Annotated in this window: 769 protein-coding genes, 7 tRNA genes and 4 pseudogenes (2 of these 780 only partly in view); 464 read left to right on the forward strand and 316 right to left on the reverse strand. The window is 62.2% G+C overall.

Annotated features, from left to right (window positions below):
• On the forward strand, positions 1 to 840 hold the 3' portion of the coding sequence (locus BUS06_RS09820; RefSeq protein ID WP_254368802.1) for an RHS repeat-associated core domain-containing protein. The gene continues 3,486 nt to the left of window position 1, outside the view; the window shows 840 of its 4,326 coding nt (coding positions 3,487–4,326); its start codon lies off the left edge, out of view; its stop codon occupies positions 838 to 840.
• A complete protein-coding gene (locus BUS06_RS09830) occupies positions 834 to 1,376 on the forward strand; it encodes an SMI1/KNR4 family protein (protein WP_074264094.1) in 543 nt (180 codons plus the stop codon). The genes BUS06_RS09820 and BUS06_RS09830 overlap by 7 nt, the downstream gene beginning before the upstream one ends.
• Positions 1,377 to 1,419: 43 nt before the next feature.
• On the opposite strand, the gene BUS06_RS09835 is transcribed toward BUS06_RS09830, so the two are convergent.
• On the reverse strand, positions 1,420 to 2,214 hold the full coding sequence (locus BUS06_RS09835) for an aldolase (RefSeq protein ID WP_074264095.1): 795 nt from the start codon (positions 2,212 to 2,214) through the stop codon (positions 1,420 to 1,422).
• 353 nt (positions 2,215 to 2,567) lie between these two features.
• On the opposite strand from BUS06_RS09835, the gene BUS06_RS09840 reads away from it, so the two are divergent.
• Positions 2,568 to 3,209, forward strand: a complete 642-nt coding sequence (locus tag BUS06_RS09840; protein WP_074264096.1) for a hypothetical protein — start codon at positions 2,568 to 2,570, stop codon at positions 3,207 to 3,209.
• Between the two features lie 95 nt (positions 3,210 to 3,304).
• Here the strand turns inward: BUS06_RS09840 and BUS06_RS09845 are convergent, their stop codons facing one another.
• The 3 genes and pseudogenes from BUS06_RS09845 to BUS06_RS09855 form a co-directional block, all read right to left on the reverse strand.
• Positions 3,305 to 4,450 carry a porin gene (locus BUS06_RS09845; protein ID WP_074264097.1) on the reverse strand — a complete coding sequence of 382 codons (1,146 nt, stop codon included), beginning with the start codon at positions 4,448 to 4,450 and terminating at the stop codon, positions 3,305 to 3,307.
• Positions 4,451 to 4,941: 491 nt separating this feature from the next.
• Positions 4,942 to 5,847 (reverse strand): annotated as a pseudogene (locus tag BUS06_RS09850) (LysR family transcriptional regulator); the annotation flags it as partial.
• A gap of 175 nt (positions 5,848 to 6,022) precedes the next feature.
• Positions 6,023 to 7,015 (reverse strand): transposase, encoded by a 993-nt coding sequence (locus BUS06_RS09855; protein ID WP_143787486.1) that lies wholly within the window; start codon positions 7,013 to 7,015, stop codon positions 6,023 to 6,025.
• A gap of 374 nt (positions 7,016 to 7,389) precedes the next feature.
• Between BUS06_RS09855 and BUS06_RS09860 the strand changes: the two genes are divergently transcribed.
• The 6 genes from BUS06_RS09860 to BUS06_RS09885 all read left to right on the forward strand — a co-directional run bounded on the left by BUS06_RS09860 (position 7,390) and on the right by BUS06_RS09885 (position 15,890).
• Entirely contained in the window at positions 7,390 to 8,511 is a 1,122-nt protein-coding gene (locus BUS06_RS09860; protein ID WP_254368803.1) for an ABC transporter substrate-binding protein, read from the forward strand.
• Positions 8,511 to 10,331 carry a sensor histidine kinase gene (locus BUS06_RS09865; protein WP_074264100.1) on the forward strand — a complete coding sequence of 607 codons (1,821 nt, stop codon included), beginning with the start codon at positions 8,511 to 8,513 and terminating at the stop codon, positions 10,329 to 10,331. Before BUS06_RS09860 ends, BUS06_RS09865 begins: the two co-directional genes overlap by 1 nt.
• A 377-nt stretch (positions 10,332 to 10,708) precedes the next feature.
• On the forward strand, positions 10,709 to 12,220 hold the full coding sequence (locus tag BUS06_RS09870) for an ABC transporter substrate-binding protein (protein WP_074264101.1): 1,512 nt from the start codon (positions 10,709 to 10,711) through the stop codon (positions 12,218 to 12,220).
• Positions 12,221 to 12,228: 8 nt separating this feature from the next.
• Positions 12,229 to 13,170 carry an ABC transporter permease gene (locus tag BUS06_RS09875; RefSeq protein WP_074264102.1) on the forward strand — a complete coding sequence of 314 codons (942 nt, stop codon included), beginning with the start codon at positions 12,229 to 12,231 and terminating at the stop codon, positions 13,168 to 13,170.
• Complete coding sequence (locus tag BUS06_RS09880) at positions 13,171 to 14,001, forward strand: ABC transporter permease (RefSeq protein WP_074264103.1); 831 nt, start codon at positions 13,171 to 13,173, stop codon at positions 13,999 to 14,001. It begins immediately after the preceding gene.
• Entirely contained in the window at positions 13,998 to 15,890 is a 1,893-nt protein-coding gene (locus BUS06_RS09885; RefSeq protein ID WP_254368806.1) for a dipeptide ABC transporter ATP-binding protein, read from the forward strand. Before BUS06_RS09880 ends, BUS06_RS09885 begins: the two co-directional genes overlap by 4 nt.
• Positions 15,891 to 16,024: 134 nt before the next feature.
• Here the strand turns inward: BUS06_RS09885 and BUS06_RS09890 are convergent, their stop codons facing one another.
• Entirely contained in the window at positions 16,025 to 17,224 is a 1,200-nt protein-coding gene (locus BUS06_RS09890) for a porin (protein ID WP_074264104.1), read from the reverse strand.
• A gap of 258 nt (positions 17,225 to 17,482) precedes the next feature.
• On the opposite strand from BUS06_RS09890, the gene BUS06_RS09895 reads away from it, so the two are divergent.
• From BUS06_RS09895 to BUS06_RS09930, 8 genes are all read left to right on the forward strand, one after another.
• Positions 17,483 to 18,412 carry a LysR family transcriptional regulator gene (locus tag BUS06_RS09895; RefSeq protein WP_074264105.1) on the forward strand — a complete coding sequence of 310 codons (930 nt, stop codon included), beginning with the start codon at positions 17,483 to 17,485 and terminating at the stop codon, positions 18,410 to 18,412.
• A gap of 244 nt (positions 18,413 to 18,656) precedes the next feature.
• A complete protein-coding gene (locus BUS06_RS09900; RefSeq protein WP_074264106.1) occupies positions 18,657 to 19,775 on the forward strand; it encodes a succinylglutamate desuccinylase/aspartoacylase family protein in 1,119 nt (372 codons plus the stop codon).
• 33 nt (positions 19,776 to 19,808) lie between these two features.
• Complete coding sequence (locus BUS06_RS09905; RefSeq protein ID WP_074264107.1) at positions 19,809 to 20,867, forward strand: ornithine cyclodeaminase; 1,059 nt, start codon at positions 19,809 to 19,811, stop codon at positions 20,865 to 20,867.
• 75 nt (positions 20,868 to 20,942) lie between these two features.
• Positions 20,943 to 22,523, forward strand: a complete 1,581-nt coding sequence (locus BUS06_RS09910) for a serine hydrolase domain-containing protein (protein ID WP_083611386.1) — start codon at positions 20,943 to 20,945, stop codon at positions 22,521 to 22,523.
• Positions 22,524 to 22,928: 405 nt separating this feature from the next.
• Positions 22,929 to 24,593 carry a methyl-accepting chemotaxis protein gene (locus tag BUS06_RS09915; RefSeq protein WP_074266007.1) on the forward strand — a complete coding sequence of 555 codons (1,665 nt, stop codon included), beginning with the start codon at positions 22,929 to 22,931 and terminating at the stop codon, positions 24,591 to 24,593.
• A 13-nt stretch (positions 24,594 to 24,606) separates the two neighbouring features.
• Positions 24,607 to 25,434: a CheR family methyltransferase gene (locus BUS06_RS09920; protein WP_074264108.1), complete on the forward strand. Its 828-nt coding sequence runs from the start codon at positions 24,607 to 24,609 to the stop codon at positions 25,432 to 25,434.
• Positions 25,431 to 25,907, forward strand: coding sequence for a chemotaxis protein CheD (locus tag BUS06_RS09925; protein ID WP_083611507.1), 477 nt, complete (start codon positions 25,431 to 25,433; stop codon positions 25,905 to 25,907). The genes BUS06_RS09920 and BUS06_RS09925 overlap by 4 nt, the downstream gene beginning before the upstream one ends.
• A gap of 14 nt (positions 25,908 to 25,921) precedes the next feature.
• On the forward strand, positions 25,922 to 27,457 hold the full coding sequence (locus BUS06_RS09930) for a chemotaxis protein CheW (RefSeq protein WP_074264109.1): 1,536 nt from the start codon (positions 25,922 to 25,924) through the stop codon (positions 27,455 to 27,457).
• Positions 27,458 to 27,536: 79 nt separating this feature from the next.
• Here the strand turns inward: BUS06_RS09930 and BUS06_RS09935 are convergent, their stop codons facing one another.
• Positions 27,537 to 28,334, reverse strand: coding sequence for a lysozyme inhibitor LprI family protein (locus tag BUS06_RS09935; protein WP_074264110.1), 798 nt, complete (start codon positions 28,332 to 28,334; stop codon positions 27,537 to 27,539).
• 217 nt (positions 28,335 to 28,551) lie between these two features.
• On the opposite strand from BUS06_RS09935, the gene BUS06_RS09940 reads away from it, so the two are divergent.
• The 7 genes from BUS06_RS09940 to BUS06_RS09970 all read left to right on the forward strand — a co-directional run bounded on the left by BUS06_RS09940 (position 28,552) and on the right by BUS06_RS09970 (position 36,278).
• Entirely contained in the window at positions 28,552 to 29,265 is a 714-nt protein-coding gene (locus tag BUS06_RS09940) for an SH3 domain-containing protein (RefSeq protein ID WP_074264111.1), read from the forward strand.
• Between the two features lie 135 nt (positions 29,266 to 29,400).
• Positions 29,401 to 30,387 carry a 2,3,4,5-tetrahydropyridine-2,6-dicarboxylate N-succinyltransferase gene (gene dapD, locus BUS06_RS09945; protein WP_174567507.1) on the forward strand — a complete coding sequence of 329 codons (987 nt, stop codon included), beginning with the start codon at positions 29,401 to 29,403 and terminating at the stop codon, positions 30,385 to 30,387.
• A 109-nt stretch (positions 30,388 to 30,496) separates the two neighbouring features.
• Positions 30,497 to 32,818, forward strand: coding sequence for a putative bifunctional diguanylate cyclase/phosphodiesterase (locus BUS06_RS09950; protein WP_074264112.1), 2,322 nt, complete (start codon positions 30,497 to 30,499; stop codon positions 32,816 to 32,818).
• 153 nt (positions 32,819 to 32,971) lie between these two features.
• On the forward strand, positions 32,972 to 33,586 hold the full coding sequence (locus BUS06_RS09955) for a glutathione S-transferase family protein (RefSeq protein WP_074264113.1): 615 nt from the start codon (positions 32,972 to 32,974) through the stop codon (positions 33,584 to 33,586).
• 288 nt (positions 33,587 to 33,874) lie between these two features.
• The gene (locus BUS06_RS09960) at positions 33,875 to 34,069 is read left to right on the forward strand and encodes a hypothetical protein (protein ID WP_074264114.1); all 195 of its coding nucleotides are present in this window, start codon (positions 33,875 to 33,877) and stop codon (positions 34,067 to 34,069) included.
• A gap of 207 nt (positions 34,070 to 34,276) precedes the next feature.
• The gene (locus BUS06_RS09965; RefSeq protein WP_074264115.1) at positions 34,277 to 35,680 is read left to right on the forward strand and encodes an FAD-containing oxidoreductase; all 1,404 of its coding nucleotides are present in this window, start codon (positions 34,277 to 34,279) and stop codon (positions 35,678 to 35,680) included.
• Positions 35,681 to 35,801: 121 nt separating this feature from the next.
• Positions 35,802 to 36,278: a metallophosphoesterase family protein gene (locus BUS06_RS09970; RefSeq protein WP_074264116.1), complete on the forward strand. Its 477-nt coding sequence runs from the start codon at positions 35,802 to 35,804 to the stop codon at positions 36,276 to 36,278.
• Here BUS06_RS09970 and proP read toward each other — a convergent pair.
• The 3 genes from proP to argA form a co-directional block, all read right to left on the reverse strand.
• The gene (gene proP, locus BUS06_RS09975) at positions 36,275 to 37,780 is read right to left on the reverse strand and encodes a glycine betaine/L-proline transporter ProP (protein WP_254368813.1); all 1,506 of its coding nucleotides are present in this window, start codon (positions 37,778 to 37,780) and stop codon (positions 36,275 to 36,277) included. The two genes, BUS06_RS09970 and proP, sit on opposite strands and share 4 nt — an antisense overlap.
• A gap of 706 nt (positions 37,781 to 38,486) precedes the next feature.
• Complete coding sequence (locus tag BUS06_RS09980; RefSeq protein ID WP_074264117.1) at positions 38,487 to 38,762, reverse strand: oxidative damage protection protein; 276 nt, start codon at positions 38,760 to 38,762, stop codon at positions 38,487 to 38,489.
• 78 nt (positions 38,763 to 38,840) lie between these two features.
• Entirely contained in the window at positions 38,841 to 40,229 is a 1,389-nt protein-coding gene (gene argA, locus BUS06_RS09985; RefSeq protein WP_074264118.1) for an amino-acid N-acetyltransferase, read from the reverse strand.
• 23 nt (positions 40,230 to 40,252) lie between these two features.
• Here argA and hrpA point away from each other — a divergent pair, with 23 nt between their 5' ends.
• Positions 40,253 to 44,719 carry an ATP-dependent RNA helicase HrpA gene (gene hrpA, locus BUS06_RS09990; protein WP_074264119.1) on the forward strand — a complete coding sequence of 1,489 codons (4,467 nt, stop codon included), beginning with the start codon at positions 40,253 to 40,255 and terminating at the stop codon, positions 44,717 to 44,719.
• 400 nt (positions 44,720 to 45,119) lie between these two features.
• Here the strand turns inward: hrpA and BUS06_RS09995 are convergent, their stop codons facing one another.
• Positions 45,120 to 47,441: a YadA-like family protein gene (locus BUS06_RS09995; protein ID WP_074264120.1), complete on the reverse strand. Its 2,322-nt coding sequence runs from the start codon at positions 47,439 to 47,441 to the stop codon at positions 45,120 to 45,122.
• A 617-nt stretch (positions 47,442 to 48,058) separates the two neighbouring features.
• Between BUS06_RS09995 and BUS06_RS10000 the strand changes: the two genes are divergently transcribed.
• The 6 genes from BUS06_RS10000 (at position 48,059) to BUS06_RS10025 (ending at position 66,947) form a co-directional block, all read left to right on the forward strand.
• Complete coding sequence (locus BUS06_RS10000; RefSeq protein WP_074264121.1) at positions 48,059 to 59,395, forward strand: YadA-like family protein; 11,337 nt, start codon at positions 48,059 to 48,061, stop codon at positions 59,393 to 59,395.
• Positions 59,396 to 59,510: 115 nt separating this feature from the next.
• A complete protein-coding gene (locus BUS06_RS10005) occupies positions 59,511 to 60,245 on the forward strand; it encodes an OmpA family protein (RefSeq protein ID WP_074264122.1) in 735 nt (244 codons plus the stop codon).
• Positions 60,246 to 60,458: 213 nt separating this feature from the next.
• Positions 60,459 to 61,484 (forward strand): YVTN family beta-propeller repeat protein, encoded by a 1,026-nt coding sequence (locus tag BUS06_RS10010; RefSeq protein ID WP_074264123.1) that lies wholly within the window; start codon positions 60,459 to 60,461, stop codon positions 61,482 to 61,484.
• 271 nt (positions 61,485 to 61,755) lie between these two features.
• Positions 61,756 to 62,589, forward strand: coding sequence for an EI24 domain-containing protein (locus tag BUS06_RS10015; protein WP_074264124.1), 834 nt, complete (start codon positions 61,756 to 61,758; stop codon positions 62,587 to 62,589).
• A 19-nt stretch (positions 62,590 to 62,608) separates the two neighbouring features.
• The gene (locus BUS06_RS10020) at positions 62,609 to 63,451 is read left to right on the forward strand and encodes a competence/damage-inducible protein A (RefSeq protein WP_074264125.1); all 843 of its coding nucleotides are present in this window, start codon (positions 62,609 to 62,611) and stop codon (positions 63,449 to 63,451) included.
• A 556-nt stretch (positions 63,452 to 64,007) separates the two neighbouring features.
• Positions 64,008 to 66,947: a GH92 family glycosyl hydrolase gene (locus BUS06_RS10025; protein ID WP_074264126.1), complete on the forward strand. Its 2,940-nt coding sequence runs from the start codon at positions 64,008 to 64,010 to the stop codon at positions 66,945 to 66,947.
• 165 nt (positions 66,948 to 67,112) lie between these two features.
• On the opposite strand, the gene BUS06_RS10030 is transcribed toward BUS06_RS10025, so the two are convergent.
• Complete coding sequence (locus tag BUS06_RS10030; protein ID WP_074264127.1) at positions 67,113 to 67,577, reverse strand: rhodanese-like domain-containing protein; 465 nt, start codon at positions 67,575 to 67,577, stop codon at positions 67,113 to 67,115.
• 457 nt (positions 67,578 to 68,034) lie between these two features.
• Here BUS06_RS10030 and glnA point away from each other — a divergent pair, with 457 nt between their 5' ends.
• The 4 genes from glnA to BUS06_RS10050 all read left to right on the forward strand — a co-directional run bounded on the left by glnA (position 68,035) and on the right by BUS06_RS10050 (position 74,606).
• Complete coding sequence (gene glnA, locus BUS06_RS10035) at positions 68,035 to 69,450, forward strand: type I glutamate--ammonia ligase (protein ID WP_074264128.1); 1,416 nt, start codon at positions 68,035 to 68,037, stop codon at positions 69,448 to 69,450.
• A gap of 177 nt (positions 69,451 to 69,627) precedes the next feature.
• Positions 69,628 to 70,770: a nitrogen regulation protein NR(II) gene (glnL, locus tag BUS06_RS10040; protein ID WP_074264129.1), complete on the forward strand. Its 1,143-nt coding sequence runs from the start codon at positions 69,628 to 69,630 to the stop codon at positions 70,768 to 70,770.
• Positions 70,771 to 70,815: 45 nt separating this feature from the next.
• Positions 70,816 to 72,330 carry a nitrogen regulation protein NR(I) gene (gene ntrC / locus BUS06_RS10045; protein WP_074264130.1) on the forward strand — a complete coding sequence of 505 codons (1,515 nt, stop codon included), beginning with the start codon at positions 70,816 to 70,818 and terminating at the stop codon, positions 72,328 to 72,330.
• A 110-nt stretch (positions 72,331 to 72,440) separates the two neighbouring features.
• Positions 72,441 to 74,606 carry a prolyl oligopeptidase family serine peptidase gene (locus tag BUS06_RS10050; RefSeq protein ID WP_074264131.1) on the forward strand — a complete coding sequence of 722 codons (2,166 nt, stop codon included), beginning with the start codon at positions 72,441 to 72,443 and terminating at the stop codon, positions 74,604 to 74,606.
• Between the two features lie 2 nt (positions 74,607 to 74,608).
• Here the strand turns inward: BUS06_RS10050 and xth are convergent, their stop codons facing one another.
• The 3 genes from xth to BUS06_RS10065 form a co-directional block, all read right to left on the reverse strand.
• Positions 74,609 to 75,385 (reverse strand): exodeoxyribonuclease III, encoded by a 777-nt coding sequence (gene xth, locus BUS06_RS10055; RefSeq protein ID WP_074264132.1) that lies wholly within the window; start codon positions 75,383 to 75,385, stop codon positions 74,609 to 74,611.
• Positions 75,386 to 75,803: 418 nt separating this feature from the next.
• Positions 75,804 to 76,037 carry a hypothetical protein gene (locus BUS06_RS10060; RefSeq protein ID WP_074264133.1) on the reverse strand — a complete coding sequence of 78 codons (234 nt, stop codon included), beginning with the start codon at positions 76,035 to 76,037 and terminating at the stop codon, positions 75,804 to 75,806.
• Between the two features lie 170 nt (positions 76,038 to 76,207).
• Positions 76,208 to 76,654, reverse strand: a complete 447-nt coding sequence (locus BUS06_RS10065) for a response regulator (protein WP_083611389.1) — start codon at positions 76,652 to 76,654, stop codon at positions 76,208 to 76,210.
• A gap of 240 nt (positions 76,655 to 76,894) precedes the next feature.
• Here BUS06_RS10065 and BUS06_RS10070 point away from each other — a divergent pair, with 240 nt between their 5' ends.
• The 6 genes from BUS06_RS10070 (at position 76,895) to BUS06_RS10090 (ending at position 83,868) form a co-directional block, all read left to right on the forward strand.
• Entirely contained in the window at positions 76,895 to 77,182 is a 288-nt protein-coding gene (locus BUS06_RS10070; RefSeq protein ID WP_074264134.1) for a hypothetical protein, read from the forward strand.
• Positions 77,183 to 77,251: 69 nt separating this feature from the next.
• Positions 77,252 to 77,328 (forward strand) — tRNA-Met (locus BUS06_RS10075).
• A gap of 550 nt (positions 77,329 to 77,878) precedes the next feature.
• Positions 77,879 to 79,777, forward strand: coding sequence for a potassium transporter Kup (locus BUS06_RS10080; protein WP_074264135.1), 1,899 nt, complete (start codon positions 77,879 to 77,881; stop codon positions 79,775 to 79,777).
• Positions 79,778 to 80,424: 647 nt separating this feature from the next.
• A complete protein-coding gene (locus BUS06_RS37820) occupies positions 80,425 to 80,565 on the forward strand; it encodes a hypothetical protein (RefSeq protein WP_166660733.1) in 141 nt (46 codons plus the stop codon).
• Positions 80,566 to 80,665: 100 nt separating this feature from the next.
• On the forward strand, positions 80,666 to 82,417 hold the full coding sequence (locus tag BUS06_RS10085) for an ABC transporter permease (protein WP_074264136.1): 1,752 nt from the start codon (positions 80,666 to 80,668) through the stop codon (positions 82,415 to 82,417).
• An 89-nt stretch (positions 82,418 to 82,506) separates the two neighbouring features.
• Positions 82,507 to 83,868 (forward strand): ABC transporter ATP-binding protein, encoded by a 1,362-nt coding sequence (locus tag BUS06_RS10090; RefSeq protein ID WP_074264137.1) that lies wholly within the window; start codon positions 82,507 to 82,509, stop codon positions 83,866 to 83,868.
• Positions 83,869 to 83,903: 35 nt separating this feature from the next.
• On the opposite strand, the gene BUS06_RS10095 is transcribed toward BUS06_RS10090, so the two are convergent.
• Both BUS06_RS10095 and BUS06_RS10100 read right to left on the reverse strand, forming a co-directional pair.
• A complete protein-coding gene (locus tag BUS06_RS10095; RefSeq protein WP_074264138.1) occupies positions 83,904 to 84,623 on the reverse strand; it encodes an aspartate/glutamate racemase family protein in 720 nt (239 codons plus the stop codon).
• A gap of 138 nt (positions 84,624 to 84,761) precedes the next feature.
• The gene (locus tag BUS06_RS10100) at positions 84,762 to 85,148 is read right to left on the reverse strand and encodes a hypothetical protein (protein WP_074264139.1); all 387 of its coding nucleotides are present in this window, start codon (positions 85,146 to 85,148) and stop codon (positions 84,762 to 84,764) included.
• On the opposite strand from BUS06_RS10100, the gene dinB reads away from it, so the two are divergent.
• Together dinB and BUS06_RS10110 are read left to right on the forward strand one after the other, a co-directional pair.
• Positions 85,147 to 86,382, forward strand: a complete 1,236-nt coding sequence (gene dinB, locus BUS06_RS10105; protein ID WP_074264140.1) for a DNA polymerase IV — start codon at positions 85,147 to 85,149, stop codon at positions 86,380 to 86,382. The genes BUS06_RS10100 and dinB overlap by 2 nt on opposite strands.
• A gap of 77 nt (positions 86,383 to 86,459) precedes the next feature.
• The gene (locus BUS06_RS10110) at positions 86,460 to 87,749 is read left to right on the forward strand and encodes an amidohydrolase family protein (RefSeq protein WP_074264141.1); all 1,290 of its coding nucleotides are present in this window, start codon (positions 86,460 to 86,462) and stop codon (positions 87,747 to 87,749) included.
• Positions 87,750 to 87,896: 147 nt separating this feature from the next.
• Here the strand turns inward: BUS06_RS10110 and BUS06_RS10115 are convergent, their stop codons facing one another.
• Positions 87,897 to 89,999 (reverse strand): M3 family metallopeptidase, encoded by a 2,103-nt coding sequence (locus BUS06_RS10115; protein ID WP_074264142.1) that lies wholly within the window; start codon positions 89,997 to 89,999, stop codon positions 87,897 to 87,899.
• A 306-nt stretch (positions 90,000 to 90,305) separates the two neighbouring features.
• Here BUS06_RS10115 and BUS06_RS10120 point away from each other — a divergent pair, with 306 nt between their 5' ends.
• A complete protein-coding gene (locus BUS06_RS10120; RefSeq protein WP_074264143.1) occupies positions 90,306 to 91,418 on the forward strand; it encodes an acyltransferase family protein in 1,113 nt (370 codons plus the stop codon).
• 114 nt (positions 91,419 to 91,532) lie between these two features.
• On the opposite strand, the gene folD is transcribed toward BUS06_RS10120, so the two are convergent.
• The 3 genes from folD to fixL all read right to left on the reverse strand — a co-directional run bounded on the left by folD (position 91,533) and on the right by fixL (position 95,795).
• The gene (gene folD / locus BUS06_RS10125; RefSeq protein ID WP_074264144.1) at positions 91,533 to 92,390 is read right to left on the reverse strand and encodes a bifunctional methylenetetrahydrofolate dehydrogenase/methenyltetrahydrofolate cyclohydrolase FolD; all 858 of its coding nucleotides are present in this window, start codon (positions 92,388 to 92,390) and stop codon (positions 91,533 to 91,535) included.
• A 250-nt stretch (positions 92,391 to 92,640) separates the two neighbouring features.
• Complete coding sequence (gene fixJ / locus BUS06_RS10130) at positions 92,641 to 93,285, reverse strand: oxygen response regulator transcription factor FixJ (protein WP_011488992.1); 645 nt, start codon at positions 93,283 to 93,285, stop codon at positions 92,641 to 92,643.
• Positions 93,282 to 95,795 (reverse strand): oxygen sensor histidine kinase FixL, encoded by a 2,514-nt coding sequence (gene fixL / locus BUS06_RS10135; RefSeq protein ID WP_074266012.1) that lies wholly within the window; start codon positions 95,793 to 95,795, stop codon positions 93,282 to 93,284. The genes fixJ and fixL overlap by 4 nt, the downstream gene beginning before the upstream one ends.
• A gap of 276 nt (positions 95,796 to 96,071) precedes the next feature.
• Here fixL and aceE point away from each other — a divergent pair, with 276 nt between their 5' ends.
• The 3 genes from aceE to lpdA all read left to right on the forward strand — a co-directional run bounded on the left by aceE (position 96,072) and on the right by lpdA (position 102,608).
• On the forward strand, positions 96,072 to 98,768 hold the full coding sequence (aceE, locus tag BUS06_RS10140; protein ID WP_074264145.1) for a pyruvate dehydrogenase (acetyl-transferring), homodimeric type: 2,697 nt from the start codon (positions 96,072 to 96,074) through the stop codon (positions 98,766 to 98,768).
• Between the two features lie 85 nt (positions 98,769 to 98,853).
• Complete coding sequence (gene aceF, locus BUS06_RS10145) at positions 98,854 to 100,533, forward strand: dihydrolipoyllysine-residue acetyltransferase (RefSeq protein WP_074264146.1); 1,680 nt, start codon at positions 98,854 to 98,856, stop codon at positions 100,531 to 100,533.
• Between the two features lie 275 nt (positions 100,534 to 100,808).
• Positions 100,809 to 102,608, forward strand: a complete 1,800-nt coding sequence (lpdA, locus tag BUS06_RS10150; RefSeq protein ID WP_074264147.1) for a dihydrolipoyl dehydrogenase — start codon at positions 100,809 to 100,811, stop codon at positions 102,606 to 102,608.
• Positions 102,609 to 103,112: 504 nt separating this feature from the next.
• Here the strand turns inward: lpdA and BUS06_RS10155 are convergent.
• The gene (locus tag BUS06_RS10155; protein WP_074264148.1) at positions 103,113 to 103,685 is read right to left on the reverse strand and encodes a phasin family protein; all 573 of its coding nucleotides are present in this window, start codon (positions 103,683 to 103,685) and stop codon (positions 103,113 to 103,115) included.
• A gap of 806 nt (positions 103,686 to 104,491) precedes the next feature.
• Between BUS06_RS10155 and pbpG the strand changes: the two genes are divergently transcribed.
• On the forward strand, positions 104,492 to 105,670 hold the full coding sequence (gene pbpG / locus BUS06_RS10160) for a D-alanyl-D-alanine endopeptidase (RefSeq protein ID WP_074264149.1): 1,179 nt from the start codon (positions 104,492 to 104,494) through the stop codon (positions 105,668 to 105,670).
• A gap of 153 nt (positions 105,671 to 105,823) precedes the next feature.
• Here the strand turns inward: pbpG and BUS06_RS10165 are convergent, their stop codons facing one another.
• Positions 105,824 to 106,630 (reverse strand): IclR family transcriptional regulator, encoded by an 807-nt coding sequence (locus BUS06_RS10165; RefSeq protein ID WP_074264150.1) that lies wholly within the window; start codon positions 106,628 to 106,630, stop codon positions 105,824 to 105,826.
• A 192-nt stretch (positions 106,631 to 106,822) separates the two neighbouring features.
• On the opposite strand from BUS06_RS10165, the gene BUS06_RS10170 reads away from it, so the two are divergent.
• The 12 genes from BUS06_RS10170 (at position 106,823) to iscX (ending at position 116,205) form a co-directional block, all read left to right on the forward strand.
• On the forward strand, positions 106,823 to 107,545 hold the full coding sequence (locus BUS06_RS10170) for a (Fe-S)-binding protein (RefSeq protein ID WP_074264151.1): 723 nt from the start codon (positions 106,823 to 106,825) through the stop codon (positions 107,543 to 107,545).
• A 27-nt stretch (positions 107,546 to 107,572) separates the two neighbouring features.
• Positions 107,573 to 108,985 (forward strand): lactate utilization protein B, encoded by a 1,413-nt coding sequence (locus tag BUS06_RS10175; RefSeq protein WP_074264152.1) that lies wholly within the window; start codon positions 107,573 to 107,575, stop codon positions 108,983 to 108,985.
• 156 nt (positions 108,986 to 109,141) lie between these two features.
• Entirely contained in the window at positions 109,142 to 109,381 is a 240-nt protein-coding gene (locus tag BUS06_RS10180; protein ID WP_074266013.1) for a hypothetical protein, read from the forward strand.
• Between the two features lie 121 nt (positions 109,382 to 109,502).
• Positions 109,503 to 110,000, forward strand: coding sequence for a low molecular weight protein-tyrosine-phosphatase (locus BUS06_RS10185; protein WP_074264153.1), 498 nt, complete (start codon positions 109,503 to 109,505; stop codon positions 109,998 to 110,000).
• 180 nt (positions 110,001 to 110,180) lie between these two features.
• Positions 110,181 to 110,711, forward strand: a complete 531-nt coding sequence (gene iscR, locus BUS06_RS10190; protein WP_074264154.1) for a Fe-S cluster assembly transcriptional regulator IscR — start codon at positions 110,181 to 110,183, stop codon at positions 110,709 to 110,711.
• Positions 110,712 to 110,774: 63 nt separating this feature from the next.
• A complete protein-coding gene (locus BUS06_RS10195) occupies positions 110,775 to 111,998 on the forward strand; it encodes an IscS subfamily cysteine desulfurase (protein WP_074264155.1) in 1,224 nt (407 codons plus the stop codon).
• Positions 111,999 to 112,071: 73 nt separating this feature from the next.
• Positions 112,072 to 112,488, forward strand: coding sequence for a Fe-S cluster assembly scaffold IscU (iscU, locus tag BUS06_RS10200; RefSeq protein WP_074264156.1), 417 nt, complete (start codon positions 112,072 to 112,074; stop codon positions 112,486 to 112,488).
• 17 nt (positions 112,489 to 112,505) lie between these two features.
• On the forward strand, positions 112,506 to 112,829 hold the full coding sequence (gene iscA / locus BUS06_RS10205; protein ID WP_074264157.1) for an iron-sulfur cluster assembly protein IscA: 324 nt from the start codon (positions 112,506 to 112,508) through the stop codon (positions 112,827 to 112,829).
• Positions 112,830 to 112,993: 164 nt separating this feature from the next.
• On the forward strand, positions 112,994 to 113,521 hold the full coding sequence (hscB, locus tag BUS06_RS10210) for a Fe-S protein assembly co-chaperone HscB (RefSeq protein ID WP_074264158.1): 528 nt from the start codon (positions 112,994 to 112,996) through the stop codon (positions 113,519 to 113,521).
• A gap of 155 nt (positions 113,522 to 113,676) precedes the next feature.
• Positions 113,677 to 115,548: a Fe-S protein assembly chaperone HscA gene (gene hscA / locus BUS06_RS10215; protein WP_074264159.1), complete on the forward strand. Its 1,872-nt coding sequence runs from the start codon at positions 113,677 to 113,679 to the stop codon at positions 115,546 to 115,548.
• Between the two features lie 104 nt (positions 115,549 to 115,652).
• Positions 115,653 to 115,994: an ISC system 2Fe-2S type ferredoxin gene (fdx, locus tag BUS06_RS10220; RefSeq protein WP_074264160.1), complete on the forward strand. Its 342-nt coding sequence runs from the start codon at positions 115,653 to 115,655 to the stop codon at positions 115,992 to 115,994.
• 13 nt (positions 115,995 to 116,007) lie between these two features.
• Positions 116,008 to 116,205, forward strand: coding sequence for a Fe-S cluster assembly protein IscX (gene iscX / locus BUS06_RS10225; RefSeq protein WP_074264161.1), 198 nt, complete (start codon positions 116,008 to 116,010; stop codon positions 116,203 to 116,205).
• A 114-nt stretch (positions 116,206 to 116,319) separates the two neighbouring features.
• Here the strand turns inward: iscX and BUS06_RS10230 are convergent, their stop codons facing one another.
• From BUS06_RS10230 to BUS06_RS10250, 5 genes are all read right to left on the reverse strand, one after another.
• Entirely contained in the window at positions 116,320 to 117,060 is a 741-nt protein-coding gene (locus BUS06_RS10230) for an outer membrane lipoprotein (RefSeq protein WP_074264162.1), read from the reverse strand.
• A 364-nt stretch (positions 117,061 to 117,424) separates the two neighbouring features.
• Positions 117,425 to 118,951, reverse strand: a complete 1,527-nt coding sequence (gene lysS, locus BUS06_RS10235; protein ID WP_074264163.1) for a lysine--tRNA ligase — start codon at positions 118,949 to 118,951, stop codon at positions 117,425 to 117,427.
• A 142-nt stretch (positions 118,952 to 119,093) separates the two neighbouring features.
• A protein-coding gene (gene prfB / locus BUS06_RS10240; protein WP_143787488.1) for a peptide chain release factor 2 occupies positions 119,094 to 120,198 on the reverse strand; the annotation gives its coding sequence in 2 pieces (ribosomal slippage) (positions 119,094 to 120,116 and positions 120,118 to 120,198; 1,104 coding nt in all).
• Positions 120,199 to 120,366: 168 nt separating this feature from the next.
• Positions 120,367 to 122,073, reverse strand: a complete 1,707-nt coding sequence (recJ, locus tag BUS06_RS10245; RefSeq protein WP_074264164.1) for a single-stranded-DNA-specific exonuclease RecJ — start codon at positions 122,071 to 122,073, stop codon at positions 120,367 to 120,369.
• A 52-nt stretch (positions 122,074 to 122,125) separates the two neighbouring features.
• The gene (locus BUS06_RS10250) at positions 122,126 to 123,283 is read right to left on the reverse strand and encodes a regulator (protein WP_074264165.1); all 1,158 of its coding nucleotides are present in this window, start codon (positions 123,281 to 123,283) and stop codon (positions 122,126 to 122,128) included.
• 322 nt (positions 123,284 to 123,605) lie between these two features.
• Between BUS06_RS10250 and BUS06_RS10255 the strand changes: the two genes are divergently transcribed.
• The 9 genes from BUS06_RS10255 to ftsB all read left to right on the forward strand — a co-directional run bounded on the left by BUS06_RS10255 (position 123,606) and on the right by ftsB (position 135,150).
• Positions 123,606 to 124,859: a lipoprotein-releasing ABC transporter permease subunit gene (locus BUS06_RS10255; protein WP_074264166.1), complete on the forward strand. Its 1,254-nt coding sequence runs from the start codon at positions 123,606 to 123,608 to the stop codon at positions 124,857 to 124,859.
• Entirely contained in the window at positions 124,852 to 125,592 is a 741-nt protein-coding gene (lolD, locus tag BUS06_RS10260) for a lipoprotein-releasing ABC transporter ATP-binding protein LolD (protein ID WP_074264167.1), read from the forward strand. Before BUS06_RS10255 ends, lolD begins: the two co-directional genes overlap by 8 nt.
• 25 nt (positions 125,593 to 125,617) lie before the next feature.
• Entirely contained in the window at positions 125,618 to 126,406 is a 789-nt protein-coding gene (locus tag BUS06_RS10265; RefSeq protein ID WP_074264168.1) for a TatD family hydrolase, read from the forward strand.
• Positions 126,407 to 126,547: 141 nt separating this feature from the next.
• On the forward strand, positions 126,548 to 129,361 hold the full coding sequence (locus BUS06_RS10270) for a ComEC/Rec2 family competence protein (protein WP_074264169.1): 2,814 nt from the start codon (positions 126,548 to 126,550) through the stop codon (positions 129,359 to 129,361).
• Positions 129,362 to 129,427: 66 nt separating this feature from the next.
• Positions 129,428 to 130,234, forward strand: coding sequence for an alpha/beta fold hydrolase (locus tag BUS06_RS10275; RefSeq protein ID WP_074264170.1), 807 nt, complete (start codon positions 129,428 to 129,430; stop codon positions 130,232 to 130,234).
• Between the two features lie 371 nt (positions 130,235 to 130,605).
• Positions 130,606 to 132,276: a CTP synthase gene (locus BUS06_RS10280; protein WP_074264171.1), complete on the forward strand. Its 1,671-nt coding sequence runs from the start codon at positions 130,606 to 130,608 to the stop codon at positions 132,274 to 132,276.
• Complete coding sequence (gene kdsA / locus BUS06_RS10285; RefSeq protein ID WP_074264172.1) at positions 132,273 to 133,127, forward strand: 3-deoxy-8-phosphooctulonate synthase; 855 nt, start codon at positions 132,273 to 132,275, stop codon at positions 133,125 to 133,127. Before BUS06_RS10280 ends, kdsA begins: the two co-directional genes overlap by 4 nt.
• Positions 133,128 to 133,295: 168 nt before the next feature.
• On the forward strand, positions 133,296 to 134,579 hold the full coding sequence (gene eno, locus BUS06_RS10290) for a phosphopyruvate hydratase (RefSeq protein WP_074264173.1): 1,284 nt from the start codon (positions 133,296 to 133,298) through the stop codon (positions 134,577 to 134,579).
• Between the two features lie 124 nt (positions 134,580 to 134,703).
• Positions 134,704 to 135,150 (forward strand): cell division protein FtsB, encoded by a 447-nt coding sequence (ftsB, locus tag BUS06_RS10295; RefSeq protein WP_074264174.1) that lies wholly within the window; start codon positions 134,704 to 134,706, stop codon positions 135,148 to 135,150.
• Positions 135,151 to 135,200: 50 nt separating this feature from the next.
• Here the strand turns inward: ftsB and hslO are convergent, their stop codons facing one another.
• Entirely contained in the window at positions 135,201 to 136,151 is a 951-nt protein-coding gene (gene hslO, locus BUS06_RS10300) for an Hsp33 family molecular chaperone HslO (RefSeq protein WP_074264175.1), read from the reverse strand.
• Positions 136,152 to 136,221: 70 nt separating this feature from the next.
• On the reverse strand, positions 136,222 to 136,746 hold the full coding sequence (locus BUS06_RS10305) for a gamma carbonic anhydrase family protein (protein ID WP_074266014.1): 525 nt from the start codon (positions 136,744 to 136,746) through the stop codon (positions 136,222 to 136,224).
• 247 nt (positions 136,747 to 136,993) lie between these two features.
• Between BUS06_RS10305 and BUS06_RS10310 the strand changes: the two genes are divergently transcribed.
• From BUS06_RS10310 to BUS06_RS10355, 10 genes are all read left to right on the forward strand, one after another.
• Complete coding sequence (locus tag BUS06_RS10310; RefSeq protein ID WP_074264176.1) at positions 136,994 to 137,848, forward strand: ferritin-like domain-containing protein; 855 nt, start codon at positions 136,994 to 136,996, stop codon at positions 137,846 to 137,848.
• A gap of 110 nt (positions 137,849 to 137,958) precedes the next feature.
• On the forward strand, positions 137,959 to 138,843 hold the full coding sequence (locus BUS06_RS10315; protein ID WP_074266015.1) for an alpha/beta fold hydrolase: 885 nt from the start codon (positions 137,959 to 137,961) through the stop codon (positions 138,841 to 138,843).
• Positions 138,844 to 138,949: 106 nt separating this feature from the next.
• On the forward strand, positions 138,950 to 139,780 hold the full coding sequence (locus tag BUS06_RS10320; protein WP_074264177.1) for a 3',5'-nucleoside bisphosphate phosphatase: 831 nt from the start codon (positions 138,950 to 138,952) through the stop codon (positions 139,778 to 139,780).
• A 79-nt stretch (positions 139,781 to 139,859) separates the two neighbouring features.
• On the forward strand, positions 139,860 to 140,495 hold the full coding sequence (locus BUS06_RS10325) for an L-threonylcarbamoyladenylate synthase (protein ID WP_074264178.1): 636 nt from the start codon (positions 139,860 to 139,862) through the stop codon (positions 140,493 to 140,495).
• A gap of 71 nt (positions 140,496 to 140,566) precedes the next feature.
• Positions 140,567 to 141,232, forward strand: a complete 666-nt coding sequence (locus tag BUS06_RS10330; RefSeq protein ID WP_074264179.1) for a site-2 protease family protein — start codon at positions 140,567 to 140,569, stop codon at positions 141,230 to 141,232.
• 4 nt (positions 141,233 to 141,236) lie between these two features.
• Entirely contained in the window at positions 141,237 to 142,439 is a 1,203-nt protein-coding gene (locus tag BUS06_RS10335) for a tryptophan--tRNA ligase (protein ID WP_074264180.1), read from the forward strand.
• Between the two features lie 58 nt (positions 142,440 to 142,497).
• Positions 142,498 to 143,139: a class I SAM-dependent methyltransferase gene (locus tag BUS06_RS10340; protein ID WP_074264181.1), complete on the forward strand. Its 642-nt coding sequence runs from the start codon at positions 142,498 to 142,500 to the stop codon at positions 143,137 to 143,139.
• Between the two features lie 42 nt (positions 143,140 to 143,181).
• The gene (gene dapA / locus BUS06_RS10345) at positions 143,182 to 144,099 is read left to right on the forward strand and encodes a 4-hydroxy-tetrahydrodipicolinate synthase (RefSeq protein ID WP_074264182.1); all 918 of its coding nucleotides are present in this window, start codon (positions 143,182 to 143,184) and stop codon (positions 144,097 to 144,099) included.
• 111 nt (positions 144,100 to 144,210) lie between these two features.
• Positions 144,211 to 145,344 carry an outer membrane protein assembly factor BamC gene (gene bamC, locus BUS06_RS10350; RefSeq protein ID WP_074264183.1) on the forward strand — a complete coding sequence of 378 codons (1,134 nt, stop codon included), beginning with the start codon at positions 144,211 to 144,213 and terminating at the stop codon, positions 145,342 to 145,344.
• An 8-nt stretch (positions 145,345 to 145,352) separates the two neighbouring features.
• On the forward strand, positions 145,353 to 146,126 hold the full coding sequence (locus tag BUS06_RS10355; protein ID WP_074264184.1) for an MBL fold metallo-hydrolase: 774 nt from the start codon (positions 145,353 to 145,355) through the stop codon (positions 146,124 to 146,126).
• Positions 146,127 to 146,352: 226 nt separating this feature from the next.
• On the opposite strand, the gene BUS06_RS10360 is transcribed toward BUS06_RS10355, so the two are convergent.
• Positions 146,353 to 147,051, reverse strand: a complete 699-nt coding sequence (locus BUS06_RS10360) for a Bax inhibitor-1/YccA family protein (protein WP_074264185.1) — start codon at positions 147,049 to 147,051, stop codon at positions 146,353 to 146,355.
• A gap of 266 nt (positions 147,052 to 147,317) precedes the next feature.
• On the opposite strand from BUS06_RS10360, the gene ndk reads away from it, so the two are divergent.
• The 17 genes from ndk to BUS06_RS10445 all read left to right on the forward strand — a co-directional run bounded on the left by ndk (position 147,318) and on the right by BUS06_RS10445 (position 166,545).
• Positions 147,318 to 147,743, forward strand: a complete 426-nt coding sequence (gene ndk, locus BUS06_RS10365) for a nucleoside-diphosphate kinase (protein WP_074264186.1) — start codon at positions 147,318 to 147,320, stop codon at positions 147,741 to 147,743.
• 112 nt (positions 147,744 to 147,855) lie between these two features.
• Positions 147,856 to 149,007 (forward strand): dual-specificity RNA methyltransferase RlmN, encoded by a 1,152-nt coding sequence (gene rlmN / locus BUS06_RS10370; RefSeq protein WP_074266016.1) that lies wholly within the window; start codon positions 147,856 to 147,858, stop codon positions 149,005 to 149,007.
• 210 nt (positions 149,008 to 149,217) lie between these two features.
• Positions 149,218 to 150,360 carry a helix-turn-helix domain-containing protein gene (locus BUS06_RS10375; protein ID WP_074264187.1) on the forward strand — a complete coding sequence of 381 codons (1,143 nt, stop codon included), beginning with the start codon at positions 149,218 to 149,220 and terminating at the stop codon, positions 150,358 to 150,360.
• Positions 150,361 to 150,443: 83 nt separating this feature from the next.
• Positions 150,444 to 151,760 (forward strand): flavodoxin-dependent (E)-4-hydroxy-3-methylbut-2-enyl-diphosphate synthase, encoded by a 1,317-nt coding sequence (ispG, locus tag BUS06_RS10380; protein WP_074264188.1) that lies wholly within the window; start codon positions 150,444 to 150,446, stop codon positions 151,758 to 151,760.
• 20 nt (positions 151,761 to 151,780) lie between these two features.
• A complete protein-coding gene (hisS, locus tag BUS06_RS10385) occupies positions 151,781 to 153,121 on the forward strand; it encodes a histidine--tRNA ligase (protein WP_074264189.1) in 1,341 nt (446 codons plus the stop codon).
• A gap of 66 nt (positions 153,122 to 153,187) precedes the next feature.
• Positions 153,188 to 153,817 carry a tetratricopeptide repeat protein gene (locus BUS06_RS10390; RefSeq protein WP_074264190.1) on the forward strand — a complete coding sequence of 210 codons (630 nt, stop codon included), beginning with the start codon at positions 153,188 to 153,190 and terminating at the stop codon, positions 153,815 to 153,817.
• A 60-nt stretch (positions 153,818 to 153,877) separates the two neighbouring features.
• Entirely contained in the window at positions 153,878 to 155,023 is a 1,146-nt protein-coding gene (gene bamB / locus BUS06_RS10395) for an outer membrane protein assembly factor BamB (protein ID WP_074264191.1), read from the forward strand.
• A 349-nt stretch (positions 155,024 to 155,372) separates the two neighbouring features.
• Entirely contained in the window at positions 155,373 to 156,710 is a 1,338-nt protein-coding gene (der, locus tag BUS06_RS10400; RefSeq protein ID WP_074266017.1) for a ribosome biogenesis GTPase Der, read from the forward strand.
• A gap of 142 nt (positions 156,711 to 156,852) precedes the next feature.
• Positions 156,853 to 157,089: an RNA chaperone Hfq gene (gene hfq, locus BUS06_RS10405; RefSeq protein ID WP_006051315.1), complete on the forward strand. Its 237-nt coding sequence runs from the start codon at positions 156,853 to 156,855 to the stop codon at positions 157,087 to 157,089.
• Between the two features lie 31 nt (positions 157,090 to 157,120).
• Positions 157,121 to 158,353 carry a GTPase HflX gene (gene hflX / locus BUS06_RS10410; protein ID WP_254368816.1) on the forward strand — a complete coding sequence of 411 codons (1,233 nt, stop codon included), beginning with the start codon at positions 157,121 to 157,123 and terminating at the stop codon, positions 158,351 to 158,353.
• A gap of 50 nt (positions 158,354 to 158,403) precedes the next feature.
• On the forward strand, positions 158,404 to 159,834 hold the full coding sequence (gene hflK / locus BUS06_RS10415) for an FtsH protease activity modulator HflK (protein WP_074264193.1): 1,431 nt from the start codon (positions 158,404 to 158,406) through the stop codon (positions 159,832 to 159,834).
• An 11-nt stretch (positions 159,835 to 159,845) separates the two neighbouring features.
• Entirely contained in the window at positions 159,846 to 160,748 is a 903-nt protein-coding gene (gene hflC / locus BUS06_RS10420; RefSeq protein ID WP_074264194.1) for a protease modulator HflC, read from the forward strand.
• 44 nt (positions 160,749 to 160,792) lie between these two features.
• Positions 160,793 to 160,984 carry a DUF2065 domain-containing protein gene (locus tag BUS06_RS10425; protein WP_074264195.1) on the forward strand — a complete coding sequence of 64 codons (192 nt, stop codon included), beginning with the start codon at positions 160,793 to 160,795 and terminating at the stop codon, positions 160,982 to 160,984.
• A 154-nt stretch (positions 160,985 to 161,138) separates the two neighbouring features.
• The gene (locus BUS06_RS10430; RefSeq protein ID WP_074264196.1) at positions 161,139 to 162,290 is read left to right on the forward strand and encodes an ATP phosphoribosyltransferase regulatory subunit; all 1,152 of its coding nucleotides are present in this window, start codon (positions 161,139 to 161,141) and stop codon (positions 162,288 to 162,290) included.
• Positions 162,291 to 162,470: 180 nt separating this feature from the next.
• Positions 162,471 to 163,817: an adenylosuccinate synthase gene (locus BUS06_RS10435; RefSeq protein WP_074264197.1), complete on the forward strand. Its 1,347-nt coding sequence runs from the start codon at positions 162,471 to 162,473 to the stop codon at positions 163,815 to 163,817.
• Positions 163,818 to 163,820: 3 nt separating this feature from the next.
• Positions 163,821 to 164,405 carry a phosphoribosyltransferase gene (locus BUS06_RS10440; RefSeq protein ID WP_074264198.1) on the forward strand — a complete coding sequence of 195 codons (585 nt, stop codon included), beginning with the start codon at positions 163,821 to 163,823 and terminating at the stop codon, positions 164,403 to 164,405.
• A gap of 253 nt (positions 164,406 to 164,658) precedes the next feature.
• Complete coding sequence (locus BUS06_RS10445; RefSeq protein WP_074264199.1) at positions 164,659 to 166,545, forward strand: potassium transporter Kup; 1,887 nt, start codon at positions 164,659 to 164,661, stop codon at positions 166,543 to 166,545.
• Positions 166,546 to 166,659: 114 nt separating this feature from the next.
• Here BUS06_RS10445 and BUS06_RS10450 read toward each other — a convergent pair whose 3' ends face one another.
• Positions 166,660 to 169,023: a Tex family protein gene (locus BUS06_RS10450; RefSeq protein ID WP_074264200.1), complete on the reverse strand. Its 2,364-nt coding sequence runs from the start codon at positions 169,021 to 169,023 to the stop codon at positions 166,660 to 166,662.
• A gap of 143 nt (positions 169,024 to 169,166) precedes the next feature.
• Here BUS06_RS10450 and BUS06_RS10455 point away from each other — a divergent pair, with 143 nt between their 5' ends.
• The 3 genes from BUS06_RS10455 (at position 169,167) to BUS06_RS10465 (ending at position 172,859) form a co-directional block, all read left to right on the forward strand.
• Positions 169,167 to 170,222 carry a hypothetical protein gene (locus BUS06_RS10455; protein ID WP_074264201.1) on the forward strand — a complete coding sequence of 352 codons (1,056 nt, stop codon included), beginning with the start codon at positions 169,167 to 169,169 and terminating at the stop codon, positions 170,220 to 170,222.
• A 78-nt stretch (positions 170,223 to 170,300) separates the two neighbouring features.
• Positions 170,301 to 170,519 carry a DUF465 domain-containing protein gene (locus BUS06_RS10460; RefSeq protein WP_074264202.1) on the forward strand — a complete coding sequence of 73 codons (219 nt, stop codon included), beginning with the start codon at positions 170,301 to 170,303 and terminating at the stop codon, positions 170,517 to 170,519.
• A 63-nt stretch (positions 170,520 to 170,582) separates the two neighbouring features.
• Positions 170,583 to 172,859 carry a DNA repair helicase YoaA gene (locus BUS06_RS10465; RefSeq protein ID WP_074264203.1) on the forward strand — a complete coding sequence of 759 codons (2,277 nt, stop codon included), beginning with the start codon at positions 170,583 to 170,585 and terminating at the stop codon, positions 172,857 to 172,859.
• A gap of 264 nt (positions 172,860 to 173,123) precedes the next feature.
• Here BUS06_RS10465 and BUS06_RS10470 read toward each other — a convergent pair whose 3' ends face one another.
• Together BUS06_RS10470 and BUS06_RS10480 are read right to left on the reverse strand one after the other, a co-directional pair.
• On the reverse strand, positions 173,124 to 173,402 hold the full coding sequence (locus BUS06_RS10470; RefSeq protein ID WP_074264204.1) for a hypothetical protein: 279 nt from the start codon (positions 173,400 to 173,402) through the stop codon (positions 173,124 to 173,126).
• 232 nt (positions 173,403 to 173,634) lie between these two features.
• Positions 173,635 to 174,873, reverse strand: coding sequence for a cupin domain-containing protein (locus tag BUS06_RS10480; protein WP_074264205.1), 1,239 nt, complete (start codon positions 174,871 to 174,873; stop codon positions 173,635 to 173,637).
• A 32-nt stretch (positions 174,874 to 174,905) separates the two neighbouring features.
• Between BUS06_RS10480 and BUS06_RS10485 the strand changes: the two genes are divergently transcribed.
• Positions 174,906 to 175,448 carry an FKBP-type peptidyl-prolyl cis-trans isomerase gene (locus BUS06_RS10485; RefSeq protein WP_074264206.1) on the forward strand — a complete coding sequence of 181 codons (543 nt, stop codon included), beginning with the start codon at positions 174,906 to 174,908 and terminating at the stop codon, positions 175,446 to 175,448.
• A 35-nt stretch (positions 175,449 to 175,483) separates the two neighbouring features.
• Here the strand turns inward: BUS06_RS10485 and BUS06_RS10490 are convergent, their stop codons facing one another.
• Together BUS06_RS10490 and mutS are read right to left on the reverse strand one after the other, a co-directional pair.
• Positions 175,484 to 176,833: a hypothetical protein gene (locus BUS06_RS10490; RefSeq protein ID WP_429287174.1), complete on the reverse strand. Its 1,350-nt coding sequence runs from the start codon at positions 176,831 to 176,833 to the stop codon at positions 175,484 to 175,486.
• Entirely contained in the window at positions 176,799 to 179,483 is a 2,685-nt protein-coding gene (gene mutS / locus BUS06_RS10495) for a DNA mismatch repair protein MutS (protein ID WP_074264207.1), read from the reverse strand. The genes BUS06_RS10490 and mutS overlap by 35 nt, the downstream gene beginning before the upstream one ends.
• A 429-nt stretch (positions 179,484 to 179,912) precedes the next feature.
• Here mutS and BUS06_RS10505 point away from each other — a divergent pair, with 429 nt between their 5' ends.
• Both BUS06_RS10505 and BUS06_RS10510 read left to right on the forward strand, forming a co-directional pair.
• Entirely contained in the window at positions 179,913 to 180,125 is a 213-nt protein-coding gene (locus BUS06_RS10505; RefSeq protein ID WP_074264209.1) for a DUF1059 domain-containing protein, read from the forward strand.
• 251 nt (positions 180,126 to 180,376) lie between these two features.
• Positions 180,377 to 181,768 (forward strand): FAD-binding oxidoreductase, encoded by a 1,392-nt coding sequence (locus tag BUS06_RS10510; RefSeq protein WP_074264210.1) that lies wholly within the window; start codon positions 180,377 to 180,379, stop codon positions 181,766 to 181,768.
• Positions 181,769 to 181,850: 82 nt separating this feature from the next.
• Here the strand turns inward: BUS06_RS10510 and lplT (BUS06_RS10515) are convergent, their stop codons facing one another.
• Positions 181,851 to 183,149: a lysophospholipid transporter LplT gene (gene lplT, locus BUS06_RS10515; RefSeq protein ID WP_074266019.1), complete on the reverse strand. Its 1,299-nt coding sequence runs from the start codon at positions 183,147 to 183,149 to the stop codon at positions 181,851 to 181,853.
• 207 nt (positions 183,150 to 183,356) lie between these two features.
• Positions 183,357 to 184,160: an inositol monophosphatase family protein gene (locus tag BUS06_RS10520; protein WP_074264211.1), complete on the reverse strand. Its 804-nt coding sequence runs from the start codon at positions 184,158 to 184,160 to the stop codon at positions 183,357 to 183,359.
• A 311-nt stretch (positions 184,161 to 184,471) separates the two neighbouring features.
• Here BUS06_RS10520 and BUS06_RS10525 point away from each other — a divergent pair, with 311 nt between their 5' ends.
• Positions 184,472 to 185,356 (forward strand): RNA methyltransferase, encoded by an 885-nt coding sequence (locus BUS06_RS10525; protein WP_074266020.1) that lies wholly within the window; start codon positions 184,472 to 184,474, stop codon positions 185,354 to 185,356.
• Between the two features lie 225 nt (positions 185,357 to 185,581).
• A complete protein-coding gene (cysE, locus tag BUS06_RS10530) occupies positions 185,582 to 186,397 on the forward strand; it encodes a serine O-acetyltransferase (protein WP_074264212.1) in 816 nt (271 codons plus the stop codon).
• Positions 186,398 to 186,429: 32 nt separating this feature from the next.
• On the opposite strand, the gene BUS06_RS10535 is transcribed toward cysE, so the two are convergent.
• The 4 genes from BUS06_RS10535 to BUS06_RS10550 all read right to left on the reverse strand — a co-directional run bounded on the left by BUS06_RS10535 (position 186,430) and on the right by BUS06_RS10550 (position 189,387).
• Positions 186,430 to 187,227: a UDP-2,3-diacylglucosamine diphosphatase gene (locus tag BUS06_RS10535; RefSeq protein WP_074264213.1), complete on the reverse strand. Its 798-nt coding sequence runs from the start codon at positions 187,225 to 187,227 to the stop codon at positions 186,430 to 186,432.
• A gap of 129 nt (positions 187,228 to 187,356) precedes the next feature.
• On the reverse strand, positions 187,357 to 187,851 hold the full coding sequence (locus tag BUS06_RS10540) for a peptidylprolyl isomerase (RefSeq protein WP_074264214.1): 495 nt from the start codon (positions 187,849 to 187,851) through the stop codon (positions 187,357 to 187,359).
• 166 nt (positions 187,852 to 188,017) lie between these two features.
• Complete coding sequence (locus BUS06_RS10545) at positions 188,018 to 188,599, reverse strand: peptidylprolyl isomerase (protein WP_074264215.1); 582 nt, start codon at positions 188,597 to 188,599, stop codon at positions 188,018 to 188,020.
• A 59-nt stretch (positions 188,600 to 188,658) separates the two neighbouring features.
• Entirely contained in the window at positions 188,659 to 189,387 is a 729-nt protein-coding gene (locus BUS06_RS10550; RefSeq protein WP_074264216.1) for a tetratricopeptide repeat protein, read from the reverse strand.
• Between the two features lie 254 nt (positions 189,388 to 189,641).
• Between BUS06_RS10550 and cysS the strand changes: the two genes are divergently transcribed.
• The 7 genes from cysS to BUS06_RS10585 all read left to right on the forward strand — a co-directional run bounded on the left by cysS (position 189,642) and on the right by BUS06_RS10585 (position 197,517).
• Positions 189,642 to 191,039: a cysteine--tRNA ligase gene (gene cysS / locus BUS06_RS10555; RefSeq protein WP_074264217.1), complete on the forward strand. Its 1,398-nt coding sequence runs from the start codon at positions 189,642 to 189,644 to the stop codon at positions 191,037 to 191,039.
• Positions 191,040 to 191,086: 47 nt separating this feature from the next.
• Complete coding sequence (locus tag BUS06_RS10560; protein ID WP_074264218.1) at positions 191,087 to 192,112, forward strand: DNA-3-methyladenine glycosylase family protein; 1,026 nt, start codon at positions 191,087 to 191,089, stop codon at positions 192,110 to 192,112.
• A 144-nt stretch (positions 192,113 to 192,256) separates the two neighbouring features.
• Positions 192,257 to 193,228 (forward strand): acetyl-CoA carboxylase carboxyltransferase subunit alpha, encoded by a 972-nt coding sequence (locus BUS06_RS10565; protein ID WP_074264219.1) that lies wholly within the window; start codon positions 192,257 to 192,259, stop codon positions 193,226 to 193,228.
• A gap of 43 nt (positions 193,229 to 193,271) precedes the next feature.
• Complete coding sequence (gene tilS, locus BUS06_RS10570; RefSeq protein ID WP_074264220.1) at positions 193,272 to 194,750, forward strand: tRNA lysidine(34) synthetase TilS; 1,479 nt, start codon at positions 193,272 to 193,274, stop codon at positions 194,748 to 194,750.
• Positions 194,751 to 195,182: 432 nt separating this feature from the next.
• Positions 195,183 to 196,433: an aspartate kinase gene (locus BUS06_RS10575; RefSeq protein ID WP_074264221.1), complete on the forward strand. Its 1,251-nt coding sequence runs from the start codon at positions 195,183 to 195,185 to the stop codon at positions 196,431 to 196,433.
• 192 nt (positions 196,434 to 196,625) lie between these two features.
• Positions 196,626 to 196,719: transfer RNA gene (locus BUS06_RS10580), tRNA-Ser, on the forward strand.
• A gap of 465 nt (positions 196,720 to 197,184) precedes the next feature.
• Positions 197,185 to 197,517, forward strand: a complete 333-nt coding sequence (locus BUS06_RS10585) for a hypothetical protein (RefSeq protein ID WP_074264222.1) — start codon at positions 197,185 to 197,187, stop codon at positions 197,515 to 197,517.
• An 82-nt stretch (positions 197,518 to 197,599) separates the two neighbouring features.
• On the opposite strand, the gene fabI is transcribed toward BUS06_RS10585, so the two are convergent.
• Positions 197,600 to 198,391 (reverse strand): enoyl-ACP reductase FabI, encoded by a 792-nt coding sequence (gene fabI / locus BUS06_RS10590; protein ID WP_074264223.1) that lies wholly within the window; start codon positions 198,389 to 198,391, stop codon positions 197,600 to 197,602.
• 111 nt (positions 198,392 to 198,502) lie between these two features.
• Here fabI and BUS06_RS10595 point away from each other — a divergent pair, with 111 nt between their 5' ends.
• The 5 genes from BUS06_RS10595 to BUS06_RS10615 all read left to right on the forward strand — a co-directional run bounded on the left by BUS06_RS10595 (position 198,503) and on the right by BUS06_RS10615 (position 205,074).
• Positions 198,503 to 200,431, forward strand: coding sequence for an extracellular solute-binding protein (locus tag BUS06_RS10595; protein WP_074264224.1), 1,929 nt, complete (start codon positions 198,503 to 198,505; stop codon positions 200,429 to 200,431).
• Between the two features lie 64 nt (positions 200,432 to 200,495).
• Positions 200,496 to 201,533 carry a microcin C ABC transporter permease YejB gene (locus tag BUS06_RS10600; RefSeq protein WP_074264225.1) on the forward strand — a complete coding sequence of 346 codons (1,038 nt, stop codon included), beginning with the start codon at positions 200,496 to 200,498 and terminating at the stop codon, positions 201,531 to 201,533.
• Between the two features lies 1 nt (position 201,534).
• Positions 201,535 to 202,641 carry an ABC transporter permease gene (locus tag BUS06_RS10605; protein ID WP_074264226.1) on the forward strand — a complete coding sequence of 369 codons (1,107 nt, stop codon included), beginning with the start codon at positions 201,535 to 201,537 and terminating at the stop codon, positions 202,639 to 202,641.
• Between the two features lie 11 nt (positions 202,642 to 202,652).
• Positions 202,653 to 204,260 (forward strand): ABC transporter ATP-binding protein, encoded by a 1,608-nt coding sequence (locus tag BUS06_RS10610; protein WP_074266021.1) that lies wholly within the window; start codon positions 202,653 to 202,655, stop codon positions 204,258 to 204,260.
• Between the two features lie 139 nt (positions 204,261 to 204,399).
• A complete protein-coding gene (locus BUS06_RS10615; protein WP_074264227.1) occupies positions 204,400 to 205,074 on the forward strand; it encodes a C40 family peptidase in 675 nt (224 codons plus the stop codon).
• Between the two features lie 140 nt (positions 205,075 to 205,214).
• Here BUS06_RS10615 and BUS06_RS10620 read toward each other — a convergent pair whose 3' ends face one another.
• A complete protein-coding gene (locus BUS06_RS10620) occupies positions 205,215 to 206,189 on the reverse strand; it encodes a patatin-like phospholipase family protein (RefSeq protein ID WP_143787490.1) in 975 nt (324 codons plus the stop codon).
• A gap of 389 nt (positions 206,190 to 206,578) precedes the next feature.
• Here BUS06_RS10620 and gltX point away from each other — a divergent pair, with 389 nt between their 5' ends.
• From gltX to BUS06_RS10650, 6 genes are all read left to right on the forward strand, one after another.
• Positions 206,579 to 207,988: a glutamate--tRNA ligase gene (gene gltX, locus BUS06_RS10625; protein WP_074264229.1), complete on the forward strand. Its 1,410-nt coding sequence runs from the start codon at positions 206,579 to 206,581 to the stop codon at positions 207,986 to 207,988.
• Between the two features lie 111 nt (positions 207,989 to 208,099).
• Positions 208,100 to 208,175 (forward strand) — tRNA-Ala (locus tag BUS06_RS10630).
• A gap of 155 nt (positions 208,176 to 208,330) precedes the next feature.
• Positions 208,331 to 208,406, forward strand: a tRNA-Glu gene (locus BUS06_RS10635).
• 106 nt (positions 208,407 to 208,512) lie between these two features.
• Positions 208,513 to 208,589: transfer RNA gene (locus BUS06_RS10640), tRNA-Asp, on the forward strand.
• A gap of 59 nt (positions 208,590 to 208,648) precedes the next feature.
• A tRNA-Glu gene (locus tag BUS06_RS10645) sits at positions 208,649 to 208,724 on the forward strand.
• A 19-nt stretch (positions 208,725 to 208,743) separates the two neighbouring features.
• Positions 208,744 to 208,820 (forward strand) — tRNA-Asp (locus BUS06_RS10650).
• Between the two features lie 200 nt (positions 208,821 to 209,020).
• On the opposite strand, the gene BUS06_RS10655 is transcribed toward BUS06_RS10650, so the two are convergent.
• Complete coding sequence (locus BUS06_RS10655) at positions 209,021 to 209,779, reverse strand: GntR family transcriptional regulator (RefSeq protein ID WP_083611391.1); 759 nt, start codon at positions 209,777 to 209,779, stop codon at positions 209,021 to 209,023.
• Positions 209,780 to 209,848: 69 nt separating this feature from the next.
• On the opposite strand from BUS06_RS10655, the gene BUS06_RS10660 reads away from it, so the two are divergent.
• From BUS06_RS10660 to BUS06_RS10695, 8 genes are all read left to right on the forward strand, one after another.
• Positions 209,849 to 210,577, forward strand: a complete 729-nt coding sequence (locus tag BUS06_RS10660) for an enoyl-CoA hydratase/isomerase family protein (RefSeq protein ID WP_074264230.1) — start codon at positions 209,849 to 209,851, stop codon at positions 210,575 to 210,577.
• A 51-nt stretch (positions 210,578 to 210,628) separates the two neighbouring features.
• On the forward strand, positions 210,629 to 212,020 hold the full coding sequence (locus BUS06_RS10665) for an MFS transporter (RefSeq protein WP_074264231.1): 1,392 nt from the start codon (positions 210,629 to 210,631) through the stop codon (positions 212,018 to 212,020).
• Between the two features lie 16 nt (positions 212,021 to 212,036).
• Positions 212,037 to 213,551 carry an aldehyde dehydrogenase gene (locus tag BUS06_RS10670; RefSeq protein ID WP_074264232.1) on the forward strand — a complete coding sequence of 505 codons (1,515 nt, stop codon included), beginning with the start codon at positions 212,037 to 212,039 and terminating at the stop codon, positions 213,549 to 213,551.
• A gap of 396 nt (positions 213,552 to 213,947) precedes the next feature.
• A complete protein-coding gene (locus BUS06_RS10675) occupies positions 213,948 to 214,661 on the forward strand; it encodes a hypothetical protein (protein WP_074264233.1) in 714 nt (237 codons plus the stop codon).
• 156 nt (positions 214,662 to 214,817) lie between these two features.
• Complete coding sequence (locus BUS06_RS10680) at positions 214,818 to 215,606, forward strand: hypothetical protein (protein WP_143787491.1); 789 nt, start codon at positions 214,818 to 214,820, stop codon at positions 215,604 to 215,606.
• Positions 215,560 to 216,735, forward strand: coding sequence for a GGDEF domain-containing protein (locus BUS06_RS10685; protein WP_074264235.1), 1,176 nt, complete (start codon positions 215,560 to 215,562; stop codon positions 216,733 to 216,735). Before BUS06_RS10680 ends, BUS06_RS10685 begins: the two co-directional genes overlap by 47 nt.
• Before the next feature lie 290 nt (positions 216,736 to 217,025).
• The gene (locus BUS06_RS10690; RefSeq protein WP_074264236.1) at positions 217,026 to 218,744 is read left to right on the forward strand and encodes an NAD-dependent malic enzyme; all 1,719 of its coding nucleotides are present in this window, start codon (positions 217,026 to 217,028) and stop codon (positions 218,742 to 218,744) included.
• A gap of 237 nt (positions 218,745 to 218,981) precedes the next feature.
• Positions 218,982 to 219,926 carry an AEC family transporter gene (locus BUS06_RS10695; protein WP_074264237.1) on the forward strand — a complete coding sequence of 315 codons (945 nt, stop codon included), beginning with the start codon at positions 218,982 to 218,984 and terminating at the stop codon, positions 219,924 to 219,926.
• Positions 219,927 to 219,972: 46 nt separating this feature from the next.
• On the opposite strand, the gene BUS06_RS10700 is transcribed toward BUS06_RS10695, so the two are convergent.
• From BUS06_RS10700 to BUS06_RS10715, 4 genes are all read right to left on the reverse strand, one after another.
• The gene (locus BUS06_RS10700; RefSeq protein WP_074264238.1) at positions 219,973 to 221,691 is read right to left on the reverse strand and encodes a fibronectin type III domain-containing protein; all 1,719 of its coding nucleotides are present in this window, start codon (positions 221,689 to 221,691) and stop codon (positions 219,973 to 219,975) included.
• A gap of 249 nt (positions 221,692 to 221,940) precedes the next feature.
• Positions 221,941 to 222,480, reverse strand: coding sequence for a hypothetical protein (locus BUS06_RS10705; RefSeq protein ID WP_074264239.1), 540 nt, complete (start codon positions 222,478 to 222,480; stop codon positions 221,941 to 221,943).
• Positions 222,481 to 222,573: 93 nt separating this feature from the next.
• Positions 222,574 to 223,644 carry an aldose epimerase family protein gene (locus BUS06_RS10710; protein WP_074264240.1) on the reverse strand — a complete coding sequence of 357 codons (1,071 nt, stop codon included), beginning with the start codon at positions 223,642 to 223,644 and terminating at the stop codon, positions 222,574 to 222,576.
• Positions 223,645 to 223,718: 74 nt separating this feature from the next.
• Positions 223,719 to 224,936: a XylR family transcriptional regulator gene (locus BUS06_RS10715; protein ID WP_074264241.1), complete on the reverse strand. Its 1,218-nt coding sequence runs from the start codon at positions 224,934 to 224,936 to the stop codon at positions 223,719 to 223,721.
• A gap of 274 nt (positions 224,937 to 225,210) precedes the next feature.
• On the opposite strand from BUS06_RS10715, the gene xylA reads away from it, so the two are divergent.
• From xylA to BUS06_RS10745, 6 genes are all read left to right on the forward strand, one after another.
• A complete protein-coding gene (gene xylA / locus BUS06_RS10720) occupies positions 225,211 to 226,533 on the forward strand; it encodes a xylose isomerase (RefSeq protein ID WP_074264242.1) in 1,323 nt (440 codons plus the stop codon).
• Positions 226,534 to 226,701: 168 nt separating this feature from the next.
• The gene (xylB, locus tag BUS06_RS10725) at positions 226,702 to 228,180 is read left to right on the forward strand and encodes a xylulokinase (protein ID WP_074264243.1); all 1,479 of its coding nucleotides are present in this window, start codon (positions 226,702 to 226,704) and stop codon (positions 228,178 to 228,180) included.
• A 280-nt stretch (positions 228,181 to 228,460) separates the two neighbouring features.
• Complete coding sequence (gene xylF, locus BUS06_RS10730) at positions 228,461 to 229,489, forward strand: D-xylose ABC transporter substrate-binding protein (RefSeq protein ID WP_074264244.1); 1,029 nt, start codon at positions 228,461 to 228,463, stop codon at positions 229,487 to 229,489.
• Between the two features lie 115 nt (positions 229,490 to 229,604).
• On the forward strand, positions 229,605 to 231,164 hold the full coding sequence (xylG, locus tag BUS06_RS10735) for a D-xylose ABC transporter ATP-binding protein (protein WP_074264245.1): 1,560 nt from the start codon (positions 229,605 to 229,607) through the stop codon (positions 231,162 to 231,164).
• A complete protein-coding gene (locus BUS06_RS10740) occupies positions 231,161 to 232,360 on the forward strand; it encodes a sugar ABC transporter permease (protein WP_074264246.1) in 1,200 nt (399 codons plus the stop codon). The genes xylG and BUS06_RS10740 overlap by 4 nt, the downstream gene beginning before the upstream one ends.
• Before the next feature lie 300 nt (positions 232,361 to 232,660).
• A complete protein-coding gene (locus BUS06_RS10745; protein WP_074264247.1) occupies positions 232,661 to 233,125 on the forward strand; it encodes a GNAT family N-acetyltransferase in 465 nt (154 codons plus the stop codon).
• A 94-nt stretch (positions 233,126 to 233,219) separates the two neighbouring features.
• On the opposite strand, the gene BUS06_RS10750 is transcribed toward BUS06_RS10745, so the two are convergent.
• The gene (locus BUS06_RS10750) at positions 233,220 to 234,116 is read right to left on the reverse strand and encodes an AraC family transcriptional regulator (protein WP_074266023.1); all 897 of its coding nucleotides are present in this window, start codon (positions 234,114 to 234,116) and stop codon (positions 233,220 to 233,222) included.
• A 196-nt stretch (positions 234,117 to 234,312) separates the two neighbouring features.
• Between BUS06_RS10750 and BUS06_RS10755 the strand changes: the two genes are divergently transcribed.
• Positions 234,313 to 234,714, forward strand: coding sequence for a gamma-glutamylcyclotransferase family protein (locus BUS06_RS10755; RefSeq protein WP_074264248.1), 402 nt, complete (start codon positions 234,313 to 234,315; stop codon positions 234,712 to 234,714).
• A gap of 132 nt (positions 234,715 to 234,846) precedes the next feature.
• Here the strand turns inward: BUS06_RS10755 and aceB are convergent, their stop codons facing one another.
• Both aceB and BUS06_RS10765 read right to left on the reverse strand, forming a co-directional pair.
• Positions 234,847 to 236,445 (reverse strand): malate synthase A, encoded by a 1,599-nt coding sequence (gene aceB, locus BUS06_RS10760; protein ID WP_074264249.1) that lies wholly within the window; start codon positions 236,443 to 236,445, stop codon positions 234,847 to 234,849.
• Positions 236,446 to 236,567: 122 nt separating this feature from the next.
• The gene (locus BUS06_RS10765) at positions 236,568 to 237,404 is read right to left on the reverse strand and encodes a (S)-2-haloacid dehalogenase (RefSeq protein WP_074264250.1); all 837 of its coding nucleotides are present in this window, start codon (positions 237,402 to 237,404) and stop codon (positions 236,568 to 236,570) included.
• A 176-nt stretch (positions 237,405 to 237,580) separates the two neighbouring features.
• Here BUS06_RS10765 and BUS06_RS10770 point away from each other — a divergent pair, with 176 nt between their 5' ends.
• Both BUS06_RS10770 and BUS06_RS10775 read left to right on the forward strand, forming a co-directional pair.
• Positions 237,581 to 238,483, forward strand: a complete 903-nt coding sequence (locus BUS06_RS10770) for a LysR family transcriptional regulator (protein ID WP_074264251.1) — start codon at positions 237,581 to 237,583, stop codon at positions 238,481 to 238,483.
• Positions 238,484 to 238,728: 245 nt separating this feature from the next.
• Complete coding sequence (locus BUS06_RS10775) at positions 238,729 to 239,163, forward strand: universal stress protein (RefSeq protein ID WP_074264252.1); 435 nt, start codon at positions 238,729 to 238,731, stop codon at positions 239,161 to 239,163.
• 317 nt (positions 239,164 to 239,480) lie between these two features.
• Here BUS06_RS10775 and aceA read toward each other — a convergent pair whose 3' ends face one another.
• Positions 239,481 to 240,788 (reverse strand): isocitrate lyase, encoded by a 1,308-nt coding sequence (aceA, locus tag BUS06_RS10780; RefSeq protein WP_074264253.1) that lies wholly within the window; start codon positions 240,786 to 240,788, stop codon positions 239,481 to 239,483.
• 395 nt (positions 240,789 to 241,183) lie between these two features.
• Entirely contained in the window at positions 241,184 to 242,809 is a 1,626-nt protein-coding gene (locus BUS06_RS10785; RefSeq protein WP_074264254.1) for a DEAD/DEAH box helicase, read from the reverse strand.
• Here BUS06_RS10785 and BUS06_RS37380 point away from each other — a divergent pair.
• Positions 242,808 to 243,176, forward strand: a complete 369-nt coding sequence (locus tag BUS06_RS37380; protein ID WP_143787492.1) for a hypothetical protein — start codon at positions 242,808 to 242,810, stop codon at positions 243,174 to 243,176. The genes BUS06_RS10785 and BUS06_RS37380 overlap by 2 nt on opposite strands.
• Before the next feature lie 50 nt (positions 243,177 to 243,226).
• On the opposite strand, the gene BUS06_RS10790 is transcribed toward BUS06_RS37380, so the two are convergent.
• Positions 243,227 to 243,496, reverse strand: a complete 270-nt coding sequence (locus tag BUS06_RS10790; protein ID WP_074264255.1) for an acyl-CoA-binding protein — start codon at positions 243,494 to 243,496, stop codon at positions 243,227 to 243,229.
• A 197-nt stretch (positions 243,497 to 243,693) separates the two neighbouring features.
• On the opposite strand from BUS06_RS10790, the gene tsaB reads away from it, so the two are divergent.
• The 4 genes from tsaB to BUS06_RS10810 are packed head-to-tail and all read left to right on the forward strand — an operon-like array spanning position 243,694 to position 247,070.
• On the forward strand, positions 243,694 to 244,557 hold the full coding sequence (tsaB, locus tag BUS06_RS10795) for a tRNA (adenosine(37)-N6)-threonylcarbamoyltransferase complex dimerization subunit type 1 TsaB (RefSeq protein ID WP_074266024.1): 864 nt from the start codon (positions 243,694 to 243,696) through the stop codon (positions 244,555 to 244,557).
• Positions 244,554 to 245,048, forward strand: coding sequence for a ribosomal protein S18-alanine N-acetyltransferase (gene rimI, locus BUS06_RS10800; RefSeq protein WP_074264256.1), 495 nt, complete (start codon positions 244,554 to 244,556; stop codon positions 245,046 to 245,048). The genes tsaB and rimI overlap by 4 nt, the downstream gene beginning before the upstream one ends.
• A complete protein-coding gene (locus BUS06_RS10805; RefSeq protein ID WP_074264257.1) occupies positions 245,035 to 246,069 on the forward strand; it encodes a uracil-DNA glycosylase in 1,035 nt (344 codons plus the stop codon). The genes rimI and BUS06_RS10805 overlap by 14 nt, the downstream gene beginning before the upstream one ends.
• Positions 246,066 to 247,070, forward strand: a complete 1,005-nt coding sequence (locus BUS06_RS10810; protein ID WP_429287171.1) for a DUF1853 family protein — start codon at positions 246,066 to 246,068, stop codon at positions 247,068 to 247,070. Before BUS06_RS10805 ends, BUS06_RS10810 begins: the two co-directional genes overlap by 4 nt.
• 42 nt (positions 247,071 to 247,112) lie before the next feature.
• On the opposite strand, the gene thiD is transcribed toward BUS06_RS10810, so the two are convergent.
• Both thiD and lplT (BUS06_RS10820) read right to left on the reverse strand, forming a co-directional pair.
• Entirely contained in the window at positions 247,113 to 247,919 is an 807-nt protein-coding gene (gene thiD / locus BUS06_RS10815) for a bifunctional hydroxymethylpyrimidine kinase/phosphomethylpyrimidine kinase (RefSeq protein WP_074264259.1), read from the reverse strand.
• Between the two features lie 15 nt (positions 247,920 to 247,934).
• Positions 247,935 to 249,242, reverse strand: a complete 1,308-nt coding sequence (gene lplT / locus BUS06_RS10820) for a lysophospholipid transporter LplT (protein WP_074264260.1) — start codon at positions 249,240 to 249,242, stop codon at positions 247,935 to 247,937.
• 218 nt (positions 249,243 to 249,460) lie between these two features.
• Here lplT (BUS06_RS10820) and alr point away from each other — a divergent pair, with 218 nt between their 5' ends.
• From alr to BUS06_RS10835, 3 genes are all read left to right on the forward strand, one after another.
• Positions 249,461 to 250,531, forward strand: coding sequence for an alanine racemase (gene alr, locus BUS06_RS10825; RefSeq protein WP_074264261.1), 1,071 nt, complete (start codon positions 249,461 to 249,463; stop codon positions 250,529 to 250,531).
• Between the two features lie 8 nt (positions 250,532 to 250,539).
• Entirely contained in the window at positions 250,540 to 251,916 is a 1,377-nt protein-coding gene (gene radA / locus BUS06_RS10830; RefSeq protein ID WP_074266025.1) for a DNA repair protein RadA, read from the forward strand.
• Between the two features lie 141 nt (positions 251,917 to 252,057).
• On the forward strand, positions 252,058 to 252,321 hold the full coding sequence (locus BUS06_RS10835) for a DUF2866 domain-containing protein (RefSeq protein WP_074264262.1): 264 nt from the start codon (positions 252,058 to 252,060) through the stop codon (positions 252,319 to 252,321).
• Between the two features lie 89 nt (positions 252,322 to 252,410).
• On the opposite strand, the gene BUS06_RS10840 is transcribed toward BUS06_RS10835, so the two are convergent.
• Together BUS06_RS10840 and BUS06_RS10845 are read right to left on the reverse strand one after the other, a co-directional pair.
• The gene (locus BUS06_RS10840) at positions 252,411 to 253,478 is read right to left on the reverse strand and encodes a CaiB/BaiF CoA transferase family protein (RefSeq protein WP_074266026.1); all 1,068 of its coding nucleotides are present in this window, start codon (positions 253,476 to 253,478) and stop codon (positions 252,411 to 252,413) included.
• Between the two features lie 165 nt (positions 253,479 to 253,643).
• Positions 253,644 to 255,614, reverse strand: coding sequence for an ATP-binding cassette domain-containing protein (locus BUS06_RS10845; RefSeq protein WP_074264263.1), 1,971 nt, complete (start codon positions 255,612 to 255,614; stop codon positions 253,644 to 253,646).
• Between the two features lie 229 nt (positions 255,615 to 255,843).
• Here BUS06_RS10845 and BUS06_RS10850 point away from each other — a divergent pair, with 229 nt between their 5' ends.
• On the forward strand, positions 255,844 to 256,323 hold the full coding sequence (locus BUS06_RS10850) for a glutathione peroxidase (RefSeq protein WP_074264264.1): 480 nt from the start codon (positions 255,844 to 255,846) through the stop codon (positions 256,321 to 256,323).
• 42 nt (positions 256,324 to 256,365) lie between these two features.
• Here BUS06_RS10850 and cls read toward each other — a convergent pair whose 3' ends face one another.
• From cls to dapC, 6 genes are all read right to left on the reverse strand, one after another.
• Positions 256,366 to 257,805: a cardiolipin synthase gene (cls, locus tag BUS06_RS10855; RefSeq protein WP_074264265.1), complete on the reverse strand. Its 1,440-nt coding sequence runs from the start codon at positions 257,803 to 257,805 to the stop codon at positions 256,366 to 256,368.
• A gap of 130 nt (positions 257,806 to 257,935) precedes the next feature.
• Positions 257,936 to 258,820 carry a 50S ribosomal protein L3 N(5)-glutamine methyltransferase gene (prmB, locus tag BUS06_RS10860; RefSeq protein ID WP_074264266.1) on the reverse strand — a complete coding sequence of 295 codons (885 nt, stop codon included), beginning with the start codon at positions 258,818 to 258,820 and terminating at the stop codon, positions 257,936 to 257,938.
• A 36-nt stretch (positions 258,821 to 258,856) separates the two neighbouring features.
• Positions 258,857 to 259,996, reverse strand: coding sequence for a succinyl-diaminopimelate desuccinylase (dapE, locus tag BUS06_RS10865; protein ID WP_074266027.1), 1,140 nt, complete (start codon positions 259,994 to 259,996; stop codon positions 258,857 to 258,859).
• A gap of 195 nt (positions 259,997 to 260,191) precedes the next feature.
• Positions 260,192 to 260,557 carry an ArsC family reductase gene (locus BUS06_RS10870; protein WP_074264267.1) on the reverse strand — a complete coding sequence of 122 codons (366 nt, stop codon included), beginning with the start codon at positions 260,555 to 260,557 and terminating at the stop codon, positions 260,192 to 260,194.
• Complete coding sequence (gene dapD / locus BUS06_RS10875; RefSeq protein ID WP_074264268.1) at positions 260,557 to 261,384, reverse strand: 2,3,4,5-tetrahydropyridine-2,6-dicarboxylate N-succinyltransferase; 828 nt, start codon at positions 261,382 to 261,384, stop codon at positions 260,557 to 260,559. Before dapD (BUS06_RS10875) ends, BUS06_RS10870 begins: the two co-directional genes overlap by 1 nt.
• 65 nt (positions 261,385 to 261,449) lie before the next feature.
• Positions 261,450 to 262,667: a succinyldiaminopimelate transaminase gene (gene dapC / locus BUS06_RS10880; protein ID WP_074264269.1), complete on the reverse strand. Its 1,218-nt coding sequence runs from the start codon at positions 262,665 to 262,667 to the stop codon at positions 261,450 to 261,452.
• Between the two features lie 457 nt (positions 262,668 to 263,124).
• Here dapC and BUS06_RS10885 point away from each other — a divergent pair, with 457 nt between their 5' ends.
• The 3 genes from BUS06_RS10885 to BUS06_RS10895 all read left to right on the forward strand — a co-directional run bounded on the left by BUS06_RS10885 (position 263,125) and on the right by BUS06_RS10895 (position 269,048).
• Positions 263,125 to 264,054 carry a DMT family transporter gene (locus BUS06_RS10885; RefSeq protein ID WP_074264270.1) on the forward strand — a complete coding sequence of 310 codons (930 nt, stop codon included), beginning with the start codon at positions 263,125 to 263,127 and terminating at the stop codon, positions 264,052 to 264,054.
• 148 nt (positions 264,055 to 264,202) lie between these two features.
• Entirely contained in the window at positions 264,203 to 267,721 is a 3,519-nt protein-coding gene (gene smc / locus BUS06_RS10890; protein WP_074266028.1) for a chromosome segregation protein SMC, read from the forward strand.
• Positions 267,722 to 267,818: 97 nt separating this feature from the next.
• Positions 267,819 to 269,048 carry a cell division protein ZipA C-terminal FtsZ-binding domain-containing protein gene (locus BUS06_RS10895; RefSeq protein ID WP_074264271.1) on the forward strand — a complete coding sequence of 410 codons (1,230 nt, stop codon included), beginning with the start codon at positions 267,819 to 267,821 and terminating at the stop codon, positions 269,046 to 269,048.
• 123 nt (positions 269,049 to 269,171) lie between these two features.
• Here BUS06_RS10895 and BUS06_RS10900 read toward each other — a convergent pair whose 3' ends face one another.
• Complete coding sequence (locus BUS06_RS10900) at positions 269,172 to 270,017, reverse strand: alpha/beta fold hydrolase (RefSeq protein WP_074264272.1); 846 nt, start codon at positions 270,015 to 270,017, stop codon at positions 269,172 to 269,174.
• Between the two features lie 225 nt (positions 270,018 to 270,242).
• Between BUS06_RS10900 and ligA the strand changes: the two genes are divergently transcribed.
• Both ligA and def read left to right on the forward strand, forming a co-directional pair.
• Complete coding sequence (gene ligA, locus BUS06_RS10905; RefSeq protein WP_074264273.1) at positions 270,243 to 272,294, forward strand: NAD-dependent DNA ligase LigA; 2,052 nt, start codon at positions 270,243 to 270,245, stop codon at positions 272,292 to 272,294.
• On the forward strand, positions 272,291 to 272,824 hold the full coding sequence (gene def, locus BUS06_RS10910) for a peptide deformylase (RefSeq protein ID WP_074264274.1): 534 nt from the start codon (positions 272,291 to 272,293) through the stop codon (positions 272,822 to 272,824). Before ligA ends, def begins: the two co-directional genes overlap by 4 nt.
• 172 nt (positions 272,825 to 272,996) lie before the next feature.
• Here the strand turns inward: def and BUS06_RS10915 are convergent, their stop codons facing one another.
• Genes BUS06_RS10915 through map form a run of 3 tightly spaced genes read right to left on the reverse strand, consistent with a single transcriptional unit; the run spans position 272,997 to position 278,353 of the window.
• Positions 272,997 to 274,922 carry a pseudouridine synthase gene (locus BUS06_RS10915; RefSeq protein ID WP_074264275.1) on the reverse strand — a complete coding sequence of 642 codons (1,926 nt, stop codon included), beginning with the start codon at positions 274,920 to 274,922 and terminating at the stop codon, positions 272,997 to 272,999.
• 6 nt (positions 274,923 to 274,928) lie between these two features.
• Positions 274,929 to 277,508 carry a [protein-PII] uridylyltransferase gene (locus tag BUS06_RS10920; RefSeq protein ID WP_074264276.1) on the reverse strand — a complete coding sequence of 860 codons (2,580 nt, stop codon included), beginning with the start codon at positions 277,506 to 277,508 and terminating at the stop codon, positions 274,929 to 274,931.
• A gap of 29 nt (positions 277,509 to 277,537) precedes the next feature.
• Positions 277,538 to 278,353, reverse strand: coding sequence for a type I methionyl aminopeptidase (gene map, locus BUS06_RS10925; protein ID WP_074264277.1), 816 nt, complete (start codon positions 278,351 to 278,353; stop codon positions 277,538 to 277,540).
• 364 nt (positions 278,354 to 278,717) lie between these two features.
• Between map and rpsB the strand changes: the two genes are divergently transcribed.
• The 16 genes from rpsB to BUS06_RS11005 all read left to right on the forward strand — a co-directional run bounded on the left by rpsB (position 278,718) and on the right by BUS06_RS11005 (position 294,777).
• Positions 278,718 to 279,470 carry a 30S ribosomal protein S2 gene (rpsB, locus tag BUS06_RS10930; RefSeq protein WP_074264278.1) on the forward strand — a complete coding sequence of 251 codons (753 nt, stop codon included), beginning with the start codon at positions 278,718 to 278,720 and terminating at the stop codon, positions 279,468 to 279,470.
• Positions 279,471 to 279,641: 171 nt separating this feature from the next.
• Complete coding sequence (gene tsf, locus BUS06_RS10935) at positions 279,642 to 280,523, forward strand: translation elongation factor Ts (protein ID WP_074264279.1); 882 nt, start codon at positions 279,642 to 279,644, stop codon at positions 280,521 to 280,523.
• Positions 280,524 to 280,744: 221 nt separating this feature from the next.
• Positions 280,745 to 281,458, forward strand: a complete 714-nt coding sequence (pyrH, locus tag BUS06_RS10940; RefSeq protein WP_074264280.1) for a UMP kinase — start codon at positions 280,745 to 280,747, stop codon at positions 281,456 to 281,458.
• Positions 281,459 to 281,556: 98 nt separating this feature from the next.
• On the forward strand, positions 281,557 to 282,117 hold the full coding sequence (gene frr / locus BUS06_RS10945; RefSeq protein ID WP_074264281.1) for a ribosome recycling factor: 561 nt from the start codon (positions 281,557 to 281,559) through the stop codon (positions 282,115 to 282,117).
• 64 nt (positions 282,118 to 282,181) lie between these two features.
• Entirely contained in the window at positions 282,182 to 282,964 is a 783-nt protein-coding gene (locus BUS06_RS10950; protein WP_074264282.1) for an isoprenyl transferase, read from the forward strand.
• Positions 282,958 to 283,779, forward strand: coding sequence for a phosphatidate cytidylyltransferase (locus tag BUS06_RS10955; RefSeq protein WP_074264283.1), 822 nt, complete (start codon positions 282,958 to 282,960; stop codon positions 283,777 to 283,779). Before BUS06_RS10950 ends, BUS06_RS10955 begins: the two co-directional genes overlap by 7 nt.
• Positions 283,780 to 283,789: 10 nt before the next feature.
• Positions 283,790 to 284,995, forward strand: coding sequence for a 1-deoxy-D-xylulose-5-phosphate reductoisomerase (locus BUS06_RS10960; RefSeq protein ID WP_074264284.1), 1,206 nt, complete (start codon positions 283,790 to 283,792; stop codon positions 284,993 to 284,995).
• Positions 284,996 to 285,002: 7 nt separating this feature from the next.
• Positions 285,003 to 286,397 carry an RIP metalloprotease RseP gene (gene rseP / locus BUS06_RS10965; protein WP_074264285.1) on the forward strand — a complete coding sequence of 465 codons (1,395 nt, stop codon included), beginning with the start codon at positions 285,003 to 285,005 and terminating at the stop codon, positions 286,395 to 286,397.
• Between the two features lie 66 nt (positions 286,398 to 286,463).
• Positions 286,464 to 288,767: an outer membrane protein assembly factor BamA gene (bamA, locus tag BUS06_RS10970; protein WP_074264286.1), complete on the forward strand. Its 2,304-nt coding sequence runs from the start codon at positions 286,464 to 286,466 to the stop codon at positions 288,765 to 288,767.
• A gap of 46 nt (positions 288,768 to 288,813) precedes the next feature.
• Positions 288,814 to 289,380, forward strand: coding sequence for an OmpH/Skp family outer membrane protein (locus BUS06_RS10975; protein ID WP_174567509.1), 567 nt, complete (start codon positions 288,814 to 288,816; stop codon positions 289,378 to 289,380).
• Between the two features lie 44 nt (positions 289,381 to 289,424).
• Complete coding sequence (lpxD, locus tag BUS06_RS10980) at positions 289,425 to 290,537, forward strand: UDP-3-O-(3-hydroxymyristoyl)glucosamine N-acyltransferase (protein ID WP_074264288.1); 1,113 nt, start codon at positions 289,425 to 289,427, stop codon at positions 290,535 to 290,537.
• A gap of 193 nt (positions 290,538 to 290,730) precedes the next feature.
• Positions 290,731 to 291,198, forward strand: a complete 468-nt coding sequence (gene fabZ / locus BUS06_RS10985) for a 3-hydroxyacyl-ACP dehydratase FabZ (protein ID WP_074264289.1) — start codon at positions 290,731 to 290,733, stop codon at positions 291,196 to 291,198.
• 140 nt (positions 291,199 to 291,338) lie between these two features.
• Positions 291,339 to 292,127: an acyl-ACP--UDP-N-acetylglucosamine O-acyltransferase gene (gene lpxA, locus BUS06_RS10990; protein WP_074264290.1), complete on the forward strand. Its 789-nt coding sequence runs from the start codon at positions 291,339 to 291,341 to the stop codon at positions 292,125 to 292,127.
• A gap of 3 nt (positions 292,128 to 292,130) precedes the next feature.
• The gene (lpxB, locus tag BUS06_RS10995; protein WP_074264291.1) at positions 292,131 to 293,300 is read left to right on the forward strand and encodes a lipid-A-disaccharide synthase; all 1,170 of its coding nucleotides are present in this window, start codon (positions 292,131 to 292,133) and stop codon (positions 293,298 to 293,300) included.
• A complete protein-coding gene (rnhB, locus tag BUS06_RS11000) occupies positions 293,297 to 293,995 on the forward strand; it encodes a ribonuclease HII (protein WP_074264292.1) in 699 nt (232 codons plus the stop codon). Before lpxB ends, rnhB begins: the two co-directional genes overlap by 4 nt.
• The gene (locus BUS06_RS11005; protein WP_074264293.1) at positions 293,992 to 294,777 is read left to right on the forward strand and encodes a TrmH family RNA methyltransferase; all 786 of its coding nucleotides are present in this window, start codon (positions 293,992 to 293,994) and stop codon (positions 294,775 to 294,777) included. Before rnhB ends, BUS06_RS11005 begins: the two co-directional genes overlap by 4 nt.
• A gap of 70 nt (positions 294,778 to 294,847) precedes the next feature.
• Here BUS06_RS11005 and ppsR read toward each other — a convergent pair whose 3' ends face one another.
• A complete protein-coding gene (gene ppsR, locus BUS06_RS11010; RefSeq protein WP_074264294.1) occupies positions 294,848 to 295,663 on the reverse strand; it encodes a posphoenolpyruvate synthetase regulatory kinase/phosphorylase PpsR in 816 nt (271 codons plus the stop codon).
• 499 nt (positions 295,664 to 296,162) lie between these two features.
• Between ppsR and ppsA the strand changes: the two genes are divergently transcribed.
• The 3 genes from ppsA to BUS06_RS11025 all read left to right on the forward strand — a co-directional run bounded on the left by ppsA (position 296,163) and on the right by BUS06_RS11025 (position 300,174).
• On the forward strand, positions 296,163 to 298,568 hold the full coding sequence (gene ppsA, locus BUS06_RS11015) for a phosphoenolpyruvate synthase (protein WP_074264295.1): 2,406 nt from the start codon (positions 296,163 to 296,165) through the stop codon (positions 298,566 to 298,568).
• 185 nt (positions 298,569 to 298,753) lie between these two features.
• Positions 298,754 to 299,203: an NfeD family protein gene (locus BUS06_RS11020; protein ID WP_074266029.1), complete on the forward strand. Its 450-nt coding sequence runs from the start codon at positions 298,754 to 298,756 to the stop codon at positions 299,201 to 299,203.
• Between the two features lie 38 nt (positions 299,204 to 299,241).
• Positions 299,242 to 300,174 (forward strand): SPFH domain-containing protein, encoded by a 933-nt coding sequence (locus BUS06_RS11025; protein WP_074264296.1) that lies wholly within the window; start codon positions 299,242 to 299,244, stop codon positions 300,172 to 300,174.
• 134 nt (positions 300,175 to 300,308) lie between these two features.
• On the opposite strand, the gene smpB is transcribed toward BUS06_RS11025, so the two are convergent.
• Positions 300,309 to 300,755 (reverse strand): SsrA-binding protein SmpB, encoded by a 447-nt coding sequence (smpB, locus tag BUS06_RS11030; protein WP_074264297.1) that lies wholly within the window; start codon positions 300,753 to 300,755, stop codon positions 300,309 to 300,311.
• 100 nt (positions 300,756 to 300,855) lie between these two features.
• Here smpB and BUS06_RS11035 point away from each other — a divergent pair, with 100 nt between their 5' ends.
• Both BUS06_RS11035 and BUS06_RS11040 read left to right on the forward strand, forming a co-directional pair.
• Entirely contained in the window at positions 300,856 to 301,293 is a 438-nt protein-coding gene (locus BUS06_RS11035) for a type II toxin-antitoxin system RatA family toxin (RefSeq protein WP_074264298.1), read from the forward strand.
• Complete coding sequence (locus BUS06_RS11040) at positions 301,290 to 301,622, forward strand: RnfH family protein (protein ID WP_074264299.1); 333 nt, start codon at positions 301,290 to 301,292, stop codon at positions 301,620 to 301,622. Before BUS06_RS11035 ends, BUS06_RS11040 begins: the two co-directional genes overlap by 4 nt.
• A 104-nt stretch (positions 301,623 to 301,726) precedes the next feature.
• Here BUS06_RS11040 and BUS06_RS11045 read toward each other — a convergent pair whose 3' ends face one another.
• Complete coding sequence (locus tag BUS06_RS11045; protein WP_074264300.1) at positions 301,727 to 302,710, reverse strand: DMT family transporter; 984 nt, start codon at positions 302,708 to 302,710, stop codon at positions 301,727 to 301,729.
• 242 nt (positions 302,711 to 302,952) lie between these two features.
• Here BUS06_RS11045 and guaB point away from each other — a divergent pair, with 242 nt between their 5' ends.
• The 20 genes from guaB to BUS06_RS11145 all read left to right on the forward strand — a co-directional run bounded on the left by guaB (position 302,953) and on the right by BUS06_RS11145 (position 325,358).
• The gene (gene guaB / locus BUS06_RS11050) at positions 302,953 to 304,413 is read left to right on the forward strand and encodes an IMP dehydrogenase (protein ID WP_074264301.1); all 1,461 of its coding nucleotides are present in this window, start codon (positions 302,953 to 302,955) and stop codon (positions 304,411 to 304,413) included.
• A 6-nt stretch (positions 304,414 to 304,419) separates the two neighbouring features.
• Positions 304,420 to 305,106, forward strand: a complete 687-nt coding sequence (locus BUS06_RS11055; protein ID WP_074264302.1) for a hypothetical protein — start codon at positions 304,420 to 304,422, stop codon at positions 305,104 to 305,106.
• Between the two features lie 110 nt (positions 305,107 to 305,216).
• Positions 305,217 to 306,800: a glutamine-hydrolyzing GMP synthase gene (gene guaA, locus BUS06_RS11060; RefSeq protein WP_074266030.1), complete on the forward strand. Its 1,584-nt coding sequence runs from the start codon at positions 305,217 to 305,219 to the stop codon at positions 306,798 to 306,800.
• A 384-nt stretch (positions 306,801 to 307,184) separates the two neighbouring features.
• Positions 307,185 to 307,793: a 2'-5' RNA ligase family protein gene (locus tag BUS06_RS11065; RefSeq protein WP_074264303.1), complete on the forward strand. Its 609-nt coding sequence runs from the start codon at positions 307,185 to 307,187 to the stop codon at positions 307,791 to 307,793.
• Between the two features lie 155 nt (positions 307,794 to 307,948).
• Positions 307,949 to 308,863, forward strand: a complete 915-nt coding sequence (gene kdgD, locus BUS06_RS11070; protein ID WP_074264304.1) for a 5-dehydro-4-deoxyglucarate dehydratase — start codon at positions 307,949 to 307,951, stop codon at positions 308,861 to 308,863.
• 316 nt (positions 308,864 to 309,179) lie between these two features.
• On the forward strand, positions 309,180 to 310,496 hold the full coding sequence (locus tag BUS06_RS11075; protein WP_083611392.1) for an MFS transporter: 1,317 nt from the start codon (positions 309,180 to 309,182) through the stop codon (positions 310,494 to 310,496).
• Between the two features lie 63 nt (positions 310,497 to 310,559).
• Positions 310,560 to 311,795: an LVIVD repeat-containing protein gene (locus tag BUS06_RS11080; protein ID WP_217272802.1), complete on the forward strand. Its 1,236-nt coding sequence runs from the start codon at positions 310,560 to 310,562 to the stop codon at positions 311,793 to 311,795.
• Positions 311,795 to 312,490: a GntR family transcriptional regulator gene (locus tag BUS06_RS11085; RefSeq protein ID WP_074264307.1), complete on the forward strand. Its 696-nt coding sequence runs from the start codon at positions 311,795 to 311,797 to the stop codon at positions 312,488 to 312,490. The genes BUS06_RS11080 and BUS06_RS11085 overlap by 1 nt, the downstream gene beginning before the upstream one ends.
• Before the next feature lie 73 nt (positions 312,491 to 312,563).
• On the forward strand, positions 312,564 to 313,310 hold the full coding sequence (locus BUS06_RS11090) for an SDR family oxidoreductase (protein WP_074264308.1): 747 nt from the start codon (positions 312,564 to 312,566) through the stop codon (positions 313,308 to 313,310).
• A gap of 251 nt (positions 313,311 to 313,561) precedes the next feature.
• Positions 313,562 to 314,767, forward strand: a complete 1,206-nt coding sequence (locus tag BUS06_RS11095; protein WP_074264309.1) for a porin — start codon at positions 313,562 to 313,564, stop codon at positions 314,765 to 314,767.
• A 107-nt stretch (positions 314,768 to 314,874) separates the two neighbouring features.
• Positions 314,875 to 315,723, forward strand: coding sequence for a fumarylacetoacetate hydrolase family protein (locus tag BUS06_RS11100; RefSeq protein ID WP_074264310.1), 849 nt, complete (start codon positions 314,875 to 314,877; stop codon positions 315,721 to 315,723).
• 70 nt (positions 315,724 to 315,793) lie between these two features.
• Complete coding sequence (locus BUS06_RS11105) at positions 315,794 to 316,714, forward strand: LysR family transcriptional regulator (protein WP_074266031.1); 921 nt, start codon at positions 315,794 to 315,796, stop codon at positions 316,712 to 316,714.
• A gap of 71 nt (positions 316,715 to 316,785) precedes the next feature.
• Positions 316,786 to 317,250, forward strand: coding sequence for a GlcG/HbpS family heme-binding protein (locus BUS06_RS11110; protein ID WP_167379383.1), 465 nt, complete (start codon positions 316,786 to 316,788; stop codon positions 317,248 to 317,250).
• A gap of 89 nt (positions 317,251 to 317,339) precedes the next feature.
• Positions 317,340 to 318,470, forward strand: coding sequence for an amidohydrolase family protein (locus tag BUS06_RS11115; RefSeq protein WP_083611394.1), 1,131 nt, complete (start codon positions 317,340 to 317,342; stop codon positions 318,468 to 318,470).
• Between the two features lie 284 nt (positions 318,471 to 318,754).
• Positions 318,755 to 320,398 carry a fatty acid--CoA ligase gene (locus tag BUS06_RS11120; RefSeq protein WP_074264312.1) on the forward strand — a complete coding sequence of 548 codons (1,644 nt, stop codon included), beginning with the start codon at positions 318,755 to 318,757 and terminating at the stop codon, positions 320,396 to 320,398.
• 30 nt (positions 320,399 to 320,428) lie between these two features.
• A complete protein-coding gene (locus BUS06_RS11125) occupies positions 320,429 to 320,893 on the forward strand; it encodes a MaoC family dehydratase (protein WP_074264313.1) in 465 nt (154 codons plus the stop codon).
• 47 nt (positions 320,894 to 320,940) lie between these two features.
• The gene (locus BUS06_RS11130; protein ID WP_074264314.1) at positions 320,941 to 322,668 is read left to right on the forward strand and encodes an alpha/beta fold hydrolase; all 1,728 of its coding nucleotides are present in this window, start codon (positions 320,941 to 320,943) and stop codon (positions 322,666 to 322,668) included.
• Between the two features lie 59 nt (positions 322,669 to 322,727).
• Positions 322,728 to 323,150 carry a phasin family protein gene (locus BUS06_RS11135; protein WP_074264315.1) on the forward strand — a complete coding sequence of 141 codons (423 nt, stop codon included), beginning with the start codon at positions 322,728 to 322,730 and terminating at the stop codon, positions 323,148 to 323,150.
• 79 nt (positions 323,151 to 323,229) lie between these two features.
• A complete protein-coding gene (gene phaZ / locus BUS06_RS11140; RefSeq protein ID WP_074264316.1) occupies positions 323,230 to 324,072 on the forward strand; it encodes a poly(3-hydroxyalkanoate) depolymerase in 843 nt (280 codons plus the stop codon).
• A gap of 83 nt (positions 324,073 to 324,155) precedes the next feature.
• A complete protein-coding gene (locus tag BUS06_RS11145; protein WP_143787494.1) occupies positions 324,156 to 325,358 on the forward strand; it encodes a DUF445 domain-containing protein in 1,203 nt (400 codons plus the stop codon).
• A gap of 32 nt (positions 325,359 to 325,390) precedes the next feature.
• Here the strand turns inward: BUS06_RS11145 and BUS06_RS11150 are convergent, their stop codons facing one another.
• Positions 325,391 to 328,144: a winged helix-turn-helix domain-containing protein gene (locus BUS06_RS11150; RefSeq protein ID WP_074264318.1), complete on the reverse strand. Its 2,754-nt coding sequence runs from the start codon at positions 328,142 to 328,144 to the stop codon at positions 325,391 to 325,393.
• Between the two features lie 388 nt (positions 328,145 to 328,532).
• On the opposite strand from BUS06_RS11150, the gene BUS06_RS11155 reads away from it, so the two are divergent.
• The 6 genes from BUS06_RS11155 to BUS06_RS11180 all read left to right on the forward strand — a co-directional run bounded on the left by BUS06_RS11155 (position 328,533) and on the right by BUS06_RS11180 (position 336,661).
• Complete coding sequence (locus tag BUS06_RS11155; protein ID WP_074266033.1) at positions 328,533 to 329,282, forward strand: electron transfer flavoprotein subunit beta/FixA family protein; 750 nt, start codon at positions 328,533 to 328,535, stop codon at positions 329,280 to 329,282.
• A 16-nt stretch (positions 329,283 to 329,298) separates the two neighbouring features.
• The gene (locus tag BUS06_RS11160; protein ID WP_074264319.1) at positions 329,299 to 330,246 is read left to right on the forward strand and encodes an electron transfer flavoprotein subunit alpha/FixB family protein; all 948 of its coding nucleotides are present in this window, start codon (positions 329,299 to 329,301) and stop codon (positions 330,244 to 330,246) included.
• A gap of 14 nt (positions 330,247 to 330,260) precedes the next feature.
• Positions 330,261 to 332,051 (forward strand): acyl-CoA dehydrogenase C-terminal domain-containing protein, encoded by a 1,791-nt coding sequence (locus BUS06_RS11165; RefSeq protein WP_074264320.1) that lies wholly within the window; start codon positions 330,261 to 330,263, stop codon positions 332,049 to 332,051.
• Between the two features lie 132 nt (positions 332,052 to 332,183).
• Positions 332,184 to 332,885, forward strand: coding sequence for an OmpW/AlkL family protein (locus BUS06_RS11170; RefSeq protein WP_254368818.1), 702 nt, complete (start codon positions 332,184 to 332,186; stop codon positions 332,883 to 332,885).
• Between the two features lie 289 nt (positions 332,886 to 333,174).
• Positions 333,175 to 335,355, forward strand: a complete 2,181-nt coding sequence (locus tag BUS06_RS11175) for a TonB-dependent siderophore receptor (RefSeq protein ID WP_074266034.1) — start codon at positions 333,175 to 333,177, stop codon at positions 335,353 to 335,355.
• Between the two features lie 88 nt (positions 335,356 to 335,443).
• A complete protein-coding gene (locus BUS06_RS11180) occupies positions 335,444 to 336,661 on the forward strand; it encodes a PepSY-associated TM helix domain-containing protein (RefSeq protein ID WP_074264322.1) in 1,218 nt (405 codons plus the stop codon).
• A 62-nt stretch (positions 336,662 to 336,723) separates the two neighbouring features.
• Here the strand turns inward: BUS06_RS11180 and BUS06_RS11185 are convergent, their stop codons facing one another.
• Positions 336,724 to 337,602 (reverse strand): LysR family transcriptional regulator, encoded by an 879-nt coding sequence (locus BUS06_RS11185; RefSeq protein ID WP_074264323.1) that lies wholly within the window; start codon positions 337,600 to 337,602, stop codon positions 336,724 to 336,726.
• Between the two features lie 93 nt (positions 337,603 to 337,695).
• Here BUS06_RS11185 and BUS06_RS11190 point away from each other — a divergent pair, with 93 nt between their 5' ends.
• The 3 genes from BUS06_RS11190 (at position 337,696) to BUS06_RS11200 (ending at position 340,172) form a co-directional block, all read left to right on the forward strand.
• Positions 337,696 to 338,805 (forward strand): nitrilase-related carbon-nitrogen hydrolase, encoded by a 1,110-nt coding sequence (locus BUS06_RS11190; RefSeq protein WP_074264324.1) that lies wholly within the window; start codon positions 337,696 to 337,698, stop codon positions 338,803 to 338,805.
• A gap of 166 nt (positions 338,806 to 338,971) precedes the next feature.
• Entirely contained in the window at positions 338,972 to 339,634 is a 663-nt protein-coding gene (locus BUS06_RS11195) for an HAD family hydrolase (protein WP_074264325.1), read from the forward strand.
• A gap of 76 nt (positions 339,635 to 339,710) precedes the next feature.
• Complete coding sequence (locus BUS06_RS11200; protein ID WP_074264326.1) at positions 339,711 to 340,172, forward strand: hypothetical protein; 462 nt, start codon at positions 339,711 to 339,713, stop codon at positions 340,170 to 340,172.
• A 64-nt stretch (positions 340,173 to 340,236) separates the two neighbouring features.
• On the opposite strand, the gene BUS06_RS11205 is transcribed toward BUS06_RS11200, so the two are convergent.
• From BUS06_RS11205 to BUS06_RS37385, 3 genes are all read right to left on the reverse strand, one after another.
• On the reverse strand, positions 340,237 to 341,328 hold the full coding sequence (locus BUS06_RS11205) for a phosphoserine transaminase (RefSeq protein ID WP_074264327.1): 1,092 nt from the start codon (positions 341,326 to 341,328) through the stop codon (positions 340,237 to 340,239).
• Positions 341,329 to 342,705, reverse strand: coding sequence for an ATP-grasp domain-containing protein (locus tag BUS06_RS11210; RefSeq protein ID WP_074264328.1), 1,377 nt, complete (start codon positions 342,703 to 342,705; stop codon positions 341,329 to 341,331).
• A 117-nt stretch (positions 342,706 to 342,822) separates the two neighbouring features.
• Positions 342,823 to 343,077, reverse strand: coding sequence for a hypothetical protein (locus BUS06_RS37385; RefSeq protein ID WP_167379358.1), 255 nt, complete (start codon positions 343,075 to 343,077; stop codon positions 342,823 to 342,825).
• Positions 343,078 to 343,300: 223 nt separating this feature from the next.
• Here BUS06_RS37385 and BUS06_RS11220 point away from each other — a divergent pair, with 223 nt between their 5' ends.
• Genes BUS06_RS11220 through ldcA form a run of 3 tightly spaced genes read left to right on the forward strand, consistent with a single transcriptional unit; the run spans position 343,301 to position 345,384 of the window.
• Positions 343,301 to 343,714, forward strand: a complete 414-nt coding sequence (locus tag BUS06_RS11220; RefSeq protein ID WP_074264330.1) for a DnaJ family domain-containing protein — start codon at positions 343,301 to 343,303, stop codon at positions 343,712 to 343,714.
• Complete coding sequence (gene tadA / locus BUS06_RS11225; RefSeq protein ID WP_074264331.1) at positions 343,711 to 344,427, forward strand: tRNA adenosine(34) deaminase TadA; 717 nt, start codon at positions 343,711 to 343,713, stop codon at positions 344,425 to 344,427. The genes BUS06_RS11220 and tadA overlap by 4 nt, the downstream gene beginning before the upstream one ends.
• 30 nt (positions 344,428 to 344,457) lie before the next feature.
• The gene (gene ldcA, locus BUS06_RS11230; protein ID WP_074264332.1) at positions 344,458 to 345,384 is read left to right on the forward strand and encodes a muramoyltetrapeptide carboxypeptidase; all 927 of its coding nucleotides are present in this window, start codon (positions 344,458 to 344,460) and stop codon (positions 345,382 to 345,384) included.
• Between the two features lie 62 nt (positions 345,385 to 345,446).
• Here ldcA and BUS06_RS37390 read toward each other — a convergent pair whose 3' ends face one another.
• A complete protein-coding gene (locus BUS06_RS37390) occupies positions 345,447 to 345,659 on the reverse strand; it encodes a hypothetical protein (protein WP_143787495.1) in 213 nt (70 codons plus the stop codon).
• 41 nt (positions 345,660 to 345,700) lie between these two features.
• On the opposite strand from BUS06_RS37390, the gene BUS06_RS11235 reads away from it, so the two are divergent.
• From BUS06_RS11235 to BUS06_RS11265, 7 genes are all read left to right on the forward strand, one after another.
• Positions 345,701 to 346,417 (forward strand): GntR family transcriptional regulator, encoded by a 717-nt coding sequence (locus BUS06_RS11235; protein ID WP_074264333.1) that lies wholly within the window; start codon positions 345,701 to 345,703, stop codon positions 346,415 to 346,417.
• A gap of 376 nt (positions 346,418 to 346,793) precedes the next feature.
• A complete protein-coding gene (locus tag BUS06_RS11240) occupies positions 346,794 to 348,287 on the forward strand; it encodes an NCS1 family nucleobase:cation symporter-1 (protein WP_074264334.1) in 1,494 nt (497 codons plus the stop codon).
• A 23-nt stretch (positions 348,288 to 348,310) separates the two neighbouring features.
• Positions 348,311 to 349,084 (forward strand): aspartate/glutamate racemase family protein, encoded by a 774-nt coding sequence (locus BUS06_RS11245; protein WP_074264335.1) that lies wholly within the window; start codon positions 348,311 to 348,313, stop codon positions 349,082 to 349,084.
• A gap of 226 nt (positions 349,085 to 349,310) precedes the next feature.
• Complete coding sequence (gene puuE, locus BUS06_RS11250) at positions 349,311 to 350,261, forward strand: allantoinase PuuE (RefSeq protein WP_074264336.1); 951 nt, start codon at positions 349,311 to 349,313, stop codon at positions 350,259 to 350,261.
• Positions 350,258 to 350,779: a 2-oxo-4-hydroxy-4-carboxy-5-ureidoimidazoline decarboxylase gene (uraD, locus tag BUS06_RS11255; RefSeq protein ID WP_074264337.1), complete on the forward strand. Its 522-nt coding sequence runs from the start codon at positions 350,258 to 350,260 to the stop codon at positions 350,777 to 350,779. The genes puuE and uraD overlap by 4 nt, the downstream gene beginning before the upstream one ends.
• Positions 350,780 to 350,879: 100 nt before the next feature.
• Positions 350,880 to 351,890 (forward strand): allantoicase, encoded by a 1,011-nt coding sequence (alc, locus tag BUS06_RS11260; RefSeq protein ID WP_074264338.1) that lies wholly within the window; start codon positions 350,880 to 350,882, stop codon positions 351,888 to 351,890.
• The gene (locus BUS06_RS11265; RefSeq protein ID WP_074264339.1) at positions 351,890 to 352,402 is read left to right on the forward strand and encodes an ureidoglycolate lyase; all 513 of its coding nucleotides are present in this window, start codon (positions 351,890 to 351,892) and stop codon (positions 352,400 to 352,402) included. The genes alc and BUS06_RS11265 overlap by 1 nt, the downstream gene beginning before the upstream one ends.
• Positions 352,403 to 352,496: 94 nt before the next feature.
• On the opposite strand, the gene BUS06_RS11270 is transcribed toward BUS06_RS11265, so the two are convergent.
• The 4 genes from BUS06_RS11270 to uraH form a co-directional block, all read right to left on the reverse strand.
• Entirely contained in the window at positions 352,497 to 353,861 is a 1,365-nt protein-coding gene (locus BUS06_RS11270; RefSeq protein WP_074264340.1) for a type II toxin-antitoxin system HipA family toxin, read from the reverse strand.
• Positions 353,858 to 354,127 (reverse strand): helix-turn-helix transcriptional regulator, encoded by a 270-nt coding sequence (locus tag BUS06_RS11275; RefSeq protein WP_074264341.1) that lies wholly within the window; start codon positions 354,125 to 354,127, stop codon positions 353,858 to 353,860. Before BUS06_RS11275 ends, BUS06_RS11270 begins: the two co-directional genes overlap by 4 nt.
• Positions 354,128 to 354,403: 276 nt before the next feature.
• Positions 354,404 to 355,597 (reverse strand): urate hydroxylase PuuD, encoded by a 1,194-nt coding sequence (locus BUS06_RS11280; RefSeq protein WP_074264342.1) that lies wholly within the window; start codon positions 355,595 to 355,597, stop codon positions 354,404 to 354,406.
• Positions 355,598 to 355,925: 328 nt separating this feature from the next.
• Positions 355,926 to 356,279 carry a hydroxyisourate hydrolase gene (gene uraH / locus BUS06_RS11285; protein WP_074264343.1) on the reverse strand — a complete coding sequence of 118 codons (354 nt, stop codon included), beginning with the start codon at positions 356,277 to 356,279 and terminating at the stop codon, positions 355,926 to 355,928.
• A gap of 607 nt (positions 356,280 to 356,886) precedes the next feature.
• On the opposite strand from uraH, the gene BUS06_RS11290 reads away from it, so the two are divergent.
• Positions 356,887 to 358,293: an 8-oxoguanine deaminase gene (locus tag BUS06_RS11290; RefSeq protein ID WP_074264344.1), complete on the forward strand. Its 1,407-nt coding sequence runs from the start codon at positions 356,887 to 356,889 to the stop codon at positions 358,291 to 358,293.
• Between the two features lie 96 nt (positions 358,294 to 358,389).
• Here BUS06_RS11290 and BUS06_RS11295 read toward each other — a convergent pair whose 3' ends face one another.
• Positions 358,390 to 359,322, reverse strand: a complete 933-nt coding sequence (locus BUS06_RS11295; RefSeq protein ID WP_012433318.1) for a LysR substrate-binding domain-containing protein — start codon at positions 359,320 to 359,322, stop codon at positions 358,390 to 358,392.
• Between the two features lie 254 nt (positions 359,323 to 359,576).
• Here BUS06_RS11295 and BUS06_RS11300 point away from each other — a divergent pair, with 254 nt between their 5' ends.
• The 4 genes from BUS06_RS11300 (at position 359,577) to BUS06_RS11315 (ending at position 364,574) form a co-directional block, all read left to right on the forward strand.
• The gene (locus BUS06_RS11300; RefSeq protein ID WP_074264345.1) at positions 359,577 to 361,178 is read left to right on the forward strand and encodes an ABC transporter ATP-binding protein; all 1,602 of its coding nucleotides are present in this window, start codon (positions 359,577 to 359,579) and stop codon (positions 361,176 to 361,178) included.
• A gap of 119 nt (positions 361,179 to 361,297) precedes the next feature.
• Positions 361,298 to 362,404 (forward strand): ABC transporter permease, encoded by a 1,107-nt coding sequence (locus BUS06_RS11305; protein ID WP_074264346.1) that lies wholly within the window; start codon positions 361,298 to 361,300, stop codon positions 362,402 to 362,404.
• 29 nt (positions 362,405 to 362,433) lie between these two features.
• Positions 362,434 to 363,363 carry an ABC transporter permease gene (locus BUS06_RS11310; protein WP_074264347.1) on the forward strand — a complete coding sequence of 310 codons (930 nt, stop codon included), beginning with the start codon at positions 362,434 to 362,436 and terminating at the stop codon, positions 363,361 to 363,363.
• A 116-nt stretch (positions 363,364 to 363,479) separates the two neighbouring features.
• Positions 363,480 to 364,574, forward strand: a complete 1,095-nt coding sequence (locus BUS06_RS11315) for a BMP family ABC transporter substrate-binding protein (RefSeq protein WP_074264348.1) — start codon at positions 363,480 to 363,482, stop codon at positions 364,572 to 364,574.
• Positions 364,575 to 364,710: 136 nt separating this feature from the next.
• Here BUS06_RS11315 and BUS06_RS11320 read toward each other — a convergent pair whose 3' ends face one another.
• A complete protein-coding gene (locus BUS06_RS11320; protein ID WP_074264349.1) occupies positions 364,711 to 364,917 on the reverse strand; it encodes a dodecin in 207 nt (68 codons plus the stop codon).
• A gap of 200 nt (positions 364,918 to 365,117) precedes the next feature.
• On the opposite strand from BUS06_RS11320, the gene BUS06_RS11325 reads away from it, so the two are divergent.
• From BUS06_RS11325 to BUS06_RS11355, 7 genes are all read left to right on the forward strand, one after another.
• A complete protein-coding gene (locus BUS06_RS11325) occupies positions 365,118 to 366,710 on the forward strand; it encodes an ABC-F family ATPase (protein WP_074266035.1) in 1,593 nt (530 codons plus the stop codon).
• 380 nt (positions 366,711 to 367,090) lie between these two features.
• Complete coding sequence (gene cyoA / locus BUS06_RS11330) at positions 367,091 to 367,984, forward strand: ubiquinol oxidase subunit II (RefSeq protein WP_438803537.1); 894 nt, start codon at positions 367,091 to 367,093, stop codon at positions 367,982 to 367,984.
• A 3-nt stretch (positions 367,985 to 367,987) separates the two neighbouring features.
• A complete protein-coding gene (cyoB, locus tag BUS06_RS11335; RefSeq protein WP_074264351.1) occupies positions 367,988 to 369,997 on the forward strand; it encodes a cytochrome o ubiquinol oxidase subunit I in 2,010 nt (669 codons plus the stop codon).
• The gene (gene cyoC, locus BUS06_RS11340; RefSeq protein WP_074264352.1) at positions 369,997 to 370,605 is read left to right on the forward strand and encodes a cytochrome o ubiquinol oxidase subunit III; all 609 of its coding nucleotides are present in this window, start codon (positions 369,997 to 369,999) and stop codon (positions 370,603 to 370,605) included. The genes cyoB and cyoC overlap by 1 nt, the downstream gene beginning before the upstream one ends.
• On the forward strand, positions 370,606 to 370,938 hold the full coding sequence (cyoD, locus tag BUS06_RS11345) for a cytochrome o ubiquinol oxidase subunit IV (RefSeq protein ID WP_074264353.1): 333 nt from the start codon (positions 370,606 to 370,608) through the stop codon (positions 370,936 to 370,938).
• Positions 370,939 to 370,966: 28 nt separating this feature from the next.
• Entirely contained in the window at positions 370,967 to 372,157 is a 1,191-nt protein-coding gene (locus tag BUS06_RS11350) for an NAD(P)H-dependent flavin oxidoreductase (RefSeq protein WP_074264354.1), read from the forward strand.
• A gap of 69 nt (positions 372,158 to 372,226) precedes the next feature.
• Positions 372,227 to 372,883, forward strand: coding sequence for an OmpW/AlkL family protein (locus BUS06_RS11355; protein ID WP_083611395.1), 657 nt, complete (start codon positions 372,227 to 372,229; stop codon positions 372,881 to 372,883).
• An 82-nt stretch (positions 372,884 to 372,965) separates the two neighbouring features.
• Here the strand turns inward: BUS06_RS11355 and BUS06_RS11360 are convergent, their stop codons facing one another.
• The gene (locus tag BUS06_RS11360; protein WP_074264355.1) at positions 372,966 to 373,169 is read right to left on the reverse strand and encodes a DUF1289 domain-containing protein; all 204 of its coding nucleotides are present in this window, start codon (positions 373,167 to 373,169) and stop codon (positions 372,966 to 372,968) included.
• Positions 373,170 to 373,591: 422 nt separating this feature from the next.
• Between BUS06_RS11360 and BUS06_RS11365 the strand changes: the two genes are divergently transcribed.
• The 4 genes from BUS06_RS11365 to BUS06_RS11380 all read left to right on the forward strand — a co-directional run bounded on the left by BUS06_RS11365 (position 373,592) and on the right by BUS06_RS11380 (position 377,702).
• Positions 373,592 to 374,692: a polyamine ABC transporter substrate-binding protein gene (locus tag BUS06_RS11365; RefSeq protein WP_074264356.1), complete on the forward strand. Its 1,101-nt coding sequence runs from the start codon at positions 373,592 to 373,594 to the stop codon at positions 374,690 to 374,692.
• A 99-nt stretch (positions 374,693 to 374,791) separates the two neighbouring features.
• On the forward strand, positions 374,792 to 375,958 hold the full coding sequence (locus BUS06_RS11370) for an ABC transporter ATP-binding protein (protein WP_074264357.1): 1,167 nt from the start codon (positions 374,792 to 374,794) through the stop codon (positions 375,956 to 375,958).
• On the forward strand, positions 375,955 to 376,884 hold the full coding sequence (locus tag BUS06_RS11375; protein ID WP_074264358.1) for an ABC transporter permease subunit: 930 nt from the start codon (positions 375,955 to 375,957) through the stop codon (positions 376,882 to 376,884). The genes BUS06_RS11370 and BUS06_RS11375 overlap by 4 nt, the downstream gene beginning before the upstream one ends.
• The gene (locus tag BUS06_RS11380; protein ID WP_074264359.1) at positions 376,884 to 377,702 is read left to right on the forward strand and encodes an ABC transporter permease subunit; all 819 of its coding nucleotides are present in this window, start codon (positions 376,884 to 376,886) and stop codon (positions 377,700 to 377,702) included. The genes BUS06_RS11375 and BUS06_RS11380 overlap by 1 nt, the downstream gene beginning before the upstream one ends.
• A 125-nt stretch (positions 377,703 to 377,827) precedes the next feature.
• Here the strand turns inward: BUS06_RS11380 and tssH are convergent, their stop codons facing one another.
• The 4 genes from tssH to BUS06_RS11400 all read right to left on the reverse strand — a co-directional run bounded on the left by tssH (position 377,828) and on the right by BUS06_RS11400 (position 383,915).
• Positions 377,828 to 380,572: a type VI secretion system ATPase TssH gene (tssH, locus tag BUS06_RS11385; protein ID WP_074264360.1), complete on the reverse strand. Its 2,745-nt coding sequence runs from the start codon at positions 380,570 to 380,572 to the stop codon at positions 377,828 to 377,830.
• 172 nt (positions 380,573 to 380,744) lie between these two features.
• Positions 380,745 to 381,230: an Hcp family type VI secretion system effector gene (locus tag BUS06_RS11390; protein ID WP_074264361.1), complete on the reverse strand. Its 486-nt coding sequence runs from the start codon at positions 381,228 to 381,230 to the stop codon at positions 380,745 to 380,747.
• Positions 381,231 to 381,327: 97 nt separating this feature from the next.
• Positions 381,328 to 383,184: an OmpA family protein gene (locus tag BUS06_RS11395; protein WP_074264362.1), complete on the reverse strand. Its 1,857-nt coding sequence runs from the start codon at positions 383,182 to 383,184 to the stop codon at positions 381,328 to 381,330.
• Entirely contained in the window at positions 383,181 to 383,915 is a 735-nt protein-coding gene (locus BUS06_RS11400) for a DotU family type IV/VI secretion system protein (protein WP_074264363.1), read from the reverse strand. Before BUS06_RS11400 ends, BUS06_RS11395 begins: the two co-directional genes overlap by 4 nt.
• A 689-nt stretch (positions 383,916 to 384,604) precedes the next feature.
• Here BUS06_RS11400 and tssB point away from each other — a divergent pair.
• From tssB to tssA, 3 genes are all read left to right on the forward strand, one after another.
• The gene (gene tssB / locus BUS06_RS11405; protein WP_074264364.1) at positions 384,605 to 385,117 is read left to right on the forward strand and encodes a type VI secretion system contractile sheath small subunit; all 513 of its coding nucleotides are present in this window, start codon (positions 384,605 to 384,607) and stop codon (positions 385,115 to 385,117) included.
• A 73-nt stretch (positions 385,118 to 385,190) separates the two neighbouring features.
• A complete protein-coding gene (gene tssC, locus BUS06_RS11410; protein WP_074264365.1) occupies positions 385,191 to 386,726 on the forward strand; it encodes a type VI secretion system contractile sheath large subunit in 1,536 nt (511 codons plus the stop codon).
• Between the two features lie 83 nt (positions 386,727 to 386,809).
• Complete coding sequence (gene tssA, locus BUS06_RS11415) at positions 386,810 to 388,393, forward strand: type VI secretion system protein TssA (RefSeq protein ID WP_074264366.1); 1,584 nt, start codon at positions 386,810 to 386,812, stop codon at positions 388,391 to 388,393.
• Between the two features lie 60 nt (positions 388,394 to 388,453).
• Here tssA and BUS06_RS11420 read toward each other — a convergent pair whose 3' ends face one another.
• The 5 genes from BUS06_RS11420 to tssC (BUS06_RS11440) are packed head-to-tail and all read right to left on the reverse strand — an operon-like array spanning position 388,454 to position 392,611.
• Complete coding sequence (locus tag BUS06_RS11420; protein WP_074264367.1) at positions 388,454 to 388,729, reverse strand: PAAR domain-containing protein; 276 nt, start codon at positions 388,727 to 388,729, stop codon at positions 388,454 to 388,456.
• 38 nt (positions 388,730 to 388,767) lie between these two features.
• Positions 388,768 to 389,199: a type VI secretion system baseplate subunit TssE gene (tssE, locus tag BUS06_RS11425; RefSeq protein ID WP_074264368.1), complete on the reverse strand. Its 432-nt coding sequence runs from the start codon at positions 389,197 to 389,199 to the stop codon at positions 388,768 to 388,770.
• A gap of 7 nt (positions 389,200 to 389,206) precedes the next feature.
• Positions 389,207 to 389,869: a DotU family type IV/VI secretion system protein gene (locus tag BUS06_RS11430; RefSeq protein WP_074264369.1), complete on the reverse strand. Its 663-nt coding sequence runs from the start codon at positions 389,867 to 389,869 to the stop codon at positions 389,207 to 389,209.
• Entirely contained in the window at positions 389,866 to 391,212 is a 1,347-nt protein-coding gene (tssK, locus tag BUS06_RS11435; protein WP_074264370.1) for a type VI secretion system baseplate subunit TssK, read from the reverse strand. Before tssK ends, BUS06_RS11430 begins: the two co-directional genes overlap by 4 nt.
• A 43-nt stretch (positions 391,213 to 391,255) precedes the next feature.
• The gene (tssC, locus tag BUS06_RS11440) at positions 391,256 to 392,611 is read right to left on the reverse strand and encodes a type VI secretion system contractile sheath large subunit (RefSeq protein ID WP_074264371.1); all 1,356 of its coding nucleotides are present in this window, start codon (positions 392,609 to 392,611) and stop codon (positions 391,256 to 391,258) included.
• 287 nt (positions 392,612 to 392,898) lie between these two features.
• On the opposite strand from tssC (BUS06_RS11440), the gene BUS06_RS11445 reads away from it, so the two are divergent.
• The 13 genes from BUS06_RS11445 (at position 392,899) to tssJ (ending at position 412,738) form a co-directional block, all read left to right on the forward strand.
• Positions 392,899 to 395,226 (forward strand): type VI secretion system Vgr family protein, encoded by a 2,328-nt coding sequence (locus BUS06_RS11445; protein ID WP_074264372.1) that lies wholly within the window; start codon positions 392,899 to 392,901, stop codon positions 395,224 to 395,226.
• A gap of 17 nt (positions 395,227 to 395,243) precedes the next feature.
• Positions 395,244 to 398,150 carry a glycoside hydrolase family 19 protein gene (locus BUS06_RS11450; RefSeq protein ID WP_167379384.1) on the forward strand — a complete coding sequence of 969 codons (2,907 nt, stop codon included), beginning with the start codon at positions 395,244 to 395,246 and terminating at the stop codon, positions 398,148 to 398,150.
• Positions 398,128 to 398,805: a hypothetical protein gene (locus BUS06_RS11460; protein ID WP_143787496.1), complete on the forward strand. Its 678-nt coding sequence runs from the start codon at positions 398,128 to 398,130 to the stop codon at positions 398,803 to 398,805. The genes BUS06_RS11450 and BUS06_RS11460 overlap by 23 nt, the downstream gene beginning before the upstream one ends.
• 28 nt (positions 398,806 to 398,833) lie before the next feature.
• Positions 398,834 to 399,409: a lysozyme inhibitor LprI family protein gene (locus BUS06_RS11465; protein ID WP_074264374.1), complete on the forward strand. Its 576-nt coding sequence runs from the start codon at positions 398,834 to 398,836 to the stop codon at positions 399,407 to 399,409.
• Between the two features lie 548 nt (positions 399,410 to 399,957).
• Positions 399,958 to 400,950 carry a hypothetical protein gene (locus BUS06_RS37395; protein WP_143787497.1) on the forward strand — a complete coding sequence of 331 codons (993 nt, stop codon included), beginning with the start codon at positions 399,958 to 399,960 and terminating at the stop codon, positions 400,948 to 400,950.
• Positions 400,951 to 401,018: 68 nt separating this feature from the next.
• Positions 401,019 to 401,726 carry a hypothetical protein gene (locus BUS06_RS37400; RefSeq protein ID WP_143787498.1) on the forward strand — a complete coding sequence of 236 codons (708 nt, stop codon included), beginning with the start codon at positions 401,019 to 401,021 and terminating at the stop codon, positions 401,724 to 401,726.
• 60 nt (positions 401,727 to 401,786) lie between these two features.
• Positions 401,787 to 402,374, forward strand: coding sequence for a hypothetical protein (locus BUS06_RS37405; RefSeq protein ID WP_143787499.1), 588 nt, complete (start codon positions 401,787 to 401,789; stop codon positions 402,372 to 402,374).
• Complete coding sequence (locus BUS06_RS37410; RefSeq protein ID WP_143787500.1) at positions 402,371 to 403,330, forward strand: hypothetical protein; 960 nt, start codon at positions 402,371 to 402,373, stop codon at positions 403,328 to 403,330. The genes BUS06_RS37405 and BUS06_RS37410 overlap by 4 nt, the downstream gene beginning before the upstream one ends.
• Before the next feature lie 1,034 nt (positions 403,331 to 404,364).
• Positions 404,365 to 405,522, forward strand: a complete 1,158-nt coding sequence (locus BUS06_RS11480; protein ID WP_074264377.1) for a hypothetical protein — start codon at positions 404,365 to 404,367, stop codon at positions 405,520 to 405,522.
• On the forward strand, positions 405,519 to 409,103 hold the full coding sequence (locus BUS06_RS11485; protein ID WP_074264378.1) for an ImcF-related family protein: 3,585 nt from the start codon (positions 405,519 to 405,521) through the stop codon (positions 409,101 to 409,103). Before BUS06_RS11480 ends, BUS06_RS11485 begins: the two co-directional genes overlap by 4 nt.
• Before the next feature lie 40 nt (positions 409,104 to 409,143).
• Positions 409,144 to 410,964: a type VI secretion system baseplate subunit TssF gene (gene tssF, locus BUS06_RS11490; RefSeq protein WP_074264379.1), complete on the forward strand. Its 1,821-nt coding sequence runs from the start codon at positions 409,144 to 409,146 to the stop codon at positions 410,962 to 410,964.
• Positions 410,965 to 410,999: 35 nt separating this feature from the next.
• Positions 411,000 to 412,070, forward strand: a complete 1,071-nt coding sequence (gene tssG / locus BUS06_RS11495; protein ID WP_074266037.1) for a type VI secretion system baseplate subunit TssG — start codon at positions 411,000 to 411,002, stop codon at positions 412,068 to 412,070.
• Between the two features lie 44 nt (positions 412,071 to 412,114).
• On the forward strand, positions 412,115 to 412,738 hold the full coding sequence (gene tssJ, locus BUS06_RS11500) for a type VI secretion system lipoprotein TssJ (RefSeq protein ID WP_254368822.1): 624 nt from the start codon (positions 412,115 to 412,117) through the stop codon (positions 412,736 to 412,738).
• A gap of 57 nt (positions 412,739 to 412,795) precedes the next feature.
• On the opposite strand, the gene BUS06_RS11505 is transcribed toward tssJ, so the two are convergent.
• Entirely contained in the window at positions 412,796 to 414,199 is a 1,404-nt protein-coding gene (locus tag BUS06_RS11505) for a methyl-accepting chemotaxis protein (RefSeq protein ID WP_074264381.1), read from the reverse strand.
• 390 nt (positions 414,200 to 414,589) lie between these two features.
• Between BUS06_RS11505 and BUS06_RS11510 the strand changes: the two genes are divergently transcribed.
• Positions 414,590 to 415,360 (forward strand): class I SAM-dependent methyltransferase, encoded by a 771-nt coding sequence (locus BUS06_RS11510; RefSeq protein ID WP_074264382.1) that lies wholly within the window; start codon positions 414,590 to 414,592, stop codon positions 415,358 to 415,360.
• A 106-nt stretch (positions 415,361 to 415,466) separates the two neighbouring features.
• On the opposite strand, the gene BUS06_RS11515 is transcribed toward BUS06_RS11510, so the two are convergent.
• The gene (locus BUS06_RS11515) at positions 415,467 to 416,444 is read right to left on the reverse strand and encodes an alpha/beta fold hydrolase (protein ID WP_074264383.1); all 978 of its coding nucleotides are present in this window, start codon (positions 416,442 to 416,444) and stop codon (positions 415,467 to 415,469) included.
• A gap of 259 nt (positions 416,445 to 416,703) precedes the next feature.
• On the opposite strand from BUS06_RS11515, the gene BUS06_RS11520 reads away from it, so the two are divergent.
• Positions 416,704 to 417,351 carry a TetR family transcriptional regulator gene (locus BUS06_RS11520; protein ID WP_074264384.1) on the forward strand — a complete coding sequence of 216 codons (648 nt, stop codon included), beginning with the start codon at positions 416,704 to 416,706 and terminating at the stop codon, positions 417,349 to 417,351.
• 169 nt (positions 417,352 to 417,520) lie between these two features.
• On the opposite strand, the gene BUS06_RS11525 is transcribed toward BUS06_RS11520, so the two are convergent.
• The 3 genes from BUS06_RS11525 to BUS06_RS11535 form a co-directional block, all read right to left on the reverse strand.
• Positions 417,521 to 418,687 (reverse strand): tetratricopeptide repeat protein, encoded by a 1,167-nt coding sequence (locus BUS06_RS11525; protein ID WP_074264385.1) that lies wholly within the window; start codon positions 418,685 to 418,687, stop codon positions 417,521 to 417,523.
• Positions 418,688 to 418,803: 116 nt separating this feature from the next.
• A complete protein-coding gene (locus BUS06_RS11530) occupies positions 418,804 to 419,484 on the reverse strand; it encodes a PspA/IM30 family protein (protein ID WP_074264386.1) in 681 nt (226 codons plus the stop codon).
• A 368-nt stretch (positions 419,485 to 419,852) separates the two neighbouring features.
• Entirely contained in the window at positions 419,853 to 420,455 is a 603-nt protein-coding gene (locus tag BUS06_RS11535; protein WP_074264387.1) for a plasmid mobilization protein, read from the reverse strand.
• A 436-nt stretch (positions 420,456 to 420,891) separates the two neighbouring features.
• Here BUS06_RS11535 and BUS06_RS11540 point away from each other — a divergent pair, with 436 nt between their 5' ends.
• A complete protein-coding gene (locus tag BUS06_RS11540) occupies positions 420,892 to 423,375 on the forward strand; it encodes a penicillin-binding protein 1A (RefSeq protein WP_074264388.1) in 2,484 nt (827 codons plus the stop codon).
• 327 nt (positions 423,376 to 423,702) lie between these two features.
• Positions 423,703 to 424,581, forward strand: a complete 879-nt coding sequence (locus BUS06_RS11545) for a lipid A biosynthesis lauroyl acyltransferase (RefSeq protein WP_074264389.1) — start codon at positions 423,703 to 423,705, stop codon at positions 424,579 to 424,581.
• Between the two features lie 3 nt (positions 424,582 to 424,584).
• On the opposite strand, the gene BUS06_RS11550 is transcribed toward BUS06_RS11545, so the two are convergent.
• Genes BUS06_RS11550 through BUS06_RS11560 form a run of 3 tightly spaced genes read right to left on the reverse strand, consistent with a single transcriptional unit; the run spans position 424,585 to position 430,477 of the window.
• Positions 424,585 to 426,183 (reverse strand): efflux transporter outer membrane subunit, encoded by a 1,599-nt coding sequence (locus BUS06_RS11550; RefSeq protein WP_074264390.1) that lies wholly within the window; start codon positions 426,181 to 426,183, stop codon positions 424,585 to 424,587.
• Between the two features lie 2 nt (positions 426,184 to 426,185).
• Complete coding sequence (locus BUS06_RS11555) at positions 426,186 to 429,317, reverse strand: efflux RND transporter permease subunit (protein ID WP_074264391.1); 3,132 nt, start codon at positions 429,315 to 429,317, stop codon at positions 426,186 to 426,188.
• On the reverse strand, positions 429,314 to 430,477 hold the full coding sequence (locus BUS06_RS11560; protein WP_074264392.1) for an efflux RND transporter periplasmic adaptor subunit: 1,164 nt from the start codon (positions 430,475 to 430,477) through the stop codon (positions 429,314 to 429,316). The genes BUS06_RS11555 and BUS06_RS11560 overlap by 4 nt, the downstream gene beginning before the upstream one ends.
• 214 nt (positions 430,478 to 430,691) lie before the next feature.
• Here BUS06_RS11560 and BUS06_RS11565 point away from each other — a divergent pair, with 214 nt between their 5' ends.
• Positions 430,692 to 431,315 carry a TetR/AcrR family transcriptional regulator gene (locus BUS06_RS11565; protein WP_074264393.1) on the forward strand — a complete coding sequence of 208 codons (624 nt, stop codon included), beginning with the start codon at positions 430,692 to 430,694 and terminating at the stop codon, positions 431,313 to 431,315.
• Positions 431,316 to 431,320: 5 nt separating this feature from the next.
• Here the strand turns inward: BUS06_RS11565 and BUS06_RS11570 are convergent, their stop codons facing one another.
• Positions 431,321 to 431,533 carry a hypothetical protein gene (locus BUS06_RS11570; protein WP_074264394.1) on the reverse strand — a complete coding sequence of 71 codons (213 nt, stop codon included), beginning with the start codon at positions 431,531 to 431,533 and terminating at the stop codon, positions 431,321 to 431,323.
• Between the two features lie 414 nt (positions 431,534 to 431,947).
• Between BUS06_RS11570 and BUS06_RS11575 the strand changes: the two are divergent.
• Together BUS06_RS11575 and BUS06_RS11580 are read left to right on the forward strand one after the other, a co-directional pair.
• Positions 431,948 to 432,895 (forward strand): annotated as a pseudogene (locus tag BUS06_RS11575) (LysR family transcriptional regulator); the annotation flags it as partial.
• Between the two features lie 402 nt (positions 432,896 to 433,297).
• Entirely contained in the window at positions 433,298 to 433,750 is a 453-nt protein-coding gene (locus tag BUS06_RS11580; RefSeq protein WP_074264396.1) for a GNAT family N-acetyltransferase, read from the forward strand.
• On the opposite strand, the gene BUS06_RS11585 is transcribed toward BUS06_RS11580, so the two are convergent.
• The 8 genes from BUS06_RS11585 to BUS06_RS11620 form a co-directional block, all read right to left on the reverse strand.
• Positions 433,739 to 434,143, reverse strand: coding sequence for a cupin domain-containing protein (locus BUS06_RS11585; RefSeq protein WP_074264397.1), 405 nt, complete (start codon positions 434,141 to 434,143; stop codon positions 433,739 to 433,741). The two genes, BUS06_RS11580 and BUS06_RS11585, sit on opposite strands and share 12 nt — an antisense overlap.
• Before the next feature lie 144 nt (positions 434,144 to 434,287).
• A complete protein-coding gene (locus BUS06_RS11590) occupies positions 434,288 to 435,148 on the reverse strand; it encodes an AraC family transcriptional regulator (protein WP_143787501.1) in 861 nt (286 codons plus the stop codon).
• 10 nt (positions 435,149 to 435,158) lie between these two features.
• Positions 435,159 to 435,389: a DUF2795 domain-containing protein gene (locus tag BUS06_RS11595; RefSeq protein ID WP_074264399.1), complete on the reverse strand. Its 231-nt coding sequence runs from the start codon at positions 435,387 to 435,389 to the stop codon at positions 435,159 to 435,161.
• Between the two features lie 18 nt (positions 435,390 to 435,407).
• Positions 435,408 to 435,659: a hypothetical protein gene (locus tag BUS06_RS11600; protein ID WP_074264400.1), complete on the reverse strand. Its 252-nt coding sequence runs from the start codon at positions 435,657 to 435,659 to the stop codon at positions 435,408 to 435,410.
• 255 nt (positions 435,660 to 435,914) lie between these two features.
• Positions 435,915 to 437,252, reverse strand: coding sequence for a C45 family autoproteolytic acyltransferase/hydrolase (locus BUS06_RS11605; protein ID WP_074264401.1), 1,338 nt, complete (start codon positions 437,250 to 437,252; stop codon positions 435,915 to 435,917).
• A gap of 220 nt (positions 437,253 to 437,472) precedes the next feature.
• Entirely contained in the window at positions 437,473 to 439,206 is a 1,734-nt protein-coding gene (locus BUS06_RS11610) for a ClcB-like voltage-gated chloride channel protein (protein WP_074264402.1), read from the reverse strand.
• A 154-nt stretch (positions 439,207 to 439,360) separates the two neighbouring features.
• A complete protein-coding gene (locus tag BUS06_RS11615; protein WP_074264403.1) occupies positions 439,361 to 440,098 on the reverse strand; it encodes a glutathione S-transferase in 738 nt (245 codons plus the stop codon).
• 130 nt (positions 440,099 to 440,228) lie between these two features.
• Complete coding sequence (locus BUS06_RS11620) at positions 440,229 to 441,332, reverse strand: YeiH family protein (protein WP_074264404.1); 1,104 nt, start codon at positions 441,330 to 441,332, stop codon at positions 440,229 to 440,231.
• Between the two features lie 114 nt (positions 441,333 to 441,446).
• Between BUS06_RS11620 and BUS06_RS11625 the strand changes: the two genes are divergently transcribed.
• From BUS06_RS11625 to BUS06_RS11655, 7 genes are all read left to right on the forward strand, one after another.
• The gene (locus BUS06_RS11625; protein WP_074264405.1) at positions 441,447 to 442,388 is read left to right on the forward strand and encodes a LysR family transcriptional regulator; all 942 of its coding nucleotides are present in this window, start codon (positions 441,447 to 441,449) and stop codon (positions 442,386 to 442,388) included.
• 143 nt (positions 442,389 to 442,531) lie between these two features.
• Positions 442,532 to 443,518, forward strand: a complete 987-nt coding sequence (locus BUS06_RS11630) for a sugar kinase (protein ID WP_074264406.1) — start codon at positions 442,532 to 442,534, stop codon at positions 443,516 to 443,518.
• 161 nt (positions 443,519 to 443,679) lie between these two features.
• Complete coding sequence (locus BUS06_RS11635; RefSeq protein WP_074264407.1) at positions 443,680 to 444,963, forward strand: MFS transporter; 1,284 nt, start codon at positions 443,680 to 443,682, stop codon at positions 444,961 to 444,963.
• A 4-nt stretch (positions 444,964 to 444,967) separates the two neighbouring features.
• Complete coding sequence (locus BUS06_RS11640; RefSeq protein WP_074264408.1) at positions 444,968 to 445,933, forward strand: 2-hydroxyacid dehydrogenase; 966 nt, start codon at positions 444,968 to 444,970, stop codon at positions 445,931 to 445,933.
• A gap of 7 nt (positions 445,934 to 445,940) precedes the next feature.
• On the forward strand, positions 445,941 to 447,038 hold the full coding sequence (locus tag BUS06_RS11645; protein WP_074264409.1) for a LacI family DNA-binding transcriptional regulator: 1,098 nt from the start codon (positions 445,941 to 445,943) through the stop codon (positions 447,036 to 447,038).
• A 60-nt stretch (positions 447,039 to 447,098) separates the two neighbouring features.
• Positions 447,099 to 448,034, forward strand: coding sequence for a YhfC family intramembrane metalloprotease (locus BUS06_RS11650; RefSeq protein ID WP_074264410.1), 936 nt, complete (start codon positions 447,099 to 447,101; stop codon positions 448,032 to 448,034).
• 48 nt (positions 448,035 to 448,082) lie between these two features.
• A complete protein-coding gene (locus tag BUS06_RS11655; protein ID WP_074264411.1) occupies positions 448,083 to 448,448 on the forward strand; it encodes a DUF3022 domain-containing protein in 366 nt (121 codons plus the stop codon).
• A 30-nt stretch (positions 448,449 to 448,478) separates the two neighbouring features.
• Here the strand turns inward: BUS06_RS11655 and BUS06_RS11660 are convergent, their stop codons facing one another.
• Entirely contained in the window at positions 448,479 to 448,916 is a 438-nt protein-coding gene (locus BUS06_RS11660; RefSeq protein ID WP_074266038.1) for a PGDYG domain-containing protein, read from the reverse strand.
• 211 nt (positions 448,917 to 449,127) lie between these two features.
• Complete coding sequence (locus BUS06_RS11665) at positions 449,128 to 449,571, reverse strand: Spy/CpxP family protein refolding chaperone (protein ID WP_074264412.1); 444 nt, start codon at positions 449,569 to 449,571, stop codon at positions 449,128 to 449,130.
• 198 nt (positions 449,572 to 449,769) lie between these two features.
• Between BUS06_RS11665 and BUS06_RS11670 the strand changes: the two genes are divergently transcribed.
• From BUS06_RS11670 to BUS06_RS11680, 3 genes are all read left to right on the forward strand, one after another.
• The gene (locus BUS06_RS11670) at positions 449,770 to 450,654 is read left to right on the forward strand and encodes a LysR family transcriptional regulator (protein ID WP_074264413.1); all 885 of its coding nucleotides are present in this window, start codon (positions 449,770 to 449,772) and stop codon (positions 450,652 to 450,654) included.
• Between the two features lie 53 nt (positions 450,655 to 450,707).
• Positions 450,708 to 451,172, forward strand: coding sequence for an Lrp/AsnC family transcriptional regulator (locus BUS06_RS11675; protein WP_074264414.1), 465 nt, complete (start codon positions 450,708 to 450,710; stop codon positions 451,170 to 451,172).
• 222 nt (positions 451,173 to 451,394) lie between these two features.
• The gene (locus tag BUS06_RS11680) at positions 451,395 to 452,492 is read left to right on the forward strand and encodes a saccharopine dehydrogenase family protein (protein WP_074264415.1); all 1,098 of its coding nucleotides are present in this window, start codon (positions 451,395 to 451,397) and stop codon (positions 452,490 to 452,492) included.
• A gap of 169 nt (positions 452,493 to 452,661) precedes the next feature.
• Here the strand turns inward: BUS06_RS11680 and BUS06_RS11685 are convergent, their stop codons facing one another.
• Positions 452,662 to 453,243 (reverse strand): P-loop nucleotide/nucleoside kinase family protein, encoded by a 582-nt coding sequence (locus BUS06_RS11685; RefSeq protein WP_074264416.1) that lies wholly within the window; start codon positions 453,241 to 453,243, stop codon positions 452,662 to 452,664.
• A complete protein-coding gene (gene cydX / locus BUS06_RS11690; RefSeq protein ID WP_074264417.1) occupies positions 453,243 to 453,401 on the reverse strand; it encodes a cytochrome bd-I oxidase subunit CydX in 159 nt (52 codons plus the stop codon). Before cydX ends, BUS06_RS11685 begins: the two co-directional genes overlap by 1 nt.
• A 211-nt stretch (positions 453,402 to 453,612) precedes the next feature.
• Here cydX and BUS06_RS11695 point away from each other — a divergent pair, with 211 nt between their 5' ends.
• The 13 genes and pseudogenes from BUS06_RS11695 to BUS06_RS11760 all read left to right on the forward strand — a co-directional run bounded on the left by BUS06_RS11695 (position 453,613) and on the right by BUS06_RS11760 (position 468,989).
• A complete protein-coding gene (locus BUS06_RS11695; protein ID WP_074264418.1) occupies positions 453,613 to 454,056 on the forward strand; it encodes a hypothetical protein in 444 nt (147 codons plus the stop codon).
• Positions 454,057 to 454,237: 181 nt separating this feature from the next.
• On the forward strand, positions 454,238 to 455,215 hold the full coding sequence (gene corA / locus BUS06_RS11700) for a magnesium/cobalt transporter CorA (protein ID WP_074264419.1): 978 nt from the start codon (positions 454,238 to 454,240) through the stop codon (positions 455,213 to 455,215).
• A 339-nt stretch (positions 455,216 to 455,554) separates the two neighbouring features.
• Complete coding sequence (locus tag BUS06_RS11705) at positions 455,555 to 456,511, forward strand: sugar ABC transporter substrate-binding protein (protein ID WP_074264420.1); 957 nt, start codon at positions 455,555 to 455,557, stop codon at positions 456,509 to 456,511.
• A gap of 287 nt (positions 456,512 to 456,798) precedes the next feature.
• Positions 456,799 to 457,079, forward strand: a pseudogene (locus BUS06_RS11710) (ATP-binding cassette domain-containing protein); the annotation flags it as partial.
• A 59-nt stretch (positions 457,080 to 457,138) separates the two neighbouring features.
• On the forward strand, positions 457,139 to 458,188 hold the full coding sequence (locus BUS06_RS11715) for an ABC transporter permease (RefSeq protein ID WP_074264421.1): 1,050 nt from the start codon (positions 457,139 to 457,141) through the stop codon (positions 458,186 to 458,188).
• A 100-nt stretch (positions 458,189 to 458,288) separates the two neighbouring features.
• Positions 458,289 to 459,341, forward strand: a complete 1,053-nt coding sequence (locus BUS06_RS11720; protein WP_074264422.1) for a LacI family DNA-binding transcriptional regulator — start codon at positions 458,289 to 458,291, stop codon at positions 459,339 to 459,341.
• A 215-nt stretch (positions 459,342 to 459,556) separates the two neighbouring features.
• Entirely contained in the window at positions 459,557 to 461,374 is a 1,818-nt protein-coding gene (locus BUS06_RS11725) for a methyl-accepting chemotaxis protein (protein ID WP_074266039.1), read from the forward strand.
• Positions 461,375 to 461,537: 163 nt separating this feature from the next.
• The gene (locus tag BUS06_RS11730; RefSeq protein WP_074264423.1) at positions 461,538 to 462,299 is read left to right on the forward strand and encodes a 2-keto-4-pentenoate hydratase; all 762 of its coding nucleotides are present in this window, start codon (positions 461,538 to 461,540) and stop codon (positions 462,297 to 462,299) included.
• An 802-nt stretch (positions 462,300 to 463,101) separates the two neighbouring features.
• The gene (locus BUS06_RS11740; RefSeq protein ID WP_074264424.1) at positions 463,102 to 465,024 is read left to right on the forward strand and encodes a PrkA family serine protein kinase; all 1,923 of its coding nucleotides are present in this window, start codon (positions 463,102 to 463,104) and stop codon (positions 465,022 to 465,024) included.
• A 138-nt stretch (positions 465,025 to 465,162) separates the two neighbouring features.
• Positions 465,163 to 466,434, forward strand: a complete 1,272-nt coding sequence (locus BUS06_RS11745) for a YeaH/YhbH family protein (protein WP_074264425.1) — start codon at positions 465,163 to 465,165, stop codon at positions 466,432 to 466,434.
• Positions 466,431 to 468,152 carry a SpoVR family protein gene (locus BUS06_RS11750; RefSeq protein ID WP_074264426.1) on the forward strand — a complete coding sequence of 574 codons (1,722 nt, stop codon included), beginning with the start codon at positions 466,431 to 466,433 and terminating at the stop codon, positions 468,150 to 468,152. Before BUS06_RS11745 ends, BUS06_RS11750 begins: the two co-directional genes overlap by 4 nt.
• Before the next feature lie 139 nt (positions 468,153 to 468,291).
• A complete protein-coding gene (locus BUS06_RS37415) occupies positions 468,292 to 468,603 on the forward strand; it encodes a hypothetical protein (RefSeq protein WP_143787502.1) in 312 nt (103 codons plus the stop codon).
• Positions 468,600 to 468,989: a type II toxin-antitoxin system death-on-curing family toxin gene (locus BUS06_RS11760; protein WP_074264428.1), complete on the forward strand. Its 390-nt coding sequence runs from the start codon at positions 468,600 to 468,602 to the stop codon at positions 468,987 to 468,989. Before BUS06_RS37415 ends, BUS06_RS11760 begins: the two co-directional genes overlap by 4 nt.
• 213 nt (positions 468,990 to 469,202) lie before the next feature.
• On the opposite strand, the gene BUS06_RS11765 is transcribed toward BUS06_RS11760, so the two are convergent.
• From BUS06_RS11765 to BUS06_RS11780, 4 genes are all read right to left on the reverse strand, one after another.
• On the reverse strand, positions 469,203 to 469,535 hold the full coding sequence (locus BUS06_RS11765) for a DUF4148 domain-containing protein (protein ID WP_074264429.1): 333 nt from the start codon (positions 469,533 to 469,535) through the stop codon (positions 469,203 to 469,205).
• Between the two features lie 67 nt (positions 469,536 to 469,602).
• Positions 469,603 to 469,875, reverse strand: coding sequence for a hypothetical protein (locus BUS06_RS11770; RefSeq protein WP_074264430.1), 273 nt, complete (start codon positions 469,873 to 469,875; stop codon positions 469,603 to 469,605).
• Positions 469,876 to 470,154: 279 nt separating this feature from the next.
• Positions 470,155 to 470,376, reverse strand: a complete 222-nt coding sequence (locus tag BUS06_RS11775; RefSeq protein ID WP_074264431.1) for a hypothetical protein — start codon at positions 470,374 to 470,376, stop codon at positions 470,155 to 470,157.
• A gap of 305 nt (positions 470,377 to 470,681) precedes the next feature.
• Positions 470,682 to 470,870: a hypothetical protein gene (locus BUS06_RS11780; RefSeq protein WP_074264432.1), complete on the reverse strand. Its 189-nt coding sequence runs from the start codon at positions 470,868 to 470,870 to the stop codon at positions 470,682 to 470,684.
• Between the two features lie 181 nt (positions 470,871 to 471,051).
• Here BUS06_RS11780 and BUS06_RS11785 point away from each other — a divergent pair, with 181 nt between their 5' ends.
• From BUS06_RS11785 to BUS06_RS11800, 4 genes are all read left to right on the forward strand, one after another.
• Positions 471,052 to 472,032, forward strand: coding sequence for a DnaJ C-terminal domain-containing protein (locus BUS06_RS11785; RefSeq protein ID WP_074264433.1), 981 nt, complete (start codon positions 471,052 to 471,054; stop codon positions 472,030 to 472,032).
• Between the two features lie 9 nt (positions 472,033 to 472,041).
• Positions 472,042 to 472,359, forward strand: a complete 318-nt coding sequence (locus BUS06_RS11790) for a chaperone modulator CbpM (RefSeq protein ID WP_074264434.1) — start codon at positions 472,042 to 472,044, stop codon at positions 472,357 to 472,359.
• A 241-nt stretch (positions 472,360 to 472,600) separates the two neighbouring features.
• Positions 472,601 to 473,071, forward strand: a complete 471-nt coding sequence (locus BUS06_RS11795; RefSeq protein WP_074264435.1) for a DUF2844 domain-containing protein — start codon at positions 472,601 to 472,603, stop codon at positions 473,069 to 473,071.
• 11 nt (positions 473,072 to 473,082) lie between these two features.
• The gene (locus tag BUS06_RS11800; RefSeq protein ID WP_074266040.1) at positions 473,083 to 474,402 is read left to right on the forward strand and encodes a DUF3443 family protein; all 1,320 of its coding nucleotides are present in this window, start codon (positions 473,083 to 473,085) and stop codon (positions 474,400 to 474,402) included.
• A 40-nt stretch (positions 474,403 to 474,442) separates the two neighbouring features.
• Here BUS06_RS11800 and BUS06_RS11805 read toward each other — a convergent pair whose 3' ends face one another.
• The gene (locus BUS06_RS11805) at positions 474,443 to 475,276 is read right to left on the reverse strand and encodes an EAL domain-containing protein (protein ID WP_074264436.1); all 834 of its coding nucleotides are present in this window, start codon (positions 475,274 to 475,276) and stop codon (positions 474,443 to 474,445) included.
• Positions 475,277 to 476,176: 900 nt separating this feature from the next.
• On the opposite strand from BUS06_RS11805, the gene BUS06_RS37420 reads away from it, so the two are divergent.
• The 8 genes from BUS06_RS37420 to BUS06_RS11910 all read left to right on the forward strand — a co-directional run bounded on the left by BUS06_RS37420 (position 476,177) and on the right by BUS06_RS11910 (position 488,429).
• On the forward strand, positions 476,177 to 481,213 hold the full coding sequence (locus tag BUS06_RS37420; protein WP_143787503.1) for a YadA-like family protein: 5,037 nt from the start codon (positions 476,177 to 476,179) through the stop codon (positions 481,211 to 481,213).
• A gap of 114 nt (positions 481,214 to 481,327) precedes the next feature.
• Positions 481,328 to 482,509, forward strand: coding sequence for a DUF2827 domain-containing protein (locus BUS06_RS11880; RefSeq protein WP_074264438.1), 1,182 nt, complete (start codon positions 481,328 to 481,330; stop codon positions 482,507 to 482,509).
• Complete coding sequence (locus tag BUS06_RS11885; RefSeq protein ID WP_074264439.1) at positions 482,506 to 483,681, forward strand: DUF2827 domain-containing protein; 1,176 nt, start codon at positions 482,506 to 482,508, stop codon at positions 483,679 to 483,681. The genes BUS06_RS11880 and BUS06_RS11885 overlap by 4 nt, the downstream gene beginning before the upstream one ends.
• Positions 483,678 to 484,805 carry a DUF2827 domain-containing protein gene (locus BUS06_RS11890; RefSeq protein ID WP_074264440.1) on the forward strand — a complete coding sequence of 376 codons (1,128 nt, stop codon included), beginning with the start codon at positions 483,678 to 483,680 and terminating at the stop codon, positions 484,803 to 484,805. The genes BUS06_RS11885 and BUS06_RS11890 overlap by 4 nt, the downstream gene beginning before the upstream one ends.
• Positions 484,806 to 484,940: 135 nt before the next feature.
• Entirely contained in the window at positions 484,941 to 485,963 is a 1,023-nt protein-coding gene (locus BUS06_RS11895) for a DedA family protein/thiosulfate sulfurtransferase GlpE (RefSeq protein WP_074264441.1), read from the forward strand.
• Between the two features lie 50 nt (positions 485,964 to 486,013).
• Positions 486,014 to 486,496 (forward strand): DinB family protein, encoded by a 483-nt coding sequence (locus BUS06_RS11900; RefSeq protein WP_074264442.1) that lies wholly within the window; start codon positions 486,014 to 486,016, stop codon positions 486,494 to 486,496.
• A 278-nt stretch (positions 486,497 to 486,774) separates the two neighbouring features.
• Positions 486,775 to 487,425 (forward strand): ATP phosphoribosyltransferase regulatory subunit, encoded by a 651-nt coding sequence (locus tag BUS06_RS11905; RefSeq protein ID WP_217272803.1) that lies wholly within the window; start codon positions 486,775 to 486,777, stop codon positions 487,423 to 487,425.
• Between the two features lie 185 nt (positions 487,426 to 487,610).
• Positions 487,611 to 488,429 carry a formate/nitrite transporter family protein gene (locus tag BUS06_RS11910; protein WP_074264443.1) on the forward strand — a complete coding sequence of 273 codons (819 nt, stop codon included), beginning with the start codon at positions 487,611 to 487,613 and terminating at the stop codon, positions 488,427 to 488,429.
• Between the two features lie 21 nt (positions 488,430 to 488,450).
• Here BUS06_RS11910 and BUS06_RS11915 read toward each other — a convergent pair whose 3' ends face one another.
• Genes BUS06_RS11915 through BUS06_RS11930 form a run of 4 tightly spaced genes read right to left on the reverse strand, consistent with a single transcriptional unit; the run spans position 488,451 to position 490,837 of the window.
• The gene (locus BUS06_RS11915; protein WP_254368823.1) at positions 488,451 to 488,816 is read right to left on the reverse strand and encodes a DUF1634 domain-containing protein; all 366 of its coding nucleotides are present in this window, start codon (positions 488,814 to 488,816) and stop codon (positions 488,451 to 488,453) included.
• Complete coding sequence (locus BUS06_RS11920; protein ID WP_074264444.1) at positions 488,813 to 489,706, reverse strand: sulfite exporter TauE/SafE family protein; 894 nt, start codon at positions 489,704 to 489,706, stop codon at positions 488,813 to 488,815. The genes BUS06_RS11915 and BUS06_RS11920 overlap by 4 nt, the downstream gene beginning before the upstream one ends.
• 16 nt (positions 489,707 to 489,722) lie before the next feature.
• A complete protein-coding gene (locus BUS06_RS11925) occupies positions 489,723 to 490,475 on the reverse strand; it encodes a GntR family transcriptional regulator (RefSeq protein WP_217272804.1) in 753 nt (250 codons plus the stop codon).
• 38 nt (positions 490,476 to 490,513) lie between these two features.
• Complete coding sequence (locus BUS06_RS11930; protein WP_074264445.1) at positions 490,514 to 490,837, reverse strand: thioredoxin family protein; 324 nt, start codon at positions 490,835 to 490,837, stop codon at positions 490,514 to 490,516.
• A gap of 323 nt (positions 490,838 to 491,160) precedes the next feature.
• On the opposite strand from BUS06_RS11930, the gene BUS06_RS11935 reads away from it, so the two are divergent.
• Positions 491,161 to 496,125 carry a response regulator gene (locus tag BUS06_RS11935; RefSeq protein ID WP_074264446.1) on the forward strand — a complete coding sequence of 1,655 codons (4,965 nt, stop codon included), beginning with the start codon at positions 491,161 to 491,163 and terminating at the stop codon, positions 496,123 to 496,125.
• Between the two features lie 63 nt (positions 496,126 to 496,188).
• Positions 496,189 to 497,094 carry a LysR family transcriptional regulator gene (locus tag BUS06_RS11940; RefSeq protein WP_074264447.1) on the forward strand — a complete coding sequence of 302 codons (906 nt, stop codon included), beginning with the start codon at positions 496,189 to 496,191 and terminating at the stop codon, positions 497,092 to 497,094.
• A gap of 98 nt (positions 497,095 to 497,192) precedes the next feature.
• On the opposite strand, the gene BUS06_RS11945 is transcribed toward BUS06_RS11940, so the two are convergent.
• The 16 genes from BUS06_RS11945 to BUS06_RS12020 all read right to left on the reverse strand — a co-directional run bounded on the left by BUS06_RS11945 (position 497,193) and on the right by BUS06_RS12020 (position 521,407).
• On the reverse strand, positions 497,193 to 498,485 hold the full coding sequence (locus BUS06_RS11945) for an MFS transporter (protein ID WP_074266045.1): 1,293 nt from the start codon (positions 498,483 to 498,485) through the stop codon (positions 497,193 to 497,195).
• Between the two features lie 78 nt (positions 498,486 to 498,563).
• Entirely contained in the window at positions 498,564 to 499,127 is a 564-nt protein-coding gene (locus BUS06_RS11950) for an isochorismatase family protein (protein ID WP_074264448.1), read from the reverse strand.
• Between the two features lie 68 nt (positions 499,128 to 499,195).
• Positions 499,196 to 499,648, reverse strand: a complete 453-nt coding sequence (locus BUS06_RS11955) for a MarR family winged helix-turn-helix transcriptional regulator (RefSeq protein ID WP_074264449.1) — start codon at positions 499,646 to 499,648, stop codon at positions 499,196 to 499,198.
• Positions 499,649 to 499,842: 194 nt separating this feature from the next.
• Entirely contained in the window at positions 499,843 to 501,669 is a 1,827-nt protein-coding gene (locus BUS06_RS11960) for a sensor domain-containing diguanylate cyclase (protein ID WP_074264450.1), read from the reverse strand.
• Positions 501,666 to 502,721 carry an extracellular solute-binding protein gene (locus BUS06_RS11965; RefSeq protein ID WP_083611401.1) on the reverse strand — a complete coding sequence of 352 codons (1,056 nt, stop codon included), beginning with the start codon at positions 502,719 to 502,721 and terminating at the stop codon, positions 501,666 to 501,668. The genes BUS06_RS11960 and BUS06_RS11965 overlap by 4 nt, the downstream gene beginning before the upstream one ends.
• 504 nt (positions 502,722 to 503,225) lie before the next feature.
• A complete protein-coding gene (locus tag BUS06_RS11970; protein WP_074264451.1) occupies positions 503,226 to 504,671 on the reverse strand; it encodes an NAD-dependent succinate-semialdehyde dehydrogenase in 1,446 nt (481 codons plus the stop codon).
• Positions 504,672 to 504,821: 150 nt separating this feature from the next.
• Positions 504,822 to 505,151: a hypothetical protein gene (locus tag BUS06_RS11975; protein ID WP_074264452.1), complete on the reverse strand. Its 330-nt coding sequence runs from the start codon at positions 505,149 to 505,151 to the stop codon at positions 504,822 to 504,824.
• 175 nt (positions 505,152 to 505,326) lie between these two features.
• A complete protein-coding gene (locus tag BUS06_RS11980; protein WP_074266047.1) occupies positions 505,327 to 506,073 on the reverse strand; it encodes a glucose 1-dehydrogenase in 747 nt (248 codons plus the stop codon).
• Positions 506,074 to 506,333: 260 nt separating this feature from the next.
• The gene (locus BUS06_RS11985) at positions 506,334 to 507,824 is read right to left on the reverse strand and encodes a S41 family peptidase (RefSeq protein WP_143787506.1); all 1,491 of its coding nucleotides are present in this window, start codon (positions 507,822 to 507,824) and stop codon (positions 506,334 to 506,336) included.
• A 150-nt stretch (positions 507,825 to 507,974) separates the two neighbouring features.
• On the reverse strand, positions 507,975 to 509,516 hold the full coding sequence (locus BUS06_RS11990) for an efflux transporter outer membrane subunit (protein ID WP_074264453.1): 1,542 nt from the start codon (positions 509,514 to 509,516) through the stop codon (positions 507,975 to 507,977).
• On the reverse strand, positions 509,513 to 512,857 hold the full coding sequence (locus BUS06_RS11995) for an efflux RND transporter permease subunit (RefSeq protein ID WP_074264454.1): 3,345 nt from the start codon (positions 512,855 to 512,857) through the stop codon (positions 509,513 to 509,515). The genes BUS06_RS11990 and BUS06_RS11995 overlap by 4 nt, the downstream gene beginning before the upstream one ends.
• Entirely contained in the window at positions 512,854 to 515,997 is a 3,144-nt protein-coding gene (locus BUS06_RS12000) for an efflux RND transporter permease subunit (protein WP_074264455.1), read from the reverse strand. The genes BUS06_RS11995 and BUS06_RS12000 overlap by 4 nt, the downstream gene beginning before the upstream one ends.
• Positions 515,998 to 516,015: 18 nt before the next feature.
• Positions 516,016 to 517,365, reverse strand: coding sequence for an efflux RND transporter periplasmic adaptor subunit (locus BUS06_RS12005; protein WP_083611402.1), 1,350 nt, complete (start codon positions 517,363 to 517,365; stop codon positions 516,016 to 516,018).
• Between the two features lie 256 nt (positions 517,366 to 517,621).
• On the reverse strand, positions 517,622 to 518,344 hold the full coding sequence (locus tag BUS06_RS12010) for a response regulator (RefSeq protein WP_074264456.1): 723 nt from the start codon (positions 518,342 to 518,344) through the stop codon (positions 517,622 to 517,624).
• A gap of 244 nt (positions 518,345 to 518,588) precedes the next feature.
• A complete protein-coding gene (gene bamA, locus BUS06_RS12015) occupies positions 518,589 to 520,904 on the reverse strand; it encodes an outer membrane protein assembly factor BamA (RefSeq protein ID WP_083611403.1) in 2,316 nt (771 codons plus the stop codon).
• 104 nt (positions 520,905 to 521,008) lie between these two features.
• Positions 521,009 to 521,407 carry a hypothetical protein gene (locus BUS06_RS12020; protein WP_074264457.1) on the reverse strand — a complete coding sequence of 133 codons (399 nt, stop codon included), beginning with the start codon at positions 521,405 to 521,407 and terminating at the stop codon, positions 521,009 to 521,011.
• Positions 521,408 to 521,850: 443 nt separating this feature from the next.
• Here BUS06_RS12020 and BUS06_RS12025 point away from each other — a divergent pair, with 443 nt between their 5' ends.
• The 3 genes from BUS06_RS12025 to BUS06_RS12035 all read left to right on the forward strand — a co-directional run bounded on the left by BUS06_RS12025 (position 521,851) and on the right by BUS06_RS12035 (position 526,614).
• Positions 521,851 to 523,857, forward strand: a complete 2,007-nt coding sequence (locus BUS06_RS12025; protein WP_074264458.1) for a phospholipase D-like domain-containing protein — start codon at positions 521,851 to 521,853, stop codon at positions 523,855 to 523,857.
• Positions 523,858 to 523,860: 3 nt separating this feature from the next.
• On the forward strand, positions 523,861 to 525,141 hold the full coding sequence (locus BUS06_RS12030; protein WP_143787508.1) for an SEL1-like repeat protein: 1,281 nt from the start codon (positions 523,861 to 523,863) through the stop codon (positions 525,139 to 525,141).
• A gap of 192 nt (positions 525,142 to 525,333) precedes the next feature.
• On the forward strand, positions 525,334 to 526,614 hold the full coding sequence (locus tag BUS06_RS12035) for an SEL1-like repeat protein (protein WP_254368825.1): 1,281 nt from the start codon (positions 525,334 to 525,336) through the stop codon (positions 526,612 to 526,614).
• A gap of 500 nt (positions 526,615 to 527,114) precedes the next feature.
• Here BUS06_RS12035 and BUS06_RS12040 read toward each other — a convergent pair whose 3' ends face one another.
• Both BUS06_RS12040 and BUS06_RS12045 read right to left on the reverse strand, forming a co-directional pair.
• On the reverse strand, positions 527,115 to 527,414 hold the full coding sequence (locus BUS06_RS12040) for a hypothetical protein (protein ID WP_074264460.1): 300 nt from the start codon (positions 527,412 to 527,414) through the stop codon (positions 527,115 to 527,117).
• A 252-nt stretch (positions 527,415 to 527,666) separates the two neighbouring features.
• Entirely contained in the window at positions 527,667 to 528,014 is a 348-nt protein-coding gene (locus BUS06_RS12045; protein ID WP_074264461.1) for a hypothetical protein, read from the reverse strand.
• Between the two features lie 239 nt (positions 528,015 to 528,253).
• Between BUS06_RS12045 and BUS06_RS12050 the strand changes: the two genes are divergently transcribed.
• The 3 genes from BUS06_RS12050 to BUS06_RS12060 are packed head-to-tail and all read left to right on the forward strand — an operon-like array spanning position 528,254 to position 531,176.
• The gene (locus tag BUS06_RS12050) at positions 528,254 to 529,072 is read left to right on the forward strand and encodes a MipA/OmpV family protein (protein WP_074264462.1); all 819 of its coding nucleotides are present in this window, start codon (positions 528,254 to 528,256) and stop codon (positions 529,070 to 529,072) included.
• A gap of 10 nt (positions 529,073 to 529,082) precedes the next feature.
• Positions 529,083 to 529,787: a response regulator transcription factor gene (locus BUS06_RS12055; protein ID WP_074264463.1), complete on the forward strand. Its 705-nt coding sequence runs from the start codon at positions 529,083 to 529,085 to the stop codon at positions 529,785 to 529,787.
• A gap of 15 nt (positions 529,788 to 529,802) precedes the next feature.
• The gene (locus tag BUS06_RS12060; RefSeq protein ID WP_254368826.1) at positions 529,803 to 531,176 is read left to right on the forward strand and encodes an ATP-binding protein; all 1,374 of its coding nucleotides are present in this window, start codon (positions 529,803 to 529,805) and stop codon (positions 531,174 to 531,176) included.
• A gap of 39 nt (positions 531,177 to 531,215) precedes the next feature.
• Here BUS06_RS12060 and BUS06_RS12065 read toward each other — a convergent pair whose 3' ends face one another.
• The 4 genes from BUS06_RS12065 to BUS06_RS12080 form a co-directional block, all read right to left on the reverse strand.
• On the reverse strand, positions 531,216 to 532,091 hold the full coding sequence (locus BUS06_RS12065) for a DUF3667 domain-containing protein (protein ID WP_074264464.1): 876 nt from the start codon (positions 532,089 to 532,091) through the stop codon (positions 531,216 to 531,218).
• A 149-nt stretch (positions 532,092 to 532,240) separates the two neighbouring features.
• Entirely contained in the window at positions 532,241 to 532,609 is a 369-nt protein-coding gene (locus tag BUS06_RS12070) for a response regulator (protein ID WP_074264465.1), read from the reverse strand.
• 17 nt (positions 532,610 to 532,626) lie between these two features.
• Positions 532,627 to 535,764, reverse strand: coding sequence for a CheR family methyltransferase (locus tag BUS06_RS12075; protein ID WP_074264466.1), 3,138 nt, complete (start codon positions 535,762 to 535,764; stop codon positions 532,627 to 532,629).
• A gap of 296 nt (positions 535,765 to 536,060) precedes the next feature.
• On the reverse strand, positions 536,061 to 537,275 hold the full coding sequence (locus BUS06_RS12080; protein WP_074264467.1) for an MFS transporter: 1,215 nt from the start codon (positions 537,273 to 537,275) through the stop codon (positions 536,061 to 536,063).
• A gap of 155 nt (positions 537,276 to 537,430) precedes the next feature.
• On the opposite strand from BUS06_RS12080, the gene BUS06_RS12085 reads away from it, so the two are divergent.
• Entirely contained in the window at positions 537,431 to 538,354 is a 924-nt protein-coding gene (locus BUS06_RS12085) for a LysR family transcriptional regulator (protein ID WP_074264468.1), read from the forward strand.
• Between the two features lie 281 nt (positions 538,355 to 538,635).
• Here BUS06_RS12085 and cydB read toward each other — a convergent pair whose 3' ends face one another.
• From cydB to BUS06_RS12135, 9 genes are all read right to left on the reverse strand, one after another.
• Positions 538,636 to 539,634, reverse strand: coding sequence for a cytochrome d ubiquinol oxidase subunit II (cydB, locus tag BUS06_RS12095; protein WP_074264470.1), 999 nt, complete (start codon positions 539,632 to 539,634; stop codon positions 538,636 to 538,638).
• Between the two features lie 82 nt (positions 539,635 to 539,716).
• The gene (locus tag BUS06_RS12100) at positions 539,717 to 541,105 is read right to left on the reverse strand and encodes a cytochrome ubiquinol oxidase subunit I (protein WP_074266052.1); all 1,389 of its coding nucleotides are present in this window, start codon (positions 541,103 to 541,105) and stop codon (positions 539,717 to 539,719) included.
• A gap of 141 nt (positions 541,106 to 541,246) precedes the next feature.
• Positions 541,247 to 542,584 carry a TAXI family TRAP transporter solute-binding subunit gene (locus tag BUS06_RS12105; RefSeq protein WP_074264471.1) on the reverse strand — a complete coding sequence of 446 codons (1,338 nt, stop codon included), beginning with the start codon at positions 542,582 to 542,584 and terminating at the stop codon, positions 541,247 to 541,249.
• Positions 542,585 to 542,726: 142 nt separating this feature from the next.
• Complete coding sequence (locus BUS06_RS12110) at positions 542,727 to 543,410, reverse strand: OmpA family protein (protein ID WP_074264472.1); 684 nt, start codon at positions 543,408 to 543,410, stop codon at positions 542,727 to 542,729.
• A gap of 5 nt (positions 543,411 to 543,415) precedes the next feature.
• Complete coding sequence (locus BUS06_RS12115) at positions 543,416 to 544,180, reverse strand: flagellar motor protein (protein ID WP_074264473.1); 765 nt, start codon at positions 544,178 to 544,180, stop codon at positions 543,416 to 543,418.
• 63 nt (positions 544,181 to 544,243) lie between these two features.
• Positions 544,244 to 545,470, reverse strand: coding sequence for a Crp/Fnr family transcriptional regulator (locus BUS06_RS12120; RefSeq protein ID WP_074264474.1), 1,227 nt, complete (start codon positions 545,468 to 545,470; stop codon positions 544,244 to 544,246).
• Positions 545,471 to 545,920: 450 nt separating this feature from the next.
• Positions 545,921 to 546,286 carry a hypothetical protein gene (locus tag BUS06_RS12125; RefSeq protein WP_074266053.1) on the reverse strand — a complete coding sequence of 122 codons (366 nt, stop codon included), beginning with the start codon at positions 546,284 to 546,286 and terminating at the stop codon, positions 545,921 to 545,923.
• 142 nt (positions 546,287 to 546,428) lie between these two features.
• Positions 546,429 to 546,995 carry an acyloxyacyl hydrolase gene (locus BUS06_RS12130; protein ID WP_074264475.1) on the reverse strand — a complete coding sequence of 189 codons (567 nt, stop codon included), beginning with the start codon at positions 546,993 to 546,995 and terminating at the stop codon, positions 546,429 to 546,431.
• 498 nt (positions 546,996 to 547,493) lie between these two features.
• On the reverse strand, positions 547,494 to 548,966 hold the full coding sequence (locus tag BUS06_RS12135) for an MDR family MFS transporter (RefSeq protein ID WP_074264476.1): 1,473 nt from the start codon (positions 548,964 to 548,966) through the stop codon (positions 547,494 to 547,496).
• 696 nt (positions 548,967 to 549,662) lie between these two features.
• Here BUS06_RS12135 and BUS06_RS12140 point away from each other — a divergent pair.
• The 15 genes from BUS06_RS12140 to BUS06_RS12215 all read left to right on the forward strand — a co-directional run bounded on the left by BUS06_RS12140 (position 549,663) and on the right by BUS06_RS12215 (position 573,062).
• Positions 549,663 to 551,066, forward strand: a complete 1,404-nt coding sequence (locus BUS06_RS12140; protein ID WP_074264477.1) for an MFS transporter — start codon at positions 549,663 to 549,665, stop codon at positions 551,064 to 551,066.
• Between the two features lie 101 nt (positions 551,067 to 551,167).
• Positions 551,168 to 553,750 carry a nitrite reductase large subunit NirB gene (gene nirB, locus BUS06_RS12145; RefSeq protein WP_074264478.1) on the forward strand — a complete coding sequence of 861 codons (2,583 nt, stop codon included), beginning with the start codon at positions 551,168 to 551,170 and terminating at the stop codon, positions 553,748 to 553,750.
• A gap of 31 nt (positions 553,751 to 553,781) precedes the next feature.
• Positions 553,782 to 554,129, forward strand: a complete 348-nt coding sequence (gene nirD, locus BUS06_RS12150) for a nitrite reductase small subunit NirD (RefSeq protein ID WP_074264479.1) — start codon at positions 553,782 to 553,784, stop codon at positions 554,127 to 554,129.
• Positions 554,130 to 554,151: 22 nt separating this feature from the next.
• Positions 554,152 to 558,360 (forward strand): bifunctional nitrate reductase/sulfite reductase flavoprotein subunit alpha, encoded by a 4,209-nt coding sequence (locus tag BUS06_RS12155; protein ID WP_074264480.1) that lies wholly within the window; start codon positions 554,152 to 554,154, stop codon positions 558,358 to 558,360.
• 62 nt (positions 558,361 to 558,422) lie between these two features.
• Positions 558,423 to 560,474, forward strand: a complete 2,052-nt coding sequence (locus BUS06_RS12160) for a S9 family peptidase (protein ID WP_254368828.1) — start codon at positions 558,423 to 558,425, stop codon at positions 560,472 to 560,474.
• Positions 560,475 to 560,865: 391 nt separating this feature from the next.
• Positions 560,866 to 563,508: a type VI secretion system Vgr family protein gene (locus BUS06_RS12165; protein WP_074264481.1), complete on the forward strand. Its 2,643-nt coding sequence runs from the start codon at positions 560,866 to 560,868 to the stop codon at positions 563,506 to 563,508.
• Between the two features lie 2 nt (positions 563,509 to 563,510).
• Positions 563,511 to 565,517 carry a phospholipase D-like domain-containing protein gene (locus BUS06_RS12170; RefSeq protein WP_074264482.1) on the forward strand — a complete coding sequence of 669 codons (2,007 nt, stop codon included), beginning with the start codon at positions 563,511 to 563,513 and terminating at the stop codon, positions 565,515 to 565,517.
• A gap of 3 nt (positions 565,518 to 565,520) precedes the next feature.
• Positions 565,521 to 566,801, forward strand: a complete 1,281-nt coding sequence (locus tag BUS06_RS12175; protein ID WP_254368829.1) for an SEL1-like repeat protein — start codon at positions 565,521 to 565,523, stop codon at positions 566,799 to 566,801.
• Positions 566,802 to 567,093: 292 nt separating this feature from the next.
• Positions 567,094 to 567,402 carry a hypothetical protein gene (locus tag BUS06_RS12185; RefSeq protein ID WP_074264484.1) on the forward strand — a complete coding sequence of 103 codons (309 nt, stop codon included), beginning with the start codon at positions 567,094 to 567,096 and terminating at the stop codon, positions 567,400 to 567,402.
• A 160-nt stretch (positions 567,403 to 567,562) separates the two neighbouring features.
• Positions 567,563 to 568,840 carry an SEL1-like repeat protein gene (locus BUS06_RS12190; protein ID WP_074264485.1) on the forward strand — a complete coding sequence of 426 codons (1,278 nt, stop codon included), beginning with the start codon at positions 567,563 to 567,565 and terminating at the stop codon, positions 568,838 to 568,840.
• Positions 568,807 to 570,375 (forward strand): toxic anion resistance protein, encoded by a 1,569-nt coding sequence (locus BUS06_RS12195; protein WP_083611404.1) that lies wholly within the window; start codon positions 568,807 to 568,809, stop codon positions 570,373 to 570,375. Before BUS06_RS12190 ends, BUS06_RS12195 begins: the two co-directional genes overlap by 34 nt.
• 1 nt (position 570,376) lies before the next feature.
• On the forward strand, positions 570,377 to 570,799 hold the full coding sequence (locus BUS06_RS12200; RefSeq protein ID WP_074264487.1) for a hypothetical protein: 423 nt from the start codon (positions 570,377 to 570,379) through the stop codon (positions 570,797 to 570,799).
• Positions 570,800 to 570,829: 30 nt separating this feature from the next.
• A complete protein-coding gene (locus tag BUS06_RS12205; RefSeq protein WP_074264488.1) occupies positions 570,830 to 571,714 on the forward strand; it encodes a heavy metal-binding domain-containing protein in 885 nt (294 codons plus the stop codon).
• A gap of 24 nt (positions 571,715 to 571,738) precedes the next feature.
• Positions 571,739 to 572,578, forward strand: coding sequence for a heavy metal-binding domain-containing protein (locus BUS06_RS12210; protein ID WP_208297107.1), 840 nt, complete (start codon positions 571,739 to 571,741; stop codon positions 572,576 to 572,578).
• Positions 572,579 to 572,762: 184 nt separating this feature from the next.
• Complete coding sequence (locus tag BUS06_RS12215; protein ID WP_074264489.1) at positions 572,763 to 573,062, forward strand: DUF4148 domain-containing protein; 300 nt, start codon at positions 572,763 to 572,765, stop codon at positions 573,060 to 573,062.
• A gap of 51 nt (positions 573,063 to 573,113) precedes the next feature.
• Here the strand turns inward: BUS06_RS12215 and BUS06_RS37825 are convergent, their stop codons facing one another.
• The 5 genes from BUS06_RS37825 to BUS06_RS12235 all read right to left on the reverse strand — a co-directional run bounded on the left by BUS06_RS37825 (position 573,114) and on the right by BUS06_RS12235 (position 579,832).
• The gene (locus BUS06_RS37825; RefSeq protein ID WP_167379385.1) at positions 573,114 to 573,272 is read right to left on the reverse strand and encodes a hypothetical protein; all 159 of its coding nucleotides are present in this window, start codon (positions 573,270 to 573,272) and stop codon (positions 573,114 to 573,116) included.
• 90 nt (positions 573,273 to 573,362) lie between these two features.
• Positions 573,363 to 573,635, reverse strand: coding sequence for a DUF4148 domain-containing protein (locus BUS06_RS12220; protein WP_074264490.1), 273 nt, complete (start codon positions 573,633 to 573,635; stop codon positions 573,363 to 573,365).
• Positions 573,636 to 573,840: 205 nt separating this feature from the next.
• A complete protein-coding gene (locus BUS06_RS12225) occupies positions 573,841 to 575,391 on the reverse strand; it encodes an efflux transporter outer membrane subunit (protein ID WP_074264491.1) in 1,551 nt (516 codons plus the stop codon).
• A complete protein-coding gene (locus BUS06_RS12230) occupies positions 575,388 to 576,668 on the reverse strand; it encodes an efflux RND transporter periplasmic adaptor subunit (RefSeq protein ID WP_074264492.1) in 1,281 nt (426 codons plus the stop codon). Before BUS06_RS12230 ends, BUS06_RS12225 begins: the two co-directional genes overlap by 4 nt.
• On the reverse strand, positions 576,665 to 579,832 hold the full coding sequence (locus tag BUS06_RS12235) for an efflux RND transporter permease subunit (protein WP_074264493.1): 3,168 nt from the start codon (positions 579,830 to 579,832) through the stop codon (positions 576,665 to 576,667). The genes BUS06_RS12230 and BUS06_RS12235 overlap by 4 nt, the downstream gene beginning before the upstream one ends.
• A 414-nt stretch (positions 579,833 to 580,246) precedes the next feature.
• Here BUS06_RS12235 and BUS06_RS12240 point away from each other — a divergent pair, with 414 nt between their 5' ends.
• Together BUS06_RS12240 and pgm are read left to right on the forward strand one after the other, a co-directional pair.
• Positions 580,247 to 581,542 (forward strand): MFS transporter, encoded by a 1,296-nt coding sequence (locus BUS06_RS12240; RefSeq protein ID WP_074264494.1) that lies wholly within the window; start codon positions 580,247 to 580,249, stop codon positions 581,540 to 581,542.
• Positions 581,543 to 581,603: 61 nt separating this feature from the next.
• A complete protein-coding gene (pgm, locus tag BUS06_RS12245) occupies positions 581,604 to 583,262 on the forward strand; it encodes a phosphoglucomutase (alpha-D-glucose-1,6-bisphosphate-dependent) (protein WP_074264495.1) in 1,659 nt (552 codons plus the stop codon).
• A gap of 46 nt (positions 583,263 to 583,308) precedes the next feature.
• Here pgm and BUS06_RS12250 read toward each other — a convergent pair whose 3' ends face one another.
• Positions 583,309 to 584,100, reverse strand: coding sequence for an IclR family transcriptional regulator (locus BUS06_RS12250; protein ID WP_083611406.1), 792 nt, complete (start codon positions 584,098 to 584,100; stop codon positions 583,309 to 583,311).
• Positions 584,101 to 584,345: 245 nt separating this feature from the next.
• On the opposite strand from BUS06_RS12250, the gene BUS06_RS12255 reads away from it, so the two are divergent.
• From BUS06_RS12255 to BUS06_RS12410, 32 genes are all read left to right on the forward strand, one after another.
• A complete protein-coding gene (locus BUS06_RS12255) occupies positions 584,346 to 585,410 on the forward strand; it encodes an ABC transporter ATP-binding protein (RefSeq protein WP_074264496.1) in 1,065 nt (354 codons plus the stop codon).
• A 96-nt stretch (positions 585,411 to 585,506) separates the two neighbouring features.
• A complete protein-coding gene (locus tag BUS06_RS12260; RefSeq protein WP_217272806.1) occupies positions 585,507 to 586,838 on the forward strand; it encodes an ABC transporter substrate-binding protein in 1,332 nt (443 codons plus the stop codon).
• A gap of 75 nt (positions 586,839 to 586,913) precedes the next feature.
• Entirely contained in the window at positions 586,914 to 587,855 is a 942-nt protein-coding gene (locus BUS06_RS12265) for a carbohydrate ABC transporter permease (protein WP_083611514.1), read from the forward strand.
• 5 nt (positions 587,856 to 587,860) lie between these two features.
• A complete protein-coding gene (locus BUS06_RS12270) occupies positions 587,861 to 588,742 on the forward strand; it encodes a carbohydrate ABC transporter permease (RefSeq protein ID WP_074264497.1) in 882 nt (293 codons plus the stop codon).
• A 7-nt stretch (positions 588,743 to 588,749) separates the two neighbouring features.
• Positions 588,750 to 589,868 (forward strand): mandelate racemase/muconate lactonizing enzyme family protein, encoded by a 1,119-nt coding sequence (locus BUS06_RS12275; RefSeq protein WP_074264498.1) that lies wholly within the window; start codon positions 588,750 to 588,752, stop codon positions 589,866 to 589,868.
• A 43-nt stretch (positions 589,869 to 589,911) separates the two neighbouring features.
• On the forward strand, positions 589,912 to 590,247 hold the full coding sequence (locus tag BUS06_RS12280) for an L-rhamnose mutarotase (protein WP_074264499.1): 336 nt from the start codon (positions 589,912 to 589,914) through the stop codon (positions 590,245 to 590,247).
• Between the two features lie 116 nt (positions 590,248 to 590,363).
• A complete protein-coding gene (locus BUS06_RS12285; protein ID WP_074264500.1) occupies positions 590,364 to 590,783 on the forward strand; it encodes a DUF1801 domain-containing protein in 420 nt (139 codons plus the stop codon).
• 186 nt (positions 590,784 to 590,969) lie between these two features.
• A complete protein-coding gene (locus BUS06_RS12290) occupies positions 590,970 to 591,791 on the forward strand; it encodes a transporter substrate-binding domain-containing protein (RefSeq protein ID WP_074264501.1) in 822 nt (273 codons plus the stop codon).
• A gap of 46 nt (positions 591,792 to 591,837) precedes the next feature.
• Complete coding sequence (locus BUS06_RS12295; protein ID WP_074264502.1) at positions 591,838 to 592,500, forward strand: amino acid ABC transporter permease; 663 nt, start codon at positions 591,838 to 591,840, stop codon at positions 592,498 to 592,500.
• Between the two features lie 3 nt (positions 592,501 to 592,503).
• Complete coding sequence (locus tag BUS06_RS12300) at positions 592,504 to 593,160, forward strand: amino acid ABC transporter permease (RefSeq protein ID WP_074264503.1); 657 nt, start codon at positions 592,504 to 592,506, stop codon at positions 593,158 to 593,160.
• The gene (locus BUS06_RS12305) at positions 593,157 to 593,885 is read left to right on the forward strand and encodes an amino acid ABC transporter ATP-binding protein (RefSeq protein WP_074264504.1); all 729 of its coding nucleotides are present in this window, start codon (positions 593,157 to 593,159) and stop codon (positions 593,883 to 593,885) included. The genes BUS06_RS12300 and BUS06_RS12305 overlap by 4 nt, the downstream gene beginning before the upstream one ends.
• An 82-nt stretch (positions 593,886 to 593,967) precedes the next feature.
• The gene (locus BUS06_RS12310) at positions 593,968 to 594,729 is read left to right on the forward strand and encodes an SDR family NAD(P)-dependent oxidoreductase (protein ID WP_074264505.1); all 762 of its coding nucleotides are present in this window, start codon (positions 593,968 to 593,970) and stop codon (positions 594,727 to 594,729) included.
• Between the two features lie 98 nt (positions 594,730 to 594,827).
• Positions 594,828 to 595,334: a flavin reductase family protein gene (locus tag BUS06_RS12315; protein ID WP_074264506.1), complete on the forward strand. Its 507-nt coding sequence runs from the start codon at positions 594,828 to 594,830 to the stop codon at positions 595,332 to 595,334.
• Between the two features lie 40 nt (positions 595,335 to 595,374).
• Entirely contained in the window at positions 595,375 to 596,469 is a 1,095-nt protein-coding gene (locus BUS06_RS12320) for an LLM class flavin-dependent oxidoreductase (protein WP_074264507.1), read from the forward strand.
• Between the two features lie 33 nt (positions 596,470 to 596,502).
• Complete coding sequence (locus tag BUS06_RS12325) at positions 596,503 to 597,267, forward strand: SDR family NAD(P)-dependent oxidoreductase (RefSeq protein ID WP_074264508.1); 765 nt, start codon at positions 596,503 to 596,505, stop codon at positions 597,265 to 597,267.
• Positions 597,268 to 597,398: 131 nt separating this feature from the next.
• Positions 597,399 to 598,121, forward strand: coding sequence for a GntR family transcriptional regulator (locus tag BUS06_RS12330; RefSeq protein WP_217272807.1), 723 nt, complete (start codon positions 597,399 to 597,401; stop codon positions 598,119 to 598,121).
• Positions 598,122 to 598,310: 189 nt separating this feature from the next.
• Positions 598,311 to 599,528 carry an acyl-CoA dehydrogenase family protein gene (locus BUS06_RS12335; RefSeq protein ID WP_074264509.1) on the forward strand — a complete coding sequence of 406 codons (1,218 nt, stop codon included), beginning with the start codon at positions 598,311 to 598,313 and terminating at the stop codon, positions 599,526 to 599,528.
• A 129-nt stretch (positions 599,529 to 599,657) separates the two neighbouring features.
• Positions 599,658 to 600,002, forward strand: a complete 345-nt coding sequence (locus BUS06_RS12340) for a DUF3088 domain-containing protein (RefSeq protein WP_074266061.1) — start codon at positions 599,658 to 599,660, stop codon at positions 600,000 to 600,002.
• A gap of 121 nt (positions 600,003 to 600,123) precedes the next feature.
• Positions 600,124 to 601,473 (forward strand): LLM class flavin-dependent oxidoreductase, encoded by a 1,350-nt coding sequence (locus tag BUS06_RS12345; protein WP_074264510.1) that lies wholly within the window; start codon positions 600,124 to 600,126, stop codon positions 601,471 to 601,473.
• Positions 601,474 to 601,511: 38 nt separating this feature from the next.
• A complete protein-coding gene (locus BUS06_RS12350; protein ID WP_074264511.1) occupies positions 601,512 to 602,858 on the forward strand; it encodes an LLM class flavin-dependent oxidoreductase in 1,347 nt (448 codons plus the stop codon).
• A gap of 17 nt (positions 602,859 to 602,875) precedes the next feature.
• Positions 602,876 to 603,868 carry a succinylglutamate desuccinylase/aspartoacylase family protein gene (locus BUS06_RS12355; protein ID WP_074264512.1) on the forward strand — a complete coding sequence of 331 codons (993 nt, stop codon included), beginning with the start codon at positions 602,876 to 602,878 and terminating at the stop codon, positions 603,866 to 603,868.
• A 239-nt stretch (positions 603,869 to 604,107) separates the two neighbouring features.
• Positions 604,108 to 604,656: a GNAT family N-acetyltransferase gene (locus BUS06_RS12360; RefSeq protein WP_074264513.1), complete on the forward strand. Its 549-nt coding sequence runs from the start codon at positions 604,108 to 604,110 to the stop codon at positions 604,654 to 604,656.
• A 58-nt stretch (positions 604,657 to 604,714) separates the two neighbouring features.
• Positions 604,715 to 605,656 carry an ABC transporter substrate-binding protein gene (locus tag BUS06_RS12365; protein WP_074266062.1) on the forward strand — a complete coding sequence of 314 codons (942 nt, stop codon included), beginning with the start codon at positions 604,715 to 604,717 and terminating at the stop codon, positions 605,654 to 605,656.
• Positions 605,657 to 605,813: 157 nt separating this feature from the next.
• Entirely contained in the window at positions 605,814 to 608,342 is a 2,529-nt protein-coding gene (locus BUS06_RS12370; protein WP_074264514.1) for a TonB-dependent receptor plug domain-containing protein, read from the forward strand.
• Between the two features lie 140 nt (positions 608,343 to 608,482).
• Positions 608,483 to 609,484, forward strand: a complete 1,002-nt coding sequence (locus BUS06_RS12375; RefSeq protein ID WP_074264515.1) for an LLM class flavin-dependent oxidoreductase — start codon at positions 608,483 to 608,485, stop codon at positions 609,482 to 609,484.
• Between the two features lie 43 nt (positions 609,485 to 609,527).
• Entirely contained in the window at positions 609,528 to 610,850 is a 1,323-nt protein-coding gene (locus tag BUS06_RS12380) for an LLM class flavin-dependent oxidoreductase (protein WP_074264516.1), read from the forward strand.
• Positions 610,851 to 610,881: 31 nt separating this feature from the next.
• The gene (locus BUS06_RS38530; RefSeq protein ID WP_074264517.1) at positions 610,882 to 612,714 is read left to right on the forward strand and encodes an amino acid ABC transporter permease/ATP-binding protein; all 1,833 of its coding nucleotides are present in this window, start codon (positions 610,882 to 610,884) and stop codon (positions 612,712 to 612,714) included.
• A gap of 40 nt (positions 612,715 to 612,754) precedes the next feature.
• Positions 612,755 to 613,696 carry an ABC transporter substrate-binding protein gene (locus tag BUS06_RS12390; protein ID WP_074264518.1) on the forward strand — a complete coding sequence of 314 codons (942 nt, stop codon included), beginning with the start codon at positions 612,755 to 612,757 and terminating at the stop codon, positions 613,694 to 613,696.
• Positions 613,697 to 613,737: 41 nt separating this feature from the next.
• Complete coding sequence (locus tag BUS06_RS12395) at positions 613,738 to 614,778, forward strand: LLM class flavin-dependent oxidoreductase (RefSeq protein ID WP_074264519.1); 1,041 nt, start codon at positions 613,738 to 613,740, stop codon at positions 614,776 to 614,778.
• Positions 614,779 to 614,910: 132 nt separating this feature from the next.
• Positions 614,911 to 615,354, forward strand: coding sequence for a GNAT family N-acetyltransferase (locus BUS06_RS12400; protein ID WP_254368830.1), 444 nt, complete (start codon positions 614,911 to 614,913; stop codon positions 615,352 to 615,354).
• A gap of 21 nt (positions 615,355 to 615,375) precedes the next feature.
• Positions 615,376 to 617,040 carry an ABC transporter substrate-binding protein gene (locus tag BUS06_RS12405; protein ID WP_074264520.1) on the forward strand — a complete coding sequence of 555 codons (1,665 nt, stop codon included), beginning with the start codon at positions 615,376 to 615,378 and terminating at the stop codon, positions 617,038 to 617,040.
• 5 nt (positions 617,041 to 617,045) lie between these two features.
• Positions 617,046 to 617,447, forward strand: a complete 402-nt coding sequence (locus BUS06_RS12410) for an IS5/IS1182 family transposase (RefSeq protein WP_074264521.1) — start codon at positions 617,046 to 617,048, stop codon at positions 617,445 to 617,447.
• Between the two features lie 2 nt (positions 617,448 to 617,449).
• Here BUS06_RS12410 and BUS06_RS12415 read toward each other — a convergent pair whose 3' ends face one another.
• Both BUS06_RS12415 and BUS06_RS37425 read right to left on the reverse strand, forming a co-directional pair.
• The gene (locus BUS06_RS12415; RefSeq protein ID WP_074264522.1) at positions 617,450 to 617,842 is read right to left on the reverse strand and encodes an NUDIX hydrolase; all 393 of its coding nucleotides are present in this window, start codon (positions 617,840 to 617,842) and stop codon (positions 617,450 to 617,452) included.
• A gap of 56 nt (positions 617,843 to 617,898) precedes the next feature.
• A complete protein-coding gene (locus BUS06_RS37425) occupies positions 617,899 to 618,138 on the reverse strand; it encodes a hypothetical protein (protein WP_143787509.1) in 240 nt (79 codons plus the stop codon).
• A 165-nt stretch (positions 618,139 to 618,303) separates the two neighbouring features.
• On the opposite strand from BUS06_RS37425, the gene BUS06_RS12420 reads away from it, so the two are divergent.
• From BUS06_RS12420 to BUS06_RS12435, 4 genes are all read left to right on the forward strand, one after another.
• Positions 618,304 to 620,085 (forward strand): phospholipase C, encoded by a 1,782-nt coding sequence (locus tag BUS06_RS12420; RefSeq protein WP_074264523.1) that lies wholly within the window; start codon positions 618,304 to 618,306, stop codon positions 620,083 to 620,085.
• A 137-nt stretch (positions 620,086 to 620,222) separates the two neighbouring features.
• Positions 620,223 to 621,668: a cytochrome-c peroxidase gene (locus BUS06_RS12425; protein ID WP_083611408.1), complete on the forward strand. Its 1,446-nt coding sequence runs from the start codon at positions 620,223 to 620,225 to the stop codon at positions 621,666 to 621,668.
• Positions 621,669 to 621,725: 57 nt separating this feature from the next.
• Positions 621,726 to 622,607 carry a MurR/RpiR family transcriptional regulator gene (locus BUS06_RS12430; protein ID WP_254368831.1) on the forward strand — a complete coding sequence of 294 codons (882 nt, stop codon included), beginning with the start codon at positions 621,726 to 621,728 and terminating at the stop codon, positions 622,605 to 622,607.
• A 243-nt stretch (positions 622,608 to 622,850) separates the two neighbouring features.
• Positions 622,851 to 625,145, forward strand: a complete 2,295-nt coding sequence (locus tag BUS06_RS12435; RefSeq protein ID WP_074264524.1) for a phosphocholine-specific phospholipase C — start codon at positions 622,851 to 622,853, stop codon at positions 625,143 to 625,145.
• Between the two features lie 77 nt (positions 625,146 to 625,222).
• Here the strand turns inward: BUS06_RS12435 and BUS06_RS12440 are convergent, their stop codons facing one another.
• The gene (locus tag BUS06_RS12440; protein WP_074264525.1) at positions 625,223 to 625,867 is read right to left on the reverse strand and encodes a TetR/AcrR family transcriptional regulator; all 645 of its coding nucleotides are present in this window, start codon (positions 625,865 to 625,867) and stop codon (positions 625,223 to 625,225) included.
• A gap of 114 nt (positions 625,868 to 625,981) precedes the next feature.
• Here BUS06_RS12440 and BUS06_RS12445 point away from each other — a divergent pair, with 114 nt between their 5' ends.
• A complete protein-coding gene (locus tag BUS06_RS12445; protein WP_074264526.1) occupies positions 625,982 to 626,866 on the forward strand; it encodes an SDR family oxidoreductase in 885 nt (294 codons plus the stop codon).
• Here the strand turns inward: BUS06_RS12445 and BUS06_RS12450 are convergent.
• Together BUS06_RS12450 and ampC are read right to left on the reverse strand one after the other, a co-directional pair.
• Positions 626,857 to 627,444, reverse strand: a complete 588-nt coding sequence (locus BUS06_RS12450) for a hypothetical protein (protein ID WP_074264527.1) — start codon at positions 627,442 to 627,444, stop codon at positions 626,857 to 626,859. The two genes, BUS06_RS12445 and BUS06_RS12450, sit on opposite strands and share 10 nt — an antisense overlap.
• 38 nt (positions 627,445 to 627,482) lie before the next feature.
• Positions 627,483 to 628,652, reverse strand: coding sequence for a class C beta-lactamase (gene ampC / locus BUS06_RS12455; RefSeq protein ID WP_074264528.1), 1,170 nt, complete (start codon positions 628,650 to 628,652; stop codon positions 627,483 to 627,485).
• A 337-nt stretch (positions 628,653 to 628,989) separates the two neighbouring features.
• Between ampC and BUS06_RS12460 the strand changes: the two genes are divergently transcribed.
• The 4 genes from BUS06_RS12460 (at position 628,990) to BUS06_RS12475 (ending at position 635,205) form a co-directional block, all read left to right on the forward strand.
• Positions 628,990 to 629,298, forward strand: a complete 309-nt coding sequence (locus tag BUS06_RS12460; RefSeq protein ID WP_074264529.1) for a PadR family transcriptional regulator — start codon at positions 628,990 to 628,992, stop codon at positions 629,296 to 629,298.
• Positions 629,299 to 629,462: 164 nt separating this feature from the next.
• A complete protein-coding gene (locus BUS06_RS12465) occupies positions 629,463 to 630,608 on the forward strand; it encodes an efflux RND transporter periplasmic adaptor subunit (protein ID WP_254368835.1) in 1,146 nt (381 codons plus the stop codon).
• Between the two features lie 11 nt (positions 630,609 to 630,619).
• On the forward strand, positions 630,620 to 633,796 hold the full coding sequence (locus BUS06_RS12470) for an efflux RND transporter permease subunit (RefSeq protein ID WP_074264531.1): 3,177 nt from the start codon (positions 630,620 to 630,622) through the stop codon (positions 633,794 to 633,796).
• Positions 633,793 to 635,205: an efflux transporter outer membrane subunit gene (locus BUS06_RS12475; protein WP_074264532.1), complete on the forward strand. Its 1,413-nt coding sequence runs from the start codon at positions 633,793 to 633,795 to the stop codon at positions 635,203 to 635,205. Before BUS06_RS12470 ends, BUS06_RS12475 begins: the two co-directional genes overlap by 4 nt.
• 43 nt (positions 635,206 to 635,248) lie before the next feature.
• Here BUS06_RS12475 and BUS06_RS12480 read toward each other — a convergent pair whose 3' ends face one another.
• The 9 genes from BUS06_RS12480 to BUS06_RS12520 form a co-directional block, all read right to left on the reverse strand.
• Complete coding sequence (locus BUS06_RS12480) at positions 635,249 to 636,835, reverse strand: methyl-accepting chemotaxis protein (protein ID WP_074264533.1); 1,587 nt, start codon at positions 636,833 to 636,835, stop codon at positions 635,249 to 635,251.
• A 121-nt stretch (positions 636,836 to 636,956) separates the two neighbouring features.
• Positions 636,957 to 637,598: a DUF1109 domain-containing protein gene (locus tag BUS06_RS12485; protein ID WP_074264534.1), complete on the reverse strand. Its 642-nt coding sequence runs from the start codon at positions 637,596 to 637,598 to the stop codon at positions 636,957 to 636,959.
• A gap of 45 nt (positions 637,599 to 637,643) precedes the next feature.
• A complete protein-coding gene (locus BUS06_RS12490; RefSeq protein ID WP_429287161.1) occupies positions 637,644 to 638,087 on the reverse strand; it encodes a DoxX family protein in 444 nt (147 codons plus the stop codon).
• A gap of 68 nt (positions 638,088 to 638,155) precedes the next feature.
• Positions 638,156 to 638,935, reverse strand: a complete 780-nt coding sequence (locus BUS06_RS12495; protein WP_074264536.1) for an HvfC/BufC N-terminal domain-containing protein — start codon at positions 638,933 to 638,935, stop codon at positions 638,156 to 638,158.
• Between the two features lie 129 nt (positions 638,936 to 639,064).
• Positions 639,065 to 639,376, reverse strand: coding sequence for a BufA1 family periplasmic bufferin-type metallophore (locus tag BUS06_RS12500; RefSeq protein WP_074264537.1), 312 nt, complete (start codon positions 639,374 to 639,376; stop codon positions 639,065 to 639,067).
• A 206-nt stretch (positions 639,377 to 639,582) separates the two neighbouring features.
• The gene (gene benD, locus BUS06_RS12505) at positions 639,583 to 640,359 is read right to left on the reverse strand and encodes a benzoate diol dehydrogenase BenD (RefSeq protein WP_074264538.1); all 777 of its coding nucleotides are present in this window, start codon (positions 640,357 to 640,359) and stop codon (positions 639,583 to 639,585) included.
• Positions 640,356 to 641,378 (reverse strand): benzoate 1,2-dioxygenase electron transfer component BenC, encoded by a 1,023-nt coding sequence (gene benC / locus BUS06_RS12510; RefSeq protein WP_074264539.1) that lies wholly within the window; start codon positions 641,376 to 641,378, stop codon positions 640,356 to 640,358. The genes benD and benC overlap by 4 nt, the downstream gene beginning before the upstream one ends.
• A gap of 40 nt (positions 641,379 to 641,418) precedes the next feature.
• Positions 641,419 to 641,907, reverse strand: coding sequence for a benzoate 1,2-dioxygenase small subunit (gene benB / locus BUS06_RS12515; RefSeq protein WP_074264540.1), 489 nt, complete (start codon positions 641,905 to 641,907; stop codon positions 641,419 to 641,421).
• Positions 641,904 to 643,262 (reverse strand): SRPBCC family protein, encoded by a 1,359-nt coding sequence (locus BUS06_RS12520; protein WP_074264541.1) that lies wholly within the window; start codon positions 643,260 to 643,262, stop codon positions 641,904 to 641,906. Before BUS06_RS12520 ends, benB begins: the two co-directional genes overlap by 4 nt.
• 212 nt (positions 643,263 to 643,474) lie before the next feature.
• Between BUS06_RS12520 and BUS06_RS12525 the strand changes: the two genes are divergently transcribed.
• A complete protein-coding gene (locus BUS06_RS12525) occupies positions 643,475 to 644,398 on the forward strand; it encodes a LysR family transcriptional regulator (RefSeq protein WP_074264542.1) in 924 nt (307 codons plus the stop codon).
• A 25-nt stretch (positions 644,399 to 644,423) separates the two neighbouring features.
• Here the strand turns inward: BUS06_RS12525 and bufB are convergent, their stop codons facing one another.
• From bufB to BUS06_RS12545, 4 genes are all read right to left on the reverse strand, one after another.
• On the reverse strand, positions 644,424 to 645,353 hold the full coding sequence (bufB, locus tag BUS06_RS12530) for an MNIO family bufferin maturase (RefSeq protein ID WP_083611409.1): 930 nt from the start codon (positions 645,351 to 645,353) through the stop codon (positions 644,424 to 644,426).
• Positions 645,354 to 645,394: 41 nt separating this feature from the next.
• Positions 645,395 to 645,706: a BufA1 family periplasmic bufferin-type metallophore gene (locus BUS06_RS12535; protein ID WP_074264537.1), complete on the reverse strand. Its 312-nt coding sequence runs from the start codon at positions 645,704 to 645,706 to the stop codon at positions 645,395 to 645,397.
• 181 nt (positions 645,707 to 645,887) lie between these two features.
• On the reverse strand, positions 645,888 to 646,529 hold the full coding sequence (locus tag BUS06_RS12540; RefSeq protein WP_074264543.1) for a DUF1109 domain-containing protein: 642 nt from the start codon (positions 646,527 to 646,529) through the stop codon (positions 645,888 to 645,890).
• The gene (locus tag BUS06_RS12545; protein ID WP_074264544.1) at positions 646,526 to 647,077 is read right to left on the reverse strand and encodes a sigma-70 family RNA polymerase sigma factor; all 552 of its coding nucleotides are present in this window, start codon (positions 647,075 to 647,077) and stop codon (positions 646,526 to 646,528) included. Before BUS06_RS12545 ends, BUS06_RS12540 begins: the two co-directional genes overlap by 4 nt.
• A 178-nt stretch (positions 647,078 to 647,255) precedes the next feature.
• Between BUS06_RS12545 and BUS06_RS12550 the strand changes: the two genes are divergently transcribed.
• Complete coding sequence (locus BUS06_RS12550; RefSeq protein ID WP_074264545.1) at positions 647,256 to 647,858, forward strand: TetR/AcrR family transcriptional regulator; 603 nt, start codon at positions 647,256 to 647,258, stop codon at positions 647,856 to 647,858.
• Between the two features lie 178 nt (positions 647,859 to 648,036).
• A complete protein-coding gene (locus tag BUS06_RS12555; protein ID WP_074264546.1) occupies positions 648,037 to 649,278 on the forward strand; it encodes an NAD(P)/FAD-dependent oxidoreductase in 1,242 nt (413 codons plus the stop codon).
• A 101-nt stretch (positions 649,279 to 649,379) separates the two neighbouring features.
• Here BUS06_RS12555 and BUS06_RS12560 read toward each other — a convergent pair whose 3' ends face one another.
• Both BUS06_RS12560 and hpaC read right to left on the reverse strand, forming a co-directional pair.
• Positions 649,380 to 650,327: an alpha/beta fold hydrolase gene (locus BUS06_RS12560; protein ID WP_074264547.1), complete on the reverse strand. Its 948-nt coding sequence runs from the start codon at positions 650,325 to 650,327 to the stop codon at positions 649,380 to 649,382.
• Between the two features lie 90 nt (positions 650,328 to 650,417).
• A complete protein-coding gene (hpaC, locus tag BUS06_RS12565) occupies positions 650,418 to 650,945 on the reverse strand; it encodes a 4-hydroxyphenylacetate 3-monooxygenase, reductase component (protein WP_074264548.1) in 528 nt (175 codons plus the stop codon).
• A 344-nt stretch (positions 650,946 to 651,289) separates the two neighbouring features.
• Between hpaC and BUS06_RS12570 the strand changes: the two genes are divergently transcribed.
• The gene (locus BUS06_RS12570) at positions 651,290 to 651,931 is read left to right on the forward strand and encodes a response regulator transcription factor (protein ID WP_074264549.1); all 642 of its coding nucleotides are present in this window, start codon (positions 651,290 to 651,292) and stop codon (positions 651,929 to 651,931) included.
• Between the two features lie 76 nt (positions 651,932 to 652,007).
• On the opposite strand, the gene BUS06_RS12575 is transcribed toward BUS06_RS12570, so the two are convergent.
• The 3 genes from BUS06_RS12575 to BUS06_RS12585 form a co-directional block, all read right to left on the reverse strand.
• Entirely contained in the window at positions 652,008 to 652,751 is a 744-nt protein-coding gene (locus tag BUS06_RS12575) for an SDR family NAD(P)-dependent oxidoreductase (RefSeq protein ID WP_074264550.1), read from the reverse strand.
• Positions 652,752 to 652,843: 92 nt separating this feature from the next.
• Positions 652,844 to 653,221 (reverse strand): hypothetical protein, encoded by a 378-nt coding sequence (locus BUS06_RS12580; protein WP_074264551.1) that lies wholly within the window; start codon positions 653,219 to 653,221, stop codon positions 652,844 to 652,846.
• Positions 653,222 to 653,290: 69 nt separating this feature from the next.
• Positions 653,291 to 654,505 (reverse strand): acyl-CoA dehydrogenase family protein, encoded by a 1,215-nt coding sequence (locus BUS06_RS12585; RefSeq protein ID WP_074264552.1) that lies wholly within the window; start codon positions 654,503 to 654,505, stop codon positions 653,291 to 653,293.
• 256 nt (positions 654,506 to 654,761) lie between these two features.
• Between BUS06_RS12585 and BUS06_RS12590 the strand changes: the two genes are divergently transcribed.
• On the forward strand, positions 654,762 to 656,228 hold the full coding sequence (locus BUS06_RS12590) for a PAS domain-containing sensor histidine kinase (RefSeq protein WP_074266067.1): 1,467 nt from the start codon (positions 654,762 to 654,764) through the stop codon (positions 656,226 to 656,228).
• Positions 656,229 to 656,307: 79 nt separating this feature from the next.
• Here the strand turns inward: BUS06_RS12590 and BUS06_RS12595 are convergent, their stop codons facing one another.
• A complete protein-coding gene (locus BUS06_RS12595) occupies positions 656,308 to 657,279 on the reverse strand; it encodes a PDR/VanB family oxidoreductase (protein ID WP_074266068.1) in 972 nt (323 codons plus the stop codon).
• 491 nt (positions 657,280 to 657,770) lie between these two features.
• On the opposite strand from BUS06_RS12595, the gene BUS06_RS12600 reads away from it, so the two are divergent.
• Positions 657,771 to 658,856, forward strand: coding sequence for a porin (locus tag BUS06_RS12600; RefSeq protein WP_074264553.1), 1,086 nt, complete (start codon positions 657,771 to 657,773; stop codon positions 658,854 to 658,856).
• 31 nt (positions 658,857 to 658,887) lie between these two features.
• Here the strand turns inward: BUS06_RS12600 and BUS06_RS12605 are convergent, their stop codons facing one another.
• A complete protein-coding gene (locus BUS06_RS12605; RefSeq protein ID WP_074264554.1) occupies positions 658,888 to 659,808 on the reverse strand; it encodes a LysR family transcriptional regulator in 921 nt (306 codons plus the stop codon).
• Positions 659,809 to 660,071: 263 nt separating this feature from the next.
• Positions 660,072 to 661,481, reverse strand: a complete 1,410-nt coding sequence (locus tag BUS06_RS12610; RefSeq protein ID WP_074264555.1) for a spinster family MFS transporter — start codon at positions 661,479 to 661,481, stop codon at positions 660,072 to 660,074.
• 505 nt (positions 661,482 to 661,986) lie between these two features.
• Between BUS06_RS12610 and BUS06_RS12615 the strand changes: the two genes are divergently transcribed.
• Entirely contained in the window at positions 661,987 to 662,463 is a 477-nt protein-coding gene (locus BUS06_RS12615; RefSeq protein WP_074264556.1) for a YybH family protein, read from the forward strand.
• A 48-nt stretch (positions 662,464 to 662,511) separates the two neighbouring features.
• Here the strand turns inward: BUS06_RS12615 and BUS06_RS12620 are convergent, their stop codons facing one another.
• On the reverse strand, positions 662,512 to 663,369 hold the full coding sequence (locus tag BUS06_RS12620; protein ID WP_074264557.1) for a LysR family transcriptional regulator: 858 nt from the start codon (positions 663,367 to 663,369) through the stop codon (positions 662,512 to 662,514).
• Between the two features lie 94 nt (positions 663,370 to 663,463).
• Here BUS06_RS12620 and BUS06_RS12625 point away from each other — a divergent pair, with 94 nt between their 5' ends.
• Both BUS06_RS12625 and BUS06_RS12630 read left to right on the forward strand, forming a co-directional pair.
• On the forward strand, positions 663,464 to 664,060 hold the full coding sequence (locus BUS06_RS12625) for a LysE family translocator (RefSeq protein ID WP_074264558.1): 597 nt from the start codon (positions 663,464 to 663,466) through the stop codon (positions 664,058 to 664,060).
• Between the two features lie 5 nt (positions 664,061 to 664,065).
• A complete protein-coding gene (locus tag BUS06_RS12630; RefSeq protein WP_074266069.1) occupies positions 664,066 to 664,449 on the forward strand; it encodes a cupin domain-containing protein in 384 nt (127 codons plus the stop codon).
• Positions 664,450 to 664,707: 258 nt separating this feature from the next.
• On the opposite strand, the gene BUS06_RS12635 is transcribed toward BUS06_RS12630, so the two are convergent.
• The 5 genes from BUS06_RS12635 to BUS06_RS12655 all read right to left on the reverse strand — a co-directional run bounded on the left by BUS06_RS12635 (position 664,708) and on the right by BUS06_RS12655 (position 669,854).
• Complete coding sequence (locus tag BUS06_RS12635) at positions 664,708 to 665,709, reverse strand: transketolase family protein (RefSeq protein WP_074264559.1); 1,002 nt, start codon at positions 665,707 to 665,709, stop codon at positions 664,708 to 664,710.
• Complete coding sequence (locus BUS06_RS12640) at positions 665,706 to 666,551, reverse strand: transketolase (RefSeq protein WP_074264560.1); 846 nt, start codon at positions 666,549 to 666,551, stop codon at positions 665,706 to 665,708. Before BUS06_RS12640 ends, BUS06_RS12635 begins: the two co-directional genes overlap by 4 nt.
• Before the next feature lie 40 nt (positions 666,552 to 666,591).
• Complete coding sequence (locus BUS06_RS12645) at positions 666,592 to 667,920, reverse strand: MFS transporter (protein WP_074264561.1); 1,329 nt, start codon at positions 667,918 to 667,920, stop codon at positions 666,592 to 666,594.
• A gap of 76 nt (positions 667,921 to 667,996) precedes the next feature.
• Positions 667,997 to 668,746, reverse strand: a complete 750-nt coding sequence (locus tag BUS06_RS12650) for an SDR family NAD(P)-dependent oxidoreductase (RefSeq protein WP_074264562.1) — start codon at positions 668,744 to 668,746, stop codon at positions 667,997 to 667,999.
• A 211-nt stretch (positions 668,747 to 668,957) separates the two neighbouring features.
• A complete protein-coding gene (locus tag BUS06_RS12655; protein WP_074264563.1) occupies positions 668,958 to 669,854 on the reverse strand; it encodes a LysR substrate-binding domain-containing protein in 897 nt (298 codons plus the stop codon).
• 419 nt (positions 669,855 to 670,273) lie between these two features.
• Between BUS06_RS12655 and BUS06_RS12660 the strand changes: the two genes are divergently transcribed.
• The 4 genes from BUS06_RS12660 to BUS06_RS12675 all read left to right on the forward strand — a co-directional run bounded on the left by BUS06_RS12660 (position 670,274) and on the right by BUS06_RS12675 (position 674,906).
• Positions 670,274 to 671,827: an ATP-binding cassette domain-containing protein gene (locus BUS06_RS12660; protein WP_074264564.1), complete on the forward strand. Its 1,554-nt coding sequence runs from the start codon at positions 670,274 to 670,276 to the stop codon at positions 671,825 to 671,827.
• 40 nt (positions 671,828 to 671,867) lie between these two features.
• The gene (locus tag BUS06_RS12665; RefSeq protein ID WP_074264565.1) at positions 671,868 to 672,863 is read left to right on the forward strand and encodes an ABC transporter permease; all 996 of its coding nucleotides are present in this window, start codon (positions 671,868 to 671,870) and stop codon (positions 672,861 to 672,863) included.
• Between the two features lie 50 nt (positions 672,864 to 672,913).
• Positions 672,914 to 673,924 carry a substrate-binding domain-containing protein gene (locus tag BUS06_RS12670; protein WP_254368837.1) on the forward strand — a complete coding sequence of 337 codons (1,011 nt, stop codon included), beginning with the start codon at positions 672,914 to 672,916 and terminating at the stop codon, positions 673,922 to 673,924.
• 85 nt (positions 673,925 to 674,009) lie between these two features.
• Positions 674,010 to 674,906 carry an amidohydrolase family protein gene (locus tag BUS06_RS12675; RefSeq protein ID WP_074264567.1) on the forward strand — a complete coding sequence of 299 codons (897 nt, stop codon included), beginning with the start codon at positions 674,010 to 674,012 and terminating at the stop codon, positions 674,904 to 674,906.
• A 53-nt stretch (positions 674,907 to 674,959) separates the two neighbouring features.
• Here BUS06_RS12675 and BUS06_RS12680 read toward each other — a convergent pair whose 3' ends face one another.
• Positions 674,960 to 676,204 carry an ROK family transcriptional regulator gene (locus BUS06_RS12680; protein WP_074264568.1) on the reverse strand — a complete coding sequence of 415 codons (1,245 nt, stop codon included), beginning with the start codon at positions 676,202 to 676,204 and terminating at the stop codon, positions 674,960 to 674,962.
• A 168-nt stretch (positions 676,205 to 676,372) separates the two neighbouring features.
• On the opposite strand from BUS06_RS12680, the gene BUS06_RS12685 reads away from it, so the two are divergent.
• The 8 genes from BUS06_RS12685 to BUS06_RS12720 all read left to right on the forward strand — a co-directional run bounded on the left by BUS06_RS12685 (position 676,373) and on the right by BUS06_RS12720 (position 685,951).
• Entirely contained in the window at positions 676,373 to 677,512 is a 1,140-nt protein-coding gene (locus BUS06_RS12685) for a Gfo/Idh/MocA family protein (protein ID WP_074264569.1), read from the forward strand.
• Between the two features lie 111 nt (positions 677,513 to 677,623).
• Positions 677,624 to 678,571: a D-allose transporter substrate-binding protein gene (gene alsB / locus BUS06_RS12690; RefSeq protein WP_074264570.1), complete on the forward strand. Its 948-nt coding sequence runs from the start codon at positions 677,624 to 677,626 to the stop codon at positions 678,569 to 678,571.
• A gap of 52 nt (positions 678,572 to 678,623) precedes the next feature.
• Positions 678,624 to 680,132, forward strand: a complete 1,509-nt coding sequence (locus tag BUS06_RS12695; protein ID WP_074266070.1) for a sugar ABC transporter ATP-binding protein — start codon at positions 678,624 to 678,626, stop codon at positions 680,130 to 680,132.
• Positions 680,133 to 680,152: 20 nt separating this feature from the next.
• A complete protein-coding gene (gene alsC / locus BUS06_RS12700; protein WP_074266071.1) occupies positions 680,153 to 681,142 on the forward strand; it encodes a D-allose ABC transporter permease in 990 nt (329 codons plus the stop codon).
• A 102-nt stretch (positions 681,143 to 681,244) separates the two neighbouring features.
• The gene (locus BUS06_RS12705) at positions 681,245 to 682,282 is read left to right on the forward strand and encodes a hydroxyacid dehydrogenase (protein WP_074264571.1); all 1,038 of its coding nucleotides are present in this window, start codon (positions 681,245 to 681,247) and stop codon (positions 682,280 to 682,282) included.
• Positions 682,283 to 682,291: 9 nt separating this feature from the next.
• Positions 682,292 to 683,257, forward strand: a complete 966-nt coding sequence (locus BUS06_RS12710) for a hypothetical protein (protein ID WP_143787511.1) — start codon at positions 682,292 to 682,294, stop codon at positions 683,255 to 683,257.
• A gap of 28 nt (positions 683,258 to 683,285) precedes the next feature.
• Positions 683,286 to 684,731: a DEAD/DEAH box helicase gene (locus BUS06_RS12715; protein ID WP_074264573.1), complete on the forward strand. Its 1,446-nt coding sequence runs from the start codon at positions 683,286 to 683,288 to the stop codon at positions 684,729 to 684,731.
• 758 nt (positions 684,732 to 685,489) lie between these two features.
• Complete coding sequence (locus BUS06_RS12720) at positions 685,490 to 685,951, forward strand: CHRD domain-containing protein (protein ID WP_074264574.1); 462 nt, start codon at positions 685,490 to 685,492, stop codon at positions 685,949 to 685,951.
• Positions 685,952 to 685,984: 33 nt separating this feature from the next.
• On the opposite strand, the gene BUS06_RS12725 is transcribed toward BUS06_RS12720, so the two are convergent.
• Both BUS06_RS12725 and BUS06_RS12730 read right to left on the reverse strand, forming a co-directional pair.
• The gene (locus BUS06_RS12725) at positions 685,985 to 686,677 is read right to left on the reverse strand and encodes a cytochrome b/b6 domain-containing protein (protein ID WP_074264575.1); all 693 of its coding nucleotides are present in this window, start codon (positions 686,675 to 686,677) and stop codon (positions 685,985 to 685,987) included.
• Positions 686,678 to 686,737: 60 nt separating this feature from the next.
• On the reverse strand, positions 686,738 to 688,060 hold the full coding sequence (locus BUS06_RS12730) for a TIGR00366 family protein (protein WP_074264576.1): 1,323 nt from the start codon (positions 688,058 to 688,060) through the stop codon (positions 686,738 to 686,740).
• 183 nt (positions 688,061 to 688,243) lie between these two features.
• Between BUS06_RS12730 and BUS06_RS12735 the strand changes: the two genes are divergently transcribed.
• The gene (locus BUS06_RS12735; RefSeq protein WP_074264577.1) at positions 688,244 to 689,305 is read left to right on the forward strand and encodes an aldo/keto reductase; all 1,062 of its coding nucleotides are present in this window, start codon (positions 688,244 to 688,246) and stop codon (positions 689,303 to 689,305) included.
• A 103-nt stretch (positions 689,306 to 689,408) separates the two neighbouring features.
• Here BUS06_RS12735 and BUS06_RS12740 read toward each other — a convergent pair whose 3' ends face one another.
• From BUS06_RS12740 to BUS06_RS12755, 4 genes are all read right to left on the reverse strand, one after another.
• Positions 689,409 to 690,596, reverse strand: coding sequence for a porin (locus BUS06_RS12740; RefSeq protein ID WP_074264578.1), 1,188 nt, complete (start codon positions 690,594 to 690,596; stop codon positions 689,409 to 689,411).
• A gap of 366 nt (positions 690,597 to 690,962) precedes the next feature.
• Positions 690,963 to 691,988 (reverse strand): LacI family DNA-binding transcriptional regulator, encoded by a 1,026-nt coding sequence (locus BUS06_RS12745; protein WP_074264579.1) that lies wholly within the window; start codon positions 691,986 to 691,988, stop codon positions 690,963 to 690,965.
• Between the two features lie 154 nt (positions 691,989 to 692,142).
• The gene (locus BUS06_RS12750) at positions 692,143 to 692,940 is read right to left on the reverse strand and encodes a glycosyltransferase family 2 protein (RefSeq protein WP_074264580.1); all 798 of its coding nucleotides are present in this window, start codon (positions 692,938 to 692,940) and stop codon (positions 692,143 to 692,145) included.
• Positions 692,941 to 692,963: 23 nt separating this feature from the next.
• On the reverse strand, positions 692,964 to 693,224 hold the full coding sequence (locus BUS06_RS12755) for a phosphopantetheine-binding protein (protein WP_074264581.1): 261 nt from the start codon (positions 693,222 to 693,224) through the stop codon (positions 692,964 to 692,966).
• Between the two features lie 586 nt (positions 693,225 to 693,810).
• Between BUS06_RS12755 and BUS06_RS12760 the strand changes: the two genes are divergently transcribed.
• From BUS06_RS12760 to BUS06_RS12805, 10 genes are all read left to right on the forward strand, one after another.
• Positions 693,811 to 694,467, forward strand: coding sequence for a COG4648 family protein (locus BUS06_RS12760; RefSeq protein WP_074264582.1), 657 nt, complete (start codon positions 693,811 to 693,813; stop codon positions 694,465 to 694,467).
• A 70-nt stretch (positions 694,468 to 694,537) separates the two neighbouring features.
• Complete coding sequence (locus BUS06_RS12765; protein WP_074264583.1) at positions 694,538 to 696,523, forward strand: AMP-binding protein; 1,986 nt, start codon at positions 694,538 to 694,540, stop codon at positions 696,521 to 696,523.
• Positions 696,520 to 697,653 carry an LpxL/LpxP family acyltransferase gene (locus BUS06_RS12770; protein WP_083611411.1) on the forward strand — a complete coding sequence of 378 codons (1,134 nt, stop codon included), beginning with the start codon at positions 696,520 to 696,522 and terminating at the stop codon, positions 697,651 to 697,653. The genes BUS06_RS12765 and BUS06_RS12770 overlap by 4 nt, the downstream gene beginning before the upstream one ends.
• A gap of 3 nt (positions 697,654 to 697,656) precedes the next feature.
• Positions 697,657 to 698,295: an outer membrane lipoprotein carrier protein LolA gene (locus BUS06_RS12775; protein ID WP_074264584.1), complete on the forward strand. Its 639-nt coding sequence runs from the start codon at positions 697,657 to 697,659 to the stop codon at positions 698,293 to 698,295.
• A complete protein-coding gene (locus BUS06_RS12780; RefSeq protein ID WP_074264585.1) occupies positions 698,295 to 700,856 on the forward strand; it encodes an MMPL family transporter in 2,562 nt (853 codons plus the stop codon). The genes BUS06_RS12775 and BUS06_RS12780 overlap by 1 nt, the downstream gene beginning before the upstream one ends.
• Positions 700,853 to 701,725, forward strand: a complete 873-nt coding sequence (locus BUS06_RS12785; RefSeq protein WP_074264586.1) for a polysaccharide deacetylase family protein — start codon at positions 700,853 to 700,855, stop codon at positions 701,723 to 701,725. The genes BUS06_RS12780 and BUS06_RS12785 overlap by 4 nt, the downstream gene beginning before the upstream one ends.
• A gap of 126 nt (positions 701,726 to 701,851) precedes the next feature.
• Positions 701,852 to 703,117, forward strand: a complete 1,266-nt coding sequence (locus BUS06_RS12790; RefSeq protein WP_074264587.1) for a beta-ketoacyl-[acyl-carrier-protein] synthase family protein — start codon at positions 701,852 to 701,854, stop codon at positions 703,115 to 703,117.
• Entirely contained in the window at positions 703,117 to 703,959 is an 843-nt protein-coding gene (locus BUS06_RS12795) for a beta-ketoacyl synthase chain length factor (RefSeq protein ID WP_074264588.1), read from the forward strand. Before BUS06_RS12790 ends, BUS06_RS12795 begins: the two co-directional genes overlap by 1 nt.
• Positions 703,960 to 703,967: 8 nt before the next feature.
• Positions 703,968 to 704,435, forward strand: a complete 468-nt coding sequence (locus BUS06_RS12800; protein WP_074264589.1) for a hotdog family protein — start codon at positions 703,968 to 703,970, stop codon at positions 704,433 to 704,435.
• An 80-nt stretch (positions 704,436 to 704,515) separates the two neighbouring features.
• Entirely contained in the window at positions 704,516 to 704,809 is a 294-nt protein-coding gene (locus BUS06_RS12805) for a hypothetical protein (protein WP_074264590.1), read from the forward strand.
• 73 nt (positions 704,810 to 704,882) lie between these two features.
• On the opposite strand, the gene BUS06_RS12810 is transcribed toward BUS06_RS12805, so the two are convergent.
• The 4 genes from BUS06_RS12810 to BUS06_RS12825 form a co-directional block, all read right to left on the reverse strand.
• Positions 704,883 to 706,034, reverse strand: a complete 1,152-nt coding sequence (locus BUS06_RS12810) for a YncE family protein (protein WP_429288493.1) — start codon at positions 706,032 to 706,034, stop codon at positions 704,883 to 704,885.
• Between the two features lie 125 nt (positions 706,035 to 706,159).
• Positions 706,160 to 706,975, reverse strand: coding sequence for a creatininase family protein (locus BUS06_RS12815; protein WP_074264592.1), 816 nt, complete (start codon positions 706,973 to 706,975; stop codon positions 706,160 to 706,162).
• A gap of 380 nt (positions 706,976 to 707,355) precedes the next feature.
• The gene (locus BUS06_RS12820; RefSeq protein ID WP_074264593.1) at positions 707,356 to 708,396 is read right to left on the reverse strand and encodes an aldo/keto reductase; all 1,041 of its coding nucleotides are present in this window, start codon (positions 708,394 to 708,396) and stop codon (positions 707,356 to 707,358) included.
• A 249-nt stretch (positions 708,397 to 708,645) separates the two neighbouring features.
• The gene (locus BUS06_RS12825; protein WP_074264594.1) at positions 708,646 to 710,796 is read right to left on the reverse strand and encodes a hybrid sensor histidine kinase/response regulator; all 2,151 of its coding nucleotides are present in this window, start codon (positions 710,794 to 710,796) and stop codon (positions 708,646 to 708,648) included.
• Positions 710,797 to 711,048: 252 nt separating this feature from the next.
• Here BUS06_RS12825 and BUS06_RS12830 point away from each other — a divergent pair, with 252 nt between their 5' ends.
• Genes BUS06_RS12830 through BUS06_RS12840 form a run of 3 tightly spaced genes read left to right on the forward strand, consistent with a single transcriptional unit; the run spans position 711,049 to position 715,524 of the window.
• The gene (locus BUS06_RS12830) at positions 711,049 to 712,296 is read left to right on the forward strand and encodes an HlyD family secretion protein (protein WP_074266072.1); all 1,248 of its coding nucleotides are present in this window, start codon (positions 711,049 to 711,051) and stop codon (positions 712,294 to 712,296) included.
• Entirely contained in the window at positions 712,293 to 713,858 is a 1,566-nt protein-coding gene (locus tag BUS06_RS12835; protein WP_074264595.1) for a DHA2 family efflux MFS transporter permease subunit, read from the forward strand. Before BUS06_RS12830 ends, BUS06_RS12835 begins: the two co-directional genes overlap by 4 nt.
• A 1-nt stretch (position 713,859) precedes the next feature.
• Entirely contained in the window at positions 713,860 to 715,524 is a 1,665-nt protein-coding gene (locus BUS06_RS12840) for an efflux transporter outer membrane subunit (RefSeq protein ID WP_074264596.1), read from the forward strand.
• Between the two features lie 17 nt (positions 715,525 to 715,541).
• On the opposite strand, the gene BUS06_RS12845 is transcribed toward BUS06_RS12840, so the two are convergent.
• The 3 genes from BUS06_RS12845 to glgX form a co-directional block, all read right to left on the reverse strand.
• Positions 715,542 to 717,635: an AI-2E family transporter gene (locus tag BUS06_RS12845; protein ID WP_074264597.1), complete on the reverse strand. Its 2,094-nt coding sequence runs from the start codon at positions 717,633 to 717,635 to the stop codon at positions 715,542 to 715,544.
• Positions 717,636 to 717,842 carry a DUF2934 domain-containing protein gene (locus tag BUS06_RS12850; RefSeq protein WP_074264598.1) on the reverse strand — a complete coding sequence of 69 codons (207 nt, stop codon included), beginning with the start codon at positions 717,840 to 717,842 and terminating at the stop codon, positions 717,636 to 717,638.
• Positions 717,843 to 718,022: 180 nt separating this feature from the next.
• On the reverse strand, positions 718,023 to 720,251 hold the full coding sequence (glgX, locus tag BUS06_RS12855) for a glycogen debranching protein GlgX (RefSeq protein WP_074264599.1): 2,229 nt from the start codon (positions 720,249 to 720,251) through the stop codon (positions 718,023 to 718,025).
• Positions 720,252 to 720,510: 259 nt separating this feature from the next.
• On the opposite strand from glgX, the gene BUS06_RS12860 reads away from it, so the two are divergent.
• Entirely contained in the window at positions 720,511 to 720,903 is a 393-nt protein-coding gene (locus BUS06_RS12860; protein WP_074264600.1) for a PRC-barrel domain-containing protein, read from the forward strand.
• A 54-nt stretch (positions 720,904 to 720,957) separates the two neighbouring features.
• Here BUS06_RS12860 and BUS06_RS12865 read toward each other — a convergent pair whose 3' ends face one another.
• The 3 genes from BUS06_RS12865 to BUS06_RS12875 form a co-directional block, all read right to left on the reverse strand.
• Positions 720,958 to 721,416 carry a response regulator gene (locus BUS06_RS12865; protein WP_074264601.1) on the reverse strand — a complete coding sequence of 153 codons (459 nt, stop codon included), beginning with the start codon at positions 721,414 to 721,416 and terminating at the stop codon, positions 720,958 to 720,960.
• A 219-nt stretch (positions 721,417 to 721,635) separates the two neighbouring features.
• Complete coding sequence (locus BUS06_RS12870; protein ID WP_074264602.1) at positions 721,636 to 723,342, reverse strand: ATP-dependent DNA ligase; 1,707 nt, start codon at positions 723,340 to 723,342, stop codon at positions 721,636 to 721,638.
• 10 nt (positions 723,343 to 723,352) lie between these two features.
• Positions 723,353 to 724,417 carry a ligase-associated DNA damage response exonuclease gene (locus BUS06_RS12875; RefSeq protein WP_074264603.1) on the reverse strand — a complete coding sequence of 355 codons (1,065 nt, stop codon included), beginning with the start codon at positions 724,415 to 724,417 and terminating at the stop codon, positions 723,353 to 723,355.
• A gap of 295 nt (positions 724,418 to 724,712) precedes the next feature.
• Here BUS06_RS12875 and BUS06_RS12880 point away from each other — a divergent pair, with 295 nt between their 5' ends.
• A complete protein-coding gene (locus tag BUS06_RS12880) occupies positions 724,713 to 725,783 on the forward strand; it encodes a hypothetical protein (RefSeq protein ID WP_074264604.1) in 1,071 nt (356 codons plus the stop codon).
• Between the two features lie 97 nt (positions 725,784 to 725,880).
• Here the strand turns inward: BUS06_RS12880 and tkt (BUS06_RS12885) are convergent, their stop codons facing one another.
• Together tkt (BUS06_RS12885) and BUS06_RS12890 are read right to left on the reverse strand one after the other, a co-directional pair.
• Complete coding sequence (gene tkt / locus BUS06_RS12885) at positions 725,881 to 727,953, reverse strand: transketolase (protein WP_074264605.1); 2,073 nt, start codon at positions 727,951 to 727,953, stop codon at positions 725,881 to 725,883.
• A 306-nt stretch (positions 727,954 to 728,259) separates the two neighbouring features.
• A complete protein-coding gene (locus BUS06_RS12890; RefSeq protein ID WP_074264606.1) occupies positions 728,260 to 728,805 on the reverse strand; it encodes a cupin domain-containing protein in 546 nt (181 codons plus the stop codon).
• A gap of 229 nt (positions 728,806 to 729,034) precedes the next feature.
• Between BUS06_RS12890 and BUS06_RS12895 the strand changes: the two genes are divergently transcribed.
• Positions 729,035 to 730,981, forward strand: coding sequence for a potassium transporter Kup (locus BUS06_RS12895; RefSeq protein ID WP_083611412.1), 1,947 nt, complete (start codon positions 729,035 to 729,037; stop codon positions 730,979 to 730,981).
• 13 nt (positions 730,982 to 730,994) lie between these two features.
• Here the strand turns inward: BUS06_RS12895 and BUS06_RS12900 are convergent, their stop codons facing one another.
• Both BUS06_RS12900 and BUS06_RS12905 read right to left on the reverse strand, forming a co-directional pair.
• Positions 730,995 to 731,231, reverse strand: a complete 237-nt coding sequence (locus BUS06_RS12900) for a hypothetical protein (RefSeq protein WP_074264608.1) — start codon at positions 731,229 to 731,231, stop codon at positions 730,995 to 730,997.
• Positions 731,232 to 731,413: 182 nt separating this feature from the next.
• Positions 731,414 to 731,659, reverse strand: coding sequence for a DUF6723 family protein (locus BUS06_RS12905; protein ID WP_074264609.1), 246 nt, complete (start codon positions 731,657 to 731,659; stop codon positions 731,414 to 731,416).
• A gap of 216 nt (positions 731,660 to 731,875) precedes the next feature.
• Between BUS06_RS12905 and BUS06_RS12910 the strand changes: the two genes are divergently transcribed.
• The 6 genes from BUS06_RS12910 (at position 731,876) to BUS06_RS38175 (ending at position 737,811) form a co-directional block, all read left to right on the forward strand.
• Complete coding sequence (locus tag BUS06_RS12910) at positions 731,876 to 732,583, forward strand: MgtC/SapB family protein (protein ID WP_074264610.1); 708 nt, start codon at positions 731,876 to 731,878, stop codon at positions 732,581 to 732,583.
• 128 nt (positions 732,584 to 732,711) lie between these two features.
• Positions 732,712 to 735,006, forward strand: a complete 2,295-nt coding sequence (locus tag BUS06_RS12915) for an FdhF/YdeP family oxidoreductase (RefSeq protein ID WP_074264611.1) — start codon at positions 732,712 to 732,714, stop codon at positions 735,004 to 735,006.
• Positions 735,007 to 735,104: 98 nt separating this feature from the next.
• Positions 735,105 to 735,995: a LysR family transcriptional regulator gene (locus BUS06_RS12920; RefSeq protein ID WP_074264612.1), complete on the forward strand. Its 891-nt coding sequence runs from the start codon at positions 735,105 to 735,107 to the stop codon at positions 735,993 to 735,995.
• 48 nt (positions 735,996 to 736,043) lie between these two features.
• The gene (locus BUS06_RS12925) at positions 736,044 to 736,229 is read left to right on the forward strand and encodes a hypothetical protein (RefSeq protein WP_074264613.1); all 186 of its coding nucleotides are present in this window, start codon (positions 736,044 to 736,046) and stop codon (positions 736,227 to 736,229) included.
• 188 nt (positions 736,230 to 736,417) lie between these two features.
• Positions 736,418 to 737,068 (forward strand): hypothetical protein, encoded by a 651-nt coding sequence (locus BUS06_RS38170; RefSeq protein WP_254368839.1) that lies wholly within the window; start codon positions 736,418 to 736,420, stop codon positions 737,066 to 737,068.
• On the forward strand, positions 737,068 to 737,811 hold the full coding sequence (locus BUS06_RS38175; RefSeq protein WP_254368841.1) for a hypothetical protein: 744 nt from the start codon (positions 737,068 to 737,070) through the stop codon (positions 737,809 to 737,811). Before BUS06_RS38170 ends, BUS06_RS38175 begins: the two co-directional genes overlap by 1 nt.
• A gap of 21 nt (positions 737,812 to 737,832) precedes the next feature.
• On the opposite strand, the gene BUS06_RS12935 is transcribed toward BUS06_RS38175, so the two are convergent.
• Together BUS06_RS12935 and BUS06_RS12940 are read right to left on the reverse strand one after the other, a co-directional pair.
• On the reverse strand, positions 737,833 to 738,858 hold the full coding sequence (locus BUS06_RS12935; RefSeq protein ID WP_074264614.1) for a D-cysteine desulfhydrase family protein: 1,026 nt from the start codon (positions 738,856 to 738,858) through the stop codon (positions 737,833 to 737,835).
• Positions 738,859 to 738,897: 39 nt separating this feature from the next.
• Complete coding sequence (locus BUS06_RS12940; protein WP_074264615.1) at positions 738,898 to 739,758, reverse strand: LysR family transcriptional regulator; 861 nt, start codon at positions 739,756 to 739,758, stop codon at positions 738,898 to 738,900.
• A 76-nt stretch (positions 739,759 to 739,834) separates the two neighbouring features.
• Here BUS06_RS12940 and mdtD point away from each other — a divergent pair, with 76 nt between their 5' ends.
• Positions 739,835 to 741,355 carry a multidrug transporter subunit MdtD gene (mdtD, locus tag BUS06_RS12945; RefSeq protein ID WP_143787513.1) on the forward strand — a complete coding sequence of 507 codons (1,521 nt, stop codon included), beginning with the start codon at positions 739,835 to 739,837 and terminating at the stop codon, positions 741,353 to 741,355.
• A 54-nt stretch (positions 741,356 to 741,409) separates the two neighbouring features.
• Here the strand turns inward: mdtD and BUS06_RS12950 are convergent, their stop codons facing one another.
• Entirely contained in the window at positions 741,410 to 741,556 is a 147-nt protein-coding gene (locus BUS06_RS12950; RefSeq protein WP_074264617.1) for a DUF3096 domain-containing protein, read from the reverse strand.
• Positions 741,557 to 742,012: 456 nt separating this feature from the next.
• Between BUS06_RS12950 and BUS06_RS12955 the strand changes: the two genes are divergently transcribed.
• Positions 742,013 to 742,747, forward strand: a complete 735-nt coding sequence (locus BUS06_RS12955; RefSeq protein WP_083611414.1) for an SH3 domain-containing protein — start codon at positions 742,013 to 742,015, stop codon at positions 742,745 to 742,747.
• A 70-nt stretch (positions 742,748 to 742,817) separates the two neighbouring features.
• Complete coding sequence (locus BUS06_RS12960) at positions 742,818 to 743,357, forward strand: ankyrin repeat domain-containing protein (protein ID WP_074264618.1); 540 nt, start codon at positions 742,818 to 742,820, stop codon at positions 743,355 to 743,357.
• A gap of 136 nt (positions 743,358 to 743,493) precedes the next feature.
• On the opposite strand, the pseudogene BUS06_RS12965 reads toward BUS06_RS12960, so the two are convergent.
• The 3 genes and pseudogenes from BUS06_RS12965 to BUS06_RS12975 all read right to left on the reverse strand — a co-directional run.
• Positions 743,494 to 744,141: pseudogene (locus tag BUS06_RS12965) on the reverse strand (glycosyltransferase); the annotation flags it as partial.
• Positions 744,138 to 744,737, reverse strand: a complete 600-nt coding sequence (locus BUS06_RS12970) for a class I SAM-dependent methyltransferase (protein ID WP_074264619.1) — start codon at positions 744,735 to 744,737, stop codon at positions 744,138 to 744,140. The pseudogene BUS06_RS12965 and the gene BUS06_RS12970, both read right to left, overlap by 4 nt.
• A gap of 108 nt (positions 744,738 to 744,845) precedes the next feature.
• The gene (locus tag BUS06_RS12975) at positions 744,846 to 746,000 is read right to left on the reverse strand and encodes an acyl-CoA dehydrogenase family protein (RefSeq protein WP_074264620.1); all 1,155 of its coding nucleotides are present in this window, start codon (positions 745,998 to 746,000) and stop codon (positions 744,846 to 744,848) included.
• 202 nt (positions 746,001 to 746,202) lie between these two features.
• Between BUS06_RS12975 and BUS06_RS12980 the strand changes: the two genes are divergently transcribed.
• Positions 746,203 to 746,721, forward strand: a complete 519-nt coding sequence (locus tag BUS06_RS12980) for a BON domain-containing protein (RefSeq protein WP_074264621.1) — start codon at positions 746,203 to 746,205, stop codon at positions 746,719 to 746,721.
• Here the strand turns inward: BUS06_RS12980 and BUS06_RS12985 are convergent.
• The 4 genes from BUS06_RS12985 to BUS06_RS13000 all read right to left on the reverse strand — a co-directional run bounded on the left by BUS06_RS12985 (position 746,718) and on the right by BUS06_RS13000 (position 752,480).
• A complete protein-coding gene (locus BUS06_RS12985; protein WP_074264622.1) occupies positions 746,718 to 747,902 on the reverse strand; it encodes an acetate/propionate family kinase in 1,185 nt (394 codons plus the stop codon). The genes BUS06_RS12980 and BUS06_RS12985 overlap by 4 nt on opposite strands.
• A gap of 4 nt (positions 747,903 to 747,906) precedes the next feature.
• Positions 747,907 to 750,303 (reverse strand): phosphoketolase family protein, encoded by a 2,397-nt coding sequence (locus tag BUS06_RS12990; protein ID WP_074264623.1) that lies wholly within the window; start codon positions 750,301 to 750,303, stop codon positions 747,907 to 747,909.
• Positions 750,304 to 750,576: 273 nt separating this feature from the next.
• On the reverse strand, positions 750,577 to 751,242 hold the full coding sequence (locus tag BUS06_RS12995) for an HAD family hydrolase (RefSeq protein ID WP_074264624.1): 666 nt from the start codon (positions 751,240 to 751,242) through the stop codon (positions 750,577 to 750,579).
• Positions 751,243 to 751,466: 224 nt separating this feature from the next.
• Positions 751,467 to 752,480, reverse strand: a complete 1,014-nt coding sequence (locus BUS06_RS13000) for a MerR family transcriptional regulator (protein ID WP_083611417.1) — start codon at positions 752,478 to 752,480, stop codon at positions 751,467 to 751,469.
• 261 nt (positions 752,481 to 752,741) lie between these two features.
• Here BUS06_RS13000 and BUS06_RS13005 point away from each other — a divergent pair, with 261 nt between their 5' ends.
• A complete protein-coding gene (locus BUS06_RS13005) occupies positions 752,742 to 754,139 on the forward strand; it encodes an MFS transporter (RefSeq protein ID WP_074264625.1) in 1,398 nt (465 codons plus the stop codon).
• Between the two features lie 329 nt (positions 754,140 to 754,468).
• The gene (locus tag BUS06_RS37830; protein ID WP_167379386.1) at positions 754,469 to 754,630 is read left to right on the forward strand and encodes a hypothetical protein; all 162 of its coding nucleotides are present in this window, start codon (positions 754,469 to 754,471) and stop codon (positions 754,628 to 754,630) included.
• 101 nt (positions 754,631 to 754,731) lie between these two features.
• Here BUS06_RS37830 and BUS06_RS13010 read toward each other — a convergent pair whose 3' ends face one another.
• The gene (locus BUS06_RS13010; RefSeq protein WP_074264626.1) at positions 754,732 to 755,601 is read right to left on the reverse strand and encodes an MOSC domain-containing protein; all 870 of its coding nucleotides are present in this window, start codon (positions 755,599 to 755,601) and stop codon (positions 754,732 to 754,734) included.
• A gap of 77 nt (positions 755,602 to 755,678) precedes the next feature.
• Positions 755,679 to 756,272 carry a cytochrome b gene (locus BUS06_RS13015; protein WP_083611418.1) on the reverse strand — a complete coding sequence of 198 codons (594 nt, stop codon included), beginning with the start codon at positions 756,270 to 756,272 and terminating at the stop codon, positions 755,679 to 755,681.
• A gap of 340 nt (positions 756,273 to 756,612) precedes the next feature.
• Between BUS06_RS13015 and BUS06_RS13020 the strand changes: the two genes are divergently transcribed.
• Entirely contained in the window at positions 756,613 to 757,017 is a 405-nt protein-coding gene (locus BUS06_RS13020; RefSeq protein WP_074264627.1) for a heme-binding protein, read from the forward strand.
• 186 nt (positions 757,018 to 757,203) lie between these two features.
• Positions 757,204 to 759,375 carry a malate synthase G gene (locus BUS06_RS13025; RefSeq protein WP_074264628.1) on the forward strand — a complete coding sequence of 724 codons (2,172 nt, stop codon included), beginning with the start codon at positions 757,204 to 757,206 and terminating at the stop codon, positions 759,373 to 759,375.
• A 172-nt stretch (positions 759,376 to 759,547) separates the two neighbouring features.
• On the opposite strand, the gene galU is transcribed toward BUS06_RS13025, so the two are convergent.
• Both galU and BUS06_RS37835 read right to left on the reverse strand, forming a co-directional pair.
• Positions 759,548 to 760,441, reverse strand: a complete 894-nt coding sequence (gene galU, locus BUS06_RS13030; RefSeq protein WP_074266076.1) for a UTP--glucose-1-phosphate uridylyltransferase GalU — start codon at positions 760,439 to 760,441, stop codon at positions 759,548 to 759,550.
• Positions 760,442 to 760,691: 250 nt separating this feature from the next.
• Positions 760,692 to 760,847, reverse strand: coding sequence for a hypothetical protein (locus BUS06_RS37835; RefSeq protein WP_167379387.1), 156 nt, complete (start codon positions 760,845 to 760,847; stop codon positions 760,692 to 760,694).
• 300 nt (positions 760,848 to 761,147) lie between these two features.
• Here BUS06_RS37835 and BUS06_RS13035 point away from each other — a divergent pair, with 300 nt between their 5' ends.
• A complete protein-coding gene (locus BUS06_RS13035; RefSeq protein ID WP_074264629.1) occupies positions 761,148 to 762,386 on the forward strand; it encodes an acyltransferase family protein in 1,239 nt (412 codons plus the stop codon).
• A gap of 192 nt (positions 762,387 to 762,578) precedes the next feature.
• Here BUS06_RS13035 and BUS06_RS13040 read toward each other — a convergent pair whose 3' ends face one another.
• The 3 genes from BUS06_RS13040 to BUS06_RS13050 form a co-directional block, all read right to left on the reverse strand.
• Positions 762,579 to 765,050 (reverse strand): glycosyltransferase family 4 protein, encoded by a 2,472-nt coding sequence (locus tag BUS06_RS13040; RefSeq protein WP_074264630.1) that lies wholly within the window; start codon positions 765,048 to 765,050, stop codon positions 762,579 to 762,581.
• On the reverse strand, positions 765,047 to 766,513 hold the full coding sequence (locus tag BUS06_RS13045; RefSeq protein WP_074264631.1) for a flippase: 1,467 nt from the start codon (positions 766,511 to 766,513) through the stop codon (positions 765,047 to 765,049). The genes BUS06_RS13040 and BUS06_RS13045 overlap by 4 nt, the downstream gene beginning before the upstream one ends.
• Positions 766,514 to 766,719: 206 nt before the next feature.
• Positions 766,720 to 768,891 (reverse strand): NHL repeat-containing protein, encoded by a 2,172-nt coding sequence (locus BUS06_RS13050; protein WP_074266077.1) that lies wholly within the window; start codon positions 768,889 to 768,891, stop codon positions 766,720 to 766,722.
• Between the two features lie 340 nt (positions 768,892 to 769,231).
• Between BUS06_RS13050 and BUS06_RS13055 the strand changes: the two genes are divergently transcribed.
• The 3 genes from BUS06_RS13055 (at position 769,232) to gmd (ending at position 772,165) form a co-directional block, all read left to right on the forward strand.
• Positions 769,232 to 770,323: an acyltransferase family protein gene (locus BUS06_RS13055; protein ID WP_074264632.1), complete on the forward strand. Its 1,092-nt coding sequence runs from the start codon at positions 769,232 to 769,234 to the stop codon at positions 770,321 to 770,323.
• An 83-nt stretch (positions 770,324 to 770,406) separates the two neighbouring features.
• Positions 770,407 to 771,066 carry an SGNH/GDSL hydrolase family protein gene (locus BUS06_RS13060; protein ID WP_074266078.1) on the forward strand — a complete coding sequence of 220 codons (660 nt, stop codon included), beginning with the start codon at positions 770,407 to 770,409 and terminating at the stop codon, positions 771,064 to 771,066.
• A gap of 55 nt (positions 771,067 to 771,121) precedes the next feature.
• Entirely contained in the window at positions 771,122 to 772,165 is a 1,044-nt protein-coding gene (gene gmd / locus BUS06_RS13065) for a GDP-mannose 4,6-dehydratase (protein ID WP_074264633.1), read from the forward strand.
• A gap of 71 nt (positions 772,166 to 772,236) precedes the next feature.
• Here gmd and BUS06_RS13070 read toward each other — a convergent pair whose 3' ends face one another.
• The 13 genes from BUS06_RS13070 to BUS06_RS13130 all read right to left on the reverse strand — a co-directional run bounded on the left by BUS06_RS13070 (position 772,237) and on the right by BUS06_RS13130 (position 789,405).
• Positions 772,237 to 773,262 carry a glycosyltransferase gene (locus BUS06_RS13070; RefSeq protein ID WP_074264634.1) on the reverse strand — a complete coding sequence of 342 codons (1,026 nt, stop codon included), beginning with the start codon at positions 773,260 to 773,262 and terminating at the stop codon, positions 772,237 to 772,239.
• A gap of 15 nt (positions 773,263 to 773,277) precedes the next feature.
• Complete coding sequence (locus BUS06_RS13075; protein WP_074264635.1) at positions 773,278 to 774,288, reverse strand: glycosyltransferase family 2 protein; 1,011 nt, start codon at positions 774,286 to 774,288, stop codon at positions 773,278 to 773,280.
• A gap of 182 nt (positions 774,289 to 774,470) precedes the next feature.
• Positions 774,471 to 776,387 (reverse strand): NHL repeat-containing protein, encoded by a 1,917-nt coding sequence (locus tag BUS06_RS13080; protein ID WP_074264636.1) that lies wholly within the window; start codon positions 776,385 to 776,387, stop codon positions 774,471 to 774,473.
• A 35-nt stretch (positions 776,388 to 776,422) separates the two neighbouring features.
• Entirely contained in the window at positions 776,423 to 777,589 is a 1,167-nt protein-coding gene (locus BUS06_RS13085) for a glycosyltransferase family 4 protein (protein WP_074264637.1), read from the reverse strand.
• Positions 777,590 to 777,645: 56 nt separating this feature from the next.
• A complete protein-coding gene (locus BUS06_RS13090; RefSeq protein ID WP_074264638.1) occupies positions 777,646 to 778,845 on the reverse strand; it encodes a glycosyltransferase family 4 protein in 1,200 nt (399 codons plus the stop codon).
• Positions 778,846 to 780,306, reverse strand: coding sequence for a glucose-6-phosphate isomerase (locus tag BUS06_RS13095; protein ID WP_074264639.1), 1,461 nt, complete (start codon positions 780,304 to 780,306; stop codon positions 778,846 to 778,848).
• 3 nt (positions 780,307 to 780,309) lie between these two features.
• The gene (locus BUS06_RS13100) at positions 780,310 to 781,464 is read right to left on the reverse strand and encodes a glycosyltransferase family 4 protein (protein ID WP_074264640.1); all 1,155 of its coding nucleotides are present in this window, start codon (positions 781,462 to 781,464) and stop codon (positions 780,310 to 780,312) included.
• A gap of 95 nt (positions 781,465 to 781,559) precedes the next feature.
• Positions 781,560 to 782,486, reverse strand: coding sequence for a glycosyltransferase family 2 protein (locus BUS06_RS13105; RefSeq protein ID WP_074266079.1), 927 nt, complete (start codon positions 782,484 to 782,486; stop codon positions 781,560 to 781,562).
• Positions 782,487 to 782,503: 17 nt separating this feature from the next.
• Positions 782,504 to 784,702 (reverse strand): polysaccharide biosynthesis tyrosine autokinase, encoded by a 2,199-nt coding sequence (locus BUS06_RS13110; RefSeq protein WP_074264641.1) that lies wholly within the window; start codon positions 784,700 to 784,702, stop codon positions 782,504 to 782,506.
• Between the two features lie 106 nt (positions 784,703 to 784,808).
• Positions 784,809 to 785,987, reverse strand: coding sequence for a polysaccharide biosynthesis/export family protein (locus tag BUS06_RS13115; protein ID WP_074264642.1), 1,179 nt, complete (start codon positions 785,985 to 785,987; stop codon positions 784,809 to 784,811).
• A complete protein-coding gene (locus BUS06_RS13120) occupies positions 785,981 to 786,436 on the reverse strand; it encodes an arsenate reductase/protein-tyrosine-phosphatase family protein (protein ID WP_074264643.1) in 456 nt (151 codons plus the stop codon). Before BUS06_RS13120 ends, BUS06_RS13115 begins: the two co-directional genes overlap by 7 nt.
• A 22-nt stretch (positions 786,437 to 786,458) precedes the next feature.
• Positions 786,459 to 787,916 carry a UDP-glucose dehydrogenase family protein gene (locus BUS06_RS13125; protein ID WP_074264644.1) on the reverse strand — a complete coding sequence of 486 codons (1,458 nt, stop codon included), beginning with the start codon at positions 787,914 to 787,916 and terminating at the stop codon, positions 786,459 to 786,461.
• Positions 787,917 to 788,007: 91 nt separating this feature from the next.
• Positions 788,008 to 789,405, reverse strand: coding sequence for an undecaprenyl-phosphate glucose phosphotransferase (locus BUS06_RS13130; protein ID WP_074264645.1), 1,398 nt, complete (start codon positions 789,403 to 789,405; stop codon positions 788,008 to 788,010).
• 542 nt (positions 789,406 to 789,947) lie between these two features.
• On the opposite strand from BUS06_RS13130, the gene BUS06_RS13135 reads away from it, so the two are divergent.
• Positions 789,948 to 791,468, forward strand: coding sequence for a mannose-1-phosphate guanylyltransferase/mannose-6-phosphate isomerase (locus BUS06_RS13135; protein ID WP_074264646.1), 1,521 nt, complete (start codon positions 789,948 to 789,950; stop codon positions 791,466 to 791,468).
• 76 nt (positions 791,469 to 791,544) lie between these two features.
• Here the strand turns inward: BUS06_RS13135 and BUS06_RS13140 are convergent, their stop codons facing one another.
• Together BUS06_RS13140 and BUS06_RS13145 are read right to left on the reverse strand one after the other, a co-directional pair.
• Positions 791,545 to 792,864 (reverse strand): transposase, encoded by a 1,320-nt coding sequence (locus BUS06_RS13140; protein ID WP_074264647.1) that lies wholly within the window; start codon positions 792,862 to 792,864, stop codon positions 791,545 to 791,547.
• Between the two features lie 534 nt (positions 792,865 to 793,398).
• Positions 793,399 to 793,695 carry a YciI-like protein gene (locus tag BUS06_RS13145; protein WP_074264648.1) on the reverse strand — a complete coding sequence of 99 codons (297 nt, stop codon included), beginning with the start codon at positions 793,693 to 793,695 and terminating at the stop codon, positions 793,399 to 793,401.
• A 445-nt stretch (positions 793,696 to 794,140) separates the two neighbouring features.
• Between BUS06_RS13145 and BUS06_RS13150 the strand changes: the two genes are divergently transcribed.
• From BUS06_RS13150 to BUS06_RS13160, 3 genes are all read left to right on the forward strand, one after another.
• A complete protein-coding gene (locus BUS06_RS13150; RefSeq protein ID WP_074264649.1) occupies positions 794,141 to 794,428 on the forward strand; it encodes a PsiF family protein in 288 nt (95 codons plus the stop codon).
• 316 nt (positions 794,429 to 794,744) lie between these two features.
• The gene (locus tag BUS06_RS13155) at positions 794,745 to 795,194 is read left to right on the forward strand and encodes a hypothetical protein (protein WP_074264650.1); all 450 of its coding nucleotides are present in this window, start codon (positions 794,745 to 794,747) and stop codon (positions 795,192 to 795,194) included.
• A gap of 436 nt (positions 795,195 to 795,630) precedes the next feature.
• Positions 795,631 to 796,218 carry a BPSL1445 family SYLF domain-containing lipoprotein gene (locus tag BUS06_RS13160; protein ID WP_074264651.1) on the forward strand — a complete coding sequence of 196 codons (588 nt, stop codon included), beginning with the start codon at positions 795,631 to 795,633 and terminating at the stop codon, positions 796,216 to 796,218.
• A 98-nt stretch (positions 796,219 to 796,316) separates the two neighbouring features.
• On the opposite strand, the gene BUS06_RS13165 is transcribed toward BUS06_RS13160, so the two are convergent.
• The 10 genes from BUS06_RS13165 to mltG form a co-directional block, all read right to left on the reverse strand.
• Positions 796,317 to 797,390 (reverse strand): glycosyltransferase family 4 protein, encoded by a 1,074-nt coding sequence (locus BUS06_RS13165; RefSeq protein WP_074264652.1) that lies wholly within the window; start codon positions 797,388 to 797,390, stop codon positions 796,317 to 796,319.
• A 286-nt stretch (positions 797,391 to 797,676) separates the two neighbouring features.
• A complete protein-coding gene (locus BUS06_RS13170; RefSeq protein WP_074264653.1) occupies positions 797,677 to 798,846 on the reverse strand; it encodes an AAA family ATPase in 1,170 nt (389 codons plus the stop codon).
• A 61-nt stretch (positions 798,847 to 798,907) separates the two neighbouring features.
• The gene (gene otsA / locus BUS06_RS13175) at positions 798,908 to 800,320 is read right to left on the reverse strand and encodes an alpha,alpha-trehalose-phosphate synthase (UDP-forming) (RefSeq protein ID WP_074264654.1); all 1,413 of its coding nucleotides are present in this window, start codon (positions 800,318 to 800,320) and stop codon (positions 798,908 to 798,910) included.
• 205 nt (positions 800,321 to 800,525) lie between these two features.
• A complete protein-coding gene (locus BUS06_RS13180) occupies positions 800,526 to 800,882 on the reverse strand; it encodes a Rap1a/Tai family immunity protein (protein ID WP_074264655.1) in 357 nt (118 codons plus the stop codon).
• A 118-nt stretch (positions 800,883 to 801,000) separates the two neighbouring features.
• Entirely contained in the window at positions 801,001 to 801,684 is a 684-nt protein-coding gene (locus tag BUS06_RS13185) for an ankyrin repeat domain-containing protein (protein ID WP_254368902.1), read from the reverse strand.
• Positions 801,685 to 801,808: 124 nt separating this feature from the next.
• Positions 801,809 to 802,600 (reverse strand): TatD family hydrolase, encoded by a 792-nt coding sequence (locus BUS06_RS13190; RefSeq protein ID WP_074264657.1) that lies wholly within the window; start codon positions 802,598 to 802,600, stop codon positions 801,809 to 801,811.
• A 49-nt stretch (positions 802,601 to 802,649) separates the two neighbouring features.
• On the reverse strand, positions 802,650 to 803,156 hold the full coding sequence (locus BUS06_RS13195) for a GNAT family N-acetyltransferase (RefSeq protein WP_074264658.1): 507 nt from the start codon (positions 803,154 to 803,156) through the stop codon (positions 802,650 to 802,652).
• A 185-nt stretch (positions 803,157 to 803,341) separates the two neighbouring features.
• Positions 803,342 to 804,379, reverse strand: a complete 1,038-nt coding sequence (locus BUS06_RS13200; RefSeq protein ID WP_074264659.1) for a DNA polymerase III subunit delta' — start codon at positions 804,377 to 804,379, stop codon at positions 803,342 to 803,344.
• 93 nt (positions 804,380 to 804,472) lie between these two features.
• Positions 804,473 to 805,093 carry a dTMP kinase gene (tmk, locus tag BUS06_RS13205; protein ID WP_074264660.1) on the reverse strand — a complete coding sequence of 207 codons (621 nt, stop codon included), beginning with the start codon at positions 805,091 to 805,093 and terminating at the stop codon, positions 804,473 to 804,475.
• Positions 805,093 to 806,103: an endolytic transglycosylase MltG gene (mltG, locus tag BUS06_RS13210; RefSeq protein ID WP_074266080.1), complete on the reverse strand. Its 1,011-nt coding sequence runs from the start codon at positions 806,101 to 806,103 to the stop codon at positions 805,093 to 805,095. The genes tmk and mltG overlap by 1 nt, the downstream gene beginning before the upstream one ends.
• 78 nt (positions 806,104 to 806,181) lie before the next feature.
• Between mltG and ygfZ the strand changes: the two genes are divergently transcribed.
• Together ygfZ and BUS06_RS13220 are read left to right on the forward strand one after the other, a co-directional pair.
• Positions 806,182 to 807,231, forward strand: coding sequence for a CAF17-like 4Fe-4S cluster assembly/insertion protein YgfZ (gene ygfZ / locus BUS06_RS13215; RefSeq protein ID WP_074264661.1), 1,050 nt, complete (start codon positions 806,182 to 806,184; stop codon positions 807,229 to 807,231).
• Positions 807,232 to 807,369: 138 nt separating this feature from the next.
• Entirely contained in the window at positions 807,370 to 808,218 is an 849-nt protein-coding gene (locus BUS06_RS13220; RefSeq protein WP_074264662.1) for an NRDE family protein, read from the forward strand.
• A 36-nt stretch (positions 808,219 to 808,254) separates the two neighbouring features.
• On the opposite strand, the gene BUS06_RS13225 is transcribed toward BUS06_RS13220, so the two are convergent.
• From BUS06_RS13225 to BUS06_RS13320, 20 genes are all read right to left on the reverse strand, one after another.
• Positions 808,255 to 809,223 (reverse strand): alpha/beta hydrolase, encoded by a 969-nt coding sequence (locus tag BUS06_RS13225; protein WP_074264663.1) that lies wholly within the window; start codon positions 809,221 to 809,223, stop codon positions 808,255 to 808,257.
• A 4-nt stretch (positions 809,224 to 809,227) separates the two neighbouring features.
• Positions 809,228 to 810,094, reverse strand: a complete 867-nt coding sequence (locus tag BUS06_RS13230; RefSeq protein WP_074264664.1) for an SDR family oxidoreductase — start codon at positions 810,092 to 810,094, stop codon at positions 809,228 to 809,230.
• Between the two features lie 70 nt (positions 810,095 to 810,164).
• Positions 810,165 to 811,163, reverse strand: coding sequence for an NADP-dependent oxidoreductase (locus BUS06_RS13235; protein ID WP_074264665.1), 999 nt, complete (start codon positions 811,161 to 811,163; stop codon positions 810,165 to 810,167).
• An 88-nt stretch (positions 811,164 to 811,251) separates the two neighbouring features.
• Positions 811,252 to 811,698 carry a PaaI family thioesterase gene (locus tag BUS06_RS13240; RefSeq protein ID WP_074266081.1) on the reverse strand — a complete coding sequence of 149 codons (447 nt, stop codon included), beginning with the start codon at positions 811,696 to 811,698 and terminating at the stop codon, positions 811,252 to 811,254.
• Between the two features lie 117 nt (positions 811,699 to 811,815).
• Positions 811,816 to 812,118 carry a Dabb family protein gene (locus BUS06_RS13245; RefSeq protein ID WP_074264666.1) on the reverse strand — a complete coding sequence of 101 codons (303 nt, stop codon included), beginning with the start codon at positions 812,116 to 812,118 and terminating at the stop codon, positions 811,816 to 811,818.
• 89 nt (positions 812,119 to 812,207) lie between these two features.
• Positions 812,208 to 812,879: an ankyrin repeat domain-containing protein gene (locus BUS06_RS13250; RefSeq protein WP_074264667.1), complete on the reverse strand. Its 672-nt coding sequence runs from the start codon at positions 812,877 to 812,879 to the stop codon at positions 812,208 to 812,210.
• A 23-nt stretch (positions 812,880 to 812,902) separates the two neighbouring features.
• The gene (locus tag BUS06_RS13255; RefSeq protein ID WP_074264668.1) at positions 812,903 to 813,523 is read right to left on the reverse strand and encodes a c-type cytochrome; all 621 of its coding nucleotides are present in this window, start codon (positions 813,521 to 813,523) and stop codon (positions 812,903 to 812,905) included.
• Positions 813,520 to 815,253 carry a pyrroloquinoline quinone-dependent dehydrogenase gene (locus BUS06_RS13260; RefSeq protein ID WP_074266082.1) on the reverse strand — a complete coding sequence of 578 codons (1,734 nt, stop codon included), beginning with the start codon at positions 815,251 to 815,253 and terminating at the stop codon, positions 813,520 to 813,522. The genes BUS06_RS13255 and BUS06_RS13260 overlap by 4 nt, the downstream gene beginning before the upstream one ends.
• A 260-nt stretch (positions 815,254 to 815,513) precedes the next feature.
• Positions 815,514 to 816,434, reverse strand: a complete 921-nt coding sequence (locus BUS06_RS13265) for a vWA domain-containing protein (RefSeq protein ID WP_254368903.1) — start codon at positions 816,432 to 816,434, stop codon at positions 815,514 to 815,516.
• Between the two features lie 44 nt (positions 816,435 to 816,478).
• Positions 816,479 to 817,072, reverse strand: a complete 594-nt coding sequence (locus BUS06_RS13270; protein ID WP_074264670.1) for an MxaK protein — start codon at positions 817,070 to 817,072, stop codon at positions 816,479 to 816,481.
• A complete protein-coding gene (locus BUS06_RS13275) occupies positions 817,069 to 818,055 on the reverse strand; it encodes a vWA domain-containing protein (protein WP_074264671.1) in 987 nt (328 codons plus the stop codon). Before BUS06_RS13275 ends, BUS06_RS13270 begins: the two co-directional genes overlap by 4 nt.
• Complete coding sequence (locus BUS06_RS13280) at positions 818,052 to 818,888, reverse strand: calcium incorporation protein MxaA (RefSeq protein WP_438803538.1); 837 nt, start codon at positions 818,886 to 818,888, stop codon at positions 818,052 to 818,054. Before BUS06_RS13280 ends, BUS06_RS13275 begins: the two co-directional genes overlap by 4 nt.
• Positions 818,889 to 819,025: 137 nt before the next feature.
• On the reverse strand, positions 819,026 to 819,889 hold the full coding sequence (locus tag BUS06_RS13285; protein WP_074264673.1) for a DUF58 domain-containing protein: 864 nt from the start codon (positions 819,887 to 819,889) through the stop codon (positions 819,026 to 819,028).
• A gap of 3 nt (positions 819,890 to 819,892) precedes the next feature.
• Positions 819,893 to 820,912 carry an AAA family ATPase gene (locus BUS06_RS13290; protein WP_074264674.1) on the reverse strand — a complete coding sequence of 340 codons (1,020 nt, stop codon included), beginning with the start codon at positions 820,910 to 820,912 and terminating at the stop codon, positions 819,893 to 819,895.
• 208 nt (positions 820,913 to 821,120) lie between these two features.
• The gene (locus tag BUS06_RS13295) at positions 821,121 to 821,696 is read right to left on the reverse strand and encodes a DUF3280 domain-containing protein (protein ID WP_074264675.1); all 576 of its coding nucleotides are present in this window, start codon (positions 821,694 to 821,696) and stop codon (positions 821,121 to 821,123) included.
• On the reverse strand, positions 821,693 to 822,655 hold the full coding sequence (locus BUS06_RS13300) for a LysR family transcriptional regulator (protein WP_074264676.1): 963 nt from the start codon (positions 822,653 to 822,655) through the stop codon (positions 821,693 to 821,695). The genes BUS06_RS13295 and BUS06_RS13300 overlap by 4 nt, the downstream gene beginning before the upstream one ends.
• A gap of 15 nt (positions 822,656 to 822,670) precedes the next feature.
• The gene (locus BUS06_RS13305) at positions 822,671 to 823,435 is read right to left on the reverse strand and encodes a hypothetical protein (protein WP_074264677.1); all 765 of its coding nucleotides are present in this window, start codon (positions 823,433 to 823,435) and stop codon (positions 822,671 to 822,673) included.
• Positions 823,432 to 824,343 (reverse strand): substrate-binding domain-containing protein, encoded by a 912-nt coding sequence (locus tag BUS06_RS13310; protein ID WP_074264678.1) that lies wholly within the window; start codon positions 824,341 to 824,343, stop codon positions 823,432 to 823,434. Before BUS06_RS13310 ends, BUS06_RS13305 begins: the two co-directional genes overlap by 4 nt.
• Positions 824,344 to 824,373: 30 nt before the next feature.
• Positions 824,374 to 824,793, reverse strand: coding sequence for a c-type cytochrome (locus tag BUS06_RS13315; protein WP_074264679.1), 420 nt, complete (start codon positions 824,791 to 824,793; stop codon positions 824,374 to 824,376).
• A gap of 218 nt (positions 824,794 to 825,011) precedes the next feature.
• Positions 825,012 to 826,829, reverse strand: a complete 1,818-nt coding sequence (locus BUS06_RS13320; RefSeq protein ID WP_074264680.1) for a methanol/ethanol family PQQ-dependent dehydrogenase — start codon at positions 826,827 to 826,829, stop codon at positions 825,012 to 825,014.
• Between the two features lie 479 nt (positions 826,830 to 827,308).
• On the opposite strand from BUS06_RS13320, the gene BUS06_RS13330 reads away from it, so the two are divergent.
• The 9 genes from BUS06_RS13330 (at position 827,309) to BUS06_RS13370 (ending at position 835,353) form a co-directional block, all read left to right on the forward strand.
• Complete coding sequence (locus BUS06_RS13330; protein WP_074264682.1) at positions 827,309 to 827,707, forward strand: 4a-hydroxytetrahydrobiopterin dehydratase; 399 nt, start codon at positions 827,309 to 827,311, stop codon at positions 827,705 to 827,707.
• 148 nt (positions 827,708 to 827,855) lie between these two features.
• Positions 827,856 to 828,884, forward strand: a complete 1,029-nt coding sequence (locus BUS06_RS13335) for a beta-ribofuranosylaminobenzene 5'-phosphate synthase family protein (protein ID WP_074264683.1) — start codon at positions 827,856 to 827,858, stop codon at positions 828,882 to 828,884.
• Between the two features lie 125 nt (positions 828,885 to 829,009).
• Positions 829,010 to 829,951: an NAD(P)-dependent methylenetetrahydromethanopterin dehydrogenase gene (locus BUS06_RS13340; RefSeq protein ID WP_074264684.1), complete on the forward strand. Its 942-nt coding sequence runs from the start codon at positions 829,010 to 829,012 to the stop codon at positions 829,949 to 829,951.
• Positions 829,952 to 830,003: 52 nt separating this feature from the next.
• Entirely contained in the window at positions 830,004 to 831,266 is a 1,263-nt protein-coding gene (locus BUS06_RS13345; protein WP_074264685.1) for an ATP-grasp domain-containing protein, read from the forward strand.
• Positions 831,241 to 832,272 (forward strand): methenyltetrahydromethanopterin cyclohydrolase, encoded by a 1,032-nt coding sequence (gene mch, locus BUS06_RS13350; RefSeq protein ID WP_074264686.1) that lies wholly within the window; start codon positions 831,241 to 831,243, stop codon positions 832,270 to 832,272. The genes BUS06_RS13345 and mch overlap by 26 nt, the downstream gene beginning before the upstream one ends.
• Positions 832,269 to 833,318, forward strand: coding sequence for an ATP-grasp domain-containing protein (locus BUS06_RS13355; protein ID WP_074264687.1), 1,050 nt, complete (start codon positions 832,269 to 832,271; stop codon positions 833,316 to 833,318). Before mch ends, BUS06_RS13355 begins: the two co-directional genes overlap by 4 nt.
• The gene (locus BUS06_RS13360; protein WP_074264688.1) at positions 833,311 to 834,249 is read left to right on the forward strand and encodes a triphosphoribosyl-dephospho-CoA synthase; all 939 of its coding nucleotides are present in this window, start codon (positions 833,311 to 833,313) and stop codon (positions 834,247 to 834,249) included. Before BUS06_RS13355 ends, BUS06_RS13360 begins: the two co-directional genes overlap by 8 nt.
• Before the next feature lie 104 nt (positions 834,250 to 834,353).
• A complete protein-coding gene (fae, locus tag BUS06_RS13365) occupies positions 834,354 to 834,863 on the forward strand; it encodes a formaldehyde-activating enzyme (RefSeq protein ID WP_074264689.1) in 510 nt (169 codons plus the stop codon).
• A gap of 85 nt (positions 834,864 to 834,948) precedes the next feature.
• Complete coding sequence (locus BUS06_RS13370; RefSeq protein ID WP_074264690.1) at positions 834,949 to 835,353, forward strand: hypothetical protein; 405 nt, start codon at positions 834,949 to 834,951, stop codon at positions 835,351 to 835,353.
• Positions 835,354 to 835,433: 80 nt separating this feature from the next.
• Here the strand turns inward: BUS06_RS13370 and BUS06_RS13375 are convergent, their stop codons facing one another.
• Positions 835,434 to 835,958 (reverse strand): dihydroneopterin aldolase, encoded by a 525-nt coding sequence (locus BUS06_RS13375; RefSeq protein ID WP_074264691.1) that lies wholly within the window; start codon positions 835,956 to 835,958, stop codon positions 835,434 to 835,436.
• 445 nt (positions 835,959 to 836,403) lie between these two features.
• On the opposite strand from BUS06_RS13375, the gene BUS06_RS13380 reads away from it, so the two are divergent.
• The 3 genes from BUS06_RS13380 to BUS06_RS13390 are packed head-to-tail and all read left to right on the forward strand — an operon-like array spanning position 836,404 to position 840,497.
• Positions 836,404 to 838,497, forward strand: a complete 2,094-nt coding sequence (locus tag BUS06_RS13380) for a sigma-54-dependent Fis family transcriptional regulator (RefSeq protein ID WP_074264692.1) — start codon at positions 836,404 to 836,406, stop codon at positions 838,495 to 838,497.
• Positions 838,494 to 839,069, forward strand: coding sequence for a flavoprotein (locus BUS06_RS13385; protein ID WP_074264693.1), 576 nt, complete (start codon positions 838,494 to 838,496; stop codon positions 839,067 to 839,069). The genes BUS06_RS13380 and BUS06_RS13385 overlap by 4 nt, the downstream gene beginning before the upstream one ends.
• Before the next feature lie 45 nt (positions 839,070 to 839,114).
• On the forward strand, positions 839,115 to 840,497 hold the full coding sequence (locus BUS06_RS13390) for a DUF6513 domain-containing protein (protein WP_074264694.1): 1,383 nt from the start codon (positions 839,115 to 839,117) through the stop codon (positions 840,495 to 840,497).
• 30 nt (positions 840,498 to 840,527) lie between these two features.
• On the opposite strand, the gene fba is transcribed toward BUS06_RS13390, so the two are convergent.
• The 7 genes from fba to BUS06_RS13425 all read right to left on the reverse strand — a co-directional run bounded on the left by fba (position 840,528) and on the right by BUS06_RS13425 (position 848,822).
• Positions 840,528 to 841,598 carry a class II fructose-bisphosphate aldolase gene (fba, locus tag BUS06_RS13395; protein ID WP_074266083.1) on the reverse strand — a complete coding sequence of 357 codons (1,071 nt, stop codon included), beginning with the start codon at positions 841,596 to 841,598 and terminating at the stop codon, positions 840,528 to 840,530.
• 55 nt (positions 841,599 to 841,653) lie between these two features.
• Positions 841,654 to 843,738, reverse strand: coding sequence for a transketolase (gene tkt / locus BUS06_RS13400; RefSeq protein WP_074264695.1), 2,085 nt, complete (start codon positions 843,736 to 843,738; stop codon positions 841,654 to 841,656).
• A gap of 46 nt (positions 843,739 to 843,784) precedes the next feature.
• Positions 843,785 to 844,657 carry a phosphoribulokinase gene (locus BUS06_RS13405; protein ID WP_074264696.1) on the reverse strand — a complete coding sequence of 291 codons (873 nt, stop codon included), beginning with the start codon at positions 844,655 to 844,657 and terminating at the stop codon, positions 843,785 to 843,787.
• A gap of 19 nt (positions 844,658 to 844,676) precedes the next feature.
• Positions 844,677 to 845,774 (reverse strand): class 1 fructose-bisphosphatase, encoded by a 1,098-nt coding sequence (locus tag BUS06_RS13410; RefSeq protein ID WP_074264697.1) that lies wholly within the window; start codon positions 845,772 to 845,774, stop codon positions 844,677 to 844,679.
• A 27-nt stretch (positions 845,775 to 845,801) separates the two neighbouring features.
• Positions 845,802 to 846,761 (reverse strand): CbbX protein, encoded by a 960-nt coding sequence (gene cbbX / locus BUS06_RS13415; RefSeq protein WP_074264698.1) that lies wholly within the window; start codon positions 846,759 to 846,761, stop codon positions 845,802 to 845,804.
• 3 nt (positions 846,762 to 846,764) lie between these two features.
• Positions 846,765 to 847,193 (reverse strand): ribulose bisphosphate carboxylase small subunit, encoded by a 429-nt coding sequence (locus tag BUS06_RS13420; protein ID WP_074264699.1) that lies wholly within the window; start codon positions 847,191 to 847,193, stop codon positions 846,765 to 846,767.
• A gap of 129 nt (positions 847,194 to 847,322) precedes the next feature.
• Complete coding sequence (locus BUS06_RS13425) at positions 847,323 to 848,822, reverse strand: form I ribulose bisphosphate carboxylase large subunit (protein WP_074264700.1); 1,500 nt, start codon at positions 848,820 to 848,822, stop codon at positions 847,323 to 847,325.
• A gap of 472 nt (positions 848,823 to 849,294) precedes the next feature.
• On the opposite strand from BUS06_RS13425, the gene pqqA reads away from it, so the two are divergent.
• From pqqA to BUS06_RS13440, 3 genes are all read left to right on the forward strand, one after another.
• On the forward strand, positions 849,295 to 849,369 hold the full coding sequence (gene pqqA, locus BUS06_RS37430; protein WP_143787599.1) for a pyrroloquinoline quinone precursor peptide PqqA: 75 nt from the start codon (positions 849,295 to 849,297) through the stop codon (positions 849,367 to 849,369).
• Positions 849,370 to 849,468: 99 nt separating this feature from the next.
• Positions 849,469 to 850,068 (forward strand): DUF447 domain-containing protein, encoded by a 600-nt coding sequence (locus BUS06_RS13435; protein WP_074264702.1) that lies wholly within the window; start codon positions 849,469 to 849,471, stop codon positions 850,066 to 850,068.
• Positions 850,069 to 850,095: 27 nt separating this feature from the next.
• Complete coding sequence (locus BUS06_RS13440) at positions 850,096 to 850,839, forward strand: (5-formylfuran-3-yl)methyl phosphate synthase (RefSeq protein WP_074264703.1); 744 nt, start codon at positions 850,096 to 850,098, stop codon at positions 850,837 to 850,839.
• Between the two features lie 75 nt (positions 850,840 to 850,914).
• Here BUS06_RS13440 and BUS06_RS13445 read toward each other — a convergent pair whose 3' ends face one another.
• The 3 genes from BUS06_RS13445 to BUS06_RS13455 are packed head-to-tail and all read right to left on the reverse strand — an operon-like array spanning position 850,915 to position 853,760.
• Complete coding sequence (locus BUS06_RS13445; protein WP_074264704.1) at positions 850,915 to 851,505, reverse strand: amino acid kinase family protein; 591 nt, start codon at positions 851,503 to 851,505, stop codon at positions 850,915 to 850,917.
• A gap of 39 nt (positions 851,506 to 851,544) precedes the next feature.
• The gene (locus tag BUS06_RS13450; protein WP_074264705.1) at positions 851,545 to 852,699 is read right to left on the reverse strand and encodes a hydantoinase/oxoprolinase family protein; all 1,155 of its coding nucleotides are present in this window, start codon (positions 852,697 to 852,699) and stop codon (positions 851,545 to 851,547) included.
• Positions 852,696 to 853,760, reverse strand: a complete 1,065-nt coding sequence (locus BUS06_RS13455) for an ATP-grasp domain-containing protein (protein WP_074264706.1) — start codon at positions 853,758 to 853,760, stop codon at positions 852,696 to 852,698. The genes BUS06_RS13450 and BUS06_RS13455 overlap by 4 nt, the downstream gene beginning before the upstream one ends.
• 14 nt (positions 853,761 to 853,774) lie before the next feature.
• Between BUS06_RS13455 and BUS06_RS13460 the strand changes: the two genes are divergently transcribed.
• The 11 genes from BUS06_RS13460 (at position 853,775) to BUS06_RS13510 (ending at position 864,329) form a co-directional block, all read left to right on the forward strand.
• Entirely contained in the window at positions 853,775 to 854,548 is a 774-nt protein-coding gene (locus BUS06_RS13460; RefSeq protein WP_074264707.1) for a HisA/HisF-related TIM barrel protein, read from the forward strand.
• Between the two features lie 287 nt (positions 854,549 to 854,835).
• The gene (locus BUS06_RS13465; protein ID WP_074264708.1) at positions 854,836 to 856,212 is read left to right on the forward strand and encodes a molybdopterin-binding domain-containing protein; all 1,377 of its coding nucleotides are present in this window, start codon (positions 854,836 to 854,838) and stop codon (positions 856,210 to 856,212) included.
• Positions 856,209 to 857,909 carry a formylmethanofuran dehydrogenase subunit A gene (locus BUS06_RS13470; protein WP_074264709.1) on the forward strand — a complete coding sequence of 567 codons (1,701 nt, stop codon included), beginning with the start codon at positions 856,209 to 856,211 and terminating at the stop codon, positions 857,907 to 857,909. Before BUS06_RS13465 ends, BUS06_RS13470 begins: the two co-directional genes overlap by 4 nt.
• Positions 857,910 to 857,927: 18 nt before the next feature.
• Entirely contained in the window at positions 857,928 to 858,899 is a 972-nt protein-coding gene (gene fhcD / locus BUS06_RS13475) for a formylmethanofuran--tetrahydromethanopterin N-formyltransferase (RefSeq protein ID WP_074264710.1), read from the forward strand.
• Entirely contained in the window at positions 858,896 to 859,741 is an 846-nt protein-coding gene (locus BUS06_RS13480) for a formylmethanofuran dehydrogenase subunit C (RefSeq protein WP_074264711.1), read from the forward strand. The genes fhcD and BUS06_RS13480 overlap by 4 nt, the downstream gene beginning before the upstream one ends.
• 76 nt (positions 859,742 to 859,817) lie before the next feature.
• Positions 859,818 to 860,384, forward strand: a complete 567-nt coding sequence (locus BUS06_RS13485) for a cytochrome b (RefSeq protein ID WP_074264712.1) — start codon at positions 859,818 to 859,820, stop codon at positions 860,382 to 860,384.
• A 13-nt stretch (positions 860,385 to 860,397) separates the two neighbouring features.
• The gene (pqqB, locus tag BUS06_RS13490) at positions 860,398 to 861,327 is read left to right on the forward strand and encodes a pyrroloquinoline quinone biosynthesis protein PqqB (protein ID WP_074264713.1); all 930 of its coding nucleotides are present in this window, start codon (positions 860,398 to 860,400) and stop codon (positions 861,325 to 861,327) included.
• A 63-nt stretch (positions 861,328 to 861,390) separates the two neighbouring features.
• Entirely contained in the window at positions 861,391 to 862,143 is a 753-nt protein-coding gene (pqqC, locus tag BUS06_RS13495) for a pyrroloquinoline-quinone synthase PqqC (RefSeq protein ID WP_143787515.1), read from the forward strand.
• Positions 862,140 to 862,430, forward strand: coding sequence for a pyrroloquinoline quinone biosynthesis peptide chaperone PqqD (gene pqqD, locus BUS06_RS13500; protein ID WP_074264714.1), 291 nt, complete (start codon positions 862,140 to 862,142; stop codon positions 862,428 to 862,430). The genes pqqC and pqqD overlap by 4 nt, the downstream gene beginning before the upstream one ends.
• A 4-nt stretch (positions 862,431 to 862,434) precedes the next feature.
• Positions 862,435 to 863,664, forward strand: coding sequence for a pyrroloquinoline quinone biosynthesis protein PqqE (gene pqqE / locus BUS06_RS13505; RefSeq protein ID WP_074264715.1), 1,230 nt, complete (start codon positions 862,435 to 862,437; stop codon positions 863,662 to 863,664).
• 2 nt (positions 863,665 to 863,666) lie between these two features.
• A complete protein-coding gene (locus BUS06_RS13510) occupies positions 863,667 to 864,329 on the forward strand; it encodes a response regulator (RefSeq protein WP_074264716.1) in 663 nt (220 codons plus the stop codon).
• Here the strand turns inward: BUS06_RS13510 and BUS06_RS13515 are convergent.
• Positions 864,299 to 865,318: a histidine kinase gene (locus BUS06_RS13515; RefSeq protein ID WP_074264717.1), complete on the reverse strand. Its 1,020-nt coding sequence runs from the start codon at positions 865,316 to 865,318 to the stop codon at positions 864,299 to 864,301. The two genes, BUS06_RS13510 and BUS06_RS13515, sit on opposite strands and share 31 nt — an antisense overlap.
• A 217-nt stretch (positions 865,319 to 865,535) precedes the next feature.
• Here BUS06_RS13515 and BUS06_RS13520 point away from each other — a divergent pair, with 217 nt between their 5' ends.
• Positions 865,536 to 867,896, forward strand: a complete 2,361-nt coding sequence (locus tag BUS06_RS13520; protein ID WP_074266085.1) for a TonB-dependent receptor — start codon at positions 865,536 to 865,538, stop codon at positions 867,894 to 867,896.
• Here the strand turns inward: BUS06_RS13520 and BUS06_RS13525 are convergent.
• Positions 867,893 to 869,062, reverse strand: a complete 1,170-nt coding sequence (locus BUS06_RS13525) for a YVTN family beta-propeller repeat protein (protein WP_074264718.1) — start codon at positions 869,060 to 869,062, stop codon at positions 867,893 to 867,895. The two genes, BUS06_RS13520 and BUS06_RS13525, sit on opposite strands and share 4 nt — an antisense overlap.
• 237 nt (positions 869,063 to 869,299) lie before the next feature.
• Here BUS06_RS13525 and BUS06_RS13530 point away from each other — a divergent pair, with 237 nt between their 5' ends.
• Positions 869,300 to 870,064 carry an HAD family hydrolase gene (locus tag BUS06_RS13530; protein ID WP_074264719.1) on the forward strand — a complete coding sequence of 255 codons (765 nt, stop codon included), beginning with the start codon at positions 869,300 to 869,302 and terminating at the stop codon, positions 870,062 to 870,064.
• The gene (gph, locus tag BUS06_RS13535; RefSeq protein ID WP_074264720.1) at positions 870,061 to 870,783 is read left to right on the forward strand and encodes a phosphoglycolate phosphatase; all 723 of its coding nucleotides are present in this window, start codon (positions 870,061 to 870,063) and stop codon (positions 870,781 to 870,783) included. Before BUS06_RS13530 ends, gph begins: the two co-directional genes overlap by 4 nt.
• Before the next feature lie 42 nt (positions 870,784 to 870,825).
• Here gph and BUS06_RS13540 read toward each other — a convergent pair whose 3' ends face one another.
• A complete protein-coding gene (locus BUS06_RS13540) occupies positions 870,826 to 871,554 on the reverse strand; it encodes a FadR/GntR family transcriptional regulator (protein WP_074264721.1) in 729 nt (242 codons plus the stop codon).
• 405 nt (positions 871,555 to 871,959) lie between these two features.
• Here BUS06_RS13540 and BUS06_RS13545 point away from each other — a divergent pair, with 405 nt between their 5' ends.
• Genes BUS06_RS13545 through BUS06_RS13560 form a run of 4 tightly spaced genes read left to right on the forward strand, consistent with a single transcriptional unit; the run spans position 871,960 to position 876,666 of the window.
• Positions 871,960 to 873,087, forward strand: a complete 1,128-nt coding sequence (locus tag BUS06_RS13545) for a sugar ABC transporter substrate-binding protein (RefSeq protein WP_074264722.1) — start codon at positions 871,960 to 871,962, stop codon at positions 873,085 to 873,087.
• 56 nt (positions 873,088 to 873,143) lie between these two features.
• On the forward strand, positions 873,144 to 874,706 hold the full coding sequence (locus BUS06_RS13550) for a sugar ABC transporter ATP-binding protein (RefSeq protein WP_074264723.1): 1,563 nt from the start codon (positions 873,144 to 873,146) through the stop codon (positions 874,704 to 874,706).
• Positions 874,703 to 875,683, forward strand: coding sequence for an ABC transporter permease (locus BUS06_RS13555; protein ID WP_074264724.1), 981 nt, complete (start codon positions 874,703 to 874,705; stop codon positions 875,681 to 875,683). The genes BUS06_RS13550 and BUS06_RS13555 overlap by 4 nt, the downstream gene beginning before the upstream one ends.
• Positions 875,680 to 876,666: an ABC transporter permease gene (locus BUS06_RS13560; protein WP_074264725.1), complete on the forward strand. Its 987-nt coding sequence runs from the start codon at positions 875,680 to 875,682 to the stop codon at positions 876,664 to 876,666. The genes BUS06_RS13555 and BUS06_RS13560 overlap by 4 nt, the downstream gene beginning before the upstream one ends.
• A 67-nt stretch (positions 876,667 to 876,733) precedes the next feature.
• On the opposite strand, the gene BUS06_RS13565 is transcribed toward BUS06_RS13560, so the two are convergent.
• Positions 876,734 to 877,957: an MFS transporter gene (locus tag BUS06_RS13565; protein ID WP_074264726.1), complete on the reverse strand. Its 1,224-nt coding sequence runs from the start codon at positions 877,955 to 877,957 to the stop codon at positions 876,734 to 876,736.
• Positions 877,958 to 878,075: 118 nt separating this feature from the next.
• Between BUS06_RS13565 and BUS06_RS13570 the strand changes: the two genes are divergently transcribed.
• Positions 878,076 to 879,050, forward strand: a complete 975-nt coding sequence (locus tag BUS06_RS13570) for a LysR substrate-binding domain-containing protein (protein WP_074264727.1) — start codon at positions 878,076 to 878,078, stop codon at positions 879,048 to 879,050.
• A 53-nt stretch (positions 879,051 to 879,103) separates the two neighbouring features.
• Here BUS06_RS13570 and BUS06_RS37435 read toward each other — a convergent pair whose 3' ends face one another.
• Positions 879,104 to 879,463 (reverse strand): hypothetical protein, encoded by a 360-nt coding sequence (locus BUS06_RS37435; RefSeq protein WP_143787516.1) that lies wholly within the window; start codon positions 879,461 to 879,463, stop codon positions 879,104 to 879,106.
• A gap of 194 nt (positions 879,464 to 879,657) precedes the next feature.
• On the opposite strand from BUS06_RS37435, the gene BUS06_RS13575 reads away from it, so the two are divergent.
• Entirely contained in the window at positions 879,658 to 880,077 is a 420-nt protein-coding gene (locus tag BUS06_RS13575) for an NUDIX hydrolase (RefSeq protein ID WP_074264728.1), read from the forward strand.
• Positions 880,078 to 880,179: 102 nt separating this feature from the next.
• Positions 880,180 to 880,821, forward strand: coding sequence for an MgtC/SapB family protein (locus BUS06_RS13580; protein ID WP_254368905.1), 642 nt, complete (start codon positions 880,180 to 880,182; stop codon positions 880,819 to 880,821).
• A 352-nt stretch (positions 880,822 to 881,173) separates the two neighbouring features.
• Here BUS06_RS13580 and BUS06_RS13590 read toward each other — a convergent pair whose 3' ends face one another.
• The 13 genes from BUS06_RS13590 to BUS06_RS13650 form a co-directional block, all read right to left on the reverse strand.
• Positions 881,174 to 881,479, reverse strand: a complete 306-nt coding sequence (locus BUS06_RS13590; protein ID WP_083611420.1) for a hypothetical protein — start codon at positions 881,477 to 881,479, stop codon at positions 881,174 to 881,176.
• A gap of 94 nt (positions 881,480 to 881,573) precedes the next feature.
• Positions 881,574 to 882,356 (reverse strand): nitroreductase family protein, encoded by a 783-nt coding sequence (locus BUS06_RS13595; RefSeq protein ID WP_074264731.1) that lies wholly within the window; start codon positions 882,354 to 882,356, stop codon positions 881,574 to 881,576.
• Positions 882,349 to 883,647: a 4-aminobutyrate--2-oxoglutarate transaminase gene (gabT, locus tag BUS06_RS13600; protein WP_074264732.1), complete on the reverse strand. Its 1,299-nt coding sequence runs from the start codon at positions 883,645 to 883,647 to the stop codon at positions 882,349 to 882,351. The genes BUS06_RS13595 and gabT overlap by 8 nt, the downstream gene beginning before the upstream one ends.
• On the reverse strand, positions 883,644 to 885,341 hold the full coding sequence (locus BUS06_RS13605) for an NAD(P)/FAD-dependent oxidoreductase (protein WP_074264733.1): 1,698 nt from the start codon (positions 885,339 to 885,341) through the stop codon (positions 883,644 to 883,646). The genes gabT and BUS06_RS13605 overlap by 4 nt, the downstream gene beginning before the upstream one ends.
• A 64-nt stretch (positions 885,342 to 885,405) precedes the next feature.
• On the reverse strand, positions 885,406 to 885,942 hold the full coding sequence (locus BUS06_RS13610) for a hypothetical protein (RefSeq protein WP_074264734.1): 537 nt from the start codon (positions 885,940 to 885,942) through the stop codon (positions 885,406 to 885,408).
• Positions 885,939 to 887,051: a beta-ketoacyl synthase N-terminal-like domain-containing protein gene (locus tag BUS06_RS13615; RefSeq protein WP_074264735.1), complete on the reverse strand. Its 1,113-nt coding sequence runs from the start codon at positions 887,049 to 887,051 to the stop codon at positions 885,939 to 885,941. The genes BUS06_RS13610 and BUS06_RS13615 overlap by 4 nt, the downstream gene beginning before the upstream one ends.
• Positions 887,048 to 887,809, reverse strand: a complete 762-nt coding sequence (locus BUS06_RS13620; RefSeq protein ID WP_174567512.1) for a hypothetical protein — start codon at positions 887,807 to 887,809, stop codon at positions 887,048 to 887,050. Before BUS06_RS13620 ends, BUS06_RS13615 begins: the two co-directional genes overlap by 4 nt.
• An 11-nt stretch (positions 887,810 to 887,820) precedes the next feature.
• Positions 887,821 to 889,227, reverse strand: coding sequence for a class I adenylate-forming enzyme family protein (locus BUS06_RS13625; RefSeq protein ID WP_074264737.1), 1,407 nt, complete (start codon positions 889,225 to 889,227; stop codon positions 887,821 to 887,823).
• Between the two features lie 38 nt (positions 889,228 to 889,265).
• Positions 889,266 to 889,532 (reverse strand): acyl carrier protein, encoded by a 267-nt coding sequence (locus BUS06_RS13630; RefSeq protein WP_074264738.1) that lies wholly within the window; start codon positions 889,530 to 889,532, stop codon positions 889,266 to 889,268.
• Between the two features lie 46 nt (positions 889,533 to 889,578).
• A complete protein-coding gene (locus BUS06_RS13635) occupies positions 889,579 to 890,823 on the reverse strand; it encodes a cation:proton antiporter (RefSeq protein ID WP_217272808.1) in 1,245 nt (414 codons plus the stop codon).
• Positions 890,824 to 890,945: 122 nt separating this feature from the next.
• Complete coding sequence (locus tag BUS06_RS13640) at positions 890,946 to 891,662, reverse strand: autoinducer binding domain-containing protein (protein WP_074264739.1); 717 nt, start codon at positions 891,660 to 891,662, stop codon at positions 890,946 to 890,948.
• Between the two features lie 483 nt (positions 891,663 to 892,145).
• Complete coding sequence (locus tag BUS06_RS13645; protein ID WP_083611422.1) at positions 892,146 to 893,369, reverse strand: MFS transporter; 1,224 nt, start codon at positions 893,367 to 893,369, stop codon at positions 892,146 to 892,148.
• A 6-nt stretch (positions 893,370 to 893,375) separates the two neighbouring features.
• Positions 893,376 to 893,768 carry a RidA family protein gene (locus BUS06_RS13650; protein WP_074264740.1) on the reverse strand — a complete coding sequence of 131 codons (393 nt, stop codon included), beginning with the start codon at positions 893,766 to 893,768 and terminating at the stop codon, positions 893,376 to 893,378.
• Positions 893,769 to 893,858: 90 nt separating this feature from the next.
• On the opposite strand from BUS06_RS13650, the gene BUS06_RS13655 reads away from it, so the two are divergent.
• Positions 893,859 to 894,773, forward strand: coding sequence for a TrmB family transcriptional regulator (locus BUS06_RS13655; RefSeq protein WP_074264741.1), 915 nt, complete (start codon positions 893,859 to 893,861; stop codon positions 894,771 to 894,773).
• Positions 894,774 to 895,396: 623 nt separating this feature from the next.
• Positions 895,397 to 895,864: a GNAT family N-acetyltransferase gene (locus BUS06_RS13660; RefSeq protein ID WP_074264742.1), complete on the forward strand. Its 468-nt coding sequence runs from the start codon at positions 895,397 to 895,399 to the stop codon at positions 895,862 to 895,864.
• Between the two features lie 31 nt (positions 895,865 to 895,895).
• Here the strand turns inward: BUS06_RS13660 and BUS06_RS13665 are convergent, their stop codons facing one another.
• From BUS06_RS13665 to BUS06_RS13685, 5 genes are all read right to left on the reverse strand, one after another.
• A complete protein-coding gene (locus BUS06_RS13665; protein ID WP_074264743.1) occupies positions 895,896 to 896,876 on the reverse strand; it encodes an NAD-dependent epimerase/dehydratase family protein in 981 nt (326 codons plus the stop codon).
• Between the two features lie 80 nt (positions 896,877 to 896,956).
• Positions 896,957 to 897,754, reverse strand: coding sequence for a BPSS1780 family membrane protein (locus BUS06_RS13670; RefSeq protein WP_074264744.1), 798 nt, complete (start codon positions 897,752 to 897,754; stop codon positions 896,957 to 896,959).
• Between the two features lie 95 nt (positions 897,755 to 897,849).
• Positions 897,850 to 899,013, reverse strand: coding sequence for a DUF1700 domain-containing protein (locus BUS06_RS13675; RefSeq protein ID WP_074264745.1), 1,164 nt, complete (start codon positions 899,011 to 899,013; stop codon positions 897,850 to 897,852).
• Positions 899,010 to 899,351 (reverse strand): PadR family transcriptional regulator, encoded by a 342-nt coding sequence (locus BUS06_RS13680; RefSeq protein WP_074264746.1) that lies wholly within the window; start codon positions 899,349 to 899,351, stop codon positions 899,010 to 899,012. The genes BUS06_RS13675 and BUS06_RS13680 overlap by 4 nt, the downstream gene beginning before the upstream one ends.
• Before the next feature lie 181 nt (positions 899,352 to 899,532).
• Positions 899,533 to 900,426 carry a LysR family transcriptional regulator gene (locus BUS06_RS13685; protein WP_074264747.1) on the reverse strand — a complete coding sequence of 298 codons (894 nt, stop codon included), beginning with the start codon at positions 900,424 to 900,426 and terminating at the stop codon, positions 899,533 to 899,535.
• Between the two features lie 100 nt (positions 900,427 to 900,526).
• On the opposite strand from BUS06_RS13685, the gene BUS06_RS13690 reads away from it, so the two are divergent.
• On the forward strand, positions 900,527 to 901,513 hold the full coding sequence (locus BUS06_RS13690) for a zinc-dependent alcohol dehydrogenase family protein (protein WP_074264748.1): 987 nt from the start codon (positions 900,527 to 900,529) through the stop codon (positions 901,511 to 901,513).
• Between the two features lie 57 nt (positions 901,514 to 901,570).
• On the opposite strand, the gene BUS06_RS13695 is transcribed toward BUS06_RS13690, so the two are convergent.
• Positions 901,571 to 902,161, reverse strand: a complete 591-nt coding sequence (locus tag BUS06_RS13695) for a BPSL1445 family SYLF domain-containing lipoprotein (protein ID WP_074264749.1) — start codon at positions 902,159 to 902,161, stop codon at positions 901,571 to 901,573.
• Between the two features lie 261 nt (positions 902,162 to 902,422).
• Here BUS06_RS13695 and BUS06_RS13700 point away from each other — a divergent pair, with 261 nt between their 5' ends.
• Positions 902,423 to 902,941 carry an LEA/WHy family protein gene (locus tag BUS06_RS13700; RefSeq protein ID WP_074264750.1) on the forward strand — a complete coding sequence of 173 codons (519 nt, stop codon included), beginning with the start codon at positions 902,423 to 902,425 and terminating at the stop codon, positions 902,939 to 902,941.
• A gap of 95 nt (positions 902,942 to 903,036) precedes the next feature.
• On the opposite strand, the gene BUS06_RS13705 is transcribed toward BUS06_RS13700, so the two are convergent.
• From BUS06_RS13705 to BUS06_RS13720, 4 genes are all read right to left on the reverse strand, one after another.
• On the reverse strand, positions 903,037 to 904,215 hold the full coding sequence (locus tag BUS06_RS13705) for an acetyl-CoA C-acyltransferase (RefSeq protein WP_074264751.1): 1,179 nt from the start codon (positions 904,213 to 904,215) through the stop codon (positions 903,037 to 903,039).
• A gap of 107 nt (positions 904,216 to 904,322) precedes the next feature.
• Complete coding sequence (pncA, locus tag BUS06_RS13710; protein ID WP_074266089.1) at positions 904,323 to 904,952, reverse strand: bifunctional nicotinamidase/pyrazinamidase; 630 nt, start codon at positions 904,950 to 904,952, stop codon at positions 904,323 to 904,325.
• Positions 904,953 to 905,044: 92 nt separating this feature from the next.
• Entirely contained in the window at positions 905,045 to 907,129 is a 2,085-nt protein-coding gene (locus BUS06_RS13715; protein ID WP_074264752.1) for a 3-hydroxyacyl-CoA dehydrogenase NAD-binding domain-containing protein, read from the reverse strand.
• A gap of 153 nt (positions 907,130 to 907,282) precedes the next feature.
• Positions 907,283 to 908,929 carry a 3-(methylthio)propionyl-CoA ligase gene (locus BUS06_RS13720; protein WP_074264753.1) on the reverse strand — a complete coding sequence of 549 codons (1,647 nt, stop codon included), beginning with the start codon at positions 908,927 to 908,929 and terminating at the stop codon, positions 907,283 to 907,285.
• Between the two features lie 155 nt (positions 908,930 to 909,084).
• Between BUS06_RS13720 and BUS06_RS13725 the strand changes: the two genes are divergently transcribed.
• The 5 genes from BUS06_RS13725 to BUS06_RS13745 all read left to right on the forward strand — a co-directional run bounded on the left by BUS06_RS13725 (position 909,085) and on the right by BUS06_RS13745 (position 913,018).
• Positions 909,085 to 910,641: a protein adenylyltransferase SelO gene (locus BUS06_RS13725; protein ID WP_074264754.1), complete on the forward strand. Its 1,557-nt coding sequence runs from the start codon at positions 909,085 to 909,087 to the stop codon at positions 910,639 to 910,641.
• A 129-nt stretch (positions 910,642 to 910,770) separates the two neighbouring features.
• Positions 910,771 to 911,190: a peptide-methionine (R)-S-oxide reductase MsrB gene (gene msrB / locus BUS06_RS13730; protein ID WP_074264755.1), complete on the forward strand. Its 420-nt coding sequence runs from the start codon at positions 910,771 to 910,773 to the stop codon at positions 911,188 to 911,190.
• Positions 911,191 to 911,378: 188 nt separating this feature from the next.
• The gene (locus tag BUS06_RS13735; protein ID WP_074264756.1) at positions 911,379 to 911,912 is read left to right on the forward strand and encodes a septation protein A; all 534 of its coding nucleotides are present in this window, start codon (positions 911,379 to 911,381) and stop codon (positions 911,910 to 911,912) included.
• 1 nt (position 911,913) lies between these two features.
• A complete protein-coding gene (locus tag BUS06_RS13740) occupies positions 911,914 to 912,228 on the forward strand; it encodes a BolA family protein (RefSeq protein ID WP_074264757.1) in 315 nt (104 codons plus the stop codon).
• 10 nt (positions 912,229 to 912,238) lie between these two features.
• Positions 912,239 to 913,018 (forward strand): peptidylprolyl isomerase, encoded by a 780-nt coding sequence (locus BUS06_RS13745; protein WP_074264758.1) that lies wholly within the window; start codon positions 912,239 to 912,241, stop codon positions 913,016 to 913,018.
• Between the two features lie 289 nt (positions 913,019 to 913,307).
• On the opposite strand, the gene purL is transcribed toward BUS06_RS13745, so the two are convergent.
• A complete protein-coding gene (purL, locus tag BUS06_RS13750) occupies positions 913,308 to 917,378 on the reverse strand; it encodes a phosphoribosylformylglycinamidine synthase (RefSeq protein WP_074264759.1) in 4,071 nt (1,356 codons plus the stop codon).
• 314 nt (positions 917,379 to 917,692) lie between these two features.
• Here purL and BUS06_RS13755 point away from each other — a divergent pair, with 314 nt between their 5' ends.
• The 3 genes from BUS06_RS13755 (at position 917,693) to pgi (ending at position 922,609) form a co-directional block, all read left to right on the forward strand.
• Entirely contained in the window at positions 917,693 to 918,994 is a 1,302-nt protein-coding gene (locus tag BUS06_RS13755) for an FAD-dependent oxidoreductase (RefSeq protein WP_074264760.1), read from the forward strand.
• A gap of 138 nt (positions 918,995 to 919,132) precedes the next feature.
• Positions 919,133 to 920,728: an NAD(P)H-hydrate dehydratase gene (locus BUS06_RS13760; RefSeq protein WP_074264761.1), complete on the forward strand. Its 1,596-nt coding sequence runs from the start codon at positions 919,133 to 919,135 to the stop codon at positions 920,726 to 920,728.
• Positions 920,729 to 920,986: 258 nt separating this feature from the next.
• Positions 920,987 to 922,609 (forward strand): glucose-6-phosphate isomerase, encoded by a 1,623-nt coding sequence (gene pgi, locus BUS06_RS13765; RefSeq protein WP_074264762.1) that lies wholly within the window; start codon positions 920,987 to 920,989, stop codon positions 922,607 to 922,609.
• Between the two features lie 34 nt (positions 922,610 to 922,643).
• Here pgi and BUS06_RS13770 read toward each other — a convergent pair whose 3' ends face one another.
• Positions 922,644 to 922,746 carry the 3' portion of an ABC transporter ATP-binding protein gene (locus BUS06_RS13770; RefSeq protein ID WP_074264763.1) on the reverse strand. The gene runs 584 nt beyond the window's last position, so only the last 103 of its 687 coding nucleotides appear in the window; its start codon lies beyond the right edge, outside the window; its stop codon occupies positions 922,644 to 922,646.

Below are 922,746 nucleotides of genomic sequence, written 5' to 3' on the forward strand. Positions count from 1 at the left end.
GTGCCGCTTGCTCGGATCGATCATCATGCGCCGGCTGCGAATGATAGCGGCACGACGGATGCGGTTTACTATTTTCATAACGATGTTTCTGGAATGCCGGAGGAGTTGACTGACTCGGGCGGTGATTTGATTTGGCAGGCGCGCTATAAGGTCTGGGGTAATGCGGTACAGGAGGAGTGGATCCAGCGTGCTCCGGCGCGGGCAGTGGTGGTGTGGGATGAGGTTCAGGCGGCTGCGGCTGCGCCAGGACATGTTCCGAGACCGCAGAATTTACGGTTCCAGGGACAGTATCTGGATCGTGAGACGGGGCTGCACTACAACACGTTTCGGTTTTATGATCCGGATGTGGGGAGGTTCATCAACCAGGATCCGATCGGGTTGCGGGGTGGGGTGAATTTGTATCAGTATGCGGCCAATCCCTTGGTCTGGATCGATCCTTGGGGCTGGGCGGCCGATAGATTGCCAAGGTCTAATGGCTACTGGGACGGCGAGCCAGGAAATAGCAACTGGTACTCCGACAACCCAAGTGTAAATGCCGTTACCGGTGGTGATCCAGTTCCATTCCAAGGTGGACGACCCGATTTTTCGGCATGGTCCAAGGGCGAGTTGACCTTCCCAGAAGGTGCGCTCGATGGCAGCCGGCAAGACTTCACCAAGGTCTACGAACAGATTGGGCGTGCCAAGGATATAAGTCCAAGCGCTGCGCAGAAGCTTTTGAGAGAGAATGGCCTAACTCCGCACCATTTGAGCCAGACCCAGATACAGCTAATTCCGTCCGATCTACACGGGAATGTTCCCCACACTGGGTCGGCTGCCGATATGAGGAAGACGCGATGCTAGACAAACTTTCGAGGCTTGGGGCTACGCCCGCCAATGTTTCGGCAGAGGTCACCGCCGCCCGGCTGAAATCCTTCGAAACCGTAACCGGAGTGCTCCCGGAAGACTATGCAAACCTATTGCTTCATTTTGGTGGGGACATCGAGTTCAGCGCGATAGTTGCGTTCCGCCCGGACGTGCCGTCTCCATGGACTTCGGGCGACGGAAGGGACACTCTGGAAATGCTGTATGGCTTAGGAAGCAAATATGGCCTGTCGGTCCTGGAAATGTACAACAGGTACAGCACGCGTATTCCGACTGGCTGGATTCCGATCGGCGCGGCACCTGGAGGGAATCAGATATGTTTGTACATCCGGGACCAAGCAAGCGCGCGCGTGAGTTTCTGGGACCATGAAAGTGAGGTGGCGCCAGGGCTATCTCCAGGAAGCGACGGCTTAACGTCGATCGCAGTCTCCCTCCAGGATTTTGTTGATCGGCTTACGCCAGAAAGGCCCTCAACGAACGTACCAAACGACGTCAAAGTAGACTTGCGGTTTTAGTGGCGAGACTTCTCATCGCTGGCGCGTCCGAGTTGCATCACGATCAAAGCGCGTAGTCGGGCGCATCCCGATCGAGTAATCGGCGAACGCTCGCGAGGTGCTGGCGCGCGCTATCCTGCTCGCCGCCCCGCATCTGCCGGTAGGTTTTTGCTGCGATGCCGGGATCGACGATTTTCAGCGGCCTGCCCGTCGAGAGTGCGAGCCGTTGCACTTCGCATGCGCGTTCGAGATAGTAGAGGTCGTCCCACGCTTCGGCGATCGTTGCGCCCACCACCATCACGCCGTGGTTCTTCAGGAATGCGATGTCTGCGTCGCCGATTGCATCGGCGATACGATCGCCTTCCGAACTGTTCAGCGCCAACCCGTTGAAGTTTTCGTCGACAGCTGTGCGGCCATAAAACTTCAACGCCGTTTGTCCTGCCCACAGCAGCGGCGGTCCTTCGAGCATTGCCAGCGCGGTCGCATTCGGCATATGCGTATGAAAGGCGACCTTGATGCGTGGCTGCCGCAGATGCACGCGCGCGTGAATATAGAAAGCGGTGATCTCGGGTACGCCGTCGCCTTGCACGACATTGCCATGCATATCGCAGACCAGCAGTTTCGACGCGGTGATTTCGTCGAACGCGTAACCGTACGGATTGACGAAGAACAGGTCGTCGCGGCCCGGCAGTACGGCAGACAGATGATTGCACACGCCTTCGTGCATGCCGAGTTTTGCCGCCATCCGGAAACACGCCGCGAGATCGATGCGCGCTTCGCGGATCGCCGCCGTGTCGAGTTCGTCGGGTTCGATTTTTGCACGCGCCGAGGCGGGTACTGAAGTGAGGCCATGTGCCATTGCTCTCTACCTCCAAAGTGATAAATGCAGGCTCCGCGAATGCGGGCGGGACGTCAGTGGGCAAATGATGCCATTTTTTCTCCGGGCGTATGAATTCACAGCATGGCATTCAATCCTTCCCGGGGATGCCGGGCAGGGCGTCCGGAGCGCGGTTCCGGACTTTGGTATACAGACGTATGGCAATGTTGTAGTAATGTTTCAGGGTAAGATGGTCGGGCAAGTTTCCCTGCGGCTGCCCCCATTACCCGCCTGAACACCCCTCGTCTTGCGCTGCACACGCGCTGAAAGAGCTAACCCTGAATACCTATGACGTAGTTAGACGTTCGCGAGAGCGTCTTTCAGCGGAGATACAAATGAAAAATGGAAAACCTAAGCGCACCCGGCAAGATGCCGAGCGCCTGTTCGAAGGACTGCCCCAGGCAAGCGTCAGATCGGCGAGCCGGCCCACCAATCCATTCGAAGAAGGCGCGTTCGATGAGGTCGAACGCGTCGACGAAGAAGCCAAACTGTGGAAAGACAATCTGGTTACGTTGCCGCTGGCGATCGAGTTGCCTGCAGGCTATGCGTCCGTGTCCGCCGTGCGTACCGCCATGGAGCGGGCATGGCGGCTGAAGTGGGTGAGGGAGGGCAGGAACGAGGTGGTGACCGACTTTCCAGAAGGGTGGTCGGCCGTGCGCCCCGCAAGCGGACCGATCGAGTTGCGCGATCCGGCCGGCGTAGTCCGAGCCGTGTATGGATGGGCCGAGGATGCCGAGCTGAGGATTTTACCGCGCTATCTGGTGGAGTCGCAGACGAATAGCTCGAGCGGCCTCGGCAGTCTGTTTGTCCGTGATCGTGAGAACGGTCAGATCCTCGAGCGCTCGTCGGTCTGGTCGGCGCAGACCGGCACCAATCATCCGGATTGGGCCAAACTGTCGGCATGGCTTGACAGCAAGTATCCACTGCACCGTGATCCGCTGCGGCTATGGGCCGACTGCGAAGCCAACCGTGCTTAAAAAAGCCGTCCAGCTTGTGGCCGGACGGCATTTCCTCGACATCGCTTCGTTAGTGTCCTGCTGCTGCTTCGATAATGCAGCAGTGCCGATACCGCTTAGAACGTGTGACGGATACCTGCGGTCACCGCGACCTGGTTGTTATTGGCCGAGGCTTCGGACAGACCGTTGATCATCGCGCCGATATTCAGGCCCGATTCGATCACGTGCTGATATTCGCCTTGCACGTACAGCTCAGTGCGCTTGGACAGCAGATACGCGGCCTGAATATCGACCTGATTCCACTTCGGATCCGCGCCGTTCAGGCTGCCGTCGGTGTACGTGTAGTTGCCGGCGAGGGTGATAGCCGGCGTGATGTAGTACACGCCGTTGATTTCATAGTTGTTGAAGCGGGCGCTGCCGCCGTTCAACGCCAACCCGCCGGTTACGCCAGACTGACTCGCGGAAATGCCGAATGCCTGGTTAAGCATGGTCTGCGTAAATACGAAGCCTGCCGTAGCCGGGCCGAAGACGTATTTGACGCCGGCACCCCAGGTGCGCTGGCGGCCTGCGAAGAAGGTATTGTCGCCATCGAGCACGCCGTTGGTGTTCGTAATGACAGCCGAGGTAACGTCGTTGTTGATCTGCAGGTAGCCGGCTGCGACTGTCAGGCCGAGATAGTTATACGACGCACCAAAGCTGTACGCGCGGTTATTCGAAAACTCACCCGCTTCGTTCGAGAAGCCGTACAAACCTTCGAACTTGAGGCCGTTGTAATTGGCGCTCTGATACTTGATCGAGTTGTCGATACGGAAATCGTTGTCGAGGTTATCGTTGTCGAACGGGTGCGCGAAGTACGTGCCGCCGTATTGCGTGCCGGTCAACGCCAACGGGCCGAGGTAATCGACCACGCTGTCGTACTGGCGGCCGAGGGTGACCGAGCCATACTGGTTATCGGACAGGCCGACGAACGCCTGACGGCCAAACAGACGGCCGTTCTGGCGAAGCGCGCCGGTGGAGACATTGAAACCGTTTTCCAACGTGAAGATAGCCTTCAGACCGCCGCCCAGGTCCTCCGACCCACGCAGACCCCAACGGCTCGTATTGATGGCACCGTCGGTTTCCTGCACGTTGCTGTGGCCACCCTGATTGTTCGTGTAGGTGATACCCGCGTCAATCAGGCCATACAGCGTAACGCTGGTCTGAGCATGTGCAGCAGTCGCAAAAGCGCCCGTCAGGGCAGCTAACATTACGGCCTTTCTCATTTCTTAGCTCCGGGAACAGAATACTGAATTGTTTATATATAGAGCCCGCTTTCCAGCAACGGCTTCGCGCACTCGCAGGCAAAGCAAGTCCACCGACGTGCAACTCGTGCAACGCGCGCGCTCGTTTGGGGGCATGTGAAGTGTAGAGAGGGGCTTGTTGAGCGAATCCGCGAATTTGCGCAATTCTGATTTTGACGGCCGGCAACGATACGAGCTGCGCGCGCCGCTAAGCCGTGATGGCAAAGGGATTCGGCATTTTGCAAAAAATCTGCGGAGGGTGAGCGGATGAGTGGCTCGACCGTTGTATGTGGTCGCAGCGAGAGCAAAAATGATGCGCAAATACAACGACAACAACGGGAGTCTGAAGGCGCGTGTGTGCGTGCGCCTCGACTGCGCGCTGCACATAACAGGAGGCGGTGTAGCGTGTTTTACGTCCGCGATGGCTGCGGGATGGACGAACCGAACTCCGACGCCGCGAGAAGTTCTGGGCCGCCGAGCATGCTGTGGAGCATCGGATTGAAATGCCCGATCAGATGATGAATGAACGTGCGCGTCCTGGCCGAGAAATAACGGCGGCTTGGGTAGGCGACGCTGACCTCGATCTGTGGCAGATGGTAATCGGTGAGTAGCGGTACGAGCCTGCCACGCATGATGTCCTGCTCGATCAGATAGCTGGGCAGCACCGCGATGCCCATCCCGACCAGCGCGAACTGCCGCAACATCTCGGTGTTGTTCGCGACAATCGCGTTAGTGGGGCTCACTCTCACCTCGCCGGCCCTGCCTGTAAACGCCCACTCTTCGCCCCAATAATCGGTAGAGAGCGAGAGGCACGGATACTCGAGCAGATGCTCGGGATGCGTCGGCGTGCCGTGCCTTTGAAGATACTCGGGCGGCGCGCAGACGGTCATGAAAGCGGTCGTCAACGGCCGCACGACGACGCCAGCGTTACCCGTCTGCCGCGCGACCACGATGCCTGCATCGAAACCGCGTTCAACCAGATCGACGGGGCGGTCCACCAGCGTGATATCCGGCGTGACCCGTGGGTAGCGTGCCGTATAGCCTTGTAGCACAGGCGCAAGCTTGTGCAGGCCGAATACCATCGGCGCCACGATACGCAGGGTCCCAGCAGGTTCGAGGTTGCGCGATGCGACCATCTGCTCGATATCGTCGAGTTCCTCGAGAATCTGCCGTACACGCAGGAGATAGGCGTGACCGGACTCGGTTGGAGACAGGCTGCGGGTGGTGCGATTGAGCAGTCGCGTCCCCAGACGGTCTTCGAGATCGGCGACGTGGCGTGTCGCTACTGCATTGGAGATCCTCAACGCGCTGGCGGCGCGGGCGAAGCCGCCAAGATCTGCCACCTTGACGAAGATTCGCATCGAATCCAGATGATCCACAGGACAACTCCTACCGCTGGCGAAACCCGGCGAACGAAATGAGCCGCACCGTCGCGGCGCGGCATGGCTCGCATCAACTATTCTTCAAACTGGCAGATTGTATGGGGTCGTCAATGACGATACTCTGACATCGACATGGCGGCGCCGTCAGCTTTGCAAACGGGGAGAGCTCATATCACCATCGCACGCTCTCGTGGTAGTACTCGTCCTGTTCGGATACGGCCTCGTCTCGCGCGACCGGTTGAGGAAGCGATGTTGTGTTCAACGTTCGCACGGGGTTTGCAACCTCGATGATGGCCGGTGTGGGGCAATGCCGATCGATCCATTTGCGCGCCCAATCGATCGCGTAGTGCTGCGCGTCCTCGGCGTTGGCCAGGCGCGGGCCGACCAGACCCGAGCGCGCGACGCGCCGCCCGTTCTTCACGATTTCCGCCCAGCCGCGAAACGAGGCTTCCTCAAGCCGGTCGACAGCGGCATAGATGACGTAACCTCGTGGGTCGCTGACCTGTGCGCCGTGTGAATGCAGGCCCATCCATTGCGAGTATTCCGTGCGTGGCAGTCGCGGCTTCTGGCGCGCCGGTTGCGCAGCCACGCTGGATTCGTTCGCCGGAACATTTTGGCGTCCTGATAGCTGACGTGTGATCTCGGAGAACGGGGTCGCCGCGCATGCCCTGTCCACGACGCCAGACGAAGTTTGCCAGGCATCCGCGCTTTTCCATAGCACCTGGGGTCCGCCGTCCTCGCGAAGAAAGCGCGGCGGGTGCGGTAACGCGCGCACAATCTCATTGGACGACGGCGTGGGGACATAGGTGAACGTTCGCCCATGTTTCGACAGCAAAGTTACCATCGCGAGGAGCGTGCCGTTCAAACGCCACTCTTCGAACCGGCACCGGCATGTCGGGCCGGACGGATAACCGCAGGGAAGGCGCGACCACGACTCACCGGTAGTCATTACCCACAGAACAGCATTGACCACGACGCGCAGTTTTGCACGAGGCCGTCCGCGACGGGGCGGGTGCTCGGCACTCTGGTCGGAAATCATGGGCTGCAGGAGTGCCCACTCGTCATTGCTTAGCTCATCGAAATACATGTGCTTCTCCACGTCGCCATAGCTGCTTTGCAGCTGGAGCGTCACGAATGCGTGATCGACGATTCGTGCTGGGTCCAAGGGTTGCACACTGATCGTAAGCGCCAGACCTTTTTGGTCCAAGTCGGGCAATACGAAGAATTTCCCGGCATTTATGCCGATTTTGATGTCAGGAAATTCCTAATGCAGCCTGTCTGCGGAGCAGTCGGCCTGCGGCCATGGCGTCCACGCCAGCCGGGGATTCGACTGTCGATTGATCTGACAATAACGCTTCGAGCCGTGCCGTCGTGCCAGCAGCAAACCAGGCGAGGCACGACGAAGGCGTCAGCCGTGGCCCGTGGACTATGGCGCGAATATTGGCGGCATTCCGGCAAACCGTAAAATGGGCGGAGTGGAGTCATATTTAAGGGGAGCATGTCCGTAGTACATTACGGGGCTTATAAAGGTGAGACGCCGTGGACCGACCCGTCAAACGTAGAGCAGCGCTACTCGCGTTGGCGAACGCCAGCCTGCTATGCATGGCCGGTCCCGCTTTCGCATCCGGCCCGGCGCCCCGCGTGGTCTTTCTCAATCCTGGCGAAGCCGTCGAACGCGGCACCGGACAGCAGTGGCAACTCGTTTCCCGCTTCATGCGGGTGGCCGCCAAAACCTTCGGTATGCAGCTGGAGGTCCTGTACGCCGAACGCGATCACCTGTTGATGGTGCGTCAGGCGAGAGAGGTCGCAGCGCGCGCCGACGCCCCCGACTATGTGGTCATCGTCAACGAGAAGATGGCCGCCGCTCAGATGCTGACCGCGCTGGCAGGTTCGCGAGCCAAGGTCCTGCTGATCCACAATGACCTCACTCCGGGCCAGCGCCGGGCGATCGGCAATGAACGGGAAGACATCGCCAACTGGATCGGCACAGCGACGGCGAACGCAGCGCAAGCGGGTTATCGCCTGATGCAATACCTTTATCAGCGCGTGAGTCCGGCCGGCGCGCAGGTGATCGGCATCACGGGGGATCCCAACACGCCGGTGTCGCTCGAGCGTGCCCAGGGCGTCGATGCGTTCCTGTCCCGCGAGCAGGACGCGCACACCTGCCAACTGGTGTTCGGCGACTGGAGCTATGCCGATAGCGCGCAAAAAGCCCGCGTATTGCTGGCGCGCTATCCGCAGGCCAACCTGATCTGGGCCGCCAACGACGCGATGGCGCTCGGCGCCATGAGCGCAGTCACAGAGCGGCATGCGCATGTTCTGGTGGGCGGCATGGGGGCGTTGCAGGAAGCCTTGCAGAGTATCGTCGACGGCGGGCTGGCCGCGATGGTGGCAGGCGACTATTTCATCGGGGCATGGGCGATGGTGTTGCTCTACGACTATCATCACGGCAAGGACTTTGCCGCGTCCGGAGGCGTGCGCCAGAAGCTCGACTTCCTGCGCGTGATCCACCGCGCGAACGCTGCGCAATACTATGACGCCGTGTTCGCTCATGGACAGTCGCTGAACTTCGGCGTGTACTCGAAGTGCCTCTACCCAAGCCCGGGTCCTTACGACTTCGGCCTGCAACGGCTCCTGACTACCGTCCCGACACTCTCGTGATGCACCTTTCTCCGCGCCATGCGCTGCATTCGCTGGGCCTGCACGCCAAGCTGATGCTCGCGCTTGCGGTTCTCGTCGCGATCGTCGCGGGCAGCTCGGCTTATGTCGTGGCCCAGCACGAACGGGACCGGCGCGAAAGCGCACTGGAACAACGTGCCTCGCGGGTTGCGGATCTGCTTAGCCGTTCGCTGGCGCAGCCGTTGTGGAACGTCGACCGCGCGGCTATCGACGAGCAGCTTCAGGCGCTTGCGCCCAACCCCGAGCTCGTCGAATACACCGTCACGGCGACGAATTACGGTGTCGTGTCCACGGTGAAGGGGCCGTCGGCGAACGAACGCGCCGATACCGTGGTACGGGTCCGGCCAATCGAATTCACCCCGCCTGGCGATGCGCCGCGCGAGCAGATCGGCGAGGTGCGGCTGGTCTACACGCGAGCGTTGGCCGAGCAGGCCATCGGCGCGGCGCGCCGGTCGATCCTCTGGACGGTGGCGGCCATCGTCGCCGCGCTCTATATCGTCACGTTCGTGCTGCTCAAGCGCATGGTACGCGGGCCGATCAATCGTCTCGAAGAGATGGTCGATCGCATCGCCGGCGGCGACCTGCTGGCGCGCTGCGTGGTGGAATCCGGCGACGAGCTGGGGCGGCTCGCCACACGGGTGAACTCGATGGCGGAACGGCTGCGCCAGTCCACCACCTTGCTGCGCGAAAACGAGCGCAAGTACCGCAGCATTGTCGAAAATGCGCTTGAGGGCATCTTCCTGCTCGAGCGCAGCGGCAGGCTCACCGAAGCTAACCCCGCCATGGCGCAGCTGCTCGGATACCGCAGCCCGAACGAACTGATGGCGGCAGGCGCGGCTGCCTTGTACGGACTGCCGTTCGATGCAGCGCAAACTCGCACGCTGTTCGAGGTGCTGCGCGCCGAGGGCGAGATCGTCGGCTTCGAACTGCGCCTGATGCGTCTGGATGGCGTCCCGATCTGGGTAGAACTGAACGCGCGCGGTGTCAGCGTCGAGGGGAGCGAGCCGGCCGTTCTGGAGGGCTTGATGAGCGATGTGACGGCCCGCAGGCACGTCGTCGAAAACCTGCAGCAGCATCGCGACCAGCTTGAGCGCGAAGTGGCCGAGCGCAAGCGGACCGAGGCTGAACTGCGGGTGTCGCGCGAGCGCTTGCGGCAGCTTTCCGCGCATCTGGAAGCGATCCGCGAGGAAGAGCGCAAGCGTATTGCCATGGAGATTCACGACGATCTCGGTCAGTTGCTCACGGCCTTGAAAATGGATGTATCGCTGCTGCGAATGCATCTCGCGGACGATTCAGCTGCCCTTCGCAAGGCTGATGGCATGCGCGAGCTGGTCGAAAAAACCATTGGCATTGTGCGCAGTGTGGCAAGCCATCTGCGTCCTGCCGCGCTCAATTTCGGTCTCGCCTCGGCGCTGGAGTGGCTGGCCCACGACTTCACGCGCTATGCGCAGATTCCTTGCCACTTCCACCTCGAGGGCCCGGAACCGCATCTTCCGGATCCCTCTGCGACGGCCATCTTTCGCATCGTGCAGGAGTCCTTGACCAACGTTGCCCGTCACGCGAAGGCCTCGCGCGTCGACGTGACGTTGCGCAATGTCGACAGCGCGATCGAACTGACGATACGTGACGACGGGCAAGGTTTCGACGTTGCGGCTGCTCGCGAAGGTTATTCATACGGGTTGCTGGGCATGACCGAACGGGCCCGCCTGATCGACGCCGAGCTGCATGTCGAAAGCACGGCCTCAGCCGGCTGTGTGATTCGCCTCTACGTGGGGGAGAGAACCGTCGTTCCGTCTGGCTGAGGGGCCTCGAGCGGGGGCAACACGCTTGGAGCCGGGTGATCTAAAAAACAGATCACGATATTATGTCGTGACTTCCTTGGCTCGCGCGCTGTGCTTAGGATCGCTCCGAGTGGTCGATGTTTCGCAACTCAACCAGACCGATACCCAAAACGCGGAGACCTGATGTTCCGGCTCAACCCCTTCCCGCAAGCGTGCGTGCCCGATGCGTCGCCAAGCCCCGATCTCACGCCTGCCTGCCGTGGGCAGATCTTCGCGGAGTGCCGTTTGTGACCGATCGCGGGATGCGTTTCTGCCGCTGTTTGCTCCAGACAGCCGTGCTGCTGGCGAGCTGTGTCATAACTTCATTTGCGTCGGCGTCTTCTTCGTCTACTGAGACTGTGTCGAGCGAGGCGACAGGCCAGCCGCCAGCCCAGACGGTCACGCACGAGATCAGGGTTGCCGAGGGCGAGGACACACCCACCTCGATGCCCGGCAACGTGGCGCGTAACACCGCCACCGACAATATTCTCGGCAACGTGGTCGAATCGCTGGTCGCACTGCGTGCCGATCTGAGCGTGGCGCCGATGCTCGCGGACAGCTGGGACATTTCGCCAGACGGCAAGACCTACACGTTTCATCTACGGCATGGCGTGCTGTTTCATAACGGCGCGCCGGTGACCTCCGCCGAGGTCAAATGGAGTTTCGGGTTCCTGATGAAACGCAGTTCGGGCTTCGAGTGCCGCAGCGTGTTCGACGGTGCCCGCGGCGTGAAAGTCGTGGCGGTAACGACTCCCGATCCCGAGACCGTCGTGTTCGAACTGGACCGCCCCTACGCGCTCTTCCTGAAGCAGATGGTCGACCCGCGCTGTCCGTTGGCGGTGCTGCATCCGTCTAGCGTCGACAGTGACGGCAAATGGTTGAAGCCGGTTGCCACCGGTCCCTATGTCTTCGCCGACTGGAAGCACGGCCAGTACGTGCTGCTCAAGCGGTTCCCGCAATACCGCCCGCGTACCGAGCCATCCAGCGGAGGCGCGGGCACCAAGATCGCGTACGCGGACGTGCGTTTCGTCGTGATTCCCGATGAGGCCGCGCAGAAGTCCGCGCTGGCCGCCGGTCAGATCGACGCCATGACGATCGACGAAAACAATTTGTTGCCGCCCGATCCGCGCTGGCATCTCGTCGAAGGGCCGAGCGCCGATCCTGCCGTGCTGCTGATGCAGAACCGCGACCCGTTGCTCGCGGATGTGCGTATGCGTCGCGCCATTGCCCTCGCGCTCGATCTGCCCGGCATCGTCAATGCGGTCACGGATGGGCACGGGCACTACAACCCGTCGCTGATTCCCGATGCCAACAAACTGTACTCGACGATCGACGCGACCGGTTATACGAAGAACCTGCCGGAGGTCAAACGTCTGCTGGCGCAGGCGGGCTACCACGGTCAGACGCTGAAGCTGGAAACGAGCCGTCGCTTCGAACATATGTACACGCTGGCGGTTTACGTGCAGTCGCTGCTGACGAAGGCGGGGATCCGCACCGAGCTCGATGTCGTCGAATGGAGCAAGCAGGTCAGCGACTTCCGCGCGGGCCGGTTTCAGCTGATGTCCTTCGCCTATTCCGCACGCATTGATCCCGCGCTGATGTTCGGCGACGTGCTCGGCGACAAGTCGAAGACGCCGATGGCGCAGTGGGAGAACCCCGCCGCTCTGGCGCTGCTGCACAGCCTGCAAGGCGTCAGCGACGAAACGGCGCGCAAGCAGGCCTTCGACCGTCTGCACCAGATGATGATTGCCGACGTACCGCTGCTTGGCATGTACAACACACCCGATCTGATTCTGGTCAGCAGCCGTCTGCACGGTTTGACGTCGTGGCCGATGCGGCGCATGCGCTTTTACAATGTGAGCAAGGACTAGGTAACGCGATGCTCTCCTACATGATCAAACGCATCGCCATGGCGGTGCCGACCGTGCTGATCGTGACGCTGCTCGTGTTCGGCATGATGAGGGCGATTCCCGGCGATCCGGCTTCGCTGATGCTCGGCGATGTCAACGATCCGGCGCTGCTCGCGCAATTGCGTCATCAGTTTGGGCTGGATCGTTCGGTTCCCGAACAGTTTGTGTTGTGGGTGACGCATCTGGCGCATGGCGACCTGGGTATGTCGATCGTGCGGCACCAACCTGTGGCTGAACTGATCCGCACCACCTTCCCGGTGACCGCCGAGATCGTGCTGTCCGCCACGCTCCTCGCCAGCCTGATTGCTATTCCCGCGGGACTGTTTGCTGCGTGGTCGCAAAACCGCCGGGCCGATCCGGCGATTGTGCTGACCAGCATCCTGCTCGTGTCGCTGCCAAGCTTCTGGGTGGGCATCCTGCTGATGTGGCTGTTCGGTGTGAAGCTGCAATGGCTGCCTACGTTTGGCTTCGAATCGTTTAGCGAGGTGGGGTGGGGTACGGTGCGCTATCTGGTGCTGCCGGTGATCGCGGTCGCGCTCGGCGAAATCGCCGTGCTGACGCGGATGATGCGGGCGAGCAGTCTCGAAGTGCTGCGGCTCGAATACATCTCGCATGCGCGTGCGAAAGGCTTGTCGGAGCCACGCGTGCTGTTGCGGCATGCGTTGCCGAATGCATTCGGTCCCGCGCTGACGGTAGTCGGGCTGATTCTCGGCCATCTGCTGGCGGGCGGGGCGGTGATCGAGACGGTGTTCACGCTGCCGGGCATGGGACGTCTGCTGGTCGAGAGCATCTATGCGCGCGATTACCCGGTAGTGCAGGCCTGCCTGCTGGTAATTGCGTTGCTGTATGTGCTCGTCAATCTGGTTGTCGATCTGCTGTATCCGGTTTTCGATCCGCGGATGAAGCTTTAAATGAAACTGCGCTCCTTCAAACGCTTCAATCTGGCGATCGGCGCAGTGCTGGTCGGGCTGCTGGTCGTGACCGCTCTGCTGGGTCTTGTCTACACGCCCTATGATCCGACGGATGTCGATCTGGTCACGCGCTATGCGGCGCCCGGCATCCACCATTGGCTCGGTACGGATGAGTTCGGCCGCGATGTGCTCTCGCGCATCATGGCCGGCGCAGCGGTCAGCCTGACCGTCAGCATCGGCTCGGTGCTGTTCGCGCTCGCGCTCGGGACCGCACTGGGCACCGTGTCCGGTTATGTAGGAGGCTGGCTGGATCGTCTGGTGCTCGTGCTGGTCGATGCGCTGATGGCGTTTCCTGGCCTGCTGCTGGCGCTCGGCATCATGACCGTGCTTGGGCCCTCCAAATGGTCGGTGGTGCTGGCGCTCGGCCTTGCGTACACGCCCTCGGTGACACGGCTCGCCCGCGGTGGCACGCTGTCGTTGCGCAGCCGCGATTTCGTGGTCGCTTCGCAAGCGATGGGCAACGGCGGGGTGTGGACACTCTGCCGTCATGTGCTGCCGAACTGTGTCGCCCCCTTGCTGATTTTCTCGACTTCGCTATTCGGGTCCGCGTTGCTGGCCGAAAGCGCGCTGAGCTTTCTGGGACTCGGCGTACCGCCGCCCGCGCCGACCTGGGGCGGCATGCTCGCCGATAGCCGCAACGCCATCGACCGCGCAATCTGGCTGGCGATTTTCCCCGGCATGTCGATTTCGCTCGCGCTGCTCGGCATCAACATGCTGGGCGACGCGGTACGCGACCTGCTCGATCCGCGCATGAACGGAGGAGCCAAATGACGACGCGCCACTCTGCCTCTGCGATGGAGTCCCTGGCGGCTTCCGGTTCGGTGCGAGCAGCCGCGGGATCGGCTCATCAACCGCTCCTCAGCGTGCGCGATCTGACGCTGGGATTTCGTGGTCCTGACGATAAGGCGAAGCCGGTCGTGCACGGCGTCAGCTTCGATCTCGATGCGGGCCGTTCACTGGCTGTGGTCGGGGAGTCCGGCAGCGGCAAGACGCTGATCGGCAAGACCTTGCTCGGCCTGCTGCCGGATGCCGCGCAGATCATGGGGGGCCACGTGAGTTTCGCGGGTCAGCCGCTGCTTGAACAGACGCCGGCCCAGTGGCGAAGCACGCGCGGTATCGGTATCGGCATGGTGTTTCAGGAGCCGATGGTCTCGCTGAATCCGGCGTTCCGGATCGGCGAGCAGTTGACCGAGGCGCTCGTGCGACGCCGCAACGTGCCGCGCGCGCAAGCGTGGACACAGGCCGTCGCTATGCTCGAACGCGTGCGCGTGCGCGATCCGCAAGGCTGCATGAAGCGTTATCCGCATGAGTTCTCAGGCGGGATGCGCCAGCGCATCATGCTGGCTGCCGTGATGTTGCTGCGCCCCAAACTGCTGATCGCGGACGAACCGACCACCGCGCTCGACTGCGTGGTCCAGAAGGAAGTCCTCGATCTGATGACGGAGTTGACCCGCGAGGAAGGTACCGCGCTGATCTTCATCAGCCACAATCTCGCGCTGGTGGCGGCTTACACGGAGCAGGTGCTGGTTATGCGTGCGGGTGTCGCCGTCGAAACCGGGCCGGCCGACCAGGTATTATCGCGACCGTCGCACGATTACACGCTGGCCTTGCTCGATGCGTTGCCGCGACGTTTGCCTCCGGTTGACGTGGCGTTGCGCGATTCCGCGCTTGCTGAAACCGCGCCGGCTGCTGCTGCGGCTCCTGCACCCATCCTCGAAGTGCGCGACGTCGCTATCGACTATTCGACCGCGCGCAGCGGCTTCGCGGCCTGGTTTGGCGGCAAGCGTAGCGTACGGGCTGTCCATCGCACCTCGTTCAGCGTTGGGCCCGGCGAGACGCTGGCGATCGTCGGCGAGTCGGGCAGCGGCAAGACGAGTCTCACCAAGGCCGTGCTCGGCCTGGTCACACCGGCAGAGGGTGATGTGCTGCTGAACGGCGAGCAGTTTCTCGACGCCGGTGCGAAGCGTCTGCAGGCTGCCCGTCGGGCGATCCAGATCGTCTTTCAGGATCCCTATTCGTCGCTCGATCCGCGCATGCGGGTCGGCTCGCTGGTGGCTGAAGGATTAAGGGCCGACCATAGTCTCGATGCAGCGCAACGTGCGGAGCGCGTCGCCACCGCGCTGGCGGATGTGGGTCTCTCCGATCATGCGCGGCGCTTCGTGCACGAGTTGTCCGGGGGACAGCGTCAGCGCGTGGCGATTGCACGGGCGCTTGCGAGCCGTCCCGCAGTCATCATTGCCGATGAACCTGTTTCGGCGCTCGACGTCACCGTGCAGAAGCAGGTGCTCGATATGCTCGTCGCGCTACAGGCACGGTACGGCTTCGCCTGTTTGCTGATTTCGCATGACCTCGGTGTGGTCGAACAGATCGCCGACCGCGTGCTGGTGATGCTGCGCGGACATCTGGTCGAAGAAGGCACGCGTGACGCGGTCTTCGACGACCCCTGCCATCCGTACACGCGCCGCCTGCTGCAAGCCGTGCCTGAGTTGCGCGGCAACCGCACGGATGGCTTCAAGGTGCTGTCGCGCGAGGTGCCTGCGCCGCGTCTTGCCGACGATCGCTATTTCGATCCCGACAGGCCGGAGAAAGGCGCGCCGCTTCTCACTCAGGTGGGGCAAGGTAATGCAGGGCATCGAGTCGCGCTATACGCGGGCACCTGAACGCAGCGCTAGGCGTTGCGAAATGAACGAGGCAAAGCAACGAAGCAAAAGCGGCACAAAACAACGTGCCAGCCAACGCGACAAAAAGAGGTGCCCAGCGGCACCTCTTTCGAGAAAGTAGCTTGAATGAAGCGTCAGAAGCGATGTCGAATGCCGACGACGACGGCCGCCTGCTTGTCGGTCGACGAGTTCGACAGATTGGTAATCGCCGCCACCGCCTGTTTGCCGGTCGAATCTTCGCCACTCGCGTGTTCGTAGATCCCGACCACATACAGGTCGGTGCGTTTCGACAGGAAGTAGTTCGCGCCGAGGTTCACCTGGTTGTACGTAGCACCGGAGATGCTGCCGACCGAATCGCCACGGGTATAGGTGTAGGCCACGCCAAGCTGCAGGGCAGGGGTCACGAGATAGGCGAAGTTCAGTTCGCCGATATTGAAGCTTGCGGTGCCGGTCAGATGTTCTGGGTTCAGCCCAGCGCCCGCTTCGCTGCCGAGGTTCTGGAAGGCCACGTTGCTGTAGGTCCCGCCGATCGTCGCATTGCCGATGCGGTATGCGGCGCCCGCTGCGATCACCTGCCACGCGCCGGCCGAGGCGAAGCCGCTGTACACCGGGCTTGACATATTGAGGGCGCTGGTCGAAGTCGAGGAGTTGGCGTTCGGGTTGGTGCCGAACACGGAGTAGTTCGGATCCTTGGCCTTTTCATAGACGAGGCCAAGGCTGAGCGAGCCATTGTGATATCCGGCGCCTACGCCGAAGAGCTGGTCCTCGGTGAAATCGCCTGCCTTGCCGCCGAGGCTGTACATGCCGCCGAAGGTGATACCGCCATAGTTCTGGCTCGCGAACTTGATCGAGTTGTTGATGCGGTAGGAGTTGTCGAAGTTGTCCATGTCGCCCGGGTGTGCGCCGTAGATGCTGCCCCATTCGGTGGCGGTCACGAGCTCTTCGGCATTGCCCGATTCGAAGCTGCCGACGTAGTCGCCGAGCGGGTCGTACTGGCGGCCGAGGGTGACGGTACCATAGGGACTCGACAGGCCGACGTAGGCCTTGCGTCCGAACAGATCGCCGCCCTGGCCGAGCGTGCCGTTGTTGATGGCGAAGCCGCCTTCGAGGCGGAAGATCGCGGCGAGGCCGCCGCCGAGATCTTCTGTGCCGCGCAGGCCCCAACGGTCGCCCTGCAGGTTGCCGGAGGCCAGCGAGTACTGCTGGGAGCCTTTGGCATTCGAGTTGAACGCGATACCAGTGTCGAGCAGCCCGTAAAGCGTCACGCTGCTTTGCGCATGCGCAACGCTGGAGAACGCGGCGAGTGCGGCGATCATGGGTATGGTCTTTTTCATCGTATTTGTCCTCGGCGGAGCCGGATGCAAGTGGTGTGAACTCAGGTAAACAGCAGTGCAGCGAGACCTGCGCTTAAGCACGGGTTGCGGCAAATCCTATGTGGCTATTTTTTGACCCGGAAGACCGATCCTTGGCATCGCGATCTAATCGGAAGATCACAAGAGAGACCCGCATTTGCAGCGTGTCGAAGACGTGCTAGTCACGTGCCAAAGAGTTGCTAAGGACCTTTAAGAAATGCAATCGAATAAGGTGATCACATGACGTTGAGCCAGCTCAGAGTGTTTTGCGCAGTGGTCGAGCAGGGCAGTTTCCGGGCCGCGTCGCGCTCGCTCGATATCGCGCAGAGCGCATTGACCCACGCGATCCAGAGTCTCGAAGCGGAACTGGCCGTGCCGCTGCTGACGCGCTCGCACCTAGGCATCAGCCTCACACCGTTCGGGGAGAAGTTGCTGGCCCGTGCGTCGTCGATCCTCAAGGATTGCGAGCGCATCGATCAGGACATGCGTGAACTGGAGGGCGAACCGTCGGGACGCATCGCCGTGGGCCTGACCTCCGAACCGCTTGCCGAGTTGCTGGTGCCGGTGGTCACGCGCTTCATGTCGTCGTTCCCGCGTGTGCTCGTGCATCTGTCGAGCGGGTCGTCGCAAATGCTGATTGAACGGATTCGCGATGGACGCCTCGATTTCGCGCTGTGTCCGCTTGCGCCGGAGTTCGACGACGTGGATCTGCATATCGACCGGCTTTATCGCTCCGCGCCGGCGATCCTGGCGCGCGCCGGTCACCCAATGGCTCGCGCCACGTCGATTGCCGAACTGACCGATTGCGAATGGGTGGGCTTCAAGCGCGAGGGCGTTGTCGGCATTGCGGCGAATCGTCTGGTGGGCATGTTCGCGGCAAATGGCTTGGGCATGCCCAAGATCGTCATTACCGCGGAGACCCTGCTCGAATCGCTGTTCCTGGTGTGCGAAACGGACTATCTGACCATGGACCCGGGCGTGCTCGCCGACTACAAGCTGTTCTCGGGATCGCTCATCCGGGTGCCGATTCGCGAGACCTTCCAGCCGCGCGATATCAGCCTGATCCGGCGCAGCAATTCTCCGCTGACGGGGATCGCGCACGAGTTATCGAGCATGCTGGTTTCGTATGCGCGTCTAAAGCGCGGCGTGTCGCGTAACAGCGAGTCCTGAACCGCCTGGCAGACGGATTCAGGGCGATTTCGGGGGTGATCTGATCTATCGATCACGATAACCCCGACCAGGCTTCTGCAGGCCTGTTGCGACGCGTAGCATCATGTCCATGCTTCGACGTGTCCGGTTTATCCGGCTTCTCCGGCTCATCAGGCGTCTTTGCCGCAACGCCGCACTTGGGGCATCAGCCGGTATGAGTCACGAGCGTCGCAGCCTGTCGATGAACCACAGGACAATTTTCTAAATGCACAGCGCTAAACACCGCCTGCTTGCTGCCTCGGACGGCACCGCGCATCAGCTGGTTTCGCATCATTTCGGCGACCAGACTTACGGCAAGAAGATCTATATCCAGGCTGGCCTGCACGCCGATGAAATACCGGGCATGCTGGTCGCGCTGACCCTCCAGGAGGAGCTTCAGCAACTGGAGAAAGAGGGCCGCCTGCGCTGCGAAGTCGTGCTGGTCAGCACGGCCAATCCGATCGGCCTCGCGCAGGTCGTGCTCGGCTATCCGATCGGGCGGTTCGATCTGGCGAGCGGCCGAAACTTCAATCGGGGTTTCCCGCTTCTCGCAGGGAAAATCGCTGAAGCGGTCGAAGGAGAACTGGGCGGCGACGCAAAGAAAAACGTCGCGACGATTCGCCGGGCCTGGCGTGATCTGTTGCTCGCGCAACAGCCTCGCCAGACCTTCGACGACCTGCAGCGCGCGTTGATGCTGCTATCGCTGGATGCAGACATCATTCTCGATCTGCATTGCTCGCGGGAAGCAGCGCTGCATCTCTACACGGGTGAGGCCCTCTGGCAGCAGGCGGAGCCGCTGGCCCGCTATCTTGGCGCGAGCGCTTCGCTGCTGGCCGTCGACTCGGGTGGTCAATCGTTCGATGAGGCGCACAGCTTCACATGGTGGCAACTGCAGCAACGTTTTAATGAACGCTTTCCGATCGCGCATGGAAGCACGGCGATTACGGTCGAGCATCGCGGTCAGCGCGACGTCAACGACGAACTGGCCCGGAAGGATGCGGCGGCGATTCTCGATTACCTGACCTGGTACGGCGCGATCGAAGCGCAAGTCAAACCGCTGCCGCCGCTTGCTTACCCCGCAACGCCGCTGGCCGGCAGCGAACAGTTTTATGCGCCGGTCACGGGCATCCTGCTGCACTGCGTGGAGCCCGGTGCGCGCGTCAGCGCCGGTCAGCAGATGTTCGTGATCGTCGATACGACGGACGGTACGCGCACCGCAATCTGCAGCCGTACCGCCGGCATCCTTTATATGCGAAGAGACGTCCGCTATGTGCGGCAGGGCGATCCGCTCGGGCGCGTGTCGGGCGAGGAAGTGATCCGCTCCGGCTATCTGCTGAGCGCATGAGGTTCTTCGAACGTTGATGAGAGTGAACACAAAATGACGAGATATATTGACGTAAGCGATGTTCGCAAGCTGGTGACGTCGATCGGCGCGGAAGCGTTCATCACGACGATGGCGGACTATATCCGCGCGGATTATCTGCGCTGGAACGAGTTCGAGAAATCGGCGCGGGTGGCTAACCATGTCCCGGGCGGAGTGATTGAACTGATGCCGACTTCGGACAGCACGCTCTATGGATTCAAGTATGTCAACGGGCACCCGAAGAATACCCACGTCAATATGCTGACGGTGATGGCATTCGGCGTGCTGGCGGAGGTCGAGTCCGGTTTTCCGGTGCTATTGAGCGAATTCACGATCATGACCGCATTGCGCACCGCCGCGACGTCCGCGTTGGTCGCCAAGGCACTCGCGCGGCCTGCGTCAAGATCGATGGCGTTGATCGGCAACGGTGCGCAAAGTGAATTCCAGGTGCTGGCGTTCAAGGCGATGCTTGGCGTGAGCGAAGTTCGCGCGTTCGATATCGACCCCGCGGCAACCGACAAACTGATCCATAACCTGTCTGGTCTGAAAGACCTCAAGATCATCCGCGCGGCGAGTGCGGCCGAGGCCGTGCGCGGCGCGGATATCGTCACGACGGTAACAGCGGACAAGACCAACGCAACGATCCTGACACCGGACATGATCGAACCGGGTATGCATATCAATGCGGTTGGCGGCGATTGTCCCGGCAAGACGGAACTGCACGCCGACGTGTTGAGAGGCGCCCGGGTGATCGTGGAGTTCGAGCCGCAGACGCGAATCGAGGGCGATATCCAGCAGCTCCCTGCCGATTTTCCGGTGGTTGAACTCTGGCGCGTGCTGTCGGGCGAGGTTGCCGGGCGGGAAAGCGATGCGCAAGTGACGGTGTTCGACTCGGTCGGTTTCGCGCTCGAGGATTTCTCGGCGCTGCGCTATCTGCGCGATGTGAGCGATGCCCGCGATATCGGTGAGCAGATCGAACTGATTCCGGCGCCGGCGAATCCCAAGGACCTGTATCAGTTCGTCGTTCCCGTGTCGGCGTCGTACACTACGCAGCGCGAAGTGTTGCACGCGTAACGCGTAGTGTTCGCTCGAAATGTCCCATCGGTGTCCTCGCGATGTTTCAACGGCCCAATGCAATCGGTAGACAAAATGTCAGACTCTCTTCTTGATCGGGGCGTAGCGGCTTCAGCCGGCGCGGGCGATGCCCGTCATGGCGCTCAGCAAGGCGCGTACGCGGATGGCTTGAGCCGCGCAGAGCCATCGACGATGGGCGTGGACGCGGACGCCGTCATTGCATTTCTCGACGCCGTCGAAGCAGCGGAACTCGACTTGCATTCGTTGATGATCCACCGTAACGGCAAAGTGGTGGTGGAGGCATGGCGCTGGCCGTATCGCGCGGACCGGCCGCGTAACCTGCATTCGGTTGCCAAAAGCTTTACCGCTTGCGCGATCGGCCTCGCGCTGGAAGAAAAACGCTTCGGCCTTGACGACAAGGTGGTGTCGTTTTTCCCGGACGCGCTTCCCGCGGTCATGAGCGACCGGCTCGCGGCCCTCACGCTCGAAGACCTGCTCACCATGCGTGTGGGTCACGCCGGCGAGACCTCGGGCGCACAATGGCGCGTGCTGGGAACGAGCTGGATCGAAGCATTCTTCAGGATCCCTATCGTTGAGCAGCCGGGCGGATCGTTCCTGTACACGAGCGCGGCCAGTTATATGTTGTCGGCGGTATTGAGTCGCGTAACGGGACAAACGCTGCACGATTACCTTAAGCCGAGGCTGCTCGAACCTTTGGGCATCACGGGTGAAACGTGGGACATCGGCCCTGATGGCATCAATCCTGGCGGCAACGGACTCACGGCCAAAACCGTCGACCTGCTCAAACTCGGCATCCTGCATGCACAGGGCGGCATCTGGGAAGGCAAGCGGCTGCTTCCGGAGCAGTGGGTGGCGAACGCGACCCGTTCACACGTCGAATCAGGACGGTATGGATACCACTGGTGGACGCGCCCAGACGGTATGTACAGCGCGATCGGAAAATTTGTGCAGATGGCCCTGGTATTTCCCGCGCACGGTGTCACGCTCGCAGTTACCGGTGCGATCAAGGGGAGCGGGAAGCTCATGCCTTATGTGGATCGTTACTTTCCGGCCGCGTTCCGTGAAGTCTTCCGCGATGGTCCCGTTGCGGGTCACGCCGCGGATGCGCGACTCAAGGCACGGCTTGTCGAATGGCAACGGGAAGATGCGCCGGTAGCATGGAAAGCCCCGTACTTGCTCGCTGGTCCGGATGCGCATTCAGGCGGTACTTCGCGTGCTCGTACGGAGAAAATGCGCTTCACGATGCAGCCGAATGCGCAGGGCATGCAGACATTGCAACTGGAGTTCAGCGAGCGCGAATGCACGTTGCGCTTGTCCGATGCGGATGGCGAACATACGATCGTTGCCGGCTTCGGGCGCTGGATTGAAGGCCCCAACGAGATGCCCGGCCGCGATCTGCACCATGGGTATCGCCTGCTGGGCAGCCCGGTGGTGGCACGCGCCTGCTGGCTCGATCCGGCGCGCCTGCAGATGACGTGGATCTTTGCGGAAACGGCCTTCCGCGATACGGTCGTCTGCGAGTTTTCGGGGCGAGAGGTCGTCTTCAAACGTGGAGTGAATATCAACAGCGGCGCGTTGCGTCACGACGATGTCACCGGAACTCTCGACGACCAGGCGCGAGCGAACGGCGTGTAAACGCGTTTCCAAACCGCGCAACCCGGAATTTCCGCGCAATACCACGTCACCGCTTTCAAAGCCACTCTTCGGACCTGGTCGTTTGCCTCAAACGTGCCCGCAAACGATTGCAGCGGAACAAAAGCAAAAAAACTTCACGTTTCGCAAATTCAGGGTTAATCCGATATAAAGCTGGCATCTTTTCCTGCCGATATACCGGATGCGGTGCTAGTGAAGCGCATGGGCGGCGACCTTAAGATCGCCTGCAGGGAGGCGCTTCTCTGGCACGGCACACTAAATATATTCCTGAGAGAAAGCATGACCGGACTCCCTCCCCGCGAGAGGAGCGTCGGCGTGTTTTGTTTTTTTCGCCCGTTCAACGAGGAGAACGAAGTGGAACATTCAACGCCTGAGCGGCACCTGGAAATGAACGAACTCAGTGCGGTCAGCGCCGCGCTAAATCGTGTTCAGGCCGTCATCGAGTTCGACCTGCACGGCATCGTTCTGCACGCCAACGACAACTTCCTGAAGACCGTGGGCTACACGCTCGACGAGATTCGTGGCCAGCATCACCGCATGTTTTGCGAGGCCGCTTACGCGGACAGTGCCGCCTATCGTCTGTTCTGGGAGAAGCTCGCCCGCGGCGAGTTCGATCAGGGCGAGTATCAGCGCGTGGGCCGCGGCGGCCGCGAAATCTGGATCAACGCCTCGTATAACCCGGTATTCGACGCCGCCGGCAAACCCTACAAGGTCATCAAGTTCGCCACGGATATCACCGCGGCGCGCCAGCAGAATGCCGAATACGAAGGCAAGGTGCGCGCGGTCGATCGCGCCCAGGCTGTGATCGAATTCGATCTCTCGGGCAACGTGCTCTCGGCCAACCAGAACTTCCTCGATACGCTCGGCTACCGGCTCGATGAGATCCAGGGCAAGCACCACCGCATGTTCTGCGAAGAGGCGTATACCGCGAGCGCGGAATACCGCGATTTCTGGGCGAAACTGAACCGCGGCGAATTCGATGCAGGCCGCTATAAGCGCGTGGGCAAGGGCGGCCGTGCAGTGTGGATTCAGGCTACCTACAACCCGATTTTCGATGTCGGTGGGCGACTCTGCAAGGTGATCAAGTTCGCGACCGACGTGACGGCCCAGGTCGCGCTGGAAGAGCAGATCCGGCGCCGCGCGCAAAGCGATCAACGCAAGGTCGAGGCGCTCCTGCAGGTGGTCAGCAAGGCCGCCGCGGGGGACCTGACGGGCAGCGTCGAAGTGGCCGGCACCGAGCCTATCGACCAGCTTGCGAGCGGCATCAAGCGGATGATGGACGATCTGCGCGGCGTGATCGGCAAGGTGGTCGACTCGGCCGGCGGCTTCACCGCCTCGTCGCAGGATATCGCGGGGCGTGCCAACACGGTGGCAAGCGGGGCGCAGTTGCTTGGCGCGACTGTCGAGGAGATGAACGCGTCGATCGAAGAACTGACCGCATCGATCAATTCGATCGCCGACAACTCGCGCAGCGCCGACAACCTCGCTAAAGATACCCAGCAGGAAGCGGAGCGCGGCGCGAAGGCGATTACCCGCTCGATCGAAGCGATGGAGCTGATCAATAAGTCATCCGAAGATATCAGCGAGATCATCAAGGTGATCGGCGAGATTGCCAGCCAGACCAATCTGCTCGCGTTCAACGCCGCCATCGAGGCAGCGCGTGCGGGCGAACATGGGCTCGGCTTTTCCGTAGTGGCCGACGAGGTGCGCAAGCTCGCCGAGCGCTCGTCGCAGGCGACCAAGGAAATCTCGAAGCTGATCAACGAATCGGTCAAACGGGTCGCTCAGGGCAGCGAAATCTCGAAGCAGGCCGGCGAAGCCTTCGACAAGATCGTCAACGGCGTGAGCCGGACGACACACGCGATCTCGGAGATTTCCTGCGGCGCGGACGAGCAGTTGATCGCCGCCCGCGAGGTCAGTGCCGCGATCCAGCAGGTGGCCGAAGAAACCGAGAAGTCCGCCAGCGCCTGCGACACGATTGCGCGGGCCAGCGCCACGCTGATGCAGGGCGCGGAAACGCTCGATCAGACCGTCACACGCTTCGTCGTCTGACGCGGGGGCCGCCTTGGATAACGAGCGCGAGGTCGATCAGGCGACCCGCCGGGCCTTCTTCGATCAGGTTCGGCGGCATACCGGGATCGCCATGAGCGAGCGCAAGTGGACCCTGCTGGAGGGCCGCTTGCGCCGGCGGGTGCGCGAGCTGGCACTGCCCGGTTACCGGGACTATCTGCATGTGCTGGAGGCGAAGCCCGAAGAGGTGCGCGATTTCATCGACCTGGTGACGACCAACGAAACCTCGTTCTTTCGCACGCCGCGCATCTGGGAATATTTCGCCGGGCAGTTTCTGCCGCGCTGGTTCGAGACGCACGGCGGCACGCCTTTGCGGGTGTGGTCGGCGGCAGCTTCGAGCGGCGAGGAAGCCTATACGGTGGCGATGCTGTGCGAAGAGTTTCGTGAGCGGCATCCGGCGTTTCGCTACCGGATTCTCGCTACCGATATCGGTGACGCGATTCTGCGCAAGGCTGCCGCGGCGCATTACCAGGGCCGCAGCATCGAGGGGCTCAGGCAAACCCATCCTGACCTGCTGGCCAGGTACTTCAGCGCTACGGACGATGGTTTCGTGGCCGCCCCGGCGTTGCGCGCGAACGTGACGTTCCGCAAACACAATCTGCACGAGGCGGCACGCGACATCGGCACGATGGACGTCACGCTGTTGCGCAACGTGCTGATCTATTTCGACGCTGCTGGCCAACAGGCGGTGCTCGAAAACGTGCGACGCGCGATGGCACCGGATGGTGTGCTGATTGTTGGGGAATCCGAATCGTTGAGCCGCTTCGATATGGGATTCGCCTTCGAACAGCCGCTTATCTATCGCAATGAGGTCCGCCCGTGACCGATGCGCGCGAGATTCAGGTGCATATGTGCGCCATTGGCATCGGCAATGGACATGACGTGTTGCGTGCGACGCTCGGCTCGTGTGTCGGCATTGGGCTGTTGTGGCGCGAGCGCGGCATCTACGGACTCGCGCACTGCCTGCTGCCCGATGCGGCCGTGCGGCCGGAGGGCATCGGCGCAAAATACGTCACGCAGGCGATTCCGTCGCTGCTGAGCCTGATGCAGGTGCAGCGCGCCTCGCATGGCGCGCTGGAGGCCGTGTTGGCGGGTGGCGCGAACATGGTGCATTACGCGCGCCGTCCCACTCACGCGCCGATCGGCGAGCAGAACGTGCGCACTGCACAGATCCTGCTCGAAGGACTCGGTGTGCGTGTCGTGCACGAGGATGTCGGCGGCGAATGCGGCCGGCAACTGCTGATCGATTGCCGGCAGCATGCGTTCGTTGTGAAAAAAATCACCCGCACTCTCTGAACGGGGTCCTCGTCATGGATATCAACGCAACGTCCGCCGGCAGTTCCGCTGTTGAACTGTTCGGCTCCTTTCACCTCGGCGAGACCGAACTGGCGCTGCCGGTTGCTGACCTGCAGGAGGTGGTCAACTACCCGGCAGCTGTCACACCGGTGCCGCTGGCGCCACGTCATCTGCTCGGTATTTTCAACTTGCGTGGCACGCTGATTCCGATCGTCGATCTGCGTCAGTTGCTGCATTTGCCCGAGGAAGCCGCAAGCAGCGTCAGCAAGATCGCGATCGTCGAACTCGGCGACGTGCGGGTGGGGCTGCGGTTCGACACCACCGGCGAAATCCTGCGCGTGCCGGCGGCGCAGAAGATCGCCTTCGACCGCGCGGATCCGGCGCAGCAGAGCCCGGCTGTGATTTGCGGTGCGCTGAAGCTCGACGGCGGCGAGCGGATCTTGCAGATCCTCTCGGCTGCTGCGCTGCTCGGGTTGCCGGACGTACCGCATCTGCATCACCGCAGCGCGGCGCCCGAGCGGCGCGCGCAGCAGGCGCAGCGTCGACAGACCGTATCGTTTCGCGTCGGCGAGGCGCATCTGGCGCTGCCGATGGCGGCGATTCAGGAGATTATCCGCGTGCCCGCGATGCATCCGTCGCCGCTCGCGGATGAGATCTGCATCGGCATGCTGAACCTGCGCGGCACGACCGTCCCGGTGATCGACTTTGCCCGCTTCATGGGACTCGAGCGTGAGGACGCGGCGGCATCGGGCGTTGCCACCGCCGCATCCACGGACGAGCGGCGCATTGTCGTGCTGAATCATCAGGAGCTGCACGTCGGCCTGATGGTCGACGAGGTGCGCAGCATCGTCGGCTATCGCGACGACGAATTGCTCGTGATGCCCGCTTATAGCCGTCGCCATGTGGCGTTGTTTGCGGGCTGTCTTGGCAACGACGGGCGCGACAGCATCATCCTGTTGAATCCGGAAGCGCTCTGCAGCCACGAGCGCATTACCGCCGTGGCCCGGGGTCATCGCGATCTGTATCGCGACAGGACCCAGGCGGGCGGCGCTTCAGGTGGCGGCCATGGGAAAGGCGGAAACGCCGGACGTGGTCCGCGCGAGACCTACGTGACGTTCCGGCTCGGTCATCTGCTAGGCGTGCGCATTGGCCAGTTGCGCGAGGTGATCGATTATTCCAGCGAGGTCGTGGTGACGCCTGGCGCGCCGCCGTACGTGCGCGGCGTGCTGCATCTGCGCCGCGAACTGTTGACGGTGGTGGATGTGCGCGCGATGTACGGCATGCCGCCGTACGACGATCTCGCGCAGGCAAAGATCCTGATCGTCGAGCATCGCGGCGAGAAGTACGGCCTCGTGGTCGACGCGGTCGACAACATCGTCACCATCGAAGCCGCCAGCCGGATTCCGGTGCCGCCCATGCTGACGCGCCAGCTAGCCAACGGCTGGGGCAACGGCATGACCGAGGCGGTCGAATTGCCAGGCCGTGGCACCTTGATGCTGATCGACCTGGCGACGCTGTGCGAACGGGTCGCGGTTGAGGCGGAGGTGTGACGGGGCGCGTGGACAGTCACGCCGGCTGCGTTGAACGGGCGGTCCGGCTAGTCTGACGCGAACGACACCGCCCCCGTACTTACTGCTGCGCCACCGGTTCTGCTGGAGACTGTTCGACCGTCGCCACGCCGCAGAACCAGTCGCCGCTGTGGGGCGGATATTGCCAGCGCGTGTCCTGCTTCAGGACGGTCGCACACTGGTCGTGCCACGTTACGCCCGGATTGGCTGCGGTGCATTGGAGCGCCAATGGGTATGCAGGTGCGTGCGCGAGCTGGCCGCCGCCTATCGGAGTGCCAGCCAGCGGGGTACTGCCCGGCTGCGTGGTGTGCCGCGGAGTGTCGCTGGGCGCGGCGGCAGCAACAGGGGTGCCGCTCGCCGCCGTGCCAGCCACGGGAACGCCGGCCGGCGCAGTGCCGCCCAACGCAGTTCCACCCGTTTCCGCGTCCGGTTGAGCATGGGCGATCGCGCGCCGTCCCGCATCGCGCGGCCCTTCGTTCAGGCGCGGCGTCGGCGTGGCCGGTTGTGCGGACTTATCCGGCTGGCCCGACGGTTCCTGCTGCAGGCTCGTCAACAAAAGCTGCAGTTCCTGGATGCGTCCGGTGTACCAGGTTTTCAGGCATTCCTCATCGCTGCAGTTCGCTTCCCGCCACGCCCATTTACTGTCGCTGTCGGCGCGGAACGCCTTGGGATTGGAGACGGAGCGCCGCGCTTGCCAGTACAGCTTGCCAAGCACGTCGTCGAGCTTCGATAGATCAGCTCGGTGGCAGATCAGTTGTTCCGTGATCGAACGGCCCTTGTTGCAATCGAAGCTGGTCGCATGGGCCGGCAGGTGGGTGAGCAGCAGGCTCGCGAAAACGGTGGTTCGGAAAATCTTCATGGCAGTCCGGACAGAGCAGGGTCGGTAATGCGATGAATGATCGGCTGAGTTGGAAACGGCCAGACCTCAAAAAAAGGACGAGTTCGCAAACTTCTTACCAAATGTTGCTATCAGCCCGCGAATGACCTGCGACCTTCATCGGGATGCGGTACGCTTGCTTACACAGTGACATCCAGACGCAGCGACAATCGAAACCGCCCCGCCAGAGGAGGCCGCAATGCGAAGACAGTTGGTGCAGTGCTGTTATGCAGGATTGACCGCCCTGTTGCTCGTGCCCGCCGCTGCGTTCGCGCAGGCGCAGGCCGTCACCAATAGCTCAGTGAACCTTCGGGCCGGTCCCGCACGTGACTACCCGGTGGTCTCGCAATTGCCGGGTGGCCTGCCGGTCACGGTGATGGGGTGTGTCGCCGGCTACAGCTGGTGCGATGTCGCGACGCCCAATCTGCGCGGCTGGGTTTATGCGGGACGGCTCAACTATCCTTATCAAGGCAACCCGGTCCCCGTGCTGGGCTATGGAAACGCGATCGGCTTGCCGATCGTGACGTTCTCGATCGGGACGTATTGGGGTAACTATTATCGTGGCCGGCCGTGGTACCGGGATCAGTCGCGCTGGGCGCATCGTCCTCCGCCACGGCCGCCGCGCCCGGGTGCGGGACGTCCGCCTGGCCGGCCTCCAGGTGGCCCCGGTGGTCCCGGCGGCAGGCCGCCAGGCGGTCGCCCGCCGGGCAACGTGGGTGGCCGCCCGCCGGGCGGTCCGCCGCCGGGTGCGGGTGGACGTCCCCCGGGCGGCCGGCCTCCAGGTGGACAGCCTCCGGGCGGCGGCGGTCGACCTCCCGGCGGCGGCAAGCCACCGGGTGGTGGGGGCGGTGGACAGGGTTCACGCCCTCCAGGTGGCGGCGGACAAGGCGGACGGCCGCCAGGCGGCGGTTAGACGGGGCAGCCAGGGAGTACGCCGCCGCGTGACCACCTAAGGTGAACACGTCAGGCCGCGGGCAAGGCGAACCCGCCGCGCCGCAAGGCTCAGGCGGCATAAAGCCCGTACAGATCTCAACAAGGACAGGGAGCGATGGCAGTGGCTGAACACAAGACTTGTGGCGCATCGGCGGTGGGCCTGGCGACAGTGGCCGCCGACGGCACCGTCCTCGATAGCTGGTTTCCCGAGCCCGAATTGGCGGAAGGGCCGCTCGCAGGCGGCACGGCGCGGCTATCGCACGAGGAAGTGTCGCGGGCGATCGGCGACGCCGCCGCGAATTGCGTCGGCCCCGACGAGCGACGCGGCGTCGAGGTGATCGGCGTGCGCACGGCGATTGCCTCGCTCGCCGAGCCGCCGCTCGATGCACACGACGTCTATCTGCGCCTGCATCTGCTCAGCCACCGGCTGATCCGCCCGCATGAGGCCAATCTGAGCGGTCTGTTCGGATTGCTTGCCAATGTCGCATGGACCTCGTTTGGTCCCTGCACCGTGGAATCGGTCGCGCAGGTGCGCCTGAAGGCGCGCGCCGCGCGCACCACGTTCGAAGTCACTGGCATCGACAAATTCCCGCGCATGACTGACTACGTCGTGCCCGCAGGCGTGCGTATCGCCAACGTGGACCGGGTCAGGCTCGGCGCCTATCTCGCCCCAGGCACCACGGTCATGCACGAAGGCTTCTGCAATTTCAATGCGGGCACCCTTGGCGCGTCTATGGTCGAAGGCCGCATCAGTTCAGGCGTGGTGGTCGACGATCACAGCGATATCGGCGGCGGCGCGTCGATCATGGGCACGCTCTCGGGCGGCGGCACGCAAGTCGTATCGGTGGGCAAGCGCTGCCTGCTGGGCGCCAACGCGGGGATCGGCATTTCGCTTGGCGACGACTGCGTGGTTGAAGCCGGCTGCTACATCACGGCGGGCACCCGGGTCAGCTTGCCGGACGGCGCGGTGGTCAAGGCAGCCGAGCTGTCGGGGCAGCCGGGGTGGCTGTTCCGCCGCAATTCGCAGAGCGGGGCGGTGGAGGCCATCTCGCGCACCAAGACGTGGGGACAACTGAATCCGGACTTGCACACGCATAACTAGGCGAGCGCAGCGGATACGGCGCGGCCGACGGTTTACGCCACTGTCCTTGGCGTAAACCCCAGTGCGCTAGCGGTCCCATCCTGCCGATGTCGGGTTAGGGGGCTCGATTATGACTTGCCAGGTGACACCAGGTGACACGGTTGGAGCAGAGTCTGACAGCGCCCGCTATTCGACGGGGCTGGCGGAGCGCCTGCTCGCGTCCGAGCGCAGCGTATTGCGGCTGATCACGCGCAACACGCCGCTACCCGAACTGCTCGACGAGGTGTGCCGCCGCGCGGAAGCCTTGCTCGGCGAGGACGCGTCCTGCACGATCCTGCTGCTCGATGCCGACGGCATCCACACGCGTTCCGGCGGTGCGCCGTCGCTGCCGAAGGAATACACCGAGGCGCTGAACGGGGTTGCCATCGGCCCGCAGGTGGGCTCGTGCGGCACCGCCATGTTTCTGCGGCGCCTGGTAGTGGTCGAGGACATCGAGACCGATCCGCTGTGGGTGGACTTCAAGCAGCTCGCCTTGCCGCATGGCTTGCGTTCGTGCTGGTCGATTCCGTTCGAAAACGACGCGGGCCAGGTGCTGGGCGCGTTTGCCGTCTACTACCGCACGCCGCGCCGGCCGGTTGCCGACGAGGAGGCCATGCTGCGCGATATCGGCCGCAGCGTCGGTCTCGCCGTGCATCAGGACGCGATGGCGCGGCGCCTGGCGCAAAGCGAGGAGCACCACCGCCTTGTCGTCAATCATCTGAACGAAGGCATCGTCGTGCAGACGCGCGACGGAGTGGTGCTCGCCTGCAACCCGAGCGCGCTGCGTATGCTGCACGCGGGAAGCGAGCTGATTGGCCAGGACATCCAGACTGTCATGCGGCGCAGCTTCCATGAAGACGGCACGCCGATCGCCCAGACCGACCGCCCGACGGTGCGCGTGCTGGCAAGCGGCAAACCGCTGCTCGGCCAGACGATCGGCGTGGAGCTCGCGGACGACGAAATCATCTGGATCACGGTGAACGTGGTGCCCATCGTGAAGCCTGGCGAGCGCGAGCTGGGTTCGATGCTGATCTCGTTCACCGATATCGGCCCGGTGCGCAAGGCCCAGCAGCAACTCAAATATCTGGCGACGCGCGATTCGCTCACGGGGCTCTACAACCGCGCCTATCTGGCCGACCGGATGCGCGACCTGTTCGAGCCGGCGGGGCTGGACACCGAGCTGGCGCGCGTCGCGGTGCTGTTTGTCGACCTCGACGGTTTCAAGAAGGTCAACGACACCGCGGGCCACGAAGCGGGCGACACGCTGTTGTGCAGCGTCGCGCATCGTCTGGCGTCCTGCGTCAAGGAACAGGACACGCTGGCGCGGGTGGGCGGCGACGAGTTCGTGATCGTCGTGAGCTCGTATGAGAACACCGAGACGCTGATCGCATTCGCGCGCCGCATACTTGAAACGGTGGCCGTGCCGTTCGCGGTGGCGGGCAACGAATACTACCTGGGCGCGTCGATCGGCATCAGTCTCTTCCCCGAAGACGGCCAGGATGTGCCCACGCTGATGCGAAATGCCGACTCGGCGATGTATTCGGCCAAGCAGCGCGGCCGCAACAACTTCCAGTTCTTCACCGCCGATCTGAACAAGCACCTGCAACGGCGCTTTGCGATCGAGCAGTTGCTGCGCCGCGCGCTCGCGGCGGGCGAGCTGAGTCTCGTGTACCAGCCGATCGTCGACAGCCGGAACGGCCGCACGGTCGGCGCGGAAGCGCTGCTGCGCTGGTACAACCGCGAACTGGGCGATGTGTCGCCGGTGGAGTTCATTCCCGTCGCGGAGGATACCGGGCTGATTGTCGCGATCGGCAACTGGGTGCTCGAACATGCGTGCGAGCAGGTGGCGCAATGGCGGCGCACCCTCGCGCCGGATCTCGTGATTGCCGTGAACCTGTCGCCGCGTCAGGTGAGCGAGGGCCTGGCGGAACGCATCGAACGCTGTCTTGCGCGTTGCGGCCTTGGGCCCGATGCGCTGGAGCTGGAGATTACCGAGCGCCTGCTGATGAACGACAGCGAAACCGTGCTGCCGATTCTGACCGCGCTCAGCAGTATGGGCGTGAAGATTTCCGTCGACGACTTCGGCACCGGTTATTCCTCGCTGTCGTATCTGAAGCGTTTCCCGTTACATAACCTCAAGATCGACCGTTCGTTTGTCGCGGGCTTGCCGGACCATCGCGATTCGATTGCGATTACCCAGGCCGTGGTGGCGATGGCGCATTCTCTCGGCATGGACGTGACGGCCGAAGGGGTGGAGACGACGGCGCAGTCGTCGTTCCTGCGCTCGATCGATTGCGACAAGCAGCAAGGCTATCTGTTCAGCCGGCCGATGGCGGCCGGCGCCTATGCACGCAGCCTGACGGACACGCGCAGGCTGGCCGGCGGGGCGAGCGCACAGCAGCAGGCGGAATAAGCGCTTGCCGGGGACCACGTAGCATCGCGGCGGCGATGCGTTGGCCGTTCGTTGTTGCCTGATTACCGCTTGGTTACCTCGCTTGGTTACCTGTCACCTGCCGGGTTCGTCTAAAGTCATGCATTCCTTCCATCTGTTCCCAAGAGGCGACGAATGCTATTGATTGGCGTGCTGGACTCCCCATATGTGCGTCGCGTCGCGATTTCGCTGGCCGTGCTTGGCTTGCCCTTCGAGCACCGCCACGTGTCGGTGTTTCGTCACTTCGACGAGTTTGCACAGCTCAATCCGATTGTCAAAGCACCGACCCTCTTCGAAGACGACGGCACGATGCTGATCGATTCGACGTTGATCCTCGATCACATCGACCACAAGGTCGCTCCCGCGTGCCGTCTGATGCCGGAGGAGCCCGGCGCGCGGCTGCACGCACTGAGCGTGATCGGGCTCGCGCTCGCTGCCACCGAAAAGACCATGCAGGAAGTCTACGAGCGCCAGCTGCGGCCCGAGGCATTGCAGCATGCGCCGTGGCTCGAGCGGGTGCAGAAGCAGATGCACGCCGCATATGGTCTGCTCGAGGCGCGCGTGGCCGGTCATGAAGGCTGGCTGCTGGGGGACCGTATGATGCAGCCGGATATCACGGTGGCGATCGCATGGCGGTTCACGCAGTTCATGCTGCCGGGCGCTGTGGATGCAGCGCGCTATCCGGCGCTGGCCGCGTTCTCCGAACGCGCGGAAGCGTTGCCGGAGTTTATCGGCGCGCCGCTGGAATGAACCGGCGCCGCGATCCGCGCGCGCCGGTCGAATAACCTTTTGACTCGCGTGGAGGCTGGTGGGGCTATCGGCCCGATAGCCCGCATTCGCAGCATACTTCGGGCATGTCGGAAAGCGGCTGCAAGCCCCACTGGCGGCGCTTTCCGGCCGTAGCGCAGATTGTTCGGTTTCCGCAACAAGTGACTTCGCTTTCCGGCTCTTTATCCACAGGTCGCCGATCCTTAGAATCCCACCATCGAAACGTAAAGTAACGTCGCGCCGAAGCGGCGAGACGCAGTGGGAGCAGATATGCGAGCCTTGATCGAAAGACAGTTGTACCACCCATCGGTGATCCTGCCGATGGTGGCGTTAATGCAAATGATGGTGGCGCAGGATTTCAACCTGAGCCAGGTGGGCCTGCTGATGGCCACGAAGGGCGCCCGCGCGGCGTTGCAACGCTCGCGTGAACTGATCTGCGCGCATCACGGTCACTGCCACTGCTGAGCGCAATTTATTGCGCCGGCGGCGCAGTTACACACGCAGCACCTCGTTTCTTCGTTTTCACGCCCCCACTTCGTCACGGCCCACGCGGCCCGGTGTTAGCCGACGGCAGTTCGCCCCCTGCGGCACCTCGAAGACCTCAGCGACAGTTTCCCACGAGCCTTGGCGTAAGATGGCACAAGCCTGCTATCAGCCCTCGGGAGACATGCCATGCCTCAGCATTTCGACGCAGTCGTGATCGGTACAGGACAGGGCGGTTCGCCGCTCGCAGTGCGTCTTGGTAAAAGCGGCCGCAAGACAGCCGTGATCGAGCGCGGCGCGTTCGGCGGCACCTGTGTGAATGTCGGATGTACACCCACCAAGAGTTATGTCGCGAGTGCTCGCGCGGCCCACGTGGCGCGTCACGCCGGCGAGTATGGCGTGCATGTCGCGGGACCGGTTACGGTCGATCTGGCGCAAGTCAAAGCGCGCAAGGACCGGATCATCGGCGAGTCGCGCAACGGCGTCGAAAAATGGCTGCGCGGCGCGGAGAATGTCACCGTGTTCAACGGGCATGCCCGGTTTACCGGGCCGCATAGCTTGAGCATCAGTGGGTCGGATGGGCAGATCGTCGATGAACTGCAGGCCGACGAGATATTTATCAACACCGGCACGCGCGCGGTGGTGCCGCCGCTCGACGGCATTGATCGAATCCGCTACTACACCAACTCCACGCTGCTCGAGTTGACCGAATTGCCGGAGCATCTGGTGATTGTCGGCGGCAGTTATATCGCGCTCGAATTCGCCCAGGTGTTTCGCCGTTTCGGCAGCCGCGTGACCGTGCTCGTGCGCGGCGAGCGCGTGCTGGCTCGCGAGGACGCTGACCTTGCAAACAACGTGCAGAAAGTGCTGGCGCGCGAAGGCATCGAGTTTCGCTTTGGCGGTGAGCCGCAGCGCGTCGAGCCGCTTGCCGGCGACGGCGTGCGCGTGGTCCTCGAGGGTTCGGGGGCTGCCGTGGAGGCGTCGCATCTGCTGTTCGCCACCGGCCGCAGGCCGAATACCGATGACCTCGGTCTCGCGACCGCCGGCCTCGAAACCGACCGGCACGGCATGATTCCCGTGGACGGTGAGTTGCGCACCAAGGTGCCGGGGGTGTGGGCCATCGGCGACGTCAACGGCCGCGGCGCGTTCACGCACACGTCCTATGACGACTATCAGATCGTCGCGGCCAATCTGTTCGACGGCGGCTCGCGCACGGCCGATACCCGCATCATGACGTATGCGGTGTTTGTCGATCCGCCGCTTGCGAGGGTCGGTCTTTCCGAAACCGAAGTGCGCGCTTCTGGCCGCGATGCCCTGATCGCGACCATGCCGATGACGCGGGTCGGCCGCGCGCGTGAACGCGGTGAGACCGACGGCTTCATGAAGGTGCTGGTGGATGCTCAGACAAAACAGATTATCGGCGCGGCGATTCTCGGCATTGAGGGCGATGAAGCGCTGCATACATTCATCGACATCATGACGGCCGGCGCGCCGTATCCGACGTTGCAATATGCGATGCATATTCATCCGACCATCAGCGAACTGGTGCCGACGTTGCTCGATGGGCTGAAGCCGCTTAAGCCGGTGAAGTAGTGCGCATCGGACTATTGGACTTGCCTGTCACCGGATTGAGTAATGACGCTTACCTCGCATCAGAGACGCGGGCCGCGGAGACTGGCCAGCAACCCGTGGCCAGGGAAGGACTGACATCTATATGACTGCGTACTCCACGCCGACTCGCATCGGCTTGATCTCCGACACGCATAATCTCGTGCGTCCGGAAGCCCTGCAGCATCTGGCCGGATGCGACGCCATCATTCATGCCGGTGATATCTGCGAGCAGGCGGTTCTCGATGCACTCGAACGCGTCGCTCCCGTCACGGCAGTACGCGGCAACAACGACATCGGCGACTGGGCTCGCGCGTTGCCGACGCACGCTACGCTCACCGTGCGGCAAGTGAAAATCCGGATCGTGCACGACATCGACGATCTCGATGGGGATATGCGCAGCGAGGGAATTGGCGTCGTCGTCACCGGGCATTCACACAAACCGCTGATCGAGGAGCGCGACGGCGTGCTGTTCGTGAACCCGGGCAGTGCCGGGCCGCGACGTTTCAAGCTACCGGTGTCGGCGGGTCTGCTGCTAGTGGAGGGCGCGAGTGCCACCGCCACGTGGCACTCGTTGCTTTAGGCTCGCGCCGTCGCTCCCGACGCGTAGTTCTCTTCGTCCATCTCCTCGGCCGCGCGTTCGCCGCGCAGCACGGCGTGCGCTTCAGCACGCGTGCCGACGCACGGACCCGAGCCAAGCAACGGCCGGCGCGCGGTTTCGCGCAAGGCGAGCACCGAGACGATCCCGATCAGCGATGCCGCCATCAGGTAGTACGCGGGCATCATCAGATTGCCGGTGCGGTCGACGAGCCACGCGGCGACGAGCGGCGTCGTGCCGCCGAACAGCGACACCGAGATATTGAAGCCGATCGCGAGCGCACCGTAGCGGATGCGGGTGGGGAAGAGCGCCGGCAGCGCCGACGGCATCACGCCCGTGAAGCACGACAGCAGCACACCGAGAATCAGCAGGCCGCTAAACACCGGCAGCACCGCGCCCATGCGGATCAACAAGAGGGCGGGAATCGACAGCGCGAAAAGACCGACGCAGCCGAACAGCATCACCGGCTTGCGGCCGATCGTGTCGGACAGGCGGCCGGCGAACAGCGTCATCGGCATCATCAGCACCATCACGAGCAGCACGAGAAACAGGCCATGCGTTTCGTTGAAATGCAGCGTCGAGGACAGATAGCTCGGCAGATACGACAGCGCCATGTAGTCGGTCACGTTGAAGATCAGCACGAGGCCGACGCACAGCAACAGCGCCTTCCATTGGCGGGCGAGCAGGTCGCGCAGGCTCTGTTTGGGCAGCGCCTTGTCTTCCGCTTCGCGTGCTTCGGCCTGCTTCTTGAATGCGGGCGTTTCTTCGAGCTTCATCCGGATGTACAGACCCACCAGTCCCAGCGGCCCTGCGATCAGGAACGGCACACGCCAGCCCCATGACAGCAGCGCTTCATGCGACAGCGTGGCGGTGAGCAATGCGACGGTCCCTGCGCCGAGCACGTAGCCGATCAGCGTGCCGAACTCGAGGAAGCTGCCCATGAAGCCACGGCGCTTGTCGGTGGAGAACTCGGCGATGAAGGTCGCCGCGCCGCCGTATTCGCCGCCGGTGGAGAAGCCCTGCACCAGCCGCGCGACGAGCAGTAACACGGGGGCGAAGATGCCGATCGACGAATAGCTCGGAATCAGACCGATCGCGAAGGTGCCGGCGGCCATCATGATCATCGTCATGGCGAGCACGCGCTGGCGGCCGATGCGGTCGCCGAGCGGGCCGAATACCATGCCGCCGATCGGTCGCACGAGGAACGCTGCGGCGAACGTGCCGAAGGTCGCGATCAACTGCGCGGACGGATTGCTCGACGGGAAGAACACCTGGCCGAGCGTGACCGCGATGTAGCTATACACGCCAAAGTCGAACCACTCCATGGCGTTGCCGAGCGCCATGGCGCCGACGGCACGTTTGAGTAGGGACCTATCGACGACGGTGATGTCGTCGAGGGTGAGACGTTGTTCCTGGTTTTTGTGTCGCCAGAAGCCGTTGCTGGAAGCGGTCAAGGTGAAAACTCCAATGACTGCGACGAAACTCATGAAAATGCGCATGAATGTTCCGCCACGGGTGCTGGGGAAAGTGCAGTTTCACGAGCTGGGCGAGGGCGCCGGTGACGGCCTTGACGGGTGGGCAAGGGCGTGAAAGCGGAAACGCCGGCGCCACGCATGGCCCTTACGCGCATGTCGCGAAATTGCACTGCTCTAGTGCTGCTGATTGTTTTGCATCTGCGTGGCCGTGGAAGGGGGGCAGATGCATGAGGACGCTCGCGCGGTTCGAAACCGGCGGGGCGCCGCTGAAAGGCCTGGCACGAAAAAGGCCGGTGATGACCGCGAAAATCCCGCGACGTGACCGACAAGCCTTCTTGTATAAAAACTGCTCAATCCGGAGTGCGATGCGCACGGCGCCGCACGGTAGATTGAATGCGAATGATGGCGAATTACTGTTGGAACGACGCACATAATAGCACGATGACAGAGGATCGTGCAAACGGTACGGCCGGCGGGAGGGTGTCCGAGGGCGCCGAATCCCTTGCGGGACGGGGGATTCGGGCGAGTGTGAGAATTTGAAACGGGGGCTTAAAAGCAGCTGGTTTAGGGCTCGGATCGTGGCCCGATAAGTGGCCGGTTTCGAGTCGAATGGGCGAAAAAAATCCGCGCACGGGGCGCGGATTTTTCTTCAAACGGTGTCAGCGAGGGCGGCCGATTCGCGACCCTGCGAGCGCCGAACAGGTCAGATCGGATCAGCTCAGCTCTGCGACGGCGGCACGTAACCCGTAGCCTGATCGGCGCCTTCGCCGAAGAAGAACTTCTCGGTCTGCTTCATCAGATACTGGCGGGCACGCGGATCGGCCATGTTCAGGCGGTTTTCGTTGATCAGCATGGTCTGTTGCTTGAGCCACGCCTGCCAGGCTTCTTTCGAAATGCTTTCGTAGATCCGCTTGCCGAGTTCGCCCGGCAGCGGCGGGAAATCGAGGCCTTCGGCTTCCTTGCCGAGCTTCGCGCATTGAACCATACGAGCCATGCTGTGCTTCTCCTTTAATCGGTGGGGACGCTATTGCGCGCTGTTGCGTTTTTGGGCAGTCGCTTTATATGGGGCCGCTCAGAGCTGTTTCATCAGCACGAGCGACTTGCGCTGCCAGTTATAAAGGCGGCGGCGATCTTCCGGCAGGTCGTCGACCGTTGCCTTCACAAAGCCGCGTTTCAGGAACCAGTGTTCAGTGCGCGTCGTCAGCACGAAAATGCGCGTGAGACCGCGTGCGCGAGCGCGCTGCTCGATGCGCTTCAGAAGCCGCTCGCCGTCGCCGGTGCCTTGCGCTTCCGGTGCGACTGTGAGGCACGCCATTTCGCCGATGCGTTCCTGCGTGTAGGGATAAAGCGCCGCGCAGCCGAACAGCACGCCATCGTGCTCGATCACCGAGAAGTGGTCGATGTCGCGTTCGATCTGGTGGCGGTCGCGCCGCACGAGCGTGCCGTCCGACTCCAGCGGTTCGATCAGCGCGAGAATGCCGCCGACGTCGTCCGGCGTCGCTTCGCGCAGGCTTTCGAGGTTCTCGTACGAGATCATCGTGCCCACGCCATCGTGCAGGAACAGTTCGAGCAGCAGACTGCCGTCGAGCGCGTAGGGGATGATGTGCGCCCGCGCCACGCCGCCACGGCAGGCGCGGATGCAGTGCTTCAGATAGAAGCCGGCGTCGCCGGTGACTTCGCCGCTTTCATGCAGCTTGTAGGCGTCGTCGAGCGACAGTTCGCGCATCAGTTCGGTGCCGTCTTCGCCATCCTGCATCAGGCCCGGCGTCTCGGTCAGGAACACGATCTTGTCGGCGCGCAGCGCGATGGCGGCCGCCGAGGCCACATCTTCCATGGCCAGATTGAACGCCTCGCCAGTGGGCGAGAAGCCGAGCGGCGAGAGCAGCACGAGCTTGCGGCTGGCGAGAGAATGGCGAATCGAATCCGCGTCGATCTTGCGCACCACACCCGTGTGGGCGAAGTCGACCCCGTCCAGAATGCCGACCGGCCGCGCTGTCACGAAGTTGCCGGACACCACGCTGATGTGCGCGTGCGCCATCGGCGTGTTCGGCAAGCCCTGGCTGATCGCCGCCTCGATGTCCAGACGCACTTCGCCGGCCGCTTCCTTCGCGGATTCGAGCGCGCGCGCGTCCGTGATGCGCATGCCGTGCGAAAACTCGGACTCCACGCCGTGCAGGCTCATCTGCTCTTCGACCTGCGGTCGCGAGCCGTGGACGAGCACGATCTGGATGCCCATGGCCTGCAGCAGCGCGATGTCCGACACCAGCGCGTTCAGTAGCCCTTGATGCACCACTTCGCCGCCGAACCCGACGACGAACGTCTTGTTGCGGAACGCGTGAATGTACGGGGCAACCGAACGCATCCAGTCGACGAATTGCGCGTGTTGCGAGTCGGATTCCGTGGCGCCGGACGTGGCCGGAGCGCTCGCGGGCGTGGGGACGAGGTCGGTTTGGGAATTCATGCCCGGGATTATAATGCGCCCCCATGTCGAATGTACCCAAAAGTCCCGCTTCGGCGAACGAGAAAACGGCGCAGGGCGCCGGATCAGACCCATCGCGCGAGTCGCACGGCGAGGGAGGCGCGCGCGCGCGGCCTGCTGGTGGCGTGAAGCAGCAACCGCAGGCGACGCAAAAGTCGCCGCAGGCAGGGCAGCAGTCACGTGAGCCGCGTCGCGAGCACGGCGTTGACCCGAAAGCGTCATCGAAGCCGGCTCAAGGGCAACGCCCGCGTGATGACGCTCGCCGTCAAGCGGGTGCAGGCCAGGGGCCGGATCAGCGGGGGCGCAATACGCCTCGGGATGCGCAAAACACGGCCGGGCCTACGCGTGGCGCTGATGGCGAGCGTGAACCGCGGGCGCCACGTCCGCCGCGCGCCGCGCGGATAGTCGAGCCCAATCCGATTCCGCCTATCACCTTTCCCGAAGCGCTGCCGGTTTCCGGCCGACGCGAGGAAATCGCGCGGGCGATTGCCAACAACCAGGTGGTGATCGTCTGCGGCGAGACCGGCTCGGGCAAGACCACGCAGTTGCCGAAAATCTGTCTCGAACTCGGGCGTGGGCTCGGTGCGGGCGGCTCGGGCCTGATCGGCCACACGCAGCCGCGCCGGATTGCGGCATCGGCGACGGGGCGGCGCATCGCTGAGGAACTCGGCACGCCGTTCGGCGAAGTGGTCGGCTACAAGGTGCGGTTTACCGACAATCTCTCGCCGGGCGCTTCGGTCAAGCTGATGACGGACGGTATTCTGCTGGCGGAGACGCAGACCGATCCGCTGTTGAAGGCCTACGACACGCTGATCATTGACGAAGCGCATGAGCGCAGCCTGAACATCGATTTTCTGCTCGGCTATTTGCGTGAAGTTTTGCCGAAGCGGCCGGATCTGAAGCTGATCGTCACCTCGGCCACCATCGATGCGGATCGTTTTGCGCGCCACTTCGGCACGGATGACAAGCCCGCGCCGGTGATCGAGGTGAGCGGGCGGCTCTATCCGGTCGAGGTGCGTTATCGCGCGGTGGCGGAAGACAGTCCGGCCGTGAAGTCCGCGGAAGGTTCCTCGTCGTCTTCGTCATCGTCGTCGCGCGAGCGGCCCAAAACGCAGCGCGAGACCGATCGCGATCTGATGGACGCGATCATCGACGCCGTGGATGAACTGTGCCGCGAAGGTCCCGGCGACGTGCTGGTGTTCCTGCCTGGTGAGCGCGAAATTCGCGACGCCGCCGAGGCGCTGCGCAAGCATCATCCGCCGCATACGGAAATTTTGCCGCTGTTCGCGCGGTTGTCGGCGGCGGAGCAGGAGCGCGTGTTCCGGCCCTCGAACGCGCGGCGCATCGTGCTGGCCACCAACGTCGCGGAAACTTCGCTGACCGTGCCGGGGATTCGCTACGTCGTCGATACGGGTTTGGCTCGCGTGAAGCGCTACTCGTACCGTAACAAGGTCGAGCAGTTGCAGGTGGAGTCGATCTCGCAGGCGGCGGCCAATCAGCGGGCCGGTCGTTGCGGCCGGGTCGCGGATGGCGTGTGCATCCGCCTGTACGAGGAGACCGATTTCCAGTCGCGCGTGCGCTTCACCGATCCGGAGATTTTGCGGTCGTCGCTGGCGTCCGTGATTCTGCGGATGAAGTCGCTGCACCTCACCGCGATCGAAACCTTCCCGTTCATCGAACCGCCGCCCGGCCGCGCAATTGCCGATGGGTATCAACTGCTGAACGAGCTTGGCGCGGTCGACGACGATAACGAGCTCACGCCGCTTGGCCGCGAACTCGCGCGCTTGCCGCTCGATCCGCGCGTCGGGCGCATGATTCTCGCTGCGCGTGACCAGCAGGCGCTGCGCGAAGTGCTGATCATCGCGAGCGCACTGTCGGTGCAGGATCCGCGCGACCGGCCGATCGAAGCGCAGGAGCAGGCCGATCAGGCTCACCGTCGCTTTGCTGACGAGCGTTCTGAGTTTCTGCAATGGCTCAAGATCTGGAACTGGTTCGACGAGGCCATCGCGCACAAGAAGTCGAACCGGCAGTTGCATGACGAGTGTCGTGCCAATTTCTTGTCGCAACTGCGCTTGCGCGAATGGCGCGACGTTCATTCGCAATTGCTGACGGTGGTGCGCGAGCACGGCTGGCGCATCAATGAAGCCGAGGCCACGTTCGAGCAGATTCACCTCGCGCTGTTGACGGGGCTGCTCGGCAATATCGGCCTGAAGGCGGATGATGAGCCTTACTACCTCGGTGCACGCACCATCAAGTTTTATCTGTGGCCGGGTTCGGCGCTGGTGAAGAAAGCCGGGCGCTGGGTGATGGCTGCAGAACTGGTCGAAACAAGCCGGCTTTACGCGCGTTGTATTGCGAAGATCGAGCCGGAGTGGATCGAGCAGATCGGTGCGCATTTGCTGAAGAAGTCGCTCTCGGAGCCACATTGGGAAAAGCGCGCGGCGCAGGTGTCGGCCTTTGAGCGGGCCGTGCTGTACGGTCTGCCGATTTATCACCGGCGGCGGGTGAGTTTCGGCAAGCAGGACCCGGCGCGGGCGCGTGAATTGTTTATCCGCGGCGCGCTGGTGGAAGGCGAATTCGATACCAAGCTCGCGTTCTTCGCGCACAACCGCAAGCTGCTTGCCGATATCGAGCAGCTCGAACACAAATCGCGCCGTCAGGATGTGCTGGTCGACGATGAACTGATTTACGCGTTCTACGATCAGGCGTTGCCGCGCGGGATCTACACGGGCGCGTCATTCGAACGCTGGTATCGCGATGAAGTGAAGAAGAGCGGGCAGCCGGAAGACAAGCTGCGCCTGCTGTATCTGTCGCGTGACGATCTGATGCGTCACGAGGCGGCTGGAGTGACGACGGACCTGTTTCCGAAGCGGATGACGATGTCGGGTGTCGAGATGGCGCTGACCTATCACTTCGAGCCCGGTTCGCCACGCGATGGCGTGACGCTTGCCGTGCCGCTCTACGCGCTGAACCAGGTGGATGCGCGGCGCTGCGAATGGCTCGTGCCCGGCATGCTGAAGGAAAAGACACAACTGCTGCTGAAGTCGCTGCCGCAAAAGTTGCGGCGGCATTGCGTGCCGCTGCCGGAATACGCCGCGGGGTTTGTGGATCGCAACGGTGGGCCGCGTTTCGGAGCGGGTGGTTTGTTGGAGTCGCTGATTGCGGATGTTCGCGAGCAGACGCAGGTCGCGATGAAGCAGTCTGATTTCAAGCTCGAGACTCTGGCTGCGCATCTGTTCATGAACTTCAAGGTCGTGGATGAGCACGGGCGGCAGCTCGCGATGGGACGCAATCTCGCGCAACTGCGCGCGGAGCTCGGTGGTCAGGCGCAGCAGCATTTTCAGAAGATTGCTTCCGGGGCAGCGGGTGTGGCGCTGGCCGGGGCGAGTGGCGTGGGAGGTGGAGCGGCCGCTGATAGCGGTGATGGACGGGGACGAGAGGCAGGACCGGGATTCGGGCAAGGCGGTCATGCGCGCGGGCCGGGCGGTGCGGCAGGTATTGTGGGTGGCGCGGGTGTCGCGGGTGCAACGTCACGCGAGAGAGCGGGTCGAGCTTCGCGCGGGCCAGGTGGCGTACCGGTGCCGCAGACCGCTTCGTCAGAAACGCCGACGACGACCGCGCTCTACGAGAACCTGACGACCTGGAACTTCGGCAAGCTTCCCGAGTTGCTGGAAATCCGCCGCGGCGGGCAGACGTTGTTTGGTTATCCGGCGCTTGTCGATCGCGGGACGCATTGCGATGTCGAGGTGTTCGATTCGCCGGACGAAGCCGCGCGAATTCACCGCGCGGGATTGCGGCGATTGTTCGCGCTGCAATTGAAGGAGCCGATCAAGTATCTGGAGAAGAACCTCCCGGGCCTGCGTGAGATGGCGATGCAGTTCATGCCGCGCGGCACGCAGGAAGAGTTGCGCGACCAGTTGGTGGATACCGCGCTCGATCGCGCCTGTCTGCAGGACCCATTGCCGGCCGACGATGTTGCATTCCACACGCGACGCGATGAAGGACGCAGCCGGCTGACCCTGCTCGCGCAGGAAATTGCCCGGCTGGTGGGGCAAATTCTCAGCGAATACGCGAGCGTTACCAAGAAGCTGGTGCAGGCGAAGCCGTTTGCGGCGGCCCATGCGGACATGCTAGGCCAACTCGATGCGCTGATCGGCAAGCGCTTCGTGATCGACACGCCATATGCGCAGCTTGCGCACTTTCCGCGCTACCTGAAGGGGATCGTGCTGCGTATCGACAAGCTCAAAGCCGACCCGGCCCGCGACGCGCGGCAGTTTGCCGAGTTTCATCCGCTGCTGCAGAACTATCAGCGCGCGCTCGCGCAGCGCGGTGGTGTCATGGACGCGCGATTGCTGGAGTTTCGCTGGCTGCTGGAGGAGTTGCGGATCTCGCTGTTTGCGCAGGAGCTGCGTACACCGATGCCGGTGTCGGTGAAGCGGCTGTACAAGGTGTGGGAGTCGATGCAGCGGTGAGGGGTTTGAGCTGCGGATGCTTGACCTGGGGGCGATTCTTTAATCGCTCGCACGGAATGCCGTTGTGCTGTTGCGCCGTTCGCTATGAGTATAAAAAAGCGCGACATCGATCCCTTGGGGATCGGTGTCGCGCAAAAGATGCAGATCGCCCAGACCTGCATCCACTCGCTGCTCGTATTACCGGGCACCTGCGATGACTGTTGTCATTGTCCGGCGGGACGGCGAAGTGTCGGTATAAGTAAATTCTTAAAAAAATGTTTGATGGATCGAACGTTGGCCTTCCAGGATGAAAAAAGGCGGGTTGCTGAATCCAGCAACCCGCCTTTTAAATTTAGTAGTCCGATGCAGGGGAATCGCTATTACTGCCGGCGTTTTCCCTGCATCCTACCAACGTCTACATTTAGAACTCGTAGCCTACTTGAGCGCGCACACCTGCATCACCCGTCGAGGTGGCCGACACTGCGCCGTTCACGAGCCATTTGCCGTTCATCGAACGGTGGGTGACACCGACAGCCAGTGCCGAGCCGTTCTTGTACGCACCAGCTCCGCCAGCCACAATCGTCTTGCCCGGACCCGACGGCGTCATGTTCGGCATGGCCATTGCTGCGGCGATGCCGGCGTAGGCGTTCTTCGCGACCTGATTCACCGAGTCTTGCACCGCGTTCACTTGCTGGTCGGTATAGTCCTTCGCCGACATGCCTGCGGGCAGATCGCCAACGGCAGCGTGCAGCGCCGAGTTCATCTGACCAAGGTTGACGGCGTCGGTATCTTCCGTGCCGGCTGCAACGTTGGTGATCTGACGCTCGTGACCTGCTGAGCCCATGGACACCGTGTTATCGCGGTCTGCGACTGAGTCGGCGCCGATCGCTACGGAGTTGTTGCCCGTTGCCTTGGCGTGATGACCCATTGCCGTGCTGTTGTCGCCCGAGGCGATGGAACCTGCGCCGTCGGCAGTGCTGTTGTTGCCGGAGGCGGTGGAGTTCGCGCCGGTTGCGGTGCTGTCGCTGCCGGAGGCCGTCGAGTTTGCACCGGTTGCCGTGCTGTTGTCGCCTGTCGCCGAGCCGTTGCTTGCGTTGTTCACGGTAATCTCTGTGACGCGAGAATCGATGCTCGTCATTTGTGTGGTGATGCCGCTGATCTGTTGCTGGAGGTTATCCTGCACCGCGTACAGCTGGCTACCGTTGACCGCGTCGAGGCTCGTGCTGTTGACCGCGCCGTTGGCCACACCGGTCAGCACTCGCGCGCCTTGGGTGCCGGTGAAGTTCACCAGCTGGCCGTTGGTTGCGCTTGCAACCGTAATGTTGCCGGTCGCGCTGTCCTGCTGCACCAGGCCGAGAGTGCCGTTGTTGATCTCGTTGGTGATGCTGTCCATGCGGCCAGCAACGTTCGTCACTTCGGTGTCGAGATTCGAGATCGCATCGCCGGCGTTGTGCACGGTTTGACCGTTGACCACGTATGACGGAGCGGTGATCGTGCCATCAGGGTTGACGGTCGAGCCGCCGCCCATCGCGCTGGCTGTTGACGCGCTTGCGTTGAACAGTTGCGAGCCGTTGACCGCGTCGACGCTCGTTGCGTTGACCGCACCTGCTGATACACCGGTCAGAACACGCGAGCTACCTTGCGCGTTCGTGAAGTCGACGGTGTCGCCGTTCAGACCCTTGGCCACCGTGATGTTGCCAGTCGACGCATCTTGTTGCACGAGGCCGACTTCGCCGTTGTTCAACTGGTTCGTGATGTTGCTTACGTTGGTGTTCAGCGTGGCGATGTCTTTCGTGTTGCCCGCTACGCGGCCATCGAGATTGCTGACTGCGTCGCCGACGGTATTGACCGTGCTGGTTGTGCCGTCTGCGTTGGTGACGGTGTAGCTTGGGGCGATTACTGCGCCGGTGGTCGGATCGACTGCTGCGCCGCCGCCCAGTGCTGTGGTTACGCCCTTGAGTTGCGAGACGTTGACTGCGTCTGTATCGGCCGTGCCGTTCGATACGCTTTTGAGCTGGCGTGTACCTGCTGTGCCGGCGAAGTCTACTGCTGCGCCGTCGGTGGTCTTGCCTACCGTCAGGTTTGCACCTGCGGATGCCTGCTGGACCAGACCGGCTGTGCCGTTGTTCATGTTGTTGACTGTATTTTGCAGGTTCGACACGCTCTGGTTCGTTGCGTACAGTTGCGAGCCGTTCACCGCGTCCATGCTCGATGCGCTCAGCGCACCGGCGGCGACGTTGACGATCTTGTTACTGTGCATATCGACCTGGTTCATCATATTGATGCCCATGGGCCCATACAGTGAAATCGTGCCCGCGCTGTTGCTGCCCGTTGCGCCGACCAGCAGCGTTGCGTTGGTGCTGTCCGGATTAAAGTAGCTTCCGTTTTCTGCGAGTGCGATGCCAGTGCCGCCCGCGCCGCTGCCACCACAGGTACCGGGCGCGGTGGGCAACGTTGCACTGCTTCCCCACACGCCGTTGCCCGCACTCGAACTTCCCGTGAAGCTGAAATATGAAGTCGACGCGGTACCCGAGCAGTTCACGATGGAACCGGCCATAGCAGACGGCGCGAATGTCAATGAGCCCAGTGCGGTCGCAAGCATCACGCCGCCTGTGCCCAGGACGTTGCTGGCGGAAACACCCCGTGCCTTCCGGCTGCTCTTTGAATGGCCCTTCGCCAGTTCCGATGCGACGGCCCAGCCACCCGTGATGACGTTTCTAACGATGCGATAAGCGTGATTCATGATATTCCCAAAGATGTAGTTACGGAAAACGCGCTACGTGCACTACCGATTCCGGCGACATCTTCGTTGTCTCGAAGCATCGCCGTTAATACGTGACAGGTGGCGCAATGAAGGAAATTGTAGGCATAGCTGTGTAGGTGGAATATCAGACTAGTCTCAAAAGTCTTGCTGAGAATGGCGTGGAATGGGACAGGCGGGATGACACTGCGAAGTGAGGGCGAAATGTCCCCTTTCGTCGTTGACTGTCATATTGGACGCGCTACCTGTTCGGAATATTCCGAATGCCCGAATTTTCTGGCGCGTCGTTGCCTATTACATCTCGTTCGCTAAGCAACGCGTCCCCACGGGAGATGCTGACGGTTGCAGCAGTGAATACCAGATTTCACCGCTTCATCTAAGAATAGCTGAGGGTTTTCCATATGTTTTGAGAGTCGTCCTATTACCTGTTAAAAGCTCGAAATTTACAGTTAGGTCATCGCTTGAAGGGTTAATGAGATGCGCTGGGTTTCAGTTTTCACGGGCAATTTCTCAATCCTTCGATCTCCACCTGATTTGCGCGATATGTCAAATCGATCTTCCGCGCTGCAGACAAATTCGAATTTAAATAGGATGGAATTGTGAATAAGTCTTATAAAACCGTATGGAATGAAACGACCGGGACGTATGTCGCCGCGCCGGAACTGGCGAAGGGTCGTTCAAAGAGCAGCCGGAAGGCACGGGGTGTTTCCACCAGCAACGTCCTGGGCACAGGCGGCGTGATGCTTGCGACCGCACTGGGCTCATTGGCATTCGCGCCGTCTGCTATGGCCGGTTCCATCGTGAACTGCTCGGGTACCGCGTCGACTTCATATTTCAGCTTCACGGGAAGTTCGAGTGCGGGCAACGGCGTGTGGGGAAGCAGTGCAACGTTGCCCACCACGCCCGCTACCTGTGGTGGCAGCGGCGCGGGCGGCACTGGCATCGCACTCGCAGAAAACGGAAACTACTTTAATCCGGACAGCACCAACGCAACGCTGCTGGTCGGCGCAACGGGCAGTAACAGCGCGGGCACGATTTCACTGTATGGGCCCATGGGCATCAATATGATGAACCAGGTCGATATGCACAGTAACAAGATCGTCAACGTCGCCGCCGGTGCGCTGAGCGCATCGAGCATGGACGCGGTGAACGGCTCGCAGCTGTTCGCAACGAACACGAACGTGTCGAACCTGCAGACCACGGTGAACAACATCACCAACGGCAACGCCGGCGTCAAGTACTTCCACGCGAACTCGACGGGAGCGGATTCGACGGCGTCGGGAACGAACTCGATCGCAATCGGCCAGGCGGCGACGTCGGTGGGTGCCGCGGCAATCGCAGTAGGCATGAATGCGACGACGAGCGGAAATAACTCGACGTCCATCGGCGGAGATTCGAAGGCGGGTAACCACTCGGTGTCAATCGGCAACGGTGCGGATACGTCCGGCGCAGACTACGGTGTTGCGGTCGGTGTCAACTCGTCGGCAAATGGCCTGTGGGCCACGGCGATGGGTGCGTCGGCGGCCGCATCGGGCGACAAGTCGGTGAGCATCGGTACGAACTCCACTGCCTCCGGGAGCCAGTCAACGGCGCTGGGGCTGCAGGCGACGGCCTCGGCGGCGAACTCGGTGGCGCTGGGTTCGGGCTCGACGACCACGGCCAATCTGACGGCAGCGGGTTACAACCCGGGCAACAGCACGCTGTCGGGTACGGCTTCGACAGCGAACGGCGAAGTGTCGGTCGGTTCGGCAGGCAAGGAACGTCGTGTGACGAACGTGGCAGCCGGTTCGGCCGCCACGGATGCAGTAAACGTGAGCCAGCTGATGTCGGAAGACGCGAAGGTCAATGCCGACGGTACGGCAACGGCAGCGGCGCTGGGCGGCGGTGCGAGCTACGACGCAAGCACGGGCACGATCAAGGCACCGACGTACGTGGTGCAGAGCGGCACGTTCAGCGACGTGGGCTCGGCGCTCACCAAGCTCGACGGCGCGACCACCAAGAATACCAGCGACATCTCGACGCTGAACACGACGGTGAACAACATCACCAACGGCACGGCTGGTCTGGTGCAGCAGAACGCGACCACCCATGCCATCACGGTGGCAAGTGCAACGGCAGGCACGACGGTGGACTTCACCGGCACGGCAGGCACGCGTCAGCTGAAAGGCGTATCGGCCGGTACGGCGAACACGGACGCAGTGAACGTGGCGCAACTGAAGGCCGCAGGCCTGAACGTGGACACGTCGGGCAATGCGACCAACGCGTTCGTGGCGTATGACGACACGAGCAAAGGCAAGGTGACGCTGGGTGGTGGTGCGAGCGGCACGACCATCACGGACGTGAAGGCCGGTGCGCTGAGCGCATCGAGCATGGACGCGGTGAACGGCTCGCAGCTGTACGCGACGAACACGAACGTGACGAACCTGCAGAATACAGTCAACAACATCAACAACGGCACGGCTGGTCTGGTGCAGCAGAACGCTACGACCAAGGTAATCACGGTCGCGAGCGCAACCGACGGCGCACTGGTTGACTTCACCGGCACGCAGGGCGCACGTCAATTGACAGGCGTGTCGAAGGGTGCCGTTAATGCCTCGAGCGTTGACGCCATCAACGGTGCGCAACTGTTCGCAGCCTCGCAGAGCGAAGCTGCTGCCTTGGGCGGCGGCGCAGCGGTCAACGCCGATGGCTCGGTGAAGGCCCCGACGTATTCGATCAATGGCTCGACGTACAACAATGTCGGCGACGCGCTGACGGCGGCGGCTTCGGTTGGTGCGGGTGTGGATCCTAACGCGGTGGCCTACAACGACGGTTCGAAGGATGTCGTGACGCTGAAGGGCGCAGAAGGTACAACGCTCTCGAATGTGAAGGCCGGTGTTGCCGACATGGACGCGGTGAACGTGGGTCAGTTGAAGGCAGCGGGCCTGAACACGGACGACTCGGGCAACGTGACGAACGCGTTTGTTGCCTACGACGACGCGACGAAGGGTCAGGTCACGCTGGGTGGCGCAACGGGTACGACGATCTCGAACGTGAAGGCAGGTGTTGCCGACATGGACGCAGTGAACGTTTCGCAGCTGAAGGACGTGGACACGCGTGCTCAGGACGGCATCAATGGCCTGAATGGTGAGATGGCAACGGTGAAGGACGGTATCGACGGTCTGGCTGGCCAGGTTGCTCAGAACACTGACGGTATCAACGGCCTGAACGGCGACATGGCAACGGTGAAGGACGGCATCAACGGCCTGAATGGCCAGATGGCCTCTGTCCAGAACGGCATCGACGGCCTCAACGCCGACATGACCAACGTGGTCAAGTACGACGATGCAAGCCATGGCCAGATCAGCCTGGACGGTGCAAACGGCACGACGATTGCAAACGTGAAGGCCGGTGTTGCCGACATGGACGCAGTGAACGTTTCGCAGCTGAAGGACGTGGACACGCGTGCCCAGGACGGTATCAACGGCCTGAATGGTGAGATGGCAACGGTGAAGGACGGCATTGACGGTCTGGCTGGCCAGGTTGCTCAGAACACCGACGGTATCAACGGCCTGAACGGCCAGATGGCTTCTGTCCAGAACGGTATCGACGGCCTCAATGCCGACATGACCAATGTGGTCAAGTACGACGACGCAAGCCACGGCCAGATCAGCCTGGACGGCGCGAACGGCACGACGATTGCCAACGTGAAGGCGGGTGTTGCCGACATGGACGCGGTGAACGTTTCGCAGCTGAAGGACGTGGACACGCGTGCCCAGGACGGTATCAACGGCCTTAATGGTCAGATGGCATCGGTCCAGGACGGCATCAACGGTCTGAACGGTGATATGGCAACGGTGAAGGACGGTATCGATGGCCTGAATGGCCAGATGGCATCTGTCCAGAACGGCATCGACGGCCTCAACGCCGACATGACCAATGTGGTCAAGTACGACGACGCAAGCCACGGCCAGATCACGCTGGACGGCGTGAACGGCACGACGATCGCAAACGTGAAAGCCGGTGTCGCCGACATGGACGCGGTGAACGTTTCGCAACTGAAGGACGTGGACACGCGTGCCCAGGACGGCATTAACGGCCTGAATGGTGAAATGGCAACGGTGAAGGATGGTATCGACGGACTGAACGGCCAGATGGCATCGGTGCAGAACGGTATCGACGGTCTGAATGGTGAAGTCGGCAAGAACACTGGCGACATTACCAACATCACGAACCAGATCAACAATGGTGAGATCGGTCTGGTGCAGCAGGACGCGACGAGCCGCAACATCACGGTTGCAGCGAACACGGACGGCACAGTGGTGGACTTCACGGGCACGGCAGGCACGCGTCAGCTGAAGGGTGTATCTGAAGGCACGGCCGACACGGACGCAGTGAACGTTTCGCAGCTGAAGGCCGCAGGCCTGAACGTGGACACGTCGGGCAATGTGACGAACGCGTTTGTTGCCTACGACGACGCGACGAAGGGTCAGGTCACGCTGGGTGGTGCAACGGGTACGACGATCTCGAACGTGAAGGCAGGTGTTGCCGACATGGACGCGGTGAACGTTTCGCAACTGAAGGACGTGGACACGCGTGCCCAGGACGGTATCAACGGCCTGAACGGTCAGATGGCATCGGTCCAGGACGGTATCAATGGCCTGAACGGTGACATGGCTTCGGTCAAGGACGGCATCAACGGCCTGAACGGCGACATGGCCTCGGTCAAGGACGGCATCAACGGCCTGAACGGCGAGATGGCTTCTGTCCAGAACGGCATCGACGGCATCAACGCCGACATGACCAACGTGGTCAAGTACGACGACGCAAGTCACGGCCAGATCAGCCTGGACGGTGCAAACGGCACGACGATCTCGAACGTGAAGGCCGGCGTTGCCGACATGGACGCGGTGAACGTGGCACAGCTGAAGGACGTGGACACACGTGCCCAGGACGGTATCAACGGCCTGAATGGTGAGATGGCAACGGTGAAGGACGGTATCGACGGCCTGAACGGCCAGATGGCATCGGTGCAGAACGGTATCGACGGCCTGAATGGCGAAGTCGGCAAGAACACTGGCGACATTACCAACATCACGAACCAGATCAACAATGGTGAAATCGGTCTGGTGCAGCAGGACGCGACGAGCCGCAACATCACGGTTGCAGCGAACACGGACGGCACAGTGGTGGACTTCACGGGCACGGCAGGCACGCGTCAGCTGAAGGGTGTATCTGAAGGCACGGCCGACACGGACGCAGTGAACGTTTCGCAGCTGAAGGCCGCAGGCCTGAACGTGGACACGTCGGGCAACGTGACGAACGCGTTTGTTGCATACGATGACGCGACGAAGGGCCAGGTCACGCTGGGCGGCGCAACTGGCACGACGATCTCGAACGTGAAGGCGGGCGTTGCCGACATGGACGCAGTGAACGTTGCCCAACTGAAGGACGTGGACACACGTGCCCAGGATGGCATCAATGGCCTGAACGGCGAGATGGCATCGGTGAAGGACGGTATCGACGGTCTGAATGGCCAGATGGCTTCTGTCCAGAATGGCATCGACGGCATCAACGCCGACATGACCAATGTGGTCAAGTACGACGACGCAAGCCACGGCCAGATCAGCCTGGACGGCGCGAACGGCACGACGATCGCAAACGTGAAAGCCGGTGTTGCCGACATGGACGCGGTGAACGTTTCGCAGCTGAAGGACGTGGACACGCGTGCCCAGGACGGTATCAACGGCCTGAACGGTGAGATGGCAACGGTGAAGGACGGCATTGACGGTCTGGCTGGTCAGGTTGCTCAGAACACCGACGGTATCAATGGCCTGAACGGCCAGATGGCATCTGTCCAGAACGGTATCGATGGCCTCAATGCCGACATGACCAATGTGGTCAAGTACGACGACGCAAGCCACGGCCAGATCAGCCTGGACGGCGCGAACGGCACGACGATTGCCAACGTGAAGGCGGGTGTTGCCGACATGGACGCGGTGAACGTTTCGCAGCTGAAGGACGTGGACACGCGTGCCCAGGACGGTATCAACGGCCTTAATGGTCAGATGGCATCGGTCCAGGACGGCATCAACGGTCTGAACGGTGATATGGCAACGGTGAAGGACGGTATCGATGGCCTGAATGGCCAGATGGCATCTGTCCAGAACGGTATCGACGGCATCAACGCCGACATGACCAATGTGGTCAAGTACGACGACGCAAGCCACGGCCAGATCGCGCTGGACGGCGTGAACGGCACGACGATCGCAAACGTGAAAGCCGGTGTTGCCGACATGGACGCGGTGAACGTTTCGCAACTGAAGGACGTGGACACGCGTGCCCAGGACGGCATTAACGGCCTGAATGGTGAAATGGCAACGGTGAAGGACGGTATCGACGGACTGAACGGCCAGATGGCATCGGTGCAGAACGGTATCGACGGTCTGAATGGTGAAGTCGGCAAGAACACCGGCGACATTACCAACATCACGAACCAGATCAACAATGGTGAAATCGGTCTGGTGCAGCAGGACGCGACGAGCCGCAACATCACGGTTGCAGCGAACACGGACGGCACAGTGGTGGACTTCACGGGCACGGCAGGCACGCGTCAGCTGAAGGGTGTGTCTGAAGGCACGGCCGACACGGACGCAGTGAACGTGGCGCAGCTGAAGGCCGCAGGCCTGAACGTGGACACGTCGGGCAACGTGACGAACGCGTTTGTTGCCTACGACGACGCGACGAAGGGTCAGGTCACGCTGGGCGGTGCAACTGGCACGACGATCTCGAACGTGAAGGCAGGTGTTGCCGACATGGACGCAGTGAACGTTTCGCAACTGAAGGACGTGGACACGCGTGCCCAGGACGGTATCAACGGCCTGAACGGTCAGATGGCATCGGTCCAGGACGGTATCAATGGCCTGAACGGTGACATGGCTTCGGTCAAGGACGGCATCAACGGCCTGAACGGCGATATGGCCTCGGTCAAGGACGGCATCAACGGCCTGAACGGCCAGATGGCTTCTGTCCAGAACGGTATCGACGGCATCAACGCCGACATGACCAATGTGGTCAAGTACGACGACGCAAGCCACGGCCAGATCATGCTGGACGGTGCGAACGGCACGACGATCTCGAACGTGAAGGCCGGTGTTGCTGACATGGACGCAGTGAACGTGGCGCAGTTGAAGGCAGCGGGCCTGAACACGGACGACTCGGGCAACGTGACGAACGCGTTTGTTGCCTACGACGACGCGACGAAGGCTCAGGTCACGCTGGGTGGCGCAACGGGTACGACGATCTCGAACGTGAAGGCCGGTGTTGCCGACATGGACGCAGTGAACGTTGCCCAACTGAAGGACGTGGACACACGTGCCCAGGACGGTATCAACGGCCTGAATGGTGAAATGGCAACGGTGAAGGATGGTATCGACGGTCTGAATGGTGAAGTCGGCAAGAACACCGGCGACATTACCAACATCACCAACCAGATCAACAATGGTGAGATCGGTCTGGTGCAGCAGGACGCGACGAGCCGCAACATCACGGTTGCAGCGAACACGGACGGCACAGTGGTGGACTTCACGGGCACGGCAGGCACGCGTCAGCTGAAGGGTGTGTCTGAAGGCACGGCCGACACGGACGCAGTGAACGTTTCGCAGCTGAAGGCCGCAGGCCTGAACGTGGACACGTCGGGCAATGTGACGAACGCGTTTGTTGCCTACGACGATGCGACGAAGGGTCAGGTCACGCTGGGCGGTGCAACGGGTACGACGATCTCGAACGTGAAGGCAGGTGTTGCCGACATGGACGCGGTGAACGTTTCGCAGTTGAAGGACGTGGACACACGTGCCCAGGACGGTATCAACGGCCTGAACGGCGAGATGGCAACGGTGAAGGACGGCATCGACGGTCTGGCTGGCCAGGTTGCTCAGAACACCGACGGCATTAACGGTCTGAATGCTGACATGGCCTCTGTCAAGGATGGCATCAACGGCATCAACGCCGACATCGCCAACGCGGTCAAGTACGACGACGCAAGCCACGGCCAGATCACGTTGGACGGTGCGAACGGCACGACGATTGCAAACGTGAAGGCAGGCGTTGCCGACATGGACGCAGTGAACGTTGCCCAACTGAAGGACGTGGACACGCGTGCCCAGGACGGCATCAACGGCCTGAATGGTCAGATGGCATCGGTGCAGGACGGTATCAATGGCCTGAACGGCGACATGGCCTCGGTGAAGGACGGCATCAACGGCCTGAACGGCCAGATGGCTTCTGTCCAGAACGGCATCGACGGCATCAACGCCGACATGACCAATGTGGTCAAGTACGACGACGCAAGTCACGGCCAGATCAGCCTGGACGGCGCGAACGGCACGACGATCTCGAACGTGAAGGCCGGTGTTGCTGACATGGACGCAGTGAACGTTTCGCAGCTGAAGGCCGCAGGCCTGAACGTGGACACGTCGGGCAATGTGACGAACGCGTTTGTTGCCTACGACGACGCGACGAAGGGTCAGGTCACGCTGGGTGGTGCAACGGGTACGACGATCTCGAACGTGAAGGCAGGTGTTGCCGACATGGACGCGGTGAACGTTTCGCAACTGAAGGACGTGGACACGCGTGCCCAGGACGGTATCAACGGCCTGAACGGTCAGATGGCATCGGTCCAGGACGGTATCAATGGCCTGAACGGTGACATGGCTTCGGTCAAGGACGGCATCAACGGTCTGAACGGTGACATGGCCTCGGTCAAGGACGGCATCAACGGCCTGAACGGCGAGATGGCTTCTGTCCAGAACGGCATCGACGGCATCAACGCCGACATGACCAACGTGGTCAAGTACGACGACGCAAGTCACGGCCAGATCAGCCTGGACGGTGCAAACGGCACGACGATCTCGAACGTGAAGGCCGGCGTTGCCGACATGGACGCGGTGAACGTGGCACAGCTGAAGGACGTGGACACACGTGCCCAGGACGGTATCAACGGCCTGAATGGTGAGATGGCAACGGTGAAGGACGGTATCGACGGCCTGAACGGCCAGATGGCATCGGTGCAGAACGGTATCGACGGCCTGAATGGCGAAGTCGGCAAGAACACTGGCGACATTACCAACATCACGAACCAGATCAACAATGGTGAAATCGGTCTGGTGCAGCAGGACGCGACGAGCCGCAACATCACGGTTGCAGCGAACACGGACGGCACAGTGGTGGACTTCACGGGCACGGCAGGCACGCGTCAGCTGAAGGGTGTATCTGAAGGCACGGCCGACACGGACGCAGTGAACGTTTCGCAGCTGAAGGCCGCAGGCCTGAACGTGGACACGTCGGGCAACGTGACGAACGCGTTTGTTGCATACGATGACGCGACGAAGGGCCAGGTCACGCTGGGCGGCGCAACTGGCACGACGATCTCGAACGTGAAGGCGGGCGTTGCCGACATGGACGCAGTGAACGTGGCGCAGTTGAAGGCAGCGGGCCTGAATACGGACGACTCGGGCAACGTGACGAACGCGTTTGTTGCCTACGACGACGCGACGAAGGGTCAGGTCACGCTGGGTGGTGCAACGGGCACGACGATCTCGAACGTGAAGGCCGGTGTTGCCGACATGGACGCAGTAAACGTTGCCCAACTGAAGGACGTGGACACACGTGCCCAGGACGGTATCAACGGCCTGAACGGTGAGATGGCAACGGTGAAGGACGGCATCGACGGTCTGGCTGGCCAGGTTGCTCAGAACACCGACGGCATCAACGGTCTGAATGCTGACATGGCCTCTGTCAAGGATGGCATCAACGGCATCAACGCCGACATCGCCAACGCGGTCAAGTACGACGACGCAAGCCACGGCCAGATCAGCTTGGACGGTGCCAACGGCACGACGATTGCAAACGTGAAGGCAGGCGTTGCCGACATGGACGCAGTGAACGTTGCCCAACTGAAGGACGTGGACACGCGTGCCCAGGACGGCATCAACGGCCTGAATGGTCAGATGGCATCGGTGCAGGACGGTATCAATGGCCTGAACGGCGACATGGCCTCGGTCAAGGACGGCATCAACGGCCTGAACGGCCAGATGGCTTCTGTCCAGAACGGCATCGACGGCCTCAACGCCGACATGACCAACGTCGTGAAGTACGACGACGCGAGCCACGCCCAGATCACGCTGGACGGTGCAAACGGCACGACGATCTCGAACGTGAAGGCAGGTGTTGCTGACATGGACGCAGTGAACGTAGCACAGTTGAAAGCAGCGGGCCTGAACACGGACGCCTCGGGCAACGTGACCAACGCCTTCGTCGCCTATGACGACGCAACGAAAGACAAGGTGACGCTCGGTGGCGGCAACCTGGGTACGACGATCACCAACGTGAAGATCGGCACCCTGTCTGCTGACAGCACGGACGCAGTGAACGGTTCGCAACTGTTCGCGACGAACCAGCAGGTCGCTCAAAACACCGGCGACATCTCGAACGTCGATGCCCGCGTAACCAATGTTGAAGGCTCGGTGACCAACATCACCAACCAGATCAACAACGGTGAACTAGGTCTCGTGCAGCAGGACCAGACTTCGCATGACATCACCGTCGCGAAGAACCTGGACGGCACGCACGTTGACTTTACGGGTACGGCGGGTGCACGCGAACTGATCGGCGTCGCAAACGGCACGACTGACACTTCGGCGGTCAACCTGAGCCAGCTCAAGCCGGTGGTGGCATCCCTCGGCGGCGGTGCAACGGTCAACGCCAACGGTTCGATCACTGGCCCGACATACCACGTGCAAGGCGGTACGCAAACCACGGTGGGCGGAGCACTGGACGCGCTCGATACCAACCTGTCGTCGCTGCAAAACCAGATGGCCGACAGCGGCATCGGTCTTGTGACGCAAGATGCAGTTTCGCGTGACATCAATGTCGCCGCGGCAACTGACGGTCTGCGCGTCAACATGGCCGGCACAGCGGGCAACCGTGTGGTGACGGGCGTGGCAGCGGGTGCAGTCAACGCGAAAAGCGTGGACGCAGTGAACGGCTCGCAGTTGTACGCAAATGCAGCCAGCACGGCAGCAGCACTGGGCGGTGGTTCGACCGTCAATGCGGACGGCACGATCTCGGCTCCGACGTACAACGTCGGTGGCACGACCGTGAACAACGTCGGTGATGCAATCACCAACCTCGACGGCCGCACGACGCAGAACACGACTGACATCAGCAACATCCAGACGACCATCAACTCGATGAGCGGCTCGGTGACGAACGCGGTTCAGTACGATTCGTCGGCACACGACAAGGTGACGTTGGGCGGTTCGACGAACGCAGCCAAGGTGAAGCTGACCAACCTGCAGGATGCGGATCTGTCCGCGACCAGCACGGACGCTGTAACCGGTGCTCAGTTGTGGAACACGAACCAGCAGGTGTCGAGTCTGTCCCAGGCAGTCCAGAACCAGCAGACGAGCGGCAACACGAACATCGCCATCAACACGACGAGTGGGCCGGCTTCGGCAACGGGTACCAACTCGGCAGCAATCGGCGGTGGTTCGCAGGCTAGCGGTGCTAACTCGGTTGCGATCGGCGATGGTTCGATTGCCGATCAGGACAACACGGTGTCGATGGGTTCGCAGGGCAACGAGCGTCGGATTACGAACGTGGCCGACGGTCAAGGTCCGACGGACGCAGTGAACATGCGTCAGTTCGAATCGGGTATGGCGGGTGTGGCGCGCAACGCATATAGCGGTGTTGCGGCAGCTACGGCACTGTCGATGATTCCGGATGTCGATCCGAACAAGACCATCGCGGTTGGTGTTGGCACGGGCAACTACAAGGGCTATCAAGCCACGGCACTCGGCGCTTCGGTTCGTATCACGCAGAACCTGAAGATGAAGATCGGCGGCAGCGTCAGCTCAGGCGGTACCACGGTCGGTGCAGGTGCATCGTACCAATGGTAAGCGCCTGATTGCGGGGCGAGGCGGGGTGGTTGGATCGCCTTGCTTCGCCCCCGCAATGTTCTCTTGCTAACCCAACATCATTTTTTTTGATCCGTCTCGGACGGACCTGTACTCCATGAAACAATTTCTGATTAAACATTTTGGCGCGTCCTTCCTCGGCGCGCTCGTGGTCGGCCTCGCAGGATGCACGACGCAATCGGGACCGACCTATACGGTCAACGCAGTGCGCATCTCTGGCCTGCAAACCCAGGCATATCGTGTGACGTGTCACGGTCTGCTGGAAAGCGGCGAGTCGTGCATGAAGGTCGCCAATGAAATCTGCCACGACAAGGGCGTCACAAAGCTCGAGTTGGTCGATGGCTTGCATTCCGGCGCCGACGATAACGATCCGCGCGAAATGACCTTCGCCTGTGGTGGTTCACCTGTCCGGCAAGCCGTTCCTGAAGCGCAATCCGAGCCGGTCGCCAAGCCGGTCGTCGCTCCTGTAGTCATTCCCGCGGCACCGCGTCAGGTGCTGTTGCAAGGTGACGCGAATTTTGATCACGACAGCGCGGAGCTGAAGGATGCCGCGAAGCAGCAGCTCGACGGCTTCGTTCGTGCAAACCAGGGCGTGAATTTCAAGCGCCTCGTTGCGACGGGGTATACCGATTCGACCGGCTCTGCTGCGCACAACGACGTGTTGTCGCGTGAGCGTGCAGCGGCGGTGGTGAACTATCTGCGCCAGCGCGGCGTGCGCGCCGACAACTTCGCGTACGAAGGCCGCGGCGCAGCGGATCCGGTTGCGTCGAACGCTACGGCCGCAGGCCGGGCGCTTAATCGCCGGGTCGAGGTACGAGTCCTCGCGCAATAAGTTTTGAGATGCACCAATGAAATCATAACAAAGTGATTTGAGAGTGCGCTTCAGGCTTCCTTCGGGAAGCCTTTTTTATCGCCCCGGTGTCAAATGAGCAATGCGGACTACCGCGACACCGCGCTTGCATTTCATCGCCAAGACCCCATCCAGATCAATCGCTCACCCTGACAAACGCTTTACAATGCCGGTTGTTCTCGGAAGTGAGTCCCCATGCGTAAATTTCTTCTACGTGGCCTGCGCGCCGCGTTCGCCACCAGCACGGCGCTGGCCGCGGCCACCGGCCTGTTGACCGGTCTCTTCTCGCCGGCCGCGCACGCCAACAACGTGATCGTGCTCAACTCCGGCGAGGCCACCCTCAGCCTGATCGACGAAGCCACCCATCAGGTGGTCGGCACGGTGCCGACCGGCAAGGAACCGCATCACCTGATGGCGACGCCGGACAACGGTTCGCTCATCGTCGCCAATTCGGTTTCCAACAACCTGATGCTCGTCGACCCGAAAACCGGCAAGGTGCAGCGCTGGGTCGAGAACATCGAAGATCCGTATCAGATCGGCTTCTCGCCTGACAAAAAGTGGGTGGTGACGACGGGCCTGCGGCTCGACCGTCTCGACATCTATCACTACGACGGTCACGGCATGACGCTCGCCAAGCGCCTGCCGCTTGCGGTGATGCCGAGCCATATGGCCTTCTCGAACGACAGCAAAACCGTGTTCGTCACGTTGCAGGTTTCGGGCGAGCTGGCCGCGGTCGATCTTGCGACCCAGCAGGTCAAGTGGAAGATGAAAGTCGGCAAGGTGCCGGCTGGCCTGTGGATGACGCCGGGTGACAAATATCTGCTGATCGGCATGACCGGCGCGGATTATGTCGCGGTGCTCGACTGGCGCAACCAGAAGATCGTCAAGACGATCCAGACTGGCAATGGCGCGCATAACTTTCGCTCACTCGCCGACGGCAAGCACGTTGCGGTGTCGAACCGCGTCGCCAGCACCATCAGCATCATCGACGAGGATACGCTCACCAATGTCGGCGACATCACAGGCCTGATGCCCGGACCCGACGACATGGAGTTATCGGCGGACAAGCGCTATCTGTGGGTCACGTTTCGCTTTGCGAAGCACGTCGGCATCATCGATCTGACCACTCGCAAACTGATCCAGACGATCGCGGTGGGCCGCTCACCGCACGGCATCTATTTCTACGACCGCGCGCCGGTGACGGCGCCCAACGGCGCCTAATTGAGCATACAAGCGGACGCGCGTGCGGCCACACCGTGCAGCCGCATACACCACCACACAAGCGTCTGCAAACAAGCGCCAGCACACAAGCCGCGACATAAGCGCCACCAAATCCGCGACCATACAAGCACCATCCTTTCTCCCCATCCGTGCCGCCGAACCTACCGGCGGCACCTCCCGTGGTTTATCCTGTCCAGATTCTGCGAAATGTCCGCCGGATCTTTCGCCTCAACCCCTTGTCCCATCGTTTCGCTCACTCGTACAGACTCGCATGAATGATCTGTTGCGCTCGTTCGGACGCGCGCTCGCAAGTGCGCTCCACCCGCGCATGCTCTGGCTGACCTTCCTGCCGTTTTTTGCGGCGACGGTCGTATGGGGCGTGATTTTGTGGTTTTCCTGGCAGACGCTGACTGGCGCCACACGCGTCTGGCTGGAGGGCTGGTCTTTCACGACCACCCTTTACCGCATGTTCGACTGGGTCGGTTTTTCCGCGCTGCATGCAGCGCTCGCGCCTTTCATCGTGCTGGCGATGGCGATTCCGCTGATCGTCGTGACGATCCTGCTGCTGATCGCCACGCTGTCGATGCCCGGCGTCATCCGCCATCTGTCGGCACGGCAGTTTGCGGGCCTTGAAATGCGGCGCGGCGGAACGTGGTACGGTAGTCTCATGCACGCGGTATGGACGACGCTGGTTTGTCTCGTGTTGCTGGTCATCACCTTGCCGCTGTGGCTGATTCCACCGTTTTTCGCGCTGATTCCGCCGTTACTGTGGGGTTGGCTTACCTATCGCGTCATGACCTACGACGCGTTGGCCTTGCACGCGAGCCGCGACGAACGGCGTGCGCTGGTGCGACGCTACCGTCTGCCGTTGCTGCTGATTGGCGTGGCGAGCGGTCTGCTCGGCTCGCTGCCGACGCTGATATGGGCTTCGTCGGTTTGGCTGATTGTGCTGTTCCCGGTAATCACGGCGGTGACGATCTGGATCTATGCGTTCATCCTCGTGTTTTCGGCGCTATGGTTCGGTTATTACTGTCTGCGTGCGTTGCAGCGCATGCGCGCGGAAGAGCAGGGCGCGCGTCACGCGGCGCCGGTGGTTCCCTATTGAATCTATTTGAGAGGCCGCAATGGCATTTGGCGTCATCATCATCGGCGACGAAATCCTGTCGGGCAGGCGGGTCGACAAACACCTGCCGAAGGTCATCGAACTGCTGACCGCGCGCGGTCTGTCGCTTGGCTGGGCAGAGTACATCGGCGACGAGCCTGAGCGGATCACGGCCACGCTGCGGCGCAGTTTCGCCTCGGGCGACATCGTGTTCTCGACGGGCGGCATCGGCGCGACGCCCGACGATCACACACGTCAGTGCGCGGCCGCTGCGCTAGGTGTGCCGCTCGCGCTGCATCCGGAGGCGGCCGAACTGATCCGCGAGCGGATTCGCGACACCCATCCGGCCAATTCGCCTAATCCTGTGGATCTCGAGTCGCCGGAGAACCGCCATCGCCTCAACATGGGCACGTATCCGCAGGGCGCGTCGATCATCCCGAACGGCTACAACAAGATTCCTGGCTTTTCGGTGGGCGACCATCACTTCGTGCCGGGCTTCCCGGTGATGGCGTGGCCGATGATCGAATGGGTGCTGGATACGAAGTACGCGCATCTGCATCACGCCATGCCGCACGCGGAAAAGTCCTTGCTGGTGTTCGAGTTGCCGGAATCGACGCTCACGCCGCTGATGGAGAAGATCGAACATGATTTCCCAGGCGTGCGCGTGTTCAGTCTGCCGAGCGTCGGCGATGCCGAGCGCGGCGGCATCTATGCGCGGCGCCATATCGATCTCGGCGTGAAGGGCGAGCCGGAGGCCGTGGCCGCAGCGTTCGTGAAGCTGCGCGAAGGCGTGCATCTGCTGGGTGGAGATATCGTCGAGCCGGAAGCGGCGGCAGCGGCTGCCGCGGGGAAGTCGCGCAGTTAAGGGGCGGCTCAGTCCGGGCTGCTGTGCTGCACAACCGCCGCGTGAGCAGATCCGGGCACAGCGCGCAGTCCGCGACGCACGGCACTTACCGTGCGTATGCCGCTTCGCCGCGCCTACATCGTGCGCGCCGTGCGGACCCACCTGGCCGGGGTGCGCCGCATCCCTATCCGATAAACTACGCGCCGCCGCGTAACCCAGATCCGCCTCTCCAGTAACGCCACGGGAATAGCCGCTGCTTAATACGGATTTCCGTCAATTCGATTTATTCGCCGCATTGCATCATTTCCAGGTGCTCGTTAAATAGAATGCTTTCTGCATAAACTCCGTTAGTACCTGTCAATGCTGCGTATTCAATTAACCGGATTAATGAGTATTTCGTAAGCCTTTTATTTTGTTTACTAAATTCCAATAAACATCAACCAGCCATGGATAATCAGTTGACGCCATTCGAATCCCTCGGATAGCATGGCTTTCAGTCATTCGGTCCATTGTCAAATGTACGATTCGGATAACTAAACAAAAGTAGAAAATACTCAACAATACTCAGGAGATAGCCATGATAGATTTACGCCGTCTAACGGCCGCTTTGATCATCATTGGTTCTTTGACGGGTTGTGGAGGAGATAGTCCGGGCAGTCAGTCTGCTGGCGTGGCGGCGGACCAGCTTCATGGGACGTCCCAGATTGACGCAAACGCCGGTTCCAGCAATTCAAGTCCAACCGCTGCAAACGATGCCGCGCAAACACCCGTAGCCGATCACAGCACCCTGCGGTTGACCCAGTACGTCAATCCGCTCATCGGCACGTTGGCCAGTAACTCTCCGAATCCGGTGCCCGCAGGCCAGGCCGGCAGCGTGGTGCCCGCAGCGGGCCTGCCGAACGGCATGGTGCAATGGGCTCCTGACACGAACACCACTTCCGCTCCGTCGAACAGCGCGGAGCCCGGCTCTCCGGCCGGTTACTACTACGACATCGGTTCGATCCAGAGTTTCAGCCTCACGCATATGAGCGGCGCGGGTTGCTCCGGCAACGACGGCGAATTCCCAGTCATGCCGACGCTCGATGCCACCAAACCGCTCGCGCAGACCTTTAGCCATGCCAACGAGAAGTCGGTGGCAGGCGCTTATTCCGTGCTGCTCGACAACCAGGTCAAGGTCGAGTTGACGGCGACGCTGCGCACGGGCTTCGGCCGCTTCACCTATCCCGATCAGCAGCCGTCGACGCTCGTGCTCAACACGACCTACACGAATACGGAAACGAGCGTGGCCGGCTCCGTCACCCAGGTGGACGCCAGGACGATTTCCGGCAGCACCACCGGCGGCCATTTTTGCGGCAATGCAACGAATGTTCCGGTGTACTTTTATGCGGAGTTTAATCGCCCCTTTGCAACCACATCTTCCTTTACCAATGGCGTCGCTACAATGAATTTCGGTAAAGGCGGGACTGTTCTGATGAAAATCGGTATTTCATACGTCAGCGTCGCCAATGCCCGAAACAATCTTGAGAAGGAAAATCCGCTCTGGGATTTTGACGGTGTGAAGGCAGTGGCCGATGCAATATGGAATCAGCGCCTCAATACCATTCAGGTGAGTAGCCGCGATACCACCGCGCTGACCAAGTTTTATACGGCGTTCTACCACGCGTCATGGGCGCCGAGCGTATTCAGCGATATTAATGGTCAATACATCGGCTTCGACCAGAAAGTCCACACGGTCAGCGCCGGCCATGCCGCGCAGTACACCGCATTTTCGGGCTGGGACATCTACCGCTCGCTGATTCCGCTTAAAGCCACGCTGTTTCCGCAGGAGACCAGCGACATGGCGCAGTCGCTCGTCAACGATGCCGACCAGTGCGGCGCGATCCCGCACTGGGTCAACGACAACGTCGAAGACGGCGTGATGCCGGGCGATGCCGGTTCGATAATCGTGGCGGGCGCGTACGCCTTCGGCGCGCGCTCGTTCGATACCTCGTCCGCCCTGAGCCATATGATCCAGATGGCCAACATCCCAGGCACCGCGTGCAACGGTGTGACGACGAATGGCGGCCGTGCCAGTTATCTGCAGTTCGGCTATATCACAAGCGGCGAATGGGGGCAGGCATCGTCGACGCTGGAGTACGGCAGCAGCGATTTCGCCATTTCGCAGTTCGCCGGCGAACTGGGCAATACCAACGTCCAGAAGATGTTGCGCAGCCGTTCGGCCTACTGGCAGAACGTGCTCAACACGTCATTGACGCCGCCGCTGAATTCCGGACGCAATTCGGACGGCAGCTGGATTCCGGAGACGCCGAGCAGCACCGACAACTACGTGGAAGGCAACGCGGAGCAGTACACGTGGATGGTGCCGTTCAACCCGACTGGACTGTTTGCCGAACTGGGCGGAAACGCGACGGTGGTATCGCGGCTGAACACATTCTTCACGGTCTTGAACGCGGGGACGAGCCTGCCCAATTTCTATATGGGCAACGAACCGACCTTCGAGGTGCCCTGGCTGTATAACTGGGCGGGTTCGCCGTCGGGCACACAGAATGTCGTCCAGCAGATCATGGCGAGCGCTTTCAGCACCGCCCCGAACGGCTTGCCGGGCAATGACGATCTGGGCGCCGTGTCGGGATGGTACGTGTGGGGTGCACTGGGTCTCTATCCGGAGATTCCAGGTGTCGGCGGCTTTGCGATCGGCAGCCCGCAGTTCTCGTCGATTACCGTTCACCTCGGCAACGGCAAGACGCTGCGCATCAATGCACCTGGCGCACCCGATGCGAAGTACGTGCAAAGCCTGACGGTCAATGGCGCTGCCCACAAGAGTCCGTGGCTCGACGTCGACGCGCTGGCCAACGGCGCGACGCTGAACTTCGCAATGGGTTCGTCGCCTTCGCAGTGGGGCACGGACCCTGCCGACACGCCTCCGTCTTATGGCGTGCCGGTCGCGCGTAACGTGGCGGATGCTTTCAACAACCACGGCATCAGCACGGACGGCAGCACTGATACGGATGGCCTCGGCGCGGACTTCGACGGCTCGCTCTACAGCTACTCGTCGCAGGCGTTGACGACGGCGGGCGCGGCGCCCGGCAAACCGTTTGTCTTCGATGGCGCGAGTTTCATCCTGTCCGGCGGCCCGCTGGATAACGCCGTGGCGGTTGGGCAGACCATCGCCATGCCGTCTGGCACGCGAGGCCGTACGCTGGTTCTGCTGGGATCGGCCAACAACGGACCGGGCTCGGGTGCCGCACTCGTGACCTACACCGACGGCACGACCACGCCGTTCACGCTCGCCTTCGACGACTGGACGCTCAATGGCGGTGGCGCGGCACCGGTGGACCCCATTGCGTTGACGACGACGTACCGCAATGCAGGCGACGGCACCAACAACGCTGTCAAGACCTATCTGTTTGCGCAGACGGTGCCGCTGACACCGGGCAAGCAGGTGGCGAGCGTCACCTTGCCGAGGCAGGTGAGCGAGGGCAAGTTGCACGTCTTCGGTATTGCCGCCGCGCCCTGAACTTGCGCTTTGAGATCATTGGACGCTGCTCCGGCGGCGCCCAATGATCGAGCGGCCCTGATTCGCCACCCGGGCAGGGCTGCTGTCACGACATCGCAGTGTCACACCCCGCGCCGACGATGCACTCAATGCGTCGCCGGCGCGTTCTGTTTCAGGACGTGCGCCTTAAGCGCCAATCCACGGCAAGCCGCGAAAACACCATCCCGAGACTGTCTTCCGATGCCCCTGGCCGTCCTTGTCGCCTTCGAAGCCTTCCAGCAGATCGAACGCCTTGGTGAAACCGGCCTGAGTCGCGGCGATCGCAGCGAGCTTCGAACGGGCGGCGCTACGGCACAGGAGCAACACCGGCGTATCGTTCGCGGCCACCTGACCCAGTTGCTCGAGGAATTCCTGATTCGGCACGGCGCCCGGATAACGGGTCCATTCGACATGTGCGTACTGGCCGTCGCCGATCACCGGCCGGCCGACCCAGTCCAGTTCTGCGCGCGTACGCACGTCGACGAGCCGGGTGCGCGGATCGAGTTGAAGAAGCTCGAAGGCCTCGGCGGGCGACAGCGCGCCCGCGTAGGGCAACTGGTTGTCGAGGCGGCGTTTTTCGGCCTGGGCATACAACTGTTCGAGCGTACTCATGACAGCAAGTCTCCTTCGGACCAAATGACCATTCTAGCGCGGCGGTCGGCTCGGCGGATTCATCGTACTTGCTGCGCGGCCTCGCTGCAGAGCAACGCGCAGTCGAAGATGTATTGCTCCAAAGTGGTGCAAAATACGGCGAACGCCCCAAGACGGGGATTCTGCCTTGAGGGCATTTCGGGATTGCCCCATGATGGTGCGAAGGTTTAAAGATTCGGGGCTCGTTCACCCTCTCCGGGGTGCGACGATTCCCCGCGAATGCGCGTGAAGATGGCCTCTGCGCCGGCTTGGCGCATATATGGCACAGAAGCTGCTTAATTGGTGGCCGATCGATTCGATCACCGGCTTTCGGCGTCTGATTTCGCGTGAGATCAATCCGAGGTAGACGTGCCGGGACGGGTCAGCTAGATTTGGGCGGCGGCTAAATCCGCCGAATTCGTTAATCAGGAGATAGGTTATGAGTAAATCCGTGGCCGACGTCATTCAGCTCGTCAAGGACGAGGACGTCAAGTTTGTCGACTTCCGTTTTACCGACACACGCGGCAAAGAACAGCACGTATCGGTGCCGGTGTCGGCATTCAGCGAGGACAAGTTCGAGAGCGGCCATGCGTTTGACGGTTCGTCGATTGCCGGATGGAAGGGTATCGAAGCGTCGGACATGCTGCTCGTGCCGGATGCCGATACGGCCTTCATCGACCCGTTCTACGAAGAGTCGACCCTCGTGCTGACTTGCGACGTCGTCGAACCGGCTGACGGCAAGGGCTACGAACGCGATCCGCGCTCGCTGGCAAAGCGCGCTGAAGCCTATCTGAAGAGCTCGGGTCTGGGCGACACGGCTTACTTCGGTCCGGAACCTGAATTCTTCATTTTCGACTCGGTCCAGTGGAACACGGACATGTCGGGCTGCTTCGTGAAGATCGGTTCGGAAGAAGCACCGTGGTCGTCGGGCAAGGAATTCGAAGGCGGCAACACGGGTCACCGCCCGGGCACGAAGGGTGGCTATTTCCCGGTTGCGCCGGTCGATTCGTTCCAGGACATCCGCTCGGAAATGTGTCTGCTGCTCGAACAGATCGGCATTCCGGTCGAAGTGCACCACCACGAAGTCGGCGGCATGGGCCAGAACGAAATCGGCACCAAGTTCTCGACGCTGGTGCAGCGCGCTGACTGGACGCAGCAACTGAAGTATGTCGTCCACAACGTCGCGCACACGTACGGCAAAACGGCCACCTTCATGCCGAAGCCGGTAGTCGGCGACAACGGTTCGGGTATGCACGTTCACCAGTCGATCTGGAAGGACGGTCAGAACCTGTTCGCAGGCAACGGTTACGCTGGCCTGTCGGAATTCGCACTGTTCTACATCGGCGGCATCATCAAGCACGCTCGCGCGCTGAACGCCATCACGAACCCGGGCACGAACTCGTACAAGCGTCTTGTGCCGCACTTCGAAGCACCGGTCAAGCTCGCTTACTCGGCGCGTAACCGCTCGGCTTCGATCCGTATTCCGCACGTGTCGAACCCGAAAGGACGCCGTATCGAAACGCGCTTCCCGGATCCGCTGGCCAACCCGTACCTGTGCTTCTCGGCACTGATGATGGCAGGTCTGGACGGCGTGCAGAACAAGATCCATCCGGGCGAAGCCGCCGACAAGAACCTGTACGACCTGCCGCCGGAAGAGGATGCAAAGATCCCGACCGTGTGTGCCGGCCTCGATCAGGCGCTGGAAGCGCTGCACGCCGATCGCGAGTTCCTGACGCGCGGTGGCGTGTTCACAGACGCGATGATCGACGCTTACCTGGAACTGAAGGAAGGCGAACTGCAACGTGTGCGTATGACCACGCACCCGGTCGAGTTCGAACTGTACTACTCGCTGTAAGTGGCGATGGCGCTTCGCCTCATGTGTGTGGCGAAGCGCGCGCCCGACGCTCGTGACTGATCGAATGCGGGTCACAAAGGGACGGCGGCGCCGTCCCTTTTTTTGTAGGCACCAGGAAACGTTTGCGAAGCGCGGGCGGTTTGCTGTACCACCATCTCTCATCGGCCAGACTGCAAGATGGTTCTGAAGAATCTGATCAAAGCTAGAAAAGGGCATGCCGAGCCGTTGTCCGAAAACGCGCAACTGGCGGATTCGGGGCTGCTGACGGGGTTTGAGGCGTTGCCGACGGTCGTGCTCGTGCTCGACAAACGCACGCTGCGGGTTGCGTATGCAAATCCATCCGCTGAAGCGATGCTCGATTTGTCGCGCCGCCAATTGACGCAGATGGCGTGGCCGGACATCTTCGCGAACTCGGACGAGTTGATCGCCACGGTCGCTTCGATTGCGGAACACCGTTTCCACGCGACGCACCTCGACGCGGTGCTCGAGCGTCAAGGCCACGAGCCGCTGCATGTGCATGCGATTGTGGGTTACCTGGACGGCGCGCCGGATTTTGTCTTGCTCGAGCTGTTCGAAAACGAACGCCACCTGCGCACCGACCGCGAAGAGCGTATCAACGATCTGACCGCGGTCAACAAGCAACTGATCCGCAATCTCGCGCATGAGATCAAGAATCCGCTGGGCGGCATTCGCGGTGCGGCGCAATTGCTCGAGTTCGAACTGGGTGTGCGCGAGCGCGACGAGTTGCGCGAGTACACCCAGGTCATCATCAAGGAATCGGACCGGCTGCAAACGCTGGTCGATCGGCTGCTGGAGCCGCACCGTCATCCGCACATCGTAGGCGACGTGAATATTCACGAAGTATGCGAACGCGTGCGCGCGGTGATTCTCGCGGAGTTTCCGCGCGGTCTCACCATCGAGCGCGATTATGACGTGAGCGTGCCCGATCTGCGCGGCGACAAGGAACAACTGATCCAGGCTGTGCTCAACATCGTGCGCAACGCGGCTGAAGCGTTGCGCGAACGGATTTCGCAAGGCGACGCGCGCATCGAATTGCGCACGCGCGTGGCACGCAAGATCACCATTGCGAAACGTCTATGTAAGCTGGCATTGGACTTGCATATCATCGACAACGGACCAGGCATTCCAGAAGACATCCGCGACCGCATTTTTTATCCGCTCGTTTCGGGGCGCGACGATGGAAGCGGTCTGGGTCTCACGCTCGCGCAGACTTTCGTGCAGCAGCACGATGGACTGATCGAAGTGGACAGCCGTCCGGGCCACACCGAGTTTCAGATTCTGCTGCCGCTCGACTGCTAATACCTCATGCGTCACAAGCGCACCTAAAGACTTCTGACCGACTATATGAAGCCGATCTGGATAGTAGACGACGATCAATCGATACGATGGGTACTCGAGAAGGCCCTCGCTCGCGAGAACTTCGCGACGCGCAGCTTTGCTAACGTGCGCGACGCAGCAGCCGCGCTCGATCACGACAGCCCGCAAGTGCTGGTCTCCGACATCCGCATGCCCGGCGGTTCGGGCCTTGAATTGCTGCAGACGGTGCGCGAAAAGGTGCCGGGCTTGCCCGTCATCATCATGACCGCGTTCTCGGATCTCGACAGCGCCGTGGCCGCGTTTCAGGGCGGTGCCTTCGAATACCTCGCCAAACCGTTCGACGTCGACAAGGCGGTCGAGCTGATTCGCCGCGCCGTCGACGAAAGCGTGCGCGGCGAACAGACGTGGGATGAACGCGTTGCCGATGCACCGGAAATGCTCGGCCAGGCGCCGGCGATGCAGGATATGTTTCGTGCCATCGGCCGCCTGTCCCATTCTGCGGCAACCGTGCTCATTACCGGCGAATCAGGCACCGGTAAGGAACTGGTCGCGCGCGCCTTGCACCGACATAGCCCACGCGCGAACGGTCCGTTCATCGCATTGAACACGGCGGCGATTCCGAAGGATCTGCTGGAGTCCGAACTATTCGGCCATGAGCGCGGCGCCTTTACCGGCGCGCAGGCGATGCGTCAGGGACGCTTCGAGCAGGCTGAGAATGGCACGCTGTTTCTCGACGAAATCGGCGACATGCCGTTTGATCTGCAGACACGTTTGCTGCGGGTGCTGTCCGATGGCCAGTTCTATCGCGTTGGGGGGCACAGCCCATTGCGCGCGAATGTGCGCGTGATTGCGGCTACGCACCAGAATCTCGAATCGCGGGTGCGTCAGGGTCTGTTCCGCGAAGACTTGTATCACCGGCTCAATGTGATCCGCTTGCGTCTGCCGGCGTTGCGCGAGCGCAGCGAAGACATTCCGCTCCTCACGCGCCATTTCTTGCAGAAAAGCGCGCGCGACCTCGGGGTCGAGCCGAAGCGGGTATCCGAGGAGGCGCTGACGTATCTTGCGTCGCTGCCCTTCCAGGGCAATGTGCGGCAACTCGAGAATCTTGCCAACTGGCTGACCGTGATGGCGCCGGCGCAGACTATCGAGATCAAGGATTTGCCGCCGGATCTGGTGCCGGCTCAGGCGGGCGCTTCGGAGATCGCAGCAGGTGGCGTGCTGGGCGGCGATCCGGCGAGTGGCATCGCGGGGCAGACGGCCGCGAACGGCGCAGCGCTGCCGTCGCATGTAGCCTCGATGCCCGGGATGCCGGTGGCGGTCGCTGTCAGTGCGTGGGAGAGCGGGTTGCGCACGGAAGTCGCCCGGATGCTGCGTGAGAACGCGCCCGATGTGATGGATGAGCTTGCACGACGCTTTGAGGCCGCAGTGATCCGCGAAGCGCTCGATTTCACCCGTGGCCGCAAGGTCGAAGCCGCCGAGCGGCTGGGCATTGGTCGCAATACCATTACGCGCAAGATTCAGGAACTCAACCTCGAACCTTGAGATGAGTTTGACTGGAGAAGGGATGGCGCCGGTTGGCGTCGTCCTTTCGGCATATAGCGTGTAGCGCGTCACAAGGCATAATCGTCGTTGTTCAGTTACGACGGTCTACCATGCCTGCTGCTTTCGCTTCGACTTCTCAGGGTTCCCCAACGTCCCCGGCATCCGCTGCATCCCCGGTTTCCGTTCACTGGCCTCAGTCTCCCGATCCTTTCCTGTCGCTCGAATCGCTCGACGATACTGCCGTGCTGGCCTGGGTCGAGCAGCAGAATGCCCGCACGCGTGCCGCATGGTGCAGCAGCGCGCGCTTCGAGACCCTCAGACAGCAACTGGCCGAGGCTTATTTGCCGCGCGAGCGGCCGGTGATCCCGGATCGCTGGCAAGACTGGGCCTACGACCTCTGGCAGGACGAACACAACCCCAAGGGCATCTGGCGGCGCACCTCATGGGCGAACTGGCGGGCGGGTACGCCGGCGTGGCAAAACCTGCTCGATTTCGATGCACTTGGGGCGGCCGAAGGCACGCCGTGGGTGTGCGTCGAACTGGACATTCTCTATCCCGATGGTGACCGTGCGCTCGTGACGCTGTCGCCGGGCGGTTCGGACGCCGTGGTGGTGCGGGAATTCGATATCGACGCGCAGCGTTTTCTGAGCGATGGCTTTGTCGTTGCCAAGGCCGGCAAGCACACGGTTTCGTGGATCGACCGCGACCACGTGTACCTGCGCTGGGACAAAGGCGGCAAGTCGTTGACGCGCTCGGGCTATCCGCGCGAAGTGCGGCGCTGGTCGCGCGGCACTTCGCTCGCCAAGGCACCGGTGGTGTTTCGCGGCGAGTTCGACGACATCAGTGTCGACGCGGACTACGATCCGATCGATCGGCGGCATACGGCGTCCCGCAGCGTCGACTTTTTCGATTCCGAAACCTTCTACCTCGATGCCGCCGGCGCGTGGCAGCGCTACGACGTCCCCACGCATGTGGGCGTGGGCGCGTGGGAAGGCTGGTTGCTGTTCGAGCCGCGCCTCGACTGGTCCCTGGAGGACGCACACTATCCGGGCGGCGCGCTGCTGGCGATTCGCGAGCGCGAATTTCTGGCGGGCGAACGTCGCTTCGTGCCGCTCTTTACGCCGAACACACAGACCTCGGCGTGCGACTGGACTCACACGCGACATCATCTGATCGTCTCGTATCTGGATGACGTGCAGAGCAAGACAGTTCTCTGGCAACCGCAGCAGAGCGAGGACGGTGCATGGGAGTGGCACTCGCGCGCGTTTCCGGCGCGCGCGAGCTCGCAGGTGGACGTGTCGCCCATCGAACCGACGCTCAATGACGAGGTGTATGTCGATGTCGACGATTACCTGCTGCCGTCCGAATACTGGCTTGCCGATCTGGCGCGCGACGATCTCGCCGAATGGGAATTGCTCGACCGGTGGCCGACCCAGTTCGACGCGACGCCTTATACGGTCAAGCGAGGCCACGCGCAATCCGCCGACGGCACACGTGTGCCGTACACGGTGATCGGTCCGCGCGCGCTGCTCGAAACGGCATCGCATGCGGGCGGCTCAGCACAGGCTCGTCCGTGTCTGTTGACTGGCTACGGAGGCTTCGCCATTCCGCTCACGCCGAGCTATCTGACCGGACCTGGGATTGGCTGGCTCGCACAGGGCGGCGTGTTTGTAGTCGCACATATTCGCGGCGGTGGCGAGTTCGGCACCGAATGGCATCGCGCGGCACAAGCGGAAAACCGGCAGCGCTCCTTCGACGATTTCATCGCGGTTGGCGAGGCGCTCATCGCCGATGGCGTGACCACGGCCGCGCAACTGGGCATCAGGGGCGGCAGCAACGGCGGCTTGCTGGTGGCGGCGTGCATGGTGCAGCGCCCCGATCTTTTCGGTGCGGTGGTGTGCGAAGTGCCGCTGCTCGATATGAGCCGCTATCACCTGCTGCATGCTGGCGCATCATGGATCGACGAGTATGGCGATCCCGACGAGCCGGACGAGGCCCGCGTGCTCGCAGCCTACTCGCCGTATCACCACGTGAGCGCCGGGGTGCAGTATCCGCCGGTGCTGTTCACGACCTCGACGAGCGACGATCGGGTCCATCCGGGACACGCGCGCAAGATGGTGGCACGCATGCAGGCGCTGGGGGCAGAGCGCGTGTGGTATCGGGAGGATACGGACGGCGGGCATGGCGGCGGCTCGGATGAACTGGAGCAGGCCGTCCACGATGCGATGGAGTATGACTTCCTGTGGACCTGTCTGGGCGGCACAGAGGCCGCCTAGACTCAGTTAATCTGCGCAACCACGGGTGCGTGGTCCGACGGTTGTTCCCACTTGCGCGGTACCTTGTCGATATCGCAGGACGTGCAGACTTCAGCAAGCGGCTGTGACAGCAGGATGTGATCGATGCGCAGCCCCGCATTGCGGCGAAACGCCATCATGCGGTAGTCCCACCACGAGAAGATTTTCTCCGGATGATCGAACTGGCGGAACGCATCGACGAGTCCCAGTCCGATCAGGCGCACGAATTCGGCGCGCTCTTCCGGCGAGACGAGGTTCTGTCCTTCCCAGGCCTTCGGGTCGTGGACGTCGCGATCTTCCGGGGCGATGTTGTAGTCGCCGAGCAGCGCGAGCTTCGGATGCTGCGCGAGTTCGCCAATGAGCCAGTCGTGCAGCGCCGCGAGCCAGCCCAGCTTGTAGGCGAACTTCTCGCTGCCCGGCGCCTGCCCGTTCGGGAAGTAGGCGGAGATGATCCGCACGCCTTCGATCGTCGCGGTGATCACGCGTTGCTGCGGGTCCTCATGGCCCGGGATATTGCGCACGATCGTGCTTTCATCGACGTTCAAACCGTCGCGCACGAGGATGCCCACGCCGTTATAAGTCTTCTGGCCGGCGAACCAGCTTCGGTAGCCTTTTGCCTCGAATTCGGCGCGCGGGAACTTGTCGTCGGTCAGCTTGAGTTCCTGCAGACAGAGCACGTCGACCTGACTCGTTTCGAGCCAGTCCATCACGTGCTGCTGGCGGACTTTCAGTGAATTGACGTTCCAGGTGGCGATTTTCATTGGCGATGTCGATGCTCGAAAGAGGAGTGGGGCGGCAACTGGGGCCATTTCGGTACTGTTGACCGAGATGATAACCGTCTCATTCGCAATCGGAAAATCCCAGTCGCAGCGTTGAGTCAGCCTCTTCGCTGATACTGTCGTTATCCTAATCAATTGATCGAAACGGAACGTGGGACGTTCTCTTCCGCCGGGCATTTTTTCCGGCCCGCCGGAACCGCGTCGCCGTTGCAGTTTCACAACATCGATCTGCCACGCTTGACGAGGCCGCAACCCTCGCCAGGACTGGGGTTCGCGCCTGTCGCCAAACCCTCAGACCAGACACCCGATTGCGCCCAGCGATGACCTGGGTAGGATGCATCAAGCGCAGCAATCTTCGCGCGACGTGTGTTTGTGCCGCGACCTGGTCGCGGCTTTTTTTTTAGCTGTCCGGCGGCTCTTCGCAGTGTTCGTCCACCCACGCCTTAGCGCACGCGCTGGCGAATTCGATGGCCTCGTGCTCGTCGACGAAACCCTGGGCGAAGATCATGTCATGTGTTTCGGGGACGCCGGCTTCGAGCCCGGGCGGTAACTCGATGCGCGCGTTGCCGACAATCTCGCCGTTTTCAATGCCGGCTGAGACGTGGATCGTGCATGACTTGTACGCGCATTCCATAGGTGTTGCTCCACAGCGAAAGTTGATCGGATCGTCGCCATCTTTTGTCCGACGTGACGAGCAAGCGTCGAGCCTGACCCCGTGAATTTTTCGTGGCGCCTGCCAACGAACGTGCGATTGAAAACCTTACGCTACCGCCGCGCACGAAGCGCTACATCAGGCGTTGCCGTTCAATCTGAATTGGCGCGCGGGCACGAGCCGAGGAACTCCCTGATTAACCCGATCAGCCGATCGTGGTCGCAAGGTTTCACGAAGTACGCATCGAAGCCGCAGCTTTCGGCCCGCTGCCATTCGGAATGGGTCGAGAATCCGGTATGGGCGATCAGCAACATCTCCTGTGCCTCGTCGCGCAACGTGGTGGCGGTGTCCCAGCCATTGCCGATACGCATCGACAGGTCGAGGATCGCCACCGCCGGCTGGGCCGCCCGCGCCAGGCGCAGCGCTTCCTGTCCGCTATAGGCCGTCAATACCTCGAAACCGGCAAGCCGGAGAACCTGCGCCGCGGACTGGCACGCGAGCTGGTCGTCGTCGGCGATCATCAATAGATGGTTCTGCAAAGACGCGGGGCGCGGCATACGCCACACCGTGACTTTCGGCGCCGGTGCAAATGGGTCCATGTGTCCTCCTCCAGATCAATTCGGCAGAGCAACGCGCGTTCCTCGCTGTTGCGTGCCGGTTGTATGCGTTGTTGCGTGGCCGGTCGCGCGCGCCGTGAGTGGATTGTGCCGCAAGAGCATGGCAGCCCGCTGACGCGCTGCCAGCGTCAAGCCGCCGCGGGGTCGGACAGGAAAATAAATACCGGGGCGCTCCCTGGCGGGGCGTATAGTGAGACGATATTCATGAACCGGGGAATTGCCATGGCTGAACTGTACCCAGCGCTCTATAAGGACTTCGAAGTGCACCCGCTGGTTTTCTCGCGGGAGTTCGACAAGTTCGACGGCCACAAGCGGCACGCCGAGGGCTACGACGTTGCGGTGCGCGTGTGTCGGCCAGGGGCAATCAGCGGTTCGAAGGCGAGCCGCGTGTTTCGTCTCGTGCGGCCTGCCACGTTCTCCGATTTCGGCATCGCCAAGCGCAGCGCGAGCCAGTACGGCGCAGACATCATTGACGGCAAAGTGGAAGGGGCGTCAGTCGCCGATCTTTGACGTCAAGAAAATAATCCACCCGATTGTTTGACGATATGCCGACATCTCTATACAATCCGTTTCCTCTGACGCGGGGTGGAGCAGTCTGGCAGCTCGTCGGGCTCATAACCCGAAGGTCGTAGGTTCAAATCCTACCCCCGCAACCAAGCATCATGGAAAGCCCGCTGGCGTAAGCCACGCGGGCTTTTTTCATTGGATGGCGGCGGTAGCTGCTGGATGTTATGTTCGATCAGCGATTGAGACCATTACGGAATCCTTAGGACTTTTTATTTGCTCGGCGCGCGGGTTCACAACGGACAAGGGGCTGCCCGCATGCCCAACTGACCGGGGCGAATCCGTCATGGGTTCTGAAAGGAACCAAAGGTACTATTCGCCGCTTGCGGGTTGTGCGTCCGGCCAGGGTGTACGGTCCCGAGGCAACCCTGGTTTCGAGGAAGTTGAAATGGCGACATATATCCTGTTGGGCGGTGGTTTCGGGCTGGCTCTTGCAATTGCCATATGGGGCATCTGGAAGCTCCGGTAGGGCGGTTTTCGAACCCGTTTCCCCACAATCCCATCATCGCCGCATAATATTTTCATCGCGTTGTATCAAGAACCTGCTAGAAGCTAGATATTCCGCTGGTGCGAGGGCCGTATTTGCGTCAGTCGCCAATATGGTCAGGCATGCCGTTAATTTCAATTAACTTACGACACCCTATGTCCTCATCTGTCACCAGTCCCTCGTCCCATACAGCCGCCGCCGCGCCCAGTCTCGTGCTTGGCGCCATCGGCGTCGTGTTCGGCGACATCGGCACAAGCCCGCTGTACACATTGCGCGAATGTCTGAAGGCTGCGGGCGGCATCAACCAGACGAATGTGTTCGGCATCGTCTCGCTGATTCTCTGGTCGATCATCATGGTGGTCACGCTCAAGTACGTGAGCTTCGTGATGCGCGCCGACAACGACGGCGAAGGCGGCATTCTCGCCCTGACCGCGTTGGCCTCGCGTGTCGCGCCGGCGCGGCTGTCCCAGGTGCTGCTGACGCTCGGCGTATTCGGTGCCGCGATGTTCTATGGCGACTCGATGATCACGCCGGCCATTTCGGTGATCTCGGCGGTGGAAGGCGTCACGCTGGTCGACCCCAAACTGACCGCGTGGATCGTGCCGATCTCACTGGTCATCCTGACAGGTCTCTTCAAGCTGCAAAAGCGCGGCACGGGGACGGTCGGCAAGGTGTTCGGCCCAATCATGATCGTCTGGTTTGTCACGCTGGCCGCGTTGGGGCTGCTGCACATCGTGACCGGCCCGGGCATTATCAAGGCGGTTTCGCCGCTGTACGCCGTGACGTTCGTGACGCGCGCGCCCGGCACGGCATTCGTGGTGCTGGGTTCGGTGTTCCTTGCGCTGACGGGGGGCGAGGCGCTCTATGCCGACATGGGGCACTTCGGCAAGAAGCCGATTCGCCTTGCCTGGCTGTTGCTGGTGCTGCCTAGCCTGATTCTCAACTACTTCGGTCAGGGTGCACTGGTACTGGCGCGGCCCTCGACCATCGAGCAGCCGTTCTTCGAGTCCGCGCCCGGCTGGGCGCTCGTGCCGCTGGTTGTGCTGGCCACGTTCGCCACCATCATCGCCTCCCAGGCGGTGATTTCCGGCGCGTTCTCGATGACCAAGCAGGCGGTTCAGCTCGGCTTCCTGCCGCGCATCCCCGTCGTCCATACGTCGACGCACGAAGTCGGGCAGGTCTACGTGCCGTTCATCAACGTGTCGCTGTACGCCGCGGTGGTGTTCCTCGTGGTGTTCTTCAAATCTTCGGACAACCTGGCTGCGGCGTACGGGATTGCCGTTGCCTCGACCATGCTGCTGACTACGCTGCTGATGTATTTCATCACCCACTCCCTGTGGAAGTGGAGTCCGCTCGCCACCTTCGTGGTGATCGGACCGCTGGCGCTGGTCGATGCGGTGTTCGTCTCGAGTAACGTCAGCAAGGTCGCTGAAGGCGGCTGGTTCCCGCTGCTGGCGGGTGGCGTGCTGTTCACGGTGATGACCACCTGGCACCGCGGCCGCGAGCTGGTGGTCGAGCGCATGAAGACCGACAATATTCCGCTCGCCGGTCTGATCCAGTCGCTGTGCGGCGGCTCGCATCCGCCGCCGCGCGTTGAAGGCACGGCGGTCTTCCCGGGGGGCGTGGCCGGCATGACACCCTCTGCGTTCATGCACAACCTGAAGCACAACCGCGTCATGCACGGGACCAACATCTTCATGGCCGGCATGACCGAGAACGTTCCGCACGTGCACGACGAGGAGAAAATCACCGTCGAGAACATGGGTTATGGCTGCTATGCGGTCAACGTGCGCCATGGCTTCATGGAGATCCCGAACGTGCCGGCGGTTTTGTTGCTGGTCGCCAAGGCGATCCCCGACTGGGAATACGAGCCGGCGGACACCTCGTTCTTCCTTGCCCGCGATACGGTGCTTGCCACCGGCGAGAGCAAGGAAATGGCGCTGTGGCGCGAGAAGCTGTTTGCGTTCCTCGGCCGCAATGCGGCGCAGGCGGCCGAGTACTACAGCTTGCCGGCGAACCGTGTGGTCGAACTGGGCGGACAGATCAATCTGTAGGTTGGGACGAAGGCGGGGCAGGCCGGTTGGTCTTTCGAACCGGCGCCCCTCGCTCTTGCGGAATCCTTTCTGTTTTTGAGCGCCTGAAAGGCAGACGACGAGCAGTGTTGCGTCTTCTGAAGCCACTGCGCAACACAATCCTGTTGAGTTGGCATTGCCTGGCGAATCAAGTTGACTTCCAGGTCTCAAAATGTCTAGAATTCGGCCGTTATCACAAATGGGGCAAACGCCTTGGACAGTAGCAGTAGTCGATCTTCGATCGGATTTGCCGCCTGATTGGCAGGACGCCCGCGCTGTAATTCTCTAGCCGCCGTCATGCCAGCAGGCAGACGGTGCGCGCCGTAGTAAATCTCTCCGTGCACCTCAAATAGCGCCGTACGAACGCAGCGTTGTCGCGCGTTTGCATGGCACCGTGTCGCGAGCGCCGCTCGTGGCTGCGTTTGCGCGCGCCTGCTTATGGGCTCCCGCTACGCATGTTTTTGAAGGAGCACCCCGTGCCAGACCCTGACAGTTGTCCCTTATGCCGCTATGACTTCCCTTTGTCTAAAGGAAGCGAGTAGAACTTCTGGGCCGCGCCGCTGATGCGCAGGCGCTCCGGGTCTGCTGGCTTCCATTGAATGCGTTAAGCCAACGCTCGGAGCAATACCATGAATTTCGGCCTCCTCCTGTCGCAACTCCCGCATGTCCAGGAAGCGCGCGTCCACTACGACGCCATGCTTTCGCTGCAAGCCCGCGGACCGCATAAGTTAGTCGTGCTCTGGCACAGCCTGAAGTCCCTGTTTTCCTGATTCTTTTGCTCCTGCGCCATCTGCAGGGGCGTTTCGTCGTTCGCGATGAGACGCCCCTGCGGAGGGTGCTGACGTGTGCTGTCCTTGTTCGAGACGCCAGATGAATTTCAGTTTCAATCTAAACCGCACCGCTAATGCGTCCGCCTGGCGCTTGCTGCCCAACGGCTGGGACTTCGTCGCCTTTCCGCTGATCATCTGCGTGATCGCCTTCACGGCGATTGGCTTTCACCAGACGCTCGCGCCGATGTCGACGCTCAAGACCCAGGTGATCTCGCTCGACCCGTCGAGCCTGCCCGAATACGCGTTGCGCACCACGTTGCGCATGCTGGCGGCGATGGCGGCGTCGCTGGCGTTCACGCTGATCTACGGCACGATTGCTTCCAAGAGCCGCCGCGCCGAAAAAGTGCTGGTGCCGATTCTCGACATCCTGCAGTCGGTGCCGGTGCTCGGCTTTATTTCGTTCACGGTGACGTTCTTCATCGGGCTTTTTCCGGGGCGGGTGCTGGGCGCCGAACTCGCGGCGATCTTCGCGATCTTTACGAGCCAGGCCTGGAACATGACGTTCAGCTTCTACCAGTCGCTGCGCTCGGTACCGCGCGATCTGGACGAGGTCTCGCGCGGCTTTCACCTGACCGGCTGGCAGCGCTTCTGGAAGCTCGAAGTACCGTTCTCGATGCCCGGCCTCATCTGGAACATGATGATGTCGATGTCGGGCGGCTGGTTCTTCGTGGTGGCCTCCGAAGCGATCACGGTGGGCAACAACACGATCACGCTGCCGGGGATCGGCGCCTACCTGGCGCAGGCGATCGCGGACAAGAACATGCATGCGATCGGTTGGGTCATTCTGACCATGACGATCGTGATCATCGCGTACGACCAGTTGCTGTTCCGTCCGCTCGTCGCGTGGGCCGACAAGTTCCGCATGGAAACGACCAGTTCGGGTAACGCGCCGGAGTCCTGGCTGCTCGACCTCGTGCGCCGCACCCGTCTGATTCACCGCGGCCTCGTGCCGATGGGCAAGCTGTTCGCCAATACGGCGCGTATGCCAATGCGTCTGCCAAGCTTGGGGCAACTCAAGTTCAGCATGCCGCGCCGCCAGAAGTCGTCGCGCCTGGGCGACATCATCTGGGGCGTCCTCGTGATTCTCCTGACGCTCTACGTCGTCTATCGCGTCGTCGCCTATGTGCGGACCGGCGTCACGCTTGATGAAGTGGGCCATGTCTTCGTGCTCGGCCTGATCACGCTGCTGCGCGTGGCGCTGCTGATCGCGATCTCGTCGGCGATCTGGGTGCCGATCGGCGTGCTGATCGGGCTGCGTCCGGCGCTGGCCGAGAAGATCCAGCCGCTCGCGCAGTTCCTCGCCGCGTTCCCGGCCAATCTGCTGTTCCCGGTGTTCGTGATCGTGATCGTGCGCTTCCATCTGAACCCGGATATCTGGCTGTCGCCGCTGATCGTGCTGGGTACCCAGTGGTACATCCTGTTCAACGTGATTGCAGGGGCGAGCGCCTATCCGAACGACTATCGCGAAGTCTCGAAGAACTTCAGCATTCGCGGCTGGCAGTGGTGGCGCAAGGCGATGCTGCCTGGAATTTTCCCGTACTACGTGACGGGCGCAATTACCGCTTCGGGTGGCGCGTGGAATGCGAGCATCGTGGCCGAGTATGTGCAGTGGGGCGATACCAAGGTGGTGGCCCACGGGCTGGGCTCGTATATCGCGCAGACCACGGCGGCGGGCGACTTCCCGAAGATCATTCTCGGCATTGCGGTGATGTCGCTGTTCGTGACGTTGTTCAACCGCACGTTGTGGCGTCCGATGTACGCCTATGCCGAATCCAAACTGCGGCTCGACTGAGCGCCCCTATAACTGACGTTTCGCCTCGGCCCTTTGAAGGGGCTTAAAAAAGCAGGGCGACCCGGTGTTTTATTGTGAGAGTGACCACCATGCTAAATCCTAAAATCGTCTCGGCCGATCTGTTTCCGACGCCGCCGCAGACTCAGATCCCGGCCACGCCTGCACGCCTTGGCGCAGAAGTGCTGCGCGTCACCGACGTGAGCCGCGGCTTCGACAAGAACCAGGACGAATTGCTGGTGCTCGACGGGGTGAACCTGTCGCTGCGCGAAGGCGAGATCGTCGGCATGCTGGGCCGCTCGGGCTCGGGCAAGTCGACGCTGCTGCGTATCATCGCCGGTCTGATCGAACCGACCAGCGGCGATGTGAACTATCTCGGCAAGCCGCTTAGCGGTCCCGCCAAGGGCGTGGCGATGGTGTTCCAGACCTTTGCGCTGTTCCCCTGGCTCACGGTTCTGCAGAACGTGGAAGCGGGTCTGGAAGCGCAGGGCGTCGGTGCTCGCGAGCGCCGCGAACGCGCGCTGGCGGCGATCGATCTGATCGGTCTGGACGGTTTTGAGAACGCCTATCCGCGCGAACTGTCGGGCGGCATGCGGCAACGCGTGGGCTTCGCCCGCGCACTGGTGGTCGACCCGACGCTGCTGCTGATGGATGAGCCGTTCTCGGCGCTCGACGTGCTGACCGCCGAAACGCTGCGTACCGACTTGCTGGACTTGTGGACCCAGGGCCGTATGCCGATCAAGTCAGTCCTGATCGTCACGCACAACATCGAAGAAGCGGTGTTCATGTGCGACCGGATTCTGGTGCTGTCGTCGAACCCGGGCAAAGTGGTGGCCGAGATCAAAGTGCCGTTTGCGCATCCGCGTAACCGTCTCGATCCGGCGTTCCGCAAACTCGTGGACGAGATCTACGCAAAGATGACCGCGCGTCAGGCTGGTGAGTCGACCAGGAAGGGCCTGGAGCTGGGAAGCTTGTTGCCGCATGTGTCGACCAACCTGATGGCGGGTCTGATCGAAATGCTGGCCATGGCGCCTTACCACGGCCGTGCGGACATGCCGGAAATTGCCCGTTCGCTGCATCTCGAAGTGGACGATCTGTTCCCGGTCGCCGAAATGCTGCAGCACCTGGGCTTCGCCGAAGTCCGCGAAGGCGACATTCTGTTGACGCCGCCTGCACGCGTGTTCGCTGAACTCGGCACGCAGGAGCGCAAGCTGATGTTCGCCGAGCATCTGCTGCGCCACGTGCCACTTGCGAGCCGGATCAAGACGGTGCTCAACGAACGTCCGGGGCATCGTGCGCCGCGTGTGCGTTTCGAACAGGAACTGGAAGACTTCCTGACGGACAGCGCGGCCGAAGAGACGCTCGACGCGGTGATCAACTGGGGCCGCTATGGCGAGATCTTCTCGTACAACGACCAGACCGAACTGTTCAGTCTGGAGGACGTGGAGGCCTGAGCGCGGTTATCCGGTTATTGAAGAACGCAGCGGCATCAGCGTGCCGCTGCGCGCCGAGCGTCCGCCTCGATCGCCCAGTCGACCGCAGCCTGCGCATGCAGCGCTGTGGTATCGAACACCGGCAACGCGGCATGCTCCGGCTTGATCAGGAGCGTGATCTCCGTGCAGCCGAGAATCACCGCCTGCGCCCCGCGGGTGGCCAGGTCCTCGATCACGCGCTGATAGACGCGCCGTGATTCCTCGTGGACCACGCCATGGCATAACTCGTCGTAAATGATGCGATGCACTTCCGCGCGATCGGCTTCGTTCGGCGTCAGCATTTCGAGTGCGTAGCGGTCGTTCAGGCGTCCCGTGTAAAACGTCTGCTCCATCGTATAGCGCGTGCCGAGCAACCCCACACGCTCGACGCCAGCCTCGCGCAAAGCGCTGCCGGTCGGGTCGGCGATATGCAAGAAGGGAATCAAGATGGCCTGTTCGATCGACTCGTACACCCGATGCATCGTATTGGTGGCGAGGATCACGAGGTCCGCGCCGCCGTGTTCGAGTTGCTGCGCGGCGTCGGCCATCTGCGTACCGAGCGCGGCCCAGTCGCCGGCGCGCTGGAGCGCTTCCACTTCGGCGAAGTCAACGGTCAGCAAGACGCTGCGAGCATTGTGGTGGCCGCCGAGCCGCGCCTTTGCGTGGCGGTTGAGCAGCCGGTAATACTCGCTGGATGACTCCCAGCTCATGCCGCCGATGATGCCGATCGTTTTCATATCCCTGTCCTGCCGATGCGTATGGGTGAGCGACGAGTATAGGCCGGGCGGGGCGCTGGAAAGCGGTACGGATCGGCGCGCTGGCGCCGGTACGGTGGGAGTTGCGGCGGCGGATTCGTGCCTCTGGCCTGACTGATCCTAAGCCTTCGGCAGGGTGGATTTTTTGCCGCGCGACTTGCGTGGCTTCGGTTCGACGCCGATCCGCGGATCGCGGGCGAGCACGAGCGCCGTCACCTCGTCGACGGTGGTTTCGAACGCCGGATCATCCTGGGCGACATAGAGCCACTTTCCCAGCACCGGGTGTGGCTGCAAGGCGGGCAGCTCCTGCATCAGCGCGGCGTGCCTGTCCTGCGAGGAGCACACCAGCAGGCCGTTCCACGGCCGGTCGCGATCGCCCGCGACCAGACACAACAGGCCGTCGATATAAGCGGCGTCCAGGCCGAACATCCGCTTGGTGATAAAGGTCGAATCGCGCTCGAAGGCGTCGAAGATCCAGAGTAGCGAGTTGCGGATGGAAGAGGGCATGGGCGTAACAATCCGTGAGCTTCTTGATAATACTACTGTATTTTTGTACAGTATATGCATCTTGAACCAGCTCGACACTCCTCCGGCGGATTCGCCCTCGCCGCCGCCCTCGCCCTTGCGCAAGATCATCCATTGCGACTGCGACTGTTTCTACGCATCGGTCGAAATGCGCGACGACCCCTCCTTGCGCGGCCGGCCGCTGGCTGTGGGCGGGCGGCCCGATCATCGCGGCGTGGTGGCCACCTGCAACTACGAGGCGCGGCGCTTCGGCGTGCATTCGGCCATGTCGTCGGCAATGGCGTTGCGCAAGTGTCCCGATTTGCTGCTCATCCCGCCCACCATGGAGAAATACCGCATCGCCTCGCGCCAGATCATGGCGATCTACCGCGATTACGCGGTCGAGGTCGAACCGCTGTCGCTCGACGAAGCTTATCTGGACGTCACCCACACCGAGAGCTGTAAAGGCAGCGCCACGCTGATGGCCAACGAGATCCGCAAGCGTGTCCGCGAGACGGTCGGCGTGACGGTGTCGGCAGGCGTGGCGCCCAACAAGTTCGTCGCCAAGATCGCCTCCGACTGGAACAAGCCCGACGGTCTTTATGTGGTGCGGCCGCACGAGGTTGACGCGTTCGTCGCCGCATTGCCGGTGCGCAAGATTTTCGGCGTGGGCAAGGTGACGGCGGCGAAGCTCGAAAAGCTCGGGCTCGTGACATGCGCCCAGTTGCGCGAGTGGCCGCTCGTCGATTTGCATCGTCAGTTCGGCGTGTTCGGCAGGCGGCTCTACGAGTTGTCGCGCGGCATCGACGATCGGCCCGTGCGCTCGGACCGGGAGCGCAAATCGGTGAGCGTGGAGACGACTTACGTCACGGATCTGCGCACGCTCGAAGAGTGCGCGGCGGAACTGCGGCGTCTGGCCGAACAACTGGACGTACGGATTGCGCGCGCCGAGGCGGCAGCGGCCGTGCGCAAGCTGTTCGTGAAGATCCGCTTCGCCGATTTTCAGCGCACTACGGTCGAATGTGTCGGCGAGGTTACCCATCTGCCGACCTTTCTCGCATTGCTGGAAAAGGGCTTTGCGCGCCGCAACCAGGCGGTGCGGCTGCTGGGTGTGGGCGTGCGGCTCGAGGAAGAGCATCTTGCCCAGCACGGGCAGTTTGAGCTGTTCGATGAAGAGCCGGCGGATGAGCTCATCGAAGCGCCGGAGCAAGCGCCTCCGCACGATTCTGCCGAATAGTCGTCCAGTTGTCGTTTAGTCGCCCCCCAAGGCCTTTCTGACGCCGATAGAATCGATGGCAGTCAAAGGAGCGAGACATGGACCTGATCATCCGCCGTGCCAGCCTGCCGCGTAGTGCCTCCGAATATAGAGAGCCGGTCGATATCGGCATCGAGGCGGGGCGCATCATCGCGGTCGAACCGCATCTTGCGGCGAGCGCCCCAGAAGAAATCGACGCCGCCGGTTCGCTCGTTACGCCGCCGTTCGTCGACCCGCATTTTCATATGGACGCGACGCTGTCCTACGGTCTGCCGCGCGTCAATGCGTCCGGCACGCTGCTCGAAGGCATTGCGCTGTGGGGCGAACTGAAACCTCAGTTGACCCAGGAGGCTCTGATCGAGCGCGCGCTGCAGTACTGCGACTGGGCGGTGGCGCGCGGTCTGCTGGCGATTCGCAGCCATGTCGACGTGTGCGATCCGAGCCTGCTGGCCGTCGAAGCGTTGCTCGAGGTCAAGCGGCGCGTCGCGCCGTACCTCGACCTGCAACTGGTTGCCTTTCCGCAAGACGGGGTTTTGCGCAGCGCGGGTGCCTTCGACAATCTGAAGCGAGCAATTGCGCTCGGTGTCGATGTGGTCGGCGGCATCCCGCACTTCGAGCGGACCATGGCGGATGGCGCGGAGTCGGTGCGCATGCTGTGCGAGTACGCGGCAGAGCAGGGCTTGCGCGTGGACATGCATTGCGACGAATCGGACGACCCGCTTTCGCGTCACATCGAAACGTTGGCTGCGCAGACGCACAGGCTTGGTTTGCAGGGACGCGTGACGGGTTCGCATCTGACCTCGATGCATTCGATGGACAACTACTACGTCAGCAAGCTCTTGCCGCTGATGCGCGATTCGGGCGTGGCGGCGATCGCTAATCCGCTCATCAACATCACCTTGCAAGGCCGCAGCGATACCTATCCGAAGCGCCGCGGCATGACGCGTGTGCCGGAGATGATGGCTGCGGGTATCACGGTGGCATTCGGCCACGACTGCGTGATGGACCCGTGGTACAGCCTGGGTTCGGGCGATATGCTCGAGGTGGCCCACATGGGGCTGCACGTCGCACAGATGACCGGCGTTGACGCGATGCATGCGTGCTTCGACGCGGTGACGGTAAATGCAGCGCGGATTCTCGGGCTCGAAGGTTATGGCATCGCGCCGGGATGCGAGGCGAATCTCGTGTTACTCGATGCGCGCGATCCGGTCGAAGCCATCCGTCTGCGCGCGGCGCGGCTGGCGGTGGTGCGGCGTGGCAAGGTGGTGGCCCGCTCGCCCGCTGCGCGGGCGACGCTTGCGCTCGATGGTCGACCGGGGGAGGTCGATTTCAAGCTGCGGCGTGAGTAACGTTAGCGTGGGTAACGTCAACGTGAGTAACGGTCATAACAGGTAACGCTGGCGATACGGGCAATACCCGCAATAAAAAACCGGTGCCTGCGTGAGTGAGCAGGGCACCGGTTTTTTCCAGAAGCCGCGCCAATAGGCGCGCAAAGCTCAATGCGTCGTAGCCGGCGTCATACCGTTATGACGCAACAGCGCGTCGATATTCGGCTCACGGCCGCGGAACGCCTTGAACGATTCCATCGCAGGACGGCTGCCGCCCACCTCAAGAATCTCCTTGCGATAGCGCGTGCCGGTGGCCGCATCGAGCACGCTGCCGCTCGCCGCCTGAGCCGCTTCTTCGAACGCGGCATAGGCATCGGCCGACAGCACTTCGGCCCACTTGTAGCTGTAGTAGCCCGCCGCATAACCGCCGGCGAAGATGTGGCTGAACGTGTTCGGCCAGCGCGAGAACGCCGCTTGCGGCACCACGTGGAAGCGCTCGTTGATCTCACGGGCGAGATCGTTGGCGCTCAGCGAACCGGTCGCATCGAAATCCGTATGCAGCTTCATGTCGAACATCGAGAACACGATTTGCCGCAGCGTGCCGAGGCCGCTCTGGAAATTCTTCGCGGCCAGCATCTTGTCGAACAGATCGCGCGGCAGCGGCTTGGCGGTCTCGACATGCGAGCTCATATCGCTCAGCACGTCCCACTCCCAGCAGAAGTTTTCCATGAACTGCGACGGCAGTTCGACCGCGTCCCACTCAACGCCGTTGATGCCCGACACGGCTAGCTCATCGACCTGCGTGAGCATGTGATGCAGACCATGGCCGAACTCGTGGAACAGCGTGATCACTTCGTCATGCGTGAAGCAGGCCGGCTTGCCGCCGACCGGTGCCGAGAAGTTGCAGGTCAGATACGCGACCGGCGTTTGCACGCCGCCCTGCGCATGCTTGTGACGGGCCCGCGCATCGTCCATCCACGCGCCGCCGCGCTTGCCTTCGCGCGCATACAGATCGAGGTAGAACTGCGCGACCAGACCGCCGTCCTGATTCTCGACGCGGAAAAAGCGCACATCCGGATGCCATACGGCCGCTTCATCGCGACGGATCTTCACGCCGAAGAGCGTCTCCGTGACCTTGAACAGGCCCTTGAACACGGTGTCTTCCGGGAAATACTGTTTGACCTCGTTTTCCGAGAACGAATAGCGCTTCTGACGCAGACGTTCCGCGGCGAAGGTCATGTCCCACGGTTGCAGTTCGGTCAAACCAAGCTCGTTGGCGGCGAATTCGCGCAGTTCTTTCCAGTCCTGCTCGGCATGCGGACGGGCACGCGTGGCGAGGTCTTCGAGGAAGGCCATCACTTGCGCGGGGGACTCGGCCATCTTCGGCGCCAGCGAGACCTCGGCGAAGTTGTGATAGCCAAGCATGTGCGCTTCTTCGGCGCGCAGCTTCAGTTGCTCGGCGATGTTCGCCGTGTTGTCCCACTCGGCCTTGCCGCCGCCGTAGGTGCCGCCCAGTTCCGAGGCGCGCGTGACGTAGGCGCGGTACATCGTCTCGCGCATCGCGCGGTTTTCCGCGTATTGCATGACCGGGAAGTACGACGGGAAATGCAACGTGAATTTCCAGCCGCTTTTGCCGTCGCGTTCGGCCGCTTCTTCTGCGCCTTCGATCACATCTTCCGGCAGACCTGCCAGTTGTGCCTTGTCGTCGACGAGGTAGGCGTAGGCGTTGGTGGCGTCCAGCACGTGATCGGAGAACGACTTCGACAGACTGGCCTGGCGTTCCTGCAATTCAGCGAAGTGCGGTTTCTGGTCTTCGGGCAGTTCCGCACCCGACAGGCGGAAATCGCGCAGGGCGTTCTGCAGGATCTTCTTGCGTTCGCCGGTGAGCGAGCCGAAGTCGCTGCTGGCGGCGAGCGTCTTGTACTTTTCGAATAGCGCAAGGTTTTGCCCGACGCTCGACCAGAATTCTGTGACGCGCGGCAGATTCTCGCCATAGGCGGCGCGCAGCTCAGGTGTGTCCGCGACAGCGTTCAGGTGACCGATGACGCCCCAGGCGCGCGACAGCGGCTCCGTTACGCGCTCTACCGGCTCGACCACGTCGGACCAGGAAGCGGGCGTGATCGGTTCCGCGGCGCGCTCGACGGCGGCAGTCGCGTTGGCAAGCAGGACGTCGAGAGCGGGGGTGACGTGTTCGGGGCGGATGTCGCCAAAGCGCGGCAGGTCGGAGAAATCGAGGAGCGGGTTGTCGTGTGTGGGTTGGTTGGTGGACATAAGGCTTCCTGTCTGACGCGAGTGAATAGGCTAGGCGCGAGTATGCGGACGCGGCTCGTGGCGGCGCCCGATATCGACATTATTGGGGCAGCGGGCTGCGATTCCAATTGGCTACGGCACAAATTATCAGAAGTTCGTCTTTCGTGTATCTGTTGCGATATTTGTGCCAGAGCGTTTGGGACGGAGGTGGCTGTCGTGCGCGGCTTGGTGGGTTTTCGTGCGCTCCACCGGTCTGTACGAAAGCGAACGGTCAGGTTTGTTGCTTTGCGGCATGGTGCGATGAAGTGGCCGACAGGAGAACGCCAGATGAATCCGCTTTCGCATGCCTTATCGCGTAACGAGAACAACTTCGGCCTCGTGCGTCTCCTTGCGGCCATTGCCGTCGTCTACGGGTACTCGTACCTGCTTCAGCAGCCGGACGGCAGCACCGACTGGGTCCCGAACGCGCTCGGTTTCGACGGTTTGATCGCATTCGGGATCTACGCATTTTTTCTGCTGAGCGGCATGCTGGTGACGGCCAGTTTCGACCGGCAGCGCTCGGCACCGCGCTTCGCGGTACTGCGCATCGCACGTATCTGGCCGGCTGTGGCTGCCGGTTCGCTGGTGACGGTCTTCGTCATCGGGCCGCTCTTCACCACGCTGCCGCTGCGCGAATATTTCGCCTCCGGCGTGACATGGGCCAACCTCGACAATTTCTCGACGCTCGTGCTGAACGGCAGCTGGGCCGTGCCCGGCGTGTTCGAGCATAACCGCTGGCTGAACGAAGTCAGCGCGCCGCTGTGGACGCTGCCGCTCGCGGTGCGCTGCTATCTGATCGTGCTGTTCACGGGGCTCGTGGGCTTGCTGTCGAACCGTTGGGGTGTGGTGCTTGCCGCCGCGCTGGGGTTGGCGGCATTCGTGCTGCGCGTGCATCTGGTGCCGCATCTGCACCTCGAGCTGCGCGACTTCTCCGCAAAGACGCCCGGCTATTCGTTCTGGCCCGAGCCGTTCTTTTTCATCGGCATGCTGCTGTACGGCTGGCGCGAGGACATCGAGCTTCATGGCCTCGCTGCGCTTGGTCTCGTGATGGTGTTTCTGGTGTTCCGCGACACGGCTGCCGCGCAACCGCTGTTCTATCTGGCCTTCGTGTACGGCGTGCTGTGGGTCGGCACGACGCCGCTGCTGCGCCGCCTCACGCCACGCAACGATTACTCGTACGGCATCTATCTGTACGGCTTCATGATGCAGCAATGTGTGGCGAGTCTCGCGCCACGTCTGAGTCATCAGACGGCAACGTTGGTTGCCGCGCCCTTCATCCTGCTTTGCGCAGTGCTCTCGTGGCGCTTTGTGGAGCGGCCGGTACTGGTGTGGTGCCACCGGCGTCTGGCGCGTACACCGGGCGCAGTTGGGGCGGCGGCAGCCAATTCGGCCGCGCGTTAGATACGGGTGCGGGCAAATGCGGGCGAGCGCGAGCTGATGATACGGCTCGCGCCCGCGCCGCAAGCACAGCGCTTGCCACAGCGAATGCGCCGGCTTCGTTACGCTTGAACCGCCTTACGCCTGACCAGCCGAGCGCTCAGCCGCTTCGATCGTATTGACGAGCAGCATCGTGATCGTCATCGGGCCGACGCCGCCCGGCACCGGAGTGATAAAGCCGGCTACTTCCTTCACGCCGGCGAAATCGACATCGCCGCACAGCTTGCCGGCCTCGTCGCGATTCATGCCCACATCGATCACCGCTGCGCCCGGTTTCACCATCTCCGCGGTCAGGATATTGCGCAGACCCGTGGCGGCCACCACCACGTCGGCGTTGCGCGTATGCGCGGCCAGATCGCGCGTCTTGCTGTGGCAGATCGTGACCGTCGCACCCGCTTCGAGCAGCAGCAACGCCATCGGCTTGCCGACGATGTTCGAGCGGCCGATCACCACCGCGTTCGCGCCCTTCAGGTCGATGCCGTAGGCCTCGAACATCTTCATCACGCCGTACGGCGTGCAGGGGCGGAACAACGGCTTGCCGGTCATCAGCGCACCTGCGTTGGCGACGTGGAAGCCGTCCACGTCTTTCTCGGGTGCGATCGCTTCGATCACCTTGTGGCTATCGATATGCTTCGGCAACGGCAGTTGCACGAGGATGCCGTGAATCTTCGGGTCGTTGTTCAAGGCGTCGATGCGCGCGAGCAGATCGGCCTCCGACAGCGTAGCCGGATAGCGGTCATACGAAGAGTGCAGGCCGTTGTCTTCACAGGCCTTGATCTTGTTGCGCACATACACTTCGCTGGCCGGATTGTCGCCCACCAGCACGACCGCGAGGCCCGGCTGGTGGCCGCGAGCCGTGAGGGCGGCGGCGCGGGTCGCGACATCGCCGCGCAAGGTCTTGGAGAGGGCGTTGCCGTCGATCAGTTTGGCTGTCATGGTCGGTCGAGGTCGAGATAGGGTGGTGTTCGGAATGCGGGGGCGTGCGGTGCGCCTGGATGTGCAAATCGGGCGCGGCGACGAAGTACAGGATTATACCGGCGCGGCCCGGCGCTCTTTCAGCCAGGATGCACGGAACGATCGCGGAGTGGCGCGAGAAGCGCGAGGGGAGAGGATGAAGTACTGCGGCAAGCAAGGTGCGCAGCCAGCCCTAGCCGCGCACCTCTACTGCCTTTGCAACGACGCCGGCTTACTGCGCCGGTTGCGGCTTGTTCGACAGCGCCAGTCGCAGCAGATCTGCGACGGTGTTGACGTTGAGCTTTTCCATGATGTTGGCGCGGTGCGCTTCCACCGTCTTGATGCTGATGCCGAGGTCGTCGGCGATCTGCTTGTTCAGACGGCCGGCGATGATGCGCTCGAGCACCTGATGCTCACGCGCGGTCAGCTTGCCCAGCCGCTCGGCAGCGGCACGTTGCTGCTGCACGCTGGTGCTTTCGCTGCGCGCCTTATCGAGCATGCGCTCGACCAGCTTGCGCAGTTCGGCTTCGTCGAACGGCTTTTCGATAAAGTCCATCGCGCCTTTCTTCATCGTCGACACGGCCATCGGCACGTCGCCGTGGCCCGTCACGAAGATGATCGGCAGCGAGGCGTTGTCGGCGATCAGGCGTTCCTGCAACTCGAGACCGCTCATGCCGGACATCCGCACGTCGAGGATCAGACACGCGATCTGCCCCGGGTGCGTGTGCGGCTGCCAGGCGTCGATGAACTGCTCGGCGCTGGAGAAGCACTGCACGCGGTAGCCGTTCGCCTCCAGCAGCCAGCGCAGCGAATCTCGCACGGCCTCGTCGTCGTCGACGACAAAGACTGTTTCCTGTGTGGTGACTGGGCTGTTCATAGCTCTCCCGTAACGGTTTGTGGTGTCGGCGCCTGTGCCCCGCCGTTGCTCGGGGTATCAGGCTCTCCAATAGGCAGACTGCAATGGAACGTGGCGCCTGTGATGTGGCCGTCAGATTCGACGTTGTTGACCACCCACAGACGGCCGCGATGCGATTCGATAATCGAACGGCAGATATTCAGCCCCATGCCCATGCCATCGGACTTGGTGCTGTAAAACGGTTCAAACAGACGCTCGGCCGTCGCTTCGTCGACGCCCGGCCCCTGGTCGACGACGCTGATGCAGACGAACCCGCTATCGAGCCGCACGACCACGCGGATCACCGGATCGACTGCATTAGGCCGTGCATCGTGCATGGCTTCAGCCGCATTCTTCAACAGGTTCACGAGCACCTGCTCGATCAGCACCGGGTCCACATAGATCACCGGCAGCCGCGAACGCAGGTCCGTGACGATGCGAATACGGCGCTTGCGTGCCTCGATTTCGGCAAGCCCGACCGCGTCCGCCACGATATCGGCGACACGGGTGGCCTGGCGTTTCGGCTCGCTGCGCTTCACGAATTCACGGATCCGCTTGATGATCATGCCTGCCCGCACCGCCTGCTGCGCGGTCTTTTCGAGCACGGGCAGCAGATTGTCAGGCGTTGTCCGACCTGATTTAACCAGTGCAACCGTTCCGGAGCAATAGTTATTGATTGCCGCGAGCGGCTGGTTCAGCTCGTGAGCAAGCGAAGAAGCCATTTCGCCCATCGTCATCAGACGGCTGGTGAACTGCAGCTTCTCGTCCTGCTGGCGCGCGAGTTCCTGGGCCTGCTTACGAGTGGTGATGTCGGTTGCAATCTGCATCTGCGCCAGATGGCCGTCTACCCACTGGATGTATTGGCGGCGCACTTCGAACCATTTCTGGATGCCCTGTACATAGACTTCCTGGGCGTCCGCGGTGCTTTCGGTCAGTGCGGCGGCGGGCAAGCCCGCATAGGCATCGACCATATCGATCGAATCGGACGACGCCTGTGCGCTATCGAACCCGCCGCCCGCTAATTCCAGGTGGCCGTCCGGGCGGATGCCAAAGAGATGGCGGTAGTAGCGGTTAGCGAACAGAAGCTCGGCTTCGTCGGCGGCGAGCACGGACACAGCGGCATCGAGACTTTCGAGCACGGTGGTGAAGCGCTCGTGCGCGGCGGCGAGTTCTTCGCGGGCGCGTTTCGGTTCGGTGATGTCGGTCATCGACGACATCCAGCCAGTCTGACGGCCCGAGCTGTCGATCAGCGGCGAGACATAGAGCCGGGCGTGGAAGAGCGATCCGTCCTTACGCCGCACGCGCAGCTCGAAGCCGGACGAGGGCGCCTTGCCACGCAGCGTCATGTCGAGCTGGCGCTGCATTTCGGGGTAGGCGTCACGCGGCCAGTAGGGGAAGGGCGCCTGCTTGCCGACGAGGTCGCTTTCGTCCCAGCCCGTCATGCGGCAAAAGGCCGGATTGACGTGGGTGATGCGTCCATGCATGTCGAGCACGCGCATGCCGATCAGCACGGAGTTTTCCATCGCACGACGGAAGAACGCTTCTGCGTACAGCGCCTGCTGTGCTTCGAAGCGCTGCCGGGTGTGCTTCCACAGGCTCCACAAGCTCCACAGCACGAAGCACGACAGACCTGCGACCAGCCACACAAGCGTGTTGTTCGTGAAGTTGGTCATCTGCGGGTACGCATAGACGCGCACCGAGACACCCTGGCCGGGCGGGTCGAGCGGCAGGTCGTAGAACGCGTCGCGCGGCAGACGCGGGCGCGTCGAGGTGGTGGCAAGCTCGCGATTGTTCAGGTCGATGATCGAGATCTTGTACTTGGCCGACAGCTCAGGCGGGATGTCGTGCTTCAGCACACCTTCGATCGAGAACACCGCGGCGATCGAGCCGAGAAACTCGCGGTCGCGGTACACCGGCGTCTGCAACGTCAGATAGCCGTTGCCGAGGTCGTCGTAGAAGAGCGGTGAGTAGGTCTGGCGGCGCGAGTTGCGCGCATCGTTGAACGCGGCCTTTACGGCTTCGTCCATCTGTTCGTCACTGGGTCTGGCGAGCCGCTGGCCGAGCACCGGCAGCGCGGTATTGGGCCAGCGCGGCTGTTGCTGCGCCGTGTACCAGTTCATGTAGAGGATTTCGGGATGGCCCTGCAGGATGTCCGTGGTAGACACCTGGAACGAATGCTGGTCGGCGTGGCCGGCGGCGATGTCACGCGCGAGTGCCTGGATCTGTTCCTGCGCGCCCGTCATGGACAGGCGAATCTGCTGCTGGGCCCACGCCACGTTGCGGTACAGCGTGTCTTCCTGCTGCTGTTGCTCGCGCCGGTTCAGGCTCCACAGGATCAGGCTCATGACGACCAGGAACACCAGGATCGACAGGAGCGGCGTCAGCAAATAGGAGTTCGACCACCATGGTCCATGGTGCCAGCGGGACGGCGACGAATCCGCCGGCGAACCGGACGGCCGCGCCGAGCGTGCGAAAAGCCGTTCGGTCAACATGGCTGGCATTGTAGCGCAGCGTGTCGCTAGCAAATGGCGCAAAAAAACGCTGAAAGTGCCGCTAATCGGAGCAAACTAGCCGACGTATCCGTTGAAAGGCAGCCAAACCAGGGTGCGCCGCAACAATATTCCGCATTATGAGAAACGATCTCGTAATTCGAAAATTTTGTTGCGCAGACGGCGAGCGCCTTATTACAATCGGCCCGAAGCTGCCGCGGCCGGCCCTCGTCCGCGTCGTCTGTTCAAAGAGCGTTCCTTATCCCCCAGGAGACGAGCATGTCCGCTGTACCCGACGAAGTCATGAAATATGTCGCCGCCGAGAAAGACGATGATCCGCAGGAAACCGGCGAATGGCTGGAAGCGCTAGATGGCGTGATTTCTGCTGTAGGTCCCGACCGCGCCCACTACCTGATCGAGAAACAGATCGAATTTGCGCGCGTGCATGGCGAACACCTGCCGTTCTCTGCCAATACCCCCTACATCAATACGATTCCTGTGTCGCGTCAGGTGCCGATTCCCGGCGACCAGGACCTCGAACACCGGATTCGCTCTTACACGCGCTGGAACGCCATTGCGATGGTGCTGCGTGCCGGCAAGGACACCAACGTCGGCGGTCACATTGCCTCGTTCGCCTCGGCTGCCACGCTGTATGACGTCGGCTACAACCATTTCTGGCATGCACCGTCGGACAAGCACGGTGGCGATCTCGTGTTCGTGCAGGGCCATTCGTCGCCGGGTGTGTACTCGCGCGCGTTCCTGCTCGGCCGTCTGACCGAAGGCCAGCTCGACAACTTCCGTCAGGAAGTGGGCGGCGAGGGCATCTCCTCGTATCCGCACCCGTGGCTGATGCCGGACTTCTGGCAGTTCCCGACCGTCTCGATGGGCCTTGGCCCGATCATGGCGATCTATCAGGCGCGCTTCATGAAGTACCTGCAGGCGCGCGGCATCGTCAAGACCGAAGGCCGCAAGGTCTGGGCGTTCCTCGGCGACGGCGAAACGGATGAGCCGGAATCGCTCGGCGCGATCGGCATGGCCGGCCGCGAACGCCTCGACAACCTGGTGTTCGTGATCAACTGCAACCTGCAGCGCCTGGATGGACCGGTGCGCGGTAACGGCAAGATCATCCAGGAACTCGAAAGCGAATTCCGCGGTGCGGGCTGGAACGTCATCAAGGTGATCTGGGGTAGCCGCTGGGATGCGCTGTTCCAGCGCGACAAGTCGGGTGCGCTGATGCGCCGGATGATGGAAGTCGTCGACGGCGAGTATCAGACGTACAAGTCGGAGTCCGGCGCGTTCGTACGCGAGCACTTCTTCAACACGCCGGAACTGAAGGCGCTGGTTGCCGAATGGTCCGATGAAGACATCTGGAACCTGAACCGCGGCGGCCATGATCCGCACAAGATTTACGCGGCGTTCCAGGAAGCATCGAATTCGCAGGGCCAGCCGACCGTGATCCTCGCCAAGACGATCAAGGGCTACGGCATGGGCGAAGCCGGTCAGGCGATGAACATCACCCACCAGCAGAAGAAACTGCACGTGGATCAGCTGAAGAAATTCCGCGACCAGTTCCGCCTGCCGATCTCCGACGAAGATATCGTCAACGTGCCGTATCTCAAGTTCGAAGAAGGTTCGAAGGAGCTCGAGTACATGCGCGCTCGCCGCCAGGACCTCGGCGGCTATCTGCCGGCGCGTCGTCAGAAGGCGGAGTCGCTGCCGGTGCCGGCGCTCGACGTGTTCGAGCCGCTGCTGAAGGGCACAGGCGAAGGCCGCGAGATCTCCACGACGATGGCGTTCGTGCGGATTCTCAACATCCTGCTGAAGGACAAGGCGCTCGGTAAGCGCGTCGTGCCGATCGTGCCGGATGAGTCGCGGACGTTCGGTATGGAAGGCCTGTTCCGCCAGATCGGTATCTGGAATCAGGACGGCCAGAAGTACGTGCCGGAAGACTCCGACCAGCTGATGTTCTACCGCGAATCGGAAACCGGCCAGATCCTGCAGGAAGGGATCAACGAAGCCGGCGGTATGGCGGACTGGATCGCTGCCGCGACGTCGTACTCGACGCACGGCGAGATCATGATCCCGTTCTACATCTTCTATTCGATGTTCGGCTTCCAGCGTATCGGCGATCTGGCGTGGGCCGCGGGCGACATGCGTTCGCGCGGCTTCCTGCTGGGTGGTACCGCCGGCCGTACGACGCTGAACGGCGAAGGCCTGCAGCACGAAGACGGCCACTCGCTGCTGTGGGCGGCTTCGGTGCCGAACTGCATCAGCTATGACCCGACGTTCGGTTACGAACTCGCCGTCATCATGCAGGACGGTCTGCGCCGCATGGTCGCGGATCAGGAAGATGTGTACTACTACATCACCGTGATGAACGAGAACTACGAGCACCCGGCGATTCCGCAGGGCGACAGCGTAGCGTCTGACATCATCAAGGGCATGTACGCGTTCAGGAAGGCCGAGGCGGACGCCAAGGCTCCGCGCGTTCAACTGATGGGCGCGGGCACGATCTTCAATGAAGTGATCGCTGCAGCCGACCTGCTGAAGAACGACTGGGGCGTCGCTGCCGACCTCTGGAGCGTGCCGAGCTTCACGGAACTGGCCCGCGAAGGCCACGAAGTGCAGCGCTGGAACCTGCTGCATCCGACCGAAGAGAAGAAGGTCTCGCACGTCGAGAAGCTGCTGAAGGACGCACAAGGGCCGGTCATCGCATCGACCGACTATGTGCGCGCGCTGACCGAGCAGATCCGTGCGTTCGTGCCGCAGAAGTTCGTCGTGCTGGGCACGGATGGCTACGGCCGTTCGGATACCCGTGAAAAGCTGCGTCACTTCTTCGAAGTGGACCGCTACTGGGTCACGGTTGCCGCGTTGAATGCACTGGCAGATGAAGGCACGATCGAACGCAAGGTCGTCGCAGAGGCGCTCAAGAAGTACAACCTTGATCCGGCCAAACCCAACCCGATGACCGTCTAAGGCATCATTCCCCGAGTGCCATGCGTGCGCGTCTGCTCCTGATCGCCAGGGGCGGGTTGCGTGCGCGGCCCAGGAGACACCAACAATGAGTCAAGCGATCGAAGTCAAGGTGCCGGACATCGGCGATTACAAGGACATCCCTGTGATCGAGGTGCTGGTGAAGGCGGGTGATACCGTCGAGAAAGAGCAGTCGCTCGTCACGCTGGAATCCGACAAGGCGACCATGGACGTGCCGAGCTCGGCCGCCGGTACCGTCAAGGAAGTGAAGGTCAAGGTGGGCGATAACGTGTCGGAAGGCTCGTTGATCGTCGTGCTGGAAGGCGCTGATGGTGGTGCGGCTGAGAAGCCGGCCGCTGCGCAGGCGAATGGTGCTGCTGCGGCTCCCGCGCCGGCACCCGCTGCCGCTCCGGCACCGGCTGCTGCACCTGCGCCTGCGCCCGCCTCGAGCGGTGGCGGCGTGCAGGAAGTGAAGGTCCCGGATATCGGCGACTACAAGGACATTCCCGTGATCGAGATCGCGGTGAAGGTCGGCGACCGTGTCGAGAAGGAACAGTCGCTCATTACGCTGGAATCCGATAAGGCGACCATGGACGTGCCGAGCACGGCCACGGGCGTCGTCAAGGAACTGAAGGTCAAGATCGGCGATACGGTGTCGGAAGGCTCCGTGATCGTGGTGATCGAAGCGGAAGGCGGCGCGGCTGCTCCCGCTCCCGCACCGGCCGCGGCGCCGAAGCAGGCAGTCGAGAAGCCGTCGGACGCACCGGCTACGCCGAGTCCGGCACCGGCAGCGCCGTCCGCGCTTGCACAGGCTCCGGTGATTCCGTCAGGCGAGGGTGGCCGTCACGCGAGTCATGCGTCGCCGTCCGTGCGCAAGTTCGCGCGCGAACTGGGCGTGGATGTTGCAAGCGTACAGGGTACGGGGCCGAAGGGCCGCATTACGCAGGACGACGTCACTGCATTCATCAAGGGTGTGATGAGCGGTCAGCGTGCGGCTCCGGCTGCTGCTGCGCCTGCTGCCGGCGGTGGCGGCGAGCTGAATCTGCTGCCGTGGCCGAAGGTCGATTTCACGAAGTTCGGTCCGGTCGATCCGAAGCCGCTCTCGCGCATCAAGAAGATTTCCGGCGCGAACCTGCATCGCAACTGGGTCATGATTCCGCACGTCACCAATAACGACGAAGCGGATATCACCGAACTCGAAGCGCTGCGCGTGCAGTTGAACAAGGAACACGAGAAGGCTGGTGTGAAGTTCACCATGCTGGCTTTTGTGATCAAGGCAGTCGTTTCCGCGTTGAAGAAGTTCCCGACGTTTAATGCAAGCCTTGATGGCGATACGCTCGTTTTCAAGCAGTACTACAACGTTGGGTTTGCTGCGGATACGCCTAATGGTCTCGTGGTGCCCGTGATTCGCGATGGGGACAAGAAGGGGCTCGTCGATATCGCCAGGGAGATGGCTGATCTGTCCAAGGCGGCTCGTGAGGGCAAGCTCAAGCCGGATCAGATGCAGGGCGGGTGCTTCTCTATCTCTTCCCTTGGCGGGATCGGTGGAACGCACTTCACGCCGATTATCAATGCGCCTGAAGTGGCCATTCTTGGGCTGTCGCGCAGCGCTATGAAGCCCGTCTGGGATGGGAAGCAGTTTGTGCCCCGGTTGACTATGCCGCTTTCGCTGTCGTATGACCATCGGGTTATCGATGGGGCTGAAGCTGCGCGGTTCAATGCGTATCTGGGTGCGATTCTTGCCGATTTTCGGCGTGTGATTCTTTGATGTGTTGATTTGACGCTTGCGCCGAGGAACGTGGGTCCATTGCGGTCATCCACGTTCCTCGTTGAACTTGCTTTCATGTCGGTCTATTAGCGTCGCCCCTGTGCGGGGCAGCACCTACTTTTCTTTGTCTTCCAAAGAAAAGTAGGCAAAAGAAAGGCGCGTCCTTGGGCGGACGGCAAAGGATGCTTCTGTCCAGCGCGCTGCCAGCTTTTAGGCTGCTTTGAGTTTTGGTTCGCGCTCCCTCATCAACATGATCAATAAGAGAAGGGGACACTATGAGTCTCGTCGAAGTGAAAGTGCCGGACATCGGTGATTTCAAGGATGTCGATGTCATCGAAGTCAATATCAAGCCGGGCGATGTCATCGAGAACGAACAAGCTCTCCTGACGCTCGAGTCCGATAAGGCTTCCATCGAAGTGCCCAGCGATACCGCCGGCACCGTTAAGGAAGTGCGCGTCAAAACCGGTGATAAGGTCTCCCAGGGAACCGTCATCGCCGTCGTCGAATCGTCCGCTGAAGCTGCACCTGCCAAGGCTGCCAAAGAACCCGAGAAGGCGCCCGCTCAAGCGGAAGCTAAACCTCAAGCGGCGCCCGCTCCTGCGCCCGCTGCCGCTCCGAAGCAACCGGCCGCCGCGCCTCAAGCGGGGAGCTACTCCGGTAACGCGGACATCGAATGCGATATGGTCGTGCTCGGTTCGGGGCCTGGCGGCTATTCCGCTGCGTTCCGCTCCGCCGATCTGGGCATGAAGACCGTGCTCGTCGAACGTTATTCCACGCTCGGTGGCGTCTGTCTGAATGTGGGTTGTATTCCGTCCAAGGCGCTGCTGCATACGGCCCTCGTCATTGACGAGGCTGAGGCGCTTGGCTCGCACGGCATCACGTTCGGCAAGCCGCAGATCGATCTCGACAAGCTCCGCGATTTCAAGTCCGGTGTCGTCAAGAAGCTCACCGGTGGTCTCGCTGGGATGGCCAAGATGCGCAAGGTCGAAGTCGTCACGGGCACCGGGACGTTCGTCGATCCGCATCACATGGAAGTCGTCACCGAAAGCGGCAAGAAGGTCGTCAAGTTCAAGCAGGCCATCATTGCTGCCGGTTCGGAAGCGGTCAAGCTGCCGTTCATTCCGCAAGATCCGCGGGTCGTCGATTCGACCGGTGCGCTCGAGCTGCGTCAGATTCCCCAGCGCATGCTCGTCATCGGTGGCGGCATCATCGGTCTGGAAATGGCCACGGTGTACTCCACGCTCGGCGCGAAAATCGATGTCGTCGAAATGCTCGACGGTCTCATGGCCGGCGCCGACCGCGATCTCGTCAAGGTCTGGGAGAAGTACAACAGCAAGCGTTTCGCTAACGTCATGCTGAAGACCAAGACCACCGCCGCTGAAGCCAAGGACGATGGCATCTACGTCACCTTCGAAGGCGAGAAGGCTCCGGCTGAACCTCAGCGCTACGATCTCGTGCTGGTCGCAGTGGGCCGTAGCCCGAACGGCAAAAAGATCGGTGCCGACAAGGCCGGCGTCGCTGTGACAGATCGCGGTTTCATCGACGTCGACAAGCAGATGCGCACCAATGTGCCGCACATCTTCGCGATCGGCGATATCGTCGGTCAACCGATGCTCGCGCACAAGGCCGTGCACGAAGGTCACGTCGCCGCTGAAGTTGCGCACGGTGAGAAGGCGTACTTCGACGCGCTGCAGATCCCGTCGGTGGCTTACACCGATCCGGAAGTGGCCTGGGCCGGCAAGACGGAAGATCAGTGCAAGGCCGAAGGCATCAAGTACGGCAAGGCAGTGTTCCCGTGGGCTGCTTCGGGTCGCGCTATCGCCAACGGTCGCGATGAGGGCTTCACCAAGCTCATCTTCGACGAGACCACGCATCGGGTCATCGGTGGTGGGATTGTTGGTCTGAATGCCGGTGACCTGATCAGCGAAGTGTGTCTCGCCGTCGAAATGGGTGCCGACGCAACCGATATCGGCAAGACCATCCATCCGCATCCGACGCTTGGCGAATCGGTTGGCATGGCCGCTGAGCTGTACGAAGGCGTCTGTACCGATCTGCCGCCGCAGAAAAAGAAGTAAGGCGGTAAGGGGACGCTTGCGCTCGCTGGCGAGCGCGGGCGTCGCCGATTGACGCACGGTTCGCGTGGCGGCGGGTTTCTGTAGTTGGCCTCAGCGACGAACCGCGAACGTCAGCCGCGAAAGTCAGCGACACAAACAGAACGGCGCGCCCCGCAAAGGGCGCGCCGTTCTGTTTTCAGCGGGGCAGGGCATTCGCCACGCTTGTGTGTCACGCGCTTCGTTTGTCCGCACCGTGTACGAGGCTAGCCACAGCCAGGGCAAAAAAATCCCGGCCTTCGCCGGGCAAACGATACGCTGTTCAACGTATCGGAGCGTTGGCCCACGCGGCACACGCATAGCATGCGAGGCCGCACGACGCTGTTGCTACGATAGGCGCGGGCCGGCTTTCGAACCGGCCCGCGCATGTTGAAGCGCGAGAAGCTAATGCGAATCAAACGTCAGGTGATGCCGTTGATGCCGGATCGACACAACGCAGTCTCACCCGAGTGAAGCCTAAGCTGAAGCTTAGACAGCCTTCTTGGCCGAGCGCGAAGCTTGAGCGGCGGCTTGCGAAGCGGCCTTCGACGCTGCCGTAGCGGCTGCGTTGAAGTTGCTTTCGGCGATTTCCACAGCTTGCTTGGTTGCCTTGTGAACCGTTTCGTACGTCGTGTTGGCGGCGGTAATAGCCGACTTGATCACGGCGACAGCGGTTTCCGAACCGGCCGGTGCGTTCTTGGCCACGTTCTCGACCAGCGATTGCACCTTGCGGTTTTGCTCTTCGTACTGTGCTTCGGCAACACGGGCGAACTCGGCTTGCGTAGCCGACACGATTTCATACACGTGACGCCCATACGACAGCGCCTTTTCCGACAGCGGCTGCGTGAGGCCAGCCTGCAGCGCGAAAAATTCCTGCGCATCCTTCACCGACAGAGCGCGTTGCGCATTTTCCTGGCTTTCCGCGAGCGTCGACTTCACGACTTGCAGGTTCAGCTCAACCAGCTTTTCCACGCCTTCGAATGCCTTGGTCGTCAGGCCGAAGAGGGTTTCAAGGTTTGCTTTCTGGGCTGCGGCGATTTGCTCGGGGGTCAGCAGAGACATGTTTACGCTCCTGGATGACGGTCCGTCTGATGCGGACCGTATTGGGTTAACGGTAAATCCGGTACATCGAAACCTGAATCACACATCACGCCACGATTCATGGTGCATCGCAGCAATAGGTCTCATTTTAGGATGGTGGCAGCGAATGTCAAGCTCTTTTTGTGCGTCGCACAATATCGAGAATATCTCGACAAAACAATGCGTTATGGAGCACATATGACATATGCCGGGAGCATGCGGGATTGGCTGCTGCACAGTGCTGGTGCGTTTTAGCACGACGGTTTTTGCCGCCAGAACGGCCAAAGGGACACTTTTGCGGCGATCCTTCGCAGGGTAGGGCGGAGCAAACTTTTTTGGGCAAGAGGTGAGAAAACAACATTCGATGTAAACCGGAATCTGTCACGGAACGTTAATCCACCATCCCGGTCGAATGCGCGATGGATCGATACGCAGCAGATGCTTAACTTCCTGCTGGTCGGCACATTGGCGGGTGCCTTGGGGAACGCCCACGGGGCACTGGCCAGCGGCGTTTTGCAGCCACGCGAAGCGACCGTAGTTCCCCTGATCAAGGTTGTCTTTAAATTGCCGTTATGCTGTGAGCGTTGCCCGAAATGGGCACGTAACAGCCCCGACAAACATCCGCGGATTTGATCGTTTTTTTCGATTGAGTGCGCAAAGCTTATAGCTTCTCTGCAATCGGATCTTACAAGCCGGTTTAAGGAGCGCCGATAAGTGCTTAATATTGCTAATTTTTCGTGGTTTTACTACACTTGCGTAAAACTCCAGCCGCCCCTGACAGAACACCAATGAAAACCGACATGTTTTCGTCGCTAAAAGTGATCCATGGCGTGGCCATCAGCACCGCTATGTCGGTGGCCGCCTCGGTGGTCATCGCAGCCGCGTTTGCTGCGCCTGTCGACGCTTTCGCGGCTACAGCGGCCAAGGCCGCTACCGCCCCTGCCAAATCCGGCAAGAAAACCCTCAAAACCGCGAAATCGGCCCGCAAGGGTTCCGCCGTCGCCGCGAAGTCTTCCAAAGCCGCGAAGGTCGCGGCAGCGGACGACGACGCACCGCGCGTCGAAAGCCGCCGCCACCGTGTTTCGTACACGATGAACGGCCACCGCCGCTCGGTGGTCCGCCAGGTTGCGTTCGAACCGCGTCAGCCGACGGTCGGCCAGGCGTTCGGCCTGCACGACACGCCTGATGCACTGGCCTTGCGCTCGAGCGTCGCGTATGTGGTCGATCAAAACACCGGCGAGTCGCTGTTCGACAAGAACTCGCGCGCCGTGGTGCCAATCGCCTCGATCACCAAGCTGATGACGTCCATGGTGGTGCTGGATTCGAAGGCACCGCTGACCGAGCAGATCGAAGTCACGGACGAAGACCGCGACTACATCAAGAACACCGGTTCGCGTCTCGCGGTCGGTTCGGTGCTTTCGCGTGAAGACATGCTGCACATTGCGCTGATGGCTTCGGAAAACCGCGCGGCCGCAGCGCTGTCGCGTTACTTCCCGGGCGGCCGTCCGGCCTTTATCGCGGCAATGAACGCGAAGGCCAAGCAACTCGGCATGACGGATACGCACTTCGAAAGCCCATCGGGTCTGACGAGCGAGAACGTGTCGAGCGCGCGCGACCTGGTGAAGATGGTCAACGCGGCTTATCAGTATCCGATGATCCGCGAGTTCTCGACGGATCGTAGCTACGAGGTCTACACGGGCAAGCGTTCGATCGCCTATAACAGCACGAACGCGCTGGTGCGCAACCCGACGTGGGATATCGGTCTGCAGAAGACCGGTTTCATCAACGAAGCGGGTGAGTGTATGGTGATGCAGACGACCATTCACGGCCGTCCGATGATCGTGGTGCTGCTCGATTCGTCGGGCAAGTACACGCGCTTTGCCGATGCGACGCGTCTGCGTAACTGGCTCGACAACGGTGGCGAGCAGCACATCACCAGTGCCGACGCTGGCGGCGCCGGTACCTGAAAGCCTGGAGCCGCGTATGAGGGTTGCCGCCTCGACGTGGCACCCGGTATCGGCCTAAGGCAATCAGCAGCGCAAACAAAAAGCCCCGCATTTGCGGGGCTTTTTGCATATGGCGCATCCATTCGCAGCCACCAGGCTACACGCTCTGTTTAATCAGGCATGCTGATGATGCGCGCTAGCGGGCGGCGTCTCGGGCTGATAGCCGAGCGAGGCGGAGATCACCAGGGCAGTCTTGCTCAACTGCCCAAGCCACGAGTCTTGCAGGCGATCGGCCGGTGCCGACAGCGACAGGCCGGCGACCAGCTTGCCGGTGTCGTCATAGATACCCGCTGCGATGCAGCGCACGCCGAGTTCCAGTTCCTCGTTATCGCGCGCGCAGGCGTGCTGGCGCACGTGCAACAGTTCGCGTTCGAGTTTGCCGAGGTCGGTAATGCTGTTCTGGGTGTGCCCCGAAAGGCCCGTGCGTGTCGCGTACGCGCGCACACGTGTGGATTCGTCCGCGGCGAGGAACAGCTTGCCGACCGATGTCAGATGCAGCGGCGCCCGCCCGCCAATGGCACGTACGACCTGCATGCCGGAACGCTCGGAATAGGCGCGCTCGATATAGACGATCTCATCGCCCTGACGCACCGAGAGATTCACCGTTTGGCCGGTCAGGCGGTGCAGTTCGCGCATCGGCGTCAACGCAGCATCGCGCACCGACAGGCGCGCCTTCACCAGATTGCCCAGTTCCAGCAGGCGCATGCCGAGCCGGTAGGTGCCCGGATCCGAACGGTCGACGAGACGGCACGTCACCATGTCGTTAAGGATGCGGTGCGCCGTGGAGGGGTGCAGCTCAGTGCCTAGCGCGAGTTCCTTCAGGCTGACCGGGTCGGTATGCGCAGCCAGGGCATCCAGCAGGCGCATCATGCGCTCGATCACCTGGATCGAAGTCTTGGGATCCGGGTTCGTATCGCTCATGGGGAGAAATCGGTTGACGCGTCAAACAGCGGAGAATTGATTGTATATCGTATTGTGAAAAAAGCGAACGCCGTTCGAGGCCGCCTTCGAATCTGCGGCCACTGTTCGCCGTCCGGCGCGTTGACCGGTTTTGGCGTTGGTATTGCTCGATAAACAGCGGATAATCAGGGACGTTTTCCCGAAGGAGCGCCTATGCGAGTCGGTTTGTTCGTCACCTGTCTGATTGACCTGATGCGTCCCGAGATCGGTTTCTCGGTGATCAAGCTGATCGAGGGCGCTGGCTTCGAGGTGATGGTGCCGCCGGCGCAAACCTGCTGCGGGCAGCCCGCCTACAATTCCGGCGACCGCCGTCTGGCGCGAGATCTGGCTCAAAAAACGCTGCGGGAATTCGAGCAGTTCGATTACATCGTGGTGCCGTCCGGTTCGTGCGGCGGCATGATTCGCGTGCACTACGGCGACCTGTTCGGCGACGATCCGGAAATGATGATCCGCTTCGGCCGCCTGCGTCCAAAGGTGTATGAGCTGACCGATTTCCTCGTCAACGTCGCCAGGGTGCAGTTGCCGCCGGGCGAGTTCGCGGGGCCGGTGACGTATCACGATTCCTGCTCGGGCTTACGCGAACTGGGCGTCAAGTCGCAGCCGCGCACGTTGCTGGCGCAGGCTGGTGTGACGGTCACCGAGATGAAGGATTGCGAGCACTGCTGCGGCTTCGGTGGCACGTTCGCGGTCAAGTATGGCGATATCTCGACGGCGATCGTCGATGAGAAATGCGCGAATATCGGCGCGAGCGGCGCGGGCACGGTAGTGCTGGGCGACCTCGGCTGCATGCTCAACATAGAAGGCCGTTTGCGCCGCAAGGGCGACACCACCACGCGCGTGCTGCATATCGCGCAGGTGCTCGCCGGCGACGCTTAAGTCCTCAAGCCAATCCCCAAGGCCGCCATGCAAGTTCAAACGATGCAGTTCAAGGCGCGCGCAGGCGAGAAGCTCGCCGATCAGCGTCTGCAGCAGAACCTCACCAAGCTGTCGACGAAGTTCGTTTCGGCCCGGGCCGCCGCGATTACGACGATCGACTTCGCGGCGACGCGCGCCGCGCTCAAGGAGCGCCGCAACCGCGCACTGGAAAACCTCGACGTCTGGCTCGAGACCTTCGAGCGCGAGGCGACCCGGCGCGGCGTCACGGTGCTGTTTGCGGAGACCACGCGGGAAGCGGCCCAGCTCGTCGCGGACATCGCGCGTCGGCACGACGTCAGGAAGGTGATCAAGACCAAGTCGATGGTTACCGAGGAAATGCGTCTGAACGAAGTGCTCGGCCAGATGGGCGTGCAGTCGATCGAGACCGATCTCGGCGAATATATCCTGCAGATCAACGACAACGAGGCGCCGAGCCATATCATCGCGCCGGTCGTCCATAAGGATAAGGACGAGATCGCCGATCTGTTTGCCAAAACCCACCAGCGGCCGCGCCTGACCGAAATCACCGAGATGACCCGCGAGGCGCGTGAGGTGCTGCGCCCACATTTCATGACGGCTGACATGGGCGTGACCGGCGGCAATTTTCTGGTAGCGCACACCGGTTCAGTCGCGCTCGTGACGAACGAAGGCAACGAGGGCATGTGCACAGTGATGCCGCGCGTGCACGTGGCGGTGACGGGGATCGAGAAAGTGCTGCCGACGCTCGAAGATCTCGCGACCGCGATGCGCCTGCTGCCGCGCTCGGCGACCGGCCAGTCGACCTCGAACTACTTCTCGGTGCTGACCGGGCCGCGCGGGCCGGGCGATCAGGATGGGCCGGAGCATATGTATGTGGTGCTGGTCGATGGCGGGCGCACCGGGCTGATCGGCGGCGACTTCCAGGAGATGCTGCGCTGTATCCGCTGCGGCGCTTGTATGAACCACTGCCCGGTTTATCAGAAGATCGGTGGCCACGCTTACGGCTGGGTCTATCCGGGGCCGATGGGCTCGGTGCTGACACCGAGCTACGTCGGTATCGACAACGCGCTCGATCTGCCACAGGCCGCCACGCTGTGCGGTGAATGCGATAGCGTCTGTCCGGTCGGCATTCCCCTCTCGGGGCTGCTGCGCAAGTTGCGCGAGAGGCAGGTGGAGCGGCATCTGCGACCGTGGCGCGAGCGCGCGGGGCTGGCCGTGTGGGGTTTCCTCGCTCTGCATCCGGATGCGTATGCGTTGTTTACCAAGCTGGCGGTGCGCGTTCTGGAGATGGTGGGCGGGCGTCGGCGCGCCATCAGCCGGCTGCCGCTCGCGGCCGGCTGGACCAACACCCGAGACATGCCGGCGCCGGTCGGGCGTACGTTCCGCGAGCTATACGCCGCGCAGCGCAGTCACCTCGGCTGAAGGGCGCGGCCCGGGTCGCGGACTGGCACTGTTATCTCCAGAGCAACGCTCTATCTCACCAGGGTGGGTTTATACCAATTGATTAGTTCTATATGATTTCGACTGGGCATAGTGGGTCACAAGCTCCGGATGCCCCAATCGGAAGAGAACGACATCATGAAAAAGACAATATCGATGTACTGGCCATTGGCCGTGTTTGTGCCGTTCGCAGCGGCAGCCTATATGTATGTCAGCAGCGAGAGCGCTTCCCCGGTCTCGCAGTCGCCGCTCGGCGCATCGCAGCTCACGGCGGAGCTGGCGCGAACCGTTTCGTATGGTTTGGTCGGCGACGATAGTGCCGCGCCGGTCAAGCCCATGCGGGCGGTCACCTCGGTGCAGGCTTCGGAAGCGTCCTGAACACCAGGCGCGCGGCGCGGATAACGCGCCGGTGCGCCTGCGCGGCGAGATTTTCAGCACCTTTGTATAATCGCGGCACTGTTGGCTAACCCTATCCGGATGCACCGCATCCAGAGCCCTGATGAAAACCATCTCCATCTGCTTTGTCTGCCTCGGGAACATCTGCCGTTCTCCGACCGCGGAAGGGGTGATGCGGCATCAGGTGGGTGAAGCGAAGCTGCAAGAACGCATTGCGATCGATTCGGCCGGTACCGGCGACTGGCACATCGGCGCGGCGCCTGACGAGCGGGCGCAGCGTGCCGCCGCCCAGCGCGGCTACGACCTGTCCGGGCTGCGCGGCCGGCAGATCGGTGCGGCGGATTTCGAGCGTTTCGATCTGCTGGTCGCGATGGACGACGCCAACGTCGCCGCGTTGCGCCGGATCTGCCCGCCGGCCCAGCGCGACAAGATCCGTCTGCTGATGGAGTTTGTCCCCGAGGCCGACAGCCGGTGGGCGGGGGAGCGGGAAGTGACAGATCCCTATTTTGGTGGCGACGAAGGCTTCGAGCAGGTCCTCGATCAGTGCGAGGCGGCTTGCCGGGGTCTGATCGCAGCATTGCATCCGCAACTGGTGCCTTGAGGGCGTGGCGCTTTAGCGCTCAAGGTGTTCGTGGTGGCTGGCTTCAGGGCCTATCTACAGGCTTTTCAGGCGCGCCGCCTCAATTAAGCAAATGACCCAAATCGCGATAGGGATACTTGACTAATTTGCTCATGTATTTATACTTGAGCAAACTTGTCGAGAATTGCGATCCCCAACATCATGAGACTCACCACGAAAGGCCGTTTCGCCGTCACGGCGATGATTGACCTGGCACTGCGCCAGGAGCAGGGCCCGGTGACGCTTGCGGGTATCAGCCAGCGCCAGCATATTTCCCTGTCTTACCTTGAGCAGTTGTTCGGCAAGCTGCGCCGCCACGAGATCGTGGAGTCGGTGCGCGGCCCCGGCGGTGGCTACAATCTGGCCCGCCGCGCCGAGAACGTGACCGTCGCAGACATCATCATTGCTGTCGACGAACCGCTCGATGCCACCCAATGCGGCGGCAAAGGCACCTGCGAAGGCACCAAGCAGCACGACGGCCACTGCATGACGCACGAACTGTGGTCCACGCTGAACCAGAAAATGGTCGAGTACCTCGATTCGGTATCGCTGAAGGATCTGGTCGATCAGCAGCGCTCGCGCGAAGGCGCGCCCGCCGTGCTGCGCGACCGCCGCAGCGAGGCGCCGGCGGTCGAACCCGCCCGGGTCGCGCCACGCGGACCGAATTCCGTTTTTAACATGGCCGGTTCCTAGACCCCGCGAAGCCAGCGAACTCGGAACCCAGAAGCCAGAGCAATGATGTCCCCGGAGCGATTCATGAACAACGACATTCCCCACCTGCCCATTTACATGGACTACAGCGCCACGACTCCGGTCGACCCGCGCGTGGTGGACAAGATGATTCCGTATCTGCGTGAGCAGTTCGGCAACCCCGCATCGCGTAGCCACTCGTACGGCTGGGACGCGGAACGTGCGGTCGAGGAAGCGCGCGAGAACGTCGCAGCGCTGGTGAATGCCGATCCGCGCGAAATTATCTGGACCTCGGGCGCCACGGAGTCGGACAACCTGGCCATCAAGGGTGCCGCGCACTTCTACAAGAGCAAGGGCAAGCACATCATCACGGTGAAGACCGAGCACAAGGCCGTGCTCGACACCTGCCGCGAGCTCGAGCGCGAAGGCTTCGAAGTCACGTATCTGGACGTGAAGGACGACGGTCTGATCGACCTCGATGTGTTCAAAGCTGCGCTGCGCCCCGACACGATTCTGGTCTCGGTCATGTCGGTCAACAACGAGATCGGCGTGATTCAGGACATCGAGGCGATCGGTGAGATCACCCGTGAAAAGGGCATCATTTTCCACGTCGACGCTGCTCAGGCCACCGGCAAGATCACGATCGACCTGCAAAAGCTGAAGGTCGATCTGATGTCGTTCTCGGCACACAAGACGTATGGTCCGAAGGGCATCGGCGCGCTGTATGTGCGCCGCAAGCCGCGTATCCGTATCGAAGCGCAGATGCACGGCGGCGGTCACGAGCGCGGTATGCGTTCGGGCACGCTGGCGACGCACCAGATCGTCGGCATGGGCGAAGCGTTCCGTCTTGCCCGCGAAGAAATGGCAACGGAAAACGAGCGCATTCGCATGCTGCGCGACCGTCTGCTGCGCGGTCTGCAAGACATGGAAGAAACCTACGTGAACGGCGACATGGAAAAGCGTGTGCCGCACAACCTGAACATCAGCTTCAACTTCGTCGAAGGTGAATCGCTGATCATGGCGGTGAAGGACGTGGCGGTGTCGTCGGGTTCGGCCTGCACGTCGGCGTCGCTCGAGCCGTCGTATGTGTTGCGCGCGCTTGGCCGCAACGACGAACTGGCGCACAGCTCGATCCGCTTTACGGTGGGCCGCTTCACGACGGAGCAGGACGTCGATTACGTCATCAACCTGCTGAAGACCAAGATTTCGAAGCTGCGCGATCTGTCGCCGCTGTGGGAAATGTACAAGGACGGGATCGATATTTCGACGATCCAGTGGGCGGCGCACTGAGGTTTGACTGCGACGCTACGCTGCACGAAACATCGCACCGAATGCAGGTTGAAACGAATCAAGGAGTGTAATCATGGCTTATAGCGACAAGGTTCTGGACCATTACGAAAATCCGCGCAACGTCGGTTCCTTCGCCAAGGACGACGATGCAGTCGGCACCGGCATGGTCGGCGCGCCGGCCTGCGGCGACGTGATGAAGCTGCAGATCCGCGTGGGCGCGGACGGCATCATCGAAGACGCGAAGTTCAAGACGTATGGCTGCGGTTCGGCTATTGCGTCGAGTTCGCTTGTCACCGAATGGGTGAAGGGCAAGACGCTCGATCAGGCCATGGAAATCAAGAACACCCACATCGCCGAAGAACTGGCGTTGCCGCCGGTCAAGATCCACTGCTCGATCCTCGCGGAAGACGCAATCAAGGCAGCCGTGGCTGACTACAAGCAGCGTCATGGCGAAACCGCGGAAGCGGGCGAAAAGCACCAGGCTGCTTAAGGCCGTTGAGAAACGCTATGGCAATTACGTTGACCGAGAAGGCAGCAAATCACGTCCAGAAATTCCTGACCCGGCGTGGCAAGGGTGTCGGGTTGCGGCTGGGCGTGCGCACGACCGGATGCTCCGGCTTGGCGTACAAGCTTGAGTATGTGGACGAACTCGCGCCGGAGGATCAGGTATTCGAGTGCAACGGCGTGAAGATCATCGTCGATCCGAAGAGCCTGGCTTACATCGACGGCACGGAACTCGATTTTGCACGCGAAGGGCTGAACGAAGGCTTCAAGTTCAACAACCCGAACGTCAAGGACGAGTGCGGCTGCGGCGAATCGTTCCGCGTCTGAGCAGGTTCAGTCCGCGTGAAGCGGAAAAAAGGCGGCGCGGGCCGCCTTTTTAATTTGTCGCACGTCGTTGTACCTTGCGTTGTGCTTTGTGCGCCTCGTGGCACCTTACGTTGCACTTGATGCCTGAAACTCAGGTGCGCTTTTTGAACGGATCACATCATTCGATGGCCTCGCTGAACGACAGCCACTTCGACCTGTTCGACCTGCCGGCCCAATACGCGCTCGACGCCAGTGCGCTCGATCATGCGTACCGTACGGTGCAGTCGCAGGTTCACCCCGACCGTTTTGCCGCCGCGGGCGACGCGCAAAAGCGCATCGCGATGCAATGGGCGACGCGCACGAACGAGGCGTATCAGACCCTGCGCGATCCGTTGAAGCGCGCCACGTATCTGTTGTCGCTGCGCGGCATCGATGTCGGCGCGGAGAACAATACGGCGATGGAGCCGGCATTCCTGATGCAGCAGATGGAATGGCGTGAAGGTATCGAGGATGCTGCGGCGGCGAAGAATGTCGACGCACTTGACGCCTTGCTCACCGAGTTGCGCGACGAAGAGCGGGTGCGCTTCACGAAGCTCGGTGCACTGCTCGACAGCGGCGCGGATCAGGCGGCGGGCGAGGCGGTGCGGCAGTTGATGTTCATCGAGCGCGTGGCGGCGGAAATCGGCACGCAGATCGAACGGCTCGACAACTGAAGCAAACGAAGCAGATCAGCGCAAACGCACGTAAGCGGACGCGATTGGAAACAGGCCGGATGCAAACGGGACGCCACGACAACCAGCCGTGGCGTTCAACCCAGCAACGCGAACCATTCAGGACGGGGCCTAACGTTCCCCGAAGAAGATCTCAGATGGCTTTACTGCAAATCTCCGAACCCGGCATGGCGCCCGCGCCGCATCAGCGGCGCCTCGCGGTCGGTATCGATCTTGGCACCACCAACTCCCTTGTCGCTGCAGTGCGTAGTGGCGTTCCCGACGTTCTGCCCGACGAGGACGGCCATGTGCTGCTGCCGTCTGTGGTGCGTTATCTGGAGAAGGGCGGCCGCCGCATCGGCCGTACCGCCAAGGCGGAAGCAGCGAGCGATCCGCGTAACACGATCGTCTCGGTCAAACGCTTCATGGGCCGCGGCAAGAGCGAGGTCGAAGGCGCCGAGAATGCGCCGTACGATTTTGTGGACGCACCGGGCATGGTGCAGATCCGCACCGTCGATGGCGTGAAGAGCCCGGTCGAAGTGTCGGCGGAAATTCTCGCGACGCTGCGGCAGCGTGCGGAAGACTCGCTTGGCGACGATCTGGTCGGCGCCGTAATCACCGTGCCGGCGTATTTCGACGAAGCGCAGCGCCAGGCCACCAAGGACGCCGCGCGTCTGGCCGGCCTCAATGTTCTGCGCCTGCTCAACGAGCCGACTGCAGCGGCGATTGCCTACGGCCTCGACAACGGCTCCGAAGGCCTCTACGCCGTGTACGACCTCGGCGGCGGCACGTTCGATCTGTCGATCCTCAAGCTCACCAAAGGCGTTTTCGAAGTGCTCGCAGCGGGCGGCGACTCCGCGCTCGGCGGCGACGACTTCGATCACGCGCTCTACCGTCATGTGCTCGAGCAGGCCGGCATCGCGCCACAGACGCTCGCGGCTGAAGACGTGCGTATGCTGCTCGACAACGTACGTGTGGCCAAGGAGGCGTTGTCGGACGCACCGCTATCAACGCTGAAGGCGACCCTTTCCAACGGCACCCAGCTCGATCTGACGATCGACGAGGCTGCTTTCGAAGCTATCACGCAGGCGCTGGTGCAGCGCACGCTCGGTCCGACCAAGAAAGCACTGCGCGACGCCAAGGTCACCACGAAGGAAATCAAGGGCGTGGTGCTGGTGGGCGGCGCGACCCGCATGCCGGTGATCCGCCGCGCGGTCGAAGCTTTCTTCGGCCAGCCGCCGCTGACCAATCTCAACCCGGACGAAGTGGTCGCGCTCGGCGCGGCGATCCAGGCCGATTTGCTGGCCGGCAACCGCAGCGCCGACGGCGACGATTGGCTGCTGCTCGACGTCATCCCGCTGTCGCTTGGCGTCGAGACGATGGGCGGACTGACCGAGAAGATCATTCCGCGCAATTCGACCATTCCGGTCGCGCGTGCGCAGGATTTCACGACCTTCAAGGACGGCCAGACGGCGATGGCGATCCACGTCGTGCAGGGCGAACGCGAACTGGTAGCGGATTGCCGCTCGCTCGCGCGCTTCGAACTGCGCGGCATTCCGCCGATGGCGGCCGGTGCGGCGCGCATTCGTGTGACCTATCAGGTCGATGCCGATGGCCTGCTGTCGGTGTTTGCGCGTGAGCAGTTGTCGGGCGTGGAAGCGTCGGTGGTGGTGAAGCCTTCATACGGCCTCGCCGACGACGACATCGCCAAAATGCTTGAAGACAGCTTCAGTACCGCCGAAGTCGATATGCGAGCTCGCGCGCTGCGTGAGGCGCAAGTGGAAGCGCAACGCCTGGTCGAAGCGACGGATGCGGCGCTGGCTGCTGATGCCGACCTGCTCGACGAAGCCGAGCGCGCCGAACTCGACGGCCTGCTCACCGCTTTGCGCAACGTGGCGAAAAGCGATGACGTGGACGCGATCGAAGCGGCGACGAAAACGGTGGCCGAAGGCACCGACGAATTCGCCGCCCGCCGCATGAACAAAGGCATTCGTCGCGCGCTGGCGGGCCGCAAGCTCGACGACATCTGAGCTCAATGAATCACGTGACGCGCGTCAACAAAGGTGCGCGTCACCAGTAAAATGGCACGCAGCCGGTTCGCCGGCTGCCGTGCCCCAGACTAAACGGAAATCGTATGCCTCAAATCGTTGTGCTGCCCCATGTCGAACTGTGTCCGGAAGGCGCGGTGATCGATGCTGTGCCGGGCAAGAGCATCTGCGACAATCTGCTGGAACACGGCATTGAAATCGAGCACGCCTGCGAGAAATCGTGTGCCTGCACGACTTGCCATGTGCTCGTGCGCGAAGGCTTCAATGCGCTCACGCCGTCGGAGGAAGACGAGGACGATCTGCTCGACAAGGCCTGGGGCCTCGAGCCGGAGTCGCGTCTGTCGTGCCAGGCGATGGTGCCGGTCGACCAGGATCTGGTCGTTGAAATCCCGCGTTACTCGATCAACCACGCGAAGGAAAATCACTAACAGGAGCGCAGCCATGAAGTGGACCGACACGCAAGACATCGCGATGGCCCTCACCGACAAGCACCCGGAAGTGGACCCGCAGCAGATCCGGTTTACCGATCTGCACCGCTGGGTCACCGAACTGGACGGCTTCGACGACGATCCGAACCGTTCGAACGAGAAGATTCTCGAAGCGATCCAGACGGCCTGGATCGAAGATGCGGATTATTGAGCGGGCTGTGGGTTCAGGATTGACTCTCGATCTCGACCGGCTCTGAAGGAAAAACGGCGATTCCAGATTTCACTGGAATCGCCGTTTTGTTTGATGCGCTTCCTGATGCGCTGTTTAGCCTGCTACGAGCGCACCGTTCTCGATATGCACGCGCTCGCCTTGCTGGAACGGCGGCGCCTCGTGATACGTGAAGTAACGGTTCTTGCCGCTCTCCAGACGCACATGCACCGAGTAGGCGGTCGTGCTGCGGATATTTTTCTCGACCGCGTTACCCGCGAAACCGCCGCCGACTGCGCCCAGCACCGTCATCGCGCCGCGGCCCACGCCGCCGCCGAACTGATTGCCCACCAGACCGCCGACCACCGCACCGCCCACAGCGCCGACGCCGGTGCCATGGCCTTCTTGACGCACTGCTGAGATCGCTACGACGGTCCCGCAACTAGCGCAATAGGCGGGTTGGGGTGGCGGTTGCTGCGCGTACTGGCCCGATTGCTGTTGCTGCTGTGCGTACTGCGCTTGCGCGGGCGTAGGAGCCGCTGCGACCGGAGCCGGTTGGGGCTGCTGGGTCTGAGCATCGGCTGGTGCCTGAGCCTGCGTAGGCTGGGCCTGCGGCTGCTGTTGCTGCGCGTAGGTGTTCGGATTGGCCGGAGCCGCCGAATCGACCACCTGCTGCGACGGCTGCGAAGTCACCTGTGCCGCCTGGGTTTGATCTGTCTGCGCGCCGTTGCTCGACGCTTTGGGAAACAGACCCGTGATAGCCGCTGTGGCCGCGAGGCTCGCGATGATGACAGCGCCTGCCGCGGTCGCGACAAGCGGGTGAATTCGGCGTGGTTGTGTGTTGCCAGGATTGTCCATGATGACCTCCGTCTTGAGCAGAGTCCGATTGGTTTTTTCGAGACTTAAGTGTCTGACAGACAGACTCGCGCGGGGTTTCAATTTGTAACCAGTTCTGTAGCGTCCGCAGAGATGTTTTGAAGCGCATCGCGGAGACGGCGGCCTGGCGCCTGATTTCAAGCGCTGACACGGCCTTCCGATCCCGACGAGAGTCGCCTCCGGCCGGGAACCTTTTACCGATCGTTACAAACTGTCAGGTGGCGCGCCGAGATGTTGGAGATAGGCCGACGGGCCTGCAGGCCGCTCAAATGAAAACGCCCGGCGACGAGCCGGGCGTTGCGTCAGTCAGGACCCGCTGTCTGTCGGACCAAGTCGATCCACGCAATCAGTCCTCGCGGCGCAGATGCGGGAACAGGATCACATCGCGGATGCTCGGGCTGTCGGTCAACAGCATCACCAGACGGTCGATGCCGATACCGCAACCGCCCGCCGGCGGCATACCGTATTCGAGCGCGCGGATGTAGTCGGCGTCGTAGAACATCGCTTCCTCGTCGCCGGCGTCCTTCTGGTCGACCTGCTTCTTGAAGCGCGCGGCCTGGTCTTCCGGATCGTTCAGCTCGGAGAAACCGTTGGCGATTTCACGCCCGGTGATGAACAGCTCGAAGCGCTCGGTGATGCCCGCCACCTTGTCCGATGCGCGCGCGAGCGGCGACACTTCGATCGGGTAGTCGATGATGTACGTCGGCTCCCACAATTGCGATTCGGCGGTCTCTTCGAAGAGCGCGAGTTGCAGCGCGCCGACGCCTGCGTTCAAAAACTGCGGCTGCGACGCATCAACGCCGAACTTCTTCAGTTCGGGGCGTAGGAACGCAGCGTCAGCGAGTTGTTCGTCGGTGTACTGCGGCGCGTACTTCTGGATAGCCTGCGTGATCGTCAGCCGATGGAACGGCTTGGACAGATCGAGTTCGCGACCCTGATAGCTGATCGTCGCCGTACCGAGCGCATCGATCGCCGCTTGGCGGATCAACTGTTCGGTGAAGTCCATCAGCCACTGATAATCGGTGTACGCGGCATAGAACTCTATCATCGTGAATTCCGGATTGTGGCGCACGGAGACGCCCTCGTTACGGAAGTTCCGGTTGATCTCGAACACACGCTCGAAGCCGCCCACCACCAGACGCTTCAGATACAGCTCCGGCGCGATGCGCAGGAACATTTGCATATCGAGCGCGTTGTGGTGCGTCACAAACGGCTTGGCCGCGGCGCCGCCGGGGATCGGGTGCAGCATCGGCGTTTCGACTTCCATGAAGTCGGCCTCGGCCATGAACTTGCGGATCGACGACATCGCCCTGGTGCGCGCCACGAAGGTCTTGCGCGTTTCCGGCGTGACGATCAGATCGACATAGCGCTGACGGTACTTCATCTCCTGATCGGCGAGGCCGTGGAACTTGTCCGGCAGCGGACGCAGCGACTTCGACAGCAGACGCAGTTCGGTACAACGCACCGACAGCTCGCCCTTGTTGGTACGGAACAGCACGCCACGCGCGGCGACGATATCGCCCATGTCCCACTTTTTGAATGCGTCGTAGGTTTCCTGGCCGATGTCAGCCGGCGTGATGAAGAACTGGATCTGACCCGAACCGTCGCGCACGGTCGCGAAGCTCGCCTTGCCCATCACGCGCTTCAGCATCATCCGGCCGGCCACGGCAACCTGAAGCGGATTCGCTTCGAGCGTTTCCTTGTCGGTCTCGGCGTATTGCGTCTGCAGGTCTTCCGCGTGATGCGTCGGGCGGAAATCGTTCGGATAGGCGACGCCCTGTTCACGCAGCTCGCGCAGCTTTTCGCGGCGCTCGGCGATGATCTTGTTTTCGTCCCCCTCGGGCGCAGCGTTCGTCTGGTTCGGTTCGGTCATGATGGGTCGGTATTCGGGGTGGCCTGCATGCGGGTGGGCCGCACGAGGTTGCCTGCGGGTCGGAAATCGGACTGCAATCGGACCAAAGCAGGCGGTCAAAAGATGCGGCGCGGCAAAGCTCGCCGCGCCGGATGCGCTTACTTTAGATGCCCTGTTTCAGGCTGGCGCTAATGAACGGATCGAGGTCGCCATCGAGCACGCTCTTGGTATTGCTGATTTCGACGTTGGTACGCAGATCCTTGATGCGGCTGTTGTCCAGCACGTACGAGCGGATCTGATGACCCCAGCCCACGTCGGTCTTGCCTGCCTCGAGCTTGTCCTGTTCGGCCTGACGTTTGCGGATTTCCGCTTCGTACAGACGCGATTTCAACATGGCCATCGCTTCGGCGCGGTTACGGTGCTGCGAGCGGTCGTTCTGGCACTGCACGACGATGCCCGACGGCATGTGCGTGATCCGCACCGCGGAGTCGGTCTTGTTGATGTGCTGACCGCCCGCGCCGGACGCGCGGTACGTGTCGATACGCAGATCGGCCGGGTTGATGTCCACTTCGATCGAATCGTCGATTTCCGGGTACACGAACACCGACGAGAACGAAGTATGACGGCCGCCCGACGAGTCGAACGGCGACTTGCGCACGAGGCGGTGCACGCCGGTTTCGGTGCGCAGGAACCCGTAGGCGTACTCGCCTTCGATCTTGATGGTGGCGTTCTTGATGCCCGCGACGTCGCCGTCGGTCTGTTCCAGCACTTCGGTCTTGAAGCCCTTGCGCTCGCAGTAGCGCAGGTACTGGCGCAACAGCATCGCGGCCCAGTCGCATGCTTCGGTGCCGCCGGCGCCGGCCTGAATGTCGAGGAAGGCGTTGTTCGGGTCGGCCGCGTTCGAGAACATGCGGCGGAATTCCATATCGGCGACGCGCTGTTCGAGGCCGGCTGCATCGCTTTCGCAGGCGAGCAGGGTTTCCTCGTCATTTTCTTCGCGCGCCATGCCGAACAGGTCCTGCGCGTCGCGCAGGTCGTTGTCGAGCGCTGTGAGTTTGCCGACGACGTCGTCAAGCAGCTTCTTTTCCCGGCCGAGGGCCTGGGCATGCTTCGAGTCGTTCCAGACGTTCGGGTCTTCGAGTTCCCGGTTGACTTCGATTAGACGCAGTGCTTTGTCGTCGTAGTCAAAGATACCCCCGTAGCTCGCCCGCGCGATGGCGCAGGTCGGCCAGAGAGGCTTCGATCGCGTTGAGACGTTCCGCTTCCATGTCGATCTTTTATAGCTTCGTAAAAAGGGGAAATTATAGCCGATCGAGGCTGCCCGCCGGAGGCGAATACGCGATCCGGCGGGTGGTTGGGGCCGTTTTGCGGGGGATTTCGCGCGATTTCGGCGCCCCGGCGTGGATGACGCGAGGTCGAGGCGGACGCACTGCCGCTCAGCTTATTGCATGCTCGACGATCAGTTGCACGCGCGAGACGCCATTCCACGTATCGCTTGCGAGGCGGTAGGCGATTGTCGTGCGGTTGGGCAGCGAATCCGTGTGATTGAACCAGATTGCGTTGAAGCGCTGCCGGCCGCGCAGCAGTTGCAGCTTCAGGTGCTTGTCCTTCACCAGCGCTTGCGACGCCACCTCGAATTCGCCGGAAAACACCGGTGCCGGAAAGCCCTGACCCCAGACCGCCGCGTCGAGCATTTCGACGAATTGCGGCGTGAAATAGGCTTCTTCTAGATCGCCGTCGGTTTCGACCACACGGGCGAGCGCGTCTTCGCTGAGCCACTCGCGGCCCACTGCTTCGAAGGCAGTCGTGAAACGCGGCACATCGGCGGCGGCGAGCGTCATGCCGGCAGCCATGGCGTGGCCGCCGAACTTGGCGATCAGACCGGGTTCGCGTTTCGAGATCAGGTCGAGCGCATCGCGCAGATGAAAGCCCCCGATCGAACGGCCCGAGCCTTTGACGAGCACGCCGCTTTCGTCAGCCGGTGCGAAGGTGAAGACGGGCCGGTGGAACTTCTCCTTGATGCGCCCCGCGACGATGCCGATGACGCCCTGATGCCAGCTCGGGTTGAACAGCACGATGGTGGCCGAGCCGGCCGGATCGATCGACGACAGATCTTCGAGTGCCTGCTGTTGCATGCCGGCTTCGATCTCGCGCCGCTCGCGGTTGATCGAATCGAGTTGCTGCGCGAGTTCCCATGCGCGGCCGATGTCGTCGGTGGTCAGGCATTCGATTCCGAGCGACATATCCGAGAGCCGTCCCGCCGCGTTCAGCCGCGGGCCAAGCGCAAAGCCCAGATCGAAACCGGAAGCGCTACGGGCGTCGCGTGCAGCGGCGCGAAACAGCGCCGCCACACCCGGCTGCATCTTGCCTTTGCGAATCCGTTGCAGGCCTTGAGCCACCAGCACGCGATTGTTGCCGTCGAGCTTGACGACGTCGGCCACCGTGCCGAGCGCGACCAGATCGAGCAGGCCGTCCAGACGCGGTTCGGGCCGCGCGTCGTCGAAGGCGCCGCGTTTGCGCAGTTCGGCGCGCAGCGCGAGCAGCACATAGAACATTACGCCGACGCCGGCGATGCATTTGCTCGGGAAGCTGCAACCGGGCTGGTTCGGATTGACGATGGCGCGCGCGGCAGGCAGCTCGTCGCCGGGCAAATGGTGATCGGTGACGAGTACGTCGATGCCGAGCGCGTTGGCCGCTTCCACACCGTCGACGCTGGCGATGCCGTTATCCACGGTGATCAGCAGGTCCGGCTTGCCCGACGAATTGCGTGCTGCTAGCGCGACGATTTCGGGCGTCAGGCCGTAGCCGTATTCGAAGCGGTTCGGCACCAGATAGTCGATGTTCGCGCCGAACATCCGCAGCCCGCGCACGGCAACGGCGCAAGCGGTGGCGCCGTCGCAGTCGTAGTCGGCGACCACCAGCATGCGGCGTTTGCCTTCGATCGAATCGGCGAGCAGCACGGCCGCTTCTTCGCAGCCTTTCAGTTGAGTGGGCGCGACCAGCCGCGCAAGGCCGGTTTCGAGTTCATCCGGCAGGCAGACGCCGCGCGACGCGTACAGACGGGCCAGCACCGGATGCAGGCCATGACGGGTCAACACTTCGGCATCGACGGGGGAGCAGGCGCGCGTAACGATTCGAGTCATGCGGAAAGGCCGGAAAACATGCGGTGGAACGGTAGCTGGGTGATGAAGTGCATCATTCGATAAAGAGCGATGCGAGCACGCGGCGGCGCCAGAATTTGCGCAGATCGCCGCGTGTAATGTTGAGCGTCACCGAGCCGGTGTCGCCGCATAGTGTGAGGCCCAGTTCGCCGAGTTGGCCCGACTGCAAGGCAGCGAGAGCAGGGGCGAACCAGTCGGTTTCGAGCGCGGCGAAGGCCGCATTCCAGCGGCCCCAGTCCTGCTCGATATAGGGCGCGGAAAATGGGTCGAGCTCGACGAGCGTTGTTGATGCCGTTGCTGTGGCGCCGTTGCCGGCTTGCTGAGCACCGCTCGCGCCGTTCGCGCGCGGTGCCGTGGCGGCGCTGGGCGTGAGGGCTGCAAACGAAGCCGGCGGCGGCCCGATCTCGACCCCGCCAGCGGTGAGCCCGAGGCCGCGCGTCGCCGCTGCGTCCGACAGCACTCGCGTGAACGGGCTTTTAACCGGTTGCGCGGCACCTTGCGCATGGAACCAGATGGAATTGACCGCGGGCAGGCCGCGCGCTTCGCGCGCCTCGTTGACCGGATGCTCGAACCACGCCATCTGCACTTCGTTCTGCAGTTTCATCCAGGCGCGCGAGCGCTGGCCGGTGTGGGCTTCGTGCGGCAGCCAGATCTCGATGTTGCGGCCGCTGGCACGCAGCGGCGACGCGCCGGCCAACGTGCCGAAGGCGTCGCTCGCCAGATACCAGCGCGATGGATGGGGCGCCTCGATGCGCACGCCCAGTTCTTCGATCAGCGGCCTCGCGACCTCGAGCAGCGTCGCGGCTTCGGTGTCCGTCAGTTCGAGCGAGGCCGGATCGATCAGGACCAGATGGTCGTGCGCGATGCGTACGTGCACCGGTTGCACGCACGCCCAGGTCGACGTGCCGGGTTCGCCGCCATCGGCGCGCAGCATGTAGGGGGCGAGCGGCGCTTCGTCCGCAGCCCCTTCGCCGCTCGCGACCGTGCCGAACTGACGGGCCACCCAGCGTTCGTGCGGGAGCGTGCGCTGGAAGTCCTCGCCGATCACCCGTTCGACCAGCGTGGCTCTTGCGACCAGCTTGTCGAGGGCGGGACTTTCGATGTTATGCAGCGCGGTGGAGGCGTCGGCTGCAGCGGGCAGCGCGAAGGGCAGGAGGAGTTGAAGACGGTTGGCGTGCATGATGCTCGGCATTGTATGGCAAACTTCGCGCTTGACCGACGGTAGATGAGCGGCAGTGGACGGGCGGCGTCGAAGGGACGGTATTAAGGCTCTGGTAATGTACCCGTGCGGTGCAGCATGGACAGCTCGGTGCACCGCCCCGACGCTGGAAGCGGTACCAGCCCGGCAGCCCCAGCGGTTTGCGCATCGAACCGGAACCATCCGCCCCGATCCGGCACCAATGGTCACGACCCTCGAACTGCATGGCGCGCGGGATTGCCACCGTCATGCGCTGCACCAACGGTCGAACACCGACGCCGCAGCACGAGGCTGAAGAACGCAGAAAAGGATTCGCTTGAAATTTCCCTACGAATGGACAATTGGCTGGCGCTACACCCGCGCCGGCAAACGCACGACCGGTAACGGCTTTATCTCCTTCATCGCGCTCGTCTCGATGTCGGGCATTGCGCTCGGCGTCGCGGCGCTGATCGTCGTGCTGTCGGTGATGAACGGCTTCCAGAAAGAGGTGCGCGACCGCATGCTGTCGGTGCTTGCGCACGTCGAGATCTTTTCGCCGACCGGCTCCATGCCGAACTGGCAGTTGACCGCCAAGGAAGCGAAGCAGAACAAGGAAGTGATCGGCGCGGCGCCGTATGTCGACGCCCAGGCGCTGTTGACCCGTCAGGACGCCGTGAGCGGCGTCGCGCTGCGTGGTGTCGACCCGGCGCTCGAGCCGCAGGTGTCCGATATCTACAAGGAAATGAAAGGCGGCCAACTGTCCGACCTGAAGCCGGGCGATTTCGGCATCGTGCTGGGCGCGGATCTCGCCGCTAACCTGGGTGTGATGGTTGGCGACAAGATCACGCTGGTGGCGCCCGAGGGCACCATCACCCCTGCAGGAATGCTGCCACGCCTGAAGCAGTTCACCGTGGTCGGCGTCTTCGAATCGGGCCACTACGAATACGACAGCACGCTCGCGCTGATCAACATTCAGGACGCGCAGGTGCTGTTCCGGCTCGCTGCGCCCACCGGCGTGCGCTTACGCCTGAAGGACATGCAGCGCGCGCCGGAGGTCGCGCACCAGTTGGCGCGCACGCTTTCCGGTGACCTCTACATCCGCGACTGGACCCAGCAGAACAAGACCTGGTTTTCCGCCGTGCAGATCGAAAAGCGCATGATGTTCATCATCCTTACGCTGATCATTGCGGTGGCGGCGTTCAACCTGGTGTCGTCGCTGGTGATGACGGTGACCAACAAGCAGGCGGATATCGCGATCCTGCGCACGCTTGGCGCGCAGCCCAGCTCGATCATGAAGATCTTCGTGGTGCAGGGCGTGACGATCGGCTTTATCGGTACCGCAACCGGTGTGGCGCTCGGGTGTCTGATCGCGTGGAGCATTCCGTGGCTCGTGCCCATGATCGAGCATCTGCTCGGCGTGCAGTTCCTGCCGCCGTCGGTGTATTTCATCAGCGAGCTGCCGTCCGAGCTGGTGCCCGCAGATGTGATCCGGATCGGCGTGATCGCGTTCGTGCTGGCATCGCTGGCGACGCTGTATCCGAGCTGGCGCGGTGCGAAGGTTCGCCCGGCGGAGGCGCTGCGTTATGAATGATCGTTCCATTGGCCAGGCCATGACCCCAGACAGCGCGCTGCATCCGTATGTCCTCGAAGCGACCGGCATCTCGAAGTCGTTCGTGCAGGGCGGCCTGAACGTGCAGGTGCTGAACAACACAGAACTGTCAGTGCGGCGCGGCGAGAAGCTGGCAATCGTCGGCGCGTCGGGTTCCGGCAAGAGCACACTGTTGCACGTGCTGGGCGGCCTCGACGATCCGAGCACGGGCGAAGTCTCGGTGCTGGGTAAGCCGTTCACGAAACTCTCGGAGCGTGAGCGCAACGAACTACGCAATCGCGCGCTCGGTTTTGTGTATCAGTTCCATCATCTGCTGGCGGAATTCACTGCGCTCGACAATGTCGCGATGCCGCTGCGCATCCGCCGCATGCCAACTGACGAGGCGCGTCGCACGGCATTGCAGACGCTGGAACGCGTGGGCCTCGCGCATCGCGCGAAACACCGCCCGGGCGAGCTCTCGGGCGGCGAGCGTCAGCGTGTGGCGATCGCGCGTGCGCTCGTCACGAACCCGGCCTGCGTGCTGGCTGACGAGCCCACCGGCAATCTCGATGGCGGCACCGCGGATTCGGTGTTTAACCTGATGCTCGAACTGTCGCAAACCTTCGATACCAGCTTCGTGATCGTCACGCACGATCCCGATCTGGCGGCGCGCTGCGATCGCATCATGCGTCTGCGCGACGGCGTGCTGCACGAAGAGCCGCACGTTCCGGTCTAACGTCTTTTGCTGCCGGGGCGCCAGCATGTGGATCGATACGCACTGCCATCTCGACGCGTCGGAATTCGACGCGGATCGTGACGCGGTCGCTTCTGCGGCTTGCGAGGCAGGCGTAGCGCGCATCGTGATTCCGGGTGTGGCGCGCGAGAACTTCGCGCGGGTGCGTGAACTCGCGCATCGCGTGAAGGGCGGTGCGTACGCGCTCGGGATTCATCCGCTCTTTACGCCCGGTGCGCAGGACGCCGATCTCGACGTGCTCCGCATGGAGATCGAAGCAAGTCTGGACGATCCGCTGTTTGTCGGACTTGGGGAAATCGGCCTCGATTATTTCGTCGCGGGCCTCGACGATGGGCGTCAGCAGTTCTTTTACAACGAGCAGCTGAAACTCGCGCACGAATTCGATTTGCCGGTGATTTGCCACGTGCGCAAATCGCAGGACCAGGTGCTCAAAGGCTTGCGCCGGCATAGCGTGCATCGCGGCATCGCCCATGCGTTCAACGGCAGTTTTCAGCAGGCCCAGGCGTTCATCGATCACGGCATGCATCTTGGCTTCGGCGGCAATCTGACGTTCGAGCGCGCGCTGCAGATTCGTCGTCTCGCGGCGCAATTGCCGCTCGATGCGCTGGTGGTCGAAACCGACGCGCCGGACATCGCTCCTTCATGGCTTTATCGCCAACGCAATACGCCGGACCAGATTCCCGCCATCGGCGCGGGACTCGCGCAACTGCGCGGCATCGGCGTAGACGAGCTTTCCATAGGCACAACGGCTAACGCTCACGCCGCGCTGCCGCGGCTAGCACTTTCGTCTGCATAATCTTTCCTGGTGGTTCGCGCCGGGCGGAACACGCGTCCGGTAATTCGTCTGAAATGGCTTCTGACCTGCATGCGTTGGCTACGCCCGGTGGCATTGGGTGGCAGTCCGGCGCGGCCGGCTGGCGAGCAGGGCGGAGGGCGAATGCGGGCAGTGTGGTGTGGTTTTGCGTTGGGTGTGATTGTCTTGCAGCAGCAGGCGGCATTGCCTGTGTGGCGCGAGTGGCTTGTGCTGTTGCTGATATCTGGCGGCGCGCTCGCTTGGGCTTGCTGGTGCTTGCGAGGGCAGAGAAGCTGCACGGCCGCTCGGTGCGCGTCAGCCTGGTGGTACGGGATACGCTGGCGTGTGTACACCGGTTGGTGCGCGGTCTTGTTGGCCGCAGCATGTGTCGGATTCGGTTATGCAGCCTGGCGGGCCGAAATGCGTCTTGCCCTGAGCTTGCCTACCGCGTGGGAGGGACGCGACCTCGAAGTGCAGGGCGCCATTCGAGGTCTGCCGAGCCGTGACGAGAAGGGCGCGCGCTTTCTGTTCGACGTGGATTCTGTTGCTGCGCCGATCGAACATTTTCCTCGCACGATTCAACTGGCGTGGATCGATCAGAAGGGCCCGCCGCCGCCATTGCTCGAACCCGGCGCGCGCTGGCGTCTGACGGTACGGCTCAAGCGTCCGCACAGCAATGCCAACTTCGGCGTGCGCGACGCCGAAGCGGGCTTGCTGGCACGCAATGTCCGCGCAACGGGTTATGTCAATGCGCCTGCTACGGCACGGCGTCTCGATGGTTACGCGGGCGGCCTGGGTGTCAGCGTGGACCGCTGGCGCGCGGCACTGCGTGCGCGCATCGACACCGTGCTGGCCGACGCCCCGCATCGCGGCATTGTCGTGGCGCTCGCGGTCGGCGCGCAGGACGAGGTCAGCGCCGCCGACTGGCTGCTGATGCGCGCCACCGGCACGAGCCACCTGGTGGCCATCTCCGGTCTGCACATTGGTTTCGTTGCGGGCCTCGCCGGATGGCTGGCCGGCGCGCTGTGGCGGCGGTCGGGCCTGGTTGGGCGCAACTGGCCGTTGCGAATTCCGGCGCAACTCGTCGCGGTGACTGCGGGGACGATGTTCGCTGCGCTGCATGCGGCGCTCGCCGGGTTCAATGTGCCGGCGCAACGGGCATTGTGGATGGCGGGTGTGGTGGCGTTGGCGTTTGTCAGCGGACGCAGTGTCGCGCCGTCGTGGGTGTTGGCCTGGGCGCTTGGTCTTGTGCTGTTGCTTGATCCGTGGGCGCCGGTGTCCGCGGGGTTCTGGCTGTCGTTCTGCGCGGTGGCGGCGATCCTGTATGCGATGTCGGGGCGGCCGCGTGTGCGGGCGGATGAGCGCGGCGATGGAGCGGGGGGTGGGCCTGGCGTTGATCCTGATGCAGGCGGTGGCGGTGGCGGTGGCGGTGGCGGTGGCGGTGGCGGTGGCGGTGGCAGTGGCAGTGGCAGTGCTGGCGTCGGTGCAGCTAGCGGCCAGGCTACCACGCATTTCTCCACCCGCCTGCTCCGCGTCGTATGCGCCCGTGGCCGGGCGCTCATCGAGCGTATGCGCGGTGCCGCACACGTCCAGTTTGCGGTGACGATCGCGCTTGCCCCGCTCACTATCTACTGGTTCTCGCAGATTCCATTGATCGGGCCACTCGCCAATGCGTTTGCGATTCCCTGGGTCAGTCTGTTCGTCACTCCCGCAGTATTGGCCGGCGTCGCGTTGCCGATGCCTGTCGACGCGTATGCGTTTCGTGCCGCCCATGCTTTGCTCGAACTGCTCGTCGCGGGATTGCAGATGTTGTCCGGCCCTGGCTGGACGCTCTGGCGCTTGCCGCAGCCGAATGGCTGGGTGCTGGCCGTCGCGGCGGTGGGTGTCGTCTGGTGTCTCGCTCCGCGCGGCTGGCCGTTACGCTGGGCAGCGCCGCTAACGTGGCTGCCGCTTCTGTTGCCACCTCCTCCGGGGCCGCCGTCGGGCTCGTTCAGATTGACCGCGCTCGACATCGGCCAGGGTTCGTCGATCCTCGTCGAAACGACCCATCACGCGTTGCTGTTCGACGCGGGCCCAGGGCCGGAGTCGACCCACGCCGGCGAGCGGGTGGTGGTGCCGTATCTGCACGCCAACGGCGTGTACACGCTCGACACGATGGTGATCAGCCATGAGGATTCCGATCACTCGGGCGGCGCGCCGGCCGTATTGCAAGGCGTCGAGGTGCGCCAGTTGCTGGGCGGCCTCGTGCCGTCGAATGCGCTTTGGGACAAAGCCCGTGCCGTCGGTGCCGACACGGTGCGCTGTGCGGCGGGGCAGCACTGGCAATGGGACGGCGTCGATTTCAGCATTCTCTGGCCCGACCCCGGGCCGTTATCAGGCAATCCGAATGCGCATTGCTGCGTGCTGCGTGTCAGTATCGCGGGCTCCGGCGAATCTCCTGGTCACACAACTGGCAGCCCCGCCGCGCCCAGTGTCAGCGCGCTGCTGGCTGCGGATATCGAGGCACCGGTTGAGCGTATCCTGCTGGCGCGGGATCGCTCGGCGCTGCCCGCACAGATCCTTGTCGTGCCGCATCACGGCAGCAAGACTTCGTCGACCGAGCCGTTCCTCGACTCTATCGAGCCGCTTGTCGCGGTATTTCAGGTAGGCTATCGCAACCGTTTTCATCATCCGAATCCGGGTGTCTTCGAACGCTATCTGGGACGGCACATCGAACTCACGCGCAGCGACACCGACGGCGCGGTGCAAATCATGGCGGCGGGCAACCGTGCGCAGGGCTACCTGGCGGCGGGCAACCGTGCGCAGGGCAACCTGGCGGCGGGCGACCATGCGCAGGGCACCTTGCCGGCGGGCACTCATGCACACAGCGACCCGGCGCAGGACGCACCATCGCCGCCCGCCACACTCACGCTCGAACGGTATCGCACTGCGTATCACCGGTACTGGATGGACCGATGAAGGACGCTCGCGCCACACCCGGCCGGGCGCCTCGCGCAACATAATCAGGAACGGAGACAGCAGCACTTGAAAAACATCATTCACTTCTCCCACGCCAACGGTTTCCCGGCGTCGACCTACCGGACCATCTTTGCCGAGCTCGCCGACGACTACGAGGTCCGCTTCATCGAGCGCATCGGCCATGACACGCGCTTTCCTGTGACGCAGGACTGGCCGCATCTGGTGGAGCAGTTGCTGGACGACATCAGCCGGTCATACGAGCAACCGGTCTGGCTGGTCGGTCATTCGCTCGGCGGCTATCTTTCACTGATGGCGGCGTTGAAGAAGCCGCAGTGGGTGAGGGGCGTCGTGATGCTCGACTCCCCGGTGATCGCTGGCTGGCGCAGCAGCATGCTACGCGTGTCGCAATGGACCGGGCTCGACGAACGTCTCTCGCCGGCGGCCGCGACCCGCACGCGCCGAACGCAGTGGGCGAGCCGCGATGAAGCGTGGCGCCACTTTCATTCGAAACCCGCCTTCGCGCGCTGGGACGAACGGATGCTGTCCGACTATATCGACTTCGGCATTCCACAAGCCTCGCCTGACGGCAGTCGCGCGCTCGCCTTCGACCGGCGCACCGAATACAGGATCTACAAGACCTTGCCGCACACGCTCGGCTCGCGGCTGGCGCGTGGCGCGCCGGTGCCGGTCGGCTTCATCGCCGGGACCCATTCGAAGGAGATTCGCCAGGCCGGGCTGGAGGCCACACGCCGCGTTACCGGGGGCCACCTGGAATGGATCCAGGGCAGCCATCTCTATCCGATGGAGAAACCGATCGAAACCGCGCGGGCCGTGCAGCGGATGCTGCGCGAACTCGAACGGCCGCCTGCCTGATGAACGGTGGCACGGCACCACGGAGGCTGCCGCGAACGTCGCGCGGCGCCGTTTATCCGCTCCCACAGGCGCGCTTGACTTCCATTAACAATTGAACCTGCACAACGAACGTCGCAAGCGTTAACATGCAGGCAAGCAGTCCTGCATGTCACGTGGAAGTCCGGGCAGCAGGTCAGCCGCAAGGAAAGGGGAAAGCAGCAAGGCAACAAGATAGCAACCGCTTGACAACAACAACGTCGCTACCGCAGGGCTTCATGCAGTAGCAACAGGCGGCGCAGAAAACGGTGCAGGATCGGCGCGGATGCCGCGCATTTTGCTGGGTTGAGACCCTGCTTTACGGTATAATCCGTTTTTCCCGCGAGCATCCAGCGATGACCAAATATGTTTTCGTCACCGGCGGCGTAGTTTCTTCCCTCGGCAAGGGTATTGCCGCCGCTTCCCTCGCCGCGATCCTCGAATCGCGCGGTCTGAAAGTCACCCTCCTCAAACTCGATCCCTACATCAATGTCGACCCCGGCACGATGAGCCCGTTTCAACACGGCGAAGTGTTCGTGACGGAAGACGGAGCGGAGACCGACCTCGACCTCGGCCACTACGAGCGCTTCATCAGTACGAAGATGCGCAAGGCCAACAACTTCACCACGGGCCAGATTTACGAGTCGGTCATCCGCAAGGAACGGCGCGGCGACTATCTGGGCAAAACCGTGCAGGTAATCCCGCACATCACGAACGAAATCCAGGCCTTTATCGAGCGCGGCGCAGCGTCTGCGACGTGCGGTGAGCCGGATGTCGCGATCGTCGAAGTCGGCGGTACGGTGGGCGATATCGAATCGCTGCCGTTCCTCGAAGCCGCTCGTCAGATGAGCCTGCGTCTCGGCCGCAACAGCGCGTGCTTCGTGCACCTGACGCTGGTGCCCTGGGTCGCGACGGCCGGTGAATTGAAAACCAAGCCTACCCAGCACAGTGTGCAGAAGCTGCGCGAAATCGGTATCTCGCCGCACGTGCTGTTGTGCCGTGCCGACCGTCCGATTCCGGACGACGAACGGGCGAAGATCTCGATGTTCTCCAACGTGCCGGAAGACGCGGTGATCTCGGTGTGGGACGCGGACAGCATCTACAAGATTCCGCAGATGCTGCATGACCAGGGCATGGACGCGATCGTCTGCGAAGAGCTCCGGCTCACGCCGAAGCCCGCTGACCTCTCCCTGTGGGCGGCAATGGTCGGCAAGCTCGAACATCCGCAGCATCAGGTCACCATCGGCATGGTTGGCAAGTATGTCGACCTGACGGAGTCGTACAAGTCGCTGATCGAAGCGCTGCGCCATGCGTCGATTCATACGTCGACCAAGGTCAACATCGAATACATCGACTCGGAAGAGATCGAAACGCAAGGCGTCGAGAGCCTCAAGCATCTCGACGCCGTGCTGGTGCCGGGCGGCTTCGGCCGGCGCGGTACCGAAGGCAAGATCGCGGCCATCCGCTATGCGCGTGAAGCGAAGGTGCCGTACCTTGGCATCTGTCTCGGCATGCAGCTCGCGGTGATCGAATTCGCTCGCGACGTGGTCGGTCTGAAGGACGCGAACAGCACCGAGTTCGATCCCGGCACACCGAACCGCGTGGTCGCGCTGATCACCGAGTGGTACGACCGTGACGGCCGCGTCGAAAAGCGCACCGAAGAGTCGGACCTCGGCGGCACAATGCGTCTCGGTTCGCAGCGTTGCCCGATCAAGCCGGGCACGATGGCCGAAGAGATCTATGGCAAGGACGTGAACGAGCGTCACCGTCACCGTTATGAAGTCAATAACCGCTTCGTGCCCCAGCTCGAAGGCGGTGGCCTTATCATCAGCGCCCGTACCCCGAGCGAAGATCTGCCGGAAATGATGGAATTGCCGCGTGACATGCACCCGTGGTTCGTCGGCGTGCAGTTCCACCCGGAATTCACGTCCACTCCGCGTGACGGTCATCCGTTGTTCAAGTCGTTCGTCGAGGCGGCGCTGGCGCATCAGCAGCACCAGCAGCCGGTCGTCGAGGAGAAAGCATGAAACTAGGCGATTTCGAAATCGGCCTGAACAAGCCGTTTTTCCTGATCGCGGGCACCTGCGTCGTCGAATCCGAACAGATGACGATCGACGTCGCCGGCAAGCTCAAGGAAATCTGCGCGAAGCTGGAGATCCCGTTCATCTACAAATCGTCATACGACAAGGCCAATCGCAGCAGCGGCAAGTCGTTTCGCGGTCTGGGCATGGACGAAGGCTTGCACATCCTGTCGGAAGTGAAGCGCCAGCTTGGCGTGCCGGTGTTGACCGATGTGCATGCTGAACACGAGATCGAGCAGGTTGCGTCAGTCGTCGACGTGCTGCAGACGCCGGCGTTCCTGTGCCGCCAGACCGATTTCATTCATGCGTGCGCGCGTTCGGGCAAGCCGGTCAACATCAAGAAGGGCCAGTTTCTCGCACCGCACGACATGAAGAACGTGATTGACAAGGCACGCGACGCTGCGCGTGAAGCAGGTCTGTCGGAAGACCGCTTCATGGCTTGCGAGCGTGGTGTCTCGTTCGGTTATAACAACCTGGTTTCGGACATGCGCTCGATCGCGATCATGCGCGAAACTGGCGCGCCGGTCGTGTTCGACGCTACCCACTCGGTGCAGTTGCCGGGCGGGCAGGGCACCAGCTCGGGCGGTCAGCGCGAATTTGTGCCGGTGCTCGCGCGTGCTGCTGTGGCGACCGGTGTGGCCGGGCTCTTCATGGAGACTCATCCGAAGCCTGCGGAAGCGAAGTCCGACGGTCCGAACGCTGTGCCGCTGCATCGTATGGCCGATTTGCTCGAAACTTTGGTGACGCTCGATCGGGCTGTGAAGCGTACGCCGTTCCTCGAAAGCGATTTCAACTGATGCTGACCCGTGTGCTGTGTCGACCCGCTAGCCGGCGCAGTGCGTCTGAATCCGCTTTGAACCCCGATCTGAACCCAATGGTCGTCCAAGGTGTCTGGTTAGAGGCTGTGCTTCGTACGCCGGACGCTGTTTCACCGTAAGAATCCAACGTCATTTCTTGAGGAAACCATGAGTGCTATCGTAGATATCATCGGTCGAGAGATTCTCGATTCGCGAGGCAACCCCACCGTCGAATGCGACGTGCTGCTCGAGTCGGGCACGATGGGCCGCGCTGCGGTGCCGTCGGGTGCATCGACGGGCTCGCGCGAAGCGATCGAACTGCGCGACGGTGAAACCGGCCGTTACGGCGGCAAGGGCGTGCTGAAGGCTGTCGAGCACATCAACACCGAAATCTCCGAAGCGATCATGGGCCTCGACGCTTCCGAGCAAGCTTTCCTCGACAAGACCCTGCTCGAACTCGACGGCACCGAGAACAAGTCGCGCCTCGGCGCGAACGCCATGCTGGCTGTGTCCATGGCGGTGGCCAAGGCTGCCGCTGAAGAAGCCGGCCTGCCGCTGTACCGCTACTTCGGCGGCTCGGGCGCGATGCAACTGCCGGTGCCGATGATGAACATCGTCAACGGTGGCGCGCACGCCAACAACAGCCTGGACATCCAGGAATTCATGATTGTGCCGGTCAGCCAGCCGACCTTCCGCGAAGCACTGCGCTGCGGCGCCGAAGTGTTCCACGCGCTGAAGAAGATCCTGAGCGACCGTGGCATGAGCACGGCCGTGGGCGACGAAGGTGGCTTCGCGCCGAACTTCGGCAGCAACGACGAATGTCTGTCGACGATCCTGCAAGCCATCGAGAAAGCCGGCTACCGCGCGGGTGAAGACGTGCTGCTGGCACTCGACTGCGCTGCGAGCGAGTTCTACCACGACGGCAAGTACCAGTTGGCGGGCGAAGGCCTGCAACTGTCGTCGACGGAGTTTGCGGACTACCTGGCGAATCTGGCCGACAAGTTCCCGATCGTCTCGATCGAAGACGGCATGCACGAAAGCGACTGGGCCGGCTGGAAGATCTTGACCGACAAGCTCGGCAAGAAGATCCAGCTGGTGGGCGACGACCTGTTCGTCACCAACACGCGCATCCTGAAGGAAGGCATTGAGAAGGGTATCGCTAACTCGATCCTGATCAAGATCAACCAGATCGGCACGCTGACGGAAACCTTCGCCGCGATCGAAATGGCCAAGCGCGCCGGCTATACGGCCGTGATCTCGCACCGCTCGGGCGAAACGGAAGATTCGACGATTGCCGATATCGCCGTTGGCCTGAACGCCGGTCAGATCAAGACCGGTTCGCTCTCGCGCAGCGACCGCATCTCGAAGTACAACCAGTTGCTGCGCATTGAAGAGGATCTCGGCGATATCGCCAGCTACCCGGGCAAGTCGGCGTTCTACAATCTGCGTTGATCGCTAGTCTTGATCATGAGGTCGAATGCAGGTTTTGACCGTTGAGCCGGTTCTCCTTCGTTTCTGATTCAGCACGCCGCCCTGCGTATAGCGCAGGGCGGCGTGTATTTATTGTGCTTACCTCATGCGGCTTGTCACTGCTGTCCTGATCGTACTGCTGGCCCTGATCCAGTACCCACTCTGGTGGGGGCATGGGGGCTGGCTGCGCGTGCATGAGCTGCAAGGCGAACTGGCGCAGCAGATGCAGAAGAACGCGGACGAGAAGCTGCGCAACGAACGCATTGCGGGTGAAGTGCAGGATCTGCAGAATGGTACGGCCGCAGTGGAAGAGCGCGCGCGTTACGAGATGGGTATGGTGAAGGACGGCGAAGTGTTCGTGCAGTTCGTCGCGCCTAACGCGCCGTTGCCTACGCCGAATAACGCGTCGGTCACCACATCGACGCGTGGCGAGGTGTCCGCGGCGCCGGTGCGCGTGGTGCCGAATCCCGAATCGCGCGCGAAGCCGGATCGCAAGCGCGCCGGCAGGGACACGAAAGACAAGGGTTCGAAAGAGAAGAAGCCGGCGCAATAAGCCGGGTTGGCCTGCCCGCATGTGCGAGCAGGCGTTTCTGCTTAATGCCGTTAATGCCGCTGGTCCGCAGCGGGCGAGACGCCTTGCGACAGCTCGCTGGCAACAAACAGTTGCGCCACGTCGACCGGATCGAATTCGTAACGCTGATTGCAGAACTCGCAGTGAATCTCGACGTGGCCGCGTTCTTCGATCACGCTATCCACTTCTTCGCGGCCCAGCATTTTCAGCATCGCACCGACTTTCTCACGCGAGCAGCTACATTCGAAACGTGCAGGCGCGGGTTCGAAATGCTGGACGTTTTCCTGCCAGAAGAGGCGCCGGAATACGGTCTCCGGTTCTTCCTTGAGCAGTTCCTCCTGCGACAGCGTGCCGCCGAGCGTGCACACGCGTTCCCACGTATCCACGTCGAGATCGCCGGGGTGCGGGACGATGCCGCCGTCGCCGGGCAGCTTCTGCAACAGCATGCCGACCGCGCGCTCGGTGTTGGCCGCAAGCCACAAGCGCGTATCGAGCTGCTCGGAGTGGTGCATGTAATGCTCGAGCACTTCCGCCATTGACTTGAGCGGACCGTCGAGGCCCGACAGCGGCACGATCCCCTGGTAGGGCTGCTGGCCCGGCTGCTTGACGCGCGGGTCGAGCGTGATTACGCAGCGGCCGTGACCGCTGGCGTTGACGAGCTCGATCAGCGTGGTGTCGTCGCCGATAGTGGCGTCCGCTTCGCCAGAAAACTTGGCGGTGGCGCGCATCGACAGGTTGGAGCTGCATTGCACTACCAGCATCTTGACCGGACCGTCGCCGAAAATCTGCATGATGAGCGTGCCGTCGAACTTCAGGTTCGCCGAGAGCAGCGCGCAGGCGGCCATCATTTCGCCGAGTATCGTGCGCACCGGCGCCGGATAGTCGCGGCGGGTCAGCACTTCTTGCCACGTATTGCGCAGCGAAACGATTTCGCCGCGCACGGGCGCCGCGCTGAACATGAATTTTTGCAACTGGTCGTTCACAACTTTTCCTCGGTCGAATCGCGCAGCTTGATGCGATGCTGCGCTTGCGCACTGTGCGCGAGCGGCATGGTTAGCCGATACGCACGAGTTGCGCCTTGAAATAGGCGCGCCGCTCGGCGTAATTGGCAGCGTTACGGCGCAGGCCGGCGATGTCGGCCTCCGTCAGTTCGCGCACGACCTTGGCCGGCGCGCCCAGAATCAGCGAATTGTCAGGAAATACCTTGCCCTCGGTGACGATGGCGCCTGCTCCGACCAGACAGTTGCGGCCAATTACCGCTCCATTCAAGACCACCGCCTGAATTCCGATGAGTGCGCCTTCCCTGACGGTGCAGCCGTGCAGCATGGCTTGATGGCCAATTGTCACGTTGGCTTCGATGGTCAGCGGATAGCCCGGATCGGTATGCAGGACTGCGTTTTCCTGGATGTTGCTGCCCGGGCCTACCGAGATCAGTTCGTTGTCACCGCGAATGGCTGCGCCAAACCAGACGCTCGAATTTTCTTCGAGTTCGACTTTACCGATGATGGTCGCGGTATCCGCGACGAACACGCTTTCGTGGATGGTCGGCGCTGCGTCGCCAAGCTTGTAAATTGCCACAATGTCTCCGGTCCCAGGCTTCTGCATCCATGCAAGATGGTTGCTGTTGATCGGTCGCCGCACCGCCGTCGGCGGGCGTAGGGGTAGTGCAAACGGCTGCGCGAATGGTGCGCGCCGTGTGGTTGAATGGCGTATTGTAAACGGTTGTGTGGAGAGACCGCTCGGTGGGCCGGCAGCCTTGCGGCGTGCGTTTTTAATCCTTTCCAAGCCACTTTCCTGCCCCGCCAGGATCGCCACGACCGTCACGATGAATTCCGCCGTTCCCGTTGTACCCCACCTGTCGCGTTGTGCCCGTGCCGAGGCACTCGAAGTATTGCGCCAGTCCGATCCGCAGGCGAAGGCCGCCGCAGCGCGGACCCTATACGCCGACGTGCTGGCCCTCGCCGCGGTCTGCTCGCCGTCCCTGCTGATCGACGAACCGCCCGGCTTGCCAGGACGGCCCGGCCGCCCGGAGCTGGTGGAGCCGCGCAAACTGGGCCGCCGCAGTATGCAGTCCCCTGAAGGACGCGCCGTGCTGTTGCACGCGCTCGCCCATATCGAGTTCAACGCGATCAACCTGGCACTCGACGCGGTCTGGCGCTTTAGCGGCATGCCCCCGGCGTTCTACACCGACTGGCTCAAGGTGGCGGCAGAGGAAGCCCATCACTTTTCGCTACTGGTCGCACGGCTTGCCGAGTTCGGTCACGCTTACGGCGATTTTGCCGCCCACGATGGCCTGTGGGATATGTGCGAACGCACGCGCGGCGACGTATTGGCGCGTATGGCGCTGGTGCCGCGCACACTGGAAGCACGCGGCCTCGACGCCTCGCCGCCGATCCGTGCGAGGCTCCAGCAGGCGGGCGACCACGCTTCGGCGGCGATTCTCGACGTCATCCTGCGCGACGAGATCGGCCACGTGCTGATCGGCAACCGCTGGTTCCGCCACCTGTGCGACGAGGGCGGTCTCGACCCGCACACCACTTACGCGCAGCTCGCCGACCAGTATCACGCACCGAAATTACGTGGTCCGTTCAATTTCGAAGCCCGTCGCGACGCCGGTTTCGACGAAGCCGAACTGGCCGCGCTGGCCGGCCTAGAGCCGACTCCGCCAGCCACAGATTGAGCCGGTTGCGCCGGTCGCACATCGAGCCGCCTCTCGATACGTCGCACCTTCCGCTTGCCCGCTATCTCGCTATAATCGAACGACCATTCTTTTTTAGGCCCGATGCGCTCATGAATATTCCAGAGTCCGACTTCATCGCCGTGCGCGGCGTGCGACTGCATGCGAGGCGCTGGGGCAATCCGGACGCCCCGACGCTGTTCATGCTGCACGGCTGGATGGACGTGGCGGCATCGTTCCAGTTCGTCGTGGATGCACTGGGCGGCAACTGGCAGGTGATCGCGCCGGATGCGCGCGGTTTCGGGCTGTCGGACTGGCCGGTGGCCGAGCGGGGCGGTGGTAGCTACTGGTTTCAGGACTATCTCTCGGACCTCGACGCACTGCTTGACCACTACGCGCCGACCGGCGAAGTGAACCTGGTGGGGCACAGCATGGGCGCGAACGTGGTCTGTCTTTATGCCGGGGCGCGTCCGGAGCGGGTTCGCCGGGTGGTGGACCTGGAGGGCTTCGGCCTTGCCGCCGCGAAACCGAGCCAGTCGCCCAGGCGTTTGCGTAGCTGGCTCGACGAATTGCGCGAGCCGCCGCAGTTGAGGCGTTACGCGTCTCTCGACGAAGTCGCTGCGCGGCTGACGAAGACCAACCCGCGTCTCGCCCCACAGCGCGCGCGTTTTCTCGCCGGGCACTGGTCGAAGCCGGACGGCGAGGGCGGTTTCATGCTGCTCGCTGACCCCGCGCATAAGCTGCGTAGCCCGCTGCTCTACCGTCTCGATGAAATCATGGCCGTCTGGGCCAATGTGCGCGCCAAAGTGCTGCACGTCGAGGCCGCCGGCTCGCCGACCCTCGCACAGATTGCCGGCGAGGTGCCGCTCGACGAATTCAAGGCGCGGTTCAGCGCGTTTCCCGACTGGCGCGAGAAAATCATCGAGGATGCGGGCCATATGGTCCATCACGATCAGCCGGAGCAGGTGGCAGCGCTGATCGAGGCGTTCTGCGCATAAGATTTCTGACAGGTTGAGCTTTCCGCAAGGTCTTGGGCGTCGTCGAATGGTCTGCTCGGGTTACTGCGTTGCAGTAAAATGAGTGCAGAACCTTTTTAAGACACCGATGAACGCCGATCTCCACTGTCACTCCACCGTTTCCGATGGCCAGCTTGCGCCCGCCGATGTCGCGCGTCGCGCGCAGGCTAACGGCGTCACGTTGTGGGCGCTGACCGATCACGACGAACTGGGCGGTCAGGCCGAAGCGCGCCAGACCGCCGAGGAACTCGGCATGCGTTACCTGAGCGGCGTGGAGATTTCGGTCACATGGGCATCACGCACGGTGCACATTGTCGGCCTGAACGTCGATCCGACCTGCCAGGCGCTGATAGACGGCCTTGTGCGCACCCGCGACGGCCGCGCGGCACGTGCCGAAGCGATCGGCGAGTTGCTTGCCACCCTGGGCGTGCCGAATGCCTACGAAGGCGCACTGAAGTACGTGTCCAACCCCGACATGATTTCGCGCACTCACTTCGCGCGCTTCATGGTGGAGAACGGTTACGCCGAATCGACCCAGGACGTGTTCACTCGCTATCTGGGCGACGGCAAGCCGGCATACATCGCCCATCGCTGGTCGAAGCTGGCTGACGCGGTCCGCTGGATCCAGGTGGCCGGCGGCGAAGCGGTGATTGCGCATCCGGGGCGCTATGAATACACCCAGCTAGAATTCGACGCGTTGTTCGGCGAGTTTATCGATCTCGGCGGCAAGGCGATCGAAGTCGTAACAGGCAGCCATACGCCAGACCAGTATCGCGAGTATGCGGACGTGGCGCGCCGCTTCGGTTTCGAGGCCTCGCGCGGCTCCGATTTTCATGCGGCGGGCGAGGGCCGGGTCGAACTGGGCAGTCTGCCGCCGTTGCCGTCCGATCTGACGCCGGTGTGGGAACGCTGGTTGTGACGGTGCACCGGCGGCACCGGGCTTCGCGGCCGGTTCGCCCCGGATCCCGCTTCTGCTTCGCTTCCACCCGCTCATAACCATGTCCCAATTCTTTCGGCTCCATCCCGATAATCCGCAGCCGCGCCTGATCAAGCAGGCCGCGCAGATCATCAACGACGGCGGTGTGGTCGCCCTGCCGACCGATTCGAGCTATGCGCTTGCCTGCCACCTCGACGACAAGAACGCGGTCGAGCGCCTGCGCCGGATTCGTGGCCTCGACGAGCGTCAATTGCTGTCGTTGCTGGTACGCGACCTGTCCGAACTCGCGAACTTCGCGATGGTCGACAACCGCCAGTTCCGCCTGATCAAGTCAGTGACCCCGGGCCCGTACGTATTCGTGCTCGAAGCCACCAAAGAGGTGCCGCGACGCCTGTCGCATCCGTCGCGCAAGACCATCGGCCTGCGCGTGCCGGATCACGCGATCACGCTGGCGATTCTCGAAGAACTCGGCCAGCCGCTGCTCGGCACGACGTTGATCATGCCGGGCGAAACCCAGCCGCTCAACGACGCCGAAGAAATCCGCGAGCGCCTCGAAAAACAGCTCGACCTCGTGATCGACGGCGGCCCGTGTCCATGCGAGCCGTCGACTATCGTCGATCTGACGGGTCCAGAACCGGTGCTGGTGCGGGCAGGGCGCGGCAGTCTCGCGCCTTTTGGTCTCGAACAGCCGGCATGAGGGCCTCCGTGTTAGCCTGCATGAGCGAAAGCGGACAGACGCACGCAATGGCGTTGTTACAATAGCGGGTTATGGACTCTTCCCTGATACAGACCGTCGCGGTCTATGCGTTGCCCGTGATTTTTGCCATCACGCTTCACGAAGCGGCTCACGGCTACGTGGCGCGTCTCCTCGGCGACAATACCGCCTACGCGCTCGGTCGCGTTTCGTTCAATCCGATGCGTCACATCGACCCGCTCGGCACCATCGCGATTCCGCTGCTGCTCTACTTTGCGACCAGCGGAGCATTCATGTTCGGCTACGCGAAGCCGGTGCCCGTGGCCTTCGGCAATCTGCGCAATCCTCGTTGGGGCAGCCTGTGGGTCGCGTTGGCCGGTCCGATGTGCAATTTCTTGCAGGCGCTGGTCTGGGGCGTGATCGCCGTGGCGCTTGGTGTGGCGGGTGTTCAAGAGCCCTTTTTCACGCGCATGGCCGCCGCAGGCGTTGGCGTCAATCTGGTGCTCGGCGTGATCAATCTGTTTCCCTTGCCGCCGCTCGATGGCGGGCGCGTGCTGACCGCGCTGCTGCCGCCGCGCCAGGCCATTGCGCTGGCGCGCCTCGAGCCGTATGGTTTCTTTATCGTGATGGCGCTGGTGATGACGGGCCTCCTGACCCGCTTCTGGCTGAGCCCGCTCGTTGGTCTCGGCTATGACGCCGTGACCGCCATCCTGACTCCTATCGCTTCGCTCTTTCAATAAAATCATGTTCCCTGACCGTATCTTCTCCGGCATGCGGCCTACCGGCTCCCTGCACCTCGGCCACTATCACGGTGTGCTAAAAAACTGGGTGCGCCTGCAGTCCGAATATCCGTGCTTTTTCTGCGTCGTCGACTGGCACGCGCTCACGACGCACTATGAGACGCCCGAGGTCATCGAAAAGAACGTCTGGGAAGTGCTGATCGACTGGCTGGCTTCCGGCATCGATCCGGCCCAGGCCACGCTGTTCATCCAGAGCAAGGTGCCGGAGCATGCCGAACTGGCGCTGCTGCTCGGTATGAGCACGCCGCTCGGTTGGCTCGAACGCGTGCCGACCTACAAGGAGCAGATGGAGAAGCTGAAGGACAAGGACTTGTCCACCTACGGCTTCCTCGGCTACCCGGTGCTGATGGCGGCGGACATTCTGCTGTATCGCGGTTCGCTCGTGCCGGTCGGCGAGGACCAGGTGCCGCACGTCGAGATGACGCGTGAAATCGCGCGGCGCTTTAACTACCTGTACGGCCGCGAGCCGGGCTTTGAAGAGAAGGCCAACGAGGCGGCGAAGAAGCTGGGCGGCAAGCGCTCGAAGCTCTATCACGAGCTGCGCAACGCCTACCAGCAGGAAGGCGACGACGAAGCGCTCGAACAGGCCCGCGCGATGCTGCAGGAGTCGCAGAGCCTGTCGATGAACGACCGCGAGCGGCTGTTCGGCTACCTCGAAGGCTCGCGCAAGATCATCCTCGTCGAGCCGCAAGCCATGCTGACCGAGGCGTCGCGCATGCCGGGCCTCGATGGTCAGAAGATGTCGAAGTCTTACGGTAATACCATCGGCCTGCGGGAAGATTCGGAAACCATCACGAAGAAAGTTCGCACGATGCCAACCGACCCGGCCCGCGTGCGCCGTACCGATCCGGGCGATCCCGACAAATGCCCGGTGTGGCAGTTGCACCAGGTCTACACAGACGAAACCACCCACGAGTGGGTGCAAAAGGGTTGCCGCTCGGCGGGAATTGGCTGTCTGGATTGCAAGCAGCCGGTGATCGAAGGCATTCTGCGCGAACAGCAGCCGATGCTCGAACGCGCGCAAAAGTACATGGACGATCCGTCGCTGCTGCGTGCGATCGCCGCCGACGGCTGCGACAAGGCCCGCAAGTTCGCGACCGAAACCATGCGCGATGTGCGTGAGGCAATGGGACTCTCGTACAATTGACGTCGCTGGCGCAACGGGTGCGTCCGGCACGAACCGCGCGCAGCGCTTTTTGCAGGCCATGAGCGAATCCGCATCCGCTGCTTCTGCCAACTCTGAGGCTTCTCCGGCCGCCGTCGCAGCTCACGCTTCGCTCGGCGAGCCGTCGCATTGGGTGTGTCACTGGACGCATCTCGTGGCGCCGGGCGGCGCAGTGCTCGATGTGGCCTCGGGAGCAGGTCGGCACGCGCGCTGGTTTGCCGGGCACGGCCATCCGGTGAGCGCGCTCGATCGCGATGCGGCAGCACTCGCCGCCATGCGGGACGAGCCCCGAATTACGACGCACGTGGCCGATCTCGAAGGCGCGCCCTGGCCGCTGCCCGACGATGCGAAATTTGCCGCGGTGGTGGTGACGAACTACCTGTATCGCCCGTTGTTCCCGAACCTGCTGGCGGCGCTCGCGCCGGGCGGCGTACTGATTTACGAGACCTTCGCGCACGGCAACCAGACGGTTGGCAAGCCGTCCAACCCGGCGTTCCTGCTTGCGCCGGGCGAGTTGCTCGACATGGTACGGCCGCGTCTGCGGGTGGTCGCGTTTCAGGACGGTTTTCTTGCGCAGCCGCGTCCGGCGTACGTCCAGCGGATCTGCGCAATTCTGGAGGCGCAGCCGGCTTCCGGCGACACTCAGGCATTACCCCAGCCTTGTTACGAACTGGCTGGCTAATCCGCTACAATCGCGGTTTACTGATTAAATTCATGGCGTTTCATGACCAACGGCATTCAAAGCGGCACCAGTAACGGCCCTCAGATTCGCGGCAGCATTCCGGCCATCATCACCCCGATGCTCGAAGACGGCGGCCTCGACCTGCCGGCGTTCCGCAAACTGATCGACTGGCATATCGAAGAGGGTACGAACGCGCTCGTCGTAGTTGGCACGAGCGGCGAATCGGCTACCTTGTCGGTCGAAGAGCACGTGCTGATGGTCAAGACCGCGGTGGAACACACCGCTGGCCGCATTCCGGTGATCGCCGGCTCCGGTGGCAATTCCACCACTGAGGCGATCGAGCTGACACAGCAGGCCCGTGAAGTCGGCGCGGACGCGACGCTGCAAGTCGTGCCGTACTACAACAAGCCGACCCAGGAAGGTATTTACCGCCATTTCGCCAAGATCGCCGAAACGGTCGATCTGCCGGTGATTCTGTACAACGTGCCGGGTCGCACGGTGGCGGATATGTCTAACGAAACGATCCTGCGCTGCGCGCAGGTGCCGGGCATCGTGGGCGTGAAGGAAGCGACGGGCAATATCGACCGCGCCGCTCACCTGATCAAGTCGGCACCCGCGCACTTTGGCATTTACAGCGGCGACGATCCGACGGCGATCGCGCTGATGTTGCTGGGTGGCCACGGCAATATTTCCGTGACCGCGAACGTAGCACCGCGCGACATGAGCGAGTTGTGCAAGGCCGCTCTGGCAGCCGACGCAAAGACCGCGCGTGAGATTCACCTGAAACTCCTGTCGCTGCACAAGAACCTCTTCATCGAATCGAATCCGATCCCGGCGAAGTGGGCTTTGCAGCAACTGGGGCGCGTGCAAGGCGGAATCCGCCTGCCGCTCACCCCGCTCGATGCGCGCTACCACGAAGTGGTGCGTGCGGCGCTGCGCGAAGCGGGTTTGCTCAGCTGAGTGGTTTCAGCACCGAGCTGCCCGTCACCGGCATTTTTTTAACCGACGTCGATATCGCCCGCGTTCCCGGCATTGAACCAGGCACCGCGTTCCAGCTTCACGAAGGACCTCATGAAACGTTCCGCACTTTCCCTCCACGCAACCCGCATGGCGGCGCTGGCGCTTGCCCTGGTGACGCTCGCCGGCTGTGACACGCTGAACGACTGGTTTGCGTCCGATCGCGTCAACTACAAGGGCGCAGGCACGGCCCCACCGCTCAACGTGCCGAGCGATCTGCAGGCCCAGCAGACCCAGCAGAAGTACGTCGCCCCGCCGGCCAACCTGGCGCTTGGCGGCGCACCGACGCGCGTGGCCACGAGCGCCGGCAATTCGGTCGAAGGCGTACCGAGCGCGCAGGACCCGCTCGGCATGCACATCGAGCGCGACGGCGATCATCGCTGGCTGGTTGTCGACGGCCGGACGCCGGAGCAGTTGTGGCCGCAGATCGAGGATTTCTGGCAGGAAAACGGCTTTGCGCTGAAGAGCGATACGCCGAACACCGGCATCATGTCGACCGACTGGGCCGAGAACCGCGCCAACATCCCGGACGACTGGTTCCGCAAGTCGATCGGCAAGCTGGTCGATTTCGCTTACTCGTCGGGTACCCGCGACAGCTTCCGCACCCTGGTGTCGCACGGCCCGGACGGCGCCACGGATATTTCGATCACGCATAGCGCGATGGAAGAAATGCTGACCGGTCAGGACAAGACGTCGTCGCGCTGGGTGGAGCGTCCGCGCAATCCGGTGCTGGAAGCGCTGTTCCTTGCCAAGCTGATGCAGAAATTCGGCCTGACCGATGCGCAGTCGAAGCAACTGCTGACGGATGCTCGCCCGGCTACCGCACCGGTTACGGTGGACATGACGGCTGGCGGTGCAACCCTCGACCTGCAGGAATCTTTCGACAGCGCGTGGCTGCGTGTGGGCCTTGCGCTTGACCGTACGAACTTCGCCGTGGACAACCGCGATCGCCAGAAGGGCATTTACTACGTGCGCTATTCAGACGCGGCGCAGGAGCTGAAGAAGGAAGGTCTCTTCGGCAAGCTGTTTAGCGGCGGTTCGAACAAGCCTGCACCGGAATTCCTCGTCAACGTGCGGCCGAAGGGCGATGCGCTGACGCAGGTGGCGGTGGTCGACGCCAACGGTCAGGTGGATACCTCGTCGGACGCGCAGCACATTGTTTCGCTGCTGCATGCGCAGCTGAACTAAGACGAACCGTGCGGTTCGCCAGCCTGGGAAGCGGCAGTGAAGGCAATGCCTTGCTGGTGGAAGTGCAAAGCGGCACAACCACCACGCGCGTATTGCTTGACTGCGGCTTCTCGGCAAAAGAACTCGAACGCCGGTTAGCGCGTCTCGGGTTGGGCGTCGAATCTCTCGACGCCATTCTGATTACTCACGAGCATAGCGACCACATCGGCAGCGCCTTGACGCTGGCCCGCAAGTGGTCGATTCCGCTGCACATGAGCTGGGGCACGGCGCGCGCTGTGGGCGCCGACGAGGCTGAGGTCGACCTGCATGTGTTGTGGGGCGACGAGGCTGTTGCGATCGGCGACCTGAGCGTGCTGCCCTATACCGTTCCGCACGATGCCCGCGAACCTTTGCAATATGTCCTGTCGGACGGCGCGAGCCGGCTGGGCGTGCTGACCGACGTCGGCACGTCGACGCCGCACATCAGTGCCGTGCTGAGCGGCTGCGACGCGCTGGTGCTCGAATGCAATCACGACGTGCGCATGCTGGCGGCGAGCCGCTATCCGCAATCGCTGAAGGCGCGTATTGGCGGCAACCATGGCCACCTGAACAACGAAGCGGCGGCAGAAATTCTCGCCTCGCTCGATCGCTCGCGCTTGCGTCATCTGATCGCGGCGCATCTGAGCCAGCAGAACAATACGCCGGCACTCGCGCAAGCTGCTATGGCGGGCGTGCTAGGCGCGGCAGCGGTCGAGGTAGTGGTGGCCTCGCAGGACGACGGCTTCGACTGGCTGAGCCTTTGATTCACCGATTCCGGGCCTGTGCATCGTCGCATACCTGCAAGCCAGAGCGAGCGCCCAAAAGAAAACGCCCATGACGGTCAAAGGTCATGGGCGTTTTTCATGCGACTCGTAAAAACCGAGCTTTACGTCTATTACTGCTGGTTACGGCTTCTGCCTCTCAGGCTTGCGGACCACTCGTCTGGGTCGCGCTTACCGCGCCGCGCCTGGTTGCGCGTGCACGTTACGCTTAATTACGGTTGCCGCCGAAGATACCCAGCAGCGCCAGCAGATTCACAAAAACGTTATACAGGTCCAGATAAATTGCCAGCGTAGCGGTGATGTAGTTCGTCTCGCCGCCGCGCACAACGCGCTGGATGTCGAACAGCATGTAGGCCGAGAAGATCACGATGGCCATGACCGATACGGTCAGCATGAGCGCTGTCAGGTGCAGAAACATGTTGGCGACCATCGCCAGCAGCAGCACGATCACACCCACGAACAGCCACTTGCCAAGACCCGAAAAGTCACGCTTGCTGACCGTGGCGACAGTTGCCATTGCTGCGAAGATCACACCCGTGCCACCAAACGCGAGCATGATCAGCGACGGGCCGTTCGAGAAGCCGAGGATGAAGCTCAGCATGCGCGAAAGCATCAGGCCCATGAAGAACGTGAAGCCGAGCAGCACGAATACGCCGGCTGCGCTGTCTTTGGTGCGCTGGATGGCGAACATGAAGCCGAAAGCAATGGCGAAGAACGCCAGCATGCTCATGGCCGGGCTAGTGGCCGCGAACAGCGAGAAACCGGTGACGACGCCAACGTACGCCCCCAGCACCGTCGGCACCATGGACAGCGCCAGCAGCCAGTAGACGTTGCGTAGCACGCGGTTGCGGGATTCAGCCGTGGCGACAGCGCCGTTGCGGCCGAAACTATAGGGATGTTCGTTCATGGTTTCTCCTTGCGTCAGGCGCATTAACTCGCCGTGGTTTTGCAGCGCCGGCCAGCAAGTTTGCGGCCGGTCGCTTGATCTGTACAACCCTAAGATTAGCGCCGTGGCAGGGAGTTTCAATAGCCCGCGCGGTCCTCTTAAGATAAATACCGACTCCCCGTTGGAGTCTTTCAATGCCGTAAGGGTTCAATCGCAATCATACATGGGAACATGCTACAATAGCGGATTCATTTGAATCTGTAACCTCTTAATTTTCTGGAGTTTTTATGGCGATCGAACGCACCCTGTCGATTATCAAGCCGGACGCAGTGGCAAAGAACGTGATCGGGCAGATCTACAGCCGTTTCGAAAACGCTGGACTGAAGATCATCGCTTCGCGCATGGTCCATCTGTCGCGTGCTGATGCAGAGAAGTTCTACGCTGTGCACGCTGCACGTCCGTTCTTCAAGGACCTCGTTGACTTCATGATTTCGGGCCCGGTGGTCGTGCAGGCGCTCGAAGGCGAAAACGCTATTCTGAAGCATCGCGACCTGATGGGCGCAACGGACCCGAAGAAGGCAGAAAAGGGCACTATCCGCGCTGACTTCGCTGACAGCATCGACGCGAACGCCGTGCACGGTTCGGATGCTCCGGAAACGGCCAAGGTCGAGATCGCGTTCTTCTTCCCGGAAGTCAACGTTTACTCGCGCTAAGCGCTCCGCGAAGTAGTAAGGTAAAGCAGCAGGAACGGGCGCGAACGGCACATGCGTTCATGCAGCTTGTTGCATGAACGGAAAGTCTCGCACTGAAATGGCAGGATTCGATATGACGAGTAGTCCAACCGTCAACCTTCTCGATCTGGACGCCCAGGGGCTCGTCGCCTATTGCGACAGCCTGGGCGAGAAGCCGTTTCGCGCCAAACAATTGCAGCGCTGGATCCACCAGTACAACGCTGCAGACTTCGACGGCATGACCGATCTCGCGAAGTCGTTGCGCGAAAAGCTCAAAGGTCGTGCCACGATCGCGATGCCCGGCATCGTCAGCGATCACATCTCCAGCGACGGCACACGCAAGTGGCTGGTCGACGTCGGTAACAGCAACGCGGTCGAAACCGTCTACATCCCCGAAGAAACGCGCGGCACGCTGTGCGTGTCGTCGCAGGCCGGGTGCGCGGTCAACTGCCGGTTCTGTTCCACCGGCAAACAAGGTTTCTCACGCAATCTCACCACGGCCGAAATCATCGGCCAGCTCCGCATGGCTGAATTTGCGCTGCGCGCGTCGCGCGGCGCGGCCGGTGGCCGGGCGGTGGGAGGCGACGGCAAGGGCGAGCGGGTCGTCACGAACGTCGTGATGATGGGCATGGGCGAGCCGCTCCTGAATTACGACGCAGTGGTGCCGGCCATGCGCCTGATGCTCGACGACAACGCGTACGGCCTGTCGCGCCGGCGTGTCACGTTGTCCACCTCGGGCGTCGTCCCCATGATGGACCGGCTCGGCGCTGATCTGCCGGTGGCGCTGGCGGTTTCGCTGCATGCGCCTACGGATCCGCTGCGCGACATGCTGGTGCCGCTCAACAAGAAATATCCGCTGCGTGAACTGATGGCCGCCTGTCAGCGCTATCTGAAAGTTGCGCCGCGCGATTTCATTACGTTTGAATACTGCATGCTCGACGGCGTCAACGACAGCGAGGCGCAGGCGCGCGAGCTGCTCGCCGTGACGCGCGACGTGCCGTGCAAATTTAACCTGATTCCGTTCAATCCGTTCCCGGAGTCCGGGCTGCTTCGCTCGAAGCCGGAACAGATCAAGCGGTTTGCGCAAGTGCTGATGGATGCGGGCGTTGTTACCACGATCCGCAAGACGCGCGGTGACGACATCGACGCGGCGTGCGGTCAATTGGCGGGGGCGGTGCAGGATCGCACGCGGCTCGCTGAACGTAGCGGCAAGGCGGCCAGGGTGATCGAGGTCCGCGCAGTGTGAGCACGGCGGCGGGGAGCGCGAATCGCGAAGCTGCGAGTCGCTAAAAAACCCGCTGTGCCGCATGGAATTGAAAAGAAAGTTTGCAGAAGCGATCGGAAGCGGCACATGAGGCCGCACATTTTGTTATAAACGGTCTGCGTAACTGGCCCGAGGCATGCTGCCCGGCGGTTCTCGCACGAGTGAAAAAGAATCGACGCGAAAGGATTTGGGATGAGTGAGCCGCAGCACCCGCACCCGCAGGATACAGGGACCGACACGGGCCATCCGGCGCCGGCAGCCACGCGCGCAGCCGTGGTGCAGCCTGCTGTGCAGACGGGGTTGGACTCGCTGATGGCGGTGGGAGCGCGACTGACGCAGCTCCGCGAATCGAAGAACTGGTCGATCGACGACGTGTCGGCCAGGCTGAAGGTGTCGTCGGCGAAACTGCGCGCGCTTGAGTCGGGCGATATCAGCCAGTTGCCGGATACGACCTTCGCGCTCGGCGTGGTGCGTAGCTACGCCAAGATGCTCGGCGCCGATCCGGCACCTTTCACGCAGGCGTTGCGCCGCGAAAAGGGCGTGCCTGCGCCGGATCTGTCGATGCCCGCGTCTTCGGGGCGCGATCTGCCGCGTGGCCGGGTTTCGCTGTCGCTGGGCGGCAGCAGTGGCGGTCAGAAGCATCGCTCGTGGCTGTGGGGAATCGCAGCGGTGATCGTCGCGGTCATCGCATTGGGCATGTGGCATACGAACGGCGGCGATTCGTCAGCATGGCTGGCGCGCTTGCGGGCCACGGCCAATAGCGCGGCGGGTAACAACGCAAACGGCGCGTCGGGCGCAGTGGCGCAAGGGCAGGCGGCGGGCTCCGAAGCCGTGGCGGACGAGGCGGCACCCGCTGCGTCGGCGCCGGATCAAAACCAGCCGGCAGCAACGGATAACGCAGCGTCGGCCGTGCAGATGCCGACGCCGTTGCCGATGGCTGACGGCGCGAGCTCGGCGGCGCCGGCTGTGGCGACCCCGGCGGCTCCGAAGGCAGCATCACAGGCCCAGGCCGCGACGAAGGCCGCCAGCGCACCGGTGGTAGCGACGACGGCCAACGGCGCGTCCGATGCTGTACAGGCTGCGGCGGGCGAGTCGGTTGTGGCGCTGCGCGTCACCCAGGATAGCTGGTTCAGCGTGCGGCAGAGCGACGGCAAGGAGTTGTTCTCCGGCCTCGTGCACGCAGGCGACAGCAAGGAAATTTCCGGCGTTGGACCTTTCAAGGTCACGGTCGGTAACAAGGCAGGGCTCGATTCGATGACGCTCGACGGTCAACCGGTCGACCCCGCGAAATATGCATCCGCCAAAGGCAATGTGGCGCGCATGACGCTGCCTTGATAAGGTGCGCGCCGCGGCCCTCGTGGCTCGCGGCGCTTTTTCAATTCGTGCGGCGTGCGTGTTGCGTGGCGCATGCGGCGTAAATGGGTTTTTCGATGCACTCCGAAGCTCAATCCCAAAGCAGCAGTCAGATTTCTTCGAACGAGCCGGTGTTCGGCGGTCATGCACCGCGTCGTTCGTCGCACGCGGTCGACGTCCGTTGGGCCGGCAATCTCGTGACGATCGGTGGCGACGCACCGGTGCGCGTCCAGTCGATGACCAACACCGATACCGCGGATGCGATCGGCACGGCCATTCAGGTCAAGGAACTGGCGCAGGCCGGTTCGGAACTGGTACGCATCACGGTCAATACGCCGGAGGCGGCAGCGGCCGTGCCGGCCGTGCGCGATCAGCTCGACCGCATGGGCGTGTCGGTGCCGCTCGTCGGCGACTTTCATTACAACGGTCACCTGCTGCTGCGCGATTACCCCGCGTGTGCGGAGGCGCTGTCGAAGTACCGGATCAATCCGGGCAACGTCGGCCACGGCGCGAAGCGCGACACGCAGTTCGCGCAGATGATCGAAGCTGCCATCCAGTACGACAAGCCGGTGCGTATTGGCGTCAACTGGGGCAGTCTGGATCAGGACCTGCTCGCGAAGATGATGGACGAAAACGCCGCGCGTTCCACTCCGTGGGAAGCGCAGAGCGTGATGTACGAAGCGCTGATCCAGTCGGCGATCGGCTCGGCCGAGCGCGCCGTGGAACTGGGCCTGGCGCGCAACAAGATCATCTTGTCGTGCAAGGTAAGCGGCGTGCAGGATCTGATCGCCGTGTATCGCGAACTCGCGCGCCGTTGCGAATTCGCGCTGCACCTGGGCCTGACCGAAGCCGGCATGGGATCGAAGGGCATCGTGGCGTCGACGGCCGCGCTGTCGGTGCTGCTGCAACAGGGTATCGGCGACACGATCCGTATCTCGCTGACGCCGGAACCGGGTGGCCCGCGTACCGGCGAAGTGATCGTCGGCCAGGAAATCCTGCAGACCATGGGCCTGCGCTCGTTCACGCCGATGGTCATCGCCTGCCCCGGCTGCGGCCGCACCACCAGCACGCTGTTCCAGGAACTCGCCTCGCAGATCCAGACCTATCTGCGTCTGCAGATGCCGGTATGGCGCGACCAGTATCCTGGCGTCGAGAAGATGCACGTCGCGGTGATGGGCTGCATCGTGAATGGCCCGGGCGAGTCGAAGCAGGCCAACATCGGCATCAGCCTGCCGGGCTCGGGTGAGAATCCGGCTGCACCGGTGTTCATCGACGGCGAGAAAGTGAAGACGCTGCGTGGCGAGCACATCGCCGAAGAATTCCAGCAAATCGTGAGCGATTACGTCGAGCGTACTTACGGCCGCGCGACCGCGCTCAACTGAGAAGTATCAAGCGAATACAGATGACTGAACAGAAGAAAAAGCTCGAGAAATTGTCCGGTGTGAAGGGCATGAACGACATCCTCCCGCAGGAAGCAGGGTTGTGGGAGTTTTTCGAAACGACCGTCAAGTCGATGCTCCGTTCTTACGGATACCAGAATATTCGCACACCGATCGTCGAGCATACGCAACTGTTCACGCGCGGTATCGGCGAGGTGACGGACATCGTCGAGAAGGAGATGTACAGCTTTACCGATGCGCTGAACGGTGAAAACCTGACGATGCGTCCGGAAAATACCGCTGCCGTCGTGCGCGCTTCGATTGAACACAACATGCTGTACGACGGTCCAAAGCGCTTGTGGTACGTCGGTCCGATGTTTCGCCACGAGCGTCCGCAGCGCGGCCGTTATCGCCAGTTCCATCAGGTGGGTGTCGAGGCGTTGGGTTTTGCGGGTCCAGATGCCGACGCTGAAATCATCATGATGTGCCAGCGTTTGTGGGATGACCTCGGCCTGACCGGGATTCGCCTCGAAATCAATTCGCTCGGGCTCGCGGAAGAACGCGCGGCACATCGCGTCGAATTGATCGCGTACCTCGAAAAGCACATGGGCGTGCTCGACGAAGAAGCGAAGCGCCGCCTCTACACGAACCCGCTGCGCGTGCTGGATACGAAGAACCCGGCCATGCAGGAAGTCGCGCAGAACGCACCGAAGCTGATCGATTTTCTCGGTGATGCGTCGCGCGCGCATTTCGAAGGACTGCAACGCATCCTGAAGTCGAACAATCTGCCGTTCAAGATCAACCCGCGTCTCGTGCGCGGTCTCGATTACTACAATCTGACCGTGTTCGAATGGGTGACGGACAAGCTTGGTGCGCAGGGCACCGTGGCCGCCGGCGGTCGCTACGATCCGCTGATCGAGCAGCTCGGCGGCAAGCCGACGGCCGCTTGCGGTTGGGCCATGGGCGTCGAGCGCATACTCGAGCTTCTGAAGGAAGAGAACCTCGTGCCGGAGGATGAAGGTTGCGATGTGTATGTGGTCCATCAGGGCGACACGGCGCGCGAGCAGGCCTTCATCATCGCCGAGCGGCTGCGCGACACCGGTCTCGACGTCATCCTGCACTGCAGTGCGGATGGCCAGACGGCGAGCTTCAAATCGCAGATGAAGCGTGCCGATGCAAGCGGCGCGGCCTTCGCAGTGATTCTCGGCGAAGACGAGATCGCCAGCGGCACGGTAGGTGTGAAGCCGCTGCGCAATGCGGGTCAGGACGGTGGTAAGAGCGAGCAACACAACGTGCCGGCCGAAGACTTGACCGAATTTCTAATCAATGCGATGGTTGCATCCGCCGAAGACGGCGACGACTGATTGCGATGTCGTCGGCCATGCGGTTCGACACATACAAGGTAATAAAAGAGAAGGGATCGCCTGGCGATGAGTTACCACGACGAACAAGAATCAATTGAAGGTCTGAAGGCCTGGTGGGCCCAGTGGGGCAATTCCACGACGTGGATCGTGCTGGTGGCGCTGCTTGCGTCCGCTGGCTGGAACGGCTGGAACTACTGGCAGCGGCATCAGGCTGCGGAAGCCGCCGTGCTGTACGACCAGGTGCAACAGGCTGTGACGGCCGGCGACAAGGCCCAGGTGGCCCGCGTGGCCGGCGACATGGAAGACAAGTTCGGCGGCACCGCGTATGCGCAGATGACCGCGCTGGCCGCGGCCAAGGCGCTCTACGCAGCCGGCGACGAAGCCGGTGCGAAGGCGCAGTTGCAATGGACCGTCGACCATGCCAAGGACGACGAATTCAAGCAGATCGCGAAGCTGCGTCTGGCTTCCCTGCTGCTCGACGACAAGGCTTACGACCAGGGTCTGGCGCTGCTCGCCGAACCGCAGTCCGACGCGTTCAAGGGCGTCGTGGCGAATGGCCGTGGCGACCTGCTCGCAGCTCAGGGCAAGCGCGCCGATGCACGTACGGCCTATCAGCTCGCGCTCGATTCGCTGCCGAAGTCCGATACATCCTCGCGCCAGCTGATCCAGTTCAAGCTGGACGCGCTGGGCGGTTGAACGTCGTATGACGCTCAACCAGTCCCATTTGATCAATCTCCCTAAATGCAACGTCAACCGATGAATCTGCTGAAACGCTACGCTGTGCCCGTTGCCTGTGCGATGACCGTGCTCATGATGACGGCTTGCTCATCCACGAAGGACGAGCGCCGCGTGCCGACGCCGCTCACCGAGTTCAAACCCGTGCTGAACGTGCAGCAGGTCTGGAAGGCCAGTGTCGGTAAGGCAGGGCGCTATCTGTTCTCGCCGGTGGCGGTCGGCAACTTCGTGTACGCCGCAGGCGCGAACGGCTCGGTCGCGAAGATCGACGCGCAGACCGGCAAGGATGTCTGGCGTATCAAGATCGGCAGCGACCTGTCGGCAGGTGTCGGCAGCGACGGAACGCTGACTGCGGTCGGCGCGCTCAAGGGCCAGGTGTACGTGCTCGACGAGAACGGCAAGCAGTTGTGGAAGAACACGGCGCCTGGTGAGATCATCTCGCCGCCGCTGGTGGGTAACGGCTTTGTGGTGGTGCGCACGGTGGACGGCCAGATCACGGCGTTCAACGCGCAAACCGGCGAGCAGAAGTGGGTGTACCGCAACCGCGCGGTGCCGCTCAATCTGCGCGTGTCGGCAGGCATGACGTTCGCGGGTGGCCAGGCGGTGCTGGCCGGCTTCCCTGGCGGCACGTTCGCAGCGATCAACGTGCAGACGGGCGATACCTTCTGGGAAACGCCGGTGTCCTATCCGAAGGGCGTGACGGAAGTCGAGCGGATCAATGACGTGACCGGGCCGCCCACGCTGGTCGACGCGCAAACCTGTGCCGTGACGTTCCAGGGGCAGGTTGGCTGTTTCGACGCGAACTCGGGCCGTCCGTTGTGGGAAAAGGCGTTCTCGAGCACGAGCGGTATTGCGCAGGACGAATCGACGGTGGTCGGTGCAGACGACTGGTCGGTCGTCAACGCGTTCGACGCGACGAGCGGCAAGCAGTTGTGGACCAACGACAAGCTGAAGAACCGCGAACTGAGTGTGCCGTTCCTGCTGGGCCACGCCGCGGTGATGGGCGATTACCAGGGTTTCGTGCATTTCCTCTCGCGTGACGACGGTACGCTCGTCGCACGGATGCCGACCGATGGCACAGCGATTACCGCCGCGCCGGTGCTGGCGGGCGAAACGCTCGTCGTCCAGACGCACGACGGCGACATCTACGGCTTCCGTCCGCGCTAAACGCGGCGAGAGGCTTACGCGGTACCGCGCGCAGGCCGGCTTAGCCGGCCGCGCGCGTTTTTAGTTGTATCCTGGGCGGTGCACGTCACCGTCCGCTTCGTGGGTTTGCGGCGGCATAGGCTTGCCGCGGGTGCGAAAGCGGAGCCGTCCGCAACACCTGGAACCCGGCGGCGCTGCGGCGCCGCCCATATAGCCAGCCCGACGTCCGCCTGGACGGGCATATTTGCCGCACGTCCGGGGCCGGCCGAATTCGTGATAATTTGCGTCAAACGCAGCCGCGACGCGGCCGCATGGCGTCGCGCGCGGGGTGATCGATCCCGGCCTCGCGTTTCACCGTGAACAACATCTGATGAAACCCGTAATTGCCCTTGTGGGGCGCCCCAATGTGGGGAAATCCACGCTATTCAACCGTCTCACGCGCTCGCGTGATGCGCTCGTTGCCGACCTGCCGGGTCTCACACGCGATCGCCACTACGGCGAAGGCCGCACCGGCGAGCGCCCGTACCTCGTGGTGGACACCGGCGGTTTCGAACCGGTCGCCAAAGACGGCATCCTCCATGAGATGGCGCGCCAGACCCGTCAGGCAGTTGAAGAATCGGACATCGTCGTGTTCATTGTTGACGGCCGCAATGGTCTCGCGCCACAGGACAAGTCGATTGCCGACTATTTGCGCAAGGTTGGCCGGCCGATTTTCCTCGTCGTCAACAAGGCCGAGGGGATGAAGTACAGCGCGGTCGCCGCGGACTTCTACGAGCTCGGGCTCGGCGATCCGCGCGCCATTTCGGCGGCGCACGGCGACGGCGTGACCGAGATGATCAACGATGCGCTGGAAGTCGCATACGCGGGTCAACCGGAAGAGAGCGACGAGGAAAAGGCTGCGCGCGGCATCAAGATCGCCATCGTGGGCCGCCCGAACGTCGGCAAGTCGACGCTGATCAACGCGCTCGTCGGCGAGGAGCGCGTGATTGCGTTCGACATGCCCGGCACCACGCGCGATTCGATCTACGTGGATTTCGAGCGTCAGGGCAAGCCCTACACGCTGATCGACACCGCTGGCCTGCGCCGTCGCGGCAAGGTGTTCGAAGCCATCGAGAAGTTCTCTGTGGTGAAGACGCTGCAGTCCATCTCGGACGCGAACGTCGTGATCCTGCTGCTCGACGCCCGTCAGGACATCTCCGACCAGGATGCGCACATTGCCGGTTTCGTGGTGGAGCAGGGCCGCGCGCTAGTTGTTGGCGTAAACAAATGGGATGGTCTCGACTCGCATGTGCGCGAGCGCACCAAAGCGGATCTGGAGCGCAAACTAAAATTTCTCGACTTTGCGAAATTTCACTTTATTTCAGCGGCCGAAAAGTCGGGGATTGGGCCGTTGATGCGCTCGGTTGACGACGCCTATGCGGCGGCCATGTCCAAGCTGCCGACACCGAAATTGACGCGCGCACTGATCGACGCAGTCGAATTCCAGCAGCCGCGCCGGCGGGGTCCGGTTCGTCCGAAGCTGCGTTATGCGCACCAGGGAGGCCAAAACCCGCCAATTATCGTGATTCACGGCAATGCGCTCGACGCGATCACGGAAACGTATAAACGCTACCTCGAAAATCGCTTCAGGGAAACTTTCGGGCTGACTGGGACTCCATTGCGCATAGAGTTCAGATCGTCGACGAACCCTTACGCGGACAAAGGCTGAAACCCGCGTGTGTGTTGGGTTTGGCCGGATGGCCAGGTCACTCGCGCAAAAACGAAAATCGGCTATAGTGTAGCGGTTGACGGCGGATTTCTTTTTCTTCGTCGTCAATTTAGTCAACCTGCAAAAAAATACGGAGTTTGCTATGAGCAACAAAGGGCAATTGTTACAAGACCCGTTTTTGAACGCACTGCGTAAAGAGCATGTGCCGGTGTCGATCTATCTGGTCAACGGCATCAAGCTTCAAGGGAACATCGAATCGTTCGACCAGTACGTCGTGTTGCTCCGGAATACGGTTACCCAGATGGTCTACAAGCACGCCATTTCCACTGTCGTGCCTGCCCGCCCGGTAAATTTCCACCCGGATTCCGAACAGTCCTAACCTCTCGTCGCGGCCGGCGTAGTGTCGCCCGTTGGCGATCTCTCCCGGCCGCTTCATTTTGATACCCTCCAATTTGACCAACGCAGCGCTTGTCGGCATCGACTTCGGTAAGATCGATTTCGAAGCCAGTCTCGAAGAACTCAGCCTGCTCGCGCAAAGCGCGGGCGCGACTCCCCTCGTTACCCTCACCGGACGCCGCTCCAGTCCCGATGCCAAAATGTTTGTCGGCAGCGGCAAGGCGGAAGAACTGCGTCTTGCGTGCGAGGCGAACGACATTGAACTCGTCATCTTCAATCACGCGCTTGCGCCGGCCCAGCAACGTAATCTGGAGCAGGCGCTTAACAGGCGCGTGATCGACCGCACGAGTCTGATTCTCGATATTTTTGCGCAGCGCGCCCGCAGCCATGAAGGCAAGCTGCAGGTCGAGCTCGCACAATTGCAGTACCTGTCCACGCGGCTGATCCGCGCATGGACCCACCTGGAGCGGCAAAAAGGCGGTATCGGTTTGCGCGGTCCGGGTGAAACGCAGCTTGAAACCGACCGCCGGCTGATCGGCGAGCGCATCAAGGCGTTGAAGACGCGGCTCGAAAAACTGCGCCGCCAGCACGGCACGCAGCGGCGCGCGCGCGAGCGCAACCGCACGATGTCGGTGTCGCTGGTCGGTTATACGAACGCGGGCAAGTCCACGCTGTTCAATGCGCTCACGAAGGCGCAGGCGTATGCGGCGGACCAGTTGTTCGCCACGCTCGACACGACCTCGCGGCGCGTCTATCTCGGCGACGAGGTGGGGCAGGTGGTGGTGTCCGATACGGTCGGCTTTATCCGCGAGTTGCCTCACCAGCTGGTGGCAGCGTTTCGCGCCACGCTGGAAGAAACGATTCACGCCGATCTGCTGCTGCACGTCGTGGATGCATCGAGCGCCGTGCGCCTCGACCAGATCGATCAGGTCAACGAGGTGTTGCACGAAATCGGTGCCGACACAATCCGCCAGGTGCTGGTGTTCAACAAGATCGACGCCGTGCCCGAGCTGGCGGCCCGAGGCGACACGGTTGAGCGGGATGAGTATGGTAATATTTCGCGCGTCTTTTTGAGCGCGCGCACCGGGCAGGGACTGGAGACACTGCGCGCTGCCATCGCCGAAATCGCGGCTGCCGACACTCTTCCCGACGTGCAGCATGCAGAGCCAAACGCGCCACAAGCGCCGGAAGAAGGCTGGCCTGCAGAATCACGTGACGACCGCAAGGTCCCCGAACTCGGGCACTGACCCGTTCCAAATTGCACTGACCCGCTGTCTACTCTGGTGAACGAACACAGGTGAACGATTACAACGTGCGGAGTATCTGGCTGCGCCTGCGCGCCACTCTTTCGATGAACGATCCGCGCTGGGGCCGGGGTGACGGCAATGGCGACCGGCAACGTCCGAACGACCCGAAGCGTCCGCAGAACGGCAAGGATGGCGATGGTCCGCCCGATCTCGACGAGATGTGGCGCGATTTCAATCGCCGCCTGAGCAGCATGTTCGGCCGCAAGGGTACGGGTGGCGGCGCAGGCCGCCCTGACAATGGGCGCGGTGCGCGTATCGGTGTAGGTATCGTCATCGGCGTGCTGATCGCCATTTATCTCGGCAGCGGTGTGTTCGTGGTGCAGGACGGCCAGGCCGGCGTCGTAACCCAGTTCGGCAAGTATCGCTATACCGCGGCGCCGGGCGTGCACTGGCGTCTGCCGTATCCGTTCGAAGCGCACGAGCTCGTCAATGTCGGCGACGTGCGTTCGGTGGAGATTGGCCGCAACAATATCGTGCGTATGGCGAACGTCAAGGACGCCGCGATGCTCACGCATGACGCAGACATCGTCGATGTGCGTTTTGCCGTGCAGTACCAGGTGCGTAGCGCGACGGACTATCTGTTCCGCAGTGTCGACCCCGACCAGAGCGTGACGCTCGCCGCGCAGGCGGCCGTGCGCAGCATTGTCGGCGCGCGCAGCACCGACGATATCCTCTATCAGGATCGCGAAGCAATTCGCCAGCAACTCACCGATGCGATCCAGCATTCCCTGGACGAATCGCAGACCGGTCTCGTCGTGACCGGTGTGACGATTCAAGGTGTGCAGGCGCCTGAGCAGGTGCAGGCCGCATTCGACGACGCAGTGAAAGCGCATCAGGACCGCGAACGCGCCAGGGCTGATGCTCAGGCGTATGCCAACGACCTGTTGCCGCATGCGCAGGCTGACGCGGCGCGCCTCGTCGACCAGGCCAAGACCTACAGCGACCAGGTGGTGGCGCAGGCGCAAGGCGATGCCGAGCGCTTCAAGCAGGTCTACGAGCAGTATTCAAAAGCGCCGGCGGTGATCCGTGAGCGCATGTACCTGGATACCATGCAGCATATCTATTCGAATTCGACGAAGGTATTTGTCGACAGCAAAGCCGGTAACAACGTGATGTACCTGCCGCTCGACAAGCTGGTCGAGGCCACCCGTCAGCATGCTGCCGATGCTGCTGCGGCGAGCGCTGCTTCCGGCAGCTCGGCCGGTTCCGCCGTCGGCCTGAACCAGGGTGCGCAAAGTACTCAGGGAGCCCAGGGCACGCAGGATAGCCAGGCCGCGAGCAATACCCCCGCACCTGCCGCAGCGGCCTCGGCCTCGGCGGCCGCGGCCGCGAGCCCGGCCAGCGAGGCCGACGCTGCCAGCGATCCGCTGCGCTCGCGCGACGCGTTCCGCAGCCGCGGCCGCGAAGACGACATCCAATGAGGCGCGCGAACATGAATCGAATCATTGCGCTCATCGTCGTTGTCGTCCTTCTGCTGTTTGCGGCATCGTCGACGGTATTCGTGGTCGATCAGCGTCATATGGCGGTGCTGTCCGGACGCGGTGACGCGACTCCCGAGCTGCTCGGCCCGGGGCTGCATGCAAAGCTGCCGCCCCCGCTGCAAACACTGATGTTGGTGGACAGCCGGATCCAGACGCTCGATACGCCGGATGAAGACCGCTTCGTCACGTCTGACAAAACCGACTTGCTGGTCGACTCCGTGATCAAGTATCGCGTGACCGACCCGCTCAAGCTGTTCGACCAGACCAAGGGCGACGAACAGACGTTGCCGGACCGGCTCGCCTTGTTGTCGCGCAGTGCGCTCGGCGATGCGTTTGCAAAGGTTACGCTGTCCGACGCCCTCGCCAAACAGCAGGCGCTTGCGGACGACGCGCGTGGCGCCATGTCCGCCGCGGCGGCGTCGCTAGGCGTGGAAGTGATCGACGTCCAGTTGGCCCGGATCGATTTCCCGGCTGCGATGGCTGACTCAGTCTACAAGCGCATGAGCGCCGCGCGCGAGCAGGCGGCCAGTGCAGAGCGCGCCAAGGGCGTGGCCGAGGCCGATCAGATCAAGGCCGACGCGGCCAACCGGCAGCAGGCGCTGCTCGCGGACGCGTATCTGCAGGCGCAGACGATCAAGGGCGAGGGTGACGGCAAGGCCGCCTCCATCGCCGCCGACGCATATGGCCGCGATCCCCAGTTCTACCAGTTCTACCAGAGCATGCTGGCTTACCGGAACACCTTCAAGCCGAACGACGTGATTGTGGTCGATTCGAGCAGCGAGTTTTTCCGCTTCATGCGTAGCCCGGACGGTGAAATGTCACCGGACGCCGCCGCGGCAGCGCGCAAACACTGATTACTGGAGCGCCGCGGCACACGTATCGCGGCACCGCCACTCGCATGGATATAGCCGGCTCGTTATTGCTTGCGATCGCATTGATGCTGATCATCGAGGGGATGTTCCCCTTCGTTTTTCCGAGCGCCTGGCGCGACACGTTCCGTAAAATGTCGGAACGCCCGCCGCAGCAGATCCGCATTGGCGGACTGATTGTGATGGCGCTGGGGCTGATACTGCTATTTATCGTCACCTGAAGGCGCAAGCGGTTCGGGTTGCGATTTGGCGCGGGGCGCGCGTCGCCTGCCGGCGCTGCCGCCACCGCATGCATGTACGCATGCCCCGGCTGGCCATTCACTCTCAATTACCGGCGCGGCGAGGCGCCGTGTTCACCGTCGTAGGACTGTATCGATGTCGACCTGGTTACTTCCCGAGAATATCGCCGACGTGCTGCCGTCGGAAGCCCGCAAGATCGAAGAGTTGCGGCGTCATCTGCTGGACCGTTTTCGAGTTTACGGCTACGAGATGGTCATGCCGCCGCTGCTCGAGTACCTCGAGTCGCTGCTGACGGGCGGGGGCCACGACCTCAATCTGCGCACTTTCAAGCTGGTCGACCAGTTGTCGGGCCGCACGCTGGGCCTGCGCGCCGACATGACGCCGCAGGTGGCGCGCATCGACGCGCACCTGCTGAACCGTCAGGGCGTGACGCGCCTGTGTTATGCCGGCAACGTTCTGCACACGCGTCCGCGTGGCCTGCATGCCACGCGCGAACAGATCCAGATCGGCGCGGAAATCTACGGCCACGCCGGGCTCGAAGCAGACCTTGAAATCCAGCAGTTGATGCTCGACGCGCTGCGTCTGGCGGGTCTCGCGAAGGTTCGTCTGGACCTGTGCCATGCGGGCGTGCTGGCGGCCCTGATCGACGCCGAACCGGCTGCGCAGGCTTTGGGTGAATCGCTCTATGAAGCGCTCGCCGGCAAGGACGTGCCGCGTCTGGCGGAATTGACGACTGAACTTACGCCGGTAGTTCGCGATGCGCTGCGTGCGTTGCCGTCACTCTATGGCGACGCATCCGTGCTGGAGGAAGCGCGCGAGCGTCTGCCTGGCACACCGGAAATTGCCCGCGCACTCGACGATCTCGCGTTCCTCGCCAGCCAGGTCGAGGGTGCGGAAGTGATGATCGATCTCGCTGACCTGCGTGGCTATGCGTACCACAGCGGCGTGATGTTTTCGGCCTACGTGGACGGCGTGCCGAACGCGGTCGCGCGTGGTGGCCGTTACGACCACGTCGGCCAGGCATATGGCCGGGCCCGCGCAGCGACCGGTTTTTCGCTCGACCTGCGTGAAGTGGCGCGTATTTCGCCGGTCGAAGCGCGCAGCAGCGCGATCCTCGCGCCGTGGCAGCACGACGACGCCCTGCGCGCCAGCGTGGCCGCATTGCGCGATGCGGGCGAAGTGGTGATCCAGGCGCTGCCGGGTCACGATCACGCGCTCGATGAATTTGCCTGCGACCGCGTGTTGGTCGAGCGCAACGGCGCATGGGTCGTCGAACCCCACGCGTGAGCGGCGAAACCTGAGCGGCAAAACGTTCGCCAGAACGAACGCAAAGAGATCGATGCGGTGAGCCGCCGCATCACTTCGATATACCTAAGATAACGTCCATACCGTTGAGCGGAAACGGAAAAATTCGGAAGCTTCCGCGAACATAGGTAGAATACGTTTTTAACCAGCATACGAAACAACATGTCTGCCAGCGCTGCGAATGTGAACCCCGGACGTAACGTCGTCGTCGTGGGAACCCAATGGGGTGATGAAGGCAAGGGCAAGATCGTCGACTGGCTGACGGACCACGCTCAAGGCGTCGTTCGCTTCCAGGGCGGTCACAATGCCGGTCACACGCTTATCATCGGCGGCAAGAAAACCATCTTGCGTCTGATTCCGTCGGGCATCATGCATCCCGGCGTGGCGTGCTACATCGGCAATGGCGTCGTGTTGTCGCCGGAAGCGCTGTTCAAGGAAATTGGCGAGCTCGAATCCGCCGGCGTGGATGTGCAAAAGCGCCTCTTCATTTCCGAAGCCACCACCCTCATCCTGCCGTATCACGTTGCCATCGACCAGGGCCGCGAAAAGCGCCGTGGCGCGGCCAAGATCGGCACCACCGGCCGTGGCATCGGCCCGGCTTACGAAGACAAGGTGGCGCGCCGCGGCTTGCGCGTGCAAGACCTGTTCGATCCGGAAAGCTTCGCCGAACGTCTGCGTGAAAATCTCGATTACCACAACTTCGTGTTGACGAAATACCTGGGCGTCGATGCGGTCGACTTCCAGCAAACGCTCGATACGATGCTGAGCTACGCCGACCGTCTGAAGCCGATGGTCACGGACGTATCGCGTCGCCTCTACGACGAAAACGCCAAGGGCAACAACCTGCTGTTCGAAGGCGCACAAGGCACGCTGCTCGACATCGACCACGGCACGTATCCGTTCGTCACCTCGAGCAACTGCGTGGCCGGTGCGGCTGCCGCGGGCGCGGGTGTCGGTCCGCAAAAGCTGAACTACATGCTCGGCATCACCAAGGCGTATTGCACGCGTGTCGGTTCGGGCCCGTTCCCGAGCGAACTGTACGATGCGGATAACGTCGATCGTCAGGACCAGATCGGTCTGACGCTGGCTACGGTTGGCAAGGAGTTCGGCTCGGTCACCGGCCGTCCGCGCCGCACTGGCTGGCTCGACGCCGCCGCGCTGCGCCGCTCGATCCAGATCAACGGCATCTCGGGCCTGTGCATCACCAAGCTCGACGTGCTCGATGGCCTCGACGAAGTGAAGCTGTGTGTCGGCTACAAGGTCGACGGCAAGGACTGCGATATCCTGCCGCGCGGTTCGACGGAAGTGGCGCGTTGCGTGCCGGTGTACGAGACTTTCGGCGGCTGGAAGGAAAGCACGGTCGGCATCAAGGAATGGGACAAGCTGCCTGCCAACGCGCGTGCTTATCTGACACGTGTGCAGGAAGTGGCTGGCGTGCCGATCGACATGGTTTCAACTGGCCCGGATCGTGACGAGACGATTCTGCTTCGTCATCCGTTCAAGGTTTAACTCATGACGCAGGGTGTACCGATGATTGCGATGAAAGACCCGCGCAATGACGACAAGAACCTGTGGGTTGGCTGGGACGAGTATCACCGCCTGATCGAACTGCTGGCACTCGCTGTGCACGATTCGGGCTGGAAGTTCGACAAGATCCTGTGCCTCGCACGCGGTGGTCTGCGCGTGGGCGATCAGCTCTCGCGTATCTACGATCTGCCGCTGGCGATCCTGGCCACCAGTTCGTACCGTGAAGCCGCGGGCACGGAGCAGGGCGAACTCGACATTGCCCAATACATCACGATGACGCGCGGCGAGCTGTCGGGCAACGTGCTGCTGGTCGACGACCTCGTCGACTCGGGCGTGACGCTGGCGCGCGTGCAGCAGCATCTGAAAGAGCGCTATCCGGCCATTACGTCGGTGCGCTCGGCCGTGCTCTGGTACAAGGGCTGCTCGAAGGTAAAGCCCGACTACCACGTGCAGTTTCTGCCCACCAATCCGTGGATTCATCAGCCGTTCGAGGAATGGGACACTGTGCGTCCGCATAATCTCGGCGCCTGGATCAAGCGCGGTACCGCGCAGGAATCCTCGGGTCAGTGATGGATGCCGGCTTGTCCGGCGTATGCGGCGAATGAGCAAGAACGGAGCCAGGTTAGGCTCCGTTTTTTTTCGCGCGCAGGTTGATGAGAAAGCGCCTGACAGCGCGATGACAAGCGGCTGACGGGTTCGTAGCACGGTGCTAAACTTCGCGGGCTGTCCACGTGGTGTACGCACAACAGGCCGGGGCGCTACCTTACAGTCAGTTTAGAATAGCGCTCGTTTTTTTCCGCTCAGGAACGGATACCTCGCGTTTATGACAGATACCCATCACGCGCACAAACAGCCTTTGCCTGCACTCGCACTGGCCGCGGTCGGCGTGGTATTCGGTGACATCGGCACGAGCCCGTTGTATTCGCTGAAAGAGGCGTTCAGCCCGGCGCACGGCATCCCGCTGACCGAACAATCCATCCTCGGTGTGATCTCGCTGCTGTTCTGGGCGATCGTGATCGTCGTCAGCATCAAGTACGTGCTGTTCGTGATGCGCGCCGATAACAACGGCGAGGGCGGTGTGCTGGCGTTGATGGCGTTGGCGTTACGCTCGGTCGATCCAAAGAAGAAGCTCGCGGGGCTGCTCGTGATGCTCGGTATCTTCGGCGCCTGCATGTTCTACGGCGATGCGGTGATTACGCCGGCCATCTCGGTGATCTCCGCGGTCGAAGGGCTGGAGATCGCAGCGCCTAACCTGGCCCATCTGGTTTTGCCGCTCACCATCCTCATCCTGATCGTGCTGTTCTGGATCCAGCGGCACGGCACGGCCATGGTGGGGCGTCTGTTCGGACCGATCATGGTGGTCTGGTTCGCGGTGATCGGTGTGCTCGGCCTTGCGCATATCGTGCAGGCGCCCACCGTCATCCGTGCGCTCAATCCGTACTACGCCTATTCGTTCATGGCCGCGCACGTGCTGCAGGCGTATGTGGTGCTCGGCTCGGTAGTGCTGGTGCTGACCGGCGCCGAAGCGCTGTACGCCGATATGGGCCACTTCGGTGCCAAGCCGATCCGGCTGGCCTGGTACTGTCTCGTGATGCCTTCGCTGGTGATGAACTACTTCGGCCAGGGCGCGCTGCTGATGCACGACCCCAAGGCCATCGAAAACCCGTTCTTCCTGCTTGCGCCCGACTGGGCGCTGCTGCCGCTCGTGGTGCTCTCCACGGTGGCCACCGTGATCGCCTCGCAGGCGGTGATTTCCGGCGCCTATTCACTGACGAGCCAGGCCATCCAGCTTGGCTATGTGCCGCGCATGAAGATCCTGCATACGTCGGATCTCGCGATCGGACAGATCTATGTGCCAGTGGTGAACTGGATGCTGCTCTTCATCATCCTGTGCATCGTGGTGGCCTTCAAGAGCTCGGACAATCTCGCGGCGGCGTACGGTATCGCGGTGACGGCCACGATGGTGATCACGACGATTCTCGCCTGCGTGGTGATGGTGAATGTGTGGAAGTGGAACAAGCTGGCGGTCGCGCTGATTATCGGCGGCCTGATGGTGGTCGATCTCGGCTTCTTCGGCGCGAATCTGCTGAAGGTCGAGGAGGGCGGCTGGCTGCCGTTGGGCATCGGCGCACTGCTGTTCTTCCTGCTGATGACCTGGTTCAAGGGCAGGATGATCGTCAAGGAACGCACGGCCGCCGACGGTATTCCGTTGATGCCGTTCCTGCAGGGTTTGCTCGCGCATCCGCCGCATCGCGTGTCGGGCACGGCCATCTATCTGACGGGCAGCGACGTGCTGGTGCCGGTGAGTCTGCTGCACAACCTGAAGCACAACAAGGTGCTGCATGAGCGCACCATTTTCCTGACTTTCGCGACGCTCGATATTCCTTATGTCGAAGACGCGGATCGCGTCACGGTCAAAGAGATCGGCGGGGGACTGTTCCTCGTGAAAGCGGCATACGGTTTCAACGAGACGCCCGACGTGAAAGCGGTGATGACCGATGTGGGCCGCACGCACGATATGACCTTCGAACTGATGGATACGTCGTTCTTCCTCGCGCGGGAAACGGTTGTGCCGACACAATTGCCAGGGATGTCGGTGTGGCGCGAGCGGGTGTTCGCATGGATGCATCAGAACGCGGCCAAGCCGACCGATTTCTTCAGTATCCCGGCCAATCGTGTGGTGGAGTTGGGGACGAAGATCGAGATTTGAGTTTCGATGCCGTGCTTGCCGGGGTTGTTCTGCTGGCAGGGCGGTCAATGAAAAAGCCCACGCAGATCGCATCTGCGTGGGCTTTTTGTTTAGCGGCGCTTGCGGCGCGCCGCCTTAGCGCTTGAGCTTGGCGAACGCTGCAGCCATCGCGCCTGACGGTTCAGGCTCACGCGAGCGCTGTGGTGCGCCCCGTCCGCTGCTGCCCGGGCGGTTGCCGGCTCCGCGGTCCTGCTGGCCGCCACTGCCGCCACCGCTGCGCTGTGCGGTGCCCGCTGCACCCGTTGCACCGAACTCGTCGGCGAGACGCATGGTCAGCGAAATGCGCTGACGCTTCGCGTCCACTTCAAGCACCTTGACCTTGACGATCTGGCCGGCCTTCACGACCTCGTGCGGGTCTTTGATGAACTTCGTCGACATCGCCGACACGTGGACGAGGCCGTCCTGGTGCACGCCGATATCGATGAACGCGCCAAAGGCCGCGACGTTCGTTACGACGCCTTCCAGCACCATGCCCGGCGACAGATCGGAGATCTTCTCGACGCCTTCGCGGAACGTGGCAGTCTTGAACTCGGGACGCGGATCGCGGCCCGGCTTTTCCAGTTCGGCGAGGATGTCGCGCACGGTCGGCAGACCGAAGCGATCGTCCACGAACTCGGCGGGCGACAGGCCCGACAGCGCCTCGCGATTACCGAGCACGTCGCCGACATGCTTGTTGATCTTCGCGAGCATGCGCTCGACCACCGGATACGCTTCCGGGTGCACCGACGAACGGTCGAGCGGATTTTCGCCGTTGTTGATGCGCAGGAAGCCCGCGGCCTGTTCGAAGGTTTTATCGCCGAGACGCGGCACCTTGCGCAGATGTTCGCGCGAAGGGAACGGACCGTTGGCATCGCGGAAGTCGACGATATTGCGCGCGAGCGTTGCGTTCAATCCGGACACGCGCGCGAGCAGCGCCACCGATGCCGTATTCGCATCCACGCCCACCGCGTTCACGCAATCTTCGACCACCGCGTCTAGCGAACGCGCCAGTTCACGCTGGTTCACGTCATGCTGATACTGGCCGACGCCGATCGCCTTCGGTTCGATCTTCACGAGTTCCGCGAGCGGATCTTGCAGACGCCGCGCAATCGACACCGCGCCGCGCAGCGACACGTCCATGTCGGGGAATTCCTTCGCTGCCAGTTCCGAGGCCGAATACACGGAAGCCCCGGCTTCGGACACGACGATCTTCTGCAGCTTGAACTCCGGATGACGCGCGATCAGCTCGCTTGCCAGCTTGTCGGTTTCGCGCGAAGCCGTGCCGTTGCCGATGCTGATCAGTTCAGCCTGGGTTTGCGCGCAGATACGCGCAAGTTTGGCGATCGAACCGTCCCAGTCGCGGCGCGGTTCGTGCGGGTAAATCACGTCGGTGGCGAGCACCTTGCCGGTCCGATCGACCACCGCCACCTTCACGCCGGTGCGCATGCCCGGATCGAGACCGATCACAGCCTTCGGTCCTGCCGGCGCCGCCAGCAGCAGATCCTTCAGATTGCGGGCGAACACGCGAATCGCTTCATGCTCCGCTTCTTCGCGCAGATTGGTCAGCAGCTCGTTCTCGATGTGCGGCTGCACCTTCACGCGCCAGCACCAGCGGCACACGTCGGCGAGCCATTTATCGGCCGGGCGGTTCTGGTTGGCGATGCCGAAGTGGCGCGCAATCAGCGCTTCGCCCGGATGCGGCACCTGCGCGTCGAGTTCTTCGCCGAGCCCCAGCTTGACCATCAGCACGCCGGCATTGCGGCCGCGAAATAGCGCGAGCGCGCGATGCGACGGCACCGTCTTGATGGTTTCCGAGTAGTCGTAGTAATCGCGGAATTTTTCTTCTTCCGAGCTTTCCTTGCCTTCCACCACTTTCGACGACACCACGCCCTGGTTGAACAGGTACTCGCGCAGCTTGCCGAGCAGGTCGGCGGTTTCGCCGAATTGCTCGGAGAGGATGTCGCGCGCGCCGTCCAGTGCCGCTTTCACGTCGGCCACGCCCTTTTCGGCGTCGACGTACTGGGCGGCTTCGGTCTGCGGATCGAGCAGCGGATTGGCGAGCAGCGCGTCAGCAAGGGGCTGGAGGCCCGCTTCGCGGGCGATCTGTGCGCGCGTGCGGCGTTTCGGCTTGTAGGGCAGATAGAGGTCTTCCAGCACCTGTTTGCTGTCCGCACCTTCGATGGCGGTCCGCAACTCGTCCGTCATCTTGCCCTGTTCGTCGATGCTCGTGAGGATCGAGGCGCGCCGGTCTTCGAGTTCGCGCAGATACAGGAGACGTTCCTCGAGATTACGCAGCTGCGTGTCGTCGAGATTGTCTGTCACTTCCTTACGGTAACGCGCGATAAACGGAACAGTCGCGCCTTCGTCGAGGAGTTGCACCGCCGCCGCGACCTGGCGCGGCTGGACGGAGAGTTCGCTGGCGATGCGCTGTACGATCTTGAGTGCTACGTTTTCCGTCATAAGGTCTTGGTGTTCCTGCCGGACTCGATCTGAGGCCGCGAGTGGCGCCACGCGGAACGCGCGCGCTGCGGCCGGGTTGCTGAAGCGGGGCATTTTGCCATAAATGCAAAAGGGCTCAACCGCGGGGTGATAGAATTTCGGGCATGTTCCGTTGCCCATCTACGACGTTGCCGATCTCCCGTTTTCCACTTGCTTCGCTTTGTGCCTCGCTGGCCGCGCCGCTGTTCACCTGCGCTGCGCTAGGCGTTGCCGCCGTCTCTTTCGCCGTGTCCGCACCGGCGTTGGCACAGGATCAGCCGGTGGTATCGGCGCCGTCGGCGGCGACCGTGCCGTCCGCGGGTTCAGCCGGTTCGGCTGCTATCGACGGCTCCATGGCCTCCGGCACGACGCTGCGCACCGATGACGGGCAGCTGAATGGCCCGAGCGGCGCATCGGATGCCAAAGCGAGGGGAGCGGAGGGCGCCACGGGCGAGGCACCGGGCAACGGGTTCGATGCGCGGCAAGCGGACTTGAACCATCGCACCGAAGAGAACAACTATAACTACGCAGTCGACGAACACAATTGTTATAGCAAGTTTTTGGTGAACTACTGTCTCAACAAGGCGCGCGACAGAATGCGCACGGTGCAGGCAGGAATCCGCAAGGAACAGCTCGCGCTCGACGAGGAACAGCGTACGGCGCGTGCGCAGCAGCGCGATCAGCAGGCAGCCCTGCAGCGTGCCCAGGACGAGGCCAACGCCCCGCAGCGCGCGGCGCAGGACGCCAGCAACCAGCAACAGTACGAGGACAAGCAGCGCCAGCATCAGCTGGATCAGGCGCAGCGCGCAGCCGAGGCGCCGCAGCGCGCGGCCAACGAGCAGTCGTATCAGCAGAAGGTGCAGCAACACGCGCTGGATCAGGCGCAACGCGGTGTCAGCCCGTCGCAGGCGGCGGCGAACCAGCAGGCGTACGATCAGAAGCAGGCCAACTTCCAGACCCAGCTCGAGCAGGCTCGCGAGCAGGGCGCGCAAAAGGCACAGGAGCGTGTCGAGAAGCAGCAGAGCTTCCAGCGCAAGCAGGAGACGGCCGCCCAGCATCAGCAGGACGTCGCGGCGCGCCAGAAGCAGGCGGCCGACAAGGCGCAGCAGAAACAGCAGGAGCAGTTGCAGCAGCAACAGCAACTCGAGCAGCAGCAGAAGCAACAGCAACAACAGCAGTAACGCGTTTTTAGCCGGACAGCAACCTCAGGCGTCTGGGCTGCACGAGGCAGCCCGCGCCGCTCAGGAAGAGGGGCGAGCATGCGCGACCATCATCACGTCATCGACGCGAACGCACTTCAGGACCGTATTCTGCAACTGGAATCGGAACATAGTGGACTGGACCGTCTGATCGACAAAATGTCGGATGAGCCCGGCTTCGACGACCTTGAATTGCAGCGCCTCAAGAAGCGCAAACTCAAGGTGAAGGACACCATCATCTTGCTGCAGTTGCAGCTCGAACCGGATACGCGCGCTTAGGCGCGCGACCTGGCAGGCGCCGGGTCGCCACGCGCGCACCGGATTTTGCAGGAAACGCTTGCCTTGAATTCACCGCTTGTTTCTTCTTCGCGCAGTTCGTCGGATGACGAAGCTTCCGCACGCGAGCCGCGCGCAGCCGGGAGTGCGCTCGCGGCCTCGCTGAACCCCCGCCGCAAATCCGAACTCGACCACATCTTCGCCGCTGATGGCCTGCTGGCGCGCCAGATTGATGGCTACCGTTCGCGTGCCTCGCAGATCGAGATGGCGCGCGCGGTCGCTGCCGCCATGGAAGCGTCGGGCAGGGCCATGCCCGAGCCGGCGATGTTCGAGGCACAGAAGCGGCCGGCACGGCGCCTGCAGGCGCCCGCTGGGGATGCCTCAGCTGCCGCGGCTGCAGACGCTGCTACGAGCGACGCGGCCGGCGGTCTCGATGGCAGCGAGAACACGTTGATCGTCGAAGCGGGCACCGGCACCGGCAAGACCTACGCGTATCTCGTACCGGCCATGCTGTGGGGCGGCAAGGTGATCGTCTCGACCGGCACCAAGCACTTGCAGGACCAGCTGTTCCAGCGCGATATCCCGACCGTGCGCGATGCGCTCGCCGTGCCCGTCACGGTGGCGATGCTCAAGGGTCGCGCGAACTATCTGTGCCACTACTACCTGCAACGCACCGCCGACAATGGGCGTCTGCCGTCGCGCCAGGAAACCTCGTATCTGCAGGATATCGTCCGTTTTGCGAAGATCACCCGCACCGGCGACAAGGCAGAACTCGCGAGTGTGCCGGAGACGGCCGCGGTGTGGTCGATGGTGACCTCGACGCGTGAAAACTGCCTTGGCCAGGAGTGCCCGCACTACAAGGAATGCTTCGTGATGCAGGCGCGCCGCGAGGCGCAGCAGGCCGACATCGTGGTGGTCAACCATCACCTGTTTTTCGCCGACATCATGTTGCGCGACACCGGTATGGCCGAACTGCTGCCGACGGCCAATACGATCGTCTTCGACGAAGCGCACCAATTGCCGGAGACCGCCACGCTGTTCTTCGGCGAGACGCTCTCAACTGCGCAGTTTCTCGAACTGGCCCGTGACTCGGTTGCCGAAGGGCTGGGCCATGCGCGCGAGGTGGTCGACTGGGTGAAGCTCGGCGCGGCGCTCGAACGTTCGGCGCGCGACGTGCGTCTCGCCTTCAAGGAGGATTCGGTGCGGCTGTCGATCGGCCAGTTGCCGGACGGCCATCCGCTCTTTGCTGCGCTCGAAACGCTTGAGACGGAACTGGCTGCGCTCGCCAATGCCTTGTCGAGCCAGGCGGAACGCGCCGAGTCGCTGGGTGCCTGTCTGCGGCGCGCGCGCGAGTTGCAGGGGATCCTGTCCGGCTGGACGACGCCGCCGACCGAAGCCGAACGCGACGTAGCCTCAGACGCCGCCGGTGGCGATGCTGCTACGGCCGACAAGAAGGCCGTTGGCGATCCGAACGAAAAGGTGCGCTGGATCGAAGTGTTTGCGCATACCGTGCAGTTGCATGAGACGCCGTTGTCGGTGGCGCCGATCTTCGCCAAGCAGCGTGCCGGCGTGCCGCGGGCGTGGATTTTCACATCGGCAACGCTTTCGGTGCGCGGCGATTTCGCCCACTATGCCGCACAGATGGGCCTGAACGCGCGCCGCTCGATGACGCTGCCGAGCCCTTTCGACTATCCGACGCAAGGCCTCCTGTACGTGCCGCGCAATCTGCCGCAGCCGTCCTCGCCGATGTTCACCGACGCGGTATTCGAAGCCGCGCTGCCGGCCATCGAAGCGTCGGGTGGCGGCGTATTCATGCTCTGCACGACATTGCGGGCCGTCGACAAGATTGCCATGAAGCTGCGCGACACGATCGAAGCGCGTGGCTGGAACTACCCGCTGCTGGTGCAGGGTGATGCGAGTCGCACGGAACTGCTCGATCGCTTCCGCTCCTATGGCAATGCGATCCTGGTAGGCAGCCAAAGTTTCTGGGAAGGCGTCGACGTGCGTGGCGATGCGCTCTCGCTCGTCGTGATCGACAAACTGCCGTTTGCACCGCCCGACGACCCGGTACTGGCCGCCCGGCTCGACGCACTGACCAGGAAGGGGCTAAGCCCGTTTGCGGTCCATCAATTGCCGCAGGCGGTGATTACGCTAAAGCAGGGCGCAGGGCGTCTGATTCGCGCTGAGACCGATCGCGGCGTTTTGATGATCTGCGATACCCGACTCGTCGACAAACCGTATGGGCGCCGTATATGGCAGAGCCTGCCGCCTTTCAAGCGGACCAGAGAGATCGACGTGGTTCGTGAGTTCTTCGAAGAAGCCGCAAGCGTGCGTTCTGAGTGAAAAAAAGAAGTGATGGCCGGTCGTTGAAAACGGCTGCTATAAGCAAATCGTAATTAACGACGGTAATTATCTGACGATACAAAAAGCAATAAGCGACTAAGCGCGAGTAAGAGCAACTAAGAGCAACTAAGCGGTTGCATTAAGCGAGCGCAGAATGACAAAACGCCACGGATGTAAATCCGTGGCGTTTTGCTTTACCGCACCGGAAGACCATAGCGATCTTCCGATGTGGTTTTCGCCCAGAGGCGAACCCTGTACGACAGCTTACTGGCTTGCGCCCGAAGCTGCAGCAGCCGAAGCCGCACCAGCGTCCGAAGCAGCAGCGCCTGCGTCCGAAGCAGCAGCAGCCGGTGCCGAAGCAGCAGCGTCGCTCGCAGCAGCAGCAGCGTCCGAAGCTGCAGCGCCTGCATCCGAAGCAGCAGCAGCCGGTGCCGAAGCAGCGGATGCATCGCTAGCCGGGGCAGCTGCCTGGTCGCTGCTCTTGTTGCATGCAGCCAGTGCCACAGCTGCCAACAGGGATGCTACGAGGAGGGATTTCTTCATGATCACGTCCTTTTATGGTTAAAGGTAAGCAACAGCGCAAAATAATACCGGTAATGTGCTCCAACACCGACCTGGGCCGCTGGTGGAGACGCACTTCACAAGAGCGTGAATCTTCCCTACGGCTTGGGCGGAAATTATATGCACTTTCGTACAGACCGTCGACAAATGCGGGGTCAATACGTTGTCTTTCTCATACAAAATTTCACGGTACTTCATAACAGGCGGACAAGCTTTAGACAAGCTCGCCCACTTGTATCCAGCCCGCACGATACCACTCGTGCAGCAATGCTGTCACCGATGAATCGCCTGAGAGTGTTACAAAGCGTTTCGCACTCAGACGCCGGCAATCAGCGAATTCAATCAACCATCTTTTATGGCCTGCAAACCGATTTTCTTCTCCATTCAGGAAGAAAAAGCGGCTGTTGTACAGCATAACCGTCTTCCGGTCGAGCCTCAGGCCCAACTCTGAAGCACGCCTGATAAAACGCGCCTCGTTGAGCGGCTGTTCCGGCGGATCGAATACTACGCTCGGCTTCGGCTCGCTCAGATAGGTGCCGAGGAACGACGCGATGTCCCTTTCGCCCCATTTCACCTGAGCAAGGATCGCGCCTACCCGTTCGACGAGGGCGGCAGGCAGCTCTGCGGGGTGCGCTACTGCAGGCTGTTGCGGATCCCGGTAAAGCTGGGCAGCACGCTCTGGCTGGCCGCCCGTTTCGCCACGCTCGGCGAGATGATACAGAAATTGCGCGGTCAGCTCGCTCGAGGAGGGCGCCCTGAAGCCGATCGAACAGGTCATGCACTCGCCCTCGGCCACGCCGTCGTGCGCGATGTGAGGCGGAAGATACAGCATGTCGCCGGGTTCGAGGACCCATTCCTCTTCTGGCTCGAAATTTTGTAAAACTTTCAACGGCACACCCGGACGGAGCGACAGAACGCGTTGTGCGCCGATCCGCCAGCGGCGTTTGCCGTGCACCTGCAGCAGGAACACGTCGTACGAGTCGAAATGCGGACCGACCCCGCCGCCGTCACTCGCGTACGAGATCATCAGATCGTCCAGACGTGCATCCGGCACGAAGCGAAAGCGCTCGAGCAGGGCGCGGGCGCGGTCGTTATGCAGGTCGACGCCCTGCACGAGCAGCGTCCATGCGCGTTGCTTGAGCGAGGGCAATTCGTCGGCCGCAAACGGGCCGTGTTCCAGTTGCCATTTGTTGCGAAAGTGTGTGATCAGGCGCGCTTCCACTTCGTCCTGATCGGCCAGGTCGAACAGCTCGCTGCGCGAGAGCGGCGCCTCGACGTTCGGGATGGCCTGACGAATCAGCAGAGGCTTCTTTTGCCAGTACCGGCGCATGAATTGCGACGGAGTGAGATTGCCGAGCAGCGGTGTGGGTACGTCCGGCGAGGGCGGCAGAACCGGCGAAGAAATCCGCGCAGAAGCTGCATGCGCCGGGTGGTCAAGGGGCCGCTTGGGCATCGTATAATGTGAGTTGTATTCTGGAGAATCGAATGAAAATTGCAAAGAACACCGTCGTGTCGGTCGCTTATAAGCTGTCGGATGCGCAGGGCAACCTGATCGAAGAGAGCGATGAGCCGATGGTCTATCTGCACGGCGGCTATGATGGCACGTTCCCCAAGATCGAGGAAGAGCTCGACGGCCATGAGGCTGGTTTCGAGACCCAGATCCAGCTGGAACCGCAAGACGCGTTTGGCGAATACGATCCCGATCTGGTGAAGATCGAGCCGCGCACGCGCTTCCCCGAGCCGCTCGAAGTCGGTATGCAATTCGAAGGCACGCCGGAAGAAGGCGACGAGGACATCGATTCGCTGGTGTACGTCGTGACTGACGTCGCGGAAGACAAGGTCGTGCTCGACGGCAACCATCCGCTCGCCGGCATGGCGCTGCGTTTTGCGCTGACCGTCAAGGACGTGCGTCCCGCTACTGAAGACGAAATCCAGCACGAACATGCCCACGGCGCGGACGGCCTGGAAGTACTCGATGAGGATGACGACGAAGGCGATGAAGAGCCGTCGGGCCCCACGTTGCACTGAACCTGGTAGATGCGCCGCGACGGGTGTGCCTTACCTTAGGGCGTGCCCGCGGATGCTCCACCTGGGGCCGGCGTCTGTCCACCTGAGCCGGGTAGCGTGTTGAGCGGTTGCTCCGGCGGCGGTGTCGACGGTAGAAGCGGCGGCAGGTTCGAGGCCGGATTGAGCGTTTGATTCAACGTTTGAGCTGGCGACTGATTGGGTAACTGATCCGGCATCTGCCCCGGCGTCTGATTGCCCCCCGCCGGTGAGGAAAGCTCGGGCTCGCTTTCATCGGGAGCCTGCGCAGGCTGAACCGCTGACGCGGGTTGGAACGGCACCAGCGGCATGTTCTTCGGCACGGTGTGCACGCTGACCCGGAAAGGCGGCCTGCGCGAAAGATCGGCCTCAATCTGCAGCCACTCATCCAGACGATCAGGCAGCGTGAAGGCGATGCGCGTCAGATTCGTCACCACCTCCCCCTTGTCGTTGCGCAACGGCTGGTCGATCGCAAAGCCGCCGGCGGGCCGTCCATCGTCGTTATGGATTAGCACAATGGGGCCGTGGAAGATCTGCGCGGCCTTCACGAGGCTGCGCTTGAGTTCCAGAAAGCCATCACGACGCGCGTTGCGTCCGAAACGCAGCCATGCAAAACGGTCTGGCCGCTCGTAGCGTTCCGGGTCCGGGTCGCCTTGAATGAAAATTACAACTGCGCGTGCTTCGCGCCGTTTCGCATACTCGGCTGCGTGTTCGATCCAGAACGCATTGGCGATCACGCGATCTTCGAACTCGCCGTTACGGCCGCCCGCGCTCACGTAATGGTTGTTCGAGCCGGGCACATTCAAACCGATGAACACGGTGTCGCCCAGTTGCCAGCGCACATTCTCGCGATACGGTCTGAAGCGCGAGACTTCGCTTTCGCGTGTCAATGCCAGCGGGTTTTGCCCCATGGACGAAGGGTCGGCGAAGATCGTCTGCCGTAGCTGATCGAGCCGCTCGACCGGATCGAAGCCGCCGGCTTCGGCGATACCGCAATCGGTCCAGTCGTGCTGGCCGGGGACGAAGATCAGTGGCGGCTTTGCTGCTTCCAGCAGAGCCTGTCGCCGGTCGTATAACGTGTCCCTGCAGGCTTCTTTCGCGCCCTTCAGATTGCCGTCGTAGACGATGAACGACATGTTGCGGTCGCGGCCGATCGCGTCGATGAGTCGCTGCGTCGAGGCCTCGTCAGCGGGGCTTTGCAGCGTATCGGCGATAACTGCGAAGGTGTAGCGGATCGGCGCGGCGCTTGCCTGGGTTGACACCCCTGCTGCGAGGATCAGCGCAAATGCGAGCGCCGCGCACACCGTGCGCTGGCGCTGCGGACGACGGCGCCGGTCAATGATCTGCATCCGGCGCAGTGGCCAGGTCATGCAGTTCATAGAGCAGGTCCAGCGCCTCACGCGGGCGCAGGTCGTTCGGATCGAGCGCTCGCAGACGCCCGATGAGCGCCTGCTCGGCAGCCGTTAGTGCAGGGGCGGGCGGGGCGCCGTCGTCATGAGCGTCGTCGGCGTCCTGCAGCATCAGCGGTGCCGCAAACAGATCGAGCTGCGGTGCGGGTTGCCCGGCCGACTGCTGTTCGAGGTGCGCGAGATGCTTGCGCGCAGCACGGATCACGGCAGCAGGCACGCCGGCAAGTTGCGCCACCTGCAGGCCATAGCTCTGATTCGCCGGGCCTTCGTTCACCGCATGCAGGAAGACAATGCCGTGGCCATGCTCCACGGCGGATAAATGCACGTTGGCCGCTTGTGGAAATTCCGCGGGCAGTTGCGTCAGCTCAAAGTAATGCGTGGCGAACAACGTGTGGCAGCCGTTGTGCGCGAGCAGATGCCGCGCGATTGCCCACGCTAGCGCGAGGCCGTCGAAAGTCGAAGTGCCGCGGCCGATTTCGTCCATCAGCACGAGACTTTGCGGTGTCGCGTCGTTCAGGATCGCCGCGGCTTCCGTCATTTCGACCATGAAGGTCGAACGGCCGCCGGCCAGATCGTCGGCTGCGCCAATGCGCGTGAAGATGCGGTCGATCGGGCCAAACGTCGCACGCGTTGCCGGGACATAACTGCCCACATAGGCCATCAACGCAATCAGCGCGGTCTGCCGCATGAAAGTGGATTTACCGCCCATGTTCGGGCCGGTGATCAGTAGCAGCTTGCGTTCGGGGTTGAGCGTGCAGTCGTTGGCGATGAACTGCTCGACCTGCGCCTCGACCACCGGGTGACGTCCCTGTTCGATCGCGATACCCGCGCTCGGTGTGAACGAAGGCGCGACCCAGTCGAGCGCGCGGGCGCGCTCGGCAAACGCGGCGAGCAGATCGAGTTCCGCGAGCGCCGCGGCAACGCGCTGGCAATCGGCGAGGAACGGCAGAAGCGCCTGCAGTAATCCGTCATAGAGCGAGCGTTCACGTGCGAGCGCGCGTTCCTGTGCCGACAGCGCTTTGTCCTCAAAGGTCTTCAACTCCGGCGTGATATAGCGCTCGGCGTTTTTCAGCGTCTGGCGCCGCCGATAGTCGTCGGGCACCTTGTCCGTCTGGCCGCGCGTGACTTCGATATAGAAGCCATGCACCTTGTTGTATTCGACGCGCAGATTGTTGATGCCGGTACGCGCGCGTTCGCGCGTTTCCAGGTCGATCAGGAATTGGCCGCAGTTTTCGGAGATATCACGCAGCTCGTCGAGCTCTGCATCGTAACCGCGAGCAATCACACCACCGTCGCGGACCATTGCAGCCGGTTCGGGCGCCACCGCCAGCTTCAGCAGATCGACGCAAGGCGCGGGCGGTTCGAGCGCGGCGTCGATGCGCGCGAGCGAATCGGCAGCGCCCGTCACCGAGGCCAGCAGCGTGCGCAGATCGGGCAACGCAATGAACGTATCGCGCAGGCTCGACAGGTCACGTGGACGGGCGGACAGCAACGCGAGGCGCCCGGTGATCCGCTCGATATCGGAAATTTGCCGCAGCGCGCCGCGCAACGTATCGACGCTTGCACTGACCGGCGCCTCGAGCAGCGCACCGATCGCCTGTTGACGCGCCTGCGCAATCGCCGCTTCGCGCGGCGGATGATGCAGCCAGTGGCGCAGCAGCCGGCTGCCCATGGTCGTGCAGCAGGTATCGAGCAGCGAACACAGCGTCGGGCTTTCGGTGCCGCGCAGCGTTTCCGTGAGTTCGAGATTGCGGCGCGTGGCGGGGTCGAGCCCAATATATTCGGATTCGTATTCGACCTTCAGACTGCGCACATGGCGCAACTGCTGACCTTGGGTCGCTGCCGCGTACAGCAGCAGCGCGCCGGCTGCTCCGCAGGCGCTCGACAGCGAATGCGCGCCGAAACCGTCGAGGCTCGCCACGTCCATCTGATCGCACAGGCGCTGCGTGCCGGAGGAGACGTCGAAATGCCAGACGGGTACCCGTGTCAGTGCGCCAGAACCAGCCGGCGGCGACCACGTGTTGGTATCGACCGGCGAATCGGCGACGAGAATTTCCGCCGGACGAATGCGCTCGAGCGCGGCAGCCGCCTGATCCGGTGCAACTTCCGCGAGGCGCAACGCGCCGCTCGCGAGGTTGAGCCACGCGAGGCCTACGTTGGTGGCGACGCCGCGCCGGTTGTGACCCACACACACCGCGAGCAGGTACACGTCGCTCTTGTCCGACAGCAGCGCAGCATCGGTGAGCGTGCCGGGCGTGACCACGCGCACGACCTTGCGTTCGACCGGCCCCTTCGAAGTGGCCGGATCGCCAATCTGTTCGCAGATTGCGACCGATTCGCCCAGCTTCACCAGCTTGGCGAGATACTGTTCGACCGCGTGATGCGGCACGCCGGCCATCTTGATCGGATTACCCGCCGACGCACCACGCTGGGTCAGCGTGAGATCGAGCAGGCGTGCGGCTTTTTCGGCATCGTCGAAAAACAGCTCATAGAAGTCGCCCATCCGGTAAAACACGAGCGTGCCCGGATGCTCCCCCTTGATGCGCAGGTATTGCTGCATCATCGGGGTATGTTGTGCGACGTCATTGGCCGCTGCGGTTTGAATGCCCATCCTGAGTGTCTTCTTGCGTTAGCTGTTCAGGGCGTGAGTTTAACCCGCCGCCGCGCGGATTGAACCTCGGCCGGATGGCTAATCACAGGCGAAGTCGCTGGAGCCGCGATTGGACAGATGGGGGAGGCCGTCAAGGACATCAACGACGAAGGGGGAAACGCTACCGTCGTACCGCGCCACCTCGAGGAGTTCGTGCGACGATTCAAACCGGCGCCGGTAGCCGAAATCATTCAAGTGGGTGCTGGAAACGATCCTGACGACGTCGCGAATTTCGCTGCGGGACCTCAAATTCCCAACCTGCGGCCTATACTTTCAGGATGATTTCGTTTTGCGACAAGGAGGCGCAAATCGTGTGCTGTGCACTTCGCGCGGCATTCCGCGCGGTCATTCACGTAAAGCCCATGACTACTATCGTATGAGGAGAGGATCATGACGCGCAAATACATCGATTGCCGGGAATTTCCGAGCGAAATGAACTGCTCTATCGCGCTATCCGCGGATTCCGAAAATGAGCTGCTAGAGGCGGCCGTACAGCACGCGGTCACGGTTCACAAGCATGCTGATTCTCCAGAACTGCGTTCGCAGTTGAAGACGCTGTTTCATGACGGCACGCCGCCGGTAGAAGCACCGCGTCACGCGTAATGCTCGCGCACCCGCACGCGCGACCGGTTATCGGGCAGTCACATCACGATGCCCAACCGCTCAGGAACGAACTGGATCCGAGCGTAGCTACGCATCCCGCCATGAACAAACAATCCTTCGCGTAGATTGGCTGCACGGACTCATCGATGTTGATGAGTCTTGTCGGCACCCCTGGATGAAGGCAAAACCTTCAGGATTTCGACTCCCTTACCTGTTGCCTCAAATGTCGTCCGCATTCCAGGAGGTGTCTCATGGTCAATTTGTCCAGCAATGTAATCGAAGAACTGAAAGTTGCGACGAGAGGGCAAGTGCTGTTGCCTGCCGATCCCGGTTTCGACGAAGCGCGCAGCATATGGAATGCAATGATCGACCGTCGTCCGGCTGTCATCCTGCGTTGCGCGGGAGTGGCCGATGTTCGCCGTGCAGTAGCCTTTGCGCGCGATAACGACTTGCCGCTGGCTGTGCGCGGCGGCGCGCATAACATCGCAGGCAGCGCGGTCTGTGACGACGGACTGATGATCGACTTGTCGCCGATGAAATCGGTACGGGTCGACCCGGCTGCGCGTCGCGCCTATGTCGAACCGGGTGCCACGCTTGCCGATTTCGACCATGAAGCGCAGGCTTTCGGGCTGGCGACACCGCTCGGGATCAATTCGACGACGGGCGTGTCGGGCCTGACGCTCGGCGGCGGCTTCGGTTGGCTCAGCCGCCAGTACGGGATGACGGTCGACAATCTCGTCTCGGCGGATGTCGTCACGGCGGACGGAGAACTGGTTCGTGCCGCTGCCGATGCGCATGAGGATCTGTTCTGGGCGATTCGCGGCGGCGGCGGCAATTTCGGCGTCGTTACGATGTTCGAATTCCAGCTGCATCCAGTCGGGCCGGAGGTGTTCGGCGGGCTCGTCGTATTGCCGTTGGAACAGGCAAAAGACGCGCTCAGGAAATACCGCGCTGCAATCGACGATATGCCGGACGAACTCTCTGTATGGGCCGTGCTGCGCCTCGCGCCGCCGCTGCCGTTTCTGCCGCAGGATGTCCACGGCAAACCGATCATCGCTTTTGCAAGCTGCTACAACGGCGCAGTTGCTGATGGGCCGGGCGTGCTCGACGCGGTGCGCCACTTCGGCACCCCGTACGGAGAACATCTCGGCCCGATGCCTTATGCGATGTGGCAACAGGCTTTCGATCCGCTGCTGACGCCCGGCGCGCGCAACTACTGGAAATCGCACAATCTGGCCGAGTTGCCGGACGGACTGCTGGACGTGCTGATTGACGCCATTGACAAGCTGCCGTCGCCTCAATGCGAGATCTTCTTCGGTCAGATCGGGGCTCAAACAACCCGTGTTCCGGTTGAGGCCACGGCCTATCCGAACCGCGACGCGACATATGTCATGAATGTGCATGGACGCTGGAGCGACGCAAGCGACGATGACCGATGCATCGCATGGGCACGCGGCTTCTTCGAGGCGGCTGCGCCTTTCGCACTGGGCAGCGTGTATGTCAACTTCCTGACGCAGGACGAGACCGGGCGTATCGGCGCGGCCTATGGTCCGAACTACGATCGTCTCGTCGCGGTGAAGACCCGGTACGATCCGCACAACCTGTTTCGCTTCAATCAGAACATCCAGCCTTCCGTGTCGTAACGGGCATCCGGTGCGCGTCAGTCGTCGGGGACCTGGGGACTCCCGCGACTGTCCGCGCACAGGCCATGACCTTCGCGAGCCGCTATTCTCCAACCAGCGCGCGCATATCGACCTTGCGCGCGTTCGCCGTGCTACGGCGTTTCGCCAGCCACATCATGAATGTAATGAAGGTGCCGAACACGACGATGATCCACGGCACCGGCAGCTTCGCCGTGAGCAGAATCGCGTACAAACCGAGCATCAGCAGCACCGCGAGATTCTGGTTGAAATTCTGCACGGCAATCGAATGGCCCGCTGAGAGCAGCGTTGCGCCGCGATGCTGCAGCAGCGCATTCATCGGCACGATAAAGAACCCCGACAGCGCGCCGAGCAGAATCATCAGCGGATAGGCGAGCACGATATAAATCGGCGCAACAAAGGGACCGACGCGAATGCCCATGCCCGGCGGAAACAGTCCCCTGCTATAGAACGCCATGCCGATTGCGACCGCGCCGGTAATGATGCCAATCGGCAGCACCTTCAGCGAACTGCGCAGCGGCACCAGCGTCGCAGCCGCCGCCGCGCCCACCGCAATACCGAGCCCCGTAATGCCTTGCATCACAGCCGCTTTCGACAGCGACAGTCCAAGGTTCACATCCGCCCACTTCAACACCAGCAACTGCAGCGTGACCGCGCCGCCCCACATCAGCGTGGTGACCCACAGCGCGATTTGCGCGAGCTTGTCGGCCCACAGCACGTTGAAGCAATGCGTGAAATCGCCTACCAGTTTCTTCGGCTCCTTGAGGCGATTCGGATAGCGCGCGCCCGTGTCGGGAATCCCCACATTGATCGCAGCCGCGATCGCATAGGTCAGCATCACTGCCAGCATTGCCAGATCGGCCGCGGAATGAATCAGTGGCAGCCGTGCATGCGTGACGAAGTTGGAGGCGTAGGTGCTGATCAGCGCGCCGCCCAGCATGGTCCCGACGATCGTCGACAGTACTGTGGCCGACTCCAGCCATGCGTTTGCCGTGATCAGCCGGTCGGGGGGCAGCAGTTCGGTCAGGATGCCGTATTTGGCAGGCGAGTAGGCCGCCGCGCCGAAACCGACCACGCCGTACGCAATCATCGGATGCACGCCAGCAATCATCATCAGGCAGCCGCTGGCCTTTAACGCGTTCGAGACGAACATCACATGACGCTTTTGCAGCGCGTCCGCGAATGCACCGACGAACGGCGCCAGCAACACGTACGAAACCGTGAAGAAGATCTGCAGCAGCGGCGTCACCCACGCGGCCGAGCGGATGACCGAGAGCAGCGCGATCGCCGCGATCAGCAGCGCATTGTCGGCGAGCGACGACACGAACTGCGCCGCGATGATCGTATAGAAGCCTTTTTTCATTAAGCAGTTCGGGATGCTGCGCGAGGGTCGTGCGCCAAAAGCACGCCGGTACGATGAAAACGATACCGGTGCGGCCTGTCGCTTTGTAGCATGAAGCGGCGTCGCATGCAGGCGCAGCGTTAGCGGATACTGGCCAGCCGGACGGCCGCGCCCAAGAAAAAAAGCGGCCGAAGCCGCTTTGCACATGCTGCAGCGCGTGTTACGGCCTCAGGCCGCAGGCTGCTTCGTGCGACTGTAGCGCGACAGGATCGGCACCATTTGCGCGTACAGCTTCGGGTTGCCCGCGACGACTTCGCCGATATGCAGGAACTCCGAATCGCCCGTGTAGTTGCCCACCAGACCGCCAGCTTCGGTGATCAGCAGGCTGCCGGCAGCCATGTCCCACGCATGCAGGCCCTGTTCGAAGAAACCGTCGAGGCGGCCCGCGGCGACGTTTGCCAGATCGAGCGCAGCCGCGCCCGGGCGGCGCAGGCCGGCGCAGGCTTCGGTCATTTCCTTGAACAGACGCCCGTACGACTCGAGGCCGTCGGTTTCGCGGAACGGGAAGCCCGTGCCGATCAGGCCGTCGGCGAGGCGGTCGCGGCGGCCCACGCGGATGCGGCGGTCGTTGAGGAACGCGCCGCGGCCGCGCGAGGCGGTGAACAGGTCGTTGCGGTTCGGATCGTAGACGACGGCTTGAGTCACGATGCCTTTATGCGCCAGAGCGATCGACACGCAGTAGTACTGGAAGCCGTGGATGAAGTTCGTGGTGCCGTCGAGCGGGTCGATGATCCACTGGTATTCGGACTCGTTGTCCGATTTGCCGGATTCTTCGGCGAGGATGGCGTGATCGGGGTAGGCGGTCTTCAGTGTATCGATGATCGCGGCTTCCGATGCCTTGTCGACCTCCGTGACGAAATCGTTGTGCTGTTTCTTGCTGACCTGGACCAGGTCGAGATCGAGCGACGCCCGGTTGATGATCTGCGCGGCGCGGCGCGCGGCCTTGACGGCGATGTTGAGCATGGGATGCATGAGCCTGGATCCTTGTGCCGGGGCAGCGCGGCTGCTTACCGGTAATGAGCTGTAAATGCGCTGCCACTAAGCAGCTGAAACAACACGGAACGACCGTTTGACCGGCGTTCCGTCGACGGAGACGAATTGAATAAGAACGAGGCGCTCGTGCAAAGACGGCGCGAATAGCCGTGATTTTACCCGAGTCCGGGGCTCTACGGCAGCGCAGCATCCGATGCGGGTAGGTTTTGCGCGCCTGTTGGCGCTACCATAGGGACCTTTAGCTCCCTATTTTTATCGTGGCCCAACCCCACAATCCGTCTTCGTCTTCTCTGCCGTCCTCCGGGATCTGCGGCCCGGACAGCGCTGCGCCTGTGCGCGGCGGCTTCACGTCGACCCGCTTCGTGCTCGTCGAGCCCAGTCATCCCGGCAATGTCGGCGCGGCAGCGCGTGCGCTGAAAACCATGGGCTTCTCGCGTCTCGTGCTGGTGGCCCCGCGCGTGCCGCACGTGCAGTCCGATCCCGAAGCGATCGCCATGGCGAGCGGTGCGGACGATGTGCTGGCCGGCGCGCATGTGGTGCCGACGTTGGCGGATGCGCTCAATGGCGTGCACTGGTCGGTGGCGCTGACGGCGCGCTCGCGCGAATACGGCCCGCCGCAGTTCGCGCCGCGCGCGGCTGCGGGGCAGGCGCGCGAACATGCTGTGCACGGTGATATCGCACTGGTGTTCGGCAATGAGCGCACGGGGCTGTCGAACGAGGACGTCGAGCGTTGCAGTGTGCTCGCGCATATTCCGGCCAATCCGGCATATAGCTCGCTCAATCTGGCGCAGGCCGTGCAGGTGCTGGCGTACGAGTTGCGCACCGCGTATCTCGGCGCGGGCGGGGCTGCGGGCGCCGTTGCTGGCGGTGGCGGGAGCAGGGCTGGCGCTAATGTTGGCAACGGCGTGAACACTGACTCCGAAGGGCTAGCCCAAGGTGCCGCGGCGCACGGCTCGCTCGCGCCCAGCGATGAAATCGAAGGCATGTTTGCGCACCTCGAAAGTGCGCTGGTGGCGCTCGAGTTTCTCGATCCGCATAACCCCAAGAAACTGATGTCGCGCCTGCGGCGTCTTTTTGCACGTTCCGGGCTCGAGCGCGAAGAGGTGAATATTGTGCGCGGCATCGCAAAGCACATCCTGCTGAAGGTGAAGCAGCCGGACGACGGCGCGTCCTGAGGACGGTGCGCGCCTGTCCCACTGCGCATCCTGAGCACGCGCGCCGACCTCTCGGCGCGCATCTGACGACCTTGCCGCGAACGGGGGCATCCAGCAGGTTGACGCAATCGCCCCTACAATTCCCCAAAACGTTCTAAGCAAAGCTGCCGGTCTGCTAACGGCAGCGCTCCGTCGTGTGCCGCCAGGCGGCACCCGGCCCCACGTTCCCACGAAAGCGTCACTGCCATGTTCACGAGACTTCGCGAAGACATCGCCACGATCCGCGAGCGCGATCCCGCCGCCCGCAGCGCCTGGGAAGTGCTCACGTGTTATCCCGGTCTGCATGCGCTTGTGCTGCACCGGCTCGCGCACGCCTGCTGGCGGGCGCAACGCCGCTGGCTGGCGCGTTTCGTGTCGCAGATGGCGCGCTTTCTGACCGGCATCGAGATCCATCCGGGCGCAACCGTCGGCCGCCGGGTGTTTATCGATCATGGCATGGGCGTCGTGGTCGGCGAAACGGCGGAGATCGGCGACGACTGCACGATCTATCAGGGCGTGACGCTGGGCGGCACCTCGCTCACGCGCGGCGCCAAACGGCATCCGACGCTCGAGCGCGGTGTGATCGTCGGCGCGGGCGCCAAGATACTCGGCGGCTTCACGATTGGCGCGGAGGCGAAGATCGGTTCGAACGCGGTGGTCGTCAAGCCGGTGCCGGCAGGCGGCACGGCAGTGGGCAATCCGGCACGGGTGATCATGCCCGTAGCGCCCGCACGCGAGGCTGCTGGTCTTGATCGTGATTGCGACAAGAAGGCCGCGGTGCGCAGTGCATTCTGTGCCTACGGCATTACGCCGAATGCGGACGATCCGGTTTCGCTCGCCATTCACGGTCTGATCGATCATGCGGCGACGCAGTCGCAACGCATCGACGAAATCGTCGCAGCGCTGGAGCGGCTCGGTACGCGTCTCGAAGCGCTGCAGGGCGCAGACGCGGCGTTGCTCGATCTGCGTCGCCTGTCCGCAGCGATCGCGGGGCGCGTGGATGGGGTAGCCGCTGAGAGGTAGTCCCACGCTCAATCGGAAGACTGATGCAGCGCCTAGTCCAGGGGTAGGGCTCTCAGCCCATCGGCATCGATCCGCAAATACCCGCCTCGGGGTTCGCCGTGATCGAGGTCCCAGTCCGGCAGTACCCAGCGCGTACCACCCGGCTCGCGGTGCCGTGCCGGCCGGTGCGTGTGGCCATGCACGATGGTCGCCGTCCCCGTCTCCCTGAACAACGCAGCTACACCTTCCTGCGTCACGTCGTATTTCGGCGAGACCGGCCGCGCGCGGCTCTCCTGACTCGCCGAGCGCATCCTTTTGGCCAGCGCATGGCGCCATCTGAATGGCCAGGCGAGAAACAGCATTTGCGCGAAGCGGCTGCGTGCAACGCGGCGAAAACGGATGTACGCATGATCGGCGGTGCACAGCGCGTCGCCATGCGCGAGCGTGATGCGCGCGCCAAATGCGGTGATCACGAACGGGTCGGGCAACCAGATTGCGCCGGCCGCTTTCATGAAGCGCTTGCCGAGCAGAAAGTCGCGATTGCCGTGCATGATATAGAGCGCGATGCCGCGCTCGGACAGTGTGTGCATGAGCGTCGCCATACGCGCGACGAACGGATCGCTCAGCATGTCGTCGCCGATCCAGTATTCGAACAGGTCGCCGAGGATAAAAACCGAATCGGCTTCTTCAGCCGTGATGCGGATGAAGTGTTCGAACGCGGCGACCGTGCGAGGAATGTCCTCGCTTAAATGCAGGTCTGAGATGAGAAAAAGCGGGCGTGCGCCATGCGGGCGTCTGCCCTCGCCTGGCCCGCCCGCGGCGACGCTTCGCAGCGGCGTTTCTTGCAGCATTGAAGGTTGCCTGATTTCAGTTGCAGTTAAATGCTTCGCCGAACTGCGCGCTGTGCGCCAGCGTGTTGTTGCCAAACCCAGGGCCGCAGCTGAACCCGCGACCGCAACCGCTGACGCACGGCCCGTTGCTTATTCGACGATGACCGCTTTCTCGATGATCACGTCGTCCGCCGGCACGTCCTGATGGAAGCCCTTCGAACCCGTCTTCACCTTCTTGATCTTTTCGACGATGTCGAGACCGTCGACCACTTTGCCGAACACGGCGTAACCCCAGCCTTGCGGCGTCGGCGACGAGTGATTCAGAAAGTCGTTGTCGTTCACGTTGATGAAGAATTGCGCCGTCGCCGAATGCGGATCGTTGGTGCGCGCCATCGCGATCGAACCGTTGACGTTCTTCAGACCGTTGTTCGCTTCGTTGGTGATCGGCGCTTCGGTCGGCTTTTGCTTCATGCCGGGTTCGAAACCGCCGCCCTGAATCATGAAGCCGTCGATCACGCGATGGAACACGGTGTTGTCGTAGTGACCGGCCTTCACGTAGTTGAGGAAGTTCTCAACCGACTTCGGTGCCTTCTCGGCGTCCAGTTCGAGTTTGATGACGCCGTGATTCGTGTGTAGTTCGACCATGATGGGATCCTTTGATGAACAGGAGGGTGAAAGGCGCGGCGCATCGCATGGTGGATGGGGCCGCGCCAGGGGCAGTGGTGTTGCAAGGGCGACCACGGACTGCATTGCCGGCGGGTGCGCTTGCTAACCTGTGTTCTTGCCTGCTTGTGTCTCTATGCCGGTCTGCTTATTTGCTGACGATCGTAGCCGATTCGATCACGATCGGCGTTTGCGGTACGTCGGACATCGGGCCGCGCGTCGTGGTCGGCGTGCCTTCGATCTTCTTCACCACATCCATGCCGGAGGTGACCTTGCCGAACACGGCGTAGCCGTTGCCGTCCTGACCGGGATAGTCGAGGCCGGCGTTATCCGCCGTGTTGATGAAGAATTGCGAGGTGGCCGAATCCGGGTCGCTGGTCCGTGCCATGGCGATCGTGCCGACGACGTTCTTCAGGCCGTTGCGGCTTTCAAGCTGGATCGGCGCGCGAGTTGGCTTTTCTGCATAGCTCTGCGTGAAGCCGCCACCCTGGATCATGAAGCCCGGAATCACGCGATGGAAAATCGTGCCGCTGTACTGGCCGGATTTCACATAGTCGAGGAAGTTCGCGACGGTCTTCGGCGCCTTCTCGGGGTACAGCTCGACGCGGATATCGCCGTCAGTGGTCTTGAAGAGCACGGACGGATGCGTCGCCGGCGTGGCGGACTGGGCAGAGGCGGGTGCGTTCGCGATCAGGGCGGCGCTACCGAGCGCCAGCATCAACCATTTCATGAAGATCCTCAGGGTGGAAAAAAGCGTTGGCGATGAGTGTGCGATACGGATACGCATAGTTATTGCGACGGCGCCATATAAGGCGGCATGGCGAGCGAGCCATTCGAGCCGCCGAACTGGAAGCTTGGCGAGTTCGTGATGTTCGGCATGACGGGCGTCGCGTCCTCTTGCGGTGCGGCAACCTTCTTGACCGGCTGCGCCGCACTCTTCGGTGGCGAGACGATCTTCTGGATGTCGGCGAGGCGCTGCTTCGTCGGCCCGCTTGCCTGGCCCAGGTCCTGCGAGCGCTGGTAGGCGGAGGCCGCGAGGCGCAGGTACAGGTCGCCGAGATTTTCGTAGGCGAGACCGTAGTTGGGGTTCGCCTTGGTCGCGGTTTCGAGTGCCGCGCGTGCTTCCGAATAGCGCCCGTGCTTCGCGTACAGCGCCGCAAGGTTGTTATACGGCTCCGGCAATTCCGGGTAAGTTTGCGTCAGCGCAATGAAGGCGTTGATGGCTTCGTCGTCGCGATTCAGGTGAGCCAGCACCGTGGCGCGCTTGAACTGCGCCTGCGCGTCGCGCGGATTGGCGGCGATGCGGGCGTCGAGCTGGGTGAGCGCGGCGTTCCAGTTTTGCTTTGCAATCAACGCGTCGATTTCCGGCGTGTTGTCGCGCACAGGAGCACCCTGCGGGATCATGGGGGACTTCTGCGCATAGGCAGGCGCGCCCGGCAGCAGCATGACGGCGAGGCCGCACAGGGCCGTGGCGGCGAGGGTCGCGGCGCTTCGCGCGCGGCCGCTGGAAGGTTTCATAGGCTCGGGTCTGGATGTTATACTCCGACCCATTCTAACAAAAGGTCTGCGCGTTCCGTTGAACCGCATACTGTCTTTCGCCACTCGTGGTCGTCCCGCCTTGATCGCAGCCTGACCGCCGCACCCGGTGCACCGGTTTGCTGCTGTATGCGCTACACCTGTTTTGTACTGAGCTTGTACCGGGCCGGTATCAGAAGCGGGCGCGGCGCGCACGAAAAACATTGCGGATTTCTTTCGACCCACGCATCGTCTCTATGGAATCACTGCGCATCTACAACACGCTCGCGCGTGACAAGCAAACTTTCGTGCCGCTGCAAGAGGGCGTCGTACGGATGTACGTCTGCGGGATGACGGTGTATGACTATTGTCACATTGGTCATGCACGCGTGATGGTCGTGTTCGATATCGCGCAACGGTGGTTGCGCACGCTCGGTTACAAGGTGACCTACGTGCGCAACATTACCGATATCGACGACAAGATCATCCGCCGTGCCGTCGAAAACGGCGAGACGATCAAGTCGCTGACCGATCGCTTCATTGCCGCACTGCATGAAGATGCGGATGCGCTCGGCATCGAGCGTCCCGATCTCGAACCGCGCGCAACCGACTACATTCCGCAGATGCTCGACATGATCGGCAAGCTGGAGGCAAACGGCTACGCCTATCAGGCGAGTGATGGCGATGTGAATTACGCCGTGCGAAAATTTTCTGGCTACGGCAAGCTATCGGGCAAGTCGCTCGAAGATCTGCGCGCAGGCGAGCGTGTGGCGGCCAACGACGCGAAGCAGGATCCGCTCGATTTTGTCCTGTGGAAACAGGCCAAGCCGGAGGAGCCTGTGGACACGGGTTGGGACTCGAAGTACGGCCGCGGCCGTCCCGGGTGGCACATTGAATGCTCGGCGATGGGCTGCACGCTGCTCGGCGATCATTTCGATATTCATGGCGGCGGGCAGGATCTGCAGTTTCCGCACCATGAGAACGAAATCGCGCAAAGCGAAGGCGCGACAGGTCAAACGTTTGTGAATTACTGGATGCACAACGGGTACGTTCAGATCGACAATGAGAAGATGTCGAAGTCGCTCGGCAACTTCTTCACGATCCGAGAAGTGCTCGCGCAGTACGATGCCGAGGTGGTGCGTTTTTTCATTGCGCGGGCGCACTACCGTTCGCCGCTGAACTACAGCGACACGCATATCGACGACGCGCGCAACGCCCTCACGCGTTTGTACACGTCGCTGAAAGACGTGAGCCCGGACGGCGCCGAACTCGACTGGAACGAGGCGCATGCGCAACGTTTCAGGGCGGCGATGAACGACGACTTCAACACGCCGGTTGCAGTGTCGGTGCTGTTTGAGCTGGCAAGTGAGGTAAACCGCACGCGCGACGCCGCGCTGGCCCGACAACTGCGTGCGCTTGCGCGCATCATCGGACTGCTGGGCCGTGAGCCGCGTGCATTCCTGCAGCAGGCTGCGGGTAGCGTGAGTGATGGCGCGCTCGAGCCCGCCGCGATCGAAGCGAAGATCGCAGCGCGCGTGGCCGCCAAGCAGGCGAAGGACTATGCGGCAGCAGACCGGATTCGGGCCGAATTGCTCGAGGCTGGCGTTGCACTTGAAGACAAACCCGGCGGGTTGACCGAGTGGCGGCGCGTGTGAGCGCACCTCGTACTTCCCTTTGATCGACTCGCCAGGCAGGAGGCAGGATGGCAACGGCCACGAAGACGCCGTCTAAACGGGCTGCGTCTAAAACAGGCGCGGCAGCTGCAGTGAAATCGACTCGCGCGCGTAACGGCAGCGCGATCAAAGCGGTGCCCGCCGCGGCGAAGGTCGCCGCCAAGGCAGGTAGCGCCGCGAAGAACACCCCGGTGAAGCGCGCGCTCAACGGTGCGTCAGCGCATGCGCCGAAGCTCGCGAGAGGCGCAAAAGCATCGCGCACAACACGCGTGAAAAATCATGCTGGCAATGGCGCCGTGCCGGCAGAACTCGCCGGCGACGTACAGGAACTCGCGCGCGACACGCTGCATGAAGGTGAAGTCGTGCGCAAAACGCGTGCATTGGACGACGCGGAAGTCGCCGTGCCGGTGCAGGTTGGCGGTCTCACGCCGGAAGTCACACGCCCCGACTACTGGGACAAGGCGTGTGCGGATCTCGTCAAGCGCGATCGCATTCTCAAGAAACTGATTCCGAAGTTCGGCCCGGTGCATCTGTTGAGCCGCGGCGATCCGTTCGTGACGCTCGCGCGCTCGGTGGTGGGGCAGCAGATTTCGGTGGCTTCGGCGCAGGCGGCGTGGCATCGCGTCGAAAGTGCGTGTCCGAAGCTCGTGCCGCAGCAGTTCATCAAGCTGGGGCAGGACAAGCTGATGGCGTGCGGCCTGTCCAGGCGCAAGGCGGAATACATTCTCGATCTGGCCGAGCACTTCGTTTCGGGCGCCTTGCACGTCGGCAAGTGGACCACGATGGAAGACGAGGCGGTGATCGCCGAGCTCACGCAGATCCGCGGTATCGGCCGCTGGACCGCGGAGATGTTCCTGATCTTCAATCTCTCGCGTCCGGACGTCCTGCCTCTGGACGATCTCGGCCTGATCCGCGCCATCAGCGTCAATTACTTCAGTGGCGAACCCGTCACGCGCAGCGAGGCGCGCGAGGTTGCTGCGAATTGGGAGCCGTGGCGCACAGTCGCTACTTGGTATATGTGGCGTAGTCTTGATCCATTGCCGGTCGACTATTAATCTGCCACGACCTGATTTGATGTCATGTGATGTGAGGCTATCCGAGACTATCGGTTTCGCGAATTCGATAGTTTCGAGGTAGTTTTGACAGCGGCGGTCGCGGTTAGAATACGCGCTGCCTGGTAAGTCCAAGGATTACAACCAATGAAGACCACTTTTCTGGATTTCGAGCAGCCGATCGCTGAACTCGAAGCGAAGATCGAAGAATTGCGCTTCGTGCAGGACGATTCGGCCGTCGATATTTCGGAAGAAATCGATCGGCTCTCCAAGAAGAGTCAGCAGCTCACCAAAGATCTGTACGCAAACCTGAGCCCGTGGCAGGTTTCGCAAATTGCCCGTCATCCGCAGCGTCCCTACACGTTCGACTATGTGAGCGAACTGTTCACCGATTTTCACGAACTGCATGGCGACCGCGCGTTTGCGGACGATCTGGCTATTGTCGGCGGTTTTGCGCGCTTCAACGGCCAGGCTTGCATGGTGATCGGCCACCAGAAGGGTCGCGATACCAAGGAACGCTCGCTGCGTAACTTCGGCATGCCGCGTCCGGAAGGCTATCGCAAGGCCGAACGCCTGATGCGCCTCGCCGAAAAATTTGGTCTACCGCTCTTCACGTTTATCGATACACCGGGTGCTTATCCTGGCATCGGCGCGGAAGAGCGCGGCCAGTCGGAAGCCATCGGCCGTAACCTGTATGTGATGGCCGAGCTGAAAACGCCGATCATCGCGACGATCATCGGTGAAGGCGGTTCGGGCGGTGCGCTTGCCATCGCGGTGGGCGACAGTGTGCTGATGCTGCAATTCTCGACCTATTCGGTGATCTCGCCGGAAGGCTGTGCCTCCATTCTCTGGAAGAGCGCGGCGAAGGCGCCGGAAGCGGCCGAAGCCCTGGGCCTCACGGCGCATCGTCTGAAGGCACTTGGCCTGATCGACAAGATCGTCAACGAGCCGCTCGGCGGCGCGCATCGCGATCCGAAGGGCATGGCTGCCATGCTGCGCCGCGCGCTGGCCGATTCGCTGCGTCAGTTCCAGGGCATGAGCGTTCCGGACCTCCGTCAACGCCGGTTCGAACGGCTGATGGCGTACGGCAAGTTCAAGGAAACGACGCCCGGCGCATAAGCCGGCCCGTTCTTCAATCGAAGGCGCTCCGCGCCTCGTCGCCGTGACCGATACCGCTGACTCTCCCGCCGACCGCCTCGTACTCGAGGCGGTCGGCGCGGCGCTTTCCGCGCAGCCTGCACGACCTGCGCTGGCTGAAGGCGCGCGCGTTGCGGTGGCGTTTAGCGGCGGTATCGACTCCAGTGTGTTGCTCGACGCCGTGGCTCGCGTCGCGGGACCGTCGCGCTGTGTCGCGTTGCATGTTCACCACGGCCTTAGTCCGCACGCAGATCAGTGGCTTGCGCATTGCGAGGCATTCGCGCGTGAGCGTGGCATCGCGTTCGCGGCAGCGCATGTCAAAGTCGCGCATGAATCCGGTGTGAGCGTCGAGGCGGCCGCGCGTGATGCGCGGTATCGTGCGCTCGATGCGCTATGCGCGCAGCACGGCGTGACGACGCTGTGGCTCGCCCAGCACGCCGACGATCAGGCCGAAACGGTATTGCTGCAGTTGCTGCGTGGCGCCGGGCTGGCGGGCCTCGCGGCGATGGCGCCTGAATACCTGCCCGCGGGCGCCACGGTGACCCGCGTGCGACCGCTTCTGCATCTGTTGCGCGCGCAACTTGAGCAGTACGCGGTGGCGAGAACGCTCGCGTGGGTCGATGACGAATCGAATGCCGACACTCGCTATGCGCGCAATGCGCTGCGTCATGATGTGTTGCCCGAACTGGCCGTCCACTTTCCCGGTTATCGCGATGCGTTGGCGCGCACGGCGGCCCACGCGGCATCCTCACAGCGTCTGCTGGACCGACTGGCTCGTATCGACATGGAAGCGGCTTCGTGCGACGGCGACCGCGCGCTGTCACGCGACGCCGTGCTCACACTCGACGACGACCGCGCGCTTAACCTGCTGCGTTTCTGGATGCGTTCACTTGGCTTGCCGGCCGCGTCGACGGCGCGTCTGTCCGACGCGCTGCGGCAACTGCGCGAGGTCGGCGAGGCGCATAGCTTGCGCGTCGATCACGCCGGCCAGGCGCTGCGCAGCTATCGCGGGCAGATTTACTGGGAAGCAGGCGATAGTGCTGAGCCCGCCGACGAAACAGCGCTTGTGGCGCGCGCGGTCAGCCAATTTGCCTGGCAGGGCGAATCGATCTGGCGTCTGCCGCAATGGCGCGGCACCTTCGTGTTTGCCGAGGCGAATGCTGAAGATCCTGGCGCCGTGCCCGTCGCGCTTCTGCGTACGGCGCCGTTGTCCGCGCGCTCGCGCAGCGGCGGCGAGCGCATGCGCAACAACGCGCAGGGCCCGAGCCGTACGCTCAAGAATCTGTTCCAGGAGCAGGGCGTGCCGGCATGGAAGCGGGACGTGCCGTTGCTGTACGCGGGAGACGTGCTGCTGTTCGTACCGCTGCTCGGTGTCAACCACGCGGCTTTACCAGCGAAGGCCGATGCCGCTGACGCCCTTGCTGGCGCGCCCGCGGACGACGCTGCGTTTGCCCGCGGCCCGTACGTGCGGATCGACTGGCGCGAGGATCTGCTGATCGCCTGACCGACCGGTCGGGCGCGCTGGCCGAAGCACCGCTTTGGCGCTAAAGAGCCGCCGTCGACGTGTCGAAAGCAGGCGTAACCCCTTTGCACACAAGCCTTTGCATCGCCCATTACCGGCATTTTGGCTTGTCTTTTTACGCCTGATCGGGTACGTTAACATGCTTGCCCGAAGCCGCTATTGCCGTCATTTTGATGCGCTTTTGCTGTTTTCCGGCCGTTTCCTGTGTTTCCCGGCGACCATAAGCCACCGGGGAGCCGCCAGCCAGCGGCCTTTGACGATTCCTCGCGGGCAAATCCGCGCGTGCTGCACGTGCGCTGCATCTACGCCGCCACCCTCACACTTCGCCGTCGTTCCTGAAACGTTGAGCTCTTGTGCTTCGGTGCGGTCGTCTCCAGCGCGGCAGCGCGGTTACTTCTCCAGTTCAGAACGACAATGGCACTCATCGTACATAAATACGGCGGTACTTCGATGGGCTCGGTCGAGCGCATCAAGAACGTCGCGAAGCGCGTCGCGAAATGGCACAAGGCGGGCCACAAGATGGTCGTGGTGCCCTCGGCGATGTCCGGCGAAACGAACCGCTTGCTCGGTCTCGCGAAAGACATTTCGGCCCAGCCGAGCCCACGCGAGCTAGACCTGATTGCCGCCACCGGCGAGCAGGTCAGCTCGGGGCTGCTCGCCATTGCGCTGCAGGAAGCGGGCGTCGACGCGGTCAGCTACGCCGGTTGGCAAGTGCCGATCAAAACCGACAGCGCATTCACCAAGGCACGCATTAGCGAAATCGACGGCGAGCGCGTGATGCGCGATCTCGAAGCGGGCAAAGTGGTGGTGATCACGGGCTTCCAGGGCGTCGACCCGGACGGGCATATCACCACGCTCGGCCGCGGCGGTTCGGACACATCGGCGGTGGCTGTTGCTGCTGCGCTGAAGGCAGATGAATGCCTGATCTATACGGACGTGGACGGTGTCTACACCACCGACCCGCGCGTGGTGGAAGAAGCGCGCCGGCTCGATCGCGTGACGTTTGAAGAAATGCTGGAGATGGCGAGCCTGGGTTCGAAGGTGTTGCAGATCCGCTCGGTGGAATTCGCCGGCAAATATCAGGTGAAGACGCGCGTATTGTCGAGCCTGACTGATCCGCTGATCCCGCTCGAAGGTGAAATGACTTCGGGCACCCTGATTACTTTTGAAGAAGACGAGACCATGGAAAAAGCAGTCATCTCGGGCATCGCGTTTCAGCGCGACGAAGCACGTATCGCCGTGATGGGTGTACCCGACAAGCCCGGCATCGCTTACCAGATCCTCGGACCGGTGGCGGACGCGAATATCGACGTCGACATGATCATCCAGAACCAGAGCGTCGAGGGCAAAACGGCCTTTACGTTCACGGTGGGCCGCGGCGATTATCAGCGCGCCATGGAGATCCTCACGGGTCAGGTGAAGGACCATGTGAAGGCCGAACAGGTGCTGGGCGATCCGAAGGTGTCGAAGGTTTCGGTGGTCGGAGTCGGGATGCGTTCGCATGTGGGTATCGCGAGCACGATGTTCCGCACGCTGTCGGAAGAGGGCATCAACATTCAGATGATCTCCACCTCCGAAATCAAGATCTCGGTGCTGATCGACGAGAAGTATATGGAGCTCGCCGTGCGCGCGCTGCATAAGGCGTTCGAGCTGGATCAGGCGTAATTTGCGTTGAATGGTGGGGCGCTCTCGGGTACCCCATTTATGCTTTGTGCCATCCGCGCGACGGATGTGAAGAATTTGCGTCGTTGGTGACGAATCTGGCACAAAAAGTGTTCCCGAAACATTGACCTTCGTGGTTCGGCCCGCTATTATCTTGGCTTCGTCGCGCTGACTCCCTGCGCGACCGAAAGTTTGGGAGACGTGGCCGAGAGGTCGAAGGCACTCCCCTGCTAAGGGAGCATCTGGGCCAAAACCTGGATCGAGGGTTCGAATCCCTCCGTCTCCGCCAGCAATGGCGGCGGAACCCCAAGAGATCGCGGTCTCTTGGGGTTTTGTTTTTTCTGCGGCCGTTTTTGATCGCTTCCGATTTGAATCTTTGAATGAGCGAATCCTGCTGAGTTGTGCGTAGTTGGTGCGGTATGAAATTCAGGCCGTCCTTCAGGTGTCGAATATGCTTCGGATGCCGAATCAATAACAATTGGGTCTGTAGCCAGATCGTTAGTATTAAAAGAAGCAGGGCATCGGCGAACGCTACCTGACCCATGCTTTTAAGCATCCCGAACCCCGAAACCTGTCTGGCAGGTGTTACCGGCAAGCCCGCTTTTCACCGAATCTTCGTCGCTTGTAACGAGACGTAACGTAGCGGTTCAAGGTGCGATTTTATGCATCAGTTCTTACAAACTTGAAATACGCGCGTCCTTGCCTTGCGCTATATTCCGGTCAACAACACACCACTTGTGAAAAAGGTGATTCTATGAAGTCCGCTCGTCTTGTTCCGCTTCTGGTCGGGGTTCTCGCGTTAGGTGCGTCAGGTGTCGCAATGGCCGGCGTGAGCGTAGGGGTCAACATCGGTATTCCGGCGCCGGTTTATGTCGCTCCGGCACCGGTCTACGCGCCGCCTCCGCCGCCCGTCGTTTATCAACCTGCGCCGGTGTACTACGGTGGCCCGGCCATCGTGATCGGCTGGCACGGCGACCGTTATTGGGACGGCCATCGCTACTGGGCGCGTGACGACTGGTATCGCCATCACGGTGGTTACGGCGGCGGCTACCATGACCATGGCGGTTATCACGACCACCGCTATTGATCCGGTCGCGTAGCGTTCTAGCGCCGAAAGTAAAAAACCGCCCTCTGGGGCGGTTTTTTGTTGTTACGCGCCAACAGCCGCGTTATTCGGCGATAGCAGCCATGCCGCCAACCACCGCGTTAAAGCCGCTGTCGACGTGCAGCACTTCTGCCGTCACCCCGGCCGCCAGGTCCGACAACAGGAACGCGGCAGAATTGCCGACCTGTTCGATCGTCACATTGCGCTTGAGCGGCGCATTGTCTTCGACGAAATCGAGAATCTTGCCGAAGCCCTTGATGCCGCTTGCCGCCAGCGTCTTGATCGGACCGGCGGAAATGCCGTTGACGCGAACACCCTTGGCGCCGAGCGAAACCGCCAGGTAACGCACGCTCGCTTCGAGCGAAGCCTTGGCGAGACCCATCGTGTTGTAGTTCGGAATCGCGCGTTCGGCGCCGAGGTACGTCAAGGTCAGCAAGGCGGAATCTTTCGACAGCATCGGCAGCGCTGCTTTGGCGAGCGCCGGGAAACTGTAGGCGGAAATGTCGTGCGCAATGCGGAAGTTTTCGCGCGTCATGCCGTCGAGGAAGTCGCCGGCGATCGCTTCACGCGGCGCAAAGCCGATGGAGTGGACGAGGCCGTCGAGACTATCCCAGCGTTCCTTCAGCGAAGTAAAGAGCGCTTCGATCTGCGCGTCGTCACCCACGTCGCAAGGAAACACCAGGTCGCTGCCGAATTCGGTTGCGAACTCGGTGATGCGGTCCTTGAAGCGGTCGCCGACATACGTGAACGCCAGTTCTGCGCCTTCGCGCTTGCAGGCCTGTGCAATGCCGTATGCGATCGAACGGTTCGACAGCAAGCCGGTCAGCAAGATTCGTTTACCAGCGAGGAAGCCCATGAATTCTCCTAATGAAGTCAACGCGCCGCGAGCTCAGATGTGCGGGATCGCGCGGGATTATTAGGTAGAATTCTCTCACATTGCAACCTCCCACTGACCAATAAGGCCCCCATGACAACTGGCTCGCCACGGATTCAAGCGCCTCGGGCACGCTGGCGCGCCATGGTGGAAAGAATCTCGCGGGTCTGTTCGCAGGGTGTACGGGGAGGTTTCGCGGCGGCGCTGCTTTTGCTGGCGGGGGCTGCCGCGGCCTTGCTGGGGGCGCAGCCGGCGCACGCATCGTACGGGATTGCACAGTACGGCGATCCGAAATATCAACCCGGTTTCAAGCACTTCGACTACGTCAATCCGGATGCGCCGAAGGGTGGCACACTGGTGCTGGGCAATCCGGACCGGCAAACCAGTTTCGACAAGTTCAACGCGTTCACGTTGCGCGGCAATGCGGCGCCAGGAACGGGCTTTCTGTTCGAGAGTCTGCTCGCCGGCAGTTCGGATGAAGTGGCATCGGCATATGGTCTGCTGGCCGATGACGTGCAGATTGCCCCTGATCGCCGCTCGGCTACGTTCCACATCAATCCACGCGCGCGCTTTTCGAACGGCGATCCGGTGACCGCCGCGGACGTCAAATACTCGCTCGATACGCTGAAAAGCCCGCAGGCTTCACCGGCATACGCCGCGTACTTCGCTGAGATAACTCGCGCAGTGGTGGTGGACCGCCTCACGATCCGCTTCGATTTCGATGAGCCGCACCGCGAGTTGCCGTTGTTAGCGGGCGCCATTCCGGTGTTTTCTCCCAAGTGGGGAGCGAAGCCGGACGGCAGCCATATTCCGTTCGATCAACTGACATTTGAAAAGCCGATCGGTAGCGGTCCTTATCTGATCGAGCAATACGACAATGGCCGCACCATCACTTACCGGCGCGATCCGAATTACTGGGGCGCCGATTTGCCGGTTCGGGTGGGTACCTACAACTTCGACCGCATCGTGTACAAGCTGTATTCGGATGACACGGCGCGCCGCGAAGCATTCAAGGCCGGAGAATACGACGCGTTTGTCGAGTATGTTGCGCGTAGCTGGGTGAGACGCGACGTTGGCAAGAAATTCGATAGCGGCGAGCTGATCAAGCGCGAATTCCCGCAGCACAACGGCACCGGCATGCAAGGTTTCATTATCAACACCCGGCGGCCGCTCTTCCAGGATGTGCGCGTGCGCAAGGCGCTCGACCTCGCGCTCGATTTCCAATGGCTCAATCGCCAGCTTTTCTACAATCTCTATACACGTATCGACAGCTACTTCGTCAACACCGATCTGCAGGCAACGGGGCTGCCGTCAGCAGGCGAACTCGCTCTGCTCAACCCGTGGCGAGCCCAGCTCGATCCGGCAGTGTTCGGGCCACCGCCGAAACAGCCGGACACGGATCCGCCCAGTTCGTTGCGCGCCAACCTGCTCGAGGCACGAGCGCTGCTCGAGCAGGCCGGCTGGACCTATCGCGATGGGGCATTGCGCAATGCCAAGGGACAGCCGTTCCAGTTCGAGATCCTCGACGATTCGGCCTCGGCCACCTCGATGGAGCCGATCGTCGCAACATTGACACGCAATCTGCAGAAGCTCGGCATCACCGCGAAATTTCGCACCAGCGATTTCGCGGTCTACCAGAAGCGTCTTGATTCGTTCGACTTCGACGTAACGACTATCCGGATGCCGGACGTTCAGGTGCCGGGTACGGAGGAGGTCGACCGGTACGGCAGCAAGTCAGCCGATACTCCCGGCTCCAGTAATCTGATAGGCGTCAAATCGCCGGCAGTCGACGCCATCCTGCGCGCGCTGGTGCAGGCGCAGACGCGCGATCAACTCGTCGATGCTACCCACGCGCTCGACCGCGTGCTGCTGCATGGCTACTATGTGATTCCACAGTGGTACAGCGCGGTTCACCGGGTCGCGTTCAGACGTGAACTCGCCTGGCCGCAGACCTTGCCGCTGTACTATGCTCCGGATGACTGGATCACCTCGACGTGGTGGTTCAAACCGCAGAAAAAGTGAAGCGGCCCGCCAGGTTCTGATCCGTCATTTCAACGTCTCACGTTAGCGCACCGGAAACGCCACCATGTGGAGCTACATCCTCAAACGCCTGCTGTTGATGATCCCGACCTTGCTCGGCGTGTTGACACTCACGTTCGCTGTGATCCAGTTTGTGCCCGGCGGCCCGGTTGAACAGATGGTGCACGAATTGCGCAGGGGCAACGAGAACGGCGCACCGTTCGGGCTACGCGCGCATAACGGCGTCGACGCGCAGGAGGTTGCGCAGCTCAAGGCGCTCTACGGCTTCGACAAACCGCCACTCGAACGCTACGGGCTGATGCTCAAACGCTTCGCGACCTTCGATCTCGGGCAGAGCTATTTCCGTCATCAAAGCGTGTGGTCGCTGGTGGTCTCGAAGCTGCCGGTGTCCATCAGCATCGGCGTGTGGACTTTCTTGCTCACGTATCTGATCTCGGTGCCGCTCGGTATCGCCAAGGCAATCCGCAACGGCTCGCACTTCGATTTCGTCACCAGCCTGATCGTGCTGATCGGTTACGCGATTCCTGGTTTCGTGCTCGGCGTGCTGCTGCTCGTACTGTTCGGCGGCGGCTCTTTCCTGCAGCTATTTCCGCTGCGCGGTCTCACCTCCGACAACTGGGCTCAACTAAGCGTCGGCGCAAAGATACTGGATTACCTGTGGCACATCACGCTGCCGATCATTGCCTCGGTAGTAGGCAGCTTCGCGGTAATCACGATGCTGACCAAGAACGCCTTCCTCGACGAGATCCGCAAGCAGTACGTACTGACTGCACGAGCCAAGGGTCTCTCCGAGCGGCGCGTGCTATGGAAGCATGTGTTTCGCAATGCCTCGCTGCCGTTGATCGTCGGTTTTCCGGGCGCGTTTATCGGCGCGTTCTTCACCGGCAGTCTCCTGATCGAGACGCTGTTCTCGCTCGACGGCCTCGGCCTGCTGTCGTATCAATCGGTCGTGCAGCGCGACTATCCGGTGGTGCTCGGCACGCTGTATCTGTTCACGCTGATCGGGCTAGCCACCAAGCTGATCTCCGACCTCTGCTACGTCTGGGTCGATCCTCGCATTCAATTCGAACAACTGGAGCGCTGACTTGAGTCGAGCCCGTACCCGAGCCGAGCTGGCGCCGCGCAACGAGCCCGTGCGCGCGTTTATCTCGCCGTCGCCCGCGCGCCGCGTCTGGCAGCGCTTTCGCAAGCAGCGCCTCGGCTACTGGAGTCTGATCGTATTCATCGTCGCCTTTGCGGTGAGTCTCGCGGCGCCGCTATGGTCGAACGACAAGCCGCTCGTGGTCCGTTACGACGGGCATCTGTATTTCCCGTTGTTCAACACCTATTCGGAAATCACCTTCGGCGGCGATTTTCCGACCCCTGCCGATTACCTCGATCCCTACGTGCGCGACCGTTTCAGCAAGCCGGGCAATTTCGCGGTCTATCCGCCGAATCCGTATTACTACGACACGCTCAACTATTTCTCGAAGGCGCCCAATCCCGCGCCGCCTTCGCATGACAACTGGTTCGGCACCGACGACCGCGGCCGCGATCTGCTGGCGCGCCTCGTTTACGGGTTTCGCGTGTCGGTCGAATTCGCGCTGGTGCTCACGTTGATCGGCACGGTCCTCGGTATTTTCGCGGGCGCGTTGCAGGGCTTTTTCGGCGGCAAGACCGACATCATCGGGCAGCGGCTCATAGAAATCTGGAGTGCGTTGCCCGAGCTGTATCTGCTGATCATCTTCGCCTCGATCTTCGAACCGGGCTTCATCCTGCTGATCGTGCTGCTTTCGCTATTCGGCTGGATCGGGTTGTCCGACTATGTGCGCGCGGAATTCCTGCGCAATCGCACCCAGGACTATGTGCGGGCGGCGCGGGCCATGGGTTTGTCGAACTGGCAGATCATGTGGCGTCACGTTCTGCCCAATAGCCTGACACCGGTCATCACGTTTCTGCCGTTCCGCATGAGCGGTGCGATCCTCGCGCTTACCAGCCTCGATTTTCTCGGTCTCGGCGTACCGCCGCCGACTCCGAGCCTCGGCGAACTGCTCGCCCAGGGCAAGGACAATCTCGACGCATGGTGGATTTCGTTGTCGACCTTCGGCGTGCTGGTTGCGATGTTGCTGCTGCTGACCTTCATGGGCGATGCGCTGCGCAATGCACTCGACACCCGCATCTCCGATGCCATGCGCGCTGGAGGTAACCAGTGAGCGAACAGACGATGCAAGGCATGCCAGGGCCGTTGCTGGAGCTCGATCATCTGCACGTGACATTCGGCGACACCGTCGCAGTGAACGACGTCACGCTCGCAATCGAACGTGGCGAGCGCGTAGCGCTGGTCGGTGAATCGGGATCGGGCAAGAGCGTCACGGCGCTGTCGATCCTGCGCTTGCTGAACGATGCCGAGGTGAGCGGAGCGATCCGCTTTAACGGCGAGGATCTGCTCGCAAAGAGCGAACGCGAGATGCGTGGTCTGCGCGGCTCAGCTATTGCGATGATCTTCCAGGAGCCGATGTCGGCGCTCAACCCGCTCTATACGGTGGGCGAGCAGATCGCAGAGACGATCGTGATCCACGACGGCGTACCGGCGAAGGAGGCGCGCAAGCGCGCTGTTGCTCTGCTCGCGCGTACTGGTGTCGCGGAGCCCGGCAAGCGGGTCAACAGTTATCCGCATCAGCTCTCCGGCGGACAGCGCCAGCGCGCGATGATTGCGATGGCGCTTGCGTGCCGTCCGCGTCTGTTGCTCGCCGACGAGCCGACCACCGCGCTCGACGTGACGATCCGCGCGCAGATCGTCGAGCTGCTGCTCGAACTGCAACGAGACGAAGCAGAAAAGCGCGGCATGGCGGTGCTGCTGATCACGCACGATCTGAACCTCGTGCGTCATTTCGCGCAGCGCGTGGCGGTGATGGAGCGTGGAGTGCTGGTCGAGAGCGGGACTGTCGAGCAGGTCTTCAATTCGCCGCAGCATCCGTACACGCAACGTCTGCTGCAAAGCCGGCCTGAGCGCACCGTGGTGCCGGTATTGCCGATCTCACCGGTGCTGCTCGAGGCGCGTGACGTCTCGGTCGAATTCAAAACGAAGCTGCCGGGCCTCGGCGGCTGGTTCCGCTCGGGACGTTTCCGCGCGGTTGCCGATGCGACGGTGTCGGTGCGGCAGGGTGAGACGCTCGGCATCGTCGGTGAATCGGGCTCGGGCAAGTCGACGCTGGCGATGGCATTACTCGGCTTGCAGCGCACCGCGCATGGCGAGATCGAGTTTCAGGGCAGGGCGCTCGCGAGTTATCGCGGACACGAGCAGACGGTCCTGCGCTCCAATATGCAGGTGGTCTTTCAGGACCCGTTCAGTTCGCTGTCGCCGCGCCAGACGATCGAACGGATCGTCGGCGAGGGGCTTGCGTTGCATCGTCCGCAGATGGACGCAGCGGCGCGGCGCGAGAAGGTGATTGCGGTGCTGCGCGAAGTCGGGCTCGATCGCACGGTGCTGTACCGTTACCCGCACGAGTTCTCCGGCGGACAGCGGCAACGCATCGCGATCGCCCGGGCGCTGGTACTCGAGCCGCGCATCCTGATTTTGGATGAACCCACCAGTGCGCTCGACGTCTCCATTCAGCAGCAGGTGCTCAAGCTTCTGGCCGGGTTGCAACGCAAGTACAACCTCGGCTTCGTGTTCATCAGCCACGATCTGGCGGTAATCGGCGCGATGGCGCACCGGGTCGCGGTCATGCAGAACGGTATGATCGTGGAATCGGGGGAGGTTGAGCAGATTTTTGCGACGCCCGCCCATCCTTACACTCGAAAGCTTCTGCAAGCGGCGCTCGTGGACTGAAATTCACCAATTGGGTGCGTGTCTCGATTGTATTTTTCTATTTGTTTTGACACACGAATACTTACTGGCTAGTATCGACCAAACTTTTTTCCGTATGCTACTGATTCTCAACTGATTTTTAGGCAATAACTACCGACCAATGCAGCACCGAAACTTAACCCAGGCTTGCACGCGCGTCGTCGCCGGGATGTTCATTGGCGTACTGATGGCAGCAGCTCCCGGCGCTTTCGCCGACGAAGTAAGCAGTTTCAATCAGAATGCCTCATTTTCGACCCAGGATGGGTCGACTCCGCTGTCCGCTCCCACTTCGCAAAATTCCAGCGCAAGCACCGACACCGGCAGCAGCGCGCGGTCGTTTTTGTCCGGCATGGCAGGCAAAGCGGGTGATGTGGTGGTCGGCGCGCTCAATATGATTGGCGTGCGTTACCGTTGGGGTGGCGATACGCCGGACTCCGGCCTCGATTGCAGCGGTTTTGTGCGTTACGTGTTCCAGGATACGCTGGGCATGGCCCTGCCGCGCCGCGCTGAAGAAATGAGCCGGGTTGGCGAAAAGGTCAGCATGAGTAACCTGAAGCCGGGCGATCTGGTGTTTTTCAATACGATGCGCCGCACGTTCTCGCACGTTGGCATCTACATCGGCGACAACAAGTTTGTGCATTCGCCGTCTACCGGCAGCACGATCCGCGTCGACGATCTGGATGATGGCTACTGGGAAAAGCGCTTCACTGGTGCACGCCGGGTCGAAACGTCCTATCAGGGCTCGCAGGATCTGAAGCAGCGTGTCAATGCTGCGATCGGCGGCGGGAATAACTGACGCCTCGCACCAAAAAAGATCCACTGTTAAAAAAGCCTGCTTCTTGCCAAGCAGGCTTTTTTATTTTGTTCGTCGGAAAGGGCGAAAAGGGTGCAAAACGTGCAAACGGCGCCTTCGTCCGGCGCCCAGGTGGAACCCGGTTATACCGCGACGCGGCTCGCCGCAAGCTTACGTTGCAACTCCGGCATGATCTTCGCGGCGGCTTCCTCGCCGGCCAGAATGGCCGCGTTGCGCTGCGAGAAGTCGCTCCCGCTCATGGCCGCGAGATTCGGACGGATCACGACGTCCGCGTACTTGTCGAGCTCGTAGGCCTTGATGGTCTGTCCCATGATCGTGAAGGTCTGCAGCAGCACGTCGAACGAGCTGGTCGTGAGGCCCGCTTCAGGGCGCTGCGAGATGTCCACGGCAATCACGAAGTCCGCGCCCATCTTGCGGGCGAACGACGCGGGCACCGGGCTCACCAGACCGCCGTCGACGTACTCATGGCCGCCAATCGTCACCGGCTCGAAGATCGACGGCACGCTGCACGAGGCGCGCACGGCGATGCCCGTGTTGCCGCGCTGGAACAGGATCGGCTGGCCGCTGTTCAGATCGGTGGCGACCACGCCGAGCGGCTTGGCCATCTTTTCGATCGGACGGTTGTTCAGCGTCGTATTCAGGTAATTCTGCAACGCCACGCCCTGCAGGAAGCCGCGCGTGCGAAACGGCATGGCCCAGTCGCTGATCGAGGCTTCATCCATGGTCAGCGCGAGCTTGTTGAGCGCAAAGCCGTTCATGCCGGAGGCATAGAGCGCGCCCACCACCGAGCCGGCACTGGTGCCCGCCACCAGATCCACCTGAATGTTGCGCGCCTCGAGCGCCTTGATCACGCCGATATGCGCGAACCCGCGCGCCGCGCCGCCACCCAGGGCCAGGCCGACGCGAATGGGCCGCTGCGGTCGGGCGAGCGGCGGGACGACGGATGGCGTGGCCGGCGGATTGGTCGACGCGGTATTGACCGGCGGCTGCGAGGCGGTCTCCGGCCGGCTGCCAGCCGTCGTACAGGCGGTCAGGACGGCGGACGCCGCGGCGATCGAGAAGCTGCGGCGGGTAAGGCGTGGGGTGGACTGTGTCAACGATTTCTCCAGCAACGGCGCCGGTCCCGCAGAGGGTTCCAGAGCGGCCGCGTTTCAAGCGAACAGGATCGCCCGTAGCGTTCTTTTTACGGCGCCGCAATCGAGGTGAATCACGGCGCGCGCACATCATAAATCAAAGCCTGATGGCGGCGCGTTGCGCGTGAAAAAACGTTACAGATGCGTCGACAGGACTCGCGCAAACCTCTGTCACGACGCCGCGCTTCGCGCGCGCCAGGGCTGGGAACAGGCCGTCGGAAGGTATAATTCGGCTCTTGCATTTTTCATCCGCCTCCGTGCGCGGCGACTGTTGCCGCATGGACGCGTTCCGCTGCCGCGCCTGCTGGTGTTTCACTGCCGCGCGCCGGCGCCTGCCTTCCGAGTAACCGCTTATGACCACCTCCGTTCGCACCCGCTTCGCACCGAGCCCCACTGGCTACATCCATCTCGGCAACATCCGTTCTGCGCTGTATCCGTGGGCGTTCGCGCGCAAAACGAAGGGCGCTTTCGTGTTGCGGGTCGAGGACACCGATGTGGAGCGTTCCACGGAAGCGTCCGTCGATGCCATCCTCGAAGGCATGGAGTGGCTCGGGCTCGATTACGACGAAGGCCCGTTCTACCAGATGCAGCGCATGGACCGCTATCGCGAAGTGGTCAAGCAGATGGTCGAGCAGGGGCTGGCTTACCCGTGCTACATGTCGACCGAAGAACTCGACGCATTGCGTGAGCGTCAGCGTGCGGCCGGCGAAAAGCCGCGCTACGACGGCACGTGGCGCCCGGAACCCGGCAAGGTGCTGCCGACGCCGCCGGCGGGCGTACAGCCCGTGATGCGCTTTCGCAATCCGCTCACGGGTGTCGTGGCGTGGGACGACGCGGTGAAAGGCCCTATCGAGATCTCGAACGAAGAACTCGACGATCTCGTGATCGCACGTCCGGACGGCACGCCGACCTACAACTTCTGCGTGGTGGTGGACGACCTCGACATGCGTATCACTCACGTGATTCGTGGCGACGATCACGTCAACAACACGCCGCGCCAGATCAACATCCTGCGCGCGCTGGGGGGCGAGCCGCCGGTCTACGCGCACTTGCCGACCGTGCTGAACGAGCAGGGCGAAAAGATGAGCAAGCGTCATGGCGCGATGAGCGTGATGGGCTATCGCGATGCCGGTTTTCTGCCGGAAGCCGTGCTGAATTACCTCGCGCGACTGGGCTGGTCGCACGGCGATGCGGAGATTTTTTCGCGCGAACAGTTCGTCGAATGGTTCGACCTCGAGCACCTCGGCAAGTCGCCGGCTCAGTACGATCACGACAAGCTCAAGTGGCTCAACGCGCACTACATCAAGGAAGCAGACAACGCACGTCTGGCTGAACTGACGCGACCGTTCTTCGCGGAGCTGGGCATCGAGGAAGCAACGATTGCTCAAGGCGCAGATCTCGTCGCCATCGTGGGCCTGCTGAAGGATCGCGCTACGACGGTCAAGGAGATCGCGGAGAACGCCGCGATGTTCTATCGCACGCCTGCGCCCGAAGCGGAAGCGCTCGCACAGCATGTGACCGATGCGGTGCGGCCGGCCATCGCCGATCTCGCGGTTGCGTTGAAGAGCGCGGAGTGGACCAAGGAGAGCATCTCGGCCACATTCAAGGCCACGCTCGGCGCCCACAAGCTGAAGATGCCGCAGCTTGCCATGCCGGTGCGTCTGCTCGTGGCAGGTACGACGCACACACCATCGATCGATGCGGTGTTGATGTTGTTTGGCCGCGATGTGGTGGTGAGCCGCCTCGAAAAAGCGCCAGCCTGAGCGGCGTGAGAGGGATTGCATGCGACTCCTGAAAAAAGTCGCATGGAATCACTCAGAGGGTATTTACAAAGCGAGGTTTGCTCTCTAAAATCTCGTTTCTGTTCTGCAAGGGGGGGTATAGCTCAGCTGGGAGAGCGCTTGCATGGCATGCAAGAGGTCAGCGGTTCGATCCCGCTTACCTCCACCATCAGAGCAGATTGAAGTCTTTTCCGGTGTCCGGATGCGGTAGCAAAAAAGACTTCACAAGCAGTAACAATGTAGTTAGAATATTGGTCTTCGCTGCTTACGGACTGAATTTAACGTCAGTTAGCAGCAAGATAAAGACAGATCTGAAAAGATTATGTCCCCTTCGTCTAGAGGCCTAGGACATCACCCTTTCACGGTGAGTACAGGGGTTCGAATCCCCTAGGGGACGCCAAACATCAGCGTCGCTTTAATGTTCGAATGAAGCAGGTTCGAAGACAAATAAAGTGGTGCAGCTTGCAGAGAAATAACCGACGCTCGCAAGCTTGGGTGTAAAGACTGGAGTGGTAGTTCAGTCGGTTAGAATACCGGCCTGTCACGCCGGGGGTCGCGGGTTCGAGTCCCGTCCACTCCGCCAGACAAAGCCCGTTCATGTGAACTGAACGGGCTTTTTCATTAAAGGTGTAAGCGTACGTTGTCCCCTTCGTCTAGAGGCCTAGGACATCACCCTTTCACGGTGAGTACAGGGGTTCGAATCCCCTAGGGGACGCCAAAGACGGCGTACAAAATCTGGAGCGGTAGTTCAGTTGGTTAGAATACCGGCCTGTCACGCCGGGGGTCGCGGGTTCGAGTCCCGTCCGCTCCGCCAGATTGCTCAAAACGTTCCGTTCGGAACTGTTCAAACAGATAGCGCAGGGCCTTGTGAATAGGGGTTCTGCGCTCATCGTCCGAAGTAACTTTCCAGTTCGTCGTTTGGTTTGTCCGGCTGAGTCTCAACGTTGTTGATAGGCTTGATGGCCGGCACAATTCGCTTGTGCGAATTACCAGGTAATCCTAACGGCAAGCAAATTAAACTTCGCTTTCCTTCAGCACATCGGTCGCCGCTTCACAGGCGCCACGCAACTGTTCGCGCATCAGGTCCTGAACGATCGGATCGCCCGAGACGATCGCGTTCTTGATCTTTACTGCCAGCTCGCACGACACGCGCATGCGGCCACCACGCGACATCGCGATGCGCCGCAAGCGCCGCACGGGGCCAATGAGGCTCGCGTGGGTCGCCTGCAGCGTACGGTTGTCGGCGAGCGTCATGACGATAGCGTAGAAGCGGTCGAGGCCATCGACATAGCTTGCGGGATCGTTTGCCGCGAGACTTGCCTGCATGGCGTCCGTTACATCCTCGAGTTGCGCGCGGCCGAGCGCCGTGATCCGCTCAGCGGCAAGCTGCACCGCCAGGCATTCGAGCGCCATACGCACCCGGTAAATCTCTGCCACGTCACGCAGCGACACCGACCGAACAAACGCACCAACCCGCGCCACCACCGTAACCAGCCCTTCACGCTCGAGCTGCGCAAACGCTTCGCGCATAGGCGTGCGGCTCACGTTCAGCTGCTTCGCGACCTGCACCTCGGAAAGCCTGCTGCCAGGCGCGAGCACGCCTTCAACGATCGCCTCGCGCAACGCCGGCACGACGACGCCGTCGCTCAATGAATCGCTTGGCGCATCCACGGTGCGCATGCGCGAGTGATATTTACGGCCGATCGCATCGAGCGCTTGCTCCGGTGTCGCTACCGCTGATTCCCGCAATTTACTTTTCGTCGACGAAGTCATTGACATCCCGGTATAGGCTGAATACGCTGTATACAGATTATACAGCAAGCTAGTCGCGAGGAGACTATTTTGGATAACGCATCTCTGCCGCAGCCGGTCCTGATCGATCGGACGGGGCCGGTTCTTACCTTTACGCTCAACAATCCGGAAGCGGGCAATGAAGTCACGGCGCCGATGTTCGACGCGATGATTGCCGTCTTGCGGGCAGAAGCCGTCATGCCGGCCGCCCGGGTGTTGCGCATTCGCGCGCGTGGCGAGGTCTTTTGCACCGGTCGCGAGCGGGCCGGACGCGATGCGGTGTCGATTCATCAGGAAGTCTCGCGACTGATCGAGTTGAAGCGTCTGCTGCGGGCGTCGTCGCTGATCACCATTGCCGAAGTGCAGGGCAATGCCTTCGGTTTTGGCCTGGGCCTCGCCATCCTGTGCGATTTCACGCTGGTATCGAGCAGCGCGAGTCTCGCGTTTCCTGAGATGAGGAAAGGTCTGCCGCCCGCCGCGATCATGGCCTATCTCGGCAGCTACTCGCTACCCAAACACGTGTTCCCGATGGTCCTGTTCGGCGATGAAATTACAGCCGAAGCTGCGCTTGCCGCAGGCCTCGTCACCCGCGTGGTCTCCGGAGAATTGCTGCAGGCCGAAGCCGAAGCGCTCACCGAGCGTGTCCTCGCGCTCGACGACACGGGTGCCCGCCAGTGCAAGGCGTTCTTCCAGTCCGCGCAGGAAAGTCCGATCGAACACAACTTCCGCTGCGCCACCGAAACGCTGACGGTCGCAGCGCTGCGTCTGCAGGGCAAGTAGGCCGTTGCGCCAACCCATTCGACAGGCCACGCAGGTCTGCAGGAGACGGAAATGAGTGTGAACGCAGGGGCGCGGCTCGACCGCTTGCCGATGTCGGGTTTTCATCGCCGCATCATGTGGCTGATCGGCATCGGCATGTTTTTCGACGGCTTCGATATCTATGTGGCGTCGACGGTGCTGGGTGCCACGCTGAAAAGCGGCTTTTCGACGCTCGGACAGAACGCGCTGTTCGTGTCGCTGACCTTCCTTGGCATGATGCTCGGCTCATTGGCAACAGGCTTTCTGGGCGACCGGTACGGCCGGCGCTTCACCTACCAGACCAACCTGATGGTGTTCGGCGTGGCATCGCTTGGCGCCGCGCTCGCGCCGAACATGATCGTGCTGATCGCCTGCCGCTTCGTGATGGGGCTCGGTCTCGGCGCGGAAAACGTGGTCGGCTATTCAACGCTCACGGAGTTCGCTCCGCCCGCCTCGCGGGGCAAGCTGCAGGGCTTGATGGCCGTCTTCGTGGTATCCGGACTGCCAGTCGCAGGGTTGATCGGACTCCTGCTGATTCCCGTGCTCGGCTGGCGCGGCATGTTCGTGCTCGGCGGGATTGGCGCGATCGGCGTATGGTATGCGCGCAAGTCGTTACCGGAGTCGCCGCGTTGGCTCGAGTCCGCTGGACATGATAAGGAAGCCGAAGCGATTCTGTCGACAATCGAAGCCGAGGTGAGGGCCGAGCACGGCAACGCGCCACTACCTGTGCCGGTGCAGAGGCCGCTCATCGCACCATCGCGCGAACTCGGCTCGCTCTTCAGCGGCGTCATGCTGCCGCGGATGATCGTCGGCTGCGTGACGCTGATCGTCATCAACACGCTGCTGTACGGCTTCGTGACGTGGCTGCCGACCTTCTTCGTGCATCAGGGTTTCAGCATCGCAAAGTCGTTCGGGTTCGCGCTCGTGATGTCGCTGGGTGCGCCGCTCGGCTCGGGTTTTGGGGCGTTGACCGCCGACCGCCTCGGTCGCAAGAAAGCCATTATCGGCGCATCGCTATTCGCCATCGTGTTCGGCTCGGTCTATCCGTTCGTGAGCAATGAAGTTCTACTGCCTATCGTCGGATTGCTGCTCGTGATTCCCATCTATGTGCTGGTCGCGCTGCTGTTCGCGATCTACGTGCCGGAATTGTTTCCGACCGAAGTCCGGCTGCGCGCGTCCGGTATTTGCAACACCCTTGGCCGCGGGGCGACGATCATCACGCCGTTCATCGTGGTCGCCCTGTTCGCTCACTACGGTGTGATCGGCGTATTGGCCTTGATGATCGGCTTGCTGGCGATTCAGATTGTGGTGGTGGGAGCGCTTGGCGTCGAGTCGACGGGCCAGCGCCTCGAAGATATTCAGCCGAGCGGCGCGACTGCGCGCCACGAGGTCGGTGCGGATGCGCGGGTGTCCCCGCTTAAGTAAATACGGAGAATCTGGAATGGATGCAGTGAACAAGCAATACCTGAACGCACAGCTGTTCATCGACGGCAAGTTTGTCGATGCGGCTTCGGGCAAGACCATGGATATCATCAACCCGGCCAACGGCGCGGTGATCGGGCAGCTCGCAGCGGCATCGGCAGAAGACGTGGACCGCGCGGTGCAAGGCGCACACACGGCCTTCGAAAGTGGCGTATGGCGCGATCTTTCGATCCAGCAACGTGCCCGCGTGCTGAACCGCTTTGCAGATCTGTTCGAAGCGGATCTGGGGAATTTCTACAAGCTCGAAACGCTCAACAACGGGCGTCCGCTCGTCGAAACGCGTGCGCAGATTTCGCGCTTGCCGCAGTTCTACCGCTATTTCGCGGCACTTGCGTTGACGCGTCGCAGCGACGTGATCCCTATCGAAGGCCCGTATCTCTGCTATACCCAGCGCGTGCCGCTCGGCGTGTGTGCGTTGATGACGTCGTTCAACCATCCGTTGATGATTCTGTCGAAGAGTCTCGCCCCAGCGCTTGCGACCGGCAATAGCGTGGTCATCAAGGCCTCGGAACAGACCCCGCTCACGACCGTGCGGCTCGTCGAACTGTTGCAGCAGGCCGGCGTACCGGACGGCGTGGTGAATGTGGTGAACGGCGAGGGCAAGGAAGCGGGCGCGGCGCTGGCGCGTCATCCGCTGATTGCCAAGGTGGTGTTCACCGGCGGTACGGAAGTGGGGCGTTCTATCGGTGAAGCGGCTGCGCAGAATTTCGCTTTGACGACGCTCGAACTGGGCGGCAAGGGCGCGGTCATTCTGTTCGACGACATGGACCTCGATCGCGCGGTGAATGGCGCGGCGTTCGCGGCGTTTATCGGTGCGGGACAGACCTGCGTATGCGGCGCGCGCATTCTGGTTCAGGAAACGATCTATGCAGCGTTCCTCGAGAAATTCAAGGCGAAGGTCGCATCGATCCGCGTCGGCGACCCCGCCGACATCAACACACAACTCGGTCCGGTGATCTCGGCGCGTTCGCGCACGCGCATCCTTGCGATGCTGGAGCGAGGAATCGCGGAAGGCGCGAAAGTGCTGAGCGGCGGCGGCATTCCGGCGCACCTGCGCGACGAGGGCTTTTATCTCGAACCCACCGCGTTCTATGACGTCGACCCGAAGTCCGAACTCGGTCAAGGCGAAGTGTTCGGGCCGGTCACGGTGATCATGCCGTTCAAGGACGAGGCGGACGCACTGCGCATCGCCAACGACACGCAATTCGGACTCGCTGCTTCGGTTTGGACACAGGATGTGGCACGTGCTCACCGTGTGGCGAGCAAGCTCATCTTCGGCATGGTCTGGATCAACGATCACCATCGTCTGGACCCAGCTTCGCCGTGGGGCGGCTTCAAGAACAGTGGGGTAGGACGCGAGACCGGCATCGAATCGTTCGACCAGTTCAGCGAACCGCGGGCCGTGACGGTCAACACAAGCGGTACGACAGTCGACTGGTATGCGGACGATGGCCAGCTGAAGCGGCTCAATTGATGAATATGCAAAGTAGTGCTTAGGTTTCAGGCTAGATAATCGACAATTGATCCCTTGATCAAATGCCGCGCGGCGCCCTCGAGCACCGCGCGGCATTTTGCATGTATACCAGGTCGCCTGGCGGCGGCCCCAGCTTGTTTACGATCCTTCCGCCTCTCTTTCACCGCGATCGATCGTGCACAAAAGTGGGCACACATACTTAAGAAATGATTAAGCACATCCATTGCGTGCACATAATTGGCGCGACGTTTTTTACCCATCTGCGAGACCACGAGAACAGATTACCGTTTCGTCGAGATGCGCCAGTGTCTTGACGTTTACTGCCTGGCGTACGCGGTTGCATTGACCGGGTTAGCAACCGAGTATGGTCGGGTGTGGGCAAACGGAGTGTGAAATATGTCGGAAGCGCAAACAGTGCTCAAGGACGATGTAGCGGAACCCGTTTCCGTCGATCTGGCCGAACCGGCCCCCATCGATCGTGAAACATTCCATGACTGGCTGTCCGGAGAGCAAAACGCATTTGAGGGAATCGATTTTGCGCTCAGGATCACCAGCTTTCTCGACTGTCACGACGCACTGATGGTTGGCTGCGGTCAGCAACTCGGTTATGTAGACGACTCGCCGCAACGGCGCCCTGATCTGCACGCCTTCGGCCGCGAACTATATGGTTCGCCGGAATTCGGCGGCCGCCGCTATGTCCGCTCCATCCGCTTGCTCGAAGCGGGCTCGCTCGACACCTTGACCGTTATGGATACGTGTGACCATCTCAGCCAACTGGAGTGCGGTTGTCTGTTCGCCGAGGCAAATCGGGTGCTGAAACCGAACGGATATTTCATCGTGCGCGTGCCCGTCGGTTACGGGCGGGCAACCGTCTCGCGCAAACGCATGGCAGAAGCGCGCCGGGCCGACGAGCCGGGCGTAAGAGAGTCCGGCCGGGTCGCGAAGCTCTCTCGCCAGACGGGCGGAGTGCGTTTCAGATTCAAGGCGTTTCGCCGCTCGCTTGCCGAAAGCTTCGATATAGAACAAGCGGTGAATCAACCCTGGCCGGGTTTGCCCCGCTGGTTCAATTCCCGCCGCATCATGCTGTGCCGGAAGCGCGAAGCGCAATAAGGCGCGCGGGCACGCTAACTGCTGGTCTACGGCCATCCCACGGCTATCGCTATCAGTGGATGAATTTCATGCGCCGAGGGACTACAGTAGCAATGTTGCGCGCTCGTCAGAACACAATCTGTCGCGATGTCGACGACGGGTTCGGAGTTTATCGCCATGGCCAAGCATACCGGACCACCAGAATCGGGGGCGGATAGCCCTGCGGAGCGTCCCGTGGATAGCCGCGCGGACGGTCCCCCTGGAGATTCTGGGCAAGACTTCAGTCAACGCTTCGATCCTGACCTCGATCCCATGTACGCCATGCCGCCTGCGCGGTTTGGGCGCCTCGCGCTCTGGGCTGCGTCGGCGAGTGCGCTGACGGTGGGCGTTGCGGCCACGGTCGCGTATGGCGTCTGGTTCGATCAGGATCAGCGCGCCTATACGCGAGCGATGGCTACGGCGCAACAGGCGCTCTCGACGCGTGTCGCGGCCACGGTCCCAGCCACGCTCACAGCCGCACCTCCGGAACAGATGCTATCGGCCGCCGCTGCTTTCGTGCCGGACCCGCCGCTTTCGGCGACCCCGACGACCGCCATGACCACCACAACATCCGCACCAGTGCAGACGCCAACAACGTGGTCAGGTCGGGTAGGCGCAGCTGCACCGCCCGCGGACGCTCAGACCTCGCTAGCCGACGCGGATGAAACAGCGCCACCCCCTTCGGCTTTACCCGCCCAGCCCGATTCAAGCGACACGCCTTCCTCCGATGCCCTCGCGCCGCATGCAAGCAGCGCACGGCCCACGATGACGAGCGGTGGTGTGAAGCAGATCCGGCATCGTCCGCTAGTGCGCGCCAAGCCGAATACCGGCTTGCTAGCACGCATGGAATCGTATTTTCATCGTGGAAACTATCGGCAGCATGGCAACGGAAGCCAGCAGGACCAGGACCTCTACGCCCACTCGTGAGCCGCGCCTTGCAGCGCCTGCCGCACGCAAGCCGGCCTTTACGGTTCGCTTCGGCTGGGGGCCGGCTGCGCTGGCGGGGATTGCCTTGCTGTGCCTGCTGTCCGGGCTCCTCGTGCTTGCGGTGCAGATCAAGGCCATCTTCTCCGATCAGTTGAAGCAGGAATATACAGGGCTGGTTCTTGACGCTATCGGACGCGCCGAAAGCGCGCGCGATCTCGCCACTGCTCGCCAGCCGCTAACCGGAGATAGTGGAGACAGCAACGCGGAGCCGCGGGACTATCGAAATGCGCGTATCGGTCTTGCAGCCCGTCTCGCGTCCGTCGCTGCAATCGTGAACGTGGATCCTGCGGGGGCGCCGCACATCCCTCAGCGGGCACTCTCGCCCGACGCCAACTTCGACGATACGGATGCCTTGTTGCGCTCGCAGTCGGCCTACTGGCGCACGCGGCGCGATCTCGTCAGCGCGGATCTGCACACGCGGATCTCGCACGTCGCGAGAACACTGATGGTGTTGTCGGCGCTGATCTTCAGCGCGCTGGTCACGGCGCTCGGCATGTACGCGAAGCGCACGCGGCAACTGGCACGCGAGTCGCACCGTTTCGAGTTCGCCGCATTGCACGATCCGCTGACCGGGCTGCCAAACCGGCGTCATCTGTTTGACACGCTTGCGCGAACCCCGCCGGTAGCGAGGAGTGATCCACTCGGACATACGCTTGCCGTTCTGTATATCGATCTGGACGGCTTCAAACAGGTCAACGATTCGCGCGGTCACCGCACCGGCGATGAATTCCTGATCGCCGTAGCACGGCGCTTTCGCAAGTCGGTTCGTCCGGTCGATGTGGTGGCGAGAATCGGCGGTGACGAGTTCGCCGTGCTGGTGCGCGGATTTTCCATGGATGCTGAACTCGGCTCGATTGCGGAGCGCCTGATCGCCTGTGTGGTCGATACGGGCGAGCAGATGCGGATCGGCTTTGTCAGCGCCAGCATCGGCATTGCAAGCTTTCCGCAACCTGTCGAAGACTACCGTCATCTGCTCGCCGCTGCGGACGAGACGATGTATCAGGTCAAACGCAAAGGCAAGAACGGCTACGCTTTCGCGATGCCCGTCGAGCGTTCGGAGGCGCTTTGATCCACGCGGCATCGGACGCGAATCGGTCCGAACGTATCAAGAGGATGCGCTGCCGATCGGCGAGAGGACCGTGGTGAGGCGACCGTGCGGAATCACAAATTTTGCGTGAAATTGACAGACACCGGCGCTTTCACCGCCTAGACTGATTACGGTCATTCCGCTTGCGATGCGGGTACGTTCCATGTCGACCTTGTGACAAGCCCCACTCTGACAGTGCAACCTCAGCGCAACCCGGATGGACCGCAGCCAGACTGTCGTTGCTGATCCCATCGCTTCCCAGGAGATTTGCCATGCCCCAGGTATCGACGACCGAGGCGGACGCCGCGTCCCTCGACACTTCGCGTTCCGGTTATGAACTGCTCGCCGACCCGCTGTTGAACAAGGGCACCGCGTTCAGCGAGGCGGAGCGGGACAGCTTCGATCTGCACGGACTCTTGCCGCCCACTATCGGCACCCTCGAAGAGCAGGTGTCGCGACGTCTGCAGGTGTTGCGTGCATTTGCGACGGACCTTGAGCGCTACGCGTTCCTGCGCGATCTGCAGGATACCAACGAAACGCTGTTTTTCGCGTTGCTGGTGCAGAACCTCGAAGAGATGTTGCCCGTCGTTTACACGCCGACGGTCGGCGCCGGTTGCCAGCAATTCAGCCGTCTGTTCCGCAAGCCTCGTGGCCTGTTTTTGAGCATGCCGCACAAGAACCGCATCGAGGAGATCCTTGCCCACCCGCGCTTCGACAAGGTCGAGGCCATCGTCGTAACGGATGGCGAGCGCATTCTCGGTCTCGGCGATCAGGGCGCGGGCGGGATGGGCATCCCGATCGGCAAACTGGCGCTCTATACCGGCTGCGGCGGTCTTCATCCTGCGACGACGCTGCCCATCATGCTCGACGTCGGCACGGACAATCCCGACTGCCTGAATGATCCGCTGTACATCGGCTGGCGTCACGAGCGCGTCCGCGGTGAGGAGTACGATGATTTTATCGAGGCCTTCGTGAGCGCCGTTGCAAAGCGCTGGCCGCATGTGCTGCTGCAATGGGAAGACTTCGCGAAGAACAACGCGACGCGCATGCTCGAACGCTACCGCGATCGTCTGTGTACGTTCAATGACGACGTGCAGGGCACGGCGGCAGTGGCGACCGGCACACTGCTCGCGGCGGTCAATGTCACCGGCGTGCCGTTGACGGAGCAACGCATTGCCGTGATGGGCGCGGGCTCGGCCGGTTGCGGCATTGCGAGTCTGATCCGCAAGGCGATGACCGATGCCGGCCTGTCGGATAGCGAGGCCGGCAAACGCTTTTTCATGGTCGATCGCGATGGCCTGCTGGTTGAAGGCATGGACGGCATCGCGTCGTTCCAGCAACCGTTTCTGCAGGACAAGGCGGCGATTGCCGACTGGAAGCTCGATCATCCGGACCGCATCGCCTTGCTCGACGTGGTGCGCAACGCGAAGCCGACGGTGCTGATCGGCGTGTCGGGGCAGGCCGGGGCGTTCTCCGAACCGGTGGTCCGGGCGATGGCCGAAATCAACAAGCGTCCCGTGATCTTTCCGCTCTCGAATCCCACCTCGCGCGCGGAAGCGACACCGGATGATCTGCAGGCCTGGACCGATGGCCGGGCCGTTATCGGCACGGGCAGTCCGTTCCCGCCGATCGAGCGCAATGGCGCCAAGTTCAAGGTGGATCAGACCAACAACTCCTATATCTTCCCGGGCGTCGGTCTGGGCGCTATCGCGGTCAAGGCTTCGCGTGTGAGCGACCAGATGTTCATGGCGGCGGCGAAAGCGCTCGCCGCGGCGTCGCCGGCCCGTAACGATCCCAACAAAAACCTGCTGCCGCCGGTGACCTCTTTGCGTGAAGTGTCGATCACGGTTGCGCTTGCAGTGGCGCTACAGGCGCACAAGGAAGGGCTGACCCAGGGCGTCGAAACGGATCAGATAGACGGTCTGATCCGTAACAAGGTATGGACACCTCACTACGTGCCTTATAACCGTATCGACGGCAGTACGCCGTAAGCCGGCTGCGTGGGTGTCCACAAGGCGGCTCTGAAGCTTCCGCGAGGTAGACACCTGGCCGCTCGGTGCAGCAAGGTGTGCCGAAGAGCGTGCCCCTACACGGGGCCGCCGGTGAGTGTTTGCGTGTGTGCTTTGGCGTAACCGCGAGGCACGCGGCGCGCGAGTCGCACAACGGACCATAACCCTGATCGAATAACCAGGCCGTACAACAGGCCACACAACAACAGGAGCCACGCTGTGGTCGACACGATTCTCAATGGCTTGCTGCCGGTTGCATTTGTCATCATGCTCGGCTGGCTTTCGGCCCGGATCCGTCTGCTGAAGCATGACGATGCAGGCGTGCTGGCGACGCTGGTGATCCGCTTCGCGCTACCGTTCGCGCTGTTTGAAGGCGCCGTGAAGACATCGCCCGAAAAGCTGCACAACGTGGGTTTTGCGCTGTGTCTGACGCTAGGTTTGATGGGCACCTACCTGATCGCTCTTGCGGTGGGGCGCTTCGTATTCAAACACGACCTGCGTACGGCAACGATGCAGGCGCTGGTGTGCGCCTTCCCCGATATGGCGTATTTCGGCGCGCCGATTCTGGCCGCGGTGTTCGGGCCCGAAGGATTTCTGGCCGTGCTGGTCGGCAATCTCATCACCAGCATCTTCATGCTGCCGCTGACCATCGTCCTTACGAACCTCGGTGGCACTGGCGAGAATGAGGGTCAGCGGCCGGATATCCTGCGCATTTTTGGCCAGAGCATTGCGCGTGCGGTGATCAATCCGATCGTCTGGCTGCCGATCTCCGGCATGGTGCTCAGCTTCGCCCATGTCACGTTGCCCGGTCCCGTGCTCACGTCGATCGATCTGATCGCCAAGGCCGCGGGAGGCACCTCGCTCTTTGCGCTCGGACTGATGCTGTATGGCGAGCGCTTCAAGATTAACGCCAACGTCCTCGCCAATCTCGGCATCAAGAACTTCCTGCAGCCGTTGATCATGGCGCTCGGCGCGGTGCTGTTCGGCGTGGTCGGGGCGCCCGCGCACCAGGCCGTGATCACCGGCGCCGTGCCGACTGCTACCGCGGCCGCCATGTTCGCGCTCAAGAGCAATACGTATACGGCCGACGCCACTTCGACGATCCTGATCAGTACGATCCTGGGTGTCCTTATCGAAGGACTGCTGATCGCCTACTTCTTCTGAGCGACACCGCCGCGCCGGCACACCGGCGCGGCCAGCAGCAAACGGCCTAAGCGCGCCGCTTCTTGCTCAGCGTGATGGTTTCGAACAGCGTGTAGTTGGCCGTAGGCGCCTGATCCGCACCCGGCGCGTGATAGTAGTTCATCGTGATGGTCGTCGTGCCGCCGTGTTCGCCCGGATCGTGATCGAACACGGCAATGCCATAACCCGTTCCCGTGTCGCGTTGCGCTGACCAGATCGCATCTTCCAGCGCATCGGCGGGGTTGCGCACGAACGTGTTCGCAGTCGTGCCTGGGATGGGACGGTTTGGCTTGGTGAAGACCTTCGCTTGTGGCAAACCGTTGGTGTTGTCTTCGCCATAGACATCGAGCGGTGCGCTCGTGCCGCCGCCGCCGAGGATCAGGTGGATCGTGCCATGGCTGGTGTCGAAAGTAGTGCTGGCCGGATCTGCCTGCGGCACGGGACGCGGTTGCAGCGTATCCACCACGGCGCCCGTGGTCGCATCCACGCCGGCGTTATGGTTGCAGCCGCGCACAGGATAGCTGCGTTCGTAGTCGTGGTCATGCCCGCATACCACGAGGTCGACACCGTAACGGTCGAATAGCGGCAGCCACGCCTCGCGAATGCCCTTGTCGGAACCATTGCCGGTCTTCGACGAAGTCAGCGCGTCCTGGTGCATCTGCACGACGATCCAGTCGATCTCGTGATCTTCCGATGCATGACGCAGCGTCTCTTCGAGCCAACGGGTCTGGATACCCTTGCTGTACCCACGCACGTAGAGCGACGTGCCCGCTTCGATCGGCGCATGACCTGTGCTGGCCACCGGCACCAGCGGATCAGGACCCGCCACGAAGGCCGCTGCGTCCTGATAGACCACGTCGTCAGCATCGAGCGAGATAAACAGCACCGAACTCACGCGAAAGCTGTACCAGTGACCGGCAAACTGCGTGCCGTTCTCCGGCAACGTGTAACGCGTCAGATACGACGCGAGACCTTGCGGACCGTTATTGAATTCGAGTTCGTGATTGCCCGGACACGGCATCCACGGACGATTGGCCGCCGAGCTCTGGCAGTTGTTGCCGAAGTCGCGCCACACGTCGGGTTGATGCGTCGGATTCAGGTTCGCGTAGCAGAGATCGCCGTTGAGCAGATGGAACAGTGGCTGAAAGCGTTCGACGGCCTGCACGGCAAAACGGCTCTGCGGATACGAGAGCACCCATTGGGTGTTGGGTGTGGCGAGATCCCCATAGGTGGTCCAGCGAAACGGCGTGCGTCCGCGCGGCGCCGTCTGGAAGCTCGCGGTGAACGGTTGTGCGGCGTTGCTGTCGTTGTCGGCCGTGACCGTGTACTGATAAGTGTTCGCTGGCTTGAGGCCGCGCAGGCGGGCGTGATACGTGAACACCGTAGCGCCGTTTATGCCATCCGTATAAATGCGTTGCACGCCGTGCACGGTTTGCTGTGCCTCGCCTGCGGCGCCGAACTGCACCCGGGGGTTGGACGCCGTGGCAAGCGAGGCCCACGAGACCACCACCTCACTCGTCGGATCGCTGCCCCAGGTCAGATGAATCTGCTCGGGTGTGCCGTCCGGATTCGTCGTGGCAGCCTTGCCCGTAGCGGCGAAGCTGCCGGTGGCGCCCGCCAGTCCGGAAGCGCCTGCGAGCTTGAGGAAGCCACGGCGCGAGACGGCCGCGAGGACATCGGCGGGGCGGGACGTGCTGGAAGCGGTGTCGGAAGCGAGATGGGCAGCGGGGGAGTTCTTGTTCGACATGTCGGTGCTCGGCCTGTGGGTTGGGAGGACAGCGCGCGGACGGCATCTCTGGCCGGACTGCATAGGCAGCAGTCCAGCGCGGCTTGCCGTGACTCGAAGTGCGCAACCGCAACCACATTATTCGCAGAACTGTCTTTCCGTGTTGTGACAGCGCTGCCGGCACCACGCGTGCGACATCTGCGGATCGACCACTGATGTGCACATTGACGCCGGACATGCGGCCCGGCGCCAACCCTTCAGGCGAAGCTTTTAGTTCGCGTTAGCCTGCTTGCTGCCAAACGTCACGGTGATCGACGGCGCATACTGCGGCACCGTAATCATGGCGTCGTCGCTATCGCCATCGTCGCTGTTACCTGCTGCGAAGTGAAATTGCGGGCGCGGAATCTGCGTGGTCACCGCCTTGATCGTCGTCGTGACGGGGTCGTAGCCTGACTTCTCGCATTTGATCTGCAGATCCGAGTCCGAGCGGCGCACGTCGACGCTATCCGGAGCGGTGACTGACCAGTCGCCCTTGCTGTTAGTCAATACGCATTTCGCATCGGCGACCGGCCCGTTGTTATCGACTACGGCGATCGACAGCGTCTCGCGGTCCTTCTTCTCGCCGCCATTGTTCGAATTCGACGCGCCGGTCACGTTGACCGTGTTAGCGGACTGCAGGTTGCTGCTGGCACCGCCGACGTTGCCCGCGAAGGCGCCCAGGGAGATGAGAGAAACCGTTGCAGCAACAACGGCTTTAAGGCTCTTGTAAATTTTGGTTCTCCTTTGCTTTAACTGAAAGCGCGCAGTCAATCGCTTTGCGATGGCCGCCTGAGCGACGGCACCGCAGGACTCTATCACGCCTATTTAAAGCTTGAAATCGGCTAGCCGATCAGGAGAAACCGCTTAGACGCCGGTGCGCACGCCGACGCGATATTGCGTGACATGGCGGTATTCCATGCCGGGCCGTAGCACCACCTGTGCGTTGTCGGCCATATTGATCTGATTGGGAAAGCCGCCTGCTTCGAGGCAAAGTCCGGCGTACTTCGAATAGGTGTGGCCGCCGCGGCCTTGCTCGCCTTCGAGGTGATTGCCGGTGTAAAACTGCAGGCCCCATTGATCGGTCAGGACGCTGAGCTCGCGTCCGCTCGCGGGCTCGTAGACACGTGCCACCTCACGAACGGGCCGCGTGCTGTCTTTGACTTCAGGCAGTACGTAACAATGGTCAAAGCCAGCTGCGAGTGCGAGCTGGGTATTCGGCCAATCCAGGCGCGCACCGATCGGCGCGCTCTGGCGGAAATCGAACGCATTGCCGGCAACCTCTGCGCGGCGCGTGGGAATCATCTGCGCGTCGACCTCGAAAAAAGCTTCGGCGTCGATCGAGACCACATGGCCGCGGACGTCGGCGGCGGCTTGGCCGGTCAGATTGAAATAGCCGTGGCTCGTCAGGTTGAGCGGCGTGGGCGCGTCGGTAATGGCTTCGTAGGCAATCGTCAACGTGCCCTCATCATCGAGCGTGTAGCGGACCTGAACGCTCACGTGGCCCGGAAAGCCCGCATCGCCCTCAGGCGATTCAAGTCGCATGACGAGCGAGCCGTTGTCCTCGGCCGCCTCCCAGCACAGGCGATTGAAGCCGGTACTGCCGCCATGCAGCAGATTGTTGCCCTCGTTGCGGTCGAGCGTGTACTCGATGCCGTCCAGCGCGAAGCGTGCCGCCTCGATGCGGTTGGCCCAGCGCCCGATCAGGCCGCCCATATAGGTGGTGGAGGCCAGGTACTCGGCGGGCGTATCGTGGCCGAGCAGGATATCGCCAAGCCGGCCGGCGCGGTCCGGCGCATGCCACGACACGAGGGTCGCGCCCAGGTCGCTGATACTGACCTTCATGCCATGCGCATTGCGCAGCGTGAAGAGCTGGACCGGGTCGCCGCCGGGCACATTGCCCCAGGGTTCGGTCGAGAAGCGTGCGTGACTGATCATATCGGCGAGAGAAAAAGATTGCGAAAGCGGGATTTCAAAAGCGCACGCAGAGCATACGCCGGGTGTGACTGTGCCTAGCCGGGTGCAGCCGCGGACCTGGTACGTTCCTGATATTCCCGCGGCGTGCAGCCGAGCTCACGGCGAAACACCGCATACATGTACTGCAAGGACGTAAAGCCGCAACGGATCGCAACCTCCGCGCTCGAGGCGTCGCGTCTCGCAAGCATCGCCTTGGCGGCATCGAGCTTGTGACGCAGGATCTCCTGATGCACTGTACATTGCAATTCGCGCCGAAAATATTCTTCGAGCGACGAGCGCGACACGCCGACGTAATCGGCCACCTGTTCGGTGCGGATACCCTGGCAACCGTACTGGCGGATAAAGTGCCGCGCGCGCATCACATAAGGGCTCGTAAGCGGCTGGTGACGGGTCGATTCGAGCACGTTGATACCGACCGGCGGCACGCGGATGCGCCGGCCCGGAAAGCGCGCGCCGTGCAGCATCTGATGCAGCAGGTGAGCGGCAGTGCGACCCATTTCCTCGGTGCCCTGAATCACGGACGACAGCGGAATGCGTGTGAGAGTGCGGCTCAGCGGATCGTTGTCGATGCCGATGATCGAGACCTGTTCGGGCACGGCTATCCCGGCGGTCAGGCAGGCTTGCAGCAGTTGCCGTGCGCGGGCGTCGCTGACCGCGATGATGCCGACCGGTTTGGGCAGTTTTTCGAGCCAGCCCGTGAGCTGTTCGATGGCCTGGTTCCACGACGGTGCGCTGGTGGACAGGCCACGGTAGATCTCGTCGTCGATCTCCTCGGCGCTGCGGCCTTCGGCGGCGCGCAGGCTGACGAAGGCCAGCTCGCGCTGCTGCGCCCAGCGGTTCTCCGGTGCCTGCGGCAGGCTATAGAGCGCGAAGTGCGGCAAGCCCGCACCGATCAGATGGGTATAGGCGAGCGAGACGAGCTGGGTGTTATCCGTCGCGATGTAGGGCAGCTCGGGCGGGTAGTGCGTCTCGTCCTCGTACGACGAACCGACCGCCACCACCGGCAGCGGGCAGCCGCGCAGCGCTTCGCAGACTGCGGGGTCGTCGAAGTCCGCGATGATGCCGTCGCCGTCGAAGCGCTCGATGCCTGTCAGCCGGCAGCGAAAGTCTTCTTCGAGAAACAGGTCCCACGCAACGCGGGTGGAGAGCAGGTAATTGCCAATGCCGCTAATGATCTGGCGGTCATACACCTTGTTCGCGTTGAACAGCAGCGCGATCCGATGGGGTCTTTGCGGCGTCTGGGGGCGGGTCATCGTCGATGGCGCGGCGGCGTGGCGAGCCGGCGGGCCATTGTCTCCATATGGGGCGCGGCTAGCCTGGCCGCGCCGGTTTTTAAGTGTCCGGTTATTTTAGGCCCGGATTGCATTGCGTGTGCACGCCAACAGCGCGGGCGGTGAGAAACATTAACCATGCTGCGCAATTTCGCAATTGCGGGCACAGGCCGCGCGCGGCAGCATGGCGACAGCTTGTCGAACCCGGCCAGGCGCTGCCGCACGGGTTGCACTGCAACAATTAATGGAGACACTCATGTCCTACTTCGAACACATTCCCGCCGTTCGCTACGAAGGTCCGCAATCGGACAATCCGCTCGCTTTCCATCACTACGACCGCACTAAACGTGTGCTCGGCAAGACGCTCGAAGAGCATCTGCGCATTGCCGTGTGCTACTGGCATACGTTCGTATGGCCGGGTGTCGATATCTTCGGGCAGGGCACCTTCGTGCGTCCGTGGCAGCAGCCCGGCGACGCCATGGAGCGCGCGCATCGGAAGGCCGACGCCGCGTTCGAATTCTTCTCGAAGCTCGGTACCCCTTACTATACATTCCACGATACCGACGTGGCTCCGGAAGGCGCGAGCATCAAGGAGTACAGCGAGAATTTCACGCGCATCAGCGACTATCTGGCGCGCAAGCAGCAGGATACCGGCGTCAAGCTTCTGTGGGGCACGGCCAACCTGTTCTCACATCCGCGCTATGCGGGCGGCGCGGCAACCAGCCCGAACCCCGATGTGTTTGCGTTTGCCGCCACCCAGGTACGCCATGCGCTCGACGCCACGCAACGGCTCGGCGGAGAGAACTATGTGCTGTGGGGCGGCCGCGAAGGCTACGACACGCTACTCAATACCGACCTGGTGCGCGAGCGCGATCAGTTTGCGCGGTTTCTCAACATGGTGGTCGAGCATAAGCACAAGATCGGCTTCAAGGGTACGCTGCTCATCGAGCCGAAACCGCAGGAGCCGACCAAGCATCAATACGATTACGACGTCGCCGCCGTGCATGGGTTTCTCACGCAATACGGCCTGCAGAACGAGATCCGCGTCAATATCGAGGCCAATCATGCGACGCTGGCGGGGCACTCGTTCCATCACGAGATCGCCACGGCGTTTGCACTCGGCATTTTCGGCAGCGTGGATGCCAACCGCGGTGATCCGCAAAACGGCTGGGACACGGACCAGTTTCCGAACAGCGTCGAGGAACTGACGCTCGCGCTTTATGAAATCCTCCGGCACGGCGGTTTTTCGACCGGCGGGATGAACTTCGACTCCAAGGTGCGGCGTCAGAGCGTCGATGCGGAAGACCTGTTCTTCGGGCATATCGGCGCGATCGACAACCTCGCGCTCGCGGTCGAGCGGGCTGCCGTGCTGATCCAAAACGACCGGCTCGAAAAGTTCAAGCGCGAGCGTTACGCCGGCTGGGAGACGGAGTTCGGCCGCAAAATCCTTTCTGGCGGCTATTCGCTGTCGGAGCTTGCTGGCGACGCGGTCGGCCGCGGGGTGAACCCGCAGCATGCGAGCGGCCAGCAGGAGCGGCTGGAAAACATCGTCAACCAGGCTGTCTACGGTCTGCGCTGAATGCGCGACGCGGCGTGGCGCTGCGTTAAGGCGCCGTGCCGTGCGCGATGACGTGGAACGCGCAGAGCCCATTCGATGGGCATGAAAAAACGTTAGGACGACTGGCCAGTTTCGCAATCGCGCAGCCGTTGGCGATTGCGCATACTGGCGCAAAACGAGGATGGAGACATGTTCATCGGTATCGACCTCGGCACGTCAGGCGTCAAGGCCGTGCTACTCGACCGCGATGGCCGCGTACGCTGCACGGCGGCGCACGCGCTGACCGTCAGCCGGCCACAGCCGCGCTGGTCTGAACAGGATCCGCACGACTGGTGGAATGCCACCAGGGCGGCGGTGGGCGATCTGCTCGAACAGGCGCGCGCAGCCGGGATTGGCGCAACGCAGATCGAGGCACTGGGTCTGACGGGCCAGATGCACGGCGCAACGCTGCTCGACGCGCAAGGCGACGTATTGCGACCGGCGATTCTATGGAACGACGGACGTTCGGATGCCGAATGCCGCGAACTCGAAACAGCCGTGCCGCAACTTCGAACGGTGGCAGGAAATCTTGCCATGCCAGGGTTCACGGCGCCCAAACTGCTCTGGGTCCGCAAACACGAACCGGAGATTTTTTCCCGCATCGCCAAGGTGCTGCTGCCGAAAGACTATCTGCGCTATTGCCTGACCGGCGGCTTCGCCACCGATCCTTCCGATGCCGCAGGTACGCTCTGGCTCGACGTGGCGCAGCGCGACTATAGCAGCGCGTTGCTGTCCGCCTGCGGACTCACGCGTGAGCAGATGCCTGAAGTGTTCGAAGGCAATCGCGTGACGGGCACGCTCAAACCCGAACTCGCACGCGAGTGGGGAATCGGTGAAATTCCCGTGATCGCAGGTGGCGGCGACAACGCGGCCGGTGCCGTGGGCGTGGGTATCGTCAAGCCGAAGCAGGCGATGCTTTCGCTCGGCACATCCGGTGTGTATTTCGCGGTCTCCGACGGCTTCCTCGCCAACCCTGCGTCAGCAGTCCATAGCTTCTGTCATGCCTTGCCGCAGACCTGGCATCTGATGTCGGTGATGCTCAACGCTGCCGGTTGCCTCGATTTCACTGCACAACTGACGGGCTACGCCGATGTGGCCGCACTGCTCGCCGATGCCGAAGCTCAGGCACGCGACCGGCGGCCGTGGTTTCTGCCGTATCTGACCGGCGAGCGCACGCCGCACAACAACGTCAACGCGAAGGGTGTGTTCTATGGCCTCGCGCCGCAGACCAGCCGTGCGGATCTGGCGAACGCCACGCTCGAAGGCGTCGGCTTTGCCTTGCTCGACGGCATGGATGCACTGCACGCTGCCGGTCTCGTGCCTGACGATATTTCGGTGATCGGTGGCGGCTCGCGCAGCGCTTACTGGACCCAGATGCTGGCGGATATCTTCGGGCGTCCGCTGACCTTGCGTGCGGGCGGTGAGGTTGGGCCGGCGCTGGGCGCGGCACGGCTTGCGCATCTGGCGCTCGAACCTGGTGCGCCGCTTGAGGCTATCTGCCCGACGCCGGAAATTCTCGCCGTGCGTGAACCGGACATGGTGCGTCACGCGTGGTATCGCAATGAACGTCGTCCGACGTTTCATGCGCTGTACCGGGCACTTGAGCCCGTGTTTGCCGCAGACGCGTAGTGCCGAGCACCTGAGGTTTCATGTCTGATGCCTGGTCGCGGCGAGACGTCGCGCGGTGAGGTGTTGCCCGGTGAAATCTCGCGGAGGGAAGCGTCGCCTTGGTGAAAACGTCGCCCGCGAGGACGCCGAATAGAGGAGCTTAAAGCAATGCGCAGCCGCAATGGCCGCGCCGGTAAGGGGTACTAAGGGGTAGTCCATCGTTAGTCGTGTATCCGGCCGCGCGGTTCGCCGCGCAGGCCGTTAGCCCGGTGTTGCCGGTTATAAAAGAGAGGAGTGAGACATGAAATTTTCAACGCGTCGTTCCGTTTTGAGTTCACTGGTGTGCGGAGCCGTGCTCGCCAGTTTGTCGCTCGCTGCACCGCTGGCGCATGCAAGCAAGGATCATCCGGAAATCGGTTTCTGTATCGACGACCTGCGCGTCGAACGCTGGTCGCGCGACCGCGACTATTTCGTGGCCGCAGCCGAAAAACTCGGCGCCAAGGTCTCGGTGCAGTCAGCCGACGCCAGCGAAGAGCGGCAGATCTCGCAGATCGAAAACCTGATCTCGCGCGGCGTCGATGTGATCGTGATCGTGCCGTTCAATTCGAAGACGCTCGGCAATGTGGTGGCCGAAGCGAAGAAGGCAGGCATCAAGGTCGTGTCGTACGACCGGCTGATTCTCGATGCCGATATCGACGCCTACATCTCGTTCGACAACGAGAAGGTCGGCGAATTGCAGGCCCAGGGCGTCTACAACGCGCAACCGAAGGGCAACTACTTCATGCTCGGAGGTGCGCCCACGGACAACAACGCCAAGATGTTGCGTGAAGGTCAGATGAAGATCCTCAAGCCTGCTATCGACCGCGGCGATATCAAGGTGGTCGGTCAGCAGTGGGTGCCGGAGTGGAGTGCGTCCACGGCCCTGCGCATCATGGAAGATGCGCTGACCGCGAACAACAACAAGATCGATGCCGTGGTGGCGTCGAACGACGGCACGGCGGGCGGTGCGATTCAGGCGCTGGCAGCGCAGCACATGGCTGGCAAGGTGCCGGTATCGGGCCAGGACGCGGACCTCGCAGCCGTCAGGCGCCTGATTGACGGCACGCAGACGATGACCGTCTACAAGCCGCTCAAGCTGATCGCCAGCCAGGCCGCGAACCTCGCCGTGCAACTCGCGAAGGGCGACAAGTCTGCCTACAACGCGCAGTACGACAACGGCAAGAAGAAGGTCGACACCATTCTGCTGCAGCCGACGCTGTTGACCAAGAGCAATGTGGATGTCGTCATAAAGGACGGCTTCTACACTCAGGCGCAGCTCGCGAGCCAGTAAGCAGGTCGATGAGTGGGCCAATGAATGGGCCAATAAGCGGGACCGCGCGCGATGGCGCCTGTTGCGTGTTGAGCGCAACCGCGTCGGCGCGCGCTTTGCAGCGAGGCAAAAGCGAATGACGCAATCTTTGCTGGCGATGCACGGCATCGTCAAAGCGTTTTCCGGCGTGAAGGCTCTGGACGGTATCGATCTGGCCGTGTCGCCGGGCGAATGCGTCGGCCTGTGCGGCGAGAACGGCGCGGGCAAATCGACGCTGATGAAGGTGCTGTCCGGGGTCTATCCGTACGGCACCTGGGATGGCGAGATCCTCTGGGAAGGGCAGCCGCTGAAGGCCATGAACGTGCGCGACACGGAGCGCGCCGGGATCGTGATCATCCACCAGGAGTTGATGCTGGTGCCGGAGCTCTCGGTGGCGGAGAACATCTTTCTCGGCAATGAAATCACGCTGCCGGGCGGCCGCATGAACTACGCCGCGATGTTCCAGCGCGCCGACGAACTGCTGCGCGAGCTGCATATCGAAGGCATCAATGTGGCGCAGCCGGTGATGAACTACGGCGGCGGCCATCAACAGCTGATCGAGATCGCCAAGGCGCTCAACAAGCGCGCGAAGCTGCTGATTCTCGACGAACCGTCGTCGTCTCTCACCAGTTCGGAAACGCAGATTCTGCTGGACATCGTGCGCGATCTGAAGCGGCGTGGCGTGGCCTGCGTGTATATCTCGCACAAGCTCGACGAAGTGGAAGCCGTCTGCGACACCATTACCGTGATCCGCGATGGCCGGCATGTCTCCACCGAACCGATGCGCGCGCTGACCACCGACCGCATCATCGCGATGATGGTGGGCCGCGAGATTACCAATCTGTTTCCTCGCGAGCCGCGGCCGCTCGGCGACGTGATCTTCGAGGCACGCCACGTGACGTGTTTCGACGTGACCAATCCGCGCCGCAAACGGGTCGACGATGTGTCGTTCACCTTAAGACGCGGCGAGATACTCGGCGTGGCGGGCCTGGTGGGAGCGGGGCGCACGGAGCTGATGCAGGCGATCTTCGGCGCCTATCCCGGCGTGAGCGAGGCAACGGTGCTGCTCGACGGTAAGCCCCTGAAAATACGCGCACCCGCCGATGCGATTCGCGCCGGCATCGGCATGGTGCCCGAGGATCGCAAGCGCCACGGCATCGTGCCGCACCTGAGCGTGGGGCACAACATCACGCTGTCGGTGTTGCAGCGCTTTGCCAGGGGCGCGCGAATCGATTCGGCGGCCGAGCTCGATACCATTCATACGGAGATGAAGCGGCTCTCGGTGCGCGCGGCGCATCCGATGCTGTCGATTGCGAGCCTCTCCGGCGGCAACCAGCAGAAGGCCGTGCTCACCCGCATGCTGCTAACCGATCCGAAGGTGCTGATCCTCGACGAGCCGACCCGCGGCGTCGACGTCGGTGCCAAATACGAAATCTACAAACTGATCGTGCAGCTCGCGCACCGCGGCATGTCGATCGTGATGGTGTCGTCGGAGATGCCCGAGGTACTGGGCATCAGCGATCGCGTGCTGGTGATCGGCGAGGGCGAATTGCGCGGCGATTTCATCAACGACGGCCTCACGCAAGAAGACATTCTCACGGCGGCGATCCGTCCGGTGCAGCGAACCACGAACCCAACCGAAGCGAGCGCAGCATGACTCCCGACGTCACTTCCCAACCCCCCAAAGACGCTGCGGCGAACGCTTCGTTCGGCGGCGCGCAGCGCGTGCAGCAACTGTTCGCACGCTACAAGATTCTCGCGCTGCTGTTCGCCGTGGCAGCCATCTGGATCTTCTTCTCGTTCCTCACCAGCGGCGCGTTCATCACGCCGCGCAATCTGTCGAATCTGCTGCGGCAGATGTCGATCACCGGGATGCTGGCGTGCGGCATGGTGTTCGTCATCATTGCGGGCGAGATCGATTTGTCGGTGGGCTCGCTGCTCGGTCTGCTCGGCGGCGTCGCGGCGATTCTCGACGTCAACCGGCATTGGCCCATCGGCGTCACCGTGCCGGTGGTGATGGTGCTCGGTGTGCTGGTGGGTCTTTTCAACGGCTGGTGGTCGACGTACCGGCGCGTGCCGTCGTTTATCGTGGGCCTCGGCGGCATGCTGGCGTATCGCGGCATTCTGCTCGGCGTGACGGGCGGTTCCACCATCGCACCGGTGTCCGACAGCTTTGTGTTCGTCGGGCAGGGTTATTTGCCGCAGTTTGCGGGCGATACGCTTGCGGTCGTGCTGTTTGCATTGCTGGCGCTCCTGACCGTGCGGCAGCGGCGCAACCGTCAACGCTACCAGTTGCCAGTGGTACCCGTCTGGCAGGACGCGGCGAAGATCGTAGGCGCCGGGGTGATCCTGCTGGCGTTCGTGGCGACGCTCGACCGCTACGGCGGCATTCCCGTGCCGGTGCTGTTGCTGCTGGCGTTGCTCGGCATCTTTACGTGGATCGCCACGCAAACCGTGTTCGGCCGGCGCATTTATGCGGTCGGTTCGAACTTGGAAGCGACGCGGCTATCAGGCGTGAACACGAACCGGGTGAAGCTGGCGATTTTCGCGCTGATGGGGCTGATGTGCGCGTTCGGCGGCATCGTCAATACGGCGCGCCTGGCGGCGGGCTCGCCCTCGGCGGGATCGATGGGTGAGCTCGATGCGATTGCGGCGTGTTTTATCGGCGGTACGTCGATGCGTGGCGGCTCCGGGACGGTGTACGGGGCCTTGATCGGCGCGCTGGTGATGGCGAGTCTCGACAACGGCATGTCCATGCTCGACGTGGATGCCTATTGGCAGATGATCGTCAAAGGCAGCATCCTCGTGCTGGCGGTGTGGATCGATGTGGTGTCGGGATCGAACCGGCGGTGATACGCGCTCGAGGCAGAGCGAGTGCGGGTAGCATGATGCGGTGCAACGGATTGTCGAACGGCACGCGCCGGGCGTCTGCATGGCGTGCCGCGCGAATGCCGGCGGATGCGCATGTAAGCATAACGTCAACTTCCGCAACTGCCGCTCACGCAATCGCTGCGCCTCAAGCGGTCTCAATGGCCTTCCATGGTGGCTTTTTGCGTCATTTCGCCGGTCTTCCCCGTTCTCGGGACAAACAGCCATTGCCAGCGCGCGCGGCGTGTTTTACCTTTGTGCGGATCATCATTTGCCCGCCGCGTCATGTTCGTCCCTACCGAAGCTCCGTCGCCGTTCCAGTTGCGCAAGGCCAGCATGGACGACTTCGCGTTCGCCGAAGCGCTGACGCGCAACAACATGGGCGGCTACTACAAACGGCACCACCTCGTCTGGCGCAGCGATCTGTTTCTTGGAAGCTGGCGCGAGTCGGAAAACTACATTCTCGAAATGGACGGTCACGCAGCCGGCGTGCTGCGCATCACGGAGGAGGGCGACTCGCTGCATATCCGTGACGTGCAGATCGCCGATGGCTACCGGCGCCGCGGCGCGGGCACCTATATGCTGGAGATCTCGCATCAATGGGCGCGTGAGCGCGGTTTGCGCGAGCTGCAACTGCGGGTGTTCGTCGACAATCCCGCTGCGCGGCTTTATCTGCGCATGGGTTACAAGCTTGCCGGGCCGCGCCTGGCGCAACTGGGCGCGATTCGCCACCTGGCGCGGCGCGTTTAGCGTGTAGCGGGCGGCGTTGCCGCGCGCGCCGGTTGGCGTACCGCTCAAAGTCCCGCTTGCCTGGTTCTGTAGCAAGTCGTTTATTCAGCGCCAGTCAACGGTCGAACTCCGGCGCATCCGCCATCTGCGCGCCATCCGGCAAGTCATCCTCACTGGCTTCTGCACCGCGCTCGCTCTCGACGCGTTCCGCACCCCGCTCCATGAACGCGCGTGGACTCCTGCCGAACGCGCGCCGGAACATCGCCGAAAACGCGCTCTGGCTCTGATAACCCAGCTCCTGCGCGACGTGCGCAAGTGGCCTGCCTTGGCTCAACAACGGAATCGCGCGGGCGAGCAGCGCCTGCTGACGCCACTGCGAAAAGCTGACGCCCAACTCGTGACGAAACAGCCGCGCAATCGTGCGGGTACTCGCGCCGACACTCGCGGCCCACTGTTCGAGCGAATCCGTATTGGCGGGGTTGGCAATCACCGCTTCGCACAGCGCGCGCAGGCGCTTTTCGTTGGGCATCGGCACAGACAGCGGTAGCGGCTCGGAGCGGGTCAGCTCGTCGAGCGCCAGCGCTCCGAGCACCTGTTCGCGGGTCGCCGAGAGGCCGGGTTCATCGAGCGCGGCGATGACTTCGCGCAGCAGATTCGATACTTCGACGACGCGGCATGCGTCGAGTCCCGGCGGCGCCGCGTGTTCGTCGATATACAGCGTCCGCAAGAACGCCTCCTCGACGATCACCACCTCGTGCGTCACGTGTGGCGGCATCCAGATCGCGCGCGACGGCGGCACCATCCACGTGGTGCCCTGCGTGCCGACGCGCAGCACGCCGCGCGATGCATACGCAACCTGGGCCCAGGCATGGGTGTGACGGGCGATGTGCACGCCGGCTGCCATGGGCCGCGAGCGCACGCGGATCGGATGGGTGCGGGTTGGCGCGAACTCCGGCGGAATATCGGAGAACTCGACCTGAGTCGAAAGCGGGAGAGCGTCTGATGCATTCATGACGGCGACACCGGGCGGAACCCGGAACGGTTTGTTGGCTCCCATTGTAGGGCGTTGCGCGGCAAGACTCTTAAGCGGTGATTTTTTCGCGGACCGCTGGCGATGATGGCGCAGGCATAATGCATCCGATCCGTTTCGCCGGGCGAGAAGAGGCATCAGTGGCCCCGGCTTAATTCAAGCGAGAGGATTCCCTACGATGCAGAAGGTTTTCGTGTACGGCACCTTGAGGGCCGGCGAGATCAACGACATCAGCCAGGCCGCTGCCCGGCACGACATTGCTGAACCCACGCTGCTCGGTACGGCCACGGTGCGCGGCCGTCTGTTCGACTTCGGCGCCTACCCCGGGCTCGTGCCCAGCGAGGCGGGTTCGCCCGTGCATGGCGATGTCTATGAAATCGATCCGGATCTGGTCGCCGTGCTCGATGAAATCGAGGAGATTTATCCGGGTGTCGAAGGCCTGTTTCTGGCCCGTGAGGTGACGGTCGACGTGGACGGCGTACCGCTTGCCTGCCGCTTCTACCCGGTCACGGAACGAGCGGTGGAGGGCTTGCCCGAGATTCGTTCGGGCGACTGGGTTGCGTATCGCCGCTCGCGTTAGAACGCTCGCACGAGTCGCACTCGCCGCCATAAAAAAACGGCCCGGCAAGCCTGAGCCTGCTGGGCCGTCCGGTCGGTCAGCCTTGCGAACCGCGCTGCTGCATTGGGCAGCAGCGCGGCATGGAAACGTACTTCAGATCTCTTCGTACAGCGGCAGCGTCAGGAAGTCGGTGAACTGCTCCGAGGTCGACATCTCCTCGAAGATTTCCGCCGCGCGGTCATACGGTTGCGTATCGCCACCCACCGCCTGCTTCACCTTCCCGAGTTCCTGCTTCGACAGTTCGCGCACCAGTTCTGCGGTGACCTTGCGGCCGTCGTCGAGCGCGCCCTTCGGCGAGCGAATCCATTGCCACACCTGCGAGCGCGAAATCTCCGCGGTTGCGGCGTCTTCCATCAGGTTGTGGATCGGCACGCAGCCATTGCCCGCGAGCCACGAACCAAGGTAGTGAATCCCCACGTTGATGTTGTTGCGCAGACCCGCTTCGGTGATCGGCGCTTCCGGTCGGAAGTCGGTCAGATCTTTCCCGCTCACTTCGACATCGGTGCGTTGCTTGCCGATCTGGTTCGGCTGGTCGCCCAATACCTTGACGAACTCTTCCATCGCGATCGGCACGAGACCCGGGTGCGCGACCCAGCCGCCGTCGTAACCGTCGCCGGCATCGCGCGCCTTGTCCGAGCGCACACCGCCCATGGCCTTGTCGTTTGCGGCCGGATCGTTCTTGATCGGAATCAGCGCGCTCATGCCGCCGATGGCCGGCGCATTGCGACGATGGCACGTCTTCAGCAACAACAGCGCGTAGGCACGCATGAACGGCGACGTCATGGTGATCTGCGAGCGGTCGGCGAGGCAGAAATCGCGGTCGCTCTTGAACTTCTTGATGGCTGAAAATATGTAGTCCCAACGGCCGGCGTTCAGCCCCGAGCTGTGTTCGCGCAGTTCGTACAGAATCTCGTCCATTTCGAACGCGGCGAGGATCGTTTCGATCAGCACCGTTGCGCGGATCGTGCCACGCGGCACGCCGACCGCTTCCTGTGCGGCAACGAAGATCTCGTTCCACAGACGCGCTTCGAGATGGCTCTCCATCTTCGGCAGATAGAAGTAAGGCCCTGAGCCGCGTGCGACCAGTTCCTTCGCGTTGTGGAACAGGAACAGTGCGAAATCGAAAATGCCGCCCGAGACGCGCTGACCGTCGACCTTCACATGCTTCTCGTCGAGGTGCCAGCCGCGCGGACGCACGATCAGCGTCGCAACCTTGTCGTTGAGCTTGTACGACTTGCCGTTCTGTTCGAGCGAGATGGTCCGGCGCACGGCGTCCTTCAGATTGATGTGGCCGGTGATCTGGTTGTCCCAACTCGGTGCGTTCGAATCTTCGAAGTCGGTCATGTACGAATCCGCGCCGGAATTCAGCGCGTTGATGATCATCTTGCGCTCGACCGGCCCGGTGATTTCCACGCGGCGGCATTGCAGGTCCTGCGGCAGCGGTGCGATCTTCCAGTCGCGTTCGCGGATGCTCTTCGTCTCAGCGAGGAAGTCGGGACGCTCACCGGCATCGAGCCGTTTCGTGCGTTCGACGCGCGCTTTCAGCAGCGCCTGGCGACGCGGCTCGAACGTGCGATGCAGCGCGGCGACGAGTTCGAGCGCGTCGCGGGTGAGGATCGCTTCATAGCCGGGCTTGATCTCGCCGGTAATTTCCATGCCCTGCGGCAACTGCGATGAAAGCGGGTTCGCCATGTTTTCTCCTTGGTCGGTCAGATTGCAAAACTGCAAATTTTCAAATGCGGTTAAACAGCGATTGAGATGCGCGAGGTTGGGTGGAACTGCGTTGCAGGCATCCGGTACGGTTGCGGTTGCCGTCATGCGCCAGGGCTGTGGCGCGTGCGGCTGCGGCTCTCGTCGGGTGCTGTGAGGGTGTGCAAAAAAGCGAGCAGGTCGTTCATGCTCCGGCCCGTGCCATGGGGCGTGACGCCTAGCTCTTCAGCGGGGACGCCTTGCCGGTTGATCCAGAACGTGGTGTAGCCGAACCAGTTCGCGCCGGCCGCGTCCCAGCCGTTCGACGAGACGAACACGATCTCGCCCGGCTCGACGCCGAATGCCTGCGTGCCGAGTGTGTAGGCGGCGGGTGCTGGCTTGTAGGCGCGGACCGTGTCGACTGAAAGGACGTGATCGAACAGTCCGCTCATGCCGGCGCTCTTGACGGCGATGTCGAGCATCTGCGGATTGCCGTTGGACAGAATGGCGAGACCGAGCGCGGCTGACTGAGATTGAGTGCCCGGAGTGCCTTGAACGTCTACAACCGTTTGTGGCGCCTTTGCCGCTTCGGCATGCCGCTCGCGCGGCTCACGCAACCGGCGCAGCGCGGGCACTGCATCCGGGAACGCCGACAGGCACGCGTATTCATCCATCAGACGCTTTTCCGCCGAGCGATTGAGCGTGAGGCCGAGCTTGTGCGCGGCGAAGCGCAGCGCATCGCGCGTGATGTTCCAGAACGGTTGATAGCGTGCGCCGGTGGGATCGGCAAGCGTGCGCAACTGGCTGTATTCGATCTGCTTTTGCCGCCATAGCTGCGAGAGCGCATCGCCGTGGCCGGGGAACATTTGCTCCGCCGCAGCGACGACCGAATGCACGTCGAACAGCGTGCCGTAGGCGTCGAAAATGACTGCTTTAGGGGAGAGTGTCGTTGTGGCCGACATTGCCGTGCGCTCCAATTCGAGGTCAAACTGATTGTATTAGTGATGCTCCACGCTTAAAAATAGGCTAAACATCACTTGATCTTTTACTTTTACCCACCTAATCTGAATCCCGTTCCTACTTTCGGTGCAAACGTCGGGGCTCTTGCCCGCATCCGGCGTCCCGCTTCAGCGACTTCATGGACCGTTTCAAGCAGATCGAGACTTTTGTCACCGTCGCGGCCAAGGGTAGCCTGTCGGCGGCGGCGCAGGCCGAAGGCGTGGCGCCCGCCATCATCGGCCGTCGCATCGATGCGCTCGAAGAGCGGCTGGGCGTGAAACTGCTGGTGCGCACCACGCGCAAGATCACGCTGACCTTCGAGGGCTCGGCGTTCCTCGAAGACTGCCAGCGAGTCATCAACGATATGCAGAACGCCGAGGCGAGCGTCTCGGCGGGCGGCGTGAAGGCGAGTGGCCACCTGCGCGTATCGGCGCCGGCCGGTTTCGGGCGGCGCCATGTCGCGCCGCTGGTGCCGGCATTTACCGTGGCACATCCCGACGTCTCGATCACACTCGATCTGTCCGACCGGCTGGTGGACCTGGTCAACGAGGGCTTCGATTGCGCAGTGCGGCTGGGGGAGTTGCCGGATTCGTCGCTGGTGTCGCTGCGGCTCGGTGAAAACCGCCGCGTCTGCGTGGCGTCGCCGGCCTATCTGACGCGCCGCGGCGCGCCGCAAAGCCTCGCCGACCTGGTCCATCACAACTGTCTTGCACTGGGCGCCAGCGCCAACCAGCAGCGCGGCTGGGTGTTCCAGCAGGGCGACAAGGTCGTCTCGATCAAGGTGTCCGGCACGATGGAATGCTCCGACGGCGCGGTGCTGCACGAGTGGTGTCTCGAGGGTTATGGGCTGGCGTGGCGTTCGTGGTGGGAAGTGGGCACCGATATCGCGGCCGGACGGCTCGTCAGCGTACTCGATGAGTTCGCCGCACCGCCCATCGGTATTCATGCCGTTTTTCCGCAGCGCCGCCATCTCCCGTTGCGGGTGCGGCTGTTCCTGGACTTTCTTAAACATACCTACGGTCATCCCGGTTATTGGGGGTGAGGGCGGGGCCGCCATAGACCGGATTGAAGCCCCGCGCGGGTTTCCGATATGCGGACAGACCCGCAAGCGGGCGTCGTGTCGACTCAGGCGCACTACAATCGATTGGGGCAGCGCGTTTTCCGTTTCGTAAGGTTCGGGTTCGGCCCGGCTTTCGCTGTCCTGAAGACCTGCTTTGCGGTGGCCGATGCGATGCAATACATTGCCGCCGCTTTGCAGGTCCAGCCGCAGTCGACGACGGAGGCACCATGTTCAGACACATCCTGGTTCCGACGGATGGTTCAGACTTGTCACGAAAAGCGATCGAAGGCGCAATCGATCTCGCTCAGGCGATCGGCGCGGATGTCACCGCGTATGCCTGCTTGCCGCAATATCCCTACTCGCCGTTCTCCGAAGTGGTGATCGAGCCGCCCGGCGATTTCCTGGAGCGCAGCGAGCGCGAAGCGCGCGTGCATCTGCGGGAGGTCGAGTGGGCTGGACGCAACGTTGGGGTGATCGTCAGAAGCCTCACCAGCGTGCATCCGGCGCCGTATCTCGGCATCATCGAGGCGGCCGAAAAGGGTGGTTGCGACGTGATCTTCATGGCTTCGCATGGACGCCGCGGACTCGGCAGCCTGTTGATCGGCAGCGAGACGCAGCGGGTGCTCACGCATACGAAGATTCCGGTGATCGTGTATCGGTGAACGAACGCGGTTTGGAAAAAACGCGCCGGCGGGATGAAGCCGGCGCGCTGCCTGCGGCACATCATAGTTAGCTGTGCCATCTACTTTTCTCTCAGATTCCGCGGTCCGCCCGGGCCCGTCTGGAGACCTTGTGGGTCTCGCTTGCAGGCCTTCTCCGGCTTGACTGTCTCCTCCCTGATTGCGGTCCTCTGGCGGGACCACTTTTCGGTCTGTCTGCCTGCCTGTCGATTCGCCTGGGCTTTTACTTTCAAGCCCCCGTTTCAAGTTGTTAGCCGGCACAGACTTGGTTTGAACCATGGTTTGTGCCGACCAACGCCTTACGCCACCTTCTTGTCGAAAAACTGTTCGTCTTCCGTCGAGCCATGCAGCGCAGTCGTCGAGGCCTCGCGTTCGACCGTTTGCGTCACGGCGTCGAAGTAGCCCGTGCCCACTTCGCGCTGGTGCTTGACCGCGGTGAAGCCCTTTTCGGCCGCTGCGAATTCCGCCTGCTGCATTTCGACGAACGCGGTCATCTGGTTGCGGGCATAACCGTGCGCGAGATTGAACATCGAGTAGTTGAGCGCGTGGAAGCCAGCCAGCGTGATGAACTGGAACTTGTAGCCCATCGCACCGAGTTCCTTCTGGAACCTCGCGATCGTCGCGTCATCGAGGTTCTTCTTCCAGTTGAACGACGGTGAGCAGTTGTACGCGAGCATCTTGCCCGGGAATTCCTTGTGGATCGCCTCGGCGAATTTCTTCGCGAATGCGAGGTCAGGCTTGCCGGTTTCGCACCAGATCATGTCGGCGTACGGCGCGTATGCGAGGCCGCGCGAGATGGCCTGTTCGATACCCGGGCGCGTGCGATAGAAGCCTTCGACGGTGCGCTCGCCGGTCAGGAACGGTTTGTCGTTGTCGTCGATGTCCGAGGTGACCAGGTCAGCGGCTTCCGCGTCGGTGCGGGCCAGCAGGACGGTCGGCGTGCCGGAGACGTCCGCGGCCAGACGCGCCGCGGTCAGCTTGGCGATGTTTTCGCGGGTCGGCACGAGCACCTTGCCGCCCATGTGGCCGCACTTCTTCACCGAGGCGAGCTGGTCTTCGAAGTGCACGCCAGCAGCGCCCGCTTCGATCATGGCCTTCATCAGTTCGAACGCGTTCAGCACGCCGCCGAAACCGGCTTCAGCGTCGGCCACGATCGGCGCGAAGAAGTCGACATAGCCTTCGTCGCCTGGGTTCTTGCCTTCGGACCACTGGATCTGGTCGGCGCGCGTCAGCGTGTTGTTGATGCGCTTGACCACGAGCGGCACCGAGTTGGCCGGATACAGCGACTGGTCCGGGTACATTTCGCCGGCGACGTTGGCATCGCCCGCCACCTGCCAGCCCGACAGATAGATCGCCTTGAGGCCGGCCTTCACCTGCTGCATGGCCTGGTTGCCGGTCAGGGCACCGAGCGAGTTCACGAACGGCTCGTTGTTGACGCTTTCCCACAGTTTTTCCGCGCCACGCCTGGCGAGCGTGTGCTCAACCGGCACCGAGCCACGCAGGCGCACCACGTCATCTGCGCTATAGGTGCGTTTGATGCCCTTCCAGCGCGGATCGGTTTCCCATTGCTGCTGGAGTTGCTGTGCTTGCTGTTGGCGTGACGTCATGGTTTGCTCCTTGGATTGCCTGGATAGTGGATCGGTGAACTCTTTCTTCTCGAAGCGCTGTGCCGCGAAGGCGTTTCGTTTCGTGAAGTCTTGTATAAGAGTCTAGGCAAATCGAAGTGCGCGCAATAGATGCACGTCACGTGTTGTGTGAGATTTTTAATTGTTTAAAATCAATTACTTATTTTGTTTGTTTCGCATTGAGAAACGTGATTTTCCCTGCTGCAACAGCTTCGTTGTGCCACGCAGCACGATTTTTTACGAGGCAAAAAAATTTTCCACATCGTGAAATTTTGCGTACGACCAAAATCCGGACGAAAAAAAACCGGTGCACGAGCACCGGTTTCGTCTGGGTTGAGGGCGGCGCATGGCCGTCCATCGCCCATTTAACTACTTATTCAGCTACCACGGCGCGCCGTACGCGGACCGTCGCTGCGGCGTGCGCCGTAGCCACCGTCACGCGAACCGCCGAAGCCTTCGCGCGAACCGCCGCCGGCCGACTTGCCGGCCCAGCCGCCGCCATTGCCGCCACCGTTGCCGGTGCGGGCGCCGCCGCCATTACCGGCCGGCTTGCCCGCACCGCTGCCGCTGCCGAAGCGACGGCCACCGCCGTTGCCACCGCCCGGACGGCCACGGCCGCCAAAGCCAGGACGGCCATTGCCCGACGGAGCCGACTTGCGCGGCTCGAAGCCTTCGACGACGTTGACCGCCAGCGGCGTACGCACGAAACGCTCGATGCGCTTCAACGCCCCTTGTTCCGCGTGATGCACGAGGCTCACGGCGATACCCGAGCGGCCAGCACGGCCGGTACGGCCGATACGGTGCACGTAGTCTTCAGCAAACTTCGGCAGGTCGTAGTTGAACACGTGCGTGATGCCGGGGATGTCGATACCGCGAGCCGCGACGTCAGTTGCGACCAGCACGCGCACACGACGCTCGCGCAGGGCTTTGATCGTGCGGTTACGTGCGCCTTGCGGCAGATCGCCGTGCAGTGCAGCCGATTCGAAGCCAGCGTCGGCAAGACGGCCAGCCAGTTGGTCGGCGTCCATCTTGGTTGCCGTGAAAACGATAGCCTGGTCGAGGCCGGAGTCGCGCAGCAGATGGTCGAGCAGACGGTCCTTGTGATCGCGGTCGTCGACGTAGTGAACGGTTTGCGCGATGTTGGTGCGCTGCTCCATACGCTGGACGATCTCGATACGCTCCGGGTCCTTCAGCAGGCGGCCGGTCAGCGAAGTGATCTTGCCGTCGAGCGTGGCCGAGAACAGCATGGTCTGGCGCGAAGCCGGCGTAGCGGCAACGATCGTTTCGATGTCTTCGATGAAGCCCATGTCGAGCATGCGGTCAGCTTCGTCGAGCACGAGGATCTGCAGTTGCGACAGATCGATACGGCCGCGTTCCAGGTGGTCGATCAGACGGCCCGGCGTAGCAACCAGAATTTCCGGGTTCTTCGCCAGCAGCATCAGCTGCTGGCCATAAGCGACGCCACCGAGAATGCTGACGGTGCGCAGGCGCTTCAGGTGCTTGCCATAGTTGGCAGCGGCGGTGGTGACCTGCATTGCGAGTTCGCGGGTCGGCGTCAGAACGAGCATGGTCGGACGGGCAACCGGCTGCGGGCGGCGCGTGCGGGCGCCGTCAGCGGGACGCGGTTCACGCGGCTGGCTGGCTTGCGCCTTTTGCAGTTGCGAGAAACGCTCGATGGCGGGCAGCATGAACGCGGCGGTCTTGCCCGAGCCGGTCGGGCTCGAGACCATCAGATCGCGGCCGGCGATGCCAGCGGGGATCGCGCGTTGCTGAACCGGGGTCGGGGTTTGGTAGCCAGCGGCGGTCAGTGCGGAGACGACGTCCGGGGACAGACCGAGCGACGCGAACGACGGGCCGGCCGGTGCTGCGGTTTCGGCTGCGACGGCTTCCGGCGCTGCAGCAACGGCTGCGGCTTGTGCGGGTGCTGCGTCACTGGCGGCGAGACCGAGGGCTTGGTCGGCGATGGCGTTCAACGGGCTGCTGGGGGTATTGCTCGAAGTCATGAGAATCCTTGAAACGATCCTGGGTGATGCACGGAATAAATACGTCGGCGCCAATCGGCATACCCAAGTCGTCGGATTCAGCGAGCAAAGAAGCAGCGAGCAAATCGAAAAACGGGGGCAGCTCGCGACAATGAAGGCGAGCTTTTCGTTAGAAGCTGTATCGGTTGCGACATGCCAACACGGCGTGCCGCCAGCCTGGTACATGATCGCCCGTAGGGGGCTAGGCAGGAGGGGACAGGTTCTAAACTGGATTGGAGCAAAACGCTACGAGGCGCTGCGCCGCAAAGGCCGCTGGAGAAAGCCGGGCAAAGCAGTGAAGCGCAGGCAGGATTGTAACGGCTTTTGCTGCACTGCGCCACATGTTTAAGACATTTCCGTGAAGGAAAGCGGCGGTTCTACCTAAACTGGCGGCCGCTCTCAGGCCGAGGCGCCGCTTTTCAGCGATTCGACCAGTTCGACGTACTGCTGCTTGGCGGTGTCCTGTGCCGTGCCTTTCAGCGCGGCCCATGCGTCGTACTTGTATTTGCCGACGATATCGGTGAAGCCCGGCTTGTCGCCCTGCACATCGCCCTTGGTGGCCTGCTTGTAGAGCGCGTACAGGCGCAGCAGCGTCAGGTTGCCCGGACGTTCCGGCAGTTGTTGCACTTCTTCGTGGGCTTTCGCGAATTGCGCGTCGACGTCGCTCATGTGTTTCTCCGTGGCAAATTCAAGATGGGCCGACGATCATAACAAGCGACCTCGCCCGGTGCATCGAACGAAGCTCGAACGATTACTCCAAACGGCGTGGCGAGCGGGGCGCTTCGCGCAAGCCTATGCGCCGTTCTGCGCGGCTGCGTGCACGCTGCCTGTCCGGCAACTGGGGACGTCGCATTACAATAGCGGTCATGACCCGAACTGTGCTGCTTGCCCTCGATACGTCGACCGAATTCTGCTCGGTCGCGCTTCTGTCCGCCGCCGTCGACGCGGCGGGCGCCTCCGCCTCCGAACCGCGCACGTGGGTGCGTCATGAGGCGACCGGTGCGGTGTCCAGCACGCGCCTGTTGCCCGCAATCCGCGAACTGTTCGACGAAGCCGGCCTCAAGCTCGCTGATTGCGACGCGATTGCCTTCGGGGCGGGGCCTGGATCGTTCACGGGCCTGCGGACCGCGACCGGTGTTGCCCAGGGGCTCGCTTTCGGCCTGAATTGCCCGGTGGTGCCAATCGGTACGCTGCTCGCCTGCGCCGAGAGCGCGCGTTTGCGCGATCCGTCCGTCAAGCGGGTGCTGGCGGCGCTCGACGCCCGCATGGACGAGGTGTATTGGGCCGATTACGCATGGGATGACGCACAAGGCGAATGGCGCACCGTCCAGCCGGCGTCACTTGATGCGCCGGACCGCCTGAGCTTGCCCGATGCGCCGTTTACGCTTGTGGGTAACGCTGCCGCAGCATTCGGCGCGCGCCTTGTGGCCACAACGGTGGCGCAGGTGATCGACGGTGACGCGCTCCCGCATGCGTTGCCGCTCGCGTTCGCGGCGCTGCGCGCGCTGCGCGCCGGCCGTACGGTTCCGGCAGAGCTTGCCGCGCCCGAGTATGTGCGAAACAAGGTTGCGCAGACTACGGCAGAACGGATGGCGGATAAGGCTGAGAAAGCGGCCAAGGCGGAACAGGCGGCGGAACAGGCTGCGAAACATACGGCGCCTCAGGCAGCGGATCAGTCAGCCAACCAGGCATCTCCACACCCGGCATCGCAAGGCGAGGGCGGACGATGAGCGGCGTGTTGCTGGCGGACCGCTACATGTCGCCAATGACCGAAGGCGATCTCGACGAGGTCGCTATCATCGAAAAGGCGGCGTACGAATTTCCATGGAGCCGCGGCAATTTTGAAGATTCGCTGCGCAACGGCTATTTCGGCGTGTGCCTGCGTCATGTCACGGGTAGCCTGATCGGCTACTGCGTGCTGATGCCGGTGGTCGACGAGATGCATCTGCTGAATCTGTGCGTGGCGCCCGCCGCGCAAGGTGTGGGCGCGGGCCTGTCGCTGCTGCGCGAAGCGGTGCGTATCACGCGCAACGAAAAACTTGACGGGCTGCTGCTCGAAGTGCGGCCTTCGAACCACCGGGCTATCCGGCTCTATGAACGCTTCGGCTTCGCTTCGATCGGCCGTCGCAAGAACTATTATCCGGCGCGGCATCGCAGCCGGGAGGATGCCATCGTGATGCGTTTTTCTTTTGTCAGGGAGGGCGCAGATGGCGCTGCATGAATCCGCTTTGGAAGAGTTCGGCCTCGCACCGATGTGGGTGCGTCGCGGAATGGGGCAGGCGAGTGACGGCGAGGCTGCGTCGGCGGCCGCGGCACCTGAAACTGCAGTTGCAGCGCCTGCTGCAGACGTCGGTAATGTGCCGCAAAGCCTCAGACAGGAGACCGTGCCTGCCGAACGTGTCGAAGTTGATCAGCGTTCTTCGGTGCGCCAGGACGACCTGCCGCCGCGAGCGCCCGAACGCGGCACGCCCGCCGCGACACCGCGTGCACCCGCTGCGCGTCCCGAACAGACTGTACATACCGCCCGCTCCGACGCTGCCTCATCGTCCGCCCCGCCTGACGACGATTTCGCCTGGTTCGACGACCTGCCGAGCCAGCCGCCGTCCGGGGCGCCCCTGGTACCCGCCGAGGCGCGCGCGAAACCATCGTCGGTCGACTCCCTCGACTGGGATGCGCTCGCCGAACGCGTGGCTGGCTGCCAGCAATGCCGCTTGTGCGAGAAGCGCACCAACACGGTATTTGGCGTCGGCGATCGCAACGCCGACTGGATGCTGATCGGCGAAGCGCCAGGCGAAAACGAGGATCGTCAGGGCGAGCCGTTCGTCGGCCAGGCCGGCAAGCTGCTCGACAACATGCTGCGTTCGCTGACGCTCGCGCGTGACACTAACGTCTACATCGCCAACGTGATCAAATGCCGGCCGCCCGGCAACCGCAATCCCGAGCCGGACGAGGTTATGCGTTGCGAGCCGTATCTGCAGCGTCAGGTCGCGCTCGTCAAGCCGAAGCTGATCGTTGCGCTCGGCCGTTTCGCAGCACAGAGTCTTCTGAAGACCGACGCGAGTATTTCGTCGCTGCGCGGCCGCGTGCATACCTATGAGGGCGTGCCGGTCATCGTGAGCTATCACCCGGCCTATCTGCTGCGCAGCCTGGCCGACAAGTCGAAGGCGTGGGCCGATCTGTGTCTCGCCCGCGACACGTGGCTCAAGGCGGCCGAAACGACTGCCAGAACAACGGCCGACTGATGAACGGGATCCGGCCGGCAGCGCTTCCGGCCGCTGCGCCTGCGGCGCAATGGGATGCGCTGTGCCAGCCGGTTGTGCGCGATCTCGCCTGGCTACTGTTCAGCGCGGATCTGTTGCGCGAGCAACCACCAGTGGGGATGCTCGCCCGCGCCTTCGAAACCTCCGACGAGCTCGCTGCCACAATCGCCTGGTTGCACGCTCTCGATGCCGATCCGACCGGGTTGCAACGCGACATCGCAGCGGCCCGCCTCACCCGTCTTGGCCGTTACGCGGAGTGTCTGCTCGCATGGTTCCTGCAGCATGGCCCCACCGCGCGTCTCATCGCGGCGAACGTACCTCTGCGGCGCGCGGGTCTGACCTTGGGTGAATGTGACTTTCTGGTGCAGACGCAAGCGGGTCGGCGTCTGCACTGGGAACTGGCCGTCAAGTGCTATCTGCACGCAGGAGACTCGCGCGCGCAACTGGCGGACTATGTCGGCCCGAATCTGCAGGACCGCTTCGATCTGAAACTGAGCCACCTGCTCGATCATCAGTTGCCGCTCAGCGCGCGCGTCGAGTTCGCCTCACTGGGGCACGTGGGTCCGTGGGAACCGCAGATGTTTATCAAGGGCTGGCTGTTCTACCCGCTAGGGCAATGGCAACGGCACGAACGGGACGAGCCGGCCGGCGATCCCGCGGAAATCGATCCGGCCCATGCACGCGGCTGGTGGACGACGCGCACGGACTGGCCGGCTTTCGCGGCCGGCCATGCGCAGGCGTGGCGGGTTTTGCCGCGGCTAGAGTGGCTCGCGCCGCGCAGGCATGAGCCGGGGGCGGCGGAAGCGGAAGGCATTGCATTTGTCGATGCACTTGCCCTGAACGAGCGCGTGGCGCATCAAAACGGCCCGACCATGGTCGCGGCCTTCTGGATCGACGACGCGGGCCGTTGGGTCGAGCGCTCCCGTGGTTTTATCGTGCCGGACGACTGGCCGCAGAAAGCGCAGGCATTCGCGCGGCAGTGAACCTCAGCGGGTGCCGCTCGCAGCGACACCGGCCGGCTCAACTCACCACCAGCGATAAAAATGATGCACGGGCCCGACGCCACGGCCGACGTCGAGTTGATCGCTGGCCTCAAGCGCGCCGGTCAGATACGCCTTCGCATCCGCTACAGCAGCCGCGAGGTCGTCGCGCTGCGGGATCAGCGCCGCAATCGCCGATGACAGCGTGCAGCCGGTCCCATGCGTGTTCGTCACCGGCACGCGCCGCGCGCCGAGTCGCAGCGTGCCCGACTCCTGCACGAGCCAGTCCGGGCTGTCGGAAGCCGCGAGATGGCCGCCTTTCATCAGCACTGCGCGGGCGCCGAGCGCCCGCAACGCTTCACCTTGTTCGATCATGCCTGCTTCGTCGATGGCAGCGGTAAGGCCCAGTAAGGCAGCCGCTTCCGGCAGATTCGGCGTCAGCAGGTCGGCGAGCGGCAGCAACTCGTCGCGCACCACGGCAACCGCGTCGGGTAACAGCAGCGCGTGATTGCTCTTGGAGATCATCACGGTATCGAGCACGACGTGCTTCGGCCGATGGCGCCGTAGCGCCTCGGCGACAGCCCGCGCCACCTCGGCGTTCGCTAGCATGCCGATCTTCACCGCGTCGATGCGGATATCGTCGAAGACCGCGTCGAGTTGCGCCGTGACGAATGCCGGCTCGGGCGTATGAATCGCCGTCACGCCGCGTGTGTTTTGCGCCGTCAGCGCGGTAATCACGCTCGCGCCGTAGGCACCGAGCGCCGAAAAGGCTTTGAGGTCGGCCTGAATGCCGGCGCCGCCGCCGGAGTCGGAGCCGGCGATCGTCAGGACGTTGGGAATCCGTTGAGTCATGAAAGTGCTGCTGCGTCAGTGTTTCACTTCGCCGATCAGCGCGACCGAGTCGAACGCGCGCTGGTTCGCCTGGTGGCGCCGCATCACGAACCACATCATCACGCACACGAAGGTGCCGAACAGCACGATAACCGCCGACACCGGCACGTCGAGCCACACCAGCACCGCGTACAGGCACAGCATTACGAGCACCGAGAGGTTTTCGTTGAAGTTTTGCACAGCGATAGAGTGACCCGCGGAAAGCAGCACGTGGCCGCGATGCTGCAACAGCGCATTCATCGGTACCACGAAAAATCCCGACAGGCCGCCAACGATCATCAGGAAAATATACGCAAGGATCAGATAGCCCGACACGTGCATATGGCCGAAGTAAAAGCCCCAATGAGCGGGAAACAGGTTGCGCGTATAGAAGGCCATCATCATCACCGCGATGCCCATCGCGATGCCGACCGGCAATACCGAAAGGGACTTCTTGAGCGGCACGCGCGAGGCCGCGAAGATCGCGCCCGCTGCCACGCCGACGGCCACGACCGCCTGCAGGATCGCGCCTTCGGACAACGACATGCCGAGCGACACTTCGGCCCACTTCAGCACGATGAACTGCAGCGTCGCGCCGGCACCCCAGAACAGCGTGGTGACCGCGAGCGAGATCTGTCCCAGCTTGTCGTGCCAGAGAATCAGGAAGCAGTCCGCAAAATCGGTGACGAGCTTGACTGGGCCTCGCTCCTGTTTCGGATAGCGGGCACCGGTGTCGGGAATGCGCAGATTGAAGAGTGCGGCGACCACGTAGATCGCCATGATCACCAGCATGGCCGCTTCGGCTGGCGTGTCGACGGTCGGAATGTGGTGCTTGAGAATGTGCGAGGCGATATGCGGGCTGATCAACGCACCGCCTAATACGGTGCCAAGAATGATCGAACCGACCGTGGTGCCTTCGATCCAGCCGTTGGCGGCGACGAGGCGGTCAGGCGGCAGCAGTTCGGTGAGGATGCCGTATTTGGCGGGCGAGTAGGCCGCTGCCCCAAAGCCGACGATACCGTACGCAATCAATGGATGCGCGCCGATCAGCATCGTGAAGCAGCCGACCACCTTGATGGTATTGGTGACGAACATGACACGCCCTTTCGGACGCGAATCGGCGAAGGCGCCGACGAAGGCAGCGAGGACGACGTACGACAGCACAAAGAACAACTTGAGCAGCGGCGTCATCCAGTTTGGGGCGTGAAGATCTTTCAGCAGTGCAATTGCAGCGATCAGAAGCGCATTGTCGGCCAGCGACGAAAAAAACTGCGCGGCCATGATGGTGTAAAAACCTTTTTTCATCTGATGCGATGCTGTCCTCGCTGCGGTCTGTCCGCCCCGGCCGTGTGCAAGGCGTCCGGGCTTATGCCGTTCGAAATGGGTTGTGCGCACGGCTTTATATCACGAAAATAGCTGGATTCGGACTAGCAGAATCCTTGATCGCACCGCCCAGCGGGCTCCTGAGCGCTGAAAACGCACTGTAAGCTCCTGATTCGCAAGCGTCTTTACGAAAACATCCCATGCCGCGCCCCCTCTCAGCCACGATTCACACCGCAGCGCTCGCCAATAACCTCGCCGTCGTCCGTCGTTATGCCCCAAATTCGAAAATCTGGGCTGTCGTCAAAGCCAATGCTTACGGACATGGCCTCGCAAGAGCCTTTCCCGGTTTACGCGCAACGGACGGCTTTGGATTGCTCGACCTCGAAGAAGCCGTGAAGTTGCGTGAATTGGGCTGGGCCGGGCCAATTCTTTTGCTCGAAGGCTTTTTTCGCCCCACCGACATTGATGTGATCGATCGTTACAGCCTCAGCACGGCGCTGCATTCGGACGAACAGTTGCGCATGCTGGAAATGGCGCGCCTGTCTAAACCCGTCAATATCCAGCTGAAAATGAATAGCGGCATGAATCGCCTCGGCTATACGCCGGAGCGGTTCCGGGCGGCGTGGGAGAGGGCGCGTGCGTGTCAGGGAGTGGGTCAGATTACGCTGATGACGCATTTCTCGGACGCTGACAGCGACCGCGGCGTTGCCCATCAGATGGACACGTTCGAGCGCGGCGCGCAGGGCATCGCGGGGGCACGCAGTCTCGCCAACTCGGCGGCCACGCTATGGCACCCGTCGTCGCATTTCGACTGGGTGCGCCCGGGCATCATTCTGTACGGTGCTTCACCGTCGGGCTTCACCGCTGCGATCGAGGGTACGGGACTGCAACCCGCCATGACGCTCGCCTCGGAGCTGATCGCGGTGCAGAACGTCGCCGAGGGCCAGACCGTCGGTTATGGCTCGATTTTCAAGGCGCGCAGCCCGATGCGCATCGGCGTGGTGGCGTGCGGTTATGCGGACGGCTATCCGCGAGTTGCGCCGGATGGCACGCCGGTGATCGTCGATGGGATACGGACACGGGTCGTCGGCCGGGTGTCGATGGATATGCTGACCGTCGACCTGACGCCGTGCCCGACGGCCGGTGTCGGTTCGCGCGTCGAGTTGTGGGGCAACGCACTGCCGATCGACGACGTCGCCAAGGCGTGCGGCACCATTGGCTACGAGCTGATGTGTGCGGTGGCGCCGCGCGTGCCGGTGCGAGCGGAATAGGCGGGCGCGTGGCTAAACCGAAGACGATGTACACCTGCACCGAATGTGGCGGGCAGGCGCCCAAGTGGCAGGGTCAGTGCCCGGCATGTCATGCATGGAATACGCTGGTAGAGACGGTGGCCGAGTCGCCGTCCGCGCACCGCTTCCAGTCGCTCGCCAAAAGTGCCCCAGTGCAGCGCCTCGCGGATATCGAGGCGTCGGACGTGCCGCGCTTTTCGACCGGCGTCAGCGAATTCGATCGCGTGCTGGGCGGCGGCCTGGTGCCGGGCGGGGTGGTGCTGATCGGTGGCGATCCGGGAATCGGCAAATCGACCTTGTTGCTGCAGTCGCTCGGGGAAATCGCCCACGAGCGGCGCGCGCTTTATATCAGCGGCGAAGAATCGGCTGCGCAGATTGCGTTGCGGGCGCAACGGCTTTCGCTGCTCGATCCCGGCTCCAAGGCCAGTGAACTCAGACTACTCGCCGAGATCCAGCTCGAAAAAATCCAGGCGACCATCGAAAGCGAACGGCCCGAGGTCGCCGTGATCGATTCGATCCAGACGGTCTACTCCGAGGCGCTTACGTCGGCACCAGGCTCGGTCGCGCAGGTGCGCGAATGCGCGGCGCAATTGACGCGGATTGCCAAACAATCCGGCACCGCGATCATCATGGTCGGCCACGTGACCAAGGAAGGCAATCTGGCGGGCCCGCGGGTGCTCGAGCATATCGTCGACACCGTCCTGTATTTTGAAGGCGACACGCATTCGTCGTTCCGCCTTGTGCGCGCGTTCAAGAACCGCTTCGGCGCAGTCAACGAACTCGGTGTGTTCGCCATGACCGAGCGCGGACTGCGCGGTGTGGCAAATCCGTCGGCGCTGTTTCTCTCGCAGCACGAGCAGGTCGTGCCTGGCTCGTGCGTGCTGGTGACGCAGGAAGGCTCGCGGCCGCTGCTCGTCGAAGTGCAGGCGCTGGTGGATGCGGCCAATGTGCCGAATCCACGCCGTCTCGCGGTGGGGCTGGAGCAGAACCGTCTGGCGATGCTGCTGGCGGTGCTGCATCGGCACGCCGGGATCGCCTGCTTCGATCAGGACGTCTTTCTGAACGCCGTGGGCGGCGTCAAGATCACGGAGCCAGCGGCGGACCTCGCGGTGCTGCTGGCGATTCACTCGTCAATGCGTAACAAACCACTACCCAAGGGTTTGATCGTGTTCGGCGAAGTGGGGCTCGCCGGAGAGATCCGGCCCTCGCCGCGCGGCCAGGACCGCCTCAAGGAAGCGGCCAAGCTGGGCTTCTCGATCGCGTTGATTCCTAAGGCGAATGCGCCGAAACAGCCGATCGACGGCTTACAGGTTATTGCGGTAGACCGGCTCGAACAGGCTATCGACCGTATCAGAACGCTAGAGTAGGCGTCGTTTGCGGAGCATTTTTGCAGCAGGCGCCGCGTAATGCTCCGTAAATAACCGCGTATTGGATGTAACCCACGCAACACTCGTATTCCCTAAGCTGGTCAGGTCTGCCATCCCTCTTGAGCGGAAAAGGATCGCGCCTTGAAACAGTCTCACGAAACAGTGCCCGAGCGTCCCATGCAAGTCCGCGGTTGCCGCGTGTCTGCGCCCATCCGCCAGCCTTGGGGTGGCGCGTGCCGGATCGTCGAATGGATCGACACCACGGGCCAGATTTCGCGCCGCGTCGTGGCTGAAAACGTCACCGCGGATGAAGTGCGTGCCACCATCGACCGTCACGTCGAGGGACGGAAATACATGTTGTACGACGACGAACGGGCGCCGCGTCAGACTTTGCCGCGGCGTTAAATGCGGCGAGGCGGGGGCTGCAGGCTGGAGCTAGGTGCTGCCTGGGCTGGACCTGTGCCTGCGCCTGAGGCCTGCGATCTGATTCGCCTTTAGCCTGGCCGCCCGTCTCCGTCATCGGCCGCTTCACTGGCTTCTTCGTCCGCGCCGGGTTCCGCTTTGGGATTGAATAGCGGATGTTGGGCTGCCTCCGCTGGTCTCAGCACCGGCGACACACAGCAATCGAGCGGTTCCAGCAAGCGCACCCAATCTTCCAGCGGACGGCCAGCGATCAGGGTGGTCATGTCCTGTATCAGCGCGAGCGCATCGGGTCCGCCGATGGCCTGCCCCACGCTCCAATGCCGATACGCCCATTCCGGACGATCAAGCGCGTGGCACAGCGTTTCCCAGAACTTGAGTTCGAGCGCTCCGACCGCGAGCCAGCGGCCGTCCTGCGTCCGATACAGGTTGTAGCAGGCCACACCACCGTTCAGCAGACCACCGCCGGCTGGCGGCGCGTCGCCGTCGTTGGCGAGCGAGACACGGGCGAGGAAGTTGTTCGCGTGGGTGGCGTGTGTCATCGATACGTCGACGAAGCGGCCGTTGCCGCCGCGTGCCACCTGCCACAGCGCCGCGAGAATCTGCTCGACCGCGCTTGCGGCGCCGCCCAGCAGATCGGCAATCTGGAAGTTCGGCAGGATCGGCGCGCCGTCGCGCGCCGCCAGTTGCTCGAGGACGCCTGCGTAGCTGACGTAATTCAGATCGTGGCCGGCCTGACGGGCGAAGGGGCCCGTCGAACCGTAGCCGGTGATAGCGCAGTAGACGAGCTTCGGATTGAGCACGCTCAGGTTGTCGTAGCCGATGTCCAGCCGGTCCATCACGCCCGGCCGGAAGCTCTCGATCAGCACGTCGGCTTCCCGGGCCAGCGCGCGCAGTACGGTGCGTCCCGCTTCGGACTTGAGGTCGAGGCGCGTCTCGCGCTTGCCGCGGTTGACCATGCGATAGAAGGCGCCGGGACGGCCGGCGACCCGGTCGCTCGAGGCCTGCAGCATCGTGCGCGTCGGGTCCCCGGCGCCCGGGGCTTCGATCTTCAGTACATCCGCGCCCATTTCCGCGAGACGCAGAGCCGCGACCGGGCCGGGCAGCAGGCGCGTCAGGTCAAGGACGCGCAGGCCATGCAATGCAGCGGGAGACGTCAATGCCAACCTCCTCTCTCTGGAAAACGCCAGACCACCCAAAGTTTGCCGCCCCGCAGTAAGTCCCCTTGGGGGCGCGCCTCCGGGCACTAGCGCGAAGCGACAGGGCGGGGCGCTTGTTCTGAAGCCGGCGCGCCCAGCGCAGCGTCCTCATCCGATCTGTTCAAGTTCCTCGTGAGTATCGAGCCATTCGGCTTCGAGCGCTTCGAGGCGCGCATTCACATCCGCCTGACGGCGGATCGCCTCCGTCAGCCTGGTCTTCTGTTCAGGATCGTAACTCGCCGGATCCGCGACGAACGCATCCAGCGTCGCTTTTTCGGCGTTCAGCGCGTCCATTTCCTTTTCGATCTTGCCAATGCGATTCTGCAGCGGCTTTTTCAGCTGCGAGAGCTTCTGGCGCGTTTCGGCGTCCTGACGGCGCTGCTCCTTGCGGTTTGCAGCGTTGTCTTCGCCATTGCCGCTATTGCTACCACTGCCGCTATTCGCTGCGCCTGCCGCGTTGCCGGCACTCCCGGCCTTCAGCGCGGCGCGCTGTTCGGCAGCATGCTGCAGCAGCCAGTCGCGGTAATCGTCGAGGTCGCCGTCGAACGGCTGCAGCCGGTGTTTCGCCACCAGCATGAATTGATCGGTGGTAGCGCGCAACAGGTGGCGATCGTGCGAGACGAGGATTAGTGTGCCTTCGAACTGGGCAAGCGCCATGGTCAACGCGTGACGCGTTTCCAGATCCAGGTGATTGGTCGGTTCGTCGAGCAGCAGCAGATTCGGCTTTTGCCAGATAACCAACGCCAGCGCGAGACGCGCTTTCTCGCCTCCTGAAAACGGTGCGATCGCGGCGGTTGCCATTTCCCCGGAGAAGTTGAAGCCGCCGAGGTAGTCGCGCAACTCCTGCTCTCGCGTGTCGGGCGCAAGCCGGGCCAGATGCTGCAGCGCCGAGTCTTGCGGGCGCAGCGTTTCGAGTTGATGCTGCGCGAAGTAGCCGATGCGCAGCCCCTTGCCTTCGCGAACGTCGCCGCCGAGCGCTTCGAGCGTGCCCGCGAGCGTCTTGATGAGCGTTGATTTACCCTGGCCGTTCGCGCCGAGCAGGCCGATGCGCTGGCCGTTCTGGATCGACAGCGTGACGTGCTCGACAATCGGAATCTCGCCGCTTTCGTTGCGATAGCCGCAGCGCACGCTCTCCATCACCATCATCGGGTTGGGGGCGGAGTCAGGTGTACGGAACTCGAACGTGAACGGCGATGAAGCGTGGGCCGGCGCGATCAGTTCCATCTTTTCAAGTGCCTTCACCCGGCTCTGCGCCTGGCGCGCCTTGGTAGCCTGCGCCTTGAAGCGGTTGATGTAGCTCTGCAGATGTTCGACCGTGCGCCGCTGCTTCTCATACGCGCTTTGCTGCAGGGCGATCTGCTGTGCGCGCAGGATTTCGAATTGCGAATAGTTGCCGCCGTAGCGCTTGATCTGCTGTTGCTCCAGATGCAGCGTGACATTGCACACCGAATCGAGAAATTCCCGGTCGTGCGAAATCACGATCAGCGTGCCCGGATAGCGATGCAGCCAGTCTTCGAGCCAGACGATGGCGTCGAGGTCCAGGTGGTTGGTCGGCTCGTCGAGCAGCAGCAGGTCGGAGCGGCACATCAGCGCCTGAGCCAGGTTCAGGCGCATGCGCCAGCCGCCGGAGAAGCTTGTCACCGGCAAGCGCGTCTGCTCGAGCGTGAAGCCCAGGCCGAGCAGCAGCGCTTCGGCGCGCGCCGGGGCGGTATAGCCGTCGGCGTCGGCAAAGGCCGCGTGTGCTTCGCCTTCCGCGGCGCCGTCGTGTGCGGCCGAGGCGGCAGCAATCGCTGCCTCGATGGCGCGCAGCGCGGCGTCGCCGTCCAGCGTGTAGGCGAGCGCGGTCTTGTCGACGGCGGGGGTTTCCTGCGCCACATGGGCGATCTGCCAGGCGGGCGGCATGGAAAAGCCGCCGCCGTCCGCGTGCAGTTCGCCGAGCAGCACGGCAAACAGGGTCGACTTGCCCGCGCCGTTCGCCCCGACCAGCCCGGCTTTCTCGCCGGGGTTCAGGGTGAAGGTGGTTTGTTCGAAGAGCGGCTTGGTGCCGCGCGCGAGACTGAACTGGTTAAAGCGGATCACTAAGAGGGGCCGGCTTGGAAAAAACGCTATTTTAGACCGCCGGAGGCTAGCCAGGCATCGGCCATTCGGCTAACTGTGCAAGTAGGGCTTTTAGCTTAGACTGACGCCTTTCACCACTATGTTGCATGGGACTGGAGTCAGCGCTTTGCATGGGACCGGAGTAGCGCGCTAAAGAGCGAACTCGGGGGGCATCTGAAGCGCTAGAATCCGGTCGACAACGGAGGGGACCATGACGTCAATTTATTCGTTCTCGGCGCGCACGCTCGGCGGCGAGGAGGTGAGTCTTGACCGTTATCGCGGCAAGGTGCTGCTGATCGTCAATACGGCGAGCGAGTGCGGCTTCACTCCGCAATATGCGGGGCTTCAGAAACTGTACGAAACCTACGTGGGGCGCGACTTCGAGATTCTCGGCTTCCCGTGCAACCAGTTCGGCAAACAGGAGCCGGGTGACGCAACGCAGATCGGCAGCTTCTGCGAGAAGAACTACGGCGTGAGCTTCCCGATGTTCGACAAGATCGACGTGAACGGTGCCAACGCCCACCCGCTGTACCGCTATCTGACCGGTGAGGCGCCCGGTCTGCTGGGGCTGGAGGGTATCAAGTGGAATTTCACCAAGTTTCTGGTGAGCCGTGATGGCACAGTCGTCAAACGCTATGCACCTGTGACCAAACCCGAATCGATTACCGGCGAGATCGAAAAGCTGCTTTAGGGGCGGGCGGCGGCGCCTGCGCAACACAGGCGATTCCGGCTCCTAAAGAATCGGCGAGAACAACCTTGCAACGTGCATCGTCACGCGTCTGAATGCAGGCGCCTGGCGGTACTCGTTACGGTCGATCTCGTAGGATTCGGCGAAATCGCGCGTGAGCATCGCTTCGACTTCGGTGGCGAAGCCGCGGTCCACGGTCAGCACCATGATCTCGAAGTTCAACCGGAACGAGCGGTTGTCGAGATTCGCGCTGCCGATTGCCGCGGCGACCGTATCGATCAGCACCACCTTCTGATGCAGGAAGCCAGGCCGGTAGCGGAAGATGCGGATGCCGGCGTTGACCGAGTCGTAGGCATAGAGCTTTGACGCTTCGAACACGACGTAGTGGTCGCGCCGGCTCGGAATCAGGATGCGCACGTCCACGCCGCGCAGCACCGCGAGCCGTAGTGCTGAAAACACCGCTTCGTCTGGCACGAGATAAGGCGTGGTGATCCAGATCCGCTCGCGCGCCGCGTTGATTGCTTCGACGAAGAACAGCGAACAGGTTTCCTGCTTGTCGGCGGGGCCGGTAGGCATGACGATGCAATGCATGCCCTCATCGGTCGCTTCGTAAGACGGCATATCGAGCGGCGGGAGCGTCTGGGTGGCCCAGTACCAGTCTTCCGTGAACACGAACTGGATGCTGGCGACCACCGGCCCGCGCACCTCGATATGCGTATCGCGCCACGGCGAAAGCGGTGGCTTGGCGCCGAGATATTCCACGCCGACGTTATGTCCGCCGACAAACGCTCGCTCGCCGTCCACCGAGACGATCTTGCGGTGATTACGGAAGTTGAGCTGGAAGCGGTTGACGAAGCGCCGGTTGGTGGCGAACGGATGCACCTCGACGCCACCGGCCCGTAGCCTGGCCACATAGCTGTGCGGCAGATCGAAGCTGCCGATGCTGTCGTAGAGAAAATAGATGCGCACACCTTGTGCTGCTTTGGCGAGCAGCGCGTCCTTCAGCATCTCGCCGAGCGAATCGTCGCGCACGATGAAGAACTGAACGACGATGTAGCTGCGTGCCTGGTCGATGGCTTCGAGGATCGCAGCAAAGGTTGCCTCGCCGTTCACCAGCGTGCGCACGGAGTTGCCAGGCAGGAATGGCATGCCGCCCAGACGCGTCAGCGAGCTTACGAGCCGGGGGCCGAGCTCGTCGGTCGGCCGCCCGGCTGACGAGGCCTGCTCGTCCCACGCGTGGGGATGGGCCTGGGTGCGCAGTGACTCGTTTTCGATACGGCGCGCGTCGGCGTAACCGCGGAACTTGCTGCGTCCGAGGAACAGGTAAGGCACTACCGTCAGGTACGGCATGGCTACCAGCGATACCGCCCATGCCACCGCGCCCTGGGAGGTACGCGTGTTGAGAATGGCATGGCACGCCGCGATCACGCCCAGCAGATGGGCGAGAAGGACGAGCGGTGCGATATGAAGGAGGTCGAATTGCATAGGCGCGCGGAGAATTTTTATGCGCTTCCCGATGGTTCGGCATGAGGGCAGGGAAGTCGATCGCGCTCATCTTACCGAACCCGTTCGCCTTGCGGTCGGGTTAGGTGGATTCTTTGCTGTTCCGGGCAAATTACCCCGGCAGATCAGCCGCCTGAATGAGAAACACGTTGTCGTCTCCGGCGCTGGTCGACAGCCAGACGAGGTCGAGGCCGCCAAACGCCGCTTCCACATTCGCGCGCTCGTTGCCGATCTCGATCACCAGCACGCCATCCTCGGTCAGCCAGTTGCGTGCCTCGCCAATAATCCGGCGCACGATGTCCATGCCGTCCGCGCCGCCCGCCAGCGCCATCTCCGGTTCATGCCGGTACTCGGCCGGCAGCGTCGCCATGGACTCCGCGTTGACGTACGGCGGATTGGCGATGATCACATCGTAGCGGCGCTCAGGCAACGGTTCGAACAGGTCGCCTTCAAACAGGGCAATGCGATCGTCGAGCTTGTACTCGTCGACATTGCGCGTCGCCACTTCCAGCGCCGGCTTCGACAGATCGACGGCGTCGATATCGGCGTTCGGGAATGCATGCGCGGCGAGAATCGCGAGGCACCCGGAACCGGTGCACAACTCAAGCACCGCGCCGACCTGCTCGGGATCTTCGACATACGGCTGCAAGCCGTCCTGCAGCAGTTCTCCGATGAACGAGCGCGGCACGATCACGCGTTCGTCCACGTGGAAACGGAAACCATGCATCCACGCTTCCTGCGTGATGTACGCGGCCGGCACGCGTTCGGCGGCACGGCGCTCGATCACGCTCAACACGGCGTCGATTTCCGCCGCGGTCAGTTTTGCGTCGAGAAACGGCTCGAGCAGATCCAGCGGCAGATGCAGCGAGTGCAGCACGAGGTAGGCGGCTTCGTCGTAAGCGTTGGCCGACACGTGGCCGAACGACAGTTCGGCCTGGTTAAAGCGCGTCACTGCGAAACGCAGCAGATCGCGGACGGTGGAAAACGGGAGCGTCATCGCGGGGGTGTCCTTGGCGGGCCTGGGTTAAGCGGCTTAAGCGATCAGTTGTTCGAGTACGCGCCGGTACACGTTCTTGAGCGGCTCGATATGGGAGACGTCGATATGCTCGTCGATCTTGTGGATGGTGGCGTTCAGCGGGCCGAACTCGACCACCTGTTCGCAGATGCGGGCAATGAAACGGCCGTCGGAGGTGCCACCCGTGGTCGACAGTTCGGTGCTTACGCCGGTTTCGTCCTTGATTGCCTTGGCGAGTGCGTTCGACAGGTCGCCGCGCGGTGTCAGGAACGGCAGACCGCTCACCGACCATTGCAGATCGTATTCGAGACCGTGTTTGTCGAGGATGGCGTGCACGCGGCTTTGCAGCCCTTCAACCGTGCTCGCTGTCGAAAAACGGAAGTTGAACATTACCTCCGCGTGGCCCGGAATCACGTTGCTCGCGCCCGTGCCGCTGTGGATGTTCGACACCTGCCATGTGGTGGGCGGGAAGTATTCGTTGCCGTCGTCCCAGCGCTCGGCCACCAGTTCCGCCAGCGCGGGCGCCAGCAGATGCACGGGGTTCTTCGCCAGATGCGGATAGGCGATATGACCTTGCACACCTTTGACCGTGAGCTTGCCGGACATCGAGCCGCGCCGGCCGTTCTTCACCATGTCGCCGAACTGTGCGCTCGAAGTCGGCTCGCCCACGATGCAGTAGTCGAGTCGCTCGCCACGCTCCTTCAGCGCTTCGACGACCTTCACGGTGCCGTCGGTGGCGGGACCTTCCTCGTCGCTCGTAATCAGAAGCGCGATCGAGCCGCGATGCGCCGGATGCGCCGCCACGAACTCTTCGCTTGCCACCACGAAGCCTGCAATCGAGGTCTTCATGTCAGCCGCACCGCGTCCGTAGAGCATGCCGTCGCGATGGGTCGGCTCGAAGGGCGGCGAGCTCCATTGTTCGAGAGGGCCGGTTGGCACCACGTCGGTGTGGCCGGCGAACACGAGCAGCTTGCCGCGCGTGCCGTCGACGCCGCGTTTGACAGCCCAGAGGTTCGTCACGCCATGCGATTCGATGGTCTCGCACTCGAAGCCGAGCGCCGCGAGGCGCTCGATCAGGATGCGCTGGCAATGCTGGTCGTCGGGCGTAACGGAGGCGCGCGCGATCAGTTGTTCGGTAAGGGCAAGGGTGCCGGACATGGATTCAGTACTAGCCACTTTGAAATGAAAAAATGCCGGCTGCGAGTGAATCGCCGCAGCCGGCAACAGCTTCTTGTGCACGCGACGCCTGGGCCATTACTACCACCCGCCACAGGCATCGTGTTCAACGCGTTTCTTGACCGACCGATTCCGGCGCGTGCCCGGCGAAGCGGGTAACGCGATCAGGATCGGTGTTCAGCCGAACAACGTCTCGTACTCTTCCGCAGAAAAACCGAGCGTCTTGACCCGCCCGTTGACCACGACCACCGGCCGCTTGATCACCGAAGGCTTGTGGATCATCAACGCAATCGCGCCCGGCTCCGTGTCCGCGGCGACCTTCATGTCGTCCGACAGACCACGCCATGTCGTACCGCGCCGGTTCAGCAAGGCGTCGAGCTTGACGTCTTTGAGCCAGTCCTGCACGAGCGGTGCGGTGACGCCGGCCTTCTTGAAATCGTGAAACTCGAACTCGACGCCGTGCTCTTCCAGCCACACGCGGGCTTTCTTCACGGTGTCGCAGTTCGGGATGCCGTAGACCACAGTCTTGTTGGCGCGTGCCATCAATCGCCTCGCAGCAACTCGTTGAGACCGACCTTGGCGCGCGTTTTCGCGTCGACCTTCTTGACGATCACCGCGCAGTACAGGCTATGCGAGCCGTCCTTCGACGGCAGGTTGCCGGCCACCACCACCGAACCTGCCGGGATGCGGCCATACGTGACTTCGCCAGTTTCGCGGTCGTAAATCTTGGTGCTCTGGCCGAGGTACACGCCCATCGAGATCACCGAGTTTTCTTCGACGATCACGCCTTCCACGACTTCCGAGCGTGCGCCGATAAAGCAGTTGTCTTCGATGATGACCGGGTTGGCCTGCAGCGGCTCCAGCACGCCGCCGATGCCCACGCCACCCGACAGGTGAACGTTCTTGCCGATCTGCGCACACGAGCCGACGGTGGCCCACGTATCGACCATCGTCCCTTCGTCGACGTATGCGCCAATGTTGGTGTACGACGGCATCAGCACGACGTTCTTCGCGATGAACGAGCCACGGCGTGCGATGGCGGGCGGCACCACGCGGAAGCCGCCGGCGGCGAAGTCTTCAGCGGTGTAGTTCGCAAACTTCGAGGGCACCTTGTCGTAGAACTGGGAGTAGCCACCAGCCGGCATCGGCGCGTTGTCTTCCAGACGGAACGACAGCAGCACCGCTTTCTTCAGCCATTGATTGACGACCCATTCGCCGTTTTTCTTTTCGGCGACGCGCAGCAGACCCTTGTCGAGTTGCTCGATGGCGTGTGCGACGGCCTCACGCACGTCGGCGGGGGCGGCTTTCGGCGACAGGTCTGCGCGGTTTTCCCAGGCGGTATCGATGATCTGCTGAAGTTGTTGCGACATATTCGTGGCTTATCGAGGATTAAAGAGTTGAAGTCTGAGGAAGAGGGGCTGCATGCCGGGCGCGTTTAGCGCGCGAGCGCATGGCAAAAATCGACGATCCGCTGCGCGCCTTCGGTGCACTCGTCGACATCGGCGACCAGCGCGAGGCGCACGAAATTGCGGCCGGGGTTCGTGTCGTGCGCAGTGCGCGCGAGGTACGAGCCCGGCAGAACCGTCACATTATAGTCGGCGTAGAGACGCTGGGCGAACTCGGTATCCGTCAGGCCAGTGCGCGCTACATTGCACCACAGGTAGAAGGCGGCATCGGGCAGGCGCACGTCGAGCACGTCGGCAATCATCGGCGTAACGGTGGCAAATTTCTGCACGTATTTCGCGCGGTTCTCGCGCACATGCGTCTCGTCGTTCCAGGCCGCGATACTCGCAGTCTGGTACACGGTCGACAAGGCGGCGCCGTGGTATGTCCGGTATAGCAGGAACTGCTTGAGGATCGCCGCGTCGCCGGCGACGAAGCCCGAGCGCATGCCCGGCACGTTAGAGCGCTTCGACAGGCTCGAGAGCATCACGATGCGCTCGAAGCCGCGGCCCAGCTTGTGCGCTGCCTCGAGCGCGCCAAGCGGCGGTTTGGCTTCGTCGAAATAGATTTCCGAGTAGCACTCGTCGGAGGCAATCACGAAGCCATAACGGTCGGACAGTGCAAACAGTTCGCGCCAGTCCTCGAGCGTCAGCACCGCGCCGGTCGGGTTGCCCGGCGAACAGACGTAGAGCAGTTGCGTGCGTGCCCAGATGTCGGCTGGCACGGCCGAATAATCACAGGCGAAATTGCGGGCCGGATCGCTGTTGACGAAATACGGCTGCGCGCCGGCCAGCAAAGCTGCGCCTTCGTAGATCTGGTAGAACGGGTTCGGGCAGAGTACGATCGCGGGCTCGCCCGCTGCGTTTCGCTTCGGGTCGATCACGGTCTGCGCGAGCGCAAACAACGCCTCGCGGGAGCCGGCAACCGGCAGCACTTCAGTGGCCGGATCGACGGGCGGCAGGTTGTAGCGCTTCGTGATCCAGTTCGCAATCGACTCGCGCAACGCCGGTGAACCGAGCGTGGCCGGATACACCGCCAGGCCGCCGAGCGAAGCGATCACCGCGTCGCGGATCAGCGCCGGGGTCGGATGTTTCGGTTCGCCAATGCCGAAGCTGATGTGCGAGAGATTGGCTGGCGGCGTGACGTCCTTGAAAAGCAGACGCAGCTTTTCGAACGGATAGGACTGGAGGGTGTCGAGTAGCGGGTTCACTTGGCGGATCGAGCCTGATCGAAAACGGGCGGAGACAGGTGAGGGGCACGCGCGGCGGCGGCAATCATCGTCGCATCGATCGGGACGGTGAAATGACGGCACAGGCGGCGGATCGGTGATTATAGCGTGGTGCGACGGGCCTGGCGCCTGGCTGGCCCCGCTGGATCACTCGGGCGCCGCGTGCGAAGACTACTGGCGAAGCGGCCCACCTCAGACGGCCGCGTAAATAGATACTGGGAGACAGAATGCAGGTGGTAGTTCAGGCGGCAGTTCGGGTGACAGCTCAAGCGGCAGGTCAGCCAACGGACGAGGCGGCAGGTCAGGTGACGGCCCAGGTGGCAAGGCAGTTCCCGGTGGAGGACAGATCGGGTCTTGCAGGACGTCCGGCCGCCGCCGTTCAGTGCTCGAACGACCCACGCCAGAACCCGAGCGCGAGCAGAAGCAGGAGCGCCGCGCGATGAGCAACTGGATTCGCACGAGTTGGCCGGCGCTCGCCATCATGCTGGGCGCGTCCGTTTGGGGCATGATCTGGTACCCGCTGCGCATGCTGGCTTCGCTGGGAGTGACCGGCACGGCCGCCAGCGCGCTCACAAGCGGCGCCGGCTGCCTGTTCGTGCTGCTGGTACGCCACCGCGCCATCCGCACAGTCCGCTGGCATTGGCTGCTGCCCGCACTAGCGCTGGCCGCCGGTGTCACGAACCTCGGTTTCGTCTGGGGTTCGATCCACGGCCAGGTCATGCGCGTGCTGCTGCTCTTCTACCTCACCCCAGCATGGACCGCGCTGTTCGCACATTTCATCCTGCATGAACGCCTGACGTGGACCGGTGCCGCGCTCGCGGCGCTGTCGCTGGCGGGCGCGATGACCATGCTGTGGTCGCCCCAACTGGGTTTGCCGGTGCCGGCGAATCTGGCTGAATGGGGTGGCCTCGCCGGGGGCATGGGCTTTGCCATGAGCAATGTGTTGATTCTCAAGACGAGCCGTGTGCTGCCCGGGATGAAGGCGGAAATGCGCACCGCGACGATTTTTGGCGGCGCTGCCATCTTCAGCGCCTGCGCGTCGTTATTCGAGGCGATGCCCGCGCCGCCCACCGGCGCGCACCTGGGCGTGGCGGCCTTGCTGGTGCTGGGCCTCGGTTTCCTGTTGGCGTCCAATAACATGCTGGTGCAATACGGCATGGCGCGCATCCCGGCGAACCGCGCATCGATCATCATGCTGTTCGAAATCGTGGTGACGGCGCTGTCTGCATGGCTCTTTGCCGGCGAGACCCCCGGGCCGCGCGAATGGGCGGGCGGCGCGTGCATCGTGCTGGCGTCGGCGTTGTCGAGTTGGGTGCATCGCACTAAGCTCGACCCTAAGCGCCAGGACCGCTCACGCGCGATGGTATGATTGCCCCTGCTTGCCGTCGCGCGCCTTGCCGGGCGTGCGCGGCGCCCGTATCGCGGGGTTCGTGTGGGTCGTTTCGCAGTGGCTGGGAACGGCACGCGCGGCCCTTGCGATCCACCTTTATTTTCCCTTTTCAATCAGCGATATCGCCGTGCGTCTGACCTCGATCAAACTCGCTGGCTTCAAGTCATTCGTCGATCCCACGCATTTCCAGGTTCCGGGCCAGCTTGTCGGCGTGGTCGGTCCCAATGGTTGCGGCAAGTCCAACATCATCGACGCCGTGCGCTGGGTGCTCGGCGAATCGCGCGCTTCCGAGCTGCGCGGCGAGTCGATGCAGGACGTGATCTTCAACGGCTCTACTGCGCGCAAGCCGGGCAGCCGCGCCAGCGTCGAACTCGTGTTCGACAACGCCGACGGCCGTGCCGCCGGCCAGTGGGGGCAGTATGCCGAAATCGCCGTCAAGCGCGTGCTGACACGCGACGGCACTTCGAGCTACTACATCAACAACCTGCCGGCGCGCCGCCGCGACATCCAGGACATCTTCCTCGGCACCGGTCTCGGGCCGCGGGCGTACGCCATCATCGGGCAGGGCATGATTGCGCGCCTGATCGAGGCGAAGCCTGAAGAACTGCGCGTGTTCCTGGAGGAAGCCGCGGGCGTCTCGAAGTACAAGGAACGCCGCCGCGAGACCGAGAGCCGTCTGCACGACACGCGTGAGAATCTGACGCGGGTGGAAGACATCGTCCGTGAACTCGGCACGAACCTCGAAAAGCTCGAAGGTCAGGCAGTTGTCGCGACGAAGTTCAAGGAACTGCAGGCCGACGGCGAAATGAAGCAGCGCCTCTTGTGGCTGCTGCGCAAGAACGAAGCCGGCGGCGAACAGGAACGCCAGCAACGCGCCATCGAACAGGCGCAGATCGACCTCGAAGCCCAAACCGCGAAGCTGCGCGAAGTCGAAGCGCAGCTGGAAACGCTGCGTGTGGCGCACTATTCGGCGAGCGATGCGATGCAGGGTGCGCAAGGCGCACTCTACGAGGCGAACGCCGAAGTGAGCCGGCTCGAGGCCGAGATCAAGTTCATCGTCGAATCGCGCAACCGCGTCCAGGCGCAGATCGCCGCGCTGAACGCGCAGCGCGAGCAGTGGCAGTCGCAGGCCCAGAAGGCCCAGGACGACCTCGAAGACGCTGCGGAACAACTGGCGGTGGCGGAAGAAAAGGCCGCGCTTGCCGAAGACGAAGCTGCTGCGAAGCACGACGCGATGCCCGCTCTCGAAGCCCGTTGGCGCGATGCGCAGACGCAGCTGAACGAAGAGCGCGGTGGCATTGCACAGACCGAGCAGGCGCTCAAGCTGGAGGCCGCGCATCAGCGCAATGCCGACCAGCAGCTGCAGCAGTTGCAGCAGCGTCATGAGCGGTTGAAGCTGGAAGCGGGCGGTCTCGACGCGCCGGACGAAACCCAGCTCGAAGAGCTGCGCATGCAGTTGGCCGAGCACGAAGAGATTCTTAACGACGCCCAGGCGCGCCTCGCCGATGCCCAGGAAACGCTGCCGCGCCTCGACGGCGAACGGCGCAGCGCCCAGGAGCGCGTGCAGTCGGAAACGGCGCAGATTCATCAGCTCGACGCGCGCCTTGCTGCGCTCAAGCAGTTGCAGGAAAACGTCCAGACCGAAGGCAAGATCCAGCCGTGGCTCGAGAAGCATGAGCTGAACGGTTTGCCACGCCTTTGGAAGAAGCTGCACGTTGAAGCAGGCTGGGAAACCGCGCTGGAATCGGTGTTGCGCGAGCGTCTCGCCGCGCTGGAAGTGTCGAATCTCGACTGGGTCAAGGCCTTCGCGACCGATGCGCCGCCCGCCAAGCTCGCCTTTTACGCACCGCCGGCAGCTGGAGCGCCGGTCACGACGCCGCCTGCCTTGCGGCCGCTGCTGTCGCTGGTGCGCATTGACGACGCGGGCCTGCGCGCGGTGTTGAACGACTGGCTGGGTCTCGCTTTTGTCGCCGACGATCTTGCCCAGGCGCTCTCGCTGCGTTCGCAATTGCCGGAAGGCGGCTCGTTCGTCGTCAAGGCGGGCCATGTGGTGACGCGCGTCGGCGTGCAACTCTATGCTGCCGATTCCGAGCAGGCCGGCATGCTGGCCCGTCAGCAGGAAATCGAAAATCTGACGCGCCAGGTGCGCGCCCAGGGGCTGCTCGCGGACGAAGCCAAGACGGCGGCGATTCGCGCCGAGGCGGCTCACACGCAGGCATCGCAAACCTTGACGGACGTGCGCCAGCAGGCCGAGCGCGCGACCCAGCGCGTGCACGCGCTGCAGATGGATGTGCTGAAGCTCACCCAGGCGCATGAGCGCTACATGCAGCGCAGCACGCAGATTCGCGAAGAGCTCGAAGAGATCACCGCACAGATCGACGAGCAGCGCGCCTTGCGCGGCGAGTCGGAAGCGAACTTCGAACGTCACGACGCCGAACTGGCCGAATTGCAGGCGCGCTTCGAAGACAACCAGTTGGCCTTCGAAGCACTCGATGAAGAACTGACGGCTGCGCGAGCGCAGTCTCGCGATCTTGATCGGGCTGCCACCGATGCACGCTTTGCCGCGCGCAATATGGCGAACCGCATCGACGAACTGAAGCGCAGCATTCAGGTGGCGCACGAACAGAGCGAACGGGTTGCCGCATCGCTCGAAGACGCGCGGGCCGAACTCGAAACGATTAATGAGCAGACCGCGCATACGGGTCTGCAAGGCGCGCTGGAGATCCGGGCGGTCAAGGAAGAGGCGCTGCATGCCGCGCGGCTTGAGTTGGACGACCTGACCGCCAAGCTGCGCGCTGCCGACGAGACGCGTCTCACGGCAGAACGGGCGCTGCAGCCGCTGCGCGACCGCATTACCGAGCTGCAGTTGAAGGAACAGGCCGCGCGCTTGAACGCCGAGCAGTTCATCGAACAGCTCGCCGCAGCAGGTGTCGACGAGGCCGAATTGCAGGCCAGGTTGACACCGGACATGAAGCCCTCCTACCTGCAAGGCGAAGTCACGCGGCTGAACAACGCGATCGCTGCGCTGGGTCCGGTGAATATGGCCGCGCTCGACGAACTGAAGGCCGCTACCGAGCGCAAGAGCTTCCTCGATGCGCAGTCGGCTGACCTGAACAGCGCAATCGAAACGCTGGAAGACGCGATTCACAAGATCGATCAGGAAACCCGCACGCTGCTGCAGGGCACCTTCGATCAGGTCAACCTGCATTTCGGCGAACTGTTCCCGCGTCTGTTCGGCGGCGGCCAGGCCAAGCTGATCATGACTGGCGACGAAATCCTCGACGCCGGCGTGCAGGTCATGGCGCAACCGCCGGGCAAGAAGAACTCGACGATTCACTTGCTGTCGGGCGGCGAGAAAGCGCTGACCGCGACGGCACTCGTGTTCGCGATGTTCCAGTTGAATCCGGCGCCGTTCTGTCTGCTCGACGAAGTGGACGCGCCGCTCGACGACGCCAACACGGAGCGCTTTGCCAATCTGGTGCGCGCGATGTCGGACAAGACCCAGTTCCTGTTCATCTCGCACAACAAGATCGCGATGGAAATGGCCCAGCAACTGATCGGCGTGACGATGCAGGAGCAGGGTGTGTCGCGGATCGTCGCGGTCGACATGGAAACGGCCGCCGGTTTCGCCCAGAATATCGTTTGATACGGACGGCGCGAGCCTGCGCCCCCGCTGCGGCAAGCTTGCCGCGCGGCGCAGGCTCAGACGCCGCGCAAACAGAAGAATTGCTGATGGAGCATGCATGGACGAGTTGACACTCGGTTTGATCGGCGCGGGTGCCGTGGTGGTCGGGGGCGTGGTGGTCTACAACGCATGGCAAGGCGCGAAGGTGCGCCGCCGGATGCCGCGGCCGATGCCGGCCGATACTGCCGAGGCCTTTGCACGGGAAGACCAGGAAGAACAAAGCCCGTTCATCGAACCGGCCCGGCCGACCACTCGCCGCGAGCCCGTGTCGGATGACGCGACCGATACCGGGTCGCGCGTCGAACCTACCTTCGGCACGGCGCCGCCGCTCGACACCCCCGCGGATATCCAGGCCGAGACGACTACGCCGAATGGTTTCCCCGAGCCGCAAAGCGAGGACGTGCCCACTGGTGCCGACGAGCCCTCTGAGCCGATTATGCCGGCCGCGACGACGATCTCTTCTGCACCGCCTGCGATCGTGGATCGGCGCATTGATTGCATCGTGCCGATTCGTCTCGCCGGTCCGCTGGCAGGCGACAAGGTGATTCCGCTTGCGCAACGTCTGCGCCGTGCGGGCAGCAAGCCGGTGCATATTGAGGGCAAGCCGGAAGGCGGCGGCGCATGGGAACTGCTGCAGAACGGCGTGCGCTACGAAGAACTGCGTGCAGCCGCGCAACTGGCCAACCGCAGTGGTCCGCTGAACGAACTGGAGTTTTCCGAGTTCGTCACGGGCGTGCAGCAGTTTGCCGATGCCATCGACGCGGCTCCCGAATTCCCCGACATGATGGAAACGGTGGCGATGGCACGCGAGCTGGACGGTTTCGCCGCCCAATGCGATGCGCAACTGTCGATCAACGTGCTGTCGGACGGGGCGCCGTGGTCGGCGAACTATGTGCAGGCCGTGGCTTCGCAGGACGGCCTGCTGCTTTCGCGCGACGGCACGCGTTTCGTCAAGCTCGACGCCCGGCAAAGCCCGGTGTTCATGCTGCAGTTCGGCGATACCAACTTCCTGCGCGACGACCTCACATACAAGGGCGGCCAGATGATCACGCTGGTGCTCGACGTGCCGGTGGCCGATGAAGACATCCTGCCGTTCCGGCTGATGTGCGACTACGCGAAGTCGCTGTCGGAGCGGATTGGCGGCCGGGTGGTGGACGATGGGCGCCGTCCGCTGCCGGAAACGTCGTTGCTGGCGATTGAGAAGCAGTTGATGACGCTGTACGCCAAGCTGGAGCAAGCTGGGATTCCGGCGGGTTCGCCGGCCACGAGGCGGTTGTTTAGCCAGTAAACTGTTGGCGGTTGCGGCAGCGGGGCTCGCGCAATAATAGGCGCCTCGACTGTGCCGGCGCCCCTTCGACGCCACGATAAAAGCTGCGTATGCCGATCTCGCCAGCGTCGCGCGCACCCTGCTTCAGTCGACCTCCTTCGACCATGCGCCGCCGCTGATCCAAGCCTTGATCGCGGCGACCACCGCTTCATCCTGTCCATTGAAACCGTGATGGCCCATTGCCTCGCACGGGTTGCCGCGTGCGTTTCCGCCGCTGACAGCGATGAAATCATGACCATCGTCCGCGATACGCTTCGCTGCACTGAACGAACAGAGATAGCAGCCGTCGTCTTCGTGATGCACGAAGAGCTGGCGAGCGTGGATCTCGCCGTAGTTGAAGCCGGCCAGCGGTAGCGCCTGACCACGTGCTGGACTGCTTAGCGTCGAGGTATGGACGACCGCGTCCCAGGTATCGGGCAGCGCCCGGCCGACAAACGCCGAAGAAATCGTCCCCCGACTTGTGCCGACGAGCACGAGTTTCGCCTGCGGAAAGCGCGTGCGCAGGTCGGCCGCGACACGCGCGAGGTCCTGTGCATGGCGCGGCGACGCGCGGAAGCTGTCGGAGTAGCCGCCAGGCTGATCGGACGGCGTATCGACCAGTGCAGTGGCAAAGCGGTCGTCGACCAGCAAGGTGCGCGCTCGCACGAGGAAGTTTTTCTTCAGACCCAGCCTGATAGTGCCGTCGCTCGCCTGTGCCAGTTGCAATGCCCCGTCGCCGCCCGCGAACATGACGAGAACCCAGTCGGGGTGACTGTCGTCCTTTTGCGTTAGCAGGTATGAGATCGTCGCGCTGTCCGCTAGAGGGACGGTGACGACCTGTTCGAGCGCGCACGCGGGCGCGGCGTGCCAGACGCACAGCGCAATGCAAAGCGACATGGCGAACGAGGCCAGCCGCCCGAGACCACGTCTGATCACAGTAAAACCCGTCATGGTTGTCCTTCGGTGGATATGCCAGAGCGGCATGTGGCTCATGCGCTTACAGTCGCATTCCGCTCCGCGAGTGTCAATGCAACACAGCGCACGTTAGCCGTCTGGCCAGGGCTAGCCCACGATCGGTGAGGCGGCGTACGAAACTGGCCATCCGGCCAATGTCCACGGCGGGCGGTTCCTGAGATAATCTGAGGTCTGAATTTCACCGGCGGATCTTCTCAAAGCATGGCCCGAACCACCGTCCCTGACCCAGCAACGAGCAGCCCGGCCAAGCGTGCTGCGTGGTTGCGCGCGGAACTCGAACGCGCGAACCACGCGTACTACGTACTCGACCAGCCGGATCTGCCGGATGCGGAATACGACAAGCTCTTCAAGGAGCTTCAACAGATCGAGACGGCGCATCCGGATCTGATCACGCCGGACTCGCCTACCCAGCGCGTCGGCGGCGAGGCCGCGAGCGGCTTCGAACCGGTCCTGCACGACCAGCCGATGCTCTCGCTGAACAATGGCTTTGCCGACGAAGACATCGCGGCGTTCGACAAACGCATTGCCGATGCGCTCGGCAAAACGCCGGTCAGTTACGCCTGCGAGCTCAAGTTCGACGGCCTGGCCATTTCGCTGCGCTATGTGGACGGGCACTTCGTGCAGGCCTCCACACGCGGTGACGGCACGACCGGCGAAGACGTGACCGGCAATGTCCGCACGATCCGGTCCATTCCGTTGGCCCTCAAAGGTAAGCGTGTGCCGAAGGTGCTCGACGTGCGCGGTGAAGTGCTGATGTTCAAGCGCGATTTCGAACGTCTCAACGAGCGGCAACGTGCGGCGGGTCTCAAGGAATTTGCCAACCCGCGTAACGCCGCGGCCGGTAGTTTGCGCCAGCTCGATTCGAAGATCACGGCGCAGCGCCCGCTGTCTTTCTTCGCCTATGGGATCGGTGTGCTCGACGGCGAGCCGATGCCGGCTACCCATAGTGCGCTGCTCGATTGGTATGGCGAAATGGGCTTGCCGGTCAACAGCGAGCGAGCGGTGGTGGAGGGCGTGGAGGGGCTGCTGGGGTTCTTCCATAAGGTGGGCGAGAAGCGCGACGGGCTACCGTACGATATCGACGGCGTGGTGTACAAGGTCAACGCCCGCGACGAGCAAGACGTGCTCGGCTTTGTCTCGCGCGCCCCACGCTTTGCGCTTGCGCACAAGTTTCCGGCCCAGGAAGCGCTGACGAAGCTGCTGGCGATCGACGTGCAGGTTGGCCGTACTGGAGCAATCACGCCGGTGGCACGTCTCGAGCCGGTGTTCGTCGGCGGCGCGACGGTGACGAATGCCACGTTGCACAACGAAGACGAAGTGCGCCGCAAAGATATCCGTATCGGCGATACCGTGATCGTGCGGCGCGCCGGCGACGTGATCCCGGAAGTGGTGAGCGCGCTCATGGACCGGCGTCCGGCAGACGCCACTGAGTTTGTGATGCCCACGCAGTGTCCAATTTGCGGCTCGGCTATCGAACGTCTGCCTGACGAGGCAATCGCCCGCTGCACGGGCGGCCTGTTTTGTCCGGCGCAGCGCAAGCAGGCCCTGTGGCATTTCGCGCAACGCCGCGCGCTGGATATCGACGGGCTCGGCGAGAAGATCATCGACCAACTGGTCGAACTGAAGCTCGTGCGTACGCCGGCCGATCTGTTTAACCTCGGTTTTGCGACGTTGGCGGAGCTCGACCGCTTCGCCGAAAAGTCCGCGCAGAACCTGCTCGACTCGCTCGAAAAGGCCAAGCACACCACTCTTGGACGTTTCCTGTACGCGCTCGGAATTCGTCAGGTGGGCGAATCGACGGCTAAGGATCTGGCAAAGCACTTCGGTTCGCTCGATCCAATCATGAACGCCACGGTCGAGGAACTACTGGAAGTGAATGATGTAGGACCGGTGGTGGCCGAGTCGATTCATCAGTTTTTCGCCGAAGAGCACAACCGGACGGTGATCGAGCAGTTGCGCGCGCCTGGCAAGGTGACCTGGCCGGAAGGGCCGCCGGCGCCCAAGGCGCCACAAGGCTTGCTGGCGGGCAAGACGATTGTGCTGACGGGCACTTTACCGACGCTGGCCCGTGAAGAAGCCAAGGAAATGCTTGAAGCAGCGGGCGCCAAGGTGGCCGGTTCGGTGTCGAAGAAAACCGATTACGTCGTGGCTGGCGCCGAGGCAGGCAGCAAACTTGTGAAAGCTGAGGAACTCGGCATCCCGGTACTCGACGAAGATGGTATGCGTAAGCTCCTGGAGGGGCAGATAACATGATCCGCGAAATTCTCAAGATGGGCGATCCGCGTCTTTTGCGCATCGCCGCTCCGGTCGACCACTTCGACACGCCCGACCTGCATGCCCTCATCAAGGACATGTTCGAGACCATGCACGACGCCAATGGCGCGGGGCTCGCTGCGCCGCAGATCGGGGTCGATCTGCAGGTCGTGATTTTCGGTTTTGGGCACAACGAACGCTATCCGGATGCGCCGCCGGTGCCGGAAACGGTATTGATCAATCCGACCATTACCCCGGTGTCGCAGGATATGGAAGAGGGTTGGGAAGGCTGTCTTTCGGTACCGGGTCTGCGCGGCGCCGTCAGCCGTTTTTCGATGATCCGCTATCACGGCTTCGACCAGTTCGGCAATCCGATAGACCGTGTCGCCGAAGGCTTCCATGCCCGCGTCGTCCAGCACGAGTGCGATCACCTGATCGGCAAGCTCTACCCGATGCGGATCAACGATTTCGCGAAGTTCGGCTTCACGGAAGTGCTGTTTCCGGATCTGGATCCGAATAGCGACGACTGAGCGCGAAGGGTGGCCGTGAGGCCTCCGAGCGTTCGATCGCCTTGATAGAAAAAGAAAGCCCACGCATTTGCGTGGGCTTTTGCACATCGGCCGGATGGGTGCTTACAGCGCACCTCGGCACAGCGCTCGACGCGTGCGGCGGCCGGCCCGTCACACGGCTATACGATCAGACTCAGAACGACTCGTCGTGCGCCAGGTAGCGCCATTGCCCCGGCGGCAACGCACCGAGCGGCACGCTGCCCATACGCACGCGTTTGAGGCCGACTACTTCCAGGCCGACCAGCTCGCACATGCGCCGGATCTGACGTTTCTTGCCTTCACGCAGCACGAAGCGCAACTGTTCGCCGTTCTGCCAGCTAACCTTGGCCGGCTTGAGCGGCACGTCGTCGAGTTCCAGACCGTGACGCAGCAACTCGAGGCTTTCGAGGGGGAAGTGCTTGTCGATCTCGGTCGTCATGTCGCCGTAGGTCACGCGCACCAGATACTCCTTCTCGACCTCCGAATGCCCGCCGATCAGCCGTTTCGCGATCCGGCCGTCCTGGGTCAGTACCAGCAGGCCGGTGGAGTCGATGTCGAGCCGGCCCGCCGGAGCAAGCTGACGCAGATGCGATACCGAGAAACGGATATCCGAGTTGTCGGCTTCCCAGCGGTTTTCCGGTGTAACGAGCGTGACGGCTGGCTGGTAGCCGTCTTCCGCCTGACCCGAGACATAGCCAACCGGCTTATGGATGAGGATCGTGACGAGGCGTGCCTGAATCGCCTGCGCGGCCGGGTCGATCTCGATGCGCTGGTCCGGGCGGACCTTGGAGCCGAGCGTGTCGATTTTTTCACCATCGACGCGCACCCAGCCGTTTTCGATCCACTCGTCCGCTTCGCGGCGAGAACACAGCCCAAGCTCCGACATCAGCTTCGACAGCCGTAACGTGCCGGGGGCATCGTCGCGATCGCGGCGATGCGCGGTGGCCGGGGGCGGAGCGGATCCTTCACTGCGCTCGGGGCGCGCTGGTTTGCCGGCGCGCGGCGGACGCTCCGAATGTTCTGCGCGTGGCGGCCGATCGCCGAACCCGCGTGCGGCAGGTGCTCGTGCTCCACGATCCTCGCGCGGCGCGCGTTCGGCGCGATCTCCGTACGCACGCTTGACGGGCGCGGCGAAAGAACGCTCGCCGCGCTCGGAAACATTGCGCTCACCGGAAGCCGAGCGACCTTCGCGGCCACCTGGTGTGCTTCGGCGTGCGCTTTCGTCGCGCGGTGCCCGCTCGAACGTGCGGCGCTCGTCGGAACCGCTGCGGCCTGCGCCAAAGCGCGGGCGCTCGGACGTGCCACGTTCGCGCGACTCTCCACGTTCGTTGTGTCCCGGGCTTTCTCCACGGGGACCGGTGTTGAAGCTGCCGCCGGCGCGCGGGCCGGTTGGGCGGCGGGCATCGTCTGCGCTGCGAGGGCCACGCGGTGCGCCAAATGCCGGGCGGCCGGTGCCTTCGTCGCGGGCGAAGCGTGCTGGCCGCTCGCCTTCAGCGCGGCGCGGCGCGCGGTCGCCCTCAGAACGGCGCGGAGCGCCGCTGGGGCCGTCGCGACGAGGCGCTCGCTCGCTTCGCTCACCCGCTGCGAAACTGCGCGGTGGGCGTTCGGTCCGTTCACCGTCGAACTTGCGCGGCGGACGTTCAGTCCGCTCGCCGTCGAACTTGCGCGGCGGACGTTCAGTTCGCTCGCCGTCGAACTTGCGCGGCGCACGCTCTGCGCGCTCACCCTCAAACCTCCGCGGCGCACCCGCATCACCATCACGCCGCGGCGGCCGATCCGACGACGTACGCCGTGCAGCGCCACTAGCCCCCGCATCGCGATCGCGCGAAAAAGAACCCTCCGCACGCGGCGGCCGCGCGCCACCTTGCGTGCGCCCAGCGCCGCCCGCAAAACCCACAGACTTACCCGCCGGTCGCTTACCGGTGTCCGCCGGTTTGGCTTCCCGCCCACCGGCGGCCGGCGTGGCGGGCCGCGGCCCGGCAGGGCGCGTCGGCTTACGCGCGGTCGTACTACCCGAGCGAACAGGGGCGCGTTCGGACGAAGCCGACCGCGGATGCTTGGCTGTCAATTTGACTCGCATGAAATCTCACACTGCGATCGCGCGCAGCAGTTCGGTCTCGACCTGAATTTGCAGGCGGTTGTCCGAGAGGCCGCGTCCATCCAGCAGGAACACGTCCTCTACGCGTTCGCCGAGCGTATTGATCCGCGCCGATTGGACGCCGACCTGGTGCTCGGCCAGCACGCGCGCGATCGAATAAAGAAGGCCTGGCCGGTCGTTCGCCGACACGGACAGGATGTAGTACTGGCCACGTTCGTCGGCCCGAAGGTCGACGCGCGGCGTCACAGGGAAGGTCCGCGACAGGCGCGACAGGCGCCCCTTCGACGGATCCGGCAGCAGGGTGCCGTCCGCCGTGAGGCGCGCGGTCAGTTCCTGTTCCACCAGATTGGCGATGTCACGATAATGCACGTCTTCTTCGGTGTGCTGGACAATAAAATTATCCAGCGCGTAGCCGTGCCGGGTCGTGCTGACGCGAGCGTCGAGCACCGACAGGCCGTTCTTGTCGAAGTACGCGCAGATACCGGCAAAGAGGTCAGGGCGGTCCTTCACATAAACCAGCACCTGCAGGGCTTCGCCGACTGGCGACGGACGCGCGCGGACGATCGGCGTAGGCGTCTCGACATGACGGTACAGCACACGCGTTTGCCACGCGATATCCGCCGCGTCGTGACGCAGAAAATAGCCGACGTCCAGCTTGTCCCACAGCGCCTGGTGCGCGTTCTCCGGTACCGTTTCGAGCCGCAGCAGCGCAAGCGCCTCCTCCTGACGCGATTTCAGTTCGGAGTGCGCATCAGGGCGTGCGCCGCCGAGCACCGCAAGCGTGGCCCGGTACAGGTCTTCGAGCAGCTTGCCTTTCCAGCCATTCCAGACCTTCGGACTGGTGCCGCGAATATCGGCGACGGTCAGCAGGTACAGCGCCGTCAGACGCCGTTCGGTGCCCACCTGCTCCGCAAAGCGCTTGATGACTTCAGGGTCGCTCGTGTCCTGCTTCTGCGCGACCTGGCTCATCGTCAGGTGGTGCTGGACCAGCCACACCACCAGATCGCCATCGCCGTTTTCGATGCCGTGTTCGCGGCAAAAGCGCCGCGCGTCGGCCATGCCGAGCGTGGAGTGGTCGCCGCCGCGGCCCTTGGCGATGTCGTGGAACAGCGCCGCCACGTACAGCACCCACGGACGCTCGAAGTTGGCGATCAGCTGGCTGCAGAACGGGTACTCGTGCGCATGTTCCGCAATCGCGAAGCGGCGCAGGTTGCGCAGCACCATCAGGATATGCTGGTCGACCGTGTAGACGTGATACAGGTCATGCTGCATCTGCCCGACGATACGACGGAAATTCAGCAGATAGCGCCCGAGGACGCTCGTCTGGTTCATCAACCGCAGCGCGTGCGTGATGCCGGCGGGCTGCTTCAGAATTTCCATGAACAGATGCCGGTTTTCCGGATCGCGGCGCCAGTGCTGATCCATCGCGTCGCGCGCGTTGTAGATCGCGCGTAGCGTGCGCGCCGAGAGACCCTTCACCCCAGGCGTTTGCTCGTAGAGCAGAAATGCTTCGAGGATCGCGTTTGGCTCGCGTTCGAACACGTCGTCGCGGGCGATTTCGAGCATGCCCTGTTTCTCGACGAAACGCTCCGAAAGAACTCGTGTGATACCACTCGTGTTCGGGAACAGTTGCGCTTCGATATTCTGGATCAGGATCGTCGACAACTGGGTGACTGCCTTGGCAGCCCAGTAGTAGCGGCGCATCAACTGCTCGCTGGCGCGCTTGGTGGCGGTCGGCTTGTAGCCGAAGCTTTCGGCCACTGCCGTCTGCAGGTCGAACACCAGAATGTCCTGGCGCCGTCCCGCAATCACGTGCAGGCGGGCGCGTAGCGCCTTCAGAAAACCCTCGTTGCGCTCGAGTTCGCGTGCTTCGCGCTCGGTAATCAGGCCGCGCGTTTCCAGTTCCTGCCAGCTGCTGCCGAAGCTAGCCGCCTGGGTCACCCACAGGATCAGTTGCAGATCGCGCAGGCCGCCGGGGCTTTCCTTGATGTTCGGCTCGAGCGCGTAGGGCGTGTCCTGGAATTTGGCATGCCGCTGGCGCATCTCCAGCACTTTCGCCTGGAAGAACGCGCGTGGATCGAGCGCCTCCCGATAACGTTGCGCGAATTCATCGAATAGCGCGCTGCTGCCGGTAATACGGCGCGCTTCCAGCAACGAGGTGCGCACGGTGACGTCATTGGCCGCCTCTTCGAGGCACTGCGAGACGGAGCGCACGCTGCTGCCGAGTTCGAGTCCGAGATCCCACGCGAGGCTGATAAAGCGCTCGATGCGTGCTTCGAGATGCGCGATCGGCTGATCGGGCAGCAAGACAAGAATGTCGATGTCCGAATGCGGCGCCAGTTCGCCGCGTCCGTACCCGCCTACCGCCAGCAGGGCGAGGGACGGCGGCAGGTCGCAGGCGTTCCATGCGGCGCGCAGCGACTCGTCTGTGGTGCGCGCGAGGGCGGCCATCAACGATTCGACGTTGGTTGCCAGCCTGAAGCGATCCAGCAGCCTGGCTTTGGCCACCTTGTAGTCGGCTTTGAGCGATGTGGCATCGGAAGGGGCGACGGCTGGAACACTGCTCATGGGCGCGCGTGAGTGGGAACGAGAGGCGGTCAGGCCGTGGTGGCGGAAGCGACAACCGGCGGACGCGCCGGGGTGCCGGCCGAGACGGTCAGCACGTCGTAACCGCTTTCGGTCACGAGCACCGTATGTTCCCACTGCGCGGACAGGCTGCGGTCCTTGGTCTTCACAGTCCACTGATCCGGCATGGTACGGATGTCGCGGCGGCCCGCGTTGATCATCGGCTCGATCGTGAAGATCATGCCCGCCTGCAACTCGAAGCCTGTGCCCGGACGGCCGTAGTGCAGGATCTGCGGATCTTCGTGAAACACCGTGCTGATCCCGTGGCCGCAATATTCGCGCACTACGCTGTAGCCTTGACCTTCAGCGTGCCGCTGGATCGCATAGCCAATGTCGCCGAGATGGGCGCCAGGCCGGACCTGGTCGATGCCGAGCCACATGCACTCGAAGGTGGTCTGCACGAGGCGTTTGGCCAGAATCGAACCTTCGCCGACGATAAACATGCGGCTCGTGTCGCCGAAGTAGCCTTCCTTGATGACGGTGATGTCGATGTTCAGCGCGTCGCCGTTCTTCAGCGTCTTGTCGCCCGGGATGCCGTGGCAGATCACGTCGTTGACGGAAATGCAGGTGGCCTTCGGATAGGGCGGGTAGCCGGGCGGCTGATAATTCAGCGGCGCCGGAACCGTGCCCTGTTCCTTCAGCATGTATTCGTGGCACAGACGGTCGAGTTCGCCGGTGGTGATGCCGGCGGTGACGAACGGGGTAATGTAGTCGAGCACTTCGCTTGCGAGGCGGCAGGCGACGCGCATCTGCGCGATATCGTGGTCGTTTTTGAGCGTAATAGCCATGAGTCGGGCCTGAAATGCGGTTATTTAAAGATTATCGCACCATATTCCGGCTCCCGCTGGCTTTTGAGAGGGCTGACGGCCCCGTCGCCGGGTGCAACCCGCCCGCCGTTTCGGGGCTGCCGGTCGGGTTGAGTCTGCCGATAGTCACGTGCTATAATCTCTGGCTAAGTCGCTCCACATTATTCTATTTTGTGGAAAAGACCCGCCTGTAGCGATAGTTGCCTGCGCTACAGGGGATTTCAAGGCAGCAGACTCGCAAGCCGGCAGCACCCAGGGTGTCCGCCGCGTCAGGTCCTCGCATATGGCGAAGACGGCGCGGTAGATGCAGCAGCCGGCTTAAGACCCAACCCTCGCGGAGATTTTCATGGCAGTTACCATGCGTCAAATGCTGGAAGCAGGTGTCCACTTCGGCCACCAAACGCGCTTCTGGAACCCGAAGATGGCCCCCTTCATTTTCGGCCATCGCAACAAGATTCACATCATCAACCTCGAAAAGACGCTGCCGATGTACAACGACGCACTGAAGTATGTGCGTCAGCTGGCAGCTAATCGCGGCACGATCCTGTTTGTCGGCACGAAGCGTCAGTCGCGCGACACGATCGCCGAAGAGGCACAACGCGCGGGCATGCCGTTCGTCAATGCACGCTGGCTCGGCGGCATGCTGACCAACTTCAAGACGCTGAAGGTTTCGATCAAGCGCCTGAAGGACATGGAAGCAGCGCTGGAAGCCGGTGAAACGGAACGCATGAGCAAGAAGGAAGCGCTGCTGTTCGAACGCGAAATCGCCAAGCTGCAAAAGTCGATTGGCGGCGTGAAGGATATGGGCGGCATTCCGGACGCCATTTTCGTGGTTGACGTCGGCTACCACAAGATTGCCGTGACCGAAGCCAACAAGCTTGGCGTGCCGGTTATCGCCGTGGTCGACACGAACCACTCGCCGGAAGGCATCGACTACGTGATCCCGGGTAACGACGACGCCAGCAAGGCAGTCGCTCTGTACACGGCTGGCGTGGCTGACGCGATCCTCGAAGGCCGTGCAAACGCGGTCAACGAAGTGGTGCAGGCTGCTCGCGGCGGTGACGGCGACGAGTTCGTCGAGGTCAACTCGGAAGCGTAAGGCTGCCCTGTGTCCGGCAAAAAAGGGGGCTTTCTACAGGCCCCCTTTTTTTAAGTCATGACACCTGGCTACAGTACAGTGCGAGAAAAATTCGCGTTGTGCGGAAACGAATTCTTGCCGCCGGCATCGAAGTGCGGGCGGTGTGTGAAAGACAGACTCTAGGAGCAAATGATGGCGGCAATTACCGCAAGCATGGTTGCAGAACTGCGCGCGAAGACCGACGCGCCCATGATGGAATGCAAGAAGGCGCTGACGGAAGCCGACGGCGACATGGAGCGCGCTGAAGAACTGCTGCGCGTGAAGCTCGGCAACAAGGCCAGCAAGGCCGCTTCGCGCGTCACCGCTGAAGGCGTGATCGCGTCGTTCATCGGCGGCAACGTCGGTGCGATCGTCGAACTGAACTGCGAAACCGACTTCGTTTCGAAGAACGACGACTTCCTGGCGTTCTCGAAGCAGATCGCCGAACTGGTCGCTGCCAAGAACCCGGCTGACGTCGCTGCACTGGCAGCCCTGCCGCTGGAAGGATCGACGGTCGACGCAGTGCGCCTCGCGCTGGTCGGCAAGATCGGCGAGAACCTGTCCATCCGCCGTTTCGTGCGTTTCGAAACCGCCAACAAGCTGGCTGCGTACCTGCACGGCACGCGTATCGGCGTGCTGGTCGAGTACACCGGCGCGGACGAGCAGGTCGGCAAGGACGTCGCCATGCACATCGCGGCCATGAAGCCGGTCTCGCTGTCGGCAGACGAAGTCCCGGCAGATCTGATCGCCAAGGAACGTAGCATTGCTGAACAGAAGGCTGCAGAATCGGGCAAGCCGGCTGAAATCGTCGCCAAGATGGTCGACGGCAGCGTGCAGAAGTACCTGAAGGAAGTGTCGCTGCTGAACCAGACGTTCGTTAAGAACGACAAACAGACGATCGAACAGATGCTGAAGGCCGCCGGCGCAAGCGTGCAGAAGTTCGCGCTGTTCGTGGTCGGCGAAGGCATCGAGAAGAAACAGGACGACTTCGCAGCAGAAGTGGCCGCTCAAGTGGCTGCTGCAAAGCAACAATAAGCATCGCCTAAGTTTCACGCTGTACCGTTGGATCCGCGGTGGGGCAAGACCTCGCCGCGGTCGGCAGCGCCGCAAGGCGGTGCGCGGGTTGACCCTCGCCGTGCCGCCGCCGCTGGCGAACCCTAGGGTTCGTCAATTTGGCGGCGCTTGCCCGAATCAGCATTTCACCCCTACAGTTAGTTCCTTGTTGTTGCCCTGTTCTGCGCGATCTGGATACCCCTATGCCCACTGCCTATAAACGCGTCCTGCTCAAACTCTCCGGTGAAGCTCTGATGGGCGATGATGCCTTTGGCATCAATCGCGCAACGATCGAAAGAATGGTGGCGGACGTGGCCGAGGTCGTGCGGCTCGGTACGCAGCTGGCCGTGGTGATCGGCGGCGGCAATATTTTCCGTGGCGTGGCAGGCGGCGCGGCCGGTATGGACCGTGCGACGGCTGACTACATGGGGATGCTGGCCACGATGATGAACGCGCTGGCGCTGCAGGACGCGATGCGCCACGCCGGTATCGAGGCGCGCGTGCAATCCGCGCTGCGCATGGACCAGGTGGTCGAGCCGTACATTCGCCCCCGGGCGATCCGCCAGCTGGAAGAAGGCAAGGTCGTGATCTTCGCGGCCGGTACCGGCAACCCGTTCTTCACGACAGATACCGCAGCGGCGCTGCGCGGTTCGGAAGTGGGTGCGGAAGTCGTGCTGAAGGCCACCAAGGTGGACGGCGTCTATTCGGCCGATCCGAAGAAAGACCCGACGGCAACGCGCTACACGACGATCAGCTTCGACGAGGCGATCGGCCGCAATCTGCAGGTCATGGACGCCACGGCGTTTGCGCTGTGCCGCGACCAGAAACTGCCGATCCGCGTGTTCTCGATTGTCAAGCCGGGTGCGCTAAAGCGCATTGTGCAAGGCGAGGACGAGGGTACGCTCGTCCACGTGTAAACTCTCGTTCACATAACGTGGGCTTTAGCGCGGGCCCGGGCCGCCGCTACTCGCGCGCTGGCCGGCTCGCACCGTTTTGAAGGTTCGGAGGTTTAAAAATGTCTGTGGCTGATATCAGGAAGGGCGTCGAGCAGAAAATGCAGCGCTCGATCGACGCGTTCAAGAACGATCTGTCGAAGATCCGTACGGGCCGTGCACACACGGGCCTGCTCGATCACATCCAGGTCGATTATTATGGCTCGCCGGTGCCGATCTCGCAGGTCGCGAACATGACGCTGATCGACGCGCGTACGATCGGCGTGCAGCCGTGGGAAAAGAAGATGGTGCCGGTCGTCGAAAAGGCGATTCGTGACTCCGATCTGGGCCTGAACCCGGCTACGCAAGGCGACGTGATCCGCGTGCCGATGCCCGCGCTGACCGAAGAACGCCGTCGCGAGCTGACCAAGGTGGCGCGTAGCGAAGCCGAAACGGCCAAGATCGCGGTGCGCAACCTGCGCCGTGATGCCAACGAGCAATTGAAGAAGCTCGTGAAAGACAAGGAAATCTCCGAAGACGACGAGCGTCGTGCCGGTGACGACGTCCAGAAGCTCACGGACAAGTTCGTCACTGAAATCGACAAGCTCGTGACGACCAAAGAAGCCGAGATCATGACGGTTTGAGGCCGTCGGGCTTCAGCATCTTCAGGTCTTTACTTCTTTTTTTGCAGTCACTGTCCCGACGGCCATGACCTATACCAGCTCAACCGTTCGCGTGCCTGATGTCGCGGCGGTGCCGCGACATATCGCGATCATCATGGACGGCAATGGCCGTTGGGCAACGCAACGCCGTCTGCCGCGCGTGGCCGGCCATACGCGCGGCGTCGACGCGGTGCGCGCCGCCGTCGAGGCGTGTGCACGCTCTGGCGTCGAATACCTGACGCTGTTCGCCTTCAGCTCCGAAAACTGGCGCCGTCCAAACGACGAAGTGTCGTTCCTGATGCGCCTGTTCGTGACCGCGCTCGAGCGTGAAGTCGGCAAGCTGCACGCCAACGGCATTCGCCTGCGCGTGGTCGGCGATCTGTCGATGTTCGACAAGCGCATCCAGGATCTGATCCGCCGCGCCGAGACCAAAACCGCCCGCAACACGCGTCTTACTCTCACCATCGCCGCCAACTACGGCGGCCGCTGGGACATCATGCAGGCCACCCGCAAGCTTGCCGAGCAATCGGCGCTGGCGGGCGTGGCCGTCGAAGTGACCGAGGAAACGTTCGCGGAGCATCTCGCCATGGCGTACGCACCGGAACCCGACCTCTTCATCCGCACCGGCGGCGAACAGCGCATCAGCAACTTCCTGCTGTGGCAGCTCGCCTATACCGAGTTCTATTTCACCGACACCTTCTGGCCGGATTTCGACGCCGAGGCGCTGCGCCACGCGATCGATTCTTATGCGGAGCGCGAACGCCGCTTCGGCCGGACGAGCGCCCAGCTCGAGCCGCAATCGCAAAACGTCGATTCGCTTCCATGCTAAAAACCCGTGTTATCACGGCGATCGTTCTGCTGGCTGTGTTTTTGCCGGTCACGCTGTTCGCGCCGGTGGGCGCGTTTGGCGCGCTGATCGCGTTCGTGCTCGTGTTTGCCGCCTGGGAATGGGCGCGTCTTCTGAAAGTCGAGGGCACGGGTCCCGTCATTTATGCGCTGGTCGCGGCGGCCGCGCTCGTCGCGAGCACGCGCCTGGGCACCGGCATGCATCTTCCGCGGCCACTCTTTCAGGCCGCTGCGGTGTTCTGGGTGCTGGCCGGTCCCTACGTGCTGCTGCGCAAGCCAACGCTGGCGCAGGGCGCCTGGCGGCTGTTCCTGTTTATCGTAGGGATCGTCGTGTTCGTGGCCTGCTGGCATGCGCTGGTCGCGGCCAGGATGGCGGGCGTGCCGTTTGTTCTGTCCCTGTTGCTGGTGGTCTGGCTGGCCGATATCGGTGCATACTTTGCGGGTAAGGCGTTCGGGCGGCACAAACTGGCGCCGGCCATCAGCCCCGGTAAGACCTGGGAAGGGGCGATCGGCGGCTGGCTGGCGGTCCTGGTCGTCGCGACGGTAGCCATCCTGGTGCACGCATTCGAGCCGACACTGTATTCTGCGCTGCTGGAGCGCCTTGGCGCGATCCGTACGCTGGTTGCGCTGACCATTCTGGTGGCCTTCAGCGTCGTGGGCGACCTGTTCGAGTCGATGTTAAAACGTCAGGCTGGCGTGAAAGATTCCAGCGGCCTGCTACCGGGCCATGGTGGCGTCCTTGACCGCATCGACGCATTGTTGCCGGTGCTGCCGCTCGCCATGCTGCTGCTCGGCTAGAGAAAGAGATATGCAAAAAAGACTGACACTGCTCGGTTCCACGGGCTCAATCGGAGACAGCACGCTCGACGTCGTCGCGCGTCATCCGGAGCGCTTCTCGGTATATGCGCTCACTGCGCATCGCAACGGCGACAAGCTCGTCGAACAATGCCTGCGTTTCAGGCCCGAAGTGGCCGTGGTCGGCGACGCCGACACGGCGGCGCAAGTCGCCGCGAAGCTGCGCGAAGCCGGCTGCAAGACCGAGGTAACGTACGGCCCGCAGGCGCTCGTCGAGGTTTCGAAGAGCGCCGGTTGCGATACGGTTGTCGCGGCCATCGTCGGCGCGGCGGGACTTGCGCCGAGCCTGGCGGCTGCGCGCGCCGGCAAGCGCATCCTGCTAGCCAACAAGGAAGCGCTGGTGATGTCCGGCGCGATCTTCATGGACGCGGTGCGCGACCACGGCGCTGTCCTGCTGCCGGTCGACAGCGAACACAACGCGATTTTCCAGTGCCTGCCGCGCGAAGCCGCGCTGCATGGCGGCGTCTCGAAGATCATCCTGACCGCGTCGGGCGGCCCGTTCCGCACGCGCGAGCCGGCCAGTCTGGTCAACGTGACACCCGATGAAGCCTGCAAGCACCCGAACTGGGTAATGGGCCGCAAGATCTCGGTCGACTCGGCAACGATGATGAACAAGGGCCTCGAAGTAATCGAAGCGCACTGGCTGTTCGCGCTGCCGGGCGAGCGCATCGAGGTGCTGATTCATCCGCAGAGCGTGATCCATTCGATGGTCTCGTACGCCGACGGTTCGGTACTCGCACAACTTGGCAATCCCGACATGCGTACGCCGATCGCGCACGCACTCGCGTTTCCCGAGCGGGTCGATTCGGGCGTGGCGCAGCTCGACCTCGTGCAGGTCGCCTCGCTATCGTTCGAAAAGCCGGATTACGCCCGTTTCCCGTGTCTGGCGTTGGCCATGAAGGCCCTCGCCGAAGGTGGTCTCGCCAGTGCGGCTTTGAACGCCGCCAACGAGATTGCCGTGGATGCATTCCTGTCGCGCAAGATCGGCTTTATGGCGATCGCGCAAGTGGTCGACGCGGTGCTGAACGCGCTGCCCAATCGTAGCGCCCACGCGCTCGACGACGTGATCGAAGCCGACGCAGCCGCGCGCCGGGCGGCGGCGGATTTTATCCAGCGTTTGCCGCAAGACGCCCTTCGCGCGGAACGTGCCGTCCAGTGAGGCGAATATGAACGTGCTGATCGAGGTGCTCGCCTTCGCGGTCGCGATAGGCGTGCTGGTGGTGGTACATGAGTACGGCCATTACAGCGTGGCGCGCCTGTGCGGCGTGAAAGTACTGCGCTTTTCGATCGGCTTCGGCAAGCCGCTGGTTCAGTGGGTGAGCCCTAAGACGGGCACCGAATGGACGATCGCCGCGTTGCCGTTGGGCGGCTACGTGAAGATGCTCGACGAGCGAGAAGTGGGCGCGCCGATTGATGCCGCCGACCTGCCGCACGCGTTTAACCGTCAGCATGTCGCGAAGCGGTTTGCGATTGTCGCGGCCGGGCCGATCGCCAATTTCATTCTTGCCATTGTGCTGTTCGCCGCCGTGTTTGGCACGGGCGTGAGCGAACCGGCTGCCATCGTTGCTGCGCCGACTCCGAACACACCTGCTGCGCTCGCCGGTTTCGACGGTGGCGAGACGGTGATCGCAGTGCGCAACGCAGATGGCGACGCCGGCTCCAGCGAACCGGTTCGTTCGTGGTCGGACCTGCGCTGGAAGATGCTGGGTGCGGCGTTCGATCATCGCCGCATCATTCTGAGCGCCAAAGACAGCCATGGGACTTTCGATTTCCCGCTGGATCTGCGCGATGTGTCCGAGAAGGATGTCGACGACGATTTCATGTCGCATCTGGGCTTCGAGCCGGGCGGCGGCAAGCTGATCGTGGCGGGCGTGCAGGCCGGCAGTGCGGCGCAGCGCGCGGGCCTCGCCGCCGGTGACCGTCTGCTGTCGATCGACGGCACGCCTACCGATAACGCCACGTCGTTCATCGCCTACATCAAGACGCACGCGGGCAAGAGCGTCACGTTGCAGGTCGCGCGGGGTGGCGATGCACAGCAGGGCGGCAAGACCGAGGACATCCATGTGGTCCCGCTCGCGCAGCACGACGACGCGAGCGGCGCGGAGGTCGGCCGGATCGGTGCGGAACTCGCGACCCAGGTGCCGTCCATCACGGTGCGTTATGGTCCGATCGAAAGTCTGCAGCTGGGCGCGCGCCGCACCTGGGATCTGGCGGCTTACTCGGTGCGCATGTTCGGCCGGATGATTACCGGCGAAGCATCGTTGAAAAACCTGTCGGGTCCGGTCACGATCGCCGACTACGCAGGTAAAAGCGCAAGGTTGGGTCCATCAGCATTCCTGTCATTCCTGGCACTGGTTAGCATCAGTCTCGGCGTACTTAACCTGCTCCCGATTCCGGTATTGGACGGGGGGCATCTGTTATATTATTTGGTTGAAGCTGCAACTGGCAAGGCGGTCTCCGACCGCTGGCAGCTCGTTCTGCAGAGAGCTGGACTGGCCTGCATCGTCGCCTTGTCGGCGATCGCGCTTTTCAACGATCTGGCCCGGCTGATCCATTTTTGACGTGTCCGGCGGCGCCCGCGAGGAGCGGCCGCCCAGCATGATTGAGCTTTACATTGGGGAAGTACGTTGTCGAAACCTCGTCGCCTTGTACCTAAATCGGTCGCCGCTGCTGCTTTAGCCGCGCATGGGTTAGCTGCCCATGCTACGTCGCCGTTTGTGGTGCAAGACATCCGCATCGATGGGCTGCAGCGCATCGAGCCCGGCACGGTGTTCGCCTACCTGCCGATCCAGCGAGGGGATATTTTTTCTGACGACAAGGCCTCCGAAGCGATTCGCGCGCTGTATGCGACCGGCTTCTTCAATGACGTGAAGATCCTTACCGAGGGCGCAGTCGTGATCGTGCAGGTGACGGAGCGCCCGGCGATCGGCACAATCGACTTCTCCGGGCTGCGCGAATTCGACAAGGACAATCTGAGCAAGGCGCTTCGCTCGGTCGGGCTGTCGCAAGGCCGTTTCTACGACATGGCGCTCGCCCAGAAGGCCGAGCAGGAACTGAAGCGTCAATACCTCACGCACGGCTACTACGCGGCTGAAGTCAGGACAACGGTCACGCCGATCGACCAGGATCGCGTGGCACTGCTGTTCTCGGTGGACGAAGGTCCGAGCGCAAAGATTCGCCAGATCAACTTCATCGGCAACAAGGCGTTCACCGACAGCACGTTGTCCGATGAGATGCAGCAGGCCACGCCGAACTGGTTCTCGTGGTACACGAAGAACGACCTGTACTCGAAAGACACGCTGACCAGCGATCTCGAGAAGGTTCGCTCGTACTACCTGAATCGCGGCTACCTCGAGTTCTCGTTCGACTCGACGCAGGTCTCGCTGTCGCCGGACAGGAAAGACATGTATCTCACGCTCACCCTGCATGAGGGCGAGCCGTACACAATTTCCGGCATCCACCTGGCCGGTGATCTGCTGGACCGTGAAGCTGAACTCGAGTCGCTAGTCAAGATCAGGTCCGGCGAGGTTTTTTCGGCTGAGAAGCTGCAGGCCACCACCAAAGCGCTCATCGACAAGCTCGGCGAATATGGCTATGCCTTCGCCACGGTGAACGCCCAGCCGCTGATCGACCAGCAACGTCACACGGTCGATCTGACGCTGCAAGTCGACCCGAGCCGGCGCGTCTATGTGCGCCGCGTCAACATCGTCGGCAACGTTCGCACGCGCGACGAAGCGGTGCGTCGTGAAATGCGCCAGTTCGAGAGTTCGTGGTTCGATGCGAATCGCCTCGCGTTGTCCAAGGATCGATTGAACCGCCTCGGCTACTTCTCGGACGTGGACGTGACCACGGTGCCCGTCGAAGGCACGACGGACCAGGTGGACGTGAACGTCAAGGTCACAGAAAAGCCGACCGGCTCGATCACGCTCGGCGTCGGTTACGGCTCGGGCGAAGGCCCGATCCTCTCGGCGGGCGTTTCGCAGGACAACGTGTTTGGCTCCGGCACGAGCCTCGCGGTGAACATCAACACGGCGAAGACCTACCGCACGCTGACTGTCACTCAGGTCGATCCATATTTCACGGTGGACGGCATCAGGCGCATTAGCGACGTCTACTATCGCACGCAGCAGCCGTTGTACTACTGCGCGGATTCGAGCTTCAAGATCGTCACCTTGGGCGGTGACGTCAGGTTCGGCATCCCGTTCTCGGAAGTCGATACGGTCTATTTCGGCGCCGGTGTTGAGCAAAATACGCTCGATGTAGACGCTGCCACGCCGCAAACCTATATCGACTACGTGAACGAATTCGGCCGGGTGTCGAACAACGTGCCGATAACAGCGGGCTGGACACGCGATGCGCGCGACAGCGCACTGGTGCCGAGTCGTGGCTACTTTACTCAGGCGAATGCCGAACTCGGCACGCCGGCGGGCGGCACGCAGTATTACAAGGCCGACATCAGCGCGCAGTACTATTATTCGTTTGCGCGTGGTTTCGTCCTGGGTTTCAATCTCCAGGGCGGTTACGGCAGTGGCGTCGGCGGCAAGCCTTTTCCGATCTTCAAGAATTACTACGCGGGCGGTATCGGGACGGTGCGCGGCTATGAGCCGAGCTCTCTGGGACCGCGCGACGCAACGACAGGCGACCCGATCGGCGGCTCGAAGCTGCTGGTGGGTAACGTCGAATTGACGTTCCCCTTGCCGGGCACAGGCTATGATCGCACCCTGCGAGTGTTTACGTTTCTCGACGCAGGCAACGTCTGGGGCGATGAAGGCAACAGCGTGGGGGCGAACGGCTTGCGTTACGGTTACGGCGTCGGTCTTGCGTGGATCTCGCCGATCGGACCGCTCAAACTGAGTCTGGGTTTCCCGCTCACCAGACACAACGGCGACCAGTACCAGAAATTCCAGTTCCAGCTCGGAACGGCATTCTGATTGGATGGTCCGGGATAACCCGGACCTCTTTTACAGTATCGAGAGGATGACTTTGCGAACCGGTATGTTTTCGAAACGTGTGACGTGCGCCTTTGCGACGTGCGCGCTTGCGCTGTCAATGACTTTGAGCGCGGGTGTAGCGCACGGACAGGAAGCCAGGATTGCCGCCGTCAACTCGGATCGCATCCTGCGCGAGTCGGCTGCCGCGAAGGCGGCGCAGACCAAACTCGAGGCCGAATTCGCAAAACGCGACAAGGATCTGCAGGATATGGCGCAGAAGCTGAAGTCGATGTCGGATGCGCTGGACAAGAACGGCGCGTCGATGGCGCCGGCCGATCGCGCGGAAAAGCAGCGCGACCTGTCGCAACTGGACACCGATTTTCAGCGCAAGCAGCGTGAGTTCCGCGAAGACCTGAACCAGCGCCGCAATGAGGAACTGGCAGCCGTGCTCGACCGCGCCAACAAGGTGATCAAGCAGATCGCCGAGCAGCAGCACTACGACCTGATCGTGCAGGAAGCGGTGTATGTGAGCCCGCGCATCGACATTACCGACCAGGTCCTCAAGGCCCTGGCGGCGTCTGCGAATGGCGCGTCGGCCCCGGCCGGCAACTGAAGCGGTAACCGAACTGGCAACTGAAAAGCAGGAGCAGTACACGCATGGCATTTACGCTCGAGGACATCGTCCAGCAGTTCGGCGGTGAAGTAGTCGGAGATCGCTCGCACCGCGTGGGCAGCCTGGCCCCGTTGGACCAGGCAGGCCCGAATCAGCTGGCGTTCCTCGCCAATCCGAAATATCTGTCGCAGGTCGAGACTACCCGCGCGGGTGCGGTGCTGATCAACGCTGAAGATCTCGCCAAACTAGGCGGCGCGCCCGAAGCGGGCGCCGACGGCGCCCGCTTGCACGGCGCCCGCAATTTCATCGTCACGCCCAACCCCTACGCTTACTTCGCGCGAGTCGCGCAGACGTTCATCGACATGGCCGCACCGAAGCCCGTGCCGGGCGTGCATGCCAGCGCGACGATCGATCCGTCGGCGCGGATCGCTGCAAGCGCGGTGATCGGCCCGCACGTCACGGTGGAAGCCGGCGCGGTGATCGGTGAGCACGTGCGGCTGGACGCGAACGTGGCGATCGGCCGCGACACGCAGATCGGTGCCGGCTCGCACCTGTATCCGAATGTCAGCGTGTACTACGGCTGCAAGATCGGCGAGCGTGTCATCATTCACGCCGGTGCCGTGATCGGCTCCGACGGCTTCGGCTTTGCGCCGGACTTCGTCGGCGAAGGCGAATCCCGGACGGGCAGCTGGGTCAAGATTCCGCAGGTCGGCGCTGTATCGATTGGCCCCGATGTCGAAATCGGCGCCAATACGACGATCGACCGCGGCGCCATGGCCGATACCGTGATCGAAGAATCCGTGAAGATCGACAACCTGGTGCAGATCGGTCATAACTGCAGGATTGGCGCGTACACGGTCATTGCCGGCTGCGCGGGCATTGCCGGCAGCACCACGATTGGCCGTCATTGCATGATCGGTGGCGCGGTGGGTATCGCCGGACACGTTACACTGGCCGATCATGTGATCGTCACCGCCAAGTCGGGCGTGTCGAAATCGTTGCTGAAACCGGGCATGTACACGAGTGCATTCCCGGCCGTGAACCACGCCGACTGGAACAAGAGCGCAGCATTGTTGCGCAACCTCGATAAACTGCGTGACCGTATCAAGGCGCTGGAAGCGGCTGCGGCCGCCGACGCGCCAGGCAACAAGGCGTGAGCGCGGGCCGGGTCGGCCATCAGCAACGGCCCGGTTTCAAGCACGTCAAGCTGGTCAAGCAGGAAGCGTCGCGAAGGGTGACCGGGCAGGATGGGCTGCCGGGTCATAGAAAGCGGCGGCAGCACGCGTTACCAACCCACCTGAACCGTATCCGCAGTCATCATCGCGCAGTCAATGCGTGAGCAGAAACACCATGAGCACCGAAAAAATCAATCTCGACATTCATAAGATTCTCACGCTGCTGCCGCATCGTTATCCGATCCTGCTCGTTGACCGGGTGCTCGAACTCGAACCGCACAAGAGCATCAAAGCGCTGAAGAACGTGTCGATCAATGAACCGTACTTCATGGGTCACTTCCCGAGCCGTCCGGTCATGCCGGGTGTACTAATCCTCGAGGCGCTTGCGCAGACCGCGGCGCTTTTGACGTTCTCGGAAGAGCCGCACGATCCGGCCAACACGCTGTATCTGTTCGTCGGCATCGACAATGCGCGTTTCAAGCGCGTGGTGGAGCCCGGCGATCAGCTGATCCTGAACGCAACGTTTGAGCGGCATATGCGCGGCATCTGGAAGTTCAAGGCGCGCGCCGAGGTGGATGGCGCGGTTGCCGCGGAAGCCGACCTGATGTGCGCAGTACGTCATACGGATACGAACGGCCAGTAAGGCATGGCCGGTAACGCTGAACCGCTGACGCACGTGCATGCAACAGGCATCCGTGGGGGCGGCCAGCAATGGATAGCCGGTAGGGCGACTGACGCCCGCCTGGCCTCCGGATAACGCAACGGAATCAGAAGCGAGGGCGCATGAGCAGGATTCATCCCACTGCAATCATCGAGCCGGGCGCACAGCTCGACGAAACGGTTGAAATCGGGCCGTATGCCATTGTTGGCCCGAACGTCACGATTGGCGCGGGCACGACGATCGGCTCGCACAGTGTGATCGAAGGTCACACGACGATTGGCGAAGATAACCGCATTGGCCACTATGCATCGGTCGGTGGCCGGCCGCAGGACATGAAGTACAAGGACGAGCCGACCCGGCTCGTGATCGGCAATCGCAACACGATTCGCGAGTTCACGACGATCCACACGGGCACGATTCAGGACGCGGGCGTCACCACGCTCGGCGACGACAACTGGATCATGGCGTACGTGCATCTCGGGCACGACTGTCACGTGGGCAACAATGTCATCCTCGCGAGCAATGCGCAGATGGCCGGTCACGTGACGATCGGCGACCACGCGATCGTCGGCGGCATGTCGGGTGTGCACCAGTACGTGCGCATCGGCGCGCATTCGATGCTGGGCGGCGCGTCGGCGCTCGTGCAGGACATCCCGCCGTTCGTTATCGCGGCCGGCAACAAGGCCGAGCCGCATGGCATCAACGTCGAAGGTCTGCGCCGGCGCGGTTTTTCCGCGGATGCGATTTCGGCGCTGCGTGCCGCGTACCGCCTGCTGTACAAGAACAGCCTGTCGCTGGAAGAAGCGAAGGTGCAACTGCGCGATCTGGCCTCGGCCGGCGGCGATGGCGATGCGCCGGTGCAGGCGTTTCTCGACTTCGTGGTCGCGTCGCAACGCGGCATCATCCGCTAACCGATGGTCCTGCAACCGAGTCCGCTACGGCTTGCGATGGTCGCCGGAGAACCGTCCGGCGACCTGCTTGCTGCCTCCCTGCTGGAAGGTCTCGGCAGCCACTTGCCGGCCGATACGCAGTATTACGGCATTGGCGGCCCGCGTATGATCGCCGCGGGTTTCGACGCCCATTGGCCGATTGAAAAGCTGTCGGTGCGCGGCTATGTCGAAGTGCTGCGTCACATTCCCGAGATTCTAGGCATCCGCAACGAGCTGAAACGTCAGTTGCTGGCTGAGCCGCCAACTGTGTTTGTCGGCGTCGACGCGCCTGATTTCAACTTTGCCCTCGAGCACGCGCTGCGCGACGCCGGCATTCCGACCGTTCACTTCGTATGCCCGTCCATCTGGGCATGGCGCGGCGGCCGGATCAAGAAGATCGCCAAAGCCGTCGACCATATGCTGTGCGTGTTTCCGTTTGAAACCGCGCTGCTTGAAAAAGCCGGCGTGGCGGCCTCGTATGTCGGCCATCCGCTCGCGGACGAGATTCCGCTTGTACCCGACACGCTGGGCGCACGCCGCAAGCTGGGTCTGCCGGAAAGCGGCCCGGTGATCGCCGTGCTGCCAGGCAGCCGCCGCTCGGAAATCAATCTGATCGGCCCGACGTTTTTCGCTGCGATGGAGTTGATGCAGCACCGCGAGCCGGGCGTGCGCTTCGTGATGCCGGTGGCGACGCCGGCGTTGCGCGAATTGCTGCAGCCGCTCGTGGACGCCAGTCCGGGCCTCGCGCTGACGCTGGTGGAAGGGCAGGCGCAGGTGGCGATGACGGCGGCTGACGCGATCCTTGTCAAGAGCGGCACGGTGACGCTGGAAGCCGCGTTGCTGAAGAAACCGATGGTGATTTCCTACAAGGTGCCGTGGCTGACCGGTCAGATCATGCGGCGGCAAGGCTATTTGCCGTACGTCGGACTGCCGAATATTCTGGCTGGACGCTTCGTGGTGCCGGAAATCCTGCAGCACTTCGCGACGCCTGAGGCGCTCGCCGATGCCACCCTGAAACAGTTGCGCGACGAGGCCAACCGGCGCACGCTGACGGAAATTTTCACGGAAATGCATCACGTGCTGAAGCAGAACACTGCCCTGCGCGCCGCGGAAGTGGTGGCGAATGTGGTCGAAACGCGCAAGGGGCGTCGATGACATGCGAGCGCGCGCCCCGGCGCAAGTCCGCTGCGGTGGCAGCGCAGCCGGGTTTTGACTTCAACGCGGCGGACGAGATTGTCTGCGGCGTCGATGAAGCGGGGCGTGGGCCGTTGGCTGGGCCGGTGGTGGCCGCCGCGGTGATTTTCGATCCGTCGAAGCCGATGATCCGCGGGCTCGACGATTCGAAGGCGCTCACTGCCAAAAAGCGCGATGAACTGTATGACAAGATCGTCGACCGGGCGCTGGCTTTTTGTGTCGCTTCGGCGTCGGTCGAAGAGATCGATACGCTCAATATCCTGCATGCGACGATGCTGGCGATGAAGCGCGCCGTCGAGGGCCTCGCGGTTGCGCCGACGCTCGTGAAGATCGACGGCAACCGCTGTCCGGTGCTCAGTATTCGGAGCGAGGCGATTATTGGCGGCGACGCGCTGGTGAAGTCCATTTCCGCAGCGTCGATTCTCGCCAAAGTCACGCGCGACCGCATGCTGCTGGAGTTGCATCAGACGTTTCCCGTGTATGGCTTCGACGCGCATTCCGGTTACGGTACGCCACAGCATCTGGCGGCCTTGCGTGAGCACGGGCCATGCGAACATCACCGCCGCTCGTTCGCGCCGGTGCGCGAGGCGCATCTGCGCCTGGGCAACGTGTCGGTGAGCGTGCCGGGCGCTGAGTTGATTCTTCCCTGCCTGTGAAAGCCATCACCTCGCGGGACAATCCGCTCTACAAGCGCCTCAAGGCACTGGCCGGTTCGACGCACCAGCAGCGACGCAGCGGCCACGCGCTGCTCGAAGGGTTCCATCTCGCGAGCGCGTATCTGGACGTTGCTGGCCAACCTGAAACCTGTGTCGTCACCGAAGGCGCCTTGCTTCACGACGAGGCGCAGACCATCGTTTCGCGGATCGACGAGCACCGTATCGTGACGCTGCCGGACGCGTTGTTCGGCCAGCTATCGAATGTGGTCAACGGGGTGGGGATTCTGCTGCTGGTCGAGAAACTTGCGCCGCCGTTACCGGAACGGGTCGCGCAGACCTGTGTCGTGCTCGATGGTGTGCAGGACGCGGGCAATGTCGGTTCGATTCTGCGCAGCGCCGCCGCCGCAGGGATTCAGCAGGTGTTTTGCGCGCCGGGGACGGCCTACGCGTGGTCTTCGAAAGTGCTGCGCTCGGGGATGGGCGCGCACTTTCTGCTGGAGATTCACGAAGACGTCGAACCGCAGACGCTGATCGAACGCCTTGGCGTACCGGTGGTGATTACAGACTCGCATGGCGCCGAAGCGATCTACGATTGCGACCTGTCCGGCCACCTAGCCTGGGTGATGGGCAACGAAGGCGCGGGCGTGTCGCAGACGTGGCGCGACGCGGTCACGTTGCGCGTGACGATTCCGCAGCCAGGCGGGATGGAATCGTTGAATGTGGCGGCTGCCGCCGCCGTGTGCCTGTTCGAGCAGTGCCGCCAGCAGCGCTCGGCGCGCTGACTGACCTCATGCCTCGCTCGGGGCACGCTCACGGCGCGAGCCTGAAGCCGCAGCCCTGCCTGCGCCGTCCTCAATACCCCGGCCGGTCGAGCTTGATCTCCTGCAGGATCGTCGTCGCGATTTCTTCAATCGACTTGTGCGTCGACGACAGCCACTTGATCCCCTCACGCCGCATCATCGCTTCCGCTTCGTTGATCTCGTAACGGCAGTTTTCCGGCGCCGCGTACTTGCTGCCCGGACGGCGCTCGTTGCGAATCTCCGAGAGCCGCTGCGGATCGATCGACAGCCCGAACATCTTGTTGCGATGTTCGAGCAACGGCGTCGGCAGCTTGCCGCGTTCGAAGTCTTCCGGAATCAGCGGATAGTTGGCCGCCTTCACACCGTACTGCATCGCCAGATACAGGCTCGTCGGCGTCTTGCCGCTGCGCGACACGCCAACCAGGATCACATCGGCATCGGCCAGATTGCGGTTCGACTGACCGTCGTCATGGGCAAGCGAGAAATTGATCGCCTCGATGCGGTTCTTGTACTCCTCGGTGTCCGCGTTCTGGTGGCCGCGGCCCATTGCGTGACTCGACTTCAGTTCCAGTTCCAGTTCGAGCGGTTCGACGAAGGTCTGGAACATGTCCAGCACCAGCGCGTTCGAGCCTTTGACAATTTTGTTCGACGAGCTGTCGACAAGCGTCGTGAAGACGATTGGCCGGCGGCCGTCCTGCTTGACCGCTTCGTTGATTTTTTCCAGCGTGGCGTAGGCTTTCTCGGTCGAATCGACAAAGGGAACCCGAACCAGGCGGAATTTCTGGTCGAACTGGGACAGGATCGAATGCGCGAAGGTTTCGGCAGTGATCCCGGTACCGTCGGAGACGATGAATACGGTAGGCGGCATCAGTGGGGCAGTAGGCAGGGAACGTGAGCGGGAAATTACGCTCGAATCTAACATCGCTGCGTCGGCGCCCAGTGTACGGTGGCTAACCGGAAACTACAGGGGCATCGGTGCGGCGCGCAGTTCAAGGCGCAATTCTCGTCCGACTGTCACATTTTGAGAGTCGGCACGGTAGAATAGCGGCAACCTGTTGGATAAGCAATTGCAGGCGAACCGCGGCTAACTCGCATTTATCGCCCGGTCAACGCCCCGCTTTTTGCTGATAACTTGCGGCGAATTTGAATAATTTCGTCAAACCGTTGGCTTCGTCGTGCTTTTGGTGCGCTTCGTGGTCCGGCTGCAAGGTTCTGCAAATCGTGTGCGCTATTAAGCGATTGTTTATCTAACAGGTTGTGCAAGACGCGAGATTGCCGGCTTATCAGGTACTCAGCGGTTCTTATGACCGCTTCGCGTCCAAGCCCACTTGCACAGTCGTGTATTTCTTCCACACTTAGGGGCTTGTATGACTAACGCAGTTAACGTCGCAAAGGATCAGGCGTATGTAGTTCCGTTCGAGCAGTTGCGGATGACCGATGTGGAGATTGTGGGCGGCAAGAACGCGTCCCTGGGCGAGATGATCAGTCAACTCGCTCAGGCAGGCGTTCGGGTGCCGACCGGCTTCGCCACCACGGCACTGGCATTCCGCGATTTCCTCCATCACAGCAACCTCACCGAGCGCATCGCCAAACGTCTGGAGACGCTGGACGTCGACGACGTGAAGGCGCTCGCCGAAGCGGGCAAGGAGATCCGTCAATGGATCGTCGATGCACCGCTGCAGCCGAAGCTCGAGGCGGATATCCGCGCGGGCTTCGACACGCTCCAGAACAGCTCGCCTGACGAGCTTTCGTTCGCCGTCCGTTCGTCCGCTACGGCAGAAGATTTGCCGGACGCGTCGTTCGCGGGCCAGCAGGAAAGCTACCTCAACGTGGTCGGCGTTGAAGACGTGCTCGATCGCATGAAGCACGTGTTCGCGTCGCTGTATAACGACCGCGCTATCTCCTATCGCGTTCATAAGGGCTTCACTCACGCTGAAGTCGCGTTGTCGGCGGGCGTGCAGCGCATGGTGCGCTCGGACGTCGGCGCGGCCGGTGTGATGTTCACGCTCGATACGGAGTCCGGTTTCAAGGACGCCGTGTTCATCACCTCGAGCTACGGTCTCGGCGAAACCGTCGTGCAGGGCGCGGTGAATCCGGACGAGTTCTACGTCTTCAAGACCACGCTCGCACAGGGCAAATACCCCATCATCCGCCGCTCGATAGGCTCGAAGCTGATCAAGATGGAGTTCACCAAGCCGGGCGAACCGGGCCGCGTGAAGACCGTCGACGTTGCGCATGAGCAGCGAAACCGCTTTTCGATCACCGACGAAGACGTGATCGAACTGGCGAAGTACGCCGTGATCATCGAGAAGCACTACGAGCGTCCGATGGACATCGAGTGGGGCAAGGACGGCCGCGACGGCAAGATCTTTATCCTGCAGGCACGTCCGGAAACGGTGAAGAGCCAGGCAAGCGGCAAGGCCGAGCAACGCTTCAAGCTGAAGGGCCAGTCGCAGGTCATCGTCACGGGTCGCGCCATCGGGCAGAAGATCGGTGCGGGTCCGGTGCGCGTGATCCAGGATCCGTCGGAGATGGATCGTGTGCAGCCGGGCGACGTGCTGGTGGCTGACATGACCGACCCGAACTGGGAACCGGTGATGAAGCGCGCTTCGGCGATCGTCACGAATCGCGGCGGCCGTACCTGTCACGCGGCCATCATCGCGCGTGAACTGGGTGTGCCGGCGGTGGTGGGTTGTGGCGATGCAACCGATCTGCTGAAGGAAGGCGCGCTGGTCACCGTATCGTGCGCGGAGGGCGACGAAGGCAAGATTTACGACGGTCTGCTCGAAACGGAAGTCACCGAAGTCCAGCGCGGCGAACTGCCGCCGATTCCGGTGAAGATCATGATGAACGTCGGCAATCCGCAACTTGCCTTCGACTTCTCCCAGCTGCCGAACGCGGGTGTGGGTCTGGCGCGGCTCGAGTTCATCATCAACAACAACATCGGTGTGCACCCGAAGGCGATTCTCGAGTACCCGAACGTCGATCAGGACCTGAAGAAGGCCGTCGAAAGCGTTGCACGCGGTCACGCATCGCCGCGCGCGTTCTACGTCGACAAGCTGACCGAAGGTATCGCGACCATCGCCGCTGCGTTCTATCCGAAGCCTGTCATTGTGCGTCTGTCGGACTTCAAGTCGAACGAGTACAAGAAGCTGATCGGCGGTTCGCGCTACGAGCCGGACGAAGAAAACCCGATGCTGGGTTTCCGCGGCGCCTCGCGTTATATCGCGGACGACTTCGCCGAAGCGTTCCAGATGGAATGTATCGCGCTGAAGAAGGTGCGCGAGGAAATGGGCCTCGACAACGTCGAGATCATGGTGCCGTTCGTGCGTACGCTGAAGCAGGCGGAGCGCGTGGTCGGTCTGCTCGACAAGTTCGGCCTGAAGCGTGGCGAGAAGGGTCTGCGCCTGATCATGATGTGCGAAGTGCCGTCGAACGCGATCCTCGCCGAAGAATTCCTGCAGTTCTTCGACGGTTTCTCCATCGGCTCGAACGACCTGACGCAGCTGACGCTCGGTCTCGACCGCGACTCGGGCATGGAGCTGCTGGCAGTCGATTTCGACGAACGCGATCCGGCGGTCAAGTTCATGCTCAAGCGCGCGATTGAAACGTGTCTGCGGTTGAACAAGTATGTCGGTATCTGCGGCCAGGGCCCGTCTGATCATCCGGATTTCGCACAGTGGCTGACCGATGAAGGCATTGCGTCGATCTCGCTGAACCCGGATACCATCATCGAGACGTGGCAGGCGTTGGCCAGGTCGTCGGCGAAATGAAGCGGCAAATTAAGCAACAGGCATAGCCGTTTGGTGCGGTTCGTCAAAGCGGACCGCAATGCCCGGTAAAGTGCACCAGCTTCGTGCTATAAACACCTCGGTAGATCCGGGGTGTTTTTGTTTTGTCGGCCGGAGTTAGTGCTTTAGCACTTGCTCCGGCCTCATGCAGCGCAGTGGAGGTCGACGTGGCGCCAGGTGGACTGTTCTGGTGGGTCGGGGCGGGCGTGCTTATCGTGCTGGAACTGATGAGCGGCACCTTCTATCTGTTGATGATCGCGCTGGGTTTCCTGGCCGGCGGTCTCGCGCGCGTGTCGGGCGCCAATCCCGATGTGCAATTTGCGGTCGCGGCGCTCGTCGCATTGGCTGCGGTCCTGCTGTTGCGGCGCTCGCGTTTTGGCCGGCGGGCGACCCGCAAAGCCGCTGCAAGCAATCCCGACGTGAATCTTGATATCGGTCAGACGCTCGCCGTGACCGGCTGGCGTGACCGGCGCGCGCGCGTGAACTATCGCGGTGCCGCGTGGGACGTCGAACTCGCACCCGGTGAGCCGGAGGACGCGCGCGTCTATGAGATCAGCGCACTCGACGGCAGCCGCCTGATCGTCGTGGCGGGCAAGCATTCGCACCCGGCACCATAACAACTCAAACCGGAGTCAAACCACAGATGGGAACAAGTATGGATTCGACTATCGTCGCGGTAGTGCTGCTCGTTATCGTGTTCATGATCGCGGCCAAGACCATCAAGATCGTGCCTCAGCAGCACGCGTGGGTGCTCGAGCGGCTCGGCCGCTATCACGCTACGCTCACGCCGGGTCTAAGCATCGTGGTGCCGTTCGTGGACCGCATCGCGTACAAGCACGTGCTCAAGGAAATTCCGCTCGAAGTGCCGAGCCAGGTTTGCATTACGCGCGACAACACCCAGTTGCAGGTCGATGGCGTGCTGTACTTCCAGGTCACCGATCCGATGAAGGCATCGTATGGCTCGAGCAACTTCGTGTTTGCGATTACGCAGTTGTCGCAAACCACGCTGCGCTCGGTGATCGGCAAGCTCGAACTCGACAAGACGTTCGAGGAGCGCGACTTCATCAATCACAGCATTGTTTCTTCGCTCGATGAAGCAGCGTCGAACTGGGGCGTGAAGGTGCTGCGCTATGAAATCAAGGATCTGACGCCGCCGAAGGAAATTCTTCACGCCATGCAGGCGCAGATCACCGCCGAGCGCGAGAAGCGGGCGCTGATTGCGGCTTCTGAAGGGCGCAAGCAGGAGCAGATCAATATCGCCTCGGGTGGGCGTGAGGCTTCGATCCAGAAGTCCGAGGGCGAGCGCCAGGCGGCAATCAATCAGGCGCAGGGTCAGGCTGCGGCGATTCTGGCGGTGGCCGAAGCCAATTCGCAGGCGATCCAGAAGATCGCTGCGGCGATCCAGACCACCGGCGGCATGGAAGCGGTGAACCTGAAGGTGGCCGAACAGTACGTGAACGCGTTCGCCAACGTGGCGAAGCAGGGCACGACGCTGATCGTGCCCGGTGACCTGTCGAATATGAGTTCGATGATCGCCTCGGCGCTGACCATCGTGAACAAGGGGAAGGGTGCGACTGAGGTGCGGTAGTAGCGCGCCGGGCCGTTTCCGCTATTCGGGGAACTGGGTGCCCGCTCAAAGCAAAATGGCTCGCGTGGTATGCGGGCCATTTTATTGGTGAGATGTCCCGTTGCCAGCCGCGGTATTGCGGCCCACGCGCGACCTCAGGTGGGGTTACGCATCAAGCGGGCCTTTTCCCGTTCCCAGTCCCGTTTCTTCTCGGTTTCGCGCTTGTCGTGCTGCTTTTTACCCTTCGCGAGACCGATTTCGCATTTGACCCGGCCGCCCTTGTAATGAAAGTTTAGCGGCACGAGCGTATAACCACGTTGCTCGACCTTGCCGATCAGCTTGCTGATCTCCTCGCTATGCAGGAGCAGCTTGCGGGTGCGCACCGGGTCGGGCGTGATGTGGGTCGACGCTTCGGGCAGCGGGCTGATGTGCGTGCCGATCAGGAACAGTTCGTGATTCTTGATCACGACGTAGCCTTCCTTGATCTGGCCGCGACCGGCGCGCAAGGCCTTGACCTCCCATCCTTCGAGCACGAGTCCTGCTTCGTAGCGCTCTTCGACCGAATAGTCGTAGAAGGCTTTTCTGTTGTCTATGATGCTCATTAATGGAAAGTGCCCAACTCGTTTAAAATCACGATTTTAGCAAAGCGGGGCAAGGAAAGCCCGCGGCGCTTGTCCACCCTTGCCACGTGCTGTCCAATTTATGGCAGATGTCCAGAAAACCGTGTTGATACGCCATTCGGCGGAACAGATGTTCGACCTCGTCACCGATGTCAACGATTACCCGAACTTCCTGCCCTGGTGCGGCGGGGTCGAGATCCGTCGTCAGGACGAGAACGGCATGGAGGCGAAGATCGACATCAACTTCAAGGGCATCCGGCAGCACTTCGCTACCCGCAACAGCATGAAGCGGCCCGAGCGCATCGACATGGAGTTCGCTGACGGCCCGTTTCGCAAGTTCACTGGCTACTGGCTTTTTACGGCGCTGCGTGAGGATGCCTGCAAGATCGAATTCGCGCTGCACTACGAATTCACCAACATCTTCCTCGAAAAGATCATTGGCCCGGTGTTCAGCCATATCGCCAACACCTTCGTCGAATCGTTCGTGAAGCGTGCCAATCAACGCTACGGTAAGGCATGAGCGGGCGGCTGTCGATAGAAGTCTGCTACGCGTTGCCCGACGGACAGACGCTGATTCCCGTCGAATTGCCTGAAGGGGCGACCGTGCAGCAGGCGCTCGATGCCAGCGGCATCCTGCAGCGTTTTCCGCAGATCGATCTGACGCAGCAGAAGGTGGGTGTGTTCGGCAAGCTCAAATCGCTCGATACGGTGCTCGTCGATCATGACCGCGTGGAAATTTACCGGCCGCTGATCGTCGATCCGAAGGCGGCGCGCCAGCGGCGTGTCGAAAAGACCCGCAAGGAAGGTTCGATCGAAGGGCGCAAGTGGAAGAACAGGGATTCGCGATAGGGCGGCCGGGGCGCGCGAACTACTGCAATCGCATCAGGGCTGCAGCGACCTGGGCCAGCCGCCGTCATCGCGCCAGGGCGCCTGGCACGGGTTAGCCAGCCCGATCAATGCGCGGACACCTGCGCCTTCTCTTCAAGCGGCGTCGCGCCCGGATCGTCGTCCGCATGTTGCCGCACCGACCAGCTCACGCCTGCCACCAGCAAGGCGATCGCGGCCATCTCCAGCGGGCGCGGCAGCCGGTGGTCGTAAATGAACGCGTAAAGCAGCGCAAACAGCGTTTCAAAGACAATCATCTGACCTGACAGCGTCAACGGCAAGCGCTTCGCCGCGGCATTCCACAGGCCGTTGCCGAGCCACGAGGCGCCGATCGCCACGCCGAGATTGAGCATCCAGAAGGTATGCCAGCGTTCGCTGCTGAGCGTGGTCTGCAGACTGCCGGACGGCAGCAGTGCGATCAGGAGCCACAGCGCCGCGCCGAGCGCCCCGGTCACGACGCCCCACAGCACCGACCACTCGTTGCCGCTGTAGTGAGCCTGGCGCCGCAGATAGCGGGAGTTCTCGACCGCGAACCAGGTCCAGCAGGCGAGGGCGCCTGCCGCGCAGGCCAACCCCGCCAGTTTGCTCAGGACGCTGCCCGCCGTGCCGGGCGCGCCATCGGCCATGGAAAACACATCCACATTGATACAGACGATGCCCGCCACGACCATCGCCAACGGCCACACGAGGCGGGCGAGCGGCACAGCGCCGTGATCGCGCCGGCCCAGCAGCGTGACCGTCACGGGCAGAACGCCGATGATCAGCGACGCCGGCGCCATCCCGACCAGATGCACCGCGCTTGCCAGCAGGATGTAGTAGAGCAGGTTGCCGGCGAGCGCCAGCTTGACGAGCGCCACGAGGTCCTCGCGGGTCAGGCGGGCGGCGAGCGAGCGCGCCATCGGCAGGGCGGCCGCCAGCGAGACGATGCCGTACATCGTGTAGCGGCCCGCGCTCAGCAGCAGCGGGGAAAACTCGGGCAACATCCGCGGCACCAGAAACACCACGCCCCACAACGCCCCGGCCATTACGCCGTACGCCACGCCACGCTGCATCGACTACTCCGACATAAAGCTGAACAGTTGCGCAGGATAGCGTGCCTCTCCCAGGGTGTCTTGTTCGATCCTGCACTCGTCTTGCGAAACGAAACTGGTTCGAACCCGACCCGAACGGCGAAGCGAAATTCCCTCGCCAAAAGACCCTGGAAAATCACCGGAAATTCGCTAACCTGCTGTTCGCGCAGTGAAAACCGGGGAGGTATCGCGTATAATTCGCTTTTGCGCCTATAGGATTTGCCATGCGTCTGATCCAAACAGCACTCACGTTCGATGACGTGCTCCTCGTCCCGGCTTTCTCCGATGTTCTGCCGCGCGACACCAGCCTCAAAACCCGGCTGACCCGCAACATTTCCCTGAATATGCCGCTCGTGTCCGCCGCCATGGACACCGTCACCGAAGCCCGTCTCGCCATTGCGATGGCGCAAATGGGTGGCGTGGGCATTATCCACAAGAATCTGACGCCGGCTGAGCAGGCTAGCGAAGTGGCCAAGGTGAAGCGTTTCGAATCGGGTGTGGTGCGCGATCCGATCACCGTACCGCCGCAAATGAAGGTGCGCGACGTGATTGCGCTGTCGCGCCAGCATGGCATTTCTGGTTTCCCGGTTGTCGAAGGGGCGCAACTGATCGGCATCGTCACCAACCGCGACCTGCGCTTCGAAGAGCGTCTGGACGAACCGGTGCGCAACATCATGACGCCGCGCGATCGTCTCGTCACCGTCAAGGAAGGCACGCCGCTCGCCGAAGCCAAGGCGCTGATGCACAGCCATCGTCTCGAGCGCGTGCTGGTCATCAACGATTCTTTCGAACTGCGCGGCCTGATGACGGTGAAAGACATCACCAAGCAGACCGAACACCCGGACGCCTGTAAGGACGAACACGGCAAGCTGCGCGCGGGCGCGGCGGTCGGCGTAGGCGAGGACAACGAAGAGCGCGTGGAACTGCTGGTGCAGGCGGGCGTGGACGTGATCGTCGTGGATACCGCGCACGGCCACAGCAAGGGCGTGCTCGAGCGTGTGCGCTGGGTCAAGAAGAACTTCCCGCATGTGGAAGTGATCGGCGGCAACATCGCTACGGCTGCTGCTGCCAAGGCGCTGGTCGAATACGGCGCGGACGGCGTGAAGGTCGGTATCGGCCCGGGCTCGATCTGCACCACGCGTATCGTCGCGGGTGTGGGCGTGCCGCAGGTCACGGCCATCGCCAATGTGTCGGAAGCGCTCAAGGGCACGGGCGTGCCGGTCATCGGCGACGGTGGCGTGCGTTTCTCGGGCGACGTCAGCAAGGCGCTGGCTGCGGGTGCGAGCGCGGTGATGATGGGCAGCATGTTCGCCGGCACCGAAGAATCGCCGGGCGACGTGTTCCTGTATCAGGGCCGCCAGTACAAGTCGTATCGTGGCATGGGTTCGGTCGGCGCGATGAAGGACGGCGCAGCAGACCGCTACTTCCAGGACAACTCCGCGAACATCGACAAGCTGGTGCCGGAAGGCATCGAAGGCCGCGTCGCCTACAAGGGCTCGGTCACGGCGATCCTGTTCCAGCTGATCGGCGGCGTGCGCGCCAGCATGGGCTACTGCGGCTGCCGCACCATCGCCGAGATGAACGACAAGGCTGAATTCGTGCAGATCACCGGTGCCGGCCTGCGCGAGTCGCACGTTCACGACGTGCAGATCACCAAGGAAGCGCCTAACTACCACGTGGACTAATCGCCCATGAAGCCATTGCTGCGTGCTGTACTGATCATCGATGCCTTGCTCCTGCTGGCGTTCGGCGTGCTGTTCCTGCTGACGCCGTGGACCTCGCTGTACAACGCGCTGCAACTGGTGCAGACGCAGCCCACGCTGGTTGGACAAGGCCTCGGCATTGCGCTGATCGGTCTCGCGTGGCTGGCCTTCCATGCCTCGATCGACGGCGCGCTGACCTCGACGGTCGCCAAGGTCGTTGGGCATGTGAACTGGCTGACGGGCCTGCTGATGGTGGTCTGGCTGATCGGCATGCACCGGCCTGAACTGACCGGCTTCGGTCAGCTGGTCGCGGTGCTGACGGGGGTCGTGCTGGTGGTGCTGGGGCTGGGCGGTGTGCGGCTCTCCCGCACGGTACGACGCCGCGAACGGCTGCGTCTCGCTGAGATCGCTGCTGCCGAGCGTGCTGAGAGGCAAGCTGCGAAAGATGCAGCGAGGGGACGCGATGTGGTGGGCTATCGGGCTGAGCCTGTGGTCGAACCCGTCGCACCGCCTGTCGTGAGGCCCGCCAGCCCGATCAGTCCCGCCACCGGGCATCCGGTTGAGCCTGACTTCGCTGCGGCGAACCGTCCGGGAACGCTCTCGGCGAGCGACGCCGAAGCGCGCAGCTCCGCTGCGGATGCGCCCGGCGCGCCACGGCCTCCGTTTCATGGCTGAGGCCCGGGGCGCCACGCCACCTGCCGCAACTTCCGGATTCCGTCTTGAATTCAACGCCGCGCCTTGTGCGCGGCTTTCCTTATCCGTCCACTTTTATTCCGTCCGCTGCCATGCATGACAAGATCCTGATTCTCGACTTCGGTTCGCAAGTCACCCAACTGATTGCACGTCGCGTCCGCGAGGCGAACGTGTACTCGGAAATCCATCCGTACGACGTCGATGCGGCCTTCATTCGCGACTTCGCGCCGAAGGGCGTGATTCTGTCGGGCGGCCCGAGCTCGGTCACCGAGACCGATACGCCGCGCGTGCCGCAAGCGGTGTTCGAACTCGGCGTGCCGGTACTCGGCATCTGCTACGGCATGCAGGCGATGGCCGAGCAGCTCGGCGGCAAGGTCGACAATGGCCACGTGCGCGAATTCGGTTACGCCGAAGTGCGGGCACGCAACCATACGAGCCTGCTCGAGGGCATCAGCGACTTCACCACGCCGGAAGGTCACGGCATGCTGAAAGTGTGGATGAGCCACGGCGACAAGGTGCTGGAAATGCCGCCGGGATTTCAGCTGATGGCCTCCACGGAATCGTGCCCGATCGCCGCAATGGCCGACGAAGCGCGCCATTTCTACGGCCTGCAATGGCACCCGGAAGTCACGCACACGGTGCAGGGCCGCGCGATGCTCGAACGCTTCGTGCTGACGATTTGCGCCGCGCAGCCTGACTGGGAAATGGGTCATTACGTCGACGAAGCGGTTGCGAAGATTCGCGAGCAGGTCGGCAACGAGCATGTGATCCTGGGGCTGTCGGGTGGCGTGGATTCGTCGGTAGCGGCTGCGTTGCTGCATCGTGCGATTGGCGATCAACTGACCTGTGTGTTCGTCGATCACGGCCTGCTGCGTTTGAACGAGGCTGAGCAGGTAATGGCGACGTTCGCGGATCACCTCGGCGTGAAGGTCATTCACGTCGACGCGAGCGAAGTGTTCCTGTCGAAGCTCGCTGGTGTGACGGATCCGGAAGCCAAGCGCAAGATCATCGGCGCGGAATTCGTCGAAGTGTTCCAGACGGAAGCAGGGAAGTTGACGGATGCGAAGTGGCTTGCGCAGGGGACGATTTATCCGGATGTGATCGAGTCGGCTGGCAAGGGAAAGAAGGCCACGCAGACCATCAAGAGCCACCACAACGTGGGTGGCTTGCCGGAGACGCTGAATCTGAAGCTGCTTGAGCCGCTGCGCGAGTTGTTCAAGGATGAGGTGCGCGAGCTCGGCGTGAAGCTTGGTTTGCCGCCGGCGATGGTGTATCGCCATCCGTTCCCGGGTCCAGGGCTGGGTGTGCGGATTCTGGGTGAGGTCAAGCGCGAGTTTGCGGATCTGCTGCGCCGTGCGGACGCGATTTTCATCGAGACGCTGCGTACCACCATCGACAAGGAAAGCGGCAAGTCTTGGTACGACCTGACGAGCCAGGCGTTCGCGGTGTTTCTGCCGGTCAAAAGCGTGGGGGTGATGGGCGATGGGCGCACATATGAGTATGTTGTAGCGCTGCGCGCTGTGCAGACGCTGGACTTCATGACCGCGCATTGGGCCCATCTGCCGCATGAACTGCTCGGGCATGTGTCGAACCGGATTATTAATGAAGTAAGAGGGATTAACCGGGTTGTGTACGACATCTCGGGGAAGCCGCCGGCGACGATTGAGTGGGAGTGAGGGGGCTTAAGCTCCATTTGACGGTATTTCCTGACGGTATGCGCGCGCAGCATGCGTAGTGGCTCGTCAGATACCGTCTGCGCCGTCGACCAGACTCATTCGCCGTTCAGGTGAGCGGACCATTTCTGCCTATGCATCGCAAGCTGTGTCGCTGTGTACACCACAGAACAATTCCATGTTGCCACCAACACTGTATGGATGTACAGTATTAGGGGCAACGCGCCCGATCCACGAAAACGGCCTTGGTAGTGCGGGAAGCTGAGCCGCAATTTGGCACGCGTACCCGGCGATCCACCGTAAGCCAGCCACTCAAAACGCCGCAATCGGCACGCCCTTCAAAGGCGCAGGAAAGCGTGGCGCACCATTGAACGGAGATTCATCGACATGCCTGCTTTATCGTCTCGGGCGCATCATGCCGGTCAACTCTGGTTGCCGGGGCTAGAGGCGCCACCTGTCGCGACAGACGGCCTGTTCTTCGCAGTCCTACCCGACGCCAATACCGCGGCCGGCATCGCGAAACTCGGGCAGCAAATGTGCGGAGAGATGCGTCCGAAGAGCAAGCCGCACGCGGCCAACCGCCTGCACGTCACGCTGCAGCACCTTGGGAATTTCGCAGGCGGCTTGCCGCAAGAGCTGGTCGACGTAGCCATCAAAGCCGCCGCGTCAATCAGAATGGAACCGTTCAGCGTCGAATTCGACCATGCTTTGACTTTCGCAAAGAAACCTCGGCCCGGAACGCTGGTGCTTGGAGGTACTGAGGGGCTGGTTGGCCTCTACGCGCTCCACGACGCACTCGTAGGCGCATTGCAAAACGCAGGATTCGACCTCACGTCGGAATTCACACCACACGTGACGCTCGCCTACGGCATGCCCTGGATCGATAAACGTCCCATCGAAGCCGCCAGTTGGAACGTCCGCGAGTTCGTGTTGATGCACAGCCTGCTCGGACGTACCCGCCATATCGCGCTGGAGCGTTGGCCGCTGGCAGCATAGCTTTTGACTTGACCTAACCCGCGGACATCGACCCGCCATCACCCCAACCCCAGCGATCGATCCAGGAAAGGTATCAATCGATTCACTGTTTGGAATTTACGTGAATCGATCTTCTTTCTAAAGTCTCCATCATTCTTCATGGAGATATCACGCTGATGAGCCACTACAGACCAGAGGAACTGCGCGATGCATTGAGCGCAGGCCTGCTGTCCTTCCCGGTTACCCATTTCGACGAGGATCACGCTTTCGACGAGGCTGCTTACCGCAGCAACCTCGAGTGGCTGTCCAGCTACCCGGTCGCGGGGCTGTTCGCCGCCGGCGGCACAGGCGAATTCTTCTCGCTGACACCCACCGAAACCAGCCGCGTGATCAAGGCCGCTGTCGAGCAGGTGGCGGGCAAGGTCCCTGTCGTCGCCCCGGCCGGCGGCGGCACGGCGCAAGCGATCGAGTTGGCCCAGGCGGCCGAGGCCAACGGCGCCGACGGCATCCTGCTGTTCCCGCCTTACCTCACCGAATGCGATTCCGCCGGCGTAGCGCAGCACGCTATTCGCGTCTGCCGTGCAACCTCGCTTGGGGTTACCGTCTACAGCCGCGGAAACGCCATGCTGGACGACGTCGCCGTGGCGCGCATCGCGGATCAATGCCCGAACCTGATTGGCTACAAGGATGGTGTCGGCGACATCGACCGGATGACGCGCGTCTATAACCGTCTTGGCGATCGCCTGACCTACGTCGGTGGTTTACCGACAGCCGAGACCTACGCGCTTCCGTATCTCGAAATGGGTGTGACGACCTACTCATCGGCGATTTTCAATTTTCTGCCGGAGTGGGCATTGAAGTTCTACGCAGCGGTGCGTGCCCGCGATCACGTCTTCGTCCAGCGCGAACTGCGCGATTTCGTGCTGCCCTATACGCTGATCCGCAACCGCCGCGCCGGCTACGCGGTCTCCATCGTCAAGGCCGGCATGAAAGCTGTCGGCCGTCCGGCCGGCCCGGTACGTACGCCGCTGTCCGATCTGACGGACGAGGAGTTGGGCCAGCTCAAACAGCTCATCGGAGATCGCCGCTGACGAGCGGAGTGGCCTGACGGGCGGCACGCCGATCGGCGCAAAACCCCCGGCCAGGTTTCGCTCTCCCGGCTCTGCCACGCGCCATCCATAACGCGACAAAGGACGGCACGCAAAACGGACGCCGGCAGGGCGCCACTCATGCAAAGCGCAAAATATATTTTGACACTAAAATTCTTGGATGCTACATTTAACCGCGAAATACTGAACAATAAATATTCATGCCTCGGCGGGCAAGCGGCTTAGGCGCACGGTGATCCGCGCGTCCAAACCCACCCAGCCACGGGCAACCAGTATTTCCAAAATAAGAGAGGAGACAATGCGAACAGTCGAGGCTTTCGTTTCAGACACGATGGACGGAGCGCGAATCACGCCGACCCATGTCAAGGTCGTTGCACTCGTTGCTGCCGGCTATTGCATTGATGTAATCGACTACGCGATTTACGGTTCATTCATTCCGGACATGCTGAGGCAGCATTTCGCGACGCAGGCGCAGCTCGGATGGGTGGGAAGTGCGCAACTATTCGGTCTCGCGATTGGCACATTTTTGCAGGGCCAATTTACTGACCGCTTCGGACGCAAAGCGGTGTACCAGTTCAATCTGCTGCTGTTTGGCCTTGCCACGATCGCTAGCGCGCTGGCGCCGACCGTCATGTGGCTGCTGGTCACGCGCTTCATCGCAGGTCTCGGCCTTGGAGCCGAGCAACCGCTGGCATTTACCTACGCAGGCGAATACGCGCCAAAAGACATTCGCGGCCGGATCCTCGCCCTGGTGCACTTCATTGGTGGCGCGCTGGTCTGGCCATTGGCGTTTCTGGTCACGCTTTACTTTCGCGAATCTATCGGATGGCGTGGAATCTGGGGGGCGATAGGCGTCGCGGCACTCGTTCTGTTCGTGCTTCGGTTCGCACTACCCGAGTCTCCCCGCTGGCTTGCTGCTAAAGGGCGTGGCAAGGAAGCGTTGGCGATCATCAAGAAGATGGGTCTCGGTTCACCTTCCGAGGAGCTTTCGGACGTCGCGATCACGACCACGACCGATCCGTTCGCGGTGGTGTGGAAGGACTATCGGGTCCGGCTGCTGGCGGCGATGGTCTGTTTCAGTGCGTTCTTCTGCGTCACGATTGGTCTCGGAACCTGGCTGCCGAATATCATGAGCAGCAAAGGCTTCACGATTACCAGATCGCTTTCGTACACGTTCGGCATGACGATGGCGGCGCCTTGCGCAAGTCTCTTCATGATGTACGCCCTCGACAGGTTTGGAAGACGACGCACCGCGTTTATCGCGTTCCTGTGCTCCGGCGCGTTTGCCATCGTCTTCGCGAACGCTTCAACTGATATGCAACTGATTGCGGCTGGCTTCCTGATGATCTTCTTCTACCAGGTGGGCGGCAACACGATGCAGATTTTCACGTCCGAGGTCTTCCCAACCCAGGCGCGTGCATCCGGCTTTGGAATGGCGGCGGGTATCGGAAGGTTGGCCACCGCTGGCTTTGTTCCCGCGCTCCCGATGATCCAGCATACTTACGGTCTTCCTGTCGTATTCGGCACCATCGCGGCCTTAATGGCGATCGCCGCGTCGGGACTCCATCTGATTGGACCGGAGACTCGCCGCCGCTCGCTGGAATCGATCGCGTAACGAGGCCGCGCCGCGCTGAAGTAACTGGACAGGTTGTTGGAATTAAACCCGATGAGGTTCACGATGTACCCGATATCGCATTCTCCGAACGTGACGTTTTTAGGCCATACCGATCAGGGTAAGCGTCCGGACGGCGTCCAGATCATGGTGGACCGCGGCCATGCCTATATCGGTCACATGTTCAGCGATGGCATCTCGGTCATAGATGTTCGCAACCCGAAAGATCCAAAGCCCGTCAACTTCATTGCCTGTGCTCCGAACACCCGTGCGCATCATCTGCAGCTGCACGACAATCTTCTGCTGGCCGTCAACAGTGCGAACGTGTGGGCGCTGCAGCGCTATCAGAGCCAACAGGATTATTTTACGAACGCCATCGACGACAGCTTCAACCGTCGCGAGAAGCCATTCGTCGCGGGCTTGCGTATCTACGAGATTGGCGCTGACCCGTCGAATCCGCGGGAAATCGGCTTTTGCCCTGTCGAGGGAATTGGATTGCATCGACTGTGGTGGACGGGTGGCCGCTATGCCTACGCTTCGGCCCATCTGCACGGCTTCACCGATTTCGTTCTGGCGATCTTCGATGTAAGCGACCCTACGAAGCCGACGCTCGCAGGACATTGGGCGTTGCCCGGCATGAACCGGGAAGCGGAGGAAACGCCGACCTGGCCGAAGGGCAAGCGCTGGGCGCTGCACCATGCCATTCCCGCTGACGGCAAGTTATTCGGCGCCTGGCGGGATGGTGGGCTGACCATCCACGACCTTACCGATCCGGTTGCGCCGAAGCTGATCAGCCACACGGTCATCTCGCCGCCTTTCGCTGGAGGCACGCATACGCCGCTGCCTTTGCCCGGGCGCCAGTTGGCGATCGTCGCGGACGAAGCGATCAGTTCCAATTGCGCTGCAGGTCTCGCGCACACCTGGGTGTTCGACGTTCGTGACGCGGGCAACCCGATTTCGATCGCGACGCTGCCGCAGCCTGAAGAGCTCAACTACTGCGCGGTCGGAGGCAAGTTTGGACCTCATAACCTCCATGAGAACAGGCCCGGTGCGTTTCAGAGCGAAAATCTCATCTTTGCCACCTGGCACAATGCGGGCGTTCGTGTGTTCGACATCTCCAATGCTTTCAGGCCGCGCGAAGTCGGCCATCTCGTCCCGGGTGCACCGCAGGCACTGGTCGATATCCGGCCAGGTGCCGTTCCTGTCACGCAGTCCGCGGACGTGTTCGTTGACCGTAATGGCCTGATGTACGTGACGGACACGAACGCTGGCCTGACCATCGCGCAGTACGAGGATCTTTGATGTTGCCTTCGCAAAATACCAAGGCTGCCCCGAGCTCGACGCGCACAAGTGCGGTCTATAGGGTGCTGCGTCAAGACATCCTGTGTGGAAAACTGACGCCGGCGGCCAAACTTTTAATCGATGAGATCAGCCAACGTTATGGCGTGACCAGCACGCCAATACGTGAGGCACTCAATCAGCTGGTCACGGAAGGCTTTGTTCAGAAAGTCGACCAGAAGGGCTTCTTTGTCGCGCAGGTTTCGCGGCGCGAATTGAGCGAGTTGACCAACACGCGTTGCTGGGTCGAGTCCATCGCACTGCGAGAGGCACTGGCTCACAGGACACCTAAATGGGAAGAGGACCTGATACTCGCGGGCCATCGGCTGTCCCGTACCAACCGGTCGGCGGATCCTGAGGTGTTTCAGGAGAACGCGCCGTGGGAAGACACGCACAAGCAGTTTCACATGGCGCTGATCGCCACGTGTCCATCGCGATGGCTGCTCGATTTTTGTTCTTTGATGACCGATCACGCGGCGCGTTATCGCTACCTGTCAATGAGCCTGGCGTATCCAGAGCGCGATGTCACCAAGGAACACAAGGCCTTGATAGACGCCGCCATCGATGGGCCGCCCGCGCGGGCGATCGAGATGCTGATGGAGCATTACCGCACCACAGCAGACATCATCATCAGGTCGAACCTGGACCTGCCGGATTAGATTGGGGAGCGGCGGGGCATGTTGCCCGAGCCGATCAACAGGACATAACACAACTTCCAAACGGGAATTCAGTATGGCGAACAGATTTGCGGTGGTCACAGGGGCCGGCAGCGGTGTGGGACGAGCGGTAGCCACGGCGCTGCTGCAGAACGGATATTCGGTGGCGCTGGCGGGGCGCCGTCAGGACGCGCTGGAAGAGACCGCGCGTCTGGCGGGCGGCAGTAGCCTGGTTGTGCCTACGGATGTTTCGAAGCCCGACGAGGTGCAAGCACTTTTCGCCAGGGTCGCAGCGGAGTTCGGCAGACTGGACGTCCTCTTCAACAACGCCGGTACGGGTTCGCCTGCAACCAATTTCGGTGACGTGACCTTCGAGCAGTGGTCGGCGGTCATCGACGTGAACATCCACGGGATGTTTCTGTGCGCCAACGCGGCATTTCGCATGATGCGGGACCAGTCTCCTCGAGGCGGCCGCATCATCAATAACGGCTCGTTGTCGGCTCACGTGCCGCGGCCTGGTTCCGCGCCTTATACGACATCGAAACACGCCGTCACGGGACTGACCAAGTGCATCGGTCTGGACGGTCGTGCGTTCGACATCGTGAGTTCCCAGGTCGACATCGGCAACGCAGCGACCCCGATGACCGCCCGCATGGCCAAGGGCGTGCTTCAGCCGAACGGAACCACGGCTGTCGAACCGACGATGGACGCTGCCAATGTAGGCAATACGGTTTTGTTGATCGCGAATATGAGCCTCGACGCTAATGTCCAGTTCGTGAGCGTGATGGCATCGCAAATGCCGTCGTTCCTCGGACGAGGCTAATGCTGCTCCGACTCAGGCCTCATCCAGGCTTGAGTCGAGTCTGAATATCCGTTGGCTGGCCGGCCAGCCAACGAAGACGAGAGTGTTGAAATCGGGCTGACAGGTAATACACGTCACGCCGTTGCTTTGCCAGATTGCCGGGATAAGAAGTAGATATATAAATAAGTATAACTAATTAGATAGAAGAAATCAGGAGTGAGACTTTCAGAGTAATTAGGTCATCTTATTACTATCGAAAAACGGAGACGGAAATGAGAAAGATTGTCTGGATGGCGGCAGGTGCGTCGATATTGGCTAATGTTGCACACGCTCAGAGCTCAGTAACGTTGTATGGCATTGTGGATAACGGCATTGGATATCAGAGCAGTGCAACTACGCTCGGTTCCACGAGTGGCGGCCGCTCTCTCGTCAAGATGACGACGGGCGTCTTTGCGGCAGATCGGCTTGGCTTTAAAGGCGTCGAGGATCTCGGCGGAGGAACGCAGGCCATCTTTACGTTGGAACAGGGTTTCAGTGCCGCGACCGGTGCGGAGTCGACCTCGGGGTTAGGGTTCAGCCGGCTCGCCTATGTTGGGTTGACGAATCAGACATACGGCACGTTCACGGCGGGACGCGAATACTCGGCCTATTACACCCTACTGCAGCCATTTAGTCCGGAGCCGCGGCTGACCGGTTACTACGCCGCACACCCGGGCGATATTGATGGGACGGACACCGACTTTCACGAGAACAACGCACTCGTCTACACGTCGCCGAATTTCTACGGTTTGACCGTTAGCGGCGAATACGCCCTCGGTGGTGTCGCGGGAAGTTTCAACGCCGGCTCGTCGTGGAGCGCTGGTGTGCAGTACATCAACGGTCCGATCGGCGCCGCAGCCGCGATCTGGCGTGTCAACAACTCGACGTCGGGCGGCGGGGCATTTGGTGCGTCGTCGGTCACCTCGAATAACGGCGCCCAGATCGGCATATCGGCCATCAACGTCGGATACCAGACGGCGCAAGCGCAGCAGCGCTTCGCGGTGGCGGGCGCCTACACGTTCAGTCCGGCATGGGATTTGTCCCTGATGTATTCGAATACCCAGTACATCCCGGGCATACGCTCTTCATTTACCGACACGGCCATTTTCAACACGGTCGGTGCAGTGTTGCATTACAAAGTGACCCCTGCGTTCGATCTCGCAGCGGGTTACGCCTATACGCGCGCGACCAGTGCAAACCGGATTTCGTCAGCCGCGCAATATAACCAGATCAATTTCGGTCAGGTCTACAGCCTTTCGAAAGCCACGGCCCTCTATGCCATGGAAGGCTTTCAGCGGGCAAATGGTCAGACACTCGGCATCAACGGCGGCGGAGACATCGTCAATGCCGTGGCATCGGCTGGCGACGGCGGTAACGCACAGCCTGCGTCGTCACGCAGCCAGGTTGTCGGTGGCATCGGTCTGATGCACAGATTCTAAGGAGACCTTCCCGCTGCATTGACAGTCGGTTCGACGACGCGTGTCGATCGGGCGGCAGCATGCAACGGTGCGGTCGCGGACGCAACAGATTTTTCCAGGAGATGGGCATGAAGCTCGTGAGTTTTCGACATGCAGGCAAAGAGTCGTTTGGCGTTGTAGTAAATGAAGGTGTCGTCGATCTGGCGCCTTACGCTTTGGAAGTCGGTTCAACGCTGAAACAGGCGCTCGCGCTTGATAGCCTCGCCGCCATCCAGACAATCACCCGGTATGCGAAAGCGACTCACGCATGGGCTGATGTGGAATTCCTCCCGGTGGTGCCCGATCCGGGAAAGATCCTCTGTATCGGCATCAACTACCTGGAACACCTGAAGGAAACGGGGCGCGAAACGCCGGAAAAGCCGACGATTTTCACCCGTTTCGCCGATTCGCAAACGGCGCACAACGCGGCCATCGTGCGTCCGCGCGCATCTGAAAAGCTCGATTTCGAAGGCGAACTTGCCGTCGTGATCGGCCGTAACGCGCGCCACGTGAAAGCCGCGGATGCCTTGGATTACGTGGCAGGCTATTCCTGCTACAACGACGGCAGCGTGCGCGATTGGCAACGACACACGAGCCAGTTGATACCTGGGAAGAATTTCCCGCGCACAGGCAGCTTCGGACCGTGGCTCGTCACGACTGACGAAGTGGGCGATCCCTCTCTGCTTTCCTTGACGACGCGTCTGAATGGCGAGGTCGTGCAACACGCCACCACAGACGATCTGATCTTCGGTATTCCCGCCTTGATCGAGTACATCAGCACGTTCACCGAGTTAAGGCCGGGTGACGTGATCATCACCGGGACCACGGGTGGTGTGGGAGCGTATCGTCAGCCGCCGCTTTGGATGAAACCGGGCGATGCGGTGGAGGTCGAGATATCGAAGATCGGTATCCTGAAGAATTCGATCGTCGACGAATAAGCATGACTCGATGCAGGTGGTGACCGGGTGTCGTGCGCGTGCACCGCCGGCGACGTGAAGGAGAATGTTCGTGTTCGATCTGAATCAATTGCGCTGTTTCGTGACGGTTGCGGAAGAACTGCACTTCGGTCGGGCGGCTGCCCGGCTGCACATGACGCAACCGCCCTTGAGCAGACAGATCCAGCTGTTCGAGCACAGCATAGGGACGTCACTCTTTAACCGGACAAACCGCATGGTGCGGCTGACGCCTGCGGGACGCAGTCTGTTGCCGGAGGCGCACGCCATTTTGCGTCTTGCCGAGAGGGCGCGCCTGTCGGCACTGAGGACTGGGCAGGGTGAGGCAGGGCGGATCGTGATTGGCTTCACGGCAGCCGCCGGCTACGAATATCTGCCGGAGATGCTGGGGCAGTTGCGGCGAACGCTGCCAGGCGTCGACCTGGAGTTGCGCGAAATGGTTAGCCGCTCGCAGGTGGAGGCTCTGGAAAACGGCCAGCTGGACGTCGGCCTGCTGCGTCGGCTGCCGCCTGATTGCGACGATCTGGATAGCGTATGTGTGGCGCGCGAATCGCTGGTCGCCGCGCTTCCGCTCGAGGACCCGCTAGCGCGGCGCAAGACGCTGCATCTGCGGGACTTCAATGGCCGGGCGATGGTGATGTATTCGCCCGACGAAGCGCAGTACTTTCATGAACTGGTTCGGCATGTATTCGCCCGCGTCGGCGCGACGCCGAAATACGGTCAGCAGGTGAGCCAGGTCCACTCGATGCTGGCCGTGGTTCGCTCGGGCCTGGGTGCGGCGCTCGTGCCGGAGACCGCCAGCAGGCTGTGCTACGAAGGCATTGTATTTCGCGAGATCGACGGTATTGATCCCGTGAAACTCGTGGAACTGCACCTCGCGTGGAAGATCGGCAACGACAATCCGGCGCTGGCGAAGGCGTTGCCGCTACTCCAGAACATTGGCAACCGGCGCCAGCCGCTGGCTCTGACGCAATGAGGAGTGCGAGGCTCCGGAAAGAAAAGAGCCGATTTTCCTGTTCGAAGCTTCTATCGGTGAACGGAGACAACATGCGTAATCGGACAATGTCTTTCCTGCTTCTGCTGGCGCTCGCGCATGGCGCGCAGGCCCAGGTCGCAGACAGGAAGGTGCTCACGCTAGCCGGCGCGCAAGGCATAGTCGAAGCCGCGTTGGCAGCGGCGAAAGGTAACCAGTTGCGCCAGTCGATTGCGGTAGTGGACGACGGCGGTAACCTGCTGGCTTTCGTACGCATGGACGACGCGCAACTGGCAGGTGTGCAGATGGCGCTCGGCAAGGCTCGCACAGCGCTGATGTTTCAGGGCCCCAGCAAGGGCTTTGCGGATCGGATAGCCGCAGGACAACTCAATGTGCTGGCACTGCCGGACATGCTGCCCGCCGATGGTGGTCAGCCACTCGTTTATGACGGGAAGATCGTGGGGGCCGTGGGTGTCAGCGGTGCGTCGCCGGCGCAGGACGGCCAGACAGCCTTGAAAGCGGCCGCTTCGCTGCAATAGCGAATCAGGCGGTCGACCGCAACGATGTTGCATGGAACAGGAGCAATCGCCAAAGCGATAGATAGCTCCTGCCGACAACGGAGACACATATGCTGAAAAAATGGAGCCGGCTCGATCTACGCCCGGCCGCGCCACCTTGCGGCTGCGGACTCTCGCATCCGCATACCCACACACAGCATCACGCACTGCCCGCGCACGGCGCTGGGCGCCGCGGTTTTCTCGGCGCCGCCGCTGCGCTTGGGATGGGGCTCGCGATCGGTGGCGATGTGTGGGCGCAGCAGACCAGGCCAGCGGCGCGGATCGTGGACGTGCATCATCACTACACATCGCCCGCACTGCTTGCGATGATGCTCGGACGCCGCACCAATCAGGTCTTCAATCAGTCGTGGACGGTTCAGAAGTCGCTTGACGCGATGGACGCGGGCGGCATTGCGACCGCTGTGGTATCGACCAGCGATCCGGGTATCTTCTTCGGCGACTATGATCAGGCGAAGGCCCTCGCTCGCGATTGCAACGAGTTTCAGGCCCGCATGGTCGCCGATTACAAGGGGCGTTTCGGCATGTTCACGACGTTGCCGCTGCCCGACATCGACAGCACGCTTGCCGAGATCGCGTATGGCCTCGACACGCTGAAGGCGCAAGGCGTCGGCATGATGACGAGCTACGGTACGAAGTATCTCGGCGACCCGGCATTTGCGCCGGTGATGGAAGAGCTCGAGCGCCGCAGGGCCACGGTCTTCGTTCATCCGCTGCAGCCGGCATGCTGCACGAATGTCGTGCCTAAAGTGCCTGACATCGTGGTCGAATACGGTACCGAGACCTCGCGCACCATCGCCAGTCTGCTGATGAATCACACTACGATTCGCTATCCTAACATCCGCTTTATATTTTCTCATGGCGGTGGCGATGTGCCGTTTCTAACTTTCCGTTTCGCTCGCATGGTGTCGGGAGATCCGGATCTGATGAAGGCCGAACCGGGCGGTGGCATAGCGCTGATCCAGAAGCTGTACTTCGACACCGCACAGGCCTGGAACCAGTATTCGCTGCCGTCGCTGACGGCGCTGATGCCGCCCGAAAGGATCCTGTTCGGCTCGGATTTCCCCGCCGCATCGCCGCTGGACACCGCCAATGGGCTGCGAGCTTCCGGGATGAGTGCCGCAGCGCTCGCGAAGATCGAATGGCAGAACGCGCACGCGATTTTGCCGAATCTCGTCGTATAAGCGGACGGAAAAGAGCGGTGGCGCGTCGGCGGCCATAGCGCGCCGCGTTCCGCTGCTTTCCCGCCAACCCGCGCCAACCCCCGCCCAGCAAGGGCCACGGCCTCCCCGAGGCCCGCATCTACCGCCTGTCTCCCCCACCTGGTTCGCCGGCACTCCCCCATTCAGGGGGTACATCCCGTGTCCCGGCACTTGCATGATTCTCCCAACGCATTAGCACAGCAGGCCAAAAAAACAAATAGATCAATAGTCGCCTGCAATCCATTTGGGGACTCAAGGAGAGACACATGCAGGACGAAATCAAGACGCCAGACTCCACGGCCTACGCGTATCCGTTGCTGATTAAACAGCTTTTACTCACACCATTTGTTCAGTCGCAGGACGAGGAGATCGTCTACCGGGATCAGTTCCGGATGACCTATTCAACGTTGCGCGAGCGCATCGCCCGGCTGGCCAACGGTCTGAGCGAGCTTGGCGTGCAGCACGGCAGCACCGTCGGCGTAATGGATTGGGATAGTCACCGCTACCTCGAATGCTATTTCGCTGTCCCGATGATGGGCGCGGTTTTGCAGACCGTGAACGTGCGTCTGTCTCCAGCGGAGATTGCCTACACGATCAATCACGCCGGTGCTGACGTCCTGCTGGTTCACACGGATTTTCTGCCTGTCGTCGAATCGATCAAGGACCAGCTGGAAACAGTGCGCACCTTTATCTGGATCGATGAGCCGGGCAGCGAAGCGTCTGCCCACAGCATTTCCTTTTCAGCTGAATACGAGGCGATGCTGGCGGCGCATAGCACGAGCTACACGTTCCCGGACTTCGACGAAAACACACGCGCAACGACGTTTTACACCACAGGTACGACCGGTCTTCCCAAGGGCGTCTACTTTACCCATCGGCAACTGGTTCTGCACACCCTCACGCTGATGGCGGCACTGGCGAGCCCTGTCTCGGGGCAGCGCTTCCATCGTGGCGACGTGTACATGCCGCTTACCCCGATGTTTCACGTCCACGCATGGGGCATGCCGTACATCGCCACAGTGCTGGGGGTAAAGCAGGTTTATCCCGGCCGCTATTTGCCGGACCGGCTCGCGCGACTCGTGCGTGAAGAGAACGTCACGTTCTCGCATTGCGTCGGCACGATCTTGCACATGCTGCTCTCGTGCGAGGAGGGCAAGGCGACGGACATGAGCCGGTGGAAGATCATCATCGGCGGTGGCGCTTTGCCGCAAGGCCTTGCCAAGGCGGCGCTGGATCGCGGAATTGACGTGTTCGTTGGATACGGGATGTCTGAAACGTGCCCGGTGCTCAGTCTGGCGCAACTTCCTCCCGGCGCCGAAAACCTCGACGAGGACGAGCAACTGCGCCTGCGCTGCAAGACCGGCCGGCCAGTGCCGCTCGTCGACCTGCGCGTCGTCGACGAGAACATGGACGAACTCGCGCACGACGGTGTAGCCACTGGCGAGATCGTTGCGCGGGCACCGTGGCTCACGCAGGGCTATCTGAACAATCCGGAGGCTTCGGCGCAGCTTTGGGCTGGCGGCTATCTGCATACCCAGGATATTGCCAATGTCGATTCGACCGGCAACGTACAGATCACCGACCGTCTCAAGGACGTGATCAAGTCGGGCGGCGAGTGGGTGTCGTCGCTGGAGATAGAAAACCTGATCTCGCGATATGACGGTGTGTCGGAAGTGGCGGTGATCGGCATCAAGGACGACAAGTGGGGCGAGCGGCCAGTAGCTCTGGTCGTGCTCAAGGAAGGCGCAGCCGTCACGGAAGACGACATCAAGCAGCACGTCCTGTCGTTTAGCACATCCGGAAAGATATCGAAATATGCGGTGCCTCAGGTCGTGAAGTTTGTCGATGCGCTGGCAAAGACGAGCGTCGGCAAGACCAACAAGAAGTGGCTGCGCGAGCAGTTCGCCTGATAGGCAAGCAAATTTCAAGGAGTGCAAAAGATGAGTCTGGAAAATTACAGCGTTGCCAATATCAACGAGTTCGTGGGCCTCGAGTTAGGCGTGTCGAACTGGGTGGTCGTCGATCAGGCGCGTATCAACGCGTTCGCCGAGTGTACGGGCGACAGGCAGTGGATCCACGTAGACGAGGAACGTGCGAAGCGCGAGAGCCCGTTCGGCGGCACGATCGCACACGGCTATCTGACCTTGTCGTTGCTTGGGGGCTTCGCGATCGAAATCGGTGTCGTTCCGAAGGACGCTTCCGCGGGCCTTAACTACGGTCTCGACAAGGTGCGTTTCATGACCCCAGTGAAGGCCGGTGCGCGTGTGCGCAGTCGCGTGACGCTCGTGTCGGCGGAGAGCAAGGGCGGCGGCCGCATCCTCATCAAGACAATGAACGAACTGCAGATCGACGGCGAAGACAAGCCGGCCCTGATTGCAGAAACCCTCGCGATGCTGATCGCGTGACCCACGACGTTCGGCGAGGCGCAAGCGCTTCCTGAAGGAGCAGCAAAATGGCGAAAACCACTGAAAGCCCGCAGAAAAACGCGAAGCAAAGCCCGCAAAACGAGACGGCCGATGAACTCGCGGCGTCAGCTGCGGAGGGCATGCTGGGTCCCAATCCCTTTGTCGGTTTGCGGGCGTGCGATATCGTCGCCACCGCGCAGAAAATCGGCACTCAGGCGTTGCGGCAACCCGCGTTGGTCATGGAGCAGGAGGCGGCTTTCGCCCGCGAGGTTTTGAAGCTTTTCTCGGGTGGCGGCGACGCTACACCGCCGAAGGGCGACAAACGCTTTACCGACGCCGCGTGGCAGAACAACTTTATGTATCGTGCGACGTTGCAAGGCTACCTCGCGTGGCGCGATGCGCTTGCGGGTTTCGTCGAGCGCTCGGCGCTGGATCCTGCCAACAAGGAGCGTGCGAAGTTTGTGATGTCGCTCTTCACGGACGCGGCATCGCCGACGAATACGTTGCTGGGCAATCCCGCGGCGCTCAAAAAGGTTGTCGATACGGGTGGCGCCAGCCTGATGGATGGCTGCAACAACCTCATGATGGACCTGCTCAAGAATCACGGCATGCCCGCGCAGGTCAACAAGACGGCTTTCGGCGTGGGCAAGAACCTCGCTACGTCCACGGGCGCGGTGGTTTTTCGTAACGAGGTGCTGGAGTTGATCCAGTACGCGCCAACGACACAGCAGGTCTATGGCCGGCCGCAACTGATCGTCCCGCCTCAGATCAACAAGTTCTATATCTTCGATCTCTCCGAGGGCAAGAGCATTGTCGACTATCTGGTCAAAAACGAGCTTCAGGTGTTCGTCGTCAGCTGGCGCAATCCGACCGCGGCTCAAAGCCACTGGGATCTGGACACGTATGTCACCGCACTCGTGGAAGCCATTGCGGCGGTGCGTGAGATCACCGGCTGCGACGATGTCAACCTGCACGGCGCCTGCTCGGGTGCGATGGCCATTTCGGCCTTGCTCGGAAATCTCGCGAGCCGGGACGACAAGACGGTCAACGCCGCGACGCTGATGGTGGCCGTGCTCGATAACAGCGCCGATTCGCAGCTTGGCCTGTTCGCCACTCCTGAGGCCATTGCGGCGGCCAAGCAGCACAGCACCTCGCGTGGGGTGCTGGCAGGCGAGGAAATGGGACGTGTGTTCGCCTGGATGCGGCCCAACGATCTGGTGTGGAACTACTGGGTCAACAACTACCTGCTGGGCAACGCACCGCCAGCTTTCGACATCCTTTACTGGAACAACGATGCGACCCGGCTGCCGGCGAAGATGCATGGGCAATTGCTCGACATTTTCACGCAGAACCTTTTCAGCAAGCCGGGCGCGCTGACGGTGCTGGGCACGCCGATCGACCTGTCCCAGGTCACCTGCGACAAGTACGTGGTGGCAGGCATGACGGATCACATTACGCCGTGGAAGGGCGTGTACAACACCGCGAAGACGTTTGGTGGCAACACCCGCTTCATCCTGAGTTCGAGCGGCCATATCCAGAGCCTGATCAACCCGCCCGGCAATCCGAAGTCGAAGTACTACCTCAACCCCGAGTTACCCGCGAACGCCGATGCCTGGCTCGCCGGCGCAAAGCCAGAAGCGGACACCTGGTGGGGCAACTGGAGAGACTGGCTGGTCGCCCGGTCCGGTGAAAGACGGGCAGCGCCAGCAGCCCTTGGCAGCGAACGGCATCCGGCGGGTGTGAAAGCCCCTGGAACCTATGTTTTGGAACCCTAAACGGCGTCATCGCCGGATAGTGAAATCCATTTTTTTGTAACTACCTTAACGGAGTCATCATGACAGCAACCCATCCTAACAATCTTTTTGGCGAATATACGAAGCTCATCACGCAGTTCAAGCTGCCGGGCGTCGACGTCGCCGCCATCCTCGAATCGCGCCGTAAGGACATCGAAGCGCTTGCCGAGGCGAATATGACGGCGCTCGCCGGTGTTCAGCAGCTCGGTCAAAAGCAGGTCGATATCGCGCGTTCGACGATTAACGAACTGCAATCGCTCGTGACCCGCCTGAGGACGCCAGGCAGCGAATCCGCAACGGCCACGGGAGAGGGCGTTCAAAAGGCGCTGCAAAAGGCCTTCGTGGACATGCAGGAACTCGCGGATGCGGCATACCGCGCGCAAACCGATAGTATCGCTGTCGTCACGAAGCGCTTTGCGGAGCATGTGGAGGAACTGAAAGCACTCGTGCAGCCCACGAAGTGATCGAACGGGCTTATGCGAGCCGCCGTCGTAACATAGCCAGGCGTAACCAGGCGAACCGTCTAACCATGGAACCCACCGGATGACCAACCTACAAACAAGCCCGGAGTTTGTCGACGCCATGCAGATCCAGACGATCGACCTGGACGGCCAGTTGCTGCGTGTTGCAGTCCGGCGGGGCAGCGATGCCTCGCCGCCGCTGCTCCTGTTCAACGGCATTGGCGCGAATCTCGAACTCGTTGAGCCGTTCGTTGCGGCGCTGGATGACGTGACCGTCATCGTTTTCGATGTCCCAGGTGTTGGCGGCTCGCCCGCTCCGTTGCTGCCGTACCGGTTCTCGACGCTCGCCGTGCTGGCCGACAAGCTGCTGACGCGGCTCGGGTACACCGATCCTGTCGACGTGCTCGGCGTATCGTGGGGTGGGGCGTTAGCCCAGCAGTTTGCACACCTCTACCCCAAACGCTGCCGCAGGTTGATTCTCGCCGCCACGTCCCCCGGCGTGATCATGGTGCCGGCGCGGCTGTCGGTACTGTCAAAACTGGTCGGGCCACGGCGCTATACCGACCCGTCTTACCTGAAGCAGATCGGTGCGGAGATATACGGTGGCGCATACCGGCACGACGCTGCGCTGCTCGAGGAACACAGCCGTCATATCCAGGCGCCGCGCGGCCGCGGCTACCTCTACCAGTTGCTGGCTGCATCGGGTTGGACCAGCCTGCCCTGGCTGGGCGGGCTTCGGCAAACGACGCTCGTCATGCATGGAAACGACGATCCGATCGTGCCGCTCGCCAACGCCAAGATCCTCGCAGCAAGGATTCGAAACGCGACGCTGCAAGTGATCGATGACGGTCATCTGTTCCTGATCACGCGGGCCAGGGAAGTTGCGCCGGCGATAAAACGATTCCTGCGCCAGGAGGCCAGTTGACCCGTGTGACTGGGAGCGACGGGAATGCCGGGCGTGCAACGGCCCAAGCCACTGCGGACGAGAAGCTCGTTCGGCTGACGCGTATGCGCACGACGGCAACCTGTCTGCTCGCGGCGATGATCGCGCTATTGATCGCCTGCGTGGCCTGGCAGACGGCGCATCCGTGGCTCGCGTGGCCGCGTGCTTTTGCCGAGGCAGGTACGGTCGGTGCGATCGCGGACTGGTATGCGGTCGTCGCGTTGTTCCGGCATCCATGCGGCATCCCGATCCCGCACACCGCCATCATCCCGAAGAACCAGCAGCGCATCGCCGAGAGTCTGGGCAGCTTCATCGAGGAAAACTTTTTGACGCCCGAAGTCATCGTCGGGCGGCTCAGTGGTTTCAACGCGGCGCAGGCGCTGGCCGGGTGGCTGGCAGTACGCGAAAACAGCGCGACGATCGCGGATATAGTGGCAGGCTCTCTTCCGCGATTGCTCGATGGTATGGACGAAGCCGACATCGAACACTTCTTCGATCGAATCGTGATCCCGCAATTGCGTACGCTCGACGTATCGCGGCTGGCGGCCGAGGTCCTGGATATCCTCACCGAAGGCAACCGCCATCAGCCGTTGCTGGACCGCGGATTGAGCGTTGTGGAGAGCTGGTTGAGTAACAACGTGGGCCTGATCAAGGCGAAGTTCAGCGAGGCCTCGAAATTCACCTTGCCGACGCTGGATGCATACATCGTCAACAAGTTCGTCGAGGGCATCATCGCGCTCATGCATGAGGTCGTGGCGAATCCGGAGCACGAGCTTCGGCGCCGGTTCGACGTGGCGGTGCAAGATCTGGCCGGCGAGATGAGGAGCTCAGCAGCCTATCGCCGCTTTGGCCGGCTGTTGCTGCGCGATTGCATTCGGCATCTTGAAGACGGCGGGTATTACGGTGTCCTGCTCGATCACGTCCGTGCATATGTGCTCGCCGATCTTGGCAGCAAGCATTCTGTCGTACGCGATATGCTTTCCAGCACCTTCGTGTCCATGGGAAAAGGCGGGTTGAGCGAGCCCTCCATTCAGCAAAAGTTGAACGCTTGGTGGCTTGATATTGCCAACCTGCTCGTGCTACGCCACCGCCATCAGTTATCGGCGCTCATCACAGACGTCGTGAAAGGCTGGGACGCGAAGGAGGTGAGTGGGAAGCTCGAGGCCGAAATAGGCCGGGACCTGCAGTTCATTCGAATCAACGGCACTTTCGTGGGCGGCACAGTGGGTGTCCTGATCCACGCATGTGTGTTTCTTTTCGCGCGGTAAGCCCGGCGGTGTCCGATTCGAGCGAGCGCACCCTAGCCCTGTTTGACCAGGCCGAGCGCCTGCGCGCGCGCGACGGCCTGAGCGCGTTTGTCGACGGCCAGTTTGGTAAAGATGCTTTTGACGTGCGACTTGACCGTTTCAGGTGTGATCCCGAGCGTGCGCGCGATTTCCTTGTTCGACTGTCCCTGTGCGATCAACTCGACGATGCCGCGCTCTCGCGAACTGAGGCGCTCGGGCTCGCTGTCCCGCCTGGGCTGGCTATTCGGTTCGTGCTGGGCTCGCCACCTGTCGAGCAGTCGGTCTAGCCATGTCACGACTTCCGGTGCCCTGGCCGCGGTACGTACGCTGTCGCGCGCGAGCTTCAACAGTGGGCCGATCTCCGGCCCTTGATCGATGATGGACTGGCAAAGCCCAGCAGGCGCTGCGACTGTCGCAACGTCATGAAATATCTCTAACGCCCGCTCGCGCTCGCCTGCGTTCAGCCACGCGAGCGCGAGGAGAGTCCGCAGCCGCAGCGCAAGGTAAGTGCCGTGGAGCTGCTCGAGACGCTCCAGCGCAACGTTCAATATCCCGATCGCCTCCGCGTTTTGCTGGCGCCGAATCGCGAGGCACGCCGCGCCGAGGTCACGGTAGTTCAGGATCTCCAGCGACACCGGAGCGGACGATGCGGCGTCAGCGCTAGCCAACTGACGCAACTGCGTTACGCACGCGCCCGCTTCGGCGAGCCTGCCTTCTGCCAGATTGAGCCGGGTTCTTTCGGAGAGTGCAGCAGCCACCAGCCGGTCCCAGTGACGTGCCTGCCCCAGCGCCTGGCCGGCGTCGAGCAGCGACTGCGCGTGCGCAAAATTGGAACGCGCCACGGCGATCCGGATGAGGATGCGGTAGCTGATCAGCACGCTGTCGAGAAACACGGCAAGGTCGATGACCGGCATGTGTTCGACGAGCAGCGCTTCGGCTTCGTCGAGCCGCCCCTGCTCATACAGCAATTGCGCGACCATGGGGGCGCATAGTGCTACGGCTATCGACTGCGGACCCGAATGATGCTCGGCGAGCTCCATGGCTTCGTTGAAACGGCGCGCCGCGAGTGGCAGGCGCAGTTGCTGCATCTCCACATGGCCGAGCAGGCAGAGCCGATAGACGGTGGAAAATACACTGCGCTGGTCTTCTTCGACCGAATCGGGAATCCATGGAGTGGCGTGAAGGGCCTCGAAATCGCCCGCTTTCCAGTGCGCGAAGCGCGCTACGTTCGAGACCGCATTGGTGGTCCAAGAATCGCGCGAGGGCCGCTCCAGATATTGTTGCGCGAGCGTGAGCGCTGTTCGCGGGTCGTCCTGCAATGCTGCCAGCGCCGAGCGAAGGGCGACGCACTCCCAGCGGACATAGTCTTCGTCGGCGCCTCTGCCGGCGGCATCGCGTTCAATCGAATCCAGCATCGTCACCGCATCGTCGAAGCGCAGGGCGAGTACTGTGCCCCAGGCGATGGCCAGCGTGACCGTGGTCTGTGCGCGCATCAGGTCGGCTGGGAACTGACGCTGCCAGCCGACCAGCGTGAGGAGATCGCCTCCTTTGAGGAGGGACTTGGCGCAGTGTTCCATAAGGCGAATCGCATCGTCGGTTGCACCGGCCGCGATGGCATGCCTGACTGCGTCGGTCCACTGGTGCTGCCCTGCATACCATTGACATGCGCGGCGATGCAGCTCGGCGATTTCCCCCCGGTACAGAGCCTCCAGCCGGCGTTGAAGATATTCGGCCATGAGCGGGTGATAGCGGAACCAGTGTCCTTCCAGGTCCAGCGGTTCCAGCAACAACTGGCGCGCAACAATGGCATCCAGCATGGCCTGGCCCGGCTTGACGCCGGTGATTGCCTCACACAGTGGCGCGCTCAAACGATCGAGTATCGCCGTACGCAGCATGAACTCGAACATCCCGGCAGGTAAGGATTGCAGAATATCTTCGAGGTAGTCTGCCAGCGGCCTCGATGCACCGGTCGGAGCACTTGCCTGCCAACCCCGGGGGCGATCGTCCCGGGCCAGCGCCGAAGCGGAGATGCGCAGCGCCGCTGCCCAGCCTTCGGTGGTCGCGAATAGCGACTTCACGTCCGCGACGATGAGCTTGCCGGGGCATTCGCGTTCAACGAAGCGGCGCGTCTCGTCGAAGTTGAATCGCAAGGTCGATGCGTCGATTTCCAGCAGGTCGTTTCGTGCCCGCAGCCTTGCGGTGGGAAATGGCGGATCGGTGCGTGTGCAAAGCACCACGTGGACTTGCGAGGGCATATTGGCGATGAAGAGCGCCATCGCTTCGTGAATCGGCGCCTCGCTGATCAGATGGTAGTCGTCGATGAAAAGGTAGACCTCGTCGTCGACGTCAATGAGCTCGTTGATCAACGTTGACGCAAGCGAATTCGCCGGCACAAACGAGGCGTCGGCGGTCAGGCCGATCACGGAGGTGCCGACGTTGCCACACGCTTGCCGCAAAGCGTGCGCGAGGTGATTGAAGTAGCGGGCGGGCTCGTCATCGTCGGCATCGAGCGCTAGCCAGGCGACCCGCGCGCTGCTCGTTGCGAGGGCGTTGAGCCAGGTGAGCGCGAGCGAGGTCTTGCCGAATCCAGCGGGGGCCTTGATCACCGTCAGGCGCTTCGTTTCGGTCTGCGCAGCAAAAGAGGCGAGGCGCGGACGATCGATCAGGCCGGCGGGCAGGCGAGGAGGAAAAACCTTCGTTGCAAGGACGAGAGGTGGCCTGTGCGTGGGCAGCGTTTTTATCGCTTTTGTCGCTTCTGTCACGTGCATCAACTGCTCCGGGCATTCGGGTTGACCCTGGCGGCTATCCCCCATCCACGTGGTTGTGCTCCCCTTTATGGGGGATTTTGCACGGCGCTGCGCTCAGACACTATGGATTCCAGCGAGCAGACGCGCAGTTCCACAACTGGACGACGGTGCGGCAGGCCGGCCGGTCACGGGTGATAGCCCCTCGGCGGGCTTCGCGTGAACCGGTGTTTTGCTCACGAAATGATACGCCCAACCGCCCTAAGGGAGGAGACATGTATACCGCATCCCGTCGCATTGCGGCGCACAAAACCGGGCCGGCGGCGCGTATCCCAGACGAACAGAACGGAACCTTGCGCGGCCGCTTCGTATGGCCGGTGTGAGCGAGTCCTTTATCCAATCGGAGCAGGCAATGAAAGTACTGGTTCCCGTCAAACGCGTCGTCGACGCGAACGTGAGAGTCCGCGTAAAGGCTGACGGCAGCGCTGTCGATATCGCGAACGTGAAGCTGTCGATGAATCCCTTCGACGAAATCAGTGTGGAGGAGGCGGTGCGGTTGAAAGAAGCCGGCGCGGCATCGGAAGTGGTTGTTGTGTCGTGCGGCGTGCAGGGCTGCCAGGAAACGCTGCGTACTGCGATGGCAACAGGCGCTGACCGCGGCATCCTCGTTCAGACCGACGCGGAGTTGCAACCGCTCGCCGTGGCGAAGCTGCTCAAGGCACTGGTGGACAAGGAACAGCCGCAACTCGTAATGCTCGGCAAGCAGGCAATCGACGACGACGCGAACCAGGTCGGCCAGATGCTCGCGGCGCTGCTCGGCTGGCCGCAGGCAACCTTCGCCTCGAAGGTGTGCGTCGAGGCAGGCAAGGCGAGCGTGACGCGCGAGATCGACGGCGGACTCGAGACGCTCGAGGTCGATCTGCCGGCTGTCGTGACCACCGATCTCCGGCTCAACACACCACGCTACGCGACGCTGCCCAACATCATGAAGGCGAAGAAGAAGCCGCTCGAGGTCGTGACGCCCGCAGCACTCGGCGTCGACATCGCGCCGCGGCTGACGACGCTGAAGCTCGCAGAGCCGGTGAAACGCGAGGCGGGCATGCGGGTCGCCGATGCCGCGGAACTCGTGGCCAAGCTGAAGAACGTTGCGCACGTCATCTGAAACGGAAGAGGGAATCATGTCCATACTCGTTCTTGCAGAACACGACAATCAGACGCTGAAGGCGGCGACCTTGAACACTGTCACCGCTGCTGCGCGTCTTGGCGAGGAGATCGATTTGCTCGTCGCCGGATCGCAATGCACGAGCGTAGCCGAACAGGCTGCACGCATCGCCGGCGTGAAGCGCGTGCGGGTCGCCGACGCGCCGCACTACGCGCATCCGCTGGCCGAGAACCTGGCCACGCTGATCGCGACGATAGCGCCTGATTACAGCCACGTGCTGGCGCCCGCCACGACCACCGCGAAGAACGCGATGCCGCGCGTGGCTGCTCTGCTAGACGTTGCACAAATCTCAGACATCGTTGCGGTCGAATCCGCCGACGTATTCGTGCGTCCCATCTACGCCGGCAACGTCCTGGCTACCGTGCGAAGCGCGGACCGCATCAAGGTCATCACCGTACGCACGACCGCCTTTGCGGCGGCGGCCGCCGAAGACGGTACGGCAGTAATCGAATCGCTCGCACCAGCTGGCGAGGTTGCCGGTTCGCGTTTCGTGAGCCAGCAACTGACCCGCTCCGAGCGTCCTGAACTGACTGCGGCGCAGAGGGTGATTTCGGGCGGCCGGGGTATGGGCTCAGGCGAAAACTTCGCACTGCTGGAGGACATCGCCAACAAGCTGGGCGCGGCGGTCGGCGCGTCGCGAGCCGCGGTGGATGCCGGCTTTGTGCCGAACGACTATCAGGTGGGCCAGACCGGCAAGGTCATCGCGCCGCAACTCTATATCGCGGTCGGCATCTCGGGCGCGATCCAGCATCTGGCCGGGATGAAGGACTCGAAGGTGATCGTCGCGATCAACAAGGACGAAGAGGCGCCGATTTTTCAGGTCGCCGACTACTGGATCGTCGGCGATCTTTTCAAGGTATTGCCGGAGTTGTCCGGTGAGCTGGACAAGCTGCAACAAAACTGACTCTGGAGACGATGATGAGCATCTATCTTGCGCCGCTGCGCGACATGCGCTTCGTTATGAAGGAACTGGCCGGTCTCGGCGAATTGTCTTCGCTGCCGGGCTTCGAGGACGTGAGTCCCGAACTGGCCGAGGCTGTGCTCGACGAGGCGGCGAAGCTCGCGACCGAAGTGCTGGCGCCGCTTAACAGGTCCGGCGACGAGCAGGGCACGCAACTGTCGAAGGACGGCGTCGTTGCTGCGGACGGCTTTGCAAAGGCTTACCGGCAGTTTGCCGAAGGTGGCTGGAGCGGGCTCTCCGGCGACCCGGAGTTCGGCGGTCAGGGGCTGCCTGAGTTACTGCATGCGGCGACTGTCGAGATGTGGAATTCGTCGAATATGGCGTTTGCGCTGTGTCCTTTGTTGACTGCGGGCGCTACCGAGGCGCTAAGGCAGCACGGCTCGGAAGAGCTTAAGGGACACTATTTGCCGAAGCTCATCAGCGGTGAGTGGACGGGCACCATGAATCTGACCGAGCCGCAGGCGGGCTCGGATCTCGCTGCGGTACGCACGAAGGCCGTGCCAGAAGGCGATCACTATCGTCTCTACGGTCAGAAGATTTTTATCACGTGGGGCGATCACGACATGACGGATAACGTCATTCATCTCGTCCTCGCACGCACGCCGGATGCGCCTGAGGGTGTGCGCGGCATATCGCTGTTTGTCGTACCCAAGTTCCTGCTGAATGCCGATGGCTCGAGCGGCCAGCGCAACGACGCGCACTGCGTCTCTCTCGAACACAAGCTCGGCATTCACGCGAGTCCGACCTGCGTAATGAGCTTCGGCGACCAGGGAGGGGCGATCGGCTATCTGGTAGGACAGGAGAACAAAGGTCTCGCGCATATGTTCACGATGATGAACGAAGCGCGCCAGAAGGTGGGCATCCAGGGACTCGCGATCGCGGAGCGCGCTTATCAGCAGGCCCGCGAATACGCGAAGGAACGCGTTCAGGGACGGCTCGCGAGCAGCAAATCGGGTGGTGCGGTCGCCATCGTTCATCACCCTGACGTGCAGCGCATGTTGCTGACGATGAAGTCGCAGATCGAAGCGATGCGTGCTTTCGCGTATGTGATGGCCGCGGATATGGACCGTGCGCATCGGGATCCCGACGCCGGTGAGCGTGCCGGTCGCCAGGCGCGTGTCGATCTTCTGATTCCGGTGCTCAAGGCGTGGTGTACGGAGTTGGGCGTCGAGATTGCGTCGATGGGTGTGCAGGTGCATGGCGGGATGGGTTACATCGAAGAGACGGGCGCATGCCAGTTCCTGCGTGACGCACGAATCGCGCCGATCTACGAAGGCACGACAGGCATTCAGGCCGCCGACCTGGCAGGCCGCAAACTTGCCTCGGATGGCGGCGCGGCGATGGCTGCCCTGATTGCCGAGATGCGTCAGGCCGCGGCGGAACTCGCGCACAGCAAGCATACGCAAGTGGCATCCATCGGCGCTGTGCTTGCGACCGGTGTAGACGCGCTCGAGAGTGCCACCGCCTGGATGCTGCAAGCATTGGCGAGTGAACCCGATGCAGCGCTGGCCAGTTCCGTCGACTATCTGATGCTCACCGGCTACGTGTGTGGCGGATGGCAGATGGGGCGCGCAGCACTTGTTGCTTCACGGAAAGGCACTGCAAACGAAGACCCGGACTTCCATCGTGCCAAGCTCGCCACCGCGCGCTACTACGCCGACAAGGTCTTGCCCAAAGCGAATGCGCTTCTGGAGGCGATTCGCAGCGGTTCGTCTAGCGGGACCAGTCTCCCGATCGAGCAGTTCTGAGCGACGGCTGGACGGCGGCGAAAATCATTATTGTAAAACTATTGATATGTAATCCGAAATAAAATGGAGGAGATATGTTTAAAAAAAATCGCATGCGCTGCGTTAATCTCGAGCGCGATATGTTCCGGCGCGATGGCGCAAAGCGCCGGAAGCCTCATTACTAGCGTAGGCGGGGCGTGGCTCGACTTTGGTCCGTCTTCCGCAACAGCGTTGCAGAGCAGTTCGGCTTTCGGCAACTTCACATCATCGGGGACGGGTGGTCAGATACATAACACATTCACGCTAGAACTCTCGACCACTTATTTCATCACCGACAATATTGCATTCGACCTTGCGACGGGTATTCCGCCCAAGCTCCAGCTCTATGCGCAAGGCAACGCCACGCCGTTCGGCGCCGGCGGCCCATCCCTCAATCTGGGGAATCTGGCGCCGCTCGCCACCACCCGGTCGTGGGCGCCTATCCTGTTCCTCAAGTACTACTTCTTCGACGCGCAGACGAAGCTGCGTCCGTTCGTCGGCGTCGGCGGAAACTATACCTGGTACTCGCACACCAATCTCAATTCGACATTCAGCGGCGCGTTGCAGCAGATTGCCGGGCCGGGCGGACAGGTCAAGGCTTCGCTCAGTCCGTCTTGGAACCCTGCGTTCGATGTGGGCGCGTCTTACAACATCAGCAAGAACTGGTACGCGACTGCGTCGGTGACGTATCTGTTTCTGAAGACGAATGCGACGGTCAGTGCCGTGGCCGCCAATGGTCAGACGGTGTTGTCCAACAAGACGCGCATCACGGCGGATCCGGTGATCGTTTTTCTGGGGCTGGGATACCGGTTCTAAGGACTCGATGTGCTAGATGGGGGCCGCGCTGCGTGGCCTTCGAGACACATCAAGATGTACCCCCCCAGCTTTCCAGGCCTTCCTCCCGGCTTCCCTTTGCCTTTAGGCATTCCCATCACACCGTCCGAAAGCTCTCTGCAAGATTTTTCTTGCAGATGAGAATAACTCGCATTATCATTCGCGTTCTAGATTTCTGTTTCCGCTTAACAACCACCCGCTACAGGCGCTTGCGTCCCGCGCAGTCATGCTGCATGGGCGTCGGCCTGCGCCTGCGCTCGACCAAAAGAACATGCAGAACCTGTCCACTGCCAGCCATCTGGCGTTTGTCCGCGGCTCGACCCGTACCACGTCGCTTCTCAGCGCCGCGCTGTTGGCGAGCGCCGGCCTTTCGCTTTCCACGCTGTCGACGCCCGGTTGGGCGCAAACCGTCGCCGCGTCGGACGCTGTCACGACGCTGCCCGCCGTCACCGTGACCGCCGCGGTCGATCCGGCCACGCAATCCGACAGCGTCAGCGCCGGCGCGCTGGGCACGCGCAAACAGGTGGACACGCCGTTTTCTACCCACGTCGTGACGAGCGAAGAGGCTGAGGACCTGATGGCAACGACAGCGAACGACCTGTTCGCGTACGATCCGGCCACATCGGTCAGCAGCAGCAACCGGATCAGCGAAAACTCGATGTTCACCGTGCGCGGTTTGCCGATCGACACGCTCAACGGCATCAAGGTGGACGGCCAGAGCTTTCCTTCCTGGGACACGGATCTTTCGCTCGAACCGTTCGAACAGGTGCAACTGCTCAAAGGTCTGTCAGGGTTCATGTATGGCTTCGGCTCGCCGGGCGGGATCGTCAACTACGTATTGAAGCGGCCGACCGACGAGCCGTATCGCAGCATTTCGGTCGGCTATGAGTCGGCCGGCGTGTTCAGCGAGAAGGTCGATCTGGGCGGCCGCTTTGGCAACGACGACCGCTTCGGTTACCGCCTGAACCTGGTGAACGAGGACGGCAACACCGCCGAGGCGAATGGTCATGTGCGTCGTCAGGTGGCGTCGCTCGCGTTCGACTTCCGTATCACCCCGGATCTGACGTGGAGCGCCGACGCGTTCTATCAGAAGCGTAAAACCAACGGCACGCTGTTCGGCCTGATGTTCGGCTCGGGGCTCGGTATTCCCGACGCCAGCACGATCACGCACGACCTCACGCAGCCGCAGAACTACTACGAGACGGAGATGGCTTCGTTTGGCACGGGCCTCGACTATCGTCTCTCCGGGAACTGGCATGCGAGCCTGAAGTACCGCTTCGCCAAGGAGAACCGCACCAACTCCGATAGTCTGCTGTACGTGACCGATGCCGCCGGTGACTATTCGAACACGCTATATGCGGCGATGACGCGCTACTTCTACCAGAACGTCGATGCGATGGTGCAGGGCCAGTTCGACACCGGCAGCATCAAACACGATGTCGTCATCGGTGCGGGCTTCCAGTCGCAGACGAGCGAGTACAGCAACAGCACAGGCTGGAATGAAGGTTACAGCCTCGGCACGGGCAATCTGTATAGCAGCAGCTTGCTGACGAATGCCGAGGTCGGGATCGGCGAGGATCTTTACCGGCAGTCGCGCACGAATCAGGCCGCGCTGTATGCAAGCGATACCGTGCAGTTCACCTCGCGCTTTTCCGCGCTGCTCGGTTTGCGCTACACGCAGTTCCGCGAGAACGTCTACGATCCGAGCAGTGCGGTGTCATCGCAATACAGCGCCAATCCGGTCACGCCGACTGTCGCGCTGATGTTCAAAAGTGATCCGTACTCCACAATTTATGCGAGCTATGTCGAGTCGCTGGAGCAGGGCGGTTCGTCGTCGAACACCAACGTCAATTATCCCGCCACGTATGGGCCGTTGCGCAGCAAGCAGTATGAAGTCGGCTTCAAGACAGATCACAAGAAATGGGGCGCCGATGTAGCACTGTTCCGTGTCGATCAAGGTTATGACTACACCAACAGCGAGAACGTCTACGTGCAGGACGGCACGAAACGCTACACCGGTGTCGATGCGAGCGGCTGGCTGGCACTCACGAACGAGTGGCGCGTGCTCGGCGGCGTGATGTGGCTCGACGCAAAGGCGGTGGATATCGACGACCCGAGTATCGAAGGCAAGCGCGTCTACGGCGCGCCGCGCTTCACGGCGACAGGCCGGATCGAATACAACCCGTCGTATCTGCGCCCGCTCACGCTTGCGTTCGGCGGCAAGTACGTCGGCAGCATGGCCGTCGACGCAGCCAATACGCAGTTCGTGCCGTCGTACGTCACGTACGACGTGAGCGGCAAGTACGAAACGCGGATCGCCGGCAAGGACGTGACGTTCCGCGCGGGGATCAACAACCTGCTCAACCGCCGCTACTGGACCACGGCGTGGGGCTATTACGTTGCGCCGTCCCCGACGCGCACCGCGGTGGCCAGCGCCACGATGCAGTTCTAGATGCGGTGGCCGGCGTTTTGCAGTGCGTGGGCATGGTGATGCCCGCGCCATGGCGGCAAGGCGCCCGCATGCATCCGACGTTACGTCTATGAGACCGATACTTGTTCGCCTGCACCGCTGGTTCGGCATCGGCACCGCGCTGTTCCTGTTCGTCTCCGGTCTTACAGGCGCCGTCATCGCATGGAACCAGGAACTCGATGCGGCGTTGAACCCCGGGTTCTTCTACGCGCGCTCCCCGGCGCCTGCCTTGTCGTCGCTTGAACTTGCGAATCGTGTCGAAGCCGCTGATCCTCGCGTGCATGTGACCTATCTGCCGCTAGGCGTGGTGCCCGGCCGAACGCTGCTGATGCGTGTCGAGGGCCGGCTCGATCCCGCAACGGGTCAGCCTTATACGCTGGGTTTCAATCAGATCGCGGTGGATCCGGCGACAGGGATCATCCGGGGGCGCCGCGACTGGGGCGCGTTGTCGCTCAGGCGGCTCAACCTGATGCCGTTCCTTTATCAGTTCCACTACACACTTTATTTACCCATCACCGGTAGCGGGATTGCCATTGGCGTATGGCTGCTGGGGGTCGTCGCCATTGTCTGGCTGTTCGATAGCGTGATTGCGTTGGTGCTCGCGTTTCCGAGCCTCAGGACGTGGCGCAAGTCGTTTGCATTTCGCGTGCGCCGCGGCGGCTATGCGCTGGTGTTTGACCTGCATCGCTCAGGTGGGGTATGGGTGTGGGGTCTGCTGGGCGTGATTGCGGTGACGTCGATTTCGATGAATCTCGAACGGCCCGTCATGCGTCCGGTGGTGTCGATTTTTTCCAGACTAACACCCGGACCGGAAACCAATCCCGAACTGCTAGCGCCGCATCCGGCCAGCGCGAAGCCCCTGAGTCGCGAGCGTATTGTCGAACTGGCGAGCGCTACCGGACACCGGATGAAGCTGAATGCCGAACCCGGTGCGACGTTTGAGATTGCTTCGCTCAACCTGTACGGGGTGGGCTATTTTAAACCCGGCGGTGATTATGCGGACGGCAGTCCCGGCAATGCCTGGCTCTACTGGGACGCGAGGACTGGACATGAAGTCGGGGGGGCGGTGCCGGGTCGTGGAACCGCTGGCGATACCTTTATGCAGGCGCAGTTCTCACTGCATTCGGGGCGCATCTTTGGACTACCGGGACGCATTCTGGTCAGCTTCATGGGTGTGATGGTGGCGTTGCTGAGTGCGACCGGCCTTGTTATCTGGTTCAAGAAGCTCATGGCTCGCCGCAGTGCTGCGCAGCGGGTGAAGACGGTCAGGCCGGCGGTGCTGCGATAGCGCGTTTGGAAGGATCGCTTTAGTCGTGTGCAGTGTGCGCGGTTGCGCCGTGCTTTGCTGCTTCAAGCCCGGTACTTCACGGTCGCGCGCACGAATTCAATGAAGCGCGTCATTACCGGATCATCCCGTTCCGCCGACCACGCGAGGCCAACCTGCCATTGTGCTGCCGTGCCGCGTAGTGGCAGCACACGCGCATCGCGCAGCAGGTATTGCGTGCGTGAGGGTAGAAACGCCGCGCCGACTCCCGCCGCGACCGCAGCAAGAACGGTCTGGATATCGTCAGCCTGCTGGGTCACTCGCGGCACGAAGCCATGCTCGCTGCACCAGCGGTCAATCTGCGCCGCGAGTCCCGGGCCACGGCCGCGCGCAAGGCCGATAAACCCCTGCTCATTCAATTCGTCGAGATTGGCCGGGATGCGTTTCCAGCGCGCGTGTTGCGGCACCGCTAGCGCGAGCGCTTCGTCCAGCACCGGAAAGGCGTCGAGGCCGCTGTCTGCCGGCAAACGCAGGAAGCCGACGTCCAGCTTGCCGGCAAGCAGCCGTCTGCCTTGCTCCGCGGACGACAGGTCGTTCAACGTGACGTTGACCTTCGGATACTGCCGGCGGAATTCGGCAATCAGTTGCGGTGCGAGCGTCAGGGTCGAGAGTCCGAGGCCGACTCGCAAATAACCGCGCGTGCCGCTGCTCGATTCGCGCGCCCGGGCGAGAACCTCGTCGGCATCGCGCACGAGCGACTGAGCGTCGGGTAGAAATCCGGCGCCGAAAGTGGTGAGTTCGGCGCCGTGCCGGCCGCGCTCGAAAAGCCGTGCGCCAAGGCTGTCTTCCAGCGCGACGATCTGTTTGCTAAGCGCCGGTTGACTCACGCACAGGACCTCCGCGGCGTGGCCGAAGTGGCGCAGTTCGGCCACGGTGAGAAAGGCGCGCAGCAGTTTCAGTTCCATTCTTTAAAGTAATCGAACATATCAGAATATTCATTTTACTTATCGAATGCCCGGCGGTCCAATGGAACCGTTCTGTCTTTTCAGGTCGTGGCGATGTCATCCTCGTCTAGTCCCATGCTGCGCGTTGCATCGATTCCATTGCGGTCCCGTCGCGGAGAGCCTGCGCAGAACGTCGCGCGGATCGCTGCGTGGCTGGCGCTTGCGGCTCGTGACAAGGTTGACCTCGCCGTGTTTCCGGAGGCCTGTCTTGTGGGCTATGGCAGCCTCGCGAAGTTGCATCGCGATGAACTCGAAGCACTCGCTGAACCGCTCGACGGGCCAATGATGGGCTCAGTGGCAGATGCCGTCGAGCGCACAGGGGTGGCTGCTGGCGTGGGCTTCATCGAGCGCTCACAGGATGGCCGTCTGTTCAATAGTTATGCGGTGTGCCTGCCCGGTGGCGTCCGTCATTGCCACCGTAAGCTGCATGCATACGAACATCGACGCATTGTGAGCGGAGATCGTTTCACCGTCTTCGATACGGCGTGGGGTGTTCGCGTCGGAGTCCTGATTGGTGGCGATGCTTATCTGATCGAGAACGTGCGCATGACCGCACTGATGGGCGCTACGCTGCTCGTTGCTCCACACCGGAGTTACTCAGCGCAGCGCGGAGGGGGACGCGTCCTGCAGCCTGTGTCGGCGGAACAATGGCGGCATCGCGGGGCGCAGGCGGGTGCAGCGAGGGCCGCGGGCAGCGCGATTGGTGATCGGACCGCAAGCGCTACGATTACTGATGACGTTGCAGGTGAGGCAGGTATGCGGGCACGGCGCGACGCGGAGGATTGGTTACGTGCGTGGCTGCCCGCGCGGGCAGCGGATAACGGCATCTTCGCCGTCTTCTGCGATGGGCTTGAGCTTGGTAACAACGAGTTCACGCCCGGAGCTGGGATGATCGTCGATCCCTGCGGCCGCATTCTGACCGAGAGCGTCTGCGTAAGCGACGCCTGCATTAACGACACCTCGGCGGAGGGCATCATCGTCGCGGCTAACGTTGATCCAGGCCTGATTGCCACGAGCGCAGGGCAGCAATGGCTACGGGCGCGCCGGCCAGATCTTTATGCGTCTTTGGGGCGAACGGATCGTGACACAACCGTTTTCGAATCGCGCGGAATGACCTCACGTGGCTCAATTGCGGTGAGCTTTGCACAGGTAAGCCGTCGGTAAGACACTGGCCATGCCCAAATGAATCCTATGTGATACCCGCGTCACCGCAAGGAGTCCGTATCACCGCAACCGGATAGCTGCCAGCCCCGGACGGTTTGCATCCGCTCGACAGCAAGCGCTGAATGCACCACTATGTCAGCCTCGTTCCTCCAGCAGCAACATACCCATGGCACTGAAAGCAGTCTTTTTCGATGTCGGCGAGACCTTGGTCGACGAGACCCGCGATTGGGGCGAATGGGCCGACTACCTTGGCGTCACCCGTCTGACATTGTTCGCGGCCTTGGGCGCCGTGATCAATCGCGGACAGCATCACCGCGAGGTCTTTCAACTGATTCGTCCGGGCTGCGATTTCGCCACGCTGAAAGCGCAGCGTCAGGCAGAGGGACGAGCCTACGCACTTCAGGCGGTTGATCTGTATCCAGACGCCGTGCCTTGTCTAAGAGAGCTGCAGGCTCGGGGGATGCGAGTGGGCATTGCGGGGAATCAGCCGGCTGCCATCGAAGACGCGCTAGCTTCGCTTGGTGTGCCTGCCGATATCGTGGCATCGTCGCAGACGTGGGGCGTCGAGAAGCCGTCACAAGCGTTTTTCGACAAAATCATCGAGGCGGCCGAAGGCATGGCATCGCACGAAATCGCCTACGTCGGCGACCGGTTGGACAACGACGTCATTCCCGCGGCACGCGCCGGGATGGTAGGTATCTTCCTGCGGCGCGGACCGTGGGCGGTGATTCAATCGTCCGCGCAGGCTGACCTCAACATCGGGCACACCATTTCCAGCTTGAGCGAATTGCCGGACCTGCTCGCGCGGCTCCAGGAGCATGTGCCCTGAGGCATCCTCAAAAACTGCGGCCGGGTCCCGCACTTGTCTATAATCTTCGTCGACTTCGACTCGGGACATCCAACCAGTGAAAACGACCATTGCCGTCGCCCTCCTTGCACTCGCCTTGACGGGCTGCGGGTCCGCCGCCGACAAAGAAGCGGCGCGCGACAACGACTTCGCCCATTCGGAACGCCGGCTCGATGCGGCACAGACCAACGCCACCATAAACTGTCGCGATCAGGCGCAATGCGATCAGGCCTGGCAACTGACGAAGAACTACGTAACGCAGCATTCGGAAGAGCCGGTGATCCGTGCGGATGCCACCTCGATCGAGTCCGACGTGCCGGGCAGTTCGGGTCACGCGGTCTATTCGGCCGCCCGCGTGGCGAAGGGGAGCGGCGCGACGATTACCTTGTATGCGCAATGCCGCGGCATGTACGGCCCAGAGCATGCGATGGGCTCGGAGTACGACGAATGCGTCAAGAAGATCACGACGACCCAGAACGGTTTCGCGTTGTACCTCGAGCAACATACGTCGGCTAACTGACAGCTGAACGAAGGTTACGGGTTGTCGGCATTCCAGAATGGCTGTCGGCAACCCGCTTCACCGCCTAACCTTCGCGGCGGCGAAACTCGCCGAGCCATTCCGACAACGCGGTGACCGCGTCGAGCGACACGGCGTTGTAGAGCGACGCGCGCAGGCCGCCGATCGAGCGGTGACCTTCGAGACCGTGAAAACCTTCCCGTCGCGCCGCTTCGAGGAAGTGGGCCTCCAGCTCCGGCGTGGGCAGGCGGAACGCCACATTCATCGTCGAACGGCAGGACCGTTCTCCATGCACGCGATAGAACCCAGGCTCCGCGTCGAGCGCACCGTACAGCGCGTCCGCTTTGGCGCGGTTGATCGCGGCCATCGCCTCCACGCCGCCGACTTCGTCGCGCAGCCAGCGCGTCACCAGCATCAGCACGTAGATCGCGAAGACGGGCGGCGTGTTGTAGACCGAACGCGCTGCGATATGCGTGCGGTAGTCGAGCAGGGTGGGCAAGCCAGTAATCGCACGCTGGGCGAATTCGTCGCGCAGGATCACCACCGTCACGCCAGCCGGCCCGAGGTTCTTCTGCGCGTGCGCATAGATCATCGCGTAGCGCTCGATGTCTATCGGCGCGGCCAGCAGGTTGGATGACATGTCGCACACCAGCGGCACTTCAGGCAAGCCTGGCGCGCGGGTGAATTCGAGGCCTTCGACGGTCTCGTTGGACACGTAATGGAGGTAGGCCGCGTCTTGCGAGAGCTGCAGTTCTTCGGCCGCAGGCAGGCGCCGATAACCGTCGGCGCGGCCATCCCACAACACGCGCGTATCGCCCTCGAGCCGTGCTTCGACCGGCGCCTTCGCGCTCCAGTAACCGGACACGATGTACTCGGCATGGCGGCCGCTTGCGCGCAGGAAATTCATCGGCAACATCGAGAATTGCAGGCTGCTGCCGCCTTGCATGAACAGCACGTGATAGTGCGCCGGGATGCCGAGCAGCGCGCGCAGATTGCGCTCGGCTTCGTCGAGCACGCCGCGAAACCATTCCGAGCGGTGACTCATGCCGAGTACCGAGAGACCGGTCTCCGGCAGCGCCTCGATGGCATCGCGCGTCTCGCGCAGGACTGAGGCCGGCAGGGCGCCTGGCCCCCCGGAAAAATTCATTGCGTTATTCATTCAGGCCGCCGTGCGACGCTTCATCAACCGCTCGAATGCGTCGACGATATGTTGGACAAAGGGATTCTTGTGGGCCAATGCGCCCGTGCCGCGCTCATAGTGGGCAAGCATTGTAGCGTTGGCCTCGAAGACGAACACCTGGCCGCCGGGCAGCAAGGTGAAGTCGATGCCGCCGTAGTCGAGATCGAGCCGGCGGCCGATCTCCGTAATCGCTTGTAGCGCGCGTTGGCCCAATGCGGCGGTGGGATCCTGCAGGAAGCGTCGTTCTTCGTCGAGCTTCCACGCGTGGCCTTCCATGTCTGCGGAGAAGTAGTGGACCATCCAGTTCGGTGAGATCGCCAGATGATACGGGAACGGTTCGCGATCGACGAAGATCATCCGGTATTTGCGATAGTAGCCGTCGGCCGAGCGGGTGTCGCGAAACGCGGTCAGATATTGCGGGCCCTGGCTCTCGTGAAGCCGCGCTTGCAGTGCCGCGAGATCGTTGCAGCGGACCAGACCTTCGCCGCCATGCGTGGCGGTGGGCCGGACCAACACCGGCAGTGCGATGCCTTGATCTGCGAGCAGGCCGGCGAGTGCGACGTCCGAACATGGCGCGGTGTCGATACGCGCGCACGCTGCCATCTGCACGTCGGTCAGACCGCCCAGCAAGGTCGGGGTTCGGTTGCGAGCGGTTCGCTCGATCGCCGCGGGCGGATTGAGCAGAGGCTGGGCGACGCGAGACGTGAAGCGCTCGAGCCGCGCAGCGAGCGGTGCTGCGATATCCGCTTCGCCGATGGCATTGAACACGAGATCGAACGGCGGCAGCTGTTTGTCCTCCGGGTCGGCGGCGTAGTCGATGGCGTACTTGATCCGGCAGTTGACCGCGCCCGGCAGCAAGCCCTCGAACGGCACGTTGCCCGAGGCGCGCGCGGAGCAGAGCACCAGTACCCGGCGCACCTGACCGGGCGCTTCTTCCACGAAGACGCGCTGGATCCGATAGGCGCGTTCGCGATACGCGTCGGCCTCGGCCGTGTGTCCAGCCGAAGCGTGGATTGCGGCGAGATTCTGGCAGGCAACCGCGACGTTCGGGTCGAGCGTCAGGACAAGCTGGTACCAGGCTGCTGCGATCTCCAGATCGCCCTTCATGAAGTAACCGGTGGCGACGTCGCACAGATTCGCTGCGCTCGCCTCGGCAGAACCGCTCGCGTAGACATCCAGCGTGTGGGCGGCGATCAGATGGGCGACGGCGCCGAGCTCGTCGCCGGCTGCGCGCCTGGCGTCGGCGAGGGCGCGATGCGAAGCGGGATCGAGCGGGAAAGCAGGTGCCGGATCTGGGAGTAGTGCACCTGCATGGGGACCAGGGTGGCCGTCTGAATGTTCTGGATCTCGGGTCATATTCCTGCGAAATGAGCGTCGTGGCGATGCGCCACTGCGCGTCCGAAGGATAGTGGGCGCGCGAGTGATCCAGATTACAGCCGTTCGCGCGCTCGTTACAGAAATTTACGCAGACGATCAGAAGCGCATTCCGGTGGAGCAGGCACCCGCGAAACCGCCGCCGCTGCCGCCCCCAGCGCCGCAGAAGACGCCGCAGCCCGAGAGCGAAACGGCCAGTACGATGCCGGCTAACCCGGCGCGCAATAGGCTCGACCGGTTTCGACGGCGCTGCAAACGCTCGGTGTCCATGGGATGCCACCCGGCACGCATCGCATCGGGAAGGGTATGTAATGAACGGATCGCACGGGATGAACTGAACAGGGTGAAGCGCATAAGAACTCTGAATGGAATGACAAGGATGGGCGTGGATACCGTCATTCGAAAGCAAGTCGTAATCTTCGAGATTGAGTAACCACGGTGCCACGACCCTAACGCAGCACCATACGCGCTTCAAATACGCTGAATCCGAAAATCAGAGGGGATTGTCAGCTTCATGGTCGACCCTTACGCTTGCCTCGCTGATAGAATGCGTGAGCCGCAACGTAGTGGACTGCAGATGAGATTGCTTGATGCGTTAGTTGAACAGCGTATAGCCGCCGCGGCAGCACGCGGTGAGCTCAACGATTTGCCGGGAACGGGCGTCGCGCCTGGCCTTGGGGACGATGCTCAGGTTCCTCAGGAAGTGCACGCGGCGAATCGCATCCTGAAAAATGCGGGCTTCGCGCCGCCGGCCGTCGAACAGCTGCGGGCGCTGAGCGATCTGCAGGACGAACTGAATGCGGTCAGCGACCGCGCCACCCGTTGTCGTCTTCACGCGCGCATGCTGGCGCTGCATATGGCGCTCGAATCGCTGCGCGGTGGTCCGCTGGTTCTGCCGCGCGAATATTGCCGGCGGATTGCCGAACGCCTCTCCGAGCGAGCGGCGGGTGATGCGGCCGGTGCACTCTCCGGCGAGCCGGGGCCGCAGTGAGCGGGCCGCTCTCGAACACTGCAGCGCTTGCGGGTTCGGCGGCCTCATCCGATGCGCCCGAACCTGTTGCCAGCGCAACGTCTACACCTGCCGCGCACGATGATTCAACGAGTGCCCGCGGCGCATTCCTTGAGCCCGGCCGGGCGCCGACGGCTCACGAACTCCCGGTTGCTCCCGTCTCTTTCCCGCAACGCGATCTGCATTTCATGAAGTTGGCGCAAGCTGCCGCTGAAGAAGCGCGTGCGGCCGGAGAAGTGCCGGTCGGCGCGGTGCTGGTGCGTGGCGACGAGGTCATTGCGAAGGGTTTCAATCATCCGATCGGTGCGCACGATCCATCCGCTCACGCCGAGATGGTGGCGCTGCGCGCTGCCGCGCAGGCGCTCGAGAATTACCGTTTGCCTGGCTGCGAGCTCTACGTGACGCTCGAGCCTTGCCTGATGTGTGCCGGTGCGATCATGCACGCGCGGATTGCCCGCGTGGTGTTCGGCGCCCGCGATCCGAAGACGGGCGCTTGTGGCAGCGTGGTCGATGCGTTTGCCAATCCGCAGCTCAATCATCACACGACCGTGGTGGGTGGCGCGCTGGAAGACGAATGCGCCGCCGCGCTCAAGTCCTTCTTTGCCGACCGGCGTCGCGCTTTGCGGGAAGCCCGCGAGGCTCGCGCCGCTCTCGACGCCGCGAGAATCGAACCGCCGCCTGCCGAATCGCTCTAAAATCCATCATCCCCCTCATCGGCGTCGATCATGATCGCCCATCGCACTTTCGAACTGGTCGCGCCATCAGGCTATCCACATGATCCCGACGCGATTCACCGCGCTCTGCACCGGTTGCATGCAGAGGGACATCGTGTGGAGGGCGTCAGTGCTACGGAGCGCCGTTATCAGCGTTTTGCCGGCACCGACGGCGAGCGCGCGGCCGAGTTGAACCGTTTGGCCGACCCGTCGCGCAAGCTGCCGGACATCGTGCTGGCAGTGCGCGGCGGCTATGGTGCGGTGCGTATCCTGCACGGCCTTGATTACGATGGCTTGCAGCGGCGGCTCACCGATCAGCCGGTGGCGTTGGTAGGACACAGCGATTTCACGGCCATACAGATGGCGCTGCTGGCGCGCGCCGGGCTGAAAACGTTCGGCGGTCCGATGCTGATGGGTGATTTCGGCGCGCCGGACCTGAGCGAATTCACCATGCAGCACTTCTGGGCGGCGCTGACCAGGCCGAACTTCACGATAACGAGCACCGTGCCTCAAGCGCAGACGGTCGACGTCAGCGGGATGCTGTGGGGCGGCAATCTGGCGGTGTTGGCCTCGCTGGTCGGCACGCCCTATATGCCGCCGGTGGACGGTGGCATCCTGTTCGTCGAGGACGTCAACGAACAGCCGTTCCGGCTCGAGCGCACGCTTTATCAACTGCATCTGGCCGGGATTCTCGAACGGCAACAGGCCCTTGTGATTGGCGATTTCTCGGGCGGCAAGCCGTTCGAATACGACAACGGCTACGATCTGAATACGATGATCGAGCATGTGCGCTCGGTGATCGGCATTCCGGTGATCACCGGCCTGGAGTTCGGCCATATCCCTAACCTGGTGACGCTGCCGGTCGGCGCGGATGCGCACCTTGTCTCAGATCCGCACGGCTTTACGATGACGGTGTCGGAGTACCCTCATCTGAGCTGACGGATGATTCATCGGGGAGTGAAGCGGGCGCTGCCCGCTTTATTTTTGCGTTAGTAACGCAACTAACGGTCTGACTTTGTTGGTGACGGCGGCGGCGAAGCAGGGTTGATGGGACAGATTTTGTTGACAAAATTTTCGTCTAAAAATTTGCCCGATTTCTTCAGACAGAAGCGTGTAGCAAGCGTGGCGGGCGTTCTGGCCAGATCAAGAAGTCCGCCAACCTGAGGTCGAACCACAATCGTTGAAAATTCAATATTGAAATTGTTGACAATCATTGTGTCCATCCTATGATGAGCAACATAACGGAACGGACATCATGTCGACCCCATCCTCCGCCACTGCGAATGGTTCAAAACCCGAAGCGCTCGCCGAGCGTATTCGCGCTGCGATCCTCGAGCATCGACTCGCCCCTGGGGCCAAGCTGACAGAAGCGCAGTTGTGCGAAGTATTTGGCGTCAAACGCGGGCCGATCCGCCAGGCGCTCGCGTTGCTGGCGACCGATCACCTCGTCGATCTCGAGCCGAACCGCGGCGCTTTTGTCGCGAGTCCGTCGTTGCAGGAAGTGCACGAGGTGTTCGAGATGCGCCGCATTATCGAACTTGCCGTGGTGGAGAAGATCTGCGCCGGTCATGGCCCGCGCCGCCTGAAGAACATTGGCAGCATGATCGGCCGAGAGCGCAAAGCGTTCGAAACGCGTGACTTTTCGGCCTGGATCCGGCTCTCGGGTGAGTTTCACACGGAGCTGGCGTCGCTCACCGGCAACACGGTGCTGTGTAACTGCCTGAACGGACTGGTTGCACGCTCGACCTTGATTTCGGCTTTGTACGAGTCGCTCGGCCGCAGTCCGTGCTCGTTCGAAGACCACGAAGCGATTCTCGCCGCGCTCGACGCCGGCGATGCGAAGGAGGCAGCGGCCCTGATGTCGCGCCACTTGCAAAGCGTCGAACTGAAGATGCTCGACAGGCCGGCACGCGGCGCAGCGGATCTGCACGAAGTGTTTGGCGCAAGGCCGGTAAAAACCGCGTCGTCCTGAGGCAGCCTGCCTGTGCGCGTCGATCGACGCGCATCACGGAGCAGGAATTGCGAGGGGCACGCGTTGCACTGAATTTGAACTGACGAATCATCGCGAACCGGCGATGTGGACAAGTACGTCCATACGTTTTGCACGCGGCCGGCTGAACCGGGCCGCATGCACGCGAGAACGCTTCGGCGCGAGTGCGCGGTGAGTGGCGAAGCGATAACGATAAGTACTTAGTTATGCTTATTTGAACGATTAGGCATCAAGGTACAGGGACAACCGCGGGAATGTCGTACGGGCACGATCCATCCCGACAGGGAAGAGGTTGCGCGTGACAGATGCAGTACCCGTCGACGGCAAATCGACGGCCCCCTACACCCAAGGAGAAGTCATGGCTCAGTTCAGTGCGGTACCGGGTAATCCTGCTATTCCTCCGAATTCGACCTTCGGCGACGAAGGCTCGTCGGGCGATCCTGGCGTGCCTGCAGGCTACAGCGAACGGCTGTATAACGAGGATCTTGCACCGCTACGCCACCAAACCTGGAGCGCGTACAACATCTTCGCGTTCTGGATGTCGGATGTGCATAGCGTGGGCGGCTACGTGTTCGCCGGCAGTCTGTTCGCGCTCGGCCTCACGAGTTGGCAGGTGCTGATCGCGCTACTGGTCGGGATCACGATCGTCAACGTGTTGTGCAACCTGATCGCCAAGCCGAGCCAGCAGAACGGCGTGCCCTATCCGGTCGCCTGCCGTGCGACGTTCGGCGTGCTCGGAGCGAACATTCCTGCGGTGATTCGCGGTTTGATCGCGGTCGCCTGGTACGGCATTCAGACGTATCTTGCGTCGAGCGCGCTCGTGATCGTCGTGCTCAAATTTGTTCCGCAATGGTTGCCGTATGCGGACGTGCACCAGCATGGTTTCATGGGGTTGTCCGCGCTCGGCTGGGGCGGCTTCATGCTGCTGTGGGTGCTGCAGGCACTGGTGTTCTGGCACGGCATGGAAACGATCAAGAAGTTTATCGATTTCGCGGGTCCGGCCGTGTACGTCGTGATGTTCATCCTTGCGGGCTATATGGTGTGGCGCGCCGGCTGGCAGAACATCGGCATCAATCTGGGCGGTGTCAAATATCACGGACTTGAAGTCGTGCCGGTGATGATCACGGCAATCTCGCTGGTGGTATCGTACTTCTCGGGTCCCATGCTTAACTTTGGCGACTTCTCGCGCTACGGCAAGAGCTTTCGCAGCGTAAAAAAGGGCAATTTCTGGGGCCTGCCGGTCAACTTCCTTGCGTTCTCGCTGGTGACCGTGGTGACGACTGCCGCCACGCTGCCGGTATTCGGCCAGCTGATTACGGATCCGGTGGAAACGGTCGGCCGGATCGACTATCCGACCGCGGTGATTCTCGGCGCGTTGACCTTTACGATTGCGACGATCGGGATCAATATCGTGGCAAACTTCGTCTCGCCGGCCTTCGATTTCTCGAACGTCGCGCCGCGTCTGATCAGCTGGCGCATGGGCGGGATGCTGGCAGCGGTCGCGTCGATTTTCATCACGCCGTGGAATCTGTTCAACAACCCGGCCGTGATTCACTACACACTCGACGTGCTGGGCAGTTTCATCGGGCCTTTGTATGGTGTCCTGATCGTTGACTTCTACCTGGTGAAGCGCCAGAAAATTGTCCTGGACGATCTTTACACCGTGTCCGAAACAGGTAGCTACTGGTATCGCAATGGCGTGAACTACAAGGCCGTCGCTGCATTGTTGCCCGCGGCAGTGATCGCGGTGATCTGCGTGATGGTGCCGTCGTTGAACGGTATGGCGAATTTCTCGTGGTTTATCGGCGCTGCGCTTGGCGCCGTGTTCTACCGTGCATTGACTATCCGGTAAGCGTGCTGCAACAGGAGTTCGAAATGCGTATCAAACTGATCAATCCGAACACGACCCAGCGTATGACCGACGCGATGGGGCGCTGTGCAAGGGAGGTCGTGGCGCCTGGCACCGAGGTGATCGCGGTCAGCCCGACCATGGGGCCACCGTCGATCGAAGGCTACTACGACGAAGCGATCGCCACGCCAGGCCTGCTAGCCGAGGTCGCGGCGGGCGAGCGCGAAGGCTGCGACGGCTACGTGATTGCGTGCTTTGGCGATCCCGGTCTGTATGCGGCTCGCGAACTGGCGCGTGGGCCCGTGATTGGCATTGCCGAAGCGGCCATGCACGTGGCGAGCGTGCTGGCACCGTCGTTTTCGGTCGTGACGACGCTCGCGCGTACCTGCGGCATGGCCTGGCATCTGGCCGAGCGCTACGGCATGACGCGCTTCTGCAACAACGTGCGGGCGACCGACGTGGCCGTGCTCGAACTCGATCAGCCTGGCTCGGAAGCGCGCCGCATCATCCTCGACGAATGCCGCCGGGCGCTCGATGAGGACGGCTCGTCGGCGATCGTGCTCGGCTGTGCCGGGATGGCCGAGTTGTGCGCGGAGATTCAGGGCGAACTGGGCGTGCCGGTGGTCGAAGGTGTGACTGCGGCGGTGAAATGGGTGGAGGCGCTGGTCACGCTGCGGCTGGGCACGGCCAAGCGCGGCGATTACGCCCGGCCGCTGCTGAAACGCTATGACGGTGCCTTCGAAGCGTTTAGTCCGACAGAGGTGCATCCCATCCGGCCCCCGTCACGTTTCGGGCGCTGATGCGCCCGAGGCCAGTCAGCTCCCCGTCCGCCCACATACATTCCTTCTGACACGCACTATCTGGCCGGGTGTATGGGCGCACCCGGACGTTTTCGTTACACTGGTTCCACCAGACGCTGGGCGGATCAGGCGGGCATTTTCGGCGGTTTCCGCCGGCGTCGCGGCGAGATTCAGGTGAGTTTCAAGTTCCACCACTCCCTTTTTGTCAGCACGCATTCGTCAAACCATGCCATTCGACTCGAACTATCCACGTGACCTGATCGGCTACGGCCGCCACCCGGTGCAGGCAAACTGGCCCGGACGGGCACGCGTCGCGGTGCAATTCGTGCTCAATTATGAAGAGGGCGGCGAAAACTGCGTGTTGCACGGCGACCCGGGCTCGGAGCAGTTCCTCTCGGAGATCGTCGGTGCGGCAGCCTATCCGGCGCGTCATATGAGCATGGAGTCGATCTACGAATATGGCTCGCGCGCCGGTGTCTGGCGCATCCTGCGCGAATTCGAAAAGCGCGGCCTGCCGCTGACGGTCTTCGGAGTCGGCATGGCTATCGAGCGTCATCCGGATCTCGCCCGTGCGTTTGTCGAACTGGGGCACGAGATTGCTTGCCATGGCTACCGCTGGATTCACTACCAGGACGTGTCGCCGGAGAAAGAGGCGGAACATATGCGCCTCGGCATGGAAGCGATCGAACGCGTGACGGGTGAGCGTCCGCTTGGCTGGTACACCGGCCGCGACAGTCCCAATACGCATCGCCTCGTCGCCGAATACGGCGGCTTCCTGTACGACTCGGATTACTACGGCGATGACCTGCCGTTCTGGATGGACGTCGAAGTCAGCGGCGGCGCGAAATCGCCGCAACTGATCGTGCCGTACACGCTAGACACCAACGACATGCGCTTTGCGAGCCCGCAAGGCTTCAATACCGCCGATCACTTCTTCACTTATCTGCGCGACGCTTTCGACGTGCTGTACGAAGAGGGCGACGAAGCGCCGAAGATGCTTTCAATCGGCATGCATTGCCGTCTGCTGGGCCGCCCGGGCCGCTTCCGCGCGCTGCAACGCTTCCTCGATCATATCGAACGGCACGACCGCGTCTGGGTGACGCGGCGTGTGGATATTGCGCGGCACTGGCGCGAGCACCATCCTTACCAACAACACCACCGCGGGGATGCGGCATGAAGGCGATGCAATACTCTCTGAATCAACTCAACAGCATTTCCACCGACGCGTTCGTCGCGGCGCTGTCGGGCATTTTCGAGCACTCGCCCTGGGTGGCGGAACTCGCAGCGGAGCAACGGCCTTTTGCCAGCATCGACGCGCTGCATCGCACGATGTCAAACGCGGTCGAGACGGCAGGCGAAACAAAGCAGCTCGCGCTGATCAACGCCCACCCGGAGCTCGCGGGCAAAGCTGCCGTGCGTGGTGAACTGACGGCCGAATCGACCCGCGAACAGAGCGGAGCGGGCCTGTCGCAATGCACGCAGGAAGAATTCGACAGACTGGTGGCGCTCAACGCCGCGTATCGCGAGAAGTTTGGCTTCCCATTCATTCTCGCGGTGCGCGGGTACGACCGCCACGGCATCATCGCCAACTTCGAAGCACGCGTGAACAATAGCCGCGCCGACGAATTGCGTGCGAGCCTCGACCAGATCTACCGTATCGCACGCTTCAGGCTCGACGACCTGATCGACGCGTAACCGCGCGTCAGTATCAGCACGCAGGCGCATGCTCTCTTAAGCGCCGCTGCAACCCGCGAACCGAAGCGTTTTTTTAGCATTATTAAAGAGGAAGACAAAGATGGCACTCCCGATTCTCGATCCCAACGCACCGGACTTCACCCGCCGCTATGTGAACCTGGCGGACCCGCGTCTCGGCGCGCAGGCGCTCGAGGCTAGCGACGATTTCTTCGCGCCGAAGGAACGGATGCTGAATCCGGAACCCGCTGTCTTTATTCCGGGCAAGTACGACGATCACGGCAAGTGGATGGACGGCTGGGAAACGCGCCGCAAGCGCATCTCCGGCTACGACTGGTGCGTCGTGAAGCTCGCGCGTCCGGGCGTAATCAAAGGTCTCGACCTCGATACGAGCCATTTCACGGGTAACTTCCCGCCGGCGGCTTCGGTGGAAGCGGCGCGTGTGGTGGATGGCCAGCCTAACCAGTCGACCCAGTGGACCGAAATCATCCCGTCGACCACACTGCAAGGCAATAGCCACCACTATCACGAAGTCAGCGACGCCAATGCGTACACGCATCTGCGCGTCAACATCTACCCGGACGGCGGGATCGCACGTCTGCGCGTCTACGGCCAGCCGCAAGTGGACTGGGCCGGCGCGAGCCGCACTGAGCAGTTCGATCTGGCTGCGATGGAAAACGGTGCGTACCTGGTCGCAGCAAACAACCAGCACTTCGGTGCAGCGTCGACTATCCTGATGCCGGGCCGTGGCGTGAACATGGGCGACGGCTGGGAAACGCGCCGCCGCCGCGAACCGGGCAACGACTGGGCGATTGTTGCCCTCGCACAACCGGGTGTGATCAGGAAAATCGAAGTGGATACTGCGCACTTCAAGGGTAACTATCCGGACCGCTGCTCGATCCAGGCGGCGTATGTGACGGGCGGCACCGACAGTTCGTTGGTCACGCAGGCCATGTTCTGGCCGGTGTTGTTGGGCGAGCAGAAGCTGAAGATGGACAACCAGCACTATTTCGAAAGCGAAGTAGCGGCGCTCGGCCCGGTGACACACGTGCGCTTTAACATCATTCCGGACGGCGGAGTTTCGCGTCTGCGTCTGTGGGGTACGCTCGCATAATGAAAACGCTCGCTATCGAACCGCTGACGAAGGAAGCGTTCGCCCCGTTCGGCGACGTGATCGAACTCGAAGGCGCGAAGCAGATTCCGATCAACCTCGGCACGACGATCCGTTATCACGATCTCGCGAAAGTGGATGTGACGGACGAGGGTGGCCGCACATTGGTGAACCTGTTTCGCGGTCAGCCGCGCGTGCTGCCGTTCGAAGTGAAGATGCTCGAGCGCCATCCGCTCGGCAGCCAGGCGTTTGTGCCGCTGAACGACAAGCCGTACCTGGTTGTGGTTGCGCCGGCTAGCGAACTTGATGCCGCGCAGATTCGTGCGTTCGTGACGAGCGGCTGGCAGGGCGTGAACTACGCGAAAGGCGTGTGGCATCACCCGCTGATCGCACTTGGTGAGGTGAGCGATTTCATCGTCGTGGATCGCGGCGGCGATGGGCTCAATCTCAACGAGCAGGATCTCACTGAGTCGCTATGGTTGACCGAGGATGCGTTGAGCGTGGCAACGGTTTGATGGGGTAGCAGATCACGCATACGGCGCGATTGCGTCAATCGCAGGAAACACAAAACGCCCGGGGCATGAGCCTCGGGCGTTTTTGCATCGTACGTCAGCCTCTCGAGCGTCCGCGTTTAGCAAGCAATGGCGACTGACCGATAATTTCGCGCGACCTTTCCGGAGGCTCTGCTGCCGAAAAGCCGGCTGCTTCGATTACGGGCTTGAGGCTTTTTAACAGAATGCCTTTCCTCGGAGTGCGCAGCGACTCCATGCCTTCATTCCACGCGTGCAGCATCTGTTTTGCTACCCCACGCCATTGAGGCTCGTTTTTTGCCGCCTCGATCAGTTCATAGCCGACTGATACCGCAGAGTCGCATAGTGCTTCAACCATCGCCGTATATTTGGGTGGTGCGATGCCGACGCGAGAATTAAAAAAACGCTCGAGCGCCTTGCCTGCCGCCCATGTCTTGCGGCCGTCGACTGGCAGTCCAGGAGGGTTCGCCGCGAAACGCGGATAGGCTTGCGTCGTCACAATGTCGTAGACCGGCGTGAAAGCGACGTCGTCGACGGACGTATAGAAAAGAGCGATGTTCTTGGTGTGACAATCCGCGTTGCGTACCACGTAGTTGCTAAGCAGATGCCAGCTTAGTTGTTCTAGCTGTTGCCGCATGCTGGTCCGGTCCAGCAAATAAGCTTTCGCGACATTCAGCACTTTCTCTGTGGTTGAGTTGTATTTCTCATGCGGCGGCAGTCCGAGCAATCCACACATGTCCTCGACGCCATGCACGGGAAACCCTTCCGCGTTCACGTCAAAGCGTTCGACGACGAGTGCGCGGCCATCGTCCGACATCTGCGTGTGCGCTACAGGCGCTACACCGAGACGTTCTAGCACGCGCATCGAGTAGAACTCGTTGAACCCCAGGAACGGCGTATTTTCGTCCGAACCTTTGACAATATATCGGCTCGTTCGAATGGTGGGTTTGCCAAGCGGGGTGTCGAAAGAGGGGGTGTCAGTCGAGCTCTTTTGCGGAGCGATGAACTTTGGCACGGCGCCCGAGATGGCTGCACGCGCGTAATCGCGAACCAGCGCGGCGAAATGCTCCGTCGTGTTGTCGCCATGAAGGATATCTTTGACATCCAATGCCTGCAACTCGGTGCCGGGTTCGATGCCCTCGGGCGTCACGGTGACACGTCCGATCCCCATTGCACCCACCACCGCAAGTAACGACAGATCGGTGCCGTCGAGCAAGGGTCCAAATTGTTCCCGAATCAGATTAAGCAAATAGCCTTCGGGCAGATTCTGACGAAAGAACGGGTGCAGGTCGCGTGGCCAGCGCCACGCCTCCTGTCGTACGGGCATCGTCAGACTGACGAAATCGCTGGGGGCTGTGTCCCGTTCGTACTGAAGGACATAGTCGTCGCGCTCGCGAAAAAGCGTTGCGACTTTCCGGCCTTGGACCTGAACATCAAGCTTCATGGGTTAGATCCCGATGCCGCACGCTGCTCGGCAAGGATGTCTTCAAGTGTCCGGCCATGGCCGTGTGCAACAACCTTGAGATCGTAACCTGCTGCCTCGAGTAAGCGCACGAGTACGGATACGCTCATGTCATTTTTTGCGAGCGTTTCCATTCGTGCGACGGTGGTGCGCGCAACGCCGGCGCGCTGTGCCAGTTCTTCCTGCGATAGGCTGGCTTCGCGACGCACTTCCTTTAACATGTCCGAGACATCGGCGAGCGTGGTCATTTGTAGCCCCAAGGCATCAAAATGCCGAGAATGAGCAATTATTGTAGCCCAAAAGGCACAAATCGCAACTTCTATTTTGTATCTCTTGGGCTACAAAATAGGCCAAAACCCTTGTTTTTGTAGCCCAAGGGATATAATTTCATGCCTGACTCCAGCAGGCAGCGCCATAAGAAAAAGCGGGCTTTCCGCTCCCGCGAAAAGCCCGCTGCCTAAGCTAACTGTTACCCCACCAGGCGAAACGGCCGGCCGCCGCAGCGGCCAGCCTCAACTAACCCACTACTTCTCCGCCCCAGCCTGGAACCACGCCGCAATCTTCTGACGCTCGTCGTCAGTCATATGCGTCACGTTCCCGAGCGGCATCGCCTTCAGCGTCACGGCTTGCTGATACAGGCGCTGCGCATTCTGCGAGATCTCCTCGGGCGTATCGAACATCACCCCCGCAGGCGCGGCTCCCATCAAGGTCGGATGGGCGGAGTGGCACGCGGCACAACGTTGCTGCAGGATCGGCGCAATGTCCGCGACCTTCAGCGTCGGCGCATTAGCTGCTTCCGCCTGCGGCACCACCGGCCTCGGCATCGTCCAGAAAAGGGCGCCGAACATGAACGCAATCCCGACCAGCGGCAGATACCACAGCACCTGACCACGGTGGCGCATCACGAAGAACTGACGGATCAGCGCACCGGCCATCATGATCATCGCGAGGATGAGCCAGTTGTACTGGTTTGTGTACGTCATCGCGTAGTGGTTCGACAGCATCGCGAACACCACGGGCAAAGTGAAGTACGTGTTGTGCACCGAGCGTTGCTTGCCGCGCTTGCCGTAGATGGGGTTCGGCGTGTCACCCTTGAGCATCGCGTCGACCATCTTGCGTTGGCCCGGAATGATCACGAAGAACACGTTGGCCGACATGATGGTCGCGAGCATCGCGCCGACGATCAGGTACGCCGCACGACCAGCGAAGATATGGCACGCGAGCCATGCTGCGATCAGCACATAGATGCCGACGCAGATACCGAGCACCTTGTCCTTGTTGCCCAGCATCCGGCACAGCGAGTCGTAGACAATCCAGCCTGCGGCCAGAAAACCGAGCGCGGAGAACACGGCCACCACCGGGCCCATATCCATCACGCTCGTGTCGATCAGGTAAGTGCTCGGTGAGAACAGATACAGCACGGTGAAGAGACTCGCGCCCGACAACCAGGTGGTGTACGACGGCCACTTCGACCAATGCAGGTCGTCCGGCATTTCCGGCGGCGCGACCGTGTACTTCTGCATGTTGTAGAAGCCACCGCCGTGCACGTGCCACAGCTCGCCGAACACGCCACGCCGGCGCTGGTTCGGATCCGTCGGTGGTTTCAGGCTGTTGTCGAGTGCGACGAAATAAAACGACTCGCCGATCCAGGCGATCGCGGCGATGACGTGAAACCAGCGCAATGCCAGGTTCAGCCAGTCAGTGATAAAGCCTTCCATGAACTCCTCCACTTCTGATTCGTTGTCTGCGCGGCGGGCGGTGGCTCGATGCCGGGTCAATGAAGATGACGGCCGGGTTATTCATCTGCCATGCGCGACTCGCGCAAACTGCTGTTAGGGGACGCGGTGCGCTCAGTTCGCACAGCGCCGTATTGCGGGTTATCGGTTCAATGTCATCGGTCTCAGCGACGGGTTGCGGGCAGGGGGATCGCATTGGCTGCGCTTCGCAGGTGTCTCCAGTCATCTGCGAAATGCAGCGGTGGCGATGTCGGTTGGGCGTGAGCCTGGCCCGGTCTCCATCCTGTGCCCGTGGCGTCGCACGTGCCTTTTAGCTGCCTCTATACGTGCTGTACGACCACGGCGATACCAGTAGCGGCACGTGATAGTGCGCACTGGCATCGGCCACGCCAAAGCGCAGCACGACACGATCGACGAAGCGAGGCTCCGGCACCTTCGTGCCGATCGAAGCGAAGTAGTCGCCCGCGCCGAACACGAGTTCGTATTCGCCTGCGACCAGAGCATCGCCTTCGAGCAGCGGCTGATCGCAGCGGCCGTCGTTATTGGTGAGGGTGGTTTTCAGCGCACGGCGAGTGTCGCCGGTGAGCGCGAAGAGTTCGACCTTGATGCCCGCGCCGGGACGGCCATTGGCCGTGTCGAGCACGTGGGTAGTGAGCTTTCCCATTCGCAATTTTCCTTATGTGAATGCGAGGTTTCGGCGGCGGCCCGATCCAGAATACGTTGCGGCGGATCGAGGCTCCACGTCAGTGGCTACATACCCGTCGGCGAATGAAAGCGAGCGCCGTGGCAGCCATTGTAAAAAGGATGTTCCCGTCCGCGCGCGAGCGATAGGAAAGATAATACCTGGCGCATGACAGCCTGCTGTAAGACTCGTGGTGATAACCCGTAAGACCCGTGCAAACCGTTGCCCCGCGACCACGAGACCTGGATGACCGTTTGTCCCGATCCTACCGGTGCCAAAAAAGCTCACTATATCGGCTGCGTGAGGTTGGGTATCGCAACGGCGTGAGTTGTCAGCGTTATTTTGGCCGTCGAAGGTTACGTCTGTGCGCAGCAGCAATGCCGCGCACCCCGAAGACGGCGTAGCACGCTGGGTAACCGGGCCAACGGCGTTCGAATGAACGCGGCGGCACGGTAGCGTGTGCGCCGCATCGCATTCGAACGACTTTGCACACGGTATGGCGTACCGGCACGGCCGGTATCAGCCTCGCCGTCACGGCCGGCCTGAGCGAAGGCGCACCGCGGCGGCAGCAACAGAGCGGAGAAAACGAATGACGATGACGCAACAGGCAGGCGCGCAAGCGGGCGCAAACAGGCACGGCAAGACAATGCTGGTAAAGCACGCAGACGTGCTGGTCACGATGGATGGCGCAAGGCGCGAGTTGCGCGACGGCGGCCTGTATATCGAGGACAACCGGATCGTCGCAGTCGGACCGACCGCAGAGTTGCCGCAAACGGCCGATGAAGTACTGGATATGCGCGGGCACCTGGTGATACCGGGCCTGATCAACACGCATCACCACATGTATCAGAGCCTGACGCGGGCGATTCCGGCCGCGCAGGACGCCGAATTGTTCGGTTGGCTGACGAACCTGTACAAGGTGTGGGCGAACCTCACGCCGGAGATGATCGAAGTCTCGACGCTGACCGCGATGGCGGAGCTAATGCTGTCCGGCTGCACGACTTCGAGCGATCACTTGTACATCTACCCGAACGGGAGCCGGCTCGACGACAGCATTGCGGCAGCGCGCCGGATCGGCATGCGCTTTCACGCGGCGCGCGGCAGCATGAGCGTGGGACAGAAGGACGGCGGTTTGCCGCCCGACTCGGTTGTAGAGCGCGAACCAGACATATTGAAGGACACGCAGCGTCTGATCGAGACGTATCACGACGACGGGCGTTACGCGATGCTGCGCGTGGTGGTCGCGCCCTGCTCGCCGTTTTCGGTGAGCCGCGATCTGATGCGCGAGTCGGCGGTGCTGGCGCGTCAATACGGTGTGTCGCTGCACACGCATCTGGCGGAGAACGTCAACGATATTGCTTATAGCCGCGAGAAGTTCGGCATGACGCCGGCGGAGTATGCGGAGGATCTGGGCTGGGTGGGCCATGACGTATGGCATGCCCACTGTGTGCAACTGGACGATGCTGGCATCGCACTGTTTGCGCGCACTGGGACGGGCGTTGCGCATTGTCCGTGTTCGAACATGCGGCTCGCCTCAGGCATCGCTCCGGTCAAGCGGATGCGGTGGGCCGGCGTGCCGGTGGGTCTCGGTGTGGACGGTTCGGCATCGAACGACGGCGCGCAGATGGTCGCCGAAGTGCGTCAGGCATTGTTGCTGCAGCGAGTCGGTTTCGGTCCAGATGCGATGACCGCGCGTGAAGCTTTGGAGATCGCGACGCTGGGCGGCGCGAAGGTGCTCAACCGTGACGATATCGGTGCATTGGCGCCGGGCATGGCAGCAGATTTTGTGTCGTTCGACCTGCGTCAGCCTTTGTTTGCTGGCGCCCTGCACGACCCGGTGGCGGCACTGGTGTTCTGTGCGCCGTCGCAGGTATCGCATAGCGTGATTGGCGGGAAGGTGGTGGTGAAGGACGGACAGTTGACTACCGTCGAGCTGGGTCCGGTGATCGAGCAGCACAACCGGTTGGCAAAGACGTTGTATCAGGCTGCGGCCTGACAGGTTTTGTTTCGGTCAACGCAGGCCTGACGCAGAACGAAGGCAAATGCAAACACGCACAACCGTTCCGCGTCCTGCGACGCGGGCCGGCAAGCATCAGGGTTTATCGATCAAGGTCTTGGTCGCCTCGGCAACAAGGCTTCGCAACCAACGTACTTCATCGGAGTAATGCACGCGTTCGTGCCACAACTGGTAGTACTGCATCGGCGGGAAATCGAGTGGCGCGGGCACCACAGTAAGGGGCAGAAATTTAGCGTAGTAATCGGCGAAGAGCCGCGTTGTCGTGAAGATCAGATCCGACTTGATCAGCACATACGGCGCGAGGTTGAAGTACGGCAGAGTCACGACGACATGACGCTTTAAGCGCTCGCGCGCGAGGTGCACGTCGATCGCGCCGCGTTGGCCCACCGAATAGGGAGTAGGCGCAAGATGCGGAGCATTCAGATACTGGTCGAGCGTCAACCCGCCGCGCTTGGCGAACGGATGCGCGTTGCTCATCAGGCAGACGATCTGGTCGACAAACAGGTTCGACAGATGCAGCTGCTCGGGCGGCTCCGGCCAGTTGCCGACGACGATATCGAGCTTGCCGTCCTCGAGCGCCAGTTCATAGTCGAACGCCGGCCCGAGCGAGTGAAACTCAAGCGTCGCGTTGGGCGCCGCCTGGCGGAAGCGCTCCACCACGGTCGGCACGAACAGCACGTTCAGATAATCGGGGCAGCCAATCCGGTAGCAGCGGATCGAAGTGGCCGGATCGAAATTGTGTTGCTGGAACTTGATGCGCTCGATTTCGCGCAGGGCGTTTTGCACCGGTTCGAGCAGACGCAGCCCGTACTCGGTCGGGACCATGCCGGACTTGCCGCGCACCAGCAGCGGGTCGCCGGTGATGTCGCGCAGACGCCGCAGCGCCGCGCTGATGGCGGGCTGGGACTGGTTGAGTTTGACGGCGGCGCGCGTCACGCTGCGCTCCATCAGGAGGGTGTGCAAGACGCGTAATAAATATGTGTCGATCGCCTCGCGTTGCTGGCTCATGACTTCTCCGAAATATATGTTGTGGCTGATCGAACGGGCCTTTGGGTATATGACTTTTAATATGAACAGAAAGATGCGTCAAGAGAGGGATACCCGCACAGCACGCGCTGGCGCGGGTTTGCGGGGAATTTTGGCGGCTCGACTGACAGGGTCGAATTAGGTATCGTCATTTCGATATAGCGAAGGCACGGCGCATTCGGCCGGGGCGCGCCGCCTCGTTGCAACAGACAGTCATTGGCGTATTACGGAAACTCATGGGCGACTCTTCTTCTTATAACGGCGACGCCGCGCACCCCGCAGGTGGGCCGGCCGTCGTGCCGCGCCTCGTGCTGGCAGGCATCAGCAAGCAATATCCGGCCGTGCGCGCCAACGACGACGTGACGCTGATTGTCGCGCCTGGTGAAATCCACGCTGTGCTCGGTGAGAATGGTGCGGGCAAGAGCACGCTGATGAAGATCATCTACGGCGCGGTGCGGCCTGATGCCGGTGAAATTCGCTGGGAAGGACAGACGGTCGAAATCGCGAGCCCGGCTGCGGCGCGCAAGCTCGGCATCGGCATGGTGTTCCAGCACTTCTCGTTGTTCGAGACGTTGACGGTAGGCGAGAACATCGCGCTCGCGCTCGATGAACCGTTCGACCTGAAGACGCTCGCCAAACGCATCCGCGAAGTGTCGGCGGATTACGGCCTCGATATCGATCCGCAGCGTCATGTGCATAGCCTGACAGTGGGCGAGCGGCAGCGTGTTGAAATCGTGCGTTGTCTGCTGCAGAACCCGCGTCTGCTGATCATGGACGAACCGACTTCGGTGCTCACGCCGCAAGCGGTCCGCAAGCTGTTCGAGACATTGAGACGTCTCGCCGCCGAAGGCTGCAGCATCCTCTACATCAGCCATAAGCTCGACGAGATCCAGGAGCTATGCGACACGGCAACGGTGATGCGCGGCGGGCGCGTGACCGGTCATGTGAAGCCGCGCGAAGAGACGCACGCGTCGCTGGCGCAACTGATGGTGGGGCATTCATTGCCCGACTACACGCGTCGCGCTCACACACCGGGCGATGTGCTGCTCGACGTGAAGCATCTTTCGGCGGCGAGCGACGATCCGTTCGGTACCTCGCTCGACGACGTCTCGTTCAGCGTGCATGCCGGCGAAATCTTCGGCATTGCAGGTGTGTCGGGCAACGGCCAGGCCGAGTTGCTGGCGGCGCTCTCCGGCGAGCAACGCGGCGCACGCGCCGACGCGATCACGATTTGCGGCAAGGCCGCGGGCAGACTCGGCGCAGGCGGGCGCCGCTCGCTCGGCTTCGGCTTCGTCCCGGAGGAGCGCCTGGGACGCGGCGCAGTGCCGGCCATGACACTTGCCGAAAATGCGCTGCTGACGGGGCATCGCCAGAAGATGGTGCAGTCCGGCTGGATCAAGGCGGGTGCGATGCGCAGCTTCGCGAAGAAATGCATCGATGCCTTCGATGTGCGTTGTGGCGGTACCGAAGCAATCGCGCAGAGCCTGTCGGGCGGCAATCTGCAGAAGTACATCGTGGGACGCGAGATTTTGCAGGCGCCTAAGGTGCTCGTGGTCGCGCAGCCTACCTGGGGTGTCGACGTCGGCGCCGCCGCGTTCATTCGACAGCAGTTGCTCGATCTGTCGGCACGCGGCGTCGCGATTCTGGTGATCTCGGAAGAACTGGAAGAGCTGTTCGATATATGCGACCGCATCGCGGTGCTCGCGCGCGGCCGGCTGTCGCCCGTGCGCGTCACCGGCGAGACCAACGCCGAGGAGATCGGCAGATGGATGGCAGGCCTGTTCGGCGCGCGGGAAGAGGGCGCGGCGCCTTCGCCCGGACAACCGGCGCACGCCTGAGTGTGGCGTAGATCACGGCGCAACTGCGGGCCTTACGGCAGGCGTAGTCCACGTAGATTGACATCCGAAACAACACCTATAGCAGCCCCACGCCTCAACTTACGACCCCACGCAGACTTATGATTTTTCCGTATCGACTCGAAGCCCGCACTGCGCCCTCACGCTCGATGCAGCTCGCTGTGCCGCTGATCGCCGCAGTGCTCACGCTTGCGCTCGGCTTCCTGATTTTCGGCCTGGTCGGCCGCGATCCGCTGGAGGCGATGCACGCGTTCTTTATCGAACCGCTGTCCGATGTGAACGGCTGGTCCGAACTGCTGCTCAAGGCGTCGCCCTTGTGCCTGATCGGACTGGGTCTCGCGATCGGCTATCGCGCCAACGTCTGGAACATTGGCGCCGAAGGGCAGATGCTGCTCGGCGGTATTGCCGCGAGCGGCGTGGCGATCTATTTCGATCAGGCGAGTGGCTGGTGGATTCTGCCGACCATGATGCTGGCGGGTATCGCCGGCGGCATGGTGTGGGCGGCGATTCCCGCGTTCCTGAAGAGCCGCTACAACACCAACGAGATTCTCACGAGCCTGATGCTCACCTACGTCGCGGCCCAGTTGCTGATCTATCTGGTGAGCGGTCCGTGGCGCGATCCGCAGGGCATGAATTTTCCGCTCTCCGAAATGTTCAGCGGCGACGCGCTGTATCCGACGTTCTCCGGCGACTGGCACTGGAAATTCCTGCGCGGCACGCGTCTGAATGCGTCGATCTTCGTCACGCTCGTGGCGATCCCGCTCGTATGGCTGTTCATGCGCAAGAGCTTTGCCGGCTTCCGTATGAACGTGGGCGGCCTCGCTCCGCTAGCCGCGCGCTACGCCGGCTTCTCCGACAAGAAAACCATCTGGACCTCGCTTCTGATCAGCGGCGGTCTCGCCGGGCTGGCGGGCATGGGCGAAATCTCCGGGCCGATTGGCCAGTTGCAGGCCACCTGGTCGCCGGGCTATGGCTTCACCGCGATCATCGTCGTGTTCGTGGGGCGCTTGCATCCTGTCGGGATCGTGCTGGCGAGCCTGCTGATGGCACTGCTGTATCTCGGCGGTGAGGCGGTGCAGACCTCGATGCAGTTGCCGCAGGCGCTTTCCGGCGTGTTCCAGGGGCTGCTGCTGTTCTGCCTGCTGGGTGCCGACCTGTTTGTGAATTACCGCGTGCGCCGTCGCAATACGACCGCTCACGCGAACTAAAGCCCACTGATTTTCCCCGACCCGGTCTTATGGATATTCAACAAGCTAGCGCGCTCACCTCGAGCGCCGTCACCGCCGCGATTCCGCTGATGTTTGCGGGCGCCGGCGAACTCGTCACCGAGAAATCGGGGGTCCTGAATCTGGGCGTGGAAGGCATGATGCTGATGGGCGCCGTCAGCGGTTACGCAGTCACTGCCGTCACCGGTAGTCCGTGGCTCGGCGTGCTGGCGGCGATTGCGGCCGGGCTCGCCATGTCGCTGCTATTCGGCTTTCTCACGCTGACGATGCTGGCCAATCAGGTTGCCACCGGTCTTTCGCTGACGATCTTCGGCATCGGCTTGTCCGCTTATGTCGGCAAGCCGTACACGTCGGCGGCGGTGCGCGCGTCGATCGATACGTGGACGATTCCTCTGCTCTCGAAGATTCCTGTGCTTGGGCCCGCATTCTTCAGTCTGACGCCGCTCGATTACCTCGCCTTCATCATGTTCGCTGTTGTGGGCTGGTTTCTCTACCGCACGCGTGCCGGCCTCGTGCTGCGCTCGGTGGGTGAGTCGCCGCAGGTGGCGCATTCGGTGGGCTTTCCCGTGATCGGTGTGCGTTACGGCGCGGTTGCATTCGGCGGCGGCATGGCGGGTCTGGCCGGCGGCTACTACTCGATCGTCAATCTGCACCTCTGGCAGGAGCAGCTCACTTCCGGCCGCGGCTGGATCGCGCTTGCGCTGGTGGTGTTCTCGACGTGGCGCCCGGGGCGTCTCCTGATCGGCGCGTTGCTGTTCGGCGCAGTGACCGGCCTGCAGTTTTATGCGCAGGCGATTGGCGTGCCGGTTCCAACCCAGTTCCTCGCGATGCTGCCCTATGTCGCCACGATCGTGGTGCTGGTGCTGATCTCGCGCAATCCGAACACGATCCGCCTGAACGCGCCAGCCTCGCTCGGCAAGCCGTTCTTTGCGGCGGGCTAGGGATCAGCGCGCCACGCGCGCTCGAGTTTCAAATCAGGTTTCAGATTCACTCCATATGCAGTATGTACAAACCCGCTTCACGGCTTGAACGAATCAATCACACGACAGGAGAAAACATGAAGAGAAGAAATCTGCTGACCGCCGCGGCGCTGGGTACGCTTTCGCTCAGTCTCGGCGTCACGCTGACGCAACCGGCACAGGCGGCCGATGTGCCCGGCGTCGCATTCGTCTACCTCGGCAACCCAGGGGATGCCGGCTGGACCTATGCGCACGATCAGGGCTCGAAGGAAGTCGAGGCCAAGTTCGGCAGCAAGATCAAGGTCACCCGCGTCGAGAACGTGCCGGAATCGGCCGACTCGGAGCGCGTGTTCCGCGATCTGGCGAACAAGGGCAATAAGATCATCATCGGTTCGAGCTTCGGCTATCAGGATTTCGAACTGAAGGTTGCGAAGGATTTCCCGGACACCGTGTTCCTGCACGCCACCGGCTACAAGAAGGCGCCTAACTTCGGCACCTATGACGTGCGCATGTATCAGGGCGCGTACCTCGCCGGCGTCGCCGCAGGCTACGTGACGAAGACCAATACGCTCGGCTTCGTGGCATCGGTGCCGATTCCCGAAGTGATCCGCAACATCAACGCGTACACGCTCGGCGCGCGTTCGGTCAATCCGAAGGTCCACACCAAGGTCATCTGGATCAACAGCTGGTTCGATCCGGGCAAGGAAAAGCAGGCCGCGGAAACGCTGATCGGCCAGGGCGCCGACGTGCTGCTGCAGAACACCGATTCGAGCGCCACGCTGGCCACGGCTTCGGAAAAGCACGTGCATGCATTCGGCTGGGATTCGGACATGAAGAAGTTCGGTCCTGACGCGCACCTGGGTTCGGTGGTCGGCAACTGGGGCGTGTACTACACGGCGGTGGTCCAGCAGGTGCTGGATGGCAAGTGGAAGAACGATCCGGTGTGGTGGGGCATTCCGCAGAAGGCCGTCAGCCTGGATGACCTGAACACGTCGGCGATTCCGGCCAATGCGCTGAAGGATGTCGCAACGAAGCGCGACCAGATCGCAAGCGGCAAGTGGGATGTGTTCGCAGGTCCGATCAAGGACCAGTCGGGCAACGTGAAGGTGCCGGCCGGCAAGACGCTGGCCGATCCGGAACTGCAGCGTCTGAACTGGTATGTGGAAGGCGTGGACGGCGACTTGCCGAAGTAATCGCCACGCGCGTTGGCGGGTGCGACGCGGGTGACTGCCGGCGCCGCGTGCCGGTCAACGCAGACAGTCGACCAGGCGGCGGTTTAGCAACCGCTGCTTTCAAGGGCTGCGTCCTCACGGACGCAGCTTTTTTTACTTATTCGATCCGCAGACCGACCTTGATGGTCACCTGCCAGTGCACGACCTTGTCGTCTTCGATGTGACCCCGCGTCTCTGTCACTTCGAACCAATGCAGATTGCGCAGGGTCTTGGACGCTTTTGCAATGGCGGTGCGAATCGCATCGTCGCTCGATTTCTCAGACGATCCGGTCAGTTCGATCTGCTTGTATACGTGGTCTTTCATCATCTCCTCCTTCATCTTCGGGTTAGTGAAAAAAGTATAGGCAATCGCGCCCCATTCGCATTGCTGGGTTGTTCCGCACATGGCATGCCCGGGACGGAGTGGTCTCCGAAGGCGGTAAAAGCGGCTATGCGCGGGCTAACATCTTGATAACCTGCTAAAATATTGGGTTGTTCGCCGCATATTCATTCAAAGGACGCGCCGTGCTGTCTACCGCCAATATCACCATGCAATTCGGGCCAAAGCCCCTCTTCGAGAACATCTCCGTCAAATTCGGGGGAGGGAACCGCTATGGCCTGATTGGTGCAAACGGCTGCGGCAAGTCGACCTTCATGAAGATTCTTGGCGGCGATCTGGAACCGAGTTCGGGCAACGTGATGCTCGAACCGAATGTGCGTCTGGGCAAATTGCGCCAGGACCAGTTCGCATACGAAGACGTGCGCGTGCTCGATGTAGTGATGATGGGCCACGCGGAAATGTGGGCCGCCATGACCGAGCGCGATGCGATCTATGCGAATCCGGACGCTACCGACGACGACTACATGCACGCCGCCGAACTCGAAGCGAAGTTCGCCGAGTACGACGGCTACACGGCCGAAGCGCGTGCGGGCGAACTGCTGCTCGGTATCGGCATTGCGATCGAAGACCACAACGGCCCGATGAGCAACGTGGCGCCGGGCTGGAAGCTGCGCGTGCTGCTCGCCCAGGCGCTGTTCTCGAAGCCGGACGTGCTGCTGCTGGATGAGCCGACCAACAACCTGGACATCAACTCGATCCGTTGGCTGGAAGACGTGCTCAACCAGTACAACTCGACGATGATCATCATCTCGCACGATCGACACTTCCTGAACCAGGTCTGCACTCACATGGCAGACATGGACTACGGCACGCTGAAGGTTTATCCGGGCAATTACGACGACTACATGCTGGCCAGCACGCAGGCTCGCGAGCGTCAGCAGAATGCCAATGCGAAGGCGAAGGAACGTGTCGCCGATCTGCAGGACTTCGTACGCCGCTTCTCGGCCAACAAGTCGAAGGCCCGCCAGGCCACCAGCCGTCTGAAGATGATCGACAAGATCAAGATCGAGGAATTCAAGCCCTCGTCGCGGCAGAACCCGTTTATCCGCTTCGAATACGAGAAGAAGCTGCACAACATCGCCGTGGTGGCCGACAGCATCACGAAGAAGTACGAACGCACGATTTTCAGCAACTTCAGCATCAGCGTGCAGCCGGGCGAGCGCATTGCCATCATCGGCCAGAACGGCGCCGGCAAGACCACGCTGCTGCGTTCACTGCAGGGTGGCATCAAGACTGAGCACGGTACGGTGAAGTGGGCCGAAAACGCGAATGTCGGTTATATGCCGCAGGACACGTACGAAGAGTTTCCGGACGACATCACGCTGATGGACTGGATCGACGGCTACCGCCAGGAAGGCGACGACGAGCAGATGGTGCGCGGCACGCTGGGCCGGCTGCTGTTCAATGCGGACGACATCCGTAAGTCGGTGAAGGTGCTTTCGGGTGGCGAGAAGGGCCGCATGATCTGGGGCAAGCTGATGCTGGGCCGCCACAACGTGCTGCTGATGGACGAGCCGACCAACCACATGGACATGGAGTCGATCGAATCGTTGCAGATCGCGCTCGACAAATACGATGGCACGCTGATTTTCGTGTCGCACGACCGTGAGTTTGTGAGCGGGCTGGCGAACCGGATTATCGAAGTGCGCACGGATGGCACGCTGTACGACTTCGGCGGCAATTACGAGGATTTCCTGGCTAGCCAGGGCGTGCAGTAAGCAAGAGGCGCTTGTCGCTTCACGATGTAACTTGCGTTGTAGCCATCGTGACCTGACGATGGTTACAACGCGATTCCCGCAGTAACGCGATTCGATCGCGCCTCAATCTCCCCCAGTTTTCCATTCTTCTACCTCCCCACGAATGCCTGGCAGCTTGCCGGCAATCGCGTCGTTGCTCGCTGTTTACCTGCTCGGTCCCGCGTGCCGTCCCCGCCTCCACAAAAAATGACATCCGCTCTGCGCTTTCCTTGGCGGAGATCAAATTTCGCCTGAGCTTTCACTCGTAGAATCCGGCGGCGTACGCATTTAACTGCGTGGGTTGCGTGTTGCGAAGATGCAGCGGATTTCAGGGGTGGTTCAATGAAAAGCAGGCAAATATGATGAACAAGGGAGTCCTTAACGACAGGGTATGGATACCCCTGGGGGGCGCGTTGGCTGCATGCCTTTCCGGTTGCAGCAAGCTCGATGTGCTCGATCCGAAAGGCAGCATTGGCGCGGCGGAAAAATCGCTGATCGGCACAGCGACCTACACGATGCTGATTGTCGTGGTGCCGGTCATCCTGATGACGCTCTGGTTCGCCTGGCGCTACCGGGCCAGCAACCGCGGCGCGACCTACGCGCCGAAATGGGCGCATTCCACGGCGATCGAAGTGGTGATCTGGACGGTGCCGTCCATCATCATTCTGTGTCTCGGGGTGCTGACGTGGAAGACCACGCACGAGCTCGATCCCTACAAGCCCATCGAATCGGCCGTGAAACCGATCAACGTCGAGGTCGTGGCGCTCGACTGGAAATGGCTTTTCATCTATCCGGATCTCGGCATTGCATCGGTCAATCAACTGGCTTTCCCGGTGGGTACGCCCGTTAATTTCATGATCACGTCGGACTCGGTCATGAATTCGTTCTTCATTCCGCGTCTGGGCAGCCAGATCTACGCCATGGCGGGCATGCAGACCCAGTTGCATCTTGTCGCCGATGAAGCGGGCGACTATGCCGGCGTGTCGGCCAACTTCAGCGGCAGGGGCTTCTCCGACATGAAGTTCCGGGCGCTCGCCACCAATCCCGAGCAGTTCAACGCGTGGGTGGAGAAGGTCAAGGCGTCGTCGGGCCGGCTCGACATGAACGAATACAACACCGTGGCACAGCCCAGCGAGAAGGCGCCCGTGCGCTACTTCTCATCGGTCGATCCGAAGCTGTTCCACAACATCATTGCGAAGTACAACAACGGCAACGTTCTCGATCTGCAGAACAGCAATTGCAGTACGAAGGGGTAACACATGTTCGGAAAACTGACACTATCGGCGATTCCGTTCGATCAGCCCATCATCATGGGCGCGGGCGCCCTGATGGCGGTCCTCGTCCTTGCCACGCTCGGCGCGTTGACGTGGTTCGGCAAATGGAAATGGCTGTGGAGCGAATGGCTCACCAGCGTCGATCACAAGCGGATCGGCGTCATGTATATCGTGGTTGCGGTATTGATGCTGCTGCGCGGCTTTGCGGACGCGGTCATGATGCGCCTGCAACTGGCGCTCGCCTATCACTCGCCGGGCTATCTGCCGCCGCATCACTACGACCAGATCTTCACGGCACACGGCGTCATCATGATCTTCTTCATGGCGATGGCGTTGATGGTGGGTCTGTTCAACCTGATCGTGCCGCTGCAGATCGGAGCGCGTGATGTCGCGTTCCCGTTCCTGAACTCGCTCAGCTTCTGGATGACCGCGATCAGCGCGATTCTGATCAACCTGTCGCTGGTGATCGGTGAGTTTGCGCAGGTTGGCTGGCTCGCGTATCCGCCGCTTTCCGAACTGCAGTTCAGTCCGGGTGTGGGGGTGGACTACTACATCTGGAGTCTGCAACTGTCGGGCGTGGGCACGTTGATCACGGGTATCAACTTCTTTGTCACCATCATCCGGATGCGCGCACCGGGCATGTCGCTGATGAAGATGCCGGTGTTCACGTGGACCGCGTTGTGCTCGAACGTGCTGATCATGGCGACGTTCCCGATCCTGACCATTGCGCTCGCGCTGCTCGGTCTGGACCGTTACCTCGGCATGCACTTCTTCACGAATGATGGCGGCGGCAACGCGATGATGTATCTGAACCTGATCTGGGCCTGGGGTCACCCCGAGGTCTACATTCTGGTTCTGCCGGCCTTCGGCATCTATTCGGAAGTCATCGCGACCTTTGCGAAGAAGCCGCTGTTCGGTTACCGGACGATGGTTTACGCCTCGTGTGTGATCACGGTACTGGCGTTCCTCGTCTGGCTGCATCACTTCTTTACGATGGGCTCGGGTGCGGATGTCAATGCGTTCTTCGGCATTATGACCATGGTCATTGCCATCCCGACCGGCGTGAAGGTGTTCAACTGGCTGTTCACGATCTACCGTGGACGCCTCGAATTCACCGCCCCGGTGCTGTGGACGATCGGCTTCATGATTACGTTCACGATCGGCGGCATGACCGGCGTGATGATGGCCATCCCCGGTGCGGACTTCGTCCTGCATAACAGCCTGTTCCTGATCGCCCACTTCCATAACGCCATCATCGGCGGCGTGGTGTTCGGCTATCTGGCTGGCGTCCACTACTGGTTCCCGAAGGTGTTCGGCATCAAGCTGAACGAAAAACTCGGCAAGGCCGCGTTCTGGCTGTGGTTTGTCGGTTTCTACGTATCGTTCATGCCGCTCTATGTGCTCGGCTTCATGGGCATGACGCGACGTCTGAACCACTACGACAACCCGGCATGGCATCCGTGGCTGATCGCCGCGGCTTGCGGTGTGGTGTTTATTGCGCTGGGTGTGGTTTGCCAGGTTCTGCAGGTGATCGTCAGCGTGCGCAACCGCAAGCTGCCCGAATACCGCGATGCGACGGGCGATCCGTGGGATGGCCGAACGCTCGAATGGGCCACGGCGTCGCCGCCGCCCGTCTATAACTTTGCAACGATCCCGGTGGTGCATGAACTCGATGCCTTCACGCATATGAAGGAAACCGGGCAGGGCCTCGGCAAGGTGGCGGTATACCGCGACATTCATATGCCGTCGAATACGAGCGCAGGCCTCTTTATTGGCATCTTCAGCCTGTTGCTGGGCTTCGCCGGAGTCTGGCATATCACGTGGCTCGCGGTGGCAGCGCTGGTCGCCATCATGGCGACGGTGATCGGGCGCAGCTTCGGCGATAACGACGGCTACATGATCCCCGCCGAGACGGTCCGGAGGATCGAAGAGGAGGGCGGCAGGGCAGGCGAAACGAAGCATGACGAGCGGCTTGCCGCTGCGGAGGTCAACTGATGTCACATACAACTCATCTTGCTACACCTGGCGCGCTGGAAAGCGAGCACGCGCCGTCCCATTCGGTATTCGGGTTCTGGCTCTATCTGATGACCGACTGCGTGCTGTTCGCCTCGCTGTTCGCGGTGTTTGCCGTGATGGCGCAGCAGTTCGCAGGCGGTCCCACCGGAAAGGATCTGTTCGATATCCCGGGCGTCGCGCTGGAGACGGCGGTACTTTTGCTGAGCAGTATCACCTACGGCTTCGCCATGCTCGGTGCGCATAAGCGCAAGTCGGGCGTCGTGCTCGGTTGGCTCGCGATCACCTTTGTTCTGGGTCTGGCGTTTCTCTGGTTCGAAGTGCAGGAGTTCTCGCACCTGATCGCTGAAGGCGCCGGGCCGAGCCGCAGCGCGTTCCTCTCGTCCTTTTTCACGCTGGTCGGCACGCACGGTTTGCACGTCACGGTGGGCCTTATCTGGATGGTCGTGCTCGCCGTGCAGATCGTCCTCAAGCCTGAGATGTCCGAGCGCGAGGTTACGCGTCTCGCGTGCCTGAGTCTCTTTTGGCATTTTCTCGACATCGTGTGGATCTGTGTGTTTTCGTTTGTCTATCTTGGGAGCGTGCTTTAAATGGCTCATACCCAATCGCTTCATGAAGAAGAATCGCACGGCAGCGTATCCGGCTACGTCGCAGGTTTCGTGCTGGCGGTGCTGCTGACGGCCGCGTCGTTTGGTCTCGTCGTGCGCGGCGTTCTCCCGCCGCAGATAGCAATGATCGCGCTAGCCGTATTGGCGTTGGTGCAGATCGTCGTTCATCTGGTGTTTTTCCTGCACCTGAATACGTCGTCCGGGCAACGTTGGAATGTGATGGCGTTTTGCTACACCGCGGTGGCCGCGATCATTCTGATCGGCGGCACGATGTGGGTGATGCATAACGTCAGCACGAACATGATGTCGCGGTAATTGCGCGCAGCGTTCCCCTGGAGACCTCATGCACCCATCTCATTCGTTTGCGCCGCTGATCATCCGCGGCCGCACGCTGTTACCGATCGTGCAGGGCGGCATGGGCGTTGGCGTATCCGCGCACCGGCTAGCCGGCAGCGTGGCGCGCGAGGGCGCGCTCGGTACAATCGCCAGCATCGATCTGCGTCACCATCACGCGGATCTGGTCGAGGAGTGCCGCGTCAATCCCAGCCGCGCCAAGCTCGAGGCCGCCAACCTCACGGCGCTGGCGCGCGAGATCGGCGCAGCCCGTGCCTTGAGCGAAGGGCGCGGCATGATTGCCGTCAACGTGATGAAGGCGGTCAATGCGCACGCGGACTATGTGCGGGTTGCCTGCGAAAGCGGCGCGGATGCGATCGTCATGGGTGCCGGTCTGCCGCTCGACTTGCCCGATATGACGCGAGACCACGATATCGCCTTGATCCCGATTCTGTCCGACGCCCGTGGCATTGCACTCGTGCTCAGGAAGTGGATGAAGAAGGGGCGCTTGCCCGATGCGATCGTGATCGAGCATCCCGCGCACGCCGGTGGCCATCTTGGGGTAACGAACCTGGCGGACATGCAGGACGGGCGCTTCGATTTCGCGAGAGTGTTCGAGGAACTGGAACCGGTGTTTGCATCGCTCGGCCTGAACCGGCGGGATGTGCCGTTGATCGTCGCGGGCGGCATCAATAGCCACGAGGCCGTGCGGACGTGCCTCACGGCGGGCGCCAACGGTGTGCAGCTTGGCACCCCGTTTGCCGTCACGGAAGAGGGTGACGCGCATCCCAACTTCAAACGTGTGCTTGCTGAAGCGGCCCCTGAAGACATTGTCGAATTCGTCAGCGTCACGGGGCTGCCGGCGCGCGCTGTGAAAACGCCTTGGCTGATGCGTTATCTGCGCAACGAGACACGCATTCGCGACAAGATCGGCACGCTCAAGAACGCGTGTCCGACGGCGCTCGAGTGTCTGAGCGTGTGCGGTCTGCGCGACGGCATCGAAAAGTTCGGACACTTCTGTATCGATACGCGACTCGCCGCAGCGTTGCGCGGTGATGTGGCCAATGGCCTGTTCTTCCGCGGCCGCGAGACATTGCCGTTTGGCACGGCCATTCGCAGCGTACGCGACCTGATCGAGTTGCTGCTGACCGGTTCGGCGCGACCCGCTGTCGCAGGGCGATGGGCGTATTCGCTCGGTTGACGCTGGTCAACGCGACTGACGCTTCAAGCTTCGACAATCCCCGCAATCATCAACCAAACGGGGAACAGAATGAAGCACAGCATCAGCAATCGAATCAAAGCCGCGGTCATCGCATCGTGTCTGCTGGGCATGGGACTCGCGGCGTCTCAGGCCCGCGCTGAGAGCGGCGACGAGATGAACGGCATTCACGCGGGCGACGTGCTCGTGCGCTTGCGGGCCATCAGCATCATTCCGAACGTATCAACGAACAACACCTTGTCGGCGCTGAACGTAAACGTCAACAATGCGATCGTGCCGGAACTGGATCTGACCTACATGATCCGCGACTATCTGGGCGTCGAACTGATTCTGGGGACGTCGCGGCATCAACTGACGTCGAGCCTCGGCAATCTGGGCGGGGTGAACGTGCTGCCGCCCACGCTGCTGTTGCAATATCACTTCAACCACCAGGGGCGCATCCGGCCGTACCTCGGCGCAGGCGTGAACTACACGTATTTCTACAACAACGGGCTGAACGTGAACGGCCAGCCGATTTCGATCACCAACCACAGCTTCGGGCCGGCTGTGCAGGCCGGCGTCGACGTGCAGATCACGAAGTCGTTGTTCGTCAATGCGGACATCAAGAAAATCTGGATGAGAACCGATGCCTCGCTCGGCGGGGCATCGCTGGGCCGGCTGGACATCGATCCAGTCGTGGTGGGACTCGGTGTCGGGATGCGCTTCTGATGAGGACGCCGGGGTTTCCCGGCGTTTTTTTCATGCCGCGCCCGTTTCTTGCAGAACTGTCATGAACCGGGCCGTCTCGCTGTCACAGCTTGTCGTATTTGAAACGCATCGCGGTGCCTTCCTGTTCGATGCGCACCCACACCGCGCGTTTTTCCTCGTCGCTCAGGAAAACCCAGTTGGAAACCTCGGTAGCTGTGCGCCCGCAGCCCTTGCAGACTTCGTCGAAGAGCGTAGAGCAGACGCCGATGCACGGGCTGTCTGGAAGAGCGTGGAGATTCGAAGCCATTCAAAACCTTGGGACGGGAAGCAGGGAGGTACTGCTATGTTAACCGATGCTGCGGATTCCCTCTGAACGTGCCTCCACACCGTCGCCCTTGGCATCGTCATATCCCTGCGCCACACTTCCTTACAAATAGACTTCACTTCCTGTCGAAACCCGTGCATGGCAAACCACCCGCGGACGGTCTTTTTTTCCCGGTGGACAGGCGGCCATAACCCGCTAAAATTGCGCGCAATTTTGTATCGAACGAACAGGCTGGCGCGTCCGCGCGAACCGGCTGCGCTGTACCCTTTGCGCGACAGCTTCGCGGTTTTTTTGAAGCGCGCAATAATTAGTGGTAGTTTTCGGGTTTTTCAGGAGAGCCGCGGGCGGTGCGCTGCGGCACGTGGAGTGGACGGTCGGCCGAGGCCGACGGATCGGAGAACGGGATGAAAAAACTGGTAGTGCGTCAACTCGCGGCGCTGATGCTGTGTGCTACGCCGTGGCTTACGGCCGGCGCAAAAGATACGCAATTGAACGTGTATAACTGGTCCGATTACATCGCCAAGGACACGATCCCGAACTTCACCAAGCAGACCGGCGTTCAGGTCAAATACGACAACTACGACAGCGACGACACGCTGCAGGCCAAATTGCTGACCGGCAATTCCGGCTATGACATCGTGGTGCCGACCAGCAACTACGCCGGCAAGCAGATTGCCGCGGGCATTTTCGCTCCGTTGGACAAATCGAAGCTGCCTAACCAGAAATACCTCGATCCTTCGCTGATGGCGCTCGTCGCCGGCGCCGATCCGGGCAACAAATACGCCGACCCGTGGGCCTACGGTACGACGGGTCTCGGTTACAACGTCACCAAAGTCCAGCAGATCCTCGGCAAGAACGTCCCGCTCGACAACTGGGACATTCTGTTCAAACCCGAAAACATTTCGAAGCTGAAGGCGTGCGGCGTCTCGGTGCTCGACGCTCCTGACCAGATGTTCGCGGCGGCGCTGCATTACATCGGCAAGGATCCGATGAGCACGAACCCGGCGGACTATCGTGCCGCGCTCGACATGATGAAGAAGATCCGCCCGTACATCACGCAGTTCAACTCGTCGGGCTACATCAACGACCTGGTCGGCGGCGACGTCTGCTTCGCCTACGGCTGGTCGGGCGACGTGGTGATCGCGAAGCACCGCGCGGTCGAGGCGAAGAAGCCGTACAAGATCGAGTATTACATTCCGAAGGGTGGCGCACCGGTCTGGTTCGACGTGATGGCGATTCCGAAGGACGCGAAGAACAAGGAAGCGGCGCTCGAATGGATCAATTACATCGAGACGCCGCAGGTCCACGCCGCGATCACCAACGAGGTCTACTACCCGAGCGCGAACCTCGAATCGCGCAAATATGTGGACAAGGACGTGGCGAACGATCCGGCCGTCTATCCGCCGCCTGAAGTCATCAAGACGCTGTTCCTGCTGAAGCCGCTGCCGCCGGAAATCCAGCGGCTGCAGACGCGGCTCTGGACTGAATTCAAGTCCGGCCGTTAAAGTCTGCGGATTGAATGGTCGATAGCAAGGCATGTCCACCAAGCCCCCGGCGTTCACCGGGGGCTTTGTTCGTCAAATGCAGGAGCGAAGTACCACATTATGAGCAGTGACCAGTCGGGTGTGCTGGCGGCGGCCGGCACGCTGCCTCCGGGCAGCTATGCCGCTGCGGGCGATGCAGCGGAAAACTTCGTGCAGATCGTCGATGTCGTCAAGAAGTTTGGCGAGACGGTTGCGGTCAAGCAGGTCAACCTGTCGGTGAAGAAGGGCGAGCTGTTCGCATTGCTGGGCAGTTCCGGTTGCGGCAAGTCCACGCTCCTGCGCATGCTGGCGGGACTCGAGACCGTGACTTCGGGCAAGATCCTGATCGACGGCGAAGACCTCGCGCAGATGCCGCCGTATCGTCGGCCGGTCAACATGATGTTCCAGTCGTATGCGCTGTTTCCGCATATGACCGTCGAGGCGAACGTGGCCTTCGGCCTGAAGCAGGAGAGCGTGCCGAAGGCCGAACTGCAGGAGCGCGTACAGGCAGTGCTCGATCTCGTGCAGATGGGGCGCTTTGCCAAGCGCAAACCGCATCAGCTTTCGGGCGGACAGCAGCAGCGGGCGGCGCTTGCGCGCAGCCTCGTCAAGCGGCCCAAGCTGTTGCTGCTCGACGAGCCAATGTCCGCGCTCGACAAGCAGATTCGCCAGCGCACGCAGATCGAGCTGGTCAACATCCTCGACAAGGTCGGCGTCACCTGCATCATGGTCACCCACGATCAGGAAGAGGCGATGACGATGGCCGCCCGGCTCGCGGTGATGAGCGAAGGCGAGATCGTCCAGCTCGGCACGCCGCACGAAGTGTATGAGTATCCGAACAGCCGCTTTTCGGCCGAGTTTATCGGCTCGACCAATCTGTTCGACGGCACGGTAGTCGAGGACGAACCGGATCACGTGTTCGTCGAAACCGCCGATCTGCCGGTTCGCCTCTATGTGAATCACGGCATCACCGGGCCGCTTGGCATGCCGCTGACGATTTCCGTGCGGCCCGAGCGTATCGCGCTCACGCGCAAGCCACCTGAGGGCGCGTACAACTGGGGCAAGGGCGTTGTCACGAATATCGCGTACATGGGCGGCTATTCGCTGTACCACGTGAAGCTCGAGAGCGGCAAGATGGTGGTGGCGAACGTCACGAGCCTCGCGCTTTCCGAAATCGAGTCACCGACGTGGGGCGACGAAGTGTACGTGCGCTGGAGCGCTTCCGCGGGAGTGGTGCTGACGTCATGAAAAGCGCGCTGAGTTCATTTGCGTCGTGGCCGGTGCGGCGCTTTGGCCTGACCGGCCGCACCGCCGTCGTGGCCGGACCGTTCATCTGGCTGCTGATGTTTTTCCTTGTCCCGTTCCTGCTGGTGGTGAAGATCAGCTTCGCCGACCTGCAGCTGGGCATTCCGCCGTACACCGAGCTGACGAGTTTCCAGGACGGCGTGCTGCATATTGCGCTGGACCTGTCGCACTACGCGTTCCTGCTAACGGACAGCCTGTACTTTGCGACGTATGTGAATTCCGTGGTGGTGGCGGCAGTGTCGACGCTGCTGTGCCTGTTGCTGGGCTACCCGATGGCGTATTACATCGCTCGCTCGAACCCGGCCACGCGCAATATTCTGATGATGGCGGTGATGCTGCCGTTCTGGACGTCGTTTCTGATTCGCGTGTACGCATGGATCGGCATCCTGAAGAATAATGGCTTGCTGAATAACTTTCTGATGTCGATTGGCCTGATTCATACGCCGATCGAGTTGTATCACACGAATACCGCGGTTTATATCGGCATGGTGTATTCGTACTTGCCGTTTCTGGTGATGCCGCTGTACGCGCACCTTGTGAAAATGGACATGACGCTGCTGGAAGCGGCTTATGACCTTGGCGCAAAACCCTGGAAGGCGTTCTGGCAGATAACGTTGCCATTGTCCAAAAACGGGATTATTGCGGGCTGTCTGCTGGTGTTCATTCCGGCGGTGGGTGAGTATGTGATTCCGGAATTGCTGGGTGGGGCGAATACGCTGATGATTGGCCGGGTGATGTGGAATGAGTTCTTCGACAATGCCGACTGGCCGATGGCATCCGCGGTGACCTGCGCGATGGTATTGCTGCTGCTGGTGCCGATGGCGCTGTTTCAGTATGCGCAGGCGAAGGCGCTGGAGGAAAGGCGCTGATGAAGCCGAACAGGTTCTTGCAGATTTTCGCGCTCGGGATTGGGTTTTTGTTTCTATACATCCCGATTGTGAGCCTGGTGGTGTATTCGTTCAACGAATCGCAACTGGTGACCGTGTGGACGCATTTTTCGACGCGCTGGTATGCGGCGTTGCTGGGCGACGATGAACTGATCTCGGCGGCGTGGTTGTCGTTGCAGATTGGATTGTTGACGGCGTTTGCATCGGTGTTTATCGGCACATGGGCGGGGTTTGTGCTGGCGCGGATGGGGCGGTTTCGCGGCTTCACTTTGTACACCGGCATGATCAATGCACCGCTGGTGATTCCCGAAGTGATTCAGGGGATTTCGCTGCTGCTGCTGTTCATCGAAATGGCTAAATGGCTGGGATGGCCTGCCGGGCGTGGATTGCTCACAATCTGGATCGGGCATGTGATGTTGTGTATTTCTTATGTCGCGATCATTGTGCAGTCGCGGGTGAGGGAGTTGCATCCTTCGCTGGAAGAGGCAGCGCTTGATCTCGGGGCTACGCCGTTGCGGGTGTTTTTCTTTATTACATTGCCGCTGATTTCGCAGGCGCTTGTGGCTGGGTGGTTGCTGTCGTTTACTTTGTCTATCGACGATCTGGTTTTGTCGGCGTTTTTGTCGGGGCCTGGGTCGACGACTTTGCCGCTGGTGGTTTTTTCTCGCGTTCGGTTGGGGCTTAATCCTGAGATGAATGCGCTTGCTACGCTGTTTATTGCTTTTGTTACTGTTGGGGTTGTGGTTGCTAATTATTTTATGCAGCGGAGTGAGCGGAAGAGGGTGGCTTTGGCGGTTTGATTTTTTGGGTTTGTCTTGCGCGGCGTCTTTTCGTTTGGCTTAACGCTCACGCTCAATACGCTGCACACATGCAGCCAGGCGGCCCAAAAAGGACAGCGAAGGGCCGACTGGCGTCACATACTCCTTCACGTAGTGACCATAGCCAGATCGTCAGCGGTTGCGTCGGCAGAAGACGGTGCGTTGTGGCGATCCAGGAAGTCAATGACGAGGCTTTCGTCGGCGGTTATCGACAGTCGGCATCCAACCGGTAGCGAGCCTCCGGCCATCCGCGTCAGAAGCTCGCGCGAAACAGCAGGAAGGACGCGCTGGTTGAGGAACGCGTCGACATTGCGTGCGCCGGATTCGCGTGCGAGGCAAAGCTGCGCGAGCGCCCCGGTCAACGTGTCGTCGCACGTAAGCTCGATGTCGTAAAGACGGTGCAGACGTTCGGCGACCTTCTCAACCTTCAGCCGCACAATCGATGCGAGCGCTGTAGCATCGAGCGGCCGGTAGACCAGCGTCTGGAAGCGGGCAAGCAGCGCGGGCTGGAAGTGCGCGACGAGTTGTGGGTGGATCGCGTCGTGCAGTTCTGCCTGCGAAATGCCGGGGTTCTCCGCCGTGGCCTCGTCGATCTGCGTGCTTCCGAGATTGGACGTCATCAGGATCACGCAGTTGCGGAAGTCGATCTCGCGGCCTTCGCCGTCGCGCATCGTGCCACGATCGAACACCTGATAGAACATGTCGAGCACGTCGCGATGGGCTTTCTCCACTTCGTCGAGCAGCACGACGCTGTATGGACGCTGTCGCACTGCTTCGGTGAGGATCCCGCCACGCCCGTAACCGACATAACCGGGAGGTGAGCCCTTTAGTTGCGAAACCGTATGGGCTTCCTGATATTCCGACATGTTGATTGTCGTCAGTGCGGCCTCGCCCCCGAACAGCAGATCGGCGAGTGCGAGCGCCGTTTCTGTTTTGCCTACCCCAGACGGTCCTGCGAGCAGGAACACGCCAAGCGGCGAATGCTCGTTTTTCAGACCCGCTTTCGCTGTGCGCAGGCTTTCGGCGAGTGCCGACAGTGCGTCGTCCTGAGCAACCACGCGGGTGGCCAGGCTTTCTTCAAGCGTGAGCAGTCCGGTCAGTTCGTCTTCGAGCAGGTTGCCGACCGGTACGCCGGTCCACTCGGCGACCACGCGGGCGATCGCCCGGGCGTCTACGTCCGCGAAGATCAGCGGCGCTTTGCCCTGCGCACGCGCGAGTGCCTCGCGCGTCTGGGCCAGCGATCCGGTGTCGCCGGCTGCTGCGGCATCACGCTGCTCGAGGAGCGCCTGCACAAGCCCAAGTTCGTGCCCGTAACGTTGCTGCAGAGTCTCCAACTGCGCTTTCGCTTCGTTGAGCGCGGCATCGAGCGCAGCGCGACGTTCTTCCGCGCTTTCGATACCTGCGCGCGCATCGTCTTCGAGCGTGGTGCGCTCCAGCTCCAGCGCGGCAAGCGTGGCGCGTGCCCGTTGCAGTTCCGCAGGCGGTGATTCGAGACCCATGCGCACACGGGCTGCGGCCGTATCGATCAGGTCGACCGCCTTGTCTGGCAACTGCCGTGAGGGAATGTAGCGGCGCGAGAGCCTGACCGCGGCCACCAGTGCGTCGTCGCGAATGTGGACGTTGTGATACTTCGCGTAGCGTTCCTTGAGGCCCCGCAGCATCAGGCAGGCAGCTGCGTCATCGGGCTCGTCGACCTTGATCATCTGGAAGCGGCGCTCGAGCGCGGCATCGCGCTCGAAGTATTCCTTGTATTCCGACCAGGTGGTCGCGGCGATCGTGCGCAGTTCGCCGCGCGCGAGTGCGGGCTTGAGCAGGTTGGCGGCGTCGGCGCCGCCTGCTGCGTTGCCCGCACCGATCAGGGTGTGCGCCTCGTCGATGAAAAGCAGGATCGGCACGTTCGAGGCCTGCACTTCATCGATCACATTTTTGAGGCGCTGCTCGAATTCGCCCTTCACGCCCGCACCGGCCTGCAGCAGACCGAGATCGAGCGTGAGAATACGCACGTCACGGATCACGTTCGGCACGGCGCCGTCGGCTACGCGCAGCGCGAGGCCTTCGACGAGCGCGGTCTTGCCGACACCCGGCTCGCCGACGAGGATCGGGTTGTTCTTGCGCCGCCGGGCGAGCACATCGACCATCTGCTGGATCTCCCGGTCGCGTCCGAATACCGGATCGATCTTGCCGTCGCGCGCCTTCGCCGTGATGTCGATTGCAAAGCGGACGAGTGCGTCGCCTTCCACATTGCGCGTTGCTGTCTGCGTTGTTGTCCCCTCCGACGGGTGATTAACGGAATCGGCTCCTGCCGGAACGGCGGACGGGTCGGAAACGACTTCCGGCATCTCTGGCTGGTTCTCGCAGGTTCGCGGCCCGAGGCGCGGCAGCAGGCGTTCGATCTGCGCGCTGCTCACTGAGAGCAGTTGCCAGGCATTGGCCGCACGAAGGACATGCGGGGCCTCGACGATGGCCTGCAGCACATGGCCGGAGCGGATGGCCGGGTCACTGCCTTCAGCGTGTGTAGAGGCACGGAACCAGGCGTCCTGGATGACGACGGCCAATTGCGGAGAGAGGCTGGGGCGGCCGCGCAGGTTACGCGGTGTGTGGTCGATGGCCCTGAGCAGTGCATCCCACACGGCATCAACGTTCAGTTCGTAATGGTTCATGATGGCCGGGATATCGCCGTCCCCGGCCTCAATCAGCTTGAGCAGCCAGTGCTCGACTGAAATCTCGTCTGCGAGCCGTGTCTGGCACAGGCTTGCCGCGGCCTCGAGCGCTTTCGCGCAGTGTGGATTGAGCCGCTGCAGAAGCTGGCTGGCGTCGCGGAAGGAAGCGTTTCGGTCGTTGTGCACGGTCATGTTTGGGCTATTCGCACATCTGAAGAGGGGCGTGCCGGCCTGGAGCGGCGTGCCCCGCGCAATAAAAAGGCCAGTCCGAAAAGGCCAGTCCGCGCAGGCAGACTGGCAACGCAAGGCCGGTAATTCCGAAGACTACCGGGGACGGTGTACCGGCCTCTGGACTACCTGTGAATCAGGAACGCTCGTTCCAGGTGTCCTTGTGGATAATGTTGCCGTCCTTGTACGACCAGGTAATCGTCTCGTAGCGCAGCTCGACTTCCTCCAGGTGGTTATGCTTTTCGTAGTCCGGATCCTTGATGTCAAGCATCTTCGGACGCACGGCGACGATCTTCACGTTATCGAGCTTCGTGTTGAAGTACTCTTTCTCCTTGCCGGCGTCGTCGATCTTGTACCACCTGATCTCGGCAGACTTGAGGGTCTGGCCGCTCGTGACCGCCTTGTAGAGGTACGGCGTCGACGCATCGGTTTCCTTGACTAGCGTGATCGGCGAGTGAACGCGCGTGCCGGTCAGCTTGCCGGTATTGCCGTCGGTCGGAATATGCAGGCTGTGATCGAACGCCGTGATTTCGACGCTGCCCTCGCGGCCCTGGACGGTCACCGAACCCTTGATGTCAGCGCCACCATCGTCCTTGAGCCACATGTATGACGGAATTGCCATTTCTTAACTCCCTTCTGCTTACAGCGACAATCGCCCGGGGTCAGTAACCGGGCTTCACAAATCCCGAAGACCAGAGGCTTCGGGGACAAAAAATGCGTTATCCACGCTGTCCATCTGTGCGTGCCGGTGCGGCGGATTCCTGAGGGCCGCCTTCCTTTGGCGTGTTTCCCGGTGGGAACTGCTGCGCGGCGTCAGGCACAAGCGTGATCTCCACGCGGCGGTTTTTTGCGCGCCCAGCTTCGGTATGGTTATCAGCGGCGGGGCGCGTATCGCCATAGCCCTGAATGGCGAACTGCGTAGCGGGAATACCCGACGCTTCGATAAGCCAGTTGCGTACGGCCTCGGCGCGGGCCGTCGACAGCTTCAGATTGCTGTCCGGGTCACCCACGTTGTCGGTGTGGCCCGCCACCAGAATCCGCTTGTCGGTATGCGCCCTGATCATTTCGAGCGCATTGACCATGACGCGCGTCGAACCGTCCTTGAGTTGGGCCTTGCCGCTGTCAAAGAGCGACATGCTGTCGAGCGTCACGACAGCGGGCGGTGACGGTGGCGGCTGATACGATGCAATCGCGTCGTTGAGTGGAGGGATCAGCCGGGCGCCGCGGTACATGCCGAATGACAGCGGCAACGGCGTACCGGTACGTGCGTAACGTTCGAGCTCGTTGCGATCGGCGACGAGCGTCTGCAGGGCATCACGCTTTGCGGCATCGTGGTTGGCCGGGATCATCGAATAGCGGCCAAGATCCGCGCCCATGCGCGTCAGCAATGCCTCGTTGTGCCGGATCGAGAAGAAGAACGCGACGGCGGCCGCACAGGCAAATAGAGCCAGTGCGTGGGCGAGCGCGATGAGGCGTGGCGACATCCAGTAGCGCCTCGGCATCGCCCGAATCAGCCGCTGGGGCAGCGGCCACGGCATCGGCGAAGCTGCGCCCGGTGCGCGCGCGACCCCGGTTTGCATCTGCACATCGCTTTCCCACGGACGGCCTGGCCCGCATGCCGGTCCGCAATCAATCCAGCCAGCGCCAAACAGTGCCCAGGACGTATCGGGCTGCCGCGGGTCGGTGAGTGCGTGAATCACGACCCGCTGTGTCCAGCCAATGATCGAGGCGAGTGCGGCGGCGCGGGTTGCCGGCGCGCTGCTGTCCGCCACGCGCCATGCTTCGCGCCCGGCCGCACGGATGACAGTCTCGAAATGCCGTGCATCCAGTATGCGGGCGGTGGACGAAGCCCCATACCATTGCGGTGCGAGAAGATCAGCCGATGCCAACGCGCCATGGCCCCAGGTCAGTTTTTGCGGCGTGCCGGAAATGCCTTCGGTCGTGAGCCGCTGATAGACCGCGACATATCCTGGAAGAACGCGTGAACCTAGCATGCGCGCGGCGTCTGCCACTGCCTGTCTGACCACCCGCAGCGACTGTGTGAGCATTTCCGGGTCCGTATGACGGGCTGGCGCCACCGAAAGCACGACACCGTCCGGTGAACGGCCGTCGCGCCACTGTCTGACGGCGGCGGCCATGCGCGGCAGGTCCTGCGGTCGGTCCACACGCAGCCAGATGGCGCCGTCACCTACATGCGCGAAGCGTTGTCCGTCGTGCCGGTCGAACAGCGCGGGCAGATCATCCCCCGTGACCAGTACGAGCGGCATGCGCGTACGCAGTCTGAGCGGAATGTCGGCGGTTGCTGCGCCGAGAGCGGTCAGCACATGTGCGCCATCCCTGCGCGCACCACCAGACAGCCGGGTGCGCCACAGCATCAGCAGAAGGCCGGCGCTCACGACCATGACCGTGAGCGTCCACGCGAGACCCAGGCCAGGTCTGGCCACAAGCCAGATTACGGTGAGAGCAAGAGCGATTGCAAACACGACCATCAGACGCAAGGGATACCCAAGCCCTTCATGACCCGAAGCCTGCGATGACGCGGAACCAGCGGTGAGTACGGACAGATCAGATTTCATCGCCGGTTGACCTTTGCAGACCCAAACTGCGAGAACTGCGCGTCGAGGGCGTTGCTTCCGGCAACCCAGACAGCGACCGCAACAAGGCACACGAGAGCGGGAATGATCCACGGCACCAGTCGGTAGAGTCCGTTGAAAAGCTGGGGACCTGCGGCGGGATCAATCATGAAGGGCTCTTCCACGAGCGGACGAAGCAGTTCCAGCCGGGTATCGAGCGCGGCGATCAACGCCGTGCGTTTCGCATCTCCCTCGCGGGCATAGCGGCCAATGAAACCCATACCGAGAATCGTCGCGTAACACTCGAGCAGGTCGGTGTCAGGCGATGCTTCCTGGAGATGCGACTCAATGCAGTCGATGACACGTCGGCCGGCATCGTGGATGGAGAAACGTTCGACTTGCATTGGTTCCAGTTCCCACGCTGTGCGGGCTTCGGTCGATAGATGGCGCAGCGCCATTTCATCGAGCAGTCCGCACTGAGCAACCAGCGCTTCACGCTGGACGTCTTCTGGATAACCGCGTTGCGCAAGTGCATTGGCGAACTCATCAACAAGCTGGCTGCAGCGCTCGCGAAACTTTGCCGCATCCTGAACGGTTCCGCCGGACGCAAGTGATGTCACGAGCAGCGCCGTATCTTGCAGCAGATCGCATATGCCAACGCACGCGGAACGTGCAACGTCCGATACGGATTTCATGTGGGCACGCCTGTCGCGTGCCAAGGTCAGGGTGATCATGCGCGCGGATATCCAACGCAGGATCGGTTGCCCCGACGCGCCGGTATGGTGATTTCGTAAGTCTTGCTAACAATCTCGGAAATTGCTCGCGACGAAGTCCACAAGTACACGTGCCGCGAGAGGGAGACGTCTTCTGGCCAGGATGGGCTATCTGTCTGCAATGTAGGGTCTCCGCTTTCTGTTAGGCGGTGAGATTTTATATGTCAATTTTGACTTTGGCATAGAGAATTATCAGACGAATGGTTGAGTAAATTTCTATGAATTTAAATGCGCCTAAATTCTTAATTTAGGGATAGTCATTGAGAATACTTACAAGAACGTATATTGATTTATATCAATGCTGCGCGCCACAGCGCCTTGACTCAAATAACCTTACGTTGTGTGCTCATCTGGAGGGGATGCGTGGTCACAGAGTGTTCGCGGGGTATCTAAAGGCAGCACGTTATTTTTTGAGAAATGATTTTCCAGTGAAATTTACAAATTTTGATGATTCGTTGTTTTTCTATGTAAGGACAGGCTTTGACGTAATGGCCATAAACCTGTTTAATACCGTTCCACAAAAGGGTCGCATGATTGAAAGCCTTGCATAGAGAGCTGTCCGGACAAGCATTCGCGGTGCGTGTGCAGGACTCTCTCTTCGCGACGGTCGACACCTGCGAAGATTGAAAACCTATTTATAAGGATTACTGATGGATAGCTTCCAGCGAGAGATTCCGAAAAGCCGTGTTTCAATCACCCTCGACCTGCATACGGGCGGCGCCCAGAAGAAGGTCGAGCTACCGCTCAAGCTGTTGGTCGCAGGCGACTTCAGTGCGGGCCGGGAGCAGGCGCCGCTGGCTGAACGCAAGAAGGTCAACATCGACAAGAATAACTTCGATTCGGTACTGGCCGATTACGCGCCGGACCTGAAGTTTGCGGCCGACAATACCCTGGCTGCGGACGGCTCGGAGCTGCCGGTTAACCTCTCGTTCCGCTCGATGAAGGATTTTGAGCCGGAGCAGGTCGCCCACCAGATTCCCGAGCTCCAGGCGCTTCTCGCGATGCGCAACCTGCTGCGTGACCTGAAATCGAACCTCCTCGATAACGTCACGTTCCGACGCGAGTTCGAGAAGATTCTGAAGGACCGGCGTCTGTCCGACAAGCTGCGTGGCGAACTGGGCCAGATTGCCACGGCCGCCACGCAACCGGAAGGCCATGCCTGAGGGGCGCAGGCCGAAGCAGGCCTTCACTTCTTTTCGTAACCAGGTGACGCTACAGACGCAGACAGGACAAACAATGAACCAGAACGAATCCCAGCAAGGCGCAACTGAGACCGTTGTGCTTGATGCCCCCGGCAGCGTGTACGAATCGCTGTGCAGCAAGATCAATCTCAAACCCGTCGCTGCGGCGCGCCCGCTTGAGGCATTCCGCGACAACGACATGCTCTCCGAGGCGTCGGCCGACGAGCGGATCGCGCGCGGCATGGGTGCATTTCTCGATCTCGTCGCGAAATCGAGCCAGCCGGTTGACCGGCTCGACAAATCGCTGCTCGACTTTCACATCGGCCAGCTTGACCGCCAGATCAGCCGGCAGCTTGACGCGGTCATGCACACGCCGGAGTTTCAGGCGCTCGAAGGTCGCTGGCGTGGCCTTAAGATGCTGGTGAGCCGCACGGACTTTCGCAGGAATGCCCGCATCGAAGTACTTGACGTGTCGAAGGAAGCGCTGCAGCGCGATTTCGAGGACACGCCCGAACTCATCCAGAGCGGCCTGTATCGCCTCACGTACATTGAGGAATACGATACACCGGGCGGTCAGCCGGTCAGCGCGTTGATTAGTGATTTCGAATTCGTGAATTCGCCAATGGACATCGCGCTGCTGCGCAACGTCTCGAAGGTCGCGGCGGCAGCGCACATGCCATTTATCGGCTCCGTTGGCCCGGCGTTTTTCGGCAAGAAGTCGATGGAAGAAGTGGCGGCCATCCAGGACATCGGCAACTATTTCGATCGCGCTGAGTACATCAAGTGGAAGAGCTTCCGCGATACGGACGATGCGCGCTATGTCGGTCTGACGATGCCGCGCGTGCTCGGCCGCCTGCCGTACGGGAAGGACACCGTGCCGGTCCGCGCATTCAACTACGAAGAGGCCGTCAAGGGCCCGGACCACGACCGTTACCTGTGGGTCAATGCATCGTTCGCGTTTGCGGCCAATATGACGCGCAGCTTTGTGAACAATGGCTGGTGCGTACAGATTCGCGGTCCGCAGGCAGGCGGTAAGGTGGAGGATCTGCCGGTTCACCTGTACGACCTCGGTACCGGCGTGCAGCCGAAGATTCCGAGCGAGGTCCTGATTCCCGAAACGCGCGAGTTCGAGTTTGCCAATCTTGGCTTCATTCCGCTGTCGTTCTACAAGAACCACGACTTTGCGTGCTTCTTCTCGGCCAACTCGGCACAGAAGCCGGCGCTGTACGAGACCAAGGAAGCGACGGCAAACAGCCGCATCAATGCGCGCCTGCCGTACATTTTCCTGCTCTCGCGTATTGCGCATTACCTGAAGGTGATCCAGCGCGAAAACATCGGCACGACCAAGGACCGCCGTGTGCTCGAACTCGAGCTAAACAACTGGGTCAAGGGTCTTGTGACGGAGATGAAGGATCCAGGTGACGACCTGCAGGCGTCCCACCCGCTGCGTGAGGCGAAGGTGACCGTCGAGGATATCGAGGACAACCCGGGCTTCTTCCGCATCAAGCTCTTCGTCATCCCTCACTTCCAGGTGGAGGGGATGGACATCGGGCTGTCGCTTGTGTCGCAGATGCCGAAGGCCAAGAGCTGACCGGGCCGCTGTCCATGTGAACCACGCCGCGGCAATGTACCGCCCCGGCGTCATTTTTTTGCTCTGCATACGGGGATCCGCCAATGCTGTCCGGCCTGCTTAAGGCACTGTTTCCATCGCGTGACGCTGAACAGATCACACGCTCGCGGCTCGATAACTGGAGCGCCTGGCTGCAACCGCTGTCCGGCGGAAACGGCGTTGGGCGCGATCCCGGTTACGAAGACGCGTTTTTTGCGCTCAAGGACGAGGCGAACAAGCTTTCCGGTATCGATGACGCACTGATCGTGAGCTCGTGCGAGCAACTGCTGAAGGAGACCGGCAAGGATCTCAGGGTAGCCGGCTATTACGCCGGGGCGCGCCTTAGGCAGGATGGGGCGGCTGGATTCGCAGACGGGCTGGAACTAGTCGCCGCGCTCATCGAGAGGTTCGGGGACTCGTTGTTGCCGGCGCGCGCGGAAGCGAAGAAAGGCGCACTGGAGATGCTGGCCACCACGCGCATGATCGAACTGCTGGAGCGCTGCGGCGAACTGGCCTCGCCCGGGCTCGAGCGCTCGCTTGCGGCGCTCGATGTGCTTGTCACGCACACGGCAGCGTGGGCAGAAGCCGCGCGCCCGAACTTGCAACCACTTGTCTCCCGGTTCGAACGCAGGGGAGAGCCTGCGGGCATCGCCACTGACACTTCGCAGGCACCTTCGTCTCCCATGGCGGGCGGCATGTCGACAGGCAGCATTGCCTCGACGCGCGATCTGCTCGAGCAGGCGCGGGCGATGGCCACGTGGCTGCGTGACCAGGAACAGGGCTACCTGCCGTCGGTACGTCTCGCGCGCTGCATTCGCTGGGATACCTTGCATGAAGTGCCGCCGGCGGATGCTGCCTCGCATACGCGGCTTGCCGCGCCGCGCCAGGAATTGCGCGCACAAATGAAGCGGCTCGTCCTGCAGAAGCAGTGGAACGAATTGCTTGAGCGCGTCGAGGGTGCCTTCATGGAGGGCGTCAATCACCTTTGGTTCGACCTTCAGTATTTCCAGCACGTCGCGCTCGATCACGTCGGCGCGCCGCACAGCCTATGGCGGGAACTGCTGCGAGCTGATTTCGCGCTTTTCCTCGAGCGACTACCCGGAATCGAGCGCCTGTCATTCAACGATGGAACGCCATTCGCGGACGATACGACGCTCGAGTGGATCGCCCGACACGCAGTCGTGCGTAATCTCGAAGCGGGCGAGACGCTCGCGCCCCTGCCGGTGTCGGCCGACAGCGAGGAAGGGGCCGCGGGTGACTGGCCGGAGATCGAGGCGCAGGCGAGGGATCTGGCCGCGCGCGACGGCATCGAAGCGGCGTTTGTCTGGCTTGAGGGCCTGCCCGGCATGAAAACGGAGCGGCATCGTTTTTTGCAGCGGTTCGTCATGGCACGCCTTGCGCAGAATGCAGAGCGTGCGGATACGGCCATGGCGTTGCTGCTCGAGCTGGATGCGGCGGGGAAATCGCTGCCGCTTGTGCGCTGGGATCCGCCGTTGGTGTTCGATGTCAAGCAGCAGCTCGTCCGGGCGCTAAAGGCTACTAGCGGCCGCAAGGATGTGGACAAACCGGCGCTGGCGCGCAGGCTTGCCGAGTTGCAGGGTGAGATGACCGTGCTGGATCCGGCACGCATGCTGTCGTTGACGCAATGAGATCGGGCTGTCCACATCGGATGAGACAGCAGCACGGGCGCATGCGACCGGCCGTATGTATTATTCGTCGTAGTAGTTCGACCGTGCGATGACGCGGTTTTCGCCACGCGGGCACTGACACGCCACGATATCGTTGTCGCGTACTGCGGTCTCACCCGTCAGTCCCCAGCCGGTGGCTGTGCCCAGCATGGGGCCGTTGTGCCCGCAGCGCCCACAGGATGCGAGCCCCATGTTTTTCGCGAGCGCTCCATTTTCGTCGGAGAAGTCCTCGTCACCGTCCAGTACTTCGCCCCCGGTCGTCGTTCCGTTGCCCTTGACTGCCAGCATCGTTCCCATCTCATTCTCCTGTTCGTGTTGAATTCGTCAGTACTGCGTCAATACCGGTCAAGCGCCGCCTGCAGCATCCGGAGTCGGGTTTTTCCGTCCGGTGTGAACACCGTGTCAAAGCGCACCAGTCCCTCCTGGTGCAGGTGGCACACCATCGTGAAGCTGACCACCATGCCGGGTTCCGGGGCGTGCACTTCGATTTCAACCGCCTTCAGGCGCGGCTCGTATTTCAGCAGCGTCGCCTCGATGGCGTTTCTGAGCTTGTGCGTTGATGAGGGCAGGTGGCGGTATATTTCCGACAGATCATCGAGACCGTAATCCGGCAGATGCGCAAGGGAGCGGCGCCGGCTATTCAGGATGCGTTCGATGTTATCCCGCACGGAAAGGAACGTTTGATCCTCCGGCGTGAAATCGCTCACGACAGAGCCGTCGGCGAAGTGCCCCGTGATGCGCTCGAAGAGCCCAGGTCCTATACGCATGAGTCCCTCAACGTGCCATGCCGGCGATCGACGCCAGCAGCCACCGGTCGATGGCGAACCACGCGAGCCCCGCTGCGACGCACGCAATGAGGACCCAGGCCAATGGCGAAAGGGCGCGGCGGCGCGTCCGGGACGGATTCACCACCATGGGGCCGGCCAGATCCCGCGCGGCACCACCCGCGGCCCGCGTGAGACGCTCGTCGATCTCACGGATCAGCCTCATGTGTGCGTCGCCTCCGGCTGCGGCAAATCGACCCTTGAATCCGAGGCCGAGCACGGCGGCGAAGATGGCTAGCAGCGGCAATACTGGCCTTGGCTCGCGAAGACGCTGGCTGATCCGCCGCAGCAGTTCCTCACCCGCATCGTTGCGCCCGAACGCGCGCACTTGCAGCGGTTCGCGTTCCCATGCATCGCGCGCGTCTGCACCGAGTCCATTGAGGGCCGCTTCATCGAGAAGGGCGCATTGAGCGTAGAGCGCATCATCGATCACGTCACGCGGCTGACCACGCCGCTGCAGTTCGTCGCTCAGACTGGCGAGCTGCGCGTCACAGTCTTTGCGCAGGATTTCCAGCGACGGCAGGTTACCGCTGCGCAGCTTCACGATGGTGCGTGCCGTGTCGCGCAGGGCAACGGGCAACAGGTCGAGCGGAGGTGTTGTGGCGATCTTCATGACGGCAGCACCGCATAGACCTCAAGCTCGGCCTCGGGAATCGAGGCCGGCAGATAGATCTGGCAGACCCGCGCGGCAATCATTCGCCCAAAGGCCGGGTCCGTGCTGTCCACCGCGAAATACTGGTTTTCGATGCGCACCGGGATCGCGGCCGGCAGGCGCGACACGGGACGCAACGCGATGCCTGGCAGCGCGGAGTTGACAATGTGCTCGACCTCGTCGGGGGCCCCCATCTTGCAGAGCTCCGGTAGCCGCTCGAGAAGGGCATGGGCGGGCATGGCGGCGCGTACCGACAGGTAATAGTCGGCGCCTTCGGTGAGCCGCTCGTCGTTGATGTGGCCAAGCCACGTTGAAGTGCGAAGGCGTTCGAGCGCAATGGGCACGACCCGCGATGGAATCACCGCATCCAGCAGCGCGCGGATCAGGGATTCGAGTTCCGCAAACACGGGTTCCGGTGCGGCATGGTCATAAGCGGGAATGGCCTGCAATGTTTCCGTGGTCGAGAAGGTGAGGAGCGATCCGGCGAGTCGCGCGAGCACCGCATACAGGCGCTCGGGATGTTGGTCGGGCGCCTGAGCGAGGCGCGCCAGTTCTGGCCATGTGCTGTTCACCGAATGCAGCAGCCAGAAAAGCGCGACGTCGGACACTGCGTAGTCTGCGATCTGGTCTGAGCGCTCCTTGCGGCGTACCGCGAGGCTCGCGCTCTTGGCTGTCAGGATCTCGGACAGGCGCCGCATGCGTTGCGTGAGCCGCGTGCTGGCCGACAGGAACAGACATGGAGGCACAAACGTCTCATCGGGTTCGAAGCGGCCCTGCGGCGTGCGCACGAGCCGCGCGAGCGGGCATGTGACATAGTCGTCCGTCTTCTCGAAATCGAACAGCAACGCCACGATCTGCCGTTCAACACTGATCTCCTCCTTTCCCTCGCCGTTGATGTCGACGACATGGAGGAATTCGCGGGTGACGCGCCTTGGCCGCGGGGGCTTCTCGCCCGGTTCCACGCAGTTGCCGCCCTGCGCATCGACGAGCGCCACGCCGGCGAGCACCGTGACCGCCTCGACGCCGGCCGGCACGTCGGCCAGGCTGCGCGCCGCGGGTAGCCAGTCAGCCGTTTCGCTATCGATGAGCGTGCCGTCGCGCAGACGCGCGCCCAGCCTCGCCAGCTGCAGCCGGTCGACGTTGAGCGCCTGCGTATCCAGCGCGACATGAATCACGCCCCACGCATCGGGGCTGGCCATACGGGCAGTCTGGTCATTGGCAAACTGTTCCCACAGTGCCTGCTGCTGGAAGTGCTGCGGCGTCATGAAAATGCCACGCGCCCACAGAGGTTTCGTTATCTTCATTGCTGGTGCTGGTCGGAATTCAGGTAAGGAGAGGGGACAACATTCAACGTCTTGCCTTCGGCATCTGCGACATGAGTGCCAGGCTCACGTCCATACCCTCGATCTGGAAGTGCGGAACGATGAACAGCTTGATGCGGAAGAAGCCCGGGTTGTCTTCGACGTCTTCCACCTCGACCCGGGCTTCGCGCAGCGGGTGGGACGCCTGCAGGTCGTCGCCCGGTGTCGTCATGACCGTCACGAGCCCCTTGATCCAGTTGTTCAGCTCGAGCTCGAGCAGTCTGCGATCCTTGGTGGTCCCGATGTTCTCGCGCTGGATCAGTTTCAGATAGTGCGCGATTCGAGAGAGCAGGAAGATGTACGGCAGGCGCGCGTTGATACGGCTGTTCGCTGCGGCATCACGCGTATCGAAAACGGCAGGCTTCTGCGTTGAATGGGCGGAATAGAAGCACACGTGATCGTGATTGCTGGTGTACGAAAGTGCAATGAGGCCACGCTCCGCGAATTCGAATTCGCGCGTTTCGGGAATCAGCGCGTCGGTTGCGATCTTGCCCAGATGCCCCGTATCGAGGTCATAGAGGTGCACTGACAGGTCCCGGATCAGACCGCCCGCCTGTGGGCCTCGGATCTGCAGGCACCAGCCGTTACGCACGAAACTCCTGACCAGGTTCACGGCGAAGGCAAATGCCGCGTTTGCCCACAGAAAAGCGTCGCGGCCGCCGCCGCGCACGTCTTCGGTGTAGTTGAAACCCCGCACGGGATTCGTATCGGGCCCATACGGCAGGCGCGCGAGAAACCGGGGCAGCGTGAGTCCGACATAGCGCGCATCCTCCGTTTCCCGAAACGCCTTCCACTTGAGGTAGGCCGCGCGTTCGAAGTAACCGGCGAGATCGCGTATGCCCGACACTTCCTCCATGGAGGAGCGGCCAAAGAAGGCCGGCGAGACCGCGCTGATGAATGGCATGTGCGCTGCAGCCGCCACCTTCGAAAGATTCCGCAGCAGCGCAATGTCCGGGGTGCCGGCGTCGAACTCATAGTTCGCGATGATGGCCGCGATGGGGTAGGCGCCGGGCGTGTCGTATTCCTGGGCATACGTGAGCTGGAACAGGCCGCTCTGGATCAGGTCGGGGGCGTCCTCAAAGTCCTCCCGCAAGGTCTCCTTCGAGACGTCGAGTACCTCGATGCACACGTTGCGGCGAAAGTCCGTGCGATCGACCAGAAACTGCAGGCCACGCCATGCGGATTCCAATGCCTGGAAAGCCGGGTGATGCAGGATGGCGTCGATCTGCCGGGCCAGCTTCCGGTCGATGATGGCGAGGTGGTGATCAAGGCGAAGCGGATCCACACGCGCATGCGAGCCCGCCGGCGTTTGCGTAAATGGATCGGATGCTGCGGTCTTCATGTCTCGCTGCCTACTGCTTTGGAAGCTTGCGCTCATCGTTCAGTTCTTGATCTGTCCAAGCATCGATTAGTCGAACATATTTAGCATGGCAGCCATCTCAGAAACAGACTAAATCTCAGTGATTGATTAAAAACAACAAACACCATCAGTTACCGCTTCCGACCCTTCACCAGCGGAATGAAGGCGGGTATCGTCTCCTCCCGAATGTGCATCGCTTGCGTGGCTGTATCTGTTTTTACGCATAGCAGTTGTCAAGTAGTGCTGATCAGGTGAGGAGTCGAAAAAAGATGGCAAGCCTGTATGACGAAGCGAGAAGGTCTGTGTCCAGCGTAACGGCGCTTACAGGACGGCAGGCCTATTTTCTGGATGTGCCGGGCACCGTCAGCGCGGCACAACTGTCGGTCGTGTCATTCGATGCAACCGAGAAGATGGGCGAGCCGATTGAAGTTTGCATTGAACTGACCCATCCGCAACAGCTCGCACGTACCGACTACCTGAACCGCGATGCGGTCTTCACGATCGTGCCTGACGATAGTGCTCCGAAGAAGTTCTCGGGATACATCGAGCGATTCTCAACGATCCAGACCACGAAGGACTATACGAAGTACCGTGTCGTCTTGACGTCCCATTTTGGACGGCTTGCCGCGGTCACGACTACCCAGACCTATCAGCACCAGTCTACGCCCGACATTATCGAGTCGGTGATGCGCCGTCACGGCCTGAGGCCGGAGCAGTACTCGTTTCGCCTCAGGAACCAGTACCTCAAACATCTCTTCCGGTTTCAGTACAAGGTCGACGATCTGGCCTACGTGCGAATGCTGATGGAGAAGTCTGGCATCTACTGCTATGTAGTGGAGACGGAGTACGGCGACCAGGTGGTCTTTAGCGATGACATCGATCACTATCTCTATGACCCACGGCTGATCGTGCCGTATCGTGAAGCGGCTGGCCTCGAAGCGGATGGAGTTGAGGCGGTGACGTCGCTCAAGACACACACGGTCACGGTGCCGCAGTCGTTCGTCGTTGCGGATTACAACCCCGAGCAGGCGTGGGAACGCTTTAAAGATAGCGCCAATGTCGCGCCGCAGGATCCGACGACCTACGGCCAGCCGTACATCTACGGGACAAACCATCTCGACCAGCAGGGTGCGAAGTGGGAGGCGCAACTGCGCCACGAGGCGGCTATCGCGCGGCAGGTGGTATTCGAGGGCGAGAGCAACGTGCTGGCGCTGCGGTGCGGGCGCGTGCTGGAAACCGACGTTACGCTGCCCGACGCGCCCAAGGGTCAGGTGATCGTCGAGGTCACTCACAGCGGTGCGCGTGAAAAGCCCTACACCAACAGCTACAAGGCGATTCCTGCCGACCGGCGCTTCCGTTTGGAACTGAAACCGGAAACCTGGCCGAAAATTGCCGGAACGCTCAGTGCACGGGTTTGCAGTCCTGATAAATACAAATATGGCTATCTGACGTCTGCGGGCTATTACGTCGTCCGCTTCGACGTGGACTTTTCCGACTGGCCCAATGGCGGCGAGAGCGTGCCGCTGCGCCTGGCCAAACCGTTCGCGGGCAAGCTGCAGACGGGCATGCACTTCGTCGCGCTGGACAATGATGAAGCCGTGATCTCATTTAGAGATGGCGATCCCGACAAGCCGGAAATCACGGCTTTCCATCACCATAGCCAGGCGCGCGATCTGGTGACAAACGATCGTCGCTGGTTGTCGCGCAACATGATACGTACGCAGAGCAACAACAAACTGCGGATGGAGGACTGGGCCGGTCAGGAGGGCATCAAGCTCAGCACGGAGCACTCAGGCAAGTCACAGCTCAACCTCGGCTATCTGGTGAACCCGAAGCTTGAGTACAGGGGTGAAGGCTATGAGCTCAGGACGTCAGGCTATGGCGTAAGCCGCGCGGGCAAGGGTCTGCACCTCACGGCGTACGATCGGCCGGACGCGAACGGCAAGCAGCTCGACATGCAGGAGACCATTGCGCAGATTGAAAGCGCACTGGCCACTGCAAAAGCACTAGCGGCATCCGCCAGCGGCGCGAAAGCCGAGCCTGCCGACACCGACGCCCAGCAGCAGATGAAGGACGACTTCGATGGTTTGAAGAAGCCGGGTTTGCTCATGAGCACGCCAGCTTCGGCGGCACTTGTGACGGGACAGGGCGTTCAGTTCGCGGCGCAGGGCAGCATCAACACGGTAGCTGGGAAGAACGCCGATTTCAACGTGGTGAAGCGCTTCACTGTCGCCGCTGGTGACCTGATTTCGATGTTCGCCCAGAAGCTCGGCATCAAGATCTATGCCGCTAAAGGCCCTGTCGAGATTCAGGCTCAGAGCGATGCGATGTCGCTGCTAGCCGATCAGGATGTATCGGTATCGAGCATCAACGGCACAGTCCGCGTCAGCGCGAAGAACGAACTCGTCCTCGAATGCGGCGGCGCGTTCATTCAGCTAAAGGACGGCAATGTGACGCTCGGTGGTCCCGCCGATCTGTTCTTCAAGGTCATCACGGTCCAGAAGAAGGGCGCGGCGTCGATGCAGATTTCATCAACGCTACCCGCGGCAAATGACCTCCCTGACCTGACCGGGCATGGCTCCAAGTTTTCCGGCTAATCTCATTCGATCTGCAAATGGCCTCTCCACAAAACCATCCACCAGCGCCGCAGAACAATCCGGCGAGTGCACCGACTGCCACATCGCTGACCTGGCGTTATCCGTTTTCAGCGAAGGACGGCAAGGAAATCACTGACCCGCAGATTTTCTATGGTGCCTTAGGCGCGATGAGCGATGGCTTTTTTCCGCTTGGTGTAAATGGCTTTCCGCACGGCGGCGTTCACTTCGGCCCGGCTTCCGGGTCGCGCGTAGACCAGTCGAAGGGCGTGCGGGTTATCGCCAATGGAGATATCGTTGCCTACAAGCTCGACGATACGTACCCGCATCTGCAATTCACGCAGACGCGGCACTGGGCTTTGTATTCGACAGGTTTTGTGCTGGTCCGGCACAAGATGACAATGCCTCCAGCACCTGGAAGTTCCGCCCCGCAGCCGGAGGACGAGACGCTGACGTTCTTCAGCCTCTATATGCACATGGCGGATTGGAGCACTTATCTGGCGGACGACAAACTTGACCGGCCGGGCTGGTGGCTTGGTGTGGACGCCTTTCGCATAAAGGCAAAAGACACGCAGATTGGCGGTGGCGCATCCGGGGCTTTCGTACTGACCGCGCCAATGCATGGCAAGAAAAAAGGCCAGTACGTTCAGGGGGAGCCGGTTGGCTTTCTGCCCGAAGGCAGCGAAGTCACGATCAGTGAAACGCGTGGATCGTGGGGGCACATCAAGGAGGTGACTTCGGGGGCTATGATTGCCGCCACCGGCGGGGCGGTTTTTGGTTCCGACGACTTGAACAATCCATGGACCCGACCGGACGATGATGTTGCTAGCCCAAATGCCGGCGAGAATTCCCATGTTCCTTCAGCACCGAAAACTGTACCGCTGACGCCGGAAGGGGATTGGGGGTGGATCAAGTTGCAAGATCAACGGTCCTTGAAGGAGCCGACGGGCGTTGGCACCGTGATTACTCCGCCCAAAGATCATCCTATCCATGTGGATGCGGGAGCATTGTTGGGGCAGCTTGGAGAGTACATCGATTACGAAACCTCAACGCCTCTGCCACCGGTCCCGAGTCGGCAGTTGTTGCATCTGGAGGTTTTCGCCGACGAAACGCTCAAGGCGTTCATTGAGAAAAGTCGCTCGCGGGTTGCAAATCTGCCTCCCAACGACAGTGGCCGAACCATCTTCGTTATACAGGCAGGTGCGAAGCTTGTGGCAAAGCCAATCGACCCCGACCTCAAACTCGGCGACGGGGTGCGGCTTGCCAAACTTACGCTTACCCCTGCGAGCCCGAAAAGTTGCCCTTGGGTACAGGTCCAGCCGTGGATTTCTGGTCCGTCAGGCCAAGCGCAGCAGTATCAAGGGGCGGTCTGGATTGCACGCTCGAACTTAAGCCGGCTCGATTCTCCGAATGGATTGCCGGCTTGGAAGTCGTTTCCGTTGCAATTGAGCCAGGCCAGTTCACCGGTCAACTCCGATCTGGTGACGTACCCGCGTGCGGAATTGAATTCGCTCGGCGATGGAAACGTTGCGGTCGACGACAAGGGCGTATCCTGGTGGCGCCTCGAAGTCGCTACAGGTTCGGGGCAAGCGGCCACGGGTTGGGTTTGTGGCGGGAAGCAATCTGACGGTAGCGGAAATCAACCCGGCACCCGTTGGGAGAGTCCGTGGGCATGGCCGGGCTTTGAAATTGTGGACGCAACGGGGATCAACCTCACCGATGCTTTCAAACGAAATCTCTCGGTCACCGGCTCGGCGAATCCGAAAGAACAGAAGGCATTCGCACCGTCCACTGCGGCCGTAGGCAACAGTGCTCTCCTGTCGAAGCTTGAGCAGACGGTAAGTCGTCTGCCGTCGCCTAATGGCACAAAAGATCAACAAGGCAAGGATGGCAGTGCAGTTGTGACTGCGGTCAAGTTGCGGCAGGCACTTGGGCGTCGGTGGCTGGCAAGCGATCTGGGACACGTCATCCTGAAATACGAGAGCGAATGGGGCGGAGGCACGAGCCGCTGGGAAGCACTCACGCCGCTCATGCGGAATGCGGCCGAGAACTGGAAGTGCGAGTTGGAGCGTATCAAAAAGCTCCAGTGGTGGGATTCAGTGAAGGGTAAGGTGGAAGAATTTCCCGCTAGCCCGGTGGTGAATCATATTCATCCGATGGCTTTGATTGGGAATTTTTCGCAAGGAACTTGCTCCTGTAATAAAGACATTACTGAGGAAGAACTCGATTTACTCTTGCCGTCAGATGTCAAGTTGAAGGGGCTCTTTCATGCCGCTCACGATGCATCAGTGCATGGATTTGATAAAAACAAGTTTCTTGACATGTTGAATAAGTACATGCGCGAAAACGATATGATGACCTGCGTCAGAAAGGCTCATTTTCTGTCCCAAATGTCTCACGAATGCGATGGGCTGAGGACAAATGAGGAATATCGTAATAAAGACGGGTCGATCCCTTCTGGCTGGAATAATTATCACGGAGGCTCGAACTTCCACGGCCGTGGCTTAATTCAGCTCACTCATGATACAAATTACACTGCCTACGGAAATTTTGTCGGCGATACGACCATTGGCACGAATCCGGATAAGGTAAGTCATAGTATCGACCATACCACCCACTCCGGATGTTGGTACTGGCGACATGGAAGTCATTGGGGTGATATCAACCCAAAGGCGGACAGGAATGACTTTTATGCCATTACGGTTGCGGTTAATGGCGGATTCACTCATGTGGATGACCGATTTGTTGCCTTAAATAAACTGGCAAAAATGCTCGGGGCGGAAAAATGCGCGACGAATCCGGGACTGAAATTCAATGACTATCAGATGGAAAAGAGCTCTCTTTATGACAGTGATTTTTACAATAAAAATCCGAAACGTATCAAGGAAGCTGTGGAGGCAGTTGATGCCAAGAAATCGAAAATTTGATTTGGTAATGAGGTTTCTGTTCTCGCTTGCTGTTTTGATGTTCATAGCATCCAATGCTGCGAAAGCGGAATCGCTGAACGGAAAATTTTTCAATGGACAGGCATATAGTGGCGAATATTCTATCGCGGAAAGCAGCAATGCGGACGGAATGCGGACGAATCCTGTGACCGTAAAATTGAATGTCGATCGAGAGAAAGATCTATTGGTATATGTGTACGATGCAGACGACCTTCCTTCCGTAAAAGCAAGTGATATGGGTTTCTTGTCAATCGTTGTGAACTCAGGTGGAATGGAGGGTAGTATCACATATAACTACGTGGTACTGAATCATGGCGCGCTGGTATCAATTGGCATCGTTCAAACAATACTTCATCTGGGAAAAGTAGAAAGTATTGACGTGAAACCAAACAAGAATTTGGCAAAAGACGAAATCAACGAATTTGTGAGACAGATTATGAGGTTCAATCCTTCGGCCTTGTTTGAGCCCTTAAATGCATATTATGCGGCGACGTTGTTGCTTCTTGGTCAAGGAAGATTCCTAACGCCAGAGGACGATTTCAGGCTGTCGGCTCTATACAGGAACAAAGAAATATCCGCTGATCCGGTCTTGTTGCGTGCAATCAAAAGGGTAACCACTTCTGCTGCTCAAAGGTGACGCGAACGTTCATGTCTCAAATGAGATCATGAAAAAGACAATATTGCTTCTGATCTTTACCTTCACATCCTTTTGTGCGAAGGCATCGCAGTCGATGTGTACCGGTAACGTCACGAAAGAACTTGAGGCGTGTGTAAGGGCGAATTTCGAATATTCAGACAAAAATCTAAATCTTGCCTACGACGACTTAGCGACAAAACTATCCGCCGCCGACAAGGGAATCCTCGTTCGCACGGAAAAGGAGTGGCTCACGTACAAAGACGCTACCTGCCAAGGCGTCTTTGATGGCACATCCCCTGGCGAGGAAGCAGGGATTGATAAATGGACGTGCCTGGATCAGATAATAAGAGCTCGGACAGAAGAAATTCAGTATCTGAATGCTGGGATTGGAGCATTGGGATTTTATAAGGCACTGGATGTAGTCCCGAAGCTCTACGAGGCTGGTTCGCGAGAAAAATTTATTTCTAAGCTAATGGACGTTTACGTAAAAGATGACAATAAAGACTGGCGCTCGTATGTCGAAGGAAATTGCAGATTGGCCGTCTCCAGATTACGTGAAGACAGATCCGATTGCATTGCGAGACAGGCATTTTATCGGTATTAGATTTTGTCAATATAACGGAATATGCCATGCCGATCTTGTCCAAAATATTCGATCAATTCGCACCGCCGGTACATTCTTCGCAGCCCGTGAGTCATTAAAGGCTGCGACCCCGCTACCGCCCTCAGCCAAGCTTAGCAAACTGAATAAAGGGGCGGCACTCTCGAAAAACACAATTGGGACTCAACTTTAACGGAGCGAATGGACGGTGAAAAGATCAAAATGTACGCTAGCGTCCCTGCCATGCGGTGCAATCGTATCGTTTCCTGTCTACGCCACCGAAAAATCGCCGATCGAAGTGTCTGTCGGAGTGTTGAATTAATGCTGATCAAACGAAATTTAATTTGAAATTGATATCGGTAGGAGATTTATTTTCCAGTGTGCGTGGATTGAGAATAGTCTTCCTTCTGTAAAAGCAAATGATACGGGACTGTCGTAAATTCAGCGAATCGAAAGAGCATATATGAATTTCCGAAACAAAATGGTAATGACTGTACGTAGGAAATCGCGAGGTTTACCGTGAAATTAAAAGAAATTATGGTGTTGTAAAAATGTTGAAGAAATTCTTAGGGTCGACTATGCTCGCGTCGATATTGATTGTTTCGCCAGCCTTTTCCGCGTCGACGCCAACTCTATCTTTTTCAACGAAATATAATGTATTGTCTCTCTATAGTGGAGAAAAAAATCTCGGTCGGTTTTCTAATGTTTTGGTTAGCAATCCGGCTATGTCATCAGATGTCGAAAAATCTGTGACTGGCAGCCCAGTTATCAGAATAATTACTGATGGCTCGCGTGATAAATACGATATCACCATTCCGATTATTGAGGTGAACGGTGTAGCGTACACTAATTGCGCTTACAAATCTGTTTTTGACTCGAACGACGAAAATCGTTCGGTTGGAGTGTCTTGCTCCTTGGTGCCGCTGCGTAATTTCGACCCTAATGCGGCGGTTACCAAAGAACATCTCATTCAATATCGAAAGGAGTTTAATTGGCTGCGGAATGATATAACGAAAGATTGCAAGAGCCCATTGGGTATTGAATACGGTAAATATCATGTTGTGTTATGCACGGCGCAATCATATCCAGACGCATCCAAGGAAATTACGATGGTGTTTGACGAAAACGGAATAAAAATATTTTCCGTCCGAGGTTACGAACTCATCCCCGGCGGGATATCGGACGGGGAATTTGCTCTTGTTGGAACATCTGGCGACCGCGTCCTCTTTCACGTAAACAGCTTAGAGTGTATCGTGCCGCGAGAAATTTCGAAGAAAATTCCTTCCAGGATTGCGATGATCGGAAAATATAATATTCGATATTATATTTCCAATCTTGGTAAGTGTGTATATGGGAGCTATATGTACGAAAACAAAGGTGATCGAATCAATTTTTTCGGCATTTTATCTGACGATTCGATGGAGTTCTTGGAGCTGACCAATAATGAAAATATTAGTGGCCTATTTAACTTGAGTGCAAATCTTGCCAATTTGAAAGGTAATTGGTTATCTGTGCCATCTGGGAAAATATTTCCAGTTGAATAATTTTGAGGCCGGAAAGGATTGAAATGATATTTGTGCGGAAATCTATCTTTCTTACTCTCGTGCTCTGCATGCAAGTCAGTGCGTCGAGTGCACAAGCTCAATCTTTCTTAGTAAAAAAGCGCTGGCTGCGATCCATGATTAGTCAAAAAATTCAAGCAGCTGCCGCATTATTTTTGTGTGGCTTTACATTTTTTCACATCTCATATGCAATGTGTGGAAGTGTAATACGCGTATATGCCGGCCCGCATGGCGACGCCATATTGATTGATTCTGGCGAAAGTAAAACGCTACTTGTAGCTGGGGGAGCCACGCCTCAGGGTCCGGCTACGCCTTCGGATTGCTTCGCAAAGGCCACGCTTCATTTAAAAAAGGGGCCGAATTTTTATAAAGGTCCACTCAATCCTGTTCACAACGAGATGATCGACGCTGATGCTGACATTATTTCAGGAAAGCAAGCCGGCGCATTTATTTATCCGTCTCGTATCCGCGTTGGAAACGTGGAGGTTAACAGTATTTGTGCCGACGGCATAGATTTCTCGGGTTACTATGAAAAAGTCGCCGAACAAAGTGAAAAGTATGCAAGAACCTTCACTTATTTCATGCGTATGGAAGAGGAGAATTCAACGAACACGAGAAAAAACGGTAAGCCCGCTGAGGCGAATGAAGCGTTGTGGCCTTTCATTGAGACAAGTCATAAAAAATTAAAATTAGATAATCGAGATAGAAAAACCGTCGAATCCATTTCGAAAAAATTTGGATTCACGCAGAAGCCATGATCACGCTTGCCGTCAAAGGAGCGCCTTTACGAGAGCGATTGGGATTAAGCGAGGGAAGGTATGGCAAAAGGATTAAGAGGTACGCTCGCGTTCCTGATATGCATTGCATGTATATCGCCTCCTGTCTACGCTACTGAAGGGTCGCCGATTGCGATGTCTGCTGGAGCGAGTCGGGTCGGCTGCTCGGTGTTGTTTTCCAAACAATTTCATCCCGTTGAAGGTGACCCTTTGAGTGTTGTTCCATTTGATCTGTTGGCAACATGGCAATGTGATGATGGTGAAAAATCGGTACTTGACAAGTATGAGATAAACGGCGCCAGCCCAGAGGTGGCAACTGTGTTTTACTGGGGGTGGTGCCGCATCGTGGTGCTTGTTAAATGGTCAATAAATTCACAGGTGGCGGATTATAATGGTGATTTTTATAAAATATTCGTATATAAATCTACCAAAACCTCCTGCAAAGATGATTTTGAAAGGGATGTCGCAGCAATGAAAAGTCTTCCAGCCGGCTGGGACGGTCAAGCGAAAGACGGAAAAGTCGTCGTGTATCCTTTTAAGGATGCGGATTCGATACGCAAGAGGCTTCAGATGATTTATCCTGATCAATGGCTCGATCTGGAAAGCATGATTGATAAGGTGACTCAATGAGGAAAATTATCTTCTCGATTATGCTAGCACTTTTGCCTCTGACAACGACACCCGCTGAGTTACGTTATCAGCTTCCAGAGGTAACAATTTGTGGTGCGCACTCCGGTTGCGCTATAGCTATTGATGAAAATGGTTTCCTAAGGGACTCAACATCTCACGAAATGATTTTCGATCAGCCATTTAGGAAAACCGTTTTCGACAGTTATTTAGTGTTAAAATCAAAAGGGCTTTATATTGTTGAGCGAAGTAATACAACCTCTTCAAAGAACTGGGACGTTCTCTTGCTTACCTACGTAGGTGGGGCTGCGCGCGCTGAGCGAGCAGTTTCCTTGTCAAGAGGCGTTGCCATGAACACGCCAACGGTCTACTGGAGCGGCTATGAATGTAGAGGTGACGCTCTTATGGATAGGCAATACTCACCGTTTGATGCGGCAAAAAAAGCATTATGCGGAAGGGGGTATCAGTCTGATTCTTTGAGTCTAGAAAAAAGTGCAGTCATCGAGGCAGCTAAAAAACGTGGCTTAGTAGTCAATATCCCTGTTTATGGGCTGGCATCGAAAAAAAATGCAATTTACTTTTTCCCAGGGGACGACGAGCCCGACGCGGGAGCGTTGCTTTGTTTGCAGAATTGCAAGCCTGGGCAAGCGGCTTTTGGACGATACGGCGGATGGGTCGATAAAACTCTTTGGATCGATGGCGTCCTTCACAATTCTGAAAATCTTGGTGCCTTGACTGGGAGTTATTTTTACATTGGAAAAAAAGAGAAAATTAACCTTGCCGGTAGTTATCTGGCTGGTAAATTGAGTTTACGTGAGTCGTTCCCTGTTGAGGCGGGGGTTACGCAAGAGCAAACCGCATTTGAGGGCAATGGCTCAAGTGATGCGTTTGTGGGGAAGTGGTACTCCGTTGTATCTGGAAAAACATATGAATTCTTTATGGCTTCGCGCATTTATTGAAGATGCATGCTTAGTGACACAATCGCTTTCATCAGAGTGATGCATCGCCAGCGGGGAATTCTGCAGGGTTAGCCATCGCTTCCTTTTTTCTCAGTGCGAATGCGGCGCAATCGCTAAATCCGGGGATTTTTTCGCTGTCTTAACCAGCGCCATTGGCGCATGGTCTCTTGCATTTATCGAGCCAGACCATACGGAGGCGGCCATGATTGGAAAAAGTGAAGATAATTGTTAAATTGTTTTGTTTGGTATCGTATTTGTTCACACCACGTATGCAATGTGCAGAAAAGTGCGCGAAAAATCTAGGATTGACATCCAGTAATTATCGAAATGAAAATTTGCTTTGCCGAGGAAATTTTTACAAAAAATACAAAATTTCCAGGGAAGACGGTGAGACAGTCAATGAAGGGAATTGAAAATTCGATCCCGTAGTAGGATTTTTGCTCCAGCTCGATGTTTAGATGTTCGTTGCGTCAAATGGTGTGAAAGCAGAATCACAGGACGGGAAATTTCGCAATAGACGACCATGCAGAGGGGAATTCTCTATCGTGAAAAGCATCAATGCGGACGAAACGCGAGTCAATCCCGTGGCCAAGGTTGAAGGGTAGCAGGGAGAGTCATTTATTACGGTGTATGTGCATTGCAAATGATCTTCCTTCTATTAAGACGAATGATATTGAATTTTTGTCAATTGTCGTAAGTTCAGGGGAATTCGGGAAAGTATCGTATATATAATTGTCAGTTTTTGATCGAAGCACATCGTAGGTATACAAACTTGCTCTATCTCAATTTCGCGGCGTCGGCAACGACTTCCGCTCGCTCACGCTCGAACAAAAAGCATGGCTTGCGAAACTTAATAAATGTGACGTAGACAGGGATTGTCTCCTTTCCTCAATGGGAAAGCGGTTAGATGAATTGTCAACTCTTTCTCAATAACACGGCAATGCTCATTGGTTTGAACTGCTGGAGCTCAACTCGGCAGTCCAGTCAGGGGCTCAACTAAAAGTGCACGTAGACTTCTTGGTCAATATTTCCTGATGTCCTGGCCTATTCCAGTTTTCATAAAGATCGAATACCCGAAGCCGATCTCCTGGCGCCTGTGGCTGCCGACGCTCGCCGCTGTCGCCGCGGGAGCAGCAGGCGCTGTTTTGCTGATATGGCCGCACGGTAAGTCCACACAGACGTTCCAGTTCTGGGCCACGCTGATTGGCGCGCCGCTGGTTGCCTGCGCGTTGGCGTTTGGCATAAGGTTGAACGACTGGGAAGACGAGCAAACTGATGCTGAGGAATGCGAAAGAGAGCAGCAACGCCTTCGAGGTATGTGGCGTGAATGGACCCGCCGCCATTTGTGCGTCCTCGATGCAGCAGCCTTTCCTGCGTCCACAGATGAAATTGCCAGATTCGCCGGCGCGAAAGCCGACCTTCCAGGCAACAGCGATCGGAGCATAACCTTTGACTGGGTGAAAGGCCGTGCGACAGCGTTCCGACGCGCACGCCTGTTGCATCTCATCGTGCGGCGTTTTGCCGACACGCTCGCGCTCCATAAAGAGGTCATCGTCACGTTGATGCTGGATGACGCGTCGCTTGGACATGACGTCGCCTGGACTAAGGAGGTGATGCGCATTTTCGGGCATCTGGTTCCAGGAACGACATGTCACGTCGAAGTGCAATCAGCAAAGGGCAGCGTGCAGTGGATTACCCGGCAGGTAGACACGGTCGATCCAGCCACGCGACTTGTGATCGCTGCACAACTGTGGGCGGACGAGGAACAGGAGCACGAGTTCAGCGAAGGAGCCGCGGCCTTTCTGATCACGCCGAGCGCGGCGCAGGCAGGTTCCATATGCCGTCCCATGGCGAGCACACGCGACACGCTGGAGACCGGACTTTCCCAGATCAAGGCGTACCAGGTGCCTCCTGAACGTCTGGCACTTGCGTGGTTCACCCGCTGCGAAGAGGCCGAGTCAACGGCTATCCGTTCGGCAGTGACAGAGGATCCGAAGGATTCGACCGTCGAACGCCTGCTTGACAAATCCTTGGGATTGCCCGGACCGGCCAGTGGCTGGATTGCACTCGCGATTGCAATGGAAGCGATGCGCGGTGCTGGACCACAGCTTGTCGTCTGGCGTGACCCCGCGTCCGAACCCCTTTATCTGTGCACTATCTCGCCCCTGCCTCAAAAGGAAACAACGGTTTGAAGAGCGAAAAAAGACATATCCTGGGCCGGATTCTGATCACTGCCGCGCTCATTGCAGCGGCAGCATCGGTACTTTTCTTTACCGTGGATACGAAGGATCTGGCTGCATGGTTCATCCGGTATCGAACCCCGCTTGTCCCTATTGCATTCCTTGTCCTCGCTGGAATCGGCTTTCTTCTTCAGCGACGCAAGCAGAAGCGGGACACGATCCAGCAGGCGTCTAAAGACCAGAACGCCGAACCGGACCAGAAGACTGATCTCGCAGCTAACGCCGTAAAGAATCGGGCAGAGCAGGTCGCGACCTGGGCGGAAAACCTGAAGCTGCACCTCAAGCAGAAGCGGTGGTTTCGCTGGGCCCACGTTCAACCGTGGGTACTGGTTGCTGGAGATGCCGCGACTGTCACGGCGCTGATGCCGGAACTGGCCACGAAGGGCGCATTGATTACGGACGACGCCGTGCTGCTCTGGGGTGGCCTGGGCGCCGATGATCGTCCGGATGAATTGTGGCTGCGCCAGATTCACTGGCTCCGATGGAGCCGTCCGCTCGATGCAATCGCGCTCGTGCTGGACAACGGAACGATGTTGCTTAACCACTCGCAGGAGAAGAATCGTTGGGGTCTTAACCTTGCGCGCATCAGGGAGCTCCTGCGCTGGTCCGCACCGGTGTACGTGCTTGACGTCGCAGACACCGACCCCATCCACCGGATCGACACACCCGTGACCGGCTGCGAACTCACTCATCCGCTCAACGCATCAGCCATCGAAGCCACTCTGCTCGAACTACGCGACAGACTCGCCGACCGAAGCGTGCATCAACTCGCCCGTAACAGCAGCGACGCCTACGCATCGGAACTATCCGCCCGGCTCGACACCCGAAGCGCGCCACTCGCGCGCTGGATCGCTGGCCTCTCCGACTGGCAGCGCCGCCCGTTGCCAATAGCGGGCGCCTTCTTTGCGCCGTTGCCCGATCCCACCGCGTCGACCTCCGGTTCGGACAGCGCCCGCCTGCCTCTGTGGCGTCATCTTGCCGATGCGTCACAACGCACGCCGGGCCACCGCACGTTTTCGCATCCCTTCAACGTGACGTCACTGGTTGCGCTTGCCTTCATCGGCCTATGGAGCGCCGGCATGCTCCTCTCGGCCACGAACAACGCGCACGAGGTCATGCTCACCAAAGACTCCCTGCAAACCCTCAACCGCGCGGGCGATACCCCCGCGCATCTACGCGCGCTGCTCGCGCTCCAGCAGCGCATCGCCCTGCACGAGGCGCGCGTGCAGGAACATACGCCGCTGCTCACCCGTTTCGGGCTGAACCACGACCGCGCCATCCTCGATGCACTGTGGACGCCGTATGCGCGTGCCGCCCGGCCGCTGCTCGTCGCCCCCGTCCAGCAGGATCTTGAGGGCCAACTCGTCGATCTCGGCCAGATGCCCACCGCGCAGGTCGACGACCAGGGCAGCCAGATGGCTCAGGACGGTCAGCAGGCACTCAAGACCTATCTCATGATGGTCGACCCACAGCGTGCCGATCCGGCCTTCATGACGCCGCAACTCGAGCATCACTGGAACCTCGACACGGGCCTGCGGCCCGGCGAGAAGCTCGACCTGTCCGCACAGTTGCTGGGCTTCTGGGCCCAGCATTTTCCGTCGCACCCCGACTGGCGTATCCAGCCGCGCGAGGATCTCGTCGGCAATGCACGCCAGACGCTGCTCGCGGTCATCGGCGTCAGGAACTCCGAGGACACGATCTACCAGAATATTCTCGATTCGGTGGGCCACAAGTATCCCGATCAGACACTGGCGTCGCTGACCGCGGGCACGGATACGCGCGGCCTGTTCTCGATGGCGTCCACGGTGCCCGGTGTCTTCACCCGCCAGGCCTGGGAGGGTTCCATCGAAGCCGCGATCGACGAGGCCGCGAAACATAACGGCGTGGCGGCCGACTGGGTTCTCGGTGCCGGTAGCGCGCAATTGGGTACATCTGCGGATGCACCGACGCCGGAAGCGCTGCGCGCAACCCTGCGCGCCCATTACTTCGCCGATTACGCCGGGCACTGGCAGGACTTCATGAACGGTATCCGCTGCGAAGCCGCGCCCACGTTGCCGGCGGCCGTGGGGCAGCTCAGGCTGATCGCAGATGCACGGCAGTCGCCGCTCATCGCACTGATGAAGGCACTCGCCTGGCAAGGCGGTGCGGGCGCGCAGCAGGCGACGCTTTCCGACGCGCTCGTCACCCGCGCACAGAATCTGTTCAGTAAAAAGGACGATGCCCCGCAGCCGGCCCAGGCCGACCCGGCCGGACCGCTCGGCGCGGCCTTTGGGCCAGTGCTCAAGCTGGCTGCGCAGGGCAGTGGCAACGTTGCGCCTGCCGGCAGCGATCTGAGCATGGAGCGGCTTACCGAACGCGTGACGACGCTGCGACTGAAGCTCCAGCAAATCAGCGACAGTGTCGATTCCGATGACCAGGCACGCCAGGTCGCGCAGTCGCTCTTTCAGGGCAAGGGCTCCGACCTGTCCGATACGCTCGCCTACGCGCAGCTCGTCGCCGCCAGTCTCGGCGAGCAGTGGGCGGGCATGGGCGAGGCCCTGTTCGTGCAACCCATCGAACAGGCGACGCAGACGGTATTGACACCTGCCGAGGCGAGCCTGAACGACGCCTGGCGCCAGGCGATCGTTGCTGCCTGGAACCGCTCGTTTGCGGGGCGCTATCCATTTGCCAGCACGGCGAACGATGCTTCGCTGCCCGAGCTTGCCCGCTTCGTACGTCCCCAGGGAGGACTGATCAATACGTTCCTCTCGACGCAACTGGCCGGCGCGCTTCAACTGCAGGGCGATCAGTGGGTGCCGGCATCGGGCGGATCGCGAACAGGCGGCGCGGCGCGTGCGTTCGATCCGGCCTTCCTGAAAGCCATCAATACGCTGCAGCAGATCGCCGGTCATCTGCTCGCGCAAGGTGAGCCGCAGTACGTGTTCGGACTGAAACCCGTGCCGACGCCTGGCGTGACGGACACGCTGCTGACGCTCGACGGACAGACGCTGCACTACTATAACCAGCAGGAGACGTGGCGCACGATGACATGGCCGTCGAACGATCCGCAAGCCGCCGGCACGCGGCTCGACTGGCAGATGGATACGGTGGGCACGAATAAAAGCTTCGAGTTCAGCGGACGCTGGGCACTGGTGCGCATGCTGGAGCGGGTGAAGGTCGAACCGGTGGACAGCGCGACCTATCAGCTGACATGGCAGGCCAGTCCGGAAAGCGCAGATCCGAAGCCTGCCGCCTCAAAGACTGACGACGTAGAGGAGGAGGGGACGCCGCTGATGATGCAGGGGCCGCTCGCGCCCGCACCTTCGAACATGACGCATCCGCTGCGCTACCTGATCCGTACCGACGTGGGCAAAGGGCCGCTGGAACTGCTCGCACTCCGGGGCTTCGTGTTGCCATCGCGCATCTTCGTCGATCGCACGGGCCCCGTTGCAAAGCTGTCTCAGCCCAATGGGCCGCCACCGTTGCCCAAAGCAGCGCGTGACGCTGCCAGGAACGCAGAGGTACCGATTCCGCAGGGCCGTGTGCCGTCATGACACATTGGCCCGTACAGCAACTTGAACAAATAAGCCGGACATGACTGAACCAACCCGAGATAACGAGATCCTGCGCTACTACGAGGCGGAAATGCGCTATCTGCGCGAAGCCGGCAAGGAACTCGCGCAAGCATTCCCCGATCGCGCGCGGGAGTTAGGCCTTGAGCGCGTCGGCGTGCGCGACCCGCACGTCGAGCGACTCCTCGAAGGCTTTGCCTTTCTGATGGGGCGCCTGCGCCACAAGCTCGACGACGAGCTGCCGGAACTGACCGAGGGCCTCGTCAGCATGCTGTGGCCGCACTACCTGCGCATGATTCCTTCGCTCGCCATTCTCGAACTCATCCCGGAGGTCGGCGCGCTGCAGAAACACGAAACGCTCGAAGCGGGACTGGAAGCCACGTCCGATCCGGTCGATACGGAGTCCAATACGAGTGATGCCGCCATCGAGTGCGTGTACCGCACCACGCAGGCGGTCGACCTGTATCCGCTCGCCCTCAGCGAAGCCGGCGTTTATGCACGTGAGGATGGACGCTCCGTCATCCGTTTGCGTTTCGCCATCCAGACCCAGGCCGAGCGCGAGCGGCTGCGGGTGCCGCGCCTGCGCCTGTATCTGAATGCGGACCGGCCGGTGGCGCTTGCCCTTTACGCTGCGCTTACGGCAAAACCGGTGGCGATGCAGGTCCGTGTGCCGGGCTGGCCCGAGGACCGGCCCGGTGCGCCGATGCAGATGGCGGGACTACGCGTTGCACCCGCAGGCTTCGCGGCCGACGAACGGCTCTGGCCAAAGGCCGAAAATTCGTTTGGTGGCTACCAGTTGCTGCTCGAATATTTTACTTTCCCCGAGAAGTTCATGTTTGTCGATCTGCTTGGGCTCGACATCCAGACGATTCCCGCGTCGGCGACGTCACTCGATGTCGAGATCGTCCTCGATCGCCCGTATCCGGATGACATGCGCTTCAATGCGGACAACGTGCGCCTGTACTGCACGCCTGTCATCAATCTGTTCCCGGTGAGCGCCGATCCGGTCACGGTCACGCAGCACGAAACCGAGTACCGGGTACGTGCGCGCGCCGAACATGGCTCACTCGTCGATATCTATTCGGTCGACGCCGTGCAGTATTTCGAGCGCGGCCGGCGCTACGAATATGTGCCTTTCGCGGCGTTTCGCCATCGCGGCGGCATGCTGCGTCACGACATGCCGGAACGGTACTACCACACCCGCATGCGGCGCGGGCCGTCCGGCCGGTTCGACACGTGGATCGTGCTCGGCGGCCACGCGTGGGATCAGGCGAAGACACCCGCCGCGTTGCCCACCGAGACGCTGTCCCTTTCGGTGACCGGGACCAACGGCATGCTGCCGCGCAGGGCCCTGCGCGAAGCGGGCATCACGCGCATGCGCGGCGGCTTTACCAGCATCGGCGCGGTGCGCAACCTCACGGCGCCGACCCTGCCGGTCTATCCGCCCACCGGCGACCGGTTCCAGTGGCGCGTGCTGTCCCACCTCGCCCCGAACTATCTGTCGCTGCTCGACGCGGAGATCCTGCGCGGCTCGCTTGCGCTCTACGACTGGACCGATGGCGAACTCAACAGCCGGCGCATCAACGCCATTACCGATGTGCGGCACCGGCCGCTCAGCAAACTCGTCAAGGGTGGCCTGATGCGCGGGGTGGAAATCACGGTGACGCTCGATGCAGGTCGCTTTGCAGGCAACGGGGATCTCGAACTCTTCGGTAGCATGCTCAACCGGTTCCTCGGGCTGTACGCAACACTGAACCTTTACACCAGGCTCGTGATAGTGACCCAGCCCACCGGGCAGCGCATCGAATGGCCTGAAACGAAGGGCGAAGGGGCACCATTTTGAACGCACGCACGATGCCTGCGGCCGCGGCACGGCCGATGCTGCCGGCGATTCTCGACGACGCGCCGCGGATGAACTTCATCCGCTTCTGCGAGCTGCTTGAGCTGGCCGCGCCCGATGCGCCCCCGCTCGGGACAACGGACTCGCCGGCCGCCGATCCCATCCGGTTCCGTTCGCGCGCGCAACTGGGCTTTCCCGGGCGTGAAATCGATGCGGTCCGGTACGACACCGACAATCCGGGCGCGCCACCCTCGGTCGTGACGACGTTCCTCGGACTCTATGGCGTCGATGCGCGCATGCCCGCGTATTTCGTCGATGAGGTGGCGCAGAACCGTGATGGGGCAGAGCGGTTGTCGGCATTTCTCGACCTGTTCCATCACCGCGTCATCACGCAGTACTACCGCGTCGCGCGCAAATACCGGTATCCCGTCGGCTTCAGGCGTGACGGTACGGATCCGGTGTCGCGCTATCTGCTCAGTTTCGCTGGCTTCGGATTCCGTACATCCGCGCGCATTGCCACTTTGGTTCCGCGGCTCCCTGCGGCCGGGGAACAGCCGGCGTCCTCCACCGCGAGTCAGCAGCTTCCTGAGGTGGCCGACAAACGCCGGCTGCTATCGATGCTAGGGCTTGCCATGCAGAAAACGCGCACTGCAGAAGGGCTGGCAGGCGTGCTGAGCCATGCCGTGCCAGACGCGTCGATTGCGGTTGAGGAGTTCCACCCGGTGTGGCGGCAAATTGACGACGTCGAGCCCGCCGCGCTTGGCGAGCAATGTCTGCTCGGCCGCGGCTTCTATGACCGGGCGAATACGGTGCGGGTCGTCATCACGCCGGCGTCGCGTGAGGCAGTGCTGGCGCTCGTGCCGGGACAGCCCGCCCACCGTGAGGTTATGGCACTGCTGCGGTTCTATCTGGGCTACGAAAGCGAAGCGGATCTGCAGATGCATGTGCGGGCCGACCTCATGCCGAAACCCATGCTCGAGCCGCGTCAAGCGAACCTGGGTTTTACGGCGCAACTGGAAGCGCCGGCCTGGTCATCGGCAGGCGGTCCGGCGCGTATTACGCGTGTGCAGCTCGGCCGCTGGAACGGCGCCGGGGAGAGAACCGCATGAAGGACAACAACAGGAACAGGGGCATCTTCTTAATGGACGCAAACATGAAACGCGCGGCACATCGCGCAAGTCTGGCAATCGCGTTATTGTCGGCTTTGGCGACGGCTGGCTGCGGTGTGGCCCAGGCAGTCGGCGATGGAACCGTCGACGCCGCCAAATGGGCTTTCACGACCCAGGTCAAGACGATGAACGTGGACCTCAAAGGCCGTACCTCGCTCAATGCCGACGTCCGTGGGCAGTCGCTCTCGACGGTGGTGAGGTTCTACCAGCTTAAGGATTCGAAGACCTTCGGAGAGCTGAATTATGTGCAACTTCAGTCTGACGATCTGAACCTGCTCAAGGCGGATCTGCTCGCGACGAAGGACGTCGTGTTACGTCCGGACGCGAGCGCCAGTATTGTCGAACCGATGAACGAGGCGGCGCAATTCGTGGGGGTGGTAGCGTTCTTCCGCGAGCCGGGGCAGGACGCGGTGTGGAAGCTTGCGATTCCGAAGAAGCAGTGGAAGAAAACCGATCCGGTGAAGATCGAGGTGCGCGGCAACGAGCTGGTGCTGGACGGTGCGGATTCCCAACCCGTCAAACATAAAGCTCCCCAACAGGCCGCGCCAGCAGGTCCTGCGTCGGCCGCAGCATCGGAGCCGCAATCTGGCGCCCATAAGCAGGGCTAGAAACGTTATCCGGGATTGCACCTTTTCTGCACCGGAGGGTGCGATCCGCAAAAACCATCAAACCCTGTACCCCATCCGAACCCCACCCCAATGCCGCCCATTAACGTAGATGGGCGCCGATGCATCCTTCATCAGCACAAACTCCCCACCCCCCATGTCGCGCCGGTAAGTCTGCAACAAAAACGCCTTGGTATGAGTCGCAGCCGCAAGCCCTGTCCGATCATCGAACACCCTGCGATTCCGGCAATTCGCCGCATTCCAGACCAGATCATCGCGCTGCGGCTGAGAAAACTTCTGGTTATGCGTCGGGAGATAACCACGCGCATCCACTGCCGCACAAAACGCCACCCGTGGATCCAACCCGAGCAAAGGCTCTTGCACACCAGGCAACACCCGATCGGTGAACGCAGTAAACCGTGTCGTGAACTGCGGTGGATTCGTCCCCGGAATCGACACATACGTCCGGTCAAACAGGTCATCGAGCTTTAGCTCCCCACTCGCCACCGCGCGCTCGAACATCTTTCCGATCTTCGTCGCGGTCTGCTGCACCGCCTCGATAAACCGCGTATCCGTTGTCTCGACCCCTGTGGCGGCCGTCAACTCGATCAGCGTCTCCGAAACTCCCAGCAAGTTGCCCAACCGGTTCTTCGCCTGCACGAAGTTTTCGCTCGAGTCCTCCACGCCGCTTGCCATCTCCACGACCTGTGCCTCCAGTCCCGTGCACCGGCTCTCGATTTCTCCCGTCAACGTCGCAATCTGCGTGGCCTCCGCGTTGAGCTGCGTAATCGCCTCGCCCGTCGAATGCACCACCTCGCCAATCTTGCGGGTGCCCTCCCGCACCCGATATGCGCGCGCTGTGTTCACCGACCCCTCCGTCGTCAACTGCTCGGTCTGTTGGGTCAGTTGCGCGAGCGTGCTTTCAATCTGTCCCGTCGCCGAGGCCGTCTTGGCCGACAGGTTTTTCACCTCCGCGGCGACCACCGCGAAACTCTTGCCCGACTCGCCGGCTCGTGCTGCCTCGATTGCGGCATTGAGCGCCAGCAGATGCGTCTGTCGCGCGATCAGCGAAATTTCCTCGGAGACCTTGCTCACATGTGCAATCGCAGCCCGCAGCGAGCCAATGTGGCTCTCGATCACCGTCACGCCTTCGACGAGACCGTGGATGTCCGCCAGGGATGCCTCCAACGTCTGCTGCGATTCCTGCACACCGCTTGCGACCTCGGTCGTGACGTCACGCATCTCGCGCGCGGCCGTTGCGATCCGGCGGTTGCCCGCCATCGTCTGCGCCGCAGCGTCTCGCAGCGACTGGCACACCTGCGCCTGATGCTGCACCCGCGCCGCGACTTCTTCGACGTGGCCCGAGACGTCGCAGATCTCAATGCCGAGTTTGCCCGCCTGTGCGGCAATGTCGCCCACAATCGACGGCACCCGGCTCGACCGGCGAAAACTAAAGCGCGTCATGAGTGTCTCCTTGATGGCGCGGGTCGGTGTGGCCATCCAGCACGGATGCCGCGTCTTCTCCCGATAATGACGGCCCGGTGGTCCGCAACTTGATACGGGGTATCCCGGGGTCGCTATGATGTGGGTCTCGTCGCAGACTGGGCGGCTCCGCTGACTGTGCCTTGAACCTTGCCACCAATCGATTGCCTGATCCAATATGCCTGATGCCTTCGCGTGTTTTGCCGGCTGGCAGCAGCTCTATCAGTTGTGGGAGCTGATCGTGCTGGCCTGCAAGTTTCTCTGGGATGTGCTTCGCTTCCTCGGCGGCGGAGGCTGAGCGCTCTTGCCCGCCGCGCGAGCGCGAACTGAGGTAATTTAGAACTCCTTTCCCACCGGCACAGGTTTTCTCCCATGACCGATTCCACGCAGCGCTTTACCGATCGTGTCGCTGACTACGTCAAGTACCGGCCCAGTTATCCGCGGGACGTGGTGAGCTTCCTGCATGAGACCTGCGGTGTCGCGCCGGACGCGCAGGTTGCCGATATCGGCGCGGGCACGGGAATCTCGGCGCGGCTCTTTCTCGACGCCGGTCATCCGGTGATTGCGGTCGAACCGAATCTGGCCATGCGCGAGGCCGCGAACGCGTGGCTCGCACCTTACGAGAACTTTCGCAGCGTCGCCGGCACCGCGGAGGCGACCACGCTGGAGGACGCCAGTGTCGATCTGGTGATCGCCGCGCAGGCCTTCCACTGGTTCGATCCCGTCGCGACTCGGCGCGAGTTCGCACGCATTCTCAGGCCGCAGGGCCACGTGGCGCTGTTCTGGAACAGCCGGCTGCTCGATGGGTCGCCGTTCCTCGCGGGCTATGAGGCGCTGCTCAGGGCGTACGGCGTCGATTACACGGAAGTCGCCGAGCGTTACCCCGACGACGCGGCAATGGCCGCGTGGTTTGGCGATGCGTTTTCGCACAAGGAGAGCTTCCCGAACCTGCAGCGGCTCGATTTTGACGGGCTCAAGGGCCGCCTGATGTCGTCGTCCTATGCGCCCAAAGCGGGCCATCCGAATCACGAGCCGCTACTGGTCGCATTGCGCGATCTGTTCGATCGCACTGCGCACAACGGCATGGTCGAGTTCGGCTATACGACGCGTGTTTATGCGGGATATGCCGCGGCGAATGCGTGACGGCCTGTGTCCAGGCGCGTGGCGGTGAAGCGTGCGCCGTGTTTCCACACGCACGCCTTTACCTGCCGGCAGGCGGCGCGCATGGACCATTTCAAGCGAACCTCGGTCACGCCGTGACCGGCCTGGTACGCACGGCTTGCTTTGCGAGGAACGCTCGCAAATCGTCCAGCACGCGCGCCGGGTCTTCTTCCATTGGGATATGGCCGAGTCCCGCGTACATCACCGCCTGTGCGCCGGGAATGCGCTGCGCAAATTCGGCAGCATGAGCGGGCGGGATCCAGCGGTCTTTCGCACCCCACAAGACTAGCGACGGGACGTCGAGCGTTGTCAGCACGCTGGTGTCGAGGTCGGCGAAATCGAGCGTCGGCACCATCTTGCCGATCGCCGCGCGTGTGTCTTCTCCGTGAAAGAACTCGATATAGCGTCGCAGCACGGGCGCCGCCAGCTTGCGCGGATCGCCGTAGACATTGCGCACCGCGCTTTTGATAATCTGCTCGGGCAGCCACCACGGGGCGCTCATGCGGACCAGTGCGCTGTTGAAGAGGCCAATGTAGATCGGCAGCTTCATCGGAAAGCCTGCTGCATCGATCAGCACGAGCCGCTCGACCGCATCGCGATGCCGCACCGCGTAATCCCACGAGATCAGACCGCCGAGCGAGTTGCCGATCAGCGTCACGCGGCGGGTATCGAGACCGAGCGCCTGCATGAACGTATCGATGAAGCGCCGGTAAGTCGGCAGGTTCATCGTCTCGATCTCGCCGGACGGGGAGCGCAGCGGTCCTGTCACGCCAAATGGCGGCAGGTCGAGACGGATCACCCGATAGCTACGCGACAATTCGTCCGCGACGCCATCCCAGGTGTGCAGCGAAGAGGCGAAGCCGTGAATCATCACCAGCAATTCGCCGCTGCCTTCGTCGACATAATGAACGTCGGCGCCCATGATCCTGACGAACTTCGAGCCGCGCTGAGTGTAGCGCTGCCGCAGTTGGTCGCGCGGCACGCTGCTGATGCCGAGGCGTGCGGCAAGCGAGCGGGGTGCCAATGGCGTGCTCTGGGTGTGAGAAGCGGTGTCGAGGCTCGCCATGCGTATCTCCCTGATTATTTGAGTTCGAAAGCGCCGATGCAGCTCTTTGTCTGATTCTTCGTTTGATACCGACGGGAGGTGAAAATAGAAGTGCCTGTCTACACTTGTCTACATCATCTCAAGCCGCAGAGTAGACAACTGTGCACTTCACGTCAAGATCGTTTACAGTGCGGACATAGACCTCCATACCGGCGCTTTGGCACGCTCCCCGCGTGTCTTGAGCGTTTGGCGAGTTAAGCGAGTTTTCCTTCAGTCGTCCATGGAACCCACCCCCAATCCCGATCTCGATCTCGCCCCCGGCAAGCGCCGGCTAATTGAAGCGGCCCTGCGCCTGACGGCCGGCGGCCGCAGCTTTGCGTCGCTCGGTTTGCGTGAAGTGGCGCGCGAGGCCGGTTTGAATCCGAACACGTTCTACCGGCATTTCGATACGCTCGACGATCTGGCGCGTGAAGCGGTGGAGTGGGTGAGCCGGCGTCTGCGGCCGATGCTGCGACGCGAGCGCTGGCTTGCTGCGCACGACGAGCCGCATAGCGTGCCGCGTCGAGCCTGCGCGGCGTTTTTTGCGTTCGCACTCGATAACCGCGAAGCGTTTTTGAGCGCGCTGGCGGAGTATCACGGCACCTCGCCGGCGTTACGCGATGCGGTGCGCGCGAACCTGCACGAGGTGTCGGCTGAAATGGCCGACGATGTCGTGCAACTCAAGCTGATGCCAGCCCTCTCGCGGACCACGATCGACGAAATCTGCACGCAGATCGTGCTGCAACTGTTCCATCTGTCGCATGAGTACATTGCAACAGCGGCTCATCGCGAGGCGCTGATCGATTACTCGGAACGCTTCATTGTCCGGTTGTTCGCCGGTGCGACCGTGCTCGAGCAACATCAGCAACCGCTGTCCACTGGCGCGTGAACGTCACAAGCCGCGTTCTGCGCATGTGATTGCATCGTCGCGCGCATCACACCCAGGCGGCGCATAAAAAGACAGGCTCCATGGAGCCTGTCTTTCGTGGATGTTGCGCGTAATCGCAGCAGCGAACCGGGAACCTGCACTGCGCTTGCGCGCGTGTCTGGATCAGGTATCAGGTGTCGTTCCAGCCGCCGGAGTCGTCGTTGCCCATATCCACGCCGCCACCGCCGCTGCCGTCGTCCCAGTTGTTCGACCCCTGGCCGAAATCGAGACCGCCGTCGTTGTTGCCGTTATTGCCGTCGTCGCGGCGGCGCCGGCTTTCGTCGTCCTCGACGATCACTTCGCGCTCACGACCCGAGTTGAGCGCCTCGCCGAGCAGCACGCCGGTCAGCAGACCGCCCATGCCGCCACCAAAGCCGCCACCTTGCTGCACGATAACCTGAGGCGGTTGCTGCTGCGGATAAGGATAGGGCGCTTGCGGCGGATTACCGAAACGATCGGCTTCACGCGCATACGCGGACTCGCCCGAACCTGCAGGCGCAGCCGCGTATGGATCGGGGCGGCCTTCTGCACGCGCCTTCAGGCTGGCAACGCGCTGTTCCAGTTCGTCGAGCTGATACGGCGGCAACGGATTCTTGCCGTTGGAGAGTCCTTCGACAACACCGCGCAACTGGTCTTCCGTGCCTTCCACTTCGCGCGCGAGCGCTTCATGTCCCGGCAACGTAGAGAGCTTCACATCGAGCTTCAGCGAGCGCACTGCGTTAAGCAGCTCGGTAGCGCGCTTGAGCTGGACGCGGCGATCGTCGTCGGCGCGCGAATCGTCCTGCGTGCGGGCGCGGCGCAATGTCCAGCGCAACACCAGCGCAATCGCACCGATCAGGACAATGATGCCGATCCATAGGCCCATGCCTGGACCATGCCGTTCAGGTACTTGCGGCGCCATGGCCGACTGCTGTACCGCCGTGTTCTGTTGTGCAAACGGATTGGTGGTGTGGCCCGTTGCAGCACCGGTACGTTCCGCGTCGCGGCGGATGCGCGCTTCGGTCTGCGCGAAGCGCGTAGGGTCAGTGAAGCGGATTTGCGGATCGAGCGTCTTGGCCTGCTGGATCTGCGCGAGGGCATCGCCCGTGCGGCCTTCGCGATCGAGTACCTGGGCGTACAGATAGTGCGCGCGTGCGTTGTCCGGATGAGCCTGCAGCACTTCGGTCAGCCCTGCATCGGCCTGTTGCCAGTTGCCCTGTGACATCGCGGATTCGATCTGCTGCGCTGTCGGCACGGCGAAGGCCGCCGTGGAGATCAGCAACAGCGACGCGAATGCGGCTGCGAGAAATTTTTTCATGTGTCGGACCGGATGGCTTTACACCCGTCTCCATGTCGATCGATTCTCCGGTGTGACACGCAGCGCCGCACGATTGCCGGCGCTGCGTCACATCCGGTGTACTGCTTGACGACGTGTTACTGGGCCGGCGTGTTCAACTGCTTCTTCAGCGCTTCGAGGCGGTCTTCGACCGACGGCCCGCGATTGAGTTCGGCGAGCTTGTCGTCGAGCGCCTTGCCGCTCTTCACGTCAGCGGAATTCAGGCGAGCGTCGGAACGTGCATTCGACAGCGCGACCTTGTCTTCGAGCTTCTGGAAGTCTTCTGACAGGTTGCGTCCGCCGATGCCGCCCAGCGCGGTTGCAGCGACATCTTTGGCCTGAGCGATTTCCTGCTTGGCCTGCAGAATGCTCGAGCGTGAAGCGAGGTCGTTGCGCCGGCCACGCATATCTTCGATCTGGCTCTTCAACTGATCGACCGACGGCTCGAGCGTCGAGAGTTCTCGCGCCAGCGCATCGCGTTCCGTTTCGGCGGTCGCCTGTGCGCCGAGCGCTTCGCGGGCGAGTGCTTCGTCACCCGATTGCAGCGCGCGCTTGGCGCCGTCTTCGTACTTCTTCGCCTTGTCGGCGGCAACGTCGCGCTTGCTTTGCTGGGTGGCCACCTGGGCCTGAATCTCGATCAGCGAGTTCTCAGCCTTGGCGATGCTCTCGTCGAGCTCACGCACGATCTGGCGCGAGTCGCGCGACGGATCCTGCACGGAATCGGCAGCGTCGTTCAGGAGACCTTTGAGCGTGCGCGAGATGCTGTCAAATAGCGACATGTATACCTCCGTAAAATGAAATCGGCGCTGAGTAGCTGGCGCGTTCGACCACTTGTGACCACTAGTTTACGCTGCCCGTCGCGGTATTGCGCGGGCAACCGCTGCGGAAGTCGGGGCACGCGTGCGAAATGCAATAGCCGCCCCGCAAATTGTTCAACCGCTGTGTTGCGCCAGTGGGGCAAAGGGCCTCGTGCAAGCCATGCAGCCTCAGCAGCTGGCAAAGATTACACCATAGGATGTCTTAAAACCGCCTTAAAAAGTCGGTTCCACACAGTTTCAGACGTCGATTCCGCGCAAAGGCCCGCGGAATATTTCAACGTTGTGTGAAGACGAAGCGAAATGCGTCCAACGGCGTGGCGCCGTGCCGTTCACGCGAAGCGGCCGTCTTCCGGAGTGGGGTCGTTGCGCGGATCGTCGTCGTCGGGCGCGGTGTCGATCCGAACGCGCACGCGCGTGCGCGGCGCGCGGGGCGTAGCGACAGGCGGCAGGTCTGTCTGCCCGCTCTGCCCGCCGGGGTCGGCAGGGTGTGCAATTGCAGCGGCTTCTGCCGCGGTGACGCGCGCCACCGCCTGGGCGTCGGCCAACGCCTGTTCTTCTTCCGGCGTGCGCACCAGCGCCGCGAGTACGTCCGCCGGCAGCAGGGGCTCGCTTGCGGCTTCTGGTTCCGCGCCGGCAGGCACAGCAGCGTCTTTTTCGTCTTTCTTCAGCACGGCGGGCAGGGCAGCGCGAGCGTTGCGGGTGCCGCGCGCGACCCGTTCCAGCGCGGCATTCAGGGCGTCCGGTTCGCGCGGCGCACGCAGTCTGTCGACGATGCTTGCGGCCTTGACCTGTTCGCTGGTGGCGCCGAAGCTCAGCACGGCACGCCGCATCAGTTCGCTAACGCTGATGCCGAGTTTTTCTGCGCTGGCGGCAATGGCGCGTTTCTGGGCCGGTGTGACGAATACGACGATGCGTTCGCTGGGCTTGTTCATAGTCTGCTCGCGTACTTGTTGTGGCGTGGAACGCCTGATTTGGCGCGCGGCCGCGCTTTCCCCGCGCGACGAGTCCATCATAAGGCGAGTTGCCCCGATGCGTAACGTGCGCCGCATGAAAATCCCGTGACATCAAAGGGTTGAAACGTTTCAAGTGGCCTTGTCCACAGGGCTATGAACAATTTCTGTTGATAACCGCGCTTCCCCGCGCAGCCATACGCCAGCGCGCTTCGGAGAAGAATCCCGAAGGGAATTCTTACAAAAAAATCACCTTGGACCGCGCTTGATTTCTTTAAAATGCGCTGTTACGTTGCGCGGGGCCCCTTAGGGTCGGTCCTATCCGGGCGCGCCGTGCGGCCAGCCGGGGGCGTAAGGCCGTGCGGCGGCAATTGCCGCCCGCATAAAGGCGTGCAGTCAAGCGCCATCTATTCGAGTCATGCCAATCATCAAACGACCGCAATCCTCAAATTCTCCGGGTGGTGACGACCGGGATCCCTACCACCGCAACCCAGGACGCAATGACGCTTCGCGCGACGAGCCGCGGCGCCGTTCGCTCGTCGGGCGCATCCTGCTGACGTTCGTGGGCCTCGTTGCGACCCTGCTGGTCGTCGGTGCGTTGATCATCGGCTACGCGCTTGTCGTCATGGGGCCGCAGTTGCCGTCCCTGGAGGCACTCACCGACTACCGTCCGAAGGTGCCCCTGCGCGTCTACACCGCAGACCACGTGCTGATCGGCGAATTCGGCGAAGAGCGGCGCAACCTCGTGCGCTTCCAGGATATTCCGGATCAGATGAAAAAAGCGGTGCTCGCGATCGAAGACTATCGCTTCTACGAGCACGGCGGCGTCGACTTCGTCGGCATTCTGCGGGCCGGCTCCGCCGATCTGCTGCACGGCGGCGCGTCGCAGGGCGCAAGTACGATCACGATGCAGGTGGCACGCAACTTCTTCCTGTCGAGCGAGAAGACTTACACCCGTAAAGTGTATGAAATGCTGCTCGCATACAAGATCGAGCGTGCGCTGACGAAGGATCAGATTCTCGAGCTGTACATGAACCAGATTTATCTGGGCGAGCGCGCGTACGGTTTCTCTGCGGCGGCGCGGGTGTATTTCGGCAAGGATCTGAAGGACCTGTCGCTCGCGGAGTGCGCAATGCTGGCTGGCTTGCCGAAGGCGCCGTCGGCGTATAACCCGGTGGTCAATCCGAAACGCGCGAAGATCCGTCAGGAATACATTCTCAAGCGGATGCTGGATCTGAAGTACATCACGCAGGAACAGTACGACGCGGCCGTGAAGGAAGAGATTCGCACCAAGAATCCCGGCAATGAGTACAGCGTGCATGCCGAGTATGTCGCGGAAATGGTCCGCCAGATGATGTACGCGCAGTACAGGGACGAAACGTATACGCGCGGTCTGAACGTGATTACCACGATCGATTCTGCGGATCAGGACGCCGCTTACCACGCAGTGCGTAAGGGCGTAATGGACTATGAGCGCCGTCACGGCTATCGCGGTCCGGAAGGTAATGTCGACCTGCCGCCGCCGGGCGACGACCGTGATCAGGCCATCGACGACGCGCTGACCGATCACCCGGATAACGGCGAGATCGTCGCGGCCGTGGTGACGGCAGCGAATCCGAAGGAAGTGCAGGCGCAGTTCCTCGACGGCACCGAGGCGACCATCAACGGCGACGGCCTGAAGTTCGTGGCCGCCGCGTTGGGCCCGCGCGCCACAGCGGCGCAACGCATCAAGCCGGGCTCGATCATCCGTGTCGTGGCGGACGATAAGGGCAACTGGCAGATCACGCAATTGCCGCAGGTGGAGGGCGCGCTGGTGTCGCTCACGCCGCAGGACGGGGCGATTCGCGCGCTGATCGGCGGCTTCGATTTCAACAAGAACAAGTTCAATCACATCACCCAGGCATGGCGCCAGCCGGGCTCGAGCTTCAAGCCGTTTATCTATTCGGCCTCGCTCGACAAGGGCCTCGGACCGGCGACGATCATCAACGACGCGCCGCTCTATTTCCCGCCTAGCAGCCCGGGCGGCGATCCGTGGGAGCCGAAGGACGACGACCAGCCGGACGGTCCGATGCCGATGCGCATCGCGCTGGAGAAATCGAAGAACCTGGTGTCGATCCGCATCCTCTCGTTCATCGGCACGAAGTACGCGCAGGATTTCGTGACACAGCGTTTCGGCTTCGATGCCGACAAGACGCCGCCGTATCTGCCGATGGCGCTCGGTGCGGGCCTCGTCACGCCGCTGCAATCGGCCGGTGCGTATTCGGTGTTCGCGAACGGTGGCTACCGGATCAATCCGTATCTGATCAACGAGGTGACGGACCCGCGTGGCGTAACGATTTCCAAGGCACAGCCGCTCACGGCGGGCCGCGACGCACCGCGCACGATCGACCCGCGCAACGCGTACATCATGAACAGTCTGCTGCACTCGGTGGCGACCGCCGGTACCGGCGCGGGCACCAACGTGCTGAAGCGTTCGGACCTGCAGGGCAAGACCGGTACGACGAACGACGCCAAGGACGGCTGGTTCGCCGGTTACCAGCAATCGCTCGTTGCGGTGGCCTGGATGGGCTACGACCAGCCGAAGAGCCTCGGCAGCCGCGAATTCGGCGCGCAACTCGCGTTGCCGATCTGGGTCGACTACATGGGGCACGCGCTGCGCGGTGTGCCGCAGGCCGAGCCGGCCATGCCCGACACCGTCACCAGCGTCGACGGCGAACTGTTCTATACGGACATGACGCCGGGCAACGGTTTTGTCGCCAGCATCGGCCTCGACTCGGCCAATCCGCTGGCCGGCGCAAGCGACGCCGTCGGGGGCGTCGGTCCGGCGGGGATGACGCCGCCGGATGTGTCGTCGAGCGAAAAGCAGCAGATCATGAACCTGTTCGAATCGAACAAGCCCTGATGGGGCGGGCGAATCCGGGCGCGAGCCGCCCGGATTCGCGAGTCTCACGCACGCGCCAATTTCCCCTTCATCTTCCCCCACCGGGCCGCGCTAATACGTCGTAATGTAATTTCTACCGTGCGATGCCCTGGTCCGGTCAAATCCGGTTTAGTATTCGCGTACCCAATTTGTAAACTCTCGACTCGCGGAAACGCGTGATCTCCCGTTTTTTTACCAAAGCGCAGCGCGGTACCCGGTTTTGACGCGCGCGCATGCCACTTCGCCCCCTCCGCTCAGGCGTGCCAGGACGAAGTGTTTGCTTCACCGCTCTCAACCGGGATCCCTCTCGTGAAAAGCCGAATACTCATCTTTCTGATGACAGGACTGCTGCGCGTGTTCGCACTCCTGCCATATGGCGTGGTTGCCCGCGTGGGCAACGGACTTGGCGCGCTGCTCTATCGCATTCCGAGCACGCGCCGCCGCGTCGTGCATACCAATCTGAAACTCTGTTTTCCGGACATGAGCGACGAGGAGCGTGAGCGCCTTGCTCGCGCGCACTTTTGCCATGTGATTCGCAGTTACGTCGAGCGGGGGCCGCAGTGGTTCGGCAACGCGGCGGCGATTTCACGGCTGGTCGAAGTGGAAAGCGCGATCGACCTGGCGGAAGCGCACTCGCGGCCGACGATTTTCCTCGGTTTTCACTTCGTGGGGATCGAGGCCGGCTGCATGATGTACTCGACACGTCATCCGGTTGCTTCGCTGTACACGCCGATGTCGAACGTGCTGTTCGATGCGATGGCCAAGCGCCAGCGCGGCCGTTTCGGCACCGAGATGATTCCGCGCAGCGATAGCGTGCGCCGCGCGCTGCGCGTGCTGCGCGAAGGCAAGCCGGTGATGCTGGCAGCCGACATGGATTTCGGCCTGCGCGACTCGGTGTTCGTGCCGTTCTTCGGGGTGCCGGCGTGTACGTTGACGTCGGTGTCGCGCCTCGCCAAGGCGGGCAATGCGCGGGTCGTGCCGTTCGTCACCGAGGTATTGCCGGACTACCGTGGCTACAAGCTGACAATCTTCGAAGAACTAAGCGATTTTCCGTCAGCCGATGCGACCGTCGATGCACGTCGTATCACCGAGTTCCTCGAAACCCAGGTGCGGCGGATTCCGGCCCAATATTACTGGGTACACAAGCGTTTCAAGCACCGGCCCGTGGGAGAGCCGGCGGTGTATTGACGCTTAGCCTGGCACGGGGCCGGTAGACGGCTGCGAGCCAGAGACTGGCGAGTGCATTGGCGCTGCCGGAGCCGCAGCAGCGCCTGTGGTTCCTCCAGTCGTGCCAGACGCCCCCGTTGTTGCCGTAGACCCCACCGCGCCCGCCTCATCTACTGGCGGCGTCCCCATTGCCTGAAACAGCGCCGCGGTATCGGTCAATCGCGCACCGGTATAGCGGATCTCATCGAGCCGCGCGTTGCGAAACTGCTGCTCGCTCGAGCGTGCAGCCGACACCGGCACGGCGCCCAGACGGTAACGTGCCGCGGTCTCATCCGAAATGCCCTGCGCCGCCCGTGCTGCCACGTTTGAGGCGTCGAGTGCCTGCGCGTCATGCTCAAGCGCAGCCAGCGTATCGGCGACGTTCTGGAACGCTGTCAGCACCGTCTGCTTGTACTGTTCCGTGGCTGCGTCGTAAGTCGCCATTGCCGCGCGGCGTTGCGCGAACAGTGCGCCACCGTGGAAGATCGGCTGCGAGAGCGAACCGGCTACGGCCCAGATAGCGCCCGCGCCGGAAAGCGCCAGCGGCCAGCTAAAGCCGCCTTGTCCCATCGAGGCTGTGAGCGACAGGCTCGGATACATCTGTGCGGTAGCCACTCCCACATCCGCTGCGGCTGCCTTGACCGCAGCATCGGCGGCCTGGATGTCCGGGCGTGCGCGCAATAGCTCGGACGGCACGACCACCGGCACCTGCTCAGGCACATGCAACTGCACCAGATCGAGATCCGGCGGCGCGGCGTCGGGCGTGCGTCCGATCAGCACTGCCAGCGCATGCCGCGTGCTCACCCACTGTTGCTGCAGCTCCGGCAAACTGGCTGCCAACGATGCCGCGCTCTGTTGCGCATTGAGCATATCTGCATGCGATACCGCGCCGAGCGCATAGCGTCGTGCTGTGTCGCGGGCGTCGTCATTCGCGAGCGTAATGAGCCGCTGGGTCGTGTCGATCTGCGCATGCAGTGCGGCCGAGGTGATGGCTGCCGTCACGATGTTGGCCGCCAGCGCGCGCCGCGCCGATTCCAGTTGAAAAACCTGCACGTTCACCCGTGAAGCGAGCGCGGCGTTGGCGAGCCGCGAAGCGCCAAACAGGTCGATCGTGTAGTGCGCCTGCAACTCGCCGACGAACGTGTTGTACAGGAACGTGTTCGGCCCGATTTCCGGAATCCCGAGCGCGCGCTGCCGGGCCGGCTGGGCTACGGCATCGACGGTGGGCAGCATCGAACTGCCGACCTGCGCACGCAACTGCTCGCGCGCGGCGGTCAGGCTCTTGTCGGTGGCGGCGAGGGTGGGGCTGTTGCGCAGACCCTCGTCGACCAGCGCGTTCAGGTCGTCCGATTGATACAGACGCCACCACGTCGGCACCGGCTTGGCACCCACTACAAACTGCTGGGTGATGCCCTGAGCGGGCACCGTTTCGGTGAGCTGCGGCTCGGCCCCGTAGTGGGCTGGCTGCGGCACCGCCGGCGGGTTGCCGTTCGGGCCGAACGAGCAGGCCGCGAGCGCGAGCGCGCTACCGCCTACCGCCAGCGTGCGGGCCTGCCTGACACGTTTGAGGACAGAATGAGTCATGGTCAATTTCCCGAATGCGACGCTTGCGTCGAGGCGGCCGGCGGCTCGCGTTCATCGCCGCGCACTCTGAACGAGGTTGCGTAGAGCGCGGGCAGATAGAACAGCGTCAGCACGGTGGCGCTCGTGATGCCGCCCATCAGCGCGGTGGCCATCGGTCCGAAGAAGTTCGAACTCAGCAACGGAATCAGCGCCAGCACGGCTGCTGCCGCAGTCAGCGTAATGGGCCGGAAACGCCGCACGGTTGCACCGACGATCGCATCGAAGCGTTTGTGACCTGCGGCGATGTCCTGCTCGATCTGATCGACCAGAATCACCGAGTTGCGCATGATGATGCCGAACATCGCGATCACCCCGAGCATCGCCACGAAGCCGAACGGCTGACCGAACAGCAACAAGGTGGCGACCACGCCGATCAGGCCGAGCGGGGCGGTCAGCACCACCATCAGCACGCGAGCGAAACTTTGCAGCTGGATCATCAGCAGCGTCAGCACGGCGATGATCATGATCGGCATTTGCGCGTTGATCGAGGTCTGGCCTTTCTCGCTTTCCTCCACCGAGCCGCCCAGTTCGATACGGTAGCCGACCGGCAGCGTCGAGCGGATCTGGCTCAGCGCCTTGTCGACACTATTGGTCACGTCGATGCCTTGCGCGTTGCCGATGACGTCCGATTGCACCGTGATGGTCGGCTGGCGGTCGCGTTCCCAGATCACGCCGTACTCGAGGTCGTAGCGCATATGACCGAGCGTACCGAGCGGCACCGGACCATTGGGCGTGGGCATCGCCAGCGTGACGAGCTGCGCCGGATCCACGCGCTCCGTCTTCGGCGCACGCAGATCGACGCTGATCAGCTTGTCGCGTTCACGGTACTGCGTGACCGTATAGCCGGACAGCGTCATGGCGAGGAAGCTCGACACGTCGTCCGAAGTGACGCCCAACTCACGCGCCTTCTTCTGGTCGATCTCGAAGCGCACCGAGCGCTCGGCCGGCTCGTCCCAGTCGAACTGGACGTTGGTCGTGCGATGGTCGTCGCGCATCGTCGTGGCGACGCGTTCGGCGATCGAGCGCACCGTGGCGATGTCGTCGCCGCTCACGCGAAACTGCACCGGATAGCCGACCGGCGGCCCGTTTTCGAGGCGCGACAGGCGCGTACGGATAGCCGGGAACTGGTTGCGCAACTCCGGCTCCAGCCATTGCGCGAGTTTCTCACGGTCCTTGACCGACTTCGCGGTGATTACGAACTGTGCGAAATTTGGCTGCTGCAATTGCTGATCGAGCGGCAGATAGAAACGCGGCGCACCGCTGCCGACGAAGTCCACCGAATGATCGATCTCCGGACGGCCCTCGATCGCTTTCTCGAGCCGCTGTGCCTGGCGCAGGGTGGCCTCGAAGGAAGCGCCTTCAGGCAGGCGGACGTCGACCAGCAACTCGGGGCGATCCGAACTCGGGAAGAACTGTTGCGGGACGAGCGTAAAACCAAACAGCGAGACCACGAACAGCGCAACAGTGATCGTCAGCACGACGAAGCGCCGCTCGATGCACCAGCCAATCCAGCCGCGCAGGCGCTTGTAGAAGCGGGTGTCGTAGATGTCGTGTTCGTAGTCGTGCGCTTCGTGTGCCTGACGTTTGCGCTCCGGCAGCATGTGATAGCCGAGCATGGGGATCAGCACCACGGCGGCGAGCCACGACGCGATCAAGGCAATCGCCGACACTTCGAAGATCGACCGCGTGTATTCGCCGGTGCTCGATTTGGCCAGCGCGATCGGCAGGAAGCCGGACACGGTGACGAGTGTGCCGGTCAGCATCGGAAACGCAGTACTGGTATAAGCAAACGCAGCGGAACGGGCGCGGCTCCAGCCCTGTTCGAGCTTCACCGACATCATCTCCACGGAGATGATCGCGTCGTCGACCAGCAAGCCGAGCGCCAGCACAAGCGTGCCGAGCGAGACCTTGTGCAAGCCGATATCGAACAGATACATGCACAGCGCCGTGACCGCGAGCACGATCGGAATCGAGATCACAACTACCATGCCGGTGCGCACGCCCAGCGAGACGAGACTCACCACCAGCACGATCGCAATCGCCTCGGCAACCGCCTCCAGAAAGTCGTCCACCGATTTCGCCACCGCATTCGGCATGCTCGACACTTCGACGAGCTTGAGCCCGGCCGGCAGATAGGAGCGCAGGGTAGCGGACTGTTTGTCGAGCGCCTTGCCGAGCTGGATGACGTCGCCGCCCGGTTGCATCGTCACGCCGATGCCGAGCACGGCCTTGCCGCCGTACCGCATCTGCGTGGATACGGGATCGTCGTAGCCGCGTTTGATCGTCGCGATGTCGCCGAGGCGGAACGAGCGGTTGTTGATGCGGATCAGCGTATCGGCGAGGGCGTTGACGTCCTTGAACTGGCCGGTGGGGCGCACGAAGACGCGATCATCCAGCGTGGTCAGCGTGCCGGCCGGCGAGACGCTGTTCTGCGAGTTGATGGCCTGCGCGATCTGCTGGGGCGACACGTTCAGACGCGTCAACTGCGTGTTGGCGATCTCGATGTAGACGTGCTGGTTAGGATCGCCAAAATAATCGACCTTGGCGACGCCCGGCACGCGTAGCAGCACCGTGCGCAATTCGTCCGCATAGTCGTGCAGTTGTGCAGCGGAGAAACCGTCGCCTTCGAGCGTGTAGATGTTGGTGTAGACGTCGCCGAATTCGTCGTTAAAAAACGGCCCTTGAATGCCTTGCGGCAGCGTGGCGGCGATGTCACCGACTTTCTTGCGCACCTGGTACCACGTTTCCGGCACATCCTTGACAGGCGCCGAGTCCTTCATTGAGAAGAACATCAGCGATTCGCCAGGGCGCGAATAGCTGCGCACGAAGTCGATATACGGCGTGTCCTGCAGCTTGCGGCCGATGCGGTCGGTAACCTCCTCCTGCACCTGGCGCGCGGTTGCGCCCGGCCAGAAGGTCTGGATCACCATCACGCGGAACGTGAACGGCGGGTCTTCCGATTGCGCGAGCTTCGTATAGGCGAGGATCCCGAAAGCGGTCGCGAGCGCGATCAGGAATACGACGAGCGCCTGATGACGCAGCGCCCACGCGGACAGGTTGAAGCGTCCCTCTTCATGTTCATGTGGAGTACTCATGAAGCGAAGTCCTCGGGATGCAGCGGGGCGATCGGATGAACCGTCTCGCCAGCTGTGACCGTGTGGACACCTTGCAGCACGACACGTTCGCCGTCTTTCAGGCCGCCGGAAATGGCGACGGTGCGCTCGTCATAGCGCGTTACCTGCACGCGGCGCAGTTCCAGCACGTTGGTGCCTTCATGCACGACCCACACGGCAGGCGCCGTGCCGTCGTGGAACAGCGCAGTGGCGGGCAGTATGAACGAAGTTGCGGGCTGGGTCGCGGTATTGCCCGAAGTGAGTGCGACGTCGGCGGTCATACCAAGTCGCACATCCGGGCCGGGATCGAGCAGCGTGAGATTCGCACGATACGTGCGGCTTTGCGGATCGGCGGCAGGCGATAGCTCGCGCACGCGGGCGCTGAAGCTGCGCCCCGGCAGTGCGGACATGGTGACCTTGGCGGTCTGGCCAACCGCGAGCGCCGCGAGCGTGCTTTCCGGCACATCGACGACCACGTCGATATCGCCGCTCCACGCGAGGTTGTAGACGGCTTGTCCGGCCGACACATTCTGTCCGGTCTGCGCCTGTTCGGCGGTAATGACGCCGGCGTGATCGGCGAGCAGGTCGGTGTATTGCAACTGGTTCTTCTGCAGCGCCGTTTGCTGCGCCGCCTGGTCGCGTTGGGACAACGCCGAGGCATACGCGTTGGTGGTCTGCTCCAGTTGCGCCGCCGAGATCAGGTTCTCGCGCGCCTGCGCCTGGTCGCGGTCCAGTTGCTGCTTCGCGTAGACGAGGCTGTGTTGTGCCGCATCGAGTTGCGCCTGCGCGCTGGCTTCGCTCTTTTGCGCGTCGGCCGGGTCGAGCCGGGCCACAACTTCGCCGACCTTCACGGTATCGCCAAGACGCACATGCCGCTCGATGATCTTGCCGGCAATCCGGAACGACAGCGGCGTCGAGTAACGAGCCTGTACTTCGCCGGGCAACGAGGCTGACAGCGAACTGCCATCGGCATGAACCGCGAGCGCGACTACGGGACGCGGTGCGGGCGCGGCCGCCTGCTTCTGGCCGCAGGCGCCGAGCAGCAGAAGGCCGGCGAGTGCGAGCGCGGATGCCGCGCGGCGCGGTGTGGACAAAGGGGACAAGAGAGACAAACGGCGACGCGGATGACTGCGCTTGCGCATCGAATGTGATGCGCGACCACTGGGACGATTCACAATTACCCCAATCAGAAGACAGCGAACGAACAGAACAAGCCAGACGGCTGGTCAACGAAGGCACGTTTGAAACAGAGCGTGCAATAGACTGTTGCTTCAGATGATGAACTGCATTCTAATACATACCTGTATCTGAATGTGAAGCCGTATGTGAATTCTTTCCGGTGATAAACTATTCAGCATGAAACGCCAACGCCTCACACGCGAGCAGAGCAAAGACCAGACGCGCCAGCGGCTGCTCGATGCCGCGCAAGCTATTTTTATGAAGAAAGGGTTCGTCGCGACGAGTGTAGAAGACATCGCGGAGGCGGCCGGCTATACGCGCGGAGCGTTCTATTCGAACTTCAGCAGCAAGCCCGAACTGTTCCTCGAACTGCTCAGGCGCGACCATGAGGAGATGCAGGCGCAACTGGAGAGCATCTTCGAGGAAGGGGCGACGCGCGAGACCATGGAGGCGCAGGTGCTGGCGTACTACAGCAACCTGCCGCACGACAACAAATGCTTCCTGCTATGGATGGAGGCCAAGCTCGTGGCCGCGCGCGATAGCCGCTTCCGGGCGAAATTCAACGCATTCATGCATGAGAAGCGCGAGCATATGAGCGAATACATTCGCGCATTTTCGGCGCGTGCAGGCACGCCGTTGCTGTTGCCGGCGGAAACGTTGGCGATAGGACTGATGGGGCTGTGCGAAGGCGTGCAGTTCCTGAGCACGATCGATCCGCAGAACATTTCTGCGGATGCAGCCGAGGCGGTACTGGCGGGATTCTTTGCGCGCGTCGTATTCGGGCGCGATGCGGCAGGCTGAGTGGGTCAGTCCACCGGGAAGTTCGCGCAGGCGTCGGTCACGGGCGACGCGCAGACGAACGAATACTCGCCGCTCCATTGCAGCGCGGTTTTACCCGCATGCAGGACCTGGCGGACGTCGGGATCCGTTTCGTAGGCGATGAAGGCAGAGCAGGCGACTGCGGACAAAACGACCAACGAAAACGCGATCTTTTCAAAAATCTGGAAACGGTATGGCATGGCGATATCTTCCTTTTCGCCCGTAATGATACCTCAACCTAGGGTTTTCACCTAGTCCGGCGTACGCCAAAATGCCTTCCCCTGGCACGTATTTTCCCGTGCCACGTTATTTGCCCCCGCTGCCGCCTTTGCGCTTCGAACAGCGCGCAACTCCGTTTAATTTCCTGCGCATCATTTACCTGACCGTTTTGTCATGTTCACGACAGGGTTGGGCCATGAGTGGTCGATACAATCAAACCCGTAGGGCAAGCCTTGGTGCGAGCGACTGGCGGCGTGGGAAACCACGCACGAGGTCCGCCGTCGAGGTGCGATGTCACCCGCTGGTAGTCATTGGCTTGCGCAGTCGCCGACGCTCCGTTTTTACGCCGCGTCGGTGTTCGTTGGCTTGGCTTTAACCGCGGCAGGAGTGGCCCCATGAATCATTTGCAGTCGATGCGAGTTTTCGTCAAAGTGGCCGAACTCGGCAGCTTCGCCCGTACTGCCAGCACGATGGGCATTTCCACTGCCGTCGTGACCCGTCACGTAGCCGACCTCGAAGAACGTCTCGGCACGCGCCTCCTCAACCGCACGACGCGCAGCCAGTCGCTGACCGAGTCGGGCCGGGTCTATCTCGAGCGCGTTCGTCCGATCCTCGACGACCTCGAAGGCGTCGAGCAGATGGTGGTGGCGCGCAATCACGAACCGGTCGGCACCTTGCGCATCGTGGCGCCGGTGGTGTTCGGCCTGCATAACTTTGCGCCGGTGTTGCAGTCGTACGCCGAGCGTTATCCGAACGTCATTCCCGATGTCACGCTGGTGGATCGCCATGTCGACCTGGTCGAAGAAGGTTTCGACGTGGGCGTGCTGATTGCCCGCCAGATGCGTAGCGCGAGTATTGTCACGCGGCGTCTCACCACGGGTCATATGACGGTGTGCGCGACGCCGGACTATCTGCGCAAACACGGCACGCCGACCCGTCCCGAGCAACTGCAGGATCATCCGAGCCTGTCGTTGCCATCCGAATACGGCGGCGACGAGCGCGTCTTCACGAGCATCGACGGCAAGGGCGAAGTGCGGATGCGTCCGACCAATGCGATCGTCGCGAACAACACGGAAATGCTGCGTCAGTTCGCCCTGCTCGGCATGGGCATCGCCATCCTGCCGAGTTACCTGATTGGCCGCGATCTCGAACGCGGCCGTCTGGTGCGGCTGCTGGCCGGTTATCGTCTGCCGCAGGTGGAGGTGACGATTGCGTATCCGAGCCGTCACCATCTGCCGGCCAAGGTGCGGACCTTTATCGATCATCTGGTTGAACACTTCAGCCAGATGTCGACGGGTCTGCCGGGCGACCCCGCGGCCTTGCAGGAGCCAGCACTGCGTCCGGCCCAGATGATGCAGCGTACGGTGGCGGAGATGGAAGCGAACGCGCCGGAGTTCGATGACATCGATGAAGCTGCGTCCTTGCAGCGCGGCAAGGCGGCTGCGGCACCCGCCCCGCGCAAGGCAGCGCGGTCGGCTCGCATGACCGATCAGGCGACTGCAGCGGGTTTGTGAACCGCGCAGAAAACACAGGCGCCCGGCAGACGCAGTGACGCAGAGGGACGCGTTGCTCGCCGCATCCGGATTGCGGACGCGGGGCGGTATCAGCGGAGGGACAAAGGCGCGACTCGGCGCCCTTGAGCGTGTGGCAATAATCAGGCAATACTGCGGGTTAGCAGGGCGCGGACAGCCGCGCGCGACCAATCCGCGGTGAGCCCGCGCACGCTATCCGGGGAGCATGACGAGTTGAACGTCGCCTTTGCCAACACAACCAGCGACGACGTCGAAACGCTGGTGCAAATCCGCATCGAAGCGATGCGCGAAAGTCTCGAGCGCATCGGGCGGTTTGATCCGGTTCGTGCCCGTGAACGGTTTCTGGCGTCGTTCGAACCCGCGCAGTGCCGTTTCATTCTCGTGGATGGCGTCGAGGCAGGTTTTGTTCTCGTCAGGCCGGAGCCCGGTCATCTACAACTTGCTCATTTGTATATCGTTCCTGCTCACCAGGGCAAGGGCGTCGGCGCTGTCGCGCTCGAAGCTGTGCTCGCCGATGCCGATACCCAGGGCGTGCCGGTCAGATTGGGCGCGCTGCGCGACAGCGACTCGAACCGTTTCTATCAGCGCCACGGTTTTGTCAAAACCGGTGAAGACGAGTGGGACATTTACTATGTCCGCGAGCCGCGCGCGGCCTCAAATCCATAAGTCATTCTTCGCGGTCCGCTCACTCTCTTCGCCGCCGGTATTCCTGACGCCGCGTGGTTCGATCACCAGCATCTGCACTTCCTTCTCGGCATACGGCTTGTGCTCCTTGCCGCGCGGCACGACAAACATCTCGCCGGCTGAAAGATGCACTGCGCCGTCGCGGAAATCGATTCGCAAGTGTCCGTCGAGCACGATAAAGGTCTCGTCGGTCTCCGCGTGCTCGTGCCAGACGAAATCGCCTTCGATTTTCACCACCTTGAACTGGTAGTCGTTCATCTCCGCTACGACGCGCTGTTGCCATTGGTCGTGAATGAGAGCGAGTTTTTCGGCGAAATTGATCGCGCGGTAGGGGGCATGGAGGGCCGTGCTGGCCGGGGCCGGTGTGTTCGACATCGTTTGTTCCTGTGGGTGTAAAGAGGCACAGGTAAGCGTACGGCCTGCGGCCCGCAGCGTCTTGTACGAATGTGCGTGGCTTGGGTGCGAATGAGTGGCGTGTGAGTAGCGCGCGGGCGTATGCGAACAGCTGCCCGCGCGACGCTAGCGTCGCAAGACCGTGCCAGACGCGTGGCCCGCGGTGTTTGCCTGACTCACCATCTTCAACCAGCGCGACGGCGGCACGCCCCACGTTTTGGTGAAGTGCCGTGTCATATGGCTTTGATCGGCGAAGCCGGCGGCAGCGGAGGCATCTGCCAGCGAGCGGCCCTCGCTTGCAAGCCGGCGTACCAGGTCGAGACGACGCATCGTCAGATAGCGGTGGGGGCTGGTGCCGAACAGGGCGCGGAAGTCGCGCGACAGGCTCCATTTGTCCTTGCCGCTCGCCGTAGCGAGTTCGTCCAGCGTGACGGCTTGCGCGAGCGATTCGTGCAGGTACCTACGAGCCTGTTCCGCAGCCCGGTAGTCGGCAATGCGTATTGTCTGCGTAGCGCCGGAGGCTGCGTCGAGCGCCATGGCGAGGTCATAAATGGCGTCTTCCTGCTCGAGCGGATCAAGGGCGCGGTCGATGGCTTGCAGCAGCCCTTCGGTGGCCGAGAACAGGCGCGGATCGTCCGACAGTCCGCCTTCGATGAACGGCAACGGCTTCCCCCCAAGCACCTGTTGAAACAGCGCCGGCTCGACATAGACCATGCGGTAGCGAAAGCCTTCGTCGGTGCCGGCCTGGCCGTCGTGCGCTTCGTCGGGATGCAGCACCATCGTCATGCCCGGCACGCTGTTGCACATACCGCGGCGGTAATGGAAGCTTTGCACGCCGGCTAGCGTGCGGCCGATCGCGTAGGTGTCGTGACGGTGCAGGCCGTAGGCGGCGTCATGAAAGAACGCTTCGATGCGCTCGATGCCACCGGACGAAGGCGCGCGCTCGATCCAGTCGGCGCCGTCCGGGCGGCGCGTCTTCGGTGTCATGCCCATACGCTCAAGAGCTGAGTCCGGGCCCGAAATTACCGCCCAGCAGCGGGGTGATGGAGGCGATGTCCGGGTAGTCCTGCTCCGGCAAGCCGTCGAGCATCGACAGCAATTCATTGCTGGCGCCGGCTTCGCGTGCAAGGTCGACGAGGCCGTCCTTGTTGACCGGAAACTTCGCTTCACGCAGAACGTCTGCAATCTGCAGATCGATCGATTCGCCGGGGATACCCGAGCCGGACATGCGCATGCTCCTTGTAGACTATGTTTGCAGATGCTGATCCTGGCCCGTGAGGCCGCGGTCCAGGCGCCGCGATTTCGGCAGCGCGATGTGTTCCCACTGCTGCGGACGGTTCGCGTCCGTGACGCCGACGTTCGGCGCAGCCGGTGCGACAGGCGCGGCATTAGCGCGTGCGACGGCTGAACCGGCCGTGCTGTCGAGCGCCGTATGAACCGGCGCTGCAAAGCACGAAGCCGACAGCGTCACCATGGCCATCAGTGTCGAGGTTTTCATCGCCCGACCTCCTTTCCACATGCAGCGCAGAGACTGCAGCAAGCGCTGTGCCATTCCCGCGGCGGCAGGAATGGCGCACGCCGCGTGCGGACCGCGCCTACGACGCGCCGCACTCCTTCCATCTTAGACGGCAAATCGTGCAACCGCCGCAAAAACCGCGTGAGACCGCGCAATACCGCGAAAAGGAGCCGTCTGGGTCAGATCATGGCAGAAAACGCAATCTTGCGCCGCGGAGCGGGCTGTGCAGCGGGACGGCTAACGCAGCACGTCAAAGCGCGTCCAAGGCCATGAGGGCCGGTCCTGCATGTAGCCATTGAGCCAGTTCCACTGCGGATGGCGTTTCATGAACGCCTGCGCATCGAACGGCTGACCGCAGGGATGGCCCCAGCGCGCCTCGAAGGCCATGTCGCGGGCCATCTCGCTGTCCGCCACTTTGCCGTCATTGGCGCCCCAAGGGTTGAACGGCCCCAGCTCGGAGCCGCCGAAGCGCGCGTCGTCCAGTTCCAGGTGCCCGCAGATGGTGCGCGAGCACGGGTTGTCAGGCCGGTTCAGATACACGTCGTGATGGTCGGCAATCATTTGCCGGGCCAGTTCGACATCGATCTTGCCGCGATGCAGTTCCTCCAGCTGCATGAAGCGCAACCGCCGCGCGCCGTTCTTGCGCACGTCCGTGTAATCCTCGCCTTCGCCGACGCATTCCTGATTGCGTATCTTCAGGTCGGTCGCAGTGTTGTAGCCGCTATAGAAACCGTTCCGCGTGCTTTCGAAGCCGGAGTAGTGCAACCCCAGTTCATAGCGGGCGATCTCGCCCGTTTTGACATCCCCGAGCAGCCAGCTATTCGCATAGCCGCCGTTGTTGGCCACGGCGAACATCTCGCACCACTCGCCGATACTGTTCGCATACTGCGTAGCACGCCGTGAGCGGTAGAACTCCGGCGCGCCGGCCGGGTTATAGCCAACGAAGTCGGAGATGGTGGTTTCGGTCACCATCAGCCCGGCGGCGCTGATCCAGAAGTCGGTGAGACTCGAGATGCAACCGGGCAGTCCTTGCATCAGGATGCGATGACCGGATTCCGGCACGATGTCGAAGATCACATTGAAGGCGTCGCCCGCGGCGTAGCGGTCCCATGAGTTGTGCGCCATGACGATGCGTCCGTCGCGCGTGGCGTTTCCGGTGGCGATGAAGGCGCTGCAATGGTGGCCGCGCCTGCCGCGCCACGGCTTGACGCCGAGTCGCGGCTGCTGGGCTGCCACGTGGCTCGGCCACCAGCTTTGCAGCAGGTCCATGTAGCCGTTCCATGCGAGGACCTCGGAGAACGGCAGCCTGGCGCCGTCGGCGATGCCCTGGATCTCGTCGGTGAATTCGCTGTCGAGTTTGGGGCTGAACTGGGCCACGGCCGCGTTGACGAAAGTATCGAACTCTTCGCCGGTATCCCATTTCGCGAGGTAGCGCGCGGTGCCGATTGCGTTGCGGATTTCCGTGGCGAGCAACTGGCCGTGCTGCTCGCCGCGGTCGTACGGCTCGCCTTCGATATGCAAGAAGATCCAGCCGGCCTGATCGCGGCGCACCGCATCGATGGAGGGATCGCTCATGCTGACTCCGGGTCGAAGCCGCGCGGAACCCGGGGGCGTCCGTCGCGGCGTTTCAACCGCGCCGCGCGAGGCGGCGTGCTACTGGTTTTTATTGTAGAGCGTATGCCGCGCTTTGCCATGCGGCGTCGAGGCAGGGCGGGGTATAACGTTCAACCGTTCGCTGGTCGGCAGGGCGGGATGCTCAGGCGGCAGCGGTCTAGAGAACCGGCATCGCAACCGCTCAGCGCGTGGGATTCATGCGGAAATAGGCATCGAGCAGCGAGGTCTTGTAGACCACCCCGGCCAGCTTGGGATGCGCGACGCTCTCGATCACCGGCAGACGCTCGCCCTGAAAGGCCATGAAGTGCTGCAACGCGACGCCGAGCGGCATATCGGGCGTGAGCACGTCGAAGTGCGTCTGCAGATAGTCCGAAGCGCTTTTGGACGAGGTATCGCGCTTCTCGAGCAGGTCAGACGTAATGTCCTTCAATGCGACGACGCCGAGGAACGCGCCGGCGTCATCGGCGACATAAAGATACTTCACGGGATATTCCAGGAACACCCGCGTCATTTCCTGGACGGTCGCTGCGGGCGTCACCACCGTCTCCGCGGGGCGGATCAGCTCGCGCATCTGCGTGGCGCGCAACCGCACCCGTTCCTGCTCTTCACGGTTGCGCACGAGCGTGATCTCATACATCGAGGTTTTGCCGATCGCGCGCGCCACGAAATAGGCGACCACGCACGACAGCATCAGCGGCAGCACGACCTGATAGCTGAGCGTCATTTCGAAGATCATCAGGATTGCCATCAACGGTGCCTGCGTGGCGCCGGCGAGGAACGCGCCCATGCCGACCATGGTGTAGGCGTAGGGCGCCGACGTGCCGTTCGGCCACAGCGCATGCATGCCGAGGCCGAACAGCGAACCGACCACCGCGCCCACGAAGAGCGTCGGCGTGAACACGCCGCCCACTGCACCCGAGCCGGCAGTGGCGGCGGTGGCGATCAGCTTGAACACCAGCACGAAGACGAGCGCCGTCCAGGTCCACGGTGAATGAAGGATCGAGTTGACGACGCTATAGCCATTGCCCCAGACCTCGGGCGACCACACTGACAGAACACCGACGATCAGGCCACCCAGCGCCAGCCTCACCGGCAGCGGCAAGGGCAACTTGCGAAAGCCTGCCTTGGAGATGTCGAGCATGCGCAAAAACTGCGGTGCCGCGGCGCCACAGAGCACGCCGAGCGCGACGAACAGCAGCACTTCGAGGCCCGCCACCGGCGGAAACGCCGGCATCTCGTAGGGGGGCCGGTAGCTGGTGAACTCGCGCATCGTGATGTTGGCGACCACGGCCGCGACCACGACGGGCCCGAAGCTTTCCATCGCCATCGAGCCAAGCACGATTTCGGTCACGAAGAAGGCGCCCGCAATCGGCGCACTGTACGCGGACGTGATACCCGCTGCAGCGCCGCAGGCCACTAGCAGGCGCAGGCGCGGCGGGTCGAAATGCACCCAGCGGCCGATCAGCGATGCACTGAGCGCCGCCAGTTGCACCATCGGACCCTCGCGGCCGATCGAGCCGCCGCTGGAGATGGTGAACAGCGACGACACGCTGCGCCAGAAGCTCAGTCGTACCGGCACGATGCCGTCGCCGATCGCCACGGCTTCCATATAGTCGGTGTGGACGTTCTTGTCGGCGTGACGGCGTGCGATCAACAGCAGGAAGCCGGCGATGAGGCCGCCCGCGGCGGGCAGCAAGATGCGCACGGTCAGCGGCAGGCTGCGCGCCATCTGGACGAAGCTGCCCGAGTGGCCGACGAAGCCCAGTTGCAGCAGCGAAATCGCCTCGCGGAAGGCGATCGTCGCAAACGCGCCCGCGACACCCACTACCACCGACCAGACCAGCATCGTATGGGCGTCCGACAGCCGGAACATGTCTTGCGCGCGGGTGCGCAGCCTCAGCAGGAATGAAAGCACGACGGCAGCAGGATAGAGGGAGAAAGGGGGGAAACCGCGCGCAAGAATAGCACTGCGCGACGGTCGTGGGAGACGTTCGAGAGGACGGTTTTGGCTGGGCGCAATGCGCGCTTGCGCCGTTGTACGAGATGCATCCTCCGCGCCGTCAGCATTTTCACCGGGCGGCCTTGTCGAGTTCCGGGTAGTGTCGGAAGATGCCTGATTCGTTGTAGGCCAGACGCCGTTCCGAAGCGAGATAGGCGGCAATGTTTGGACGCGCGGCCACCGCATCGTGCAGCCCGGCGAGCAACGGATAGTGCACGCCGAAACGCTTCATGGCACGCGGGAACGCGTAGTGCAGCCCGTCGATCAACTGGAACATCGACAGATCGACGTAGGTTAGCTTGTTGCCCACCAGGTGCGCATCGCTCTGCGTGTTTTGCAGGATCACGCGCTCGAAGTAGTGCATGAACTTCGGAATCCGGTTGTCGATGAAATCGTGGGCGCGGATTTTGGCGGCGTCTTTCTGGTCTTCGTAGTAGAGCTCGCTCGCGAGCGGATGATGGGTGTCGTGAACTTCAGTCACCACGTCGGCGATCGTCAGTTGCAAGCCGTTTGCGACGTAGCGCAGGCCTTCGTCGGCAGGCGCCAGACCGAGCTTCGGGCCGAGGTAGAACAGAATATTGGCGGTCTGCGAGATCAGCAGAGTGCCGTCTTTCAGGAACGGCGGCGCAAACGGCGGATGCCCCTCGCGCTTGCTGCTCATCACCTCCAGCATCCTGGCCGTGCCGAGCCCTTCGGCTTCCTCGCCGCGAGCCACTTCGATGTAATCCGCGCCTGCCTCCTCCAGCGCGAGCCGCACGAATTCTCCGCGACCCTGCAAGCCATCCCAATAGTAGAGTTCATAGCTCATCGATCGATCCTCATTCGGCTGTTCAGGCAGTCAGTATGCCGTGTGAGCGCGCCGCGTTGTGCGCAGAAATGCGCAAAGCCCCGCACGCGGCGGGGCTGGCTGCAAGGTACGAGTGGCGTTGCCAGCCGCATCAACCAAACAGACGCTGGACGGCCCAGGTAATGCCGAGGCCTCCGACGATCAGCCATACATACAGGATCAGTCCGGTCGTCAGCGCTCGCGGACCGGCCTCGCGGATCTGCGAGATGCGGGTTTCGATGCCGAGTGCCGTCATCGCCATGGTCAGCGCGAACGTATCGAGCGTGTTGAGCGTCTGGGTGGCGGCTTCGGGCAACACGTGCAGCGAGTTCAGCACCACGAAGCCGAGGAAGCCAAGCGCGAACCAGGGAATCGCCAGCTTGCGCGGGGCGTGCTGGGCGCCGGACTGCGCACCGCCAGCGGCACTAGCAGCACTGGCACCGGCACGGCCCGGACGGTTGATCCACATGCCGATCGCGAGCAGCACCGGCACCAGCAGCATCACGCGCGTCATCTTGACGATGGTCGCGATATGCGTGGCCTCGGGGCTGACGTTACTGGCCGCGCCCACCACCTGTGCCACCTCATGAATCGTGCCGCCGAAGAACAGCCCCGCGCCGACGGTATCCAGATGCAGCCAGCCGGCCTTGAACAGGATCGGGTAGAGGAACATCGACAGGGTGCCGAACAGCACCACGCTGCCGACTGCCATGGCGCTCTTGTGCGGCTTCGACTGCAGCGTCGATTCGAAGGCCAGCACGGCGGCCGCACCGCAGATGGCGCTGCCGGCGGCGGTGAGCAAGGCCGTGTCGCGGTCGAGCTTCATCAGCTTCATGCCGGCCCATGTGCCGATGACCAGCGTACTCACCACGATCAGCACCGATTCCGCCAGTCCCGGCAAACCGACCTGGGCAATTTCCTGCAGGCTCACGCGCAGGCCGAAGAAGGCGACAGCGATGCGCAACAGTTTGCGCGCCGAGAAGTTGACGCCGGCCGCCCAGCTCGCCGGCATGCCGTCGCGCATGGTGTTGCCGTACAGCGCACCGGCGACGATACCGACGATCAACGGACTCAGACCAAGTCCGGCGATGGCGGGCAGCGCGGCAAGCCGGGTCACGGCAGCGGCGAAGAGGGCGACGAACAGGACGCCGTTGAGCTGTCCGCGGGTGGTGGAGATCGCCTGGCCGGGAGCGGCCTGAATATGAGCGGTAGACATGATTTTCGCCTTCGGGGCGTTTGGCTTGGACGAGCTAATCCTAGTTTGAATATATCGATATGAAAAATCGTCATTTATGACGTAAACTATCTGGTGAACTGATATTTAAGCGCCATGACCCCCGATCAGCTTATAACTTTCGCCGCCGTCGCCGAGCATCGCAACATCAGTCGAGCCGCGGTGGCTTTGCATCTGTCGCAGCCCGCGGTGTCGGGGCAACTGCGTCAATTGCAGGATGAGTTCGGCGAACCGCTGTATCAGCGCGACGGCCGTGGCGTGCGCCTGACGCCGGCCGGCGAGCAGCTCGCCAGTTATGCGACACGCCTGCGCGACACCTGGCGGCAAGCGCATGCCTATCGCGACGCATTGCGCGGCATGGAGAGCGGCACATTGCGGGTCGGCGCGAGCACGACGCCGGCCAGCTATCTGCTGCCGTATCTGATCGCGGCGTTTCACCGGCGCTATCCGGACGTGACGCTGCATACCACGGACGGCAATACCGCTGAGATCGTCGGTGCGCTGGCCTCGCTCGATATCGCAATGGTCGAAGGGCCGGTGGGTGCCGATTTGCCGCCGGACACCGCCGTGCATGCGTGGCGGCAGGATGAGATTGTGGCGATCATGCCGCGGACGCATCCGCTTGCATTGGCTGCGGGCGCGGGAACCGCAACGGCAGCCGCGGGCGTAGCTGGAGACAGGGGCGCCGCGGCCGGTCGGATAGAGTTAGCGGCACTGGGAGCGCATTCTCTTGTGCTGCGCGAGGCCGGCTCCGGCGTGCGCCAGATCGTCGAGCGGGCGTTTGCCCGCGCGGGGGTGCCGATGCGCGTCGCGCTGGAGATTGCCGGTGTCGAGGGCGTGAAGGAGGCGGTGCGCGCGGGCATGGGGATCGGCTTCGTCTCGGCGATGTCGATGCGTCATGAGGGTGGCGCGCTGTGCCTGTTCTCGCTCAGCCCGGAACCGCTGACGCGGCATTTTTCCATTCTGATTCCCCATGCGAGCGCGCCGTCACGCGTGGTCGAGCGCTTTCTGGCACTCACCTCGGACGATGCGGATTGAATACGTGTCAACGGATGCTTTTTCGGTATAATTGGATGGAACCGGTTCCATTTCCAGGAAATCGGGACAAAGCAGGGCAACTCCGATGATTTTGCGATAGTTGCAATAGTCATCGCGGCGTCCCGGCTTTCTTAGGAAACCGCATGAATCCGACGCTTGATGTCATCACCTACGGCGAAGCCATGGCGCTCTTCGTCGCTGCTGAAACGGGTCCGCTCGCCGGAGTCGGCCAGTTCACCAAACGGATCGCCGGGGCCGATCTGAACGTGGCGATCGGTCTCGCTCGACTCGGCTTCAAGGTGGGCTGGATGAGCCGGGTCGGCAACGATTCGTTCGGTCAGTACGTGCGCGACACCTTGCACCGCGAAGGCGTCGACCAGCAACGCGTCGTCACGGACGATCGCTATCCCACCGGCTTTCAGCTCAAGTCGAAAAGCGACGACGGCAGCGACCCGGCTATCGAATACTTTCGCAAGGGCTCGGCGGCCAGTCATCTGTCTCCGGACGACTATGCTCCGTTCTACGTGCTGCCGGCGCGTCATCTGCATCTGACGGGCGTCGCACCGGCGATTTCCGAATCGTCGCGCGAACTGGCGTTGTTGCTGGCGCGAGAAATGCGTGCTGCAGGCAAGACGATCTCCTTCGATCCGAACCTGCGGCCGACGCTCTGGGCGTCGCGCGCGGCGATGGTCGAGGGCTTGAACGCGTTGGCTGAACTTGCGGACTGGGTGCTGCCTGGCATCGGCGAAGGTGAGATCCTTACCGGCTATTCGAAGCCGGAAGACATCGCGCGCTTCTATCTGGAGCGGGGTGCGCGCGGCGTCATCATCAAGCTCGGGGCGCGTGGCGCGTACTTCCGCACGGCGGACGAGTCCGGCGTGGTCGAGGCGCAACCGGTCGCCAAGGTGATCGACACGGTCGGCGCGGGCGATGGTTTTGCGGTCGGCGTGATCAGCGCCTTGCTTGAAGGGCGGCCGTTGCCGGAAGCCGTGGCGCGCGGCAACCGGATCGGGGCGCTGGCGATTCAGGTGATTGGCGATTCCGAAGGCTTGCCGACCCGCGCCGAGCTCGACCTGCTCGAACAGGCCGATGCCACGACACCCGGCGCCGCCTTGCTGGACAACGTCTGAATCGCGCCGTCTGCTTGACTGGCTTTGATCTGGAACCTGTACAAGCTTTAAGACATGTAGCACACAACAACAAGATGCCCGGAGACGCTGTTTCACGCGCACGGCACATCCATCCAAACGGGTTAAGGTTGCAACCATGTTGCATGGGACGGGAGACATCCATGACCTCATCGCTTGCGCTTCGCCGCTGGTGGACGATCATGCCGATCGTGTTCATCACGTACAGCCTTGCCTATCTCGACCGCGCGAATTTCGGCTTCGCGTCCGCCGCCGGGATCAACCAGGATCTCGGCATCAGCAAGGGCCTGGCGTCGCTGATCGGCGCGCTGTTCTTCCTCGGCTACTTCTTCTTCCAGGTCCCCGGCGCGATCTACGCGGAGCGCCGCAGCGTCAAAAAGCTGGTGTTCTGGAGCCTGATCCTGTGGGGCACTTGCGCAGCCTTGACCGGGATCGTCAGTAATATCCCCTCGCTGATGGCGATCCGCTTCCTGCTGGGCGTAGTCGAAGCGGCGGTGATGCCGGCCATGCTGATTTTTATCAGCAACTGGTTCACCAAACGCGAGCGCTCGCGGGCCAACACCTTCCTGATTCTCGGCAATCCGGTGACGGTGCTGTGGATGTCGGTCGTGTCCGGCTATCTGGTGCATTCGTTCGGCTGGCGCCCGATGTTCATCGCGGAAGGCGCGCCGGCCATCGTCTGGGCCGTGTGCTGGTGGTTTATCGTCGAGGACAAGCCGGCTCAGGTGTCGTGGCTCACGCAGCAGCAAAAGGACGAGCTTGCCGAGACCCTGCGCGCCGAACAGGCCGCGATCAAACCGGTGCGCAACTATGGCGAAGCGTTCCGCTCGTCCGCAGTGATCAAGCTATCCACACAGTATTTCTGCTGGAGCATCGGCGTGTACGGTTTCGTGCTGTGGCTGCCGTCCATTCTGAAAAACGGTTCGACGCTCGGTATGGTGGAAACCGGCTGGCTGACGGCGCTTCCCTATCTCGCGGCGACCATCGCCATGCTCGCTGCATCGTGGGCATCGGATAAACTGGGCCGTCGCAAGCAGTTCGTATGGCCGTTTCTGTTAATCGGCGCGGTGGCGTTCGCGACCTCGTACGCGATCGGCTCGACGCACTTCTGGATCTCGTATGCTTTGCTGGTCGTCGCCGGCGCAGCCATGTATGCGCCGTATGGACCGTTCTTCGCGATCGTGCCGGAACTGCTGCCGAAGAATGTCGCCGGCGGCGCGATGGCGCTGATCAACGGCATGGGGGCGCTAGGGTCGTTCGTCGGCTCGTACGTGGTCGGTTATCTGAACGGTGCGACCGGTACGCCCGCGGCATCGTATGCATTCATGAGTGCGGCGCTCGTCGCCGCAACCATTTTGACATTGACGGTGAAGCCACAACCGTCTGCCTCTCCCAAACTCGTCGCCAATCCATTGCAAGGAAAATAAGCTGATGAAGAAGATCATTGCCTACAAGCCGTTGCCCGACGACGTACTCGCGTATCTGCGCCAACATGTCGAGGTCGTGCAGGTCGATGGCGCGCAGCATGATGCGTTCGTCGCAGCGCTCAAGGACGCGGACGGCGCGATCGGTGCCAGCGTGAAGATCACGCCGGCCATGATCGAAGGCGCGACGAAGCTCAAGGCGCTGTCGACCATCTCGGTTGGATTCGATGCTTTCGATGTCGCCGATCTCACGCAACGCGGTATCGTGCTCGCACACACGCCGGATGCATTGACCGAATCGACTGCAGACACGGTGTTCTCGTTGATTCTGGCGACCGCTCGCCGGGTCGTCGAGCTTGCCGACTGGGTGAAGGCCGGCCAATGGAAGACGGGTGTCGGACCCGCGCAATACGGCGTCGAGGTTCAAGGCAAGACGCTCGGCATCGTCGGCCTCGGACGGATAGGCGGCGCCGTGGCGCGCCGCGCGGCGCTCGGCTTCAACATGCCGGTGCTGTACACCAACCGCAACCCGAACCCGCAAGCCGAAGAGGCTTACGGCGCACGCCGTGTCGAACTGTCCGAGCTGCTGGCGACTTCCGATTTCGTGTGCCTCCAGGTGCCGCTCACTCCGGAGACGCAACATCTGATTGGCGCGGCCGAACTGCGCGCGATGAAGAAGAGCGCGATCCTCATCAACGCTTCACGCGGCGCGACCGTCGACGAAGCCGCGCTGATCGAGGCGCTGCGGGCCGGCACAATCCACGGCGCGGGACTCGACGTGTTCGAAACCGAGCCGCTCTCCGCCGATTCGCCGCTGCTGTCGATGCCCAACGTGGTGGCGCTGCCGCACATCGGTTCGGCGACCCACGAGACGCGTCACGCAATGGCGTTGAACGCCGCCGAGAACCTCGTCGCCGCGCTCGACGGCACGTTGACGCGCAACGTCGTGAACCGCGACGTCCTGCGCAAGTGAGCGCATCTTGAGCAGCCCGCACACCATTGCACCGCGCCGCGCCACCATCAGCGACGTGGCCCGCGAGGCCGGCACCGGCAAGACCAGCATCTCGCGCTATCTGAACGGCGAGCTGAGCGTGCTGTCGCCGGAGTTGCGCGCGCGGATCGAAGCCGCGATCGAGCGGCTCGACTATCAGCCCAACCAGATGGCGCGCGGTTTGAAGCGCGGTCGCAACCGGCTGATCGGCATGCTGATCGCGGACCTTACCAATCCGTATTCGGTGGAGGTGTTGCAGGGCGTCGAGGCCGCGTGCCATGCGCTCGGCTACATGCCGTTGATCTGCCATGCTGCCAACGAAGTAGAAATGGAGCGGCGCTATCTGCAACTGCTCACCACGTATCGCGTGGAGGGCGTGATCGTCAATGCGCTTGGGGTGCGTGACGAAACTCTCCGGCCGGTCGGCGACGGCGGGATTCCCGCGGTGCTGGTCGACCGCATGGTAGACGGTCTCGTTGCCGATCTGGTCGGGCTCGACAATACGGCGGCGGTGCAACTGGGCACGCGTCATCTGCTCGAGCGCGGTTTCGACGATATCTGGTTCGTCGTGCAACCGTTTGAGCGCATCAGTTCGCGGCGCTTGCGCGAGGAGGCGTTTCGCGCGGCGATAGACGCTCAGTCGCGGGCCCGAGGCCAGACCGTTGTGCTGGAGCTCGGCGATGCGGCAGCGGTGGAGGGCGCGCTGGCCGAACTGGACAAAGAACTGGACCGTGCGCTGGCTGATGCGCCAGATCGCGCCACTTGGGCAACTCACGTCACTCAAGCCGCGGCCGCACCGGCGCCTCGCATTGCCCTGTTCGCCGCCAACGGCCCGGTCGCGCTCTGTCTCGCCCGTCATCTGAATGCACGCTACGGCATGCGCTGGCAGGAGCGCATTGCGCTGCTATCCATCGACGACCCCGAATGGGCCGAATTCGCCGGCATTACGGCGATCCGTCAGCCGACCTATCAGATCGGCTATCGTGCGGTGGAGTTTCTCCATGAACGCATCGACGGCGTGCAGACGGCCGTGCGCGACTGCCTGCTGCCAGGCGAATTGATCGTGCGCGAGTCAACTTCGCGCTGATCTGCGATCATTCGGGCTGCGGCGCGCAGCGGGTGCGCGCCGGTCATCGTAAGGAAACCCATGGTTGTTGCACCGCTCACGCTTACCTGTCTCGTACTTTCGACGCTGTTCGCCGCCGCTTTACCGATTGTCCTGTACCGCCGCCTGCGCGTACCGCTTGGGCTGAACGCCCGCGACGCGATCGCTGGCATTGCCGTGTTCGCGCTGTTCGCCAGCGTGATCGAGCGTGCGCTGAATGGCTATGTGCTGCATCAGAATGCAGCCGTCGCCGCCTGGCTATCCCATCCGCTCACGTTCGTGATCTATGGCGCGCTGGCCGCAGGCGTCTGCGAGGAAGTGGGGCGGTTCATCGCCATGAAGATGATGTGGCAGCGGGCCGTGGCTGCCAAGGCTGCCGCTGCGCCGAATTCACTCGCGAATTCGGCGAGCGAAGCGTCCGTTGCCAATGCGGCGGTTAGCAGTTCGACCACCTCCCGGCCTTCCGTGTCGGCCCGCGTGTCGATGCGCAAGAAGACCGTCGTGCCGCCCTCGACCGGCGATAGCACAGCGCTCGGTTACGGCATCGGACATGGCGGCGCCGAAGCGTGGATAGTCGGCGTGCTGGTGCAGATACAGTGGATCGTTTTCGCGGTGGTGGCGAACCGCGGCGAGCTCGACAGCTATCTGGGCAGTCTGCCGGACGAATCGCTGATGCGCATCCAGATGGTTCTCGCCAGTCTGTCGCCGCTGACGGCGGGGGTTTTTCTGCTCGAACGGGTGGCAGCGCTGGTGCTTCAGATCGGCCTGTCGGTGTTGATGTGGCGCGGTGTGCGAGCCGGCTGGTACGCGATCCTGCCGCTGGCCATCGTCGCACACGCGTTGGTCGGCTTGCCTGCTGCGTTGTTCCAGGTGGGAGTCATTCCGCTTTACGCCGTGGATGGCCTGTATGCGCTGCTGGCGATCATCGTGGCGGTTGTGCTGGTCAAAATGTTCCAGCGTACGGCACGTACTGCCTGAACTCTTACGGCAACTTTCTGGCGAATTCCTAACCTTCGGTCTGCAAACATGGAAGCCTACCAATACGTCTGCACGAGCCCCGACATGGAAGAACTGGCGCGCGTCATCAGCGACCTGTTTCCCGAGCAGACGCAGTTCATCGAACGTCCGGCCGAGGATGGCACGCCGACCCTCGCGGTCCACTGGGTCGCGATGCGCTTTGGCGCAGCGGCGCGCCGCATTACGGTGAGCGTGGTGATGTCGCCCGCGGTGCTGGCGCGCTATCGGGCCATGCCGGTGCGCCAGCGCGGACGCAGTTTTGCGGTGTTGCGCGCTTATGTCGAAGCGACCATCGGCTCGCTTGAAGAACAGTATGCAAACGGCGAGGCCGTGCCGCGCGAGGTAACGATCGAACTGGATGAACAGTTCGCGTGATGGGGCGAGCGGGCGGCCAGCTCGCGCGGCCTACTCGGCCAACCGATACACCTTGGCAAAGCGTGCCGCCTGCACGACGCCGTAGTCGCCCGGCGAGTATTGCATAACCCAGTCGCCGGCCGTGCCGCGCAGCACATCGCCGCCGGCCGCGGAACGCGCCAGCGTAAACGGCCCGGTCATCTGCCGGGCCAGCACGACGGCGGGGCGATTGCGGTACGCACCCGGTTCGCCGTGAGCGAGCGAAGCCTCGGCGGGCAGATATTTCGCATCGAAACGATCGCGTGACACCACCCAGCGGTCGCCGGTCGAACCGGTGATCAGCGCATCGCCGCGCACATAGCGGTTCGGGCCTTCGAGGCTCATCAGTTCGCCATCGCCCGCGGCAAATTCGACGGAGACGGTTTCGTCCTTGACGACACGTTGAGCGGCCGCATCGGAGCGCAGGTCGAGGTTCTTGAGTTCGATCATGAAGCAGGTTGCCAAAAAGGTAAGACGCTGGATGACAGCGGTTAAAGCCGTGTGCGGACCGCCGGGCCTGGCTTGCTGCAGGTCGCACATCGCGCTCACGTACGGCTCGAAAGCCCGCTTGTGGCGAGCGCAAAGCCGAATGATGCCAGAAGCATAAAACAGAAAGCCTGCCGTTCAGGGCAGGCTTTCTCTGGACCGCTACAGCGAAGCTTTACTTATGCTTCTTGCCGCCGCCCGGCGATTGATGGAAAGTCTGATCCGCCAGTTTCTTCTGATCCGGCGAGAGGCTGTTGTACAGCGGTTCGAACGCGTCGACCAGCTTCTTCATGCCGTCGGCGTGTGCCTGAGCGATTGCCGCGTATTGCTTCATGTCGTCGATAGCCGACTGGGCGCCCGCCTGCTGACGCTGCTTGAACAGATCACCCATGGTTTGCGCGTTGCTGCGCATTACATCGGCAAACGCGCTCCACTGCGGGTCCTGCGCTGGCGTGATCTTGAGCTGCGAGTGCAGGTACGCGATGCGATCTTCGACGTTGCGCTCGTGCTTGCCCGCTGATGCGGCCGCCGCGGCAGGTGCCGAGGCCGGTGCTGCGGTCTGTGCGAAGGCGCCGCTCATGGCGAGCGCGGAAGCCAGGATTACCAGTGCTTTTTTCATCGAAACTCCTGATGTTCGTTCGTATTCGGTTACAGCGCGGACAGTGCGCGGACGAGGCGCGGGTCAAGCATAGGGCGTCTTGATGATGAGCCGGTCGGAATGCCCGCTTTGCCAAGCTCGCTATTAGTATCACGATATCCCTACAATGCGACTACGTTGCGACAAACGCTTACAACCGAAACCAACAGGAAATAGCGGGTGGACAAATTCGTCAGCATGGAGATCTTCGTGGCCGTGGTCGAGGCGGGCAGCCTGACGGCGGCAGCCGAGCGTTACGAGATTTCGTCGGCGATGGTCGGCAAGCATATCCGCTCGCTCGAGACACGGCTGGCCGCCCGGCTTCTCACGCGGACCACACGTCGTCAAAGTCTGACGGAGATTGGTCGTCAATATTACGAGCAGTGTCGGCGCATTCTCGCGGATGTGAAGGATGCCGAGTCGCTCGCCGAGGCCATGACGGCGACGCCGCGCGGCGTCCTGAAGGTCACGGTGCCGCTCACTTACGGCGTGGAAGTGTTCGCGCCGGCGATGACCGACTATCTCACGTCATGGCCCGACGTCAGTCTCGAACTCGACCTGTCGAACCGGCTGACTGACCTCGTTGAAGAGAGTTTCGATGCCGCGGTGCGGATTGGGCCTCTAGCGGATTCGAGCTTTGTGGCGCGGCCATTGAAGCCTTACCGGATGCGGGCGTGCGCCTCGCCGGAGTATCTCGCGCGGGCGGGCACGCCGCGCACGCCGGCCGATCTCGCCCAGCACGAATGTCTTGGTTTTCTGGACTGGGGACGCGACGGCGCATGGCGCTGGAATGGGGAGGCGGAGGGCGAGAATCCGTTGCGAGCGGGAAGGTTTCGCGCCAACAACGGCCAGGCGCTCAAGGTGGCGGCGTTGCGCGGCTTCGGTCTGGTATTGCAGCCGGAAGTGCTGCTGGCGAAGGAGATTGCCAGCGGCGAACTGGTTTCGGTGCTCGAAGATTATTTGCCGCCGGGCATGCCTGTGCATCTGATTTATCCGCGTGACCGGCGCGCGACACCGAAGCTGACGAGCTTTATTGATTTTGTGATGGAACGGTTGGGCTTGTAAGCGGTGATAATCCGCTGCATGCCATTCAACGCTTTTAAACAAGACTGCCATTAATGAGACCTCCGCGCCTCGACCAACTCGACGACCTCGACCGTAATCTCGTTGCGCTGCTGCAGGCCAACGCACGCGAAAGCGTCGCGGACCTCGCGCGCCAGCTCGGCGTGGCGCGCACCACCGTGATCGCGCGGATTGCGCGGCTCGAACGCACCAACGTGATTGCGGGCTATAGCGTGCGGCTTGGCCAGGATGTACTCGACGCGAGCATTTACGCGTATGTAGGCATCATCATCGCGCCCAGGCATGGGCCGGATGTGCAGAAGCGGCTCGGCAAGATGCCGGAGGTGCAGCTGCTGTGCGCGGTGAGCGGCGAGTTCGATTATGTGGCGTGGCTGCGCGCGGATTCGCCGGACAGGCTCAACGATCTGCTCGATCAGATCGGCGCGCTCGAAGGTGTCGAGCGCACGACGACGTCGATCATTCTGGCGCGCAAGATCGATCGCGGGATGATTGGCGGGTGAGTCAGAGCGGCGCGTTTACACCGTTTTTACGTATTCTGGTCAATTTGACGTATTCAATCGTCAATTCGTCGAAATAGCTGGTCATAGCGCAGCACTTTGAGTCTATAAACTGTTTTTGCTTCTCCCTAAACTGTGTCGCAAGGGTTCAGCCCGCCGGGCGCAACGCCAGGCGCGGCGCACTTTCGAAGCTGGTAACAGCATACACAGAACAAGGAGAAGCGCATGAAAGTTGCCATCGTTGGCGCGGGTTTGATCGGCCACACCATTGCCCATATGCTGCGTGAAACCGGCGACTACGAAGTCGTCGCGTTCGACCGCGATCAGCAGGCGCTCGACAAGCTCGCCGAGCAGGGTATCCCGACCCGTCGTGTCGATTCGGCCGACGCCGCAGCACTGCGCGCCGCCGTGCAAGGCTTCGACGCGCTGATCAACGCACTGCCGTACTACCTCGCCGTAAACGTTGCCACTGCCGCTAAGGGTGCCGGCGTCCATTACTTCGATCTGACCGAAGACGTGCGCGCCACCACCGCGATCCGCGCGATCGCCGACGAGTCCGACCACGCCTTCATGCCGCAATGCGGCCTCGCCCCTGGTTTTATCGGCATCGCCGCGCATGAACTGGCGAACCGCTTCACGGAAATTCGCGACGTCAAGATGCGCGTCGGTGCGCTGCCGGAATTCCCGACCAATGCGTTGAAGTACAACCTGACGTGGAGCGTGGACGGTCTGATCAACGAGTACTGCCAGCCGTGCGAAGCGATCCGCGACAGCCGCACGCAATGGGTGCAGCCGCTCGAAGGCCTCGAGCACTTCTCGCTCGACGGCACCGAATACGAAGCCTTCAATACGTCCGGCGGTCTCGGTACGTTGTGCGAAACGCTGGCCGGCCGCGTGGAAATGCTCGACTACAAGTCGGTCCGCTATCCGGGTCACCGCGAACTGATGAAGTTCCTGCTCGAAGACCTGCGCCTCGCAAGCGACCGCGACACGCTGAAGTCGATCATGCGCCGTTCGGTGCCGTCGACGGCACAAGACGTCGTGCTGGTCTTCATCACGGTGACAGGCATGCGAAATGGTCAACTGGTCGAAGAAGTGTTCACGCGCAAGATCTTCGCGAAGACGGTCTGCGGCGTGCCGATGAGCGCGATCCAGATCACCACGGCGGGCGCGATGTGCGCAGTGCTTGATCTGTTCCGCGAAAAGAAGCTGCCGCAAAGCGGGTTTGTGCGTCAGGAGCAGGTGTCGCTGCGCGACTTCCTGTCTAACCGCTTTGGTCAACTGTACGAAGGGCAGTCGCTCGACGCAACGGCGACGGTTTGAGGCGGAAAGGTCATAGGCCATCCGAGGGCCGTGAGCAGTAGAGGCAGTAGATAGCAAGCTCAGGATGCAAAGGCCGCACAGAAGGCCGGTGAGGGCGCCCCCAGTTCACCTGGGGGCGCCCTCCTTTTTCATTAGTTCCATCTGCGCTTGAATGAGGTGACGTGCGGTGCTATCCGCGCAGAATCCGTTCGATCAGCGCGTCGTAATCCGCTACGCCTGGCGCGGTAGCATCAAACATCAGCAGGCCCACGCAACTCTCGCCACTCGGGATGAAACGGCGTTGCCGGTATTCGTCCCAATGCGCGAGTTTGTAGGCATCGTTCGGATCGCCGCGCTCGAGGATTCGCTGACGCGCGGTCTCTTCCTCCGTGTGCACCCAGACCACGCGAATCTCGACATCCTCCCCAACTCCGAGCCAGGCGCGATCGAACAGTTTGCGCTCGCGAATTTCGCGTGACAGCGGAGCGATGACGAGTGCGCTGATGCCGAGTTCGAGATTGTCCCGCGCGGTGTCGATCAATCCGCGGTATTCCGGGTCGCGCAAATGTTGCAGGAAGAGGGGGCTGTCGCGGTCGTTGGGGTCCTGGGTGAGCAGGCTCATTGCGGCAGAACTATAGACGCCGTATAGCGTGTCTTTGTCCAGCAGGCAGAAGGCGCTGCCAGCCGCGCGCATCAACGGTGCGATCAGGCGTCTGGCAAGTGTCGTCTTGCCGGTGCCCGCATGTCCGCAGATGAAAACCAGATACGCCACTAACGCTTGTCCGTGGTCGAGGTGTCGGCGGGCGCGGCAAGCGGGTCGCCTGGCACTGCGTCGCGGCTGAACGTGTCGTTGGCTTCGAGCCACATTACGTTGATGATCCCAAAGCCCAGCGCCACGCCGATACCGAGAATCCAGCTGAAATACCACATTGCAGTCTCCTTGTTCGAGATCCCGGACGGGTGGGGTTCGTGTGGCGATAAATCACCCGTATGGCACGATCATGAACAAGAAGCGGATGGCGCGCAAGAGGGCGCGAGATCGGCCGTTCGGCCAGGCTGGCGGAATGGCGGCACGTTGTTATGATGAGGAAACAACGGCATTCACCACACGCCACAGCGACAAAAAAAGGGGAGACGCATCATGTCAAAGCACCCGCTGGTCACCTGGCGAGCCACAGGTCTTGCCTTGATGCTTGTGACCTTGCTCGCCGCATGCGCCTCCGAACCCGCCGAGCCCGTGGCCTTCAAACCGGTCCCCGCATCCCGCATCGTCAAATCTGGCTACACCGAGGCCACCCAGGGTCTTGTCGCAGTCGACGTACGGCGCGAGCGCTCGCGCGACCTCGTCGTGCGCTTTCGCGATGCTCTCGTCTACGTGGACGGCGAGCAGGTCACCGACCTGCTGAACGGCGAGCATGTCGTCTTCTATCTGAGCCCCGGCGTCCACAAGATTGCCGTGTCGACCCAGTTCGATCCGGTCGTCGAACTGCGCTTCATCGTGACCGCGGATACCCGCTACACCAACCGCGCCTCGGTCACCTTCGACGCCGACCACCGCATCGGGCTGCGCCGGGTCGCGCAATAACCCTACCAATGACCCTACGATAGCTCCACGCCGCGGTGACAACTCGCTTACATGCGTGAGCGCCAAAACGGCTAACATGGCGGCTGCCAATCACCCATTCAGTCGCGCAGGTTTGCCACTTTCCTTGTGAAGCGCCGCGTCGGCGCCGCAGCCTGCCGCTGTTCTCAAGGTAATCGACATCATGCTGATCAATTGCGCGGCCTACCAGGATGGCCGCAAGCTCGCCGATATTCCGATTGAAGACATCAGCGACTATGTCGCGCGGCCCGAATGCTTCGTCTGGGTTGCCCTCAAAGACGCCTCCCCCGACGAACTTGCCGTGATGAAAGAGGAGTTCGGCCTGCACGATCTCGCAATCGAGGATGCCTTGCTGGGTCATCAGCGTCCGAAAATCGAGGAGTACGGCGAGTCGCTCTTCGCCGTCATGCACACGGTGGAGATGGATGACGACCATGAGCTGTTGATCGGCGAGGTCGATGTATTCGTGGGATCGAATTACGTGCTGTCGGTGCGCAACCGGACCCGCTTCGGTTTTAGCGACGTCCGCGCGCGTTGCGAGCGCGAACCGGAGCTGCTCCGGGAAGGCTCCGGTTTCGTGCTGTACGCGCTGGCCGACGATATCGTCGACCGCTATTTCCCGATTCTCGAGGAACTCGGCGCCGAAATCGAAGAGGTCGAAGACCGGATCTTCGAAAAGAACGACGTCGCCGCGTCGCGCGCGATCATCGCGGATCTGTATTCGCTCAAACGCCGTCTCGTGAGTCTGCAGCATCATGTGGCGCCGTTGCAGGAAGCCATCAGCAAACTGGCCGGCGGCCGCGTTCCGCAGATATGCTCGGGAATGGAGGCGTACTTTCGCGACATCTACGACCATCTCGAGCGGACCGTGAGGATCGTCGACGGGCGCCGCGAGATGGTCGTGACCGCGATCCAGGTGAATCTCGGCATGATCTCGCTCGCCGAGAGCGAGATCACCAAGCGTCTCGGCTCCTTCGCCGCCCTGTTCGCGGTGCCCACGATGATTGCCGGCATTTACGGCATGAACTTCCAGAGCATCCCGGAGTTGCATTACAAGTACGGTTATCCAATCTGCATCGCCGTGATGTTCACCGTCGACATGTTCCTGTGGTGGCGCTTCCGCAAGGCTGGCTGGCTTTAACGTCGAGCGGTGTGCCGGAGCGTGCCGCTAACGCTTGCATCGCATGCAATATCAGTCCAGCATAGACGACCCACCGCCCGCAGAATGTGGGCGATGGGTCACCAGCACGCGTGGACTGAGCGGGAAACTCATGCGAAACCAGACTCTGAAGACCTCCCCGGATGCGATGCGCGGCGGATGTTTAGTTTTAGTCATTGCGACAACGACGGCACAACTTTGCGGCGCAATACCGCAATCCGTTGACACCATACGGCAACTCCGCTGAAAATGAGCCTCGCAAACGTTTGCGTGTAGCTAAAAACGCGGCTCGTCGCGAGCCCATAAATCCTGGAGATTTGCATGAATCAACGCATTCGCCGCCGCGTCCTGGCGGCCGCTGTCGTTCTGACCGCTTCCGTTGCGCTGCCTTTTTCGTCTGCTCATGCGCAGGCTGCCACGAAGCCCAAAGTGGCGCTCGTCATGAAATCGCTCGCCAATGAGTTCTTCCTCACCATGGAAAACGGCGCGAAAGACTATCAGAAGCACAATCCTGGCGAATTCGATCTGATCACCAACGGGATCAAGAACGAAACGGATACGGCAGCACAGATCCAGATCGTCGAGCAGATGATCGTGTCGAAGGTCGATGCGATCGTGCTGGCGCCGGCCGATTCGAAGGCGCTGGTGCCGGTGGTCAAGAAGGCGGTAGACGCGGGCATCATCGTGGTGAATATCGACAACCGGCTCGACCCGGACGTGCTCGAGTCGAAGGATCTGAATGTGCCGTTCGTCGGTCCCGACAACGCCAAAGGCGCGCAGAAGGTCGGCGACTATCTGGCGCAGAAGCTGAAGTCTGGAGATGAAGTCGGCATCGTCGAAGGCGTTTCGACCACTACCAACGCGCAGCAGCGCACCGCGGGCTTCAAGGCCGCGATGCAGAAGGTGGGCGCGAAGATCGACTCGGTGCAGTCCGGCGAGTGGGAAATCGACAAGGGCAACGCGGTGGCGTCGGCCATGCTCAATGAGTATCCGAACATCAAGGCACTGCTGTGCGGTAACGACAACATGGCGATCGGCGCGGTCTCGGCCGTGCGCGCGGCCGGCAAGCAGGGCAAGGTGTACGTGGTCGGCTACGACGATATCGATGCCATCAGGCCAATGTTGAAGGATGGCCGTGTGCTTGCCACCGCCGATCAGTACGCGGCCAAGCAGGCCGTGTTCGGCATCGACACCGCGCTCAAGGCCTTGAGCGAGCACAAGAAGCAATCCGAATTGTCCGGGGTGGTTGAGACGCCGGTCGATCTGGTGACGAAGTAAGCCGTCAGCAGGAGCGGCTCAGCAGGCAGTGCGCCGCGATTCGGCGCGAGTCCGCCGGACAGTTCGGACGCTGGTTTACATCAATTCAATAAACGCTCAAGAAAGCCGCGCCGCCGCCGTTATTCCAGAGATAAGCGTCATGTCGGCGGTCGCGGCGGGTCGGGGACGTTGGCCAGTCCAGCGCAGTACCTGCCTTGAGCCGGCATGACACGTGGTTGCCCAACGCGGGCTCCAGCCGGCTGTTGTCGTCTGAAGTCCCGTCAGGCAACCCCGGAACCAGGATCGCGATGGAATTGACTGCCCACGATGCACTGCCCGCCGTACTGTCTGTGACGGGAACCGGCAAGACCTACGCCGAGCCCGTACTCGCCGATGTTGCACTCACACTGCACGCCGGCGAGGCATTGGCGCTTACGGGCGAAAACGGCGCAGGTAAGAGCACGTCGTCGACGATCATCGGCGGCCTCGTGCTGCCGGCCACGGGCTCGATGCGCCTCGCCGGCACGCCGGCACGCCGTATGCGTCCGCGAAGCGCACTGAAGCCGAAGCTCTGGGCGTGCGCAAGATCGGCGCGCCGTTGCTCAAAGTGGACGGGCTCACGCGCGGCAAGGCGGCAGGGAGTGTGTCATGACGAATCGACCGGCACCTCCGGGCGGCAACCAGGGCGGCGCGTCAGGCACGTCGGCAAAGCCTCCCGTGGCCGACGGGTCCGCCCCGCTCGCGAGCGGCAAGCCGGCGGGCACGCGTCTCGGTTTTTCGAATTACCTGGGGCTGGCGGGCGCCTTGCTGGCGATGATCGTGCTGTTTTCGGTGCTCAGTTCGCACTTTCTGACGTACGACACGTTCAGCACGATCGCCAACCAGATTCCGGACCTGGTGGTGATGGCGGTCGGCATGACGTTCGTGCTGATCATCGCCGGCATCGACCTGTCGGTCGGCTCGGTGCTGGCGCTGGGCGCCTCGGTGGTGAGCGTGGTGGCGCTGAAATGGCACTGGCCGCCTTTGGCGGCAGCCTTGCTCGGCGTGGCGGCCGCGGCGCTGACCGGTACGTTGACGGGTGCGATAACCGTGGGCTGGCGGATTCCGTCGTTCATCGTTTCGCTGGGTGTGCTCGAAGCGGCACGCGGTGTCGCTTACCAGATGACGAACTCGCGCACCGCCTATATCGGCGACGCCTTCGACGTGCTGTCCAACCCGATCGCGTTCGGCATTTCGCCGGCCTTCCTGATTGCGGTGGCGGTGATGGTGATCGCGCATCTGGTGCTTACGCGCACGGTGTTCGGCCGCTATCTGGTGGGCATCGGTACGAATGAGGAAGCAGTCAGGCTGGCGGGCGTCAATCCGCGCCCTTACAAGGTCATCGTGTTTGCGCTGATGGGCGCGTTGTCGGGACTCGCGGCGCTGTTCCAGATTTCCCGGCTCGAAGCCGCCGATCCGAATGCGGGCGACGGCATCGAGCTGCAGGTGATCGCGGCGGTTGTGATTGGCGGTACGAGCCTGATGGGTGGGCGGGGTTCGGTGATCAGCACATTCTTCGGTGTGTTGATCATCTCGGTGCTGGCGGCGGGGCTTGCGCAGATCGGCGCGAACGAGCCGACCAAACGCATCATCACCGGCGCGGTGATCGTCGTGGCGGTTGTGCTGGATACGTATCGGAGCCGGCGCAAGCGTGCCTAGGGTTGGTGAGCGCAGCAGGTTGATCGGTTATTGAGGCAAACGCCCGGCGCGGTGCAGGTCGCACGGCCGGCGGGAAAAACAGGCAGGAGAGCAACAGGTTATGGCGACCATCAAGGATGTAGCGGCCGTGGCAGGCGTGTCGTTCACGACGGTTTCACACGTCGTGAACAACTCGCGTCCCGTGTCGGCCGATGTGCGCGCAAAAGTCGAACATGCGATCCGGCAACTCCACTATGTGCCCTCGGCAGTCGCCCGGTCACTGAAGGCGCGCGCCACTGCGACGATCGGTCTGGTGGTGCCCAACAGCACGAATCCCTACTTCGCGGAACTGGCGCGCGGCATCGAAGACGGTTGTTCGCGCAACGGCTACTGCGTGTTCTTCTGCAACTCGGACGACGATCCCGCCAAGCAGCGTAACTATTTGCGGGTGCTGCAGGAAAAACGTATCGACGGACTGATCGTGGCCTCGGCCGGCGACGACGCCGTGCTCGCGCAGGCGCTCGCCGATGCGCGCGAGCCCCTGGTGGTGGTGGACCGCAATATCGAGGGCCTTACCGCGGACCTGGTGCAGATCGACCACGAAAAGGGCGCCTATCTGGCGACGCGCCATCTGCTCGAACTCGGGCATGTGAAGATCGGTTGCATCACCGGCCCGGTTGCCACGGCTGTCAGCGCAATGCGCGTGCACGGTTTCATCCGCGCGATGGCCGAACGCGGCATCGACATCGCGCCGGGCGCGATTGTCGAAAGCGATTTTTCGGGCACCGGCGGCTATCGCGCGTCGAGCCAGTTGTTCGACACGGTGCAGCCGACCGCGATTTTCGCCGGCAACGACATGATGGGCATCGGCGCCTTGCGCGCCGCCGCGGAGCGCGGCATCAACGTGCCGCACGATTGCTCGATCATCGGCTTCGACGATATCGAACTGGGCCGCTTCACCTATCCCGCACTCTCGACGGTGGGACAGTCCGTGCGCGCGCTCGGCGAGATGGCGGCGCAAACGCTGATCGAGCGGATTACCGGCACTGCAGCCGGTGCGGAGGATTCTCCGGCACGCCGCAGGGTGTTGGCGCCGCGGCTGATCTTGCGCGAATCGACCGCGGCCTGGGAAGGCGCCGGCGCCGGTGCGGGACGTGACGGTGTGACGGCCTGATGGCTCAGGCCGCGCCGTCGGCCGTCCCTGACATTTTGTAATTCATACAAACCCATCCCGCCAAATTCCTCAGACCATATAAATATTTTAAGTCTGCGGCCCAGGTGCCGTAAACGGAGAGTAGAGCGCCGTTTCCAGAAGGCGCCGGACAGGCGAAGGCGGAATACATGGTGCCGCCGACGCCCCTCATCTTCGTTACGTCACAGGGAACAGGCATGTTGAACAAGGGCATCACCATCAAGGCGCGTATCGGCCTGACGATGGCATTTCTGGCCGCATTGCTGGTGATCATCGGCGTCCTTGGTCTGACAGGCATGAGCCGCGCCAACGACGCCGATCACGAAACTTTCGCTAACCAGATGCCGAGCGCAGTCGATATCGGCAACGCCGAACTTTATGCGGCGCGCGAACGGCTGGCGCTCGACCGGGCCGCCTTCCTGTTCGGAACGCCAGAAGTGGCGGCCACGATAGCGCGGGCGCGGGAGATGCGCACCACGTCCGACGCCTGGTGGAAGAAATATTCCGATCTGCCGCGCGGTGCGGAAGAAGAGCGTGAGGCGCAGGAAGTCTCGGCGAAGCGCGAAACGCTGCATCAGTCAATGGACGCGTTTGCCGCGATCGTGGCGGGGACCGACCAGTCGAAGGTCGTGGCCGGCGCGAAGGACCTGCAAGTCAAATACAACCAGCTTGCCGTCGCCGACGACGCCCTGCGCAAGCTGCAGTTCACCCAGGCCCAGCAAGGCTTCGACGCCGCCCAGAGCACCTTTGTCATGTTTCGCATCGTCAGCATCGGCGCGGTGATCGCCGGTCTGCTGGCGGCGCTATTTTCGTATCTGACGTTGAGCCGTGCGATCGGCCGCCCGCTTGCCGAGGCACTCGGTCATTTTGACGCGATCGCTGCAGGCGACCTGCGCCGTCCGGTGGTCGTGGCGTCGCGCGATGAAATGGGGCAACTGCTCGAAGGCGTCGCGCGGATGCAGCGCAGCCTTACCGAGACGGTCCGCTCGGTGCGCGGCGGCAGCGAGTCGATCGCGACGGCCACGCGCCAGATCGCCGCGGGCAACCTCGATCTGTCCTCGCGCACGGAGGAACAGGCCTCGGCGCTGCAGGAAACCGCATCGAGCATGGATCAGCTCACCAGCACGGTGAAGCAGAACGCCGATAACGCCCGCCAGGCGAGTTCGCTGGCAGCGAACGCCTCGGAGATCGCCAATAAGGGCAGTGCGGTGGTCGGGCAGGTGGTCGGGACGATGGGCGACATCAACCAGAGCTCGAACAAGATCGCCGACATTATTTCCATCATCGAGGGTATTGCCTTCCAGACCAACATTCTGGCGCTCAACGCCGCGGTCGAGGCTGCCCGCGCCGGCGAGCAGGGGCGTGGCTTTGCGGTGGTGGCGGGCGAGGTGCGCAATCTGGCGCAGCGCTCGTCGGCAGCGGCGAAGGAAATCAAGGAACTGATCGACAACTCCGTGGAGCGCGTGCGTTCGGGCTCGGCGCTGGTCGATCAGGCCGGCCGCACGATGACCGAGATCATTGGCGCGGTGCAGCGCGTCACGGACATCATGGGCGAAATTGCGGCTGCTTCCGAAGAACAGAGCAGCGGTATCGAGCAGGTTGCGCGCGCCGTCACGCAAATGGACGAAGTGACGCAGCAGAACGCGGCGCTGGTGGAGGAGGCGGCTGCGGCGGCTCAATCGCTCGAAGATCAGGCCGGCAAGCTGCGTACTGCCGTCGCTGTGTTCCAGGTTGAAGAGAGCGGTTTCAAGGCGCCAGCAGTCCAGCCGGCGTCGCGCCGGGCCGTGCCGAAGCCGGCGGCGGTCCGGAAGGCGGTTGCAGGCGGCCGGGCACGTGCGTCCGTGGCTGCGCCGGCCCCGGCGATGGCCTCGAGCTCCCCGAAGGCTGCCGTGGCTCTGGCCGCACCCGCGCCTGCGGTTACCTCAACCCCGGCGGCAGCGCGAGCACCGGCGGCAGTCAGAGCGCCTGCGCTGGCTGCAGCCGCCGGTAGCGACAAGGACTGGGAAACGTTCTAAGGGGCAAAGGCCCAGCAAATGGACAGTAAGAGCACGGTTGTGTGCGCAACCGTGCTCTTTTTTCATTGTCAGCGTACTAAGCGACCCGGTTCGACTTGTGTTCCGGTACATTGACGGGCGCGACTGCCTATTCCATTCAATGCGCCAGCCAGAAAGGACCGACATGACGCCACACGACCTCGCGCAACGCCTCGTTCAGGCGCGCAGGCAGCACCGCCTGATCGATGCCCCGCCGCCGGACAGCCTGCCGCCTGACGCGGCCACAGCCTATGCGATCCAGCAGGCCGTGATCGCCGGCCTGGGGCAATCCACCGGCGCCTGGAAAATCGGGGCGAAGGCACCGGGCGGAGCGGCGTCGGGTGCTCCGATTCCCGCCTCGCTCGTGCTCGAGTCGCCCGCCCGCATCGCCCACAGTGGTTTTTTCCGCGTGTTACTGGAACTGGAGATCGCTTTTCGCTTCAGCGAGTCCATCGCGCCGCGCCGCGAGGCCTACGCGCGCGACGAGGTACTCGCGCGGGTCGGCGCAGTGCTGCCGGCCATCGAAATCGTCGATAGCCGCTTTAGCGAGTGGCCGGATATTGCCCCGCTCGCGCAACTGGCCGATGGGCAAAACAATGGCGCGCTCGTGACAGGACATCCCGTGGCGTATCCGGGCTTCGCGCGCACCTTCGATTTCGTCTCGCCCGAGCTGGAACTGACCTTCGACGGCAAGTCGCTGGTGCCGGAAGCGTCCGGCAATCCGGTCGGCGATCCGCGCGAATTGCTGGTGTGGTTCGTCAACCATTGCGCCGCTACGGGCGTCACGATCGAACCGGAATGGACCATTACGACCGGCTCCTATGTCGGCGCCCATCGCGTCGAGCGTGCCGGCCTCGTGCATGGCCACCTGGACGGGCTCGGCGAGGTCGAGATCGAACTGACCTGACGCGTATCGCATCGTTCATTGGCCACCTCGTGGCCGATCCTGTCACATTCCGTGCCGTGCCGGCGCCACCCCAGGGCGCATCCAGGCACTCCCCATCCCCGTATACACCTATGCACGTGGCAACACGCGCCGCCGACATCCAGTTATGTCAGCGGCCGACCATGTAGCCGATGTGGATATTGCATATGGTTGTCGAGGGCTGCACACACAGGTGCAATTCGTTGTGAACGAAAACCGTACCGCGGTGACGAACGGTTGACGTGCTGCATGTAACAGCAATCCGTGCGGTACATTGGCGAGGCAAACTATGTAACACAGCGTGAATCATGTGCACGGAAACGCTACACGGCGCGTTGTGGGGAAAAGTGACCAGATAGCGGGTAGCGCAACGGCAGCAGGAACGCAGACAGATGCAAAGTTTCACACATGCATCACGATGAAATTTGTACGCGTAGACTGCAACAGGTTCGATGCTTTAGTGTTGCGCTCGTGTGTTGGCGGTGTAACGCAGATGTAGTGACGAAGTGCAGGACGCAATGCGCAACATGGCAGTGGAGATGTCTGCAATCCTGGTGGGTGTGGTGGAAGCAGTGGTCGATGCGGTGACCGAAGCGTGGTCGAAGATTGTAGGTGACCGAATCTGCGTTTCCAAGTGAGGATTGTAGGTAGGGCAACACGGCACGATTTTCATCACGTAGTCCGTGAAAAAAAATTTAAAAGGGTTTAGGATGAATTCGAGCGATGTCGTTTCCGATTAGCGCGCCGCGCACGACATCGGTCTAGACTTTGGCGAGGAGGTAGCATGGATATCTACAGCAGTTTCGCGACCCGCTTCGAGAAAACGCGAGAAGATGAGCTCTCGCTCGAGGAGTATCTCGCGCTCTGCAAAGACAATCCCGCCGCGTACGCTACAGCTGGCGAACGCATGTTGACGGCAATCGGAGAACCCGAACAGATCGACACTCGCAACGATCCGCGCACGTCGCGTATCTTCGCGAACAAGGTCATCAAGGTATACCCCGCGTTCCGTGAGTTCTACGGAATGGAAGACGTGATCGAGCAGGTGGTTGCGTACTTCCGGCACTCGGCCCAGGGGCTCGAAGAAAAGAAGCAGATTCTTTATTTGCTTGGCCCGGTTGGCGGCGGCAAGTCGTCGATCGCGGAACGTCTGAAACAACTCATGGAGCGCGTGCCGTTCTATGCAATCAAGGGCTCGCCTGTCAACGAGTCGCCGCTAGGTCTGTTCGACTACGATGAAGACGGTCCGATCCTTGAAGAGCAATACGGTATTCCACGCCGCTATCTGAAGAGCATTCTCAGCCCATGGGCGGTCAAACGGCTGCATGAATATAACGGCGACATCCGCAAGTTCCGCGTCGTGCGCCGTTACCCCTCGATCCTGCGGCAGATCGGTATCGCCAAGACCGAGCCGGGTGACGAAAACAATCAGGATATTTCGTCGCTGGTGGGTAAGGTCGACATCCGCAAGCTCGAGCAATACGCCCAGGACGATGCCGATGCGTACAGCTACTCCGGTGGCCTGTGCCTCGCGAATCAGGGCCTGCTCGAATTCGTGGAAATGTTCAAGGCGCCAATCAAGGTCTTGCACCCGTTGCTGACTGCCACCCAGGAAGGCAACTTCAAGGGCACGGAAGGTTTCGGCGCCATCCCGTTCGACGGTGTGATCCTTGCTCACTCGAACGAGTCGGAATGGAAGGCGTTCCGCAATAACCGCAACAATGAGGCCTTGCTCGACCGGATTTTTGTCGTAAAGGTACCGTATTGCTTGCGCTATGGCGAAGAGATCAAGATCTACGAGAAGCTGATCCGCAACTCGTCGCTCTCGAGCGCGGTGTGCGCGCCCGGCACCCTGAAGATGATGGCGCAGATGTCGGTATTGACGCGCCTGCACGAGCCGGAGAATTCCAGCCTCTTCTCGAAGATGCAGGTCTACGACGGCGAGAATCTGAAGGACACCGATCCGAAGGCCAAGTCGTACCAGGAGTATCGCGACTTCGCCGGCGTGGACGAAGGCATGACGGGTGTGTCGACGCGCTTCGCGTTCAAGATTCTTTCGCGCGTGTTCAACTTCGACACCACTGAAGTCGCAGCGAATCCGGTGCATCTGATGTATGTGCTCGAACAGCAGATCGAGCGCGAGCAGTTCCCACCGGAAACCGAGCAGAAGTACCTGTCCTTCATCAAGGACGTACTGGCCTCGCGCTACGCAGAGTTCATCGGCAAGGAGATTCAGACCGCTTATCTGGAATCGTATTCGGAGTACGGGCAGAACATTTTCGATCGCTATGTGACGTATGCGGACTTCTGGATCCAGGACCAGGAGTTCCGCGATCACGACACCGGCGAGAGTTTCGACCGTGCCTCGCTGAATGCGGAACTGGAGAAGATCGAGAAGCCTGCAGGGATTAGCAATCCGAAGGACTTCCGCAACGAGATCGTCAACTTCGTGCTGCGCGCGCGTGCTGCGAACGCAGGCAAGAATCCGGCGTGGATCAGCTATGAGAAGCTGCGCGTCGTGATCGAGAAGAAGATGTTCTCGAATACGGAGGAACTGTTGCCGGTGATTTCGTTCAATGCAAAAGGGTCGGCAGAGGAACAGCGCAAGCACGAAGACTTCGTCAACCGGATGGTCGCAAAGGGCTATACGCCCAAGCAGGTGCGGCTGTTGTGTGACTGGTATCTGCGCGTGCGCAAGTCATCGTGATCTGCTCATGAAACTTGGCACGTGCCGCCCGCGCAGGGAGACTGCGCGGGCACCTTGCGAGGCGCAGGTTGCATGGACATAACGTTGCTACGCAACGTGCGTCTCGCGCACCCGAAATGAAATAGCGGGAGACCGGATGTGCTTCATCAAATCATCGACCGCAGGTTAGCTGGCAAGAACAAGAGTATTGCAAACCGCGAGCGCTTCTTGCGTCGCGTCAAAGGCTATATCCGTCGTGCCGTCTCGGAAGCGGTGCGCGACCGCAGTATCAAGGATATCCAGAACACCCAGAGCATCACGATTCCACGCAAGGACATTGCCGAACCGTCGTTCCGGCATGGCCCCGGCGGCAAGCGTGAAATGGTGCATCCAGGTAACGCCGACTATATCCGCGGCGACAAGATTCCACGTCCCCAGGGTGGTGGCGGCGGTGGCGGCGGCAATCAGGCCAGCAACGAAGGCGATGGTCAGGACGACTTCGTGTTCGAACTGAGCCGCGAAGAATTCATGCAGTACTTCTTCGACGATCTCGAACTGCCGCGTCTCGTCAAGACCCATCTGCTGGCGGTCCCTACCTGGAAGAGCATTCGCGCAGGCTGGGCGGCGGAAGGCACGCCTAACAACATCGACGTGGTCCGTTCGCTGCGCAGCGCGCTCGGCCGGCGCATCGCGCTGGGCGCACCGCTCGTCAATGAGTTGCACGAGATGGAGCGGCAACTCGAAGAGATGAAGGCTGACCCCGAAGATCGCCGCGACGACATCAAGGCGCTCGAAGAGGAAATCCATCATCTGCGTGGACGCATCTGGCGCATCCCCTTTATCGACCCGTTCGATCTGCGTTACGTGAACCGCGTGAAGCAGCCGCAACCGTCGAGTCAGGCCGTGATGTTCTGCCTGATGGATGTGTCCGGTTCAATGGACGAGCAACGCAAGGATCTTGCGAAGCGCTTCTTCATCCTGCTGTACCTGTTTCTCAAGCGCAATTACGAACGCATCGAAGTGGTGTTCATTCGCCACCACACGCGTGCCGAAGAGGTCGATGAAGATACGTTCTTCCACTCGACGGAAAGCGGCGGCACGGTGGTATCGAGCGCGCTCGAGCTGATGAAGAAGGTCCAGGAGGAGCGTTATTCGCCTACTGAATGGAACATTTACGGCGCGCAGGCGTCCGACGGCGACAACTGGACCGACGATTCGCCCAAGTGTCGTAAGATCCTTTCAGATGACATTCTCGAGAAGGTGCGCTATTTTGCGTATATTCAGGTAACGCCCGAAGAGCAGAACCTGTGGCTCGAATATGCGCAACTCGCGCTGTCGCAGCCGCATATGGCGATGAAGAAGGTCGAAACGGCCGCCGACATCTACCCTGTTTTCCGGGAGTTGTTTGAAAAGCAGGTGGCGTCTTCATGAGCACCAAACATCTGCGGAATGAGGCGCCCGGCGATCCGCCGGCGCGCAAAAAAGGCGTGCCGAAGCAGAAGTCCGGGCATGCCGATGCCACAGTGGCCGAAACGCAGGCTGCTGATGCGGGAGCGGGTCTGGACAACGCTGTAACTGCACGGGGACACACCGGAACGCCCTCAGAGGGGCAAAGGGAAGTCCGTATGAACGTAGCCGATAGACGGCCTCTGCCGTGCCCGTCCGACTGGACCTTCGAACTGATCGAGGAATACGACACCCATATTGCCCGTGTTGCAGAGCAATATGAGCTGGACGTGTACCCGATCCAGCTCGAACTCATCAGCGCTGAACAGATGATGGATGCGTACGCGTCCGTCGGCATGCCGGTGAACTACCGGCACTGGTCGTTCGGCAAACACTTCTTGTCCACCGAAAAAAGCTACCGTCGCGGACAGATGGGGCTGGCTTACGAAATCGTCATCAATTCAAACCCCTGCATCGCGTATCTGATGGAAGAGAACACGATGACGATGCAGGCTCTCGTCATCGCGCACGCGGCCTACGGACATAACTCGTTCTTCAAGGGCAACTATCTGTTCAAGCTGTGGACAGATGCGCACGCGATCATCGATTACCTCGTTTACGCGAAGAATTACATTGCGGAGTGCGAGGAGCGGTTCGGCATGGACCGGGTCGAGGAACTGCTCGACTCCTGCCATGCGCTGCAAAATTACGGCGTGGACCGGTATAAGCGGCCGCAAAAGCTGTCGTTGCAGAAGGAATCGGCGGCGCGGCGCGAACGCGAAGCGTATCTGCAGTCGCAGGTAAACGAGCTGTGGCGCACGCTGCCGAACAGGCAGACGCCGGAGCCGGAGGAAACCGACGACCGCTATCCGCCCGAGCCGCAGGAAAATCTGCTGTATTTCGCGGAGAAAAATGCACCGTTACTCGAGCCGTGGGAGCGCGAGGTCATTCGCATCGTGCGCAAGATCGGCCAGTATTTCTACCCGCAGCGCCAGACTCAGGTAATGAACGAAGGCTGGGCGACGTTCTGGCATTACACGCTGCTCAACACGCTGTACAACCAGGGCAAGCTGGAAGACGGCTTCATGATGGAGTTCCTCCATTCGCACAGCAACGTCGTCTATCAGCCGCCGGTCACGAAGCCGTATTACAGCGGCATTAATCCGTATGCGCTGGGTTTTTCGATGATGAGCGATATTCGCCGCATCTGCGAAAACCCGACCGAAGAGGATCGGCGCTGGTTCCCGGAACTGGCCGGAAGCCCCTGGCTGCCGGCGCTGCACTACGCGATGCGTAACTTCAAGGACGAGAGCTTTGTGGCGCAGTATCTGTCACCGCATCTGATCCGCGAAATGCGGCTCTTCTCTGTGCTGGACGACGATATGCGCGACGCGCTGGAAGTTTCGGCGATCCACGATGACAGCGGCTATCAGTATGTGCGCCAGGCGCTGTCGCGACAGTACGATATGCATCACCGCGAGCCGAATATTCAGGTCTGGTCGGTCAATACACGCGGCGACCGCAGTCTCACGTTGCGGCATTTCATGAGCGACAACCGGCATCTGTCTGGCGACAGTGATGAGGTGCTCAAGCATATGGCGCGGCTGTGGCAGTTCGACGTGTATCTGGAAAGCGTCGACGAAAACGGTACGGTGAGGAAGCGCTATGAGTGTCGGTATGTGCCACCGGCAGTCAGGCTCTGATTGTCGCGGGCGCTTCGCCCGATGCGAGCGTTGTTCAAAAGCCAGCCTTCGGGCTGGCTTTTTATTGGCGCATGCTGCCGGCAGCACCTAACGCGTTAGCGCACCCTCTGGGGAAGAGATTCGCCTGGCATGAGGTGTATTGGCCGACTTCGGCGGTCTCGAAACAAGGGGGCTTGTAGATCTGCGGAAATCCCCAAACTTGCGTGTAAAATTAGCGCTAAACCTGAACGAAGATTTTTTACAAAACCAAATCGAATGGAGAACCCACATGACCCCGAAAGGCAAGACTGGGAATATCCATGGTGTCGAAGTGAAAGCACGAGCACGGACGCAAGAACCGACAGTGACGGTAACGACGGATACTGTGGAAGGCCGCAAAGCGGTATTGCTCGCCGTTGAAAAGGTATACGAGCAGCACCGTGAGGTGATTCAGGCGCTCGCCAATCGATGACGCTCGACCCGGAGTTGGTTGGGCTGATTCACGACTACATCCTGGGCAACGAACCAGGTATCCACGGATCTAATCGTGGCGCGTTGGAAGGCGCGCTCGGCCGGATAGAATCTCGGCGACATTACGAGGGCCTTCACGACATTTTCGAGATTGCGGGTCTGTACGCCGAAGCGATCGCGAGGGGGCATACATTCTCCGATGCCAATAAGCGGACTGCGCTCGTGTCTGCGCTGGTTTACCTGTTTCTAGAAGGGTTCTCAGTTGAACGGACGCCCGCTCTCGAAGAGATCATGGTTGACGTCGCCGAGGGCCGGCTGAATTACCTGGATCTGGCCAACATCTTTTCAACTCTGGCAGTTCGCGTCCCGCAACCGGGGTCCGAATAGTGCGAGCTCTGCGTCATCCGTGCTCATTCTTGCGGGATCGCGCTGGAACATGAAAAAAGCCCAGCGCAAGCACTGGGCCAAGCTACCAGACATTTGGCAGCGGAGGAGTCCGGGGAAATGATTTTGCAAACAGGCCCACATGGACGCCAGACGCTGGCCTGTTTCATATTCGTGAGCCGGTGCAACCCGGCTCTATCTCATGCAACCGCCCGATTAATGCGCAACGTAGACCGGCGGCGAGTACGGGCTAACCGTTAGCTCAGCGCGTTGACCCGACTGCGACGTGCCGCTTGCGCTCGGACCATAACTCGTCGTTTCAGTCTGCGCCGTACCATTTTGAGCGGCGACCTTTGCTTCAGCGGCCTGGATGTCTTCCGGATAGTACGGGTCGCGGCCACGGGCCGGTGAATAGCCGGCCTGCTCGATCTGCACCAGTTCCGCACGCACTTGTGCTCGCGTGACGGGCTGGCTGTTCGATTGGGCAAACGATGCTACCGGGGTAGCGAGAACAGCAGCAATAGCAACAGCTTGAATAAGGGACTTCATGATGTGTTACCTCCGAAATTTATTTATGGACTGCCTGTAGCACGTTCTTTAAACCGGTACGGCCATCTTAGTGATGGCTGAAGAACACCGAACGTGCGCCGGTCGACGGTTCACGCGAACCCGATTGCGAAGTTTGTTCCGTGACGCCGCCGTACGAGCTGTTGTCATTCGCGTTGGCACGTTCAGCTGCGACGGTTTGCGCGCTTTGGCCTTGTTGCGAAGCAGGTGCGCCAACAGTCGGACGGTAGAACGGTGCCGGGCCGTAGCCGCTAGCAAATGCGGGGGCGGCGAGGGTAGCGGAAGCAGCAACCAGCAGAGCAGCAATGATCTTGGTCTTCATGATGGGACTCCATTAACGTTTTAATTTCAGTTCAGGATGGCGTCGCGACCGGGGCGGTGAGCTGTGTCTGCAACGTCGATGGAGGCAGTGTATACCCCGACTATCGAATCTTTGTATCGATAGCTCGAAATGACTGTTTTGAATCGGCCGATAATCCCGTGCGGCCCGCCAGACAAGGCGGAGCGAGGGACGGCGAGGCAGGATGAAGGTGAGGCGAGGGGCGGAGGGCGCGGCGCTGAGCGCTCAGCGCTCAGCGCTCAGCGCTCAGCGCCCTGTTCGTTACGCTACGACGATGTTCGTTCCCAATTGATGAAGCAGATCGCGCAACGCTTCGGCCTGCGCCATGCGCGCGTCGCCCCGCAGATGAATCTGAACGGCACGACCAGCGATCCCGTCAACCGGATGCGCCAGCCACAATTCGACTGCCAGACCAAGTCCATCGGGCTGATTGATAGCCACGGGCTCGATGACCCGCGGCTTGAACGAGGCACGCTCGGACATGGCAACACTCCTCTGATCTGACTGTGGAGCCTCGATGCTAGTCAGCGTCGCGGGCGTCGACAAACGACAAATACGCGTTTGCAAATCACGGCGCAGCTTCGAAGAAAAACCGCTTATGTCACGAGCATCAGCGAGGCGGGTTGAATCAGCAGTACGAAGCACTGCGAGAGTCCAGACTGCGGAACCCGCGCAGCGCAGGCCATCGCGCCCGCGCTCACGCGTTCCCTTTCCTTAACGTGCGCTTTGCCGGTTCTTGCATACAGAACACCAACGTCAACGTGAAACGGCAAAGCCCAACCAACCGTTCAACTCACCGAAGGCTCGCCTTCGCCTGGCTTCTTGCCAGGGTGGTCGGCCGGTGACTGTTTCCGCGACTCATCATCGCGCTCTGGCAATTTGCTCTTCTCGTTGTCGCTGTGACTGGCGGGTTGCGGATGCTTGAGATCCGGCTCTTTAGTCTCTTTCGGCTGCTTGCTCTCTTTGGTTTCGCTCATCATCGGCTCCTCGAGTGTAGATACTCAAGGAGTAGCAAAGCCCGGTCCTGCCTCCAGGATTCGCTGCGGATCGAACCGAAACAGGGGTGGTACAGACACGTTTCCCCTGAGTCGTATAGAGTAATAAATCAGCCGCAGTTGAACGCAGAGCCGTCCTCACTTTCAAGGGGCTGTTATCCAGATGAAATACAAGGACTATTACGCCACCCTGGAGGTGGAGCGCAGCGCGACCCAGGACGAGATCAAGCGTGCCTACCGCAAGCTCGCCCGCAAATATCATCCGGACGTCAGCAAACAGGCAGACGGCGAGGAGCGCTTCAAGGAAGTCGGCGAGGCGTATGAGGTGCTCAAGGATCCAGAGAAACGGGCGGCCTATGACCGGATGGGCAGCGAGTGGCAGAACGGCCAGGAATTCCAGCCGCCGCCGAACTGGGACGAAGGATTCGAGTTCCGCGGGGCGGGCAGTCAGGCGGGCGGTTATGCGGGCGACGAAGCCGGTTATCAGGCGGGCGGCGAAGCTAATCTCGACGACTTCTTCGAAGCCATGTTTGGCCGCACGCGCGGTGCGCGTCAACGGCAGGGGGCGGCCGCCGCGATGGGCGGCCAGGATCACCATGCGAAGATACTGATCGATCTCGAAGAGGCTTACCACGGGGCGCAGCGCGGCATCACGCTGCAGATGCCGGTGGTCGATCCGCAAGGCCACGTCACGCTGGAGTCGCGCACGCTGAATGTCACCATTCCCAAGGGCATTCGTGCCGGACAGCATTTGCGGCTTGCCGGGCAGGGCAGTCCCGGGATAGGCGGCGGTCCGCCGGGCGACCTGTACCTTGAGATCGCGTTTCGTGAACATCCGCGGTTTCGCGTCGATGGCCGCGACGTCTCGCTCGATTTGCCGGTCGCGCCCTGGGAAGCGGCGCTTGGCGCACAGATCACCGTGCCGACGCCCGACGGCTCCGTCGAAATGACGGTGCCCAAGGGCTCGCAAGGAGGACGGCGCCTGCGGCTAAAGGGTAAAGGCATTCCTGGGAGCCAGCCCGGCGATCTGTACGTGGTCCTGAACATCGTCTTGCCGCCGGCCGATACCGAACGTGCCGCAGCCGCCTATGACGTGATGCGGCAGGCGTTCAATTTCGACCCTCGCGCGCATTTTTATGGATGATCGCTCATCATGAAAGAGTCCGTGACGACCTATCTGGAAGGTCAGATTGTGAATGAAGAGATGGAGTTCACGCTCGTCGAGTTGTGCCGCGTGAGCGGTGCCTCGCAAGACGAGGTGACGCTGTGGGTCGCAGAAGGTGCGTTCGAGCCGCAAGGCGCGCGCCCCGAAGAGTGGCGCTTTAGCGGCACGGCATTGCGCCGCGTGCGCACCGCCCACCGCCTCGCGCACGATCTCGAGATCAATCCGCCGGGCATCGCGCTCGTGCTCGATCTGCTCGACGAAATCGATTCGTTGCGGGCGCATCCAAGGCGCACCCGTAGCGGCTAGAGCAGGCGTTCCCCCATCGACGCCATACTGTCGCGCGCCACCGGCGCGGATTTGACAATTACCCCGCTGAGCCGCCACGGACAAGGCATCGCGGCTCGCCGGACAAACTCGCAAAAGGGCCCTATCTCCGGCTCTTTTCCGCGAATCAAAATCCCGCTCTCCCCACAATAATTGCCCCTGTGTGATGTCGTGAATGTCAATTCACGCTCCTTCGCGCGACGAATACATACGGGGAGAACCAATGAAAACCAGCGTGCTTTGCGCGGCAGCCGCCATGACGGCGCTCGCCGCCGGCATACCCGCACACGCCGAACTCGGCAGCGCGCCCACCTGGCCGGCCAGCAGTTCGGGCCAGGCGACTCGCCTGGTCCAGCACGTCAGCTCGGCAGCGGTGCCGTACACCGTCAACGAAACCACGCTGACCAGCGGGACGGTCGTGCGCGAATACATCGGACAAACCGGCACCGTATTCGCTGTCGTCTGGCATGGACCGCAGATGGCGCCGCTCAACAGCCTGCTCGGCAGCTACTTTCCAACCTATCTGCAGGGCGCGAGCGCCGCGCGCGCGGCTCAAGGCGGAGGCCATGGACCCGCCACCGTGCAGGCGCCCGGCCTGATGGTGCAATCCGGCGGACATATGGGCAATTTCACGGGCCGGGCCTATCTGCCTGCAGCACTCCCACAAGGCACCAGTCCAGACGACCTGCAATGAACACGACAAACATGAAACAAATCATGGCCCGCGCGTTCGTCGCGGCGCTTCTGGCCGGCCTTGCCGCCTGCGGCGGCGGTGGCGGCGGCTCGTCGTCGACTTCGGCGACCGGCAATACGACCAGCAATTCAACGACGACCACCCCCGCGACGAGTACGACGGCCACGACGAACACCGTCAGCTCGGCAACGCCGACCGCGACGCCGACTGCGAGCACGGCTGCCAATACGGTTCCCGTGGTGGTTTCGTTCACGCAGTTCAATCGGGCGAATTCTCCGCTCGCCAGCGTCACGATCTGCACGGCGGGCACCGGAGCGACCGCTAACTGCTCGACGATCGATAACGTGCTGGTGGACACCGAATCGTTCGGCTTGCGTCTGTTTGCGTCGGCGATTCCGTCGAGCACACTCAACACGCTGAACGCGCAGACGCAGACGTCGACGGGTGCCACCATCGCCGAGTGCGCGTTGTTCGGCAGCGGCTATACATGGGGCACCGTGCGCAACGTCGACCTCAAGATGTCCGGCGAAGTGGCCCAGAACGTGCCCATTCAGGTGGTGTCCGATTCGACGCTGGCGGCTAGCGCGCCGAGCGCTTGCCAGCAGCAGCCGGTTCTCGCCCAACCCACGGATCTGGGGGCGAACGGCATTCTCGGTGTAGGTGTGGCCCCGCAGGACTGTGGCGGCCAATGCGTGAGCAATAGCCCTGCGGGCACCTACTACGCCTGCAGCGGCACGAGCTGCGGCGTGGCCAACGAGCCGCTCGCGCAACAGGTGGGCAATCCGGTGCAGTTCTTCGCGACCGATAACAACGGCGTGGTGCTGGAGATGCCTGCAGTCGGTTCGACGGGGGCGGTGTCGTCCACCGGCACGCTGGTCTTCGGGATCGACACGCAGGCCAACAACACGCTGGCGGGAGCCGGCGCGACCGTGCTGGGCACCGATCTGTCCGGAGACTTTACCGCGACGTACAACGGCGTCACCTATACCAGCAACGCCTTCTTCGACTCGGGATCGAGCGTCCTGTTTTTCCAGGACTCCAGCATTGGCAGCAGCGCGCTCAAGTACTACATCCCGAGCACGACACTGTCGCGTTCCGTCTCTATAGCCGGGACCAATCTCGTGACCGCGACCGTCGATTTCAACGTGGCGAATGCGAACACGCTATTTGCTACGGGGAACTATGCATTCAACGACATGGCCGCTTCCATGACCAGCGTGTTCGACATGGGCATGCCGTTCTTCTACGGACGTCACGTCTACTATGGGATCACGGGCACGGCGTCGGCCGGTGGCGGCACGGGTCCGTACGTCGCCTTCACATCGAGCTGACCGAACTGGCTGGCGTGCGGCGTTGCTTCGCGCGCGCCGCTCAATTCATCGCGAGCGCATCCGCAAGCCTGGCTTGTGGGCGCGCCACGTGATAGCCCTGCACGTAGACCTTCGGACGTTGTCTGAGCCAGCGTAGCTGAGCCTCGCTTTCCACGCCTTCTACGACTACCCGCATCTCGAGCTTGTCGAGCATGTCGAGCAAACCGGTCATCACCACACAGTCACGCGGCGATGCCGGCACGCGGGTCAGAAATCCGCGTGCCAGTTTGACCGTGTCGATCTGCACCGTGCCCAGCATGGCGAGCGGCGAATAACCCGAACCAAAGTCGTTGAGCGCGAGGCGTACGCCGAGTTGCCGCAACGAGCGTGTGAATTCCTGCGTGGACAAGAGTGTCGAGGCGTCTTCGGTAGCAACCAGTTCGAACTCGAGGAGTGTGGGATCGATGCCGTGACGCTGGGTTGTCGCGCGCACTGTGCTGCCCAGCGTCGCATCGAGCAATTGCGACGGCTGGATATTGATGGCGGCCGCCGGCAACGCCTGGCCGGTCCGTCGCATCTCGGCCAGTTGCAGGCACACCGATTCCAGCATGAATTCGCTGACCTCGCGCGCGGTGTCCCTGTCTTCGAAGGCCGACACGAAGCATTCGGGCAGGAGCAGGCCATACTCGGGATGCTGCCAGCGCAGCAGGCATTCGACATTGAGCAGCTTGAGGCTCTGCGCGTGCACAACCGGCTGGAACGCAACGCCGAACTCGCCCGCCCGCAGGCCTCGGCGAATCCGTTGCGCAAGTTTTTCGTCGGAGCCGGAGGGCGCCGCTTCGTTCGCGGCGCCGTGGCCCGACAGGGATAACGCGGCACTTCCGACGCGGTCCACAGGGCATTCCTTTCTAAAGTGAGCGGCAAGCTCGAATCGGCCCTCAAGGGTTGTATGGGCTACTTCCTGCAGAGCTTAGGCGAATGCCTCGCCCGTGTGTCGGTTAATTGACCGGCAAGGAGCGGTTCGACACAGAGTGCAATAACCAGATTCGCGCGCTGCGAACTGCATGTCCGGCACATCGCCTGGGCGCGGCGGCGCTTTGATGGACTCAAGCATAAAGCGGGTTGTTTCGGAAAACTGTCAAGAATCGACAGCTGGAGACGCTTAAGTTTTAAATGATGTTAAATCATGGGGATTAAATGGTGAAAACATGGAGAAATGCAGAAAAGACATAACGGTGTCTGGTCTGATTTGCGAGATAGGAAATTGGTTTTTGAGTTGGTGCTGTCTCATTTTTAATCTGATCGTGGCGATGATTTTTGATGGAATCTGAGGCGTATTGATATGATGATTATCGAATCTGGCCGAATGAATTGACTGAAAATATCGTTCCTTCTGCCTGAACTTTAGTGCCTTTCGGTGCGCATCGTTAATAGTCTGGCTAATTCATATTTCTAGGATTTGGCTGGCTGAGAGCCCCATGTGGTGGGGCTTTGGGACGATCTGTTCCATTGTGTTCGCATGTCTCAAACTAGCGCGATGCTTGCTGACATTTCCCGGCCCTTTGAATTTAAAAGATAGGAAGATTAGCTTCCTCGCATCGAGTTGACGATTTTTAACAAATGTCGCCGCTTGAATTTGCATTGCTTGTCAATCATCCAATACCGAAGCTCATAGAATCCGCTCATCCCAATTTTATGCGCGTCGGGATTTGGTCTTTGAGTCCGGATAATTTTGTCTGCTGAATACCAGAACATCCGGTTGGTGTCGCGCGTTACCTGAGAGAGATTTTCGAAAATGAACAGGTCATACAGAAGTATCTGGAATGAGGCACTCGGTGCGTGGGTGGCGGCATCGGAAATCTCATCCGCGCGCGGCAAGCCGAATAAATCGGGTATTGCGAAAGCTGTCACTGCCGTCTTGCTGACTACCGGCCTGGGAGTCAGCGCCGTACATGCGCAGTATCAGGCTGGCGGGGGCAACGCCTCGGGCGCGGGTCAGGTGGCGATAGGGCCGGGTGCGTCGGCTGCCTCGACCAGTTCGGGAACTTACGGAAGTATTGCGTTGGGCAAGGGCGCCACGGCGACCGGTAACGGCGCATCGACGATTGCGATTGGCTCAAATGCCTACGCCTCGAACCCCACCGCCAACCTCGGAGATGCGTTGGCGCTCGGTACCCAGGCAACGGCTTCCGGCCAGGACTCGACCGCGGTCGGCGGCCAGACCACCGCCAGCGGGATCAACACGCTCGCGATTGGCAATAACGGCACGTCCGCCACCGCAGCGAACGCAACGGCATTCGGGGTAGGCGCCACATCATCGGCTAAATACGCCACCGCGGCGGGCAGCTTTACTACGGCTTCTGGCGTGGGATCGGTCGCGATCGGCGCCAACGCTACAGCGCCGGCCGTGTCACAGGGGCAGAACTCCATTGCTATCGGCGGCCAGTCGGTCACGGGGACGACGGCGGCGGGCGGTGTGGCGATCGGCTATGCCGCGACGAGTTCGGCTGCAAGCGGGGTTGCCCTGGGACAGTCGGCGACCGCGGCGGGTGCATCGTCGGTGGCGTTGGGGCAGAGCGCGGTGGGCTCGGCAACCCAGGCGACCGCGGTTGGCTACAGTGCCCGTGCAGCGCAGCAGGCGGTGGCGATCGGTAATGGCGCGAGCGCGACTGCGACGTTCTCTGCCGCCATCGGCGGCAATGGTACGGTTGCCAATGCTTCGCAGGCCTCAGCATTCGGCGATGCGGCGACGGCATCGGGCGTGGCGGCCACGGCGCTCGGCACATTCGCTACGGCGAGCGCCGCGAGTGCGACCGCAATCGGCACGACATCGACTGCAACCGGTACGGGCGCTACGGCGATCGGGACGTATGCCACTGCAGGCAGCAACAATTCAACTGCGATCGGCGACGGCGCGACCTCAAGCGGGACGTCGTCGTCGGCGATCGGCTACAACTCGATCGCCGCTGGCAACGGGTCGCTTGCGCTCGGCACGGGCAGCAGCGCCAGCTACGCGAACAGCGTGGCGATCGGCGCAGGCAGCGTGACCGGGACGGCCGCGCCGACTGGCACGGGTTATCTGACGGGTACTGCAGCGCCTCTTTCCGAGGTATCGGTGGGCAGCGCCAGCGCATTGCGCCGGATCACGAATGTAGCCGACGGCTCCGCGCCGCAAGATGCGGTCACGGTGTCGCAGTTGAGCACTGGCATGAGTACCACGGCGAGCAGTATCACCCGTTTGTCGACCTCGACATCGACCGGTTTGAGCACGGCGGCGAGCAGTCTCGCTTCGTTATCCACTTCGACGTCGACGGGGATCAGCACGGCGCAAAGTGGGGTGAATTCGCTGTCGACCGGGTTAAGCACTACGAACAGCAATGTAACTACCTTGTCGACCTCGGCTTCCACGGGGATCAGCACGGCGCAAAGCGGTGTGGCCTCTTTGTCGACCGGGTTGAGCACTACCAACAGCAATGTGACGGCGCTGTCGACTTCGACCTCAACGGGGCTGAGCACGGCGGTGAGCCGCGACGCCAGTCTGTCGACGGGATTGAGCACGACGAACAGCAATGTGACCACCTTGTCGACCTCGGCTTCCACAGGGATCAGCACGGCGCAAAGCGGTGTGGCCTCTTTGTCGACCGGGTTGAGCACGACCAACAGCAGTGTGACGGCACTGTCGACTTCGACGTCGACGGGCATCAGCACCGCGCAAAGCGGCGTAGGTTCGCTGTCGACGGGTTTGAGCACGACCAACAGCAACGTGGCTTCGTTGTCGACGGGACTGAGTTCGACGACCAGCAGCGTGGGCTCGCTCTCGACCGGTTTGAGCACGACGAACAGCAATGTGACGGCATTGTCGACTTCGACCTCGACCGGGCTCGCGACCACGAACAGCGGCATCGCCAGCTTGTCGACTGGGGTGAGCACCGTCCAGACCAACGTCAACGCCCTGGGTACCAGCACGGCGTCGGCGTTGGGCGGCGGAGCCACCTATAACCCGTCGACCGGTGCGGTCAGCCCGCCCGCGTACACGACGTACAACGCGAACGGTACGACCAGCACGGTCAACAACGTCGGTGCAGCGCTGAGCAATCTCGACAGCCAGGGCATCAAGTATTTCCATGCCAATTCGACGCTGGCGGACTCGCAGGCACTTGGGACGAATAGCGTTGCAATAGGACCGGCTGCCGTAGCTCATAATCCCGGCGATGTCGCACTGGGCTACGGTTCGGTGACGTCCGCCGCGAACCCCACCAGCAGCGCGACGGTCGGATCGACGACCTTCAGCGGTTTTGCTGGCGCGACGCCCACCAGCGTCGTGAGCGTCGGCGCATCCGGTGCGGAGCGGCAGATCACGAACGTCGCGGCGGGGCGGATTACGGCAACCAGTACCGACGCGGTGAACGGGAGCGAGCTTTACTCTGTAGCGAGCCAGGTGAATTCGGTGGGGAGCACGGTGAGTTCGTTGTCCACGGGTTTGAGCACGACGAACAGCAATGTGGCTTCGCTGTCGACCTCGACTTCGACGGGCATCAGCACGGCGCAAAGTGGTGTGACTTCTCTGTCCACGGGCTTGAGCACGACGAACAGCAATGTGGCTTCGCTGTCGACCTCGACTTCGACCGGCATCAGCACCGCGCAAAGTGGTGTGACTTCTCTGTCCACGGGCTTGAGCACGACCAACAGCAACGTGGCTTCGTTGTCGACCGGGCTGAGTTCGACGACCAGTAGCGTGGGTTCGCTGTCGACAGGTTTGAGCACGACTAATAGCAGCGTGGCATCGCTGTCGACTTCGACCTCGACGGGCATCAGCACGGCGCAAAGTGGTGTGACCTCGCTGTCTACCGGCCTGAGCACGACCAACAGCAGCGTGGCTTCGCTGTCGACCTCGACCTCGACGGGCATCAGCACCGCGCAAAGTGGTGTGACCTCGCTGTCCACCGGCCTGAGCACGACCAACAGCAGCGTGGCGTCGCTGTCGACTTCGACTTCGACGGGCATCAGCACGGCACAAAGCGGGGTGACTTCGTTGTCGACGGGTATCGGTTCGCTGTCCACGGGGCTGAGCACGACCAACAGCACGGTAGCGGGTCTTTCCACGTCGACTTCGACCGGTCTGAGCTCGTTGTCCACCGGCATCAGCACGACGAACAGCAACGTGGCCAGCCTGTCGAGCTCGACTTCAACCGGCATCACCTCGCTGTCCACCGGCCTCAGTACAACTAACAGTGCCGTAGCGAGCCTCTCGACCTCAACCTCGACCGGCATCACCTCCCTGTCGACGGGTCTGTCCGCCACCAACAGCAACGTAGCCTCGCTGTCGACAGGCGTAGCAAACTCGGTCCAGTACGACGATGCAAGCCACACCAAGGTCACGTTGGGCGGTGTCGGTTCGACCACGCCGGTGACACTGACCAACGTTGCCGCCGGCGTGAACCCGACCGACGCGGTGAACTACGGTCAGTTGAGTTCGCTCTCCACCTCGACCGCGACGAGCATCACTTCGCTGTCGACGGGCGTGAGCACGGCACAGAGCGGCGTTGTGTCCTTGTCCACTGGCCTGACCACGACGAACAGCAATGTCGCGTCGTTGTCTACCGGACTCACTACCACAAACAGCAACGTTGCCTCGCTGTCGACGGGGTTGAACACGACCAATAGCAACGTAGCGTCCCTGTCTACAGGCCTCAACACGACCAACAGCAATGTTGCTTCACTGTCGACGGGCCTGAACACCACCAACAGCAACGTCGCTTCGTTGTCTACCGGCCTCACCACCGCCACCAGCAGCGTCACCGCGCTGTCGACCGGCATCCAGAACGGCACCGTGGGCCTCGTGCAGCAGGTAGGCGGCGCGCCGGGCAACGGCGCCATCACGGTGGGCGCCAACACGGGCGGTACCAGCGTCGACTTCACGGGCACCGCGGGCGCACGCCAGCTTTCCGGCGTCGCGGCCGGCACCGCGCCGACCGATGCGGTGAACGTAAGCCAGTTGCAGGCAGTGGCCTCAGTAGCAAGCGATGCCGTGCTGTACGACAACGCTTCGCATACGAGCGTGACGCTCGGCGGTGTCGGTGCAACCTCTACGGTTGCGTTGACCAATATCGCAGCAGGGGCGATTACCGCGACCAGCACCGACGCGGTCAACGGCAGCCAGTTGTTCGCACTCGAAACGCAAATCGGCACGCTGGGCGGCCAGGTCACGCAGATCTCGCAAGGCACGACAACAGGAGGGTCGTCGTCGAATTCCAAGTATGTCGCCGTGAATTCGACGGGCAGCGCAGCAAGCGCCACAGGTACGGAGTCGGTTGCCATCGGCGGCAATTCGACGGCGAGCTCGAACAACAGCGTTGCGGTGGGTTCGGGGTCCCAGGCAACCGGCTCCGGTTCGTCCGCAGTGGGCGCCAACGCAGTAGCGTCAGCGCCGAATTCGGTGGCGATCGGCGCGGGCTCGGTGGCGAGCGAAGCGAACTCGGTATCGGTGGGCTCGCCAGGCAATGAGCGGACCATCACCAACGTGGCGCCGGGCGTCAATCCGACCGATGCGGTAAACGTTGCACAACTGCAAGGCGTTCAGCAGAATATCAACGACACGGCGCGTGCAGCGTATTCGGGCGTCGCCATGGCGGGTGCGCTGGCCGGTTTGCCTCAGGTGGAACAGGGCAAGACCTTCCAGGTCGCCGCAGGGGTGGGCAACTATGCGGGATACAGTGCCATCGCCATCGGCGCCAGTGCGCGGCTTACGCAAAACACCATCGTCAAGGTGGGAGCCAGCGCAACGGATGGCGCTCACGTGCTGGTCAACGCCGGTGTCGGATATTCCTGGTAATGCGTGCGCCGGCGTTGACGCGCCGGCCTCTCCAGGGCGCCGCCGGCACGGTGAGCGAATCAACGGATCCTCGCCCACGGTGAGGGTCCGTTTCAACATGTGTTAAATGTGACTATGCGCATCGGCATCTCCGTCATTACTCATACCGGTCAGAACATCTGGCAGAACGGCCTGGGGCAGAACGTCATCTTTCTGGCGGAGCTGTTTCAGCGCTTGCCGTTCGTGCAATCGGTAGTGCTGATCGATGTCGGCGATCAGGGGGTGATGCCATCGCAGGTGGATCTGGCAGCACGCAATCTGCGCCTGATGAGGGCGCACGAGGCTAGCGACGAGGTGGATGTGATCGTCGAAATGGGCGGCGCGCTCGATATCGAATGGCTCGACCTGATGCGTGCGCGCGGCAAGAAGGTGGTCTTCTACTGCTGCGGCCAGCCTTACGTCGGCCTTGCCGAGCCCGCTATCTTTACAAAGCCCACCCATGCACCGCGTCCCGATCGTTGCGACGAGGTCTGGCACCTGCCGAAAGACAGCGCATTTGCCCCGATGATGCGTCTCCTGCATCGTTGCGATGTGCACGAGGCGCCGTTCATCTGGCATCCTCAGTTTGTTCGGCAGCGAATGCGTGAAGTCGAGGCGCTCGGCATGCACTATGGCTTTGCAGCCCGCGAGACGGTGCCCAATGAACCGGCAACCGTTGAAGCGGATGGCGCCAAACGCCGCGGCCTGCGCGTGGCAATTTTCGAACCGAACATTTCGGTGGTGAAGACGTCGAGCATTCCAATGTTGATTTGCGACGAGGCTTATCGCGCGGATGCCAAAACGGTTGAGGCGATGCATGTGCTCAACACCTTGCACCTGAAAGATCATCCCACCATGCTGTATTTCGCCAACTCGCTGGATCTCGTGCGCCAGCATAAGGCTACCTTTCACGGCCGGCACGATATTGTCGGCTTCATGGTGCAGCATGCCGATGCCATCGTGTCGCATCAATGGCAGAACGAACAGAATTACAGCTACCTCGACGCGCTCTACGGCGATTATCCGCTGGTGCACAACTCGCCGTGGCTCAAGGACGCGGGGTACTACTATCGCGGCTTCGATGCGCGCGAGGGCGCGGCGCAGTTGCAGCGCGCCGCGGTTGACCACGCGGAGAGTCTCGACGATTACCGGGCCCGCTCGCAGCGTGTATTCGCAAGCGTTAATCCGTTCAGCCAGCACAACCTCGACGCGTACGCCGCCCGACTGCTGCATCTGTGCCGCGACACGGCGTTTGCCCCTCACGCGAGCCGCTCATGAATCTCGAACCCGTTCAAATTGGGTTGCCGCGCAAGCTGCGGGTCGGCGTGTCGATCTTCGTACGCAAGGGCGAGCAGTCGGTCTGGGAAAACGGCATTTACCAGAACTGCATTTTTCTCGTGATGCTATTGATGCGCTCGCCGTTGGTGGACGCGACATACCTTGTGGCGGGTGGTGGCGATGGGCGCCCCGAGGATGCGAAGAATTTTCTCGCCGATTCGCCCGTGCCGCTCATCGACATGAACGAGGCCGCCACGACGCTCGACGTGATGATCGAGATGAGTGCGCAACTGGCGCGCGAATGGGTGGTGGCGTTCCGCGAACGCGGCGGCAAGATCGTCTCGATGCGGGTGGGCAACGACTATGTGATCGACATCGAGCGCATGATCTTCGATCAGCCGCACGGTCTCCTGATTTCAGCTGCGCCGTATCACGAGGTCTGGACGCTGCCCGAGTACGAGAACACCTGTGTGCCATATTACGCCAGTACGTTTCGCTGTCCGGTGCGCGTGATGCCGCATCTGTGGAGCCCGCTAGTGCTCGAGCGCGAAGCGGCGCGCCTGCCTGAGGGTCTCAGCTTCGGTTATCGGCCAGGACGGCGGCGCTGGCGCGCGGGCATCTTCGAGCCCAACATCTGCATGGTGAAAACAAGCTTCGTGCCGCTGCTGTCCTGCGAGGCGGCGCATCGCTCCAATCCTGACATGCTCGAACATGTGTGGGCGTACAACACGTTCCATCTGAAGGAGCACGTGAGCTTCAATGGCTTCGCGCGCAGCCTTGACATCGTGAAGCACGGTTTGACTTCGTTCGAGGGGCGCTTTCCGTTTTGCCGGGTAGTCGCGGGCGATGTCGACGTAGTGGTCAGTCATCACTGGGAAAATGCACAGAACTATGTCTACTACGAGGCACTGTATGGCGGCTATCCACTGATTCACAATTCGCATCTGATCGGCGAGTGCGGATACCGCTATCACGACTTCGACTGCCTGGAAGGCGGGCACGCCTTGCAGCGGGCGTTCGCCGAGCACGATACCCATCTCAGTGCTTACCGCCAGACAGCAAACGCGTTCCTGCGCGGGTTGGATCCCGAGAACGACGACAATGTGCGCACGTACAGCAATGCGCTTGCCGCGCTCTATGCGCCCGCTCAGGATCTGGGTATCCCATCATGAGCACTCTGCGCATTGGCATCACGATTGGCTTGCACCACGAGGCGGAGACGCTGTGGAATAACGGCATCAAGCAGAATGCAGCGTTTCTTGCCGAGGCGCTGCGGCATTGTCCGCAGGTCGCGCGGGTGGTGCTCGTGAACACCACGGCGGTCGCCATTACCGCTGCGCTGCCGTGGGATCAGGTCCGCTATCCCACGCTATCGTTCGAGACGGCGAAAGACGATCTCGATGTGCTGATCGAACTCGGCGGCCAGATCGACGCCGCGCAAACCGAATACCTGAAGCAGCGCAACGTGCGGCTCGTATCGTACTGCTGCGGCTTCGAATATGTTCACGCGATGGAATCAGTGTTGTTCCGCAAGCCGGCGTGGGGCGACACGCTGTTCGTCAATCAGCGCTACGACGACATCTGGATCATTCCGCAGGTCGCGAATATCAGCCGGTCATATTTCGAGGTATTGCGCCGGCAGTCCGGCCGGGTCGTGCCGTTTGTCTGGAGTCCGATGTTTCTGGATGAACGCGTCGAAGGTCTGCTGCACGCAGGTCAGTACCAGCCGCACGACGGTGCGCGGCGCCTGAGTGTGATGGAGCCGAACATCAACGTAGTGAAGTTCTGCCTGTACCCGGCGTTGATTGCCGAGCTCGCCTATCGCAGGTGTCCTGAGCGGATCGCCCTGCTGCAGGTGACGAATGCCGGGCAGATCGCGCGGGAAAGCCTCGATTTCATCGCCCTCATGAACCAGCTCGATATCGTCCGCGATCACAAGGCGGTATTCCTCGGCCGGCACGACACCCCGGTGTTTCTGGCCGAAAACACCGATATCGTCATTTCCCATCAGCTCGAAAATCCGCTGAACTACTTTTACCTTGAAGTGTGCTGGCAGGGTTACCCGCTGATCCACAACGCCTCGCTATGCCGCGACCTTGGGTACTACTACGAAGGCAACGATGCCGACGAAGGCGCGCGCCGGGTGGTGGAGGCGATCGAGACACACGACGCGCACGCATCCTGGTACCGCGAACAACAGCGCGGCCTGATTGCGCGCTATCTGCCGGACGACCGGCAACTGGTGGCGACGTACGGCGCATTGCTTGACGATCTGCTGGCGCGGCCGGTCCGCTAAGCCTTTAAGGCGCCATTAGCGCCTTAAAGGCTTGTGCACTTGCACGATGCGGTTAGCCGATTTTGATTAGAATCGGATATCAAACGCCTGTGCCTGGCACTCTTCAGGGCGTTCGCTTTCCGCAGGAGCCGTACCGTGTGGCATCTTCCGACCGCTATTCCCCCTGCGCTGTGCGCTTGGGTGGTTTTCATGAGTGTGCTGATCACGCAACTCGGCGCGCCGGTGCCGGCCGCGCCTATGCTGATTCTCGCGGGCACCATGGCTGCCGTCGGCGAGGTGTCCTACTCCAGCGTGTTTTTCGCCGCCGTATGTGCCACCGTGCTGGCGGACGTCCTGTGGTTCACCACTGGCCGCTTGCGCGGCAGACGGATGCTGAATTCGCTGGTGCGCTTTTCACTGTCGTTCGACGCCGCAGTGCGACTTGCGCGCAACATCCTGGAGCGCCACGGCGCGCCGATTCTCGCGTTGGCTAAATTCATCCCCGGTATCGGCCTGATCGCCGCACCGTTGCTCGGCACCACCAGCATCGATGCGCGTGTTTTCCTGTTCTGGGACATCTTGGGCGCCGCGTTATGGGCGGGTGTCTGGCTGGTCGGCGGCGCGGCGCTGCACGACTGGATCGCGCAAGGCGTGCAACTCGTGCGCCAGAACGGCGCCACGGTGTTCGACGTTTTCGCCGTGGTGGCCGTGCTGTTTGTCGGCTATCGCTGGGTGCGACGGTTTCAGTTTCGTCGTTGGCTGGCGGAGATTCGCATCAGCCCCGAGCAGCTTGACGAGCTGATGAAGTCAAGCGCGCCGCCGCTTATCTTCGATGCGCGGCCTCCGGAAGTGCGGGCGAAGGAAGCGTATCGGATACCGGGCGCGCGTGCCCTCGATCTCGATTCGCCAGAGCAACTCGATGAGAAACTGCGCGGGCGTCCGATCGTGGTGTATTGTGTCTGCCCGAATGAAGCCACGGCGAAGCGGATCGTCGCGCAGCTGCGTCGAAAGAACATTCACCATGTCCAGGCGCTCAAGGGCGGTCTCGATGCCTGGGAGCGCCGCGGTTATCCGGTCGAGCCGCTGTCGGCGGATTTTCATGCGCCGCGCGACGAGAATGGCGAGTTCGATCCGGTGCTCGACAGCGAATACACAGTAAGGGCACGCATGACGAAGTGATGCGCCTGTGCCGGCGCGCTACACACAACATAACGATTTCCGGGGCCCTCATGTCCAGTACGCAACACCTCCATCTGCTCAATCAGCTTGCCGAGATGCCGGTATTTCTGGAAAAGGCGTTTGCCGGCATGTCGCGTGAGCTGCTGGTACGCATGCCTGCCGAGGATAATTCGCCGCTGATCGAGCATCTGTGGCATCTGAAAGATTGCGAAAGCGATCTGTATGGACCGCGTATCGAGCGCGTGCTGAACGAAGACCGGCCGACTCTCCTGCCCATGGACGTCAGCGGCTGGCCGGTCGAGCGCGGCTACCATTCGCGCGACGGCGACCAGGCGATCCAGGAGTTCAGTGCGTTGCGTCACAAACTCATCGAGCAGTTGCGAGCCACCGAGCTCGCGTCGTTCGAGCGGGTCGGAGTTCGCACTGACGGTCATGAGGTTGGCGTCTACCGTCTGGCCGAGCAACTCGCCGATCACGACCGGGACCATCGCTGGCGCATGAGCGCAATCCTGCGCGAGTATCTGGAACGCTAAGCCAGACCGTCCGACGCGCCGGACGACAGCGTCGGCGCAACTCGGGCTTTCCCAAACCGCGACACGTGTGTCACTATCTCGTACATGAGCCCACGTAACGTTCCATTCCGGTCGCACCATCATCACGGCAGCAGTCCGTTGCGCCGTGGTTCGTTACGTCTCATAGCAGCGAAGCCTGGAACCCACTGAGTTCCTCGCTCATGCGAAAACGACCAAGGCGCCTATGGCGCCTTTTTTTTATTTCATCATCCTTAGGAGTTCAGTCATGACCATGATCCGTGGAACGCGTTTTATCGTCGGTGAAGAAGCGGCGCAAGCCCGTGCGCTGGAGAACCGCTTCCGGAGCTACCTTCATTGATGCCGGCGCGGAAGAGGCCATCGTTCCTGCGTTGTGGTCGCAGGATACGTTCGTGCAGAAGGCGGGCGGCAGCGAAATCATTGGCCAGATGTGGGCCTTCCCGGACAAGAAAGGCCGGCCCTGTTGCCTGATTCCCGAGGCAACCGCGCTCTTTCAGGAGCGATGTCAGGAACTGCTCGAACGCCGCAAGGAACGCATGCTGTTTTACGTGGCTCGCTGTTACCGCTATGAACGGCCCCAGGCCGGACGGTACCGCGAATTCGTGCAACTGGGCTTCGAGTACCTGTGTTCGAACCCGCAGCGCGCGCTCGTGCGCAGCCGTGAAATAGGCGCGGGCTTTCTCGATTCGCTGGGACTCGATTACGCATTCGACATCGCTGCGAAGCGGGGCCTGAGCTACTACCTGAATGGCGAGGGCTTCGAGATCCGCTGTCCCGAACTCGGCGCGCAACAACAGGTGGCCGGTGGCGGCGCGTATCGGGAGGGTGCGGGCTTCGGGATCGGCGCAGAGCGTTTGCTGCTGGCGATGGGCATGCAAGGTTTGTCGGCCACCGCTATTGCCCCGTCCTAGTGCAGCCGCGCTAAAAAGGGATACAGAATCCGGGTCGCCGCGGGAGCACAGTAGGCCCACCCGCCAGACCTGCCCGTTCTGGTTACATCCGTAACGGAGCTCGAATTCGCTCGTCCTATCATGTGCGCCAGTTTGACGCACCCTCTGCGGTTGAGGAGGGTATCCCCCATTCGCGGAGACATGTGATGTACGCAGAGAGTATCGATAAATTCGCAAAGGTCGGCGCGCACAAGGCGTCGTCGATCGCGCGCTCGCCGCTCGCTTTTCTGATCGGTGCGGCCATGGCCGGGGCCTATATCGGCTTCGGCGACATCCTGATGTTTTCAGTCGGCTCGCATGTCGATCCGGCTTATGTGCATCTGATCATGGGCGCGGTGTTCGCCTGCGCGTTGACGATCGTCGTGTTCGCCGGCTCGGATCTGTTCACCGGCACGGCCATGTATATGCCGTTTGCGGTGTTGCGCGGCGAGACGGGTGTCGGCGGAATGGTGCTGGTATGGGTGGTGTGCTGGATCGGCAATCTGATCGGTGCGGTGGTGCTCGCGGCGATTTTGCATGCGGCGGGCGGCGGCGTGCTGCTGACCGATGGCTCGGAAGTCTTCTTCAAGGCGGTGTCCGCGAAGATGAGCGCGCCGGGTCTCGCGCTGTTCGCCAAGGGACTGCTGTGCAACTGGCTCGTGTGCCTCGCTATCTGGATGGCGGCGCGCACCAATAACGATGGCGCAAAACTCGGTTTGATTTTCTGGCCCGTGTTCGCGTTCGTGGCAAGCGGCTTCGAGCACAGCGTCGCCAATATGTTTGTGTTCGCACTCGCCCTGATCGGTGAGCATCCGGACAACATCACGCTGGCCGGTGCTGTGCACAACGAAATTTTTGTCACGCTCGGCAACCTGGCGGGCGGCGCGATTTTTATGGGGCTCGGCTACTGGCTGCAGGAAGGCGGTATTGGCCATCCGTCGAAGACCCGCTTGCCGGTTTCGGCAGGCAGTGCCCAGACCCACTGATGAACTGATCCGTAGTGGCGGCTACGCCCAATGTGCGCCGACCGCGCAGCCCGCCGCCACGATCAGCAGAACTAGCACGGTAATTGCGCTGTAGCGATAGTCGCGTTGCTGCAGAAACACGCCGAGCATCAGGATCAGGCGCAGCACGGGCAGGAGAATAAACAGCGCAATGCCGGCAGTGACGAGCGGCATGCCTGGCGGCAGCGCCGACCGATGCAATGCGGTGTGGACATCCGGCAACAGCAGAAGCAAACCCGCGGCGATCGTGAGAGACGCTATCCACGTGCCGCTTTTTAGCAACGCGGCGAGCCAGCGCTCGAGCGGTGTCATCACCGAGGCGAAGGTCGCAGGGGAGGCCGTGGCCGAAGCCGGCAAACGGTTGCTCATACCGGCCCGCTCACGGCTTTGACGTGGAACGCTTCGAACAGCATCTGTACCGCAAGCACAAGCAGGATCGCGACGAACATCAGCCGCAGCTTGTCGTTCGACAGACGCATCAGCACCCGTGCGCCGAGTACCGCACCCGCTACTGAGCCGAGTGCAACCGGTCCGGCAATCGCGCTGACGATATCGCCGCGCAGAAACCAGGCGCCGGCGCTGGCAGCCGCCGTCACGCCGATCATGAAGTTGGAAGTGGCCGACGAGACCTTGATCGGCAGGCGCAACGCCGTATCCATGGCGGGGATTTTCAGCACACCGCTGCCGATCCCGAGCAGCGCCGAAATCAAACCCGCGCCGTACATCAGCAGCATGCCCAGTGGCACACGTTGCACCCGATAGGCGACCTCGCGGCCGAGTGCACGATCCGGATAGCTCGAATCGAGCGCAAGGGAAGCCGTCCAGCCTGCTGTCGCCGCAGCGCCGGTTGCAGCGTCAATTGAAGAGGTAACCGAAGCGCCGGCGACCGGATCGCTTCGTCGTACCAGCATCTGGCGCGCCGATACGAGCAGAACCAGCGCAAACAATATAAACAGCGCGAACACCGGAACGATCCCGACCAGCAGCACGCCGCACAGTGCACCCAAGGTCGTGGCGGTCTCCAGCACTACCGCGAGCCGTACGTTGGTCAGACGCTCGCGCAGGAACGGCGCTGCGCCGCCACACGAGCAGGCGATCACCGAGACGATGCTCGCGCCGATCGCCACGTGAATGTCGAGATGGCCGAACATGGTCAGAACCGGCACGATAAAAATGCCGCTCGCCATGCCGAGCATTCCACCGAGCGCACTCGCGCCGAGCGATACCGCAAAGAGCCACAGCGTGAAGCCCGTATCCATCGGAGTCTCCCGCGCGTCAGCCGCGTTTGCCGCGGCGGGCAAGCCGCGTCACGAACTGGATCTGATCGCCGCGGTAATGCAGCTGTTCGTAATCGACCGGTTGATGTCCGGCACCGTACGAGGTGCGTTCGATCAGAAAGATCGGACTGCCAGGTTCGACACCTAGTGCCTGCGCCACGGTCTCGTTTGCACAGGTAGCCTCGAGCCGGTACTCGGCTTCCACGAGTGGCGTGTCGTATTTCTGCTCGAGCAGGGCGAAGATCGGTTCGGTCTCCAGATCGTTGCCGATCACTTTCTCGCCAAGGTCTTTAGGCAGCCAGGTTTCGTCGAACGAGAGGGGCACGCCGTCCGCGAGCCGCACGCGCTGGATGCGCATCACCAGCGTGCCGGCCGCAAGGGCGAGATGGCGCGCCACCGTGTCGCTGGCGGGCAGCACCTGCTTGTCGAGCACGCGAGCGCTCGGGTGACGGCCAAGCGCCTGCATATCTTCGACGAAGCCGCTCAGCTCCGTCAGTTCCTGGGTGATTTTGGGCTGGGTGACAAAGGTGCCTTTGCCGCGGCGGATTTCGATCAGGCCGCGTTTGATCAGGTTCTGAACCGTTTTATGGATGGTGGTGCGGCTCACGCCGAAGCGCTCGATCAGGCCGTCCTCATTCGGCAGGCGGCTGCCGGCCGGATAGGTGCCGTCTGCGATGCTGGCCGCCAGCACCGCTTCGACCTGGGCGTATAGCGGCGTGGGGCTATCGGGATCGATTTTCATGTTGGACATAGTGACATCATGACGTCACTATGTCAATCGCCCCAGCGTCAGACGAGGCTATTCAATCCTTCCTCAACCGCCTCGACCCCGGTGGGCCGCACCACACGTGCGACTTCGGCGCCATCGCGAAGAAAAATCAGGGTAGGCCACAGCTTCACCCTGAACGATCGCCCGAGTGGGCGGCCGGGTCCGTCCTCGATCTTCAGATGACGCACCGCGGGATGTTCCGCGAGGGCTGCGCCGATCACCGGTTGCGCGCCCTGACAGTAGCCGCACCAGTCGGTGCCGAATTCGAGAACCGTTGCCCCCGTGAGCGTATCCACCTCGGCACGTGTCGGTGAGGTGACGGAATAGGCGGTTTGAGTGGTCATTTTTGCTCCGGAACAGATGAGGCAGGCAGCACGATTTACCTCGCGGAGTGCATCGTTCTGCGTTGCGGGACGGCTTCAATGTATCGGAAAACTTCACGCGCGGCATTGTGCGAACATGCCGTCCGCGAGCGCATCGTTTATGCGTGGTTCAAAACGTATTCTGGTGCTCAAATACGCGCTCTGCATGCGAGAATCCTGCGAAAGCATTTCTGCGTGCAGCGGGGTCGCAGCCATTGCAATTTCGCACCGCCGTGAATCGCTGGGGACCACCGATTACAGCTACAACAATCCAACCGGGCAACCGTCTCGAGGAGATTGCGTTAATGAAGCCGGACAGTTCAATGACCGACGCATTGCGCGCTGGTTTGACCACGACCTTTCTGGTCGGCGGCGGGGAGATGGGGGCGCTGATCCGCGCCTACGACTGGGCCTCGACTTCGATCGGCGCGCCTGAAAACTGGCCGCAGGGCCTGAAGACCGCGATCCGCATCATGCTCACCTCGCGCCAGCCGATCTGGATCGGTGGGGGCCCCGATCTGCTGTACTTCTACAACGACCCGTACAAGTCGATTATCGGCGGCAAGCATCCAGTGGCGCTCGGCCAGCCGACCGCGGTCGTGTGGCACGAGATCTGGAGCGACATTGCGCCACTGCTCGAGACAGCGTTGACGGGCGCCGAAGGTACCTTCGTCGAACAGAAGCTGCTGATCATGGAGCGCAACGGCTTCCCGGAGGAGACCTACTACACCTTCTCGTATAGCCCGATTCCGAACGACGACGGCACGGCCGGCGGCATCATCTGCGCGAACAGCGACGATACCTCGCGCGTCATCGGCGAACGCCAGTTGATGCTGCTGCGCGAGCTGGCCGCATCGACTGCGGATGCACGGCAGTGGCGCGACGCGTGCGAACTGAGCGCCCGCGCGCTGCGGAGCAATCCGCGCGATCTCCCGTTCGCCTTGCTGTACATCGCGGAACCTGGCTCGGCGGACGTGACACTGGCGGGCGCAAGCGGTATCGCGCCCGGTCATCGCGCTGCGCCGGAATCGATGAGCGCGGCCGAAGACGCGCCGTGGCCCGTTGCTGAAGCGCTGCGAACGCAAGGTGCGGTGGTGGTGCGCGACCTGGCGCGGCGCTTCGGGCCTGGATTACCCAGCGGCCCATGGAGTCTCGAGCCTACCCAGGCGGTCGCGTTGCCCATCATGCCCGGTGGCGAAACGGGACGTGCGGCAGTCCTGATTGTTGCGGTGAACCCCTGCCGCCTGCTGGACGAGGGCTATCACGCGTTTCTGAACCTGCTCGCGGGGCAAATCGGCGCTGCCATCGGGTACGCTCACGCGTACGAAGAAGAACGCCGGCGTGCCGAAGCGTTGTCCGAAATCGACCGGGCCAAAACAACGTTTTTCTCCAACATCAGCCACGAATTCCGCACGCCGCTTACCTTGATGCTGGGACCGCTCGAAGAGCTGCTCGCCAAACAGGATGCAACCAGCGAGGCCGACCGCAATCTGCTCGAGATCACGCATCGCAACGGTCTGCGGCTTCTGAAGCTCGTCAACGCACTGCTCGATTTTTCCCGTATCGAAGCGGGGCGTTTTCAGATCAACCCGCAGCCGACCGACATCGCCACGTTCACGACTGAACTCGCCTCGCTGTTTCGCTCCGCGATCGAAACGGTTGGGCTGCAACTCGAAGTGGACCGTGGCGTGGATGTGGGTGGTGGGCCGATCATTGCGCAGATCGATCGCGACATGTGGGAAAAGGTCGTGATGAACCTGCTGTCGAACGCGTTCAAATTCACGTTCTCCGGTTCGATCAAGGTTTCGCTGCGGCAGGGGCGGGACGGCAGCATCGAGATGAGCGTCGCGGATACCGGCATCGGCATTCCACCAGAAGAGATCCCACGTCTGTTCGAACGGTTTCACCGGGTGGCGGAGTCGCCGGGCCGCTCGGTCGAAGGCAGCGGCATCGGTCTTGCGATGGTGCAGGAGCTGGTCAAACTGCACGGCGGCACGATCAGGGTCGACAGCACGCCGGGTGTGGGCAGCTGCTTTACGGTGGTCTTGCCGCCCGTCGGTGGCCCGCTTGCCGTGCCTGCGGCTGAAGCCACGCCAACCTCGCCGGCCGCGCTAAGCCGGCACGCGTTCGCTTATGTCGATGCCGCGCGGCGCTGGATCCCCGAGTCGAACCATTTGGACGAGATCGGCACCGACGAGCCGCAATCGTTGCTGGAGACCGCCGAAACGTCAGCGCCCTTGCAGGACGGACAGGTTGCCGCGCGGGTGCTGGTGGTCGACGACAACGCCGATTTGCGAGACTACATGCGCCGCATTCTCGGCCAGGCAGGGCATGAGGTTCAGTTCGCCGTCGACGGTGAGGAAGCGCTGGAAGTGGCACGCGCGGCGCTGCCGGATCTGATCGTCTCGGACGTGATGATGCCGCGGCTCGACGGCTTCGGCCTGCTGCGCGAACTGCGCAGCGACCCGGTCTTGCGCGAAACGCCGGTACTGCTGCTCTCGGCCCGTGCAGGGGAGGAAGCGCGCTTAGGCGGCCTCGAGTCCGGCGCCGACGACTATCTGACCAAGCCTTTCTCGGCGCGTGAACTCGTCGCGCGCGTGGCAGGCAATCTGCAGCTGGCCCGGCTGCGGCGCGAGACCGAGCGCAATCTGCGCGAAGAGTCGCGCACGCTGGAAATCCTCAACCGCGTCGGCACAGCCGTGGCGGCGGAACTCGACCTGGGCCGCGCCGTTCAGGTCGTCACCGATGCGGCAACGGAGCTCACGGGCGCCGCCTTTGGCTCGTTTTTCTATAACGTGCAGTCGCCACCCGAAGCGCAGGTTGATCAGTTCAGCCAGGCTAATCGGGACGATGACGGTGGCCGCTACATGCTGTACGCGCTCTCCGGCGCGCCGAAAGAAGCATTCGCCAGTTTGCCGATGCCGCGCATTACCGCCCTGTTCGAGACCACCTTCAAGGGCGAGGGCATCGTGCGTGTCGACGATGTGACGCAGGACCCGCGCTATGGCAGGAATGCGCCGTTTCGCGGCATGCCCGCCGGCCACCTGCCGGTGCGCAGCTACCTCGCCGCGCCGGTGATCTCGCGCACGGGTGAAGTGATCGGCGGTTTGCTGTTCGGCCATCCGGAACCCGGTGTGTTCAAGGCGCGCTCCGAACGCATCGTCGTGGGTATTGCGGCGCAGGCGGCCATTGCGATCGACAATGCGCGGCTCTATCAGGCGGCGCAATCGGAAATCGCCGAGCGCACCAAAGCCGAGGGTGCATTGCGTGAGTTAAACGAAACGTTGGAGCGCCGCGTGAGCGAAGCGGTCGCAGATCGCGACCGTCTGTGGGAACTGAGCGAAGATCTGCTGGTGGTGGCGAGTTTCGACGGCACGCTGCAACGCATCAGTCCGTCGTGGCAGAGTACGCTCGGCTATCCGCTGCACTGGCTGATGTCGCACTCGTACATGAATCTGCTTCACCCCGACGAAGTCGAAATGGTGACGGCGCAACTGGAGCGTTTGCGCCGCGCAGGCGTGCCGGTGCGTTACGAATCTCGCCTGAAACGCGCCGACGGCGCGTGGCGCTGGGTGGCGTGGACCTTGTCCCTCGACCCGGCTTCGGAGCGTATACACGGCGTGGGGCGCGATGTCACCGCCGACAGGGATAACGCCGAAGCGCTGCAGCACGCCGAAGAGGCGCTGCGCATGGCGCAGAAGATGGAGTCGATCGGCAAGCTGACCGGCGGCGTAGCGCACGATTTCAACAACCTGCTGCAGGTGATCGGCGGCAATCTGCAACTGCTGGCAAAGGATGTGGCCGGCGTCGACAAGGCCGAGCAGCGGGTGCGCAATGCGCTGGCGGGCGTGGCGCGCGGCGCCAATCTGGCCTCGCAGCTGCTGGCCTTCGGGCGGCGCCAGCCGCTCGCGCCGAAAGTCGTCAATCTCGGCCGTTTTATTCGCGGTCTCGACGATATGTTCCGCCGCGCGCTCGGCGACGGCATCGAAATCGAAACGGTGGTGTCGGGCGGTCTGTGGAATACGCTGGTCGATCCGTTCCAGGTCGAAAACGCGCTGCTCAACCTCGCTATCAATGCGCGCGATGCGATGCGCGGACACGGCAAGCTCACCATGGAAGCCGGCAACGCCTCGCTCGACGACGCCTACGCACAGCGCAATGCCGAGGTGACGCCGGGACAGTATGTGATGGTCGCGCTCACCGACACCGGTTCGGGCATGCCGCCGGAAGTGCGCGAGCGTGCCTTCGAGCCGTTCTTCACGACCAAGCCTGAAGGGCAGGGCACGGGTCTCGGGCTCAGCATGGTGTACGGCTTCGTCAAGCAGTCGGGCGGTCACGTCAAGATCTACAGCGAGCCGGGTCACGGTACGACGGTGCGCATCTATCTGCCGCGTGTGCGTCAGGAAGAAGACCTCGAAACGCAGATCGATGCGGGGCCGGCGAAGGGCGGTGCGGAAACGGTGCTGGTAGTCGAGGACGACGAAGACGTGCGGAGCACGGTGGTCGAGATGCTGAGCGACCTCGGCTATACGGTGCTCAAGGCCAAGGATGCACAGAGCGCGTTGGCGATCGTCGAGAGCGGCGTGCCGATCAATCTGCTGTTTACGGACGTGGTGATGCCGGGGCCGCTGCGCAGTACCGAACTGGCTCGCAAGGCGCGCGAGCGCTTGCCCGATATCGTGGTGCTGTTTACCTCGGGCTACACGGACAACGCAATCGTACACGCCGGCAGACTGGACGAAGGCATCGAGTTGCTGAGCAAGCCGTACACTTACGAGGCGCTCGCTCGCAAAGTGCGTCACGTGCTGCGGAACCAGTTCTGGCAGCCGCACGACGAAGCCATTGCCGCCGTGCAGGAGGCGGGAGCGGCTGCTGGTGGCGACGCCGCCGCCGACGTCGCCAAGGCCATTAGTAGTTTGAACATTCTGTACGTCGAAGACGACGAACTGGTGCGCCTGAGCACCACCGAATTGCTCAGGACATTCGGACTGCAGATCGTCGAGGCCGCAAGCGATGTGGAAGCCATGCGTGTGCTGCGCGAACGGCCGTTCGACGTGCTGCTGACCGATGTCGGCCTGGCTGGCAAGTCGGGAGTCGATCTGGCGATCGAGGCATGCCGCGATCATCCGCACTTGCAGGTGATCTTTCTGACCGGCTACGATCTGGTGCTGACGTCCGAACAACGGGAGCGGTTGCCCAACGCCATTCCCTTGCGCAAGCCGTATGATCCGATCGCGCTGGTCGATCTGTTGCGCCGTTGCGCGGACTGACGCAACGTCTGTGCTATATCTGAAGAACTGCTGTTTAACTGTGATTGACGAGGATGCCCCCGTATGGACCGCCTGCAGGCAATGGAAGTCTTCACCCGCGTGGTCGAGACCAACAGCTTTTCAAAGGCAGCTGAGCTGCTCGATCTGCCGCGCGGATCGGTCAGCAACCTGATCCAGGCGCTCGAGGAACACGTCGGTGTGCGGCTGTTGAACCGCACAACCCGGCAGGTCAGTGTCACCGAAGATGGTGCGTTGTACTACGAACGTTGCGTCGGCATTCTCTCGGAGATTTCGGATGCGGAGTCGTCGCTGTCGAACAAGCGGCAAAGCCCGGCGGGCACCATTCGCGTCGACACCTCCGGGACGCTGGCGAAGGCGTTGCTGTTGCCGGCGCTCGGCGATTTCTACCGGCAGTATCCCGAGATCGACGTGCGCCTGGGCCTCGCGGATCGCAATATCGATCTGATTCAGGACGGCGTCGATTGCGTGATCCGTATGGGTGCGCTGGAAGAGTCGAGCCTCGTCGCGCGGCGCATCGGCAACTCGCGTATCACCACCTGCGCGTCGCCGGCCTATCTCGCCGAGCATGGCATACCGACCACGCTGGAAGAACTCCAGGGGCATCGCGCCGTCAACTACGTCTCTGCGCGCAGCGGCAAGGTTTTTCCGTTCGAATACGAAGTGAATGGCGAGGTGGTCAAGGTAACGCTCGAAGGGGGCTTGGCGGTGAACGACGGCACCGTCTACATTACCGCCGGCGTGCTCGGCTACGGCATTATCCAGCCGTCGCGTTTCATGGTGGCGGAGATGATCGAGCGCGGCGAACTGCAGGAAATACTGACCGGGTACAAGATTCCTTCGACGCCGCTTTCGCTGGTCTATCCGCATCGGCGCATGAGCTCGCGAGTGCGTGCGTTTACCGAGTGGTTCACCGAGCTCACTAACCGGCATCCGGATCTGGGCCGTTGATCCACGGGTGCGACGCGAGGCGGAGCAGGCGAGGCGCGTCGCGAATCCGGCTACGCGCCGTCCTTGCCTGCAGAGGTCAACGAGGCGTCAACGAGAGGTCAATGAGCGGACGGCGCGGCAGCGCCCCCGCCCGCGGCTTCGATCCCATCCACGCTCGCATGGATGCGGCCACCGGCGAAGCGCACGCGCAGGTTGCGGTACTTCCTGAGGTAATGCAGTCCCACCAGCGCAGCGCCGAAACCGGAAGCCGCGCCCACCCCGAGCGCCCAGCGCGGGCCGAAGTGATCTGCCACCCAGCCGACGATCGGCGCGCCGAGCGGCGTGCCGCCCAGTGCGATAGCCAGCAGGATCGCCACCACCCGGCCACGCATGGCGGGTTCGGTCGACAGTTGCACGAGGCTATTCGTCGAGGTGGTGAAGGTTTGCGTACACATGCCGATCACGACCAGCGTGGCGCCGAACAGCCCGTAGGTGGGCATGCATGCCGCGAGCGTACAGCCAAAGCCGAACAGGCCAGCGCTGACCAATAACAGCGCGAGGCGCGGGCGCGCGCGGCGTGCCGCCAGCAGCGCACCGGCCACCGAGCCGATTGCCATGGTGGATGTCAGGAGTCCGTACTGGCTGGCATTGGCATGAAACGCCGTGACCGACATGGTCGAGATAAATATGGGAAAGTTAAGCCCGAAGGTGCCGATCAAAAACAGCATCGTCAGCAGCGCTCTGAGGTCGGGGCGGCTCCAGACATAACGGAAGCCATCGACGAAAGCCCCACGCGCGCGGCGCGCCTTCAGCTTATGGTGCAGTTCGTGAACGCGCAGGATCTTCAGCGAGCACAGCACCGCCGCAAACGACGCCGCGTTGATGAGGAACACCCAGCCCGTCCCCACCGAGGCGATCAGCACGCCGGCGACCGCCGGCCCGATCATCCGGCCGGCGTTGAAGGAGGTGGAATTGAGCGCCACCGCGTTCGACAGATCCTCTTCTCCCACCAGCTCCGCGACGAAGGTCTGACGCGCGGGAGAGTCGAACGCAGTGACGCAGCCAAGCAGGAACGCGAACACGTACACCTGCCACAACTGCACGAGGCCGGTCAGCGTCAGCACGCCGAGCCCGAGCGCCAGCCCGGCCATCGTTGCCTGGGTGACCAGCAGCAACTTGCGGCGGTCCAGATGGTCTGCGGCATAACCGGTCAGCGGCAGCAGGAGCAGCATGGGGCCGAACTGCAACGCCATCACGATGCCCACCGCAGTCGCATTCCTGTGCGTGAGCTCGGTGAGAACGAGCCAGTCTTGTGCGGTGCGCTGCATCCAGCTACCCACGTTGGAGATCAGTCCTCCGCTGGCCCAGACCCGGTAATTGAAGCCGCTCAGCGAGCGGAAAGTACCTTTCACCGGACTATCCCCGAAGCGCGCGTGCGCCTGGCCCGCGTGAGCGTGCACCCGCGTGCGTTACCTGCGTGGCAAGCGCGTTCATGCGCGGGTCTTGTCGAGCAGCGCGACGATTTCCGCCGTCGTGCCGGTCTCGCCGAGGCGCGGGAAAATCCGCGTGATCGCGTTGTGGTGGGTCTCGGCGCTGAGGTCGGTCATGGCGTCGACGGCGAGCGTGACGTTAAAGCCCAGCTCGTAAGCCTGACGCGCGGTCGATTCAACGCCGATTGAGGTCGCCACGCCGGCCATCACGACCTGGGTGACGCCCTTGTCCTTGAGATACTGCTCGAGGTCGGTGCCCACGAACGCGCCCCATGTGCGCTTGGTGACGAGATGATCTTCCGGTTGCGGGTTCAGCTCGGCGACGAGATCCGTCCAGCCGGCGGGAAACTCGCCCGTGTGGCGAGCCTGCTCGGTGCGTCCTGGTGCGCCGCCGGCCACGTTGACGAGCACGATCGGCAGCCGGTGCGCGCGGAACGCGTCGAGCAATACCCGGCTTTGCTTCACGACTTCGCCGGCCGGATGAGCGGTGGGAAGTCCGACGATGCCGTTTTGCAGATCGATGACGATGAGTGCGGTTTTCGGGTCGAGCGTAGTGATAGCCATGATGGAGTCCTGTTTGAGGGGGGGACGATGCCGCGCCTTGGGAGCGTGCGGCGAGCGACGGGATCAGATCAGGTGTCGACGAGGCGTTTGAGCAGTTCGACTGCGCTTGCCAGTTGCGCCTGCTCGGCCGGCGCGAGCCTGGCGCGAATCTCGCGAAACAGCCAGTCTTCGCGCGCGGCCCGGCCGGTCCGGATTGCTTCCTGGCAGGCCGGGGTGAGCGACAGAACGGTTTGCCGTCCGTCGTCGGGATCGGGGGCGCCGGCGACGAAGCCTGCCGCCTTCAGCGCGGCAACCGCTTCGCCCATCGATTGCGGGCGGATGCCCTCGGCCCGCGCCAGAGCGGTGACGGTGGCAGGGCCTTCCTTCTCCAGACGGGACAGCACGCGCACCTGGGTCCAGCTCAGGTCGCCGAAATGCGACTGTTCGCGCAGCCGGCGCTTCAACCGGCCGACGACCACGCGTAACTCGCTGGCCAGCGCGAGCGCGCGGGCGGCTTCGGGGTCAGGGGAGGATTCGCTCATGTGCGGGATAGTGTGCCGGTGCGTGGATGCGTTCTATCCGGGTCGGCCGCGAATTTAGCCGCACGGATAACTGCGAAGGGTACCTGCTAAGGCTACCTTCATATGTGGTCGCAAGTCAAGTTGAAAGCATCGGCCAGCGCGGTTGGCGGTCTCGTTACCGCCGGCCCAGCAACACTTACATGACGGAGTGCGCGTTACCTGACTCCCGGCGCGAGCCGGTCATCGTTGGCGTTGTCCGCGCCGTCCGAGCGTTCGCCGTCGTCGGCCTCGGCGGCGGTCCCGCGTCTGCGTGCCTCCAGCAGGTCCTGATAGTGCAGCCACGAAGCGGTCTCACCCGATTTGGCGGCGTACATCGCCGCGTCGGCGTTGAGCAGAAGGGCTGCGGCGGAGGTGCCGTCGGCCGGATAGTGGCTAATGCCGATACTTGCGCCCACCAGCATCGACTGTCCATCGATCAGCAGCCGGTCGTTCAGGGCGCGGATGATGTCGCCGGCGATGGTGGGCGCGGCGTCCGTGGAGGGCGTACCCCTGAGCAGCACGATGAACTCGTCGCCGCCCAGACGCGCCACCATATCGCCATCGGACAACACCAGCTGGATGCGCCGCGCGACGCTGGCGAGCACGCGGTCGCCGACGGCATGGCCGTACTGGTCGTTGATCTGCTTGAAGCGATCGAGGTCGACGAACAGCACGGCGAGTTGCTCGCCGCTAGCGGCGGCTTCGCTGACCGCGGTCTCCAGCTTCTGGGTGAACAGCAGGCGGTTGGGCAGGCCGGTCAAGGCATCGTGACTGGCGAGATGAACAAGCTCATGCTGCTTGTTATGGAGCACATCGAGTTGCGAACGGATCTCCCGGCGCATCCGGTCGAAGCAGCGCGCGAGCACGCCGATTTCGTCGGTGCGTCTAAGCGGCAGGGCGCCCATCGTATGGTCTGCGAAGAAATGCGTGGCGGCATGCGCAAGCATCTGCAGCGGTTGGGTGAGCGCCCGCGCGAACAGGATGGCCAGCAAAAAGGCGAGCACGCTCGACACCAGCACCATGCGCACGATGCTGTTGCCAAGCAGCGTGGCGCCTGCCAGCACGTCAGTGAGCGGCTTGGCGATGCCCAGCACGATAAAGCGATTGCCGTCCGCCACGCCGAATGGTCTGCGGATAAAGGCATACACGTAGCCCGCTGCCTCATGCGGTTGCAGCAGACCGTTCATGGACACGCTGTTTTTCGACTGCTCGAACAGCGGTTTCGTGACCGGGAAGTTGTCCTGCATGAGGATGCGCCGCCCGCGATCGAAACCGAAGGTCTGCGAAGCATCGGGGTGCATCAGAAAATCGCCCCACTCATTGGCGAGATACACCTCGTAGCCGCGCGGCAAGTCGACCTGCAACAGCTTGAGCAGGCTCGCGAGATCCACGTCGATCACGAGGACGCCGGTCGCCTTGCCGTCCGCGGCGACAACAGGCGTGGCGAGGCGCAACGTCGCCTTGCCTTCGGCGGAATGCGCGCCGTGCTCGTGGTTGACCGTGATCGGCGAAACATAGATGCCGCGCGCCGGCAGCGCGAGCGTGTCGAATACATAGGCAAACTGGCCTTTCTCCTGCAAGCCCTTTGCCGCGACCCGCACGGCGCTTTGCGCGTCGCGGTCGAAGCGGATCAGTTCGAGGCCATAGCGCTGACGCGCGATCAGCCGGACCTGCAGGTACTCGGGGTGATTCGCCATGATGCTGGCGAATACCGTGGCAAGGCGTTCGCGAGCATCGTTGGTGCCCGAGCCGTCGTCGGATTGTGCGACCGACGCTGCCGACGGCAAGGTCGCGAGCACGAGCGCATCCTGCGACACGTCGCCCAGCGCCACGGAAAAGCGCTCGCTCAGCAACTCGGTCGAAGTCAGGAGATTCTGCTCGGCTTCGTTTACCAGCATCGTACGGTTGGCTCGGTACGCATAGTAGCCAGTCGCGCCGGATGCCACCACGCCGATACAGGCGAGCAGGATCGACAGTTTGAAGGTCAGGCCGGGGCGCATCATCTGAAGCGCTCCGGCAGGTCGCCCGAAACGATCTTGCTCCACAACGCTTCGCGCTGCTGAATATCGTCCACCGGGCGCAGCCAGATCAGGTGCGCATCGGCGTTGCTCTCCGGCGAAGGTGTGAGCGTATTGGCGAGGCCCTGGCGCTGCGTCAGCAGCCCGCTGACATCCGGTTCGAGCATGTAGTTGATCCACGCAAGGGCGAGCGGGCGATCGGCTGCGGTGCTCGTCATGGCCCAGCAGTCGAGCCAGGCGAGGGCGCCTTCGTCGGGAATCACATAGCCCACATCGGCGCCGGCCCGGCGCAACTGCGCGAGCTGCTGGGTGCCGTAGTTGCCGAACATCAGCGCAACCTTGTGCTGGATGAAGAATGCGGTCGCTTCTTCGGGCAGGTTGTAATACGTCAGAAGATTGCGCCGCAGATCGATCAGTTTCAGGGCGATGTCGTGGGTTTGTGCGGGCGTGAGCCGGAACGGATCGGGATAGCCGAGCGCCAGCGCCGTGAACGAGAAATTGTGCTGGGCGCTGTTGAAATCGAGCACCTTGCCGCGGTATTGCGGATTCCACAGTTCCGCCATGGAATGCGGTGCGACCGGGATCTGCTTGCGGTCGTAGATCAGCCCCATCGACGAGTACGTGAACGGAATGGCGTAGACCTTGCCGGCCACGCTCAGGCCTTCGATACCGCCGCGCGGCTGGAAGCGCTGCAGTTGCCGCTGCGTGTTGGGAAGCTGCGCGAGGTCGAGCGGCGCGAGCATGTGCTCGTGGGTGTAGCGCTGGATTTCCGCGGTATTGGCGGCGAGCACGTCGTAGTGCGGCATGCCGCCCGCATGCATCTTGTCCCACAGGGCTTCGTCGGAATCGACCAGCGTCACTTCAACCGTCGTATGGAAGCGGGCCTCGAAGGCTTTCACGACATCGCTATCCGCGTAGCCGGGCCATGCCAGCACGCGCAACACGCTTGCAGCGGCCGTAGCAGGGGCGGCCGCCAGCAGACAGCCGGTCAGGAACAGCACAAGCACGGTGAAGACGCGACATGCGCGCCAGATCATGCACTGTGAATTCGACGGTGTCCTAACGGCTTGTGGCGGCTGCCGCAAGCGGGATAGGGGGGCCCAGCGCATGTCATCGGTCCTTTTCAAACGCGTACACGGAATCGATACCGCCTGGCATCACGCGCTCGAATTCGAGCAACGCATGCCTGCGACGCCGGCCGCTGCGTCGTCATGTCCAACGGCGACAGGCAGGCCGCCGGGCTGACGAAGCTTGATCTGATGTTCGTGTTTTGCGAAGGTTATGCGCACCTTCGGTGTTTTCGCCGCTGGCCTTCGGCCCGATTACCTCTCGCCAAAAACACCCGAACGCGCCTCTCTGCTGCATAACGACCTGGCAGAGGATATCTTTAGTTGTGTCTTCTCCAGCTAATCTTTCCAAAAATATCAGGCATAGATGTCGTACAAAAAAAAGCGGCCCCGAAGGGGCCGCCTGGTACTTTCATTTTATGCTTCGTGCTTCGCGTTGCTCTTCGGAGCTGAAGCTGAAGCCGCGTGAGTCGCTTAGGACGACATCACAGTGACCGACTTCGTCACCAGATACGCTTCGAGGGCTTCCGGACCGCCTTCGGAGCCGTAGCCCGAATCCTTCACGCCGCCGAACGGCATTTCCGGCGTCGGCGTGGCGGGCTGGTTGATCCACAACATGCCGACTTCAAGCTGTTGCGACAGCAGATGCACGTTGGCGAACGACTTGGTGAACGCGTAGCCAGCCAGACCGTACGGCAGGCGGTTGGCTTCGGCAATGGTGTCTTCGAGCGAATCGAAGCCGCGAATCGCCGCGACCGGGCCGAACGGCTCGTTATTGAACACATCGGCTTCTAGCGAAACGTTGGTCAGCACCGTCGGCGCAAAGAAGTTGCCTTCCGAGCCGACGCGCTCGCCGCCAGTAGCGACCGTTGCGCCGGTAGCGCGGGCGTTGTCGAGCACCTTGGCCATGGCCGTGAGGCGGCGCGAGTTGGCAAGCGGGCCGAGCGTCGTGCCTTCGACCAGACCGTCACCGAGCTTCAGGCTTTCGGCGTGCTTGATGAGCGCCTGCTCGAACTGTTCGCGGATGCTGTTGTGCACGAGGAAACGCGTCGGCGAGATGCAGACCTGACCCGCGTTGCGGAACTTCGCCGCGCCGGCTGCCTTGACCGCCAGTTCGACGTCCGCGTCTGCCGCGATGATGACCGGTGCATGACCGCCCAGTTCCATGGTGGCGCGCTTCATGTGCTGCCCAGCGAGGGCGGCCAGCTGCTTGCCGACCGGCGTCGAACCCGTGAACGTGACCTTGCGGATCACCGGATGCGGAATCAGGTAGCTGGAAATCTCGGCCGGGTCGCCGAACACGAGACCCACGGTGCCCGGAGGCACGCCGGCTTCGACGAACGCCTGCAGCAGCGCGGCTGGCGATGCCGGGGTTTCTTCCGGCGCCTTGACGAGGAACGAGCAACCGCTCGTCAGGGCGGCGCTCAGCTTGCGCACGACCTGATTGACCGGGAAATTCCACGGCGTGAAAGCCGCTACCGGGCCGATCGGTTCCTTCAGGACCAGTTGCTGGGCCGCCAGATTGCGCGGCGGCACGACGCGGCCGTAGATGCGGCGGCCTTCATCGGCGAACCATTCGATGATGTCGGCTGCGGACAGCATTTCGATGCGGGCTTCGGCGAACGGCTTGCCTTGCTCCTGCGTCATCAGGCGTGCGATGTCCGAAGCGCGTTCGCGCACCAGTGCCGCGGCCTTGCGCATGGTGTTGGCGCGCTCGTTGGCGGGAATCTTGCGCCAGGCCGCGAAGCCTTTTTGCGCGGCCTCCAGCGCCCGGTCCAGATCGGCGATGCCAGCGTGCGCAACCTTGCCGATCGGCTTGCCGGTGGCGGGATTGATGACTTCGATAGTCTTGCCGCTCGCGGCGTCGCACCACTCGTTGTTGATCAGGAGTCGGGTGTCGGTATAGCTCGATGTAGCCATGCTGGGTTCCTCTGATGGGTGGGGCAAGCGGCCGCGACAACAGGCTGGCGGCCGAGGATGGACTGCAGATAAGCTTATCTTAGCCGATTGTGGGTAGCCTCACAGGCGGCGCGGGTAAGCGCCGGCCGGTATCGGACAGGGGTATGGCGCTTATTCTTTGGCGGATGGGGCTTTCTGATGGTTGGCGCATTCGGCCGTGAAAACCATGCTGGCCTGGTCGGGCGTCATGGACTGGCCCTCCGGGCCGTAGATGCGCTCGATGATGGCGTTGAGCGCCTGCTGGTCGGCCTTGCCCTGGTAATACTTGGCCGCCTGGTCGAGCGCCTGCGTTTTCGTTTTCTTGTGCATGCGCCACGAGGCGACTTGCCCGGCAATATCGCCGATGGCAAAACATTGATCGTTCACTGTTTGCGCAACCGCCTGCGCGGCTGGTTGCGCGAGGCACATTGCCAGCGCCGCCGTTAACACTGCTCGCTTCATCGCTACGTCCTGTTGTCCGATACGTGGCGGCCCGCAGCGCGGCCGAGGGTATCGGCGAGCGGGGAACCGCAAAACAAAAGGACGTAGTTTACCGAGAAGTGAGCGGCGGCGGCATTCAGACCGGCAAATGGGCTTGCCACGCCACTGCCGGCGCCTCGGATGGAGCCGTACGGCCTTAGCGCAGTCCGCCGCTGGCTACCAGCGTCTCGCCCGTGATCCACCCAGCGTCATCCGACGCCAGGAACACGGCCACCCGCGCGATATCCTCCGGCTGACCGATACGCCCGAGCGGCGTTTGCGCCACGACCGCGGTTGCCATTTCGGATGCGATGATGCCGCCGTCTTTCGTGCCCTCGGTTTCCACCATGCCCGGATTCACCGAATTGACGCGAATCTTGCGCGGCCCCAGTTCGCGAGCCAGCACGCCCGTGATCGCATCGACGGCGCCCTTGGTGGCCGTGTACACGACGCTGCCCGGCGGCGTGATGCGGCTGACGACCGAGCCGACGTTGACGATGCTGGCACCTTCGCCGAGATGCTTCGAGGCCGCCTGGGTGATCAGCAGCAGCCCGCGCACGTTGACATTGAAGTGCTTGTCGAAGTGCTCTTCCGTGATCTGTTCGACCGGTGCGAAATCATAAACGCCCGAGTTGTTGACGAGGACGTCGAGGCGTCCATACGTTTCGATGGCTGCATCGACGATGCCTTGAGCATCCGCTGCCTTCGAGACGTCGCCACGCACAGCGACTGCCTTGCCGCCGGCTTGCGTGATCGCGGCGACGACCTTGTCGGCACCCGCCTGGCTCGATGCATAGTTGACGACGACCGAGGCGCCTTCTGCCGCGAGCGCCTGGGCGATGGCGGCGCCGATACCTTTCGATGCACCGGTTACGACGGCTACTTTGCCTGTGAGTTTGGCCACGATTGCTTCCTTTGAGAGGTCCATGTAACCGCGCCCGGGCGGGACGATTCCCGCGGGTGCGAACAGGATGGGACTGGAGGCAATGTAGTGGATCGCCGGCCCGGGATCATCGGGCTCGCGGCGAATTCATTTGACGGATGGGGCGAACAATGGGCGGTGTGGTGGGAGTTTGCCCTGCAACTTGCCGGGGAACTTGCAAGGAAATCCGCCCAGAAATTCGTCCGGCCGACCCCGTGCGGGGCCAAACCGCGCGCGAAGCATCAATGCTCGGCCGGTTGTGCCGCCGAAGCCGGCGTATCGGTTTGCGCGAGGCGGCGCTCGAGCAGCGCCTTCGATTCCTGCACCGGTTTGCCCTGCAGTTTATTGAGCGCCTGCTGCAGCATGAAGTCGCCGCTCGAGCCGAACTCCACCGGCGCGCGATCGCGGTCGTGCTGGCGTTGCTCCGGCGTTTCCTTGTCACTCTTTTCTTCGAGCATCTGCACTTCTTCCTGACGGTCCTGTGCGCGCGCTTCGAGTTCCTTCTTCTCGTTCGGGTCCTGAATATTGGCCAGATGATTCGGATAATCGGCTTCGCGTGTCACGAGTGCATCGTCGGGATCGCCATCCGCGAACTGGTCGACGGCCACGTCAGGACGGATGCCGATGTCCTGGATCGAGCGGCCGCTCGGCGTGTAGTAATAAGCCGTTGTGAGACGCAAGGCCGTGTCCTGGGTCAGGGGCACGGAGGTTTGCACAGAGCCCTTGCCGAAAGTGGTCTTGCCGATAATCAGCGCGCGATGCGCATCCTGCAACGCGCCCGCCACGATCTCCGATGCCGACGCCGTGTACGCGTTGGTCAGCACGATCATCGGCACGGTCTTGAAGATCGCCGGCTCGTTTTGCAGCGGGTCGCTCACAAAGGACGGCAGGCGGTAATACGTGTAGCTGTCGCGATAAGCCTGCTTCGAATACTCGACCTGGCCGTTGGTCGTCACCACCACGGAATCGCGTGGCAGAAAGGCACCCGCTACACCGACCGCGCTTTGCACGAGCCCACCACCGTTGTTGCGCAGGTCGAGTACGAGGCCTTTCAGATTCGGTTGTTGCCGGGCGATCTCGGCGAGCTTCACCGCGAGGTCGGGGGTCGTGCGCTCCTGGAAGCTCGTAATGCGCACGTAAGCGTAGCCGGGCGCCGGCGTTCCCGATTTCACGCTTTGCAGATTGATGATCGCGCGCGTAATCGTGAGCGGGAATGTACGGTCTTCGCTCTTGCGGTAGAGCGTGAGCGTGACCTTGGTGCCTGGCGTGCCGCGCATCAGTGCCGCGGCCTGATCGGGCGTCATGCCGCTGACCGGCTTGTCGTCGATGTTGGTGATCAGGTCGCCCGGGCGAATGCCGGCCCGAAACGCGGGCGTGTCCTCGATCGGCGAGATGACCTTGATGAGCCCGTCTTCCGCACCGCTTTCAATGCCGATGCCGGCAAAGCGTCCCGTGATCTGTTCCTGCAGGTCGCGGAAGTCGGTCTTGTCGAGATACGCCGAGTGCGGATCGAGGCTCGACACCATGCCTTTGATCGCAGCGGTCAGGAGCTTGTCGTCGTCGACCGGTTCGACGTATTCCTGCTTGATCTGCCCGAATACTTCGGCAAAGAGTCTGAGCTGATCGAGCGGCAGCGGCGCCGATGGCGGCTGCGCTGCGAACGTGGACAACGGCAGCATCGCCAGCGTGCCGAATGTCAGATTCAGGGCTAAGACACAGGACAATTTCTGCATGATGGCGGCTCGATGTGCGTGATGGCTCATCACACATTAGCGCAGTCATTTCGCTTCCGCAATCACGATGCCAGGCGTGGCAGCCGCGGCATATTTTTGAATATGACCGCGGCGCCATCTTTCATTGAAAACGCTTCATTGCACAGCGGGTTAAGCCCCCTGGCCGGTGGCACTACTGGTCTGCGCGGCCGGCGCCGATGCCGCCGATGCGGCAGCCGGCTGAGCCTGCAGCTTGTCCGGATTGCGCGGATCGTGCAACTGGCTATCCGACCAGCCGCCACCGAGATCGCCAATCAGCGAAGCCGCGTCGAGCAGACGCGACTGCTGCACGCTCAGTGCGGTTTGCTGGTCAGCCAACTGGGTCGCCTGAGCGGTGGCCACCGTCGTGTAATCCACCGTGCCCGCCTGGTATTCGTTGAAGGCGATCTCCGTACCGTGGGTCGCGTCGCGCACGGCAGTATCCAGCGCGTCGGCCTGTTCCGCGAGGATCCGCAAGCCGGACAGATCGTTCTCCACGTCTTCGAATGCAGTCAGCACCGTGCCGCGGTAGTTGGCCACGGCCGCCTGGTAGTTAGCCTTCGCCGCCGCCACTTCACCGCTACGCTCGCCGCCGTCGAAAATCGTTTCGGTGGCGCTGCCGCCGAGCGACCAGACGTAATTGGCGACGTGCAACAAGCCGCCGAGCGGCGACTGCGTAAAGCCGTCCAGCGCCGACAGCGACACCGTCGGGTAGTACGCGGCGACCGCTATCCCGATCGTGGCATTTTCGGCGGCCATCTGGCGTTCAGCGGTCGCAATATCGGGCCGGCGCTGCAGGATCGTCGAAGGGACGCCGACCGGAACCGTCGGCAAGGTGGGCATTGCGGCGCTGTGCGGGATGTTCAGCTCTTCCGGATTCTTGCCGACCAGCACGGCGATCGCGTGCGCGTTCTGGGCTCGTGCGATGCCGAGCGCAATCAGGCTCGCGCGGGCGTTTTCGAGCTGCGTGCGCGCGGTCACGACATCGGAAGGGGCGACCGTGCCGTATTTGTCCTGATTGGAGACCACTTCCAGAAAGTGCTCATAGGCTTTGACGGTGGCTTGCAGCAGATCGATATTGGCATCGCTGGTGCGCAGATCGATCACCGCGGTGGCGAGCGCAATCTGCTCGGACAACGTGGCGTTGGCGAGCGTCGCCTCGCTCGCCTGGGCGGTCGCGGAGTTCTCTTCGATCGTGCGGCGCACCGAGCCCCACAGGTCAAGGTCCCAGCTCACGTTGCCTTCGAGCGAACCCGAATTCACGATCTGCGCGCCGCTGCCCACACTGCGGGTGAAGCTCGAACTCGTCGAACCGGCGGAGGCACGCTGCCGGGTGCCCGACCCGGTCACGCCGATGGTCGGGAAAAGCGCCGAGCGCGCCACCTTCACTTCGGCCAGCGCCTCCTGATAATTCGCATAGTCCTGGGCCACGGTCTGGTTGGAGACCGCGACCTGCGGTTCGAGCTCGTTGAGCAGCGGGTCGTTAAAGCCCGTCCACCACGCGCCCTTCGGGGCGTCGGCGTCGGCCGGCTGGGCTTGCGTCCAGCCCGGCAGCTCGCTGTAGGTGGCGGGCACGTTGACCTGCGGCCGGTGATAGTCCGGGCCCACCATGCAGCCGCCAAGCAGCAGGGCCGCCGCAGCGGCGATCGGTTTACAGGAAATCTTCATCTTCATGCCTTCGTATCCGTTTGCCCCGATTGCCGCGGCGGTCCCATCTGTTCAGCCTGGCGGTTCCACGGCAGTCCGGAAGACCACCTGACCAGTCTGGAGCGCAAGCGGTCCAGGTACAGGTAAATCACCGGCGTCGTGTAAAGCGTAAATACCTGGCTCAGGATCAGGCCGCCCATCACCGTGATACCGAGCGGTTGGCGCAGCGACGCGCCCTGGCCGATGCCGATCGCGAGCGGCACCGCGCCGAGCACCGCGGCGAAGGTGGTCATCATGATCGGCCGCAGACGCACGACTGCGGCATCGTGAATCGCGTCCTTGGCCGTCATGCCTTCCTTGCGCTGCAACTGGATCGCCACGTCCACCATCATGATGCCGTTTTTCTTGACGATACCGATCAGCAGGATGATGCCGATCAGCGCGATCACCGAGAACGGCGTGCCGAAGATCAGCAACGCGAGCGTGGCGCCGATGCCGGCCGAGGGCAATGTCGAGAGAATCGTGAGCGGGTGAATCGAACTCTCGTAGAGCACACCGAGCACGATGTAGACCACGCCGAGCGCCGCCACGATCAGCAACGGGATGGTGCCCGTCGATTGCGCGTACGCCTGCGCGGCGCCCGCGAATGCACCGTGGATGCTGGCCGGCATGCCGATCTCGCGCGACGCCTCGTCGATCGCCTTCTGCGCCGTGCTCAACGACCCGTCGGGCGGCAGGTTGAACGAGATCGTTGCTGCTACCAGCCCGCTCTGATGGTTCACCTGGGTCGACGTATGGTTGTTGACGGAGGTCACCATGGTGGGCAGCGGCACCATCGTTTCGGCCGCGGTGCTGTCCGCGCTGCCGCTCGAACTGCCGCCCTTGCTGTTCGAGATGCTGTTGGTGGTCGCGTTGGCCTCAGCGTTCGAGTTCAGCGAGTTGGTGCTCGACGTGCTCGACGCGGAGCTGATCGCGCTTGCTTGCGTCACACCCGTGACGGTGCCGCCCGGCATTTGCGTTTGCGCGGTGCCGGTCGCATTACCCGCGGCCGTGCTCAGGTAAATCTGGTTGAGCGTCTGCGGATATTGCCAGTACTCCGGCGCCACCTCCATCACCACGAAGTACTGATTGAGCGCGTTGTAGATGGTCGAGACGGTTCGTTGGCCAAACGCGTCATACAGCACATTGTCGATCTGGTTCGGCGCAAAACCGTAACGCGACGCCGTGGGGCGGTTGAAATTGATGTAGGTCTGCAGGCCGTTTTGCTGCAGGTCCGAGTTCACGTCGAGCACTTCGCCGCGCATCTTGCTGAGTGCGGTCACGAGCTTGGGGGTCCAGGCGAACAGCGCGGTGGAGTCTTCGCTCGTCAGCGTGTACTGGTATTCCGCGGCCGACTGCCGTCCGCCGATCCGCAGATCCTGCTGGGCCTGCATGAAGAGACGCGCGCCCGAGACCGCGTTCAGCTTGGGCCGCAGGCGGTTGACCACCTCGGTGGCGGTCGCATGGCGCTGCGCTAACGGCTTGAGCTCGACGAACACGTTAGCGGTGTTCAGCGCACGGCCGCCGGTAAAGCCGGCCACCGACTGCACCGCCGGGTCCTTCTGCACGATCTCCTGCAACTGGGCAAGCTTCTTCTCCATTGCCGAGAACGAGATGCTCTGGTCGGCGATGATCTGCCCGATCAGAATGCCCGTGTCCTGTTCGGGGAAGAAGGTGCCTGGCAGCAGCTTGAGCAGGAACACGTTAGCCACGAGCAGGCCGATCAGCAACAGGATGACCAGCAGTGCGTGGTCCAGCGCAGCCGTGAGCGAACGCGAGTAGGCATTTTTGAAGCGGTCGAATTGCCGCTCGATCCAGACGGCCCAGCGCGCGCGCGAATGGCCGGCGTTGTTGCGGCTCAGCACGTATGCACACATGGCCGGCGTGACCGTCAGCGAGATCACGAGCGAGATCAGGATCGCGATCGACAGCGTCACCGCGAACTCGTGGAACAACAGGCCGACGATGCCCGGCATCAGCAGGATCGGCAGGAACACCGCGATCAGCGAGAGGCTCATCGAGATCACGGTGAAGCCTACTTCGCCGCTGCCTTTCAGCGCGGCTTCTTTCGGACTCAGGCCCATTTCGAGGTGGCGCGTGATGTTTTCCAGCACCACCACCGCATCGTCGACCACGAAGCCGGTGCCGATGGTGAGCGCCATCAGCGACAGGTTATCGATGCTGTAGCCGAGCAGGTACATCGGCCCGAAGGTGCCGACGATCGACAGCGGCAGCGCCACCGCCGGCACCAGCGTGGCGCGCGGCGACTGCAGGAAGATGAACACCACGCCGACCACCAGCAGCACGGCGATAAACAGCGTGCGCTCCGTATCGGCCACCGAGGACCGGACGGACTCCGAACGGTCGACGGCGACCTGTACATGGACGCTGTGCGGCAGCGTCGCCTCGATCGAGGGCAGGACGTTGCGGATCTGCGCGACGGTACTGACGATGTTGCTGCCCGGCATCGGATAAACGATCACCAGCACCGCCGACTTGCCGTTGTAGAGCCCGGCGTTGCGGATATTTTCGTTGGAGTCCCTCACCTGGGCGACGTCGCGCAGCAGCACTGGCGAGCCGTTGCGGTAGGCGACGACAAGGTCCCGGTAGGGCGCCGCCTTCGTAATCTGGTCGTTGGACAACACGACGTAACGCTGGTCGCCCTCGTCGAGGTGGCCCTTGGCGCTATCGGCGTTCGCCGCGGAAATCGCCGCGCGCACGTCTTCGAGGCCGATGCCGTAGCTATTCAGCTTGCCCGGCTGCAACTCGACCCGCACCGATGGCAACGCACCGCCGCCCAGCGTGATCTGACCCACGCCGCTGACCTGCGAGAGCTGCTGCTGGATCACCGAATCCGCGGAGTCGTAAAGCTGTGCCTTGGTGAGCGTGTTCGAGGTCAGCGCGAGCACCATGATCGGCGAATCCGCCGGGTTGTACTGGCGATAGGTCGGATTGCTGCGCAGCGTAGTAGGCAGGTCGGCACGCGCCGCCTGGATGGCCGCTTCGACGTCGCGCGCCGCACCGTTGATGTCGCGGTTCAGGCCGAACTCGACCACGATCATCGACGAGCCGACATAGCTGATCGAAGTCAGCTCTTCGACGTCGGCAATCGTGCCCAGCCGCCGCTCGAGCGGTTCGGCCACCGTCGAGGCCATGTTTTCCGGGCTCGCGCCTGCCATCTGCGCCTGTACCACGATCACCGGGAAGGCGATGTTCGGCAGCGGCGCGACCGGTAGCCGGAAATAGGCGAGCGCCCCCGCGATCAGGATCGCGATGGCCAGAAGCGTGGTCGCGACCGGCCGCTGGATGAATAACGCCGAGATGTTCAAGGCGTGTCCTCCGCCGTACCTGCAGGCGCACCTTCAGCTGGACCTTGCGGCTTGTTGCGGTTGCGCCAGCGCCGCGTGCGTTCGGCCATGCGGTCGAAGAACAGATAGATGACCGGCGTGGTGAAGAGCGTGAGAATCTGGCTCAAGGCGAGGCCGCCGATAATTGCCAGACCCAGCGGCCGGCGCAGCTCCGAACCCGTGCCGGTGCCGAGCAGCATCGGCAGCGCACCGAGCATGGCGGCGAGCGTCGTCATCAGGATCGGCCGGAAGCGCAGCAGCGACGCCTGGAAGATCGCCTCGCGCGGCGGCTTGCCGTGGTTGCGCTCGGCATCGAGTGCGAAGTCCACCATCATGATGGCGTTCTTCTTGACGATACCGATCAGCAGCACGATCCCGATGATGCCGATCACATCGAGATCGCTGCCGGCGATCATCAGGGCGAGCAGCGCACCGATCCCGGCCGAGGGCAGGGTGGAGAGAATCGTCACCGGATGGATGAAGCTCTCGTACAGCACGCCCAGCACGATATACACGGCCACCAGCGCGGCGATCAGCAGGTACACCTCGCTCGAGAGCGAATCCTGGAACGCCTGCGCCGCGCCCTGCAGCGACGAGGTGATCGACGGCGGCAGATTGACCGCCTGTTCGGCCTCGTGGATCTGTTTCACCGCCGTGCTCAACGACGCGTCCTTCGCGAGGTTGAACGAGATGGTGACGGACGGGAACTGCGCCAGATGGCTGATCACGAGCGGCGACTTGACGATCTGGATCTTCGCGATGGCCGACAACGGCACCTGGCCGCTGCTGCTGGTCTGGCTCGGCAGGTACAGGTTACCCAGCGACCCCACGTTAGGCAGCGATTCCGGTTTGGCGACGAGGATCACGCGGTACTGGTCCGACTGCTGGAAGATGGTCGAGACGATCCGTTGACCCAGCGCGTCGTAGAGCGCGTTGTCGATGGTCGCCGGCGTGATGCCGAAACGCGCGGCCAGTTGCCGGTTGACTTCGACGTTCACGCTCATGCCGTCGGTGTTCATATCGCTTTGCACATCGGCGAGCGACGGAATCTTCTGCAGGCGCGCAATCAGTTCAGGCACGTACTTCTGGAATGCCTGCTGGCTCGGTCCACGCAGCACGAAGCTGTACTGGTTCGGCGAGACCGTCGTGTCGAGCGTCAGATCCTGTTCCGGCTGCATAAATAGCTTGATGCCGGGCACATTGGCGACTTCCGTCTGCAGGCGCCGCGCGATCTCCTGCGCGGTGTCCGAGCGCTTGTCGTGGTCGCGCAGATTGATCAGGAAGCGACCGTTGTTGAGCGTGGAGTTGGTGCCGTCGATTCCCACATACGAGGTGAGGGAGACCACGTCGGGATCCTTCAGGAGCTGATCGGCGAGCGCGCGCTGGCGCGTCACCATCGCCTTGTAGGACACCGAGTTGTCGGCCACGCTGATGCCCTCGATGACGCCAACGTCCTGCACCGGGAACAGGCCCTTCGGAATCACGATGTACAGCACGGCGGTCAGCACGAGGGTGAGGACGAACACCACCAGCGTGAGCAACTGGTGATCGAGCACCCAGCGCAGGCCCTTGTCGTAGGCAGAGAGCGTCTTGTCGAAGAGGCCTTCGCTGATCCGCTCGAAGCGGCTCGGATGGCGTTCGGCCTGGGCGCGCAAGAGCCGCGCGCACAGCATCGGCACGACTGTCAGCGAGACCACGGCCGACAGCACGATGGTGACCGCGAGCGTGACCGCGAATTCGCTGAAGAGGCGCCCGATCACGCCGCCCATGAAGAGCAGCGGAATCAGCACGGCGATCAGCGAGATGGTCAGCGAGAGAATCGTGAAACCGATCTGCCCGGCGCCTTCGAGCGCGGCCTCGAGCGGGGTTTTACCCTCCTCGAGATAGCGCACGATGTTCTCGATCATCACGATCGAATCGTCGACCACGAAGCCGGTGGCAATAATCAGCGCCATCAGCGAGAGATTGTCGATCGAGTAGTTCAGCTGGTACATCACGGCCAGCGTGCCGATCAGCGAAACCGGTACCGACACGCTCGGGATGAGCGTGGCCGGCACGTTGCGCAGGAACACGAAAATCACCGCCACCACCAGCACGATGGCGAGTATCAGTTCGATTGCGGCGTCGGAGACCGACGAGCGGATCACGCCCGTGCTGTCCGAAACGACTGTGACCTTCATGCCCGCCGGCAGCGTCGATTCGAGCTGCGGCAACTCCTTCATGATCTGGTTGACGGTGGCGATCACGTTGGCGCCCGGCTGGCGCTGCACGTTCAGCACGATCGCGGGCGTCCCGTTGTACCAGGCGCCGCGCTCGACGTCCTGGGCGGCCGAGGTTACACGGGCGACGTCGCGCATGAACACCGGCGCGCCGTTCTGGTAGGCGATTACCGTGTTCAGGTAGTCCTTCGGATCGGAGATCTGGTCGTTGCCGTTGATCGTGTAGTCGAGGTCCGGACCGTCGAAATTACCCTTCGGCTGGCTGACGTTGACGTAGCTGAGGAGGGTACGCAGATCGTCGATATTCAGGCCGTAAGCGGCCAGCTTCTGCGGGTCGGCTTCGACCCGGATGGCCGGCACGTTGCCGCCGCTGGTCGTCACGACACCCACGCCCGAGACTTCCGAAATCTTGGTGCCGAGGCGGTTGTTGGCGGCGTCCTCGAGTTGCGTCAGCGACATCGAACTGGAGGTGACCGCGAGCGTCAGGATCGGCTGGTCGGCCGGATTGACCTTGGCGTAGGTCGGCGGCGCGGGCAGGCCGCTTGGCAGGAAGCTGTTGGCCGCGTTGATGGCCTGCTGGACGTTCTGCTCGGCGACGTCCAGGTTCAGCGACAGGTCGAACTGCAGCGTGATGACCGAGGCGCCGTCCGAACTGTACGAGGTCATCTGCTGCAGGCCGGGAATCTCGCCCAGTTGCACCTCGAGTGGCGCGGTCACCGTGGTGGCCATCACGTCCGGACTCGCGCCCGGATAGAAGGTCTGCACCTGGATGGTCGGATAGTCGACGTTAGGCAGCGAAGAGACCGGCAGCACGCGTACCGCGACGAGGCCGACCAGCACCATGGCGATCATCAGCAGCAGCGTGGCTACGGGTCTAAGAATAAACAGACGGGAGATATTCATCGGCGAGTGGATCCGCGTCTACGAAGCTGCGTCGGCGGAGGCGGCGCTCGCCCCCGAGGCACCGCCCTGGCCGTGCTTGTGATGGCCGTGCGCGCCGCTCGCGGCAGCCGCTGGCGCGGCCGAGTCTGCGTCCGTGTCTGATGCCGTTGCCGAATCCGAAGCTGCGGCGCCCGAAGCTGCGGCACCCGAAGCCGCGCTACCCGAAGCCGCGCTACCCGAGGCGGCCCTCGCAGGCGCAGCCTTGATCGGCGCGCCGTCGCTCAGCCGGTCGGTACCGTCCGTCACGACGATGTTGCCGGCCGACAGCCCCGCCGTGATGACCGTGTTCTTGCCGTCGCTCGGTCCGAGCGTGACCTTATGCACGGAGACGGTGTTGTTGGCATTCACGAGATACACGTAGTCGCCAGGCGCGCCGGTCTGCACGGCCGGCGTCGGCACCAGTACGGCGTTCTGCATCGTATCGACCAGCAGCTTGACGTTCACGAACTCGTTCGGGAACAGCGCTTCGTCGTCGTTGGCGAAGGTAGCCCGCAACGTGACCGTTCCGGTAGCCGTCGCCATCTGGTTGCTCGCCGCGTACAGCGTGCCGACCGCGATCTGCTTCGAGTTGTCGCTGCTGAAGGCGGTGACCGGCAGGCTGGCGCCGGTGCCCATGCGTTGCAGCACCGCGGCGAGCGAGTCCTGCGGCACGGTGAACTGCACTGTGGTGGGCTTCATCGTCGTGATGACCACGATGCCCGGCGAGGACGAAGCCGTGACGTAGTTGCCCGGATCGACGAGACGCAGGCCGACGCGTCCGGATACCGGCGCGGTGATACGGCAGTACGCGAGGTCGAGCTCGAATTGTGCGATGTTCGCCAGATCCGATTTGACCGTGGCCTCATCCTGCTGGACGAGGAACTGCTGGTCGACGAAGGTCTGCTCGGCGATCGACTTGTGCTCGTTCAACTGTTCAAAGCGCGCGAGATCGGAGCGGGCCTGGGCGAGCGAGGCCTTGTCCTTCGCGAGCGCCGCCTGAGCCTGCTGCAGGTCGATCTCATACTGACGCGGATCGATCTGGGCGAGGAACTGGCCTTTCTTGACGTCCTGGCCTTCCTGATAGCCCACCTCCGTCAGATAGCCGCTCAGTTGCGGCAGCACGGTCACGGTTGCGGTAGGCGTTACGGTGCCCAGTTCGCTCAAGGTCACGGGCATCGAGCCGAGGGTGGCGGTTGCAACGGTCACCACTTGCGGGGCGGCGCCTCGGGCGGGTTTCTTCTGCCCGAGGATGTGCACAACCACGAGCGCGACCAGCGCCAGCACTACGACCACGAACAGGATTAACCTGACGCGCGAGCGCTTGGGCTGCGTGGACACGGCTTCGCTCATATCAATCTCCGGAAACGGGTGTTGCGTTTGATGATGGGGCTGGCCCGGCCAACGCGGGCGAGGCCGGAAAGAACTACTCGTACCCGTTTCCGCAACCGGTTCAATTGTCCGGTTAGCGGCCGCAGGCCAAGGTGAAAAAGAGAGATTTCCCACAACTGCGGAAAAGTGCCACGTTTACTGCGCGTTGTCACCATCCAACGATCCCTTTCTTTCTGTTTGATGAAGGCGGCAGCAAAAGCCGGCGAAAAGTCCCAGCTCATGAAGACCCTGGCTGCGGCGTGCCTTCGGGCACGAACAGATAACCGCGGCCGCGCACCGTCTGAATGAAGCGCGGCGCGGAGGGATCGGCTTCGAGGATGCGGCGCAGGCGCCACACCTGCACATCGATGCCGCGATCGGTGCCGTCGTATTCCGGGCCGTGCAGCAACTCGATCAGGCGTTCGCGGGTCAGCGCATGCATCGGATTGTCGACGAACACGCGCAATAACGCGAACACACTATCCGCCAGCATCAGCGGGCGGCCACGTTGCATCAGCGTGCGCGACTGAAAGTCGAGCGTAAAGGTGCCGAAGGCAAACGGCTCGCGCAGTTCGGGCGCCGCTGCCGAGGGCTGCGTGCGGCGCCGCAGCACAGCCTGCACGCGGGCCAGCAACTCGCGCGGATTGAACGGCTTGGCGAGAAAATCGTCCGCGCCCAGTTCGAGGCCTTTGATTCTATCCGCAGGGTCGGCCTTCGCCGTCAGGATGATGACCGGAATGTCGTCTCCGGTGGCGCGCAGCTTGCGCAGCGCGGTCAGGCCATCAATGTCCGACATCATCAGGTCGAGGACGATCAGATCGGGACGTTCGCGTTCGAGCCGACGCTCGAGCGAACTCGCGTCGTGCAGCACAGAGACCTCGAAGCCTACTTCGCCCAGATAGATGCGCAACAGGTCGCGCAGATCGGCGTCATCGTCGACAACCAGAATTTGAATAGCCATGCGCAGGAGTTTAATGTGCCGAGGCCCGCTTGCCGCGCCCTGCGGCCTACAAAGACATTGCGAGGAGTTACGAAGAAGGCGCTGTGTAAAAGGCCGTAATAGTAAAGGCTGTTCGTAAGGGCAGCAGTCCTCACATTGCACAAATGTAATGTGATGAAGGCAATTTGTCGGAAATGTGGAAATGGCAGGATTGCCATGGATCGCGCATCGAAGACACGCGATCCATCGTGCAACAGCGTGGACGTCAGAACGACGTGCCGATCTGGAACTGGAACTTCTGGTACTGGTCGCCGGCGTGCTTGATGAGCGGCAAGCCGAAGTCGAGCTTGAGCGGGCCGATTGGGGAAATCCATTCGAGGCCGGTACCGTAGCTGTAGCGCAGACCGTTGGCGCCGGTGCTGTTGCCTTCGGTGCCCCAGACGTTGCCGCCGTCGAAGAACGTGAAGATGCGCAGCGTGCGGTCGTAGCCGGTGCCCGGCAGCGGGAAGGTCAGTTCGATATTGCCGACCAGCAGCTTCGAGCCGCCGATCGGATCGCCCGTGGTCGCATCGCGCGGACCCAGCGAACTCGGCTCATAGCCGCGCACCGAACCGATACCGCCGGCGTAGTAGTTCTTGAAGATCGGGTACGGCTCGCCGCCGAGGCCGTTACCGTAACCGCCCTGGAAGTTCAGGCCCAGCACGAAGCCTTTCGCAAACGAGTAGTAATACTGCGCCTGGAAATCGGTCTTGTAGTACGTGGTGCGGGCGATCGGCGTGCCGTACTCGGCGTTGAACTGCGTGAAGTAGCCGCGGCTCGGCACCAGTGCGCTGTCGCGATTGTCGCGCGACCAGCCAAGCGTCAGCGGCACGTTGTTCGACACGCGGCCGAAGTCGTTCACGTAGTCGATATAGCTTTGCGGCGTGGTGGAATCGACGTCCAGACGGTTCTGCTCGATACCGGTGCCGAAGTAGACCATGTCCGACTCGGAGAACGGCACGCCGAACTTCAGGTCGGCGCCGAGCGTAATGATCCGGAAACTCGTATCGGTGACGTTCGAGTAGTAGAGCGGTTCGCTAGTGCGGTAGTAGACGTCGGTAATGCGCTTGATGCCGTCCACCGTGAAGTATGGGTCGACCTGTGTGACCGTCAGCGTACGGAACGTCGTCGCGGTATTCACGTTCACCGCGAGGCTCGTACCCGAACCGAACACGTTGTCCTGCGACACGCCTGCCGAAATGATCGGGCCTTCGCCGGAACCGTAGCCAAGACCGAGAGTAACGGAGCCGGTCGGCTTTTCCGTCACCTTCACGGCGATGTCGACTTCGTCGGCGGTGCCTTCGACTGGCACGGTGGTGACGTCGACATCCGTGAAGTAGCCGAGACGGTTGATCCGGTCTTTCGACAGCGCAAGGCGGCTCGAATCGAACCACGAGCTTTCGAGCTGACGCATTTCGCGGCGGATCACTTCGTCGCGCGTGCGGGTGTTGCCCACGATGTTGATGTTCCGCACGTACACGCGGCGGCTCGGATCCACCTGCAGCGTCAGGTCGACTGTATGGTGTTGCTGGTCGATCTGCGGCTCCGCGTTCACGGTTGCGAACGCGTAACCGTATTCACCGAGCTTGTCGACCACGGCCTTCGTGGCAGCCTTCAGCTTGGCAGCGGAAAATCGGTCGCCCGGTTTGATCTTGACGAGTTTCGTCAGCTCTGCCTGGCGATCGAGCAGGTTGCCGGACAGACGGATGCCCGAAATCGTGTACGGCTCGCCCTCATGCAGCGTGAGCGTGAGGTACATGTCCTTCTTGTCCGGCGACAGCGAGACCTGGGTCGAATCGATATTGAACTCGAGGTAGCCGCGGTCGAGGTAATACGAGCGCAGGTTTTCGAGGTCGGTAGTCAGCTTGTCTTTTGCGTACACATCGTTCTTGGAGTACCACGAGAACCAGTTTGGCGTGGACTCCTGCATTTCGTCGTGCAGCGTGCCGTCGCTGAACACCTTGTTGCCGATGAAGTTGACCTGGCGGATCTTCGCGCTCGGACCTTCGATCACCGAGAACAGCAGGCCGACGCGATCGCGGTCGATCGGCGTGACCGTGGTCGTGACTTCGGCGGCATAGAAGCCGCGGGTCAGGTACTGGCGCTTGAGCTCCTGCTCGGCGCGGTCGACCAGCGACTTGTCGTAATAGCGGCCGAGCGACAAGCCGACCGAGCTTAGTGCCTTGTTCAGGTTGTCCTTGTCGAATTCATGGAGGCCCGAGAAATCGATCGTGCCGATGGCGGGGCGTTCCTCCACCTGCACGACGACGACGTTACCTTCGGTCGAAATCCTGACGTCATTGAAGAAGCCCGTTGCGTACAGCGCGCGGATCGCGGCGGACGCCTTGTCGTCGGTGAACGTGTCGCCCTGCTTGATGCTCAGGTAGGAGAAAACGGTGTTCGGTTCGACCCGCTTGAGGCCTTCGAGCCGGATATCGCGCACCACGAAAGGCGTGACGGCGAAGGCCGAGACGGAGGTGACGCTCAGGCCGATCAGTGTCAGCGCCCTTACATGGCGGGCCGATAGTGTTTCAAGGTTCATACGTGCTGACAGGAGAGACAGACAATAGGAGGATCGCAGGTACATCATTAGCCGATGCCGAAGTGCGAGCGCGAACTTGCTACAAAAGGAGGAATATGGCCGCGCTACTGGAGCCGGGCACTGCGGACGCCGTCCACTTTGGCGAGACCCGTTACGAGCGAAAGCACTTCGGTCATGTGCCGCGCGTCGGCGCGATGCATGCGAAACGAGAGCTCGGCGCCGCCGGGGAGACGAAACGAGAGAAGCAGATGAGAGGACTCGCCTTTATCTTTGCCGACGGCCCAGGCTTCGCAGGGCATGGCGAACTTGACGTCGTCTTTCTTTTCGCGCACGCGCGCTGACCAGCCAATAGCATTGGAAATAGCGGCCAGCAGTTCATGCATGACGGAGTAGTGCAGGGCGATGCTGTCGGGCTGATTGCCTTTGAGCATGAGGTATTGACCATCGCCGGTCAGTTCGAAGGAATGCAGGGAATGAATTGCTAGGGCTACCGGCGGTGACATGGATGCACTCCCAAACAATATTGGAGGCCGAGTCTATGTGAGAAGCCGCGCGGCGAGGTTACTTGCGGTTTACCGATTCTTCCTTTCAGGCGGAGGGCAAACCAATGAGGGTGTAGGGGGCGTGTTAGCGGGGACGGGGGAAGAAGAAAGCAGGTGCCCCCGCAGCAATGTTCTCAACTTAAGCCCCATTGCATCAGGAGAGTTTGTACGCGAGATGGAAATGGGCACGGCTTTTCCGGGTGTCGCTGGACAAGAGCGAAGCCTGCCGAATGGCGCCTCGACTTTCAACGACCGATTTGCAGACTTTTCCGCACGAATTGGGATGGCATGCGGGGTAAAAACCTTCAGGAGCTAAACAAGCTTCGCGTCGCGGCCTCCTGATCTTTGCAGTCCTGCTGAATCAGGCGCAACCCGCTGCTCAACCCCGATACGGACGCCTGACCATGAAACAGCAGAGCGCTACCACGCCGCTCGCGCTTTCCTGCACGCGAAGCGCAACGCTCACCTCCCCATGGTTCGTGCAGCGCACCGAATACAACCCCGCGCTGGCCACGTACCTGCCGCTCGTGAATGGCGAGACCGCCTTCGCGGCGGTGTTCGACGCCATACGGAACGCGGAGCACAGCATCGATATCCTGTGCTGGGGTTTCCAGCCGTCGATGTATTTCAGACGGGGCAGCGACGCGGCGGGTTCGCCGTCGATCGGTGAACTGCTCGAATACAAGGGCCTCGAAAAACCTCACATCAGGATCCGGCTGCTGGTCTGGAGCGACTCACTGCACGTGGCGTCCTTCTCGGAAGACATGATGCCGGGCAACCACGGGCCAGTCGGGCTGGCGGGGGCTGCACAGGACGGGCGCACCCGCGCCCAGCGGGAATTCGACCAGCTCTGGTACTGGCGGGCCAACCGGAACAATGTCACGCGGATGTCGGCCGGGGCGAGGGCCAATCCGTTTCCCGCAGCGAAATCGGTGGTGACCACGGCATTGAACGCATTGCCGGGCGCGCCAAAACCGCTGGCAAACATTGAATTCGCCACGCGCGATTTCGATCTGAGGGAGCGTGCCGAAATCGCCTGGCGCACGTGGATGAGCGGCCCGGCGGGCGACCCCACGCTGAGAGAGCGGAACACCGCGGCGATGACGGCGGAGCCCTCGCATCACCAGAAGATGGTGCTTGTCGACTACGAGCTTCCCGAGCGGGCCATCGGGTTCGTGATGGGGCACAACACGCTGGATGAATACTGGGACCGGGACGATCACACCTGGCTGCGGCAGGCGCCGCGAATGGGACGCAACGGCCTGCATCCGCGGCAGGACATGTCCGCGAAGGTGACGGGTCCGGTCCTCGAGTACCTGAACGAGAATTTCTGCCAGGCGTGGGACGACGCGACCGGGCAGAACCTGACCCAGGCGCGGGCGGCGCTGGCTTGCCGGCTGAAGCTGCGCCCGGATCACGGTACGCCGGTGATGGCGCAGATCCTTCGCACGCAGTCGCAGCACGGCAAGGACGGCACGAAGGACATCGCGTCGCTGTACCTGCAGGCGGTGAACAACACGACGAGATTCGTGTACATCGAAAACCAGTATTTCCGGTATATGCCGGTGGCCGACAGGCTGCGGGAGAACGTCAACGCGCAGATCAAGGGGGGGCGCAACCCGGCGAAGCATGGTGAGGTCTATCTGTTCGTGGTCACGAACTCGAACGACGACGGCATCGGCCGCGGGACGGTGAGCAGCTACCAGATGCTCGCGGCGCTCGGATATGGCGACCGGATGCCCGGGGTCGAGACACTGGAGAAGAACGACCAGCTTACGCAGCAGGAGCAGACGCTGGAGAAGCAGCTTGCTGACGAACAGGCGGCCAGCCAGCGCGCGATGATGCAGGGCGCGGGTTTCTCGCAGATGCAGGGGCTTGCGAATTACCTGCAGGGCGGCCAGACCCGGCAGGCAGAAATCGGGCAGCAGCTGGAGCAGACGAGGCAGGAGAAACGGCGGGTGGCGAGCGTGAGCCCGGACGGCATGACGAAGGAGGGAGAGCTGGTGCCGCCGCAGGATATGCCGGGGATGAAGGTGCTGGTCTGTACCCTGGTCGCACCGGACACGCCTGCAGGTCAGGCGTGGGATTACGTCTATGTCCACCAGAAGCTGATGATCGTTGACGACGTGTTTACGACGCACGGCTCGGCCAATGTCAACCGGCGCAGCATGGAGGTGGATAGCGAACTGAATATCTGCCATGAGCATGGCGGCCTGACGTCCGCGCTGCGCAAACAGATGTGGGCGCTGCATACGAACAATAGGGGTGCTCAGGATGATGTGTCAAAAGCGTACAAGGCGTGGAGCGACATCATTTCTCAGAACACCAAAAACCAGAGCAGGAAGCAGGCCCCGATGGCGTCCCTCGTAGGCTTCCTGCGGACCTCGCCCACACGCACTTACGAGGATTGACCCATGAGACGAGGCATTCTCATCGCCCTGGTGGCGAGTCTTGCCTGCGCCTGTACGAAGGAGAACCCCTTGGCTTCACTACCCAGCATGAGCGCCGTGCGCGCGAATCTCGCCTTTACCTGCGTGCATGAGGACGGCCACCTGCCGCCGCTCGATCCTGCAGCGGACCAGCTGTTCAGATACGGCCGCTGGCTGCAGAAGCAGGACGGCCCGAAGGACTTTAGCGATATCGCGCGGTATTACCGGATCGCGGCGGCCCACGATCACTACAAGGCCAATACCAACCTTCAGGCGCTGGTGTCGACGGGACTGGCCGATTCGCCTAATGCACCGGAAGAGACGGTCGACCTGGCAATCCAGCTGGTCAAACAGGGCGTGCCGGGCGGCTACTACGACATCGCGCATTACCTCGAACTCGGCTACGGGCTGAAGCAGAACAGCGAGACCGCGTTGCGCTATTTCCGCAAGGCAGCGGATCTGGGCAGTCCGGACGCGCAGTATTACCTCGCGGAGAAACTGGACCCGATCGACGCCGCGCCTGAGGTTGCGCTGCAGATGTACCGGTGCTCAGCGGATCAGGGACATGGCAAGGCCGCAACCTCCCTGGCGATTGGCCGCAAGACAGACAAGTTCTACGCTGAAGCAGTCAGGGCTTTCCAGCAGGGCATCATGGCGGGAAACAGTCAGGCCGCGTCGTTTCTGGAAAATGGCTTCAAGGGTCCCCCACCCGATGATCGCCTGTATTACCTTGCTGTTCAGAACGATCCCGAACGCTCGCACCGCTATGAAGTGATCGGTAAATTCCTCGACGACAACGAAGGTCTGAACCCGAAAGTCCCCGACATTGACCAGATCGTGCCACTGCCGCCGGCGAAACTACCGCCGTGGGACGGCACGTTCCAGTGGGAGAAGGAACAGGCCGCAGCCGTGCCGCCGCAGAAACCCTCCGATGCGCTGGTTGAAAAACTGGCCCGCGAGAAGAGCCTCGACCCGGCGACAGGGCTTCGGGTCAGGACCGCGCATGAAAAGGAACTGGAGAGCCGCGTGCCGCTGGGCACGCTCGTTCGCCCCGGCGAAGTCTGCCCGCAGGACGGCGTGTGGTGTGTCCGGGGATTTGCTTCGGTCAGCTACGACGCGACGCGCCGTTTCAGGAAAGGCGAGACGATGCCGCCACTCGCCCTGAAGGATCCCCGTCTCATTCCTGGCCTGGACTGGCTGCTTGGTATGCGCGTATACCGTACCAATGAGGAATGGAGTCTCAAGGCATACGTCGACGAGGCATAAAGGCGTGAGTCCGGGAGAACATGCGCCGCCCGCTATTTAGTTATCGGGCGGCGTTGACGTGCCGGATACGTATCAGCAATGGAGCCGGATCATTTCAGGAAACAGCAGATACCTGGGCAGTAAGCCACCCCGTCGGCGTTCCTTGCGGATTTCCTGCGCACTTCTCTCAAACACGCTTACGAGGATTGACCCATGAGACGAGGCGTTCTTGTCGCCCTGCTGGCGAGTCTTGTCTGTGCCTGTACCAAGGTGAACCCGTTGGCTTCACTACCTAGCATCAGCGCCGTGCGCGCGAATCTCGCCTTTACCTGCGTGCACGAGGCAGACCATCTGCCGCCGCTCGATCCCGATGCGGACCAGCTGTTCAGATACGGCCGCTGGCTGCAGAAGCAGGACGGCCCGAAGGACTTCGACGATATCGCACGGTATTACCGGATCGCGGCGGCTCACGATCACTACAAGGCCAACACCAACCTTCAGGCGCTGGTGTCGACGGGGCTGGCCGATTCTCCGGATGCACCGAAAGAGACGGTGGACCTGGCAGTGCAACTGGCGAAACAGGGCGTGCCGGGCGGCTACTACGACATCGCGCATTACCTCGAACTCGGGTACGGGCTGAAGCAGAACAGCGAGACCGCGTTGCGCTATTTCCGCAAGGCAGCGGACCTGGGCAGTCCGGACGCGCAGTATTACCTCGCAGAGAAACTGGATCCGATTGACGCCGCACCTGAGGTTGCGCTGCAGATGTACCGGTGCTCAGCGGATCAGGGACATGGCAAGGCCGCGACCTCCCTGGCGATTGGCCGCAAGACAGACAAGTTCTACGCTGAAGCAGTCAGGGCTTTCCAGCAGGGCGTCATGGCTGGAAACAGCATGGCTGCGTCGTTTCTGGAAGACGGCTTCAAGGGCCCTCCACCGGACGATCGCCTGAATTATCTGGCTGTCCCAAACGACCCCGAACGCTCGCGTCGCTACAGAGCGATCCGTAAATTCCTCGACAGGAACGAAGGTCTGAACCCGAAAGTCCCCGACGTCGACCAGATCGTGCCACTGCCGCCGGCACCGCTGCCGCCGTGGGACGGCACGTTCCAGTGGGAGAAGGAACAGGCCGCAGCCGTGCCGCCGCAGAAACCCTCCGATGCGCTGGTTGAAAGGCTGGCCCGTGAGAAGAGCCTCGACCCGGCGACAGGGCTTCGGGTCAGGACCGCGCGTGAAAAGGAACTGGAGAGCCGCGTGCCGCTAGGCACGCTTGTTCGCCCCGGCGAAGTCTGCCCGCAGGACGGCGTGTGGTGTGTTCGGGGATTCGCTTCGGTCAGCTACGACGCGACGCGCCGTTTCAGGAAAGGCGAGACGATGCCGCCACTCGCCCTGAAGGATCCCCGTCCCATTCCTGGCCTGGACTGGCTACTCGGTATGCGCGTATACCGCACCAATGAGGAATGGAGCCTCAAGGCATACGTCGACGAGACATAAAGGCGTGAGTCCGGGCGAATAGCGACGGCACGCTCAATACGATCGAATCGTTGCGCTGGCGTGCTGCGCGCGAAGGCGATCTGGTTGCACAGGCGCAGATGGCGGATGTCTTTGACAAAATAAAAAAGCCTGCCATCGCGGCGTCATTGCGCGCGTGTGCGACTGAACAGAATCCGGATCTAACGCACTAGGGTAGATTGGCAACGAAGCCGAATTATCCGCAGGTCAGCGCCGTATTTCGCGGGTTCGACGCGCAGCACGGCTTGCACGACCATCGCATCCTTGCAGACTGACGTCTTGTCACATGTCGCCCGCCATTTCAGGGCAGGACGGCTAGAGTTTGCTGTCTCTTCCGGATAGAAAATGCATCTGTCCACGCAACGACGTCGGACGCGCGAAAGTAAGTGCCGCCCCGCGCAGGGGCGACACTAAAGGATCACGAACAGATCAGGGAAAGGCAACCGAAAGACCGGACAATCACGCGTTAAAACCACGCGCCATTACCAGTGCCGATGCCCATAGTAGTCATGCCGCGACCACCAGCGATGCCCGTCCCAGTACTGGCCGCTATGCCAACCGATAACCAGCGACGGCGAAACGACAACAGGTGCCGCCACAACCGGTTGATAGGCTACGACAGCAGGCGGCGGAGGCGGCGGTGCATAAACCGGAGCAGGCGCGACATAAACCGGCGCCGGCAACGCCAGGTTGATCCCGATACCGACACCCGCATTGGCGAACTGCGAGACACCGAAGATAGCTGCCCCGAGACCGAGGCTGATCAAGAGTTTGCTTTTCATGTTGACCTCCATACGTGTGGGGATGACGGCTTAACTGTAGCGCTGCGAAAGAACCCTTGAGTTACGCAAATGCAACAAAGCGTGAAGCTTGAAATTTTCCCCATTGCGCGCCAATAGACGCTTTCGGGCGCGGTGTCTGGCGCAGGCGTGAGCGGGCGCAAGCGAGCGGCAACAGATGGTAATAACCGTAAAACGCTTTGCAACAGGACGAGGGGCGCAAAACGCCCGCACCTCGCGCTGAGAAGTGCGCAATCAGTCCCGGCACCGCAGCCCCCGCAATTCAAGGTGCAACTGCACGAGCCACGGTTGTGCGCAGTCGCCGGCAATCGACGCTTCGAAAGCCGGCTTTTCATACACCTGAACCTTGCGGGCAAGATCTGCATCTTCGAACGCACGCCTTGCGTTGACGCGCACCACCAGCGTGATCATTCCTGCACCGAGCAGCATGCCGCCCAGATAGACCAGCGCCGGCATGCCGGCCTCGCTCATGCCGAACATCAGGATCAGGCCAAGACACGGCACAGCCGCAGCGCCCATCGACACCGCGAACAGCAGGAGATTGGCACGCAGCGCGGTCGCAAGACGGGGTTTCAGGGGCATGACCGTGCCGTCGGATAGAGAAGGGGACGAGGGCATCCATGCTGCACGCACGCGACTTACCCAAGACTTACCGGCGGCTACCGGTCGTTGCGGGCGTTCGCGGACCAGCCTATGCGCCGCGGCGAGCGCGGCGTCGCACCGCATCGCATCGACGAGCCGCTGATTGTTTGAGTAAGTAACGGGTAAGTCGCCCGCTCCTAAAGTCGAGACCGCCTGATCCCACTACTTTAGGAACAACCGTGAAAAGACCTTTTTGTCGAAGGTATCCTCTGCTGCTGACGTTTGCGTCCGTGGCGCTGTATTCGGCGAGCACATGGGCACAGGGCGTCCCCGACGCCCAATCCGGCCCCGACGACTCCGGCTTCACCGTCCTGAGCAACGCCACCAACGTGACGCATTGGGGCCTTGGCGTAGGAGCCGGCGTCGCCGCGTCGCCGTACAAAAGCGGCGACACCAAATACACGCCGATTCCGCTGATTTCCTTCGACGACAAATGGATCCATGCCCTCGGCACCACGATCGACCTGAAGATCGGCACCTGGGACAACGTGAGCGTCGCCTTGCGCGGCGACTATGCCCTAGCCGATGGCTACAGGAACGACGACGCGCCCATCCTGAACGGCATGCAGAATCGCAATCCTACGTTCTGGTACGGCCCGGCGCTCGCCTGGAAGACCGGCTTCGGCACGCTGTCGGCCGACTATCTGCTGGGCGGCAACCGCGGCGAGCGGGCCAAGATCGACTACAGCAAGTCGTTCGATTTCGGCAAGTTCTCGCTGCAACCGTATGGTGGCGTCGAATGGCTCAGCAGCGACTACGTCAACTACTATTACGGCGTGCGAGCGTCGGAAGCGCGGGCAGGACGCCCCGAGTACACTGGCACCGCCGCCTACGACGTATCGCTCGGCACGCGCGTCAACTACAGCATCACGCGTCAGCAGAAACTGGTGCTGGACGTGGGCGTCAAGCACTTCACGAGCGGTATCTCCGACAGCCCCATCGTAGGACGCAGTTACCTTCCTGCGGTGCGGCTCGCTTACCTCTATCAGTTCAAATGAGCGCACCATCATGTCCCGGGTAGCCATTGTCGAAGACCACGAGCGCCTCGCGGAGATGGTGCGCCAGGCGCTCGCGGCGGCCGGAATCGAGGCCGATCTGTTCCACACCGTCTCCGAGGCGAGCTACGGCGTGAGCCGCGCCGACTATGACGTGCTGATCGTCGACCGCGGTTTGCCGGACGGCGATGGCCTCGCCTTTCTGCGCACGTTGCGCGCAGCGGGCCAGATGATGCCCTGTCTGATGCTGACCGCGCGCGATGCGCTGCACGACCGCGTCGACGGACTGGAGAGCGGCGCGGACGACTACGTGACCAAGCCGTTCGCCATGAGCGAACTGGTGGCGCGCGTGCGCACGCTGATGCGCCGGCCGCCGGCGCTGTCGGCGCTGGTTGCCGAGTTTGCCGATATCACGGTCGACCCGCAGCAGCACGCCATGCGCTGCGCGCACCGCTCGGTCCAGCTCGCGCAGGCCGAATTGCAGATCATGCTGTGCCTCGTAAAAGCCGGCGGCCAGACCGTTCGCCATGCCGCGCTCGAACATGCGGCCTGGGGCCTCGGCGAAGCCGTTACGCCCAACGCCCTGGAGGTGACCGTACACCGGCTGCGCAAGAAGCTGACGACGGTGGGGACGAGGCTGCGGCTCGCCAACATCCGGGGTGCGGGCTTCGCGCTGCAGGCGACGCCCGCGTCGACCGGCACACCATCATTGTCCTGAGGCGGCCCGCTCATCATGTTCACCCTCTTTACCATGCTCAATCGCTGGATTCGAAGTCTGTCCGCGCGCTTATGGGTGACCAGCATCGTTGCGCTGGCGCTGACGCTGACCGTGCTGGCCATGGGTGTCACCTATGCGTTCAACCACTACCCGGAACAGATGCTGGGGCGGCACGACCTGATTCAGCACACGAAGGAGCTCGCAAGCGGCGTCCGCTTCGATGGCGCTGGCCGTCCCGTCTCCGTCAATCTGCCCGCGGAGCAAGCCTGGATTTTTTCGGCGGCACCGACCGAGATTCACTACCGGGTACTCGACGAGCAGGGCCACGTGTTGTTCGCCTCGGCGAACGCGCAGAACGGTCCGGCCTGGGTTCCGGGCGACCTTGCTGCGGCTGTCGGCCATATCGAGCAGGTAAAGATGGACGGCAGATCGTTCGACATCACGACGCTCCAGTTGCGACAGGGACCGGCGCATTTCTATGCGCAGATCGCAACGAGCGCGCGTCTTCTCGATGCAATGATCGGTACGAAGGTTCGGCAGATTCCCGCCAACGTGCGAATCATCACCTCCATCGCCGCGATTATTTTCGGCCTGACGTTGACGGTCACGGTGCATCGGCTACTCAAGCCGCTGCGGGAGGCGTCGAGTGCAGCTGCGCTGATTACGCCGCGCAACCTGACGACACGGCTGTCGTTGCGAGGCATGCCGAGCGAGATCAAGCCGCTGATCGAGGCGTTCAACGGAGCGCTCGGCAGACTGGAAAACGGCTTCACCGTGCAGCAGCAGTTTCTCGCTTCGGCGGCGCATGAACTGCAGACGCCCCTCACGCTGATCCGCGGTCAGATCGAATTGCAGCCCGGTATCGAGGACAAGGGACTCCTGCTTCGCGAGATCGATCTGATGGCGCGCCAGGTCCGCCAGCTGTTGCATCTGGCCGAAGTCAGCGAGGCGCAGAATTTCACGTTCGGTGAGGTGAGTACGGTCGACGTGGCACGCGACGTCCTGGCGTACCTCGGGCGCAAGGCCGATACGAAGCAGGTCAAGCTCGAGCTCGACTCATCGGGCGCACCGGCCTCTGTGTGGGCGGACCGCAGTGCACTCTTCATCCTGCTGAAAAACATTGTCGAAAACGCGATCAACGTGTCGCCGCCCAATAGCGTCGTGTGGCTTGTCATAGGCGCGGCTTCGATCGAGGTTAGCGATGCGGGGCCCGGTATCCGCGAGGAACACCTGCCTTTCCTGTTCAAGCGGTTCTGGCGGGCGCCCGGCGTCAGACACGATGGCGCTGGCCTCGGGCTCGCTATCTGCAAGGAAATCGCGGTCGCGCACGAATGGCGGCTGACCGTGAGCCGTCTGGCCGCGGGGACGCGCTTTATCGTCGGCTTCTAGATGCCGGCGCGTGCAACGGGCTCGACGCTTGGCATGCGCTCAGGACGCGTGCCAGAGATCGGTCGAGACGAATGCGAGCACCGTCAGCGCGAGGCCCGTGACCACCCCATAACCGGTCCACAACAGCATGCCTCGCGCCACTTGCGGCAACCAGCGACCGCCGTACACGCGCTTGAGCGCGAGAATCAGATAGATCAGCACCACGAGCATGACCCAGCCGCCAAAATTCCGCACACCGGGAATCAGGCAAAGCAGAAACACCAGGAAAATAAACGCATGCAGGTGCACCGTAAATAGCAGATGCATGCCGTAGTTCTGGCGCCTCTTCCGGTAGACGTACCCGCACATCGCCGCAAACACCGGCATCAGCACGAACACCGTATAGGGCAGGCGATGCAGAACGTGGTCGTTGAAAGCGTCGAGCTTGCCGGGTTGAAAGATCCAGCTCATGTGCCTGTCGAGGAACCCCAGCACCGCTTTGCCATTCGGATCGGTCTCCGAGGCGGCGAGGGTGGAGAAGACCTGAGTGGCGGGCACGGTGCGGTTATCGTCGAGCGTCACAACGGTGGGCGTGGGCGTCATGACGGTGGTCCAGCCCAGCAGCAGAAAAAACACAAAACTGAACGTCACATACAGCGACAGCGGCTTCACATAGCGGCGTCGGCGCCCCTGGAGATATTCGATCGTGAGCTGCCCCGGCTTGAGCAGCAGCATCCTGACGGTGGGGACGAGTTTGCCTTCCGCGGCCACGTAATGATGCAGATACTCATGCGCGAATTCGCGCAAGGTGGGCATTTCGTGCACGGTTTCCTGGCCGCATTGCGCGCAATACGGCCCATGCACCGGCGCATCGCAGTTGGGGCAGGCGTCGGGCAGTTCGTGTACGGCATCGTGGCTATGCGTGATTTGCGACATGCGGATGCGGGGCCGGAAGCTATGACAGGCAGCATTCTGACCGCGGCGGCGAGGCACCGTCAAGGATCTGTCAATAAGCGGCGGGGAAGTAAGGGATGCGAAAGGCTTCTGCGGAAGAGCCGATCTGCCGTGTCGACCGGCGTCGTCGGCTAGCTGCTCGTGAGCGCCACGAACAGATTTCGTACATCGAAGGGTTTTTCGCAGCGCGGATAGCGCAGGTAGCCGGGATCGAGCGCATCGGCGCCGTAGCCGGTGGTGAAGACGAAGCGGACGTCGCGTCCGGCCAGCCAGTCCGCAATCGGATAGGACTTCTCGCCATGCAGGTCGACGTCGAGCACGGCACTGTCGAAGGCATCCCGGTGGGCTTCGACAAACTTCAGCGCTTCGTCTGCCCAGCCGAACGGACCGACGATGGTGGCGCCCGCTTCCTCGAGCAGTGCGCACAGGCTCTGCGCGACCAGATAATCATCCTCTACCACGAGAATGCGGCGCCCCTGCAGCTCAGCGCTTTGTCCCATGGCTGTCTCCGAAAGATTCAAGTGTGACCCGTGGGCCGCTCCGGCCTCAGCGGCATGGCGATCCGGCACGAAACGCCATCCTCGCCAAAGACGAGTTCGGCTTTCGCGCGGAGCGAAAAAGGCAGGCCCTGCTCGATCAACTGCCTCCCGTATCCGCGGCGCGTCGATTCCGGGGGCTGCGGCAGACCGCTTTCCCGCCACTCCAGTACCAGCAAGGAATGGTCCTGTTGCCGATCCTCCAGACGCCAACTGATGTCGAGATAGCCCTGGCCGCTCTTCAGCGCGCCGTATTTCACGGCGTTGGTGGCGAGTTCATGAACTGCGAGAGCGATGTTCTGCACGTATTCGAGGCCGAGCGGAACCGTCGGACCGGAGATGGCGACGTTTTCGGCGGCGCTGCCGGCAATGGTCTCGATCTCCATGCGCACGATCTCACCGAGTTCGATCTGCTCGTCGCTTGCCTGGCCGAGCAGTCCCTGTAGACGCCCCAGTGCGCCCAGCCGGCTGGTAAATGCTTCCAGCGGTGCACCTTTGACGAGCGTCTGCATGGCGATCGATTCGACCACGGCCAGCAGGTTACGGGTGCGATGCTGCAGTTCGGCAACGAGGATCTTCTGGCGCTGCTCGGCGCGCGTGAGGCTCGTCACGTTCAGGAAGGTGACCACCACGCCCTCCGCCTTGTCATCGCCGTTTCGATAGGGCGCGAGGCGTACAAGGTAATGCATATGGTGATCGTCGCTGTCGACCCGGCGCTCGATAACCTCGCCGCTGGCCACAACCCTGGCGATCGCTTCGTCGAAGCCGGTGAGCCGCAGGCGGCTCGCCAGATCGGTGATGGGCCGGCCGCGGTCGGCCGCGCGGATATTGAACACCTCGGACATGGCCGGCGTGAAACTGCGAATCACCAGCCTGTTGTCCAGAAACACCGTGGCGACCGCAGTGCTGTCGAACAGGTTCTGCAGGTCGCTCCTGGCGCGGTCGAGCGCTTCGATCTTGCCGTTCAGTTCGGTATTGACGGTGTGCAGCTCTTCGTTGAGCGACACCAGTTCTTCCTTGGACGCCTCCATCTCCTCGTTGGTCGACTGCAGTTCTTCGTTGACCGAAACGAGTTCCTCGTTCGACGACTTCAGCTCTTCGAGCGCCGTTTCATATTCCTCGATCATCGATTGCAGGCGCTCGCGCGTCTCGCGCAACTCGCGCTCCATCTGCAGCGCGGTGCCGGTGGTGGTGGCTTGCGCGCGGTTTAACGCTTCCTCGCGGCTCAGCACGGGACCCTGATCGACGAACAGGACCAGATAGAGCGGATCGGCGCCGGAGCGGGTGGCAAGCGGCTCCACAGTCAGGCTGACCACCTGCACGCGACCGTCGTCTTCCTCGACCGCAATACCGTCGCGTGTGACGGTGCGGCCCGATTCCACTGCTTCGCGAAACACCGTGCGCAGTTCAAGGCGGATGCCTTTGCGTGCCATCGTGAAAATCTGCCGGGTCGGCGCACCGGGCGCCGCTTCGAGATACTTGCCGGTGCGCGAGGAATAGTAGGCGACATCGCCTTCCCGGTTCACCACGACATGGGGCGGGGCAAATCGCTCGAGCACCTGGGTGTCGACCATCTGGCGCAACGCCGCGCCGCCGGGCTGGACGCGCCGCGGCGTGAGTTCGTGCGTTTGCCCTGGGCGCAAGGCCGACACCGTGAGCGGCAGACGCACGCGTGGCATGACATCCGAGCGGCGCTGGAAGATACGATGTTTTTTCTCGAGCGGCACGAACAGATCGTCGAACTGGCTCACGCTCTCGGAGGCGCCGAGGAACAGATAACCGTCCGGACGCAGTGCATAGTGGAAGGTCGGAATCACCTGGCTTTGCAGGTCCAGACCGAAATAGATCAGCAGGTTGCGGCAGGAGACCAGATCGATACGGGAGAAGGGCGGGTCGCGAATCACGTTGTGCGGCGAGAAAATGCACAGGTCGCGCACTTCCTTGGCCACTGCGAAGCTGCCGCCGTCGGAGATGAAAAAGCGCCGGCGCCGTGCGGACGAGACACTGCCGAGCAACGCGGCCGGATACCTGGCGGCGCGTGCGACGGCGAGGGCCCGGTCGTCGATATCGGTTGCGAATATCTGCACGCGCGGCACGACCGCGAGCTGATCCATATGCTCGCGCAGCAGGATGGCGAGCGAATACACTTCCTCGCCGGTGGCGCAACCGGGAACCCAGATGCGCACGATATCGTCGATGCCGCGCGCCTCGAAGAGCCTGGACACGACCAGTTCGGCAAGCGCATCGAACGCTTCGGCGTCGCGAAAAAAGTTGGTCACGTTGATCAGCAGATCGCGAAACAGCGCGTTGACTTCCTGCTGATGATCGCGCAGGTGTGCAACGTACGCTTCCAGATGACCGATCTGCACCACCTGCATACGCCGCTGCACACGTCGCATGAAGGTCTTGAGCTTGTAGCCGCTGAAGTCGTGGCTGATCTGGCCGCGCAAAATGCCGTAGATCTCCGCCTGCGCCTGCTCGATCTTTTGCAGCTCTTCCTGGGCGCTGGCACTGAACGCAATGTCGTCCAGCACGTAAGCGCTGCGGGCAAACTCCGCCAGCTTGTTGCCCATTGCCTCGACTGGCAGCGCGTAGTCGACGAGTCCGGTGGCGATGGCACTATCCGGCATGTTGGCGTGTTGCGGCCCAAAACCGTCGGCAACCTGCGCCATCGTCAGGCCGCCGCGTTCCTTGACGGCTTTGAGGCCAAGCGTGCCGTCCGAGTCGCCGCCGGACAACACCACGCACACCGCCAGCTCGCCCTGGTCTTCGGCGAGCGAGCTGAAAAACACGTCGATCGGTTTGCGTTCGCGGTGCAACGCGTTTTGCGGATGGAGACGCAGATGCCCCTTTTCGACGCCGAGCATGGCGTCCGAGGGCAGCACGTAGACATGATTCTTCTGGACCGGCTCGCCGTCTACCACCACATGCACCGGCATCGTGGTATAGCGCCCGACAATCTCGGACAACAGGCTGTCGCGTGCGGGACCGAGATGCGTAACGATCACGAGGGCCAGCTCCGGTTCTTCGGGCATACCGCGGAAAAACCCTTCAAGCGCTTCGATACCGCCCGCAGAGGCGCCGATGCCGACAACCGGAAATCGCGCTTGCGTGCTCATCGTGCGATTCGCGCGACGGCGTACTGGCGCGGGGATACAGTCAGCGAGACGCTGGCTGCGTGTTGGCTTGGCATGGGATTCCTGGCGGCGGGGCGGATTGAGAGTAGTCGATAATCCTACCTTGATTTGGCCTGCAGTTACCGTTAGTTGGTTTCGGGCCGGGTGGATTTTGCGTCGAGGCGCCGGCAAGCGAAGCTTCCGGCGTGTTCATCCACGTTGTCGCAGCATTCCTTGTGCCCGGTCCAGGCTGCGCTCGCTGTATTCGTCCTGGTAAAGCGGGGTGTGCTGATTGCCAGTCAGGCCATTGCGACCGCGACCGGCCTGCCGATCGTGAGGTAATGCAGCAGCGCGAGCAGCGGAAACACGCTCGCGACGATGGCGGTCAAGGTCCAGCCGCCGTGCTCATACAGCGTGCTCGCGAGCGACGAGCCGAGCGCGCCGCCGATAAAAATGCTCGTCATATACAGGGCATTCAGACGGTTGCGGCTCGCCGCATGCAGGCCGTAGATCGCACGTTGGCCGATCACCATGTTCATCTGCGCGGCGAAGTCGAGCACGACACCCGTAACGACGAGACCGCCAACGCCCCACGCGGGATGAATCAGCGAGGGCGTAAAGGCGAGCGCGGCGATCACCAGCGCGACCAGTGTCGCGCTAACCGAGTGGCCCGCATCGGCAAGGCGTCCTGCAATCGGCGCGGAGGTGGCGCCAATCGCGCCGACCAGGGCGAACAGCGCAATGCCGTTCTGCGACAGCCCGTAATGACGTGTCAGCTCAATCGGCACGGTGGTCCAGAAGAGGCTGAAGGTAGCGAACATCAAGCCCTGATACAGCGCGCGATGACGCAGCACCGGCAAGGTAGCGACCAGTTCGCCGAGCGAATGGATCAACTGGAAGTAGGTCGCCTGGTGCGAGGGTTGGCGCGGCGGAATCGTCAGCGCGAGCACGGTTGTCACGATCGCCATCACCACAGCGGCCGCGCCGAACACGACGCGCCAGCCGAAATGCCCGGCCACTACGCTTGAGAGCGGCCGCGACAGCAGGATGCCGAGCAGCAGGCCGCTCATGATGTTGCCGACCACCCGGCCGCGCGTTTCGTCGGGCGCGAGGTGCGCCGCCAACGGAATCAGGATCTGCACCGCAACCGAACTGAACCCGACCAGTAGCGAGATCGCCAGAAACGCGCTTGGCTGACGTGTCACGGCGGCCAGCGCGAGACTGACGATGGCGACGAGCGCCGTTGTGATCATCAGCTTGCGGTTTTCCAGCAGATCGCCGAGCGGGACGAGGAAGAACAGTCCCAGGGCGTAGCCGATCTGCGTCAGCGAGACGATCAGGCTGGCCGTGCCGCCCGTCATATGGATATCCGGTGCGATCAGTTCGGTGATCGGCTGGGCGTAGTAGATATTGGCGACGATCGCGCCGCAGCAGAAGGCGAACATCGCGGTCAGGCCGCGAGTCATCTGGACGGTGCCGCCATTTGCGCTGGCGGCGGGTGAGTTGGAGGTCATGGCAAATCCTGATTGACGAACCCGCATAGGATATCGGTTGCGATCCGTGAGTAGAATACGTCCATTGAGCAACCTGGCGTTGCGTGCAGCGCAACGCCAAGCGTCGAGTTGTACCCTTTGGGTCCGGCCTCGACGTTACCGAAGGAGGTCGGGAAGTGGACAAGCTGGTTGCCTTGAATACCTTGCTGGAAGTGGCCGAGGCGGGTGGCTTTTCCAAAGCGGCCCAGCGGCTGGGTGTTGCCACTTCGTCCGTCACACGTTTGATGGACGCGCTTGAAGCTTCGCTCGGTACCGCGTTGCTGACCCGCACGACGCGGCGCGTTAGCCTGACCGATGCCGGGACGGCCTATGTCGAGCAGATCAGCAAGGTACTCGACGATCTCGCGGTGGCCGACGACAGCATCTTCGATAGCGGGGCGTCGCCAGTCGGGGTGCTACGCATTTCCGTGCCGACCGCGTACAGCCGACTGCAACTCGCGCCGCATCTGGCTAGCTTTCTCGCCACCTATCCGCGCATGGTGCTCGACGTCGTGGTCGGCGATTATTACGTCGATCTTGCCGCCGAGCGGATCGATGTCGCGGTCCGGATCGGCCTGCCGTCGCGTGACGAACACCTGGTCATCAGAAAACTGGCCGATAACGCGCGCTTCGTGGTCGCGAGTCCCGCGTATTTCGCGCGCTGCGGCCTGCCGTCCGAGCCGCAGGAACTGGCCGCGCACGAGTGCCTGCGCTTCGGCTATGGCGGAACCTATCGGCCCGCGCGCCAGATCTGGACTTTCCTGCGGGGCGAGACCGAGGTGCGCGTCGAAGTGGAGGGCCGCATGATTGCCAACAATCCGGACATCCTGCTGGAAGCGGTGCTCGCGGGCCGTGGCATCGCCTTGCTGCCGGAGTGGCTGGTGGCAGCGGAGATTCGCGCGGGCCGCCTCGTGCGCCTGTTTGCCGACGCCGAAATCAATCCGCATGCCGGCCGGTCGGCGGTCTACGCGGCTTACCTGCCGAATCGCCGCCATTCGAGCAAGGTGCGCACCTTTGTGCAGTTCCTGCAGGAACGCGTGCAAGGCGTTCGGGAGGCGTGAGCCGAGCGCTTCGGCTCGCTTTGCGTCAGCTCAGGCTACTGACGGTACTTACGGTGTTGCCGGCCTCAGCGCATGGCAGCCTGCATCAACAGGCGGAATGGCAGCGCGAGCAACATTGCCCCTGCCACGCCTGCGCACCACAGGGCGACGAACCAGAGCACGCGCTTGAGCCGCGTAGGAGCAGGGCGTTTCGCCGTGCCTGGTTGCGCAAGCGAAGAAGCGGTCTGCTTTTGTGTAGGCGGGGGCCAGGAAAGTCGCATTGCAGCGTACCTTGTCAAAGCTTAGTGGTACTTCGCACCCGGCGCAGACTTGCCGCGGAACACGTGATATCCGAGTGTCGTGTAGATCAGAATCACCGGCAGAATGATTACCGCACCCACCAGCGTGAAGAGCTGACTCGAGCGCGGCGCAGCGGCGTCCTGGAGCGTGATGGCGTACGGTATCGCATACGGCCAGATGCTAACGAGCAGGCCAATGTAGCCGAGCAGGATCAGCAGCAGCGTCAGCAGAAACGGCGTGTTGTCGTGCCGGCGTCTCAGCGCGCGGAGCATAAACAGCGCGGTAATCACGACGAGAAACGGCACCGGCAGCAAGCGATGCAGCAGGCCCGAATCGAACCAGCGCGCCGCGATTTTCGCGTCGGTCAGCGGCGTCCAGATCGACACCACCACCATGAAGCCGAGCAGCACGAGAGTGAGGGGACGCACGACCTCGTGCAGACGATGTTGCAGGTCGCCCTCGGTCTTCATGATGAGCCAGCAGGCGCCGAGCAATGCGTATGTCGCCATCAGGCCAAAGCCGGTGAGCAGGCTGAACGGCGTTAGCCAGAAAAACGGCGGCCCGGCGAAAACGCCGTTCGTCACCGGAATACCCTGCAGGTAGGCGCCCAGAATGACGCCCTGAAAAAACGACGCCCCACCCGATCCGGCGATGAAGGCGAGGTTCCAGAGGTTTTTGGTGCGGGTTGCCTTCTCGCGGATTTCAAAGGAAACGCCGCGAAAAATCAGGCAGACGAGCATCGTGACGATCGGCAGATACAGCGCCGAGAGCACGATCGAATAGACCGCGGGAAACACCGCAAAGAGCGCTGCGCCACCGAGCACCAGCCAGGTCTCGTTGCCGTCCCAGACTGGCGCAATCGTCGCGATCATCAGGTCGCGCTCGCCGTCGTCGGGGAAGAACGGGAAAATCATCCCGATGCCGAGATCGAAGCCATCGAGGGCGACATACATGAAGAGCCCCAAGGCGATAATCGCGGCCCAGATCGTCGTCACGTCCATGCTGTGCTCCGCTTCAGGTGAGTAGAGGTTCGCGGGATGTTGCCGTTTGCCTCGGGTGCCGGTTCCTGCTCCACAGGGCGCATCATTCGACTGCGGCGAGCGGCCGCCGGCCGCTGCTGTTCGTATCGGCGGCGCTCGCATTGCGCGGCCCTGCATCGTCGTAGGCTGGACCGATGCGCAGCAGCTTGAGGATGTAGTAAATGCCCGTGCAGAACACCAGGCAATACACGATCACGAAGATCATCAGCGACACGCTCACGTCCTGCTGGGTCACCGGCGACACCGCTTGCGCGGTGCGCAGCACGCCGTATACCACCCACGGCTGGCGGCCCGCTTCGGTCGTCACCCAGCCGGCAAGCAGCGTCACGAATCCGGCCGGGCCCATGGCCACCATGATGCGCTGGAACAGACGGTTTTCGTAAACACGGCCGTGGCGCCGCAGCACCAGTCCGATCAACGCCAGCAAGATCATCAGCATGCCGAGGCCCGCCATGACGCGAAAGGTCCAGAAGATGATCGACGAATTCGGCCGGTCCTCTTTCGGAAACTCTTTCAGGCCGCGAATTTCGCCGTCCCACGAGTGTGTGAGGATCAGACTGCCCAGATGCGGAATCTGGATTGCGTAGCGGGTCACTTCGGCCTGCATGTCCGGAAAGCCGATCAGATTGAGCGCGGTTCCGCCGTGCTCGGTTTCCCACAGACCTTCGATAGCCGCGATCTTCGCAGGCTGGTATTTGCGCGTGTTCAGGCCATGCTGATCGCCCACCAGCGCCTGGATCGGCGCGAGCACCAGCAATAGCCAGAGCGCCATCGAAAACATGGTTTTGACGGCAGGGTCGCGCCGGCCGCGCAACAGATGCCACGCGCCGGTGGCAGCGACAACCAGCGCGCCGACGATGAACGCGGCAATCGCCATATGGGCGAGCCGGTAGGGGAACGAGGGGTTGAAGATGATCTTCAGCCAGTCCTGCGGCACTACGTGACCGTCCTCGATCGTGAAGCCCTGCGGGGTCTGCATCCAGCTATTGGAGGCGAGAATCCAGAAGGTGGAAATCAGCGTGCCGGTGGCGACCAGCAGCGTCGCCCCGAAGTGCGCCTTGCGTCCCACGCGATCCCAGCCGAACAGCATGATGCCGAGAAAGCCGGCCTCGAGAAAGAACGCGGTCATCACCTCGTAGGTGAGGAGCGGTCCGGTGATAGGCCCGGCGAATTTCGAAAAGCCGGCCCAGTTGGTGCCGAACTGGTACGCCATCACCACGCCGGAGACGACGCCCATGCCGAAGCCGATCGCGAAGACCTTCGACCAGTACAGGCACAGTTCCTTGTAGTGCGGTTTGCCGCTTTTCAGCCACGCCGCTTCGAGCACGGCGATGAAGCTGGCAAGGCCGATGCTCATCGCCGGGAAGATGATGTGGAACGATACCGTGAACGCAAACTGCAATCGCGAGAGGTCCAGCGCGCTGAGGTTCATCATTGCGGTCTCCCGAAGACGAGGGCTGGCTGGGTTGGCGGAGCGACTCCGCAGGCACATGGCAACATACACTTTTTTTCGCCGCAGTGTCGCTAACCTGCGTTCGCAGAACGTGACGGAGCTGGGCAGTGCAGCTCGCCGCTATGCGTTTCCTTGAACGAGGCGCGAGCGCACGAAGCCGACATGCTCGCGTAATACGTAAAACGCATCGGCGTAGGCGAGCGGCATGCGCAGGCTGTTGAGCGAGTCTTCGATCTGGTCGAGCTCCTCGACAAGCGCATCGCGTTGGGCCTGCGACGGATCCTTCAGCGCCTCGCGTTCGATTGCGATCAGCGAACCGTAGTTGCGATAGATGCGCGAGCGGACACGCCAGCGGTACAGTGCCGGCACCAGCCGCATGGCGGGGAACAGCAGCACGGCGACTGGCAGCAGCAGAACCAGAGTGCGATCGCCGACGCTCGCCAGCCAGAACGGCAGATTGCGGTAGAGAAAGCTCTTGCCGGTCTTGTAGTAGCGCTGCGCGTCGTCGCTGATCGGATACTCGTGCTGGATCGGGCTCGGAAATTGTCCCGCGTGCTGCAGAAGGCCGGGCATGCCGTGAATCTCCTGCGCAGCTTCGATCAGCAGATCGGAGATGGCGGGGTGCAGCCTGGTACGCGCGATGATTTCGACGGTCGGGCTGATCAGATGGATGGTGTCGTTCGGGATCTTGTGGCGCAGGTCGAGCACGCCGGGCGGCAGGTCGATTTCATCCAGATACGGAAAGAGCCGCGTATAGGCGCTCGCTTCCTCGAAGTCCATCACGGAGATGCCCGGTACGCGCAACAGCCGCAGCATCAGGGCGCGGGTGGCCGAATCGCCGTTGAGGATCGCGGCATCGGCGTCGCCCGAGACCAGCTTCGTTGCGGCTTCCAGCCCGTCGGCGGGCAACAGCGTCGTGTTCTGGCCAGGCACGATGCCGTTCGCGGCCAGCAGGTTGAGCGCCAGCACCCGCGTGCCGCTGCCTTCGCGGCCCACGGCGATGCGTTTGCCTTCGAGTTGCGCGAGCTGCGTAATGCCGCTGCCGCGATAGAACACCACGATCGGGTCATAGAACACGCTGCCGAGCGACATCAACGAGGACGCCCCGAGCCCATCGGTTACGCCGCCTTGCACCAGCGCGACGTCCACATGCTGTTTAGGGTCCAGCAGCCGTTGCAGGTTCTGCAGCGAGCCGTCCGATTCCAGTACCTTCAGCGTGATGCCGTTACGGGCGAGAATCTTTTTGTATTCGTTGGCGGCCTGCAGGAACGAACTGTCGTGCGGGCCGGCGCTCATGACGATTGTATGCGGCGGCGCCGGATCCACCAGCCAGATCACCAGCGTGATCACCAGCACCACGAACACGGCGATCGGTGCGAACGTCAAGGTTAGATCGCGCAGATCGGCATGGGAATGCTCGCCTTGAAAACTCGGTGGTCGCGGGCGATGGTGTCTCATGAAAGCTCCGTACGGGTGGCGGGGCAGGTCTTATGGCGCGCGCGGCGCGCGGTGTCTGCACGTATAGCGTAGCAGCACTGGCTTTCGTCTGAGCCTGGAAAGTGTGGAAATGCGCGGTGGCGCCGCAACAGGCACCGGATAGCTAATACTGCACCAGTATCGTCACGCGCCGGTTTGCTGCGCGAGCGGCCGCGTCGTCGCCAAGCAACAGAGGGATATTGTCGGAGTGGCCGATGGCCGCCAGCCGCTGCGGTTCGATGCCTCGGTCCACCAGGAACCGCACCACGGCGCCGGCGCGTGCCGACGACAGCTCCCAGTTGGATTCGTATTTGGCGTTGGAGATCGGTGAACTGTCGGTGTGACCTTCTACCAGGATGTTGTGAGTGGAGTAGCCCTTCAACGCCGCAGCCACCTGATCGAGCACGCTGGTCGAGTCCGGCAGCAAGTGCGCATCGCCCGCGCGAAAGAGGATTTTTGCATTGATGCTGATTTCCACGCTGCCCGATTCTTCGTCGATATTGATCTGGCCTCTGTCGCGCAGCGCTCTCAGGAGCGACAACAACCCGGCTCGCACCGCTTCCTGTTGGCCGTTCGCCGCGCCATGTGCAGCGACGCCGGCAGGGCTTCTGTCGTTCTTGACGCTGCGCGCGGATTCGAGAAGCTTGATTTCCAGTTCGTGGTACTTCGCCAGCTGGATCGCATACAGCGCCAGAAACAGCACCATCAGCGTGGTGACAAGATCCGAGTACGAGAGAAGCCAGCGCTCGGGGCGAGCCTCGGCGTCATCGTCCAGCTTCGGATTGGGCTTTTCGCCTGCGAGAGCCATGCGTGCTATGCCAGCAATGCTTTTGAGCGCTCGCGCACGTCGCCGGTGAGGCGCGTCTCGATGGTTTGCGGCGACTCCCGGCGCGAGATGGCAAGCAGTCCATCGAAATACAGTTTCCGGTAGCGCAGTTCGCTATCCACCTGCGCCTTGATCTTGCCGTAGATGGGCAGGAACAGTATGTTGGCGAGCGCGAGGCCGTAGAGCGTCGTCACGAAGGCGACCGCCACACCTTGGCCGAGCCTCTCGGGCTCGAGAATGTGCCCCGTCACCTGGATCAGGCCTAGCACGGCGCCGAGGATGCCGAAGGTCGGTGCGTAGCCGCCCGCTTGCAGCCAGATCCGCGCCGCGGCCATGTGGTTGCGCTCGTAGGCATCCAGTTCGCGTTGCAATGCGTCTTCGATCACCGCGGTGGAAACGCCATTGGCGATCAGCTCGAGCCCGCGTTTGGCAAACGGATGAATGCCTGCCGGGTCCATCGATTCGAACGCGAGCATGCCGTTCAGCTTGGCTTTGTGTCCCCATTCGAGCAGCACAGAGAGGTTTTCCTGATCGACCGGTTTGGCGGCGATGAAGGCGAAGCGAAGCTGCCTGACGCCATCGGCAAAGCGGCCCCAACTGTTCTGAACCATCACGGCGCCGATCGTGCCGCCCAGCACGATCACGAGCGCCTCAAGCTGGAACAGCGATGCAAACCGTCCACCTTCAAGCGCAAAGCCCAGCACAATGGCCGCGATGCCCACAACCGCGCCGCACAGCGTCAGGAAATCCATACAAGACCTCGACAATTCAATTGAAGGATTGTGCGTTGGACCGGTTCAATGGCACGCGGCGGCCTAGATGGGCGACCCGATCGGGACCGATGGATTCACTGAAGGCGATTTGATGCTCTTCACCAGCTCGATAAAGCGCTGCTCGATATCCGGGATCTCGAGCGGATCGATCTTGATGTCGCGTCGCATGATCCACGAAATCTCGTTCTGGCGCGCCTGCGTCATGACCGAGAGCAGCCGGTCGGCGATCGTCTGGTCAGTCATCGTGGCAAGCAGCTTGGCGAGGTCGTAAGTGTCGAACGCGCTCACGGCGTCGAACAGGGTTCGCTGGTCGACAAACTCGAGATCGCCCAGCGATTCGAGCTGGCTGGGGGTACGTATTTTTCGCTTCGAGAAATAGGCCGTGCCGTGCTCTTCGACGTAGTTCAGCACCTTGCTCTTGCGAAACGCAAAGATATCCTCAGCGATTTCCGAGTGAGAAAGCTTCTTGAGAATCAGCTGCTTTTCGACACCGATCAACGCTTCCAGATCGGACAGTTCGATCAGCTCGAGTTCACCGGTGATCGCGAGATCCAGTTCGTGATCGGCCACTTGCTGGGCACGCTCGATGAGGCGGATCGGGTCAAAACTGACCATATGCCGGCCCGCCGCACCGTCTTCGCTCGCGACCCCGCCCTTGCCGATGTACTCGGGGCGTCCTGCATCGAAGCTCACCAGATTGAGTTTTTCCATCCGTTTGAGCATGGCCATTACGTGCAAACGGGAATGGCCTGCAATTGCGCGGCACTTCCGGATGACCTCGGCGAGCGGCACCGACACTTCTTCGCCCGGCGCGCGGCGCGCACGGCTCTGGGTATCGGCGCCGGCCATCAGAGCCAGCACGTGCGCATAGGATAGGACACCGGGCAGGAAGTCGGCATGCGTATAGGTTGCGAGCAATTCGTCCTTGCGCCTCGTGCGGCGAATCATCGTGCGTACCAGATGGCGCAGCAGAGGCGAGACGCGCTCCATTTCCTCCTCGACGACGCTGGTTTCGATGACGGTCAAACGGCAGAAGGTGAGCGCCTTTGCGGTGGAACCACGTGGCTCGGACGGCAGTAGCGCAGATTCGCCGAAGATTTCGCCCTTGCCCAGGGTTGCGAGGATCACCCGCTTTTCGTCGCACTGTGTGGAGATTTCGACTTTGCCGTCGGCAATGACGTAGAGGGCTGAGGTCCCGACATAGCCCTCGGAGAAGATGACTTCGCCCGGAGCCGCGGTCCGCGACCTTGACGACTGTTGCTGGTTCAATGTGTTCCCCTGCGGAGTGTTTGGCCCTGCTCAAGCGGTCTCTGCGGACTCGCTCACTGGCGACATATTTTGCTGCCGCTTGCCCGTGTATAACGACTTTTTTGCCGATTTCTTTAGCGCGGGGATACACTTTAATAAATGCCGCAACCTCAGACGGGGCGGGCTTGTGCGAGGACAGGAGGGCGCGCGATGCGCAGAAAATCCTTTCGGTCCCTTACGCAAACGTTTGGCGTTCGGCTCTACTCGTAGAGTGCCAGTGACGACGGCCTTGCCGGACGGTGGAGTCAACGCAGGGTGATACACAGTGCATCATACGAATGCAAAGTAATCCTGATTAATCAGGAGGATAAGCGCGATGCGCTGCATTGGCCGGATGGAATTCTTCGACCGTTGCGTCGGCGCCGCGGCGAGTGACGCGAAAACCTGCGGGCCGGCAGCGTCCGCTTGCGCTCAGTCCGCGATGCGCTTGTCCGCCAGCGCATACTGGCAGTCGCCCAGCACCTGGGTGACAAGCCGCGCCTGGAAGTCGAGGTCGTCGGTGTCGAGGATTTCTTCGACGGCGTCACGGGCCCACTCCGCTTCGACAAAGTGTGCGTGCCGGGCGGCGATCTCCAGCGCCATCGCGGAGAGTTTGGCGACGCTCAGCCAGTCAGCTTCCCGTAAGTGACGGTCGAGCCACTTGTGAGCCGCCTGCACGTGGAAGGAGGGTTCCGGCCAGGTCTCATTGAGGTAATAGGCGCCGAGGCTCCCGCAGGTGAGCCAGCAAAGCAGTTCCACGCGGTCGCGTGGGCTCAGATGGAGGCGTACATCACTCATGGCGATACCCGCTACGACAAGTTGCGTTCGGTTCCCGACGGTGCGCGAACCGTCCTGAGATGCAACCCAACGATAGCACGCGGTGGCCGGATTCAGGAACACCTTGTGCTTATCGGCCACAACGCGGCCACGGCGATTGTGCTCAGAAGTTGTATTGCAGGTAAATTTCGCTGAAATTGACGCCAGGGTTGGGGTGCTCGAGGCCCGCGTTCGACAGATGCTGGAAGCGGAAACCGGCCTGGTATTGCTGATGGCCGCCGAACTGCGCACCCACGCCGATCATATCGGCGAACTGGAACGACGACGAGAAGGTGCGGTCCTCCGTCTCCCGTACATGGTCCAGCAGGCGCACTCCGACACCGCCTTCAATATACGGCCGGAACCATCCCGAGCTCTTGATGAAGCGAAACACCGGCGTCAGACCGAATTCCCAGATGTCGGGGTGGGCGGCATCGGATTCCCGGATGTCCCAATAGGCGACGTGCGCCTCGCCGACGACAGTGAAGTGATATCCGCCGATTTCCCACCAGGTTAAACCGGGGTCCCAGACAAAGCCGAGATCGGCTTTTTTTACATCATGGTCCGCGACGCCTCCGGAAATTTGCACACCGAATTCGTCGGCATGAGCCGCTGCTGCACCGACAGTTAGCGCGCAAAACACTAAGGCGCGGAAAAGTTTTCCTGGCAGAGGTTGCTTGCTGGTTCGCATTGGGATTTCCGACCGCTCGAGTAAATTGTTTTATCGGCAGATGTTTATTGTTTAGACACGCGCTGCAAGCTCGCCGTTAATCGTCTCATGGCTGCTGCTTGTCGACGTGTTGCCCTTTACGGGCCCTGCCTCGTGCTAATTGCGCAATCGGCCGTTTGCGCGATGAATTCGCTGTCTTAATGACGAAGGGCATTCTAGAGCCATACGGGCGGGCTGAATATTCGCGCCGCGGCAAATCACTGTGTTCAATGTGGCAACGATCGGGGTGGAGTTGTCTCTAGAATCCGTTCGCATATTCGTCAGAGCATTAATCTGGTTGCGCGAGCAAGCATCAGACCCGCAGCGGCTTGACTGGACCACCTGGGAATGAGCACTGCCGTTCTATTTGGCGATTTTTTGCAGTCTAGCCGAGCCGCGAGAATCGTGCATTTTCGGCGCGCGTTATTACTGCGCGCATGCTCGACGCCATGCTCTAAGGATGCGGCCTTTTCCGTCGCTTCAATTTGCTGAAGCTGCGCGTGCCTGACTCAGCTTGATCGCAGGAACCAGCATCACCGAGAGTACGGAAAACACGGTGATGACCAGAATGGACGTGAAAGTCAGATGCAGCGATTGATGGAGCGCGAGCCGCACGGCCGCGCCACTTGCAGTATTGCCCGGCGCCGAGTCGAGAATCTGCCGGAGCTGGTCCGCGGTCACGGCGGCGATCGTGGATGAATGCGCGAGCCCGTAATTCAGCACCGCGCCGAACATGGCAGCGCCGAGCGTGCTGCCGAGATTGCGCGAGAACAGATTCGACGCAGTCGCACTGCCGCGTTCCGACGGCTCGACGATTTCCTGGATCAGGATCAGCGAGCTGACGCTGACAATCCCCATGCCGAAGCCGATTACCAGCGAGCCGATCCCCGCGAGCACCGGACTGCTGTCCGGGTTCAGCGTCGCGAAGAACACGCCCCCGAGCGGCAGAAACACACTGCCGCCGATCAGCGTGCGCCGCAAGCCGAGCCGATGAAACGAGCGGGCCGCCAGCGTTGCACCGCTCGGCCAGCCCAGCATGATCATGGTCAAGGCGAGGCCGGCGACCACCGGCGAGCGGCCCAGTACACCCTGCACGTACATTGGCAGAAAACTGGTCAGGCCCATCAGCGCCATGCCCGACAGCACCGTGGCGACATTGCAGGCGGCGATCGGCCGGTGACCCCACAAGGCAAATGAAATCATCGGGTCGGCGGCACGGCGCTCCTGCCACACGAACAGGACCCCGCAGACGACGAACAGCGCGAATTCGAATGCCACCAGCGCGTCGCTGGAACTGCCCACGTCGGTGAGGCCCATCATCAGCGCGCCGATCGATACGGTGAAGAGGGTGGCGCCTGCGAAGTCGATGGACGGGCGCCCATGCCTTTCATGTTCGTGCAGGAATGCAAGAAAGCCGGCCGCGGAGGCGAGTCCGATCGGAATGTTGATCCAGAAGATCCACGCCCACGACAGGTCGCGAATCAGCAGGCCACCGGCCATCGGACCGATCACGGCAGCGATGGCCCAGACGCTCGCGAGGTAGCCCTGGATCTTGCCGCGTTCGCGTGCGGGGTACAGATCGCCGACGATCGTGAGCGTGACGGGCTGGATGGCTCCGGCGCCGACGCCTTGTATCAGGCGGAACACGATCATCGCCGGCATCGACCACGCAAAGCCCGCGAGCACCGAACCCACCAGAAAGATGACGATGCCGATCAGGACAATGGGCTTGCGGCCGTACAGGTCCGCGAGTTTGCCGAACACGACCGTCATCGCGGTCTGCGCGAGCAGGAATGACGAGAAGACCCAACTGTAGAGATGCAGGCCGCCGAGCTGCGTGACGATCTGCGGCATGGCGGTGGAGACGATGGTGGCTTCGATGGCGACCATTGCCATGGAGGCCATCACCGCGGCGATGACCAGGGGCCGTACTGTCTTGGGGTGCTGTGACATGCCGTCTATATAGAAGAATGGGGATCGCGCGGCTTCTCGAGGCCGCTCGAACGCGCAGGCGGTTTGCCCGGGGTGTCAGCTTTCTGGAAGGTGCGGGCCTGAACGCTTTGACACCGGCCTTGACGCGACACTACGCAGCGTTCGCTTAAGCGCGAGTACGGATGTTACCGCTACATCGGTGCTGCTGCTTGCGCCGTGCCAGGGACTTGGACTGCACGGCGGTGCAACAAGATGGTGCGACGCACCACAACGTTGCACCAACTCAATTCATGCTGCGCCGGAAGAGCGCGCGACTCATCGCGAGAACGCAGAGCGCGGTCGCAAAGAAACCTCCTGTTTTCACGCGCAAATTCACTGGTTAAGGTCCTTGACCGGTGCGTCGCTCAGCCTTATTCCACAGCGCCTCGCCAGGATCACGCGAGCATCGGCCGCGAGCGTCGGCGCGGTTCGCATCGTCAGCGCGGCTGCGCTCATGGCATATCTATTGCATTGCAACGCAGCGGGGCCAACGACGGCCTCAACGTATTGCACTCTTGAGGGGCTGCCCGTCTAAAGCGGCCCACAGGGACAACGGCGTCCCGAGTACCCAGAAGCCACCGAGATATCGGAGCGCACTGGGCACTCGGGACGCTTTTTTTTTGCGCTCCATTTTTTTGCCGCGAATTTTTCAACGCCTTCACCCTGCGAGAGAGACCCATGAAACACCTATTGGATTCGCTAAAAAGCGGCAACTGGCGTGCGTTGTTAGCGTGCTTTCTATACTTCGACACCGGGTTCACCGTGTGGGTGATGTTTGGCCCGTTGGCACCGTTCATTCACAAGGACATTGCGATGTCGCCCGCGGAACTGGGCTTCCTCGTCGCGGTTCCGGTGCTGGGTGCGGCCATTCTGCGGGTGACGCTCGGCAACCTGTACCAGGCTTACGACGGCCGCCGTATCGCCTTGCTTGGTGTGGCGCTCTCCGCGCTGCCTTCAGTTGTCCTACTGTTGTCGCCGACGCCGCCGTCCTACGTGACGCTGCTGGTGCTCGGCGTGTTCCTCGGCGTAGGCGGCGCAAGTTTTGCCGTGGCCTTGCCGATGGCAGGCAGCAACTATCCGCCGAAGGTGCAAGGCCTCGTGCTCGGCCTCGCCGCCGCGGGCAATATCGGCGCGGTGCTCGACGGCTTCATGTTCCCCAGTCTCGCGGACCACTTCGGGTGGGCCAAAGCGGCCGGCGCGGCGCTGCCGTTACTGGCTCTCGCGGCGGTCGCGCTGTTCTTCTGGGCGAAGGACCTCGGCGCGAAAACGGGTAGCGCGCCGCGCGCTTTCCGCAGTTTCTGCGTCACCCTGGGCGGACTGATCGCGCTTGTTCTGGCCGTGCATGCGGGTGTTTTTGGCGGCGGAAAAGCGGGGGTATTACTGCTGCCCGTGCTGGGTGCGCTGCTTGCCATCGCGGTGTTGCCGAAGCATTACCGCAGCGTGCTGGCTGAAGGCGACACGTGGGTCGTGATGCTCGTCTACAGCATCACCTTCGGCGGCTTCGTCGGCATGTCGTCTTACGTGACGACGCTGCTGGTGTCGCTCTATCAGTTGCCCAAGCTCGAAGCGGGGCTCTTCATGTCGCTGCTCGCGTTTACTGGCGCACTGGTGCGTCCGATTGGCGGCCTGATCGCCGACCGCATCTCGGGTGTTCGCGCTCTCGTGTTGCTGCTTGCCGGTATTTCGCTGTGCGACTTCGCGTTCGCCGCATGGATGCCGCCGCTCGGAGCCGGCATCGCATTGCTGGTGGTCACCTATCTGTGCTTCGGCCTTGGCAACGGTGCCACCTTCCAGCTCGTGCCGCAACGCTGGAAGGGCAAGACCGGCTTGATGTCGGGGATCGTCGGCGCGGCCGGCGGGATCGGCGGCTTCTATCTGCCGGTCATCATGGGGATGGCCAAGGAAAGCACGGGCAGTTACCAGATGGGCTTCGCGACCTTTGGCGTGATCTCGGCGCTCGCCTTCGCGCTGGTCGTGCTGCATCGTGCCCGTTGGCTCAAATGGGCGCTACCGGCCGAGGGTCTTGTGGTGGCCAATCCGCTTTCGACACCGGCGGGTGTGCGCGCCGATAGCGGTGCTTGAGCCAGCAGGAAGTGGGACGTGTAGACAGTTGTTGCCCCGAATTCAACCGCTGAACGGCTGGATGATCCACGGGACGCCTTTTTATTTGCCGGACGAAAATCATGTCGCGAACCGAGCTGGAAACTGACGAAACCCCTGTCACGAACGTTGTCGTCGTCGGCCACGGAATGGTGGGACACAAGCTCCTCGAATCTCTGGTGGATGACGCGCGTTGCGCGTTGCACATCACCGTGCTGTGCGAAGAGCCGCGCCCTGCTTACGACCGCGTGCATCTGTCCGAATTCTTCTCGGGCAAGTCCGCTGAAGACCTGTCGCTGGTCAAGCCCGGCTTCTTCGAGCGCGAGAACGTACTGCTCAAGCTCAACGCTAAGGCGGTAGCGGTCGATCGCGCAGCGCGCACCGTGACAATCTCGACCGGTGAAGCCCTGTCGTACGACAAACTGGTGCTCGCCACCGGTTCGACGCCTTTCGTGCCGTCAATTAAGGGCAACGATCGTCAGGACTGCTTCGTCTATCGCACCATCGAAGATCTCGAAGCCATGCAGGCTTGCGGTGCGCGCTCCAGGACCGGGGTGGTGGTGGGCGGCGGCCTGCTCGGGCTCGAATGCGCCAAGGCGCTGCACGATATGGGGCTGGCGGCGCATGTCGTCGAGTTTGCACCGCGCCTGATGGCGGTGCAGGTGGACGACGGCGGCGGCCGGGTTCTGCGCAGCAAGATCGAGGAACTGGGCGTGCAGGTTCTCACCGGCAAGCAGACGCTCGAGATCGTCGACGGCGAAGCGGGCACGCACCGCATGCAGTTTGCCGACGGCACGCATCTCGATACCGACATGATCGTGTTTTCCGCAGGCATCCGTCCGCGCGACGAGATCGCACGCGCTTGCGGCCTCGAACTGGGCCCGCGCGGCGGCATTGCGATCGACGACACCTGCCGGACCAGCGACCCCGACATCTTCGCCATTGGCGAGTGCGCCGCATGGAACGGCATGGTGTATGGCCTCGTCGCGCCGGGTTACGAAATGGCGCGCATCGCTGCACGGCAACTGCTCGGCGACGAGGCCGGCTTTGCAGGGGCGGACATGAGCACCAAGCTCAAGCTGATGGGCGTGGATGTGGCGAGCATCGGCGATGCGCACGGCAAGACGCCGGGCAGCCGCTCGTACCAGTTCAGCGACGAGCGCAAGCAGGTCTACAAGAAGCTGGTGGTATCCGAGTGCGGCAAGCAACTGCTCGGCGCGGTGATGGTGGGCGATGCGGCCGAATACGGCACGCTGCTGCAGATGATGCTGAACCGCATCGAGCTGCCTGAAGCACCGGAATTCCTGATTTTGCCCGCCAGCGACGGCAAGACGAAGCCAGGGCTCGGCGTTGACGCATTGCCCGAAGGCGCGCAGATCTGCTCGTGCAACAACGTCTCCAAGGGCGAAATCTGCGCGGCAGTGTGTGCCGGCGCCACCAGCATCGGCGCCCTCAAGACGGCGACCTGTGCCGGCACCTCGTGCGGCGGTTGCGTGCCGCTCGTCACGCAGGTGATGAAAGCCGAAATGAAGAAGCAGGGCATGGCGGTCAACAATCACGTGTGCGAGCACTTTCCGTACTCGCGCCAGGAACTGCATCACATCGTGCGCGTCGAGCGCATCAAGAGCTTCGGCGCACTGCTCGAAAAGCACGGCCACGGTCTGGGCTGCGATATCTGCAAGCCCGTCGCCGCCAGCATTCTCGCCTCGTGCTGGAACGAATTCGTGCTGAAGAAGGAACACGCGAGCCTGCAGGACTCGAACGATTACTACCTCGCCAACATCCAGCGCGACGGTACCTATTCCGTAGTGCCGCGCATGCCGGGTGGCGAGGTCACGCCAGAGGGACTCATCGCCGTTGGGCAGGTGGCGAAGAAATACGGCCTCTATACGAAGATCACCGGCGGCCAGCGCGTCGACCTGTTCGGCGCCCGCGTCGACCAGTTGCCGCTGATCTGGGAAGAACTGATCGCAGCCGGTTTCGAATCGGGTCACGCCTATGGCAAGTCGTTGCGCACGGTGAAGTCGTGTGTGGGCTCGACGTGGTGCCGCTATGGCGTCGGCGACTCGGTCGGACTCGCGGTTGCGATGGAAAACCGCTACAAGGGTCTGCGCTCGCCGCACAAGCTCAAGTTCGGCGTGTCGGGCTGCACCCGCGAATGTGCGGAGGCGCAAGGCAAGGATGTCGGCATCATCGCCACCGAGAAAGGCTGGAATCTCTACGTATGCGGCAACGGCGGCATGAAGCCGCGCCACGCGGAACTGCTGGCAGCGGATCTCGATCGCGAGACGCTCACGCGTTACATCGACCGTTTCCTGATGTTCTATGTTCGCACGGCCGACCGTCTGCAGCGCACCAGCGTATGGCGCGACAACCTCGAAGGCGGGCTCGACTATCTGATCGACGTCGTTGTCCACGACAAGCTGGGTCTCGCCGCGGAACTGGAAGCGGACATGCAGAACGTGATCGATACGTACGAATGCGAGTGGAAAAAGGCGGTGACCGATCCCGAGACACGTAAGCGCTTCCGTCATTTCGTCAACAGCGACAAGCTCGACGAGAACGTGACCTTTGTCGAGGAACGCGGCCAGATCCGTCCTGCGACACCGGCAGAGCGCGAGACCGCCAGGCAGTTTCCAGTTCCCGTGGTCGTCGAGACCGTTTGAATCCAGCGTCATGCATCTCGAGGAGTCCTTGATGAACAACGATCGAAATACGCCTGACTGGGTGCCGGTGTGCGCGCTCGACGACATCGTGCCCGATACCGGCGTCTGCGCGCTGGTGGCCGGACGGCAGGTGGCGGTGTTCAACGTCGCGCGCGGCGAGGGCGGGGTGTATGCCATCGACAACTACGATCCCTGTTCGCAGGCGGCGGTGTTATCGCGCGGACTGATTGGCAACCTCGGTGAACGCATCGTGGTGGCTTCGCCGATCTACAAGCAGCACTTCGATCTGCGCACCGGCGAATGTCTCGAAGCGCCCGAGCATTCGGTCAGCGCCTTCGCCGCGCAGGTCAGGGATGGTCGCGTATGGGTAGCGGTCTAACCGGGCCGGGGTCGTTCACGCAATGAGCAGCGCAAGCGTCAAGACGGTGTGCCCCTACTGCGGCGTCGGCTGCGGGATGGTGCTGCAGGTCGAGGATGGCCAGGTCGTCAAGATTGCCGGCGACAAGGAACATCCCACCAATTTCGGCCGGCTGTGTACCAAGGGGTCGTCGGCCCATGTCGCGCTGCGCAAGTCCGGACGCCTCGAAAACGCCTATGAACGACGCGAGCGCAACGGCGACCCGACTCCGTTGCCGGTCGACCAGGTGATTGCCGATACCGGCCGCCGTCTGCGCGAAATCCTGGACACGTATGGCCCCGATGCGCTGTCGTTCTACGTGTCGGGCCAGATGTCGATCGAGGCGCAGTACCTCGCCAACAAGCTCGCGAAGGGCTTTGTCGGCACCCACAATATCGAATCGAACTCGCGTCTGTGCATGGCAAGCGCCGGCAGCGGCTACAAGCTCTCGCTGGGCGCGGATGGTCCGCCGGGCTCGTACGAGGATTTCGACAAGGCCGATCTGTTCTTCGTGATCGGCGCCAACATGGCCGACTGTCACCCGATCCTCTATCTGCGCATGATGGATCGTGTCAAAGCCGGAGCCAGACTGATCGTGGTCGATCCGCGCCGCAATACGACCGCGGACAAGGCCGATCTCTTCATGCAGATCAAACCGGGCACCGATCTCGCGTTGCTGAACGGCCTGCTGTATCTGCTGCATCAGAACGGTCATACGGACCTCGACTTCATCGCCACCGCAACGGAAGGCTGGGAGGCGATGCCGGCTTTCCTCGACGACTACACGCCGGAAAAAGTCGCGGCAATCACCGGCATCCCCGAGGCGGATATCCGCACCGCGGCGCAATGGATAGGCGAAGCGCCGGAGTGGATGAGCTGCTGGACGATGGGTCTGAACCAGAGCACGCACGGCACGTGGAACACCAACGCCGTTTGCAACCTCCATCTGGCGACGGGCAAGATCTGCCGCCCCGGTAGCGGGCCGCTTTCGCTGACGGGCCAGCCCAATGCAATGGGCGGCCGCGAGATGGGCTACATGGGGCCGGGTTTGCCGGGGCAGCGCTCCGTGCTGGTGGAAGAAGACCGGGCGTTTATCGAGGACCTGTGGCAAGTGCCGTCTGGGACGCTAAAGACGGCAGTCGGGCAGGGCACTATCGACATGTTCTCGCGCATGGCGGACGGCGATATTAAGGCGTGCTGGATTATCTGCACCAATCCGGTCGCAAGCTTCGCCAACCGGCAGACTGTGATTGCCGGATTGCAGGCCGCGGAACTGGTAATCGCCCAGGACGCGTTTCTCGACACCGAAACCAATCGCTATGCCGACGTCCTCTTGCCTGGCGCGTTGTGGGCTGAGGCGGAAGGCGTGATGATCAACTCCGAGCGCAACATGACGCTCATGCAGAAGGCGATTGACCCGCCGGGTGCGGCGCTGCCCGACTGGCAGATCATCGCTCGGGTGGCCTGCGAAATGGGTTTTGCGGACGCGTTCAGCTATGCGTCGGCAGAGGAAGTGTTCGCGGAGATCACGCGAGCCTCGAACCCGAAGACCGGTTACGACCTGCGCGGCGCGAGCCACGCGCGGCTGCGTGAGTCGCCGCTGCAATGGCCCTGTTCGCCGGATGCGTCGGGGTTGTTAAGAGACCGCAATCCCGTGCGTTATCTGAACGACGGTATCAGTCAACCGCTCAGGGAAATGTCCGACGGCGTTCGTCCGGCGCTGGTCTTCCCGACCGCGAGCGGCAAAGCCGTGTTCTTCGCGCGGCCGCATACCGAGCCGGCCGAGATGCCGATGCCGGAGTTTCCGATCGTCCTGAATACGGGGCGCCTGCAGCATCAGTGGCACACCATGACGAAGACCGGCAAGGTGCCGATGCTGAACAAGCTCAATCCCAGGCCCTTCGTGGAGATCAATCCGGAAGACGCAGCCGCGCTTGGCATCGAGGCCAAAGACCGCGTCGAAGTGCGTTCGCGTCGTGGCCGTGCGGTACTGCCCGCCGTAGTGACCGATCGTGTGCAGGCGGGTGCCTGCTTTGCGCCGATGCACTGGAACGACGTATTCGGCGAAGACCTCTGCATCAACGCGCTGACCAACGATGCGGTCGATCCGATCTCACAGCAACCGGAACTCAAGTTCTGTGCGGTTGCCTTGAGCCGCGTCGCACCCGAACCCAGTGCGGCGGCCGATGACGCCGACGCTATCTCCTCCGGTATGGATGCCGCGGCCCCGCTGCTGGCGGCCGATGCCGGTTCGATCAAGGAAGGGGACATGTCCCGTATCGACGCTCTCGCCGCCATGCTCGGCATGCAGGACATGCCTGTGCCGCTGCTCGACGATGCACAACGTGCCTACGTGGCCGGTTTTATCAATGGCCTGCGGGCGAGCGCGGGTCAGCAGGCCCAGACGGACGGCGTGCCCGTGATGCCCGCCAGCGCGCCGTTGCCGACCGCTACCCGGCTCTGGTTCGACGGGATGCTGGCTGGACTGTATAGCCGCGCGGCTACGACAGCGCCTGGACTTGCCGATAACTCTTCTGGCGTCTCGTCCGACGCTGCGTTCGCTGCCCCCGCTGTGCGAATCGCGCGGGCACGTCCAAAGGTGCTGCTGCTGTGGGCATCGCAGACGGGCAATATCGAGTCGTTGACGGAACGCTACGCGACACAGTTGATGGAGTCGGGCTTCGAGATCCGCACTTCCTGCATGGCCGATTACGACGTTGCGACTTTGGCAAGGGCGCAGTACGTGCTGCTGATGTCGAGCACGTTCGGCGATGGCGATGCGCCAGATAACGGCGAGAGCTTCTGGAGCGCACTCAAGGCCGCCAACGCGCCGCGCCTCGACAACGTGCGCTACGCCGTGCTGGCCTTCGGCGATCGCAACTACGACCAGTTTTGCGGTCATGGCCGCAATCTCGATGCGCGCCTCGCCGAGCAGGGCGCGCTGCGTCTGCTACCACGCACGGACTGCGACACGGAATTCGAACCCGCCGCCGATGCATGGCTCGAGCGGATCGTCGCGCGTATCAAGGAGGAGGACGCCGCATTACACGAGGTGCCGGCCGATGGCATGATCCCCTCGGTGTTACCCGGCGTGTTGCCCACCAAGGCTCATCCCGCCGCCTCGCGCCTCTTGAAGAATTTGCGGCTCAACAAGCACGGTGCGTCGAAGGATACGCGGTATTTTTCGTTGTCGACCGGCGATTCGGGCCTCGAATACGAGGTTGGCGACGCGCTCGGTGTGTGGCCGAGCAACTGTCCCGAACTGGTAGACGAACTGATCGGTTTGAGCGGGCTGGCAGCGGATGCGCCGGTGAATGTCAGCGGTATCGGCGATATGCGTCTTGCCGATGCACTCGCCAGGCACTACGAAATTGCCCGGCCGAATTCCGAGGCACTTGCCTTCATCGCCTCGCGCAGTCGCGACGGCGCGCTCGGCGCATTGCTGGCCGACGACCGCAAGGCCGATCTGAAGAAATGGTTGTGGGGCCAACAACTGGCCGACGTGCTGCACGAGTTTCCCGTGACACTGACGGCGCCGGAGTTGCTCGGCATGCTCAAGCGCTTGCAACCGAGGCTCTATTCGATTGCGTCGAGCCCCAGGGCGCACGTGGGCGAAGTTCATCTGACCGTGTCTGCAGTTCGTTACAGCAATGGCCGACGCCAGCGTAAAGGGGTGTCCTCGACCTTCCTCGCCGATCGCGCCGGGGACATCAGCGTGCCGGTGTACGTGCAGAAATCCGCGCATTTCCGGCCGCCGCGCGACGGCGACACGCCGATGATCATGGTTGGCCCCGGCACCGGCGTCGCACCGTTCAGGGGCTTTCTGCACGAACGGCTGGCGCACGGGGATGCCGGCCGCAACTGGTTGTTCTTCGGCGAGCAGCATGCTGCGACCGACTTCTATTACGGTGACGAACTGGAGACGATGCGCACGAAAGGGCTGCTGACGCGGCTCGATCTGGCTTTTTCGCGGGACCAGCACGAGAAGATCTATGTGCAGGATCGCATGCGCGAACACGGTGCCGAGTTGTGGGCATGGCTCGAGTCCGGCGCGCATTTCTATGTGTGCGGCGATGCGAGCCGCATGGCGACAGATGTCGACGCGGCGTTGAAGGCGGTCGTGGTCAGCCATGGCGGTATGAGCGATGAGAAGGCGCTCGAATACGTCAACCGGCTCGCGAGAGACAAGCGCTATGTGCGGGATGTTTATTGAAGTGACGCGGTGAGACATGTCGTGCGCAGAAGGCACCTTGGCGCATACCGGATCGGACCGATATGCCACATGCATCGCATACGTTTGCTCGCTCGCTTTCTACCGCGTCGATTCCGGTTATTCTCCTTCAGGCCGTCCGCGTGATCCGCGCAGCGGCCTACTCGATGCAAGGAGACTACCAGGTGACATCGACCGCTTCGGACGTTCCTCTCATCCCCCGCGCCGATCTGTTCGGCAATCCAGAGCGCACTGATGTCGAGATCAGTCCGGACGGGCGCTTTCTCTCCTGGCTGGCGCCGGTCAACGGCGTATTGAATGTCTGGGTCGCGCCGCTCGACGACCTGTCACTCGCCCGCGCGGTGACGAACGATACGAACCGAGGTCTACGGTTTCATCTCTGGACCTACGACGGTCATATCGTCTATCTGCAGGACGTCGAGGGCAACGAGGACTTCCATGTTCATGTAGTCGATCTGGATGCTGGCACCTGCCGCAACCTGACGCCTTTCGAAAATGTTACGGTATCGATCGAGAGGGTGAGCCGAACCATCCGCGATCGCATCCTTGTGGGTATGAACCGCCGTGACCCGAAGTTCTTCGACCTGTACACGCTGAACCTCGCAACCGGCGAACTTGTGCTCGTCGAAGAAAATCCCGGCTTTGCAGGTTTTATTGTCGACCAGCATTACCGCCCGCACTTTGCCACTCGCCTCGCGAGCGACGGCTCCCAGGAGGTGCTCAGGCGCAATGCAGACGGTAGCTGGGACGAATGGATGCGGTTTGCGCCGGAAGAGACCAGGACATCTGGCCCGGGCCATCTCAGTGCCGACGGCTCAGCACTGTTCGTACTCGACAGTCGCGGCCGCAATACGACCGCCATGACGCGGATCGATCTTGCCAGCGGCACGACCGAAGTGGTGGCGGCCGATTCGCGCGCCGACCTTTTCGATTTCATTATGGATTCCGAAACATTTGAGCCACTGGCTTACAGGCTCAATCTGGAGCGCTCCACTTATGTTGCGATCGACCAGAAAATTCAGACCGACGTTGATTTCCTGAACGGCGCAGGGCTCGGCGAATGGCGGTTGCACGGAGATACCGAGGACAACCGGCTATGGCTTATCGATGCAATTTCCGATCTGCGGCCCGGCACGACTTATCTGTATGACCGGCAGAGCCGGTCGCTGCGCGTTCTGTTCGAACATCGCCCCGTCCTCAGCGCAGCGCCGCTCGCGCCAATGCATCCGGTGGTAATCCGCTCGCGCGACGGCTTCGATCTGGTTTCGTATCTCACGCGTCCCAACGGCGTGCAGCAGCCGGGTCCACTGGTGTTGCTGGTTCACGGTGGCCCCTGGGCCCGGGACATCTTCGGCTTCGAACCCGAGCATCAATGGCTGGCTAACCGCGGCTATAGCGTGCTGAGCGTGAATTTCCGCAGTTCGATGGGTTTCGGCAAGCGCTTCGTCAATGCTGGAGACGGCGAATGGGGCCGACGCATGGATGACGACCTGCTCGACGCCGTAGCCTGGGCCGTTGAAAGCGGTATCGCAGATCCGTCGCGTGTCGCGATCATGGGCATCAGTTACGGTGGATATGCAGTGCTCGCGAGCATGACGCGCAATCCCGAGATGTATGCATGCGGGGTCGCGATTGTCGGGCCGTCCAATCTGGAAACACTGTTGGCGAGCGTCCCGCCTTACTGGGAGTCGTTCCGCAAGGAGTTCGTGCGAGCGATTGGAGACCCTTCGACGGAGGAGGGCCGGGCGCTACTGCGCGAGCGCTCGCCGGTGCATCGTGCCGGTCGCATCTGCAGGCCGCTGCTGATCGGTCAGGGTGCGAACGACCCGCGCGTCAAGCGGGCGGAGAGCGATCAGATGGTGGATGCAATGAAGGCCAATGGTATTCCGGTGACCTACGTTCTGTATCCGGATGAAGGGCATGGTTTCGCGCGACCGGAAAACAACATCTCGTTCTACGCGATCACGGAGGCGTTTCTCGAACGGCATCTAGGTGGCCGCGCGGAGCCGATGCGGCAGGACGAATGGGACGGCTCGACTGCACAGATCCTGGAAGGGGCGGCGCTACTCGATTTGCCCGCGCGCCGCGAGGGATAGTTGGTCAGATTGAATGGCGACGCGTGCCCACGCGCGGCCGGCTGCTGCCAGCGGCGACCTGCCTCTGGCCGTGCTAACACATCGAATTGATATGAGGTTGAGCCAGCGCAATCAGGCGGACATGGGCGTGCTCGAACAGTTCGGCAGATAAACCCGTCGCGCCTTGCTGAAGGTTTGTTCGCTGACACCGCGGGTGCGTCCGCCGCTGCCTCCCACTGCGCCGAATAGTGCTTCGACTTTTAACGACCAATTTGCAGACTTTTCCGCACGAATTTGGGCGGCACGCAGGGTAAAAACCCTTAGGAGCTAGATAAGCTCCGCATCGCGGCCTCCCAAGTAGTCCTGCTGAATCAGGCCGCGCCTCTCAAACAATCGCAAGGAGGCCAGGCCAATGACAGACCTGCAGGGCGCACTTCAGGTCCTACCGGGGCGACAGGCGTACCACCTTGACGTACCCGGTACGGACAGCGCGGCGGCGCTCTCTGTGGTGTCGTTCGAGGCCACCGAGAAGATGGGTGCACCGACCGAGGTGCGTATCGTATTGACCCACCCGCAACAGCTTGCGCGCTCCGAATACCTGAGCCGTGACGCGTCGTTTGTCATCGTGCCGGACGATGGACCACCCCGGAAATTCTCCGGCTTTCTCGCGCGCTTCTCAACGATCCAGAACACGAAGGATTACGTCAAGTACGAAGTCGTGTTGCAGTCGCATTTCGGGCGGCTGGCAGCAGTAACCCGAAACAGGATCTTCCAGCATGGTTCAACGCCCGACATTCTGGCGGAGATGTTGCGCGGTCACGGAATGCTTGAGCACCAGTTCAGTTTCCGGCTACGCCGCCAGTATCCGAAGCATGCTTTTCGCATGCAGCACGGCATGAGCGACCAGAATTATGCGCATATGCTGCAGGAGAAATCGGGCATCTACAGCTATATCCAGGAGACAGAATACGGCGACCAGGTGGTGTTCGGGGACGACGTAGATCATTACATTTACGACGAACCGCAACGCGTCGTGCCGTACCGCGAAGCAGCGGGACTTGAGGCGCGCGGCGTCGAGGCGGTGACGGCGATAAAGACGCACTCCGCGACGGTGCCGCAGTCGTTCATGGTCGCGGATTACAACCCGGAGCAAGCCTGGGAGCGTTTGCGCGACACGTCCAACATTGCGCCCAGCGATCCCACCACTTACGGCCAGTCCTATATTTATGGCACTCACCACCTGGACCAGGCGGGAGCGAAGTGGGAAGCGCAGCTTCGCCACGAAGCGGCCATCGCCTGGCAGGTAGTCTTTGAAGGCGACAGCAACGTGCTGAACCTGCAGCCGGGGCGCGTGCTGGAAACAGATCTTGTTCTGCCCGATGCACCCAAAGGCCAGTTGATTGTCGAGGTCACGCACAGCGGCGCGCGCGATACGCCCTACTCGAACAGCTACAAGGCAATCCCCGCTGACCGGCGCTTCCGTCTCAGGCTTGAGACGCAAACCTGGGCCAAAGTGACCGGCACGCTCAGCGCACGCGTCACCAGCCCGGACTCCTACAAATACGCATACATAACCGCAAACGGCCACTATACGGTGCGTTTTGATGCGGACTTCGAAACGTGGCCCAACGGCGGAGAAAGTGTTCCGCTACGCCTCGCAAAGCCGTTCGCGGGCAAGCTGCAAACCGGCATGCACTTTCCGGCGCTGGACGATGCCGAAGCCGTGATTACCTGCCGCGACGGCGACCCGGACAAGCCCGAAATCGTTGCGTTCCACCATCACAGCCAGGCGCGCGACCTGGTGAAAAATGACCGGCGCTGGCTCTCACGGAATGTGATCCGCACCCAGGCGAACAACAAGATCCGCTTTGAGGACTGGGCGGGCCAGGAGGGTGTCAAGGTCAGCACGGAGCATTCGGGCAAATCGCAACTGAATCTCGGCTATCTGGTTGACAACAAACTGGAAAAGCGCGGCGAAGGCTATGAGCTTCGCACATCCGGTTACGGAGTGAGCCGTGCAGGTAAGGGAATGATGGTCACGGCATATGACCGTCCAGGCGCGAGCGGGAAGCAGCTCGACATGCAGGAAACCATCGCGCAACTGGAAAGCGCGCTGGCGACTGCGAAGGCGTTGGCAGCATCGGCGCAAAGCGCCAAGGCCGAGCCTGTCGACACCGATGTACAGCAGCAGATGAAGGAAGATTTCGACGGGCTGAAGAAGCCGGGTCTGCTGATGAGCACCCCGGCATCGGCGGCTGTTGTCGCGGCCGGCGGCGTGCAGTTTGCGGCGCAGGACAGCATCAACGCTGTAGCCGGGAAGAACGCCGAATGGAGCGTGCTGAAACGGTGGACCGTAGCAGCGGGCGAAAAGATTTCGCTGTTCGCGCAGAAGCTCGGTGCCAGGATTTTTGCGGCGAAGGGCCCCGTCGAGATTCAGGCGCAAGATGGGCCGATGTCTTTCATCGCGGACAAAGATCTCGACCTTGCCAGCGTCAATGGAAAGGTCAACCTGGCGGCGGCAAAGGAGATCATCCTGGAATGCGGTGGTGCGTTCGTCCAGATGAAGGACGGTAGCATCACCCTTGGTGGTCCTGGCGATCTGTTCCTCAAGACGATCACGGTGCAGAAGAAGAGCAAGGCGTCGCTGAACATGCCGCTGGACCGGAACCACCCGGCGCTCGCCGGTCTGCCGACCATACCGCTTACCCTGGATGCGACCGGGTCTCCGGCGGCAAGGACGGCCGTGCCAACCGGCATGCCGTACAAGCTTTTTGCTGATGGTTCATTGATGAAGCAGGGCGTGTTCGATGAAACAGGCCTGATCCAGATCGATCACCATCCCACCACGCATAAGTACACGCTGCAACAGGCTAATGGCGTGACGCATGACATCCCGGTTGCAGAGAATTATCGCGGTGATGCCGTCAACGGCGCACTGGCCAATCAGGGCCTCCGTTTTCATGAAGGTCTGCCGGGCGCCAGGTCCGGTACTGTCGATCGCGCCGAACACCGCGCCAGTTACAACCCACTGCTCAACCCTGATACGGACGCCTGACCATGAAACAGCAGAGCGCTACCACGCCGCTCGCGCTTTCCTGCACGCGAAGCGCAACGCTCACCTCCCCATGGTTCGTGCAGCGCACCGAATACAACCCCGCGCTGGCCACGTACCTGCCGCTGGTGAATGGCGAGACGGCCTTTGCGGCGGTGTTCGACGCCATACGAAACGCGGAGCACAGCATCGATATCCTGTGCTGGGGTTTCCAGCCGTCCATGTATTTCAGACGGGGCAGCGACGCGGCGGGTTCGCCGTCGATCGGTGAACTGCTCGAATACAAGGGCCTCGAAAAACCTCACATCAGGATCCGGCTGCTGGTCTGGAGCGACGCACTGCACGTGGCGTCCTTCTCGGAAGACATGATGCCAGGCAACCACGGGCCAGTCGGGCTGGCGGGGGCTGCACAGGACGGGCGCACCCGCGCCCAGCGGGAATTCGACCAGCTCTGGTACTGGCGGGCCAACCGGAACAATGTCACGCGGATGTCGGCCGGGACGAGGGCCAATCCGTTCCCGGCAGCGAAATCGGTGGTGACCGCGGCATTGAACGCGTTGCCGGGCGCGCCCAGGCCGCTGGCAAACATTGAATTCGCCACGCGCGATTTCGATCTGAGGGAGCGTGCCGAAATCGCCTGGCGCACATGGATGAGCGGCCCGGCGGGCGACCCCACGCTGAGAGAGCGGAACACCGCGGCGATGACGGCGGAGCCCTCGCACCACCAGAAGATGGTGCTTGTCGACTACGAGCTTCCCGAGCGGGCCATCGGGTTCGTGATGGGGCACAACACGCTGGACGAATACTGGGACCGGGACGATCACACCTGGCTGCGGCAGGCGCCGCGAATGGGACGCAACGGCCTGCATCCGCGGCAGGACATGTCCGCGAAGGTGACGGGTCCGGTCCTCGAGTACCTGAACGAGAATTTCTGCCAGGCGTGGGACGACGCGACCGGGCAGAACCTGACCCAGGCGCGGGCGGCGCTGGCTTGCCGGCTGAAGCTGCGCGCGGATCACGGTACGCCGGTGATGGCGCAGATCCTTCGCACGCAGTCGCAGCACGGCAAGGACGGCACGAAGGACATCGCGTCGCTGTACCTGCAGGCGGTGAACAACACGACGAGATTCGTGTACATCGAAAACCAGTATTTCCGTTACATGCCGGTGGCCGACAGGCTGCGGGAGAACGTCAACGCGCAGATCAAGTGGGGGCGCAACCCGGCGAAGCATGGTGAGGTCTATCTGTTCGTGGTCACGAACTCGAACGACGACGGCATCGGCCGCGGGACCGTGAGCAGCTACCAGATGCTCGCGGCGCTCGGATATGGCGACCGGATGCCCGGGGTCGAGACACTGGAGAAGAACGACCAGCTTACGCAGCAGGAGCAGACGCTGGAGAAGCAGCTTGCTGACGAACAGGCGGCCAGCCAGCGCGCGATGATGCAGGGCGCGGGTTTCTCGCAGATGCAGGGGCTCGCGAATTACCTGCAGGGCGGCCAGCTCCGGCAGGCAGAAATCGGGCAGCAGCTGGAGCAGACGAGGCAGGAGAAACGGCGGGTGGCGAGCGTGAGCCCGGACGGCATGACGAAGGAGGGAGAGCTGGTGCCGCCGCAGGATATGCCGGGGATGAAGGTGCTGGTCTGCACCCTGGTCGCACCGGACACGCCTGCAGGCAAGGCGTGGGACTACGTCTATGTCCACCAGAAGCTGATGATCGTCGACGACGTGTTTACGACGCACGGCTCGGCCAATGTCAACCGGCGCAGCATGGAGGTGGATAGCGAACTGAATATCTGCCATGAGCATGGCGGCCTGACGTCCGCGCTGCGCAAGCAGATGTGGGCGCTGCATACGAACAATCTGGGTGCTCAGGATGATGTGTCGCAAGCGTATTTGAAATGGAGCGACATCATTTCTCGGAACACCAAAAGACAGAGCGCAAAGCGGGCTCCGATCGCGTCCCTCGTAGGTTTCCTGCGTACCTCGCCCACACGCACTTATGAGGATTGAACCATGAGACGAGGCATGCTTGCCGCCCTGGTGGCGGCCCTCGCCTGCGCCTGTACCAAGGAGAACCCATTGGCTTCACTACCCAGCATGAGCGCCGTGCGCGCGAATCTCGCCTTTACCTGCGTACACGAGGACGACCACTTGCCGCCGCTCGATCCCGATGCGGACCAGCTGTTCAGATACGGCCGCTGGCTGCAGAAGCAGGATGGCCCGAAGGACTTCAGCGATATCGCGCGGTATTACCGGATCGCGGCGGCCCACGATCACTACAAGGCCAATACCAACCTTCAGGCGCTGGTATCGACGGGGCTGGCTGATTCGCCGGATGCACCGAAAGAGACGATCGACCTGGCAGTGCAACTGGTCAAACAGGGCGTGCCGGGTGGCTACTACGACATCGCGCACTACCTCGAACTCGGGTACGGGCTGAAGCAGGATAGCGTGACGGCCTTGCGCTATTTCCGCAAGGCGGCGGACCTGGGCAGTCCGGACGCGCAGTATTACCTCGCGGAGAAACTGTTCCCGGTTGACGCCGCACCTGAGGTTGCGCTGCAGATGTACCGGTGCTCAGCGGATCAGGGGCATGGCAAGGCCGCGACCTCCCTGGCTATTGGTCGTATGGACGACGAGGTCTACACAGAAGCACTCAAGGCTTTCCAGCAGGGCGTCATGGCGGGAAGCCGCCAGGCCGCATCGTTTCTTGAAAATGGCTTTGCGGTAACTCCAGAAAACCGGGTGCTGTATTACCTTGCTGTCCCGAACGATCCCGAACGCTCGCGCCGCTACAAAATGATCGGCAAATTCCTCGACAGGAACGAAGGTCTGAACCCGAAAGTCCCCGACGCTGACCAGATCGTGCCACTGCCGCCGGCGAAACTACCGTCGTGGGACGGCACGTTCCAGTGGGAGAAGGAACAGGCCGCAGCCGTGGCGCCGCAGAAGCCGTCCGATGCGCTGGTTGAAAGGCTGGCCCGCGAGAAGAGCCTCGACCCGGCGACAGGGCTTCGGGTCAGGACCGCGCACGAAAAGGAACTGGAGAGCCGCGTGCCGCTGGGCACGCTCGTTCGCCCCGGCGAAGTCTGCCCGCAGGACGGCGTGTGGTGTGTCCGGGGATTTGCTTCGGTCAGCTACGACGCGACGCGTCGTTTCAGGAAAGGCGAAACGATGCCGCCACTCGCCCTGAAGGATCCCCGTCTCATTCCTGGCCTGGACTGGCTACTCGGTATGCGCGTCTACCGCACCAATGAGGAATGGAGTCTCAAGGCATACGTCGACGAGGCATAAAGGCGTGAGTCCGGGCGAACATGCGCCGCCCGCTATTTCATCATCGGGCGGCGCTGACGCGCCGGATAGCCTCGAGGCAACGCGCCGTTTCAGCAAGGGCGAAACGATGCCGCACCTCGTCATGGACAATCCCCGTCTCATTCGGGGACTGGACTGGTTGCCTGGCATGCGCACCTGCACGTCCGATAGGGCATGGGCCCTAGCGGCTTACCTTGATCTGGCGTAGGACATCGGGCTCGTCCAATGTCAGTGGAAACTTTTCGCGTCCGCGAATAAACGGGAGGAATTGAAAATGATGGCAATGATCCATGCGCCGATCTGGATGCAAGACCTGGTCACTTTCCTCTTTAGTATGGAAGGCTGTGTACTGCTGGCCTTTATTGCATCGATCCTGCTCGGGCCCCGCCGGTTCAGGGCCAACTCGTGCCGGCTCGCGTCGGCGCTGGGCGGCGGGGCCTTGGCGGGTGGCCTGGTCGCGTTCGACGGGCTTGGCTTACCAGTGCTCGTGGCTGTGGCGATAGGCGGAGCGGTGGCCGTCCCCTTGCTTCTGAGCGCGCGGGTGCACCGGTTCTGGTGCTGGGCCTTTGCTCGCCGTGCATAGGACAGAAGGACAGAAAGGCAGTCGGTGCGGCGCTTACGTATCAGCAATGGAGCCGGATCATTTCAGGAAACACCAGATACCTGGGTAGTAAGCCACCCCGTCGGCGTTCCTTGCGGATTTCCTGCGCACTTCTCTCAAACGCGCTTACGAGGATTGACCCATGAGACGAGGCATTCTTGTCGCCCTGCTGGCGAGTCTTGTCTGTGCCTGTACCAAGGTGAACCCTTTGTCTTCGCTGCCTGACCTGAGCGCCGTGCGCGCGAATCTCGCCTTTACCTGCGTGCATGAGGCCGACCATCTGCCGCCGCTCGATCCCGATGCGGACCAGCTGTTCAGATACGGCCGCTGGCTGCAGAAGCAGGATGGCCCGAAGGACTTCGACGATATCGCGCGGTATTACCGGATCGCGGCGGCCCACGATCACTACAAGGCCAATACCAACCTTCAGGCGCTGGTGTCGACGGGGCTGGCTAATTCGCCGGATGCACCGAAAGAGACGATAGACCTGGCAGTGCAACTGGTCAAACAGGGCGTGCCGGCCGGCTACTACGACATCGCGCATTACCTCGAACTCGGCTACGGGCTGAAGCAGGATAGCGTGACGGCCTTGCGCTATTTCCGCAAGGCGGCGGATCTGGGCAGTCCGGACGCGCAGTATTACCTCGCGGAGAAACTGGATCCGATTGACGCCGCACCTGAGGTTGCGCTGCAGATGTACCGGTGCTCAGCAGACCAGGGGCATGGCAAGGCTGCGACCTCCCTGGCGATTGGTCGTGCGGTAGACAAGTTCTACGCCGAAGCAGTCAGGGCTTTCCAGCAGGGCGTCATGGCGGGAAACAGTCAGGCCGCGTTTTCTCTGGAAAATGGCTTCGCGGTAACGCCGGAAAATAGAGATATGTTTTATTTCGATGTCCAGAACGATCCCGAACGCTCGCGCCGCTACAAAATGATCGGCAAATTCCTCGACCGCAACGAAGGCCTGAACCCGAAAGTCCCCGACGTCGACCAGATCGTGCCACTGCCGCCGGCACCGCTACCGCCGTGGGACGGCACGTTCCAGTGGGAGAAGGAACAGGCCGCAGCCGTGCCGCCGCAGAAACCCTCCGATGCGCTGGTTGAAAAGCTGGCCCGCGAGAAGAACCTCGACGCTGCGACGGGGCTTCCCGTGGCACCCGTCAAAAGTGCGAAGGCTGAGCGCGTGCCGTTGGGCACGCTTGTCAGCCGAGGCAATGTTTGTCCGCAGGACGGCGTCTGGTGTGCGGAGGCATTCGATATGTATAGCCTCGAGACTATGCGCCGTTTCAAGAAAGACGAGACGATGCCGCAACCCGCCCTTAACGATCCTCCGTCCACCCCTGCCGTGAACTGGCTCCCAGACATGCGCGTACATCGTACCGATGCGCAATGGATCCGCAAGGCTTACATCCACGATGCTTAGCGCACAGCACGCGTGACGCGTACCAGGGCACGGACAACCACACCTGGCTGCGGCTGGCACCGCGGACGGGGCGCGACGGCCTGCATCCCCGGCATGACAGGTCCGCCAAGACCCCGCGCGACCGGCGATTTATTGCACAACAGCCTGTTCTCGACAGACCGGTTCAGGTTTATGCTGTTGGGCCATCGGGGACGTTATTTGCCTCTTTATGCGCTTCTTCATTCGCCACCCTAATTACCGTCCGGCTTCCCATGAGCGATCCCAATTCAAAAGATCCGTCCAGACCCACCGAGCAGCCGCTGGATCTGGCGGCCTTCCTGAACGCAGCAGACGAGCCCGCTGAAGCCGGTGCATTGCAGGTCACGCCCGGGCCCGCTACAGCCACTTCCAATCTTCCCGTCGAGGTGCTGACGCCGATGGCGCCCGCAGAGCGGCTGGTCGACCTCTCCTCGCTGGCGCCGGAACAACGTGCCATCGCCCAGACACTGGCCGACGGCATCCGCTTCGACGACACCACGACCACGCTGAGCTTCGTCGACACGGCCTTGCAGCCGCTCGCGCTCGCGTCACGTCGCCTGCTCGCCGATACCACCGTGGGTGAAGCGGGCGAGATCGGTCGCATTGCTGCCGCTGTGATCGACGGCATCAAGATCCTGCGTATCGAGGAGCTTCAGGAAGAGGCGCGTGAAGTTGCGCCCAAAGCCGTCGGCTTCCTCAGCAAGCTGGGGCGCCTGGGCAAGGTGGCGCACAGCGCGGCCAAAACGTTCCAGGAGAACCGCAAGCAGTTTCTCGGTCTGATGGACGCGGAGGAGGCCCGCGCACGGCGCGCCAAGGCTGATCTGATGATCACGATTCAACAGCTCGACGAACAGTCGAAAGCAGTGCGGCAGGGTGTCAGCAGTCTGTCTATCGGCATTGCCGCGATGCAACTGGCATTGGAGCGTGGCGTCAGCGAAGCGGAACAGCTGCGCCAGGTGGCCTTGCGCACCAATACGGCAGGCGACGCCGCCATCGCCATGGACTACCGCAACACGCTGGGCAATTTCCGCGGCAGGATCAGCGATCTTCGCGAAGCGATGATTTCCGCGGCGACGCTGATTCCGTTGATTGCGTCCAACCGCAAGGCGGCCGAGACGCGAGTGAGCAAGCTCACGACCGGCATCATGGTGACGATTCCGCGCCTGATGGCCGTGGCGGCGCAGGCCGTGGTGCAGGCCGACACGCGTCGCGCTGGTGAAGAAAGCGAAAAGCTCGACGAGGCGGCCCGCCGGATCACCGAGCTCGCGGTGCAGGGCGCACATGATGCGGCGGTCGATGCCGCGCACAGCCTGGGCGGCGACCCGCGCAACCTGGAATCGTTGGCGGCAGCGGCAACCCAGTCGATCGAAACGATGAAAGAAGTGCTCGCGATCGAGCAGCAGGTTCTCGCGCAAGATCGCGAGCGCGAGCAAAAGCTGATCGAAGTGCGTAACAAGCTCGTAGAAGGCATGCGCGGGGTGCAGGCCCAGGCGCTCGCCGCGCCGCCGGGAGCGTGACGTGTCCGAATCCAGATCCGACCTTGACGGCGGCCTCGCCGCGGGCTCGTCGCCCTTGAGCTTCGACCTTGCTGCCGCATGGCTGCGCCACGCCGAAGCCGATCGCGCCGGCTTCCTCTCGCGCTTCGCGTTGATTATCTCCGAGGCGTTGCCGAACCATTCGCAGGTTCATCGCGTCCGGCACGGTTTGTTTCGGAAAACTGAGGAAATTGTCGGCGTCTCAGTGGCGTTCGACAACGAGACCTATACCATGCGCCTCAGAGACGGCCAGCACCTCGCGACCGAGATCGAAAAGAAGGTCAAAGGGGTTGTGCTGTCGACCCGCGAAATCGATCCTCACACGTGGATGGCTGGCTTGATGACGCAGGTACACGAACGCACCGAGAAGGCGCGCGCAATGGCCGAGCTGCTGGCCGCACTCTGATCCACTCGAACAATTACGCAGGAGATGCCGATGGGTTGGCTGACTTCGCTGTTTGGTTCCAGCAATAGCTCCAATACGCCGCGCGGCCCGGCGCCGGATTTCTTCGACGCTGACGGCGTGCCGAACATGGTGCACCAGCGTCTCGCGGATTCGAAAAGCGGCACGCTACCGTGGGTATCCACCCTGACCGCGCCAGAGATGGCCTTGGCACGCAGCCATGGCCTGAGAATGCTCGCGCCGATCGCGGCAACGTGCTGGATGCACTACGGATTTTCGTGGACGGAAGGGCACGCGCAGGGTTGGCGCACTGCCATCAAGCGCCTGCAGGCGGAAGCAGTTGCGCTGGGCGCCAACGCGGTGATCGACGTCAGGATGGTGACCGTCGACCTGTACCTTGAAAACAGCATGGATTACTCGCTGGTCGGCACGGCGGTGCGTATCGAAGGCTTGTCGCCGAGCACCGAGCCCGTCATCTCGACCGTACCGGCGCTGGAATTCATGCAGTTGCTGGAGGCGGGCATCATCCCGGTGGGCCTTGCCGTCGGCGCGCGTTTCGAGTGGAGCAACGGTCCGCTCGACACCGGTGGCGGCTGGTGGGGCAACCAGCCTTTGCTGCAGACCACGGCGTTCTGGGAGCGGATCCGCCGCCACGCTCACGCCGATTTTCGCGCAGACGCGGCTCGCCAGGGTTCGGGCGTGCTTGCGCAACTGCAGTTTAGCCAGCTGATCCGTCTGGAAAGCGAGTCGAGGAGTAACCCGCTGCTGGGCCGGCACATTGTGATGGGCACGGTGGTCGATTGCCCGCGCGGCGTTCCCGTACCTCACGAAATCGAATTCGTGCTCGACTTGAGCGACAAGCGCGACAACCTGCGTTCCACTTCCGAGCACCACAACGCCTATAGTGACGGTATCTGAACCTTCTTCTCCTCAGGGAAAAACATGCCTGAAAACACGATGCAAGACGTCACCGCCCAGCTTCCCGCGAACGCCAAGGCGCGCCTTCAGGGGCTGCGCAGCGCGGCCCATCCGACCTCGGTGTTCACCTCCGACCTGTCGGTCAACGAGTTCCTGCTGGTTCGCAAGGCCGGCTTCGAGCCGATCGGCCTGTGCGTGGGCAGCAGCATCTATCACGTCGGGATCCAGTACGGCTCGTGGAACAAGAACCAGGAGCTGGAGGTGCTGTCCCAGGCGATGTACCACGCTCGCGAGCTGGCGATGTCGCGCATGCGTGAGGAAGCCCGCGGCATGGGCGCAGACGGCATTGTGGGCGTGCGCCTCGAGATCAAGCATGTCGAGTGGGATGCGGACATCCTGGAGTTCGTGGCGATCGGCACAGGCGTCGTCCACAATCACGACACCAAAGGCTTTCGCGCTCACGACGGCGGTCCGTTCACCTCGGACCTGTCAGGTCAGGACTTCTACACGCTGCTGAATTCCGGCTACCGGCCCATCGAGCTCGTCATGGGCAGTTGCGTGTATCACGTCGCGCATCGCGGCATGCTGAAAGCGTTCAACCAGGCCGGCCGCAACGTCGAACTGGAGCAGTTCACCCAGGCTATTTACAGCGCACGCGAACTGGCGATCGAGCGCATGCAGATCGAAGCGCAAACTGCCAAGGCCGAAGGGGTGATTGGCACGATGATCCACGAGAAGTCGTATCGCTGGGAGAGCCATGTGATCGAGTTCTTCGCCATCGGAACGGCTGTGGCGCCGTTAAATGTGGAAATCGATGCAAAGGATATTCCTGCGCCCACGCTTGTGCTGTCAGTGAATGACTGATGGGGAATGTGACGTTTGCATGAAGCAATCTTCATGGTGATGAGTCCGCGTTTACGCGGCACCGGGCTATTCTGAAGACATCGGGCAATCGTGGATGGACGAGTCGAAGCATCTGGATCGTTAAGACTCCTCTATCAATCGGGAAGCCTGAATCTTTTAATAGTCCGTCTTGTCCGGAGGCACCATGAAACTGCATCTTCATGCCATCGCATCCACCATTCTGATGACCGCAAGCGTCGCTGCAATGGCGGCACCCACACTCACGCCGCAGGAATGCAACGATTATCCGTTCGTGCAACCGGCGGGTGATCTCACCCACGCGCAAGTCATGCAGAACCTCAAGGAACTCGAGGACGTCGGCTATCGGCCCGCCCCGGCCGATCCGTACTATCCACGCAGAATCGAGCGGGCAGAGAAGAAGCTGCAGGTCGAATACCGTCGCGATTGCATGCACGGTAACCGTAGTGGCAACATCAACGGTTGATGCGACGCATAGGGCCGCGCTACGCGGCCCTATGCGTCGCCTGCAAGCCGTCTATGAGCCAAAGAACGGCTGGCAGAAGTCGGGTGGTCCCATGCAGTCGCCGGGTCCGTTAGGCGATGGATGCAGCGATGCGCATCCGCACAGCGTCGCGCCAGCCGCGACAAAAACAGCTAGCCGCACGATCTTGATGGTCAAGCTTCGTAGTTTCATGGTTCCGCCAGTTTTACAGAGAGGTGCGCGCGCACCGGCCCACCCGTTGGATGCAGCGCGATGCGTAACCGCGAGAGGACATCAGCGTCGTTAATGGTGTGCGTAGACCGTCTTGTTGAGGTAGGCGAGTTGCCCATCCTGCTCGGCATGCACGAGTTCCTGATAAACCTCGGCGCGCGTCTTGCCGGCGACCGGCTGACCGTACGGCGCCACCCATTGGCCGTCTTGCGGCTGTTGCTGAGCGACCGTCATGGCGCTGCTGGAATCGCTAGCGGGAGCGCCGTTTGGCGAGGAGGTCGTTTGCGCAAACGCTGCGCTGGTTACGAATACGCCGGCTAATGCGGCGAGCGTCATGAGTTTCATCGTTTCATCTCCATGCGTATATGGCTTTAAGCGGCCCGGCGATACAACGTAGGTGTGCTGCGCCTGTTGCTGCGTTTGCTGCTGAATTTGCCGCTGCATTTGCCGGTTAGACACAGAATAAAGCGGACGATTTATCGCAGCGGGTGCATGAAAATGAAGAGATATTTAAATCACATCGTCTCGGTCCGGCCAGGAAAATCCATGGCTATTGCGGCTCGTGCACATCGCCAGGCGCGGTGCTCAGGCTCACTGGATTGAACGGCCGGGTCTGGTCCTCAGTGGGGAGCGCAGCCGTGCTCCAGCCACCGCCCAAAGCGCCCGTGAGCGCCACCGCGGTCTGCAGACGTCGCGTCTGCACCTGCACTTCCGTAATCTGCGCGGTGAGTGCCGCGATCTGGGCCACGGTGACATTCAGGTAGTTGTCCAGACCATCCCGGTACAGGCTCATGGAGATGTTCTGCACCTTGAGGGCGGCCTGCAGGGCGGCCTGCTGTTGGGCCGCCTCGGTGGCGAGCTTGCTGGTCAGCACGAGATTGTCTTCGACCTGCCGGAACGCGGTGAGCACCGTCGACCGGTAGTTGTCGCCGGTCTGGGCAAACCTGGACCAGCTCGCCTGCACCTCAGCCTTGCGCAAACCCCCTTCGAATAGCGGCAGCATGGCGGACGCACCCACTGCCCACAGCGTATTGGGCAGCGAGGCCAAGGCAAAGCCCGTGTCCTCGAAGCCGCCCATCGCGTTGAGGCGAATGTTCGGATAGAAAGCCGCTCGCGAGACGCCGATCGCTGCATTGGCAGCCGCCATGGCGCGCTCGGCCTGAGCGATATCGGGGCGCCGTTGCAGCAGAGCCGAGGGCACGCCGGCCGGCACCTCCGGTAGCGCGATATGAGCGTCGGTGCGCACCGGCAAGCTGAACGTGGTGGGGTTCGCGCCGCTCAACACTGCGATCGCATGTTCGAGAACGGCGCGTTGTGCTTCAACGTCCGTATCCATGGCTTGTGCCGAAGCGAGCTGATTCTGGGCACGTTCGACGTCAAGGCCTGAGGAAATCTTGCCGGCATAGCGCATCTGCGTAATCTTGACCGCGTCCAGATACGAAGCGATGGCCTGCTGATACGCCGCATGCTCGGTATCGAGGCCATGAGCGGCCATGTAATCGCTGGCCAGTTCCATCTCGAGGCTAAGCCGGGCTGACGCGACTTGCGCCGCCGTGGCCTGGGCGCTTTCCTTCGCCGACTTCGCGCTATTGCGGATCTCGTCCCAGAAGTCCGGCTCCCAGGTGGCTGCGGCGCCGTAGCCGTTCGACTGCTCGTGATTGAGGCCGGTGCTGGTATGAAACAGCGTGTGCGCGGATTCTCCGTTCTGGCTGACGAATGCCTGCGAGGTCAATTGCGGAAACAGGCCCGATTGAGCCTCGCCGACGACGTCCCGCGCCTGGGTATAGGTTTCCTGCGCGGCCAGCAGATCGGGATTAGCCGCATCGAGTTGAGCTTCGAGGCGATCGAGCTCGGGGTCGTTGAACATCTGCCACCATGGGCCGCGTGCGAGCTGATCTTGCGGAGTCGCTTCGACAAACGGTCCCGAGCCGCGGTAGTCGGCCGGCAGGATCATTTTGGGCGGCGTATAGGTGGGGGCGAGATCGCAGCCCGAAAGAACGGTGAGCATTGCCAGGCAGGCAATCGGCCTCACGCGGAAAATCCGATGGCCAAACAGGCGGGTAAATTGGCGGCCAGGTTGCCGGTTAGTACAGCGCATCATTTCCCCGAATCGTTAAGTGCGGCTTCAATCTTGGCGCGCTGCTCAGCGCTCAGGTTGGCGGGGACAGGGGCGGCGGCGTGGAACTGCGGAGAGAGCGCGACGCCAGGCGCACCGGTGACGATTCGCACCTTTTCGCCTTCGAGAATCCCGGCTGAGGGATTGACGATCAAGCGGTCGCTGCGCGTCAGACCGGAGACCACCTGCACGGTCTGCCCGAGGTTGAGGCCGAGCTTGACGTCCTGCAGATGAACCTTGTCGTCGGCCCCAACCAGCGCGACCTGCATGCCTTCCGCGCGAAACAGCAAGGCCTGTTCGGGGATGATCAGCACGTTGGGATCGGATGGTATGACGAAATGTACGTCGGCATACGTGCCAGGCCAGATCAGATGATCGGGGTTCTTCACCAGCAACTCGGTTACGACCGTGCGCGTCTGCGGGTTGAAGGCATTCGCGGTGGTGTCGAAGGTGGCCTCGAACCTGCGGCCCGGATACTGCGGCAGCGAGAGCGTGGCGGTCAGGCCAGGCTTGAGGATCGAGGAATAGTCCTGCGGCACCGAGACGAACACACGCATCTCGTGGATATCGGAGACGCTGAACAGTTCGTCGGCCGCGCCTTGTGAGCTGACGTCGCCGCCGGCCGCATTGACGTAGTTGCCGACGTCTGTGTTGCGCGACGTCACCACGCCGTCGAACGGGGCAACGATTGCCTTGAAGCCTTCGAGCACCTTGAAACGCGCGACCTGGTGCTCTGCTGCGCGTGCCTGGGCCTTCTGTGCGGCGGCATTCGCCACCTGCACATCCACTTCCTGCTGCGAGACGGCCTCCGTTCCCTGCAGGGCGGTCCAGCGTTTGGCCGTCACCGCCGCGAGGTTGTAGTTGGTGCGGGCGACATCGAGATTCGCCTGGGCGCTTTCGTATTGTTCATCGACAGCGGGCGCGTCGATGGTCGCGAGCAGATCGCCCGCCTTGACCACCGCACCGTAGTCCTTGTACCACTTCGACACATAGCCGGACACCTGCGCATAGATCGGCGCCGAGTACCAGGCGTGGATGTTGCCGGGCAGCGTCATGGTGCGCGAGGCGGGTCCGGGCATCGGCGACATCACCTGCACGGGGGGAACCGAATCTTCGTTGGCGACGTCGCGCAGATCGGCGAGGTTGTCGTGCCGCTGGACGATGCCGAGCGCCACGAGGGCGAGCGCGACCAGCAGGCCCACGCCGGTCAGCAGCCGCACTTTCGGCCGGCCGGGGAGGGAGATATCTCGAAGGGTGTTCATGCGTGCAGTTCCCTGTCTGTCTGGGTCTTCCGGTCGCGATGCAGCAGCGCGAACACGCAAGGTACGAATAGCAAGGTGGCGAAGGTGGCGACCAGCAGGCCGCCGATCACGGCGCGTCCAAGCGGGGCGTTCTGGGTATTGCTGAAGGACATCGGCAGCATGCCGATGATCATGGCGAGCGCCGTCATCAGTACTGGACGGATACGGGCAAAGCCGGCTTCGATAGCGGCCGCGACAGGGTCGCCGTGGACTGCGAAATGTTCGCGGGCGAACGACACCACCAGAATCGAATTGGCGGTCGCCGTGCCCATGCACATGATGGCGCCGGTGAGCGCCGGCACCGACAGCGTGGTGTGCGTCAGGAACAGGCTCCAGACAATCCCCGCGAGCGCCGCGGGCAACGCGGTGATGATGATGAACGGGTCGAGCCAGGACTGGAAGTTGACGACGATGACGAGATACACGAGCAGGATCGACAGCGCGAGTCCTTCCAGCAACTGCGAATAGGCGCTGCTCATGGTTTGGGCCTGGCCACGCAAGTGGACCGACGCGCCGTGCGGCACTTGGTCGGCCATATCGGCGACCACTTTCTCGACCGCATCGTGAACCGCACCGAGGTCGCGCCGCTGATTGCTCACGAAGATGTCGATGGCGGGCAGGATGCTGAAGTGCGAGGCGAGCAACGGCGTGCCGGTCTGGCTGATGGTACTGAGTGCGCCGAGCAGTTGCACGCCGTGGTCGTTAGGATCGCCATCGCCTTTGTCGATTGGTATGGTCTCCAGATCGTTCATCGAGCTCAACTGATCCTGTGGCGTCTGCAGGTTGACGAGGTGCGAGACGCCGCTCGAGGTGTCGAGCCAATACGTCGGCGCCGTCTGACCGCTACCCGACAAGGTGGCGAGCGTGTTGTTGGCGATATCTGCTTCCGTCAGCCCGATCCCCGAAGCGAATGAGCGCGATGCCGCGATCTTCAGCGTGGGTTCGTCGAACGCCTGCTGGATGTTGACGTCCGCGCTGCCAGGAATGCGCCGGATGCGCGCGGCCAGTTCCTGCGCGTAGGCGAAGTTCGCAGCCTGCCCGCGGCCGGCAACCTGTACGTCGATAGGCGCCGGCAAGCCGAAGTTGAGAATCTTCGCGGTGATGTCGCCGGGCAGGAATGTGAAAGCGGTACCCGGATACAGTAGCGGCAACTGACGCCGCAGCTTGAACCGGTAATCGTCGACGGGCGAGCGGTCGTTCTTCAGGCTGATCGTGATGTCGCAATCCTGCGGACCGATGGTCCCCGTCGAGTTATAGGCCTCGTTGATGCCGCTGGCGGGCAGGCCGCAATTGTCGAGGACGTTGGTGACTTCGCCGGGCAGGATCTGGCGGATCGAGGCATTCACGAGTACCGCAAGCCGCGACGCTTCCTCGAGACGGGTGCCGACCGGCGCACGCATATGCATGTCGATCTCACCCGACTTGATGCTCGGAAAGAAATCGCGGCCGAGAAAGCCGAGCAGGCCGAGCGAAGCGAACGAGCCCGCCACGAAGATCGAGATGAAGCGTCCCCGGTGCGCCACGATGCCGGTCAGCAAAACCTTGTACTGGTTGCGAAAACGCGTGAAGCGGTGTTCGAAGCCTCTTTGAAAGCGCGTGAACGGTCCCGGGTTGGGGGCATGCCCGTGCTTGTGCGCTTCCACCTGGCCGCGCAGCAGATAGGCTGCCATGGTCGGCACGAGCGTACGCGAGAGGATGAACGAGGCGATCATCGCGAAGATGATGGCTTCAGCAAGCGGCAGGAACAGATAACCGGCCACGCCGCTCAACTGGAACAACGGCAGCCAGACGATGCAGATACACAGTGTCGCGACGAACGTGGGCACGACGATCTGGTTAGCCGCGTCGATGATGCCGGGTTCAAGCTCCGCGCCGGCCTCCAGATGCGAGTCGATGTTCTCGATCATGACGGTCGCGTCGTCCACGAGAATCCCCACGGCTAGCGCCAGACCACCGAGCGTCATCACGTTGATGGTCTGACCGAGCCACGAGAGCACCAGCACCGAGCACAAAATGGCGAGCGGGATCGAGGTGGCGACAATCAGCGTCGAGCGCCAGCTGCCGAGAAACAGCAGCACCGTCAGGCCGGTCAGGATGGCGGCGGTGATCATCTCCTGCACCACTTCATCCACCGAGTCGCGCACAAATCCCGAGGCATCGTTGAGCGTAGTGATTTTCACGCCGGGCGGCAGCGTGCGGATAATGCCTGGCAGTGCTTTCTTGATGCCGTCGACGACCGCGAGCGTAGAGGCATCGCCGCTCTTCAGGATCTGGATCAGCACGGCCTGCTTGCCTTTTACGAGCACGGCGTTGATCTGCGGTGGCGAGCCGCGGTGCACATAGGCCACGTCGCGCAGATAAACGGTGGCGCCGTCGACGGTCTTGATCGGCAGGTTGTTGAAGGTGGAAACGGCGATTGGACTTGCGTTGGTTTCGACCATGAAGTCGAGTGCGCCGATCTTCTGATCACCGGCGGGCAACACGACGTTCTGCGAGCTGAGCGCGTGCGCTACGTCGACCGCCGACAAGCCGTGCGCGAGCAGCCTGGTCTGATCGAGATCGATTTCGACGTTCAGCGAGGCGCCGCCATACGGCGTTGGAATCGCAGCACCGGGCACCGCGACCAGTTGCGGGCGGATCAGATTGGATGCCATGTCGTAGACCTGCGCCGCAGTCATGCCGGCCGCCGACACCTGCAGGTCCAGCACCGGCACTGAGGAGGCGTTATACGAAAGGATCTGCGGTGGCGTGATGCCAGCGGGCATCTGCTTGAGTACGGTCTGCGAGGCCGCGGTGATCTGCGCCTGTGCTGCGGCGACGTTGGTGCCCGGTTGCAGGAACACCTTGACGATGCCGCGCCCGTAGAGCGACTGACTCTCGATATGCTCGATGTTCTCGACGGTCGAGGTGAGCGAGCGCTCGTAGTAGTAGATCACGCGGCCGGACATGTCCTGCGGCGTCAGACCGTTGTAGGTCCAGACCACAGCCACCACCGGAATACGGATGTTCGGAAAAATATCGGTCGGGGTCCTGAGCACCGCCATACCGCCGAACAGCACGATCAGGATGCTCATCACTACAAAAGTCAAAGGTCTGCGTAACGCGACAAGGACAATGGCGTTCATTGGGTGCCGTTCAAAATGCAAGGGAGTCGAGTCGTGGGCAGCCCGTGGGCGACGCTGGGGCCTTGAACGCATGATGGGTGAGGCGACGTAACGCGGCATCGCCAGACCGATTAAGCATTTTTTATGGTTTTGACATCGGGAGACGGAGTGGAGCAGGCCGCGAATGCAATCCTATGCTGTTAGTTGTCGTACAACTGAGTGTGGCGTCTGATAGGCTTCAGCGCGTCCCCGACCTCATGCCTAGCCTTATTTCCTAGTCGTATCATGGCTTTGCGCCGAACACCGGGTAAACACCCGTGATCTCCTCCTTGATCCCGACAGGTTGACGGACATACGATGTCTACCGCGAGGCGAGCGGTACCGACGTGCGTTGGCCGCTTTTAAAAACCATATCGAGTGGAGAGAGACGCCATCATGGGAATCAAGGTACGAGGGCTACGCTGGTGGATGATCGCCTTGCTGGCACTGGGCACGGTCATGAACTATCTGGCGCGCAGTTCGCTCGCCATCGCCGCGCCGACGGTCATGCAAAGCCTGCACATCACCACCAGTCAGTACGGCTGGATTACCGGCGCGTTTCTCGTCATGTACCCCTTGGGTGGCCCGCTCACCGGTTACCTGATGGATCGCATTGGCCTGCGTTTTGGCTTTCTGCTGTGCGGCCTCGCGTGGTCCGTTATCTGCATGGCGCACGGCTTTGCCACTGGCTGGGTCGGTCTGTTTGTTTTGCGCGGCATGCTCGGCCTCGTCGAGGCGTCGTTCATTCCGGCCGGCATGCGGCTCGCAGCGTTCTGGTTCCCGCTGCGCGAACGTGCGATTGCCGCGGGCGTGTTCAACATCGGCACGTCGATTGGCGCGATTGCTGCGCCACCGCTGATCGCGTGGTCGATCCTGCGCTACAACTGGCAAGCTGCCTTCGTGATCGCAGGCGGCATCGGCTTTATCTGGGCCGTGTTGTGGATCGCCTTCTATCGTCACCCGAGCGCGCACTCTGCGCTAAGCGAGCGGGAAGCCGCGTATATCGTCGACGGCAAGGCGCTTGGTCTTGCCGAAGACGGTTCGAAACCGAATCTGCGCGAAATTTTCCGCTCGCGTAATTTCTGGGGCATCGCGCTGCCGCGCTTCTTTGCCGATCCCGTGTGGGGCACCCTGGTGTTCTGGATGCCGCTGTATCTGCATCAGGCGCGCGGCTTCGATCTTAAAGCGATTGCGATGACCGCGTGGCTGCCATTCGTTGCAGCCGATGTCGGCTGCCTGATGGGCGGCTCCGTGTCGTTCCTTCTGAACCGTCACTTCAATCTCTCGATCATCAACGGCAAGCGCGTTGTCTTCACGTTCGGCGCGCTGCTGATGACGGCCATGGCAGGCGTCGGCTATGTGAAGGATCCGGCCATGGCGATCTTCCTGCTGTGCCTCGGCGGCTTCGCACATCAGACGCTATCGGTGACGGTGATTTCAATGTCCGCGGATCTGTTTCCGCGTCATGAGGTGGCGACCGTGACGGGCTTCGCGGCGCTCAGCGCCGGTATCGGCAACCTCGGCTTTACCCTGGTGATGGGCGCGCTCGTCATGACCATCGGCTATGCACCGTTCTTCGTGGCGCTGGGCATGGGCGATCTGGTGGGCGTGGCGCTGATTTGGAGTCTGGTGCGTCCGGTGCTGGCTGAGCGCCGCGCCAGCGCGCAGGTGGCGCGCGCCGCGAGCGCGTAGCGTTGTCCGTTCCCGCCCAGGCAGAGTATGCTGAGATACTCAAAAGAACGGGAGGGCATCCATGAACATCAATCCGCTCGCCGGCAAGCTCGCACCGCATGAAATGCTTGTCAATGTCCCCCGGCTTGTCACGTCGTACTATTCAGAAACGCCGGACCCGCAGATCCCCGCACAACGCGTTTCGTTCGGCACCTCGGGGCACCGTGGCTCGCCGTTCGAACGCAGCTTCAATGAATGGCATGTGCTCGCCATTACGCAGGCCATCTGTCATTACCGCAAGCAGCAGGGGATCGATGGGCCGCTGTTTCTCGGCATCGATACGCATGCGCTCTCCGAACCCGCCAACGTCAGCGCGCTAGAGGTGCTGGCCGCCAATGGCGTCGACGTCATGATCGCGCAGAACGGCGAATACACGCCTACGCCCGCGGTTTCCCACGCAATCCTCACGTATAACCGTGGCCGCACCGCGGGCCTCGCTGATGGCATCGTGGTGACGCCTTCGCACAACCCGCCCGATAGCGGCGGCTTCAAATACAACCCGCCGAATGGCGGCCCCGCTGACGGCAGTGTCACCGGCTGGATCGAAAAGGCCGCGAACGGCTTGCTCGAGGCCGGTCTCGATGGCCTGCTGCGTGTGCCGCTGGCGAAGGCACTGGCCTCGTCGCACACGCACCGGCACGACTATCTGAACACGTACGTCGCAGACCTCGTCAACGTGCTCGACATGGATGTGATCCGCGGTGCGCCGATCCGCCTCGGCGTCGATCCGCTCGGCGGCGCCGGTGTGCACTACTGGGGGCCGATTGCGGATCGCTATCACCTGAACCTCACCGTGCTCAACGATGAAGTGGATCCGACCTTTCACTTCATGAGTCTCGATTGGGACGGGCGGATTCGCATGGACCCGTCTTCGCCTTACGCGATGCAGCCGCTGCTCGCCCAGAAGGACCGCTTCGATGTGGCCTTCGCGTGCGACACGGATCATGACCGGCACGGCATCGTCACGCGCGCAGCGGGCCTGATGCCGCCCAATCAATATCTCACCGTGCTCGTCGATTACCTGTTCGCGCATCGACCGCACTGGCCAACTCGTGCGGCGGTGGGCAAAACCATCGTCAGCAGTCAGATGATCGATCGGGTCAGCGAGAAGCTTGGGCGCACGCTTTACGAAGTGCCTGTTGGCTTCAAATGGTTCGTTAGCGGCCTGCTCGATGGTTCATTGGGGTTCGGTGGCGAGGAGAGCGCGGGAGCGAGTTGCCTGCGGCTCGACGGCACGGCGTGGTCTACCGACAAGGACGGCATCGTGCCCGCGCTGCTCTCGGCCGAAATCACGACACGCACCGGCCGAGACCCTGCTGAAATCTACCGGGATCTGACCCAGCGTTTGGGTGAGCCGGTCGAACGCCGCGTGCAGGCGGCCGCTACGGCGCCGCAGCGAGCGCTGTTGGGACGGTTGTCGCCCTCGCAGTTTCCGCATACCGAACTGGCTGGCGAAAAGATCATGCAGGTGCTCGACCGTGCGCCGGGTAACGACGCAGCCATAGGCGGCATCAAGGTGATCACGCAGAGCGGCTGGTTTGCCGCGCGTCCTTCAGGTACTGAGGATATCTACAAGATTTACGCAGAGAGTTTCCTCGGCGAGGAGCATCTGACGCGCATCGTCGAGGAAGCGCAGGCGATGGTGGACAGTACGCTTGCGCAGCGGGGCGCGACGCCTTGAGCGGTTAGTGCTGGGTGTGGCAGGGGCCGCGTTTGACGCATGCGCGTTACTGCGTCGACGCGTCCCAGTACACGTTGAACCCCATCAGCGCGGTCAGCGTCTGCGCCGCCTGCTTCATCATTTCTCCCACCTCGCTCATCGACGGTACAGGGGCGTTGTCGATCCGCTCGATATACGGCGAGGTTAGCGTTGCAATGGCGTGCCCATCCCGGCCGAATACCGGATAGGCGAGGTTCTTCACGCCTTTGACCTGGCGGCTCGGCATCCGCGCGTTACCGTGTTTGCGGATCTGCGCCAGGTCCTTCGTCAACTGCTGGGGATCCACGGCCTGCTCGCCTTCCACCGGCACATGCAGTTCGAGCATCTCGAGGCGCTGCGGCTCTTCCTGGAACGCCAGCAGCACCTGCCCCGATGCGGTATCGGTGAGACCGATCAAGGTTCCCACCTTCAATGAGAAACCCCAGCGCTCGGGACTCTCGACGCCGGCCACGATCAACACGCGGCCCTTCTGATACACGCACAGATGAAACGACTGCCCGGCCTGCTTGGCGAGTTGCGTCATCAGCGGCAGCGCGGTCGACACGAGCGAGCGCACGGGTTGATGCCGGTGCGCCAATTGAAACAGCAGGAGCGACAGCACGTAGCGGTCGCCGGCAGCCTGCAGATAACCGCGCGTTTCCAGCGTTACCACCATGCGGAAGATCTCCGCGGTGGTGCGGCCCAGTTCCTTGGCGAGTTCCGCAAGCGATAAGCCCTCGGGGTGGCCCACCAGCAGTTCGATGATGTCGAGGCCCTTTTCCAGGGCTGGCGCCGAGTAGCGTGTCGCGTTGTCGTTCAATTTTCCTCCCGCAATGCCAACGGATGCCCGATCAGATGGCGCACATGATAACCAGAGGGATTGTAGGGCCGGAGAAGGCGAAATGAGCGATCCTGGCGGCCATTCCGCAGACGGGGAAAACACCTAGTAAATTTCATACATGAAATATGTTTTCATACCTAAAATTTAACGAGTCGCGGAACGAGCGTGTTCCGGGCCACCAGTCAGCAGGCCGCGGACATGGCAATCACGTGGAGGCGAGGGGAATGGCAGCCGTTGCATTCGAACAGGTGCGCAAGTCGTTCGGCGCCGTTCAGGTTCTCAAGCAGATCGACCTGGCTGTACCGGACGGCGAGTTTCTGGTGCTCGTCGGGCCGAGCGGCTGCGGCAAATCCACCTTGCTGCGCGCGTTGGCGGGGCTCGAGGGCGTTACGCACGGGCGCATCCTGATCGACGGGCAGATCGTCAACGCGCTGCCGCCGCGTGATCGCGATGTCGCGATGGTGTTCCAGAACTACGCGCTTTATCCGCACATGACGGTGCTCGAAAACCTGACGTTTGCGCTCAAGCTGCGTAACCACGACGCCAAGGAGATTGCGGCGCGGGCGCAAAAGGCGGCGGCGCTGCTGGGTTTGCAGGAGCTGCTCGGCAGACATCCTCGTCACCTGTCAGGCGGCCAGCGCCAGCGGGTGGCGATGGGCCGTGCCATCGTGCGCGACCCGAAGGTCTTTCTGTTCGACGAGCCGCTGTCGAATCTCGATGCGCGGCTGCGCGTGCAGATGCGCGCGGAGATCAAGGCGCTGCACCAGCGCTTGCGCGCGACCACGGTCTACGTGACGCACGACCAGATCGAGGCCATGACGATGGCCGATCGCATTGTCGTGCTCAACGGTGGCGAAATCGAACAGGTCGGCACGCCGCTCGCGCTCTATGACGATCCTGACAATCTCTTCGTGGCGGGTTTTATCGGCTCGCCGGCAATGAATATCTTCAACGGTGTGTATGAACAGCATGGCGATGGCGCATGCGTTCGCGTCGGCGAACTCGCATTGCCGGTGCCGCCTGTCAATGCCGCGCACGGCCAGCAGGTGGTGTACGGCGTGCGGCCCGAACATCTCGGCCTCGCAGGCGAGGACGGCATGCCGTTCGCGCTCGACGTGGTCGAGCCCACGGGTGCCGCAACCGAGCTGTTCGGCACGGTTGCTGGGCAGACCTGTTGCGTGATGCTCAACGGTCGTACCGATCTGCGCGCCGGCAGCCAGATTGCGCTGCGCGCCGACCTCGGCAAGGTACTCGTATTCGATCGCGCCAGCGGCAGGCGCTTGCGATGAACAGGAGTGCGAGCCGTCCCGCCGCGGGGCTCGCATGAAGTATTGGCCGCCGGCAAGCCGCGCGGTCTCACGGCGGAACTCATAAAAGAGGAGACAATGATGCGCTATCCAACCATGCCGACCATGTTCAGGCTCGCCGCTTCGGTGCTCGCGCTCGCGGGCATCGTTGCGTCCGGCCTCGCTCATGCCGACGGCGAATACAAAGGCTACACACTGCGGGTCAAGCTGATCGGCGGTGTGCAGTACGAGGCGCTCTATACGCGCATTCCGCTGTGGGAAAAGCAGACTGGTGCGAAAGTCGAGATCATCTCGCGCAAGAGCCACTTCGAGCTGGATCGCGAACTGAAGCAGGACATCGCATCTGGCCATATCGACTATTGCGTGTCGTCGAATCACACCAATTTTTCGGCCCAATACCCGATCTTCCGTGATCTGAAGGGACTCTTTCCTGCGAGTTATCTGGCCGCGTTTTCGCCGAGCCTGCTGAAGGCCTCGGAGATCAATGGACATCTGGTGCAGATTCCGCGCTCGGTCGATATCGAAGCGTTGTACTACGACAAGACTGCGTACGGCGATCCGGCCAACCAGGCCGCCTATAGCAAGCAGTTCGGCGAGACGCTCGCGCCACCGAAAACCTACGCGGAATTCACCCAGCAGGCCAAGTTCTTTACCAAGGCGCCGAACTTCTACGGCACGCAGTTTCCCGGCAAGGACGAGGCGATTACGGGTACGTTCTATTCGCTGCTGATCGCCAATGGCGGACAGTTGCTCGATGCAAAGAACCGCGCCGCGTTCAACTCGCCGATTGGCGTCAAGACGCTCAACTGGTTCGTGGATCTCTACAAGTCCGGTGCGGTGCCCAAGGGCGTACCGAGCTACGTCTGGGACGACCTCGGCAATAACTTTGCCGCCGGCAAGGTGGCGCTGGATCTCGACTGGCCAGGCTTCGCGTCGTTCTACAACGATCCGAAGACCTCCAAAATCGCGGGCAATGTGGGCGTCGTGCCGGCGCCGCTCGGTGCCGCCAACAAGCGGCCTGGCTGGTCCGGATCGCATAGCTTCTCGATCACGAAGAGCTGCGATCGTCCGGAGGTCGCCGCGAGCTTCGTCCAATTCCTGACCAGTTTCGATTCGCAGATGGTGGAGGCGCGCCTCGGCACGATTCCGTCGCGCGTCGATGCGCAGCAGGCCGTTGTGAAGGAGTTCCAGGCGAAGAATGATGCGTACATGGCGAATGCCATCGCCGTGTTTAGCACGGCGGCACGTCAGGATGCCTTTACACCGCCGCGCATCCAGCAGTGGGACGAAATCTCGAATGCCTTGTGGCCCGAACTGCAGAAGGCGCTGATTGGCGACAAGTCGTCCCAGCAGGCGCTCGACGACGCGGCGAAGAAGGTCTCCGACATCATGCAGGACGCCTCCGACTAGCGATAAAGGTACCGCACGCCCCGCACGATGCACGCTGCGCCGTGCGGGGCGATCCGCTTCCAGCTCCACGACACCATGCGATCCAACCTTCAAGATTCGTCTGCCGTACCCGCTCTCGTGCCGGTTTCTCATGAGGGTATTGCTTTGCCGCTCAAGCTGCTGCTGCCGGCGTTTTTCTCCGTGGCGATCGTTGTCGTGCTGCCGTTGTTGTTTTCGCTCTACACGAGCTTCACCGCTTACCGCCTGATCGAGCCTGAGACGATCTGGCATTTCATTGGCCTGCGCAACTATCTGCGTGCCTTTGCCAACGAAGATTTCTGGGCCGCATTCGGCCGCACGGTGCTGTTCCTGACGATTGCCTTGAATCTGGAACTCGTGCTGGGCCTCGGCATCGCGCTCCTGCTCAACGAGGTCACCAAAGGCCAGCGTATTTTGCGCACCATCATGATGTTCCCGATGATGTTCTCGCCGGTGCTGGTCGGCTTTCAGTTCAAGTTCATGCTCAACGACAGCACCGGGGTGGTCAATCATCTTCTGCAAACACTGTTCGGCCTGAAAAGCACGATTCCCTTTCTGGTCAATGCGAATTCGGCGCTGGCCTCGCTGGTCGCAGCCGAGGTCTGGAACTCGACACCCGTTTTCGCGGTGATCCTGCTTGCCGGGCTGATGGCGTTGCCGAAAGATCCGATCGAAGCATCCAAAGTCGACGGTTGCACGCCGCTGCAAACCTTCCGTTATGTGACGCTGCCGTATCTGATGCCGTTCGTCTACATTGCGATGACGATCCGCTCGCTCGATGTCGGCCGGGCCTACGACATTGTGCGCATCATGACGAACGGTGGTCCCGGCGGGCGCACCGAACTACTGTGGACGATGGTGGGCCGTATCGCCTACGACGACTCGCATATGGGCTACGCGAATGCAATCGGCTATGTGTCGGTGCTCGTTTCCGTGCTGTTCACGCTGTACTTCTTCCGCAAGCTAAATGCCGCACGCAGACATATGGGACCCGCCTGAACATCATGAGCACGGCTATTGAACGCGATTACCGGGTTTCCTCGCCAGGGGCGCCACTCAGGCGGGCCGCGTTGTGGTTCGCCGTCTTCATCGTGATGGCGGTGATCTGCCTGCCCGGCCTGTGGGTTGTGCTCAACGCATTTCGCTCGAACGTGGCGATCCTGTCGAACCAGCCGCTCTCCGATGCCAGCAGCTATACGCTCGACAACTTCCGCAACATGTTCGGCTTCGGTGCAATGGCCTCGCTGCCGATTCGTCAGTACTTTGTGAATTCGATGCTGATCTCGTTGGCGAGCACCTGCGCCGCGATCGTGGTCGGCGTGTTAGGCGGCTATGCGTTTGCACGCTTCGAGTTCCGCCACAAGAAGACACTGTTCGTGGTCCTGATGCTCACACGGGCCATTCCCGGCATCGCGCTTTCGTTGCCGATCTTCATGCTGTGGGCGTGGACAGGTCTGCTCGATACGCGCATCGGCGTCATCATCGTGTATCTCGCGATGAACGTGCCGTTTACCGTCTGGCTGATCGACGGTTTCTTTCGCGAAGTGCCGGCGGAACTCGCCGAGGCCGCCCAGATAGACGGTTGCACCCGCTGGCAGGCGTTCTGGCATATCGAGCTGCCGCTCGCGCGATCGGGCGTGGCGTCGGCGGCGATTTTCGCCTTCCTGACGAGCTGGAACGAATTCGCGCTGGCCTCGCAACTGTGCCGCAGTCCCGATACCAAAACACTCCCCGTCGGCCTGATGGACTTCACCGCGCAGTTCACGGTGGACTGGGCGGGCATGTGCGCGATGGCGGTGATCATCATCGTTCCGGCCATCGTGCTGACTTTCATTGTTCAGAAACACCTGATTGCGGGGCTTACGCTCGGCGGCGTCAAAGGATAAAACCACCATGACCGTTATCGAAAACGTCGAAATCCGGCAGGTCGACCTGCAGCCGAAAGTGCGGCGCACGGACGCCATCCAGTCGTTCGTCGTGCAGGAAACCATTCTGGTGACGATTCGCTGCAGCGACGGCAGTAGCGGAACCGGCTATACGTATACGATCGGCACCGGCGGCTCGTCGATCGTCGCGCTGTTGCACGATCATCTCGTGCCGCGGCTGATAGGCCGCAATCCCGCGGAGTACGAAGCAATCTGGCGCGATCTGTTCTTCCATACGCATGCAACCGCGGTGGGCGCGATCACCGGCCTCGCACTGGCCGCCGTCGATACGGCGCTATGGGATCGCAATACGCGCGTGGCGGGCCTGCCGCTGTGGATTGCCGCCGGCGGCGCGCAACAGCGTGTGCGCACCTACACGACCGAGGGGGGCTGGCTGCATCTGTCGCAAGACGAACTGGTCGAGCAGACGCTGCGGGCACAAGCCGAGGGGTTCCGTGGCGCGAAACTGAAAGTAGGGCGCCCGCATGTGTCGGAGGACGCCGCCCGCCTGACTGCCGTGCGCTCGGCTGTGGGCGACGGCTTCGAACTGATGGTCGATGCCAATCAGGGATTCACGCTGGCCGAGGCGCTGCGACGGGCGCACGCGTTTGAACCGCTACGGCTCGCATGGCTGGAGGAACCGATGCCCGCCGAAAGCCTCGACGCGCATCGGCGTCTGTGTGCTGCGACGACGGTGCCGGTTGCGGTTGGCGAATCGCTGTACCACCCGGCGCAGTTCGCCGAGTATGTGAAGGCGGATGCATGCTCGATCGTTCAGGCGGATGTTGCCCGCGTCGGCGGCATTACGCCGTGGCTAAAGGTTGCGCATATTGCCGAGGCGATGAACATTGAGATCTGTCCGCACTTCCTGATGGAGCTGCACGTAAGCTTGTGCGCGGCCGTACCCAATGCTAGCTGGCTCGAGTACATTCCTCAGCTGGACTCGTTGACTGGCACTTCGATCGTGGTGGAGCAGGGGTATGCCACACCGCCGGCGTCGCCAGGAATCGGTATCGACTGGGACTGGGACGCGATTCGCGCGCAACAGCGTCTGCACGTAGAGCTCGACACGCCGGTCAACGCCTGAGTACACGCGTAGCCTGCCGTTTGCCCCTGTCATGGAGTGTCGCATGCGCTTCTGTCTCGCCCTCGATCTTCGCGACGACCCGGCCGTGATGGCGGAGTACGACCGCTATCACCGGGAGGTCTGGCCCGAGGTGCTCGAGCATCTTCGGGCCTCGGGTATTCATGACATGACCATCTGGCGGCGCGAGAACCGCCTGGTCATGCTAATCGACGCCGATCCCGGATTTGCGCCGGAGCAGCTGGTCATCGGGCCGGGCACGCATCCGCGAGTGAAAGAATGGGAGACGCTGATGGCGAGCTTCCAGCAGCCCTTGCCTCATGCCGAGCAAACCGCTTGGCAGCCGATGGAGAGTGTGTTTCGTCTGGGCGAACAGATCTGACCAGGCCGCCGCGACGGGTGTCGTACCAGCGTTCGCTTACAATCTTCCAGTGCAGCCGCTACATTTACGATTGTGATTGAACGGGACGACACCGGAACTGAAGGCATGGAGAGCCAATGAATCCATCGGAACGCATTGACGAACTGATCGCAGGGCTGACGGATTGGCGCGGTAAGACTTTTGCCAGCGTGCGCAAGAGCATCCTTGGGGCGGACCCGGAGATCATCGAGGAATGGAAGTGGATGGGCAGCCCGGTGTGGTCGCGCGACGGAATGATCGCGGTGGCCAATGCCCACAAAGGGAAGGTGAAGGTCACCTTTGCCCACGGGGCGAGTCTGGCGGATCCGGACAAGCTGTTCAACGCGGGGCTCGAAGGCAACATGAGACGGGCGATCGACTTTCTCGAGGGCGATAAGGTCAATGACCGTGCCTTGAAAGCCCTTGTACGCGCCGCGATCGAATATAACCAGACCAAATTGAAGAAGAACGCGCCTGCAAGGCCTCGGGCGAAAACGGCTGAAACTAAAAAGCCCTGAGGCGCGGCGAACCCCTGCATGGGGTTTTTGTCTGGTTGACAATTGTAGACAATCTACTTAATTTAGATGTGTCGCCTGACTGGTTGACCGTCTGGACGGGCGGTGGCGGGTCGTGCGTTTGCCTCTCAATCCCAGTGAAGTGCGCCGCGATCACTAGCGGTTTGCTTACCCAGCAAAGGATAGGACATGTCAAAAGTTAGTATGGTTGTCCGCGCGGTGGTCGCGCTTGGCCTTGCGGCGCTCATGATGCCGGGCTATGGATCGACGCTGGATTCTGTCATCCAGGCGAAGAAGCTGCGCTGCGGCGTCATGCTCGACTCACCGCCCGCGGGTTTCCGGACGCCCGATAACAAGCCCGATGGCTTCGACGTAGCGTATTGCCAGGATATGGCGAAGGCGCTCGGCGCCGAGGCCGAGATTGTCGAAACGCCGTCGCCTGACCGTATCCCGGCGCTGGTGTCGAACCGGATCGACGTGCTGATTGCGTCGACCACGAATACCGCGCAGCGCGGCATCAGCGTGGCCTTCAGCCAGCCGTACATCAATTACGTGACCGTCGTGCTGGCCCGGAAAGGCGCAGGCATTCAGTCGTATGACAGTATGAAGGGACACGCTCTGGGCGGCGTCAATGGCACCTCGACCGAGCAGTTTCTGAACAAGTCCATCGCCCAGTGGAAGAACCCGAAGACGACCTATACCGGCTTCGCCTCCGATACCGAGGCCTATCTGGCGCTCCAGCAGGGGAAGGTCGATGCGATCCTGGTCTCGGCGTCCACCGCCGACCTGCTGGTGAAGAGCGGAAAGTTTCCGACGTTCGTCGTGGGCGGAACGGCAGACCTGTCCGACATGGATTCGATCGCCGTCAAGCGTGACGACTATCAGTTTCTGCAGTGGGTGAAGCTGTTTGTCTGGAATCAGGTGGCGTCGGGCCGGTACAAGGAACTGTATAACAAGTACATCGCGCCGGGCGAGCCGGCACCGCTCAATCTCAAGGGCGTCGACTACTGAACCCGCGATTGCGGCACCTCGGGACTGCGTCTGATTGGGAGTACATGTGTCTGGTTATACCTTTTACTGGTCTCTCGTTTGGGATGCATGGCCCGAACTGTTGAGCGGAGTGCGGCTGACAGTCGAGATCACGTGTCTCTCCGTCTTGTTCGGAACGCTGCTGGCCATGCCGCTGTCGGTTGCAAGACAGAATGGGCGGGGCGTCGCCGGAAAATTTTCGTCGGCATGGATCGAGGTGGCGAGAAACACACCAACGCTGTTTCAGGTGTACATGATGTACTTCGGCGTCGGCGCCCTCGGCATCAACATCTCGAGTTTCGCCTCGGTGCTGATTGCGCTGACTTTCAACAACGCGGGCTACCTCGCCGAGATCTTCCGGGGGGGCCTGGTTGCCGTTCCTCCGCAACAACTGAGAGCCGCTCGCTCCCTGGGCATGAGCCAGTGGCAGGCATACCGCAAGGTGATCTTCCCGCAGGTTTTCAGCCACGTGTTTCCGGCGTTCATCAATCAGGCTGTGTGGGCACTGCTGAATTCATCCTTAGGCATGCTGATCGGTTTGAGGGAGTTGACCGGTGCGGCCAACGCGGCACAGTCAGTCTCGTTCCGGAGTTTCGAATTCTTCCTGGTGACCGCGGGTATCTACTACGTGCTTGCCAAGGCCATCGAGTTCGGCTCGAAGATCGTGTTTCGCCGTGCCTTGAGGACCTAGCGTATGCAGTTCATTCTGGCGGATCAGGGCTTTCATTGGAGCGACGCGCAGTTTCTGCTCATCGGGGCGCTCCATACCCTGCTCGTATCGGTCCTTGCGGGAGGGATCGGAACGTGCGGAGGCATCGTCCTCGGCTGGCTTCGGCATGTGTCGCCGGGAATCCGTGTCGTCACCACTCCTTACGTCGATATCACGCGCAGCGTTCCGTTGCTCATCCAGCTGATTCTTGTCAACAGCGCGCTTTCGATATCTGGCAACGCGTTCAGCACGTTCTGGTTGAGCATCATTGTCCTGAGTTCGTCCATGACCGTGGTGACCTCCGAAGTGGTGCGGGGCTCGCTCGGATCGGTGCCGTACGCATACATCCGTGCGGCACGCTCGCTCGGCATGGGCTATTTCCAGACGCTCTTCCATATCTCCGCGCCCCTGGCACTGCGCACGGGGCTGAGTGCATGGATCGGGCTTCTGCTTGGATTGACGAGAGATACGGCGCTGGTAAGCGTCGTCGGATACGTCGAGTTTATGAAGTCGGCGCAGATACTCATCTCGCGTACCAATGAAACCTTGCCGCTGCTGCTTGGGGTCGGGCTGTTCTATTTCGTGATCTGCTATCCCGTGTCGCGTTACAGCGCTCATTTGCAAAGAGGCATCGCATCATGATCGAAATCCGTTCGGTCCATAAGAAGTTCGGCGAGGTCGAGATCCTGAAAGGGATCGATCTGGACGTGAAAAAAGGCGAGCTGCTGTGCCTGTTGGGCGCCAGCGGCTCGGGCAAGTCGACCTTGCTTCAGTGCATCAATGGGCTGGAGCCGATTCAGGGGGGATCGATCACGGTCGACGGTATCAATGTTCATGCGAAGGACACCAACCTGAATCGCCTGCGACAGAAGCTTGGAATTGTCTTTCAGCAGTACAACGCGTTTCCGCACCTGACTGCACTGGAGAACGTCATGCTTGCGCTGCGGCTGGTCGCCAAACGCAGCCGTAGCGACGCCCGCGCGATCGCGAAGAAGCATCTGGAGCACGTGGGTCTCGGCGACAAGGCGGATCTGTTGCCGACGCGGCTGTCGGGCGGTCAGCAGCAACGTCTGGCAATTGCCCGCGCACTGGCCATGGAACCGGCGTACATGCTGTTCGATGAGGTGACGTCGGCACTGGATCCAGAACTGGTTGGCGAAGTGCTCGACACGATGCGTCTGCTGAAATCCGAAGGCATGACCATGGTCGTCGTGACTCACGACATTTCGTTTGCGCGCCAGTCCGGCGACCGCGTCGCCTTTCTCCATTCGGGACAGGTCTGCGAGGTTGGGACGGTGGCGGAAGTGCTCGGCAGTCCTCGCGATGAGAGAACCCAGCGGTTTTTGCAGCGCGATTCGAGAGCGTGACGACAGTCGAAAGGTAATCGATCAGAAGTACGAAGGGCGTGCATTCGCCCGGCAACATCCATCTGCACAACCAAGGAGCGCCATGATTTCGTTTGACCTTAAAAATCGCGCGGCACTGGTCACCGGCGCCGCGTCGGGCATAGGCCTGGAAACGGCGAGGCTGCTCGCACGCTCCGGTGCCGCCGTGGCTATCAACTTTCTACCGAACGATCCGCGTGGTCCGGAGGCCGTGAAAAGCATTCAGGCAAGCGGCGGCACGGCGTTTGCGGCGCCGGGCGACGTAGGCAACCCGGGTAGCGCGGAAGAGATGGTCCGAACGGCCATCGAACAATTGGGACGTCTCGATCTTCTCGTGAATAACGCCGGCGTACCGGGCGTGAGCAAACCGATTCCGATCGCCGATCTCGACTCTGTCACCGAGGATCTCTGGACGGTCATCATGAATACCAACCTCATGAGCGTGTTTCGCTGCTCGAAGTTCGCTGCCAAGGCTTTGGCCGAAGCGAAAGGTGCGATCGTCAACACGGCTTCGATTGCCGGGTTCGGCTCGGTGAGCAGCAGCATCTGTTACAGCGCGTCCAAGGCGGCGGTGATCAATCTGACCAAAAACCTCTCCCGTTCGCTTGCGCCCAATGTTCGGGTGAATGCCGTTGCGCCGGGCGTAGTGGAAAGTTCGTGGGGGATCGGCTGGACTGAGGAACACAGGAAGGAATCGATCGAAAAGACGCCGCTCAAGCGCTGGGCAACCACGGCGGACGTCGCCGAAACGATTGCCTACCTGGGCTTCGGCGCACGGATGATGACGGGTCAAACGGTCATTATCGACGGCGGAATTTCCCTCTAACTTCGCGATCGGGCCCCGCAACAAGGCCCAGAATCACGTTGACGGATTGTAGATAATCTGCAATATTTAAGACAACCGACCCACTGTGGAGAGATGTCATGAGTACCGGCGAGCTTAACGATGGATTCCGTCAATGCATGCGCAGACTGGCTGCCAGCGTCAGCGTGATCAGTTGCGCTCGCGACGGTGGGTGGTTCGGTATGGCGGCCACGGCCGTTACCTCGCTCTCACTGGAGCCCTGCTCGATGGTGGTGTGCCTGAATACGTCGTCGTCGGTGATCGGACCGCTGATGGCCGAAGGGCGCTTCTATGTGAACGTCCTCAAACGCTCGCATGCGGATGTGTCGAGTGCGTTTGGGGGAAAGCTCAAGGGTTCGGAGCGTTTTGGCGCGGGCCATTGGGAAGGCGACACTCTGGGTATCCCCTACCTCACCGACGCGCAGGCCAATCTGCTCTGCAGCGTCGGAGAGACCATCAGATATGGGACCCATGTGGTCGTGATCGGCAAGGTCGAAGAGGTCCGGTTTGCCGAAGAGGTCAGTCCCCTCATTTACCAGGACGGGACCTACGTCACTACGGCGGCGCTCGCAGCCGCAGCAGCATGAACGGTAGCGGTTTTGATTGGAACGTAATCTGGAGAGTTGGATGAAATTCGGAATTTTCAGCCTCATGACCCTGCGTGATCATCCGCAAGGGGCCGCTGGTGTGATGAGCGATACGAAAACGATGGTGCAGGCCGCGGAACATCTGGGCTTCGACACGGCATGGTTCGCGGAGCATCACTTCTGCAACTATTCGATGTGTGCGTCGCCGCTGATGATGGCGTCCTACGCCGCGGGCTGGACCAAACGCATCAAGCTCGGTACGGGGGTGATCGTATTGCCGCTCTACAACCCTGTGCGGGTTGCCCAGGAGATCGCGCTGCTCGACATCCAGTCGGAAGGGCGCGCGGTAATCGGAGTCGGTACGGGCTATCAGCAGTTCGAATTCGAGCGTTTTCGCTTGCCTATCGAGGAAAAAGTGGAGATGTTCCTGGAGTACTGGAACGTCGTCGAGAGCGCGCTGCTCAATGGCGAGGTCGAATTCGAAGGTAAATACATCACGGTGCCCAGGTCGACCTTTGCCGTGCGGACTCTGCAGAGCCCGATACCGCCGGTGTATGTCACGAGCAGCCAGATTCCGCTGCTGGAGCGAATCCGCAACAGCAACGCCACGCCGTTTCTTGCCGCCAGTACGCTCGGTTCGCCGGTGCTGTACAAGATGGTCGATCAGCTCGATCAGAACTGGCGGGTGGTCGGTGTCGATCCGAAGACGAAGCCGTTGGCCATCATGCAGTACGTGCATGTCACGGACAGCCGCGCGGAAGCGCTCGAGGCCGGCGAGCGTGCACGCTATGTGGGTCGCATGGCCAACCACCTTCGTTTTAACGATCTCCCGATGGATGGCAGCTTCATCAGCGACGAGCCATTCGATGGGGAGCAGACGATTGAACAGTATGCGGCGAACACAGTCGTTGGCACTCCAGAACAGGTGGCCGAGCGGATCGTCCAGGATCTGCGCCGCCTGAATCCGACGCACTACGCCTGCAATTTCCAGTTTGGGTGCATGCCGCTCGAACGGGCCCGTCGTTCGTTGGAACGGTTTGTTTCTGAGGTTTTACCGCTGGTCGAAAAGGAATTGGGTCCGATCGAGCGGATCGGCCAGGAGCGGCTTGAAGGGCAGGTGCTCGTCAAGGCCTGATCCTGGCGTGTTGCTTGAACAGGAGGGTTTCCAATGAAATTCGCGCAATATCCCAGTCTTGTAGATCGCCATGTGCTGGTGACAGGCGGCGGTGGAGGCATCGGTGCCTCGCACGTCGAGCAGTTCTGGCGCCAGGGCGCACGGGTTGTGTTTATCGAACGTGATGAAGCGGCGGCACGCTGGCTGCTCGACAAGCTGGACGCGCCTGAAAACAGGAAACCGGTGTTTTTGCACGTCGATCTTTGCGATATAGCCGCAGTGCAGAGCGCGATCGCCGGTCATTGCGCACAGCATGGCGATATCGAGGTGCTGGTCAACAACGCCGCGCACGATGAGCGGCACGACCTGGAAAGCGTCTCGGTCGAATATTTCGACGAACGCATCGCGCTGAATCTGCGGCACCTGTTCTTTTGCGCGCAGTCGGTCGTGCCCGGCATGGTCCGCTCCGGCGGCGGGTCGATCGTCAATGTCGGCTCCTTCAGCTGGCGCGTAGGACTTGGCGGGATGCCGATCTACATTGCGGCCAAAGCGGCTATCGAAGGTTTGACGCGCGGCCTCGCACGGGATCTCGGTCTGCGCGGAATCCGCGTGAATACGCTCGTGCCCGGCTGGGTGATGACGAAGCGGCAACTCGAACTATGGGTCACAGACGAAGGCAAGGCCGAAATCCAACGGCGTCAGTGCCTCAAGGATCTGGTCATGCCGGACGATATCGCGCGGATGGCGCTTTGGCTCGCCTCCGACGACAGCCGCATGTGCAGCGCCCAGAGCTTTGTGGTGGATGGCGGCTGGAGTTGATACGGCCGCCGGTGTCGGATCTGATTTTTGGCGTCCCACGTGGCGCCTGAAGGCGTTGAATCTCGCTATCTGCGCTGTTGCCGAACTGCCGTACAATGTCGATTATCGACATTTTTTAAAGGCATCTCGCGGTGGTTCTGAAAACAAAGGCACAGGTGGGCGGCCTCGCTCCGAAAGTGGCGCTCGATAGCGTCGAGTATGCCGCGATGCAGATCAGGGACGCGATCGTCTCGGGGCGTTTTGCGCCAGGCACCCGGCTGATTGAAAGCCGGTTGACAGACCAGCTAAACGTTTCGCGGCACCCGGTGCGGGAGGCGCTGAAGCGTCTTAGCCGGGAGGGCTTCGTCGAAGTACGGCCCAACCGTGGTGCAATCGTCGCCGAGATCAATCCGGAAAACATTCTCGAGGTGTATGCAATCCGCTCGGCGTTAGGGACGATTGCACTGCGCGCGCTGGCATCGAAACCTGAACTGCTCACGGGCAGCGTCATCCGCGATCTCGAGCGGCTCACGCGCAACGCATTGCGCTTTGCCAAGGAGCCGGACCAGAACGCCTCGATCAACAATCACCTTGAGTTTCAGGACGCTATTGTCAAGGCGAGCCAGTTGGAGAAGACCGCGCGCTATTTCGAGGAGTTGACGGCCGAGGTGGTGCGCTTCAACAATCTGTTGAGCATGACCTATACAGATCGCGAGAAGGACGCGCTCGAGAGGATCGAGGCGCTCGCAAAGGCAATCAAGGACAAGGATTTCGTTTTGGCTGAGCAGATCTGGCAACACTCGTTCACGTTAGCGGCCGAGCGGTTCATTGAACGCATGGGCGACGATCACGCCAAAGCGCCGAACGCGAGCTGACGGCACCTGCAACGCCCTCCAATCCATACTCACGCATATCCATAGCTCAAATCTGTGGTTCTGCGCTGCGCATCACATTCCTATACTGACCCGTTGCTTCGGCAAACTGAATCCGCGGCTCGATCGTTTCGATCGCCGCCTTGCAGCCGGACACGCCCGGTCCGTGCGTTTTCAAAAAGGAATGAAGGCATGCAGGTCTCCAACGACACCGCCGCACAGTCGCGGCTCCAGGCGGCTTTATCCGCGTTGCCGGCTTTGGCTGAAGCGATCGGCGAAGACGCCGCGCAGCGCGAAACCAGGCGTGAGTTGCCGTTTGACGCATTCGCGCTGTTTCGCGAGTCGGGGCTGGGTGTCTTGCGTCTTCCGCTGGAGTGGGGCGGTTTAGGCGGGACGCTGGAAGACCTGTTTCATGTCGTCACCACTCTGGCTGCGCATGAGTCCAATGTGGCGCACGCCTTGCGGATTCATTACGACCTGACCGAGTCGCTGGTGCTCTCGCCGCGCTCCACGTTCAACGATATTCAGATCGAACGCCTGCAGAAGGGTGCGATCTTTGGCGGAGCATCTACTGAACTCGGAACCGCACGTCCTGGCGAAATCACCACCAGACTGGTACGCGACGGCGGACATTATCGCGTGTCGGGTCGCAAATACTATTCGACGGGAACCGCGTTTTCCGACTATGCGCGCATCAACGTGCAGGATGAGAATGACGAGACCATGCAGATCGTGATTCCGGTGACACGTGAAGGTCTGCAGGTTCTCGATGACTGGGACGGCATGGGCCAGCGCATGACGGCAAGCGGCGGTCTCGTGCTCGACAATGTGCGCGTCTATACGCATGAAATCGCTGCACGTGGGAGCACCACGCTGGCAGGACGGCACGGCGGCGCGTTGCGGCAGTTGCATCTGGTGGCAGTGGCTGCCGGGATTGTGCGCAACATCGTGGCCGATGCGCGACGCTACGTGACGCAGTTCGGCCGGCCCGTGTTGCATAGCCCTGCGCCCTCGGCGCGCGAGGATGGTTTCGTGCAACAGGTGATCGGCGACCTCGCAGCGCATAGTCTGTCAATCGACGCCCTGGTGCAGCAAAATGCGCGCACGCTGGACCGCTCGGCGAACGCGATCCGCAAAGGCGTGAGCAATGCCGAAGAACTGGTGCTCGAAGGTGCGCTCGCCACGGCCAAGACCCAACTGGTCGTGAGCAAACTCGCGCTCTATACAGGCGAACGTCTGTTCGAAGTCGGCGGAGCGTCGGCCACGGCGCGCTCGCATAACTTCGACCGTCACTGGCGCAACCTGCGCACGATTTTCAGTCACAACCCACTGCTGCACAAGGCGCGCGTGATCGGCGATTACGAACTGAACGGCGTGACCACACATCTGACCGAGGGACGGGTGTTCTAGCTGCTTGCGAATCGGTTTTGATTTCCTTAAGTTGCTGGCCGCATATCCTTGTGCAGATTTATTCGTGGCGTGATGCCGTTCGAGGGTTGAGAATCGTTCGACTCATCCCCTATGGATCCGCCGCACATCATGAGCCGAGACCTTCTCTTACTCCTCGAACCGGGCTTTACCGATCCGAAGCATCCTGGCGAGCGCTTCATTTGCCCCCATGGCGCGCCCATCGAAGGGCTTCTTGCAAGCGACCCATCGAAGAGCGCCAGCCTCGACATCCAGCGTTTGCCGTTTGCGCGTCCACGCGAGGTGGCGATCCAGGCGCTCGATGCGGATCATCAGGGCCTGCCCGTGCTGATCCTCGGCGACGAGGCGCCGGTGCCCGACGACGCGCAGACGCTAGGCAGCAAGCGTTTCGTCACCGACACCAACCGCATTCTTGCGCTGCTCGCCGAACGTCACGGCTTCCCGAAGGTCCATTGACGCTGTCTGGCGGGCCCTCCACCGGTCCGCGCAGTCGAGCCGGTTGCGGGGCTGCGTTACACGCCGCTTGCACTTGCGCTCGCGAGGCGAGCGAAGACGATCCCGCTACGGAGACTTTCTCATGAGCCACGCTGCCGGCCGACGCGCGCCGCGCCAGTTGCATCTGAACATCAATATCCTGCACTCCGGTTTCGTCCCGTCAGCGTGGCGAATCGCGGAGGCGGATCCGCACGCGTTCATCGATGTCGGTCATTACGTCCGCGTCGCGCAGATTGCCGAGGCAGCGAAATTCGATGCCGTGTTCCTCGCCGATAACGCGTCGATTGCCGATCAGATTAACTTTCGTCCGATCACCGCGCTCGAACCGACGGTGCTGCTGGCGAGCATCGCGGCTGCTACTTCGCGCATCGGTGTGATCGGAACGGCATCGACCAGCTACAACGAGCCGTATAACATTGCGCGGCGTTTCGCGACGCTCGATCACGTCAGCGCAGGGCGCGCCGGCTGGAACGTCGTCACGACAGCCGACCTGGCCTCGGCGCGCAATTTCGGCCGCGAGGCGGTGCCCGACCACACCGAGCGCTACGCGCGCGCGGCCGAGTTCACCGAGGTGGTCAAGGCGCTCTGGGATAGCTGGGAAGACGACGCGTTCATCGGCGATAAAACCAGTGGACATTTCGTCGATACCGGCAAGGTTCATCCCGTCGCCCACCGCGGAAAATATTTCGATGTGCAGGGGCCGTTGAACCTGCCGCGCTCGCCGCAGGGGCATCCGGTACTCGTGCAGGCCGGAGCATCGCCAGATGGCCGCGACCTCGCGGCACGCCATGCTGAAGCAGTATTCTCTGCCTCACAGTCGTTTGAAGAGTCGCTCGCCTATGGCCGCGAGCTAAAGGCCCGCGCAGCAAGCTATGGGCGCAATGCAGTGAAGGTGTTGGCAGGCCTGACGACCATTATCGGCGCCACGGAAAGCGAAGCCTTGCGGCGACGCGACGAACTGGTCGATCTGATTCCCTGGAGCTACAGTGTGACGCGCCTCGCCGGCACACTAGGCATTCCCGCGGACAAACTCAAGCTCGACGAGCAACTACCCGACAATCTCACGCTACCGGGTGGCGGCAATGGTAACCATACCTTCTTTCACGCAACCATCGCGCAGGCCCGGCGGCATGGCTATACGGTGCGAGAGCTGATCCGTTCGCTTGCGGGCGGCGGTGGGCATCGCGTGATCGTCGGGACTCCCGAGCAGATCGCCGATGACATCGAGCATTGGTTCAACGCCGGCGCCGCCGATGGCTTTAACCTGATGCCCGACGTTCTGCCGGGCGGCCTGCAGGATTTTGCCGATGGCGTCGTGCCGCTCCTGCAACAGCGCGGCATTTTTCGCACCGACTATGAAGGCCGCACGCTGCGCGAGCACCTCGGGCTCGCGCGCCCCGATAACGGACGTGTCTGGCAAAAGAGCGCCTAGGGCCGCCCGTCGATTCCTCATTTTCTCCGTCCATCACCATGACCCAACGCACTGGCCAATTGCGCCTCGGCGCTTTTCTCTATCCCTCAGGACACCATATCGCAGCATGGCGTCATCCCGAAGCGCAGGCCGATGCTGGCGTCAATTTCAGGCACTACGTGAAGCTGGCCCAGGCGGCGGAAGCGGCAAAATTCGATCTGGTGTTTCTCGCGGATGGTGTCGGTACGCGTGGCGACAATGTGGAGTTTCTCAGCCGCACGGCGCACAGCTACGTCGCGCAGTTCGAACCGATTACGTTGCTATCCGCGCTGGCGGCCGTCACGGAACATGTGGGTCTGGTTGCAACGGCCTCCACCAGCTTCAACGAGCCGTACCACATCGCCCGCAAATTCGCGTCGCTCGATCACATCAGCGGCGGGCGCGCGGGATGGAACCTGGTCACTTCGTCCAATGAGCATGAGGCAAAGAACTTCAACCGCGACAAGCATTTCGATCACGCGGAGCGCTACGAGCGCGCAATCGAATTTGCCGAGGTAGTAGGGGGTCTGTGGGACAGTTGGGAGGACGATGCATTCCTGCGCGACAAGGATCAAGGGCGCTTCTTCGATCCGGAACGGCGACACGTCCTTGATCACAAGGGGCGCTTCTTCCAGGTCAGGGGCCCGCTGAATGTAGCCCGTTCGCCGCAGGGGCATCCGGTCGTCGTGCAGGCTGGATCGTCGGAGGCGGGGCGCGACCTTGCGGCCCGCACGGCCGAGGTTATCTTCACAGCGCAGCAGACGCTCGAGGACGCCATCGATTTCTATTCGGACGTCAAAGGGCGCCTCGCACAATATGGCCGGCACCCGGACGACCTGAAAATCATGCCTGGCGTGTTTCCCATCGTGGGCCGCAGCGAAAGCGAGGCGCGGGAGAAATTCGAGCAGTTGCAGGCGCTGATTGATCCAAAGGTGGGTCTTGCACTAGTGTCAGGGCTGACGGGCGGTTTTGATCTATCGGGCTATCCGCTCGACGGTCCGATCCCCGAATTGCCCGAGACGAACGCGAGCAAGAGCCGTCAGTTGTTGACGCTTGAGTTGGCGAGGCGCGAGAATCTGACGATCCGGCAGTTGTATCTGCGGGTAGCGGGTGCCCGAGGGCACTGGCAACTCGTCGGTACGCCAGCGCAGATTGTCGATCAACTCGAGGATCGCTTCGTGAAAGGCGGTGCCGACGGTTACAACGTCATGCCGCCGGTCCTGCCGGCCGGGCTGGACGATTTTGTCGAACTCGTGATCCCCGAACTCAGACGACGCGGCCTGTTCCGCAGCGAATACGAGGGCCGCACGTTGCGCGATAATCTGGGACTTCGACGACCGGTCAACCGCCATGCGCGAGCCGCGTGAGGCAACGAGGGAACCCGATGAGCACCATCCACAATGAAGTCGATCTCGATGCCGATGGACGTCATGTCGGTTATCTGCGCCTGCCTTATTCGGTGCATCGCTCCGCGTACGGATGGGTGCCGATTCCGATCGCGTCGGTGCGCAACGGCGATGGCCCCGTCGTGCTGCTCATGGGTGGCAACCACGGCGACGAATACGAAGGACAGGTACTCGTTTCCAGCCTGATTCGCGAGATCGAGCCTCAGTGGGTGCGCGGTCAACTGATTTTCCTGCCGATGGCGAATTTTCCGGCCGCTGCGGCGGGTCTCAGGACTTCGCCGCTCGATGGCGGCAATCTGAACCGCAGTTTTCCAGGTGATGCCCAAGGTTCGCCAACGGCGGCGATCGCCGATTACATCGAGCACACGCTGCTAGCGCGCTCGCAATATCTGATCGACGTGCATTCGGGCGGCAGTTCGCTGCTCTACGACGGCGCCAATATGCTGGCCATCGAGCCGCGCGATCCTGAGGAAGAGGAGCGGCTCAAAGCGTTGCTCGCCGCTTTCGGCTTACCGCGAGCGTTTTTGCATCGGCCGAATCCCGTCCATGCAGCGACCGCAGCGCGCCGCCAGGGCGCCATCTCCATTCTCACTGAACTCGGAGGCGGCGGTACCGTGCAGGCCAGGCTGCTGCGCGATGCGCGGCAAGGCCTGCTGAGTCTGCTGGGTTTCATCGGACTGCTGAGCGGCCCGCTCGTGCCCGACGGGCCACCCGCACAAACACGCTTCTTTACTGTGTCCGGCTCACGTCATTACGTGTATGCCTACGATCGCGGCGTGTACGAGCCGCTCGTCGAACTCGGCGACCAGGTCGTGACCGGCCAGCCCGCGGCACGCATTCATTTCCCGGATACGCCGCTGCGTGAGCCGGTCACGACGTTCTTCGCGGCAGCGGGCGAGGTTGTCTGCAAGCGCGTGCCGGCCGCAGTCGAGCGTGGCGACTGTCTATTCCATCTCGCCGAACCCGTTTGAAAGCAATCCGAAATAAATAGTCCGCCAATATTGCGGCAATTCTAACGCTTTATTCTCGATCGAATAATCCGTTAATGCAGCGCGAATTATATATATGGACTCCCTGGAATAACCATACGTAAATTGTTTGGTTCGATCCTCAATAGCAGCCTGTTATCTTCTTTTTAATTCGACGGACATCAAGGTCGGACGGAAAAAAGATTCAACAAAAAAGGGGAAACACGATTCCCCTGTCTGCTATGACATACGAAATCATCGATACCACATTGCTGGATCCCGTTGCGCAGCCTTTGCTGGATGCGTTGAATGTCGAGTACACCACCCGCTATAGCGAGTTTCGGGCCGCCGGGTCTGCCACGGTGAGCGAAGAGCTCGCACGCTATCCGGCCGAACTGTTCGTGCCGCCCGAAGGGGCGTTCATTGTGATCCTGCGCAACGGAGAGACGGTCGGCGGCGGTGCTTTCAAGCGCTATGACGCGACGACTGCGGAACTCAAGCGCATCTGGACCCATGCGAGTCAGCGGCGTCAGGGTCTCGCGCGCCGCGTCGTTCAGGAGCTCGAAACGCGGGCGATACGCCAGGGTTATCGCCGGGTGTATCTGACTACCGGTTTCCGGCAGCCGGAGGCTGCTGGACTCTATACCAATACCGGCTACGAAGCCCTGTTCGATCGTTCGATCGCACCGGAGATCCATTTTCGTCTTCCGTTCGGCAAGGATTTGCTGGAGCCGGGCCGCACCGATTCGCTACGCGATCTGATCCACCCTGGGCCGCTCGGCCGCCGGTAGGAAAGTACGCGTATTGCCCGTCGATCAGATCGTCTATTTCAACAAGGCATATCAAGTGATGAAGCAAAGTCGGAAAGTCTTATTGGCAGTGGCCGGAACGTTCTTCGCTTTGGCACTGGGCGTGGCCGGTGCGGCGTGGGCCGCGAGCACGTTCAATCTGAGCCCGGATCAGCACGATCGTGTCCGGGCCACGCCTGATGCGGCGGCGATCAAGGCCGTGCCGCCTTCGTTTCAGTTCGCCTCCAAGGACGAACTGGTGATCGGTATGGCAGTCGCGTGGCCGCCGCTTGGCGCGTACGCCACGGACGAAAAGACGGTGGTCGGATTCGACCCGGACCTCGCGCAACTGGTGGCTGACGGCCTCGGCCGCAAGCTGAAAATCGTGGTGCTTGCCTGGGAAGACTGGCCGCTTGCCTTGCAGTCGGGCAAGGTCGATGCAGTTTTATCGAACGTGACCGTGACCGAAGAGCGCAAGGAGAAATTCGACTTCTCGACCTATCGTCGCGATGTGCTCGGGTTCTACGTAGCGGATTCGAGCCCGATCAAGGTGATCCGTGAACCGAAGGACGTCGCAGGACTGCGTGTCATTACCGATTCTGGAACGAACCAGGAAAAGATCCTGCTCGCGTGGGACAAGGAAAATGTCGCGCATGGTCTGAAGCCGGTTCAGGTTCAGTATTACGACGACATCGCCGTGCGCGATGTGGCGCTGCGCTCGGGACGTGCCGATGTGATTCTGAGCGTTAACTCGGCGCTCGCCTACGAGGCCGCGCAGAAGGGCGGCATACGGGCGGTGGGTACTATCAGCGGCGGCTGGCCGATCCTGGCCGATGTCGCGATTACCACCCGCAAGGGTAGCGGTCTCGCTGCGCCGCTCACGCTGCTGCTGAACGACCTCATTAGCAGCGGGAAATACACTCAGGCTCTCGACCGCTGGAGTCTGGGCTCCGAAGCGATCGACAAGGCCCGGACAAATCCGCCAGGTCTGCCGAAAAGCTAGCTTGGACAGGCAGCGCGAGCTGCCCGGATGAAGCTCTGCTTTATCTCTTCGCCGTATCTCATCAGTATTACTAAGAACTAATAGATTGCTCCTCGCACTGCTGAAATCAGCCGGTGTGGCGGAGCGTTGTCTTCGCCTACCACCAACGGACAGTTCGATGCGCAAGAAAAACAGGAAAAATGAGGCTGCCGCGGCCGCCACCGGAGTTCGTATAAAGTTGCTCTCGGCCGCTGTTCTGGCGATTACATGCAACGGCGCGGCATGGGCACAGGGCGCAACTGCGCCGGCGCAGGCGAGCGATGCCGCAGCGACCGCGGCCGGAGCCCAGCCCGCGGCAACAGTCCCTAACGCGGCGCAGTCCGAGAAAACCGCTCCGGCAGCGAAACACGCTGTCGCTAACGGTACCGTGCAGCAGGACACCGTCGTCGTGACCGGCACACGCACGAGTACAAAGGCGAGCCAGAGCCTGACCCCGATCGACGTGATCAGCGGCGCGCAGTTGCAGTCCACCGGGCAGAACAACCTGCGGGACGCACTCGTCAAACTGTCGCCGTCAATTACGCGCGAGACCTATGCTGGCGATACGGCGCAGTTGACCGATGCGCTGTCGCTGCACGGCCTGACGCCGGACCACGTGCTCGTGCTGGTGAATGGCAAGCGTCGCCATACGACAGCCAATATCGCGCTCGACGGTGGTCTCAACCAGGGTTCGACGGGCGTCGATATCGACATGATCCCGGTCGCGCTGATCGATCACATCGAAATCCTGCGTGACGGTGCTTCGGCGCAGTACGGATCGGACGCGATTGCCGGTGTGATCAACATCATCCTGAAGTCGGCCTCGCACGGGGGCTCGCTGCAGACGACAAGCGGCCAGACTTACGACGGCGACGGCTTCAAGAATGGCGAGTCCGCCAATATCGGCCTGAATCTCGGCGATCATGGCTTTCTCGACCTCGCAGCAGAATATGACCGCCAGAATCACACGGTCCGCACCGGTCCCGACGATTATTTCGGAACCTTCCAGCCGGGGCATGGCTACTACAACCCGATCGAGGGCGACCCGGCCAGCACACGGGAGTCAGTGGGCTTCAATGCGGGGTATTACCTCGGCGACGACGTCGAACTGTATGGCTTTGGCACCTACGCTCACCGCGATGCCGAGGCTTACCAGAACTATCGTCCGCCTTCGGTGTTGCCGCAGGTGTATCCCGGCGGCTTCGTGCCCACTGAGACGGTCAACGAAAACGACTATTCCGTCACCGCGGGCGCCAAAGGCCAGAATCTGTTCGGCTGGTCCTGGGATCTGAGCACGACCTACGGCGGCGACAATGAAGGCATAGGCCTGGTCAACTCGGCCAACACCGCACTGTACGCGGCGGATGGATTTACGCCGACCAGTTTCCACCTTGCCACCGTCAGCAACACGCAACTGACGAACAACCTAGATCTCTCGCGGGCGTTCCAACTGCCGCTGCTGCCGGCACCGGTCAACGTGTCGTTTGGTCTTGAACAGCGGCGTGAGACCTACAGCGTGGGGCCCGGCGATGAGTATTCCTATCTGTTAGGTGGAGCACAGGCGTTGCCGGGGCTTGCGCCTGTTAGCGCCAGCGACAACTCACGCAACGTGCTCGGCACGTATATCGACCTCTCGACCCACCTGACGCAGAAGTGGACGGTCGATCTGGCGGGACGCTTCGAGCATTACAGCGATGTCGGCGACACGACGAACGGCAAGATCTCGACGCGCTACGACTTCACGCCGCAGATTGCAGTGCGCGGCAGTGTCAGTACCGGATTCAGGGCTCCCTCTCTCGCCGAGGAGTACTACAGCAACGTCAACGAATCGCCGGCATCGGTTAGCGGCCTTCTGGCGGCCAATTCGGCAGCGGCGAAGCTGATCGGCGCGCAGCCATTGAAGCCAGAGGAGTCGACCAACTACAACATCGGCCTCGTGCTGACGCCCGTCAAGAACCTCAATGTGACGATCGACGCTTACCAGATCGACATTCGCAACCGGATCGTCGAAGGCGGCACGGCCTCTGGCGCGGCGGCGATCGCAGCAATGGAGGCCGCAGGGTTGTCGGTGCCGAGTTCGGTGCCAGCGTCAGCGGTGTCTGCGAGCTACTTCACGAACGGTGCGAGTACGCGTACCCGTGGCCTCGACCTGTCCGGCACCTGGCACACCAGCTTTGGTGCATATGGACAGATGGACTGGGATCTCGGTGTGAACCTGAATACAACGTCGGTCACGCACGTGGCGAACGGGGCGAATGGTCAACCAGAACTCAACGCGCAGCAGATCGCGTGGCTGACCACGGCGACGCCGAAGAACAAGATCATCATCGGCGGCACCTGGCATCTCGACAAGTGGGGCGTGAGTCTGCACGAGACGCGCTTTGGGTCGACCTCGAGCGAGGAAACCTACATCGTGGGGCCTAATGCGTTCTCGACGACGCAGTTCATCCACTTCGAGAACGCAGCGCGATACGTCACCGACCTCGAGGTCCGGTACGACGTGACGAAGCGATTCCAGATAGCGGCGGGGGCGAACAACCTGTTCAACGTCTATCCGTCGAAGCTCCCGTACCAGGCTCAGCTCGAAGGCGCGCAATACGATGCGTTTGCTTCGACGATCGGCGAGGACGGCGGTTTCTACTATCTGCGTGCCCGCTACACGTTCTGACGTAATTCATCATATGCATAGCAAAATTTGCTCGAACGACATCGGCTTGCGATGGCGATAATGGAACAAGCGGATGTCACCCGGCAAGTTTCCCGTAACTCTGTTCCCGCGCAAGTTTTAGTGTGCGGGGAGGTATCGATATGTCCTATTCCCTTTCAATTCTCGACAAAAGTCCGATTGCCGACGGAACGAATGCTCACGACGCGCTGCGCTTTACCGTCCGGCTCGCGCAACGTGCGGAAGCGTTGGGTTACAAGCGTTACTGGATTGCAGAGCATCATGGCGCGCCAGGGCTCGCCAGTTCCGCGCCTGAGATTGTGGTGTCCCATCTGCTCGCGCATACGTCGCGCATCCGCGTGGGTTCCGGTGGCGTGATGCTGCAGCATTACAGCCCTTTTAAGGTGGCCGAAGCGTTCCGCGTGCTCGCGTCTCTGGCGCCGGGCCGCGTCGACCTGGGCGTCGGCAAGGCGCCGGGCGGCTTGCCGCTGACGACGCGCGCGCTTCAATGGTTTCACGACAAGACAAAGAAGCCTGACTTCGCCCATCAGCTCGCCGAACTGGACGCGTTCCTCAAAGCGGGCGTGGACGTCGATCATCCTTTGGCTGGAGCAATCGCGTTGCCCCAGCCGCCCGAAGCGCCGCAAGGCATCCTGCTAGGCGGCAGCCCGGAAAGTGCTGCGCTTGCCGCGAAACACGGCTGGCAATTCTGCTATGCCGGTCACTTTAACGGCGATAGCGACAGCATCGGCCGCTCCATTGATACGTACCGCGACGCGACAGGACGTACGCCGCTGCTCGCGCTCTACGCGTTTGCTGCGGAGTCCAAAGCAGAGGCTCAACGTCATGTTGGTCCATTGCGTATTTTCAAACTGCGGCTCGCCACAGGGCAGAGCGTGAATCTTCCCAGCCCCGAGGCCGCAGCGGAGTTCGCGCGGCAAACCGGCGTGAGCGATTACCGCCTCGACGAACTGCATCCGCACGTCGTTACCGGTACCGCAGACGATGTGCATCAGGAACTCGACGCATTGCACGAGCGCTTCGGCATCGAGGAATTCGTAATCGACACCCCCGTAGCGGACTATGCGCTGCGACTCGCTTCGTTCGAAGCACTATCCCCTGTAGAACAGGCCGAGCGCGTCTGACCGCTCCTACATTCACGCTCATTTTCGTTTACCGGATCCAATCATGACCCAGCGAAATCTCACTTTCGGCATCATGCTGCATGGCGCAGGCGGCCATATGAATTCCTGGAAGCATCCGGCTGGCCCCGCCGATGCCAGCGTCAACCTCGATTTCATCACGGGTATCGCGCAGAAGGCGGAGGCCAACGGCGTTGCATTTGCTTTCGTAGCCGATGGCCTTTATATCAACGAGAAGTCGATTCCCCATTTCCTGAACCGTTTCGAGCCGATTTCGATCCTGTCGGCGCTGGCGACCGCCACCTCGAAGATCGGTTTGGCGGGCACGCTCTCGACTTCGTACAGCCATCCGTTTACGGTAGCACGGCAGTTCGCTTCGCTTGACCTGATTAGCGGCGGACGCGCGGGATGGAACGTCGTGACCTCGCCGCTCGAAGGCTCCGCGAAGAACTATGGCGGCGAGCATCCCGATCACGAACTGCGTTATCAGATCGCCGACGAATATCTGGAGGCGGTGCAGGGACTATGGGACAGTTGGGATGACGATGCATTCGTGCGCGACCGCGAGAGCGGACGTTTCTTCGATCGCGAGAAGTTGCATACGCTCAACCATAAGGGCCGCTTCTTCGAGGTGGCGGGCCCGATCAATATCCAGCGTTCACCTCAGGGACAGCCGGTGATTTTCCAGGCAGGCTCATCGGATTCCGGCATTGCGCTTGCCGGCAAGTATGCGGATGCGGTGTTTACCCATTCGCCATCGCTCGAAGAAACGCGGGCGTTCGCGGAGAGCGTGAGGCAGAGCGCAGTCGAGCACGGGCGCGCGGCGAGCGATGTCAAGATCTTCCCGGGCATTGGGCCGATCGTCGGCGCGAGCGCAGAGGAGGCGGAAGCGAAGTACCGCGTGATCCGCGACCTGATCTCGATAGAGGAGGCGCTCGCCTATCTGGGCCGTTTCTTCGAACATCACGACTTCACTCAATACCCGCTTGACGAGCCGTTCCCCGAGCTGGGTGACCTCGGCAAAAACAGCTTCCGTTCGACCACCGACCGCATCAAGGCCGAAGCGAAGAAGAATGGCTCGACCTTGCGCGAGGTCGCATTGGAAGTGACGACACCGAAGCCGCAATTCATCGGCACAGGCGAGCAGATCGCGGACGAACTGATTCGCTGGTTCGACGCCGGTGCGTCCGATGGTTTCATCCTGGGTTTCCCGGTGCAGGCCGAAGGTTTCGACGACTTTGTGCGCCATGTGATCCCGGCGCTGGAGGCGCGTGGCCGCTATAGCCGCACGCTGGCCGGCCAAACGCTGCGTGATCATCTTGGGTTGCCGCGACGCGAAAGCCGCTACGCTGCCGCGGAAACGGCATGACTGACGTAGCGCGAGGCAGGAGGGCAGAATCATGAGCGACACCACCCAGCGGTTTCCCGGCACGGCTCACGCAGGCCACGCAAGTGACGACGCAGCAGGTCCCGAATACGCGCACTATCGGATCGTTCCCGCAAGGCACCATGCGCGCACGGCAGGAACCGTGCTGGCGATCGCGCTGATCGCGATCGTGGCGAATTCGGTACTCGGCAATCCGCGTTGGGGCTGGGGCGTCTTCGCGCAGTGGTTTTTTGCTGGCCCCGTGCTCGAGGGGCTAGGACGTACGCTGGTGCTGACGGGGCTCGGCGCGTTGTTCGGCTTCACGCTCGCGGTACCGCTTGCACTGGCGCGAGTATCGCGTTCGCCGTTACTGGCCGGCTGTGCGTGGGCGTTTATCTGGCTATTCCGTTCGATCCCGCCGATCGTGCTGTTGCTGCTGTTAAACAACCTTGGCTATCTGTACGAGACGATCTGGATCGGGGTTCCGTTTACGCATATTGCACTACTGAATGAATCGACCACCGATCTGATCAGTCCGTTTTTCGCGGCCGTGCTTGGACTCACGCTGAACCACGCGGCGTTTTCGGCCGAGGCTATCCGTGGTGGGATTCTCTCCGTCGACCACGGGCAGCGTGAGGCCGGTGCGGCGCTGGGTCTGCCGGGTGGCCGCCAGGTGCGTCGTATCGTGTTGCCACAGGCGATGCGCGCCATTCTGCCGACAGCGTTCAACGATGTAATCGGTCTCGCGAAAGGCACCTCCGTCGTCTACATCCTCGCGATGCCGGATCTGTTCTATACGGTGCAGATCATTTATCACCGCAATCTGGAAGTCATTCCGCTGCTGATGGTCGCGACGATCTGGTATCTGATCATCCTCACGGTGTTGTCGGCGATTCAGGTTCACATCGAACGGTACTATGCCCGCGGTGCGACGCGCGAGCAGGTGGCGTTGTCGCCGTTGACTGCATTGTTCGGCCGGTGGCGTAATGCGCGCGCTGCACCTGGTGAAAGCGCAGGCGAGCTTGGGAGCCGATCTGGCGTTGGGGCAAAAACCAGCAGCGAATCCAGCAGCGAAGCGGGCAAAGCCGGCTGGGCGCAGCGGCGGATCGGCGGCAAGGTGGGCATCCATAATGTCTCGAAGAGCTTCGGCACCCTAAAGGTTCTCGATAACATTTCGCTGGCGTTTCCTTCGGGCAGCGTCACCGTGATTCTCGGTCAGTCGGGCTCCGGCAAATCGACGCTGCTGCGCTCGATCAACCACCTCGAACGCGTGGACGATGGCTTCATTGATATCGACGGCGAGCTGATCGGCTATCGCCGCGACGGACGCACGCTCTACGAGCTCAAGGAGAAGGACATCCTGCAGCGGCGACGCGCGGATGTCGGCATGGTGTTTCAGAGCTTCAACCTGTTTCCGCACCTGAGCGTGCTCGACAACGTCATCGAGGCGCCGCTGGCCTCAGGTGTGCCGCGCGCGCAGGCCCAGGCTGAGGCGCGCACACTGCTCGCGCGCGTAGGACTCGGCGACAAGGCCGATGCATGGCCGCGCCAGCTATCGGGCGGTCAGCAACAACGTGTGGCGATTGCGCGTGCGCTTGCACTGAAACCGAAAGTACTACTGTTTGACGAGCCGACGTCCGCACTCGATCCGGAGCTGGTCAACGAGGTACTTGACGTGATCCGCCAGCTTGCACGTTCGGGCACGACGCTGATCATTGTCACGCATGAAATTGGCTTCGCGCGCGAGGTCGCCGACACGATCGTATTCATGGACGGTGGACGCATAGTCGAAGCGGGGCCGCCGTCGCGCGTGCTTGGCGATCCGGCGCAGGCTCGCACGCGTGAATTCCTCTCGAAGGTGCTGTGAGCGTATGCGACGAATGAAACACAACGGCTTAGGATCACTGATGACCGGCCGACGGACGTTCATGATGGAGATGGCCGCGCTGGCTGCGTTGCCGTTTGCATGGTCTGCCGAACCAGCGTATGCGGCAACACAGGTTTACGACTTCAGCCCGGAGCAGAAAGAGCGTATCCGCGCGCCCAGGGACCTGGACGCGCAGCGCCTGCTCGCAGGCTATCGCTTCGTGACGCCAGGCGTGCTCACGGTGGCGATAGCGCCGTTCGATCCGCCTATCGCGACGTACGCGACCGACGCCCGTAGCATCGTGGGCTCCGATCCCGATTACGCGCAGCTCGTCGCCGATGCGCTCGGCCTGCGTCTGCTGCTGGTGCCTGTCGCGTGGCCCGACTGGCCGCTGGGTCTCGCGTCAGGTAAATACGACGCGGTGATCTCGAACGTCGGCGTCACCGAGAAACGCAAGCAGAAGTTCGACTTTACGACGTACAGGCTGGGTCTGCATGGGTTCTATGTGAAGTCGGACAGCGCCATCAGGTCGATCCGTGAACCGAAGGATATCGCGGGGCTGCGCATCATCACCAGTTCCGGGACGATCCAGGAGCGGATCCTGCTCGAATGGAATCAGAGGAACACCGCACATGGGCTGAAAGAGGCGAGCCTGCAGTACTACGACGACAGCGCCGCTAACCGGTTGGCGCTGCTGTCGGGCCGCGCCGATGCCATCTTCAATCCAGATCCGACGCTCGCCTATGAGGCCGCGACGCAAGGACAGATCCGCCAGGTAGGCACGGTCAACGCGGGCTGGCCGAACAACGCGGACGTCGCGATCGCGAGCCGCAAGGGCAGTGGCCTTGCGGCGGCGCTGACGGCGGCGACCAATGGGCTGATCCGCGGCGGCCAGTATCGCGCGGCGCTCGCGCGCTGGGGCCTGCAAACAGAGGCCGTCGAGCACTCCGAGACCAATCCTGCCGGCTTTCCGGATGCGTGATCGAAGGCGCTTACTAGCCAGAACAACCAGAGAGGGCATTTATGTGTGCGGTCCGCATTGATCACCTTGCTTTCCTCACGCCGGGCAACTATGCCGACGATGCGCCGCTCGCCGGTTTCGAGCGGACGCTGGAACTGTTTGGCGTCGGCGAGGCGCTTGGCTACGACAGCGCGTGGGTGCGTCAGCGCCACCTGGAACGAGCGGTCTCCTCGTCGGCGACTTTCCTCGCGGCTGCCAGCCAGCGTACGACGCGGATCGGCCTCGGCACCGCGGTCATCCAGATGGGCTACGAGAATCCATTTCGTCTTGCCGAGGACCTTGCCACCGTCGATGTGCTGTCGCGCGGCCGCCTCAACATCGGGCTCAGCGCAGGTGCCCCGGCGCACGGCATCCTGCTCGGTGAACGGCTTTTCGATGCGAATCCCGAACTGATCGACTTCTCACATGCGCGAGTCGAGCGTCTGCGCCGCAATCTCGCCGGTGAATGGCTCGGCGCGGAAGACACCTTCATCGAATCGGCGGCGGGCCGCGTGCGGCCTCGCGTGACGCCCTATGCGGCGGGTCTCACCGAGCGGCTCTGGTATGGCGGCGGTTCGCGACGCTCGATCGAATGGGCCGGCCGCAATGGCTTCAATCTGCTGATCGGCAACATCACAACCGGTGAGGGAACTGACGATTACCGCGAAGCGCAGCTGCGCCAGCTCGAACTGTTCCACTCGCACTGGCGCGAAGCGCGCTCGCCGCGTATCGCGCTGGGCCGCGTGATCGTGCCGACCGATGGCGCCGATGCCAGGACGCGGCAACGATATCGAGAGTTCGCCGAGGGACGCCACGCACGCACTTTGACTGCGCATGGCGAGCGCCGCACCTTGTTTGCGCCCGATCTGGTTGGTACTGCAGACGAGATCGTCGCGCGCCTGCTTGAAGATCCGGTCGTTGGACAGGTTCGCGAACTGCGCCTCGAATTGCCCTACGACCTTCCGTTTGAGAACTATCAGCAGATCCTCGAGGACTTCGTGATTCGCATCGCACCTGAACTGGGCTGGCGGCCCGAGGCCGCACGAGAACCTGTCGCGGCGTAGCAGCCACACATATTGCCGTATCGATTGATTGACCTTATGACACAAGCCCAAGCCACATCCGTTGCCACTGTTCCGACACAGATTCACACCGTGCCCGACGACCGCCTCATTTATGTTTTGGGGAACGACCCGTTGGCGCGTCCTCTTTTCGAAGAGCTCGCCTACGAATACAGCAGTCGTTACGCGGGTCTGATCGACACCGACGAGATCGCGAGAGAGATGGAGCGCTATCCCGTGGAGGCTTTCGCGCCGCCGTACGGTGCGTTCCTGCTTTTGCTGCGAGACGGGCAGGCCATAGCGGGTGGCGCGTTCATGCGCCATGCCGACCCGGGCACTACCGAGTTCAAACGCATCTGGGCGAGCCGCAAGCATCGGCGTCAGGGTCTCGCACGGCGCATTCTCATCGAACTGGAGGCGCATGCGGTTCGTCTGGGTTATACGCGCGTGTTCCTCAGCACCGGACCGCGTCAGCCAGAGGCCATTGCGCTGTATCAGACCAATGGCTATACCTTGCTGTCCGCACACGACTTCGGTGAGGACCAGCCGCCGGGATATCTGTTCGAGAAGTACCTGTAGCGTTTTCTACCCAACCTATCAATGATCAACCGTTCCTTGAAAAAATCAGCGCTTGCTGTGCGGCGCGTTGCGCTTGCGTCCATATCCCTCTGCATCGCATCATTCAGCCTGTTGACGGCGACACTGCCGGTTGCCGCGCCGGCGTATGCAGCCGGCAGCAAGACCCTGGTGTTCTGCACTGAGGGCAGTCCGGCTGGGTTCGACCCGGGCCAGCACACAACCGGTACCGATTTCGACGCCAGCAGCAGCGCGGTCTACAACGAACTGGTGGAATTTCGCCCCGGCACGCTCGACCTCGAGCCAGCGCTCGCGACGAGCTGGGACGTGTCCGAAGATCAGCGGACGTACACGTTTCATCTGCGGCATGGTGTGAAGTTTCATACGACGGCGTGGTTCAAGCCCACTCGCGATTTCGACGCGGATGACGTGCTGTTCACTTTCAACCGCATGCTCAATCCCGACGATCCGTTTCGCCGGGCTTATCCGACGAGTTTCCCGTATTTCAGCGATCTGGGCTTCGACAGGAACCTCGCGCGGATCGACAAAGTGGACGACTACACGGTGCGCTTCCAGCTAAAACAGCCGGACGTGATCTTCGTGCGCAATGTCGCGATGAGCTTCGCATCGATTCTGTCCGCACAATACGCAGCACAACTGAGCGCTGCGCATCGCGAGGCCGATATCAACCAGTTGCCGGTTGGCACCGGTCCGTTCGTGTTCCGTTCCTATCAGAAGGATGCCCTGATCCGTTACGACGCGAATCCCGACTATTGGCGCCCGGAAGACGTGAAACTCGCGCACCTGATCTTTGCCATTACGCCCGACCCAGGTGTGCGGGCCCAGAAGCTCGCGAGCGGCGAATGCCAGGTGTCGGTGTACCCACGTCCCGCGGATCTGGAGGTGATCAAACGCAACCCCGACCTGACCTTGATTACAGGCGTGGGCTTCAATGTAGGCTTTGTTGCGTACAACACGCAGCACACGCCGCTGGACCGCGTCGAAGTGCGGCGCGCGCTCGATATGGCGATCGATAAGCCCGCCATTATCAAGGCCGTTTTCGCAGGCAACGCGACCATCGCGACCAATCCGATGCCACCGTCCCAATGGTCGTACGACAAACAGTTAAAGGATGCGCCGTACGATCCCGCGAAGGCGAAGACATTGCTGGCGCAGGCGGGCTTCCCGAACGGTTTCGACATCTCGCTGTGGGCGATGCCGGTGCAGCGTCCCTACAACCCGAATGCGCAGTTGATGGCGCAACTCATCCAGCAGGATTGGGCGAACATCGGCGTGCGCGCCAGAATCGTCAGCTACGAGTGGGGTGAATACAATCGCCGCGCGAAGCAGGGCGGTGAGCACGACGCGATCCTCTACGGCTGGTCGGGCGACAATGGCGACCCCGACAACTGGCTCGGCACCTTGCTCGGTTGCGATGCGGTGCACGGCAGCAACGTGTCGAAGTGGTGCGATCCCAGCTTCGATGCCTTGATCGTCAAGGCGCGCTCGAGTTCCGACACCGCAGTACGCACGACGCTTTATGAGCAGGCCCAGGTAATCTTCAAGCAGCAGGTGCCTTATACGCCGATCGCACATTCGATCGTGTCGTTGCCTGCATCGAAGCGCGTGAGAGGGCTCGTATTTTCGCCGCTCGGAAGCCACCGGTTCGACGGCGTCTGGCTGGAGTAAACGACATGAGCCAGTTTGAGGAGTTGACCGACAGCGAATGGGCCCTGATCGAGGGATTGTTCTGCAACGAAGTGGTGCCGCCCGAGCGCTCAGGAAGACGGCGAGTGGAGCCGCGCACCGTGGTCAATGCGGTGCTGTGGGGACTATCGACCGGGCATGGCTGGTCCAGGCTGCCCGGCCGGTATCCATCACGCCCGACCTGCGTGCGTCGCTTTGACGAGTGGCAGGCCGACGGCACGCTTGCCGAAATCGTCAGACGGCTCAATGCCGGCGGCCGGACAGTGTCGCCGCGTGGTGCAATTGGCGATGCGTTCAAACATCGTGCCGCGAACCCGGATCACGCTCGTCTGAAACGTCTGTCGTGGAGCAGTCCGCAAACGTGGCGCGCGCCGGTCGACGTGATCTGAAACTAGATTTGCGCGTGCCACGCAAGAATCGAGCGGCGGTAACCCGAGGGAAGCGGCTCCGGCAATGCATCCACGTCGAAGGTCCCCACCTGCAAATGCTCTTCGCTGATCGAAGGCGAGAACGTCCCTTCGATCCGGCATCCATACGTCACGATAAATACAAAGCGCTCGGGGATCACTTCGAACAGGTAGCTATCGAGAATCCTGCAGGGCGTGACGGTTGCCGCCAGCTCTTCTTCGAACTCCCGGGCAACGGCCTGCTCGGGAGTTTCGCCCACTTCAAGCCGGCCGCCGGGCAGCTCCCACTCCTGCCGCTCGTTCAGCAGCAGGATGACCTGGCCGGGCGCGCTGAATGCCACGCCTTTAACTGATACCGGAAAGCGGTCGTTGTTCATCTGCGGTATGCCATGTCGCGCGGCGGCGCGTTCGTTGACCGGCCAGCGCCGGCGATTCACGGAATTGACGAAATACTGTCTTCGATTAATCCGGATCTGTCGATCACAATTTCGTAATAAACCAGGCTAAAACTCGCCTGGAAAAAGAGCGGGCCGCTGCCCTGTATCCGGTTGCCTTTGCGAGTGCACGCAGCTTGTGCGTGCGATGCAGGTGAATCAAGGCCCAGCCGGTTCGCACAACCGAAATAATACAAAATGCTTTCGATGAACTTCCGATTACCTGTGATTTCAGCCAATCGTCCGCTTCGGGTACGTATCTTTCAGTGCGTTTATAAAACGTTCATATTCGAATGCTCCAATGCGTCGGCGTAATCGAGCTGATAACACGCTGTACTCCTTTAACAAAGCGGCTTCCTATCCCCAAACGATGGATCCGTCGCAGAATATCCGGAGCGCCCCATATGTTACGTAGAAAACCCCTGTTGCCGATTTCGTTGGCGGTGACGATGCTGACGCTGGCGGCTTGCGGCAGCAGCAGCCACAACACGCCAGCGCCGTCGGCAGAGGATGCACTGAATACCGCGACGCCGATCAAGCACGTCGTCGTGATCTTCGGTGAGAACGAATCCTTCGACCACTACTTCGGCACTTACCCGAACGCAACGAACCCCTCGGGCGAACCGACGTTCACCGCGGCAGCCGGCACGCCGACGGTCAACGGTCTGACGACGGCGCTGCTCACTGCGAATCCCACGGTCTCCAACACGGCGAACCCGGCTGGCACCAATATCAATCCGTTCCGCCTCGACCGTACCCAGGCCGGCACGGAAGGTCAGAACCACGGCTACACGGCGGAACAGCTCGCTTCCGACAACGGCAAGATGGACCTGTTCCCGCTCAACACGGGTAACAACGCGACGGGCACGACTGGTGAATTCGGCACGCTCGGCCTCGTAATGGGTTACTACGACGGCAATACCGTGACGGCTCTGTGGAACTACGCGCAGAACTTCGCGATGAGCGACAACATGTACACGGACACGTACGGTCCTTCGACGCCGGGCGCGATCGCCGTGGTGTCGGGCCAGCACAATGGTGCCGTGGTTACGAAAAACGGCGCGGTGGTAGCGGCCAGCGCGTCGGCCAATCCGTCGTCCAACGTGGTCTATGACCTGCAGGGCGGCTGGACGCTGATCGGTGACCTGGATCCGACTGGCGATGCCTGTACAGTTGCGGCCGATTCGGCTTCGACGGCGACGGCAACGATGACCTCGAAGAACATTGGCGATCTGTTGAATTCGGCCAACATCACCTGGGGCGGCTTCATGGGCGGGTTCAACCTGACCACGGTCAACCCGAACGGTACGACGGGCTGCAAGCGGACGACCTTCTCGAGCGTGTTAGGCGCGAACGAAGCCGATTACGTTCAGCATCATGCGTGGTTCCAGTACTACGCGAGCACGCAGAACTTGGCGCACACGCGTCCGAGTTCGGTTTCGGTGATCGGTCATACCGATCCGCTGGATAGCACGGCGACGCCGGTGCACCACCAGTACGACGTGGACGACTTCTTTGCCGCTGTGAACGCCGGCAACTATCCGTCGGTCAGCTTCCTGAAGGCACCTTCGATTGCCGATGCGCACCCAGGTAATTCCGATCCGCTCGACGAGCAGGCCTTCGTGACCAGCGTGGTGAACTTCCTCGAGCAGCAGCCGGACTGGAAGAACACCGCCGTTATCGTTACCTATGACGATTCGGACGGCTGGTACGACCACCAGTTCGCTACGCCGACGACCTCGTCGTTCGACAGCACCACGGTGGAAAGCGCCGGTAATAGCTCGGACAACGAACGTAGCGTGACGGGTGCCGACCAGATCGTCAGCGCCGGTGTGTGTAACGCGACGGGCGCGGTGCAGGGCGTGGGTATCAACGGTGGTGCAGTGAACGGCCGCTGCGGCCCGGGTACGCGCATTCCGTTGCTCGTGATCTCGCCGTATGCCAAGCCGAACTACGTCGACCATACGCTGATCACACAGGCATCGGTGGTGCGCTTCATCGAAGACAACTGGTTGAATGGTACGCGTATCGGCCAGGGTTCGAACGATGCCAGCGCAGGCAGCATCATGAGCCTGTTCAACTTCTCGACGACGACGCCGAATCCGACGCTGTTCCTCGATCAGAACCTGGGTACGAAGGTTGCCACGCCGCCGGCGGCCGCATCCTCAGTGGCACCGGCAGTCTAAGCAGCATAAGCCGGCACGCTTTATAGCCGGTTCACGTCCCGGTAGCTCACGCTACCGGGACGAGTGTTTTTGGAGAGGCCCGGCTTAGGCCGGGCCCTATGCGTTTTTGATACCTCTGCGTTTCTCACTACATTCACATGTCTACGAGTCCACAGTCCACTTCGCCATCAGCCGGATCAACCATTGCCCCCCAGCCACCCGGACAAAGCAGGCCACGCGGCCGCGGGCCCCTGTTGGCAGGATGTGTGGTCGTGCTGCTAGCCGTCGCGGGCCTGGTCGGCTACGCGTTCGCCTACCCCGAGCAGATGCCCGACACCGTAGGTGAATTCGTGGGAGGTATCACCGGCGCGAACCCGCATCCGGTGCAACTGGTTTTGCCGCCGTCTGCTCCTCTGAGTGCTGTCGCCCAACTTGGCCAGCAGATTTTCTACGACACGTCGTTGTCCGCGTCGGGCAAGCAGTCGTGTGCGTCGTGCCACAGCCCGGCGCATTCGTACGGACCGCCAAACGATCTGTCCGTGCAGCTGGGCGGTCCGCATCTGGACCGGCCGGGCTACCGTCCGCCGCCTTCGCTCGCCTACCTGTACCGTCAGGCGGTTTTCAGCATCGGGCCTGATGCGGCGGATGCCGAGGCGCCGCCCGATTTCGCTGCGCTTGCCTCGGCCGCGAAGGGCGTGCAGCGTGCGGACAAGGTCGCGGGCCTCGCGCCCGCTGCTCCGGCGATGGTGCCGCAGGGCGGCCTGTTCTGGGATGGCCGTGCCGATACGTTGCAAAAACAGGCCATCGGACCGCTGCTCGATCCGAACGAAATGGCCAATACAAACGTGGAGGACGTGGCCGCCAAACTTGCCAAGGCGCCTTACGTCAAAACATTCGAAAAGCTTTTCGGTCCGCAGATCCTCAAGGATCCGCAACGCTTCACGGCAGAAGCCATGTTCGCAGTGGGCCGCTATCAGTTCGAGGAACCGTCGTTCCACGCGTTCACCAGCAAGTATGACTACTGGCTGCAAGGCAAGGCACGTCTGACGCAAACGGAACTGCGAGGCCTGCATCTGTTCAACGATCCGAAGAAGGCCAACTGCGCCGGCTGCCACCTGAGTGCGCCGACTGCGGACAACCTGCCGCCGCTTTTCACCGACACGCAATACGAAGCGCTTGCTGTACCGCGCAACCCTGAGCTGGCGCAGAACCGCGATCCGAAGGCCTTCGACATCGGCTTGTGCGGTCCGATCCGCAAGGATCTGGCGCAGCAAACGCAGTATTGCTCGATGTTCCTCACGCCGACGCTACGCAATAGTGCAGCACGCCACATCTACTTCCACAACGGCGTCTATCACGACCTGAAGCACGTGATGGACTTCTACAACCTGCGCAATACCAATCCCGAGAAGATCTACTCGCACGATGCGTCGGGCAAGGTGGTGATGTTCGACGATGTGCCCAAGCAATACCAGCCCAACATCGACTTCGCCGACGCGCCATTCGATGTCAAGCCGACCGACAAGCCTGCGATGACGGATCAGGATATCCAGGACATCATCGCGTTTATCGGCACGTTAAACGACGGCTACCACCCGAAGTGATGCGTTGTATTGTCGGGGGCATACTTGCACTATCGACGCCCCCTGCAAGGAAACCGTGTGGCAAACAACCCAGCAGCGCGGGCCGACGCGATCACCGTGTCGGCCATCCTGTCGCGCATCGAACAGCTTTATCCGACCTATGGCGCCGCGAGCCGGCGCATTGCGGATTTCATCCGCGAATACCCGCACGAAGTCGTGCATATGTCGGTCAGCGAAGTGGCCGAGCGCGTCGGCGCGAGCGAAGGCAGCGTGGTAGGTTTCTGCAAGACGCTCGGTGCAAAGGGTTTCCTGCAGCTGAAAATCGTGCTCGCGCAGGAAATCGTGCAGCCGGTGCAACTGATTCACGAGGACGTGGCGCGCGGCGATAGCACGGCGGCCGTGGTTGCGAAGATCTTCAGTTCGAACGTCCAGGCGTTGCACGAAACCGAAGCGACTCTCGACGTGCATGCGCTCGAGCAGGCCGTCATGGCGATTCGCAGTGCGAAGCGCGTCGAAATCTACGGTGTCGGCAGCTCGGCGCCGATCGCCGAGGACGCGCATTACCGGCTGCTGCGCATCGGTCTCGATGCGCGCGTCGCGGTCGACCCGCATATCCAGGCGGTGAGTGCGTCGCTGTGCGATTCGAGTGTTGCCACGCTGACCATCTCGCATTCAGGCGCCACCCACGAGACGGTTGCCAGCACCCGGCTGGCGAAGGAAGCGGGCGCGCGCACGATCTGCATCACCAACTTCGGGCGCTCGCCCATCCACGCGTATTCCGACATCGTGCTCACGACCATGGCGCGCGAGACGCACTTTCGCACCGAGGCGATGGCAAGCCGGATCGCGCAACTCGCGATCGTCGACACGCTGATCGCCTGTCTCGCGCTAGCGGATTACGAGCGCGCCGTGGATACCATTCGCCACACCTTCGATGTCCTCTCGCTGAAGCGTTACTGAAGGGAAGGGCGGTGGAAGCAAAATTGAATAATATTCAAAAGTAGAAACATATTCGATAAATAAACTTCACTCGTCTGTCACGAAGGCCTCGTAACCTGAACAGGAGATCGGGCGCGGCAGCCTTTCCACCCAGCGTCGAGCACGACAGCGCTCCCGGTCCTGACTGCGCCCCGTAATCCGCCGGCAAGCCACGCTGGCCCGGAGTGCCGGGTGCTGCCCGTCCCTACTACGTCGAGATACGTGATGAGCGAAATCGAACAGAACGACGACACCCCGACTCCGTCCACCCAGCACAACGACTCCCGCCGCAACTTTCTGCGCCGCTCGGTGAACACCGCTGGCGCACTGGCGGCCACCACGATCCTGCCGGCATCGATTCGCAAGGCGCTTGCGATTCCGGCCAACTATGGTTCCGGCACGATCGAGGACATCAAGCATGTGGTGATCCTGATGCAGGAGAACCGCTCCTTCGATCACTACTTCGGCACGCTCAAGGGCGTGCGCGGTTTTGGCGATCGCTTCCCGGTCACGCTGCCGAACGGCCAGACGGTGTGGCAAGAGGCGTCGTCAGCGCCTGGTGCAAGCACGACCACCGTCATCCCGCCGTTTCACCTCAACACGGCGACGATGAACGCGATGGGTGTCGCCGATTGTCCGCATGACTACGGCACCGGGCAGGCGGCGTGGAGCCAGGGGCAATTTGGCCATTGGCCGTACTGGAAGTCGCAGTACTCGATGGGCTACTACGAGCGCGCCGATATTCCGTTTCACTTTGCGTTGGCCGAAGCCTTCACGCTGTGCGACGCGTACCACTGCCAGTTGACTGCGCCGACTGATCCGAACCGCATCGCGTTTTTCTCTGGCTCGAACTTCAATCCGCAGCTTGGCAGCAGCGGCGTCAATTCGACCGATGCCAACGCCGAAGCGACCAACGTGCGCTGCTCGGTCGGCGGCACGATTTCGGCCACGACCCCGCCGTATCAGTACACCTATGGCGGCACGGCATTCACGTGGCCGACGCTGCCGGAACTGTTGCAGCAGGCCGGCGTGACGTGGAAGATCTACCAGGATCCGAACAACAACTGGGGTGGCCTGCTGCACGGCTGCCTCGCATTCGAAAGCTTCCGTACTGCACAGCCGGGCTCGACCATCTACAACAATGGCATGACCGGCAGCCCCGATTTTGTGACGTCGTTCGCGAACGACGTGAAGAGCGGCTCGCTGCCGCAGGTCTCGTGGATCCTGCCGACGCCGAACGTCTCCGAGCACCCGAGCTACTTCCCGAGCGACGGCGCGAATTTCATCTCGCAGGTGCTGGACGCGCTGACGGCCAATCCGGCCGTCTGGAGCCAGACCGCGTTCTTCATCACCTACGACGAGGAAGACGGCGTCTTCGATCACGCGCTGCGCCCCGCCGTGCCGTCTTACGACGCGAGCGGCAACGTCATGGGTGGCTCGACGCTGCCGCTAGCCGGTGAGTATTTTGCAACGACGCCCGCGCTGTATTCGACCTATCTGGAATCCGCCGACACGATCAGCGGTTCGGTGCGCCCGTGGGGCCTCGGTGGACGCGTACCGATGTTCGTCATCTCCCCGTGGAGCGCCGGCGGCTGGGTCAATTCGCAAGTGTTCTCGCACACGTCGATGGCGATGTTCCTGGAGAAGCGCTTCGGTATTACGGTATCGAGCGTGAGCCCGTGGAACCGCGCGATCACAGGCGATCTGACCGGCTGCTTCGACTTCCGGCGTCCGGACGCGAATGCTTCTACCTATTCGCGGCTGCCGAGCACCGCCAACACCGCGGCCTTCGACGCTGCGCAGCAGGCGCTGCCGGCGGTCACGCCGCCGAGCTCGCCCGAGCCGCTGTTCCAGGAACCGGGATTCCGGCCGTCGCGTGCGCTGCCCTATGAGTTGCACACCAACGCGCGCGTGTCGCCGAACGGCACGATCGAGCTGTTGTTCAGCAATACCGGCAGGCAGGGCGCGGTATTCCATGTCTATGACCAGAACAATCTCAGTACGATCCCGCGGCGCTATACCGTCGAAGCCGGCAAGCAGTTGCACGACAGCGCATGGACCGCCAGCACGAGCGGCAACTACAACCTGTGGGTGTATGGGCCGAACGGCTTCGTGCGCCAGTTCAGCGGCAACGCACTCACGGGCGCACAGGTGGAGATCGAGGTTGGCTACGAGGCGCTGACCGGCGCGGTGTCGGCGACTTTTACCAACAACGGTTCGAAAGACGTGCAGGTGACGCTGGCGGCCAATGCCTATGCGAGCGCGTTCCTGCGTCCGCAGACGCTATTCGTGCCGCCCCGCCGGTCGACCGTGCAGCGGTGGGAAATGGCGGCACTCGGCGGCTGGTACGACTTCACGGCCACCGCGAGCGGTTTCACGCGGCGCTTCGCGGGCCGTGTCGAAACCGGCCGGCCGAGCATCAGCGATCCGGCGATGGGCAGCGGCCTCGCTCACCAGAGCGCCGCCGCAGGCACTAGCGATCCGGCGCTGGGTGCCACGTCCGATCGTGAACTAGCGTAGCCGTAGTAAAGACGAAGGCCACCGGTGTGCTGTGAGGCATACTGGTGGCCAGCTTTTTACGCTGGATTGCCCTGCGTTCAACTGGGTCGGCGAGGCGCTGTTCGAGGTTTGTTTTTGCCTTGAGCTGCGGCTCGCTTTCTGGCTACGCGCGCGCTCGGCCACGCCAGCATGGCGAGGTCGATCATACGGTCCAGGGTGTCTGCATTTGCGCCCGCCTGAGGCAGGTTAAGCACTGCCTGGGAAACACCGAGAAAGTGCCACGCCAGGGCATCGACATCCGCGTCGGCTTGCAATTCGCCATTCGCGATCGCTTCGCGCAACAGATTCGCCAGCATCTCGCGCTGCGCGTTCATCCCGACGACGGCTGCCTGTTGCCCTGCTTCGGACAGGTCGACGAGTTCGGCACAACTCCTCGCCAGCAGGCAGCCCGGAGGGCGTTGCCGGACGCCGGGCAGAAGTCCACGCAGCAATGCTTCGAGGCGAGCGCGTCCTGTGCTGCCCTCGGTCGAATTCATCCTCCTTAGCACCCGGTCCGTGTAGGTCGCAAGCACCACCTGGAACAGGCCGTCCTTGTCCTGGAAGCGTTGATAAAGGCTCGATCGGGACAGACCCGTGGCTTCCGAAAGATCATTGATCGACGCAGCCGCATAGCCGTGGCGCCAGAAAACTTCCAGTGCCGCGTCGATGACTGCGGCTTCGTCATATTGCGGTTTTCCGCTCACTCGGTCCTCGTTGACAAAACAGGTTGACAATCAGGAACGATCATTCCATCATAGGAACGATCGTTCCAGGATATTTGGATCGTTCGTTCCATGATACCTCCAAAAGGCACCGATATGTCCAGTCATCCAGTCCCGAATACACAGAAGCCGCGGATCGCCATTGCCGGGGCCACAGGTCGCGTTGGTTTGGCGTTGAGCACGTTGCTCGCCGCCGATCCGGTTGAACTCGTGGCGCTCACGCGCCAGCCCGATAGCGCACGATTGCCTGCCGGTGCGACGGCGGTTGGTGTCGACTTTGAACGCCCGGACACCCTGCGGGAAGCGTTGCGTGGTGTCGACCGGTTGTTCATCTCGCAAGGCACCTCGGGCCGGCAGGTCGACAACGAGATTGCATTGATCGATGCCGCCGTTGCCGCGGGTGTCCGGCATATCGTCAAGCTGTCCGCCCTTGGGCCCGCCAGCCGACTGATCCCGTTTGCCTGGCACATGCAGATCGAGGCGCACCTGGCGCATCAACCGGTAGCGTCTACTGTTTTGCGCCCCAGTGCTTTTGCTTATCTTCTCAAGTATGCGGGCGCGGGTGTGGCCGCCGGTTCGTGGGGCGGCGCGGCAAAGGAAGGGCGTGCGAATTTCATCGATACGCGCGACATAGCCGACGTCGCGCGCGTTGCCCTGCTGGAAGATATCGAACCCGAATCGCAGCGCGCGTACCACCTGACCGGTCCTCGGGCATGGACCATGGCGCAGGTTGCCGAGGAACTGTCGCGCCTGCTCGATAGATCGGTTACCTACATTAATCGCACTCCTGCACAACAACGAGAGGTCTTGCTCGCAGCGGGGCATCCTCCTTTTGCGGTCGATCTGCTGCTGGGCCTTGATCAGATGTTCCGCGAGTCTGTGCTGGGAGAGACGACGTCGACGGTCGAGGAACTCACGGGAAAAGCGCCGCGATCGTTGACGGAGTGGTTGAAGGACAACATCGCTGTCTTTCAGCCTTGAGCTTTCGAGGCCAGCCGGAAAGGGTCGACAACCCACATTTCGCCGGCCCGGAGATGGTTTTCTGATGAAGCAAGCCACCCCGTCAGCGGCGTGAGGCTTATCCCCGGAGAGACGGATCCGCCGTAGGACTCCGAAACGAACTGTGCACCGTCCTCCGGGCTGCACACCACCTGAACGATGTGGGTGATTCCGCGTGAGCGGGGATGGTTGTTTGCCCACTCGGGCTCACCCATTTTCAGCCCAATCGTGGCGTATCGAGGGAAGGTGTCGGCTGTGATCTTGCGTGCCTCAAGAATGAACCCCGTGCGTGTCCCAATCTCCTCGATGATCCGATCCGACCAGGCATGCAACGCCAGCATGTCGTCCGCGCTGAACACTGCCCGGGCCGCCGCTTCGTTTTCCGCCTGCATGGCCTGCGTCAGGAGCAGGGTGGTCCATCCGGAGCAGTCAATGACCGGCGGACTCAGCGATAGCCCTTCGGATTTCACACCGCGCCGATATCCCACCCGACCTGTGTAGCGCTGCACTAGTCGCCACATGGTTTGCTCAGCCGCCTTGAATGCTATGGGTGAATTCATGGTATCTCTTCAGGATGAGAAGGCCGCGGCGAAAGCTCTCAACGTTCGCTGTTCTCCAGCGAGGTGAGAATCCGGTATGCGGCGGTGACTCGTTCATCAATCGGGAAGTTCTTGTTGGCGAGAATCACGATCCCCAGTCGCTTCTGCGGAATGAAGGCAATGTAGGCTCCAAAGCCGTTCGTCGAGCCGGTTTTGTTGATCCAGACATTGTTTTGTGGTTCTTGCGGTGGCTTTATTTCGGTAACCGGCGTTGCGTTAAAGATCATCGCCGGCGAATTGCCGGACAGAAGCGACTCGAGCGTGACCGGGTACGGATACTGTTCCCAGATCAGGTCCTGTGTCATGGGCCCTGCCTTGAAGTAGCCAATGTGCGTATTGGCAATCGCGTGTTGCAGTTTTTCGTTCACACGAATCAGATTCATGTTGGCTTCGACAAAGCGATTCATGTCCGCGGCGGTCGTCTTGATACCGTATGCCTCAGAAGACAGCACGCCTGGCGCCATCCTGATCGGTGCGCCATCTTTTGCGTAGCCCTGCGCGTAGTCGGGCATTTTCGCCGCAGGTACCTTGATGTAGGTGTCTTTCATGCCGAGCGCGGGAAACAGCTGACCTTGCATCAGCCCGTCAAAATCTTGCCCCATGCTTTTTGCCGCGATCAAACCGAGTGTTCCGATGCTGGGATTGGCGTAAGTCCGATGGGTACCAGGCGCGTAGGCCGGTTGCCACGCCTTGAAATACTGCATCAACTGTTCATTGTTGCTGATGTTGTCGGGCACCTGCAAGGGGAGGCCGCCGGGAGTGTGCGTGCCCAGATTGAGGAGCGTCACGTTGCCGAAGGGGCTGTTCTGCAGCGACGGCAGGAACCTGCTCGTCGGGTCAGACAGAGACAGATAGCCGCGAACCTGCGCGTACGACGCTAATGTCGCCGTCAACGTCTTGCTGACCGAACCGAGCTCGAACAAGGTTTCGTTCGTCACCGGTTTTCCTGTCTCCGTCGAGGCCACGCCATAGTTGAACACGTAGTGCTCATCGCCATCGACGATGCCGACCGCCATGCCGCGAATGCCGTTGTGCGCGATGACGGGTGCCATGGCGTGGTCGACCGCGGTTTTTATTCTGTCTTTCTGATCGTCCGCTGCGTGGCTGGCGGTCGCGATCGTGCATGCAATAGCGGTGATCGTCATGAGGCTTACGGCTCGTCGATTCATTTGCCTGGTCCTTGAGTGGGGCGTGTTTTGACGACGGAGTATGACGCCTCTGCCGTTCATCGACTATCGAGCAAATCTTGCCTTAGGAAATAGAAAAACTTTCGGATGGGATGGTTAGCGTCCCCAACCATCCTCGGAAGAGGATGAGCGGATACGCCATCGCCCGAAAGTCTTGTTAATCTTCCGTAAGCAGACCGTATGCATGATTTTTGATCGGTACCTTGCATAAACAAATAGAGGCTGATACTGTCACGCCCAGTTGCAACAGGCGTTTCGGCCCGGCTCATGTATTATGCATAGCAAGGTTCCTTGTTATGCATTATTCCTCCGGACATAGATGAAAACGCAATTGAAGAAAGGGGCGCTCGATATGTGCGTGCTGGCTGTTCTGGCCCGCGGGGATAGTTACGCCTATGAACTGGCATCGACACTCTCGCTTGCGATGGAGGTGGGCGAGGGCACGATCTATCCGTTGATGCGGCGTCTGCAGGCCGAGGCGTGGGTGTCGACCTATACGGTCGAATCGGCCTCGGGACCGCCGCGCAAGTATTACTCGCTGACCGGCATCGGCCGTCGCCGGTTACTCGAAATGCGGGCGGAATGGCGCAGTTTTGTCGACGAGGTTCACGGCGTCCTGGGGCAGTAAGGCGGCGCGGTAGCGGAGAACGGTTAAAGGATCCTGGGTATCGGGATCCGGTCGTTTTTCATTCAGTCAAAAGAAAGTAAAAGCGAGCAGGTGATATGGTTCTTTTCGCGTGTTCTGACAAGTACGGGCGAGTTTCGCTGCGCCCAGCTTCATGCCTCGCTGCGATGCTGCTCCTGTTGGCGCTCGGTGGCTGCGGCAAACATCTGGCCGGCGGCGCGGGCGACGCCGCATCTGCAACCGAAGTCGGCGTTCTGGTCATGACGCCGCAAAAAATCGTCGAGCGGACCGAGTTGTCAGGACGCCTGTCTGCCCTCAATGTGGCCGACGTGCGTCCGCAGATTTCCGGCATCGTGCAAAAGCGTCTGTTTACCGAAGGCGCTGAGGTAACGGCTGGCCAGCCGCTCTATCAGATCGATCCGGCGATGTATCAGGCCACCTATGATCAGGCCCGGGGTGTACTCGCGAAGGCCGAAGCCACGTTGTCGGACGCGAAGGCGAAGTCGAGTCGCTTTGCGGAACTGGTCAAGATTAACGGCGTCAGCAAGCAGGATTACGACGACGCCATCGCCGTCGTCAACGAAGATCAGGCTGACGTGCTTGCTGATCGAGCCTCGCTCGAATCCGCGCGCATCAATCTCGGCTATACGCGCATCACGAGTCCGATCTCGGGACAGATCGGCGTGTCCAGCGTGACCGCCGGCGCCCTCGTCACCGCGGAGCAAACTACGGCGCTCGCCACGGTCCAGACCATCGACCGTATGTATCTCGACGTGACCCGTCCGAGCGTCGACTGGTTAAGACTCCGAAAGGAGTTCAACGCTGGCCGTCTGAAGCAGGCGGGTAACCAGGGCGCAACTGTGCACATCGTCATGGAGGACGGTTCCGACTATCCGCAGCCGGGGACGCTGGCCTTCTCGGACATCACCGTCGATCAGACTACCGGATCGGTCATTCTGCGTGTGGTCGTGCCCAATCCGGAGCACGAACTGTTGCCCGGCATGTTCGTGCGGGCCGAGCTGGAAGAGGGCGTCGATGAGCAGGCGATGCTGGTTCCGCAACTGGCCGTCACGCGGACCGCGGACGGCCGGGCGACGGTCTGGGTGGCCGGTCACGATGGCAAGGCCTATGAGGCGCCCGTCAAGGCCGATACGGCCTACGGCGACCGGTGGATCGTTTCGCAGGGCCTGAAGGCCGGCGATCGGGTGGTGATTAGCGGAGCCAACCAGCTTCAGGATGGCGCGCCGGTCAAGGTGACCGACACCCAGGCTTCCAACGCTCCCGCGGCTAGCAGTGCAGCCGTACACAGTTAAGCGGGGACGAAATGGCACGTTTTTTCATCGATAGGCCGGTACTGGCCTGGGTCATCGCGCTCGTCATCATGATCGCTGGCGTGCTGGCGCTGCGCACGATGCCGATCGAACAATATCCGTCGGTCGCGCCTCCCGTGATCCAGATCGTGGCGACCTATCCGGGCGCCTCGGCCGATACGGTGGCCGCCAACGTCACGCAGGTGATCGAGCAGAGTCTGAGCGGCATCGACCATCTGCTCTATATGTCGTCCACCAGCAGCAATGCGGGCCAGGCCACGATCTCACTGACGCTCGATCCAGGGGCCAACCCCGACATCGCGCAGATGCAGGTGCAAAACAAGGTGAGCCAGGTGTCCGCGTTGTTGCCGCTGGTGGTCGAGCAGCAGGGCATCAACATTTCCAAGGCAAGCAGCAGTTTCCTGATGGTGGTGTCGCTGTCTTCGCGAAGTGGACGGCTAAACTCGATCGAACTCGGCAATCTGCTGGCGAGTCAGTTGCAGGACCCTATCACCGAAATCAACGGCGTCGGCGGTGTGAACCTGTTCTCCCCGCAGCACGCGATGCGCATCTGGCTGAACCCGATCAAGCTGCATAGCTTCGGTTTGACGGCGAGCGATGTGACGACCGCGATCGCCAACCAGAACGTCGAGACCTCGGTTGGCGAACTGGGCGGGACGCCGGCGACCGCGTCCCAGGCGATCAACGCGACGATCACCGCATCGAGCCTGATGCGCACTGCTGACCAGTTCGGCGACATCCTGCTGCGCGTCAATAGCAGCGGCGCCAAGGTGCGGTTGAAGGACGTTGCCCGCGTCGAGGTTGGCGGCGACACCTACGACATCGTGTCCCGCATGGGCGGCAGGCCGGCCGCAGCGCTTGCCATCGAGCTGGCCACAGGCGCCAACGCGATGGCGGTGGCGGCGGCCGTGCGCGCACGCGTGGACGAGCTGAAACCGCAACTACCCGCGGACGTCGACGTCGACTACCCGTTCGACACGACACCGTTCGTGAAGATCTCGATTGTGGACGTCATGAAGACCCTGATCGAATCGGTGGTCCTCGTGTTTCTCGTCATGCTGGTTTTCCTGCGCAGTGTGCGCACCACGCTGATTCCGGCCGTAGTGATTCCGATTGCGCTGCTTGGTACCTGTATCGTGCTTTGGGTCGCGGGCATGTCGCTCAACGTGCTCTCGATGTTCGCCGTGGTGCTGGCGATCGGCTTGCTGGTCGACGACGCCATCGTGGTGGTCGAGAACGTCGACCGGATGATGCGCGAAGAAGGTCTGGGGCCGCGCGAAGCGACACGCAAGGCCATGAAGCAGATCACCGGTGCACTGATTGGGATCACGACCGTGCTGACCGCGGTGTTCATTCCGATGGCCTTTTTCTCCGGGGCGACCGGAGGCATTTACCGTCAGTTCTCCGTCACGATCGTGGCGGCGATGGTGCTTTCGTTGCTGTTGGCGCTCACCTTGACGCCCGCCTTATGCGCCACGCTGCTCAAGCCGGTCAGCGCCGGCGATGCCGCTCACAGCGGGCGGATTGCCCGCTTTATCGAGCATGGCATTGAACGTTACCGCGGCTGGCTGGCTGCTTTTCTCGCGCGTCCGCTGCGCTTCCTGTTTCTTTTCGTCGTGATCGTCGCGGCACTCGCCTGGCTCATGAGCGGGCTGCCCACATCCTATCTGCCCGACGAGGATCAAGGGGTCGTGGTGGTGCTGGTGTCGACGCCGGTCGGCACGCCGCTGTCCGTGACGGACCGCACGGTCAGGCTCGCTGAGGACTACTTTCTGCATCATGAACCAGGCACCGACAAGGTACTGGCGATCGATGGATTCAGCTTCAATGGACAAGGCCAGAACAATGCGATCCTGTTTGTCAGCCTGAAGGACTGGAGTCAGCGTGACGGCACCGATCAGCAGGCGCATGCAATCCTGAACCGCGCGAATGCCCATTTCGCCTCTTTGCGCGACGCACAGGTATTTGCTGTGAACCTGCCGGCGATTCCTAGCCTCGGCAACCAGAGCGGCCTCGATTTCGAGGTCGAGGATCGGGCGGGGCTGGGACACGAGCGGCTGCTTCAGGCTCGCAACATGTTGATGGGTCTCGCCGCAAAAAATTCCGCACTGGCGATGACGCATCCGGCCGGACTGGATGACACGCCGCAGTTCCATGTCGATATCGATCGTGAGAAGGCCAGCGCGCTTGGTCTGTCGATCGCCGACATCAACAACACGCTCGAAATCGCCTTCGGTTCGTCCTACGTGAACAACTACATCGACACGGGGCGAATCCAGCGCGTGTTCGTGCAGGCTGATGCGCCGTACCGGATGATGCCGGACGATATCGGGCAATGGTATGTGCGTACCGCCGCGGCGGACGGAGCTGTTTTGGTCTCCGGTTCCGGACCGAGCAATTTCGATGGCCAGATGGTGCCGTTTTCTGCCTTCTCGACCACCCGCTGGACTTTCGGGTCGCCGCAGATCGAGCGCTACAACCATATGCTGGCGATGGAAATGACCGCGCAGACAGGGCCGGGCGCAAGTACCGGCGACGCGATGAAGGCGATCGGGAAAATCGCCGCGCAACTACCCAAGGGGTTTTCCGTGGAATGGACCGGCCAATCCTATCAGGAGGTCCTGTCCAACTCGCAGTCGCTGTATCTCTACGGCATTTCGATCGTGATCGTGTTCCTGTGTCTGGCCGGCCTGTATGAAAGCTGGGGCATGCCATTCGCGGTCCTGCTGGTGGTGCCGCTCGGCGCATTGGGCGCAGTGCTTGCCGTGACGCTGCGGGGCATGCCCAACGATATTTACTTCAAGGTAGGACTGCTCACGACGATCGGCCTCGCCACCAAGAATGCAATTCTGATCATCGAATTCGCCAAGGAGCTGCACGAACAGGGCCGCGATCTGATGGATGCGGCACTCGAAGCGGCGCGCTTGCGGGTCAAGCCGATCCTGATGACCTCGATTGCATTCGTGTTCGGTGTATTGCCGCTGGTTTTCAGCGGTGGCGCCGGCGCCGAGAGCCGGCGTGCGATCGGCACGGCAGTGACGGGCGGCATGCTTGGCGCGACGCTGCTGGCAGTCTTTTACGTGCCGCTCTTCTTTATTCTGGTGCGCAAGGTATTCAAGGAGCGCAAGTTGCATCCCGACACGACGAACCCGGCGGAGACCGAGCAATGAAGCGGCATATTCTTGGCAGCGTGTTATGCGTCATCAGCCTGTGCTCCTGCACCCTGGAGCCTGACTACCTGCGCCCGCCTTCGCCAGTGGCGGCGGCCTGGACGGATGCGGCGGGCGTGGCGGCCAGTGCGTCAGCCTCCGGGGCCGGCGTGGCTGCGCAATCCCCTGCGCCTCTCGCAGCAGACGTGGATTGGCACACCTTCTTCCAGGATCCCGCGCTGCAGAATCTGATCGCGCTGGCGCTTGAAAACAATCGCGACATGCGGGTGGCTGCGCTGAAGGTGGCCCAATACGAGGCACAATACCGCATCGCTCGTTCGGCACTCCTGCCGACAATCGATGCAACAGGAGCGGTGGACAACTATCGCGAGATCGGCGTTACCACGAAAGAAAGCAGCGTGACGCTTGGCGAGACTTCCTGGGAGGTCGATTTTTTCGGGCGTCTACGCAGCCTCAAGCATCAGGCGCTCGAGCAATATCTGGCGACTGACGCCTCGCAGACCAGCACGCGCATCAGCCTGATTGCGACCGTCGCAACCGATTATTTTCAGTGGCTGACCGATCAATCGCTGCTCGAGGTGGCGACAGCAACAGCCGAAGCCGACCGGCAAACCTATCAGGTGAATCTGCAAAGCGAGCGGATCGGTACGGCCTCAATGCAGGATGTGCGGCAGGCTGAGTCCGAGTATGCAAGCGTGCGTTCGAGCCTGATCGCCGACCAGCGTGCGGTGGCGCAGGACTTCAACAATCTGGTGGCGGTGATCGGCTGCCCGATTCCCGACGGACTGCTTCACAGCGAAGCGCTGGAAGCCTCGCAGTTGCCGCCTATGAGTGCCGGTGTGCCGTCCGACCTGCTGACCCGGCGCCCCGACATCGTCGAAGCGGAACATACGCTGAAGGCTGCTAACGCGAACGTAGGCGCGGCCCGCGCGGCTTTCTTTCCATCTATCCAGCTGACGACGGCGGCGGGGACGTCCAGCACCGCGCTGTCGGGCCTGTTCAAGGCAGCGACCGGCGCATGGACCTTCGCACCTACGGTGACGCTGCCCATCTTCGATTACGGGAACAATCGGGCCACGCTCGACGCGGCGAAGATAGAGACGCAGATCGAAGTCGCCAATTACGAAAAGGCGATTCAGACTGCCTTCAAGGAAGTGGCGAACGCGCTGGCCGGGCGCGCCACCTACGTGGACCAGGTGGCGGCGGATCGCGAGTACGTGGCGGCTTCGACGCACTACGACGATCTGGCGCAAGCCCGTTATCGCACGGGGACCGATAGTTTTCTGGTCCTGCTGGATGCCGAACGCACGTTGTATACGGCAAGGCAGCAACTGGTCAACGACCGCTTTGCAGAACTGAGCAATCTGATCACACTATACAAGGCCCTGGGTGGAGGCTGGAAGGCGTAGATACAGTTTCGGGACCAACCGCGCAAACGCGGGACGAGTGATGCTACGCGAGCGACGCGCTGTTCACCGCAGGCTCCGCTCCTAGCCTGAAGATCGACACGACCTCGCGCAGCGTGCTGGATTGTGCCGACACCGACTGCGCGGCGGCCGAGGCTTCTTCAACCAGCGCAGCGTTCTGCTGCGTCACCTGGTCCATCTGAGCCACGGCGATATTGACCTGTTCGATACCGGCATCCTGCTCTAGCGATGCCGCCGTAATCTCTCCCATCAGGTCGGAGACACGCTTGACCGCCCGGACGACTTCGTCCATGGTCGCGCCAGCTTCGTTGACGAGATTCGAACCGGCCTTCACACGCTCGACCGAGTGTGTAATGAGCTCCTTGATCTCCTTGGCAGCGTGGGCACTTCGTTGTGCGAGGGTCCGCACTTCTGCAGCGACGACAGCAAAACCGCGCCCCTGGTCCCCCGCACGCGCCGCCTCGACCGATGCGTTGAGCGCGAGGATGTTGGTCTGAAAGGCGATACCCTCGATCACCGCGATGATATCGGTCACCCTGGCCGAGCTTTCCGATATCGTCTGCATGGTGCCGATTACTCGGCCCATGACGTCGCCACCACGCTGCGCGATATCGGACGCGTTTGCCGCGAGTGCGTTGCCTTGCCGGGCGCTTTCGGTGTTTTGCCGGACGGTGGAAGCCAGTTCCTCCATGCTTGCTGCGGTTTCCTCGAGCGACGCAGCCTGTTCTTCGGTCCGCTGGCTCAGATCGGCATTGCCCGCTGCGATTTGCGCAGCGCCCGTCGCGATGCTGTCACTGCCCGAACGCACCTGGCCTACCAGTTCGGCGAGTCTTTCGTTCATGTGTTTGAGCGCTCGCAGTAGCTGGCTCGTTTCGTCCTTGCCGCTCACTTCGATTTGCGAGGTGAGATCGCCTTGCGCGACCGTCTGGGCAATCTTCACGGACGAGCCAATGGGAACCGTAATGGAGCGGGTAATGACGAACGCAATCACGAGGCTCAACAGGATCGCTATTCCGGTCAGCGCGCCGGTAAACAGCGAGGCGTTATGGAAGGCGTCCGCAGCCTGCTCGCTGGAGTCGCTTGCGCCCTGACTGTTCAGGGCAATATCCTGCGCAATGAGTGCGGTGACCTTGCTGAATGCGCTCGAAGACTCGCCCCCGGCGAATGAGCGGGCGTCGCTGAAATGTTCATCTCCGCTGTCGGAGAACTCGTTTAACCGTTTGTCCAGCGCAAGGTAGGAGGTCCATGCTGCCTTGATCTGGTTCGAGAGTTGCAGTTCCTCGGCAGAGCCGACCACCGCCTCGTACTGGGGCCACACCTGCGAAAGTTCTTTCAGCGCGGCGTCGTGTTTCGACCGCTGCGACTGACGCTCGGCGGAACTGGTGGCGATCAGGTAACTCAGGGAAGCCTGGCGGACCTCGTCGGCGAGCGCCCGGATATCGCCCAGCCGCTGGACACTGGGAAGGAGATCGGTTGCGAGCTCCTGCGTGCCGTCGTAAATGCGGGAAGCCTGCGCGAGTCCAAGCGCGCCTACGAGGCATAGCAGGGCGAGCGTCGCGCCAAATCCGATTCCAAGGCGAACGCCGATCCTGAGGTGACCAATAGCCTTCACGATTTATCCTTTGCGTATGGGCTGCAACAGGCGTTGACTCCTTGTCCGGTCAGCGCGTGCAACCCGTATTGATCTCGAGACCCGCTTTCCTGTGGCGTGGCCTGCCCTTAGGCTTGCCCGGCTACCACCTTAAGTAGAACGGAGCAAATGCAGTACCGATGCCTGCGGTTAATACAACACCTAGTACGTACCAGATACCCCAGAACGGCACGGACATCTCCGAGGAATAAAGGCAATACACCAGCGAACCCTGCGCGCCGGCGAGCAGCCCAGCGCCGGCGCCCGCAAGCGCGAGGCGGGTCGGGGCCAGCCCCTTCATGGCGTGCATCGCGGCTGCAAGCGGAGGCAAGGAGAGCAGAACGATATTGGCCGTGGTGACTCGCCATGTTGTGCCCAGCATCAGTTCCAGCCGATAGCCGCGCGGAGTCGCGAGCAGCATGAACGAAGCAACGAGCAGCACAGCAACGAAGGGCAGCGCAACCGCGAACCACGCCAGCTTGACGGGTACGCCGGGGTGTCCAAGACGCCCGGCGAGTTTCAACGCGGTGATGAGTATCGCGACCGGAAACGCGAGTCTTATCCAGAACATCGTCGTCAACAGCAATTGCGGCATGTCGCTGCGGATGCCGTAAATGACCACTAGCAAAGCCGTGCTGCCGGCAAGACCCACGCTCAGCGACCGGTTGAGCCGTTTCGAAACGGCGTCCGGATCGATCGTCGTCAGACGCTCGGTCAGCCTGAGTATCAGATCTGAAGTTCTCATGGTGTCCAATGGAGAACAGCCTAACGATTCGATGAAAACTTCGGGTCAGGGCCTGAACGACCTGTCACCCAGCAGATAGTCGATGGATATGCGGCCCGGTCCCCAGGCGGCAATAGCCAGTGCCATGGCCACCCACGTGAGATGGATCGGCCAGCCTTCCGGGACGGTCAGTTCGATGATGCATGTCATCAGTATCAGGCCGGCGGCGGCGAACCGGGTTCCGAAGCCCAGCACGAGCAATACCGGGAACGTTACCTCGCCGCAGCCCGACAGGAACGCAAAAACCGCAGGGGCGGGAAACGGATAGGGGCCGCCAGGGAGATGCAACTGGAACTCCTGCGTGAACAGGTCGATTGCCGTGTCGTTCAGTTGCAGGAAGCCGTGCCACTTAAGGATGCCTGACTTCCAGAAAGGAACGGCGAGCGCAATCCGAAGCACGAACTGCACGAGCCACGGTTGCGCGAGATGTTGTATGAACCTCTTCGCCATGGCAATCGCGGATATCACCGCACCTGGAAATGGCGGTTTTGCCTGTTGGGTGTCGGACGTCATTTGGGTCAATCTCCAAGTTGAACGGCGGAAAATACGCCCGCCGAGATCATCCCTGCCAGGTTGGCATGGAGATCGAAGGAAGGGGCTTCTTCAAACGCAGACGCGACTGCTTCGCCGAGTGACTCGCCCGCGAGAAGGGCGATCAGGAACGCGGCACCTCCCGCCGGCAGGCGGGAAACGATGACGTCGTATCCCGGCCGCGTCACGAGCGCATCTTCAGGTTCGTTCGAATGCACCGCGGAAACAGGACCTTCAGTGCGATTCATCGCGAAGATGGTGACAGCGGGATAGACCGAACGCACGATCTGCGCCGCGGGATGCGGCCTGAAACGCAACCCGGCCAGCGCCGCGGGTTCGATATTGCCGAACGCCTCGGTGGCGAGTGCAGGCAGGTCGGCCGCGTGATAGGCATCCAGCCACGCGCGCTCGATGCGCGCCGTGTCTGCAAGCCACGGCATTTCGCGGGCGTATTCGTACGATTCGATGAACGCAGGAAAGTCGCGCCCATACTCGAACAGTAGCGGCGAAGCGGGAGGCGTCGCGCGGATATGGAAACGGGCCATGGCCCTGAAGAAGTCGACGCCGGTAATTCTCTGCACAGCGGGGTAGACGGCGGCCAGTGCATCGATAAGGCTGACCGTCACGTTGTTGCGATAGACGTTATAGCGCTTGACCACACGCTTCCCCGCTGCGGCGACCAGGTCTTCAGGCGCCGCGATCGCTGGGTCAATCAGTCCCGGTGCAAACGCTGCGGCGTACCGGAGCGAACGGTTTTCAGGCTGCATGGCTGAGCTCCTGCGCAGTAGCATGCGTAAGGGGAGGGCGGCCGCGCCCGTCGGGTCCGAGATGCGTCGTTCGGGTGAAATCGGTCATGGCCGCCTCCTGTCCTGTGCTGGCTTTTGCGGTCTGGAGGATCAGGACTTCAGCGGAGTCAGCGAGCCGTGGCCGCCACCGGGCACCTGGATATTCGTGCAGGTGCCGCCCTGAACGAACTTCCATGAGTTGCCCTGGAAATCCATCGCGGACGTACCCTGACAGGTGGTACCGGGACCGGCGGCGCAGTCGTTCTGACCTTTCAGGGCGACGCCGTAGCACTTTTCCTTGTGAGCGGCGACAGCGGCGCTAGCTTCCGCACTGGTGAGCGGTGCTGCATGGGCGGCCGAAGCGAGCAGGCTTGCGACGACGCCGGCGAGCAGGGTGGAGCTGACAGTGGCTTTGGCGGACATGGAAATTCTCCAGAAGTTGAAATAGAGGAGTACCCGTGCTGGATACGTCATCTAATTCGTGCGCTGGAGGTGTCCGGTTACAGGGAAAATTTATTTTTTTGCATTCGGCGCTACGGCGCGACGGTGCGACGAAAGCAGGCGGCCCGATCAACGAGCCGGCAGAGCATTCCCGGTGCCGTTAGAGAAGACGGAAGTGCACCTGTCGGTCAGCCTGTATCGCCGCCCGCGACCGGCAGCACCGTACCGGTGATATAGCTCGCCTCGTCCGAAGCGAGAAACAGAATGGGCGCGACCTGTTCGTCGATGCTGCCGTAGCGCTTCAAAAAGGTCGAGTCGGTAACCTGCTTCACCGCATCGCCCATCCAGACTTTTTCCTGCTCGCTGTCGCCGGCCAGATTGCGAGGAACGCGCCGGGGAGGCGCGTCGGTCCCGCCAGGCGCAGTAGCGACGACGCGGATGTTGTGCTCCGCGTATTCCATTGCCAGCGACTGCGTCATCGCGTTGACACCACCCTTGGCCGCCGAATACGGCACGCGGCGGATACCCCGCGTGGCGTTCGATGAAACATTGACAATGGTTCCGCTACCGCGCGTAAGCAGGTGAGGCAGCACAGCATGGCAGGCGTACAGCGTCGGCATGAGTGAGCGGCGAATTTCCGCGTCAATCTGTGCGGGTTCGAACTCGGCGAACGGACGCATGCGAATCGCACCACCGACACCGTTGACCAGAATATCGATGCCGCCAAACTGCCGCGCCGCAAAAGCCATCGCAGATGCGGCGCCCTCATACGTTTCGAGGTCGGCAACGAATCCCGCCGTGTCAGCGCCGTTCGCTTCGGCGGCCACTTCGCAGACGAAGTCGGCGCGGTCGACGAACAGCACCTTGCCGCCCTCGGCGGCCGCACGAAGTGCCACAGCGCGACCAATGCCCTGTGCTGCACCGGTGACCACCAGGACCTTGCCGGCAAATCGTTGCGTGCTCATGGGGTCCCCGATGCTGCGTTCGGCGTGAACTTCTCGTAGTAGAAGCTGTTGGGCTTCATGCCGTTGTCGTCGAAATACTTGCGGACTGCATCGACCATCGGCGGTGGCCCACACAGGTAGACGTCGACATCGCCATCGTTCAAGGCCTCTGCCGGGATGTGCTGCGTCACCCAGCCCTTGCGGGGATGGGCCGAGTCCGTGCTGGCCACGACGGTGCTGTAGGTGAAATTCGGCAACTTTTCCAGGTACGATTCAATGGCATCGACCTGCACCAGGTCGAGATCCCGCGTCGCGCCATAAATGAGGTGAACCTTCTGTTGCGTAGCGGCGCGCGCCAGCACTTCCAGCATCGACAGAAACGGCGCCAGGCCCGTACCGCCGGCGAGGAACAACAACGGGCGCTGCACGGCACGCAGATAGAAACTGCCAAGCGGCCCGGTCAGCTCCACCTTGTTGCCTGGCTGTGCCGATTCGAGCCAGGTGCTCATCACGCCATTGGGGATCTTTTTGATCAGAAAACTGATTCTTGATTCACCGGGCGCCGACGAAAAGGAATACGAACGATGGAGGCCGCTGCCGGGAACATCGATATTGACGTACTGGCCCGGCAGAAATGCCGGTGCCGTTGCCTCCACCTCGAGTTCGAGAACGACGGCAGCATCGTTGTGCTGCTCGACCTTCGATACCGTCGCGGCGAACCGGCTCTGCCCGGTCTTGCAGGCATGGGACGATGCTGGTACCGCAATCACGCAGTCGCCTTGCGGCACCATCTGGCAGGTGAGGACGAGACCGCTGTTCTTCTCGTCGTCGCTCAGGGCGTCCTCGATATAATCGTCGCCCAGATCGTATTGGCCGCTTTCGGCGCGGCACTTGCAGGTGCCGCACACGCCATCGGAGCAATCCATCGGCAGGTTGATCCTCGCGCGAAAGGCCGCATCGAGCACCTTTTCGCCGGCATTGCATTCCACGAAACGGGTCACGCCGTCCTCGAAATTCAGGGCAATGTTGTAGCTGGACATGTTGTCTCCTTCATTTCCCACCCCGTCCTGACATGCCATATCAAACGTGATAGATGTCGAGCACCTGGCGGATGTAGTCGTTTTTCAGCACGATTCTCTTGCTGGAAATCAGCAGGTCGTCATTGGCCTTTCGCAAGGTGATGAACATCGTGCCGAAAAAATGGTCGGTAGTTTTGTAGCGGTGATTGAGCGTGTTGAAGTTGTAGCGCACATCGACTTCATTGCCGCGTTCGGCCATCACTTCCACATTCGTCACGCTGTGGCTGGTGCGCGGTTCAGGCATCGATGCACCGCTGCGCTCGGTCTTGATGCGGAACACGCGGTCTTCAAGGCCACCCCGATCCGGGTAATACATCAGTGAGATCTGGCTCTCGTGGTCATCGGTAAGCTGGTCGTCGTCGTCCCATGCCGGCATCCAGTAGGAAACGTCCTCCGCGTAGCAGGCCAGCCACTCGTCCCACTGACGGTCATCGAGCAGACGCGCTTCACGGTACAGGGTGGCGCAGATTGTCTGGTAGTCGAAATTCATGTCAGCGCCTCCTCTTGCTCCTTCTTCAGTGCCTGGTTCATCGCTTGCACCCAGTATTCGTGCTGGCACACAAAGAGCCCCTCGTCCTCACTACGCTCGCCTGAAACAAGCGGCTTGAGACCCATGCTCCGGGCATTCTCGTCCGGGCCGTCGACCCACAACGGCGCGCCGCGCGAAAGGTCGTTCCACAACGCAGCGGTCCCGGCATAACCGGCCTGGCACGCGCGAAATTCTTCGAGGTCATCTGCGGTGCCCATTCCCGTGACGTTGAAGAAGTCCTCGTACTGACGGATCCGCGTAGCGCGTTCGGCAGCACTTTCACCCTTCGGCGCAAAACAGAAGATGGTGACTTCGGTCTTGTCCACGGCGAGCGGGCGCACTACGCGAATCTGTGTACTGAACTGGTCCATCAGAAACACGTTCGGATACAGGCACAGGTTCCGGGTCTGGCCGACGATGAATTTCGCCTTCGCTTCACCGATGCGCGCCGCGATTTCTTCGCGATGCTGGTAGACGGGGCGCACTTCGGGATTCATCGTGTTGGTCCACAGCAGGATGTGGCCGTGTTCGAACCCGTACACGCCCGCTACCGATTTGCTCCAGCCGTTCGCATCCACTGCCTTGGTTCCATCGACCTTGCGCCGGTCCATCGTCGCGGCGTAGTTCCAGTGCACCGTGCTGACGTGGTAGCCGTCACAGCCGTTCTCCATTTGCATCTTCCAGTTACCGTCGTAGATGTACGAGGAGTTGCCGCGCAGTACTTCGAGTCCGTCTGGCGCCTGGTCGACGATCTGGTCGATGATGATCCTGGCCTCTCCGAGGTAGTCCTCCAGCGGCAAAACGTCCGCGTTAAGGCTGCCGAAAAGGAAGCCGCGATAGTTCTGAAAACGAGTGACTTTTTTCAGGTCATGCGAGCCATTGGTATTGAATTGCACCGGATATTCGGTGGTCTTCGCATCCTTCACCTTCAGCAGCTTGCCTGTATTGGAGAAACTCCAGCCGTGGAACGGACAGGTGAAGCTGCCTTTATTGCCGTGCTTTCGTCTGCACAGCATCGCACCCTTGTGCGCGCAGGCGTTGATGACGGCGTGCAGTTCACCGCTCTTGTCGCGAGTGACAACCACGGGCTGACGGCCAATCCACGTGGTGTAGTAATCGTTGTGGTTGGGAATCTGGCTTTCGTGCGCCAGGTACACCCAATTGTTCTCGAAGATGTGTTTCATCTCGAGCTCGAACAGATCGGCGTTGGTGAAGATGTCGCGCCGGCAACGGAATACGCCACTTCCTTTGTCCTCCTGAACAGCGGTGTGCAGCAGCTCATCCAGCTGTCTGGCTTTGTCGATGATGGCTGACATGTGTGCTCCTCTATGCGTGCTCCAGGCGAAGGACAATCTGGTTGTCCTTGCTCTGAATGTTTTTTGCCGGGTTAACCCTTGATGCAAGGTGACCCAGAATGCCTGAAAGGTATAATCGGGTTCCGAAACGCGCTGTGAATGCAGAATAATGGACGCCAAAAGGCACCGTCCAACACTGATTGGGTATCGGGCTATATCCTGGAGGTATAGAGATGGAGTTGCGACACCTTCGCTATTTCGTGGCCGTTGCCGAGGAGCGCAATTTCACGCGTGCGGCGCAGCGGCTGCATATCGCCCAGCCACCATTGAGTCGTCAGATACAACAACTGGAAGAGATCCTTGGCGTGCAGCTATTCGAGCGCAACTCGCGTCCGCTGAAGCTGACGGAGACGGGCAAGTTCTTCTATTCCCACGCGGTGCAGGTGCTGGCTCAGACAGCCGAACTGGAATCCATGACGAGGCGCGTGGGCAACATCGAGCGCAGCCTTTCGGTCGGTTTTGTGGGTTCGACGTTGTATGGAATGCTGCCGAAAATCATCCGGCGCTTCCGCGACGAGAACACGACCGTCGAACTCAGTCTGCACGAGATGTCGACGATGGACCAGTTCAGAGCGCTGAAAGACGGCGTAATCGATATCGGATTTGGGCGTATCCGTCATGAGGATGCGAATATCCGCCGGGTGATTCTTCGTGAGGAGAAGATGATTGTGGCGCTGCCCGAGGGGCATCCACTTTCTCTCGTCAAGCCAGCCCTCGCGCTTGGAGATCTGGTCAACGAGACGCTGATTATTTTCCCCAAGGCGCCGCGACCCAGCTATGCAGACCAGGTGCTTTCGGCCTTCCACGACCGTGCGCTCAAGCCGCGCCGGATATACGAAGTACGGGAGCTACAGATTGCACTGGGTCTCGTAGCCGCGGGGGAAGGAATTGCTGTCGTTCCCAGCAGCGTATATGGCCTCAAGCGTGACGACGTGAGCTACAAGGAACTGGACGACCCCACGCTTGTATCACCAATCATAATGAGCATGCGTGCGCTGGACGAGTCGCGCGACATTCGGGAAATGCTTGAGCTTGTCTACCGGCTGTACGAGGAACAACAGATACCCCATGTACCGCGTACCGACTGGGGGCGGTAACGCGTACGAGAGGCACCGACGATTTTCAACCTCCATGGCAAGGCGCTTCCGCGAGTGACGTCTCGTGTTCGACGATGATCTGCCGGACGGTCATGGCCTGATCTCGCAACACGGGCCAGGCAGGAAGGTTGCTGTCCCATTCGATCAGCGTCGGCCTTGGTCCAGTACGCGATACGACATCCCTATACAGATTCCAGACGGGCTCAGAAATAGCGCGGTCGTGGCTATCTATCAGCAGCAGTTCGTTTTCGTCGTCGCGTTGCTCGCTATGTCCGGCCAGATGTATTTCGCCCACCTGATCAAACGGCAATTCGTCGAGATACGCCGCGGCTGAAAAGCCGTGATTGGTTGCCGAGACAAAAACGTTATTGATGTCCAACAGCAAGCCGCAACCGGTGCGTTGAACGACGCTGCGGATGAAGTCGGTTTCGCTCATCGTCGACGACGCGAAAGCGACATAGGTCGACGGATTCTCAAGAAGGATGGGGCGTTTGATCGCGTTCTGCACCTGCTCGATGTGTTCGCACACGTGCTCGAGCGTTTCTTTTGCGTACGGCAAAGGCAGCAGGTCGTTAAAAAACTGGCCGCCATGTGAGGACCATGCGAGGTGCTCTGACACCAGCGCGGGTTCGTAGCGTACAACCAGATCGCGAAAGCGCGCGAGATGAGCCGCATCCAGCGCGCCAGGGCCGCCGATCGACATGCACACACCGTGGATCGAGAGCGGATAGTGCTCGCGGATCGCAGCAAGCAGCCGATGCGGCGGACCGCCAGCCCCCATATAGTTTTCTGCGTGGACTTCGAAGAAGCCGTCTTTCAGTCCGTCCGCGAAAATATCGGCAAGATGTTCGTGCTTGAAACTGGTACCGACAAGGTGCTGCACGGCGGCCGGTGCATGAGGAGGACGGCCGCGCCCGTCGGGTCCGAGATGCGTCGTTCGGGTGAAATCGGTCATGGCCGCCTCCTGTCCTGTGCTGGCTTTTGCGGTCGGGAGGATCAGGACTTCAGCGGAGTCAGCGAGCCGTGGCCGCCACCGGGCACCTGGATATTCGTGCAGGTGCCGCCCTGAACGAACTTCCATGAGTTGCCCTGGAAATCCATCGCGGACGTACCCTGACAGGTGGTGCCGGGACCGGCGGCGCAGTCGTTCTGACCTTTCAGGGCGACGCCGTAGCACTTTTCCTTGTGAGCGGCGACAGCGGCACTAGCTTCCGCACTGGTGAGCGGTGCTGCATGGGCGGCCGAAGCGAGCAGGCTTGCGACGACGCCGGCGAGCAGGGTGGAGCTGACAGTGGCTTTGGCGGACATGGAAATTCTCCAGAAGTTGAAATAGAGGAGTACCCGTGCTGGATACGTCATCTAATTCGTGATCTGGAGATGTCCGGTTACAGGGAAAATTTATTTTTTTGCATTCGGCGCTACGGTGCGACGAAAGCAGGCGGCCCGATCAACGAGCCGGCAGAGCATTCCCGGTGTCGATTACCGTCGCCTACCACCGAAGCAGTTTGGGGCCCAGAACGGCCCCGAGCGCGACTGGAAGCAGCATGCCGGCCACGTACCAGACGCTCCAGAACGCGGGGCTCATCTCGGGGCAATGAAAGCAGTACGCGACCGTGGCGGTCGAGCTCGCCAGCAGGCCAGAGATGGCGGCAGCCAATCGTAGCCGGGTAGGAGCCAGTCCCTTGACCGCCCAGAAGATGGCGATGAAACCCGGAACGGACAGCAGGAGGATATTGAATGGGCAGGTGCGCCAGGTCTGCCCGAGTATCGCCGGCAAGCGGTATTGCGGCGCGGCACTGACGACGACCACCATTGCGGCAATCCAGACGATGACCACCGGCGTCACCATGACAGGCCATCCGGCTCCAATCCTGGCGCCGGGGCGTGCCAGCCGCACGGTCGCAACCAGGGCGCCGATTGCGATGCATAGCGGGAACGCGAGCTTTTCCCAGAAGATCGCGGTTTTGACGATGGCGCCCAGATCGGGGCGAATGCCAAATACCGTAGCCATCAATAGCGTCGCGCCAATAGCGGCGAGCGGCAGGGCGATGCCGAACCGACGGCCCGCAGTGCCACGTTTTACGGGCGTGATGCCGGTCGAGAGCAGTCCGACGAGATCATCCGTTCTCATGCGATTCTCCGGACGTATGTGGCCAGAGCCTTGAGCCCCCTGTGGATGCTGACCTTGACGGCCGACTCCGATAGCCCCGTCAACCGGGAGGCCTCCGCAACCGAAAGTCCTTGCAGCTTGACGTGCACGATCGAGAGCCGCTGCTTGTCCGGCAGGTGGTCCAGCAGTTTCCCGATATCGCGGCGGGCGTTGGCCGGTTCGTCGTCGACCTCGGCGAAAATGTCATCGTGCTCGTCAAGGGGCGTGTGCAACGACTCCCGTCGCGCACGCGTTCTGAAGAAATCCATAAGTTTATAACGCGCGATCGCGTGGACCCACGCGGTCAGCGGCTCATCCGGACGGTACGTATGACGTGCATTATGCACGGCTAGCAGGATTTCCTGGACGAGATCCTCGACGTCGTCGTGAAGTTGCGGAATCCGCTTGCGAAGAAAGCCTCGCAGGTGACGCGTCAGTTCGGACAGGAATGCGCGGTACTGCGATGCGTCGCCTGCAAGGCCCGCGACAAACAATGTTCTCAGACGCTCCTCTGCGGAGTACACGGTCATGATGTTCCTGTGCCTTGCGTTCTCAGGCCGCCAGATGGATGCGTGATGGCTGTGGTGTGATGGCAAAGGAGCTTTGCCATCACATCAGGTTATTTTAGATCGGATGATTTAGAATATCGCAATGTATGTGACGTTGCAATCGCGACCGGCGAGACGCGACACGATGGCTGGAGGGAGCATGGTTCGACCACGGGAATTCGATGAAAATGAGGTCCTCGATGCCGCCGCCCACCAGTTCTGGGTCTATGGCTACGAGGCGACTACTGTGCGGGATCTCGCTCAGTGCATGGGAATAACGGGGGCAAGTCTTTACAACGCGTTTGGGGACAAACGCTCGTTGTTCGAGCGGGCGTTGACACACTACATTGCAAGAAGCTTCGGCGACCGGGTGTCGAGATTCGAGGTCAACCTGCCGCCGCTCGATGCCATCAGGGCGTTCTTTCGGGAGATTGTCGAACGCTCGGTTAGCGACAGGGATCGTAAGGGATGCCTGCTGGTGAATTCGGCGCTCGAGGTCGCGCCACACGACGCGGGCTTTCAGGCGACGATCGCCAACGTGCTGGTGGCCGTAGAAGCGTTTTTCCGGCGCTGTGTGCACGCCGGCCAGCAGGCCGGCGAGATTTCGACTGCACAGTCCGCCGACGATCTTGCGCGGTTGCTGCTGGGCGTTCATCTCGGCATACGGGTGCTTGCCCGGACCAGGCCGGACCGTGCGCTGCTGGAGGGAGTCGTGCGGCCGGCGCTGGCGCTGCTCGAGGTTGGAGCGGCGAGCCGTCAATGAGCGGGGCGGATCGCCGTTCCATGCCAGGAACGTTGGCAACGTAGTTGGCAGCACTCCGGCGCCTGAAACCGCGCGATCGATGAGATGCTTCATGTCCTCGAACACGGAGATGTTGTCGTTGACGCACAAGCGCGACATCATCGCGAAGTAATGAGTGGCATGGCATTGGAGCGGGCGTATGGATTTCGATGTGATCGTGCTGGGAGCCGGAATGGTTGGCGTGTCGAGCGCGCTGCATCTGCAGGATCGCGGACGCCGCGTGGCACTCGTCGACCGGCGCGGCCCGGGTGAGGAGACCAGCTTCGGCAATGCCGGGCTGATCGAAAGTTCGTCTGTGGTCCCGTACGCCTTTCCACGCCATCCCGCTACGCTGCTGCGCTATCTGCGCAATCAATCGACGGACCTTTACTGGGACTACAAGGCGCTGCCGACGTTTGCGTCGTGGCTCGCGCGCTTCTGGTGGGAGTCGTCCCCGAGCCGCCTCGAAGCTGCTGCGCGTGACATGTTTCCGTTGATCCGGCGAAGCGTCGTCGAACACGATGCGTTGATCGCACGCGCAGGCCTTGCCAGCCTCGTGCATCACGGCGGCTGGCTCGAGGCATTCCGTACGGAGGCAGAATTTGAACGGCAATCCGCAGTAGCCGAAGCGAAAGCGCGTACCCATGGATTGCGCGTGACGCCGCTCGATGCCGCCGCACTCCAGGCGCGCGAATGCGGTCTCGCACCGGGATTCAGTGGCGCGTTGCATTGGCAAGATCCGGCGAGCGTTGCCAACCCCGGCGCGTTGACGAAGGGCTACGCGCGACTGTTCGAGGAAGGTGGCGGCCAGCTTTTGACCGGCGAGGCGACCACGCTGCGCCAGCAGGCCGACGCATGGACCGTGCAGACATCGCAAGGCATGGTCAGCGCCAGGGAGGTTGTAGTAGCCCTCGGACCATGGTCCGACAAGATTTTCGCACCGCTCGGTTATCGCATACCGCTGCGGGCGAAGCGCGGTTATCACATGCATTACGAGCCCACCCGGGCGATGCTCTCCGTGCCGCTTGTCGACACGGAGAAAGGCTACGTGATCGCGCCCATGCAAGGACGCCTGCGGTTGACGACCGGCGTGGAGATCGCCCGACGTGAGGCGGCGCCGACGGGCATTCAACTGGGTCGGGCGGAGCAAATTGCCCGACCCATCTTCGGCCTCGGCCAGCGGCTGGACAACGCGCCCTGGCTTGGCCTGCGTCCCTGTACGCCGGATATGCGGCCGGTTATCGGAGCTGCACCTCGTCATCGCGGGCTCTGGTTCTCGTTTGGCCACAACCATCACGGGTTGACACTCGGCCCCGTGTCAGGCCGCCTGCTGGCGGAAATGATGACTGGCGCAACGCCTGTTGCCGATCCCTATCCGTTTCGTCCCGAGCGATTCCGGTAGGCGACATAGAGGCGACCGACCCAGGAATGAGGGTGAGTTGCCTTTCTCCTGGCGACATGGCGGAGCCTGGTCCGGAAGTGCATCGCAAATAGTTAGCAACGCTAACCAGCCCAGGAAGCCACCATGGTATTGAACGTCTGAGCATTACGGCAATGGAAAAGATGACCCTCGCCAGCCACAGCGTCGAGCGCAAGTCCAGTTTCCTGCCAGTAGTGATCGATACGGGCGGCCTGCAGCACCTTATCGCCTTGTGGCGAAACGATCCGGATGCGGGCTTTGTCGCCTGCGCTCAGGGCTGCAAGCGTCGGGCGGTGGTCGAACACGCGGCCAATAATGGCGAGCCGTACTGCCGCGGGAGTGAACAGATTGAACCCCGTGACACCTTGTACCTGTGCCTCGCCTGGCGCCGCTCGCGATAGCTCGTCCTGGTAGCACAGTTCGACGAAGCCGGTCAGTCCTGCTGCAATGTCAGTATGACTGTTGAGTTCCCCCGTATAGGGATTGATCGGTGTCGTTTTCAACAGCGTCGTGATGGCGCCGGCGCTAAACACGGTATCGGCGCCCCCATCGGCATTCCCCGGCGCGAGGACGACGGGGGAGGTTGCCAGCAGGACGGCCTTGCCGATGCCAGCCAGCCCACCTTGTGCGGCAATGTAGTCTTGCAGCACGGTTCCGCCGTAGGACCAGCCAATCACCGTTGGCGCGCTCAGGCCCAGGCCGTCGATTACCGCATGCAGATCGGCCGCTGCCAGCGCAGTCGCGTTCCCAGGCTGCCCGTCGCCGTGTGCTGTATCGATCTGCGCCCCGGGCCGGGCACTTACGCCGTCCACCGCCGCGTAAGAACCCTGTGACGTCCCGTGACCACGCAGATCGAACGCCACCATCCTGTACTTCGCGCGCAGCGAGGGGTCGGTCAACTGGGCGATCCACGACATCCACGACTGCGAGATGCCGTGGATGAACACAATGGCTGACCCGCGCGGGTTTCCGCTCTGAACCACATTCAACCGAACATTGTCGTTTGTTAGTACGCTGGTGAACTCAAGCATTGAAACTACTCCGTGCATGTCGCGGGCTGCGGCAGCAGCCGGTTAGGGGAGGGCGAAGGGCAGACGAACCGTCAGGCGGGGACAAGCCGCTCAGGCCGCTTGCGCTCGCCTGATGCGGTGGAAACTCCGGTCGAAGTAGATCAGTCCGTCTCCGTCGTCGCGCACGCAGATCCGGGTGGCTTCAACAAACATGACCGAGTGCGAGCCGACCTCTTTCAGTTCGACAATTCTTCCCTGGATGCTCGCGAGCGCGTCGCGCAACACGGGCACACCCGCCAGGCCATCGTCCCAGATCGGCCAGCCGAAACGTTCTTCCATCGGCACCTGCGTTTGACCTGCAAAGTGCTTGGCGAGCATCTCATGCTCGGCCGGCAGCACGTTGACGCAGACCTTGCCGTTGCCTTCGAAAGTCGCATGCATCGCGCTCGAACGGTTCAGGCAAACGAGCATTGTGGGCGGCGTATCGGTCACGGAGCACACGGCGCTCGCCGTAATGCCACAACGTCCGAGCGCGCCGGCAGTTGTAATCACATTGACGGCCGCGCTAAGGTGGGCCATGGCCTGACGAAACTGTTTGCGGGCGTCGGCGTCCTGGTTTGGCAAATCGGTTTGCAGCATGAGCAGCCTTCGTGCGAGCAGATTGAAACGGAGTGGACCGTGCGTACTGTATGGGTCAACTAATCATCAGTGCAGCAAGCGTACGTGATGCACGAACGGAAAAAAATGCGTGAGAGTGACATCCCGCTCGCTGTCTTCCCTAAGTGTTCTAAAGCTTTTACCAGGTGGCAATCTGAGGTGCAGCGGATAAGCTTGTGCGACGCACAACCTGAACACCGGGCGCAAAGAGATCCGCGAATATTTCTGTCATGCTCTTTTTTCGCTGGTTATCATTGAATAGCGTCAAACGTGGCGCGAGTGTTTTTCTGGTGTTCTGCTTTTCCTTCCAACCGTTGAGCCAGCCAATGACTTCGCCGACCCCAATCGTGTACATCGTCGATGACGACAACGGTATGCGCACATCGCTGTCATGGCTTCTGGAGTCGGTGGGTATCCGCTCCGTCGGGTTCGCCAATCCTGCCGAGTTTCTGCGCGACTTCGATTCGCGAGTAGCCGCCTGTCTGGTGCTCGATGTACGCATGCCGCAGGCTAGCGGTTTTGACGTGCAGGCAGAACTGCAGCGACAGGGCGCAACGCTGCCCATCATTTTTGTTAGTGGGCATGGCGACATTCCGATGTCGGTGCGCGCGCTGCAAAACGGCGCAATCGATTTTGTCGAGAAACCGTACAACTCCCAGCAGATGCTCGACCGCGTACAGCGTGCATTGAAGCTCGCTACGCAGCGTCACGATGCAAGCCAGAAACACCGCGAGTTACGTCGGCGGATCGACTCACTGACTGCTCGCGAGAAGGAGGTGTTGCGTGGTGTAGTCGAAGGGAAAGGCAGCAAGCGCATTGCCGCCGATCTTTCGATTAGCGTAAAAACGGTCGACGTGCACCGCGCAAGCATCAAGGACAAGGTTGGCGCGCCATCGATCGCGCAACTGGTGCGCGATGTGATGGCCGTCTGGGATCAGGACGCGCCGGCCGACGATAAGCAACGCTGAGCGCGCCCGTCGGCGTTTTATGGCGCTGCGACGCCACACCACACCACACCACGCCACACCGCATCGGAAGGCCCGTCTATCGCATGAACAGGCCACCGTTGACATCCCAGCACGCGCCGTTGGCGAAGTACGCGTTTTCGGCCGCGAGCAGCGCTGCGATATCCGCGACGTAATCTGCCGATCCCAGCTTGCCCACCGGAATATTGCCGATCACGGCGGCCAGTTTGTCGGCCGGTACGCTCTGGTGCACGATGGGCAGGTCCATTGGGCCCGGCGAGATCGCGTTGACGGTGACCCCGGCTGCGGCGAGGTCGCGTGCGAAGACCTTGGTGAGTGTCAGCACGCCGCCCTTGGCCGCAGCATAGTGGGCGCCTGTGGCCGAGCCGCCATTCTGTCCGGCAAGCGATGCGACATTCACGATACGCCCCGCGCCGACGTTGGCGAAGTGTGCGCCGAATACCTGGCAGCCGAACAGCACACTACGCAGATTAACGTTAATAACCTGATCGAACTGCTCGGCGCTGATGTCCATCACGGGGACGACCTTCGAGACACCCGCGTTGTTCACGAGCACATCGATGCGTCCCCAACGGTCTATCAAGGCGTCGCGAGCAGCCTCGAACGCCGCTTTCGACGTGACGTCCAGTTCGAGTGCACAGGCGCTCGAGCCGTCGGCGCTGAGATCGCGCGCGAGGGCTTGAGCGGCGTCGTGTGCAATGTCGCCGATCGCAACACGATAGCCCGCGGCATGAAAGCGGGCGGCGATGACGGCACCGAGACCGCCGGCCGCGCCGGTGACAAGGACTACTCTGGTCGACATTTTTCCAGCTCCAGGAAAAGGCGCTGCACAACGTACGGGACGCGTGCACGTTGACAGCAACTACGATGCCGCTTCATTGCGTAGGCCTCGGCTTACGGGGCAGCCACGGCAACCGGTGGCACGGCCAGCGCACGTCCAACCCGCGCCTCGATTTTGCCGTAGCGCCACAGGTTGTATTCGCCGACCGGTGTCGTGCGGTACAGGTTGCATACCGCGACGGCAGTATCGAAGTCGGCGACGTCGGCCATGATGTAGAAGGTCCACGGTGCGTTCTCCGCGTTGCCGACCGTCAGGCGATCGTCATCCATGATGCCGAGCACCTTGACGCCTTCCATCGCTTCGACAGCGGCCAGCATTTTTCCGTAGGCCTGCCAGACCTCACCGATTTTTTCGCGCGGCAGATCGAAGAAATTTTGCGTGACGCCGCAACAAAACAGCACACGCAGCGGCAGCAATTGACTGTCCGACATCGGGTTAATCCTCGTTAGAGATGAAATGATAGAAACACGGCGCATGGCGCCGCGTGGTGCAGGAACCGCTTACAGGTAGCCAGGAATCGGCGGCACGCCGACGAACACCGCACCTGCTCCGTCGAAGTTGCCCTCGCCCAAGAACGCGTGTTGCGTGACCACCATCGAGTCGCGCAATAGCCGCTGTAGCGGATGGGTGCGATAGATGGCAGGCGTTCCGCCGAGACGGTAGGCGCGATGCACGACGTCTGCTCCTTCACGGGCGATGTGCGTGGCCGACAGGCGCAGCAGGCTTACCTGTTCGGGGGTGACGGGGTTGCCGGCGAGGATCGACTGCCACACGTCGTCGGTCGTGTCGTAGAAGAACGCGCGAGCCGAGCGCAACTGCGCTTCCGCCTTGGCCAGCTCGATCCGGTAGTAAGCGCGATCTGCCAGTTGCGGTGCACCAGTGGTCGTCTTGCGGCCGCCCGACATCTGGTTGGCGACGTCAAGCGCCGCGCGCGCAAGGCCCAGATTCACTACGGCCAGCACTTGCGCCGCATAGGCGATCGTCGGATAGCGGTAGAGCGGTTCGTCGACGGTGGGCTCGCCTCCGCGCACGAAGGTCCATGCTTCCGGTACGAACTGGTCGGTCACGCGCAGGTCGTGACTGCCCGTGGCCTGCATGCCGACCACATTCCAGTTCTCGACGATGTCTACCTGATGCGGCCGGAATACGGCCGTGCGCGGTTTGCCTCCAGTGGGGCCGCCCACGCCGATGCCCACACCGAGCCAGTCGGCTCCCTTGCAGCCGCTCGCAAACTTCCACGTGCCATTAACGCGCCAGCCGCCTTCGACCGGTTGCCCAGGTTGCACCGGAAACAGACCGCCCGCGAACGCCTGATCGGGACCGTCGGCGTAGATTTGCGCCTGGGTTTCGAGTGGGAGTGCGGCGAGATATACATTGGCGGAGCCGAAGCTTGCCACCCAGGCCGTGGAGCCATCGGCTACCGCGATGCGCTCAATGATCTGCAGGAAAGCGCCGGGCGCCAGCGCATCGCCGCCAAAACGCTGCGGCGTGCCGGCGCGATACACACCGGCCCGTTTGAGCAGCGCAATCACTTCGCGCGGGACATGCGACAGGCGTTCGAACTCCTCACGATGGGCGGCGATCTCGGCGATCACCTGATCGAGCGGCAACGAGGCGGTGGCAGTCGTGCGTCTACCGTCTTTCGGGGACAACGGGTGTGCGGCAGGGGCACTCGGGGCCACAGCGTCGGAGAGGGCGCTATCGATGGCGGACATGAGGGGTTCCTTGGGTCGCGAATGACAAACTCGGGTGAAAACAGAACTAGAAACACGGCGTGCAGATCGGGCGGAATGCGCCGTGCCAACATGGACCCAGTCTAGAAAAGTAGAAAGCACGCTTCAATTGGGGCGCAGTACATCCATTTAGGTAGCGCCCCCGTACGCCCTAAAGAAATCTTCAGATGGTGCCGGCACAAGGAAATGTTATGGTTCACGGCATACACCTACCGCGCTGTTGTGCGCTCTGTGGATCATGACCTTTCCTGCCGAAGAAGACTTTCGTAGCCTGCTGGAAGCACTCACGCTGTGTGTGCTGCTGCACGACGCCAGGACGAAGGCGATTGTGTGGGCCAATCGTGCCGCCTGCGATGCGCTTGGCTTCACGGTTGACGAGTTGCTGCCGCTGAAGGCGCCCGACATGACGCGGCCTGCGCCGCAATATCGCCGGGAAATCGGTGTCGGTGCGATGGATCGCTCGATTTCCAACGGCCCGCAGGTCTACGAGTGGTGTTACCGCTCGCGAACCGGCGTCGACATGCTGTCGGAAGCGATCGCGACGTACGTGCCGCTGCGCGAGCGCGACGTCGTGATGGTGCAGTTTCGCGACATCAGCGCCGAAGAGGCACTGCGCCAGAAACTGCGTCGCTATGAATCTCGGCTGCGCGAATTCATGCAGGATCTCGGCGAAGGCGTCGCCGTGCTCACCCTGCAGGGCCGGGTGGAGTTCATCAGCGAATCGGGGCGTCGTGTGCTCGGCATGGATGAACAGTCCGCAATGGGGGAGGTGCTCGACTATTGCAGCGAACAGGACCGCGACCGTCTGATCGCGCAGCTCGACAATGCGCCCCGCCTGCGGCCATCGGAGCCACAGCGCTATCGCATTACGCGTCGGGATGGCGCGATTCGCTGGTTGCGCATTACGTGCCGGCACATCGAGATCGAAGACGATCTCAACGGCCGTCTGATTCACTTTCGCGACATTACCGACGATGTCGAGATCGAGGAGGTCCGCCGCACGGAGGCTCGCATGCTCGAATATGCGGGCCGCTATAACGCCCTGGGCGAAATGGCGACCGCGATTGCTCACGAACTGAGCCAGCCGCTGGCAGCGATACGCAATTTCATTGAAGGCGCGATTCGCCGTCTCGCGCAGCCGGGTCCGCCCGACGATGCGATCTGGGGATTGCGCAGCGCCGACCGGCAAGCCGAGCACGCGGCCCTGATCATCAAGAGCGTGCGCGAATATATCGTCAAACGTGAGCCGATCGAATCGCACGCGGATCTGCGCGAGGTGCTGGCCGATGTTGCGTATTTCATCGAGTTGCGTGCGAAAGATGCCAATGTCACGGTCTCCATCGAGCAGGCGAGCGAACCGTTGCCGGTGTTTTGCGAGCGGATCCTGATCGGACAAGTGATCCTCAACCTTGCGTTTAACGCCATTGATGCGCTCGCGCACATGCCTTTGCCGCGCCGCCAGTTGCATCTGGCGACCCTGCAGGACGGCACCCAGGCGCTCGTGCAGGTGATCGACCGCGGGCCTGGCGTGCCTGCCGATGCTCATGGGCGCCTGTTCGACGGCTTTTCTTCGTCGAAGGTGGGCGGCAACGGCATCGGCTTGACGCTGTGCAAGAACATCGTGACGCGGCATGGTGGTCAGATATGGGCGAAACCCGTCGCGCAAGGCGGTCTCGAGTGCTGTTTCTCGCTGCCGCTTGCATAGGCGGCCAGAGTGGCGTTACTCGTGCGGCGTGCCTGGTTGCGTGGTGTGGCCAGGTGGATTGGTCATGTCGATCGAAAACTCAAAGGTCGAGCACCAGTACCGCCGATTTCGAGCGCGATACGCAGCAGCAAATCACCTTGCCGCTTGCGCGCTCCGCTTTGCTAAGACAATGGTCACGATGCTCCGGTTCGCCGCTCGCGACGTCGACCATGCAGGTGCCGCAGATGCCTTCACCGCACGACGTTTCCACTTCGATGCCGATTTCCGCCAACGCGTCGACGATCGACGTAGATACATCGACACGCACAGTAACGCCGCTGCTCGCAATCCTGACCTCGAACGTGTCAAGGCCGCTTTCGACATTGCCGGCGGCCACAGGCGCTGCGAAGCGTTCCAGATGAACCGCGTCCTCGCTCAGACGAGTTGAGCCGATCTCGACCACGCGGTCCATGAACGGCGCGGGCCCGCAAGTGTAGAGATGCGTGCCTTCGCGGACGTCGGCGATACATGAACTCAACACCGCATCCAGTTTGTCACGTTCGACGCCGAAGTGAAACTGCACGTGACCCGCAAATGGTGCGCTCGACAGGAGGGGCAGGAAGGCGGCGTGTTGCTCGCTGCGCGCGAAGTAGTGCAGGATGAACGGGGCATGCTGCCGGACTAGCTGATACGCCATGCTGAGCAAAGGCGTGATACCGATGCCCGCCGCGATCAACACATGGTCGCCGGCGTCGGGACATAACTGGAACAGATTGCGCGGAGCGCCGATCGTCAGTTCGTTACCGACCTTGACGTCGTCGTGCAGCGAGCGGGAACCCCCTCGCGACTGCGTCTCGCGCTTGACCGCAAAAGTGTGCACATCGTGCCGCGCCGGGTCGCCGCACAACGAGTACTGACGTGTGACGCCGGCAGGGCTCGTCACATCGATATGCGCGCCCGGTTCGTAGCGATCGAACGGCAGGCCGTCGATACGCGAGACGCTAAACGAGCGGATATCGCTTGCTTCGTCGTGAACAGCGTCGACCCGAACGCTGAGTGTGGTTGTTTCCATGGTCTTGCTGGGCGCTTGAGGCGAGAAGTAAGCAGGCCGCATGCAACGCTGCATGCGGTAGTTCGGCAAGCGTAGAGCTATCTGGTGAATCAGGCAAATCGATTAAAAATTGGTTGTTAAATAAGTGCGATGGATATTAAGCGGCAGGGAGGGACACGCAATACTCCCGCATTCCTGATATCTGTCGGCCTAATAACTTGAAATATTTTCGATCGATTTGACCGATATATACGGTGCCTCCACACTGGGTGCACCTTGAATCTGAAGCGATGCTGCAATGTTGTACGCAAGCAGAGCCAGATCGACGGGTCGGCAGATCACGCTTTTCCATTATTAATAAGGATAGCTGATTGTACTGAAGGAGACTGCCGAGAATTCCCGCTTTGAAATGACAGTTTCGAGGCGGGAGTCCCCATGTAGCGCTGTGCCCTAAAAAATCTAAAGACGGTCCTCACTGAAGGCCGACATACTTGAAGGTGGAGAATTTTTCGATGAAGAAACTGCTTTTTGGCGCGCTCTGCGCTACCTGCGGCGCATCTGCAGTGCACGCGCAGAGTTCGGTCACCCTGTACGGGCTCATGGATGTCGGTATCACCTCGGTGTCGAATCAAGGCGGAAGCCGCGACATCTCGCTTGCTACGGGCATGCTCTCGCCCAACCTGTTCGGTATCACCGGTGTGGATGATCTTGGCGGTGGTCTGAAGGCGATCTTCAAGCTTGAAGGGCAGTTCGAAATGGGCACTGGTGCGCTCGATGGAACCGAGTTCGGCCGTCAATCATGGGTGGGCCTGGAAAGCGTCAGTTGGGGGGCGCTGACGGCCGGAAATCAGTATGACTACATGTTTACTTCGCTGTCGAAAAACCGGCTTGGCCCCGAGCTGCCCCTCGTGTCGATGAACAACCTGCGGCAAGGTCCTTTCGCGGCGCTGGGAAAACCACTGGTCCCAACCGGCGACTTCGATTTCGATCGTACCGCGGGCGCGCAACGGTTGAACAATTCATTGCGCTATCAGTCGGCGTCGATCGACGGGCTGACCGTCGGCGGGATGTATGAGTTTGGGGGCGTGGCGGGATCGCTTGGCAACAGCAGTGCCTACAGCTTCGGGGCGGACTTTATCAAGGGTACGTACTCCATCGACGCCGCCTACACGATGGTGAAATACGCCGCGATCAACAACGGCAACAGCGGCATCCGGAACTTCGGCTTCGGTGGCCGGATTGCAGTACTCGACGGATGGGCGGACGTGCTCTACACGAACACGCTGAACACGTTCACCGGCGCGCAGATCAATGTGTTCGAAGTCGGCGGGACCTATCCGCTCACGACATTCGCGAGCATCGGAGTTTCATACGACTACATGAAGGGGAATCAGGTGCTGGATGGCAACAAGGCGAATCAGTTCAACCTGACGCTCGACTATGGGTTGTCCAAAAGTACCGATGTGTACCTCAGCGCGGTGTATCAGCGCGCAAGCGGCGACCCTGCTACGGCGCAAGCGTGGATTATCGGCACGGGCGCAGCATCGTCGGATGGCAATCAGACTCTTGTGCGCGTGGGGATGCGACACCTCTTCTGATAGACGGCGAGGTTATTGATGCATGGGAAACTCAAAGCGCCTGAAATTTGCCGATGATCTCTGCCATCAACAGGCGTAACCACAGATTCCCTTCGTCCTTGTCAAAATTGGCATGCCAGTGCAGCGTCACGGCGGCGCCAGGCAATCGCACGGGTGGTTCATAGATAGCGAACTGCCCGTCGCGATTGAAGATATGCGCGAGGCGCCGCGGCAGCGTGGCGTACCAATCGGTCACTCCAAGCACGTTCGGCACCGATGCGAAGCGCGACAGTTCAAGTGCCACCGTGGGATGAATGCCCTGGGCACGAAGCGCGTCGTTAACGCTATGGTGGCTGTGCTCGATCGACGTGACACGCACGTGAGCCGCTTCGTTGAACTGCTGTGGCGTCAGCGTCGCGCTACGAGGCAGGCCCGGCCGCCGACGCGTCATGCAGACATAGGTTTCCTCGAACAACGTCAGGTGGCTTGTCGTGGCGGTAAGGCGCGGCAAATGACCGATTGCGAAATCGAGCCGGTTCGCACGCATCGCCTCGTCGATTTCATCAATGGGCGTTGCACCCACCTGCAACTTTATATGTGGCGCGCGCTGACCGAGCGCTTCGCAGATGGGCGGTAAATAGGCAAGCTCGCCCGCATCCGATAGGGAAAGACGAAAGGTTCGCGCGCTGATGACCGGGTCGAACCGTTCGGCGTGGCGCATGGCTTCGCGTACCGTATCCAAAGCGCGCCCGACGATCTCCGACAGTTCCAGCGCAGTAGGGGTTGGCTGCATGCCGGAACGGGTACGGATAAAAAGCGGGTCGTTGAAGAGTGTGCGCAAGCGCCCCAATGAATAGCTGATGGCAGGCTGCGAAAGGGTCAACCGTTCGCCCGCCTGCGTCAGGCTGCGCTCTTCGACAATGGCGTGAAACACGCGCAGCAGATTCAGGTCGATGCTATCTATCGAGTTCATTTTGCGGCACGTGAAGGGAGGAGGGAGATACATGTTGGGCTGGCATTGAATGTAGTCTCACGTCAATTTTGTGCATATAAGTAGCACTAACACCCCGCGTAAAGATTTCTTTAGGCAGGGTGGGGCGAGTGAGTGACAAGGTTTCGAAAGCAGGCTGGACGAAAACTGGATGCCCTATAGAAGACAGATGGGCAACGGAAGCAACGTCGTGATGAAAGAGGCAAGCTCGCCGGTCAAAGTGAATGGCCGGCATTGGGGTGCCGTCAGACTGGCGTATCTGCCGTGATCCTTGAGCCTGTGGCAAAGGGCTCGTTGACCTTTGCCACGGTTGACTTGCCGGCTTCGCGGGCAATACTCAGGCGAAACTGCTTGCAGCCCAGCCACAGCAGGCCGATTGCCAGCAGCGTCGCAATGAGGTTGACGGCCGACATCGACATGCCCACCATTTTCGGCGAACCGAATACCTGGTCGGTCAGTAGTGCCACAAGTGTCGTGCCGATCCCCAGTGCGATCAGGTTGGAAATCAGCAGGAAAACAGCAGAAATCTGCGCACGCATCTGATTGGGCGAGAGCGTCTGCATCGCGGCGGTGGAAGTCGGCATTGGGAACGAGGCGAAGAACATTGCCACTACCAGCAAGCCTAGCGATAACGTCAGGTTACTCACTTGCGTGAACATCACAGCCGGCACGAGCATGCCAATTGCGCCGATGGTGCCCGCGAGCATCGGCCCATCCGCGCGGCCCTTCTTCATCAGCCAGTCGTTGAGCCAGCTGCCGCAAAACACGCCGGTGGTATTGGCGATCAACAGGATCGCGCCGAGGGTGTAGCCAGCTTCGACCGGCGACAGTCCAAAGCGGCGCATATAGAATGCGGGTGTCCAGCTCATCAGGCAATACAGTGTCATGGCGTAGAACGAGAAGCCGAGGTAGTGGCATGCGAACGTTTTGCCGTGCTCGCGGATAAAGCGCAGCGAGTCCAGCATCGATACGCGCCTCGCCTGGCCCGTGCTGTCTTGAACCAGTCCTTTACGTTGCGGATCTCGCACGGTGAGGATAAAGAGCAACGCCACCAGAAAACCAGGCAAGCCGACAATTACGAACGTCAGCTGCCATGAGTGGATATCGCCAAGCAGGGGCACGGACAGGGTGGTTATCTGTTTGAGCAGATGAATGACATAGCCGCCGATCAGAAACGCAACGCCCCCGCCAATAAACGAGCCGAGCGAATAGATGGCCACCGCACGTCCGAGCTTCTCTTTAGGAAAGTAGTCGCTCAACATCGAATAGGTGCCAGGCGATAGCGCTGCTTCGCCCACTCCCACGCTTAGGCGTGCCAGGAACATTTGAACGAAGGTCTGGCTGACCCCGCATGCGGCGGTCGCAAGACTCCACAACGCAATCCCGGTTGCGATGATGCGCGGGCGCGCGAAGCGGTCCGCGAGATACGCGAGCGGCATGCCCATGACCGCATAAAACAGCGAGAACGCAAAGCCGTGCAAAAGGCTGAACTGCGTGTCGCTCAAATGCAGGTCTCTTTTGATCGGCTCGATCATCAGCGCCAGCACCTGCCGGTCGACGAAAGAAAACACATACGCAAGCATGCAAATCAACACCACGTACCATTCGTATGTATAGCGCCTGCGCAGAGGCGTGCTGCTGGTTGAAGCGGCCATTCGGTTCTCCTGTATTCGGGATTCAGCCGTGTAAGACGGTTCTGTGTGTGCTTGAGCATTGCGAGGGTCGCCAACGAGCGATCCGAAATGCAGCGTACGCAAACAAATTTCCGGAAGATATGCGCAATGTCTTCAGCAGTACTGTTGCTTTTCCCTAAGGGGATAAAGGTTTCACCAGGGGGAGGGGTGTGCAAAGGCGTGTGCGGTAGAGATGAGGCTGAGGTTCGCGAACGCGGGCAATCGCAGTGAAGGCAGCGTGCAGACTCTTGATCACTCGGGTTAGTACTCGTTTGACGGTAGCGAACGTAACCGTCGAGAATGGTCTGATTTACATTGTCGGGGGTGACGCCGGTGCTTCAGGAATTGGCGAAGAATATTTGGACCGCTTCGGTTCATCATTCTTTCATCGGTTTGCACGTCGGCACGCGGATGACTGTGATTCGCCTGTCATCGGGCTAGCTGCTGCTGCATTCGCCCGTCGCGACCGATTGATTGGAGACCTCCCATGAGCAGATTGCTGCTGGCGATGGCCATCGTGTTCACCGCCGTCGGCGCGGCGACTTCAGCTCGCGCGGACGTGGATTCAGACACGGCCGCCATCACGAATCGGCTGCAACGTTGGACGGAGGCGTTCAACGCTCGCGATGCTGCAGGGGTCTGCGACCTGTTCGCCCCCGATCTGATTTCGACCGTTCCCGAGGCGCCTGATGGTAGCCGGGACGCGCTCTGCGGGCGGCTAAAGGCTGTGCTGGCAAAACCTGAGTTGCAACTTCACTACGACAGTCCCGATCTTCGCGAGATCATTGTTTCCGGGGATATCGCCATAGTCCGGCTGTTCTGGACACTTACTGCGCAGAAGGGGGGCAAGTCGAGCGTGAGTACCGAAGCGGGGATGGACATTTTCAAACGGCAGCCCGATGGCAAGTGGTCCATTGCCCGGTTCATTTCGTTCAGCGCTACGCCGAACGAAGTGCTTCCGTAAGCAGCCGCTCGTTGCGGCGAAGACTTGTCCCCGAGTTCAGCTCGTCGATTATGAAATCCGCACCAACCGCTCGCGCACATACCGCGCAAACTCCTGCGCAGCAGGTGGCACGACTGACGGCAGGCGCAGATTAATCGAAAAGTTTGGCAAGCCAGGGAGATCATCGTCGCCACTCAGAATCTCGAGGTCGGCGGGGATGGTCGAGGCGAGCCATGCGGTAACAGCCAGGTCGCTGCGTACGGTGGCGGTGGTGGCCTCGAGGTTGCCGCTCTCGAACACGGTGCGCCATTCGATGCCCTGGTCGCGAAGTGCCGCCAGCACCACCGGCCTGAAGCCACAGGAATCGGCGACCATCGAGATAGGCAGCGGCCGTTTCAGATGCGCGTTTCCGCCGCGCGCGCCGACCCACACGAGCTGCTCGACGCGCAGGCATTCGCCGCTCGCCACACCAGCAGTTTCCTCTACGACCGCGAGATCGAGCGAACCGACGTCCATCGCATCGCTCAGTTCAGGAGACGTTGCGCACACCAGTGATACCTCGACGTTCGGATAAGCCTCGCCGAACGCCTTGAACACCGGTGGAAAGTGCGTTCCGACCAGATCATACGGAACGCCGACCCTGAGCTTGCCGTACACCGGGTGCGCCGTCATGTCGACCCAGATTTCGTCGTTCATGCCGAGCAGGCGCTTCGCCTTGCCGAGAAAACGTTCGCCGACGGGCGATAGTTCGAGCCGGCGCCCGTCGCGCTCGAACAGGACACAATCGAAGGTTTCCTCCAGCCGCTTGATCTGCTGGCTGACCGCGCCTTGCGTCAGATGAAGGATATTCGCCGCGACCGTCATGCTGCCGGTGTCGGCCACCGTCACGAACGTGCGGACGAGGGTGATGTCGAGATTCCTGTTCATACAGACATTATGTCCCGTAATGGATGGCATCAGTATTCTTCGTTTCACTAATGCCCAGCGGTTGCTTACACTGCGGTCTCATTTAGGGATCGCCATGTCTGCTCTATCGATCGCACCGCTCGTCCTCTTCGTCACCGTCGCCACGATTTCACCGGGCGGCGCGACAACGCTCGCGACTGCGTCGGGCGCACGCTTCGGGTTCGTCCGTTCCACACCTCTGCTCGCGGGCATTGCGGTAGGGCTCGGCGCGTTGGCAGCGGCGGCAGCAGCCGGCCTGGCGGGCATCCTGCTTGCCGCGCCATTCCTGCAGACCGGCATGAAAACCATCGGCTCTGCTTATCTGCTCTGGCTCGCGATAAAAATCGCGCGTAGCGGGGCGCCTGTGACGAATGACGGCGCTGTTCTGCCGACTACCTTCATCGGCGGTGCCGGCTTACTTTTGCTCAACCCCAAGGCTTGGGCGATGGCGCTTGGGGCAGCGGCGTCGTTCGCCATGTTGGGAGAAGGGCCACTGCATCTCGCGGCGCTGCTCGGCGGCGCGTTCGTGTTGGCCGCGTCCGTGTCGTTGTGTCTTTGGTGTGCTGCCGGTGTGCTGCTTGCACGGCTATTGAAGACACCGGCGCAATGGCGGCTTTTGAATGTATCGATGGCGATTTTGCTCGCGGTATCGATCATTCCAATGTGGAGATGAAAAAGATGAACACGATGTTGTTTGCCGAATCCTTTGATCTGCTTTCTGCCTTCGATTCGATACACGAGTTCTGGTCGCCGAAGGTCGTGGCACAGGTCAACGACCAATACGTCAAGGTCGCGAAGGTGCGTGGCGAGCTTGCATGGCACAGCCACGACGGCGAGGACGAACTGTTCTATATCGTGCGCGGCAATCTGCGCATGGAGTATGAGAATGGGCGTGTGGTGCCCCTGGCGCAAGGGAACATGCACGTCGTGCCGCGTGGCGTGCTGCACAATCCCGTAGCAGAAGAGGAATGCTGGATCGTCCTGATCGAGTCGGTCACGACACGGCACACGGGCAACGTCACTACGCCACTAACCAGGACGCTCGCGCAGCAATTGGCCTGAGTCGCTGGGGTTGCGCGGCCGGTCGCGTCGACCGGAGCATAATCCGGCGGCGGCTGATCCTGACGCACGCTCAGCCCAAGCTGTTCAGCAGCTCGCCAAGGCATCAGTCGCTCCTCGATGACAGCCCGGATGACCTGCGACCTATGCATCCGAAGCAGGCACTCCTGCCATGAGCAGAGCCAGCGCGCGGTTGATCCGATCCAGAACGGGTGAAGTCGTCGTGGCCAGTACCAGGCGCGCCAGTTCAGCCAAGGTTACTCAGGTCAGCCAGGCTTTGATCGATTCTGCCATTGTAGAGGTCGAAATCCTGTAACGGTCGTGGAGCGTGGGCAGCGCACCGGCAGCGAGGAACGCGTCGGGAAGCCCCACCTGCCTGAATGGGCATGAGACACCCGAGCGCATTAGTTCCGCAGCCACGGCTTCACCCAGACCGCCTATCACGGTGTGATTCTCCGCTACGACGACGAGCCGGCCGGAGCGCCGAGCTTCACGTAGAATTGTCTCTGTGTCGAGTGGCTTGATCGTCGGCACATGAAGAACTCCTACACCGATCCGATCGCTTTCAAGCACCTTGGCTACTTCCAGTGCGCGCATCGTCATGATGCCGGACGAGATGATCAGTACTTCAGCACCGTCGCGCAGCATCTTGGCCTTGCCTAGCTCGAAGGTGTAATCGTACTCGTCGAGTACTGCGGGTACGTTGCCGCGTAACAGGCGCGCATATACCGGTCCTTTGTGCGCCGCCATCGCGGGCACCATTTGCTCGATGTCCAGTGCATCGCATGGATCGATGACGGTTATGTTCGGCATGGCGCGCATCAACGCGAGATCTTCAGCGGCCTGGTGGCTGGGACCGTAGCCCGTCGTCAGCCCAGGCAATGCGCAGACAATCTTCACATCGAGATTGTCTTCGGCGATCGCCTGATGAATGAAGTCATAGGCGCGGCGTGTCGCGAATACCGCGTACGTGGTAACAAACGGTTGCGCACCTTCGTGCGCGAGCCCCGCTGCTGCGCCCATCAGCAACTGCTCCGCCATCCCCATCTGATAGTAGCGCTCAGGAAACGCCTTGCCGAAGATATGCAGGTCCGTATATTTGCCGAGGTCGGCCGTCATGCCGATCACGTTTGTCTTCTGCCGGGCCAACTCCACCAGAGCGTGACCGAAAGGCGCCGAACGCGTGACCTGTCCTTCGCCGGCGATTGACGCAATCATCGCTGACGTTTTCAGGCGCGGCTTGTTCATCGTTGCATTGCTCATGCTTTTCTCCCAGCTTCGAGTGCCTGAAGCGCCAATTGCCATTCATGCTCATCGACGCGGATAAAGTGGTTCTTCTCGCGTTGTTCCAGGAACGGCACGCCACATCCCATACGCGTATCGGCGATGATCATGCGAGGTTGTGCAGCAGGGTGCTGACGGGCCGCTTCGAATGCGGCAGCCACGGCGGCGATGTCGTTGCCGTCGACACGCTGCGTGAACCATCCGAACGCCTGCAGTTTTTCGACGAGGGGTTCGAACGACATGATCTGTGTCGAGGGGCCGTCGGCCTGCTGGTTGTTGACGTCGACGATAGCGATCAGGTTGTCGAGTTTCCAGTGCGCTGCGGACATGATGCCTTCCCAGATCGCACCTTCGTCCAGTTCGCCGTCCGAAAACAGCGTGTACACGAACGATTGCGATCCTTTTCGCTTGAGCCCCAGACAACGGCCAACCGCGATGGTCAAGCCGTGGCCGAGCGAGCCACCTGACATCTCCATGCCGGGCGTATAACTGGCCATGCCGGACATTGGCAAACGGCTGTCGTCGCTACCGTACGTTTCGAGCTCTTCCTGCGGCAGGATACCTGCCTCGAGCAGCGCGGCATACAACGCGATGGCGTAGTGCCCGTTGGACAGCAGGAAGCGATCGCGGTCTTCCCACTCTGGCTCCTCCGGGCGATATCGCATGGCGCCGAAGTAAGCGACGGCCAGCACATCCGCTATGTCGAGCGCTTGCCCGATATAGCCCTGGCCCTGCACTTCACCCATCAACAGTGCATTCCTGCGGATACGATAAGCGTGTTCGGCAAGAGCCGCCGTGGGCACGTTGGACGGACTGTTCATATGGTCTCCTGTGATCAGTCGGAAAGGGGTGGAAAGAGGCTCAGCGGTTCACTGATTTTGCGGGCACCAGGAAGACGAGGCAGGCTCCCAGTGTGATAGCCAGCGAGATGAAGATCAGCCCCGCGGTCGATTTCCCTGTCAGGTCGTTCAGCCAGCCTACGATGGCCGGGGAGAAGAAGCCTGCGAGATTGGCGACGCAGTTCACGGCTGCGATTCCGGCAGCAGCGGACATGCCGCCGAGTAAAGCCGTCGGTAACGACCAGAACTGCGAGGACGACGCCAGGATGCCGGCTGCCGCGATGCTCAGACAGACGATGGATGCCGGTACGCTGCCAAGTGCAGGCAGTACCGCGAAACCTGCGGCGGCAACCAGCATCGGTATCGCGAGATGCAGCCTTCGTTCGCGGCACCGATCCGCGCTCATTCCCACGAGTGGCAGCGCGATGATGGCGCACAGATAGGGAATCGCGGTGAAGAAGCCTACCCACAGCGGATCGGCCACGCCTGACTTCCGGATGATGGTCGGCAGCCAGAAGGTGAGGCCATACTGGCCCAGCACGACGCAAAAGTAGATTGCCGCCATCAACCACAAACGGCGATCGCCTATGAACGATTTGACTGAAATGTGCGCAATCTTGTGCTGGTTGTCGCTGACGACATTGCGTGCGAGCAGGTTCTTTTCAGACTCCTTTAGCCACTTTGCCTTGGCAATGCTGTCGTCGAGATACAGCAGGATCGCGACACCCAGCACGAGGGAGGGCAACGCTTCAAGAAGAAACAGCCACTTCCAGCCAGCAAGAGACAGGGTGCCCTGAAGCGAGTGCATGATCCAACCCGATAGCGGACCACCGATCATGCCGGCGAGGGGAATCGCCATGAAAAACAGCGATAGGGCCTTGGCCCGGCGTGCGGCCGGAAACCAGTAGGTCAAATAGAGGATCACGCCGGGCGCGAAACCAGCCTCCGCGACGCCAAGCAGAAAACGGAGCACGTAGAAGGCCGTCGGCGATTTGACGAAAATGAAGCAGGCGGAGATCGCCGCCCACGTCAGCATGATCCGGGCGAGCCATTTGCGTGCCCCGACGCGATGCAGAACCAGATTGCTCGGCACCTCGAACAGGAAATAGCCGAGAAAGAAGATACCCGCGCCCATGCCGTAGACCGTTTCGCTAAAGCGCAGATCATTGAGCATCTGCAGCTTCGCGAAACCAACATTGACCCGGTCGAGATAGGCGCCGAGATAGCACAACATCAGGAACGGGATGAGCCTCCGGCTGACCTTCGCGTAGGTTCTCGACTCGAAGCTGGTCGAGCTTGTCTGTGGCAGGACATCGTCTGCGACGGGCGAAGCGGTGTACTTCGATTTCATGTTTGTCTCCTTCCATGACCTCGGGTTAGCCCGGGTGCCTGGGATGCAACGTCCCTTTCCGCAAGGGACGCCGTCATCAATGAATAAGCATGCCGCCGTTCACATCGAGCGTGATTCCCGTGAGGTAGGTCGAGAGGTCGCTGACCAGAAAGAGGCATGCGTTAGCCACGTCGGCGGCATCGCCGAGCCGGCCAAGGGGAATCCCCTTGAGAATGTCGACCCGCATTTCCGCGGTGAGCTTGTCACCGGTGATATCTGTCTGGATCAGACCCGGTGTGATCGAGTTGACGCGGATACTGTCGGGGCCGAACTCGCGGGCCATCGCGCGTGCAAGACCGAGGACACCCGCCTTCGCGGCGCTGTAGTGCGGCCCGCCAAAAATACCTCCGCCCCGCTGGGCGGAGACCGACGACATGCAGACAATGCTGCCGCTTTTCTGTTCTTTCATGACCGGCAGGACCGCTTGCGACATATAGAGCGTGCCGCGCAGATTGACGTCGACGATGGCATCGAAGCCTTCGGCACTGATATCGAGTGTGCGTACCGGCTGCGTGATGCCAGCGTTATTGATGAGGCCGTCGATGCGGCCATACCGTTCGATCGTCGCCTTCGCGGCTGACAAACACGCGGCCTTATCGGTGACGTCGCAGGCGAGGCCGAGGTGAGGGTCGCCGAGATCGGCCGCGGCCTGCTTTGCGTCTTCTTCGCGCAGGTCGAGGATCACAACGTGCGCGCCCTGTGCAGCGAGGGCCCTGGCGGCTGCTTTGCCGATTCCGCGTGGCGAAGCCGCACCTGTAACGATTACGACCTTGTTCTCGAGCAGCATCGTTGTCTCCTGAGTGTTGATGTGATGGCCGAAGTGTCTACTGCACGGCTGGTCGCATCAACGAGGTACTGCTCAACTGTGCGTGAGAAATTTTCAGGTGACGTGCTGAGGAGCGGGAACCTTGGCGTGACGCCGCATACGCACGGCGTCCGCATTCATCCGGTCGATCCGGGTGCTGGAATACCCTGGTGCTGCAGGAGGAATTCGGGGGCTAGGCGGGACGTTCCATCTGGCCAATCTCCCGCTCGATCCACGCAATGAAACGCGTGACACGCGGCAGTTCTGCGTTTTGAGGTGGGTACACGAGGTGATGCGCGCCCACTTCAACTGCATGCGTACTGTCGAATACCGGCACGAGCGCGCCTTCCTTGATCCGGACAGACGCGAGCATCAGGCTTTCCAGCGCGATGCCCAATCCAAGCGCAGCCGTCTCCAGCGACATGTAGGACCTGTCGAACGAAAAGTCGAAGGTCTTGTGAGCGGCAGACACACCGGTACGCCCAAACCATTGCTTCCACTGCACGAGCGGCGTCTCTGAGTAGATAAGACGATGCTTCAGCAAATCGTCGGGGGTTTCCACGGGGTTGCTTTCCAGATACCGAGGAGAAGCAAGTGGCGCGATAAATTCGCCACGTAGCGTCTTCACTTCCAGATCTCGCCAGTGGGCATAGCCGTGGCGCAAGTCGATGTCGTAATAGCCGCTCGTGAACGATACGTCTTCATACGAGCAGGCCAGATTCAGCTGGATATCCCCGTTGGCTTTCTGAAACGACTCGAGCCGTGGCAGCAGCCACATGAGCCCGAAGCTTGGACTGGAATGCACTCGCAGAATTTCGACATCGGCACGGCTCGATGCGCGCTCGGTTGCGCGACTAAGGTCCGCGAGCGACCCCGTCACATCGGACAGGTAACGCTCGCCAGTAGGCGTCAGCACAAGGCCGCGGCCGGATCGATAGAAGAGAGGTTGGCCGATGATCGACTCGAGATTGCTGACCTGATGGCTGACCGCCGATGCGGTAAGCCCCAATTCTTCAGACGCGCGGTTGACGCTCTTCGTCCTGGCCACGCTCTCAAAAGCGATGATGGCTTTCACCGGTGGAATGCGCATATTGAATTTATTTCAGATGCAGTTGAATGAAACCGCCTTGTTCGCACGCCATCTGCGCTGCCATTCTGTCAACAAGCCGCACAACCTGGGAGCCACAGCGCTCCCGCTGCTGACCCGGCAATTTACAGGGTGGCGACGCGGCAAACCATACACAGACATTGCGCAGTGCAACAACTGCGTAGGAGACAGCAATGAATTATCCGACTTTCCGGCTGAAAGCGCGATCAGTCGACGCACACATAAGGGACCTTGGCTCCGCGCAACTCGCCCGTTGGTTGACCACTTCGACGATTCCGCCAGCATCACGCTAACGCGTCCGTTAGCTATACGTACCGCTTATTACCGCTGCGCTGACAACACTCGTCGCAAGACAAACAAAGTGTGCAGCCTCGCGGGGCAATCGCCGCAGGAGACACCCCATGGCAGAGCAACACTACTTGCTGACAGCGCGCTCGATCATCAAAAGCTTCGGACCCACTAGCGTGCTGAAGGGATTCGATCTTTCGATCGCGCCCGGCGAAGTTCACGCGTTTCTGGGGGGCAACGGCGCAGGCAAATCGACGCTGATCAAGATCATCTCCGGTCAGTTTGAGCGCGACGGTGGTGCGCTTGAATTCGACGGGCAAGCGATCGGTGCATCCGTAGGCGGTCACGTCGCAGCGGGCACGATCGCGGTGGTCAATCAGGAACTGGCGCTTCTGCCGCATCTGTCCGTGGCCGAGAACATCGCCATGCCGCGGCTGCGTCGTGGTACGGCGAAATACAGCGAACGCGCGGCAATGGGCATCGCGATCGAAGCGCTTTCGCTGATCGATCCACACTTCGCGCGCGAATCGGCGGCGAGACCGGTCAGTGGCTTGACGTTGCACGAGCGACAACTGGTGGAGATAGCCCGTGCGCTGGGATCTGGTGCGAAGCTGTTGTTGCTCGACGAGCCCACTGCGAATCTGACCGCTGCGGAAACGGGCCGCCTGTTTTCGGTGATACGCCGGCTGATTGCCGACACCGGCCTCGCCGTGCTGTTCGTATCCCATCGCATGCGCGAGATTCGCCAGATTGCGGACGTCTGCACCATTATCCGTGACGGCAAGACCGCGGTCGACCGCATCGCACTGGATGCGATCACAGACCGTGAGATCGTCGAATGCATGGGGCAAAACGTCGTGGTGGAAGAAGCGCCGGCGAATTTCATAGAGGTGGCGAACCAGCGGAGCTCAAACGAAGCACTGGCGCAAGATGGCGATGACAACGCGCCGGTCGCGCATGCTGCTGCCGGCGGCACGCTTCGCATCGAGCGAGACGGCGTGGCAATTGAAGTTCCGGGAGGCGCAATTATCGGCCTTGCGGGTGCGCCAGTTGGTCCGTCGTCGCTGATCGATGCGCTGACCGGTATCACACCCGCGGGCGCATGGACTATCACACGAGATGGTACCCGCGTCAGTTATTCGCATCCCTCAGCCGGTGCGCGCGATGGCGTCGGATTCGTGTCGGGGGATCGCTCGAACAAGGGCATCCTCGCCACTCTGCCGATTGTGGACAACCTCGTTGCGGCAGCGCGTGTCGTCAACCGACGCAATGTCGTGGGACGCGCCGAAATTGCACAGAGCGCGCAACTACTCGAAGCGCTGAAGATCCGCGCGGGCTCGCTTTGGGATCTGCCCGCTACGTTGAGCGGCGGCACCCAGCAAAAACTGCTGATTGCCCGCTGGCTGTTGCTGAGTCCGAAGCTGCTGGTGCTCGAGGAGCCGACGCGCGGCGTCGACATCCGCACGAAGCGCGAGATCTACACGCTGATTCGAAAGATGGCGGAGCAGGGAACCACGGTCGTCTGGTGGTCCACCGAATACATCGAGCTGGTCGAACTATGCGACACCGTGCTCGCTTTCGATCTCGACGGTAAGCCAACCGAGGTTCTGCGGCACGCCGACGTCAATGAAACTCAGCTCGCCACCGCAACAGGCATGGCCGCCTAGGCTCGGTTGGTGAAAGAACGATATCTACCTGGAGACAGTCATGAAATCAGTCACTCATTCGATCGCGGAGGGGCACGTGCGGCAAGGCGGCACGGGTCGTCGCCTGTTCTCGGCGTATCGCACCGAGATTGCTATTGCGATTGCGATCATCGTGATCGAACTCGCGGTCGGCATGATCGTCCCGGCGGCACTGTCCGGCGGCAATATATCCAATGTTACGCAAGCGGCCGCACCGCTCGTCATCATGGCATTCGGCGTGCTGCTCGTGATCATTACGGGCGGCATCGATCTGTCAGTGGGTTCGGTGTTTTCGCTTACCGGTATGGTCACCGGTCTTGTCATGGCGCACGGTTACGGTGCGATCGTCAGTAGTCTTGCCGGATTGTCGGTAGGTCTCCTTATCGGCGCCATTAACGGTGCGCTCGTTACATTCGTTGGACTTGCGCCATTCGTCGTAACGCTCAGCACCTATGCGATTGCGGGCAGTCTCTCATTCATCGTGACGGATGGCCATTCGTTGCCCATCTCCAACCCCGACTACTGGCTGCTGAATTCGGGAACGCTGATTCCCGGCCTACCCAATTACGCTTTGTGGTGCGTGCTACTGCTCATCGCCATCGAGTTCAGTCTGCGCAAGATCGTCGCGGGCCGGTGGCTGTATGCCATCGGCAGCAGCAGTTCTTCGGCACGCGTCATCGGGATTCCCGTCAATCGCGTACGGCTCGGTGCCTATCTGCTTTCGGGACTGTTCGCTTCGTTCGCAAGCATAGTCAGCGTGTCATACATCAGCAACGCGGAAGCCACAGCAGGGTCGAGCCTGATGTTGCAGGCGATCGCAGCGGTCGTCATTGGCGGTGCGAGTCTCTTTGGCGGCACCGGTTCGGCGATTGGCGCGCTGCTCGGTGCGCTGATGATCACGATCATTCAGAACGGCGCGAACCTCATTGGCGTCAACAGCTTCTGGCAAGGCACCGTGACCGGTGTCGTGATTCTCGTTGCGGTCCTCGTGGACCGCGTAACCAAAGCCCGGCGTTAGGCACGGGTTCACTCACGCTAGCAGTCAAGGAGACAATGATGGATAAGCGCGTGTCAAAATCAGGAAGCGGGTTTTCGGGCAAGCCGCTCGCAAGGTTTATTGCAGCATCGGCACTGACGCTCGCCGCGGGACTCGCGTCGCAGATGTCGGTCGCGCAGGACAAGCAAACCATCGCGTATATCGCGCCGTCGCTGGACATTTCGTACTGGCAATGGGTTGCCTATGGCGTCAAGCAAAGGGCACAGGAGCTGGGCATGAACTACGTGGAGTTCACGTCCGAGAATTCGCCGGCCAGGCAGATGGACAATGTTCGCACCGCATTGACACGCGGAGTCAGCGCAATCGTGATGGGACCGGTCAGTTCGACCAGTACGCCTCCCGTGCTGCGGCTGCTGAAGTCAAAGTCCGTGCCGGTGGCATTTGCGGGTATTGGGCCGCAGGCCGGTGAAACTGACTACACGTCAGCTGTGACCGCGAACAACTACGACACCGGCAAAGCCGAGGGTGCGTACGTCTGCAAGCTCGCGAAGGATCGAGGCAGCAACAAGGTGGCGGTGCTATCGTTGCCGCAGGACCGGGAAAATGCGCAGAAATACATGAAGGGCGCCCAGGAGTCGTTCAAGAGCGGTGGCTGTGACGTTGCGCAGGTACTCGAGACCCACGGGCTGACCGTCAACGAGGCAGTCCAGCAGGCCAACGACGTTCTCACGGCGCATCCTGATGTCAAGGCAATCTACGGCATGTATGACGAAGCCGCCACCGGCGCTGCGAAGGCGCTGCAGACGCGCGGCAGCGTCGGCAAGGTAGCGGTGGTCACGGCAGACGGCAGCCCGACGACGATCAAGCTGCTGCGCGATGGGCAGATCCAGGGTATCTACTTGCAGGAGGCCGTAGGACAGGGGATCGATGCGACTACACAGGTCTTCAATGCGCTGAATCACAAGCCGACCACTCAGGAACTGGCGCTCAAGGAACCCCTCGTGACGAAGGAGACGATTGACCAGCCGGACGCACAGGCAACCGTCAAAAGGGTCTATCCGCCGTCAGCGGGTCAATACTAATGCTTCAGCAGGACGCGCCGCGGATCCGTCGCTCGCATTTCGCGAGCGGCGCTTCGACGCCGACCGACCTCATACGGAAGACACCATGGACAATCTGCCCATCATCGACCCGCATCATCATCTTTACGATCTCAGGACCGGTACCTACCCCTGGCTGCAGGGGCCGATGCTCAAGCGCGTATTCGGTGATTACACCGCTATTCGCAAGGACTATCTGATCGACGACTTCCTGGCCGACATCAGGAATCAGAACGTCGTGAAGACGGTTCATCTTCAGGTCGAGTACGATCACAACGACCCGGTCGCGGAAACGCGTTGGCTTCAGAGCGTCGCCGACGTGCACGGCTATCCGCACGGTATCGTCGGATTCGCGGACCTGTCAGCACCGAAAGCGCAGGCCGTGATCGAAGAGCACTGCCAGTATGCGAACGTACGCGGTATTCGCCAATGCCTGAACTTCCACCGCGATCCGGTGAAGACGTTTATCGAGAACCCTCGCCTGATGAGCGATCCACAATGGCGTAAAGGATATACGCTGCTCAAACGTCACAATTTGTCGTTCGACCTGCAGCTTTACTACACCCAGATGGAAGATGCGCTGGCGCTGGCGCGCGACTTTCCGGATACACCGATGGTGCTCAACCACACCGGCATGCCGGTTGACCGGACACCGGAAGAGATCGAGGGCTGGAAGCAGGGCATGAGGTCGCTCGCATCGGCTCAGAATGTTTTCTGCAAGATATCCGGACTGGGGATGGGCGACTGGAAATGGACGGTTCACAGCATCCGCCCATTTGTTCTGCATGCGATCGAGGCGTTCGGTGTGGATCGCTGTATGTTTGCGAGCAATTTCCCGGTCGACAAGCTTTTTAGCAGTTACGACGCAGTCTTCGATGCATTCAAGGAGATCACGAAAGAATTCTCTTCCGACGAGCGGCGCGCGCTGTTCCACGACAATGCAGAACGGGTGTACAGGCTCTGAAGTTCGTCAATTGCTATGTCGGTCATCGATCGCCCGCCGAAAGCCGGAATGGGTTATCGGTTGGTTATGCCGTCCAGAATGGACGCGATGCACTGAGGCGCAAGGGCATGTTCGATACCAAGGACAGTGCCACCAATGGCACCTGCATACTGATTCAGCGCGGTATTCTCAATCAGAAGGCTGCGTGTAGCCAGTGGCAACGCGCGCCGGTAGACGACTGCGCGCACACCGGCCAGCAGATCGTCGCTGATGCGTGCCATGCGGCCACCCAGTACGATCGCGGCGGGGTTAAACATATGCACGACCATTGCGATGACCTCGCCAATTTCCGCTGCAGCTTCCCGCACCAGTCTGATCGCGTGACGGTCGCCTGCACGTACGAGCCGCACCAGATCGTCGATAGTGTCCGCGCCCGCGTCGGGTAACTGGCGCAGGCTGCGCAACACGGCCGTTGTAGAAGCAACCGCTTCTACACAACCGATGTTGCCGCATCCGCAGATCACATCGTCTCGTCCTGGAACGCGGATATGGCCGATGTCGCCCGCGGATCCGTCTGCGCCGCGATGCAGACTTCCGTCCGCTGTGACAACACCGCAGCCGATCCCGGTCGATACCTTTGCAAACAGCAAGGGCGACTGGCCGGCCGGACGCGTGCGCGCCTCGCCGAGTGCCATGAGATTCACGTCGTTGTCCACCAGCACCGCCGCCTTAAGGCGTGCCTGCAGATACTCGGACACAGGAAATTCGTCCCAGCCAGGCATGATAGGTGGCCGTACACAGACACCCCGCCCGAAATCGACCGGGCTTGGCAGCCCCACCACTACGCTACGTATGGCGAGATCGGCGAGATGATGCTCGGCGAGCATCTGCCGGAACCTTTCGATCACGAGATCGAGTACCGGCTCCGGACCTAGCGCGATGTCTACGCTGAAGACCGTTTCGGCGAGTCTGCGTTGCGCGAGGTCGGAGATCACGAGGCGACCGTGTGTCGCGCCCATGTCGGCAACCAGTACGAGTCCTGCACGCGGATTGAGTACGAGCATCGTGCCGGGCCGTCCGCGGCTCGCAGCCCCCGCTGCCTGTTCCTTGACGAGTCCTGCATCGATCAAGGGCTGGGCCAGTTGCGAAATGGTTGATCGCGCAAACCCCGTAAGACGCGCGAGGTCCGCCCGGCTGACACCCTGAGACGAAGCAATGAGTTGCGCGAGCTTGCTGTGGACTTCGTACTCCTCGAGCCGGAAGGCGCGATCGAAGGTAGCCAGCCGAGAAGGCAGGGAAGAGAGTGTGCGGTCGGTCATGAGCGGTCCTGTTTGCAGCGAGCTTACTTTCTCCGATCCGACGCAGCAAGGCCCCGTTGCATCCCCCATAGACGCAGTATTTATGTCGGCAATCGAATTAAATAATACAAATTGTCGCCTGTTCCCTTCACTCGATATCGTACTTCCGTGAACAAAACGGAGAATCGAATGACGGAGTCGCTTCACGTCGCGATCATCGGCGCGGGCATGATGGGGGCGGTGCATACGCGCGCGGCGCGGCTCGCCGGAGCCACCGTATGCGGTATAGCCGCATCGAGCGAAGCCAGTGCGGTGGAGGCATCGGCGCGGCATGCTATCCCACGGGCGTATCGGTCAGCGGTTGAAGCAATCGAAGATCGCGCCGTGGATGTCGTGCACATCTGCACGCCGAATGCGAGCCATTTTCAGCTGGCGCTCGCGGCACTCGAAGCCGGCAAGCACGTGGTCTGCGAGAAGCCCCTCGCTACCACTGAACGTGATGCATCCGCGCTTGTTGTTGCGGCGCGCAAAAGCGGTCGCGTTGCGACGATTCCCTTTGTCTATCGTTACCATCCGATGGTGCGTGAAGCGCGCGCACTGGTTCAGGACGGAACTGTCGGCGCATTGCAACTGATCCACGGCAGCTATCTGCAGGACTGGCTTCTTGGCGCATCCGATACGAACTGGCGCGTCGACTCAGCCCAAGGTGGTGCGTCTCGCGCGTTTGCCGACATCGGATCCCACTGGTGCGATCTGATCGAATGGGTGAGCGGAGAGCGTTTTGCATCGGTCGCTGCGATCTTGCAAACCACTGTGGCGAGGCGCCCGACGCATACGGCGCGTACTTTCTCATCTGGCTCAGAGAGCACGGATAGCAAATCTGCCGCGACCGAAGCAGTGGTGACCGAAGACGTAGCGGGCGCGTTACTGCGTACGGCGAATGGAGTCCTCGCCACGTTGACCATCAGTCAGGTCTCAGCCGGACGCAAGAATCGGCTTTGGTTCGAAATCGACGGGGCGCGCGCGAGCGTCACCTTCGATCAGGAAGAACCCGAGCGGCTCTGGGTCGGTGCACGCGACGAAAGCCGGTTGCTGGTACGTGACCCTTCGCGCGGCAGCGCCGAACAACGTCGGCTCGCGACCTTGCCAGCCGGTCACTCACAAGGTTACGCCCAATGCTTTGAGGCATTCGTCGCCGACACCTACGCGACCATTCGTGGCGAGACGTGCATCGGTCTGCCAACTTTTGAGGATGGCTGGCGCTCGGCACGCATCGTCGAAGCAGTGCTCGCGTCGAGTCGAGAGGGACATTGGCAGGCCATCCATTAGTGCGTCAGGCGTCAACTCCCGCGCAAGACAGGAAACCCATGCAACAAAACACGCGGTACGGCTTTTTGTACCGAATAACGACCGCTTATGCGGCACATCAGGAGACGCAGAATGAATACGAAAAAACGCAACTTTCTTACGGCTGGCGCTGCAGCACTGGCCATCACGCTAACCGCCTGGACCCCTGCACACGCGGCTGACATCGCTATCGTGCTTAAGACCTTGTCGAACCCCTATTGGGTAGCAATGCGCGATGGTGTGCTCAAGGAAGCGAAATCCAAAGGCGTTACAGTGGACGTGTTCGCTGGCAATAGCGAGGACGATATTCAGGGGCAACAGCGGATTCTCGAAGACGCGCTGAACAAGAGCTACAAAGCCATCGGTGTGGCACCGACCACAGCGGTAAGTCTGGTTCAATCCGTTGCCAATGCAACGAAGAAGGGCATCTATGTCGTCAATATCGACGAAAAGATTGACCCGGGCCAGCTGAAAGCTGCAGGCGGCTCGGTCCTGGCCTTCATCGCGACCGACAACGTCGCACTCGGCAACAAGGCGGGCAACTTTATTGTCCAGAAGCTGGGCGCAGCGGGTGGCAAGGTTGCAATCGTTGAAGGTAAGGCCGGCAATGTGACGGGAGACGCGCGTCGTGACGGCGCAAAACAGGCTTTCGCAAAAGCTGCGAACGTGACGGTAGTTGCCAGTCAACCGGCCGACTGGGACCGCTCGAAAGCGCTCGACGTGGCGACCAATATTCTGCAACGGAATCCGGACCTGAAGGCGATTTACGCGGCCAACGACACGATGGCCCTTGGCGCGGTGCAGGCAGTCAAGAACGGCGACAAGCTTGGCAAGGTGATTGTCGTGGGCACCGATGGCGTACCTGAGGCGATCGATTCGGTAAAGCACGGTGAGCTGACTGCGACCGTTGCCCAGGATTCTGAAGCGATGGGTGCGAAGGCAGTCGACCTGCTGCTTGACGCCTTGAAAACGAAGCCCGCGATCAGCGCCGATACCGCACCGACCTTTTTCCCGATCGAATCGCACCTGGTGACCAAATGAGTCTCGCGTGGCGCCAGCGCGCGCCACGCTTCAGTCGCGGAGCGAAGTGAAGATGAACGAAGTTCTGGTGGAAGTGCGCGGTGTGTCGAAGGTATTTCCTGGCACAGTGGCGCTCAAGGACGTCAGCTTCGACGTCAGGGCTGGCGAAGTGCATGTGCTTCTGGGTGAAAACGGTGCGGGCAAGTCGACCTTGATGAAGCTGCTGAGCGGAATCTACGAGCCGACGTCGGGCAAGATCGTCGCAGGCGGTGTGGAGTACACGAAGCTTTCGCCGACGCTGTCCACTGAGCTCGGCATTTGCCTGATCTATCAGGAGCTAAGTGTTATCGACTATCTCAGCATCGAGGAAAATCTGTTCGTCGGGCGAATTCCAACTATACGACGCCTGGGCATTCCGGTGGTTGACCGTCGAACGATGCAACGCAAGGCGCGCGACGTATTGGCAAGCGTCGGCCTCGAGCGTGACCCGAATACGCTCGTGGGCGACCTCAGCATCTCCGAGAAGCAGCAGGTGGAAATCGCCAAGGCGCTGGCCAGCGAAGCGCGTTTGATCATCATGGACGAACCTACTTCGTCACTGACCGACACTGAGGTCGGCCGGCTTTTCGAAGTGATTGCTGAACTGAAGCGCCATGGTGTTGGCATAGTCTATATCTCGCACAAGCTAAAGGAGATTCCGATAATCGGAGATCGCGTGACGGTGCTAAAGGACGGACGTTACGTGGGTACATACGACGCCAGGGCCACCTCGACCGAGCGTCTTGTCTCGCTGATGGTGGGGCGCGAAATCGTCGATGGACGGCCGGGCGACGCAACGAGAGCCGCTGAAATCGTGTTCTCTGTGCGCAGTCTGTCCTCTCGTGATGGCAGGGTACGCGACGTCTCATTCGACGTACATCGCGGGGAGATCCTCGGCTTTGCCGGATTGATGGGGTCGGGCCGCAGCGAATTGATGGAGACCATTTTCGGGGTGCGTAGCAAGTCAGGCGGTCGCATGGCGCTGAACGGGCGCGACATTGTGGTTGATTCCCCGTATCAGGCGGTCAAGCAGGGGCTCGCTTTCGTTACGGAAGACCGCCGCGCGACGGGCTTCTTTCACAATCTGAGCATCGAAGAGAACATCTTCATCGCGCCTGCGTTACGCAGCACACGACGTGCGTTGTCGCTCGGCCGGATCGACCTTGGGCGGCAGCGTGAGCTTGGACTGATTTACAAGGATCGCTTACGGATTCGCTGCGCCACACCGACTCAAAACATCACCGAACTCTCCGGGGGAAATCAGCAAAAAGCGATTATCGCAAAGTGGCTCGCGGCGCAAAGCGATCTGTTTATCTTCGATGAACCGACGCGTGGGATCGACATTGGCGCGAAGTCCGAGATTTACGCAATCATGCGCACGCTCGCCAACGAGGGTAGAGCGATCCTGATGGTGTCGTCGGAGCTGCCGGAATTGATCGCGGTGTGTGATCGCATTGCAGTCTATCGCGACGGCACGGTGGCCGACACCCTTGTCAATGCCGACGCTACTGAGGAATCGATCATGAAGATCGCCACGTCATGAACAAACGGGAAGGGGACAAAATGAACCAGTCGAACACCTCGGGCTTGCCGCTCGAACGCGCGTCGCGGCGCGACTTCGCAAGCCTGTGGCAGAGCTACGGCACCTTCGGCATTCTGGTGCTCCTGCTTATTTTCTGCAGCATTGCCTCACCGCAGTACTTCCTGGCCCGGGAAAATCTCGTGCAGGTATTGCTGCAAAGCGCTGTGATGGTGTTGCTCGCTTGCGGCGTGTTTTTTACGATTCTGATCGCTGGAATCGATCTTTCGGTAGGGTCGGTACTGGCGCTCTCCGGCATGGTGATGGCCAAGCTGATGATGGCTGGAATGCCTGTCTGGCTGGCGGTACTGATCGGAGGTGTCGGCGTGGGCGCACTGCTGGGCGCTGTCAATGGCGCGCTGGTCAATCTCACGCAATTGCACCCATTCATCATCACGCTCGGCACTGCGGCGATCTATCGTGGAGTCACGCTGATCATTTCCGATTCGCGTTCAGTATTCGGTTTTGATCGAGGGTTTGGCGACGTCGTTGCAGGACGCGCGTTCGGTGTACCCGTGCCGATTATCATCGCCGCTGCAGTTGCCGGGTTCCTGTTCTTCATCACGCGATATACGAAACTCGGGCGTAACCTCTATGCGCTTGGCGGCAACGCGCAGGCAGCGTTCTATTCCGGAATCAGCGTCAAACTGCACACGCTCGTCGTATTCGTTATTTCAGGCTCGTGCGCGGGTATTGCCGGCATTGTCACGACCGCGCGAACTGGGGCAGCCGAGCCCAATGCGGGGATAGGGTTCGAAACCTTCGCCATCGCCTCGGCGATCATCGGCGGCACCAGCTTTTTCGGCGGGCGTGGGCAAATCGCAGGCGTAGTGATTGGTGGACTGATTATCGGCGTCATCAATAACATCCTGAACATCATGAATGTCGAGTCTTATTACCAGCAGATCGTGATGGGTGTCCTGATCATCGCGGCGGTAACGGCCGATAAGCTTTTCACGCGCCGCAGGCGCTAGCCCGTCGCCTTTGTTCGAGTGCGTGATCAGTATTACAGATTGTCCGTGTGATAACGCGGATTGGCGATACACGCGAACTACAGTTGTTTTTGTGGAGTTTCCATGAATCAGGCAGTCAAGCCCATGCGACTTTTCATTGCACCGGCGCCGCGCGCGGTCGCGGATATCTTTAGTGCTTCCGATCTTGCGCGGCTGCGCGACCTCGGTGAGGTCTACCTCCACGAAGATGGCGTCGTCGACGATGCAATCTTCGACGCACATGTGGTGCAGGCCGATATTGTCGTCGGCCAGTTCGATCTTCCTGTTGACCGGTTGAACCGGATGAAGAATCTGCGGGCCATTGTCAACGTGGAAGGTAACTTCCTGCCGAACGTCGACTATGCCCAGTGTTTCCGGCAGGGTGTCCGGGTCCTGAACGTGAGTCCCGTCTTCGCTGAGCCGGTAGCTGAGGCGGCGCTTGGCATGGCGATCGACCTGGCGCGTGGCATAAGCCAGGCGGACCGGCGCTTTCGCCACAATAGCGAGCAGTATGGCCTTGAGGCAAACCGTGACGCGTTTTCTCTCTACGAAGCACCCATAGGTTTCATCGGCATGGGCGATCTGGGACGCGCGATCTTGCCACTCGTCGCTCCCTTTCGCGGAACGGTGCGCGCATTTGATCCCTGGCTGCCAGCGGCCTACATCGAGTCGTTGGGTTGCCAGCCGGCGACGCTTGAGGATGTGCTGCGTGAGTCGCAGGTCGTTTTCGTAGTAGCTGGCGTAACGTCGCAAAATCAGGGCTTTCTGACACGCGAGCAGTTCATGTCCATGAGATCTGGCTCCGCATTTGTCCTCGTGAGCCGTGCTGGTGTGGTTGATTTCGATGCGATGCTCGACGTCGCCGGGCAGGGCCACATCCGGGTGGCAACCGACGTATTTCCTGTTGAACCATTGCCGAAAAATCACCGCGCACGTTCGCTGGACAACGTGCTGCTATCGCCACATCAGGCCGGAGCGCTTGACGCGGTGCTTCGCGAGATAGGCCGCAGGGCGCTGGCCGATATCGAACTGATCGCGCGTGGACTACCGCCAGTGATGTGCAAGATTGCGCAGCCGGAGACGGTGGGTCTGATGCGCAGCAAGCCAATCGAAAAGAGCTAGGACCGGTTGATGATTGGTGATATCTCTCATTTTCTGGCAACGCCTGACGAGAGCCGGCGGTCGCGACGGTCTCTGCGATGGATCTGCTTTCGTGGCTGGCAGGCGCTCGTTCTGACTCAGGATGAACTCGAATTGACGGTAGTGCCGTCAATTGGTGGGCGTCTGATAAGCATACGCCACGGAGGTGTGGAGCTCGCCTACGTCAGCGATGCCCTGGCTGGCAAAATGCCGGACGGCAGTGATGAGCAGTGGCGAGTCTTATGTGGTGAATGGGGCTTTCCATTATGGGGTGGGGGCAAGACGTGGGTTGCGCCGGAGTCGAACTGGCCTGATGGCGCGCCGCAGCGCGATCTCGATAGCGGACCCTACGGTGTGCTAGCCACATGGAACGGCATTGATTCGATGGGCGTGGAACTGGGCAGTGGTGTGTGCGGGCGAAGCGGGCTGCAGATTACCCGGCGCATCGAGCTTGCAGCAAACGGCGTCTGGACGACGGTGCATCGATTGATCAACCGCTCCGGCGAGATTCGTGAGTGCGGCATCTGGGATGTGTTGATGCTCCGGCGCCCTGGCTCGGTAAGCGTACGACTCGATCAAACCGGCGACCAATGGCGTGAGGCAATTGTGCCGTTTCCAGAAAAAGGACCGATAGGTGACGTACGTGGTTCGAGATTCCTGAGTTTCGCCGACGGCGTGCTATCAGCCCACTGCGACGACGCCATTGAGTTCAAGTTTGGTATCAACGCATCGGGCGGTGCTCTGGACGTTCGACTGATGCTACCGGAGGGTAACAAGCGTCTGCTGCGAAGCTTCGACGTAGTTGCTGATGCGCGGTACCTGCATGGCGCTCCGATGGAAGTGTTCAATGCACCGGCGCTGCCGTACTTTGAGATTGAATCGCATGGGCCGGCGCATACCTTGGAGGCTGGCGCTGCATGTGAATTGCGAGTTAAGGAATGGGTTTCGTCGCGCTAGAATTGCGGCTTTAGCCCGGAATACGCCGATGTCTTTTGCCTCGCTTGGCCTGATCGATCTCTTGCTGCGTAATGTACAGGACCTCAATTACCAGACACCTACGCCGGTGCAGGCCAAGGCGATTCCTGCTGTGCTCAGTGGCAAGGACGTCATGGCCGCGGCACAGACCGGCACTGGCAAGACGGCGGGTTTTGCGCTGCCGCTGTTGCAACGGCTAGCGCAACACGGCCCGGCGGTGTCCAGCAACCGCGCACGTGTTCTGGTGCTGGTGCCCACGCGTGAACTGGCCGAACAGGTGCTGCAAAGCTTTATCGATTACGGCAAAGGCCTCGACTTACGATTTCTGGCCGCCTACGGCGGCGTCAGTATCAACCCGCAGATGATGAAGTTGCGCAAAGGCGTGGATGTGCTCGTTGCCACGCCGGGCCGTTTGCTAGATCTCAATCGCCAGAACGCAGTGCAGTTTGATCAAGTACAAACGCTGGTGCTGGATGAAGCCGACCGCATGCTGGATCTGGGCTTTGCGCGTGAACTCAACGCTGTCTTTGCTGCCTTGCCCGCTCAGCGCCAGACACTGCTGTTCTCCGCCACGTTTACCGATGACATCCGCGCCATGGCGGCGGACATTCTGCGCGGCCCGGTCAATATCAGCGTCAGCCCGCCCAATGCCACGGCCGCCAGGATCAAGCAGTGGGTGGTGCCGGTGGATAAAAAGAACAAGCCTGACCTCTTCATGCACCTTGTGGCTGAGAACAAGTGGGAGCACGCGCTGGTGTTCGTCAAAACCCGCAATGGCGTGGATTACCTCGCGGCCATGCTGGACGAAGCGGGCTATGCGGTCGACACCATCCACGGCGACAAGCCGCAATCCGCGCGCCTGCGTGCGTTGGAGCGCTTCAAGACGGGCGAAGTACCTATGCTGGTCGCCACCGATGTGGCGGCGCGAGGGCTGGATATCGACGACCTGCCGCTGGTGATCAACGTTGATCTGCCGATCGTGGCGCAAGACTATGTGCATCGCATTGGCCGTACCGGTCGAGCGGGCGCTAGCGGCGTGGCGGTGTCCCTTGTGTGTGCCGATGAAGCGCCGCAACTGGCCGCGATTGAAGCGCTGATCCGCCAAACGCTGCCTCGTGAAGAAGAGCCGGGTTTTGAAGCCGAACACCGCGTGCCGCAAACTAGCGCGACGGGCCAGATCATCAAGAAACCGAAAAAGCCCAAGAAGCCGAAAGCGCCGCAAGCTGCGCCGGGCGGCATGGCAGTGTTTGGCAAAAAACCGCGCCCGCAAAGTGGTGAAAACGAACACAAACCTGCGGCGCAGCGCGCTGTGGCCGCGGGTAAAGGCACGAGCTTGTCTAGCGGTAACCCATTCGGCGTGCAGAAGCCACGCAGCAAACCCGCCAGCAAACCAGCAGCGGGTTCTCGTAAGCCGGCTGGCAAACCCGCTGGTGGCCGCGCCAAACGCCAACCCTGATCCTTGGGGTGAGTGACGCCAGCCTTGGAACGGGCTGGCGGTTCGCGGACCGCTGGCAGGCAGCGGCGCAGCTTCGGCGTGCATCAGATCGTCGGGGATCGGCGCACTGAACTCAAGATCGACAGCAACTTCGGAGCCGAACGGACGTTGACATCGTGCGTAGCGAGTGTCCGGTCGAGGTCTGGCTGGGATGCCGCAGCATGCGCCGCAGCAGCCGGACCGGAGCAGGAAACCGGACATTTCTAAAAAGCTCTTACATACATACAAAGGTTCGATAATTTATCTTATGTCAAATTGACTTTTCAACGGAAGCTATTCACAAAACGTGCTTCGGAGCCTCATCCAGTTTGAAGCGGCCGAAAACCCCGCCGGTCTCTCACGTTTCGTATCCATACGGAAATGAAGTGATTGATTTTCGCAAGCTGAGGCAAGCGAGCCGACAGCGCAGATTGAAGAGCGCGACGCGACATCGACGCGCAGCCAGCGACGGCAACGCCGACAGGTAACACATCTACCTGTGAACCTGACCGAGCCAATGGAAACTGCGCGCCATTAGTAACATCAGCGTTCAAAACCTTCCGCTGCAGCCGCGCCCTCACCTAAGCCCTTTTCCCCAACCCATCCCACCTGGTGTTACCGCCCGCTTATGTCTATGCTTCCTTAACCCCTTGGCCACTCGCAGCGCCAACGACGCTTCCGCGCCAAACGAAGCCGTCCAAAGCCCAGCAAGGGGGAAAACCTAAAACGGAGAAAACCCAATGACAGTATCGATCTCGCGGCGCGCCATTCTGCTGTTCACCGGTCTCGCACTCTCGGGCACGCTGTCGCTCGCGCAAGCGGCGCCGGTCTCATTTACCGTACCGCTCACGGGCGACCAGCAGGTGCCTCCGGTGCAAACTCCCGGCAGCGGCACCGCCAATCTCACGTACGACTCGAGCACCCACGTCGTGACGTGGAACATCACCTTCAGCGGTTTGACGAGCCCAGCCACCATGGCGCATTTTCACGGCCCGGCTCCTGCCGGTAAAAACGCCGGCGTGAAGGTGTGGATCTCGCAGAAAGGCAATATGTCCGTGACGAGTCCGCTCAGCGGTCAGGCAACCTTGTCCGCGGATGACGCCCAGATTTTCGAAGCCGGCAATATGTACATCAACGTCCACACCAAGACCAACCCGGGTGGTGAGATCCGCGGCCAGGTCATGCCGCCGAAGGGTAACTGACGCACCGCGCTTCAGCCATAGCAGCAGACGTGGTCAGAGATAGGCCGCAAGCAGCACCACCACCGCAGCGCCAATCGCAAGCGGCAGCAGTGCCAGCACCGCTGGCCGCTGCCGCGGTGCGGCAATATTCGAAGGCAACGCCTTATAGCCCGTCAGCATCGGGCGCAGCAGGTTGTGCCGCTTCACCACGGCGTAGAGTGCGATCACCAGCACATGCAGTGCGACCGCCGCCAGCAACACATCCCACACCACTCCATGCAGCGTGGAAATCGCACTGGCGATCCAGGCGGGCACCCATTCGCTCAACGGACCCTCGTCCGCGACCTCGTTGTACACGTACAGGCCGCTTAGCGTCTCAAGCAGGAGCAGGACGAGCAGCAACAAGACCATCCATCCGCCGGCCGCGTTATGGCCCACCTGATCGTCCGGCTCGCGGCGAAACAGGTGCGACAGATGCCGCACCGCGGCCGCCGGTGACGCCACAAAATTTCTGAAGCGCGCCGTATCGCTGCCGAAGCAGCCCCACAGTAACCTGAACAGCAGCAACGCGAGCAGCGCTTCGCCGGCCCGCACATGCCAGTCGATCAGATTCAGCTTCAAGGTCGTATAAGCGGCCGCAACCAGTACCACCATCAACCAGTGAAACAGGCGCGTCGGCGCATCCCACACAAGTACGCGGCGACGACCCGGTTGTCCCGGCGGCGAAACGGGTTCGTCGGCGTTCATGAAGTTGGGCCTCCCCAGTGAAGCGGCCAGCAGCAACAGCAATCCGGATGCCACAGAAATCTAGAAGAGATAAAGCCCCGCGACAAACACCACGCCCGAGAACAGCAGCGCCGTTACGCAATATCCCATGATGTCGCGCACGCCAAGGCCGGCAATCGCCAGCGCAGGAAGCGCCCAGAACGGCTGCGCCATATTGGTCCACGCCTCGCCGTAGGCGATCGCCATTGCTGACTTTCCGAGGTCGGCATGCAGCGCCTGCGCGGCCGGCATGACGAAAGGCCCCTGCACCACCCAATGGCCGCCGCCGCTCGGCACGGCAAAATTGATTACCGCTGAACTGAGGAACGCGAGCAGCGGGAACGTATGCACGTTGGCAATCTCCACGAACCATGTGGTGATGATGCCGGCCAGTCCCGAGTGATCCATCAATGCCTGAATCCCGGCGTAAAACGGAAACTGGATCATGATCGCGGAAGCGCCCTTCGCTGCCGCGCCCACCGCGCGCGCGTATGCCATCGGCGTCTTGTGCAGCACCATGCCGGCGGCGAGGAACACCAGGTTCACGGTATCGATGTCGAGCGTAAACCCCTTCTGCACCGTACGCACCACCAGATATACCGCACACACCAGCGCTACCAGCAACGCCAGCACGCGGCTTTCCTCGAGCCGTTCGGCAAGCGTTGCATCAGCCGGAAGCTTTCGTTCGACGGATGGCGGGTCTTCGAGCAGCGCCGGGTCTACCGCCACGACATCCTCGGGTTTGGGCATCATCAGCCGCGCGAGGATCGGCAGCAGCACGATCAGACCAAACGTGATGAAGGCGTTGTAGCCGGTGAAGATCGTGTGCGAGACAGGAATCAGTCCAATGGTCTTTTCCATCGGATTGCCCTTGGTGGCCGCAACCAGTGGCACCGACCCGGACAGCCCGCCGTGCCACGTGAGGAAGCCCATATATGCAGATGCCACGAGCAAACGGTAGTCGGTGCCCTTCACGCGCCGCGCGACTTCGCGCGCCAGCATCGCACCGAGCACGAGGCCGAAGCCCCAGTTGATGGCGCATGCAATCGCGCCGCAAAACGCCACCAGCATGACGCCTTGCGCAGGCGTGCGGGCCGAACTTGCCAGTGCGATCAACAACCGCTTCACCGGGCCAGAACTGGCGAGCGCATGACCGGTCACCAGAATCATGGCCATTTGCATCGAGAAGGCCAGCAGGTTCCAGAAACCGCCGCCCCACATCGTCACCAGTTCCGCCGGCGCTTTCGGCGTCAAGGCAAAGGCCAGCACGAACGTTGCAATCGTCAGGAAGATCGCAAAGATCAGCGGGTCAGGCAGCACGCGATGCACCACCTGAGTAAAAAAGCGCGAGATACGCTGAATCAACTGTCTACTCCTCGTCACCAATGATATTTTTAACGGGCGGTTTAAATCTTGCGCCGGATTGCTTTGGCCGCGTCTTTTCCGCCCACTTCCCCGGCCGCGATTCTTGCATGAAACGAGGGGTTTTGCTGCGACGCAGGCACGCGCCCTGCGTCGCGGCGTGTCTACATAGGAGATTGTCTGATCATGGAATATCGTCAACTCGGCCGTTCCGGCCTCAAGGTGTCGACCGTCACGCTCGGCACGATGACAATGGGTGGCAAAGGAAAATTTGCGAGCGTCGGTGAAGTGGGCCTCGAAGAGGCGCGCCGGCAGATCGATATGTGCCTCGAAGCCGGCGTCAACCTGATTGACACGGCCGATGTCTATTCGAACGGCGCGTCGGAGGAGATCGTCGGCGCGGCGCTCGGCGGCAAGCGCAAAGGTGGCGTGCTGATCGCCACCAAGGCGCGCTTTCCAATGGGCGACGGCCCGAACGATCGCGGCCTGTCCCGGCATCATCTGATCGAGGCGTGCGAGGCGAGCCTGCGGCGTCTCAAGACGGATGTGATCGACCTCTATCAGGTGCACGAGTGGGATGGTCTCACGCCGCTCGAGGAGACGCTCGAGGCGCTCGATATGCTGGTGCGGCACGGCAAGATCCGTTACGTCGGCTGCTCGAACTACTCCGCCTGGCATCTGATGAAGGCGCTGCACGTGAGCGAGCGGGACCGCCTGCCGCGTTTCGTCAGCCAGCAGATCCACTACACGCTCGAGGCGCGTGAAGCGGAATATGAACTTGCGCCGCTCGCGCTCGATCAGGGCCTCGGCATTCTGGTTTGGAGTCCGCTAGCCGGCGGTCTGTTGTCGGGCAAGCATCGCCGCGACACGACGCCGGAAGGCACGCGCCAACTCGCGGGCTGGACCGAACCGCCGATCCGCGATCAGGACCGCCTCTGGAACATCGTCGACGCTCTCGTCGAGATTGCCGGCGAGCTCAATATCTCCGCCGCCCAGGTCGCGCTGGCGTGGACACTGGGACGTCCGGCAGTCGCTTCGGTGATCATCGGCGGGCGCAACGAGAAGCAGTTGCGCGACAACCTCGGCGCGGCCGACGTCAAGCTGAGCGATGCGCAGCGCGAGCGGCTCGATCAGGTCAGCGCCCCTCCTCTGCTCTACCCCTACTGGCATCAGCTGCAGACCGCCAGTGACCGCCTTGGCGCGGCCGATCTGTCGCTGCTGGGGCCGCATCTGAAGAAGAAGGCGTAGGCAAACTGCCGCTGGAGCCGCACGCAAAACAAAAGCCGGCCGCCAGCTCCCGCTGGCGACCGGCTTTTTATACTGCCCGGTTTGCGCTATCCGCGCGCCCCGCTCAGAACTTGTGGCGCAGACCGAGGCTGACCAGTTCCTGAGTGTTGGTACCGCCGTAGCCATACGAGCCCACGGAAGCCTGCGCAGCCACGATACCCGTACCTGCTGCGTCAAGCGTATCGCCGCTGGCGTGCTGCCATGCGCCCACCAGATACACATCGGTGCGCTTCGACAGGTTGTAGTCCGCGCCCACCGAAACCTGGTGGTACGTCGCGCCCGTCTCGCCGCTCGACTTCGTGTAGCTGTAGCCCACGCCCAGCAGCATCGCCGGGGTCAACTGGTAGTCGAGGAAGCCTTGTCCGGTGTTGAACTTCTCCGTCGAGGCAAATGCCGACTGTCCGTCCGCCTTGTACTGCGCATTGCTGTAGCCTGCGCCGAACGTGAACGGACCGGCCACATACTGGGCCGCAACGCGCGCGATATTGATCGACTTGGCGCTCTGCAGGCCGAGGTTGATCAGCGAACCGTCAAAGGTGCCGTCAGACGTGCTGGCCCAGCCCGAGCCGGTGGCCGTCGAGGCGCGCACGAGACCGTCGGTCGTTTCATTGTCGGCAACGAAGTAACCGGCGGCCACCGAAATCGGCCCGTTGCTATACGACGCGGCTGCCGACCAGGTCTGTCCCGAACCCGTCTGTCCGGCCACGCCACCCAGCGCATACATACCTTCGACCTGGAAGCCCGAGAACACCGGCGACACGTACTTGATCGCGTTGCTGGTACGCGAGCTGTTGTCGTAGTTGTCGACGTCACCCGCAGTCGCGAAGGTGCTGCCGAAATAGTTGTCAGCCGTGATGCCTTGTACGAGGTCGACGAGCGGATCGTACTGGCGACCCAGCGTGAACGTGCCGTACTGGTCTGCGCTCAAACCGACGAATGCCTGACGGCCGAATTCGCGGCCGCCCTGTGCGAGGCCGCCCGTGCTCGGGTTAAAGCCGTTTTCCAACTGGAAAATCGCCTTCAGACCGCCGCCCAGATCTTCGGAACCCTTCAGGCCCCAACGGGTGCCCGACAGGTCGCCATTGCTGGCGTTGCCGACCGACCATTGGTTCTGGCCAGCCGCATTGGCGTTATGGATGAAAGTAACGGCGGTATCGATCGTGCCGTAAAGGGTTACGCTGCTTTGTGCATGGGCCGCACCAGCAGCGCCCAGCAGTGCGAGAGAGAGCGTGGACAGCGTTATTCTTTTCATCATTTCTCCGTGCAGATGAACGATTGGTTATTGCGAAAAGGACAATAACGCGCCGGACTCTTCCGGGACACTGAAAAAAATTTCTGTCGTAAAAAGTCTACAAGGGCTGAAAGCCTTTCCCTGTAAGGCTTTGCCGGACTATTGCTGGAGGAGAAATACTCATTTGATGCAAAGGAGGGTATTGATTCATCGTTGACGGGATTGCAATAGATGGCCCGTTATCCGCTTGATTCTTTCATATCCAGACAAGAAAGCTGGCTGGAATGTTCAGGTGATTTTAAAATGACTCTGCAATTAGCCGCTTAATCCATTTCTCAACGCATGTTCGTGAGTTATTTTTATGAACCCATTTTCAGGCTTTAAAACTCACTCCGCCGCATTCTGCGAACGCCGGTAATGAATATGCGCGGGGACCTTTAGCGAATCGGGATGTGCATTGCCTTCCAGCATCGAAAACACGCAGTGCAAGCTGTGTTCGGCGAGTTGCCGGCTGTCCTGGACGATGGCGTCGATGGCGAGCGGCAGGCAGTCGAGCAGCGGATGATCGTCGAACGACATCAGCCGGCCCGGCGCCTGCGCCAGCTTGTGCGCCTCGCTCATGAACGACAGCGCGCCCTCGAGCAGGGTAATCGAGCCGGCGAACAGCGCCTGCGGATAGCGCCCGTGCGTCTTGAACCAGTCCTGCATCAGCGCGCGGCCGGATTCGCGCTGGAAGTCGCGCTGGTGAACCCAGTCGGGCTGCTCGCTCAGGCCGTTCGCCGCCAGCGCCTGACGGTACCCGGCGAGCCGGTCGCAGCTTGCCGACAGTTCCGCCTGGCCGCCGAAGTACACCACTTCGCTCGCGCCCTGCTTCAGCGCGTCGCCCACCAGCGTGGCGACGATTTCGGTCGCATCGGTGACCACATAGGGAATTTCGCTCTGCTCCACCCGGCGATCGGCGAACACGAGCGGCAGGCGCTTTACCCACTTCTGGTAGCGCTCCGGATCGGCGGTGCACGGCACGACCACGAGCCCGTCCACCTGATGCGAAACCAGGTGCGCAATCCCTTCGGTTTCGCGGACCGGATCTTCGTCGCTGGTCACCACTACCAGCTGATAGCTGTATTGCTCGCGGCATCGCCATTCCATCGCCTGGGCCAGCGCGGAGTGCACGGAGTTGGTGAGGTCGGGAATCACGAGGCCGATCGTGTTGCTGCGGCGCGAGCGCAGCGCGCGCGCCGACTTCGACGGCGTGAAATTGTGCTCTTTGGCGACCTGAAGCACGCGCTCGACGGTGGCCGCCGAGATGCGATAGCGCTCGGCATAGCCGTTCAGCACCATGCTCGCGGTGGTGCGGGACACGTTCGCCAGACGGGCGATGTCGTCAATGGTCAGACGCTCGAACTGGGACACGCGGGCTTCCTCGCGGCAGGGTGTTGACGACGATGATATCCGTGCCGGATGGTACTACGGGGACGCGGCGCTGAAAACGTGCTGGCTGATCCGCACAAGCCGGAAAGTCAATGCAGGGACAACGGCGAGGTCGATTGCGCGATCGATTGCACAGCTAACTGCTGCGCTGCTCGAGACGCTGGTCGAGGCGCTGTTTGAGCCGCTGCGGCACCAGCACCGGCAAGCGCAACAGGAAACCGCAGAAGAGCCGCAGATGCATCCACGACAGCAGCAGGTTGTCGCGCAGGTAGTTGAAATGCGATACGCCACCTTCGTCGGCGCGGAAATAGCGCACCGGCGCTTCGATCCTGATGGGCCGCACGCCTTCCCAGCACAGACGCACCGCCGCTTCCGGATCGAAGTCGAAGCGCCGCATCCACACATGGCGGCTCATCACCTCGCGCAATGGCTCGACCGGGTACACGCGAAAACCGTAGAGCGAATCGCCGATGCCTGACCACAGGGTTTCAAGGTTGGCGCAGGCATTGGACAGACGCCGCCAATACACGCGCAACCAGGGCGCTTTCGAATCGAACTTCGGCAAGCCCAGCACCATGGCGCCGGGGTGTGCCTGCGAAGTGGCCATGAAACTCGCGATCAGATAGGCGGGGTGCTGGCCATCGGAATCCATCGTGAGAACGTGCGTGAAACCGAGGCTGGACGCTTGTGCAAGTCCGGTCAGCACGGCCGCCCCTTTGCCCTGATTGTGCGGCAGCACGATTACGCGCAAGCCCTCGTCGTGTTCGGCCATCGCCTGCAACCGTTGGGCACTGTCGTCCGTGCTGCCGTCGACGATCACCCAGACGGGGTTCCAGTTCTCGCGCGCACTGCGCACGGTCTCATAGACCTTTTCGCCAGGGTTGTAGCTCGGAATCATGACCACGTGGGTCGACGATGGGCGGAGTGTGCGCATGGCAAACAGCAGGTTGAGCGCGGCTAGCGGATGCGATGGGTCGCCACGTACGCAGCGAGCGCGCCGAGCGTCGCGAAGATTTTCTCGTTGTCCGGGTTGTCCGAACGCAGTTCGAAGCCGTACTTCTTCGAAATCAGCAGCGCGATTTCGAGGATATCGATCGAGTCGAGTCCGAACCCTTCGCCGTATAGCGGAGTGTCGGCCGTCACCGTGTCGAGTTGCACGTCTTCGAGATTCAGTTCGCCGACGATCATCGCGGCCAGCTCTTCTTCCAGTTTATTCATTGCCTTGGTGTGCCGGAGATCAACGCCAGTGGAAGGGGTGCAGAACGGCCCGTATCGGGTCCCTGCGCCGCTCCTCCTGGCTGGCGCATGGGCAGGCCCTCTAACCCCGTCGCAGCGGCGATCTGCCCGCTGTCTTCGAGTTTGTAAAGTGTGGGGCGATTCTAGACGAAGCCATCCCCGGTCGTATACGGGCAAAGGGTTACATGAAGTTTTGGGCCGGCATGCGTCTTTTGTAAGGCCATGAAAGGCAAAACCCGTCGCGGACCTCGCCCGGGACGGACGGTACGCTAGAATTGCGCCCGCCGCGTGCGCGGCCGGGGTCAAACAAACAGTTACAAAAGCGGGTGCGAACCCCGTGTGCCCGGGCGGGTCTTTAACAGGTCCCCTGCGGGAATGAAAAATGCGTGATGACGGGTATGCCGAGGACAAACGGCGACCATTCATGTGATGAAAGAACCGGCCAGGCGTCGTGCAAGACAGCGGACGAACTGGCTTTAAAAATACCCCTACTTATGCAGCACATTGTCCTTATTCCTGACTGGTATCGCGGGGCGAGCGCGCCGGCGGCTCGTCGAGGGAGGTCGTCGTGGCTCAGCTAAAGCGTATCGTGAGCGGCGCGGCGACGGTCGGCGTGATCGCGGCATGCGAGCTCGGCACGCACTACGCGGCTAGCACGCCGGGCGCGCAAGGCTTCGGTCTGGCCGTCGTCCTCGCACCGCTTCTGTTGCTGACGTTGGCCGCCGCGGCCCGCTCGGCGCAGCGTGCCTGGTTGCTGCCGGGCTGGGTCTGCGGCTGCGTGGCGTTGTGGTTTGCGCGCGCGCCGCTCGTGCGTCACTTCGAATGGGGCGCTTATTTTGAGCACCTCGCCGTCACCCTTATCATGGCGTTCGCATTCGGGCGCACGCTCGCGGCGGGCCAACGCCCCCTGTGCAGCCAGTTTGCCGCGCTGGTGCATGGCAAACTGACGCCGGCCATTGCTCATTACACCCGCCGGATCACGGTTGCCTGGACCGCGTTCTTTCTGGGCATCGCGGCCCTCTCGACACTGCTGTTCGTTGCGGCGCCGGTGGTTGTGTGGTCAACCTTCGCCAACTACATGACGCTGCCGCTGGTGGCCGCGATGTTCGTCGCGGAACATGCATGGCGGCGCGTCGCGTTGCCGGACGTGCAGCGTCCCAGCATGGTCGCCACGGCGCGCGCCTACCGGCATACGATGCACGGCCGGGCCGGACGCGCACAATGAATCCGGTTCAACCTCCGCGCAGCCTTGAATGGCGTAGCGCGGAGCCACGGTAACTGCCCTGACTGACGTTATGCCGAGCTTTCCTTTGTTGTTCCACTCGTCGTCTGAACAGACGATTGCCTGGCGCGACGGCACGCCGGTCTCCGTACGCGAGTTTCTCGCCGACGTGGCGGCCCTCGGGAAGGCACTGCCGGCCGGTGGCCATGTGTTCAACATGTGCACGGACCGCTATCGTTTCGCGGTCGGCCTTTGCGCGGCCCTGGTGGCAGGCAAGATCAGCCTGCTACCTTCCGCGCATACGCCGGAAGCGGTGCGCCAGCTGGCGTCGTTTGCTCCCGATACTTTTTGCCTGCACGATGCCGCCGACTGCGCCGTGGAATTGCCGCGCTTCCGGTTTCCGTCGGCAGGTATTGCTGCGCAGTCCTGTGGGTCTTCCAGCAAGGATTCCTCAGCTGGTTTAGCGGACTCCGCGACCCTCTTCCCCGCTGCTGCAGAAACCGTCGTGCCGCAAATCGACGCGACGCGTGTCATGGCTTATCTGTTCACCTCCGGTTCGACCGGCGCGCCGGTCCCGCATGGCAAAACATGGGGTAACCTGGTGCAGTGCCTGCGCACTTCGGCGGACCGTCTCGGCCTGTTCGGGATGGGTGCCTGCACGCTGGTCGGCACGGTGCCGCCGCAGCACATGTACGGTTTCGAGACCACCGTGCTGCTGGCGTTGATCGGCGGCTTTGCGTTCAGTAACCGCCAGCCGTTCTATCCGGGCGATGTCGCCGCCGAACTCGCTGCCGTCCCGCAGCCGCGGGTGCTGGTCACTTCGCCGGTTCACCTGCGCGCGTTGATGCTGTCCGACCAGGCGATGCCGCCGGTCTCGCTGATGTTGTCCGCGACTGCGCCGCTCACGCAGGAACTGGCGCGCACCGCCGAGGCACGTATCGGCGCACCGTTGCTTGAGATTTATGGCAGCACCGAAAGCGGCCAGATCGCAACGCGCCGTACCGCGCAGGGAGCCGCCTGGGATCTCTATCCGGGCATCAGCCTGGAGACGCGGCGCAGCGGCGATGCTCAAGATACGAGCGGCGAAAGTGAAGGTGAGCCACGAGACGGCGACGCTACGGTCTGGGCGTCCGGTGGTCACCTCGAAGCGCCGTTACCGCTGGGCGACGCAATCGAACTGCTCGATGCCGGCCGTTTTCTGCTGCATGGCCGTAAGGGCGATCTCATCAATATCGCCGGAAAGCGGACCTCGCTGGGTTATCTGAATCATCAGTTAAACGAAATATCTGGCGTGGTCGATGGTGTGTTCTTCATGCCGGACGAACCTGCCGCTGCGCTTGCGGACACCGCCGACACCGCGGGCACTTCGGGCATCACCGGCGCAGGGCGCGACGAGCAGGTGACGCGTCTGACTGCGTTTGTGGTGGCGCCCGGCCTTGCGCCCGCCGATCTCCAGCGTGCGCTGCGCGAACGCATCGACGCCGCATTCATGCCGCGCCCGCTGTACTTCGTGGATGCGCTGCCGCGCAACGCAACGGGCAAGCTGCCGCGTGATGTGCTGACGGCGCTAGTGGCTCAACAGGCTCAACAGGCTCAATCGACGCAACAGATGCAAGGGATGCAACAGGCCCGGAAGGCACAACACGTTCGGCACGCGCAACCGGCAGCCGCTGCGTCGTCCGCAAGCCCGGCCGCCGGCGCGCGCCCCGCCACCTCAACGATTCGCTTCACCATCGCCCCCGACCACCCTGCCCTCGCCGGACACTTTCCCGGCCAGCCGATCGTCCCCGGCGTGGTGTTGCTCGACCACGCCATCAGCGCGATCGGCACCGCGCTGAACCGGTCGCTCGATGCCTGCCGCCTGCGTTCCGCCAAATTTCCAGGTCCGGCTACACCGGGCACACCGCTCGATCTGAGCTTCGAGATCACGGCGAGCGGTGCCATCCGCTTCACCATCAACGCCGCAACCCGCGTCGTGGCGAGCGGCCTGCTGGCTGGCATGGAGCCAGCCGCCCCGGCCACGCCAGTAGCTCCAGCAACCGAGGCGGTGTGCTCATGAAACGCCCCGCCTGGACCCAACGCAAGGAGCGCAGCAACATTCCGCTGATGCGCCTCATGACGTGGCTGTCGCTACGCCTCGGCCGGCGCGTAAGCCGTATCGTGCTCTCGCCTGCCAGCGCCTATTTCATGCTGTTTTCCCCGGCCGCATGCAAAGCGTCGCGTGCTTATCTCACGCGCGCCCTCGGACGGCCGGCGACCTGGCTCGACGTCTGGCGGCACCTGATCGTGTTCGGTGCGACCATCCACGACCGCATCTATCTGCTCAACGACCGCTTCGACCTGTTCGACCTGCGCGTGCACGGCAGAGAAGTCATGCGCGACACGCTGGCCGAAGGGCATGGTGCGTTCCTGATGGGTGCGCATCTGGGCAGCTTCGAAGTCATGCGGGCGCTCGGGCGTACCCAGCCGAATCTGCGGGTCGCCATCACGATGTATGAGGACAACGCGCGCCGGACTAACAAGATCCTTGCGTCCATCAACCCGGCGGCGAAGCAGGCCGTGATCGGCCTGGGACAGGTGGATTCGATGCTCAAGGTTCGTGAGCATCTCGACACCGGCAGCATGATCGGCATTCTCGCCGACCGCACCATACTGGGTGACGCCCGCGATTCAATGCGCTGGGTCGATTTTCTCGGCGCGCCCGCTGCGTTTCCGCTCGGGCCGCTGCATATGGCGGCCATGCTCAAACGCCCGGTCATCTTTATGACCGGACTGTATCGCGGCGGCAACCGCTACGATATTCACTTCGAAACGCTGGCGGATTTTTCCAGGGTAGAGCGCGGCAAACGCGGCGCCGAGGTGCAGGCCGCCTTGACGCGCTACGCGGCATTGCTCGAAAAACATTGCCGCGCTGCGCCGTACAACTGGTTCAACTTCTTCGATTTCTGGCACGCCGAGCCGATTCCCGACGGCGCAGCCGCGAGTGGACCGCAGACCGTTGCTGCGACGAGGGTCGAGGTCGAGACCGCGCCCGAAGTGGCGGCCACGGTGCAAACTCAGCCACGCGGTGAAGCCACGGCCGAACCCGTCGCCCGGCAGGCGAGCCGGAGGCTCGCGACACCGTTGGTGTCCAGCGCCGATCTCACCGCGATCAATACGACGATCACCACCACGAGCAGGAATACCTGACGCATGACTGCAGCCCGCCCACTGCCCCGTGTTTCCCTGCGCTGCCGGCTTCGCACGCTCGCCGCGCTGCTGACGCTTGCCAGCGCCTGCTGTGCCGCCGGCGCCGCCACCGCGGCCAGCACCGACGCCACGAGCTGGAACCTCGACCGTCTGATGTCCACCCTGGGACAGAAAAAATCCGGGCGCGCGAGCTTCGTCGAAACGAAGTATCTGTCGATCGCCAGCGAGCCCGTGACATCCTCAGGCGAACTGACGTTCACAGCACCGGACCATCTGGAAAAGCGCACGGACAACCCGAAGCCGGAAGACCTCGTAGTCGACGGCGACAAACTGACGATTGCCCGCAACGGCCACAAGTACACGCTCGCGCTGACGCAGTACCCGGATCTGTCGGCTTTCATCGAAAGCATTCGCGCGACTTTATCGGGCAACCGTTTCGCGCTCGAGCAGGTGTATAAGGTGGCGGTCACGGGAACCGGCGACGACTGGACGCTCACGCTCACCCCGCTCGATTCCCGCATGCTGAAGACGATCAGCACCATTACGCTGACGGGTACACGCGACGTTCTGCATACCGTCGCGATCCAGCAGGCCGACGGCGATCATTCGCTGATGCGCCTGCAAAACGACGCGGCCAACTGATGCGCGAGCAGTCTGTCGGCGGTACATCACCAGGTGGCATGGGGCGGCTGCTGCGACAACGCGCCGTCCTGATATGGCTCGTGTTTTTGCTGGCCTGCGCGGTGGTGATCAGCCGTACGACGTTCACCGCCGACCTGTCCGCTTTCCTGCCGCGCTCGCCGAGCGCCGGCCAGCGCGTGCTGGTCGACCAGTTGCGCGACGGCCTGGTGTCGCGGCTGATTCTGGTGGGCATCGAAGGTGGCGATCCTGCGACCCGCGCGGCGCTCTCGCGCAACATGGCCACCAGCTTGCGCGGCGACACGCAGTTTGCCTCGGTAAACAACGGCGAACCCGTCAGCGAGACGCGCGACCAGCAGTTCATCTTCCAGCATCGCTATGTGCTGAGCCCTGCGGTGACGCCGCAGCGTTTCTCCGCAGACGGCCTGCATCAGGCGCTCGGTGACAGTCTCGATCTGCTCGGCTCATCCGCGGGCATGTTCACCAAGGAGCTGCTGCCGCACGATCCGACCGGCGAAGTTGCCGCGCTCGTCAACCGCCTGGATAGCGGCGCGCAACCGAGGTCGCAGGAAGGCGTGTGGGCCTCGCGCGACGGCAAGCGTGCGGTCATGGTCGTGCAGACCACCGGAGCCGGCTCCGACACCGACGCTCAGGCCCGCGCCATGGCCACGCTGCAACAGGCTTTCGATGCCGCGAAGCGAAGCGTCCCGAATCCGTCCGCGTTCCGCCTGGTAATGACCGGGCCGGGCGTGTTTTCCGTCGAGACGCGCGACAACATCAAGCATGACGTTGCCCGCCTCTCCGTGGTTAGCCTCCTGCTGATCGTAGCGTTGCTGCTGGTGGTGTACCGCTCGCCCCTCACGCTCCTGCTTGGTCTGCTGCCGGTACTGTCGGGCGTGGCGGCAGGGCTCGCCGCAGTCAGCCTCGCGTTCGGCACGGTGCACGGCATTACGCTCGGCTTCGGCACCACGCTGATCGGTGAGGCGGTCGATTATTCGATCTATCTGTTCGTGCAGTCTTCGCGCGCGCAGGCTCATGGTGCCTTGTCTGCTGCTGGTTCTGCATCCTTGCGCGAAGATGCGACGCTGCGCAACTGGATTGCCGTCTACTGGCCAACCATCCGCCTCGGCATGCTGACGTCGGTCTGCGGGTTCGCTTCAATGCTGTTTTCAGGCTTCCCGGGCCTCGTGCAACTGGGCGCGTATTCGATCGCGGGCCTGGTCGTGGCAGCGCTCGTCACCCGTTTCGTCCTGCCGCATCTGCGCGGCGCGCGTTTCGCGATTCGCGACGTCGCCCCGCTCGGCGCAAGACTCGCCACGCTGACCGCCGCCGCACCTCGTCTGCGCTGGCTGCTGGTCGCGTTGCTGGTGGCGTCGGTCGCAACGCTGGCTTTTCATCGCCAGCATGTCTGGAGTCACGAACTGTCCGCGTTGAGCCCGGTGTCGGCACAAAGCCAGGCGCTCGACGAAAGCCTGCGGGCCGATGTAGGCGCGCCCGACGTGCGTTATCTGGTGGTGATCTCGGGTGCGAGCCAGGAAGCGGTGCTGGAAGGCGCCGAGAAGGTGTCCGCGCAATTGCAGCCACTCGTGGACAAGGGCGTGCTGGCGGGCTACGAAAGTCCGGCGCTGTATCTGCCAAGCATTGCTGCTCAGCGCGCGCGTCTCGCCAGCCTGCCGTCCGCGGATGAGTTGACGGCACGGATGCGCGAGGCCGTCGCCAATCAGGCTATCAGCGTCAAGCCGGAGGCGTTCGCACCGTTTATTGCCGATGTCCAGGCGGCCCGTCAGCAGCCGTTGCTGCAGCGCGCGGATCTGCGTGGCACTTCGATGGCGCTCGCCGTCGACGCTCTCCTGACCGAACGCGCAGGCCGCTGGAGCGCGATGCTGTCGCTGCGCGCACCGGATAGCGCGCAGAACGCAGGGCATGCCGCCGCCCCCGACGAACCGAGCCTCGACGCCGCCACGATCGGCGCCGCGGTCGCACGCGCCCAGGTGCCGGACGCGCTCTTCGTCGACATGAAGGCGGAAGCCGATCGTCTCTACATCAACTACGTGCGCGAGGATATTCATCTGTCGCTCGCCGGGCTCGGCGCGATCGTCGTGCTGCTGCTGATCGCGCTGCGCTCGCCGCAGGCAGTGGTCCGCACGCTCGCGCCGCTCATCGCCGCCGTGCTGGTGGTTAGCGCGGGCCTCGCGCTGGCGGGCGAGCAACTGACTATCCTGCATCTGATCGGGATGTTGCTGATCGTCGCCGTGGGCTCGAACTATGCGCTCTTTTTCAACAAGCCCAACCGTGGTTCGACAGGGGGCCTAAGTATTGCCCCGCAAACTCTGGTTTCACTGCTGATTGCCAATCTCGCGACCGTGGCGGGCTTCGGACTGCTGGTGCTCGCCCGTGTGCCCCTGCTCAAGGCGTTCGGTTTGACCGTGGGTCCGGGCGCAATCCTCGCCCTTTTGTTCTCGGCGATTCTCGCACCGGCCATCACGCGGGGTGACGCGACCGAAACAGCAGAAACAGTCGAGCCACTCGAAGCGGCAGCACGCCGTACTGGAGAGCGCGTATGAATTCGACGACACCACGCACGTCATCGCCCTCGCGTACCTCGTATGCAGCGCCTGGCGTCGCACGACGCTGGAAGCCGTCGCCTTTTGTCACCGGCTCGGCCGCGCTGCATGTCGGCGCTGCGGCAGCGTTCCTGGCACAGCCGGCGCTCTGGCCTTGGGCGATGGGGAGTCTCGTCACCTCGCATCTGGCGCTGGTAGCCGCTGGTTTGTGGCCGCGCAGCACGCTGCTGGGTCTGAACTGGACGGCGCTGCCCGAAAGCGCCGGCAGACAGATCGCGCTGACCATCGACGACGGCCCCAATCCCGAGGTCACGCCGCGCATCCTCGACCTGCTCGACCGTTACGACGCCCGCGCGACGTTCTTCTGCATCGGCGATATGGCGCGCCGCTATCCGCACTGCGTCGAAGCGATCGTCGCCCGTGGCCATGCCGTGGAGAATCACAGTCAGCGGCATCGTCATAACTTTTCGGTGACGGGGCCGCGTGCCCTGGAGCGCGAAATCGCGGCGGCGCAACAGACGTTGACGGACATTACCGGGACGCGGCCGCTCTTCTTCCGGGCACCAGCCGGATTGCGCAATCCGTTCCTCGAACCGGTGCTGTGTGGACTTGGACTGCATCTGGCGAGCTGGACCCGGCGCGGCTTCGATACCCGCACGCGCGACGCCGAGGTGGTGGCGCAGCGGCTGCTGCGCGGGCTCGCGCCGCGCGACATCCTGCTCGTGCACGACGGCAATCCGGCCCGCGATGCGCACAATCAACCGGTGGTGCTTGAGGTATTGCCGCGCGTGCTCGAAGCAGCCGCGGCTGCGCAGTTGCGTTGCACAACGCTGCGCGCTGCAATCGCACCGGGAGCTGAAGATGCCTGAGACGCCGGATAGCACGAGCCTGCCGTTTGCTACCATTGACGCAAGGACTTCGGCGTCATCGGCCGGCCCTGGGTTGGCACAATCCGCCCGGGCCGTTCCATCGAACCGTAACAGGACCGAACCGTCGTGAAACCTCTCCTGCTCACGCATTTCACCGCCACGAGTTGTGCCGGACGCGGCCTCGACGCCACGCTTGCCGCGCTACGCGAGCAACGCGGCGGGCTCTCACCGTGCCGCTTCGAGCGCGCGACGCTCGACACCTGGATCGGCGAGGTCGAAGGCGTCAATGACGAGCCGGTGCGCGCCGACCTGCGCGACTTCGACTGCCGCAACAACCGGCTCGCGCAACTCGGCCTCACGCAAGACGGCTTTGCGCAGGCTGTCGCGGCGGCAGCGCAGCGCTATGGCGCAGAGCGTGTCGGCGTGTTTATCGGCACCAGCACGGCTGGCATCCTCGAAACCGAACTCGCGTACCGGCAGCGCGATCCGCAAAGCGGTGCCCTGCCCACCGGGTTTCACTATGCCGAGACGCACAATCCCTATTCGTCCGCCAGCTTCGTGCGCACTTATTTTGCGCTGAAGGGTCCAGCGCTGGTCGTTTCGTCGGCATGCTCGTCGGGCGCCAAAGTGTTCGGCTCGGCGCGCCGCATGCTCGCCGCTGGGCTGATCGATGCGGCCGTGGTGGGCGGCGTCGATTCGCTGTGTCTCACCACGCTGTATGGTTTCAACTCGCTCGAACTGCTTTCGAATGGTCCCTGCAAGCCTTTCGATACCCATCGCAGCGGCATCTCGATCGGCGAGGCGGCGGCGTTTGCGCTGCTCGAGCGCGTGCCGGATGGAGACGACAGCGCAAGCGCTCCGCTTGCCGACGATGCGATCCTTCTCGCCGGCATCGGCGAATCGAGCGATGCGTACCATATGTCGTCGCCGCATCCCGAGGGACTCGGCGCACGCCTTGCGATGGAGCAAGCCCTGGCGAGTAGCGGGATCGCTGCGGCCCGGATCGACTACATCAACCTGCACGGCACGGCGACGCCCAGCAACGATGCCGCGGAAAGCCTCGCGGTCAACGCGCTGTTCGACGGCACGCCCTGCAGTTCCACCAAGGGGGCGACCGGCCATACGCTCGGCGCGGCGGGAGCGCTGGAAGCCGTCATCGCCGCACTGACGTTGCGCGAGCAGTGGCTGCCCGCCGGCATCAACACGAGCGAGGCCGACCCAGCGCTGGGTCTCAACTATCTGCTGACGAGCCGGCCGGCCAGCCTGCGTAGTGTGCTCAGCAATTCATTCGGCTTTGGCGGCACCAATTGCAGCCTGCTGTTCACCCGCGGGTTCAGCCATGCGGATCAAGCATCTGACGGGACTAGCGGAGACAACGGGAGGGCAGCGTGATGATTCCCTTGAGCGCTGTCATTGAAAGCGTCGGTTTGATAGGTCCGGGCCTTGCCAGCTGGGTCGAAGCCCAGGCCATCCTAGCCGGCCGCGCGCCTTACGAGGCTGCGCGCACGGTAGTGCCGGCACCGGCCAGCCTGCCCTCCGCCGAGCGGCGCCGCACCGGCACCAGCGTTAAACTCGCCCTCGCGGTGGGCCATGAAGCGGTGGCGGCAAGCGGCCGTGATGCCGCCTCGCTTGCCACGGTGTTTTCGGCATCGGGCGGCGATGGTCAGAACTGCCATGCAATCTGCGAGACGCTCGCGAGCGACGACCGCAAGCTCTCGCCCACCCGTTTCCACAACTCGGTCCATAACGCGCCGGCCGGCTACTGGAGCATTGCGACAAGGGCGATGGCGCCGTCCAACGTGCTGTGCGCGTACGACGGCAGTTTCGCCGCGGGCCTCCTCGAGAGTCTTTGCCAGGTGGCGGTCGATGGGGTGCCCACGCTGCTGATCGTCTTCGACACCGAGTACCCGGCACCGATGCGCGACGTCCGGCCGGTCCCCGACGCTTTCGGCGTGGCGCTGCTGCTCTCGCCAGTGCAAGGTGCGGATGTGCGCACACCCGCAGGCACGGATACCAGCGCGCTGGCGCGCATCGACGCACGCCTCACCGACACGCCCGCCAGCGTGCTTGCCGTGCCGGAGTTCGAACAGATGCGCCGCAGCAACCCTGCCGCCCGCGCCCTGCCCTTGCTCGAAGCGTTGGCGAAACAGCGCCCAGCGAGCGTCGTACTCGATTATCTGCAGGACGTACAGCTTCAACTCGATATCACTGTGCCGAACGGCTCTAGCGAGTAGACAACGCGATGACTTCAACCCTGCCGCTTTCACCGCCGCTCGACCGCGCGTGGATTGCCACGAAGATCCCGCACAGCGGCGCGATGTGCCTGCTCGACCACGTCGCGGAGTGGGACGCCGACCATATCCGCTGTATGGCCACCAGTCATCTTGACGTGCATAATCCGCTGCGTGCGCACGGACGCCTCGCTGCGGTGTGTGGCATCGAGTACGCTGCCCAGGCAATGGCCGTCCATGGTGCGCTGCTGGGCGCAGCCGGACAGCAACGTCCGCGGGCAGGTTTTCTGGCCAGCGTGCGCGAAGTCGATGCGCAGGTGGCGCGCCTCGATACGCTGGATGGCCCCTTGAGTGTCGAAGCCGAGCGCTTGAGCGGCAACGAGAATAATATTCTGTACCACTTCGCATTGCGGTGTGACGAGCGCCTGCTGCTGACAGGCCGCGCCGCCGTCATGCTCGATGCAAGCGGTGCTCTTTAGTGGTTCCTTGTTTTGCCCTTGATCTGTCTTTCAACGGCCGGGCTCGCGTCGAGCCCCGGCGTTACTTCAGGACCTGTGTGATGAAGAAGCTCAGCGCGCTGACCGCGCTTATAGCAGTGACATTTGCCACGCTCACTCCGATGGCCCATGCGGACGTCTCCGATGCCGCACATCAATTCAAGAGCGACGTGAAGACCGCTGGAAAGGAAACCGGACACGCGTTCCGTGATGCCGGTCATGCGGTTGCGCACGGGGCGAAGGCAACGGGCCATGCAGTGGCGCATGGCGCGAAGACCGCCGGGCACGCAGTCGCGAACACGACGAGCCACGGGTATCACAAGACCAAAAACTGGGTAAAGGAGAAGACCTCCTGACCGGTTTGCGTCGACTTCGGCATAGGCATAGGCATCGGTACGGGCGCCCTTGTCGCCCTTACCCTCTCCCGCATCAGCGCATGTTCCCCGTGTGCCCTAGCGAGTAACGTCCCGGCTGCGGCCACACCGTCAAGCCATGCGGTTCCATGCCGACCGGAATCAAATGCATGGTGCCCGAGGTCGTGTCGATCGCGTACACCACATCGTCGAAGCGGCCCGACAGCCATAGCATCTTGCCGTCCGCGCTGACGTTGCCCATGTCGGGACTGCCGCCACCGGGAATCGGCCACGTGACCAGCACCTTGCGCGTGGCAAAGTCGAGCACCGAAATGCTGCCCGGGCCATGCCTGGGCCCATGCACACGGTTCGAGCCGCGGTTCGAGATGTACAGCTTCGTGCCGTCGCGGCTCGGATACAGCCCATGCGTTCCGATACCGGTATGGATAAAGCCGACCTTGGTAAAACTATCGCCGTCGACCACGAACACGCCATCGGCCATCATGTCCGCCACGTAGAACACCTTGCCGTCCGGCGAGATTCGGATGTCCTGCGGCATGCCCTTGGCGTCGAGCTGCAGATAGCCCAGCACCTTGCGGTTCACCATGTCGATTTTCGCCAGCTTGCCGCCGAATTCGCAGGTAAAGAGCGCGTATTTGCCGTCGATCGAAAAGTCCGCGTGGTTGATGCCCTTGCACTCCGGCACTTCGAGGCTCGACTTGAGCGCCATCGTGTGAGCGTCGCGGAAGTCGAGCCGGGCGCGCGCCTCGGCCACTACGATTGCTTCCTTGCCGTCCGGCGTGAAGTACATGTTGTAGGGGTCGTCGACCATGTCCTCTTTGCCCGGCTTGCCGGTTTTCGGATCGATCGGCGTGAGGCTGCCATCGAGCCGGCCCTCGGCGTTATTGGCGACCCACAGCGTCTGCAGATCCCACGAGGGCACCACGTGCTGCGGACTACGGCCGACTGCAAATCTGTCGACCACCTTGAAGGTGGCCGGATCGATCACGTAGACATCGTTCGAGCGCAGGTTGGGCACATAGACGCGTGGCAGCGCGCCGGCTACGGCGGCGCTCATGCGATTGGCGCCCGCCTCGCTGTACAGGTTGCCCGCGTTGACCACCGGCGGCATACCCGCCACGGTCGTGACGGCGGGCGCTGCCGCCGCCGCGAGGCTAGTCATCCATAGTCCTGACAGGACCACCCCAACCAGCGACACGAGCTGCATCCAGCGACCGGACCGGTAAGCCATAGCGACGAACTCCATGAACGAGCGGCATATAAGCGCACCACAAGCACAACGCGGACAACGAGGACGAGGCGACAGACAATGCCATGCACAACGCACGCACCTCAGTGCCCCGCCGTATCTTTCCTGATTGCTTCCACAGTGCGCGACACGATTGCGTCGATGCCCTGCTGACCGAGCTCGGCGGTCGCGCGACGCGGATCGCCGCCGTACACGCCATCGGCGGCCCCTGGCTTCGGGCCGCTGCGCAGCTTATCGAGCCGGACCATTTGCGGCGCCACCGCGAGCAGCAGCGACACGTCTGCGAGTCCCGCATGGGTGCCGATCTCGTCGTCGTGAAAGCCATGCTCGCGCAGAATCGCGTTGAAGCCGTCCGAACTTGTGCCGTAGTACTCCGGCGGCACGAAGGCACGCGTCGAGGTGCCGGCCCACGACTTGTTCAACTGCGCGACGACGTGCTTGAGATCGTTCTGATAACCGCCGTGGTCGCCGAGAAACACGATGTTTTTAAAGCCATGCACAGCGAAGCTGTTGGCGGCGGATTCGAGCATCTTTTCGAAGACGTCGTCCGGAATCGTGATGGTGCCCGGAAAGCGCATGTGCGAAGTGGGCGGCGCATAACCACCCTCCGGCACATAAGCCACGATAGGCGCGACGAGCGCATTGCCGAGTCCCTGCGCGATGCGTTGCGACAGCACCGCGACGCGCGCGTTGTGTTTGCCGAGCGCGACGTCGGGTCCACTTTGCTCGGTGCCGCCGATGGGAATGATGATGGTTGTCTTGCCTGCCGCCACCTCGTCGCGTACCTCTGTCCACGTGAGGTTTTCGAGGAACACGGTTTTCGGCGCTTGCGCGAGAGCGGTCTGGGTGGCGATCAGCAACACGATCGCGGCGAGCGTTCGCTGCGGTGAGAAGCGCATGAGGCGGCCCTGTCCCGGAAGATTGACGACGCTTGTGAGTATATCCGTCGCTCGTGCAGGCCGAGAGGCATTTACCGGAACGGGTGGTTCTCGAAACAGGACCTTGTTCAAGGGTTATCCCTGGTGTTTCAATTCCACCAAACCTTTCTTTTTGCTTTCTTTATTCTTTCAATTAAGGTTAAATTGAGGCCTTCGTTAAGCACGAGGAGACCTCAAATATGTCGCACTTCATGCAGGGCGCGGTGACGCTAGGTGGTTGCATCGGCATGTTCACGCTGATGGTGACCATGATTGAAATGCTGAAGGGATAACAGCATCGGCCTTCAGCCCGTGGCATCTCGCCACGAACTGAAGGCCGGCCACCCGCCATCAACTGCAGGTTACGACGCTCCACCTGACACCGGCGACGGATTGCGTTCCGCGAAGCCTTCCTGATGCCAGTACGGATACACGGGGCGCACTGCGCTGGCGGCATCGAGCTTCGCCATCTGTTCGGCCGTCAGATTCCAGCCGACGGCGCCGAGATTCTGCCGCAACTGTTCTTCGTTACGCGCACCGATCAGCACCGTCGAAACCGTGGGACGTTGCAACAGCCAGTTCAGCGCAATCTGCGGCACGGTCTTGCCGGTTTCGGCCGCCACTTCGTCGATCGCGTCGAGCACGCGGAACAGATATTCGTCCGGCACCGGCGGACCCATGTCAGCGGTTTTATGCAGGCGGCTCTTTTCCGGCAACGGTTGACCGCGTTTCAGCTTGCCGGTCAGACGCCCCCAGCCGAGCGGACTCCACACCACCGCGCCCAGGCCCTGGTCGAGTCCGAGCGGCATCAACTCCCATTCGTAGTCGCGTCCTACCAGCGAGTAATACGCCTGATTCGCGACGTAACGCGGATAGCCATAACGGTCGGCCACGTCTTGCGACTTCATCAGATGCCAGCCGGAAAAATTCGACACGCCTGTATAGCGGATCTTGCCTGCCCGCACGAGATCGTCGAGCGTCGACATTACTTCGACGACCGGCGTCTTGGCATCGAAGCCATGTAGCTGGAACAGGTCGATATAGTCGGTCTGCAGACGCTTCAAGGCGGCGTCGACAGACTGGATCAGGTGAAAACGCGACGAGCCGACACTGTTGGGCCCATCGTCGAAACGGAAGGTGGCCTTGGTCGAGATGATGACCTTGTCGCGCTTGCCCTTGATCGCTTCGCCGAGCACGGCTTCGGACGAGCCTTTCGAATAGATGTCGGCGCTGTCGAACATCGTCACGCCCGCGTCGAGACAGATATCGATCAGACGGCGTGCTTCGGCGACATCGGTTGCGCCCCACGCCTCGAAGAATTCGCCCTTGCCGCCAAATGTTCCCGTGCCGAAGCTGAGCACCGGAACCTTGAAGCCGGACGCGCCCAAATATCTCTGTTCCATCGAATAATCTCCGTAAGGTTGCTTCGCATTTGCTGCTCGCTTACTGCTCATGTGCTGCTAATGCGCCGCCCGATGGCCACGCATTTTCCATCCTGCAACAACAGGGCTCGAGTCTACGCGCGTCCGCCGGATCGCGTCGGCGACGCCGGCAGCCTTGGGGAGTTGCAACGCCGTGTAGAAAATTCAAGCGGAGAGGATGACCTTACCTGCGACAGTCCCGCCAGTTCACCAGACTCACCCGGTTCACCGTCACTCGCAAGTCACGAGCGCATGCAGTTCGTCGATATTGAATGGCTTGGCGAGAATCGCCACGCCGATATGTTTGGCGCGTTCCAGTTCGTCGGCGTAGCCGGTCATCAAGGCGATCTTCTGGGCGGGCCAGGAAGTGCGCACCCGTTCTGCGAGGTCGACGCCGTTCAGCTTGCCGGGCATCTGGATGTCGGAGAGCACCAGTTCGAAAGTCTCCCCGGCGGTGAGGACATCAAGTGCCCGGTCCGCAGTCGCTTCGTGATGCACTTCGCATCCGAAAGTTTGCAACACGGCCGCGATGCCCGCTGCGACATCCGCGTTGTCCTCCACCAGCAGCACCACGCCCTGCGCAGCGGAGTGGTCGTCGCCGGTCGCCGTGGCGACTACCGGCTGCGCCGCCCGCGCTTCGCGGTAACGCGGCAGATATAGACGCACCGTCGTGCCGCTGCCCACCACGCTGTCTATTTTCGCGGTGCCGCCCGATTGTTCGCACATCGCGAGGACCTGCGCGAGCCCGAGGCCTGTGCCAGAACCGTGCAGCTTGGTCGTGAAAAGCGGCTCGAAGGCGCGGCGCGCCACCGCCTCGGCCATGCCCTCGCCGTCATCGGAACAGGTGATGAGCACGTATTCGCCATCGGGCAGCAATGTGTCGCTCGACACCAGCCGCACGTTCTGGCAGCGAATCGCGAAGCGCCCGCCTCGCGGCATCGCATCGCGCGCGTTGACCGCGAGGTTCATGATGGCGAACTCGAGCTCGGTCGGGTCGACCAGCACGCGCCAGATCTCGTCCATCAGATTGAGCTTCACCTGCACCTTGTCGCCCACCGCCGCGTCGATCAGCGGGGCGGCGCCGGGCAGCCATTTCGCCAGCTGGACCGGCTCCTGTTTGAGCGGCTGCTTGCGCGCCACGCTCAGGAGGCGGCGCGTCAACGCCTCCGCAGTCGAGGTGGCGCGCTCCACCGCCTTCACCTCGTTTTCCATGTTGTTGAAGCCCTTGTGGCGGGCCATCTGCATGTTGGACGAGACGACCATCAGCAGATTGTTGAAGTCGTGCGCGACGTTGGCCACCAGATTGCCGAGCGCGCCCATGCGTTGCAACTGACGGGTCGATGCCTCGGCGGAAAGCCGCATCGCCACTTCGCCCTGCCAGCGCTCCCAGGCCTGACGCTCGGTCTCGAGCTGGCGCAGCGAGAAGAACACCAGCAGCCAGATGGCGATGCACGGCACCACCGTGATGGTCGCGATCAGGAAGAAGTGGTGCCACCACTGCTCATAGATCGCGGAGGTGGCGTAGGCGCTCATCACATACAGCGGATAGTCGGCGACCCGGCGGAATGCCAGCAGCCGCTCCACCCCGTCGACGCTCGAAGTCATCCGCACGTGGCCGAACAGTTCCTTGTCGCGCAACGCATCGGTAAACGGCGTATGCGCCGACAGCTCGGTGCCCGGTGGCCAGCCCGGATAACGCACCAGCAACTGGCCGTCCTGGCGGTACAGGCCGAGCGCGAGCGATGGGTCGCCTCCCGTCAGGTCGCTGTAAAAACGCGAGAAATAGTCGCTGCGCAGCGCGATGGAGACTTCGCCGAGGAAGCGCCCGTCCGCCGTCGAGCGGGCCAGCGTCGTGTTGAACACATCGGTCTGCGAGACCTGCCCGTACATCGGCAGCGAGAAGTACGTCGACGGGCGGATCGCCTTTGCCGAGAGGAAATCGTCGCGTGTGGCGACCGAGACGTCCGGGGCGGGAAAGACGCGGCTATTGACCAGCAGCTTGCCCGCCGGGTCGAAGATCGCAATGGCCGCCACCTGCGGGAAGTCGCCGCCAATCTCGCGCAGGTGCTGGAAGATCTCGCCTTCGTGGGCGCGGATCGCGGCCGCGTCGTCGTCACCCAGCAGGTCGAGAATACGGGCGATGATCTGCTGGTTCAGATCGAGCACCTTGACCGCCTGCTCGTCGGTCACGCGTGCGAGGCGGTCGATCATGTTGTCGGAATCGGCAATCCGGCGCTGATAGTCGAAGTATCCGTAGCCTGCGAGACAGGCGAGCGGAAACAGGATCGAGGCGACGAACACCACGAGCAGGATGCGCCGCGTTGCAGCAAAGTTGCGTAACGGCAGGGGTAAGTCGACGACGGCGCGCTCCGCATGTTGCACGTGACGATCTCCTCTGACGAATCGATAAAATCAGTGTAGGTCGAACTGGGTGGCTTGCAGACAACGTGCCCGATACCGCGCGCGACCCTAATTCGGTTTCGCCTGACTGTACGACAGGCCGCGCCCAGACACAAACATATGGCGCTTACAGCAGGCTCTATGGCGTTCAAGGGCGTTCCGTCGCGATCCGCCAGGCAACTGGGCACAACGATTGCTGCCGCAGCGGGCACCGCCCTATCGGAACGAATCGTCATGTCTGACCAGACCGCTCCATCCCACGGTGATGAAGACCAGCAACGCGACCGGCAATCCAGCGCCGGCGACTCCGGGCGCGCGGCGAGCGGCCAGAACGGCGCGAACGACCGGTCCACCAAGAACGACAACGGCAGCAAAAACGACAAGGACAGCAATAACGGCAACGGCAAGGACGAAAAGGATGGCAAGGACGCCAACGGCTCCGGAAAGAACAAGAGCAAAAAGCCGCTGATCATCCTTGCCGTAGTGGCCGTGATCCTGCTGATCGGCGCGTTTATCTGGTGGTTCGCGACCCGCAACCAGGTCACCACCGACGACGCCTACACCGACGGCAACGCCATCACGATTGCGCCGCAAGTCTCGGGTTACGTGGTCCAGCTGGCGATCAACGACAACGTCTACGTGCACAAGGGCGAGCTGCTGGTCGTCATCGACAAGCGCGAGTATCAGGCCCAGGTGGACGCCGCCCAGGCTCAACTGGGGCTCGCGCAGGCGCAGTTGAATGCGGCCCAGGTCCAGCTCGATATCGCGCGGGTGCAGTATCCGGCGCAGTACCTGCAGGCCAAGGCGCAAACCTCTTCGGCCGAGGCCAACCTGAAGCAGGCGCAGGCCGCCTACGTGCGTCAGCATGCGGTCGACCAGCGCGCCACCTCGCAGCAGAACATCGATACCGCCGACGCGCAGCAGCAAACCGCCCGCGCCAGCGTGCAGCAGGCACAAGCCCAGCAGCAGACGGCGAGCCTCGTGCCGCAGCAGATCAGGCAGACCGAGGCGACGGTGGAAGAACGCCGTCAGCAGGTTCAGCAGGCTGAGGCGCAGCTCGAGCAGGCACGCCTCAATCTCTCGTACTGCGAAGTGCGGGCGCCCTCCGATGGCTGGGTCACGCGCCGCAATGTGCAGTACGGCAGCTTCCTGCAGGCGGGCGTGTCGCTGTTCTCGATCGTCACGCCGGACGTCTGGGTGACGGCCAACTTCAAGGAGTCGCAACTCGAGCGCATGCGCCCTGGCGACAAGGTGAACGTCGAGGTCGATGCGTATCCGAAGCTCGAACTGCATGGTCATATCGACAGCGTGCAGCTCGGCAGCGGCTCGGTTTTCTCGGCCTTCCCGGCGGAAAATGCGACCGGCAACTTCGTCAAGATCGTCCAGCGCGTGCCGGTGAAGATCGTGATCGACGACGGCATGCCGCGCGATCAGCCTCTCGGTCTCGGACTTTCGGTGTCGCCCAAGGTCTTCCTGAAATGAGCGAGGCCAACTGGAAGCCTGCCGGCAATCCATGGCTGATCGCGATCGTCGTGACGCTGGCCGCGTTCATGGAAGTGCTCGACACCACCATCGTCAACGTGGCGCTGCCGCATATTGCCGGCACCATGTCGGCCAGCTACGACGAAGCGACCTGGACCTTAACCTCCTACCTGGTGGCGAACGGCATCGTGTTGCCGATCTCAGGTTTCCTTGGCCGGGTGATGGGCCGCAAGCGCTATTTCCTGGTCTGCATCGTGGCGTTTACAATCTGCTCGTTCCTGTGCGGGATTGCCAGCAACCTGATGCAGCTGATCGTGTTCCGGCTGCTGCAAGGGTTCTTCGGCGGCGGTCTGCAGCCGAACCAGCAGTCGATCATTCTCGACACCTTCCCGCCTGAACAACGGGGACGCGCGTTTTCGATTTCGGCGGTGGCGATCGTGGTTGCGCCGGTGCTGGGCCCGACGCTCGGCGGCTGGATCACCGATAACTTCTCGTGGCGCTGGGTCTTCCTGCTCAACGTGCCGGTGGGCATTCTCACCTCGCTCGCCGTGATGCAGCTGGTCGAAGATCCGCCGTGGCGCAACAAGGACAGCGGCAAGGTGTCGATTGACTATATCGGCATTACGCTGATCGCGATCGGTCTCGGCTGCCTGCAGGTGATGCTCGATCGCGGCGAAGACGACGACTGGTTTTCGTCGACGTTCATTCGCATCTTTGCGGCGCTGGCGGTGGCGGGCATAGCGGGGGCGATAGCGTGGCTGCTCTATGCGAAGAAGCCCGTGGTGAATCTGGCGTGCATGAGGGATCGTAACTTCGCGCTTGGCTGCATCACCATGGCGGCCTTTGCGATGATGCTCTATGGCAGTGCCGTGCTCGTGCCACAACTCGCCCAGCAGCAACTCGGCTATACCGCGACGCTGGCGGGGCTCGTGCTATCGCCTGGCGCGATTCTGATCGTCATGGAGATTCCGATCATCAGCCGCGCGATGCCCTACGTGCAGACGCGTTTCCTCGTGGCGACCGGTTTTCTGCTGCTCGCGCTCGCCCTTGCCTACTCGCATACCCTCGTGCCGAATGTCGACTACGACACGCTCGTCAAGATGCGTAGCGCGCAGTCGATTGCGATCGGCTTTCTGTTCGTGCCGATTACGACGCTCGCCTATCTGACCGTGCCGCGCGAACTCAACGACGACGCCTCGGCGCTGTTTACGATGTTCCGTAACGTGGCGGGGTCGATCGGCATTTCGTTATCCACCGCGCTGATTCGCGAGCGCACCCAGGCGCGCATGGCGCATTTGTCGGTCCATACGACGACGCTCTCGCAGAACTACAACGACACGCTGCAGCGCACGGCGCATACGATTGCCGGCATGACCGGCCAGCCGCTCGCGCAGGCGATGAAAACCGCCGCCGGGCAACTCTATACGACCTTCATCTCACAGGCGACCATTCTGGCTTACGTGGATGTGTTCGGCTACCTCGCACTTTTCTGCGCCATGGTCATTCCCGTGACGTTTTTCTTTTCTCCGGCCAAAGCCGCAGGCGGCGGAGGAGGACACTGATATGAGCCACGTTCGCCGCGTACGACGTGCCGCGCTCCGGCGTGCACTCCCCGTTGCACTTCCTCTTGCAGTGCTGCTCGGCGCCTGCACGGTTGGACCGCAGTTTCGCGCTCCGCAAGCCGACACGCCGGCGCAATGGCACGATCCGCAGCAGGCTGCCTCAGAGGCGGCGGCTCGTGCCGCGACGCCTGCTTCGGCTGCGGCGCCAACAGCCGCATCCGTGCCCACGATGGACTCGGATCCCGATCCGCAATGGTGGCGCAGCTTCTCGGACCCGACGCTCGATGGGCTGATCGACCGCGCCGCGCGCGACAACCTTGACCTGCAGGAGGCCGTGCTGCGCATCGTCGAAGCACGCACCCAGGAGCAGAGCGCGGCTGCGCAAGGTCTGCCCAACGTACGCGCAAGCGGTAGCTATCAGCGCGAACAGCTCGGCGCGAAGGGCTTTCTGGAATCCGATGGCGTCTACAACAAGGTCGATCAACTGGGCGCGCCGAACTCGCCGGTCAACCAGATCGCCCCTGGGGCGGGCGCTACGCTCGAAAACGGCGCCAACAATGTCCTTAACCAGCTGACCGCGCCGATCAACCTATGGCAGGTCGGTTTCGATGCTTCGTGGGAGCTGGATCTGTTCGGCCGGGTGCGCCGCTCGGTCGAGGCCGCGCATGCGCAGACCGAAGAGGCGGTGGAAAGCCGCAACGACGCACTGGTGTCGCTCGAGGCCGAGGTCGCGCAAACCTATATGCAGTTACGCGGCGCCCAGGCATTGCGGCAGATTACCCAAAGCCTCGTCGATCAGCAGCGCGATATCGTCGCGTTGACGCAAAGTCAGGCGAAGGTGGGGCTTGCGAGTCAGCTCGATGTAAAAAGTGCGACAGCGCAATACGCGCAGACCCAGGCGCAGTTGCCTCAATACGATCAGCAGATCCAGCAGGCGCTCAATGGCCTCGCCTATCTGCTCGGCGAGCCGCCGGGCTCGCTCGCGGATGAACTGTCCGCGCCTGCCGCGGTGCCGCCTGTACCGCCGAGCGTGCCGGTCGGCATGCCGTCGACACTGGCGCGCCGACGTCCGGACATCCGCCGTGCCGAGGCGAGTCTGCATGCGGCCACCGCCGATGTCGGCGTCGCGGTGGCGCAGTTCTACCCGGATATCTCGCTGACCGGCCAGGTCGGCACGCGCGCCACAAACGCGAGCGGTTTGACACACTGGTCGAGCCTGTTCTATTCATTCGGGCCGAGCATCTCGCTGCCGATCTTCGAGGGCGGCTCGCTGGTGGCTAACCTCCATCTGTCGCAAGCGCAACAGCAGCAGGCTGCACTCGATTACCGCAAGACGGTGCTGATGGCGTTGCGCGATGTCGACAATGCCCTCGCTGTCTACCGTACCGATCAGGCGCGCCAGGTGTCGCTGGGCGACAGCGTCGCGGCGCAGCAGGCCGCCTTCGAACTCGCGCGCGACAGCTACCGCAAGGGCCTCGTTACTTTTATCAACGTGCTCGACGCAGAACGGCAGCTAAGCGATGCGCAGCAGCAGTACGCGCAGGAAACCATGCAGGTCAGCACTGACCTCGTGGCACTGTACAAGGCGTTGGGCGGCGGATGGCAAGCTGGTGGGAATGCGACAGGCGCGACGGATGCGGTCCCGGCGAAAGCGCCGGGCGGTTGAGGATGGTACTTCCAGAACTACGCCGCGATATCGTCGACCGTCTGCGCCGGTTCCATTTCCACCGGAACGGTAGCGGCGATCCGGCAGCACGCATTCAGCATGTCCTGCATCGACGTTGCGTAGCAGTCCGCACCGATCGCGCTTTGCAGATCGTCGCTCCACTTTTCCGGCTGCCCTTGCGGCCACAGGCCAACGACAATCGACGCATCAGGCAGGCGCTGACGAACCCGCCTCACGAGATAGCGCAGATGAGAGGGAATACCGTCGATGTTCAGATAGAACAGGCATACGATGGTGACCGCCGACGTATCGAGCGTATCGATAGCAGTGCGCGACGCCGCTTCATGCGGCAGCGAGCGGCAATTCAGATCGTGCTTGCCGAGCAGTTGCAGCAGCAGGCTGGTCGCCAGTTGATCGAGCGGACCGCGTCCGGCGATGCATAGCACCTGATGGCCAGCCCGATTGCGTTCGGCGCGCTCACGCTGGATACGCGTCTCGTCGCTCGTGTTGCCGGCCGTGCCTTGACCTGCCCCCATGCCCGCTTCGCCTTCGCTCGCCGCCGCTTGTGCTCTGGCTTCGCGCTCGAGGCTCGCTTCATCCACGGGCAATCGCGACCGTTCGTCGGACGGCCCGACTGCCGCCCAGTTTTCCTCGGGTTGATCGAGCCTGGGATCGCGATCGGGAAAGCTATCGAGCCCTTCGGCCAGGTCGTTAGTGGTGGATTCGATCCGTGCGAGTTGCGCGGCGGTGACGCTGCCACGCTGCACGTCGTTGGCCGCCAGTTGCAAACCCTTGAGGGCAACTTCATCGTAATACGCGCAGAGCGAACGCTCGCGAAGCAGACTCTCGGCTTGTGCGAGCGCCTCATCCGGGTCGCCGGCCAGCGCACGCTGATAGAAGTTCTCGATCGGCGTGAGCGCGGGTTGATCACCTAGCAGCACGTCGAGAAACTCGAGCCGTCGAACATGACGGCCCAATACCAGCAGACATAAGGTCAAGGGCGTGGAGAGGATCAGTCCGATAGGCCCCCAGATCCAGCTCCAGAAAATCGCGGCGACCACGACGGAAAACGGCGAAAGACCCGTGCTGTGTCCGTACAGCAAAGGCTCGACCACTTGCCCAACCAGCACTTCGACGCTCACGAAGAGCGCCAGCGACCAGATCGCCATCGACCAGCCGGGACTCACCGCTGCGGCCAGAGCGGTGGCAAGCACCGCCGAAATCCAGATGCCCACGTATGGCACGAGCCGCAAGAGCGCGGCCATGATGCCCCACAGGATAGGGCTCGGCACTCCGATCAGAGAAAGGCCGATGCCGATCACCACGCCCACCCCTGCATTCACGCCGAGCTGCGACACGAAGTAGCGGCTCAGACGACGCGCGGCCTCGTCCATCACGGTCGTCGTGCGATGCAGATCGCGCGAACCGAACAGACGAATCGCACGGTCGCGCAGATCGTCGCGCTGGAGCAGAATCACGATCGTCACGACGAAAACGATAAACGCGGTTTCAAGCGGGCTAATGGCAGGTGTCAGAAAACGCCGCGCGAGTTCGAATGGCGTGGGCACCGGCTCGCGCACGACGACGGGCATCGCGGCGGGTGCCTGTGCATCGGATGATGGCGCCACGGCACTGCGCGAGGCCGGTGGCGGCGCGGGGGACGGCTGCTGCTGCGGCTCGGTGACACGCTGCAGCGCCTGACCGGCTGTGCCCATCAGGCGGTCGAGCTTGCCGATGGTCAGGTTGTGCGCGGTGTCGAGCTTGCGCTCGATGGTGGCTTCATAATGCGGCCCGTTGGCGACGAGGTCGGTGAGCTGAGTCCCGATCACGCTGGCGAGCAGCACAATGACCGAGACTGATAGCAGCACCGCGGCAAACACCGAGGCGACGTGTCCTAGGCGGATGCGCAACAACGCATTCGCCAATGGCGCGACGAGGAAGCTGAGCAGGATCGCGAGCGTGATCGGAATCAGCACGTCGCGCGCAAAGTAAAGCGCAGCGACGGCCAGCACGCCGACCGCCAACGTGATCAGCCCCTCGATGCCCAGCGCGGTGCTCGGAGCAATACGTGTCGCCGTGCGCGTCAAGCGTGGGTCGTCGAAGTCCCGCATCTATTCCTTGTGTGTCGGCGTTACCGTCACACCCGTATGCGAGTCGCCCTCCGCGCCCATCGATTCCTTCTCGACTTCAGCGCGCGCCTGCTCCCAGTATTCGTCCGGGTTGCCCTTGGGATCGGTCGCCTGTTCCCACAGGTAGTACGCGCGGGTGCGAATCTTTTCTTCGGTGCTGTTTGTTTCGAGTTCGTGGTCCTGTGCCATCTTGCCCTCCTGGGCGTTTTGCCTTGAGTCTGCTTTGGTCGGAGCGACCGCCGCTGCGTTCTTCATTGCCTGGATTTTCTTCGCTGGCTTGCACCAGAGAATCAGGCGAATGCAAAGGCGCGCGGGGGTGCCTGCGTTTACATGTTCAGCAAGCCCTATACCTGGCGTTACGGACCGTGCTTAGCTCGTTTTGCCGGGATCATCGGTGGTCAACTGCTGCTCGAGTCCGTCCAATACCCGCTGGGTTGCACGGCTTGAAGCATCGAGCGCGAACAACAGCAGCGAGCGGCCGGTGACCTGGTAAGACGCGCCGGCAGAAAATGCCGGCAGTTCGTCGCGTACCGGCATGTTCGTGTCGAGAAGGCAGGTCCATTGATCGCCCTCGGGAACATCCGGCAACGTGAAATTGACCACGTCGTGATGCGCGTTGAGGACCAGCAGCAGTGTCGCGTCGGAGGCTGGCCGGCGAATGCCGCTCGCCTGGGCACGGCCGTCGATCACGAGGCCAAAGCAGCGCATCGCTGCGTCGTCCCATTGTTCCTGCGAGAGATCCTCGCCAGTCGGCGACAGCCAGCGGGTATCGGTCACCTCGAGCGCAGCGTTGTATTCGCCAGTCAGAAAGCGTCCGCGCCGCAGCACCGGCAAGCGATGCCGCAAGGTGGTGAGGTTCTTGACGAACTCCGTCAACGCACGCCCGTCGTCGTCGATCGCTTCCCAGTCGAGCCAGCTGATCTCGTTGTCCTGACAATAGGCGTTGTTGTTGCCCTTCTGGGTGCGGCCGAATTCGTCGCCGGCGAGGATCATCGGCGTACCTTGCGAAAGCAGCAACGTGGCTAGCAGGTTGCGCTTCTGACGCTCGCGCTGCTGGCGGATATCCGGATCGTCGGTAGGGCCTTCCACGCCGAAATTCCACGACTTGTTATCGGAGTGGCCGTCCTTGTTGTCCTCGCCGTTCGCCTCGTTGTGCTTGTCGTTGTACGAAACGAGATCGTTCGTGGTGAAGCCGTCGTGGGCCGCGATGAAATTCACGCTGGCCCACGGACGCCGGCCACGCCGGTTGAACTTGTCGCCGGAGCCGGTAAGGCGCTTGGCGAGATCGGGCACCATACCCTCATCGCCTTTCCAGAAAGCGCGGGTGGTATCGCGGAAGCGGTCGTTCCACTCTGCCCAGCCCGGCGGAAAGCCGCCCACCTGATAGCCGCCCGGACCGCAATCCCAAGGCTCGGCAATCAGACGCACGCTCGAGAGCACCGGATCCTGCCGGCAACTGTCGAGAAAGCCGCCGCCTTCATCGAAACCATGCGGCTCGCGACCGAGAATCGTGGCGAGATCGAAGCGGAAACCATCCACTTTCATTTCGCTTACCCAGTAGCGCAAGCTGTCGGTCACCATCTGCAGCACACGCGGATGCGACAGGTTCAGCGTATTGCCGGTACCGGTGTCGTTGATGTAATAGCGCGGTTCATCCGGCATCAGACGGTAGTACGAAGCGTTGTCGATGCCCTTGAACGAGATCGTAGGGCCGCGTTCGTTGCCTTCGGCGGTGTGGTTGTACACAACGTCGAGGATTACTTCGAGATTGGCGTTATGGAAGCGGTCGACCATCGCCTTGAATTCTTCCAACGATGCATTCGCGCTCGCGAAAAAACGCGGGTCAGCCGCAAAGAAGCCAATCGTGTTGTAGCCCCAGTAGTTCGTCAGACCTTTATCGAGCAGATAACTGTCGTTGACGTACATGTGGATGGGCAGCAGTTCGACGGTGGTGACGCCCAACCCCTTGATGTAGTCGATCACCGGTTGCTGGCCGAGGCCGGCGAACGTGCCGCGCAGATTTTCCGGCACGGCGGGATGGCGTTGCGTGAAACCGCGCACATGCGTCTCGTAGACAATCACGCGTTCCCACGGCAGCGCATTGCGCTCGGGGTGGCTCCACGAGAAATTGGCGTCCACCACCTTGCACTTCGGCACGAAGGGGGCGCTGTCGCGCTCGTCGAAGGAAAGGTCGCCGTCTTCGTGATCGAGCGTGTAGCCGAAGATTTCCGGCCCCCACTTCAGATCGCCAATATGCGCCTTGGCGTACGGGTCGAGCAGCAGTTTGTTCGGATTGAAGCGATGGCCTTCCTCGGGTGCATACGGGCCATGCACGCGGTAGCCATAGATCGCACCGGGCTTCAGATCCGGCACGAAAACATGCCAGACCTCATCGGTATATTCGGGAAGTTCGATGCGCTCAATTTCCGTCTCGCCCGTTGAATCGAACAGACAGAGTTCGACCTTTGTCGCATGCGCGGAAAACAATGCGAAATTGACTCCGACGCCGTTCCAGGTCGCGCCCAGCGGGTAAGGGACGCCTTCCGCGATGCGTGCGGCGTATTGGGCGGGAGGAGTTTGGGAGGCCTCACGTGACATGTTTTTTCCTTGGACGATGGGAGTGATTGCACGGGAGCCTGTGCGAAAGACTAACTTAAGCAAGTTATGGTCCCGAACGGCCGATATCCCTTCGCACGTTGTTTGGCACGCGTTGTTTGAATCGTGCCAAGTGGCAAGGCATGCGTTTTGCCTCTACCTCTTACGCGCACGAATCAGCACGGCGAATTGGGTAGGTCCGCGCTGTCTTTTGCATGACTAAACCAAACGCGCCTCGTCAGGCGCCCCGAGGGTGGACACCATGACACGAACATCGAAGATGCAATTTGCGGCGGGTGTGCTCGCCGCCCTGCTCTCTTGCGGAGCTTTCGCGCAGGGAGCGCCGCAAGCAGTCACTGAAAAACGAACCGACGTCGTGCAACTCGGCAGCGGTTACCGCGCCTCTAAACTGCACGGCGCGTCGGTGTACAACCGCAACAAGGATGACATCGGCACGCTCGACGATCTGATCGTCGCGCCAGGCGATCACAGCACGTATGCCATCCTGTCGGTGGGAGGATTTCTGGGGATGGACAAGCACCTGGTCGCGGTGCCGTTTGCCGAGCTGCAGATCGAGAACCGCCAGGTGATGCTGCCCGAGGCCACGAAGAAGTCGCTCGAGGCGCTGCCTGAATTCAAGTACGCGCCTGATTGAAGAGGATTTTGCAGCGCGGGCTGTGCGCAGGTGTGCGGGATTGTCCGCTGCCAGTTACAGCGGGCCGTCTGCCCTGCTTGTCGTTGCGGCTTCCAGCACGCGCAACAGACGTTGCGGCGTGAGCGGCTTCGCGCAATGCGCGTCGAAGCCCACTGCTTTCGCTCGAGCCCGATCATTTGCCGATGAGAACGCGGTACACGCAACCAGCAGCATATGCGACGTGGAAGGATGAGCCCGCAGCCGCCGTGCGAGCTCTAAACCGTCAAGTCCCGGCATCTTGATGTCGAGCACTACCGCGAACGGTTGCCAGTCCCCTGCCACATCGCAAACCGTCAAAGGGTCTTCGAGTGCGCGGCATTCGAAACCATCCGCATTGAGCAGCAATTGCAATGCGTCGGCCGCTTCGCGGTAGTCGTCGACCACCAGCACGCGGCGATGCGATGCCAACGCTTCACCGATTGGCCGCCACACCACTACGTCGTCGCTATCATTGATTCCGTCGTCTGCAGTCACTGCATTCTCCCCTTTGCCACAAGCGGGCACATCGCACGTCGGCCGCAAGATTCGATCCTGAGGGCGCCCCCAAGCAGGCGAAGCGCCCGGTCCAAAGGAGCAAGAAGTATCAAAATGCGCAAGCGCTGACCAGCCTGGGAAAGCCCTTGTGTGCGCAACCAGAGCCATCACGCCACGCATCTGGCATGGCTCTCAGGGAAAATCCCGAGTGGGTTCGCGTCAGGCGGAGCGATCGTCGATAAAGCCTTTTAACATTGCCAGCGAATCGGCATCTTCGATCGTCTTGTCCGTGCGCCAGCGCAGCATGCGTGGAAAACGTACCGCTACGCCCGACTTGTGCCGCGGACTCGCCTGAATGCCTTCGAAGCCGATTTCAAACACGAGCGTCGGCGTCACGCTGCGCACAGGGCCGAATTTTTCTATCGTCGTCTTGCGTACGATCGCATCGACCTGGCGCATCTCTTCATCGGTGAGACCAGAATAGGCCTTGGCAAACGGCACCAGTGTGCGCACGCCATCGGCTTCGTCCCATACGGCGAAAGTAAAATCGGTGTAGAGACTCGCGCGACGGCCGTGTCCGCGTTGTGCATAGACCAGTACGGCATCCACCGCGTAGGGATCGATCTTCCACTTCCACCACGTGCCCGAGGCCTTGGTGCGACCCACGCCGTACATCGACTGACGCTCCTTCAGCATCAAGCCTTCTACGCCGCGGGCCCGGCTTTCGTCGCGCAACTGTGCGAGCGCGGTCCAGTCGGGCGCCTCCACCAATGGCGAGACTCGCAGCAGATCGCGGATCTGCGAGCCGTCCAGCGAAACCGCCAGCGCTTCGAGTTGTGCGCGGCGCTGTGCGAGCGGCGTCATGCGCAAATCGTTGCCCTGTGCTTCGAGCAGATCGTAGGCAAGGAACGCGGCGGGTGAATCGGCGAGAATTTTCTTCGTGAGGGTTTTGCGCGCGATGCGCGGCTGCAGCCGGGCAAACGGCAACGGCGCCAATGCATCGGGTTCCCACGCCAGAATCTCGCCATCGAGCACGAAGCCATCCGGCAACGCTTCGCCCAGCGCGGTGACTTCGGGAAAGCGCGCGGTGATCAGATCTTCGCCGCGCGACCACAGCCATACCTGGCCGGCACGCTTGACCAGTTGCGCACGAATGCCATCCCACTTCCATTCGATCTGCCAGTGTTGCGGGTCGCCCAGCGTCTGCGGTTCGGCTTGCAGCGGATGCGCGAGAAAGAATGGGTACGGCAGACCAAGGTCGCTGTCGTTCGCTGCATCGAGGGGCGTGCCCTGCTCCGCTTCGTTCGTGGCGTCGCCATTTGCTGCATGGTTAGGCTCCGGTGCTATCAGGCGAAGATAGCGTGCGGCATCGGGTGTTTGTTGCGAATCGGTCCAGCCCACCATGCGCTGTGCGATTCGTTTGTGATCGACGCCTGCCACTTCGGCGAGCGCACGCACCACCAGTTGCCGTGCCACGCCAACCCGAAAGCCACCGCCGATCAGTTTGGTCAGCAGAAACCGCCCGCCCCAGTCGAGTTCGTCCCAGTACGCGAGGAGCCGCGTGCGCAGTTCTTCGGGCGCGACGCCGCGCAAGGTCAGCACGCGCTGCTCGATCCACTGCGTGAGCCCCAGCTCCGAGATGCGCTGCGCCGGCGGCAGAATATGCGCGATGGTCTCGGCCAGATCGCCGACCGCCTGGTACGACTCCTCGAAGAGCCAGGCCGGCAAACCTGCGCGCTCGCAGGCGATTTCTCGCAGCAGGCGCGTCGGCACCGACTGCCGCGGTTTGCCGCCCGCCAGAAAGTAGGACGCCCACGCGGCATCCTCGGGCGCCGCCGCGCTGAAATAGGTAGTCAACGCTTCGAGCTTGTCGTGCGTCGAGGTGGTGGCATCAAGCGCGGTGTAGAGCGCAGCAAATCGTTTCATGACGCGCGGCTCACGGTGGATCGGATGCGGCTGGCGTGGCGGCTTCGACGGCGCTTGCGGTATCTTCGAGGGCTTCGTCGCCGTACTGCGTGGCGAAGGCGCCTGCTTCGAGACCCTGTTCGCGCAGCCAGCGCACCATCGGTTCCACCTGGCCATGCGTGACGATCACGCGCTCAGCGCCGGTCTCGCGAATCGCAGTGTGGAGGCTGGACCAATCCGCATGATCGGACAGCACGAAGCCGCGGTCGACGCCGCGTCTGCGGCGTGCGCCGCGCAAGCGCATCCAGCCGGATGCAAATGCGTCGCTGTAATCGCCGAAGCGCTTCAACCAGGGGCTGCCTTGCGCCGAGGGGGGCGCGACGACGAGCGCCTGTTTGAAGACGGCTTTGTCCTTCGCGGCAATTTCACCGGCCAGTCGAACTGGCGGCAACGCGACGCCTTCGGCACGATACGCGTTATTGATCGACTCGAGCGCACCGTGGCAGAAAATCGGACCAATGGCTGCGTCGACACCCGCGAGCAAATGCTGCGCCTTGCCGAACGAATAGCAGAACAGCACCGACGCACGCCCTTCTGAAGCGTTATGCCGCCACCACGAGTCGATGCTGTCGAACACGGTTTGCGGCGGCTCCCAGCGATAGATCGGGAGTCCGAACGTCGACTCGGTGATGAAGGTGTCGCAGCGTACCGGTTCGAACGGGGCGCAGGTGGGATCGGAATCGAGTTTGTAATCGCCGGATGCGACCCACACGCGGCCGCGATGTTCAACGCGTATCTGCGCGGAGCCGAGTACATGGCCCGCGGGATGCAGCGAGACCGTTACGCCGTTGATGTCGAGACGCTCGCCGTATGCAGCGGTTTGCAGATCGATGCCGGGCAGCCTTGATAACAGAACACCCGCGCCTGGCTGAGCGGCGAGATAGTGCGTGTGGCCCCAGCGGGCGTGATCGGAGTGGGCGTGAGTAATGACCGCACGGTCGACGGGCTGCCAGGGATCGATGTAGAAATCGCCTGGCGGGCAATAGAGACCCTGCGGACGGGCAACGATCAGATCCTCTGCAGGAGTTGCTGGCATCGAGTCGGTTCGGAAGCAATGAGAGGTTGACGAAGGGTTGGACCTTTCCTTCTCCCAGTCTAAAGGAATCTAAAGGAATCGCTGGTTAGCCGTTTCACCGCTGAACTTCGCGCTCTGCAAATATTGCATTCATCTGTGGAATCTACGCTGCCTCCAGCGGTGCAAGCTGCCTGTCAGCACCGCCGAATCCCGATACCACGGACGCTTGCGCTAAAAACCCCCGATCAGGCATACGCTCTGCTACTGCGCCTGGGATGCCAATTTCCCACGCGGCCTGCTCCGCTCTCGCGTTCCCATGATGACAAAAGCCTCGGTTCTCGCGGTTCTCTGCACAGCCTGCCTCACCACTGCATGCGTACATGTGGGTCCCACCCGATTGAGAGCTGATCAGGTCGATTACGCGAGAGCGCTAGGCGACGCAAAAAAACGCGAAATCCTGGCCGCAGTCGTCGGACTACGTTATGGCGATGCGCCCGCGTTCCTGACGGTCAGCTCGATCATCGCGGCCTATCAGTTCGACTCGACCATCGGCGCGACTGGAAACGTCGGCTCGGGCAGCGAGCCGAACTATGCGCTCGCGACCGGCAGCGTGTCTTACTCGAACCACCCCACCTTCACCTTCTCGCCGACCACCGGCGAAGCATTCGCCTCGGCCTACATCCGGCCGCTCGCACCTGAACTGGTGCTGCCGCTCGCCGAAGGCGGCATCCCGATCGATCTGTTATTGCGCATCACAGCGCAATCGATTGGCGGCCTGCAGAACGGCAGCGCGCTAGGCGGCGACAATGCCGCGGGCGCGCCGGGCTTCTTCGAGTTGCTGCAGTCTCTCAGACGCCTGCAGATGGCGGGCGAGCTCAACGTCGAATCGCGCCAGGAGAACGGCAAAGCGAGCGTCTATCTGGCGATGAGCGCGGCGACCAGCGGCGTGTCGCCGCAAAGCGTCGCTGACCTGGCGCGCGTGCGCCGTTTGCTGAATCTCGCGCCGAATACACGGACCTATCAGATCGTCTATGGACCATCGTCTGAACGGGGAGACCGGATTCCCATGGTGACCCGTTCGGTGCTCGGCATCCTGACCGATCTCGGCGCGCAGGTACAGGTGCCGCTCGAGCAGATTAGCAGCGGCGCGACCAAGCCGACGGTGGGCCTGATCGGTGGAGAAACGCGGCCTACCATCATCGTGCATTCGGGCGAAAAGCCGCCTGCGGATGCCTATGTGGTGATCAACTACGGCGCCTCGGCCTATTGGGTGGAGCGCAATGATTTCGATTCGAAATACGCCTTCACCGTCGTGCAGAACCTGATGGCGCTCGCCGAGGCCGACACCAGCACCAAGGCTCCGGTTGTGACGATTCCAGCAAATTAGGAACGCTGATCAAAGCTGGCGGCACAATAAAAAGGCATTCAGGCGGCCTGCAACTGCCAGGCCAACCTGAATGCCTTCGGACTAACCGGGCGCGAAGTTACTTCTTCTGTACCCGGGCAATCTGCTGCTTGGCCGCGTCGTAGACATGTTCCGGCGTAAAGCCGAACTTTTTCTTCAGTTCGCTCAACGGCGCCGAAGCACCGAACGTATGCATCACGACCTTCGCTCCGAGCCGGCCCACGTAGCGGTCCCAACCGAGTTCCGCGGCCTGTTCGACGCAAACCCGCGCGTCGACATCAGGCGGAAGCACGGAGTCCTTATAAGCGTCGTCCTGGGATTCGAAAATATCCCATGCCGGCATCGACACCACCCGCGCGGCAATACCCTCGCTCTTCAGCTTTTCGTAGACGTCCACGCAGATCGACACTTCGCTGCCGGTTGCGAGCAGTAGCACCTGCGGCTTCTTGCCGTCGGCGGCATCGGCCAGCACGTAGCCACCCTTGCGCACCCCTTCGGCTGAGCCGTATTTTTTGCGGTCGAATGTCGGCAGCGGCTGACGCGTCAGGATGATGCAAGAAGGATGGCGCGGCCTCGACAACGCAACGCGCCACGTCTCGGCCACTTCATTGGCGTCCGCGGGCCGCAGCACAGTCAGACCCGGCACGCCGCGCAGCGACGCCAGCTGCTCGATTGGCTGGTGCGTCGGACCGTCCTCGCCGACGCCGATCGAATCATGCGTGAACACATAGATGGCCGGCACTTCCATGATGGACGACAGCCGGATCGGCGGCTTCATGTAGTCGCTGAAAATCAGGAACGTCGAGCCGTAAGCACGCAGGTTCGATAGCACGAGGCCATTCACCGCGGCACCCATGGCGTGCTCGCGAATCCCGAAGTGCAGATTGCGGCCGCCGTAGCTGTCGTGCTCGAAGCTGCCCGCCCCTTCGAACTTCAGATTGGTCTTGGTGGACGGCGAAAGATCGGCCGCGCCGCCAATGAGCCACGGCAGACGCGCGGCGATCGCATTGAGAACCTTGCCCGACGACTCGCGCGTGGCGATGCCTTTGGCGTCCGGCTCGAAAGTGGGAATATCGGTGTCCCAGCCATCCGGCAATTCATGCGCCTCGATCTGCGCGAACTCGCGCGCGAGATCCGGATACTTTTTGCCGTAGGTGTCCAGTTTCGCAAGCCAGTCGCTACGCGCCGCCTTGCCGCGTGCACCGATGCCGTCCGCGAAGCGCGCCATCACGCCATCCGGCACGTAGAACTTCTTGTCTTCGGGCCAGCCGTAAAAGCGCTTGGCGGCGGCGACTTCCTCGTCACCGAGCGGCTCGCCGTGTGCGGCCGAGGTGTCCTGCTTTTTCGGCGCGCCCCAGCCGATGATGCTGTTCACCACGATCAGCGTCGGCTTGTCGGTCACGCTTTTCGCCTCGTTGAAGGCGGCTTCGAGCGCGGCGGCATCGTTCGCGTCCGTGACGTGGACCGTATGCCAGTGGTAGCCGTGAAAACGCGCTTCCACGTCGTCGCTATAGGCGAGATCAGTGTGCCCCTCGATCGTCACGCGATTGCTGTCGTAGATCCACGTCAGGTTCGACAACTGCAGATGGCCCGCGAGCGAAGCCGCTTCGTGCGAGATACCTTCCATCATGTCGCCGTCGCCGCACAACGCGTAAACGCGGTAATCGAACAGCGGCGCATCGGACTGGTTAAAGCGCGTCTCGTAGAAGCGCGCGGCCATGGCCATACCGACACTATTGCCTAGGCCCTGGCCGAGCGGTCCAGTGGTGGTTTCGACGCCGGTCGTCATGCGGTATTCGGGGTGTCCCGGGGTATTGCTGTTGAGTTGGCGGAACTGCTTGATGTCGTCGAGCGATACAGCGGGTCTGCCGGTCGGTTTACCGTCGTCGTCGACCGCCTTTACACCGGCGAGATGCAGAAGCGAATACAAGAGCATCGACGCGTGCCCTACCGACAGCACGAAGCGGTCGCGATTGGGCCACAGCGGCTCGTCAGGGTCATAGCGCAGATGGTTTTGCCACAGGTGATAGGCGACCGGGGCCAGCGCCATTGGCGTGCCGGGGTGGCCGGAATTCGCCTTTTGCACGGCATCCATCGATAGCGTACGGATTGTGTCGATACACAGCTTATCGAGGGAGGGATTGTTTTGCATGGGAAGCTCCTGTTCTACGAAGGGCGACGTCGAAGTGACGCGCGGCAATTGAACATTCCTGCGGAAACGGGCCGAAAGCCAGGCTTGCCCGGAGCGACCGGCATGGGGCGGCCGGCTACGGGCGCCCTGCATGGGGACAGCCCATCTTAAACGGCCCAGTGGCGGCCAACCGTCCGATCATGCGCCGATATGCGGTAATAGCCAACTGTATGGCGTGCAACGACTAGGCGGCGGCCGCGCAACAATCGCCGCAATGCCCTGCCTGCTGCCGTCACGCAGCTTTCAAAGCTTGCGACGACTACAGACTCAAGCAGCATGCAGCCAGTGTTCGACGACCGGACCGTGCGTGCCGTCGAGCGGATCGCGCGGCGGAAACGGCAGCGCCTCCATGGTTGCGTGCTCGGCGGGCGTCAGTGCGTCGCGGCGAATATCCCACTGCTGGCCTGCCGGATAGCCGCCCACCACCTGAAAACGGCCCGAGAAAGCCTGCAGGCAATGACCGGTGCCTGCCGGCAGCAGCAGCGCATCCCCCGCGGTGACTTTCACGACGCGTCCGCCGGGGCCGCCCACGATCACTTCGGCGGAACCCGAGGCGATGCCGAGCACTTCGTGGGCAGTGGCGTGGAAATGGTGATAGTCGAAAATGCCGTCGCGCCACTGCGGCGGCCAGTCGTTACGCTCGAAGAGAATCTCGAAGGCAGACGCAAGGTCGCCGCTGTCGGCGCGTAGGGCGCGCCGGTAAATCACGACCGGCAGCCGGGAATTGTTCGGTACCCACTCGCGAGGATCCAGCCTGAAAACCTCGTACTGTTCGTTTGCGACGTCCCGCGCGTATTCGGCATCGTTATACATGGTCGACTCCAGAATGTGTCCAGCAACGCTCGTTGTGCCGCACAAACCGCGCCTGCTCTGTGGGTTGCGAGTACGCCTTCTTTGCTCGCCTGAGCCGCCATGAGCCGGCTTCGACGCCCTCGCCCCGGCGTGCGGGGACAGGTTTGTTCTCGCAAGGGAACACGTCTTGCTACCGCATTTCACTGATGCCGGTAATCGCCGTGCGCACAGGAGATCTGCAAGCCGCGCCATGTCAACTTCTTCCACCGAGTCTCGCCCGACGGCCCGCGACGCTGCTGCTAAACGCAGCACCAACCAACCCCATCATCGCCCCGGCACCTCGAGCCTCGTGCTGGGTTCGCTTGGGGTGGTATTCGGCGATATCGGCACCAGCCCCATCTATGCGTTCCGCCAGGGTGTGCTCGATGCCGGCGCCAGCACGCCACTGATCGTCATGGGTGTCCTATCGACCATCGTCTGGGCCGTCGTGATCGTGGTGATGCTGAAATACGTCTGCTACGTGATGCGTGCGGACAACCAGGGCGAAGGCGGTATCGTCGCGCTCACGGCGCTGGTGCGCGCCGGCTGCGACAGGGACGGCAAGCCGGCGCCCCGTATCCTGCTGCTCGTCGGCCTGTTCGGTGCGGCGATGTTCTACGGCGATTCGATGATTACGCCCGCCGTTTCCGTGCTGTCCGCGGCCGAAGGGCTACCGCAGATCGATCATGCGTTAGCCCTGCTCGTCGTGCCCGGCGCTGTCGCGATCCTGATTGCGCTCTTCCTGTTCCAGAAGCGCGGCACGTCGACGGTCGGACGGTGGTTCGGTCCGGTCATGACGCTGTGGTTTCTCTGGCTCGCTGCGCTTGGCATTTACCGGATCGCGCAGCATCCCCAGGTCCTGAGCGCGCTGTCACCGTGGTGGGCGATGCATCTCGTGCAGGAACGCCCGACGATCGCCTTCGTGATCCTCGGCGCCGTGATTCTCGCGCTGACCGGCGCGGAGGCGCTGTATGCCGATATCGGCCATTTCGGACGCCGTCCGATTCGCGTGGCGTGGCTGATGGTGGTGTTTCCTTCCATCATCCTCGGGTATTTCGGCCAGGGCGCCACGCAGCTTTATGAGGCCGGCCCGAAGGACCAGCCGTTCTTCTCGATGGCGCCAGGCTGGGCACTGATTCCGACTATCGTGATTGCGCTGCTTGCCACCGTGATCGCGTCGCAAGCGGTGATCTCCGGCGCTTTTTCGATGACGAGCCAGGCAATCGAGCTCGGCTTTCTGCCACGCATGCGCGTGGTGGAAACGTCGCGTGAGCACCGCGGCCAGGTGTATGTGCCGGCCGTCAACCTGATCCTGTTTGCGGCGGTGATGTTTCTGGTGCTGGCGTTTCGCTCGTCCGCGAAGCTTACTTCCGCCTATGGCATTGCCGTCGGTCTAACGATGCTGACCACCACGATCCAGATGATCAGCCTGTCGCGACATGTCTGGCATTGGCCGCGCCTTGCGATGGCGGCCGTCAGCGTGCCGTTGCTGGTAGTAGACGGCCTGCTGGTAGCGGCCAACGTGCCCAAGATTCCGCAAGGCGGCTGGTTTCCAGTCACGATCGGCGCGGTGATGTTCGTGCTCATGACCACCTGGCAGCGCGGCCGTGAGGCAGAGGCGCAGCGCGCCGCGAAGACAGCGACGCTGGAAACCTTTCTGGCCGAAGCGTTGGGCGATGCGGAACCGCTCGCACGTGTGCCGGGCACGGCGGTCTACCCGGGCAATCTGCGCGGCATGACACCGGCCGCGCTGCACAGTAACGTGCGCCATAACCGCGTCCTGCATCGGACCTCGATCTTCTTCACCAATCTCTCGGAATCCGCTCCCCGGGTCGACGAAAAAACCCGTATCGAGACGCGTGACCTCGGCAACGGCTGCTACGAGGTCGTAGCACGGCACGGTTTTGTGGAGCGGCCCAATCTGCCCACATTGCTCGCCTCGCTCAATGGACGGCTCGGCGACTGGCGCTACGAGCCGAAGCACACCACGTTCTTTTTGCCGCGCGAAGAAGTCGTCAAGGGACATCATGGCGATGCCATGCGGGACTGGCGCAAATCGCTATTTGCTGCGATGTCGTTTCATTCCGCATCGAGCGCCGAATACTACGGGCTAGATGGCGACAGCGTGGTGGAGCTTGGAGTGCAAGTGGTGCTGTGAGCTCTGCCGTGAATCAATGACCGCGCTGCTTGTCCGGTGACACTCGCTGTGCCTCGCGGCCACCGCCTCCGGGTGGCTCGCTACGCTCACCCGTGCCGAGCGGCACCTCCGCAGTCTGCTTCGGACGTTGGCGCGTGCGCGCCGGATCGGTACGCTCCGCCTCTTCCTTTTGTGCCGCCGTGCGGGTATCGCCTCGCGACTTATCCTCATCGCGCGGTCCTGCATTCTGGGGCTTCGTATCGTGTTGCATCACAGCCTCCTGTAGATGACGACCTCAGCATCGCAGCAACAACCGGACCGCTTCATCTCGCCAGAAAGCGGCAAACCAGGCACGGGGGTTGCAGCAAATTCCTCATCGACTTTGTAAAAAGGAGAACGGCGTGGCCGCCTCCCCGATTGCGATTGCGACGATCCGCGTACCGGACACGGAAATCAAGGCTCAGGCGCAGCCCGATCCGCCGCGACAATCGAGCGGCCATATTCAATCGCGGCATGACGTGCTTCATCCGCGCTTTCGTAGGGTCCGATCTGCGGTGCGCCTTCGAATGGAAACAGAATTCTCCGGTCGGCCTTGCGGATAACCTTTAGGCCACCGATATATCGACCGTCTCCCGTGCTGTGGTAACTCGCGAAGATTTCAAACTCGTCATCGGCTACGTCGGCTTTGTGTCGCGCCATTCTGCATACTTCCCTGTATAGAGGCTTTCTTCGCCGCATCCCTTTGCGCTCAGCGGTCAGCTTCGCGCGTGGGAGCGTTTAACGAGCACCGAGCAACGGCTGTTCCTGAGCATGACGAAAGATCGCGACGAGCCCGTTTAGCCCCTGTATGGCATGCGCGTTGCATCCGCAGGGTTACGCCCTCGCGCAAATTTTCGTTCAGCGGAAATCATCTTCATGACGCCAATGCCGTTCATCCCAGTCTGGCAAGATCTCGCCATCCGGCTTGCGGTGGCGTTGCTGGCCGGCGCACTGCTTGGCCTGAATCGCGGCGAATCGGGCAAGGCAGCGGGCCTGCGTACCACCATGCTCGTATGTCTTGCCGCTTGCCTCGCGATGCTGCAGATGAACGTGCTGCTCTCGCAGGCCGGCAAGCCCGAAGGTTCGTTCGCGGTGCTCGACCTCATGCGTCTGCCGCTCGGCATCCTCTCCGGCGTCGGTTTTATCGGTGCGGGCGCGATCCTGCGCAAGGACGGTCTGGTCACCGGGCTGACAACGGCAGCAACGTTGTGGTTCGTCACCGTGGTGGGGTTGTGCGCCGGCGGCGGGCAGATTGCGCTCGCCGTGATCGGGATCGTGCTCGGGATGTTCGTGCTGAGCGCGCTCGCAAAAATCGAACATCGGTTGCCGCGCAACCTGCGTGCTTCGCTCACCATCCGCTACGACGTTGCCTCCCGCGAACGGGCCCGATGGCTCGATGAACTCGAACGCCTGCATTGCCGGGTGGCGTCGCGCGGCTTGCGGATGGATCCAGCAAACGGTGTCCTCGAGGAGCGCTTCCAGGTGCATTGGCACGCTCCCGAACGCAATGACACAGTCGAGCGGGCGATGGCACACATGACAAGCACAAGCGTGCACCCCGCGGAGTGGTCGATCGACGACTGACCGACGTGGGGCATTCTCGCTACACGTGCAACGCGTTTGTCCCGGTCTTTAATCAAGCCCAGCGGCCCATTTCTTGCGGGTCTTCTTACGCCGATGTTTGGCGTCCAACCCAATGTCCAGGAGCCAGTATGAGCACAGATGCCCCCATCAAGGAGTACTCGCACCCTGCAGGCGGCTGGGGCTCTGTGAAGGCGGTGGCCTCGATCCTGGTCCAGGAGCACGTCGCACTGCACGGCACGCAGGTGCTCATGCACCAGAACAAACCGGACGGCTTTGCCTGCGTAAGCTGTTCATGGGCGAAGCCCGCCGACCCGCACCTGTTCGAGTTCTGCGAGAACGGCGCGAAGGCCACGGCCTGGGAGATCACCAACAAACGTGTCGACGCTCAGTTCTTCGAGACTCATACGCTGAGCGAGCTGGAGTCGTGGTCCGGATTTGAACTTGAATCGCAAGGACGGCTCGGCGCGCCGATGCGCTGGGACCCGGCTAGCGATCGCTACGTCCCCACAACGTGGGAGGATGCGTTTGCCGACATCGCCAGCGAGCTCCGCGCGATGGATCCGAAGGAAGTGGTGTTTTACGCGTCCGGTCGCGCTTCGCTTGAAACCTCGTACATGTATCAGCTTCTCGCGCGCATGTATGGCAGCAACAATCTGCCGGACAGCTCGAACATGTGCCACGAGAGCACCTCCGTGGGTCTCGTGCCGGCGATTGGCGCGCCGGTTGGTACCGTCACGCTCGCCGACTTCGAGAAAGCCGACTGTCTGTTTTTCTTCGGCCACAACACCGGCACCAACGCGCCGCGCATGCTGCACCAGTTGCAGGATGCGCGCAAACGCGGCGTGGAAATCATCACGTTCAATCCGATCAGGGAGCGCGGCCTCGTCGACTTTGCCAATCCGCAGTCACCAGTGGAGATGCTGACACCCGGCGCGACACAAATCAGCACCCAGTATCACCAGGTCAAAGTAGGCGGCGACGCTGCGGCGATCGCAGGGCTATGCAAACTGTTGATCGAATGGGATGACGAAGCACAGCGGAACGGCACCCCACGCGTGCTCGACGCCGCCTTTATCGCCGAGCACACGCATGGCTTCGACGAGTTTGCCGCGGCCATGCGTGCGACCACCTGGAAAGAGATCGAAGGCCACGCCCATCTGAGTCGCGCCACGCTCGAAGCGGCCGCTCGCGAATACGCCCGCGCCAAAGCGGTGATCGTGCTGTACGGCATGGGCATTACCCAGCATCGCAGCGGCGTGCATAACGTGCAGATGCTCACCAATCTGCTGCTGTTACGCGGCAATATCGGGCGCCCCGGTGCAGGCATCTGTCCGATTCGCGGCCATTCGAACGTCCAGGGACAGCGTACCGTGGGCATCACCGAGAAGCCGGAACTCGCCCCGCTCGACAGGCTTGCGGAACTGTACGACTTCGAGCCGCCACGCGATAAAGGCATGAGCACTGTTGAAGCGTGTCGCGGTGTGCTCGATGGCAAGGTAAAAGGTTTCATCGGACTCGGCGGCAACTTCCAGGTCGCGACCCCCGATCATCATGTGATGGACCCGGCGTGGCGCAAGGTGCGGCTCACCGTGCAGATTGCGACCAAGCTCAACCGCAGCCATCTGATTCACGGCGAGGTCGCGTATCTGCTGCCGTGCCTTGGGCGCATCGAGATCGACCGCCAGGCGAGCGGCGACCAGGCGGTTAGCGTCGAAGACAGCACGGCCTGCATTCACGGTTCGCACGGTTACGTGGAGCCGGCGAGCGAGATGCTGCTTTCGGAACCGGCCATTGTCGCGGGCTTGGCCAACGCACTCCTGCCGCGCAATCCACGGGTCGACTGGGATGCGTGGGTGGACGACTACGCAAAGATTCGCGGCGCTATCGAGCAGACCTATCCCGACCAGTTCCGCGATTTCAACGAGCGTTTCTGGCAACCAGGCGGTTTTCACCGTCCTATTCCCGCCTGCGAGCGGAAGTGGAAAACGCCCAATGGCAAGGCGAATTTCATTGTGCCCGAGACGCTCGATGAGGACGCGGATATGCCGTCCACCGGTCCAGATGTGCTGCGTCTGATGACGACTCGCGGCGACAGCCAGTTCAACACCACGGTCTACGGTCTGGACGATCGCTTTCGCGGCGTGACCGGCACCCGCGAAGTGCTGCTGATGCATCGTGACGACCTGACGCGGCTCGGCTTTGCAGAAGGCGACGCGGTGTGTATTTCCACGTTGTCGAACGACGGCATCACGCGCGAACTCGACGGCATGCGCGTGCATGCGTTCGATATTCCACAGGGCTGCATGATGGGCTACTACCCGGAATGCAATCCGCTGATCCCGCTTTACCACCACGCGAAATCGAGCCTCGTGCCGGCAGCGAAGTCGATTCCGGTGCGTTTGCGTAAGTCGAGTGGTGGCTAGCGGCTGCAGGCTGGCGTTGCGGCAGAGCGCGACGGTTTCACCTTTGCGAGCGCCTCACAAACGGGGATAATCCGACCTAGGGTAAAGAAAATCTTGGTCTGGATCGTATGCGTCCCCATCTCCCACTTAACGCGCTACGCGCGTTCGAATCGTCGGCACGCCATTTGAGTTTCACGCGCGCCGCGCTCGAACTCAACGTCACGCAGGCGGCCGTCAGCCAGCAGGTGCGTATGCTCGAAGAGCGGCTCGGCACGACGCTGTTCAAGCGCTTGCCGCGCGGGCTCGGCATTACGGACGAAGGCCGGGCGCTCCTGCCGGTGCTGAGCGACGCCTTCGGACGCATCGAAAGCGTACTCAAGCAGTTCGAGGGCGGGCATTTCCACGAGGTGCTCACGGTGGGAGTAGTCGGCACGTTCGCGGTCGGCTGGCTGATGCCTCGACTCAAATCGTTTCGTGACGCACATCCGTTTGTCGAGTTGCGGCTGCTGACCCACAACAATCTTGTAGATCTCGCCGCGGAGGGGCTCGACTTCGCGATCCGCTTCGGCGAAGGAATCTGGCCTGGCACTCACAACGAATTGCTGCTCGACGCTCCGCTGAGCGTGCTGTGCGCGCCGGAGATTGCCAGACGGCTCGCCACGCCTCGCGACCTCGTCAAGGAAACGCTGCTGCGTTCATATCGCGCCGATGAATGGACCCTCTGGCTCGACGCCGCGGGACTCGAGCCGTGGACGATCAACGGTCCGGTGTTCGACTCGTCGCGACTGATGGTGGAAGCCGCCATGCAAGCCGCGGGCGTAGCGCTCGCACCGCCGTGCATGTTCGGACGCGAACTGCAAAACGGGCTGCTGATGCGCCCGTTCGACACTGAAGTGAGCACCGGCAGCTACTGGCTGAGCCGGTTGAAATCGCGGCACATGGCGCCGGCGATGGATCTGTTCCGCGACTGGATTCTCGCGGAAGCGCGAGGCATGCGGCTTGCTGCTTAACCTTGACCCGTATCGTTGATCCGGATCGTTCAAGTCAAGGAGCACACCATGTCGAAGCAGCACACCGAGAAGCATCCGCACGCCGATAAGGGCGAAGCGCAGATCGATCAGGCCGTGGAAGACAGTTTCCCGGCAAGCGACGCACCGTCGACGGGCGGCAAGACGCGGCTCGAGCCCAAGGAAGTACAGCAAAAGGATAAGCACGAACCGCATCATGACGGCGATTCGCGCTAAAAGAGCCAATGGATGCCGCGCATCGGCGTGCGAGACGTGGCATCAATCAGTCCTGCAGAATAACCCCCGGTTTTTTTGAATTTTCGGTTGTCGTAAAACATAATAGATTTGCCATGATTTTTATGGCGCGGCGCTATCATTTGACGCTTTCTCGGCTGAGTCCGATAAATCGATAAATAAGTAAACAAATGGACGCATCATTGCAAAGGGCGTTAGCAGCGCACGCGCTAGCACCAGAAGATCTGGCTGCTCTAAATGACATTTGTCTCGCGCTAATCGAGCTTAAGCGTGACGGTGAATTGTTGCCATGGGCCGAGAAGGCATTAACGCTGGATCCCCGGAACATTGAATTCGTCTGCCTGCGCGCGCATTGCCTGACGTTACTCGGGCGTCACTTCGAAGCCATCGCAACCTGGCTTCACTACGCGTCGCTGCCGTGGAACACCACTTTCTATCAATTGAATCTTGGACATAGTCTTGAGATGGCGGGCGACTTCGAGCGCGGCATCCCCATGTTGCGGCGCGCATGGCAGGGGGCCGCGGCCGATAACGCCCCTCTGGCCCCGGTAGCCGAGCGCCTGTTGGGCGAGGCCCTCCTCAAGACTGGACTGCCTCAGGGTTTCAACCACTGGCTCGCGCGCAATCAGGACAACAGCGGCAGTTATCGACCAGACGGTGTACCCAGCTGGACGGGTGAACAGGATCTGCGTGGCAAGCGCCTGCTCGTCACGAATCAGCTAGGCTTCGGCGATCATTTTTGCTCTTTTCCTGCCTTTCGCATTGGCTTGCGGCCGGCGCGATCATTATGGTCAGTTGCGACAGCCAGATTCACGCGCTGATGAAAGCGGCGTTGCCTCAATGCACGGTTGTCAGTGCAGAGCGTCCGCTCGATCGGGGTGCCCCGCTACCCGAGGCGCTACGGGATGCTGTGCGGGCCTTCGCGCCAGACCTGCACATCACATTGCTGCATCTGCCAGTGCTGGCTGCAGCGCGCACGACGCCGCCCACGCCGTACTTTACGCCTTACATCCAGGCACCCTTAACAGAACGAAATATTGCTGCCGGATGGGTGCAAGCCCTGAGGGCGAAACACTCCGGGAAGCGTCTGGTCGGGCTCTTTTGGGATTGCAGTCAACGTCACTTTATCGAGGCCAGCAGCATTGACCGCTATTGGGCTGCTGCGCGCAGCTTGCCGCTTGCTGCGGTCAATCGCCTGATTGGTGATGCGCAAGTCGAGCCCAACATACACTTCGTGAGTCTGCACCATCCCGCGGCTCAGCCGCTCGCCGGCATTCCCTCGGGCAATCTTGGCCAATACGACCCGGGCATCGAAGATTTTGCGGACACAGCTGCCTGCATCGAACAACTGGACGCGGTCATTGCGGTGGACTCAGGCGTTGCCAATCTCAGTGCAATGATCGGCAAGCCCACCGCTGTGCTGACACCGGTCTCCTGCGACTGGCGCTGGGGTAGCCAAGGCTCTATCACGCCCTGGATGGATAACGTCAGCGTACTGCGCCAAACGTTAACGGGAGACTGGGATACGGTCGTCGACGATGCCATCCGCTGGTTGAACGGATAGGCCCGAGACGCGCACGGGCCGTTATCTGGAACCTTCGAACGCGCTCCGATAGGCGTACAGCCCTGGCAAACCACCCGTCATCACAAACAGCAAGCGCTGTCCGGCACGATACGCGCCGGTCTTGATTCCATGCAACAGACCCGCAAAAGCTTTACCGCTGTACACGGGATCGAGCAAAAGCCCCTCCGTTGAGGCCAGCAGTCGCACCGCCCGCAGCATCGCTTCAGTGGGGATCCCGTAGCCGTCGCCAAGCTGACTGCCGTCGACAACCACCGCCTCACTGGGCACGCCGAGCGTTGGATCGATCAGGCGGATCGTCTGATTGGCCTTGTCGAGGGTCGCGGCGCGGGCGGCTTCGGCTGGACCATACACACCGTATCCGATGACTGAGGGCGTGGTACGACCCAGCGCGATCATCCCGGCCACGAGGCCGGCGTGCATGCCACCACTGCCGTTCGGTCCCACGATGTAATCGAACGGAACGCCCATCTGCTCCGACTGCGCGACGATTTCCGCCGCGCAATCCGCATAGCCGAGGCAACCGGCCGGGCTCGATCCACCCAACGGACAGACATACACCTTGCGTCCTTCGGCGCGTAAAGCTGTCGCGCGCTCTTCTGCAAACGCTAGCGCATTCGCGTCGCCCGGCAAGTCGTGCACATGGGCGCCGAACAGGCCATTCAGCACGATATTGCCGTTCTCGAGGTAGTCGTCGTCGTACCGCGGCACCAGTCGAGTCAGAACCAGTTCGCACTTCAGACCGGCACGCGCCGCTGCCGCCGCGGTCAGGCGTGCATGGTTCGACTGGCGCGCGCCGACCGTGATGATCGTGTCTGCGTCTTGCGCGATGGCTTCGCCGACCAGAAATTCGAGCTTGCGCAATTTGTTGCCGCCACCGCCAAGCCAGTTCAGATCGTCACGCTTGACGAACACTTCGACACCGCCAAGCTGCCGGTTCAGGCGTGCGAGAGGCTGGATAGGCGTGGCTCCTTCGAGCAGGCTGAAACGAGGAAACCGGTGGAGTGCGAGTGGAGAGGCTGTCGACATCATGTAGTTCCGTGTTGGCTGAAGCTTTAAGGTAGCACGCTACTCGCCGACCCACGTCCCACGCAGATCGCTGTCGTGCAGCAACTGCAGCAATGTGCCCGCAGGGCGGCTGAGCCGTCTGGCGGCAAGCGCGATGAACTCCACATCCGGCAAAACCGGCAGGCTCGCACTGTTGACCGGCGCCGCGAGGCCACGTGCCGTCAGATATTGCGGCCGCACGGTAATGCCCAGGCCGCCGCGTGCCGCGGCAATGCATCCCGAGTGACTGCTGCTCGTGCATACCACCTGCCAGCTGAAACCCGCTTCGGCGAGCGCATCCAGCACCACGGCGCGGGTGACGCTCGGCTCCGCCACGAGGATCAGCGGCAGCGGTTGCGTCATGTCCACCAGCGTACCGGTACGCGCAAGCCACTCGAGCCGTCCGGTGAAAAGCGGCACGCCGCGCCGGTCGCCGAGACGCCGCTTGCCGACCAGCAGATCGATCGAACCCGCGTCCAGCAGTTCATAAAGCCTGCCGGTCATGCCGATGGTGATTTCCAGTTCCACGTCGGGATGGGCATTGCGGAACGCCGCCAGCACGGTGGGTAGCGGGCCGAGCGCAACGTCATCGGACGAACCGAGGCGCACCCGGCCCTTCAGGCGCGGCGCTCGAAACTGCGATTCGGCCCGCGTCAGCGCCTGCAGGATCACGCTGGCGTGCGCGAGCATCGCCTCGCCATCGGGCGTCATGGCGAGCGAGTGGGTATCGCGCACGAACACCCGCCGGCCGATTTCCTGTTCGAGCCGCCGGATGTGTTCGCTCACGCTCGACTGCGTGAGGCCGAGTTGCCGCCCTGCCTCCGTGAAGCTATGACACGCGGCGACAGCGGCAAAAGTCTTGAGCCAGATAGGATTGAGCATGCGTCATTGTTATCGGCAATGCCGATAACAGTCAATGTCCCTAGTGGGGTTCCCGATTGACGTATATGTCAATATCATGTCGCTATCCCGATTAATTGCCCAATGCTTGCGTCGTCAGTTGCGTCATCGAATAACTCCCACCGCCTTGTTGCGGTGCAAGGCGCGCGAGGCGCCCCAGCATCCCCGAGAAGTTCACATGAGTAAGGATTCAACCCAGACTGCGCTGCTATGGATCGTCGCTGCCGGCTTCTTCATGCAGTCGCTCGATACGACGATCGTCAACACGGCCTTGCCGTCGATCGCGCACAGCCTGAACGAAAAACCGCTGGCCATGCAGCCGGTGATCGTCGCCTACACGCTCACCATGGCGATGCTCACGCCCGCCTCCGGCTGGCTCGCCGACCGCTACGGCACGCGCCGGGTTTATTTCGCGGCCATCCTGATCTTCGTGCTCGGCTCGTTGTGCTGCTCGAGCGCACACACGCTCGGACAACTGGTGATTGCGCGGGTACTGCAAGGCGTCGGTGGTTCGATGCTGTTGCCGATCGGGCGGCTTGCCGTGCTACGCAGTGTGTCCGGCGAGCAGTATGTGTCGGCGCTGGCGTTTATTTCCGTGGCGGGCCAAGTCGGTCCGATTGTCGGACCGACGCTGGGCGGCTGGTTCGTGGAGGCCATTTCGTGGCACTGGATCTTCCTCATCAATGTGCCGATTGGCGCCATCGGGCTCTTTGCCGTGCACCGCTATCTGCCGCGCGGCACGACCTCGGCCGCGCCGCCGTTCGATCTGGCGGGCTGCGCCCTGCTCTCGCTGTGCATGATCGCGTTCTCGCTCGCAGTGGAGACACCGGTGCAAACCCATCGCGCTGCGTGGGCCGCGGGTCTGTTCGTGCTGGGTCTCGTCTCGGCCCTCGCCTATGTGCCTTACGCAAAGCGCCGTGCCAATCCGCTGTTCAAGCTCAAACTGTTTAGCGAACCTAACTTTAGCGTCGGCCTGATCGGCAATCTGGTGTGCCGCGTCGGCTCGAGTGCGGTGCCGTTCCTGCTGCCGCTTCTGATGCAGTTGCAACTCGGCTATACGCCGCTCCATTCGGGCTTGATGATGTTGCCGGCCGCGCTCGCCGGTACCGTCGCCAAACGCTGGATCGCGCCGCTTATCCGGCGTTACGGCTATGACATGTTCCTGCTGGTCAACACGGTGATCGTCGGTGCGGCAATCGTGGCCTTCGCACTGATCTCGCGTGGCACGCCGCTGTTTGTCGAAATTATCGTGCTGGCCGTGTTCGGCGCCGGTAACTCCATGCAGTTCGCCGCAATGAACAGCGTAACCTTGAAGGGTCTCTCGCACGAAGACGCGGGCAGCGGCAACAGCCTGTTTTCGATGGTTCAGATGCTGGCGATGGGGCTTGGCGTATCGATCGGCGGTGGCCTGGTGAAGCTGTTCGCGGCACAGCTCGGCTCGGCGGCGATGGGCTTCCGTCTGAGCTTCGTCTGCATGGGTGTGATTACGCTGGTGTCGGCGCTGATATTTCGCCGTCTCGACGAAGCGCCGCTCGCTACGGCCAACGTCGGCCGCGCGGCATCCGGTGCCGGGCGCTGACGCGCGGCGGATGATGTTCGCTGGACGCCGACGGGCGTCCAGCGGCCATGTCGATCAGCGAATGTGGTCGCCGAACAGGCCGAGCAGGCCGATGATGATCAGATACAGCGCCACGATGTAATTGAGCAGGCGCGGCACCACGAGAATCAGAATGCCCGCAATCAGTGCCGCGAGCGGCCCCACGTTCGTCACGATATGCATGTGTTTTTCTCCAGGATCGAAAGCGGAAAATGCCGCACGGCTGCAGCCACCGAACCTCCGGCGCCAGCTGCCGCAGATGCAGCGGGTTCGCCCGCGCAACGGCATGCGTTGCTTGAGCGGCTGCTCAGGCGACTGTCTAAGCGCCAGCAAGCGGCGTGCCCGCTCCGGACGGTAGCGCGACGGTAACGTATACGCATGGTCTTATCAATCCGCCAGGTGAATCAACGCCTGTAGCGCTGCCTCGGCGCGAGCCTCGTTGTGGCCACGCCGGCGATACGTTCAGTGCAATTTCAATGCAACGCACGCCACCGCTTCAGGCCGAAGCCCACGGCCGTTACGCCCGGTTTCAAATTCACACAATTTCGCGCTGCCACGGCCCGCGCGCTTACAGCCTAAGCGTCGCCCATCTGCTACGCTGATCACCTACCAACTACAGCGACCTCAGGCGCGTTTCTCATGCCAATCCGGCCCACTGCCACGCTCAAACTGGCAACCCGCGCGGCGTTTGCCGCAGCACTCGCTTTTCCATGCGTCGCCTTCGCCCAGGTGGATGCGCTCACGAATCAACCCATTAACCTGATGGCAGGACCCGGCGACGACTATCCGGTAGTAACCGGCCTTGGGCCCAATCAGCCGGTCGAGGTGTTCGACTGCGTCAGCGATTACGAATGGTGCGATGTAGCGCTCGGCGATCTGCGCGGCTGGGTCGACGGCAACTCCCTCACGTATGCTTACGAAGGCAACGAAGTGCCGCTGCAGAGCTACGGCGCGGTGATCGGTCTGCCAATCATCGTGTTTTCGATCGACGACTACTGGGGCCGCTACTATGCCGGCCGTCCGTGGTATGGCGATCGCGATCGCTGGCGTCATGGCGGCCCGCCCGGCGGCTATCAGGGACGCCCGTATCAGCCGCCGCCTCACCCGGGTCAGCCTTACCCGAACGGCGGCCATCCGTACCCGCCGCCGATGCAGGGGCAAGGTCAACCGGTGTATCGTCCGAATGCGGGACCGCATGGCGCCCCGCAGCAGCCGCAGGGACAACCGCAGCAGCAGTACGGTGGCAGACCGCCCGAAAATGGTGGCAGGCCGCCGGCCCAGATGCCGGCACGTCCGCAAGGTCAGCCGCAGCAACAACCGCAGGGCCGCGCGCAACCGAACGAGGGGCGCCACGAGCCGCAGCCGAACCCTTGAGCGCAGCAGGCGGGCGATGCGAATCGTGTAACGCCCGCGTCTGCTGCGACCGCATTGCACGGAGTCCACCATGAACGACGAACCCAAATCCTCTTCAATCGATGCTAATGGCGGCATCGATCCAGACCTGCTCGACGTCGCACGCGAAGTCTTCGACGCCGCACGGCGCGGTGAAGCCGCCACGCTCGCGGCGGTGATCGGCAAAGGGGTGCCGCCCAATCTGCGCAACGAGAAAGGCGACAGTCTGCTGATGCTGGCGAGCTATCACGGTCACGCCGATGCGGTGCGCGCCCTGATTGAACACGGCGCGGATCCTGATCTGCGCAACGACAATGGCCAGAGCCCTATTGCGGGCGCGGCGTTCAAGGGCTTCAAGGAGGTTGTCGAAGCCCTGCTCGCGGGCGGCGCGGATGTCGAGGGTGCCTCGCCGGACGGCCGCACTGCGTTGATGATCGCGGCCATGTTCAATCGCACCGAGATCGTCGATCTGCTGCTTGCCCACGGCGCCAATCCGCAAGCGCGCGACGCGTCGGGCGTAACGCCGCTCGACGCGGCCAACCGCATGGGCGCGCCCGATACGCCGGCGCAACTTACGAAGGCGAGGTCTTGAGATACGGGTCGTCGAACGGATCGCGAATTTCGATAACCTCCTCCAGCTCGCACGGTTCCATGCACGGCGTCGGCGGCACGGGCTCCGCCGCGGCAGCCGGACGATTTTCATAGCCGTACAACGGCTCGGCCAGCTTGACGCCCCATGCGGACAGCGTATCGCCGAAGCCGCCGCGCGCCCGGCTTGCGCGCCGCGCACTCGTCACGACCCGCGGCGCGGCGCTCCACGCGATGCATGCCCCGCTCGCCTGCAACTGCTCCACCAGTGCCACATCTTCGCTGCAGGCGAGCGGCGCGAAACCGCCTGCCCGACGATACGCCTGCGCAGATACGCCAAGGTTGGCGCCATGCACGTGACGATGGCCGTCCGCGTCGACGTAGGTCTGGCGGAAGTAGTCGCGCACCTGCTGTGGATGCGCCGCCCAGTCGTCCACGCAGATCGACCCGCACACGGCATCCGCAGCGAGCGACAACTGCGCCGCCAGCCAATCGGGCGCAACGCGGCTGTCGGCATCGGTGAAGGCGAGCCAGCGCGCGCCTGCCGCGAGCAGGCGCTGTGCACCGGCGCCTCGCGCGATGCCGACATTGCGCGCCTGCAACGCGAGCGTCTCCACGCCGCAACACGTGGCGATCTCGGCGGAACGATCGGTGCAATCGTCGAGCACCACAATCGTTCGCACCACTTCGCCGCCCAGTGCGGGATCGCGCGCTGCTTCGAGAATCGACGCGAGGCAGCGCGCGAGCCACGCCTCCTCGTTATGGGCAGGGATCACGATGCCGATCATGCCAGCCCCTCCTGTTCGGCCACCGAGCGCGGGTCGCGCGACCAGACGTCGAGCAGCATGTCGGCGTCTTCGTGACGCGCGAGCCGTGTAAGTCCGCAGCGCGCATCGAACAACGCATGCACGGATGCCGCCGATTGTGGAGCCGCATCGAAGGGTCGGCGCCAATGGCAAGCCAGCAAAGTGCCGTCCGGCGTGAGTGCCGCCTTGATGCATTCGGCTAGCCGCTCCAGTTCTGGCGAGCTCAGGTAATACGCGAGTTCGCTGATGACGATCAGGTCGAATCTGCCGGCCGGCCAGTCGTCGGGCACGCTGCCGCGCTCGACCAGCACGTGCGGCAACGCCTCGAGGCGCTCGCTTGCGAGGCGCACCGCGGTTTCGTTGAGATCGGTCGCGAGCAGACTGTCGCAACGGGCAGCAAGCTGCGCCGAGAGCTCGCCGTTTGCGCAACCTGGCTCGAAGACACGCCGATAACGCTCGCGTGGCAGCAGCGCCATCGTCAGCAGACGTTTGCGGCGCTCGTACCAGCGGTTGCGAAAGCCCCACGGGTCGTCGCAGGCTTCATAGAGTGAGTCGAAGTAGCAGCCTGATGAAATCATTTCGGACACCTTGTTTTAAAGCTCAGGGTCTGGCTCGTTGCGCCAGCTCTGTATCAATCGTCAATCCTGTTTGTCCCGCCATTTTCTGAAGCCAATCGCGCGGGCTGTCTAGAGCGACCATGCGCCGCTGTCTCCGCGGCAATCGGCATTGCCATTCCCGCCTGCTCGCTCCGACAGCACGCGCTCGCCGAGCGCGGCCAGATCGCGCTCAGCGTGGCTCTGTCTGAGGAAAACCGGCAAGTCGGCCATGGCGCGGGCAAAGCGCTCGTTGCGGCATAGCGGCGCGGCGCCGAGTGCGCGGCCCGCGTGGGTCATGACCGTGGTGGCCGCCGCCTCGACAATCAGGCGTGCGCGTAACGCCGCAATCTGGACGTCAGCGCGCGGGCGAGCGTCGATCTGCGCGGCGGTGGCGCGCAACACCGCCGCAGCACCGGCCAGCGCGACATCGACTGCTCCCATGTGCGCGAGACGATGGGCATCGGGGCGAGCCGCCACGGCGTCGGCCATCATGTGAGCGATGCCTGCGGCGGCGCCGTACCAGCACGCCGCGATACCCGCGCCGCCCTGCCAGAAGCCAGCGCGGTTGACGTAGTCGCGCGGCGTGCCGATCTGAATGGCGCGGGTTTGCTCGAAGCGGACATCGCCGCTTTCGGTCGCGCGCATGCCGACGGCTTGCCAGTGGTCTGAAGAGATCGAAACGGACGGCTGGGTTAGCGCGACGGCGGCCAGCACCGGCTCGTCGCCCAACCATGCGGTCACCACGGCATGGCTGAGCGCGCGTGCGCCTGAGCACCATGCCTTGACGCCATCCAGCTGCAATTGGCCGTTTGCAAGCGGCGTAGCGGTCAAGCGGGCGTCGGGCGCCTCGGCTGCCCATACGCCCCAACTACTTCCGGGGGGCACGGCAGGCGCCTTAAGTTCGGCGAGGATCGCGAGGGCGTCGGTATGCCCTTCGAACAGTTTGACGAGACCGAGATCGCGCGCTGCGACTGCCGCCAACGCACGCCAGCGGGCCAGCGTGTGGCCGCTGCCCGGCAACGGCAAACGGTCATGACCGGCTGCGATCATTTGCGTCAGGATGACGCCTAGTGCGGCGGGATCCGCTGAGTCGAAGCGTGCATGAGTCAGGAAATCTTCGAGCGCCGCGCCGGCAGTTTTTACAGAGTCCTGACGATGGGCGGCGACCGTATCTTCGTCATACACGGCGTTTTGGGCACGCCGCTTCGCCTCGTGATCCGCGGCACGCATACGGGTATCTAACATGAGGGCCTCCCTGGCCGCGTCGATGTGTCGGCGCGGCCGTTCAGGAGCCGCAGCGCTTGCTGTGTTCGAGCAAGCGCTGTGCCGCAGGTAGCGGCTACGAGCAAGACGCCGCTCGCGGGAACAACGCATAATGAGAAAACAGACCCGGTTGTCGCACTTTCGCCCCACGCAGGGCGACGCCGGACAAGGAGATCGAGGTCCCATGAAACGAGCCCTTTCGAACGACGACGCGTTGCAGCGCGCCGTGCTGCTCGAGCTAAACGCGGCGGATGTGCCTGCGGGACGAGCCGCCGTCGCGGTGGATGCCGGCGTCGTGACCCTGCTTGGCTACGTCGAACACGCCGGGCAAAAGCAGGCGGCCGAAAGCGCTGCGTTGCGGGTGGAGGGTGTCAAAGCGGTGGTTGTCGCCATCGAGATTCGCGGTGTTGACTCCGAAATACAGCACGATGACCAGCTCGCTGTGGAAGTGCTCAGGCGCCTCGCGTGGGACGCGTGGTTGCCAAAGGACCTGTTCAAGGTAAAGATCGAACGCGGGCACGTGGCGCTGCTGGGTCAGGTTGACCGGGACGAGCAGCGTTCAGCCGCTTTGGAAGATGTGACCCGCCTGTTCGGCGTGACAGGGGTATCCGACCAGATCACGTTGGCGAGCGGTGACAACGGGCCCAGGCTTGCGAAAACCGGCAAAAGCAACAAAAGCGGCGGCGGGCGCCGCGGCGGCTAACGCTTCTCGTGTTGCATCAACGTCCGGCAATGGCGGGCGATCTGCCGCTCCTCCTCGGTGTGAAGAACGCGCACCCTCCCCGCAGGATTGTCGGCCTTCAACCCGAGAAATTCCAACCCGGTACAGACGCGGCGCCGCACCTCCGCGCTGTGCTCGCCAATGCCGCCCGCAAACACCAGCAGATCGATCCCGCCGAGCAACGCCGCGTAGGCGCCGACATATTTACGCACCGCCGTCGCGAACACTTCGACCGCCAGCTCTGCGTCCCCATCGCCTGCGGCGCTGCGTTTCTCCAGCGCCTGCATATCGCCCTCGCCGTCGGTAAAACCGGCGAGACCGCTCTGGCGTGTCAGCAGCGTTTCAAGTTTGTCCGCATCGAGATGCTCGGTGCGCATCAGGTATAGCAGCACCCCAGGGTCGAGATCGCCACTACGCGTGCCCATCGGCATGCCGCCGGTTGGCGTCATGCCCATCGAGGTATCCACAGAGCGCCCATCCCGCAACGCGCACACGCTCGAACCGTTCCCCAGGTGCGCAAACACCGCCCGCGAAGGCAGATCGGCGCCCAGACGCCGCACCAGCGATTCGTACGATAAACCGTGAAAGCCGTAGTGAATCACGCCGGCCTGCGCATAGCGGCGCGGCAACGCAAGCTGCGTAGCCACGCGCGGCATGGTGCGATGGAACGCGGTGTCGAAACAGGCGTAATGCGCCGCGTCGCCGAAAATCTTCTGTGCCTGATCGATCAAGGCAAGCGCGGGCGGGATATGCAGCGGCGCGAAATGCACCGCCTCCTGCAGACGCTGCCTGACTTCCGGTGTGAGAAGCTGATGCTCGCGCAGATGCGGGCCGCCATGCACCACGCGGTGGCCGACTGCCACCGGCCGCGTATGTCCATGGTCCGCCAGCACGCTGGCGAGACTCTGCAGAGCATCGGTTTGCGACTCCAGCACCTGGTCTTTCTGCAGCAGCACGGTGCCGTCGGCTGTCTTTATCTTCAGGCTGCCGTCCGGTCGGCCGATTCCCTCCGCGCTGCCTTCGAGCAATAACGTTTCGTCATCCTGATCGGCCTGCGAATTGCCGGCAGCGTGAGCCGCCTTGAACAGACCAAACTTGAGCGACGACGAGCCGCTATTCAGAACCAGGATGGTCGGTTCGCTTTTCGCAGTAGTATCCGGCATCGTCTTAGCCCTTCCATGTCCAATTGCGGATCTCCTCGCTGTCGATACCCTCGGCATGCGCATACGCGACATGCTCGATGATCTGACCGCGCAGCCACTCCTTCACATGATCGCCGACGCCGCGCAGACCTGGCACCCGATCGATCACGTCGATTGCGAGCGAGAAGCGGTCCACCTGGTTGATGATCGCGAGTTCCAGCGGCGTGTTGATGTTGCCTTTCTCGTGATAGCCGTGCACGTGCAGGTTCTCGTGATTGGTGCGGCGGTACGTGAGCTTGTGGATCAGCGACGAATAGGAATGGAAGTTGAAGATCACCGGCTTGTTGGCCGTGAACAGCGAATCGAAGTCGCGGTCCGACAAACCATGCGGATGCTCGGTATCGGGCATCAGCCTGAACAGATCGACCACGTTGACGAAGCGGATCTTCAGCGTCGGAAACTTCTCCTTCAGAATCTCCACGGCCGCGAGCGATTCCATGGTCGGGATGTCGCCTGCACAGGCCATCACCACGTCCGGCTCGGCGCCGTGATCGGTGGAGGCCCAGCTCCAGATGCCGATGCCCTTCGTACAGTGCGTGACGGCGTCGTCCATGCTGAGGTACTGCAGGTGCGGCTGTTTATCGGCGACGATCACGTTGACGTAATCGCGCGAGCGCAGACAATGGTCGGCCACGCTCAGCAGACAGTTGGCGTCAGGCGGCATGTAGATGCGCACCACATTCGGACTCTTGTTGGTGACCACGTCGAGAAAACCCGGGTCTTGATGCGTAAAACCGTTGTGATCCTGACGCCAGACCAGCGACGTGATCAGCAGGTTGATGGACGGCACCGGCTGCCGCCATCTCAACTCGAGTTTCGACTTTTCGAGCCACTTGGCGTGCTGGTTGAACATCGAATCGATCACGTGCACGAACGCTTCGTAGGTGGCAAAGAGGCCATGCCGGCCGGTCAGCACGTAACCTTCGAACCAGCCTTCGAGCGTGTGCTCGCTAAGCATTTCCATGACGCGGCCATCCACCGAAAGCTCACCGCCATCCGCATCGCCAGGCTCGGTTTTGGCGAGCCAGGTTTTCTCCGACACTTCGTAGATTGCGGTCAGCCGGTTGCTGGCAGTCTCGTCAGGGCCGAATACGCGGAAGTCGCTCATATTGCGGCGCATGACTTCGCCGAGAAATTTGCCGAGCACCTCGGTAGGCGGCACGTACTCCGCGCCGGGCGTCTTGACCTCGACGGCGAATTCGCGGAAGTCCGGCATGTCGAGTGCCTTGCACAGCAAGCCGCCGTTGGCGTGCGGATTGGCGCTGATGCGGCGCGTGCCGCTCGGCGCCATGTCGCGCAGTTCGGCGACGAGCTTGCCCTTTTCGTCGAACAGTTCTTCCGGACGGTAGCGCTTCATCCAGCTCTCGACCAGTTTGAGACTCGCATCGTTGGTCGCCGGATCGAGAATCGGCACCTGGTGCGCGCGCCACGACCCTTCGACCTTATGGCCGTCCACTTCCTTCGGGCCAGTCCAGCCCTTCGGCGAGCGCAACACGATCATCGGCCAGCGCGGCCGCACGGCGCTGCCACTCGAGCGCGCCTGCTGCTGGATCGCACGGATTTCGCCGATGCAATGCTCGAGCGTCGCCGCCATCTTCTGATGCATCGACTCCGGTTCGTCGCCTTCGACGAAATACGGCTTGTGTCCGTAGCCTGTTAGCAACGCTTCCAGTTCCTCATGTGGAATGCGGGCGAGGATCGTCGGATTGGCGATCTTGTAGCCGTTCAGATGCAGGACCGGCAACACCGCACCGTCGCGGATCGGGTTGAGGAATTTGTTCGAATGCCAGGAGGTCGCGAGCGGTCCGGTTTCCGCCTCGCCGTCGCCCACCATCACGGCGACGATCAGATCGGGATTGTCGAAGGCCGCGCCATAACCATGCGAGAGGCTGTAACCGAGTTCACCGCCCTCGTGGATCGAGCCGGGCGTCTCCGGTGTGCAATGCGAACCGATCCCGCCGGGAAACGAAAACTGCCGGAAAAAGCGCTGCATGCCGGCTTCGTCTTCACTGCGGTCAGGGTAGATTTCCGAGTAGCGGCCCTCGAGATAGCTGCTCGCCAAGGTAGCCGGCGCGCCATGCCCGGGGCCGGCGATATAGATGACGTTGAGGTCGAGCTTTTTGATCAGGCGGTTCAGATGCACCAGCAGGAAACTCTGCCCGGGATCGGAACCCCAGTGGCCCAGCAGGCGGCGTTTGATGTGCTCGGCTTTGAGCGGCTCGCGCAGCAGCGGATTGGCGCGCAGGTAGATCATCCCCGCTGCGAGGTAGTTGCAGGCACGCCAGTAGCGGTCCATCTTGCGCAACGTCTCGTCGTCCAGCACGGGGGAAGTCGAGGGGGAAAGGGTATTGATCTCGGCCATCGGGTCGCTCCATGGTTAGGGTCCCGCGGTTGCCGCCGCCGTAGGTACGGCAGCAGCTCGCCTTCATTCAGTCTCCGAATCTGACAGGGGCAGCGTGTTAACGTTCGCCGCCTTCTTTTGCATGGTTGTCGTGGGGCGGCCGAGTGGATCAGCCGCCCGCGGATGGTCGGCCAACGGATAGCCGCCTCCGCACTCTCCTATAGTGCGTGGTCGTTATGCCAGCCAGATGACAAAGCGGTGACGGTGCGGGCGTATCGCCATGGCAACCGGCCTTCAGAGCACGCTGAGGTCCATCGTGGCCAGTTCTCCGACATGTTCGACTGTTACGTCAGCCGGGGGATAAGCGGCAATATTGGCCGGATCGAGCGCGTAGTGCCCCTGGCGGGGAAAGACTGTCGTCAGCCGTTCTTTCCAGATCTGCTTCATGGCGGCGAGGATGCGCAGTTTGTCGTCCACCATCACGTAGCGCTTTGCCGGATACCGTTGCACGACTTCGTCGAGCATCCGTTCCTTGTGGATGTAGATCAGCACCCGCCCCTCCACCGCATCCCATAGCCCCGACTGCTTGATCTTACGGGGTTGGAACACGACGTCGCCATCGGACAGGATCACGGTAGGCCCGCGCTTGGCCATATTCTCGATTGCCGCAAGTGCGTCCGGGAACAGGCGGGTGGCGAACGGGTAATCGATCAGGAACGACGACATCAACATCAGCCGCGTGTCGCATTGACGTTCCAGCCGGTAGCGTTGCAAGGCCCCGAGGTAATCGGCGTAACCGAGCTCGCTGCGCAAGGTTTCGAAGATTTCCCAGTAGCGGTCGCTGCTCGTGGTTCCGAACTGTTCGGTCAGGTGCTCGCGTAAATCCGCCACGACCTGATCGTTGTTTAACAAGGTATTGTCGACGTCGAGCAGGAATACGACTTCTTCAGGCGCGCTCATACGATAGGTTCCTCCGCAAACGATGACTGGGATGTTGGGTACGGTAGGTATCGATCATACGCGCGCTGGGGTGATGGTGCCGCTAAAGCGGGCTGAGGGACTGGCGAACGCCGGCAGCGTCGGACGATGATGACCGAATCGGGAATTGGCTAACGGATTGTCAGCTATCCGAAGTGAATGGACTTTGAAATGGAATCGGTGCCGGGCAAAGCTGCATTCTTCGCTCAACCACCCTCCTCGGGCGCCCACCGCTCCTCCCGCGCCACCCGCTCGAGCGCCAGCTCGAACATCGCCCGGGCGCGATTCGCCACTTCCCCCAGATAGCGATGCAGCGCCGCGTCGGCCGGCGTGCGCGACATGCAATCGTCGCTGTACTGCTCAAACGACGACAACTGCTGGATCAGACCGGCAAGATGGCGCGGGCACTCGCACGCGATGGTGGTCGAGCGCCCGGCGATCGATGCAAGTGCGTCGTCGGAGTAGCGACGCGGCGTACGTGCGTAGGCTTCGACAGCATCGCGTGGCTGCGTCTGCGGTGACAGGTCGCGCAGAATCTGCCGTGCCTGCAGCTTCTCAAGCGGTTCGCGATACACCCGCACGCCCGCATAGCGCAGCGTATTCACGCTGTGCTCGGTACCGAATGCGTAGACGACAGCGAGCACCTTGGCATGACATGTTTCGCCGAGCCCAAGCACGGCTTGCACGAGTTCGTCGTGCAGCGACGCGACATGAATCACCAGCGCATCCGTTTTCAGCGGATGCGCCTGAGCGTCCTTGATGTCGTCGAACACGGTGAGGCGTGGCTGGCTGGCGGAACGCAACTCCGGCAGATCGCTGCGCAAACGGCGTGCGAGCGAGGTGCCGACAATCGTGAGCGTCGACTCCGTGACATCATCCAGCGGACCAGGCGGGAACGCCGCTTCTGCATACGTCAGCGCGAGGCGATCCAGCTGATCGAGTTCGAGTCGCGCGATCGAGCCGATCGCGTGACCGCGTTCCACCAATTTCTTCAGCAGGATCAGCCGCTGCACATCCTGCGACGAATAGAGGCGTTGCCCCGAAGCGCTTTTGGGCGGCGCGACGACGCCATAGCGCCGCTCCCAGATCCGCAGCGTTGTGACGGGCATGCGTGCGAGACGCGCGGCGGCGCCGCTGCGATAGCACTGGAGCTGCGCTTTCTCTTCTTCGCCGACGTCTGACGGGGCAATCGCGGGGTCGTGAGGGGGCTGTTGGGTCATTGGGATTCGATACTCCTTTGAAGCGCCAATGCATCGATATTGGATGATTATAGAGACCAATAAAGAGTCAGTCAGGCCTCAGTCTGAATATTTACCGAGTCATTATCGTTTCATCTGCGCGGCTCGGTTTGCAAAACCAACCGGCCCATCCCGCTCCGTATTCGCACGCATTGCGCCCGCACGCCGCGCCGTGCGAAATTGCCGCGAGCCATCACCCGCTCAGCCGTCAACCTTACAAAACCTTTAGAACAAGAGGCGCTCATGTCCACACAGCAGGCGGCGGAAATCGCCGCCCGGTTTGACCGGTTACCCCCTTCGCGTACCGTCTGGACCATGGTGATCCTGATTTCACTCGGCGGCGTCTTTGAGTTCTACGACCTGTTCTTCACCGGTTATGTGGCGCCCGGCATGGTCGAGTCCGGGCTGTTCAAAGCCGAATCGCTGGGATTTTTCGCGGCACTGCAGCCGCTCGCGGTGGCCGGGTTCGGGACTTTCGTGTTTGCCACCTTCGCCGGCCTGTGGATCGGCACCGTGGCGTTCGGCTTCGTGGCGGACCGTTTCGGGCGACGCGTCGTATTCACCTGGTCGCTGATCTGGTACATGGTCTGCACGGTGATCATGGCTTTCCAGACGTCCGGCTTCGCGCTCGATATCTGGCGCCTGATTTCGGGCATCGGCATCGGCGTCGAACTGGTCACCATCGACACCTACATCTCCGAACTGATCCCCGGTGGCGAGCGCGGCCGGGCCTATGCGGTCAACCAGTTCATTACGTTCTCGGTCGTGCCGGTGGTCGCCTTTCTCGCCTACGCGCTCAAAGGCACCCAGCCGCTTGGCCTCGAATACTGGCGCGTGGTGATCCTGATCGGCTCTGTCGGCGCCGTGATCGTGTGGATCCTGCGTCGCAAGATTCCCGAAAGCCCGCGCTGGCTCGCGCGCCATGGACGCATTGAGGAAGCCGAGCGCATCGTCGCGGATATCGAACGTCGTGTCGCCGCAGAGAAAGGTGTGGTCTTGCCGCCGCCGCAACCGGTCGCGCCCGAGCAGGCCGGTACGGGCTCATATGGGGAGATTTTCGGGCCGCAATACCGTCGACGTACCCTGCTCCTGTCGATCTTCAACATGGCCCAGGTAATCGGCTTCTATGGTTTCGCCGCCTGGGTGCCGACCCTCCTCATCCATCGCGGCATTCATGTGACTGCGAGCCTTGGCTATGCATTCGTGATTGCCATCGCCAATCCGTTCGGGCCGCTGCTGGGCGTGTGGTTTGCCGACAAGTTCGAACGCAAGACGCAGATCTGCGGCGGCCTGATTACGATGGCGGTGGTGATCGCCGTGTTTTCCCAAGCCTCCGAACCATGGCTGCTGATCGTGCTGGGCGTGCTGTTCACGCTCGCGGCGAACATCATGTCGTACGCGTATCACGGCTACCAGGCCGAACTTTTTCCCACCCGGATCCGGGCCCGGGCAATCGGCTTTGTCTATTCGTGGAGCCGGATCTCCGCTGCCTTTGCGGGACTCGCGATCGGCATTCTGTTGCATGGATATGGGGTAGCGGGCGTGGCAGCTTTCATCGGCGTTTCGATGCTGGTCGGCATTGTGATGATCATGCTCGGACCGTCGACGCGCGGGCTATCGCTCGAGTCGATCAGTCACTGATCCTGATTCGTGCAGCTGCTAGCTGTGTGGCCGCCATCCGCATCGCCGATGCGACGGATGGCGCTCGACACGCCCACAAAAAAAGAAAGGCCCGGCTATGGACCGGGCCTGCAAAGGTCACCCCCTGCAAAGCCAAGGGGCAACTGGACGTAACTCTCGGAGACTGCGCGGTGCATGAAACGATCGGTTCATGCGACGCCGCATACATCACTACTTTATGCGTTCCATCTTAAAGGGAACTTAAGCTCGCATCGTTTGCAATCGGACAGCGGCAATCCTGGATGCGATGCATAATTGAGCCCAGCCCATCAACCAACGGACGCCCAGTCATGACTGAACGCGAAAGCGAAGCAGCGAAAACGGTCAAACCATCCGGGCGCGCCCCGGGATCGTCGCGGATGATCTGGGTCATTGTTCTGACATTGCCGGTCACCATCGTGGCGCTCGCCATTACCCTCGAGATTTTTGGTTTTCTGTTGCGCCTAGGTTGAACACTGCAGGATTCCTAAGGTTCGCCGGGGAAAAGTCCCGCGAAACACTCCATCAGAGCTGCACCGCTGCCGTACTATCCTGATCGTCGAACGTTAGCTACCTAATCGTCAAACGCCAGCTCGGCATCGATCTGCTGGCCAAGCGCCAGCACCGCGCCGAATCCCGTCGAAACGATCCCATTCTGACCGAACGTCAGCGCGCCATCGAGCCGCGCATTGGCGCGATAGGCGCTCATCGTGTCGAGCGGCTCGTTTGGCCAGAGCGGATCGGGTACTCCGCTCGCCTGATCGATCGTGGGCATCGGGCAGCGCGCGCACGGCTTGACGAGTCGAACCTGCACCGCACCCTCCCCCGTCCAGACCGTGAGGCTGTCCACGAAGTCTTCTTCATAGGCATCGAGACCGTTGAACACCAGATTCGGTCTGAAGCGGTTCATCGGGATCGGCGGCGCGCCTTTACCGGCAAGACGGCGGTTCAGATCGGCCAGCGACCCCTCGCCGATGACCAGCAAGGGAAAGCCGTCCGCAAAATGCGTGATGGCCTGCATGTCTCCCGTCCAGTCCGGGTCCACCACGCGCTGCACGGCCGGATCGAAGCGCGCGAGCCGTACAGGTTCGCCGAGGAAAGCGGTGAACCAGGCCGCCGTTTGCGGGCCGGTGTCGAACGCGGGCATGGTGTCTCGCCAGACGGTGACATCAAACCGTTCGGGCTGTTCGAGCGCCTCGGCTGCGAGCGGCGTTCGCAACTCAGGCATGCCTCGCGCGGAGACGATCAGTTCGCTCTCGCCCAACGCCACCTGAATCAGCGCAAGACGTCCGTGGCTGCGCTGCGTCAGCATCTGTCCACTGGGCGTACACACCAGCCAGTTGCGATCGTATTCGAGGCCCGAGGGCAACAGCCGCGCCTCGTTTAGCGCGATACCGGTGCACGACTTGATCGGATAGACATAAAGACCGCTGACGGCTGGCATGATGGGGGGCGCGTTATTTGATCGTGTAGAGGCCGATTGTAATAGCCGCCGCGCACGCGCGCCCAACTGGGCATAAATCAGCGCCTGGCTGCCCGCCCCGTCATCCGCCCGAGAATGTCCACGCGCTCGATCAACTGATGGTAGATCACCGCCAGCACATGCCCGGCAATCAGCGCGTAAGTGGCCCACGCGAGCAGCGCATGAATTTGCCCGCCGAGATGGCCGAGCGCCTTGTCCTGCGGCACCACGCCCGGCACCTGGAACAGCCAGAACCAGTTGACCGGATGGCCGCCGCCATAGGAGTTGATGTATCCGCTAATCGGCATTGCAAAGAGGATCACGTAGAGCAGGCCGTGGCCGATATGCGCGAGGGTTTGCTCGAACGCCGGGATCGAAGCCGGCAATGGCGGCGCGTTGCCCGACAGGCGGGTGACCACGCGGATCAGCGTCAGCAGCAGGACGGTCAGGCCAATCGATTTGTGCAGGTTGATCCAATTGCCCCGCATCGGGTCGTGGCGATCGAGGCTGGTCATGTACCAGGCAAGCGGAATCACGACGAACATGCACAACGCGGTGAGCCAGTGCAGCACCCGCAGCGTCAGGCTATAGGTCGTGTGGACCGACGGCAGCGCGGTGCTCGCCGTTGAGGCTACGCGGGATGGACGGGACATGATGAGAACCTTTCAATCGGATTCGAATGTGAAAAGCTTGACATAAAAATATGGCAGGCGTGCTGTCTGGTCAGTTGCCATTGTCAGTCTCCGGTTACGCGGCGTTACGGACCTCGGGCGGCAAGCGCGCCCGTGCGCTCGATGCGCCGGCGCCGGCTTCCGACACGCCCTGCGGCGCTTGGACGTAAAATCCCGAAGCACAGCGTAGCCGCGACGCCTCAACCGGCGGCGCGCACGGCTCACCCCATACGCAAACCGCGCGCCTCATGAGGGCGCGCCGCAGGATTGGGACAAATAGATGTAGAAGGATCCTTACCATCACCTAGACAGGGAATTCATTATGCTGACGAAACATGTGTTGGGCGTTGCCGAAGTCACGCAGATTCTCGCCGCCGCGCGAGCCGAGGCCGAGAAGAACCAGTGGGCCGTAACGATTGCGGTCGCCGACGACGGCGGCCATCTGCTCGGCCTGCTGCGACTCGACGGTTGTGCTCCGGTCGGCGCCTATATCGCCGTTGAAAAGGCCCGCACCGCGGCCCTCGGCCGGCGCGAATCCAAGGTGTACGAAGACATGATCAACGGCGGCCGCACTGCGTTTCTGAGCGCGCCGCTGTCGGGCTCGCTCGAAGGCGGCGTGCCGGTGATCGTCGACGGCCAGGTGATCGGTACGGTGGGTGTGTCCGGCGTCAAGGCGGACCAGGACGCGCAAGTGGCCAAGGCGGGCGCGGCCGCACTCAAGGGTTGAAATGAATCCGTAACTCCAGCGAAACGACCGACCAAAGCGCAGTAGCAAGGCAAACGAGCAACGCAACAGCGCAAGGCAAGCGCGGAAGGCAGCCACCCAGGCCAACCGCGAAGGCCCCTGCGCAAGCAAACGAACCATCAGGCCGGTGACCCCACACCGGCCCAGCCCAATCAGATGGAGCAGTCCATGACTGACATGACCAAGCGAAGCGGACTGCAGGTAGCCGCGAATCTCGACCAGTTTATCGAACACGAAGCCCTGCCGGGCACCGGTGTAGACAGCGCCGCCTTCTGGGCGGGGTTCGACGCGCTGGTGCACGACCTCGCACCCAGGAACCGCGCCCTGCTGGCTGAGCGTGACCGCCTGCAAACCGAACTCGATCAATGGCATCGCGCCCATCCGGGCCCGGTGCGCGACCTGGCCGCTTACCGCAGTTTCCTCGAAAGCATCGGCTATCTCGTGCCGGTGCCGGCCCGCGTCAAGGCCACGACTGACCGCGTGGACACCGAGATCGCCGAACAGGCCGGCCCGCAGCTCGTGGTGCCGCTGTCGAACCAGCGCTACGCGTTGAACGCCGCCAATGCACGCTGGGGCAGCCTGTACGATGCGCTGTACGGCACCGACGCAATTCCCGAAACCGACGGCGCGGAAAAGCAGAAAGCCTTCAACCCGGTGCGCGGCGCTCGCGTGATCGCCCGTGCGCGAGCCTTCCTCGACGAAGCCGCCCCGCTCGCCCATGGCTCGCATGCGGACGCCACCCGCTATAGCATCGAAAACGGCCAGCTCGTCGTAGCATTGAAGAACGGCGCCACGGCGCTGAAGACGGCCGCGCAATTCATCGGCTATCAAGGCGAAGAGGCGGCGCCCTCCGCCATCCTGCTCAAGCACAACGGTCTGCACTTCGAAATCCAGATCGACGCCGAGGATTCGATCGGCAAGACCGACGCGGCCCACGTCAAGGACGTGCTGATGGAAGCGGCGGTGAGCACGATCATCGACTGCGAAGACTCGGTCGCGGCCGTCGATGCGGACGACAAGGTCCAGCTCTACCGCAACTGGCTCGGCCTGATGACCGGCGATCTGACCGAAGAGGTCACGAAGAACGGCAAGACCTTCACGCGCCGTCTGAACGCCGATCGCGTCTACACGGCGGCCAACGGCACGGCGCCGGTCGTGCTGCATGGCCGCTCGCTGCTGTTCATCCGCAATGTCGGTCACCTGATGACCAATCCGGCAGTGCTGACGAAAGATGGCCACGAGATTCCCGAAGGCATTCTCGATGCGGTGATCACCACCCTGTGCGCACTGCACGACCGCAAACACAGCCTGAATTCGCGCACCGGCTCGGTTTATATCGTCAAGCCGAAGATGCACGGCCCGGCTGAAGTCGCGTTTGCGAGCGAACTGTTTGCGCGCGTCGAAGATCTGCTCGGTCTCGAGCGCAACACGATCAAGATGGGCATCATGGACGAGGAACGCCGCACCAGCGTCAATCTCGCCGCATGTATCGCCGAGGCGTCGGCGCGCGTTGCGTTCATCAACACCGGCTTCCTCGACCGCACCGGCGACGAGATGCACACTGCCATGCAAGCCGGCCCTATGCTGCGCAAGGGCGACATGAAGTCGACTGCATGGATCACGGCCTACGAGCGCAGCAATGTGCTGGAAGGTCTCGCCGCGGGCCTGCGTGGCCGCGCGCAGATCGGCAAGGGTATGTGGGCGATGCCGGATCTGATGCACGCGATGCTCGAGCAGAAGATCGCGCATCCGAAAGCCGGCGCGAATACCGCATGGGTACCCTCGCCGACCGCCGCCACGCTGCACGCGCTGCACTATCACCAGGTGGACGTGCAGGCGGTGCAAAAGGAGCTGGAGAAGATCGATCTGGCGAGCGTGCGCAGCGAGCTGCTGGATGGCCTGCTGACGATTCCGGTGGTCGAAGCCGCGAAGTGGAATGCCGACGACATCCGCCAGGAAGTCGAGAACAACGCGCAAGGCATTCTCGGCTATGTGGTGCGCTGGGTCGATCAGGGCGTCGGTTGCTCGAAGGTGCCGGACATTCACAATATCGGCTTGATGGAAGATCGTGCGACGTTGCGCATTTCCAGTCAGCACATTGCGAACTGGCTGTACCACGGCGTGGTAACGCGTGAGCTCGTCGAAGAGACGTTCAAGCGCATGGCCAAGGTGGTCGACGAGCAGAACGCCGGCGATCCGCACTACAAGCCAATGGCGCCCAGCTTCGACACGATCGCGTTCAAGGCGGCACAGGCGCTTGTGTTCGAAGGACTCGAACAGCCGAGCGGCTACACGGAACCGTTGCTGCACAAGTTCCGGCTCGAGGTGAAGAAGGTCTGAGGAACGCGCCGGCGGCTTCTTCTATAGCCGGACGCTGAGCGAAACGAACGGGCGCCACGAATTTTGCGGCGCCCGTTTTTCATTGGTGTGCCCGCATTCAGCGTCGATCAGTTCTACCAGGATTTCGGCGAACCCACCGACGGCATCGCGCGCCCGTTCCCCGACGCTGCTTTCAGGCTGCGGCAGCCGTGAGATGGAGCGGCAAATAGGCCTGCAGATACTCTTCGAACTCAGCCCGCACTTCCGGATGGCGCAACGCGAACTCGACCGTCGCCTTCAGGTAACCGAGCTTGCTGCCGCAATCGAAACGCGTGCCGAAGTAACGGTACGCCAGCACCTGCTCTTCCGTGAGCAGCGACTGCACCGCGTCGGTCAACTGCAATTCGCCGCCAGCACCCGGCTTGAGCGCGCGGATATGCTTGAAGATGGTCGGCATCAGCACATAGCGGCCCACCACGCCGAGATTCGACGGCGCCTTGTCCGGTGCCGGCTTTTCGACAATGCCCGACAGCTTGATCACGTCCTCTTCCCACTCGCGGCCGTCGACCACGCCATATGAGCGGCTGTCCTCGCGCGCAATGGTTTCCACGCCGATCACCGAGCTGTGATAGTGGTTGAACACGTCGACGAGCTGCTTCATCACCGGTTGCGTGCTGTGCAGCAGGTCGTCGGCGAGAATCACAGCGAACGGGCTGTCGCCCACCAGTTTTTCCGCGCACAACACGGCGTGGCCGAGGCCCAGCGCCGTAGCCTGGCGCACATAGAAGCAATCGACATTGGCCGGCTTGATGCCGCGCACCAGTTCCAGCAGTTGCTCCTTGCCGCGCGCTTCGAGTTCTGCCTCGATCTCGTACGACTTGTCGAAATGGTCTTCAATGGCGCGCTTGCTGCGGCCTGTTACGAAGATCATCTCGGTGATGCCGGCCGCTATCGCCTCTTCCACTGCATACTGGATCAGCGGCTTGTCGACGATGGGCAGCATCTCCTTGGGACTTGCCTTGGTGGCCGGCAGGAACCGTGTCCCGAGACCTGCCACGGGAAACACGGCTTTGGTAACTTTCAGCATGGTATGCATTCCCACATCGGTTGATGAAAGTGTGCGGTTCGCCGGATGGGCGCCGAATAGAACTGATCGAAAGTGTCGTTAAAATCTAATTCACGTTTCGTCAAAATTAAAGTAAATCGTGTGAAAAAATAATCTATAAGCCTTTATCGCACCGGGTGATTAACTTTGCACGTCAACGCAGGAAACAATTACGCCGGAACAGGCCGAATGCCGTAATTTTTACGGGCCGGTAACTGCCCGGCGCGCGGCGTCAGGCGGCGCCTTCCTCGTTTTCGTCCATTGGCGGCAAATTGCCGGGTTTCATCCGGAAGCGGCCGATCGGTTCATTGCGCAGCGCCTCCCGGTAAGCCGAAGCTGCGACAAGGATCAAAAGCACGGCAATGCCGGCGAGCAGATGCAGGTTCATGACTCCACCTCTGGTCAGAAGAATCAGGGCACCAAACTATCACGACAAAATCGGCAAATAATTCTGTGACCGCTGATTTGCCAGCGAATTACAAATCGAAACACATTTAATTTTTTTGCCACTGGATATGCCATTTTTTATTCATTTTTTTACCTCGGCGGTGTTCTAGCATGTGCATGCGGCGACTGGTGCGCATAGGGCGTCCTTTGAGCGGCCGATTTGCGCACGGGTTCGCGTTCGTATGAACCGCTGGCCGGTTTAGCCGGTTAGCCTCTTCCCTCGCCCGATAAAGGACCGCGCATGAGCGATTCAGCCTTCGATGCCAGTGGCGCATCCCTGCAGGCTTCCCTCCCCGCTTCCGCGTCCATCCCGGCTCGCCCGCTGCGCGATTCGCGCGTGGACAGCGCCGGCAAGGAACACGTCATCGATGCCATGCGCGGCTTTGCCGCCTTGCTGGTCGCCTATTTTCATTGCCGCCAGGTGGCCTGGGTCGGCATGGAAAGCTTTCACCGGACTGTCGGCCATGCGCTGGGTTTCAGCTCCATCGCGGCCTATCTGACATTTCCGATCGCCTGGGGCTCGGCAGGCGTGCCGATTTTCTTCGTCATCAGCGGCTATTGCATTCATCGCGGCGGCGCGTTGCGTCTCGCGCAAAACCCGGTTTACCGGCTCGACACGGTCAATTTCTGGGCGCGCCGCTTTGCGCGGATCTACCCGGTGCTGCTGGCCGCGTTGCTGGTGACCTTCGCGCTCGACTGGTTCAGCTTCCAGTTGCCGCCCGTCAACCACAAGTTGCGCGAGATCGGCCTGCAGGCGTTTCTCGTCAACCTGTTCTCGCTGCAAGGCGTAGCGGGCAAGACGTACGGCTCGAACGGCGCGCTGTGGACGCTTTCGCTCGAGGTGCAGTTCTACGTCATTTATCCGCTGCTGTTCGCGCTGCGGCGCCGGATCGGCATGACGCCGGTGCTGGCGCTGGTCGCGCTTGTCAATATCGTGTCGGCGCTGGTGCTCGAGCGGCACGACCTGCAGTTCTTCACGTCGTACTGGTTCTCGTGGACACTCGGCGCCTGGATTGCCGACGCGCGGGCCCAGACGGGGGCCGCTGTGTCGCTCGACAAGCGGCCTGCCTCGAACTGGCTCTACGCGGTCGCGATGGGGTTCGTGGTGCTGGGCTGCGTCGCGTTTCACTTCGGCCAGTACGGTGCGTTCCAGTTCTGGGCGCTCGGTTTCGCTTTCTACCTGTACAAGGCACTGGATCGGCAACGCGCTGTGGATACGCCCATTACGCGCGTGCTGTCGCGGTTCGGCGACTTCAGTTTCTCGCTCTACCTGATCCACTTGCCGATTTTCGTGCTGCTGTCGTCGCTGCTTTATCGCTCGGCGCTGCAATTGTCGATCTGGCCGTCGTTCGGCTTCATGCTGGTGGCCGTGCCGGTTGCCTATGTGTTCTACCGTCTGGTCGAGCTGCCTGCGATGAAGTGGTCCGCGAGCCTCAAGCCGAAGAACAGGGGCAGTCGTGTTGCTACGCGGGCGGCGTGAAATCGGCAGTGGCAGCCGCCCGTGATTCAATAGTGGCGGCCGCCGCCTAAGCGATACAGCGCAGGCTGCCGGTTGACCTGGCCCGCAGTAACGGCCCGATAGACCAGGCAACAGCAAATCGTCGGAACGCGCATGACAGAAGGGCCGCAACGTTGCCGTTGCGGCCCTTCTGCTTCGTCGAGCTTCGTAGCCTCAACCTCTCGTCTTGCCTCCTGCCACGTCCTTCAGAATCCGTTCGACGCCATTCACATAAGCCTTGGTGCCGAAGCGTCCCAACGCTGTCTGGTAGCCGTTCGTGACGAGCCGTTCGCGCAGTCCGTTATTGCTGCGCAACTCGGCAAGCACATCGGCCAGCGCGTTTGCATCGCCGGGCGTGCACAGCACGCCATTCACACCATCCTCGACGATTTCCAGCACGCCGCCGGCCCGCGCCGCCACAACGGGGCGCTGCGCCAGCATCCCTTCCACGATCACGCGGCCGAACGGCTCCGGCGTAATCGACGTATGGGCGATGGCGTCGACCGCACACATACAAGCCGCGATATCGTGCTGAAAGCCCAGAAAGTGCACCCGCGCGCCCAGTCCGTGCTCCGCGACGAATGCACGCAACTCCGCCTCGTAAGCGTCTTCGCCAAACAGCGGCGCCCCTACCAGCACCGCATGCATGTGCGGATTGAGAACCATCGCTTCGAGCAGCACATGCTGGCCTTTCCAGCGCGCGAGACGGCTGAACGAGCCCACGAGGAACGCGTCCTGCGGCAGCTTCAGACGGGCACGCAGCGCCGCAACCGGCACGCCGCGCAGCGCGTCGAACGGTGCGGCCGAAATCCCGTTGAAGACCACGTCGATGCGCTTCTCATCGAAACGCGTCAACTCGGCAAACGCACGCGCTGACGCGGCTGAATTGGCGATCACATGCGCGAGACCCAGCTTCGCGCACCACTTGATGATGCTCAGTTGCTTGCCGCCAAAATGCTCGGGACTCACGATGTCGCGCAGGTGCCACACCACCGGGCGCCGTGCGAGCCGCCCCGCGAGCGCGCCGATCACCATGGCGCGCTGCGTGTTCGCGTAGATCACATCGGCATGCTTCGCGCGAGCGACGGTGGCCTTCACCAGCCCAGCCACCCCTTTGATAGCACGTCCAAGCGGCGGCGTGCTGCCCTGCTTGCGCACCTCGCGCAGCGCACCGGAATCCAGTACCCGCACGTTCACGCCAGCCGTATCGAGCGCGGTGCGAAATGGCCCATCGTCGAACAGCACGACTTCGATTCGCGATTTCAGCGCCTTGACGATCTCGAGCAGCGACAACTCGGCACCGCCGAGGACGCCGCTCTGATCGAGCGCCAGTATCCGTGGCGTTTTCCCGGCAGCGACTTCAGCAGCCGGTGGCGCAACATACGGCTCGTAAGCCGGCATCGTCGCACCGTGCAGGGCCGGCACGGCAGCTCGCACATGTGCGAAGAAACGCGAGCGGAAATGCGCGGCGGAGAAACGCTCCGCATTGGCACGGCAATCGGCAGCGGAAAAACGGCTTGCATGCGCGTCGAAATCCTCGACTGCGGCGATGATCGACTCGGCGCGCTGATCTTCGAAGAACATGCCGGTAGGCCGCGAGTTCGACAGATCGCGTACGGTCTCCAGCGCCCCGCCCTTGCCGTACGCGATCACCGGCGTGCCGCAGGCCTGCGCTTCGACCACCGAAATGCCGAAGTCTTCCTCGGCAGCGAACACGAACGCCTTGGCCCGCTGCATCTTTTCCTGCAGCACCTTGAATGGCTGGTAGCCCATGATCTCGACGTTAGGCCCCGCCTTCGCGCGCACCTTCTGCATATCGGGCCCGTCGCCGATCACGACGAGACGCCGCTCCGGCATCCGCGCAAACGCTTCGACGATCAGATCGATCTTCTTGTACGGCACCATCCGCGATGCGGTCAGATAGAAATCTTCCTTCTGCTCGTGCAGTACGAAAGCTTCCACGTCCACCGGCGGGAAGATCACAGCCGCATCACGCTGATACACCTTGCGGATGCGCCGCGCGATGAATTGCGAGTTGGCGACAAAGGTGTCCACCGAATTCGATGTGCGGATATCCCAGTTGCGGATGTAGTGAAGAATCAGCCGAGCCAGCGCGGATTTAGGCCCGTTGGTCAGCTTCGATTGCTCCAGGTACTGATGCTGCAGATCCCACGCATAGCGGATCGGCGAATGCACGTAGCTGATATGCACCTGGTCCGGGCCGGTCAGCACGCCCTTGGCGACCGCATGGCTGCTCGAGATCACCACGTCGTAAGCCGACACGTCGAGCTGCTCGATCGCGATCGGCATCAACGGCAAATACGTGCGGTATTTGGTGCGCGCCTTCGGCAGCTTCTGGATAAACGAGGTCGTCACCGGCTTGCCGCGCAGGAAGCTGCGGTCCTCGAGGAAATCGACCACGCTGAACAGATCCGCATCCGGAAAGCACGCCACGATCTGTTCGAGCACACGCTCGGCACCCGCGTAGGTGACGAGCCAGTCGTGCACGATCGCCACGCGTACGTGGCTGTTCGCGCGCGGCACACGTCGAGGCGGCGCGTGCTGTGCGGGCGGTGTGGCGACTTCGGCCAGCGCGCTGCGCTGGGTGGGCCGTATGACGGCTTCCTCTAGGACGTCCTGGTTCATGCGCTTTTCCTCGGATTCAGTCGCAACAGCAGCGAACGCGCAAGATCGCGCAAGGCAGGCGTCGAGGTGATGGACCACGCCACGTTGACAGCCGCCACTACGGTGCCGGCGACGATCGCCAGCGAGAGACTAGGCACGGCGCCCGCAAGCCACAGGCTTGCCAGCAAGAACGCGAGATGGGGGAGCATGTCGAGCACGATCGGCCGGGCACGAACCGCCGACAGCCACAGCAGCACGCCGTAGTCGAGCAGCGCGCGGCCGCCGACGGCCACCGCCGCTCCCGTCAGACCGAAGTACTTGATGCCGAACCACAGGCCGGCGGCATAAACCGGCAATTCGAGCAGGCCGACGCGCGCCGCCACCGCCGGATTGACCTGCGACTGGATCATGATGCGGCTCACGTTGGCCTGGCCGACCAGCCATACCGTGACAATCAGGATGCGGCCCACAGGGGCGGCGATCGTGGCAATCTCATTGCCGACCCAGATATGCAGGAATGGGCCGAGCACGAAAATCGCGCCCAGCGCAATCGGCGTAAAGGCGCCGTTGAGAAACTCGAGCGACTGTTGCGCAATCTGGTCCGCGTGATCGCGGCCGACGGCGGACAGACGCGGAAACAACGTGCGCCCCAACGCGGTGGGCACGATATTCAGGCGCGTCACGAGGTTCTGCGGCACCGTGTAGAAGGTCACGAAGCGAGCGCCGAGGGCGGTGCCGAGAAACACCTTGTCGAGCGTATCGGCCACCATAAAAGCGACGCTCGTCACCAGCATCCAGCCGCCGAAATTGAACAGCCCCTTGGCCACACCGAGTTGCGGCGGCAGGATGCGCCGCAGATTCAGCACCTTCAAGGCAGAGCGTCCGAGCAGCAGCGCGGCGAACAGACGCGCCACCACCGCGGCGGCCAGTACGTTCTGCAAGCTCGGCCCCATCCACCACGCCACACCTAAAGGCAGCAGCTGAAACGCGAAGGTGCCGAGCGTCTGGTTGGTGTTGTAGACGCCAAAGCGTTCGGCGCCGTTGATCGCGCCGCCAAACACCCACGAGAGGTTGGCAATCGGAATCGCAATCGCGAGCCACGGCAGCGCCATGTAGACCTCGTGCTGCAATGCCGGCGAAACTTTGCTGAAATAGGCGGTGTAGAGAAATGCGCCGAAATAAATGATCAGGCCGCCGATAATGCCCGTCACCAGATTCAGCCAGGTGGCACTCCAGAACACGCGCGCGCACTCGTCCGAGTCTTTCGAAGCGAGCGCCTTCGAGATATGGTTTTGCGCCGCCATGCTCATGCCGAGATCGAGAATCGAGAAATAGCCGATCAAGGTCCACACGAGGGCAATCACGCCATAGCGCTCAACGCCCAGCAGCCGGATATACGACGGCACTGTCACGAGCGAAACGAAGGTCGGCAACACCAGGCCGAAAAAATTGATGCCTACGTTCTTGAGAATGCCTTTGTCCATCGGATGCCTTTTGATTCAGCGATGCAGCGTGCACCGCGATGCACGCGCCATAGAAAAGCCGCGCGATGCAAGCCCATGAAGTCTGCTTCGAGTAAAGCACGTTAAAAATGCGTGCCGTTCTCTATAAATCGACAGAAAAATAATTCGCCGCACGATGCATGTCATGCGTCGAAATGTGCGGCGCCGGAAAATAAATCAATCTGACATCAAGACGGCTTCCAGCGGTACATCATCACCTTGCCGCGCGCATCCTCTTCCACGAACACGAGGTATTCGCCGTTGCTGCGCCGGTAGGCGCTCACGCCGTTCGGCACGTCGACCCAGCCCGAGGCCTTGCCCACCTCGGGCCCCGGCCGGATCACGCCGACTTCCTTGCCGCTGTCCTTGTCGAACACATGCACGGCGCCTACCGGTTCGACCGCGAACACGTATTGCCCTTCCACGGTGAGCCCGATGATCGTTGCGACCGGTTTGGCATGCGTTTCCCATGGCAGCGTGATCGAGTAACGCAGGACCGGCTTGCCGCTCGACCAGTTGTCGTAGCGCACCAGCACGCGGCCCACCTCTTTCCAGAAGGACCGATCGACGGGCATGTCGGCCGTATAGCCGGTCACATAGAGCGAGTCGGTCTGCGGCACGTACACCGCGCGGCGCAGTTCGGTGAACGGCTGCGGTACCGGATAGGTGGTCATGTCCGAATAGGAGTAGACCGGATTGCCCTTCGCATCGAGGCCGCCGAAGTGCAGCCGGTCGATGCCCTTGACCACGCTCGTGCGCCAGATGTCGCCGTTGCTGTCGACCCACCAGCCCCAGCCGCCGACGAGTCGCGTGCCGCTCGTGTTCGGCGTGAACTCGTCACTGTCGAATTTGCCGTTACCGTTCGTGTCGCGCCACATCCATTCGCCGCCGGGCGGTGCGTTCGGCACGCCCGCGACGCCACGCTCGCGGCCCGCAATGAAGCCCGAAGGAATCGCCGTCTCGCCGTCGTGCGCAGCATCGAAGCGGTAAATCTTCAGATGGTCCGCATACATGTCGGTCAGATAAAGAAACGTATGTCCCTTCAGTTGCCGGGCGATCGGCAAACCCGGCCACATGTCGGTATGAAAGACCGGATCGTCCGGGTATTTGAAGCGATTCGACAGGAAGCCTACGTATTTCCAGTCCTGTCCCGCAGGCTTCGAAAGATCGAGTTGAAAGCGCTTGTTGCCGGTGTAGACGCTGTCCGGGCGCGCTGGGTCCATCCACGCGCCATCGACGAATAGCAGCCCCTGCACCTGCCAAAGCTGCTTGCCATCCGGCGCGTAACTTTCGAGCGTGGCGCCGAGGCCCGCGCCAAGCGGCGCGAAATGCGGGCCCATGCCGTTGGTGGACACATAAACGTTGCCGCGCGCGTCGACCCCGACGCCGGTCAGTCCGTTAAAGCGCTGTGGCCCGGGCTGTCCTGCCACACCTGCGAAGATGCCGCCGCGTTCGCCGAGCGTGCCCGATGCCACGTAACGCCCACCCTCCTTGCTGAAGAACAGCACCTGCTGACGCGGACCGTTGTCGGCGACGAGCACGCGGCCTTGTGCGTCGAGTGCGACGTCGACCGGCACCGAATCGGCCGGCAATGGCAGTGTGTCGGAGAGAAGCTGGCCGCTCGCCGAGTAGTGCGCCACGTGTGGCGTGGCATCGGTGAGCGCGCCGCTTATCACCCACAGCGTGCCGTCAGCTGCGAGCGCCATGTGCCCCGGCTCATGCACGGCCCACTGCGCTTTGCGTTGCATCGATTCGGCGTCGTAGACTTCGACGCGATTTTGCGTGGTGTTCGATACGTACAGCGTCGTGTCGTTGGCCGCGAGACCCTGGATGTCGGCCTTGGTGCCCGCGGGCACTTCGTTCACCACCAGAAAGCCTGCTGCCATTTGCGCGTGCGGGTCGGTCGCGCCATTGGGCAGCGTGGCCACCGGCTGAAACAGCGCGCTAAGCTTCGGATCTTCGATCTTGCGTCGCGAAATGCCGAACCACTGCTTGCCCTTTTGCGGCCAGATGCCCTGCCCGACCAGATGCCCCCTCTCGTTGCCAAGCGCAACAGCCATGAAGACATAATGCTGGTTCACCGCAATCGCATTACCGCCGCCTGCACCCCAGCCGTGCGTGCCGCCGGCGAATCCAAGCATCTTGCCGTTCTGATAGGTACTCGCCTCGGCGCCGCTCTCGTCCCATGGAGCGTTGGTGTAGACCTTGCCGTCCGGCGACACCGCGATCGCCGTGATATTGATCTGCGTCCACGTGCCGTCGCCAAAACCGAAGGTATTGCCGATCCAGGAGGTCTTCGCGTTCAGCACCGTTTCGGCTGAGGCAACGCAAGCTGCAAAAGAAAGCCAGACAACCAGCAGTTTCGCGAAGCTGAGACGAGCCAAGGTGTTCCTCCAGTCAAGGGTTACCGGGCCACATTACCTGCTAACCGCGCCGCGAAGAAATTCGAAAATAATTCAAAAATATTCACCGGAATGCGGTAAATAAAGGCAAATAAAGATTTGAACTTTTGAAAGCATCATTCTGGTTTTTCAATCCGCCGGTTCTTTTCATTCCCGTTTTTTCATCAATTTCTTTTCCTTAGAATGAATCCCACTTCCGTGGCCTGCGCCGTTCGCAGCTGAATCAGGCCGGCAACGCAATGCCCATGCCGCGAACGAGTTCGCCTCACGCCCACCCGATGCCCACCATGGACGGTTCATGACAGTTAGCACCCTGGCTGCCCCGCCTTCTCCTTCTCACTCGCGCCGCATCCTGCAGCTCGACGGCCTGCGCGCGATCGCCGTGCTGGCGGTGTTCGCGCAGCACGCGCTAAAGGCGCCGCTGTGGATGGGCGTCGATCTGTTTTTTGTCTTGAGCGGCTTTCTGATCACCGGCATCCTGCTGGATCGTAAGGCGCGCGGGCAATCGTATTTCGGCTATTTCTATGCTCGCCGCGCGCGCCGCATTCTGCCGCCGTATCTGCTGCTGATGGTGGCGTCCTCATTGCTGTTCGGCTTCGGCTGGGCGAAGCATTGGGAGTGGTACGCGTTCTTTGCCACCAACATCGGCGATGCGCTCGGCCAGAGCGGTCATGACAGCCTGAACGTGCTGTGGTCGCTCGCCGTCGAAGAGCAGTTCTACATTGTCTGGCCCTTCGTGATCCTGTTGCTGCCCGAACGCGCCCTTGCGTGGGTCGCCGCTGCGTTGATCGTTGCCGTGCCGGTGCTGCGTGCCGTGGCGACGCCGTGGTTCGATTCGTTCTGGCCGATCTATTACCTCACACCGTTCCGCATGGATCTGCTGGCGGCCGGCGCGCTGCTGGCGGTGGCCGTGCGGCGCAACCCCAACGCATTGCAACCGTTCCGGCCGCTCGCCATGCTCGGCTTCTTCGCTGCGCTGGCCGTGCTGGCGTGGCTACATATCCACTATCCGCGCTTTCGCGCCGAAAACACGCCGCTTTCGAATGCGGCGCTCTACAGCGTTTCGTTGGTCCTGTGCACATCGGTCGTTGTCATCGCCTTGCAAAGCCAGGGCATCGTCAAGCGCCTCCTGTGCAATCCGGTGCTGGTCTACATCGGTACGATCAGCTACACGATCTATCTGATCCACCTGAGCATCCTGTACACGCTGTGGCCATTGCATATGAGCCGTTATGTCACCGCCGCGCTTGCGCTGGCTATCACGCTCGCCTATGCCAGCGTGACGTGGTTCGCTTTCGAGCGGCGTCTGATTCATGGTCCGGCCTCTCGTGCGCAGCGCGCCGGGGCTACGTTGGGCAGCGCGTCGCGAGCGCCGCAGTCGCGCGCATGAAGTTCCTCGGCAAACTTCGCGGCGCCGCGGGCGCCCTGGCGATGGCTGCGGCATGCGGCCAGGCCAGTGCGGACGGAGCGCCGATGCAGCGCGCGAACGAGCCGCCTCGTGCCGGGACGTCTGCGCAGGTCGTGGTCGAAGCCTACGGCGATTCGACCACGCTCGGCATCTCCTGCAGCGAGGGTCATTGCTTCCCTCGCCCACAGAACGCGGTGGCTTATCTGCAGGATGCCTTGCATGCCAGCTTCGGCGAACGCGTGAGTGTCGTCAATCTCGGCGTGGGCGGCACGATGGCCTACCAGTTGCGCGACGGCATGGGCCGCGGCGTGCCGCCGTGGGCACAACGGCTTGCGGCGTCCAACGCGCAGATCGTCACGATCAACTACGGCATCAACGAGGTGATGCATAACCAGACGCCCGAACAGTTCTACGAAGCGGAAACCGCGCTGGTGAAAACCGCGCTCGCGCTTGGCAAAGAGCCTGTGTTGCAGACATCGAATCCGATGCCCGATGGCCGGCTCAATGCCCGCCTTGGTGCGATGGTGGCGATGACCCGCCGGGTCGCGGCCGAGCAGCACGTGCCGCTCGTCGATCAGTACGCGTACATCGAGGCGTTGCCGGGCTGGCAAACCATGATGTCCGACGGTGCGCATCCGAAGCCTGAGTTGTACCGGCTGAAAGCCGAACAGGACTTTCGCGTAGTCGATCCGCTGGTGCAGCGGTTACTGGCCGGCTCGTCGTAGCAGATAGCGCCATCACCTGATCTTCCGATTTTTTTAACTGCTTCCAGGGCGACCCATGAGCAACCAACGCAAAGCGATTATCACCGGCGTGTCCGGTCAGGACGGCGCGTATCTGACGAAACTGCTGCTCGACAAGGGCTATCAGGTCACCGGCACGTATCGGCGTACCAGTTCCGTCAATTTCTGGCGGATGAACGAGCTGGGCGTTTCCGGGCATCCTAACCTGCGGCTCGTCGAGCATGACCTGACCGACCTTGGGTCGACGCTGCGGCTGCTTGAAGAGGCGCAGGCCGATGAGCTTTATAACCTTGCTGCGCAGAGCTTTGTTGGGGTGTCGTTTGATCAGCCGGTTACTACGGCCGAGGTGACGGGTATCGGAGCGCTGAATCTGCTTGAGGGGCTTCGCATTCTGAGTCCGAAGACGCGCTACTACCAGGCCTCGACCTCCGAAATGTTCGGCAAGGTGCAGGCGGTGCCGCAGCGCGAAGACACGCCGTTTTACCCGCGTAGTCCTTATGGCGTCGCCAAGCTGTTTGCTCACTGGATGACGATCAATTATCGCGAGTCGTATGGGATTTTTGCCAGTAGCGGGATTCTGTTCAATCACGAGTCGCCGTTGCGTGGGCGCGAGTTCGTAACCCGGAAGATCACCGACACGGTGGCCAAGATCAAGCTTGGCAAGCAGGATTCGCTCGAGCTCGGCAATCTCGATGCCAAGCGGGATTGGGGATTTGCGCTCGAATACGTCGAGGGGATGTGGCGGATGCTGCAGGCCGATGAGCCCGATACTTTTGTGCTTGCGACCAATCGGACCGAGACTGTACGGGACTTCGTGAGAATGGCATTCGCGGCGGCCGGGTATCAGATCGAATGGTCTGGGAAGGAACAGAGGGAAGTCGGCATTGATGTCGCCACCGGCAAGACCCTCATTCGCGTGAATCCAAGATTTTATCGGCCTGCCGAAGTGGATCTTCTCATCGGGTGTGCGGACAAGGCCAAAGACAAGCTTGGGTGGGAACCGCAGACCGAACTCGAGCAGCTCTGCAAGATGATGGTGGCTGCCGATCTTACGCGCAACGAGGCGCATGAGACGTTTTAGCGTTGCTGCTTTTCGCTCACGCGGTGGTGTTTGAGGAGGCGCCGCGCGAGCTTTTGTTCAGCTTTAATCCTTCATTCGATGCTGACGTGAAAGACGGTCGCATGGACGTCCTTCAAAAAGGCCCGGTGCCCCAGACCTCCCTTAGGTACCGGCCGATAGGCTCCGGACGCGAGCAACTGGACGACGGTGCCCGCTCGACTGACCCGCGCCGTCGCAGCGCTGTAGAGATTGGCTCGGCGTAGCAGGCGCTCTCCAAGTTTCCGGTAGTAATCCGTTGCAATAGCGGCCCGCTGCCGAATCTGTGCGGGCGCTTCCTGCAACACGTGGCGCAGTTTGTCCGCTCGCGCCAGGGCCGACGTCCCCATCCTGCGATAGTGCGTCTGCCCAGCCGCCTTGGCCATGGCGACTTTCTCCCCCATGTCCCTGTCAGGCGAAATACCGCAGCTATTAGCGTCGTGTTGACGATAAAGCGCGAGCTGGTCCTCCAACGCCACCATTTTTCCCAACGACGTCGCGACAAACCAGGCCCATGTATCGTGCGACATCGGAAATCCTGGATCGACGGGATGCTCGGGCCGATCGTGCCAGTCGACGTACTCGTAGATGGAGCGTCGAACGACGGTCGACATGCCGAAAAGCACGTACCAGGGATTCGTCGTCAGCGGGTCGTAGACACCACGGTGCGACCAGTGGCTCGCGGTGTTGTCGGGGCGGACATTGAGATCGGCATCAACCACCTTCACGGCGTGAACCACCAGCATCACTTCAGGGTCCACGAACTCTTTGGCTACCCGCTCCAGCTTGTCGTCCGTCCATACGTCGTCCTGATCGCAGAACGCGATGAAATCGCCACGACATAGCGATATCGCCTTGAAGAAATTCTCGTGAAATCCCAAACGCTGTTCGTTGCGTACTATGCGGACCGGGAACGACACGCGGCGCGAAAACTCGACCACAATGTCGTGCGTTCCACTGTCCGGGCTGTCGTCGGTGATGACCAGCTCGAACGGGGGCAGCGTCTGCCGGGCGATACTGTCCAGCTGCTCACGGATAAAGCGCTCGCCTTTATAGGCCGCCATCGCAATCGAAATTTTCATGGCAGTCCGTGTCGATTAGAGAACCGTTTCCGTGCGCGATTCTTCGCGGGCGGACCGGGTCGTGGGCGCATCTGGCTGTCGCCCAGCGCGAGATGAGAGCATCGATCTGGAAATCAGCATCAGATGATAGTAGAGCCGCGCATTGAGGCCGTAGTTATACGCGGATAGATGCCTGAACGCGATTCGCAGTGCCTTGAACGGCGCGGCATTCTTCGCATAGACCGACACGACGATCGGTACGAGCCGGCGCAACGCGACAGTGCGGGCGGGTTCAACCTGGCGCTCAAGCGTCAGACTGCTGACGAACGCATAGGCGGAAACCGGTGCCGCATTGGTCGAACCGCGCGTGCTCGCCGAGATTGAAACGTCGGTCTTGCGGTAGTACGACACGTATTCGTTCAGGTAGTAGATCTGCTTCGCAGCCAGACAGAGTTCGACGCCGAAGACAAAGTCGCAGCACGTCCCGTACTGTTCCTTATAACTGACCCGCTTCACGAGTTCTGCGTTCGCGAGCCAGCCGTTGTTCGGGAACATCTGGATCAGACCCGTGCGGCCGGGCACTTTCTGCAGTCCCTCGGTGCTTTTCGTTCTGTGAAAATCAGCGTTGAGTTTTGCGCTGACCGCACCATCGACGTGCCCCGCGTGATCCACTTCGTACTGGTCGGCGAAGGCGACATCCAGACCGGGATGACTGTCCCATAGTGAAACCAGCCGCTCGACACCGTCTTCGGCAAGGTAATCGTCGTCGTGGATCAGCAGGATCTTGTCGCCGCTCGCGCGCGCGAACAGGCTGGCGACATTGCGCGCCTGGCCGAGCGACGGTTCGTTTTTCACGTAGCGAATGCGCGGGTCATGCTGGTATTGCGCTGCCATCAGCCGCTGGGTCCGGTCGTCCTTCGAATCGTCGCCAATCACGATCTCGATGTTGGCGTGCGTCTGCGCGAGGCACGAGTCGATGCATTGGACGATCAGCTCCGGGCGATTGCATGTCGGCAGGCAGATAGAAACTTTAAAAGGGCGCGTCATGGCTTCACCTTGATTATGAGCGGAGGCACAGCGGCCGGTTCGCTCTGCGTATGCGTTCACACACGGCGGGTATCTAGCAAAATAGGCTAAAAAAAACCTGAAAAATAGGCTCAATAAATCTAAAAACCTTAGGCAATCCGGGGAATGCGAGTTTCACAATGACATTCGCCCCGGCATACCGGTCAGGGCGTCCATCGGTGAACAATGATGCTGGAGGCGTTGTAGTTATCTTTCGTGACCACATACTCGCCCGAGGACGTGAGATAGGCTCTCAGCCCATACATTGAATCCACGTCGTTGCCGACGTACACCGCAGTTGGGTTCGCGTCGATCAGTGTCGTATCGAGGTGCCCTGTGGTCAGATTGAAGGCGTCGATGTTGGGTACGGTGTGCACGTAGCCGACGAAGAGATAGTTGCCGGCCGCTGTCATCGACTTTGGATTGACGCTGGTCAGGGTGATCACCGGGTTGGGCGTGGTGGTATTGCCGGCGCTCCAGCCGTGATACACCTCGATCCGCGATTGCATCGCCGTCCAGTCCGCGCTCCCGGGGATGCCCTGTGCGAGGATCATGGTGTCGCTATCCGCCAGGTAGATGATGCGCGTCAATGGCCGGATGCTCTCCGGAATGGAGATGGTGACGGCTGGCCCCCATGTCGGCTTTCCTTCACCATCGAAGCCGGTCAGCGGGTAGTGGTAAATGTGGTTCGTCCGGTCCAGACCGGCCCACACGTCTCCCCTGCTGTCGATGCAGAATCCGGCGGTCACCGCTAATGTCGTGTTGAACGCAGGACCGGGAAGCGCTGCGTCCGGTATGGCAATGTAGCCGTTCGCTGCGTTGAAATGAAAGAAGTAGAAGGCGGCGGGATTCTGGCCGGACGCCACGAGAATGCGATTTCCGCCGACGGTGACGAGTTGGCCGAAGTGTTCGTCGCGCTCCGTATCCTGCATGTTCAGGCGCGGATCGGACGGATAGTCGAACGGATCCACTGTGTTCGCAACGAAGGTGCCGCCAGCCGTGCCCGTGTAGATATTGGTGCCGCTATAGAAGTTGGCGCCATCCGTGGAGGGGTCCGGCGCAGCGACGCCTTCGAAGTTAAGCGACTGAAGCTTCCACTGCAGGTTGCCGGCACTGTTGTAGGCGTGAATGTCGGTGCCGCCGTTGCGCCCCATGTCCCAGCTTCCACCCCAGGGATTGTTGAGCACATAAAGATTGCCGGCCGAGTCTTTGCCGATGCCGACGATGCGGGTGAAACGCTTGTCGCCGACCTGACCTTTGACTCCCTGGGTCGCGTCGAGATAACCGCCCTGGATGCCGAACGTGCCGGCCAGTGTCGGCGTGCCCGAGATGTTGTAGAGCTTGATGTTCATGTCGGGCCCTTCGTCGCCCACCATGAGTTGCCCGGACGAAGCGTCGTAATACAGCGCCGACGGTTGCGAGCCGGCGGGCATCTGGATAGTGTTAAGCGGCGCGCCAGCCGGAGTGAATTCGACAATCGTGCCCGCGCTCTTCTGGGCTACCCAGATATTTCCTGCGCCATCCAACGCGAGCGCGCCGGGACTCGAGACGGCGATGTCACGCTGCAAGACGCCATCGGTGGTGTAGACCCGGACGCGATTGTCAAAAAAGTCGCTTGCATAGAGCAGCGAGCCCGCCGTTGCGAGTCCCGTAATGACATCGGCCTTGCTGACGGCATTCCACACGCTGACGTCAATAACAAGATCGCGTGTCTTGGTGATGCGGTTGTATCGTCCCACCGCAGCGCTGCCGTAAGGGGTACCGCCCTGCAACGCCGCAAAGATCGAGGTGGCATTGCCGGTAATCGCGCCCCCCTGAAAATCGTTGTGAAGGCCGATGGAACCGAGGCTGGCGCCGTTCTGGTAGATCGCCACGCCGCCCTCGTCCTCATCCCAGAACGAAGCGGTATAGATGACGCCTTCGGGTGCGACCCACATCGAGCGCGCGGTGTTACCCACATGGGTGGCATCGGTCCCATACGTATTCGCCAGCCAGTCGGTGGTGTATTGCGCCCAACACGCGGGCGCGATCACGACGAGCAGCAGACCAAGGAATACAGCATGGATTCGCTTCCAGACCATGTGGTGTTCTCCTGAGACCCAGCCTGGCCGAACCGTCAATGCGTCTCACCCGAAGCAATCGCCTCGCTATAGACCGCGGCCACCCGCTTCGCGATCACCGAGTTGTCGAAGTTGGCCCGCGCATAGTCCCGGCAGGCCTGCGCATCCGGCAGCTTCAGACTGCCATCGAGCGCGGCTCCCAGGCCTTCTGCAATCGCCTCTGCGCCAGTCGCCCGCAGCACCAGATTCGGCGACAACCCTGCTACGGCTTCCGGCAAGCCGCCTACCGGCGTCACCAGCACGGGTGTGCCGGAGGCGAGCGACTCCACCGTAATCAGTCCAAATCCCTCCAGCGCCACGGTCGGCACCACACTGATCGTGGCCGCGCGATACAGCGCCGCCAGATGCTGATCCGGCACGAAGCCGAGCAATTTGACGTTGTCGTCCAACCCGGCCTCGCTGATGCGCGTCTGCAACTCCTCCTGCAATCGCCCCTTCCCCGCGATCAGCAACAGCACGTCGGGCACCCGTTTCTTCAGTAGCTTCACTGCATCGATCAGATCCTCCAGCCCCATGCGCCGCACCAGACGGCGCACGGCCAGCACGATAGGACGGCCTTGCGGCAACTGCAGTTTCAGCCGCGCCTCACCCGGTGTGATCGGCAAATTGAACTGGTCCACATTCACGCAGCCCGGTACCACGCGCACCCGCTCCGGCGAAATTCCATAGCGCGACGTCAGGATCTTGCCGAAGGCGTCGGACAACACAATCAGACGCGACGAACGCGCATACACCGACTGTTCCAGATAACGCTTGGCGCGCTGGCCGAACGAGTCCGCTCCTTCGACGTGGCTCTCGTCCGCCCACGGCCCCTGGAAATGCGACACCTGCGGGATGCCCCGCGTCACATCGAGACCCGGAAAGGTATAGAGCGCAAAGTGCGAGGAAATCACGTCGGGGCGTTGCCGCGTAATCTCACGGCGCAAGGCGCGGCGTGCGGCCATCAGGCGCAGCGGCAACGATTGGGCCGCGGAGCCGAAACCCTGGATCGCGCCGTCCGTGTCCGCCGCGACGCGCGCCGAGCCGGCGACCACGCCACGCACCGCCACGCCGGCACCCGGCAATGCGCCCACCAGCGAGTAGTACATGCGGTCGAGTCCGCCCGCACGCTCCGGGAACCAGTGCATGCCGATCTGCAACGATTTGATGGAACTGGCTTTCATGACGGGCTCTCTCGTGTGGCGTGAAATTTCGGTTGAAGCAGTCGCGGTGGCGGCGTTCATTCGGCCACCTTGAAGTTGACCGGCTGGGATTCGCTCGCCGTGGTGGCTCGCTGGCGGTCTTCGCGCTGTCCCGCCAGTTGCCGGTACAGTGCGATGTACTGTGCCGCCATGCGCGCCCAGCCAAAGCCGGTCGCGAGCTCGTTGGCCGCGACACCCATCGCGCGGCGTACGTCGCTGGAATTCGCGAGCCGCGCAATGGCGCCGGCCAGGGCCTTCGGATCGTCCGGATCGTCGAGCACGATGCCGCACTCCGGCGTGATGATCTCCGCCCCGCCTGCCGTGCGCGCGGTGACGACCGGCAGGCCCGCTGCCATCGCTTCGAGCAGCGACAGGCTCATCGCTTCGTAGCGCGAAGGAAACACGAAGGCGTCGACCGAGTGCATCAGCACCGGCATCTCCTTCACCAGCCCGAGGAAATGCACCCGGTCGGCCACGCCAAGCGCGCGTGCCTGTTCCGGGTAAGGACTGCCTGGCAGGTAACCGGCTACCGCGATATGCACGTCGGGCGGTAAATGACGCAAGGCCTCGAGCACCGTGCCGAGATTCTTGCGCGGGGTGCGCAGATCGCCCACGAACAGAAGCAGAAACGCGTCGCCCGGAAGATTGAACTTCGCGCGGTCGCCGTGGGCGGCAGCAAAGCCCTGAGTATCGACGCCGTTATAGATCACGTCGACGCGGTTGCGCGGCGTCAACCCGATCGCGCGGATCTCGTCGGCCACCTTTTGCGACACTGCCGTAATCACCCGCGAGCGGCGATATGCCCAGCGCTCGAGCGTCGCATTGACCCGCGTATAGACGAACTGATACGCAGACCACACCCCTTTCGTCAGCCCGAACGGGTAGTACTTGCTGCCGAACCAGCCGCTATGCACGAAGTGTGCGGTGTTCACGTCGGCGGGCACCCACGTGATGAAGCCGTTGACGTGCAGCACATCGTATTCGCTACGGTGCGTGCGCAGCCACAGCGCGCTCCTGAAGGCGAATACCTGTTGGCGCAACAGATTGGTCGGCCACCAGCGGCCGATTTTCACCGGCACCCAGCGCACGTTCGGATGCGCGAGCAAGTCAGGGGCGACGTGCGAGGCGACGAGTGTGACGGCGATATTCTCGTCGAGGGCCGCGCGCGCGATCTCATGATTGACGCGACCCTGGCCGTCGTTATGGCGCACGACATGCGTGACAATGGCGACTCTCAATCAGGTGCCTCCGTGGAGAATGAGCTCTCGCATGCGCTGCTGCTTTTGCCAGTGCGCGGCGGAGAGGATCGAAAAAAGACTGATGAAAAGCAGCAGGCCGCCCGTGCCGACCAGCGAATTGGTGAACACCAGCATCGCGAAGATCGCGAGCGAGAGACTCACCGAAGAGGACACGAATTTGTCGTCGCGCATCTTGAACGAGGCCAGCAACGCTCGCACCATCAGCCACAGGATGCCGGAGAGGTATAGCAGCGTGCCTGGCCAGCCCAGCACGAACGGGATGTTCATCACGCCGCTATCGAAGTTGCCGTATTGGCCAAGCTGGCCACCATCGTTCGAGAGCTTCGTCGACGTGCCGGTTGCGCCCATGCCTTCGCCCGAAACGTCGGTGAACGCCTTCTGCGCAAAGGTCGCGTAGAACTGGTTACGCGCCGCATAGCTCTGGTCGTCCTTGAGATTCACGATACTGTTCAGGCGCGTCTGCATCCGCTCGGCCACCGGGCCCACTACCAGCAAGGGCACACACAGGCCGGCAAGCACGATCGCACTGCCGACGATGCGCACGCGTACCCGGTTGTTCGATTTGACCAGCTGGACCAGCATGGCGACCACCCAGCCGCCCCACGTCGAACGCACGAGGCTCAAAGCGAAGGCAAAGAAGCCCAGCACGGCGGCAATCCAGCGCACGCGGTGATTCGCGGCCATCACGTAGACCATCGCGCCCATCATGGCGAACGCAAACGGACCCGACGAGTTCATCGTGCTGAAGACGCGCACACCCATCGGTACGGGGTCGCCTTGCGAGTTCATCTGCGAGCCGAGCATCCAGAGCGCGTCCCACGGCGGCATGATGACGAACTGCACCAGTCCGTAGCCGCCCATCACCAGCATGCCCCAGATGAAGGTGTTGACGATGGTGTCGCGAAACGCCGGATAGTTGCGCGTATTCGCCATGATGTGAAAGCCGATCAGGAGCGGATAGAGCCAGTTGGCGAGGTCATAGATCGCCGCGAGCGGCCCGCTCGAGACAACGCCGACCATGAACGCGTAGGCGAGCCCGGCCAGAATCAGCAGCACCGGCAAGCCGCGCCGCTGCGCAAGCAGCGGGTAGTGGCGAATCAGCCCTATGCCGCTGATCATCGTCACTGCGAGCGGCGCAATCTGGATCAGGCTGGTGGGCGTAAAGCCGCCCTTCGACCAGTCGGCGAGACGCCGCACTTCGGGACTGAGGAACCACAGCCACCACATGAAGCCGACATAACGCGCAGGACTTCTGAAGTACAGCCACAGCCCCGTCATGGTGGCGAGCACCGGAAAGGCAAGCGTCAGCAGCGAGCCCTGGTGCGCCGCCACCAGTAGCGCGGTAATGAACCACAGCAGCGCGGGCGGCCCCCACTCCATCGGGTCGCTCTTGAGGCGGCGGACGGCGCCGCTTGCGGCGGCACGCGTGATCGTTGACATCGGTTAGAGGCCTCCGCGGGACTGGCCCGATGTCCGCACCTCGGTTCGCACTTCGGCACGCGCCTCCGGACGGCCGTGTGGCGCCACACGCCGGCGCAGCAGGTCTTCGGTGATCCGCACATGTTGCATGGCGAAATGGCGCGTCGTCAGGTCGCGCGACAGCAGTTGCTCTGCAGCCGCCTGGGCCTGGCGCAATGCTTCGGATGGCGAAGCAACCAGCCGGTCAACCGCCTCGCGCATGGCTTGCGAATCGAACGGCGGCACGTACGACGCAGCCTGATGTGAGAAGTAGTCCTCGAGCGCGCCTACGCCGGTGACCACCATCGGCTTGCCGAGCGCCGCAGCTTCGAGCATCACGGTAATACCCGAGGCGTGCGAGTTCGGCCGCAGCGGCACCAGCACCAGATCGGCCCAGTCGTACAGCTCGCGTGCTTTCTTCAGCCCTGCGGCAGGCGCGATATCCACATTCGGTGCGTGCAGCTTTGCCGGAATCTTGCGTCGCGTGGCGAGCCTGACGTGGTAGCGCGGATCGTTGCCGAACGCCTTGATGAGCGTTTCCCAGTCGCGATCGCGGTCGTTGCCGATGGCGGCAATCCGCACCGGCGTATGGGCCTGCCATTCGGCCGGCGATTGCACCGGAAAGTCGTCGGTATTCAGACCGTAGTACACATGGGTCGCTGCGCGCCCGAGGTAGCGCTGGCAGAGCTCGGCGTTTTCGCTTGCGAGCGTCGTCAGCACGTCAGCGCGCGCAATCAGCTTGCGATACAGCCAGCGCCGCAGCATGCCGTAGCCGGGCCACTTGTCGAGCAGCCACACGCTTTGTGCCAGCAACAGCGGCGGCGCGTTGCGGCGCCCGCTCAGCAGCAGCACCAGGGCAACCGACAGATACTCGTGCTCCGTATGCGTCCAGATCACATCCGAGCGCAGGATCTCGGCGCGATTGCGCCACGTGTGGATCAGATCGAAGCCGAGCACGGCCTTGAGGCCGCGGCGCAGCAGCCGCACCGGCGCGCTTTCGCGCGCATCCTGCGAATAGGTCAGCGCGAACTCGTCGGATTCGGCGTGGTGATAGCCATACAGGCAGCCGATATTCTCGCCCTTGCGATAGAAGCGCGGATCGGCGCCGTAAAACAGATGCACGTTGACTTTTGTGCTCATTCAGACTCCGGTCTGCAGAGTGACGCGGGGTGAAAAGGCCTCGGCGCAAACGGCCCGCCACTGTGGCAACCGATGGGCGAACGCATCGCGACGCTTCACGAGGCCGTCGCGCGGCGCGCTTCGTTTGCGCCCGTGCGCACCGCACGCCAGCGCGAGAGCCGCGTGCGGCCTTGCTTCGAGAGCAGTGCGAGCACTACGTGGGCGAAGCCGGGATAGACCCTGGTGCCCACCAGCGTGTACCACCACCAGGCGGCCTCGCGCCGCAGCGGCGGCAACTGGTCGCGCAGGATCAGATGCAGGTTGTAGGCGGCGTTGCGCACGGCCATCATGGTCTGCGCGTCGCGGCGGTCTTCGTCGAAACGCTCGGCGGGGTAATGATCGACCGCTACGCGCGGGTCGTACACGAGCTTCCAGCCGGCATGCTTCACGCTCATGCTGAACGCCATGTCGTTATGCGTCTGCGCGCCGGCGCCGCGCAGACGCGCGTCGAAGCGGATATGGCTGATCGCTGCGCGCCGGTAGCTCATGTTGGCGCCCTTGAGCAAATCGACTTCGCGGGCGCCGCCCACGCCCAGATGGTGGTTGCCGATGATCTTGCCCGACGGCAGAACCTTGCCGACCAGCGGCCGTTCGCCGTCGAGAATGCGACCCTTTTCGTGCACCCAGTCACGTCCACCGAGCGCACCCAGGCGTGAATCGCTCCCGAACGCGGCGGCGATCCGCTCGACCCAGTCGGGTCGCGGCGCGGCATCGTCGTCGGTGATGGCAACCACGTCGCCGCTTGCCACGTCGAGGCCACGATTGAGCGCGGCGACCTGTCCCGGCGTTTCGACCAGTGCCACTGAAAGCGGCAGCCTACCCTTGACCGCCGGATCGCGCAGGCAAGTGTGCGTCGCGATGTCGTCGGGACGGGCCACGACGACCACCTCGTCCGGGGCGCGCGACTGGCGCTGCAGCGCTTCGAGGCAGCGCGTCAGATCGGCTGGCCGGCGAAAGGTGGGAACCAGTACCGTTACTTTCATCGCGTCATGCTCCATTGTTAAGCGCTGAGGTATTCCTGCACCGCCGCGTAGCCACGGTCGTAGCCACCGCGTGCGCGTTGCGGCATCGCGTTGAAAATGCCGCCCTGCACGTGCACGCCGGCTGCCTTCAGCCGCTTGAGGGAATCGGCGATCTCGGCTTCGCTATGCACCCCTGAGCGAAGCACGAAGAACGTCGAGCCTGCATATCCGCCGATAATCGACGCGTCGGTCACCGCCAGCACCGGCGGCGTATCGATCAGGATCACGTCGTAACGCTTGGCAAGACCTTCGAGGTATTGCGGCAGGCGCGGCGACATCAGCAGTTCCGACGGATTCGGCGGACGATGGCCGCACGAGATGAAGCTGAGGCCTTCGATGTCGGTGGCGCGAATCGCTTCTTCCAGCGAGATCTGTCCGCTCAGCAGCTCGGACAGCCCGTTGACCTGCGCACCGCCCACATAGCGCTCGAGCGCGCCACGCCGCATGTCGCCGTCGATCATCAGCACACGCTTGCCCGAATGCGCGAGCAGCACCGCGAGGTTGACGGTCAGAAAGCTCTTGCCGACTCCAGGCATCGGCCCGGTGAGCATGACGATGCGGTTGCGCGCATCCATCATCGTGAACTGCATGGAGGTGCGGAGGCTGCGCAGGCTTTCAATGCACACGTCCTTGGGCCGCGCATCGGCCAGTACCGAGCTGAGCCGGTTGCCGCCGCGCACGACGGAATGCTCCAGCACGGCCTGCTCCGCGGAGAGCGGCACGAGCCCGAAGATCGGCAGATGGAACATGCGCTCGACGCGCTCCGGATCGTCGATGCCCTTGAACATATTGCGGCGCAGGAACACGAAGCCGGTCCCGACGATCAGGCCGAGAATCACGGCCGCCGACAGGATCATCGCCTTCTTGGGCTTGACCGGCGTGCCCGGGCGCAATGCCAGATCGACGATATGCACGTTGCCGCCCGTGCCGGCCCGCTGCACCGACAACTCCTGAATCCGGTTGAGCAACAGCACGTAGATGTCTTCAGCCACCTTGGCGTCGCGCTGCAACTGCACGGCCTTCACTTCGGTGGCCGGAAGATTGCGGAAGCGATCGCTGTATTTGTCGCGCTGCGCTTCGAGGTCGGCCATCTGTTCGCGCGCAGCCTTGATGAGCGGATGCTCGTCGCCATAGCGTTCCTCGAGCGAGGCGATCTGCAGGCGCTGGGCGGCGACCTGCTGTTCGTACTGGATACTGCCCTCCAGATAGACCTTCGCCTCATCGCTCGCATTGATCGAGCCGGACTCGCGCTGATACGCGGTGAGAGCCGCTTCCGCGCGTTCGAGGTCGCTCTTCAGCCGCGGCTCCTCGCTCTTGAGGAATTCGAGCATCTTGGTCGCATCGGTTTGCTTCGCGGCGATGTGCTCGCGCAGATACGACTCGGCGAGTGCATTGGCAATGAACGCCGCATGCGCCGGGTCCTTGTCTTCCAGCGAAATCTCGATCACGCCGGTCTGCTTGCCCTGCTCCTCGACCTTGATCGCCGACTGGAACCCGGTGATGGCATCGAGCTCATTGGCGCGCACCACCGTGAATTCAGTGCCTGGCCGCGCGACCAGCTTGTTGACGAGAATCGTCACGCCGCCGCCCTGCTCCGTCTGGCCCGTCTCGCCGCGCAGCAACAGCTTGCCGTTCGGGTCGCGCAGCTCGTACGACGTAGGGGACAGCACGGTCATCACCATCTTCTTGCCTTCGAGCGACGGGTCGACCTCGACCGAATCGACCTCGGCCTGTTCGCCGCCCCACGCGTAGTTGTCAAGACCCAGCCACGGACGGGCCGGCACACCAGGCGTGGCGAAGTGCGCCGCAAGACTGCCGAGAAACGGAAAGGTCCTCGGCGCGACCGAGAAGTCCAGTTTGCCGTCGCGAACCACCGGGCCGACCACGCCACGGCTCTGGATCATCGCGATCTCGGCGTCGGTGGGCAGCGAGGTCTGGCCGCTCGAAATCATCGCGCCCGTCTGCGTCTGCGTGAGGGCCTGCGAGTTGTTGTCGGACTCCTCCACCCGCACGTACGCGTCGGCCTTGTAGGTCGGCTTGGCAAGGAAGCAGTAGACGCCGGCCATTGCAACGATCGTCATCGCGATGGCAAGCAGCCACCAGATGTCGTCGAGAATCACCTGCAATAGTTGACCGAGGACGACGTCCTCTTCTTCGGTCTTGGCCGGCGGGGCCATATACGGATTCAGTTGAGTGCTCACAATTCCATCCCGGTTGGGTCGCCTCGGACCCTGCGCTGTGCACGGGTTCGCATCACGCAGGATCTTCGGCAGTTTCAGGCGACTAGTTCGTCAGTTCCTTGATATAGAACACCGACTGGATCGCCGGCAACACCTGCTGGATGACGCGGTTGAAAGTCGTCGAAGCCGCCGTGCCGACGTAGACCACATCCAGCGGCTGCAGCTGGAACTTGGACGACAGCATGATGGCGTTGGGTTGGGTCATATCGAGGCGATAGACTTCCGGCGTGGTCGGATGGTCCTTCATGCCGCGCATCACGTAGATCTGGCGCGGGTTCGCGTCGGTGTCGAGAATCCCGGTGGCCTGGGTGAGCGCATCGGCAATCGTCAGGCGGCCTCGTAACATCGACACGGCCTGCGGCGCCTTGACCTCGCCCATCACGAATACACGGCTATCCACGCGGTCCGGCACATTCACGATGTCGCCGGCCTGCAGCATCACGTTCTGCCGCACGTCGCCGCGGTCGAGCACGCTATCGGCGTCGAGCACGTAGAGCTTGTTGTTGCGGGTCAGACGCACGCGCTGGATATCCGCAATCGAGGTGCTGCCGCCCGAGCGCGTAATCGCGTCGAGCAGCGTGAGCGGAACGTCGCTGATCGCGAGCGGCCCGGGCGTCTTCACTTCGCCGGTCACCTGGACCTTCTGGCTGCGGAACGACAGCACCCGCACATCCACCTGCGGATTGCGGATGTACGGCACCAGACGCACCGCCAGTTCGTTGCGGATGTCGCCCACCGTCTTGCCGGCCGCCTGCACGCGTCCGACGAACGGGAAGTAGATCGTGCCGTCCGGCGCAACGGTCTGGCCGTACGGGTCGGCCTGGCCCGGCAACGCCGTCGTATACGGCTGCTGCACGGCGCCTGCGAGTGTCTGCGTGGTGTTGTCGCCGGTCGACAGCGTGCTGCCGCTCGGCGTCGTCAATTCAGGGTGATCCCACACCGTGATGCCCAGGATATCCTGCGGCGCCACGTGGTAGACGTATTGAGACGGGTCGGTGTACCGGCTGGGCGGCAACGGGCGCTGCTGCGCCGCTGCCTGCTGCGCCTGGGTCTGGGCATCGACCAGATCGCCGTCGATCAGATGGACCTGATACGTCTGGGCCGGCTTGTTCGACGAATCCTCTTTCAGGCTCGAAGTGTCGAGGTAATTGCCAGGTGCGGTAGCGCAGGCCGACAGAAAAACCGTCAGCAAAAGAGCAACAGTAAAATTTCGATTCAGCATATTTTGTTTAGCCATCCCATGACCAACTGTTCGATGAGCACGAGGCTCGCGCGATATTCGTTTTCCGCCCTGCCATAGGGGTCGACGACGTCGGCTTCCGTGCCGAGCGGAAAGACCTTGCCGCGCGCATCCGGCTCGAGTTTCTCGACGTCCTTGACCTGACGGTGTTCGGTGACGAGGATCAGGTCCGCGTCGCGCACGATCTGGCGGTCGATGCGCCGCGACTGATGCATGCCCGGCGTCACGCCGCGCTCGGCGAGCAGGCGCCGCATCATCGGGTCCATGCCCCAGCCGTCGACCGCGCGAATGCCCGCCGAATGAAAGCGGATTGCCCGCCGTGCCTGCCCTTCGGCCTCCACGGCGCTGCGTTGCCGCGCCCTGAAAAGCCATTCGGCCGCAGGCGAGCGGCAGACGTTGGCATGACAGACAATCAATACGTTGGCTAACATAGGCGGACTCCTTCGCTGGAGGTCACTGCGTGGCGGCGGCACCGGCGGACCGGGCTGCGCGATTGTCGTGATGCGGATGATTCAGGCCGTGTGCAGCCGGCGTGTGCCCGGCGCCCTGCGCGTGCTGGCGGCCAATCGCGTGATACTCGACGCCGAGTTCCTGCATCGCCTCCGGCTCGTACAGGTTGCGGCCGTCGAAAATCAGCGGTGTTTTCAGGTGCTGTTTGAGACTGCCGAAATCAGGACTCTTGAAGACCTTCCATTCCGTCAGGATCACGAGCGCATCGGCGCCGCGCGCCACGTCCATCTCTTCGCTTTCGAAGGTAAGCCGCGCGTGTTGTTGCGGGACATGCTGCAGATCGAGCGCGAACACGCGCTTCGCTTCGTCTACCGCGACGGGGTCGTAGGCTTTGACGCGGGCCCCGCGTTTGAGCAGTTCGGCGATCAGCGGACGGCTCGGTGCTTCGCGCATGTCGTCGGTATTGGGTTTGAACGCGAGACCCCATACGCCAAACGTGCGGCCCGACAGATCGTCGCCCAGGCGCGCCACGATCTTGTGCGCGAGAATCTTCTTCTGCGTTTCGTTGACCGCTTCCACGGCTTCCAGAATGCGCAGGCCCTGGTCATGCTCGATCGAGGTCTTGATGAGCGCCTGCACGTCCTTCGGGAAGCACGAGCCGCCATAGCCGCAACCGGCATACAGGAAGTCGTAGCCGATACGCGGGTCTGAACCGATGCCGCGGCGCACGGCTTCGATATCCGCGCCCACGCGGTCGGCCAGGTTCGCCAGTTCGTTCATGAACGAGATGCGCGTGGCCAGCATGGCGTTGGCGGCGTACTTGGTGAACTCGGCCGAGCGCACGTCCATGTACAGCGTGCGTTCGCGGTTGCGGTTGAACGGCGCATAGAGGCGCTTCATCAGCTCGCGGGCCTTTTCGCCCGGCACGTCTTCGTCGCAGCCGAGCACGATGCGGTCGGGGCGCGTGAAGTCTTCGACGGCGGCGCCCTCTTTCAGGAACTCCGGGTTCGATACCACCGAGAACATGTGGTGCGCGCCGCGTGCCGCCAGTTCTTCGGCGATCACATTGCGTACCCGCACGGCGGTGCCGACCGGCACGGTCGACTTGTCGACGATCACCTTGAAGCCGGTCATGTGGCGGCCGATATTGCGCGCTGCCGCCAGCACGTATTGCAGATCGGCCGAGCCGTCTTCGTCGGAGGGCGTGCCCACCGCGATGAACTGGATGTCGCCGTGCGCCACCGCTGCGGCGATGTCGGTCGAGAACGTCAGGCGCCCGGCCTTGCGGTTGCGCGCGATGATCTCCTGCAGGCCCGGCTCGTGGATCGGTACGCCGCCATTGTTCAGCACGTCGATCTTGCGCTGGTCGAGGTCGAGACAGAACACGTCGTTGCCGATGTCGGCAAGACACGCGCCCGTCACGAGACCCACATAGCCGCTACCAATGATCGTCACGTTCATGAATTACACCTCGGAGATATGAATGGTTCTGAAACCGGGCTCAGGCTTCTGCCTGCGCCCGCATGTGTCCGGTCCGCGCCAGGTACGTCTCTCAGTACGCGTTGCTGCCCACAAAACCCTTCCACAGCGTCAGCACGACGATCTTGATGTCGAGCCAGAAGGTCCAGTTCTGCATGTAGTACAGGTCGAGCTTCACGCGGCCCATCATCTTTTCGATGCGGTCGGTTTCGCCCCGGTAGCCGTTGATCTGCGCCCATCCGGTGATGCCTGGCTTGATGCGATAGCGGTGCATGTAGCCCTTCACCAGATCCTTGTAGATGTCGTCGTGTTCGAGCGCATGCGGGCGCGGTCCCACCACCGACATCTCGCCGCGCAGCACGTTGATGAACTGCGGCAGCTCGTCGAGGCTCGTGCGGCGCAGGAACGCCCCCACCGCCGTGATGCGCGGATCGCGCCGGGTCGCCTGGGTAATCTTGCCGGCTGTTTCGGCGTGCACTTTCATCGAGCGGAACTTGTAGATCTCGAACTGGTTGCCGTCGATGCCCTTGCGCTTCTGGCGAAAGAACACCGGACCCGGCGACGACAGCTTCACCATCACCGCGATAACCAGCATTAGCGGCGCCAGCGCGGTGAGCGCGCCGAACGCGAACAGCCGGTCGAACACGCGCTTGGGCAGCACCCGCAGATCGGTGATCGGCGAGGCCGCGAGGTTGATCGCCGGCACGCCGAGCAGATCGACCATCGGCTGGCTGAACAGCGTCAGGCTGCGCACGTCCGGAATGAAGCGGATGTTCACGAAGTCGTTGCGCAACTCCATCACGAAGCGGTGAATCGTCTTCTCCTTCGAGATCGGCAAGGCGAGCCACAGTTCCTTGATGGCGCGGCCGCGCACCAGCTGGATCATCGTGGCGAACTCGCGCTCCACCGGCACGCCTTCGATCGCCTGCACCGTGTCCGGATCCTGATACGGATCGATCGTGGCGTCCTCGTCATAGACCACCACGGGGCTAAAGCCCGCCTCCGGGCGAATGCGCATCTGCTCGATCAAAAACTTGCCGTAGGGCGCGCCGCCGACGATCGCCACAGCCTTGTGATTGAAGCCCTCGCGACGCAGCCCCTTCAGAATCGTGTAGACGAGCGCCTTGGTGACGATCAGCAGCACGATCGTGGCGACGGCCCAATACGCGAGCCACAGGCGCGACAGCAGGTCCGAGCGGTGCAGGCTGAAGCTGATCAGCACGCCGGTGATTTCCACCATCACCCAGCCGCCGCAGACGCGAAACAGCAGGTCCATCAGCGGCTTGCCGCGCCACGACTGGTAGATGCCCAGCGCGGGAAAGAACACCACGACGAGCAGGCAGTCGAACGCCAGCGAAACGCTCTGCATGTCGTCCAGCCACAGCCATTTGCCGTTGTGTAGCGCTGCCGCGAGCACGGCGCCGAGCGCGACCATGGCGATGTCGATGATTCTCGATAGGACGCTCAGCATGCGCGGCACCTCAGTTGGTCAGTCAAGTTCCGTCCGTCAGATAAGCGGGCATGCACACCGCGCTTTACAAGCCAATTCAAAAGAGACCTAAGTCAGAATGAGTGAATACCCGTACAGGACTAGATAAGGGGGCATTAAAAATCGCACTGCAAGATCGTAAAAAATCTCAAATTGTATCGGTCAGAAATGCAATATTTTTTCTGCATTATTTAGGTAATTTTTTCTGATTAGGAGCCTGTTTGGCGCCTCGGCGGGGGCACTTCTAGTGTTTATCGGACAGTTTTCGGCAAAGTTTGCACGTCATGACACCTGTCTGTGCTGCCCCTTTTTTAGGCAGCCAGGCCGCCGAAAAAATCCAGAGCGTTTCTTTGCGAATATTTTTTTGATTTTTTGCTGCGCCGCAATAAACCATCCATTATTTCGAGATTTTTTGCGGGTTCTTTTGATTAGTTTTTTGGAACTTCGATTTATCAAGCTTTTATTGGCTATTTACGCCGTGATACAAATCGACGTACTCACCCAGCCCCGAGGAGCACATCACCATGACAGCAACGGTCACGGCATCCGTCGGCGACAGCCGGCAAGGCGCCGCCCCATCCCTGAAGGTCAAGCTGAAGGTTCATCCCGTCATCCTGGCGGGCGGCTCCGGCACCCGCCTGTGGCCCATGTCGCGTGAGCAGTATCCGAAGCAGCTGATCGGCTTGCTGGGCGACGACTCGCTGCTGCAATCGACCACCAGGCGCCTCGACGCGCTCGATGCCGGGCATCCGCTCGCCGATCAGTTGATCGTGGTCGCCAATGAAGAACACCGCTTCACCACCGCCGAGCAGCTGCGCGTGAGCGGCAAGGCAAGCCGGCTGATTCTCGAGCCGGCCGGCCGCGACACCGCGCCGGCGCTAACGGTAGCCGCCCTGTCGATCGCTTCGCAGGACGACGACGGCATCATGGTGGTCATGCCCGCCGACCACGCGGTCACCGATGTCGAAGCGTTTCACGCGGCAGTCGCCGCCGGCGTGCAGCACGCCTACGAAGGCCACATCGTGACGATGGGCATCGTGCCGACACATGCGGAAACCGGCTATGGCTATATCCGTCTGGGCGCACCGCTCGAGCGTGACGGCGCACTCGATGCGCACCGTCTCGACCGCTTCGTCGAAAAGCCGCATCTCGAACTCGCGCAGCGCTACGTCGAATCCAAAGAGTACTGGTGGAATAGCGGCATCTTCATCATGCGCGCCTCGACCTGGCTTGCGGCGATCAAACATTTTCAACCGGGCATTTATGAAGCCTGTGACGCGGCCTTTGCGGGCGGCAAGGCGGACGGCGACTTCTTCCGGCTGCAGCGCGAAGCGTTCAGCGCGTCGCCGTCGAATTCGATCGACTATGCGGTGATGGAACAGCTTGGCGGCGATCCGTCGGTTGCGACCGGCGTGGTTTTGCCGTTGCAGGCCGGCTGGTCGGATGTGGGTTCATGGGATGCGATCTGGCAGATCCTGCCGAAGGACGAAACCGGCAATGTGGGACGCGGCGAGGTGATGTTCGAAGGCTCGACGTCGACCTTCGCACACTCCGAAGGACGCCTGATTGCCTGCGTCGGCACGCAGAACCTCGTGGTTGTCGAGACCGCCGACGCCGTACTGGTCGCCGATAAATCGCGCGTGCAGGACGTGAAGAAGATTGTCGGCCGGATTCGCGCCGAGGGTGGCGCGGTGGCCGCGAATCACCGCAAGGTGCACCGTCCGTGGGGGCACTACGATTCCGTGGACAGCGGCGAGCGCTTCCAGGTGAAGCGCATTGTCGTGAATCCGGGCGCACGTCTGTCGCTGCAAATGCATCATCACCGCGCAGAACACTGGATCGTCGTGCGCGGCACAGCTCTCGTCACCCGTGGTGAAGAGCGCTTTATCGTCTCCGAAAACGAATCAGCTTATATTCCGCTTGGGACGACTCACCGCCTCGAGAATCCCGGCAAGATGCCGCTGGAAATGATCGAGGTGCAGTCCGGCTCCTATCTCGGCGAAGACGACATCGTGCGCTTCGACGACACTTACGGACGCCAGTAACCTTGACGGCGAATCACCAGCTATTGATGCGGATCCTGCGGCGGTTGCTCCTACCGGCCGCGGGCTGCTCTTTGGCTCACCCTGCGTGGGAGATGAGCTCTGAGGACATCGGGAATCGCTCGGACGTGCTGTTGTCGGCCGGCGTTTCGCTAGGGTAGCGGCGCAGCGGTGCGCGCAGTGCGCTGATCGGGCCATGCAAGGGACCGTGCAGCTGGCCATTGATAGGGCCGCTGCTTACTGGACCACCAAGCGAACCGCTTACCGGCCCACCCAAAGAACCGCTCAGATGGTGGCCCTGCGCGTGGATGCCCGGTTGGCCATTCGCCTGGCTGCTAGCCTGACCGTTCATCGCACCACTCGTGTGCCCTGCCTGCCCGCCTGCTTGCGCTGCTGGCAGCGCGTCAGCGCGCAGCCCCGGCGAACTGACAGTGGGCACATTGGGCATCGTACGGGTGGCCGGCAAGGGACGCGAATAACCTGCCGCAGTTGCGACGCTTCCCGCACCTGCGGCAGCGGCCGACGACGCCGCACCTGCCACGTTCGCGACGGTTGCGACATTCGCCGCAGCGCCCACCGTGCGGTACTGCCGGTCGATCCATTGACGCGCCCACTCCAGCGCATACTCCTGCGCGCTATCGGGGTCGGCAAAGCGCGGGCCGACCAGACCGGAGCGCTCGACGCGGCGGCCGTCCAGCTCGATCTCCGCCCACGCGCGATACATGGCGCTCGGCACGCGTTCAGCCGCGACGTAGATCACGTAGCCGCGCCGGTCGACGACCTGCATGCCGCGCGCCGCAAGGCTCATCGGCAACGGACGTTGCGGAGCGTCCAGCGGATGGTCGCAGCGGCGCGGTACGGCGCCCAGTTCCGCTGCCCGGCTTACGGCCGGCTCGGTGCGCACGCCGACATCCGGCGGCACCGTGCCGGACAGCTGGCGCGTCATGTCGGCGAGCGGATCGAGCGAGGGCCAGCCGCGCGTCGCATTGGCAGGCGTCTGCCACGACTCGGGGCTTTTCCACGACACGCCGCGCAGACTGTCGTCGCGCACGCTCACGGTTTCCAGTTGCGGCACGGGGTTCGCTGCAGCAGCCGGCGGCGATGCTTGCGGGACATACACGAAAGTGCGCCCGGTCTGCGACAGCAGCCGGACCATTTCGGCGAGCGTGCCGTTTACCTGCCATTCCTCAAAACGGCGACGGCAAGTCGGACCCGACGGATAGCGGCCTGGCAGTTTCGACCAGGGCTCACCGGTTGTCAGAATCCAGAGGACTGCATTTGCCACGATGCGTGGTTCGGCGCGCGGCCGGCCGCGTCGGTTGAGACGGACCGCCGGCTCATCGGAAACGAGCGCTGCGAGCTGCGCCCATTCGTCATTGCTTAGCTCATCGAAAAACATGCGGTTCTCCACGCAGCCTGGCCAGGCCGCGGCTTTGGACATCTCACGAATTCAGCGTTCACGATCCGTGTAGTGTCCTCGGTTGCACAAATATGTATTTACGTCCCGGCCGATTCGCGAATTTCGCACTGCGTTAGTGCGATTGTTCCCCACCGCGAAGCACAAAACGTGGTCTCACTCGTGCATAGGAGAAATTGTGCAGGAAGCATACCATCACCAGGGTTTCCGTGAATATCCCAAACACAAGTGTTACGGATGGAAACAAACTTGTGCTTTTTGCCGCGTTGATTTTCCAATAGCCGGGGCAGAAATGCCGTCAGTGGCAACAGCACAACCGTCTATCGCGCGGCACATCCACGATGAAAGAACTGCTTTATTTCAGCCAAATGAATACGGAAAAGTTTTACTGTTTTTTTATGGCCTGATAGACGTGTGTATCGGTACCGCAACACGTTGAGGCCGCAACGAGCCGGCTGGCGATCCGCTCCCGTGCCTCTGCGCGGGAGCACATTTGGGACCGCCACGCAGCGTAGATCAGGTGACCGGATTCGCTGCGTGCTCACCCACCACCGTCATCCATCCACGCGCGCGCCAGCGCGTAACGAGCCCTTCCCGCACGTACGGATCGGCGTTTGCAAAGGCTTCGGCAGCAGCCGGCGAATCGCCTTCGAATAGCAGGATGGCGTTGTCAGCCGGCTCGACGAGCGCGCCGCCAAGCTGTAGTTCGCCGCGCGCGACCGCGGCCCGCGCCAGTTTCAGATGCTCGTCGCGCCAGCTTGCGCGGCGTTCGAGATAGTCGTCGCAGAGGTCGTAGATCAACAGGTAATGCATGGATATCCCTCCTGAATTAGCGGATAAATATTTCCGGTTTAGCCAATCACGTCAATATTGCGGCTTTAGAATAACGGCGGAATTTTCTTCCGGATTTCAATTGAAACCGATCGAATCGAGCTTATACCAATGCGGGCGCGCTTCTGTTCACCGGGAAACGTGACAAGCAAATTGAAAGGTATTGTTATCGATCGTCATTCATTCTGCATTCCGAACTATCTGCGCATTTTGCTCATGCCAGGCGTGTCTTGAGTGTCATTGACGGGCGATCGCCGGCGGATGGGCGCCCAGGGAAAACCTGCCCCGCCGCCTGTCAACCAGCCAACATTGCCATCCGTTTTACCTGACAGCTTTGCCATAATAATGACGGCGATGGGCAAACGGATGCCTGTGACGCCCGGTTGTACGACTACCAATAACAGTTTCACTACCGATGGAGTGTCCCATGAAGATCCAGTCCGCGCTCGCAGCCCTCGTCCTCGGCGCCGTGTTGGCGTCGCCCGCTTTCGCTCAAAACAGTCAGCAGTCGAAGATGACCGCCTGCAACCAGCAGGCCGGCGACAAGAAAGGCGACGACCGCAAGGCCTTTATGAAATCGTGCCTGTCGGCGAAACCGGCCGCCGCGCCGATGTCCCAGCAAGACAAGATGAAGGCGTGCAACACACAAGCAGCCGGTAAGAAAGGCGACGATCGCAAGGCCTTCATGTCGACCTGCCTGAGCAACAAGAGCTGAATCCAGGCTCTCCTGGGCGTTGTAGCGGAGGCACGGCGCGGTTAGAACCGCGCCACCTCCGCGACGCCACTGTCCGCAGAGCACGCCGGTCGCGCCACCATCTCGCCGCCATAAAGGCCGCCGCGCCTGTCAGCGCTAGTTGCGCCATCAGCAGCATCCGGCCTCCCGGCCGCTTTCCCGCCTTTCAAAGTCCGTTCGCCCCGATTGCAGCATTTTCTTCTATGATGGCTGCGGAGACGGCCCACCTATAAAACACCATGCGCCATCGGGCCGCCATCTTGTCGTTGATGCCACAGAGCATTGATCGGAGGCAAGAATGGTATGGAGACAGAAAAACCGCTGGTTCAGGCGGTGGCTGGTCGTCATCGTCTTTTGGGCGGTGCCGGTCGCGATCGTCGCGGTGCGCGAGATTCAGGAGGAAATGGCCTACAACGCCGTTGACCTCGACCGCGCCCTGACCACGTGGAATTTCACCGACGCGCAACGCGCCGCCGGTGCCCCCGCCCGCTGTCATGGCGAGCCGGATGAGGCACGCGCGGCAGGTTGCCCGGCAGACGTGCTGAGCGCCAACGCACCCCGTCAGCAGGAGGCCCGTGACGAATACTCCTTGCGCCGTACTACGCTGTTCGCGTATCTCTGGCACGCGTTCGTCGGTTACTGGATCGTGCCGGCCATCACGCTGTTTCTCCTCGGGGCGCTGATCGGCGGCGTTCGCCGCGCGCTACGCCGCCCTCCACCACCCATCAAAAGCACGCAGAATCATTGAAGGGTGCACGTGCACCCGCTCGCTGGCGTCAGGTATCGCGGCGAGTCCGTACGATCGCGCAACACCGTCGGCATTGCGGCGTGCGCGCAACACACCCCTTAACCTTTCATATTTATTTCAATCGTCCTGTGTCGCGCTGAAAATCGGTAAAAAGCGACCTGCCGGGTGCACGAAAGACACCGCTCCGCCGGTGCTGGCGAGCCGCCATCTCAGGCACAAATTCTGCGTCCTTCCGTGCGTACGAAGCCCTTCGAAGGCGGTCCAGTGATCGGTCATAGTTACCCCAATGACTTTTCATATTTGCCGCAAACGCCCGTCCCACAAGGGTTTTCGTCGCAAGCGGGAACGCACCCTTTACTCGTGCGTGTGATATAACTAACCTGGCAGCCCGGTAAAAAAGCGTGGTTGCACCCAGGAACCGTGACGGAGAAAAACGATGCAAAGACGAAACTTCATGCTGAAGACTACCGCTGCGCTAGCTTTCGGAAGCCTTGCACTCGCTGGATGCACCACGTCGTCAGGCACCCCCGACAACGCGGCGACCAACATGTCGAAGCGGCAGTCGATTGACTCCAGCGTCGATGGGACGATGTCGCGCCTCTTCCAGACGGTGCCCGGCTCGCGTGAGCTCGTGTCGAAGGCGCGTGGCGTACTGGTATTCCCGTCGGTGCTGCAAGCCGGCTTTATCGTCGGCGGCCAGTATGGCGAAGGCTCGCTGAAGGTCGGCGGCGGCACGGTCGGCTACTACAGCACGGTCTCGGGCTCGTTCGGCCTGCAGGCCGGCGCGCAGTCGAAGGCCATCATCTTCCTGTTCATGACGCAGGACGCGCTCGACAAATTCCGCAATACCGACGGCTGGTCGGCAGGCGGCGATGCCTCAGTCGCTCTCGTCAAGATGGGCGCGAACGGCGCGATCGACACCACTACGGCCACCGCACCGGTCGAAGTGTTCATCCTCACCAATGCTGGTCTGATGGGCGATGTTTCGATCAACGGCACGAAGGTGTCGCGCCTGCATATCTAGGCGGGCAGGATCCGGGATCGCGCGTCTTGATGCGATCCCAGACAAAAACGGCGATGCTGCAGGCATCGCCGTTTTTATTTGCTAGACGCACGCCGGGATCAACGCGGCGTGGTGGTCGTGTCGATCACCTTGAAGCGTGAACGCTTTTGCGCGCGAATCACCGACTGATACGCCTGGACATACTCCTGCGCCATCCGGTGCGACGTGAAGCGCGCCTCGAAGTGCTCGCGCACGCCGGCACGCGGCACCTTGTGCAGACGGTTCACGGCAGCCACTGCGCCAATCTCGTCCTCGACGATAAAGCCTGTCACGCCGTCGTCCAGTACTTCCGGCACGGCCCCGCGATTGAAGCCGATAACCGGTGTGCCGCAGGCCATCGCCTCGATCATCACGAGACCGAACGGCTCGGGCCAGTCGATCGGGAACAGCAGCGCATGCGCGCCCGACAGAAATTCGGCCTTCTGGTTATCGGCGATCTCGCCGATAAATTCCACATACGGCAGATCCAGCAGCGGTTTGATATCGCGCTCGAAGTATTCGAGGTCAGCACTGTCGACCTTGGCCGCGATCCGGATCGGCAGGCCGCAGCGGCCCGCAATGCGGATCGCCGTGTCGACGCGCTTTTCCGGCGAGATGCGGCCGAGGAAGGCCAGATACTTCTGCTCCACCGGTTGCGGCGTGTAGAGGTTCTCAGGCAGCCCGTGATACACCGTGGTCAGCCATTTGGCCTGCGGCAAGGGGTGACGCTGCGAATTCGATATCGAGATCACCGGTGCGGTGTTGAACGTGTCGAACACGGGCTGCTGCTCGGGCAAATCGAGGCGGCCGTGCAGCGTCGTAACGAACGGTGTGTCCTGGCGTTTGAACACCGAGAACGAGTAATAGTCCATGTGAAAATGGAGCACGTCGAACTGGTCCGCCTGGCGGCGCACCAGTTCCATCAGCAGCATATGTGGCGCGATGCGGTCCCGGATGCCGGGGTCGAGCCGCAGGGCGCGCGGCCACACAGCCTCGAGTTTTGCGGAGGTCACCGAGTCGCCGCTGGCAAACAGCGTCACGTCGTGGCCGAGGTCTACCAGCGCCTCGGTAATGTACGACACGACGCGCTCGGTCCCGCCATATAGCTTGGGCGGCACCGATTCGGTCAAGGGGGCGATCTGAGCAATTCTCATCGTGTCTCTCCGTGAAACTGACGGCCTGGCCACGCTGAGCCCGGACATCCAGCGCAGCAGCCTGCAACGGCCTTGTCAGCGGCGCACGAGTATGCCAGCGCCTATGTCTCCAATCAATGTAATGACCGGCGTTGCGTTTGCTCGCGCCAGTTTGTGTACTTATTGCACCCGCTTATTTCGCCGGCTTATTTCACCGGTTACTGCCGATTATTGCCGATCGCGTACAAAAAAGCCCACAAACCTTTCAATTCCTATGCGCTGTTACAGTCAGGAAACACATCCCGGCTTATCGGGAGGGCCACTTCCACGGCGGCATATCGAGTGCATCCGCTCCGGCAATCCGGGTGGCGCCGAGCTGCTTTTCGAGCACGATCGACTGGCTGCCGTCTTCCCGTTCGAGCGCGGCAATGAGGCGCGCCGCGTGCGACACCACCAGCACCTGCGAATGGCGCGAGGCCCGGGCAATCAGCCGTGCCAATGCCGGCAGCAGATCGGGATGCAGACTCGTCTCCGGTTCGTTCAGCACCAGCAAGGCGGGTGGGCGCGGCGTCAGCAACGCCGCCACCAGCAGCAGATAGCGCAGGGTGCCGTCGGACAACTCGGCGCCCTTGAGCGGACGCAATAGCCCGTGCTGATGCATCGTCACTTCGAAGCGGCCGTCGAGGTTGATCACCGCGATGCTGGCGCCGGGAAAGGCGTCGTCGATAGCGTCGTCAAGCGCGGCGGCGTCGCCGATTTCGCGGATCGTCTGCAGCGCTGCGGCGAGATCCGAGCCGTCGTCGCCAAGCACCGGCGTGTGCGTGCCGATCTGCGGCAGGCGCACGGGCGATTCGCTATCGGTGCGGAAATGGTCGTAGAAGCGCCACGAGCGGATCTGCTCGCGCACCGCGATCATCTCCGGCGCGGTGCGCGGGTCGGAGAACTCCGTCATCATGCTGTCGAAGCTCGCCACCGGCTGCGGGATGGTCTGCCACTCGCCGCTGTCGTCACGGGTGCGCAGCGTCGGGCCGTGGCGGTCCACCAGCATCGCCGAGGGCCGCAGCAGCGGACCGCTCCAGATGCATTCGCGCTTGATGACCGGGTCGAGCGAGAACGCCGTCGTCGTCGGCTTGATGGTCGGCAAACCGAGGTCGATGGCGTAACCGAACTGGTCGCCGGCAAAGCCGAGCCGCAGATTGACCGGATCGTCGCGCCGCACGCCCTGCACCGGTAGCTCGCCGCTCAGCATGGCGCGCGAGAAGCGTTCGGGGCCGGCCCAGAGCGTCGATGGCAAGCCGCCTTCGCGCGCCAGCGAGGCAATCACACCGCCGCGCGCCGTCATCGCCAGTAGCCGCAATGCGCGATACACGCTCGATTTGCCGCTGCCGTTGGGCCCGGTGACAATATTCAACGGACCGAGCGGCGCGATCACTTCCCGCAACGAACGATAGTTGGCAATCGCCAGCGTGGTCAGCATGAAGCCTCCAGCCATACGGCGTTCATCGATGCATCGCTCGCACCACCCCGCGCGCCACCCATCAGGACGACCGCCCCGCGGCACCCGCCCCATGCAGCGGGACGCTGCGCAAGTCGTGCAGGAATGAGTCGCGCCACACACCGAGATCGTTCTTGCGCAGCGCTTCCATATTGATCTCGTGACGCCGTTGACGTGCCTCGAGCGGCATGGACAGCGCACGCTGCAGCGCTTCGCACATCCCCACTGCGTCATGTGGATTCACCAGCAGCGCCCCGCTCAGTTCAGCCGCCGCGCCCGCGAAGACCGACAGCACGAGCACGCCTGGATCGTCGGGGTTCTGCGCCGCCACGTACTCCTTGGCGACCAGGTTCATGCCGTCGTGCAACGGCGTGACGAAGCCGATTTGCGACTCGCGAAACAGCGACATCAGCTTCCAGCGGTCATAACGCTGGTTCAGATAGCGGATCGGCGTGTAGTCGAGGCCCGAATAGCGGCCGTTGATGCGACCTGCTTCGTATTCAAGGTCCTGGCGGATCTGCTGATAAGTGGCGACGTCGGAGCGGGTGGGCGGCGCGATCTGCACCAGCGTGACATTGCCGCGCCACTCCGGCGAGCGTTCCAGCAGATGCTCGAAGGCGCGGAACCGCTCGACGAGGCCTTTCGAATAATCGAGCCGGTCGACGCTCATGATCAGCTTGCGTCCTTCGAGGCTCTGCTTGAGATCGAGTACATGCTGACGGCTCTCGTAGCGCTGCGCCTGCTCGGCAATCTCGTCGGGGAACACGCCGATCCGGTAGACACCCGTGCGCAGGCGGCGTCCAAAGGCTTCCGCGTGACCGTCGGCCGTCACGCTGCCGCGCGCGTGGCGCACAAGGTAGTCGTGAAAGGCGAGCTCGTCGGTGGCAGTCTGGAAACCGAGCAGGTCGTAGCAGCACAGCGACTTCGCCAGCTCTTCATGCGGCGGGATGTTGAGCAGGATCTGCGGCGCGGGAAACGGGATATGCAGGAAGAAGCCGATGCGGTTCGTGATGCCTTCGGAACGCAGCGCTTCGGCGAACGGGATCAGATGGTAGTCGTGGACCCAGATGATGTCGTCGGGCTCGAGCAGCTTGATGAGACGGTGGGCGAGCCACGCGTTGACGCGCCGGTAGCCGGCATATTCCTCGCGCTCGTAGCGCGCCAGATCGTTGCGATAGTGGAAGACCGGCCACAGCGTCGCGTTCGAAAAACCGCGGTAATACTGATCGTAGTCCTTGCGCGTGAGCCCGACGGTAGCGAAGGTCACAGCACCTTCCTGCTCGAGCGTCGGACCAGCGTTGGCGACGGTTTCGCTGACGACGTCGCCGCTCCAGCCGAACCACACGCCCCCCGCGTCTTTCAATGCACCGAATACGCCGACCGCTAGCCCCCCTGCCGATCCTTTGGTTTCCGTCGGGGTTGCCACACGATTCGATACGACGATCAGCCTGCCCATGTCTATTGTCCTCCTGGTTCCGAGGGCCTCGCGCGCTGGCGCGGCGCCCTGGTTCGCGGCTAAGAAATGACAGTTCGACCGGTCGCGAGGACGATCAGTTGCAAGCCCGGTGGGGGCCGGGCCCCATGCAGTGGCCGCAGACAGGGTTCAGGCACACCTCGGACTGGCTTCACGAAGCCGGACCCGGGCGGATTCAGCCGGCGCGTTACTCGCCGCTTCGGCAGGGAAACGCCTTGCCGAGCCCCAGCGAAATTGCGGTGCTGGCGTTATAACCCACCGCGTTTGGATTCTCCGCAATGTACTTGCGCACCGCATCGGTCAGCTGTTGCGAGCGCGCGTCCGGCGGCAGGCAGAAATACTGGCCGACCCTTGGGCCGGTGGTGCCGCCGATCGCGTCGATCGTGTTGAAGACGCCGTCGGCCGCGCCTTCAATATACGCAGCGCACGCGCTACGCGATGCCACATCCGTTTTCTCGCACAGCTTGTTGAGGTCGCCTCCCGTGAATGCGGCTGCCGTTAGCGGTACGGCAAGCGCACTGGCGCAAATCAAAGCCCGCAGCATGGTGATCCTTCCAGGGTGATTATCGAGCGGTCTGATGCCGCATAGAAACGGCGCGCCCCAAAGCGCGCCGTAGCCGTTATTCTGCACTGTTTTTCTGCATGCGAGGCATGCCGGCACGTTACTTCTGTTGCGTTTGCTGCATTCTCGCCGTCAGGCCCTCGACGACATCCGGTTCCTTGTACTGCTTGGCAAAGTCGAGCGCGTTCATGCCAATCTGGTTTTTTACATTCAGGTCGGCGCCGTTGTCGAGCAGCAGCTTCACCGTCGACACATGGCCGCCGCGCGCAGCCATCATCAGCGGCGTGGTGCCGTTCGGCGAGCCGGCATCGACGTAAGCGGAGTGGTCGAGCAGCAGCTTGACGATGTCGTCGTGACCGTTGGCGGCCGCGTAGTGCAACGGCGCCCAGCCCTTCTTGTTGACCTCGGCGTCCTTCGCGATCAGCGTTTGCACGATGTTGATGTCGCCATTGAGCGAGGCCATCATCATGGCGTTTTCGCCGGCCTTGTCCGTGATCTCGATGTTGGTCTTCGGGTTGGCGATCAGTGCCGCGACAACCTTGTCGGACTTCTCGCGGGCAGCCAATACCAGCAGCGGGATACCCTGGTCGTCGGTCAGATTCGGGTCCATGCCGTGCGAAAGCTGCTTGTTGACCTCGCTGACATCGTCGAATTTGACGGCCTTGATCATCGTATCGGCCGGGGCGGCGTGAGCCGGCAAAGCGGCGAGCGCCGCGCAGGCGAAGCCGCCGGCCAGCGCGACGCGCGACACGCGGGCAGCGCCTCGGCGCAGCGACGCGAGCATGCCGGTGCAGTTGGCGTTTACAACGGAGGACGAAGCGTTCTGGGCGTTGGCCTGGGTCAGATATTTATTCATATATAGCTTTAGGAATCGTCCCTATCTTGTTGATAATATTCAATTTCCAGATTCACGCGGCGGCTGCTGCGGGAATCCTGAAGAGCCGGAAGAAGTTTTCGGTCGTTGCGGCGCCCAGCGCCGCATCCGGCATCTCGCGTTGTTGCGCGATGAAGCGTCCGACATAACTTACGTACGCAGGTTCATTCGGCTTGCCACGATAAGGCACCGGAGCGAGGTACGGTGAGTCGGTTTCAATCAGCAAACGCTCGAGCGGCACGCGGCGAGCGACGTCCTGCACCTCCGTCGCGCTCTTGAACGTGACGATGCCCGACAGCGAGATGTAAAAATTCTGCGCCAGCGCCTGCTGGGCGACAGCCCACGGTTCCGTGAAGCAGTGCATCACACCGCCCGGCTCGCCCGCGCGTTCTTCGGCCATGATCCGCAGCGTGTCTTCCGACGACGAGCGTGTGTGGATGATCAGCGGCTTGCCCGTGGCATGCGCAGCGCGGATATGAGTGCGAAAGCGCTCGCGCTGCCATTCCATGTCGGCGATCGTGCGGCCTTCGAGGCGGTAGTAGTCGAGGCCCGTCTCGCCGATCGCCACCACCTTGGGATGTTTGGCCAGCTCGACCAGCTCGGCCACGCTTGGTTCCTGGGCATCCTCATGATCGGGGTGTACGCCGACCGAAGCGAAGACGTTCTCGTACGCCTCGGCAACCGCCAGCACGGACGGCAGGCTTTCGAGGTCGACGGACACGCACAGCGCATGCGTGACCGAGTGGCTGCGCATGTTCTCGATGACCTGCGGGAGACGGTCGCCGAGTCCTTCGAAGTTGATGTGACAGTGCGAATCGACAAACATGGTGGTGTCCTGCGGTGAATCGAATGGGTGTGGGGCCAGCCAGCGTGCATCAGGCAGCGGAATCGATCCGCCGGCCGAGAATCAACAGGTCGCGCTCGATGCCGTCCAGCACCGCGACGCGCGGCAGCGCACCCCACTCGCCAAAGCCGAAGCCGCGGAACAGGCGCAGGCTCGCTTCATTGTGGCCGAAAATGAAGCCCAGCACGGTATGGATGCCGAGCCCCGGCGCGGCCGACAGCGCCTCGGCCAGCAACTGCTTGCCGAGTCCTTTGCCGCGTGCTGCTTCGTCCAGATAGATGCTGACCTCGGCCGTCCGCAGATAGGCCGGGCGGCCGTAAAAATCCGAAAAGCTCAGCCACGCGATGATCCGGTCGCCGTCTTCCACCACCCACAGCGGCCGCTTTTCCGGACCATGGGCATGAAACCAGGCGAGCCGGCTCTCGACACTCACCGGCTCCAGATCCGCGGTGACCAGGCGCGACGGCACGGTCGAGTTGTAAATGGCGACGATGGCGGGCAGATCGTCGAGTGTGGCGTCGCGGTACGAAAGGCTCATGATGGCGGGTGTGTCGGGTGGTGGTTCTGAAAAAAGTCAGGTATGGACAGGTGCAATCGGGGCGTAGGCGGCCGCGAACCACGTGTCATTGCGCTACGCCGCGGCCAGGGCCGCGTACGGCCCGCCTCGCCGCTCGCCTGCCGACGTGTCAGCGAGCCATCGACTAGCGGAAGCGGCCAGCTGCCTCAGGCGAACAGATCGCGGTAGCCGATAAACAGTTCCTCGAAGACCAGCCGCGCGTTCAGCGGATGATTTTCCACCGCGCGCTGACGCGTCACGGTCTTGATAAAGCGGGCGAACGCCGTGGCATCCGTCTGCGCGGCGCAGCGGTCCAATGCCGCCGCAGCCTGCGGGAAGTAACGCGGTGCCCCAGCGGTCCGCTGAGCCAGCAGGTCATACAGCCAACGCTGCAGCCAGCCGAGCACGAGCGGCACCGGCAGCTTTTGCAGCGCCTCGGCGCACGCGAACGCATCGCACTGCGGGCCGGCAGCGAGCTGTTTGAGGGTCCAGTCGCGCAAGGTCCGGTTCTCGTCGCTCGCCAGCGCCAGCGCGGTGAGCGGCGCGCCGCCCGCCTCGGCGAGCAGCGCCGGCGCGTCGGCCACGCCCTGCGCGGCGAGCCACGGCGTCGCGATCTCCGGCGCGGGCGCGGTCATCGGCCACTGGCGGCAGCGGCTGATGATGGTCGGCAGCAGACGGTCGATGCGCGCCGACACCATCAGAAACACCACGCCCGCCGGCGGCTCTTCGAGCGTTTTCAGGAGCGCGTTGGCGGCGGCCACGTTGAGCGCCTCGGCCGGCGCCAGCACGACGACGCGCGCCCCGCCGCGATGCGAACCCACGCCAGTGAAATCGAGCAGTGCGCGCACCTGTTCGATCTTGATTTCCTTGCTCGGCGCGCGGGTCTTTTTGGCGTCGTCGGCGTCGGCTTTGTCAGCTTTTTCATCAGCGGCCGCGCTGGCGAGACCGGCTTCGGCGGCTAACGCCTCGGGCACGACGATCCGGTAGTCCGGATGGTTGCCCTGCACGAACCAGTTGCACGCGGCGCACGTTCCGCACGGCTCGCCGTTCGGAAGCTGGGCCTCGCACAACAGCCCTTGCGCCAGATGCTGCGCAAAGCGCAGCTTGCCGATCCCGGCTTGCCCATGGAGCAGCAACGCATGTGGCCAATGCCCGCGTAGCTGTTGCAGACGGTTCCAGTCATCGGCTTGCCACGGATAAATCATTGTTTCTCTTTAAATTCAATCGGTTGTCGTTGTTTTATCAGGTGAAACACGAGCTTTCGGGTCATTATAACGCTGATTAATATTTGTTAAAAATCAAAGCGTTGTAATCAGCTCTTCAAGTCGTTTCTGAATCTGCGGAATGCTCTGCGTGGAGTCAATGATAGCGAACCGGTACGGCGCTTCTTCGGCCCGGCGCAGATATTCGGCGCGCGTACGGGTGAAAAACGCGTCCGATTCGCTTTCGAAGCGATCCGGCTCGCGCGCCGAGCTGCGGCGCTCGCTGGCAGTGTCCGGCGACACGTCGAACAGCAGCGTCAGGTCCGGCTGAAAGCCGCCCTGCACCCAGCGCTCCAGGGCTTCGAGCTTGTCGCGTGGCAGGCCGCGGCCACCGCCCTGATAGGCGAACGTGGCGTCGCTGAAGCGGTCGGACAGCACCCAGTCGCCGCGCGCGAGCGCCGGCTCGATGACCTGCGCCAGATGTTCGCGGCGCGCGGCGAACATCAGCAGCGCCTCGGTTTCGAGGTCCATCGTCTGGTGCAGCAGAATCTCGCGCAGCGACTCGCCGAGCGCCGTGCCGCCCGGTTCGCGGGTCATGACGACGCTCCGGCCGCTCGCCGCAATGTGCGCTTCGAGGCGCTCGCGAAACCACGCGAGATGGGTGGTCTTGCCCGCCCCGTCAATGCCTTCGAATGTGATGAATTTGCCCCGCGCCATCATTGCCCTCGAATATATTTGTCGACGGCCTTGTTGTGATCGCCGAGTGTGTCAGAAAAAATGCTGCTGCCGTCGCCGCGCGACACGAAGTACAGCGCCGTGCTCTGCGCCGGGTTCAGCGCCGCCTGCAGCGACGCGACGCCCGGCAGCGAAATGGGCGTTGGCGGTAGGCCCATGCGCGTGTACGTGTTGTAGGGCGTGTCGGCCAGCAGGTCGTGCTTGTGCAGATGGCCCGTGTAGCCGTCACCCATCCCGTAGATCACCGTCGGATCGGTCTGCAGCGGCATGCCCACACGCAGCCGGTTCGCGAACACCGCCGCGACCATGGGCCGGTCGGAGGGCTTGCCGGTTTCCTTCTCGATGATGGATGCCATCGTCAGTGCATCATACGGCGTCTTGTACGGCAGCCCTGGTGAACGTGCCATCCAGGCTTCGTCGAGGCGCTCGCGCATCAGATGATAGGCGCGCCGGTACACGTCGAGGTCGCTGGTGTTCTTGTCGAACAGGTAGGTGTCGGGGAAAAACAACCCTTCGCCGTTGCCGATTGCGGCTTCCGGTGCGCCGATCGCGCTCAGCAGATCGGCATCGCTCATGCCGGCGGTGTCGTGCTTGAGGGCCGGATTGGCGTCCAGTTCGGCACGCATGCGCTTGAAGGTCCAGCCTTCGATGATCGTCGCGACGTATTCGTTGACGTCGCCGCGGGCAAGCTTCTGCAGCACTTCGTAGGGCGTCACGCCGCTCTTGAACTCGTAGTTGCCCGATTTGAGCTGGGTCTGCAGCCCGAGCACGCGCGTCATGACGACGAACAGTTCCGGCTCGACCGGCACGCCGCCGCGGTTCAGCTGCAGCGTGACGCTGCGCAGACTGCTATGCGGTTTGACGGTGACGTCGAGTTGCGGCGGTGTCAGGTTGATCGGGCTGTTGGCCCAGTGATATACGCCAGCAACACCGGCGGCAGCCAGCGCAACGACAATCGTGCCGGCAACGAGACATTTCTTCAGGAGGGGCATGCGGAACATGGCTTGGTTGAAGTCCATATAATACTTGCTTGCCTTAGCCAAAGTCAGAATTGACTGTTCCCCGAATCCATGAATGCACCGCTCGCTTCTGCCCCCGGCACCGCCGCTGCCGCACCGGCCGCACTGCCCCCGCTGCCGCGCCCCTCGCGTGAGGAATTCGACGCTGTCGGCGCGCACGGCGCTTATATGCTGCTCACGCAGTTCGGCGTGATCGATGCGACCGGCGACGACGCGGCCAGCTTCCTCCACGGTCAGCTGACCAACGATACCCAGCATCTGGACGCGGCCAATGCACGTCTGGCGGGCTACTGTTCGGCCAAGGGGCGTCTGCTGGCGTCGTTTCTGAACTGGCGTAGCGGCGAGACGATCCGCCTGCTGGTGTCGAAGGACATTCAGGCCGCCGTGCAGAAGCGTCTGTCGATGTTCGTGCTGCGCGCGAAAGCGAAGCTTTCGGATGCGAGCGGCGAGCTGGCTGTAGTGGGCCTCGCGGGCGACGTGCGCAAGGTGTTGTCGGGCGTATTCGATGCGCTGCCCGATGGCGTGCATGTGAAAGTGGACGGGCCCGCCGGCTCGCTGATCCGCGTGCCGGATGCGCTCGGGAAGCTGCGTTACCTGTGGGTCGGGCCGAAAGCCGAGGTTGAAGCACGTTTGCCGCTCTTCGACGGCAAGCTCACGCGTGCTTCGGCGGCGGTATGGGACTGGCTCGATATTCGCGCCGGCGAGCCGCGGATCACCCAGCCGGTGGTCGAGCAGTTCGTGCCGCAAATGGTCAATTTCGATGTGCTCGGCGGCGTGAATTTCCGCAAGGGTTGCTATCCGGGGCAGGAAGTCGTGGCGCGCAGCCAGTATCGAGGGACGATCAAACGACGCACGTCGCTGGCCAATGTGGCCGGTGAACTGGCGACGGTTGCGCCGGGTATGGAACTGTTCCACTCGGCGGATCCGGGCCAGCCTTGCGGCATGGTGGTGAATGCCGCTTCGGCGCCGGATGGCAGTGTGGACGTGCTGGTCGAGGTCAAGCTCGCGGCGCTCGAGTCGGGGTCGGTTCACCTTGGCGCGGCTGATGGGCCGGCGCTGACTTTCCTGGCACTGCCGTATACGTTGCCGACTGAGGTTTGATACGGTGTTAGGGTTGGAAACAAAGCCTCCCAACGAAGAACTCCTCGCCCGCCTGCGCGCCTTCCGCGGCACGCTGCCGACCGATTTCAGGTTTGACCGCAACGATGCGAATGCCCGTGGCGCGGGAGACTGCCCCCGATGTGCCTGATCGTCTTCGACTGGCGGCCCGATGCGGCCGAGGGTCCGCTTTTCACACTCGCCGCCAATCGCGACGAATTCTTGCGCCGCACCGCCGATCCGATGCACTGGTGGACCGAAGCGCCGAACCTTCTGGCCGGGCGCGACCTGGTGGGCGGCGGCACATGGCTTGGCATGACGCGCGACGGCCGTTTTGCAGCGCTGACGAATTACCGCGCGCCCCATGAAATGCGCGCCGATGCGCCCACACGCGGCACGCTGGTCAGCCACTGGCTGCTGGGCGAGCCATCCGCCGAACTCACGCCGCTCGATTACCTGCAGCGGGTCGCGCAGGACGGTGAGATCTACAACGGCTTTAACCTGCTGGTCGGCGACTGGTCGCGGCGCGAACTTGGCTGGTACTGCAACCGCTCGGCCATGCCGCCGGCGTTGCTCGAAGCCGGCACGCACGGCATCTCGAATGCCGTGCTCGATACACCGTGGCCCAAGCTTGTGCGAAAGCGCGCCGAGCTGGGCGCGCTGGTCGCGGCGGACCCGCTCGTGCCGCTCGAAGGGCTAATCGAACTGATGCGCGACACCCGCCTCGCCCGCGACGACCAGTTGCCCTCCACCGGCATCCCGCTCGAACGGGAGCGGGTGCTGTCGGCAGCGTTTATCGAATCGCCGGATTACGGCACGCGCGGTACGACGGCCTTGCGGGTCGTGGCGAACGGCATCCACGGTACGCATGACACGCATGGCAAACATCTGAGTGCGGCGGTCGTCGAACGCAGCGACGACAACGGCTCGCACCGCGTGGTGCGCCCAGGTGACTTCGAGCGTCGCTTCGCGTTCAATATCGAACGCTGAGGCACGCCACCGCCGGGAAGACTTCGCTTGACGCGCTTAGTCCAGCTCAATACCAAACGCCGAACGCAAGGCAGCGACCGCATCGGCATGAGCCCGCGCGACGTCCGGCACAAAACCGCCCATCTTGAAGAACTCGTGGATCATGCCTGCGTAGCGCATGAGCGTGACCTCGTTGCCTGCTGCGCGCAGCTTTTCCGCGTAGGCGATGCCTTCGTCGCTGAGCGGATCGTACTCGGCCGTCGCAATCCACGCGGGCGCTACACCTTCGAATCGGGGCGCATCGCGTGTGCCGTCGAGCGGCGCGAAGCGCCAGTCGTCGCGATCGCCCGGGTCGCGCACGTATTGCTCGAAAAACCACTGGATCGTCGCAGCCGACAACAGAAAACCATCCGCGAGCCGCGCATGCGAGGCGGTCTGCTGATATCCCGTCGTGCCTGGATAGATCAGCATCTGCAGCACCGGCTTCGGCAATCCGGCGTCCCGCGCCAGCACCGCGCAGACGGTAGCAAGCGTGCCGCCGGCACTATCGCCGCCAAGCGCAATACGCGCCGGGTCGACGCCATAGAGACTCGCATTGGCATGAAGCCAGCTCAACGCATCGAACGCGTCGTCCACTGCAGTGGGGAATTTATGTTCCGGCGCAAGCCGGTAATCGACCGAGAGCACCACGCATTGCGCGTCGCGCGCGAACATCCGGCACAGGGCGTCGTGCGTATCGACGCTGCCTACGGTAAAGCCACCGCCGTGGTAGTAGACGAGCGCCGGTGACGGCTGCGCCCAGCTCGGTTCGGCCGGCTGGTAGAGCCGTGCGCGGATCGTCGCGCCGTCGCGCATCGGCACCGCCAGATCTTCGACGGCGAACATCCGCGCGGACGGGATCTCCAGAATCGGCGCGCTTTTCTCGTAAGAGGCGCGCGCCTGTTGCGCGGTAACTTCGTGGTACGGCGGGCGCTTCGCCCGCGCAATCAACTCGAGCACCTGCTCGATCTTCGGATTCAGCGGCATCGACTCACTGTCCCTTGACCTCTGGTTTGAGCGATAGCGGGTCAGTCGGATTGCGCAACTGTTCGATGTCCTCATGACGCAGGTGGACAGTCGGCAGGATCGCCGCGTGCGTGATGATGTAGAAGCGCCCTGCGTCGATCGCCTCGAACGTCATCTCGGCGACGTCCTTCGCGCTCAGCTTGCCCGACTGCACCGCCCGCTGCAACTGCTTGCCGGCGGCGAGTTGCGAGCGTGTCGGTCCCGTGTCGTTGCGCAGGGTCTCAGGACGGGCGCGCTCCGCATCGGCGATACCGGTCGGCACGAAGGCCGGGCACAGCAGCGAGCAACTCACCTGGCCGCCCGCGTTCTGCAGATCGTTGTAGAGCGTCTCCGTCAACGAGACGACTGCGTGCTTGGACGCGTTGTAGACGCCCATCGCCGGTGGCGACAGGAGCCCGGCAACGGACGCCGTATTGACGATATGCGCCGGTTCGTTCTGCCGCAGCATGATCGGCGTGAAGACGCGCACGCCGTGCGCGACGCCCATCACGTTGACGCCGAATACCCACTCCCAGTCGCGCGCGGTGCTTTCCCACACGAAACCGCCGACGCCCACGCCTGCATTGTTGAACAGCAGATGCACCTTGCCGAACGCGTCGAGCGCCGCGAGCGCCAGTGCTTCGACCTGGGTGGCGTCCGAAACATCGGTCGGCACGCCGATCGCGTCGGCACCGGCCGCGCGCAGATCATCCACGGTTCGCGCGAGCGCGGCGCCGTCGACATCGGCTAGCACCAGCTTCATGCCCAGGGCCGCGCCCTTCTCCGCAAAGGCGCGCCCGAAACCGCTCGCCGCGCCGGTGATCACGGCCACTTTGCCGTCGAACTGGAACATCGGGTGTCTCCGCTAGTTGCCTGTCAAAATTCAAACGAGGTCCAATGGGGCCTAGCCCGGTCAACTCGACTCAGATCAGCTTGACGAGCTGCTTGCCGAAGTTCTTGCCTTTGAGCAGACCGATAAACGCCTCGGGCGCACTCTCGAGGCCCTGCGCGATGCTCTCGCGGTAATGCAGCTTCTTCTGCGCGACGAGCGTGCCGAGTTGCGCGAGCGCTTCGGGCCACACGTCCAGCTGCTCGGTGACGATGAAGCCTTGCACCAGCAGACGCTGCCTGACGATCAGCGCCGGATGCTTGAGCGGCGCCGGCTCGCCATCGTAGCCGGCGATCATCCCGCAAAACGCGATCCGGCCGAACGCATTCATGCAAGCGAGCGTCGCATCGAGCACCGCGCCACCGACGTTCTCGAAGTAGCCGTGGACACCGTCCGGCGTCGCAGCTTTCAGGTCCTGATAAAGATTGCCGGCCTTGTAGTCGACGCAGGCATCGAAGCCGAGCGTCTCGACTACATAGCGGCACTTGTCCGCCCCACCGGCGATGCCGACAGCGCGTGCCCCCGCCAGCTTCGCCAGTTGCCCGACCACACCGCCGACCGCCCCGCTCGCCGCACTGACCACCACCGTCTGCCCGGACCGGGGCTGGATGATGCGGTTCAGACCGTACCAGGCCGTGACACCGGGCATGCCCACAGCACCCAGGTAAGCAGCGAGCGGGACATGCGTGTCGTCCACCTTGCGCACGCCGGTACCATCGGAGGTGCCGAATTCCTGCCAGCCAAGCGTCGCGACCACCTTGTCGCCCACCGCGAACTCCGGATGTCTGGACTCAACGACTTCGCCCACGGTCCCGCCCACCATCACCTCGTTGAGCGGCTGCGGCGCCGCGTACGACTTGGCGTCGTTCATACGGCCGCGCATATACGGGTCGAGCGACAGATAGTGATTGCGCACGCGGAACAGGCCTTCCGCGAGCGGGTCCAGCGTCGTTTCGACGAGCCTGAAATTGTCGGCCGTAGCGGCGCCTTGTGGACGCGACGCGAGCACGAATTGACGGTTGATCTGGGGCATGTCGATCGTCTCCTTGATTGTCTGGATGTAGCGTGAATCTGCGGGTACGCAAAGCGGAACGTGCGTAGCGGCACGTCCCGCCACGCGTTCAACCGTCGCTAGGACCGGGTTTGGCAGACGGGTCGCTGCGCAGACGCTGATGCGTTACTTCGCGGCCCACGGCAAGGCGGCGCATGTACTTGAAAGTACCGAGCGCTTTCGCGACGAAATGGCCTTCGCTATCACGGATTTCGCCTTCGCAATAGGCCATTGTGGTCGAACGATGCAGCACGCGTGCGGTGGCGCGCAATTCGCCGCGCCCCGGCTGCATGAAGTTGACTTTCATCTCCACCGTGACGACGCCCACGCCGTCGCCCGCGAGACTGCGGGCGGCCATTGCCAGCGCGACATCCGCTAGCGTCATCGTCACGCCGCCGTGCGCGACGGCCCAGGTGTTCATGTGATCGGGCGCGAGCGGCAGGACGACTTCGCTCGCGCCGTCCGCAGCGCTGACGAGTTGCACGCCGAGATGGTCGACAAAGGGGCTTTCGAGCACGGGCAGCGCGTTGGGGGCGACGGTTGCAGCGGGTGCGGATGCATCGCGACCCTCGCCCGGATCGCCGGCCCCCGGTTGGCCGGCCCCCGCTTTCTGCGAATCAGTCATTGCCGCGGCTCAGACTTCGTAGTCGACACATTCGCGCGATTCGCGCACTGCGCCGACGAAGCTCTTGAGCGCTTCGTGAGTCGGGTGAACCTGGTAAGCGTCGAGCGATGCCTTGTCGGCGAAGTCGGAGACCAGCACGACGTCGTAGGTGGAGTCGAGGCCTGCTCCGGCCAGACCCACTTCCAGATGCAGGATGCCAGGCACGATGTTGCGGCAACCTTCCAGCTTTTCCTTCAGCTTGACGGCATTCTCCGCGCGCGAAGCGCCCTCTGCCGATTCCTTCAACTTCCACATCACAATATGTCGAATCATGGTTTCCGTAGCGTTCCACGCTATTCCAGTAAATGGGTCGGGTCATTATACGCAATGGCTTTTCAACTGTTTCTTCGTCCTCGCATGCCCTAGCCCGCGGAAAGCAGACGGGCAACCTGATCCGATCTGGTCTGCACTGCGATATCTTGCGCCGTCATTCCGCGATTGTCCTTTAACGTCCGATCCGCACCGCGAGCAATCAGCAGCCGGGCGGTGTCCGCGCGATCGTATCCCGCGGCCCACATCAGCGCGGTGAGGTCATTCCTGTAGGTGCGATTCACGTCGACCCCGGCATCGAGCAACCGGCTCACCACCTTAGTTTGTCCCTGGCCGGCCGCGTACTCCATGGCGGTCTTGCCAATGCGATCCGTGGCGGAAAGATCCGCACCATGCCCGAGCAGCAGCGCAACGATCTCGTCAAAACCGCCATACGCTGCGGCCATCAATGGTGTGACGCCCGGCGCATCCATGTGCTGGACGTTCGCGCCGTGATCGATCAGCATGCGCGCCATCGCCACATCGCCTTTTTTGCACGCAGTGATCAATGCGGTGTCGCCGATGCGGTTCATGGCATCCACGGCCGCCCCGTTCTGAAGCGCCGCGAGAACCGACGCCTGGTCGCCGTCCTTCGCGGCGGCCAGCAGTTGCCGGTTGGTTTCTCCGACGCCGTCGCCTTGCGCATGCACGGGCAAGTACACGCCGAATGCCCCGGCCAGCAGCAGAACCACAGTCGCGATATATCGGATGACGGTCTTTTTCATGGTATCCCTCCGTGCTACTGGAGCTACTGGAGATTGTTGATGTAAGCAGCCAGATTGCGAATGTCGTCGTCGGTCAGATTGCGCGTCACACTGGTCATGTTGCCCGCATCGTTGGTCCGCGTGTGCGAGCGGAAATCCTGCAGTTGCTTGACGATGTATTGATACTGCTGCCCCGACACGCGCGGAATCTCGTTCTGCCCTGAGAAGCCGCCCAGATGGCACATCGTGCATAGCACCTCGGCGGATTTCTTCCTTCCTGCTTCAATGCTGGCGCCGTCCGATCTGAACGGAACCGGCACCAGCTTTTGCGCGGCGAAGTAGTCGGCGAGATCCTGCATGTCCTCTTTCGACAGGTTGGCCGCCATCGGCGACATGCGCGGGTCGCTGCGCCGTCCTTCCTTGAAGTCTTTCAGCTCCAGATAGATATAGCGCGCGTTTTGACCTGCAAGAATCGGATAGTCCGGATTGGTCGAATTGCCCATCGGCCCATGACAGGCCACGCACGCTTGCGCCTTCGCCTGGCCCGCTTCGGCGTCGGCGTGCGCGCCCGACGGCAGCCACGCGGCGGCGAACCAGCCGCACAGCAGTGCCGTCCATAAGCGGCGAGCCGGACCCACTGCTGCGCGCAGCGTCCGCATCGTCATGGCAACGCGAAAACGAGAACGGTATTGCCGCGCTTGAAATCGAGCTGTGTGTTGCCGCCCGCCGCGACTGCGACGTACTGCTTACCATGCACCATGTACGACACCGCGGGCGCATTGACGCCGGCGCCGCACTGGAACTCCCAGAGCTTCTTGCCGGTGGTGGAATCGAATGCACGGAACAGGCCGTTGCCTTCGCCGTTGAATACAAGGCCGCCCGCGGTTGCCAACACGCCGCCAATCAGCGGCTGTTCGGTCTTGTAGTCCCACACCACCTTACCCGTGTCGACGTTCACGGCAGACAGCTTGCCCCATTGCTGCTCGGTCGGGATCGTCTTGAACGCACCGCCCAGCCATAGCTTGCTGCCACCCGGATAAGCGGCATCCTCGACCTGATACGTCATCGGCTGATGCAGATTCGCCGCATAGACGAGACGCGTATGCGGATCGAACGCCATCGGCGACCACTCGACCCCGCCGTTCGCACCGGGCAGCATCCGCGCGCCCGCGGCGGTCGGCAAAGTCCACATGTTCTCCTGAGGAATCATCGCCTGCGAATAGCGGATCAGCCGTCCGGTGGCGCGATCGTGAACGTACACGTGGCCGGTCTTGCCCGCATGCACCACGCCCGGAATCATCTTGCCGTTCTCGTCGCGCACGTCGATCAGCATCGGCGGGCTCACGGCGTCCAGGTCCCACACATCATGCGGCACATACTGGTAGTGCCATTTGTATTTGCCGGTATCCAGATCGATTGCGACCAGCGAATCCGTATAGAGATTGTCTCCCGGCCGGATTGCGCCATACAGGTCAGGCGACGGATTGCCGACCACGAAGAACACGGTATGCGTTTGCCGATCGACTGCCGGCGCCATCCATACCCCGCCGCCAAGCGTCTTGTAGAAGTCGCCGCCTTTGTCGCTCAACTGCTTCTTCTCGGCATCGATGTCGCGCTTCTCGTCGCGGCCGGTTGCATCCTTCGTGGCCCACACGCCTTCCTGGCCGGTTTCCGGAATCGTATAGAAGGTCCACAGCAATTGACCGGAGTTGGCATCGAACGCTTTCAGGAACCCGCGAATGCCATACTCGCCGCCGTTCGTGCCAATCAGCACCTTGCCGTCGACGACCACCGGCGCCATCGTTTCCGAGTAGCCCTCATCGGGATCGGCGATCTGCGTTTGCCACAGCACGTTGCCGGTTTTGGTGTCGAGCGCGACGAGTTTCGCATCGAGTGTACCCATGTAGAGCCGCTCGCCCGCGATGGCTACGCCGCGATTGTTGGGTCCGCAACAAAACGTCGTGACTGAACCCATCTTGTGCCTGTAATGCCAGAATTCCTTGCCCGTTACCGCGTCGACCGCATACACGTGGTTAAACGAAGTGGTAATGAACATGACGCCGTTCGACACGATCGGCGCCGTTTCCATCGACTCGTTGACGGCTGTCTGGAATATGAAAGCTGGCCGGAGTTTCGACACGTTCGTCTTGTTGATTTGTGCACCACGGTAGTAGCGCGTCTGCGCGTACGAGCCGTTCGAATGCAGCCAGTCGTTCGACGTGGTAGCTGCCCTGTCGAGCTGTTCCTGGCTCACGGGCTCCAGCGTCGACGGCACCGGCGAGGTCGTCGTGGTCGAACTGTTTTGAACCTCGTCCGCGGCGTAAGCGGCAGACGAGCCGAATGCGATGGCGAACAGGACAAGACCAATAACATGGGGAATGCGAATAAATGGCATGAGCGTCTCCTCGGCTTTTTGTTGTTCAAGAATTTCAGCGCTGGAGTGCGGCATTCATCCACGCCACCGTCGGCGTAGAAAAACAGGATGGCACAACCCTCTCAAACAACAAAAGCGTACGATTTAGAACCGTTAATCTGCTTTGTCAGGATGGGTCGGCTGAGCATAGATGGATGGGGGGAAATGCCCTCACGTCCGAAAAGGCCGGCTCGCTTAAGCGTAGGCGATGCGCACGTGATTTTCCAGACTCTCGACAGGTTTCACGAAACGCGACCGCCTGCATATGGCGGGTTCGTGCGTCTGCCGGTTACGCGATGCCAGGCCCAACCGAAGCCCGGCGCAAATCGCCACGTGAGCAGCAGCAAGGCAAGCAGCGCGGGACACCAGCGCAAGTCGGTCGGCACTGCCTCGCGGTGAGCAAATCGCGTATCGATCATGGCTTCGCGCAAGGACTCCGCACTCAACAGGCGGCGATATCCGAAGCCGATCCCTCCGGCCACTGCAGCGAGGTAATGCCCGCGCAATTCGGACAGTTCCTCGTGACTTTCGGCCTGCGTTGCGGAACCTGGCACGGGCGGCACCTGGATCACATCTTCTGCCTGCCAGTAGCCGTCACGGTTACCCTCGGCGTCGGTGTGCGGAATGGGCGCGGCCTGATCGCCGCCCACGCCGATCAGCCAGCCCTTGACCTGAGCGGGGTTGATGTCCCGCTTCAGCGCATCGGACGGCAGGACGGGCGGCGCCTCCTGACCATCGGTGATGAACACGACGGCCGCGCCCTGGCCGACGTCCTGCGCCACGCGCGTGGCGGAATAGATACCGCCTTCGGCAATCCGGCTCCAGTTGGTCCAGCGCATGCGCCCATCGATCCCCTCCAGCGACGACAACAGCGCGTCAAAGTTGCTGCAAACTTCGACGGGCGGCAGCAACAGCAACGTCCGCTGCCCCGTGAACACACTCCATCCCACCTTCGATCCGCAAGGCAGTTGCCCCAGCGCGTCGCGCATCGCCGCCCGTGCGAACACGAGGCGGCTCACCGGCACGCCATTCAACGCGACGTCCTCGACATTCATGCTTTGCGTAATATCGAAGGTGACGATGTAGCTGAACGTGTCGCGCGGCAGTATCACGCGCGGCATGGCGACCGCCGCGAGCAGCAACAGAAGCGCCACGGATGTCATCCAGTGGCGCCCGCTATAAAGTCCGCGTGTCAGTGCGCGCAAGCTCACGGCAGATCCTGGCTCTGCGCATCGCGCAGGTGGACGTTGTGCTGCTCCTTGACCTCTGGCGCGTCGGCCGTGGCACGCGCTTCAGGCGCGAGCCACAACGCCCGTTCGAGGTTGTAACGCGCATCCCAATCGTCCGGGGTCGCTCGCAGCAAAGTCCGGTAGCGCGCCTTGGCTTCCTCGACCATGGCGACCGACTGGAGCGTGCCGGAAGGACTGTGGCCCATGCCCTCACGCAGGTACATGTTGCCAAGATCGAACAGCGCCGCGCGCCCGACCTCGTCGAGATGCTGCTCGCGGATCAGATCCTCGAAGAGCGGGCCTGCCGTATCGTAGGCACCCACCTTCGAGAGCGCAATCGCGCGTGCGAGCCTGACCTCGCGGGCGGCGCCGTCGTTGCGCTCGTAGCGCGGGGAGCCTGCCGTGCCGGTCGTGGCCGTGGTGCCCGCTACCGCGCCTGTTTCACCTGCAACTGCCGCCATCGCCTGATTGACGTGCTGTGCGCGCCACAGGCGCACCCCGTCATACGCCGCCACCCCGGCGCAGCACAGCGCGGCGGCCGCGAAGATGAGGTGAATCGATGCGCGCTTCATGCCCAGGCCCGCACCTGAAACAGCCGCAACGCCAGCAATAGCGTGCAGCCTGCAAGCGCCACGGCGAAACAATACGGGCTGAAATCCTGCCGCGGCAAACGCTCGACAAATGAAGTCAGCGCATTTTGTTGCCGGTTGATCTCGGCCATCGCGTCCTTCATCGCCTGTGCATCACCAGCCTGGAAAAGCCGATAAGGAGTCTTTAGCGACAGGAAGTAGCGATGCAGTTCGGCCTCGGCTGAAGACTCGCTCGCGGGAAGCGCGGCGTTCAGATCGGGGCTGTAGACGCCGCTGCGCAAGTAAATAAAGTAAAGCGCGATCTGGTTGCGCAGGAGTCCATCCTGGATGAGCCGCTGCACCGGCGCGTCGAGTTTCGCGCCGCCGTCCGAGACGAGGACGATCGCCCGGCGCCCGGAGAACCTCGCCCCATTGAACTCGCCGATCGCCGCCAGCAGCCCACGGTCGAGTTCCGTATCGGGCATACCGCGTCCCACCGCTGTGGCCGCGATTGCCGCGTCGATCGCCCGGTGGTCGTAGGTAAACGGCATGGCCAGCACAGGGCTCGTGCCGAACATCATGAAGGCGAGCCGGTCGTTGGGCCGTTGGGCAATAAAGTTCGTCAACGATGCACGCGCAACCTTGTTCTTCGACTCGCCTCCCGGCGACTCCACGCCTTTGCTATTCATCGTTTCGTCCATGCTCGCGCTGCGGTCCATCAGGATCAGGATCTGCGCCCCGCTGCCCGTACGCAGCACCTCGCGATGCGAGCGTCCCGGACCGGCCAGACCCAGCACAATGGCGGCCATCGCCAGCGCCGCACTGCCCCGCCCAATCCAACCGATCCATTGTCCGACCCGATCGTCCGGCAGCCATGCGATCCAGGAGAAGGCGAGCGCGTCGGCGCGCTGGCGCAACAACGGCAGCGCGGCCAGCGGCAGCAGGACGAGCAGCCACGGATAGGTAAAATCGAACGCCATGTTCATCGCTCATGGCGCTGCTCGGCGCGATACAGTGACCGGCATAGCCCCCGGAGTGGATAAGAGGCCGCCGTCGACGCAGGCGTAAAGAATCGTTCGGTCGATTGCTGATAGAACTGTTCGAGTTGTGTGCGCAGCGGCTGCAAATACGGCGCTCGCGCGAACAGGCTCGGCAAAGAACCCGCGTGAACGACATGACCGGCCGTCTCATTCAATGCGTGATGCACGCAGAGCCATGCATCCGCCGACGTATCGGCGCCTGGCCCGTCGAGCCGCCGCATTTGCCGCCAGGCGCGTGCGAATGGCAACTGGGCCGACTCGCGCCAGTTGCGCCACAGCCACCAGCCCAGCCACGCGAACAAAGTCAGCAGCAACAGGCCAAGTGCGACGCTCGCCTCGCGCCGCAGCGGCGCGGTCGGCGCCAAAGGAGCTTGCCGGTCGGGCCGCATCAGTTGCAGATCGCCGGCATCGAAGGCGTCGGCGGACGTCATTGGACCAATGCTAAGCGGCCACTCGGCAACCTGCAGCGTCGCACCGGATGCCGTAGTCAACCTCAGCGCGGGCAAGGCGATTCTCGTGAGCGTGGGTGCGACGTTGACGACCTGGTAGTCGATCGCCATCCACCGGCGACCGTCAGCATCGGTTTCGTAGCGGGCAGGCCGGCGCTCTAGCCACGCACCGGTGCGGCCGATAGACGGCGGCGCCACCGGACCCGCATCGTTAGCGCCGGTTGGCAACAGAATGCGTTGCGTGAGGATATCGCCGAGCAGGTAGCCGTATGCGCGCGGCTCCTGAACCGCCGGCTGGAAGGGCTTGCCCGAGGCCGCGTCGACGCTCATCGCCGGCGCCAGCGTCAGCGTCAGCGCCAGCGTGCACGCCAACGGCAACGCGAACGCTCGCGAGATGGTCAACATCGTGGCGACCCATGTCCGGCGATGCAAACGCCCTGCTCTGCCAACCTGGCGCCCACGCTGTCTCATGCGATCGCCTCCAGAAAGTAGCGTGACATGGCCTCGGGATCAAAAGCGCTTTCGACGTAAAACGGCTGCGTGCCGCGCACGCCGAATAGCTTCGAGAGTTCCGCTCGCCGCCGCGCAACCGCTTCACACCAACGCTCGCGCACGCTGTCTCTCAACCATAGCGTGCGCTGCCCTGCCGACTCGGCATCGTTGACCGCGAGCAGCAGACCACCGCTGGGCGGTGCGATCTCAGCGCTGTCCCAGACCACCATCGGGACCACGCAGGCATGCACCAGCAGGTCGAGTACAGTGGGCAATTCCACGAGCGGCCAGTGAAAGTCGGAAACGAGGAAGACCAGCGCCTGCCTTCCAGCCAGCGTCGAAGCGGCGCGCCGCAACCCGGCAAGACTGCCGTTTCCCGCCGCATCGCTAGTCGTCTCGCGCAACTTCGTCGCGAGCAGATTGCCCACGCCCCGGCCATAGCGCGCCGGCATGAAGAGATCGTCGCGCGCGTGTGTATCGAAGGCCAGCATGCCCAACTGATCGCCGACGCGAAATGCGCTGTATCCCAACGCTTCGACAAAGTCAGCGGCTACCTGTAGCTTCGTCTGGCGCGTGCCGAAGTGCATCGACGCAGAGACATCGACGATCACCTGCACGGGCACCGCGGCGCGTTGCAGATGAACCCGCACTAGCCACTCCGAGCGTGCGGCGCGCAGGCTGGCCCGCAGATCCAGGCGGCGCGGATCCGGGTAGTCGAACAGACGCCCGTGCATCGCGAATTCCTGGCCGGCGCCGAAGCTCGATCCGGGGTGCGAACCGGGACGAAATCCGCCGGCGCGCATCGGCAAACGGTAGTGAAATTCCGCGGCCCCGTTCATGGCTCAGGGTACGGCGAGCCTGTTCATGATTTGCGTAGTGAGGGCTTCAGCGAGTTCCTGACGGCGCAGTTCATAAATCGGCGTGAAGAATACGCGATGCCCAAGCGCGGGCATCAGCACGGCGTGAATATCCTCGGGAACCAGATGCGAACGGTTGGCCAGCCACGCCACCACGCGGGCAGCCCGCAACAGAGCGCTCATGCCTCGGGGGCTTACCCCTGCCAGGATGAGCCGGTCCATATCGACACCGTCGAGCGCAATATCGAACAGCTGCGGCTTTTCCGTTGCCTGCCAGATGTCCAGAACATAACGCTCGATCGTTTCACTCGACTGCACGCTCTCCTGAATCGCCGCGCCGACCTGGTTCAGTTGCTCCCACGGAACGATCCCAGGCGAGAGCCGTGCAAGCAGTCTGTCGACGTCATGGAACGCCGCATCGAATACCAGCGCGCGCCGCACGTCGGGCTCAGCCGGCGTAGGCATGGCAAGCTCGAACAGGAAGCGATCGCGAGCGGCCGAGGCAAGCTCGAAGGTCTCTTCCTTCTCGACCTTGTTGCGGTCGGCGAACACCGTCATATGCGGGAAGCGATATTCGCGATCGAACGCCCACACCGAGCGTTCCGCCATCGCACGCAGCAGCAGTGACTGAACCTGCGGACGGGCCCGGTTGATTTCGTTGAAGAAGAACGTGGTCAACTGCTCGCCGTGTCGAAGCAGCGGACCGGGATCGATGCGCGGCTTCCCCTCGGCGTCCACGTACGTGTGATAGACGAGGTCGCCGGGCATCAGGTCGATGGTGCCCTCGACACGCTCGAATGCGCCACCCACGACCCGCGCAAACGCACGCAACACGGTTGTCTTGCCGACCCCGACGCCGCCTTCGAGAAGCACATGACCGCGGGCAAACAAGGCGACATTGATGAGACGGATGGTTTGCGGCTGGCCGATCACGACTCTCGAGATCTCGTCTTCGATTTGCAGTGCATGCAGACGCCAGTCCTGAAGCAGTTCGCCAGAACCCATCGATGCAATCCCCTATAGCAGTCGTGCTGAAGCGGACGTGTCGGCCGAGCCGCGAGACGAACGGGCTTCTCACGGAAAACTCCGGACAGCGACGCATACTCTGTGCCAGCGCGCCCGCCAGTACGGCAGACGCGCTCGCGCGGAAAACAATGTCACCCTGTCACACCTTTCAAGTACAGAGTGTTCCGCTACTGCAAAATCCTGATCGCTATTGCGGAGATGCGCTGCTACCCGGCGAGCCCGCTGCTGCACTGCCGAGCATCAGTCCGACCAGCGCCGTGGCACCACGGCGCCAGGACAGATCGGTATTGCCGCGAATGTCCACCGAGCGCTGGAATACGGTCGCCCCGCTGGCGACATCTTCGACGTGCAGGTTGATATTGAGGATCAGGTTGCTGACTTTCTGGACCCAGCAGCTGCCGACCTGCTCGACGCCGAGCTTGCGCCCTACCTGCCGCGCGCAGCCGGCGCATGCATTCAGATCCTGCGACGCGCCGAGTTGAGCGATCAGGCCGGCAGCCGGGCCATTGTCGGCGACGTCATAGCGCCCGCCGGCGCGCAACTGCTCACGCAAGGCAGTACTGACCATCTGGAGGCGCGCCTGCTGGATGCGGTTGATCTCGGCGTCGTTGTAGGCCGCGTTATCGTCGATCAGCACGCAGTCCATGAGCGCGATCGAGGTCGGCGCAGCGAGCGCCTGCGAGGCGGCGAATGTCGCGCAGACCATGCCGGCAACCGTCACGCAGCGCGCGAGCGCAGCACGTACCCGAACGGCAACGCTCATTTCAGAACTCCCCACTTCGCGGGCAGCGTGACGAATGGCGCGTACTCGCGCTCCAGATACGCGGCGGCCTGCTCGAGCAGAAACCGCCTGAATACCACGCAGGTCGGAGACAACTGCTTGGCCCGCAGATGCACGATCTGCCACGTACGTTCGATCGGCGTGCCGTTCACATCCAGCAAGGCGATTTCCTTCGTGCGCAATTCCAGCAGCAACGTATGGAGCGAAATCAGGCTCACCCCCATGTCCGCCATGACCGCCTGCTTGATCGTCTCGTTGCTGCCGAGCGTGACGACCTTCGCGGGTGTGAAAAGATGCTGTCTGAACATTTCCTCCGCAGCCATGCGCGTTCCCGAACCGGGTTCGCGCAACAGAAAGGTGTCGCCGCGCAGTTCCTGCAGATCGAAGCGCTGCGCACCGCACAGCGGATGGCTCAACGGAGCGATCACCACTTGCGGATGCCACGCGAGCGGTTCGGTCGTGGTATCGAGTTCCGGCGGCGGCCGCCCCATGACGGCGAGATCGATCGCATTGTCCTGCAACAGGCGCAGCAGCGCGTCACGGTTACCAACGGAGAAGTGCACGTCGACCTTGGGATACAGGTGCGAATACATGGCCAGCAGCTTCGGCGCGAAATACGTCGCAGAACTGACGATGCCCACGGCGATCGAGCCGCTATCGGCCTGTTTGAGCGAGGTCATCGCGTCTTCGGCATCCTTGATCTCGCCGAGAATCCGGCTCGCGTGATGGCTTAGCTTTTCACCCGCTTCGGTCATGGTGAGTTTGCGCGCGATGCGCTCGAACAGACGCAGTCCGACCGCCTCCTCCAGTTGATGAATCTGCATCGACACCGCCGGCTGGGTCAGATGCAGTTCCTCCGCGGCTCGTGCGAAGCTCGTATAGCGGCTCGCCACGACGAAGATCTGCAGCTGACGCAAGGTCAGCGAGCGGATGAAATTCACCTTGGCGCGGCCTCGCTAACGGCTCGCCCGCGGCGCGTCCGAAGGCTTCATGGGCACATTAGGCGCATTTGGCGGCGGCGGCAGCTTGCGCAACGCGGCCTGGAAGCTCAACGTCTGCGTCTGCAGCGGGTGCGCGAAATCGTTGTTTGCGCCGGGTACGTCAGTACGGATCAGCGCGACCTGGCCGGGCACGGTATCGGCAATCTGGAACGTGTAGCGCTTGCCGGTGTATTGAGCGAAGCGGTCCGCGTTGGGATCGTTCAGGTACGGCTGCACGACGATCTGCTGGGCCTTCACGGACTTGCCGCCGATCTGGCTCGTCACGGTCTCGATCTTCGGCCCCGCGGCGAGCGCGAGTCGCAGGCGCTGCTGGAAATAACGGCGCTGGCCGCCGGTCAGACGCTCCATCTCCGCGATGTCGCGCTCGAGGAAATAGACAATCACGGGGTTGCACTGCAGACCGCCATCGGGCAACGGCACGGCTCCGCTGTGATCGGACACCTGGGCGTCGCCCTTGGCGTTGTCCGGACTGACCACCAGCACCCTGACGACATCCGTGCTGTGCGCCGGCTGGTCCGAACTGAGGAAGGCATAGTCGAGTTCGGTTTGCTGTTCGATGCCATGCAGATGATCCGTCGTGAAGATGAGCTTCTCGGCGGCCGAGATTTCGTCCGTGCCGGCAGCAAACGCCACCGCATGCAACTGACAGGCCACGCACGTGATGCACGCCGCAAGCAGGCGCCGCCAGTCGCGGCGCAAGCACCTCGTTGCACCCCTCATGGCGACCCGTCCGCGGGCTTGGCGGCCGGCGTGTCGATGGGCTTTAGAAGCGGCACTTCGTAACTCGTCAGGATGCTGTCGATCTTGTCATGGTTCGCACCGATCCATTGATCGACCTTGTCCTTCCACGCTTTTTCGCCGTAGCGAACGCCCATCGAGATCGTATAGTCGAAGCGGATCCCCGGATCGGGCGGGAACGGCACCAGCTTTACCGTATCGCCGGCACGCTTGGCGAAGTAACCCGCAATCGGCCCCCACAGGAACACCACGTCGACATTGCCCGCCTGCAGATCGTGTTCGATCATCTGGCCGGGATATTCCTGCGGGTCGCCGCTTTGCACCTGATACGAGACGGCCTGATCGATCAGGTTGTGACTGAGCAGCCAGTCGACCGCAGGCGTCTGCGAGAAAATGCCGAAGCGCAGCTTGTGCAACTGGTCCGGCGGCAGCTTGAGCAGATCGTCCGGCGTATTGATGCCGGCCAGTTCAGGCCGCTTGCTAAATACCATCGCATACGTGGAGCGCAGATACGGCTGCGTCGTCGAGGTCATGTCGTAACCTTTCGGCACGCCGATGATCAGATCACATTTGTACTGGTCGGAATCGGGCACCTTCTCGCGCAACGTATGGCGCACGAAACCCATGCGTTGCGGAAAATAGGTGTACTCGAGCTTGTAGCCGAAATCGCTCGCCATCTGGCTCGCAATGCGGTTTTCGTAGCCCTCGCCTTTGCTGTTGGACAAAGGCATGTTGTTCGGGTCGGCACAGACCCGCAGCACACCATCGGCGCCATCGTTATTGGGCAATGCCTCGCCCTGGGCCTGCACCGCGGCGCTTGCCATCGCCGCATAACACAGCGCGGCCGCGACGATCGCGATGTGCGCGGGCATTCGTTTGCCATGACGCATCAATAAGCTCCTGAGGTAGGGACGTCGGCGTTATTTCGCGTCGATGGCCTGCAGATCGCCCGGCTTGATCTGGCCATCGGAACGTCCTTTCAGATACGCGTAAAGGTTCTGCCAGTTCTTCTGCATCATCTGGCTCGAACTGAAGTCGGGCATGCCCTTGTCCACCCGGCCGCCGAATACGGTGCGGTGAAACTCGTTCGTATCCAGGGTCTTGAACGCGTCGATCAGCGATGGTCCGACCATACCCTGCTGCTGCGCGCCGTGACAGCGTTCGCAGTCGAGCGCGCGCCAGGTCTTCCATCCTTGCAGCGTGTTGCTGTCGACCTTGTTGCCGTCCTGCACCTTGTACGTTACCTGGGCAATCGCGGGATTGGTCTGGGCAAACGCAGCAGGCAGCACGAGGAAAACGGCGGGCAATGCCGCCCGCAACAAGATAGCTCGGCCTTTCATATGCAGATGTCTCCCTTCAGATTAAGGCCACACCCCGACGCGCTTTGGCGACGCATCCGTGACATGGCGCGGGCCAGATGACCCGTAGACGACTCGTTTGACGAAGGCGCGGCCGGCACCAGTCCTACGCAAGGGCAGCAAACCGGTCGCGCGTTTCAATCTGGGCTGGCCCGTGATGAGCCAGCCCGGCATGGGCCAGCCCGTCACGGATTCGCCCTTCAGCTAGTGCCGCCGGGAATGGCAAACACAAACAGCGTGCCGCCCAGCGCCGTGTACTTCGCAAGTTCGCGGTAACCGCCCACTGCGCCGAGACCCTCAGTCGACTTTTCGAGGCCTGCCGCCATACCGATGCCGGCCCAGCCGCCGATACCCGAGTAGACACCGATGAACTGCTTACCCTGGTACTCGTAGGTAAACACGTTGCCGATGATCCCCGACGGGGTCTTGAAGCGCCAAAGTTCCTTGCCGTCGCTGATGCGAACCGCCTTGATGTAGCCTTCCAGCGTGCCGTAGAACGCCACTCCGCCTGCTGTAGCCAGCACGCCCGACCATACCGAGAACTTCTCCGGCTTGGACCAGACGATCTTGCCCTTCGAAGCATCCCAGGCAATGAAGTTACCCATCGAGTTGTTGTCGTTCGGGCCCGGATACATCGACAACGTGGCGCCCACATACGGCTGGCCCGACACGTAATCGACATCGAACGGCTCGTAGTCCATGCATACGTGGTTGGTCGGCACGAGGAAGAGCTTCGAGTTCGGGTCGTACGCCGCCGGTTGCTGGTCCTTCGAGCCGAGTGCCGCCGGACAGATGCCCTTCACGTTATGATCGGAGCCCGCCGCCTGGGTCGAATATGCTGCGTTGCGAATCGGCTTGCCGCTTTGCAGATCCACACGGTCGGCCCAGTTCACCGCCGGGTCGAACTTCTGGGCAACCAGCAGTTGTCCCGTCTCACGATTCAACGTGTAGCCAAAACCGTTGCGGTCGAAGTGAACGATGGCCGGCACCTTCTTGCCGTCGATCGTCAGGTCGGAGAGGATCATTTCGTTGACACCGTCATAGTCCCATTCGTCGTGGGGTGTCATCTGATAGACCCACTTGGCTTCTCCGGTATTCAGGTCGCGCGCGAAGATCGACATCGACCATTTGTTGTCGCCCGGACGTTGCGTCGGGTTCCATGTACCCGGATTGCCGGTGCCGTAGTAGACAAGATTGAGTTTCGGATCCCACGCATACCAGCCCCAGGTGGTGCCGCCGCCCAGTTTCCACTGGTCCCCCTTCCAGGACTTCAGCGACGAGTCCGCGCCCACCGGCACCATCTTGCCGTCGGCGTAGGTCGTCGTTTTGTCGGGGTCGATCAGCATGTCCTTGTCGGGCCCCGTGCTGTAGGCCGTCCAGGCCGGTTTGCCGGTCTTGATGTCATACGCGATGAGACGCCCGCGCACGCCGAACTCGCCGCCCGAGATGCCGGTCAGCACCTTGTCGCCGAATACGTGCGGCGCGTTGGTGTTGGTTTCACCCGCTTTCGGATTGCCGTTTTGCGCGGTCCAGACCACATCGCCGGTTTTCGCGTTCAACGCAACGAGTTTGGTGTCGGCCTGTTGCAGGAAGATCTTGCCGTCGCCATAGGCGAGCCCGCGGTTGACGGTATCGCAGCACATCACGGACACCACCTGGTCATCCTGCTTCGGCAGGTACTGCCAGATGAACGTCTGGTCTTTCAGATTGATTGCAATAACCTTGTTAGGGAACGGCGAGTGGATATACATGGTGTCGCCGATCACGAGCGGTGAGCCTTCGTGGCCACGCAGCACGCCGGTCGACATGGTCCATGCGACCTGTAGTTTCCCGACGTTGCTTTCGTTGATCTGCTTAAGTGGGCTATAGCGATGGTTCGCATAATCGCCCGCCTGGGCCGCCCAGTTGGACGGACTCTTCAAGGCCTCGTCGAGCTGCGGATCGGCCTGTGCAATGATAGAACTCAAGGCTGCCGACGCGAGGATCGCGAGCCCAAGAACCGTGGTGCGTAAGTTCATGTCTCCTCCAGAATGGTCTTGCTGTTCAACTCACGAATGACCCACGCTACCTCGTCGCATCGGGCGCGCCTCCTCGGATGCGGGTAACGATCAGCGCCCTCACCCGATCGTTGTCGGACTTTGCGGCGCATGACGGCCGACGCATATTCCATGCCGGAATCGAACTGGCGTGCATATCGCGCGCCGCCACAAGCTCGTCGATATACGCCGCGCGGCGCTCGCTACGCGTCTTGCGTCCATTCGCGCCACCTCCTCGCGTTAGCTTCGGATCACTCACCATCCGGCGCAGCGGTGTCACGGCTGTGACCGGCTGCGTCGCGCCACGTGGGACATTCTGTGTCACTGCGCGATACGAAGCGTGTCCGTCGGGAGGCAAGCCGCGACAAAACCCCTCCGCCCGCAGCCGATCGCGCGACTGGCCCGCCTATTGCAGCGCATCATGCAGTTACGAGCGGTTCATCACGAGCGGAGCAACGGTCATGGCAAACACTGAACAGGTCTATTCCGACGAGGAGATCCAGCAACGCCTCGTTGGCCCGCTACAGCACTGGTATCTCGAAGACGGCTGGTTGCGGCGCAAATATCGCACCGAGGGCTGGAAAGGGACCTTGATGGTGGTGAACGCGGTGGGCCACCTCGCGGAAGCCGCGTGGCATCACCCGGATCTCACGGTCTCCTATGCATTCGTGACGGTGAAACTGACGACGCATTCCGCGAAGGGCATCACGGACAAAGACTTCGCGCTCGCCAGCAAGATCGAATCATTCATCCAGTGGCAGCCGGGAACCGAAGGGGGCCCACTCGAGGGCACGCCAACGGACGACCAGCGCTTTCGCTACATCAAGTACGACGCGCCGAAAAGCACGTCAGGAAGCTAACGCAGGGCACCGTCCCGCGCACCTGGTACGGCTTTCGCTTGAAGTGCCCCGCCGGGCCGCTGCGCCACGGCACGCGCCGTTACCGCGACGGCCCTTCGGGTGCGCCCGCTCATACACGGCAAGTCAGGCACGAATAAGGACACGCACAATGCAGCTTCCCGGTCGCCGCCTCCAACCAGACGCCTGCGTGATGGTCGATGCGCCCGCGCGGCTGCATCTGGGTTTTCTCGATCCGAACGCCTCACTGGGACGCGCGTTCGGCAGCCTCGGACTCGTGATCGATTCCGCCGGCACCCAGGTCGAAGCGCGGCGCGCCGCACACGACCAGATCGAAGGCACGATGACCGATGCGGAACGCGAGCGCATTGCGATCTGTCTGGAACGGCTGCACGCCGCCTACGACCCGACGCCCGTCGCGATCGAGGTAACCCGGACGCCGCGCGCGCACAGCGGCCTGGGATCGGGCACGCAACTCTCGCTCGCGGTCGGCAGCGCCTTCGTTCGTCTGCTCGGCCATGCCGCGACCAGCGCTGAACTCGCGAGCCTCCTCGGGCGCGGCGCACGCTCGGGCATTGGCGTGCTCGGCTTCGACTGCGGCGGCCTGCTGGTGGATGGCGGCCCCTCGGGCGACCTGCACCCGGGTGTGCCGCCTCTGCTCGCACGTCAGCCGTTTCCGGATAGCTGGCGCGTGCTGCTCGTCAGCGACAACGCCCGCGAAGGCCTGCACGGTGCTGAAGAACGCCGCGGCCTCGCCGCGCTCGCCCCCTTTCCGCAAAAACTCGCCGCGCATCTGTGCCACCTCTTGCTGATGAAGATTCTGCCCGGCGTCGCGGAGCGAAACCTGGTGCCGTTCGCGCAGGGCCTGACGGAAATGCAGCAGACCATCGGCGAATACTTTGCCCCCGTGCAAGGCGGCGTGTTCGCAAGCCCTGATGTCGAGCGCGCGCTGCGCGCCGTGGCCGCGGAGCGAACCGCGGGCATCGGCCAGAGTTCGTGGGGGCCGACCGGCTTTGCGATCGTCGCCGACGCACGCGAGGCCGAGGGTGCGCTCGCCACGGCCCGCGACGCCACGCGCGGTGTGCCACACATCGAATGCACGATTGTTACGGGACGCAATCGCGGCGCGACGGTGCGCGGCGTCGTTGCCCCGCAGCAGCAGCGCATCGACGCAGCATGACGCACCACGGTCCCACACCGCCGCGGACAGTCGAACGCCGCCGCCCGCAGCGCACGCAACACACGCAGCCTTGAGCCCTTCCCTTGCGCCCTGCATGAGATACGCCACTGAACGAGCCTCCTGCCATGTCCGACACCACTGAAAAACCCACTGAAAGGCCTTATATCCTGCACATGTTGACGGCTACGCCGCAGATGAGTCCGTTCGACGTGAACATGGCCGCCGACGCCGGCTATCAGATCATCGTGCCGTATTGCAGCGTGGAAGCCGGCATGGTCGCGAACCTGACCCAGGACGCGATTTTTTCGCGCGGTCCGAAAGGTGTGTCGCGCACCGGCATCTTCATCGGCGGGCGCGATGTCCTGCTTGCAGCCGACATGCTCGAGACCGCGCGCAAAGCCATGGTTCCGCCGTTCGAAGTGTCGGTGTTCGCCGATCCGAGCGGGTCGTACACCACCGCCGCCGCACTCGTCGCCCTGGTGGAGCGGCATCTGGCCAAGGCCTATGGCATGGAGCTGGGCGGCAAGCGCGTGCTGATTCTCGGCGGCACCGGCGCGGTCGGTCGCGTGGCCGCGGCCATGGCGGCCTCGCTCGGCGCCGATGTGTCGATTGCGAGCCACTCCGGAGAGGCGCGCGCGGTGCGTGTCAGCGACGATATCAATCAACGCTTTAGTATCGTCACCAAAGGGGTGGGCACGACGACGCAGGCAGAACTGCGCGCGGCGTTAGGCGAGGCCGAGATCGTACTCGCCACTGCCGTCGCAGGCGTTCAGGTGGTCAGCACGGCCGATCTCGCGCATGCCGCCCATCTGCTGATTGCCGCGGATGTGAACGCCGTGCCGCCCGAAGGCATTGCGGGCGTCAACGTGATGAACGACGGCAAGCCGATCGAAGGCGTGCCGACCGCCGGCGGCGCCATCGGCATTGGGGCGCTGGCAATCGGCAACGTCAAATATCAGGTGGAGCATCGCCTCTTCATTCAGATGCGCACGGGCGGCAAGCCGGTCTACCTCGGTTTTCCACAAGCCTTCGACGAAGCCCGCGCCGTCGCGGCCGGCCTCGGTTGAGCGCGCGCCCCGTGACGATCTGCGCGCCATTGCTATCGCGACCGGAGCCGCCATGAACTCGCGTCCATCGCTCTCGCATGCGCCATTCGTCGCGGTAGCGGGACTGTCGGCGCGGATGCTCGCGCAGTCGGCCGCGCGCGCGGGCTTGCGTGTTGCCGCGCTCGATGTATTTGGCGACCGCGATACCCGCGAGGCCGCCGAACTGTGGTTCGACATCGGCGCCGGCCAGCTGTCGATCGATTACGCGCGGCTGGTGGCGGCGCTCGAACGCACCGCGCGCTTGCCGGGGCTGATCGGCTGGATCAACGGCAGCGGGCTCGAGCCTTTTGTCGCGCAGTTGTGCCGCACGCGAGGCCTGCCCCGCTTCATCGGCAATCCTGCGGAGGCCAGCGCCGCCGTGCGCGAACCCCGGCGATTTTTTGCGCTGCTGGATGCCCTCGGTATTCCGCATCCGCCGGTAGCGTTCACGCGGCCCGCTGAAGGTGCCAATGAAGGGGCCAATGATGTGGCCAATGAAGCGCAAGGCTGGCTGATCAAACACGCGGACGGTTGCGGTGGCACGCATATCGAACCGGCCACGGCGGTCAGCGATTCGCACGTGCCTGCGCAAGGATATTTCCAGCGCCGAAGCAGCGGCCGCTCGCTCTCGGCGCTGTTTATCGCCGCTCGCGGCAGCGCGCGCGTGCTCGGCTTCGCTGAGCAACTCACCTGCAGGATGGGCAATCTGCCGTTCGTCCACGCCGGATCGATTGGGCCGCTCGGTCCGGCCGATCTGCCGCCCGCCGTCGAGGCGCGCGTGCGGGCAGCGATTGCCGCGTTGTGCGCGCAAACCGGCCTCGCCGGCATCAATAGCTGCGACTTTCTGCTCGACGGCGACACGTTCGAGCTGCTCGAAATCAACACCCGCCCCTCCTCGACGATGACGCTCTACGAGACCGCCTCGCCCGATGCCTGGCCGGACGGACTGCTCGCGTGTCATATCGAAGCATGCCGCCACGGCCGCCTGCCCGCGCCCGCATCGCCTGAAACGCCGGCGCCCGCAGCGTGGCGCGCAGGTCAACAGGTGCTGTTCGCGCCGCGTCCATTCGTCGTCTCCCAAAGCTTCAGCGACGCCTGTTTGCGTGATCCATGCTGCCGCGACGTGCCCATGCCCGGCACGTGGATCGAAGCCGGCCAGCCGGTCTGCACGCTGCTCGTGCGCGCGGCTTCGCTGGACGCGGTGCGGCACGCGCTCGAAAAACAACGCGCGCTCGTTCTGCAACGAATCGAAACCTGCCATGAGCCCGACTATGCCTTCATCCAATGCCACTCCTGAGGCGCCTCAGCTACCGCTCGCCGGCGCTGCCGCGCTGAGCGTCAATGCGCTTGGCGAGCGTCTCGTCAGCCGCCTGGTCGACGACGCCGCGCGCTTCGGCGCAATCGTCAGCCGCACGGAAAACGGCACTGTGCTGGTGGATGCGGGCGTCGTTGCGCCCGGCAGCGTCGCGGCGGGCGTGCTGATTGCGCGCATCTGCATGGGTGGCCTCGGCCACGTCACCGTGCGCGAGAACCTGGATGCGCAGCCGCTCTGGCCCAGCACGATCGAGGTGCGCACCTCGTGGCCCGTGCTCGCCTGCCTCGGCAGCCAGTACGCCGGATGGAGCCTGTCGGCCACCAGGGAACAGACCGGCGGCAAGAAGTTTTTCTCGCTTGGCTCGGGCCCGGCGCGCGCGCTGGCCGTGAAGGAGCCGCTATTCGCCGAACTCGGCTACCGCGACCGCCATGAGCGCGGTGTGCTGGTCCTCGAGGTGGATCGCCTGCCGCCACAGGTCGTGATCGACAAGGTGCTGCACGATTGCGGCCTCGCGCCCGAGCGGCTAACGCTTGTCACCACGCCGACACACTCTGTCGCGGGAACGGTACAGGTGGTGGCGCGCGTCGTTGAAGTTGCATTGCACAAAACCCATGTGCTTGGCGTACCGCTCGACGAAGTCGTGGAAGGCGGCGGCTCGGCGCCTTTGCCGCCGCCCGCGCCGGACGGCATCCAGGCGATGGGCCGCACCAACGACGCGATCCTGTATGGCGGACGCGTGCATCTCACCGTGAAGCACGACGCGGTGGCGAAGCAGCTCGCCGCCGAATTGCCCGCCGCCACCTCGCGCGATTATGGCCGCCCGTTCGCTGACATCTTCACTTCGTTCAACTACGACTTCTACCAGATCGATCCCGCGCTGTTCGCGCCGGCCGAGGTGTGGGTGAGCAGCCTCGAAAGCGGCGCGACCTGGCACGGCGGACGTGTCGACGCGGCGCTGCTGCACGAGCAATGGAACGGCAAGCCATGACCATTCCTGCACCGGGCTCTTTCGCTGGCGTAGACCCCGTCGATGCGCGGGCGGCGCTGCGCATTGCGATCATGACCGACGAAACCGGCTGGCACACCGGACGCCTGAAAAAGGCCTTCCGCGCACGCGGCGCGGAGGCGCGCTGCATCGATCTGGCGGACTGCCGCATCGACACGACATGGGAACCCCATGGGCTGATGCTGCCGGGCTTTGGCCACGGCCTGCCCGACGCCGTCTTCGTGCGCGGCATTGCCGGCGGCACCTTTGAGCAGGTCACGCTGCGGCTCGGTATCCTGCATGCGCTGCGCGAGTGCGGTGTCCCTGTCTACAACGACGCGCGCGCGATCGAGCGCAGCGTCGATAAATCGATGACCAGTTTTCTGCTGCACCGCAACGGAGTACCGACGCCCGCGACGTGGGCCGGCGAATCCGCAGCGTTTGCGCAACGCGTATTGATGCGCGAAGCAGCGGCTGGACGCCAGGTCGTGCTCAAGCCGCTGTTCGGCTCGCAAGGCCACGGACTCAAACGGCTCGGCGCGCGCGGCGGCGCTCAACCTGGCGCGCTGACGCCTCTGCCTTCGCTCAAGCCCTATCAGCAGGTTGCGTATCTGCAGCGCTATATCGATGGCGGCCGTTCGGGCTTCGACTGGCGCGTGCTGGTGGTTGGCGGCCGTGCCGTGGCGGCGATGCGGCGGGTCGGCGGCAAGGGCTGGATCCATAACTTCGCTCAGGGCGCCGCGTGTGAAGCGGCGCAACTCGATGCGCCGCTCGCGCAGACTGCCGTGCGCGCCACCGAGGCGCTCGGACTCGACTACGCAGGCGTCGACCTGATTCCCGATCCCCATGACCCCACCCGGCCGCTCGTGCTGGAAGTCAACGGCGTAGCCGCATGGCGCGGCCTGCAATCGGTCACATCGATCGATCTCGCGGCAGCGCTCGCCGACGACCTGCTCCAGCGCAAGCTGCCCGCGCAGCGCCACGGTGTTACCGGGGCCGCGCAGACCGATGAGGCGGCCGTTGTAACGCTTCATGGACACCATGGCTGAGTTGCCCTGTTCCGTCGCGTACGGACCCGTTCACGCCGCTTTCCTTGCGGCCTGCCGGCTCGATGTGGAAACCCCGAAGCCCGGCAACGTCAGCGTGCAAAGCGCCGGACACGGCATGCGCGCGGCCCAGTTCATCACCAGCGCGGAAGTGGCCGCCGCCGCGCTCCTCGCACGCGGCGCGCCGGTCGGCCTGCGCGTGCTCGATGCGGTCACCCGCACGCGCGAGGCGGTCGGCTGCAACACGAACCTCGGCATCCTGCTGCTAGTCGCGCCGCTCGCCGCGGCGCTGGAGGCGGCGCTGCGCCCACTGTCAGCCGACCGCTGGCGCGACGCGACCGAACGCGTGCTGGCGCGGCTCGATATCGACGACACGCGCCTCGCGTACCGCGCGATCGCGCTCGCCAATCCCGGCGGTCTCGGCGAGGCGCCCGAACAGTCGGTCTACACGCCGCCGACGGTCGGCCTGCGCGAAGCGATGACGCTCGCTGCCGGGCGCGACAGCATCGCGCGTCAATATGCCGAAGGATTTCGCGACATCTTCGACAGCGGCCTTGCCGCGTTCAGCGAAATGCCTGCCGATCAGCCGCGGAACGCCACGCTCAACGTCTTTCTCACGTTCCTCGGCGCCTGGCCCGACTCTCACATTGTGCGTAAGCAGGGTATTGCCGTGGCGCAGAGTGTCACGCTTGCGGCACGCGAACGGCACGCGACGTGGCGCCACTCGCTCGCGCAAAACCGTTCCGACGAAATGCATCAGCCGCTCGATGCATGGGACGCAGAACTGAAGGCTAGTGCCATCAACCCCGGCACCAGCGCGGACTTGACCGTGGTGACGCTGTTCGTCGCCGGCTGCCTTGCATCCGTCGACGGCGCCGGCCCCAGCTCATACCAGCCGGACAGCCAGCGCATTGGCACGGATCCTGTTAGTTAGTGCCACTGCGCATTCACCCGCCAGTTGGCGATCGGGCAACAGCATCGTCACTGGAGCATGTCAGTCAGTCGTCAAGTCACTATTCCACTCATTGGAGGAACAGAATGGCCAAGATTAATCGCGTCCTGATAGGAGAGTCGCTCGTCGGCGACGGTAACGAGGTCGCACATATCGACTTGCTGATGGGACCGCGAGGTTCAGCGGCGGAAACTGCATTCTGCAATGCACTCACCAATAATAAGGATGGCTTCACATCGCTGCTTGCCGTCGTCGCGCCGAACCTGCTCACCAAGCCGAATACGATTCTGTTCAACAAGGTGACGATCAAGGGCGCCAAGCAGGCCGTGCAGATGTTCGGTCCTGCGCAGCATGCCGTTGCACTCGCCGTGGCGGACAGCGTCGAGGATGGCACGATCCCGCAGGACGAAGCGGACGATCTGTTCCTGTGCGTTGGCGTCTTTATTCACTGGCAGGCCGACGACGACAAGAAGATTCAGGAATTCAACTACCAGGCGACGCGCGAGGCAATCAAGCGCGCTGTCGCCGGTGAACCGAGCGCGGCGGAAGTCGTGGCGAAGAAGGGCAGCGTCGCGCATCCGTTTGCACCGAACTGACGGTGCGCCGGATTGCGTGGGGGCAGCAAGGGTTCGCGCTCGAGCGGACCTTTGCTGTGAAGCGACCCTCTCATAGAGGCAAGAGATGAGCATACGATGTCGTGCGCTGGCAGCCTGTGCCTGCCTCACGCTCGCGGTACCGCTCGCGTGGGCGGATGGCGACGCGCCCACGGCGGCTGCCCCGGCGGGAGGTTACAACTATCCGACGCAGGGCCGGGTCGAATATGTGCTGGGATGCATGGACGACAACGGACACGATTTCGCCAACGTCTATAAATGTTCGTGCGTGATCGACAAGATGGCTACCGCGCTGCCCTACGAGGAGTTCGTCGATCAGTCGACGTTCTCCAAGTACGCAACGTTGGGCGGCGAAGGCGGCTCGGAGTTTCGGGTCGATCAGGCGAAAGCGCAGACGAAGAAATTCCGCGCATTGCAGACCGATGCCTACCGCAGTTGTGGGCTAGGGCACGAAAAGACGGCGGCGAAGTAGTCGAGCCAATGTGCGGGGCCGCCTCAAATAGCGAATCACGCGCACGGTGCTGGCAACAGCACCGTGCCGCGTTTTTGCGCTCAGTCCGGAATCAGCCCTGTCCCGAGCAACGCATAACCTGTGACCCCTGCGGCCGTTTGCGGCATATCGCTACGTTGCCGCTCGATCTGCACGCCGACCGCCGACACATCATCGAACTTGGCGGGTTTGGCTAGCGCGACGCGCACCCAGTGAGCGCCGAACTCGGTGATCAGGAGGCGCGCCACCGCTTCGGCAAGCGCTTCGAGCAAACGCACGCCATGCGACGCAAGGAGCCCATGTAGCGCGCTACGTACCGCCGCATAATTGATCGTGTCCTCGATGCGGTCGGTTGTGCAGGCACGAATGGCGGGAACACCGATTGCAAGATTCATCCGTACCGGCTGCGGGACATGTTGCTCGCTGCTGTCGATACCGATGATCGTCTGACCAACAAAGTTTTCGATGAAGACGATGTCCATCCGCCCGGACGGCATGGCGGTAGAGGGCGCGTCGAACGGCGCAGTGGCGCCCGGCACCCCGGCAGCGGAGAAACTGGCAAGACGAACGGCATCGAGACGATCCATGGTGTACTCCGCCGCGGCGCGGCAAATAATCTGCAAACGAGTTGGCAAAAGGCCCGAAACCGCGCTGCAAGACGCGCCTCGGGTAAACGCATAGCCGCACAGGTGTGACAGCACGCGAAGCACTCTGCGCCGAAGTTGCAACACTCTCCTCGCCTTCGGCCAGCAGAGGAAGTCATTCGGGCACGATGATGAGAAAAGCAAAAATCGCGCACGCTATCCAGGGCTATTGCGACTTTTTTATTGAACGGGAGCGACATCCGGCGTAGAGTTTTAAGCCGATGCTTGGTATAAGGACTAATCACTCGGTGCGCATATGGACCCAGAACCGTAGCGCGAGGGGAAGACGGTATCGATAAAGCGGCACTCGTACGCGCATGGCGAAGCAAGGCAGCAGCAACGCAGTGTGAGCCGGCACGGACGAATTGACGCAACGGAGACAAACCCCATGTCGTTGCTCACTGACAGCACCATGCACGTCCGTGAAGTTTTGAACGTCGTCAATCATCAATTGGCGACCCGCCCGACGAGCGACCCCGTCGCTCAATCATGGGCGCGCTGCATGAACGAATTCCAGCTCGACCCTTCCCGTTTTGTCGTGCCCCCTGTCCTGACCGACTACGAACTCAGTTCGCGCCGCGAGGCAATGGGCGATCTGATCGCCTGCTCGAAGCTCGAAATGACCACGCTTTACCAGCAACTGGCCGATCCCGAACTTGCGGTGGTGCTGGTCGATGCCGGCGGCATGATCGTCCATCAGGTTTCGTCGGTGCCTTTCGCCGAAGCGGTCGCCGCAGACGGCTTTCGCGTCGGCGCTCTATGGAGCGAACGCGAGGCCGGCACGAACGGCATGGGCACGTGCCTCGCCGAACGCGACTGCATCGCCGTCTGCCAGCACGAGCATTTCTATCCGCGCTATACGTCGCTCACCTGCTCCGCCGCGCCGATTTTCGACGACAGCGGCGAAATTGCCGGTGTGCTGGATGTGACGAGCCGCTCGAAGCTGCTGCAGCAGCATTCTCTGGTGCTGGTCGGCATGTCGCGGCAGATGATCGAAAACCGTCTGCTGGATGCGCGTTACCGGCACGCGAACATGATCCATTTTCACAGCCGCCCGGAATTCGTCGGTACGCTGCACGGCGGCAAACTGGCGGTGGCGGACGACAGCACGGTGCTCGCCGCAAACCGCAGCGCGCTGTTCCAGCTCGGCTTCCGCTCGCTGCGCGAACTGCGCGGCCGGCGCATCGAGGAAGCGTTCAATGCTTCGCTCGAGGACATGATCGCGCGCAGCATCCGCGGGTCGTTCCATCCGGTCACCGTGTACAGCGCTAACGCGACCAACCGCTTCTTTCTCGTCGCGCAGACGCCGCAAAGCAGCGCCGAACGTGGCGTGCGAGTGGCGGGGACAGCGCCCGTGACGCGTGCCAACGCGCCCGAGAAGCGGCCGGCGCCGGCCCGGCTCGACCAGATCGCGCACCTGGAATTCGGCGATCCGCGCATGGCCTCGCAAATCCAGCTCGCGGCGCGAGTGGTCCAGCGCAAGATTCCGATCATCCTCAGAGGGCAGACGGGTACCGGCAAGGAAGTCTTCGCGCAAGCGCTGCATAGCATCAGCCCGCACGCATCCGGTCCGTTCGTGCCGGTGAATTGCGCGTCGCTGCCCGAAAATCTGATCGAAAGCGAACTGTTCGGCTATCGGGCGGGCGCGTTTACCGGTGCGCAGCGCGAAGGACGGCGTGGCAAAATCGTGCAGGCCAATAGCGGCACGCTCTTCCTCGATGAAATCGGCGACATGCCGCTCGCGTTGCAGGCGCGCCTGCTGCGCGTGATCGAGGAACACGAGGTCACGCCGCTCGGCGCCGAAACGACCATCAAGGTCGATTTCCAGCTCATCAGCGCCAGTCACCGCAATCTGCTCGAACTCGTGCACGGCGGACAGTTTCGCGAGGATCTGTATTACCGGCTCAAGGGTGTTGAACTGAATCTGCCGCCACTCAGCGAACGGGTCGACAAGCTCGCGCTGATCCATCATCTGCTCGAAAAAGAAACGAACAACGATCCGCCCGAGCTGACCCCGGAAGCCGAGCAGGCGTTGCTGACGTATGCATGGCCCGGCAATATCCGCCAGTTGCGTCACGTATTGCAGATGGCCATCGCGCTTTGCGACGGACAACCCATCCGCTGCCAGGACCTGCCTGGCGAAATCACCCAACGTATGCCGGAAAACGGGCCGGTGGCAGCTTTGCGTGCGGCGGTGCCGGACGTCGACCCGCATCCGGACGACGAAGTGGATCTTTCCGCGCTCAACGCCATCCAGTTGAACGAACGCGGGACCGTTCTGACGCTGCTCGACGAGCACCGCTGGAACGTCAGCAACGTCGCCAAGGCGCTTGGCATCAGCCGCAACACGTTGTACCGGAAGATGCGCCGGCTGCATATCCGTCTGTCGCACGACGGCTCGGCAATCGCCGGCGAGCCGGCCGACGAGATGCCGTCCGACGATTCGTTCTCCAAAGAGTCGCCGCCCATCGACGACGCATGACCCAGACGCCCGCTCGTCGTCTCGCCGAGTTCAAGCCCGATGCGCGCTTCGCCTGGTGCGTAACAGGCTCAGGCCATCTGCTCGACGAGTCGATCGCGCTCGCGCTCGAACTGCCGCGCGTCGATCTCTTCCTCTCCGCAGCCGCGGAGGAAGTCTTGCCGCTCTATGGCTGGCCCCTGCCGAAGCTGCGCAAGCACTTCCGCGTGTTTCGCGACAATAGTGCGAGCGGCGTGCCGGTCGGTATGCTCTACCACGGCATGTACCACACGGTGGTGATCGCGCCGGCCACCAGCAACACCGTGGCCAAATGCGCATTCGGCATCTCCGACACGCTACCGACCAACATGTACGCGCAGGCGGGCAAGCAGTGCATTCCGGGCATTGTCTTTGCATGCGACACGGAGCCGACCGTAGTGACGCAAAGCCCGAACGAATGGGTCGAACTGCGTCCGCGGGCGATCGAACTCGACAACGTTGAGCGCCTGTCGCGCTTCGAATACACGACACTCGTGCGCTCGCTGGATGAACTGAAAGCGGCGCTCGGTGAGCGCCTGTCGCGCGTGACTATATGAACAGCCCCCACGCTCCCTGCGATCGCTGCCCGGCCGTGCATTGACATGGACCATATCGTCTTCCTGACTGGCCGGCTCGCCGAAAAGAGCCTGATTCACACGCTCGAAAGCATGGCGCCGACTCCGTTCAGTTGGGAAATCCGCGAAATCGGCCTGCAGGTCGCAGCGCTCATGACGGCCGACCTGATTCGCCGCCGCATTCCCGTCCCGCTCGTGGCGCAACGGGTCATCGTGCCCGGGCGTTGCCGTGGCGACCTCGCTGCGCTGAGCGGGCACTACGGCGTGCGGTTCGAGCGAGGTCCGGAAGAGGTCAAGGATTTACCGCAATTCTTCGGCCGCGAGGCGCAACCGTTCGATCTGACGCGTTACGAGACCAGTATCTTCGCCGAGATCGTCGATGCGCCGCGGCTCGATCTGGATGGCATCGCCGTACGTGCGCGCGAGTACGTCGCGCAAGGTGCCGATGTGATCGACATCGGTTGCCTGCCCGAAACGCCGTTTCCGCATCTCGAAGACGCGGTGCGCCTGCTTAAAGCTCAGGGGTATCGCGTGAGCGTCGATTCGATGCGCAGCGACGAACTGCTGCGTGGCGGCCGCGCGGGCGCGGATTATCTGATGAGCCTGAACCTCGACACGCTCTGGATTGCTGACGAGGTGCCGTCCACGCCGATCCTCGTCGCCCGCGAGCCGGCAGATCCGGCCTCGCTCGATGCCGCGATCGAGCGACTCGCCGCACGCGGCCGCGCGTTTCTCGCCGACCCCATTCTCGATCCGATTCCGTTCGGTCTCGCCGCATCGATTGCGCGTTATGTCCGGTTGCGCGAACGCTACCCGGATATCGGCATCATGATGGGCATCGGCAACGTGACTGAACTGACCGAGGCCGATACGAGCGGCATCAACGCGGTGCTGCTTGGCATGGCAGCGGAGCTACGTGTGAGCGCAGTGCTCACCACGTCTGTCAGCCTGCACGCACGGCGCGCGGTCCGCGAAGCCGATGTCGCGCGCAGGGTGATGTACGCCGCCCGCGAAGCACAGGTGCTGCCTAAGGGCATCAACAGCGATCTCGCGACGGTTCACGCCAAACGCCCTTTTCCGTATAGCACCGCCGAAATCGCCGAGGTTGCGCGCGAGGTGCGGGACCCCAACTTTCGCGTCCAGGTCAGCGCGGACGGCATTCACGTTTACAACCGCGACGGACATCGCCAGGCGGGCGACCCGTTCGCGCTCTACCCCGACCTGAATCTCGAAACCGACGGCGGCCACGCCTTCTATATGGGCGTCCAGCTCGCCCGCGCCGAGATCGCCTGGCGGCTCGGCAAGCGCTTCGATCAGGATCAGCCGCTCGACTGGGGCTGCGCGGTCGACCGGCCTGAACAGGATCTCATGGCGTGGCAAGCGCCAGGCGAGACGATGAAAAAGCGCTGAGGGCTAACCCAGCCGCGCCGATTCATCGCTTCACTGCCCATGCGCCGGTGGCCTGCTGCACACCTGGTGGTAGCGGCGCGCCATCGCATCGAGCGGCAGCGGCTTGATGCGCGAGGCCTGGCCCGCACATCCGAACGCCTCGAAACGTTCGATGCAAAGCGCGCTCGCGGCCGCCGTCGCCGCCTTCAACGCGGCGCGCGGATCGAACTCCGAGCGGGCATTGGCCAGCGACTTGCGCATTGCGCCGCTCATCGCGAGCCGGATGTCGGTATCGATATTGACCTTGCGCACACCATGCGCAATGCCGCGCTGAATTTCTTCGACGGGCACCCCGTACGTCGTGGGAATCTCGCCGCCGTATTCGCGGATCACCGCGAGCCACTCCTGCGGCACCGACGACGAGCCGTGCATCACGAGGTGAGTGTTCGGAATCCGCTCGTGAATCTCGACGATCCGGTCGATGGCAAGAATGTCGCCTGTTGGTTCACGGCTGAATTTATAGGCGCCATGCGAGGTGCCGATCGCAATCGCCAACGCGTCGACGCTGGTCGCCTCCACGAAAAACTGTGCCTCGCGCGGATCGGTGAGCAGCTCGTCGCGCGAGAGTTGCCCCTCGGCGCCGACGCCGTCCTCTTCGCCCGCCGCGCCGGTTTCGAGCGAACCGAGACAACCCAGCTCACCTTCGACAGATACACCCACCGCATGCGCCGCCTCGACAACCCGGCGGCTCACGTCGACGTTGTACTCGTAGGCAGCGGGCGTCTTCTGGTCCGGCAACAGGGAGCCGTCCATCATCACCGACGTAAAGCCCGAGCGGATCGCCTGCTGACACACCGCCGGGCTCGCACCATGATCCTGGTGCAGCACGAGCGGGATATCCGGATGCGCCTCGAGCGCGGCGAGCACCAGATGACGCAGGTACGGTTCACCCGCATACTTGCGGGCGCCCGCCGACGCCTGCAGGATCACCGGGCTCGCGGTCGCCTCGGCGGCCCGCATGATCGCCTGGATCTGCTCCATATTGTTGACGTTGAACGCGGGCACGCCGTAGCCGTGCTCGGCCGCGTGGTCCAATAGTTGCCGCAGTGCGATGAAGGCCATTGCAAACTCCTCGAAGTCGAATCGAATCGGATCAGCTCGCCGCGTGGGCGCCTGTTCATGTCGATGGCGCCAGTTGCGCGCATTGCACGACGCGGATGGCTTCATCCACCACCGCCTGCACGGTCAGATTGAAATGCTTGAACAGCGCGGCAGCGGGTGCGGACTCGCCGAACGTATCGATGCCCACAACTCCGCCTTCGAGGCCCACGTATTGCCGCCAGAACGCGCGAACCCCCGCCTCGACCGCAATGCGCGGCACGCCTGGCGGCAGGACCGCGTCGCGCCAAGCGCCGGACTGGCGGTCGAACACGCTGGTGGACGGCATCGACACGACGCGCGCGGCGATACCGGCTTCGGCCAGCGGTGCGATGGCGTCGAGCGCAAGGGACACTTCCGAGCCGGTGGCGAGCAGGACAACGCGACTTTGCGCCGACGCATCCGCCCAGTCGCGCAAGACATACCCACCCCGCGCGACCGCCTCGATCTGCTCGCCGCTGCGCGCGGCGAACGGCAGATTCTGGCGGCTCAGCAGCAGGCATGACGGTCCGCCGCGCTCCGCTGCACAGGCCCACGCCTGCGCAGTTTCGACGGTGTCGCACGGGCGCCAGACGTCGAGCCCCGGAATCAGCCTCAGACTCGCCGCATGTTCCACCGACTGATGCGTCGGCCCATCTTCGCCGAGGCCGATCGAGTCGTGCGTGAACACAAAGATCGAACGGAGCTTCATCAACGCAGCCATACGCAACGCGTTGCGCGAATAATCGGAAAACGTGAGGAAGGTGCCGCCGAACGGGATATAGCCACGATGCAGCGCGATGCCGTTCATGACCGCGCTCATGCCGAACTCGCGCACGCCGTAGTGCAGATAGTTGCCCCCTTGCAGGCCGCTATCGTCCGCGTGGACGTCGACCGCTCCTTTCCAGTTGGTCAGATTCGAGCCGGTCAGGTCCGCCGAGCCGCCCAGCAATTCCGGCAACGTCCGGGCGAGCGCGGTGATCGCCTGCTGCGAGGCCTTGCGTGTCGCAATCGACTCCGCGGCGCCGTCTGCGTCGCGCAACATCGCGCGGACCGCATCGTGCCACTGCGCGGGCAGCGTGCCTTGCGCCCTGCGCTCGAACTCAGCGGCTTCATGCGGATAGTGCTTACGATAGGCTTCGAATCGCTTCGTCCAGTCGCTTTCAGCAGTGGCGCCCCGCTCGCCGGCGTTCCAGAGCGCATGGACCTCGGCCGGCATCGCAAACGGCGGATGCTCCCAGCCGAGCGCGCGTCGCGTGTTCGCGGCTTCATTGGCACCGAGCGGCGCGCCGTGCACATCGTGCGTCCCTGCTTTCGATGGCGACCCTTTGCCGATCACCGTCTTGCAGCAGATCAGCGTCGGCCGGCCCGCCGTGCGCGCAGCACACAATGCCCGATCGACCGCCTCGACGTCGTGTCCATCCACGTCACGCTCGACGTGCCAGCCGTAGGCCGCAAAACGCGCCGGCGTGTCGTCGCTGAACCACTGCGCGACGTGGCCGTCGATCGAGATGCCGTTGTCGTCGTACAGCACCGTGAGCTTGTCGAGCTTCAACGTACCGGCGAGCGAGGCCGCCTCGTGCGAGATGCCTTCCATCAGGCAGCCGTCTCCGGCAAAAACGTAGGTGCGGTGATCCACGACCGCATGGCCGGCCCGGTTGAATTCACGCGCGAGCAGCGCCTCGGCGAGCGCCATGCCAACCGCATTGGCCAGTCCCTGCCCGAGCGGCCCCGTGGTCGTTTCCACGCCGGGGGTGACGCCCACTTCAGGATGCCCCGGCGTTTTGCTGTGCAATTGCCTGAAGCGCCTGAGTTCGTCGATCGGCAGGTCGTAGCCGGTGAGATGCAGCAGTCCGTACAACAGCATCGAGCCATGCCCGTTCGACAGCACAAAGCGGTCGCGATCGGGCCACGCAGGATTGCGCGGACTGTGTTTCAGATGGCGATCCCACAGCGCGACGGCGATCTCGGCCATGCCGAGCGGCATGCCCGGATGACCCGATCTAGCCGCTTCGACCGCATCGATCGCGAGCATGCGCAGCGCGTCGGCCATCAGGCGGGTCGCCGCGGCTGCAGGTGTTACGGGTGCTGCCGATGTTGCGATGGATTTTGCGACGGTACTCATCGAAGCTCTCCTTGCACGAAATCAACCCACCATGCAGCGCGGCGCCTCAGGCGCGCGAGCGCCGGTCGATCAGTTGCAGAATCATCGGTGTGAAAATCAGCTGCATCGCGAGGCCCATCTTGCCGCCTGGCACCACGATCACATTCGGCCGCGACATGAACGAGTCGTGCAGCATCGTCAGCAGATACTGGAAGTCGATCCCCTTCGGCCGCGCGAAACGGATCACGACGAAGCTCTCGTCCGGCTGCGGAATCTCGCGGGCGGTAAACGGATTCGACGTGTCCACGGTCGGCACGCGCTGGAAGTTCACATGCGTGCGTGAGAACTGAGGACAGATATAGTTGACGTAGTCAGGCATGCGCCGCAGGATCGTATCGACCACGGCCTCATGCGAGTAGCCGCGCATGGTCTGGTCACGATGCAGTTTCTGGATCCATTCGAGATTGATGATCGGCACGACGCCGATCAGCAGATCCGCATGCCGCGCGATGTCGATGCTGTCCGTCACCGCCGCCCCGTGCAGGCCTTCATAGAACATCAGATCGGTGTCCGGCGTCACCTCCTCCCATGGCGTGAAGGTTCCGGCGTCCTGCTTGTAGAGCCGCGTTTCGGGCTCGTCGTGCACATAGTGGCGCAACTTCCCGGTGCCGCTTTCTCCATAACGGGCGAAGAGCGCCTCGAGTTCTTCGAGCAGATTCGCTTGCGGCCCGAAATGGCTGAAGTTCGGCGCGCCATCCCGCTCGTGCTGTTTCATGGCTTCGCGCATGCCGTTGCGGTCATAACGATGAAAAGCGTCGCCTTCGACGATCTGCGCGTTGATCTTTTCGCGCCGGAAAATATGGGTAAAGCTCTTCATCACAGTCGTGGTGCCGGCGCCGCTCGAACCGGTCACCGCGACGATCGGGTGTTTGCTTGACATGCGTTTGTCTCCGGATGATTTAAGCCGTGAAGCCGGGCAGAAACAGCGAGCGCCGGCTAAAGAGCGGTGACGTGAAGGGTCGATCCTCGCCCCGGTCGTATTCACCGTGATAGCGTTCGATGCGCTCCACCTCGTTCTTCGAACCGAGGATCACCGGCACGCGTCCATGCAGCGTGCGCGGCACGACGTCGAGAATACGTTCGCGCCCGGTGATCGAAAGACCGCCGGCCTGTTCGATCAGGAAGCTCATCGGGTTGGCTTCATACAGCAGCCGCAAGCGCCCTTCCATGGCCGGTATTTTCGAGTCGCGCGGGTACATGAACACGCCGCCGCGCATCAGGATGCGATGCACCTCGGCAACCATCGATGCGATCCAGCGCATATTGAAGTCGCTTGCACGGCAACCGCTGCGTCCGTCCTTGCACTCCTGTACGTAGCGGCGCACCGGCGGTTCCCAGAAGCGTTCGTTCGACGCATTGATGGCGAATTCAACCGTGTCTTCTGGAATGCGAATGTTCGAATGCGTGAGCACGAAGTTGCCGATGTCGCGCTCCAGCGTAAAGCCATGCGTGCCGTTGCCGACCGAGAGCACGAGCATCGTCGAAGGCCCGTAGACGGCGTAGCCCGCTGCGACCTGCTCGCGGCCCGGCTGCAGAAACGCGGACTCGCCCACCTGCGCCTGCGAATCCGCCGGGTTTTCATTGCGCAGCACCGAAAAGATCGATCCCACCACGCCGTTGATGTCGATATTCGACGAACCGTCGAGCGGATCGAAGGCAAGCAGATAGTCGCCGCGCGGATAGCCCGGCGGAATCGGGTAGACCGCCTCCATTTCCTCGGACGCCATCGCCGCGAGCAGTCCGTCCCATTCGCATTGCTGCACGAAGATCTCGTTGGTCGCGACATCGAGCTTCTTCTGCTCCTCGCCGTGCGTGTTGACGCTATGCGCGGAGCCGTAGTGGCCGCCAAGCGCGCCTTTGGTGAGCATCGCGGAGATCGACTTGATCGCCGCGGCCACGTCGATCAGGAGCGCCGAAAGGCCCGCGTTCTGCGCTCCAGGCTGGCGGTCGAGCGTGTCGATCAGGAACTTCGAGAGGGTCGTACGTCCGTCTTGCATGGCGATCTCCTGAGGGATGGTTTTCGTTTAGCCTGGCGGCGCCAGCACGGCGCGCGTCGCATGAGAGGACGCAGGCACCCCGTCGTTTGCCGCGGGCGTTTCGGCGAACACACGGCTCCCGCGAATGTCGGCGGCCGCAATCAGGGTGAGCGCGGCGGCGTCGATGGCCGCGCCGTCCCGCATCGCCGTGGCGAACAGGCGATTGGCCTGACGCAGCCGCGAACGGTCGAGCGCATTGCGCACCGAACGGGCGTTAGCAAAATTCGGCTGGCGGGTGCGCAGCGCGAGATAGTCCGCGAAAGCGCGGCGCGCGTCGGCGTCGAAGCGGTAATGCATCGTCGCGAGCATCCGCTCGGCGATGTCGAGCAGTTCCGCGTCGTCGTAGTCGGGAAACGTGATGTGATGCGCAATCCGCGAACGGAAGCCCGGATTGCTCTCGAAGAACACTTCCATGCGCGCCGCGTAGCCAGCGAGAATCACGACGAGATCGTCACGCTGGTTTTCCATGGTTTGCAGCAGGATCTCGATCGCCTCCTGACCATAGTCGCGTTCGTTTTCCGGGCGATACAGGTAATACGCTTCGTCGATGAACAGCACGCCGCCCATCGCGCGCTTCAACACCTCGCGCGTTTTCGGCGCGGTATGGCCGATGTACTGACCGACCAGGTCGTCACGCGTCACCGAAACCAGATGATTGCGGCGAATGTAACCCAGCCGGTGCAGCACTTCGGCCATGCGTAGCGCGACCGTGGTCTTGCCGGTGCCGGGATTGCCGGAGAAGCACATATGCAGGGTCGGCGCGCCGCCTGCTAGGCCGAGCGAAGCGCGGGCCCGCTCGACGAGCAGATGGGCCGCGACCTCGCGAATGCGGGTCTTCACCGGGGCGAGCCCGACCAGATCGCGATCGAGTTCGGCCAGCACGTCGCCGATGCCGGAGTCGCGATAGAGCGCGGCGAGATCGACATTGGGCACCTGGGCGCAGTTCATCTTCTAGCGCCCCGGTACATATCGCTCACCCGAGGGCCGGTCGCCCGCATAGCCGGACAGCCCGTAACGCTGCACACGTCCCACCCCGTCCTGGCGCGTGAGGCGAAAGCCCGGCTCCTCGTCCGGGCGGTTGACGATGAACGACAGACGCATCGTCTCGAAGCCGCGCACCGAATCGAAGGCGTTGATCTTGATGTAGTGCTGCGGCCGCGCCGCGCGGCACGCCTTCACTTCCTGCAACACGCCGGCCGCATCGTGCAGATCGAACATCGGCAGGCCCCACATTTCCCAATAGGTGTTGCGCGGATGCGGATCGTCGGTGTACTCGACCGAACAGGCCCAGCCCTGGCCCAGCGCGTAGTCGATCTGCAAGCTGATCTCCTCGTCGGTCAGTTCCGGCAAGAAGGAAAACGTACCCTGTGTAATGCGCATGACGTACCTCGCTGATGAATGCATCGATCGGAAACGGCGCCAACGGTTTTCCGCGCAGTGCGGCTGCACTGCTACCGGACCGCATTGAGAAACCTTGAATACCCGCTACCCGCTCTGGATAGCCGCCGCTCAGGCCGCTGTCGGCGTGGCGGCGAAATCCGGCGTGTCGGTCGACGCGTAGTTGAACGTCACATCCCGCCACGTATCGAGCGCCTGCTTGAGCGGCGTGCACCAGCGCGCCGCCGCTTCGAGAATCTCCGGCCCTTCGTGCACGATGTCGCGACCCTCGTTGCGCGCCTTCACCATCGTTTCGAGCGCAACGCGATTCGCTACCGCGCCCGCCTGGATACCGGCCGGATGACCGATCGTGCCGCCGCCGAACTGCAGGATCGCGTCGTCGCCGAACAGGTCCAGCAGTTGATGCATCTGCCCTGCATGAATGCCGCCCGAGGCCACCGGCATCACCTTGCGCAAACCCGCCCACGGCTGGTCGAAGAAAATCCCGCGTGACAGATCGACCTCGTTGTGCGCCTCGCGGCACACGTTGTAATACCCCTGCACCGACAGCGGATCACCTTCGAGCTTGCCGACCGCGGTGCCCGCATGCGCATGATCGACGCCCGCCATGCGCAGCCACTTCGCGATCACGCGAAACGAGATGCCGTGATTGCGCTGCCGCGTATAGGTACTGTGACCCGCGCGATGCAGATGCAGAATCATGTCGTTGCGGCGCGCCCAGCGCCCCATCGATTGAATCGCCGTCCAGCCGACCACGAGATCGATCATGACGATGCAGGAACCCAGTTGCTTCGCGAATTCGGCGCGCTCATACATGTCCTCCATCGTGCCGGCCGTCACGTTCAGGTAGTGGCCTTTGACTTCACCCGTTTCCGCCTGCGCGCGATTCACCGCCTCCATTGAAAACAGAAAACGGTCGCGCCAGTGCATGAAGGCCTGCGAGTTGATGTTTTCGTCGTCCTTCAGAAAATCGAGGCCGCCGCGCAATCCTTCGTATACGACCCGGCCATAATTCTTGCCCGACAAACCGAGCTTCGGCTTGACGGTCGCGCCAAGCAAGGGCCGGCCGTACTTGTCGAGCCGCTCGCGCTCGACGACGATTCCCGTCGGCGGCCCCTGGAAGGTCTTCAGATAAGCAACAGGTATGCGCATGTCTTCGAGACGCAGCGCCTTGAGCGGTTTGAAGCCGAACACATTGCCGATGATCGAGGCGGTCAGGTTGGCGACCGAACCCTCTTCGAACAGATCCAGTTCATAGGCGATGTACGCGAAATACTGCGGCTCGCCGGCGTTTGCGCCAGGCACGGGATCGACGCGGTAGGCTTTCGCACGGTACATGTCGCATGCGGTCAGGCGATCGGTCCACACCACGGTCCAGGTTGCCGTCGACGATTCGCCGGCCACGGCCGCCGCCGCCTCCTCCGGATCGACACCGGGCTGCGGCGTGATGCGAAAGAGCGCGATGATGTCGGTATCTTTCGGCGTGTAATCCGGCTGCCAGTAGCCCATCTCGCGATACTTCATGACGCCCGCGGCGTACCGTTCGCGAGGTTTCTGCGCGTCGCGCGGCTTGTGTATGGAATCAATGACCGGTTGACTGAAATCGTTCATGACATATCCTCGAAGGTGAACAGGTGCGCTGCCGGAAGAACGGAGCGCTTGTTTGCACTGTATGCAGGAACGCAGTCACTGAGAATTCACGATTTCATTTGGCAGACTTAACCGATCCGTTATCGATTGCACAACGCGAAGCGATTTTTCAACACATGCGCGAACGATCGATGGAGAATGATCTGCATGGGATCGGCGAGCACCGGGTGACAGGAGAACAGAGCCGTGCTGCCCGGCATGGAACACTTTGCTGCATTCCCGGAACAGTGCGCGGCGCGAGCGCATCGTACTGCGCACACCGTGGTCGCACCGGCGCAATTCGGCAAACGCTGCATTGCGGCGCGCCCACAAGTCGCTTGTGCCAGGTCATCGAAAACCCGGCATGGAGCTTGCGTAGTCACCAACGCCAATGAAGTCCGGCATCACGCCGGGCCGACGGCACAACGCTGTACAACACATGGAGGAAACACGTATGCAATGGACGACTCCGAGCTACACCGATATACGTCTTGGTTACGAAATCACGATGTACGTCGCTACGCGTTAAGCCCGCCCGGGCCGCGACACGCGGCCCTTCGGCGGATTTGCGGTAATCCCTGACTAACCGGCCGGCTTTTCGGCGCTGCCAGGACACGCGTTCCCATCCATGATCCACGAAACGATCGTCACCACAGCAGCGTGCGATGGCCGTCCTCATATCGCGCCCATGGGGGCCCGTTACGAGGACGACTTCGTCATCCTCTCGCCGTTTCGCCCGTCGGTCACGCTCGACAATATCGTCGCGTCGCGGGCTGCAGTGCTGAACTTCACCACCGACGTCCGTATCTTCGCCGGCTGCGTCACGCATTGCGCGTGCGACTGGCCCACCGTCGCCGCCAGCTGTGTGGCGAGCATCAGGCTCGCCGGGTCGCTGGCGCACGCTGAACTCGAACTCGACGAACTGCGCGACGACAGGGAGCGCCCGGTGCTGCGCATGAAATGCGTGCACCGCGAAAACCATGCGCCGTTCACCGGTTTTAACCGCGCCCAGGCCGCGGTGGTAGAAGGCGCGATTCTCGTGAGCCGGCTTTTCATGCTGCCGGCCGACAAGGTGGACCGCGAAATGGCCTACCTGCAGATCGCCATCGACAAAACCGCCGGCGATGCCGAACTCACCGCCTGGGGGTGGCTCACCGCCGCGATCGCGCGGCATCGCGAGAGCCTCGAATCTTCCGGCGGTTCAGCCGCCGAACTCATAGCGCACTAGTCTGTCCCGCCTTTTCGGAGAATATCGATGACCGCATTGCTCGCGAGCGTCCGCTCGGACGACGAAGCATTGGACGCCGCTCGTGCCGGCGCCGAACTGATCGACCTGAAGGAGCCGAACGCGGGCGCGCTCGGCGGCCTGTCGATCGGCGACATCACGCATATCGTCCGCCAGCTTCGCGCCTGCTATCCAGTCAAGCCGATTAGCGCAACGATTGGCGACGTGCCGGCGGACGCGCTCGATGAAATCGCCACCCGTGTTATCGAAGTCAGCGACGCAGGCATCGACTACGTGAAAGTGGGTGTGGCGCCCGGTCCGTCTGCACGACGCTGTCTCGAACAACTGGCCAATCTGCCGGCTGCGGTCGTGCCGGTGCTGCTGTGTGACAGCGGCATGGAAAGCGAACTGGTCGCCTATACGGCCACGCTCGGTTTTGTCGGCGTGATGTTCGACACCGCCGGCAAGGACGGCCGCACACTGTTCGATTACGTGGATGGCGATTCGCTCGCGCAATGGCTGCGGCTCACGCGCGAGCGCGGCGCGATGAGCGGCATCGCCGGCTCGCTCGGCTGGGCGCAGTTCGAGCAGATCCGGGCGCTCGCGCCGGACGTGGCGGGTTTTCGCACGGCACTATGCGTCGATGGAAGGCGCTCGCGACTCGATCCGCAACGCGTGGCGCAATGGGCCACCGCACTGCACCGTCCTGCTGGAGAGACAAGCGGCGCGCTCGCCGCGGCGAACACCCAGGCCTCCGGCGCGGCACGTCTTTAATGCACCTGATTGCCCGCAAGCCGTTGCCTCGCACCCAGGATGCCGCAAAAGACCGCGCAGCAATAGGCACGAATACTAGATCACCGGGATGTTCAGCAGCCGGTCGCGCATCAGCGCGACATTGTCCTTGTTGAACATCTCGACCACGTAATTGGCCTCGATCACATGATCGACGAAACGGCGGTCGACTACGCCCGTGGCCGCCAGCGTCTCGAGCCGCTCGTTCTCCGAGATGGCGCATGACTTCACCACGATCAACCGCTCGGCGTTGAGCATGGTCGAGAGCCATGCGGCGAGGCTGTCGGAGGTGGTGTCCCAATTGCTCATCGCGTCCGGCGTGTCGCGCATCAGCGAGGTCGGCACCCACACTGCCACGCGGCCGTCGCGCAGCGCGCGGCGGATCTTCGCCTCACTCGAGGCGAGCACGAGTTCAGGCAAGATCCCTTGCATGAGAATCGCGTATTGCGTCATGGCAAGCAGACACATGTTGTGCGCGGCGAGATCGTCGAAGCGCCACTCGCTCTGGTATTGCCGCACCTTGTCCGCGAAATCGCCGCCACCGGGCACGATGACGACGCGCCCGCCCCCCACCTCACATAGCTCGACGAGCCACTTGCGAAGCATCGGATCGTGACTCAGGCTGCCCCCGATCTTGACCACCCACATGATCGTTGTCCTCTTCCGCGCGTTTCCGCTCGTTTCCCTTCAACTGCTCAAGGCCGCCCGCGCTGCTCCGCTGCGGCTGGCATCACCGGCGTCCCAGTGGCGAGTCGCCGCAAGCAGCGCTATCGCCACACTCGGCGCGCACGTTGCGGCCCAGTCCGACCGGTTCGCCGGCACACCCGCCAGCGTGCCGAAATCGATGTACGCGCGTGGCGCTTCACTGGCTTCCATACTGGCCAGCGCCGCCGCGAGAAAGCGTCCACACCCTGCGCCGACCAGCGGTGCGGCGGCGAGCTCAGGGTGAGCCGCCGTCACGCGCGCCAGATTGGCGCCGATCTCGCGCAACTGCAGTTCGCGCCAACGCAGCGCGAACCCGCGCCATTCGCCGGAACCCGCTTCATGGGCGTCCCGGCCAATCATCCGCGCGAGCCGCGTGCGGCTGGCTGCTTCCGTCTTCGGTCCCTGGTCGGCGCTCGGATACAGGTCGTAGTGCGGCGCCAGTTCGCCCGTGAGGCGGTAAACGTCCGCCGTGGTCGCAAACCATTCGTTCATCACGTTGACGGTCTCCCCAGCGAACTCGATGCGCTGGGCGAGGCCGCACAAAGGCGTGCGCACCACGCCCTGGTACACGAGTTCGCCGGTGGCGAGCCGCCCGGCATCCGTCGCAGCACGCGCGACGACGCCACCGCCGGCGATCGGAATGATGTCGGTGGTGGTACTGCCAATGTCGATCAGCAGCGCATCGGGTACGCGCGACGCGATCCAGCTCGCGGTGGCCAGCCAGTTCGCCGAGGCGACACTGCGCCAACCGTCCGCGCAGGACTGCGGCGTGAGCCAGCCGGCGTCGCCCGCGTAGAAACGCAAGCGCGGCCCGAGCCGCTGCGCGAGCGCAGCAGCGATGGCCTGCACGCCATGCGCGCGGTCCTCGAAGAGGTCGACCATCTCCCCGGTCATCGTCACCGCGTGCAGCGCGGCGTCAGTCCGGGCGGCCGGCCAGCGCTCGAAGACAAGGTCGATGGTTCGCTCGAGATGGTCGAGGCCCTGCCATAGCGGACAAGCCCACTGCGCGACATCGAGCACCGCGCCCGCGGCATCGGCCATCGACACCTTCACGTGCGCGCCGCCGACATCCCAGCCGAATACGGCCGCGCCATCCGCCGTAGCGACGCTTGCATCGGCGCCGAACCCGGCGCTCATCGCTGCGCTCCGCAGGCGGGCGGTGCGCCACAGTTGCGCGCCGCCGGACCGGACCCCACGATACGCACGCCGTGGGCAGCAAGCAGGGCGTGCGCGAGGTTGCCGCCGAGCGCCTCGGACAGCCCGGCATACGCCACCGTCAGACGCGGGTTGACCTCGATCACAATCGGGCCGCGCGACGCATGCCACACCACGTCGATGCCGACGAAGCCGCGCAGCCCCGGCAGCGCCTGAGCCACGCGCTGCGCGAGCGCGCCGAGCATGCGGCCCTGGTCGCCAGCCAGGTCGATCTGGTTGACCATCACGCCATCGAATTCCACGATGTGCGGTTGCTGCTGCGCCGCATCGCCTTCGCTCAGGCTGATTTGCTGCCGGTTGATGCTGACGAGTTCAACGCCGTCGCCGTGGCAGATCAGCGAGAGGCTGAGCGGCTCGCCGTCGACCCATGCCTGCAGCACCGGATTGCGCGCGGCGGCGGCACGTGCGTCGTATTCGGCACAGGCGTCGGCAAAATTGTCGAATACGAAGGTATCGAGACCGCCCGCGCCGTCGTCCGGTTTCACGACCCAACGGCTGCCCGGTTGTCCGGCGGCCTGTCCGGCGAGCTGTCCAGGTTCGACAGCCGGCGTCGTGGCGATGCCGTGCGCCATCAGGCACGCCGCAGTCGCGCTCTTGCTCGACGCCACGCGGATCGATTCTTTCGAACAGCCAAGCCAGCGCGCGGCGCCCACCGCGTCGTACAGATGCAGCAGCAAACCGTCGCACTCCGGCGCGATGATCCACGCGTAGTCGTGCTCGCGAGCTACCCGCGCGACAAAAGCGGTCATCGACTCGCCTTGTGCGGCCCTACAATGGACGCGCGACGATGCGACGGTTTCAAAACGGGAACTCGCGAAGCTCACGTCCACTCCGTCGAGTTCCCGCAGGTCGCTCACCAGTGCGTCACGCATCACCCGGCCTTCGACGATCAGCGCGCTCAGGTCGGCCAGACTTCCCGCGCCGGCATGTGCCGGATCGATGCCGCCACCGGTGAGATACTCGAAGACAAAGATCTTGGTCAAAGGAGCGCGCCCCCATGCAGGTGATACCGGTTCTCGATCTGCTCGACGGCCACGTGGTACGCGCGGTGCGCGGCGAACGGACAGCCTATCAGCCGATCCACTCACCGCTTGCCGCTACCAGCGAGCCGCTTCACATCGCCCGCGCCCTGCTTGCTGCAAGCGGCGCACGGACGCTCTATATCGCCGACCTCGGCGCGATCCTTCAGCAAGGCGCTCACGTCGAGACGCTCGCTGCACTACGTGCCGCCCTGCCCGGCACTGACATCTGGCTCGACGCGGGCTATGCCGACTATGCGTCGATGCATGCGCTGTTCGCGCGTATCGAAGAAACCACCCGGCGCAACAGCCTCGACGGCACGCGTCCGTCTGCTCCGCACGGTCTCGCGACGCTCGTGCCGGTGTTCGGCAGCGAGTCGTTGCTCGACATCGACGCACTACGCGCCGCTGAAGCCGCCAGGCTTTCTCCAATCCTTTCGCTCGACCACCGCGCCGGTCAACTGATCACGGCTACGTCTTCGCTCACCCCAGCCGGGCACACCTCGGCATGGTGGCCCCGCAGGGTGATCGCGATGACGCTCGATCAGGTAGGCAGCTACGACGGTCCCGACCTCGCCACGTTCGAACGTATCCGTGCCCATGCTCCCACGCATACCGCCGTGATCGGCGCGGGCGGCATTCGCCATCGCGAGGACATGGCAGCGGCGGCCCGCACCGGCGCTTCGGCATGGCTTGTGGCGTCTGCGCTGCACGATCGCCGTATAGGCCTGCCATTCGTCGAATCAACATAGGCGTGCTATACAACTTTCATGCCAATCGCCGGAGAAGCCGTGGCTGTAAACAAACGGCAAGCTAAAGGTGCCGTTTGTGACACTCTGCTCCAGATTGACACACAACCTGTGCGGAGCAATGCGGCGCGCCCGTTGCACAGCCGACACATTGCGTGCAGGGCAGCGCGCATATCGCGACGGTATCGATCCTTTTAAGCGCAAGGCCACATAAGCGGCGCGCGATGCGTCGCGCACCTCGCTATGGCATCTGGACTCAAATCGGCATGGAGCTTGCTAAAAGTGCGGCCATGCACCTCTCGCCCATCGATCCATCGTCCACGACCCCATCGGCCACGGCCCACGTTCCTGCCTCGTCGCTAACGCGCGACTGGACTTGCCCGTTCTGCCCGCTGCTGTGCGACGACCTCGTAGTCGAGTCGCATGACGACGCCACGCTCACCGTGCCGGATATCGAATGCCGGCGCCTCACCCAGGCGCTCGCCTGCTACAGCAGCGCGGATGCACAGTGCCGCAGCAGCGTCGACGGACACGATACGGATCTCGATACCGCGCTGGCTGGCGCGGCGCGCATCCTGTCGTCGGCACGCCGCCCTTTATTCGGCTCGCTGACCACCGATGTAGCCGGGACCCGTGCGCTGTACACGCTGGCCGCGGGCTGTGGCGCCATCCTCGATCATTGGCACGGCGATGCGATGAGCGCGGCCACGCTTGCGTTGCAGGATCGCGGATCGTTCTTCACCACGCTGTCCGAGGTGCGCTCGCGTGCAGACCTGCTGGTGTTTTTCAATTGCCAGCCGTCGCAGCGCTATCCGCGCTTCTTCACGCGCGCGCTGGCAGGCACAGAACAGACACGCGAGCTGGTGTTCGTCGGCTGCCCTCCCGATCCCGCCGCGGCCGGCCTGGCGAATACGCGAGTCGAAGCGATTCTTCCGGACAACGATCCTTTTGACACGCTCGCGCTCTGGTCCGCCCTTTGCGAAGGACGCGAGGCTCGTGCACTGCACGATAGCGCCGTAGACACGGCAGCGGAACTCGCCCGCCTGCAGGCACGCATCGCCGCCGCGCACTACACCGTGCTGGTCTACGAGACTGCCGCATTGCCCGGTCCGCACGCGGCCCTGCTCATCGAGGCCTTGAACCGGATCGTCAAGGCAGCCAACCGCACCGTGCGCGCGGGCTGTCTCGCGCTCGGCGGCGACGACGGCGCCTTGACGGTCAATCAGACCGTGGCGTGGCTCTCGGGTCTGCCGTTGCGGACGCGGGTCTCGACGCCCTCGCGGACCGCCGGCACGGCGCCGCTCGACTACGATCCGTACCGGTATCGCACCGGGCGGCTGCTCGCCAACGGCGAGATCGACGCGCTGCTGTGGGTCGCCAGCTTCGCGCCGCCGGTCTGGCCGCAAGCGCTCGATCAAACGGTGCCTGTGATCGTGCTCGGCCATCCTGCTCTGGCCGAAGCCGCGAAAGCGCGCGGCGCCGCTACCGTCTTTATTCCGGTCGCCACACCTGGGATCGATAGCGCCGGTCATCTGTTTCGCGTCGACGGCCCGGTCGTGATGCCGCTTGCCTGCGCACGCAGCGTTGGACTGCCCTCGGTGGCAACGATCGCGGAGCGCCTGGCGGCGCAGCTCGATGCCCAGCCCGCCCCGCAGGTGCAGCCATGAGTCTCATCCGGCTCAAGGGCGGCAGGATCTTCGACCCGGCCAACGGCGTCGACGGCGAGCGCCGCGATCTGGCGATCCGCGACGGCCGCATCGTCGACGTGCCCGCCACGATGCCGGCCGATCGCGAATATGACGCCACCGGCATGATCGTGATGGCAGGCGGCATCGACATGCACTCGCATATCGGCGGCGGCAAGACCAATCTCGCGCGCCTGCTGCTCCCCGAGGATCATCGTAACGATCCTGTGCGCGAACCCGCGTACGACGCGGTGCAGGACGCAAACGGCCGCTACCTGAGGCTGCCGTCATGTGGAGTCTGCACGCCCGGCACGCTCGCGACCGGCTACCGCTACGCCGAGATGGGCTATACGGCCGCCTTCGAGCCGGCCATGATGCCCTCCAACGCGCGTCATACGCACCTTGAGATGGGCGACACCCCGATCATCGATCACGGCGCGTACGTCATGCTCGGCAACGACGAGCTGTTCCTGCAGATGCTCGCCGCCCGCGACGATTTCGAGCGTCTGCGCGACTACATCGGCTGGACGATCCACGCGAGCAAGGCGCTCGGCGTGAAGGTCGTCAATCCTGGCGGCATCTCCGCGTTCAAGTTCAACCAGCGCTCGCTGAACGTCGACGAGCCGCACGTGCATTACGGCATCACGCCGCGCGATGTGCTGCACACACTGTCGCGCGCGTTGACCGAGCTGCGCGTACCGCACCCGCTCCACGTACACGCCAGCAATCTGGGCGTGCCCGGCAACATCGATTCGACCATCGCCACCATGGATGCCGCCGACGGTCTGCCGATCCATCTCACGCATATCCAGTTTCATAGCTATGGCACTGAGGGTCCGCAAAAATTCTCGTCGGGCGCCCGGCAGATCGCAGAGGCGGTGAACGCACGGCCGAACGTGTCGATCGACGTCGGCCAGATCATCTTCGGACAGACCGTTACGGCCTCGGGTGACACGATGATGCAGTTCCGCAACACACCGCTCGGGCGGCCGCACAAGTGGGTGGTCGGCGACATCGAATGCGACGCGGGCTGCGGCGTGGTGCCGTTCCGCTATCGTGAGCAGAGCTATGTGAATGCATTGCAATGGATTATCGGCCTCGAGATCTTCCTGCTGGTCGACGACCCGTGGCGCGTCGCGATGACGACGGATCATCCGAACGGCGGCCCGTTCACGAGCTATCCGCACCTGATCCGTCTCCTGATGGATAAGTCGTTTCGCGATGAGCAGCTCGCAAAGCTTAATGCCGACGCCCAGGTGGCGAGCGCGTTGGCACAACTGACGCGCGAGTTCTCGCTGTACGAAATTGCCATCATCACGCGAGCAGGACCGGCGCGCCTGCTCGGCCTGCGCGACCGCGGCCATCTCGCCGCAGGCGCTGCGGCGGACATCGCCGTCTATCGCGACGACCCGGATCGCGAGCGCATGTTCACGTCGCCGGCCTATGTATTCAAGGACGGCGAACTCGTCGCTTGCGACGGCACGCTGGTCGCCACGCCGACGGGCGGCATCCATTTCGTCTCGCCTGACTTCGACCGCGGCATCGAGAAGACACTGCGCGCCTATAGCGGCGCCAACCTCGCGAGCAACTTCGCGCACGCTGCCATCAGCGACGACGAGGTTTGCAACTGCTGCCGCGGCGGCAGGCTGCTGCCCGTCGAATGTCTCGCCAACGGCTGACCCAATGGCCCACATACCATGAGCGCCCCGGCGACCCTGCAGATCAACGGCACCACGATCGACGCCACCTTCGCGGAAGCGTTTCCGATGAAGGCGACCCGGCTCGTCATCACCGCCCACACGCCGGCGTGGGCGATGAACGCCGCCATCTCGCTGACAGGGTTCGCGACCTCGGTGATCGGCTGCGGCTGCGAGGCCGGCGTCGAACGAACGCTGAGCGCCGGAGAAACGCCGGATGGCCGCCCTGGCGTGACGGTGCTGCTGTTCGCGGTGTCGTCGAAGGAATTGGCCAAACAGATCGAACGGCGCGTCGGACAATGCGTGCTCACGTGTCCGACCACCGCCGTGTATGGCGGCATCGATCCCGAGACGAGCCGCGCACCGCTTTCCGATCGGGCATCGCTCGGCAGCGGGCTGCGTTTTTTCGGCGACGGCTGGCAGATATCGAAGATGCTCGGCGACACGCGTTACTGGCGTGTGCCGGTGATGGACGGCGAGTTCGTCTGCGAGGAGACGGCGCTTACCGTCAAAGCCGTGGGCGGCGGCAACCTGATCCTGCTGGCGCGCGATATCGACGCCGCACTCGCCGCCGCCGAAGCCGCGGTCGCGGCGATGCGCAGGCTGCCGAACGTGGTCATGCCGTTCCCGGGCGGCGTGGTCCGGTCGGGATCGAAGGTCGGCTCGAAATACCAGGGCGCGAGCGCGTCCACCAACGACGCCTTCTGTCCGACCCTCACGGGTCTCTCCGCGCGCAGCGAACTGGGCGCGGAAGTCGGGTGCGTGCTCGAAATCGTGATCGACGGGCTTACCGACGCCGATGTCGGCGCGGCGATGAGCGCGGGTATTGGCGCAGCCGTCAGGCTCGGAAGTGCGGCGGGCCTGCTGCGCATTTCGGCGGGCAACTACGGCGGCAAGCTGGGACCTTACCACTTCCATCTGCACAGCCTCGCGGCGAGCGCCGCAGCGGACTTCGACGGGAGCCGCGCATGAGTCTTCGCATCACCCTGCGCGTGACAACGCCACCCGGCTTCCGCGTCGACGCGTCCGCCTTGCTGCCGGCGACGCTGGCGGCGATGAGCACGGCGGAAATCGAGCGCATTGTCCTACCCGCGGGCAATGACAGGTGTAACGTGGGCGATGTGTTCGACGTGTCGCGCAGTGAAGCCGCCGCTGAATCTGCTGCGCCGCACAGCGGCGCTACCCTGGTGATCGAAAACGCGGCGCCATGGCTCGACCGCGTCGGCGCGCGCATGGCGGACGGCCACCTCGTCGTGCACGGCTCGACCGGGGATTACAGTGGTTTCCAGATGGCGGGCGGCGTATTGCACATCGAGGGCGATGCGGGTCACTTTACCGGCTGCGAAATGCGCGGCGGCCGTCTGACGGTGACCGGGCATAGCGGCGACTTCGCCGCCGGCGCCCTCGCCGGCGACATGGAAGGCATGACGGGCGGCACGCTGACGATTCACGGCAACGCGGGCGCGCGGCTCGCCGATCGCATGCGCCGCGGACTCGTGCTGGTTGGCGGCAACGCGGGAGATTTTGCCGCATCGCGGCTTGTCGCGGGCACTATTGGCATTGCCGGTCAAGCGGGCGCGCATTATGCATACGGTATGAGGCGCGGCACCCTCCTGCTCACCCAGCGGCCCACGCACTTGCCGCCGACGTTTACCGAGGGCGGTCGCGGTTTCGACGTGTTCTGGGCACTCCTCGTGCGCAGTCTCGCCGATGAGATCGCACCCTTTTCGCAGTGGCGCACAGCGAGTTTGCCGACGCGCTATACGGGCGATCTCGCGGTCGACGGACGAGGCGAAATCCTGGTCGTGAGCTAGCCGCCGCAAGCACGCCCCGCATGACACGCAGTCAGACAGTGTTCGACAGAAACACCCGATAACGAAGGAGACAGGCATGACGATGGCGCATTCTCCCCCCGCACAGCCGGGCGCCGACGCATCCGCGCCGCGCTATGCCGGCTCGATGATCGCACTGCATTGGCTGATTGCACTTGGCATCATCGGCCTGCTCGCGCTTGGACTCTATATGGTCGGACTGCCAAAGGGTTGGCCTCTCAAAGCGACGCTCCTCAACCTTCACAAGTCGGTCGGACTGACGGTTTTCCTGCTGGTGCTTCTTCGCATCATGGCGCGTGTGGCCCTCCACCGGCCGCCCTTGCCGCCGATGCGACCGTGGCAACGCGCCGCCGCGCGCACTACGCAGGGCCTTTTATACGTCGCAATGGTCGCGATGCCGCTGTGCGGGTATCTCGGTTCGTCGTTCAACCGCTTCGGGACGCGCTTCTGGGGCCTCGCGCTGCCGCAGTGGGGCTGGGACGATGCGGGCTTGCGCGAACTGTTCTTCGGTCTTCATAAGGCAATCGGCTATGCGCTGATCGTACTGATTGTGCTGCACGTCGCGGGCGCGCTCAAGCATCAATGGATCGATCGCGACAACCTGCTCGCGAGGATGCTGCCATGATGCGGCGCGCACCATGAAGATCAAGGTACTCGGCTCATCGGCGGGCGGCGGTTTCCCGCAATGGAACTGCAATTGCCGCAATTGCGACGGCGTGCGGCGCGGCACGTTAAAGGCGACCCGCCGCACGCAATCGTCGATCGCGGTGAGTGCGAACGGCGAGGACTGGCTGCTGGTCAACGCGTCACCCGATCTGCTCGCGCAGATCGCCGCCAACCCCGAGCTGCAGCCGGCACGCCGCGCGCGCGATAGCGGGATTGCCGCGGTGCTGGTGATCGACGCGCAGATCGACCACGTCACCGGCTCGCTGATGCTGCGCGAACGCGACACGCCACTGCCGCTCTACGCAACCGATGCGGTATGGCAGGACCTGTGCAGCGGATTTCCGGTCGCACCGATCCTCTCGCACTATTGCGGCGTCGAGCATCGCCGCATCGCGCTCGACGGCGCGCCGCTCGCCGTTGCCGCCCTTGACGGCGTGCAGATCGACGCATTGCCGCTGTCGAGCAAGGCGCCGCCTTACTCGCCGCATCGGCATGCGCCCGAGCGCGGCGACAACATCGGACTCGTCTTCACGAACCGGCAAACCGGCAAACGCGTGTTCTACGCGCCCGGACTCGGAGCGATCGAAGCGCACGTGCTCGCCGCGATGCGTGAAGCGGATCTGCTGCTCGTCGACGGCACGCTGTGGACCGGCGATGAAATGATCCGCCTCGGTCTCTCGGAGAAAACCGCTGCGGATATGGGTCATCTGGAGCAGTCCGGCCCGGGCGGCATGATCGAAGTACTGGACTCACTCGAGGCACCCGAAGCACGCCACGTCCGCAAGGTGCTGATTCACATCAACAACACCAATCCGATTCTCGTCGAGGACGGCCCCGAGCGCCGCATCCTGACTGAACACGGAATCGAAGTGGCATACGACGGAATGACGTTCGAGATATGACGTGAGGCTGCGAAGCCAGGCTGGAGTCTGAAAACGCAGCGATAAAGTACAAACGGAGAGGGCATGAACGCAAAAGACATCTTGGGTACGGCGCCGCAGCAGGGTGAAGGGACGAGCGCAGATGGCAGCCAGCCCGCCTGGACCCGCGAGGAATTCGAAGCACAGTTGCGCGCGAAAGGCACGGCGTATCACATCCATCATCCATTCAACGTCAAGATGAATAGTGGCGGCTGCTCGCGCGAACAGATTCGCGGCTGGGTCGCCAATCGCTTCTATTACCAGATCAATATTCCGTTAAAGGATGCTGCCGTGCTGTCGAACTGCCCGGATCGCGAAACGCGCCGCCGCTGGGTGCTGCGTATTCTCGATCACGACGGCTATGGCGACGAGGAAGGCGGTATCGAAACATGGGCGCGTCTTGGCGACGCAGTCGGCCTGTCGCGCGACGACCTGTGGTCGTTGAAGCAGGTGACGCCCGGCGTGTGCTTCGCCGTCGACGCCTATGTGAATTTCGCGCGCCGCGCACCGTGGCAGGAATCGGTCTGCTCGTCGCTTACCGAAATGTTCGCGCCTCAGGTGCATCGCGACCGGCTCGCTAGCTGGCCGGAACACTATCCATGGATCGAGCCTTCGGGTCTTGCGTATTTCCGCTCGCGCATTTCGCTTGCCCAGCGCGACGTGCAGCACGGGCTCGAAGTCACGCTCGATCATTTCACGCGGCGCGAGCAGCAGGAACGCGCGCTAGAAATCCTGCAATTCAAGCTCGACATCCTGTGGACCATGCTCGATTCGATCGAAAAGGCTTTCCCGCAATGAACGACCAGCCACGCGCCGGCGGCGCCACGCCAACCGCCGATTGTCTGACGATCAGCAAGCTCTTTCGCCTGCAATGGGAGCCGGCTCAGAACGCTCACGTGCTGCTCTATCCCGAGGGCATGGTGAAGCTCAATCAGAGCGCGGGAGAGATTCTCAAGCGTTGCGACGGCACGCGCGATATGAATGCGCTGATTGCCGACCTGGAGCAGGCGTTCAACACGACTGGGCTCGGTCCTGAAGTGCGCGCGTTCGTCGCCGACGCGCAGTCGCGCGGCTGGCTGGAGTAGCGCCATGACGGACCTGTCACAACCTGCTGCCGCTGCCCAGTCTCAAGCAGTCCCAAACGGGATCCCGCTGCCGCTCTGGCTGCTTGCGGAGTTGACGTATCGCTGCCCGCTGCACTGCGCGTTCTGCTACAACCCGATCGACTACACGGATCACAGCCGCGAACTCAGCACGCAGCAGTGGCTCGGCGTGTTACGTGAGGCGCGCGCGCTCGGCGCCGCGCAACTCGGGTTTTCAGGCGGCGAACCGCTCGTGCGCGACGATCTCGAAGTGCTCGTGGGCGAGGCGCGCAAGCTCGGTTTTTATACGAATCTGATCACTTCAGGTGTCGGTCTCACCGATAAGCGTCTCGACGACCTGCAGGCAGCCGGCCTCGACCATATCCAGTTGTCGTTCCAGGATTCGACCCAGCAGCTAAACGACTTCCTCAGCAGCACCCGCACCTTCGAGCTGAAACAACGTGTGGCCGCGTCGATCAAACGGCACGGCTTTCCGATGGTGCTCAATTGCGTGCTGCATCGCTACAACCTGCCGCACGTCGACAAGATCATCGACATGGCGCTGGCGATGGGCGCCGAGTATCTGGAACTCGCCAATACGCAGTACTACGGCTGGGCGCATCAAAACGAAGCGCAACTGATGCCGACGCGCGAACAGCTCGACGAGGCCGAAGCGGTAGTCGAGCGGTACCGCCGCACGCATGGTGAGCGCTGCAAGATCTTTTTTGTCGTGCCGGACTATTTCGAACGGCGCCCGAAGCGCTGCATGAACGGCTGGGGCTCAGTGTTTCTTGGCGTCGCCCCGGACGGCGCGGCGCTGCCCTGTCACGCCGCGCGCAGTCTGCCCGGTCTCGTGCTGCCGAACGTGAAAGACACCTCGCTGCGCGAGATCTGGTACGAGAGCGACGCGTTCAACCGCTTTCGCGGCCTCGCCTGGATGAAGGAGCCCTGCCGCAGTTGCGACGAAAAGGAACACGACCTCGGCGGCTGTCGTTGCCAGGCGTATATGCTGACGGGCGACCCGGCCAATGCCGATCCGGTCTGCGACAAATCGCCGAAGCACGACACCGTGGTGAAGGTTGTGAGCATGGCACGGCACGCGGCCGCCGCCCCGCCGCACGAGCAGCCGATCCTGTTTCGCAACGACGCCAATTCGCGGCGGCTCGCGTCTGCTGCGGCGAGCGGCGAAACAGGCGGCGAGATGAGCGGCCACGACCACGGCCACACAGGAGGCTGACCATGACAGCCGGAGACATCTCCGTCCTGCTAGTCGACGACCACGCGGTGGTACGGGAAGGTTACCGGCGCCTGCTCGAACTGAATGCCGACGTGCACGTATGCGGCGAGGCGGCCGATGCTGCGCAGGCCTATCAGCGTTTTTGCACGCTGCGGCCCGACGTGGTGGTGATGGACGTTTCGTTGCCGGGCGCAAGCGGCATCGAGGCGATGCGGCGCATGCTCGCGCGTGAACCCGACGCGCGCGTGCTGATCTTCAGCGTGCATGAGGAGGCGATCTTCGTACGCCGCGCGCTCGACGCGGGCGCCCTCGGCTACGTCACCAAGGCCAGTGCGCCCGACGTGCTGGTGGAAGCCGTGCGCAACATCGCCCGGCGCGCGAGCTATCTGAGCCCCGATATCTCGCAGGCGCTCGCGCTGCGCAACGCGTTCAGCGATGGGCCGCCCGGACGGCAGTTATCGGCGCGCGAGTTCGAGGTACTGCGTCTGCTGGTGCAGGGTTATACGCTGCCGAGCATCGCCGAGAAACTGGGACTCAGCCAGAAGACGGTCGCCAATCACCAGTCCGTGATCCGGCAGAAATTCGGCGCCGACAACGGCGTACAACTCGCACAGATGGCGAATCGTCTGGGGCTTCAGTTCACGGGTTCGGCAAGCCCTGCATGAGCGGGCACCCGCGCGCAAAACAGGAATCCGCCTTGCGGCTTGCTCGCCACGTGAAATTCGCCACCTAGCGCCTCGACGCGCTCGCGCATGCCGATCAGGCCAAGTCCGCTGCGAGGCTTCTCGAGATCGGTCCCGGGACCGTCGTCGGCCATCGTGACGACGATCTCGTCAATGCGCCCGGCGTCGTGCCGGTCCTGAGGCTCCCGGGCTTCGCGCGGCGCACGCACCATGAACACTTCCACACGTGAGGTGCGGGCAAACTTCGAGACATTGGTCAGCCCTTCCTGAACGAGCCGGTAAAGCGTGATGGTCAGCGCATCGCTCAGGTCCGCAAAATCCCCTTCGATCGTCAGCGAGAACGACGCATCCGGCAGCCGCTCGCGCCAGCCGTCGACGCAATGCTCGAGCGCGCTCGGCAGGCCGAACTCGTCGAGCCCGATGGGCCGCAAACGCCGGATCATGCCGCCGATCTGCCGATAGACATGGCTCGCACTATGCATCAGACCAAGCGACACGCGATGCACTTCCGGCTCGCGTCCGCTGGACAGATCGCGGATGCGCGCGGCGTCGAGCGAGATCGCATTCAGGTACTGGCCCAGTTCATCGTGCAGTTCGCGCGCCAGATGCTGGCGCTCGTGTTCCTGCGCCTGCAGGGCCTGATTGGCGAGACGCCGGTTGTCGGCGAGCAGGCGTTCGGCCTGCTCCTCCAGCGCGCAACGGCGGCTCAGCTCGCGGCGTGTCTCGCGATAGCGGCGCCATGCGAACCAGGCGAGACAGATGGAGAGCACGCACAGCGTGCCCGGCAATTCGTCGAGCTGGAAGCGCTCGAGGCCTCGCGTCCAGCGATAGGCGCGTTCGCTGAAATCGAATGTCACGCTCAATGCGGCGGCGAGCACCGTCAGCGCGAGCACCCACGCAAGGTCGCGCCGCACCGTCGAATGCGGCGAAACGGGTCGCGCTGAAGAAGGGTTCGAGGGGTCGCTTGCCATCACCTTTGCATCCGTCACGTTTGCATTCTACTCAGGCCGCTCGCACACGGCAGCTTGTTGCGGCGCGTTTGGGAACGTTTCCCCCCGAGATCGGGAAAAGCTCCCGTGCTTCGCGCGGCGGCGTATGCGAAGCTTTACACACAGAAAGAAAGCGCTACGCATGCCGCAACGCGGCTGCGTTATCGAAGATAGCGTCAATCCGGCCGGAGACAAAACCATGAACGTGCCATCCCGCACCCGCCGCCCGCCCCGCTTATCGGACTTACCCCGTTTCCGGCGGCGTGCCGGCTTCACCCTCTGCTTCAGCGGCGCCCTGGCGGGCCTTCCCGCCACGGCGTGGGCTCAGGCCGAAACGACGGCGCCGCCAGTGGCGGCATCGTCCCCTGCGGCCACCGGCGCGATTCCGGGCGGCCCCACGGTGCAGCTCGCGCCCATCGTGGTGGTCGGCACCACACCGCTGCTCGGCATCGGCACGCCCTTGTCGCAAGTGCCTGCCAACGTGCAGACGGTGCGTGCGCAGGACATCGAACGCCAGCACCGTAGCACGCTGGTCGATTACTTCGCGAAGAACCTGCCGAGCGTCGATATCTCCGATGCCCAGGGCAATCCCAATCAGATCAACATCAACTATCGCGGTTTCACCGCATCGCCGCTGCTCGGCACGCCGCAGGGGCTCTCGGTGTTCATGGACGGTGTGCGCATCAACGAGCCTTTCGGCGACGTCGTGAACTGGGATCTGTTTCCGCAGCAGGCGGTCAACACGATCCAGCTGATTCCCGGTTCGAATCCGACCTATGGGCTCAACACGCTCGGCGGGGCGATTTCGATCACGACGAAAAACGGCAAGACCAGCCCCGGCGGCGATGCCGAGGTGACGGCCGGCTCGTGGGGCCGCAAGACTGCCCAGATCGAACAGGGCGGCACGATTGGCGATAATCTGGATTACTACGTGACGGCCGACGCCCAGAACGACGACGGCTGGGCCGAGCGAAATCCAAGCCGGCTGCGCCAGGCCTTCGGCAAGCTACGCTACACCGACGCCGACACCACGCTGTCGTTCTCGGCAGGCGGCGCGGACAACGACCTGCAGGGCACGCAAACCATTCCGCGCTCGTTCCTTGGCAATCCGAAGCAACCCTACACCTACCCGGATCAGAATGAGAACAGCGTCGGCTATGCCACGCTTTCCGGGGATCACTTCTTCAACGACCATGTCGAACTGAGCGGTAACGTCTATTACCGGCAGTTCCTCAACACCAACATTAGCAGCAACAACAACACGGATTTCGGCTCGTTGAATCCGGATGGAACGGTCGATACGCTCCAGGCCACCAACGCGAAATCGACGGTTTCCACCCAGAGCTACGGCGCAAGCCTGCAACTGACCTTGCTCGGGCAGCTCGGCGGCATGCAAAACCAGTTCGTCGCAGGCGTGGCCGCCGACCTCGCCAATTCCCACTACACGGAATCGGAGCAGGATGCGTTTTTCACGCCTACGCGTGCCACGATCGGCGTGGGCAGCTTCTCCCAGCAGACCGATGCCCGAACCCATGACGGCAACTATGGTGTCTATTTCACCGACACCTTGTCCATCACCAGGCAGTGGTCGTTGACGGTGGCGGGCCGCTACAACTGGGCGGAGGCCAACATCGGCGACGAGAGCGGCCAGCAACCGCAACTCGATGGCCACGATACGTTCTCGCGCTTCAATCCGGCCGTCGGCGTCAACTGGAATCCGACCAGCAACTTCACGGCCTACGCGACATACAACGAAGGGATGCGCACGCCGACCGCCATCGAGTTGACCTGTGCGGATCCGGCCGCCCCCTGCTCGCTGCCGAACGATTTCGTCGCGGACCCGGCGCTGCAGCCTGTGATCTCAAAGACCTTCGAGATCGGCGCACGCGGGCGCATCGGCAGCGCCACGAGCTGGAGCGCCGCGGCGTACAGCACGACGCTCGACAACGATATCGAGTTCATCAGCAGCGCGACGAGCACGCAGGGCTTTTTCCAGAACGTCGGGCGGACCCGCCGCCAGGGTGTCGAACTGGCCGGGCGCAGCCAGATGGGGCCAGTCGGCGTGAGCGCCAGTTACAGCTACGTCGACGCCACCTACCGCTCGACCTGGACCGAGAGCAGCCCGAGCAACTCGAGCGCCGACGCCAACGGCAACATCACCGTCAAACCGGGCGACCATATCCCCGGCATTCCGGCGAACACGGTCAAACTGCGGCTCGACTACACGCCGTTTTCGAAGTGGAACATCGGCACCAACCTGACCTGGCGGGGCGGCATCTACGCGCAGGGCGACGAGAACAATCAGGATGTGAACGGCAAGATTTCCGGCTACTTCCTGATCGATCTGGACAGCTCATACCAGGTGACGAAACAGTTGCAGATCTTCGCGACCATATCGAATCTGCTCAACAAGCAGTACGAAAGCTTCGGCGTACTCGGCGAGAACTTCTTCAACGGACCGAATCATACGTTCGACGGCGCGAACCCGATCAACGAACAGTTCGTCGGACCGGGCGCGCCGCGTGGTTTCTACGTCGGCCTGCATTACGCGTGGGACTAGCGCGATTCAATCGATCCGTCGCTGGCAGGATAGGTAACGATGCCCCAGGCCAGCGGCAGTTCGCCGATCTGCTTGATCGGCTGATAGTTCTGCGCATCGAGCACATAGACTGCATCGGAGCGCCCGCACGCCACCAGCAGCTTCGTGCCGTCCGGCGTGAAGCTGAAGTGCCAGCAACGCTGTCCGACCGGGACGTCGGCGATATGCTCGTAGCTGTGTCCGTCGAAAACCTGGACCGTCTTGTCGCGCGCCGCAGCGACGAAGAGCCGCTTGCCATTCGGTCCGAACGCGACCCCGTACGGCCCGAGCTTCGTATCGACGGTCTTGAGGACCTCGAACGTGTGCGCATCGACCGCGACGAACTTGCTGAGCGACTCGAGCGTGACGATATAAACCTTGCCATCCGGCGACAGGCGAATGCCGCGTGGACGGCCGCCCGCCGCGAGCTTCACGGTTCTGACCGGCGCGCCCGTGCGAGCCTGATAGACCGAGATCGTGTCGTCGCCCTCATTGGTAACGAGCATCGACTTGCCGTCGCGTGAAAATTCGATGCCCTCGGTTTCATGGCCGCTCGTCACCGAACGAATCACGTGCCACGTCTTCATATCGACAATCGCGATTTCCGCAGGCGGCTTGCTGGCATCGTCGTCGGCACCCGGTTTGCCATTGCCCGCATTGGCCCCACTCGCCGCGGGCGGACCGCCCTCTTCGCCGGGCTCGTAGGTAACATAGGCGTAGCCGTTGTGCACGCGCACATATTCGGGGTTTTTGCCGATCTTCACACGCTGCACGACCTGGCCCGAAGCCGTGTCGATCACCGCCATGTCGCCGGTATTCTTGTTGGCGACCAGAAGCCGGCTGCCGTCCTTGTTCAGACTCAAGCCGCGCGGGCCGTCTGCGCCGACCGGAAACGTCTTTGTCAGCGACATCTGGTCCAGATCGATCACGCCGACACCGGCCTTCTCGCTCGTCACGTACGCCGTGGGAGCGGCGGCCCAGGCCGTGCTCGCGGCGAACGCGATCGCCGTGACGGCGGTGGCTAACGTCGTGACTGCGGTGGTAACCGAAGTGGCAACCGAGGTGGTAACCGAAGTGGTAACAGCCGGGATGACCGCGAAAGGGAGGAAACGCCTGGGGGTTGTGATACGAAACCGTGTCTCCAGCATTGTTGAACTCCGTAGTAAAAGCGCTGCGCCGCGAAAACTCGCGTCATTCAAGCAAAGTAGTCCATCGGGTGACCGTTTGACAACGGGCATCGGACGGGAGATTTTCCCGAATTGATGCGGTAGGCGCTCGCCGCGACAAATTAAAGGATGTCTTATCGGAGTCGAAAGAATTTCTGAATTCAAACCGGCACCTGTCTCCGCTATCGTGACTGCGTGAACCAGCGAGAGGACCGGACCATGCACGCCTTGATCTTCGACGTCGACGGCACGCTTGCCGATACCGAGACCGTCCATCTGCAGGCCTTCAATGCCGCATTCGCCGAAGCCGGTCTCGACTGGTTCTGGGACGAGGCGCTCTATACGCGTCTTCTCAAGGTGGCGGGCGGCAAGGAGCGCCTGCTGCGTTACTGGCACGTCGCCGATCCGGAAGAAGGGGACGGCATGCGCGTGAGCGAGGTGATCGACGCCGTGCATGCTATCAAGACCCGTCATTACGCAGCGCGCGTGCGGGATGGCGGGTTGCCCTTGCGGCCTGGCATTGCGCGTCTGATTGGCGAGGCGCAGGCCGCCGCCCTTCCCGTGGCAATCGCAACCACCACCACGCCAGCAAACCTCGACGCCCTGCTGCAAGCGCCGTTCGGCCCTGCATGGCGCACCCGCTTTGCCGCCATCTGCGATGCCGGCACGACCCGCACGAAGAAACCCTCGCCCGACGTCTACTTCGACGTGCTTCGGCAACTCGGGCTGAAAGGCGCGGACTGCGTTGCCTTCGAGGACTCCGCGAATGGGCTGCGCGCGGCACGCGCAGCCGGTGTCCCGACGGTCGTGACGCCGACCGCGTACACGTCGCAGGATGACTTCGACGGCGCGTTGGCCGTGCTGCCTCACCTGGGCGAGCCCCATGCGCCGGTTCCTTCGTCTGTGCCGGATGAACCGGCCGGCTGGGTCGACCTGGCCACCTTGCGTCAGTGGCATCGCCACGCGCTTGCCGAGCTGGCATGAGTGCGCAGCGGAAGTCTTTCGTGACCGGCATGCGCCCCAGCGCCGTGCTGGTCGATCTGGACGGCACGATGGTCGACACCGCGCCGGACATCGTCGAGGCGGTCAACCGCATGCTCCACGAACTCGCTACGGCGCCGTTGCCTTTCGCGACGGTCAGCGGCTTTATCGGCAAGGGCGTGCCCAACCTGGTTCGACGCTCGCTGGAAGCGGCTGGGCTGGATCGGCGAGTCGACGCGGACCATGCCCTGAACGTGTTCCATCGCCACTATGTGCGGACCAATGGACGCCTCGGCCATGTTTTTCCCCACGTGGCCGCCGGTCTTGGTGAACTGCAGCGGCTTGGATACCGGCTTGCCTGCGTCACCAACAAGCCGCAGGAACTGGCCGCGCGGCTCCTGCTCACGACCGGGCTCGCCCGCTATCTCGACGTGCTGGTTGCCGGGGACTCAATCGCCAGAATGAAGCCCGATCCCGAACCGTTGTGGCACGCGTGCCGGTTGCTCGACGTGGCGCCTGAAAACAGCGTGTTGGTCGGCGATTCTCCGGTCGACGTAATTGCCGCGCGGGCGGCCGGCCTGCCGGTGTTCATTGTGACCTATGGTTATGCCGGATCGGACGGCCCGGCGGCCCTGGAATGCGATGGTTTGATCGATTCGCTCGCGGCCATGCCGGCGATTCTTGCACTCCGCAAGTGCTCGTCTGACGCTGTGAGGCTGTAACACGAGCCACTCCGCCGCGCCGGCTGGAATGGGAAAATCGGGCTAGCGCCAGGCCTTCGTGAATTCGCCGATCACGCGCGCGAGATGCGCCTGCATTGCCGTGCGCGCAGCGGTCGCGTCGCGCGCCATGATGGCCGAAAAGATGCGCTGATGATCTTCCTGTGAAGCTACCCGCAACGCGGGCGTATGGAAGTGCTCCTCGATCTTTTTCCACAGCGGGTCGGCCCGGGAGTTGTCCCACATCGCGGTGACCACGAGGCGGAGCACTTCGTTTCCCGTCGCCCGCGCTATCGAGAGATGAAACTCGCGATCGGCCGCTTCGTTCGCGGCCTTGTCGTCCATGTTTTCTCGCATCGCGCGTAAGGCTGCGAAGATCCGGTCGAGGTCCGAATCCTTGCGTTCGGTCGCGGCGAGCGCCGCGATCTCGCTTTCGATCACCACCCGCGCGCGCAGCGTCTCGATCGGGCCTGGTCCACGCGGTAGTTCGAATGAGACTGAGCGCGCCTCGGGTGCTTCGGCCACATAGATGCCCGAGCCTACACGCACCTCGACCACGCCTTGCACTTCCAGCGCGATGATCGCTTCCCTCACCTGCGTGCGGCTCACCCCGAAACGCTCGGCAAGCGTGCGCTCGGAAGGCAGGCGGGCACGCGGCCCGACGTCGCCGCCCTCGATCAGATCGTAGATCTGTTTTGCCAGCCCGACATAGGAACGGTCGGCCGCGTCCGCGTCGGCGGCGCGGCCGGGTGGCGTGTGCGAAAGATCGGCCATCCAGGATTCCCGAAATCGTCGAAGCCGTCTGGTGGCGGCTAAAGTTCGCCAAAATGGTACACCAATTTGATGTCACGCCGTGTCTTCGTGCCGCAGGCTTCGGCCGTCAAGCGCATGACCGGCGCGGGTTTCAGCCCGATTGGGTGGTGCGTCGGGCGCACTGGTAAACCACTATCGCGCGCGGATTGGTATGCCAGTACTGTCGAATAGGGAACGTAGGCGCATCCTTCGTTTTGCCTCGAGGAGACGTCTTTGAAGAGGTCATTCCGTTGATCGGCGAGTCCGATTCAGTCCCGCTGTAGCACGTCCGCAAGATTCCCTGCGATACGCACACCGTGTCGGTCATTCCCGACAAGCCATGTGCGCTGGCAATCGGTAAGTTCAATCCAACAGACAGGAGACAACATGCTTTCAGGAATCCAGGTGCTTCGAGCGGCGGCGACCGCGACATTGGCGCTGTGCGCAAGCACGGCTTTCGCGCAGGCATCGATCGTTCCCGGGCCGCCCAGCGATCCCACATGCATGGTCCCATGGAAGAGCGACACGAAGTTCGTCAAATATCCGAAGAAGAGCGGGCCCTACCGGATCGCGCTGGTGAACGGCTATATCGCGAACACCTGGCGTATCCAGATGATCAAGACGGCCAAGGCCTACACGGCGCAACCGGCCGTCGCCGCCAGGCTCAAGGAATTCAAGGTCGTCTCGACCGGCGAAGACGTGCCGGCGCAAATCTCGGCCGTCAACAACTTCATCGATGCCGGCTATGACGCGATCATCGTCGACGCGCAGAATCCCGCCTCGTTCGGACCCGCGATCCGTCGCGCGAAGAAGGCCGGTGTCGTGCTGATCGCGTTCGACAATACGCTCGACAGCGAGGACGCGATCAACGTCGACGTCGACCAGTATGGGCTCGGCGTGCTGTGGGCCAACTGGCTGGCCTCCCATGTGTCGAACGGAGGCAAGGTGCTCGAGATTCGCGGGGTGGCGGGCACATCGGTCGATACCGACCGGCACAATGGCTTCCAGAATACGTTGAACGCAACCGGCAAGAAGTGGAACGTTGTCCAGGTCTACGGCAAGTGGGACGACGGCGTCGCGCAGAAGGCCGTGGCCGACGCGATTGCCGTGCAGGGCCATTTCGATGGCATCTCCGCGCAAGGCGGCGACACCGGTGTCGTGCGCGCGATGCTCGACGCGAAACATCCTTTCGTGCCGTTCGGCGGCGAAACGGAGAACGGCTTTCGCAAGCTCTGTGCGCAGTATGGGAACCAGGGCCTGAAGTGCACGTCGGCGGGTAGCGGTCCCGCGCAGGTGGCCGTGGCGATCAAGACGGCGCTCGCTGCACTGGACGGCCAGACGATTCCGGTCGCGATCAAGCTGCCGCTCGACGTCACCGACGATTCGAAACTGAAAGCAGGTGTCAACTATTTCCCGGATGAGTCCGATAACTTCTTCGTCGGCAACTCGTTTCCGACTTGCGGCATCAATTTCTCGGCGCAGGAAATCATGAAGCAGAGCCAGGGCAACCAGTGATCGGGTTGGTTCTGTGACGTGACGGCAACCACCTTGCATGGGATCGGAGACCAAGCATGCGGCAGGACGAGGAGCAGCCGTTCTTTCAGATGTCCGGCGTGTCGAAAAGCTACGGCGGCGCCGTCGCGCTGGATAGCGCGGATCTCGCGGTGAAGAGCGGCCGCATCCATGCGGTCCTCGGCGAGAACGGCGCGGGCAAGTCCACGCTGCTGAAGGTGATGTCCGGCGTCGTGCAACCTGACGAGGGAACCATGCACCTCGACGGTCGTCAGGTCTCCTTCGCGTCGCCCTCCGAGGCGAACGCAGCCGGCATCGTCTGCGTGTATCAGGAGCTCTCGCTGATCCCTGATCTGAGCGTGGCGGACAATATCTTCGCTTCGAATCCGCCGCGACGCTTCGGCATGATCGACCGCCGGACCCAGCGTCGCCAGGCCGAGGAAGCGCTCGCCCGCGCAGGCGCGGCCGACATCAATCCGCTCGCGAAAGTCCGCGACCTGCCGCTGTCGCGCCAGCAGATGGTCGAGCTCGCGAAGGGGCTGGCGCACGAGCCGCGCATCCTGATCCTCGACGAGGCCACGTCGGCCCTGACCGCGGCCGACGTGGCGCGTGTCATTGAAGTGCTCAAACGTCTGCGCGACGAGGGACTCGCGATACTCTTCATCTCCCACCGGATGCACGAGGTCAAGGCTCTCGCGGACGAATGCACGGTGTATCGCAACGGCCGTCATGTGATGAGCTTCGAGGCGGGCACGCGTACCGACAATGACGTTGTCGAAATGATGATTGGCCGGAAATATCAGCACGCCTTCCCGGATAAACCCGCGGACGAGCCCGGGCGGCGCCTCGCCGCCGAACCGGTTCTCGCCTGTCGTGATCTCGCGTGGAACGACACGCTGCAAGGCATCAGCTTTTCGCTGAAGCCCGGTGAAATTCTCGGGCTCGGCGGCCTCGACGGACAAGGTCAGCGCGAACTGCTGCTCGCCCTATTCGGCGTGTTGCGCGGCTGCACGGGCAAGATCGAGATCGACGGCGAAGCCGTGTCGATCACGAGCCCCGTGGTCGCGCGCGCCAACCAGATCGGTATGGCGCTGATTCCGGAGGACCGCAAAACCGAAGGGCTGATGCTGCCGATGTCGGTGCGCGAGAACCTGTCGTTTGCCGCGCTCGATCGCATGTCCACCGCAGGCGTGATCGATCGCGATCGCCAGCAGTCGTTCGTCGACCGGATGATGGAGCTCCTCGCGATCAAGTCGTTCAGCGTCGATGCGGCTGTGGGTTCGCTGTCGGGCGGCAATCAGCAGAAGGTAGTCATCGCGAAGTGGCTGATCCGGCAGCCAAGAATCCTGCTGCTCAGCGATCCGACGCGCGGCATCGACGTCGGCACCAAGCAGGAGATCTATCAATTGCTCAGGCGTCTCGCCGACGAAGGCGCCGCGATCGTTTTCTATTCGACCGACTATGACGAGCTGATCGGCTGCTGCGATCGCGTGCTCGTTCTCTACGAAGGCAGGATCAAGAAGGAACTTGCCGGGCCGGAGATCACAGAGCAGAACCTGATTGCAAGTGCACTGGACCTGCCCGTCGGCCAGGTTTCGCCTTCCACGGGAGTCGCGCTATGAGCGGGCTGCGTTACTGGTATGCGGAAAATCGCGGGACGACGTTCGCGTTCGGCCTGTTCGTGCTGATGTTCGCGATCTATCTCTTCAACTATCCATCGACGTTGTCGTCCAATGTCTTTCAGACGGCAGCGAACAAGGCGGTATTGCTGGCGCTGGTGTCGATGGGCCAGGCGCTGGTCGTGCTGACCGCTGGCATCGACCTGTCGATCGGCATGACGCTCGTGCTGACGAATTGCGTCGGATCGTGGATCGTCACCGGCGATGCGCTGCACAGCGCGCTCGGCATCGTCGGCGTGCTCGCGGTCGGCGCGCTGTGCGGCGCGCTCAACGGCATCATCATCATTTTCGGCCGTCTGCAGCCGATCGTGACGACGATCGCGACGGGCGCCGTCTATTATGGGCTGGCGCTACTGCTGCGCCCGGTTCCCGGCGGATCGATCAACGAGGACCTCGCCGACGCACTGACCGGCAAGGTCACCGGCGGCGTGCCGGCGAGCCTGCTGATTCTGCTCGCGACTGTGGTGATCGTCTGGATTCCTTTCAAACGCTCGGTAATCGGGCGCGCGGCGTACGCGACCGGCTCGTCCGAGTCCGCGGCTTTTCTGTCCGGCATGCCGATCCAGCGCGCGAAGTTCGCGAGCTATACGCTGGCTGGCCTGCTCGCCGCGATCGGCGGCCTCTTTCTGACGTTCTTCACGGACACGGGAGAAGCGAGCCTCGGCAGTGCCAACTCCTATGCGTTGTTCTCGATCGCCGCCGTGGTCATCGGCGGCGTGTCGCTGCTCGGCGGCAAAGGCAGCGCGATCGGCGCGATCTTCGGCGCATTTGCATTCCGCTCCATCGGCGACCTGCTGTTCGTGTTCAACGTCGATGCGCTCTGGCAGCCGCTCTTTCAGGGTGTGATTCTGCTGCTCGCTGTCGCGATCGGAGCATGCGGGCTATTCAGGGTGCGCAACCGTCTGGAGTCGTTTCAATGAGCGACGTTTCCGCAAGCAGCCGGAGCACGTTCCTGTCGAGGCTCACGCGCAAAGTCGATCGTCCGATCGTCATCGCGTTCGCGTGCATCGTCGCGCTGCTGCTCGTCGGCGGGATGTATTCGCGCAGCTTCATGTCGCCGGAATACATTCTGCTGCAGCTGAAGGTGGGCGCGTTCCTCGGCATCATCGCGACCGGCCTGATGATGGTGATACTTCTCGGCCACATCGACCTGTCGCTGCCGTGGACAATCACGGTCGGCGCGATGATGGCGTGCGCCGTCGCGGGACATGGCGAACTCGGGGGCATCCTCGCGATTCCGGTTGGGATCGGTTGCGGCGTGCTGATCGGCATCGTCAACGGCATCCTTGTCGCGCTGCTGCGCATTCCGTCCATGATTGCGACGCTCGCAACCAATGCGGTCGCGCAAGGCATCATGATCGTCTACACGGGGGGATCGTCGCCACAGGATTCCGCGCCGCACGCGATGCGATGGCTCGCGGCGGGCTGGCTCGTGCCGGGCGTGCCGAATGCCGTCGCGCTGTGGGTGCTGATCGGCACCGCCACGATATTCCTGCTGTCGCGCACCACCTTTGGCCGCACGCTGTACGCGATCGGCAATACGGAACGCGCGGCATATCTTTCAGGCATCAATACGCGGCTCGTGACAGTGGCCGCTTTCGCCGTGTGCAGCGGATTCGCCGCGTTCGGCGGCGTGCTGCTCGCGGGTTATGCATCGAAAGCGGCGCAGTCGATGGGCGATGCTTACCTGTTGCCGGCGATCGCGGCGGTCGTGCTTGGAGGCACGTCGATTCTGGGCGGCCGCGGTTCGTACCTCGGCACGGTCGCCGGCGCGATCCTCATCACGCTGCTGCAGTCGATCCTCTCGGTCGCGCAGATGCCAGAGGCAGGACGGCAGATTATCTACGGCGTGGTGATCGCGGCGATGCTGCTCCTGTATGGGCGCAGCAAGCGGGAGGCGTAGGAGCAAGCGGTGGTCGATTGCTGTTCGCGGCGCGGGCTTTACGCGTCGCCAGCTTCACGAGCGGGACTCACCGTCTTTCCTCGACGGCCAGATGCGGGCGCAGTGCGAGCGCCAGCGGAAAGATCGCCAACGCGGTCAGGGCCGTGGCAAAAGTGGCGCCGTGTACGCCAATCCGGTCGCCAAGAAAACCGTAGATAACCGGCGAAATGGCACCCGACGCTATCGTGCCCGTGTAAAACAACGCGAATGCACGCTCAGTACGTTCGGGGGCCGCCATTTCCGGAACGGTTCCATAGAGCACCGAGGAAGTGCCGTTGAGCATCACGCCCAGAAGCGGCAGCAGCGCCATGGTGAGCGCCAGTGGGAGAAACATCACGGCGACGATGCAGGCTGCTGTACCGCCCTCGGTGACCAGCACCGTGCCTATCACGCCCATGCGTGCTCCAAGCCAGCCACAAGCGAACTTGCCGGCCGCACCGCCGATAAACACCAGCGCTAGCGCAGTCCCCACCATCGGCAGCGAGACGCCTTTTGCCTTGAGCAGGAACGGCAAAAAGGTGAGCAACCCCATACGCACGGCCGTATCGAGCACACCAATCGCGAACAGCAGGGAAAAACCGCTTCCCGCGGTGCTGCGACGGTGATCGGGCGCCTCTACGTCCACCGGCGCAGCGCGCGGGATAGACGGGAAAAATAGCGCGATGACCACAGCAATTACGCAGCCCAATGCGGACACCATCCACAACGCGTGACGCCACGGCATCATGGTCACGAGCAGCGAGATGGCGGCCGGCAGTGCGGATTTACCAACGTCCCCGGAAAAATTGTAGATGCTCAGAGGTCCTCGGGCGTTGCGCCCGTAGGTACGGGAGACGGCGCCCGAGGCGATCGGGTGTTGCGTGCTCGAACCGCTGCCCGAAATCGCCAAAGCCACGCACAGACCAAGCAGGCCGCCTGACATCCCGGCGACTGCATAGCCGAGCGCAGCCAGCAAAGTACCGAGGGCCAGCGTGGCACGGCTGCCCAGCCACTGCGCGAGGCGCCCGGCAGGCAGTTGGAGGGTAGCCATGGTGCCGGCATAAATACCGCGCAGGATCGCCAGGGCGGCAAAATCAAGACCAAAGTCCGCCTGCCACACGGGCAGCAACGCATAGATCATGTCTGTGTAGCCATCGTGCATCGCGTGCGCGACGCAGGAGAGCCACAGCACGCGCGAGCGTGACGGGGCGACCTGTCGACCCGCTGAGTCGGTCTGCTGTGTAAGCGACGGGGAAAAATCGGGCAGGCGCATATCAATCCTCTTGTCACAAGGCGAACCGGAAAGGCCCGTCGCCGTTGGGTGTTCAGGCTCCATGTGGCAATTTTATGACGGGGCGACGATGTACTTCAATTGAGCTAATATCGCGTCAATGGAGAGAAAAAGTCACGTCATGGGTAGAGACAGCGCCACTGCGAAGGGCTGGGACAACCTGCCGCCACTTAACGCGTTGCGCAATTTCGAAGCGGTAGCCCGGCACGGCAGCTTCGCCGGCGCCGCAGCCGATTTGCATGTCACGCACTGGGCCGTCGGAAAGCAGATCAGGCTGCTGGAAGACTGGTTCGGCTTACCGTTGTTCGAGCGTCGTCCTCGCGGCGTTGTGCTTACCGATGAAGGCGCCGCGCTGATGAGCGAAGTGAGCACCGCGTTCGAGCGCCTGGGCACCGTGGCGGCGCGGTTGCGCCACGAAGAATTTGCGCGCCGGGTATCGGGCATCGTGCGTGTGAACGTGCCGGCGAGTTTCGCGCTGTGCTGGCTGCTGCCGCGTCTGGCCGGCTTCCAGGCGCGTTACCCCGACATTGACGTGCGCGTGTCCACCACATCGCGCAAGTTGCGCTATATCGGCGACGCCTTCGACATCGGCGTTCGCTCCGGACCCGAACAAGGCGCTGGCGTCGTGTCGCGCACGCTGATGGCCGACTGGCGTCTGCCCGCCTGCAGCCCTGCACTGCTGCGCCAGCACCCCATAGTGGACGTGACCGATCTGCGCCATCACACCCTGCTGCATTCCGCCAGTACGCGCACAGCCTGGTCGCACTGGCTTCGGGAGGCAGGCGCGCCCGACCTGCGGACGGCCCGTCATGTCGAATTCGAGCACGTACACCTCCAGCTTGCCGCAGCCGTGGAGGGTCTGGGTGTCACACTGGCATCGCTGCCGCTGATCGCACGCGAGATTGCCGCAGGGCGTCTCGTGTGCCCGATTGCAGCGCCAACATGGCGCGCCGCCGACTACGCGCTTGTGATCAACGCCGATCGCGCCACGGACGGCGCAGTCGTAGCCTTTGAAGAATGGATCACATCGATGGCTGGGCAGAGTTCCGGGCAATCCGGGCAGGCCGGTCTGTGAGAGTGACTCATGGGCTTTGGCGAGGAGGGCCCTACGGGTGGTGCCGCGGGCCGTTATCCTTCTTCGTCGTGAGTCCGTCGTTTTGAGGACGTGTCCGTCGTGCCGTTACGCCCATGGTGTCGCATCTTGCCGAGTGCATTCGCAATGGAACCGCCGAGTTGTTGCAATTCCGATCGCATGTACCACGGCCACCATGCCAGGTGGTAGAGCCAGAGGATTATGCTGCGGGGCCCGCGAAGCCAATGTCGTGGGATTCCGTCAGCAGGAAATTCTTCCAGCGAGCGGTGGCCGACCGAGCAGGCGCCAAGTGTTAGCCAGAGCAGCGAAAGAATCAGCGTCGGGAGCGACGCAAGGCATGCCACTCCAAACACAGCCAGCGGCAGGCAGATCTCGAATGACGAGCGGGTTTTCATTGAATTTTCTCCCCGTCACAATAACGTCGGGAACAGAAGGCAGGCTGGCTCCTGAAGGATGAACTCCACTTCAGCCTTCTGGTCCCGGCAACTTCACTTTCATATCGAGTTAACGTGGCAGCCGTCGAACCCCATCGAGCGGAATGCCGCGCCATACGCTTCAAAGATAGCACCGGAACAAAGATCAGGTGACGATGAAAGAAAGAGCGACCGTGGTGTGCAGACAACACGACAAAATCCTCCTCGTGACTCGCGGCCGATCGCGCTGGTCGCTGCCGGGTGGCACGATCCGGCGCTCCGAGTCGCCAGTCGAGGCGGCGCGAAGAGAGCTATTGGAAGAGACTGCCCTCGGGATCGATGGCTTCTCGTTTCTGTTCCAGTTTGGCGGTCTAACCAAAAGACATCACGTGTTCCTCGTGGAGCTGCCGACGAACCTCACGCCCGCAGCCAGCAATGAGATCTCCCGGTGCCGCTGGATTCGGCCCAAACAGGTGTCCAACGTCATCACTAGCGTGCCGACCAGAGAAATTGTCCGGCTGCTCGTCAGTCACAAAAATGTCACAATAGCGGTCCCCGCCGTCGACCTCGATAGCAAAGCTGCTCCTAGCGCGTAGCTGCGAGGCTGTCCAGCCGCTCCGAGGCAACCATACGGCGCGACTTAACGTTTTGCGGACTTCATTGTGATAGGCAATTTCGAAATCCTGTCTCGCCTGCTTATGGCGGCCCTGCTGGGCAGTGTCATTGGTTTTGAGCGAGAGAGGCTGAACTGGGCCGCGGGTTTGCGTACACACATGCTGGTATGCGTCGGCGCGTCGTTGATGATGCTCGTGTCCGCGTTCGGCTTCGCAGACGCGCTGACTCAAAAGAACGTCGTACTGGACCCTTCGCGGGTCGCAGCCCAGGTGGTATCAGGCATCGGTTTCCTCGGCGCCGGATCGATCCTGCTGCGCGGCGAGGTTGTGCGCGGTCTCACAACCGCGGCCAGTCTCTGGTCGGTTGCAGGAATCGGACTCGCCGTGGGCGGAGGCATGTACACCGCAGCTATCGGCGCGACAGTCATTATCCTGATCATCCTTGCCGGGATGAAGCCGCTGGAGCGTCGCTTTATCTCCGTGCGGCAACAGCGCAACATCCAGCTACTGGCCGAGCGCGGAAGCGTTTCTCTGGACAGTCTGCATCGCGCACTTGGAACTGGAAGCGTCCGGGTCAAGCAGTTCATTGTTCAGCAGTCCGAAGACGACCCGGAGCTCGACGATGTGCAGATTGCCCTGTCTCGCGCGTCATCACCCGAGTTCACTGCGATCTGTACGCGGCTGGGAGCCATGCCAGGCGTGCGCGAGTGTCGTCACGAAAAGTAATGGCGGAACGGTTCATGATGCGAACGTATGAATATCAAGGGTTCACTCTTCAGGTATCTGTCGAGTCGCAATTCAGCTTACCGCCGATCACACGACTGGCAGGGCGTTCTGGGTACGTCGCGGTAGTCAGGGTCTTTCAGGCAGGAACGGCAGTTGCGATTTTTTCGCCTCTCCGATTCGGTGAGGCTGGCGGACGCCCGTTTGATACCGAAGTCAGCGCCCTTATGGGAGGCTATAGCGCTGCGCGGAAAATCGTGGATGACCTGTTTGGACGTGAAGTTCACTGATCTCGTGACAATGTATTTTTCCCTCACGTTCCCGTTCCGACCATCCGCTCCTGGTCCGGCAAATCCTACTTCTTGCCCTGCAGGGATGCCAGATAGGGCTGGACGATTTCGGAGCATCTGAATTCGCCAACGGCGCCGTCGTGGGATTCGGTGCATTGGACGAGGCTGTCGTCCTTCTGCAGCACGTAGGTGCGCACGGTCCTCGATGACTGTTGTCCGGGCGTGTCGAACGCCGAGACGAGCTTATAGCCGTTCATGATGACGTCATGGAGCGACGCCGGGATCGCGCGCCATTGCTGGTTAGGTGCGGGCTCGGCGGCGTGCGCCGTTAGCGCCACCGTGGCGAGCAGCGCAGTGCATAGAACTTTCATCGGTCTTGCTCCCATCTTGCAGTCTTGAGGGCATTGACTTTATCACTCGCCCGCCTTGCGTACCCAGCGCCTGCAACGCAAAACGCAACGGCTTTCAGGAGATGAAATGCTTCGACTCCAGAAATTCCCGCAACCGTCGCGAATCGGAGTGGAAGACCTCCGGGTCGTATTTCAGTGGACTTGAGTACAACTGCGCCATCGACGTGATCCCATGCAGTTCGAGCTTCGACCGCGCGGCCGTGGTGGACATGTGCCGCGGCCAGGCGCGCTGCTCGCGTTCGGCATAGCTCGCATCGATTTCCTCGTCGCTCGGGTCGCGGTAAAACTCTTCGTGAACCAGCGCGGACATCGGCAACCGGTCACGTTTGTCGGGATTTTCGTCCGGATACCCGGCGACAATCGTCGCCGCCGGCACGCAGGTATCCGGGAGATTCAGGGCCGCCGCGATGCCGCTCATCGCGGATAGCGTCGAGCCCATGTAGCAGACACCCAGGCCGCGAGCCTCGAATCCCAGACAGACGTTCTGCGCCACGATCATCGCGTCGCATAGTGCAATGTGATAGCCCATCAGATTGTTGAAATTGTCGCGTGCCGCACCTCGCGCGAGCCAGCGCCGCGTCCTGTAGCAGTCCGCAACAAAGGTCACCAGCAAGGGTGCCTGCAGGATCATCGGCTGTCGTGCATGCAGCTCGTATAACTGCTGTCTGCGCCGTGCATCCTGTGTCAAAACCAGCGAGACGTTGTTCAGATTCCCGGACGACGAAGCCCCTGCCATTGCGTCGGCACATACCGCGTCGATCAGTTCACGCGCAATCGGGTCCTGCTTGTAACGCCGGATCGAGCGATGTCCGTTGAGGAGTCTGGAGAGGTCAGTCATGGCGTCCAGGCTCCGGTCGGCACAGCGTCGAAAAGCACCGGTCGAGGATGCGCAGCCCCGCTTCCAGCGTCCGCAGCTCGACCGTCAGCGGTGCCAGCATACGCAGGACGTTGCCGTGTGTCCCGCCCGCGAGCAACAGCAGTCCCTCATCGCGCGCCGACGTCACAAGCTTGCTGGTGAGGTCTTTTGCCGGCTGCCCGTCGGGCGTGCGCAACTCGACGCCGATCAGCGCCCCGAGTCCTCGCACGTCTGCAATCAACGGATAGCGTTGCTGCATCGCCAGCAGCGCCGTACGCGTGATCTCGCCAACCTGACGGGCGCGCCCCAGGATCTGCTCCCGCTTCATGACGTCGAGTACGGCCAGCGCGGCCGCACAGGCCAGCGGGTTACCGGCGTAGGTACCGCCCAGGCCACCGGGCCCCACGGCGTCCATCACACTGGCGTGGCCCGTCACGCCCGCGAGCGGTAATCCGCCGGCCACCGATTTACCGAACACCAAAAGGTCCGGCGTCGCTCCCATCTGCTCAACCGCGAAAAAGGTACCCGTGCGGCCGGCACCGCTTTGCACCTCGTCGGCAATGAGCACAATCCCTTCACGGTCGCACAACGCACGCAACTTCGCGACGAATCCAGGCTGGGCCACCTGTATTCCGCCCTCGCCCTGCACCGGTTCGAAGATGATCGCGGCAATGTCTTCGGCGGCAGCGTCGTTTCTGAAGATGCGTTCAATGCTGCCAAGCGCCGCGTCGACGTCGATGTTGTTCAGCGCGTCCGGATACAGCGCGCGGTAGACATGGCCTGGCATGAGGCCCATTCCTGACGCGTAGGGTGCCACCTTGCCGGTCATTGCCAGGGCCATTAGCGTGCGGCCATGATAGGCGCCGGTAAAGGCAATCACACCGCTGCGTCTCGTATGCGCGCGGGCGATCTTGATCGCGCTTTCAACGGCTTCGGAACCCGTGCTGAACAGGGCAGTCTTTTTAAGGCCATCGCCCGGCGCCAGCGCATTGATCCGCTCACATACCGCAACATAGGACTCGTACGGCAGCACAGCGAAACAGGTGTGAACGAAATGGCCCAATTGCCGCTGGACCGCTTCGACGACATCCGGGTGAAGATGCCCCGTATTCAGCACGGCAATGCCGCTCGTAAAATCGATGTACTCGTTACCGTCGATATCCCAGATGCGGTCGTTTACCGCCCGCGCCGCAAAAATCGGATGTGCCTGGTTGACGCCGCGCGCAACCGCGGCCTGCCGGCGGCTGAGCAGCGTTTCGTTGGTGACGCTCATCGGCGCGCCCGGATTTCTGCGAGACGTTCGTCGGCACGCGCGGCAAGCGCTAACCGGTCGCCGTAGCGATAGCGGTCGAGGAACTCGAACGGCCGCGCGTTCGGACCACGCGCGAGCTTCGCCGCGAGGCCGTCGGGTGCGTGGTTCGCCCAGTCCAGTAGCGACTTCGCAAATTCAGCCGTCGGTCGCGAGACGTAACGGTTGGCAAGGTCCGAGAAGTCGAGCGGCAGGTGCTCGCGGTTCTCCACATACAAACCGTGTAACGTGGCTATGGTTTGCGCTTCACCGGTCTCGCCGCGCTTGAAGCGTTCCATCGCCGAGCACGCGGCGTCGAACATCCGCTCGTAGCGGTGGCTTTCAATCGACAGGTGACCCGGATAGGTCGCGTTATCAAACGCCGCGTCCAATGCTTCGTTATCCCGATCAGCCAGATAGTCGGCAAGAATCCGGCGCAAACGCAGCACGCCGATATAGCTGCCGCTCAGCCAGAGGCGGAACCATGCATTCCATAGCGGAAACGTCCGGAACGCGGTGTACGAGTTGGCAACGAGGCGGTCGTTGATGCGTACGACTTCGAGGCTGTAGCGCTCGAGCGGCAACAGGTCTTCACGCTGCCAGCGGTCCGCCTGGAGCGATTTCAGCAGAGTCGGTGCCAGTCGCGCGATCGATTCGAATGTGTTGACCAGTCCTCGCGAGAACAGTGGATCGACGAATCCCACGGCATGTCCGAGCAGGCAATACCGGTCGCCGACCGTCTCGCGACTCGTGTAGTTCAGGCGCGGTGCAACGGTCCATTCCCGAACGCGTGAGGCGTTTTTGAAGTGTTTTGCCACCGATGGATGGTCGGCCAGAAACTGCTGGAATTCGCGTTCCGGATCGCGGCTCGCGGGGCCGTGCCTGTCGATATCGAACTGCAGTCCGACGCTGCACAGCGGATTGGTGCTGAACGGCTGATTGTTGAACGGGATGATCCACAGCCAGCCGCAGTCGAACATGTGATGCAGCGTAGTCTGTGACAACGCAGTCGGCGAACCGTGTGTCTCGATCGGTGCGATCACATCCTCGTAAAGGTCGACGTTGACCATATGCGTGAACAGCGAGCGCGTGTTTGCCTGCATCGGCCGGGCGCCTTCGCGCAGTTGCAACGCGTCGGCGAGCGGCGCGCGGAAACCCGCGGCGTCGACTACGAAGCGTGTGTGCAGGCGCTGACCGTCGGCAAGTGTCAGCGTGACGCCCTCCCCTGCGACGTCAATGGACTGGATACGTGCCTGCTGCCTGATAACCGTGCCGAGACGGGCCGCAAGCGCGACATAGTACGCATCGATATCCTGACGAAACAGGTGGGCTTCCGGCGCGAGCACCGGGGTCGACACCACATCGGCTATATCGTGTTCCTTGCGAAAGCCGTTCCATGCGAAGCTGAAGGCCAGTTTGACACCCGCCGCCGAGGAGCCGATATGCCGGTTGATCTCGGCAATGTTGCCCGGATAGGCCAGCTCGGGGATGCCAAAACGCTCCGCCATCAGTTCAAGCAGCACGGCGCTTTCCGGCACCATCGACTCGCCGACCGCGAAGCGCGGGTGCGTACCCGCGTCCAGCACGACGACGTTCACGCCGTTTTTGGCGAGAATCGCGGCAAGCATCGAACCCGAAATGCCAGAACCGATGATGGCAACGTCATGATCGTAATTCATAGTTTGCATTCCTATATATAGGCGTTACATCTGGTAATGTGGAGAGTGTGTTCGACCGCTCGCTTCAGCCGAGGTCAAGCCTTCTGATCAACGTGCCGGTCACCCGGATGTCCGCTGCCGCCTCGAAATCGGCCGCGACGAGGATCAGATAGCGTGCGCTGCCCTGCCCCAGCCATCGCGCGGCGAGCACGTCGACTAGCGTCCGTGCGCTGGCGGCCGGCATCGTAAGGTTCATGGTGGGTCCGCGAAAGCCGAAGCGGGTGCAACAGATCGAAAGCGCGGCGCCAGCGTTCGCGTTGATGAATGCCGCGGGCGACACCCGGCCGTTGCGGCTCATATCGGCTATCACGCGCTGCGCAATGGCTTTCGGATAGGCGCTGCCGTAGTGGATCATGCCGACGTGGTCCCTATGCGGCTCAAGCCGGGCACGGTTCGCGCGGTAGAGCGCTGCGACCGAGTCGAGCACGGGCCATACCGTCGGATCAGCGTTCCTGAGACCGTTCCCGATTTCAGGATCGAGTTGCTCGTAAGCCATGCTCCTACGTTCGCAGCTGTCGACGATGGCGTAACCGCGCGCCCACGCCAGGGTCTCGCCTGTCATGCCACTGCCCCCTGAAAAACCAGACTGGTGTTGAAGCCGCCAAAGCCGATCGTAAGACTGAGTCCATAGGCCGTGCTGATCGACCCAGGACGGCCCATCGGCATGGGCAGCGAGAAACCCGCGATGGGTTCTTCCAGTCCGTGTATGGGAGGTATCACCTGTTGCTGCAGGGCGAGAATCAACGCGATCGCCTCGATCGCGCCAGTTGCCCCGAGCGAATGGCCAAACGCTCCCTTCGTCGCAAAGATCGCGGGCCGCGAGTGGCCAAACAGCGCGAGATATGCGGCGCTCTCGATCCGGTCGTTGGTCAGGGTTCCTGAGCCATGCGCATTCAACACGCCAATATCCTCGTAGCGCAGCCCGGCGTTTTTCAGCGACCGCTCGATGGCGAGCCTGATGCCGTTGCCGTCTTTGTCGGGCGCGGTCAAACCCGCTGCATCGTTGGATGAGCCTGCGCCGCGCAGGATCGCGAGCGGCCGCACCGGACGATCGCCGCGCCGTTCGAGGACCAGAAAGCCAACGCCCTCGCCGAGAATCGTGCCGTCGTGACGGTGATCGAAGCTGCGCAACGTGGTCGACGACATGGTGCCCAACGCAGAATGCGCGAGGCGCTTGGAGTCTCCCAGCACGTCTGCGCCACCGCAAATGCAGCGGTCGGCAAGTCCAGCGCGGATCAGCTCGGCGCCAAGCAGAAGAGCATCCGATCCGGAGGAGCAGGCAGTGGACAACGCAACCGCTTCGAGTCCGAATCCGTCGGCGATCTCCTGCACCCAGCGCTCGAGCGGTTCAGCGGCGGCAAGCGGGTCGTCAAGCCGCGCGCCGAAGCTCGTCCCTACAATCAACCATGTGCGCGCCGCCTGACGCGGTAGATCCAGTTGCGCATGCTCCGCCGCGGCAGCAACGGTTTGCCGGGTGAGGTGCTCGAGGGTGTCGCGTGCGTCGGCGCGGTCTGCCAGCGGAATCTTCGCCACCCGGTCGTTCTTCAGTTCATGCGGCGAGGGGGACGGCTCAATCCCAGTCTCGCCGTCGAGCAGCCGCTGCCACACGCCTGATAGCGTGCGGCCCAACGCGGTGTGCCAGGCCATACCTGTGATCGCGAGTTCGCTCATGGCGCATCTCCTTGCGCCGGCATGCAGGCAAGGCTCGCGTCATTACGCGGCACGTGTTCTGTGCGCCTCGCCTGACCGTAGATGCGTAGATACTCGTCAGGCTTGTCGCTGTCGATGGGGTTCGGGTAGAAACTGTCGTTTATTGCCTCCCCCATCAGCGAAATCGTCCGCGCGAAGGGTTCGCTTTGCAGCCAGTTATCGCTAACCAGAAAGCGCGGTTCCACGTCCGCTTTATCGAAGCCAGGAAGTTGATCAGGGCGCACGAATTTGCGGCGCGACTTGTCAAAGACCTGCCGGTACGCGGAGGAATCGAAGTAGCGAATCCGTCCGCCAGTCACCAGCGCATTCAAGGAGTGCCACGGTTGCGGCAGATACAGGTAATTGACGTAGATCTTGCGGATCGCATAGACCGGTTGCGCGAGCAATGCGCTGACGAGCGTGCCCGCCACATCGCTCATCTCGGTGCAGAAACACGGCAGGCGCGGACGGTCCGGTTCGATAAATGCGCTCAGATAGTCACCGAGGGAGAGCGACGGAATCACCTCGTCCCGATAGCGCGCGTAGACCGCTTCATGCGCGGGCCATTCCACGCGAGGATAGGTCAGGCGTACAAGATTGGCCGGCCAGGTTTTGAAAACCTCCGGCTCCTGGGTGATATGGCACATGTGTAGGGGAATAATCTGCAGCACGTCCTCGATGGCTTTCAACTCGTACCTCGCGATGATTGCGCGAGTCAGCTCGTCAATGTCCCGATTCACGGTACACATCCTCATTTGTAAAATTCGTACTGCTGCCGGTTCACCGGTGTCAGCGTCAGGCTGCTTGGGCGTTCGATATGCTTTAACCCCTTCATGATCTCCGCCTTCATCGCGTCGGCCTCGGCCGGCCCGACCAGCAGATCGTCCACCGTGATCTCAAGAAAATATCCGTCGACGGTATCGGCACGCCGGATCGATCGCGTCTTGCAGGTCAACACGCCTGGCAGCGCACGGCAGAACTGCTTGATCGCAGCCAGGTTCACTTTCTCGTCGTTCAGCACGATGAAGTCCGATTTCCGGTGCTTGAAGAAGAGATGACCGTCCTCGTCGATTTCGAAAATGTCGCCGGTTTTCAGCCACGTCTGTCCATCCATTTCGACCAGCGGACTCAGGGCGTTGCGGCCAATCTTCCGCTTCAGAAGCGTGTCCGAATGGACGAGAAGTTCGCCCTCCTGCGCCGGTCCGTCCACGTCGAGCAGGCGCACGAGGGTGCCGGGCATCGGACGGCCGACGGAAGCGAACCGCTTTGCGTTCGCCTCGTGAGCGCGCCCGGTCGAGACGCGCGGCCCCGCTTCGGTGACGCCGTAGGTCAGGTAAAGTTCTTTGCCCGGATAACGCTGGACGAAGGCCGCCGCCTGCTCGGGTGCAAGGAAGTCGCCCCCCACTGTGAGCGCGCGGACGGTCTCCGGCAGCGCGGCAGCGGAATGCGCGAGCAAGGTCCGCATCAGGACCGGCGTTACGGAACTAACCGTGACCCGATGGCGCGCCAGATCCGTGACGTACTGCGAACCGATGAACGGCGGCCCGCTGATAACCAGCCTCGCGCCACACTCGATGCTCGCGATTGCCTGGGCAACCAGCGCGAACGAGTAATAGAGCGGCAGGTTGATCAGCATCGTGTCCGTCGCACCCAGGTTGATCTCAGCCGCATGTTTGTGTGCATTGGCCCTGAGCGAGTCGAAGGAGTGCACACAACCGCTGCTGAAGTGCGAGGAGGTGCCCGAGGTGGTCAGGATCACTTCGCCCGGCTCGGTGACCGGTTTCGCAAGCGTGCGGAAGAAGCCGACTTCCCAACCCGCCTGCCGGTTGACCGCTTCAATGTGCAGTTCCTTGCACAACTCCTCACCCAGCCGCGGCCTGACGACAGCAACGGCGCCAAAGTCTTCCGCCATCTGACGCAGACGCAGAACGGGTGTGGCCGGCGGCAGCATCGCGGGCACATAGCCCGCTGCCACTAGCGCGAAGAAGAGCTTCAGCAGGTTGCGGCCGTTAGGCATGCAAATCAGCACCGCGGCCCCTTCCGGCAGAGCACGTGCCCGCAATCCGGCAATCAGCTGCCCGGGGGCCGCCGCATCGCTTTCCGGCAACGCGACGCTCGATGTTTCGGTAATCAGATGATCGAAGTCCGTTATATGCATAGGTATCCAAATTGTTAAACCTGGAGTCTGGTTTGAGACTAGAGCGCGCTCAGCTTCGTCAGAAGAAATCCGGACAGCACGTCACAGTTCAGGAAGTTGTCCGGCACGAAATCGTTCTCGTCGATCCTGATTCCGAACTCCTCCTCACACTGGTAGCGAAGTTCGATAAAGCCAACGGAGTCGATCCCGACTACGGACAGGAAGCCATCGGTCAGGCCGATGCGATCCGGTGAAATATCCACGTCAAGGCGTGTTGCGACGATGTTGCGAAGACGCTCGACAATCTCTTGCCTGCTTACGTTCATGGTTACCTTCAGGAAAGGAAGACTGGATTGAAGATCACGCAGCCGTCTAGAGTTGCGGATCCGCCAACGGTTGATTTCCCGCCCGCATGCGTCGGCGTACGAGGGGCGTCGTCATTGCAGTAGTGACGAGAGCAAACAGAACCAGCATCGTGTAGACCCTGGGCGGAAGAATCCCCAGTTGCAGTCCAATCGAGAGCACGATGAGTTCCATCAAGCCTCTCGCATTCATGAGCGAACCGATGAAAGCCGCGTCGCCCGGCGCGAGGCCGCAGATCCGCGCGGCAAGATAGGCGCCGCCGAACTTCCCGGCAAATCCTGCCCCCAGGAACACGCAGAGCCAGAACCAGGCGTTGCCCCCTTCGATCAGGGAGATCGATGTGTGCAGTCCCGCGTACGAGAAAAAGACCGGCATCAGAATGGTGCGAAGGAAGCCGCCGAACCATCTGTCCCATTGTTCCCGCACGGCTGGGACGTCGCGCAGGAGCATCCCGGGAAGCAGCGCGCCGAAGGCGCTGTGAAAGCCCAGACTGGCAGTGATGCCGGCCGATACCATGACAAAGCACGTGACGATGGTGAACACGGCCTGCATATCGTTGCGTTGCGCCGCCCGTATCAACATGGGTTGAACCGCGTAACGCGTGATGACCACGCACCCGATCGAGTACAGCGCAATGCCACCGAGGGCAAGCGTCAGCTCGCCCACGCCGTTGTGCACATGTGCTATTGACGCAACCACGGCCAGCAGCATCCAGCCCGCCACATCGGTCAGCATGGCGGCCGAGAGCGCAGTCTTCGCCAGCGGATTCGCATTGAGCCCGAGATCGACAACGATACGCACCATCACCGGCACCGCGGACACCCCCAGCGCAACGCCGCAAAACAGCACATACGGAACGGTCGGAAAGCCTGGCGCCAGGACGTCCTTCGACCAGAGCGCTACTGCCACGCCGAGAACAAACGGCATCACGAGTCCCATGGCCGCGATCAGTCCGGGCAGGCGCAATCCGGCACCCAACCGGGCCGCGCCGCGCCGCTCCGGAGCGTGAAGGTGCATGCCGATCTCGAACATGAGCAGGACAATGCCCACTTCGCCTAGCTGAGACATGCTCGATGCCGAACTCACCGGGAAGATGAGGTCGTGGATACCCGGGTCGAGCGCCCCGAGGACAGAAGGTCCCAGTAGAAGCCCCGCCGTGATTTCGCCAACCACCCGGCATTGACCGACGCGCTCAGCCAGATAGCCGCACGCATGACACGCCAGGATGATGATTGCGAGCTGGAGAAAGTACATTGCGATCTGGTGTCGGAGACGAGTGAAGCCCGAGGCAGAAAGTAGCGCGAACGCACGTAGCCCGGCAGCTCCAGGAAATGGGAGGGGTGCAGCGCAATGCCGCGCGATCCGGCGCTCCGCGCCTAGCCGATGAGCCCGAGAACAGCGGCTCTTACGGCCGCGTGCGTCTTGCTGACCGCACCCAGCTTGCGCGTGGCATTGGTGATATGAAAAATGCAGGTGGACTCCGCGATGCCCAGAATCGCTCCGATTTCCGACGCGGTTTTTCCTTCGGCAGTCCAACCCATGACCTCGCGCTCGCGGGACGAAAGGTGTGGCATGCCTTCCGTGAACATGGCCGGCAACAACCTTGCGCCGAGGCTTGCGTGGACGAAGTGCGCAAGCCAGATCATCGGACACTCCGTAACGGCCAGTTCATCCGGGTAAATCGGATGGGTGTCCCGCGCCAGCGTGAACCACGTGATGGCGCCGAACTGACTGCGCAGCGACATCGACCATCCGTAGCGGATACCGTGCGCCTTGGCCTCGTCCCAGTATTGCCGCTCGGACGAAGGCGCTTCAGCCGTCCATATCAGCGGAACCGACGACACCTTGCAATGGCGCAATATCGGATCTATCTCGACGTAGCCAGGCGTGCGGTATCGCGATTGCCACGACGGCGGATAGTTACCGCGGACCTCGATGGCCGGGCGCGACACGGAGACCGGCAAGCGAACCCCGAACATCCAGAAGTCGAAACTGAGCGCCTTGGCGCTATCGGTAATTTCTCTGTCCAGCTCTTCGTCGGAAATATCGTGGCCGGCGACACGTTGTAGCTGTTCCTCGTACCACTTACGCATGGGAATCCTCTCCGAAAACATGAAATCCGGAGAGAGCGCGGCAACCGGGGCGGGTCGGGCTTACAGAGGGAGAAGGCGCAGTAAAACGATGAAACGCTTTTGCGCAAGAAATGCCTGTTCAGCGCGCATGCAAATAGTTAGTCAGGTCAGCATCGATAGCCGAACCCATTCCTATGCCTTGAATTGAGCGTGATTAGCCATGCGCAGATCAGGAGGATGCCGACTTCAGCCCTGGAGATTCCCTTTCCTCACTTACGCAAGGCTGGAAATCCGGCATGGCTTCGCCCCATTGCCGGGCCTCCACACAAACACAAACCCGGCGAGCGGAGCAACGCAAGTCGTGACACACCCTTCCCCGTCATTGGCCTGATTTACCTGCTTATGAAATCATTGGAGGGCGGCTTTGACGCCCAGCGAGTCAGAGCGTAGCGCGGCCACGTCATTTGTGCTTCGGATTCGCCCGTGCCACGCCGCTGCAGCGTGCTATTCGAGCGCCGGTTCACCGCGTCGCCGTCCACCGAGATGATGAGCACAGGTGATCACGAAACCCAGCGCTGACATTGCGATGCCTACCGTGCACACCAGGTCCCATCCGTAACGGGCGAACAGCAACGGCCCGAGCACGGAGCCCAGCGCGCCAGCGGCGTAATAGAAAAACATGTACACGCTATAGATGCGACTGCGCGCATTGACATCGATCGCCAGCAAGCGGGTCTGATTGGCCACCTGTGCAGAAAAGCAGCCGACATCGAAGAGCACCAGGCCGATTGCCGTTCCCGCTATGGATGAACGGGCGACGAGCAATATCGCCACGCCCGCGAGCACCGACGCGAAACCGCACGCTATGACCGGCCGGTACCCGAACCGGTCCGCCGCACGCCCTGCCGCGCGGGTGGCAAACAATCCCAGCACGCCGGCAAAACTGAACATACCCGCCTGGCCGGCATTCAGATTGAGCGGCGCGCCGGCTACGGCCAATACGAGGGTGACCCACAGCATGCTGAAAACGAAAAACCAGCACGCTCCAACGATCACGCCTTCCTGCAATAGCCGATACCGGAATAGCACCGAGGGTAGCGACCTGAGCAAACCGAGGTAACCGTGCTCACTGCGCTGCACGTCTCTGGACAGCAGGCGATGCGTGAGGCAAGCGAGCAGAAACGATGCAACCCCGAACAGCATCAGCATCGTGCGCCAGCTTGTGGCCTGCGATAGCAGGCCACCCACAAACCGGCTCAGCAGGATGCCCGCGGATATCCCCATCCCCACCGTTCCCACCGCGCGACCACGCGACTCCGGCTTCGAGGCGCGAAACGCGACTGTGGCCAGGTGAACCGCGTTGGTTGCCATCGCACCGATCACGCAGCCCGCGATGGTCAGCGCAGGCAATGTCGGCGCGTACCCCGCCGCGATCAACGCCATGGCCAGCACCGCGAATTGCCAGGAGACGATTCGCGCGGGAGAAACCTTGTCGCCAAGCGGAACCAGCAGGACGATACCCGCCATGTAGCCGGCCTGCATGCTGCCGGCGACGATGCCCATGGCCGTGAGCGGGAGGTGGAAACTCTCTGCGACAGCGGGAAGAGCCGGCTGGAGCGCATAGTTATTCGCGATGGCCACGCCCGCGGCCATCGCGATGAAGGCGGTCAGCCACCGATGCGGCGTTTCCCGTCCGCCCCTGGCGCTCCCGCGCGGGACGCGATTCATGGCCGCTTACCAGGCCGAATCGCTTTTGACTGCCGTGATTTCGATCTCGACCAGAATCTTCGGATCGACGAAAGGCAGCACGTGCAGCAGCGTCAATGCTGGACGAACATCGCCGAACACTTCTCCATGAGCGCGGCCCGCGTCCTGCCAATGAGCAATGTCAGTGACGTACACGCGGCTTTGCACGACGTCCTGGTACCCAAAGCCGGCATCGGTCAACACGGTGCCGAGCTTGTCGAGAATGGTTTTGGTCTGCGTATACAGATCGTCGCCGACGATTGAACCATCCGGTCCGCTCGCCGCCGTTGCCGACACGTACAGCGTGTTGTCTGACTGGATGGCGCGGGAATATCCGATGGACGCTTCCCAGCTCGAACCCGACGAATACCGTTTTTTCATGCTGCGCTCCTTGTATTGCACCTCGAGTAAATGGCTACACTACCTCGGTAGTGTACAAGGCCAATATGACATGTGCTAGTCTCACGCGATATGACTACACAGATTCCCGCCGAGCTGATATCCGCGCTGATTCGCCTCGGCTTCTCACAATACGAAGCGCAAGCTTATTGCGCCCTTCTGCAACGTTCGCCGATGAATGGCCACGAGGTCGGCAAGCTCTCCAGCGTGCCGCCGTCGAAAATCTACGAGACGCTTCAACGTCTGGATACCAAGGGTGCGGTTCTCATGCATCGGTCGGAACCGGTCCGGTATGCGGCGGTTCCGTATGCCGAGGTGCTGGCGCGACTGCGGGAGCGCTTCGAGGGCGATATCGAACTTGTCAACGAGGGACTGTCGTCGCTACCTGCGGCGCGTGAGCTCGGACTTGTCTGGTCGCTGCGCGACAGAAACGCAATCATCAGAGCATTTCAGACCACGATAGACAGTGCGCGGCAAACCCTGTTCGCGGCGATCTGGGACGAGGAAATGGAACCGCTGCGCGATGCGATCGAGGCGGCCTCGGCGCGTGGCGTCGATGTTCATGTGGCGATCTATGGGACTGCAACGCTGAATGGCCCCCGGTTTTACGACCTGCGCGAATGCGGCGCAAGCGCCCGGGCCAGGCTCGAAGGCCGCCGGTTGGCCGTTGCCGTGGCGGATGAGCAGGACGCCATCACCGCGGAGTTCGGGCCGTCCGCCAATGAGGAAGCGGTACTCACTACTAATCAGGTCATCAGCCTCCTCGCCATTGAGTACGTCAAGGCCGACGTCATGGGCCGCATCCTGATTAACTCGATGGGCCCACGGGCCTTCGAGAAAGCCCTCAACAGCGATTTGATGCAGGCGCTCCTGGCAGCCAGGACCGTTCAGTTACCCAAACAGAAAAACAAAACCGCCGCGCCTGCATCCACAGTCAGACGGAAAAGTCCGGCGCGAGCGTCGGGAAACCGGACCGACAAGACGTAGGCGGTCGCGGTGTTCTCAAGGTCTTTGCCATGAGGGTGCGTTTCATCAGACCTCCCTGCGCCACCACTGATTGCCGGCAACAAACCTGGCTCGTCTGATCGCCCGCGACTCTGGGCCCGCTGACGGCACTCTCCCTTTTGCCGGCCCAGGTAAGGTCCTCTGAAAAACGAGATAACCACCTAGTAAAAGGCGCCGAAGACCATTACACTACGCTGGTAGGGCATATACCCTACTTCAGTAGTGAAGTTAAAAGTAAGTCAAAAAAAACCGACCCATAAAGGGTCGGTGGAAAGATTCTGGCCTATTTCGAGGGCCGGGCCAGAACCTGAGAGACTGGTAGTATGGCATTACACGGTGTCATTTGCGGGTAAATCTTCTATTTACCCGCCGCGAAGCGGCCGGGTTGTGACTGGACACAGTGAGTGTCTTGTCACAACCCGGCCGCTTCTCGTTTGCCTCGCTAATCCGGGCGTGCCCGGCAGATTATCATAGCGCCGGAACCCGATAAGGATAATCCCCGCGCGGTATTGGCTCAGGCTGCATTTCAGAATCTTACGCAGCAAGACTTCGCTGACCGCTATCATTGCGACGATCGAATCCGTAGACGAAAGACTTTCTCCTCAATGAACATCGCCATCGAAGATCCCGCCCAACCCGACATCATTGCCCTGCTCGAACATGGCGACGCCGAAGCCGCGAGCCTGTACCCGGCAGAGAGTAACCATCTGTTGCCGATCGACGCATTGCGCGAACCCAGCGTGCTCTTTCACGTGGCGCGCGACGCAGCCGGCACAGCGCTGGCGACCGGCGCGGTGGTCCTGAAAGGCGACTGGGCGGAAGTCAAACGCATGTGGGTGGAGCCGCAGGCACGTGGCCAGGGACTCTCAAAGACCATGCTCGCGACACTCGAGCTCAAAGCCCGTGCGCACGGGGTGCGCTGGCTGCGCCTTGAAACCGGCGTCGACAGTCATTCGGCCCTCGGCCTCTATCGACGTGCGGGCTTTGTCACTCGCGAGCCGTTTGCGGATTACCGTCCCGATCCGTTGAGTGTGTTTATGGAAAAGGATTTGTCCCTGAAGACGCTGGTGTAACAGCACGCGCGGCCGAACTGCCGCGCAGACTTTAACGCACCAGCAGACGAGCGAGCGTTGCGCGCTCTTTCTCCGTGCTCAAGGTCTGGACACCCAGCGGCGAATCCGCTGCGGCGCCGGATTCCCAGCACCATTGAAGCGTGTCCCCAATAGTTTGCGCCACCGGGCGGAACGTAAGCCCCTGCCCGAGCGCGCGCCGATTGTCTGCCTCGAAGATCCCGCCGGCTTCGGCATCGTCTTCAGCGATCCATAGCGGCAGTTCGGTCCAGCCTTCGATCTCCGCGGCGCGAACCTCGTCGTCCGGAGTCCATATGAGCTCGGCGTCGTTTCCGGCTATCCGCACGCACTCGTCGAGGAACTGTCCCATCGTCAGCGTGGCCTGTGGACCCACCGCGTGATAGACGCCGGCAACGCGATCCTCCGCGAGGCGGACCGACCACTCGGCAAGATCTCGCGCATCGATAAACTGAACCGGCCGCTCGCGACGCCCAGGCGCCAGGACCTGTCCACCCGCCGCGACCCGGCACGGCCAATAGGTAAAACGCCCGGTGGGGTCGTATGGACCGACAATCAGCCCCGGCCGCACCACCGCGGCCCGGCCCGGGATGGCCGCCAGAAGCGCCTCCTCCGCGCGCGCCTTCAGTGCGCCGTAGCCCTCATGACCCGCAATCACGTCCGTGCTTTCATCGTAGCGGCGCTTCGGCGGATACGTGCCGTACACGGAAATGGTCGACACGAACGTGTAGTGTGCGGGCGGCTCACCAAGCGTCGAGAGCAGCAGATCGATCTGCTCGGGACCGTAAGCCGACGGGTCGATGACCGCGTCGAACCGGCGGCCCGCCAACGCCGCCAGATTCGTGTTCCGGTCGCCGGTCAGCTTTTCGGCTGCCGGGAACAACGTGGGATTCCGAAGACCGCGATTGAACAGCGTCACCTCGTGCCCCCGCTCCAGGGCCGCCTCGGCAATATGGCGGCCAAGAAACAAGGTTCCCCCCATGATCAGCACTCTCATGCTCGCTCCATCGCCACATCAGGATCACTACGCTCATGCAACATCATCGCAGATGCGTGCTGCGCACATCCACCTCCGGCTTACCGGCCGATAAACACGTCGCGGTAAGCGCCGTAGATCGACAGCAGCGGCACGGCAGTCAAGACCGGCGTGAGCACCAGGGCGCGCAGGGCCAGCGGGACCATCGGTGCGAACAGTACGGCGACGGTCATCGCCGCAAAGTACATCAGCGTCACGGGCCAGTTACGTGCGGCACCGCTGAGGCTTGCGATCATGGCGTCATGCGGGGTCATGTCGTGCAGCATCACCAGAGCCGGTGCGAAGCAGGCCGAGGCGATCGCGACGGCGAAGATCGACGCGCCGAGCAGCGATTCGAGCGCACCGCGCACGCCATGGTCGCCGCCGTAGCTCATTGAAAAGTTGTGCACGCCGGCTGCCGTGACCGACATGTTCAGCGAGACATGGAACGTTGCCAGCAGGATCAGATAGCCCACGGCGACAATCGCTGCGCCGTACAGCCCGATCACGCACAGCGAGTTGCTGCGCCGCGCCAGCGCCGCGAACATCTCACGCACCGATACGGGTTCGCCCTTGCTGGCGCCGTCCTGCACGAACATCAGGCCGCCGACCGCGAGCGGCGCCAGCAGCACCGCCAGCGGGCGCAGCAGCGGCAGAAAACCCAGCAGCGTCGCGAAATCGGCGCAGATCAACAGAACGCTCAGCCACAGCACCGGCTGCATGCTCAGGGCGCGTACGCCGCTCACCAGCCAGTCGGCGATATGCAGGGGATTGACCTCTCTTCCACCGGAAAAAGGCAGTGCCGGCGCACGATGGAGACGGGTTTGCTTAGAAACGTCGCTCGGATAATCGATGTTCATGACAGTTTCCTCAGTTATAGCGAAAGGTTTATACGTACTACTAAGGGTTCGGCAATTCGGTACTTCGGTGTTCGGGCATTTCAGCTACTTTTTATTCAGGACGGCTGCTGGCGATCGAGACTCGCCGAGACGACGTCGAGTTGTCGCTTTACGTAGCGCGATACGGCGCGCCAGGTAATTCGTGTCAACCAGATGCACAACGCAAGGCCGATGAGACCGATGGGCAGCATCACGATCGCATAGGTGTATTCGCTTCCCGATGTCGCCACGCGTATCTTGTGGTGGCCATCGTCGATGGCGACCTTGCCGTCGCCGATATCCACGGAATCCGGGCCGCTTTGTGCCGTCACGTGACTCGGCTTGCCTTGCTGGTCTTCCTGCAGCGTGACGTGGTCGCCGTCGTCGGTGGAGATGTCCCAGACCATCGACTTGGCATCCTTGCCGGTGCGGGCGAGCGATACATGCTCGTCGTCATCTTTCAGATCGAGGTCGACTACGTCGTCGCGCGCAATGCTCCACGTGCCGTCTTTCTCTTTCGTCAGCAATTGCCGGGCGGCGTCGGAGGTCGCTTCGAACTTGAAATTGTCGTCGTCCTTCTTGATTTCGATAGCGCCGGCGCGAGTCACGAGCGAAAGCTTGCTGTCGTCCTGCAGATCGATCACAAAGCGATCGCCGACGATTTTCAGGCCCTTCAGGTTGCCCGGGGTGTCGCTATCGCTATCGTCCTTGTCCGCTTCCTGCGTGCCCGACGCGTCGGACGCACCCGCTGCACGGGCAACGCTCGCGCCGAGATCGTGCGCCCCCTTCGCGTGCTCGCTGTTGCTAAAACCGAATGGCAGCGTCTCGTGAGACATCTTGCCGAAGAAGTGATGGCCGCTCAACGCAATCACGCCGACCAGCCCAGCAATCGTGAGTCCCACCGACACCGCGTAGCCCGCCGTCAGCAAAGCCAGGTACACCATGAACGGGATCAGCAGCAGGACATTCAGCAGGCCCAGCGCGGAGATCGACATGATCACGCGAATCAGGTTGCCGAACGAACGGCGGTCCTGCCACTGCCGGTAGCTTGCCTGTGCCTTCAGTTCGCGGGCGAGCTTGACCGGGTCGCCCAGTGCTGCGATCACTTCTTCCTCGCGGCGCCCAGCGGCCAGCGCGTCGCCAATGTACTCGCGATAATCCGCAATGATTTCATCGACCGCAGGCTTCGGCAGACTGCTCAATTCCTGCCGTAGTGCTTCAATGAATACTTCCTGCTTCATGGGGTATCCCCTGTGTTCGTTTTTGTAGCGGGTTGCAACAATACGCCGTTGACTTCATCCACGAAACTGCGCCATTCCTCTTCCATCTCCAGCAGACTGCGGCGACCTGTGCCCGTCAGCGAGTAGTATTTGCGTGGCGGCCCCGAGCTCGACTCGACGAGGTAGGTCGACACCCAGGCTTCGGCTTGCAGGCGGCGCATCAACGGATAAATCGTACCTTCGCTGATTTCCATTGTTTCCGCGAGCGTCGATACCAGTTCATACGCGTAGCTGTCCCCACGGGCCAGGACGGCTAATACGCACATATCGAGCGTTCCCTTTTTTAACTGCGTTTTCATCAAATTCCACGGGTGTAGTGTGTGGTGCAAGGTACCGTGCTATGCACTGTCGCCGGACGGACTGCTGGCCGCGGTGACCATGGCTGAAATGTAGCAGGGTCTACTGTTTTATGCAAGGTACCGTTTTATACATATCTCTGAGGCGGAGATTTGGGGTGGCGAGCGCCCCTTTGCCGAGCCTCTAGCCGAGCGCCTCTTTGCCGAGCGCCTCTTTGCCGAGCGCCTCTATCGTCACATCCAGCAGGGCTCGCAGGCGCGCCACCCGCCGCAAGTCACGATGGTACCCGAGCCAGACGTCCCGGCCGGGCGGCGCTTCGCCCAGATCGATCCGGCGCAATCCAGGGGTCGTATCGCCCAGCGGGCACGGCAGCACGGCAAAACCGCCCCCTTCCGCACACATCCGCGCCTGCGCGCCCCGGTTGTTGCTGCCAAAGGCGATCCGCGCCTTCGGCAGCATGCGTCTGACCCACTCCACATCGGGCAGCGTGCCGAACGCGCTATCCATGCTGACGAGCGTGTGCCCTTCCCCGTCGCCGGCCCGCGGCGCGACAAGGTCGATGCGCCCATACAAGGCGTATTCCATATGCATCAGCTTGCGCTGGATGACATCGGCCTCCTCGAACGGTGTGATGCGAAACGCCAGATCGGTCTCGCGGCGGGCCAGGTTGTAACGGCGCGAATCCGTCACCAGTTCGAGCGAGATGCCCCGGTGTTGGGCCAGAAACCGCGCAAACACGGGCGTCAGCACATGGACGCCAAACCAGTCCGATGACGATACGCGCAGCAGGCCGGTCAGATGCGCGTCCTTACCGGCCAGCGCTCGTGTGAAGCCAAGCGCCTCTTCTTCCATCCGCTCGGCATGGGCGAGAACCGCGGCGCCTTCGTCGGTCAGCACGAAACCGTCGCGGGTGCGCTGGAACAGCGCGTGCCCCACGGTCTCCTCCAACGCACGCAGACGCCGCCCCATGGTGGGCTGGGTCTGGCCCGTTTGTCTCGCCGCTGCGCCGAGCGTGCCGTTGCGGGCAATCGCCAGGAACACGCGGACGTCACTCCATTCCATCACCCGGTCAGTCATTTTTGTTTATCCTTCGGTCAAAAATGTTTATTTACATACCATTTCGCATAACGGAGTATGGAGGTATCGAAGCGCTGACTCAACCGGAAAGGAAATCATCATGTCGATGCACGCACTCGTTCTCAACCGCTATCACGGCCCCCTCGAACTCACCGAACTGGCACGGCCGAATCCGGCGCACGGTCAGGTGCTGGTGCGTATCGCAGCGAGCGGCCTGAATCCGCTCGATACAAAAATCCGCGCCGGCAGCGGCGAGCATGCAAAGCATCCATTGCCGCTGGTTCTGGGCATCGATATGGCAGGGGTAGTCGAAGCGGTCGGCCCCGGCGTCGACGCGTTCAAGGTGGGCGACGAGGTGTACGGCATGACCGGCGGCGTTGGCGGCATTCAGGGCTCGCTCGCCCAGTACGCAGCCGTGGACGTCAACCTGCTCGCGCTCAAACCGGCGAATCTGTCGATGCGCGAAGCCGCCGCCCTGCCGCTCGCCTTCATCACGGCCTACGCGGGTATCGTCGACCGGGCGCGGTTGCAGGCCGGCCAAACGGTACTGGTCCAGGGTGGCGCGGGCGGCGTCGGGCACGTCGCGGTTCAACTCGCAGTCGCGCTCGGCGCCCGGGTATTCGCCACGGCCAGCGCTCGCGATCACGACTTCGTCGCGAGTCTCGGGGCGACACCAATCGACCATCGCACGCAAAGCGTCGAGCAGTATGTAGCAGCCTTAACCGAGGGACGCGGCTTCGACGTGGTGGTCGACACCGTAGGCGGCCCGACACTGGATGCCTCGTTCGCGGCCGTCAAACATTTCGGGCACGTGGTGAGCGCCTTGGGCTGGGGAACGCATGCGCTCGCGCCGCTCTCGTTTCGCGAAGCCACCTACTCGGGCGTGTTCACCCTGTATCCGCTTCTGAGCGGCGAGCATCGCGCGCATCATGGCGCCATGCTTCGCGAAGCCACGCGTCTCACGGAAGCCGGCAAACTCCAGCCGAGACTCGATGCGCGCCGCTTCGATCTGGCTTCAGCAGAACTGGCTTACGAAGCCATCACAAGCGGCACAGCGCGCGGAAAAATTGTGGTGGAGGTGGCATGAGCGAGCGGCGCCCAGCCTGCTTCCATGAAGCAGGAAAATGCCCGGCGGCTCACGAACCTAGATAACCAGCCGCGAAACCTTGGTCCCTTCCAGCGAAATGCCGGCCATCAACCCTGCGTTGGTCAGCACGAAGGCCACCACCGGGCTCATCGCCGTCGACGTATCCAGATTGCCGTTAGCCCCGATCTTCGCCAGCGCGACGGTTGCATCGGCACCAGCTGCCCAGCCCTGGCTTTGCGTGAAACGGTCGAGCGCTTCCTGGGTCAGGAAGGCGAAGATGATCGCCTTGGATTGCGCGCCAATCTGCAACCCAAACGAACCGGCGACGGTGCTGTAGTAGCCGGTGGTCTGGCCATCGACGCGCAAGCCGCCCTGCCCGTACTGCCCACCGAACCAGAAGCCCGCCGCAAACACAGACGGAAACACCAGCACCCCACGCGCTTTGCCGATGATCTCCTGCGAACCATTCACGGTGCTCTGCAAGCGCGCGAGTGTCGAATCAATACCGGCGTTGATAGTGTTGCGCTTTTGCGTGTAGTCCTCGGCGGTCTCACCCGAGCCGAGCGGTGTGGTGGTGCAACCTGCCAGTGTCAGGCCGCTCGACGCGAGGAGCACACCGGTGCCGGTAATGAATTGACGTCTGTGCATCGTGGCTTTCCTATGAAGAGAGAGTTGATCGACCGCCAGCGCAAACCACGTTAGTACGGCATTGAAGTCGCTTTTGCGTCCCTCTGCAAGCGTTTCATTGGAATGACATACGGGTGTGCCCGATGACGAATGTCGGGAGCGAAGTCACGCGGTTGGAGATGGGACCGTTGTCGATGCGCCAAGTTCGAATCCACAGTGCGATACGCACTACGTTTGCCCGCTACAATAGCGCCCAATCCAGTTCGACTCGAGGTTCCGGCTATGCGCTTTCTTCGTTTGCTGTTGTCTGGCCGCTCTGCCCGTCTGCTGACGGCGGGGCTGTTTGCAGCGTTCGCACTCGGCGGCTGCGCCGGGTGGTTTGGCAACAACGATCCGCTGCACGTCAGTATCGCCGGGCTCGAGCCGATCGCCAGCCAGGGGGCCGAGATGCGCTACAACGTAAAGCTGCGTATCCAGAACCCAAACAGCGGCTCGCTTAGCTTCAGCGGCGTCTCCATCGATCTGCAGCTGAACGGTGCCGACTTTGCCAGCGGCGTCAGCAATCAGCCCGGCGAGGCGCCGGGCTATGGCGAGACGGTTGTCAACGTGCCGGTGACCGCGCCGGCCTTTGCGGTGGTGAACAAGGCCTATTCGGTCGCGGGCAGCGATACGCCGCCCGGCGAGTACCCATACATCTTGCACGGCAGGCTCGCAGGCGGCCTGACGGGCGGTGGGACGCGCTTTCTCGATCAGGGCGTGCTGTCGCTGCCAAGATCCGGGCCGGGCCTGGCCGGCCAGTGAAACAGAGTCAGGCGAGTGAGGGGCATCGCCTGACCGTGCAGCGCATCTAAACGGCTCCTCCTCTTCCAGCCTCAGCGGCTAACCTGAGGCGCCGCTTACACCACTTCGAACAGACCCGCTGCGCCCTGCCCGCCGCCGATACACATCGTCACGACCACCAGTTTCGCGCCGCGCCGCTTGCCTTCGATCAGCGCGTGTCCGGTCAGACGCGCGCCCGATACGCCGTACGGATGGCCAACGGCAATCGCACCACCGTTCACGTTGAGCCTGTCCTGCGGGATGCCGAGCTTGTCGGCGCAATACAGCACCTGCACGGCGAACGCTTCGTTCAATTCCCACAGGTCGATATCCTCGACCTTCAGCCCAGCCTGCTTGAGCAGCTTCGGCACGGCGAACACCGGACCAATGCCCATCTCGTCCGGCTCGCAGCCGGCCACCGCAAAGCCGCGGAAAATGCCTAGCGGCTGCAGCCCTTCGCGCTCGGCGACCTTCGCGTTCATCACCACAGCGGCCGACGCACCGTCGGAAAACTGGCTTGCATTGCCGGCCGTGATCACGCCGCCCGGTATCGCCGTACGAATCTTCGACACGCCCTCGAGCGTGGTATCTGCGCGGATGCCTTCGTCGGCCGCGATCGTCACTTCCCTGGTGAACAGACGCCCGCTCGCCTTGTCGGCGACGCCTGCCAGCACTGTTAGCGGCACGATCTCGTCGTTGAACTTGCCGGCCTCCTGAGCGGCCGCCGCGCGCTGCTGCGAACGCACGCCGTATTCGTCCTGGCGCTCTTTCGAAATCGAATAGCGCTTGGCGACGTTTTCGGCGGTCTGCAACATCGACCAATAGATCTCAGGCTTGTTCTGGTTCAGCCAGCCCTCGAACATCATGTGGCGGTTCATCTCGTTCTGCACGCACGAGATCGACTCGACCCCGCCCGCCACGAACACGTCGCCTTCGCCGGCGATCACGCGCTGTGCGGCGAGCGCAATCGTCTGCAGGCCCGACGAGCAGAAACGGTTGACCGTCATCCCCGGCACGCTGACCGGCAGACCGGCGCGCAAGGCAATCTGCCGCGCGATATTGCCGCCCGTTGCGCCTTCCGGATTCGCGCAGCCCATGATCACGTCTTCGACGCGGGCCGGGTCGAGTTTGGCGCGTTCGACCGCGGCTTGCGTCACATGGCCGCCCAGCGTCGCGCCGTGCGTCATGTTGAAAGCGCCGCGCCACGATTTGGCAAGACCCGTGCGGGCGGTCGATACGATTACGGCGTCAGTCATGCAAGTCTCCTGCTTCAAATGTTGAGTGTGGTTCGCTCGCAGCGGTGAACCGCTGAACCGGCTGACCGCGCTTTACCTTGTGTTTCAGCCTGCCAACCCGCGGGCCTTCATTGACCCAGCAGCTCCGCGGACTGCACGCGCCTGACACCTGCGGCATGCAGATCGCGCCAGGCGGCGTCGAGCGAACCGTTGAGATCGATGGCGCGCGAAGCGTCCTCGATCAGCGCAACTTCAAATCCTGCTGTCCGGGCATCGAGCGCGGACCAGCCGACGCAGTAATCCGTCGCAAGGCCGCAGCACCAGACGCGCTTCACGCCCACTTCACGCAGATAGCCGGCGAGGCCGGTGGGCGTCGCGCGGTCGGCCTCGAGAAAGGCCGAGTAACTATCGACGCTGGCATGGTGCCCCTTGCGGATCACCGCGCGTGCATGGGCAATGTCGAGGTCGCGATGCAAAGCGGCCCCGGGCGTGTCCTGCACGCAGTGGACTGGCCAAAGCACCTGCTCGCCATACGGCAGCGCGAGCATCTCGAACGGCGAGCGGCCCGCGTGGTTAGCGGCAAACGAGACGTGCGAAGCCGGGTGCCAGTCCTGCGTCAGCACCACGTGACTGAAGCCGCGCGCGAGCCGATTGATGACCGGCACGACTTCATCGCCATGCGCAACGGCTAACGCACCGCCCGGCATGAAATCGTTCTGCACGTCGATGACCAGCAGTACGTCCTCGGCATCTTTCATCGCGGCACCTCGCGCCATCTCGTTCACCTTGCTCACTTCACTCAGTCCGCTCACCGTTGGACAGCTGGGCAGCCTCTGCCGAACAGATGCATCTAGCCGTTGAACCCGCGCCCCTGCCCGGCGAGTTCCGCAATGCTCGGCGCCAGTTGCCACGCATCGCCGTTCGCACGCGCCGCATAACCGCGAATTGCCCGCTCGACGTTGTAGAGGCCCACGGTGTCCGCATACAGCATCGGGCCGCCGCGATAGAGCGGGAAACCGTAGCCGGTGAGGTACACCATGTCGATATCCGACGCCTTCGAGGCGATACCCTCTTCGAGAATCTTCGCGCCTTCGTTGGTCAACGCGAACACCAGACGTTCGACGATTTCCGCGTCGCTGATCTTGCGGCGCTGCGCGCCCGTCTCCTGGGAGTACGACACAATCATCTCGTCGACCAGCTTCGACGGATACGCCGTGCGGTCGCCCGCCTTGTAGTCGTACCAGCCGCTGCCGGTCTTCTGCCCGAAGCGGCCCGTCTCGCACAGACGGTCGGCGATCTTCGAGTAATGCATGTCCGGATGTTCCTGATAACGGCGCTTGCGGATCGCCCAGCCGATATCGTTGCCGGCGAGATCGCTCATGCGGAACGGGCCCATCGCAAAGCCAAACTTTTCGATGGCCTTGTCGACCTGCGCCGGCAGCGCGCCTTCTTCGAGCATGAAGAGGGCCTGGCGGATGTACTGCTCGATCATGCGGTTGCCGATGAAGCCGTCGCACACGCCCGACACTACTGCCGTCTTCCTGATCTTCTTGGCCAGTTGCATGACGGTGGCGAGTACGTCTTTCGCCGTTTCCTTGCCGCGCACGACTTCGAGCAGCTTCATCACGTTGGCCGGGCTGAAGAAGTGCATGCCGACCACGTCCTGCGGACGCTTCGTGAAAGCAGCGATCTTGTCGACATCGAGCGTGGAGGTGTTCGAGGCGAGGATCGCGCCGGGCTTCGCCACTTCATCGAGGCGCTTGAACACCTGTTCCTTGACGCCCAGTTCTTCGAAGACCGCTTCCACGATCAGGTCGGCGTGCTTGAGATCGTCGTAGGAGAGCGTGGGCGTGATCAGCCCCATGCGCTGTTCCACTGCCTCGGGCTTCAGCTTGCCCTTCTTGACGGTGGCTTCGTAGTTCTTGCGGATCGTCGCGAGGCCGCGGTCCAGTGCTTCCTGCTTCGTTTCGAGCAGCGTGACCGGCAGACCCGCGTTGATGAAGTTCATCGCGATGCCGCCACCCATCGTGCCGGCACCGATCACAGCCACCTGTTTGATCTCGCGAACCGGCGTATCCGAAGGCACATCGGGAATCTTGCTGGCCGCACGCTCACCGAAGAACGCATGACGCAGCGCACGGCTTTCCGGCGTTTGCACCAACGCAACAAAGCACTCACGTTCGAACGCGAGGCCCTTGTCGAAGCCGTTCTTCACGCCCGCTTCGACTGCGTCGATACACTTGAGCGGCGCGGGAAAATTCTTCGCCATCGCGGCGACGGTGTTGCGCGTGAACTGAATGAAACCTTCCGCGTTGGCGTGCGCGATCTTGCGATCGCGCACCTTCGGATGCGCTCCGGCCTGCGCACCGACCTTGCGTGCGAAAGCCAGCGCGGCTTCAGCCAGATTGCCTTCCACCACCTCGTCGAACAGTCCCGAGCCGGCGAGCTTCTCCGACATCACCGGCGCGCCCGAAACGATCATGTTGAGCGCGGCTTCCAGGCCGATTGCTCGCGGCAGACGCTGCGTGCCGCCAGCGCCCGGCAGGATGCCGAGTTTCACTTCCGGCAGCGCGATCTGCGCGCCATGCGCCGCGATCCGGTAATGCGCTCCAAGCGCGAGTTCCAGGCCACCGCCCATCGCGACGCTGTGAATCGCGGCGACCACCGGCTTCGTGCTGCCTTCGACGGCCTTGATGACCGTGTGCAGCGTCGGTTCCTGAGTCGCTTTGGGAGTATTGAATTCGGTGATGTCGGCGCCGCCCGAAAAGGCCTTGCCGGCGCCCGTCAGCACGATGGCCTTGATGGCCGGATCGTTCTGCGCGCGCTCGAGCCCTTCGACGATGCCGGCTCGCGTCGACAGACCGAGCCCATTGACCGGGGGATTGTTTAGCGTAATGACGGCAACGCCGTCATGAGTCGTATAGTCCACTGCCATCTGCCTGCCTCCATGCGGTAAGGCCGCGCATTACGCACTGCCTGTGCCGGTTCATTGTCCGACATTCCGGGTCAGCAAGCAGAATACACAAAAAAGCACGCTCGTTCAATTTATTGCGGAAAGGGTTTCCCCTAGGTCATTGACGGCAATGCGTCAGGTCGCACCTTCGAGCGCCGACGGCAGTACGTGATCGCGGAAGATCTCGCGCAACTTCAGCTTCTGCAACTTGCCGGTGGCCGTATGCGGCAACTCGTCGACGAACACCACGTCGTCGGGGATCCACCATTTCGCGACCTTACCCTGATAGAAAGCAATCAGCTCGTCGCGCGTCACCTCGACGCCCTTACGCTTGACCACCACCAGCAAAGGCCGCTCGGTCCACTTCGGATGCGCGCACGCGATGCACGCGGCCTCCGCCACTGCGGGGTGAGCGATTGCGACGTTCTCAACGTCGATCGAGCTGATCCATTCGCCGCCCGACTTGATCACGTCCTTGCTGCGGTCGGTGATATGCAGAAAGCTGTCCGGATCGATGGTGGCGACATCGCCGGTCGGAAACCAGCCGTCGACGAGTGGCGAATCGTCATTGCGGAAATACCGGTCGATCACCCAGTGTCCGCGCACATGCAGATTGCCGAACGCGACGCCGTCCCACGGCAACTCATTGCCGTCCGGGTCGACGATCTTCATATCGACGCCGTAGATCACGTGGCCCTGCTTCTCGAGCAGTTCGCGCTGCTCGTCAGGCGAGCGCTGCGACTGTTCCCACGTGAGCTTCGCCAGGGTGCCGAGCGGCGACATCTCGGTCATGCCCCACGCGTGAATCACTTCGACGCCGTACTCGTCCTGGAAGGTGCGCAGCATCGCCGGCGGACAGGCCGAACCGCCGATCACCGTGCGGTTGAGCGACGAAAAACGCACGCCGGCCTGCTTCATATACGTCAGCAAGCCGAGCCAGACGGTCGGCACACCCGCGGAATACGTGACGCGTTCCGCTTCCATCAATTCGTAGAGCGACTTGCCGTCGAGGTCCTTGCCGGGGAACACGAGTTTCGCGCCCGTCAGCGGCGCTGCGTGCGGAATGCCCCATGCGTTCACATGGAACATCGGCACCACAGGCAGCACCGAGTCTCGCGCGGACAGGCTCATCGCATCCGGCAGCGAAGCACCGTACGCATGCAAGACCGTCGTGCGATGCGAGTACAGCGCACCCTTTGGATTGCCAGTCGTGCCCGAGGTGTAGCAAAGATACGAGGCCGCGCGCTCGTCGATCAGCGGCCATTCGTAGAGGCCATCCTGTGCGGCGAGCAGGGTCTCGTAGCTCAACACGGGCGTCTGCATATCGGGCAGGTGCGCCTCGTCCGTCAGCGCGATCCAGCCACGTACCTTGGGACACTGCGGCGCTAACGTGTCGATCAGATCGGCGAAGCTGATATCGAACAGCACGTAGCTGTCGTCGGCATGATTGACGATGTAGGCGATCTGCTCGGGAAAGAGGCGCGGGTTGATCGTATGGCACACCGAGCCGAAGCCGGTCGTGCCGTAGTACGCCTCCAGATGCCGGTAGCCGCACCAGGCTAATGTGCCGATCCGCTCGCCCGGCTGCACGCCGAGCGCGATCAGCGCCTGGGCCAGTTGTTTGGCGCGCTTTTCGCAGTCGCGGTAGGTGTAGCGATGCATATCGCCTTCGAGCCGCCGCGAGACGATTTCCGTGTTGCCAAAATGCCGCGCGGCATGCGCCAGCAGCGACGACACGTTGAGCGGCGTGTCCATCATCTGGCCCAGCAACGGCGTCGTCATAAGCAGCGGTCTCCTCGCGGTATTTGTGTCATCTCTCTCAGGTCGGCTGGCTCGCGGCGACTGGCTGGTTCGACCATTGGCGGCGCGAACAACCGGCCGGCCAGCAGCGCCGCGGGCGCCGACTTACAATATCGGTTAATCCAGAGGCGCTCAACATGTCGTTTTCCCCAAGCATTGCCGGCCTGTCCGGGCCGATGGCGGCGTTCGCCGAGGCCCTCGGCACCTCGCGCGAAGGCGCATTTGCCCAACTCGGCGGCGTCTTTATGACCCGCTTGCCGGCTGCGCCGCTCAGCGCCCCCTATGTGGTCGGGTTTGCCGCCGATACGGCCGCGTTGCTCGGCCTCGACCCTGAAGCAGTGCGCGATCCCGCCTTCGCCGAGTTCTTCTCCGGCAACACCACCCGCGACTGGCCCGCAGAGGCGATGCCCTATGCGTCGGTGTACTCGGGACACCAGTTTGGCGTGTGGGCCGGGCAACTCGGCGACGGCCGCGCACTTGGCCTTGGCGAAGTCGAGCACGACGGTGCCCGCTATGAGCTGCAACTCAAGGGCGCTGGACGCACGCCTTATTCGCGCATGGGCGACGGCCGCGCGGTGTTGCGCTCCTCGATCCGCGAGTATCTGTGCTCGGAAGCGATGCACCACCTTGGTATTCCGACCACGCGCGCGCTGTGTGTGATCGGCTCCGACCAGCCGGTGCGCCGCGAGGAAATGGAAACGGCCGCGGTCGTCACGCGGGTCGCGCCGAGCTTCGTGCGCTTTGGCCACTTCGAGCATTTCTATGCGAACGATCGGGTCGACGCCTTGCAGTCGCTCGCCGACCACGTCATCGAACGCTTTTATCCGCACTGCAAGGAAGCGGACGATCCGTATCTGGCGCTGCTGAACGAAGCTGTGTTGTCCACGGCTGATCTGCTCGCGCAATGGCAGGCAGTTGGCTTCTGTCACGGCGTGATGAACACGGACAACATGTCGATCCTCGGTCTCACGATCGACTACGGTCCGTTCGGCTTTCTGGATGGTTTCGATGCCGGCTATATCTGCAATCACTCCGATTCGCAAGGCCGTTACGCGTACCGGATGCAGCCGCAGATCGCCTACTGGAATCTCTTCTGTCTGGCGCAAGGGCTGCTGCCGCTGCTGGGTCAGCAGCACGACGAAAGCGTGCGCAGCGAGGAAGCGGTCAAAGACGCGCAGCGGGTACTCGAAGGCTTCAAGGACCGTTTTGCGCCCGCATTGGAGCGCCGCATGCGCGCCAAACTCGGCCTGCAAACCGAACGTCCGGGCGATGACGCCCTGGCCAACCGCCTCTTTGAGGTCATGCAGGCGAACCGCGCGGACTTCACCCTCACGTTCCGCAATCTGGCCCGCGTTTCGAAGCACGACGCGAGCGGCGACGCGCCGGTTCGCGACCTGTTTCTCGACCGCCCGGCCTTCGATGTCTGGGTGAACGACTACCGCGCGCGGCTGTCCGAAGAAACACTCGACGATGCTGAGCGCGCCATTGCAATGAACCGCGTGAACCCCAAATTCATTCTCCGCAATCATCTGGCTGAAACGGCGATTCGCCGCGCGAGGGAGAAGGACTTTTCGGAAGTCGAGCGGCTGGCGCAAGTGCTGCGCCGTCCTTTCGACGACCAACCGGAACACGAAGCTTACGCCGCGCTGCCACCCGACTGGGCCAGTTCGCTGGAAGTCAGTTGCTCGTCGTAAAGCTCGCGTTGGCATGCTGCTGCCTGGTACCGTTTCTTCGCAGCACGCGTAGCGTGGATGAGCCAGCTCCCTGGCAGATCCGATCCAGAATCAGACCCAGATAGAGACAACCCGAGACAGGAACCGACCATGAACTCCGACGACACCAAGACCTCCCCCGCTGCGGTGCAGAAAGACGATGCCGAATGGCGCAACCAGCTCTCCGACATCGAGTATCAGGTCACCCGCCACGCCGCTACCGAGCGCCCCTTTACCGGCCGTTACCACGATCACTGGGATCGGGGCATTTACGACTGCGTCTGCTGCGGCACACCGCTATTCGAATCGGACACCAAGTTCGACGCCGGCTGCGGCTGGCCGAGCTACTTCAAGCCGATCAACGGCGAAGTGATCGCCGAGAAAACCGACCGCTCGCATGGCATGCTGCGCATCGAAGTGCAGTGCAAGAATTGCGGCGCCCATCTGGGCCACGTGTTCGAAGACGGTCCGGCGCCGACCGGGCTTCGCTACTGCATTAACTCGGCTGCGCTACAATTCGAGCCCAAGTAACGCAACGCAGGCAACGCCAGCCCCGGGGCAGACGCGATAACCCCTTCAGCCAGCTTGCGAACCGGCCACCAGGCGCCGGCCGCCAGCCGGCTGCCGCGACGGGTACACACTGCACGCATAATATGGGCGCAAGGCGCCCTTCACTCCGCGCCTATTTTTCCTCATTCCTCCTCGTCCCCGCCCAGATAATGAAATTCCTGTTCGATCTGTTCCCGATCATCCTGTTTTTCGTCGCATTCAAGCTGTGGGGCATTTTCACGGCAACGGCGGTGGCGATCGTCGCGACGCTGGTGCAGATTGCCTGGGTGGCATTCCGTCACCGCAAGGTCGACCCGATGCTGTGGGTCAGCCTCGGCGTCGTCACGGTGTTCGGCGGCGCAACGCTTGTATTGCACAACGATACCTTCATCAAGTGGAAGCCGACCGTGCTCTACTGGGCCTTCTCGGTGGCGCTGATCGTGTCGCAACTGGCGTTCAACAAGAACCTGATCGAAGCGATGATGGGCAAGCAGATCACGCTGCCGCACCGCACGTGGAGCCAGTTGAGCGTGATCTGGGCGGTGTTCTTCGTGTTGCTCGGCATCCTCAACCTGTTCGTCGCCTACCACTTCTCGACCAACGCCTGGGTCAATTTCAAGCTGTTCGGCGCGACCGGGTGCCTCGTGGTGTTCATTGTCGGCCAGAGCCTATGGCTGTCGAAGTACATGAAAGAAGAAGAGTGATATGAGCGACGACATTTTCCTGCATGCCACGACCACCGAACGCGTCGCGCTGATCGAAACACGCCTCGCCGCGGCGCTCGCGCCGGTTACCTCGATCACCGTGCGCGATGACAGTGCCCAACATGCGGGGCATGCGGGCGCCTCCGCAGGCGGTCATTTCAGTGTCACGATTGTTGCGGTTGCATTCGCCGGAAAGCCCCGCGTGGCACGGCACCGCTTGGTGTATGATGCGCTGGCCGATGCCATGCAGCGAGGCATTCACGCGCTCGCAATCACGGCCTACACGCCCGAAGAATTCGATTTGCTGTCCCGTTAGGAAACTTCCGATGACCTTGAAGAAAACCCGCCTCTGGGTATTGCTGGCCGCTTTTGCGGCTGCGCCTGTGTTTGCACAGAACATCGCCGTCGTGAACGGCACGCCGATTCCCAAAGCACGCGTCGATGCGCTCGTCGCTCAACTCGTTCAACAGGGTCAGCAGGACTCGCCGCAATTGCAGACAGCCGTGCGCGAAGAACTGATCAACCGCGAAATCCTGATGCAGGAAGCGGCTCGCCGCGGCATCCCGAACCGCCCTGATGTCAAGGCGCAAGTCGCGGTCGCCCAGCAGACCGTCGTGCTGCGCGCGTTGATCGAAGACTTCGTGAAAAACAACCAGCCGAGCGACGCAGAAGTCAAAGCACGTTACGACGCGCTCGTGAAGGATGCTGGCGGCAAGGAATATCACCTGCACCACATCCTCGTGGATAACGAAGCCCAGGCCAAAGACCTGATCGCCAAGATCAAGGCCGGTGCGAGCTTCGAAGATCTCGCCAAGCAATACTCGAAGGACCCGGGATCGGGCAAGAACGGCGGCGACCTCGACTGGTCGGACCCGAAGGCTTACGTGCCGGAATTCGCCGCTGCGGCCGAGAAGTTGCAGAAAGGCCAGATGACCGACGCGCCGGTGCACACGCAGTTTGGCTGGCACATCATTCGTCTGGACGACACCCGCGATACCGCGCCGCCGCCGCTCGAACAGGTGCGTCAGCAGATCGTTCAGCAGATCCAGCAGGAAAAACTGCAGGCGTTTGAAGAGAGTCTGCGGAAGAACGCGAAGGTGCAGTAACGGGAAGGGGGTTGCGCTGATAGGCTTTTGTCCTGGCGTGTCACCCGCCGACCGCTTACTGGCCGGGCCACACGTCTAGCTTGGCCCGCAAACAACAAAGCCGCCCTTGGGCGGCTTTGTTGTTTTTGACGGCGGCTTCAGATTTTTGCGAGCCTGATTCTCGGCATCACTGCGCCGCCTGGCTCGATGCGGCGGCAGATTTTCACCGCCGCCTGCCACTCCCACCGCCACTGCCACACCCGCCGCGGCTTGCTTGCCGCGGCCCCTTCCCTTCAGCAGCGTACGCGCCTCAACCCAGCCAGCGACGCGCGTTCTGGAACACGCGCAACCACGGGCTACCGTCGTTCGCGTTCCAGCCTTGCGGATGCCAGCTCATCTGCACCGTGCGATGCACGCGCTCGGTGTGCGGCATCAGGACCGTGAAGCGGCCATCAGGCGTTGTCACCGAAGTGATGCCATCCGGCGAGCCGTTCGGGTTGAACGGATACTGCTCCGTAGCCTGGCCGCGGTGATCGACAAAGCGCATCGCCACCGCCACCTTCGACGCATCGCCTTGCTGCGAGAAGTCCGCGAAACCTTCGCCGTGCGCGACGGCCACCGGAATGCGCGAGCCTTCCATGCCGCTAAAGAACAGCGACGGCGACTGCTGCACTTCGACCAGCGAGAAGCGTGCTTCGAATTTCTCCGACTTGTTGCGCGTGAACTTCGGCCATGCCTCGGCACCGGGGATCATCGATGCAAGGCTGCTCATCATCTGGCAGCCGTTGCAGATGCCGAGTGCAAACGTGTCCTTGCGGGCGAAGAAGGCGGCGAACATGTCGGCCAGTTGCGCGTTAAAGCGAATCGTCTTCGCCCAGCCCTCGCCTGCACCCAGCACGTCGCCGTAAGAGAAGCCGCCGCACGCTACGGCGCCCGCGAAATCGGCGAGCGTGGCGCGGCCAGCCAGCAGGTCGCTCATGTGCACGTCGTAGGCGTCGAAACCGGCGCGGTCGAATGCATACGCGGTTTCGAGGTGCGAGTTGACGCCCTGCTCGCGCAGGATCGCCACGCGCGGGCGGGCACCCTTGGCAACAAACGGCGCGGCTACGTCTTCCGCTGGATCAAAGCTCAGCTGCGGCGTGATACCCGGATCGGCCGCATCGAGCAGCGCGTCGTATTCGGCATCGGCACAAGCCGGGTTGTCGCGCAGACGCGAAATGCGCCAGCTCACTTCGCTCCATGCACGATGCAGTTCCGTGCGCGGCGCTTCGTAGATCTTCTTCGCGTCGCGATAGATTTCGATCGCGTCGCGTTCGTTGAGCTTGCCGATCACGTGCGAGCATGCCGACAGGCCATGTTCTCGCAGCGATGCCAGCACCGCATCGCGATCCTGAGCACGCACCTGAATCACCGCGCCCAGCTCCTCGTTGAAGAGCGCGCGGATCGTGCGGTCTTCACGGCGGCCGCTGGTCTGCTTGGCCCAGTCTTTGGCGTCGCCGTAGTCGAATTCGTGATTCGGATCGAGCGTCAACATGTCGACGTTCAGTGACACACCGACGTGACCCGCAAACGCCATTTCGCAGACCGTCGCCCACAGGCCGCCGTCCGAGCGGTCGTGGTAAGCGAGCAGCTTGCCGTCGCTATTCAGCGCCTGGATCGCGGCGAAGAAACGCTTCAGGTCTTCGGCGTCGTCGACATCCGGCGTCGTGTCGCCCACCTGCTGCGTAACCTGCGCGAGGATACTGCCGCCGAGGCGATGCTTGGCGCGTCCCAGGTCGATCGCGATCAGCACGGAGTCGCCCGCTTCGTCGACGCGACGCAGTTGCGGCGTCAGATGGCCACGTACGTCTTCGACCGGCGCGAACGCCGAGATGATCAGCGAGACCGGCGCGACCACTTCCTTCGCCACGCCCTGGTCGTCCCATTTGGTGCGCATCGACAGCGAGTCTTTGCCCACCGGAATGCTGATGCCGAGCGCCGGGCACAGTTCCATGCCGATCGCCTTGACCGTGTCGTACAGCGCCGCGTCTTCACCCGGCGCGCCGCAAGCGGCCATCCAGTTCGCGGACAGCTTCAGCTTGTCCAGCGACGCGATCGGCGCCGCCGCGATGTTCGTGACGGCCTCGCCGACTGCCATACGGCCCGACGCCGGCGGATTGATCACGGCGAGTGGCGTGCGCTCGGCCATCGTCATGGCTTCGCCGCGGTAGCCGGCATAGTCCATCGTGGTGATCGCCACGTCGGCAACCGGCACCTGCCACGGGCCGACCATCTGGTCGCGCGCGGTCGTGCCGCCCACCGAGCGGTCGCCGATCGTAATCAGGAACGACTTGCTGGCCACCGTCGGGTGACGCAGCACGCTCACCGCTACTTCCGACAGGTTGATACCGGTGACATCCACCGGCAGCAGCGTGGTCTCGACGTGCTTGACGTCGCGATGCATACGCGGTGCCTTGCCGAGCAGCACTTCCATCGGCATATCGACCGGCTGATGCGCATCGTCGTTTTTCTCTTCGGCGTCGATCAGCTTCAACTGACGTTCGTTGGTCGCCGTGCCGATCACCGCAAACGGGCAGCGCTCGCGCTCGCAGATTGCCTGGAATTCCGGCAGATCGGCTGGCGCAATCGCCAGCACATAGCGCTCTTGCGCTTCGTTCGACCAGATCTCGCGCGGCGACAAGCCACTCTCTTCGAGCTGGATCTTGCGCAGCTCGAAAATCGCGCCTTTGCTCGCGCCGTCCACCACTTCCGGGAACGCGTTCGACAGACCGCCCGCACCCACGTCGTGAATGCTCAGAATCGGATTCTTCTCGCCGAGCTGCCAGCAGGCGTTGATGACTTCCTGCGCGCGCCGCTCGATTTCCGGGTTGCCGCGCTGCACCGAGTCGAAGTCGAGTTCAGCAGTATTGGTGCCGGTTGCCATCGAGCTGGCGGCGCCGCCACCCATGCCGATGCGCATGCCCGGGCCGCCGATCTGGATCAGCAGCGAGCCTTCCGGCAAGTCGTGCTTGTGGGTGTGCTGATCGGAGATATTGCCGATGCCGCCCGCGATCATGATCGGCTTGTGGTAGCCGCGCACGGTGCCCGCGACGTTCTGCTCGTAAGTGCGGAAGTAGCCACCCAGGTTCGGGCGGCCGAATTCGTTGTTGAACGCCGCGCCGCCGAGCGGACCGTCGATCATGATCTGCAGCGGCGACGCGATGCGGTCCGGACGACCGTAGATATGCTGCTCGTCAGCCGGATTACGATGGCCGACCGGCTGAACGGCATCGCGGGCGTTTTCCCATGCTTCGCGCGCATCCGGCAAGTCGAGGTTCGATACGGTGAAGCCCGCGAGACCGGCCTTCGGACGCGCGCCGCGACCCGTGGCGCCTTCGTCGCGGATTTCACCGCCCGCGCCGGTCGCAGCACCCGGGAACGGCGAGATCGCGGTTGGATGGTTGTGCGTTTCCACCTTCATCAGCGTGTGCGTCAGTTCGACGTGGCGCCCGTAGTGCTCAGCCAGTTCGCCTTCAGCCGCCGGCTTGCGCGGGAACCACCGCTCGGCCTGGCCGCCGGCCATGATTGCCGAGTTGTCCGAGTACGCGACGATGGTGCCCTGCGGATTGAGCTTCTCGGTATTGCGGATCATGTTGAACAGCGAGATGTCCTGCTTCTCGCCGTCGATGGTCCACTCCGCATTGAAAATCTTGTGGCGGCAGTGCTCGCTGTTGGCCTGCGCGAACATCATCAGTTCGACGTCGGTCGGGTTGCGGCCGAGCTTCGTGAAGGCGTCGACGAGGTAGTCGATTTCGTCTTCGGCGAGCGCGAGGCCCAGTTCCCGGTTGGCCGTTTCCAGCGCGCCGCGGCGGTGGCCCAGCACATCGACCGTTTGCAGCGGCTTGGCCGGCAGTTCGTCGAACAGATGCATGGCGTGATCGCGCGACGGCGCCACGCTCTCGGTCATGCGGTCGTGCAGCGCGGCGGCGACAGCTTCGCGCGCTTCGTCGGACAACGTCTTCTTGCCAAGCAGGCCGCTCTTGAGCGTCACCGTGTATTCGACGCCGCGCTCGATACGGCGCAGTTGCGTCAAGCCGCAGTGGTGCGCAATGTCCGTTGCCTTGCTGGCCCACGGCGACACCGTGCCGAAACGGGGCACCACGAGAAAGGTCTCGCTGTTGCCGCGCTCTTTGACCTCGACGAACGGGTCGCCGTAGTGCATCAACGCTTCGATCTTCGCACTGTCTTCAGCCGTGAGCGGCGCCTGCGCGTTGACGAAGTGCAGATACTGGCCGTGCACGCCGGTGATGTTGGAGTCGATACGCGTAAGCGTCTCGAGCAGGCGGGTTTGACGGAAATCGGAGAGGGCCGAAGCGCCGGGGAAACACGAGAAGTGGGCCATGGACTTGACGTTGCGTCGATGAGTCGCGCGTGCGGGCGACGTGAGGCGAAAGAGAAGTCCAAGATTATACCCCGGGAAGACCCGCGAGCGGCCCTCCCGCAAGCGTCCGGGCGGTGTATGCGTGCGGTTTTGGCACGCGTCGGCACGCGCGGCCGGCCGAATTCCCGATCCTCGGACGCCTGCGCGTCTGGGCCGATTGACTGCTATCATTCGGCGTTTCACCAGATCGGCGCAGCGGTCCTCTGCACGCGCCGCATGTCACGCATACGGGGAACGCCCGTCAGTCCGCGTTCCACCGGAAAATCGAAGCAAACATGGATGTCATCGTCATTGGCGGCGGAATTGTGGGCGTCGCCACCGCTTATCAGTTGCGCGCCGCCGGTCACCGGGTCTGCGTAGTCGAACGCTTTGCGACCGTCGCGCAGGGCGCGACCTATGGCCATGGGGGCACCGTCCTGCCGACGCCGCTCGACGTCTGGTTCGGGCCGACCTTCATGCAGAGCCGCCAGGCCGCCAAAAACGGCGTCATCCGCAAGACCGGCTTCAACGGCGGCGCCCGCCTGTTCGAGCGGCAACTGGCAACATGGCAGGAGCCGCAGGCCTTCAGCCGGCAATACGGGCTGCTGCGTCCGCTGATCGAGGCATCGCGCGAGGCGATGGCCGATATGGAAGCGCGCTTCGGGCTCGAATATGAACAGACGGAGGGCGTGCTCTACCTCACGCGCTCCGCGCAGGAATGGGAGCTGACCCAGCCGGCGCTCGAATTGCTGCGCCAGTATGAAGTGCCGCACCACGTGATGACGCCTGCCGAGTGCGCGGCGTTCGAACATTCGGTGCCGACCGATCCCGAGTTTGCAGGCGGCGTGCTGTTCGACCAGGAACGCACCGCGAACTGCCCCCTCTTCACCAAGCTCATCAAGCAGACGCTCGATACCGAAGGCGGCGTGCAGTTCATGCTGAACCGGGAGGTCGATGCAATCCGGCTCGATGGGGAGCGCGCAGCGGTCGAACTGGCGCCGCGGCTCGGCGAAGTCACTTCGTCGCGCGAAGTCGACGTGATCAACGCCGACGCTATCGTGGTCGCGGCCGGCACCGGCTCGGTGCCGCTGCTCGAGCGGCTCGGTCTGCGGGTGCCCTTGCATCCGCTGCGGCTGCATACGCTGTCCGCACCGATCGCGCACGAAGAATGCGTGCCGCATGTGGCGATCGTCGATGCCGTGAAACGCATCACCATCACGCGGATGAATCATCGGCTGCGCATCGCCGGCGGCGCGGTGCTGCAAGGCGCCGTACAGACCGACAAGCCGCTGTCCGAAGCGGTCACCAAGGATGCTTTGGCCCTGCTCGGTCAGGCCACGCACGACTGGATTCCGGGCGCGGCCAAGATCTCGGCGGCGCTGTCGTGGGATGGCCTCAAGCTGCTCTCGCCGGATGGCCTGCCGATGGTTGGCAATGCGTTGCATCCGCGCCTGTTCGTCAACGTGGGGCACGGACCTGCTGGCTGGGGACTCGCCTGCGGCGCCGCGAAACTGGTGGCGGATCTGATCGGCGGCAGCGCGCCCGAATTGCCGGCGGATACGCTTGCTGCGTTGCGGCCTGAGCGGTTTCGATACTGAGACCGCGAGACTGAGGCGCCCTGAGCAGTCCTCGGGCGCCGTCGTGCGACGAAACCTGGCAGAACAGTTCCACCCCTTACGTGCATTCGCACTACCATGACGGTTCCGTGCCCGCCCGGGCCATCGCTTGACGCCGCCATGAACGAAGCCGCATCTGTCAGTCCCCACAATCCTTCCGACCTCTCCGGCCTGATCGACACGCACGACCGACCGCTCGCGCTTCTGAGCGTCGCCGATCTGCGTGCGCTCGAAGTCAGCGCCGCGGCCGCGCTGCCGCCGCACGAACTGATGGCGCGCGCCGGCCGCGCCGCTGCGCTGTTCCTGACCGGGCAGATCGCGTCGGCGCGCTCGAGCGGTTCTGCCGCGACGGTCTGGATCGTCGCAGGTCCCGGCAATAATGGCGGCGATGCGCTGGTGGTCGCTACCGAGTTGCATATCGCCGGCGTCGCGGTCGAAGTCTGTATGCCCGTCGAAGTCAAACCGGAGGACGCCCGCTGGGCGCTCGGCGAGGCGCGCGCGGCAGGCGTCCCGATCAGCACGTCAGCGCCCGATTCTTTCGAGCGCTACGGCTGGCTGGTCGACGGCATGTTCGGGATCGGCCTGACCCGGCCGCTCGAAGGCGTGTTCGCCACGCTTGCTCAACAGTTGTCACAACGTGCGAAGCGGCAAGGCCGCGTATTGGCGCTCGACGTGCCAAGCGGGCTCGATAGCGACACGGGCAATGTGGTTGGGTCCGGCACAGGGGTGCGAGCCACGCACACGGTGACATTCATCGGCGCCAAGCCAGGACTCTTCATGGCTTCCGGGCGCGATCTGGCCGGCGCGGTGACCGTCGCGCCAATCGGTCTGGACACGACGGCCACAGTCGCCCGTACCGGCGGTGTACAACTGAATGCACCGGCACTGTTCGCACCGTACCTCCCTTCGCGCGATTTCTCGACCAACAAGGGCTCGTTCGGCAGCCTCGCCGTGGTCGGCGGCGACTCCGGCATGTGCGGCGCGCCGATTCTCGCAGCGCGCGCGGCGCTTCATTGCGGCGCCGGGAAAATCCACGTGGCGCTGCTTGGCGCAGGCGCCCCGCCCTACGATCCGCCGCATCCCGAACTGATGCTGCACGCCATCGACGATCTGCCGCTCGACAAGATGGACGCGCTGGCGATCGGCTGCGGCATGGGTCATCGCGACCGCGCGACCCAGGCGCTGCACGACGTGTTGCCGCTCGACGTTCCTAAGCTGCTGGACGCCGACGCATTGAACCTGGTCTCGAAGGATCCTGCGCTTGCCGCAAAGGTCGCCGCCCGCGGAGCAAAGGGCGATCCGTGCGTGCTGACGCCGCACCCGCTCGAGGCGGCGCGGCTGCTCGGCTGCGATGTCCCCACCGTGCAGCGCGACCGGCTCGCCGCCGCGCGCGCGCTGACCGCGCGCTTCGCCTGCGTCATCGTGCTGAAAGGCACGGGTACGGTGGTGGGCGCGCCGGACGGCCGGCTCGCTGTCAATCCGACCGGCAACGCCGCGCTCGCGACAGGCGGTACTGGCGACGTGCTCGGCGGTATCATCGGCGCGTTGCTGGCCCAGCGCTTGCCACCGTACGAGGCGGCGCTCGCGGGCGTATATCTGCACGGCCTCGCTGCCGATACGCTAACAGCCCAGGGGGACGGCCCCGCAGGCTTGACGGCAGGCGAACTGGCGCCGATGGTACGCAAACTGCTGAACCGGATGTTCTATCCAGCCTGAACAGCTCGAGGTGCAAACCGGAGTCGGCGTTGCCGGACCCGGGTAGCGGGCGAGGCTTGTCCCGCCCAATCCCGCTATCTGAATCCGGCGTCCAACTGCCTGCCCGCTTCGCGTCAAGGCCGCTATACTGAAGTACTGCGCTGTCCGGCCGGGAACCGTTGCGAACCCGAAGCCCCGATAGCGCGCCCGAGCATCCCACCGGCTGCGCCTCGCGCGCACTGCCTTTCTTTCGTGCCCCTTCGTTAGACGGACGATCTCATGACGTTGAACACGCTCCCCGCCTGGTCCTCGCTGCAAGCCCATTACGACAAGATTCGCAATGAGCATATGCGCGACTGGTTCGCCCCCGCGAACGATCCCGCTCCCACCCGTGCCGAACGCTTTGCGTACGCTGGCGGTGGACTCGCGGCCGATTTCTCCAAACACCGCATCAAGGACGAAACTCTCAAGCTGCTCGTGCAGGTGGCCCGCGAAGCGGGTGTCGAGAAACGCCGTGACGCCATGTTCGCGGGCGAGATCGTCAACCCGACGGAAGGCCGCGCGGTGCTGCATACCGCGCTGCGCGCGTCCGATCCGAACGCCCCGTTCCACGCCGAAGTCACGGCCGAACGCGCCAAGATGGCGGCGTTTGCCGACAAGATTCGCAGCGGCGAGTGGACCGGCTATACCGGCAAGCGGATTCGCTATGTTGTGAATATCGGTATTGGCGGCTCGGATCTCGGTCCCAAGATGGTGACGAATGCGCTGCATCACCTCGCCTCGCCGGAGATCACCAGCCACTTCGTGTCAAACGTCGACGGCGCCGATCTCTACCGCGTCATGCAGGAGATCGACCCGGAAGAGACGCTCGCCATCATCGTCTCGAAGACTTTCACCACGCTCGAAACCATGACCAACGCGCGCTCGCTGCGCGACTGGTTCATCGAGAAGGGCTGCCCGGAAAACGCGCTCGCCAAACACTTCGTCGGCGTGTCGGCCAACACGGCCGAAGTCGTCAAGTTCGGTATCGCCAAAGAGAACGTCTTCCAGATGTGGGACTGGGTGGGCGGCCGCTATTCGCTGTGGTCGGCCGTCGGCCTCTCGATCATGATCGCGATCGGACCGAAGCAGTTCGACGAACTGCTCGCCGGCGCGGACGACATGGACAAGCACTTCCGCGAGGCGCCGCTCGAGCGCAACCTGCCCGTGTTGCTCGGCATGATCGGCATCTGGTATCGCAACTTCTTCGGCTCGCAAAGCTACCTGGTCGCGCCGTACTCCGAGGCGATGCATTACCTGCCATCGTATCTTCAGCAGCTGGAGATGGAGAGTAACGGCAAGTCCGCACGCCTCGATGGCGCGATGGTCGACTATCCGACTTCAGCCGTCACGTGGGGCGAGCCGGGCACGAACGGCCAGCATGCGTTTTTCCAGATGCTGCACCAGGGCCCGACACTCGTACCGATCGATTTCATCGCTGTGCTCACGCCCGAGCATCCGCTCGTGAGCCATCATCCGAAGCTGCTGGCCAACTGCTTCGCGCAAAGCGAAGCGTTGATGCTCGGCCGTACGCTCGAGGAAGCGAAGAAGGTGGCGGGCCCGGACAAGCCGGAACTGGCGCCGCATCTGATGTTCCCGGGCAACCGTCCGTCGAGCACGATTATCCTGGAGGCGCTCACCGCGCGTTCGCTCGGCGCACTGATCGCGCTTTACGAGCACAAGGTACTCGTGCAGGGCACGGTGTGGGACATCAACTCGTTCGACCAGTGGGGCGTCGAGTTGGGCAAGATTCTCGGCAAGGTGGTCGAGGCCGATCTGACCTCAGCGAGCGTCGATCCGGCGAAGCACGATTCGTCGACCTCGGCATTGATCGCACGCGCGCGGGCGGCGTTGAAGCGTTGAGTATGTGAACCCCGGTGTCGGGGCAGGCAGCGTCTCAGGCGAGACGCCCTGCCTCGATCGTCACCGTGGTATCGCAACGGCGCGCGAGTTCGATGTCATGCGTGACGAGAATCAACGTCGCACCGTTGGCCCGGTTC

Origin of the sequence: Paraburkholderia phenazinium (assembly GCF_900141745.1) — a bacterium.
Classification (GTDB): Bacteria; Pseudomonadota; Gammaproteobacteria; order Burkholderiales; family Burkholderiaceae; genus Paraburkholderia; species Paraburkholderia phenazinium_B.

Bases quoted from the DNA above. Each gene is read 5' to 3' on its own strand.
- BUS06_RS09830 (WP_074264094.1), top strand. From the start codon at position 834: ATGCTAGACAAACTTTCGAGGCTTGGGGCTACGCCCGCCAATGTTTCG.
- BUS06_RS09835 (WP_074264095.1), bottom strand. From the start codon at position 2,214: ATGGCACATGGCCTCACTTCAGTACCCGCCTCGGCGCGTGCAAAAATC.
- BUS06_RS09840 (WP_074264096.1), top strand. From the start codon at position 2,568: ATGAAAAATGGAAAACCTAAGCGCACCCGGCAAGATGCCGAGCGCCTG.
- BUS06_RS09845 (WP_074264097.1), bottom strand. From the start codon at position 4,450: ATGAGAAAGGCCGTAATGTTAGCTGCCCTGACGGGCGCTTTTGCGACT.
- BUS06_RS09865 (WP_074264100.1), top strand. From the start codon at position 8,511: ATGCACCTTTCTCCGCGCCATGCGCTGCATTCGCTGGGCCTGCACGCC.
- BUS06_RS09875 (WP_074264102.1), top strand. From the start codon at position 12,229: ATGCTCTCCTACATGATCAAACGCATCGCCATGGCGGTGCCGACCGTG.
- BUS06_RS09880 (WP_074264103.1), top strand. From the start codon at position 13,171: ATGAAACTGCGCTCCTTCAAACGCTTCAATCTGGCGATCGGCGCAGTG.
- BUS06_RS09885 (WP_254368806.1), top strand. From the start codon at position 13,998: ATGACGACGCGCCACTCTGCCTCTGCGATGGAGTCCCTGGCGGCTTCC.
- BUS06_RS09890 (WP_074264104.1), bottom strand. From the start codon at position 17,224: ATGAAAAAGACCATACCCATGATCGCCGCACTCGCCGCGTTCTCCAGC.
- BUS06_RS09895 (WP_074264105.1), top strand. From the start codon at position 17,483: ATGACGTTGAGCCAGCTCAGAGTGTTTTGCGCAGTGGTCGAGCAGGGC.
- BUS06_RS09900 (WP_074264106.1), top strand. From the start codon at position 18,657: ATGCACAGCGCTAAACACCGCCTGCTTGCTGCCTCGGACGGCACCGCG.
- BUS06_RS09905 (WP_074264107.1), top strand. From the start codon at position 19,809: ATGACGAGATATATTGACGTAAGCGATGTTCGCAAGCTGGTGACGTCG.
- BUS06_RS09910 (WP_083611386.1), top strand. From the start codon at position 20,943: ATGTCAGACTCTCTTCTTGATCGGGGCGTAGCGGCTTCAGCCGGCGCG.
- BUS06_RS09915 (WP_074266007.1), top strand. From the start codon at position 22,929: ATGAACGAACTCAGTGCGGTCAGCGCCGCGCTAAATCGTGTTCAGGCC.
- BUS06_RS09930 (WP_074264109.1), top strand. From the start codon at position 25,922: ATGGATATCAACGCAACGTCCGCCGGCAGTTCCGCTGTTGAACTGTTC.
- BUS06_RS09935 (WP_074264110.1), bottom strand. From the start codon at position 28,334: ATGAAGATTTTCCGAACCACCGTTTTCGCGAGCCTGCTGCTCACCCAC.
- BUS06_RS09940 (WP_074264111.1), top strand. From the start codon at position 28,552: ATGCGAAGACAGTTGGTGCAGTGCTGTTATGCAGGATTGACCGCCCTG.
- dapD (WP_174567507.1), top strand. From the start codon at position 29,401: ATGGCAGTGGCTGAACACAAGACTTGTGGCGCATCGGCGGTGGGCCTG.
- BUS06_RS09950 (WP_074264112.1), top strand. From the start codon at position 30,497: ATGACTTGCCAGGTGACACCAGGTGACACGGTTGGAGCAGAGTCTGAC.
- BUS06_RS09955 (WP_074264113.1), top strand. From the start codon at position 32,972: ATGCTATTGATTGGCGTGCTGGACTCCCCATATGTGCGTCGCGTCGCG.
- BUS06_RS09960 (WP_074264114.1), top strand. From the start codon at position 33,875: ATGCGAGCCTTGATCGAAAGACAGTTGTACCACCCATCGGTGATCCTG.
- BUS06_RS09965 (WP_074264115.1), top strand. From the start codon at position 34,277: ATGCCTCAGCATTTCGACGCAGTCGTGATCGGTACAGGACAGGGCGGT.
- BUS06_RS09970 (WP_074264116.1), top strand. From the start codon at position 35,802: ATGACTGCGTACTCCACGCCGACTCGCATCGGCTTGATCTCCGACACG.
- proP (WP_254368813.1), bottom strand. From the start codon at position 37,780: ATGAGTTTCGTCGCAGTCATTGGAGTTTTCACCTTGACCGCTTCCAGC.
- BUS06_RS09980 (WP_074264117.1), bottom strand. From the start codon at position 38,762: ATGGCTCGTATGGTTCAATGCGCGAAGCTCGGCAAGGAAGCCGAAGGC.
- argA (WP_074264118.1), bottom strand. From the start codon at position 40,229: ATGAATTCCCAAACCGACCTCGTCCCCACGCCCGCGAGCGCTCCGGCC.
- hrpA (WP_074264119.1), top strand. From the start codon at position 40,253: ATGTCGAATGTACCCAAAAGTCCCGCTTCGGCGAACGAGAAAACGGCG.
- BUS06_RS09995 (WP_074264120.1), bottom strand. From the start codon at position 47,441: ATGAATCACGCTTATCGCATCGTTAGAAACGTCATCACGGGTGGCTGG.
- BUS06_RS10005 (WP_074264122.1), top strand. From the start codon at position 59,511: ATGAAACAATTTCTGATTAAACATTTTGGCGCGTCCTTCCTCGGCGCG.
- BUS06_RS10010 (WP_074264123.1), top strand. From the start codon at position 60,459: ATGCGTAAATTTCTTCTACGTGGCCTGCGCGCCGCGTTCGCCACCAGC.
- BUS06_RS10015 (WP_074264124.1), top strand. From the start codon at position 61,756: ATGAATGATCTGTTGCGCTCGTTCGGACGCGCGCTCGCAAGTGCGCTC.
- BUS06_RS10020 (WP_074264125.1), top strand. From the start codon at position 62,609: ATGGCATTTGGCGTCATCATCATCGGCGACGAAATCCTGTCGGGCAGG.
- BUS06_RS10025 (WP_074264126.1), top strand. From the start codon at position 64,008: ATGATAGATTTACGCCGTCTAACGGCCGCTTTGATCATCATTGGTTCT.
- BUS06_RS10030 (WP_074264127.1), bottom strand. From the start codon at position 67,577: ATGAGTACGCTCGAACAGTTGTATGCCCAGGCCGAAAAACGCCGCCTC.
- glnA (WP_074264128.1), top strand. From the start codon at position 68,035: ATGAGTAAATCCGTGGCCGACGTCATTCAGCTCGTCAAGGACGAGGAC.
- glnL (WP_074264129.1), top strand. From the start codon at position 69,628: ATGGTTCTGAAGAATCTGATCAAAGCTAGAAAAGGGCATGCCGAGCCG.
- ntrC (WP_074264130.1), top strand. From the start codon at position 70,816: ATGAAGCCGATCTGGATAGTAGACGACGATCAATCGATACGATGGGTA.
- BUS06_RS10050 (WP_074264131.1), top strand. From the start codon at position 72,441: ATGCCTGCTGCTTTCGCTTCGACTTCTCAGGGTTCCCCAACGTCCCCG.
- xth (WP_074264132.1), bottom strand. From the start codon at position 75,385: ATGAAAATCGCCACCTGGAACGTCAATTCACTGAAAGTCCGCCAGCAG.
- BUS06_RS10060 (WP_074264133.1), bottom strand. From the start codon at position 76,037: ATGGAATGCGCGTACAAGTCATGCACGATCCACGTCTCAGCCGGCATT.
- BUS06_RS10065 (WP_083611389.1), bottom strand. From the start codon at position 76,654: ATGGACCCATTTGCACCGGCGCCGAAAGTCACGGTGTGGCGTATGCCG.
- BUS06_RS10070 (WP_074264134.1), top strand. From the start codon at position 76,895: ATGGCTGAACTGTACCCAGCGCTCTATAAGGACTTCGAAGTGCACCCG.
- BUS06_RS10080 (WP_074264135.1), top strand. From the start codon at position 77,879: ATGTCCTCATCTGTCACCAGTCCCTCGTCCCATACAGCCGCCGCCGCG.
- BUS06_RS37820 (WP_166660733.1), top strand. From the start codon at position 80,425: ATGAATTTCGGCCTCCTCCTGTCGCAACTCCCGCATGTCCAGGAAGCG.
- BUS06_RS10085 (WP_074264136.1), top strand. From the start codon at position 80,666: ATGAATTTCAGTTTCAATCTAAACCGCACCGCTAATGCGTCCGCCTGG.
- BUS06_RS10090 (WP_074264137.1), top strand. From the start codon at position 82,507: ATGCTAAATCCTAAAATCGTCTCGGCCGATCTGTTTCCGACGCCGCCG.
- BUS06_RS10095 (WP_074264138.1), bottom strand. From the start codon at position 84,623: ATGAAAACGATCGGCATCATCGGCGGCATGAGCTGGGAGTCATCCAGC.
- dinB (WP_074264140.1), top strand. From the start codon at position 85,147: ATGGGCGTAACAATCCGTGAGCTTCTTGATAATACTACTGTATTTTTG.
- BUS06_RS10100 (WP_074264139.1), bottom strand. From the start codon at position 85,148: ATGCCCTCTTCCATCCGCAACTCGCTACTCTGGATCTTCGACGCCTTC.
- BUS06_RS10110 (WP_074264141.1), top strand. From the start codon at position 86,460: ATGGACCTGATCATCCGCCGTGCCAGCCTGCCGCGTAGTGCCTCCGAA.
- BUS06_RS10115 (WP_074264142.1), bottom strand. From the start codon at position 89,999: ATGTCCACCAACCAACCCACACACGACAACCCGCTCCTCGATTTCTCC.
- BUS06_RS10120 (WP_074264143.1), top strand. From the start codon at position 90,306: ATGAATCCGCTTTCGCATGCCTTATCGCGTAACGAGAACAACTTCGGC.
- folD (WP_074264144.1), bottom strand. From the start codon at position 92,390: ATGACAGCCAAACTGATCGACGGCAACGCCCTCTCCAAGACCTTGCGC.
- fixJ (WP_011488992.1), bottom strand. From the start codon at position 93,285: ATGAACAGCCCAGTCACCACACAGGAAACAGTCTTTGTCGTCGACGAC.
- fixL (WP_074266012.1), bottom strand. From the start codon at position 95,795: ATGTTGACCGAACGGCTTTTCGCACGCTCGGCGCGGCCGTCCGGTTCG.
- aceE (WP_074264145.1), top strand. From the start codon at position 96,072: ATGTCCGCTGTACCCGACGAAGTCATGAAATATGTCGCCGCCGAGAAA.
- aceF (WP_074264146.1), top strand. From the start codon at position 98,854: ATGAGTCAAGCGATCGAAGTCAAGGTGCCGGACATCGGCGATTACAAG.
- lpdA (WP_074264147.1), top strand. From the start codon at position 100,809: ATGAGTCTCGTCGAAGTGAAAGTGCCGGACATCGGTGATTTCAAGGAT.
- BUS06_RS10155 (WP_074264148.1), bottom strand. From the start codon at position 103,685: ATGTCTCTGCTGACCCCCGAGCAAATCGCCGCAGCCCAGAAAGCAAAC.
- pbpG (WP_074264149.1), top strand. From the start codon at position 104,492: ATGAAAACCGACATGTTTTCGTCGCTAAAAGTGATCCATGGCGTGGCC.
- BUS06_RS10165 (WP_074264150.1), bottom strand. From the start codon at position 106,630: ATGAGCGATACGAACCCGGATCCCAAGACTTCGATCCAGGTGATCGAG.
- BUS06_RS10170 (WP_074264151.1), top strand. From the start codon at position 106,823: ATGCGAGTCGGTTTGTTCGTCACCTGTCTGATTGACCTGATGCGTCCC.
- BUS06_RS10175 (WP_074264152.1), top strand. From the start codon at position 107,573: ATGCAAGTTCAAACGATGCAGTTCAAGGCGCGCGCAGGCGAGAAGCTC.
- BUS06_RS10180 (WP_074266013.1), top strand. From the start codon at position 109,142: ATGAAAAAGACAATATCGATGTACTGGCCATTGGCCGTGTTTGTGCCG.
- BUS06_RS10185 (WP_074264153.1), top strand. From the start codon at position 109,503: ATGAAAACCATCTCCATCTGCTTTGTCTGCCTCGGGAACATCTGCCGT.
- iscR (WP_074264154.1), top strand. From the start codon at position 110,181: ATGAGACTCACCACGAAAGGCCGTTTCGCCGTCACGGCGATGATTGAC.
- BUS06_RS10195 (WP_074264155.1), top strand. From the start codon at position 110,775: ATGAACAACGACATTCCCCACCTGCCCATTTACATGGACTACAGCGCC.
- iscU (WP_074264156.1), top strand. From the start codon at position 112,072: ATGGCTTATAGCGACAAGGTTCTGGACCATTACGAAAATCCGCGCAAC.
- iscA (WP_074264157.1), top strand. From the start codon at position 112,506: ATGGCAATTACGTTGACCGAGAAGGCAGCAAATCACGTCCAGAAATTC.
- hscB (WP_074264158.1), top strand. From the start codon at position 112,994: ATGGCCTCGCTGAACGACAGCCACTTCGACCTGTTCGACCTGCCGGCC.
- hscA (WP_074264159.1), top strand. From the start codon at position 113,677: ATGGCTTTACTGCAAATCTCCGAACCCGGCATGGCGCCCGCGCCGCAT.
- fdx (WP_074264160.1), top strand. From the start codon at position 115,653: ATGCCTCAAATCGTTGTGCTGCCCCATGTCGAACTGTGTCCGGAAGGC.
- iscX (WP_074264161.1), top strand. From the start codon at position 116,008: ATGAAGTGGACCGACACGCAAGACATCGCGATGGCCCTCACCGACAAG.
- BUS06_RS10230 (WP_074264162.1), bottom strand. From the start codon at position 117,060: ATGGACAATCCTGGCAACACACAACCACGCCGAATTCACCCGCTTGTC.
- lysS (WP_074264163.1), bottom strand. From the start codon at position 118,951: ATGACCGAACCGAACCAGACGAACGCTGCGCCCGAGGGGGACGAAAAC.
- recJ (WP_074264164.1), bottom strand. From the start codon at position 122,073: ATGACTCGAATCGTTACGCGCGCCTGCTCCCCCGTCGATGCCGAAGTG.
- BUS06_RS10250 (WP_074264165.1), bottom strand. From the start codon at position 123,283: ATGCCGAGCATCATGCACGCCAACCGTCTTCAACTCCTCCTGCCCTTC.
- lolD (WP_074264167.1), top strand. From the start codon at position 124,852: ATGAATGATCGTTCCATTGGCCAGGCCATGACCCCAGACAGCGCGCTG.
- BUS06_RS10265 (WP_074264168.1), top strand. From the start codon at position 125,618: ATGTGGATCGATACGCACTGCCATCTCGACGCGTCGGAATTCGACGCG.
- BUS06_RS10270 (WP_074264169.1), top strand. From the start codon at position 126,548: ATGCGGGCAGTGTGGTGTGGTTTTGCGTTGGGTGTGATTGTCTTGCAG.
- BUS06_RS10280 (WP_074264171.1), top strand. From the start codon at position 130,606: ATGACCAAATATGTTTTCGTCACCGGCGGCGTAGTTTCTTCCCTCGGC.
- kdsA (WP_074264172.1), top strand. From the start codon at position 132,273: ATGAAACTAGGCGATTTCGAAATCGGCCTGAACAAGCCGTTTTTCCTG.
- eno (WP_074264173.1), top strand. From the start codon at position 133,296: ATGAGTGCTATCGTAGATATCATCGGTCGAGAGATTCTCGATTCGCGA.
- ftsB (WP_074264174.1), top strand. From the start codon at position 134,704: ATGCGGCTTGTCACTGCTGTCCTGATCGTACTGCTGGCCCTGATCCAG.
- BUS06_RS10310 (WP_074264176.1), top strand. From the start codon at position 136,994: ATGAATTCCGCCGTTCCCGTTGTACCCCACCTGTCGCGTTGTGCCCGT.
- BUS06_RS10315 (WP_074266015.1), top strand. From the start codon at position 137,959: ATGAATATTCCAGAGTCCGACTTCATCGCCGTGCGCGGCGTGCGACTG.
- BUS06_RS10320 (WP_074264177.1), top strand. From the start codon at position 138,950: ATGAACGCCGATCTCCACTGTCACTCCACCGTTTCCGATGGCCAGCTT.
- BUS06_RS10325 (WP_074264178.1), top strand. From the start codon at position 139,860: ATGTCCCAATTCTTTCGGCTCCATCCCGATAATCCGCAGCCGCGCCTG.
- BUS06_RS10330 (WP_074264179.1), top strand. From the start codon at position 140,567: ATGGACTCTTCCCTGATACAGACCGTCGCGGTCTATGCGTTGCCCGTG.
- BUS06_RS10335 (WP_074264180.1), top strand. From the start codon at position 141,237: ATGTTCCCTGACCGTATCTTCTCCGGCATGCGGCCTACCGGCTCCCTG.
- BUS06_RS10340 (WP_074264181.1), top strand. From the start codon at position 142,498: ATGAGCGAATCCGCATCCGCTGCTTCTGCCAACTCTGAGGCTTCTCCG.
- dapA (WP_074264182.1), top strand. From the start codon at position 143,182: ATGACCAACGGCATTCAAAGCGGCACCAGTAACGGCCCTCAGATTCGC.
- bamC (WP_074264183.1), top strand. From the start codon at position 144,211: ATGAAACGTTCCGCACTTTCCCTCCACGCAACCCGCATGGCGGCGCTG.
- BUS06_RS10360 (WP_074264185.1), bottom strand. From the start codon at position 147,051: ATGAACGAACATCCCTATAGTTTCGGCCGCAACGGCGCTGTCGCCACG.
- ndk (WP_074264186.1), top strand. From the start codon at position 147,318: ATGGCGATCGAACGCACCCTGTCGATTATCAAGCCGGACGCAGTGGCA.
- rlmN (WP_074266016.1), top strand. From the start codon at position 147,856: ATGACGAGTAGTCCAACCGTCAACCTTCTCGATCTGGACGCCCAGGGG.
- BUS06_RS10375 (WP_074264187.1), top strand. From the start codon at position 149,218: ATGAGTGAGCCGCAGCACCCGCACCCGCAGGATACAGGGACCGACACG.
- ispG (WP_074264188.1), top strand. From the start codon at position 150,444: ATGGGTTTTTCGATGCACTCCGAAGCTCAATCCCAAAGCAGCAGTCAG.
- hisS (WP_074264189.1), top strand. From the start codon at position 151,781: ATGACTGAACAGAAGAAAAAGCTCGAGAAATTGTCCGGTGTGAAGGGC.
- BUS06_RS10390 (WP_074264190.1), top strand. From the start codon at position 153,188: ATGAGTTACCACGACGAACAAGAATCAATTGAAGGTCTGAAGGCCTGG.
- bamB (WP_074264191.1), top strand. From the start codon at position 153,878: ATGAATCTGCTGAAACGCTACGCTGTGCCCGTTGCCTGTGCGATGACC.
- der (WP_074266017.1), top strand. From the start codon at position 155,373: ATGAAACCCGTAATTGCCCTTGTGGGGCGCCCCAATGTGGGGAAATCC.
- hfq (WP_006051315.1), top strand. From the start codon at position 156,853: ATGAGCAACAAAGGGCAATTGTTACAAGACCCGTTTTTGAACGCACTG.
- hflC (WP_074264194.1), top strand. From the start codon at position 159,846: ATGAATCGAATCATTGCGCTCATCGTCGTTGTCGTCCTTCTGCTGTTT.
- BUS06_RS10425 (WP_074264195.1), top strand. From the start codon at position 160,793: ATGGATATAGCCGGCTCGTTATTGCTTGCGATCGCATTGATGCTGATC.
- BUS06_RS10430 (WP_074264196.1), top strand. From the start codon at position 161,139: ATGTCGACCTGGTTACTTCCCGAGAATATCGCCGACGTGCTGCCGTCG.
- BUS06_RS10435 (WP_074264197.1), top strand. From the start codon at position 162,471: ATGTCTGCCAGCGCTGCGAATGTGAACCCCGGACGTAACGTCGTCGTC.
- BUS06_RS10440 (WP_074264198.1), top strand. From the start codon at position 163,821: ATGACGCAGGGTGTACCGATGATTGCGATGAAAGACCCGCGCAATGAC.
- BUS06_RS10445 (WP_074264199.1), top strand. From the start codon at position 164,659: ATGACAGATACCCATCACGCGCACAAACAGCCTTTGCCTGCACTCGCA.
- BUS06_RS10450 (WP_074264200.1), bottom strand. From the start codon at position 169,023: ATGACGGAAAACGTAGCACTCAAGATCGTACAGCGCATCGCCAGCGAA.
- BUS06_RS10455 (WP_074264201.1), top strand. From the start codon at position 169,167: ATGTTCCGTTGCCCATCTACGACGTTGCCGATCTCCCGTTTTCCACTT.
- BUS06_RS10460 (WP_074264202.1), top strand. From the start codon at position 170,301: ATGCGCGACCATCATCACGTCATCGACGCGAACGCACTTCAGGACCGT.
- BUS06_RS10470 (WP_074264204.1), bottom strand. From the start codon at position 173,402: ATGAAGAAATCCCTCCTCGTAGCATCCCTGTTGGCAGCTGTGGCACTG.
- BUS06_RS10480 (WP_074264205.1), bottom strand. From the start codon at position 174,873: ATGCCCAAGCGGCCCCTTGACCACCCGGCGCATGCAGCTTCTGCGCGG.
- BUS06_RS10485 (WP_074264206.1), top strand. From the start codon at position 174,906: ATGAAAATTGCAAAGAACACCGTCGTGTCGGTCGCTTATAAGCTGTCG.
- BUS06_RS10490 (WP_429287174.1), bottom strand. From the start codon at position 176,833: ATGACCTGGCCACTGCGCCGGATGCAGATCATTGACCGGCGCCGTCGT.
- mutS (WP_074264207.1), bottom strand. From the start codon at position 179,483: ATGGGCATTCAAACCGCAGCGGCCAATGACGTCGCACAACATACCCCG.
- BUS06_RS10505 (WP_074264209.1), top strand. From the start codon at position 179,913: ATGACGCGCAAATACATCGATTGCCGGGAATTTCCGAGCGAAATGAAC.
- BUS06_RS10510 (WP_074264210.1), top strand. From the start codon at position 180,377: ATGGTCAATTTGTCCAGCAATGTAATCGAAGAACTGAAAGTTGCGACG.
- lplT (WP_074266019.1), bottom strand. From the start codon at position 183,149: ATGAAAAAAGGCTTCTATACGATCATCGCGGCGCAGTTCGTGTCGTCG.
- BUS06_RS10520 (WP_074264211.1), bottom strand. From the start codon at position 184,160: ATGCATCCCATGCTCAACATCGCCGTCAAGGCCGCGCGCCGCGCCGCG.
- cysE (WP_074264212.1), top strand. From the start codon at position 185,582: ATGTTCACGAGACTTCGCGAAGACATCGCCACGATCCGCGAGCGCGAT.
- BUS06_RS10535 (WP_074264213.1), bottom strand. From the start codon at position 187,227: ATGCTGCAAGAAACGCCGCTGCGAAGCGTCGCCGCGGGCGGGCCAGGC.
- BUS06_RS10540 (WP_074264214.1), bottom strand. From the start codon at position 187,851: ATGGTCGAACTACACACGAATCACGGCGTCATCAAACTCGAACTGGAC.
- BUS06_RS10545 (WP_074264215.1), bottom strand. From the start codon at position 188,599: ATGAAATGGTTGATGCTGGCGCTCGGTAGCGCCGCCCTGATCGCGAAC.
- BUS06_RS10550 (WP_074264216.1), bottom strand. From the start codon at position 189,387: ATGAAACCTTCCAGCGGCCGCGCGCGAAGCGCCGCGACCCTCGCCGCC.
- cysS (WP_074264217.1), top strand. From the start codon at position 189,642: ATGGAATCACTGCGCATCTACAACACGCTCGCGCGTGACAAGCAAACT.
- BUS06_RS10560 (WP_074264218.1), top strand. From the start codon at position 191,087: ATGGCAACGGCCACGAAGACGCCGTCTAAACGGGCTGCGTCTAAAACA.
- BUS06_RS10565 (WP_074264219.1), top strand. From the start codon at position 192,257: ATGAAGACCACTTTTCTGGATTTCGAGCAGCCGATCGCTGAACTCGAA.
- BUS06_RS10575 (WP_074264221.1), top strand. From the start codon at position 195,183: ATGGCACTCATCGTACATAAATACGGCGGTACTTCGATGGGCTCGGTC.
- BUS06_RS10585 (WP_074264222.1), top strand. From the start codon at position 197,185: ATGAAGTCCGCTCGTCTTGTTCCGCTTCTGGTCGGGGTTCTCGCGTTA.
- fabI (WP_074264223.1), bottom strand. From the start codon at position 198,391: ATGGGCTTCCTCGCTGGTAAACGAATCTTGCTGACCGGCTTGCTGTCG.
- BUS06_RS10595 (WP_074264224.1), top strand. From the start codon at position 198,503: ATGACAACTGGCTCGCCACGGATTCAAGCGCCTCGGGCACGCTGGCGC.
- BUS06_RS10600 (WP_074264225.1), top strand. From the start codon at position 200,496: ATGTGGAGCTACATCCTCAAACGCCTGCTGTTGATGATCCCGACCTTG.
- BUS06_RS10610 (WP_074266021.1), top strand. From the start codon at position 202,653: ATGCAAGGCATGCCAGGGCCGTTGCTGGAGCTCGATCATCTGCACGTG.
- BUS06_RS10615 (WP_074264227.1), top strand. From the start codon at position 204,400: ATGCAGCACCGAAACTTAACCCAGGCTTGCACGCGCGTCGTCGCCGGG.
- gltX (WP_074264229.1), top strand. From the start codon at position 206,579: ATGACCACCTCCGTTCGCACCCGCTTCGCACCGAGCCCCACTGGCTAC.
- BUS06_RS10655 (WP_083611391.1), bottom strand. From the start codon at position 209,779: ATGACTTCGTCGACGAAAAGTAAATTGCGGGAATCAGCGGTAGCGACA.
- BUS06_RS10665 (WP_074264231.1), top strand. From the start codon at position 210,629: ATGAGTGTGAACGCAGGGGCGCGGCTCGACCGCTTGCCGATGTCGGGT.
- BUS06_RS10670 (WP_074264232.1), top strand. From the start codon at position 212,037: ATGGATGCAGTGAACAAGCAATACCTGAACGCACAGCTGTTCATCGAC.
- BUS06_RS10675 (WP_074264233.1), top strand. From the start codon at position 213,948: ATGTCGGAAGCGCAAACAGTGCTCAAGGACGATGTAGCGGAACCCGTT.
- BUS06_RS10680 (WP_143787491.1), top strand. From the start codon at position 214,818: ATGGCCAAGCATACCGGACCACCAGAATCGGGGGCGGATAGCCCTGCG.
- BUS06_RS10685 (WP_074264235.1), top strand. From the start codon at position 215,560: ATGGCAACGGAAGCCAGCAGGACCAGGACCTCTACGCCCACTCGTGAG.
- BUS06_RS10690 (WP_074264236.1), top strand. From the start codon at position 217,026: ATGCCCCAGGTATCGACGACCGAGGCGGACGCCGCGTCCCTCGACACT.
- BUS06_RS10700 (WP_074264238.1), bottom strand. From the start codon at position 221,691: ATGTCGAACAAGAACTCCCCCGCTGCCCATCTCGCTTCCGACACCGCT.
- BUS06_RS10710 (WP_074264240.1), bottom strand. From the start codon at position 223,644: ATGATCAGTCACGCACGCTTCTCGACCGAACCCTGGGGCAATGTGCCC.
- BUS06_RS10715 (WP_074264241.1), bottom strand. From the start codon at position 224,936: ATGACCCGCCCCCAGACGCCGCAAAGACCCCATCGGATCGCGCTGCTG.
- xylA (WP_074264242.1), top strand. From the start codon at position 225,211: ATGTCCTACTTCGAACACATTCCCGCCGTTCGCTACGAAGGTCCGCAA.
- xylB (WP_074264243.1), top strand. From the start codon at position 226,702: ATGTTCATCGGTATCGACCTCGGCACGTCAGGCGTCAAGGCCGTGCTA.
- xylF (WP_074264244.1), top strand. From the start codon at position 228,461: ATGAAATTTTCAACGCGTCGTTCCGTTTTGAGTTCACTGGTGTGCGGA.
- xylG (WP_074264245.1), top strand. From the start codon at position 229,605: ATGACGCAATCTTTGCTGGCGATGCACGGCATCGTCAAAGCGTTTTCC.
- BUS06_RS10740 (WP_074264246.1), top strand. From the start codon at position 231,161: ATGACTCCCGACGTCACTTCCCAACCCCCCAAAGACGCTGCGGCGAAC.
- BUS06_RS10745 (WP_074264247.1), top strand. From the start codon at position 232,661: ATGTTCGTCCCTACCGAAGCTCCGTCGCCGTTCCAGTTGCGCAAGGCC.
- BUS06_RS10750 (WP_074266023.1), bottom strand. From the start codon at position 234,116: ATGAATGCATCAGACGCTCTCCCGCTTTCGACTCAGGTCGAGTTCTCC.
- BUS06_RS10755 (WP_074264248.1), top strand. From the start codon at position 234,313: ATGCAGAAGGTTTTCGTGTACGGCACCTTGAGGGCCGGCGAGATCAAC.
- aceB (WP_074264249.1), bottom strand. From the start codon at position 236,445: ATGGCGAACCCGCTTTCATCGCAGTTGCCGCAGGGCATGGAAATTACC.
- BUS06_RS10765 (WP_074264250.1), bottom strand. From the start codon at position 237,404: ATGTCGGCCACAACGACACTCTCCCCTAAAGCAGTCATTTTCGACGCC.
- BUS06_RS10770 (WP_074264251.1), top strand. From the start codon at position 237,581: ATGGACCGTTTCAAGCAGATCGAGACTTTTGTCACCGTCGCGGCCAAG.
- BUS06_RS10775 (WP_074264252.1), top strand. From the start codon at position 238,729: ATGTTCAGACACATCCTGGTTCCGACGGATGGTTCAGACTTGTCACGA.
- aceA (WP_074264253.1), bottom strand. From the start codon at position 240,788: ATGACGTCACGCCAACAGCAAGCACAGCAACTCCAGCAGCAATGGGAA.
- BUS06_RS37380 (WP_143787492.1), top strand. From the start codon at position 242,808: ATGAGAATCCTTGAAACGATCCTGGGTGATGCACGGAATAAATACGTC.
- BUS06_RS10785 (WP_074264254.1), bottom strand. From the start codon at position 242,809: ATGACTTCGAGCAATACCCCCAGCAGCCCGTTGAACGCCATCGCCGAC.
- BUS06_RS10790 (WP_074264255.1), bottom strand. From the start codon at position 243,496: ATGAGCGACGTCGACGCGCAATTCGCGAAAGCCCACGAAGAAGTGCAA.
- tsaB (WP_074266024.1), top strand. From the start codon at position 243,694: ATGACCCGAACTGTGCTGCTTGCCCTCGATACGTCGACCGAATTCTGC.
- rimI (WP_074264256.1), top strand. From the start codon at position 244,554: ATGAGCGGCGTGTTGCTGGCGGACCGCTACATGTCGCCAATGACCGAA.
- BUS06_RS10805 (WP_074264257.1), top strand. From the start codon at position 245,035: ATGGCGCTGCATGAATCCGCTTTGGAAGAGTTCGGCCTCGCACCGATG.
- thiD (WP_074264259.1), bottom strand. From the start codon at position 247,919: ATGACTCAACGGATTCCCAACGTCCTGACGATCGCCGGCTCCGACTCC.
- lplT (WP_074264260.1), bottom strand. From the start codon at position 249,242: ATGAAAAAAGGTTTTTACACCATCATGGCCGCGCAGTTTTTTTCGTCG.
- alr (WP_074264261.1), top strand. From the start codon at position 249,461: ATGCCGCGCCCCCTCTCAGCCACGATTCACACCGCAGCGCTCGCCAAT.
- BUS06_RS10850 (WP_074264264.1), top strand. From the start codon at position 255,844: ATGACGTCAATTTATTCGTTCTCGGCGCGCACGCTCGGCGGCGAGGAG.
- cls (WP_074264265.1), bottom strand. From the start codon at position 257,805: ATGCAATTCGACCTCCTTCATATCGCACCGCTCGTCCTTCTCGCCCAT.
- prmB (WP_074264266.1), bottom strand. From the start codon at position 258,820: ATGACGCTCCCGTTTTCCACCGTCCGCGATCTGCTGCGTTTCGCAGTG.
- dapE (WP_074266027.1), bottom strand. From the start codon at position 259,996: ATGTCCGGCACCCTTGCCCTTACCGAACAACTGATCGCGCGCGCCTCC.
- BUS06_RS10870 (WP_074264267.1), bottom strand. From the start codon at position 260,557: ATGGCACGCGCCAACAAGACTGTGGTCTACGGCATCCCGAACTGCGAC.
- dapD (WP_074264268.1), bottom strand. From the start codon at position 261,384: ATGTCGCAACAACTTCAGCAGATCATCGATACCGCCTGGGAAAACCGC.
- BUS06_RS10885 (WP_074264270.1), top strand. From the start codon at position 263,125: ATGAGCAACTGGATTCGCACGAGTTGGCCGGCGCTCGCCATCATGCTG.
- BUS06_RS10895 (WP_074264271.1), top strand. From the start codon at position 267,819: ATGGACGAGTTGACACTCGGTTTGATCGGCGCGGGTGCCGTGGTGGTC.
- BUS06_RS10900 (WP_074264272.1), bottom strand. From the start codon at position 270,017: ATGACGGGTTTTACTGTGATCAGACGTGGTCTCGGGCGGCTGGCCTCG.
- ligA (WP_074264273.1), top strand. From the start codon at position 270,243: ATGGCCCGAACCACCGTCCCTGACCCAGCAACGAGCAGCCCGGCCAAG.
- def (WP_074264274.1), top strand. From the start codon at position 272,291: ATGATCCGCGAAATTCTCAAGATGGGCGATCCGCGTCTTTTGCGCATC.
- BUS06_RS10915 (WP_074264275.1), bottom strand. From the start codon at position 274,922: ATGCGAGTCAAATTGACAGCCAAGCATCCGCGGTCGGCTTCGTCCGAA.
- BUS06_RS10920 (WP_074264276.1), bottom strand. From the start codon at position 277,508: ATGAGCAGTGTTCCAGCCGTCGCCCCTTCCGATGCCACATCGCTCAAA.
- map (WP_074264277.1), bottom strand. From the start codon at position 278,353: ATGGCTATTACGCTCAAAAACGACCACGATATCGCGCAGATGCGCGTC.
- rpsB (WP_074264278.1), top strand. From the start codon at position 278,718: ATGGCAGTTACCATGCGTCAAATGCTGGAAGCAGGTGTCCACTTCGGC.
- tsf (WP_074264279.1), top strand. From the start codon at position 279,642: ATGGCGGCAATTACCGCAAGCATGGTTGCAGAACTGCGCGCGAAGACC.
- pyrH (WP_074264280.1), top strand. From the start codon at position 280,745: ATGCCCACTGCCTATAAACGCGTCCTGCTCAAACTCTCCGGTGAAGCT.
- frr (WP_074264281.1), top strand. From the start codon at position 281,557: ATGTCTGTGGCTGATATCAGGAAGGGCGTCGAGCAGAAAATGCAGCGC.
- BUS06_RS10950 (WP_074264282.1), top strand. From the start codon at position 282,182: ATGACCTATACCAGCTCAACCGTTCGCGTGCCTGATGTCGCGGCGGTG.
- BUS06_RS10955 (WP_074264283.1), top strand. From the start codon at position 282,958: ATGCTAAAAACCCGTGTTATCACGGCGATCGTTCTGCTGGCTGTGTTT.
- BUS06_RS10960 (WP_074264284.1), top strand. From the start codon at position 283,790: ATGCAAAAAAGACTGACACTGCTCGGTTCCACGGGCTCAATCGGAGAC.
- rseP (WP_074264285.1), top strand. From the start codon at position 285,003: ATGAACGTGCTGATCGAGGTGCTCGCCTTCGCGGTCGCGATAGGCGTG.
- BUS06_RS10975 (WP_174567509.1), top strand. From the start codon at position 288,814: ATGACTTTGCGAACCGGTATGTTTTCGAAACGTGTGACGTGCGCCTTT.
- lpxD (WP_074264288.1), top strand. From the start codon at position 289,425: ATGGCATTTACGCTCGAGGACATCGTCCAGCAGTTCGGCGGTGAAGTA.
- fabZ (WP_074264289.1), top strand. From the start codon at position 290,731: ATGAGCACCGAAAAAATCAATCTCGACATTCATAAGATTCTCACGCTG.
- lpxA (WP_074264290.1), top strand. From the start codon at position 291,339: ATGAGCAGGATTCATCCCACTGCAATCATCGAGCCGGGCGCACAGCTC.
- lpxB (WP_074264291.1), top strand. From the start codon at position 292,131: ATGGTCCTGCAACCGAGTCCGCTACGGCTTGCGATGGTCGCCGGAGAA.
- rnhB (WP_074264292.1), top strand. From the start codon at position 293,297: ATGACATGCGAGCGCGCGCCCCGGCGCAAGTCCGCTGCGGTGGCAGCG.
- ppsR (WP_074264294.1), bottom strand. From the start codon at position 295,663: ATGCCGCCTACCGTATTCATCGTCTCCGACGGTACCGGGATCACTGCC.
- ppsA (WP_074264295.1), top strand. From the start codon at position 296,163: ATGACTAACGCAGTTAACGTCGCAAAGGATCAGGCGTATGTAGTTCCG.
- BUS06_RS11025 (WP_074264296.1), top strand. From the start codon at position 299,242: ATGGATTCGACTATCGTCGCGGTAGTGCTGCTCGTTATCGTGTTCATG.
- smpB (WP_074264297.1), bottom strand. From the start codon at position 300,755: ATGAGCATCATAGACAACAGAAAAGCCTTCTACGACTATTCGGTCGAA.
- BUS06_RS11035 (WP_074264298.1), top strand. From the start codon at position 300,856: ATGGCAGATGTCCAGAAAACCGTGTTGATACGCCATTCGGCGGAACAG.
- BUS06_RS11040 (WP_074264299.1), top strand. From the start codon at position 301,290: ATGAGCGGGCGGCTGTCGATAGAAGTCTGCTACGCGTTGCCCGACGGA.
- BUS06_RS11045 (WP_074264300.1), bottom strand. From the start codon at position 302,710: ATGCAGCGTGGCGTGGCGTACGGCGTAATGGCCGGGGCGTTGTGGGGC.
- guaB (WP_074264301.1), top strand. From the start codon at position 302,953: ATGCGTCTGATCCAAACAGCACTCACGTTCGATGACGTGCTCCTCGTC.
- BUS06_RS11055 (WP_074264302.1), top strand. From the start codon at position 304,420: ATGAAGCCATTGCTGCGTGCTGTACTGATCATCGATGCCTTGCTCCTG.
- guaA (WP_074266030.1), top strand. From the start codon at position 305,217: ATGCATGACAAGATCCTGATTCTCGACTTCGGTTCGCAAGTCACCCAA.
- BUS06_RS11065 (WP_074264303.1), top strand. From the start codon at position 307,185: ATGCCTGCTTTATCGTCTCGGGCGCATCATGCCGGTCAACTCTGGTTG.
- kdgD (WP_074264304.1), top strand. From the start codon at position 307,949: ATGAGCCACTACAGACCAGAGGAACTGCGCGATGCATTGAGCGCAGGC.
- BUS06_RS11075 (WP_083611392.1), top strand. From the start codon at position 309,180: ATGCGAACAGTCGAGGCTTTCGTTTCAGACACGATGGACGGAGCGCGA.
- BUS06_RS11080 (WP_217272802.1), top strand. From the start codon at position 310,560: ATGTACCCGATATCGCATTCTCCGAACGTGACGTTTTTAGGCCATACC.
- BUS06_RS11085 (WP_074264307.1), top strand. From the start codon at position 311,795: ATGTTGCCTTCGCAAAATACCAAGGCTGCCCCGAGCTCGACGCGCACA.
- BUS06_RS11090 (WP_074264308.1), top strand. From the start codon at position 312,564: ATGGCGAACAGATTTGCGGTGGTCACAGGGGCCGGCAGCGGTGTGGGA.
- BUS06_RS11095 (WP_074264309.1), top strand. From the start codon at position 313,562: ATGAGAAAGATTGTCTGGATGGCGGCAGGTGCGTCGATATTGGCTAAT.
- BUS06_RS11100 (WP_074264310.1), top strand. From the start codon at position 314,875: ATGAAGCTCGTGAGTTTTCGACATGCAGGCAAAGAGTCGTTTGGCGTT.
- BUS06_RS11110 (WP_167379383.1), top strand. From the start codon at position 316,786: ATGCGTAATCGGACAATGTCTTTCCTGCTTCTGCTGGCGCTCGCGCAT.
- BUS06_RS11115 (WP_083611394.1), top strand. From the start codon at position 317,340: ATGCTGAAAAAATGGAGCCGGCTCGATCTACGCCCGGCCGCGCCACCT.
- BUS06_RS11120 (WP_074264312.1), top strand. From the start codon at position 318,755: ATGCAGGACGAAATCAAGACGCCAGACTCCACGGCCTACGCGTATCCG.
- BUS06_RS11125 (WP_074264313.1), top strand. From the start codon at position 320,429: ATGAGTCTGGAAAATTACAGCGTTGCCAATATCAACGAGTTCGTGGGC.
- BUS06_RS11130 (WP_074264314.1), top strand. From the start codon at position 320,941: ATGGCGAAAACCACTGAAAGCCCGCAGAAAAACGCGAAGCAAAGCCCG.
- BUS06_RS11135 (WP_074264315.1), top strand. From the start codon at position 322,728: ATGACAGCAACCCATCCTAACAATCTTTTTGGCGAATATACGAAGCTC.
- phaZ (WP_074264316.1), top strand. From the start codon at position 323,230: ATGACCAACCTACAAACAAGCCCGGAGTTTGTCGACGCCATGCAGATC.
- BUS06_RS11145 (WP_143787494.1), top strand. From the start codon at position 324,156: ATGCGCACGACGGCAACCTGTCTGCTCGCGGCGATGATCGCGCTATTG.
- BUS06_RS11150 (WP_074264318.1), bottom strand. From the start codon at position 328,144: ATGCACGTGACAGAAGCGACAAAAGCGATAAAAACGCTGCCCACGCAC.
- BUS06_RS11155 (WP_074266033.1), top strand. From the start codon at position 328,533: ATGAAAGTACTGGTTCCCGTCAAACGCGTCGTCGACGCGAACGTGAGA.
- BUS06_RS11160 (WP_074264319.1), top strand. From the start codon at position 329,299: ATGTCCATACTCGTTCTTGCAGAACACGACAATCAGACGCTGAAGGCG.
- BUS06_RS11165 (WP_074264320.1), top strand. From the start codon at position 330,261: ATGAGCATCTATCTTGCGCCGCTGCGCGACATGCGCTTCGTTATGAAG.
- BUS06_RS11170 (WP_254368818.1), top strand. From the start codon at position 332,184: ATGGCGCAAAGCGCCGGAAGCCTCATTACTAGCGTAGGCGGGGCGTGG.
- BUS06_RS11175 (WP_074266034.1), top strand. From the start codon at position 333,175: ATGCAGAACCTGTCCACTGCCAGCCATCTGGCGTTTGTCCGCGGCTCG.
- BUS06_RS11180 (WP_074264322.1), top strand. From the start codon at position 335,444: ATGAGACCGATACTTGTTCGCCTGCACCGCTGGTTCGGCATCGGCACC.
- BUS06_RS11185 (WP_074264323.1), bottom strand. From the start codon at position 337,602: ATGGAACTGAAACTGCTGCGCGCCTTTCTCACCGTGGCCGAACTGCGC.
- BUS06_RS11190 (WP_074264324.1), top strand. From the start codon at position 337,696: ATGTCATCCTCGTCTAGTCCCATGCTGCGCGTTGCATCGATTCCATTG.
- BUS06_RS11195 (WP_074264325.1), top strand. From the start codon at position 338,972: ATGGCACTGAAAGCAGTCTTTTTCGATGTCGGCGAGACCTTGGTCGAC.
- BUS06_RS11205 (WP_074264327.1), bottom strand. From the start codon at position 341,328: ATGAATAACGCAATGAATTTTTCCGGGGGGCCAGGCGCCCTGCCGGCC.
- BUS06_RS11210 (WP_074264328.1), bottom strand. From the start codon at position 342,705: ATGACCCGAGATCCAGAACATTCAGACGGCCACCCTGGTCCCCATGCA.
- BUS06_RS37385 (WP_167379358.1), bottom strand. From the start codon at position 343,077: ATGCGCTTCACCCTGTTCAGTTCATCCCGTGCGATCCGTTCATTACAT.
- BUS06_RS11220 (WP_074264330.1), top strand. From the start codon at position 343,301: ATGAGATTGCTTGATGCGTTAGTTGAACAGCGTATAGCCGCCGCGGCA.
- ldcA (WP_074264332.1), top strand. From the start codon at position 344,458: ATGATCGCCCATCGCACTTTCGAACTGGTCGCGCCATCAGGCTATCCA.
- BUS06_RS37390 (WP_143787495.1), bottom strand. From the start codon at position 345,659: ATGATTGTCAACAATTTCAATATTGAATTTTCAACGATTGTGGTTCGA.
- BUS06_RS11235 (WP_074264333.1), top strand. From the start codon at position 345,701: ATGTCGACCCCATCCTCCGCCACTGCGAATGGTTCAAAACCCGAAGCG.
- BUS06_RS11240 (WP_074264334.1), top strand. From the start codon at position 346,794: ATGGCTCAGTTCAGTGCGGTACCGGGTAATCCTGCTATTCCTCCGAAT.
- BUS06_RS11245 (WP_074264335.1), top strand. From the start codon at position 348,311: ATGCGTATCAAACTGATCAATCCGAACACGACCCAGCGTATGACCGAC.
- puuE (WP_074264336.1), top strand. From the start codon at position 349,311: ATGCCATTCGACTCGAACTATCCACGTGACCTGATCGGCTACGGCCGC.
- uraD (WP_074264337.1), top strand. From the start codon at position 350,258: ATGAAGGCGATGCAATACTCTCTGAATCAACTCAACAGCATTTCCACC.
- alc (WP_074264338.1), top strand. From the start codon at position 350,880: ATGGCACTCCCGATTCTCGATCCCAACGCACCGGACTTCACCCGCCGC.
- BUS06_RS11265 (WP_074264339.1), top strand. From the start codon at position 351,890: ATGAAAACGCTCGCTATCGAACCGCTGACGAAGGAAGCGTTCGCCCCG.
- BUS06_RS11270 (WP_074264340.1), bottom strand. From the start codon at position 353,861: ATGAAGCTTGATGTTCAGGTCCAAGGCCGGAAAGTCGCAACGCTTTTT.
- BUS06_RS11275 (WP_074264341.1), bottom strand. From the start codon at position 354,127: ATGACCACGCTCGCCGATGTCTCGGACATGTTAAAGGAAGTGCGTCGC.
- BUS06_RS11280 (WP_074264342.1), bottom strand. From the start codon at position 355,597: ATGGAAGGCTTTATCACTGACTGGCTGAACCTGGCATTGCGCTGGTTT.
- uraH (WP_074264343.1), bottom strand. From the start codon at position 356,279: ATGGGAAAGCTCACTACCCACGTGCTCGACACGGCCAATGGCCGTCCC.
- BUS06_RS11290 (WP_074264344.1), top strand. From the start codon at position 356,887: ATGACGATGACGCAACAGGCAGGCGCGCAAGCGGGCGCAAACAGGCAC.
- BUS06_RS11295 (WP_012433318.1), bottom strand. From the start codon at position 359,322: ATGAGCCAGCAACGCGAGGCGATCGACACATATTTATTACGCGTCTTG.
- BUS06_RS11300 (WP_074264345.1), top strand. From the start codon at position 359,577: ATGGGCGACTCTTCTTCTTATAACGGCGACGCCGCGCACCCCGCAGGT.
- BUS06_RS11305 (WP_074264346.1), top strand. From the start codon at position 361,298: ATGATTTTTCCGTATCGACTCGAAGCCCGCACTGCGCCCTCACGCTCG.
- BUS06_RS11310 (WP_074264347.1), top strand. From the start codon at position 362,434: ATGGATATTCAACAAGCTAGCGCGCTCACCTCGAGCGCCGTCACCGCC.
- BUS06_RS11315 (WP_074264348.1), top strand. From the start codon at position 363,480: ATGAAGAGAAGAAATCTGCTGACCGCCGCGGCGCTGGGTACGCTTTCG.
- BUS06_RS11320 (WP_074264349.1), bottom strand. From the start codon at position 364,917: ATGAAAGACCACGTATACAAGCAGATCGAACTGACCGGATCGTCTGAG.
- cyoA (WP_438803537.1), top strand. From the start codon at position 367,091: ATGAACAAGGGAGTCCTTAACGACAGGGTATGGATACCCCTGGGGGGC.
- cyoB (WP_074264351.1), top strand. From the start codon at position 367,988: ATGTTCGGAAAACTGACACTATCGGCGATTCCGTTCGATCAGCCCATC.
- cyoC (WP_074264352.1), top strand. From the start codon at position 369,997: ATGTCACATACAACTCATCTTGCTACACCTGGCGCGCTGGAAAGCGAG.
- cyoD (WP_074264353.1), top strand. From the start codon at position 370,606: ATGGCTCATACCCAATCGCTTCATGAAGAAGAATCGCACGGCAGCGTA.
- BUS06_RS11350 (WP_074264354.1), top strand. From the start codon at position 370,967: ATGCACCCATCTCATTCGTTTGCGCCGCTGATCATCCGCGGCCGCACG.
- BUS06_RS11355 (WP_083611395.1), top strand. From the start codon at position 372,227: ATGAAGCACAGCATCAGCAATCGAATCAAAGCCGCGGTCATCGCATCG.
- BUS06_RS11360 (WP_074264355.1), bottom strand. From the start codon at position 373,169: ATGGCTTCGAATCTCCACGCTCTTCCAGACAGCCCGTGCATCGGCGTC.
- BUS06_RS11365 (WP_074264356.1), top strand. From the start codon at position 373,592: ATGAAAAAACTGGTAGTGCGTCAACTCGCGGCGCTGATGCTGTGTGCT.
- BUS06_RS11370 (WP_074264357.1), top strand. From the start codon at position 374,792: ATGAGCAGTGACCAGTCGGGTGTGCTGGCGGCGGCCGGCACGCTGCCT.
- BUS06_RS11375 (WP_074264358.1), top strand. From the start codon at position 375,955: ATGAAAAGCGCGCTGAGTTCATTTGCGTCGTGGCCGGTGCGGCGCTTT.
- BUS06_RS11380 (WP_074264359.1), top strand. From the start codon at position 376,884: ATGAAGCCGAACAGGTTCTTGCAGATTTTCGCGCTCGGGATTGGGTTT.
- tssH (WP_074264360.1), bottom strand. From the start codon at position 380,572: ATGACCGTGCACAACGACCGAAACGCTTCCTTCCGCGACGCCAGCCAG.
- BUS06_RS11390 (WP_074264361.1), bottom strand. From the start codon at position 381,230: ATGGCAATTCCGTCATACATGTGGCTCAAGGACGATGGTGGCGCTGAC.
- BUS06_RS11395 (WP_074264362.1), bottom strand. From the start codon at position 383,184: ATGAAATCTGATCTGTCCGTACTCACCGCTGGTTCCGCGTCATCGCAG.
- BUS06_RS11400 (WP_074264363.1), bottom strand. From the start codon at position 383,915: ATGATCACCCTGACCTTGGCACGCGACAGGCGTGCCCACATGAAATCC.
- tssB (WP_074264364.1), top strand. From the start codon at position 384,605: ATGGATAGCTTCCAGCGAGAGATTCCGAAAAGCCGTGTTTCAATCACC.
- tssC (WP_074264365.1), top strand. From the start codon at position 385,191: ATGAACCAGAACGAATCCCAGCAAGGCGCAACTGAGACCGTTGTGCTT.
- tssA (WP_074264366.1), top strand. From the start codon at position 386,810: ATGCTGTCCGGCCTGCTTAAGGCACTGTTTCCATCGCGTGACGCTGAA.
- BUS06_RS11420 (WP_074264367.1), bottom strand. From the start codon at position 388,729: ATGGGAACGATGCTGGCAGTCAAGGGCAACGGAACGACGACCGGGGGC.
- tssE (WP_074264368.1), bottom strand. From the start codon at position 389,199: ATGCGTATAGGACCTGGGCTCTTCGAGCGCATCACGGGGCACTTCGCC.
- BUS06_RS11430 (WP_074264369.1), bottom strand. From the start codon at position 389,869: ATGAAGATCGCCACAACACCTCCGCTCGACCTGTTGCCCGTTGCCCTG.
- tssK (WP_074264370.1), bottom strand. From the start codon at position 391,212: ATGAAGATAACGAAACCTCTGTGGGCGCGTGGCATTTTCATGACGCCG.
- tssC (WP_074264371.1), bottom strand. From the start codon at position 392,611: ATGAAGACCGCAGCATCCGATCCATTTACGCAAACGCCGGCGGGCTCG.
- BUS06_RS11445 (WP_074264372.1), top strand. From the start codon at position 392,899: ATGGCAAGCCTGTATGACGAAGCGAGAAGGTCTGTGTCCAGCGTAACG.
- BUS06_RS11450 (WP_167379384.1), top strand. From the start codon at position 395,244: ATGGCCTCTCCACAAAACCATCCACCAGCGCCGCAGAACAATCCGGCG.
- BUS06_RS11460 (WP_143787496.1), top strand. From the start codon at position 398,128: ATGCCAAGAAATCGAAAATTTGATTTGGTAATGAGGTTTCTGTTCTCG.
- BUS06_RS11465 (WP_074264374.1), top strand. From the start codon at position 398,834: ATGAAAAAGACAATATTGCTTCTGATCTTTACCTTCACATCCTTTTGT.
- BUS06_RS37395 (WP_143787497.1), top strand. From the start codon at position 399,958: ATGTTGAAGAAATTCTTAGGGTCGACTATGCTCGCGTCGATATTGATT.
- BUS06_RS37400 (WP_143787498.1), top strand. From the start codon at position 401,019: ATGCAAGTCAGTGCGTCGAGTGCACAAGCTCAATCTTTCTTAGTAAAA.
- BUS06_RS37405 (WP_143787499.1), top strand. From the start codon at position 401,787: ATGGCAAAAGGATTAAGAGGTACGCTCGCGTTCCTGATATGCATTGCA.
- BUS06_RS37410 (WP_143787500.1), top strand. From the start codon at position 402,371: ATGAGGAAAATTATCTTCTCGATTATGCTAGCACTTTTGCCTCTGACA.
- BUS06_RS11480 (WP_074264377.1), top strand. From the start codon at position 404,365: ATGTCCTGGCCTATTCCAGTTTTCATAAAGATCGAATACCCGAAGCCG.
- tssF (WP_074264379.1), top strand. From the start codon at position 409,144: ATGACTGAACCAACCCGAGATAACGAGATCCTGCGCTACTACGAGGCG.
- tssG (WP_074266037.1), top strand. From the start codon at position 411,000: ATGCTGCCGGCGATTCTCGACGACGCGCCGCGGATGAACTTCATCCGC.
- tssJ (WP_254368822.1), top strand. From the start codon at position 412,115: ATGAAACGCGCGGCACATCGCGCAAGTCTGGCAATCGCGTTATTGTCG.
- BUS06_RS11505 (WP_074264381.1), bottom strand. From the start codon at position 414,199: ATGACGCGCTTTAGTTTTCGCCGGTCGAGCCGGGTGCCGTCGATTGTG.
- BUS06_RS11510 (WP_074264382.1), top strand. From the start codon at position 414,590: ATGACCGATTCCACGCAGCGCTTTACCGATCGTGTCGCTGACTACGTC.
- BUS06_RS11515 (WP_074264383.1), bottom strand. From the start codon at position 416,444: ATGGCGAGCCTCGACACCGCTTCTCACACCCAGAGCACGCCATTGGCA.
- BUS06_RS11520 (WP_074264384.1), top strand. From the start codon at position 416,704: ATGGAACCCACCCCCAATCCCGATCTCGATCTCGCCCCCGGCAAGCGC.
- BUS06_RS11525 (WP_074264385.1), bottom strand. From the start codon at position 418,687: ATGAAAAAATTTCTCGCAGCCGCATTCGCGTCGCTGTTGCTGATCTCC.
- BUS06_RS11530 (WP_074264386.1), bottom strand. From the start codon at position 419,484: ATGTCGCTATTTGACAGCATCTCGCGCACGCTCAAAGGTCTCCTGAAC.
- BUS06_RS11535 (WP_074264387.1), bottom strand. From the start codon at position 420,455: ATGAACAAGCCCAGCGAACGCATCGTCGTATTCGTCACACCGGCCCAG.
- BUS06_RS11540 (WP_074264388.1), top strand. From the start codon at position 420,892: ATGCCAATCATCAAACGACCGCAATCCTCAAATTCTCCGGGTGGTGAC.
- BUS06_RS11550 (WP_074264390.1), bottom strand. From the start codon at position 426,183: ATGACTCATTCTGTCCTCAAACGTGTCAGGCAGGCCCGCACGCTGGCG.
- BUS06_RS11555 (WP_074264391.1), bottom strand. From the start codon at position 429,317: ATGAGTACTCCACATGAACATGAAGAGGGACGCTTCAACCTGTCCGCG.
- BUS06_RS11560 (WP_074264392.1), bottom strand. From the start codon at position 430,477: ATGCGCAAGCGCAGTCATCCGCGTCGCCGTTTGTCTCTCTTGTCCCCT.
- BUS06_RS11565 (WP_074264393.1), top strand. From the start codon at position 430,692: ATGAAACGCCAACGCCTCACACGCGAGCAGAGCAAAGACCAGACGCGC.
- BUS06_RS11570 (WP_074264394.1), bottom strand. From the start codon at position 431,533: ATGCCATACCGTTTCCAGATTTTTGAAAAGATCGCGTTTTCGTTGGTC.
- BUS06_RS11585 (WP_074264397.1), bottom strand. From the start codon at position 434,143: ATGTCGAACACACCGGCCCCGGCCAGCACGGCCCTCCATGCCCCCTAC.
- BUS06_RS11590 (WP_143787501.1), bottom strand. From the start codon at position 435,148: ATGACACCGAAGACGCGCCGCCCGGACGGCGCCGACTGGATCGAGCGC.
- BUS06_RS11595 (WP_074264399.1), bottom strand. From the start codon at position 435,389: ATGTCCGGCTCGGGTATCCCCGGCGAATCGATCGATCTGCAGATTGCA.
- BUS06_RS11600 (WP_074264400.1), bottom strand. From the start codon at position 435,659: ATGAAAACCTCGACACTGATGGCCATGGTGACGCTGTCGGCTTCGTGC.
- BUS06_RS11605 (WP_074264401.1), bottom strand. From the start codon at position 437,252: ATGAGCGATCCCTCCATCGATGCGGTGCGCCGCGATCAGGCCGGCTGG.
- BUS06_RS11615 (WP_074264403.1), bottom strand. From the start codon at position 440,098: ATGAGCTATGAACTCTACTATTGGGATGGCTTGCAGGGTCGCGGAGAA.
- BUS06_RS11620 (WP_074264404.1), bottom strand. From the start codon at position 441,332: ATGTCTACCGCTCATATTCAGGCCGCTCCCGGCCAGGCGATCTCCACC.
- BUS06_RS11625 (WP_074264405.1), top strand. From the start codon at position 441,447: ATGACCCCCGATCAGCTTATAACTTTCGCCGCCGTCGCCGAGCATCGC.
- BUS06_RS11630 (WP_074264406.1), top strand. From the start codon at position 442,532: ATGAATCCGACGCTTGATGTCATCACCTACGGCGAAGCCATGGCGCTC.
- BUS06_RS11635 (WP_074264407.1), top strand. From the start codon at position 443,680: ATGACCTCATCGCTTGCGCTTCGCCGCTGGTGGACGATCATGCCGATC.
- BUS06_RS11640 (WP_074264408.1), top strand. From the start codon at position 444,968: ATGAAGAAGATCATTGCCTACAAGCCGTTGCCCGACGACGTACTCGCG.
- BUS06_RS11650 (WP_074264410.1), top strand. From the start codon at position 447,099: ATGGTTGTTGCACCGCTCACGCTTACCTGTCTCGTACTTTCGACGCTG.
- BUS06_RS11655 (WP_074264411.1), top strand. From the start codon at position 448,083: ATGGAAGCCTACCAATACGTCTGCACGAGCCCCGACATGGAAGAACTG.
- BUS06_RS11660 (WP_074266038.1), bottom strand. From the start codon at position 448,916: ATGATCGAACTCAAGAACCTCGACCTGCGCTCCGATGCGGCCGCTCAA.
- BUS06_RS11665 (WP_074264412.1), bottom strand. From the start codon at position 449,571: ATGAAAAAAGCACTGGTAATCCTGGCTTCCGCGCTCGCCATGAGCGGC.
- BUS06_RS11675 (WP_074264414.1), top strand. From the start codon at position 450,708: ATGAGACCTCCGCGCCTCGACCAACTCGACGACCTCGACCGTAATCTC.
- BUS06_RS11680 (WP_074264415.1), top strand. From the start codon at position 451,395: ATGAAAGTTGCCATCGTTGGCGCGGGTTTGATCGGCCACACCATTGCC.
- cydX (WP_074264417.1), bottom strand. From the start codon at position 453,401: ATGTGGTATTTCAGCTGGATTCTCGGTATCGGCGTGGCGCTGGGCTTT.
- BUS06_RS11695 (WP_074264418.1), top strand. From the start codon at position 453,613: ATGTCAAAGCACCCGCTGGTCACCTGGCGAGCCACAGGTCTTGCCTTG.
- corA (WP_074264419.1), top strand. From the start codon at position 454,238: ATGCTGATCAATTGCGCGGCCTACCAGGATGGCCGCAAGCTCGCCGAT.
- BUS06_RS11705 (WP_074264420.1), top strand. From the start codon at position 455,555: ATGAATCAACGCATTCGCCGCCGCGTCCTGGCGGCCGCTGTCGTTCTG.
- BUS06_RS11715 (WP_074264421.1), top strand. From the start codon at position 457,139: ATGACGAATCGACCGGCACCTCCGGGCGGCAACCAGGGCGGCGCGTCA.
- BUS06_RS11720 (WP_074264422.1), top strand. From the start codon at position 458,289: ATGGCGACCATCAAGGATGTAGCGGCCGTGGCAGGCGTGTCGTTCACG.
- BUS06_RS11725 (WP_074266039.1), top strand. From the start codon at position 459,557: ATGTTGAACAAGGGCATCACCATCAAGGCGCGTATCGGCCTGACGATG.
- BUS06_RS11730 (WP_074264423.1), top strand. From the start codon at position 461,538: ATGACGCCACACGACCTCGCGCAACGCCTCGTTCAGGCGCGCAGGCAG.
- BUS06_RS11740 (WP_074264424.1), top strand. From the start codon at position 463,102: ATGGATATCTACAGCAGTTTCGCGACCCGCTTCGAGAAAACGCGAGAA.
- BUS06_RS11750 (WP_074264426.1), top strand. From the start codon at position 466,431: ATGAGCACCAAACATCTGCGGAATGAGGCGCCCGGCGATCCGCCGGCG.
- BUS06_RS11760 (WP_074264428.1), top strand. From the start codon at position 468,600: ATGACGCTCGACCCGGAGTTGGTTGGGCTGATTCACGACTACATCCTG.
- BUS06_RS11765 (WP_074264429.1), bottom strand. From the start codon at position 469,535: ATGAAGTCCCTTATTCAAGCTGTTGCTATTGCTGCTGTTCTCGCTACC.
- BUS06_RS11770 (WP_074264430.1), bottom strand. From the start codon at position 469,875: ATGAAGACCAAGATCATTGCTGCTCTGCTGGTTGCTGCTTCCGCTACC.
- BUS06_RS11775 (WP_074264431.1), bottom strand. From the start codon at position 470,376: ATGTCCGAGCGTGCCTCGTTCAAGCCGCGGGTCATCGAGCCCGTGGCT.
- BUS06_RS11780 (WP_074264432.1), bottom strand. From the start codon at position 470,870: ATGAGCGAAACCAAAGAGAGCAAGCAGCCGAAAGAGACTAAAGAGCCG.
- BUS06_RS11785 (WP_074264433.1), top strand. From the start codon at position 471,052: ATGAAATACAAGGACTATTACGCCACCCTGGAGGTGGAGCGCAGCGCG.
- BUS06_RS11790 (WP_074264434.1), top strand. From the start codon at position 472,042: ATGAAAGAGTCCGTGACGACCTATCTGGAAGGTCAGATTGTGAATGAA.
- BUS06_RS11795 (WP_074264435.1), top strand. From the start codon at position 472,601: ATGAAAACCAGCGTGCTTTGCGCGGCAGCCGCCATGACGGCGCTCGCC.
- BUS06_RS11800 (WP_074266040.1), top strand. From the start codon at position 473,083: ATGAAACAAATCATGGCCCGCGCGTTCGTCGCGGCGCTTCTGGCCGGC.
- BUS06_RS37420 (WP_143787503.1), top strand. From the start codon at position 476,177: ATGAACAGGTCATACAGAAGTATCTGGAATGAGGCACTCGGTGCGTGG.
- BUS06_RS11880 (WP_074264438.1), top strand. From the start codon at position 481,328: ATGCGCATCGGCATCTCCGTCATTACTCATACCGGTCAGAACATCTGG.
- BUS06_RS11885 (WP_074264439.1), top strand. From the start codon at position 482,506: ATGAATCTCGAACCCGTTCAAATTGGGTTGCCGCGCAAGCTGCGGGTC.
- BUS06_RS11890 (WP_074264440.1), top strand. From the start codon at position 483,678: ATGAGCACTCTGCGCATTGGCATCACGATTGGCTTGCACCACGAGGCG.
- BUS06_RS11900 (WP_074264442.1), top strand. From the start codon at position 486,014: ATGTCCAGTACGCAACACCTCCATCTGCTCAATCAGCTTGCCGAGATG.
- BUS06_RS11910 (WP_074264443.1), top strand. From the start codon at position 487,611: ATGTACGCAGAGAGTATCGATAAATTCGCAAAGGTCGGCGCGCACAAG.
- BUS06_RS11915 (WP_254368823.1), bottom strand. From the start codon at position 488,816: ATGAGCAACCGTTTGCCGGCTTCGGCCACGGCCTCCCCTGCGACCTTC.
- BUS06_RS11920 (WP_074264444.1), bottom strand. From the start codon at position 489,706: ATGGATACGGGCTTCACGCTGTGGCTCTTTGCGGTATCGCTCGGCGCG.
- BUS06_RS11925 (WP_217272804.1), bottom strand. From the start codon at position 490,475: ATGTCCAACATGAAAATCGATCCCGATAGCCCCACGCCGCTATACGCC.
- BUS06_RS11930 (WP_074264445.1), bottom strand. From the start codon at position 490,837: ATGACCACTCAAACCGCCTATTCCGTCACCTCACCGACACGTGCCGAG.
- BUS06_RS11935 (WP_074264446.1), top strand. From the start codon at position 491,161: ATGAAGCCGGACAGTTCAATGACCGACGCATTGCGCGCTGGTTTGACC.
- BUS06_RS11940 (WP_074264447.1), top strand. From the start codon at position 496,189: ATGGACCGCCTGCAGGCAATGGAAGTCTTCACCCGCGTGGTCGAGACC.
- BUS06_RS11950 (WP_074264448.1), bottom strand. From the start codon at position 499,127: ATGGCTATCACTACGCTCGACCCGAAAACCGCACTCATCGTCATCGAT.
- BUS06_RS11955 (WP_074264449.1), bottom strand. From the start codon at position 499,648: ATGAGCGAATCCTCCCCTGACCCCGAAGCCGCCCGCGCGCTCGCGCTG.
- BUS06_RS11960 (WP_074264450.1), bottom strand. From the start codon at position 501,669: ATGATGCGCCCCGGCCTGACCTTCAAACTGTCGATCCTGCTCGCCTGT.
- BUS06_RS11965 (WP_083611401.1), bottom strand. From the start codon at position 502,721: ATGATCTGGCGCGCATGTCGCGTCTTCACCGTGCTTGTGCTGTTCCTG.
- BUS06_RS11970 (WP_074264451.1), bottom strand. From the start codon at position 504,671: ATGGCTACATCGAGCTATACCGACACCCGACTCCTGATCAACAACGAG.
- BUS06_RS11975 (WP_074264452.1), bottom strand. From the start codon at position 505,151: ATGAAGCGAGCAGTGTTAACGGCGGCGCTGGCAATGTGCCTCGCGCAA.
- BUS06_RS11985 (WP_143787506.1), bottom strand. From the start codon at position 507,824: ATGCAGAAATTGTCCTGTGTCTTAGCCCTGAATCTGACATTCGGCACG.
- BUS06_RS11990 (WP_074264453.1), bottom strand. From the start codon at position 509,516: ATGAAGATGAAGATTTCCTGTAAACCGATCGCCGCTGCGGCGGCCCTG.
- BUS06_RS12000 (WP_074264455.1), bottom strand. From the start codon at position 515,997: ATGAATATCTCCCGTCTGTTTATTCTTAGACCCGTAGCCACGCTGCTG.
- BUS06_RS12005 (WP_083611402.1), bottom strand. From the start codon at position 517,365: ATGAGCGAAGCCGTGTCCACGCAGCCCAAGCGCTCGCGCGTCAGGTTA.
- BUS06_RS12010 (WP_074264456.1), bottom strand. From the start codon at position 518,344: ATGGCTATTCAAATTCTGGTTGTCGACGATGACGCCGATCTGCGCGAC.
- bamA (WP_083611403.1), bottom strand. From the start codon at position 520,904: ATGAACCTTGAAACACTATCGGCCCGCCATGTAAGGGCGCTGACACTG.
- BUS06_RS12020 (WP_074264457.1), bottom strand. From the start codon at position 521,407: ATGTCACCGCCGGTAGCCCTAGCAATTCATTCCCTGCATTCCTTCGAA.
- BUS06_RS12025 (WP_074264458.1), top strand. From the start codon at position 521,851: ATGAAACAGCAGAGCGCTACCACGCCGCTCGCGCTTTCCTGCACGCGA.
- BUS06_RS12030 (WP_143787508.1), top strand. From the start codon at position 523,861: ATGAGACGAGGCATTCTCATCGCCCTGGTGGCGAGTCTTGCCTGCGCC.
- BUS06_RS12035 (WP_254368825.1), top strand. From the start codon at position 525,334: ATGAGACGAGGCGTTCTTGTCGCCCTGCTGGCGAGTCTTGTCTGTGCC.
- BUS06_RS12040 (WP_074264460.1), bottom strand. From the start codon at position 527,414: ATGAAAAGCAAACTCTTGATCAGCCTCGGTCTCGGGGCAGCTATCTTC.
- BUS06_RS12045 (WP_074264461.1), bottom strand. From the start codon at position 528,014: ATGCCCCTGAAACCCCGTCTTGCGACCGCGCTGCGTGCCAATCTCCTG.
- BUS06_RS12055 (WP_074264463.1), top strand. From the start codon at position 529,083: ATGTCCCGGGTAGCCATTGTCGAAGACCACGAGCGCCTCGCGGAGATG.
- BUS06_RS12060 (WP_254368826.1), top strand. From the start codon at position 529,803: ATGTTCACCCTCTTTACCATGCTCAATCGCTGGATTCGAAGTCTGTCC.
- BUS06_RS12065 (WP_074264464.1), bottom strand. From the start codon at position 532,091: ATGTCGCAAATCACGCATAGCCACGATGCCGTACACGAACTGCCCGAC.
- BUS06_RS12070 (WP_074264465.1), bottom strand. From the start codon at position 532,609: ATGGGACAAAGCGCTGAGCTGCAGGGGCGCCGCATTCTCGTGGTAGAG.
- BUS06_RS12075 (WP_074264466.1), bottom strand. From the start codon at position 535,764: ATGAGCACGCAAGCGCGATTTCCGGTTGTCGGCATCGGCGCCTCTGCG.
- BUS06_RS12080 (WP_074264467.1), bottom strand. From the start codon at position 537,275: ATGACCTCCAACTCACCCGCCGCCAGCGCAAATGGCGGCACCGTCCAG.
- cydB (WP_074264470.1), bottom strand. From the start codon at position 539,634: ATGGACGTGACGACGATCTGGGCCGCGATTATCGCCTTGGGGCTCTTC.
- BUS06_RS12100 (WP_074266052.1), bottom strand. From the start codon at position 541,105: ATGAACCTCAGCGCGCTGGACCTCTCGCGATTGCAGTTTGCGTTCACG.
- BUS06_RS12105 (WP_074264471.1), bottom strand. From the start codon at position 542,584: ATGAGACACCATCGCCCGCGACCACCGAGTTTTCAAGGCGAGCATTCC.
- BUS06_RS12110 (WP_074264472.1), bottom strand. From the start codon at position 543,410: ATGGCTCTCGCAGGCGAAAAGCCCAATCCGAAGCTGGACGATGACGCC.
- BUS06_RS12115 (WP_074264473.1), bottom strand. From the start codon at position 544,180: ATGGATTTCCTGACGCTGTGCGGCGCGGTTGTGGGCATCGCGGCCATT.
- BUS06_RS12125 (WP_074266053.1), bottom strand. From the start codon at position 546,286: ATGAGTGATGTACGCCTCCATCTGAGCCCACGCGACCGCGTGGAACTG.
- BUS06_RS12130 (WP_074264475.1), bottom strand. From the start codon at position 546,995: ATGCGAACCAGCAAGCAACCTCTGCCAGGAAAACTTTTCCGCGCCTTA.
- BUS06_RS12135 (WP_074264476.1), bottom strand. From the start codon at position 548,966: ATGTCACAGCACCCCAAGACAGTACGGCCCCTGGTCATCGCCGCGGTG.
- BUS06_RS12140 (WP_074264477.1), top strand. From the start codon at position 549,663: ATGAAACACCTATTGGATTCGCTAAAAAGCGGCAACTGGCGTGCGTTG.
- nirB (WP_074264478.1), top strand. From the start codon at position 551,168: ATGTCGCGAACCGAGCTGGAAACTGACGAAACCCCTGTCACGAACGTT.
- nirD (WP_074264479.1), top strand. From the start codon at position 553,782: ATGAACAACGATCGAAATACGCCTGACTGGGTGCCGGTGTGCGCGCTC.
- BUS06_RS12155 (WP_074264480.1), top strand. From the start codon at position 554,152: ATGAGCAGCGCAAGCGTCAAGACGGTGTGCCCCTACTGCGGCGTCGGC.
- BUS06_RS12160 (WP_254368828.1), top strand. From the start codon at position 558,423: ATGCCACATGCATCGCATACGTTTGCTCGCTCGCTTTCTACCGCGTCG.
- BUS06_RS12165 (WP_074264481.1), top strand. From the start codon at position 560,866: ATGACAGACCTGCAGGGCGCACTTCAGGTCCTACCGGGGCGACAGGCG.
- BUS06_RS12170 (WP_074264482.1), top strand. From the start codon at position 563,511: ATGAAACAGCAGAGCGCTACCACGCCGCTCGCGCTTTCCTGCACGCGA.
- BUS06_RS12175 (WP_254368829.1), top strand. From the start codon at position 565,521: ATGAGACGAGGCATGCTTGCCGCCCTGGTGGCGGCCCTCGCCTGCGCC.
- BUS06_RS12185 (WP_074264484.1), top strand. From the start codon at position 567,094: ATGATGGCAATGATCCATGCGCCGATCTGGATGCAAGACCTGGTCACT.
- BUS06_RS12190 (WP_074264485.1), top strand. From the start codon at position 567,563: ATGAGACGAGGCATTCTTGTCGCCCTGCTGGCGAGTCTTGTCTGTGCC.
- BUS06_RS12195 (WP_083611404.1), top strand. From the start codon at position 568,807: ATGGATCCGCAAGGCTTACATCCACGATGCTTAGCGCACAGCACGCGT.
- BUS06_RS12205 (WP_074264488.1), top strand. From the start codon at position 570,830: ATGGGTTGGCTGACTTCGCTGTTTGGTTCCAGCAATAGCTCCAATACG.
- BUS06_RS12210 (WP_208297107.1), top strand. From the start codon at position 571,739: ATGCCTGAAAACACGATGCAAGACGTCACCGCCCAGCTTCCCGCGAAC.
- BUS06_RS12215 (WP_074264489.1), top strand. From the start codon at position 572,763: ATGAAACTGCATCTTCATGCCATCGCATCCACCATTCTGATGACCGCA.
- BUS06_RS37825 (WP_167379385.1), bottom strand. From the start codon at position 573,272: ATGAAACTACGAAGCTTGACCATCAAGATCGTGCGGCTAGCTGTTTTT.
- BUS06_RS12220 (WP_074264490.1), bottom strand. From the start codon at position 573,635: ATGAAACTCATGACGCTCGCCGCATTAGCCGGCGTATTCGTAACCAGC.
- BUS06_RS12225 (WP_074264491.1), bottom strand. From the start codon at position 575,391: ATGATGCGCTGTACTAACCGGCAACCTGGCCGCCAATTTACCCGCCTG.
- BUS06_RS12230 (WP_074264492.1), bottom strand. From the start codon at position 576,668: ATGAACACCCTTCGAGATATCTCCCTCCCCGGCCGGCCGAAAGTGCGG.
- BUS06_RS12235 (WP_074264493.1), bottom strand. From the start codon at position 579,832: ATGAACGCCATTGTCCTTGTCGCGTTACGCAGACCTTTGACTTTTGTA.
- BUS06_RS12240 (WP_074264494.1), top strand. From the start codon at position 580,247: ATGGGAATCAAGGTACGAGGGCTACGCTGGTGGATGATCGCCTTGCTG.
- pgm (WP_074264495.1), top strand. From the start codon at position 581,604: ATGAACATCAATCCGCTCGCCGGCAAGCTCGCACCGCATGAAATGCTT.
- BUS06_RS12255 (WP_074264496.1), top strand. From the start codon at position 584,346: ATGGCAGCCGTTGCATTCGAACAGGTGCGCAAGTCGTTCGGCGCCGTT.
- BUS06_RS12260 (WP_217272806.1), top strand. From the start codon at position 585,507: ATGATGCGCTATCCAACCATGCCGACCATGTTCAGGCTCGCCGCTTCG.
- BUS06_RS12265 (WP_083611514.1), top strand. From the start codon at position 586,914: ATGCGATCCAACCTTCAAGATTCGTCTGCCGTACCCGCTCTCGTGCCG.
- BUS06_RS12270 (WP_074264497.1), top strand. From the start codon at position 587,861: ATGAGCACGGCTATTGAACGCGATTACCGGGTTTCCTCGCCAGGGGCG.
- BUS06_RS12275 (WP_074264498.1), top strand. From the start codon at position 588,750: ATGACCGTTATCGAAAACGTCGAAATCCGGCAGGTCGACCTGCAGCCG.
- BUS06_RS12280 (WP_074264499.1), top strand. From the start codon at position 589,912: ATGCGCTTCTGTCTCGCCCTCGATCTTCGCGACGACCCGGCCGTGATG.
- BUS06_RS12285 (WP_074264500.1), top strand. From the start codon at position 590,364: ATGAATCCATCGGAACGCATTGACGAACTGATCGCAGGGCTGACGGAT.
- BUS06_RS12290 (WP_074264501.1), top strand. From the start codon at position 590,970: ATGTCAAAAGTTAGTATGGTTGTCCGCGCGGTGGTCGCGCTTGGCCTT.
- BUS06_RS12300 (WP_074264503.1), top strand. From the start codon at position 592,504: ATGCAGTTCATTCTGGCGGATCAGGGCTTTCATTGGAGCGACGCGCAG.
- BUS06_RS12305 (WP_074264504.1), top strand. From the start codon at position 593,157: ATGATCGAAATCCGTTCGGTCCATAAGAAGTTCGGCGAGGTCGAGATC.
- BUS06_RS12310 (WP_074264505.1), top strand. From the start codon at position 593,968: ATGATTTCGTTTGACCTTAAAAATCGCGCGGCACTGGTCACCGGCGCC.
- BUS06_RS12315 (WP_074264506.1), top strand. From the start codon at position 594,828: ATGAGTACCGGCGAGCTTAACGATGGATTCCGTCAATGCATGCGCAGA.
- BUS06_RS12320 (WP_074264507.1), top strand. From the start codon at position 595,375: ATGAAATTCGGAATTTTCAGCCTCATGACCCTGCGTGATCATCCGCAA.
- BUS06_RS12325 (WP_074264508.1), top strand. From the start codon at position 596,503: ATGAAATTCGCGCAATATCCCAGTCTTGTAGATCGCCATGTGCTGGTG.
- BUS06_RS12335 (WP_074264509.1), top strand. From the start codon at position 598,311: ATGCAGGTCTCCAACGACACCGCCGCACAGTCGCGGCTCCAGGCGGCT.
- BUS06_RS12340 (WP_074266061.1), top strand. From the start codon at position 599,658: ATGAGCCGAGACCTTCTCTTACTCCTCGAACCGGGCTTTACCGATCCG.
- BUS06_RS12345 (WP_074264510.1), top strand. From the start codon at position 600,124: ATGAGCCACGCTGCCGGCCGACGCGCGCCGCGCCAGTTGCATCTGAAC.
- BUS06_RS12350 (WP_074264511.1), top strand. From the start codon at position 601,512: ATGACCCAACGCACTGGCCAATTGCGCCTCGGCGCTTTTCTCTATCCC.
- BUS06_RS12355 (WP_074264512.1), top strand. From the start codon at position 602,876: ATGAGCACCATCCACAATGAAGTCGATCTCGATGCCGATGGACGTCAT.
- BUS06_RS12360 (WP_074264513.1), top strand. From the start codon at position 604,108: ATGACATACGAAATCATCGATACCACATTGCTGGATCCCGTTGCGCAG.
- BUS06_RS12365 (WP_074266062.1), top strand. From the start codon at position 604,715: ATGAAGCAAAGTCGGAAAGTCTTATTGGCAGTGGCCGGAACGTTCTTC.
- BUS06_RS12370 (WP_074264514.1), top strand. From the start codon at position 605,814: ATGCGCAAGAAAAACAGGAAAAATGAGGCTGCCGCGGCCGCCACCGGA.
- BUS06_RS12375 (WP_074264515.1), top strand. From the start codon at position 608,483: ATGTCCTATTCCCTTTCAATTCTCGACAAAAGTCCGATTGCCGACGGA.
- BUS06_RS12380 (WP_074264516.1), top strand. From the start codon at position 609,528: ATGACCCAGCGAAATCTCACTTTCGGCATCATGCTGCATGGCGCAGGC.
- BUS06_RS38530 (WP_074264517.1), top strand. From the start codon at position 610,882: ATGAGCGACACCACCCAGCGGTTTCCCGGCACGGCTCACGCAGGCCAC.
- BUS06_RS12390 (WP_074264518.1), top strand. From the start codon at position 612,755: ATGACCGGCCGACGGACGTTCATGATGGAGATGGCCGCGCTGGCTGCG.
- BUS06_RS12395 (WP_074264519.1), top strand. From the start codon at position 613,738: ATGTGTGCGGTCCGCATTGATCACCTTGCTTTCCTCACGCCGGGCAAC.
- BUS06_RS12405 (WP_074264520.1), top strand. From the start codon at position 615,376: ATGATCAACCGTTCCTTGAAAAAATCAGCGCTTGCTGTGCGGCGCGTT.
- BUS06_RS12410 (WP_074264521.1), top strand. From the start codon at position 617,046: ATGAGCCAGTTTGAGGAGTTGACCGACAGCGAATGGGCCCTGATCGAG.
- BUS06_RS12415 (WP_074264522.1), bottom strand. From the start codon at position 617,842: ATGAACAACGACCGCTTTCCGGTATCAGTTAAAGGCGTGGCATTCAGC.
- BUS06_RS12420 (WP_074264523.1), top strand. From the start codon at position 618,304: ATGTTACGTAGAAAACCCCTGTTGCCGATTTCGTTGGCGGTGACGATG.
- BUS06_RS12425 (WP_083611408.1), top strand. From the start codon at position 620,223: ATGTCTACGAGTCCACAGTCCACTTCGCCATCAGCCGGATCAACCATT.
- BUS06_RS12435 (WP_074264524.1), top strand. From the start codon at position 622,851: ATGAGCGAAATCGAACAGAACGACGACACCCCGACTCCGTCCACCCAG.
- BUS06_RS12445 (WP_074264526.1), top strand. From the start codon at position 625,982: ATGTCCAGTCATCCAGTCCCGAATACACAGAAGCCGCGGATCGCCATT.
- BUS06_RS12450 (WP_074264527.1), bottom strand. From the start codon at position 627,444: ATGAATTCACCCATAGCATTCAAGGCGGCTGAGCAAACCATGTGGCGA.
- ampC (WP_074264528.1), bottom strand. From the start codon at position 628,652: ATGAATCGACGAGCCGTAAGCCTCATGACGATCACCGCTATTGCATGC.
- BUS06_RS12460 (WP_074264529.1), top strand. From the start codon at position 628,990: ATGAAAACGCAATTGAAGAAAGGGGCGCTCGATATGTGCGTGCTGGCT.
- BUS06_RS12465 (WP_254368835.1), top strand. From the start codon at position 629,463: ATGCTGCTCCTGTTGGCGCTCGGTGGCTGCGGCAAACATCTGGCCGGC.
- BUS06_RS12470 (WP_074264531.1), top strand. From the start codon at position 630,620: ATGGCACGTTTTTTCATCGATAGGCCGGTACTGGCCTGGGTCATCGCG.
- BUS06_RS12475 (WP_074264532.1), top strand. From the start codon at position 633,793: ATGAAGCGGCATATTCTTGGCAGCGTGTTATGCGTCATCAGCCTGTGC.
- BUS06_RS12485 (WP_074264534.1), bottom strand. From the start codon at position 637,598: ATGAGAACTTCAGATCTGATACTCAGGCTGACCGAGCGTCTGACGACG.
- BUS06_RS12490 (WP_429287161.1), bottom strand. From the start codon at position 638,087: ATGGCGAAGAGGTTCATACAACATCTCGCGCAACCGTGGCTCGTGCAG.
- BUS06_RS12495 (WP_074264536.1), bottom strand. From the start codon at position 638,935: ATGCAGCCTGAAAACCGTTCGCTCCGGTACGCCGCAGCGTTTGCACCG.
- BUS06_RS12500 (WP_074264537.1), bottom strand. From the start codon at position 639,376: ATGTCCGCCAAAGCCACTGTCAGCTCCACCCTGCTCGCCGGCGTCGTC.
- benD (WP_074264538.1), bottom strand. From the start codon at position 640,359: ATGAGCACGCAACGATTTGCCGGCAAGGTCCTGGTGGTCACCGGTGCA.
- benC (WP_074264539.1), bottom strand. From the start codon at position 641,378: ATGTCCAGCTACAACATTGCCCTGAATTTCGAGGACGGCGTGACCCGT.
- benB (WP_074264540.1), bottom strand. From the start codon at position 641,907: ATGAATTTCGACTACCAGACAATCTGCGCCACCCTGTACCGTGAAGCG.
- BUS06_RS12520 (WP_074264541.1), bottom strand. From the start codon at position 643,262: ATGTCAGCCATCATCGACAAAGCCAGACAGCTGGATGAGCTGCTGCAC.
- BUS06_RS12525 (WP_074264542.1), top strand. From the start codon at position 643,475: ATGGAGTTGCGACACCTTCGCTATTTCGTGGCCGTTGCCGAGGAGCGC.
- bufB (WP_083611409.1), bottom strand. From the start codon at position 645,353: ATGACCGATTTCACCCGAACGACGCATCTCGGACCCGACGGGCGCGGC.
- BUS06_RS12535 (WP_074264537.1), bottom strand. From the start codon at position 645,706: ATGTCCGCCAAAGCCACTGTCAGCTCCACCCTGCTCGCCGGCGTCGTC.
- BUS06_RS12540 (WP_074264543.1), bottom strand. From the start codon at position 646,529: ATGAGAACGGATGATCTCGTCGGACTGCTCTCGACCGGCATCACGCCC.
- BUS06_RS12545 (WP_074264544.1), bottom strand. From the start codon at position 647,077: ATGACCGTGTACTCCGCAGAGGAGCGTCTGAGAACATTGTTTGTCGCG.
- BUS06_RS12550 (WP_074264545.1), top strand. From the start codon at position 647,256: ATGGTTCGACCACGGGAATTCGATGAAAATGAGGTCCTCGATGCCGCC.
- BUS06_RS12555 (WP_074264546.1), top strand. From the start codon at position 648,037: ATGGATTTCGATGTGATCGTGCTGGGAGCCGGAATGGTTGGCGTGTCG.
- BUS06_RS12560 (WP_074264547.1), bottom strand. From the start codon at position 650,327: ATGCTTGAGTTCACCAGCGTACTAACAAACGACAATGTTCGGTTGAAT.
- hpaC (WP_074264548.1), bottom strand. From the start codon at position 650,945: ATGCTGCAAACCGATTTGCCAAACCAGGACGCCGACGCCCGCAAACAG.
- BUS06_RS12570 (WP_074264549.1), top strand. From the start codon at position 651,290: ATGACTTCGCCGACCCCAATCGTGTACATCGTCGATGACGACAACGGT.
- BUS06_RS12575 (WP_074264550.1), bottom strand. From the start codon at position 652,751: ATGTCGACCAGAGTAGTCCTTGTCACCGGCGCGGCCGGCGGTCTCGGT.
- BUS06_RS12580 (WP_074264551.1), bottom strand. From the start codon at position 653,221: ATGTCGGACAGTCAATTGCTGCCGCTGCGTGTGCTGTTTTGTTGCGGC.
- BUS06_RS12585 (WP_074264552.1), bottom strand. From the start codon at position 654,505: ATGTCCGCCATCGATAGCGCCCTCTCCGACGCTGTGGCCCCGAGTGCC.
- BUS06_RS12590 (WP_074266067.1), top strand. From the start codon at position 654,762: ATGACCTTTCCTGCCGAAGAAGACTTTCGTAGCCTGCTGGAAGCACTC.
- BUS06_RS12595 (WP_074266068.1), bottom strand. From the start codon at position 657,279: ATGGAAACAACCACACTCAGCGTTCGGGTCGACGCTGTTCACGACGAA.
- BUS06_RS12600 (WP_074264553.1), top strand. From the start codon at position 657,771: ATGAAGAAACTGCTTTTTGGCGCGCTCTGCGCTACCTGCGGCGCATCT.
- BUS06_RS12605 (WP_074264554.1), bottom strand. From the start codon at position 659,808: ATGAACTCGATAGATAGCATCGACCTGAATCTGCTGCGCGTGTTTCAC.
- BUS06_RS12610 (WP_074264555.1), bottom strand. From the start codon at position 661,481: ATGGCCGCTTCAACCAGCAGCACGCCTCTGCGCAGGCGCTATACATAC.
- BUS06_RS12615 (WP_074264556.1), top strand. From the start codon at position 661,987: ATGAGCAGATTGCTGCTGGCGATGGCCATCGTGTTCACCGCCGTCGGC.
- BUS06_RS12620 (WP_074264557.1), bottom strand. From the start codon at position 663,369: ATGAACAGGAATCTCGACATCACCCTCGTCCGCACGTTCGTGACGGTG.
- BUS06_RS12625 (WP_074264558.1), top strand. From the start codon at position 663,464: ATGTCTGCTCTATCGATCGCACCGCTCGTCCTCTTCGTCACCGTCGCC.
- BUS06_RS12630 (WP_074266069.1), top strand. From the start codon at position 664,066: ATGAACACGATGTTGTTTGCCGAATCCTTTGATCTGCTTTCTGCCTTC.
- BUS06_RS12635 (WP_074264559.1), bottom strand. From the start codon at position 665,709: ATGAGCAATGCAACGATGAACAAGCCGCGCCTGAAAACGTCAGCGATG.
- BUS06_RS12640 (WP_074264560.1), bottom strand. From the start codon at position 666,551: ATGAACAGTCCGTCCAACGTGCCCACGGCGGCTCTTGCCGAACACGCT.
- BUS06_RS12645 (WP_074264561.1), bottom strand. From the start codon at position 667,920: ATGAAATCGAAGTACACCGCTTCGCCCGTCGCAGACGATGTCCTGCCA.
- BUS06_RS12650 (WP_074264562.1), bottom strand. From the start codon at position 668,746: ATGCTGCTCGAGAACAAGGTCGTAATCGTTACAGGTGCGGCTTCGCCA.
- BUS06_RS12655 (WP_074264563.1), bottom strand. From the start codon at position 669,854: ATGCGCATTCCACCGGTGAAAGCCATCATCGCTTTTGAGAGCGTGGCC.
- BUS06_RS12660 (WP_074264564.1), top strand. From the start codon at position 670,274: ATGGCAGAGCAACACTACTTGCTGACAGCGCGCTCGATCATCAAAAGC.
- BUS06_RS12665 (WP_074264565.1), top strand. From the start codon at position 671,868: ATGAAATCAGTCACTCATTCGATCGCGGAGGGGCACGTGCGGCAAGGC.
- BUS06_RS12675 (WP_074264567.1), top strand. From the start codon at position 674,010: ATGGACAATCTGCCCATCATCGACCCGCATCATCATCTTTACGATCTC.
- BUS06_RS12680 (WP_074264568.1), bottom strand. From the start codon at position 676,204: ATGACCGACCGCACACTCTCTTCCCTGCCTTCTCGGCTGGCTACCTTC.
- BUS06_RS12685 (WP_074264569.1), top strand. From the start codon at position 676,373: ATGACGGAGTCGCTTCACGTCGCGATCATCGGCGCGGGCATGATGGGG.
- alsB (WP_074264570.1), top strand. From the start codon at position 677,624: ATGAATACGAAAAAACGCAACTTTCTTACGGCTGGCGCTGCAGCACTG.
- BUS06_RS12695 (WP_074266070.1), top strand. From the start codon at position 678,624: ATGAACGAAGTTCTGGTGGAAGTGCGCGGTGTGTCGAAGGTATTTCCT.
- alsC (WP_074266071.1), top strand. From the start codon at position 680,153: ATGAACCAGTCGAACACCTCGGGCTTGCCGCTCGAACGCGCGTCGCGG.
- BUS06_RS12705 (WP_074264571.1), top strand. From the start codon at position 681,245: ATGAATCAGGCAGTCAAGCCCATGCGACTTTTCATTGCACCGGCGCCG.
- BUS06_RS12710 (WP_143787511.1), top strand. From the start codon at position 682,292: ATGATTGGTGATATCTCTCATTTTCTGGCAACGCCTGACGAGAGCCGG.
- BUS06_RS12715 (WP_074264573.1), top strand. From the start codon at position 683,286: ATGTCTTTTGCCTCGCTTGGCCTGATCGATCTCTTGCTGCGTAATGTA.
- BUS06_RS12720 (WP_074264574.1), top strand. From the start codon at position 685,490: ATGACAGTATCGATCTCGCGGCGCGCCATTCTGCTGTTCACCGGTCTC.
- BUS06_RS12725 (WP_074264575.1), bottom strand. From the start codon at position 686,677: ATGAACGCCGACGAACCCGTTTCGCCGCCGGGACAACCGGGTCGTCGC.
- BUS06_RS12735 (WP_074264577.1), top strand. From the start codon at position 688,244: ATGGAATATCGTCAACTCGGCCGTTCCGGCCTCAAGGTGTCGACCGTC.
- BUS06_RS12740 (WP_074264578.1), bottom strand. From the start codon at position 690,596: ATGAAAAGAATAACGCTGTCCACGCTCTCTCTCGCACTGCTGGGCGCT.
- BUS06_RS12750 (WP_074264580.1), bottom strand. From the start codon at position 692,940: ATGCGCACACTCCGCCCATCGTCGACCCACGTGGTCATGATTCCGAGC.
- BUS06_RS12755 (WP_074264581.1), bottom strand. From the start codon at position 693,224: ATGAATAAACTGGAAGAAGAGCTGGCCGCGATGATCGTCGGCGAACTG.
- BUS06_RS12765 (WP_074264583.1), top strand. From the start codon at position 694,538: ATGCCGAGCTTTCCTTTGTTGTTCCACTCGTCGTCTGAACAGACGATT.
- BUS06_RS12770 (WP_083611411.1), top strand. From the start codon at position 696,520: ATGAAACGCCCCGCCTGGACCCAACGCAAGGAGCGCAGCAACATTCCG.
- BUS06_RS12775 (WP_074264584.1), top strand. From the start codon at position 697,657: ATGACTGCAGCCCGCCCACTGCCCCGTGTTTCCCTGCGCTGCCGGCTT.
- BUS06_RS12780 (WP_074264585.1), top strand. From the start codon at position 698,295: ATGCGCGAGCAGTCTGTCGGCGGTACATCACCAGGTGGCATGGGGCGG.
- BUS06_RS12785 (WP_074264586.1), top strand. From the start codon at position 700,853: ATGAATTCGACGACACCACGCACGTCATCGCCCTCGCGTACCTCGTAT.
- BUS06_RS12795 (WP_074264588.1), top strand. From the start codon at position 703,117: ATGATTCCCTTGAGCGCTGTCATTGAAAGCGTCGGTTTGATAGGTCCG.
- BUS06_RS12800 (WP_074264589.1), top strand. From the start codon at position 703,968: ATGACTTCAACCCTGCCGCTTTCACCGCCGCTCGACCGCGCGTGGATT.
- BUS06_RS12805 (WP_074264590.1), top strand. From the start codon at position 704,516: ATGAAGAAGCTCAGCGCGCTGACCGCGCTTATAGCAGTGACATTTGCC.
- BUS06_RS12810 (WP_429288493.1), bottom strand. From the start codon at position 706,034: ATGCAGCTCGTGTCGCTGGTTGGGGTGGTCCTGTCAGGACTATGGATG.
- BUS06_RS12815 (WP_074264592.1), bottom strand. From the start codon at position 706,975: ATGCGCTTCTCACCGCAGCGAACGCTCGCCGCGATCGTGTTGCTGATC.
- BUS06_RS12820 (WP_074264593.1), bottom strand. From the start codon at position 708,396: ATGGAACAGAGATATTTGGGCGCGTCCGGCTTCAAGGTTCCGGTGCTC.
- BUS06_RS12830 (WP_074266072.1), top strand. From the start codon at position 711,049: ATGTCTGACCAGACCGCTCCATCCCACGGTGATGAAGACCAGCAACGC.
- BUS06_RS12835 (WP_074264595.1), top strand. From the start codon at position 712,293: ATGAGCGAGGCCAACTGGAAGCCTGCCGGCAATCCATGGCTGATCGCG.
- BUS06_RS12840 (WP_074264596.1), top strand. From the start codon at position 713,860: ATGAGCCACGTTCGCCGCGTACGACGTGCCGCGCTCCGGCGTGCACTC.
- BUS06_RS12845 (WP_074264597.1), bottom strand. From the start codon at position 717,635: ATGCGGGACTTCGACGACCCACGCTTGACGCGCACGGCGACACGTATT.
- BUS06_RS12850 (WP_074264598.1), bottom strand. From the start codon at position 717,842: ATGGCACAGGACCACGAACTCGAAACAAACAGCACCGAAGAAAAGATT.
- glgX (WP_074264599.1), bottom strand. From the start codon at position 720,251: ATGTCACGTGAGGCCTCCCAAACTCCTCCCGCCCAATACGCCGCACGC.
- BUS06_RS12860 (WP_074264600.1), top strand. From the start codon at position 720,511: ATGACACGAACATCGAAGATGCAATTTGCGGCGGGTGTGCTCGCCGCC.
- BUS06_RS12870 (WP_074264602.1), bottom strand. From the start codon at position 723,342: ATGAAACGATTTGCTGCGCTCTACACCGCGCTTGATGCCACCACCTCG.
- BUS06_RS12875 (WP_074264603.1), bottom strand. From the start codon at position 724,417: ATGCCAGCAACTCCTGCAGAGGATCTGATCGTTGCCCGTCCGCAGGGT.
- BUS06_RS12880 (WP_074264604.1), top strand. From the start codon at position 724,713: ATGATGACAAAAGCCTCGGTTCTCGCGGTTCTCTGCACAGCCTGCCTC.
- tkt (WP_074264605.1), bottom strand. From the start codon at position 727,953: ATGCAAAACAATCCCTCCCTCGATAAGCTGTGTATCGACACAATCCGT.
- BUS06_RS12890 (WP_074264606.1), bottom strand. From the start codon at position 728,805: ATGTATAACGATGCCGAATACGCGCGGGACGTCGCAAACGAACAGTAC.
- BUS06_RS12895 (WP_083611412.1), top strand. From the start codon at position 729,035: ATGTCAACTTCTTCCACCGAGTCTCGCCCGACGGCCCGCGACGCTGCT.
- BUS06_RS12900 (WP_074264608.1), bottom strand. From the start codon at position 731,231: ATGCAACACGATACGAAGCCCCAGAATGCAGGACCGCGCGATGAGGAT.
- BUS06_RS12905 (WP_074264609.1), bottom strand. From the start codon at position 731,659: ATGGCGCGACACAAAGCCGACGTAGCCGATGACGAGTTTGAAATCTTC.
- BUS06_RS12910 (WP_074264610.1), top strand. From the start codon at position 731,876: ATGACGCCAATGCCGTTCATCCCAGTCTGGCAAGATCTCGCCATCCGG.
- BUS06_RS12915 (WP_074264611.1), top strand. From the start codon at position 732,712: ATGAGCACAGATGCCCCCATCAAGGAGTACTCGCACCCTGCAGGCGGC.
- BUS06_RS12925 (WP_074264613.1), top strand. From the start codon at position 736,044: ATGTCGAAGCAGCACACCGAGAAGCATCCGCACGCCGATAAGGGCGAA.
- BUS06_RS38170 (WP_254368839.1), top strand. From the start codon at position 736,418: ATGGACGCATCATTGCAAAGGGCGTTAGCAGCGCACGCGCTAGCACCA.
- BUS06_RS38175 (WP_254368841.1), top strand. From the start codon at position 737,068: ATGAAAGCGGCGTTGCCTCAATGCACGGTTGTCAGTGCAGAGCGTCCG.
- BUS06_RS12935 (WP_074264614.1), bottom strand. From the start codon at position 738,858: ATGTCGACAGCCTCTCCACTCGCACTCCACCGGTTTCCTCGTTTCAGC.
- BUS06_RS12940 (WP_074264615.1), bottom strand. From the start codon at position 739,758: ATGCTCAATCCTATCTGGCTCAAGACTTTTGCCGCTGTCGCCGCGTGT.
- mdtD (WP_143787513.1), top strand. From the start codon at position 739,835: ATGTCGCTATCCCGATTAATTGCCCAATGCTTGCGTCGTCAGTTGCGT.
- BUS06_RS12950 (WP_074264617.1), bottom strand. From the start codon at position 741,556: ATGCATATCGTGACGAACGTGGGGCCGCTCGCGGCACTGATTGCGGGC.
- BUS06_RS12955 (WP_083611414.1), top strand. From the start codon at position 742,013: ATGCCAATCCGGCCCACTGCCACGCTCAAACTGGCAACCCGCGCGGCG.
- BUS06_RS12960 (WP_074264618.1), top strand. From the start codon at position 742,818: ATGAACGACGAACCCAAATCCTCTTCAATCGATGCTAATGGCGGCATC.
- BUS06_RS12970 (WP_074264619.1), bottom strand. From the start codon at position 744,737: ATGATTTCATCAGGCTGCTACTTCGACTCACTCTATGAAGCCTGCGAC.
- BUS06_RS12975 (WP_074264620.1), bottom strand. From the start codon at position 746,000: ATGTTAGATACCCGTATGCGTGCCGCGGATCACGAGGCGAAGCGGCGT.
- BUS06_RS12980 (WP_074264621.1), top strand. From the start codon at position 746,203: ATGAAACGAGCCCTTTCGAACGACGACGCGTTGCAGCGCGCCGTGCTG.
- BUS06_RS12985 (WP_074264622.1), bottom strand. From the start codon at position 747,902: ATGCCGGATACTACTGCGAAAAGCGAACCGACCATCCTGGTTCTGAAT.
- BUS06_RS12990 (WP_074264623.1), bottom strand. From the start codon at position 750,303: ATGGCCGAGATCAATACCCTTTCCCCCTCGACTTCCCCCGTGCTGGAC.
- BUS06_RS12995 (WP_074264624.1), bottom strand. From the start codon at position 751,242: ATGAGCGCGCCTGAAGAAGTCGTATTCCTGCTCGACGTCGACAATACC.
- BUS06_RS13000 (WP_083611417.1), bottom strand. From the start codon at position 752,480: ATGACCCAACAGCCCCCTCACGACCCCGCGATTGCCCCGTCAGACGTC.
- BUS06_RS13005 (WP_074264625.1), top strand. From the start codon at position 752,742: ATGTCCACACAGCAGGCGGCGGAAATCGCCGCCCGGTTTGACCGGTTA.
- BUS06_RS37830 (WP_167379386.1), top strand. From the start codon at position 754,469: ATGACTGAACGCGAAAGCGAAGCAGCGAAAACGGTCAAACCATCCGGG.
- BUS06_RS13010 (WP_074264626.1), bottom strand. From the start codon at position 755,601: ATGCCAGCCGTCAGCGGTCTTTATGTCTATCCGATCAAGTCGTGCACC.
- BUS06_RS13015 (WP_083611418.1), bottom strand. From the start codon at position 756,272: ATGTCCCGTCCATCCCGCGTAGCCTCAACGGCGAGCACCGCGCTGCCG.
- BUS06_RS13020 (WP_074264627.1), top strand. From the start codon at position 756,613: ATGCTGACGAAACATGTGTTGGGCGTTGCCGAAGTCACGCAGATTCTC.
- BUS06_RS13025 (WP_074264628.1), top strand. From the start codon at position 757,204: ATGACTGACATGACCAAGCGAAGCGGACTGCAGGTAGCCGCGAATCTC.
- galU (WP_074266076.1), bottom strand. From the start codon at position 760,441: ATGCTGAAAGTTACCAAAGCCGTGTTTCCCGTGGCAGGTCTCGGGACA.
- BUS06_RS37835 (WP_167379387.1), bottom strand. From the start codon at position 760,847: ATGAACCTGCATCTGCTCGCCGGCATTGCCGTGCTTTTGATCCTTGTC.
- BUS06_RS13035 (WP_074264629.1), top strand. From the start codon at position 761,148: ATGAGCGATTCAGCCTTCGATGCCAGTGGCGCATCCCTGCAGGCTTCC.
- BUS06_RS13040 (WP_074264630.1), bottom strand. From the start codon at position 765,050: ATGAACCAGGACGTCCTAGAGGAAGCCGTCATACGGCCCACCCAGCGC.
- BUS06_RS13045 (WP_074264631.1), bottom strand. From the start codon at position 766,513: ATGGACAAAGGCATTCTCAAGAACGTAGGCATCAATTTTTTCGGCCTG.
- BUS06_RS13055 (WP_074264632.1), top strand. From the start codon at position 769,232: ATGACAGTTAGCACCCTGGCTGCCCCGCCTTCTCCTTCTCACTCGCGC.
- BUS06_RS13060 (WP_074266078.1), top strand. From the start codon at position 770,407: ATGCAGCGCGCGAACGAGCCGCCTCGTGCCGGGACGTCTGCGCAGGTC.
- gmd (WP_074264633.1), top strand. From the start codon at position 771,122: ATGAGCAACCAACGCAAAGCGATTATCACCGGCGTGTCCGGTCAGGAC.
- BUS06_RS13070 (WP_074264634.1), bottom strand. From the start codon at position 773,262: ATGAAAATTTCGATTGCGATGGCGGCCTATAAAGGCGAGCGCTTTATC.
- BUS06_RS13075 (WP_074264635.1), bottom strand. From the start codon at position 774,288: ATGACGCGCCCTTTTAAAGTTTCTATCTGCCTGCCGACATGCAATCGC.
- BUS06_RS13080 (WP_074264636.1), bottom strand. From the start codon at position 776,387: ATGGTCTGGAAGCGAATCCATGCTGTATTCCTTGGTCTGCTGCTCGTC.
- BUS06_RS13085 (WP_074264637.1), bottom strand. From the start codon at position 777,589: ATGAAAGCCAGTTCCATCAAATCGTTGCAGATCGGCATGCACTGGTTC.
- BUS06_RS13095 (WP_074264639.1), bottom strand. From the start codon at position 780,306: ATGTCAACGATCACGCGTGCCGCCGCAAGCGGCGCCGTCCGCCGCCTC.
- BUS06_RS13100 (WP_074264640.1), bottom strand. From the start codon at position 781,464: ATGAGCACAAAAGTCAACGTGCATCTGTTTTACGGCGCCGATCCGCGC.
- BUS06_RS13105 (WP_074266079.1), bottom strand. From the start codon at position 782,486: ATGAAAGTAACGGTACTGGTTCCCACCTTTCGCCGGCCAGCCGATCTG.
- BUS06_RS13110 (WP_074264641.1), bottom strand. From the start codon at position 784,702: ATGGCCCCGCCGGCCAAGACCGAAGAAGAGGACGTCGTCCTCGGTCAA.
- BUS06_RS13115 (WP_074264642.1), bottom strand. From the start codon at position 785,987: ATGCTGAATCGAAATTTTACTGTTGCTCTTTTGCTGACGGTTTTTCTG.
- BUS06_RS13120 (WP_074264643.1), bottom strand. From the start codon at position 786,436: ATGTTAGCCAACGTATTGATTGTCTGTCATGCCAACGTCTGCCGCTCG.
- BUS06_RS13125 (WP_074264644.1), bottom strand. From the start codon at position 787,916: ATGAACGTGACGATCATTGGTAGCGGCTATGTGGGTCTCGTGACGGGC.
- BUS06_RS13130 (WP_074264645.1), bottom strand. From the start codon at position 789,405: ATGCTGAGCGTCCTATCGAGAATCATCGACATCGCCATGGTCGCGCTC.
- BUS06_RS13135 (WP_074264646.1), top strand. From the start codon at position 789,948: ATGACAGCAACGGTCACGGCATCCGTCGGCGACAGCCGGCAAGGCGCC.
- BUS06_RS13140 (WP_074264647.1), bottom strand. From the start codon at position 792,864: ATGTTTTTCGATGAGCTAAGCAATGACGAATGGGCGCAGCTCGCAGCG.
- BUS06_RS13145 (WP_074264648.1), bottom strand. From the start codon at position 793,695: ATGCATTACCTGTTGATCTACGACCTCTGCGACGACTATCTCGAACGC.
- BUS06_RS13150 (WP_074264649.1), top strand. From the start codon at position 794,141: ATGAAGATCCAGTCCGCGCTCGCAGCCCTCGTCCTCGGCGCCGTGTTG.
- BUS06_RS13155 (WP_074264650.1), top strand. From the start codon at position 794,745: ATGGTATGGAGACAGAAAAACCGCTGGTTCAGGCGGTGGCTGGTCGTC.
- BUS06_RS13160 (WP_074264651.1), top strand. From the start codon at position 795,631: ATGCAAAGACGAAACTTCATGCTGAAGACTACCGCTGCGCTAGCTTTC.
- BUS06_RS13165 (WP_074264652.1), bottom strand. From the start codon at position 797,390: ATGAGAATTGCTCAGATCGCCCCCTTGACCGAATCGGTGCCGCCCAAG.
- BUS06_RS13170 (WP_074264653.1), bottom strand. From the start codon at position 798,846: ATGCTGACCACGCTGGCGATTGCCAACTATCGTTCGTTGCGGGAAGTG.
- otsA (WP_074264654.1), bottom strand. From the start codon at position 800,320: ATGGGCAGGCTGATCGTCGTATCGAATCGTGTGGCAACCCCGACGGAA.
- BUS06_RS13180 (WP_074264655.1), bottom strand. From the start codon at position 800,882: ATGCTGCGGGCTTTGATTTGCGCCAGTGCGCTTGCCGTACCGCTAACG.
- BUS06_RS13185 (WP_254368902.1), bottom strand. From the start codon at position 801,684: ATGCTCGCGTCGCTGCGCCGAGGCGCTGCCCGCGTGTCGCGCGTCGCG.
- BUS06_RS13190 (WP_074264657.1), bottom strand. From the start codon at position 802,600: ATGTTTGTCGATTCGCACTGTCACATCAACTTCGAAGGACTCGGCGAC.
- BUS06_RS13195 (WP_074264658.1), bottom strand. From the start codon at position 803,156: ATGAGCCTTTCGTACCGCGACGCCACACTCGACGATCTGCCCGCCATC.
- BUS06_RS13200 (WP_074264659.1), bottom strand. From the start codon at position 804,379: ATGATTTATCCGTGGCAAGCCGATGACTGGAACCGTCTGCAACAGCTA.
- tmk (WP_074264660.1), bottom strand. From the start codon at position 805,093: ATGGCGCGGGGCAAATTCATCACATTCGAAGGCATTGACGGGGCGGGC.
- mltG (WP_074266080.1), bottom strand. From the start codon at position 806,103: ATGCCCCTCCTGAAGAAATGTCTCGTTGCCGGCACGATTGTCGTTGCG.
- ygfZ (WP_074264661.1), top strand. From the start codon at position 806,182: ATGAATGCACCGCTCGCTTCTGCCCCCGGCACCGCCGCTGCCGCACCG.
- BUS06_RS13220 (WP_074264662.1), top strand. From the start codon at position 807,370: ATGTGCCTGATCGTCTTCGACTGGCGGCCCGATGCGGCCGAGGGTCCG.
- BUS06_RS13225 (WP_074264663.1), bottom strand. From the start codon at position 809,223: ATGCCGCTGAATCCGAAGATCGAGCAGGTGCTCGAGTTGATTGCGCGG.
- BUS06_RS13230 (WP_074264664.1), bottom strand. From the start codon at position 810,094: ATGTTCCAGTTCGACGGCAAAGTGGCCGTGATCACCGGCGCGGCGAGC.
- BUS06_RS13235 (WP_074264665.1), bottom strand. From the start codon at position 811,163: ATGCCCCAGATCAACCGTCAATTCGTGCTCGCGTCGCGTCCACAAGGC.
- BUS06_RS13245 (WP_074264666.1), bottom strand. From the start codon at position 812,118: ATGATTCGACATATTGTGATGTGGAAGTTGAAGGAATCGGCAGAGGGC.
- BUS06_RS13250 (WP_074264667.1), bottom strand. From the start codon at position 812,879: ATGAAAAAGACCGTCATCCGATATATCGCGACTGTGGTTCTGCTGCTG.
- BUS06_RS13255 (WP_074264668.1), bottom strand. From the start codon at position 813,523: ATGACGATGCGGACGCTGCGCGCAGCAGTGGGTCCGGCTCGCCGCTTA.
- BUS06_RS13260 (WP_074266082.1), bottom strand. From the start codon at position 815,253: ATGCCATTTATTCGCATTCCCCATGTTATTGGTCTTGTCCTGTTCGCC.
- BUS06_RS13265 (WP_254368903.1), bottom strand. From the start codon at position 816,434: ATGACATCCGTGGCGCTTCTGTTGCTGCTCGCGGCGGTCGCCATGCCG.
- BUS06_RS13270 (WP_074264670.1), bottom strand. From the start codon at position 817,072: ATGAAGCGCGCATCGATTCACCTCATCTTCGCGGCCGCCGCGCTGTGC.
- BUS06_RS13275 (WP_074264671.1), bottom strand. From the start codon at position 818,055: ATGAACATGGCGTTCGATTTTACCTATCCGTGGCTGCTCGTCCTGCTG.
- BUS06_RS13280 (WP_438803538.1), bottom strand. From the start codon at position 818,888: ATGAGCGTCGACGCGGCCTCGGGCAAGCCCTTCCAGCCGGCGGTTCAG.
- BUS06_RS13285 (WP_074264673.1), bottom strand. From the start codon at position 819,889: ATGAACGGGGCCGCGGAATTTCACTACCGTTTGCCGATGCGCGCCGGC.
- BUS06_RS13290 (WP_074264674.1), bottom strand. From the start codon at position 820,912: ATGGGTTCTGGCGAACTGCTTCAGGACTGGCGTCTGCATGCACTGCAA.
- BUS06_RS13295 (WP_074264675.1), bottom strand. From the start codon at position 821,696: ATGAGCGTTGCCGTTCGGGTACGTGCTGCGCTCGCGCGCTGCGTGACG.
- BUS06_RS13305 (WP_074264677.1), bottom strand. From the start codon at position 823,435: ATGAGGGGTGCAACGAGGTGCTTGCGCCGCGACTGGCGGCGCCTGCTT.
- BUS06_RS13310 (WP_074264678.1), bottom strand. From the start codon at position 824,343: ATGCGTCATGGCAAACGAATGCCCGCGCACATCGCGATCGTCGCGGCC.
- BUS06_RS13315 (WP_074264679.1), bottom strand. From the start codon at position 824,793: ATGAAAGGCCGAGCTATCTTGTTGCGGGCGGCATTGCCCGCCGTTTTC.
- BUS06_RS13320 (WP_074264680.1), bottom strand. From the start codon at position 826,829: ATGAACTTACGCACCACGGTTCTTGGGCTCGCGATCCTCGCGTCGGCA.
- BUS06_RS13330 (WP_074264682.1), top strand. From the start codon at position 827,309: ATGGCAAACACTGAACAGGTCTATTCCGACGAGGAGATCCAGCAACGC.
- BUS06_RS13335 (WP_074264683.1), top strand. From the start codon at position 827,856: ATGCAGCTTCCCGGTCGCCGCCTCCAACCAGACGCCTGCGTGATGGTC.
- BUS06_RS13340 (WP_074264684.1), top strand. From the start codon at position 829,010: ATGTCCGACACCACTGAAAAACCCACTGAAAGGCCTTATATCCTGCAC.
- BUS06_RS13345 (WP_074264685.1), top strand. From the start codon at position 830,004: ATGAACTCGCGTCCATCGCTCTCGCATGCGCCATTCGTCGCGGTAGCG.
- mch (WP_074264686.1), top strand. From the start codon at position 831,241: ATGCCTTCATCCAATGCCACTCCTGAGGCGCCTCAGCTACCGCTCGCC.
- BUS06_RS13355 (WP_074264687.1), top strand. From the start codon at position 832,269: ATGACCATTCCTGCACCGGGCTCTTTCGCTGGCGTAGACCCCGTCGAT.
- BUS06_RS13360 (WP_074264688.1), top strand. From the start codon at position 833,311: ATGGCTGAGTTGCCCTGTTCCGTCGCGTACGGACCCGTTCACGCCGCT.
- fae (WP_074264689.1), top strand. From the start codon at position 834,354: ATGGCCAAGATTAATCGCGTCCTGATAGGAGAGTCGCTCGTCGGCGAC.
- BUS06_RS13370 (WP_074264690.1), top strand. From the start codon at position 834,949: ATGAGCATACGATGTCGTGCGCTGGCAGCCTGTGCCTGCCTCACGCTC.
- BUS06_RS13375 (WP_074264691.1), bottom strand. From the start codon at position 835,958: ATGGATCGTCTCGATGCCGTTCGTCTTGCCAGTTTCTCCGCTGCCGGG.
- BUS06_RS13380 (WP_074264692.1), top strand. From the start codon at position 836,404: ATGTCGTTGCTCACTGACAGCACCATGCACGTCCGTGAAGTTTTGAAC.
- BUS06_RS13385 (WP_074264693.1), top strand. From the start codon at position 838,494: ATGACCCAGACGCCCGCTCGTCGTCTCGCCGAGTTCAAGCCCGATGCG.
- BUS06_RS13390 (WP_074264694.1), top strand. From the start codon at position 839,115: ATGGACCATATCGTCTTCCTGACTGGCCGGCTCGCCGAAAAGAGCCTG.
- fba (WP_074266083.1), bottom strand. From the start codon at position 841,598: ATGGCCTTCATCGCACTGCGGCAACTATTGGACCACGCGGCCGAGCAC.
- tkt (WP_074264695.1), bottom strand. From the start codon at position 843,738: ATGAGTACCGTCGCAAAATCCATCGCAACATCGGCAGCACCCGTAACA.
- BUS06_RS13405 (WP_074264696.1), bottom strand. From the start codon at position 844,657: ATGTCAAGCAAACACCCGATCGTCGCGGTGACCGGTTCGAGCGGCGCC.
- BUS06_RS13410 (WP_074264697.1), bottom strand. From the start codon at position 845,774: ATGCAAGACGGACGTACGACCCTCTCGAAGTTCCTGATCGACACGCTC.
- cbbX (WP_074264698.1), bottom strand. From the start codon at position 846,761: ATGAACTGCGCCCAGGTGCCCAATGTCGATCTCGCCGCGCTCTATCGC.
- BUS06_RS13420 (WP_074264699.1), bottom strand. From the start codon at position 847,193: ATGCGCATTACACAGGGTACGTTTTCCTTCTTGCCGGAACTGACCGAC.
- BUS06_RS13425 (WP_074264700.1), bottom strand. From the start codon at position 848,822: ATGAACGATTTCAGTCAACCGGTCATTGATTCCATACACAAGCCGCGC.
- BUS06_RS13435 (WP_074264702.1), top strand. From the start codon at position 849,469: ATGATCCACGAAACGATCGTCACCACAGCAGCGTGCGATGGCCGTCCT.
- BUS06_RS13440 (WP_074264703.1), top strand. From the start codon at position 850,096: ATGACCGCATTGCTCGCGAGCGTCCGCTCGGACGACGAAGCATTGGAC.
- BUS06_RS13445 (WP_074264704.1), bottom strand. From the start codon at position 851,505: ATGTGGGTGGTCAAGATCGGGGGCAGCCTGAGTCACGATCCGATGCTT.
- BUS06_RS13450 (WP_074264705.1), bottom strand. From the start codon at position 852,699: ATGAGCGCCGGGTTCGGCGCCGATGCAAGCGTCGCTACGGCGGATGGC.
- BUS06_RS13460 (WP_074264707.1), top strand. From the start codon at position 853,775: ATGCAGGTGATACCGGTTCTCGATCTGCTCGACGGCCACGTGGTACGC.
- BUS06_RS13465 (WP_074264708.1), top strand. From the start codon at position 854,836: ATGCACCTCTCGCCCATCGATCCATCGTCCACGACCCCATCGGCCACG.
- BUS06_RS13470 (WP_074264709.1), top strand. From the start codon at position 856,209: ATGAGTCTCATCCGGCTCAAGGGCGGCAGGATCTTCGACCCGGCCAAC.
- fhcD (WP_074264710.1), top strand. From the start codon at position 857,928: ATGAGCGCCCCGGCGACCCTGCAGATCAACGGCACCACGATCGACGCC.
- BUS06_RS13480 (WP_074264711.1), top strand. From the start codon at position 858,896: ATGAGTCTTCGCATCACCCTGCGCGTGACAACGCCACCCGGCTTCCGC.
- BUS06_RS13485 (WP_074264712.1), top strand. From the start codon at position 859,818: ATGACGATGGCGCATTCTCCCCCCGCACAGCCGGGCGCCGACGCATCC.
- pqqB (WP_074264713.1), top strand. From the start codon at position 860,398: ATGAAGATCAAGGTACTCGGCTCATCGGCGGGCGGCGGTTTCCCGCAA.
- pqqC (WP_143787515.1), top strand. From the start codon at position 861,391: ATGAACGCAAAAGACATCTTGGGTACGGCGCCGCAGCAGGGTGAAGGG.
- pqqD (WP_074264714.1), top strand. From the start codon at position 862,140: ATGAACGACCAGCCACGCGCCGGCGGCGCCACGCCAACCGCCGATTGT.
- pqqE (WP_074264715.1), top strand. From the start codon at position 862,435: ATGACGGACCTGTCACAACCTGCTGCCGCTGCCCAGTCTCAAGCAGTC.
- BUS06_RS13510 (WP_074264716.1), top strand. From the start codon at position 863,667: ATGACAGCCGGAGACATCTCCGTCCTGCTAGTCGACGACCACGCGGTG.
- BUS06_RS13515 (WP_074264717.1), bottom strand. From the start codon at position 865,318: ATGGCAAGCGACCCCTCGAACCCTTCTTCAGCGCGACCCGTTTCGCCG.
- BUS06_RS13520 (WP_074266085.1), top strand. From the start codon at position 865,536: ATGAACGTGCCATCCCGCACCCGCCGCCCGCCCCGCTTATCGGACTTA.
- BUS06_RS13525 (WP_074264718.1), bottom strand. From the start codon at position 869,062: ATGCTGGAGACACGGTTTCGTATCACAACCCCCAGGCGTTTCCTCCCT.
- BUS06_RS13530 (WP_074264719.1), top strand. From the start codon at position 869,300: ATGCACGCCTTGATCTTCGACGTCGACGGCACGCTTGCCGATACCGAG.
- gph (WP_074264720.1), top strand. From the start codon at position 870,061: ATGAGTGCGCAGCGGAAGTCTTTCGTGACCGGCATGCGCCCCAGCGCC.
- BUS06_RS13540 (WP_074264721.1), bottom strand. From the start codon at position 871,554: ATGGCCGATCTTTCGCACACGCCACCCGGCCGCGCCGCCGACGCGGAC.
- BUS06_RS13545 (WP_074264722.1), top strand. From the start codon at position 871,960: ATGCTTTCAGGAATCCAGGTGCTTCGAGCGGCGGCGACCGCGACATTG.
- BUS06_RS13550 (WP_074264723.1), top strand. From the start codon at position 873,144: ATGCGGCAGGACGAGGAGCAGCCGTTCTTTCAGATGTCCGGCGTGTCG.
- BUS06_RS13555 (WP_074264724.1), top strand. From the start codon at position 874,703: ATGAGCGGGCTGCGTTACTGGTATGCGGAAAATCGCGGGACGACGTTC.
- BUS06_RS13560 (WP_074264725.1), top strand. From the start codon at position 875,680: ATGAGCGACGTTTCCGCAAGCAGCCGGAGCACGTTCCTGTCGAGGCTC.
- BUS06_RS13565 (WP_074264726.1), bottom strand. From the start codon at position 877,957: ATGCGCCTGCCCGATTTTTCCCCGTCGCTTACACAGCAGACCGACTCA.
- BUS06_RS13570 (WP_074264727.1), top strand. From the start codon at position 878,076: ATGGAGAGAAAAAGTCACGTCATGGGTAGAGACAGCGCCACTGCGAAG.
- BUS06_RS37435 (WP_143787516.1), bottom strand. From the start codon at position 879,463: ATGAAAACCCGCTCGTCATTCGAGATCTGCCTGCCGCTGGCTGTGTTT.
- BUS06_RS13575 (WP_074264728.1), top strand. From the start codon at position 879,658: ATGAAAGAAAGAGCGACCGTGGTGTGCAGACAACACGACAAAATCCTC.
- BUS06_RS13580 (WP_254368905.1), top strand. From the start codon at position 880,180: ATGGCGGCCCTGCTGGGCAGTGTCATTGGTTTTGAGCGAGAGAGGCTG.
- BUS06_RS13590 (WP_083611420.1), bottom strand. From the start codon at position 881,479: ATGAAAGTTCTATGCACTGCGCTGCTCGCCACGGTGGCGCTAACGGCG.
- BUS06_RS13595 (WP_074264731.1), bottom strand. From the start codon at position 882,356: ATGACTGACCTCTCCAGACTCCTCAACGGACATCGCTCGATCCGGCGT.
- gabT (WP_074264732.1), bottom strand. From the start codon at position 883,647: ATGAGCGTCACCAACGAAACGCTGCTCAGCCGCCGGCAGGCCGCGGTT.
- BUS06_RS13605 (WP_074264733.1), bottom strand. From the start codon at position 885,341: ATGAATTACGATCATGACGTTGCCATCATCGGTTCTGGCATTTCGGGT.
- BUS06_RS13610 (WP_074264734.1), bottom strand. From the start codon at position 885,942: ATGACAGGCGAGACCCTGGCGTGGGCGCGCGGTTACGCCATCGTCGAC.
- BUS06_RS13615 (WP_074264735.1), bottom strand. From the start codon at position 887,051: ATGAGCGAACTCGCGATCACAGGTATGGCCTGGCACACCGCGTTGGGC.
- BUS06_RS13625 (WP_074264737.1), bottom strand. From the start codon at position 889,227: ATGCATATAACGGACTTCGATCATCTGATTACCGAAACATCGAGCGTC.
- BUS06_RS13630 (WP_074264738.1), bottom strand. From the start codon at position 889,532: ATGAACGTAAGCAGGCAAGAGATTGTCGAGCGTCTTCGCAACATCGTC.
- BUS06_RS13635 (WP_217272808.1), bottom strand. From the start codon at position 890,823: ATGTACTTTCTCCAGCTCGCAATCATCATCCTGGCGTGTCATGCGTGC.
- BUS06_RS13640 (WP_074264739.1), bottom strand. From the start codon at position 891,662: ATGCGTAAGTGGTACGAGGAACAGCTACAACGTGTCGCCGGCCACGAT.
- BUS06_RS13645 (WP_083611422.1), bottom strand. From the start codon at position 893,369: ATGAATCGCGTCCCGCGCGGGAGCGCCAGGGGCGGACGGGAAACGCCG.
- BUS06_RS13650 (WP_074264740.1), bottom strand. From the start codon at position 893,768: ATGAAAAAACGGTATTCGTCGGGTTCGAGCTGGGAAGCGTCCATCGGA.
- BUS06_RS13655 (WP_074264741.1), top strand. From the start codon at position 893,859: ATGACTACACAGATTCCCGCCGAGCTGATATCCGCGCTGATTCGCCTC.
- BUS06_RS13660 (WP_074264742.1), top strand. From the start codon at position 895,397: ATGAACATCGCCATCGAAGATCCCGCCCAACCCGACATCATTGCCCTG.
- BUS06_RS13665 (WP_074264743.1), bottom strand. From the start codon at position 896,876: ATGAGAGTGCTGATCATGGGGGGAACCTTGTTTCTTGGCCGCCATATT.
- BUS06_RS13670 (WP_074264744.1), bottom strand. From the start codon at position 897,754: ATGAACATCGATTATCCGAGCGACGTTTCTAAGCAAACCCGTCTCCAT.
- BUS06_RS13675 (WP_074264745.1), bottom strand. From the start codon at position 899,013: ATGAAGCAGGAAGTATTCATTGAAGCACTACGGCAGGAATTGAGCAGT.
- BUS06_RS13680 (WP_074264746.1), bottom strand. From the start codon at position 899,351: ATGAAAACGCAGTTAAAAAAGGGAACGCTCGATATGTGCGTATTAGCC.
- BUS06_RS13685 (WP_074264747.1), bottom strand. From the start codon at position 900,426: ATGACTGACCGGGTGATGGAATGGAGTGACGTCCGCGTGTTCCTGGCG.
- BUS06_RS13690 (WP_074264748.1), top strand. From the start codon at position 900,527: ATGTCGATGCACGCACTCGTTCTCAACCGCTATCACGGCCCCCTCGAA.
- BUS06_RS13695 (WP_074264749.1), bottom strand. From the start codon at position 902,161: ATGCACAGACGTCAATTCATTACCGGCACCGGTGTGCTCCTCGCGTCG.
- BUS06_RS13700 (WP_074264750.1), top strand. From the start codon at position 902,423: ATGCGCTTTCTTCGTTTGCTGTTGTCTGGCCGCTCTGCCCGTCTGCTG.
- BUS06_RS13705 (WP_074264751.1), bottom strand. From the start codon at position 904,215: ATGACTGACGCCGTAATCGTATCGACCGCCCGCACGGGTCTTGCCAAA.
- pncA (WP_074266089.1), bottom strand. From the start codon at position 904,952: ATGAAAGATGCCGAGGACGTACTGCTGGTCATCGACGTGCAGAACGAT.
- BUS06_RS13715 (WP_074264752.1), bottom strand. From the start codon at position 907,129: ATGGCAGTGGACTATACGACTCATGACGGCGTTGCCGTCATTACGCTA.
- BUS06_RS13720 (WP_074264753.1), bottom strand. From the start codon at position 908,929: ATGACGACGCCGTTGCTGGGCCAGATGATGGACACGCCGCTCAACGTG.
- BUS06_RS13725 (WP_074264754.1), top strand. From the start codon at position 909,085: ATGTCGTTTTCCCCAAGCATTGCCGGCCTGTCCGGGCCGATGGCGGCG.
- msrB (WP_074264755.1), top strand. From the start codon at position 910,771: ATGAACTCCGACGACACCAAGACCTCCCCCGCTGCGGTGCAGAAAGAC.
- BUS06_RS13735 (WP_074264756.1), top strand. From the start codon at position 911,379: ATGAAATTCCTGTTCGATCTGTTCCCGATCATCCTGTTTTTCGTCGCA.
- BUS06_RS13740 (WP_074264757.1), top strand. From the start codon at position 911,914: ATGAGCGACGACATTTTCCTGCATGCCACGACCACCGAACGCGTCGCG.
- BUS06_RS13745 (WP_074264758.1), top strand. From the start codon at position 912,239: ATGACCTTGAAGAAAACCCGCCTCTGGGTATTGCTGGCCGCTTTTGCG.
- purL (WP_074264759.1), bottom strand. From the start codon at position 917,378: ATGGCCCACTTCTCGTGTTTCCCCGGCGCTTCGGCCCTCTCCGATTTC.
- BUS06_RS13755 (WP_074264760.1), top strand. From the start codon at position 917,693: ATGGATGTCATCGTCATTGGCGGCGGAATTGTGGGCGTCGCCACCGCT.
- BUS06_RS13760 (WP_074264761.1), top strand. From the start codon at position 919,133: ATGAACGAAGCCGCATCTGTCAGTCCCCACAATCCTTCCGACCTCTCC.
- pgi (WP_074264762.1), top strand. From the start codon at position 920,987: ATGACGTTGAACACGCTCCCCGCCTGGTCCTCGCTGCAAGCCCATTAC.